The sequence below is a fragment of the Micromonospora sp. NPDC093243 genome, from assembly GCF_044753725.1.
In the GTDB taxonomy this organism is placed as follows: Bacteria; Actinomycetota; Actinomycetes; order Mycobacteriales; family Micromonosporaceae; genus Micromonospora.
The window spans coordinates 57,543-733,974 of record NZ_JBIVNT010000005.1; the positions used below are offsets into that span (position 1 = coordinate 57,543).

579 protein-coding genes, 2 tRNA genes and 6 pseudogenes (1 of these 587 running past the window's edge) are annotated in these 676,432 nt (G+C 72.5%); 334 read left to right on the plus strand and 253 right to left on the minus strand.

Annotated elements, in window-relative coordinates:
* On the plus strand, nucleotides 1-33 hold the end of the coding sequence (locus ACIP9D_RS17880) for a cytochrome c oxidase subunit 4 (RefSeq protein ID WP_350872254.1). The gene continues 393 nt to the left of window position 1, outside the view; the window shows 33 of its 426 coding nt (coding positions 394-426); its start codon lies off the left edge, out of view; it ends in the stop codon at nucleotides 31-33.
* A 911-nt stretch (nucleotides 34-944) separates the two neighbouring features.
* Here ACIP9D_RS17880 and ACIP9D_RS17885 read toward each other — a convergent pair.
* The 4 genes from ACIP9D_RS17885 to ACIP9D_RS17900 form a co-directional block, all read right to left on the minus strand.
* Complete coding sequence (locus tag ACIP9D_RS17885) at nucleotides 945-1,151, minus strand: hypothetical protein (RefSeq protein ID WP_350872255.1); 207 nt, start codon at nucleotides 1,149-1,151, stop codon at nucleotides 945-947.
* A 623-nt stretch (nucleotides 1,152-1,774) separates the two neighbouring features.
* Nucleotides 1,775-2,821, minus strand: coding sequence for an anthranilate phosphoribosyltransferase (gene trpD, locus ACIP9D_RS17890; protein WP_350872257.1), 1,047 nt, complete (start codon nucleotides 2,819-2,821; stop codon nucleotides 1,775-1,777).
* A gap of 86 nt (nucleotides 2,822-2,907) precedes the next feature.
* Entirely contained in the window at nucleotides 2,908-3,303 is a 396-nt protein-coding gene (locus ACIP9D_RS17895) for a hypothetical protein (RefSeq protein WP_350872259.1), read from the minus strand.
* A 106-nt stretch (nucleotides 3,304-3,409) separates the two neighbouring features.
* Nucleotides 3,410-4,396, minus strand: coding sequence for a cytochrome c oxidase assembly protein (locus ACIP9D_RS17900; protein WP_350872260.1), 987 nt, complete (start codon nucleotides 4,394-4,396; stop codon nucleotides 3,410-3,412).
* 108 nt (nucleotides 4,397-4,504) lie between these two features.
* Between ACIP9D_RS17900 and ACIP9D_RS17905 the strand changes: the two genes are divergently transcribed.
* The 5 genes from ACIP9D_RS17905 (at nucleotide 4,505) to ACIP9D_RS17925 (ending at nucleotide 9,700) form a co-directional block, all read left to right on the plus strand.
* Nucleotides 4,505-5,104 (plus strand): heme-copper oxidase subunit III, encoded by a 600-nt coding sequence (locus tag ACIP9D_RS17905; RefSeq protein ID WP_350872262.1) that lies wholly within the window; start codon nucleotides 4,505-4,507, stop codon nucleotides 5,102-5,104.
* A 72-nt stretch (nucleotides 5,105-5,176) separates the two neighbouring features.
* Nucleotides 5,177-6,013, plus strand: a complete 837-nt coding sequence (locus tag ACIP9D_RS17910) for a cytochrome c (RefSeq protein WP_350872264.1) — start codon at nucleotides 5,177-5,179, stop codon at nucleotides 6,011-6,013.
* Nucleotides 6,014-6,074: 61 nt separating this feature from the next.
* The gene (locus ACIP9D_RS17915) at nucleotides 6,075-7,163 is read left to right on the plus strand and encodes a Rieske 2Fe-2S domain-containing protein (protein WP_350872266.1); all 1,089 of its coding nucleotides are present in this window, start codon (nucleotides 6,075-6,077) and stop codon (nucleotides 7,161-7,163) included.
* Nucleotides 7,160-8,788, plus strand: a complete 1,629-nt coding sequence (locus ACIP9D_RS17920) for a cytochrome b N-terminal domain-containing protein (RefSeq protein ID WP_350872268.1) — start codon at nucleotides 7,160-7,162, stop codon at nucleotides 8,786-8,788. The genes ACIP9D_RS17915 and ACIP9D_RS17920 overlap by 4 nt, the downstream gene beginning before the upstream one ends.
* 213 nt (nucleotides 8,789-9,001) lie before the next feature.
* The gene (locus ACIP9D_RS17925; protein WP_350872270.1) at nucleotides 9,002-9,700 is read left to right on the plus strand and encodes a DUF4142 domain-containing protein; all 699 of its coding nucleotides are present in this window, start codon (nucleotides 9,002-9,004) and stop codon (nucleotides 9,698-9,700) included.
* An 83-nt stretch (nucleotides 9,701-9,783) separates the two neighbouring features.
* Here ACIP9D_RS17925 and ACIP9D_RS17930 read toward each other — a convergent pair whose 3' ends face one another.
* The 5 genes from ACIP9D_RS17930 to ACIP9D_RS17950 all read right to left on the minus strand — a co-directional run bounded on the left by ACIP9D_RS17930 (nucleotide 9,784) and on the right by ACIP9D_RS17950 (nucleotide 15,334).
* A complete protein-coding gene (locus ACIP9D_RS17930) occupies nucleotides 9,784-10,071 on the minus strand; it encodes an Lrp/AsnC family transcriptional regulator (protein ID WP_088961047.1) in 288 nt (95 codons plus the stop codon).
* A gap of 116 nt (nucleotides 10,072-10,187) precedes the next feature.
* On the minus strand, nucleotides 10,188-11,060 hold the full coding sequence (locus ACIP9D_RS17935; RefSeq protein ID WP_350872272.1) for a sugar phosphate nucleotidyltransferase: 873 nt from the start codon (nucleotides 11,058-11,060) through the stop codon (nucleotides 10,188-10,190).
* A 1-nt stretch (nucleotide 11,061) separates the two neighbouring features.
* Nucleotides 11,062-11,604 carry an NUDIX domain-containing protein gene (locus tag ACIP9D_RS17940; protein ID WP_350872274.1) on the minus strand — a complete coding sequence of 181 codons (543 nt, stop codon included), beginning with the start codon at nucleotides 11,602-11,604 and terminating at the stop codon, nucleotides 11,062-11,064.
* A 52-nt stretch (nucleotides 11,605-11,656) separates the two neighbouring features.
* Nucleotides 11,657-13,447, minus strand: coding sequence for a RelA/SpoT family protein (locus tag ACIP9D_RS17945; RefSeq protein WP_350872942.1), 1,791 nt, complete (start codon nucleotides 13,445-13,447; stop codon nucleotides 11,657-11,659).
* 129 nt (nucleotides 13,448-13,576) lie between these two features.
* Nucleotides 13,577-15,334: a DEDD exonuclease domain-containing protein gene (locus ACIP9D_RS17950; protein WP_350872275.1), complete on the minus strand. Its 1,758-nt coding sequence runs from the start codon at nucleotides 15,332-15,334 to the stop codon at nucleotides 13,577-13,579.
* A 127-nt stretch (nucleotides 15,335-15,461) separates the two neighbouring features.
* Here ACIP9D_RS17950 and ACIP9D_RS17955 point away from each other — a divergent pair, with 127 nt between their 5' ends.
* The 4 genes from ACIP9D_RS17955 (at nucleotide 15,462) to ACIP9D_RS17970 (ending at nucleotide 19,882) form a co-directional block, all read left to right on the plus strand.
* On the plus strand, nucleotides 15,462-16,958 hold the full coding sequence (locus ACIP9D_RS17955; RefSeq protein WP_350872277.1) for an NYN domain-containing protein: 1,497 nt from the start codon (nucleotides 15,462-15,464) through the stop codon (nucleotides 16,956-16,958).
* Nucleotides 16,959-17,110: 152 nt separating this feature from the next.
* Complete coding sequence (locus tag ACIP9D_RS17960; RefSeq protein WP_350872279.1) at nucleotides 17,111-17,329, plus strand: hypothetical protein; 219 nt, start codon at nucleotides 17,111-17,113, stop codon at nucleotides 17,327-17,329.
* 172 nt (nucleotides 17,330-17,501) lie between these two features.
* A complete protein-coding gene (locus ACIP9D_RS17965; RefSeq protein ID WP_350872281.1) occupies nucleotides 17,502-18,761 on the plus strand; it encodes a M48 family metallopeptidase in 1,260 nt (419 codons plus the stop codon).
* Nucleotides 18,758-19,882 (plus strand): glycosyltransferase family 4 protein, encoded by a 1,125-nt coding sequence (locus ACIP9D_RS17970; protein ID WP_350872283.1) that lies wholly within the window; start codon nucleotides 18,758-18,760, stop codon nucleotides 19,880-19,882. The genes ACIP9D_RS17965 and ACIP9D_RS17970 overlap by 4 nt, the downstream gene beginning before the upstream one ends.
* Before the next feature lie 14 nt (nucleotides 19,883-19,896).
* Here the strand turns inward: ACIP9D_RS17970 and ACIP9D_RS17975 are convergent, their stop codons facing one another.
* The 7 genes from ACIP9D_RS17975 to ACIP9D_RS18005 all read right to left on the minus strand — a co-directional run bounded on the left by ACIP9D_RS17975 (nucleotide 19,897) and on the right by ACIP9D_RS18005 (nucleotide 28,164).
* Nucleotides 19,897-20,568, minus strand: coding sequence for a lysophospholipid acyltransferase family protein (locus tag ACIP9D_RS17975; RefSeq protein ID WP_350872285.1), 672 nt, complete (start codon nucleotides 20,566-20,568; stop codon nucleotides 19,897-19,899).
* Nucleotides 20,569-20,587: 19 nt separating this feature from the next.
* Entirely contained in the window at nucleotides 20,588-21,166 is a 579-nt protein-coding gene (locus tag ACIP9D_RS17980) for a TetR/AcrR family transcriptional regulator (RefSeq protein ID WP_350872286.1), read from the minus strand.
* Nucleotides 21,167-21,199: 33 nt separating this feature from the next.
* Nucleotides 21,200-22,870, minus strand: a complete 1,671-nt coding sequence (locus ACIP9D_RS17985; RefSeq protein ID WP_350872943.1) for a bifunctional diguanylate cyclase/phosphodiesterase — start codon at nucleotides 22,868-22,870, stop codon at nucleotides 21,200-21,202.
* 88 nt (nucleotides 22,871-22,958) lie between these two features.
* Nucleotides 22,959-23,768 carry an SAM-dependent methyltransferase gene (locus ACIP9D_RS17990; protein ID WP_350872288.1) on the minus strand — a complete coding sequence of 270 codons (810 nt, stop codon included), beginning with the start codon at nucleotides 23,766-23,768 and terminating at the stop codon, nucleotides 22,959-22,961.
* 205 nt (nucleotides 23,769-23,973) lie between these two features.
* The gene (locus ACIP9D_RS17995) at nucleotides 23,974-24,642 is read right to left on the minus strand and encodes a response regulator transcription factor (protein WP_007072219.1); all 669 of its coding nucleotides are present in this window, start codon (nucleotides 24,640-24,642) and stop codon (nucleotides 23,974-23,976) included.
* A 7-nt stretch (nucleotides 24,643-24,649) separates the two neighbouring features.
* Nucleotides 24,650-26,341 carry a GAF domain-containing sensor histidine kinase gene (locus tag ACIP9D_RS18000; protein ID WP_350872290.1) on the minus strand — a complete coding sequence of 564 codons (1,692 nt, stop codon included), beginning with the start codon at nucleotides 26,339-26,341 and terminating at the stop codon, nucleotides 24,650-24,652.
* 14 nt (nucleotides 26,342-26,355) lie between these two features.
* On the minus strand, nucleotides 26,356-28,164 hold the full coding sequence (locus ACIP9D_RS18005) for an AMP-dependent synthetase/ligase (protein ID WP_350872291.1): 1,809 nt from the start codon (nucleotides 28,162-28,164) through the stop codon (nucleotides 26,356-26,358).
* A gap of 166 nt (nucleotides 28,165-28,330) precedes the next feature.
* Between ACIP9D_RS18005 and ACIP9D_RS18010 the strand changes: the two genes are divergently transcribed.
* From ACIP9D_RS18010 to ACIP9D_RS18035, 6 genes are all read left to right on the plus strand, one after another.
* Nucleotides 28,331-28,786, plus strand: a complete 456-nt coding sequence (locus tag ACIP9D_RS18010) for an SRPBCC family protein (RefSeq protein ID WP_350872293.1) — start codon at nucleotides 28,331-28,333, stop codon at nucleotides 28,784-28,786.
* A 40-nt stretch (nucleotides 28,787-28,826) separates the two neighbouring features.
* The gene (locus tag ACIP9D_RS18015; protein WP_350872295.1) at nucleotides 28,827-29,480 is read left to right on the plus strand and encodes a hypothetical protein; all 654 of its coding nucleotides are present in this window, start codon (nucleotides 28,827-28,829) and stop codon (nucleotides 29,478-29,480) included.
* Between the two features lie 69 nt (nucleotides 29,481-29,549).
* On the plus strand, nucleotides 29,550-30,497 hold the full coding sequence (locus ACIP9D_RS18020; protein WP_350872297.1) for an ROK family glucokinase: 948 nt from the start codon (nucleotides 29,550-29,552) through the stop codon (nucleotides 30,495-30,497).
* Between the two features lie 10 nt (nucleotides 30,498-30,507).
* Nucleotides 30,508-31,215, plus strand: coding sequence for an endonuclease/exonuclease/phosphatase family protein (locus ACIP9D_RS18025; protein WP_350872298.1), 708 nt, complete (start codon nucleotides 30,508-30,510; stop codon nucleotides 31,213-31,215).
* 94 nt (nucleotides 31,216-31,309) lie between these two features.
* Nucleotides 31,310-32,710 (plus strand): NAD(P)-binding domain-containing protein, encoded by a 1,401-nt coding sequence (locus ACIP9D_RS18030; protein WP_350872299.1) that lies wholly within the window; start codon nucleotides 31,310-31,312, stop codon nucleotides 32,708-32,710.
* Between the two features lie 70 nt (nucleotides 32,711-32,780).
* Entirely contained in the window at nucleotides 32,781-33,575 is a 795-nt protein-coding gene (locus tag ACIP9D_RS18035) for an alpha/beta fold hydrolase (protein WP_350872944.1), read from the plus strand.
* A gap of 61 nt (nucleotides 33,576-33,636) precedes the next feature.
* Here ACIP9D_RS18035 and ACIP9D_RS18040 read toward each other — a convergent pair whose 3' ends face one another.
* Entirely contained in the window at nucleotides 33,637-35,124 is a 1,488-nt protein-coding gene (locus tag ACIP9D_RS18040; RefSeq protein WP_350872301.1) for a trehalose-6-phosphate synthase, read from the minus strand.
* A 186-nt stretch (nucleotides 35,125-35,310) separates the two neighbouring features.
* Entirely contained in the window at nucleotides 35,311-36,150 is an 840-nt protein-coding gene (locus tag ACIP9D_RS18045; protein ID WP_350872303.1) for a DUF308 domain-containing protein, read from the minus strand.
* Nucleotides 36,151-36,557: 407 nt separating this feature from the next.
* On the opposite strand from ACIP9D_RS18045, the gene ACIP9D_RS18050 reads away from it, so the two are divergent.
* Nucleotides 36,558-37,247, plus strand: coding sequence for a lysophospholipid acyltransferase family protein (locus ACIP9D_RS18050; RefSeq protein WP_350872305.1), 690 nt, complete (start codon nucleotides 36,558-36,560; stop codon nucleotides 37,245-37,247).
* 186 nt (nucleotides 37,248-37,433) lie between these two features.
* On the opposite strand, the gene ACIP9D_RS18055 is transcribed toward ACIP9D_RS18050, so the two are convergent.
* On the minus strand, nucleotides 37,434-40,907 hold the full coding sequence (locus ACIP9D_RS18055; protein ID WP_400450558.1) for an adenylate/guanylate cyclase domain-containing protein: 3,474 nt from the start codon (nucleotides 40,905-40,907) through the stop codon (nucleotides 37,434-37,436).
* 132 nt (nucleotides 40,908-41,039) lie between these two features.
* On the opposite strand from ACIP9D_RS18055, the gene ACIP9D_RS18060 reads away from it, so the two are divergent.
* A complete protein-coding gene (locus ACIP9D_RS18060) occupies nucleotides 41,040-41,297 on the plus strand; it encodes a hypothetical protein (RefSeq protein ID WP_350872309.1) in 258 nt (85 codons plus the stop codon).
* Between the two features lie 39 nt (nucleotides 41,298-41,336).
* Here the strand turns inward: ACIP9D_RS18060 and ACIP9D_RS18065 are convergent, their stop codons facing one another.
* Complete coding sequence (locus ACIP9D_RS18065) at nucleotides 41,337-42,551, minus strand: MFS transporter (protein WP_350872311.1); 1,215 nt, start codon at nucleotides 42,549-42,551, stop codon at nucleotides 41,337-41,339.
* A gap of 199 nt (nucleotides 42,552-42,750) precedes the next feature.
* On the opposite strand from ACIP9D_RS18065, the gene ACIP9D_RS18070 reads away from it, so the two are divergent.
* Nucleotides 42,751-42,882 (plus strand): hypothetical protein, encoded by a 132-nt coding sequence (locus tag ACIP9D_RS18070; RefSeq protein WP_350872313.1) that lies wholly within the window; start codon nucleotides 42,751-42,753, stop codon nucleotides 42,880-42,882.
* Nucleotides 42,883-43,031: 149 nt separating this feature from the next.
* On the opposite strand, the gene ACIP9D_RS18075 is transcribed toward ACIP9D_RS18070, so the two are convergent.
* A complete protein-coding gene (locus ACIP9D_RS18075; protein ID WP_091596564.1) occupies nucleotides 43,032-43,724 on the minus strand; it encodes a Crp/Fnr family transcriptional regulator in 693 nt (230 codons plus the stop codon).
* Between the two features lie 348 nt (nucleotides 43,725-44,072).
* Here ACIP9D_RS18075 and ACIP9D_RS18080 point away from each other — a divergent pair, with 348 nt between their 5' ends.
* The 4 genes from ACIP9D_RS18080 to proC all read left to right on the plus strand — a co-directional run bounded on the left by ACIP9D_RS18080 (nucleotide 44,073) and on the right by proC (nucleotide 47,263).
* Nucleotides 44,073-44,570: a polyadenylate-specific 3'-exoribonuclease AS gene (locus ACIP9D_RS18080; protein WP_350872315.1), complete on the plus strand. Its 498-nt coding sequence runs from the start codon at nucleotides 44,073-44,075 to the stop codon at nucleotides 44,568-44,570.
* A 97-nt stretch (nucleotides 44,571-44,667) separates the two neighbouring features.
* On the plus strand, nucleotides 44,668-45,171 hold the full coding sequence (locus ACIP9D_RS18085; protein ID WP_350872317.1) for a pyridoxamine 5'-phosphate oxidase family protein: 504 nt from the start codon (nucleotides 44,668-44,670) through the stop codon (nucleotides 45,169-45,171).
* 172 nt (nucleotides 45,172-45,343) lie between these two features.
* A complete protein-coding gene (locus ACIP9D_RS18090) occupies nucleotides 45,344-46,372 on the plus strand; it encodes a 6-phosphofructokinase (RefSeq protein ID WP_350872945.1) in 1,029 nt (342 codons plus the stop codon).
* A 75-nt stretch (nucleotides 46,373-46,447) separates the two neighbouring features.
* The gene (proC, locus tag ACIP9D_RS18095) at nucleotides 46,448-47,263 is read left to right on the plus strand and encodes a pyrroline-5-carboxylate reductase (protein ID WP_350872319.1); all 816 of its coding nucleotides are present in this window, start codon (nucleotides 46,448-46,450) and stop codon (nucleotides 47,261-47,263) included.
* Nucleotides 47,264-47,269: 6 nt separating this feature from the next.
* Here the strand turns inward: proC and ACIP9D_RS18100 are convergent, their stop codons facing one another.
* Nucleotides 47,270-47,881 (minus strand): flavoprotein, encoded by a 612-nt coding sequence (locus ACIP9D_RS18100; RefSeq protein WP_350872321.1) that lies wholly within the window; start codon nucleotides 47,879-47,881, stop codon nucleotides 47,270-47,272.
* 281 nt (nucleotides 47,882-48,162) lie between these two features.
* Between ACIP9D_RS18100 and ACIP9D_RS18105 the strand changes: the two genes are divergently transcribed.
* Nucleotides 48,163-48,513 (plus strand): DUF2203 domain-containing protein, encoded by a 351-nt coding sequence (locus ACIP9D_RS18105; RefSeq protein WP_350872323.1) that lies wholly within the window; start codon nucleotides 48,163-48,165, stop codon nucleotides 48,511-48,513.
* A 4-nt stretch (nucleotides 48,514-48,517) separates the two neighbouring features.
* Here ACIP9D_RS18105 and ACIP9D_RS18110 read toward each other — a convergent pair whose 3' ends face one another.
* The 4 genes from ACIP9D_RS18110 to ACIP9D_RS18125 form a co-directional block, all read right to left on the minus strand.
* Complete coding sequence (locus ACIP9D_RS18110; protein ID WP_350872325.1) at nucleotides 48,518-49,213, minus strand: class F sortase; 696 nt, start codon at nucleotides 49,211-49,213, stop codon at nucleotides 48,518-48,520.
* Nucleotides 49,210-50,064, minus strand: a complete 855-nt coding sequence (locus tag ACIP9D_RS18115) for a DUF4397 domain-containing protein (RefSeq protein WP_350872327.1) — start codon at nucleotides 50,062-50,064, stop codon at nucleotides 49,210-49,212. Before ACIP9D_RS18115 ends, ACIP9D_RS18110 begins: the two co-directional genes overlap by 4 nt.
* Nucleotides 50,065-50,197: 133 nt before the next feature.
* Nucleotides 50,198-50,980, minus strand: a complete 783-nt coding sequence (locus ACIP9D_RS18120; protein WP_350872329.1) for an NAD(P)-binding domain-containing protein — start codon at nucleotides 50,978-50,980, stop codon at nucleotides 50,198-50,200.
* A gap of 52 nt (nucleotides 50,981-51,032) precedes the next feature.
* Nucleotides 51,033-51,527, minus strand: coding sequence for a glutathione peroxidase (locus tag ACIP9D_RS18125; RefSeq protein ID WP_350872331.1), 495 nt, complete (start codon nucleotides 51,525-51,527; stop codon nucleotides 51,033-51,035).
* A gap of 213 nt (nucleotides 51,528-51,740) precedes the next feature.
* On the opposite strand from ACIP9D_RS18125, the gene ACIP9D_RS18130 reads away from it, so the two are divergent.
* The 4 genes from ACIP9D_RS18130 (at nucleotide 51,741) to ACIP9D_RS18145 (ending at nucleotide 56,677) form a co-directional block, all read left to right on the plus strand.
* Entirely contained in the window at nucleotides 51,741-53,363 is a 1,623-nt protein-coding gene (locus tag ACIP9D_RS18130; RefSeq protein WP_350872333.1) for a glycosyl hydrolase family 18 protein, read from the plus strand.
* Nucleotides 53,364-53,536: 173 nt separating this feature from the next.
* On the plus strand, nucleotides 53,537-54,037 hold the full coding sequence (locus tag ACIP9D_RS18135) for a hypothetical protein (protein WP_350872335.1): 501 nt from the start codon (nucleotides 53,537-53,539) through the stop codon (nucleotides 54,035-54,037).
* A gap of 97 nt (nucleotides 54,038-54,134) precedes the next feature.
* Entirely contained in the window at nucleotides 54,135-55,541 is a 1,407-nt protein-coding gene (locus ACIP9D_RS18140) for a class II 3-deoxy-7-phosphoheptulonate synthase (protein WP_350872337.1), read from the plus strand.
* Between the two features lie 101 nt (nucleotides 55,542-55,642).
* Entirely contained in the window at nucleotides 55,643-56,677 is a 1,035-nt protein-coding gene (locus ACIP9D_RS18145; RefSeq protein ID WP_350872339.1) for a GntG family PLP-dependent aldolase, read from the plus strand.
* A gap of 145 nt (nucleotides 56,678-56,822) precedes the next feature.
* Here ACIP9D_RS18145 and ACIP9D_RS18150 read toward each other — a convergent pair whose 3' ends face one another.
* Nucleotides 56,823-57,689 (minus strand): deoxyribonuclease IV, encoded by an 867-nt coding sequence (locus ACIP9D_RS18150; protein ID WP_350872341.1) that lies wholly within the window; start codon nucleotides 57,687-57,689, stop codon nucleotides 56,823-56,825.
* 1 nt (nucleotide 57,690) lies between these two features.
* A complete protein-coding gene (pknB, locus tag ACIP9D_RS18155) occupies nucleotides 57,691-59,673 on the minus strand; it encodes a Stk1 family PASTA domain-containing Ser/Thr kinase (RefSeq protein ID WP_350872343.1) in 1,983 nt (660 codons plus the stop codon).
* Nucleotides 59,674-59,939: 266 nt separating this feature from the next.
* On the opposite strand from pknB, the gene ACIP9D_RS18160 reads away from it, so the two are divergent.
* Nucleotides 59,940-60,329 carry an Rv2175c family DNA-binding protein gene (locus tag ACIP9D_RS18160; RefSeq protein WP_350872345.1) on the plus strand — a complete coding sequence of 130 codons (390 nt, stop codon included), beginning with the start codon at nucleotides 59,940-59,942 and terminating at the stop codon, nucleotides 60,327-60,329.
* Nucleotides 60,330-60,464: 135 nt separating this feature from the next.
* On the opposite strand, the gene ACIP9D_RS18165 is transcribed toward ACIP9D_RS18160, so the two are convergent.
* Both ACIP9D_RS18165 and ACIP9D_RS18170 read right to left on the minus strand, forming a co-directional pair.
* Nucleotides 60,465-61,547, minus strand: coding sequence for a polyprenyl synthetase family protein (locus tag ACIP9D_RS18165; protein WP_350872347.1), 1,083 nt, complete (start codon nucleotides 61,545-61,547; stop codon nucleotides 60,465-60,467).
* Nucleotides 61,544-63,004: a transcriptional regulator gene (locus ACIP9D_RS18170; RefSeq protein ID WP_350872349.1), complete on the minus strand. Its 1,461-nt coding sequence runs from the start codon at nucleotides 63,002-63,004 to the stop codon at nucleotides 61,544-61,546. The genes ACIP9D_RS18165 and ACIP9D_RS18170 overlap by 4 nt, the downstream gene beginning before the upstream one ends.
* 262 nt (nucleotides 63,005-63,266) lie before the next feature.
* Between ACIP9D_RS18170 and metF the strand changes: the two genes are divergently transcribed.
* Complete coding sequence (gene metF / locus ACIP9D_RS18175; RefSeq protein WP_350872351.1) at nucleotides 63,267-64,184, plus strand: methylenetetrahydrofolate reductase [NAD(P)H]; 918 nt, start codon at nucleotides 63,267-63,269, stop codon at nucleotides 64,182-64,184.
* 44 nt (nucleotides 64,185-64,228) lie between these two features.
* A complete protein-coding gene (locus ACIP9D_RS18180; protein WP_350872353.1) occupies nucleotides 64,229-64,918 on the plus strand; it encodes a CDP-alcohol phosphatidyltransferase family protein in 690 nt (229 codons plus the stop codon).
* Nucleotides 64,919-64,968: 50 nt separating this feature from the next.
* Here the strand turns inward: ACIP9D_RS18180 and ACIP9D_RS18185 are convergent, their stop codons facing one another.
* Genes ACIP9D_RS18185 through ACIP9D_RS18210 form a run of 6 tightly spaced genes read right to left on the minus strand, consistent with a single transcriptional unit; the run spans nucleotide 64,969 to nucleotide 70,212 of the window.
* The gene (locus tag ACIP9D_RS18185; protein ID WP_350872355.1) at nucleotides 64,969-66,450 is read right to left on the minus strand and encodes a phytoene desaturase family protein; all 1,482 of its coding nucleotides are present in this window, start codon (nucleotides 66,448-66,450) and stop codon (nucleotides 64,969-64,971) included.
* A gap of 10 nt (nucleotides 66,451-66,460) precedes the next feature.
* Complete coding sequence (locus tag ACIP9D_RS18190) at nucleotides 66,461-67,588, minus strand: glycosyltransferase family 2 protein (RefSeq protein ID WP_350872357.1); 1,128 nt, start codon at nucleotides 67,586-67,588, stop codon at nucleotides 66,461-66,463.
* Nucleotides 67,585-68,433, minus strand: a complete 849-nt coding sequence (locus ACIP9D_RS18195) for a carotenoid biosynthesis protein (RefSeq protein WP_350872359.1) — start codon at nucleotides 68,431-68,433, stop codon at nucleotides 67,585-67,587. The genes ACIP9D_RS18190 and ACIP9D_RS18195 overlap by 4 nt, the downstream gene beginning before the upstream one ends.
* On the minus strand, nucleotides 68,430-68,981 hold the full coding sequence (locus tag ACIP9D_RS18200) for a GNAT family N-acetyltransferase (protein ID WP_350872361.1): 552 nt from the start codon (nucleotides 68,979-68,981) through the stop codon (nucleotides 68,430-68,432). The genes ACIP9D_RS18195 and ACIP9D_RS18200 overlap by 4 nt, the downstream gene beginning before the upstream one ends.
* Nucleotides 68,978-69,727 (minus strand): monooxygenase, encoded by a 750-nt coding sequence (locus ACIP9D_RS18205; RefSeq protein ID WP_350872363.1) that lies wholly within the window; start codon nucleotides 69,725-69,727, stop codon nucleotides 68,978-68,980. The genes ACIP9D_RS18200 and ACIP9D_RS18205 overlap by 4 nt, the downstream gene beginning before the upstream one ends.
* The gene (locus ACIP9D_RS18210; protein ID WP_350872365.1) at nucleotides 69,724-70,212 is read right to left on the minus strand and encodes a YbaK/EbsC family protein; all 489 of its coding nucleotides are present in this window, start codon (nucleotides 70,210-70,212) and stop codon (nucleotides 69,724-69,726) included. Before ACIP9D_RS18210 ends, ACIP9D_RS18205 begins: the two co-directional genes overlap by 4 nt.
* 468 nt (nucleotides 70,213-70,680) lie before the next feature.
* Between ACIP9D_RS18210 and ACIP9D_RS18215 the strand changes: the two genes are divergently transcribed.
* From ACIP9D_RS18215 to ACIP9D_RS18255, 9 genes are all read left to right on the plus strand, one after another.
* Complete coding sequence (locus tag ACIP9D_RS18215; protein ID WP_350872367.1) at nucleotides 70,681-71,130, plus strand: SAV_6107 family HEPN domain-containing protein; 450 nt, start codon at nucleotides 70,681-70,683, stop codon at nucleotides 71,128-71,130.
* 61 nt (nucleotides 71,131-71,191) lie between these two features.
* Nucleotides 71,192-71,980 carry a hypothetical protein gene (locus tag ACIP9D_RS18220; RefSeq protein ID WP_350872369.1) on the plus strand — a complete coding sequence of 263 codons (789 nt, stop codon included), beginning with the start codon at nucleotides 71,192-71,194 and terminating at the stop codon, nucleotides 71,978-71,980.
* Complete coding sequence (locus ACIP9D_RS18225) at nucleotides 71,977-73,677, plus strand: DNA polymerase Y family protein (RefSeq protein WP_350872371.1); 1,701 nt, start codon at nucleotides 71,977-71,979, stop codon at nucleotides 73,675-73,677. Before ACIP9D_RS18220 ends, ACIP9D_RS18225 begins: the two co-directional genes overlap by 4 nt.
* 51 nt (nucleotides 73,678-73,728) lie before the next feature.
* Complete coding sequence (locus ACIP9D_RS18230) at nucleotides 73,729-77,103, plus strand: error-prone DNA polymerase (protein ID WP_350872373.1); 3,375 nt, start codon at nucleotides 73,729-73,731, stop codon at nucleotides 77,101-77,103.
* A 94-nt stretch (nucleotides 77,104-77,197) separates the two neighbouring features.
* A complete protein-coding gene (locus ACIP9D_RS18235; RefSeq protein WP_350872375.1) occupies nucleotides 77,198-77,377 on the plus strand; it encodes a hypothetical protein in 180 nt (59 codons plus the stop codon).
* Between the two features lie 35 nt (nucleotides 77,378-77,412).
* On the plus strand, nucleotides 77,413-78,180 hold the full coding sequence (locus tag ACIP9D_RS18240; RefSeq protein WP_350872377.1) for a methyltransferase domain-containing protein: 768 nt from the start codon (nucleotides 77,413-77,415) through the stop codon (nucleotides 78,178-78,180).
* Entirely contained in the window at nucleotides 78,177-79,403 is a 1,227-nt protein-coding gene (locus ACIP9D_RS18245) for a nucleotide pyrophosphatase/phosphodiesterase family protein (protein ID WP_350872379.1), read from the plus strand. The genes ACIP9D_RS18240 and ACIP9D_RS18245 overlap by 4 nt, the downstream gene beginning before the upstream one ends.
* A gap of 100 nt (nucleotides 79,404-79,503) precedes the next feature.
* Nucleotides 79,504-80,763 carry a DNA polymerase IV gene (locus tag ACIP9D_RS18250; protein WP_350872381.1) on the plus strand — a complete coding sequence of 420 codons (1,260 nt, stop codon included), beginning with the start codon at nucleotides 79,504-79,506 and terminating at the stop codon, nucleotides 80,761-80,763.
* A 115-nt stretch (nucleotides 80,764-80,878) separates the two neighbouring features.
* Nucleotides 80,879-81,274 carry a DUF3040 domain-containing protein gene (locus ACIP9D_RS18255; protein WP_091596662.1) on the plus strand — a complete coding sequence of 132 codons (396 nt, stop codon included), beginning with the start codon at nucleotides 80,879-80,881 and terminating at the stop codon, nucleotides 81,272-81,274.
* Between the two features lie 379 nt (nucleotides 81,275-81,653).
* On the opposite strand, the gene ACIP9D_RS18260 is transcribed toward ACIP9D_RS18255, so the two are convergent.
* From ACIP9D_RS18260 to ACIP9D_RS18270, 3 genes are read right to left on the minus strand one after another with little or no spacing between them, the layout of a single operon-like run.
* Nucleotides 81,654-84,128, minus strand: coding sequence for a transglutaminaseTgpA domain-containing protein (locus tag ACIP9D_RS18260; protein ID WP_350872383.1), 2,475 nt, complete (start codon nucleotides 84,126-84,128; stop codon nucleotides 81,654-81,656).
* A gap of 16 nt (nucleotides 84,129-84,144) precedes the next feature.
* On the minus strand, nucleotides 84,145-85,443 hold the full coding sequence (locus tag ACIP9D_RS18265; RefSeq protein ID WP_350872385.1) for a DUF58 domain-containing protein: 1,299 nt from the start codon (nucleotides 85,441-85,443) through the stop codon (nucleotides 84,145-84,147).
* A gap of 1 nt (nucleotide 85,444) precedes the next feature.
* On the minus strand, nucleotides 85,445-86,497 hold the full coding sequence (locus ACIP9D_RS18270) for a MoxR family ATPase (RefSeq protein WP_350872387.1): 1,053 nt from the start codon (nucleotides 86,495-86,497) through the stop codon (nucleotides 85,445-85,447).
* Between the two features lie 468 nt (nucleotides 86,498-86,965).
* On the opposite strand from ACIP9D_RS18270, the gene leuS reads away from it, so the two are divergent.
* The gene (gene leuS / locus ACIP9D_RS18275; protein WP_350872389.1) at nucleotides 86,966-89,830 is read left to right on the plus strand and encodes a leucine--tRNA ligase; all 2,865 of its coding nucleotides are present in this window, start codon (nucleotides 86,966-86,968) and stop codon (nucleotides 89,828-89,830) included.
* Nucleotides 89,831-90,104: 274 nt separating this feature from the next.
* Here leuS and ACIP9D_RS18280 read toward each other — a convergent pair whose 3' ends face one another.
* From ACIP9D_RS18280 to ACIP9D_RS18295, 4 genes are read right to left on the minus strand one after another with little or no spacing between them, the layout of a single operon-like run.
* Nucleotides 90,105-91,016 carry a phosphotransferase gene (locus tag ACIP9D_RS18280; protein ID WP_350872391.1) on the minus strand — a complete coding sequence of 304 codons (912 nt, stop codon included), beginning with the start codon at nucleotides 91,014-91,016 and terminating at the stop codon, nucleotides 90,105-90,107.
* The gene (locus ACIP9D_RS18285; protein ID WP_350872393.1) at nucleotides 91,013-91,702 is read right to left on the minus strand and encodes a VTT domain-containing protein; all 690 of its coding nucleotides are present in this window, start codon (nucleotides 91,700-91,702) and stop codon (nucleotides 91,013-91,015) included. The genes ACIP9D_RS18280 and ACIP9D_RS18285 overlap by 4 nt, the downstream gene beginning before the upstream one ends.
* A complete protein-coding gene (locus ACIP9D_RS18290; protein ID WP_350872395.1) occupies nucleotides 91,699-92,421 on the minus strand; it encodes a glutamine amidotransferase in 723 nt (240 codons plus the stop codon). Before ACIP9D_RS18290 ends, ACIP9D_RS18285 begins: the two co-directional genes overlap by 4 nt.
* A complete protein-coding gene (locus ACIP9D_RS18295) occupies nucleotides 92,411-93,658 on the minus strand; it encodes a MurT ligase domain-containing protein (protein WP_350872946.1) in 1,248 nt (415 codons plus the stop codon). Before ACIP9D_RS18295 ends, ACIP9D_RS18290 begins: the two co-directional genes overlap by 11 nt.
* A gap of 355 nt (nucleotides 93,659-94,013) precedes the next feature.
* Here ACIP9D_RS18295 and mraZ point away from each other — a divergent pair, with 355 nt between their 5' ends.
* The 25 genes from mraZ (at nucleotide 94,014) to ACIP9D_RS18420 (ending at nucleotide 120,593) form a co-directional block, all read left to right on the plus strand.
* The gene (gene mraZ / locus ACIP9D_RS18300) at nucleotides 94,014-94,445 is read left to right on the plus strand and encodes a division/cell wall cluster transcriptional repressor MraZ (RefSeq protein ID WP_350872397.1); all 432 of its coding nucleotides are present in this window, start codon (nucleotides 94,014-94,016) and stop codon (nucleotides 94,443-94,445) included.
* Between the two features lie 205 nt (nucleotides 94,446-94,650).
* Nucleotides 94,651-95,760, plus strand: coding sequence for a 16S rRNA (cytosine(1402)-N(4))-methyltransferase RsmH (gene rsmH, locus ACIP9D_RS18305; RefSeq protein WP_350872399.1), 1,110 nt, complete (start codon nucleotides 94,651-94,653; stop codon nucleotides 95,758-95,760).
* The gene (locus ACIP9D_RS18310) at nucleotides 95,757-96,362 is read left to right on the plus strand and encodes a hypothetical protein (RefSeq protein WP_350872401.1); all 606 of its coding nucleotides are present in this window, start codon (nucleotides 95,757-95,759) and stop codon (nucleotides 96,360-96,362) included. The genes rsmH and ACIP9D_RS18310 overlap by 4 nt, the downstream gene beginning before the upstream one ends.
* A gap of 3 nt (nucleotides 96,363-96,365) precedes the next feature.
* Nucleotides 96,366-98,576 (plus strand): penicillin-binding protein 2, encoded by a 2,211-nt coding sequence (locus ACIP9D_RS18315; RefSeq protein WP_350872403.1) that lies wholly within the window; start codon nucleotides 96,366-96,368, stop codon nucleotides 98,574-98,576.
* A gap of 91 nt (nucleotides 98,577-98,667) precedes the next feature.
* Nucleotides 98,668-100,194, plus strand: a complete 1,527-nt coding sequence (locus tag ACIP9D_RS18320) for a UDP-N-acetylmuramoyl-L-alanyl-D-glutamate--2,6-diaminopimelate ligase (RefSeq protein WP_350872405.1) — start codon at nucleotides 98,668-98,670, stop codon at nucleotides 100,192-100,194.
* Nucleotides 100,191-101,588, plus strand: coding sequence for a UDP-N-acetylmuramoyl-tripeptide--D-alanyl-D-alanine ligase (gene murF / locus ACIP9D_RS18325; protein WP_350872407.1), 1,398 nt, complete (start codon nucleotides 100,191-100,193; stop codon nucleotides 101,586-101,588). The genes ACIP9D_RS18320 and murF overlap by 4 nt, the downstream gene beginning before the upstream one ends.
* Complete coding sequence (gene mraY / locus ACIP9D_RS18330; protein WP_350872409.1) at nucleotides 101,585-102,709, plus strand: phospho-N-acetylmuramoyl-pentapeptide-transferase; 1,125 nt, start codon at nucleotides 101,585-101,587, stop codon at nucleotides 102,707-102,709. The genes murF and mraY overlap by 4 nt, the downstream gene beginning before the upstream one ends.
* Before the next feature lie 325 nt (nucleotides 102,710-103,034).
* Entirely contained in the window at nucleotides 103,035-104,465 is a 1,431-nt protein-coding gene (locus ACIP9D_RS18335) for an FtsW/RodA/SpoVE family cell cycle protein (protein ID WP_400450560.1), read from the plus strand.
* Nucleotides 104,465-105,571, plus strand: coding sequence for an undecaprenyldiphospho-muramoylpentapeptide beta-N-acetylglucosaminyltransferase (murG, locus tag ACIP9D_RS18340; protein WP_350872411.1), 1,107 nt, complete (start codon nucleotides 104,465-104,467; stop codon nucleotides 105,569-105,571). Before ACIP9D_RS18335 ends, murG begins: the two co-directional genes overlap by 1 nt.
* Complete coding sequence (gene murC / locus ACIP9D_RS18345; RefSeq protein WP_350872413.1) at nucleotides 105,568-107,142, plus strand: UDP-N-acetylmuramate--L-alanine ligase; 1,575 nt, start codon at nucleotides 105,568-105,570, stop codon at nucleotides 107,140-107,142. Before murG ends, murC begins: the two co-directional genes overlap by 4 nt.
* Complete coding sequence (locus tag ACIP9D_RS18350) at nucleotides 107,139-107,954, plus strand: FtsQ-type POTRA domain-containing protein (RefSeq protein ID WP_350872415.1); 816 nt, start codon at nucleotides 107,139-107,141, stop codon at nucleotides 107,952-107,954. Before murC ends, ACIP9D_RS18350 begins: the two co-directional genes overlap by 4 nt.
* A gap of 255 nt (nucleotides 107,955-108,209) precedes the next feature.
* Complete coding sequence (gene ftsZ, locus ACIP9D_RS18355; protein WP_350872417.1) at nucleotides 108,210-109,325, plus strand: cell division protein FtsZ; 1,116 nt, start codon at nucleotides 108,210-108,212, stop codon at nucleotides 109,323-109,325.
* 9 nt (nucleotides 109,326-109,334) lie between these two features.
* Nucleotides 109,335-110,078, plus strand: coding sequence for a YggS family pyridoxal phosphate-dependent enzyme (locus ACIP9D_RS18360; protein WP_350872419.1), 744 nt, complete (start codon nucleotides 109,335-109,337; stop codon nucleotides 110,076-110,078).
* Between the two features lie 191 nt (nucleotides 110,079-110,269).
* Nucleotides 110,270-110,959, plus strand: a complete 690-nt coding sequence (locus tag ACIP9D_RS18365; protein WP_350872421.1) for a cell division protein SepF — start codon at nucleotides 110,270-110,272, stop codon at nucleotides 110,957-110,959.
* Nucleotides 110,960-110,990: 31 nt separating this feature from the next.
* Entirely contained in the window at nucleotides 110,991-111,296 is a 306-nt protein-coding gene (locus tag ACIP9D_RS18370; RefSeq protein WP_281573071.1) for a YggT family protein, read from the plus strand.
* A 44-nt stretch (nucleotides 111,297-111,340) separates the two neighbouring features.
* Nucleotides 111,341-112,141, plus strand: a complete 801-nt coding sequence (locus tag ACIP9D_RS18375; protein WP_350872423.1) for a DivIVA domain-containing protein — start codon at nucleotides 111,341-111,343, stop codon at nucleotides 112,139-112,141.
* Nucleotides 112,142-112,217: 76 nt separating this feature from the next.
* Nucleotides 112,218-112,838, plus strand: a complete 621-nt coding sequence (locus ACIP9D_RS18380) for a hypothetical protein (RefSeq protein WP_350872425.1) — start codon at nucleotides 112,218-112,220, stop codon at nucleotides 112,836-112,838.
* A 13-nt stretch (nucleotides 112,839-112,851) separates the two neighbouring features.
* Nucleotides 112,852-113,157 (plus strand): DUF167 domain-containing protein, encoded by a 306-nt coding sequence (locus tag ACIP9D_RS18385; RefSeq protein ID WP_350872427.1) that lies wholly within the window; start codon nucleotides 112,852-112,854, stop codon nucleotides 113,155-113,157.
* A 22-nt stretch (nucleotides 113,158-113,179) separates the two neighbouring features.
* Entirely contained in the window at nucleotides 113,180-114,679 is a 1,500-nt protein-coding gene (locus ACIP9D_RS18390) for a potassium/proton antiporter (protein ID WP_350872429.1), read from the plus strand.
* Nucleotides 114,680-114,902: 223 nt separating this feature from the next.
* Nucleotides 114,903-115,322 (plus strand): TraR/DksA C4-type zinc finger protein, encoded by a 420-nt coding sequence (locus ACIP9D_RS18395; protein WP_350872431.1) that lies wholly within the window; start codon nucleotides 114,903-114,905, stop codon nucleotides 115,320-115,322.
* A gap of 63 nt (nucleotides 115,323-115,385) precedes the next feature.
* Nucleotides 115,386-116,006 carry a signal peptidase II gene (gene lspA / locus ACIP9D_RS18400; protein WP_350872433.1) on the plus strand — a complete coding sequence of 207 codons (621 nt, stop codon included), beginning with the start codon at nucleotides 115,386-115,388 and terminating at the stop codon, nucleotides 116,004-116,006.
* A complete protein-coding gene (locus tag ACIP9D_RS18405) occupies nucleotides 116,003-116,947 on the plus strand; it encodes an RluA family pseudouridine synthase (RefSeq protein ID WP_350872435.1) in 945 nt (314 codons plus the stop codon). The genes lspA and ACIP9D_RS18405 overlap by 4 nt, the downstream gene beginning before the upstream one ends.
* 41 nt (nucleotides 116,948-116,988) lie before the next feature.
* Nucleotides 116,989-118,002 carry a hypothetical protein gene (locus ACIP9D_RS18410; RefSeq protein WP_350872437.1) on the plus strand — a complete coding sequence of 338 codons (1,014 nt, stop codon included), beginning with the start codon at nucleotides 116,989-116,991 and terminating at the stop codon, nucleotides 118,000-118,002.
* A 96-nt stretch (nucleotides 118,003-118,098) separates the two neighbouring features.
* Nucleotides 118,099-119,574, plus strand: coding sequence for an ATPase (locus ACIP9D_RS18415; protein WP_350872439.1), 1,476 nt, complete (start codon nucleotides 118,099-118,101; stop codon nucleotides 119,572-119,574).
* 194 nt (nucleotides 119,575-119,768) lie between these two features.
* The gene (locus ACIP9D_RS18420) at nucleotides 119,769-120,593 is read left to right on the plus strand and encodes a DUF2567 domain-containing protein (protein ID WP_400450562.1); all 825 of its coding nucleotides are present in this window, start codon (nucleotides 119,769-119,771) and stop codon (nucleotides 120,591-120,593) included.
* Here the strand turns inward: ACIP9D_RS18420 and ACIP9D_RS18425 are convergent.
* Complete coding sequence (locus tag ACIP9D_RS18425; RefSeq protein ID WP_350872443.1) at nucleotides 120,508-121,212, minus strand: LON peptidase substrate-binding domain-containing protein; 705 nt, start codon at nucleotides 121,210-121,212, stop codon at nucleotides 120,508-120,510. The genes ACIP9D_RS18420 and ACIP9D_RS18425 overlap by 86 nt on opposite strands.
* A gap of 165 nt (nucleotides 121,213-121,377) precedes the next feature.
* Between ACIP9D_RS18425 and hisD the strand changes: the two genes are divergently transcribed.
* The 14 genes from hisD (at nucleotide 121,378) to hisF (ending at nucleotide 133,079) form a co-directional block, all read left to right on the plus strand.
* Nucleotides 121,378-122,700, plus strand: coding sequence for a histidinol dehydrogenase (hisD, locus tag ACIP9D_RS18430; protein WP_350872445.1), 1,323 nt, complete (start codon nucleotides 121,378-121,380; stop codon nucleotides 122,698-122,700).
* Nucleotides 122,697-123,767, plus strand: coding sequence for a histidinol-phosphate transaminase (locus tag ACIP9D_RS18435; protein WP_350872447.1), 1,071 nt, complete (start codon nucleotides 122,697-122,699; stop codon nucleotides 123,765-123,767). Before hisD ends, ACIP9D_RS18435 begins: the two co-directional genes overlap by 4 nt.
* Nucleotides 123,768-123,822: 55 nt before the next feature.
* A complete protein-coding gene (gene hisB / locus ACIP9D_RS18440) occupies nucleotides 123,823-124,434 on the plus strand; it encodes an imidazoleglycerol-phosphate dehydratase HisB (protein WP_350872449.1) in 612 nt (203 codons plus the stop codon).
* Nucleotides 124,434-124,607 (plus strand): hypothetical protein, encoded by a 174-nt coding sequence (locus tag ACIP9D_RS18445; protein WP_350872451.1) that lies wholly within the window; start codon nucleotides 124,434-124,436, stop codon nucleotides 124,605-124,607. Before hisB ends, ACIP9D_RS18445 begins: the two co-directional genes overlap by 1 nt.
* Nucleotides 124,608-124,629: 22 nt before the next feature.
* Complete coding sequence (gene hisH, locus ACIP9D_RS18450; RefSeq protein ID WP_350872453.1) at nucleotides 124,630-125,250, plus strand: imidazole glycerol phosphate synthase subunit HisH; 621 nt, start codon at nucleotides 124,630-124,632, stop codon at nucleotides 125,248-125,250.
* 47 nt (nucleotides 125,251-125,297) lie between these two features.
* Nucleotides 125,298-125,621 carry a hypothetical protein gene (locus ACIP9D_RS18455; protein ID WP_350872455.1) on the plus strand — a complete coding sequence of 108 codons (324 nt, stop codon included), beginning with the start codon at nucleotides 125,298-125,300 and terminating at the stop codon, nucleotides 125,619-125,621.
* Between the two features lie 14 nt (nucleotides 125,622-125,635).
* Nucleotides 125,636-126,361 carry a bifunctional 1-(5-phosphoribosyl)-5-((5-phosphoribosylamino)methylideneamino)imidazole-4-carboxamide isomerase/phosphoribosylanthranilate isomerase PriA gene (priA, locus tag ACIP9D_RS18460; protein WP_350872456.1) on the plus strand — a complete coding sequence of 242 codons (726 nt, stop codon included), beginning with the start codon at nucleotides 125,636-125,638 and terminating at the stop codon, nucleotides 126,359-126,361.
* Nucleotides 126,358-126,747: a RidA family protein gene (locus tag ACIP9D_RS18465; protein ID WP_350872458.1), complete on the plus strand. Its 390-nt coding sequence runs from the start codon at nucleotides 126,358-126,360 to the stop codon at nucleotides 126,745-126,747. The genes priA and ACIP9D_RS18465 overlap by 4 nt, the downstream gene beginning before the upstream one ends.
* A 119-nt stretch (nucleotides 126,748-126,866) precedes the next feature.
* Nucleotides 126,867-129,620 (plus strand): LuxR C-terminal-related transcriptional regulator, encoded by a 2,754-nt coding sequence (locus tag ACIP9D_RS18470; protein ID WP_350872460.1) that lies wholly within the window; start codon nucleotides 126,867-126,869, stop codon nucleotides 129,618-129,620.
* A 47-nt stretch (nucleotides 129,621-129,667) separates the two neighbouring features.
* Nucleotides 129,668-129,943 carry a hypothetical protein gene (locus tag ACIP9D_RS18475; protein ID WP_350872462.1) on the plus strand — a complete coding sequence of 92 codons (276 nt, stop codon included), beginning with the start codon at nucleotides 129,668-129,670 and terminating at the stop codon, nucleotides 129,941-129,943.
* A 43-nt stretch (nucleotides 129,944-129,986) separates the two neighbouring features.
* Nucleotides 129,987-130,433 carry a MarR family transcriptional regulator gene (locus ACIP9D_RS18480; RefSeq protein ID WP_350872464.1) on the plus strand — a complete coding sequence of 149 codons (447 nt, stop codon included), beginning with the start codon at nucleotides 129,987-129,989 and terminating at the stop codon, nucleotides 130,431-130,433.
* A gap of 6 nt (nucleotides 130,434-130,439) precedes the next feature.
* Nucleotides 130,440-130,865, plus strand: coding sequence for an organic hydroperoxide resistance protein (locus ACIP9D_RS18485; RefSeq protein WP_350872466.1), 426 nt, complete (start codon nucleotides 130,440-130,442; stop codon nucleotides 130,863-130,865).
* A 316-nt stretch (nucleotides 130,866-131,181) separates the two neighbouring features.
* Complete coding sequence (locus ACIP9D_RS18490) at nucleotides 131,182-132,186, plus strand: NADP-dependent oxidoreductase (RefSeq protein ID WP_350872468.1); 1,005 nt, start codon at nucleotides 131,182-131,184, stop codon at nucleotides 132,184-132,186.
* A 125-nt stretch (nucleotides 132,187-132,311) separates the two neighbouring features.
* A complete protein-coding gene (hisF, locus tag ACIP9D_RS18495; RefSeq protein WP_350872470.1) occupies nucleotides 132,312-133,079 on the plus strand; it encodes an imidazole glycerol phosphate synthase subunit HisF in 768 nt (255 codons plus the stop codon).
* A gap of 20 nt (nucleotides 133,080-133,099) precedes the next feature.
* On the opposite strand, the gene ACIP9D_RS18500 is transcribed toward hisF, so the two are convergent.
* Both ACIP9D_RS18500 and ACIP9D_RS18505 read right to left on the minus strand, forming a co-directional pair.
* Nucleotides 133,100-133,561: a hypothetical protein gene (locus ACIP9D_RS18500; protein ID WP_350872472.1), complete on the minus strand. Its 462-nt coding sequence runs from the start codon at nucleotides 133,559-133,561 to the stop codon at nucleotides 133,100-133,102.
* A 101-nt stretch (nucleotides 133,562-133,662) separates the two neighbouring features.
* Entirely contained in the window at nucleotides 133,663-134,316 is a 654-nt protein-coding gene (locus tag ACIP9D_RS18505; RefSeq protein ID WP_350872474.1) for a hypothetical protein, read from the minus strand.
* A gap of 58 nt (nucleotides 134,317-134,374) precedes the next feature.
* On the opposite strand from ACIP9D_RS18505, the gene ACIP9D_RS18510 reads away from it, so the two are divergent.
* Nucleotides 134,375-135,832, plus strand: coding sequence for a PLP-dependent aminotransferase family protein (locus ACIP9D_RS18510; RefSeq protein WP_350872476.1), 1,458 nt, complete (start codon nucleotides 134,375-134,377; stop codon nucleotides 135,830-135,832).
* A 61-nt stretch (nucleotides 135,833-135,893) separates the two neighbouring features.
* On the plus strand, nucleotides 135,894-137,177 hold the full coding sequence (locus ACIP9D_RS18515; protein WP_350872478.1) for a low temperature requirement protein A: 1,284 nt from the start codon (nucleotides 135,894-135,896) through the stop codon (nucleotides 137,175-137,177).
* A 75-nt stretch (nucleotides 137,178-137,252) separates the two neighbouring features.
* On the opposite strand, the gene ACIP9D_RS18520 is transcribed toward ACIP9D_RS18515, so the two are convergent.
* The 3 genes from ACIP9D_RS18520 to ACIP9D_RS18530 form a co-directional block, all read right to left on the minus strand.
* Entirely contained in the window at nucleotides 137,253-139,079 is a 1,827-nt protein-coding gene (locus ACIP9D_RS18520) for a long-chain fatty acid--CoA ligase (RefSeq protein WP_350872480.1), read from the minus strand.
* A gap of 136 nt (nucleotides 139,080-139,215) precedes the next feature.
* Nucleotides 139,216-140,160 carry a terpene synthase gene (locus tag ACIP9D_RS18525; protein ID WP_350872482.1) on the minus strand — a complete coding sequence of 315 codons (945 nt, stop codon included), beginning with the start codon at nucleotides 140,158-140,160 and terminating at the stop codon, nucleotides 139,216-139,218.
* A gap of 126 nt (nucleotides 140,161-140,286) precedes the next feature.
* Nucleotides 140,287-140,916 (minus strand): TIGR03085 family metal-binding protein, encoded by a 630-nt coding sequence (locus ACIP9D_RS18530; protein WP_350872484.1) that lies wholly within the window; start codon nucleotides 140,914-140,916, stop codon nucleotides 140,287-140,289.
* Between the two features lie 161 nt (nucleotides 140,917-141,077).
* Here ACIP9D_RS18530 and ACIP9D_RS18535 point away from each other — a divergent pair, with 161 nt between their 5' ends.
* Nucleotides 141,078-142,955 carry an ABC transporter ATP-binding protein gene (locus ACIP9D_RS18535; RefSeq protein ID WP_350872486.1) on the plus strand — a complete coding sequence of 626 codons (1,878 nt, stop codon included), beginning with the start codon at nucleotides 141,078-141,080 and terminating at the stop codon, nucleotides 142,953-142,955.
* A gap of 106 nt (nucleotides 142,956-143,061) precedes the next feature.
* Nucleotides 143,062-144,840 (plus strand): ABC transporter ATP-binding protein, encoded by a 1,779-nt coding sequence (locus ACIP9D_RS18540; RefSeq protein ID WP_350872488.1) that lies wholly within the window; start codon nucleotides 143,062-143,064, stop codon nucleotides 144,838-144,840.
* Nucleotides 144,841-144,847: 7 nt separating this feature from the next.
* On the opposite strand, the gene rpsD is transcribed toward ACIP9D_RS18540, so the two are convergent.
* A complete protein-coding gene (gene rpsD, locus ACIP9D_RS18545; protein WP_350872490.1) occupies nucleotides 144,848-145,459 on the minus strand; it encodes a 30S ribosomal protein S4 in 612 nt (203 codons plus the stop codon).
* Nucleotides 145,460-145,527: 68 nt separating this feature from the next.
* Between rpsD and ACIP9D_RS18550 the strand changes: the two genes are divergently transcribed.
* The gene (locus ACIP9D_RS18550) at nucleotides 145,528-146,268 is read left to right on the plus strand and encodes a DUF2470 domain-containing protein (RefSeq protein WP_350872492.1); all 741 of its coding nucleotides are present in this window, start codon (nucleotides 145,528-145,530) and stop codon (nucleotides 146,266-146,268) included.
* Nucleotides 146,269-146,295: 27 nt separating this feature from the next.
* Here ACIP9D_RS18550 and ACIP9D_RS18555 read toward each other — a convergent pair whose 3' ends face one another.
* The 3 genes from ACIP9D_RS18555 to ACIP9D_RS18565 all read right to left on the minus strand — a co-directional run bounded on the left by ACIP9D_RS18555 (nucleotide 146,296) and on the right by ACIP9D_RS18565 (nucleotide 148,453).
* Nucleotides 146,296-146,892: a TetR family transcriptional regulator gene (locus ACIP9D_RS18555; protein ID WP_350872948.1), complete on the minus strand. Its 597-nt coding sequence runs from the start codon at nucleotides 146,890-146,892 to the stop codon at nucleotides 146,296-146,298.
* 68 nt (nucleotides 146,893-146,960) lie between these two features.
* Nucleotides 146,961-147,716 (minus strand): ABC transporter permease, encoded by a 756-nt coding sequence (locus ACIP9D_RS18560; protein ID WP_350872494.1) that lies wholly within the window; start codon nucleotides 147,714-147,716, stop codon nucleotides 146,961-146,963.
* Nucleotides 147,713-148,453, minus strand: a complete 741-nt coding sequence (locus ACIP9D_RS18565; RefSeq protein WP_350872496.1) for an ABC transporter ATP-binding protein — start codon at nucleotides 148,451-148,453, stop codon at nucleotides 147,713-147,715. Before ACIP9D_RS18565 ends, ACIP9D_RS18560 begins: the two co-directional genes overlap by 4 nt.
* 107 nt (nucleotides 148,454-148,560) lie before the next feature.
* Here ACIP9D_RS18565 and ACIP9D_RS18570 point away from each other — a divergent pair, with 107 nt between their 5' ends.
* From ACIP9D_RS18570 to ACIP9D_RS18590, 5 genes and pseudogenes are all read left to right on the plus strand, one after another.
* Nucleotides 148,561-148,956 carry a MerR family transcriptional regulator gene (locus tag ACIP9D_RS18570; RefSeq protein WP_350872498.1) on the plus strand — a complete coding sequence of 132 codons (396 nt, stop codon included), beginning with the start codon at nucleotides 148,561-148,563 and terminating at the stop codon, nucleotides 148,954-148,956.
* A 243-nt stretch (nucleotides 148,957-149,199) separates the two neighbouring features.
* Nucleotides 149,200-149,796, plus strand: a pseudogene (locus ACIP9D_RS18575) (phosphoribosyl-AMP cyclohydrolase); the annotation flags it as partial.
* 180 nt (nucleotides 149,797-149,976) lie between these two features.
* Nucleotides 149,977-150,402 carry a phosphoribosyl-AMP cyclohydrolase gene (gene hisI / locus ACIP9D_RS18580; protein WP_350872949.1) on the plus strand — a complete coding sequence of 142 codons (426 nt, stop codon included), beginning with the start codon at nucleotides 149,977-149,979 and terminating at the stop codon, nucleotides 150,400-150,402.
* A 40-nt stretch (nucleotides 150,403-150,442) separates the two neighbouring features.
* Complete coding sequence (locus ACIP9D_RS18585; RefSeq protein WP_350872500.1) at nucleotides 150,443-151,996, plus strand: anthranilate synthase component I; 1,554 nt, start codon at nucleotides 150,443-150,445, stop codon at nucleotides 151,994-151,996.
* Entirely contained in the window at nucleotides 151,993-152,568 is a 576-nt protein-coding gene (locus ACIP9D_RS18590) for a Trp biosynthesis-associated membrane protein (RefSeq protein WP_350872502.1), read from the plus strand. Before ACIP9D_RS18585 ends, ACIP9D_RS18590 begins: the two co-directional genes overlap by 4 nt.
* On the opposite strand, the gene ACIP9D_RS18595 is transcribed toward ACIP9D_RS18590, so the two are convergent.
* Nucleotides 152,561-152,827 (minus strand): hypothetical protein, encoded by a 267-nt coding sequence (locus ACIP9D_RS18595; RefSeq protein WP_350872950.1) that lies wholly within the window; start codon nucleotides 152,825-152,827, stop codon nucleotides 152,561-152,563. The genes ACIP9D_RS18590 and ACIP9D_RS18595 overlap by 8 nt on opposite strands.
* 482 nt (nucleotides 152,828-153,309) lie before the next feature.
* Between ACIP9D_RS18595 and trpC the strand changes: the two genes are divergently transcribed.
* The 3 genes from trpC to trpA are packed head-to-tail and all read left to right on the plus strand — an operon-like array spanning nucleotide 153,310 to nucleotide 156,195.
* Nucleotides 153,310-154,113 carry an indole-3-glycerol phosphate synthase TrpC gene (trpC, locus tag ACIP9D_RS18600; RefSeq protein ID WP_350872951.1) on the plus strand — a complete coding sequence of 268 codons (804 nt, stop codon included), beginning with the start codon at nucleotides 153,310-153,312 and terminating at the stop codon, nucleotides 154,111-154,113.
* Nucleotides 154,114-154,151: 38 nt separating this feature from the next.
* Nucleotides 154,152-155,390 (plus strand): tryptophan synthase subunit beta, encoded by a 1,239-nt coding sequence (trpB, locus tag ACIP9D_RS18605; RefSeq protein ID WP_350872504.1) that lies wholly within the window; start codon nucleotides 154,152-154,154, stop codon nucleotides 155,388-155,390.
* A 1-nt stretch (nucleotide 155,391) separates the two neighbouring features.
* A complete protein-coding gene (trpA, locus tag ACIP9D_RS18610; protein ID WP_350872506.1) occupies nucleotides 155,392-156,195 on the plus strand; it encodes a tryptophan synthase subunit alpha in 804 nt (267 codons plus the stop codon).
* A 101-nt stretch (nucleotides 156,196-156,296) separates the two neighbouring features.
* Here the strand turns inward: trpA and ACIP9D_RS18615 are convergent, their stop codons facing one another.
* The gene (locus ACIP9D_RS18615) at nucleotides 156,297-156,818 is read right to left on the minus strand and encodes an NUDIX hydrolase (RefSeq protein ID WP_350872508.1); all 522 of its coding nucleotides are present in this window, start codon (nucleotides 156,816-156,818) and stop codon (nucleotides 156,297-156,299) included.
* 103 nt (nucleotides 156,819-156,921) lie between these two features.
* Here ACIP9D_RS18615 and lgt point away from each other — a divergent pair, with 103 nt between their 5' ends.
* Nucleotides 156,922-158,145 (plus strand): prolipoprotein diacylglyceryl transferase, encoded by a 1,224-nt coding sequence (lgt, locus tag ACIP9D_RS18620; protein WP_350872510.1) that lies wholly within the window; start codon nucleotides 156,922-156,924, stop codon nucleotides 158,143-158,145.
* A gap of 15 nt (nucleotides 158,146-158,160) precedes the next feature.
* The gene (locus ACIP9D_RS18625; protein WP_350872512.1) at nucleotides 158,161-159,348 is read left to right on the plus strand and encodes an NAD(P)/FAD-dependent oxidoreductase; all 1,188 of its coding nucleotides are present in this window, start codon (nucleotides 158,161-158,163) and stop codon (nucleotides 159,346-159,348) included.
* A gap of 107 nt (nucleotides 159,349-159,455) precedes the next feature.
* Here ACIP9D_RS18625 and ACIP9D_RS18630 read toward each other — a convergent pair whose 3' ends face one another.
* Nucleotides 159,456-160,292, minus strand: coding sequence for a GNAT family N-acetyltransferase (locus tag ACIP9D_RS18630; RefSeq protein WP_350872952.1), 837 nt, complete (start codon nucleotides 160,290-160,292; stop codon nucleotides 159,456-159,458).
* A 155-nt stretch (nucleotides 160,293-160,447) separates the two neighbouring features.
* On the opposite strand from ACIP9D_RS18630, the gene gltB reads away from it, so the two are divergent.
* The 4 genes from gltB to ACIP9D_RS18650 all read left to right on the plus strand — a co-directional run bounded on the left by gltB (nucleotide 160,448) and on the right by ACIP9D_RS18650 (nucleotide 169,225).
* Nucleotides 160,448-165,133, plus strand: coding sequence for a glutamate synthase large subunit (gene gltB, locus ACIP9D_RS18635; RefSeq protein ID WP_350872514.1), 4,686 nt, complete (start codon nucleotides 160,448-160,450; stop codon nucleotides 165,131-165,133).
* Nucleotides 165,126-166,640 (plus strand): glutamate synthase subunit beta, encoded by a 1,515-nt coding sequence (locus tag ACIP9D_RS18640; protein WP_350872516.1) that lies wholly within the window; start codon nucleotides 165,126-165,128, stop codon nucleotides 166,638-166,640. The genes gltB and ACIP9D_RS18640 overlap by 8 nt, the downstream gene beginning before the upstream one ends.
* 302 nt (nucleotides 166,641-166,942) lie before the next feature.
* Nucleotides 166,943-168,508, plus strand: coding sequence for an MFS transporter (locus ACIP9D_RS18645; protein ID WP_350872518.1), 1,566 nt, complete (start codon nucleotides 166,943-166,945; stop codon nucleotides 168,506-168,508).
* 180 nt (nucleotides 168,509-168,688) lie between these two features.
* Nucleotides 168,689-169,225 (plus strand): hypothetical protein, encoded by a 537-nt coding sequence (locus ACIP9D_RS18650; RefSeq protein WP_350872520.1) that lies wholly within the window; start codon nucleotides 168,689-168,691, stop codon nucleotides 169,223-169,225.
* Nucleotides 169,226-169,355: 130 nt separating this feature from the next.
* Here ACIP9D_RS18650 and ACIP9D_RS18655 read toward each other — a convergent pair whose 3' ends face one another.
* Complete coding sequence (locus ACIP9D_RS18655; protein WP_350872522.1) at nucleotides 169,356-170,894, minus strand: M1 family metallopeptidase; 1,539 nt, start codon at nucleotides 170,892-170,894, stop codon at nucleotides 169,356-169,358.
* 284 nt (nucleotides 170,895-171,178) lie between these two features.
* Here ACIP9D_RS18655 and ACIP9D_RS18660 point away from each other — a divergent pair, with 284 nt between their 5' ends.
* Both ACIP9D_RS18660 and ACIP9D_RS18665 read left to right on the plus strand, forming a co-directional pair.
* Nucleotides 171,179-173,893, plus strand: a complete 2,715-nt coding sequence (locus ACIP9D_RS18660; RefSeq protein WP_350872524.1) for an FtsK/SpoIIIE domain-containing protein — start codon at nucleotides 171,179-171,181, stop codon at nucleotides 173,891-173,893.
* 3 nt (nucleotides 173,894-173,896) lie between these two features.
* A complete protein-coding gene (locus ACIP9D_RS18665) occupies nucleotides 173,897-174,769 on the plus strand; it encodes a hypothetical protein (RefSeq protein WP_350872526.1) in 873 nt (290 codons plus the stop codon).
* Nucleotides 174,770-174,829: 60 nt separating this feature from the next.
* Here ACIP9D_RS18665 and ACIP9D_RS18670 read toward each other — a convergent pair whose 3' ends face one another.
* The gene (locus tag ACIP9D_RS18670; RefSeq protein ID WP_350872528.1) at nucleotides 174,830-175,051 is read right to left on the minus strand and encodes a hypothetical protein; all 222 of its coding nucleotides are present in this window, start codon (nucleotides 175,049-175,051) and stop codon (nucleotides 174,830-174,832) included.
* Between the two features lie 262 nt (nucleotides 175,052-175,313).
* Between ACIP9D_RS18670 and ACIP9D_RS18675 the strand changes: the two genes are divergently transcribed.
* From ACIP9D_RS18675 to ACIP9D_RS18695, 5 genes are all read left to right on the plus strand, one after another.
* A complete protein-coding gene (locus tag ACIP9D_RS18675) occupies nucleotides 175,314-175,532 on the plus strand; it encodes a winged helix-turn-helix domain-containing protein (protein WP_350872530.1) in 219 nt (72 codons plus the stop codon).
* 202 nt (nucleotides 175,533-175,734) lie between these two features.
* Nucleotides 175,735-179,226, plus strand: a complete 3,492-nt coding sequence (locus ACIP9D_RS18680; protein WP_350872532.1) for a DEAD/DEAH box helicase family protein — start codon at nucleotides 175,735-175,737, stop codon at nucleotides 179,224-179,226.
* On the plus strand, nucleotides 179,223-180,662 hold the full coding sequence (locus ACIP9D_RS18685; protein WP_350872534.1) for a restriction endonuclease subunit S: 1,440 nt from the start codon (nucleotides 179,223-179,225) through the stop codon (nucleotides 180,660-180,662). The genes ACIP9D_RS18680 and ACIP9D_RS18685 overlap by 4 nt, the downstream gene beginning before the upstream one ends.
* Complete coding sequence (locus ACIP9D_RS18690; protein ID WP_350872536.1) at nucleotides 180,659-182,158, plus strand: class I SAM-dependent DNA methyltransferase; 1,500 nt, start codon at nucleotides 180,659-180,661, stop codon at nucleotides 182,156-182,158. The genes ACIP9D_RS18685 and ACIP9D_RS18690 overlap by 4 nt, the downstream gene beginning before the upstream one ends.
* A 41-nt stretch (nucleotides 182,159-182,199) precedes the next feature.
* Nucleotides 182,200-184,422: a DUF262 domain-containing protein gene (locus ACIP9D_RS18695; protein ID WP_350872538.1), complete on the plus strand. Its 2,223-nt coding sequence runs from the start codon at nucleotides 182,200-182,202 to the stop codon at nucleotides 184,420-184,422.
* A gap of 105 nt (nucleotides 184,423-184,527) precedes the next feature.
* Here ACIP9D_RS18695 and ACIP9D_RS18700 read toward each other — a convergent pair whose 3' ends face one another.
* Together ACIP9D_RS18700 and ACIP9D_RS18705 are read right to left on the minus strand one after the other, a co-directional pair.
* The gene (locus ACIP9D_RS18700) at nucleotides 184,528-185,994 is read right to left on the minus strand and encodes an MFS transporter (RefSeq protein ID WP_350872540.1); all 1,467 of its coding nucleotides are present in this window, start codon (nucleotides 185,992-185,994) and stop codon (nucleotides 184,528-184,530) included.
* Nucleotides 185,995-186,043: 49 nt separating this feature from the next.
* Complete coding sequence (locus ACIP9D_RS18705; RefSeq protein ID WP_350872542.1) at nucleotides 186,044-186,193, minus strand: hypothetical protein; 150 nt, start codon at nucleotides 186,191-186,193, stop codon at nucleotides 186,044-186,046.
* Nucleotides 186,194-186,365: 172 nt separating this feature from the next.
* Here ACIP9D_RS18705 and ACIP9D_RS18710 point away from each other — a divergent pair, with 172 nt between their 5' ends.
* Nucleotides 186,366-186,947 (plus strand): TetR/AcrR family transcriptional regulator, encoded by a 582-nt coding sequence (locus ACIP9D_RS18710; protein ID WP_400450371.1) that lies wholly within the window; start codon nucleotides 186,366-186,368, stop codon nucleotides 186,945-186,947.
* Between the two features lie 73 nt (nucleotides 186,948-187,020).
* Here the strand turns inward: ACIP9D_RS18710 and ACIP9D_RS18715 are convergent, their stop codons facing one another.
* On the minus strand, nucleotides 187,021-188,442 hold the full coding sequence (locus ACIP9D_RS18715) for an alkaline phosphatase PhoX (protein ID WP_350872544.1): 1,422 nt from the start codon (nucleotides 188,440-188,442) through the stop codon (nucleotides 187,021-187,023).
* A 387-nt stretch (nucleotides 188,443-188,829) separates the two neighbouring features.
* Here ACIP9D_RS18715 and ACIP9D_RS18720 point away from each other — a divergent pair, with 387 nt between their 5' ends.
* A complete protein-coding gene (locus tag ACIP9D_RS18720; protein WP_350872546.1) occupies nucleotides 188,830-189,675 on the plus strand; it encodes an alpha/beta fold hydrolase in 846 nt (281 codons plus the stop codon).
* Nucleotides 189,676-189,723: 48 nt separating this feature from the next.
* Here ACIP9D_RS18720 and ACIP9D_RS18725 read toward each other — a convergent pair whose 3' ends face one another.
* Nucleotides 189,724-190,596 (minus strand): aldo/keto reductase, encoded by an 873-nt coding sequence (locus ACIP9D_RS18725; protein WP_350872547.1) that lies wholly within the window; start codon nucleotides 190,594-190,596, stop codon nucleotides 189,724-189,726.
* Between the two features lie 135 nt (nucleotides 190,597-190,731).
* On the opposite strand from ACIP9D_RS18725, the gene ACIP9D_RS18730 reads away from it, so the two are divergent.
* Complete coding sequence (locus ACIP9D_RS18730) at nucleotides 190,732-194,916, plus strand: CHAT domain-containing protein (RefSeq protein ID WP_350872549.1); 4,185 nt, start codon at nucleotides 190,732-190,734, stop codon at nucleotides 194,914-194,916.
* Here the strand turns inward: ACIP9D_RS18730 and ACIP9D_RS18735 are convergent.
* Entirely contained in the window at nucleotides 194,875-195,402 is a 528-nt protein-coding gene (locus ACIP9D_RS18735) for a hypothetical protein (protein WP_350872551.1), read from the minus strand. The genes ACIP9D_RS18730 and ACIP9D_RS18735 overlap by 42 nt on opposite strands.
* Nucleotides 195,399-195,725 (minus strand): hypothetical protein, encoded by a 327-nt coding sequence (locus tag ACIP9D_RS18740; protein WP_350872552.1) that lies wholly within the window; start codon nucleotides 195,723-195,725, stop codon nucleotides 195,399-195,401. The genes ACIP9D_RS18735 and ACIP9D_RS18740 overlap by 4 nt, the downstream gene beginning before the upstream one ends.
* A gap of 325 nt (nucleotides 195,726-196,050) precedes the next feature.
* Between ACIP9D_RS18740 and ACIP9D_RS18745 the strand changes: the two genes are divergently transcribed.
* The 6 genes from ACIP9D_RS18745 to ACIP9D_RS18770 all read left to right on the plus strand — a co-directional run bounded on the left by ACIP9D_RS18745 (nucleotide 196,051) and on the right by ACIP9D_RS18770 (nucleotide 202,280).
* Nucleotides 196,051-196,416, plus strand: a complete 366-nt coding sequence (locus ACIP9D_RS18745) for a YciI family protein (RefSeq protein ID WP_350872554.1) — start codon at nucleotides 196,051-196,053, stop codon at nucleotides 196,414-196,416.
* 131 nt (nucleotides 196,417-196,547) lie between these two features.
* The gene (locus ACIP9D_RS18750; RefSeq protein WP_350872556.1) at nucleotides 196,548-197,987 is read left to right on the plus strand and encodes an FAD-binding oxidoreductase; all 1,440 of its coding nucleotides are present in this window, start codon (nucleotides 196,548-196,550) and stop codon (nucleotides 197,985-197,987) included.
* A 228-nt stretch (nucleotides 197,988-198,215) separates the two neighbouring features.
* Nucleotides 198,216-199,664 (plus strand): pyruvate kinase, encoded by a 1,449-nt coding sequence (gene pyk / locus ACIP9D_RS18755; protein WP_350872558.1) that lies wholly within the window; start codon nucleotides 198,216-198,218, stop codon nucleotides 199,662-199,664.
* Nucleotides 199,661-200,545, plus strand: coding sequence for an acyl-CoA thioesterase II (locus ACIP9D_RS18760; protein WP_350872559.1), 885 nt, complete (start codon nucleotides 199,661-199,663; stop codon nucleotides 200,543-200,545). The genes pyk and ACIP9D_RS18760 overlap by 4 nt, the downstream gene beginning before the upstream one ends.
* Before the next feature lie 183 nt (nucleotides 200,546-200,728).
* A complete protein-coding gene (locus tag ACIP9D_RS18765; protein WP_350872561.1) occupies nucleotides 200,729-201,193 on the plus strand; it encodes an Rrf2 family transcriptional regulator in 465 nt (154 codons plus the stop codon).
* Between the two features lie 109 nt (nucleotides 201,194-201,302).
* Complete coding sequence (locus ACIP9D_RS18770) at nucleotides 201,303-202,280, plus strand: sulfite exporter TauE/SafE family protein (protein WP_350872563.1); 978 nt, start codon at nucleotides 201,303-201,305, stop codon at nucleotides 202,278-202,280.
* Nucleotides 202,281-202,295: 15 nt separating this feature from the next.
* On the opposite strand, the gene ACIP9D_RS18775 is transcribed toward ACIP9D_RS18770, so the two are convergent.
* From ACIP9D_RS18775 to ACIP9D_RS18785, 3 genes are all read right to left on the minus strand, one after another.
* Nucleotides 202,296-203,804: a pyridoxal-dependent decarboxylase gene (locus ACIP9D_RS18775; protein ID WP_350872565.1), complete on the minus strand. Its 1,509-nt coding sequence runs from the start codon at nucleotides 203,802-203,804 to the stop codon at nucleotides 202,296-202,298.
* 238 nt (nucleotides 203,805-204,042) lie between these two features.
* Nucleotides 204,043-205,053 carry an LLM class flavin-dependent oxidoreductase gene (locus ACIP9D_RS18780; RefSeq protein ID WP_350872566.1) on the minus strand — a complete coding sequence of 337 codons (1,011 nt, stop codon included), beginning with the start codon at nucleotides 205,051-205,053 and terminating at the stop codon, nucleotides 204,043-204,045.
* Between the two features lie 46 nt (nucleotides 205,054-205,099).
* Nucleotides 205,100-205,579, minus strand: coding sequence for an Lrp/AsnC family transcriptional regulator (locus ACIP9D_RS18785; protein WP_350872568.1), 480 nt, complete (start codon nucleotides 205,577-205,579; stop codon nucleotides 205,100-205,102).
* Nucleotides 205,580-205,662: 83 nt separating this feature from the next.
* Between ACIP9D_RS18785 and ACIP9D_RS18790 the strand changes: the two genes are divergently transcribed.
* Nucleotides 205,663-206,844, plus strand: a complete 1,182-nt coding sequence (locus tag ACIP9D_RS18790) for a PLP-dependent aspartate aminotransferase family protein (protein ID WP_350872570.1) — start codon at nucleotides 205,663-205,665, stop codon at nucleotides 206,842-206,844.
* Between the two features lie 102 nt (nucleotides 206,845-206,946).
* Here ACIP9D_RS18790 and ACIP9D_RS18795 read toward each other — a convergent pair whose 3' ends face one another.
* Together ACIP9D_RS18795 and ACIP9D_RS18800 are read right to left on the minus strand one after the other, a co-directional pair.
* Nucleotides 206,947-207,597, minus strand: a complete 651-nt coding sequence (locus ACIP9D_RS18795; RefSeq protein WP_350872572.1) for an epimerase — start codon at nucleotides 207,595-207,597, stop codon at nucleotides 206,947-206,949.
* The gene (locus ACIP9D_RS18800; protein WP_350872574.1) at nucleotides 207,594-208,235 is read right to left on the minus strand and encodes a TetR family transcriptional regulator; all 642 of its coding nucleotides are present in this window, start codon (nucleotides 208,233-208,235) and stop codon (nucleotides 207,594-207,596) included. Before ACIP9D_RS18800 ends, ACIP9D_RS18795 begins: the two co-directional genes overlap by 4 nt.
* Nucleotides 208,236-208,335: 100 nt before the next feature.
* Here ACIP9D_RS18800 and ACIP9D_RS18805 point away from each other — a divergent pair, with 100 nt between their 5' ends.
* The gene (locus tag ACIP9D_RS18805; protein ID WP_350872575.1) at nucleotides 208,336-209,286 is read left to right on the plus strand and encodes an SDR family oxidoreductase; all 951 of its coding nucleotides are present in this window, start codon (nucleotides 208,336-208,338) and stop codon (nucleotides 209,284-209,286) included.
* Nucleotides 209,287-209,318: 32 nt separating this feature from the next.
* Here the strand turns inward: ACIP9D_RS18805 and ACIP9D_RS18810 are convergent, their stop codons facing one another.
* Together ACIP9D_RS18810 and ACIP9D_RS18815 are read right to left on the minus strand one after the other, a co-directional pair.
* The gene (locus ACIP9D_RS18810) at nucleotides 209,319-210,068 is read right to left on the minus strand and encodes a transcriptional regulator (protein ID WP_350872577.1); all 750 of its coding nucleotides are present in this window, start codon (nucleotides 210,066-210,068) and stop codon (nucleotides 209,319-209,321) included.
* A gap of 33 nt (nucleotides 210,069-210,101) precedes the next feature.
* Nucleotides 210,102-210,178: transfer RNA gene (locus tag ACIP9D_RS18815), tRNA-Leu, on the minus strand.
* Nucleotides 210,179-210,273: 95 nt separating this feature from the next.
* On the opposite strand from ACIP9D_RS18815, the gene ACIP9D_RS18820 reads away from it, so the two are divergent.
* The 8 genes from ACIP9D_RS18820 to polA all read left to right on the plus strand — a co-directional run bounded on the left by ACIP9D_RS18820 (nucleotide 210,274) and on the right by polA (nucleotide 220,359).
* Complete coding sequence (locus tag ACIP9D_RS18820) at nucleotides 210,274-210,894, plus strand: response regulator (RefSeq protein ID WP_350872578.1); 621 nt, start codon at nucleotides 210,274-210,276, stop codon at nucleotides 210,892-210,894.
* Between the two features lie 54 nt (nucleotides 210,895-210,948).
* Entirely contained in the window at nucleotides 210,949-212,115 is a 1,167-nt protein-coding gene (locus tag ACIP9D_RS18825; protein WP_350872580.1) for a hypothetical protein, read from the plus strand.
* 276 nt (nucleotides 212,116-212,391) lie between these two features.
* Nucleotides 212,392-213,543: a branched-chain amino acid ABC transporter substrate-binding protein gene (locus ACIP9D_RS18830; protein WP_350872582.1), complete on the plus strand. Its 1,152-nt coding sequence runs from the start codon at nucleotides 212,392-212,394 to the stop codon at nucleotides 213,541-213,543.
* A gap of 66 nt (nucleotides 213,544-213,609) precedes the next feature.
* Nucleotides 213,610-214,593 (plus strand): branched-chain amino acid ABC transporter permease, encoded by a 984-nt coding sequence (locus tag ACIP9D_RS18835; protein ID WP_350872585.1) that lies wholly within the window; start codon nucleotides 213,610-213,612, stop codon nucleotides 214,591-214,593.
* Nucleotides 214,590-215,747 (plus strand): ABC transporter permease subunit, encoded by a 1,158-nt coding sequence (locus tag ACIP9D_RS18840; RefSeq protein WP_350872586.1) that lies wholly within the window; start codon nucleotides 214,590-214,592, stop codon nucleotides 215,745-215,747. Before ACIP9D_RS18835 ends, ACIP9D_RS18840 begins: the two co-directional genes overlap by 4 nt.
* Nucleotides 215,740-216,681 (plus strand): ABC transporter ATP-binding protein, encoded by a 942-nt coding sequence (locus ACIP9D_RS18845; RefSeq protein WP_350872588.1) that lies wholly within the window; start codon nucleotides 215,740-215,742, stop codon nucleotides 216,679-216,681. The genes ACIP9D_RS18840 and ACIP9D_RS18845 overlap by 8 nt, the downstream gene beginning before the upstream one ends.
* Nucleotides 216,668-217,381, plus strand: coding sequence for an ABC transporter ATP-binding protein (locus tag ACIP9D_RS18850; RefSeq protein ID WP_350872590.1), 714 nt, complete (start codon nucleotides 216,668-216,670; stop codon nucleotides 217,379-217,381). Before ACIP9D_RS18845 ends, ACIP9D_RS18850 begins: the two co-directional genes overlap by 14 nt.
* 278 nt (nucleotides 217,382-217,659) lie before the next feature.
* Nucleotides 217,660-220,359: a DNA polymerase I gene (polA, locus tag ACIP9D_RS18855; protein ID WP_350872592.1), complete on the plus strand. Its 2,700-nt coding sequence runs from the start codon at nucleotides 217,660-217,662 to the stop codon at nucleotides 220,357-220,359.
* A gap of 9 nt (nucleotides 220,360-220,368) precedes the next feature.
* Here polA and ACIP9D_RS18860 read toward each other — a convergent pair whose 3' ends face one another.
* The 3 genes from ACIP9D_RS18860 to ACIP9D_RS18870 all read right to left on the minus strand — a co-directional run bounded on the left by ACIP9D_RS18860 (nucleotide 220,369) and on the right by ACIP9D_RS18870 (nucleotide 221,917).
* Nucleotides 220,369-220,800 (minus strand): DUF3140 domain-containing protein, encoded by a 432-nt coding sequence (locus ACIP9D_RS18860; RefSeq protein WP_350872594.1) that lies wholly within the window; start codon nucleotides 220,798-220,800, stop codon nucleotides 220,369-220,371.
* Nucleotides 220,787-221,008 (minus strand): DUF2945 domain-containing protein, encoded by a 222-nt coding sequence (locus tag ACIP9D_RS18865; protein ID WP_350872596.1) that lies wholly within the window; start codon nucleotides 221,006-221,008, stop codon nucleotides 220,787-220,789. Before ACIP9D_RS18865 ends, ACIP9D_RS18860 begins: the two co-directional genes overlap by 14 nt.
* Nucleotides 221,009-221,110: 102 nt before the next feature.
* Nucleotides 221,111-221,917: a class I SAM-dependent methyltransferase gene (locus ACIP9D_RS18870; RefSeq protein ID WP_350872598.1), complete on the minus strand. Its 807-nt coding sequence runs from the start codon at nucleotides 221,915-221,917 to the stop codon at nucleotides 221,111-221,113.
* A gap of 381 nt (nucleotides 221,918-222,298) precedes the next feature.
* On the opposite strand from ACIP9D_RS18870, the gene rpsA reads away from it, so the two are divergent.
* Both rpsA and coaE read left to right on the plus strand, forming a co-directional pair.
* Entirely contained in the window at nucleotides 222,299-223,795 is a 1,497-nt protein-coding gene (gene rpsA, locus ACIP9D_RS18875) for a 30S ribosomal protein S1 (RefSeq protein ID WP_350872599.1), read from the plus strand.
* Nucleotides 223,796-223,981: 186 nt separating this feature from the next.
* Entirely contained in the window at nucleotides 223,982-225,163 is a 1,182-nt protein-coding gene (gene coaE / locus ACIP9D_RS18880; protein ID WP_350872601.1) for a dephospho-CoA kinase, read from the plus strand.
* Between the two features lie 28 nt (nucleotides 225,164-225,191).
* Here the strand turns inward: coaE and ACIP9D_RS18885 are convergent, their stop codons facing one another.
* Nucleotides 225,192-226,646 carry a hypothetical protein gene (locus tag ACIP9D_RS18885; protein ID WP_350872603.1) on the minus strand — a complete coding sequence of 485 codons (1,455 nt, stop codon included), beginning with the start codon at nucleotides 226,644-226,646 and terminating at the stop codon, nucleotides 225,192-225,194.
* Between the two features lie 417 nt (nucleotides 226,647-227,063).
* On the opposite strand from ACIP9D_RS18885, the gene uvrB reads away from it, so the two are divergent.
* Both uvrB and ACIP9D_RS18895 read left to right on the plus strand, forming a co-directional pair.
* The gene (gene uvrB / locus ACIP9D_RS18890; protein WP_350872604.1) at nucleotides 227,064-229,175 is read left to right on the plus strand and encodes an excinuclease ABC subunit UvrB; all 2,112 of its coding nucleotides are present in this window, start codon (nucleotides 227,064-227,066) and stop codon (nucleotides 229,173-229,175) included.
* 374 nt (nucleotides 229,176-229,549) lie between these two features.
* Nucleotides 229,550-230,410, plus strand: coding sequence for a helix-turn-helix transcriptional regulator (locus ACIP9D_RS18895; protein ID WP_350872605.1), 861 nt, complete (start codon nucleotides 229,550-229,552; stop codon nucleotides 230,408-230,410).
* Nucleotides 230,411-230,522: 112 nt separating this feature from the next.
* Here ACIP9D_RS18895 and ACIP9D_RS18900 read toward each other — a convergent pair whose 3' ends face one another.
* Complete coding sequence (locus ACIP9D_RS18900; RefSeq protein WP_350872607.1) at nucleotides 230,523-230,816, minus strand: antibiotic biosynthesis monooxygenase family protein; 294 nt, start codon at nucleotides 230,814-230,816, stop codon at nucleotides 230,523-230,525.
* Nucleotides 230,817-230,913: 97 nt separating this feature from the next.
* On the opposite strand from ACIP9D_RS18900, the gene pnuC reads away from it, so the two are divergent.
* The 5 genes from pnuC to ACIP9D_RS18925 all read left to right on the plus strand — a co-directional run bounded on the left by pnuC (nucleotide 230,914) and on the right by ACIP9D_RS18925 (nucleotide 235,442).
* Nucleotides 230,914-231,567, plus strand: coding sequence for a nicotinamide riboside transporter PnuC (gene pnuC, locus ACIP9D_RS18905; protein WP_350872608.1), 654 nt, complete (start codon nucleotides 230,914-230,916; stop codon nucleotides 231,565-231,567).
* Nucleotides 231,564-232,700 (plus strand): AAA family ATPase, encoded by a 1,137-nt coding sequence (locus tag ACIP9D_RS18910; protein ID WP_350872610.1) that lies wholly within the window; start codon nucleotides 231,564-231,566, stop codon nucleotides 232,698-232,700. The genes pnuC and ACIP9D_RS18910 overlap by 4 nt, the downstream gene beginning before the upstream one ends.
* 317 nt (nucleotides 232,701-233,017) lie before the next feature.
* On the plus strand, nucleotides 233,018-234,016 hold the full coding sequence (locus ACIP9D_RS18915; RefSeq protein ID WP_350872612.1) for a TerC family protein: 999 nt from the start codon (nucleotides 233,018-233,020) through the stop codon (nucleotides 234,014-234,016).
* Nucleotides 234,017-234,168: 152 nt separating this feature from the next.
* Nucleotides 234,169-235,020, plus strand: coding sequence for an LLM class flavin-dependent oxidoreductase (locus ACIP9D_RS18920; protein WP_350872614.1), 852 nt, complete (start codon nucleotides 234,169-234,171; stop codon nucleotides 235,018-235,020).
* Nucleotides 235,017-235,442 carry a nucleoside deaminase gene (locus ACIP9D_RS18925; protein ID WP_350872615.1) on the plus strand — a complete coding sequence of 142 codons (426 nt, stop codon included), beginning with the start codon at nucleotides 235,017-235,019 and terminating at the stop codon, nucleotides 235,440-235,442. The genes ACIP9D_RS18920 and ACIP9D_RS18925 overlap by 4 nt, the downstream gene beginning before the upstream one ends.
* A gap of 34 nt (nucleotides 235,443-235,476) precedes the next feature.
* Here the strand turns inward: ACIP9D_RS18925 and ACIP9D_RS18930 are convergent, their stop codons facing one another.
* Both ACIP9D_RS18930 and ACIP9D_RS18935 read right to left on the minus strand, forming a co-directional pair.
* A complete protein-coding gene (locus ACIP9D_RS18930; protein WP_350872617.1) occupies nucleotides 235,477-236,403 on the minus strand; it encodes a C40 family peptidase in 927 nt (308 codons plus the stop codon).
* A gap of 58 nt (nucleotides 236,404-236,461) precedes the next feature.
* Nucleotides 236,462-237,559: a dipeptide epimerase gene (locus ACIP9D_RS18935; protein ID WP_350872619.1), complete on the minus strand. Its 1,098-nt coding sequence runs from the start codon at nucleotides 237,557-237,559 to the stop codon at nucleotides 236,462-236,464.
* A gap of 124 nt (nucleotides 237,560-237,683) precedes the next feature.
* On the opposite strand from ACIP9D_RS18935, the gene ACIP9D_RS18940 reads away from it, so the two are divergent.
* Complete coding sequence (locus ACIP9D_RS18940) at nucleotides 237,684-238,490, plus strand: tyrosine-protein phosphatase (RefSeq protein WP_350872621.1); 807 nt, start codon at nucleotides 237,684-237,686, stop codon at nucleotides 238,488-238,490.
* Here ACIP9D_RS18940 and ACIP9D_RS18945 read toward each other — a convergent pair.
* Nucleotides 238,456-239,160, minus strand: a complete 705-nt coding sequence (locus ACIP9D_RS18945) for a lysoplasmalogenase (protein ID WP_350872623.1) — start codon at nucleotides 239,158-239,160, stop codon at nucleotides 238,456-238,458. The genes ACIP9D_RS18940 and ACIP9D_RS18945 overlap by 35 nt on opposite strands.
* A 91-nt stretch (nucleotides 239,161-239,251) precedes the next feature.
* A complete protein-coding gene (locus ACIP9D_RS18950) occupies nucleotides 239,252-239,956 on the minus strand; it encodes a TetR/AcrR family transcriptional regulator (RefSeq protein WP_350872625.1) in 705 nt (234 codons plus the stop codon).
* Between the two features lie 108 nt (nucleotides 239,957-240,064).
* Between ACIP9D_RS18950 and ACIP9D_RS18955 the strand changes: the two genes are divergently transcribed.
* Nucleotides 240,065-241,006: an NAD-dependent epimerase/dehydratase family protein gene (locus tag ACIP9D_RS18955; protein ID WP_350872627.1), complete on the plus strand. Its 942-nt coding sequence runs from the start codon at nucleotides 240,065-240,067 to the stop codon at nucleotides 241,004-241,006.
* Nucleotides 241,007-241,039: 33 nt separating this feature from the next.
* Here the strand turns inward: ACIP9D_RS18955 and ACIP9D_RS18960 are convergent, their stop codons facing one another.
* Nucleotides 241,040-241,900: a serine hydrolase gene (locus ACIP9D_RS18960; protein WP_350872629.1), complete on the minus strand. Its 861-nt coding sequence runs from the start codon at nucleotides 241,898-241,900 to the stop codon at nucleotides 241,040-241,042.
* Nucleotides 241,901-242,020: 120 nt separating this feature from the next.
* Nucleotides 242,021-243,889, minus strand: a complete 1,869-nt coding sequence (gene typA, locus ACIP9D_RS18965) for a translational GTPase TypA (RefSeq protein ID WP_350872630.1) — start codon at nucleotides 243,887-243,889, stop codon at nucleotides 242,021-242,023.
* Between the two features lie 136 nt (nucleotides 243,890-244,025).
* On the opposite strand from typA, the gene ACIP9D_RS18970 reads away from it, so the two are divergent.
* Nucleotides 244,026-245,438, plus strand: coding sequence for a DedA family protein (locus ACIP9D_RS18970; RefSeq protein ID WP_350872633.1), 1,413 nt, complete (start codon nucleotides 244,026-244,028; stop codon nucleotides 245,436-245,438).
* A 31-nt stretch (nucleotides 245,439-245,469) separates the two neighbouring features.
* Entirely contained in the window at nucleotides 245,470-246,339 is an 870-nt protein-coding gene (locus ACIP9D_RS18975; protein WP_350872635.1) for a transglycosylase SLT domain-containing protein, read from the plus strand.
* Between the two features lie 63 nt (nucleotides 246,340-246,402).
* Here the strand turns inward: ACIP9D_RS18975 and ACIP9D_RS18980 are convergent, their stop codons facing one another.
* Nucleotides 246,403-248,520 carry an MMPL family transporter gene (locus tag ACIP9D_RS18980; protein WP_350872638.1) on the minus strand — a complete coding sequence of 706 codons (2,118 nt, stop codon included), beginning with the start codon at nucleotides 248,518-248,520 and terminating at the stop codon, nucleotides 246,403-246,405.
* Between the two features lie 88 nt (nucleotides 248,521-248,608).
* Here ACIP9D_RS18980 and ACIP9D_RS18985 point away from each other — a divergent pair, with 88 nt between their 5' ends.
* The 5 genes from ACIP9D_RS18985 to ACIP9D_RS19005 all read left to right on the plus strand — a co-directional run bounded on the left by ACIP9D_RS18985 (nucleotide 248,609) and on the right by ACIP9D_RS19005 (nucleotide 253,812).
* Nucleotides 248,609-249,139: a MarR family transcriptional regulator gene (locus ACIP9D_RS18985; protein WP_350872640.1), complete on the plus strand. Its 531-nt coding sequence runs from the start codon at nucleotides 248,609-248,611 to the stop codon at nucleotides 249,137-249,139.
* A gap of 5 nt (nucleotides 249,140-249,144) precedes the next feature.
* Nucleotides 249,145-250,806 carry a CocE/NonD family hydrolase gene (locus ACIP9D_RS18990; RefSeq protein WP_350872642.1) on the plus strand — a complete coding sequence of 554 codons (1,662 nt, stop codon included), beginning with the start codon at nucleotides 249,145-249,147 and terminating at the stop codon, nucleotides 250,804-250,806.
* 163 nt (nucleotides 250,807-250,969) lie between these two features.
* Nucleotides 250,970-251,851: a hypothetical protein gene (locus ACIP9D_RS18995; protein WP_350872645.1), complete on the plus strand. Its 882-nt coding sequence runs from the start codon at nucleotides 250,970-250,972 to the stop codon at nucleotides 251,849-251,851.
* A 108-nt stretch (nucleotides 251,852-251,959) separates the two neighbouring features.
* Nucleotides 251,960-252,535 (plus strand): metalloregulator ArsR/SmtB family transcription factor, encoded by a 576-nt coding sequence (locus ACIP9D_RS19000; protein WP_350872648.1) that lies wholly within the window; start codon nucleotides 251,960-251,962, stop codon nucleotides 252,533-252,535.
* Complete coding sequence (locus ACIP9D_RS19005; RefSeq protein WP_350872651.1) at nucleotides 252,532-253,812, plus strand: MFS transporter; 1,281 nt, start codon at nucleotides 252,532-252,534, stop codon at nucleotides 253,810-253,812. The genes ACIP9D_RS19000 and ACIP9D_RS19005 overlap by 4 nt, the downstream gene beginning before the upstream one ends.
* Before the next feature lie 123 nt (nucleotides 253,813-253,935).
* On the opposite strand, the gene ACIP9D_RS19010 is transcribed toward ACIP9D_RS19005, so the two are convergent.
* Nucleotides 253,936-254,139: a cold-shock protein gene (locus ACIP9D_RS19010; protein WP_091663412.1), complete on the minus strand. Its 204-nt coding sequence runs from the start codon at nucleotides 254,137-254,139 to the stop codon at nucleotides 253,936-253,938.
* 184 nt (nucleotides 254,140-254,323) lie between these two features.
* Here ACIP9D_RS19010 and ACIP9D_RS19015 point away from each other — a divergent pair, with 184 nt between their 5' ends.
* The gene (locus tag ACIP9D_RS19015; protein WP_400450423.1) at nucleotides 254,324-255,007 is read left to right on the plus strand and encodes a class I SAM-dependent methyltransferase; all 684 of its coding nucleotides are present in this window, start codon (nucleotides 254,324-254,326) and stop codon (nucleotides 255,005-255,007) included.
* 96 nt (nucleotides 255,008-255,103) lie between these two features.
* Nucleotides 255,104-255,727, plus strand: coding sequence for a VTT domain-containing protein (locus ACIP9D_RS19020; protein WP_350872656.1), 624 nt, complete (start codon nucleotides 255,104-255,106; stop codon nucleotides 255,725-255,727).
* A gap of 7 nt (nucleotides 255,728-255,734) precedes the next feature.
* Here ACIP9D_RS19020 and ACIP9D_RS19025 read toward each other — a convergent pair whose 3' ends face one another.
* Together ACIP9D_RS19025 and ACIP9D_RS19030 are read right to left on the minus strand one after the other, a co-directional pair.
* On the minus strand, nucleotides 255,735-256,388 hold the full coding sequence (locus ACIP9D_RS19025; RefSeq protein WP_350872657.1) for an MBL fold metallo-hydrolase: 654 nt from the start codon (nucleotides 256,386-256,388) through the stop codon (nucleotides 255,735-255,737).
* Nucleotides 256,389-256,396: 8 nt separating this feature from the next.
* A complete protein-coding gene (locus ACIP9D_RS19030; RefSeq protein WP_350872659.1) occupies nucleotides 256,397-257,113 on the minus strand; it encodes a maleylpyruvate isomerase family mycothiol-dependent enzyme in 717 nt (238 codons plus the stop codon).
* Between the two features lie 178 nt (nucleotides 257,114-257,291).
* Here ACIP9D_RS19030 and rsgA point away from each other — a divergent pair, with 178 nt between their 5' ends.
* The 4 genes from rsgA (at nucleotide 257,292) to uvrC (ending at nucleotide 264,347) form a co-directional block, all read left to right on the plus strand.
* Nucleotides 257,292-258,371, plus strand: coding sequence for a ribosome small subunit-dependent GTPase A (gene rsgA, locus ACIP9D_RS19035; RefSeq protein WP_350872661.1), 1,080 nt, complete (start codon nucleotides 257,292-257,294; stop codon nucleotides 258,369-258,371).
* Between the two features lie 163 nt (nucleotides 258,372-258,534).
* On the plus strand, nucleotides 258,535-261,480 hold the full coding sequence (uvrA, locus tag ACIP9D_RS19040) for an excinuclease ABC subunit UvrA (RefSeq protein ID WP_350872663.1): 2,946 nt from the start codon (nucleotides 258,535-258,537) through the stop codon (nucleotides 261,478-261,480).
* A gap of 147 nt (nucleotides 261,481-261,627) precedes the next feature.
* Nucleotides 261,628-262,113, plus strand: coding sequence for a Rieske (2Fe-2S) protein (locus ACIP9D_RS19045; protein WP_350872665.1), 486 nt, complete (start codon nucleotides 261,628-261,630; stop codon nucleotides 262,111-262,113).
* A 254-nt stretch (nucleotides 262,114-262,367) separates the two neighbouring features.
* Nucleotides 262,368-264,347, plus strand: a complete 1,980-nt coding sequence (gene uvrC, locus ACIP9D_RS19050) for an excinuclease ABC subunit UvrC (RefSeq protein ID WP_350872667.1) — start codon at nucleotides 262,368-262,370, stop codon at nucleotides 264,345-264,347.
* 20 nt (nucleotides 264,348-264,367) lie between these two features.
* Here the strand turns inward: uvrC and recQ are convergent, their stop codons facing one another.
* Nucleotides 264,368-266,221, minus strand: a complete 1,854-nt coding sequence (recQ, locus tag ACIP9D_RS19055) for a DNA helicase RecQ (protein ID WP_350872669.1) — start codon at nucleotides 266,219-266,221, stop codon at nucleotides 264,368-264,370.
* Between the two features lie 230 nt (nucleotides 266,222-266,451).
* Between recQ and rapZ the strand changes: the two genes are divergently transcribed.
* From rapZ to ACIP9D_RS19095, 8 genes are all read left to right on the plus strand, one after another.
* A complete protein-coding gene (gene rapZ / locus ACIP9D_RS19060) occupies nucleotides 266,452-267,339 on the plus strand; it encodes an RNase adapter RapZ (RefSeq protein WP_350872953.1) in 888 nt (295 codons plus the stop codon).
* Nucleotides 267,336-268,361, plus strand: coding sequence for a 2-phospho-L-lactate transferase CofD family protein (locus ACIP9D_RS19065; RefSeq protein WP_350872671.1), 1,026 nt, complete (start codon nucleotides 267,336-267,338; stop codon nucleotides 268,359-268,361). Before rapZ ends, ACIP9D_RS19065 begins: the two co-directional genes overlap by 4 nt.
* Nucleotides 268,362-268,415: 54 nt before the next feature.
* Nucleotides 268,416-269,396: a DNA-binding protein WhiA gene (gene whiA, locus ACIP9D_RS19070; RefSeq protein WP_350872673.1), complete on the plus strand. Its 981-nt coding sequence runs from the start codon at nucleotides 268,416-268,418 to the stop codon at nucleotides 269,394-269,396.
* A gap of 336 nt (nucleotides 269,397-269,732) precedes the next feature.
* Nucleotides 269,733-270,737, plus strand: a complete 1,005-nt coding sequence (gene gap / locus ACIP9D_RS19075) for a type I glyceraldehyde-3-phosphate dehydrogenase (RefSeq protein ID WP_350872674.1) — start codon at nucleotides 269,733-269,735, stop codon at nucleotides 270,735-270,737.
* Nucleotides 270,734-271,933: a phosphoglycerate kinase gene (locus ACIP9D_RS19080; RefSeq protein ID WP_350872675.1), complete on the plus strand. Its 1,200-nt coding sequence runs from the start codon at nucleotides 270,734-270,736 to the stop codon at nucleotides 271,931-271,933. Before gap ends, ACIP9D_RS19080 begins: the two co-directional genes overlap by 4 nt.
* Nucleotides 271,933-272,724, plus strand: a complete 792-nt coding sequence (tpiA, locus tag ACIP9D_RS19085; protein WP_350872677.1) for a triose-phosphate isomerase — start codon at nucleotides 271,933-271,935, stop codon at nucleotides 272,722-272,724. Before ACIP9D_RS19080 ends, tpiA begins: the two co-directional genes overlap by 1 nt.
* A 95-nt stretch (nucleotides 272,725-272,819) precedes the next feature.
* Complete coding sequence (gene secG, locus ACIP9D_RS19090; protein WP_350872679.1) at nucleotides 272,820-273,083, plus strand: preprotein translocase subunit SecG; 264 nt, start codon at nucleotides 272,820-272,822, stop codon at nucleotides 273,081-273,083.
* Between the two features lie 132 nt (nucleotides 273,084-273,215).
* Nucleotides 273,216-273,557, plus strand: a complete 342-nt coding sequence (locus tag ACIP9D_RS19095; protein ID WP_350872681.1) for an RNA polymerase-binding protein RbpA — start codon at nucleotides 273,216-273,218, stop codon at nucleotides 273,555-273,557.
* 54 nt (nucleotides 273,558-273,611) lie between these two features.
* Here the strand turns inward: ACIP9D_RS19095 and pgl are convergent, their stop codons facing one another.
* The 6 genes from pgl to tkt form a co-directional block, all read right to left on the minus strand.
* Complete coding sequence (gene pgl / locus ACIP9D_RS19100; RefSeq protein WP_350872683.1) at nucleotides 273,612-274,376, minus strand: 6-phosphogluconolactonase; 765 nt, start codon at nucleotides 274,374-274,376, stop codon at nucleotides 273,612-273,614.
* An 81-nt stretch (nucleotides 274,377-274,457) separates the two neighbouring features.
* Nucleotides 274,458-275,474 carry a glucose-6-phosphate dehydrogenase assembly protein OpcA gene (locus ACIP9D_RS19105; RefSeq protein WP_350872685.1) on the minus strand — a complete coding sequence of 339 codons (1,017 nt, stop codon included), beginning with the start codon at nucleotides 275,472-275,474 and terminating at the stop codon, nucleotides 274,458-274,460.
* A gap of 31 nt (nucleotides 275,475-275,505) precedes the next feature.
* Nucleotides 275,506-277,056, minus strand: coding sequence for a glucose-6-phosphate dehydrogenase (zwf, locus tag ACIP9D_RS19110; protein ID WP_350872954.1), 1,551 nt, complete (start codon nucleotides 277,054-277,056; stop codon nucleotides 275,506-275,508).
* A 2-nt stretch (nucleotides 277,057-277,058) separates the two neighbouring features.
* Nucleotides 277,059-278,708, minus strand: coding sequence for a glucose-6-phosphate isomerase (locus ACIP9D_RS19115; RefSeq protein WP_350872687.1), 1,650 nt, complete (start codon nucleotides 278,706-278,708; stop codon nucleotides 277,059-277,061).
* On the minus strand, nucleotides 278,705-279,883 hold the full coding sequence (gene tal / locus ACIP9D_RS19120; protein WP_350872689.1) for a transaldolase: 1,179 nt from the start codon (nucleotides 279,881-279,883) through the stop codon (nucleotides 278,705-278,707). Before tal ends, ACIP9D_RS19115 begins: the two co-directional genes overlap by 4 nt.
* Nucleotides 279,884-279,899: 16 nt before the next feature.
* The gene (tkt, locus tag ACIP9D_RS19125; RefSeq protein WP_350872690.1) at nucleotides 279,900-282,035 is read right to left on the minus strand and encodes a transketolase; all 2,136 of its coding nucleotides are present in this window, start codon (nucleotides 282,033-282,035) and stop codon (nucleotides 279,900-279,902) included.
* A 264-nt stretch (nucleotides 282,036-282,299) separates the two neighbouring features.
* Between tkt and ACIP9D_RS19130 the strand changes: the two genes are divergently transcribed.
* The 3 genes from ACIP9D_RS19130 (at nucleotide 282,300) to ACIP9D_RS19140 (ending at nucleotide 284,804) form a co-directional block, all read left to right on the plus strand.
* Complete coding sequence (locus tag ACIP9D_RS19130) at nucleotides 282,300-283,256, plus strand: heme o synthase (RefSeq protein ID WP_350872691.1); 957 nt, start codon at nucleotides 282,300-282,302, stop codon at nucleotides 283,254-283,256.
* Between the two features lie 293 nt (nucleotides 283,257-283,549).
* Nucleotides 283,550-283,879: a hypothetical protein gene (locus ACIP9D_RS19135; protein WP_350872693.1), complete on the plus strand. Its 330-nt coding sequence runs from the start codon at nucleotides 283,550-283,552 to the stop codon at nucleotides 283,877-283,879.
* Between the two features lie 4 nt (nucleotides 283,880-283,883).
* Nucleotides 283,884-284,804, plus strand: a complete 921-nt coding sequence (locus ACIP9D_RS19140; protein WP_350872695.1) for a hypothetical protein — start codon at nucleotides 283,884-283,886, stop codon at nucleotides 284,802-284,804.
* Between the two features lie 207 nt (nucleotides 284,805-285,011).
* On the opposite strand, the gene ACIP9D_RS19145 is transcribed toward ACIP9D_RS19140, so the two are convergent.
* Nucleotides 285,012-285,974 (minus strand): COX15/CtaA family protein, encoded by a 963-nt coding sequence (locus ACIP9D_RS19145; RefSeq protein WP_350872697.1) that lies wholly within the window; start codon nucleotides 285,972-285,974, stop codon nucleotides 285,012-285,014.
* A gap of 99 nt (nucleotides 285,975-286,073) precedes the next feature.
* Here ACIP9D_RS19145 and ACIP9D_RS19150 point away from each other — a divergent pair, with 99 nt between their 5' ends.
* From ACIP9D_RS19150 to ACIP9D_RS19205, 12 genes are all read left to right on the plus strand, one after another.
* On the plus strand, nucleotides 286,074-286,841 hold the full coding sequence (locus tag ACIP9D_RS19150) for a transcriptional regulator (RefSeq protein WP_350872699.1): 768 nt from the start codon (nucleotides 286,074-286,076) through the stop codon (nucleotides 286,839-286,841).
* The gene (gene sufB, locus ACIP9D_RS19155) at nucleotides 286,838-288,268 is read left to right on the plus strand and encodes a Fe-S cluster assembly protein SufB (protein WP_350872701.1); all 1,431 of its coding nucleotides are present in this window, start codon (nucleotides 286,838-286,840) and stop codon (nucleotides 288,266-288,268) included. Before ACIP9D_RS19150 ends, sufB begins: the two co-directional genes overlap by 4 nt.
* An 85-nt stretch (nucleotides 288,269-288,353) precedes the next feature.
* Nucleotides 288,354-289,496 (plus strand): Fe-S cluster assembly protein SufD, encoded by a 1,143-nt coding sequence (gene sufD / locus ACIP9D_RS19160; RefSeq protein ID WP_350872702.1) that lies wholly within the window; start codon nucleotides 288,354-288,356, stop codon nucleotides 289,494-289,496.
* Nucleotides 289,496-289,822, plus strand: coding sequence for a non-heme iron oxygenase ferredoxin subunit (locus ACIP9D_RS19165; RefSeq protein ID WP_350872704.1), 327 nt, complete (start codon nucleotides 289,496-289,498; stop codon nucleotides 289,820-289,822). Before sufD ends, ACIP9D_RS19165 begins: the two co-directional genes overlap by 1 nt.
* Complete coding sequence (gene sufC / locus ACIP9D_RS19170) at nucleotides 289,823-290,596, plus strand: Fe-S cluster assembly ATPase SufC (RefSeq protein ID WP_350872706.1); 774 nt, start codon at nucleotides 289,823-289,825, stop codon at nucleotides 290,594-290,596.
* 18 nt (nucleotides 290,597-290,614) lie between these two features.
* Complete coding sequence (locus ACIP9D_RS19175) at nucleotides 290,615-291,919, plus strand: cysteine desulfurase (protein ID WP_350872708.1); 1,305 nt, start codon at nucleotides 290,615-290,617, stop codon at nucleotides 291,917-291,919.
* A complete protein-coding gene (gene sufU / locus ACIP9D_RS19180) occupies nucleotides 291,919-292,392 on the plus strand; it encodes a Fe-S cluster assembly sulfur transfer protein SufU (protein WP_350872710.1) in 474 nt (157 codons plus the stop codon). Before ACIP9D_RS19175 ends, sufU begins: the two co-directional genes overlap by 1 nt.
* A complete protein-coding gene (locus ACIP9D_RS19185; protein ID WP_350872712.1) occupies nucleotides 292,389-292,847 on the plus strand; it encodes a metal-sulfur cluster assembly factor in 459 nt (152 codons plus the stop codon). The genes sufU and ACIP9D_RS19185 overlap by 4 nt, the downstream gene beginning before the upstream one ends.
* 280 nt (nucleotides 292,848-293,127) lie before the next feature.
* Nucleotides 293,128-293,760, plus strand: a complete 633-nt coding sequence (locus ACIP9D_RS19190; protein ID WP_350872714.1) for a LysE family transporter — start codon at nucleotides 293,128-293,130, stop codon at nucleotides 293,758-293,760.
* 148 nt (nucleotides 293,761-293,908) lie between these two features.
* Complete coding sequence (locus ACIP9D_RS19195) at nucleotides 293,909-294,571, plus strand: acVLRF1 family peptidyl-tRNA hydrolase (protein WP_350872715.1); 663 nt, start codon at nucleotides 293,909-293,911, stop codon at nucleotides 294,569-294,571.
* A gap of 117 nt (nucleotides 294,572-294,688) precedes the next feature.
* Nucleotides 294,689-294,988 (plus strand): muconolactone Delta-isomerase family protein, encoded by a 300-nt coding sequence (locus ACIP9D_RS19200; RefSeq protein ID WP_350872717.1) that lies wholly within the window; start codon nucleotides 294,689-294,691, stop codon nucleotides 294,986-294,988.
* Between the two features lie 34 nt (nucleotides 294,989-295,022).
* Complete coding sequence (locus tag ACIP9D_RS19205; protein WP_350872719.1) at nucleotides 295,023-295,388, plus strand: DUF4440 domain-containing protein; 366 nt, start codon at nucleotides 295,023-295,025, stop codon at nucleotides 295,386-295,388.
* A gap of 87 nt (nucleotides 295,389-295,475) precedes the next feature.
* Here ACIP9D_RS19205 and ACIP9D_RS19210 read toward each other — a convergent pair whose 3' ends face one another.
* Nucleotides 295,476-296,390, minus strand: coding sequence for a neutral zinc metallopeptidase (locus tag ACIP9D_RS19210; RefSeq protein ID WP_350872955.1), 915 nt, complete (start codon nucleotides 296,388-296,390; stop codon nucleotides 295,476-295,478).
* Between the two features lie 243 nt (nucleotides 296,391-296,633).
* Between ACIP9D_RS19210 and ACIP9D_RS19215 the strand changes: the two genes are divergently transcribed.
* Nucleotides 296,634-298,238, plus strand: a complete 1,605-nt coding sequence (locus ACIP9D_RS19215; protein ID WP_350872721.1) for an ABC-F family ATP-binding cassette domain-containing protein — start codon at nucleotides 296,634-296,636, stop codon at nucleotides 298,236-298,238.
* A gap of 91 nt (nucleotides 298,239-298,329) precedes the next feature.
* Here the strand turns inward: ACIP9D_RS19215 and ACIP9D_RS19220 are convergent, their stop codons facing one another.
* Entirely contained in the window at nucleotides 298,330-298,926 is a 597-nt protein-coding gene (locus tag ACIP9D_RS19220; RefSeq protein ID WP_350872956.1) for a cadmium resistance transporter, read from the minus strand.
* 225 nt (nucleotides 298,927-299,151) lie between these two features.
* On the opposite strand from ACIP9D_RS19220, the gene ACIP9D_RS19225 reads away from it, so the two are divergent.
* The 3 genes from ACIP9D_RS19225 (at nucleotide 299,152) to ACIP9D_RS19235 (ending at nucleotide 302,284) form a co-directional block, all read left to right on the plus strand.
* Nucleotides 299,152-299,379 (plus strand): helix-turn-helix domain-containing protein, encoded by a 228-nt coding sequence (locus tag ACIP9D_RS19225; RefSeq protein WP_007462679.1) that lies wholly within the window; start codon nucleotides 299,152-299,154, stop codon nucleotides 299,377-299,379.
* 46 nt (nucleotides 299,380-299,425) lie between these two features.
* Nucleotides 299,426-300,193 (plus strand): enoyl-CoA hydratase/isomerase family protein, encoded by a 768-nt coding sequence (locus ACIP9D_RS19230; RefSeq protein ID WP_350872723.1) that lies wholly within the window; start codon nucleotides 299,426-299,428, stop codon nucleotides 300,191-300,193.
* 114 nt (nucleotides 300,194-300,307) lie between these two features.
* Nucleotides 300,308-302,284 carry an ABC transporter ATP-binding protein gene (locus tag ACIP9D_RS19235; protein ID WP_350872957.1) on the plus strand — a complete coding sequence of 659 codons (1,977 nt, stop codon included), beginning with the start codon at nucleotides 300,308-300,310 and terminating at the stop codon, nucleotides 302,282-302,284.
* Nucleotides 302,285-302,332: 48 nt separating this feature from the next.
* On the opposite strand, the gene mug is transcribed toward ACIP9D_RS19235, so the two are convergent.
* The 6 genes from mug to ACIP9D_RS19265 all read right to left on the minus strand — a co-directional run bounded on the left by mug (nucleotide 302,333) and on the right by ACIP9D_RS19265 (nucleotide 306,760).
* Complete coding sequence (mug, locus tag ACIP9D_RS19240; protein ID WP_400450433.1) at nucleotides 302,333-302,878, minus strand: G/U mismatch-specific DNA glycosylase; 546 nt, start codon at nucleotides 302,876-302,878, stop codon at nucleotides 302,333-302,335.
* A 185-nt stretch (nucleotides 302,879-303,063) separates the two neighbouring features.
* Nucleotides 303,064-303,825 (minus strand): SDR family oxidoreductase, encoded by a 762-nt coding sequence (locus ACIP9D_RS19245; RefSeq protein ID WP_350872725.1) that lies wholly within the window; start codon nucleotides 303,823-303,825, stop codon nucleotides 303,064-303,066.
* 23 nt (nucleotides 303,826-303,848) lie between these two features.
* Nucleotides 303,849-304,349, minus strand: a complete 501-nt coding sequence (locus ACIP9D_RS19250) for a hypothetical protein (protein WP_350872727.1) — start codon at nucleotides 304,347-304,349, stop codon at nucleotides 303,849-303,851.
* Complete coding sequence (locus ACIP9D_RS19255) at nucleotides 304,346-305,164, minus strand: DUF692 domain-containing protein (protein ID WP_350872728.1); 819 nt, start codon at nucleotides 305,162-305,164, stop codon at nucleotides 304,346-304,348. Before ACIP9D_RS19255 ends, ACIP9D_RS19250 begins: the two co-directional genes overlap by 4 nt.
* A complete protein-coding gene (locus tag ACIP9D_RS19260; protein ID WP_350872730.1) occupies nucleotides 305,161-306,081 on the minus strand; it encodes a TIGR04222 domain-containing membrane protein in 921 nt (306 codons plus the stop codon). The genes ACIP9D_RS19255 and ACIP9D_RS19260 overlap by 4 nt, the downstream gene beginning before the upstream one ends.
* 106 nt (nucleotides 306,082-306,187) lie before the next feature.
* Complete coding sequence (locus ACIP9D_RS19265; RefSeq protein ID WP_350872733.1) at nucleotides 306,188-306,760, minus strand: helix-turn-helix domain-containing protein; 573 nt, start codon at nucleotides 306,758-306,760, stop codon at nucleotides 306,188-306,190.
* 114 nt (nucleotides 306,761-306,874) lie between these two features.
* Here ACIP9D_RS19265 and ACIP9D_RS19270 point away from each other — a divergent pair, with 114 nt between their 5' ends.
* The 3 genes from ACIP9D_RS19270 to ACIP9D_RS19280 all read left to right on the plus strand — a co-directional run bounded on the left by ACIP9D_RS19270 (nucleotide 306,875) and on the right by ACIP9D_RS19280 (nucleotide 309,566).
* A complete protein-coding gene (locus tag ACIP9D_RS19270; protein WP_350872735.1) occupies nucleotides 306,875-307,747 on the plus strand; it encodes a carbon-nitrogen hydrolase family protein in 873 nt (290 codons plus the stop codon).
* Nucleotides 307,748-307,801: 54 nt separating this feature from the next.
* Nucleotides 307,802-308,446, plus strand: coding sequence for an HAD family hydrolase (locus ACIP9D_RS19275; RefSeq protein WP_350872737.1), 645 nt, complete (start codon nucleotides 307,802-307,804; stop codon nucleotides 308,444-308,446).
* Between the two features lie 184 nt (nucleotides 308,447-308,630).
* Nucleotides 308,631-309,566, plus strand: a complete 936-nt coding sequence (locus tag ACIP9D_RS19280) for an RIO1 family regulatory kinase/ATPase (RefSeq protein WP_350872739.1) — start codon at nucleotides 308,631-308,633, stop codon at nucleotides 309,564-309,566.
* A 44-nt stretch (nucleotides 309,567-309,610) separates the two neighbouring features.
* Here ACIP9D_RS19280 and ACIP9D_RS19285 read toward each other — a convergent pair whose 3' ends face one another.
* A complete protein-coding gene (locus ACIP9D_RS19285; RefSeq protein WP_350872742.1) occupies nucleotides 309,611-309,859 on the minus strand; it encodes a DUF2630 family protein in 249 nt (82 codons plus the stop codon).
* A 441-nt stretch (nucleotides 309,860-310,300) separates the two neighbouring features.
* Here ACIP9D_RS19285 and ACIP9D_RS19290 point away from each other — a divergent pair, with 441 nt between their 5' ends.
* The 7 genes from ACIP9D_RS19290 to ACIP9D_RS19320 all read left to right on the plus strand — a co-directional run bounded on the left by ACIP9D_RS19290 (nucleotide 310,301) and on the right by ACIP9D_RS19320 (nucleotide 318,447).
* On the plus strand, nucleotides 310,301-311,638 hold the full coding sequence (locus ACIP9D_RS19290; RefSeq protein ID WP_350872959.1) for a cytochrome P450: 1,338 nt from the start codon (nucleotides 310,301-310,303) through the stop codon (nucleotides 311,636-311,638).
* Nucleotides 311,635-312,558 (plus strand): terpene synthase family protein, encoded by a 924-nt coding sequence (locus tag ACIP9D_RS19295; protein WP_350872744.1) that lies wholly within the window; start codon nucleotides 311,635-311,637, stop codon nucleotides 312,556-312,558. The genes ACIP9D_RS19290 and ACIP9D_RS19295 overlap by 4 nt, the downstream gene beginning before the upstream one ends.
* Entirely contained in the window at nucleotides 312,555-314,273 is a 1,719-nt protein-coding gene (locus ACIP9D_RS19300; protein ID WP_350872747.1) for a prenyltransferase/squalene oxidase repeat-containing protein, read from the plus strand. The genes ACIP9D_RS19295 and ACIP9D_RS19300 overlap by 4 nt, the downstream gene beginning before the upstream one ends.
* Before the next feature lie 99 nt (nucleotides 314,274-314,372).
* Nucleotides 314,373-316,955 (plus strand): nitrate- and nitrite sensing domain-containing protein, encoded by a 2,583-nt coding sequence (locus ACIP9D_RS19305; protein WP_350872750.1) that lies wholly within the window; start codon nucleotides 314,373-314,375, stop codon nucleotides 316,953-316,955.
* Between the two features lie 94 nt (nucleotides 316,956-317,049).
* Nucleotides 317,050-317,472, plus strand: a complete 423-nt coding sequence (locus ACIP9D_RS19310; RefSeq protein WP_350872751.1) for a roadblock/LC7 domain-containing protein — start codon at nucleotides 317,050-317,052, stop codon at nucleotides 317,470-317,472.
* A 5-nt stretch (nucleotides 317,473-317,477) separates the two neighbouring features.
* Nucleotides 317,478-317,864: a DUF742 domain-containing protein gene (locus ACIP9D_RS19315; RefSeq protein ID WP_350872753.1), complete on the plus strand. Its 387-nt coding sequence runs from the start codon at nucleotides 317,478-317,480 to the stop codon at nucleotides 317,862-317,864.
* A complete protein-coding gene (locus ACIP9D_RS19320; protein WP_350872754.1) occupies nucleotides 317,845-318,447 on the plus strand; it encodes an ATP/GTP-binding protein in 603 nt (200 codons plus the stop codon). The genes ACIP9D_RS19315 and ACIP9D_RS19320 overlap by 20 nt, the downstream gene beginning before the upstream one ends.
* An 87-nt stretch (nucleotides 318,448-318,534) precedes the next feature.
* Here ACIP9D_RS19320 and ACIP9D_RS19325 read toward each other — a convergent pair whose 3' ends face one another.
* Nucleotides 318,535-321,390, minus strand: coding sequence for an aconitate hydratase (locus ACIP9D_RS19325; RefSeq protein ID WP_350872756.1), 2,856 nt, complete (start codon nucleotides 321,388-321,390; stop codon nucleotides 318,535-318,537).
* Between the two features lie 158 nt (nucleotides 321,391-321,548).
* Here ACIP9D_RS19325 and ACIP9D_RS19330 point away from each other — a divergent pair, with 158 nt between their 5' ends.
* A complete protein-coding gene (locus tag ACIP9D_RS19330; protein ID WP_350872758.1) occupies nucleotides 321,549-321,905 on the plus strand; it encodes a VOC family protein in 357 nt (118 codons plus the stop codon).
* 80 nt (nucleotides 321,906-321,985) lie between these two features.
* Nucleotides 321,986-322,633: a DedA family protein gene (locus ACIP9D_RS19335; protein ID WP_350872759.1), complete on the plus strand. Its 648-nt coding sequence runs from the start codon at nucleotides 321,986-321,988 to the stop codon at nucleotides 322,631-322,633.
* 136 nt (nucleotides 322,634-322,769) lie between these two features.
* Here ACIP9D_RS19335 and ACIP9D_RS19340 read toward each other — a convergent pair whose 3' ends face one another.
* On the minus strand, nucleotides 322,770-323,432 hold the full coding sequence (locus ACIP9D_RS19340) for a C39 family peptidase (RefSeq protein ID WP_350872761.1): 663 nt from the start codon (nucleotides 323,430-323,432) through the stop codon (nucleotides 322,770-322,772).
* Between the two features lie 533 nt (nucleotides 323,433-323,965).
* On the opposite strand from ACIP9D_RS19340, the gene ACIP9D_RS19345 reads away from it, so the two are divergent.
* Together ACIP9D_RS19345 and ACIP9D_RS19350 are read left to right on the plus strand one after the other, a co-directional pair.
* Nucleotides 323,966-324,343, plus strand: coding sequence for an ArsC/Spx/MgsR family protein (locus ACIP9D_RS19345; RefSeq protein WP_350872763.1), 378 nt, complete (start codon nucleotides 323,966-323,968; stop codon nucleotides 324,341-324,343).
* A gap of 114 nt (nucleotides 324,344-324,457) precedes the next feature.
* A complete protein-coding gene (locus tag ACIP9D_RS19350) occupies nucleotides 324,458-326,128 on the plus strand; it encodes a right-handed parallel beta-helix repeat-containing protein (protein WP_350872764.1) in 1,671 nt (556 codons plus the stop codon).
* 20 nt (nucleotides 326,129-326,148) lie between these two features.
* Here ACIP9D_RS19350 and ACIP9D_RS19355 read toward each other — a convergent pair whose 3' ends face one another.
* On the minus strand, nucleotides 326,149-326,331 hold the full coding sequence (locus ACIP9D_RS19355; RefSeq protein ID WP_350872967.1) for a hypothetical protein: 183 nt from the start codon (nucleotides 326,329-326,331) through the stop codon (nucleotides 326,149-326,151).
* A gap of 19 nt (nucleotides 326,332-326,350) precedes the next feature.
* On the opposite strand from ACIP9D_RS19355, the gene ACIP9D_RS19360 reads away from it, so the two are divergent.
* The 5 genes from ACIP9D_RS19360 to pulA all read left to right on the plus strand — a co-directional run bounded on the left by ACIP9D_RS19360 (nucleotide 326,351) and on the right by pulA (nucleotide 334,632).
* Nucleotides 326,351-327,010 (plus strand): hypothetical protein, encoded by a 660-nt coding sequence (locus tag ACIP9D_RS19360; protein ID WP_350872765.1) that lies wholly within the window; start codon nucleotides 326,351-326,353, stop codon nucleotides 327,008-327,010.
* 37 nt (nucleotides 327,011-327,047) lie between these two features.
* Nucleotides 327,048-327,437, plus strand: a complete 390-nt coding sequence (locus ACIP9D_RS19365) for a hypothetical protein (RefSeq protein ID WP_350872767.1) — start codon at nucleotides 327,048-327,050, stop codon at nucleotides 327,435-327,437.
* Between the two features lie 191 nt (nucleotides 327,438-327,628).
* The gene (locus tag ACIP9D_RS19370; RefSeq protein ID WP_350872769.1) at nucleotides 327,629-328,246 is read left to right on the plus strand and encodes a hypothetical protein; all 618 of its coding nucleotides are present in this window, start codon (nucleotides 327,629-327,631) and stop codon (nucleotides 328,244-328,246) included.
* A gap of 59 nt (nucleotides 328,247-328,305) precedes the next feature.
* Nucleotides 328,306-328,992: a cellulose binding domain-containing protein gene (locus tag ACIP9D_RS19375; RefSeq protein WP_350872771.1), complete on the plus strand. Its 687-nt coding sequence runs from the start codon at nucleotides 328,306-328,308 to the stop codon at nucleotides 328,990-328,992.
* 138 nt (nucleotides 328,993-329,130) lie between these two features.
* Entirely contained in the window at nucleotides 329,131-334,632 is a 5,502-nt protein-coding gene (pulA, locus tag ACIP9D_RS19380; protein ID WP_350872773.1) for a pullulanase-type alpha-1,6-glucosidase, read from the plus strand.
* Nucleotides 334,633-334,734: 102 nt separating this feature from the next.
* Here pulA and ACIP9D_RS19385 read toward each other — a convergent pair whose 3' ends face one another.
* The 3 genes from ACIP9D_RS19385 to ACIP9D_RS19395 form a co-directional block, all read right to left on the minus strand.
* Nucleotides 334,735-336,375: a right-handed parallel beta-helix repeat-containing protein gene (locus tag ACIP9D_RS19385; RefSeq protein WP_350872775.1), complete on the minus strand. Its 1,641-nt coding sequence runs from the start codon at nucleotides 336,373-336,375 to the stop codon at nucleotides 334,735-334,737.
* Nucleotides 336,376-336,692: 317 nt separating this feature from the next.
* A complete protein-coding gene (locus tag ACIP9D_RS19390; RefSeq protein WP_400450439.1) occupies nucleotides 336,693-338,396 on the minus strand; it encodes a right-handed parallel beta-helix repeat-containing protein in 1,704 nt (567 codons plus the stop codon).
* Nucleotides 338,397-338,765: 369 nt separating this feature from the next.
* Nucleotides 338,766-340,247 carry an aminopeptidase P family protein gene (locus ACIP9D_RS19395; protein ID WP_350872779.1) on the minus strand — a complete coding sequence of 494 codons (1,482 nt, stop codon included), beginning with the start codon at nucleotides 340,245-340,247 and terminating at the stop codon, nucleotides 338,766-338,768.
* Between the two features lie 133 nt (nucleotides 340,248-340,380).
* Between ACIP9D_RS19395 and asnB the strand changes: the two genes are divergently transcribed.
* Nucleotides 340,381-342,342 (plus strand): asparagine synthase (glutamine-hydrolyzing), encoded by a 1,962-nt coding sequence (gene asnB, locus ACIP9D_RS19400; RefSeq protein WP_350872781.1) that lies wholly within the window; start codon nucleotides 340,381-340,383, stop codon nucleotides 342,340-342,342.
* Nucleotides 342,343-342,453: 111 nt separating this feature from the next.
* Here asnB and ACIP9D_RS19405 read toward each other — a convergent pair whose 3' ends face one another.
* From ACIP9D_RS19405 to ACIP9D_RS19420, 4 genes are all read right to left on the minus strand, one after another.
* Nucleotides 342,454-343,551 (minus strand): lytic polysaccharide monooxygenase, encoded by a 1,098-nt coding sequence (locus ACIP9D_RS19405; RefSeq protein WP_350872783.1) that lies wholly within the window; start codon nucleotides 343,549-343,551, stop codon nucleotides 342,454-342,456.
* 276 nt (nucleotides 343,552-343,827) lie between these two features.
* A complete protein-coding gene (locus ACIP9D_RS19410; RefSeq protein ID WP_350872785.1) occupies nucleotides 343,828-346,065 on the minus strand; it encodes a xanthine dehydrogenase family protein molybdopterin-binding subunit in 2,238 nt (745 codons plus the stop codon).
* Nucleotides 346,062-347,057, minus strand: a complete 996-nt coding sequence (locus ACIP9D_RS19415) for a xanthine dehydrogenase family protein subunit M (RefSeq protein WP_350872787.1) — start codon at nucleotides 347,055-347,057, stop codon at nucleotides 346,062-346,064. The genes ACIP9D_RS19410 and ACIP9D_RS19415 overlap by 4 nt, the downstream gene beginning before the upstream one ends.
* The gene (locus ACIP9D_RS19420; protein WP_400450569.1) at nucleotides 347,044-347,541 is read right to left on the minus strand and encodes a (2Fe-2S)-binding protein; all 498 of its coding nucleotides are present in this window, start codon (nucleotides 347,539-347,541) and stop codon (nucleotides 347,044-347,046) included. Before ACIP9D_RS19420 ends, ACIP9D_RS19415 begins: the two co-directional genes overlap by 14 nt.
* Before the next feature lie 176 nt (nucleotides 347,542-347,717).
* Between ACIP9D_RS19420 and ACIP9D_RS19425 the strand changes: the two genes are divergently transcribed.
* Together ACIP9D_RS19425 and ACIP9D_RS19430 are read left to right on the plus strand one after the other, a co-directional pair.
* Complete coding sequence (locus ACIP9D_RS19425) at nucleotides 347,718-348,899, plus strand: XdhC/CoxI family protein (RefSeq protein ID WP_350872789.1); 1,182 nt, start codon at nucleotides 347,718-347,720, stop codon at nucleotides 348,897-348,899.
* A gap of 152 nt (nucleotides 348,900-349,051) precedes the next feature.
* Nucleotides 349,052-349,987 (plus strand): carbohydrate kinase, encoded by a 936-nt coding sequence (locus ACIP9D_RS19430; RefSeq protein ID WP_350872791.1) that lies wholly within the window; start codon nucleotides 349,052-349,054, stop codon nucleotides 349,985-349,987.
* On the opposite strand, the gene ACIP9D_RS19435 is transcribed toward ACIP9D_RS19430, so the two are convergent.
* A complete protein-coding gene (locus tag ACIP9D_RS19435) occupies nucleotides 349,977-351,224 on the minus strand; it encodes a multidrug effflux MFS transporter (RefSeq protein ID WP_350872792.1) in 1,248 nt (415 codons plus the stop codon). The two genes, ACIP9D_RS19430 and ACIP9D_RS19435, sit on opposite strands and share 11 nt — an antisense overlap.
* Before the next feature lie 79 nt (nucleotides 351,225-351,303).
* Between ACIP9D_RS19435 and ACIP9D_RS19440 the strand changes: the two genes are divergently transcribed.
* The gene (locus tag ACIP9D_RS19440) at nucleotides 351,304-351,750 is read left to right on the plus strand and encodes a MarR family winged helix-turn-helix transcriptional regulator (protein ID WP_350872793.1); all 447 of its coding nucleotides are present in this window, start codon (nucleotides 351,304-351,306) and stop codon (nucleotides 351,748-351,750) included.
* 10 nt (nucleotides 351,751-351,760) lie between these two features.
* Here the strand turns inward: ACIP9D_RS19440 and ACIP9D_RS19445 are convergent, their stop codons facing one another.
* Together ACIP9D_RS19445 and ACIP9D_RS19450 are read right to left on the minus strand one after the other, a co-directional pair.
* Nucleotides 351,761-352,591 (minus strand): MBL fold metallo-hydrolase, encoded by an 831-nt coding sequence (locus ACIP9D_RS19445; protein ID WP_350872794.1) that lies wholly within the window; start codon nucleotides 352,589-352,591, stop codon nucleotides 351,761-351,763.
* A complete protein-coding gene (locus ACIP9D_RS19450) occupies nucleotides 352,588-352,989 on the minus strand; it encodes a thioesterase, FlK family (RefSeq protein WP_350872796.1) in 402 nt (133 codons plus the stop codon). The genes ACIP9D_RS19445 and ACIP9D_RS19450 overlap by 4 nt, the downstream gene beginning before the upstream one ends.
* 80 nt (nucleotides 352,990-353,069) lie before the next feature.
* Between ACIP9D_RS19450 and ACIP9D_RS19455 the strand changes: the two genes are divergently transcribed.
* Nucleotides 353,070-354,134 (plus strand): phosphatase PAP2 family protein, encoded by a 1,065-nt coding sequence (locus ACIP9D_RS19455; protein ID WP_350872798.1) that lies wholly within the window; start codon nucleotides 353,070-353,072, stop codon nucleotides 354,132-354,134.
* A 37-nt stretch (nucleotides 354,135-354,171) separates the two neighbouring features.
* Here the strand turns inward: ACIP9D_RS19455 and ACIP9D_RS19460 are convergent, their stop codons facing one another.
* The 3 genes from ACIP9D_RS19460 to ACIP9D_RS19470 are packed head-to-tail and all read right to left on the minus strand — an operon-like array spanning nucleotide 354,172 to nucleotide 356,621.
* Nucleotides 354,172-355,743, minus strand: a complete 1,572-nt coding sequence (locus ACIP9D_RS19460; RefSeq protein ID WP_350872800.1) for a PH domain-containing protein — start codon at nucleotides 355,741-355,743, stop codon at nucleotides 354,172-354,174.
* A gap of 43 nt (nucleotides 355,744-355,786) precedes the next feature.
* Entirely contained in the window at nucleotides 355,787-356,368 is a 582-nt protein-coding gene (locus ACIP9D_RS19465; RefSeq protein WP_350872802.1) for a PH domain-containing protein, read from the minus strand.
* A gap of 22 nt (nucleotides 356,369-356,390) precedes the next feature.
* Nucleotides 356,391-356,621, minus strand: a complete 231-nt coding sequence (locus tag ACIP9D_RS19470) for a hypothetical protein (RefSeq protein ID WP_350872803.1) — start codon at nucleotides 356,619-356,621, stop codon at nucleotides 356,391-356,393.
* Nucleotides 356,622-356,861: 240 nt separating this feature from the next.
* Here ACIP9D_RS19470 and ACIP9D_RS19475 point away from each other — a divergent pair, with 240 nt between their 5' ends.
* The 3 genes from ACIP9D_RS19475 to ACIP9D_RS19485 are packed head-to-tail and all read left to right on the plus strand — an operon-like array spanning nucleotide 356,862 to nucleotide 359,889.
* Nucleotides 356,862-357,968: a MoxR family ATPase gene (locus tag ACIP9D_RS19475; RefSeq protein WP_350872805.1), complete on the plus strand. Its 1,107-nt coding sequence runs from the start codon at nucleotides 356,862-356,864 to the stop codon at nucleotides 357,966-357,968.
* Complete coding sequence (locus ACIP9D_RS19480; RefSeq protein ID WP_350872806.1) at nucleotides 357,947-358,942, plus strand: DUF58 domain-containing protein; 996 nt, start codon at nucleotides 357,947-357,949, stop codon at nucleotides 358,940-358,942. Before ACIP9D_RS19475 ends, ACIP9D_RS19480 begins: the two co-directional genes overlap by 22 nt.
* Nucleotides 358,939-359,889, plus strand: coding sequence for a VWA domain-containing protein (locus ACIP9D_RS19485; RefSeq protein WP_350872808.1), 951 nt, complete (start codon nucleotides 358,939-358,941; stop codon nucleotides 359,887-359,889). Before ACIP9D_RS19480 ends, ACIP9D_RS19485 begins: the two co-directional genes overlap by 4 nt.
* Nucleotides 359,890-360,400: 511 nt before the next feature.
* Here ACIP9D_RS19485 and ACIP9D_RS19490 read toward each other — a convergent pair.
* The 4 genes from ACIP9D_RS19490 to ACIP9D_RS19505 form a co-directional block, all read right to left on the minus strand.
* Complete coding sequence (locus ACIP9D_RS19490; RefSeq protein ID WP_350872810.1) at nucleotides 360,401-361,582, minus strand: acyltransferase family protein; 1,182 nt, start codon at nucleotides 361,580-361,582, stop codon at nucleotides 360,401-360,403.
* Nucleotides 361,579-362,544 carry an alpha/beta hydrolase gene (locus ACIP9D_RS19495; protein ID WP_350872812.1) on the minus strand — a complete coding sequence of 322 codons (966 nt, stop codon included), beginning with the start codon at nucleotides 362,542-362,544 and terminating at the stop codon, nucleotides 361,579-361,581. The genes ACIP9D_RS19490 and ACIP9D_RS19495 overlap by 4 nt, the downstream gene beginning before the upstream one ends.
* Nucleotides 362,545-362,642: 98 nt before the next feature.
* Entirely contained in the window at nucleotides 362,643-363,305 is a 663-nt protein-coding gene (locus ACIP9D_RS19500) for a response regulator transcription factor (RefSeq protein ID WP_350872814.1), read from the minus strand.
* The gene (locus tag ACIP9D_RS19505) at nucleotides 363,302-364,528 is read right to left on the minus strand and encodes a histidine kinase (RefSeq protein WP_350872815.1); all 1,227 of its coding nucleotides are present in this window, start codon (nucleotides 364,526-364,528) and stop codon (nucleotides 363,302-363,304) included. The genes ACIP9D_RS19500 and ACIP9D_RS19505 overlap by 4 nt, the downstream gene beginning before the upstream one ends.
* Before the next feature lie 149 nt (nucleotides 364,529-364,677).
* Between ACIP9D_RS19505 and ACIP9D_RS19510 the strand changes: the two genes are divergently transcribed.
* From ACIP9D_RS19510 to ACIP9D_RS19525, 4 genes are all read left to right on the plus strand, one after another.
* A complete protein-coding gene (locus tag ACIP9D_RS19510; protein ID WP_350872817.1) occupies nucleotides 364,678-365,382 on the plus strand; it encodes a beta-ketoacyl-ACP reductase in 705 nt (234 codons plus the stop codon).
* 36 nt (nucleotides 365,383-365,418) lie between these two features.
* On the plus strand, nucleotides 365,419-366,186 hold the full coding sequence (fabI, locus tag ACIP9D_RS19515) for an enoyl-ACP reductase FabI (RefSeq protein WP_350872818.1): 768 nt from the start codon (nucleotides 365,419-365,421) through the stop codon (nucleotides 366,184-366,186).
* Between the two features lie 77 nt (nucleotides 366,187-366,263).
* Nucleotides 366,264-367,295, plus strand: a complete 1,032-nt coding sequence (locus ACIP9D_RS19520) for a ferrochelatase (protein WP_350872820.1) — start codon at nucleotides 366,264-366,266, stop codon at nucleotides 367,293-367,295.
* A gap of 35 nt (nucleotides 367,296-367,330) precedes the next feature.
* Nucleotides 367,331-368,110, plus strand: coding sequence for an HAD-IIA family hydrolase (locus ACIP9D_RS19525; protein WP_350872822.1), 780 nt, complete (start codon nucleotides 367,331-367,333; stop codon nucleotides 368,108-368,110).
* Between the two features lie 121 nt (nucleotides 368,111-368,231).
* On the opposite strand, the gene ACIP9D_RS19530 is transcribed toward ACIP9D_RS19525, so the two are convergent.
* Together ACIP9D_RS19530 and ACIP9D_RS19535 are read right to left on the minus strand one after the other, a co-directional pair.
* Nucleotides 368,232-368,369, minus strand: a complete 138-nt coding sequence (locus ACIP9D_RS19530; protein WP_350872824.1) for a hypothetical protein — start codon at nucleotides 368,367-368,369, stop codon at nucleotides 368,232-368,234.
* 4 nt (nucleotides 368,370-368,373) lie between these two features.
* Complete coding sequence (locus tag ACIP9D_RS19535) at nucleotides 368,374-368,808, minus strand: DinB family protein (RefSeq protein ID WP_350872826.1); 435 nt, start codon at nucleotides 368,806-368,808, stop codon at nucleotides 368,374-368,376.
* A 141-nt stretch (nucleotides 368,809-368,949) separates the two neighbouring features.
* Between ACIP9D_RS19535 and ACIP9D_RS19540 the strand changes: the two genes are divergently transcribed.
* Both ACIP9D_RS19540 and ACIP9D_RS19545 read left to right on the plus strand, forming a co-directional pair.
* Complete coding sequence (locus tag ACIP9D_RS19540; RefSeq protein ID WP_350872827.1) at nucleotides 368,950-369,504, plus strand: hypothetical protein; 555 nt, start codon at nucleotides 368,950-368,952, stop codon at nucleotides 369,502-369,504.
* Between the two features lie 22 nt (nucleotides 369,505-369,526).
* Nucleotides 369,527-369,964, plus strand: a complete 438-nt coding sequence (locus ACIP9D_RS19545) for a GNAT family N-acetyltransferase (protein ID WP_350872829.1) — start codon at nucleotides 369,527-369,529, stop codon at nucleotides 369,962-369,964.
* Nucleotides 369,965-370,068: 104 nt separating this feature from the next.
* On the opposite strand, the gene ACIP9D_RS19550 is transcribed toward ACIP9D_RS19545, so the two are convergent.
* Both ACIP9D_RS19550 and ACIP9D_RS19555 read right to left on the minus strand, forming a co-directional pair.
* The gene (locus ACIP9D_RS19550) at nucleotides 370,069-371,574 is read right to left on the minus strand and encodes an FAD-binding oxidoreductase (protein WP_350872830.1); all 1,506 of its coding nucleotides are present in this window, start codon (nucleotides 371,572-371,574) and stop codon (nucleotides 370,069-370,071) included.
* Between the two features lie 371 nt (nucleotides 371,575-371,945).
* Nucleotides 371,946-372,740 (minus strand): hypothetical protein, encoded by a 795-nt coding sequence (locus ACIP9D_RS19555; RefSeq protein WP_350872832.1) that lies wholly within the window; start codon nucleotides 372,738-372,740, stop codon nucleotides 371,946-371,948.
* 241 nt (nucleotides 372,741-372,981) lie between these two features.
* Between ACIP9D_RS19555 and ACIP9D_RS19560 the strand changes: the two genes are divergently transcribed.
* Nucleotides 372,982-373,797: a DUF3097 domain-containing protein gene (locus ACIP9D_RS19560; protein WP_350872834.1), complete on the plus strand. Its 816-nt coding sequence runs from the start codon at nucleotides 372,982-372,984 to the stop codon at nucleotides 373,795-373,797.
* Nucleotides 373,798-373,812: 15 nt separating this feature from the next.
* On the opposite strand, the gene ACIP9D_RS19565 is transcribed toward ACIP9D_RS19560, so the two are convergent.
* Nucleotides 373,813-375,120, minus strand: a complete 1,308-nt coding sequence (locus ACIP9D_RS19565; protein ID WP_350872836.1) for a serine hydrolase domain-containing protein — start codon at nucleotides 375,118-375,120, stop codon at nucleotides 373,813-373,815.
* Between the two features lie 124 nt (nucleotides 375,121-375,244).
* On the opposite strand from ACIP9D_RS19565, the gene ACIP9D_RS19570 reads away from it, so the two are divergent.
* The 4 genes from ACIP9D_RS19570 (at nucleotide 375,245) to ACIP9D_RS19585 (ending at nucleotide 380,119) form a co-directional block, all read left to right on the plus strand.
* Nucleotides 375,245-375,718: an NfeD family protein gene (locus tag ACIP9D_RS19570; protein ID WP_350872838.1), complete on the plus strand. Its 474-nt coding sequence runs from the start codon at nucleotides 375,245-375,247 to the stop codon at nucleotides 375,716-375,718.
* A 5-nt stretch (nucleotides 375,719-375,723) separates the two neighbouring features.
* On the plus strand, nucleotides 375,724-376,827 hold the full coding sequence (locus tag ACIP9D_RS19575; protein WP_350872839.1) for an SPFH domain-containing protein: 1,104 nt from the start codon (nucleotides 375,724-375,726) through the stop codon (nucleotides 376,825-376,827).
* Nucleotides 376,828-377,002: 175 nt separating this feature from the next.
* Complete coding sequence (locus ACIP9D_RS19580; protein ID WP_350872841.1) at nucleotides 377,003-377,809, plus strand: hypothetical protein; 807 nt, start codon at nucleotides 377,003-377,005, stop codon at nucleotides 377,807-377,809.
* A 108-nt stretch (nucleotides 377,810-377,917) separates the two neighbouring features.
* Entirely contained in the window at nucleotides 377,918-380,119 is a 2,202-nt protein-coding gene (locus ACIP9D_RS19585) for a transglycosylase domain-containing protein (protein WP_350872842.1), read from the plus strand.
* A 55-nt stretch (nucleotides 380,120-380,174) separates the two neighbouring features.
* On the opposite strand, the gene ACIP9D_RS19590 is transcribed toward ACIP9D_RS19585, so the two are convergent.
* Entirely contained in the window at nucleotides 380,175-381,563 is a 1,389-nt protein-coding gene (locus ACIP9D_RS19590) for an endo-1,4-beta-xylanase (RefSeq protein ID WP_350872844.1), read from the minus strand.
* A 359-nt stretch (nucleotides 381,564-381,922) separates the two neighbouring features.
* Between ACIP9D_RS19590 and ACIP9D_RS19595 the strand changes: the two genes are divergently transcribed.
* The 3 genes and pseudogenes from ACIP9D_RS19595 to ACIP9D_RS19605 all read left to right on the plus strand — a co-directional run.
* Entirely contained in the window at nucleotides 381,923-382,750 is an 828-nt protein-coding gene (locus ACIP9D_RS19595) for an RNA methyltransferase (protein ID WP_350872961.1), read from the plus strand.
* A 44-nt stretch (nucleotides 382,751-382,794) separates the two neighbouring features.
* Nucleotides 382,795-383,625 (plus strand): annotated as a pseudogene (locus ACIP9D_RS19600) (PucR family transcriptional regulator ligand-binding domain-containing protein); the annotation flags it as partial.
* An 813-nt stretch (nucleotides 383,626-384,438) separates the two neighbouring features.
* Nucleotides 384,439-384,879, plus strand: a pseudogene (locus ACIP9D_RS19605) (PucR family transcriptional regulator); the annotation flags it as partial.
* A gap of 136 nt (nucleotides 384,880-385,015) precedes the next feature.
* Here ACIP9D_RS19605 and ACIP9D_RS19610 read toward each other — a convergent pair.
* On the minus strand, nucleotides 385,016-386,368 hold the full coding sequence (locus ACIP9D_RS19610) for a hypothetical protein (RefSeq protein ID WP_350872846.1): 1,353 nt from the start codon (nucleotides 386,366-386,368) through the stop codon (nucleotides 385,016-385,018).
* Nucleotides 386,369-386,468: 100 nt separating this feature from the next.
* Here ACIP9D_RS19610 and murD point away from each other — a divergent pair, with 100 nt between their 5' ends.
* Nucleotides 386,469-387,815 carry a UDP-N-acetylmuramoyl-L-alanine--D-glutamate ligase gene (gene murD, locus ACIP9D_RS19615; RefSeq protein ID WP_350872848.1) on the plus strand — a complete coding sequence of 449 codons (1,347 nt, stop codon included), beginning with the start codon at nucleotides 386,469-386,471 and terminating at the stop codon, nucleotides 387,813-387,815.
* 12 nt (nucleotides 387,816-387,827) lie between these two features.
* Here the strand turns inward: murD and ACIP9D_RS19620 are convergent, their stop codons facing one another.
* Nucleotides 387,828-388,889, minus strand: a complete 1,062-nt coding sequence (locus ACIP9D_RS19620) for a hypothetical protein (protein WP_350872849.1) — start codon at nucleotides 388,887-388,889, stop codon at nucleotides 387,828-387,830.
* A 141-nt stretch (nucleotides 388,890-389,030) separates the two neighbouring features.
* On the opposite strand from ACIP9D_RS19620, the gene ACIP9D_RS19625 reads away from it, so the two are divergent.
* From ACIP9D_RS19625 to ACIP9D_RS19645, 5 genes are all read left to right on the plus strand, one after another.
* Nucleotides 389,031-389,900 (plus strand): hypothetical protein, encoded by an 870-nt coding sequence (locus ACIP9D_RS19625; protein ID WP_350872851.1) that lies wholly within the window; start codon nucleotides 389,031-389,033, stop codon nucleotides 389,898-389,900.
* Nucleotides 389,901-389,926: 26 nt separating this feature from the next.
* Nucleotides 389,927-390,796 (plus strand): hypothetical protein, encoded by an 870-nt coding sequence (locus ACIP9D_RS19630; protein ID WP_350872853.1) that lies wholly within the window; start codon nucleotides 389,927-389,929, stop codon nucleotides 390,794-390,796.
* A 140-nt stretch (nucleotides 390,797-390,936) separates the two neighbouring features.
* Nucleotides 390,937-392,235, plus strand: a complete 1,299-nt coding sequence (locus ACIP9D_RS19635) for an aspartate aminotransferase family protein (protein ID WP_350872855.1) — start codon at nucleotides 390,937-390,939, stop codon at nucleotides 392,233-392,235.
* Nucleotides 392,236-392,311: 76 nt separating this feature from the next.
* Nucleotides 392,312-393,805, plus strand: a complete 1,494-nt coding sequence (locus ACIP9D_RS19640) for a CoA-acylating methylmalonate-semialdehyde dehydrogenase (RefSeq protein WP_350872857.1) — start codon at nucleotides 392,312-392,314, stop codon at nucleotides 393,803-393,805.
* Between the two features lie 204 nt (nucleotides 393,806-394,009).
* Nucleotides 394,010-394,243 carry a hypothetical protein gene (locus ACIP9D_RS19645; protein ID WP_350872858.1) on the plus strand — a complete coding sequence of 78 codons (234 nt, stop codon included), beginning with the start codon at nucleotides 394,010-394,012 and terminating at the stop codon, nucleotides 394,241-394,243.
* On the opposite strand, the gene ACIP9D_RS19650 is transcribed toward ACIP9D_RS19645, so the two are convergent.
* Nucleotides 394,191-395,633, minus strand: coding sequence for an acyltransferase (locus tag ACIP9D_RS19650; RefSeq protein ID WP_350872860.1), 1,443 nt, complete (start codon nucleotides 395,631-395,633; stop codon nucleotides 394,191-394,193). The genes ACIP9D_RS19645 and ACIP9D_RS19650 overlap by 53 nt on opposite strands.
* 207 nt (nucleotides 395,634-395,840) lie before the next feature.
* Between ACIP9D_RS19650 and ngcE (ACIP9D_RS19655) the strand changes: the two genes are divergently transcribed.
* From ngcE (ACIP9D_RS19655) to ACIP9D_RS19680, 6 genes are all read left to right on the plus strand, one after another.
* A complete protein-coding gene (gene ngcE / locus ACIP9D_RS19655) occupies nucleotides 395,841-397,256 on the plus strand; it encodes an N-acetylglucosamine/diacetylchitobiose ABC transporter substrate-binding protein (protein ID WP_350872862.1) in 1,416 nt (471 codons plus the stop codon).
* 68 nt (nucleotides 397,257-397,324) lie between these two features.
* Nucleotides 397,325-398,233, plus strand: coding sequence for a sugar ABC transporter permease (locus tag ACIP9D_RS19660; protein WP_350872863.1), 909 nt, complete (start codon nucleotides 397,325-397,327; stop codon nucleotides 398,231-398,233).
* Complete coding sequence (locus ACIP9D_RS19665; RefSeq protein ID WP_350872864.1) at nucleotides 398,230-399,141, plus strand: carbohydrate ABC transporter permease; 912 nt, start codon at nucleotides 398,230-398,232, stop codon at nucleotides 399,139-399,141. The genes ACIP9D_RS19660 and ACIP9D_RS19665 overlap by 4 nt, the downstream gene beginning before the upstream one ends.
* 51 nt (nucleotides 399,142-399,192) lie before the next feature.
* On the plus strand, nucleotides 399,193-399,567 hold the full coding sequence (locus ACIP9D_RS19670; protein WP_350872866.1) for a VOC family protein: 375 nt from the start codon (nucleotides 399,193-399,195) through the stop codon (nucleotides 399,565-399,567).
* Nucleotides 399,560-399,910 carry a metalloregulator ArsR/SmtB family transcription factor gene (locus tag ACIP9D_RS19675; RefSeq protein WP_350872868.1) on the plus strand — a complete coding sequence of 117 codons (351 nt, stop codon included), beginning with the start codon at nucleotides 399,560-399,562 and terminating at the stop codon, nucleotides 399,908-399,910. Before ACIP9D_RS19670 ends, ACIP9D_RS19675 begins: the two co-directional genes overlap by 8 nt.
* A complete protein-coding gene (locus ACIP9D_RS19680) occupies nucleotides 399,903-400,331 on the plus strand; it encodes an SRPBCC domain-containing protein (protein ID WP_350872870.1) in 429 nt (142 codons plus the stop codon). Before ACIP9D_RS19675 ends, ACIP9D_RS19680 begins: the two co-directional genes overlap by 8 nt.
* 125 nt (nucleotides 400,332-400,456) lie before the next feature.
* On the opposite strand, the gene ACIP9D_RS19685 is transcribed toward ACIP9D_RS19680, so the two are convergent.
* A complete protein-coding gene (locus tag ACIP9D_RS19685) occupies nucleotides 400,457-401,446 on the minus strand; it encodes a BadF/BadG/BcrA/BcrD ATPase family protein (RefSeq protein WP_350872871.1) in 990 nt (329 codons plus the stop codon).
* Nucleotides 401,447-401,647: 201 nt separating this feature from the next.
* Here ACIP9D_RS19685 and ACIP9D_RS19690 point away from each other — a divergent pair, with 201 nt between their 5' ends.
* From ACIP9D_RS19690 to ACIP9D_RS19740, 11 genes are all read left to right on the plus strand, one after another.
* Nucleotides 401,648-402,610, plus strand: a complete 963-nt coding sequence (locus ACIP9D_RS19690; RefSeq protein WP_350872873.1) for a MurR/RpiR family transcriptional regulator — start codon at nucleotides 401,648-401,650, stop codon at nucleotides 402,608-402,610.
* A complete protein-coding gene (locus ACIP9D_RS19695; RefSeq protein WP_350872875.1) occupies nucleotides 402,607-403,356 on the plus strand; it encodes an SIS domain-containing protein in 750 nt (249 codons plus the stop codon). Before ACIP9D_RS19690 ends, ACIP9D_RS19695 begins: the two co-directional genes overlap by 4 nt.
* A gap of 25 nt (nucleotides 403,357-403,381) precedes the next feature.
* Complete coding sequence (gene ngcE, locus ACIP9D_RS19700) at nucleotides 403,382-404,794, plus strand: N-acetylglucosamine/diacetylchitobiose ABC transporter substrate-binding protein (RefSeq protein WP_350872877.1); 1,413 nt, start codon at nucleotides 403,382-403,384, stop codon at nucleotides 404,792-404,794.
* A gap of 22 nt (nucleotides 404,795-404,816) precedes the next feature.
* Complete coding sequence (locus tag ACIP9D_RS19705) at nucleotides 404,817-405,758, plus strand: sugar ABC transporter permease (RefSeq protein ID WP_350872879.1); 942 nt, start codon at nucleotides 404,817-404,819, stop codon at nucleotides 405,756-405,758.
* Nucleotides 405,759-405,770: 12 nt separating this feature from the next.
* Nucleotides 405,771-406,724, plus strand: coding sequence for a carbohydrate ABC transporter permease (locus ACIP9D_RS19710; RefSeq protein ID WP_400450458.1), 954 nt, complete (start codon nucleotides 405,771-405,773; stop codon nucleotides 406,722-406,724).
* Between the two features lie 175 nt (nucleotides 406,725-406,899).
* Nucleotides 406,900-407,751 carry a hypothetical protein gene (locus tag ACIP9D_RS19715; protein ID WP_350872880.1) on the plus strand — a complete coding sequence of 284 codons (852 nt, stop codon included), beginning with the start codon at nucleotides 406,900-406,902 and terminating at the stop codon, nucleotides 407,749-407,751.
* Between the two features lie 28 nt (nucleotides 407,752-407,779).
* Nucleotides 407,780-409,492 carry a bifunctional 3'-5' exonuclease/DNA polymerase gene (locus ACIP9D_RS19720; protein WP_350872881.1) on the plus strand — a complete coding sequence of 571 codons (1,713 nt, stop codon included), beginning with the start codon at nucleotides 407,780-407,782 and terminating at the stop codon, nucleotides 409,490-409,492.
* Nucleotides 409,493-409,586: 94 nt separating this feature from the next.
* On the plus strand, nucleotides 409,587-409,883 hold the full coding sequence (locus tag ACIP9D_RS19725; RefSeq protein WP_350872883.1) for a GYD domain-containing protein: 297 nt from the start codon (nucleotides 409,587-409,589) through the stop codon (nucleotides 409,881-409,883).
* Nucleotides 409,884-410,100: 217 nt separating this feature from the next.
* On the plus strand, nucleotides 410,101-410,694 hold the full coding sequence (locus tag ACIP9D_RS19730; protein WP_350872884.1) for an NTP transferase domain-containing protein: 594 nt from the start codon (nucleotides 410,101-410,103) through the stop codon (nucleotides 410,692-410,694).
* An 83-nt stretch (nucleotides 410,695-410,777) separates the two neighbouring features.
* Nucleotides 410,778-411,278: a hypothetical protein gene (locus ACIP9D_RS19735; RefSeq protein ID WP_350872885.1), complete on the plus strand. Its 501-nt coding sequence runs from the start codon at nucleotides 410,778-410,780 to the stop codon at nucleotides 411,276-411,278.
* A gap of 69 nt (nucleotides 411,279-411,347) precedes the next feature.
* Nucleotides 411,348-412,310, plus strand: coding sequence for an aminoglycoside phosphotransferase family protein (locus tag ACIP9D_RS19740; RefSeq protein ID WP_350872887.1), 963 nt, complete (start codon nucleotides 411,348-411,350; stop codon nucleotides 412,308-412,310).
* A 369-nt stretch (nucleotides 412,311-412,679) separates the two neighbouring features.
* Here ACIP9D_RS19740 and ACIP9D_RS19745 read toward each other — a convergent pair whose 3' ends face one another.
* The 12 genes from ACIP9D_RS19745 to ACIP9D_RS19800 form a co-directional block, all read right to left on the minus strand.
* A complete protein-coding gene (locus ACIP9D_RS19745) occupies nucleotides 412,680-414,089 on the minus strand; it encodes a GH1 family beta-glucosidase (protein WP_350872889.1) in 1,410 nt (469 codons plus the stop codon).
* On the minus strand, nucleotides 414,086-416,317 hold the full coding sequence (gene yicI / locus ACIP9D_RS19750) for an alpha-xylosidase (protein ID WP_350872891.1): 2,232 nt from the start codon (nucleotides 416,315-416,317) through the stop codon (nucleotides 414,086-414,088). The genes ACIP9D_RS19745 and yicI overlap by 4 nt, the downstream gene beginning before the upstream one ends.
* Nucleotides 416,314-417,207 carry a carbohydrate ABC transporter permease gene (locus tag ACIP9D_RS19755; RefSeq protein ID WP_350872893.1) on the minus strand — a complete coding sequence of 298 codons (894 nt, stop codon included), beginning with the start codon at nucleotides 417,205-417,207 and terminating at the stop codon, nucleotides 416,314-416,316. The genes yicI and ACIP9D_RS19755 overlap by 4 nt, the downstream gene beginning before the upstream one ends.
* 1 nt (nucleotide 417,208) lies before the next feature.
* Nucleotides 417,209-418,177 (minus strand): sugar ABC transporter permease, encoded by a 969-nt coding sequence (locus ACIP9D_RS19760; RefSeq protein WP_350872894.1) that lies wholly within the window; start codon nucleotides 418,175-418,177, stop codon nucleotides 417,209-417,211.
* Nucleotides 418,178-418,244: 67 nt separating this feature from the next.
* On the minus strand, nucleotides 418,245-419,549 hold the full coding sequence (locus ACIP9D_RS19765; RefSeq protein ID WP_350872896.1) for an extracellular solute-binding protein: 1,305 nt from the start codon (nucleotides 419,547-419,549) through the stop codon (nucleotides 418,245-418,247).
* A 91-nt stretch (nucleotides 419,550-419,640) separates the two neighbouring features.
* Nucleotides 419,641-420,738: a LacI family DNA-binding transcriptional regulator gene (locus ACIP9D_RS19770; RefSeq protein WP_350872963.1), complete on the minus strand. Its 1,098-nt coding sequence runs from the start codon at nucleotides 420,736-420,738 to the stop codon at nucleotides 419,641-419,643.
* 253 nt (nucleotides 420,739-420,991) lie between these two features.
* A complete protein-coding gene (locus ACIP9D_RS19775; RefSeq protein WP_350872897.1) occupies nucleotides 420,992-421,903 on the minus strand; it encodes an amidohydrolase family protein in 912 nt (303 codons plus the stop codon).
* Complete coding sequence (locus ACIP9D_RS19780) at nucleotides 421,900-422,709, minus strand: metal-dependent hydrolase (RefSeq protein WP_350872898.1); 810 nt, start codon at nucleotides 422,707-422,709, stop codon at nucleotides 421,900-421,902. The genes ACIP9D_RS19775 and ACIP9D_RS19780 overlap by 4 nt, the downstream gene beginning before the upstream one ends.
* 103 nt (nucleotides 422,710-422,812) lie before the next feature.
* Nucleotides 422,813-424,651: a protein kinase domain-containing protein gene (locus tag ACIP9D_RS19785; RefSeq protein WP_350872900.1), complete on the minus strand. Its 1,839-nt coding sequence runs from the start codon at nucleotides 424,649-424,651 to the stop codon at nucleotides 422,813-422,815.
* Between the two features lie 52 nt (nucleotides 424,652-424,703).
* Entirely contained in the window at nucleotides 424,704-426,569 is a 1,866-nt protein-coding gene (locus tag ACIP9D_RS19790) for a protein kinase domain-containing protein (RefSeq protein WP_350872901.1), read from the minus strand.
* Nucleotides 426,570-426,642: 73 nt separating this feature from the next.
* Nucleotides 426,643-427,974 (minus strand): glycosyltransferase family 4 protein, encoded by a 1,332-nt coding sequence (locus ACIP9D_RS19795; RefSeq protein ID WP_350872903.1) that lies wholly within the window; start codon nucleotides 427,972-427,974, stop codon nucleotides 426,643-426,645.
* Between the two features lie 138 nt (nucleotides 427,975-428,112).
* Nucleotides 428,113-430,056, minus strand: a complete 1,944-nt coding sequence (locus ACIP9D_RS19800; RefSeq protein WP_350872904.1) for an amylo-alpha-1,6-glucosidase — start codon at nucleotides 430,054-430,056, stop codon at nucleotides 428,113-428,115.
* 42 nt (nucleotides 430,057-430,098) lie between these two features.
* On the opposite strand from ACIP9D_RS19800, the gene ACIP9D_RS19805 reads away from it, so the two are divergent.
* The gene (locus ACIP9D_RS19805; RefSeq protein WP_350872906.1) at nucleotides 430,099-432,807 is read left to right on the plus strand and encodes an MGH1-like glycoside hydrolase domain-containing protein; all 2,709 of its coding nucleotides are present in this window, start codon (nucleotides 430,099-430,101) and stop codon (nucleotides 432,805-432,807) included.
* A gap of 108 nt (nucleotides 432,808-432,915) precedes the next feature.
* Nucleotides 432,916-434,310 (plus strand): serine hydrolase domain-containing protein, encoded by a 1,395-nt coding sequence (locus ACIP9D_RS19810; protein ID WP_350872908.1) that lies wholly within the window; start codon nucleotides 432,916-432,918, stop codon nucleotides 434,308-434,310.
* Here the strand turns inward: ACIP9D_RS19810 and ACIP9D_RS19815 are convergent.
* Nucleotides 434,307-434,819, minus strand: a complete 513-nt coding sequence (locus ACIP9D_RS19815) for a GNAT family N-acetyltransferase (protein ID WP_350872909.1) — start codon at nucleotides 434,817-434,819, stop codon at nucleotides 434,307-434,309. The two genes, ACIP9D_RS19810 and ACIP9D_RS19815, sit on opposite strands and share 4 nt — an antisense overlap.
* Before the next feature lie 159 nt (nucleotides 434,820-434,978).
* Between ACIP9D_RS19815 and ACIP9D_RS19820 the strand changes: the two genes are divergently transcribed.
* The 8 genes from ACIP9D_RS19820 to ACIP9D_RS19855 all read left to right on the plus strand — a co-directional run bounded on the left by ACIP9D_RS19820 (nucleotide 434,979) and on the right by ACIP9D_RS19855 (nucleotide 449,912).
* Nucleotides 434,979-435,557 carry a TetR/AcrR family transcriptional regulator gene (locus ACIP9D_RS19820; RefSeq protein ID WP_350872910.1) on the plus strand — a complete coding sequence of 193 codons (579 nt, stop codon included), beginning with the start codon at nucleotides 434,979-434,981 and terminating at the stop codon, nucleotides 435,555-435,557.
* Between the two features lie 130 nt (nucleotides 435,558-435,687).
* On the plus strand, nucleotides 435,688-436,383 hold the full coding sequence (locus ACIP9D_RS19825; RefSeq protein ID WP_350872964.1) for an HAD family hydrolase: 696 nt from the start codon (nucleotides 435,688-435,690) through the stop codon (nucleotides 436,381-436,383).
* A 678-nt stretch (nucleotides 436,384-437,061) separates the two neighbouring features.
* Nucleotides 437,062-437,724 carry a L,D-transpeptidase family protein gene (locus tag ACIP9D_RS19830; RefSeq protein ID WP_350872911.1) on the plus strand — a complete coding sequence of 221 codons (663 nt, stop codon included), beginning with the start codon at nucleotides 437,062-437,064 and terminating at the stop codon, nucleotides 437,722-437,724.
* Nucleotides 437,725-437,893: 169 nt separating this feature from the next.
* Nucleotides 437,894-447,016, plus strand: coding sequence for a DNRLRE domain-containing protein (locus ACIP9D_RS19835; RefSeq protein ID WP_350872912.1), 9,123 nt, complete (start codon nucleotides 437,894-437,896; stop codon nucleotides 447,014-447,016).
* The gene (locus ACIP9D_RS19840; RefSeq protein ID WP_350872913.1) at nucleotides 447,013-447,645 is read left to right on the plus strand and encodes a hypothetical protein; all 633 of its coding nucleotides are present in this window, start codon (nucleotides 447,013-447,015) and stop codon (nucleotides 447,643-447,645) included. The genes ACIP9D_RS19835 and ACIP9D_RS19840 overlap by 4 nt, the downstream gene beginning before the upstream one ends.
* Before the next feature lie 281 nt (nucleotides 447,646-447,926).
* On the plus strand, nucleotides 447,927-448,241 hold the full coding sequence (locus ACIP9D_RS19845) for a hypothetical protein (RefSeq protein WP_350872914.1): 315 nt from the start codon (nucleotides 447,927-447,929) through the stop codon (nucleotides 448,239-448,241).
* 695 nt (nucleotides 448,242-448,936) lie between these two features.
* Nucleotides 448,937-449,419 carry a hypothetical protein gene (locus tag ACIP9D_RS19850; protein WP_350872915.1) on the plus strand — a complete coding sequence of 161 codons (483 nt, stop codon included), beginning with the start codon at nucleotides 448,937-448,939 and terminating at the stop codon, nucleotides 449,417-449,419.
* Nucleotides 449,397-449,912, plus strand: a complete 516-nt coding sequence (locus ACIP9D_RS19855) for an SUKH-4 family immunity protein (protein WP_350872916.1) — start codon at nucleotides 449,397-449,399, stop codon at nucleotides 449,910-449,912. The genes ACIP9D_RS19850 and ACIP9D_RS19855 overlap by 23 nt, the downstream gene beginning before the upstream one ends.
* 35 nt (nucleotides 449,913-449,947) lie before the next feature.
* Here ACIP9D_RS19855 and ACIP9D_RS19860 read toward each other — a convergent pair whose 3' ends face one another.
* Nucleotides 449,948-450,295, minus strand: a complete 348-nt coding sequence (locus ACIP9D_RS19860) for a hypothetical protein (protein WP_350872917.1) — start codon at nucleotides 450,293-450,295, stop codon at nucleotides 449,948-449,950.
* A gap of 557 nt (nucleotides 450,296-450,852) precedes the next feature.
* Here ACIP9D_RS19860 and ACIP9D_RS19865 point away from each other — a divergent pair.
* Nucleotides 450,853-452,697 carry an AfsR/SARP family transcriptional regulator gene (locus tag ACIP9D_RS19865; RefSeq protein WP_350872918.1) on the plus strand — a complete coding sequence of 615 codons (1,845 nt, stop codon included), beginning with the start codon at nucleotides 450,853-450,855 and terminating at the stop codon, nucleotides 452,695-452,697.
* A 14-nt stretch (nucleotides 452,698-452,711) separates the two neighbouring features.
* On the opposite strand, the gene ACIP9D_RS19870 is transcribed toward ACIP9D_RS19865, so the two are convergent.
* The 4 genes from ACIP9D_RS19870 to ACIP9D_RS19885 form a co-directional block, all read right to left on the minus strand.
* Nucleotides 452,712-452,987, minus strand: a complete 276-nt coding sequence (locus ACIP9D_RS19870; RefSeq protein WP_350872919.1) for a hypothetical protein — start codon at nucleotides 452,985-452,987, stop codon at nucleotides 452,712-452,714.
* Between the two features lie 47 nt (nucleotides 452,988-453,034).
* Complete coding sequence (locus tag ACIP9D_RS19875) at nucleotides 453,035-453,466, minus strand: hypothetical protein (protein ID WP_350872920.1); 432 nt, start codon at nucleotides 453,464-453,466, stop codon at nucleotides 453,035-453,037.
* 186 nt (nucleotides 453,467-453,652) lie between these two features.
* The gene (locus ACIP9D_RS19880; RefSeq protein ID WP_350872921.1) at nucleotides 453,653-454,357 is read right to left on the minus strand and encodes a VOC family protein; all 705 of its coding nucleotides are present in this window, start codon (nucleotides 454,355-454,357) and stop codon (nucleotides 453,653-453,655) included.
* A 7-nt stretch (nucleotides 454,358-454,364) separates the two neighbouring features.
* Entirely contained in the window at nucleotides 454,365-454,661 is a 297-nt protein-coding gene (locus ACIP9D_RS19885) for a hypothetical protein (protein WP_350872922.1), read from the minus strand.
* 318 nt (nucleotides 454,662-454,979) lie between these two features.
* Here ACIP9D_RS19885 and ACIP9D_RS19890 point away from each other — a divergent pair, with 318 nt between their 5' ends.
* The 4 genes from ACIP9D_RS19890 to ACIP9D_RS19905 are packed head-to-tail and all read left to right on the plus strand — an operon-like array spanning nucleotide 454,980 to nucleotide 459,314.
* The gene (locus ACIP9D_RS19890) at nucleotides 454,980-456,266 is read left to right on the plus strand and encodes an ABC transporter substrate-binding protein (protein WP_350872923.1); all 1,287 of its coding nucleotides are present in this window, start codon (nucleotides 454,980-454,982) and stop codon (nucleotides 456,264-456,266) included.
* Complete coding sequence (locus ACIP9D_RS19895) at nucleotides 456,263-457,258, plus strand: sugar ABC transporter permease (RefSeq protein ID WP_350872924.1); 996 nt, start codon at nucleotides 456,263-456,265, stop codon at nucleotides 457,256-457,258. Before ACIP9D_RS19890 ends, ACIP9D_RS19895 begins: the two co-directional genes overlap by 4 nt.
* A gap of 1 nt (nucleotide 457,259) precedes the next feature.
* Nucleotides 457,260-458,096 carry a carbohydrate ABC transporter permease gene (locus ACIP9D_RS19900; RefSeq protein WP_350872925.1) on the plus strand — a complete coding sequence of 279 codons (837 nt, stop codon included), beginning with the start codon at nucleotides 457,260-457,262 and terminating at the stop codon, nucleotides 458,094-458,096.
* A gap of 9 nt (nucleotides 458,097-458,105) precedes the next feature.
* Nucleotides 458,106-459,314 (plus strand): sn-glycerol-3-phosphate ABC transporter ATP-binding protein UgpC, encoded by a 1,209-nt coding sequence (locus ACIP9D_RS19905; protein ID WP_350872926.1) that lies wholly within the window; start codon nucleotides 458,106-458,108, stop codon nucleotides 459,312-459,314.
* A gap of 206 nt (nucleotides 459,315-459,520) precedes the next feature.
* Here the strand turns inward: ACIP9D_RS19905 and ACIP9D_RS19910 are convergent, their stop codons facing one another.
* A complete protein-coding gene (locus ACIP9D_RS19910) occupies nucleotides 459,521-460,621 on the minus strand; it encodes a winged helix DNA-binding domain-containing protein (RefSeq protein WP_350872927.1) in 1,101 nt (366 codons plus the stop codon).
* Nucleotides 460,622-460,750: 129 nt separating this feature from the next.
* On the opposite strand from ACIP9D_RS19910, the gene ACIP9D_RS19915 reads away from it, so the two are divergent.
* Nucleotides 460,751-461,137, plus strand: a complete 387-nt coding sequence (locus tag ACIP9D_RS19915; RefSeq protein WP_350872928.1) for a hypothetical protein — start codon at nucleotides 460,751-460,753, stop codon at nucleotides 461,135-461,137.
* Nucleotides 461,138-461,489: 352 nt separating this feature from the next.
* Nucleotides 461,490-462,107 (plus strand): NAD(P)H:quinone oxidoreductase, encoded by a 618-nt coding sequence (gene wrbA / locus ACIP9D_RS19920; RefSeq protein WP_350872929.1) that lies wholly within the window; start codon nucleotides 461,490-461,492, stop codon nucleotides 462,105-462,107.
* 121 nt (nucleotides 462,108-462,228) lie between these two features.
* Here the strand turns inward: wrbA and ACIP9D_RS19925 are convergent, their stop codons facing one another.
* Nucleotides 462,229-464,178, minus strand: a complete 1,950-nt coding sequence (locus ACIP9D_RS19925) for a chorismate-binding protein (protein ID WP_350872930.1) — start codon at nucleotides 464,176-464,178, stop codon at nucleotides 462,229-462,231.
* 252 nt (nucleotides 464,179-464,430) lie between these two features.
* Between ACIP9D_RS19925 and ACIP9D_RS19930 the strand changes: the two genes are divergently transcribed.
* The 3 genes from ACIP9D_RS19930 to ACIP9D_RS19940 all read left to right on the plus strand — a co-directional run bounded on the left by ACIP9D_RS19930 (nucleotide 464,431) and on the right by ACIP9D_RS19940 (nucleotide 468,856).
* Complete coding sequence (locus ACIP9D_RS19930) at nucleotides 464,431-465,843, plus strand: FGGY family carbohydrate kinase (RefSeq protein WP_350872931.1); 1,413 nt, start codon at nucleotides 464,431-464,433, stop codon at nucleotides 465,841-465,843.
* A gap of 98 nt (nucleotides 465,844-465,941) precedes the next feature.
* Nucleotides 465,942-468,437: a nitrate- and nitrite sensing domain-containing protein gene (locus tag ACIP9D_RS19935; RefSeq protein ID WP_350872932.1), complete on the plus strand. Its 2,496-nt coding sequence runs from the start codon at nucleotides 465,942-465,944 to the stop codon at nucleotides 468,435-468,437.
* Between the two features lie 5 nt (nucleotides 468,438-468,442).
* Nucleotides 468,443-468,856, plus strand: a complete 414-nt coding sequence (locus ACIP9D_RS19940; RefSeq protein ID WP_350872965.1) for a roadblock/LC7 domain-containing protein — start codon at nucleotides 468,443-468,445, stop codon at nucleotides 468,854-468,856.
* 138 nt (nucleotides 468,857-468,994) lie between these two features.
* Here ACIP9D_RS19940 and ACIP9D_RS19945 read toward each other — a convergent pair whose 3' ends face one another.
* The 3 genes from ACIP9D_RS19945 to ACIP9D_RS19955 all read right to left on the minus strand — a co-directional run bounded on the left by ACIP9D_RS19945 (nucleotide 468,995) and on the right by ACIP9D_RS19955 (nucleotide 471,134).
* A complete protein-coding gene (locus ACIP9D_RS19945; protein WP_350872933.1) occupies nucleotides 468,995-469,456 on the minus strand; it encodes a nuclear transport factor 2 family protein in 462 nt (153 codons plus the stop codon).
* A gap of 5 nt (nucleotides 469,457-469,461) precedes the next feature.
* Entirely contained in the window at nucleotides 469,462-469,587 is a 126-nt protein-coding gene (locus ACIP9D_RS19950) for a hypothetical protein (protein WP_350872934.1), read from the minus strand.
* 224 nt (nucleotides 469,588-469,811) lie between these two features.
* Nucleotides 469,812-471,134 carry a GH1 family beta-glucosidase gene (locus tag ACIP9D_RS19955; protein ID WP_350872935.1) on the minus strand — a complete coding sequence of 441 codons (1,323 nt, stop codon included), beginning with the start codon at nucleotides 471,132-471,134 and terminating at the stop codon, nucleotides 469,812-469,814.
* An 846-nt stretch (nucleotides 471,135-471,980) separates the two neighbouring features.
* On the opposite strand from ACIP9D_RS19955, the gene ACIP9D_RS19960 reads away from it, so the two are divergent.
* Nucleotides 471,981-474,875: a glycoside hydrolase family 48 protein gene (locus tag ACIP9D_RS19960; RefSeq protein ID WP_350872966.1), complete on the plus strand. Its 2,895-nt coding sequence runs from the start codon at nucleotides 471,981-471,983 to the stop codon at nucleotides 474,873-474,875.
* 282 nt (nucleotides 474,876-475,157) lie between these two features.
* Here ACIP9D_RS19960 and ACIP9D_RS19965 read toward each other — a convergent pair whose 3' ends face one another.
* Nucleotides 475,158-475,853: a DUF3159 domain-containing protein gene (locus ACIP9D_RS19965; protein ID WP_350872936.1), complete on the minus strand. Its 696-nt coding sequence runs from the start codon at nucleotides 475,851-475,853 to the stop codon at nucleotides 475,158-475,160.
* Between the two features lie 72 nt (nucleotides 475,854-475,925).
* Between ACIP9D_RS19965 and ACIP9D_RS19970 the strand changes: the two genes are divergently transcribed.
* The gene (locus ACIP9D_RS19970) at nucleotides 475,926-476,813 is read left to right on the plus strand and encodes a phosphatase PAP2 family protein (protein WP_350872937.1); all 888 of its coding nucleotides are present in this window, start codon (nucleotides 475,926-475,928) and stop codon (nucleotides 476,811-476,813) included.
* Nucleotides 476,814-476,819: 6 nt separating this feature from the next.
* On the opposite strand, the gene ACIP9D_RS19975 is transcribed toward ACIP9D_RS19970, so the two are convergent.
* Nucleotides 476,820-477,272 (minus strand): YbhB/YbcL family Raf kinase inhibitor-like protein, encoded by a 453-nt coding sequence (locus tag ACIP9D_RS19975; RefSeq protein ID WP_350872938.1) that lies wholly within the window; start codon nucleotides 477,270-477,272, stop codon nucleotides 476,820-476,822.
* A 119-nt stretch (nucleotides 477,273-477,391) separates the two neighbouring features.
* On the opposite strand from ACIP9D_RS19975, the gene ACIP9D_RS19980 reads away from it, so the two are divergent.
* From ACIP9D_RS19980 to ACIP9D_RS20005, 6 genes are all read left to right on the plus strand, one after another.
* Nucleotides 477,392-478,060 carry a maleylpyruvate isomerase N-terminal domain-containing protein gene (locus tag ACIP9D_RS19980; protein ID WP_350872939.1) on the plus strand — a complete coding sequence of 223 codons (669 nt, stop codon included), beginning with the start codon at nucleotides 477,392-477,394 and terminating at the stop codon, nucleotides 478,058-478,060.
* 723 nt (nucleotides 478,061-478,783) lie between these two features.
* On the plus strand, nucleotides 478,784-479,374 hold the full coding sequence (locus ACIP9D_RS19985; RefSeq protein ID WP_400450474.1) for a YeeE/YedE thiosulfate transporter family protein: 591 nt from the start codon (nucleotides 478,784-478,786) through the stop codon (nucleotides 479,372-479,374).
* Nucleotides 479,374-479,790 carry a YeeE/YedE thiosulfate transporter family protein gene (locus tag ACIP9D_RS19990; protein WP_400449074.1) on the plus strand — a complete coding sequence of 139 codons (417 nt, stop codon included), beginning with the start codon at nucleotides 479,374-479,376 and terminating at the stop codon, nucleotides 479,788-479,790. Before ACIP9D_RS19985 ends, ACIP9D_RS19990 begins: the two co-directional genes overlap by 1 nt.
* A 65-nt stretch (nucleotides 479,791-479,855) precedes the next feature.
* Nucleotides 479,856-480,800, plus strand: coding sequence for an RNA polymerase sigma-70 factor (locus ACIP9D_RS19995; protein WP_350876132.1), 945 nt, complete (start codon nucleotides 479,856-479,858; stop codon nucleotides 480,798-480,800).
* 92 nt (nucleotides 480,801-480,892) lie between these two features.
* The gene (locus ACIP9D_RS20000) at nucleotides 480,893-482,086 is read left to right on the plus strand and encodes an FAD-dependent oxidoreductase (protein ID WP_350876130.1); all 1,194 of its coding nucleotides are present in this window, start codon (nucleotides 480,893-480,895) and stop codon (nucleotides 482,084-482,086) included.
* 174 nt (nucleotides 482,087-482,260) lie between these two features.
* Complete coding sequence (locus tag ACIP9D_RS20005) at nucleotides 482,261-483,235, plus strand: NADPH:quinone reductase (RefSeq protein ID WP_350876128.1); 975 nt, start codon at nucleotides 482,261-482,263, stop codon at nucleotides 483,233-483,235.
* A 75-nt stretch (nucleotides 483,236-483,310) separates the two neighbouring features.
* Here ACIP9D_RS20005 and ACIP9D_RS20010 read toward each other — a convergent pair whose 3' ends face one another.
* Nucleotides 483,311-484,018: a VOC family protein gene (locus tag ACIP9D_RS20010; protein WP_400450475.1), complete on the minus strand. Its 708-nt coding sequence runs from the start codon at nucleotides 484,016-484,018 to the stop codon at nucleotides 483,311-483,313.
* Nucleotides 484,019-484,136: 118 nt separating this feature from the next.
* Nucleotides 484,137-485,075 carry an AraC family transcriptional regulator gene (locus tag ACIP9D_RS20015; RefSeq protein WP_350876123.1) on the minus strand — a complete coding sequence of 313 codons (939 nt, stop codon included), beginning with the start codon at nucleotides 485,073-485,075 and terminating at the stop codon, nucleotides 484,137-484,139.
* 72 nt (nucleotides 485,076-485,147) lie between these two features.
* Here ACIP9D_RS20015 and ACIP9D_RS20020 point away from each other — a divergent pair.
* Nucleotides 485,148-485,656: pseudogene (locus ACIP9D_RS20020) on the plus strand (NAD(P)H-binding protein).
* Between the two features lie 59 nt (nucleotides 485,657-485,715).
* Here ACIP9D_RS20020 and ACIP9D_RS20025 read toward each other — a convergent pair.
* From ACIP9D_RS20025 to ACIP9D_RS20045, 5 genes are all read right to left on the minus strand, one after another.
* Nucleotides 485,716-486,888, minus strand: coding sequence for an alanine--tRNA ligase-related protein (locus ACIP9D_RS20025; RefSeq protein WP_350876121.1), 1,173 nt, complete (start codon nucleotides 486,886-486,888; stop codon nucleotides 485,716-485,718).
* A 298-nt stretch (nucleotides 486,889-487,186) separates the two neighbouring features.
* Nucleotides 487,187-487,429: a hypothetical protein gene (locus ACIP9D_RS20030; protein ID WP_350876119.1), complete on the minus strand. Its 243-nt coding sequence runs from the start codon at nucleotides 487,427-487,429 to the stop codon at nucleotides 487,187-487,189.
* Nucleotides 487,430-487,512: 83 nt separating this feature from the next.
* The gene (locus ACIP9D_RS20035) at nucleotides 487,513-487,839 is read right to left on the minus strand and encodes an amphi-Trp domain-containing protein (protein WP_350876117.1); all 327 of its coding nucleotides are present in this window, start codon (nucleotides 487,837-487,839) and stop codon (nucleotides 487,513-487,515) included.
* Between the two features lie 96 nt (nucleotides 487,840-487,935).
* Nucleotides 487,936-488,796 carry a DUF1028 domain-containing protein gene (locus ACIP9D_RS20040; protein ID WP_350876115.1) on the minus strand — a complete coding sequence of 287 codons (861 nt, stop codon included), beginning with the start codon at nucleotides 488,794-488,796 and terminating at the stop codon, nucleotides 487,936-487,938.
* 46 nt (nucleotides 488,797-488,842) lie between these two features.
* Nucleotides 488,843-490,096: a low temperature requirement protein A gene (locus tag ACIP9D_RS20045; RefSeq protein WP_350876113.1), complete on the minus strand. Its 1,254-nt coding sequence runs from the start codon at nucleotides 490,094-490,096 to the stop codon at nucleotides 488,843-488,845.
* A gap of 128 nt (nucleotides 490,097-490,224) precedes the next feature.
* Between ACIP9D_RS20045 and ACIP9D_RS20050 the strand changes: the two genes are divergently transcribed.
* Entirely contained in the window at nucleotides 490,225-491,202 is a 978-nt protein-coding gene (locus ACIP9D_RS20050; RefSeq protein WP_350876153.1) for an LLM class F420-dependent oxidoreductase, read from the plus strand.
* Nucleotides 491,203-491,204: 2 nt separating this feature from the next.
* Nucleotides 491,205-491,996, plus strand: coding sequence for an SDR family oxidoreductase (locus tag ACIP9D_RS20055; RefSeq protein WP_350876111.1), 792 nt, complete (start codon nucleotides 491,205-491,207; stop codon nucleotides 491,994-491,996).
* A gap of 111 nt (nucleotides 491,997-492,107) precedes the next feature.
* On the opposite strand, the gene ACIP9D_RS20060 is transcribed toward ACIP9D_RS20055, so the two are convergent.
* The 5 genes from ACIP9D_RS20060 to ACIP9D_RS20080 all read right to left on the minus strand — a co-directional run bounded on the left by ACIP9D_RS20060 (nucleotide 492,108) and on the right by ACIP9D_RS20080 (nucleotide 502,633).
* The gene (locus tag ACIP9D_RS20060) at nucleotides 492,108-494,561 is read right to left on the minus strand and encodes a DUF3488 and transglutaminase-like domain-containing protein (RefSeq protein WP_400450479.1); all 2,454 of its coding nucleotides are present in this window, start codon (nucleotides 494,559-494,561) and stop codon (nucleotides 492,108-492,110) included.
* Complete coding sequence (locus ACIP9D_RS20065; protein ID WP_350876107.1) at nucleotides 494,537-495,805, minus strand: DUF58 domain-containing protein; 1,269 nt, start codon at nucleotides 495,803-495,805, stop codon at nucleotides 494,537-494,539. The genes ACIP9D_RS20060 and ACIP9D_RS20065 overlap by 25 nt, the downstream gene beginning before the upstream one ends.
* Nucleotides 495,806-495,819: 14 nt before the next feature.
* Nucleotides 495,820-496,815, minus strand: coding sequence for a MoxR family ATPase (locus ACIP9D_RS20070; protein WP_350876105.1), 996 nt, complete (start codon nucleotides 496,813-496,815; stop codon nucleotides 495,820-495,822).
* Between the two features lie 32 nt (nucleotides 496,816-496,847).
* The gene (locus ACIP9D_RS20075; protein WP_400450482.1) at nucleotides 496,848-499,478 is read right to left on the minus strand and encodes a fibronectin type III domain-containing protein; all 2,631 of its coding nucleotides are present in this window, start codon (nucleotides 499,476-499,478) and stop codon (nucleotides 496,848-496,850) included.
* A 152-nt stretch (nucleotides 499,479-499,630) separates the two neighbouring features.
* Complete coding sequence (locus ACIP9D_RS20080; protein WP_350876103.1) at nucleotides 499,631-502,633, minus strand: tetratricopeptide repeat protein; 3,003 nt, start codon at nucleotides 502,631-502,633, stop codon at nucleotides 499,631-499,633.
* A gap of 219 nt (nucleotides 502,634-502,852) precedes the next feature.
* Between ACIP9D_RS20080 and ACIP9D_RS20085 the strand changes: the two genes are divergently transcribed.
* Together ACIP9D_RS20085 and ACIP9D_RS20090 are read left to right on the plus strand one after the other, a co-directional pair.
* Nucleotides 502,853-502,936: transfer RNA gene (locus ACIP9D_RS20085), tRNA-Leu, on the plus strand.
* 305 nt (nucleotides 502,937-503,241) lie between these two features.
* A complete protein-coding gene (locus tag ACIP9D_RS20090) occupies nucleotides 503,242-504,342 on the plus strand; it encodes a carboxypeptidase-like regulatory domain-containing protein (RefSeq protein ID WP_350876101.1) in 1,101 nt (366 codons plus the stop codon).
* Nucleotides 504,343-504,402: 60 nt separating this feature from the next.
* Here ACIP9D_RS20090 and ACIP9D_RS20095 read toward each other — a convergent pair whose 3' ends face one another.
* Nucleotides 504,403-505,560 (minus strand): MFS transporter, encoded by a 1,158-nt coding sequence (locus tag ACIP9D_RS20095; protein WP_350876098.1) that lies wholly within the window; start codon nucleotides 505,558-505,560, stop codon nucleotides 504,403-504,405.
* A 132-nt stretch (nucleotides 505,561-505,692) separates the two neighbouring features.
* On the opposite strand from ACIP9D_RS20095, the gene ACIP9D_RS20100 reads away from it, so the two are divergent.
* The 3 genes from ACIP9D_RS20100 to ACIP9D_RS20110 all read left to right on the plus strand — a co-directional run bounded on the left by ACIP9D_RS20100 (nucleotide 505,693) and on the right by ACIP9D_RS20110 (nucleotide 509,066).
* Nucleotides 505,693-506,511, plus strand: a complete 819-nt coding sequence (locus ACIP9D_RS20100) for a LysR family transcriptional regulator (RefSeq protein ID WP_350876096.1) — start codon at nucleotides 505,693-505,695, stop codon at nucleotides 506,509-506,511.
* A gap of 121 nt (nucleotides 506,512-506,632) precedes the next feature.
* On the plus strand, nucleotides 506,633-507,394 hold the full coding sequence (locus tag ACIP9D_RS20105; protein ID WP_350876094.1) for a cyclase family protein: 762 nt from the start codon (nucleotides 506,633-506,635) through the stop codon (nucleotides 507,392-507,394).
* 13 nt (nucleotides 507,395-507,407) lie between these two features.
* Nucleotides 507,408-509,066, plus strand: coding sequence for a thiamine pyrophosphate-binding protein (locus tag ACIP9D_RS20110; RefSeq protein WP_350876092.1), 1,659 nt, complete (start codon nucleotides 507,408-507,410; stop codon nucleotides 509,064-509,066).
* A gap of 83 nt (nucleotides 509,067-509,149) precedes the next feature.
* Here ACIP9D_RS20110 and ACIP9D_RS20115 read toward each other — a convergent pair whose 3' ends face one another.
* From ACIP9D_RS20115 to ACIP9D_RS20145, 7 genes are all read right to left on the minus strand, one after another.
* Nucleotides 509,150-515,338: a S8 family serine peptidase gene (locus ACIP9D_RS20115; protein ID WP_350876090.1), complete on the minus strand. Its 6,189-nt coding sequence runs from the start codon at nucleotides 515,336-515,338 to the stop codon at nucleotides 509,150-509,152.
* Between the two features lie 15 nt (nucleotides 515,339-515,353).
* Entirely contained in the window at nucleotides 515,354-515,515 is a 162-nt protein-coding gene (locus tag ACIP9D_RS20120; RefSeq protein WP_350876087.1) for a hypothetical protein, read from the minus strand.
* A gap of 80 nt (nucleotides 515,516-515,595) precedes the next feature.
* Complete coding sequence (locus ACIP9D_RS20125; RefSeq protein ID WP_350876085.1) at nucleotides 515,596-518,550, minus strand: AAA family ATPase; 2,955 nt, start codon at nucleotides 518,548-518,550, stop codon at nucleotides 515,596-515,598.
* 315 nt (nucleotides 518,551-518,865) lie between these two features.
* The gene (locus ACIP9D_RS20130; protein ID WP_350876083.1) at nucleotides 518,866-521,211 is read right to left on the minus strand and encodes a UvrD-helicase domain-containing protein; all 2,346 of its coding nucleotides are present in this window, start codon (nucleotides 521,209-521,211) and stop codon (nucleotides 518,866-518,868) included.
* Nucleotides 521,212-521,617: 406 nt separating this feature from the next.
* The gene (locus ACIP9D_RS20135; RefSeq protein ID WP_350876081.1) at nucleotides 521,618-522,832 is read right to left on the minus strand and encodes an amidohydrolase family protein; all 1,215 of its coding nucleotides are present in this window, start codon (nucleotides 522,830-522,832) and stop codon (nucleotides 521,618-521,620) included.
* 252 nt (nucleotides 522,833-523,084) lie between these two features.
* On the minus strand, nucleotides 523,085-523,501 hold the full coding sequence (locus tag ACIP9D_RS20140) for a hypothetical protein (protein ID WP_350876079.1): 417 nt from the start codon (nucleotides 523,499-523,501) through the stop codon (nucleotides 523,085-523,087).
* 104 nt (nucleotides 523,502-523,605) lie between these two features.
* Nucleotides 523,606-524,436, minus strand: coding sequence for a hypothetical protein (locus tag ACIP9D_RS20145; RefSeq protein ID WP_350876077.1), 831 nt, complete (start codon nucleotides 524,434-524,436; stop codon nucleotides 523,606-523,608).
* 481 nt (nucleotides 524,437-524,917) lie between these two features.
* On the opposite strand from ACIP9D_RS20145, the gene ACIP9D_RS20150 reads away from it, so the two are divergent.
* Together ACIP9D_RS20150 and ACIP9D_RS20155 are read left to right on the plus strand one after the other, a co-directional pair.
* Complete coding sequence (locus ACIP9D_RS20150; protein WP_350876149.1) at nucleotides 524,918-525,664, plus strand: MBL fold metallo-hydrolase; 747 nt, start codon at nucleotides 524,918-524,920, stop codon at nucleotides 525,662-525,664.
* Nucleotides 525,665-526,028: 364 nt separating this feature from the next.
* Complete coding sequence (locus ACIP9D_RS20155) at nucleotides 526,029-526,211, plus strand: ArsR/SmtB family transcription factor (RefSeq protein ID WP_400450574.1); 183 nt, start codon at nucleotides 526,029-526,031, stop codon at nucleotides 526,209-526,211.
* Nucleotides 526,212-526,292: 81 nt separating this feature from the next.
* Here ACIP9D_RS20155 and ACIP9D_RS20160 read toward each other — a convergent pair whose 3' ends face one another.
* Nucleotides 526,293-527,075 carry an alpha/beta hydrolase gene (locus ACIP9D_RS20160; protein ID WP_350876076.1) on the minus strand — a complete coding sequence of 261 codons (783 nt, stop codon included), beginning with the start codon at nucleotides 527,073-527,075 and terminating at the stop codon, nucleotides 526,293-526,295.
* Nucleotides 527,072-527,590: a PadR family transcriptional regulator gene (locus ACIP9D_RS20165; protein WP_350876074.1), complete on the minus strand. Its 519-nt coding sequence runs from the start codon at nucleotides 527,588-527,590 to the stop codon at nucleotides 527,072-527,074. Before ACIP9D_RS20165 ends, ACIP9D_RS20160 begins: the two co-directional genes overlap by 4 nt.
* Nucleotides 527,591-527,786: 196 nt before the next feature.
* Here ACIP9D_RS20165 and ACIP9D_RS20170 point away from each other — a divergent pair, with 196 nt between their 5' ends.
* Nucleotides 527,787-528,116, plus strand: coding sequence for a DUF6506 family protein (locus tag ACIP9D_RS20170; RefSeq protein WP_350876072.1), 330 nt, complete (start codon nucleotides 527,787-527,789; stop codon nucleotides 528,114-528,116).
* Here ACIP9D_RS20170 and ACIP9D_RS20175 read toward each other — a convergent pair.
* The 5 genes from ACIP9D_RS20175 to ACIP9D_RS20195 form a co-directional block, all read right to left on the minus strand.
* Nucleotides 528,071-528,304 carry a hypothetical protein gene (locus ACIP9D_RS20175; protein ID WP_400450487.1) on the minus strand — a complete coding sequence of 78 codons (234 nt, stop codon included), beginning with the start codon at nucleotides 528,302-528,304 and terminating at the stop codon, nucleotides 528,071-528,073. The two genes, ACIP9D_RS20170 and ACIP9D_RS20175, sit on opposite strands and share 46 nt — an antisense overlap.
* A 216-nt stretch (nucleotides 528,305-528,520) precedes the next feature.
* Complete coding sequence (locus ACIP9D_RS20180) at nucleotides 528,521-529,003, minus strand: VOC family protein (RefSeq protein ID WP_350876070.1); 483 nt, start codon at nucleotides 529,001-529,003, stop codon at nucleotides 528,521-528,523.
* A 67-nt stretch (nucleotides 529,004-529,070) separates the two neighbouring features.
* Nucleotides 529,071-531,794: an AAA family ATPase gene (locus tag ACIP9D_RS20185; protein ID WP_350876068.1), complete on the minus strand. Its 2,724-nt coding sequence runs from the start codon at nucleotides 531,792-531,794 to the stop codon at nucleotides 529,071-529,073.
* Between the two features lie 365 nt (nucleotides 531,795-532,159).
* A complete protein-coding gene (locus ACIP9D_RS20190) occupies nucleotides 532,160-533,770 on the minus strand; it encodes a tannase/feruloyl esterase family alpha/beta hydrolase (RefSeq protein WP_350876066.1) in 1,611 nt (536 codons plus the stop codon).
* A gap of 106 nt (nucleotides 533,771-533,876) precedes the next feature.
* Nucleotides 533,877-535,724, minus strand: a complete 1,848-nt coding sequence (locus ACIP9D_RS20195) for a glycoside hydrolase family 15 protein (protein WP_350876064.1) — start codon at nucleotides 535,722-535,724, stop codon at nucleotides 533,877-533,879.
* 298 nt (nucleotides 535,725-536,022) lie between these two features.
* Between ACIP9D_RS20195 and ACIP9D_RS20200 the strand changes: the two genes are divergently transcribed.
* Nucleotides 536,023-537,261: an MFS transporter gene (locus ACIP9D_RS20200; RefSeq protein ID WP_350876062.1), complete on the plus strand. Its 1,239-nt coding sequence runs from the start codon at nucleotides 536,023-536,025 to the stop codon at nucleotides 537,259-537,261.
* A gap of 136 nt (nucleotides 537,262-537,397) precedes the next feature.
* On the opposite strand, the gene ACIP9D_RS20205 is transcribed toward ACIP9D_RS20200, so the two are convergent.
* The 3 genes and pseudogenes from ACIP9D_RS20205 to ACIP9D_RS20215 all read right to left on the minus strand — a co-directional run bounded on the left by ACIP9D_RS20205 (nucleotide 537,398) and on the right by ACIP9D_RS20215 (nucleotide 540,110).
* On the minus strand, nucleotides 537,398-539,236 hold the full coding sequence (locus tag ACIP9D_RS20205) for a hypothetical protein (RefSeq protein WP_350876145.1): 1,839 nt from the start codon (nucleotides 539,234-539,236) through the stop codon (nucleotides 537,398-537,400).
* 81 nt (nucleotides 539,237-539,317) lie between these two features.
* A pseudogene (locus ACIP9D_RS20210) lies at nucleotides 539,318-539,416 on the minus strand (cupin); the annotation flags it as partial.
* A gap of 217 nt (nucleotides 539,417-539,633) precedes the next feature.
* Nucleotides 539,634-540,110, minus strand: a complete 477-nt coding sequence (locus ACIP9D_RS20215; protein ID WP_350876061.1) for a tetratricopeptide repeat protein — start codon at nucleotides 540,108-540,110, stop codon at nucleotides 539,634-539,636.
* Between the two features lie 151 nt (nucleotides 540,111-540,261).
* On the opposite strand from ACIP9D_RS20215, the gene ACIP9D_RS20220 reads away from it, so the two are divergent.
* Nucleotides 540,262-540,759 (plus strand): YcxB family protein, encoded by a 498-nt coding sequence (locus ACIP9D_RS20220; protein ID WP_350876059.1) that lies wholly within the window; start codon nucleotides 540,262-540,264, stop codon nucleotides 540,757-540,759.
* A gap of 33 nt (nucleotides 540,760-540,792) precedes the next feature.
* Here the strand turns inward: ACIP9D_RS20220 and ACIP9D_RS20225 are convergent, their stop codons facing one another.
* Nucleotides 540,793-541,659 (minus strand): NAD(P)-binding domain-containing protein, encoded by an 867-nt coding sequence (locus tag ACIP9D_RS20225; protein WP_350876057.1) that lies wholly within the window; start codon nucleotides 541,657-541,659, stop codon nucleotides 540,793-540,795.
* Between the two features lie 171 nt (nucleotides 541,660-541,830).
* Between ACIP9D_RS20225 and ACIP9D_RS20230 the strand changes: the two genes are divergently transcribed.
* Nucleotides 541,831-542,886 (plus strand): LD-carboxypeptidase, encoded by a 1,056-nt coding sequence (locus ACIP9D_RS20230; protein ID WP_350876055.1) that lies wholly within the window; start codon nucleotides 541,831-541,833, stop codon nucleotides 542,884-542,886.
* A gap of 10 nt (nucleotides 542,887-542,896) precedes the next feature.
* On the opposite strand, the gene ACIP9D_RS20235 is transcribed toward ACIP9D_RS20230, so the two are convergent.
* The 5 genes from ACIP9D_RS20235 to ACIP9D_RS20255 form a co-directional block, all read right to left on the minus strand.
* Nucleotides 542,897-543,337, minus strand: a complete 441-nt coding sequence (locus tag ACIP9D_RS20235; RefSeq protein WP_350876053.1) for a VOC family protein — start codon at nucleotides 543,335-543,337, stop codon at nucleotides 542,897-542,899.
* Nucleotides 543,338-543,486: 149 nt separating this feature from the next.
* Nucleotides 543,487-544,731 (minus strand): DUF6596 domain-containing protein, encoded by a 1,245-nt coding sequence (locus ACIP9D_RS20240; protein WP_350876051.1) that lies wholly within the window; start codon nucleotides 544,729-544,731, stop codon nucleotides 543,487-543,489.
* Nucleotides 544,728-545,114 carry a YciI family protein gene (locus ACIP9D_RS20245; protein ID WP_400450492.1) on the minus strand — a complete coding sequence of 129 codons (387 nt, stop codon included), beginning with the start codon at nucleotides 545,112-545,114 and terminating at the stop codon, nucleotides 544,728-544,730. The genes ACIP9D_RS20240 and ACIP9D_RS20245 overlap by 4 nt, the downstream gene beginning before the upstream one ends.
* Before the next feature lie 5 nt (nucleotides 545,115-545,119).
* On the minus strand, nucleotides 545,120-545,500 hold the full coding sequence (locus ACIP9D_RS20250) for a YciI family protein (RefSeq protein WP_350876047.1): 381 nt from the start codon (nucleotides 545,498-545,500) through the stop codon (nucleotides 545,120-545,122).
* A gap of 215 nt (nucleotides 545,501-545,715) precedes the next feature.
* A complete protein-coding gene (locus ACIP9D_RS20255; protein ID WP_350876045.1) occupies nucleotides 545,716-546,273 on the minus strand; it encodes a DinB family protein in 558 nt (185 codons plus the stop codon).
* A 180-nt stretch (nucleotides 546,274-546,453) separates the two neighbouring features.
* On the opposite strand from ACIP9D_RS20255, the gene ACIP9D_RS20260 reads away from it, so the two are divergent.
* A complete protein-coding gene (locus ACIP9D_RS20260; RefSeq protein WP_350876043.1) occupies nucleotides 546,454-547,674 on the plus strand; it encodes a tetratricopeptide repeat protein in 1,221 nt (406 codons plus the stop codon).
* A 194-nt stretch (nucleotides 547,675-547,868) separates the two neighbouring features.
* Here ACIP9D_RS20260 and ACIP9D_RS20265 read toward each other — a convergent pair whose 3' ends face one another.
* A complete protein-coding gene (locus ACIP9D_RS20265; protein ID WP_350876041.1) occupies nucleotides 547,869-548,624 on the minus strand; it encodes an SDR family oxidoreductase in 756 nt (251 codons plus the stop codon).
* Between the two features lie 110 nt (nucleotides 548,625-548,734).
* Nucleotides 548,735-549,349, minus strand: a complete 615-nt coding sequence (locus ACIP9D_RS20270) for a TMEM175 family protein (protein WP_350876039.1) — start codon at nucleotides 549,347-549,349, stop codon at nucleotides 548,735-548,737.
* A 330-nt stretch (nucleotides 549,350-549,679) separates the two neighbouring features.
* Between ACIP9D_RS20270 and ACIP9D_RS20275 the strand changes: the two genes are divergently transcribed.
* From ACIP9D_RS20275 to ACIP9D_RS20285, 3 genes are all read left to right on the plus strand, one after another.
* Nucleotides 549,680-550,348 (plus strand): sigma-70 family RNA polymerase sigma factor, encoded by a 669-nt coding sequence (locus ACIP9D_RS20275; protein ID WP_400450577.1) that lies wholly within the window; start codon nucleotides 549,680-549,682, stop codon nucleotides 550,346-550,348.
* 159 nt (nucleotides 550,349-550,507) lie between these two features.
* Nucleotides 550,508-551,848 (plus strand): NAD(P)/FAD-dependent oxidoreductase, encoded by a 1,341-nt coding sequence (locus tag ACIP9D_RS20280; RefSeq protein WP_350876035.1) that lies wholly within the window; start codon nucleotides 550,508-550,510, stop codon nucleotides 551,846-551,848.
* Between the two features lie 41 nt (nucleotides 551,849-551,889).
* The gene (locus ACIP9D_RS20285; protein ID WP_400450578.1) at nucleotides 551,890-552,021 is read left to right on the plus strand and encodes a DUF664 domain-containing protein; all 132 of its coding nucleotides are present in this window, start codon (nucleotides 551,890-551,892) and stop codon (nucleotides 552,019-552,021) included.
* Between the two features lie 51 nt (nucleotides 552,022-552,072).
* Here ACIP9D_RS20285 and ACIP9D_RS20290 read toward each other — a convergent pair whose 3' ends face one another.
* Complete coding sequence (locus ACIP9D_RS20290; RefSeq protein ID WP_350876033.1) at nucleotides 552,073-552,900, minus strand: peptidoglycan-binding domain-containing protein; 828 nt, start codon at nucleotides 552,898-552,900, stop codon at nucleotides 552,073-552,075.
* Between the two features lie 335 nt (nucleotides 552,901-553,235).
* Between ACIP9D_RS20290 and ACIP9D_RS20295 the strand changes: the two genes are divergently transcribed.
* Nucleotides 553,236-553,847 (plus strand): YdeI/OmpD-associated family protein, encoded by a 612-nt coding sequence (locus ACIP9D_RS20295; RefSeq protein ID WP_350876031.1) that lies wholly within the window; start codon nucleotides 553,236-553,238, stop codon nucleotides 553,845-553,847.
* Between the two features lie 95 nt (nucleotides 553,848-553,942).
* Here ACIP9D_RS20295 and ACIP9D_RS20300 read toward each other — a convergent pair whose 3' ends face one another.
* The 3 genes from ACIP9D_RS20300 to ACIP9D_RS20310 form a co-directional block, all read right to left on the minus strand.
* Nucleotides 553,943-554,710 (minus strand): VOC family protein, encoded by a 768-nt coding sequence (locus ACIP9D_RS20300; protein WP_350876029.1) that lies wholly within the window; start codon nucleotides 554,708-554,710, stop codon nucleotides 553,943-553,945.
* A gap of 71 nt (nucleotides 554,711-554,781) precedes the next feature.
* Nucleotides 554,782-554,904, minus strand: coding sequence for a hypothetical protein (locus ACIP9D_RS20305; protein WP_350876027.1), 123 nt, complete (start codon nucleotides 554,902-554,904; stop codon nucleotides 554,782-554,784).
* A 95-nt stretch (nucleotides 554,905-554,999) separates the two neighbouring features.
* A complete protein-coding gene (locus tag ACIP9D_RS20310; protein WP_400450495.1) occupies nucleotides 555,000-555,155 on the minus strand; it encodes a YciI family protein in 156 nt (51 codons plus the stop codon).
* Nucleotides 555,156-555,294: 139 nt separating this feature from the next.
* On the opposite strand from ACIP9D_RS20310, the gene ACIP9D_RS20315 reads away from it, so the two are divergent.
* From ACIP9D_RS20315 to ACIP9D_RS20325, 3 genes are all read left to right on the plus strand, one after another.
* Nucleotides 555,295-555,810: a SigE family RNA polymerase sigma factor gene (locus ACIP9D_RS20315; protein WP_350876025.1), complete on the plus strand. Its 516-nt coding sequence runs from the start codon at nucleotides 555,295-555,297 to the stop codon at nucleotides 555,808-555,810.
* The gene (locus ACIP9D_RS20320) at nucleotides 555,807-556,976 is read left to right on the plus strand and encodes a hypothetical protein (RefSeq protein ID WP_350876023.1); all 1,170 of its coding nucleotides are present in this window, start codon (nucleotides 555,807-555,809) and stop codon (nucleotides 556,974-556,976) included. The genes ACIP9D_RS20315 and ACIP9D_RS20320 overlap by 4 nt, the downstream gene beginning before the upstream one ends.
* A gap of 162 nt (nucleotides 556,977-557,138) precedes the next feature.
* On the plus strand, nucleotides 557,139-557,762 hold the full coding sequence (locus ACIP9D_RS20325) for a hypothetical protein (protein ID WP_350876021.1): 624 nt from the start codon (nucleotides 557,139-557,141) through the stop codon (nucleotides 557,760-557,762).
* 66 nt (nucleotides 557,763-557,828) lie between these two features.
* Here the strand turns inward: ACIP9D_RS20325 and ACIP9D_RS20330 are convergent, their stop codons facing one another.
* A complete protein-coding gene (locus tag ACIP9D_RS20330) occupies nucleotides 557,829-558,095 on the minus strand; it encodes a helix-turn-helix transcriptional regulator (RefSeq protein WP_350876019.1) in 267 nt (88 codons plus the stop codon).
* Between the two features lie 87 nt (nucleotides 558,096-558,182).
* Between ACIP9D_RS20330 and map the strand changes: the two genes are divergently transcribed.
* Nucleotides 558,183-559,001 (plus strand): type I methionyl aminopeptidase, encoded by an 819-nt coding sequence (gene map, locus ACIP9D_RS20335; RefSeq protein WP_350876017.1) that lies wholly within the window; start codon nucleotides 558,183-558,185, stop codon nucleotides 558,999-559,001.
* Nucleotides 559,002-559,213: 212 nt separating this feature from the next.
* Here the strand turns inward: map and ACIP9D_RS20340 are convergent, their stop codons facing one another.
* Nucleotides 559,214-560,206: an NADP-dependent oxidoreductase gene (locus ACIP9D_RS20340; RefSeq protein WP_350876015.1), complete on the minus strand. Its 993-nt coding sequence runs from the start codon at nucleotides 560,204-560,206 to the stop codon at nucleotides 559,214-559,216.
* Between the two features lie 23 nt (nucleotides 560,207-560,229).
* A complete protein-coding gene (locus ACIP9D_RS20345; RefSeq protein ID WP_350876013.1) occupies nucleotides 560,230-560,868 on the minus strand; it encodes an HD domain-containing protein in 639 nt (212 codons plus the stop codon).
* A 178-nt stretch (nucleotides 560,869-561,046) separates the two neighbouring features.
* Between ACIP9D_RS20345 and ACIP9D_RS20350 the strand changes: the two genes are divergently transcribed.
* Nucleotides 561,047-562,246 carry a GlxA family transcriptional regulator gene (locus ACIP9D_RS20350; protein WP_350876011.1) on the plus strand — a complete coding sequence of 400 codons (1,200 nt, stop codon included), beginning with the start codon at nucleotides 561,047-561,049 and terminating at the stop codon, nucleotides 562,244-562,246.
* A gap of 173 nt (nucleotides 562,247-562,419) precedes the next feature.
* Nucleotides 562,420-562,617, plus strand: a complete 198-nt coding sequence (locus tag ACIP9D_RS20355) for a hypothetical protein (protein ID WP_350876009.1) — start codon at nucleotides 562,420-562,422, stop codon at nucleotides 562,615-562,617.
* Between the two features lie 130 nt (nucleotides 562,618-562,747).
* Here the strand turns inward: ACIP9D_RS20355 and ACIP9D_RS20360 are convergent, their stop codons facing one another.
* Nucleotides 562,748-563,341, minus strand: a complete 594-nt coding sequence (locus ACIP9D_RS20360) for an NAD(P)H-dependent oxidoreductase (RefSeq protein WP_350876007.1) — start codon at nucleotides 563,339-563,341, stop codon at nucleotides 562,748-562,750.
* A gap of 107 nt (nucleotides 563,342-563,448) precedes the next feature.
* On the opposite strand from ACIP9D_RS20360, the gene ACIP9D_RS20365 reads away from it, so the two are divergent.
* Together ACIP9D_RS20365 and ACIP9D_RS20370 are read left to right on the plus strand one after the other, a co-directional pair.
* Nucleotides 563,449-564,288 (plus strand): helix-turn-helix transcriptional regulator, encoded by an 840-nt coding sequence (locus tag ACIP9D_RS20365; RefSeq protein WP_350876005.1) that lies wholly within the window; start codon nucleotides 563,449-563,451, stop codon nucleotides 564,286-564,288.
* Between the two features lie 241 nt (nucleotides 564,289-564,529).
* A complete protein-coding gene (locus ACIP9D_RS20370) occupies nucleotides 564,530-564,889 on the plus strand; it encodes a YciI family protein (protein WP_350876003.1) in 360 nt (119 codons plus the stop codon).
* 21 nt (nucleotides 564,890-564,910) lie between these two features.
* Here ACIP9D_RS20370 and ACIP9D_RS20375 read toward each other — a convergent pair whose 3' ends face one another.
* The 4 genes from ACIP9D_RS20375 to ACIP9D_RS20390 all read right to left on the minus strand — a co-directional run bounded on the left by ACIP9D_RS20375 (nucleotide 564,911) and on the right by ACIP9D_RS20390 (nucleotide 569,780).
* On the minus strand, nucleotides 564,911-566,119 hold the full coding sequence (locus tag ACIP9D_RS20375; protein WP_350876001.1) for a DUF6596 domain-containing protein: 1,209 nt from the start codon (nucleotides 566,117-566,119) through the stop codon (nucleotides 564,911-564,913).
* A gap of 99 nt (nucleotides 566,120-566,218) precedes the next feature.
* Nucleotides 566,219-567,295, minus strand: coding sequence for an LD-carboxypeptidase (locus ACIP9D_RS20380; RefSeq protein ID WP_350875999.1), 1,077 nt, complete (start codon nucleotides 567,293-567,295; stop codon nucleotides 566,219-566,221).
* Between the two features lie 156 nt (nucleotides 567,296-567,451).
* Complete coding sequence (locus tag ACIP9D_RS20385; RefSeq protein ID WP_350875997.1) at nucleotides 567,452-569,269, minus strand: glycoside hydrolase family 15 protein; 1,818 nt, start codon at nucleotides 569,267-569,269, stop codon at nucleotides 567,452-567,454.
* 34 nt (nucleotides 569,270-569,303) lie between these two features.
* Nucleotides 569,304-569,780 carry a hypothetical protein gene (locus ACIP9D_RS20390; RefSeq protein WP_350875995.1) on the minus strand — a complete coding sequence of 159 codons (477 nt, stop codon included), beginning with the start codon at nucleotides 569,778-569,780 and terminating at the stop codon, nucleotides 569,304-569,306.
* Nucleotides 569,781-570,293: 513 nt separating this feature from the next.
* On the opposite strand from ACIP9D_RS20390, the gene ACIP9D_RS20395 reads away from it, so the two are divergent.
* Nucleotides 570,294-573,122 carry an ABC transporter permease gene (locus ACIP9D_RS20395; protein ID WP_350875993.1) on the plus strand — a complete coding sequence of 943 codons (2,829 nt, stop codon included), beginning with the start codon at nucleotides 570,294-570,296 and terminating at the stop codon, nucleotides 573,120-573,122.
* Between the two features lie 51 nt (nucleotides 573,123-573,173).
* Here ACIP9D_RS20395 and ACIP9D_RS20400 read toward each other — a convergent pair whose 3' ends face one another.
* Nucleotides 573,174-574,628, minus strand: coding sequence for an alkaline phosphatase PhoX (locus tag ACIP9D_RS20400; RefSeq protein WP_350875991.1), 1,455 nt, complete (start codon nucleotides 574,626-574,628; stop codon nucleotides 573,174-573,176).
* A gap of 282 nt (nucleotides 574,629-574,910) precedes the next feature.
* On the opposite strand from ACIP9D_RS20400, the pseudogene ACIP9D_RS20405 reads away from it, so the two are divergent.
* Nucleotides 574,911-575,084 (plus strand): annotated as a pseudogene (locus ACIP9D_RS20405) (SDR family NAD(P)-dependent oxidoreductase); the annotation flags it as partial.
* Nucleotides 575,085-575,284: 200 nt separating this feature from the next.
* Here the strand turns inward: ACIP9D_RS20405 and ACIP9D_RS20410 are convergent.
* Nucleotides 575,285-576,040, minus strand: a complete 756-nt coding sequence (locus ACIP9D_RS20410; protein ID WP_400450501.1) for a helix-turn-helix domain-containing protein — start codon at nucleotides 576,038-576,040, stop codon at nucleotides 575,285-575,287.
* A 237-nt stretch (nucleotides 576,041-576,277) separates the two neighbouring features.
* Between ACIP9D_RS20410 and ACIP9D_RS20415 the strand changes: the two genes are divergently transcribed.
* Both ACIP9D_RS20415 and ACIP9D_RS20420 read left to right on the plus strand, forming a co-directional pair.
* Nucleotides 576,278-576,937 carry a DUF4097 family beta strand repeat-containing protein gene (locus tag ACIP9D_RS20415; protein WP_350875987.1) on the plus strand — a complete coding sequence of 220 codons (660 nt, stop codon included), beginning with the start codon at nucleotides 576,278-576,280 and terminating at the stop codon, nucleotides 576,935-576,937.
* Between the two features lie 67 nt (nucleotides 576,938-577,004).
* Nucleotides 577,005-577,835, plus strand: coding sequence for an alpha/beta hydrolase (locus ACIP9D_RS20420; RefSeq protein WP_350875985.1), 831 nt, complete (start codon nucleotides 577,005-577,007; stop codon nucleotides 577,833-577,835).
* Nucleotides 577,836-577,958: 123 nt separating this feature from the next.
* Here the strand turns inward: ACIP9D_RS20420 and ACIP9D_RS20425 are convergent, their stop codons facing one another.
* The 3 genes from ACIP9D_RS20425 to ACIP9D_RS20435 form a co-directional block, all read right to left on the minus strand.
* Entirely contained in the window at nucleotides 577,959-578,705 is a 747-nt protein-coding gene (locus ACIP9D_RS20425) for an alpha/beta hydrolase (RefSeq protein ID WP_350875983.1), read from the minus strand.
* 71 nt (nucleotides 578,706-578,776) lie between these two features.
* Nucleotides 578,777-579,274 carry a nitroreductase/quinone reductase family protein gene (locus ACIP9D_RS20430; RefSeq protein ID WP_350875982.1) on the minus strand — a complete coding sequence of 166 codons (498 nt, stop codon included), beginning with the start codon at nucleotides 579,272-579,274 and terminating at the stop codon, nucleotides 578,777-578,779.
* Nucleotides 579,275-579,385: 111 nt separating this feature from the next.
* On the minus strand, nucleotides 579,386-579,742 hold the full coding sequence (locus ACIP9D_RS20435) for a VOC family protein (protein WP_350875980.1): 357 nt from the start codon (nucleotides 579,740-579,742) through the stop codon (nucleotides 579,386-579,388).
* A 66-nt stretch (nucleotides 579,743-579,808) separates the two neighbouring features.
* On the opposite strand from ACIP9D_RS20435, the gene ACIP9D_RS20440 reads away from it, so the two are divergent.
* On the plus strand, nucleotides 579,809-580,003 hold the full coding sequence (locus ACIP9D_RS20440; protein ID WP_350875978.1) for a DNA-binding protein: 195 nt from the start codon (nucleotides 579,809-579,811) through the stop codon (nucleotides 580,001-580,003).
* 61 nt (nucleotides 580,004-580,064) lie between these two features.
* Here the strand turns inward: ACIP9D_RS20440 and ACIP9D_RS20445 are convergent, their stop codons facing one another.
* Entirely contained in the window at nucleotides 580,065-581,096 is a 1,032-nt protein-coding gene (locus tag ACIP9D_RS20445; protein WP_350875976.1) for a DUF5937 family protein, read from the minus strand.
* Nucleotides 581,097-581,200: 104 nt separating this feature from the next.
* Between ACIP9D_RS20445 and ACIP9D_RS20450 the strand changes: the two genes are divergently transcribed.
* From ACIP9D_RS20450 to ACIP9D_RS20460, 3 genes are all read left to right on the plus strand, one after another.
* Entirely contained in the window at nucleotides 581,201-581,782 is a 582-nt protein-coding gene (locus tag ACIP9D_RS20450) for a dihydrofolate reductase family protein (protein ID WP_350875974.1), read from the plus strand.
* Nucleotides 581,783-581,937: 155 nt separating this feature from the next.
* The gene (locus ACIP9D_RS20455) at nucleotides 581,938-582,459 is read left to right on the plus strand and encodes an HAD domain-containing protein (RefSeq protein ID WP_350876140.1); all 522 of its coding nucleotides are present in this window, start codon (nucleotides 581,938-581,940) and stop codon (nucleotides 582,457-582,459) included.
* 60 nt (nucleotides 582,460-582,519) lie between these two features.
* Complete coding sequence (locus tag ACIP9D_RS20460) at nucleotides 582,520-582,879, plus strand: hypothetical protein (protein WP_350875972.1); 360 nt, start codon at nucleotides 582,520-582,522, stop codon at nucleotides 582,877-582,879.
* Between the two features lie 31 nt (nucleotides 582,880-582,910).
* On the opposite strand, the gene ACIP9D_RS20465 is transcribed toward ACIP9D_RS20460, so the two are convergent.
* Nucleotides 582,911-584,125, minus strand: coding sequence for a sigma-70 family RNA polymerase sigma factor (locus ACIP9D_RS20465; RefSeq protein ID WP_350875971.1), 1,215 nt, complete (start codon nucleotides 584,123-584,125; stop codon nucleotides 582,911-582,913).
* Nucleotides 584,125-584,541: a YciI family protein gene (locus ACIP9D_RS20470; RefSeq protein ID WP_350875969.1), complete on the minus strand. Its 417-nt coding sequence runs from the start codon at nucleotides 584,539-584,541 to the stop codon at nucleotides 584,125-584,127. The genes ACIP9D_RS20465 and ACIP9D_RS20470 overlap by 1 nt, the downstream gene beginning before the upstream one ends.
* 366 nt (nucleotides 584,542-584,907) lie before the next feature.
* Here ACIP9D_RS20470 and ACIP9D_RS20475 point away from each other — a divergent pair, with 366 nt between their 5' ends.
* Nucleotides 584,908-585,582 (plus strand): DUF6891 domain-containing protein, encoded by a 675-nt coding sequence (locus ACIP9D_RS20475; protein ID WP_350875967.1) that lies wholly within the window; start codon nucleotides 584,908-584,910, stop codon nucleotides 585,580-585,582.
* A 29-nt stretch (nucleotides 585,583-585,611) separates the two neighbouring features.
* Here the strand turns inward: ACIP9D_RS20475 and ACIP9D_RS20480 are convergent, their stop codons facing one another.
* The 3 genes from ACIP9D_RS20480 to ACIP9D_RS20490 form a co-directional block, all read right to left on the minus strand.
* Nucleotides 585,612-586,460, minus strand: coding sequence for a phytanoyl-CoA dioxygenase family protein (locus ACIP9D_RS20480; RefSeq protein ID WP_350875965.1), 849 nt, complete (start codon nucleotides 586,458-586,460; stop codon nucleotides 585,612-585,614).
* Between the two features lie 174 nt (nucleotides 586,461-586,634).
* A complete protein-coding gene (locus tag ACIP9D_RS20485; RefSeq protein ID WP_350875963.1) occupies nucleotides 586,635-587,348 on the minus strand; it encodes a hypothetical protein in 714 nt (237 codons plus the stop codon).
* Nucleotides 587,349-587,556: 208 nt separating this feature from the next.
* Nucleotides 587,557-589,050, minus strand: coding sequence for an LPXTG cell wall anchor domain-containing protein (locus ACIP9D_RS20490; RefSeq protein ID WP_350875961.1), 1,494 nt, complete (start codon nucleotides 589,048-589,050; stop codon nucleotides 587,557-587,559).
* Between the two features lie 143 nt (nucleotides 589,051-589,193).
* Between ACIP9D_RS20490 and ACIP9D_RS20495 the strand changes: the two genes are divergently transcribed.
* Nucleotides 589,194-589,535 (plus strand): MmcQ/YjbR family DNA-binding protein, encoded by a 342-nt coding sequence (locus ACIP9D_RS20495; protein ID WP_350875959.1) that lies wholly within the window; start codon nucleotides 589,194-589,196, stop codon nucleotides 589,533-589,535.
* 48 nt (nucleotides 589,536-589,583) lie between these two features.
* On the opposite strand, the gene ACIP9D_RS20500 is transcribed toward ACIP9D_RS20495, so the two are convergent.
* Both ACIP9D_RS20500 and ACIP9D_RS20505 read right to left on the minus strand, forming a co-directional pair.
* Nucleotides 589,584-590,363: an ABC transporter permease gene (locus ACIP9D_RS20500; protein ID WP_350875957.1), complete on the minus strand. Its 780-nt coding sequence runs from the start codon at nucleotides 590,361-590,363 to the stop codon at nucleotides 589,584-589,586.
* Between the two features lie 31 nt (nucleotides 590,364-590,394).
* A complete protein-coding gene (locus ACIP9D_RS20505) occupies nucleotides 590,395-591,411 on the minus strand; it encodes an ABC transporter substrate-binding protein (protein WP_350875955.1) in 1,017 nt (338 codons plus the stop codon).
* A gap of 325 nt (nucleotides 591,412-591,736) precedes the next feature.
* Between ACIP9D_RS20505 and ACIP9D_RS20510 the strand changes: the two genes are divergently transcribed.
* Genes ACIP9D_RS20510 through ACIP9D_RS20520 form a run of 3 tightly spaced genes read left to right on the plus strand, consistent with a single transcriptional unit; the run spans nucleotide 591,737 to nucleotide 594,032 of the window.
* Complete coding sequence (locus tag ACIP9D_RS20510; protein ID WP_350875953.1) at nucleotides 591,737-592,672, plus strand: DUF6282 family protein; 936 nt, start codon at nucleotides 591,737-591,739, stop codon at nucleotides 592,670-592,672.
* Complete coding sequence (locus tag ACIP9D_RS20515; RefSeq protein ID WP_350875951.1) at nucleotides 592,669-593,385, plus strand: PIG-L deacetylase family protein; 717 nt, start codon at nucleotides 592,669-592,671, stop codon at nucleotides 593,383-593,385. The genes ACIP9D_RS20510 and ACIP9D_RS20515 overlap by 4 nt, the downstream gene beginning before the upstream one ends.
* Nucleotides 593,382-594,032 (plus strand): 4-carboxy-4-hydroxy-2-oxoadipate aldolase/oxaloacetate decarboxylase, encoded by a 651-nt coding sequence (locus tag ACIP9D_RS20520; RefSeq protein WP_350875949.1) that lies wholly within the window; start codon nucleotides 593,382-593,384, stop codon nucleotides 594,030-594,032. Before ACIP9D_RS20515 ends, ACIP9D_RS20520 begins: the two co-directional genes overlap by 4 nt.
* Nucleotides 594,033-594,048: 16 nt before the next feature.
* Here ACIP9D_RS20520 and ACIP9D_RS20525 read toward each other — a convergent pair whose 3' ends face one another.
* From ACIP9D_RS20525 to ACIP9D_RS20535, 3 genes are all read right to left on the minus strand, one after another.
* Nucleotides 594,049-594,546: a hypothetical protein gene (locus ACIP9D_RS20525; RefSeq protein ID WP_400450510.1), complete on the minus strand. Its 498-nt coding sequence runs from the start codon at nucleotides 594,544-594,546 to the stop codon at nucleotides 594,049-594,051.
* A 158-nt stretch (nucleotides 594,547-594,704) separates the two neighbouring features.
* Nucleotides 594,705-595,634: a CDP-diacylglycerol diphosphatase gene (locus tag ACIP9D_RS20530; protein WP_400450512.1), complete on the minus strand. Its 930-nt coding sequence runs from the start codon at nucleotides 595,632-595,634 to the stop codon at nucleotides 594,705-594,707.
* Nucleotides 595,635-595,841: 207 nt separating this feature from the next.
* Nucleotides 595,842-598,001, minus strand: coding sequence for a glycogen debranching N-terminal domain-containing protein (locus ACIP9D_RS20535; protein ID WP_350875945.1), 2,160 nt, complete (start codon nucleotides 597,999-598,001; stop codon nucleotides 595,842-595,844).
* A 267-nt stretch (nucleotides 598,002-598,268) separates the two neighbouring features.
* Here ACIP9D_RS20535 and ACIP9D_RS20540 point away from each other — a divergent pair, with 267 nt between their 5' ends.
* The 4 genes from ACIP9D_RS20540 (at nucleotide 598,269) to ACIP9D_RS20555 (ending at nucleotide 606,428) form a co-directional block, all read left to right on the plus strand.
* Complete coding sequence (locus ACIP9D_RS20540; protein ID WP_350875943.1) at nucleotides 598,269-598,697, plus strand: Fur family transcriptional regulator; 429 nt, start codon at nucleotides 598,269-598,271, stop codon at nucleotides 598,695-598,697.
* Between the two features lie 23 nt (nucleotides 598,698-598,720).
* Complete coding sequence (gene katG / locus ACIP9D_RS20545; RefSeq protein WP_350875941.1) at nucleotides 598,721-600,997, plus strand: catalase/peroxidase HPI; 2,277 nt, start codon at nucleotides 598,721-598,723, stop codon at nucleotides 600,995-600,997.
* Between the two features lie 789 nt (nucleotides 600,998-601,786).
* Nucleotides 601,787-602,974: a low temperature requirement protein A gene (locus ACIP9D_RS20550; RefSeq protein WP_350875939.1), complete on the plus strand. Its 1,188-nt coding sequence runs from the start codon at nucleotides 601,787-601,789 to the stop codon at nucleotides 602,972-602,974.
* Nucleotides 602,975-603,092: 118 nt separating this feature from the next.
* Entirely contained in the window at nucleotides 603,093-606,428 is a 3,336-nt protein-coding gene (locus ACIP9D_RS20555) for a S8 family serine peptidase (RefSeq protein ID WP_350875937.1), read from the plus strand.
* 43 nt (nucleotides 606,429-606,471) lie between these two features.
* Here the strand turns inward: ACIP9D_RS20555 and ACIP9D_RS20560 are convergent, their stop codons facing one another.
* The 3 genes from ACIP9D_RS20560 to ACIP9D_RS20570 form a co-directional block, all read right to left on the minus strand.
* On the minus strand, nucleotides 606,472-609,225 hold the full coding sequence (locus ACIP9D_RS20560) for a BTAD domain-containing putative transcriptional regulator (RefSeq protein ID WP_350875935.1): 2,754 nt from the start codon (nucleotides 609,223-609,225) through the stop codon (nucleotides 606,472-606,474).
* Nucleotides 609,226-609,362: 137 nt separating this feature from the next.
* Entirely contained in the window at nucleotides 609,363-609,887 is a 525-nt protein-coding gene (locus ACIP9D_RS20565) for a sigma-70 family RNA polymerase sigma factor (RefSeq protein ID WP_350875933.1), read from the minus strand.
* Nucleotides 609,888-610,000: 113 nt separating this feature from the next.
* A complete protein-coding gene (locus tag ACIP9D_RS20570) occupies nucleotides 610,001-612,814 on the minus strand; it encodes a BTAD domain-containing putative transcriptional regulator (protein ID WP_350875931.1) in 2,814 nt (937 codons plus the stop codon).
* Between the two features lie 226 nt (nucleotides 612,815-613,040).
* Between ACIP9D_RS20570 and ACIP9D_RS20575 the strand changes: the two genes are divergently transcribed.
* The gene (locus tag ACIP9D_RS20575) at nucleotides 613,041-616,046 is read left to right on the plus strand and encodes a family 16 glycoside hydrolase (RefSeq protein ID WP_350875929.1); all 3,006 of its coding nucleotides are present in this window, start codon (nucleotides 613,041-613,043) and stop codon (nucleotides 616,044-616,046) included.
* Between the two features lie 219 nt (nucleotides 616,047-616,265).
* On the opposite strand, the gene ACIP9D_RS20580 is transcribed toward ACIP9D_RS20575, so the two are convergent.
* Nucleotides 616,266-617,450, minus strand: a complete 1,185-nt coding sequence (locus ACIP9D_RS20580; RefSeq protein ID WP_350875927.1) for a low temperature requirement protein A — start codon at nucleotides 617,448-617,450, stop codon at nucleotides 616,266-616,268.
* 431 nt (nucleotides 617,451-617,881) lie between these two features.
* Between ACIP9D_RS20580 and ACIP9D_RS20585 the strand changes: the two genes are divergently transcribed.
* Entirely contained in the window at nucleotides 617,882-618,586 is a 705-nt protein-coding gene (locus tag ACIP9D_RS20585) for a hypothetical protein (protein ID WP_350875925.1), read from the plus strand.
* A 150-nt stretch (nucleotides 618,587-618,736) separates the two neighbouring features.
* Complete coding sequence (locus ACIP9D_RS20590; RefSeq protein WP_350875923.1) at nucleotides 618,737-619,288, plus strand: DUF5872 domain-containing protein; 552 nt, start codon at nucleotides 618,737-618,739, stop codon at nucleotides 619,286-619,288.
* 21 nt (nucleotides 619,289-619,309) lie between these two features.
* Here the strand turns inward: ACIP9D_RS20590 and ACIP9D_RS20595 are convergent, their stop codons facing one another.
* The 3 genes from ACIP9D_RS20595 to ACIP9D_RS20605 all read right to left on the minus strand — a co-directional run bounded on the left by ACIP9D_RS20595 (nucleotide 619,310) and on the right by ACIP9D_RS20605 (nucleotide 625,641).
* Complete coding sequence (locus ACIP9D_RS20595) at nucleotides 619,310-621,109, minus strand: ABC transporter ATP-binding protein (RefSeq protein WP_350875921.1); 1,800 nt, start codon at nucleotides 621,107-621,109, stop codon at nucleotides 619,310-619,312.
* A complete protein-coding gene (locus ACIP9D_RS20600) occupies nucleotides 621,106-622,803 on the minus strand; it encodes an ABC transporter ATP-binding protein (protein WP_350875919.1) in 1,698 nt (565 codons plus the stop codon). Before ACIP9D_RS20600 ends, ACIP9D_RS20595 begins: the two co-directional genes overlap by 4 nt.
* A 387-nt stretch (nucleotides 622,804-623,190) precedes the next feature.
* A complete protein-coding gene (locus ACIP9D_RS20605) occupies nucleotides 623,191-625,641 on the minus strand; it encodes a CehA/McbA family metallohydrolase (RefSeq protein WP_350875917.1) in 2,451 nt (816 codons plus the stop codon).
* A gap of 383 nt (nucleotides 625,642-626,024) precedes the next feature.
* On the opposite strand from ACIP9D_RS20605, the gene ACIP9D_RS20610 reads away from it, so the two are divergent.
* Entirely contained in the window at nucleotides 626,025-627,800 is a 1,776-nt protein-coding gene (locus tag ACIP9D_RS20610; RefSeq protein WP_350876136.1) for a long-chain fatty acid--CoA ligase, read from the plus strand.
* A gap of 3 nt (nucleotides 627,801-627,803) precedes the next feature.
* Here the strand turns inward: ACIP9D_RS20610 and ACIP9D_RS20615 are convergent, their stop codons facing one another.
* The 8 genes from ACIP9D_RS20615 to ACIP9D_RS20650 all read right to left on the minus strand — a co-directional run bounded on the left by ACIP9D_RS20615 (nucleotide 627,804) and on the right by ACIP9D_RS20650 (nucleotide 637,990).
* Entirely contained in the window at nucleotides 627,804-629,993 is a 2,190-nt protein-coding gene (locus tag ACIP9D_RS20615) for a hypothetical protein (protein WP_350875915.1), read from the minus strand.
* 179 nt (nucleotides 629,994-630,172) lie between these two features.
* Nucleotides 630,173-631,087 carry a hypothetical protein gene (locus ACIP9D_RS20620; RefSeq protein WP_350875913.1) on the minus strand — a complete coding sequence of 305 codons (915 nt, stop codon included), beginning with the start codon at nucleotides 631,085-631,087 and terminating at the stop codon, nucleotides 630,173-630,175.
* 160 nt (nucleotides 631,088-631,247) lie between these two features.
* Nucleotides 631,248-632,132 (minus strand): hypothetical protein, encoded by an 885-nt coding sequence (locus tag ACIP9D_RS20625; RefSeq protein WP_350875911.1) that lies wholly within the window; start codon nucleotides 632,130-632,132, stop codon nucleotides 631,248-631,250.
* 6 nt (nucleotides 632,133-632,138) lie between these two features.
* Nucleotides 632,139-632,657 carry a SigE family RNA polymerase sigma factor gene (locus ACIP9D_RS20630; protein WP_350875909.1) on the minus strand — a complete coding sequence of 173 codons (519 nt, stop codon included), beginning with the start codon at nucleotides 632,655-632,657 and terminating at the stop codon, nucleotides 632,139-632,141.
* A 101-nt stretch (nucleotides 632,658-632,758) separates the two neighbouring features.
* A complete protein-coding gene (locus ACIP9D_RS20635; RefSeq protein WP_350875907.1) occupies nucleotides 632,759-634,006 on the minus strand; it encodes a MalY/PatB family protein in 1,248 nt (415 codons plus the stop codon).
* Between the two features lie 38 nt (nucleotides 634,007-634,044).
* The gene (locus ACIP9D_RS20640) at nucleotides 634,045-635,649 is read right to left on the minus strand and encodes an FAD-binding oxidoreductase (RefSeq protein ID WP_350875905.1); all 1,605 of its coding nucleotides are present in this window, start codon (nucleotides 635,647-635,649) and stop codon (nucleotides 634,045-634,047) included.
* Between the two features lie 401 nt (nucleotides 635,650-636,050).
* Entirely contained in the window at nucleotides 636,051-637,691 is a 1,641-nt protein-coding gene (locus ACIP9D_RS20645) for an amidase (RefSeq protein ID WP_350875903.1), read from the minus strand.
* A complete protein-coding gene (locus ACIP9D_RS20650) occupies nucleotides 637,688-637,990 on the minus strand; it encodes a hypothetical protein (protein ID WP_350875901.1) in 303 nt (100 codons plus the stop codon). The genes ACIP9D_RS20645 and ACIP9D_RS20650 overlap by 4 nt, the downstream gene beginning before the upstream one ends.
* Before the next feature lie 182 nt (nucleotides 637,991-638,172).
* Here ACIP9D_RS20650 and ACIP9D_RS20655 point away from each other — a divergent pair, with 182 nt between their 5' ends.
* Entirely contained in the window at nucleotides 638,173-639,489 is a 1,317-nt protein-coding gene (locus ACIP9D_RS20655) for a family 43 glycosylhydrolase (protein ID WP_350875899.1), read from the plus strand.
* A 174-nt stretch (nucleotides 639,490-639,663) separates the two neighbouring features.
* On the opposite strand, the gene ACIP9D_RS20660 is transcribed toward ACIP9D_RS20655, so the two are convergent.
* Genes ACIP9D_RS20660 through ACIP9D_RS20670 form a run of 3 tightly spaced genes read right to left on the minus strand, consistent with a single transcriptional unit; the run spans nucleotide 639,664 to nucleotide 642,861 of the window.
* Complete coding sequence (locus tag ACIP9D_RS20660) at nucleotides 639,664-641,205, minus strand: N-acetylmuramoyl-L-alanine amidase (protein WP_350875896.1); 1,542 nt, start codon at nucleotides 641,203-641,205, stop codon at nucleotides 639,664-639,666.
* The gene (locus ACIP9D_RS20665) at nucleotides 641,205-641,351 is read right to left on the minus strand and encodes a hypothetical protein (protein ID WP_350875894.1); all 147 of its coding nucleotides are present in this window, start codon (nucleotides 641,349-641,351) and stop codon (nucleotides 641,205-641,207) included. Before ACIP9D_RS20665 ends, ACIP9D_RS20660 begins: the two co-directional genes overlap by 1 nt.
* A gap of 34 nt (nucleotides 641,352-641,385) precedes the next feature.
* Nucleotides 641,386-642,861: a M23 family peptidase gene (locus ACIP9D_RS20670; protein ID WP_350875892.1), complete on the minus strand. Its 1,476-nt coding sequence runs from the start codon at nucleotides 642,859-642,861 to the stop codon at nucleotides 641,386-641,388.
* Between the two features lie 286 nt (nucleotides 642,862-643,147).
* Here ACIP9D_RS20670 and ACIP9D_RS20675 point away from each other — a divergent pair, with 286 nt between their 5' ends.
* The gene (locus tag ACIP9D_RS20675) at nucleotides 643,148-646,444 is read left to right on the plus strand and encodes a DUF2961 domain-containing protein (RefSeq protein ID WP_350875890.1); all 3,297 of its coding nucleotides are present in this window, start codon (nucleotides 643,148-643,150) and stop codon (nucleotides 646,442-646,444) included.
* A gap of 133 nt (nucleotides 646,445-646,577) precedes the next feature.
* Here the strand turns inward: ACIP9D_RS20675 and ACIP9D_RS20680 are convergent, their stop codons facing one another.
* Together ACIP9D_RS20680 and ACIP9D_RS20685 are read right to left on the minus strand one after the other, a co-directional pair.
* Entirely contained in the window at nucleotides 646,578-647,000 is a 423-nt protein-coding gene (locus tag ACIP9D_RS20680) for an acyl-CoA thioesterase (RefSeq protein WP_350875888.1), read from the minus strand.
* 10 nt (nucleotides 647,001-647,010) lie between these two features.
* Nucleotides 647,011-647,844 carry an endonuclease/exonuclease/phosphatase family protein gene (locus ACIP9D_RS20685; RefSeq protein ID WP_350875886.1) on the minus strand — a complete coding sequence of 278 codons (834 nt, stop codon included), beginning with the start codon at nucleotides 647,842-647,844 and terminating at the stop codon, nucleotides 647,011-647,013.
* A 417-nt stretch (nucleotides 647,845-648,261) separates the two neighbouring features.
* Here ACIP9D_RS20685 and ACIP9D_RS20690 point away from each other — a divergent pair, with 417 nt between their 5' ends.
* Both ACIP9D_RS20690 and ACIP9D_RS20695 read left to right on the plus strand, forming a co-directional pair.
* Nucleotides 648,262-649,800 carry an FGGY-family carbohydrate kinase gene (locus ACIP9D_RS20690; RefSeq protein ID WP_350875884.1) on the plus strand — a complete coding sequence of 513 codons (1,539 nt, stop codon included), beginning with the start codon at nucleotides 648,262-648,264 and terminating at the stop codon, nucleotides 649,798-649,800.
* Nucleotides 649,797-651,431 carry a fucose isomerase gene (locus ACIP9D_RS20695; RefSeq protein ID WP_350875882.1) on the plus strand — a complete coding sequence of 545 codons (1,635 nt, stop codon included), beginning with the start codon at nucleotides 649,797-649,799 and terminating at the stop codon, nucleotides 651,429-651,431. Before ACIP9D_RS20690 ends, ACIP9D_RS20695 begins: the two co-directional genes overlap by 4 nt.
* Nucleotides 651,432-651,624: 193 nt before the next feature.
* Here the strand turns inward: ACIP9D_RS20695 and ACIP9D_RS20700 are convergent, their stop codons facing one another.
* Entirely contained in the window at nucleotides 651,625-652,623 is a 999-nt protein-coding gene (locus tag ACIP9D_RS20700; protein ID WP_350875880.1) for a LacI family DNA-binding transcriptional regulator, read from the minus strand.
* A gap of 636 nt (nucleotides 652,624-653,259) precedes the next feature.
* Between ACIP9D_RS20700 and ACIP9D_RS20705 the strand changes: the two genes are divergently transcribed.
* From ACIP9D_RS20705 to ACIP9D_RS20725, 5 genes are all read left to right on the plus strand, one after another.
* Complete coding sequence (locus tag ACIP9D_RS20705) at nucleotides 653,260-656,511, plus strand: DUF2961 domain-containing protein (protein WP_350875879.1); 3,252 nt, start codon at nucleotides 653,260-653,262, stop codon at nucleotides 656,509-656,511.
* 83 nt (nucleotides 656,512-656,594) lie between these two features.
* Nucleotides 656,595-658,133 (plus strand): sugar ABC transporter ATP-binding protein, encoded by a 1,539-nt coding sequence (locus tag ACIP9D_RS20710; RefSeq protein ID WP_350875877.1) that lies wholly within the window; start codon nucleotides 656,595-656,597, stop codon nucleotides 658,131-658,133.
* Nucleotides 658,130-659,191 carry an ABC transporter permease gene (locus tag ACIP9D_RS20715; RefSeq protein ID WP_350875875.1) on the plus strand — a complete coding sequence of 354 codons (1,062 nt, stop codon included), beginning with the start codon at nucleotides 658,130-658,132 and terminating at the stop codon, nucleotides 659,189-659,191. The genes ACIP9D_RS20710 and ACIP9D_RS20715 overlap by 4 nt, the downstream gene beginning before the upstream one ends.
* A 22-nt stretch (nucleotides 659,192-659,213) precedes the next feature.
* Entirely contained in the window at nucleotides 659,214-660,218 is a 1,005-nt protein-coding gene (locus ACIP9D_RS20720; protein ID WP_350875873.1) for a substrate-binding domain-containing protein, read from the plus strand.
* Nucleotides 660,219-660,335: 117 nt separating this feature from the next.
* Complete coding sequence (locus ACIP9D_RS20725; protein WP_350875870.1) at nucleotides 660,336-662,027, plus strand: glycoside hydrolase; 1,692 nt, start codon at nucleotides 660,336-660,338, stop codon at nucleotides 662,025-662,027.
* Nucleotides 662,028-662,213: 186 nt separating this feature from the next.
* Here ACIP9D_RS20725 and ACIP9D_RS20730 read toward each other — a convergent pair whose 3' ends face one another.
* Both ACIP9D_RS20730 and ACIP9D_RS20735 read right to left on the minus strand, forming a co-directional pair.
* Nucleotides 662,214-662,447: a DUF1737 domain-containing protein gene (locus ACIP9D_RS20730; RefSeq protein WP_350875868.1), complete on the minus strand. Its 234-nt coding sequence runs from the start codon at nucleotides 662,445-662,447 to the stop codon at nucleotides 662,214-662,216.
* 236 nt (nucleotides 662,448-662,683) lie between these two features.
* Nucleotides 662,684-663,145: a hypothetical protein gene (locus tag ACIP9D_RS20735; RefSeq protein ID WP_350875866.1), complete on the minus strand. Its 462-nt coding sequence runs from the start codon at nucleotides 663,143-663,145 to the stop codon at nucleotides 662,684-662,686.
* Between the two features lie 237 nt (nucleotides 663,146-663,382).
* Here ACIP9D_RS20735 and ACIP9D_RS20740 point away from each other — a divergent pair, with 237 nt between their 5' ends.
* From ACIP9D_RS20740 to ACIP9D_RS20760, 5 genes are all read left to right on the plus strand, one after another.
* The gene (locus ACIP9D_RS20740) at nucleotides 663,383-664,024 is read left to right on the plus strand and encodes a DNA-3-methyladenine glycosylase (protein WP_350875864.1); all 642 of its coding nucleotides are present in this window, start codon (nucleotides 663,383-663,385) and stop codon (nucleotides 664,022-664,024) included.
* A gap of 110 nt (nucleotides 664,025-664,134) precedes the next feature.
* Entirely contained in the window at nucleotides 664,135-665,220 is a 1,086-nt protein-coding gene (locus ACIP9D_RS20745) for an exo-alpha-sialidase (protein ID WP_350875862.1), read from the plus strand.
* Nucleotides 665,221-665,496 carry a MoaD/ThiS family protein gene (locus ACIP9D_RS20750; RefSeq protein ID WP_350875860.1) on the plus strand — a complete coding sequence of 92 codons (276 nt, stop codon included), beginning with the start codon at nucleotides 665,221-665,223 and terminating at the stop codon, nucleotides 665,494-665,496.
* Nucleotides 665,497-665,646: 150 nt separating this feature from the next.
* A complete protein-coding gene (locus ACIP9D_RS20755) occupies nucleotides 665,647-666,786 on the plus strand; it encodes an LLM class flavin-dependent oxidoreductase (RefSeq protein WP_350875858.1) in 1,140 nt (379 codons plus the stop codon).
* Nucleotides 666,783-667,406, plus strand: a complete 624-nt coding sequence (locus ACIP9D_RS20760; protein ID WP_350875857.1) for an FMN reductase — start codon at nucleotides 666,783-666,785, stop codon at nucleotides 667,404-667,406. Before ACIP9D_RS20755 ends, ACIP9D_RS20760 begins: the two co-directional genes overlap by 4 nt.
* Nucleotides 667,407-667,595: 189 nt before the next feature.
* On the opposite strand, the gene ACIP9D_RS20765 is transcribed toward ACIP9D_RS20760, so the two are convergent.
* Both ACIP9D_RS20765 and ACIP9D_RS20770 read right to left on the minus strand, forming a co-directional pair.
* Entirely contained in the window at nucleotides 667,596-668,453 is an 858-nt protein-coding gene (locus ACIP9D_RS20765; RefSeq protein ID WP_350875855.1) for a universal stress protein, read from the minus strand.
* Nucleotides 668,454-668,622: 169 nt separating this feature from the next.
* The gene (locus tag ACIP9D_RS20770; RefSeq protein WP_350875853.1) at nucleotides 668,623-668,859 is read right to left on the minus strand and encodes a hypothetical protein; all 237 of its coding nucleotides are present in this window, start codon (nucleotides 668,857-668,859) and stop codon (nucleotides 668,623-668,625) included.
* Between the two features lie 419 nt (nucleotides 668,860-669,278).
* Between ACIP9D_RS20770 and ACIP9D_RS20775 the strand changes: the two genes are divergently transcribed.
* The 3 genes from ACIP9D_RS20775 (at nucleotide 669,279) to ACIP9D_RS20785 (ending at nucleotide 671,943) form a co-directional block, all read left to right on the plus strand.
* Nucleotides 669,279-669,758, plus strand: a complete 480-nt coding sequence (locus ACIP9D_RS20775; RefSeq protein ID WP_350875851.1) for a GNAT family N-acetyltransferase — start codon at nucleotides 669,279-669,281, stop codon at nucleotides 669,756-669,758.
* Nucleotides 669,759-669,815: 57 nt separating this feature from the next.
* Complete coding sequence (locus ACIP9D_RS20780; RefSeq protein ID WP_350875849.1) at nucleotides 669,816-670,472, plus strand: hypothetical protein; 657 nt, start codon at nucleotides 669,816-669,818, stop codon at nucleotides 670,470-670,472.
* A 136-nt stretch (nucleotides 670,473-670,608) separates the two neighbouring features.
* The gene (locus ACIP9D_RS20785) at nucleotides 670,609-671,943 is read left to right on the plus strand and encodes a hemolysin family protein (RefSeq protein ID WP_350875847.1); all 1,335 of its coding nucleotides are present in this window, start codon (nucleotides 670,609-670,611) and stop codon (nucleotides 671,941-671,943) included.
* A gap of 16 nt (nucleotides 671,944-671,959) precedes the next feature.
* On the opposite strand, the gene ACIP9D_RS20790 is transcribed toward ACIP9D_RS20785, so the two are convergent.
* The 4 genes from ACIP9D_RS20790 to ACIP9D_RS20805 all read right to left on the minus strand — a co-directional run bounded on the left by ACIP9D_RS20790 (nucleotide 671,960) and on the right by ACIP9D_RS20805 (nucleotide 674,415).
* Entirely contained in the window at nucleotides 671,960-672,274 is a 315-nt protein-coding gene (locus ACIP9D_RS20790) for a PRC-barrel domain-containing protein (RefSeq protein ID WP_350875845.1), read from the minus strand.
* Nucleotides 672,261-672,641 (minus strand): PRC-barrel domain-containing protein, encoded by a 381-nt coding sequence (locus ACIP9D_RS20795; protein WP_350875843.1) that lies wholly within the window; start codon nucleotides 672,639-672,641, stop codon nucleotides 672,261-672,263. Before ACIP9D_RS20795 ends, ACIP9D_RS20790 begins: the two co-directional genes overlap by 14 nt.
* Nucleotides 672,638-673,864: a divalent metal cation transporter gene (locus ACIP9D_RS20800; protein WP_350875842.1), complete on the minus strand. Its 1,227-nt coding sequence runs from the start codon at nucleotides 673,862-673,864 to the stop codon at nucleotides 672,638-672,640. The genes ACIP9D_RS20795 and ACIP9D_RS20800 overlap by 4 nt, the downstream gene beginning before the upstream one ends.
* A gap of 137 nt (nucleotides 673,865-674,001) precedes the next feature.
* Nucleotides 674,002-674,415 (minus strand): PaaI family thioesterase, encoded by a 414-nt coding sequence (locus tag ACIP9D_RS20805; protein ID WP_350875840.1) that lies wholly within the window; start codon nucleotides 674,413-674,415, stop codon nucleotides 674,002-674,004.
* A 78-nt stretch (nucleotides 674,416-674,493) separates the two neighbouring features.
* On the opposite strand from ACIP9D_RS20805, the gene tyrS reads away from it, so the two are divergent.
* Nucleotides 674,494-675,780 (plus strand): tyrosine--tRNA ligase, encoded by a 1,287-nt coding sequence (gene tyrS / locus ACIP9D_RS20810; protein ID WP_350875838.1) that lies wholly within the window; start codon nucleotides 674,494-674,496, stop codon nucleotides 675,778-675,780.
* The last annotated feature ends 652 nt before the right edge of the window (nucleotides 675,781-676,432 follow it).

Sequence of the window (676,432 nt, forward strand, 5' to 3'; positions counted from 1 at the left end):
TACACCGGCACCCGGCGCACCGCCGAGCACTGAGCCCGGCCGCACCACCCGAGCACCACGACGGCCCGCCTCCACCCGGAGGCGGGCCGTCGCGCGTCCGGCCGTCGCGCATCACGGCCCGTCGTCCCGCCCCACCCACCTGGCCCGGCGCCCGCCCAGCCGGGCGCTCGTCCATCGGCCCGCCCCGGCGTCCGTTCGCCCGGCCCGGCGTCCGTTTGCCCGGCCCGGCGTCCGCCCAGCCGGGCGCTTGTCCGTCCGTCCGATCCGGTGCCGTCCGGCCCGGTGCCGTCCGGCCCGGTGTCCGTCCGGCCCGGTGTCCGTCCGGCCCGGTGTCCGTCCGTCCGGCGTCCGTCCGGCGTCCGTCCGGCCCGGCGCTCGCCCGGCCGGCGGCCTGGCGCGGCAGTTTGCCGCCGTCTCGCCGGCAGTTGCCCGCGGTCTCGTCGCCAGTTCGGCGACATGGTGGTATCCGGCCCGCCGCGTATCGGCAGTTCGCCGACATGGCGGTGTCCGGCGTACCGGGTCACCGCCATGTCGCCGACATGGAGTGGATCTTCCGCGCCCCGGCCTCCCGAACTGGGCAGGCCGGCCAGCGGGCCGCTAGTAAGGGGCCGGCCGCCCGCCAGGCGCGGGGGTGTCCGTGGCGGGGTGCCGGCGCTGGGCGTGCGAGGTCAGGCTGCGCCGTGCTGCCGGGCGCGTGGGTGCCCTTGGCGATGCGGTGGAGATGGGGCGTGGGCGCTCTGGCGGCGCGGCGCCGCCGCTGGCGACCACCGAGGGTCTCCGTGCCACGCGCTTGTGTGGGCGTGGGTGGTGGGGCCGCGCGCTGTCGCGCCGAGGGCTGTGGGTGCCGTGGCGGCAGGCTGTGGTGGGCGTGAGGGTCCGGCGGCGCGCCGGGGACCTCGGCGGGCGCGGCGGGTGTCCGCAGCGGTGCGCCGTTGGCGTGGTGGTCAGGCGGCGCGGCGGTGGGCCGGCGGGCGCCCACGGCGGCCGGTGAGCTGCGTCGCGCGGAAGGCGAACGTGGCGATCAGCACGGCGGCGCCGCAGCCGGTGCAGACCAGCTCGGGACAGTCGGCGCCGTGCCCGTCGGCGCACGGCGGCGCCTCGAACGGCTGAACGCCCTCGCAATTGTCACAGTGGAACTCGCGCTCCGACACGGGCGTCTCCTCTCGCTCCGGCCGCCGGCGGGTGCCGCACACGACGGAGGTGAATCACTCCGATGTAGTTTCGCACGCGGGTCCGACAGGACCGCTCAGGCGGGGCGGTGGCGGCCGGACCCGCCGGGCTCACCTGCGAGAAGCCGCACAGCGACAGGTTGGTCCCGGCCGGCGGGTTGATCCACTCGAGATCATTGCAACCGGGGCCTCCCTGCCCGTCGACACCCTGACGTCATGGATCCCGAGTCGATCATCACCGCCGGACCGCCGGACCGTGACCCGTCGGACCGTGACCCGTCGGACCCGCCAGGACCGCCGGGCCGCCGGACCGTGGGCCGTTGGGCGCCGGGACCGCGAGCCGTTGGCACCGTCGGACCCGCCGGGCCGTCGGACCGCCAGGACCGCCGGACGGTGACCCGCCGGACCGCCGGACCGCCGGACCGCCGGACCGCCGGACCGCCGGACCGCCGGACCGCGGGCCGTTGGGCCGGACCGCCGAGCCGTTGGGACCGTCGGACCCGCCGGACCGTCGGACCCGCCAGGACCCCGGACGGTGACCCGCCGGACCGCCCTGACCGCCGGACCCGGTGGGGGACGCCGGTCAGGTCGGGGTCAGGTCGGGGTCAGGCGGTGCGGGCGATCTCGACCCAGCGGTCCAGGGTCGCCGCCGCGGCGCCGGAGTCGATCGACTCGGCCGCCCGGGCCATGCCGGCGCGCAGCGCTTCGATCAGGTCACCGTCGAGTGGGCCCTGGGTGGCCAGCGCCGCCGCCGCGTTGACCAGGACGGCGTCCCGGACCGGACCGGTCTCGCCGGCCAGCAGACGGCGGGCCACGTCGGCGTTGAAGGCGGCGTCCCCGCCGCGCAGGTCGCCGATCGTGGACCGGGGCACGCCGAGGTCGGTCGCGTCGAGCACCGTCTCGCGTACGGTGCCGCCCTGCGCCACCCAGACCCGGGTGGGCGCGGCGGTGGTGAACTCGTCCAGCCCGTCCTCGCCCCGCATCACCAGCACCGAGTCGCCGCGACCGGCGAACACCCCGGCCATCACCGGGGCCATCCGGACGTCGAAGCAGCCCACCGCGCCGGCCCGGGGCCGGGCCGGGTTGCTCAGCGGGCCGAGGAAGTTGAAGACGGTGGGTACGCCCAGCTCGCGCCGGACCGGGCCGGTGTGCCGCATGCCGGGGTGGAACCGGGCCGCGAAGCAGAACCCGATGCCGGCCTCGATGACGCAGCGGGCGACCCCGTCCGGGCCGAGATCCAGTGGCACGCCGAGGAACTCCAGCAGGTCGGCGGTGCCGCACGAGGAGGACGCGGCGCGGTTGCCGTGCTTGACCACGCGTACGCCGGCGCCGGCCACCACCAGGGCGGCCATGGTGGAGATGTTGACGGTGTGGGCGAGGTCACCGCCGGTGCCCACCACGTCCAGCGCGGTCGAGCGCAGCTCCTCGCCGAGCGTGACCGGGACCGCCCGGCCGAGCATCGCCTCGACCAGACCGGCAAGCTCGGCCGAGGTCTCGCCCTTGGCGCGCAGCCCCACGGCGAACCCGGCGATCTGCGCCGCGGTCGCCGAGCCGGCCATGATCTCGCCCATCGCCCAGGCGGTGTCGGCGGTGGAGAGCTCCTCGCCGCGCAGCAGCGCGTTGAGCAGTTGCGGCCAGGTCCGATCGCCCATCGCGGGCCTCCCGAGCGTGCGTGATGCGGGTGGGATGAACCGGCGCCGGTCGGTCCGGCGCCGTGGCGGTGCCGGAGCGGGGGACGTCAGGCGGTTGCGTGCGTCCGCAGCAGCTCGGCCACCGTGGTGCCGGTGGTCACCGGGTCGAGCGGGTGCACCAGGGTGGCGTCGACCTCGGCGTAGGCGGCGAGCCATCGGTCGGCGGCGCGGGCGATCACCACGCACGTCGGGGGAGCGTCTTCGCGGTCGTCCTTGACCTGGCGGGCGATGCCGATGCCGCCGCCGGGGCTCGCCTCGCCGTCGAGCAGCAGCAGGTCGATCTCGTAGTCGTCGACCAGGCGGATGACCTCCTGGTAGGTCGACGCCTCGACGAACTCGATCTCGAGGCCGGGCGCGGGCCGGGTGCCGACGGCAAGCCGCATCCGGTCACGGACCTGCGGGTCGTCGCTGTAGAGCAGGACGGTGCAAACACGATCGCTCATCGCTGGACTGGCTCCCACCTCGTAGCTGCCCGCTGATCGTACCGGTCGACGTGATGTACGTGACGTCCCGCCCGGCGGCATCGTCGGGGCGTACCGTTCGAGCTGCTCAGGCGGTGGATTCGGCGGCGCGCTCGCGGGCCTCCTGGCGGTCCAGCTCGCGGTCGATCCGGCGGGCCTCGCGTTCGGACTGCTTCACCCACTGCACGACCAGCACCGCGAGCATGGTCACACTGACGAACTCGCCGCCGGCCCAGAGGATGCCGCCGGCGAGGACCTGGTCGTCGCGCGGGTCCGCCCAGGTCAGCCCCAGCGACGGGTACCAGTCGCCGCCGAAGAGCGTGGTGCTCTGCATGATGGTGAGTCCGAGCACGGTGTGGAACGGCACGGAGAGCAGCATCAGCAGCGCCCGGGCCGGGTACGGCCACCGCCCGGGCAGCGGGTCGAGGCCGAGCAGCGGCCAGAAGAACACGCAGCCGGTCATGATGAAGTGCGCGTGCACCAGCTCGTGCGCCCAGGCGTGCTCGAGGGTGAACCGGTAGAGGTCGGTGAAGTAGAGCGCGAACGGGTTGACCACGAAGATCGCGAACGCCACCAGCGGGAAGCTGTAGACCCGGGCGACGCGGCTGTGCACGATCGCCAGCAGGCGCTTGCGCGGCCCGACCGGCAGGGTGCGCAGGGCCAGCGTCATCGGCGCGCCCAGGGCCAGGAAGATCGGCGACACCATCGACAGCACCATGTGCTGGATCATGTGCACGCTCAGCAGCGCGGTGTCGTACGCGTGCAGCCCGCTCACCGTGACCAGCGCGATGCCGCCGAGCCCGGGGCCGAGGAAGAAGACCGTCCGGGCGACCGGCCAGCGGTCGCCGCGGATCCGCAGCCGGTGCACGCCGTAGAGGTAGATCCCGGCGGCGAGCACCAGGCCGAGGGCGAGCCAGCTGTCCAGCCGGGTCTCGGTCAGTACGGCGCTGATGGTGAACGGTGGCGGGGTCGCCTCGCCCCCGGCGGCCAGGCTCGGCACGGCGGCCGAGGTGGCGGTGGCCACGCTCGACGGGACGCCCGAGGTGGCGGCGAAGATCGGATCGACGTGCAGCACGCTTTTCAGGCTAGGCCAGGCGAACCGGACCTTCACGATCGGGCCACCTGGGGCGCGGGTTTGCCACCCCGCTGATCGCCGACGCCGGTCAGGGGCAATAATGACCGCGTGACTGCGGCCCCAGCCATTGACAAGAGCCGGATCCACTCCCTGACCCGACCGAACATGGTCAGCGTCGGGACGATCGTGTGGCTCTCCAGCGAACTCATGTTCTTCGCGGCGCTGTTCGCGATGTACTTCTCCATCCGCGCGGCGGCGCCGGAGCAGTGGGCGGAGCACACCGAGGTCCTCAACATCCCGTACGCGACCACCTTCACGGTGATCCTGGTGTTGTCCTCGGTGACCTGCCAGCTCGGTGTCTTCGCGGCCGAGCGGGGCGACGTGCACTCGTTGCGGCGCTGGTTCACGCTCACCTTCGTGATGGGCCTGATCTTCGTACTCGGGCAGCTGAACGAGTACCGCGAGCTGGTGCACGAGGGCGTCAAGATCAACCACGACGGGTACGGGTCGATGTTCTACCTGACCACCGGCTTCCACGGTCTGCACGTGACCGGCGGTCTGATCGCCTTCATCATCTTCATGATCCGCACCACCATGGGCCGGTTCACCCCGGCGCAGGCGACCTCGGCGATCGTCGTGTCGTACTACTGGCACTTCGTGGACGTCGTGTGGATCGGGCTCTACGCCATGATCTACTGGCTTCAGTGATCTTGGCGCGTCACGAACCGCGCCGTTGCTCCGTCCCCTGAGACAAGGTCCAACCGGTTAAGGACACAGGTCATGACTTCTGACAACGACCGCCGACGCGGTCTGCTCGCGCGGCTGCGCGAGCGGCCCGCAGCGCGCAGCAGGGGCCGCCGCCGGCTGGGCGCCGCGGTCCGCCTGCTCGCCGCGCTGATTCTGGCCGGCGGCGCCTACACCGCTTTCGCCCCCGGCGCCCAGGCGCAGGACGATCCGACGCTGACCGGTGCCGCCGCCGAGGGCAAGGCGCTGTTCGACGTGAGTTGTGTGACCTGTCACGGTCGCAACGCGCAGGGTGTCGAGGGGCGCGGGCCGAGCCTGATCGGTGTCGGCGCGGCCTCGGTCGAGTTCCAGGTCAGCACCGGCCGGATGCCGCTGGCCCGGCAGGAGGCGCAGGCGCACCGCAAGCCCCCGCTCTTCACCGACGACCAGACCCGCCAGCTGGCCGAGTACATCCAGCAGCTCGGCGGTGGCCCGGTGGTGCCGAACGGCAGCGACCTGCGTGACGACGCCGACATCGCGGCCGGCGGTGAGCTGTTCCGGATCAACTGCTCGCAGTGCCACGCGTTCGGCGGTGGCGGCGGCGCGCTCTCCTCGGGCAAGTTCGCCCCGAGCCTGCACCCGGCGAGCGACCGGCAGATCTACGCGGCCATGCTGAGCGGCCCGCAGAACATGCCGGTCTTCGGTGACAACCAGATCACCCCGGAGCAGAAGGCGGACATCATCGCCTACATCCAGGAGACCCTGAAGCACGACCAGGACCCGGGTGGCTTCAACCTCGGTCGGTACGGCCCTTCCACGGAGGGACTGGCGATCTTCCTGGTCGGCATCGTGGCGCTGGTCTTCGCCAGCCTGTGGATTGCGGGCAAGTCGTGACCGACAATGGATTCAGTGCTGTGGTGCCGTGGGTCGGCACCGCCGGTAGCGAGGTGACGGCATGAGCACGCACACCGAGCACCAGGCCCAGCAGGGCCGGGAGCCGCTCGACGTGAACACCCCCGGCCTGACCCGTTTCGACATCGTCCGCGAGGGCGCACGCCGGGACGACATCGAGATCGTCCACTACGAGCAGCAGGTCGTGCCGGGCTCGAAGGCCGAGCGCCGGCTCACCCGCCTGGTCGCCTCGATCTTCCTGCTCACCGGCCTGGCGGCGACCGCCTTCCTGGTGGTCTACATCTGGTGGCCCTGGGAGTACGCCCCGGGCCGCGGTGGCGACAAGCTCTACACCCCGCTGCTCGGCGTCACCCTCGGCGTGGCCCTGCTCGGCATCGGCTTCGGCATCCTGATCTGGGGCAAGAAGCTGCTGCCCAAGGAGGTCTCGATCCAGGACCGGCACGAGGGCGCCGTGGACGCGGACGGCCGCACCATCACCGGCCAGACGATGCTCTACATGGCCGACGAGCTGGGCGTGAAGCGCCGTCCGCTGCTCGGCATCTCGCTGCTCGCCGGGCTGGCGCCGGTCGCCGCGGTCGCCGCGGCGCCGCTGGTCGGCGGGTTGATCTCCAACCCGCACAAGAACAACCAGATGTTCACCACCGGGTTCGCTCCGGCCGAGGGCGGTCAGAAGATCCGGCTGGTCCGCGAGGACGGCCGGCCGGTCCGCCCGGCGGACATCAGCGCCGGTGGCCAGCTGACCGTCTTCCCCGGCATCGAGCACGGTGTGAGCAACCAGCACGCCGATTCGCCGACGCTGCTGATCCACCTTCGCGACTCGGACGCGCAGCAGTCGCGCCGGGCCAACGAGAAGGAGGGCCACGGCGACTTCATGTGGGGCAACTACGCGGCGTTCTCGAAGATCTGCACGCACGCGGGCTGCCCGGCAAGTCTCTACGAGCAGCAGACCAACCGGCTGCTCTGCCCGTGCCACCAGTCGCAGTTCCTGATCACCGACAACGCCCGGCCCGTCTTCGGCCCCGCCAGCCGGCGGCTGCCGCAGTTGCCGATCGAGGTTGACGCCGAGGGCTTCTTCGTTGCGAAGTCCGACTACACCGAGACCGTCGGGCCAGACTTCTGGGAGCGGCCATGAAGCGTCGTAAGTTCGACCTGGCGGCGACGCCGGGCAAGGCCGCGGTGGGAGTGGACGACCGCTTCCAGGTGGCCACCCCGTTGCGCCGGCTGCTGAACAAGGTCTTCCCGGACCACTGGTCCTTCCTGCTCGGCGAGATCGCGCTCTTCTCGTTCATCGTGCTGCTGCTCACCGGGGTCTTCCTGACCTTCTTCTTCGAGCCGGCGATGACCGAGGTGGTCTACAACGGCAGCTACGCCCCGCTGCGGGGCACGCCGATGTCCGCCGCGTACGCCTCCAGCCTCGACATCTCGTTCGAGGTCCGGGGCGGCCTGATCATGCGGCAGATGCACCACTGGGCGGCGCTGCTGTTCATGGCCGCCATCGTCGTGCACATGCTGCGGGTCTTCTTCACCGGCGCGTTCCGCAAGCCGCGCGAGACGAACTGGATCATCGGGTCGCTGCTCTTCTGGGTCGGCTTCCTGGCCGGTTTCACCGGCTACTCGCTGCCGGACGACGGTCTCTCCGGCACCGGCCTGCGGATCGCCTCGGCGATCATGCTCTCCATTCCGGTGATCGGCTCCTGGCTCACCTCGTCGATCTTCGGCGGGGAGTTCCCGGGCACGATCATCATCAGCCGCTTCTTCATCGCCCACGTGCTGCTCATCCCGGGCCTGCTGCTCGCGCTGATCACGGTCCACCTGGGCCTGGTCTTCAAGCAGAAGCACACCCAGTGGCCCGGCCCCGGCCGGACCAACGGCAACGTGGTCGGCGAGCGGATGTTCCCGCGGTACGCGATCAAGCAGGGCGGCTTCTTCATGGTCGTCTTCGGCGTGATCGCGCTGATGGGCGGTCTGTTCCAGATCAACCCGATCTGGCTCTTCGGCCCGTACGAGGCGTGGGTGGTCTCGGCCGCCAGCCAGCCGGACTGGTACGTCATGTTCCTGGACGGCTCGACCCGTCTGATGCCGGCGTGGCAGATCCCCATCCCGATCGGCGACGGCTACGTCATCCCGCCGCTGTTCTGGCCGACGGTGGTCCTGCCCGGCATCCTGGTCGGCCTCTCGACCATGTACCCGTTCCTGGAGGCGCGGCACCTCAAGGACCGCAAGAGCCACAACCTGCTCCAGCGGCCTCGGGACGCACCGGCCCGGACCGCGGTCGGCGCGATGGCGGTCAGCTTCTACATCGTGCTGACCCTCTCCGGCGCCAACGACGTCATCGCCGACAAGTTCCAGATCAGCCTGAACGCGATGACCTGGGCCGGTCGGATCGGGTTGTTGATCCTGCCGCCGCTGGCGTACTACGTCACCTACCGGCTCTGCCTCGGTCTGCAGCAGCACGACCGGGAGGTGCTCGCGCACGGCGTCGAGACCGGCATCATCCGGCGGCTGCCGGACGGCCGGTTCGTCGAGGTGCACCAGCCGCTCAGCGCGGCTGACGGGCACGACGGGCACGGCGAGCTGCCGTACGCCGGCTGGGTGGTGCCGAAGAAGATGAACCGGCTCGGTGCCCTCGGCCCGGCGATCCGGGGCTTCTTCTACCCGATCGAGCGGCCGGCCGAGGCGCCCGTCTCGCCGGGACACCCGCCGGTCGAGCCCCGACCGGAGCGCGAGGAGATCAGCAGCGGCGAGAGCCGTCGCTGACCTGAACCACCTGGACGTGGCGTCCGCCGGATCCTCCGGTGGGCGCCACGTCCGTTTTCCACCCCCGGGACCGGACGTACCCGGCGGCGCCGGGCGGCCGGTCCGGAGCCGGACGGTGCGACCTACTGCGCCATCCCCTCGCGTCGGGCGATCGCAGGAATAACCCCGGTGAGCCGGGTATCCGTGCGGTCCAACGTCTCAAGGGGAGGAAGCATGTTGGGTATCAAACGCCTTGGCCTGATGGCCGCGCTGGTGGTGGTCGGCCTGGCGCCGGCCGCGGCCGCGCAGGCCGCGGCACAGCCGTCGTCGCAGGACACCCAGTACCTGCAGGCGATCCATCAGGTCAACCTGTTCGAGATCACCACCGGTGAACTGGCCCAGCAGAAGGGTCAGAACCAGGGGGTCAAGGACCTGGGCAAGATGTTCGTGACCGACCACACCCAGCTGGACCAGACGGTGCAGCAGACCGCCTCCCAGCTCAACGTCCAGCTGCCCAACGCGCCCACCGCGGACCAGCAGGCCGTGATCGACCAGCTGAACAACCTGTCCGGCCAGGAGTTCGACCGGCAGTGGGTGACCGCGGAGCTGGCCGGTCACGTCCAGGCCATCCAGGCCACCCAGACGGAGATCTCGCAGGGCTCCGAGCAGTCGGTGGTCCAGCTGGCGCAGACCGCGCTGCCGGCCCTCCAGGCGCACTACGACGAGCTGGTCCAGCTGGCCCAGCAGCTGGGCATCCCGGTTCCGCAGGCCAGCGCCAGCGGTACGCCGAGCCCGGGTGGCACCGAGTCGCCGGGCACTGAGTCGCCGGGTACCGAGTCGCCGGGTACCGAGTCCCCGGCTCCGGGTGGCACCACCGAGTCGCCGGCTCCGGGCGGCGGCACCACCGAGACGCCGGTTCCGAGCGAGAGCTGACGTCAGGCAGCACCGGCGGCCGGTCCATCAGTCAGGTGGGCCGGCCGCCGTACGTCCGCACCCGGGCGCGGGCGCGCCCGCCGTCAGTCGGCGCCGGCCAGGCCGATCGCGAACGCCTCCTCCAGGTCGTGCTGCGAGTACGCCCGGAAGGCGATGTGCGACTCGGTGTTCAGCACGCCCGGCACCTTCGAGATGCTGCCCGCGATCACCTGGGCGATCTGCTCGAACTCGCGTACCCGGACCATGGCGATCAGGTCGACGTGCCCGGCCACCGAGTAGACCTCGCTGACACCGGGCAGGTTGGCCAGGGTCTCGGCCACCTCGGGGATCGAGTCGGTGGCGCAGTCGATCAGCACGATCGCGGTGATCACGGGACATTTCTCCGTTCGTCGGCTTCGTCGCTCATGCCGGCACTCCGCTACGCTCGGTGCCGTCGTGAGGCACCAGCGCGCAGCGTCGATGTTTCGCTCGCTGACGCTCGCTCATCCTAGATCCTCCCCGGTGCCCGGGCGGCCGGCACGGTGAGGTCGTCGCCGGCCCGGATCACCTCGTGCAGCCGCTCGTCGGCGCGGACCGTCGCGCCGGGCCAGAGCACGCATCGGTCGACGTCGCCGCGCACGGTGGCGCCCGCCCCCACCACCGACCCCCGGCACCGGCCGGTGACCGTCGCGCTCGGGTCGACCAGGCCCTCGTCGCCGGCCGCGTGCAGGTTCGCGGCCAGGTAGTCGGCCGGCGTGCCGGTGTCGTAGAACGTGCCCCGGTAAGGCACCACGCTCAGCGCGCCCGCCGCCTCGGCGGGCCGCCAGACGGTGTGCACCAGATCGCCGAACCCGGCCGGCAGGTCCCGGACCAGCGGCCAGGGCAGCAGCGAGAACCCGGTGAAGGTGTGCCCGTCGAAGGTGCCGGGCGCCCTCGGGTCGGCGGCCGGCTGGCCCAGCAGGCGTACCTCCCGGCCGTCCCAGTCGGCGAGCAGCGCGGCGACGTCCGCGCCGGGCGGGGCGGCGGGGTCGGCCAGGTAGGCGTCCGCGTTGCCGACCAGCACCGGCCGGCCGGCGATCCAGTCGCGCAGGTGCGCCACCCCACCGGCGGTGCCGAGCGGGTCGCCCGGCTCGACCGACAGATGTGCCCGCCCCCCGACGTGCTCGACCACCTGCCCGGCCAGGTAGCAGGCGTTCACCGCCACCCGCTGCGGCCCGGTCAGCCCGAGCCCGGCCAGCCGGGCCAGCGCCCGGTCGAGCAGCGGCACGTTGCCGACCGGGCAGAGCGCCTTGGGCAACCGTTCCGTCAGCGGCCGGAGCCGGGTGCCCTCACCGGCGGCGAGCACCACGGCACAGACGTCGCCCGCGCCGGCCGGAAGCACGTCACTGCTCCGCGTCGGGCACCGGCGGGGAGAACTGCCCGACCAGCGGGCCGATTCCGTAGTAGGCGAGCAGCCGCGCCGTCGGCCAGCTGAGCCGGGGCAGGTCGTCCAGCGGATGCCAGGCGGCCTCGAAGACCTCCGCCCCGTCGACCGTCAGCTCGGTGCTCGACGCCGGCACCTCGGCGGTGAAGACCACGTCAACCCACCCCTTGGCGTGCACCACGGCGTTCGGCACGGCGGGGGTCAGCCGGGCGGGGGAGAGCCGAATGCCGGACTCCTCGTGCAGCTCGCGGGCCGCGCCGACCACCGGCGCCTCGCCGCGTTGCAGCAGGCCGGCGGGGAGCGTCCAACTGTGCCCGGGTGGCTGGCGGAGCAGCAGCAACCGGCCCGCCCCCTCGGCCTCGGCGTCGCGGACCAGGGTCACCGCGCCGACGATGTACTTCGGCACGGCGAGCCGGACCAGGCGGCGGCGCACCGGCAGCGGCAGCCGGTAGAAGAGCTGGTATGCGACGGCTCGTCCGGTGGCGCGCGAGCGGGGGATCATGACTCCAGGCTAGTGGTCGCGAGCGCCGCTCGTGCCCGGCGGGGGCCGGCGGTCACTGCCGGTGATCTACGAGGTCGATCAGCTGCCGGACCACCGCGTCCGGTTCGATCACCCGGTCGAAGACCGCGACCAGCAGGGTCTCCAGGTCGGGGTAGCCCAACTCCTCGGCGAGCCGCAGCAGCGGCAGATCGCTGGCCAGCCCGCGGTTGTGCTGACGCAGGGTGAGCCCGATGGTGGCCCGGCCGAGGCGTACCTTGTCGCTGATCGTGATGCCCGGCTCGGTGTGTTCGGCGAACCAGCGGTTGATCTGCATCTGCGCGTGCGGCGACTTCACGAAGCCGAGCCACTCCTTGCGCGGGCCGCGCGGCGCCGCCTCGGCCTCGAAGCCGTTGTCGGCGTCGTTCTCGGTGAAGATCTCCACCACGTCGCCCTCCTCCAGTTCGGAGGAGAGCGGCGCCAGCCGGCCGTTGATCCGGGCGGCGAGGCAGTGGTCGCCCCGTTCGGTGCCCAGCTCGTAGGCCAGGTCGACCGGGGTGGCGCCGGCCGGCAGCACGACCTGCCGGCCGTCGGCGAACACCTGGATCTGCGCCTCGGCCAGGTCACAGCGCAGCGACTCGAGGAACTGGGCGGGGTCGGCCGCGTCCTGCTCCCAGTCGAGCACCCGGTGCAGCCAGGAGAGCTGCTCACCGCTGGTGGCCGCGCCGCCCCCGGGGCGGGGAAAGCGGTATTCGGCGGCGATGCCGTACTCGGCCGAGCGGTGCATCTCCTCGGTGCGGATCAGCACCTCGACCGTGCGGTCCTTCGGGCCCAGCACGCTGGTGTGCAGGGACCGGTAGAGGTTGTTCTTCGGCGAGGCGATGTAGTCCTTGAACCGGCCGGGCACCGGGCGCCAGGTGCCGTGGATCGCGCCGAGCGCGGCGTAACAGTCGGTGGCCGGGCCGTCCACCACCACCGCGATGCGCGGCAGGTCGTAGGGGGCGCTGTGGCCGCCGCCGACGGTGTCCTTCCAGATCGAGTAGAGGTGCCGGGGACGCGGGCTCACCTCGGCGTCGACCCGGCTGCGGCGCAGCGCCACCTTCGCCTTCGCGACCACGTCTTCGAGGTAGGCGTCCCATCCGGGCCGGTCGTGCACGTGTCGGGCGAGCCGGGCGTGCTCCTCGGGCTCCAGGTGCAGCAGCACCACGTCGTCCAGCTCCCGCTTGAGCGTCTGGATGCCCAGCCGGTCGCAGAGCGGAACCAGTACCTCCTGGGTGGCCCGGGCGATGCGCTGCCGGGACGCCGCCGACCGGACGCCGAGGGTGCGCATGTTGTGCAGCCGGTCGGCGAGCTTGATGATCAGCACCCGGACGTCGCGGCCGGCCGCGACGATCATCTTGCGGATCGTCTCGGCCTCGGCCGCCTTGCCGTAGAACGCCTTGTCGAACTTGGTCACCCCGTCGACCAGGTGGGCCACCTCGCGGCCGAAGTCCTCCTGGAGGGCCTGCAGGGTGTAGCGGGTGTCCTCCACGGTGTCGTGCAGCAGCGCCGCGACCAGGGTGATGGTGTCCATCCCCAGGTTGGCGCAGATCTGCGCGACGGCGAGCGGGTGGGTGATGTAGGGCTCGCCGCTCTTGCGGAACTGGCCGCGGTGCATGTTGTCGGCGATGGTGTAAGCCCGGCGCAGCACCGCGGGGTCGGTGCCGGAGTGGATGCTCCGATGGGTGCGGACCAGGTGGTTGACCGGGTCGCTGTCGGCGGTCGGCCAGGTGAGCAGTGACCGTAGCCGGCGGGTCAGGGGCAGCTCGCCCGGCTGGGTCGGAAGGGCGCCCCCCAGGGCGGCGCCGTGTCCGGCGTCGACGTCCACGAGGGACACCTCCTCACCCCGGCCCCGCGGCTGCCAAAACCCGGCAACCGGGAGCAGGCCCACGAAACGGGCAGGACTGCACTTCTCTAACAGACTAAAGGAGTCGACGTAGTCCGATCGGTCACTTGGTCATGAGCGTTCGGTCGAGAGTTGGTGGGACGCGGCGGCCTCGGCCTTGGCCAGCAGGTCGCGGAACCGGGCCGCGCCACGGACCGGGGATGACCATCCGGAGGACATCTCGACCAGCCGGGTCTCCGGTCGCTCCAACCAGGACAGGATCCGTTCGGACTCCTCGGCGGTGGCCCGGGGGACCGGGCCGTGCCCGGCCGGGACCGTCTCGGCGGTGGCCCGGATGGCGGCCAGCGTCGGTCGTGGATGAACGCCGGCCGGGGACACCCCGGCGCCGGCCAGCCGGCCGTGCCGGACCAGCGCCAGCTCCCAGCCGCCGCGCGCCGCCGGCCGCGCCGCGGCCAGCTCGGCGATCCCGGTCAGGGCGGCGAGCCGCTGCATCCGTACCGCGGCCCGCAGCACCGCGACCAGCCGGGCGCGGACCACAGCGGCCTCCTCGTAGCGCTGGTCGTGCGAGAGCACCTCGATCCGGGCCAGCAGCGCGTCCACCACCACCTGCGGGTCGTCGGCGGTCGCGGTGCGGAACGGCGCCGCGGCGCGGTGGTCGTACTCCTCGGGGGTGATCTGGTGCTCGCACGGCGCCGGGCAGCGACCCAGCTCGGCCAGCGCGCAGGCCGGCGTGACGGTACGCAGGGAGAGCCGGTGGGTGCACTGACGCAGCGGCACCGCGTCGTGGAAGCCCGCCGCGGCCAGCTCGGCGGAGCGCCGGGAGGTGAACGGCCCGAGGTAGGCCTGGTCGGCGGGGGAGATGTCGCGGACCACCGACAGCCGGGGGTAATGCTCGTCGGTGAGCTTGAGCCAGACCATCCGCTCGGGATATTTCGACCGGCGGTTGTAGGGCGGCGCGTGCGCGGCGATCAGCCGCAGCTCGCGGACCTCGGCCTCCAGCGAGTGCGCGCACTCCACCGCCTCGACCCGCTCGGCGGCGGCGAGCATCTCGGAGATCCGGGCGCGCTTCTCGGCGGCGGTGAAGTAGCTGCGCACCCGGGTGGCGATGTCGCCGGAGGTGCCGACGTAGAGCGGCCGGTCGTCGGCGGCCCGGAAGATGTAGACCCCGGGCGCCTTCGGCAGCCCCTCGGCCAGGTGCCGCTTGCGACGCTGGGTGGGGGTGACCGCCCGGGCGAACTCGATGGCGTCGCCGATGGTGTCGACCCGGTGCCCGCCGAGGCGCGCGATCAGGCCGTGCAGCACGTCGACGGTGGCCTTGGCGTCGTCGAGCGCGCGGTGGGTCGGCTGGGTGGCGGTGCGGAAGTAGGCGGCCAGGGTGCCCAGCTTGCGGTTGGGCACCTCGTCGCGGGTGAGCACCCGGCGGGCCAGCGCGGCGGTGTCGAGCACCCGGGGGTTGGGCCAGCGGTAGCCGTGCCGGGCGCAGGCCGCCTTGAGGAACCCGACGTCGTAGGGCGCGTTGTGGGCCACCAGCACAGCGTCGGCGATGAACTCCAGGAAGCTCGGCAGCACCTGCTCGATCGGCGGCGCCGGCACCAGCATGGCCTGGGTGATGCCGGTCAGCACGGTGATGAACGGCGGAATCGGCTCGCCCGGGTTGACCAGGGTGGCGAGCACGCCCAGTTGCTCGCCGCCGCGCACCTTGACCGCGCCGATCTCGGTGATCCCGCCGCCGTCCGGGGCGCCGCCGGTGGTCTCCAGGTCGACCACCACGAAGGTGGTCGCGTAGAGCGGCAGGGCCGGGTCGATCCCACCCCCCTCGGTGGTGTCGAGACCGGCCAGCGCCTGCTGGACGTACTCCGCCTGTGCCATCCGCGGCACGCTAGCGTCCCGGTCCGACACTCCCGTCCCAGCTGCCCCACCATTCACCACGCGGCTAGGATGAGAGATCGGCTCACTCACCAGGCGGTGGGCCCGGTCGCGGTGGGAGACTTGCCACATGCCCCTCACCGAGCCTTACGACGACCACCTCCAGCCGGAGGACCAGGTCGCCGCCGGGGGCAACGCCGCTGATCCCGACGGGGCCGTCCCGACGCCCGGCGACCTCGACCCAGCCCCTGAGCGCGACCCGGACGACGCCGAACCGGGCGCGGACGCCGCCGGTCCGGGACCGGAGGGCGCCGCGCCCGAGCCGGAGCCCATCCTCCCCGAGCCGGTACGCCAGCGGATCGTGACGCTCACCGCCGCGGTGCTGCCCGGGCTCCCGCTCGACGAGGTGCCGGTGCCGCTGCGCCGGGTGGCCAAGTTCGCCCCCAACCGGCGGGCCCGCCTCGGCGCGCCGGCAATCGCCGCCCAGCTCACCGCCGACCCGCTCTTCCGGCAACGGGTCACCGCCCGGGTGCTCGCCGACGCCGGTGACCTCGGCGCGGCCGTGGTCGACGGCACCGCTCCGGCCGCCGCCGACCCGGTCGAGGTGGCCGCGCTGGCCTACCTGGCCCGGCCGAGGGGCTGGCGCGAGCTGATCGAGGCGAGCGGCGCCGCGGTCCGGGCCGAGGTCGACAGCGCGGTGGTCGCCGAGTTGGTGCGCGAGGCCGAGCAGCGGGCCACCCGGGCCGAGCACGACCGGGCGGTGGCCCGGGTCGAGGCCGAGAAGCTCCGCGACGAGCTGGCCCGGGTCCGCGAGGAGATCGGCCAGCTGCGCGAGGAGTCCCGACAGCTGGCCCGTTCGCTGCGGGAGACCCAGGCCCGGGAGCGCCGGGCCAACGAGCTGCTCGCCACCGAGCGGGGTCGGGCCGCCCGGGCGACCGCCGACGTCGACGCCGAGCTGCGCCGGGCCCGGGCCCGACTGGCCGAGGCGGAGGCCGCCGCCGGGGTGGCCCGGGCCAGCGCCAAGGAGGCGCGCTCGGTCGACGACGCCCGGCTCTGGCTGCTGCTGGAGACCATCGGCCAGGCCGCCGTCGGGTTGCGCCGGGAACTCGCCCTGGACCCGGTCGACAAGCTGCCCGCCGACTTCGTGGCCGACGCGTTCGCCGACCAGTCCGCCGCCACCGGCGCGGGCGCCGCCGCCCGGGCCCGGGACACCGACGACCCGGCCCGGCTGGACCAGTTGCTCGCGCTGCCCCGGGCGCACCTGGTGGTGGACGGCTACAACGTCACCAAGCGCGGCTTCGGCGAGATGTCGCTGGAACAGCAGCGCAAGCGTCTGATCACCGGCCTGGGCGGGATCGCCGCGCAGACCGGCGACGAGGTCACCGTGGTCTTCGACGGCGCCGACCGGATGCACGGGCTGCCACCCGCGCCGCGCGGCGTGCGGGTGCTCTTCTCCCGCAAGGGGGAGACCGCCGACGAGCTGATCCGCCGCCTGGTCCGCGCCGAGCCGTCGGGCCGGCCGGTGGTCGTGGTCTCCTCCGACCGCGAGGTCGCCGACGGGGTACGCCGGCACGGCGCGTACCCGCTCGGCGCCGACTCGCTGCTGCGCCGGCTGGCCCGCTCCTGACGGAGATCGGCGGGTGGCTTGATCGGGTTCGGTGCGGCTGCACACCGGTTGTCCGATTCTGTCGTACCCCCCGACTACGGTCGATGTGACCGACGGTGGTCGGGTGACGACGAGGTCGCCGCGCCCGCCGCCGCAGCCCGTCAGGAGGCTTCATGCTCATCGACTGCGATCGGTGCGAGATCCGGGGCGCCGGCTGTTCCGGCTGCCTGGTGACCGCCCTGCTCGACGACCGGTCCCCGGCCGCCGACCTCGACGCCGCCGAGCGTCGGGCGATCGAGGTGTTCGCCCGGGCCGGGTTCGAGGTGGAGGTGCTGCCCACCCCGCGGCGCCCCGCCGCCCGGCCCCGTCCGGCCCGCCGCCGGGTGGCCTGACCCGCCGGCCTGCGGCCCCGCCGTCCGGTCTCCGCCGCCCGGCCCAGGCATCGGGCACCGCCGCTGCGCTCGACCCGGCGGGCCATAGGATGGGCGGTCACGGCGGGAGGAGCGGCGGGATGACGCGGGTACGGCGGGGTGGGCGCGGGCGCCCGCGCGGCGGGATGCCGGCATGACCCCGCGCGGTTGGGCGCTGCTGACCCTGGCCGGGCTGGCCGTCGCGCTGGTCGTCACCGTGGCGCTGCTGATCCCCTGGCACCGGCCACCGGCGCCCCGGGCCGACCAGCTCGCCGCGCTGCGTGACCTGCCGGCCGAGCAGGTGGCCCGCGGGCGGGAGTTCCGGGCCGCGCTGCGCCCCGGTGGCTACGCGTCGCTGGCGGTGGGCCTGCTGGTCGCCCTCGCGCTCGGGCTGACGCCGCTGGGCAGCCGGCTGATCGAGCTGGCCGGCCGGCCGTTCGGCGGGCACTGGGCCGCCCAGGCGATCGTCGGCGGCCTGGCCGTGGTGCTCGTCGCCGACCTGGTCACCCTCCCGTTCGCCGCCTGGCGGCAGTCGGTGCTCACCCGCTACGGGCTGAGCACCAACGGCTGGACCGGCTGGCTGGTCGACCTGCTCAAGTCGTACGCGGTGAGCGCGGTGATCGGCGCGGTCGCGCTGCTCGGCTTCTACACCGTCATCCGGCTCGCGCCGCGCTGGTGGTGGGCCTTCGGCGCGGCCGGCGCCGCCGGTCTGGTGGTGCTGCTCTCATTCGTGCTGCCGGTGCTGGTGGAGCCGGTGTTCAACCGGTTCACCCCCATGGAGCCCGGTCCGCTGCGCAGCGAGCTGACGGCGATGGCCGCCCGTGACGGCGTACCGGTACGCGACGTGCTGGTCGCCGACGCGTCCCGGCGGACCAGGGCGGTCAACGCCTACGTCTCCGGACTCGGGCCGACCCGTCGGATCGTGGTCTACGACACCCTGCTGCGCGAGGCGTCGCCGGCCGAGGTGACCGCCGTGGTCGCGCACGAGCTGGGGCACGCCCGGGACCGGGACGTCACGGTGGGCACCCTGACCGGCGCGCTGGGCGCCGCCGCGGCGGTGGTGGCGCTCTACCTGATCGGCTCGTGGGCCCCGCTGCTGCGGCTGGCCGGCGTCGACTCGGTCGCCCAGCCGCGCGCGTTCCCGCTGCTGGTCGCCCTGGTCACGGTGGTGGGGCTGGTCGCCTCGCCGGTGCAGGCGCTGATCTCCCGACGGGTGGAGGCGCGGGCCGACGCGCACGCGCTGGCGCTGACCGACGATCCGGCCGCCTTCGAGTCGATGCAGGGCCGGCTGGCCTCGGTCAACCTCGCCGATCCCGATCCGCCCCGCTGGGAGTACCTCTACTCCGCCACCCACCCGTCGACGGTCGAGCGGATGGCCGCCGCCCGCGCCTACGCCAGGGAGGCCGGCAGATGAGCCGGACGCTGCTGATCACGAACGACTTCCCGCCCCGCCCCGGCGGGATCCAGTCCTTCGTGCACAACCTCGCGGTGCGCCAGCCCTCCGGCTCGGTGGTGGTCTACGCGTCCAGCTGGCGGGGGGCGGCGAAGTTCGACGCCGACCAGCCGTTCGAGGTGATCCGGGAGCGCACCCGGGTGCTGCTGCCGACCCCGTTGGTGGCCCGCCGGGCGGCCCGACTGGCCCGGGCGTACGACTGCGACACGGTGTGGTTCGGCGCGGCTGCCCCGCTCGGGTTGCTCGCCGCCGGGCTGCGCCGCCGGGCCGGCATCCGACGCGTGGTGGCGCAGACGCACGGGCACGAGGTCGGCTGGGCCGCGGTGCCCGGGGCGCGGGCCGCGCTGCGCCGCATCGGCCGTGGCGTCGACGTCACCACCTACCTCGGCGAGTACACCCGGACCCGGCTGGCCCGGGCGCTGCACGGGTTGACCGAGCTGCACCGGCTGGCACCCGGGGTCGACGTGGACACCTACCACCCGGCCGTCGACGGGGAGCCGGTGCGGATGCGGCTCGGGCTGGCCGACCGGCCGGTGGTGGTCTGCGTGTCCCGGCTGGTGCCGCGCAAGGGCCAGGACATGCTGATCCGGGCGATGCCGGAGATCCGCCGCCGGGTGCCCGACGCCGCGCTGCTGGTGGTCGGCGGCGGACCCTACCGGACCGCGCTGGAGAAGCTGGCCCGGCAGACCGGGGTGGAGCGCGACGTGGTCTTCACCGGGTCGGTGCCGGCGGCCGAGCTGCCGGCGCACTACGCGGCCGGCGACGTCTACGCGATGCCGTGCCGCACCCGCAACCGCGGCCTGGACGTGGAGGGGCTCGGCATCGTCTACCTGGAGGCGTCCGCGACCGGCCTGCCGGTGGTGGCCGGCGACTCCGGCGGCGCCCCGGACGCGGTCCGCGAGGGGGAGACCGGCTACGTGGTACGCGGCCGCGACGTCGCCCAGCTCGCCGACCGGGTCTCGCGGCTGCTCGCCGACCGGGACCTGGCCCGCCAGCTCGGCGCGGCCGGCCGGGCCTGGGTGGAGCGGGAGTGGCGCTGGGAGGCCCAGGCGCAGCGGATGGCCGCCCTGCTCGCCGGCTGACCGGCGGGGCGGGTTCAGGCGGCGAGGGTCTCCCGCCGTGGGGCGTAGCGCGGGACGTACTCCTGGCCGGTCAGGTGTTGAATCGCCGCCATCACCTCGTCGGTGAGCGCGCGGACGTCGCGCGGCCCGTGGACGCGGCCGGCGACGGGGATCGGGGGCCCGAACCGTAGCGTCACCGGATGCCGGCGGGGCAGTCGCGCGTCGATGGGCAGCACCTGCGCGGTGCCGAGCACGCCGACCGGGATGATCGGCACCTCGGCGTCCCGGGCCAGCCGCACCACCCCGGTTCGGCCCCGGTGCAGCCGTCCGTCGGGCGAGCGGGTGCCCTCCGGGTAGACCGCGACCAGGCCGCCGGCGCGCAGCACCGGGATCGCGGCGTCGAACGCGGCGAGGACCGCCCGGCCGCCGGCGCGCTCGACCCGGATGGCGCCCATGCCGCTGACGATCCGCCGGCTGAGCCAGCCGCGCGGGCCCCGGCCGGAGAAGTACTCCGACTTGGCCCAGAAGGCGACGTGCCGGGGCGTGACGGTGGCCAGGAAGAGCTCGTCGGCGACCGAGAGGTGATTGCCGGCGAGGATCGCGCCGCCGTGCCGGGGCAGGTGCGCCAGCCCTTCGACGCGGGGGCGCCAGCCGACCCGCAGGGCGCCGCCCACGGTCAATTTGCCGAGGTCGTAGAGCAGGGGCACGTCTTCTCCTCAGGGGGCGTCACGCGGGGCCGAGGTGCGCGTCCAGCGCCGCGCGTAGCAGCGCGTCGTCGTCGGTGGCGTCGGTCGCCAGTTGGAGGCTGCCCCAGGCCCAGAGCTGGGCGATGCCGTGCAGGTTGGCCCAGAGCGCGCCGGCGAGGACCGGGGCGGCCGCGTCGGCCGGCCGGCGTGCCTGCGCGACCAGGTCGACCAGCAGGGTGAAGAGCGGCAGGCTGGTGTCGCGCAGCCCGAGCCGGCCGCTGTTCAGCAGGTCGTGCCGGAACATCAACTCGAACATGCCGCGGTGCGCGGCGGCGTAGTCGAGGTAGCCGCGGGCGAGGGCGGCGAGCCGGTCGCGCGGAGCGGGGCCGGCGTCGCGCACCGTGGTGGTGACCCGGGCGGTGAGGTCGGCATAGCCTTCCCGCGCGATCGCCGAGAGCAGGTCGAGGTGGGTGGGAAAGTACCGGCGGGGTGCGCCGTGGGACACGCCGGCGCGGCGGGCGATCTCGCGCAGGGAGACCGCCGACAGGCCCTCGTGCAGCACCAGGTCCACGCCGGCGGCGACCAGCCGAGACCGGACGCTCGCCTCCTGCTCGCTCATAGACACTGTCTACCAGCGAGGCGTAGACGCTGTCTACCCGGCGATGCGCTCCAGGATGCGCTCTGCGGGGGCGGGACGGCCGAAGTGCCAGCCCTGGCCGGCGTCGCAACCGATCGCCCGCAACCGCTCGGCCTGCCCGACGGTCTCCACCCCCTCGGCGGTCACCGTGAGGTCCAGCGCGTGCGCGAGCGACACCAGCGAGGCGAGGATCCGCTCGTCGGTGCGGTTCGCCGGCTCCACCGCCGGCACGCGCAGCCCGGCCACGAACTCGCCGGCCACCTTCAGCTCCGTCACCGGCAGGTCCCGCAGGTACGCCAGGTTGCTGTAGCCGGTGCCGAAGTCGTCGATGGCGATCCGTACGCCCAGGTCGGCGAGGACCCGCAGGGCGCGCACCGGCTCCCCGGTGGTGCTCATCATGGTGCTCTCGGTGATTTCCAGCTGGAGCCGTTCCGGCGGCAGCCCGGTGCGCTGCAACAACCCGCGCACCTCCTGCACCAGGCCGGGCCGGTGCACCTGCCGTACCGCCAGGTTGACGCTGACGAACGGCGCCAGCTCGCCCCGCGCCGACCAACGCTCCGCTTCCCGACAGGCCTCGGCCAGCACCCACGCGCCGAGCGGGACGATCAGCCCGGTCTCCTCGGCCAGCCCGATGAAGCTGTTCGGGTGCAGCACCCCCAGCTCCGGGTGACGCCACCGGACCAGTGCCTCCACGCCCAGCAGGGTGCCGTCGCGCAGCGAGGTCAGCGGCTGGTAGTCCAGGTAGAACTCGCCCCGCTCCAGCGCCGCCGGGATGGCCGCGGAGAGCGCGTAGCGGGCCAGCTCGCGCCGGTTGCGGTCGGCGTCGTAGACCGCCCAGCGGGCCCCGCCGGCGGCCTTCGCCCAGTGCAGCGTGCTGTCGGCGGCCCGCATCAGGTCGCCGGGGGTGCTGCCGGCGATCTGCCGCTCCACGATGCCGATGCTCGCCGTCACGCTCAGCTCGTGGCCGTCCACGACGGCCGGCTCGCTGACCGCGGTCAGCGCGGCCTCGGCCACCGCGACCACGTCGTCGGTGCCGCCCGTGCGCTCCACCAGGACGACGAACTCGTCACCGCCGAGCCGGGCGACCAGATGCCCGTCCAGGGCCCGGCGGAGCCGTTCGGCGACCCTGGTGAGCAGCCGGTCGCCGATCTGGTGCCCGAGCGAGTCGTTGACCACCTTGAACCGGTCCAGGTCCAGGAAGCAGAGCCCGATCCGCTCCGCGCCCCGGCCCGGCTCGTTCAGCGCGGCGGTCAACCGCTCGGTGAACAGGGTGCGGTTGGGCAGGTCGGTGAGCGGATCATGGGTCGCCTGGTGGCGGAAGCGTGCCTCGCTGGCCCGCAGCGCCCGCTCCGCCTGGGTGCGGGCCATCATCACGGCCCGGCGGATCGACTCCTGCTCGTCCAGGGTCCGGTCGCGCAGGGCCCGGGCGTAGCCGGTGGCCACCGCGGCCAGCAGCCGGGCCATCCGGTCCTCCACGTCGTCGGCGACCAAACCCAGGTCGCGGACCAGCCGGAGCTGGACCACCTCGACCGTACGGCCCAGCCCCTCGGCCGAGGCGATGTGGTTGGCGACCAGCTCGGCGCCGACCCGGTAGCCGGGGCGCAGGTCGAACGGCTCGGTCAGCAGCGCGCCGGCCAACTGCTCGGTGAGCCGTTGCAGCAGCGCCTCCAGCTGATCCTGGGTCATCGGCAGGAAGCTGGTGCCGGTGACCGCCTTGGCCCACGCCCGGGCGAACGTCCCGGGCCGGGACGCCGCCCTCGTCGCCGCCGGCGAATCAGCCACCGAGCCGCCCGACCCCGCCCATGAAGACCGCACGCTCGGCGTCCTCCGCGCTGTCCGGCGACTCCGGGCGCCACTCGGGAACCCAGACGACACCCGGCTCGATCAGCTCGAAGCCGTCGAAGAGCGCGGTCAGCTCGGCCCGGCTGCGTACCCAGAGCGGGTTGTCCGTGCGCCGGTAGACCCGCTCCGCCTCGGCCCGCTCGTCCTCGCTGCGCCCGTCGTCGCTGGCCTGCGAGAGCACCAGGTGGCTCCCGGGAGCCAGCGCCTCGCGCAGGGTGGCCAGGATCTCGCCCGGCCGGTCGTCGTCGGCGACGAAGTGCAGCACCGCGACGACCATCACGGCGACCGGCTGGTCGAAGTCGATCAGCCGGCGTACCTCCGGGTGGGCCAGGATCTGCCGCGGGTTGCGCAGGTCCTCCTGCACCACGGTGGCCTGGTCGTTGCCGTCGAGGATCTCCCGGCTGTGCGCCACCGCCACCGGGTCGACGTCCACATAGACCACCCGGGACTCCGGGGCGTTGCGCTGGGCGATCTCGTGCACGTTGCCGACCGTCGGAATGCCCGAGCCGATGTCGAGGAACTGCCGGACCCCGGCGTCGGTGAGGTACTGCACCGCCCGGCGCAGGAACGCCCGGTTGGCCTGGGCCATCAGCGGCGCCTCGGGCACTGCGGCCACCATCGCCTGCGCGGCGGCCCGGTCGGCGGCGAAGTTGTGCGAGCCGCCGAGGTAGTAGTCGTACATGCGGGCCACGCTCGGGCGTTCGATGTCGATGCTCTCGGGTGCCCAGTCCGGCCGCTGCATGCGCTCACCCCTCGTGTCGACGGCGCGGGCGGCGCTGCCCGCGGACCACCGCGGTATTCTGCCCCGGCGAGTGCCCGGGAGACCATAGCGCGTCGGCACCACGGCACGGAGATCGGTCGATATGCGAAATCCGCGCCGGCCGAGGGCCGACGCGGATTCCCGATCGTGGGTGAGCCACCCGCCGGTCAGGGCGGGCGGGGCGGGGTCAGAACTTCGGGGCGTCCGGCGCCTCGAGCAGGCCGAGCCGCAGCGCGGTCATCAGCGCCTGGGCCCGGTTGGCCGCGCCCAGCTTCTCGTAGAGCTTCGAGATGTGGGTCTTGGCGGTGGACTCGCTGACGAAGAGCTGCTTGGCGATGCCGGCCACGCTCATGCCGTCGGCGAGCAGCCGCAGCACCTGTCCCTCGCGCGGCGAGAGCTGCGGCCCGGACGGGGCCAGCCGGCGCTTCATCGCCTCGGCCAGGTCGGCCGCGGTGAACGCGCTGGGGGAGGAGGCGGCGTGCCGGGCGGCGGCCACCACCTCGTCGGCCGGCGCGGTCTTCGGCACGAAGGCGCTGGCCCCGGCCTCGAGCGCGCCGAACAGCTGGTCGTCGCCGGCGTACATGGTGAGCACCACGATGCCCATCGAGGCGCTGGACTTGCGCAGCGCCCGGGTGGCCTCGAGGCCGCTGCCGTCGGGCAGCCGCAGATCCATGATCACCACGTCCGGCTGGAGCGCACCGGCCTGGCGTACCCCCTCCGCCGCCGTGGCGGCCTCGCCGACGACCTCGAACTGGCGGTCACGCTCGAACGCGTGCCGCAGGCCCTTGCGGATCAGGTCGTGATCGTCGACAAGGAGGACCTTGGTGCGGGTGGCCGGTGTCGGACTGGTGGTCATCCTCGGGTTACTCCCCTTCTGCTGCTGCGCTACCGCGCACGTTATCGCGCCGGGGCGAGGTACCGAGAACCACCGCCACGGTCGTGCCGCTCGGTTGCCGCGGGCGGATCTCCAACCGGCCCCGGATACGTTCCGCCCTCTCGGCCATGATCGCAAGACCGTACCGCCCGTCGGGGCGCTGGTCAGCGATCCCGTGACCGTCATCCGACACTTCAATCTGCGCGTACGGGGGGTCCACCGCACAGGTGACCCAGAGATTGGACGCCCCGGCGTGCTTGCGCGCGTTGGTCACCGCCTCCTGCGCGATGCGCAGCAACTCGGCCTCGGTGGCGGCCGGGAGCCGGGCGGTGGACTCGTCCAGCGACAGGTGCACCCGCAGCCCGCCGGAGGCGCCGACCGTGCGGGCGTACTCGGCGATCGCCGCGGCCAGACCGCCGTGCCGGTCCACCTCGCTGCGCAGCTCGAAGAGGCTCAGCCGCAGCTCGGTGATCACCCGGGTCACCTCGGCGCGCAGGGTGCGCAGCGCCTCGGCGGTCTCCTCGGCGTCGTCGAAGACGGTGGCCAGCGCGTTGTCGATGCCGTAGCCGACCATCACCAGCTCCTGGGCGACCCCGTCGTGGATCTCCCGGGCCAGCCGCTGCCGCTCCTCGTTGGTGGCCAGCGAGCGCACCTCGTCGAAGAGCAGCGCGGCCTCCAGCCGCAGCGCGGCCGGGCCGGTCAACGCGGTCACCCGGGACACCACCGCCGCCGGATAGGCGTGCGCCGCGTCGGCCTCCAACACGACCAGGCCGACCGTACGCACGCCCGCGACCAGCGGCACGATCAGCGCGGAGACGTCACCGCCGGGATGCGAACGGGCCTGCGAGCGGGCCGCCGTCTGCGCCTGCTGGCTGGCCCACGCGTCGGCGATCGCCGAGTCCGCGTCGAGCGTGGTCTCCCAGTCCACCCGGTCCACGCCGACCTGGGCGAGCACCACCAGCCGGCCGCCGCCGCTGGCGGAGAGCACCGCGGCCCGGTGGCTCGGCGCGACGGTACGCAGCTCCTCCAGCAGGTGCTCAGAGATCCCGCCCGGATCCAGGGTCGCGCCGGGCAGCTGCCGGGCGACGGTACGCAGTTGGGTCAGCAGCCGGGTCGCCTCGGCGTACGGCTGCGGCTTGCCCTCGTTGCGGACCTGCATCACCCGGTGCAGCGTTCGGGCCGCGTACAGCCCGAGCCCGGCCAGGATCAGCCACTGCGCGCAGACCGCCAGGTAGCCCGCCTGGCCGAGCTGTCGCGCCCCGTCGACCTCGGTCAGCGCCCCGCTGAGCAGCAGGGTCGCCGCGGTGACCCCGAGCAGCGCGGCGCCCTCGCGGAACCGGCGGCGCAGCGCGGTGACGGTCACCGGCACCGCCAGGTAGGGCAGCACCGCCGACGCGCCGAGCCCGTCGATCGCGCCGCCCACCAGCGCCACCGCCGCCACCTGGCTGGCGGCCAGCCCCAGCACCACCACCTCGGCCACCCGGCTGAGCGGGCCGAGCAGCCGGTGCTGCGGCGCCAGCAGGGCGGGCAGCCCGGCGACGGCCAGCAGCCCGATCCACCAGAGCTGGGCCGGGTCGTGGGTCGCGAACAGGGTCAGGACGGCGACCAGCGCCAGCATCACCAGTCGCGCGGCCGCGGCGAGGGGATGCGGGTGGGGTCGGGCGGGTGTCGAGGCGGGCACGTGACGGATCGTAGTCAGCCTCGGTAGATATCGGCGATCTCCGCCGCGTACGTCTTGTGCACGACCTGGCGCTTGACCTTGAGCGACGGGGTCAGCTCACCGGTCGCCTCGGTGAAGTCGCGGGGCAGGATCCGGAACACCTTGATCGCCTCGGCCTTGGAGACGGCCTGGTTGGCGATGTCGACCGCGGCCTGGATCTCGGCGCGCAAACCTTCGTGCCCGCGCAGCTCCTCGACCAGGGTGTCGGCGGGGAGACCGGCCGTCTCCAGCCACCGGGGCAGTGCCTCCTCGTCGAGGGTGACCAGCGCGGCGACGAACGGCTGCCGGTCGCCGACCACGACGCACTGGCTGACCAGCGGGTGGGCCCGGACCTGGTCCTCGAGTACGGCCGGCGCGACGTTCTTGCCGGCCGCCGTCACGATGATCTCCTTCTTGCGGCCGGTGATGGTGAGGAAGCCGTCGTTGTCGAGCTGTCCCAGGTCGCCGGTGCGGAACCAGCCGTCGGCGGTCAGCGCCTCGGCGGTGGCCGCCTCGTTGCGCCAGTAGCCCTGGAAGACCAGCTCGCCGGAGATGAGGATCTCGCCGTCGTCGTCGATCCGGACGGTCACCCCGGGCAGCGGCCGGCCGACGGTGCCGATCCGGGTGCCGGTGGGCAGGTTCGCCGCGGCGGCCGGGGCGGTCTCGGTCAGCCCGTAGCCCTCCAGCACGGTCACCCCGATGCCGCGGAAGAAGTGGCCCAGGCGGGCGCCGAGCGGGGCCCCGCCGGAGATCGCGTCCCGGCACCGGCCGCCGAGGGCCGCGCGCAGCTTGCGGTAGACCAGCTTGTCGAAGACGGCGTGCTGGGCCCGCAGCGCCAGGCCCGGCCCGTTCGGGGTCTCCAGCGCCTCGCTGTACGCGATGGCGACCTGCTCGGCCCGGGCGAAGATGCCGCCCTTGCCGTCGGCCTCGGCCTTCTGCTTCGCCGCGTTGTAGACCTTCTCGAAGACCCGGGGCACCGAGAGCACGAAGGTCGGGCGGAACTCCTGCAGCTCGGCGACCAGGTTCTTGGTGTCCGCGCAGTGCCGCAGGGTGGCCCGGGCCTGCACCACGCCGATCTGGATCAGCCGGGCGAACGCGTGCGCCAGCGGGAGGAAGAGCAGGGTGGAGGCGCCGGGGTTGAACAGGTTCGGCAGCACCGGCACGGCGTTGGCGATGTCGGCGTACATGTTCCGGTGGGTGATCACGCAGCCCTTGGGCCGGCCGGTGGTGCCGCTGGTGTAGATGATGGTGGCCACGTCGCCGGAGTGCACCGCGGCCCGGCGTCGGTCGATCTCCGCCGGGTCGACCGACGCGCCGGCGGCGACCAGGTCGTCCACCCCGCCGAGGTCGATCTGCCACACGTGGTTCAGCTCGGGCAGCCGGTCCCGGACGCCGGCCAGCAGGGTCGCGTGCGCGGTGCTCTCCACCAGGCAGGCGACCGCGCCGGAGTCGGTGAGGATCCAGGCGGCCTGCTCGGCGCTGGAGGTCTCGTAGATCGGCACGGTGACTCCGCCGGCCGCCCAGATGGCGTAGTCGACCAGGGTCCACTCGTAGCGGGTGCGGCTCATCAACCCGACCCGGTCGCCCGGCTGCACGCCGGCCGCGACCAGGCCCCGGGCCACCGCGACGACCTCGTCGCGGAACTGCCGGCAGGTGACGTCCGCCCACGCCGGGCCGTCCGCCGCGCCGGTGGGGCGGACGAACTGGACCGTTTCCGGGGCCACCTCGGCGTTTTCCCAGACCGGGTCGGTGAGGTTGGCCGCGTCGCCGACGGTGACGATCGGCGGGACGGAGAACTCGCGCACCTGCACTCCTTCGTGCTCGCACTGGCCGGGCGGGCCGCCACCGGAGGGGTCGGCTCTGTCGAAACCTACCCGCCCGGCCGGCTGGCCCGGGGAGGTAGGTTGCCCGCCGAGGCGTGGCGGGGGGCGGGACGGCCCCGCGGTGCCACCCGCCGGGTAGCCTCCCCCCATGGCGGACACCTCCACCCAGTCGATCACCATCGGCGCCCCACCGGAGCAGGTGGCGGCGGTCATCTGCGACTTCCCGCGCTACCCGGAGTGGACCGACGCGGTGCGGCGGGTGGAGGTGATCGAGGAGTACGAGGACGGCTACGCCAGCCAGGTCCGGTTCACCATCGACGCCGCGGTGATGGCCGACGAGTACGTGCTCGAGTACGCCTACGCGGAGGACCTGTCCCGCATCGAGTGGCACCTGGTGGCGCCCTCGGCGATGCAGAAGGCGCAGCGGGGGTCGTACGACCTGGTCGGCAACGCGGACGGCGGCACCACGGTGACCTACACCCTGGAGGTCGAGCTCTCCGTCGGGATGCTCGGCATGTTTCGCCGCAAGGCCGAAAAGATGATCATGGACACCGCGTTGAAGCAGCTCAAGCGCCGGGTAGAAGCACCCGGTGCGGCGCAGTGACGCGTCCGGCGGCCTGGCCGCCCCGGTAGAGGAGCCGACCATGGTGGCAACGGATCCGGGCTCGGCCCGGGAAGAGGCGGAGCGGCTGGTCGCGACGCTGCTGGCGAGCGCGCGGCTGGCCGCCGCCGGGCCGTCCGCGGGCCCCTGGGGCCCGCTCGGTGGGATCGTCTCCAGTGTGTTCGGTCACAGTGCGCCGGATGGGGTCAACCACCCCACGGGGGCCGGTTTCGCCACCGGTAGCGCCGAATGCTGTGTCTGCCCGGTCTGTCGGGGTATCGCCGCGCTACGGGATCCGAGTCCGGAATTCGCCGAGCGGCTCGCCACCGGAGCCGGTGATCTGGCCGCCGGAGTGGCCAGTCTGCTGCGCGCTTTCGCCTCCGCGACCCCGCCCCCGCCGCCCGCCGGCGACCAGCCCGCCGGCGCGACACCGGCCCCGGCCGGCCCCGCCGACGATCACGTCTGGCGCGAAGCCACCCGCAGCGGGCATGATTCTCAGCCGGCGCCGGAGCGGGACGTCTGGTCCGCCGCGACCCGGGCGGAGGAGACCGCCGCCCCGGCCGCCGCCGGACCGCCTGTCGAGCAGGCCGGGCCGGCCGGCCCGGCGACCGTCCGGGCGACGACCGACCGACCCGTGGTGCCCGCCTCGCGGGCGCCCGGTGACGTCGGCGCGGACGCACCAGGCGACGGGGCCTGACAGGAACATTCCGCAGCACCGGCCACGGGCGGTGGGTGCCGGACAGCACAGCAGAGGGGAGTGGCGGCGGTGACGCTGACCATCGGGATCGACGTCGGTGGCACGAAGGTGGCCGGCGGTGTCGTCGACGCCACCGGCACGGTGCTCGTGCAGGGCCGACGGGACACTCCCGCCGATGACGTCGCCAAGACCCGCGACGTCATCACCGACCTGGTCAGCGAGTTGGCCGCCGGGCGGTCGATCGAGGCGGTCGGCATCGGTGCGGCCGGCTGGATCGACGCGACCCGCTCCATCGTGCAGTTCGCGCCCAACCTGGCCTGGCGGGACGAGCCGCTGCGCGAGTACGTGAGCAAGGTGGTCGGCCTGCCGGTGATCGTGGAGAACGACGGCAACGTCGCCGCCTGGGCCGAGTTCCGCCACGGCGCGGCCCGCCAGGCCGACGACTCGATGGTCATGTTCACCATCGGCACCGGCGTGGGTGGCGGCATCGTGCTCGGCGGTGAACTGGTCCGTGGCGCGCACGGCGTCGCCGCGGAGCTGGGGCACATGCTGACCGTGCCGGACGGCCACCAGTGCGGCTGCGGCCGGCTCGGCTGCATCGAGCAGTACGCCAGCGGTAGCGCCCTGGTCCGGTTCGCCCGGGCCGCCGCCCGCCAGGAGCCGAACCGGGCCGCCGCGCTGCTGGAGCTGGCCGGCGGGGAGGCCGAGGCGATCACCGGCCCGATGGTGACCGCGGCGGCCAAGGGCGGCGACCCCGTCTCCGCCGAGGCGTTCGCCCAGGTCGGCCGCTGGCTCGGCACCAGCCTCGCCGACATGGCGCAGATCCTCGACCCGCAGGTGCTCGTCGTCGGCGGCGGCGTGATCGACGCCGGCGACCTGCTGATGGGCCCGACCCGCCGGTCGTTCACCGAGTCGCTCGCCCAGCGCAGCCGGCTCCCGGTCGCCGAGATCCTCCCGGCCGAGCTGGGCAACCGCGCCGGGGTGATCGGCGCCGCCGACCTGGCCCGCCGGATCTGAGGCGCGCGGCGTGACGCAGAGCTCCGGCGTGCCGCTGCGGGTCGTCTCGTACAACATCCACAGCCAGCGGGACGACACGGCCGCGCTGGCCGCGGTGGTCCGGGCCGCGGCCCCGGACGTGGTGATCGTGCAGGAGGGGCCGCGGCGCTTCCGTTGGCGGCAGAAGTCCGCCACGCTGGCCGAGTCGTTCGGCCTGGTGGTGGCCGCCGGTGGCCTGCCCGCGCTGGGCAACCTGCTGCTGACCAGCCTGCGGGTCCGGGTCGCGGCCACCCGGTGCCAGCGCTTCCCGCTCACCCCCGGCCGGCACCTGCGCGGCGCCGCGTACGCCGAGTGCGTGGTCGCCGGCGGCGCCCGGTTCACCCTGGTCGGCTCGCACCTCTCCACCGACCCCGCCGAGCGCCCGGCGCAGGCCGCCCTGCTCAAGCGGGAGCTGGACGTCGCCGGCGCCCCGGTGATCGCCGGCGCTGACCTCAACGAGGGGCCGGACGGCCCAGCCTGGGCCACCGTGGCGCGCGGGCTGACCGACGCGGCCGTCGCGGCGGACCGGGCCGACCGGCTCACCTACTCCTGCGCCGACCCGCGCCGGCGCATCGACGCGCTCTTCGTCGATCCGCGGATCACGGTGGTCGACTACGACGTGGTGGACACCCCGCAGACCCGGCGGGCCAGTGACCACTTCCCGGTCCTGGTCGACCTGCTGCTGCCGGTCGCCGACTGACCCACGCCGCCCATCCGGGGCTGGACAACCGGCTCCGATGTGGAGAGGATTTCGCGGCGACCCGGCACCCGTGCCGCACAAAGGAGATATCCCGGTGTCCACCTCCACCGACCGGCCCGATCCGGAGGCGACCACGCTCGCCCTGAGCCGCGACGGCCGCCCGGTCTCCGACCGGGGCGACACGGTCTGCGTCATCGGCGCCGGCGCCAGCGGCCTGACCGCCGTGAAGAACCTCAAGGAGCACGGCTTCGGCGTCGACTGCTACGAGCGGGAGACCGGCGTGGGCGGGGCGTGGAACTGGCGGCACGACCGCAGCCCGGTCTACGCCAGCACGCACCTGATCTCGTCCCGGCCGTTCACGCAGTTCCCCGACTTCCCGATGCCGGACTCCTGGCCCGACTACCCGCACCACAGCCGGCTGCTGGCCTACTTCGAGCGGTACGCCGACCACTTCGACCTGCGCTCGCACATCTGGTTCGGCACCGAGGTGATCCGGGTCGAGCCCGTCGAGGGCGACCGCTGGGACGTCACCACCCGCAGCACCGGCGGCTACGGCCCGGAACGCACCTCCCGCTATGCCGCCGTGGTGGTGGCGAACGGGCACAACTGGTCGCCGAAGCTGCCCGACTACGAGGGGCTGGCCGAGTTCCGCGGCGAGGTCATGCACGCCTCCTCCTACAAGGACCCGGCTCAGCTGCGCGGCAAGCGGGTGCTGGTGGTGGGCGCCGGCAACACGGGCTGCGACATCGCCGTGGAGGCCGCCCAGCAGGCGTCGCACTGCTGGCACTCCACCCGGCGCGGCTACTGGTACGCCCCGAAGTACGTCCTCGGTCGCCCCGCCGACCAGGTCAACGACACCCTGCTGGCGTTGCGCGTGCCGCTGCGGGTGCGGCAGTGGCTCTACCACTGGACGCTGCGGCTCACCGTCGGCGACCTGACCCGGTTCGGCCTGCCGAAGCCGGACCACCGGGTCTACGAGACGCACCCGATCGCGAACAGCCAGCTCGTCTACCACGTCGGGCACGGCGCGATCACGCCGGTGCCGGACGTCGCCCGGTTCGGCCCGTACGGCGTGGAGCTCACCGACGGCCGGCAGCTCGAGCCGGAGCTGGTCGTCTTCGCCACCGGCTACCTGCCCCGCTTCGAGTTCCTCGACCCGAAGGTGCTCGGCGACGACTCCGGCACCGGCCGGCCGACGCTGTGGCTCAACGCGTTCGCGCCGGGCCACCCGACGCTGGCCGTGGTCGGCCTGCTGCAGCCGGACTCGGGCGTCTTCACCCTGTCGCACTGGCAGGCGGTGCTCTTCGCCCGGCTGCTCCAGCTGCGCCGCACCCGCCCCGAGCGGGCGTCCGCGTTCGCCGCGGCGACGCAGGCCCGAGCCGGGGAGCGCTACTCCGGGCAGGTCAAGGAGAGCAGCCGGCACTGGTTCGAGGTCGGCCACGCCGACTACCTGCGCGCCCTCCAGCGCGCCCTCGACACCCTGGAGAACAAGTGAGCGCGAGGAGTGAGCTTGCGAGCCCCGCCGTCGCGAACGGAGGGCGAGTCCAGTGAGCGACGTGCGGATCATGCGGGGGCGGGAGTGGGCGCGGCCGGTCCGCCCGGCCCGGCGTGAGGTGCTCAGCGCCACCCCCGAGCTGGAGGAGGGGCGACCGCCGCTGCTCTTCGTACCGGGCTTCGGGCACGGGGCGTGGGCGTTCGCCGAGCACTGGCTGGGGCATGCCGCGTCCCGCGGCTTCCCGGCGCACGCGGTGAGCCTGCGCGGGCACGGCGGCAGCGAACCGGCGCCGGAGGCGACGCTGCGGGCGTACGTGCACGACGTGGTGCAGGTGGCCGCGGGCCTGCCCCGCCAGACGGTGCTCGTTGGGCACGGCGCCGGCGCGCTGGTGGTGGCGCACGCGCTGGCCCGCTACCCGGCGCGGGCGGCGGTGCTGGTGGCGCCGGTCTTCGGCGGCTGGGGGACGCTCGGCGCGGCGCTGCGCCGCAACCCGGCCGGCACCCTGCCGGCGGTCGTCGGCGGCCGGCTGCGGCTGAGCCGCGGCCAGCTGTTCAGCCGCGAGCTGCCCGACGCCGACGCCCGGCGGTACGCCGGCCGGCTCGGCCGGGCGGGCCGGCGGGCCCAGTGGCAGCTGCTGACTCAGACCGACCCGGAGCCGGCGGTCGGCGCGCCGTCGGTGCTGGTGCTGGGCAGCCCCGACGACCGGGTGGTGCCGACCGGAGCGCTGAACCGGGTCGCCCGCCGCTACGGCTCGGCGCCGCTGCTCTTTCCCGGCATGGGGCACGACCTGATGCTCGACGCCCGCTGGCGGGAGCCGATCGACGCGCTGCTCGACTGGCTGGAGAAGGAGACGATCGCTCGCTGAGCCCGGTCGGTCGAACCGGGCACACCGGGCGGCCGGGGGTGGTCGCCGGCGCGGTTCGCGCTCAACCGCCGGTGCGACGTTCGGCCCGGGCGGCCGAGCGGTCGGGCTGGTTGGGCAGCACCGGGGCGCCGTCGCCGGTGCTGGTGAGCCGATCGACCAGCGCGCCGGACTCGTCCAGAGCGGTCAGGTAGGAGCGGGCCCAGGCGCGGATGTCGTGCCGGTGCAGGTGCGCGCGCATGGCCCGCATCCGTTCGGTGACGTCGGCCGGGGCGGCGTGCAGCGCCGCGAGCAGCCCCTGCTTCAGCCCCTCCAGGTCGTGCGGGTTCACCAGGTACGCCTGGGACAGTTCGGCGGCGGTGCCGGCGAACTCGCTGAGCAGCAGCGCCCCGGCGTCGTCGACCCGGGCCGCCACGTACTCCTTGGCCACCAGGTTCATCCCGTCGCGCAGCGGGGTCACCGCCATCACGTCGGCGACCCGGTAGAGGGCGGCCAGCTCGGCCCGGTCGAACGGCTGGGTCAGGTAGTGGATGGCCGGCTCACCGACCCGGCCGAACTCGCCGTTGATCCGGCCGACCTCGCGCTCCACCCGCTCCCGCAGGATCTGGTACTGGCCGACCCGTTCCCGGCTCGGGACCGCGACCTGCACCAGCACCGTGTCGCGGACCTTGACGTGCCCGCTGACCAGCAGCTCGCTGTACGCCTTGAGCCGCTGCTCGATGCCCTTGGTGTAGTCCATCCGGTCGACGCTGAGGATGACGTGCTCGGGGCTGCCGAGGTCCTGCCGCAGCCGGCGGGCCCGGGCGGCCACCTCGGGCCGGGCGGCCAGCGCGGCCATCTCGGCGGTGTCGATGGAGACCGGGAACGCGCCGATGCGGACCACCCGGTCGTCGATGCCGATCCGCCGGTCGGTGGCCGGCAGGCCCAGCACCTTGGTCACCAGCTGGGCGAAGTTGTGCGCGGCCTGGGCCCGTTGGAAGCCGACCAGGTCGGCGCCGAGCATGCCGCGCAGCAGCTCGGCCCGGCGGGGGAGCTGCATGAACAGCTCCGGCGGCGGGAACGGCACGTGCAGGAAGAAGCCGATCCGCAGGTCCGGCCGCAGCGCCCGGAGCAGGCCCGGCACCAGGTGCAGGTGGTAGTCCTGCACCCAGACCACCGCGCCCGGCTCGGCGACCTCCGCGGTGGTCTCGGCGAACCGCTGGTTGACCCGCTGGTACGCCTCCCACCAGCGCCGGTGGTGCTGGGGTTGCTCGACCGCGTCGTGGTAGAGCGGCCAGAGCGTCGCGTTGGCGAACCCCTCGTAGTGGTCGCGCAGGTCGTCCTGGTCGAGCGGCACCGCGCGCATCCGGACGCCGTCGACGTCGGGCAGGGTGGGGGCGGGGCCGGTGCCGCCGGCCCAGCCGACCCAGGTCGCCGGGGTGTGCCGCAGCAGCGGATGCAGCGCGCTGACCAGGCCGCCGGGGCTGCGCCGCCATTCGCAGGCGCCGTCCAGGGCCAGGTTGTCGTCGATGGGGAGGCGGTTGGCCACCACCACGAGGGAACTCTGTCGCATCTCGGGCATTCCGATCAGCAGAGACTGACCGCCACGAGCAAGGAAAAACCGGTCAGTCAGCGGGGGAAGTGACGTACGGCGGTATTCCTACTGACCGTAAGTTACACCACTGTCACGCCGACGGCGGACCGTAGCCGTCCCGGTATGCGGTCGGTCACCCGCCGGTGGCGGGGCGCACACGCCGGTTCAGACCACCGCGCCGTCGTCCGGGTCGCGGTCGTCGTCGTCACCGCCGGGGCGCAGCCGCCAGATCAGCGTGACGAAGCCGGCGAGGATGCCGGTGAACCCGAGCAGGGTGACCGCCGAGCGGTCGACCGGCAGCAGCGAGGGGAAGAGGAAGAGCACGAAGCCGACGACCACGCCGAGCACGCCCACCGCGGCGTACTTGGAGACCCGGGGCAGCGGCGGGGGCGGCGGCGGGGTGTAGCGCTCGTCCTCGTCGTCGTCGGGCAGGTCGGCGCCGAAGGTGTCCAGCCCGTCGAGCAGCGACGGCTCGTCCGGCCCGGGGTTGCGGCCGACCGAGATGCCGGAGACGTCGGCGGCGTAGGGGAGCCGGCGGACGTCGGTCGCGGTGGGCGAGGAGTCGTCGGCCCGGGTGGCCAGCGGGCCGCCGGTCGGCTCGGCCGGGTCGTCGACGTCCTCGGCGGCCGGCCAGGGGTTGTCGCCGGTGGTGGGGGTGGCGTGGTAGCCGGCGACGATCCGGGCCCACTCGGCCTCGATGTCCGGCTCGTCGGGGCGGGACTGCTCGGGGGCGCTCTCGTCGGCGAGCTGGGTGAGATAGTCGCGGGCGGTGGTGAGGTGGGAGCGGTCGACGTAGAGCCGGTCGACCGGCCGGGCCGGCACGGTGGTCGTGCGGGTCACCGGGTTGAGGTCGGCCGAGGGTTGGAGGTAGGCGGCGATGCCGCCGGCGGCCAGCACGTCCAGCAGGTGTTCGCCGACGCGCGGATCCACGTCGCCAGCGACGGCGTACTCGCTCGCGTCGAGCCCGTTGTCCCGCCGCCCCCGGCGGGCCCCACCCGCTGACACCGGACACCCTCCTCAACGCGCCTGCCGGCGCGGCCGCCCCAGCCCCCTCGGCGTGTGCGCACGCCGTGCCCTGAATCGTGACACGTCAGGGGCCGGTTCCGGGAGTGCGTTGTGTCGCGTCTTCCAAAGTCAGCGGCCGTGCCGCTGGTCGTGGCCGGGGTCGTATGTCCGTTTGTGCGCAGAACGCGGCAGGTGACTACCCGCCCTCCTGGTCGTCAACCGGCCACCGGCGGCCGGTCGCGGCGTGCCCCGGTCGCGGTGGAGCGGAGTCGATCTACGTCGCCGGTCCGGGCGGACGTCCATTGTGGCGAGCGCCCGCGCTTCGTAGGCTCGTCCGCGACGGCGGCGCCACTCGCGGCGCGGGGCTGCGCCGGTGCCGTCGTGACCGCCACTGGGAAAGGACGCCGGTGTTCTACTGGCTGATGAAGTACGTCGTGCTCGGCCCGCTACTGAGGTTGATCTTCCGGCCGCAGGTCGAAGGGCTGCACAACGTGCCGGCCTCCGGCCCGGTCATCCTGGCCAGCAACCACCTCTCGTTCTCCGACTCGATCTTCACGCCGTTGATCGTCAAGCGGAGGGTCACGTTCGTGGCCAAGGCCGAGTACTTCACCGGCAAGGGCATCAAGGGGTGGCTGACCAAGATGTTCTTCGTCAGCAGCGGCACGATCCCGGTCGACCGCTCCGGCGGCAAGGCGGCCCGGGCCGCGCTGGACACCCAGTTGCAGGTGCTGCGGGCCGGCGGGATCGCCGGCATCTACCCGGAGGGCACCCGCTCGCCGGACGGGCGGCTCTACCGGGGCAAGACCGGCGTGGCCCGGCTGGCTCTGGAGAGCGGCGCGCCGGTGGTGCCGGTGGGGATGCTCAACGCCGACGAGATCCAGCCGCCCGGCAAGCTGATCCCGAAGATCGCCCGGGTCCGGATCCGGTTCGGGGCGCCGCTGGACTTCTCCCGCTACCAGGGCCTGGCCGGCGACCGGTTCGTCGAGCGCGCGGTGACCGACGAGATCATGTACGAGCTGATGGAGCTCTCCGGCCGCGAGTACGTCGACGTCTACGCCCAGAAGCTCAAGATCCAACCCGCCCCCGTCGCCGCCTGACCCTCGCCGTCGGCCGCGGGGGAGGCCGTAGGTGGCATCCGGACGCTGTCGAACTGCTCCAGATGTGAACCAGCGGTGCCGGGGACGACCCCGCCGGATGTCCATATCTGGAGCAGTTCGACAGCGGCGCCAACCTCCACCCGACGTCGCCGCCGGACTCGCCGGCCGCCGCGGTGACCGCCGCCGTCAGGGCAGGTGGAGCAGGGTACGGGCGTGGTGGCGGGTGGCGAAGTCGTGCAGGCGGGCGCGGGCCGCCGCCGCGGCGGGCGGGTCGGTCTCGGCCAACGGGGCGATCGCCAGCGCGGTCGTGATGATCTCGTCGGTCACGTCGGTCATCCGGGCGTAGCTCGCCGCCGCCGACTGCAGCAGCCGCGCGGCGGTACGCGGATCGCCGGCCTGCCGGGCCAGGGTGGCGTCGGCGACCTCGCCGGCGGCCCGGGCCCACGGGGTCCTCCGGGGCGCCCGGTCCAAGAGGTCGCGCACCAGCCGGGCCGCGTCGGCGCCGAGGACCCCGGCGACGTGCCCGACAGCCGGCACCCACTCGGCGAACGGGATCATCCGGGTCCGCCGCCAGTCCTCGTCCAGCTCGGCCAGCAGCGCCATCGCCTCGTCCCGGTGACCCTGCACCGCCCGGCAGAGCGCGGCGTGCGCCAGGGTCGAGCGCAACACCCGGTGGAACCCGCTGCGACGGGCCGCGACCAGGGCCTGCTCGACCAGATCCGGGTCGTCCTCGCCAGGGTCGCCGGTCGGCTCGGTGGCGCGCAGCCCTCGCATCCAGCCGGACACCGCCACGATGTGCAGGTCCCACTCGGCGGTCGGCCGGCGGGTCGACTCCGCCGCGATGGCCAGCGCCGAGGTCCAGTCGCCCGCGTAGTACGACCGGGTCCACTGGTCGGCGAAGCTGGTGGCCAGGCTGTGCTCGCCGCCCAGGTCGAGGCTCAGCTGCTCGTCGACCAGCCGGACCGAGCCGGCCAGGTCGCCCTCCTCCTGCAACGCCCAGGCCAGGTTCTGCACCGCCCGACGCCGGCTGGTCAGCCGCTCCACCCGGCAGTGCTCGGTCACGTCGACCAGCTCCGCGTACGCCTCGGCGGAGCCGGCCAGGTAGCGCGCCACCGCGAGGGTGATCCGCGCGTTGGCCTGGACCTCGCGCAGTTGGAGCCGCTCGGCGAGGCTGGCCGCGGTCCGGGCCGCGGCGCAGGCCGGGTCGGTCTCCGCGTTGAGCATGTGCACCCGGGCCAGCTCCAGCAGGGCGCTCGCCTTCTCCTGGCTGTCCGGCAGCTCGTCGTAGATGCCGATCGCCCGGTCCAGGCAGTGCAGCGTCGCGGCGCGGTCGGCCCGGCTCCAGGCGGCGGTGGCCAGCAGCGTCCAGGCCCGCGCCGCGCCCGTCCGGTCGCCGCTCGCGGTGAGCCGCTCGGCGAGCCGGGTGAGCGTGTCCGTGCCGCCGCCCACCAGGAACGCGTCGCCGTCGCGGTAGAACGCCAGCTCGGCGTCGAACAGCTCCAGCGCCGGATCGTCGCCGACGTCCAGCGTGAGCGCCCGGCCGACCAGCGCGGCGGCGGTGTCCAGCGCGTGCAGCTCGTACGCCCGCCGGGCCGCCCGGTGCAGCGCGGCCCGCGCCGTCGCGGCGTAGGGGGCGGTGTCCAGGCCGACTGTCCGGGCGATCTCGTGCGCCGCCCAACGGTGGTTCGCCAGCACCTCGGCGAGGTCGTGCTGCCGCCCGTCGGCGAGCTGCTCCAACCAGTCGGCGGTGCGGTGGTGCCGCAGCACCCGTTCGGCCCGCGGCAACCGCTGGTAGCAGACGTCGCGCACCAGGATGTGCCGGAACCGGTACTCGGACCGACCGGGCATCGTCGAGCTGGCCTGCTCGTACACCAGGTCGCGGCGTTGCAGCCGGTCCAGCGCGCGCTCCACCCACTCCACCGGCCGCCCGAGCGCGCTCGCCACGGGCGCGGCCCAGAACTGCACCCCGACCACCGCGGCGGCCTGGAGAACCGACCGGTCGGCCGGGTCGAGCAGGTCGAGCCGGTTGGCGATGACCGCCTGCACCGTCCGCGGCATCTCCGCGCCCCCGGCCGCGTCGAGCCGGGCGGTCGGGCCCGCCGTGTCGAGCAGGCCGCCGTCGAGCAGCATCCGGGCGTACTCCTGCGCGTAGAGCGGGTTGCCGTCGGCGAACTCGATCAGTGGCGTGCGCGCGGTGGTCGGCAGCGCCGCCTGCCCGAGCAGCAGCGAGTAGAGGGTGTCGATGTCGGTGTCGTGCATCGGCGGCACCGAGATGGACATCGTGCCGCTGATCGTGCCGGTCCACGCCGGATGCCGCTCCCGCAGCTCCGGCCGGGCGGTCGCGACAACCAGCAGCGGTACGCCGCGCGCCGTCGCGCCCAACTGCTCGACGAACGCGAGCATCGCCTGGTCCGCCCAGTGCATGTCCTCGAAGACCAGCACCGTCGGCCCGGTCGCGGCCAGCGCGAGCAGGAACCGTCGCCAGGCGGCCTCCGTCTCGCCGGGGGTGAGCCGCTCGCCCGGCACCCCGATCAGCGGCCCCAGCGCCTCGGCGAGTCGGACGGCGTGCGGGTCGGCGAGCTGGCTCAACCGGGCCCGCAGTTGATCGCGTAGCGCGGCCGGGTCGTCGACCTCCGGCACCCCCACCCAGCTCTTCACGATGTCGGCCAGGGCCGACCAGGTGACGTTCTCACCGAACGGGGGGCACTGCCCGACGAGCCAGGTGACCGGCGGGCCGGGCAGGTTCGCGGCGTGCCGGGAGAGTTCGCGCAGCAGCCGGCTCTTGCCCACCCCGGCCGGGCCGAACATCGTCACCAGCTGGGAGGTCCGCTCGGTCACCGCCCGGTGCAGGGCGTTGAGCAGCAGCCCGCGCTCGTGCTCCCGGTCCACCATCGGCGTCAGCTCCGCCGCGTGCGGGCCGGGGTGCGGCCGGGCCCGCACGGCCAGCCAGATCCGGCTCACCGCGGACCGGCCGCGCAGGGTGACCGGCGGCTGGTCGTCGTACTCCAGTTCGTGGCGGGTGGCCGACCAGGTGCTCTCGTCGACGACGACGCCGCCGGCTGGGGCGAACGACTGCAACCGGGACGCGGTGTTGACCACGTCGCCGGTGACGAACGCCTGCCCGCCGTCGCGGGTGGCGGAGAGGTCGACGAGGGCCTCGCCGGTGGCGATGCCGACCCGGAAACCGAGTGGCGGCTGCGAGCCGGTGGGCTGACGGGCCAGGTTGCGTTGCAGCTCCAGGCCGGCGCGGACGCAGCGCAGCGCGTCGTTGTCGGTGGCCACCGGCGCGCCGAAGAGCGCCATCACCGCGTCGCCGATGTACTTCTCGACCACCCCGCCGTACTGGTGCACGACCCGCCGGACGGTGGCGAAGTAGGTCTGCTGCAGGCCACGGGCCTGCTCGGGGTCGGCCCGCTCGGCGTACGTGGTGAAGTCGACGATGTCCACGAAGAGCACGCTGACCTGCCGGCGGTCCTCCTGCATCGCGACGACGTGGTCGCGCAGCGGGTGACCGCAGTTGGTGCAGAAGTTCGCCTCGGTGCCGTTGCCGTGCCCGCAGTGCGCGCAGCTGACCGTGAGTGGCTGTCCACATCCGCCGCAGAAGCGGTCGTCAGGTCCGGCTGCGCGTGCGCAGTGTCCACACTTCAGGTCGATGTCCAGCTCCCGTACGCGAGAGAGCCCAGTATCCCGCTCCGGTCGGCCAGTCGGGTACCCGACGTGCGGGTGGGACACGCGACCGATAGGGCGGGACTACTCTTCGGTACCAGGAAATTTCACATCAGGGAGAGTGCCGTGCAGGTCCGACTGTCCGCCCCGTGGACCGATCCGGGGGGCACGGTGTGGGCTCCCGGCGACACGATCGACGTCGACGCCGTCACTCTCGCCGAGCTGGAGGAGCAGGGCATGGTAGATGAGCCCGAGGGCCAGGTGAGCGGGTCCGGGAAGAGCACGACCACCTCGTCGAGCACGTCCACGTCGGGGAAGCAGACCGATCCGCAGAAGATCGGCCCGGGGCCGGGCGCCCCGCCGGCCGACGACACCGACGACTGACGGTCGGGTGCGGCCGGCGGGCCACCCGGCCCGCCGGTCTCACCCGTTCGCCGGCGCCAGCCGCATCCGTGGCCGACGCCCCAGCGCCCGACCGAGCAGCGGAGCGACCAGCCCGAGGGCGGCCAGTACGCCGAGACCGGAGATGACCAGCACCCATCGTGGACCGGCCGCCGCCAGCAACGGGGCGCCGACCGCGTAGGCCAGCGCCTCCGCGGCGTACGGGAACATGTAGACGGTGCCGAAGACGACGCCGAGCCGTTCGGCGGGCACGCTCTGCTGGATGAGGGTGTCCGCGGCGACGTTGTGCCAGCCCGCCCCGATTCCGGCCGCCGCCTGACCGGCGACGGCGAGCGCGATCACCGGGCTGACACCGCTGACCAGAGTCCCCACGCCGAGCGCGGCCAACGCGCCGTAGAGGACCAGGTCCATCCGGGTCCGCGCGCCGGCCCGGGCGATGCTCATCGGCCCGAGCACCATGCCCACCCCGTAGGCGGTGCCCAGCAGGCCGATGGTCACCTCGCTGGCGTTCAGCTCGGCGCGTCCGAGGGGAACGATGGCGAGGTTGTCCAGCGCCGCGAAGCTCACCATCACCAGGAACCCGACGGAGATCGCGCGGACCACGCCGTGGCCGCGCACCACCCGGAGCCCTTCGCTCAGCACTCGGCCGAACGGCTCCGCCCGGCGGGCGGGCGTGGCCGCCGAGAGGGCGCGGACCCCGTTGATGAGCAGCGCGGAGAGCACGAACGTGGCCACGTTGACGAGCATCGTGGTGGTCAGCCCGAGGGTGGCCAGCAGCACGCCGCCGACCGCCGGCCCGGCCGCGAACCCGATGTTCACGCCCGTCGCCAGTTGGGCGTTCGCGGCAGGCAGTCGCTCGGGTCCGACCAGCCGGGGCAGCAGGCTGCGGCCGGCCGGGGTGAACGTGGTGGCGGCCGTGGTGGCCGCGGTGACCAGCGCCAGGAGCACGGGCAGCGGCGGCGCGAGCAGCGCGACGGCGAGGTAGATCAGTGCCTGCGCGGTGTCGCAGCCGACCATGAGCCGGCGCTGGTCGAACCGGTCAGCCAGCGCGCCGAGCAGTGGCCCGAGCAGTCGGGGCACCGTCCAGGCGAGAAGCAGCAGGGCCACCGCCGCGCCGCCGTGCCGGTCGAACACGGCGATCAGCAGTGCGGTGCGGGCCAGCTGATCGCCGGCGTACGAGGCCAGCCGGGCGAACCAGTACCGACGAAAGGCGACGTTGCTGCGCAGTAGTGACATGACCGTTGGCTCCTCGCTGCTGCTGGTATGTCGGCACGGGCCCCGGGACGAGGCCGGGCGCGGCAACCTTGTCAGCGCGGCACCAGGGCGAACAACCGCCCTTTAGGCAGTGATTAGTGTAGATTTGTCTATTTTGTTCGGCGGTCGTGCGCCGTAGCGTCCTCCCCAGACAGGCAGTTCGACGACCAGGGAGGCGACCATGGGAACGACGACGAACACGACCACGGCGGCGAGCGGCTGGGCCGGACCGGGCATCTGGGCCGGACCGGGCTTCTGGGCGGGACCGGGCTTCTGGGCCGGCCCCGGCTACTGGCTCGGCCCGACCCGCTGATCCGTCCCGCTGTACCGACCCGGTGACGCCGGCTGCCGATGGCAGCCGGCGCAGCCGTGCGTGCGGGGTAGGGCCGAGCGGACCTGGATCGTCCCGCTACCCCGGTCCGTCGCCGGTCGCGGCGGGCGACGGCGGAGGTGGGGGAGAGGTCAGCGGTCGTTCATGCCGGCGCGGCGGCGCAGCGCGGCCACGTCGGTCACCACGATCCGGCGTCCCTCGGTGCGCAGCCAGCCCCGGTTGGCGAAGGAGCCGATCGCCTGGTTGACGCTCTGCCGGGAGCCGCCGGCCATCTCCGCCAGCTGGCTCTGGTTGAGCTCGATGGTGATCATCGGCGCCTGGCTCTCGCCGGCCAGCCGCACCAGGGTCTTGGCCACCCGACCGGGCAGGTCGAGGAAGACGTGATCGGCGTTCTGCTCGGTGAGCCGGCGGATCAGCCCGCCGAGCGAGCGCATCACCGCGTCCAGGATGCGCGGGTTGGAGTGCACCAGCTCCATGAACGCGCCCCGGGACAGCGCCAGGGCGGTGCAGTCCTCGATCGCCTCGGCCGAGGCGGACCGGGTGGAGGCGTCCAGCAGGGAGACCTCGCCCAACACGTCGGGCGGACGGATCACCGACAGCACGGCCCGCTCGCCCGTCGGGGCGGTGCGGAAGACCGCGACCGCGCCGCGGCGCAGCACGATCAACGACTCGCCGGGGTCGTTCTCGACGAAGAGCAGCTGGCCCTTGCGGTACGTGCGCGGCACGGCGGCAGCGATCACACGCTGCCGTACCTCCGGCTCGAGCCCGGCGAACATCTCCACACCCGTGAGCGCGTCACCCGGCTCCGGCAGGCGAACCTCCACGGCCCAACCCCTCCCCAAGGACCACAACTCGCACACCGGGTGAACCTGACGGCCACTGACGTAGGTGAGCTGACACCAGTACGGCGTCCGGTAAGCGGTACACATCAGATCATGACGGTCCTGTCGCTTGCTGTACACCCCTCAAATCACTTCCGTGACAGTGCCCAGCTGGGACGGCCCGCCATCGTGAGGTGCGGATCCACCCGGTGGGGCGTGGGGGCGGGTGGATCCGGCCGCGGCCGGCCGGGGCGGGTCGGCACCTCCCGCATCGCCGGCCGGCCGCGGCGTCGCCGCCCGATCGGGGCCCCGACGGCCGTGGCGCACCGGCGGTGGGCGAGGATGTCGACGATGGTTTACCGCTATTTCTACGACTGCGAGTTCATCGAGGACGGCCTGGTCGTCGACCTCGTCTCGATCGGTGTCGTCGACGAGAACGGCCGCGAGTTCTACGCGGTCTCCACCGAGTTCGACGACTCCCGGGCCGTGCCCTGGGTGCGCCGCAACGTGCTGGACAAGCTGCCCTCCCCGGCCGACCGGGCCTGGCGTTCCCGGGCGCGCATCCGCGACGAGCTGTACGACTTCCTCGTCGAGCCGATCCGGGACCGGCCCGGCGAGCAGCTCGAACTCTGGGCCTGGTACGCCGCGTACGACCACGTGGTGCTGGCGCAGCTGTGGGGGGCGATGCCGGCGCTGCCCCGGGAGATCCCCCGGTTCACCAAGGAGCTGCGCCAGCTCTGGGACGACCGTGGGCGCCCGACGCTGCCGGACGCCGAGGCGGCGCGGCACGACGCCCTGGTCGACGCGCGGCACAACCTGGCCCGCTGGCGCGCGATGACCGCCCGCTGAGCGGAGGTTCGGAAAGGCCGCGTCTCGTAGGTTTGACCGGTTCTGTCCCGGGCACCGCCTCCGACGAGCCGAGCGGAGTCGAGCGAGGGAGACCATCATGAGCAAGGAGCCGTCCAGCGCCGCCGACGCCCGCCGACGGGTCACCGAACTGATCCGGGACGCCCGGATCGGCATGCTCACCACGATCTCCCTCGACGGTCGACAGGTGAGCCGGCCGATGGGCCTGCAGGACGCCGAGTTCGACGGCGACCTGTGGTTCTTCGCGTACGCGGACTCCGCCAAGGTCCGGCAGATCCGGGTCAACCCGGAGGTCAACGTCGCCTTCTCGGACCAGCGGCGGCACGCGTGGGTGTCGGTCACCGGCACCGCCACCGAGGCGTTCGATCCGGCCCGGGCGGAGCGGCTGTGGCATCCGCTGCTGCGGACCTGGTTCCCGGACGGGCCGGACACCCCGGGACTGACCCTGATCAAGGTGCACGCCAGCTCGGCCGAGTACTGGGACTCGCCCGGCGGGACGGTGGTGAACCTGCTCGGCTTCGCCCGGGCCGCGGTCACCGGTCGGCCGCCGGAGCCGGGCGAGAACCGCGAGGTCCGGTACTGACCCACCTGCCCGGGTGGTCGGCGCAGGGGCGCGCTGTCGTTGCCCAGCCAGGACGACTACAGTGCGCAGTGACGGCCCGCCCCGGGCCGGCAACGGCGCCGACGGTCTCATCCGACCCATATCCTGGGGCTATTCCGGGCTTCACCTGATGCTCCAGGAGGATGAGCAGATCATGCGTATCGGCGTGCTCACCGGCGGTGGCGACTGCCCCGGTCTCAACGCGGTCATCCGGGCGGTGGTCCGCAAGGGCGTCGCCACTTACGGTCACGAGTTCGTGGGCTTCCAGGACGGCTGGAAGGGCCCGCTGGAGGGTCAGTCCAGGCCGCTGGGCATCGCGGACGTCCGCGGCATCCTGCCGCGCGGCGGCACCATCCTCGGCTCGTCCCGGACCAACCCGTTCAAGATCGAGAACGGCGTCGAGCGGATCAAGGACAACCTCGCCGAGCAGGGCGTGGACGCGCTGATCGCGATCGGCGGCGAGGACACCCTCGGCGTGGCCACCAAGCTCTACGAGCTGGGCGTACACGTCATCGGTGTGCCGAAGACGATCGACAACGACCTGGGCGCCACCGACTACACCTTCGGCTTCGACACCGCGGTCAACATCGCGATGGAGGCCATCGACCGGCTGCACACCACCGCGGAGAGCCACCACCGCACCCTGGTCGTCGAGGTGATGGGCCGGCACGCCGGCTGGATCGCCCTGCACGCCGGCCTGGCCGGTGGCGCGAACGTGATCCTGCTGCCGGAGCGGCAGTTCGACGTCGAGCAGGTCGCCGGCTACGTCGAGAAGCGCTTCCAGCACCAGTACGCCCCGATCGTGGTGGTCGCCGAGGGCGCCCAGCCGCTCGACGGCCAGATGGTGCTGCACAACCAGGAGCTCGACGCCTTCGGTCACGTCCGCCTGGGCGGCATCGGCCAGTGGCTTGCCGAGCAGCTTGAGGCGAAGACCGGCAAGGAGGCCCGCACGGTCGTGCTCGGCCACATCCAGCGCGGTGGCACCCCGACCGCCTTCGACCGGGTGCTCGCCACCCGCCTCGGCCTGCAGGCGATCGACGCGGCGCACGAGGGCGACTGGGGCAAGATGGTCGCGATGCAGAGCACCGACATCGTCCGGGTGCCGCTGGCCGAGGCGACCCGCGAGCTGAAGACCGTGCCGCTGGAGCGGTACGCCGAGGCCGAGGTCTTCTTCGGCAGCTGATCGACCGACACGGCGTCGCGGCCGGCCACCCGGCCAGCCGCGACGCCGTGCCTGGCGAGGAGGGGGTACGACCGGATGTCAGCCGGGGTGCACACCGTCGCGGTGATCGGCGCGGGCAAGATCGGTGAGCTGATGCTCTCCGGGCTGCTGCGTTCCGGCTGGCCGGCGGACCGCTTGCTGGCCACCGCACGGCGGCAGGCCCGGGCCGAGGAGCTGGCCACCCGCTACGGCGTCCGGGTGGTGGACAATCTGACCGCGGTCGACGAGGCCGAGGTGCTGGCCGTGGCGGTCAAGCCGCAGGACGCGGCCGCGCTGCTCGACGAGATCGGCCCCAAGGTGCCGGCCGACAAACTGGTGATCTCGCTCTGCGCCGGCCTGCCCACCACCTTCTTCAGCCGCCGGCTGCCCGAGGGCACCCCGGTGGTCCGGGTGATGACCAACACCCCGGCGCTGGTCGACGAGGCGATGACCGCCATCTCCGCCGGCGCCCACGCCACCGGGGCGCACCTGGCGCTGGCCGAGGAGATGTTCTCCCCGCTCGGTTCGACCATCCGGGTGCCCGAGTCGCAGCAGGACGCGGTGACCGCGCTCTCCGGCTCCGGCCCGGCCTACTTCTACCTGCTGGTCGAGGCGATGATCGACGCCGGCATCCTGCTCGGGTTGCCCCGGCAGGTGGCGCACGAGTTGATCGTGCAGACCGCGATCGGCTCGGCGGTGATGCTCCGCGACTCCGGCGAGCACCCGGTGAAGCTGCGTGAGGCGGTCACCTCGCCCGCCGGCACCACCATCTCCGCCGTGCGCGAGTTGGAGAAGCACGGCGTACGGGCGGCGCTGCTCGCCGCCCTCGAGGCGGCCCGGGACCGGGCTCGCGAGCTGGCCGCCCAGAGCTGACGTCGCTCAGCCCGACTGCATCGCCAGGTCGTCGACCCCGCGCCGCAGCGGCTCGGTGAGCGGGGTCCGAGGTGCGGTCGGTTGCGCGGGCACCCGGGCGAACCGGGTCCAGGCGGAGATGACCTGTGCGGCGGCGTGCCACGGCGCCGGGTCGTCGACTTCCGGGTCGGCGAGTCGGGTGACGATCACGCCCCAGTGCCGCAGCCGCTCCAGGTTCTCCAGGAAGGCGGGGTGCTGGGCGAGCGTCGGGTCCGGCGCCGGCACGGCGACCACCGGCAGGCCGACGGCGGTCGCCTCGTTGAGCAGCCGCAGGGCCAGGTTGTCGTTGAGCCCGTACGCCCACTTGTTGACCAGGTCGAAGCTGGCCGGCGCGACGGCGTAGGCCTCGGCCGGCGGCAGCGGGTGCAGCGCTTCGGCCTGCTCGTCCTCGCGTATCGGATGACCGGTGAGGGCGGTCAGGGCGTCCCGGTCGATCACGTCGACCGCGTCCGGGGTGGTGACGATGTGGACCTCCCAGCTCAGCTCCTGGCAGGCCGCGATGAAGGGTGTGAGCTCGGCGGCCGGTTCGGTGCCGCAGACGACGAGGTGCAGGACAGGAGATCGTGACTTCCCGGGCATGGCGGCTCCTATCGCAGGTCCCGAGGCCGAGGGTATCGACGTTGACTCGGACGCGAGCCGTTTTCCGGGCAACCGGCCGGACAGCGGCTACCAGCCACCCGTTGGCTGAGTGAAGACTCAGCCGAATGTCCGTCCCTGGTAGAGCCGGTGCGGCCGGCCGCGCCGCTCGAACGCCGCCAGCTCGCCGGCCCCGGCGACGACCACGTCGCTCTCCGGTCAAGGAAGGTCAGCCACGTCCGTCGGGGTACTCCGCCGGGCGGCGGGACGGCCATACTGGCCCGGTGTTCACACTCGCCCAGGCCCGGCACCTGGTGGCCACCCTGCGTCCGCGCATCGACGAGCTGATCCGGTTGCGCGCGGACCTGACCGAGCTCCGCGCCGACCTGGCCGAGCACGGCACGAGCCCACTCGGCGGCCGGCCCGAGGTCAAGGGGCTGGAGGCCCGGCTGCACGCCGTCCTCGACGAACTGCACCAGCACGACATCCAGGTCAAGGGCTTCGCTCCGGTGCTGCTCGACTTCCCCGGCGAGCGGGACGGTCGGCCGGTGCTCTGGTGCTGGCTGGAGGGGGACACGGACGTGCGCTGGTACCACCGGGCTGAGTGCGGCTTCGCCGGTCGCCGGCCGGTGTGAGGGCTCAGCGAGACGAGCCCGGGCTCGGGCTGCGGCGCGGCCGGCCGCCCGGCTCCGCGACGGCGAAGACCACCACGTTGTCGGTGTAGTGGCGGCGTCGACGGTCGAAGTCGCCACCGCAGGTGATCAGGCGCAGCTCCGGGCCGGGCGTCGGGCCGTAGACCGAGGCGGTGGGGAATGCGTCCTTGCGGGTGCGCAGCGACCCGGTCACCCGGAACACCAGCCGCTGCCCGCCGCGCCACACCTCGACCGGGTCGCCGGGGCGCAGCTCGCCGAGCCGGGCGAACACGGCCGGGCCGCGCCGGGAGTCGAGGTGCCCGGCGAGGACCGCCGGGCCGGGGTCGCCGGGGGCCGGGCCGCCGCCGTACCAGCCGGCGACGTCGAAGCCGGCCGGTGGGATCAGGGCGCCGGCGCGGTCCAGCCCGAGCGTGGTGAGCGGAGCGTCGACGCCGATCCGGGGCACGCGTACCCGGGCGGGTTCGCCGCGTGGCGCGGAGCTGGCCGGCGGCGGGGTGGCCGACGGGCAGCTGTCGGCGCACCCGGGCCGCCAGCTGGCGGCCCGGGGCGGCGGATCGGTGGTGGCCAGCCCGACCCCGGTCCCGGCGGCCAGGCAGACCGCCGCGCCCACCGCCACCAGCGCGGCCGCCGCCGACGGGTGCTCCCGGTGCCGGCGGATCGCCGGGCCACGCCGCGCGATCACCAGGTGGTACGCCGCCGGCGCAGCAGCAGCGCGAGACCGGCGGCCAGGGCCAGGGCGGCCAGCCCGCCGACGAGCAACGGGTAGCCGCCGGGCCAGCTGGCGGCCAGGCCGCCGGCGCCGGTGTCCACCCCGCCGGCCGGCACCACCGTGCCGCCCTCGGCGTCGCGCCGCAGCTCGGTGGTGAGGCCGCCCTTCTTCGCGTCCAGCACCAGCAGCGAGTAGACGGCGCCGCCGGTCAGTCGCACCTCGGTCTGGGTGCTCGGGCCGCCACTGCCGGAGAGCCGCAGCCGCCAGCTGCCGGGCTCGACCAGCTGGTAGTCGGTGGTGGTGGCGAAATGCACCCCGTTGGCGATGGTCGGCCCGTCGGCGGCGGCCACGTCGAGCACCGGTGCGCGTACCGAGGCCTGGACGACGCGGACCTTGGCCTGCCCGCCGCGCGGCGCGCTGAGGTCGTCGCGCAGCACGCGCAGCCCGAGGTCGGCGTAGCGGCCCACCCCGGCGACCGTGTACGCCTCACCGCCGGTCACCGCGACCTCGGTGGTGAGCACCGGCGGGTCGCTGGCCGGTGCGCCCGCCTCGCGCATCGCCACCGCGTAGCGGCCGCTCGGCAGCGACAGGTAGTCGGAGACCACGCCGTATCCGACGCCCGGGAAGACCCGGGGCTCTGCCGTGCCGGGGGCGGCCAGGTAGACGTCGACGCTCGGGGTGTCGGGGGAGAGGTGGGCGAGCCGGACGTAGCCGACGGTCGCGGCGCCGGCCGGCACGGCCGGGGTGGTCACGAGGCCCGCGCCGATCAGGAGCGCGGCGGCTCCGGCGAACAGGCGGCGCGGTGCGGTACGGAGCAGGTGCATGTCGCCTCCGGGGTCCGGACTTCGGGGGGAGCCGTCCATCCGAGAGCGTCCCGTGTACGGGACTGCGATGCAACCGTCACCGACCCGACACGCCGAGGAATCGCCGCGCCACGGTCCGTGCGCGACGGTCGGGTCAGGCGGCGGCCAGCGCGGCGCGCACCGTGGCGGCGTCCGCCGGGGTCGAGCGCTGCGGATCCTGCGGGTCGCTGTTGTAGACGACCCCGTACACCGGGGCGCCCGGCTGCTGCCGCCGCCCCTCGGCGAGCGGGCCGGCGTCCACCGCGTCGTAGCCGATCCGGTCCAGCAGGGCGGTCGCTGCCGCCTTCGCGTCCGCGTCGTCCCCGGCGATCGGCAGCGCGGTGCGGTCCGGCGCGCCGGTCGGCCGGGGCAGCGTCCCCAGGTGCCGGAAGTTGATGTTGTTGAAGACCTTGACCACCCGCGCCGCCGGCAGATGGCGCTGGAGCAGCTCGCTGCTGGTGGTCGCCCCGGAGTCCAGCTCGGCGATCTGCCCGTCGCGCTGCGGGTAGTAGTTGTTGGTGTCCAGCACGACCTTGCCGGCCAGCGGTTCCACCGGCACGTCGCGGTAGGCCTTGAGCGGGACGCTCACCACCACCAGGTCGCCGGCCTCGGCCGCCTCCTGGACGGTTGCGGCGCGGGCCCGTGGGCCCAGCTCCTCGACCAGCTCGCGCAGCGACTCCGGTCCCCGTGAGTTGCTGAGCACCACGTCGTAGCCGGCCGCCACCGCGAGCCGGGCGACCGTCCCGCCGATGTTGCCGCTGCCGATCAGTCCCACCGTCGTCATGTCTGGCACAACTCCGTCCCACCGTGGCCGCCGGTGCGGCGCCCGGACGCGCCGCGAGCCCGTCCGGCCCAACCTACTGCCGGGGCCGTTCGAGGACCGGCGCCTCGGGAACACACCACGCTGCCGGGCGGTGGGCGCTGGCCGGCCGGCCGCGTGCGACGGTGGCTCAGGCGGTGGTGGGCAGCGCCTTCTCGACGGCGGCGCGCAGCTCGGCCGAGTCGGGCTCGACCGTCGGCGCGAACCGGGCGGCCACCGTGCCGTCCGGCGCGACCAGGAACTTCTCGAAGTTCCACCGGACGTCGCCGGTGTGTCCCTCCGCGTCCGGCGTCTGCACCAGCGCGGCGTAGAGCGGGTGCCGCTCGGGTCCGTTGACGTCGACCTTCTCCGTCAGCGGGAAGGTGACGCCGTAGTTGACCTGGCAGAAGTCGCTGATCTCGGCGGCGCTGCCGGGCTCCTGGCCGGCGAACTGGTTGCACGGCACGCCGAGCACCACCAGGCCGCGGTCGGCGTACTCGGTGGCCAGGGCCTGCAGGCCGGCGTACTGGGGGGTGAGCCCGCAGCGCGAGGCGACGTTGACCACCAGCAGCGCGCGGCCGCGGTAGCTGGCGAGGTCGGCGGGGCCGCCGTTGAGGGCGCCGATCGGAATGTCGAAGACGGTCATCCGGCGAGGCTACCGCCGCCCCGCGCGGCCGGTGTCGGTGGCCGCGCCGCCCGCCGCCGGCAGCGGCGCCGTCCGCTCCGGGAGCGAGACGAGGGGTGGCATTTCGACCGGTACGGGAAATCGAAACATGCACATCTTGACTAAGTGATGACGCCGTGAGTAGCGTCTCACCATCCTTTTGGAAAGTTTCCTAACTGTTTGGGGAGACGCCACATGAAGAGATCGCTCCGCCGGGCCCTCTGGGCCGGCGCCGTGGTCGCGGTGACCGCCGCGATGTTGCCCGTAACCACCGCGTTCGGCGCCGGAAGCGTGACCACCACGTTCACGAAGGTGCAGGACTGGGGGACCGGTCACGAGACCAGGGTGACGATCACCAACGGCTCGGACGCCACGGTCAGCACCTGGCGCATCGAGTTCGACCTGCCCTCGAGCACCAGCATCAGCAGCTCCTGGGACGCCGACGTGACCCGCAGCGGCAACCACTACGTCGCGGTCAAGAAGAGCTGGGCCGGTGGCATCGCTCCGGGCGCCTCGTTCAGCTGGGGCTACAACGGCAGCGGCGCCTACCAGGCCCCGTTGAACTGCACCGTCAACGGCGCCTCCTGCGGCGGTGGCGGCACCCCGCCCACCACCCCGCCGCCGACCACGCCCCCGCCGACCACCCCGCCCCCGACGACCCCACCGCCGACCACGCCGCCGCCGACCACCCCGCCGCCGGCCGGCGCGAAGAAGGTCGTCGGCTACTTCGCCCAGTGGGGCGTGTACGCCCGCAACTACCACGTGAAGAACATCCACACCAGCGGCTCGGCCGCGAAGCTGACCCACATCCTCTACGCCTTCGGCAACACCACCGGCGGCCGCTGCACGATCGGTGACAGCTACGCCGACTACGAGAAGGCCTACACCGCGGCGGACAGCGTCGACGGCGTCGCGGACACCTGGGATCAGCCGCTGCGCGGCAGCTTCAACCAGCTGCGCAAGCTCAAGCAGATGTACCCGCACCTCAAGGTGATCTGGTCCTTCGGCGGCTGGACCTGGTCCGGCGGGTTCACCCAGGCCGCGCAGAACCCGACCGCGTTCGCCGACAGTTGCTACAACCTGGTCGAGGACCCGCGCTGGGCGGACGTCTTCGACGGCATCGACATCGACTGGGAGTACCCGAACGCCTGCGGCCTGAGCTGCGACGCCAGCGGCCCGAACGCGTTCAAGAACGTCGCCGCCGCGCTGCGGACGAAGTTCGGCTCCAACGCCCTGGTCACCGCCGCGATCACCGCGGACGGCAGCAACGGCGGCAAGATCGACGCCACCGACTACGCCGGGGCCGCGGGCAGCCTCAACTGGATCATGCCGATGACGTACGACTACTTCGGCGCCTTCGCCGCGCAGGGCCCGACCGCGCCGCACTCCCCGCTCACCTCGTACACCGGCATCCCGCAGCAGGGCTTCTGGTCCGACGCGGCGATCCAGAAGCTCAAGAGCAAGGGCATCCCGGCCAACAAGCTGCTGCTCGGCATCGGCTTCTACGGCCGGGGCTGGACCGGCGTCACCCAGAGCGCCCCGGGTGGCAGCGCGACCGGCGCCGCCCCGGGCACCTACGAGGCGGGCATCGAGGACTACAAGGTCCTCAAGAACACCTGCCCGGCGACCGGCACCGTCGGTGGTACGGCGTACGCCAAGTGCGGCAGCAACTGGTGGAGCTACGACACCCCCTCCACCATCAACGGCAAGATGACGTACGCGAAGAACCAGGGCCTCGGCGGCGCCTTCTTCTGGGAGCTCTCCGGTGACACCACCAACGGTGAGCTGATCGGCGCCGTCAAGGGCGGTCTCGGCTGAGCCGTAGGCCGACGCACCACCCACACGGCGGGGAGGGACACGCACCGTCCCTCCCCGCCCGCGTGCGCCTGTCGCAGCGCGGCTGGCCGAGGGACCCTCGCCGCCACCCAGGTTGATGTGGCAGACTCGCCGCTCGGCATGTCTCGATGTCCACCGGTCGGAGGGAGGGGTTGATGGGTGTGACGCACCGGAGGCTGACGGGTGCCGCCGCCACGCTCGCGATCCTGCCGCTCGCCCTCACCGGCTGCGGTCTCGTGGGCGGCGAGGACGAGCCGGCGGCGAAGCCCGAGCGCGCCCCCGCGGAGGAGGCCGCCGCCAAGTCCCGCGAGCGGGTGCAGGCCTACCTCGACGCGATGACCGCCAAGGACGCGGCGGCCGGTCGCAGCCAGCTCTGCGCGACGATGCACGACGGCTTCGACGCGGCGTCGACGGGGCCGAACGGCGACTTCGCCGACCACTTCGAGGTGCCGCAGGCGGCGATCACCGACATCCGGTCCGGCCCGCGCGGCCAGGAGGTGACCGTCTCGGTCTCGGTCACCGCCGGTTCGCGGAAGGTCACCCGGCCGCTGGTGTTCACCGTCACCAAGGACGGGGCCGACTGGTGCATCTCCGGCGAGGCGCCGGCCAGCGCCACCGCCACGCCGGTCGCCCCGGGCGGGACGCCCGCTTCCTGAGCTGCGCCGATGCCCCGGCCGGCCGGCGACCTCCCAGTTTCCGGAACGATCCCCCTCGCCGCTCGGCCGCCCCAGCCGTCGCCGTACGCTTTCTGTCATGCGCCATGAGTGGCATCAGCTGAGCCATCCCGCGGTGGGCAGCCCGGGGCTGCAGACCAGCCGCCCGACCGTCGACTCCGCCGAGGACGCGGCCCTCGGCCTCGACCGCTGGCGGGATCTGCCGCGCGAGCAGACCCCACCCTGGCCCGACCCGGGGGCGGTGGCCGAGGTGTGCAAGGTGCTCGACACCGTGCCGTCGGTGGTCGCGCCCTACGAGGTAGACCAGCTCCGGCAGCGGCTGGCGCTGGTCTGCGAGGGCAAGGCGTTCCTGCTCCAAGGCGGTGACTGCGCCGAGACCTTCGCCGACAACACCGAGAGCCACCTGCTGGCCAACGCCCGCACGCTGCTCCAGATGGCGATCGTGCTGACCTACGGCGCGTCGCTGCCGGTGGTGAAGGTGGCCCGGGTCGCCGGGCAGTACACCAAGCCCCGGTCGCTGCCGACCGACGCGCGGGGCCTGCCGGCCTACCGCGGCGACATGATCAACTCGCTGGAGGCCACGCCGGCGGCGCGGGTCGCCGACCCGCAGCGCATGATCCGGGCGTACGCGAACTCGGCCGCCGCGATGAACATGCTCCGGGCGTACCTGGCCGGTGGGCTGGCCGACCTGCACGCGGTGCACGACTGGAACAAGGGGTTCGTGAAGAACTCCCCGGCCGGCGAGCGCTACGAGGCGATCGCCCGGGAGATCGACCGGGCGCTGGCGTTCATCCGGGCCTGCGGGATGACCGACGACGAGGCGCTGCGCACGGTCACCCTGCACTGCTCGCACGAGGCGCTCGCGCTGGAGTACGACCGGGCGCTGACCCGGGTCTCCGACAACCGGGCGTACGGGCTCTCCGGGCACTTCCTCTGGGTCGGGGAACGCACCCGGCAGATCGACGGTGCGCACATCGACTTCATCTCCCGCATCGCCAACCCGATCGGGGTCAAGCTCGGCCCGTCCACCAGCCCGGACGAGGCGATCGAGCTCTGCGAGAAGCTCAACCCGGACAACATCCCCGGCCGACTCACCCTGATCAGCCGGATGGGCAACCACCGGGTCCGCGACGCCCTGCCGCCGATCGTGGCCAAGGTCACCGCGGCCGGTGCCAAGGTCGTGTGGCAGTGCGACCCGATGCACGGCAACACGCACGAGTCGTCCAACGGCTACAAGACCCGGCACTTCGACCGCATCGTCGACGAGGTGCTCGGCTACTTCGAGGTGCACCGCGGTCTCGAGACCCACCCCGGTGGCCTGCACGTCGAACTGACCGGCGAGGACGTCACCGAGTGCCTCGGCGGCGCCCAGGGCATCGAGGACCTCGACCTGCCCGACCGCTACGAGACCGCCTGTGATCCGCGGCTGAACACCCAGCAGTCGTTGGAGCTGGCCTTCCTGGTGGCGGAGATGCTCCGTGGCTGACGCGAGGAGTGAGCTTGCGAGCCCCGCAGTCGGCAGCCGAGGAATGACAGTGGCTGACGCGAGGAGTGAGCTTGCGAGCCCCGCAGTCGGTAGCCGAAAGGATGATCGTGGCTGAGTTTGTTGATCTGCGTTCGGACACCGTCACCCGGCCCACCGCCGGGATGCGGGAGGCGATGGCCACCGCCGAGGTCGGCGACGACGTGTACGGCGAGGACCCGACAGTCAACGCGCTGGAGGCCGAGGTCGCCGCGCTCTTCGGGCACGAGGCCGCGCTCTTCGCCCCGAGCGGGTCGATGGCCAACCAGATCGCCCTGCAACTGGTGGTGCCGCCGGCCCAGGAGCTGCTCTGCGACGCCGACGCGCACGTGGTCACGTACGAGATCGGCGCCGCGGCCGCGTACGGCGGAATCTCCTCGCGGACCTGGCCGGCGGTCGGTGCGGACCTCGACCCGGACGTGGTCGCCGCCATGATCCGGCCGGACGGCTACTTCGCGGTCCCGACCCGGGCGATCGCGGTGGAGCAGACCCACAACCGGGGTGGCGGCGGCGTGATCCCGCTGGCCACGCTGCGTCAGCTGCGCGAGATCGCCGACGGCGCGCAACTCGCGCTGCACTGCGACGGCGCCCGCATTTGGCACGCCCACGTGGCCGACGGGGTGCCGCTGATCGAGTACGGCCGCCTCTTCGACACCATGTCGGTCTGCCTCTCCAAGGGCCTCGGCGCTCCGGTCGGCTCGCTGGTGGTGGGCAGCGCCGAGAAGATCGAGCGGGCCCGGCTCATCCGCAAGCGGATGGGCGGCGGGATGCGGCAGGCGGGCATCCTGGCCGCGGCCGGTCGGTACGCCCTCGCCCACCACGTCGACCGGCTCGCCGAGGACCACGCGAAGGCCGCCCGGCTGGCCGAGGCGATCGCTCCGTTCGGGGTGCTGGCCAGCACGGTGCGGACCAACCTCGTGCCGCTGGACCTGACCAAGTCCGCCTTCGACGCGCACGCGCTGGCCGCCGCCGCGCGGGCCGAGGGGGTGCTGATCTCGGTGCTCGGCCCACGGACCGCCCGCCTCGTCACCCACATGGACGTCACCGACGCCGCCATCGACCAGGCCGCCGGCGCCCTAACCAAGATCTTCCGCAGCTGACCGCCCACCCCGCCTACCCCGCCGCACGGTCCCCGGTGATCAAGAGGTTTGCGTCATTCCCGGCCGGAATCCTGACGCGAATCTCTTGATCACCGCGCTGCAGTGGGCGAGGGGAGGGGGAACGGGAGCGGGTCGGGGGGGGGGGTTAGGGGTTCAGGCGGGTGAGGGTGGCGATGTCGGCGGCGTGGCCGACGTGCTTCTCGGTGGGCGTCTCCACCACCACCGGGACGCCGGCGGTCGCCGGGTGCGCCATCAGCTCCGCGAACGCCGGCTCGCCGATCATGCCCTTGCCGATGTTCTCGTGCCGGTCCCGGGTCGAGCCGCACAGGTCCTTCGAGTCGTTCGCGTGCACCAGCCGCAGCCGATCCGCCCCGACCGTGGCCACCAGGGTGTCCAGGGTCGCCGTCATGCCGCCCTCGGCGGCCAGGTCGTGCCCGGCGGCCCAGGCGTGGCAGGTGTCGAAGCAGACCGCCAGCCCCGGGTGCCGGTCGACGGCGTCGAGGTAGGGCCCGAGCTGCTCGACCCGGGAGGCGAGGGACCGTCCGCCACCCGCGCTCGGCTCGACCAGCAGCAGCGGGCCACCGGCCGCGACAGTCGAATCCAGCAGCGGCAGCAGTGTCTCGCGCACCTGCCGCATCGCCGCCTCGGCGTGCCCGGCGTCGACCGCGCTGCCGGCGTGGAACACCACGCCCTGCGCGCCGATCGCCGTGCCCCGGCGCAGCGCGTGAGCCAACGTCTCGGCCGACTTCTCGACCGTGGCCGGGGTCGGCGACCCGAGGTTGACCAGCAGCGACGCGTGGATGAAGACCGGAACGCCCCGCTCGGCGCAGCCGGCGCGGAACAGCGCGTCCTGCCCCGGATCGCCGGGCGGCAGCGCCCAGCCCCGGGAGTTCGAGACGTAGACCTGGACCACCTCGGCGCCGGTCGCGTCGAGGTAGGGCAGAGCGGCCTTCGCCAGACCGCCCGAGGTCGGCGTGTGCGCGCCGACCCGACGGATCCCGCTCACCGCCATCTCAGAAGCATCCGATCGTCACCGGGGTGCCGGGTGGCACCTGCGAGTTCTCGCCCGGGTTCTGGAACCGGACGACCGCGTTCGGGTTGAACTGGACCGCCACCGGGAAGCCCTGGCTCTCCAGCAACTGCTTGGCCTGCGGACACGGCAGGTCGATCACCCGGGGTACGACCACCAGCGGCGGGCCCTTGCTGACATCCAGCTTGACCTGGGCGCCCTTCTCCACGCCGGCGCCGTCGGCCGGGCTCTGCCCGAGGATCTCGTCCTTCGGCTTGTCCGAGTCCTTGTAGGTCTCCACCGCGACCAGGCCGAGCTTGGTGAGGGCGGTCCGGGCGTCGGTGAGACTCTTGCCGACCAGGTTCGGCACGCTGACCGGGGCCCTGCCCTTGCTCAGGATGACCGTGACCTTGGCGCCCGGCTTGACCTCGGCACCCACCTTCGGGTTGGTGTCGATCACCACTCCGGCCGGCAGGCTGTCGTCGTAGCGGGCGGCGCCCTTGGCCACCACCAGCTTCGCGTTGAGCAGATCCGCCTCGGCCAGCTCGAACTCCTTGCCCACCACGTCCGGCACCGGGAAGCGCTCCGGGCCGAGCGAGAGGGTCAGGGTGACCGTGCTGCCCTTGACGATCCGGGCGGCGGACGCCGGGTCCTGGAGCAGGACGCTGTCCTTCGGGGCCTTCTCGTCGTACTGCGGGTCGGCGTAGGCCAGGGTGATCCCGGCGCGGGCGGCCTGCGCCTCCGCCTCGGCCTTGGTCAGGCTGACCAGCTGGGGGGCGTCCGTGTAGCGGCCCGCCCCGAACCACCAGCCCCCGACAGCGGCGACCAGACCGAGGACCACCACGACGGCGGCCACCGCCAGCCGGCCGCGACGGTCGCCCATCACCCGGGCGCGCAGCTCGCCGAGCCGGGACCAGAGGTCGCCCTCGCCGGGCGGCGAGGTGGCCCGCCGTCGGCCGGCCCGCTGGCCGCCCTCGGGCAGCCGGGCCCAGTTCGGCCGCTCGGCCGGGCGGACCGCCGCGACCACCATGGTCGGCTGGGACAGCGGCTGCTCGTCGGGAACCCGGCGCAGCACGGCGGTGTGGCTGTTCTGGTTGCCCAGCTGATCGCGGGCCACCTGGACCTCGGTGAGCAGCGCTCCGGCGTCGGCCGGCCGGGCCGCCGGGTCGCGCCGGGTGGCCCGGGCGACGAGCTCGTCCAGGACCGGCGGCAGGGCGGGGACCAGGGTCGACGGGGCCGGCACGTCCCGGTCGACGTGCTGCCAGGCGATGTCGATCGGGCGGTCGCCGTCGTAGGGCACCCGACCGGTGAGCATCTCGAAGAGCACGATGCCGGCCGAGTAGACGTCGGTACGCGCGTCGGCCCGGCCCTCGGTGACCAACTCGGGTGCGACGTAGGCCACCGTCGCCATGAGCTGGTTGCCGTCCTCCTCGGCGCTGGCCTCGACCGCCCGGGCCAGGCCGAAGTCGGCGACCTTGACCACGCTGTCGACCAGGTTGGCCACGCCGCCGGTGGGCGCCTCGGCGACCAGCACGTTCTCCGGCTTGACGTCGCGGTGCACCACCCCGGACCGGTGTGCGGCGGCGATCGCGGCGAGCATCTGCTCGAAGATGGCCAGCGCCTCGTCCGGGTTGAGCCGGCGTCGCTCGGCGAGCACGTCGCGCAGGGTGCGGCCGCGGACGTACTCCATGACCAGGTAGGGCAGGCCGCCGTGGGTGCCCTGGTCGTAGACGGCGACCACATTGGGGTGGGTCAGCCGGGCGATCGTCTTCGCCTCGTCGGTGAACCGCGCGACGAAGCCGGCGATGCGCGACCGGGCCTCGGAGGCCTGGGTCGGGTGAATGATCTTGACCGCCACGGTGCGCTCGAGGCGCTCGTCGGTGGCGGTGTACACGGTCGCCATGCCGCCACGGGCCACGCGACCGCGGATGCGGTAGCGCCCGTCGATCAGCGAGCCCAGCAACGTGTCGGCGACCTGTGTGTCCATCGGCAGGGAGTCTATGTGTCCAGAGGGTGAAGGTTGAACAGGATGCTACAGCCGGGGCCCGACCGGGTGGGTCCCGGCGCGCTCGCCGCTCGCCGGAGAACGCTCTGACCTGCACCGACACCCCGTCGATCCGCCGACGGCCGCCCGCGCCGGATCGGCGGCAGGAATCCGCCGGCGGGCAGGTTCCACCCCCGACCGGCGTCTGCCGGATGCCTCCTGCGGGGTGCCGTTGGCCCGGCACGCCGGCGGCGTGGCAGGGTGATCGGGTGACCGAACCCGTACCCGCCGACCAGGCCGCAGCCGGCCCCGACCTCGCCGGCCCCGCCGACGCGGCCGGCTGGCTCACCCTGCCGGACGTCGCCGAGCGCCTCGACGTGTCGATCAGCAAGGTGCACCAGATGATCCGCGACCGCGAGCTCCTGGCGGTCCGCCGGGACGGCATCCGCCGGGTGCCGGCGGAGCTGGTGGCCAACCACACCGTGCTCAAGCACCTGCCCGGCGTGCTCAACCTGCTCGCCGACGCCGGCTACGACGACGAGGCCGCGCTGCGCTGGCTGTACGAGCCGGACGACAGCCTCTCCGGCACCGCCGCCGCCGCTCTCGGTGGCGACCAGGCCCGCGAGGTCAAGCGCCGCGCCCAGGCCCTCGGCTTCTGACCCTCACCCGCCCGCCGGGTCTACGTCGATCATGAAGTTGTTGTCACCGGCACCGGCGTGTCGAGACAACAACTTCATGATCGACAGGCCGGACGGAGGACGGGCCGGTCGGAGGGTGGGCCGGGGGAGGGTGGGTCAGTCGGTGCGGCGGGTGGCGGCGATGGCCAGGTCGACCAGGGCCTGGCGGGCCTCGGTGTCGAGGTCGACGGTGGCCAGCGCGGCCAGCGCGGTCTCGGTCAGCGTGGCGATCCGCTGCTCCGTCCGGGCCAGCGCGCCGCTCGTGGTGATCACCTCGCGCAGCCGGGCGACCCGCCGCTCGTCCAGGCCCGGATCGCCGATCCCGGCCATCAGCAGCTCACGGCCGGGGTCGTCGGTCGTCTCCAGGGCCGCCGCCACCAGGAAGGTGCGCTTGCCCTCGCGCAGGTCGTCGCCGGCCGGCTTGCCGGTCTGGGTCGGGTCGCCGAAGACACCCAGCACGTCGTCACGGAGCTGGAACGCCTCGCCCAGCGGCAGCCCGTACGCCGAGTAGGCCGCCTGGACCTCCGCCGGCGCGTCGGCCAGCGCGGCGCCGAGCAGCAGCGGCCGCTCGACCGTGTACTTCGCCGACTTGTAGCGGGCGACCTTGCCGGCCCGCTCCACCGACGTGTCCCGGGTCACCTGGGTGAGGACGTCCAGGTACTGGCCGACGGTGACCTCGGTGCGCATCTCGTCGAAGACCGGCCGGGCCCGGGCCACCGTGCCCGGGTCCAGCCCGGCGGAGTGCAGCAGCTCGTCCGACCAGACCAGGCAGAGATCACCGAGCAGGATCGCGGCGGCGTCGCCGAACCCGTCGGGGTCGCCGCCCCAGCCGGACCTGCGGTGCCGGGCGGCGAACCGTCGGTGCACGGCGGGCTCGCCGCGCCGGGTGTCCGAGCGGTCCATCAGGTCGTCGTGGATCAGGGCACTGGCCTGCACGAACTCCAGAGCGGCCAGGGCGGCCAGCACCTGGTCGCTGTCCACTCCGCCGGCGCCCCGGTAGCCCCAGTAGGCGAAGGCCGGCCGCAGGCGCTTGCCGCCGCCCAGCACGAAGGTCTCGATCGCTTCCGCCACCGGTGTCAGCGCGTCGTCGACACCGGCCATCCAGATCCGCTGATTGGCCAGGAACTCGGTGAGGGCCTTGTCGATCCGCTGGCGGAGGCCGGCACGGTCGATCGGGGAGACGGGAGCAGCGTCGGTCACGCCAGAACGCTAGCCGGTCCGGTTGGCGCTCGGATACCCGCCAGTATCCGCTCCGCCGCGCGGCCCGGTGGCCCCCGACCCGTCTTCGCCCGGGGCGCCGGACGGGGCAGGTAGGGGCGGGCCGCCGTGACCAGGGCCGCGTGCCTGCGGACGGCGGGCGCCCGCCGGTGGGCGGTCAGCCGGCGACGTACCTCGGTCAGGTGGGTCACCGCCCGGGGTGACCCGGCGCGCACCGCGTCGAGCAGCGCCGCGCTGGCCACGTCGCAGGCCAGCTCGACCTCGCCGAGCTGGAGGTAGCCCCGGGCCAGCCAGCCGCCGTAGATCGCGGCCCGGCGCGGGCGCCCCGGCTCCCGGGCCGCGTCGAGCAGCACCTCGGCCCGTCGGGGACGGCCCAGGGCGACCAGGGCCCGACCGGTCATCGCCGCCAGCTCCGGGCCGTCGAGCCAGTAGAGCCACGGCGGCTCCCGTTCCGGTTCGGGCGCGCCAACGGCCCGATCCGCCGCACCGAGGGCCTGCCGGGCGGCGTCCGGCTGCCCGCCGAGCGCGGCGGCCAGCGCCACCCGGTGCAACAGCAGGGCACGCAACCCCGGGCTGGCCCACCGCCGGCTGCCCGCGTAGCCGGTGCGGGCCAGGAGCAGCGCGCCCTGCGGATCGCCGGCCCCGGCCAGCAGGTGACTGGCCGAGCCGAGCAGGTGCCCGGCGAGGGCCGGATCCCCGGCGGCGGCCGCGGCGCGCAGCCCGAGCCGGTAGGCGTCCAGCCCACCGGCCAGATCGCCGGCGTCGGCGGCGAGCCAGCCGGCGAGCTGAGCCGACTCGGCGAGCACCGGCAGCAACCGGCGGCGCCCGGCCGGCCCGGACCGGGGCAGGGCCCGGACCACCCGGCGGAGCCGGTCGGCGCCGAACGGGGCGAGGTCGACGCCGCCGGCGAGGTCGTCCAGCCGGCGCAGCCCGGCCAGGTCGACGTCGGGTGCCGGGCCCGGGCGGGAATGCGGAGACGGGCCACCGGGCGGCTCGGCCCCGACCGACGGCCACCCGGGGTGCCGGCCGAACCCGACGCCCGGTGCGTCGGAGGCGGTGAGCCGGCCGGGCGCGGGGACCAGCAGGGCGGCCCGCGGATCGGCCAGCCAGCGCTGCGCCAGGGCGAGCAGCGCCGCGCGGGACCGGGCGCCCGCGACAGGCCCGACCGGCGGCCGGGCGAGGCGTCGGGCCCGGGCCGCGGCGTCGGTCAACAGCGCGACCGGGGCGGCGAGGACGACGGCGAGCCAGCGCAGCCAGAAGTCGCCGGGCACCCGGACCTGCCGCTCCCATCGGGAGATCTCGTGCCGGCTCAGCGTCGGCACGCCGGCGGCGGCGCAGAGCTCGGCGGCGGTGCGCTGCTGGCTCCAGCCGCGAGCCAGCCGGAGCTGGGTGAGCAGCGGCCCGAGCAGCAGCGGGCCGACGTGCGGGGTCGGCGTCATGATCCCTCCCGACGGGGTCGACGCGGCGCCGCGGGCCGGCCCACCGGACCGGCCGCGCCACCACTGGCGGCGACCCCCGCGCGTGCCCCCGGGAGCCGGCCGACCCGGCCGGCTCCACCCGCGCTGCCACCTGAATATCCCGGGGGTACGACGCTTTCCCGCGCCGCCCGGCCCGACCCGGCTGCCCGGCGGCGTCCCGATCGGGCCGTCATCGGGTGGGAAGATCGTGGGTACGGGGGCCGGCTCCCGCTAGAGTCGGAGCGTGGCGCTCGGTCTTCCCTCGGTCCTCCCCAACCCGCAGCCGGCGATCGGGGAGCTGATCCGTGAGCGGCAGCCGACCTTCTCCTTCGAGTTCTTCCCGCCCAAGACGGCGCAGGGCGAGCGCCTGCTCTGGCAGGCGATCCGGGAGCTGGAGTCGCTGCGGCCGTCGTTCGTCTCGATCACGTACGGCGCGGGCGGGTCGACCCGGGACACCACCGTCGCGGTCACCGAGCGGATCGCCACCGAGACCACCCTGCTGCCGATGGCCCACCTGACCGCGGTCGACCACTCGGTCGCCGAGCTGCGGCACGTGATCGGCCGGCTGGCCGGGGTCGGGGTGCGCAACGTGCTGGTGGTGCGGGGCGACCCGCCGGGCAACCCGGACGGCGAGTGGGTCCGCCACCCCGAGGGGGTGCTCTACGCCGAGGAGCTGGTCCGGCTGGTACGCGACGCCGGTGACTTCAGCGTCGGCGTTGCCGCCTTCCCCTACAAGCACCCGCGCTCCCCGGACGTGGTCAGCGACACCGAGCACTTCGTCCGCAAGTGCCGGGCCGGCGCCGAGTTCGCGATCACCCAGATGTTCTTCGACGCCGACGACTACCTGCGGCTGCGCGACCGGGTGGCCGCCGCCGGCTGCGACACCCCGATCCTCGCGGGCGTGATGCCGGTGACCCAGCTGGGCACGATCGAGCGGTCGGTCCAGCTCTCCGGTGCGCCGTTCCCGACCGCGCTGGCCGAGCGGTTCGAGAAGGTCGCCGACGATCCGGAGGCGGTGCGCCGGCTCGGCATCGAGCAGGCCAGCGAGATGTGCCGCCGGCTGCTCGACGAGGGCGTGCCGGGGATCCACTTCATCACCCTCAACCGCTCCACCGCCACCCGCGAGGTCTGGCAGAACCTCCGGGTGGACGCGCGGGCGTGAACGCGCGCACCGCGACACCTGATCACCGCCGCGACGGTTGATCCGTGGTGGGCACAAACCTGAAGTGGGACGAGTACGCCACGGCGTGGGCGCGGCTGCACGGCGGCTTCGACCCCCGGTCGGCCGCGCCGGTGGTGCGCGCCTGGCTGCGCTTCGCCTACCACGTCGGGTACGTGCTGGGTCGGCTGCGGGTCGGCCCGACCGCGGTGACGGTGGTCGGCGTGCTGCTCTGCGTCTGCGTGCCGGTCTTCGCCGTACGGCCGGGGGACGGACCGTTCCTCGGCGCGTTGTTCGTGCTGCTGGCCGGGGTCGCGGACAGTGTCGACGGCGCGGTGGCGGTGGCCACCGGCCGGACCACCCGGCTCGGCTACGTCTACGACTCGGTGGCCGACCGGCTCGGTGAGGTCGCCTGGCTGGTCGCGTTCTGGCTGATCGGCGCGCCCGGCGCGTTGGTGGTCGCCGGTGGGGCGCTCTCCTGGCTGCACGAGTACGTGCGGGCCCGGGCGGTCTCCGCAGGGATGCGGGAGATCGGGGCGGTGACCGTGGGGGAGCGCCCGACCCGGGTCTCGGTGGCCGTCGGCGGGCTGCTGGTGGCGGGCCTGGCCGGGCTGATCCAACCCGACCTGACGGCCGGCACGATCACCATGGCCACCGCCGTCTGGGTGCTGCTCGCCGGCTTCGGTCTGGGCCAGTTGACGTCCGCCGTACGCCGGGCCCTGCTCGAAGCCGGCTGAGCCCGAGCCCGTCCGGCTCGGTCCAGCCACCAGCCGCTCACGCCCCAGGTTCAGGCCGGGCCGATCGCGGTGGCGACGATCTGGGCGGAGAGGGTGACCATCGGCAGGCCGCCGCCCGGGTGACCGGAGCCGCCGACCAGCCACAGCCCGTGCACCGGGCCGCGGTTGGCGGGCCGGAGCAGGCCCCCTGCGGTGCCGTAGATCGTCCCGCCCGGCGCGCCGGTCGCCGCCCCCAGGTCGGCCGGGGTACGGATCTCCCGGAACAGCAGCCGGTCGCGCACGTCCACACCGCGCGCGGCGAGCACGTCCAGGATCCGGTCGGCGTACGCCTCTGCGAGCCCGGGCCGGCGCCAGTCGACCGCGCCCGCCGCGGTGCCGTGCCGGGGCGCGTTGACCAGCACGAACCACGCCTCGTGTCCGGCCGGCCGGACCAGCGGGTCGTCGGCGACGGTGACGAAGACCGTCGGGTCGGGTGCCGGCCGGGCCCGGACGCCCCGGCCCGGGTCGCCGAAGACCGCGTCGAACTCGGCGTCGTAGTCGCCGGGGAAGAGCACCGTGTGGTGGGCCAGCCCGGAGGAACCGCTCACCCCGAGCAGCAGCACGAAACCGGCCAGGCTGCGGTCGGTCAGCCCGGCCAGCCGGCCCGGGTCGGGCAGCAGGTCGCGGTAGAGGGTGAGCGCGTCGCAGTTGGCCACCACCACGTCGGCGGGGACCGGCGCGGCGACGCCGTCGAGGCGTACCCCGTGCACCCGGCCGCCCGCGGCGTCGATCCGGGTCACCGTGGCGCCCGTCTGCACGACCACGCCGAGGTCCAGACAGCGCGACAGCAGCGCGTCGGCGAGCGTGCCCAGGCCGCCGCGCAGGTACCAGCCGCCGAAGGCCAGCTCGGCGTAGGGCACGGCGACCAGCGCGGCCGGGGCCCGGCGCGGATCGGCGCCGGTGTAGGTGGCGTACCTGTCGAGCAGCATCCGCAGCCGCGGATCGGTGAGGTGCCGGCGACCCAGACCGCGCAGCGTCCGGCCCGGCCCGATGGCGGCCAGGTCGCCCAGCCGCCAGGCCAGCGCGGCGAGGTCGCGGGGGGAGTCGACGGGGCGGCGCAGCACGTGCCGGGAGGAGGCCGCCCAGACCCGCTCGGCGCGGCGCCACAGCCGCTGCCAGTCCGCCGCCGCCCGGTCGCCGAGGGCGGCGCCGATCCGGGCGGCGAACTCGGCCGGGTCGGCGCAGGAGTCCAGGGTCGAGGAGTCCGGGAAGACGTGCCGGACGACCGGGTCCAGCGGAGCCAGGTCGAGGTACTCGTCGAGCTTCGCCCCGGTCGCCTCGAACAGGTCGGTGAAGACCTCGGGGAGGGTCAGCAGGCTCGGCCCGGTGTCGAAGTGGAACGACCCGGCCGGGGTGTCGTGCACGTACCGGCCCAGTTTGCCGCCGACCGTCTCGGCCCGCTCGAAGACGGTCACCTCGTGCCCGGTTGCGGCCAGCCGGGCGGCGGTGGCCAGCCCACCCACCCCGGCGCCGACGACCACGATCCGCGCCATCCGACGCCTCCTAGCTGACCGGGCGGCCCCGCCAGGACAGTTGCCGCCGCCTGCGCAGATGGTACGACCGCAGAGTCAGCCAACCGAGGACCACGACCGACACGGGGTGTGCCAGCGCGTCGGGCCACCACCGGCCGCCGGTGGCCCGGGCGGTGACCACCCGCCCGGCTACCCCGAGCAGATAGGCCACCACGGCCACCAGCGCCGCCACCGGATGTCCGGCGACGAGCGTGCCCAGCGCCAGCAGCGGCGGGGCGGTGTAGAGCAGGAGCAGCAGCGCCAGCACGGCCGCCGCCGCGCCCGGATGCCCGAACGTGGCCCAGAGCGACTTCGAGTAGCCGTCACGCAGCTGCGGCCAGTTGTCGTACATCCGGCAGACGGCCAGCCGCGAGCCGTCGGCGAGCGCGATCCGGCCGCCGGCCCGCTTGACCGCCCGGGCCAGCTCGATGTCCTCCAGGATCCGGTCGGCGACCGCGGCGTGCCCGCCCGCCCGCAGGTAGCCGGCCCGGTCCAGCACCAGGAACTGCCCACCGGCGGCGGCCAGCGACGGTCGGGGCGAGCGTTCCATCGCCCGCAGCGGCAGGAAGGTCAGCCACAGCCACTGCAACAGCGGCTGGACCAGCCGGTCGGCCGCCGTCGCCGCCACGATCCGGGGGTACGGCGACAGCAGCGTCACGCCCGCCGCGCGCAGCTCGGTGACCGCCGCCGCCACCGCGTGCGGGGCGAGCACCACGTCGGCGTCGACGAAGACCAGCGCGGTGGCCGCCGGGTCGGCCCGGGTGGCGAGCTGCCAGCAGGCGTACGGCTTGCCCAGCCAGCCCGGCGGCGGGGCCGTCCCGGTGAGCAGGGTGACCCGCGGGTCGTCGCCGGCGATCGCCCGCACCACCTCGGCGGTGCCGTCGGTGGAGCCGTCGTCGAGCAGCACGACACGCAGCCCCGGCACCCCTCGCTGGTCGAGCAACGCCCGCAGGCAGGGGCCCACCCGGTCGGCCTCGTCCCGCAGCGGCAGCAGCACCGCCACCGGCTCGGTCACCTCGTCCACGGGCGCGGCCGGCCGGCGCAGCCAGCGGGCGGCGTTGAGCACGGTGTGCGCGGTCAACGCCGCGACGCCGAGGGCGAGCACGAGCAGCGGGGTCATGTCGTCGCGTCGACGCCGGAGCGCTGTGCCCGGCGCGGCTCCCGCCGATCGTCGCGGCGCCGGAGGGCGCGCAGCAGCACCACCGCCAGCGGCACCGCGGTCACCCCCATCCCGGCCGCCCCCCACAGCGCCGACGCGGGCAGGTCCAGGAAGACCGCGTGGGCCAGCACGCTGGAGCCGTACGTCCAGAGGTAGAGCGCGAGCATCGGGGCGTCCCGGCCGTCGATGACCGCCACGGCCGGCCCGGCCAGCGGGCGCAGCGCGCTCATCAGCAGCACCGCGAAGAGCAGCCAGCCCAGGTAGTTGCTGACCGGGACGCCGGGCAGCCCGGGCAGGGCCGCGGTGACGTCCCGCCAGCGCCAGTAGCCCTCGTCCACCATCTGCGGGTCGAGGAAGAGGTCCCAGGCGGCCAACCCGACCGCGGCCAGCGCCACCCGCCGTACCACCAGCCGGCCCCGCGCCGGCGCGCCGGCGCGCCCCGCCGCGGTCAGCCGTACCGCGGCCAGCCAGGCCGGCCAGGCCATCCAGGTCCAGGCCAGCGGGATGATCAGGGGTACGCCGGCAAGCTTCGGCCCCAGCTCGCCGGAGTAGTCGTAGCTGCCGAACGGCACCCCGGTGGCCACCCCGACCGCCTCGATGGCGAACCCGCCGCCGGTGGCCACCGCGACCAGCGCCGCCGCGCCGCGCGGTCCCCGGCTGAGCAGGGCGTGGCCGACCGAGAGCAGGTAGCCGAGAAGGACGGTGGCCACGGTCAGCCGGGCCCGGGCCGGCCCGTCGGTCAGCGGATAGCAGATCTGGGCGAGCACCAGGACGGCCAGCAGCGCCCAGGGCAGCCGCCGGCTCATGCCGCCGGGTGGTCGAGCGGCAGATCCCGGCCGAGCACGCCGAACGGCCGCTCGTCGCCGGGGAAGTGGAAGTCGCGCAGCACGTCGGTGAAGCCGAACCGGCGGTACAGCCGCCAGGCCCGCGACGTCTGCTCGTCGGCCTCCGGGGTGGAGAGCAGGGTGGTGCTCCCCTCGGCCATGGTGAGCAGCGCGCGCAGCTGCCCGGCGCCCAGGCCGTGCCCCTGCGCCGGCGGCCGGACGTGCAGCTCGACCACCTCGAAGCAGTCGGTCAGCCAGCGCTGCCGGGCCGGCGGGTCCAGCGCCCGCAGCACCTGGTCGTGCCACCACTGCCCGGCGGCGCCGAGATAGCCGTAGCCGAACCCGGCGAGGCGGCCCTCACTGGTCAGGCTGGCGACGGCGCGGAACCCGGGTCGGCGTACGTGGGTGGCGATGTAGCCGCGCCGGGCCTCCAGCAGGTCGGCCCGGTAGCCCATCGCCTCGCCGTAGACGGCCACCACGTCGTCCAGCCGTCGGACGAGATCGTCCGGGGTCCACCGCACCAACCTCATGCCCACCCACCTCTGTCGTCCACGTCCTCGTCGACCCAGCCCAGCACCGCGCGGTCACCGACCACGCCACGCACCTCGAAGCGCGCGAAGAGCTCCTCGGCGTACCAGCCCTCGGTGGGGGTCCGGGTGATCGCCGCGCGATGCTCCGGGTGACGGTACGCGAACGCCACCAGGTCCGTCGGGTCCCGCCACACGCTCACGGTGCCCTGCCAGCCCAGCGGCGCCTCGCCCACGCCGAAGCGGGCCAGCAGCCCCGGCGCGGTGTGCAGGGCCGCGGCCACCGGCGGGACCGCCCGCCAGAACGTGGCCGCCCGGCGGGCCCGCAGTCGGGCCCGGGTCAGCGCGAGCACCGGCCCGGCGACCCGGCCGCCGGCCGGCTCACCGAACGGTCGGCGACGGGACCACTCACCCCGGCTGGTCAGCGGGCGCAGGTCGACCCGGACGGCGGCGCGGGCGATCCGGGCCCAGGCCCGGCCGACCGGCGTGTCGTCGAAGCCGGCGGCCGCAGTGGGGGAGTCCCAGGCGGTCAGCGCCGCCCACCGGGTCAGGTCGGCGTCGCCCGGCCCGAAGCCGGTCCCGGTCCCGGTGCCGAGCAGTTTGCCGAACCGTACGCCCGGGGTGGCGCGCAGCCGGCGCGGGTCGAGCGCCATCCGGGTCAGCGCCCGGGGCAGCGCCGCCGGTGCGGTCCGCCACACGTGCAGGGTGACCAGGTCCGGAACGGCGTGCTCCACGGCCCGCTCGGTCACGCCACCTCGGTCGGGGCGCCGGCGGTGATCCGCAGCAGTTCGGTGTAGGTGCTCGGGAAGACCGCCCGGGGCACACCGCCGGCCGCCCAGACCTCGTGGTACGCGGCGAGCGCGGTGTCCACCAGGGTGCGCAGTGGCCGCGGGTGCCCGAGCGGGGCGACCCCGCCGATCGGCTGGCCGGTGTGTGTCCGGACGAACTCCGGGGTGGCCCGGCGCAGCCGGCTGACCCCGACCGACGCGGCCAGCCCGGCCACGTCCACCCGGTGCGCGCCGGAGGTGAGCACGAGCAGCGGCGCGTCGTCGGCGTCGAAGACGAGCGAGTTGGCGATCTGGCCGACCTGGACGCCGAGCGCGTCGGCGGCGGCCGCGGCGGTGTGCACCGCCTCGGGCAGCAGGCGGACGGCGGTGGGCGCGCCGGAGCCGTCGCGCGCGTCCGCGCCGGCCAGCGCGTCCTGCACCGCCCGTACGTTCGGGTGTGGCTGCATGCCGCCATTCTCCCCGGTTCGCTCCGCCGCGGGTGGGTCGGGCCGCGCCGTGTCCCGTCGCCGGTGAGGGCCCGGCGCGTCACACGTTGCATTTTCGTCGGTGGGGAGGTGTACTGTCAGCAGTAGTTAGAACGAGTGTTCGATTGCCTCGAACGTTCGTTCCAACCCATCCCGGTAGCGGTGTTTCGCGGCGCGGCTCCGGGCGGTGCGGCTCCGCGGGCCGCACCGGGGTTCCGGGCAGTCGCGAGCCCGAGCCCCATCAGGCAGGAGCGTCGCCCGCCGCCCACGACCCCCGGGCGGCGGGCGACGAACCCGCCGGTACGCCGGCCGGGTGTGGTGTGGGGAAGCATCCACACCCGGCCGGCCCCACACCGGTGCGTCTTCCTCCGCACCACTCGACCCGGCGTCCCGCCGGCGGATTTCGTCCGCCGCCGGCCGGCCGCCTCGGCCAGTGGAGGAGACAGTCCCATGCCGACCAACGCGGCTCAGCCACCGACGGTGCCGGCGCACGTGCTGCCGCACCGCACCCCCGCCCAGCTTCTCGCGGTGGCCCGGCACGGGCTGGCCGAGGCCGGCCAGACCCGTCCCGACGGTCTCCGCTACGCGGCCGCCCACCTGGCCGCCCTGCGTGCGGCCGCGGCCCTGCTCGCCGCCCGGGCCCGGCCCGCCCCCACCCGTCGCAACCGGATCACCAGCGTCTGGGTGCTGCTCTCCACCGTCGCCCCCGAGCTCGACGAGTGGGCGCGCTTCTTCGCCGCCGGGGCCGGCAAACGGGCCGCCGCCGAGGCCGGCATACCCCGGGTGGTCAGCGCCCGGGAGGCCGACGACCTGCTCCGCGCGGCCGAGCAGTTCGTCTCGGTGGTGGAGACCGCGCTCGGCGTGGTCCACCAGCCGGCGCTCGACGGCCTCGCCGCCTGACCCGGGATCCGGTCCCGCAGCAACACCTGATCCATCAGCAACACGACGGGGGGTTGGTCCGATGGCGGGCCGAATAGTGGTCGGTTCCGCCGCGCTGGCCGATCTGGTCCGCCCAGCGAGCGCGCCTGATCCGGTGGGCGGCCACCGGACGCTGCCGGTGGCCCCCGAGTTGACCGGGCTGCTGCCCAACCGAGGGCTACGCCGGGGCAGCACGATCGCGGTCGCCACCGGCCACCCACGGCGCAGCGGCGGCACCTCGCTGGTGCTGGCGCTGCTCGCCGAGGCGTCCCGGGCCGGCTCGTGGTGCGCCGTGGTGGGCGTGCCGACGTTCGGGGCGGGCGCCGCCGCCGAGCTCGGGATCGCCCTGGACCGGCTCGCCCTGGTGCCGAACCCCGGGCCCGAGTGGGCCACCGTCATCGCCGCGCTGATCGACGGGGTGGACGTCGTGGTCACCGCGGTGCCGGCGGCGGTCTCCGCCTCGGTCGCCAACCGGCTGGCCGCCCGGGCCCGGCAGCGCGGCAGCGTGCTCGTCCCGTACGGGCGGTGGGACGGCGCGGACGTGACGTTGCAGGTGGTCCGGGGGGTCTGGGAAGGGCTCGGGTCGGGCCGGGGCCGGCTGCGCCGCCGGGAGCTGACCGTCTCGGCGCGCGGGCGGGGGGCGGCCGCCCGGCCCAAGGAGGTCAAGGTCTGGCTGCCCGGCGCGGAGCTGACCCGGGTGATTCCCCGTACCGTGACGCCCGCCGCCGGTCGCCCGGTCGCCGCCGGCCGGCTCCGCCCGGTGGCCTCGCCCGGGCACGCCCTCGCCGACGACTCCCACCGTGGCGCGCTCACCCTGGTCGATCCGGCGTGACCGACACACCGCCGCGCACCCTGCTGCTCTGGTGCCCGGACTGGCCGGTGCTCGCCGCCGAGATCGTCGACGGGGTGCCGGCCACCGGCCCGGTCGCGGTGCTGCACGCCAACCGGGTGGTGGCCTGCTCCGAGCAGGCTCGGGCCGAGGGGGTGCGGCGGGGCCTGCGCAAACGGGAGGCGCAGGGCCGCTGCCCCCAACTCACCGTCGTCGAGTACGACCCCGGGCGGGACGCCCGCGCGTTCGAACCGGTGGTCGCCGCGGTGGAGGAGCTGGTCGCCGGGGTGGAGGTGGTCCGACCGGGCGCGTGCGCGCTGACCGCCCGGGGGCCGAGCCGCTACCTCGGCGGTGAGGAGGCGGCGGCCGAGCGGATCATCGAGCACGTCGCCCAGACCTGCGGGGTGGAGAGCCAGGTCGGGATCGCCGACGGCGTCTTCGCCGCCGGGCTGGCCGCCCGCGGCGGGCGGATCGTCCCGCCCGGCGGCACCCCGGCGTTCCTCGCCGAGCTGCCGGTCGAGGCGCTCGGCCGGCCGGCCCTGGCCGACCTGCTGCGTCGGCTCGGGGTGCGCACCCTCGGCGGCTTCGCCGCGCTGCCCGCCGGCGACGTGCTGGCCCGGTTCGGGTTCGACGGCGCGTTGGCCCACCGGCTGGCCGCCGGGCGCGACGACCGCCCGCTCGCCGTCCGCCAACCCCCGGCCGACCTGACGGTGACCGCCGAACACGACGAGCCGATCGACCGGGTCGACGCGGCGGCGTTCGCCGCCCGGGCGTTGGCCGAACAGCTGCACGACCGGCTCGCCGGGCACGGGCTGGCCTGCACCCGGCTCGGCATCGAGGCGGTCACCGCGCACGGCCAGGAGCTGCACCGGGTCTGGCGCCACGACGGTCTGCTCACCGCCGGGGCCATCGCCGACCGGGTCCGCTGGCAGCTCGACGGCTGGCTCACCGGCAGCAGCGGGCGCGGCCGGGCCGGCCCGGCCCGGCCGACGGCCGGCATCATCCGGCTGCGACTGGTCCCCGACGGGGTGATCGCCCAGGCCGGTCTGCAGTCCGGCCTGTGGGGTGAGACCGGTGAGGAGCGGGAGCGGGCGCACCGGGCGCTGAGCCGGGTGCAGGGCATCCTCGGCCCGGAGGCGGTGCTCACCGCGGTGCTCGGCGGCGGTCGGTCCCCGGCCGACCAGGTGCACCTGGTGCCGTGGGGCGACGAGCGGCTGCCGGCCCGCCCCGGTCCACCACCGCTGCCCGGCGAGCCGGCCGCCGGTGCCGGGTCCGGCGCGGCCGGCGGTGGTGCCGGGGCCGGCGGTGGTGCCCGAGCCGGCGGTGGCGCCGGAGCTGGCGGTGGTGCCGGCGTCGGGCGTACCGGTGCCAGCCCGCCCTGGCCCGGTCGGCTTCCGCCGCCCGCGCCCGCCGTGGTGCTGCCCAGCCCGTTGGCCGCCACCGTGCACGACGCCGCCGGCGAGCCGGTCGTGGTCAGCGCGCGCCTGGCGGTGAGCGCCGCGCCGGCCCGGCTCACCGTGGGCACGGCGGCGCCGGTCGAGATCGTCGGCTGGACCGGGCCGTGGCCGGTCGACGAGCGCTGGTGGGCGCCGGCCGAGGCCCGACGCCGGGCCCGGTTCCAGGTCAGCCTCGCCGACGGCGCCGCCCTGCTGCTCGCGGTCGAGGCCGGGCAGTGGCTGGTGGAGGCGATCTATGACTGAGCGTCGGATAGCGGCCGCAGGGGAGACCGTCGGTCGGGCCGGAGCGGGCAAATGAGCTTCCACAACCCGAAGATGCCCTGGTCCGAGCTGGAGGGGGTGCTCTCCGGCCGACCGCCCGGCGGCGCGTCCGGCCGATCCCGCGCGCAACGGCACCTGCACGTGGTCGACCCGCTCGCGGTGGACGCCGACGGCGGGGACAGCCCCGCCTGGAGCCGTCGGCGGGAGCAGTACGAACCACCCGCGCTGGCCCGCCCCGAGGGTGCGGTCCCCTACGCGGAGCTGCACGCGCACACCAACTTCAGCTTCCTCGACGGGGCCAGCCACCCGGAGGAGCTGGCCGAGGAGGCGGCCCGGCTGGGGCTCACCGCGCTCGCCGTCACCGACCACGACGGCTTCTACGGCGTGGTGCGCTTCGCCGAGGCGGCCCGGGCCTTGCAGCTGCCGACCATCTTCGGCGCCGAACTCTCCCTCGGCCTGCCCGGCCCGCAGAACGGCGAACCGGACCCGCTCGGCGCGCACCTGCTGGTGCTCGCGCACGGCCACGAGGGGTACGCCCGGCTGGCCAGCACCATCGCCCGGGCCCAGCTTCGCGGCGGGGAGAAGGGCCGCCCGATCTACGGCGAGCTGGAGGAGGTCGCCGCCGAGCTGCGCGACCACGTCCTGGTGCTCACCGGCTGCCGCAAGGGGCACGTGCCGGCGGCGCTGCTCACCGAAGGGGTCGACGCGGCGGCCCGCGAGCTGGACCGGCTGACCGCGCTCTTCGGCGCGGAGACCGTCGCGGTGGAACTCACCGACCACGGGCACCCGGTCGACGCGGACCGCAACGACGCGCTCGCCGAGCTGGCCACCGTCGCCGGCCTGCCCACGGTGGCCACCAACAACGTGCACTACGCCACCCCGGGACGCCGCCGGCTGGCCACCACGGTGGCCGCCGTCCGGGCCCGGCGCAGCCTGGACGAGATCGACGGTTGGTTGCCCGCGGCCTCCACCGCCCACCTGCGCAGCGGCGCCGAGATGGCGGCCCGGTTCGCCGCGTACCCGGGCGCGGTGGCCCGGGCCGCCGAGTTCGGCGCCGAACTCGCCTTCGACCTGCAACTGGTCGCGCCGCAGCTGCCCGCCTACCCGGTGCCGCCGGGGCATACCGAGATGAGCTGGCTGCGCCACCTGACCGAGCAGGGGGCGCGGGAGCGCTACGGCCCCCGGGAGGCGCACCCGACGGCGTACGCGCAGCTCGACCACGAACTGGGCATGATCGAGGAGCTGGGCTTCCCCGGCTACTTCCTGGTGGTCTACGACATCGTGGCGTTCTGCCGGGAGCAGGACATCTACTGCCAGGGCCGAGGCTCGGCGGCGAACTCGGCGGTCTGCTACGCGCTGCGGATCACCAACGTCGACGCGGTCCGGCACCGGCTGCTCTTCGAGCGGTTCCTCGCCCCGGAGCGGGACGGGCCGCCGGACATCGACGTGGACATCGAGTCCGACCGCCGAGAGGAGGTGATCCAGCACGTCTACACCCGCTACGGCCGGGAACACGCCGCCCAGGTGGCCAACGTCATCTCCTACCGGCCCCGCTCGGCGGTGCGGGACGTCGCCAAGGCGTTCGGCTTCTCACCCGGGCAGCAGGACGCCTGGAGCAAGCAGATCGACCGGTGGGGCTCGGTCGCCACGGTCGACGTGGCGGACATTCCCGAGCAGGTGGTGGAGTACGCCAACGAGCTGCAGACGTTTCCCCGGCACCTGGGCATCCACTCCGGTGGGATGGTGATCTGCGATCGGCCGGTGATCGAGGTCTGCCCGGTGGAGTGGGGGCGGATGCCCGGCCGCAGCGTGCTCCAGTGGGACAAGGACGACTGCGCCGCCGTCGGCCTGGTCAAGTTCGACCTGCTCGGCCTCGGCATGCTCTCCGCGCTGCACTACGGCTACGACATGATCGGGACGACCCTCGACCTCGGCGACATGACGCTGGACGACCCGGAGGTCTACGACATGCTCTGCCGGGCCGACTCGGTCGGCGTGTTCCAGGTGGAGAGTCGCGCCCAGATGGCCACCCTGCCCCGGCTCAAGCCCCGCGAGTTCTACGACCTGGTGGTCGAGGTGGCGCTGATCCGGCCCGGCCCGATCCAGGGCGGCTCGGTGCACCCGTACATCCGGCGCAAGAACGGCCAGGAGCCGGTGACGTTCGCGCACCCGCTGATGCGCAACGCGCTGGAGAAGACCCTCGGCGTGCCGCTCTTCCAGGAGCAGCTGATGCAGCTCGCCATCGACCTGGCCGGCTTCGACGCGGCCGGGGCCGACCAGCTGCGCCGGGCGATGGGCGCCAAGCGCTCGGTCGAGCGGATGGCGCAGATCGCCGACCGGCTCTACGCCGGCATGGCCGAGCGGGGCATCACCGGCGAACTGGCCGAGGACGTCTACCGCAAGCTCACCGCGTTCGCCAGCTACGGCTTCCCGGAGAGCCACGCGATGAGCTTCGCCTACCTGGTCTACGCCAGTTCCTGGCTCAAGCGCTACCACCCGGGGCCGTTCCTGGCCGCGCTGCTCAACGCCCAGCCGATGGGCTTCTACTCGCCGCAGACCCTGGTCGACGACGCCCGCCGGCACGGGGTGCAGGTGCGCCGACCGGACATCAACGCCAGCGGTGCCAAGGCGGTGCTGGAATCCACCCCGGACACCCGGTGGGGCAGCGAGCCGGGGGAGCCGCCGCACGCCTGGGGGTTGGGCGGTCCGGCGGTCCGGCTCGGACTCTCCAGCGTGCGTACCCTCGGCGACGAGCTGGCCGAGCGGATCGAGGTCGAGCGGAGCGCGCGCGGGCCGTACCGCGACATGCCGGACCTGGCCCGGCGGGTCGGTCTCACCGCCGGGCAACTGGAGGCGCTGGCCACCGCGGACGCCTTCGCCTGTTTCGGGCTGACCCGGCGGCAGGCGCTCTGGGCGGCCGGCGCGGCGGCCCAGGACCGGCCGGGCCGGCTGCCCGGCACGGTGACCGGCGCGGCCCCGCCGACCCTGCCCGGCATGGAGGCGGTCGACCGGCTGGTCGCCGACGTGTGGGCCACCGGGTTGTCGCCGGAGAGCCATCCGGCCCGGTTCATCCGCCCCCAGCTCGACCTGGTGGGGGCGGTGCCGATCGCCCGGCTCGGCCGGGTGGAGCCGGGCCAGCGCGTCCGGGTCGGCGGCATCGTGACCCACCGGCAGCGCCCGGCGACCGCCGGCGGGGTCACCTTCCTCAACCTCGAGGACGAGACCGGCATGCTCAACGTGACCTGCTCGCCGGGGCTGTGGCAGCGCTACCGGCGGGTGGCCCGGACCAGCACCGGGCTGGTGGTCCGGGGTCGGTTGGAGCGGCACGAGGGGGTGGTCAACCTGGTCGCCGACCGGCTGGACGCGATCGAGCCTCCGGTGAGCCCAGCCTCCCGTGACTTCCGTTGACCGCAGTGATCCACATTACGGTTTTCCGCCCAGCGGAGCGGGACACTTGTGGTCGCGCGGGCAGTGTGGCCCGCGCGGCACGAGGGGTGTACCGATGACAGGCAATGACGTGCACAGCGGCGCAGTGGCCAACTCCCGGCGGACCCGGCTGAGCGCCGGTTGGACCCCGGCCCACCACGCCGAGCAGCGTGAGTACGAGGTCACCGACGGTCCGGTGGCCAACGCACTGCGGTCCCGCGCCCCGGAGGACGGCGACGCCACCGCCGAGTCCTGACGGGGTCGGACGCGTCCCGAGCGGGCCCGGACCGGATGACTAGGCTCGACCGGGTGGAGCAGACCTCAGGCCGGTTCGCCGGGCCGCCGCTGACCCCCCGCACCGCCGTCATCTGGTCGGTGCTTCAGGCCGAGCTGGACCGGCGCGGTGGCGCCGAACTGACCGTGCTCGACGTGGGCGGCGGCACCGGTGGCTTCGCCGTCCCGCTCGCCCAGGCCGGGCACCGGGTCACCGTGGTGGACGCCAGCCCGGACGCGCTCGCCGCGCTGGCCCGCCGGGCCGCCGAGGCAGGGGTGGCCGACCGGGTACGGGCGGTCCAGGGCGACGGCGACGCCCTCGCCGGGCTGGTCGAGCCGGCCGGCGCCGACCTGGTGCTCTGCCACGCCGTGCTGGAAGTGGTCGACGACCCGGCGCCGGTGGTGGCCGCGCTGGCCACCGCGCTGCGTCCCGGCGGCGCGGCGAGCGTGCTGGTCGCCGGTCGGGCCGCCGCGGTGCTCGCCCGGGCGATGAACGGGCACCTGGACCTCGCGGCGGCGCTGGCCGGCGACCCGGCCGGCAGCGCCGGGCCGCGGGACACACTGCGGCGGCGTTACGACGCCGACGGGGCCGGCGCGCTGCTCGCCGCCGCCGGCCTGGTGGTCGAGGAGATCCACGGCGTACGCGTCCTGGCCGACCTGCTGCCCGCAGCGGTCGCCGACGGTCAGTCGGGGGCGCTGGTCGAGCTGGAGCGGGCGCTGGCCGGCCGGCCGCCGTACCGGGACCTCGCCGCCCAACTGCACCTCTTCGCCCGCCGCCCGGCATGACCGGGTCGTCCGTGCCGGAGCCGCCCGGCGCCGGACGGCCGGCGGGGGCCGGTGCGTCCGGGCCGGACGGTGTGACCGGGCCGCTGGCGGTCGTCGCGCCCCGCTACGGCGACGGCAGCCTGGCCGACGTGCTGCCCAGCGCGCTCGCCGTGCTCGGGGTGCCGGGCGCCCCCGACCGGCTCGGGTTGACCGAGCCGCTGGCCGGGGTGAGCCGGGTCGCCGTCCTGCTCGTCGACGGGCTCGGCTGGTATCAGATCCCCACCGCCGCCCGGCACGCCCCGACACTGGCCGGGCTGGCCGCGACGGTCGGCCGGCCGCTCACCTCCGGTTTCCCGTCCACCACCCCGACCAGCCTGGTGACCCTGGGCACCGGCGCCGCGCCCGGCGCGCACGGCGTGCTCGGCTTCACCGTCCGGGTGCCCGGCACCGACCGGGTGCTCAGCCACATCGAGTGGACCAGCGACCCGGACCCGCTGCGTTGGCAGCCGGTGCCGACCCAGCTGGAACGGGCCCGCGCCGCCGGGGTCGCGGTGACCGCGGTGAGCCGCCCGGAGTTCGGCGGCAGCGGGTTGACGGTGGCCGCCAACCGCGGCGGCGACTTCCGGGGCGCGGCCGGCGTGGACGCGCTCGCCGTGACGATGCTGGCCGCGCTGACCGCCGGGACCGGCCCCACCCTGGTCTCCGGCTACCACCCCGACCTGGACCGGCACGGCCACCTCACCGGCGTCGACTCGGCACCCTGGCGGGTCGCCGCGGCGGAGGTGGACGCCCTGCTCGCCCGGCTGGTCGACGGCCTGCCACCGGACGCCGCGCTGCTGGTCACCGCCGACCACGGCCAGCTCGACGTGCCGGCCGCGCACCGGTTCGACCTGGACACCGACCCCCGGCTGCGGGCCGGGGTGCGGGTCGTCGCCGGTGAAGCCCGGGTGCGCTACCTGCACGTCGCCCCGGGCGCGGTCGACGACGTGGTGGCCGCCTGGTCGGCGGTGCTCGGCGCCGCGGCCCGGGTCCGTACCCGCGACGAGGCGGTCGCCACCGGATGGTTCGGGCCGGTGCCCGAGGAGCACCTGGCCCGCATCGGCGACGTCGTGGTGGTCTGCAACGACACGTACGCGGTGCTGGCCAGCCGGTCGGAGCACCCGACGGCGTCGCGGCTGGTGGCCTACCACGGGTCGGACACCGCTGCCGAGATGACCATCCCGCTGCTGGTCGTCCGGGGCTGACCGACCCGGGCACCCGCCGGAGGCGGGCCGGCCCGTTCATCGGCGAGGTCGACCGGGCCGCCTCGCCGCTCGCGTCGTACCCCCGGGCTAGCCTGCCGTAATGGGCCGCAGCCAGTCGTTGCCCCGGGGCGGTGATCCGCGCTTCGGGCCAGACGCCGACGACTCCGGCAGCCCGATCCTGCACGTCGACATGGACGCCTTCTACGCCTCGGTCGAGGTGCGCCACCGGCCCGAGCTGCGGGGCCGGCCGGTGGTGGTCGGCGGCCTCGGGCCGCGCGGCGTGGTCAGCTCGGCCAGCTACGAGGCCCGGCGCTACGGCGTACGCAGCGCCATGCCGATGATGCGGGCCCGGTCGCTCTGCCCGCACGCGGTCTACCTCCCGCCGGATTTCCCCGCCTACACCGCGGCCTCCCGGGCGGTGATGCAGATCTTCCGCGACGTCACGCCGCTGGTCGAGCCGCTCTCCCTCGACGAGGCGTTCCTCGACGTGACCGGCGCCCGCCGGCTCTTCGGTCCGCCGGCCGAGATCGCCCGTCAGATCCGTGCCCGGGTCGCCGAAGAGCAGGGGCTGACCTGCTCGGTCGGGGTGGCGCCGAGCAAGTTCGTGGCCAAGCTCGGCTCGACCCGGGCCAAGCCGGACGGCCTGCTCGTCGTGCCCACGTCGCAGGTGCTCGACTTCCTCCACCCGCTGCCGGTGGACGCGCTGTGGGGGGTGGGGGAGCGCTCCGCGCAGACTTTGCGCCGGCTCGGCCTGGCCACCATCGGCGATCTCGCCGAAGCGCCGTACGGGATGCTGCGCAAGGCGCTCGGTGAGGCGTCCGCCAACCACCTGCACGAGCTGGCCTGGGGGCGCGACCCGCGCGGGGTGAGCCCGGAGCACGTGGAGAAGTCGATCGGCGCCGAGGTGACCTTCGACGTCGACGTGGCCGACCCGCTGGAGATCCGGCGCGTGCTGCTCGGGCTCGCCGACAAGGTCGGCACGCGGCTGCGCCGGGCCGGGCAGGTCGGCCGGACGGTGTCTCTCAAGGTGCGGCTGGCCGACTTCCGCACGGTCAGCCGGTCCCGCACCCTCGCGGTGCCCACCGACACGGCCCGCGAGATGTTCGACACGGTCTGGGCGCTCTACACGGCGCTCGACCCCGGTGAGCGGGTCCGGCTGGTCGGCGTACGCATGGAAGGGCTCGCCGCGGCGCAGGAGACACCGCGTCAGCTCGCCCTCGGCGCGCCCGAGCGCGGCTGGCGCGAGGCGGAAGCTGCCGCGGACGCCGCGGCTGCCCGTTTCGGGCGGTCCGTCATAGGTCCGGCCAGTCTGCTCGGCAACCGTGATCAGCATCGGAATGAAAATCCACCCCGGCCATAGGTCGTCCCGCTTTCCGACGCGCGACCCCCCTCGTAGACTTGCGGGTAAGCAGCCGGTTGGCTGCCACGGTCTGTCGGTCCGAACGGGCCGACCAACGTGACCGGGGAGGAGTGCCGTGCCGCTCTCGGAGCACGAGCAGCGGCTGTTCGAGCAGATCGAGCGGTCGCTTGCCGAGGACCCCAAATTCGCCTCGGCCGTGCGCGCCAGCGATCCGCGCTTCCATGCGCGGCGTCGCCTGCTCGTCGCTGCCGGCGTCATCATCGCTGGCCTGGCCCTGCTGGTCTATGGCGCGGTGATCAAGACTCCGCCGCTCGCTGTGGCGGGTTTCGTCGTCATGCTGGCCTCGGCCGCGTTCGCGGTGCAGTCGCACCGTCGGGCGCAGTCACCAGACCTGCACGTGGTGGGCGGCACGACGAGTCGTCGTCGGTCCCGCGGTCGTTCCGGTCGACGGTCCTCGATTCTGGACCGGATGGAGGACCGCTGGCGGCAGCGCCCGGAGGGGCACCGCTGAGCCCGGCCCGCCGCTGACCCGGGCGCGGTCGAGGCGGGCGCGACGAGTGGGTCGCCGGAGCATCCGGCGACCCCGGTGGCTTTCGCGCGCCCCGATCCGGCCAGCACCCTGCCGAGTGGGCCGCCCAGTGCCCGCCCCGCCCCCGCGCGCCGGCGTCCTTGAGCCCGCCCGTCCGTCCCGGCTCTGACCTGCGCTGTCCCCCGACGCTGACGAGCCGGTGATCCACTCCATTTCGCTGATATGGCGGTGTCCAAGCGCGGCGGACACCGCCATATCGCCGACCTGGAGTGGATCTCGCTCGGACCCGTGGCCGGGCTGGAAGTGTTCGGGCCCGTCACCGCGTGTCGCGGTGACGGGCCCGGTGGGACTGACGGCCGGGTCAGCGGGCCGCCCGGTCGGCAAGCAGGCGGCGGGGGTTCCACCGCAGCAGCCGGTAGCGGGCCCGGCTGTTCGCCGACACCAGCCGGGCCGAGGCGTCCGACACGGCGATCCGCCAGCGCAGCAGCACCGACGGCGGCAGCACTGCGGCGAGCAGCCGGGTCCGCCGGTCGGCGGTCCCGGCGAGCGCGCCGCGGACCGCGCGGAGCGCCGGCGTCAGCGCCTCGCCGGTCAGCGGATCCCGGGCGTAACGGGCGCGCTCCTCCGCCCGGCCGAGCAGCCGTACCGCGCCGGCGGCGTCGGGGTGCTCGGTGAGCGTGTCGCCGGCCAGCCGATCGGCGGTCGCCCGGGGGGTCTCGGTCCGGTCGACCCGGACGCGGAAGTCCACCAGCGTGTCGAGCAGCTCGTCCCAGGCCGCGTGCGCGTCGGCCCGCGCCCGGTCCGCGTCGGCCCCGAGCAAAACCATTCGGGGGCCGGTGGCGGCGGCCGCGCCGACCTCCGGTGCGCTGGCCGTGACGACCGCCGGCGCGGGGCGGCCGCGCCGTCGGCGCAGCGCCATCCGGCGCAGTGCCGGCACGGCGAGCAGCAGCAGGACGACCAGCACCGCGGCGGTCCACCACGGCCAGACCGGCGCCTGCTCGGTCGGCGTGCCGCCGTCGACCGCGAGCCCGGAGTCGGTGTCCTGGTCGGCCGCGTCCGGGCCGGTGGGGCCGGCGGAGGCCTCGGTGTCCTCCGGAGTGGTCGGCGTGCCGGCCTCCGGCGTGGTCGGTTCTGGGGCGTCGGTGTCCGGCGCCCAGGCCGACCGCGTGGAGCCGGTGACGCCGTACGCCGGGGTGGCGTCGAACGGCACCCAGCCCATCCCGTTGAAGTAGACCTCGGTCCAGGCGTGCAGGTTGCGGTTGGTCAGCGTGTAGGTGTCGCCGGTGCGGTTGCTGCCGTTGGTGAAGCCGAACGCGACCCGCGCCGGGATGCCGGCCGCCCGGACCAGCCAGGCCATCGCGGCCGCGTACTGCTGGCAGAAGCCGACCTTGTTGGTGAGGAAATCGACGATGTCCTGCCCGCTGCTGCCCTCCTCGGTGCTCAGCCGGTAGGAGAAGCCGTTGTCCGAGGAGAAGTAGTCGTAGATCGCGCGGACCCGGTCGTAGTCGGTGCTCTTGCCCTGGACGAGCTGCTTCACCAGCTCCTCCACCTCGGGCACGATCGGGGTTGCGGTCTGCTGCCGCCGCACCGAGTGGTCGGTCGGCAGCGGCGCGGCGGCCCGCAGTGCCGCCGGGGTGTACGTCGACCGGACGTAGTCGAAGGTGTACTTCTTGCTGCGCGAGTTCTCCCGGTTGGAGAAGACGATCTGCAGGTTCTGGTCGTAGAGCCAGTTGCCGTTCAGGTCCTCCACCTGCACCGGCTCGGCGTAGACCGGCATCAGCGGCATGGCCAGGTTCTTGGTGACCTCGACGGTCGCCTGGTAACGGTTCCGCTGCACGCCCCCGGTTGCCCGCTCGGAGGGGTCGGGGAGATCGCGGTTGATCGGCCGACCGGTGGGGTTGCGGACCTGGAAGCCCTCCGGTCGCAGCTCGTCGGCCACGCCGAAACGCAGGTAGAACGGGTCCGGCTCGTTGGTGGTGACCTTGACCAGCTCGGCCACCTCGGACTGGTTGAGCTGACCGCGCAGCGTGGCGAACAGGTCGATCCGTCCGGGCGTGCCGCCCTGGCCGGCCCGTCCGTTGCCGTTGCCGTTGCCGGAGTTGCTGAGGCTGTCGAGCAGGCCGCCGGTCATCCCCGGCACGGCCAGGGGCAGCAGCACCGCCACCGCGACGCCGACCACGGCCAGCCGGCGGCCAGCGGCGGCCAGCGGGGAGGCCTCCCAGACGTCCACGTCGCGCCCGTCGCCGGTGAACCGGCGGCCGAACCGGCGGACCCGGTCGACGTTGTCGGCGACCAGCAGCCACAGGTAGCCGGCGGCGCCGATCACGAACGGCGCCGCGGGGACGCTGTCGACGTAGACCGCGACCGGCACCGAGTAGATCGCGAGCATCGGCAGGCCGGCGAGCGCCGGGCGACGCAGCCCGACGGCGAGCACGTCGACCACGACGGCCACCGAGCCGACGCCGAGCACCGTGATGAAGAGCAGCGGGTCGGTGTCGGGCACCTCCACGCCGTAGGAGCGCATGTCCTGCACCGAGCCGCCGACCAGCGCCCGGAAGTGGCTGAAGGTCTCGGGCGTGGGCAGGAACGCGAGCAGCTCGGTGCCGCCCGGGAAGAGCCAGGTCAGCGCGAGGGTCAGCCCGGCCAGCATGGCCAGCACCTGCCCCCAGAGCGGGGCGCGCAGCGCCCGGGCCAGCGCGGCCACCCCGGCGACCACGGCGACCGCGAGGGCCGACTGGATCAGCCAGGTCCAGCGCTCGAAGATCGCGGACAGCGGCGCCGCGGCGAGCAGCGTCGCCGCGGCGGCCACCAGGCCGAGGTTGCGTTGGCCGACCATCACCACGTCCCTTCGCTCATCGCACGCCCCCGGCGACCGTCTCGGCCAGCGCCGCGCGCAGCGCGAAACCCTGCGAGCCTCGGCCGGCCTGTGGCCAGATCGCCGGCAGTCGGCTGCCGTGGTCGACGCCGATCACCCGCCACCCGCTCTGCAGCAGCGTCAGTGCGGCGGCCGCGTGGGCGTGCTCGGCCTCGGCGCGGGCCTTCTCCGGCAGGTTGATCCAGGTGGAGCTGTCCAGCAGGAAGCCCACGCAGGTCGCGCCGTTGGCCCGCAGGCCGGCCAGCAGCTCGGCCTCGGCCGTGCTCACCGAGCCGAAGACGCCGATGATCAGGCCGCCGTCGGAGCGCTGGCGGACCCGCTGCACCAGCTCGGCGAGCTCGGCCCGCTGATCGAGGCGGACCTCGGCGAGCTGGTCGAGGAGCAGCCCGTCGCCGGCCGCCTCGGAGGCGTCCACGTCCGCCCCCGAGCCGGTGACCAGGCGCAGCTTGTAGCCGGCCTGGCGCAGGTGCACGGCGACGCTCGCGGCGCTGGAGACCGCCCACTCGAAGCTGGCCGTCGGGCCGTCGCCGCGGTGGCCGTACGCGCGGGTGTCCAGCAGCACGGTCGCCCGGCTCTCCCAGGGCTGCTCCTCGCGGCGCACCATCAGCTCGCCGGTGCGCGCGGTGGACTTCCAGTGCACCCGTCGCAGGTCGTCGCCCATCCGGTACTCCCGGGTCGCCGCGTCGTCCTCGCCGTGCACCGCCACCGAGCGGGCCCGGCTGTCGCCGCTGCCGGCGTACTCGCCGGGGAGGCGGACCGAGGGCAGCGGCGTGACCTGCGGGATCACCGTCAGGTGGTCGGTGCTGGGGAAGGCCCGGGTGAGCTCGCAGAGACCGAACGGGTCGGTCAACCGGACCACCAGCGGGCCCACCTCGTAGCGGCCACGCACGTCGGCGCGCACGGTGTAGGCCACCGAGCTGGCCTGGTGCGCGCCGAGGCGCTCCAGCACCACCCGGGGCCGGCTGCCCAGCGCGTAGGGCAGCCGGTCCTCCAGCAGCAGGGTGCCGGTGGGCAGCCGGGACATGTTCTGCAGCCGCAGCACCACCCGGGAGCTGGCCCCGACCGGCACCCGGTGCGGGTCCAGCGACCGGTTGCAGGCCAGCTTGTAGCGGCTACGGCCGACGTACGCCGCGGCGAGCAGCGGCAGCACGGCGAGCAGCACGGCGACCCGGAGCAGATCCTTCTCGCCGAGGATCGCGGCCGAGATGGCCGCGGCGACCGCGGCGGCGAGGAAGGAGCGGCCGCGGGTGGTCAGCCCGCGGAGCGCTTCGCGCACGTCACGGCCTCCGCGGCTCGTACGGCCCGCGGCCGTTGCCCTGGGTGGGCCGGGTGTCGTAGGGGGAGCGCTTGCGGTCGTGCGGCAGGGGAAGTCGGTGCACCAGCTCGGAGACGATCGCGTCGGTGGTGCGCCGGGCCAGCTGCGCGTCGGCGGTCGGGATGATCCGGTGCGCCAGCACCGGCACGGCGAGGGCCTGGAGGTCGTCGGGCAGGACGTAGTCGCGCCCCTCCAGGGCGGCCACCGCACGGGCGGTGCGCAGCAACTGCAGGGTGGCCCGAGGCGACGCGCCGAGGCGCAGGTCGGGGGCCTCCCGGGTGGCGGTGACCAGGTCGACCGCGTACTGCTTGACCGCGTCGGCGACGTGCACCTGGCGGACCGTGGCGATCAGCTGCCGGACGATCGCCGCGTCGGAGACCGGCCGCAGCTCGTTGAGGGGGTCGGTAGCGCCGTGCCCGTCGAGCATGGCCAGCTCGGCGCCGGCGTCCGGGTAGCCCATCGCGATCCGGGCGGTGAACCGGTCGCGCTGCGCCTCGGGCAGCGGGTAGGTCCCCTCCATCTCGATCGGGTTCTGGGTGGCGATCACCATGAACGGGGTCTGCAGCTGGTAGGTCACGCCGTCGACGGTGACCTGCCGCTCCTCCATGCACTCCAGCAACGCGGACTGGGTCTTCGGCGAGGCCCGGTTGATCTCGTCACCGACGACCAGGTTGGCGAAGACCGCGCCGGGGCGGAACTCGAAGTCGTGCGTCTCCTGGTTGTAGACGCTCACCCCGGTCACATCGCTGGGCAGCAGGTCGGGGGTGAACTGGATCCGGCGTACGGAGCAGTCGATGGACCGCGCCAGGGCCTTTGCCAGCTTGGTCTTGCCGACGCCGGGGACGTCCTCGATGAGGAGGTGACCCTCGGCGAGCAGGACGGCCAGGGCGAGGCGCACGGTGGCGGTCTTGCCCTCGATGACCTGCTCGATGTTGGCCACGATGGCTTCGCTGGCGGCGCGGAACTCGTCGTGGGGCAGCAGTCCACCCACCTCGTCCCAGGTCTGTTGTGTCACGGGCCTCCTCCTCGTCGCCGAACGGCAGCTCTGTAAAGAGCAGCTGGACCCGCCGTGGGGTTCGCGACGTCGAGCCTCGTCTGCCGCAGAAATCTCATGGGCCTCTCAGGCTAACCATGTTTGTCGTGATCGCCGACCCCCGCAGGCAGACCGCCGGTTACGCCCCGAATATTCGTCAGGTCGGGGGACCATGGTCCGGGCGGCAACGGGTACGCCACCGGATTGCCCGGGTCGCCGTCCCGACCGGTGGTGGCGGGCCGACGCCGGCCCCGAGCCGGGGGTACACTGCCGTCATGGCCGGAGTCTTCCTGCTTCTTACCGAGCCGTGCTGATGCGCTGAACGCGCGACAGCACGGCGGCCCCTCCTGCGTGAGGGGCTTTTTTGTGCCCGTCGCCAGCCGGCCGGCGCCGGGCGGCGAGCAGCCAGCAGACACGAGACCACCGCGCCGAGTGACGCGAGGAGACACCATGAGTGAGGCAGCCGCACCGGCGGGCGACATTCCCCCGTTCCGGTACACCGCGGCCCTGGCCGACGAGATCGAGAATCGTTGGCAGGACATCTGGGAGCGGGAGGGAACCTTCCACGCCCCCAACCCGACCGGGCCGCTGGCCGACCCCGGCCACCCCCGGGCCGGTGCGGAGAAGCTCTACGTGCTGGACATGTTCCCCTACCCGTCGGGGGCGGGCCTGCACGTCGGGCACCCGCTGGGCTACATCGGCACCGACTGCTTCGCCCGCTACCAGCGGATGGCCGGCCGCAACGTGCTGCACGCGATGGGCTTCGACGCGTTCGGCCTGCCGGCCGAGCAGTACGCGGTCCAGACCGGCACCCACCCCAGGACCACCACCGAGCAGAACATCGAGCGCTACAAGGCGCAGCTGCGCCGGCTGGGCTTGGCGCACGACGAGCGCCGTTCGGTGGCGACCATCGACACCGACTTCTACCGCTGGACCCAGTGGATCTTCCTGCAGGTCTTCAACTCCTGGTACGACCAGGACGCGGGACGGGCGCGGCCGATCGCCGAGCTGATCGCCGAGTTCGAGGGCGGCAACCGGCCGACCCCGGACGGGCGCGCCTGGGCGGAGCTGACCGTGGCCGAGCGGCGGGCGATCGTCGACGACCACCGGCTGGCGTACGTCTCGCAGGCGCCGGTGAACTGGTGCCCGGGCCTGGGCACCGTGCTGGCCAACGAGGAGGTCACCGCAGACGGCCGCTCGGAGCGGGGCAACTTCCCGGTCTTCAAGCGCAACCTGAAGCAGTGGATGATGCGGATCACCGCGTACGGCGACCGGCTGCTGGACGACCTGGACACGCTGGACTGGCCGGAAGCCATCAAGCTGATGCAGCGCAACTGGATCGGCCGCTCCACGGGCGCGCACATCTCCTTCCCGGCCTCGACCAGTGATTCCGACTCCGCGGGCGCAGACCGCATCGAGGTGTTCACCACCCGGCCGGACACCGTCTTCGGGGCCACCTACATGGTGCTGGCGCCCGAGCACGAGCTGGTCGACACGCTGGCTCCGGCAGCCTGGCCGGCCGGGACGAAGGACGCCTGGACCGGCGGGCACGCCAGCCCCCGGGCGGCCATCGAGGCGTACCGCAAGGCGGCGGCGGCCAAGACCGACGTCGAGCGGCAGGCCGACACGAAGGAGAAGACCGGCGTCTTCGTCGGGGCGTACGCCACCAACCCGGTCACCGGCGGGCAGATCCCGATCTTCATCGCGGACTACGTGCTGGCCGGCTACGGCACCGGCGCGATCATGGCGGTGCCCGCCCAGGACGAGCGGGACTGGGCCTTCGCCGAGGTCTTCGACCTGCCCATCGTGCGCACGGTGCAGCCGGCCGAGGGCTTCGCCGGCAAGGCGTACACCGGCGACGGGCCGGCGATCAACAGCGCCGCGCCCGACCGCGGCCTGGACCTGAACGGCCTGGGGGTCGCCGACGCCAAGGCCCGGATCATCGAGTGGCTGGAGGCGAACGGGCACGGCCGCGGCGCGGTCACCTACCGGCTGCGCGACTGGCTGTTCTCCCGCCAGCGCTACTGGGGCGAGCCGTTCCCGATCGTCTACGACGAGACCGGCGCCGCGATCGCGCTGCCCGAGTCGATGCTGCCGGTCGAGCTGCCCGAGGTCGACGACTTCTCGCCGAAGACGTTCGACCCGGAGGACGCGAACTCCAACCCCGAGACCCCGCTGTCCCGCCGTCGGGACTGGGTCGAGGTGGAGCTGGACCTGGGTGACGGCCCGAAGCGGTACACCCGGGAGACGAACGTGATGCCGCAGTGGGCGGGCTCCTGCTGGTACGAGCTGCGCTACCTGGACCCGACCAACGCCGACCGGTTCGTCGACGCGGAGAACGAGCGCTACTGGATGGGCCCGCGCGGCGAGGGCGACTCCGGCGGCACCGACCTGTACGTCGGCGGCGCCGAGCACGCCGTGCTGCACCTGCTGTACGCCCGGTTCTGGCACAAGGTGCTGTTCGACCTGGGGCACGTGTCGTCGTTCGAGCCGTTCCGCAAGCTGTTCAACCAGGGCATGATCCAGGCGTACGCGTACACCGACGACCGGGGCAGCTACGTGCAGGCCGAGGAGGTCATCGAGCGCGACGGCGGCTACTACCTGGGTGACGCCGTGGTCAACCGCGAGTACGGCAAGATGGGCAAGTCGCTGAAGAACGTGGTGACCCCCGACGACATGTGTGCGGCGTACGGGGCGGACACCTTCCGGGTCTACGAGATGTCGATGGGCCCGCTGGAGGTGTCCCGCCCGTGGGAGACCCGGGCGGTGGTCGGCTCCTACCGGTTCCTGCAGCGGGTCTGGCGGGCCGTCGTCGACGAGCAGACCGGCGCACTGCGGATCACCGAGGACCCGGCCGACGAGGCGACCCGGCGGCTGCTGCACAAGGTGATCGACGGGGTTCGCGGCGACATGGAGGGGATCCGGTTCAACACCGCGATCGCCAAGCTGATCGAGCTGACCAACGGGCTGACCCGGTTGCCGGCCACCCCGCGTGAGGTGGCCGAGCCGCTGGTGCTGATGCTGGCGCCGTTCGCCCCGCACGTGGCCGAGGAGCTGTGGCGGCGGATGGGGCACGACACCTCGTTGACCTACGCGGACTTCCCGGTGGCCGACCCGGCGCTGCTGATCGCCGACTCGGTGACCTATCCGGTGCAGATCAACGGCAAGGTCCGTGGCCGGATCGAGGTCCCCGCCGACGCCGGCGAGGACACCGTCCGCACGGCCGCCCTGGATGCCGTCGCCGCCGCCCTGGCCGGCAAGGAGCCCCGCAAGGTCATCGTCATCCCCGGCCGCATGGTCTCCATCGTCGCCTGACCCAACCCACTCACCCACCGCGCCCGCCGCCCACCCACCGCGCCCACCCCGCCCACCCCCGCCCACCCCGCTCCCGCGTCGATCATGCAGTTGTGGTGCCCGAATCATTCCGGCACGGGGGCTTTGTCTCCCACCACAACTGCATGATCGCCGGGGCGGGGGCGGGGGCGGGGGCGGGGGCCGGGCTGGGCTGGACGGGGCGGGGCGGGCCGGGGTGGGCGGGACGAGGTGGGGTGGGGGCAGCGGGGTGGGGCGGGCGGGCGGGGTTATCGGGTTAGGACATCGTGGGGCGGTGGGTGCGTAGCCAGTCGTGCCAGCCGTGGATGAGCTCGACGACGCCCGCGGCTCGGAGCCGGCGCATTCCCGGCAGGCCACGGTCGGCGTCCGCGCTGATGCCGCGCCAGGTGCTGTCCAACTGGGCCAGCATCACGTCGACCAGCTCCGGGCGGGGCAGGAGCCCCGCGCCCGCGTCGAACCCCTCGTAGGCGTCGCAGATCAGCCGGCACCGGCGATCCAGCTCCGCCGGGTCCGCGCCCGGCCCCAGCTCGGCCCAGTGCCAGCAGGCGAACGCCACGTCCTCGATCCGCCGGCCGGGGCGGGCCAGGTCCCAGTCGAGGAAGGCGACGGGCAGCAGTCCGTCCGGGGAGTCCCGGTAGACCGTGTTCTTGGGCGACAGATCGCGATGGCAGACCGTCTCGGCGTCGCCCGCCAGCGAGCTGCCGGCGCACGCGTCGTGCAACCGACGGATCAGCCGGGCCAGCTCGACCAGGGCCGGATCGGCGAAGTAGGCCGCGTCCTCCCGGTCCCGCCAGGGCACCCGACCGGCCAGGTGGCTGAGCACCTGCCGGCCACGCTCGTCGACGCCCAGATGGCGGGGTGCGAGGTCGGCGCCGGCCCGCTCCAGGTGGGTCAGCAGGTCGGCCACGAAGTCGGCGTTGGCCGGCGGGGTACGCCGGACGGTGTCCCCGACCCGGACCACCTCGGCGATGAAGCCACCGGGCAGCCGCTCCTCGGTGCCGCTCGCGGCCGCCCCGTCCGGCCGGTGGCCGGATTCGGGCGCGTGCTCGATGTCGTCCGCCCGGCGGCGGGGTTGCGGCGCGTGTTCGATGTCGTCGGTCAGCCGGCCGGGTTCGGGCGGATGCTCGACGCCGTCGGCCCGGCGGCCGGGTCGGGGTGGTGGCTTCATGTCGTCAGCCCGGCGGTCCGGCGTTGCCGCTCGGCGCGCCACCAGCGCCGGATCAGCACCACGCTGGCGATCAACCCCAGCCCGGCGGGGGCGGCGGCGTACCAGTTCACCTCGCCCGGCGAGGTGACGGCGGCGCCGACCGCCGCGTAGCCGAACGCGGTCGGGGCGGAGGCGATCACGCTGCCGGCCAGGAACGGCAACACCCGCGCGCCGGTGGTGCCGTAGCCGTAGCTGACCAGCCCGAAGCCGGCGATCGGCACCAGCCGGACGGTGATCACCCCGAGCACGCTCTGCCGGGCGAACCAGCCGTCCAGCCGGGCCAGCCGGCCGCGGACCCGCTCCGCGACGAACTCCCGGCCGAGCAGGCGACCGACCGCGAAACCGACCGCCGCCGCCACCAGCGCGGCGCCCAGGGCGTACGCGGCGCCCTCCAGCGGGCCGAAGGTCGCGCCCGAGGCGAGCGTGATGAAGGTACGCGGGACGAGGGCCACCAGCAGCAGCGCGCCGCCGAAGACCGCCGCGACCGGGGCGAGCTCCCCGAGCCGGTCGGCCAGCCGGGGCAGCTCGGACGGGGCCGGCCGGGGCACGACCAGCAGCAGCACACCGCAGGCCGCCACCAGGAGCAGCAGCAGTGCGAACCGGACGACCGACGGCTGCCGGAGCAGCCGCCGGACGGCGGGGGTCATGCCCGGGCGGCGGCGGCCACCGCGGCGCGGCGCTCGGACCGGAGCCGGTCGGACCAGGTGTCGTCCACCGGCGGGAGCTGGTGCACGCCGGTGGCCCAGCGCAGCAGCAGGTCGGCCAGGGCCGGGTTGCGGGCCAGCGCCGGGCCGTGCGAGTAGGTGCCGAGCAGCTTGCCGCGCCAGGCGCCCTCGGTGGCCCCGTCGTTGCCGATGCCGGCGGTGATCCGGGCGAGCGGGGAGACGCTCGGCCCGAGATGGGTGCGCCCGCCGTGGTTCTCGAAGCCGCTCAGCGGCGGCACCCCCAGCCGCGGGTCGATGTCGCCGGCCAGCTCGCCGACGGCCCGGGTGTCGCCCCGGTCGGAGCTGATGTCGAGCAGCTCCAGCCCCTGGCACTTGGTGCCCTTGGCGAAGAAGGAGGTGCCGAGGAGCTGGTAGCCGGCGCAGACGCCGAACACCACCGAGCCCTGGGCGACCGCCCGGTGCAGGCCGCCGTCGGCGATCAGCCGCTGCGCGCCGAGCGCCTGCGGGCCGTCCTCGCCGCCGCCGAGCAGGTAGATGTCCGCGGTGGCGGGCAGCCGCTGGTCGGAGCGGACCTCCAGCACCTCGACCGGCATGCCACGCTGACGGGCCCGCCGGGCCAGGATCAGCGCGTTGCCCCGGTCGCCGTAGGTGGAGAGCAGGTCGGGGTAGATCCAGACGATGCGCAGGCTCTCAGTTGACACGGTCCAACTCCGCTCGGATGTCCTGGAACGCGGTGTAGTTGGCGATGACCTCCAGGCGCCCTGGGGGCACCGCGCGGATCGCCTCGTCGAAGGTCCGTACGTGCTGGAACGGCACGTCGTTGACGTCGAGCCGGACCGCCAGGTCGTATGCCCGGTCACCGGTGATCAACACCTGCCGGCCGCGGAGCGGGGCGAAGTCGACGTCGAAGAGCCATGACGTGTCGAGGCCGTCCGGGTCCCGCGCGTTGATCGACAGCAGGGTCGGCGCCAGGTCGGCCATGTCGAACGCCTCGAGCCAGCTCGCCGGGTTCTTGGCCAGCAGCAGCCGGATGTTGCGCCCGTCCCGGTCCACCTGGGCGTAGCGCCCGGCGACCGAGGTGACGCTGCCCAGCCGGGAGACCGCGTCGACCGGGCGGACCCCGAACTCGGCGGCTAGCGCGAGCGCGGTCGCCGCGTTGCCGAGGTTGACCTTGCCGGGCAGCTGGAGGGCGACCTTGTGCCAGGCGCCCGTCGGGTCCAGCACGCCGTCGTCCTCCACCGTCCACTGCGGCTCGGGGCGGCGCAGCGGGCAGCCGGTGCACCACCACTGGTCACCCGAGCGTTGGATGGTGGAGCCGCACTCGGGGCAGACCCACGAGTCGTCGTGCCAGCGCTGGCCGGCGCTGAACCAGGTCACGTGCGGCGGGGTGATCCGGTGGTCGTGGTTGGCCGGGGGCGAGGCCGCCCAGACCACCATCGGGTCGTCGGCGTTGGCCACCACCCGCACGTCCGGGTGCCGGACCAGCGCGGCGCGCCAGAGCTGCGCCATCATGGCGACCTCCTTGGCCCGGTCGAGCTGGTCACGGGAGAGGTTGAGCAGCGCCACCACGTGTGGCTCGGTGGCCTCCAGCACCTGGGCGAGGTAGTGCTCGTCCACCTCCAGCACCGCGTACGGGGTGCTGCCGGCCTTGGCCAGCGCGGAGGTGTGGCCGGTCGGCATGTTGGCGCCGAACGAGTTGGTGGCGACCCGGCCGAGCACGCCGACCGCGGCGGCGGAGAGCCGGGTGGTGGTCGTCTTGCCGTTGGTGCCGGAGACGAGCGCGATGGCGCGGCCGGCAGAGAGGTGCGCGAGCAGGTCCGGGTCGATCTTGAGACCGATCCATCCACCGATCACCGAGCCGTCGCCCCGGCCCGCCGCCCGCGACAACGCCGCAGCGGTCCGGGACACGGAGCTGGCCACCTTCGCCCGCAGGGGCATCTTCGCGTCCGTCACCCGAGCGAGGTTACCGGACCACCCGCCCCACCAGATCGCCGCCGAGGGCGAACCGTTCGGGTGGGGGGTGGGCTCGCCCGGCCGATTCCGGCTCCGCCGGCCGGAGTCGATCTATGTCGGAAAGCGGACGCCGCCCGGGAGGCGTCGCGGCCCTCCACTCCGCCCCACCCCCCGTGACGTGCGGTTTTGGTCGCGGGCCGGGCGCGCCACGCGGGCGAATCTGGTTGCAGGTGGAGGGAAGTGGAGTAGAGTGGGGCCCAATGGTGAGGCCGGGAGGGTCGCACCGGCCCGGGGGGTCAGCGGCGCCGCGAACGCCGCTCAAGGGCGAGGGGGTTGGGCCGTGTTCCTCGGCACCCACACCCCACGCCTGGACGACAAAGGCCGGTTGATCCTTCCGGCGAAGTTCCGGGATGAGCTGGCGGGGGGTGTCGTGATCACCAAAGGGCAGGAGCGCTGCCTCTACGTCTTTCCGACGCCTGAGTTCCAGCGGATCGCGGAGCAGTTGCGCGCCCAGCCGATGACGCACAAGGCGGCCCGGGCCTACAGCCGGGTCTTCTTCGCCAGCGCCCACGACGAGGTGCCCGACAAGCAGGGCCGGGTGACCATCCCGGGGCACCTGCGTGACTACGCCGCGCTCGACCGCGACCTGGTCGTGATCGGCGCGAGCACCCGGGTGGAGATCTGGGACAGGGTCGCCTGGGAGACCTACCTCGCGGAGAGCGAAGACGAGTTCGCCGACATCGAGGAGGGGGTGCTGCCCGGCGGTCTGTAGGGCGGCACGGCGCCCGGCGTACTGCGAGATCTCCAGCCGCTTTCGAGTTCCTGGCATCCCTTCCCCGGTGCCAGGCGCACGATCTCTCGGGGGGCCTCGGCCCCGCGACGGGCGGGAGCGGATGGGGATCTGGCGGTACGGCGGCAGGCGCCGTCCGGTACGGAGCGCGAGTCGGAAGAACGGTTAACCAGCGGTGGGGGTCGACATGGGGGAGCTACGCGGCACGCACGTGCCGGTGCTGCTCGAGCGGTGTCTCGAGTTGCTGGCCCCCGCGCTGGGGCGAGGTGGGCGGACGGTCCACGTCGACGCGACGCTGGGCCTGGGCGGGCACGCCGAGGCGGTGCTCGAGGCGCATCCGCAGACGGTGCTGATCGGGCTGGACCGGGACACCGAGGCGCTCGCACATGCGCGCGTCCGGCTGGCCCGCTTCGCCGACCGGATCCACCTGGAGCACGCGGTCTACGACGAGTTGCCCGAGGTGCTGCACCGGCTGGGCTATCCGGGGATCGACGGGATCCTGTTCGACCTGGGGGTCTCGTCGCTGCAACTGGACGCGCCCGATCGCGGGTTCGCCTACGCGCAGGACGCCCCGCTGGACATGCGGATGGACCAGACCCGCGGGGTGACCGCCGAGGAGGTGGTCAACACCTACGGCCACCCGGAGCTGGCCCGGGTGCTGCGGGTCTACGGCGAGGAGAAGTTCGCCGGGCGGATCGCCTCGGCGATCATCCGGGAGCGCGAGCGGGCTCCGATCACCTCGTCGGCGCGGCTCGCCGAGCTGGTCAGGGAGTCCATTCCGGCACCAGCCCGACGAACCGGTGGACACCCGGCAAAGAGAACGTTTCAGGCTTTGCGGATCGAGGTAAACAAGGAGCTGGCGGTGCTGGAGACAGCACTGCCAGCCGCGCTCGACACGCTCAACGTGGGCGGCCGCATGGTGGTCCTGTCCTACCACTCGCTGGAGGACCGGCTCACCAAGGTGGCGCTCGCCGACCGGGTCCGTAGCAAGGGCCCGGTCGACCTCCCGGTCGAGCTGCCCGGTACAGGTCCGACGTTCCGGCTGCTCAGCCGGGGCGCGGAGCTGCCCGGGGAGCGGGAGGTCGCCGCGAACCCGCGGGCCGCCTCGGTGCGGTTGCGGGCCGCGGAGCGGATCGACCCGGATGCGGAGCAACAGGGGCGGACCGACCGCGAACGGTACCGCCGGCGGGTGAAGGCGATGCACCAACCGGGAACGGCGAACGCGCGATCCGTGGGGGATCCACCGCGGGCGTCGGGGGACGGCAGTGGGACGGATGAAGAGGGGGAGGGGACATGAACGTTGACGGGCGCGAGCGTCGGGACATCACCGGCGTCGGGCAGCGCGCACCGCGGTCGGGGGGCCGGACCGCGGCGGAGCGGGCCACCCGCGTCGGGAACGGTACGGCACGCACGGACCGAAAGAGCCGGCAGGGGGAGAACCGCGCGCGGGGGGCGCGCGAGTTTCCGACCCAGGGCAACGCCGCACTGCGGCCGCAGGAGCGCAGCGCCGTCGACGGCGCCCGCCCACCGCGGCTGCGGGTGGCGCCGCCGCCGCCGGTGTCGGTCCCGCGGGCGCCGTTCGCGGCGCTGATCGTGGTGCTCGTGGTCGGTGGGGTGCTGGGCGTCCTGCTGGTCAACACCAAGATCAACGAGAATGCGATCCGGATCGAGAAGCTCCAGCAGCAGCAGGCCAAGCTGGACGTGGAGCAGGAGCAGCTGAACAAGCAGATCGCCGACTTCGAGGCGCCGGGCAATCTGGTCGCCGCCGCGCGCAAGCTCGGCCTGGTCGAGTCGGGCGAGCCGGGCTACGTCCGGCTGCCCGACGGCCGGACCATCGGCGTGCCGCAGCCGGCCGCCGGCCAGCCGTCGGTGACCAGCCAGCAGGGCGCGGGAGGCTGATCCATGCCGCCGAGGTCGAACGAGCCGCGCCGGGACCCCACGGGATCCCGGCGCGGCTCGTCGCGGGACACCGGGGGCCGGGGCGCCGAGCCGCGCGCCGGCGAGCAGGGCGTCGGGGGGATCTCCGGCGCCCGCGCGTACACGCCGCGTGGGCGCACCATCCGCGAGGAGGGCGGTGGGCAGGCCCGGGGCGGCAGCGGGGGCGCCGAGCAGCGGCGTACCCCACGCAGCACCCGCTCCGGTGACCCGTTCCGCCCGGCGTTGCAGGTGCTCGACGGCGGTCGCGCCGGGGCGGCCCGGGCCGCCCGGCGGGCGGCGCCGGCCGCCGGCCGTTCCGGCGTGGTCCGCACCGTACAGCCGCGCAACCCGCGTACCCCCTCGGACGAGCCGCCGGCGCCGCGGCGGCGGACCAGCGCCCCGCGTCGGCCGGACCGGCCGGCCGCCCGTCGGCCGTCGCGCAAGCCGCCCCGGCCACCGAAGCTGGCCGACCCGCGGCTGAGGCTGCGGCTGGGCACCGCGCTCACGCTGACGCTCTTCGCCGTCATCGGTATCCGGCTGGTCTTCCTCCAGGCGGTGGACACCCCGGCCTACGCCGGCGGCGGGGTGGCCGACCGGACCCGGACGGTCGACCTGCCGGCGCCGCGCGGGGCGATCTACGACCGGACCGGGGCACCACTGGCGCACAGCGTCGAGGCCCGGTACGTCTTCGCCGACCCGACAATGATCAAGGACGCCCCGGCCACCGCGAAGGCGCTATCGCCGCTGCTGGGCATCTCGGCGTCCAAGCTGACCGAGTTGATGCGCCAGCGCAAGCTGGAGAACGGCAACCCGTCCCGGTTCGAGTACCTGGCCCGGGGGGTGGAGATCCCGACCGCCAAGCAGGTGCTGGCGCTGGAGTTGCCCGGCATCGGCGTGCACCGCGACGAGCGCCGTGAGGTGCCCGGCGACGACCTGGCCGCCAACCTGATCGGCTTCACCAGCCAGGACCTGAACGGGCTGGAAGGGCTGGAGGCCCGCTACGACGAGCTGCTGCGCGGCGAGGACGGCAAGCGGGTCTACGAGGCCGGCCTCGGCGACCTGGCGGCCCCGATCCCCGGCGGCTACAGCCGGACCACCCAGCCGAAGCCCGGCAGCTCACTGCGGCTGACCGTCGACCGGGACCTGCAGTACATGGTGCAGGTGATCCTCAGCCGGCACATGTCGCAGGTCAAGAACGGCACCGCCGCGGCCGTCGTGATGGAGGTCGGCAGCGGTGAGGTGCTGGCCCAGGCGAGCCACCCCACCTACAACGCGGCGAAACCGGTGCCGAGCGACCCGGTCGCCCGGGAGGACGTGGCCACCAGCTTCGTCGTCGACCCGGGCTCGGTGCACAAGGCGATCACCTTCGGCGCGGCCCTGCAGGAAGGGGTGATCACCCCGGACACCACGCTGCCGCTGGCGAACAGCATCAAGAAGGGCGACACCTGGTTCTCGGACACCCACCCGGCCAACGGCCGGCGGATGAGCCTGCCCGGGATGCTCGCCTACTCCTCCAACGTCGGCACCATCACCATCGCCGACCGGCTGGGTCGGGACCGCCTGATCGACTACCAGCGCCGGTTCGGGCTCGGGCAACCCACCGGCGAGGGGATGCCCGGCGAGGCCAGCGGCCGGCTGCTGCCCGCCGACGAGTGGAGCGGATCGTCGCACGGGTCGGTGCCGATCGGGCACAGCGTGGACGCCACCCCGTTGCAGATGGCCGCCGCGTACGCCGCCATCGCCAACGACGGGACGTACGTCCAGCCGCACCTGATCAAGGAGGTGATCGGGCCGGACGGCAAGCACGTGCCGGGCAAGGCACCGGTCACCCGTTCCGTGCTGAGCCCGCAGAACGCCGCCGCGCTGCGCACCATGCTGGAGGCGGTCACCACCGTCGACGGGGCCACCGGCGAGCAGGCCGCGATCCCGGGCTTCCGGGTCGCCGGGAAGACCGGCACCGGCTGGCGACTGGTCAACGGGCAGAAGCAGCCCGGCGAGGTCTCCTCGTTCATCGGCATGGCTCCGGCCGAGAAGCCGCGCTACGTGATCGCGGTCTTCGCGTACGCCCCGGACGGCGGGGGGAGCGCGGTCGCCGCTCCGGCATTCAAGGAGATGATGCAGTTCACCCTGCGTCACAACAAGGTCCCCCCGTCGACCACGGGCAAAGCGCCCAAGTTCGTGGTCTATCCGCGCTGAGCAGCCAAGGCGGGACATCATCGGTGAGTGGGGACGAACCACCGGGGCGGCTTTGCGATCTGCGCCGGGCGACCGGGTAGGGTCTGACGCCGTGCCCGGCAATCCTCGCCCTCGTACCGTGATCGGCACCCGGCTCGGCGACCTCGCCGCCCGGCTCGCCGTCGAGCCCCCGGCCGATGCCGCCGAGGTGCTGGTGACCGGCGTCACGCACGCCAGCCAGGAGGTCCGTCCCGGCGACCTCTACGCGGCGCTGCCCGGCGCCCGCCGTCACGGTGCGGAGTTCGCCGCCGGCGCGGCCCAGGCCGGCGCGGTGGCCGCCCTGACCGATCCGGCCGGCGTGCCCGCGGTGACCGCGGCCGGCCTGCCGGTGATCGTGGTGGACGACCCGCGCGCGGTGCTCGGCACGCTCGCCGCCGCCGTCTACGGCGACCCGACCGCCGACCTCACCGTCATCGGGGTGACCGGGACCGCCGGCAAGACCTCCACCGCCTACCTGGTCGAGTCCGGGCTGCGCGCCGCCGGGCACACCACCGGGCTGATCGGCACGGTGGAGACCCGCCTCGGCGACCTGGTGATCGACAGCGTCCGGACCACTCCCGAGGCGACCGACCTGCACGCCATGCTCGCCGCCGCCCGCGAGCGCGGGGTCACCGCGGTGGTGATGGAGGTGTCCAGCCACGCGCTGGCGATGGGTCGGGTCGGCGGGGTCCGGTTCACCGTCGGCGGCTACACCAACTTCGGCTCCGACCACCTCGACTTCCACGCCGACGCGGCGGACTACTTCGCCGCCAAGGCGCAGCTCTTCGACGGGCGCTGCGGGGTCGAGGTGCTCAACCACGACGATCCGGCGCTGCGTCCGCTCTTCAAGCCGGCCACGGTCAGCTACTCGGCCGCCGGCGACCCCGAGGCCACCTGGTGGGCCGACGGGGTCGGCGGCGCGGGGTACGCCCAGCGGTTCACCGTGCACGGCCCGGACGGCCTCACCCTGCCGGCCGGCGTGGCCCTGCCCGGCCGGCACAACGTGGCGAACGCCCTGCTGGCCATCGCCGCGCTGGTGGCCGTCGGGGTGGACCCGCGGACCGCGGTCACCGGGGTGGCGGAGTGCGGCGGCGTCCCCGGCCGGCTGGAGCTCGTCACCCCGGCGGAGGCTCCGGTCCGCGGCGTGGTCGACTACGCGCACAAGCCGGACGCCATCGTGGCGGCGCTGACCGCGCTGCGCGAGTTGAGCAGCGGCCGGCTGATCTGCGTGATCGGTGCCGGCGGCGACCGGGACCGGGGCAAGCGGCCGGTGATGGGCGCCGCCGCCGCGGAGGGGGCCGACGTGGTACTGGTGACCGACGACAACCCGCGTACCGAGGACCCGGCGGCGATCCGCGCCGAGGTCCTCGCCGGGGCGCGGCAGGCCGGCGCGACGGCCCGGATCGTGGAGGTGGCCGGCCGTCGGGCGGCCATCGACGAGGCGGTCCGGCTGGCCGAGCCGGGCGACGTCATCGCCGTGCTCGGCAAGGGCCACGAGCGGGGGCAGGAGATCGCCGGCGAGGTGCACCCGTTCGACGACCACACCGAACTGGCGGACGCGCTGCGGGCCCGCTTCGGCGACCTGGCAGGCCACCGGTGATCCCGCTGACGCTGGCCGAGGTGGCCACCGCGGTCGACGGCCGGCTGGTCGACGCCGACCCGGACGCCCGGGTCACCGGCCCGGTCGAGTTCGACTCCCGCAAGGTCTCCGCCGGCACGCTCTTCGTCGCCTTCCCCGGCGAGAAGGTCGACGGGCACGACTACGCCGCCGCGGCCGTCGAGGCCGGCGCGGTGGCGGTGCTCGGCACCCGCGAGGTGCCCGGCGTACCGATGGTGCTGGTCGCCGACGCGCTGACCGCGATGGGCCGGCTGGCCCGCGCGGTGGTCGACCGCCTGCCGGGGCTGACCGTGATCGGGCTGACCGGCTCGTCCGGCAAGACCACCACCAAGGACCTGATCGCCCAGCTCACCGCCCGGCTCGGTGCCACAGTGGCGCCGGCCGGGTCGTTCAACAACGAGCTGGGGCACCCGTACACGGCGATGCAGGCCGATGGGGAGACCCGCTACCTGGTCATGGAGAAGGGCGCCCGGGGGGTGGGGCACGTGCGCTACCTCTGCGAGGTGGTGCCGCCCCGGATCTCCGTGGTGCTCAACGTCGGCACGTCGCACATCGGCGAGTTCGGCTCCCGGGAGAACATCGCCCTCGCCAAGGGCGAGCTGGTCGAGGCGCTGCCCGCTGACGGCCTGGCCGTGCTGAACGCCGACGACCCGCTGGTGGACGCGATGGCGAGCCGCACCGGAGCCCGGGTGGTCCGCTACGGCGAGGCGCCGGACGCCGAGGTGCGGGCCGAGGACGTGGCCCTGGACGAGCGGGGGCGGGCGTCGTACATCCTGGTCACCCCGGACGGGCGCGCGCCGGTGCGGCTCGGGCTGACCGGGCGGCACCAGGTCTCCAACACCCTCGCCGCGGCGGCGGTGGCCCGGGAGCTGGGCATGCCACTGGCCGAGCTGGCCACCGCTCTGGGCGAGCTGGGGTTGGTCTCCACCCGGCGGATGGACGTCTTCGACCGGCCCGACGGGGTGACGGTCATCGACGACTCGTACAACGCCAACCCGGGCTCGATGGCGGTGGCGCTGAAGGCGCTGGCCAGCCTCGGCCAGGGTCGGCGTACCGTCGCGGTGCTCGGTTACATGGCCGAGCTGGGTCCGTACGAGCGTGACGGGCACGCCGAGGTCGGCCGGCTGGCGGCCGAGCTGGGTGTCGACCGGCTGCTCGTGGTGGGCGAGCCGGCCGCGCCGATCCACGAAGGCGCGACAGCGGTAGGAAACTGGGGAGGAGAGTCGGTGCTGCTCACCGATCAGGCGGCGGCCGTCGAGGTGCTGCGGGGCGAGCTACGGCCGGGCGACGTCGTCCTGGTCAAGGGCTCCCGGTACCGCACCTGGGACGTGGTGGACGCGTTGCGCGCGGACGCCGATGGGGAGAGCGCCGGATGAGGGCGGTCATCGTCGCCGTCGGGGTGGCGTTCCTGATCTCGCTCTTCTGCACCCCGATCGCGATCAAGGTGTTCACCCGGCTGAAGGCCGGCCAGCCGATCCGGTCCGACGGTCCGGTGATGCACCAGGGCAAGAAGGGCACGCCGACGATGGGCGGCGTGGTGTTCATCCTCGCCACGGTCATCGCGTACGTCGCCGGTCACCTGGCCCTGACGACCCTGCCGGACGCCCAGATCGCCCAGGTCGAGCCGACCATCACCGCGCTGGTGCTGCTGGGGCTGATGGTCTTCTCCGGCGCGGTCGGCTTCCTCGACGACTTCCTGAAGGTGCGCAAGCGCAACAGCGCCGGGCTCAACAAGCGCGGGAAGCTGCTCGGCCAGATCCTGGTCGGCGCGGTCTTCGGCGTGGTGGCCCTCTACTTCCCGAGCACCATGACCGACTCCTCCGGTGCGGTGACCAACACCGAGACGGTCGGCAGCACCACGCTGAGCTTCATCCGGGACATCCCGGCCCTGGACGTCACCAAGGTCGGGGCGGTGGTCATCTTCATCTTCGTGGTGATGGCCGCGACCAACGGCGTCAACCTCACCGACGGCCTGGACGGCCTGGCCACCGGCGCCTCGGTGATGGTCCTCGCCGCGTACGCGCTGATCGCCTTCTGGCAGTACCGGCACTGGTGCGCCGACCCGAGCTACACCCAGGCCTACTGCTACACCGTCCGGGATCCGCTGGAGATCGCGCTGATCGCCGGTGCGGCGGCCGGGGCCTGCGTCGGCTTCCTCTGGTGGAACACCTCGCCGGCGCGGATCTTCATGGGTGACACGGGTGCGCTGGGACTGGGCGGTCTGATCGCCGGCATGGCGATGTCGACCCGGACCATCCTGCTGCTGCCGATCATCGGCGGCCTGTTCGTGATCATCACGATGTCCGTGGTGATCCAGATCATCTCGTTCCGGACCACCGGCAAGCGGGTCTTCCGGATGTCGCCGTTGCAGCACCACTTCGAGCTCGCCGGGTGGAGCGAGGTCAACATCGTGGTCCGGTTCTGGATCATCGCCGGCATCGGGGTGGCCATCGCGCTCGGTCTCTTCTACAGCGAGTTCCTCGCCAACATGACCTGACCGGCGCCCCGACCGGGCCGGTCCCGAACCGTGTCGCGTCCGCCCGGGCACGCCTGGTGCGGGGCGGCCCGGACCGGTGCGCCCGAGCCCTCCGCCACCCGGCGGAGGGCTCGCCCGTTTCCAGCGACACGCCGAGCGAACCGTTGCGGGGGTGGCGAGCCGGCGCAGCGGCGATGATGTCCGGGTGGGGGAGGGACGAGACACCGACGGCACCATCCAGGCCCGGCCGCGGCGGGCGCCCGGCGGCGGTCGTGGCACCGAGGCGACCGCGGCGCCGCGTGCGCCCGACGAGCCGGGCGCGGCGGCACCGGCGCCCCTGCGCGGCCTGGACGCCGCGGGCGGGCTGGCCGCGCTGCGCGGCCTGTTGGACCGCCCGCTGGCCTCCTACTACCTGCTGATCTCCAGCGCCGGTCTGCTGCTGGTGATCGGCCTGACCATGGTCTTCTCGGCGACCAGCGTGACGGACTACGCGGAGAACGGCAACGCCTCGACCTCGCTGACCAAGCAGGCGATCTTCGCGGTGATCGGCATGGTGGCGTTCTGGGCCTGCCAGCGGCTGCCGGCGAGCACCTACCGGGCGCTGGGCCGGCCGCTGCTGATCACCGCGATCGGCCTGCTGCTGCTGCTCAACCTGCTGCTCGCCTATGCCCGGCTGACCGGGCAGGACTCCGCCCGGGTCGGTCCGATCGAGGCACGGCTGCTCTGGCTCTTCATCGGTGGGATCCAGGTGCAGCCCTCCGAGCTGGCCAAGTTCGCGCTGGTGCTCTGGGGTGCGCACGTGATCGCCCGCAAGGGCGCCGCGCTGGGCTGGTGGCGGGAACTTGCCACGCCGCTCTTCCCGGTGGTCGGCCTGCTCTTCGTGCTGGTCGGCTACAACGACCTGGGCACCATGATCTGCCTGCTGGCGCTGGTGGTCGGGCTGCTCTGGGCGGCCGGGGTGCGGATGCGGGTGTTCGGCGCGCTCTCGGTGGCCGGGCTGATCGGCGTCGGCCTGCTCATCGCGGTCGCCTCGCTCGGCGCGGGCTCCGGCGAGCAGGGCGAGCAGAACTACCGGTTCGCCCGGCTGGTCTCCTTCTTCAACCCCCCGGCGCCCGAGGACTGCAAGCTGACCGGCTGCTACCAGCTCTTCCAGGGCCGCCTGGCCATCGAGCACGGCGGCTGGTTCGGCGTCGGGCTGGGCAAGAGCAGCCTGAAGTGGGACTGGCTGCCCGAGGCGCACAACGACTTCATCTTCGCCATCATCGCCGAGGAGCTCGGCGTGGTCGGCTGCGCCGTCGTGCTCGTCCTCTTCGCCGTGCTCGCCTACAGCGGTCTGCGGATCGCCCGGCGGGTCGAGGATCCGTTCCGTCGGCTCGCCGCCGCCGCGGTGACCACCTGGCTGGTCAGCCAGGCCGCGATCAACATCGGTGGGGTGGTCGGGCTGCTGCCGATCACCGGGCTGCCGCTGCCGTTCATCTCCGACGGCGGAAGTGCCCTGGTCGTGACGCTGGCGGCGGTCGGCATGCTCGCCTCCTTCGCCCGTGCCGAACCCGATGCGGCCAGAGCCCTGCATGCCCGTCCGCCGGCCCGGTGGGTCCGACTACTCTGGGCCCCGTTGCCGCCGCTTCCCGGACGGCGTCGCCGACCGGCGTCGTCGCCGGCGGCCCGAGGGCCCGTGCCCCGGGCGCGGGAGCGGCGGGAGGACGAGCAGGCCGTGGCCCGCCGTGCCCGGCAGACCCGGACGCGGCGAGGCGCGGCGAACGAGAGGAGACGCTGATGGGTCCGCTGCGTTCGGTGGTGCTCGCGGGAGGTGGCACCGGGGGGCACATCTACCCGCTGCTCGCCTTCGCCGACTGCCTGCGCCGACACGACCCCGGCGTCCGGATCACCTGCCTGGGCACACCCCGGGGCCTGGAGAACGAGCTGATCCCGCCGCAGGGCTACGACCTGCGCACCATCCCCGCCTACCAGCTGCCCCGCTCGGTCAACCTGAACCTGGTCCGCACCCCGGGCCGGATGTGGACCGCGGCCCGCGCCGCCGGCAAGGTGATCGACGAGGTGCAGGCCGACGTGGTGGTCGGCTTCGGCGGCTACGTCTCGGTGCCGGCCTACCTCGCCGCCTGGCGCCGCGAGCTGCCCATCGTCATCCACGAGGTGAACGTGCCGCCGGGCGTGGCGAACCGGCTCGGGATGAAGTTCACCAAGCACGTCGCCGTCGGCTTCCCGCACCAACCGGCGCAGGCCGAGTCGCTGCGCGACGCCCGGGTGGTCGGCGTGCCGCTGCGCCGCAACATCGCCGGGCTGGACCGGGCCGCGCTGCGCGCCAGCGCCCGCGCCCACTTCGGACTCCGTCCCGACCTGCCGGTGCTCTTCGTCGCCGGCGGCTCGCAGGGGGCCCGCTCGATCAACCTCGCCGTCTCCGGCGCGGCCAAGGAACTGGCCCGCAACGGCGTGCAGGTGCTGCACGTGATGGGCGCCCGCAACGAGCCGGTGCCGATCCCCACCGACCTGCCGGTGCCCTACGTGACCCTGCCCTACCTGTCCGAGATGGAGCTGGGTTACGCCGCGGCCGACCTGATGCTCGGCCGGGGCGGCGCGATGACCTGCGCCGAGGTGGCCGCGATCGGGCTGCCGACCATCTACGTGCCGTACCCGCACAGCAACCAGGAGCAGAAGCGCAACGCGCTGCCCGTGGTGGAGGCCGGCGGCGGGTTGCTCGTCGACGACGCCGAGCTCACCCCGGACTGGCTGGAGCGGACGGTGATCCCGCTGATCCGCGACCCGCACCGGCTCGCCGCGATGAGCGCGGCCGCGTCGGCGTACGGGCGGCGCGACGGCGACGTGGCGCTGCTGAACTACGTCTACGAGGCGGTGGCCCGATGACCGCGCAGTTCACCCCGGCCGGCACGCTCACCGCCGAGGACCTCGGCACCATCCACCTGATCGGGGTCGGCGGGGTCGGCATGAGCGGGCTCGCCCGGCTCTTCCTCACCCGGGGCATTCCGGTCTCCGGCAGCGAGCTGCGCGAGTGGCCCTCGCTGGCCGGGCTGCGCGCGCTCGGCGGCACGATCCACATGAGCCACGAGGCGGCCAACCTGGACGGCGTGGACACCGTGGTCTACTCCTCGGCCATCCCCCAGGACCACCTGGAGATGGTGGAGGCGCGCAGGCGCGGCCTGCGGGTGCTGCACCGCTCCGAGGCGCTCGCCGCGGCGATGACCGGTCGCCGGACGGTGGCCGTGGCCGGCACCCACGGCAAGACCACCACCACCTCGATGGTCACCATGGTGCTCCAGCAGGCCGGCGCGGATCCCTCCTTCGTGATCGGCGGGGAGATCTCCGAGGTCGGCTCGGGCGCCCACCACGGCACCGGCGAGCACTTCGTGGTGGAGGCGGATGAGAGTGACCGCTCGTTCCTGATCTACCGCCCGTACGTCTCGGTCATCACCAACGTCGAGGCCGACCACCTGAACACCTACGGCGACCTGGCCAACCTGGAGGCGACCTTCGCCGAGTTCGCCCGGCTCACCGACCCGGACGGATACATCATCACCTGCGCCGACGACCCGGGCGGGCGCCGGCTGGCCGAGACGCTGCGGGCCGAGGGCCGCCGGGTGCACACCTACGGTGAGGCGGCCGACGCCGACCTGCGGCTGACCGAGGTCACCTCGTCGGCGCAGGGCGTGCGCTACCTGGCCGCGATCGACGGCCGGTCGCTGGGCGAGTTCCGGCTGCCGGTGCCGGGGCGGCACATGGGGCTCAACAGCGCCTCGGCAGTGCTGACCACGTACCTGCTGGGGCTGCCGCTGGAGGCGGCGGAGGCCGCGCTGGCGGCGTTCCCCGGCGTGCGGCGGCGCTTCGAACGCAAGGGCGTCGCGGACGACGTGCTGGTCTACGACGAGTACGCCTACCACCCCACCTCGATGACGCTGGCGCTGCAGACGCTGCGTGAGGTGGCCGGCGACGGCCGGCTGATCGTGGTCTTCCAGCCGTACCGGCTCTACCGGACCCGCGACCTGCAGGCCGAGATCGCCGCGGCGCTGGACATCGCCGACGAGTTGGTGCTGCTGGAGGTCTTCGGCCCGGGTGAGCTGCGCCAACCCGGTGAGGGGTCGGCGGCGCTGATCGAGGCGGTGTCGCTGCCGGCCGAACGCAAGGTCTTCGTGGACTCCTGGGAGGCGGCGCCGCTGGAGGTGGCCCGCCGGGCCCGTCCCGGTGACGTGGTGGTGACGATGGGCGCCCCGCCGATCTCGCTGATGGGCGACCAGCTGCTGGACGCGCTGCTGGCCCGGGCGGACGCGGCGGCGAACCCGGCCGGGACGGTGCCGCCGGGCGGCTCCTCCGGCGCCAGCGCGGCCATCGGGGGAACCGTCCCCGACGCCCCGCCCGGCGCCGGCACCTCGGCCGCGGGTGACGCCGTGGCCCCGGACGGCGCGGCGCCCGCCGCCGGATGAGCCCCGGGCCGGCCCGCGGGCGGACCTCCGGCGCGGAGGCGGCCGGCCGGCGCGGCGCGGTGCGCCGTTGGCAGCTGGTCCGCGCCGGCAGCGACGCGGTGCCCGCCTCGACCCGGCGGTTCATGCGCCGGGCCCGGCAGCGCCGGATGCGCGCCGCGCTGCCGTGGGCGGTGGCGGCGGGGCTGCTCGCGCTGGCCGGGCTGGTCGCCTGGGCGGTGCTCGGCACCGGGCTGTTCGGGGTGCGTGAGGTGCGGGTGGAGGGCGCCGAACTGGTCAACCCGGTGCAGGTGCGCGACGCGGCCGGGATACCGGACGGCGTTCCGCTGGCCCGGGTGGACCTGGCCGGTACCGCTCGCCGGATCGGCGCGCTCGCCCCGGTGCAGCGGGCGACGGTGACCCGGGACTGGCCGGACGCGCTGGTGGTCCGGGTGGTGGAGCGCACCGGGGTCGCGGTGGTCCCGCAGGGCGAGCGGTTCGTGGTGATCGACGGCAGCGGGACGGTCTTCCGCAGCCTCACCCAGCGCCCGGACGACCTGCCGCTGATCCGGGTCGTCGAGCCGGGGCCGGACGACCCGGGCACCCGGGCGGCGGTGGAGGTGCTCGGCGCGCTCACCCCGCAGCTGCGCGCCGCGCTGGTGGACGTGACCGTGGAGAGCCTGGCCCTGATCAAGCTCCGGCTCGACGGCGACCGCACCGTGGTCTGGGGCGACGCGTCCCGGGGCGACGACAAGGCCCGGGTGACCACCGCGCTGCTCGGACAGCGGGCGGAGACGATCGACGTGAGCGCGCCGGACGTGGTGACCTTCCGGTGATCCGGGGGCTTGGCGGGGCGGGCGCGACGTGAGCCGTTCCGCTCCGGGCGGCGACACGCCGAGCAGGTCCTTGGCTCTGCGGGCGGGGGCGCTTACGTTGCCCCGAAGAGGATCAGTGGTTGACATAACTGTAAGCCTCTAGTAGAGGGTGAGGGTTCCATCCCTGACCCCCTGCCGGAGCACCACCGTCGACCACTGGCCTGGCCAAGCCGTGTGGGGCCGGCCCATGCCAATCTCGAGGGGAAAGGACCGGAGATGACACCTCCGCACAACTACCTGGCGGTCATCAAGGTCGTCGGCATCGGGGGCGGCGGCGTCAACGCCGTCAACCGGATGATCGAGGTTGGGCTCAAGGGCGTCGAGTTCATCGCGATCAACACCGACGCGCAGGCGCTGCTGATGAGTGACGCCGACGTCAAGCTCGACGTCGGTCGGGAGTTGACCCGCGGGCTCGGCGCGGGCGCCAATCCGGACGTCGGCAAGAACGCCGCCGAGGACCACCGCGACGAGATCGAGGAGGTGCTCAAGGGCGCCGACATGGTCTTCGTGACCTGCGGCGAGGGCGGCGGCACCGGCACCGGCGGCGCGCCCGTGGTGGCGAACATCGCCCGCAAGCTCGGCGCGCTCACCATCGGTGTGGTGACCCGGCCGTTCTCGTTCGAGGGCAAGCGTCGCCAGGTGCAGGCCGAGGCGGGGATAGACGAGCTGCGCAACCAGTGCGACACGCTGATCGTCATCCCCAACGACCGGCTGCTGGCGCTCGGCGACCGCAACATCAGCATGATGGACGCGTTCCGCACCGCCGACCAGGTGCTCCTCTCCGGTGTGCAGGGCATCACCGACCTGATCACCACGCCGGGTCTGATCAACCTGGACTTCGCCGACGTGAAGAGCGTGATGAGCGGCGCGGGCAGCGCCCTGATGGGCATCGGCAGCGCCCGGGGCGAGAACCGCGCGGTCGAGGCGGCCGAGGCGGCCATCTCCAGCCCGCTGCTGGAGCAGAGCATGGACGGCGCCCGCGGGGTGCTGCTCTCCATCGCCGGCGGCTCCGACCTCGGCCTGTTCGAGATCAACGACGCGGCGCAGCTGGTCACCGACGCGGCCCACCCGGACGCGAACATCATCTTCGGCGCGGTCATCGACGACGCCCTCGGCGACGAGGTGCGGGTCACCGTGATCGCGGCCGGCTTCGACGGCGGCACGCCGGCCTACAAGGCGGCCGAGCCGGGCCGGAAGACCAACCAGAACCAGCCGGCCCCGCAGAGCCCGCCGGTCACGCCGCCGGCCGCCATGCCGGCGCCGCAGCAGTCGCCCCGTCGGGTGCTCTTCGACGACGTCGACGTGCCCGACTTCCTCAAGAACGGGTCCTGAGCGCCGCCGATGACCGACAGCTCGACCACGGTCCGGCCGGACCGCCGGGCCGAACTCGCGGCCGGCCTGGCCCGGGTCCAGGCCCGGATCGCGGACGCGTGCGACGCGGCCGGCCGGGACCGCGCCGACGTCACGATGATCGCCGTCACCAAGACCTACCCGGCCGGCGACGTGCTGGCGCTGGCCGGCCTCGGTGTGACCGACATGGGGGAGAACCGGGACCAGGAGGCGGGCGAGAAGGCCGCGGCGGTGGCGGCGGCCGGCGCGACGCCGCGCTGGCACTTCATCGGCCGGTTGCAACGCAACAAGGCCCGGTCGGTGGTCCGGTACGCCGACGTGGTGCACTCGATGGACAGCGTCCGGCTGGCCCGGGCGCTGGACACCGCGGCGAGCACCCGGGACAGTCCGCTGGCGGCGCTGGTCCAGGTGAGCGTCGACGGTGACCCGGCCCGGGGCGGCGCGCTGCCCGGCTCGGCCGATCCGGACGTCGGGTTGGACGCGGTCGCCGAGGCGCTGGCGGCGGCGCCGGCGCTGCGGCTGGCCGGGCTGATGGCGGTGGCGCCGCTGGGCTGGGAGCCGGAGCGGGCCTTCGCCCGGCTGGCCGAGGTGGCCGCCGCGTTCCGCGCGGTCCATCCCGGAGCCACCGAACTCTCGGCGGGTATGAGCGGCGACCTGGAAATCGCGATCAGATACGGCGCGACACATGTCCGCGTCGGTAGCGCGTTGCTCGGAATGCGCCCCACGCTGCGGTAGCCTGACCGCGAAAGAAGCAAATTACATCTGTGTTGTTTTCGGGAACGGCATCCCGTTGTCGGGGGTCGTGGCGCGCGACGCGAATCGCGCGCCAGGGGATTGCCGTTCCGGTCCAGTGGGCAGAGAAGTCCACTCGCGACAGGCGACACGGCACGGGGGCGTGTGCCGCACGGCGGACGGAAGGGCGCGGGATGGGTGCACTGCGCAAGGCGGGGGTCTGGCTCGGTCTGGTCGAAGAGGACGACGAGCGGGCCTACGACGACGGTGGCTACGAAAAGGGGGGCTACCGCGAGTCGCGCTACCGGCAGAGCCGGTACGCCGAGGAGTTCGCCGAGGACGACGAGGACGACACCGAGGAGCCGCCGGCGCCGCGTCCCCGGGTGGGGGAGCGTGGCCGGCTCGGCGAGCGGGCTGGTCGGGCGACCGACTCCGAGCGGGCCGAGGTCGAGCGGCCGGAGCGGGTCGAACGCTCCAGCGTCCGGTCGATCACCCGGTCGACCGGCGAGACCTCGGGCGCGCTGACCTACCACACCAGGGACAACCTGGCTCTGGCCCCGCAGACGTCGCCCCGGGAGCGGGCGGTGGTCGCCGACGAGGAGCAGCGCTACCAGATCACCACGCTGCACCCGACCACCTACCGGGAGGCTCGGACCATCGGTGAGCACTTCCGCGACGGCGTTCCGGTGATCATCAACCTCACCGAGATGGACGAGGCGGACGCCCGCCGTCTGGTGGACTTCGCCGCCGGGCTGGCATTCGGGCTGCGCGGTACGATCGAGCGCGTGACCAATCGGGTGTTCCTGCTCTCACCGGCCAACGTCCAGGTCACCGCGGAGGACAAGGCCAAGATCGCTGAGGGCGGCTTTTTCAGTCTGAGTTGACCCCCGCCCGACCCGAGGGACGTCGCCTGCCGTGTTGTCGATCCTGCTGCAAGTCCTGTACCTGATCCTCTACGTCTTCCTGCTCCTTCTTCTGTCCCGGTTTGTCCTGAGCGCCGTGCTTCAGTACGGCCGCCGGTGGCAACCGGGGCGTGGGGCATCGGCGGGACTGGAATCCGTGTGGAGCGTCACTGATCCCCCTCTCAGCGCGTTGAGGCGTGTGATCCCTCCGCTGCGAATTGGTACCGTGAGCATCGACCTGGCCTCCCTTGTGCTCCTGGTTATCCTGTTCGTGCTGATGGAGTTCGTGTTAGAGCCGTCGATCATCAGGACCGCCTGATGACCGACGCGCTATCGCGGCCGCAACTGACCCGAGGAGTTTCGATGCCGCTGACCCCGGCCGACGTACACAACGTCGCCTTCAAAAAGCCGCCGATCGGCAAGCGGGGGTATGACGAGGAGGAGGTCGACGCCTTCCTTGACGAGGTCGAGCGCGAGCTCGCCCGTCTCATCGAGGAGAACAACGAGCTGCGCGCCCAGGTGGAGCGCGGCGGCCGTGGTGGCGCCCCCGCCGGCCCCGGCGGCGACGCCCGTCTCGCGGCGGAGCTCAACGACGTCAAGGCCCAGCTCGACCGGGTGCAGCGTGACAAGGCAGCGGCCGAGCAGGCCGCCCGCGCGATGCAGGCCGAGCTGGAGCAGGTCCGCGCGACCGGTGGCCCGGCCGTCACCGGTGACGGTGAGCAGCAGGCGCTGCGGGTGCTGATGATGGCCCAGCGGACGGCCGACGACCACGTCTCCGACGCCCGTCGCGAGGCCGACCAGCTGCTCTCCGAGGCCCGCTCGAAGGCCGAAGAGGTGACCCGCGAGGCGCGGGCGAAGGCTGACGCGCTGGAGCGCGACGCCCGCCAGCGGCACCAGGAGGCCATGGGCGGCCTGGACGCCAAGCGCACCGCGCTGCAGAAGCACATCGAAGAGCTCAAGCAGTTCGAGCGCGAGTACCGCACCCGGCTCAAGGCCTACCTGGAGAGCCAGCTGCGCGACCTGGACGGCCGCGGTCAGGGCCTGGAGGCCGAGATGACCCGCTCCGAGGGCAACCGGGCCGCCGGCGGCAACGGGCTGGCCACGGCCGGCCTCGCCGGCTCCTACGGTGGCGGTCGCTCCGGTGCGCTCGAGGCCGGTCGCTGATCTCCGGTCGGCGGCCGTCGGGAACGATGGCGGTCGCCGACCGCGTCTGGATGGTACGACGCGGCGGGGGTGAGCCGTGATAGTCGCAAGTCTCCTGCTCATCCTCGTCGCCGTGGCGCTGCTGGTGCTCGGCCTGGCCGGTGGCTCCAGTCTGATGCTGATCATCTCGATCGGGGCCAGTCTGCTGGCCGCCGTCGCGTTGGTGGTGGGTGCCCGCCAGGCAGCCACCAGCCGGACGACGGCGGGGCCGGATCCGTCCGGTCCGTGGCAGGCGGAAGCCTCCCGCCCGGCCGAACCGGCCGCGCCGCGGGTCGCGTACGGCCCGCCGCTGGCGGAGCCGGAGATCCCGGTCCAGCACGTTCCTTCGACTGTCGGTACCGGCGGCACCGGGTGGCGGCAACCACCCGAGGCCCCGGCCGACGACGAACCCTCCCCGGGCGCTGCCGCCGTCGGGGCCCACGACGACGAGCCGGCCGCGCAGCCGGTCACGCCCGCCGAGGAAGCCCGGCTGGCCCGGCTGGTGGACGAGGTCCGGGTGGTCGACGGCAGGCCCCGCTACCACCTCGACGACTGCGCCCACCTGGTCGGGCGGACGCACGAGCCGCTGCCGGTGGCCGAGGCGGTCGAGCTGGGCTTCACCCCGTGCCAGCGCTGCGCGCCGGCCACCGTCCTGCTCACCGACGCCCGGCCGTACTGAGCGGGAGAACATCGTGCCCGCCGACGACACTCTCACGGTGGCGGTACGGGTGAAGCCCGGCGCCGCCCGGGCCCGGGTCGGCGGCTGCTTCGACGGGCCGCACGGCCCCGCTCTGGTGATCGCGGTGAACGCGCCGGCCGTCGACGGCCGGGCCACCGAGGCCGCCCGCCGGGCGCTGGCCGGCGCGCTCGGCGTCCGCGCCGCCGCGGTGTCGCTGCGCACCGGCGCGGCCAGTCGGGACAAGCTCTTCCTCGTGGAACGGCCCGGCCCCGAGCTGCCCGGCGTGCTGCGCCGGCTGCGCGACGGATCCGGCGAGTGAGGAACGCCCGGGCCAGGCGGTCGTGACGCCCGGGCTCGATCTCGCGCTGCTGGTCGGCGCGGCCGTGCTGCTGGTGGCGGTCGGCGCCGTCCGGCTCTCCAGCCGGCTCGGGGTGCCCAGCCTGCTTGTCTACCTGGCCATGGGCGTGGGGATCGGCGAGGCCGGGCTGGGCATCCGGTTCGACGACGTCGAGCTGACCCGGGCGCTCGGCTTCTGCGCGCTGATCGTGATCATCGCCGAGGGCGGGTTGACCGCCCGGTGGAGCACGTTGCGCCCGGTGCTCGGGCTCTCCGCCGCGCTCTCCACCGTCGGCGTGGTCGTCAGCATCGTGGTGGTCGGGGTCGCCGTGCACCTGCTGCTCGGGCTGGACTGGCGCCTGGCGCTGCTCTACGGCGCGGTGCTGTCCTCCACCGACGCGGCGGCGGTCTTCGCCACCCTGCGCCGACTGCGCCTGCCGCCCCGGCTGGTGGCCACCCTCGAGGCCGAGTCGGGGATGAACGACGCCCCGGTGGTGCTGCTCGTGGTGCTGCTCTCCCGGGAGGGCGCCGGCCATCCCTGGTGGTACGAGGTCGGGCTGGTCGGCTACGAGCTGGCGGCCGGCGCGGCGGTCGGGTTGGCTGCCGGGTTCGCCGGGCGGTGGGCGCTGCGCCGGGCGGCGCTGCCCTCGGCGGGGCTGTACCCCATCGCCGTGGTCGGCTTCACCGTGCTGGCGTACGCCGTCGGCGCGGTGCTGCACGCCTCCGGCTTCCTCGCCGTCTACGTCGCCGGGGTGCTGCTCGGCAACGCCCGACTGCCGCACCGGCAGGCGATCCTCGGCTTCGCCGACGGGCTGGCCTGGTTGGCGCAGATCGGCCTGTTCGTGCTGCTCGGGCTGCTGGTCTCCCCGGGACGGCTGGACGCCGCGGTGCTCCCCGCGGTGGTCGCCGGGCTGGCCCTGGTGCTGGCCGCCCGGCCGCTGTCGGTGGCGGTCGCCGCGCTGCCGTTCCGGGTGGGGGTGCGCGAGCAGGCGTTCCTGTCCTGGGCCGGGCTGCGTGGCGCGGTGCCGATCGTGCTGGCCACCATCCCGCTCTCCGAGCGGGTGCCCGGCGCGGACCGGCTCTTCGACGCGGTCTTCGTGCTGGTGGTGATCTTCACGCTGGTGCAGACCACGACGCTGGCGCCGCTCGCCCGCCGGCTCAGGGTCACCGCGCCGGCCGAGGCGACGGAGATCCACGTCGAGACCGCCCCGCTGGAGCGGATGCGGGCCGATCTGCTCCAGTTGGAGGTGCCGCCGGGATCTCGGCTGGCCGGGGTGCACGTCGACGAGCTGCGGCTGCCGCCGGGCGCCTCGGTGACCCTGGTGCTGCGCGACGGGGTCGGTTTCGTGCCGGTCCCGGACACCCGGTTGAAGACCGGCGACAGCCTGTTGATCGTGGCCACCGGTGGGGTCCGGGACGAGGCCGAACGGCGGCTGCGGGCGGTCAGCCGGCGGGGTCGGCTGGCCCGTTGGTTTGGCGAGTACGGCAATGATCGGGACGGTTGATCTGCTAGCGTTCCTTTTGTCCCGGTTAGGTGGGACTCGAGGCTGAATAGCGGTGCGTCGGTGCGGCACGTTGTCGGACGCCGATACGTTCCGTATTCTTGCCAACCTCCGGAGTGCGCGGCCGTTGTCGCCGCGCGCCCCTTTTCGTACCTGGGGGTGCCTGGTCGGTGCCCCCTGTCCAGGTGCCGCGGACCGCCGCGGTTCCGCGGCCGAGGGAGCGACGATGGCGAAGCCAGCCGACACCAGGACAGCCGGCCGAAAGCCGGTGGCGAGGCCCACCCGCAGCGCCGCGGAGACCGAGAAGATCCGGGCGGCCCTGGCGGCGCGGCGGGACGAGCTTCGCGCCGAGTACGATCAGACGCTGAGCGAGATCACCGAGCTGCAGCGCGATCGGCTGACCGACTCGGCCGGGGACGACCAGGCCGACACCGGGACCAAGACGTTCGAGCGGGAGCAGGAGATCTCTCTCGCCAACAGCATCCTGGAACGGATCACGCAGGTCGAGCGCGCGCTGGAGCGGCTCGACGAGGGTGGCTACGGCTGGTGCGAGCGGTGCGGCAACCCGATCCCGGTGGAGCGGCTCGCCGCCTTCCCGTCGGCGACCCTCTGCGTGACCTGCAAGCAGCTGGAGGAGCGGCGCTGAGGTCCGTTCCCCGGCGGCGATGGAGACGGTGAACGATCACCGCCGAGTGTCGATGGGGAGCAGATGAGCGCAGCACCGTCCGCCGGATCCGGCCGGGCCGAAGAGGCCGACCGCAAGCCCCGGCCCCGGGCCGTCGCGATCCTCGCCGGCACCGCGCTGGTCGCCTTCCTGGCCGACCTGACCACCAAGCATCTCGCCCTGGCCAACCTCTCCGACCACGAGCCGGTCCGGATTCTCGGCGGGCTCGTCTACCTCAGCCTGATCCGCAACAGCGGCGCCGCCTGGAGCATCGGCTCCGACTACACCTGGGTCTTCCCACTGATCACCATCGGCGTGATCGGCTGGATCGTCTGGATGGCGCTGCGGCTGCGGTCGATGCCCTGGGCGATCTCGCTCGGGCTGGTGCTCGGCGGGGCGCTCGGCAACCTGGCGGACCGGATCTTCCGGGCCCCCAGCCCCTTCCACGGTCACGTGGTCGACATGATCAGCGTCTTCGGGCCGTTCGGCGAGTACTTCCCGGTCTTCAACCTGGCGGACAGCTCGCTGGTCTGCGGCGTGATCCTCGCCGTGCTGCTGGAGCTCACCGGCCGCCAGCGTGACGGCGGGCGGGTGACCCGCGACGGGCGTCCGGTCGACGCGGGCGACGGTCAGGCGACCGCCGCCGAGCAGCGGGAGCGCGCGTGACCGCCGCGTTCGCCGCCGGAGGCGACCACCGCTCTCTGCCGGTGCCGGACGGCCTCGACGGCATGCGGCTGGACCAGGCGGTTTCCCGCCTCTTCGGTCTCTCCCGCACCGCCGCCGCGGCCCTGGTGGACTCCGGCGACGCGCTGGTCGACGGCGTGGTCCGGGCCAACTCGTACAAGGTCAAGGCCGGCTCGTGGCTGGAGGTGACCCTGCCCGCGCCGGTCGCGCCGCCGACCGTGGTGCCGCAGGCGGTGCCCGGTCTGCGGGTGGTCCACGCCGACGACGACATCGTGGTGGTGGACAAGCCGGTCGGCGTGGCGGCGCATCCCAGCCCCGGCTGGACCGGCCCGACCGTGATCGGCGCGCTGGCCGCGATCGGCCACCGCATCTCCACCAGCGGCGCCGCCGAGCGGCAGGGAGTGGTGCACCGGCTCGACGTGGGCACCACCGGGATCATGGTGGTGGCCAAGAGCGAGCAGGCCTACACGGCGCTCAAGCGGGCGTTCAAGTACCGCGAGGTGGAGAAGCGCTACCACGCGGTGGTGCAGGGCCACCCGGACCCGCTGCGCGGCACCATCGACGCCCCCATCGACCGGCACCCCACCCACGACTACCGCTGGGCGGTGGTCTCCGGCGGCAAGCCGAGCATCACCCACTACGACACCCTGGAGGCGTTCCCGGCCGCCAGCCTGCTCGACGTGCGGCTGGAGACCGGCCGGACCCACCAGATCCGGGTGCACTTCTCCACGCTGCGCCACCCCTGTGTGGGCGACCTCACCTACGGCGCCGATCCGACGCTGTCCGGTCGGCTCAAGCTGGACCGACAGTGGCTGCATGCCCGCGAGTTGAGCTTCGAGCACCCCCGAACGGGGGACGAGGTCCGCTTCGTCAGCGACTACCCTGACGACCTGGAACGCGCGCTCCGGATCCTCCGCGACTGAGCGGCGGCCCGTCCGACACCGACCGACGAGGGGACCAGCCCGTGCGCGCCGGCGATCTGCTGCGCCAGCTTGACCAACGGCTGCTGCCGCCCCTGACCCGAGCGGTCAGGCGCCTCGCCGACACCTCGTCCCGGCCGCGGATGCTCACCTCCACGGCGCTGCTGTCGGTGGCGGCGGTGCTGCTCACCGCCGTCTGGGCCGCCGGTGACCGCCGCCCGGTGGGCGACCCGACCGTCGGCGAGGTGACCCGCGTCGGGGTCGTCGACGGCGACTCCGTGCCGGGCTATCTGCGGGCCGCGGCCGCCGACCTCGCGGCCCTGCCCACGGCCGCGCCGAGCGGCGCCGAGGGCACCTACGCGCTGGTCTCGCTGGAGACCTACCTGCCGCCGCAGCGGCTCACGGCGGTGCTCGGCGACGTGTCGGTCTCCGAGGTCTTCGGGCGGGTGCCGCTGCCCGGCCGGCAGACCGAGATCGTCCGGATCCCGGCGCTGCGCATTCCGGACGACGTGGTCGCCGGGATGGCCGAGCTGGCCGCGCGCAAGGACCAGGAGGCCGCCGACTACCGGACCCGCGCCACCGCGTCCGCCGGCGACGCCGACGTGCGTCAGGTGTACGCCAGCGGCGCCGAGGTGGCCGCGGCGGAGGCGGACGCCTACCGCTCCGGGTGCGCCTGCGTCTACGCCGCGGTGGTCCGCGCCCAACCGGCCGCGCTGCGCGCGGTGGCCGGCCGGCAGACCGTGCGGTCGGTCGACCCGGCGCCGGAGGTGCGTCGGCTGGACCGGACGGTCTTCACCCCGCCGCTGCCCGAGCAGCAGGAGGTGGTCCGCCCACCGGCGGACACCGCGCTACCCACGGCGACCGCGGACGGGCCCGGCAGCCCCTCGGCGACGCCCTCGGCCACCCCGGCGGTGGGCGAATCGTCGGAACCCGCACCGGTCGTGACGGATCCGGCACCCGAGCCGGAACCGACGACGCCGTCCGTGGCTCCGCCGCCAACCCCCGTCACCTCGCCCGACGCGACCGGTGCCGAGGCCGCGGAGCCGACCACGTCGTGATCGGGGACCGGCGGATTGGGCAGGGCGGTGTGGTCCGAATAGGGTTTCCTTCGTAGCCTGTTTGATGGAGATTGATCGCGCTGGGGAGGGCGAGCCGTGGAGGGCAGCGAGACCGGCTGGGGTCGGCCGGCCGAACCGGCACCGCGGTGGCGGGCGCTGCTCGACCGGGCCCGGCTCGCCGGCCGGGGCAGTGAGCAGCCCGAACCCGACCGACGGGTCGAGGATCCACTGCCTCCCGCCGAGCCGCTGCCGCGGCGGTCACACGACGGCTACGCCGGGCGGGCGCAGGCGGTCAGCCCGCCGGTCGAGCAGCCCTACGGCGCGGATCCCGGTTACCGGGCCGAGGCCACCTACCGGGTGGACCCCGCCTACCGGGCGGAGCCGACCTACCGGGCCGAGCCGACCTACCAGCCGGAGCCGACCTACCCGCCCGAGCCGACCTACCAGCCTGGACGCGGCTACCAGCCCGAGCCGGGCTACCCCGCCGAGCCGGCCTACCGGGTGCCGGAGCCGCGCCGGCCGGACCCGGTCGAGTCGCGTTACGCGCTGCTGGAGAACGGTTACCGACCCGATCCGCCGCCGGTGGAGTCCCGCTACGCGTTGCTGGAGAACGGCTACCGACCCGAGGGCCGGGCGGCCGCCCCGGCGCCGCCGCCCGCTCCCGCGCCGCCGGCCGCCCCGCCCCCGGCGCTCGCACCGCCCCCGGCGGCCGTCGACCGGGGCTATCCGGCCCGAGTCGACTGGCGCCCGCCGGCCGCCGACCCGGAGCTGGAACGGGCCACCGCACTGCTGCGCCGGGAGTTCGGCACCCCACGGGTGCTCGCCTTCGCCAATCCGAAGGGCGGGGTGCACAAGACCACCGCCACGGTGCTCGCCGCGGCGACCGTCGGCAGCGTCCGCGGCCGGGGCGTGCTGGCCTGGGACGACAACGAGCTGCGCGGCACGCTCGGGCTGCGCGCCGGCAGCGCCCGGCACGCCCGGACCATCCGCCACCTGATCACCGATCTGGCCCAGATCGAGATCCTCGAGGGCAGCACCCTGCTCGAGCACCTCGACGACTACCTTCGGCACGCCTCCGACAACTCCTACGACGTGCTGGCCGGGGAGGAGAGCCCCCGGTTCGCCCAGCGGCTGGACCAGTTCACCGTCCGGCGGGTGCTGGAGCTGCTGCGGCGTACCCACGAGGTGGTCTGCGTCGACACCGGCAACAACGTGGAGAGCCCGAACTGGCGCACCGTGATGCAGGCGGCGGACCAGTTGGTGGTGACCACGGTGCCCCGCGAGGACGCGGCGTTCAGCGCCGACTGGATGCTCGACCTGCTGCACGAGGTGGGCATGGGCGAGCTGGCCGACAACGCGGTCACCCTGATCTCCTGCCCGACGCCGGGCCGGTCGACCTTGCAGGACGACTTGGAGCGGCACTTCGCCACCCGTACCCGCGCGGTCGCGGTGGTGCCGTACGACCCGGCGCTGGAGACCGGGTCGTCGATCGAGTACCACCAGCTCCAGCCGGCGACCCGGGACGCCTGGCTGAAGGCCGCCGCGATGATGTTGGAGCCGTTCGCCCGGTGAGGGGGTGTGCCGCCACCGGCGCCCCCGCCCGTCCGCCCGCCTGAGAGGATCATCGGGTGAGCCCGGACACCCCCGACCCCGACCGGTCCGCCGCCCAGCCCGGCGAGGCCGACCGCGCCACCCCGCCCGCCCACGAATCCACCCCGGCGGACCCCCTGCCCGACCCGCAGGCCACACCGCGCCCGCAGGCCGGTCTGCCGGGTCCGCAGGCCACCCGGCCCGGTGCGGAGCCCACGCCGCCCGACCCGCAGGCCGGTCCGCCCGGTGTTCAGGCCGGTCCGCTGGTCTCGCCGACCGGCGCGGAGGGCGATGGGGCCGGCCCGGAAGCTGGACCGCCCGCCTGGGCCTATCCGGCCGACCGCACGCCGACGGCGGAGACCGGGTCGCGTCGACGGACCGCGGTGCTCGCCGTCGGGGCTGGCCTGGCGCTGGCCGTGCTCGGCGCGCCGCTCGGCCTGCTCTGGGCGGCCGTCGCCCCGGACACCCCCGTGATCAAGACCGCCGAGGGCGCGGTCTACGCCCAGCCGCAACCGGAGCAGCCGATCGCGGCGGACGGCTGGTTCAGCCTGCTCGGGCTCGCCTTCGGGGTGCTCGCGGCGCTCGCCCTCTGGTTCCTGCTGCGCCGGCGGCGCGGCCCGGTCGGGCTGGTCACCGCCGTGCTCGGCGCCTTCGCCGCCGGGCTGGTGGCCTGGCAGCTGGGGCGGCGGATCGGGCTGTCCCGCTTCGATGAGCTGCTGACCAGCGCGCCGGAGGGGCAGGGCTTCGGCAAGCCGTCCGACCTGCGGGCCGGTGGGATCGACTGGGTGCTCGGGGTGCTGCCGGTGCCGCACGGCAACCTGCTGCTGCCCGCGTTCGGCGCCGCCATCACGTACACCCTGCTGGCCGGCTGGTCCCGGTGGCCGTCGCTGCGCCCGGAGCCCGACGCCGCCGACCTCAGTTGGGTGTCGGCGGCGACGCCAACTCCGCCAGCGGCACCGGAACCGCCCGCACCTGGCGCAGCAGAGCCGCCTCGCGGTTGAGCAGCCGCAGCTCGGCCCGGAGCCGGGCCGCGGTGTCGTCGATGGCGAGCAGCCGCTGCCGGTCGTCGACGGTCAGCGCCGCCGTCGCGGCGACCAGGTGGGACAGCACGGTCGGATCCTCCGGCAGCTGCTCGGAGATCTCCTCGGGGTCGGCCCGGATCAGACCGAGGTACTGCCGGAACACCGCGATCACCCGGGCGGCCAGCAGGTCGGCGACCTCGTCCGGGCCGCCCGGCTCGGGCAGCCACTCCACGTCGGCCGTCAGGTAGGGCGCGGACTTCTCGTCGACGTCGGCGATCCGGAACCGGCGTCGCCCGACGGTCACGATGTCGAAGCCGCCGTCGGCCAACTCGGTGACCTGCCGCAGCTCGGCGGTACAGCCCACCTCGTGCAGCGTCACGTCGCCGCCGGCCGGCGTCGGCCGGGCGCCGGGCCCGGCCGGGGCGACCTCCCAGCCGGCCTGGATGGCGACCACGCCGAACTCGCGCGGGGCACCCTCGGGGAGCCCGACCAGGTGTCGGACCAGGGCGCGGTAACGCTCCTCGAAGATGTGCAGCGGCAGTACCAACCCGGGGAAGAGCACCGTTGCGAGGGGGAACACCGGCAGCCGCGCAGTCACGCCGTCGAGCCTAGCCGGATCCGGATCCGGCGGCGTGTCCCGGCTCACCGTCGCGCCGGCCGGGTGTCCCCGGACCGCTGCGGTGGGATGCGGGTGTCCCGGCTCACCGTCCCGTGGTACGGGCGGTCCCGGCCCGCCCCGGCCCGGCCGCCTAGACTCGCAAGGGTGTTGAATCGGATCGACCTGCGCGGTGGTCTTCGTGACCCGCGCCGCCTGCTGCCCCGTGCCCAGCTCGACGTGTCCGTGGCCGTCGAGCGGATCCGGCCCGTCGTGGAGGCGGTCCGGGAGCATGGCTACCCGGCGATCCGGGAGGCGAGCGAGCGGTTCGACGGAGTCTGCCCCGAGGTGCTGCGGGTGCCCGTCGAGACGATCGCCGCCGCGGAGGGGACCCTAGACCCGGAGGTCCGGGCCGCGCTGCTGGAGTCGATCAGCCGGGCCCGCCGGGTGCACGCCGACCAGCGGCGTACCGACCACACCACCCAGGTGGTGCCCGGCGGCACGGTGACCGAGCGCTGGGTGCCGGTCGACCGGGTCGGGCTCTACGTCCCGGGCGGCCTGGCCATGTACCCGTCGACCGTGGTGATGAACGTGGTGCCGGCCCAGGCGGCCGGGGTCCGCTCGCTGGTGGTGGTGAGCCCGCCGCAGAAGGACAACGGCGGCCTGCCCGACCCGCGGGTGCTCGCCGCGTGCGCGCTGCTCGGCGTCGACGAGGTCTACGCCGTCGGTGGCGCCCAGGCGGTGGCGATGCTCGCGTACGGGGCGGCGGTCGACGCGGCCGGCGAGGCGCACTGCACGCCGGTCGACATGATCACCGGCCCGGGCAACATCTGGGTCACCGCGGCGAAGCGGCTGCTGCGCGGCGTGGTGGGCATCGACGCCGAGGCCGGCCCGACCGAGATCGCCGTCCTGGCCGACGACACCGCCGACCCGGTGCACGTGGCGGCCGACCTGATCAGCCAGGCCGAGCACGACCCCCTCGCCGCGAGTGTCCTGGTCACCCCCTCGGTCGAGCTGGTCGAGGCGGTGGAGCGCGAGCTGGCTCGGCAGGTGCCGGCGACCAAGCACGCCGAGCGGGTCACCACCGCGCTGACCGGCGAGCAGAGCGGCGTGGTGCTGGTCGACGACCTCGACGCCGGGCTGCGGGTGGTCGACGCGTACGCCGCCGAGCACCTGGAGATCCAGACCCGGGACGCCCGGGATTGGGCGCTGCGGGTGCGCAACGCCGGTGCCATCTTCGTCGGCGCCTGGTCGCCGGTGTCGCTCGGCGACTACTGCGCCGGCTCCAACCACGTGCTGCCCACCGGCGGCTGCGCCCGACACTCCTCCGGGCTCTCCGTCCAGTCCTTCCTGCGCGGCATCCACCTGGTCGAATACACGTCTCAGGCGCTGCGCGAGGTGGCTCCGCACGTGGTCACCCTGGCCACGGTGGAGGACCTGCCGGCGCACGGCCAGGCTGTCAGCGCCCGCTTCGCCGGGGGCTCGGCATGACCACGCTGGACGATCTGCCGCTCCGCGACGACCTGCGCGGGCTGGCGCCGTACGGGGCGCCGCAGCTGGACGTGCCGGTGCGGCTGAACACCAACGAGAACTCCTACCCGGTGCCGGAGGCGGTGGTGGAGGCGATCGGCAAGGCCCTCGCCGCCGAGCTGCGCGACCTGAACCGCTACCCCGACCGGGACGCGGTCGCGCTCCGTGCCGACCTGGCCGGCTACCTCGGGCACGGACTCACCGTCGACCACCTCTGGGCGGCGAACGGCTCCAACGAGATCCAGCAGCAGCTGCTCCAGGCGTTCGGCGGGCCGGGGCGCAGCGCGCTCGGCTTCACACCGGCGTACTCGATGCACCCGCTGCTGGCCCTCGGCACCGGCACCCGGTGGGTGCCCGCCCGGCGCGGCGTCGACTTCGGGCTGACCGCCGACGAGGCGGTGGCCCAGGTCCGCGAGCACCGGCCGGACGTGGTCTTCCTCTGCTCGCCGAACAATCCCACCGGCACCGCGCTGGACCCGGCCGTGGTGGCCGCGGTGCTCGACGCGGCGCCGGGCATGGTGGTGGTGGACGAGGCGTACGCCGAGTTCGCCCGGCCCGGCACGGTGAGCGCGCTCGCGGTGCTGCCCGGGCACCCCCGGCTGGTGGTGACCCGGACGATGAGCAAGGCGTTCGGCTTCGCCGGTGGGCGGCTCGGCTACCTCGCCGCCGACCCGGCGGTGGTGCGGGCGGTGCAGCTGGTCCGGTTGCCGTACCACCTCTCGGCGCTCACCCAGGCCGCCGCCCGGGCGGCGCTGGCCCACCGCGACGCCCTGCTCGGCACGGTCGCCGCGATCATGGCTCAGCGCGACCGGATCGTCGCCGAGCTGCGCGGCCGCGGCGTGCGGGTCGCCGACAGTGACGCAAATTTCGTACTCTTCGAGGTCGGTGGCGACCAGGCCGCCGCCTGGCGGGCCCTGCTGGAGCGGGGCGTGCTGGTACGCGACGTCGGCCTGCCCGGGTGGCTGCGGGTCACCGCGGGCACCCCCACCGAGACCGACGCCTTCCTGTCGGCGATGGAGAAGCTCTGATGGCCGGGCGCGGTGCGCGCGTGCCAGCCCCGCAGTCACCACTGAAAGGCGAGCGATGAGCCGGACCGCCCGGGTTGAGCGGATCACCAAGGAGACCAAGGTCCTCGTCGAGATCGACCTCGACGGCACCGGCGCCGCGGAGATCAGCACAGGGGTCGGCTTCTACGACCACATGCTGAACCAGATCGCCCGGCACGGCGGTGTCGACCTGACCGTGCGCACCGTCGGTGACCTGGAGATCGACGCGCACCACACGATGGAGGACACCGCGCTCGCCCTGGGCGCCGCCCTCGACCAGGCACTGGGTGACAAGGCCGGCATCCGACGGTACGGGTCGGCCACCGTGCCGATGGACGAGGTGCTGGTCCGGGCCGCGGTCGACCTCTCCGGCCGGCCGTACGTGCTGCACGACGAGCCACCGCTGGCTCCGTACATCGGGCCGGTCTACCCGACCAGCATGACCCGGCACATCTTCGAGTCGTTCGGTCAGGCGGCCCGGATCACCCTGCACGTCGACGTGCTGCGGGCGGCCCGGCCGGGTGGCCACCCGGACGCGCACCACGTGGTGGAGGCGCAGTTCAAGGCGGTCGCCCGGGCGTTGCGCGAGGCCGTCGCGATCGACCCGCGGTCGGCCGGCGCGGTGCCCAGCACGAAGGGAGCATTGTGATGAGCGCGGCGCTGCCGGTTCTGCTGCTGATCCTGGCCGGGGTGCTGGTGGGCGGCGTCTGGTCGCTGCACCGCCAGGGCGCCCCGCGCGGCGCGGTGCTGCTCACCGCGCTGCTCGCGGTGCTGGCCACCGTCGGTGGGGTGCTGTGGTTGCTGCCCGGGGAGGGTCAGTGAGCGACCGGAAGGAGGCGGCGGCGTGAGCGACGTGGTGGTGCTCGACTACGGCTCGGGCAACCTGCGGTCGGCCGAACGCGCGCTCGCGGCCGCCGGCGCGAGCGTACGGGTGACCGACGACCTGTCGGCCGCGGCCGCCGCCGACGGCCTGGTGGTGCCGGGCGTGGGCGCGTTCGCGGCGTGCATGGCCGGGATCGAGGCGCTCGGCGCCGGTCCGATGATCGCCGACCGGGTGGCCGCCGGCCGTCCGGTGCTCGGCATCTGCGTCGGCATGCAGGTGCTCTTCGAGCACGGCGACGAGCACGGAGTGGTGACCAAGGGACTCGGCCTGCTGCCCGGCGGCGTCACGAAGCTGAGCGCCCCCCGGCTGCCGCACATGGGCTGGAACACCGTCCGGGCGCCCGAGTCGTCGGTGCTCTTCGCCGGCCTGCCCGTCGACAGCCGGTTCTACTTCGTGCACTCCTACGGGGTGGGCGACCCGGGTGCGCTGGCCGCGGCCGGCGCCACGGTCACCACCGCCCACCACGGGGCGGATTTCGTGGCCGCGGTCGAACGCGGCCCGCTCTCCGCCGCCCAGTTCCACCCGGAGAAGTCGGCCGACACCGGTGCCGCGCTGCTGCGCAACTGGCTGGCCGCGCTGTGACCGCCGGTGGCTGAGTCGTCCGTGGCCGCGGCCGGGTGGGGGGCGGCGTGAGCAAGGAACGGGCCCGGCGCCGGGAGGCGCGCGAAGCCGTACTGGCCCGGGAGCGCGCCGCGCGCCGGCGTCGGGTGGCCCGCCGGGAACGCCGCCGGGCGGTGCTCCGCCGGATCACGCCCCGGCTGCGTCGGGGCAGCGCGGGCCGGCTGGCCCGGCACAGTCGCGCCGAACGGGCCGCGATCGTTCTGCTCACCGCGGCTGCGCTGGTCCTGATCTGGTCGTTCGTGGACGACCTGGCGCTCCGTCTCGCGCTGGTCGTACTGCTGCTGCTCGTACTGCCGGCGATCGTCGTGATCGCCCTGGACCGTCGTACCTGACCGAGGAGAAGACGTTGAGCCTCACCCTGTTGCCTGCCGTGGACGTCGCCGACGGCCAGGCCGTCCGGCTCGTGCAGGGCGCCGCCGGCAGCGAGACCAGCTACGGTGACCCGATCGACGCGGCGCTGGCCTTTCAGCGTGACGGCGCCGAGTGGATCCACCTGGTCGACCTGGACGCCGCGTTCGGTCGGGGCACCAACGCCCACCTGCTCGCCGAGGTGGTCCGCCAGCTCGACGTCAAGGTGGAGCTCTCCGGCGGCATCCGCGACGACGAGTCGCTGCTCGCGGCGCTCGGCACCGGGGCGGCCCGGGTCAACATCGGCACCGCCGCGCTGGAGGACCCGGTCTGGTGCGACCGGGTGGTCGGGGAGTACGGCGACCGGGTGGCGATCGGGCTGGACGTGCGCGGCCGCACCCTCGCCGCCCGGGGCTGGACCCGTGAGGGCGGCGACCTGTTCGAGGTGCTGGAGCGGCTGGACAAGGCGGGCAGCGCCCGGTACGTGGTCACCGACATCACCAAGGACGGCACCATGCGCGGGCCCAACCTGGACCTGCTGCGTGAGGTGTGCGCCCGTACCGACGCGCCGGTGATCGCGTCGGGCGGCGTCTCCACCCTGGACGACCTGCGGGCCCTGGCCAGCCTGGAAGCGATCGGGGTGGAGGGTGTGATCACCGGCAAGGCGCTCTACGCGGGGGCCTTCACGGTGCGGCAGGCGCTCGACACGCTGGCCGCCGCGTGACGGTCACCCGGCTCGGCTCGGGCGGCCCGTGGGAGGCCACCTACGGCTACGCACGGGTGGTCCGCGCCGGCGAGCTGGCCTGGACCGCCGGCTGCACCTCCACGGTGGATGGTCGGGTGGCCCACGTCGGGGACGCCGCGGCGCAGACCGCGCAGGCGCTGCGGATCGCCCTGGACGCGCTCGCCGAGGTCGGCGCGCAGCCGGGCGACGTGGTCCGCAGCCGGATGTACGTGACCGACCGTGGCCACGCCGACGAGGTGGGCCGGGCGCACAACGCGGTCTTCGGGGCGGTCCGCCCGGCGGCGACCCTGGTGGTGGTGGCCGGTCTGCTGGATCCGGAGCATCTGGTCGAGGTGGAGCTGGAGGCGTACCTCGGCGACCGCTGACCGGGCCGCCGCGAACCCGGTCCGGCGCCGCCCGCCCGTCTGACGGGTGACCGGACGATGCGCCCCGACCCGTCCGTACGGTCCTCGACCGGCTCGACGGGCGCTGCCAGACTGACCGGGTGAGCGGGACGGCTGTCGGTCGCGACAGCGTGGTCGGGGTCGCCCGCCGGTCGCTGGCCGAGGGCCGGCAGGTGCTCGTGGAGGGTCCGGCCGGGATCGGCAAGACGGTGGTGCTCCGGTCGCTGCTGGACGCCGCCGCCGGGGACGGCTGGCTGACGCTGCGCTGCGCTCCGACCGAGGCCGAGCGGGCCCTGCCGTTCGCGGCGCTCGCCGACGTGCTGGCGCCGCTCGCCGACCGGACGGCGGCGTTGTCGCCGCCGCAGCGCGCGGCGCTGGCCGGGGTGCTGCTGACCGGCGAGGTGACCGGGCCGGTCGACGAACGCGCCGTGGGCGTGGCCACCGGCGCGCTGCTCGACGTCGCGGCCGCCGACCCGGCCTGGCCCCGGGTGCTGGTGGCGGTCGACGACGCACCGTGGCTGGATCCGCCGAGCGAGCGTGCGTTGCGGTTCGCGTTGCGCCGGGTGGCACCGCGGGTCGCCGTGCTGGTCACCGCGCGCGCCGACCGGCCGGGCGCGGCGCCGGCGCCGCTCGGGCTGGATCAGCGGCCCACCGGCGGTCACCTGGAGCGGGTGGTGCTCGGCCCGCTCGGCGTGGGGCCGCTGCACCACGTGCTGCGGGCGGAGACCGGTACGGTGCTGCCCCGGCCGCTGCTGATCCGGATCGCCGCGGAGTCCGGGGGGAACCCGCTGCTCGCCGTGGAGCTGGCTCGGGCGGTGCTGCGGATGCCCCGGTTGCCGGCGCCGGGCGCCGACCTGCCGGCCGCGCCGTCGCTGCGGCAGTTGGTCGCCGAGCGGGTGGCGACCCTGCCGCCGCCGACCCGGCAGGCGATCCGCCTCGCCGCGCTCTCCGGCCTGCCCACGCTGGCCGGGCTGGCTCAGGCCGGGGTGGCGGCGGCCGACCTCGACGCGGCGGAGGAGGCCGGCCTGGTCGCGGTCACCGGCGAGCTGGTCGGCTTCACCCATCCGGTCTATGCCGCCGCGGTCCGCGCCGAGGTGCCGCCGGGGGTGCGTCACCGGCTGCACCGGCTGCTCGCCGACACCGCCGGGGATCCGGACGAGCGGGCCCGCCAGCTGGCCCGCTGCGCGTCCGCGCCCGATTCGGCGGCGGCGGCGGAGATCGCGGCGACGGCCGAGCGGCAGCGGCGGCGGGGTGCGCCGGAGACCGCCGCCGGGCTGTACGACGCCGCTGCCCGCCTCACCCCGCCGGACGCTGCCGAGCACGCGCGATGGCGGCTGGCCGCCGTGCAGTGCCGGTTCGACAGCGGAGACTACCCGGCCGCGAAGGCGACCGCCGAGCTGGCGGCCGAGCAGCTGACCGGCCCGGCACGGGCCGAGGCGCTGCTGCTGCGGGCGGTCGTCGCGTGGAGCTCGGACGAGCCGGGCGAGGCCGCCGAGAGCGCCGCCGAGCGGGCCCTGGCCGTCGTGCCGGTCGGCTCGACGCTGGCCGGGCGGGTGCACGCCCATCTCGCCGTGTTCCGGGACGCCCCGGACCCGGCCCGTCGGCACGCGGAGCGGGCGGCCGCCCTGCTGGCGGAGAGCCCGGACGACCGTCCGGTGCACGCCGCGGCGTTGCTGTTGCTGCTGCTCAACGAGGTCCGCGCCGGACTGCCGGCGCGTGCCGAGCTGCTGGAGCAGGCGCTGGCGCAGGAGGGGGAGGAGCCGTCCTGGCTGGCCGGGACCGTCCCGGCCATCTGGTGGAAGTCGCTCGACGAGCACGGCCGGGCCCGGGAGCGTCTGCACCGGATGCTGGATCGGGCGGCCGCCCGGGGCGACGAACCGTCGCAGCACGAGCTGCTGTGTCACCTGGGTGAGACGGAGCTGCTCGCCGGTCGCTGGGCGGACGCCGCCGGGCACCTCGCCGCGGCCCGTGAGCTGGGCGAGCAGTACGGCGCCGACCTGGCCGGTGTGGCCTGGATGGAGGGGCTGCTGCTGGCGTACCGGGGGCGGCTGGCCGAGGCGAGCGCGGTCGCCGAGGAGGGGCTGCGCCGGGCCGCCGAGCTCAACGACGGGTGGCGGCGGCGGATCCACGCGCAACTGGCCGGATATGCGGCGCTGACCGGGGGACGGCTGCCGGAGGCCGCCCGGCACTACGGCGAGCTGGCCGCCATCGTGGACGAGATGGGCCTCGTCGAGCCGCTCGCCCAGCGCTTCGAGCCGGACTGGCTGGAGGCCTGCGTCGGGGCCGGTGACCTGGCCACCGCCGAGGCGGTGCTGGAGCGGCTGACCGTGCGGCACCGGCGGCTCGCCCGGCCGTGGACCACCCTGGGGCTGGCCCGCAGCCGGGTGCTGCTGGCCGGCGCGCTGGGTCGGGACGCCTCCGACGCGCTGGCCGAGCTGGCCGCCGCCCGGGCCACGGTGCCTCCCGACGTGCTGCCCCTGGACCGGGCCCGTTGTCTGCTGGTGGCCGGCGTCGCGCACCGGCGGGCCCGGCGGCGGCGGGCGGCCCGGGCGGCGCTGAGCGCGGCAGCGGCCGAGTTCGACGCGCTCGGCGCGGCGGCGCTGGCGGCCCGGGCCCGCGCCGAGGCGGAGCGCACCGGCGGGCGTCCCGCCGCCCCTGCGCAGTTGACCGGCACCGAGCTGGAGGTGGCCCGGCTCGCCGCGGCCGGTGGGACCAACCGGTCCATCGCCGACACGCTCTTCATCAGCCCGAAGACGGTCGAGGCCAACCTGGCCCGGGTCTACCGCAAGCTCGGGGTGGCCAGCCGGGCCGAGCTGGGCGCCGTGATGGCCCGTGGCGCGGGTGTCGACGGATAGGGAAACACCCGATTACCCCCGCCGTCGGGCCCACCTAGCGTCGACGCATGGCCCCTCGACTCTTCGTCCTCGAACGCTACGACCGCGCTCCGGGGGAGTGGGCCGACGGGCTGGTCGAGGGGCTGAACACCGGGACCACCCGGCTGCGCGGCGCGGTGCGCATTCCGGCCGACGACGTGGTGCTGGCCCTGGTCGAGGGGCCGGACGCGGAGACGGTGGCCGCGGTGGCCGCGGCGGCGGGCTGGCGGGTGGACCGGCTCGGTCCGGCCGAGTGGATTTACACGCCGCAGGGCCGTCCGTCGCCGGCCGGCGAGACGACGTGACTTTTAGATTGTGCACAACTTAGTTGTGCGATACGTTTCCCGGGTGACCGATGACCTGGTGCTGCGAGGGCAGGTGTGCTTCGCGCTCTACGCCGCGTCGCGGGCCATGACCGACGTCTACCGCGGCGTCCTCGACCCCGTCGGGCTGACCTACCCGCAGTACCTGGTGCTGCTGGTGCTCTGGGAGCGCGATGGCGACACCACCACCGTCTCCGAGCTCGGCGCCGCGCTGCGGCTGGACTCCGGCACCCTCTCGCCGCTGCTCAAGCGGCTGGCGGGCGCCGGGCTGGTGGTCCGGCAGCGCGCGGCCGACGACGAGCGGCGGGTCGAGGTCGGGCTGACCGACGCCGGTCGAGCCCTGCGGCAGCGGGTGGCCGACGTGCCGGCGCGGATCGCCCGGGCAGCCGGGCTCTCCGTGACGGAGCTGGTCGCCCTGCGCGACACCCTCACCCAGGTCACCGAGACCATCCACCGACAGAAGGAGCGCTGACCCCTCATGCAGGTTCTCTACACCGCCTCCGCCCGGGCCACCGGCGACGGCCGCGACGGCCACGTCGCCACCTCCGACGGCACCTTCGACCTCGACCTCGCGGTACCGAAGGAGATGGGCGGCGCCGGCGGCGCGGCCAACCCCGAGCAGCTCTTCGCCGCCGGTTACGCGGCCTGTTTCCACGGCGCCCTGCGGCTGGTCGCCCGGCGGGCCAAGGCCGACGTGACCGGCTCGGTCGTCGAGGCGGAGGTGGGCATCGGCCCGAACGGCGCCGGCGGCTTCGGGCTGACCGTGACGCTCGTGGTCGACCTGCCCACCGTCGAGCGCGTCACCGCTGAGCAGTTGGTGGAGCAGGCGCACCAGGTCTGCCCCTACTCCAACGCGACCCGCGGCAACATCGACGTCGCGCTCACCGTGCGGGCGGCGGCGTGAGCGAGCGTAGCGAGCGAACCATCCGGCACAGCAGCGGGGCGCCTCGCGCCGCTGCGGAGCGAAGCGGAGCGGCGGCGTGAGCGAGCGTAGCGAGCGAACCATCCGGCACAGCAGCGGGGCGCCTCGCGCCGCTGCGGAGCGAAGCGGAGCGGCGGCGTGAGCGAGCGTAGCGAGCGAACCATCCGGCACAGCAGCGGGGCGCCTCGCGCCGCTGCGGAGCGAAGCGGAGCGGCGGCGTGAGCGAGCGTAGCGAGCGAACCATCCGGCACAGCAGCGGGGCGCCTCGCGCCGCTGCGGAGCGAAGCGGAGCGGCGGCGTGAGCGGGCCGGTGAACCGGGAGATCCACCTGGCCGCCCGGCCGGACGGCTGGCCGACGGCGGAGAACTTCCGGCTGGTCGAGACCGAGGTGCCGAAGCCCGGGCCGGGCCAGCTCCTGGTCCGCAACCGCTTCATGTCCGTCGACCCGTACATGCGCGGACGGATGAACGACGTCAAGTCGTACGTGCCGCCGTTCGCGCTCGACGCGCCGCTCGACGGTGGCGCGCTCGGCGAGGTGGTGGCCAGCGAGGCCGACGGGTTCAGCCCCGGCGACGTGGTGCTGCACGGGCTGGGCTGGCGGGAGTACGCGCTGGTCGAAGCCCGGTCCGCCCGGACCGTCGATCCGGAGCTGGCGCCGCTGAGCGCCTACCTCAGCGTGCTCGGGATGACCGGGCTGACCGCGTACGCCGGGCTGCTGGAGGTGGCCGGGATGCGGCCGGGCGAGACGGTCTTCGTCTCGGCCGCCGCGGGCGCGGTGGGCAGCCTGGTCGGGCAGATCGCCAAGCTCAAGGGCGCCGGCCGGGTGGTCGGCAGCGCCGGCTCGGCGGCGAAGGTCGAGCGGCTGCGGGCGCTCGGCTTCGACGCCGCGTTCGACTACCACGACGGCCCGGTCCGCGACTCGCTGAAGGCCGCCGCACCGGAGGGCATCGACGTCTACTTCGACAACGTGGGCGGCGACCACCTGGAGGCGGCGATCTCGGCCATGCGCCTGCACGGCCGGGCGGCGATCTGCGGGATGATCGCCCAGTACAACGACACCGCCCCGCCGGCCGCGCCGCGCAACCTGGCGCTGCTCATCGGCAAGCGGCTCACCCTGCGCGGTTTCCTGGTGGGCGACCACGGCTCGCTGCGCGAGCAGTTCGTCCAGGAGATGTCCGGCTGGCTGCGCGAGGGCCGGGTCTCCTACGACGAGACCACCGTCGACGGCATCGAGAACGCCCCGGCCGCCTTCCTCGGCCTACTACGCGGCGAGAACCTCGGCAAGATGCTGGTCCGCCTCTGACCCGCCCGCCTGCAAGCGTCGATCATGCAGTTGTGGTGGGGGACGAAGGTGGCGAACGGCCCCGGATCCGGCACCACAACTCCATGATCGACGGGCCGGGGCGGCGGGCGGGATAGGGTCGGGGCATGACGGTGGCGGTACGGGTCATCCCCTGTCTGGACGTGGACGCCGGACGGGTGGTCAAGGGCGTCAACTTCCTCGACCTGCGCGACGCCGGCGATCCGGTGGAGCTGGCCGCGGCCTACGACCGGGCCGGCGCGGACGAGCTGACCTTCCTCGACGTCACCGCCTCCAGCAGCGACCGCGGCACCATGCTCGACGTGGTGCGGCGCACCGCCGAGTCGGTCTTCATCCCGCTCACCGTCGGCGGCGGGGTACGCCAGGTCGCCGACGTCGACACCCTGCTGCGGGCAGGGGCGGACAAGGTCGGGGTGAACACCGCCGCGATCGCCCGGCCGGAGCTGATCGCCGAGATCGCCGACCGGTTCGGCCGGCAGGTGCTGGTGCTCTCGCTCGACGTGCGGCGTGCGCCGGCCGGCGCCACCCCGAGCGGCTTCGAGGTGACCACGCACGGCGGCCGGCGGGGCACCGGGCTGGACGCGGTCGAGTGGGCCCGCCGCGGCGCCGAGTTGGGCGCCGGGGAGCTGCTGCTCAACTCGATGGACGCCGACGGCACCAAGGCCGGCTTCGACCTGGAGTTGATCGGCGCGGTCCGCCGGGTGGTGGACGTGCCGGTGGTGGCCAGTGGCGGCGCCGGCGAGGTGGCCCACTTTCCGCCGGCGATCGCCGCCGGCGCCGACGCGGTGCTTGCCGCCAGCGTCTTCCACTTCGGTGAGCTGACCGTCGCCGAGGTCAAGGACGCGCTGCGCCGAGACGGCCACCCCGTCCGCTGACCCCGCCGGCCCCGGGCGGCTCAGTCCCGCCCGGAGTGTCCCTCGGGGGAGCGCCGCGGGGTGGGGATCGAGCGGACGACGTATTCCTGCACGGCCGCCGCGTGGTCGGCCTCGTCGAGCGTCCACTCGGCACTGCCCGGTGCGTGCCGCCGGCTCAACACTCCCTGCACGGTGTCCACGGTGGTCGCCAGTCCGGCGCTCGGCCGGCTGCGCCACAGCCGCTCACCCTCTGCGGTGATCCGGAACCAGCCGTCGCTGACACTCACCAGCCCGGCCCCGGCCAGCCGTTGGATCGCCGCCTCGACCTCGTGCCGTTCGGGAATCGACTGGTTGAGGTGATCGGCGGTGGAGAGCACGTCGGCCAGGCGTACGCCCTCGGGCCGCCGGCTGGCCGCGGCCCGGCGGTGCCGCCCGGCGCCGCTCGCGATGACCAACGACACGAAGATCCAGGCGTCGCTCCGGCGCCATCCGCTCTCCCCCATGCAGAGATGATGCAGGCGCGTGTCGCGGAAGGGAACACCCGGCCACCCCCGACCCCGCCGCAGCAGCCCGGTGTGCCGCTCGCCGGACGCTGCGTGACTCCTCAGCCCGCCGGTTGCGCGGCCACCGGACCGGCGGTGTCGACCTCCGGCTCGGCCACGGCGAACAGCGGGATGAACAGCTGTGCCAGCGGGCCGATGCTGAGGGCGTAGGCGACCGTGCCGACCCCGACGGTGCCGCCGAGCAGCCACCCCAGGGCCAGCACGGTGACCTCGATCACGGTCCGGACGAGGCGGATCGACCGGCCCGGTCGGCGGGCGACGTAGCCGGTCATCAGCCCGTCACGTGGGCCGGGGCCGAGCCGGGCGCCCAGGTAGAGCCCGGTGGCCGCGCCGTTGGCCACGATCCCGGTGACCAGCAGTCCGATCCGGACCCAGAGCGGGCCGCCCGCCGGCAGCAGGGCCAGCGTGGCGTCGACCACCAGACCGATCACCACCACGTTGCTGACCGTGCCGAGCCCGGGGCGCTGTCGCAGCGGGATCCAGAGCAGCAGGACGAGGGCGCCGACCGCGATGGTCACCGTGCCGAACGAGAGCCCGGTGAGCCGGGACAGCCCCTGGTGGAACACGTCCCACGGGTCGAGGCCCAGCCCGGAGCGGATCATCAGGGCCATGGACACCCCGTAGAGGCCCAGGCCCAGGTAGAGCTGGGTCAGCCGTCGCGCCGGCCGGTGCCGCAGATTGCCAATCGCTGCCATACATGCCAACCTAGGGGCCAATTCGCCGAGCGATAGAGCCAATCTCGCAGGAGTGGCCATGACGAGTCAGGTACGGGGCGTCCAATTGGCTCGGCTGCTCGGGCAGTGGCACTCCCTTCCCGGCCGCCGGCGCAGCCCCGACTACGCGGCGCTCGCCGGCGCGGTCCGCGGGCTGCTCGCCGACGGCCGGCTGCCGCTGGGCGTCCGGCTGCCCGCCGAACGGGAGCTGGCCGAGGCGCTGCGGATCAGCCGGACCACGGTGACCGCCGCCTACCGGCAGCTGCGCGAGACCGGCCACCTGGCCAGCCGCCGTGGCGCCGGCAGCTGGACCATGCTGCCCGGCAACCACCGGGTGGCCAGCTCCGGGCTCTGGACCCCGCAGGACGATCTGGACATGATCGACCTCGGCTGCGCCGCGCTGGCCGCCCCGCCGCAGCTGGTGCCGGCCGCCCGCGCCGCCGCCGAGGACCTGCCCCGCTACCTCTGCGGCGCCGGCTACCACCCGACCGGGATCGTCGAGTTGCGCGAGGCGGTGGCCGCCGCGTACACCGAGCGGGGCCTGCCCACCTCGGCCGAGCAGATCATGGTCACCAGCGGCACCCAGCACGCCCTCGACCTGGTGCTGCGGCTCGCCCTCGCACCGGGCGCCAGCGTCCTGGTGGAGTCGCCGACCTACCCGAACGCGCTCGCCGCGCTGGCCGCCCGGCGGGCCCGGATCGCCACCCACGGGCTGGCCGCTGACGGCGCCGGCTGGGACGCGGACCTGCTGCTCGGCAGCCTGCGGCAGACCCGGCCGAAGCTGGCGTACCTGATCCCGGAGTTCCACAACCCCACCGGGCACCTGATGCCGACCGACCTGCGCGAGCGGGTGGTGGCCGCGGCCCACGCCGCCGGCACCGACCTGGTGGTCGACGAGTCCTTCGTGGAGCTGCCGCTGGACGGCACCGAGCTGCCTCCACCGACGGCGACCTTCGACCGGCACTCCCGGGTGATCTCCATCGGCGGGATGAGCAAGCCCTACTGGGGCGGCCTGCGCATCGGCTGGGTACGCGCCTCCGCCCCGCAGGTGCAGCGCCTCGCCGCGGCCCGGGTCGGGGTGGACATGGCCAGCCCGGTGCTGGACCAGTTGGTCGCGGTACATCTGCTGGCCGACGGGCCGGCGATCGTGGCGGCCCGCCGGGCGCAGCTCGCCGCCCAGCGCGACGCCCTGCTCGGCGCCCTCGCCGAGCGGTTGCCGGACTGGCGGGTCACCGTGCCGCGCGGCGGGGTGACGCTCTGGGCGGAGCTCGACGGGCCGATCTCCAGCGCGCTGGCCCGGGCCGCCGAGGAGGTCGGCGTACGGCTCGCGCCCGGTCCCCGGTTCGGGCTGGACGGGACGCTGGAGCGGTTCCTGCGGCTGCCCTTCACGCTGCCGGCGGCGGAGCTGGTGGAGGCGATCGACCGGATCGCCACGGTCCGCTACGACCTGGACCGGGCCGCCCGGCCGCAGTGGCGGGAACCCGCGGTCATCGCCTGACCCCGGCGCCGCGGCCGTCGCAGGGCCACGGCCGGGTCAACCGGCTGTCAGACTGACCGCCGTGGCGGACAGCGGCACGACGCGACGGGCGTCGCGGATGCGGGTGATGACCGAGGGCTCCACGGTCACCCCGCTGGAGCTCTTCTTCGACCTGGTCTTCGTCTACGCGCTCACCCAGGTGACCGCGCTGATGGCCGACGACCTCACCGGGCGGGGCCTGCTGCGCGGCCTGCTGGTGCTCGCGCTGCTCTGGTGGTGCTGGTGCTGCTACGCCTGGCTGGGCAACACGGTGCGCGCCGACGAGGGGCCGGTGCGGCTGGTGCTCTTCGCCGTGATGGCCACCATGTTCGTGGTCGCGGTGACCATTCCGGAGGCGTTCGACGACCTGCCCGGTGGGCTCTCCGGGCCGGTTGTCTTCGCCGCCTGCTATCTGACCGTCCGGGTCCTGCACCTGGTGATCTACTGGTCCGCCGCCCGGGGCGACCGCGGTCTGCGCCGCCAACTGCTCCGCGCCGCCCTGCCGATGCTCGGCGGGGCGGTGCTGCTCTTCTCGGCCGCGCTGCTGCCGCAACGGATCGCCGACTCACCCGAGCAGGTCAACACCATCCGGACTGCGCTCTGGGTGATCGCCCTCGCGGTGGACTACGTCGGCATCATGGCGATCGGCGCCCGGGGTTGGCGGATCTTCTCCGCCGCACACTGGACCGAACGGCACGGGCTGATCATCATCATCGCGCTCGGCGAGTCGCTGGTGGCCATCGGCGTCGGGGTCACCGCGCTGCCCATCTCCTGGCCGATCATCGTCGCGTCCGGGCTGGCCATCGCGATCACCGCCGCGCTCTGGTGGGCCTACTTCGACGTGGTGGCGATCGCGGCCGAGCGGGTGCTGCACCGGGCCGAGGGCGCTGCCCGCGCCGCCATCGGCCGCGACTCGTACACCTATCTGCACCTGCCGATGGCGGCCGGCATCATCCTGCTGGCCCTGGGCTTCAAGAAGGTCCTGGCGTACGTCGGCGACGGCACCGAACACAGGCTGACCGACCCGCTGCACGGCCTCGGCCTGCTGGCCCTCTACGGCGGCGTGATCCTCTACCTGCTCGGCCACCTCGGTTTCCGGCTGCGCAACCTGGGCTCGGTCAACCGGCCCCGGCTGGTGACGGTGGCGGTGCTGGTGGTCCTGGTGCCGGTAGCCGACCGGCTGCCGGCGCTGGGCGCGCTCGCGCTGCTCGCCGCGGTCTGCGTCGGGATGGTCGCGGTCGAGGTGCGGCTCTTCGGCGAGGCGCGCCGCGCGCTGCGGGCCAGCTTCCTCGACGAGCACGGGGCCGGCCCCGCACCCGGCAGTTGACCCGCGCCGGAGCTGCGCTGACGCCGCACCGGGGGGTGGCCCGCCCGGAGGGGGCGGGCCACCGGCTCGGCGCGCTCAGAGCTCGGCGAGCGTGCCCTGGTACATCTTGTCGATCTCGGTCGAGAAGTTGCTCTCCACGCCGCGCCGTTTGATCTTCAGGGACGGGGTGATCTCACCGTCCTCGATGGTGAGGTCGCGCGGCAGGATGGTGACCTTCTTGATGGTCTCCCAGCGGTTGAGCTTGGCGTTGAGCTGGGCGACGTACTCCTCGACCATGGCCTGCGCCTCGGGAGAGGCCACCACCGTGGCGTAGTCGCGCCCCTCCAGCGGGGTGCCGGCGGCCCAACCCTTGATCGCGTCCGGATCCAGCGTGACCAGCATGGTGCAGTAGTTGCGGGCCTGGCCGATCACGATCGCCTGCGAGGTGTACGGGCAGATCGCCTTGAACATCCCCTCGATGTGCGAGGGCGCGATGTACTTGCCGCCGGACGTCTTGACCAGGTCCTTCTTCCGGTCGGTGATCCGCAGGTAGCCCTCGTCGTCCAGACTGCCGATGTCGCCGGTGCGGAAGAAGCCGTCCTCGGTGAACGCGGCGGCGGTCTCCGCGGGCAGGTTGTGGTAGCCGCGCATCACCGGTCGGCCGCGCAGCAGAATCTCGCCGTCGGTGTCGATCCGGCACTCCAGGTCGCCCATCGCCCGGCCGACCGTGCCGATCCGCAGCCCGTCCGGCGGGTTGACGAAGTTGCCGGCGCTGGTCTCGGTCAGGCCGTAGCCCTCGGAGATCGGCAGGTTGGCGGCGGCGAAGAAGGTGGCGATCTCCGGGCTGAGCGGTGCCGCGCCGGAGACCAGCACGCGCATCCGGCCGCCGAGCCGGGCCTGGATCTTGCTGAAGACCAGCTTCTCGGCCAGTCCGAAGCGCAGCTTCAGCCCGGCCGGGACCGGCTTGCCGGCCTGTTCCAGGGCGACCTTCTCCTTGCCGACGCGCACCGCCCAGGCGAAGATCTTCGCCTTCGCGCCGCCGGCGTCCTGCGCGGTGGTCACCGACTTGTTGTAGACCTTCTCGAAGACGCGGGGCGCGCCGCACATCAGCGTCGGCCGGATCACCCCGAGCAGGTCGACCAGCTTCTCCACCCGGCCGTCGACATAGGTGGGCAGGCCGACGTGGGTCGCACCGCAGAGCAGCGTCTTGCCGAACGAGTGGGACAGCGGCAGCCAGAGGTACTGCAGGTCGTCGGGGCGCAGCAGGCCGAGCTCGGCCTGCGCGACGCCCTCCCAGACCCACCCGCCGTGCAGCAGCTCGACGCCCTTGGGGCGGCCGGTGGTGCCCGAGGTGTAGATCAGGGTGGCGAGGTGGTCCGGACCGATGCCCGCGACGATCATGTCGATCAGATCGGGCTCGGCGGTCAACGCCTGCTCGCCGCGGCGCTCCAGATCGGCCAGGGTGAGCTGGGGGATGGCGGCGTTCGGGTCGGCGACGCCGTCGAAGAGCACCACGTGGGTCAGCGCGGGCAACTCGGCGCCGGCGATCTTGGCGGCCTGGTCGGGGTTGTCCGCGAAGAGCACCCGCGACCCCGAGTCGGCGATGATGTAGGTCGCGTCCTCCGGCTCGGTGGTCGGGTAGACGGTCGTGGTCGCGCCCCCGGCACACATGATGCCGAGGTCGGCGATCACCCACTCCAGCCGGGTGGGCGCCAGGATCGCCACCGGTTCCTCAAGGCCGAGGCCGAGCCCGTGCAGCCCGGCGGCGACCGCCTTGGCGCGGTGCCCCACCTGTTGCCAGGTCAGCCAGACCGGGCCGGAGTCGTCGGCCGCGGGGTGGGCGAAGGCCTGGCGGTCGGGGGTTTCCGCCACGCGCTTGAGGAACATGTCGGGGATGGAGCGGTACGGTACATCGAGAGCCATCGCTGTGCCGCCTTCGGGGGTGTGGCGTGACGGTCGTCACGTCATGGTGGTTACCGCAGAGTATTGCGTGGCACCCGGCGACGGCTAGCCCGGGTGATCGTCCGACAGGCTCGTCCCAGCAGGCGGAACGGTCTCCTCAGGCGTATCGGGCGGCGACCAGTGACCAGTCGTAGGTGGCCCGGATCCAGTTGCGGCGCGCGGTGAGCACCGGACGGATCGCCTCGTCCCCGGTCGCCAGCAGCGCCGCCTCGCCGGCCAGGTACGCCGCCAGCGCCCCGTTGAACCGCTCCGCTGCCGCCAGCAGGGCCTCGGCCTCGCCCTGTCGGGTCTCCCGGGCGATCGCCGTGACCAGGTTGTGCCCGTCCGGGGCGGCCCGCTCCTTCGCGTAGGAGAAGACGTCGTTGCACCAGCAGACCAGGTCCGCGGCGAGGGTGTCCACGGCGAGCAGCGCCGGTTCGGCCCGCGGCCCGGCACCCGGCAATCCGTCCAGGGCGAGGTCGGTCAGCGCGAAGCTGGGGTGTACCCCGCCGGTGTGTCGCCGCATCTGGACGTACTCGGCCACCCCGGGCGCCCGCCGGTGCTCGCGGTTCGTCGCCTCCCACAGCAGCGCCAGCAGGTAGTCGCGCAGCCGGCTGACGAACCGCAGCAGCAGCGCCGGATGCCCGGCGGCCCGGACCCGGCGGCAGAGGTCGTGCAGCGCGGCGCCGAGCGCGCCGGCGGTGGGCGGCGCGGCCCCCGCGTCGCCGTGCCGGTCGAGCACGTCCATCAACCCGGCCACCACCGGCGCCAGGCGGGTGGGCGCGGCGCCGAGGCCGTCCTCGTCGCAGGCGTCGTCCACCACGAAGAGCCAGGAGATCAGGTCGGTCAGCAGGCGGAGTCGGTCCATCGGTGCGTCCGGGCAGGCGCGGCCCGCCAGCCCGGCGGCGTCCGCCCGGCGCAACCGGTCAAGCCGATGTCCGGAACTGATCAGCCCGAAGCTCTGCGCCCACGCGGTACTCTCGTCCGCCGCCAGATCGGTGCCGTGGTGGCGCCCCGCGAGGAAGGGGGGTTCCCGCAGCGCCGAGACCGCGAAGATCCGCATGGTGCCCCCAGTTTGTGCCGCGCCCCACGCGCGGCAGCGCGGAAAGCGTACGGGAGCAGAGATTGGTGTGGGTCGCTGGGTGCAAGATGCAGGACGGACATTGAGTGACCGTTCATGCACACTCAGTTAAAATCCCAGGTTGGCGCCCCGCAGTCGCTGCGCCGACGCCGTCGGCCCGTCCAACTGGACCCGGGCGACCCGCTGCCTGCCCGAGAGGAACAACGCCAACTCGCCCGGCGCGCCGACCACCCGCAGCGGTTCGCCGCCCCGGCCGACGGAGAGTTCGCCGTATCCGGGCGCCTGCACGAAGAGGTCGGCCGGAAACCGGCGCAGCGTCAGCCGGGCCAGCTGCGCGGCCCGCCGCCAGAGCGCGGACTGCAGGCCGGCGGGCAGGTCCCGGGGCAGCCACCCGGGCCGGGCCCGGCGCACGTCCTCGTGGTGGATGAAGAACTCCATCGTGTTCGCCGCCTCGTCGGTGAGCGGGTTGCTCACCGGACTCCAGACCGGCGGCCGGCGTACCTGCGTCACCAGCTCGTCGAACGGCCGGGCGGCGATCCGCCGGCGGACCCGCTCGGCGTAGCCGCGCAGCGGTGGGACGACGATGCCGCCGGCGGCGTCCGGGCGGCGTTCCCGCAGGACCAGGTGTGCGGCGAGATCACGCGTCGACCATCCCTCGGCCACGGTCGGCGCGTCCGGCCCGACGGTCAGCAGGAGATCGGCCAGCGCCTCGCGCTCGGTTCGGGCGTACCGCGACATGGCCCGATGGTAGGCCCGCAAGTCCCGGCCGGCTCGCCGGCGCGGCCCGCCGCGGCGGGCCGGGGACGGCACGTGACAGTCGACATACCCGGGCGGTCGGCATCGCCCGCCCCGAACGGTAAGGATGGAGGAGATAATTAAGGCTTACGGCGGGGGAACGCGTGGCGAGCAAGACGAGTCGGGACGTGCTCATCCGGGGCTTCGTGGTCCTCGGAAGGGCGATCCGGGAGCAGCCCCGGATCTTCGCGGTCGCGGTGAGCGGCAGTGTGCTCTTCGGGCTCATGGTGATCGCCAGCGCCTACGTCGTCGGCGCGGTGGTCGGCGACGTGGTGGTCCCCGCGATCGCCCGCGGGTCGATCGGCGTCGGCGCGCTCGTCCTGGCCGCCACGGCGCTCTTCGGGATCAGCGTGCTGCGGGTGGTCGGGATCTTCGGCCGCCGGCTCGGTGCGGGCTACATGCAGTACCGCCTGCAGGCCGCCTACCGGCGCCGGGTCACCCGCCGCTACCTCGATCTGCCGCTCTCCTGGCACCACCGCAACGCCACCGGCACCCTGCTCTCCAACGCCAACTCCGACGTCGAGGCGGCCTGGTACCCGATCGCCCCGCTGCCGTTCGCGGTCGGCACCCTGGTGATGCTGGTCGGCGCGGTCGTGTCGCTCTTCGTCACCGACTGGGCGCTGGCCCTGGTCGGGCTGGCGGTCTTTCCGGCGCTGTTCGCGCTGAACGTGGTCTACTCCCGCCGGATGGCGCCCCGGCAGGCCCGGGCCCAGCGGCTGCGGGCCGAGGTCAGCGGAATCGCCCACGAGAGCTTCGACGGCGCGCTGGTGGTCAAGACGATGGGCCGGGAGGCGCAGGAGACCGCCCGGTTCGCCGGTCGGGCCGGCGAGCTGCGCGACGCGCTGATCGCGGTCGGGCGGCTGCGCGGCGTCTTCGACCCGATGCTGGAGGCCCTGCCGAGCCTGGGCACCCTCGCCGTGCTGGTGGTCGGCGCGTTCCGGCTGCGGCAGGGCGCGATCGACGTCACCGAGCTGGTCAGCGTGGCGTTCCTCTTCACCGTGCTGGCCTTCCCGGTGCGGGCGATCGGCTGGGTCCTGGCCGAGCTGCCGCGCAGCGTCGCCGGTTGGGACCGGGTCAGCCGGGTGCTCGACGCCACCGGCGAGATGCCGTACGGCGACCGCGAGTTGCCGGCCGATCCGACGCCGGCCACCCTCCAGTTCGCCGACGTCAGCTTCGGCTACGAGCCGGCCGAGGCGCACCTGCCGGGCACCGAGGTGCTCGGCGAGGTCACCTTCACCGTGCCGGCCGGTCGTACGGTCGCACTGGTCGGGCCCACCGGCGCCGGCAAGTCGACCATCGCGTCGCTGGCCGTGCGGCTGGTCGACCCGCGCTCCGGCACGGTCACCCTGGACGGGGTGGACGTCCGCCAGCTCACCGCCGGGTCGCTGGCCGGTACCGCCGCGCTGGTGGCCCAGGTGCCATTCGTCTTCGACGACACGGTGCGCGCCAACATCGCCCTGGACCGGCCGGGGATCGGCGACGACGACGTCTGGGCGGCGCTGCGGCTGGCCGAGGCGGACGGCTTCGTCGCCGGGCTGCCCGACGGGCTGGACACCATGGTCGGGGAGCGGGGCACCTCGCTCTCCGGCGGGCAGCGGCAGCGGCTGACCCTGGCCCGGGCGCTGGCCGGCCGGCCACGGCTGCTGGTCCTCGACGACGCGACAAGCGCGGTCGACCCGAGAGTGGAGGCGGCCATCCTGGCCGGGCTGCGCTCGACCGACCGGCCCGGAGCCGCCGTCGCGTCGATCCTGGTGGTCGCGTACCGGCGGGCCACCATCGCGCTGGCCGACGAGGTGATCTACATCGAGCAGGGCCGGGTGGTGGCCCGGGGCGCGCACGCCGAGCTGCTCGCCACGGTGCCCGGCTACACCGACCTGGTCACCGCCTACGAGCAGGCCGAGGTGGAGCGCGCCCAGGAACAGCCGTACGACGAGGGGGCCGACCCGCTGTCGTCGGGCCTGGAGATCGAGGTGGACCGGTGAGCGCGAGGAGTGAGCTTGCGAGCCCCGCAGTCGCGAACGAAGGCGGCACTGTGAGCGCGAGGAGTGAGCTTGCGAGCCCCGCAGTCGCGAACGGAGGGGTGGACCGGTGAGTGAGGTCAAGGAGCGGCCGGAGGCGGGCGAGTCGACCTGGCGGACGCTGCGCCGGGGCCTGGCGCTCTCCCCGGAGCTGCGTACCGGGCTGATCGGCACCATCGGCTTGGCCCTGGTCTACATGGTCGGCCGGGTCGCCGTGCCGGTCGCCGTGCAGCAGGGCATCGACCGCGGCATCGTCGGCGGGCTGGACCTCGACGTGGTGTGGATCGTGACGGCGGTGACCGCGGTCATCCTGGCGGTGACCACGCTCTGCGGCTACCTGATGATGCGCCGGTTGTTCACGGTGAGCGAGACCGCGCTGGCCAACGTACGGACGAGGGCGTTCCGGCACGTGCACGACCTGTCGATGCTGCACCAGCAGTCGGAGCGGCGCGGCTCGCTGGTCTCCCGGGTGACCAGCGACGTCGACCAGATCACCCAGTTCCTCCAGTGGGGTGGGGTGATCCTGCTGGTCAACCTCGGTCAGCTGGTGGTCACCACGATCGTGATGCTGGTGTACTCGTTGCAGCTGACGCTTGTGGTGTTCGCCGCCTTCCTGCCGGCGGTGTTCGTGATCCGGCAGCTCCAGCGCCGGCTCGGCGCGGCGTACGGGACGGTCCGCCAGCGCACCGGCACCCTGCTCGGCGCGATCGGTGAGAGCGTGGTCGGCGCGCCGGTGATCCGGGCGTACGGCATCGCCGGGCGCACCGCCCGGCGGCTGGACGAGGCGATCGACGGGCAGCGTCAGGCGCAGCAGCGGGCCATCCGGATCAGCATCGTGGGCAGCTCGGTGGGCGAGCTGGCGGCCGGCCTGGCGCTGGCCGGCGTGGTGGTGCTCGGGGTCACCCTCGGGGTGGACGGCACCCTCTCCATCGGTCAGCTGACCGCGTTCCTGTTCCTGGTCACCCTCTTCATCCAGCCGGTGCAGATCGCCACCGAGGTGCTCAACGAGGCGCAGAACGCGATCGCCGGCTGGCGCCGGGTGTTGGATGTGCTGGACGTGGCGCCGGACGTTGCCGACCCCGGCGAGCAGGGGCGGGATCTGCCGGCCGGTCCGCTGGACATCCGCTTCTCCGGAGTGGGCTTCGCCTATCCGGGCGGTCCGCCGGTGCTGCACGAGATCGACGTGGAGATCCCGGCGAAGAGCCGGGTGGCGGTGGTCGGCGAGACGGGCAGCGGCAAGACCACCTTCGCCAAGCTGCTCACCCGGCTGATGGACCCGACCGCCGGGGCGGTGCTGCTCTCCGGGGTGCCGCTGGACGACGTCCGGTTCGACTCGCTGCGTTCGCGGGTGGTGATGGTGCCGCAGGACGGCTTCCTCTTCGACGCCACGGTGGGGGAGAACGTCCGGTTCGCCCGGCCGGAGCTGACCGACGAGCAGCTCGGCACGGCCTTCGGCGAGCTGGGGCTGGCCGACTGGCTGTACGGGCTGCCCGCCGGGCTGGACACTCCGGTGGGGGAGCGCGGCGAGGCGTTGAGCGTGGGGGAGCGGCAGCTGGTCGCGCTGGCCCGGGCGTACGTGGCCGACCCCGACCTGCTGGTGCTGGACGAGGCGACGAGCGCGGTCGACCCGGCCACCGAGGTGCGGCTGCAACGCACCCTCGACGCGGTGACCCGGGGCCGGACCACGCTCGCCATCGCGCACCGGCTCTCCACCGCGCAGGCCGCCGACGAGGTGATCGTGGTGGACCGGGGTCGGATCGTCCAGCGCGGGCCGCACGACGAGCTGGTCCGCGACCCCGAGTCCACCTACGGCCTGCTCTACGCATCGTGGCTGGAGCAGACCCGCTGAGCGCGGGTCAGCGGGAGTAGAACTCCACCACCAACTGCTCGTCGCAGATCACCGGCACCTCGTGCCGTTCCGGCTCGCGTACCAGGGTCGCCCGCAGCGTGGCCAGGTCCACCGACAGGTACGGCTGGCCCGGCCCGTCGCCGCGGTTGGCGCCGGTGGCGGCGAGCTGGAACGGCAGTCGTTCCCGGCTGCGCTCCCGGACGCCGACGACCTGGCCGGGGCGCAGCCGGTACGACGGCCGGTCGACCTTGCGCCCGTCGACGGTGATGTGCCCGTGGGCGACCAGCTGCCGCGCCTGGTAGATGCTGCGGGCCAGTCCGGCCCGGTGGACCACCGCGTCGAGTCGTCGCTCCAGGAGCGCGACCAGGCTCTCGCCGGTCTTGCCGGCGCCCCGGACCGCCTCGTCGAAGGTGCGGCGCAGCTGGGTCTCGCTGACGTTGTACTGGTGGCGCAGGCGCTGCTTCTCCAGCAGCCGCACCTGGTAGTCGGAGGTCTTGCGGCGCTGCCGGCCGTGCATGCCCGGGGGGAAGGGGCGGCGCTCGAAGTACTTGACGCACTTGGTGGTCAGGGGGATGCCGAGGGCGCGGGAGAGCCGGACCTTGGGCCGGGACTGGTTCACGGTGGACCTCTCCGATCGAGTGCTCTAGGGTGCTAGTTAGGTAAGGCTAACCTACGAAGGAGAGCGCCATGCGGCCCAGCCCTGCGGAGATCGTCCGCACTCTCGTCGCGGGCCGGCTTCCCGGTCTCGTCCACCTCGCGCACCGGCCCGGTCCGCACCACGTGCGGCACGTCACCGATCCGGACGGGCAGGTGCTGCTGCTGGTGCCGGTGGTCAGCGACCTGGCCGCCGCGCTGCGTCCGGCGGACGGCGAGGACGACGTGGCGCTCGTCCTCGACGTGCTCGACCTGCCGCCCGCGGCCGGCGCGCCGACGCTGGGCCGGGCCTGGGTCTCCGGCTGGGCGACGGAGCTGGGCGGCGACGAGGCGCGGGCGGCGGCCGTCGACTTCGCCGCCGCCGAGCCGACCGGTGACCTGCTCGACCTGGGCGTCCGGTTCCGGCTGTTCCGCTTCGAGGTGGTCGAGGCCCGCTGGGAGCGCGCCGGCGGCGTGCGCCGGATCGACCCCGAGGCGTACGCCGCGGCGGAGCCGGATCCGCTGCACCCGGTGGAGGCGGAGCTGCTGGCCGACCTCGCCGACCACCACGGTGCGGAGGTGGTGGGCTACCTGCGCCGGCAGCTCGGGCTGACCGACGACGGCGACGGCCCGCCCCGGGTGGTGCGGATCGACCGGTACGGGCTGGTCGTCGCCCTGGGGCGGCCCGGCGCCCGGCGCCGGGTCCGGCTCGCCTTCCCGCACCCGGTGGCCGACCACGCCGAGCTGGTCCGGCTGCTGCACCCGATGGTCTGCCCCCGCGCCGCCGCCGGCTGACCGGCGCCGGCGCTCGGCGGCCCGCGGTCAGCCGGTCAGGTCACCGGTGAGGTAGCGCTGCACGGTCGGCCCGACGGTGGCCACCAGCGTCTCCGGGGCGGCGGAGGCGACCGGCTCCAGCCGGATCACGTGCCGCATCATGGCCAGCCCGATCAGCTGGCTGGCCACCAGCGAGCCGCGCAGCGGCAGCTCGGCCGGGTCGATGTCGAGATGCTCCAGCACCCGGCGCAGCACCTGGGTGACGATGAACTCCCGCAGCAGCCGAGCCGTCCACTCGTTGCTCACCGCCGAGCGCAGCAGCGCCACCCCGGCGGTGCTGGCGGGGGAGTCCCAGACCCCGAGGAACATCCGCACGAGGCGCTCGCCGATGCCGTCCGGACCGCCCGCGAGCACCTTCGGCAGCAGCTCCCGGGGATTGACCGGCGCCTGCATCGCCGCCAGGAAGAGCTGGTCCTTGTTGCCGAAGTAGTGGTGCACCAGGGCCGGGTCCACGCCGGCGGCGGCGGCGATCGACCGGATCGACGCCGCGTCGAAGCCCCGCTCGGCGAAGGCGGCGCGTGCCGCGTCGAGGATCGCCTCGCGGGTGTCCGGCTTGCCGGGTCGCCGGCCGGTCCGTCGCGTCATCGCCGCCCTTCGCTCGTCCATCCGCCGCCCCCCCGGGCGCGGTTGCCCGGTCCCCGCCGGGCGCCGGGTCAGCCGCTGCGCCGGCGCAGGGTGGTCGCGGCCAGCACCAGGGCGAGCAGTACCGCCCCGGCCACCACCGTCAGGTCCCGCCACATCCGACCGGTCGGGTCGGCGTGCGCGCCGACCTCCTGCAACGCCTCGACGGCGTACGACAGCGGCAGCGCGTCGCTGACCGCCTGGAGCCAGCCGGCCATCTGATCCCGGGCCACGAAGAGCCCGCAGAGCAGCAGCTGGGGGACGACCACGACCGGCATGAACTGTACGGCCTGGAACTCGGTGCGGGCGAAGGCGCTGCAGAGCAGCCCGAGCGCGACGCCGAGCACCGCGTCGACCACCGCGATCAGGATCACCAGCCCGCTGCTGCCCGCGGTGTCCAGGTCGAAGACCCAGTAGGCCACCCCGGCGGCGACCGCGGCCTGCACGGTGGCGGCGAGACCGAACGCGATGCCGTAGCCGAAGAGCAGGTCCAGCTTGCCCAGTGGGGTGGTGAGCAGCCGTTCCAGCGTGCCGGTGGTGCGCTCCCGGAGCATGGCGATGCTGGTCACCAGGAACATGATCACGAAGGGGAAGATGCCGAGCATGACCAGCGCCACCCGGTCGAACGTCGACGGCTGTCCGGGCGGGGTGGGCTGGTCGGCGTACATGAAGTAGACCAGGGTGAGCAGCGCGGCCGGGACGGCGACCAGGAGCGCGACGGTGCGCCGGTCGTGGCGCAGCTGGCGCAGGACGCGGCCGGTCGTGGCGGCCAGGATCCGGGCGTTCACGCCGCCTCCCCGGTGCCGGCCGGGGCCGCCTCGCTGGCCCGGATCAGTCGCAGGAACGCCTCGTCGAGGTCGTCGACGCCGGCGGCGGCGCGCACCGCGGCGGGGCTGTCGTCGGCGATCAGCCGCCCCTCGCGGATCAGCAGCAGCCGGTCGCAGCGCGCCGCCTCGTCCATCACGTGGCTGGAGACGAGCAGGGTGGTGCCGGCTGCGGCCATGGCGTGGAACCGGGCCCAGAGGTCGGCCCGCAGCACCGGGTCCTGCCCGACCGTGGGCTCGTCCAGGATGACCAGCTCGGGCTGGCCGACCAGCGCGCAGGCCAGTGAGGCGCGGCTGTGCTGGCCGCCGGAGAGGTTGCCGACCAGCTGGCCGGCGGCCGAGGCGAGCCCCACGTCGCGGATCGCCTGCTCGGCCTCGGCGTGGCCGCGCCCGTAGAGCGCGGCGAAGTAGCGGGCGTTCTCCCGCACCGTCAGGTCGGCGTAGACGCTGGGCGCCTGGGTGAGGTAGCCCACCCGGTGGCGCAGCGCGGCGGACCCGGCGGGCTGGCCCAGCACGGTGACGCTGCCGCCGTGGACCACCTGCACCCCGACCACCGCGCGCATGAGGGTGGTCTTGCCGCTGCCGCTCGGCCCCAGCAGCCCGGTGACCGCGCCGCGCGGGACCGCGCAGCTGATGCCGTGCAGCACCCGCCGTCGACCCCGGTCGACGACCAGGTCACGGACGGCGATCGCATCGTCCATCGTCCACCTCCCGAAAACTCATCATGTGTTGAACTCAACGCTAGATGAGATACCGCCCGGCCCGCAACGGTTGACTTCGTGTGCACTCGAACTGGAAGCCTGGACGGGTGGACGTGGACATCAGCACTCGGGAGATCACCCTCACCGTCGGCGAGGCGGCCGAGCGGGTCGGCCTCACCACCTACACGCTGCGCTGGTACGAGCAGGAGGGCCTGGTGGCGCCGGTCGGGCGGGACTCCGCCGGGCGGCGTCGGTACACCCCCGGCGACGTGGACTGGCTCTTCCTGCTCACCCGGCTGCGCCGGACCGGTATGCCGGTGCGCGACATGCGCCGCTATGCCGAGCTGGCCCGGCAGGGCGACCGCACCCTCGGCGCCCGGCGGGCGCTCTTCGAGGCGCACCGTGACCGGGTGCTGCAACGGATGGCCGACCTCGAGGAAGACCTGAAGGTGCTCAACTACAAGATCGATGCCTACCGACGCGCCGAGCACGAGACCCGGTGACCCCCCACCGGACGGGTGACCGGAAGATCGACGGTCACCGACGAAAGGTATCCTGAGGCAGCAATCAGAAGCCTCGGGCACTAGCCATCGGACCGGACAGTCGGTCCGGCATCGGACATTGCGCCTCGAACGGACGTGCGGCACGATGACGCCGTGGGTCACGCTCCGTTACCGGACGCCGGCTTCCTCGACGACTGGGCCGCCCGGCTGCGCCAGTTCGCCGAGCGGCCCGTCGTCGGCATCATGCTGCGCGGCAGCCACGCCCGGCAGGCGGCCACCGCGCACAGCGACGTCGACCTCGACGTGCTGGTCGTCGGCGCCCCGTACGCGGCGCAGCGGGCGTACCTGGCGCGGACTCCGGGCAGGCTGACCCACGTGTCGGTGGCCGCCCGGGACATCCGGTCCTGGGTGGCCCGCCTCGGCGAGCCGGCCGACTGGGCGTTCGGCCTGCCGGTCTTCGCGCCGGCCCGGCTGCTCTGGGCCGACGCCCACTGGCGGCCCCGGATCGACCTGCCGGTGCTCTGTCAGCCGGCCGGTGAGCCGCAACTGGAAGAGCTGATCGCCACGCTGGGTAAGGCTGCCCGGGCCCGGGCAGCGGGGGACCACCTCGGCGTCCGGCTCGCCGCCGCGGACCTGGCCCGGCTCTGCCCCTCGGTGCTCCGGCTGGCCAACCCCTCGGTGCGGGTCGCCTCCCGCCGGGCCGCGTTCGCCGCCGCGCTGAACCTGCCGGTCGCGCCGCCCGGCTACCGCGAGGACATGCTGCTCTGCCTCGGCCTGCGCCCCGGCGCCACCGGGCAGCTCTGGGCGGCGGCGGTGCGGCTGGTGACCGGCACGCTTCCGCTGATCCGCCCGTACGCCGCGCGGATCGCCGAGGCCGCCGGAGCGGACCTGGCCGACGCGCTGCTCGACGGCCGGCTGCACCGCTACGTCGCCCAGCTCACCGGCCCCACCGAGGGTCCGAACCGGCCCGGTCGGGAGCCGTCGCCGGTACCAGCGCCGCGTGCGGGAGAATGGCTCACTGTGCCCGTACCTGACGCGCCGGTGACCGGCGCCCCCAGCGAAGCGAGCGAGCCGACGGCCGCGGCCCGCCCGTCCCGGCTCGACCCGGCCATCGCGGCCCGGCTCCGCCGTAACGCCGACGGGCTGGTGGCGGCGGTCGTGCGCCAGCACGACTCCGGCGAGGTGCTGATGGTCGCCTGGATGGACGACGAGGCGCTGCATCGCACCCTCACCACCGGACGGGCGACCTACTGGTCGCGCAGCCGGCGGGAGTACTGGGTCAAGGGCGCCACCTCCGGGCACCACCAGTACGTCCGCTCGGTGGCGTTGGACTGCGACGGCGACGCGTTGCTGGTGAGCGTCGACCAGGTCGGCGCGGCGTGCCACACCGGTCACCGCACCTGCTTCTTCGAGGAACTGCCGGTCACCGGCGCGGAGGCGCCGTGAGCGCCGCGGCCCCCGCCGGCGACGCGGGACGGGTCCGGTCATGACCGACGGCGTGGTGAGCCCCGACGAGGCGACCTTCACCGGGTTGGCCGCCCGCTGGCGGGTGGTGCCGGTGACCCGGCGGCTGCTCGCCGACGCGGAGACTCCGGTGGGGGTCTACCGGAAACTGGCCGGCGGCCCGGGCACCTTCCTGCTGGAGTCCGCCGAGCAGGGCGTCGGCTCCGCCGGGATGGCCTGGTCGCGCTACTCGTTCATCGGCGTACGCAGCGGCGCCACCCTGGTCGAGCGGGACGGCGCGGCGGCCTGGCTCGGCCAGCCGCCGGCCGGGCTGCCCGCCACCGGTGACCCGGTCGAGGTGCTGCGGGAGACCGTCGCGGCCCTCGCCGGCCCGGCCTGGGACCCGGCCAGCGGGATGCCGCCGCTGACGGGGGGCATGGTGGGCTACCTCGGCTACGACCTCATCCGGCGTTTCGAGCGGCTGCCCGAGCTGACCGAGGACGACCTGGGCGTGCCGGAGCTGGGCATGATGCTCGCCACCGACCTGGTGGTGCTCGACCACTACGACGGCTCGGCGATCCTGGTCGCCAACGCGGTCCTGCCCCCGCTGGACGAGCCGGACCGGGACGCGCGGGTCGCCGCCGCATACCACCACGCGGTGGGGCGGCTGGACGCGATGACCACCGCGCTGTCCCGGCCCATCCCGCCGATGATCTCCACGGTCGACCGGCCACCGACCGGCGAGGTGGCCAGCCGGACCCCGGACGGCGGCTATCCCAAGGCGGTGGAGGCGGCCAAGGAGGCGATCCGGGCCGGCGAGTGCTTCCAGATCGTGCTGTCGCAGCGCTTCGAGCGGGCCACCCACGCCGACCCGCTGGACGTCTACCGGGTGCTGCGCACCACCAACCCGAGTCCGTACATGTACCTGCTGCGCTTCGACGGCTTCGACATCGTCGGCTCCTCGCCGGAGGCGCACCTGAAGGTGACCACCGCCGCCGACGGGCAGCGCCGGGCGTTGCTGCACCCGATCGCCGGCACCCGGCCGCGTGGTGGCACCGCGGTCGCCGACGCCCGGCTCGCCGCCGAGCTGCTCACCGACCCGAAGGAGCGGGCCGAGCACGTCATGCTTGTCGACCTGGGCCGCAACGACCTCGGCCGGGTCTGCCAGCCGGGCACGGTCGAGGTGCCGGAGTTCGCCACCATCGAGCGGTACAGCCACGTCATGCACATCGTCTCCACCGTGGTCGGCACGCTGCGGGCGGACCGGACGGCGTTCGACGCGCTGGCCGCGACGTTCCCGGCCGGCACCCTGTCCGGCGCGCCGAAGGTGCGGGCCATGGAGATCATCGAGGAGCTGGAGCCGGTCCGGCGGGGCGTCTACGGCGGCACCGTCGGCTACTTCGGCTTCGGCGGCGACCTGGACATGGCGATCGCCATCCGGACCGCGCTGATCCGCGACGGGCGGGCGTACGTGCAGGCCGGGGCCGGCGTGGTGGCCGACTCCGACCCGGTCGCCGAGGACCAGGAGACCCGGAACAAGGCCGCCGCCGTGCTGGCGGCCATCGTCGCCGCCGAAACCCTCCGGGCCGCCCGATGACGCGGGGTGCGCGGCCGGGCGCGGGCCGGCGCGAGCTGACGTACGCGGTGCTGCTCAGCCTCGCCGGCGCGGGCCTCGCGCTCTGGGCGGCGACCCGCACCTGGTCGGTCGAGCTGACCGTCCGCCCGACGCCGCTGCCGCCGGAGCGCACCACCCACAGCGGTGGTGGCCTGCTGCCGTGGCTGCCGGCCCTGGCGGTGGTCGGGCTGGCCGGCGGGGGCGCGGTGCTCGCCACCCGGGGCCGGCTGCGCCAACTGCTCGGCGCCCTGCTCGCCCTACTCGGGTTGGCGGTGGCGGTCGGCGGTGGTTACGGCCTGCTGGCCGGGTTCGCCGGAGCGGTGAACCGGCAGTGGCCCGCCCTCTGTCTGCTCGGCGGGCTGATGGCCGCCGCGGGTGGGCTGTTGACGGCGCTGCGCGGGCGCGGCTGGCCGGCGATGGGCGCCCGGTACGAGCGCCCGGCCCGGGTGGAGCCGGCGGGACCGGTGGCCCCACCGCCCGGCCCCGTCGCCGGGCGGCGCACCACCGAGGCGTGGGACGCCCTGGACCGGGGCGAGGATCCGACGGTCAGCTGACCGGCTGTTCCTCGCGCTGACGGCGGGCGGCGGCCCGGGCCGCGGCCAGCTCGGCCACCAGGCGGTCCAGCTCGGCCCGCCGGTCGGCGCGGGCCCGGTCGGCGCAGACCGCCTCCCACGCGTTCCCCCGCGCGGTCCGCATCCGCCCCTCGCCGACCACCGCGCGCTCCAGCGTGTGCACCACGCCGACGGCGAGGGACGCGACGGTCCGCGAGATGGTGGTCAGTCCGACGGTCGGGTTCGGATCGGCAGTGCTCATGGTCACCCCGCAGGAGGATGGTTGGCGACGGGTCGGCAGGCGCGTCATCGAGTCTGCCTGAGGGACATGCTTGCCGGCTCACGTTTCGCCGCGGTGACCGGCCGGTCAACTGTCCATCAGGGGCCAACACCAGGGACAGGGCCACTCGTCCTTGAGCTTGGTCACAGCATCGACGCTCATCGCTGAGCGGGCGGTGGGCGACCCGGTGGTGGCATGATCTATGCGTCGACGTCGATGCGAGCCGGGGTTGGCCCCGAGCGTCGCCGGTCGGTCCGGGAGGTGGCGCTGCGTGACATCCTCTTCACGGCAGGTCGGCCATTATGCCCCAGCCGGTTTCGTGAGCAGCGCCATACCCCCACCACGTGGCGCCAGCTGGCGCCCCCTAGCATCGGCCCATGACACCCGGAGAGGGGAGTCCGATGGTGACTGCTGAGCATGCGCACGCGGAGGGGGACGAGGCCGGTCCGGCGGCGTCCGCAAGCGTGCTCGACGAGATCCTGGCCGGGGTGCGCGAGGACGTCGCCCGGCGGCAGGAGCAGGTTCCGCTGGAGCGGATCCGGGAACTGGCCGCCGCCGCCCCGCCGCCGCTGGACGCGTACGCGGCCCTGCGTCGCCCCGGCGTCGCGGTGATCGCCGAGGTGAAGCGCTCCTCGCCGTCCAAGGGTCAGCTCGCCGAGATCGCCGACCCTGCCGATCTGGCCGGCGACTACGCGGCCGGTGGGGCCCGGGCGATCAGCGTGCTCACCGAGGGGCGCTGGTTCGGCGGCTCGCTGGACGACCTGGCGGCGGTCCGGGCCGCGGTGCAGATCCCGGTGCTACGCAAGGACTTCGTGGTCTCGAGCTACCAGGTGCACGAGGCGCGTGCGCACGGCGCCGACCTGGTGCTGCTGATCGTCGCCGCGCTGGAGCAGAACGTGCTGATGGGCCTGCTGGAGCGGATCGAGTCGCTCGGCATGACCGCGCTCGTCGAGGTGCACGACGAGGAGGAGGCCGACCGGGCGCTGGAGGCCGGTGCGCAGGTCATCGGGGTCAACGCCCGCGACCTGCGTACCCTGGAGGTCGACCGTTCGGTCTTCGAGCGGATCGCGCCCGGCCTGCCGAGCAGCGTCGTCAAGATCGCCGAATCCGGTGTGCGGGGTCCGCACGACCTCATCCGGTACGCGTCGGCCGGCGCCGACGCGGTGCTGGTCGGCGAGGGCCTGGTCACCCAGAAGAGCCCCCGGGAGGCGGTGGCCGAGCTGGTCAACGCCGGCAACCACCCGGCCACGCCCCGCCCGGCGCGCTGATCCCGCGCCGGCTCCGCCCGCAGCGAGAGGACGATCCGATGAGCGCCGACGCGCTGGCCCCGGCGGCCGGCCCGCAGCCCGACTCCGCCGGCCACTTCGGCCGCTTCGGCGGCCGTTTCGTGCCCGAGGCCCTGGTGGCCGCGCTGGACGAGCTCGACGGGGCGTGGCGCACGGCGATGGCGGACGAGTCCTTCCGGGCCGAGTTCGGCGCGCTGCTGCGTGACTACGCCGGCACGCCGTCGCTGCTCTACGAGGCCCGGCGGTTCTCCGCGAAGGTCGGGGCCCGGGTGCTGCTCAAGCGGGAGGACCTGAACCACACCGGCGCGCACAAGGTGCGCAACGTGCTCGGTCAGGCGCTGCTCACCAAGCGGATGGGCAAGACCCGGGTGATCGCGGAGACCGGCGCCGGCCAGCACGGGGTGGCCACCGCCACCGCCGCCGCGCTGTTCGACCTGGAATGCGTGGTCTACATGGGCCAGGTGGACACCGAGCGGCAGGCGCTCAACGTGGCCCGGATGCGGATGCTCGGCGCCACGGTCGTCCCGGTGACCAACGGCTCGCGGACCCTCAAGGACGCCATGAACGAGGCGATGCGGGACTGGGTCGCCAACGTCGACGACACCCACTACCTGATCGGCACCGCCGCCGGCCCGCACCCGTTCCCGGCCATGGTGCGCGACTTCGTACGCGGCATCGGCGACGAGGCCCGCCAGCAGTGCCTCGACCTGACCGGCGCGCTGCCCGACGCGGTGACCGCCTGCGTCGGCGGCGGCTCCAACGCGCTCGGCATCTTCCACGCCTTCGTCGGCGACCCGGACGTCCGGCTCTACGGCTTCGAGGCCGGTGGCGACGGGGTCGACACGGGCCGGCACGCGGCCAGCATCACCGGCGGCTCCGCCGGCGTGCTGCACGGCACCCGCACCTACGTGCTGCAGGACGCCGACGGCCAGACGCAGGAGTCGCACTCGATCTCCGCCGGCCTGGACTACCCCGGGGTCGGGCCGGAACACGCCTGGCTGCACGACACCGGCCGGGCGACCTACGCCCCGGTCACCGACGACGAGGCGATGGCCGCGTTCGAACTGCTCTGCCGCACCGAGGGGATCATCCCGGCGATCGAGAGCGCGCACGCGCTCGCCGGCACCGTCGCGATCGCCCCGAAGCTCGCCGCCGAGCTGGGCCGGCAGCCCACCATCGTGGTCAACCTCTCCGGCCGGGGCGACAAGGACGTGCACACCGCCGGCGACTACTTCGGCATCCTGGACAAGGAGCAGTGAGATGAGCCGGATCGGGGTCGCCTTCGACAAGGCCCGCGCGGACGGTCGGGCCCTGCTGGTCGGCTGCATGCCGGCCGGCTTCCCGACCGTCGAGGGCAGCATCGCGGCGATGGTCGCGATGGTGGAGGCCGGGGTCGACGTGATCGAGGTGGAGATCCCCTACTCCGATCCGGTGATGGACGGCCCGGTGATCCAGAGGGCCAGCGACATCGCGCTCGCCGGCGGGGTGCGCACCGCCGACACGCTGCGCATCATCGAGGCGGTCGCCGCCACCGGCGCGCCGGTGGTCACCATGACCTACTGGAACCCGGTCGAGCGGTACGGCGTCGACGCCTTCGCCCGTGACCTCGACGCCGCCGGCGGCACCGGCCTGATCACCCCGGACCTCATCCCCGAGGAGGCCGGCGAGTGGCTGGCCGCCTCGGACGCGTACGGGCTGGACCGCACGTTCCTGGTCTCCCCGTCCTCCACCGACGCGCGGCTGGCGATGACCGTCGAGCACTGCCGGGGCTTCGTCTACGCCACCGCCATCATGGGGGTGACCGGCGCCCGGTCGCAGACCTCCACGGCGGCGCCGGTGCTCGTCTCCCGCGTGCGGGAGGCGACCGACCTGCCGGTGGGCGTCGGGCTCGGTGTCGGCACCGGTGCGCAGGCCGGCACGGTCGGCGGCTACGCCGACGGGGTGATCGTGGGCAGCGCCCTGGTCCGCTGCCTGCTCGACGCCCCGGACGAGGCCGCCGGGCTGGCCGCGCTGCGCGCGCTCAGCGCCGAACTCGCCGAGGGCGTGCGCAACCCCACCCGCTGAGCCCGCCCGCGCGGCAGCGCCGCACGGACGCGTCTCCTCCGCAGCCACCGTGAGCCTCGGGAGTCGCCCGCCTGACCGGCGGACCCGCGTCGCTCGTGGGGTCACCGCTGGGCGGAGGTGTCCCGCCCGGGGCGCGGGCCCGGCACCGCCCGGTCCGGGTCGGGCTCCGGGGCCGGGCCGCAGCGGCCCAGCACGCCGGAGTGGCCGGCGGTGGCATCGGCGATGGCCACCCGGGTGGTCGGGGTGACCGCCGCCGGCAGCGCCGACGGGTCGTGCCAGGAGAGCCGGCACCCGCCTGGCGGTTCGGCCGCCGGCCGGTCACCGCGAACCCGCGCCCGGAAGACGTGTACGAGGACGTCCGGCGGCAGGGCCGGCCGGCCGGGCGGCGTCACCTCGGGCGCCGGCTCGGTGAGCCGGTAGAGCCCGACCAGGTCGATCACCTCGACGTCGTAGCCGGTCTCGGCGCGGATGTCGCGCACCGCCGCCTCGACCGGGCTCTCCGCCCGCCGCAGCCGCCCGCCGGGCAGGCCGTAGCGTCGCTCGCCGCGACCCTGGCGGCAGAGCAGCACCCGACCGGCCCGATCGGTGACGACCGCAGCGACCGCCCAGGTGAGCGTGCTCATGGACAAAGAGCCTACGGCGGCGCAAACCAGAAGTCATCGCGATCGGTCCGACCGGTGGACCGGGGTGCCACCGAACGGCTCCACAGCGGTAGCGTGTGCATCCGTGACTCTCGCCTCGCTGTCGCCCCAGGCGGCCCTGCCCAGCCCCAGCACCGCCGTGTGGCAGCTCGGACCGGTGCCGATCCGGGCGTACGCGCTGTGCATCATCGTCGGCATCGTGGTGGCCTGCCTGGTCACCGAGTACCGGTTGCGGCGGCGCGGGGTCGCACCCGGTGCGGTGCTGGACATCGCGGTGTGGGCGGTGCCGACCGGCATCATCGGCGCCCGGATCTACCACGTGATCACCTCGCCGGAGAAATACTTCGGCACCGGCGGCGACCCGATGAAGGCGTTCGCCATCTGGGAGGGTGGGCTCGGCATCTGGGGCGCGGTCGCCGGTGGCGCGATCGGCGCCTGGATCGCCGCCCGGCAGCTCGGCATCCCGTTCGCGGTGGTCGCCGACGCGCTGGCCCCGGGTCTGCCGCTGGCCCAGGCGATCGGCCGGATCGGCAACTGGTTCAACAACGAGCTCTTCGGCGGCCGGACCACCCTGCCCTGGGGTCTGGAGATCCACCGGATGGACCCGGACAACCCGGGCCACGCGCTGCGCGACGACGCCGGCCAGCCGATCCTCGAACCTGGTCTCTACCAGCCGACCTTCGCCTACGAGGCGATCTGGAACGTCGGCGTCGCCGCGCTGGTCTTCTTCCTCGACCGCAAGCTGCGGCTCGGCCGGGGGCGGGCGTTCGCGCTCTACGTGATGGGCTACACCGCCGGCCGGTTCTGGATCGAGCTGATGCGCACCGACGAGGCGAACACGATCCTCGGCGTCCGGCTCAACGTCTGGACCGCCGGGCTGGTCTTCCTCGGCGCGCTGATCTACTTCGTGCGGGTCCGCGGCCCGCGGGAGTACCTGATCCCGCTCGACGCGGCCGCGCCGACCGTCCCGGCCACGCCGGCCGGGTCCGACGTCTCGCAGGTCGACCTCTCCGCGCGGGAGGCCGGCTCCCGCCCGGCCGCGCCCGAGGGCTACCGGGTGGTCGACGAGGAGCAGTTCCGGGCCTACCAGGAGACCGGTGCGGTGCCCGCCGATCCGGTGGCCGACGCGCCGAGCGCCGACGGCACCCCCGCCGACGAGGCGACGGTGCCCGCCGCGCGGTCCGACGCGGCGGCCGACGCCGAGCCCGACGCCGGCGACCCGGACCGGACGGCCGACCAGACCGAGCCGACCCGCGACGACGACCGGGCCGGCGCGACCGGCTCCGGCCCGGCCGAGCGCGACAGCTGACGGGGGAGCGGCACCATGCGTAGCGCGGTGGTGGTCGGCGCCGGGATCGGCGGCCTGTCGGTCGCCGGCGCGCTGGCCCGCTCCGGCTGGCGGGTCACCCTGCTCGAACGGGCCGACCGGGTTCGCCCCGAACCGACCGCGGTGGTGCTCTGGCCCAACGGGGTGCGCGCGCTGCAGGCGCTCGGCCTCGGCGCCGGCCTGGAGGCGATCGCCACCCCGGTGCCCGACACCGGGGTACGCCGTCCCGACGGGCACTGGCTGGTGCAGCCCCGCCCCATCCCGGCCGACCGGATGCCGGTGGTGGTGCACCGGGAGGACCTGCACGACGCGCTGATCGCCGGGCTCGGCGACCGGGTGGAGCTGCGCACCGGCGTCACGGTGCGCAGCGTCCGCGCCGAGCCGGGCGAGCGGCCGGCGGTCGGCGACGGTCGGCAGATCATCGAGGCCGACCTGGTGGTCGCCGCGGACGGGACGGACAGCGAGGTCCGCCGCCGGCTCGCGCCCGAGGCCACCGTGGTCAGCTCCGGTTCCGCCGCGTGGCGCGCGGTGATCCCCTGGTACCGGGCGCCTCGGCTGCCCGCCGACCAGCCGATCGGCGGCGAGGTGCTGGGCGCCGGTTACCGCTTCGTCTCCGCGTCGCTGGGCGAGCGCGGCTCGTCGGGCGGCTCCAGCCGGGGCGGCATCTACTGGGTGGCCACCGCGGCAGGCGCGCCCCGCCCGGAGCCACCGGAGACCCAGCTCGCCCTGCTCCGCCGCTGGTACGCCGGCTGGCCGGGGCCGATCGGCGATCTGCTCGACGCCACCGACCCGGCCGACCTGGTCCAGCAGGAGGTTCGCGAGCTGCGCCCGTTGCCCCGCGCGTACGGCTTCCCGGCCGGCCCGGGTGGCGTGGTGCTGCTCGGCGACGCCGCGCACGCCATGCCGCCGCACCTGGGCCAGGGCGCCTGCCTCGCCTTCGAGGACGCGGCCACCCTCGCCGTGCTGCTGCGCGAGTCCCGGTTGCCCGACGCCGTGCAGGCGTACGACCGGGTGCGCCGCCCCCGGGCGGCGAGCGTGGTCCGGCAGACCCGCCGGATGTCGGCGGTGCTGCAGACCCGGGGCCGGCTGGCGCTGCGCGCCCGCGACGCCGCGCTCGGCACCCTGACCCCCCGCCTGCTCAACACCGCCGCCGCCTCCGCCGCCCAGTGGCGCCCGCCGGCCTGACACCGCCGCCGCTCGGGTCGATCATGCAGTCGTGGTGGTGGACGAAGGGTGCGATTCACCCCGGTCCGGGCACCACAACACCTTGATCGACGGGGTCGCGACCCCGGTCAGGGGATGAGGGCGGCGGGTTCGGCGATGCAGGCGGTGCCGATCCGGCGGAAGCCGACCCGCAGGTAGACCCGGGCGATCTCCTCGCTGCCGGCGGAGAGGAAGATCAGTTCGGTGCCGGCGTCGTGCAGCTCGCGGGCCAGTGTCGCGGTGACCGCCGCGCCCAGCCCCCGGCGGCGGGCGGTGGGCAGGGTGCCCACCCCGGCGATCTCGGCGACGTCGCCGACCCGCATCGCCATCCCGCTGGCCAGCGCCCCGTCCGCCGCCGTGGCGGCCATCACCGACAGGCGCCGGCCGTCCGCGATCCGGGCGCGTTCCTCGTCGAGCGCGGCCAGCTCCAGCTCGGTGACGGCCGCGTCCCGCTGTGCCGGACCGGCGTCGCCCGGTGCGGTGCCGGCCGCGGCGAACGCCACCGCGGCGACGGCCCGGCGGGCCGCCACCTCCGCCGCGAAGTCCGGCGAGTCGGGGTCCAGCAACCGCACCGGTACGTCGGTGAGCGTCGCCGGGTCGGGCAGCGCCGCCGGGTCGAGCACCATCAACGGGGCCTCCAGCACGGCCAGCCCGGCCGAGCGGGCCACCGGCAGCAGCTCGGGCGTCGTCTCGTGCACCCACTCGAAGGCCTCGGGCAGGCCCAGCTCCCGCTGACGCTCCCGGGCGGCGTTGACGTCGGCCAGCGAGGGGGGTGCGGTCGCGTCCCGCCGGGGCCGGGCGTAGAACGGGAAACCGCCGCCTTCGCGGACGAAGAGCACCAGTCCGCCGTACTCCTCCACCCGCGCCGCATCGCGGGGCACCGCGTCGTAGAAGCGTTCCAACCGGTCGAAGAGGTCCTTGTGCAGGGGATCCACCGCGCGAGACTACACGTCCCAGACTCTGGAAGGTGTGATCAATCTGGACTGGCCTTGCGGCCCCCGCCCTAACGTAGACTCAATAGACCCACGAGGGCCGACGTCGTCCCGACCATGCTCCAACCTGAGTGACGACAGGAGGCCCGGTGGCCTTTCCGTACCCGTACCCGTACCCGCACCAGCCGCAGTCGGCCCCGACCCTCGGCGTGCCCGCGGCCGGGCTATACGACCCCGCTCAGGAGCACGACGCGTGCGGCGTGGCCTTCGTGGCGGACCTGTACGGCCGCCGCTCGCACGCGGTCGTCGAGAACGGTCTCGGCGCGCTCTGTCGGCTGGACCACCGGGGCGCCCGCGGCGCGGAACCGAACACCGGCGACGGCGCGGGCATCATGATCCAGGTGCCGGACGCCTTCCTGCGCGCGGTGGTGGACTTCCCGCTGCCGCCCGCCGGCGAGTACGCCACCGGTCTGGTCTTCCTCCCAGACGACGACGCCGCCGAGGCCCTCGCCCGCCGGGTGGTGGAGAAGTACGCCCTGGTCGAGGGGGCCGAGCTGCTCGGCTGGCGGGACGTGCCGGTCGACCCGAGCGGGCTGGGCGAGACGGCGCTGGCCGCCCTGCCGCGGATCCGCCAGCTCTTCCTCGCCGCCCACCGGCTGACCGACTCGCCCGCCGGGCCGGCCGGCTCGGCGCTGGACGGCCTCGAGCTGGACCGGGTGGCGTTCTGCGTGCGCAAGCAGGCCGAGCGGGAGAGCGCCGAGCGCGGCGCCCCGGCATACTTCCCGTCGCTGTCGGCGCGGACGATGGTCTGGAAGGGGATGCTCACCCCCGACCAGCTGCCGGAGTTCTATCCCGAGCTGACCGACGAGCGGGTGCGCAGCGCCATCGCGCTGGTGCACTCCCGGTTCTCCACCAACACCTTCCCGTCCTGGCCGCTGGCGCACCCGTACCGGTTCATCGCCCACAACGGTGAGATCAACACGATCCGCGGCAACCGGAACTGGATGCAGGCCCGCGAGGCGCTGCTGCGTACCCCGGGCCTGCCCGGCAACATCCGGCGGATCTTCCCGGTCTGCACGCCCGGCGCCTCCGACTCGGCCAACTTCGACGAGGTGCTGGAGCTGCTGCACCTGGCCGGGCGGAGCCTGCCGCACGCGGTGCTGATGATGATCCCCGAGGCGTGGGAGAACGACCCGGGCATGCGCCCGGACAAGCGCTCCTTCTACCGCTTCCACGCCAGCCTGATGGAGCCGTGGGACGGCCCGGCCTCGGTCGCCTTCACCGACGGCGAGATCGTCGGCGCGGTGCTGGACCGCAACGGGCTGCGCCCGGGGCGCTGGTGGCGTACCGACGACGGTCTCGTGGTGCTCGGCAGCGAGGCGGGCGTGCTCGACCTCGACCCGGCCCGGGTGGTCGCCAAGGGGCGGCTCCAGCCGGGTCGGATGTTCCTGGTCGACACCGTGGCCGGCCGGATCGTGCACGACGAGGAGATCAAGGCCGAGCTGGCCGCCGCCCAGCCGTACGGGGACTGGCTGCACGCCGGGCTGATCGAGCTGACCGACCTGCCGGCCCGCGAGCACATCGTCTACACCCACGACTCGGTCCGGCGCCGGCAGCAGACCTTCGGCTACACCGAGGAGGAGCTGAAGATCCTCCTCGCGCCGATGGCCCGCAACGGCGCAGAGCCGATCGGCTCGATGGGCACGGACACCCCGATCGCCCCGCTCTCCACCCGGCCGCGGCTGCTCTACGACTACTTCCATCAGCTCTTCGCGCAGGTCACCAACCCGCCGCTGGACGCCATCCGTGAGGAGCTGGTGACCAGCCTCAGCTCCACCATCGGCCCGGAGGGCAACCTGCTCGACCCGGGCCCGGCGAGCTGCCGGCAGATCGTGCTGCCCTACCCGGTTATCGACAACGACGAGCTGGCCAAGATCCTCTCCATCGACGAGGACGGCGACCTGCCCGGCTTCAAGGCGGTCCGGGTCTCCGGGCTCTACCGGGTCCGCGACGGCGGCGCCGGGATCAAGGCCCGGCTCACCGAGATCTGCCGGCACGTCTCCGAGGCGATCGAGGACGGGGTGCGGATCCTGGTCCTCTCCGACCGGGACTCCAACGCCGACCTGGCCCCGATCCCGTCGCTGCTGCTCACCGCGGCGGTGCACCAGCACCTGGTCCGCGAGCAGACCCGTACCCAGGTGGCGCTGATCGTCGAGTCCGGCGACTGCCGCGAGGTGCACCACGCGGCGGTGCTGATCGGCTACGGCGCGGCGGCGGTCAACCCGTACCTGGCCTTCGAGTCGGTGGAGGACATGATCTCCACCGGCGCGCTGGTCGGCACGGACCCGGCCACCGCGGTGCGCAACTACGTCAAGGCGCTCGGCAAGGGCGTTCTGAAGATCATGTCCAAGATGGGCATCTCGACGGTGTCGTCGTACTGCGGCGCCCAGGTCTTCGAGGCGGTCGGCCTGGAGGCCCGCCTGGTCCAGCGCTACTTCCGGGGCACTCCCAGCAAGATCGGCGGGATCGGCCTGGCCGGCATCCACGCCGAGGTCGCCGCCCGGCACGCCCTGGCCTGGCCGCCCACCGGCACCCCGGCCTCCGACCGGCTGGAGGTCGGCGGCGAGTACCAGTGGCGCCGCGAGGGTGAGCTGCACCTGTTCAACCCGGAGACGGTCTTCCTGCTCCAGCACGCCACCCGCACCCGCCAGTACGAGATCTTCCAGCGGTACACCGCCAAGGTGGACGAGCTGGCCGCGCGGACCGGCTCGCTGCGCGGCCTGTTCGCCCTGCGTACCGGGGTGCGCCCGCCGGTGCCGCTCGACGAGGTGGAGCCAGCCACCGAGATCGTCAAGCGGTTCGCCACCGGCGCCATGTCGTACGGGTCGATCTCCGCCGAGGCGCACGAGACGCTCGCGATCGCGATGAACCGGCTCGGCGGCAAGTCCAACACCGGCGAGGGCGGCGAGGACGTCGAGCGGCTCTACGACCCGGCCCGACGCTCGGCGGTGAAGCAGATCGCCAGCGGGCGGTTCGGGGTGACCAGCGAATACCTGGTCAACGCGGACGATCTCCAGATCAAGATGGCCCAGGGCGCCAAGCCCGGCGAGGGCGGCCAGCTGCCGGGCAACAAGGTCTGGCCCTGGATCGCCCGGACCCGGCACGCCACCCCGGGCGTCGGCCTGATCTCCCCGCCGCCGCACCACGACATCTACTCCATCGAGGACCTCGCCCAGCTGGTGCACGACCTGAAGTGCGTCAACCCGGCCGCCCGGGTGCACGTCAAGCTGGTCAGCGAGGTCGGCGTCGGCACCGTCGCGGCGGGGGTGGCGAAGCTCAAGGCGGACGTCATCCTGATCTCCGGCCACGACGGCGGCACCGGCGCGTCCCCGCTCAACTCGCTCAAGCACGCCGGCACCCCCTGGGAGCTGGGGCTGGCCGAGGCGCAGCAGACGCTGCTGCTGAACAAGCTCCGTGACCGGGTGACCGTGCAGGTCGACGGCCAGCTCAAGACCGGCCGGGACGTGCTGGTCGCGGCGCTGCTCGGCGCCGAGGAGTTCGGCTTCGCCACCGCGCCGCTGATCGTCGCCGGCTGCGTGATGATGCGGGTCTGCCACCTGGACACCTGCCCGGTCGGCATCGCCACCCAGAACCCGGTGCTGCGGGAGCGGTACACCGGTACGCCCGAGTTCGTGGAGAACTTCTTCCTCTTCCTCGCCGAGGAGGTCCGCGGCTACCTGGCCGAGCTGGGCTTCCGGTCGATCGAGGAGGCGATCGGGCACACCGAGCTGCTCGACGTCGTACCGGCGGTGGAGCACTGGAAGGCGCACGGCCTGGACCTGGCGCCCGTGCTGCACCTGCCGGAGCTGCCGCCGGACGCGGCCCGGCGCGGCATCCGGGCCCAGGACCACGGGCTGGACCGGGCGTTGGACAACGAGCTGATCGCCCTCGCCGGGCCGGCCCTGCGCGACGGCACCCCGGTCCGGGTCGAGGTGGACATCCGCAACGACCACCGCAGCGTCGGCGCGATGCTCGGCGGCGAGGTGACCCGCCGCCACGGCGGGGCCGGGCTGCCCACCGACACGATCGAGTTCGCCCTGCGCGGCACCGCCGGGCAGTCCTTCGGCGCGTTCCTGCCCCGCGGGGTGACCCTGCGGCTGCACGGTGACGCCAACGACTACGTGGGCAAGGGTCTCTCCGGCGGGCGGGTCATCGTCCGACCGGATCCGGCGGCGCCGTTCGTCGACCCGGACGCCGCCACCGGGGAGCGGGCCGAGGACCAGATCGTCGCCGGCAACACCATCCTCTACGGCGCCACCGCCGGCGAGGTGTTCCTGCGCGGGCGGGTCGGTGAGCGCTTCGCGGTGCGTAACTCCGGCGCGGTGGCCGTCGTCGAGGGCGTCGGCGACCACGGGTGTGAGTACATGACCGGCGGGACGGTGGTGGTGCTCGGTCCGACCGGGCGTAACTTCGCCGCCGGCATGTCGGGCGGTACCGCCTTCGTCCACCGGCTCGACCGAGCCCGGGTCAACTCCGATCTGGTCGACCTGGCGCCGCTGCGCGAGGAGGAGCAGGCGGTGCTGCACGAGCTGGTGCAGCGTCACCTCGCGGAGACTGACTCAGCGGTCGCCGAGGAGCTGCTCAAGCGCTGGCCGGAGGCGGTGGAGGAGTTCACCGCGGTGGTGCCCCGGGACTACCGCCGGGTCATGGAGATCATGCGGGCCGCCGAAGCCGCCGGCCGTGACGTCGACGACGCGGTGATGAGCGCACTCACTGCGCCCACCGCGGTGCCGCCCGCCCCGCGGGCGGCCGCCCAGGAGGTGGCTCGTGCCTGACCCGAACGGTTTCCTGCGCTATCCGCGGCGGATGCCGGCCCGCCGGCCGGTGCCGGTGCGGATCAGCGACTGGCGGGAGGTGTACCCGCCGGCCGGCGAGGAGCTGATCCGCGAGCAGGCCACCCGCTGCATGGACTGCGGCATCCCGTTCTGCCACAGCGACACCGCCGGCTGCCCGCTGGGCAACCGGATCCCGGACTGGAACGACCTGGTCCGGACCGGCAACTGGGACGCGGCGGTGGAGTCGCTGCATGCGACCAACAACTTCCCCGAGTTCACCGGGCGGCTCTGCCCGGCGCCCTGCGAGGCCGCCTGCGTGCTCGGCATCGCCGGGGGCGAGCCGGTCACCATCAAGCAGGTCGAGGTGGAGATCGCGGACGCCGCCGTCGCCCGGGGCGGCCTGCGGCCGGTGCCGGCGCCGGCGCCCACCGGTCGCTCGGTCGCCGTGGTCGGCTCCGGGCCGGCCGGCCTCGCCGCCGCCCAGCAGCTGGCCCGCGCCGGGCACGCGGTGACGGTGTACGAGCGGGACGACGCAATCGGCGGGCTGCTCCGCTACGGCATTCCCGACTTCAAGCTGGAGAAGCAGCACGTCGACCGGCGGCTGGCCCAGCTCGCTGCCGAGGGGGTCGAGTTCCGCACCGGAGTGAACGTCGGCGTCGACGTCACCGCCGAGCAGCTGCGGGCCCGGCACGACGCCGTGCTGCTGGCCTGCGGCGCGCTGGCCGGCCGGGACACCCCGCAGACCCCGGGCCGGCAGCTGCGCGGCGTGCACCAGGCGATGGCACACCTGGTCGCGGCCAACCGGGTGGTCGCGGCGGCGGGCGAGGGTCGACCGGCGCTGGCGGTGTTGCCGGACGGCACGCCGATCGACGCGGCCGGCAAGCACGTGGTGATCATCGGCGGCGGCGACACCGCGGCGGACTGCCTCGGTGTGGCCCACCGCCAGGGCGCGGCCGGGGTGCACCAGCTCGACCTCTACCCGAGGCCGCCGCAGGCTCGTGACGAGGAGCGCGACCCGTGGCCGACCTGGCCGTGGATCCTGCGCAGCTACCCCGCCCACGAGGAGGGCGGCGAGCGGGTCTTCGCGGTGGCGGTGCAGGAGTTCGTCGACGACGGCACCGGCCAGGTGCGGGCGGTCCGGATCGCCGAGGTGACCGTGGAGAAGCGGGACGGCCGGCGGACGGTCACGGTGCTGCCCGGCAGTGAGCGGGAGTTGCCCGCCGACCTGGTGCTGCTGGCGATCGGTTTCGAGGGCACCGAGGAGCAGCCGCTGCTGGCGCAGTTCGGGGTGGTCCGCAACGCCCGCGGTGCGGTGGACGCCGGGCCGGACTGGCAGAGCGGCGAAGGCGTCTTCGTCGCCGGAGACATGCACCGGGGCGCCTCGCTGATCGTCTGGGCGATCGCCGAGGGGCGGGCGGCGGCCGCCGCCATCCACGCCTACCTCGGTGCCGGCGGCGCGTTGCCGGCGCCGGTCGGCTCGGCCGCGCAGCCGCTCGCCGCGCGCTGACCCGACCCACCCGCGGCCGACGGCCGCCGCTTCCGGGATGCCTTCCCGGGGGCGGCGGCCGTTGTCCGCACGGCTCCGCCGGTGTGTCACCGCCGTCCGGTACCGGCGGATCGTCCGGTCCCGCGCCGTCCGGCGGTCGCGCGGCCGGGATACGGCGTGACCTGCGTCAACCCGCCGCTCCGGGCCGGTGAGACCGGTCACGAACAGCGGCAGCGCACGCCGGCAGTGGCCAGACTTGTGCGCTGCCGATCCCACCATGTTCGGCGTCATCGTCATGTCGCCGTTCCTACGGGAGGATCGCCGTGGCCGCAGGTGCCACGTTCGCCGCGCTGCGCCACCGGAACTACCGGATCTGGGCGCTGGCCGGGTTCGTCTCCGTCATCGGGACCTGGATGCAGGTCCTCGGGGTCAACTGGTACGTGCTGAAGCAGACCGGATCGGCGACCTCCATGGGCGTCACCGTGCTGCTCCAGGCGGTGCCCACGCTGCTGCTCAGCGTCTGGGGCGGCGCACTGGCCGACCGGCTGTCCGCCCGCCCGCTGTTGATCGCCGCCCAGGCGGTCCACGCGGCACTCGCCGCCGGGCTGGCTGCCGTGGCCCTGACCGGGTTCGGCGGCCTTCCGCTGATCTACGCGATCTCGCTGGCCACCGGGGCCGTCTCGGCGATCGAGGGCCCGGTGATGGGGCGCTGGATCGCGACCCTGGTGGACCGGAATACGCTCGGTAACGCGCTGGCGCTCGGCTCGCTGACCAACTCCGCCGGTCGCATCCTCGGCATGAGCGCCGGCGCCGTCGTGGTCGCGCTGGTCGGGCCCGCGCTGCTCTTCGGGATCAACGCGGCCAGCTTCGTCGCGGTGGTGGCGGCCCTGTTCGCCGTACGACAGCAGGAGACCCACCCGCACCAGCTGGCGGCGGCCGGCGGCGTGACGGCCAACGGCATCCGGGCCGGATTCGACTACCTGCGCCGCCAGCCGGTGGTGCTGCTGGCGCTCGCCCTGTCCTTCGTGCTGGGCAGCCTGGGCCGCAACTACCAGGTGACGATGGCGGCGATGAGCGACGGGCCGCTCGCCGCCGGCGCGTCCGGCTACGGCGTGCTCTCCACCGTCTTCGCCGTCGGCACGGTGCTGGGCGCGCTCGTCGCGGCCCGGCGTCGCGACCTGGGCTATCGCACGCTGGTCGGGGCGGGTCTGCTGGCCAGCGCGTTGCAGATCGTCGCCGGCATCGCGCCGGGCGTCTGGAGCTTCGCGGCGGTGATCCTGCCGATCGCCGCCGCGGCCGTGATCATCGATACCACCGTCGGCACCCGCGCCCAGCTCGACACCGACGGCGCGATGCGGGGTCGGGTGCTCGCCGCGCTGGCGGTCACCGGCTCGATCTCGGCCGCGGTGGGCGCGCCGCTGCTCGGCTGGCTCTCCGAACACGCCGGACCCCGGCAGACGCTGGTCCTGGCGGGCACCGTGGCGGCGATCGCCACCATGGCGGCGGGGGTGGCCTTCGACCGCCGACGCGGACGTCGGCTGCCGCGCCGGCTCAGCCTGCCGCTGGCCGTGCCGTCCGTGTCGCGCCCGGTGCGGCGGGCCGCGCGCACCGCGGCCCGGTTCGTCCGGCCGGTCGGCGCTGCCGCCGGCGACCGCCGATCCGTGGCGCCGCGGCCGGTGCCGACCGGACCGGCCGGCACACCCCGACCGGCCGGGCGTGTCCGGTCTGCGCACCACCTCGTGGCCGCCGGCGACCGCGACCGGCCCGCCCCGCGGTCGCCGGCCGACCCGCCGCCGGCCGCGCCCTGGCCACCTGACCCGCTGGCCCGACCCCGGCGCGGCGGCGATCTGATCGGCGGGCACGGAGCCGGCCACCGGCCGACGGCCTGACCGGTCGACCCGACGCCGGCTCCCCGCCGGTGTACCTGACCGGCGAGCACGGGCCGGCCGTGCCCTGGTGAGCTGTCCGGCCGGTCCGCCCGCGGGCCGTCGTCCTGTTGAGACAGCGGTCACGCCCGGTCGTCGGCCTACGGGACGGAAGGCCACGAAGATCATCGCTAGGCTCGGCCCATGAGCACCGAGGAGCGGGTCCGGCGGGTCCGGTGGTGGCTGACGGTCGTGGTGGTGGGGCTCTTTCTCAGCGGGGTGACCGCGTTCCCGCTGGAGATCGAGGTGCGCTGGTTGCTGCGCGCGCTCGACCCGCTCGCCGACCGGTTGCCGGCCCTGGTCGCCTGGATCGAGCATGTCCACACCGGACTCGTGGAGACCGGGGACCGCTACCCGTTCATGCTGTACGGCACCGACTGGCTCGCCTTCGCCCACCTGGTGCTGGCGGTGGCGTTCTGGGGTCCGCTGCGCGACCCGGTGCGCAACGTCTGGGTCGTCCAGCTCGGGATGATCGCCTGCGCCGGGATCGTGCCGCTGGCGCTGATCTGCGGGCCGATCCGGGACATCCCCTGGTTCTGGACGCTTGTCGACCTCTCGTTCGCCGTCGGGGCCTTCCCGCCGCTCTGGCTCGCCTACCGGCACATCCGCCGGATCGAGGCGACGCAGGGCGGCTGGCCGACGGTCCGGCCGGCCGACGAGGCGCCCGCCGACGCCCGCTGACCGCCCGCCCGTCGACGGGTACGTGCACGAGAAGGCGAGATGCCGGAGCGGAACATTCAATCCGCTCCGGCATCTCGCTCATCGGGGAGTCACCGCCGACGGCCCGCCACGATGACGGGCCGAGCCGCGGTCAGCGCGCCAGGAGCTGGTGTGCCTCCCGGATCTTGGCCCAGGACTTCGGCTCGGCCGGCGGCGACGCCTTCCGGGCCGCCGAACCGGCCACGTCCGGGCGCCCCGCGGTGAACAGCCAGGTGGTGAAGAGGTCGGTCAGGTCGAGTCCGGAGATCCGCTCGGCGAGCGCCTGGAACTGGGCGATCGTGCCGTTGCCGTAGCGGTGCTCGGCCGTCCAGGCGGGCAGGATCGCGAAGAACGCGTCGTCGCCGACGGCCAGCCGGAGCTGGTGCAGCGCCATCGCGCCCCGGTCGTAGACCGCGTCGTCGAAGATCCGTGCCGGGCCCGGGTCGCCCGGCGGCACCTGCCAGAACTCGGAGTCCGCCGGATAGCTGGCGTAGGTGAAGTCGAACAGCTCCTGCGCGGTGCCCTCACCCTGCTCCTCGGACCAGAGCCACTCGGCGTACGAGGCGAAGCCCTCGTTGAGCCAGATGTCCCGCCAGCCGTTGACCGAGACCGAGTCGCCGAACCACTGGTGGGCCAGTTCGTGCACCACCACCGAGGTGTTGGCGCCGCGACGCCAGAAGCCCGGGCCGTACACCGGCCGGGTCTGTGTCTCCAGCGCGAAGGTGATCCCGTCGACCGGCCCGGCGACGCCGCCCTGCGCCTCGAACGGATACTCGCCGAAGATCCCGCTCGCCCACTCGACGACCTCGGCGGTCCGCTCGATGCTGGCCCGGGCGGCCGGCGCCAGCTCGCCAAGCGTGGTGCTGTACGCGTTCACCACCGGCTGGCCGTTGGGCGCGGTGTCGGTGACGATGTCGTACTGGCCGATCGCCAGGAAGGCGAGGTAGGTGGCGGTGGGGGAGGTGGTCCGCCAGATCCACCGGGTGCGGTTGCCGGCCTCGGCCAGCGGCGGCCGGGGCTGCACGCCGTTGCTGATCACCTCGACCCCGGTGGGCACCGAGACCGAGATGTCGTAGGTGGCCTTGTCCAGCGGGTGGTCGTTGCTGGGGAACCACCACCACGCCGACTCCGGCTCGTTGACCGCCAGCGCGCCGTCGTCGGTGCGGGTCCAGCCGGTGTAGCCGTTGACCAGGGTCTCCGACGGCACGCCCGCGTAGCGCACCACGATGGTGAGCTGCTGGCCGGCGGTGATGGTGCGGGTGGGGGTGACCACCAGTTCGTGGGCGCCCTCGGTGGCGGTGCTGGCAGCCCAGCCGTTGACCCGGACCGACTCGACGTCGAGCAGGAAGTCGAGGTTGAACCGGGAGAGGTCCTGGGTGGCCCGGGCCAGGATCGTGGTGGTGCCGCTTAGCCGGTCGGCGCCGGGGTCGTAGCGCAGCCGGACGTCGTAGTGCTCGACGTCGTAGCCGCCGTTGCCGTAGTCGGGGAAGTAGCTGTCGCCCAGTCCCGGGCTGCCGGGTTGCGGTGCGGCAGTGGTGACCGTGGGTCGGCCCCAGCCCGGTAGGGCGGCGTGGCCGGGCGCGCCGGTGGCGACAGTGCCGGCGCCGGTGAGGGTCAGGACGGCGATGGCCGCCCGGAGAACTCGTCGCACGAGGTGGACTCCCTCCATCGGGGTGTTCGCCCCGTCAACCTAATCGACGCCGGTGAACATGTCCGCCCCGGCGCGCGGGCCCGACCATTCCTCCTGATCCACCGACCGGCGGCGGCCGGCGGTCCCGACGGACCGTCGGGCGCCGCTCTCCGCCGCGGGTGACCCCCGTGCCGAGCACCGTGGACCGCCGGCCGCCGCGACGCGTGCCGTCGGTGCTGTCCCGTGGTCACCGGAGTCCGTTAGGGTTTCCGCGGACCGGACGGCCGCGGCGTGGGAGGCGGACAGTGGGCAGGCTCGCGTCGGCGTACCGGCAGGCCGTCACCGCGCACCGGGCTGCCCGGGCGCACCTCGACGCCGCCCGTGACGCGCTGGGCGCGGCAACCGCGCCGGGCACCGCGCTCGGTGGCGGCGCCCTGGTCGCCCGGCTCGCCGAGGTCGGTGGCGCGCTCGCCACCCCGGCGCCCGGCGCCACCGCACTCACCGGCGCGCCCGTCCCGGTGCGGATCGGCGAGGCGTCCACTCCGGACGGAGCGTTCCCGGTGCTGGTGCCGCTCGGCGGCGGCCACCACCTGACGGTCGACGCCGACGCCCGCGATCCCCGGGTCGCCGGGCTGCTGCGCGCGCTGGTGCTCCGGCTGCTCGCCACCGCGCCCGCCGGCGAGGTCCGGGTCGCCGGCATCGACACCGCCGCGCTCGGCGCGACCTTCGGGCCGCTGCGCCCGCTGCTGGACGCCGGCGTGCTCGAGCCGCCGGCAACCACCGAGGCCGAGGTCGCCGCCCTGCTCGACGCGGCCGAGCGGCACGCCCGGGCGGCCCAGCACGGCGCCGCCGGGCCGCTGCTGCTGGTGGTCGCCGCGACCACCCCGCCGCCGCGGGAGCTGGCCCGGCTCGCCGCGCTCAGCCACGCCGGCCCGGCCGCCGCGGTCTGCGTCCTGGTCGCCGGCCGCCCGCCCGGGCCGCCCGGCGACACCTCGCCGTCGCTGGGCGCCAGCACCGCGGTCCGGCTGACCGACCGGTACGCGTACGTCGGTGACCCGCCCGGCGTCCCGTTCAGCGCCGACGGCAGCGGTCTCGCCGCCCCGGTGCTGCTCGACGGTGACCCGCCGGCCGCCTCGACCCGGGCGCTCGCCGAGCACCTCGGCGCCGCCGTGCGCCGCGGCGACGAGCTGGGCTTCGCCGAGCTGCTGCCCGAGCGGCGGTGGGCCGAATCGGCGAGCAACGGCCTGCGTACCGTGGTCGGCCGGGCCGACCGCGCGCCGGTGACCGTCGCCTTCGACGACGCGACCCCGCACTGGCTGGTCGGCGGGCGCACCGGCGCCGGTAAGACGGTCTTCCTCCTCGACGTGCTCTACGGGCTGGCCGCCCGCTACTCCCCGGCCGAGCTCCAGCTCTACCTGCTCGACTTCAAGGAGGGGGTCAGCTTCACCGAGTTCGTGCCGACCGGGCGCGACCCGTCCTGGCTGCCGCACGCCCGGGCGGTCGGCATCGAGTCCGACCGCGAGTACGGCGTCGCGGTCCTCCGCGAGCTGCGCCGCGAGCTGCACCGGCGGGCCACCACGCTCAAGCGGCACGGTGTCACCAAGCTCGCCGACCTGCCCCGCGACGTCGCGGTGCCGCGGGTCGTGGCGGTGATCGACGAGTTCCACGTGCTGCTCGCCGGCAACGACGCGCTGGCCCGCGAGTCGGTCGACCTGCTGGAGGAGTTGGCCCGCAAGGGCCGCTCGTACGGCATGCACCTGGTGCTGGCCAGCCAGAGCATGACCGGCATCGAGGCGCTCTACGGCCGCGCCGAGGCGATCTTCGGGCAGTTCGCGCTGCGGGTCGCCCTGCCCGGCGGCGGCGGGGTGCTCGGCCAGGTCAACGACGCGGCGGCGGCGCTGCCGATCGGCTCGGCCGTGGTCAACACCGCCGCCGGCGCGGTCGGCGCGGACACCGTCGTCCGGTTTCCCGACGCGCACGCCGCCACCGCCGAGCTGACCCGGCTGCGCCACGAGCTGTGGCAGGCCCGCCCGGCCGGCGCGCGCCCGCCCGCGGTCTTCAAGGGCTACGAGGCCGCGCGGCTGGAGGACGACCCCACCTTCGGCGGACTGCGTCCGGGCGGCCGGCGACCGCTGGCCCTGGTCGGCCGGACGGTCGACGTGCACGGCAGCACCGCACTGTTCATCATGGACACCACCCCGGGCCGGCACCTGGCCGTGGTCGGCACCTCGGCCGCCGGCGCGGACGTGCTGCGTGCCGCGACGCTGAGCCTGGCCCGGCAGCACGCTCCGGGGGAGTGCCGGTTCCTGCTCGCCCCGCTGGTCGCTGCGGCCGATCCGGTGGCCGACGAGACCGCCGCCGTGCTCGCCGCCGCCGGGCACTCCGTGCGACGACTCGACGCGAGCGGCGTGCGCGAGCAGATCGCCGCCCTGGCCGAGCTGACCGCCCGGCCCCGCCCGCCGGCCGCCGAGGCGGACCCGAGCGCGGGGTCGCCGCCCACCGCCCCCGCCGCGAGCGCCTGGTCCCCGCCGGCCGGTCCCGCCGCGAGCGCGGGTCCGGTGGCCGTCGGCCCGGGCGGGAGCGGCGAGTCAACGGCGACCGAGCCGGTGGCCGCCGGGTCCGCCGCCGCGCCGGCCGGCCGGGTCTTCCTCGTCGGGTTCGGCATGGACGCCGCGTCGACCGTGCTCGGCGCCCCCGACCCGCAGACCTTCCGCTCCGGCCTGGACGACCTGCGCAGCCTGCTGCGCAACGGCCCGGGCCGCGGGGTGCACCTGCTCGGCTGGTGGCGCGGGCTGCGCCGGCTCGCCGACGACCTCGGCGGCACCCAGAACCGCGACGACGTGGCCTGCCTGGTCGCGCTGAACGTGCCCGGCAGCGAGCTGGGGCTGCACCTCGGCGTGCACGACCTCGCCTACACCCCCCGGCCGGACCGGGCGCTGCTGATCGACCGGCACGACCAGCGCACCCGGCTGATCGTGCCGTTCGCCCGGGACGCCGACGAGCTGGCCGGGGAGGGCTGAGCGGTGACCTTCGAGGAGTACGCGGCGCTGGCCCGACAGCTCGCCGAGCACCGTCGGGCCGGCGAGCGGGACGCCGCCGCGGAGACCGAGCGCCGGCGCAACCTGCACGCGACGGCCGACTCCCTGCACCACCGGCTCACCGCCCAGGGGCAGCGCCTCGACCAGCTCGGCCGGGCGATCGGCGTGCCACCCCCACCGCCGGGTCCGCCCACCGGCGCCCCGACCGCCCCGCCGGCTGGCCCACCCGGTCAGCCGACCGGGGCACAGCAGGCCGACGGGGAGGCGGGCACGCCGCCCGGCCCCCCGGCACCGGAAACGGTGGACGCCGGTGGCGCAGCCGCCGCCCCGGGGCGGCCGGCGGTCGAGGCGTACGCCCCGGTCGCCGGGGAGACGCGGCTGGCGCTGCCCGCGGCGGAGGGCGCGACGGCGGCCGGCATACCGGCGCCGCGGGCCGGCACGCCCGACCCGACGGTGGAGCTGGAGCTGGCCCGGCGGTACGCCGACGAGGCCGACCGGCACGGGCAGCAGGCGGAGCTGCTGGCCCAGCGGCCGACGCTGCTGCCCACCTGGTCACCGCTGGCCCGGGCGGTCGCCGTCTACGCCGGGTGCGGGGCCGCCGCCGGCGTGTTCATGCTGGTCCTGGTGCTCGCTTCCGGGATCGGCCTGGTCGACGGGTTCACCCTCGGCGCGTGGATCTGCGCCGGGCTGCCCGCGCTGGCGTTCTTCGCCGGATATCTGGTGCTCGGCCGGTGGGGGCGTCCGGCCATGGTCGCCGGCGCCCCGCCCCGCTACCTGCCGCTCGGGTTCCTGCTCTGCTTCCTGCTGGTCCCGGCCGCTTACTGCGCCTACCTGCTGCTGTTCCGCGCGCTGCGCTGACTCGTCGGCGGGCAATCGTCACCGCTGGACGTGCAGCAGGGTGGTCTACCACGTCAGCTCTCATTCGCCGGCTTCGGCAGTGGACTTAACCAGGAGAGCGAAGCGCACGTCGGGGCAGGGGTAGTCCGCACCACGCCCGCAGAGCCAGCGGCGCACAACACGGGGCGGATGGGCGAAGAGGATGTCGTCAGCGTCCTCGACATCCTGATCGGACACGAGGCGGTGATCTGGCCTGCGGTGGGCGGCAGGGTCGTTAGCGGGTTCGTCCGGTTGATCGGCCATCGGCGGGCTCCCGTCGGGTCGGTCTCCTTGCTGCTGACAGCGCTGCATCTGCAAGGCGTGCGGGGCACGCCTTGGCACGCCCGGCCGGTCGGGGGACCGGCCGGGCGCTCTCCGCGCGGTGGGGAAGGACCAACTCCTCGGGTGCTGACCAGGGAGCCGGTCAGTTGGCAGCCTATGATAACAAGCTATCACAGTCAAGCTATCCCTTGCGATAACAAGGTGAGGAGTGGTCGAATGGCGGTGCTGACCAGGGAGTACCGCCATGCCACCGAGCCCCAAGTGGGTTGAGCTTGCCGAGCACATACGCAAGCAGATTGCCTCAGGCGAGTTGTCGCCCGGCGACAAGCTGCCGTCGACCGCGCAGCTCTGCCAGATTCACGGCGTCTCCGCGATCGTGGTGCGTAACGCGATGCTTACCCTGAAGGCGGAGGGGCTCGTTGTCGGCGTGCCTGGCGTCGGCGTTTACATCGCCGAACCCTGAGCGCGTCCCATTGGGCAGACCGCCTGAGACGTTGAACGAAATCGCCTGGGCTGGCCGCCGCGTGGGCGGCAGGATGACAGCTGGCCCAGGCATCTCGATGCCTTTGTGTCGGATAGCTGTCACTGCCCGTGGTGTGGGCGATGGGGATCGGTGCTTTTCCCTATCCTGACATGTTCACCGCAGGCTAGCGACGTGGAGTGTCGTGGATCCTCGACAGGTACGACGTCTGGCAGAGCAGTCCGCCAACTTCGGGTTCCTCAAGGAGCACCCGTTGCTGGTCTGGTACGGCGCGGGTGCTGAGTTGCTCGTCTATGTCGACGCTCAGGCTGCGATGTTCAAAATCCGTGCCTTCGGCGACGAGCTGGCCAAGGATCTCGTCCGACGCACTGGCGCGAAGCCGCAGAAGAACGACTTCTACCACCGGGTTCAGGCCCTGTACGGCGACGGCACGCTGGTGGCGGAGACGTACTACGCGTTCGACCGCCTCCGGGATCAGGGCAACAAGGCGGTGCACGACCACCTCGGCGAGGTACGCGCCGCGCTGGACATGCTGCGCACCTGCTTTGAGTTGGGGGTCTGGTTCCACCGGGCGCTGACCGGCGATCGGACGCCGTTGGGATTCGTGCCGCCGTCCCCGCCGGCCCGCCAGGTGCCACAGAGCATCGCCGACGGGCTCCAGGCGGAAATTCAGCGTTACAAGGACGAGCTGGCGCAGACCAAGCTGCTGCTGGAGGGCAAGCCGTCGCTGGCGCAGGCCCAGGCGGACGCGACGGTGGCCGCCGAGCGCGCCGTCCGCGACGCCGACGCCCGTCGCGACCAGGCCGCCGCGCTCGTGGCGAGCCTGGAGCCGGCGGCCCGCGCGGAGCAGGCAGCGCTCGACAACAAGGCGACGGCGAAGGTCTCGGCCGCTCGGCGGGAGGAGTTCATCGCCCGCGCCCGGCGTGCCTCGCACGAGCCGCTCAACGAGTTGCAGACCCGGGTCGAGATCGACCGGCAGTTGAGCGCGGCCGGCTGGATCGTCCAGGACGAAGGTCAGCTCAACCTGTATGCGGGCGCCGGCGTAGCCGTCCGCGAGGTGACCCTGGCGACCGGCCGGGCCGACTACCTGCTCTACGTCAACCAGCGGCTGGTCGGGGTGATCGAAGCAAAGCGCGAGGGGACCGCGCCGCGCGGCGTGGAAGCGCAGCTCGACCGTTACCTCAACGGGCTCACCGCCGAGCAGAAACTCGCTGCGTGGCACCGGGACGACCCGCTGCCGTTCGGCTACGTCGCCACGGGCACCGAGACGGCCTTCGTCAACCGGCTCGACCCGTTCCCGCGTACCCGTGAGGTTTTTTCCTTTCACCGGCCCGAGACGCTCGCGCGGTGGATGCGTGAGGCCGACGACGATCCGGCGGCGCCCACGCTGCGGGCCCGGCTGCGGCGGATGCCGGCGCTGGATCGACTCGGATTGCGGCCCGCTCAGGTAGACGCCATCGACGGGCTGGAACGCTCCCTCGCCGAGGACCGGCCGCGCTCGCTGATCCAGATGGCCACAGGTGCCGGCAAGACGTTTACCGCGGTGACATCCAGCTATCGGCTGCTCAAGCACGCCCGTGCCACCCGGATCCTCTTCCTCGTCGACCGCAACAACCTGGGCAAGCAGACCCTCCGGGAGTACGCGGGCTACGAGACCCCGGACGACGGGCGGAAGTTCACCGAGCTGTACAACGTCGATCGGCTCTCGGGCTCCGGCATGCTCGACTCCTCCGCCGTGGTCATCTCCACCATCCAGCGTCTCTACGGCGCGCTACGCGGCGACGAACTGCCGGACGTGGATCTCGACGACCGGGCGTACGACGACTACGAGCTGGACGAACCTGCCGAAGTCGCCTACAACCGGCAGCTCCCGCCGGAGGCGTTCGACCTGATCGTGGTCGACGAGTGTCACCGCTCGATCTACGGCAAGTGGCGGGGCGTCATCGAATACTTTGACGCCTTCGTGGTCGGACTGACGGCGACGCCGGTCAAGCAGACGCTGGGCTTCTTCCAGCAGAACCTGGTGTCCGAGTACACCTACGAGCAGGCGGTCGCCGACGGGGTGAACGTCAGCTTCGACGTGTACCGGATCAAGACGGAGATCACCGAGAAGGGCGCCGACATCGAGGCCGGCACCGTCGTGCCGCTGCGCGACCGCCGCACCCGGGCCGAGCGCTACCAGGAGCTGGAGGACGACTTCACGTACGGCGGCAGCCAGGTCGGCCGCTCGGTGATCTCGAAGGGGCAGCTCAAGCTGGTGCTGGAGACGTTTCGGAAACGGCTGTTCACCGAGATCTTCCCTGGACGGAAGACCGTGCCCAAGACACTGATCTTCGCGCGGGACGACAACCACGCCGAAGAGATCGTCACCATGGTCCGGATCGTCTTCGGACGGGGCAACGACTTCGCCACGAAGATCACGTATGCCTCGCGGAAGGGTGGCGACAACCCGGACACCCTCATCCAGGCGTTTCGCAACAGTCCGGAGCTGCGCATCGCGGTGACCGTCGACATGATCGCCACCGGCACCGACGTCCGGCCGCTGGAGTGTGTCTTCTTCCTCCGGCCGGTGCGCAGCGCCACCTACTTCGAGCAGATGAAGGGCCGTGGCGCGCGCACCATCGATGCTGCCGAATTCCAGGCCGTCACGCCCGACGCCGAGGTCAAGGACCGGTTCGTCATCGTCGACGCGGTGGGCGTCACCGAAGCAGACCTGGACGAGGCGGTGCCCCTGCAACGACACACCGAACGGCAGATCTCGCTGCGTGACCTGCTCAAGAAGGCCGGCACCCTGACCGCCGACCCGGACGAGGTGGCCACGCTCGCCGCACGGCTGGCCCGGCTGGAGCAGCAGTTGACCGACGACGAGCGCGCCGAACTGGCCAACCTCGCCGACCAGCCGCTGACCGGGATCGTGCGCGGCCTCGTCGACGCGGTCGCCCCCGAACAGCTCAACCCGGCCAAGGAAGCTGGCCCGGACGCCGTACGTGACCTGCTGGCCGGCGCGCTGCGCCCGCTCGCCTCGAACCCGGCGCTGCGCGAACGCATCCTGGAGATCCGACGGGCACATGACATCACCATCGACGAGGTGAACGCCGACAAGCTGATCTCTGCGGCCGGCGTACCGCCCGAGGAACGCGCACAGGTCACGGTGAAGAGCTGGCACGATTATCTGGAGGAGCATCGCGACGAGATCACCGCGTTGCAGGTCTTCTACGAGGGGCGCGGGAGGGTCGGGTACGACCAGCTCAAGGAGCTGGCGGCACGGATCGCCCGACCGCCCCAGGCGTGGACGCCGGAGTCGCTGTGGAAGTCGTACGTGCTGCTCGGCCGCACCGCGGACTCGGCGGGCAGCAGGGGAGTGACCGATCTTGTCAGCCTCATCCGGTATGAGTTGGGGCTCGATCAGGAGTTGCGCCCCTACCGCAGCCTCGTCGAGGAGCGCTTCCGTGGGTGGCTGCTCCGGCAGGAACAGTCGGGCGCTACGTTCACTGCCGATCAGACGTGGTGGCTGGAGAGGATCAAGGACGTGATAGCGGTCAGCGTGGAGATCACACCCGATGATCTGGAGGGCGCGCCGTTCAGCGAGCGGGGCGGGATCGATGGGTATGCGGGTGCTTTCGGTAAGCGCGCCGAACCGTTGCTGAACGAGCTGAACCAGGAGCTGGCCGCGTGAGCCAGTTGCCTCCGGGCTGGGCCGAGGTTTGTCTCGGCGATGTCGCGAAATCGGTGCAGAACGGAATCTTCGTCTCTCGCCCTGGAGTCGACCCGGACGGTGTTCCGATCCTCCGAATCAGCGCCGTCCGGCCGGGTCGGTTGGATCCGAGCGACATTCGCTACAGTGCGATCAGTCTCAAAGAACTGGAGGCGTCAGGGGCGCTGGTTGCGCCTGGCGATTTGATCTTTACCCGCTACAACGGAAATATTGAGTATGTGGGCGCCTGCGCGATAGTTCCGAAGGATGTAGGGCCGCTCACCTATCCGGACAAGCTGATTCGGGTTAGGGTGGATAATCGGGTGGTCGAACCCCAGTATGTCAGGTTCGCATTTGAGTCTCCGCAGATTCGCTCGCAAGTCAGGGCTGCTGCGAGGACAACTTCCGGGCAGACGGGAATCTCAGGAGCGAGTCTTAAGAAAATCCGTCTTATGGTGCCTGCGCTCGCCGAGCAGCGCCGCATCGTCGCCGCACTCGAAGACCGCCTCGCCTACCTCGATGCGGCGCAGCATAACGTCTGGCGAGCCCGCGCCAGAGTAAATGGACTGGTCCGTTCGCTTCGTCAACGGGCAGTCCTTGGTGGCATCGATACTGAGACGCGCCTGCCGGACGGCTGGCACTGGGGGCTCCTTCGCGACGTCGTCGATGGAATCGACGCAGGAAAATCATTCACCTGTGCCCCGCGGCCCGCTCGATCGGATGAGTGGGGCGTGATCAAGGTCAGCGCAATGACATGGGGTAAATTTCGGCCGAGTGAAAACAAAGCAGTTCCTGATGGTCGTGCGATCGAGTTGGCGCATCAGATTCATGAGGGCGATATACTGATCAGTCGTGCTAACACGGCTGCCTATGTTGGCGCACCGGTCATAGTTCGGCAGTGCGATCAGAAACTGTTGCTTAGTGACAAGAGTTTGCGGTTGCGTGTCAAGTCCGACGTGAACAAGGAATGGCTTCTCCATGTGCTCGCTTCGCCGCTGGTGCGGCAGCAGATTTCGGCAAGGGCAACCGGGACGAAGGACTCCATGCGGAACATCTCGCAAAAGGCTCTCCTGAATGTGAAAATTCCAATTCCCCGAGCCGTCGACCAAGGTGAGATTGCCGCTGAGCTTTCATCCCAACTGGAAGCAGTAGATCGCTTGAAGTCGGAAGCTGTAGTTGCCGCCCGACGAGGAGACAAACTAAGGTCGGCGCTCCTCCGAGTCGCGTTCACAGGCGGGCTTGTCCCCCAGGACTCGCACGACGAGCCGGCGTCGGAGCTGATCGCGCGCGTCCGGGACGAACGGGCAGCCACATCCCCCCCACAGAAGGCGCGCTCCGCGCGTAGCCGAGAAGAGCTGGCCGCTTCGCCCACCAAGGTGACCAGCGACGACTATCAGCAGGAGGCACTGCCGCTGTGAGCACTGTGGATTCGCGCCGGCTGGTACAGAAGCTCTGGAACTACTGCGACGTGCTGCGTGACGATGGCGTCTCGACCATCGACTATGTCGAGCAGTTGACGTTCCTGCTTTTCCTCAAGATGGCCGACGAGCGGGCCAATCGTTCGATCCGGCCCGAGCAGCTCATGCCCGACGAACTGAGCTGGCAATCCTTGCTCGACGCCGAGGGTGACGCCCTGGAGGTGCAGTACCGGCACATCCTCACCGGGTTAGCCCGAGAGGACGGCACGCTCGGCACGATCTTCAGGAAGGCGCAGAACAAGATCCAGGACCCGGCAAAGCTCAAGCGGCTGATCGTCGACCTGATTGACAAGGAGGAGTGGTCGGGGACCGGTGTCGACGTCAAGGGTGACGCCTACGAGGAGTTGCTGGCCAAGGGCGCGGAGGACACCAAGTCGGGCGCGGGGCAGTACTTCACCCCCCGCGCGCTAACCGCCGCGATGGTCGACTGCATGCTGCCCACCCCTGACGACACCATTACCGACCCGGCCTGTGGGACGGGCGGCTTCCTGCTCGCCGCGTTCGACCACATTCAGCGACACCACGGCAGCGCCCTCACTCCGGATCAGCGGCGGCGGCTTGCCAACGGCGCGATCACCGGCACCGAACTGGTCGACGGCACCGCCCGCCTCGCCGCGATGAACATGCTGTTGCACGGCATCGGCACGCCTAGCGGCGACTCACTGATCGCCATCAAGGATGCGCTCGGCAAGGAGCCGGACCGCCACTACAGCCTGGTCCTCGCGAACCCGCCCTTTGGTCGCAGCTCCTCGATCCGCATGGTCGGCGAAGACGGCCGATCCATCCGGGAAGAGCGGGAGGTCGAACGCAACGACTTTTGGGCCACCACGGCCAACAAGCAGCTCAATTTCGTCCAGCACATCGCGTCGCTGCTCGAAATCGACGGTCGGGCCGCCGTTGTCCTGCCGGACAACGTGCTGTTCGAGGGCGGCGCGGGGGAGACCATCCGCCGCAGGCTGCTTAAGCAGTACGATCTGCACACCATGCTGCGCCTGCCCACCGGCATCTTCTACGCCGGCGGGGTGAAGGCAAACGTGCTCTTCTTCGAGCGCAAGCGCGCCCGCGAACAGCCGTGGACCCGAAAACTCTGGGTGTACGACTTCCGCACCAACCAGCACTTCACGCTCAAGCAAAACCCCTTGCGGCGCGAACACCTCCAGGACTTCGTCGACTGCTACCTCCCGGGCAAGGACCGCGCCGAGCGGGTCGAGACCGAGCGGTTCCGCGCCTTCTCATATGAGGAGTTGATCGCCCGCGACAAGGTGAACCTCGACATCACCTGGCTCAAGGACGCCTCCCTGGAGGACGCTGACGCGCTGCTCCCGCCCGAGATGATCGCCCAGGAGATCGTCGAGGACCTGGAGGCGGCGCTACGGGAGTTCGCGGCCATCGCGGAAGCCCTGACCGCATCAGAGGTGCAGCCGGACCCGAACTGACTTGTCCGATCCCTTGTGCCGAGGGCGATGGAGGTGGTGGCGTGACCGACTCTCCCATCCGTGGCGACGGCTTCACGATCAAGGAGCTGTTCAGCCTTCTGAGGTTCCGGCTCGATCCGTACCAGCGTGAGTACAGCTGGGGCCGGAAGGACGTCAAGGCTCTCATTAAAGACTTGACGGACCACTTCGCCGAGGATTGGACGCCCGGTGACGAGCGGCGGGAGGTACGCCACTACCGGCCGTACTTCCTCGGGCCCTTCGTCTACTACCAGGACGACGACGTGGCTGCTCTCGTCGACGGACAGCAACGGATCACGACGCTGCACCTGCTGCTCCTGCACCTGCGCCGGCTCTCCGTCGAGGCAGAGCGGCCCGAGTACCACGGCGACATCGCCGCCCTGGAGCCCCTCATCGCCGGCAGCTCGTACGGGGAGCGGGCCTACGTCATCCGGTCCGACGAGCGCGCACCCGTCCTCGATGCGATCTTCGAAGACAAGCCGTTCTCGTTGCCCTCCGACGCGAGCTCCTCGGTCGTCAACCTGCACGAGCGGAGCCAGGAGCTTGACGGGCTGCTGCCGGAATCGATCCGCGACGAAGCCCTGCCGCTCTTCATCCACTGGCTGCTCAACCGCGTCTGCCTGGTCGGCATCAACGCGAACGACCGCCGGCAGGGCTGGGAGATCTTCGAGACGATGAACGATCGGGGGGTACAACTCGGTCCAGCTGACCTGCTGAAAAGCTTCCTGCTGCGCTGCGCCAGCAACCGGCACAACCTGCCCCGGTTGGGTGAGGCGTGGAGTGGCATCCTGGCGAGGATCGACAACCGTGGCCCGCACGCGGCAGCGAAGTTCCTGCAAGCACTGCTTGTTGGCAGGTACGCACAGAGCTCCGATGAGGTCACCGACATCGCGGTGTCGTTCCACGGCTGGGTGCAGGAGAACGCCTCGCGCCGAATGAACCTGAATCATTCACCGGACTTCGCGCGTTTCATCGAACACGATCTCGCACAGCTCTCGCGGCGCTACGCCTCACTGGATGCGGCGACTAGTGTTCTGGAACTGGGCCTGGAGCCACTGTTCTACAATGCCAGGAACGAGATCGAACAGATGCCGTTCCTGCTGGCCGCGATCGACCCTGACGACACCGACGCACAGTTCCGGGAGAAGTCGTTCCTGGTCGCCGCGTACCTCGACCTGGTGTTCGTCCGCATGGCCGTTAACAACCGGATCGGGAAACCGGATGATCTGGATGCCCAGGTCCTGCCGGTGATTCTCGATCTTCGCGCCTGTCGGGACATTGATGCGGTTGCGAAGGCTCTGGGCCGGCGGATAGCTGAGCTCGATGTCGACTTCACCGGAGTCAAGCGGTATGGGCTGCGAGCGGACAACCGGGCGCAGGTCAGGTATCTGCTCGCCCGGCTGACGGCCTTCGTGGAGACCGAGTGTGGCCGACCGAACGAGATCGTCCGGTATCTGGACAAGGATGAGCCGTTCGAGATCGAGCACATCTGGGCGAACAAATTCGAGCGTCACCAGCCCGAGGTGAAGACCGAGTCGGTCTTCCGGGTACAACGCAACCGGATCGGGGCCCTGCTACTGCTCAGGAAGTCCCACAACGCCAGCTACCAGGACGCGCCGTACGAGCAGAAGATTGAGTGGTACCGCGGCCAGAATTATCTGGCGGCGTCGCTGCACAAGGCGACCCAGGAACGCAACCGGCCCTTCACCGAGGGGGTCGTCAAGAAGCATCGGCTGGAGAAGATCTTCCATCCCGTGTCCCGCTTCGACATGCCGGCCATCGAGCTGCGGCAGCAACTCTACGAGCGCCTGTGCGAAATCATCTGGGATCCGAAGCGGTTGGGCTTCATCCCTCCACCCATTGTCCCGCCTCAGGTGGCCGAGAACGCCGAGGCACCCGTCCCCGTCCAGCGTGTGTCTGCCGCCGTCGCCAGACGCACCCGGGCTCATTTCGGTGGCGTCACAGTCGCTCGGCTGGTTGCCGCAGGGGCGCTCACCGCCGGCGCCGAGTTGGTCCTCACCTACAAGCGCGTCCCATACGTCGCACGTATCAATGAGGCCGGGCAGATCGAGTTGGAGAGCGGGGAGGCGTTCGAGTCTCCCTCGCCGGCTGGTATGACGGTCACCGGTAAGGCGACCATCAACGGCTGGAGCGCGTGGAAGGTGCGCCGGGGCGACAAGCTGACTCCGCTGCACGATGTGCGGGCCGATGCGCTGTCCCGCGGGCTGCTTGAGGTTGCGACATAGCGTTGTCGGGCTAGCTGGATCCTCACCCCCGGATCGGCACACAGATTGGCCCGCCGATGCGCGGGCTCCCGAGGCGGTTCATTGCCCCGGGCGCCCGCGTCCGGGTCAGCGGGTCGCCGGCATGGTGGCGAACTCGCCGGCTAGCTCGGACTCGACGATCGTCGCGGGGGACGGCCGGCGGCCGCCCGATGTGCGCCGGCCGGAGGGCACGGCCAGGGCGGCCACCGCGGCGGCCAGGGCGATGGCCGTGAGCAGCAGGAAGCCCGTCGTGAAGCCGGCCTCCCGGGGCAGGCCGCTGGCCTGCGGGTGGGCGGTGATCACGCCGCTGACCACCGCGGCGCCGATCGCGCCACCGATGGTGCGGATGTTGGCGTTCATGCCGGTCGCCACGCCGGTCTGGCTGGCGGGCACGTTGCCCACGATCAGGTTGGCCATCGAGGCGAAGGCCAGCCCGATGCCGAGGCCCACCAGGCCGCCGGCGACCCCCACCTCCCAGCGGGAGTCGTGCGCGAGGGCCAGCATCGCCGAGGCGGCCACGTTGAACGCGGCGCCGGTGGCGAGCTGCGCCTTGGCGCTGAACCGCGACTCCAGCCGGCCGGCGGCGATGCCGGCGACGAACATGGCGACCAGCATCGGCAGCATGAGCAGACCGGCCTGGCTGACGCTCGCGCCGAAGCCGTAGCCGGCGCTGGTCGGGGTCTGCACGAACTGCGGCAGGAAGGCGTAGACGGAGAACATCGACGCGCCGTAGAGCAGGGCGACCAGGTTCGTGGTCCAGACGCCGGGCAGGCGCATCATCCGCATGTCGATCAGCGGGTTCGCCGAGCGGACCTCGGCGACGAGCCAGCCGACCAGCAGCACGCCGGCGAGCGCCAGCAGGCCGAGTACCCGGCCGGAGGTCCAGCCCCAGGCCGCGCCCTTGCTGATCGGCAGCAGCAGCGCGACCAGCCAGCCGGAGAGCAGCAGGGTGGCCGCCCAGTTGATCCGGCCCGGGGTGCGCACCGGCGACTCCGGCACGAACAGGTGCGCCGCGAGGGCGGTCAGCCCGACGACGACCATCGGGATCCAGAACAGCCAGCGGTAGCCGAGCACGGCCACGATCGGGCCGGCCAGCACGACGCCCAGGCCGCCGCCGGCGGCGACGATCGCCGAGATCGCACCGACGGCCGAGCTGACCCGGGCGGCGGGGAACTCGTCCCGGATGATCCCGAAGGAGAGCGGGAAGACGGCGCCGCCGATGCCCTGGATGACCCGGGCGATGATCAGCACTCCGATGGAGGGTGCGATGGCGGCCAGCAGGCAGCCGAGGGCCAGCGCGGCGAGGGAGACGACCAGCATCCGCTCCTTGCCGATCATGTCGCCGACCCGGCCGAGGATCGGCGTGAAGATCGACGCGGAGAGCAGGTACGCGGTCAGCACCCAGGTCACGGTGTTCTGATCGGTGTGCAGGTCGTGCTGGATGGTGGGCAGCACCGGGGTGATCAGCGACTGGAGCATCGCGAAGAAGCCGGCGCCGGCCGCGAGGACGAGGAAGGTCAGCCGGCGCGAGCTGCGTCGGGTGGTCTCTGTCACGGAAGGGAACTCCAATTTCGCGTACGGAAAGGACGGGGGCGGTGGCGCGTCAGGCGCCCGGCCGCTCCTCGGTCGGGTGGGAGGCGAAGGCTGGGGTGTCCGCTCGCCCGGATCCGGCGGCGGCCCGGGCGGGCGCGGCCTGGACGATCTGGCGGCGAAGGCGGTGGGAGCTGCCGGTGGTGGGCCGGATTTCGGACATGGCGGGCTCCTTGGTCCGAGTGGCGGGTTGGCCGGTCCCGCCGGAGGGGACTGGCCGCGAATCCCGGAGTAAGCTATCCGGAGGCACGGCTCCGGTCAGTTCTGGAGGGGTGCCTCCACTAAACTAGCGGAGGGTTGCCTCCGGTTGCAACCGAAGAGGGGTGACCCGCGTCATGAACAGCGCCGAGCAGGTGGGCGAGGTCTTCGCGCGGCGCCCCAAGCGGGCCGACGCCCGGCGGAACTACGACGCGCTGATCGCCGCCGCCCGGGACGTCTTCGCCGCCAACGGGGCGGGCGCCTCGCTGGAGGAGGTCGCCCGGCGGGCCGGGGTGGGCATCGGCACCCTCTACCGGAACTTCCCGAGCCGGCGTGAGCTCTTCGAGGCGGTCTACGTCGAGGAGGTCCGGGCGCTCAGCCGGTCCGCCGCCGACCTGGCCGGGCTGCCCCCGTGGGACGCCCTCGTCGCCTGGCTGAACCGCTTCGTCGCGTACGTCGGCACCAAGCGGGCGCTCGCCGAGGAGTTGGTGCACGACTCCGAGGTGTTCCGCAGCTGCCGCACCGAGATCTACGCGGCGGGTGAGCCGATGCTGCGCCGCGCCCAGGAGGCCGGGGTGGCCCGGCCGGACGCCAGCTTCGACGACGTGGTGCGGTTGATCAGCGGCATCACCGCCTACCAGTTCATGGAGCCGGGTCAGCGCGACCGGGTGCTGGCCATCGCCCTCGACGGCATGCGCAACCCGGCCGCGCCACGCTGACGCCGGTCGTCGGCCCGCCGGAAGCCTGGCCGGCTGCCGGCGGTGTGCCGCACCGCCGGCAGCCGGATGGTGCTCACGCCTCGGCGACGTGCCCGTTGCCCGGCCGGCCCCACGGGCCGGTGATGGCGAAGACGTAGCCCGGGGACTGGGTGTTGGCGAAGAGGATCTTCCCGTCCGCGCTGAACGTCGGCCCGGTGAACTCGCTGTCGTTCAGCTCGTTGCGGGCCAGCGGGTACGCCTTGCCCTGCTCGGTCACGCCGACCAGGTGGGACACGCCCTCGCCGTCCTCGGCCAGGATCACCCCGCCGTACGGCGAGACGGTGATGTTGTCCGGCCCGTCGAAGTTGTCGCCGTCCTCGTCCGGGTTCTGGTTCACCCCGAAGATGGTCTTCAGGGTGACCGTCTCGCTCCGCGGGTCGTAGAACCACACCTGACCGTCGTGCTCGTTGGCGCTGCCGTCGTCGTGCCGGGCGAAGCTGGCCACGAAGTACGCGCCGCCGTCGGCCCACCAGGCGCCCTCCAGCTTGCGGCTGCGGGTCACCTGCTCGTCGGTGAACTGCTTGCGCACCGAGACCGTCCGGGCGTCCCGGTCCGGCACGTCCACCCAGCTCACCTTGTAGCGGGTGCCGGGCTTGGTGGCCTCGGACAGGTCGGCGACGTGCCGGTCGCCGTGCCGGCAGCTCATCGCCTGGAGCTCGCCGACGGTGTCGCCGTCCGGGCGCTGGGCGAGGGCGCGCAGGGTGCCCTTGCCGCCCCGGAAGCGGTGCGGCGGGGTCCACCGGTAGTAGAGCCCGTTCGGCCCGCCCGCGTCCTCGGTCAGGTAGATCGAATGGGTGTACGGGTCGACCGCCACCGCCTCGTGCGAGTAGCGGCCGAGGAACTTCAACGGGATCGGGTCCTGGTTGGCGGACCGGTCGTGCGGGTCGACCTCGAAGGCGTACCCGTGGTCCTTGAGGTAGGTGCCACCGGCCCGCTGCTCGGTCTCCTCGGCGGTCAGCCAGGTGCCCCACGGGGTGATGCCGCCCGCGCAGTTGTTGTGCGTGCCGGCGAGGCTGACGTACTCGCGCAGCCGGTGGCCGTGCGCGTCCACCTCGATGGTGGTGGTGCCGCCGCGGGCGCCCGGGTCGTAGGTGAGGCCGGCGATCGCCGGCACCGGGAACGGCTCGTCACCGCCGATCTCGTGGTTGTTCACCAGCACCGAGCCCTCGCGGCCCAGGAAGCAGCCGGTGCCGTCGGCGTCGCTCGGGGTGCGCTGCCCCGACGCCAGGATGGTCGCGCCGGCCTGGGCCACGATCGTGTACGAGAAGCCGCGCGGCAGGGCCAGCAGGCCGGCCGGGTCCGGCACCAGCTCGCCGTAACCGACCGCGGGGCGGGTCGCGGCCCGGGCCTCGGGCGGTCCGGCGATCGCCTCCAGGCTGCCGGCCACCACGATCCCGAGGCCACCGGCCGCGCCGGTGCGCAGCAGCTCTCGGCGGGAGATGGGGGAAGAGGTCACGTTGCTGCCTTCCTGTTTCGCGCGGCGATCGGGTACCGCGAGGCAAAGGCAAGTGACGCCGGTGGAACGGCGGCTGCCCCGGCGCGGGTCGCCAGGTGAACAGTGGGCCAACCCTCGAGGTCGGCTGCGCCGATCGTCCCGTGCAGGTGCCGGACGGGCGGCTCGTCCACCGGCTGGTGGCCGGGTGGGCGGCCGGGGGGCGGCCGGGTGGGTGGCCGGGTGGGCGGACCGAATTGCCGGATCTTGCTCCGGGTGGGACATCAGGTTACCGCCGCGTAACTTCTCATTGACGTTTCTGAATTGTTACGCGCATCATCGATCCACGGTCGACCGGACACCCCACCCGTTCCCCCGGTTCGCCGGGTGCCTCCCACCGGAGGTGCAGCCATGCTGCTCCGAAAGACCGCCCTCGCCGTCGCCCTGAGCACCGCCGCCGTCCTGCTGGTACCCGCCGCCGCCCAGGGGGCACCGGACCGGACCGGCGTCGCCCCGCCCGACCGGACCGGCGCCGCGACCGCCGACCGCGCCGCCGCCCCGATCGCCGCCGACGGAACAACCCAGACCGCCACCGCGGCCGCCGGCCCGGTCATCGTGGTCGGTGGCCTCAGCGGCATCGCCGCCGCCTACGAGCCGCTCGCCGCCCGACTGCGCGGTGACGGCTACCGGGTCTTCGTCTACCAGCTGCCCGGGCTCGGGCTCGGCGACATCGCCGCCTCGGCCCGCTCCTTCGCCGGCTACGTCGACCAGGTCCGGGCCGCCACCGGTACGGCCACCGTGGACCTGGTCGCGCACTCCGAGGGCGGTCTGGTCTCCCGCTACTACCTCAAGCGGCTCGGCGGCACCGCCGCCGTCGGCCGCTACGTCAGCCTCGGCACCCCGCAGTACGGCACCTACGTGGCGAACATCCTGCGGTTCCTCGGGCTCGGCAGCTGCGCCGGCGTCGTCGCCTGCCAGCAGATGACGATCGGTTCGGCCTTCCTCGCCGACCTGAACGGCGGCGACGACACCCCGGGCGCGGTGCGGTACACCACGGTCCGGACCGTGCAGGACGAACTCGTCCGGCCGACCCAGAACGCGACGCTCGCCGACGGCGCGACCAACGTGCTGATCCAGACGTACTGCCCGCTGCGGGTGGTCGGGCATCTCGGGCTGGTGCTCGACGGCACCACCTACACCGTCGTCCGCGGCGCCCTGACCGACGGCCCGGTCCGCCCCAACTGCTTCGCGCTCTGAAACCGGCCCGGGGCAGGGCGGATCGCCCGCCCCGCCCCGGGCGAGACGTCAGGTGGCCTTGGCGAGCGCCTCGAACTCGTCGTCGGTGAGCTGCACCTCGGCAGCGCCGACGTTCTCCTCCAGGTGCGCCACCGAGGACGTACCCGGAATCGGCAGCATCACCGGCGACCGGCGCAACAGCCAGGCGATCGCCAGCTGGGCGGGGGTCGCGCCGTGCGCGGTCGAGATCGCGTCCAGCGGCCCGCCCGGCCTGGCCAGGTTGCCGGTCGCGATCGGGAACCACGGGATGAACGCCAGGTCGTCGCGCTCGCAGTACTCCAGGACCGACTCGGCGCTGCGATCGGCCAGGTTGTAGAGGTTCTGCACCGACACGATCGGGGTGATCGCCCGCGCCGCCTCGATCTGCTCCACCGTCACCTCGGAGAGGCCGATGTGCCGGATCTTGCCCTCCTGCTTGAGCAGCGCCAGCTCTCCGAGCTGGTCGGCGAGCGGCACCTGCGGGTCGATCCGGTGCAGCTGGTAGAGCGGGATGCAATCCAGGCCCAGGTGGCGCAGGCTCAGCTCACACTGCTGACGCAGGTACTCCGGCCGGCCCAGTGGACGCCAGTCGCCCGGGCCGGCGCGGGTGAACCCGCCCTTGGTCGCGACGACCAGGTCGTCGGCGTACGGGTGCAGCGCCTCCCGGATCAGCAGCTCCGAGACGAACGGCCCGTACGAGTCGGCGGTGTCGATGAAGGTCACCCCGAGCTCGACGGCCCGGCGCAGCACCCGGACCGCCTCGGCCGGGTCCTTCGGGTCGCCCCAGACCCCCGGCCCGGTGATCTGCATCGCGCCGTAGCCCAGCCGGTCGACCTGGACGTCACCGCCGATCCGGTAGGTGCCGGATGCCTTCGCGGGCCGCGGGCCGGCGTCGGTTGCCATGCTGGATCCCCCTCGCGTCGTCGTCAGCGGCAAATCTATCCATCCTGCTCGGAGCTTTCCCGCCGATCGCCACACCCGCTGTCCAAGCTCGCGGGCGGCGCGCGGAGCGCGCCCATGGTCGGCATGGCGCTAGCGGTGAGCGCGCCCGCTCTGCTACCACTGGTGCAGGTCGATGCGTTCGACGGGGGAGGACCGATGTGGCGACGGCTCGGGTCCGACCCGGTGCGCCGGCTGCGGGAGCGGTTGGACGGGTTCGGCACCACCATGGACGCCCGGCTGGTGCTCGGCCCGGACGCGGTCCGCGACGCGGAGGCGGTCATCGAGCTGGTCACCCGGTCACCCCCCGACCCGCCGCTGGCGGAGAACGTCACCGAGGGGCTCTTCCTCCTCGCCTGCCTGCACTGGTACCGCTACCAGATCCTGCCTCCGGGCCAGGACGCCGACGAGCTCGCCCAGGCCGTCAAGGTGACCGAGCTGCTGCTGCGCGTCGCGCCGGAGCGGGTACCGCCGTCGCTGCTGGCCATGCTCCAGGCGCACCGGTCGCCGGCCGGCTCCGGGCGGATCCCCGGCGCGCGCACCGCCGCCGATGCCGGCCCGGATGGACCCACGGCCGGCACCGGCGCGGCGGGGTTGCTCATGGAGGCCGTCGCGTTGATGGGCGACGCGGAGCGCACCGGCGACTACCGGGTCGCGGACCGGGCCGCGGCGCTGCTGGAACGGGCGCTGGCGGTCACCCCGGCCGGCGTGCCGGAGCGGCCGCACTACCTCTCCGCGCTCGGCCGGGTGCACCGCGACCAGTTCCGCCACCTCGGCCGGCGCCGGGCGTTGCAGGCGGCGATCGACGCGCACCGGGAGAGCCTGGAGTCGACCCCGGCCGGTGACCCGCAGCGGGCGACCCGGCTGTTCAACCTCGGCAACGTGCTCGCCGACCGCTACGAGCTGGCCGGCGACGTGGCGGCGCTGGACGAGTCGGTCCAACTGCTCGGCGACGCGGCCCGGGCCGCCCCGGCCGACACGCCGCTGGGGGTCCTGGTCCGCGCCAACCTGGGACAGCGGCTGCGCGAGCGCTGGCGGCGGCGCGGTGAACCGGCCGACCTCGACCGCGCGGCGCAGGCCCTCGCGCTCGCCGCGCGCGCCGGCACCGACCCGCAGATCGTCGCGCTCTACGCCTCGGTGGCCGCCGAGCGCTACACCATGGGCCGCGACGACGAGGACCTGGACGAGGCGATCGAGGCCAATCGGGCGGCGCTCGCCGTCACGGGCTTCGTCGGCGGGCTGGCCGGCGTCGCCCGGGTCAGCCTGGCGGCGCTGCTCGGCGAGCGGTACGAGCGCCGCGGCGACCCGGCCGACCTGGACGCGGCGATCGAGGCGTACCGGGCGGCGGCGGAGGGCGGCCCCGGGCTCGACGCGATGGGCGCGGACGAGCTGTGGCACACCGTCGGCAAGCTGCTGGAGTCCCGCTACCAGCTGCATCGGCGCTCCGCTGACCTCACCGAGGCGGTGCGGCTGCTCCGCGCGGGGGTGGCCGCGGCCACCGACCCGGTCGAGCGGGCGGTGCGTCTCGGTGACCTCGGCTACGCGCTCGGCCGCTGGCACGGCGACCTGGCGGGGGTGACGACGCTGCGCGAGAGCCGGGACGTGCTGACCGAGGCGGCGCGGCTGCTTCCGACGGGGCATCCGAAGCGACCTGACCTGCTCAACAACCTGGGCAACGAGCTGCGCGAGCTGGCCGACCAGGCGGGGGAGTACGAGCTGCTGGCACCGTCGGCCGCGGCGCTGCGCTCCGCCGTCGCCGTCGCCCATCCCGGCTCGCCGGTGCTGCCCCGGTACCTGTCGAACCTCGGGCTGACGTTGCAGGCGCTCTTCGGTCGCACCGAGGACCTGGCGACGCTCACCGAGGCGATCGCGGTGCTGCGCCAAGCGGTCGAGGCGACCCCGCCGGGGCACTCGGATCGGCCGATGGCGCTGACCAACTACGCCTCCGCGCTGAACCGGCGGGTGGAGCTGGCCGTCAACCGACCGCTGCCGGCCGGCGGGTCCGGCGCCACGGACCCCGAGCGGGACGCGCGGACCGCGGTCGAGATGCTGCGCGAGGCGCTCGAGCTGGCCCGCCGGGAGGCCGAACCGGAGGAGTACGCCCGGATCCTCGGCACCTTCGTCCTCGCCCAACTGCTGCGCCACTGGCTCACCGGGGACGCTGCGGCCCTCGACGAGGCGATCACGCTGCCCGTGCCCGAGTGGGACGCGCTGCCCGAGGCCTCCCCGGATCGGTACCGACTGCTCACCAACCTCGGCAACGCGCTGCTGCTCCGGTTCCGCGACTCCCGGTCCGGCCGGGACGCGGTGCGGCTGCTGGCCGCCTACCGGGCGGCGGTGGCGGCCCTGCCCACCGGCCACCCGGACCGCACCATGTGCCTGAGCAACCTGGCCGGCGCGATCGAGACGATCGCCCGCCCACCCGACGTGCCCGACGCCGCCCGGCCGGCCGACAGCGCCGACCGGGCCACCGTCCCGGCCGGGCACCCCGACGACGTCGCCCTGCCGGTGGTCGACCTGGCCGAGGCGGCCGCGGCGCTGCGGGACGCGGCGGCGGTCGAGGCGGCCCCGTCCGTGCTGCGTGCCCACGCGGCGGCCCGGTACGCGGCGCACGCGGCCGCGGCCGGTGACCTGCCGGCCGCCCTCGACGGGTACGCCACCGCCATCGAGCTGATCGACCTGTTCGCCTGGCACGGCATGGATCCCGACGACCAGGCCCGCCTGCTCGCGCGGTTTCCCGGTCTGGCCGGCGACGCGGCGGCGGTCGCGATCGCGCTCGACCGGCCCGAACGCGCCGTGGAACTGCTCGAGTACGGCCGCGGGGTGCTGCTGACCCGCGCCCACGACGCGGGCGCCGACCTGGCGGTCCTGCGCGGGCGGGCATCCCGGCTGGCCGACCAGCTCGACCGTGTCCAGTCCGAACTGGACGGGTTCGACCCGTCGCCGGCGTGGACGACGTCCGGCCCGGCGTCGCCGTCGTTCCCCGAGCCGGCGTCGCCGGACCTGTCCGGGCCGCCGTCCGTCTCCGGGCCGGCGGTCGCCTCGATCCCCGCGCCGGAGCGCCGGCACGAGCTGGCCACCCGCCGACGCGAGCTGCTGGCCGAGATCCGGCGACTGCCCGACCTCGCCGGCTTCCTGCGCCCGCCGCCCTTCGCCGACCTGGCCCGGGCGGCCGACGCCGGACCGGTCGTGCTGGTCAACGTCGCCGACCGTCGCTGCGACGCGCTGGTGGTCGGCGCGGGACGGGTCGAGGTGGTGCCGCTGCCCGAGCTGACCGCCGCCGAGCTGGTGGTCCGCGCCGCCGTCTTCCTGACCGCGATCGCCGAGGTCACCGGCGCGGCGCCGGGTGGCGTGCCACCCGCCCCCGACGGCGTGCCGGTGGCGAGCGGCGCGGCGGCGGAACGGGACCGGATGGCAGCGCGCAGGCAGATCAGCGAGACGCTGGACTGGCTGTGGCGGGTGGTCGCCGCCCCGGTGCTCGACACGCTCGGCGGGGTCACCGCGCCCGCCGCCGGGTCGGACTGGCCGGGGCTGTGGTGGTGCCCCACCGGCGTGCTCACTCTGCTTCCGCTGCACGCCGCAGCCCCGCTCGGCGGCGGCGCCGGGGTGCTCGACCGGGTCGTGCCCTCGTACACGGCGTCGCTGCGCGCGTTGCGGCGGGCCCGGGACGCCACGCCCAGCGCCGCGCCGCCGGTCAACTCGGCGCTGGTCGTCGGGATGCCGCAGACACCGGGCCTGACCGACCTGCCCGGCGTGGCGCGGGAGGAGGCGATCGTCCGCCGGCACCTGACCCACGTGCGGTCGCTGACCGGCCCGGCGGCCACCCCGGCGGCGGTGCTCGCCGCGCTGCCCGAGCGGCCGGTGGCCCACCTCTCCTGCCACGGCACCCAGGACCTGACCGCGCCGACCCGGGGCCGGCTCGCGCTGGCCGGCGGCCCGCTGCAGGTACGCGACCTGTGGCGTCCGGCAGGCGCCTCGGCCGCGCTCGCCGTCCTCTCCGCCTGCGACACGGTACGCGGCGGCGCGGCCCTGCCGGACGAGGCGCTCACCCTGGGCACCGCGTTCCAACTGGCCGGCTTCCGGCACGTGATCGGCTCGCTCTGGTCCATCTCGGACGCGCTGACCGTGCAGCTCTGCGCGGAGCTCTACGCCGGGCTGGCCGTGCCCGGCGGCATCGATCCGGAACGCGCCGCGCCGGCCCTGCACCACGCGGTCCGACAACTGCGCGCCGCCCTGCCCGGCCTACCGGAGCTCTGGGCCGGCTATCTCCACATCGGACCATGAGCGCGCCGACGCGCCCGTGACGGGGTCGGGCTGGCCCGGCGCGTACCAGGTCACGCCGACCGCTGCCACCAGCAGTGCGGTGCAGAGCAGCACGAGGCGCACCCCGGCCCGCAGCGACCGCGCCGCCGCCAACGCCTCCTGGTGGTCGCCGAGGGGCGCCGGCAGGAGTTCGGCCACCGGGGTCACCGACAGCGGCCCGTGCGCGGCCCGCAGCAGCGCCACCGCCCCGGCCGCCCCGGTTGCGACCGCCGCCAGCAGCAGCACCCCGACCAGCGCGCCCCAGCCCGCGGCGAGCGTGCCGACGTCGGAGCGGCCCCGGATCAGGCTGAACCCGACCAGCGCCACCAGCAGCCCACCCAACCCGTTGCGCCAGGCCAGCGCGGCGGCGCGAACCCGGGCCAGCTCCCCGCCGAGCAACCCGCCCAGCTCCTGGGCCCGGCGAAGGTCGGCACGGACCGCCGGCGGCCCGGGGCGCAGCCGGATCACGACTCCACCTCCAGCAGCAGCGTCCAGTACGCGCCGCAGCCGGTCAGCCCGGCCGGGCGCGCCGGATGCTCCGCCTCGCAGGCGCAGAGCACCGTGCGGTAGCCGGCATCACCGGACGGCGACGGGGCCACGTGCTTGTAGACGTGCTCGACGACCGGGTAGGTGCTCGGGTGCCGGCAACGCGGGCAGTCCCCGCTCAGCAGCACGGCCGGGCCGTACTCCCGCGCCGTGAAGGTCTCCGCCGCCCACACGGCGTACCCGTCGTCGGTCACCTCGGCGTACGGCAGCGGGCCCGGTCCCGCCGTCGGCTCGCGATCCTGCACCCTGCGCCCCTCCCGGCCGGTACGGACCGTCCACGGTAGCCGTCGGCGGCCCGCCGGTCACCCGCCCCGCCGGCTCGTCCGAGCCGGGACGGTCGCCGCGGCAGCGCCACGCGAACGGGACCCCGGTGTCCGACCGAGCCGGCCTGCGGCGAACTCGGCGGCCGGGCCGGAACCGCCCAGGGCGGGGGCAACCGGGCGGCCGGGGCGGACCGAATTGGCCGAGCGCCCGGTGGGCCGTCGCGGCCCGTGCGACGCTGAGCCGGTGCCGGTGCCACCGACCCGCGACGGGTCGCGCGCCCGGCGCCACGGCGGGAAGGGGCAGCCAGTGACGGGAGTGCCGCAGGTCGACTTCGCGCTCGACACGTACGAGTGCATCGTGCTCTATCCCGGCGCGGCCGGGCGGGCCCTGCCGACCGAGACGGTCCAACGCCTGCAGGCCGAGCACACCGAGCACATGCAGGCGTTGCAGAGCCGGGGCATCGTCCTGGTCGCCGGCTCGGTGGACGGGCCGGCCCGGGAACCGGAGCCGCCGATCGGGTTCGGGCTGGCCCGGACCGGCTCGGTGGACGACGTGCGCAGCGTGATGGAGGCCGACCCGGCGGTGCAGGCCGGGCTCTACCGGGTCGACGTGCTGACCTTCCTCTGCCCGGCCGGTTCGCTGGAGTTCCCGCTGGCCAAGACGCAGAGCTGAGGCCGGGTCGCAGATCGGCGGGTGTCGTCATGACGACGGCGGCGGACCCACGGCCGGTGTTAGCGTCGCGCCAGCCAGGACGGCCGTCGGGGCGCACCGGGCGCCTCGCCCGGCCCGGTCGAGGAGTCGCCATGACCTCCGTCGCCGCCCCCGACGTCCAGCGGGCCGTCGCCGACCTGCGCCCGGTTCTCGGTGATCGCCTGGTGGTGCCCGGCGACGCCGGCTTCGCCGCCACGGTCCGGCTCTGGAACGGGGCCGTCGACCGCACCCCCGCGCTGGTCGCCCGCTGCCACGACGCCGACGAGGTGGCGCTGGCCGTGCGGGTGGCCACCGGCTGCCACCTGCCGCTGTCGGTGCGCGCCGGCGGGCACGACTGGGCCGGCCGGGCATTGCGCGACGGTGGGCTGGTGCTCGACCTGACCGGAATGCGCACGGTGGAGGTCGATCCGGCGGCGGGCACGGTCACCGTGGCCGGTGGCGCCACCGTCGCCGACGCGCTGGCCGCCGCCCGCCCGTATGACCTGGTGCTGGCCACCGGCACGGTGCGCGCGGTCGGCCTGGCCGGGTTGACCCTCGCCGGCGGCTACGGGCCGCTCTGCGGCCGGTTCGGGCTGGCGCTGGACAACCTGCTCGCGGCCGAGGTGGTCCTCGCCGACGGCCGCCGGGTCACCGCCGGCCCGGACGACGACGCCGAGCTGTACTGGGCGCTGCGCGGCGGCGGCGGCAACCTGGGCGTGGTCACCCGGCTGCGCTACCGCGCGCACCGGCTGCCCGCCGCGCTCGCCGGCATGATCCTCTTCGCCCTGGACGAGGCGCCGGCCGTGCTGCGCGGTTACCGCGACGTGCTCGCCGCCGCACCCGACGAGCTGACCGTGATGGCCGGCTTCCTGCCCGGCCCGGCGGGGGAGCCGCTGGTCTTCGTCTGCCCGACGTACAGCGGCCCGGATCTCGCCGCGGGCCAGGCCGCGGTGGCCGCGCTCCGCGCCCTCGGCACCCCGCTGGTCGACCAGGTCGGGCCGCTGGCGTACGAGGACGTGACGCGGATGTTCGACGGCGGGATGACCGACGGCAACCACTACCTGCTGCGGACCCGCTGGCTGCCAGGGCTCGACGACGCCGCCGTCGAGGTGCTGGTCGACGCGGCCCGACGGATCACCTCGGCGCACTCGGCGGTGGCGCTGCACCACTTCCACGGAGCGGCCAGCCGGGTGGGCTCGGCCGACACCGCGTTCGCGCTGCGCACCGACCACCTGCTGGCCGAGGTGATCGCGGTCTGGACGCCGACGGACGACCCCGGGCCGCACCACGAGTGGGCCGAGCGGACCTCCGCCGCGCTCGCGGCGCACGCGCTGCCCGGCGGCTATCCGAACCTGCTCGCCCCGGCCGAGACCGACCGGGTCCGGCTCGCCTACGGCGCCAACTACGACCGGCTGCTGCGGGCCAAGCGCCGCTACGACCCGCGGGGGGTCTTCACCGCCGTACCCACGCTGCCGCCGTCGCCGGTCGGTGGCCCCGACGGCGGTGGGAGCGCGCCCGTGCCGCCGGCGCGAGCGCCGTCCGGTGACGGCTGAGCCGGTGGTCGGGGACCGGGCCCCGGCCTGGCCGGCGGGAGCACCCCGCCGGTCGACGCCGCCGGAGGCGTACGATTCCCGGCGCGCGGTCGCCGTTGCCCGCCAGCCACAACGTCCCCGGTGCGGTTCCGCCCGCCGGTCAGTGCGGACACCGCGCGACGTTGGACAATTGTTTCGCAGCCCGCAAGGGGTCGGCCCGCAGCCCGACCCGGAAGAGAGACTAGCCTGATGGGCGTGACACGCCGCGCGAAGATCGTCTGCACTCTTGGCCCCGCCACCTCGTCGCCGGAGCGCATCCGAGGGCTCGTCGAGGCCGGGATGAACGTGGCGAGGCTGAACTTCAGCCACGGCAGCCACGCCGACCACGAGGCGGTCTACCGGCTGGTTCGCGAGGCGGCCGAGGCGGCCGGGCGGCCGGTGGCGATCCTGGCCGACCTGCAGGGCCCCAAGATCCGGCTGGGTCGGTTCGCCGACGGCCCGCACGAGTGGCGCACCGGCGACTCCGTCGTGATCACCAGCGACGACATCGTGGGCACCAAGGAGCGGGTCTCCTGCACCTACCGCAAGCTTCCTCAGGAGGTCAAGGCGGGCGACCGGCTGCTGATCGACGACGGCCGGGTCGCCGTCGAGGTCAGCGAGGTCACCGGCAACGACATCCGCGTGCTGGTCACCGAGGGTGGCCCGGTCTCCAACAACAAGGGCGTCTCGCTGCCGAACGTGGCGGTCAGCGTCCCGGCCATGTCGGAGAAGGACGCCGAGGACCTGCGCTTCGCGCTCGGCCTGGGCGTCGACATGATCGCCCTCTCCTTCGTCCGCTCGGCGGACGACATCAAGCTCGTCCACACGATCATGGACGAGGAGGGCGTGCGCCGCCCGGTGCTGGCCAAGGTCGAGAAGCCCGAGGCGGTGGACCACCTGGAGGCGATCGTGCTCGCCTTCGACGGGGTCATGGTCGCCCGCGGCGACCTCGGCGTGGAGCTGCCGCTGGACCAGGTGCCGCTGGTGCAGAAGCGGGCCGTGCAGCTCTGCCGGGAGAACGCCAAGCCGGTCATCGTGGCCACCCAGATGCTCGACTCCATGATCGAGAATTCCCGCCCGACCCGGGCCGAGGCCTCCGACGTGGCCAACGCGGTGCTCGACGGCGCGGACGCGGTGATGCTCTCCGGCGAGACCAGCGTCGGCAAGTATCCGGTGCTCACCGTCAGCACCATGGCGAAGATCGTCACCACCACCGAGTCCGGCTCGATCGGGGTGCCCCGGCTCCAGCACGACCCGCGTACCCACGGCGGCGCGCTCACCGTCGCCGCCTCCTCGATCGCCCGGGCCATCGGCGCCAAGGCCCTGGTGGCCTTCTCGCAGACCGGCGACACCGTCAAGCGGCTCTCCCGGCTGCACTGCGACCTGCCGTTGCTGGCCTTCACGCCGGTCCCCGAGGTGCGCAACCAGCTCGCGCTCTGCTGGGGCGTGGAGACCTTCCTGATGCCGTTCGTGCAGCACACCGACGACATGTTCCGCCAGGTCGACCAGGCCCTGCTCGGCCTCAACCGGGCCAACCCGGGCGACTACGTGGTGATCGTCGCCGGCAGCCCGCCCGGCACCCCCGGCTCGACCAACACGTTGCGTGTGCACCAGCTCGGCTCGCTGGTCGATGCGGCGTCGGCGCGGGCGTTGCAGTGAGCGCCCCGAAGGTCGCGGTCGGCCAGGCCGCGGTCGACCAGCTGCTCGAGGTGCTCGACCTCGAGCAGACCGGCGACAACGCCTTCCGGGGAATGAGCCCGCCGGTCGGGCCGCAGCGGGTGTACGGCGGCCAGGTCGCCGGCCAGGCGCTGGTGGCCGCCGGCCGCACCGTCGACCCGGAGCGCTTCGTGCACTCGCTGCACGGCTACTTCGTCCGCCCGGGTGACCCGGTCGAGCCGATCGAATACCGGGTGGAGGACGTCCGCGACGGGCGGTCGTTCTCGGTGCGCCGGTCGGTGGCCCTGCAGCACGACAAGCCGATCTTCTTCATGTCGGCCTCGTTCCAGCGGGCCGAGGAGGGGCTGGACCACCAGGCCCCGGCCCCGCCGGACGTGCCCGCGCCGGAGGACGTGCCGACCATGTCCGACCGGCTCGCGCGCTACCCGGAACGGCTCGGCATCTGGGGCCAGATCCCCCGGCCGATCGACGTGCGCTACGTCGGCGAGCCCGGCTGGGTGCGCCCCGGCGACCGGCCGGCCGACCCGCAGCAGCGGGTCTGGATGCGTATCGACGGCAAGCTGCCGGACGATCCGCTGCTGCACGCCTGCGCGCTCACCTACGCCTCCGACCTCACCCTGCTCGACTCGGTGCTCTCGGTGCACGGCGAGGTGTGGGGCCCCGGCGGGGTGGTCGGCGCCAGCCTGGACCACGCGCTCTGGTTCCACCGGCCGTTCCGCGCCGACGAGTGGTTCCTCTACGACTGCTGGAGCCCGTCGGCGTCCGGCGCCCGTGGGCTGGCCACCGGTCGGATGTTCACCACCGACGGCCGGCAGATCGCCAGCGCCGTCCAGGAGGGTCTGCTACGCCGCGTCGGCGCCTGAGCGCCCCGGCCCCGGGCCGCCGCGCCTTGCGGACCTGCCGAGCCCCTAGGACCTGCCGAGCCCCGAGGACCGGCCGCGCGCCGAGGACCTGCCGCGGGCCGCGCGGCCGGCCGGGCAGCCCCGCTGGCCGATCGGCCGAGGGCGGCGGGCCGGGCGGCTGACCAGCGGGCTAACCTTGCCGGCATGCGCCTCTCCGCCCGGGTCGACTATGCCCTCCGTGCCGTCGCCGAGCTCGCGGCGACGGCCAGCGGACCCGGGCGGGGCCGTCCGGTCACCGCCGAGCAGATCGCCCGGGCTCAGGAGATCCCGCCGAAGTTCCTGGAGAGCATCCTGCTGCAGCTGCGCCGCGGCGGCATCGTGCACGCCCAGCGGGGCCCGGAGGGCGGCTACTGGCTGGCCCGCCCGGCCGAGGAGATCTCCCTCGCCGAGGTGATCCGGGTGATCGACGGCCCGCTGGCGCACGTGCGGGGGCAGCGACCCGAGCAGCTCGGCTACCACGGGGCGGCCCGCTCGCTGCAGGAGGTCTGGATCGCGCTGCGGGCCAGCGAACGGGAGATCCTGGAGCTGGTGACGGTGGCCGACGTGGCCGGTGGCACCCTGCCCAGCCGGATCACCGAGCTGGCCGCCGACCCGCGCGCCTGGATCTGAGCACCGTTCGCCGTCGTCCCACCCACCGATCGGACCCTTGACCGGGAGCCCCGGCGTGCCGCATTGTCGACCAAGTCGATAGGAGATGCCGAAAAGTCAGGGGGCGCTCGTGCGCAAGCTGTTGGTCCTCGCACTGGTCGGACTCGCCGCGCAGCTGGTCGACGGCTCGCTCGGCATGGCGTACGGGCTGACGTCGTCGACGCTGCTGCTGGTCGCCGGGGTGGCGCCGGCCGCCGCCTCGGCCTCGGTGCACCTCGCGGAGATCGGCACCACGCTCGCCGCCGGGGTGGCGCACTGGCGCTTCGGCAACGTCGACTGGCGGGTGGTCTCCCGCATCGCCGTACCCGGCGCGCTCGGCGCCTTCGCCGGCGCGACCTTCCTCAGCTCGATCTCCACCGACTCGGCCGCCCCGTGGATGGCCGGCATCCTCTTCGTCCTCGGCGCCTACCTGCTGGTCCGCTTCGCCCGACCGCTGCGTACCGGCGTCGCCGCGGGCCGGCTGCGGGGACGCTTCCTCGGTCCGCTCGGCCTGGTCGCCGGCTTCGTCGACGCCACCGGCGGTGGCGGCTGGGGGCCGGTCGCCACCCCGGCGCTGCTGGTCTCCGGGCGGATGGAACCGCGCAAGGTGATCGGCTCGGTGGACACCGCAGAGTTCGTCGTCGCCGGCGCGGCCAGTGTCGGCTTCCTGATCGGCCTCGGCACCGAGGGTTTCCTGTTGCCCACCGTGGCCGCGCTGCTGGTCGGTGGCCTGATCGCCGCGCCGGTGGCCGCCTGGCTGGTCCGGATCGTCCCGGCCCAGTTGCTCGGCGCCGCGGTCGGCGGGGTGATCGTGCTGACCAACGCCCGCACGCTGCTGCGCGCCGGTGAGTTCGGCGGCGCGACGCCGCCCCTGGTCTACGCGCTGCTCGCCGCCGGCTGGGTGCTCGCCCTGGTGCTGGCGGTACGGGCGCTGCGGCGTACCCGCCGGGAGCGGGCCACGGCCCGACCGGCCACGCCGGTCGACGCCGCCGCGGCCGAACGGGTCGACGCCGCCTCGGCCGAGCGGGTCGACGCCGAGCCGCGCCCGTTGGCCGCCCTGGAGCGCTGAACCGCCCCGGGTCGATCAGCCCTTGCCGAGCAGGTCGGTCGCGGCCTCGTCGAGCAGGTGCCAGGCCTCGTCGACGTGTGCCTCGGCGGTCTGCGGGGAGCCGACCGCCAGGCGCAGCGTGTACCGGCCGCCGACCCGGGTGTGGGTCAGATGGACCCGGCCGGTGCCGTTGACCCGGGCCAGCAGGTCGGCATTGACCGCGTCCAGCTCGGCCCCGACCCCGTCGCCGGCCGGCGACGAGGTCGCGGCGGCCTCGCCGGCCGGCGGCTCGGTGGCGACCCGCAGCCGGAAGCAGACCAGCGAGAACGGGTGCGGCGCGGCCAGCTCGAACCGGTCGTCGGCGCGGACCCGGTCGGCGAAGCGGGCGGCCAGCGCCACGCCCCGGCGGATGTGCGCCCGAAGCCCCTCGACGCCGTACCAGCGCAGCACGAACCAGAGCTTCAACGCCCGGAACCGGCGGCCCAGCGGCACCTGCCAGTCCCGGTAGTCGATCACCGCGCCGGACTCGCTGGCGGCGTTGCGCAGGAACTCCGGCATCACCGTCAGCGCCTCGATCAGCTCGGTGCGGTCGGCGACCCAGAACGCGTCGCAGTCGAAGCCGGTGAGCAGCCACTTGTGCGGGTCAAAGCAGTACGAATCGGCGTACTCCAGCCCGGCGTGCGACCAGCGCAGCTCCGGGCAGACCGCGGCCGCGCCGGCGTACGCGGCGTCCACGTGCAGCCAGATCCCGTACTCCGCGCAGATGGCGCCGATCTCGGGCAGCGGGTCGACGGCGGTGCTGGAGGTGGTGCCGATGGTGGCCACCACGATCGCCGGCAGGTCACCGGTCGCCCGGTCGGCCTCGATCGCGGCGCGCAGCGCGTCCGGGCGCATCGCCTGCGTGTCCGGGTCGACCTCGACGGCCCGCACCCCTTCGCTGCCGAGACCGGCGATCCGGGCCGCCTTCTCGATCGAGGAGTGCCCGTGCGTCGAGGTGTAGGCCCGGTAGCGCCGGTCGACACCGTGGTCGCGCCACCGGCCGCCGCTGGCCCGGTGCAGCGCGGCGAGGGTGGCGACCAGGGTGGCCGAGGAGGCCGAGTCCTGGATGACGCCGCCGCCGCGGGTGTGCGACCGGAACCGCTGCGGCAGGTCGAGCAGCCCGGCCAGCCAGTCCAGCATCACCGTCTCCAGCTCGGTGCAGGCCGGGGCGGTCGCCCAGAGCATGCCCTGCACACCGAGCCCGGAGCTGACCAGGTCGCCCAGCACGCTGGGCCCGGAGGTGTTGGCCGGGAAGTAGCCGAAGAACCCGGGGTGCTGCCAGTGCGTCAGCCGGGGCGTGACCAGCGCGTCCAGGTCGGCCAGGACCGCCTCGACCGGCTCGCCGGCGGTGGGCGGCGCGGCCGGCAGGGCGGCGGCGAGCGTGCCCGGCGGGTCGGCCGAGGTGACCGGCCGCTGCCCGAGCGTGGTCCAGTAGTCGGCGATCCAGTCGACCACGGCGTGGCCGGCGCGGCGGAACTCGTCCGGGTCCATGTGCGGTGCGCTCACCCGGACGAGTCGATCACCTGTGGGCGGCCGGGGCAAGAGCCCGGCTCGGAGTCGGGCGCCGCGGCCCGCCGAGGGGGCAGGCACCGGGCCGGCAGCCGCGGAATCCGCACAGCTCCGGCCCGGTGCGCCACACCGCGGCATTCCCGACCCGTCCCGACCGGGAATGCCGTACCACCACCGGGACCAAATCTAGGCCGGGTCCGGGTCGCGGGGGTGACGTCAGCGTGAAGATCGTGTTTCAGGCGCTCCGGCGCAGGCCATCGGCGACCTGTTCGGCGATCAGCTCGTACGAGCGCACCCGGTCGTCGACGTCGTAGACCAGCGTGGTGAGCATCAGCTCGTCCGCGCCGGTGCGCGCCAGCAGGTCGGTGAGCTGCCGGCGCACCGTCTCCGGGGAGCCCATCGCCTGGCCCTCCCGGCGCTGCAGGACGAAGTCCCGCTCGATCTCCGTGTACGGGTACGCCGCCGCCTCGTCGGGCGTGGCCAGCGGCTCGGGTCGCCCGGAGCGCAGCTTCAGGAAGGAGAGCGCGCTCGGCCCGGCCAGCCACTCCGCCCGCTCGTCGGTGTCCGCGCAGACGGCGTTGACCGCCACCATCGCGTACGGCTTCTCCAGCCAGCGCGACGGCCGGAAGTTCTGCCGGTACAGCGCCAGCGCGGGCAGCGTGTTCTGGGCGCTGAAGTGGTGCGCGAAGGAGAACGGCAGCCCGAGCAGGCCGGCCAGTTGGGCGCTGAAGCCGCTGGAGCCGAGCAGCCAGATCGCCGGCTGCTGACCGCGACCCGGGGTGGCGGTGATCGGGCCCGGCTCCTCGCCGCTGAAGTAGTTCATCAGGTCGGCCAGCTCACGGGGGAAGCCCTCGGCCGACAGCCCCTCCATGGTCCGGCGCAGCGCCAGCGCGGTCACCTGGTCGGTGCCCGGCGCGCGGCCGATGCCCAGGTCGATCCGGCCCGGGTGCAGCGCCTCCAGCGTGCCGAACTGCTCGGCCACCACCAGCGGGGCGTGATTCGGCAGCATCACCCCACCGGAGCCGAGCCGGATGGTCGAGGTCGCCGCGGCGAGATGCGCGAGCAGCACCGCCGGCGCGGAACTGGCGATCGCCGGCATGTTGTGGTGCTCGGCCACCCAGAACCGGTGGTAGCCCAGCTCCTCGGTACGCCGGGCGAGCTCGGTGGTGTGCCGCAGGGCCTCGCCGGCGGTGGCGCCGGCAGCGACCGGAGCAAGATCAAGAACGGAGAGCGGTACGGTGATCACACGGCTCGCCAACCCCGACCGCGCCGGATTTGTTCCCCGGAGCGACTCATCCCACGCCGCGAGCCTGCTCGAAGATCAGGCTGGTCTGGGTGTGCTGCACCGCCGGGTCCACCGCCAGATGGTCGAGCACGAAGTCGCGCAACGCGTCGGCCGACGCCGCCCGCACGTGCAGGACATAGTCCTCCGCGCCGGCCACGTGGAACACCGACACCACGCCGGGCAGCCGCACCGAGCGGCCCCGGAACGCGTCCACCGCCGCCCGCTCGTGCTCCCGGAGCCGCACCGAGACCAGCGCCTGCAACGGCAGCCCGAGCGCCGCCGGGTCCACGTCGGCGTGGAAACCCCGGATCGCACCGGACTCGCGCAGCGCGCGGGTGCGGGCCAGGCAGGTCGAAGGGGCCACCCCGACCCGCTCGGCGATGGCGTTGTTCGGCAGCCGGCCGTCGGCGGCCAACTCGGTGAGGATCGCGCGGTCGACGTCGTCCAGGGCCGCGAGCGGCCGAAGATCGTTCAGCACAGGGGGCATGCCGACATCCTCCACCGAATCTGATCCACATTCCAGCGGGATCAACAGAATCATCTTCGGAACCATTGTGATCTGACGGCCTGATGTTCGACGCTTCCGGCATGACGACGACCGTGGACACCCGTGCCGTACACGCCGGCCGCGACGACCTGAGGGCACTCGGCGTCCACGTGCCGCCCATCGACCTCTCCACCACCAACCCACTGCCCTCCGTGCAGGACGGCGGCGACGCCTACGAGACCCTCGCCACCGGCGCACCGCTGCCACCCGGCGCCAGTGCCGTCTACCAGCGGCTCTGGAACCCTACGGTGGCCCGCTTCGAGACCGCGCTCGCCGACCTCGAAGGCACCGCCGCGGCCGTCGCCTTCGCCAGCGGCATGGCCGCCCTCACCGCCACCGTGCTCGCCGCCACCCGGGACGGGCACCGCCACGTCGTCGCGGTGCGCCCCCTCTACGGCGGCACCGACCACGTGCTCGCCAGCGGGCTGCTCGGCACCACCGTGACCTGGGCCCGACCCGACGAGGTCGCCGCCGCCATCCGCCCCGACACCGCGCTGGTCGTCGTCGAGACCCCCGCCAACCCCACCCTCGACCTCGTCGACATCGCCGCGCTCGTGCACGCCGCCGGCGACGTGCCCGTGCTGGTCGACAACACCGTCGCCACCCCGGTGCTCCAGCAGCCGGCCCGGCACGGCGCCACCCTCGTCCTGCACAGCGCCACCAAGAGCATCGGCGGGCACGGCGACGTCCTCGCCGGCGCCGTCGCCTGCGACGCCGACTGGGCCGCCCGACTCCGGCAGGTCCGTGCCGTCACCGGCGCGATCCTGCACCCGCTCGGCGCCTATCTGCTGCACCGCGGCCTGCAGACCCTGCCCGTGCGGGTCCGCGCCCAGCAGGCTGCCGCGGAGAAGCTCGCCGCCTGGCTCGTCGGCCACCCCGCGGTCGAACGCGTCCACCACCCTTCCCGGCACGACCCGGCCGGGCTGGTCGGCCGGCAGCTGGCCGGCACCGGCAGCCTGCTCGCCATCGAGGTACGCGGCGGTGCGCCCGCCGCGGCGACCGTCGCCGGAGCCTGCCGCCTGATCACCCACGCGGTGTCGCTCGGCGGGGTGGACACCCTGATCCAGCACCCGGCCTCGCTCACCCACCGGCCGGTCGAGGGCGACGCGAAGCCGGCCGGCGGCCTGCTGCGCATCTCGGTCGGCCTGGAGGACCCGGAGGACCTGCGCGCCGACCTGGCCCAGGCGCTCGCCACCATCGGCTGACCGCCCGGCTCCCAGCCCCGGCTGACCGAACATCCTCTCGGTCCCGGCTGACCGCCCGCCCTCTCGGCCCCGGCGGCCCGCCAGGCCCGATCGGCGCAGCCGTCAGGTCAGGTCCCGGTTGGCCAGCACCCGACGCGGCGAGCCCTGCCGGGCCACCCGCAGCATCGCCCGACCGAGCCGGTCGGAGCTGGTGACCTGCGCCGGGAAGAGCCGCTGCAACAGCGGATAGAGCGGGCGGGTCACCACGTACCCGAGCCGGTACCAGCGGGTCTTCGACACCACCCCGTGCGTCGGCTGGATGAAGCCCGGCCGGGCCGCGTAGCCGTTGGGCAGCAGGTCGAGCACCGCGTTCTCGGCACGTCCCTTGACCCGCGCCCACATCACCCGCCCCCGACCGGTGGAGTCGGTGCCGGCTCCGGAGACGTAGACGAACGTGGCGGCCGGGCTGACCTCGGCGAGCAGACGCGCCGCCGCCACCGGGTAGTCGTAGCTGATCCGGGTGTACGTCGCCTCGTCCAAGCCGAGCGAGGAGACACCGAGGCAGTAGAAACAGGCGTCGACGCCGGCCAGCTCGTCGCGTAGCGAGCCCAACTCGCCCACGTCGTCGACGGTGATCTCCCGCAGCTTCGGATGCCGTCGGCCGGTGGGCGTACGCCCGATCACCAGCACCTCGCGCACGTCGTCGGCGAGCAGACTCTCCCGGAGCACACCCTGCCCGACCATGCCCGTCGCACCGAAGATGACCACCCTCACCGTTGCGCTCCACTCTCCGGCCGGCCGCCGGGCTCGATCTGATCGGCGCGCTCGCCCGCGTCGCCGTCGTGGTTGCCGTCGTCCGGCCGGATCAACCGCGCGACCGCGTCGGTGACCGTGCGCCGCCGCTGCCGCAGCCCGCCCGTACCGGAGGTGGGCGCCAGCTCGGCCGAGCCGAGCATGGAGAGGCCGACCACCAGCAGCAGCAACTCGTCGGCCGGGTAACGGTCGGAGAGCCGGCCGGCGCGCTGGGCCGCCGCGATCGCGGCCGCCTTGTCCGCGTTCGACGCCGCCACCGCAGGCGGCAGCGCCGTCATCCCACCGCGCTCGAGCGAGTGCCAGAGCAGCAGCCGCAACGCCTCCGGATGGGTCTGGTGGCGGTCGAAGAGCCGGCCGGCGTACCCGGGCAGGTCGTCCGGGTCGATCGGCACCTCCGCGACGGTGCTCACCACCAGCGCGTCGAAGACCGCGTCGAAGAGCTGGTCCTTGTTGCCGAAGTAGGCGTAGATCATCGCCTTGTTCGCGTCCGCCGCGGCGGCGATCCGGTCCACCCTTGCTCCGGAGATGCCGTGCGCCGCGAACTCGTCGGCGGCGGCGGCCAGCAGCCGCCGCCGGGTGTCCTCCGCGTCCCGTGCCATGCCGGAGAGGATAGCTGACCAACTGGTTAGTTGCATCGTCGGCCACGCCGTGCTTCACTGGAGACGGCAACCAACCAGTTAGTTAGTAGAAGGAGTGATGATGAGCGGCTACCCCCTGCCCGACCAGTCCGGACGCCTCGCGGTCGTGACCGGCGCCAACAGCGGCGTCGGACTGGAAACCGCCCGCCGACTCGCCGCCGCCGGCGCCGAGGTGATCCTCGCCGTGCGCAACACCGACAAGGGCGACACCGCCGCGGCCGACATCCGCGACACCACCCCCGACGCCCGGCTCCGCGTCGAGGAACTCGACCTGTCCCGCCTCGCCTCGGTCGCCGACCTCGCCCGCCGGCTCACTGCCGCCGGCCGCCCGCTGGACCTGCTGGTCAACAACGCCGGCGTGATGGCCGTACCGACCCGGCACACCACCGCCGACGGCTTCGAACTCCAGTTCGGCACCAACCACCTGGGCCACTTCGCGCTCACCGGCCGACTGCTCCCGCTGCTCACCGCCGGCAACCGCCCCCGCGTGGTCACCCTCAGCAGCGGCACCCACCACTTCGGCCGCATCGACTTCGACGACCTGCAGAGCGAGCGGCGCTACAGCGCCCAGCGCGCCTACGCGCAGTCGAAGCTCGCCACGCTGATGTTCGCCGACGAACTGCAACGGCGCAGCGACCGGCACGGCTGGGGCCTGCTCAGCAACGCCGCGCACCCCGGCGCGACCCGGACCAACCTGCAGGCCGCCGGCCCCAGCCTCGGTCGCGACCGCACCGAGATCCCGTTCTCCACCCGGCTCACCATGCGGATCCCCGGGTTCTGGCAGGACGTCGACCAGGGCGCGCTGCCCACCCTCTACGCCGCCACCAGCCCCGACGCGGCCGGCGGGGAGTACTACGGCCCGAAGGGCCCGTTCGGCCTGACCGGCCCACCCGCCGTCGCCCGCAAGTCGCGCCGCGCCCGCGACACCGGGGTCGCGGAGCGGCTGTGGCGGGACTCCGAGCAGCTCACCGGAGTCAGCTACCCGCGCACGGCGATCCCGGCCGGCCGGTAGCCGGGCGGCCCCTAACCGAGCCGCCGGGGCCTTCACGACTTGGGGCCGACGTGCCGGTCCAGGGCGGCGACGGCGTCCCGCCGGGCCACCGAGAGCGAGTTGCACCGGTTCATCCGCCAGGCGATGCCCAGCTCGTCGAGCGCCCACTGACAGAGCCCCATGATGTCGGCCGACTCGTTGACGAACATGTAGCGCGGATAGACGTAGCTCTTTCCGCGCACCGTCACCCGGTTGTCGAACCGGGCGCCATCGGAATGGAAGAGGCCCCGGAGGAAGTCGCCGGGCTGCGGGGTAAGGATCTCCCGCTGCCAATCGGCGAGGCTGATCTTCCGCTCGTGTTTCTTGCCCGGCCCGTGCTGCGGCAGCAGGCAGGGCCAGTGCATTCCGTAGCTCTGAACGCTGACGCACCCCTGCTGCGGCACACGCTGCACTCGTGCGGCGAGAACGGCCCGCATGGTGGCGTCGCAGGCCTCGATCAATCCGGGCCAGCGATTGCCACAGCTGATCCTCAGCACCGGTACCCGGGCCGAGGTGACCAGGTGCCCGTCGCCGAGATAGAGGCCGAACAGGTAGGCGTACGCCGGACCAGGTGTCGGATTGTCGACGTCGCGTCGGCACCGGAAGCACCGCGCCGCGGTCCCATGGACCATCGAGTCGGGCTGCTTGCGGCACCACTCCCACACGGTGCGGTAGGGCAGGCCGACACTGCGGGCGACCTGCGCGACACTCACACCGGACTGGTGCTGCGCGCGGGTCTCGGCACGGATTTCGGGCGGGTGCACGAGACCATCGTGAGTCGTGCCTATGACGTTTCTTGGTGCCCCCGGTGGGATTCGAACCCACACTGTCGATCTTTTGAGAATCGCGCCTCTGCCGGTTGGGCTACAGGGGCTTCTGTAGTTCAGCCCCATCAGGGTACCCACTAGGCTAAGGGCGCCGATACCCGGCTGGGCGGGTGTCGGGTTCTGACTGGTGGGGGTAGGGCTCGTGGCCGAGACGCAGACGGATGCCGAGCGCAGGCGCGTACTGATCGCCGAGGACGAGGCGCTCATCCGGCTGGACCTGGCCGAGATGCTTGTCGAAGAGGGCTACGAGGTGGTGGGGGAGGCCGGCGACGGCGAGACCGCCGTCCGGCTCGCCGAGGAGCTCAAGCCCGACCTGGTCATCCTCGACATCAAGATGCCGATCATGGACGGGCTGGCCGCCGCCGAGCGGATCGCCGGCGCCCGGATCGCCCCGGTGATCATCCTGACCGCGTTCAGCCAGCGTGACCTGGTCGAGCGCGCCCGGGCGGCCGGCGCGATGGCCTACCTGGTGAAGCCCTTCCAGAAGAGCGACCTGGTGCCGGCGGTCGAGATCGCGCTCTCCCGCTACGCGGAGGTCGCCGCCCTGGAGGCGGAGGTCGCCGGCCTGACCGACCGGCTGGAGATCCGCAAGACGGTGGAGCGGGCCAAGGGCGCGCTGATGACCACGTACGGGATGACCGAGCCGCAGGCGTTCAAGTGGATCCAGCGCACCGCGATGGACCACCGGATGACCATGAAGGAGGTCGCCGAGCGGATTCTCGCCGAGACCGCCGGCGGTGAGGTGACCCGGCCGGCCTCCTGACGGCCGCTTTTCGGGGGGCGCCAGCACCCGCTGCTGATAGATAGCATCGGATCCGTGTCTCTCAGGCGCGTGATCGCGATGTTCGGTCTGTCCGCCGTGCTCCTCGCCGGCTGTGACCGCGCGCCCGCGCGGGTCGATCCCGAGCCGCTCGCCCCGGCGTGGCAGCAGGTGACCCTGCCCGCGCCGCCGGGGGCTCCCGGCCGGCTGCTGCTGCGCGACGCCGTTGCCTGCGCCGGTCGCTGGTACCTGGTGGGCGGGGTCGCCGACGCCGCCGGTGACACCCGGCCGGCGGCGTGGACCAGCACCGACGGCGCCGCCTGGCGGAACGTGGCGATCCAGGCGGATTCCTTCTACGGCCGGCAGAACGTGCTCTACGCGGTGGGTTGCCGCGACGGCGTGGCCGCGGTGATCGGTGCGAAGGTGGGCGGCGCCCACGGCTATCCGCGGGTGAGCACCTGGCGGCAGCGGCCGGACGGCGCGCTGGTCGAGGTGCAGGCGCCGTTCGAGACGTTCGGTGGGCCGAAGGCGGTCAACGTCTCGCGGCTGGCCGGCGGCCCGGCCGGCTGGTTGATCGCCGGCAACCGGTCCAGCGGGGCGGCCGCTTGGGTGTCGTCCGACGCCGCCGACTTCGCCCTGGTCGAGGGCGCGCCGGAGTTGGCGACCGACGCGACCGGGGTGAGCTGGGCGTTCGACGCGGTGGCCGGGCCGGCGGGCTGGCTGGCCGTCGGTGGGCTGCTGCCGCCGGGGCGGATCGACCGCGATCCGGCGGTCTGGACGTCGACCGACGGGCGCTCCTGGCGGCGGACGGTGCTGCCGGGCAGCCGGGACTACGAGGAGTTGCAGCGGGTCGTGGTCGTCGACGGGATGCCGGTGGCGGTCGGCCTGCGGGGCGGCACCTTCGGTGCCTGGCGGCAGGAGCCGAGCGGCTGGGTGGCGGCCGGTGGTTTCGGCCGCCGGGCCGCGTCCGGGGTGCCGTCGGTGACCTCCCTCGTCGCGGCCGGTGGTCGGCTGGTCGTCGCGGTGGCCGACGGGGAGCGGCACTCGGTCTGGGAGTCGGTCGACCGGGGCGGCTCGTGGCGCCCGGTGACCACCCCGCTCGAGCCGAGGGCCGGGGCGGACCGGGACGTGGCGCTGGTGGCGGTGGGTGACCGCTGGTGGCTGGCGGTCGACGACGGGCAGCGCGCCGGGTTCTGGACGGCGCCGGTCGGGTCGGGGTCGTGACCGGCCGGGAGCGGGTGTCGACTGCGCCGGCTGGGGTGTTAAGGACCAATCGACGGATTGACCTGTTACGGGGATCGCGCGGATCGCGTACGTCTTCGTAACGGTTTCGCAGACCCCGGCACTAGGCCTTCCGGGACGGTGTGCGGTGTCGGTACGCTCCGCCATCACGAGCCGTAACGCAGGGGGCGTCCCTGCGGGGTGGGTGGAACTGCGGGTAACTGCCGTCCCCGTCATATCGGGTCAGGCACGCCCGCATCTGGAGGAGGTCAGGAAGCCGTGAGGCGAAGCTATGTACGGGCGCTGAGCACCGCCGCGCTCGCTGCGACCCTGGTGGTCGCGGCTGGTTGTCAGGACTCCGGCGGTGGCGATGGTGGCACCGCGTCGGGTGACTGCGGTGGCAAGATCGCGATCTTCGGTGCGTTCACCGGTGACAACGCCGGTCTGGTCATCCCGTCCCTGAACGGCGGGAAGCTCGCCGTCAAGCAGTTCAACGAGGCGAACCCGGACTGCAAGGTCACCCTGCAGGAGTTCGACACCCAGGGTGACCCCGCGGTGGCGACCCCGTTCGCGAACCAGATCGCGGGTGACAACTCGTTCCTCGGTGTCATCGGTGGTCACTTCTCCGGTGAGTCGGACGCGACGATGCCGATCTACCAGGCTGCTGGCCTGGCGATGGTGGCCCCGTCGGCGACCCGTACCGACCTGACCCAGAAGGGGAACACCTCCTTCTTCCGGGTGGTCGGCAACGACGGCACCCAGGCCGGCGCGGTGGCGACGTACCTGAAGTCGCAGAACGCGCAGAAGGTCTTCATGATCGATGACGCCAGCGCGTACGGCGCGGGCATCACCGACGAGCTGGGCAAGCAGCTCGGCCCGCTGGTGGTGAACAAGGACAAGATCCAGGAGCGGCAGGCGCAGTTCGACGCCACCATCTCCAAGATCAAGGCGGCGCAGGCCGACTACGTCTTCTACGGCGGTTACACCCGCGAGGCTGCTCCGCTGGTGAAGCAGATGCGCGCCGCTGGCGTGCAGGCCAAGTTCGTCGGCCCGGACGGTCTCTACGACCCGGCGTTCCCGGAGGGTGCCTCCGGCGGTGCCGAGGGCGCGATCATCACCTGCCCGTGCCTCCCGGCTGACAAGGCCGGCGGTACCTTCTCCGCCGACTACCAGAAGGAGTACGGCATCGCGCCGGGCTCCTACGGTGCCGAGGGCTTCGACGCCGCGAAGATCTACCTGGACGCCTTCAAGGACGGCAAGAAGACCCGGGCGGACATCCTGGCGTACGTGAAGGCGTACGACAAGCAGGGCGTGTCGAAGTACATCAAGTTCGACGCCAAGGGTGACGTCGACCCGACCAAGGTCGTCATCTGGGCCTACCAGATCAAGGGCACGGCGATCGAGCCGCTGCAGGAGCTCAAGCTCAGCTGACGCCTAGGCGCTGGAGTGCGGCCGGGGTGCTGAACCCCGGCCGCACTCGATTCAAGGAGACCCCCGGTGCATTTCGATGAACTGATCGGCCATCTCGGCCAGCACACGGTCGACGGCCTTTCCAAGGGCGCCATCTACGCCCTGATCGCCCTTGGCTACACCCTCGTCTACGGCGTCCTTCGCCTGATCAACTTTGCGCACTCCGAGGTCTTCATGGTCGGTACCTTCGCGGTGCTGATCCTGTGGAACCAGCTCGGGGTGGAAAATAACCCGCCGATCGGCCAGGCGATCCTGTTCCTGGTGCTCGGTCTGCTCGTCGCGGCGGTCGCCTCGGGCGGTACGGCCCTGGCGCTCGAACGGATCGCCTACCGGCCGTTGCGGCGTAAGAACGCGCCGCCGCTGATCTTCCTGATCACCGCGATCGGTCTGTCGCTGGTCTTCGTGGAGCTCTTCGGGCAGGTGCTGCCCAAGCTGCTCGGTGGCGTCCTGCCGGCGGCGTTCGGCCGGCCCCGGCAGATCGTCGGTATGCCGACGATCATCCAGCAGGAGACCCTGTTCACCATCGGCAACACGGCGATCACGAACATCCAGCTGATCGTCCTCGTCGCGGCGGTGGCGATGATGGCCCTGCTGGACTGGTTCATCAACCGCACCCGCTACGGCCGGGGTGTGCGGGCGGTGGCCCAGAACCCGGAGACCGCCGCGCTGATGGGTGTCAACCAGGAGCGCGTGATCATGCTGATCTTCGTGCTCGGTGGCATCATGGCCGGCGCCGCCGCTCTGTTGTGGAGCATGCGGTTCGGCTTCACCCAGAACAGCATCGGCTTCGTGCTCGGCCTCAAGGCGTTCACGGCCGCCGTCCTGGGCGGTATCGGCAACCTGCGCGGCGCGCTGCTGGGTGGCCTTTTCCTCGGCATCGTCGAGGTCTACGGCGCCACGCTCTTCGCCTCCAACTGGGAGGACGTCATCGCCTTCGTGGTGCTGATCGTGGTGCTGATGTTCCGGCCGACCGGTCTGTTGGGCGAGTCGCTCGGGAGGGCCCGCGCATGATCGACAAGATTCGCTCCGCTGATCGCCGCCGGGTGGGCCTGCTGACCACGGTCGGTGACCGCTGGCGGGCGCTGCCGAAGTGGCAGCAGGGCATCGGGCTGGTCGCCTTCGTGGCGATCCTCTACTACCTGCCGCTGCTCGGCATTCCGGGTCTGACCTGGTTGCGTACCGACTCGATCGAGGGCGGTAACAACTGGGCGGGCGTGCTCTTCGTCTGTGCCATCTACGTGCTGGTCGCGATCGGCCTGAACGTGGTGGTCGGCCTCGCCGGCCTGCTCGACCTGGGCTACATCGGCTTCTTCGCGATCGGCGCGTACAGCGTGGCGCTGTTCGGCTCGGTGAACTCGCCGGTGGTGAAGTGGATCCAGCAGGAGTTCGACCTGCCGTCGACCTGGGCGGTGACCTGGGCGATCTGCCTGTTCATCGCGATCGTGCTGACGATGATCTCCGGCGTGCTGCTGGGCTGGCCGACGCTGCGGCTGCGCGGTGACTACCTGGCCATCGTGACGCTGGGCTTCGGCGAGATCATCCGGATCGTGGCCCGCAACGCCACCGGGCTGACCAACGGTCCGGTGGGCATCTCGGCCATTCCCGGGCCGGAGGGTGCGCCGTCGGCGGACAACAAGGTCTTCGGGCTGATCGACGCGAAGCCGTGGTACTGGCTGGCGATCACCTTCGTGCTGATCATGGTGTTCCTGGTCCGCCGGCTGGAGCGCAGCCGAGTCGGTCGGGCGTGGTTGGCGGTGCGCGAGGACGAGGACGCCGCGGCGGTGATGGGTGTGTACCCGTTCAAGTTCAAGCTCTGGGCGTTCGCCATCGGTGCGGCGCTCGGTGGCCTGTCGGGCTTCCTGTTCGGTAGCCGGAACGCGTTCATCGACCCGACCCAGTTCAACGCGAACCTCTCCATCCTCTTCGTCGCCATGGTCGTGGTCGGTGGCTCCGGCAACATGCTCGGCGTCTCGCTCGGCGCGGTGCTGCTGGCGTACCTGCCGGAGCGGTTCCGCGACTTCGCCGACTACCGGTGGCTGGTCTTCGGTCTGGCCATGGTGCTGGTGATGATCCTGCGTCCGCAGGGCCTGATCCCCAGCCGGCGACGGGCCCGGGAGTTGAAGGATCGCGCGGCAGAGGCAGAGGAGGCGCCCGCTCATGTCTGACGAGACCACCAGCACGCCGGCGCCGAAGATCCCGGCCCAGCCGGGACCGCGGCCGCTGCTGCTCGAGATCGACAACGTCACGCTCCGCTTCGGCGGTGTGGTCGCCCTCGACGGGGTGAACTTCCAGATCCACGAGGGCGAGATCCTCGGGCTGATCGGGCCGAACGGCGCCGGGAAGACGACCTGCTTCAACGTGATGACCGGGGTGTACCGGCCGACCTCCGGGGCGGTCCGGTTCCGGGGCGAGAAGGTGACCGGCCGTAAGCCGCACCAGATCAGCCAGTTGGGCATCTCCCGGACGTTCCAGAACATCCGTCTCTTCCCGGAGATGACGGCGCTGGAGAACGTCATGGTCGGTACGGACTCGCGGCACAAGACGAGCGTGCCGGGGGCGCTGTTCCGGCTCTACCGGGTGCGGCCGAAGCCGGAGGAGTTGCCGCAGGTCACCGCCGAGGCGGGCATTCAGCGGTCGTGGCAGGAGGTGCGCCGTACGTTCGCCAAGACGTTCGGCCTGTCCCGGCACATCCTGGAGGAGCGGGCCGCCGAGGCGAAGGCGCTGGCGCTGCTGCGCTTCGTCGGAATCGCCGACCGGGCCAACGAAGAGGCGCGCAACCTGCCGTACGGCTACCAGCGTCGCCTGGAGATCGCCCGGGCGTTGGCCACCGAGCCGAAGCTGATCTGCCTGGACGAGCCGGCCGCCGGCTTCAACCCGGCGGAGAAGGAGGAGCTCCTCACCCTGATCCGGAAGATCCGTGACATGGGCCTGACCGTGCTGCTCATCGAGCACGACATGCGGCTGGTCATGGGGGTCACCGACCGGATCGTGGTGCTGGAGTTCGGCCGCAAGATCGCCGAGGGTGCGCCCGCGGAGGTCAGCCGCGATCCGAAGGTGATCGCCGCGTACCTGGGGGAGTCCGTCGATGACGCTGCTTGAGCTGGAGAACGTCACCGTCTCCTACGGCCGGATCGAGGCGTTGCACGGCATCAGCCTCACCGTGAACGAGGGCGAGGTGGTGGCCCTGATCGGCGCGAACGGCGCCGGCAAGACCACCACCATGCGGGCCGTCTCCGGTACCCGGGCGCTCTCCGGCGGGAAGATCACCTTCAACGGCGAGGACATCAGCAAGCTCCGGGCCGACCTGCGGGTGATCCGGGGGCTGTGTCAGTCGCCGGAGGGTCGGCAGATTTTCCCGGGTATGACGGTGATGGAGAACCTGGACATGGGGGCGTACACCCGGCGGGACTCCGCCGGCATCGCCGCCGACCTGGACCGGGTGCTGACCCTCTTCCCGCGGCTGGCCGAGCGGCGCAAGCAGGCCGGCGGCACGCTCTCCGGCGGCGAGCAGCAGATGCTCGCGGTCGGTCGGGCGCTGATGAGCCGGCCGAAGCTGCTGCTGCTGGATGAGCCGTCGATGGGTCTGGCCCCGATGGTGATCCGGCAGATCTTCGACATCATCACGGAGATCAACCAGCAGGGCACCACGATCCTGCTGGTGGAGCAGAACGCCCAGCAGGCGCTCTCCCGGGCCCACCGGGGGTACGTGTTGGAGACCGGTCGGATCGTGAAGGAGGGGTCCGGCGAGGACCTGCTGCACGACCCGGCGGTCAAGGAGGCGTACCTCGGCGTCGCCTGAGCGACCCGGACCGTCGGGGGGGGGGGCCCCCCCCCCCGGGGGGGGGGGCCCCCCCCGGGGGGGGGGGGGGGCGGGGTGGGGGGGGGGGGGGGGGGGGGCGCCCCCCCGGGGGGGGGGGGGGCGGGGGGGGGGGGGGCCCCCCCCCCGGCCGGGGGGGCGCCCCCCCCCCGGGGGGGGGGGGCCCCCCCGCCGCCGTTCGGATCCGGTGTCCGGTTTCCCGTCGGGGCGCGCGGTGCCGGCAGCCGGGGATGTCGGTGCGACGGACTAGAGTCGCTGCCGTGACAGCTACGACGCCGCGCCTGCTCCTCGTCGACGGACACTCCCTGGCATACCGGGCTTTCTTCGCCCTGCCGGTGGAGAACTTCTCCACCACGACGGGGCAGCCGACAAACGCCGTCTACGGCTTCACCTCGATGCTGATCAACGTGCTGCGCGACGAGCAGCCGACGCACATCGTCGTGGCGTTCGACGTGTCCCGCCACTCCTTCCGCACCGACCGCTACGCGGAATACAAGGCCGGCCGCAGCGAGACCCCGACCGACTTCAAGGGCCAGGTCAGCCTGGTCAAGGAGGTCCTGGCGGCGCTGCGCATCCCGGTGGTCGAGATGCCCGGCTACGAGGCCGACGACGTCATCGCCACCCTCGCCTGCCAGGCCCGTGACCAGGGCATGCAGGTGCTGATCACCACCGGCGACCGCGACGCGTTCCAGCTGGTGGGCGACCAGGTCACCGTGCTCTACCCGCGCAAGGGCGTCTCCGACCTGGCCCGGATGGACCCGGCGGCCGTCGAGACGAAATATGGCGTCGGCCCGCAGCGCTACCGCGACCTGGCCGCGCTGGTCGGCGAGACCAGCGACAACCTGCCGGGTGTGCCCGGGGTCGGCCCGAAGACCGCCGCCAAGTGGATCAACATGTACGGCGGGGTGGAGGGTGTCGTCGCCCGGGCCGACGAGATCAAGGGCAAGGCCGGCGACAGCCTGCGCGAGCGGCTCGCCGACGTGATCCGCAACTACGAGATCAACTGCCTGGTCTCCGACCTGGAGCTGCCGCTGCGCCCGGAGGATTCCCGCTGGGCCGGTTGGGACCGGGAGGCGGTGCACCAGGTCTTCGACACCCTCGAGTTCCGCATCCTGCGCGACCGCCTCTACCAATATCTGGAGTCGGTCGAGCCGGAGGCCGAATCGGGCTTCGACCTGGCCGGTGAGGTGCTCACCGAGCCGGGCGCGTTGACCGGCTGGCTCGCCGCGCATGCCCCGGCCGGCACCCCGGTCGGTGTGGCGGTCAAGCTCGACACCGGCCCCAACCGCCGGCACACCGCCGACCTGCTCGGCATGGCCCTGGCCTCCGCCGGCGGGGCCGCGGCCTGGTTCGACCCGAGCCGGCTCGACCCGGCCGACGAGGCGGCGCTGACCGGTTGGCTGGGCGACGGCGAGCGGCCCAAGGTGCTGCACGACGCCAAGCCGGCGCTGCTGGCGTTGGCCGCGCGCGGCTGGCCGCTGGAGGGGGTGGTCCGCGACACCCAGATCGCCGCCTACCTGGCCCGCCCTGACCAGCGCTCCTACGACCTGACCGACCTCGCCCTGCGCTACCTGCACCGCGAGCTGCGGGTCGACGCGCCCGAGACCGGCCAGCTGACCCTCGACGGGCTCGGCGGCGACGGCGAGGCCGAGCAGAACCTCATGCTCCAGGCCCGGGCCACCCTCGACCTGGCCGACTCGATCGACGCCGAGCTCTCCCGCGACGGTGAGCAGTCCGCCCGGCTGATGTCCGGCGTGGAGCTGCCGCTGATGCGGGTGCTCGCGGCGATGGAGCGCACCGGCATCGCCGCCGACACGCACTACCTCTCCGAGCTGGAGGCGCACTTCGCCGCCGAGGTGAAGGCCGCCGCACAGGGCGCCTACGAAGCGGTCGGCCGGGAGTTCAACCTGGGCTCGCCCAAGCAGTTGCAGGAGATCCTCTTCACCGAGCTGGGCCTGCCGAAGACCAAGAAGATCAAGACTGGCTACACCACCGACGCCGACGCCCTGCAGTGGCTCTACGCGCAGAACCCGCACCCGGTGCTGGCGCACCTGCTGCGGCACCGCGACGTGGCCAAGCTGAAGTCCACCGTCGACGGTCTGCTCAAGTCGGTCTCCGACGACGCCCGGATCCACACCACGTTCAACCAGACGGTGGCCGCCACCGGTCGGCTCTCCTCGACCGAGCCCAACCTGCAGAACATCCCCATCCGCACCGAGGAGGGGCGGCGGATCCGCCGTGCCTTCGTGGTGGGGGAGGGCTACGACTGCCTGCTCACCGCCGACTACAGCCAGATCGAGATGCGGATCATGGCGCACCTCTCCTCCGACGACGCGCTGATCGACGCGTTCAACTCCGGCGCCGACTTCCACGCCGCGACCGCGTCGTCGGTGTTCGAGGTGCCGCTCACCGAGGTCACCGCCGACCAGCGGCGCAGGATCAAGGCGATGAACTACGGCCTGGCCTACGGGTTGAGCGCGTTCGGGCTCTCCCAGCAGCTCGGGATCAGCGCCGAGGAGGCGCGCGGGCTGATGGAGAACTACTTCGCCGGGTTCGGCGGGGTGCGCGACTACCTGCAGGAGGTGGTCGCCCGGGCCCGCCGCGACGGCTACACCTCGACCATCCTGGGTCGCCGCCGCTACCTGCCCGACCTGGTCAGCGACAACCGGCAGCGGCGCGAGATCGCCGAGCGGATGGCGCTCAACGCCCCGATCCAGGGCTCCGCGGCCGACATCATCAAGGTCGCCATGCTGCGGGTCGACACCGCCCTGCGCGAGGCCGGGCTGCGCTCGCGGATGCTGCTGCAGGTGCACGACGAGTTGGTCTTCGAGGCGGCACCGGGCGAGCGGCAGGCGCTCGAGGAACTGGTCCGCCGCGAGATGGGTGCCGCGCATCCGCTCTCGGTGCCGCTGGAGGTCTCCGTCGGTGAGGGTCGCGACTGGAACAGCGCCGACCACTGATCCGCGGGTCTACCGTCCCGGGCCCCGGCGCGACTCCGGCGGGGCGCCGCGCCGGTCGAGAGCCCGCCGGGACGGGCCGCCGGGCGGCGGCAGCGGCGCCTTGAGCGGGTCGTGCCCCCAGTTCATCAGGGAGTACCGCCACCGGGTGTCCCGGACGTCGCCGCTCGGCCGTTGCGCCATGTGCCGGCGGACATATCCGACGACCTTGCGCATGTGCTTGAAGTCGGCCTCGGAGAGTTCGGCGCGCTTGCGGCGCAGCAGGCCGATGATCCGCCGGCCGGACTCGTGCCCGACCGACTCACCGCCTCCGCCGCCCTTCTTGCGCCAGCCGACGTGCTTGGACTCGTCGCTCTCCAGCCACTTCGACAGCTCGCCGGGCTTCATGTTGACCGCCTCGGTGAACTCCCGGTAGGTGTCCCGGCCGTCGTCACGTGGACTCATGCCGCAACACCTCCGGTCGGTGGGCGACGTCGCGGCCCGAGTCGTCGTTGCGGATCCGGTACTGCGGCTCGTCCTGCGAGGCGTTCACGGCGTGCCCACGCACGTGCGTCCGGTCCACCAGCTTCTCCTTGACCACGCCGTACGCCCGGCCGCTGTGACTGGCCCAGGAGACGTGGTCGCCCTCGCGGAATTCCCTCTGCTCGGCCATACGCGGTGGCTACCCGGGCCCCGCCGGCCGAAACAGCCAGCCGCCGGCTCCCGGGGGCGCCGGCGCGGCGGCGCGGGCGGGGTTCCGCGGTGGCGACCGCGCTCAGCCGGCCGGCTTCTCGGCCACGAAGATCGCGGTGCCGGGGAAGAGCCGCCCGCGCAGCGGGCTCCACTGCCCCCAGATCCCCTCGTGTCCCGCCGGCCACTCCGGCTCCACCAGGTCGACCAGCCGGAACCCGGCGTCGACCAGCTCCCGGATCCGGTCGCCGAGGGTGCGGTGCTGCTCCACGTAGCTGGCCACCCCGGCGTCGTCCTGCTCGACGTAGGGCACGCGGTCGAAGTAGGAGTGCACCGCCCGCAGCCCGCCCTCGCCCGGGTCGTCGAGAAAGATCCACCGCATCGGGTGGGTGACCGAGTAGACCCAGCGGGCGCCGGGGCGCAGCACCCGGTACACCTCCCGCATCAGGGCGGCGGAGTCGGCCACGAACGGGATCGCCCCGAACGCCGTGCAGGCGGTGTCGAACGCCTCGTCGGCGAAGGGCAGGGCGAGCGCGTCGGCCTGCACCAGCGGCACGCGTACGCCGCTGCGCTCGGCGGCGAGCGCGGCGTGCCGCAACATGCCGGCGGACAGGTCCATCGCGACCGGCCGGGCGCCCTGGGTGGCCAGCCACCGGGCGGCGGCCGCGGCTCCCGCGCCGACCTCCAGGATGCGGCGCCCGGGCAGCTCGCCGAGCAGCCGGACGTCGGCCTCGCGCACGCCCTCCGGGCACCAGACGAAGTCCACCTCGCCGAGGAACGCCCCGTGCTCGGCCTGGTAGTCGTCGGCGTCGGCGTCCCACCACCCGCGGTTGGCCCGGCGGGCCTCGGTGTCACTGACCCGGCGCCGGGTCACCCGGCTGTCGTCGTCCACCCGCTCACGCTAGGGCTCATCGACGCCGCGGGCGCGGGTGGGCCCGGCGTGGCGGGCGAGGTAAGTGGCGTGACAGGTGTGACCCGCGAGACAGGTGGGACGGATTCCGGGTGATTTCTCGGCTTTCGCAGGTCACGAGGCGACGACCAGACGGGAGGGCTTGCACGCTGTGGTAATGCGCAGGGTAGGCTTGACGATGCGCTCGCGGATCGTGTGCCTCGGCAGGGAGCAGGTGCGCGGTCGACGAAGCCACCTGACGGCGCCACATCAATTCTCACTTGGCAGTCGTTCGGTGTGCCCGACGACGGATCCGCTGGCGCGACAGGGTCACCGCGACACCAGCCTGCAGTGACAACCCATCCGACCGGAGCAACCGCCCACATGACGAGCAGCATCGAGGCCCCCTCGAGCGCCACCAAGGTCACCGTCGACGACCTCGGCTCCGAGGAAGCTTTCCTCGCCGCGATCGACGAGACCATCAAGTACTTCAACGACGGCGACATTGTCGAAGGCACCGTCGTCAAGGTCGACCGGGACGAGGTCCTGCTCGACATCGGCTACAAGACCGAGGGTGTCATCCCCTCTCGTGAGCTGTCGATCAAGCACGACGTGGACCCGGCCGAAGTGGTCTCGGTTGGCGATCACATCGAGGCCCTTGTCCTCCAGAAGGAGGACAAGGAGGGGCGTCTGATCCTCTCGAAGAAGCGCGCGCAGTACGAGCGGGCCTGGGGCACGATCGAGAAGATCAAGGACGAGGACGGCGTCGTCCGCGGCTCGGTCATCGAGGTGGTCAAGGGTGGCCTCATCCTCGACATCGGGCTGCGCGGCTTCCTGCCCGCCTCCCTGGTCGAGATGCGGCGCGTGCGTGACCTGCAGCCGTACGTCGGGCGTGAGCTCGAGGCCAAGATCATCGAGCTGGACAAGAACCGCAACAACGTGGTCCTGTCCCGCCGGGCCTGGCTGGAGCAGACCCAGTCCGAGGTGCGCACCGAGTTCCTCAACAAGCTCCAGAAGGGCCAGGTCCGCAAGGGCGTCGTGTCCTCGATCGTCAACTTCGGCGCGTTCGTCGACCTCGGCGGCGTCGACGGTCTGGTGCACGTCTCCGAGCTCTCCTGGAAGCACATCGACCACCCGTCCGAGGTCGTCGAGGTGGGCCAGGAGGTCGAGGTCGAGGTCCTGGACGTCGACCTGGACCGCGAGCGGGTCTCGCTGTCGCTGAAGGCGACGCAGGAGGACCCGTGGCGGCAGTTCGCCCGCACCCACGCGATCCAGCAGATCGTGCCGGGTAAGGTCACCAAGCTGGTGCCGTTCGGCGCGTTCGTCCGGGTCGACGACGGCATCGAGGGCCTGGTCCACATCTCCGAGCTGGCCGAGCGCCACGTGGAGATCCCGGAGCAGGTCGTCCAGGTCGGCTCCGAGGTCATGGTCAAGGTCATCGACATCGACCTCGAGCGGCGGCGGATCTCGCTCTCGCTCAAGCAGGCCAACGAGGGCTTCGTCGAGGGCGAGGAGCACTTCGACCCGACCCTCTACGGCATGGCCGCGACCTACGACACCGAGGGCAACTACATCTACCCCGAGGGCTTCGACCCGGAGACGGGCGAGTGGCTCGAGGGCTACGACAAGCAGCGCGAGACCTGGGAGAACCAGTACGCCGAGGCTCGTCAGCGCTGGGAGGCGCACACCAAGCAGGTGCAGAACTCCCGCGCCGCCGACGCCGAGGCCGCTGCCAACCCGACTCCGGTCGTTCCCGCCGGTGGTGGCACCACCTCCTCGACCAGCCCGGCCCCGAGCCGGCAGGCCGAGGAGCCGGCCGGCACCCTGGCCACCGACGAGGCGCTCGCCGCTCTGCGGGAGAAGCTCGCCGGGGGCAAGTGACCCCTGTGACGACTCCAGCTCGGCGCGTCTGACGCCGCGCAGTGCCCTGGAGCCGTCGCTGACGACGGGCCCCGTCCCGGCGATCATCCGATCGCCGGTGGCGGGGCCCTCGCCGTTTCCGCCGACGCCCACCCCGCACGGGGCCGGTCGTTTGGCAGTGCGGGCTTGATCAGGTTGACTGGTGCCGTGCTGATGGTGGGATTGACCGGCGGGATCGGGTCGGGCAAGAGCGCCGTGGCGGCCCGTCTCGCCGCGCTCGGCGCGGTGCTGATCGACGCCGACCAGGTGGCCCGGGAGGTGGTCGCGCCGGGCACCCCGGGGCTCGCCGAGATCGTCGAGGCCTTCTCCCCGGGGGTGTTGGCCGCGGACGGCAGTCTCGACCGCCCGGCGCTCGGCGCGCTGGTCTTCGCCGACGAGGCCGCCCGCCGCCGGTTGGAGGCGATCACCCACCCCCGGGTCCGGGCCCGGACCGCCGAGCTGGCCGCCGCCGCGGCGCCCGACGCGGTCGTGGTCAACGACGTGCCCCTCCTGGTCGAGGTGGGGCTCGCGCCCACGTACCACCTGGTGGTCGTGGTGCAGACGGCCGTGCCGACCCGGCTGGAGCGGCTGGCCCGCGACCGGGGGATGGATCGGGCGGAGGCCGAGCGACGGATCGCCGCGCAGGCCGACGACGCCCGCCGGCGGGCGGTGGCCGATGTGCTCCTGACCAACGACGGCAGCCTGGCCGAGCTGCACGACGCGGTCGACGCGCTCTGGCGGGACCGGCTGCTGCCCTACGAGCGGAACCTGCGCGAGCGGCGGGTGGCCCAATCGGAGCAGGTGGGGCTGGCCGAGCCGGACCCGACCTGGCCGCAGCAGTACGACCGGCTGGCCGCCCGGATCCGGCGCGCGATCGCCCCGGCCGAGTGGCGGATCGACCACATCGGCTCCACCGCCGTGCCCAAGTTGGCCGCGAAGGACGTCATCGACATTCAGCTCACCGTGCCCACCCTCGCCGAGGCGGACGGGCCGCTCGCCCAGCGGCTGGCCGACGCCGGCTTTCCCCGGACGCCGGGCCAGTGGTGGGACAGCCCCCGGGCGGCCGGCCGGGGCCGCTGGGAGAAGCGGCTGCACGCCAGCGCCGACCCGGGCCGCCCGGTCAACCTGCACATCCGAGCGGCCGACTCACCGGGCTGGCGGTACGCGCTGCTGACCCGCGACCACCTGCGTGCCGACCCGGACCAGCGGTCCGCGTACCTGCTGCTCAAGCGGGAGCTGGCGGCGACCGCGCCGGACAGCGCCACCTACACCACCGCCAAGGACCCGTGGTTCGACGAGGAGCACCTGCGCGCCGAGCAGTGGGCGGCGCAGACCGGCTGGCGGCCCTGACCGCCGGCCAGCCGCTGCTCCGGCCCGTTCAGCGGCCCGTTGCCGCCGCTGCCGCCCGGGCGGCCGGCCGCTGCGGCGCGGGCAGCCGAGGCACCGTGCCGGGGCTGAGGTCCAGCTGCGCCCAGACGCCCGGCCGGGTGTGCAGCTCGACCCGGCGCAGCAGGCCGGCGCGGTCGATCCAGTAGCGCAGCCGGGTCCGGGCGGTACCCAGCTCGATCACGTCCACCGTCCGCCCGGCCAGAGTGTCCTGTCGCAGCCGCACCGGCGAGCCGGACGGCGCCGTCCGGCCCGCGGCGAGGGCCGCGTCGACCAGCACGGTCAGCTCGTCCGACCCGGCCCGCGGCGAGCGCCAGGTGGCGCCGGACGGCGGCGGCAGTGGGGGCCGGCCCGGCTGCTCCGGGTCGCCGGCGGCGGGCACGTCCGCCCGGGAGCTCCCGGCCCGGTCCCGGCGCAGCAGCGTCCGGCGATCCGGTACGCCGAGGTCGGTCACCGCCAGGTAGGCGGTGCCGGCGCTCCAGCTCAACCAGCCCGCCCCGCGCAGGTTCGTCTCCCGCCCGACCGGGGCGGTGAGCGTCGCCGTGGCGCCGCCCCGGACCCGCAACCGCCCGGGCAGGCGGTCCAGTCGGGCCTGCTCGCCGGCGGTCAGGGCGCGGGGCAGCCCGGGTCGACCACCGAGGGCGTCGACCGGGCGCAGGGTCGGCCGGTCCGTCCGGTTCAGCGTCACGGTCACCGGGCCCGAGCCGGACAGCCGGGCGGTCAGCCGGTGCAGTCGGGCCTCCCGGTCCACCCAGTACCGCGGCAGGTCGTCCGGATCGGCCGCCGGACTCGGCGTGCCCGCGACGGAGGGTGCCGGCAGCGGCGCGGCCAGGACGTCCACCGGCCCGACCGCCAGGCTCTCCTGGCGCACCCAGCGGGCACCGGACGCACGCAGCGCCGCGGGGGGTTCCGCGCGGTCGGCGGCGAGGCCGAAGAGCAGCTTGAGCACGGGCGCCAGGGCGCTCCCGGCGGGCAGGTCGTGCAGGCGCCAGCGGTCCCCGGGTGGCACCAGCGGAGGCGGCGCCGCGGTGGGTACCGCCGCCGGGTCGGGGCGGATCACCAGCACCGACGGGGTGGCCTGGAGCAGGCCGCGCTCCGCGCCCGCGCCCGGTCCGCCGACGTCGAGGTAGAGCAGCGGGCGGGACCAGTCGACCCAGCCCACCAGCTCGGTGCGGGCCGCTCCGTCGCCGACCGTCACGTGCAGCCCGGCGCGCAGGTCGCGGTAGTTGGTGACCCGTACCGCGGCCAGCCGTTCGCTCTCGGCGACGGTCAGCGCCCGGGGCGGTTCGACCGGATCGGGAGCCCAGCTGAGCAGCCCGAGCACCAGGCCCGCGGCGGAGAGGACCGCGACCCCGCCGAGCAGCGCCAGCAGGCCCCGTCGACGGCGGCTGGTGACCCGGGGCAGGAACCCGGAGTCGTCGGGGCCACCGCCTCCGCCGGGCGACACCGCGGGCGTTGCCGGGGCGGCGATGGTCGGGACGGCGGAGCCGGTCGGCCGGGGTCGGTCGGCCGGAGAGGTCGCCGGGGGATCCGGGCGAGGAGCCCGGGCGGGGGACGTGTCCACGCGTTGTTGAACGGGCGGGACACGGGTGGGGTGACGAATAGGGGCGCTCGCGGCGGCCGGTCAGCGCCTCGAGCGCGACCACCACGGGTGCGCACGCCGGGCACGCCGGGTGCTGCGACCCCTGTGCCGGGGGTGGCCTGCCGTGATGACGGCCCGGCCACCGGCCCGGTCGGCCGCCGCGAGCGGCCTACGTGAAGAGCGTAGCCGGGTGGCATGTGCCACACAATGGAATATCGAAGCTGATCAGGTGCCTCGCCGAGACGGCGGATCGTGTCGGACCTCCGGCGTACCGTTGAGGTCATGGCGCTCGACATTCCCCGGCTGGACGGCCGCTTCCAGGTCGTCAGTGAATTTCAGCCCGCCGGTGACCAGCCGGCGGCCATCGACGACCTGGAGCGCCGGGTCCGGCGCGGCGACCGCAACACCGTGCTGCTGGGCGCGACCGGCACCGGCAAGAGCGCCACCACGGCGTGGCTGATCGAGCGGTTGCAGCGGCCGACCCTGGTGCTGGCACCCAACAAGACGCTCTGCGCGCAGCTGGCCAAGGAGTTCAGCGAGCTGCTGCCGCACAACGCCGTCGAATACTTCGTCTCCTACTACGACTACTACCAGCCCGAGGCCTACATCCCGCAGACCGACACCTACATCGAGAAGGACTCCTCGATCAACGAGGAGGTGGAGCGGCTGCGGCACTCGGCGACCATGTCGCTGCTCACCCGCCGCGACGTGATCGTGGTGGCCACCGTCTCGGCGATCTACGGCCTGGGCACACCGGAGGAATACCTCGACCGCGCGGTCCGGGTCGCCGTCGGGCAGGAGCTCGACCGCGACCAGCTGCTGCGCCGGCTGGTCGACATCCAGTACACCCGCAACGACATGGCCTTCAACCGGGGCACCTTCCGGGTCCGTGGTGACACGCTGGAGATCATCCCGGCCTACGAGGAGCTCGCCGTCCGGGTGGAGCTCTTCGGCGACGAGGTGGAGAAGCTCTACTACCTCAACCCGCTCACCGGTGACGTGGTCCGCGAGGTCGACCAGCTGGTCATCTTCCCCGCCACGCACTACGCCGCCGGCCCGGAGCGGATGGAGCGGGCGATCCGCGACATCGAGGTCGAGCTGGCCGAGCGGCTGGCCGAGCTGGAGCGGCAGGGCAAGCTGCTCGAGGCGCAGCGGCTGCGGATGCGCACCACCTACGACATCGAGATGATGCGCCAGGTCGGGTTCTGCTCCGGCATCGAGAACTACTCGATGCACATGGACGGGCGGCTGCCCGGCAGCCCACCGCACTGCCTGCTCGACTACTTCCCCGACGACTTCCTGACCGTGGTCGACGAGTCGCACGTGACGATCCCGCAGATCGGCGGCATGTACGAGGGCGACGCGTCGCGTAAGCGGATGCTCATCGACCACGGCTTCCGGCTGCCCAGTGCCGCCGACAACCGGCCACTGCGCTTCGACGAGTTCCTGGAGCGGGTCGGCCAGATGGTCTACCTCTCCGCGACCCCGGGTCCGTGGGAGCTGGAGCAGGCCCAGGGCGAGTTCGTCGAGCAGGTGATCCGCCCGACCGGTCTGATCGACCCCGAGGTCATCGTCAAGCCGACCAAGGGCCAGATCGACGACCTGATGCACGAGATCAAGCTGCGCACCGAGCGCGACGAGCGGGTCCTGGTCACCACGCTGACCAAGAAGATGGCCGAGGACCTGTCCGACTACCTCCTGGAGAACGGCATCCGGGTGCGCTACCTGCACTCCGAGGTCGACACCCTGCGCCGGGTGGAGCTGCTGCGCGAGCTGCGCAAGGGCGACTACGACGTGCTGGTCGGCATCAACCTGCTCCGGGAGGGCCTCGACCTGCCCGAGGTGTCCCTGGTGGCGATCCTCGACGCCGACAAGGAGGGGTTCCTGCGCAGCGGCCGGTCGCTGATCCAGACCATCGGCCGGGCCGCCCGAAACGTCTCCGGCCAGGTGCACATGTACGCCGACAAGATCACGCCGTCGATGGCGGACGCGATCGACGAGACCAACCGTCGGCGCGAGAAGCAGACCGCGCACAACGAGGCCCACGGCATCAGCCCCGAGCCGCTGCGCAAGAAGATCCACGACATCCTGGACGACATCTACCGCGAGGCGGAGGACACCGAGCAGAACACCCGGGTCGGCGGCGCGGTGCGGCAGCTGTCCCGAGGCAAGGCGCCGGTCAAGGAGACCCGCAGCCGCGGCCGGGCCGCCACCGGCGGCACCTCCCGCGAGGGGATGGCCCGGGCCGACCTCGCCCAGCTCATCCAGGAGCTCAACGACCAGATGCTCGCCGCCGCGCGGGAGCTGCAGTTCGAGCTGGCCGCGCGGATCCGCGATGAGGTCGTCGACCTGAAGAAGGAGCTGCGCGGCATGGACGCCACCGGGGTGAAGTGACCGATGGCGTCCCGACGAGCTTGATGACGCAGCGGCATTTTGATACCTCAGCGGCATCAAGCTCGTCGTCGACCCACCGGCCGCCCCGGCGCTCCCGGCGCGGGCGTGCCGACCTCTTCCACTCCGGCGAGGCGGTGACCGGCGCGCCGTGCTTCGGGAGCCGGTCGCGAGCGGCCGACCCGTTGCGGGGATCCGCTGATCGGCCCCCGGCGTCGTGCCCTGATCGCCCCTCGGCGGGTCGATGACCAGGCCGGATCAGGCACCGGAGCGGGCCGGGGCGGCGGCGGGACCGAGCGGGTCTGATTGCGTTGCGCGAGCGAGGTATTGCAGTGGGTGACGGTCCTGCGTAATCTCCCTCGGTGGGGAGGCCGGGAATGCCGTTGCCAACGAGTCCTGTCATTCGCCGTGTGCGACTCGGCGCCGAGCTGCGCCAGCTGCGCCGGCGCGAAGCGTTGACCCTGGAACAGGTCTGCGACCGGCTGGGGTGGGCCTCCACGTCCAAGCTGTCCCGCATCGAGCTGGGCCAGAGCCGTCCCGACCTGGCCGACGTGCTCGACCTGCTGGACGTCTACCAGGTACCGACGTCGACCCGGGACGCGCTCATCGTCATCGCCCGGGACGCCGCCACCAGCCGGGGCTGGTGGAAGGCGCTGGGCGAGATGGGGGAGCGGCAGCGGACCTACGCCGAGCTGGAGGCGGGCGCGGCGCGCATCGTCGAGTATCAGCCGGCCGTCGTGCCGGGGCTGCTGCAGACGCCCGCGTACGCCCGGCTGCGGGTCGCTGCCGGCGCCACGCTCGACCCGGAGGTCGATGTGGACGCGGAGGTGCGCGCCCGCGCGGTCCGGCAGGAGGTGCTGCGTCGGGCCGACCCGCCCCGGTACACCGCGGTGCTGGCCGAGGCCGTCTGCGACCCGGGGGAGACGCCGGTCGAGGTCTGGCGGGAGCAGGTGCGGCACCTGCTGGCGTTGACCGGGCTGTCGAACGTGACCGTGCGGTTGCTGCCCCGCGGGGCGGTGGCGCGCGGCGGCCTGCATCCGCTCACGCCGTACTCCTGCTATGCCTTTCCCGACCCGGCGGACCCCCGCACGGTGATGCTGGAGGCGCTCACCACCGACGTGCGGCTGGCCACCGTCGCGGACGTCGACCGGTACGACCGGCTCACCGAGGCGCTGCTGGACGCCGCGCTCTCGACGGAGGAGACGGTGACCGCGCTGGCCCGCGGCATCGGCGACTGAGCGGGCTCGCCGCCCGGCTCGCGCGGTCACCGGGCCCGGCGCCCCCGAGCCCGTCGGGACCGGTGGTCCGCGCGTGCGTCCGCACGATAGGCGACGGGTACGACAGCTGCGGTCAGGCCGGCACGTCGAGGAAGTGCTCGACCACGGGCGGGCTGGCGAAGTGCGGGCCGATCAGCTCCCGCCACCGGGTGAACCGCTCGGTGCCGCGGAAGTTCTCGTTGTGCGCCTCGACCGAGTCCCACTCGACCAGCAGCACGAACCGCGACGGGGACTCGACCCCTCGGGTCATCCGGACCGAACGGCAGCCGGGCGTGCCGGCGAGCACCGGATGCCCCTGGGCGTACGCGGCGGCGAACGCGTCCTCGTTGCCGGGCAGTACGTCGATCAGCGCGACCTCAAGCACCATGCCGGAAGCCTCCCACGGCGGCTGACCCCACCGGTGTCGCGGGGTCTGTTCTCGGGCCCGCGCCGGCCCTAGGGTGGGCGCGCGGAAAGGAGCGTGAATGATCGACTGGCTCACCGGCACGGCGTTCACCGTCGCCGGCACCGGCACCACCTGGGCGGAGCTGCTCGGCTTCGCCACCGGCGTGGTCAACGTCTGGTTGGTGGCCCGGCAGCGGATCGCGAACTGGCCGGTCGGCATCGCCAACGTTCTGCTGCTCATGCTGTTGTTCTGGACCGCCGGCCTCTACGCCGACGCCGGGCTGCAGATCGTCTACGTCGGACTGGGCCTCTACGGCTGGTGGCACTGGCTCTTCGGCGGGGAGCAACGCAGCCGGCTCACCGTGAGTCGGACCCGGCGGCGCGAATGGCTGGCGCTGGCCGTCGCCGGGGTGCTGCTCACCGCAGGCCTCTGGGCGCTGCTGGACCGGGCCACCGACTCCACGGTGCCGCTGCCGGACGCGCTGACCACGGCGCTCTCCCTGCTGGCCACGTACGGGCAGACCCGCAAGCGGGTGGAGAGCTGGTGGCTGTGGATCGCCGCCGACCTGATCTACATCCCGCTCTACGCGTACAAGGGGCTGTACCTGACCGCTGCCCTGTACCTGGTCTTCCTCGCCCTCTGCGTGCTCGGGCTGCGCACCTGGCGCGCCGACCTGCGCCGGGCCGAGCAGCCGACTCCCGTGCCGCCCGGCCCGGCCCCGGTGACCGCGTGACCAGCCAGGAGTCGGTGCGGGGGGATCAGGCCGCTGACCTGGGGACCGGCCCGGTTTCGCCGAAGTTCCGGCACGGGATGGTGGTCGGCAAGTTCTATCCGCCGCACGCCGGGCACCACGCCCTGATCGCTGCCGCGGCCGCCCGCTGCGCGGCGGTCACCGTGGTGGTGGCCCCGTCCCGCCGGGAGTCCATCCCGCTGGCGCTCCGGCTCGACTGGCTGCGCGAGGCGCACGCGGAGACGCCGTGGGTCCGCTTCGTCGGCCGGTACGACGACCACCCGGTGGACTACGCCGACCCGGCGATCTGGGACGCCCACTGCGCGGTGTTCCGCGAGGCCGTCGGTCAGACGTCGGTGGACGCCGTCTTCTCCTCCGAGGCGTACGGCGTGGAGCTGGCCCGGCGCTTCGACGCCGTACCGGTGGCGGTGGATCCGGATCGGCGGACCGTGCCGGTCTCCGGGACCGCCGTGCGCGCGGACCCGGCGGGCCACTGGCGGTGGCTGGCCCCGCCGGTGCGGGCCTGGTTCGTGAAGCGGGTGGTGGTGGTCGGCGCCGAGTCGACCGGCACCACCACCATGGCCGCCGCGCTGGCCGCCCACTACCGCACCGAATGGGTGCCGGAGTACGGCCGGGAGCTGACCGCCCGCAAGCTCGCCCGCCTGCGTGAGCGGCAGCCGGCGGCGACCGTCTTCGACGTGGTCTGGGACTCCGGCGACTTCCGGGAGGTGGTCCGGGAGCAACAGGCGGCCGAGGACGCCGCGGCCCGGGCGTGCGGCCCGTTGCTGATCTGCGACACCGACGCACGGGCCACCGCCGTCTGGGAGGAGCGCTACCTCGGCGCCGCGTCCCCGGCGGTACGCGCCGCCGCCCGGCGACCCGCGCTGTACCTGCTCACCGACGACCGGGGCGTGCCGTTCACCGATGACGGCCTGCGCGACGGGGCGCACCTGCGAGCCTGGATGACCGACCGGTTCCGGGCCGAGCTGGCCGACTGTGGGGTGCCGGTGGTGGAGCTGACCGGCCCGCACGAGGAACGGCTGGCCCGGGCGGTCGCGGCCTGCGACGCGCTGCTCGCCGCCGGTTGGCCGCTGGCCGACCCGCTGGCCCCGCCCATTGGAAACCCAGCCTCCTAGGACGCCCTTTCGGGTGTGCCACCCGACACGCCGCCGTGCTATTCCGAGCGGGGACGTGTCCGGTACCACCGGTGCCCGACGTGCGATCACCGCGGGCGGTACGCCACAATGGTGATCGAGGAGGGGAGTATTCCCTCGCGACGGAGTCGTCAGCACGGTCGACCACCCCTCAGTGGCGCGACCCGGCCCCGTCGGTCACCGCCAGCCGGTGACGGAAGAGACCTCCGACAGTCACCAGAGTGAGCGTCACCGGCACACCACCTCCTTCCAGGGCGTACGGTGTGCCGGTCGCCGCGTGTCTGCCGGAGGAATGAACGTTGGACGTGTCCGGATTGGTGTGGGCGGGAACGCTCGTCGCACTGACTGCGGTCCTGCTCGTCGACCTGCTCATCATCGGTCGGCGCCCACACGAGCCGAGCGTGCGTGAGTCGAGCCTCTGGGTCGGCTTCTACGTCGGCCTGGCCCTGCTCTTCGGCGCGGGGATCTGGCTGACCGCCGGCCCCAGCGCGGCCGGCCAGTTCTACACCGGCTGGCTGACCGAGTACAGCCTCTCGGTCGACAACCTCTTCGTCTTCGTGATCATCATGGCCCGGTTCGCGGTGCCCCGGCAGTACCAGCAGAAGGTGCTGCTCGTCGGCATCGTGCTGGCGCTGCTGATGCGCGGCGGGTTCATCGCCGCCGGCGCCGCGCTGATCTCCCAGTTCTCCTGGGTGTTCTACATCTTCGGCGCGTTCCTCATCTACACCGCGATCAACCTGGCCCGCCAGGGGGAGCCCGACGAGGACGAGTTCTCCGAGAACGTGCTGATCCGGTGGAGCCGCAAGGCGCTGCCGATCTCGAAGGCGTACGACGGGGGGCGGCTGACCACCCACGAGGGCGGTCGCCGGCTGTTCACCCCGCTGCTGATCGTGATGATCGCGATCGGCACCACCGACCTGATCTTCGCGCTGGACTCGATCCCGGCGATCTTCGGCATCACCCAGGAGCCGTACCTGGTCTTCACCGCCAACGTCTTCGCCCTGATGGGGCTGCGGCAGCTCTACTTCCTGCTCGGCGGCCTGCTCGACCGGTTGATCTACCTCAGCTACGGCCTGGCCGTGGTGCTCGGCTTCATCGGGGTGAAGCTGGTGCTGGAGGCGCTCGCCGACAACAACCTGCCGTTCATCAACGGCGGCGAGCACGTCGGCTGGGCCCCGCACATCCCGATCTGGCTCTCCCTGCTTGTCATCCTCGGCACCCTGCTGGTGGCCACGGTGGCCAGCCTGGTCAAGTCCGCTCGGGACCGCCGTCGGGAGCTGGCCGAGGCGCGCGGCTGACGACCGGGCCGTTCGCGGCCTGACAGCATCGAGGGGCGCCTCCGGATCCGGGGGCGCCCCTCGCCGCGTACGGCTCGCGTCGCGGGTGGGTCGGTCACGAGTGCGGAAACTTGGCGTTCACAACCCCGAGCCAGGCTGACTAGGCTCGGACCGTGCAAATTGGCGTGAACGTGCCCAACTTCGCCCCGGGCACCGATCCCGAGATGCTGCGGCAGTGGGCGCAGACGATCGAGGGTCTCGGCTTCGACCTGCTGATGGTCTCCGACCACATCACGGTGACCCCCGACGTGGCCGAGCAGTATCCGGCGCCGTTCTATGAGCCGTTCACCACGCTGTCCTGGCTGGCCGGGGTGACCCAGCGGGTCAGGCTGGGCACCACCGTGCTCGTCCTCCCGTACCGGCACCCGCTGCTCACCGCCCGGATGGCGGCGAACCTCAACCGGCTCAGCGGCGGCCGGTTCGTCCTCGGTGTCGGCGTCGGCTGGGCCCGCCAGGAGTTCGAGGCGCTCGGTGTGCCGTTCCAGCGACGCGGCGGGCTGACCGACGACTACCTGCGCGCCGTGCGCGACGCGTGGCGGAACACCGACGACTACGGCACGGATGCGATCCCGGTCTGGGTCGGCGGCAACAGCGACACGGGCATGCGCCGCGCCGTACGCCTCGGCGACGCCTGGCACCCGCTGCGGCCCATGCCCGGCTGGCTGGCCGAGGCAGCGGGGCGGCTGAAGACCGTCGCCGACGAACTCGCTCGCCCGGTGCCCGCGTTGACGCCGCGCATCGCACTGCGGGAGACCCGTGAGCCGATCACCGACCCGGGGCGGCTCGCCGGTGTCGGGACCATCGACCAGATCATCGGCGACATCGAGCAGATCCGCTCACTCGGCGCCGAGACGGTGTTGCTGGATCCGTTCAACGGCGACCTGACCGAGATCCGCCGGCCCGAACGCGCCTGGCGGACGCTGGCGGCCGTGGCCGCACACCACAAATCCCAGGAGGATCGATGAGCCCCGACGACGAGAGGTTTCTCCGCCGTGCCGTGGAGATCGCCGGCCAGGCCGGCGCGTCCGGCGAGCGGCCGTTCGGCTCGTTGCTCGTCGGCCCGGACGGCACAGTCCTGGTCGAGGACCACAACACCGTGGTCTCCGACTCGGACATCACCGCTCACCCGGAGTTGAAGCTGGCCCGCTGGGCTGCCCGGGAACTCACACCCGACGTGGCGGCCGGCACCACGATGTTCACCAGCTGCCAGCCCTGCCCGATGTGTGCGACAGCGATCGACCGGTCCGGCCTCGGCCGGGTGGTGTACGCGCTGTCGAGCGAACAGTTCGAGCAGGTCAAGCCGTTCACCCCGCCGCTGCCTCCGGTGCGGTACGAGGGGCCGGCGCTGTTCGACGAGGCGCGTCAGCCGATCGACGACCACTACTAGCCGACGGACCGACAGACAGGCGATGCGGCGGCGCTCAGACGCGGTGGGCGCCGACCAGGGTGGCGGTCCGGTCGGCGGGCAGCGGCTCCTCCAGCACCCGGCGTTGCCGGTAGCAGGCGTGCAGCATCCGCCGGTGGTCGCCGTCGCGGGGTTCGGCGGTGACGATGCCGATGTGGTGGATCTTCCGGCCGGGGCGGGCGAAGAAGTAGAGGTCGCCGGGGCGCTCCGCGCCCAGCGGCACCGGCGTGGTCGCCGCAGCCTGATCGTCGGCGTCGCGCGGCAGTTGTACCCCGAACCGCCGCCAGGCGAGGTGCACGAGCCCCGAGCAGTCGATCCCGTGCGCGGAGACCCCGCCCCAGACGTAGACGACGTGCAGCAGCCGTTGGGCCACGGCCAGCACCTGCTCGGCTGACGGCGGGGTCGCCGGCAGCTCCGCCAGGTGCTCCTCGGGCAGCCAGAGCGGGTCGGCGTGGCCCGGCACGTGCACCGGCCGCCAGCCGTCGCGGGCCGGCCCGGCGGCGGGCAGCCGGGTGCCGAGGATGACCCCGGGCAGGACCACCGACCCGTCGGGGGTGTCGCGCAGCCCGGTCACCACGGCGTCGACCACCAGCGGCGCGGTGTCGGACGCCGGGGGAGCGGCCGGGGCCGGGACGAGCTGGTCGGCGGGGAGCCAGCCGGGGTAGCCACGAGGGTCGAGCTTGGCGGCCGGCTGCTCGACGGCGACCACGTGCGCCCAGCCGTCCGGGCGCAACTCGGTGACGAGGACCCGCTCACCGAGCAGCAGCTGGCTCAGGACGCAGTCGCCGACCTGCTGGTCGGTGTCCATGCCGGAGATCCAGGCCGGGATGTCCGTGCGCGCGGCGAGGGCGGGACGGTCGATCGGTCGCACCGCCTCGGGGGAGGTCCAGAGCGTCGCGACCGCGACCCGGACGACGGCCTCGCGGCCCGGCTGCAGCTCCACGTCAACCCCCAGCTGGTGTGCCCTGCTCCCGCGAGCCTATGAAAGAAACCAACGATCATCAACCGCGCGTCTGCACCTTTACTTCATCTATCGAGGTCACGCCGAGCCCCGGGGCGTCCGGCAACAGCACCTTGGCGGCCTCGTACCGGACCCCGCCGCGCACCGGTGACCAGGCCAGCCACCAGGCGGCATCCAGGTCCGACACGGCGGTGGTGCCGTAGGCGGCGACCAGGCTGGCGGCCGCCCCGATCCCGATCCCGCTCTCCATCATCGAGCCGACCACAGTGCCCATGCCGTGTGCGGCGGCCAGGTCGAGCAGGGTGCGCGCGGGTTGCAGCCCACCGCACTTGGCCAGCTTGACGTTGACCATGTCGGCCGCCCGGCGGCGGATCACCTCGACCAGGTCGCGCACGCCGAACACCGCCTCGTCGGCGAGGATCGGCACATCCACCCGGTCGCTGACCCAGGCCAGACCGTCCAGGTCCCACCGGGCGACCGGCTGCTCGACGAGTTCCACGTCGAGCCGGGCGTCCTCGATCCCGCGGATCACCCGGACCGCTTCCCGGGCGGTCCAGCCCTGGTTGGCGTCGAGCCGGATCCGCACGTCCGGGCCGACCGCGGCGCGTACCGCCCGGACCCGGTCCAGGTCGCCGGCGGCGTCGGTGCCGACCTTGAGTTTCAGCACGCCGAAGCCCTCTGCGCGGCGTTTGCGGGCGGCGGCGGCGAGATCGGCCGGGTCGCCGGCGGCGAGCGTCACGTCGGTGGGCACGGCGAGCGCGGTGCCGCCGAGCAGCCGTACCAGCGGCACCCCGAGTCGTCGGGCGGCGAGGTCGTGCAGCGCGACGTCGACGGCGGCCTTCGCCGCCTCGTTGCCGACCACCGCCCGCTGCACCTCGGCGCAGCGGGCCACCAGCTCGTCCGGGTCGCGGCCGGTGAGCATCGGCCCGAGCAGCTCCCGGACGCAGGCCTCGGAGCCGCCGATCGACGCCCCGGTTACCTGCCACACCTGTGGCGCCTCGCCGAATCCGGACCGGCCGTCGCTGTCGATCACCTCGACGACCAGGGTGTCGACCGTGGTGGTGCGGCGCAGCGCGGTGACGAACGGCGTGTGCAGGGGGGCGGAGAGCCGGTGGGTGCGCACCGCGGCGATCGTCATGTGCGGCACCCTATACGCAGACGGACGGGCGAAGGGGCGGGCACATGAGCGAGCGCAGCGAGCGAACCATCGGGCGCAGTGCGGTTGATCCTCATGGCATCGCCGACCGAAGGGCGGCGGCGGCATGAGCGAGCGGAGCGAGCGGGACTGGGAGCTGGTGGGCGCGCCGAACGCGCGTGACCTGGGCGGGTTGGTCGGGGCGGACGGCCGGCGGGTGCGGCCGGGGCGGCTGATCCGCACGCCCGCGCTCGGTCGGCTGACCGACGAGGATCTGCCGGTGTTCGGCAAGCTCGCCCCGGCCTGTGTGGTCGACCTGCGCGCCGACTCGGAGATCGAGGTCGCCCCGGCGGACCGGCTGGTCGGTGAGCCCCGCCCGGTCCACCTGCCGGTGCACGACCCGGAGCATCCGGTCTTCACCTACGTCTCGGCGGTGCTGCTCGGCCACGACCTGGGGGCGTACGCGGAGCTGGCGCGGCAGGGCACCCCGGGGGCGATGGCGGCGATCTACCGGTGGTTCGTCACCGGGGCGTCGGCCCGGGAGGGCTTCGCCGAGGCGGTACGGCTGGCGGCCCGGCCGGAGAACCTGCCGCTGGTGTACCACTGCTCGGCGGGCAAGGACCGCACCGGTTGGCTCACCGTGATCCTGTTGACCGCGCTCGGGGTGGACGAGGCGACGATCCGGGCCGAGTACCTGCGCAACAACGCGCTGACCGAGAGCCTGCGCGCGGTGATCGTCGAGTCGATGCGCCGGCGGCAGCCGGAGCTGGACGTCGAGGCGGTGCTGCCGGTGCTGGAGGTGCGCCCCGAGTACCTGGACGCGGCCTACAGCGAGGTGCGCCGGGTGCACGGCTCGTTCGAGGCGTACCTGCGCGACGGGCTCGGGTTGGACGACGAGGTCATCGAGGCGCTGCGGGCGCAGCTGCTGGAGTGACCGGCGCCGGCGGCGCGGCACCGGCGTGGCGCGCCCAGCCGGCGACGATCAGCGCCTGCCCGGCCGCGTAGCTCGCCATCACCAGCACGGGCGCGCCGGGCGGGTCGAGGACGCCGGCCACCCCGGTGGCGATGAGCAGGTCCGAGCCGAGGAAGAGCGCCCCGCCGAGGCCGACCCGCCAGCCGTGGGCGGCGGCGGTGCTGGCCATGGTGGCCAGCGCGATCGCGTAACCGGCCACCGGCCCGGCGAGCCCGGCGTCGGTCAGTCCCGGCCACATCCAGACCAGTGCGGCGACGGTCAGCACGGCGTACCCGATCGGGACGGCGAGCAGCGGCGGGCGGCGCAGCGCGGCGGCGGCGCCGTGGCGGGTGAAGGCCGCGACGTAGCAGAGGTGCGCGCCGAGGAAGAGCGCCATCCCGGTGACGAACCAGCCGGTGCCGGTGCCGAGCAGGGCCACGTCGCCCCCGGTGGAGCAGGCGAGGGCGGCGAGGACGAGCCGGGTCGGGCGGTGCCCGCGTTCGGCGGCGGCACGCCAGAGGTAGCCGGCGAGCAGCGGCATCAGCAGGGGTTTGGTGACCAGCTCGGCGAGGCCGCCACCGGTGGCGTTGGCGGTCAGGTTGGCGGCGGTCACCGCGACGAAGGCGGCCAGGAGGAGGCGGCTGCGGGGCATCGGCGGCTCCGGGTTGCGGGGGTACGCGCAGCCTAGCCGTGCCGTGGCTCGGTGGTCGGCCCGCGCGGGGCGGGTTCCGGTGCGCCGCGGGTCAGGGCAGTCCGTAGCTGTCGGCGAGTGCGTCGATCTCGGCGGCGAGCAGCGTGCCGGGGTCGAAGCCCATCCCGTTGAGGAGGCCGACGGTGGCCAGCCCGACCACGCCGTGCAGGCGGGCCCAGGCGGTCACCGCGCCGGTCAGCGCGTCGCCGGGGTCCGCGGCCGGGGCGAACGCGCCCACCCAGGTGGCGACGGCGGGGGTGGTCTCCGCCCACCGGGCGAGCTGCGCCCGCAGGGCTGCGGCGCCGGGGCCGGGTCGTCCCTCGGCGAGGACGGTGAGGAACGGGCCGAGCACCGCGCGGGCCCGGTCGACGGTCTCCGGCGGTGCCTGGTAGGTGGGGCTGGGTGGGCCGGTGAGCAGCAGGTAGCTCTGCGGGTGGGCGAGGGCCCAGTCCCGGTAGGCGGCGGCGAGGGCGTGCAGTCGGGCCCGGGCCGGGGCGTCGCCGGCCGCTTCGGCGGCGGCGGCCACCACGGTCGCCACGTCGCCGTACGCGTCGAGGATCAGCTCGGTGAGCAGTTCGTCGCGGCTGCCGAAGTACTTGTAGAGCGCCGGGCCGGAAACGCCGAGGCGCTTGGCGATGCCGGTGAGCGCCACCGCCCCGGCGCCGCCGGTGGCGATCTGTTCCAGCGCGGCGTGCTTGATCTCGGCGCGCACCTGGGCGCGGTAGCGCTCGCGCGGTCCGCCGGCACCGTTCGGCACGGCTCACCTCCCTGCTCGCTGCCGCGGAACGGGCGGCACTCGAAGGCACAGCCTAACCGTGGTTATAGTTTGTAACCAACGCGAGGCCGTCTAACCAAGGAGTGGGTCATGAACCAGGAGCTGCACGTCGTCCTCGGGACCGGACCGGCCGGCACCACGCTCGCCGAGCACCTGCTCGGCCTCGGCCACCGGGTCCGCACGGTGAGCCGGGGCGGCGAGCCGGCCGCGCCCGGCGCCGAGGGGGTCGCCGCCGACCTGACCGACCCCGCCCAGGCCACGGCGGCGCTCGCCGGCGCGGCGGTGGCCTACCACTGCGCCAACGTGGCCTACGAGCGGCAGATCGAGGTGATGCCGCGGATGCAGACGGCGGTGCTGGCCGGCGCCGCGGCGGCCGGGGCGCGGCTCGTCGTGCTGGACACGCTCTACCCGTACGGGCCGACCGGCGGCGCGGTGATGACCGAGCAGACGCCGTGGCGGGCAGTCAGCCGCAAGGGACGGATGCGCGCCGAATTGGACGAGGCTTACCTCGCCGCGCACCGGGACGGGCGGCTGCCGGTCGTGCTGGGCCGCTCGGCGGACTTCTTCGGCCCGCGGGTGTTCAACTCGAGCCTCGGTGGCACGGTCTTCCCCGCCGCGCTCGCCGGCGGCCCGGTGCTCGCCCTGGGCGACATCGACCTGCCGCACAGCTACAGCTACCTGCCCGACGTGGCCGCCGGCCTGGCCCGCCTCGGCGCCGACGCGGCGGCGGCCGGTCAGGTGTGGCACCTGCCCACCGCCCCGGCCCGCAGCACCCGGGAGGTGCACCAGCTCGTCGAGCGGGCGGTCGGGCGTCCGTTCACCGTGCAGGTGCTCGACGCGCCGCAGCCGTGGGGGCCGTTCGACGCGGCGTTCATGAGCGAGTACGCGGAGCTGTTCTACCAGTACGAGGAGGCGCAGGTGATGGACTCGACGGCTTTCGAGGCGCGGTTCGAGCTGCGTCCGACGCCGCTGGCCGACGCGGTGACGACCACCGTCGACTGGTTCCGCGCGGCGCTCGCCGACCAGGCCTGAACCATCCACTCCGCCCGGTCGCCGGGCACCGCGTCACAGCTCGTGTCGGGCGGCCCAGACCCGGGCCGAGACGTCGGCGATCAGTTGGCAGGCGTCGTCGCCGGTCCCGTCGCCGCTCGCCCCGCCGTCGGCGAGGTCGGTGGTGGTGCAGACGACCACCGCGTACGGGGGCGCGTCGTCGGGGAAGACCACTCCGGCGCCGTGCCGGACCCCGCGTACCCAGCCGTTCTTGTGCGCGATCCGGGTGCCCGGCGGCAGCCCGGCGGCCAGATCCTCGCGATGCTCCTGGGCGAAGAGCACGTCCAGCATGGCGGCGCAGCCGGCCGGCGAGGCGAGCGGGCCGGTGCCGCCGGCGCCCGCGGCCAGCGCGCCGAGCAGGGCGGCCAGGTCGGCGGCGGTGACCAGGTTGGTGACGCCCGCGTCGCGGGCGGCGAAGTCCTCGATGCCCCGGCCGGTGACGCTGTGCCGGGCCCCGGTGAGCGCCCAGACCTCGGCCACCGCCGGTAGGCCGACGTGGCCGATGACCAGGTTGGTGGCGAGGTTGCTGGAGCGGACGATCATCCGGTGGGCCAGCCAGCGCAGCGGCGCGCTGTCGCCTACCCGGGCCCAGACCTCGTCGTCGTTGTCGTAGTCCTGGGCGCAGGAGAAGCGCGGCGCCCCCGGCAGCGCCGAGTCGAACGCGTTGACCACCGGCACCGGGGCGTCCGGGTCCAGTCTGCCGGCCTCGGCGGCCCGGTGCAGCGCGGCGAGCACCGCCACCTTCATGGTGCTGGCCGCGTAGTGGGTGGCGTCCGGTTGGCGGGTCCAGACCGGCCCGGCGTCGAGGCGGCCGACGTACGCGGACACGGTGCCGGGCACCTGGTCCAGGTGGGTGTCGAGATCAGCCCAGGTCATGCGGGTGACCGTAGCTGATCATCTGCCGGCGCAGGGCAGCGGTCCGGCGCGCCGGGACCTACGTCCGGAGCCCGGACCGCCGGGGGCGGTCCGGGCTCCGGACGGGTTCGGCTGCGGTGGTCAGCCGGCGTGCTTGCGGCGGGCGGCTGCCCGACCGCGCAGCGCCTGGTCGAGCACCACCTTGCGGATGCGCACGGCGCTCGGGGTGACCTCCACGCACTCGTCCTCGCGGCAGAACTCCAGCGCCTGCTCCAGCGAGAGCTTGCGCGGCGGGATCAGCTTCTCGGTCTCGTCGGAGGTCGAGGCCCGCATGTTGGTGAGCTTCTTCTCCTTGGTGATGTTGACGTCCATGTCGTCGGAGCGGGAGTTCTCCCCGACGATCATGCCCTCGTACACCTCGGTGGTCGGCTCGACGAAGAGCTGGCCGCGCTCCTGCAGGTTGATCATCGCGAACGAGGTGACCGCACCGGCCCGGTCGGCCACCAGCGAACCGTTCTGCCGGGTCCGCAGCTCGCCGAACCACGGCTCGTACGACTCGAAGACGTGGTGCAGGATGCCGGTGCCCCGGGTGTCGGTGAGGAACTCGGTGCGGAAGCCGATCAGGCCGCGCGCCGGCACCAGCCACTCCATCCGGATCCAGCCGGTGCCGTGGTTGACCAGCTGCTCCATCCGGCCCTTGCGGGTGGCCAGCAGCTGCGTGATCGCGCCCAGGTACTCCTCCGGGGCGTCGATGGTCAGCCGCTCCACCGGCTCGCAGGTCTTGCCGTCGATCTCCCGGGTGACCACCTGCGGCTTGCCGACGGTCAGCTCGTAGGACTCGCGGCGCATCTGCTCGACCAGGATGGCCAGCGCCAGCTCGCCGCGGCCCTGCACCTCCCAGGCGTCCGGCCGCTCGGTCGGCAGCACCCGCAGCGAGACGTTGCCGACCAGCTCCTTGTCGAGCCGGTCCTTCACCATCCGCGCGGTGACCTTGGCGCCCTTGACCCGGCCGACCAGCGGCGAGGTGTTGGTGCCGATGGTCATCGAGATGGCCGGCTCGTCGACCGTGATCAGCGGCAGCGCGATCGGGTTCTCCGCGTCCGCGAGGGTCTCGCCGATCATGATCTCCGGGATGCCGGCGACCGCGATGATGTCGCCCGGGCCGGCCGACTCGGCCGGCTTGCGCTCCAGGCCCTCGGTCATCAGCAGCTCGGAGATGCGTACCCGCTGGCTGCTGCCGTCGGTGCGGCACCAGGTGACGGTCTGGCCCTTGCTGATGGTGCCCTGACGGACCCGGCACAACGCCAGCCGGCCCAGGAACGGCGAGGCGTCGAGGTTGGTGACGTGCGCCTGCAGCGGCGCGTCCTCCTCGTAGGCGGGGGCCGGGATGGTGTCCAGCAGGGTGCGGAAGAGCGGCTCCAGCGAGGTGCTGTCGTCCGGCACCGAGCCGTCGGCCGGCTGGGTCAGCGAGGCGATGCCGTCGCGGGCGCAGGCGTAGACGATCGGGAAGTCGATCTGCTCCTCGTCGGCGTCCAGGTCGAGGAAGAGCTCGTAGGTGTCGTCCACGACCTCCTTGATCCGGGCGTCCGGGCGGTCCACCTTGTTGATCACGAGGATGATCGGCATGCGCGCCTTGAGCGCCTTGCGCAGCACGAAGCGGGTCTGCGGCAGCGGGCCCTCGCTGGCGTCGACCAGCAGCACGACGCCGTCGACCATGGTCAGGCCGCGCTCGACCTCACCACCGAAGTCGGCGTGGCCGGGGGTGTCGATGATGTTGATGGTGACCGGGTCGGAGCCATCCGCCGGCAGGTATCGCACGCCAGTGTTCTTGGCGAGGATGGTGATGCCCTTTTCCCGTTCGAGGTCCATCGAGTCCATGACCCGCTCGGTTACCTCGCCGCGGGCGCCGTAGGCGCCGGCCTGCCGCAACATGGCGTCGACCAAGGTCGTCTTGCCGTGGTCGACGTGGGCGATGATGGCGACGTTGCGGAGGTCGGTGCGAAGCTGCATACCCTCCATACTCCCCTGTCTGCGATTGCCGGTACCGACTCGGGGTCATCCCCCGGTTGGCCCGGATCTGTGGTGAAACTCCTGTCCCAGCCACTACTGCGGCTGGCATGCTGACCCTCGTGTTCATGGGGGCCGAGTGCACGACCTGCTGACCTGGTTGCAGGGTCTACCGCCCCTGCTGATCTACCTGGTCGCCGCGCTGATCGTCGCGGGGGAAACCGCCGTGATCTTCGGCCTGCTGGTGCCGGGCGAGGCGACCCTGCTGCTGGTCGGCTTCCTAGCGTACGCGGGGACGTTACGGCTCGCCCCGGTGCTGTTGGTGATGCTCGCCGCCGCGGTGACCGGCGACACACTCGCGTTCCGGGCCGGCCGCCGCTACGGGCCCCGACTGCGGGCCAGCGGGCTGGGCGCGCGGGTCGGGCCCGAGCGGTGGCGGCGCGCCGACGGGTTGCTCAACCGGCTCGGTGGCCGGGGGGTCTTCGCGGCCCGGTGGGTGGCCTTCGCCCGCACGCTGGTACCCCGGCTGGCCGGGGCGGCCGGGATGCCCTACCGGCGGTTCGCGCCGTGGAACCTCGCCGGGGTGACCAGCTGGGTGACCGCTTCGGTGCTGGTCGGATACCTGGCCGGCGAGTCCTACCAGACCGTCTCCCGGCTGCTGGGCCGGGCCACCGGCGCGGTGCTGGTGCTGCTGGCCGCCCTGGTCGCGGTGGTGCTCGCCGGCCGCTGGTTGGGCCGCAACCCGGACCCGGTGCGGGCGCTGCTGTCCCGGGCCGCCGCGCTGCCCCCGGTGCGCTGGCTGACCCGCCGGCACGGGGTGCTCTTCTTCCTGCTCGCCATGCACATCGGGCACGGCTGGACGATGCTGCTTAACCTGGCTGCCGGGCTGCTGCTGCTCTTCGCCGCCGGGTTCGCCGTCGCCGGGCTGCTGGAGGTGGTGGTGCGGCACAGCGGCCTGGCCGCGGTGGACGGGGCCATCGCCGACTGGTTCGCCGGGCGGCGTACCCCGGGCGCGGTCGACGTCGTGCTGGGCACCGTCTCCGCGCTGCGCGGCGTGGTGCTGATCGCCGTGGTGGCGGTGGTGGCCGCCGTGGTCGCCTGGCGCAGCCGGCCCTGGCGCGACGACCTGCTCAGCCTGCTCGGCACCGCGGGTGCCTTCGTCCCGCTGCTGGTGCTGGCGGTCGTCGCCCACCTCGCCGGCTCGGCCGGCACCGGGCCGGACGACGCCGTGTTCCCGACCCAGAACGCGGTGGTGACGGCCAGCCTCTGCACGCTGGCCTGGCTGCTGTCCCGGGGCGCCCGCTGGCCGGTCGCGGTGGCCGCCTGGACGGCCGCCGCGGCCGGCGTCGTCTACCTCGCCGGCGCCCGCCTCTACCTGGGGCTCAGCACCGCCAGCGGGACGGTCGCCGCGGTGCTGCTCGGGGTGCTCTGGACGGCCGTCTTCATGGTCGCCTGGGCCACCCGGGGCCGGGCGGTCGGCGGGCGGGAGCCGACCGCGGAGCCGTCGCCGGCGGACTCCGAGGGACACCGGCGCCCGGTCGAGCCCTGTTAGGGTGCGGCGACGTCGACGGGAGGGGACGGGGATGCGCCGACGGACCGGGCGGTTGTGCGCCGCGGCGCTCGCCGGGCTGCTGCTGATCGCCGGTGCCGGGTGCGCGGGGCAGGGGGCCCAGCCGCAGGAGGTGGCCGCGCCGGTCGCCGTCCCCACCGACGTGCCAGGCGAGGCCGGCGCGGAGGCGCTCGACGAGCCCTCGCCACCCCCCGCCGCGCAGGAGGGGATGGGCCGGGCGCCCAGCCGCAGCGCATCGCCGTCGGCGCGGCCGAGCCCGAAGCCGAGCCGCACCGCCGGGCCACGCCCGGTGGCGAAGCCGCCCACCGAGACCAAGGTCCCGCCACCGCCGCCCAAGCCGCCGGCAACCGGCTGCAAACCCACCTACCGGGGTACGCAGGCGAGCCGGGCGCAGGTCAAGCAGGCGCTGGGCGACGCGGCGGCGAAGACCTACTGGCCGACCTCCGCGCCCGACATCAAGATCCCGCTCAACCTGGTGAAGGCGACGGCCTGGCAGGAGAGCGGCTGGCAGTCCAACATCGTCGCCTGCGACGGGGGCATCGGGCTGATGCAGGTCATGCCGGCGACCGCGACGTGGATGAACCAGCGGTTCGAGCAGAGCTACAACATCGACGACTACCGCGACAACGCCTACCTCGGCGCCAACTACCTGGCCTGGCTCACCAAGTACATCGGCGACATGTACTTCGACGCCGACTACCGGCTGGACGCCGGCCTGTGCACGGCGGAGCTCGACTCGTGCCTGCTCAACGCGGTCATCTCGGCCTACAACTACGGCCACGCGGCCGTCGCGCGGGAGGGCGAGCCGCTGGCCGTCCCCAACCCGCAGTACGTGCGCAACGTGCGGGCGCTGATGACCGAATGCGTCTGCCTGGGCTACTGACGGCCGGCCGCCGCTGACGACGCCGGGGGCGGTGCACCGCCCCCGGCGCCTTGCCGCGCCGGTTCAGTCTCGCGCCGCCGCCGACGTGGCCGGCTCGCGGCTCGGATCGTCGCCGGGCGGGTCGGCCCGGGACAGCCGGCCCGGCCACCAGAACCGCCGGCCGAGCAGCAGCACGATCGACGGCACCAGCAACGTGCGGACCAGCAGGGTGTCCAGCAGGACGCCGAGGCCGACGATGACGCCGATCTCGGTGAGCGTCACCAGCGGCAGCACCCCGAGCACGGCGAAGACCGCGGCCAGCAGGATGCCGGCGCTGGTGATCACCCCGCCGGTGACGGCGAGCGCGGTGAGCACGCCTCGGCGGGTGCCCTCGGTGGCGGCCTCCTCCCGGGCCCGGGTGGCGAGGAAGATGTTGTAGTCCACCCCGAGCGCCACCAGGAAGAGGAAGGACAGCAGCGGCACGCTGGTGTCCAGTGCCGCGTAGTCGAGCACCCGGGTGAACAGGAACGTGCTGGCGCCCAGCGCGGCGAAGAACGTGCCGACCACGGTGGCGACCAGCACCAGCGGAGCCACCACCGAGCGCAGCAGCAGAAGAAGTACCAGCAGCACTACCCCGAGGATCAGCGGCACCACCACCCGCAGGTCGCGTACGGCCGCGTCCCGGGTGTCCAGGTTGGCCGCCACCGTGCCGCCGACGCGGGCCTCGGCGTCGGGCACCCGGTCCACCCGCTCACGCAACTCCCGGATGGTGTCGTAGCTGGCCGGGCTGTCCGGCTCGGCGGTGAGCACCACGTCCACGGCGACCAGGTCGGCGGTGCTCCCGGTGGGCCGGGCGTCCGCCACCCCCGGCGTGTCGGTGATCGCGGTGAGCAGCGCCGCCTCGGCGCCGGCCCGGGCGACCACCACGGTCGGGTCGGCGGCGCCGGCCGGGAAGTACCGGCTGAGGGTGCTCAGCCCGTCGATGGACTCGGCCTGCACGCGGAACTGCTCGGTCTTGCTCAGCCCGAGCCGGGCGCCGGAGAGCCCGGCGGCCAGCACCACCAGCACGATCAGCGCGCCGGCGAGCACCGCGCGGGGCCGGCGGGCGACCAGGGCGCCCATCCGGGCCCACCCGCCGGTGCGGGTCGGGTCGGGCTGGCCCGGGCGCGGGACGAACGGCCAGAACAGGCCGCGCCCGCAGACGGCGAGCGCGGCGGGGAGCACGAGCAGTCCGAAGAGCGCCGCGGTGGTGATGCCGACCGCGCCGGCGACGCCGATCGCCCGGTCGTTGCGCAGCACGGCGGTGGTGAGGGTGAGCAGGCTGAGCACCACGGTGGTGGCGCTCGCCGCGATGGCCGGGCCGGCCGAGGTGAGGGCCTGGCGCAGCGCGTCCCGCCGGTCCGGGCGGCGGCGCAGCTCCTCGCGGTAGCGGGCGATCAGCAGCAGCGCGTAGTTGGTGCCGGCGCCGAAGACGAGCACGTCGACAATGCCGGTGGTGGACGGGTCGATGGGCAGGTCGAGGGCCCGGCTGACCACGGCGATCAACGCGTTGGCGACCACGTCCGAGGTGCCGACCACCGCCAGCGGCACCAGCCAGAGCCAGGGGCTGCGGTAGGTGACGATCAGCAGCACCGCCACCACCGCGACGGTCACCAGCAGCAGGGTGAGGTTCGCGCCGTCGAAGGCGGAGGCGACGTCGGCGCGGAACCCGGCCCCGCCGGTGACCTGCGCGGTCAGCCCCGCCGGCCGGTCGTCGCCGGCGGTCGCGCGGAGCTGGTCGACGGCGGTGGCGGTCGCCTCGTTGCCGGCGGCGGCGGGCAGCGGCACGGCGAGCAGTGCCGCCCGGCGGTCCGGGGCGAAGACCGGCGGGGAGACCGGTCCGCTGGCGATCGCGCCGAAGGCGGCGGCGTCGGCGGCGATGGCCGCCTCGTCCTGCGGCCCGAGCGCTGAGCCGTCGCGGGAGTAGACCACCAGGGCGGGGTTGAGCTGGCCACCGGGCAGCTGCCGTTGCAGGGCCGCCACCTGGACGGACTCGGCGCTCGCCGGCAGGGCGCCGGTCGGGTCGTCGCTGGTGCGGGCCGGCCCGGCGAGGGCGACCAGGGCGCCGGAGAGGGCCACCGCGACCAGCAGCACGAGCCACGCACTTCGCCGGCCGCTGACTGCGGCGGCCACCCGCTGGCCGATCGCGCGCAGAATCGCCATCAAACTCTCCCGCCTGTCAAATATCTTGATAGCCGAGATTATCCGGGACTGATCTATGCTGCAAGCCGAGGCGACGGGAGGTGGCCGCATGACGGCGCACGGCATGTACCGGCGACGCGACACACCCCGCGAGCGGTTGGTCGCCGAGATCACCGGCGACCTGCGCCGCTACTCGGTCGACGCGCAGCACATCGGGCACGCCTTCGCCAATCTGCACGGGCTCAACCCCACCGACCTGCAGGCGTTGATCGCCGTGATGGACGCCGAACTGGTCGGCCAGCCGATCACCCCCGGCCGGCTCGGCACCCAGCTGAACCTGTCCTCCGGTTCGGTGACCGCGCTGATCGACCGGCTGGAACGAGCCGGCCACATCCGCCGGGACCGGGACACCGCCGACCGGCGCAAGGTGTTCCTGCGCTACGCCGACCCGGGCGCCGCGCTGGCCACGGAGTTCTTCCGCCCGCTCGGGCGGCGTACCGACGCGGTGATGGCGGCGTTCAGCGACGACGAGCTGCAGGTGGTGCACCGGTTCCTGGGCGCCATGGTCGAGTCGATGCGCGAGCACCGCGACGAGATGCGCGCCGCCCGTCCCGAGGCACCCGCGCGCCCGACGGGCTGACGACCGTGCTCGACCCGCTGGCCACCCGGCTGGCCGCCGCCGTGCTCCGGCTGCCCGGCCCGCGAACCCGGCGGGTGACGGTGCGCCGGAACATCGCGGTGCGGGTCCGCGACGGCGTGCCGCTGCGCACCGATCACTACGCCCCCGCCCTGCCCGACTCGCCGACCGTGCTGATCCGCACCCCGTACGGCCGAGGCGGACCGGCGCGGCTGCTCGGGCGGCTCCTCGCCGAGCGGGGCTTTCACGTGGTGATCCAGTCCTGCCGGGGCACGTACGGCTCGGGCGGCTCGTTCGCCCCGCTGGTGCACGAGCGCGACGACGGGCTGGACACCCTGGACTGGCTGCGCCGCCAGCCGTGGTACTCGGGTGGGTTCGGCAGCTTCGGGGCCAGCTACCAGGGCTTCGTGCAGTGGGCGCTGGCCGCCGACGCCGGCGACGAGCTGCGCGCGATGGTCGCGGTGGCGACCGCCTCGGCCACCCGGGACTCGACGTACGCGGGGGAGTCCTTCGCCCTGGACACCGTGCTGACCTGGGCCGAGTTGCTTCAGGCGCAGACCGTGCCGTGGCTGGCTCGGCAGTGGGAGCTCAAGCGCGGTCAGCCCCGGCTCGTCGCGGCGCTGTCCCACCTGCCGCTCGCCGAGGCCGACCGGATCGCCACCGGGGCGACCGTGCCCTTCTTCCAGGAGTGGCTGACCCACCACACACCGCGGGCCGACTACTGGCGTACCCGGATCTTCGACGAGGCCGTGGCCCGGGTGCGGGCGCCGGTGGTCATGGTCAGCGGTTGGCACGACATCTTCCTGCCCGCGCAGCTCGCCGACTACGCGGCGCTGCGCGCCGCCGGCCGCCGGCCGCGCCTGGTGATCGGGCCGTGGACCCACGGCAGCCCCGGGCTCTTCGTGGCCGCGCTGCGCGAGGGGCTGGCCTGGCTGGACCGGCACCTGGCCGGGCGGCCCACGTCCGACGCGGCGGCGGTGCGGCTGCACGTCGGCGGCGCGGGCGGTGGCTGGCGCGACCTGCCGGACTGGCCGCCGCCGGCGGTGTCCACCGCCTGGCACCTGCAGCCCGGCGGCGCGCTCTCCACCCGTCCGCCGGTGCCGTCCCCGCCGGACGCCCTCTGGTACGACCCGGCGGACCCGACCCCCTCGCTCGGTGGGCCGCTGCTGGTCGCCCAGCGGGCCGGGCCGGTGGACAACCGACGGATCGAGGCCCGCCCGGACGTGCTCATCTGGTCCAGCGCCCCGCTGGCGGAGCCGGTCGAGGTGCTCGGGCCGGTCTCGGCCGAGATCCACGTCCGCAGCGAACTGTCGTACCTGGACGTCTTCGTGCGACTGTGCGACGTGGACCGCCGGGGGCGGTCGTGGAACGTCTGCGACGGGCTGGTCCGGGTGGCACCCGGCCGGTTCCCGGTCGACGCCGACGGGGTGGTGCGGGTGCCGGTGACGCTCTGGCCGACCGCCCACCGCTTCGCTCCCGGCCACCGGCTGCGGGTGCAGGTCTCCGGTGGCGCCCACCCCCGCTACGCGCGCAACCCCGGCACCGGCGAGCCGCTCGGCACCGCCATCACGCTGCGTGCAGGGCGTCGGGAGATCCTGCACGATCCGCAGCACCCGTCGAGACTGCTGCTGCCGGTCGTCCAGAGTGGCCGGACGCGGCGCCGAATGTGAATGTGAAACCCGCTGACCTGGGCGTTTGCCCAAAGAGCGGGCTATGGTTGAGCCAACGCCCGGCGCCGTGCACTCAGTAGGCCGGGCTCGCCCGTCAGCCCCCGTCTCGTGACGCGGTGTAACGCCGTGGCCCGGCCCCCATCCCTTTGGAAAGGGGGACCCCATGACCCGGGCCCCGGCGAACCTGTCAGCCGTGCGTAGCCTGCTGCTCACCCACCTCAACATCGACAAGAACACCGTCCGCGACTCCGATCTGGAGCCCGCCGAGGTCGGCATCGTCGGCGACCCCGCGCATCGCGGCGGCTACCACTGCGGCTCGGACCGAGTGGTGACCAATGACTACTCGGTCGTCGAGTCCTCGCGGGACCGCAACGGACTGACCCTGGACGCCGCCGCGCTCGACGTGGGGCAGTTCCAGGTCCGCTCCGCCGGCCGGACCCACGACCTCCGCAGCTTCTCGACCTGGTGCGTGGCGCAGTGCGTCGCGAACGCCGCGGACACCCGCGACATCCGGGAGATCATCTACTCCCCGGACGGTCGGACGGTCCGCCGGTGGGACCGCCTCGCCCGCCGCACCAGCGGCGACAACTCGCACCTGTGGCACACGCACTTCAGCTTCTTCCGCGACTCCATCAAGGCGGGCCGGGACCAGACCCCGCTGTTCCGCCGCTACCTCACCACCATCGGTCTCCTGGAGGACGACATGACCCCGGAACAGGACGGACGACTCAAGCGCATCGAAACCATGCTCTCCCGCCTCGACGGCCGCGAGCCGATCGGCCAGACGTACCTGCGTCTGGCGGTCGGCAAGGACGACGCGGTCGGCGCGAAGCCGGTCAGTCATCCGACACTGACCAGCCTCGGCAGCCAGCTCAGCGGTGTCCAGCAGGCCCTGGCCACCCTCGCGGGCCGGGACTTCACCGACGAGCCGGCGATCGTCCAGGGCGTACTGGCCTCGCTGACCCCGGAGAAGATCGCCGCGGCGATCCCGCCGACCATGGCGAAGCAGGTCGCCGAGGAGTTGGCCCGTCGGCTGGCCGCCTGAGTCGTGGGCGGGCCGCCCCGGCCCGGGGGTGGCCCGCCCACCCAGTCTGCAACATCAGTTGCGCAATAACTGTTGCGCAACTGGCGTTGTGAATGGCAGGCTGGCGGCATGGAGAACCGCGACGTACGCCAGGTCACCGACTCGCGGGTGCTGGCGGCGATGTCCCACCCGCTCCGCCGCCGCCTGATGGACGTGCTCAAGGTGCACGGTCCGGCCACCGTCGGGATGCTCGCCGAGCGCACCGGTCAGGCACCCGCGAACGTCAGCCACCACCTCAAGGCGCTCGCCGCCGCCGAGCTGGTCACCGAGGCCCCGGAACTGGCCCGCGACCGTCGCGAGCGGTGGTGGCGGCTGGTCAGCCGGGGGCTGCGGTGGTCCAACGCGGACTTCGACAGCGACCCGGCCGCGCGCGCGGTGGCCGACGCGGCCACCTCGCTCAACCTGGACCGGCACGTCGCCCTCGCCCGGGCCTGGCACGCCACCGACGACGCGACGCACGCCGCCTGGGCCGACGCGCCGTTCTCCACCGACCGCTGGCTGCACCTCACCCCCGAGGAACTCGACGAGCTGGGACGCGAGGTGATCGACCTGCTGGCCCGCTGGGCCGACCGCAAGGTCCCCGACGACGGGCGGGAACGGCAGCCGGTCTTCCTGTTCGCCTACGGCATCCCGGCGCAGCCGTGACCGCGCTCGCCCCGGCCGGCCCGGCCCCGGCGCCCCCGCGTCGCGGTGGTCTGCTGTGGCACCGCGACTTCCGGCTGCTCTGGGCCGGCCAGACGGTCAGCAGCATCGGCAGCAACGTCACCGCGGTGGCGCTGCCACTGGTGGCGGTGGCCGTGCTCGACGCGAGCACCTTCCAGGTGGCGCTGCTCACCGCCGCGGCCTGGCTGCCCTGGCTGCTGTTCGGCCTGCTGGTCGGCGCCTGGGTGGACCGGCTGCCCCGCCGACCCGTCATGATCACGTGCGATCTGGCGGCGGCGCTGCTCTTCCTCAGCGTGCCGCTCGCCGCCGCGCTCGGCGTGCTCAGCATCGGGCAGTTGCTGGCCGTGGCGCTCTGCGCGGGGCTGGCCCGGGTCTTCTTCGAGACCGCCGACCAGGTCTACCTGCCGGTCCTGCTGCGCCCGGCCGAGGTGCCGGAGGGCAACGCGAAGCTGCAAGCCACCCAGACCGCCAGCTACGTGATCGGCCCGGGCGTGGCCGGCGGGATCGCCCAGGCCGTCGGGGCGGTGGCCGCGCTGCTGCTCGACGCGCTGACCTTCCTGGTCTCCGCGGTCTGCCTGGCTCGGATCCGCACGGTGGAGCCCCGGTCGGCGCGCGCCGACCGGGCGCGGTCCCTGCGCCGGGAGATCGCCGACGGGGTGCGCTTCGTCGCCCACGACCCCTACCTGCGGGTGCTGACGCTCTTCGGCGCCGCGAGCAACATCGGGCTGGTCGGCTACCAGGCGGTGCTGGTGGTCTACCTGATCCGCGACGTCCGGCTGGCCCCCGGGACGGTCGGCGTGCTGGTCGCCGCGATGAGCCTCGGCGGCGTGGTGGGCGCGCTGCTCGCCACCGCCGCCGGGCGGCGGCTCGGCACCGCGCGGGCGATGCTGCTGGCGGCGGCCTTCACCGGGCCACCGGCGCTGCTGATCCCACTGGCCGCGCCGGGGGCCGGCCTGCTGTGGCCGGCGCTCGGCGGGGTGCTGGTCAGCCTCGGTGTGGCGGTGGGCAACGTGCTGAAGGGCAGCTTCCGCCAGACCTATCCGCCGCACCACCTGCTCGGCCGGATCACGGTGAGCATGCAGCTGCTCAACTACGGCACCATCCCGCTGGCCGCGCTGCTGGCCGGCGCCCTGGGCACCGCGTACGGCGACCGGACCGCGGTGCTGGCGATGACCGGGTGGCTCGCGCTGACGCCGCTGATCCTGCTGGTCGGGCCGCTGCGCCGCCGGCGGGACCTGCCCACCGCGCCGGCACAGTGAGGCCGACGCCGCGCAGATACCCGCCGGCGGTCCGGAACGAAGACCCCACGCCGGCAGTGCCCGGCGAGGGGTGAGGCGCAGTGCGGCGGCGGCCGGTCATCGGCCGCCGCCACCGGCGCGGGTCTAGATCGGACGGACGTTGTCCGCCTGCGGGCCCTTCTGCCCCTGGGTCACCTCGAACTCGACCTTCTGCCCCTCGTTCAGCTCGCGGTAGCCACTGGACTGGATGGCCGAGTAGTGGACGAACACGTCCGGGCCGCCGCCGTCCTGCTCGATGAAGCCGAAGCCCTTTTCCGAGTTGAACCACTTAACCGTGCCGGTTGCCATGCGTCTCTCCCTGTTCAAAGCGGGAGACCACCGACCCGCGGCCGATGATCGCCCTTTGCCTCCCCGACAGTAACCGGCCAGACCGCCATCTGCTGGGCGAAGTGCCGCAGGCGACCGGGTGAACTCTCGGCGCGGCACGAAGAAAGCCGCACCGGGGGGCTCCCGCTGAGGCATGCTTGCGCCGATGAGGGATGCCACGGACGCCGCGCTGGCCGAGCTGGAGCGCGAGATCGGCGCTCCCGGCGGCGGACTGGACCGGCTGCGGTTGGTCTCCGCTCCCTACGTACCCGAGGTGCGGCTGCACCTGGCCGAGGACGCGATCGTGTGGTGGGCCCGGATGGAGGCGCTCGCCGGGCACGCCCTGCCGGCGCCGTACTGGGCGTCCGTCTGGGCCGGTGGCCAGGCGCTGGCCCGCCATCTGCTCGACCACCCCGAGCTGGTCGCCGGGCGCCGGGTGCTGGACCTCGCCGCCGGTTCCGGCCTGGTCGCGATCGCGGCCGCGCTCGCCGGAGCCGAGCAGGTGATCGCCAACGACATCGACCCGTACGCGGTGGCCGCCGTCACGGTGAACGCCCGGGTCAACCGGGTCACCGTCACCGCCGTCGGCGGCGACCTGCTCGACTCGACCGGGGACGACACCGACCTGCTGGTCGCCGGCGACGTGCTCTACGACCGGGAGATGGCCGACCGGGTACTGCCCTTCCTCGCCCGGGCCGCGGCCGGCGGCACGGAGGTGCTCGTCGGTGACCCGGGGCGCGGATTCCTGCCGCCGGGTTGGCTGGTCGCGGTGGACAGCTACCCGGTGCCCACCACCGAGCCGTCGGTCGACTCGGCGCTGCGCCGGGTGCAGGTGCTGCGCCCGGCCTGACCAGTCTTCTCAGGGGCCACCCCGAGCCGGTATCAGGGGAGGGGTGGGGGATCCGGCCGGATGTGCGCGCTGGCGCGGTGGCCATACCGTACGGACATGGCGGATTGGCTGGCCCAGGTCGGAGAGCTTCCCACCACCCTGTTGATGGGGGTGCTCGGGGTGGTGATGCTCTTCGACGCCGTGCCGCTGCTCGGGGTGCTGGTCCCCGGCGACGTGGCCATCCTCGCCGCGGTGGGGGTGGGCCGGCCCGCGACGGGGCTGGCCACCTTCGCCGCCGTGGTGACCGGTTGCCTGGCCGGATGGTCCCTGAGCTTCCTGGTCGGCCGCCGGTACGGCGACCGGCTCAGGCACAGCCGCGTCGGCGACTGGATCGGCGAGTCCCGGTGGGCGGCCGCCGAGGGCATCCTGCGCCAGGGTGGCGGCCGGATGGTGCTGGTCGCACCCTTCCTGCCGGTGTTCAACGCGCTGCTGCCGCTGGCCGCAGGCGGGCTGCGGATGTCCTACCGACGCTTCCTCGGCTGCGCGGCGCTCGGTGCTGCCAGCTGGGCCGGGCTCTACCTGATCCTCGGCACGGCCTCCCGGTCGTTGGCCGGGCTGCTTCCCGGTGAGGCCAGCCCGATGCTGGTCACCATGGCGATCGGCCTGCTGCTCGCCGGCGGGGTGCTGCTCGGCACCCGCCGCCGGCTGCGCGCGCTGACCGCCGTCGACCCGGTCGCCTGAGGTCGGGTCACCACCCGCGGGCCCGCCACTGCGGCAGCGCCGGCCGCTCCGCGCCGAGCGTGCTGTCCTTGCCGTGACCGGGATAGAACCAGGTCTCGTCCGGCAGCCGGTCGAAGAGCTTCTGCTCGACGTCGTCGAGCAGCGCGTTGAACCGCAGCGGGTCCTTGTTGGTGTTGCCCACCCCACCGGGAAAGAGGCTGTCGCCGGTGAACAGGTGCGGCGTACCGGCCGGGTCGCGGTAGAGCAGGGCGATCGAGCCAGGGGTGTGCCCGCGCAGATGGATGACCTCCAGCGCGCAGTCGCCGACCCGCACGGTGTCGCCGTCGACGAGCGTCTCCGCCTCGATCGGCAGGCCGGCCGCGTCGTCGACGTGCACCAGGGCCTGGGCCCCGGTCTTGGCGACCACCTCCTCCAGCGCCACCCAGTGGTCCATGTGCTGGTGGGTGGTGACCACGGTGCTCAGCCGGGCGTCGCCGACCAGCTCCAGCAGCCGGGGCGCCTCGTTCGCCGCGTCGACGAGCAGTTGGTCGCCGGTGGCGCGGCAGGTCAACAGGTAGGCGTTGTTGTCCATCGGGCCCACCGACAGCTTGCTGATGGTGAGCTGGTCGAGCTCGCGTACCGCCGGCGCACCGCCGGGGGTGACGTCTCCGCTGTAGGTCATCTGGTCGTCTACATCCATTCGGGTGGGTTCGGCAGGGTGCCGTCGGGGGTGACGCTGAGCGAGCCGCCGTCGCCCCGGCCGATCAGCCAGGCGGCGAGGTCGGGGGCGGGGCCGGCGACGACCGGCGCTTCGCTGCGCCCACCGATCACCAGTTCGTGCCGGCTGCTGTCGAAGCGCAGCACCATCGGCGGCACCCCGGGCCGGTCGGCCAGGTCGCTGGACACCTCGTGCAGCAGCCGGTGGGCGAACGCCTCCGGCCACGCCGCGGGCCGGTGCCCGGCGGCCAGGTCCAGATGGTGCACCTCCAACTCGCGCAGCCGACCCCAGACCAGCAGCGCGGCGACCCGCGGGCCACGTGGCGTCTCGATGGTCGCGGCCCAGGCTGCCGCGGGCATGGCGGCGACCGCCTCGGCGAACCGGTCGGCGGAGCGGCGGAGGTCGTCGAGGTGCGCGGCGGGCGGCCGGGCGGCACCGGCCTCGATGTCCGCGGCGCGGGCGGCGGCCGAGGCGTACATCGGCCGGGGCTCGCCGGTGCGGGCGGCAGTGAGCAGGTTGACGAACCCGTCGGCGTTGCGGGCCACGTGCGCGAGCACGTGGCCGCGGGTCCACCCCGGCAGCAGCGACGCGGCGGCCAGCTCCGCCTCGTCCAGGGCGGCGGCGGTACGCAGCAGCCGGGACGTCGCGTCGTGCACCTCGCCGATCAGCAGCAGCGGGTCCGTGGTCACGTTCCGACCCTAGCGGTCCAGCGTCCCGCCGTCGTCGCGGAAATCGCTTTCGGCGCGCCGTCCCGCCCCCTACCGTCGGTGCGGTAACGCGGCACCGGGACGGGGGAGGAGGTGGGGCTCATGCCGGTCGTAGCACGCGTGCTCCACCGCAGTAACCTCCGACACCGATGAGGATGCCATGACCATCGATCTGACCGCCCTCGGCTGGGATGCCGAGTGGGCGGCCCACGTACGCCGACGCGCCGATCACCGACCGGGCCGGGTGGCCCGGGTCGACCGGGGGGTCTGCACCGTGCTCTGCGCGGACGGCCCGATCCGGGCCAGCCTCGGCGGGGCGGTGCTGGCCACCGCCGCCAACGATCTGAGCACACTGCCCTGCGCGGGCGACTGGGTGCTCGTCGGCACCTGGCCCGACCGGCGGGCCACCGTCGAGGCGGTGCTGCCCCGGCGTACCGCGCTGGTGCGCCGGACCGCCGGCAAGGACGCCAGCGGCCAGGTGCTCGCCGCGAACCTGACCGCCGCCGCGGTGGTCGAGCCGGTACATCCGGAGCCGGACATCGGCCGGATCGAGCGGCTGCTCTCCCTGGCCCACGAGTCCGGCGCCCAGCCGCTGGTCGTGCTCACCAAGGTCGACCTCGCCGCCGATCCGGACGCGATCGCCCGCCAGCTCGCCGCGATCGCCCCCGGGGTGCCGGTGCTGCCGGTCAGCGCCGAACGTGGCGCCGGCCTCGACCCGCTGCGGGCGCAGGTCGCGTCCGGCCGCACGCTGGCTCTGCTCGGCCCTTCCGGGGCGGGCAAGTCGAGCCTGGTCAACGCGTTGGCCGGGGCGGTCGTGATGCCGACGCAGGCGATCCGGCGGGTGGACGGCAAGGGCCGGCACACCACCACCTGGCGGTCGTTGGTGCCGGTACCCGGTGCGGGCGCGGTGCTCGACACACCCGGTGTGCGGGCGGTCGGCCTGCTGGACGGCTCGCGGGGCCTGGACCGGGCCTTCGTCGACATCGCCGAGCTGGCCACCGGCTGCCGCTACGGCGACTGCGGGCACGACGGCGAGCCGGCGTGCGCGGTGCGCGAGGCGCTGGAGAACGGTGAGCTGACCGCCCGGCGCTGGGAGAGCTGGCGCCGGTTGCAGCGGGAGCTGGCCTTCGAGACCCGGCGCCGGGAGACCCGGGTGGCCGCCGAACGGCGCGGTGGCTGGCGAGGCGGCCGCCGCCGCCCGACCCGTCCGGCGAGCCCACCGTCGGCGGGCGGGTTCTGACCCGCCCGACCGGGCTGAGCTGGGGGAATGTGCGGGCGCGGGAACTTGTCGTACCTCGGGGCTAGAGTTGCCGAGGCGTCATTCCTGCGCCCTCACAATCGCTCAGAATCGTCCTCTAGCGGACAGATCCGCCTCATCTTCTGCACCTGGGAGTACACGCACCGTGGCCGACCGACTGATCATCCGTGGCGCGCGCGAGCACAACCTGCGTGACGTCAGTCTCGACCTGCCCCGGGACGCTCTGATCGTCTTTACCGGGCTCTCCGGGTCGGGCAAGTCGAGCCTGGCCTTCGACACCATCTTCGCCGAGGGGCAGCGCCGCTACGTCGAGTCGCTCTCCTCGTACGCCCGGCAGTTCCTCGGCCAGATGGACAAGCCCGATGTCGACTTCATCGAGGGGCTCAGCCCCGCCGTCTCGATCGACCAGAAGTCGACCTCGCGCAACCCGCGCTCCACGGTCGGCACGATCACCGAGGTCTACGACTACCTCCGCCTGCTCTTCGCCCGGGTCGGCGAGCCGCACTGTCCGGTCTGCGGCGAGCGGATCTCCCGACAGAGCCCGCAGCAGATCGTCGACCGGGTGCTGGCGATGGCCGAGGGCACCCGGTTCATGGTGCTCGCCCCGGTGGTCCGGGGCCGCAAGGGCGAATATGTCGACCTCTTCGCCGAGCTGCAGGCCAAGGGCTACGCCCGGGCCCGCATCGACGGCGTCGTGCACCAGCTGACCGAGCCGCCGAAGCTGAAGAAGCAGGAGAAGCACACCATCGAGGTGGTGATCGACCGGCTCACCGTCAAGCCGAGCGCCAAGCAGCGGCTGACCGACTCGGTCGAGGCGGCGCTCGGCCTCTCCGGCGGGCTGGTGCTGCTCGACTTCGTCGACCTGGCCGAGGACGACCCCGACCGGGAGCGGCGCTACTCCGAGCACCTGGCCTGCCCCAACGACCACCCGCTCGCCATCGAGGACCTCGAGCCCCGGGTCTTCTCCTTCAACGCGCCCTACGGCGCCTGCCCGGAGTGCACCGGGCTGGGCACCAAGAAGGAGGTCGACCCGGAGCTGGTCGTCCCCGACCCGGAGCGCACCCTGCGCGAGGGCGCGATCCAGCCCTGGTCCGGCGGGCACACCCTGGAATACTTCCTCCGGCTGCTCGAGGCGCTCGGTGACGCCGAGCACTTCGACCTGGACACGCCGTGGCGGGCGCTGCCGTCGCGGGCGCAGAAGACGATCCTGCACGGCTCCGGCGACCAGGTGCATGTGCGCTACCGCAACAAGTACGGCCGCGAACGCTCCTACTACACCGGCTTCGAGGGCGTGGTGCAGTGGATCGAGCGCCGGCACACCGACACCGAGTCGGAGTGGTCGCGCGAGAAGTACGAGGGCTACATGCGCGACGTGCCGTGCGCGGCCTGCGGTGGCGCCCGGCTCAAGCCGGAGGTGCTCGCGGTCACCCTGGCCGGCAAGAGCATCGCCGAGGTCTGCAACCTGTCGGTGGGCGAGGCCGCCGACCTGCTCGCCGGCATCGAGCTCACCGACCGGCAGAAGATGATCGCCGAGCGGGTGCTGAAGGAGATCAACGCCCGGCTGCGGTTCCTGCTCGACGTCGGGCTGGACTACCTCTCCCTCGACCGGCCGGCCGGCACCCTCTCCGGCGGCGAGGCGCAGCGCATCCGGCTGGCCACCCAGATCGGCTCCGGTCTGGTCGGTGTGCTCTACGTGCTGGACGAGCCGTCGATCGGGCTGCACCAGCGCGACAACCACCGGCTGATCGAGACCCTGATCCGGCTGCGCGGGCTGGGTAACACGCTGATCGTGGTCGAGCACGACGAGGACACCATCCGCACCGCCGACTGGATCGTCGACATCGGCCCGGGCGCCGGCGAGCACGGCGGCAAGATCGTGCACAGCGGGTCGGTGCCGGCGCTGCTGGAGAACCCGGACTCGATGACCGGGGCCTACCTCTCCGGTCGCCGGTCGATCCCGACCCCGCAGCTGCGCCGGCCGCAGACGCCGGGCCGCGAGCTGGTGGTGCACGGTGCGCGCGAGCACAACCTGCGCAACCTGACGGTCTCCTTCCCGCTCGGCCAGCTCATCGCGGTCACCGGGGTCAGCGGCTCGGGCAAGTCGACGCTGGTCAACGACATCCTGCACGCGGTCCTGGCCAACCAGATCAACGGCGCCCGGCTGGTGCCCGGCCGGCACACCCGGGTCACCGGGCTGGAGCACGTCGACAAGGTCGTCGGGGTGGACCAGTCGCCGATCGGTCGTACCCCTCGGTCCAACCCGGCCACCTACACCGGCGTCTGGGACCACATCCGCAAGCTCTTCGCCGAGACCACCGAGGCGAAGGTGCGCGGCTACGGGCCGGGCCGCTTCTCGTTCAACGTCAAGGGTGGGCGCTGCGAGGCGTGCTCCGGCGACGGCACCATCAAGATCGAGATGAACTTCCTGCCCGACGTCTACGTCCCGTGCGAGGTCTGCAAGGGCGCCCGCTACAACCGGGAGACGCTTGAGGTCCACTACAAGGGCAAGACCGTCTCCGACCTGCTGGAGATGCCGATCGTGGAGGCGGCCGAGTTCTTCTCCGCCATCCCGGCCATCCACCGGCACCTGAAGACGCTGGTCGACGTCGGGCTGGGCTACGTCCGGCTCGGCCAGCCGGCGCCGACCCTCTCCGGCGGCGAGGCGCAGCGGGTCAAGCTCGCCTCCGAGCTGCAGAAGCGCTCCACCGGCCGGACGGTCTACGTGCTCGACGAGCCGACGACCGGGCTGCACTTCGAGGACATCCGCAAGCTGCTCATGGTGCTGGAGGGCCTGGTCGACAAGGGCAACACCGTGATCACCATCGAGCACAACCTCGACGTGATCAAGACGGCCGACTGGCTGATCGACATGGGCCCCGAGGGCGGTCACCGGGGCGGCACCGTGCTCGCCACCGGCACCCCGGAAGAGGTCGCCGAGGTGGCCGAGAGCCACACTGGGCAGTTCCTGCGCCAGGTGCTCAAGCTCGACGGCGAGGCGAAGGGCGCTGCGGCGGCCACCTCCCGGGCAGCCAAGGCCAACGGGGCGAAGACCACCCGTACCTCGCGGAAGGTGCCCGCCGGGGCGCGCTGACCGCACCCCTGACGGACGGCGGGCCGGCCGGTCCGCCTCCGTCGGGTGCCGCATCGTGGTACGGCTGAACCGTCCGGCACAGTGAGCCGTGTGCAGAAGTGTGGCCACGGTCAGGTCCGGCCGCGGCAGCCGAGAGAAGGGCGAGGCATGAGTGACGATCAGGTGCTGACCGGTCCGGGTACGCAGACACGGCGGGCACTGCTCGCCGGCGCCGGCGCGGTCGGGGCGGCCGTCGTCCTGGCGGCCTGCGGCGGGGACGACGCGGGTGACGGCACCGCGCCGCCCACCAGCGGCGGGCCGGCGGTGCCCAGCACCGGTGACGCCGGCGGCGGCGACCGGCAGAACTCGCAGTCGCTGGCGACCACGACCGACATCCCGCTCGGCGGCGGCAGGGTCTTCCCCGCCGAGGGCGTCGTGATCACCCAGCCAAGCCCCGGCCAGTTCAAGGGCTTCGACCCGATCTGCACCCACCAGCGCTGCCCGGTGTCGAACGTCGACGGCGGCACCATCAACTGCACCTGCCACGGCAGCAAGTTCTCGATCGAGGACGGCTCGGTCAAGGCCGGCCCGGCCACCAGGCCGCTGCCCGCGAAGAACGTCAAGGTCGTCGGCGACCAGATCTCGTTCGCCTGACCGTCCGCGCGGCTCGACGCCTGACTCACCCCCACCCGGGGGGACACCTGCGCGCGTCCTTTGCTCTGCTTCAATCCCGGCAACACCGGAGGGCCGGTTCGCGTCGCCTCCGCCGAAGCAGAGCAAAGGGCGCGGTGCGGGATGCGGCGCCGGCCCGGACGGCGCGGTGGGGGTGCCGTATCACCGCGCCGCGCCAGCCCGCTCGGTAGCGCCGCGGGCCGGGGCTGTCGGTGGCCCGGACTACGCTTGTGATCGTGGCTGACCCCTCGACCTACCGTCCCGCACCCGGCACCATTCCGGAGTCGCCCGGGGTCTACCGCTTCCGCGACGGCACCGGCCGGGTGATCTACGTCGGCAAGGCGAAGAACCTGCGCAGCCGGCTCAACTCCTACTTCGGCGACATCTGGAATCTGCACGAGCGCACCCGGCAGATGGTGACCACGGCCGAGTCGGTCGACTGGATCACCGTGGGCACCGAGGTCGAGGCGCTCCAGCAGGAGTTCACCTGGATCAAGCAGTACGACCCCAGGTTCAACGTCCGCTACCGCGACGACAAGTCCTACCCCTACCTGGCCGTCACCCTCGACGAGGAGTTCCCGCGGCTGCAGGTGATGCGCGGCGCCAAGCGCAAGGGGGTGCGCTACTTCGGGCCCTACTCGCACGCCTGGGCGATCCGCGAGACGCTCGACCTGTTGCTGCGGGTCTTCCCGGCCCGCACCTGCTCCGCCGGGGTGTTCAAGCGCGCCGGCCAGGTCGGCCGCCCCTGCCTGCTCGGCTACATCGGCAAGTGCTCGGCGCCCTGTGTGGGCAGCGTCTCCGCGGAGCAGCACCGGGAGATCGTCGACGGGTTCTGCGAGTTCATGGCCGGCCGCACCGACAGCATGGTGCGCGGGCTCGAACGCGAGATGACCGAGGCGAGCGAGCAGTTGGAGTTCGAGCGGGCCGCCCGGCTGCGCGACGACGTGGCGGCGCTGCGCCGGGCGCTGGAGAAGCAGGCCGTGGTCCTCGGCGACGGCACCGACGCCGACGTCGTCGCGTTCGCCGACGATCCGCTCGAGGCGGCCGTCCAGGTCTTCCACGTCCGCGACGGCCGGGTCCGGGGCCAGCGCGGCTGGGTGGTGGAGAAGACCGAGGAGCTGACCACCGGCGACCTGGTGCACCACTTCTGCACGCAGGTCTACGGCGGTGAGCACGGCGAGGCCGACGTGCCCCGCGAGCTGCTCGTGCCCGAGCTGCCGGCCGACGCCGACGCGCTGGCCGACTGGCTCTCCGACCACCGGGGCAGCCGGGTGACGCTGCGGGTGCCCCAGCGCGGCGACAAGCGGGTCCTGATGGAGACGGTGGAGCGCAACGCCAAGGACGCGCTGACCCGGCACAAGCTGCGCCGCGCCGGCGACCTGACCACCCGGAGCAAGGCGCTCGACGAGATCAGCGAGGCGCTCGAGATGCGTACCTCGCCGCTGCGCATCGAGTGCTTCGACATCTCCCAGATCCAGGGCACCGACGTGGTGGCCAGCATGGTCGTCTTCGAGGACGGGCTGCCGCGCAAGAGCGAATACCGCCGGTTCATCATCCGCGGCGCCACCGACGATCTCTCCGCGATGTCCGAGGTGCTGCGCCGCCGTTTCGCCCGCTACCTCGACTCCCGGGCCGAGACCGGCGAGGTGGGCGTGGACTCGGCCGACGACCTCGAAACCCCGGCCGGCCCGGCCGGCGTCGACGAGCCGCGGATCGGCGCCCTGGTCGACCCGACCACCGGCCGGCCGCGAAAGTTCGCCTACCCGCCCCAGTTGGTGGTGGTCGACGGCGGCCCCCCGCAGGTCGCGGCGGCGGCCCAGGCGCTCGCCGAGCTCGGCATCGACGACGTGGCGCTCTGCGGTCTGGCCAAGCGGCTGGAGGAGGTCTGGCTGCCCGACGACGAGTTCCCGGTCATCCTGCCCCGCACCTCCGAGGGGCTCTACCTGCTGCAACGGGTGCGCGACGAGGCGCACCGCTTCGCCATCACCTTCCACCGGCAGCGACGTTCCAAGCGGATGACCGCCTCGGCGCTGGACAACGTGCCCGGGCTGGGAGAGGTGCGGCGCAAGGCGCTGCTGCGGCACTTCGGCTCGCTCAAGCGGCTCTCCGCGGCCAGCGTCGACGAGATCACCGAGGTCCCGGGCGTCGGCCGGCGGACCGCCGAAGCCATCCTGGCCGCCCTGGACGCCGGCACGAGGACCCCGTCCACCGACTGAGCATCGGGCGGCCGGCGAGGCTAGCCGTCGGTGTCGCCCTCGGCCAGTACGGCGAGGATCTGCTCGCCGTACTTGGCCAGCTTGTTCTCGCCGACGCCGTTGACCCTGGACAGCTCGGCCAGCGTGGTGGGCGCGTCGGTGGCGATCTGGCGCAGCGTGGCGTCGTGGAAGATCACGTACGCCGGGACGCCCTGCTCCTTGGCCGACGCCGCGCGCCAGGCGCGCAGCCGCTCGAAGACCGGGGCGGCGGCCGGCGGCAGCTCGACGGTCGCGGCGGCACCGGCGCGGGACCGGCCGGCGCGGGCGGCTGCCGGGCGCTCCGGCTCCCGCCGCATCATTACGGTGCGCCGGCGGCCCAGCACCTCGGCGCTGGCGTCGGTGAGCGCCAGCGTGCCGTAGTCACCCTCGACGGCGAGCAGGCCTTCGGCGAGCAGTTGCCGCACCACGCCGCGCCACTCGGCCTCGCTCAGGTCACCGCCGATGCCGAAGACGGTGAGCGAGTCGTGGCCGAACTGGGTCACCTTCTCGGTGCTGCGGCCGAGCAGGATGTCGATGCACTGCCCGGCCCCGAAGCGCTGGTTGCGCTCCCGGTCGAGCCGGAAAACCGTGGAGAGCAGCTTCTGCGCGGCGACCGTGCCGTCCCACGACTCCGGCGGGTTCAGGCAGGTGTCGCAGTTGCCGCAGGCGCCGGTCGGGGGTTCGCCGAAGTATTCCAGCAGTTGGGCGCGGCGGCACCGGACCGTCTCACAGAGCGCCAGCATCGCGTCCAGGTGCCGGGCCAGCCCTCGACGGTGGGCCAGGTCGCCCTCGGAGGTCTCGATCATCTTCCGCTGCTGCACCACGTCCTGCAGGCCGTACGCCAGCCAGGCGGTGGACGGCAGGCCGTCCCGCCCGGCGCGGCCGGTCTCCTGGTAGTAGCCCTCGACCGACTTCGGTAGGTCGAGGTGGGCGACGAAGCGGACGTCCGGCTTGTCGATCCCCATCCCGAAGGCGATGGTGGCGACCATGACCAGCCCGTCCTCACGCAGGAAGCGTTGCTGGTGGCGGGCGCGGGTGGCCGCGTCAAGGCCGGCGTGGTAGGGCAGCGCGGCGATGCCGTTGGCATTGAGGAACTCGGCGGTCTTGTCCACCGAGGCGCGGGAGAGGCAGTAGACGATGCCGGCGTCGCCCGGGTGCTCGTCGCGCAGCAGGCTGAGCAGCTGCCGGCGCGGCTCGCGTTTGGGCACGATCCGGTACTGGATGTTGGGCCGGTCGAAGCTGGCCACGAAGTGCCGGGCGCCGGTCAGGTCGAGCCGGGTGGCGATCTCGGTGCGGGTGGTGCTGGTCGCGGTGGCGGTCAGCGCGATCCGGGGCACCTCCGGCCACCGTTCGTGCAGCATCGACAGGGCGAGGTAGTCGGGGCGGAAGTCGTGCCCCCACTGGGACACGCAGTGCGCCTCGTCGATGGCGAAGAGGGCGATCTTTCCCCGGTCGAGCAGCTGGACGGTGGACCGGCCGGCGAGCGCCTCCGGCGCCAGGTAGAGCAGGTCGAGCTCGCCGGCGAGGAAGGCCGCCTCGACCCGGCGACGGGCGTCGAGATCCTGGGTCGAGTTGAGGAAACCGGCCCGCACGCCGACCGCGGTCAGGGCGTCGACCTGGTCCTGCATCAGCGCGATCAGCGGGGAGACCACGACCGCCACCCCGGGGCGGACCAGCGCCGGGATCTGGTAGCAGAGCGACTTGCCGCCCCCGGTCGGCATCAGCACCAGCGCGTCGCCGCCGGACACCACGTGGTCGATCACCTGCTGCTGGAAGCCGCGGAAGGCGTCGTAGCCGAACACCCGGCTCAGCACCTGTAGCGCGTCGGAGGTGCGCAGGTCGGTGGGGGAGGCCATCCGCGAAGTGTACGAGCCGCCCCCGACGCTGCCCGCCTCCCCGCGCCGCGACACCGCCCGTCCGGCGGACGCCGGGGGTGGGGCGGTTGAGGGGCGGTGCGGAATTGACGGGATAGAGTCGCGGTTTGACCGTTCGTGGGCCAGGGGCGGCCGCGGCGTCGTGGTTTTGGGGGTAGTCGGTGAGCGAGGCGCGCACGACCGAGGGGCGGCACGAGACCTCGGCGGAGCCCATCTCGGGGCAGCCGGCGTCGGCGGAGTCGGACACCACCCTCGTGGTGGTCACCGGCCTCTCCGGCGGCGGGCGCAGCACGGTGGCCCGAGCCCTGGAGAACGTCGGCTACTACGTGGTGGACAACCTCCCGCAGGCGCTGATGCTCGACATGGCCGAGCTGGCGGTCAAGGCCGGCGGCGCGGCCCGGCGCACCGCGATGGTGCTGGACGTGCGCTCGCGCGCCTTCTCCACCGACCTGGCCGGGGCGATCCGCGAGCTCAAGGAGCGCGGTTTCTCGCCCCGGGTGGTCTTCGTGGACGCCGACGACGAGGTGCTGATCCGCCGGTTCGAGAGCGTCCGCCGCTCCCACCCGTTGCAGGGCGAAGGCCGGCTCGCCGACGGCATCGCGGTCGAGCGCGGCCTGCTGGAGGAGGCCCGCGACCAGGCCGACGTGATCATCGACACCAGCCACCTCAACGTCAACCAGCTGCGCCGGCGCATCGAGGAGCTGTTCGGCGGCGAGGACGCGCGGCGGCTGCGGGTCACCGTGCTCTCCTTCGGCTTCAAGTACGGGCTGCCGCCGGACGCCGACTTCGTGCTGGACGCCCGATTCCTGCCCAACCCGTACTGGGTGCCGGAGCTGCGCGAGCACACCGGCCGGGAGGAGGCGGTCAGCGCCTACGTGCTCGGCCAGGAGGGCGCGGACGCCTTCGTCGCCTCGTACGCCGACCTGGTCAACGCCACCACGGGCGGGTTCGAGCGGGAGGGCAAGCGCTACCTGACCGTCGCGGTCGGCTGCACCGGTGGCAAGCACCGCAGTGTGGCGATCGCCGAGGAGTTGGCCGCCCGGCTGCGCCACTCCGGGCTCGCCGCCAACGCCCAGCACCGCGACCTGGGGCGGGAATGACGACGAGGGTGGTGGCGTTCGGCGGCGGCCACGGCCTCTCCGCCTCGCTGCGGGCGCTGCGTCGGTGCGCCCCTGGACTCGACCTGGACATCACCGCGGTGGTCACCGTCGGCGACGACGGCGGCTCCAGCGGCCGGCTGCGCGCCGAGCGGGGCGGCCTGCCCCCGGGCGACCTGCGGCAGGCGCTGGTCGCGCTGGCCGGCGACCACCCGGCCACCCGCCGCAGCGCCGGCCTGTTCCAGCACCGCTTCGCCGACGCGCCGCCGGCGCGCACCGCCGGCGCGATCGGCACCGACGGCGTGGCCGGTCTCACCGGCGGCAACGGCGCCGGTGACGGGCTGGCCGGGCACGCGGTGGGCAACCTGGTGCTCTGCGGGCTGATGGAGCTGCTCGGCGACCCGGTGGCCGCGCTGGAGCACGCCGGCGCGATGCTCGGCGCGGTGGGCCGGGTGCTGCCGATGTCCTGCCAGCCGGTGGGGATCGAGGCACGGGTACGCGGCGCCGACCCGGACCGGCCCGACGAGGTACGCACGGTCAGCGGCCAGCACCAGGTGGCGGTGACCACCGGCCGGGTGGAGTCGCTGCGGCTGACCCCGACCGCGCCGGCGGCCTGCCCCCAGGCGGTCGACGCGATCGGCGAGGCCGACTGGCTGATCTTCGGTCCCGGCAGCTGGTACACCAGCGTGCTGCCGCACCTGCTGGTGCCGGAGCTGGCCGACGCGATCGTGTCCAGCCCGGCCCGCCGGCTGGTCACCCTCAACCTGGCCGCGGAGAAGGAGACGCTCGGGCTCTCCGTCGCCGACCACCTGGCCGCGCTGCGCTGGTACCTGCCCGAACTGAAGGTGGATCACGTCCTGGCAGACGCCAAGGCGGTGGGTGACCCCGATCCGGTGGAACGTGCGGCAGAATCGCTGGGTGCCCGGCTGGTCCTCGCCCCCGTCGCCGTCCTCGACGGCACTCCTCGCCATGATCCGGCTGCCCTGGGCGCCGCACTGGTGCCTGTCCTGGGCGCCGATCGTTAGACACGTACGTAATCTCCGGCGACACGCCGGAACCGGTCCGTGAGGGGACGCACAATGGCGATGACGGCTGCGGTCAAGGACGAGCTGAGTCGGGTCGACGTGCCCAAACCCTGCTGCCGGCGGGCGGAGATGGCGGCGTTGCTGCGCTTCGCCGGCGGGCTGCACATCGTCTCCGGCCGGGTGGTCGTGGAGGCGGAGCTCGACACCGGAGCGGTGGCCCGCCGGCTCCGGCGGGAGATCGCCGAGGTCTACGGCTACTCCAGCGAGATCCACGTGCTCGCCTCCGGCGGGCTGCGCAAGGGCAGCCACTTCATCGTCCGGGTGGTCAAGGACGGCGAGGCGCTGGCCCGGCAGACCGGCCTGCTCGACGTGCGGGGTCGGCCGGTGCGCGGGCTGCCGCCGCACGTGGTGGCCGCCAACGTCTGCTGCGCGGTCTCCGCCTGGCGGGGCGCGTTCATGGCGCACGGCTCGCTGACCGAGCCGGGCCGCTCCAGCGCGTTGGAGATCACCTGCCCCGGCCCGGAGTCCGCGCTGGCCCTGGTCGGCGCCGCCCGCCGGATCGGCATCACCGCCAAGAACCGCGAGGTGCGTGGGGTGGACCGGGTGGTGGTCAAGGACGGCGACGCGATCGCCGCGCTGCTCACCCGGATCGGCGCCCACTCCAGCGTGCTGGCCTGGGAGGAGCGCCGGGTCCGCCGCGAGGTGCGGGCGACCGCCAACCGGCTGGCCAACTTCGACGACGCCAACCTGCGCCGTTCGGCGCGGGCCGCGGTGGCCGCCGCCGCCCGGGTCACCCGGGCGCTGGAGATCCTCGCCGACGAGGCGCCCAACCACCTCACCGACGCCGGGCGGCTGCGCCTGGAGCACCGCCAGGCCTCGCTGGAGGAGCTGGGCGCTCTCGCCGACCCGCCGCTGACCAAGGACGCGATCGCCGGGCGGATCCGCCGGTTGCTCGCACTGGCCGACAAGCGGGCCCGGGACCTGGGCATCCCGGATACCGAAGCGGCCGTCACGCCCGACATGCTCGTGGTCTGATAGGACGGTGGCGGTCAGCGGAGACGAGCGAGCCGGAAGGCACGACCTCGTCCCCGCATCGGATGGTGGGGGAGCCTTCGCCCCGGCCGGGCGAGCAGGTCGCCACCCCGCGCAGCGCCCTGCCCCGCGCTCGGATAGGGTCGCAGCGTACGGCAAGGGGGCCGGCACAGGCACGCCTCGCCGTGCTCACCGCCTCGGGCGGTCAGGTCCTTGGAAAGACCGCGGCGGGGTGGCCTTGATGAACTGTCAACGGCCGGCTCCAAACGGCCGGCGCACATCACTCTGCCGGCGCCACGGTCTGCGGCCGGCGGACCAGAACGCGAGGAGATGGGACCTGTGACCATCCGGGTTGGCATCAACGGCTTCGGCCGGATCGGCCGTAACTTCTTCCGGGCAGTGCTGGCGTCCGGCGCTGACATCGAGGTCGTCGCGGTCAACGACCTGACCGACAACGGGACGCTCGCCCACCTTGTCAAGTACGACAGCATCCTGGGCCGCCTCCCGCACGAGGTCAAGGCCACCGCCGACGAGATCACCGTGGGCGGCAAGACCATCAAGGCGTACGCCGAGAAGGACCCGGCGGCGCTGCCGTGGGGCGAGGTCGGCGCGGACGTCGTCATCGAGTCGACCGGCTTCTTCACCGATGGCAGCAAGGCCAAGGCGCACATCGACGGCGGGGCCAAGAAGGTCATCATCTCCGCGCCGGCGAAGAACGAGGACGTCACGGTCGTCATGGGCGTGAACCAGGACCAGTACGACCCGGCCAAGCACACCATCATCTCGAACGCCTCCTGCACCACCAACTGCCTCGCCCCGATGGCGAAGGTCCTGCAGGACACGTTCGGCATCGAGCACGGTCTGATGACCACCATCCACGCCTACACCCAGGACCAGAACCTCCAGGACGCCCCGCACAAGGACCTCCGCCGGGCCCGGGCCGCCGCGCTGAACATCGTGCCGACCTCCACCGGCGCCGCGAAGGCGATCGGCCTGGTGCTGCCGGAGCTCAAGGGCAAGCTGGACGGCTACGCGCTGCGGGTGCCGATCCCGACCGGTTCGGCCACCGACCTGACCGTCAACCTCAACCGTGAGACGACGGTCGACGAGGTCAACGCCGCGATGAAGGCCGCCGCGGACGGCCCGCTCAAGGGCATCCTGGTCTACAACGAGGACCCGATCGTCTCCACCGACATCGTGACCGACCCGGCGTCGTGCATCTTCGACGCCCCGCTGACCAAGGTGGTCGGCAACCAGGTCAAGGTCGTCGGCTGGTACGACAACGAGTGGGGCTACTCGAACCGCCTGGTCGACCTGGTCAAGCTGGTGGGTAGCTCGCTGTGAGCATCCGTACCCTCGACGACCTGCTCGACGAGGGGGTGTCGGGTCGGCGCGTGCTGGTGCGCGCCGACCTGAACGTCCCGCTCGACAAGCAGTCCGGCGCGATCACCGACGACGGGCGGATCCGCGCGGTCCTGCCCACGCTGACCGCCCTCACCGGCGCCGGTGCCAAGGTGGTCGTCTGCTCGCACCTGGGCCGCCCGAAGGGCGCGCCGGACCCGCAGTTCAGCCTGCGGCCGGTCGCCGACCGGCTGGGCGAGCTGCTCGGCGGCTCGGTGCGTTTCGCCACCGACACCGTCGGCGACTCGGCCCGCTCCACCGTGGACGCGCTCGCCGACGGCGAGGTCGCGCTGCTGGAGAACCTGCGCTTCAACGCCGGTGAGACCAGCAAGGACGAGGCCGAGCGGGGCGCGTTCGCCGACCAGCTGGCCGCGTTCGGCGAGGCGTACGTCGACGACGCGTTCGGCGCGGTGCACCGCAAGCACGCCAGCGTCTACGACGTGCCGGCCCGGCTCCCGCACGTCGCGGGCCGGCTGGTGCTGCGGGAGGTGGAGGTCCTCTCCACGCTCACCGGCGACCCGGTGCGGCCGTACGTGGTGGTGCTCGGCGGCTCGAAGGTCTCCGACAAGCTGGCGGTGATCGAGGCCCTGCTGCCGAAGGTCGACCGGCTGCTCATCGGCGGCGGCATGTGCTTCACCTTCCTCAAGGCCCAGGGCCACGAGGTGGGCACGTCGCTGCTGGAGGAGGAGATGGTCGAGACCTGCGGCAACCTCCTCGCCCGCTCCGAGGGCAAGATCATGCTCCCGGTCGACGTGGTGGCCGCCGACGCCTTCGCGCCGGACGCCACCCACGACACGGTGCGCGCCGACGGCATCCCGAGCCACCGGCTCGGGCTGGACATCGGTCCGGAGACGGTGGCCGGCTTCGCCGCGGCGCTCAAGGGCGCGCGGACGATCTTCTGGAACGGCCCGATGGGCGTCTTCGAGATGCCGGCCTTCGCCAACGGCACCCGGGGTGTGGCCGAGGCGATCGCGAAGACCGACGCGTTCACCGTCGTCGGTGGCGGGGACTCCGCCGCCGCCGTCCGCGCGCTCGGGCTGGACGAATCCTCGTTCGGGCACATCTCCACCGGCGGCGGCGCCTCGCTGGAGTACCTCGAGGGCAAGACCCTCCCCGGTATCGCGGCTCTGGAGAAGTGATGGCGAACACCCCCCGCCGGCCCCTGATGGCCGGCAACTGGAAGATGAACCTCAACCACCTCGAGGCCAACCTGCTGGTGCAGAAGCTGGCGGCCAGCCTCACCGAGAAGCAGCTGACCGACGTGGAGACGGTGGTCCTGCCGCCCTTCACCGACCTGCGCACCGTGCAGACCGCGGTGGACGGCGACAAGCTGCTGATCGGCTACGGCGGGCAGGACCTCTCCCCGCACGCCTCGGGTGCCTACACCGGTGACATCTCCGGTCCGCTGCTGGCCAAGCTCGGCTGCACGTACGTCGTGGTCGGCCACTCCGAGCGGCGGGCCTACCACCACGAGGACGACGCGCTGGTCAACGCCAAGGTGAAGGCGGCGCTGACGCACGGGCTGACCCCGATCCTCTGCGTGGGCGAGGGGCTGGACGTGCGGGAGCAGGGCACCCATGTGGCGCACTGCTCCGAGCAGCTCGACGGTGGCCTCGCCGGGCTCAGCGCCGAGCAGGTGCGGCAGGTGGTGATCGCGTACGAGCCGGTCTGGGCGATCGGTACCGGCAAGACCGCGACGCCGGAGGACGCCCAGGAGGTCTGCCGGGCGGTCCGCCAGCGGTTGGCGGAGCGCTTCGACCAGGAGACCGCCGACCAGGTCCGGGTGCTCTACGGCGGCTCGGTCAAGGCGTCGAACGTCGCCTCGATCATGGCCCAGCCGGACGTGGACGGGGGCCTGGTGGGGGGCGCCAGCCTGGACGCCGAGGAATTCGCGCAGATCTGCCGGTTCCCCGAGCACATCGCCCGCTGATCGCTCGCTATCCTTGACTCCGCCCGTCCACCGGCCGGTGCCACCGTGCCCGACCTGTCCGGGCGAGGATCGCTACGAGAGGACTGACCCCAGCCATGCCGATCTGGTTCGCATACACGTTGATCGTGTTGCTGGTCATCACGAGCGTTCTGCTCACCATGCTGATCCTGCTGCACCGAGGTAAGGGCGGCGGGTTGTCGAGCATGTTCGGCGGTGGGGTCAGCTCCAGCCTCGCCGGTTCGTCCGTCGCGGAGAAGAACCTGGACCGCTACACCGTCCTGGTGGGCGTCGTCTGGTTCGCCTGCATCGTCGGGCTCGGCCTCTGGCTCCGCCTCCAGGTCGACGGCGGCGGTGCCTGAGCAGCCGGTTCAAGTCGTACAATCTGCGCGCGGTCCGTCACCCGACGGGCCGCGCGCAGGTCTTTTCGCTGCACCGCGTCGCCCGCCGTCCACCCCCGCGGCGGTCCCCTCCGACGACAGGAGCGAGCAGCCGTGCCGAACGGCAACGTGATCCGGGGCTCCCGGATCGGATCCGCCCCCGAGCGCCCGCCCGAGCGTTACGAACCGGCCCCCCGGCAGGCGGTCACCTACTGGTGCCGCAACGACCACCAGGTGGAGATCCTGATCGCCGCGGAGGCCACCGCGCCCCCACTCTGGGACTGCCCGCGCTGCGGCCTCCCGGCCGGTCAGGACGCGCAGAACCCGCCCGGGCGAGCCCGGGCCGAGCCCTACAAGAGCCACCTGGCGTACGTGAAGGAGCGGCGCACCGACGAGGAGGGCGCCGCCCTCCTCGCCGAGGCCCTGGCCAAGCTGCGCCGCCGCCGCGGGCGCTGAGCGGGCCCGACCGGCCCGCGCCGGTTCTTGCGCCGCGGGCGGCCGGGCCGGGGCTCAGCGCAGGCTGCGCAGCCGGGCCGGCACGTCGGCCGCGGCGGCCCGGTCGAGCAGCCAGAGGGTCCGGCTGACCCCCCGTACGCCGGCCGCGGGCAGCTGCACCGAGCCCGCCCCGGCCAGGGCCATGCCCACCGCCCGGGCCTTGTCCGCGCCGCTGGCCACCAGCCAGACCTCCTCGGCGGTGTTGATCGTCGGCAGGGTGAGCGTGGTGCGCACCGGCGGCGGCTTCGGGCTGCCCCGCACCGCGCTGACCGGCCGGCTCTCGTAGTGCACCGGGTGCTCCGGGAAGACCGAGGCGACGTGCCCGTCCTCCCCGACGCCCAGCATCAGCACGTCGAAGTGGGGCAGCGCCGCGGTGCCCGGCCGGGCCGCCGCGGCCAGCTCGGCGGCGTACCGGGCCGCCGCCTCCTCCGGGTCGAACCCGGCGTCGGCGGCCGGCATCGGGTGTACCCGGGCCGGGTCCAGCGGCAGCGCGTCCAGCAGCGCCGCCCGAGCCTGGGTCTCGTTGCGCTCCGGGTCGCCGGCGGGCAGGAACCGCTCGTCGCCCCACCAGACATCCACCCGGGACCAGTCGATCGCGTCCTGGGCCGGCAGCGCCGCCACCGCCAGGTAGACGGCGGCGGCGATCCGCCCGCCGGTCAGCACCACCGACGCCTGACCCCGATCGGCCTGCGCGTCGAGCAGCTTCACGACCAACCGGGCCGCCACCGCCTGCGCCAGCAGGTGGGGGTCGGCGTGGACGGCGACACTCGCCTCACTCATCTCGTGCCTTTTTCGCTCGTCGCGGACCGCTTGGCGGGCCGGTTGCTGTTCTTCGGTGCGCGGGGGAGCGCGCCGCCACCCTCAGTGCTCGCCGCTGGTGCCGGCGTGCGCGCTGACCCCCGCCTCGGCCCGCCGCGCGGTGGCCGGATCCTTCCAGACGTGCACCCGGGTCGCCGGGCGCTGGTCCAGGCCGGTCAGCCCGGCGGTGGCGCCCAGCGCCTCCGCGTACACCTGGTCGGCGTCCAGCCGGCGCAGCTCCTCGGCCAGCTCGTCGCCGAGCGGCCGGCGGACCAGCGGCAGGGCACGGTCCTCCTGACCGGTACGGCGGAAGATGGCCATGCTGTCGTCCCGGGTCAGCGTGAGCTGGTCGCCGTTGGCGCAGCGCAGCTGCACCTCCCGCATCCGGGGGAACTCGTCGGTCTGCTCCCACCGCGGGGTGATGCCGAGCCGGCTGCTCAGCCAGCCGGACATCAGCGCGGCCGTCGGGTCGGTGCGCGGCGCCACCACGGTGGCCTCGGTGACCCGGGCCTCGGTGGTGTCGAACGCGCCGGCCACCAGGGTGCGCCACGGGGTGATCCGGGTCCAGGCCAGGTCGGTGTCGCCGGGGGCGTAGTCCCGAGCCCGCTGCCGCAGCGCCTCGATCGGGTCGGCGGCCTGCGCCGCGTCGGTGATCCGGCGGTCGGCCACCACGCCGAGGAAGTCGGTGGCGATCTCCGCGGGCGGTTCGCCGTGCCACCAGGTGACCACCGGCACGTCCGGCACCAGCAGCGGCATCACCACCGACTCGGCGTGCAGCGCGAGCCGCCCGTACATCCGGGTGACCACCGCCTCGCACGGCCCGAGCCGGCCGCCCACCACGATCTCGGCGTCCAGCCGGTTGCGTTCCCGGTCGATGTCCGAGCGGACCACCACCACCAGCCGGCACGGGTGGGCGGCGGCGGCGATGGTCGCCGCCGCCTCCGCCTCGCGTACCCGCTTCTCGTCCACGACCACGATCAGGGTCAACGCCATGCCGCTGGCCACCCCGCCCGCGCTGCGCCGCTCGGCGGCCAACGCCTTGACCACCTCGTTGCCGGTGGTGTCCCACAGGCCGATCACGGGAGCCTCCTGGTTGACTCGCTACGCCTGGTCACGCCCGCCGCCAGGCGCGGCCCTCGCGGGCCAGCATCTCGTCGGCGGCCCGGGGGCCCCACTCGCCGGCCCGGTACGGCTCCGGCGTCGTGCCGACCCAGGCATGCTCCAGCGGGTCGACCACCTGCCAGCTCTGCTCGACCTCGGCCGCGTCGGGGAAGAGCGTCCGGTCGCCGATCAGCACGTCCAGCACCAGCCGCTCGTACGCCTCCGGGCTGGACTCGGTGAAAGCCTCGCCGTACTGGAAGTCCATCGCGATGTCGCGGACCTCCATGGTGGTGCCGGGCACCTTCGAGCCGAACTTGAGCACCACGCCCTCATCCGGCTGAACCCGGATGACCAGCTGGTTGTTGCCGAGCGACTCCATGTCGGCCGCGTCGAACGGCAGGTGCGGCGCCTTCTTGAACATGATGGCCACCTCGGTGACCCGCCGCGGCAGCCGCTTGCCGGCCCGGATGTAGAACGGCACCTCGGCCCAGCGCCGGTTCTGGATGCCGAGCCGGACGGCCACGTACGTCTCGGTGGTGGAGTTCGGCGGTACGCCCTCCTCGTCGAGGTAGCCGACCGCGCGTTCGCCCCCCACCCAGCCGGGCAGGTACTGGCCCCGGACGGTGCCCTGCGCGACGTCCTGCGGCAGGGTGATCGCCTTGAGCACCTTCAGCTTCTCGGTCCGGATCTCGTCGGCGTCGAAGCTGGTCGGCTCCTCCATCGCGACCAGCGCGAGCAACTGGAGGAGGTGGTTCTGGAGCACGTCGCGGGCGGTGCCGACGGTGTCGTAGAAGCCCGCGCGGGTGCCGATGCCGACGTCCTCGGCCATGGTGATCTGCACCGAGTCGACGTACTTGGAGTTCCAGAGTGGCTCGAACAGGTTGTTGGCGAACCGCAGGGCCAGGATGTTCTGGACCGTCTCCTTGCCCAGGTAGTGGTCGATCCGGAAGACGTCCTGGCGGGTGAAGACGTCGTCGACCAGGTCGTTGAGCGCCTTCGCCGAGGGCAGGTCGTTGCCGAACGGCTTCTCCACCACCACTCGGCGCCAGCCGCCGGACTTGGCGTTGTCCGCCATGCCGGTGCGGGCGAGCTGCTTGAGCACCACCGGGAAGGCCGCCGGGGGGATGGAGAAGTAGAAGGCGGCGTTGCCGGCGATGCCGTGCGTGTCGCGCAGCTCGTCGAGGGTGTCGGCCAGGTGGTCGAAGGCCGCGTCGTCGTCGAACGACCCGCCGACGAACTTGATGTTGCCGGCCAGCCGCGCCCAGACCTCCTCCCGCCACGGCGTACGGGCGTGTTTACGGGCGGCCTCGCAGGCGAGCGTCTCGAAGTCGCCGTCGCCCCAGTCCCGCCGGGCGAAGCCGAGCACCACGAAACCCGGTGGCAGCAGCCCCCGGTTGGCCAGGTCGTAGACCGCCGGCAGCAGCTTCTTCCGGGCCAGGTCGCCGGTGACCCCGAAGATCACCAGCGCGCACGGCTCGGGAATCCGCGGCAGCCGGCGGTCCTGCGGGTCCCGCAGCGGGTTCACGCTGCCTCTCCGCTCCGCTTGTTCCACGTCGTCCATCCTCACGCCGGCAGCTCACCGGCCGCATCGAGCAGCTGGGCCACGCCCGCGGCCCGGTCGGTCAGGTGCAGCCGCAGCACCGGACGGTCGCGTCCGGCGAGCGCCTGCCGGTCGCCGGCGGCCTGCGCCGCCTGCAGCTCCCCGAAGGAGTACGGCTTGCCGGGCACCGGCAGATCATCGGTGACCGCTCCGGTCACCTGAAGATAGCTGCCGACCTGCGGGCCGCCCTTGTGATACTGGCCGGTGGAGTGCAGGAACCGCGGACCCCAGCCGAAGGTGACCGGGCGGTTGGCCGCGGCGGCCAGCAGCGGCCGCAGCCGGCCCGCGTCGGCGTCGGCGAACCGGTCCAGGTACGCCATCACCGCGAGGTACCCGTCGTCGCCCAGCCCGTCGAGCAGCCAGCGCAGCACGCCGGCCAGGTCGCCCGGTGCGCCCGCCGGCGCGTACACCTCGATCGCGCCCTCGGTGAACGACGGCGTCTCCGCCGGCAGGCCCGAGGCCAGGATCTTGTTGGTGTTCTCCTTGGACTCGGTGACGTTCGGCTGGTTGAACGGGTCGATGCCGAGCACCACGCCGGCCACCGCGGTGGCGTACTCCCAGGCCAGGAACTGCGCGCCGAGCGGGCCGTTGACCGCCACGTCCGGGTCGATCCCGCCACCGGGCACCTGGCCCGGGGCCATCGCCCCGCCGTAGCTCACCGTCAGCACGTCCGAGCCCTTGGCGCCGGGGCTCTGCGGCGACTCCACCACCACCGGCAGGATGCCCACCCCGGCCTTGCCGGTCGACTCGGCGATCAGCTGCTCGGCCCAGTCGCCGAAACCGTCGATGCCGGAGCCGTCGGAGACCAGGGCGACCTTGTCCCGGGCCAGGGTGGCGGCAGCGCCGAGCGCGGCGCCCAGCGCCAGGGACGGGTTGTCCCGGTCGCCGCCGAGCGATGCGGCGAGCGCGTCGGCCTGGTCGAGCAGCTCGACCACCTCGACGCCGGCCAGCGCCGACGGGACCAGCCCGAACGCGGTCAGCGCCGAGTACCGGCCGCCGACGTTCGGGTCGGCGAGCACGGTGAACGCGCCCATCTCGGCGGCGGTCTGCTCCAGCGGTGAACCCGGGTCGGTGACGATGACGAAGTGCCGCCCGGCCTCCTCCTCGGTCATCCCGGCGTCCAGGAAGGCCTGCCAGTAGGCCCGGCGGTGGCTGTCGGTCTCCACCGTCGAGCCGGACTTGCTCGCCACCACCACGACCGTGCGCTCCAGCCGGTCGCCGAGCGCCGCCTGGACCTGGCCGGGGTCGGTGGTGTCCAGCACGGTCAACGGCCGGCCGAGGGTCCGGGTGATCACCTCGGGGGCCAGCGAGGAGCCACCCATCCCGGCGAGCACCACGTGGTCCAGGTCGGCCAGCTCCGCCTTCAGCTCGGCGAGCTGGGGGAGCAGCTCGCGGCTGCGCTGATGGGTGTCCACCCAGCCGAGGCGGATCTTCGCCTCGGCTTCGGCGTCCGGGCCCCAGAGGCTCGGGTCCTTCGCGGCCAGCTTGCCCGGTACGCCGGCAGAGACCACCGCGTCGCGGGTCGACGCCGGGGCGGACCGGTCGACCGCGTCCGCCCCGTGCACGGTCAGGCCCGCGGCCGACTCGGCCGGCGTGGAGAGCAGGTCACTCACGCGTTGCCCCCCGCCTGCGCGGCGGCCTTCGCGTTGCCCTGCGCCGCGCGACCCGGGGTGCCCGCGCCCTGCGCGGCCGACTCCAGCGACTTACGCACGCCGTCGAGCAGCTCCAGCCAGCTGGCCTCGAACTTCTCCACGCCCTCGCGCTCCAGCACACCGATCACGTCGGTCATGTCCACGCCGACGGCCTCGAGGTCGGTGAAGACCTTGCGGGCCGCGTCGTAGGCGCCGGTGATGGTGTCGGGGCGGGTCTCGCCGTGGTCGGCGAAGGCGTGGATGACCGACTCAGGCATGGTGTTGACCGTGCCGGGGGCGATCAGCTGCTCGACGTAGACGACGTCGCGGTAGTCCGGGTTCTTGGTCGAGGTGGAGGCCCAGAGCGGCCGCTGCGGGTGCGCTCCGGCGTCGGCGAGCGCCTGCCACCGGTCCGAGGAGAAGACCTTGCCGTAGCGCTCGTACGCCAGCTGGGCGTTGGCGATGGCGGCCTTGCCGCGCAGCGCCTTGGCCTCGTCCGAGCCGAGCTTCTCGAGTCGCTTGTCGACCTCGGAGTCGACCCGGGAGACGAAGAACGACGCCACCGAGCCGATCTTGCTCAGGTCGTGGCCGTTCGCCTTCGCCTGCTCCAGGCCGGCGAGGAACGCCTCCATCACCTCGGAGTAGCGGTCCAGCCCGAAGATCAGCGTGACGTTGACGCTGATCCCCTCGGCCAGGGTCGCGGTGATCGCCGGGATGCCGGCCTCGGTGGCCGGGATCTTGATGAAGAGGTTCGGCCGGTCGATCAGCCACCAGAGCGCCTTCGCCTCGGCGACGGTCTTCTCGGTCTCGTGCGCCAGCCGCGGGTCGACCTCGATGGAGACCCGGCCGTCGACCCCCGCGCTCTTGTCGAAGGAGGGGCGCATCACGTCGCAGGCCCACCGCACGTCGTACGTGGTGAGCATGCGGACCGCCTCTTCGACCTCCACCCCCCGGAGGGCGAGCTCGCGCAGCTGCCAGTTGTACTCGTCGGCCTCGCCCAGGGCCTTCGCGAAGATTGTCGGGTTCGTGGTCACCCCGGCCATGTGGTTCTCCCGGCGCAGCTTGTCCAGCCCGCCGGAGCTCAGTCGTGCCCGGGAAAGATCGTCGAGCCAGATCGCCACCCCAGCGGCGCTGAGCTCAGCCAGCCTGTCCGTCATGCCGTCCACGCTCCCCTCAGTTGCCGGTCGTGAAACCGGTGATGTCGCCCACCCGGGTCAGCGCCGCGTGCGCGGCGGCCACGATCCGGTCGGGGGTGAACCCGAACTGCTCGAAGAGCACCGAATGCGGTGCACTCGCCCCGTAGTGCTCCAGACTGACGCTCTCGCCGCAGTCGCCGACGATGGCGCGCCACGACATGGCGATGCCCGCCTCGACGCTCACCCGTGCCTTTACCCCGCGTGGCAGCACCGACTCCCGGTACGCCTCGTCCTGCTCGAAGAACCACTCCTGGCAGGGCATGGAGACGACCCGGGTGGGAGTGCCGTCGGCCTCCAGCCGATCCCGGGCGGTCAGGCAGAGCTGCACCTCGGAGCCGGTGCCGACGATGATCACCTGCGGCTTGCCGGTGGACGCCTCGGCCAGTACGTAACCGCCCTTGGCGACGCCCTCGACGCTGCCCAGGGTGCTGCGGTCGAGGGTCGGCAGCGCCTGCCGGCTGAGCGCCAGCGCGGTCGGCCGGTCGGTGTGCTCCAGCGCCTTCCGCCACGCCCAGGCGGTCTCGTTGGCGTCGGCCGGGCGGACCACGTCCAGGCCGGGAATGGCCCGCAGCGCGGTCAGGTGCTCCACCGGCTGGTGGGTCGGGCCGTCCTCACCGAGGCCGATCGAGTCGTGCGTCCAGACGTACGTCACCGGCAGCTTCATCAGCGCGGCGAGCCGCACCGAGGGGCGCATGTAGTCGCTGAACACCAGGAAGGTGCCGCCGTACGGGCGGGTGCCGCCGTGCAGGGCGATGCCGTTGAGGATCGCGCCCATCGCGTGCTCGCGGATGCCGAAGTGCAGCGTGCGGCCGTACTCGTGGCCGGGGAAGTCCTTGGTGGCGTGGGTGGCCGGGATGAACGACGGCTCGCCCTTCATCGTGGTGTTGTTGCTCTCCGCCAGGTCGGCCGAGCCGCCCCAGAGCTCGGGGAGCACCGGCGCCAGCGCCTCCAGCACCTTGCCGGAGGCGGCCCGGGTGGCGATGCCCTTGGCGTCCGCCGGGAACTCCGGCAGCGCCTCGGTCCAGCCGTCGGGGAGGACCCGCCCGGCCATCCGCTCGTAGAGCGCGGTGCGCTCCGGGTTGGCCTTCGTCCAGCCTTCGAACGCCTGGGTCCACTCCTGCGCCGCCTGCTCGCCACGCTTGAGCACCTGGCGGGCGTGCCCCAGCACCTCCTCGTCGACCTCGAAGCTCTGCGCCGGGTCGAAGCCGAGGATCTGCTTGGTGGCGGCCACCTCGTCGGCGCCGAGCGCCGAACCGTGGATCTTGCCGGTGTTCTGCTTGTTCGGCGCGGGCCAGCCGATGATGGTGCGCAGCGCGATGAAGGAGGGACGGCCGGTCTCGGCCTTGGCCGCCTGCAGCGCCCGGTAGAGCGCCTCCACGTCCTCGTGGTAGTCGCCCTGGTCGGCGTCGCCGCTGCGCCAGTCCACGGTCTGCACGTGCCAGCCGTACGCCTCGTAGCGGGCCGCCACGTCCTCGCTCTTGGCGATCCGGGTGTCGTCCTCGATCGAGATCTCGTTGTCGTCGTAGATCAGCGTGAGGTTGCCCAGCTGCTGGTGGCCGGCGAGCGCGGAGGCCTCGTGGCTGATGCCCTCCTCGATGTCGCCGTCGGAGGCGATGCACCAGATGTTGTGGTCGAAGACCGAGCTGCCCGGCTCGGTCTCCGGGTCGAACAGGCCGCGCTCGCGGCGGGCGGCCATCGCCATCCCGACCGCGTTGCCGAGGCCCTGGCCGAGCGGCCCGGTGGTGGTCTCGACGCCCGGGGTGTGCCCGTGCTCCGGGTGACCCGGCGTGAGCGAGCCCCACTGCCGCAGCGACTTCAGGTCCTCCAGGCTCAGCGGGTAGCCGGAGAGGAACAGCTGGATGTAGAGGGTCAGGCTGGAGTGCCCGGCGGAGAGCACGAACCGGTCCCGGCCCGGCCAGTTCGGGTCGGCCGGGTTGTGCCGCATCACCCGGTTGAAGAGCAGGTACGCCGCGGGCGCCAGGCTCATCGCGGTGCCCGGGTGGCCGTTGCCGGATTTCTCCACGGCGTCCATGGCGAGCACGCGGGCGGTGTCGACGGCCCGACGGTCGAGATCGGACCAGTTGAGTGCGGACTCGGGTTGATTGGCAGCCACGATCGGTGTGCTCCTCGGGAGATGGGCGGAACCCTCACTGATGACCCTATCGAGCGGTGCTAAACGTCCGCCCGGGGATCACTGCATGCTCTTCTGTACTCCGGTGGCGGGATGCACGGAAGTGCCCCCGGTGTGACGGCCCGCACCGTTGCCGGGTCGGCCGGGCAGCCAAAACGACAGCGCGTAGTGTGTGGGGCGGTGTGGGGCCCGACCTGGGTCCGGCCGATCCCGATCTCCCGTGCCGAAGCCGGAAGGTGGCAATCCGTGAGCATGATCACCGAGCGCCCCGTCAGCGACCCCGCCGGGCAGCCGCCCGTGCGGGCGGCGGAGGGTTCGGTCACGCCGCGGCGGGACGTGCGGGCGATCGTCGGGGCGTACGTGGCGCTGACCAAGCCTCGGATCGTCGAGCTGCTGCTGGTCACCACCGTGCCGGCGATGATGCTCGCCGCCGGTGGGCTGCCGTCGCTCTGGCTGGTCGCCGTGGTGCTGATCGGCGGCTCGCTCGCGGCGGGCGCGGCCAGCGTGCTCAACTGCTACATCGACCGGGACATCGACCAGTTGATGCGGCGCACCAAGCGGCGCCCGCTGCCCGCGCACACCGTGTCACCGCGCAACGCCCTGATCTTCGGGCTGGTGCTGGCGGTGGTCTCGGTCGCCCTGATGGCGGTCTTCACCAACCTGCTGGCCGCCGGGCTCACCCTGGCCGCGATCGCGTACTACGACCTGGTCTACACGCTCTGGCTCAAGCGGACGACGCCGGCGAACACCTTCTGGGGCGGCGCCTGCGGGGCCGCGCCGGTGCTGATCGGCTGGGCCGCGGTCACCGGCTCGCTCGCGCCGGCCGCGTGGGGGCTCTTCGCGGTGGTCTTCTTCTGGCAGATGCCGCACTTCTACCCGCTGGCGATGAAGTACAAGGACGACTACGCCCGGGCGGGGATCCCGATGCTGCCGGTGGTCGCGTCGGTCCGCCGGGTCAACACCGAGATCCTGGTCTTCGCCTGGCTGACCGTGCTGACCTCCCTGGCGGTCTGGCCGCTCGGCATGAGCGCCATCTACGGCGTGCCGACGCTGGTGGTGGGGGCCATCTTCCTGGTCGAGGCGCACCGGCTCTGTGGCCGGGCGGCGCGCGGCGAGGCGGTCAAGCCGATGCGCCTCTTCCACTGGTCGACCACGTACCTGACCATTCTCTTCGCCGCGGTCGCGCTCGACGCGCTGCTTTGAGGTCACCCTCGCCCGGCGCGATGGGCGACCCGGGGATCGGGCTACCTGATGACAAATCATCATCATGGATGAGTTGTCCGAGTTTGACGTCACATCCAAGCAACTATCGGCATGAGTCGGATGGGCTCAACCTGTGCCGGCTCGCGCGTATTCGTCGATGAGTTTTACCGCTGTAAGTCCGGATAAAAACGGGCGAACTACCTTTGGTCTTCCTTAAACCATCAGGTAATTGGCATCACAAAACCTTCATGGTTGTCGCCCGCCTGGGTGGAAGTCTGCTTAGGCTTCGCGTCATGGCAGATGGTTCCGATACGACGCTGACGGCTGAGCACACCGAACCGGCCCCCACCGGGCTGGTCGCGGGAATCAAGTCGTTCGCCGCCGGTCACGGCGGTGCGAAGGCGGTCATCGAGTACGTCGGCAAGCGCGGCGCTCGCATCGTCCTCGTGGGTGAGGACGGGGCGTGGGGCGACCAGTTCGCGGACGACACCGTTGTCGCGCGGGACGCCTGCGCCAAGGCGGGAGTCACCGTGGAGAACGCCTGGGAGCGGGAACTCATGGACCAGATGCGGCCGAGCAACGACCTCTGGCGGTCGATGGCCCGTCGCGCGATGGCCCGTTGATAAATTGACCAACCACCACCAGTCGACCCGGGGGGAACCCCGGGTCGCTCTCATCACCTGTACCGAGCTGGCCGACCTCGACCCGGACGACCGGTTGCTGCTGGCCCCGCTGGCCGCCCGGGGGATCGTCGCCGAGGCGGCGGTCTGGGACGACCCCGCCGTCGACTGGTCCGGCTACCACCTCGCGGTGCTCCGATCACCCTGGGACTACGCGCTGCGCCGCGACGAGTTCGTCGCCTGGGCGGCCACCGTGCCGGCGCTGGTCAACCCGGCCGACGTGGTCCGCTGGAACACCGACAAGCGCTACCTGGCCGAGTTGTCCGCCGCCGGGATCCCGACGGTGCCCACCGGGTGGGTGGCGCCGGGCGAGTCCTGGCAGCCCCCCGCCGAGACCGGCGAGTACGTGATCAAGCCTGCGGTGAGCGCGGGCAGTCAGGACACCGGCCGCTACGACCTGGCCGACCCGGCACACCGGGAGTTGGCGGCGGCGCACGTCCGGCGGCTGTCGGAGGCCGGTCGGGTCACCATGGTCCAGCCCTACCTGAGCGCGGTGGACACCGCGGGCGAGACGGCGCTGCTCTTCCTGGCCGGCCCGGACGGGCTGGCGTTCAGCCACGCCATCCGCAAGGGCCCGATGCTCACCGGGCCCGACCTGGGTGTCGACGGGCTCTACAAGCCCGAGGAGATCACCTCCCGGGCGGCCAGGCCGGACGAGCTGGGCGTCGCGGAGAAGACCCTGGCGGCGGTGCCGGGCGGCGCGGAGCGGCTGCTCTACGCCCGGGTGGACCTCATCCCGGGTCCGGACGGGTCGCCGGTCCTGGTGGAGCTGGAGCTCACCGAGCCGTCGCTCTTCCTGGCCCACGCCGAGGGCGCTCCCGACCGGCTCGCCGAGGCGATCGTCACCCATTTGGCCCGCCGGGCCTGAACCTCCCTCTGGAGGCGCAGGTAGCTATGGCGCTCGGCGTCGCCTCGTTTACTTCCGCCTTTGCTCTGCTTCAACGACGGAAACACCCACCATCCGGTATTCGGACGGTGGGTGTTTCCCCGGGTGCAGCAGAGCAAAGCGTGCGAACGGTGGCCGCCATTCGTCGCCCGCGTGCCATGGGCCGGCCGCCGTGACGGCCGGGAGGGGTCAGGCGGCGGCGGTGACCGGCTCGGGGGCCGGGGTGGGCGTGGTGCTCGGCGCGACCGGCCGGCGCTCGCGGGTCGACCACTGGACGTGCAGGGTGGCCAGCAGCACCAGGCAGGAGCCGAGCATGTGCGCGCCGACCAGCACCGCCGGCAGGTGGGTGAAGTACTGCACGAAGCCGATCAGGCCCTGACCCAGCTCCACGGCGAGCAGCACCAGCGCGGCCCGGTACGCCCGGTCGGCGCCCACCGCGCGGAACGCGAAGACCAGCGCCACCGAGAGCCCGATCAGCAGGAAGACGCCGTCGGCGTGCACCTGGGAGATCGTCTCCGGGTCCAGCCCGTTGCGCGCCGCACCCTGGTCGCCGGCGTGCGGACCGCTGCCGGTGACCCAGGTGCCGACCACCAGCACGGTCGCCCCGACCAGCGTGGTGATCCGCGCGAGGGTGCGCAGCGGGCCGGGGACGGTGGGCGTCGTCGGCCCGTCCGGGTCGACGATCCGCCGCCACAGGGCGTACGCGGCGGCGATCACCGCCATCGAGGCGAGGAAGTGCAGGCCGACCACCCACGGGTTGAGGTTGGTCAGCACGGTGATCCCGCCGACCACCGCCTGGGCCGGGATGCCGAGGAAGACCGCGACCGCCAGCGGTAGCAGCCCGCGCCGGCGGGGTCGGTGCGCCAGCACGGCGAGCACGGTGGCGAACGCGATGATGCCCACCGCGAAGGTGAGCATCCGGTTGCCGAACTCGATCGCCCCGTGCGCGCCCATCTCGGTGGTGGCCACGTACGACGCGTCGGTGCACCGGGGCCAGGTGGGGCAGCCGAGACCGGACGCGGTCAACCGGACCGCCCCGCCGGTGACCACGATGCCGACGTTCGCGATGATCGAGGCCAGCGCGAGCCGGCGCAGCAGGGTGGTGGAGACCGGGAACCGGACGGATCGCTTCACGGAGCGAATCCTACGCACCGTAGTTGATCCACGATCGGGTGACTCCGCCCGCTCGGTGTCGGGGATCACCGGGACCCGGGTTTGCGGCCCCTGGGTGAATTACGTAACGTTGGCGTTGTGAAAAAGGCGGCGGGGGTCTCGGGGCACCGGTCGGCGACCGCTCCGGTCGCCGGTCAGCCCGCGCCCGCAGGCGTGGCCGCCGACCTCTCCACCCGTGGCCGGGTCACCCAGCTGCTGCTGGAGCAGGGGGCGACGACCGCCGCTCAGCTCGGGTCGGCGCTCGGGCTCAGCCCGGCCGCGATCCGCCGGCACCTCGACGCGATGCTCGCTGACGGTGACGTGGTCGCCCGGGAGCAGACGGTGCACGGTCACCGGGGCCGGGGTCGCCCGGCCAAGGTCTTCGTGCTGACCGACGCGGGTCGTGGCCGCTGCGGCACCCACCACTACGACAACATGGCCACCGCCGCGCTGCGCTGGATCGCCCGCAGCGGCGGTTCGGAGGCGGTGGAGGTGTTCGCCGCCGAGCAGGTCTCCGCCCTCGAGGCGCGCTGTCGGGCCGCCATGGAGGACGCCGGCGACGACCCGCTCGCACGGGCGGAGGCGCTCGCCGGGGCGTTGACCGCCGAAGGTTACGCTGCCAACGCGTCCACGATCGCCTCCGGCGGTCAGCTCTGCCAGCACCACTGCCCGGTGGCGCACGTGGCCGCCGAGTTTCCCCAGTTGTGCGAGGCTGAGACCGCGGTGATCTCCCGTCTGGTCGGCACCCACGTGCAGCGCCTGGCCACCATCGCGCACGGCGACGGGGTGTGCACCACGCACATCCCGACCCAGTCCGGGCGTGCCCAGTCCGGAAAGACCGTCTCCACTGTGAGGACAGATAAATGACCGAGCAGATCGTCCAGCCCCTGACCCAGGAGGAGCAGCTCGCCGCTCTGGGCCGCTACGAGTACGGCTGGGCCGACCCGGACGTCGCCGGGGCCGCCGCCCAGCGTGGCCTCAACGAGGCGGTGGTGCGGGACATCTCGGCGAAGAAGAACGAGCCGGCCTGGATGCTCGACCTGCGCCTGAAGGGCCTGCGACTGTTCGACCGCAAGCCGATGCCGGCCTGGGGCGCCGACCTCACCGGGATCGACTTCGACAACATCAAGTACTTCGTCCGGTCCACGGAGAAGCAGGCCGCCAGCTGGGAGGACCTGCCCGAGGACATCAAGAACACCTACGACCGGCTGGGCATCCCCGAGGCGGAGAAGCAGCGGCTGGTCGCCGGTGTCGCGGCGCAGTACGAGTCCGAGGTCGTCTACCACAAGATCCGTGAGGACCTTGAGGAGCAGGGCGTCATCTTCCTGGACACCGACACCGCGCTGCGCGAGCACGAGGACATCTTCAAGGAGTACTTCGGCACGGTGATCCCGGTCGGCGACAACAAGTTCGCCGCGCTGAACACCTCCGTGTGGTCCGGTGGCTCGTTCATCTACGTGCCGAAGGGCGTGCACGTGGAGATCCCGCTGCAGGCCTACTTCCGGATCAACACGGAGAACATGGGCCAGTTCGAGCGGACCCTGATCATCGTCGACGAGGGCGCCTACGTGCACTACGTCGAGGGCTGCACCGCCCCGCTCTACTCCTCCGACTCGCTGCACAGCGCGGTCGTCGAGATCATCGTCAAGAAGAACGCCCGGTGCCGCTACACGACCATCCAGAACTGGTCGAACAACGTCTACAACCTGGTGACCAAGCGCGCCGTCTGCCAGGAGGGCGCGACCATGGAGTGGGTCGACGGCAACATCGGCTCCAAGGTCACCATGAAGTACCCGGCGGTCTACATGCTCGGTGAGCACGCCAAGGGCGAGGTGCTCTCGGTGGCCATGGCCGGCGAGGGGCAGCACCAGGACGCCGGCGCCAAGATGGTGCACGCCGCGCCGCACACCAGCAGCACGATCATCTCCAAGTCGATCGCCCGGGGCGGCGGCCGCACCTCCTACCGCGGCCTGGTCCAGGTGATGGAGGGCTCGCACCACAGCCGGAGCACCGTCAAGTGCGACGCGCTGCTGGTCGACACCATCTCCCGCTCGGACACCTACCCGTACGTCGACATCCGCGAGGACGACGTGGCGATGGGGCACGAGGCGACCGTCTCCAAGGTCAGCGAGGACCAGCTCTTCTACCTGATGAGCCGGGGCATGAGCGAGGACGAGGCGATGGCGATGATCGTTCGCGGCTTCATCGAGCCGATCGCCAAGGAGCTCCCGATGGAGTACGCGCTGGAGCTCAACCGCCTGATCGAGCTTCAGATGGAGGGCGCGGTCGGCTGACCGCCGCGCGGCCCAGACCCGTCACGCCGCGTCGCGACCAGCGCGACCGACCCTCCGATCAATCGCAGAACAGACCAAGGAAGAGATGACTACCCAGGCTTCCGCGCCGCCCAGCACCAAGTCGCAGGCGCTCCGCTCGTACGACGTCGCCGACTTCCCGGCCCTCACCGGCATGGAGGAGGATTGGCGCTTCACCCCGCTCAAGCGGCTGCGCGGGCTGGTCGGCGGGGCTCAGACCGCGACCGGCACCGTCCGGCACGAGCACGGCGACCTGCCCGAGGGCGTCACCGTCGGCCGGATCGCCAAGGACGACCCGCGGGTGGGCAGCGTGCTCACCCCGGTCGACCGGGTCAGCGCCCTGGCGTACGGCGGGGCCGCGGAGGTGCTGCTGGTACAGGTCGCCCGCGACGCGGTGGTCCCGGCGCCGGTGAACCTGCGCGCGGTCGGCGGCGGCGTCGACGGGCTGGCCTTCGGGCACACCTTCGTCGAGGTGGGCCGGTTCGCCGAGGTGACCCTGGTGCTGGAGCACGTCGGCTCCGCGACCCTGGCCGACAACGTCGAGGTCGCGGTCGCCGACGGGGCGAAGCTGACCCTGGTCACCGTCGCCGACTGGGCCGACGACGCGGTGCAGGCGCAGCACCTGAAGGTCAAGCTGGGCCGGGACGCCAAGGTGGTGCACATCCAGGTCTCGCTCGGCGGTGACCTGGTCCGGCAGTACACCTCGGTGGAGTACACCGACCGCGGTGGCGAGGCCGAGCTGTACGGCGTCTACTTCGCCGACTCCGGCCAGCACCTGGAGCACCGGCAGCTGGTCGACCACTCGGTGCCGGACTGCCGCAGCTACGTCGGCTACCGCGGCGCCCTGCAGGGCGAGAGCGCGCACACCGTCTGGGTGGGTGACGTGCTGATCCGGGCCGAGGCGACCGGCACCGACACGTACGAGATCAACCGGAACCTGCTGCTCACCGACGGCGCCCGGGCCGACTCCGTGCCCAACCTGGAGATCGAGACCGGCGAGATCGCCGGCGCCGGGCACGCCAGCGCCACCGGTCGCTTCGACGACGAGCAGCTGTTCTACCTGATGGCCCGGGGCATCCCGGAGAGCGAGGCCCGCCGGCTGGTGGTTCGCGGCTTCTTCGCCGAGCTGATCAACAAGATCCCGGTCGAGGAGCTGCGCGAGCGGCTCGGTGCGGCGATCGAGGATCGGCTCGCCAAGGCGGGCGCCTGATGATCCGGATCTGCTCCACCGAGGACGTCCCGAAGGGCACCGCGATCAGCGCGGACATCGACGGGACGCAGGTCGCCCTGGTGCACGGCGAGGACGGCAACTTCTACGCCGTGTACGACGAGTGCTCGCACGCCGCGGTCGCCCTCTCCGAGGGCGAGGTCGACGGCTGCACGCTGGAGTGCTGGCTGCACGGCTCGCGCTTCGACCTGCGTACCGGCGAGCCGACCGGGCTGCCCGCCACCGAACCCGTACCCGTCTATCCCGTCGAAGTCCGCGACGGCGACATCTACGTCAGCCTGACGCCGAGCAATGGAGTGACCCGTTAAATGAGCACCCTGGAGATCCGCGACCTGAAGGTGTCGGTCAAGCTGCCCGAGGGTGAGCTCAAGCCGATCCTGGCCGGTGTCGACCTGACCGTGCGCTCCGGTGAGACGCACGCCATCATGGGTCCGAACGGCTCCGGCAAGTCGACCCTGGCCTACTCGATCGCCGGCCACCCCAAGTACGAGATCACCGGCGGCTCGGTGACCCTCGACGGCGAGGACGTGCTGGCCATGTCCGTGGACGAGCGGGCGCGCGCCGGCCTCTTCCTGGCCATGCAGTACCCGGTCGAGGTGCCCGGCGTGTCGGTGGCCAACTTCCTGCGTACCGCCAAGACCGCCATCGACGGTGAGGCGCCGAAGCTGCGCACCTGGGGCGGCGAGCTGCGCGGCGCCATGGAGCGGCTGCAGATGGACCCGGCGTTCGCCCAGCGCAACGTCAACGAGGGCTTCTCCGGCGGCGAGAAGAAGCGGCACGAGATCGTGCAGCTGGAGCTGCTCAAGCCGAAGATGGCGATCCTCGACGAGACCGACTCCGGCCTCGACGTCGACGCGCTGCGCGTGGTCAGCGAGGGGGTCAACCGGGTCCGCGACACCGGCGACACCGGCCTGCTGCTGATCACCCACTACACCCGGATCCTGCGCTACATCAAGCCGGACTTCGTGCACGTGTTCGTGGCTGGCCGGATCGTCGAGCAGGGCGGCTCGGAGCTGGCCGACAAGCTCGAGGACGAGGGCTACGAGCGTTACGTCGCCGGGGCCGGTTCGGCGCGGGCCTGACAGACAGGACCAGTTGAGATGACCACCATCGCGATCCCGCCCGGGATGCCGCAGTACGACGACGTGCCGCGATACGACGTGGCGAAGGTGCGCGCCGACTTCCCGATCCTGGACCGGGAGATCAACGGGCACCGGCTGGTCTATCTCGACAGCGCCAACACCTCGCACAAGCCGCGGCAGGTGCTCGACGTGCTCGCCGAGCACTACGCCCGGCACAACGCCAACGTGTCCCGCTCGGTGCACACCCTGGGCACCGAGGCGACCGAGGCGTACGAGGGCGCGCGGGCCAAGGTCGCCGCGTTCATCAACGCGCCGAGCCCGGACGAGGTGGTGTTCACCAAGAACTCCACCGAGGCGATCAACATCGTGGCGTACGCGTTCTCCAACGCCTCGCTGCGCTCGGACGCCGACCCGCGGTTCCGTCTCGGCCCGGGGGACGAGGTGGTGATCTCCGAGATGGAGCACCACTCGAACATCGTCCCGTGGCAGCTGCTCTGCGAGCGCACCGGCGCCACGCTGCGCTGGTTCCCGGTCACCGACCAGGGCCGGCTGGACGAGTCCGGCCTGGACGACCTGGTCACCGAGCGGACGAAGATCGTTTCGCTGGTGCACATGTCGAACATCCTCGGCACGGTCAACGCCACCGCGCGGATCACCCAGCGGGTCCGTGAGGTGGGGGCGCTGCTGCTGCTGGACTGCTCGCAGTCGGTGCCGCACCTGCCGATGGACGTGGTCGACTACGACGCGGACTTCATCGTCTTCACCGGGCACAAGATGTGCGCCCCGACCGGCATCGGCGTGCTCTGGGGCCGCTCCGAGCTGCTGGCGGCCATGCCGCCGGTGTTCGGCGGTGGCTCGATGATCGAGACGGTGACGATGGCGGGCTCGACGTTCGCCGCGCCGCCGGCCCGGTTCGAGGCGGGCACCCCGCCGATCGCCGAGGCGGTGGCCCTCGGGGCCGCGGTCGACTACCTCTCGGGCATCGGCATGCGGGCCATCCAGTGGCACGAGAAGGAGTTGACGGCGTACGCGCTGGAGGCTCTCGGCACCGTGCCCGGCCTGCGGATCTTCGGTCCGACGGTGCCGGTGGGCCGGGGTGGGACCATCTCGTTCGCGCTCGGCGACGTGCACCCGCACGACGTGGGTCAGGTGCTCGACTCACTCGGCGTGCAGGTGCGGGTGGGCCACCACTGCGCCCGCCCGGTCTGCACCCGCTTCGGGGTGCCGGCCACCACCCGGGCGTCGTTCTACCTCTACACCACCACCGAGGAGATCGACGCTCTGGTGGGCGGTCTGGAGCAGGTACGGAAGGTGTTCAACTGATGCAGCTCGACCAGCTCTACCAGGAGATCATCCTGGACCACTACAAGCATCCGCACGGGCGGGGGCTGCGCGACGCCGACGACCCGGGCGCCCGCACCGCCGAGGCGCACCACGTCAACCCGACCTGCGGGGACGAGGTGACCGTGCGGATCGCCACCGACGGTGCGGTGCTCACCGACATCTCGTACGACGGGATGGGCTGCTCGATCAGCCAGGCGTCGGCGAGCGTGCTGCACGAGCTGCTGCGCGGTCGGGGCGCCGGGGAAGCATTCGAGGTGCACGGGGCGTTCGTCGAGTTGATGTCCGGGCGTGGGCAGGTCACGCCGGACGAGGACGTGCTCGGTGACGGGGTGGCGTTCGCGGGCGTGGCCCGCTACCCCGCCCGGGTCAAGTGCGCGCTGTTGCCGTGGATGGCGTTCAAGGACGCCGCGGCACGCGCCGGGGTGGGCGCGAGCCCGGAGGTGAAGGCATGAGCAGCGAGGAAACCGCCACCGCGGCGACGCCGGCGACCGGCGACGCCACTGCGGCGCCGCAGACCGACGCCGTGACGAGCGACGCGACGCCGGGTGCCGGTGACGCCGCCACGCCGGCGACCGGCGTCAGCAAGGCCATGATCGCCGACATCGAGGAGGCGATGAAGGACGTCGTCGACCCGGAGCTCGGCATCAACGTGGTCGACCTGGGCCTGGTCTACGGCGTGCACGTCGACGACGAGAACGTCGCCACCCTGGACATGACGCTCACCTCGGCGGCCTGCCCGCTGACCGACGTGATCGAGGACCAGGCGCGGCAGGCGCTGACCACCGGCCCGGGCGGCGGCCTGGTCAACGACATCCGGATCAACTGGGTCTGGCTGCCGCCGTGGGGTCCCGACAAGATCACCGACGAGGGCCGGGACCAGCTCCGCTCCCTCGGCTTCAACGTCTGACCGACGTTCGACAATCGAGCGCGGCGCCCCGCCCGGGGCGTCGCGCTCGATTCGTTTCCGCTCCCGCCACCCCGTGCGCCCGATCCTCGGACGCGCCTGCCCACGTCGCCCACGCGCACGTGCGTCTGATCGCGGGAAATCTGGTGGCGGGCGCGGAGGCTACGGCTCAGGATGACGGGATGATCGAGGCGTACCCGAAGCAGGTCCCTGTCCGCGCGGCCACCGCCGTGCGTCGACAGCGCCCCGCCCGGGCCGCCGTCTCGGTCCGCCGTCCACCGTCGTGAGCGGCGCGTTCCTCGCCGGCCTGGTGGCCGGCTACGGCGTCGCCATCCCGGTCGGCGCGATCGCGATCCTCATCCTCGGGCTCAGCGCCCGTACGTCGTTCCGGGTCGGTGCGGCCGCGGCGCTCGCGGTGGCGACGGCCGACGGGCTCTATGCGGCGGTCGCCGCGCTCGGCGGCGCCGGTCTCGCCGGGGTCATCGCGCCGGTCGCCGGCCCGTTGCGGGTGGTGGCCGCGCTGGTGCTGCTCGGCCTGGCCGCTCACGGCCTGTGGCGGGCCTGGTCCGCCCGCCATCCGGAACGGGAGCCCGCCGCGCCGAAGGGGCGGGGCCTGAGCACACCCGGCCGGGCCTACGCGGCGGTGCTCGGGCTGACCCTGTTGAACCCGATGACGGTGCTCTACTTCGCCGCGCTGGTGCTCGGGCGCCGGGAATCCGCCGAGCCGGACGCGGTCAGCGCGTCGCTCTTCGTGGCGGGGGCGTTCCTGGCGTCGGCGAGCTGGCAACTGCTCGTCGCCGGCGGCGGCACGGTCGTCGGCCGGGCGCTGGCCGGACCGCGTGGCCGGTTGATCACCGGCCTGGTCTCCAGCGCGCTCATCGCCGCCCTGGCGGTGGCCACGCTGCTGCCGGGCTGAACGGCCCACCCGGCCTGCCCGGTCCGCCCGGCCCGGTTCACCGCCGGGATCGAGGCGCCCGCCCGCTTCGCCGCCGACCCGCCGGGCCGCCGTCGAGGCCGCTCCGCCCGGCGAGCCGTCGGGGCCGGCCGTGCCGTACGGTCGGGCGATGACCAGTCGACCCGCTGCCGGGGGCGGCCGGTGGGTCGAGGTCGACCCGGCCCGCGTCGCCCGTTGGGTCGACGGCTTCGCCGACCGGCACGGCCCGCCCACCACCACCGTCCAGGGGTACGGCCTGGTGCTCGCCGCCCCCGACGGCGCGACCGCCGAGTTGCACGCCCCGCCCGGCGCCCCGGCGAGCACCGACGTGCCCGGGTTCGTGGCTGCCGCCGTCGCGCCGCGCCGGCTCGGCCTGCTGCTGGCCCGCAAGGGCGCCGTGGCGGTCGGCGTGGCCGAGGGCACCGACCTGGTCGTCTCCAAGGTGGACACCCGCTACGTGCAGGGGCGTACCGCCGCGGGGGGCTGGTCGCAGCAGCGGTTCGCCCGGCGGCGCGACAACCAGGCCAAGGCGGCCCTGGGTGACGCGGCGGAACTGGCCGTACGGCTGCTGTTGCCGCAGGCGGCGACGCTGACGGCGGTGGTCTGCGGCGGTGATCGGCGGGCGGTGGACACCGTACTGGCCGACCGCCGGCTGGCCCCGCTCGTGCCGCTGCGCGCCGAGCGGCTGCTCGATGTGCCGGAGCCCCGGCACGCGGTGCTGGTCGCCGCGGTCAGCGCGGCCCGCGCGGTACAGATCCGGCTCCGCGACCCGGCACCCGAGCCCGCTGGCTGACCTCGACGGCGGGCGGCCGCGCCAGCAGGCCCGGGGGGAGTCGACCGCGGTGTCCATTCGGAGGATCTGGTGCAGAATGTGGGGGGTTGTCGGTGTCCGGTGAGTGGAGGCTGAGCGGTGGAGTTCCTGGTCGACATGGTCACCACGGTGCCGGCCGGCACGTCGGAGGAGGAGGTCGCCGACATGCGCAGGCGCGAGGCGGCGCGCTCGGCCGAGCTGACGTCGCAGGGCAATCTGTTGCGCCTGTGGCGGCCGCCGCTGGCACCGGGCGAGTGGCGTACCTGGGGACTCTTCCGTGCCGACGACGCCGACCAACTGGAGATCGTCCTCGCGTCGATGCCGCTGCGCGCCTGGCGGCGCGAGACCGTCACGCCGTTGTCGCCACACCCGAACGACCCGGGTCAGCCGGCCAGGTGACCCCGCCACGCCGCTCAAGAGCCTGGAGATCGTCATGTCCGACGCCGAGTCCCAGATCCTGCGTACGGTCCTCGACCGGTGGAGGTCGGCGGTCGACGCGCACGAGCCCGATCGGGTCGCCTCGTACTTCACCGACGACGCGATCTTCCAGGGCCTGCACCCGTACGCTGTCGGCCCCGCCGGCGTAGCCGAGTACTACGCCGGCCAGCCGATCGGCCTGACCGCCACGTACGACATCCGGGAGACCCGGCGCCTCGCTGACGACCTCGTCCTCGGCTATCTGCGGGTCGACTTCGCCTTCACCGACCGGCCGGTGCTGCCCGTCTACCTCAGCGTGATCGTGCGCCGGGTCGGTGACGCCTGGCTCATCAGTCACTACCAGGTCTCACGGCTCGACTGAACGGCCGCCCGGCCCGGGTCACCGGGGTGCCCGGGGCCAGGCGGCGGGACCCCGGTGGCCGGGATCCCGCCGCGCTCGGGCACGGTGTCAGCGGGTGCCACCGAAGGTGTCGCAGGACTTCGGGTCGCCGCTCTGGTAGCCCCGGGTGAACCACTCCTTGCGCTGCGCCGACGAGCCGTGGGTGAACTCCTCCGGGTTCACCGGCCGGTTCGCGCGCTCGGAGATGGCATCGTCGCCGATCTTCTCGGCGGTGTCGATCGCCTGCTGGATGTCCTGCTCGGTGATGCTGGTGAAGATCTTCTGCCCGCTCTCGTCGGCGGTACCGGTGGCGTTCTTGGCCCAGGCGCCCGCGTAGCAGTCGGCCTGGAGCTCCAGCTTCACCGACAGCGCGTTGGCGTTGTCCGGGTCGCGCTGCTGCTGGCGGCGCATCTGCGCCTCGGTGCCGAGCAGGTCCTGCACGTGGTGGCCGTACTCGTGGGCCAGCACGTACGGCTGGGCGAACTCGCCCTCCGCGCCGAGCTGGTCGGCGAGCACGCGGTAGAAGGTGAGGTCGATGTAGACGAGGTCGTCGGCGGGGCAGTAGAACGGGCCGACGCCGGAGTCGGCCTGGCCGCACCCGGTGCTGACGCCCTGGCTGAAGAAGACGGTCTTCGAGGGCTGGTACTGCTCGCCGAACTTCTCCGGCAGCGCGGTCCGCCAGTACGCCTGGATCGAGTTCACGTAGAGGGTGTTGCGGCAGTCGAGCTGCTGAAGAGCGTCGTCGGTCGCGCACTTCTGCTGCAGGGAGGTGTTGTCGCCCGCCGAGTCCCCGCCGCCGTTGGTGGCGGCGTTGATGCCGAAGCCGCCGCCGACCAGGGCGACCAGCACGGCGATGATGATGCCGACGATGCCACCCCGGCCGCCGCCGATCGGGATGGGTATCCCGCCCAGTCCGCCGCCGCCGGACCCACGTCGGTCGTCCACCTGGCTGGTGTCGATCCTCGCGTTCTCGTTCAGCTCCATGTTGTCCCCGATCACCGATTAGTCCGTGTTGGGTGGTTGCGGTACCGGACCGGGTCCGGACGGCAGTTCCGGTACCCGATGATCTTGAGTGGTAATCCGACGGGTGCTCCGAGCGCTGCCGGTACACTTGTCTCGTGCCGCGCTGCGAAGGCTGAACCGCCCCGCGCCGACGGGCCCACCGCCCGCCGGCGTTTTCGCGTGCCCTGAGTCAGCCTTCCAGACCCCGAGAGCGAGTCCCACGACATGATCACTGCCACCGGCCTGGAGTTGCGCGCCGGCGCCCGCATCCTGCTCTCCGACACCACGCTGCGGGTGCAGCCCGGTGACCGGATCGGCCTGGTCGGGCGCAACGGCGCCGGCAAGACCACCACGCTGAAAGTGCTCGCCGGCGAGGGACAGCCGTACGCCGGGCAGATCGACCAGCGCAGCGCGATCGGCTACCTGCCGCAGGACCCGCGCACCGGCGACCTGGAGGTGACCGGCCGGGACCGGGTGCTCTCCGCCCGCGGCCTGGACGTGCTGATGGCCCAGATGAAGGAGCTCGAGGCCAAGCTCGCCGAGGACACCGACGAGAAGCTGGTCCGCCGCTACGGCGCGCTGGAGGACCAGTTCGCCTCCCTGGGCGGGTACGCGGCCGAGGCGGAGGCGGCCCGGATCTGCGCGAACCTCGGCCTGCCCGACCGGGCGCTCGCGCAGACCATCGGCACCCTCTCCGGCGGTCAGCGCCGACGCATCGAGCTGGCCCGGATCCTGTTCCGCGACGCCGGTGAGAACGGCGGCGGCATCCTGCTGCTCGACGAGCCGACCAACCACCTCGACGCCGACTCGATCACCTGGCTGCGTGGCTTCCTCGCCAACCACAAGGGCGGCCTGATCGTGATCTCCCACGACGGCGCGCTGCTGGAGTCGGTGGTCAACAAGGTCTGGTTCCTCGACGCCACCCGCTCCGTGGTCGACGTCTACAACCTGGGCTGGAAGGCCTACCTGGAGGCGCGGGAGACCGACGAGCGTCGCCGCCGCCGGGAGCGGGCCAACGCGGAGAAGAAGGCCGGAGCGCTGATGGCGCAGGCCGACAAGATGCGGGCGAAGGCCACCAAGACCGTCGCCGCGCAGAACATGGCCCGCCGGGCCGAGAAGCTGATCTCCGGTCTGGAGGAGGTGCGGGTCGCCGACAAGGTGGCCAAGGTGCGCTTCCCCAACCCCGCGCCGTGCGGAAAGACCCCGCTCACCGCGACCGGGCTGTCCAAGTCGTACGGGTCGTTGGAGATCTTCACCGACGTCAACGTGGCGGTGGACCGGGGCTCCCGGGTGGCCATCCTCGGCCTCAACGGCGCCGGCAAGACCACCCTGCTGCGGATGCTCGGCGGGCTGCTTGAGCCCGACACCGGCGAGGTGCACGCCGGGCACGGCCTGCGGCTGGGCTACTACGCCCAGGAGCACGAGACGCTGGACGTGGACCGGACGATTCTGGAGCACATGCGCAGCGCCGCCGTCGAACAGTCCGACACCGACCTTCGCAAGATCCTCGGTGCGTTCCTGTTCTCCGGCGACGACGTGGACAAGCCCGCCGGGGTGCTCTCCGGCGGCGAGAAGACCCGGCTGGCGCTGGCCACCCTGGTCTGCTCCGGCGCCAACGTGCTGCTGCTCGACGAGCCGACCAACAACCTCGACCCGGTCAGCCGGGAGCAGGTGCTCGACGCGATCGCCCGCTACCCCGGCGCGATCGTGCTGGTCACCCACGATCCGGGCGCGGTGCTGGCGCTCAAGCCCGACCGGGCGATCCTGCTCCCCGACGGCGACGAGGACGCGTGGAGCGACGACCTGCTCGAACTGGTCGAGCTGGCCTGACCCGACCGCCGCCGCGCAGAACGGCTCCGGTCGGCCGGGTCGGCCCGGTCGGTTCGGTCGGCTTGATCGGCGGCGCGGTCGGGGCGGCCGGTCAGCGGGCCAGGTCGAGCAGGTGCCCCACGACGCCGGAGCCGACCAGGATGACCAGCCCGATGGCCACGAAGATGGCCGGGACGAGCCAGTGCCCGGCCCGCTCGACCAGCCGGACCACCCGCGGATGGCCCCCGAGCCAGGCGCCCGCGGCGCACCACAGCGCGATGAGCACCACGAAGACCAGCAGGAAGACCGCGCTGTCGGCCGGGCCGAGGGCGCGGAACACCGGCACGTAGACCGCGACGTTGTCGGCGCCGTTCGCGATGGTCACCCCGGCCACGCCGAGCGTGCCGGCCACCACCGTGGGCGCCTGCTCGTCGTCGCGGTCGAGCAGGGCCCGGACGCCGAGCGCGATCGGCAGCAGGCCGAGCAGCCCGGTCCACGGGTCGGGGACCACCAGCAGCCCGGCGGCGACGACCGCGCTGGCCAGCGCCAGCACGCCGATCCCCAGGTACTGCCCGGCGACGATCTGCCGGCGCCGGGGCCGGCCGGTGGTGCGGGCCGCCACGAAGAACAGGGTCAGGATGACGATGTCGTCGATGTCGGTGGCGGCGAACACCACGGCGGCGCCGGCCGCGGTGCCGAAAAGATCCATCACGCCCGGCAGGTTACGGGCCGGCTGCCCAGCGCGCTCGGACGCCCGATCGGCGAATCGCCGGTCGCCCGGGCGGAACGGCTCGCCGGCGTCACCCTATCGGGTAGCTGACATTGCATAGCGTGTCGGTTGGCGAAGAGTTGATATCTGGCGCATGATCGTTCGAGGCGGTCTAATAGGTGGGACCGTATCCGAACCGCACAGTCTGGGACGTGAGGACACAGCATGGCAGCCACCGGCACAGCCACCAGCACTGAGAAGGGTCGCCGGATCGTCGGAGCCGAGCGTCAGACGCTCGCCAAGGACCTGGTCAAGCGGTACACGTCGGGGGAGAGCATCCGCGCGCTCGCGGCCTCGACCGGCCGTTCCTACGGTTTCATCCACCGGGTTCTCACCGAATCCGGAGTGCAGCTGCGCCAGCGCGGCGGCGCCCGGCGCCGTAAGAAGGCGTGACCCGCTCCGCTACGTCGTCCATCAGCGCCGGCCCCCGGGCCGCCCGGTGACCGCCGAGGCGACCGGGGTTCGGCTGGAATGCGACGGGCCGGTCGCGACGGTCACGTTGTGCCGGCCCGACGTGCTCAACGCCCAGACCCCGGCGATGTGGCGCGCGATGAGCGACTTCTCCCGGGACCTTCCCGGCGACGTGCGCGTGGTGGTCGTCCGCGGGGAGGGGCGCGCGTTCTCCGCCGGCCTCGACCTGTCGGTCGCCGGCGCCACCGGGCCGGGCTCCTTCGCCGAGTTGGCCACCCTGCCCGAGCAGGAGTGCGCCGACCGGATCGCCGAGTTCCAGGCCGGGTTCACCTGGCTGCACCGCCCCGACGTCATCTCCGTCGCGGCCGTTCAGGGGCACGCGATCGGCGCCGGCTTCCAGCTGGCTCTCGCCTGTGACCTGCGGGTGCTCGCCGAGGACGCCAAGCTCTCCATGGCCGAGGTGACGCTCGGCCTGGTGCCGGACCTCGCCGGCACCAAGCGGCTGGTTGACCTGGTGGGCTACGCCCGGGCGCTGGAGATCTGCGCCACCGGCCGCCGGATGGACGCCGCCGAGGCGGACCGGATCGGGCTCGCCACGCTGGTCGTGCCGCCGGCCGAACTGGACGGGGCGGTGCGCGACCTGACCGCCGGGCTGCTGGTCAACAACCGGGACGCGGTGGTCGAGATCAAGGCGCTGCTGGCCGGTGCCGTCGGCCGGTCCGCCGCCGAGCAGCAGCGGGCCGAGCGTGAGGCGCAGACCCGCCGGCTGCGCGACCTGAGCGGGCGAGGAGAATAGGTAAGGACCGCACGGGAAGATCCGGGTTACTACCGAGGTTGTCACAGTCGTCGGGAGAATTGGCCTGACGGTGCGGTCAGCCCGACGACCCGGAGGTGAGCGGTGTCCAACCCGATGTCCGGCGGTGGCATGGCCGGTTGGAGCATGCTCCGGTCGATGCGCAACCAGGACGAGGTCTCCACCCACCGGCTCAAGCGCGGCGTCGCGCGGCGGATTGTCGCCTTCGCCCAGCCCTACCGGCGCGACATCATCGTCTTCCTGGTCACCGTGGTGCTCGCCGCGATCATCGGGGTGGCAACCCCGGTGCTGGCCGGTGACGTCATCAACGCGATCAACCGGGGCGGCGCCGAGGCGGGCTCGCTGGTCGTCCGGCTGGCGCTGGTCATCGCGGGCCTGGCGGTCGCCGACGCGCTGCTCTCCCTCGCCCAGCGGTGGTACTCCGCGCGGATCGGTGAGGGCATCATCCTCGACCTGCGCACCCGGGTCTACGACCACGTGCAGCGGATGCCGTTGCAGTTCTTCACCCGGACCCAGACCGGCGCACTGGTGAGCCGGCTCAACAACGACGTGCTCGGCGCCCAGCGGGCGTTCACGTCGACCCTCTCCGGCGTGGTCAGCAACGTCATCCAGCTGGTGCTCACCGCCGCCGTGATGTTCACCCTCTCCTGGCAGATCACCGCCCTCTCGCTGGTGCTCCTGCCGATCTTCATCATTCCGGCCCGCCGGGTCGGCCGGCGGCTCGCCGACATCACCCGCGAGGCGTACAACCTCGACGCGAAGATGAACGCCACGATGACCGAGCGGTTCGGTGTGGCGGGCGCGCTGCTGGTCAAGCTCTTCGGTCAGCCGGAGATCGAGGCCCGCCGGTTCGCCGGCCGGGCCGAGCGGGTACGCGACATCGGCATCCAGTCCGCCATGTACTCGCGGACCTTCTTCGTGGCCATGCTGCTGGTCGCCTCGCTGGCCCAGGCGCTCACCTACGGCCTCGGCGGCTGGCTGGCCGTCGCCGGCAACGTCAGCGCCGGCACCGTGGTGACCCTGGCGCTGCTGCTGACCCGGCTCTACGGCCCGCTCACCGCGCTCTCCAACGTCCGGGTCGACGTGATGAGCGCGCTGGTCTCCTTCGACCGGGTCTTCGAGGTGCTCGACCTGCGGCCGGGGATCCAGGAGAAGCCCGACGCGGTGCCGGTGCCCCGGGGCAGCGGCCGGGTCGAGTTCCGTGACGTGCGGTTCCGCTACCCGAGCGCCGCCGAGGTCTCCCTCGCCTCGCTCGAGGAGGTCGCCACGCTCGACCGGACGATCAACGAGCCGGTGCTGCGCGGCGTCACGTTCGGCGTGGAGCCGGGGCAGATGGTCGCCCTCGTCGGCCCCTCCGGCGCCGGGAAGTCGACGCTCTCCATGCTGATCTCGCGGGTCTACGACGTCACCGACGGCCAGGTACTGGTGGGCGGCGTCGACGTCCGCGACGCCACCCTCGCCTCGCTGCGCGACGAGATCGGCGTGGTCACCCAGGATTCGCACCTGTTCCACGAGACGATCCGCGAGAACCTGCGCTACGCCAAGCCGGACGCCACCGACGACGAGATCTGGGCCGCGCTGGCCGGCGCCCAGGTGGCCGACCTGGTTCGGTCCCTGCCCGACGGGCTCGACACCACCGTCGGCGAGCGGGGCTACCGCTTCTCCGGCGGCGAGAAGCAGCGGATCGCCATCGCCCGGCTGCTGCTGAAGGCACCATCGATCGTCATCCTCGACGAGGCGACCGCCCACCTCGACTCGGAGAGCGAGGCCGCGGTGCAGCGGGCGCTCTCGGTGGCGCTGGCCGGGCGTACCGCGCTGGTGATCGCGCACCGGCTCTCGACCGTCCGCGACGCCGACCAGATCCTGGTCCTCGACGGCGGGCGCATCGTCGAGCGGGGCCGGCACGACGAGCTGGTGGCCGTCGGCGGGCTCTACGCGGAGCTCTACCGGACCCAGTTCGCGGTCGCCGACTCGCCGGCGCCCTACGTGGACGCGACCGGGCCCGAGCCGGTGGTGCTACCGCTGGGCAGCTACGTGCCCGACGAGGCGCTGCCGCCCGCCGCGGCGAACTGACCCGCCCTCCCCAGCCGCCACCCGGCGCCGTTCGTCGGCGGCGCGGGCTCAGCGCACGATCGACGCCTGGCGCAGCTCGGCGAAGGCGGCACCCAGACTCGCCGGGGTGAAGTGCGCGTTCAACCCGCTCGGGTTGGGCAGCACCCAGAGCCGGGCGCCGGCCAGCGGCTCCGGCTGCGCGCCGAAGGTTGCCCGGGGTCGGGCGAACCCGATCCGGTACGCGGTCACCCCCACCACGGCGACCCAACGGGGCTGGTACCGGGCCACCTTCGCCCGCAGCGACTCCGCCCCGGCGATCAGTTCGGCGGTGCTCAGCTCGTCGGCACGGGCGCTGGCCCGGTCCACCATGTTGGTGATGCCGAGCCCATAGCCGGGCAGTTCGTCCTGCTCGCTGGGGTGCATCAGCCGGGGGGTGAAGCCGCCCCGGTGCAGCGCCGGCCAGAACCGGTTGCCCGGCCGCGCGAAGTGCCAGCCGGTGGCGGCCGACCAGAGGCCCGGGTTGATCCCGACGAAGAGCACGTCCAACCCGGGCGCGATCAGGTCGGGGAGGGTGCGGTCCGCCGCGGCGGCCAACTCCTCCCGGGTCGGCCGCACCGAGCGCCCGGCCGTTCCGGGCCGGCGCTCGCCCAGCGCCGGCGGAAGACCGGCTCCGCCGTCGTCGGGCGCGAGCGGGGGGCGGCGGTCGGGCGTCGGCGCAGAGCCGGGGCGGCGGTCGCCGGGCCCCGTCGGGGAACCGGGACGGGCCCGGCCGGGCCGGCGCCCGCCGGGTGGCTCCGGGTTCACAGGCCGCGCAGCGCGCCGCCGTCGACCGGGACGGTGAGCCCGGTGAGGTAGCTGGCGGCGGGGGAGAGGACGAACGCGGCCACCCGGCCGAACTCGGCCGGGTCACCGATGCGGCGCAGCGGGATCCCGGCCTCGGCTTCCGCGCGGGCCCGCTCCGGGTCGCCGGTGGCGGCGAAGAGTTCCCGGTTGCGGTCGGTGAGGATCCGGCCCGGCAGCAGACCGACGATCCGTACGCCGCGCGGGCCGTACTCGTCGGCGATGTCCTTGGCCACCCCGACCAGGCCGGGCCGCAGCCCGTTGGAGATGCCCAGCCCCGGCACCGGCCCCCGGGCCGAGGTGGAGAGGACCATCCCGATCGCGCCCCCGTCGGGCAGGGCGGCGGCGACGGTGCGCACCGTCCGGACGGTGCCCAGGAAGACGGTCTCGAAGGAGAGCCGCCACTGCTCGTCGGTGATCGTCGCGGCGCTGCCCGGCGGCGGCCCGCCGACCGAGACCAGCGCGCCGTCGAGGCGTCCGAAGTGCTCCTGGGCGGTGGCGACGAGACGTTCCGGTGTCGCCGGGTGGGCCAGGTCGGCGGTCACGCCGATGGCCCGCTCCGGCCCGCCGAGGCGCTGCGCGGCGGCGGCGACCGCATCGGCGTCCCGGGCCGAGAGCACCACCCGCGCCCCGTCGGCCACCAGGCACTCGGCGGTCGCGTAGCCGAGGCCGCGGGAGGCGCCGGTGAGCACGTACACCCGGTCGGTGAGTCCCAGATCCATGCCGTTGATCCTGCCGTACCCGATCAGCGACGGCCACCGGGCCCGGTGGCCGGGCGGCGGGCCGGGCGGAGCAGGCGTACCCGGCCGAGGAGCTGGACCGCGACGGCGCCGCCGGCGCGGCCGAGGCCCGGCAGCCGGCGCGGGCGTGGCGGCCGTTGTCCGTCGTAGCGGGCACCCGCCTCCCGGGCGGCCAGCTCGTCGGCGCCCAGCGGTGGCAGGTCACCTCGGTCGCGCAGCGCCCGGGCCAGGTCCCACCCGTCGCGCAGCGAACCGCCGGTTGGCCGGTCGCCCGCCCACGTCTGGAAGGTCGCCGGCCAGTCGGCGCCGAGACCGGCCGCGAGCAGCGGCCAGTGCCGGGCGACGTCCCCCGCGCGCTTGCGCAGCAGCGCGGCCCGAGCGGCGGCCAGCGGCGCCGGCGCGAACCCGGGCGGTACCGGACCGCCGGCCACCAGGGCGGCGACCAGCTCGGCCTGCCGGGCCGCCAACTCGCCCGACCCGGCCCGTCCGGCCGCGGCGTCGGTCATGTGACCACCGGGAAGTCCGCGGCGGCGGCGAGGGCGTCGAGCTCGGCGCGCAGCGCCGGCGCCGGCGGGTAGTCGCCGTCGCGCTCCAGCAGCAGCGCCGGCGGGCGCCGGCGGGCGCAGAGCTCACCCACCAGGTCCAGCACCGCCGGCGGCATCGGGTCGGTGTGCGTGTCGTGGTAGAAGCCGGCGTGCTCGGCACCCCCGGCGACGTGCACGTACCCGATTCGCTCCAGCGGCAGCCGGTCCAGCAGGTCGCGCGGGTCGGTACCCCGGTTGCGGGCGTTGGCGTACACGTTGGCGACGTCGAGCAGCAGCAGCGCGCCGGTGCGGTCCAGGATCTCGGTCAGGAACTGTGCCTCGTCCAGCTCGTCGTCGGGCCAGTCGAAGAGCGCGGCGATCGGCTCCAGTGCGATCGGCACCGGCAGCTCGGCCTGAGCCCGGGCGACATTGGCGCAGACCGCGTCGACCGCCGCCCGGCTGCGCGGCAGCGGCAGCAGGTGCCCGGCCTCCATCCCGCCGGCCCGGACGAAGGCGATGTGCTCGCTGACCAGCGGCGCGTCCACCAGCTCGGCCACCGCGGCCAGGTGGGCGACCCGGGCCGGGTCGACCGGCTCGGCGCCGCCGAGGGACAGCCGCACCCCGTGCGGTACGACGGTCACGCCGCGCTCGCGCAGCTGGGCCAGGCCCGCCGGCAGGGCCCGCGCCGGGGCCAGCGACTCCGCCACCACCTCGACGAAGCGCAGACCGGGCAGGTCGGCGACGAACCCGGCGATCTCGGGCCGCCAGCCGATGCCGACCCCGGTCGGGCCGGTCATCCGCCGCACCCGCCTCCGCCGCCGCAGCCGCCGCCACCCCCGCACGAACTGCCTCCGCCGCAGGAGCTGCCCCCGCCGTCCGAGCCGCCGCTGGAGCCGGACGACCAGCCGCCGCTGTCCGAGATCGCCTGCCGCTGGATCTCCGCCTGCTCGGCGAAGCCCGGGTCGAGCGCCCAGAGCGACGCGGTGCCGAAGAGCGCCACCCCCATCGCCGCGCTGGTCGCGCCGTACGTCGAGTAGGACGGGCTGGCGGAGGGGGTGAGGTGGGCGTGCTGGCGGCGCAGTTCGCGTACCACCCGCCGGCCGGCCCGGGTCTGGTTCGGCACCCGGCCGAGGTAGAGGAAGGCCAGGAAGAGCGCCACCAGGCTGAGGATCAGGTAGGCGGTCGCCCGCCCGTTGGCCAAGCCGACGACGGCGCGGACCACGCCGATGAGAATCAGGACGATCATGGCCAGCGCGCCGCGCCGGGCGGCGGACTGCTGCTCGGCCGACAGGAGCAGTCCGCGCTGCTCGAGACCCTCGCGGAGCTGGTTGAGGACGGTGACCACCCAGTGGTCCTGGCGCAGGTCGCGGACCCGGGCCCGCCGTACGGCGGCGTGGTGGATCGCCTGGCCCAGCGGGGTCGCCCCGGCGGGCAGCGGGCCGGTGGCCTTCAGCCGACGACTTCCTCCGACGCCGATCGCGCCGCTGCCGCGCAGCCCGCCGAGGGCGGCGTTGATGGCCAGCGGCGCGCCGCCGTTGAGGTAGGCGGCCTGATCCGGGCCGAGCGGCTCGCCGCCGACCTCCCGGGGTCCGGCGAGGAGCCGGACGCGGTGCAGCACGACGACCACCGCCGCGGCGGCGACCGCGAGCCAGATGCGCAGGAAGATCGGGCCGGGGATGCCCCAGGTGTCGCCCGAGGCGCCGAGAACGTTCATCGGTTGCTCCTGTCGCCGGAGGGTTCGGCGGCCCCATTGTGGAGCAGGTGCGCCATCGGGTGGGGGCGGCGGCTCCGGCGACTTCGTCGGCGGCCCCGCGCGGCGGTCAGCGGCGGCGGACCGCCTCCTCGACCAGGTCGAGCACCGGGCCGAGGTCACCGGCGGGCCGGCCCATCGCCAGGTGCAGCACCAGGCCGTCGTAGGCGAGTTCGAGGAACTGGGCGAGCACGTCGATCGGGACGTCCTCGCGGAGCACACCGGCCTCCCGCTGGCGGGCCAGCCGGTCGCGGGTCGCCTCCGCGATCGCGGCGGAGCGCTCGGCCCACCGCTTGGCGAACGCCGGGTCGGTACGCAGCCGGCGGGAGACCTCCAACTGGCTGCCCAGCCACCCGGTGGTGTCCGGGGAGACCGCCCGGGCCAGCAGGTCGCGCATCACCTGGACCAGGCCGTTGCGGGCGACCGTCTCGACCATGGTCGCGGCGTCGTCCTCGGCGACGGCGAGGAAGAGCGAGTCCTTGTCCCGGAAGTGGTGGAAGATGGCCCCCCGGGACAGCCCGGTCGCCTCCTCCAGCCGGCGCACCGTGGCGCCCTCGTAGCCGTGCCGGGCGAAACACGCCCGCGAGGCGGCGAGGATCTCCTGACGCCGCGCATCGAGCTGGTCCTGGCTTACTCTGGGCACGCCACGATCGTTCCAGGTGACCCCGGGTCATGCAAACCGTACGTACGGCTTGGGATTTTCGACGGTGCCGGCCGGCGGGCCGTGCGACCGGCCGCGCCGGTCTACCATCGGCCGGTGACGCCACCCCCCGCCACCACCGCCACCATTCCGGCCGACCGGCTGACCGTCGCCGCCGTCCAGGCCGAGCCGGTCCCCGGCGACGTCGCCGGCAACGCGGCGACCGCGGCCCGCCTGGTCGCGCGCTGCGCCGAGCAGGGCGCCCGGATCGCCGTCCTGCCGGAGCTGTTCCTCCCCGCGTACCATCCGCCCACGCTGGCGGCCGACCCGGCCGGCACCGACGTGGTGACCGACGAGGACCGCACGGTCGACGACGCCCGCCTGACGCCGCTGCGTGAGGCGGCGGTGGCCGGTGGCGTCACCGTCGTGGTGGGCGCGGCGGTACGCCACCCCGACGGACAGCGAACCATCTCGTCGTTGGTCGTCGGGCGCGGCGGCGAGGTTCGGGTGGGCTACGACAAGCAGCAGCTCTGGGGCGGTGAGCGGGAACTGTTCAGCCCCGGCACCCGGGGCGCCACCCTGCTGCTGGACGACTGGCGGCTCGGGCTCGGCATCTGCTACGACGGCTGCTTTCCCGAGCACGGCCGGGCCGCCGCCGCCGACGGCGCGCACGGCTACCTCTGCCCGAGCGGCTACCTGGCCGGCTCGGCGCATCGCCGGGACCTCTACTACCCGGCCCGGGCCCTGGACAACACCATGTACGTGGTCTTCGCCAACTCGGTCGGCGGGGCGGATCCGTGGCGGTTCAACGGCGGTGCGGCCGTCTACGACCCGGAGGGTCGCCCGCTGGCCCGGGGCGCGGACACCGGTGAGCAGGTGCTGGTCGCGACGCTGGACCCGGCGCAGTTGGCGGCCACCCGGGCGGCGCATTCGATGCTCGCCGACCGGCTGCCGGACCAGGGTCCGACCCGGCGCACGGTGTTGGCCTGAGGAGTTAACATTCCAGCCCTGTCGGGCGGCCCTGGAGTCCCGTAGGGTGCCCGAGTGCCACTGCTCCTGCTGGATCTGGACAACACCCTGCTCGATCGGGCCGGGCCGTTCCGTGCCTGGGGCCAGCGCTTTCTGGAAGACATCGGCGCGCCCCCGGCGGACATCGACTGGCTGCTCTCCGTCGACGCCGACGGGCTCACCGACCGGTGGGACGTGGCCGACGCCATCCGGGACCGGTACGCCCTGCGCATCCCCTCGATCGACCTGGTGGAGGCGCTGCACGACGGGGTGGTGGCGAACACCCGGCTCGACCCGTTGATCGCCTGTGCGCTGCGGATCGCCGACGACGCGGGCTGGATCCCGGTGGTGGTCTGCAACGGCGTGGTCCGGCAGGAGGAAGCCAAGATCCGGGGGACCGGGCTGGACCGGTACGTGGCCGACTGGGTCATCTCCGAGGAGGCCGGCGTCAGCAAGCCCAACCCCCGGATCTTCGCGCTCGCCGCCCATCGGGTCCGGATGCCGCTGCGCGGCGCCTGGGTGGTCGGCGACAGCCCGGAGGCGGACATCGGAGGCGCGGCGGCGGTCGGGTTGCCGAGTGTCTGGCTGCACCGTGGGCGGACCTGGCCGGACAGCCGGTTCGCGCCGACGCGTACCGCCGACGGGCTGATCGCCGCGGTCGCCACGGTCCTCGCCGGCTGAGCGGGCCCGCCGGGGCCGGCCCGCCGGTAATTCGGTTGACCCGCCGAGGCGTGCACGGTGAACATGGTCCGCGCATGGTGCAACCGGGCGTTCACCCGGTCGAGGAGAGGAGGTCGGTCATGGCCGTCTTCGCAGGTCGTTTCCACCTGCCTCCATCAGCCTCGATCAAGGGATCAACTCCGCAGTGCGCGAACACGACTTTCCGGCGCCCGAGCGCCGGACCCGCGGCAAAAGCCGCTTCGACGATGACGAACCGCAGTTCCTGAGGCGCGGCCGGCAGCCCGAGCCGGTCAGCACGGACCCGGACGACGAGCCCGACCCGGAGACCGGTGAGAGCTGGTCGTCTTGGGACGACGCGGTGCACGGGCCGCAGCCGCACCCCGCCTGGCTGGTCACCGAGCTCGCGGCCAAGGACACCGACCTCGGCGTGCTCAAGACCGGCAAGGAGGCGGACGTCCACCTGCTCCGGCGGGCGGTGCCCGACAGCGACCGCTCCTGCCTGCTGGCGGTGAAGCGCTACCGGGACGCCAACCACCGGCTGTTCCACCGGGACGCCGGTTATCTGGAGGGACGGCGGGTCCGTCGGTCCCGGGAGAACCGGGCGATGGCCGGCCGGACCGCCTTCGGCCGGCAGATGATCGCGGGGCAGTGGGCGGCGGCCGAGTTCGCCGCGCTGGCCCGACTCTGGGAGATCGGCGCCGAGCGCGGCACCATCTCGGTGCCCTATCCGGTGCAGCTGCGCGGCACCGAGCTGATGCTGGAGTTCCTCGGCGACCCCGAGGAGGGGCTGGCCGCGCCGCGGCTGGCCCAGGTCCGGCCGGACCCGGCCGGTCTGCGCGACCTCTGGGAGCAGTTGGTCGACGCGCTGGTGGTGCTGGCCCGGGCCGGACTGGCGCACGGCGACCTGTCGCCGTACAACCTGCTGGTGCACCGGGACCGGCTGATGATGATCGACCTGCCCCAGGTGGTCGACGTGGTGGCCAATCCGCAGGGGGGCGAGTTCCTGGCCCGGGACGTCCGGGTGGTCAGCACCTGGTTCGCCGCGCGGGGGCTGCCGGCGACGCTGGTCGACCCGGCGGTGCTGACCGAGCAGTTGCTGCGCGAGGCGGGCATCCGTTGAGCGGGGGCCGGGCGGTCGTCCTGGCCGCCCGGCCCCCGCTCGGGTCACTGCAGGTAGCGCTCGACCTCCGGCTTGGGGCGGATGCCCTGGGCGTCCGGGTCGCCGTGGGTGGAGCGGGCGGCCCGCCGGCGGCGCAGCAGGTCCCAGCACTGGTCGAGGGACTCCTCCAGCGCGCGCAGCCGGTCCCGGGCCTCGTCGTCGGTGCCCTGCTCGTGGGCCTGCGCGGCCGAGCGCAACCGGTGCTCCTCATCGACCAGCTCGGAGATCCGGTTCAGGATTGTCTTGTCGTCCATGACAAGAGCCTGGCACAGGGCACTCGGGCGCGCCCGGATTCCCCCCCGGCCGGCCGCGCCGGCACTCGTGCGGCCCTGTTCGGCTCGCCGCCGTCGGCCGCACGGGTTGTGACGGCTACCGGCCCCGAGTCCCGTTGACGGGACTCGACGCGGGTCGATGTCCGTGCCGAGGCCGGTCGATGGCCGCGGCCGGTGGTCGGTGGCTCCACCTGCGGGATTTCCACGGCCCGCCGGAGCCATCCGCATCCCTTGTGGAGGTTGCGAGATTTGCGGTGTGAGAATTTCTCGTTGGGCAGCTAGAGAAATTTGACGCGGCAATGGCATGCTCGGCGGAACGGTCACTCCGGACACCCAACCCGACACGTTCCGTTGCCCGAAAGGGGACCACCGCAGGTGGCAGCGTCAGACCCGACGCCGGTCCGCACCAGACGAGCAGGCGCGATACCCCTGCGCCACGTGGTGCCCGGCCTCCTCCGTGAACCGTCCCGTGCCCTGGTCGAGTTCGGTGAGCGCTCCGGCGGCGAGGTGGTACGACTGAACCTCGGATCGTTCCGACCGTACCTGGTCACCCACCCCGAGCATCTGCAGCGCGTCCTGCGCGAACGGTCCGCGAACTACGTACGGGCCGGCGACGGGTTGCAGTGGCGGCCGTTGAAGCGACTGTTCGGCGAGGGCATCCTCAGCGACGGCGAGCACTGGTCGAACAGCCGGCAGATCCTGCAGCCGCTCTTCACCGCCCGCCGGATCGACGGGATGATCGACCGGCTGGCCGAGGCGATCGACGACGCGGTCGACGAGTTGGAGACCCCGGCCCGCGCCGGCCAGCCGGTCGACATGGGCACCGAGCAGGCCCGGATCGTCTGCTCGGCGATCATGCGGGTCTTCTTCGCGGACAAGATCTCGGTCCCGGACGCGATGCGGATCATGGAGGCGCAGGACGCGATCGCGTGGTCGGTGATGCCGCGCATCGCCATGCCCTGGGCGCCGCTGGCCATGCCGATGCCCGGTGACCGGGCGTTCCGCAACGCCGTGCAGCTCATCGACGAGCTGCTGCTGCCGATCGTCCGCCGGGCACGGGAGACCGCGGAGACCGACGGCGACGACATCATCTCCACCCTCTGGCGTGGTCGCACCGAGGACGGCGGCCGGCTGGACGAGCAGCAGGTCCGCAACGACACCGTGGCCATGGTGGCGACCACCACCGAGACCACGATCAGCGTGCTGACCTGGCTCTGGCCGCACCTCGAACGCGCCCCGCACGTCGCCGAGCGGCTCTACGCGGAGCTGGACGAGGTGGTCGGCGACGCGCCGGTGCGCCGCGAGCACCTCAAGGAGCTGCGCTACACCCGGCAGGTCCTCGACGAGCTGCTCCGGCTGTACCCGATCGGCTGGCTCTTCCCGCGCCAGGCGATCGAGGCGGACGTCATCGGCGGGGTGAAGATCGAGGCCGGCGCCACGCTCGTGGTCAGCCCGCTGATCACGCACCGGATGTCGATGTTCTGGGACCGGCCCGAAGAGTTCGACCCGGACCGGTTCGCCCCGGAACTGACGCGTAAACGGCACCGCTACGCCCACTTCCCCTTCGGCGGCGGACCGCACCAGTGCCTCGGCATGCACCTGTTCTACCTGGAGGCGACGCTGATCGTGGCCACCGTGCTCAGCCGGTACCGGTTCCGCCTCCAGCAGCCGACCGTGCCCGGCATCAAGGTCGCGGCCGCCCTCCGGCCACGGGAGCGGGTGGAGCTGACCCTGCGGCCGGCGCGGAGCGTCGCCGCATGACGCCGGTGCAGCACCCCACCCCGGACCCGATCGAGGAACAGCTGCTGGCCGCCGCGGAACAGGGTCGGATCAGCGCCCTCGCCGCCAAGGGCCAGCGGGACCTCCAGCAGTGCGCCGCCGGGTATCCGGATCTCTTTCCGCCGCGGCCGTTCGACCCGGCGCTCTTCGGCAACGTGGCGATGGCCATCGCCTTCGGTGCCCCGTGGTGCGACGAGGCCGCGCTGCGCATCACCAACCGGGCGGTGCTGTGGGGCTTCGCCGTCGACTGGCAGGTCGACTACGTGGCCAAGTCCCGGGAGGAGATCGACCTCCTCACCGAGCGCTGTCTCGCGGTGGCGGACGGAGCGACGCCCGCGCCGGACGACCCGCTCGGCCGCTTCCTGGCGGAGCTGCGCGACGACCTGGCCGCCACGCCCGCGTTCGAGCGGTACCGGGCGGTGTGGCGCGCGGAGCTGGGCCGGGTGCTCGATGCCATGGCGCGGGAGTGGGACTGGAAGCAGACCAGCGGCGCCGACGGCGCGCCGGGGGCCCTGCCCGACCTCGAGGCGTACCTCGACAACGCGGACAACCTGGCCTGCACGGTGGTCAACGTCGTGCACTGGATCCACGCCGGCGACCCGGTGACGCTTGCCCACCTCGACCGGCTCATCGAGGCGAGCGGGGTGGTCCAGCGGATCCTGCGGCTGGTGAACGACCTGGGCACCTACGAGCGGGACCTGCGCTGGGGGGACCTGAACGCGCTGCTGCTGGTGGCCGACCGGGACGAGGTGCCGCAGCGGATCGGCACGCTGGTGGCGCAGGCCCGGGAGCTGCTCACCCCGCTACGCGAGACCTGCCCGGTGCAGGCCGACTACCTGGCCCGGCAGATCGGCTTCAGCAGCGGCTTCTACCGGTCGACCGATTTCTGGGGAGCGCTGTGACCGGTTCACCGACCCCGCGCGGCTGGGGACGGCCGGAGGTGGCCGGGGCGACCCGCGAGCTGTTGGCCGCCATGGCGCTCGAACCAGCCGGCCGCGTCACCCCCTCGGTGTACGAGACCGGACGGGTGGTCAGCGACGCGCCCTGGCTCGCCGGGCACGACCGGCGGCTGCGCTACCTGCTCGGCAGCCAACGACCCGACGGCGGCTGGGGCGCGGCGGGCGGCTATGCGCTCGTGCCGACCCTGAGCGCGGTGGAGGCGCTGCTCGCCAGCGCGCTGCCCGCCGGCGGTGACCCGACCGATCCACCGGCCGCGACGACAAGCGGGTCGTCGCCGGCGACGCCCCCCGAGGCGGCACAGCGGACGGCGCACGCGGCGGACGGGCCGGCGCGGGGCGAGTTGCTGGCGGCCGCCGGGCGGGGGCTGACGGCGCTGCGGAGCTGGCTCGCCGACGGCCCGCTGGAGCTTCCGGACACGCCGGCCGCCGATCTGATCGTGCCGGCGCTGACCGACCGGATCAACGCCCACCTCGACCGCCTCGGCGCCCGGCCGGGCGGCGACGGGTCCGGCGCGGCGCTGCCGAGCGCCGTGGACCGGCGACGCTTCGCCGCGCTGGGCGCCCTGCTGGCGACCGGCCGGCCGGTACCGCAGAAGCTGCTGCACGCCTTCGAGGTGCTCGGGCCGGCGGCCCGGGGCCGGCCGGACGTGGTGCCGGTGGCCGGCGCGGTCGGCGCCTCTCCCGCGGCGACCGCGGCGTGGCTCGACGATCCGGCGAGCGCCGATCCCGAGGTGCTGTCCTATCTCGAGGACGCGGTCCGCCAGCACGACGGCCCGGTGCCCTGCTGCACTCCGGTCACGGTCTTCGAGCGCGCCTGGACGTTGAGCAGCCTGGCCCGTGCCGGGGTGCCGGTACGGCCGACGCCCCGCCTGATCGCCGAGCTGGCCGACGCGCTCGGCCCGGAGGGCGCCGCGACCGGGCCCGGACTGCCGGCCGACGCGGACACCACCTCGGCCGCCCTGTACGCGCTCGCCCTGCTCGGCCGCCCCGTCGATCCGGCCAGCCTGCTCCGCTACGACCTGGGCAGTCACTTCTGCACCTGGCAGGGGGAGGACGGGCGCTCGGTCACCACCAACGCGCACGTGCTGGAGGCGCTGGGCTGGCACGCCGAGCACACCGCACCGGGGGTCGAGCGTTACCGCGACCGGGTGGCCGCGCTGGCGGAGTGGCTGCGCGAGCAGCAGCAGCCCGACGGCAGCTGGACCGACCGGTGGCACGCCTCGCCGTACTACGCCACCTGTTGCGCCGTGCTGGCGCTGGACGGTCACGCGCCCGCCACGGTCGCCGGCGAGGCGGTGGACCGGGCCGTCGACTGGGTCGTCGCCACCCAGCGACCGGACGGGTCGTGGGGACGCTGGGCCGGCACGGTGGAGGAGAGCGCCTACGCGTTGCACGTGCTGCTCGGCACCGACCGGCCGGTGCGACCGGGGGTGCGGGACGCGGTGATCCGCGGGCTGGCGCAGCTGGCCGCCGCGGATCCTCGGCGCGCGCACCCACCACTGTGGCACGACAAGGACCTCTACGCCCCGGTGCTGATCGTGCGGGCGGCCGTCGTCGCCGTGTGGCAGCTGGCACTGGCCAGATCGGACCTGGCCGTGGCCGTGGGGCCGGACGCGACCGCACCGCTGTCCGACGGGCCCATGATCAGGAGCGCTTGAGTGAGACAGCGGACGCTGCTAGCGTGCGCCGGGGTCGATGCGTGCGGCTGCACGCGGTACTGACTGACGAATCACTCAGGCCATGCCAGGGACGGTGTAATGGGTTCCCGCAGCTCGAATCTGCGTACGAAGGTCGTTGCGCTGCTCGCGTCCCTGGTGGCGCTCTGGGGCTTCACCGCCTGGGTCACCATCCGGGACGGTATGAACCTGCTCGGTGTGCAGGCGTTGGACACCAAGGTGTTCAACCCCACCGAGCCGCTGCTCCTGCAGTTGCAGCTGGAACGCCGGACGTCGCTGACCCTGCTTGGCCGCCCCGACGACGAGCAGCGGGCCGCGCTCGCCGAGATCCGTCCCCGCACCGACGAGCTGGCCGCGGACTTCAAGGAGTCCGTCGACAGCTGGCAGGTCGACGCGCTGGGCAGCGGCACCCTCGACCGGCGGATCACCGACCTGATCGGCGGCCTCGACCGGCTCTCGGTGACGCGGCAGGCGGTCGACGACAAGACCATCGACCGGGCCGAGGCCGGCGCGGCGTTCACCGGGCTGATCGAATCGATCTACCGGGTCTACGACGCGCTGGGCAACCTCGACGACGAGCAGGTCGCCGAGGACACCGCCGCGCTGATCGGCCTGAACCGGGCCCGCGAGCTGCTGTCCCAGGAGGACGCGCTGCTCGCCGGCGTGCTCGCGGCCGGCCGCATCACGCCCGCGGAACAGTCGCAGTTCACCCGGATCGTCGGCGCCCGACAGTTCACCGCCGAGCAGGCGCTGGTCCGGCTGCCGACCGCAGACCAGCAGCGCTACACCGAGATGTCGAACGGTGCGACGTTCCGCCAGCTGACCGACCTGGAGAACCGGGTCATGCAGGCCAACGGCACCCGCCCGCCGATCAGCGCCGACTCGTGGGACGAGGTCGGCGCGCCGGCGCTCACCCAGATCGCCGACGTGGTGCTCGCCGGTGGTGACGACGTGGTCGAACGGGCCGCTCCGGTGGCCATCGGCGTCATCGTCCGGCTGGTGCTCGCCGCCGGTCTCGGCCTGATCGCGGTCATCGCCTCCATCATCGTGTCGATCACCACCGCCCGGTCCCTGGTCCAGCAGCTCGAACGGCTGCGAGAGGCCGCCTTCCGGCTGGCCAACGAGCGGCTGCCCCGGGTGGTGGAGCGGCTCGGGCAGGGTGAAGAGGTCGACGTGGCCAAGGAGGCGCCACCGCTCGAGTTCGGTACCGACGAGATCGGCCAGGTGGGTAAGGCGTTCAACGTGGTCCAGGAGACCGCGATCCGCACCGCCGTCGAGCAGGCCGACCTGCGCCGCAACGTCCGCGAGGTCTTCCTCAGCCTGGCCCGGCGCACCCAGGCGCTGGTGCACCGTCAGCTCACCCTGCTGGACGCCATGGAGCGGCGGGAGCAGGACGCCGAGGAGCTGGAGGACCTGTTCCGGGTCGACCACCTCGCCACCCGGATGCGGCGTAACGCGGAGAACCTGATCGTGCTCTCCGGCTCCACTCCCGGCCGGGCCTGGCGCCGCAACGTCCCGATGGTCGACGTGGTCCGGGGCGCGGTCGCCGAGGTCGAGGACTACACCCGGGTCAACGTGCTGCCGCTCGGGCGGGTGTCGCTCGCCGGCCGGGCCGTCGGTGACGCGATCCACCTGCTCGCCGAGCTGATCGAGAACGGCCTGTCGTTCTCGCCGCCGAACACCACCGTCGAGGTGCGCGGTCAGATGGTGGCCAACGGGTTCGCCATCGAGATCGAGGACCGGGGCCTCGGGATGAGCCCGGAGGACCTGACCGCCGCGAACCACCGGATCGTCGACCAGTCCGAGCTGAACCTGGCCAACGCCTCCCGGCTGGGCCTCTACGTGGTGAGCCGGCTGACCGAGCGGCACGGCATCCGGGTGCAGCTGAAGGAGTCCGCGTACGGGGGCACCACGGCCGTCGTGCTGATCCCGATCGAGCTGGTCACCGACGCCGGCGACGAGTCGGAGACCTCCACCGAGTTCCCGGCCGGTACGCCGGCCGCCCCGGCGGGCGATGCCCCGGCCGCTCCGAGTGCCGCCGCGTCGACCGGGGGCACCCCGGCCCTGTCCGCCGCGCCGGCCAGCGTCGAGCAGCCCCCAGCATTCCCGGCGGCGCCGGTGGCGCTGGCCGAGTCGCCGGTCGCACGCGGACCGGAGTCGCCGGTCGCGCAGGCCGGCGGCGCTGACGCGGGCGGGCTGCCCACCCGGGCCCGGACCGCGCCGGCCGCCGAGCAGGGTCTGCCGACCCGGGCCCGGCGCGGGCCCGACCAGCAGCCGGCGTTGGACGGGCCGACGTTCCCGACCGGGCTGCCGATGGCGCTGCCCCGCCCGGGCGTGCAGGACGCTCCCGCGCCGGGTACGGACGCCGGCGCCGAGGGTGGTCCGCTCCCGGAGCGGGCCGAGCAGGACCGCACCGACTCTGGCCTGCCGGTCCGGGTCCGTCAGGCGAACATCGTGCCGGAACTGCGTGACGATCCCGCCGCGAACGCCGCTGAGGAGGACGAGGACGCCATTCGGCCGCCGGAGCAGGTGCGCCGGATGATGAGCTCGTACCAGACCGGGACCCGGCGGGGCCGGACGGACGCCGCCCGCCTGCTGGGCGGGGCTGGCGAGGCGTCGGAACCCGCGTCCGGTTCGGACTCAGACGAGCAGCAGGCGACCTGACCCGTGCCGGCGACGCGGAGGAATCCCGCTCGCGACGGAACGGTCAGCCCCAGACGAATACGGCGACATCCGCCGGGGGAGAAGAGGACGACGAGTGGCCCAGAAGACGGCATCGAGTGCCGACCTGACGTGGTTGCTGGATGATCTGGTCGGCCGGGTGAAGCAGGCCGAGCATGCGGTCGCGCTCTCGACGGACGGCCTGTTGATGGCCTCCTCACAGGGGCTGAGCCGGGACGACGGCGAGCACCTGGCGGCCATGGCGGCCGGGATCCAGAGTCTGGCCCGGGGAGCGGGCAAGCGGTTCGGTGGTGGCCAGGTACAGCAGACCATCATCGAGATGCAGTCCTCGTTCCTCTTCGTCACAGCGGCCGGGCGCAACGCCTGCCTCGCGGTGCTGGCCAGCGAGGACGCCGACGTCGGGCTGATCGCCTACGAGATGGCGATGCTGGTCACCCGGGTCGGCAAGTACGTCGCGTCGCCGACCCGGACCGCCGAGCAGCCGACCGGCGAGAAGTAGCGGCGATGACGGTGCAGGGGGAGTCCGCGGAGCATCAGTGGGTGGACGACCATGCCGGGCCGGTGGTGCGTCCGTACGCGGTCACGCGTGGCCGCGCCCGCCCGATCACCGGCACGTTCGATCTGATCTCACTGGTCACGGCGACCCGCGCCGACGTCGGCGCGGAGATCGGCCTGGGGCCGGAGCACGTCGCGATCGTCGGGCTCTGCCAGCGCATCCAGTCCGTCGCCGAGATCGCCGCCCACCTGGATCTCCCGGTGGGCACCATCCGGGTCCTGCTGGGTGATCTGGCGGCTCGCAGCCTGGTACAGGTCCGTGAGCCGCACACCGCGGCCGGCCTTCCCGACAACAGTGTTTTCGAGGCGGTAATCAATGGACTACGGGCACTCTGAGCGGCCGCCGGGAGCGACCCCACTGCCCACCGCGATCAAGATCCTGGTCGCGGGCGGATTCGGCGTGGGCAAGACCACCATGGTCGGCGCGGTCAGTGAGACGCGCCCGTTGCGCACCGAGGAGGTGCTGACCGAGTCCGGCGTCGGCATCGACGACCTGTCCGGGGTGGAGAGCAAGTCCACCACGACGGTCGCGATGGACTTCGGTCGGATCACGATCAGCGACGACCTCGTGCTCTACCTCTTCGGCACGCCCGGGCAGGACCGCTTCTGGTTCGTCTGGGACGAGCTGGCGCTCGGCGCGATCGGCGCGGTGGTGCTCGCCGACACCCGGCGGCTGGCCGACTGCTTCCCTTCCATCGACTACTTCGAGGGGCGTGGCACGCCCTTCGTGGTGGCGGTGAACTGTTTCGAGGGGGCTCGCCAGTTCCGACTCGACGAGGTGCAGGCGGCGCTGAACCTGGATCCGGGGGTGCCGGTGCTGCTCTGCGACGCCCGGCACCGGGAGTCGAGCAAGGAGGTGCTCATCACCCTGATGGAGCACGCGATGAAGACCCGGGACGCCCGCCGCCGGGCCGAGTGAGCGCACCGCCGCGCCACCGACGGCGCGGCACGGGTACACGAAGAAGGCCCCTCCCGGCGAACCGGGAGGGGCCCTCTCGGTGGTACGTCAGTTGGCGATCATCCGGCGCAGCACGTACTGCAGGATGCCGCCGTGCCGGTAGTAGTCCGCCTCGCCCGGGGTGTCGATCCGGACCACCGCGTCGAACTCGACGCCGGTGTCGGTGCTGACCTTGACCGTACGCGGGGTCTCGCCGTCGTTCAGCGCGGTCACCCCGGTGATGGTGAAGGTCTCCGTGCCGGTCAGCCCGAGCGACTCCGCGGTGGTGTCGGTCGGGTACTGCAACGGCAGCACGCCCATGCCGATCAGGTTGGAGCGGTGGATCCGCTCGTACGACTCGGCGATGACCGCCTTGACGCCGAGCAGCATGGTGCCCTTGGCCGCCCAGTCCCGCGACGAGCCGGAGCCGTACTCCTTGCCGGCCAGCACCACCAGCGGAACGCCCGACTCCTGGTAGGCCACCGAGGCGTCGTAGATCGAGGTCTGCTCGCCGGTCAGGTGGTTGACCGTGAAGCCGCCCTCGACGCCGGGGACCAGCTGGTTGCGCAGCCGGATGTTGGCGAACGTGCCCCGGATCATCACCTCGTGGTTGCCCCGGCGGGAGCCGTACGAGTTGAACTCGTGCCGCGCCACGCCGTGCTCGGCCAGGTACTTGCCGGCGGGGGAGTCCGCCTTGATCGAGCCGGCCGGGGAGATGTGGTCGGTGGTCACCGAGTCGCCCAGCTTGGCCAGCACCCGCGCGCCGGCGATGTCGGCGACGGCCTGCGGGGTGCGCTCCATGCCCTCGAAGTACGGGGGCTTGCGCACGTAGGTGGAGTCGCCGGCCCAGGCGAAGGTGTCACCGGTCGGGGTCGGCAGCGACTGCCAGCGCTCGTCGCCGGCGAAGACGTCGGCGTACGCGGAGCTGAACCCGGTGGCGCCGATCGCCGAGGCGATGACGTCCTGGATCTCGGCGGTGCTCGGCCAGAGGTCACGCAGGAAGACCGGCTGGCCGGTGCTGTCCTCGCCGATCGGCTCGTTGGCCAGGTCGATGTCCATCGTGCCGGCGAGCGCGTACGCGACCACCAGCGGCGGGGACGCCAGGTAGTTCATCTTGACGTCCGGGTTGATCCGGCCCTCGAAGTTCCGGTTGCCGGAGAGCACCGAGACGACCGCGAGGTCGGCCTCGTTCACCGCGGCGGAGACCTCCTCCGGCAGCGGGCCGGAGTTGCCGATGCAGGTGGTGCAGCCGTAGCCGACGAGGTGGAAGCCGAGCTTCTCCAGGTAGGGCGTGAGGCCGGCGCGCTCGTAGTAGTCCATGACGACCTTGGACCCGGGGGCCAGGGTGGTCTTCACCCACGGCTTGCGGGTCAGGCCCCGCTCCACGGCGTTGCGGGCCAGCAGGGCCGCGCCGATCATGACCTGCGGGTTGGACGTGTTGGTGCAGGAGGTGATCGCGGCGATCACGACGGCGCCGTGGTCCAGCTCGAACTCGGTGCCGTCCGCGCCGGTGACCCGGATCGGGTTGGTGGCCCGTCCGCCCGCGCCGACCGCCGCGGTCTCCAGGTCGCGCGGGGCGTCGGCCGGGTCGTCGACGCCGTTGGCGGGCGAGTCGCTGGCCGGGAAGGACTCGGCGCTGGCCTCGTCGGCGTGGCCCACGACCCCGTACGGCTTCTCCTGCTGGGGTACGCCAGCGGCGCGGCCCCGGTCGCCACCGGTCTCGTCGGCGGCCACGTAGTCCTTGAGCGCCGAGCGGAACAGCGTCTTGGCGCTGCCCAGCGGCACCCGGTCCTGCGGGCGCTTCGGGCCGGCCAGGGACGGCTCGATGGTGCTCAGGTCGAGCTCCAGCCGCTCGGAGTAGTCCGGCTCGGCGGCCGGGTCGTGCCAGAGGCCCTGCGCCTTGGCGTACTCCTCGACGAGCGCGACCTGCTGCGGGTCGCGGCCCGTCAGCTCCAGGTAGCGGACGGTCTCGGAGTCGATCGGGAAGATCGCCACGGTGGAGCCGTACTCCGGCGACATGTTGCCGATGGTGGCCCGGTTGGCCAGCGGCACGGCGCTCACGCCGGGGCCGTAGAACTCGACGAACTTGCCGACCACGCCGTGCTTGCGCAGCATCTCGGTGATGGTGAGCACCAGGTCGGTGGCGGTGGTGCCGGCCGGCATCTCGCCGGAGAGCTTGAAGCCGACGACCCGCGGGATGAGCATGCTCACCGGCTGGCCCAGCATGGCGGCCTCGGCCTCGATGCCGCCGACGCCCCAGCCGAGCACACCGAGGCCGTTGACCATGGTGGTGTGCGAGTCGGTGCCGACCACGGTGTCCGGGTACGCCTGGCCGTTGCGCTCCATGATCGTGCGGGCCAGGTACTCGATGTTGACCTGGTGCACGATGCCGGTGCCCGGCGGGACGACCTTGAACTCGTTGAACGCCGTCTGGCCCCAGCGCAGGAACTGGTAGCGCTCCTTGTTGCGCTCGTACTCCAGCTCGACGTTGCGCTGGAAGGCGTCCTCGCGGCCGAACAGGTCGGCGATGACCGAGTGGTCGATGACCAGCTCGGCCGGTGCGAGGGGGTTGACCTTGGTGGCGTCGCCGCCGAGGTCGCGGACGGCCTCGCGCATGGTGGCCAGGTCGACCACGCACGGCACGCCGGTGAAGTCCTGCATGAGCACCCGCGCCGGGGTGAACTGGATCTCCACGCTCGGGTCGGCGGTGGGTTCCCACGCGCCGAGCTGCCGGATGTGGTCGGCGGTGATGTTCGCGCCGTCCTCGGTCCGCAGCAGGTTCTCCAGCAGGATCTTCAAGCTGTACGGCAGCCGGTCGTGACCGTCCACCGTGTCGATCCTGAAAATCTCGTAGCTCGCGTCTCCGACGCGTAGCTGGCTCTTCGCACCGAAGGTGTCGAGGCTCGCCACGTCGTACTCCTTCACACCAGCGACCGTGAGTAGTCCTGAGCAGTCTGTCGCACCGGTCCGGGTGCCGCCGAGGTTAGGCGACACTTACCCGCGTCCCGTACTCAACAAAACCGTACGTCCGTCTTGCTATTCGCGCAACCTCGTGCCATCGTCCGGTACGAGGAGGCGCCTTCATGATCCATCACGTCCAGCTCGCCTGCCCGCGCGGCACCGAGGACGCGTCCCGGGCGTTCTACGTCGACCTGCTCGGCATGACCGAGAAGCCCAAACCGCCGGCGCTCGCGGCCCGCGGCGGGTGCTGGTTCACCGGGTACGGCGCCGAGCTGCACCTCGGCGTCGAGGACGACTTCCGGCCCGCCCGCAAGGCCCACCCCGCGCTGCTCCGACCCGACCTGGACGCGCTCGCCGCCCGCCTCGCCGCCGCCGGCGCGCCGGTGACCTGGGGAGACGGGGAGCTGCCCGGGATGCGCAGGTTCCACACCGAGGACGTGCACGGCAACCGCCTGGAGTTCGTCGCCCCGGTCGACTGACGTCCCGGGGGCGGCCGTCGGCGCCCGCCGGGCCGGCCGGCCGCGGGTAGGGTTCGAGGCCGGACCGGGGAGGGGTGCGGGTGCTCGACGTACAACACTGGCTCGTGACGCTGCCACCGGTCGCGGTCTACCTGATGGTGGCCGGGGTGATCGGGGTGGAGAGCATGGGCGTGCCGCTGCCCGGCGAGATCACCCTGGTCAGCGCGGCACTGCTGGCCGCGGCCGGTGCCGTCCAGCCGGAGTGGGTGGCCGCTGCCGCCGCGCTCGGCGCCATCGTCGGCGACTCGCTGGGCTACACCGTCGGCCGCCGGGGCGGTCGACCACTGCTCGCCCGGCTGGGCCGGCGCTTCCCCCGGCATCTCGGGCCGGACCAGCTCGCCCGGGCCGAGCTCACCTTCGCCCGGCACGGGGTCTGGGCGGTCTTCTTCGGCCGGTTCGTCGCGCTGCTGCGCGTCCTCGCCGGGCCGCTGGCCGGCGCCCTGCACGTGCCGTACCGCCGGTTCCTGGTCGCCAACGCGACCGGCGGGTTGGTCTGGGCCTTCGCCACCACGTACCTGCTCTTCCACCTCGGCCGGGTGGCCGAGCACTGGCTCAAGGACTTCTCCTGGGTCGGCCTCGCCGTGGCGGTGCTCGCCGGTCTCGGCAGCACCTGGTGGCTGCGGCGGCGGGCCCGGCGGGCGCACGCGGCGCCGGAGCGCGAGGAGATTGTCCCCACCGGGACCCGCTGAGAGGACGAAGGCCGACCCCGGCGGGTCGGCGTTCCTGTGTCCCGATGACGAGAAGGCCGGCCCGTTGCGGGGCCGGCCTTCGGCCCTGGAGATGCCGAAAGGGCCGACCCCTTGGGGTCGACCCTTCGGTTGTGGGTCAGCTGGTGGAGTAGCCGCGGGTGGCGATCCAGTCCGCGAGGTGCTCGGTGCTGATCCAGTAGGAGGCCATGTTCGGGTCGGCGGAGTCGGCGATCTTCACCGTCTGGCCGCCGTCGCGGTAGCCGACGACGCTGATGTAGTGCCCGCCCTCGAAGGAGTGGGTGGTGCCGTCGGTGTCGGTGCTGGTGCCGGCGATGTTGGCGACCACGGCGCGGCCGTCGTCGACGGTGCGCACGATGTCGGCGCGCAGCGTGTCGGTCTGCTTGTCATCGGCGTTGGGGTTACGGATTTCGACGCTGTGGTAGGCGTCGGCCTTACCGGTTTCCTTGTTCAGCACCGGGGTGATGTCGTTGATGGAGTTGGTGCCGGCCTCGGTGGTGCCCATCTCCTTGGCCATGTCGTCAACGTTGATGTTCTTGCCCTGCACGCTCAGGGCGTTACGGGTCGCGGCGGGGCCGCAGTAGTAGAAGTTCGGCTGCGCCTCGTAGCGCACACCCAGCTCCCGCTCACCGTGCTTGCGGTCGGACTGGGAGGCGGTGGTGTTCGGCTTGTCGGTGCTCGGGGCGGCGAAGGCGGTGGTCACCGGCCCGGCGATGGCGCCGCCGGTGAAGGCGAGCCCAGCAGCGGTCAGTGCGGTCTTGCGGATCAGATCGGTACGCATGATGGCGTGCTCCTCTGCTCGGGGGTGTCAGGTGCACGGGCCACGCGCATAAGGGGGTGCGGTGTGCCCGTAAGCAAGAAAGGGGGTTTTCGGGGGTCCCGGCGATCGTGGTGACCTGCTCGGGGGGGTGTCCCGGGGGGATGTAACCGTGCGGGCCGGCCAACCATTCCGGCGGCCAGGGGCCCGCTGGTGCGCGGTACCGGGGATTCAACCGATCCGAGCCGGCGGTCATTCCCGGCGGGCGGGGGTTGAACCCGGGGCCGGCGGCGAGGCCGCGCGGCACGTCATGTTCAACGACCCGGGCCCGGCCATGATTCCGCCACCGGGGTGGCCCCGCCCACGGGACACGCACCCCGAACCCGGACACCGCACCCGGCCGGGTATCCGGTCAACCGGACACCAAACCCAATCGGGCCCGACCGCGCCGTCTCTCCACACCCGTGCCGGGACGGGGTGCGGGGTGTTCCACGCCCCACGGAGGGCGGCGGTGCCCCGTACCGGGGGCTGGTTGGACGCCCTGCCACCATGCGGGTATGGAGATCTGGAACAACCCGGCCTGTTCCAAGTGCGCGGGTGCGCGGGCGACCCTGGACGAGGCGCGGGTGCCGTACCGGCTACGGGCCTACCTGGAGCAGCCGCCCACCGTCGCGGAGCTGACCGAGGTGTTGCGCCGGCTCGGGGCGCGGCCGTGGGAGCAGTGCCGGACGCAGGAACCGGCCGCGGTCGAGCTGGGGATGGTCGACTGGCCCCGGAACGAGGCGAGCGAGTCGCGCTGGATCGAGGCGATGGTCGCCCACCCGGAGCTGATCCAGCGACCCATCCTGCTCCTCGACGACGGCGGCGCGTTGGTCGGTCGTACCCCGGAGGCGCTGCGCGCGGCGGTCGACCGGTCCCGCGCGCAACACGACTGACCCGCACGCGCGCCGGCCGGGCGGACGCCTCCGGTGCTCTGGACCCGAGCGTTTCCGGGCAGGGGGAGCGGGAATGCGCGCGGCGGTCCATCCGAGGCGCGAGAGGAGTGCCGCGTGTCGCAGTACGGCCTGCCGAGCGTCGCGCAGCGGCCCACGCCCGTCGCCGGAGCGCCGCTGTACTGCGACGCGCGCGACTTCGGGTTGCAGGGCGACGGGGTCACCAACGACCAGCCGGCGCTCTCCGCCCTGGTGGACCGGCTCGGCGACGGGTACGCCGCCGACGGCCGCGCCCGGATCATCTACTGCCCGCCGGGCATCTACTCGATCCGGGACGCCGGCACCATCTGGCGCAGCGGTGTGTCGCTGATCGGGGCGGGCCCCCACGCCACCCGGTTCCTGCTGAGCAACGCGGGCAACCGGGCCGACCCGACGCCGCTGGCGTACTGGACCACCGTCCAGCACGGCGCGGACCGGGACCGGCACATCGCCGAGTGCACCTTCGCCAACTTCGAGATCGACGGCTCGGGCGTGGCGATGGCCGAGTACAGCTACCTCGCCAAGGGCCTCGGCCTTCAGTACGTCGTGCGGGGCGTGTTCCGCAACCTCTACATCCACCACACCGGGGCGACCGGGCTCGGCTGCGACTTCCTGCAGGACAGCCTGATCGAGGGGTGCGTGGTCGTCGGCTGCGGCCGACTGGACAACGGCGAGGAGATCGGCGGCGCCGGGATCGGCATCGGCATCGGCGGCTGGGGGGAGATCGAGCGGCTCACCATCGCCAACTGCACCACGGTCGCGAACGGCACCAACGGGATCTTCCTCGAACTGCAGAAGGACTACTGGCCACAGCCCCGCGGCTACCGCATCATCGGCTGCCACAGCCAGGCCAACCGCTTCGGCATCTCGGACTGGGGCGCCGACGGCCTGATCGTGTCGGGCTGCACCCTCACCGGCAACCTGGAGGCCGGCTTCGACGTCTCCGCCAACGGCACCGCCGGGATCGCCGGCCGGGGCGGGATGCTGACCGACTGCGTCATCGACCGCAACGTCCACGACGGAGTCAGCATGGGTAACACGCCGGGCCCGTACACCGTTCGGGGCAACCGGATCAGCGGCAACGGCGCCCACGGGTACCACGAGCACGACCTGGGCCACGGCTACCAGGGCGCCGCGTCGGACGTCGTCATCGACAGCAACGAGATCTGGGACAACGGACTCGACGGCATCCGGATCGACCGGCCGATGTCCGACGCCATCGTGGTCAACAACCGCATCCGCAACAACGGCCGGCGGTGCGCCCCGGCAGCGTCCGGAGGGGGCGAGTCGGTCCGGTACGGCCACCGGGCCATGACGGACCGGTCGGCGCACTGGTCGGTCGACGGGCACCGGGGCAAGGTGCTGCGGGTCGGCTCCCGGACGGCGGTGGTGGCCAGCAACACCGACAACGAGCTGGCCCTGGCCGAGATCCGCCCGGACGCCTGCACCGCCTGGAACGAGGACACCCCCGGCCCCGGGATGGAGTACCGGCTGCCGGAGCCGCCGCAGATCCGGGCCGGCATCACGATCAACGCCGCGGTCGACTCGGCCACCGTGCGCGGCAACCGGATCTGGGACCACCGCGACGAGCAGACCCAGACCTACGGTCTCTGGATCACCGCGCAGGGCAGCTGCGTGTCCTGTCGGATCGAGGAGAACGACTTCGTCGGCAACGCGGCGGGGCCGATCCGACTCGACACCCCGCCGGTCGGCGGGCGGTGGGACCGCAACCACCACGACGAGGACTGAGCGCCGGCGAGTGCGGGGCCTCAGCCGGCGTCGTCGCCGTTCGCCGCCGCCTCCGCGTGCCGGTCGCGCAGCCGCGCCCGGATCTCCTCCGGGGTGTACGCCCGACGACGCCGTTCGGCCCGGGCAATGACCACACCGGACGCCGCCACGCCGGCGAGGCCGGCGAGCCCGAGTACCTTCCACCACCGCATCCGAAGCCGCATCGGCTTAGGGTAGACGCTTATGAGCATCAGCCTGGACGAGGCGGTCGAGCTGACCCGCACCGGGGACGTGTGGGTGTTCCGCGGGCGCAGCGTGCCCGACCGCGCCATCCAGCTGACCACCAACAGCCCGGTGAACCACGTCGGCATGGCCGTGGTGCTGGACGACATGCCGCCGCTGATGTGGCATGCCGAGCTGGGAAAGTCCCTGCGCGACCTGTGGTCCGGCAGTCACCAGCGCGGTGTCCAACTGCACGACCTGCGGGACGCGGTCTGTGTGTGGGCGAACCGCTACGGGCAGCGGGCCTGGGTGCGCCAGCTCGACCCGCCGGCCGACGGGGAGATGGAGAAGGCGGTGCTGCGCACCATCGCGCGGCTGGACGGTACGCCGTTTCCGTCGACCGCCCAGCTCGCCTGGCGGTGGCTGCGCGGCCGGGTGCCGCAGCTGCCCCGGGCCACCCGGTCCGCGCCCCGGCCCGCGGTGGCGGTGCCCGACCGCGCACTGGAGACGGCGTACTGCGCCGAGGTGGTGGCGGTGACCTACGAGGCGATGGGCCTGCTGCCCGCCGGCCGCCGTCCGAACTGGTACGACCCGGGCCGGTTCTGGAGCGGCGACGACCTCGACCTGGCCGCCGGGGCCCGGCTCGGGGCCGAGATCGAGGTACGCGTTCCGCCGCGCTGAGGTTTGGCCAGCTCGGCGACCGGCAATTGCTTGCGCCGTGAGAGCCTCCACCGACCTGGACACGCTGGCCGACTTCTTCGACCGGTACGGCGTCGCGCTGACCGGTGGCGACCTGCCCGCCCTCGCCGGCTGCTATGCCCTGCCCGGGCTGGTGGTCGCCGACACGTACAGCTTCTCGTTCACCTCGCTGGCCGCGGTGGCGCTCTCGTTCGTCGGCGCCGCACCCGACTACCAGGAGCGGGAGCTGATCGCCGCGCACGCGCTCATCGAGGACGTGACGCCGGTTTCCGCACTGCTCACGATGGTGGCGGTGGAGTGGGAGTTCCTGGACAGCCGAGGCGAGCGGGTGCCCGGCGAGCACTACCGCTACCTGTTGCGCACCACCGACGCCGGACCCATCATCTGCGCCGTGGTGCGCACCGGCTGACCGGAGCGTCGCCGTCCGGGCGGCCGTTTTCCGTACCGCACCGGCCGGTCGGTCCGTTCCCGCCGCCCGCTGTTCCGGCCGTGGCCCGGGCTGACTACGCTGGCGGACCGGCGCAGACGAGGGGGGACCAGATGCCTGTGCGGCCTGCCGGCGCAACGGAACCGGGGAACGGGCCCAGGGTGTTGGCATCGGTGCCGTGGATCGTGGTCCTGCTCGGCGTCGCGACCCTGGCGACGATCATGCTGGTCGCCTCGCTCTCCTTCCGCGGCCGAGAGCCGAAGCCGGTGGCCGCCTCCGTGCCACCGCTGGCGCTGCCGATCCCGCCGGCCGAGCCGAGCCCGTCCGCCACCGGGTCGCCGAGCCCGTCGCGGAGCCGGGTCACCGCCAGCGCCCGGCCGTCCCGCTCGGCGACCCGCTCCGCGCCCGCCACGACGCCCGCGTCCCCTCCGCCGTCCAGTCCGGCGACCGGGCAGCCGCTGGTCGGCACCGGGGCGCTGACGGCCACCTACCGGGTACGGGACGCCGACCGCGACGACGTCGAGGCGGAGTTGCTGGTCGAGAACCAGAGCGGCCGCGCCGAGGAGTGGACGGTGTCGTTCACGTTCACCGGCCGGGTCTGGGGCGTTCGGGTCTCCGGCGGCAGTTGGCCGATGCTGATCTACCGGGGCGACAACCGGTACGAGCTGCGCGGCACCGATCCGCTCCAGGACGGCGGGAGCATCGAGCTGGAGGTGCAGTTCAGTCGCCGGGACAGCGACGACGGACTCACCGGTTGCACGGTGAACGGTAGCGCCTGCACTCTCGCCTGAGCGGTCGGCCACCCGCCCGCGCTCGCTGGCCTGAGCGGGCGGCCCCCGGAGGGAGGGACATGTCCGGCACCAGTCGCGCCCCGCGACCGTCCCACGGCAGGGCCATCGCGTCCTCGCCCTGGATCGTGGTCTTCGCCGGTGTGGTCGTCATGGTGGTGCTGCTGCTCGTCGCGCTGAGCGCCTACCGTGGCCGCAGTCCGGCGGCGCAGCTGCCGCCGGGGCCGAACCCGGCCCTGCCGCTGCCCGCGCCGTCGACCGCCGGCCCGAGCCCGAGCCCGAGCCCGAGTGTCACGCGGTCGGTGACGGTGCCGAGTCGTTCGCCGCGTCCCTCGGGACCGGCCGCGACGAGCCGAGCCGGGTCGAGGTCACCGACCGGCTCCCCGCCGGCCGCCGCGACTCCACGGGGGTCCGTGCCCCCGCCGAGCCCGCCCGTGGTGACCGGCCGCTACCAGGTCGACCAGGCGTTCGACGGTGGCTTCATCGGCACGGTGCTGATCACCAACGCATCCGGGACCGCTCGGGCCTGGACGGTGCGGCTGACCTTCTCCGGCGGGCGGGTGGTCACCGCCTGGGTGGCGGGCGCGCCGCAGGGGACGCTGCGCGCGACGGACGACGGCGGTTACACGTACACCGGCGGGGTCGACGTGGCGGCCGGGGCCTCGGTGCGGTTGCAGTTCCATGTGGAGCGGGCGAGCACCCGCCCGGTGCTGTGCACGGTCAACGACGCGGGCTGCGCCGGTCTCTGAAGCCGGGGCCCGGCGGACCCGACGGTCGGTCTCTTACGCAAGCTCACTGTCGTGTTACGACGGTGTTTGCAAGGTATTGCAGAATGTTTCGGCAAGGGCTAGCGTGCGGGCCAATCAGCGACCAGAGGAAGGCCGTCGATGAAACCCCCGCCGATACCGCGCAAGGCCCTGCTCGCCCTCGTCTCCCTGCTCACGCTCACCCTCGTCGGTACCCCGGTCGCCGTCCACCAGCTCGGCGCCGACGCGACCGGCGGCTCGACCGGCGCTCAGCGGGTGTCGGCCGTCGGCGCGGCGCAGTGGCGCTCCGAGCCCTCCGCCGAGACCCTGCTCAAGGCGGGCGACGACACCGCCCGGGCGGAGCAGTTCTACTTCGTCCTGCCGGACCGGTTCGCCAACGGCGACCCGCGCAACGACCGCGGCGGGCTGACCGGTGACCGGTTGTCCACTGGCCTCGACCCGAAGGACAAGGGCTTCTACCACGGCGGCGACCTCAAGGGCGTGATGGACCGGCTCGACTACATCCAGGGGCTGGGCACCACCGCCATCTGGCTCGCCCCGGTGTTCAAGAACCGTCCGGTGCAGGGCAGCGGCGACGACGTCTCCGCCGGCTACCACGGTTACTGGATCACCGACTTCACCCAGGTCGACCCGCACTTCGGCACCAACGCCGACCTGAAGCGGCTGGTCCGGCTCGCCCACCAGCGCGGCATCAAGATCTACCTGGACGTCATCGTCAACCACACCGCCGACGTGATCAAGTACGCCGAGGACGAGTACTCCTACGTGGACAAGGCCACCTCGCCGTACCGGGACGCGCAGGGACGGGCCTTCGAGGACCGCAACTACGCCGACGGCACCCGGAAGTTCCCGGCGGTCGACGCGACGTCCTTCCCGTACACCCCGACGTTCGCCACCCCGGCGGACGCCAAGGTCAAGGTCCCGGCGTGGCTGAACGACCCGACCATGTACCACAACCGCGGTGACTCCACCTTCGCCGGCGAGAACAGCGAGTACGGCGACTTCTTCGGCCTCGACGACCTGTGGACCGAGCGCCCCGAGGTGGTCCGTGGCCTGACCAAGGTCTACGCCGACTGGGTGACCGAGACCGGCGTGGACGGCTTCCGGCTGGACACCGTCAAGCACGCCAACCTCGACTTCTGGCCGCAGTTCAGCCAGGGCATCGAGCGGGCCGCCGAGCGCGCCGGCAAGAAGGACTTCTTCATGTTCGGCGAGGTCTACAGCGCCGACCCGGAGATCACCTCCGACTACGTCCGGCGCGGCGGCCTGCCGGCCACCCTCGACTTCGCCTTCCAGGAGGCCGCCCGCGGCTACACCGTCGGGGCCGGCTCGGCCCGGGCGCTCGCCGACGTCTACGCCCGGGACGACCTCTACGCCGCCCGGGACACCGACGCGAACCGGCTCACCACCTTCCTCGGCAACCACGACATGGGCCGGATCGGCTCGTTCATCGCCGGCGGCGGCAGCGACCCGACCAGCCACCTGCGCCGCGACCAGCTCGCCCACCAGTTGATGTTCCTGACCCGCGGCCAGCCGGTGGTCTACTCCGGTGACGAGCAGGGCTTCACCGGCCCGGGCGGGGACAAGGACGCCCGGCAGGACATGTTCGCCTCGCGGGTGCCCGACTACCTCGACGACGACCTGCTCGGCACCGACCGCACCCACGCCAGCGACCAGTTCGACCCGGCGCACCCGCTCTACCGCACCATCGCGGAGCTGGGCGCGCTGCGCCAGGCCCACCCGGCGCTGCGCGACGGCGTCCAGGTCACCCGCTACGCGGCCGACGGCCCCGGCGTCTTCGCCTTCTCCCGGATCGCGTCCGGCGAGCGCACCGAGTACGTGGCCGCGGTGAACAACGCCGACACCCCGCAGACTGTCACGGTGGAAACCTGGTCGCCCGGCGCCACCTTCACCGGCATCTACGGAGGCTCCGGCAGCGCGACCGCCGGGGCCGACGGCAAGCTGACCCTGACGGTGCCGCCCCTCGCCGCGGTGGTGCACCGGGCCGGCACACCGATCGCGGCGCCCGCCGGCGCCCCCACGATCACCATCACCGCCCCGGCGCCGGACGCCCCGGTCGCCACCAGGGCCGCGGTCACCGCCCAGGTCGTCGGCGACCCGCTGGCCACCGTCACCGTCGCCGCCCGGGTCGCCGGCCGCGAGTGGACCCTGCTGGGCAGCGCGCACCACGCGCCGTACACCGTGCACCACGACCTGACCGGGCTGGCCGGCGGAACCCGAATCGAGTACAAGGCGGTGGTCCGCGACGCGCGTGGCCGGACCGCCACCGCCCGCTCCACCGCCACCGTTGGCACGCCGGCACAGGGCGCGTCGCGGGACTGGGCGGTGGTGCACTACCAGCGCCCCGCCGGCGGGTACGACGACTGGGGCCTCTACGCCTGGGGCGACATCGACCCGGCCTACGCCACCGAGTGGCCCAAGGGCCAGCCGTTCGCCGGCGAGGACTCCTACGGCCGGTTCGCCTGGGTGAAGCTCAAGCCCGGCGCGAAGTCGTTGGGCTTCCTGGTGGTCGACGCCGACGGCAACAAGGACGTCGGCAACGACCGGAGCATCGACGTGACGCGGACCGGCGAGGTCTGGGTCAAGCAGGGCGACCCGGCGACCTACCCGACCCGGCAGGCCGCCACCGGTGAGCCCGACCCGGCGGTGGAGGAGGGCACCGCCCTGATCCACTACCGCCGGGCGGACGGCAACTACGACGGCTGGGGACTGCACCTCTGGGACGGCGCCGCCAACCCCACCGAGTGGTCCGACCCGCTGGAGCCGACCAGCATCGACGCCTTCGGCGCGGTCTTCCGGGTGCCGCTGGCGACCGGCGCGACCGGGCTGAACTACATCATCCACAAGGGCGACGAGAAGGATCTCCCGGACGACCAGCGGCTCGACTTCGCCAGCGCCGGGCGGGAGGTTTGGTTGCTCGCGGCCACCCCGGGCCGGTTGCTGCCGTCGACCGCCACCGGCGCCGGGGCGGATCTGGACATCGGCAAACAGCAGGCGCACTGGATCGACCGCTCCACCGTCGCCTGGCGCGGCGGACCCACCGACGGACGCACGTACGCCCTGGTGGCCGCGCCGGCCGGCGGGGTGAGCGTGGTCGACGGCGAGCTGGCCGGGACGTACACCACCCTGCCGCTGGCCGCGCAGCGCAACGGGCTGACCGAGGACCAGCGCACGGCCTTCCCGCACCTGTGGGCGTACCGCGCCTTCACCCTCGGGCGGGGCGACCTGGCCAAGGTGCCGGCGGCGCTGCGCGGGCAGTTGCTGGTGACCGAGCGCGACGCCGACGGCAGCCTGCTCACCGCCACCGGCGTGCAGATCCCCGGCGTGCTCGACGACGTCTACGCCGGGGCCACCCGGGCGCGCCTCGGGCCGACCTTCGCCGGTGGGGTGCCCACCCTGTCCGTCTGGGCGCCGACCGCCCGGGACGTGTCGCTCCAGCTCTTCGACTCGCCCACCGCCGAGGGAAAGACCGTGGCGATGAGCCGGGACGACCGCACCGGCGTCTGGTCGGTGCGCGGCAGCCGGGCCTGGACCGGCCGGTACTACCGGTACCAGGTGCGGGCCTGGCAGCCGGCGAGCCAGAAACTGGTGACCGCCTCGGTGACCGACCCGTACTCGGTGGCGCTCGCGCCCGACTCCACGCACAGCCAGCTCGTCGACCTCACCGACCCGGCGCTCGCCCCGGCCGGCTGGTCGAGGCTGCGCAAGCCGGCGGCCGTGCCGCCGGGCCGGACGCAGATCTCGGAGCTGTCGGTGCGGGACTTCTCGATCGCCGACACCACCGTGCCGGCCGAGCGGCGCGGCACCTTCCTCGCCTTCACCGACCCGGCGACCGCCGGCATGACGCACCTGAAGGCGCTCGGTGCGGCCGGGGTGACCCACCTGCACCTGCTGCCGGCGTTCGACTTCGCCACCATCCCCGAGCGGCGGGCCGACCAGCGCCAGCCCGCCTGTGACCTGGCCGCGCTGCCGCCCGACTCGCAGGAGCAGCAGAAGTGCGTGGCGGCGGTGGCCGAGACCGACGGTTACAACTGGGGGTACGACCCGCTGCACTACACCGTGCCGGAGGGCGGTTACGCCGTCGACCCGGCCGGGGCGAAGCGCACCACCGAGTTCCGCCAGATGGTCGCCGGGATCAACGGCGCCGGCCTGCGGGTGGTGATGGACGTGGTCTACAACCACACCTCCGCCGCCGGCACCGACCCGAAGTCGGTGCTCGACCAGATCGTGCCCGGCTACTACCACCGGCTGCTGGAGGACGGCGCGGTGGCCAACTCCACCTGCTGCGCCAACACGGCCCCGGAACACGCCATGATGGGCAAGCTGGTGGTGGACTCGCTGGTCACCTGGGCCCGGGCGTACAAGGTGGACGGCTTCCGGTTCGACCTGATGGGCCACCACCCGAAGGCGAACCTCCTGGCCGTGCGCAAGGCGCTCGACGAGCTGACCGTGGCGCGTGACGGGGTGGACGGCCGGTCGATCCTGCTCTACGGAGAGGGCTGGAACTTCGGCGAGGTCGCCGACGGCGCCCGGTTCGTGCAGGCCACCCAGGCGAACATGGCCGGCACCGGGGTGGGCACCTTCAACGATCGGCTCCGCGACGCGGTCCGCGGCGGCGGCCCGTTCGATGCCAACCCCCGGGTCCAGGGCTTCGCGTCCGGGCTCTTCACCGACCCGAACGGTGACCCGGTCAACGGCACCGCCGCGGAACAACGCGCCCGGCTGCTGCACCAGCACGACCTGATCAAGGTGGGGTTGACCGGGAACCTGCGCGGCTACCGGTTCACCGATTCCACCGGCGCGCAGGTCACCGGGGCGCAGGTCGACTACAACGGCTCGCCCGCCGGCTACACCGCCGCGCCGGGAGAGGCGGTCACCTACGTCGACGCGCACGACAACGAGATCCTGTACGACGCGCTGGCGTACAAGCTGCCGCAGGACACCCCGGCGGCCGACCGGTCCCGGATGCAGGTGCTCGCGTTGGGCACCGTCGTGCTGGGCCAGGGCACCGGGTTCGTCACCGCCGGCAGCGAGCGGCTGCGGTCGAAGTCGCTGGACCGCAACTCGTACAACTCGGGGGACTGGTTCAACCAGATCCGCTGGGACTGCGCCCAGGGCAACGGGTTCGGCGCCGGCCTGCCACCGGCGGCGGACAACCAGGACAAGTGGTCGTACGCGCAGCCGCTGCTGGCCGATCCGGCGCTGGTGCCGGACTGCGCGGCGATCGACACCACCGACGCCCGCTACGCCGAGCTGCTCAAGGTCCGCGCCTCCTCGCCGGTCTTCGGGCTCGCCACCGCCGAGCAGGTGCAGCGGCGGGTGGCGTTCCCGCTCTCCGGCCCGGCCGAGACGCCCGGCGTGCTCACCATGACGCTGGACGGTCGCGGGCTGGACCGGAACTGGTCATCGGTCACCGTGGTGTTCAACGCGAGCCCGGACGCGGCGACCCAGCGGCTGCCCGGGCTGCGCGGTGCCGACGTGTCGCTGCACCCGGTGCTGCGCGCGTCGGCCGACCCGGTGCTGCGCAGCGCCTCGTTCGACGCGACGACCGGCACGTTCACCGTGCCGGCCCGGAGCGTGGCGGTCTTCGTGCGGCGCTGAGCGGAAACGCGGACCGGCCCCCTCCCGCTGGTGCGGAAGGGGGCCGGTCCCTGTCTCGACCCGTCGTGCCGCCGGTGGCGGCCGTACGTCACCCGAGGGCGCTCAGCCGAAGCAGTTGGGCGGCGTGGCCGGGCTGCCGAGGCAGTTGGTCGGCCGGTTGGCGGTGACCGCCGACTTGTCGTCGATGATCACGCCGGAGTTGGTGGTGAAGATGCCGCCCGGCGGCAGGGTGGAGAAGTTGTGCGCCACCTTCGTCTTGTCCAGGTTGACCTGGCCCGCGACGTTGAAGATGCCGCCGCCGATGCCGATCGGGCCGACCGCGCGGTTGCCGACGACCTCGCTCTTGCGCAGGACGGTGATGCTGCGCTCGTTGAACAGGCCGGCGCCGAAGAAGGCGGCGACGTTGTCCTTGATCGAGCTGTCCTCGATGGTGGCCCGGCTGTCGAAGGCGATCGCGAGGCCGCCGCCGACGCCGACGGTGCTGTTGCTCTCGACCTTGACGCCGTAGAGGTTCAGCGAGCTCTCGGCCGCGGCGATGCCGCCACCGGCGACCAGCGCGGTGTTGTGGCTGATCGTCGAGTGCTTGACGGTGGTGTTGCCCTCGATGTCGAGGATGCCGCCGCCGAAGCCGATCGTCTTGTTGCCGGTGATCTCGGTCTTCTCGACCCAGACCGTGCCGCCGTCGACGTCGTCGGTGAAGATCTCCGCGGCGCCGTTGGCGATACCACCGCCGCCGATGCCGGCCTCGTTGTCCTTCACCTTGGACTCGTACACCTTGAGCACACCGGCGTTGAAGATGCCGCCGCCGAAGAAGAAGGCGGTGTTCTCGGTCACCGTGCTCTTGCTGATCCTGGTGGTGCCGAAGTTGGCCACGCCGCCGCCGTTGCCGCCGGACTGGTTCTGCACGACCTCGGTGTGCTCGAGGTCGGCGGTGCCGCCCGGCTGCACCAGGATGCCGGCGCCGTCGTTGAAGCCCGGCTCCTCGACCAGCGTCGAGACGCCGCCCTTCGGCGTCGCCTTCGGCACGGCCTTCAGCTCGGTCCGCGGTGCGACGGCCACGGCCTTGCCGGCCTTGGTCGCCGCCGCCGTCGTCTCGACCGAGGTCGAGTACGCCGACCAGACCGCGGCCGGCTCCGGCGCCATCAACCGGTTGAGGGTCTGGCCGCCCTTGATGGTCAGGCCCTTGAGCGTCAGGTGTCCGCCGGGGCCGACGTTGAGGATCCGGAAGTAGTCGGCGGTGGCGTCCCGGACGATCTTGGTGTCGTCACCCTTGAGGGTGATGTCCTCCGTGATCACCGGCAGGCCGTTGCCGTACTCGTCGGTCCGGGTCAGGTTGTAGGTGCACTTGTCCGCAAGCTTCAGCGTCGCGCCGTGGTTGTCGTTGGCGAAGACGATCGCCTGGATCAGCTTGTCGGTGTCGCAGGGCACCTCCTTCGCCCGGTCGTCGTGGTCCTTCTTGTCCTTGTCCTTGTCGCGGTCCTTGTCGCGGTCCTTGTCGTAGTCGTGCCGGTCGCGGCCCTGGTCGCCACGGTCCGCGCCCTGGTCGCCGTCCCGGCTGACCTGGGCGGTGGCCCACCGCAGGCCGTCGGCGCCGACCGCGCCCGCGCCGGTGGCGACACCGACCGCGGCAAGGCTGACCACGCCGGTCAACCCGGCCACGCCGCTGACGAGCCACAGCTTGCGGCGGCGCTTCGCCCCCGCAGCCGGCTCCGCGGCTTCATTGTTGGTTAGGTAGTTGGACATCGGAGCTCTCTGCCCTCTCCTCGTACCAGACAGGGTCGCGCCGCCTCAGACGGCCGTCCCCTGCTACAAATCGGTTGTAGCTCCCGAAACCCAACGTATGAGAATGTTCTTCGTCTCGCGGTCAAATCCGAGAGAACCCCGCATTCGGTACACGTTCCGGGTCGAGCGGGGACGGGCAACCCGGCGAGGCGCGGACCCGGCGGAGCGACCCGGGCGGGCAGGCGGGGCCCAGATCCGGTGCAAACGGAAGAGCCCCTCCGGGCCGTCCGAAACGGCGCGGAGGGGCCTTCCATTATGTGGATCAGCCACTCACCTACTCAGGCGAAGCAGCGGGGAACGTTGAAGCAGTTGGTCGGTCGGTTGCCCTTGACCGCTGACTTGTCGTCCAGCTCGACCTCGCTGCTCGGCGAGTTGAAGATCCCGCCGGGCGGCAGGGTGGCGAAGTTGTCCGCCACCTTGGTCTTGGTCAACGTGACCGTGCCGTCGAAGATGTTGAAGATGCCGCCGCCGATGCCGAGCGGCCCGACAGCCCGGTTGCCGACCACCTCGCTGTTGCGCAGCGTGGTGGTGCTGTCCTCGTTGAACAGCCCGCCACCGAAGAAGCCGGCGACGTTCTCCTTGATGCTGCTGTCCTCGATCGTGGCCACGCTGTCGAACGCGACCGCCAGGCCGCCACCGACGCCCACCGTGCTGTTCTTGGCGACCGTGGTGTGCTTGAGCGTGAGCTGGCTGTCCGCCACCGCGAGACCGCCGCCGGCGAGCACCGCGGTGTTGCCGGTGACCTTCGAGTGCTCCAGCTTGGTCTCACCCTCGACGTCGAGGATGCCGCCACCGAAACCGATGGTCCTGTTGCCGGTGACCTCGCTCTTGTAGAGCCAGAGCGAGCCCCCGTCGACGTCGTCGAAGAGGATGCCCGGCGCGCCGTTGGCGATACCACCGCCACCGATCCCGGACTCGTTGTCCTTGATCTTCGACTCGTCCACCTGGAGCACCCCGGCGTTGAAGATGCCGCCGCCGTAGAGGAAGGCGGTGTTCTTCGTGACGGTGCTCTTGCTCAGCCGGGTGTTGCCGAAGTTGGCCAGCCCGCCGCCCTTGCCGCCGGCCTGGTTCTGCACGATCTCGGTGTACTCGATGTCGGCCCGGCCGCCCGGCTGCACCAGGATTCCGGCGCCGTCGTTGAACTCCGGCTCCTCGACCAGGGTGCCGACGTCGGCCGTGACCGGAGCGGCCGGGGTCGCCGCCGCACCCGGCTTGGCGATGGCGGGCGCCTCGGTCGCCGGCTTGGCGGTGGCGGGCGCCTCGGTCGCCGGCTTGGCCACGGCGGGCGCCTTGGCGGCCGTCGCCTTCAGGGTGTCGGCCTCGACCGTGGCGAACGTGCCCGCCTTGGCCGCGGCCGTCGCCTGGACCGAGTTCGAGTAACGGGACCAGACGGTGGCCGGCTGCACCGGCGCGCCCCGGCTGAGGGTCTGGCCGCCCTTGATGGTCAGGCCCTTCAGGGTCAGGTGCCCGCCCGTCCCGACGTTGAGGATCCGGAAGTAGCTTGCGGTCGCGTCCCGGACGATCTTGGTGTCATGGCCCTTCAGGGTGATCTCCTGGGTGATCACCGGCAGGCCGTTGCCGAACTCGTCGTACCGGGTCAGGTTGTAGGTGCAGCCCTTGGCCAGTTCCAGCGTCGCGCCGTGGTTCTGGTTGGCGAAGGTGATCGCCTGGATCAGCTTGTCGGTGTCGCAGGGCACCTGCTTGGCCCGGTCCTTGTGGCCCGAGTCCTTGCCCTTCTCGCCCCGGGCGTCGTCCTGGCCGCTCCAGTCGCCGCCGGACCACTCGTCCTCGCCCTTGCCCTCGTCCTTGCCGTCCTCGCCGCCCTCGTCCGCCTTGCCGGCGTCGCTGACGTTCTGCTTCGGGGTGGACGCCTGCGCGTCCGAGAGCCGGTCCGGGCCGGCGGACTTGTCATCGCGGGCGGCCAGGCCACCCAGGGCCGCCAGGGCGACCACGCCGGTCAGCCCGGCGACCCCGGCGGCCACCCAGAGTTTCCGCCGCCCTGATCTCGGTGGGGCCGCAGTGGCTCCACCGTCGGGATTCGTTACGTCATTGGACATCAGAGCCTTCCGCCCTTTCCTGCTACCAGACGGGGCCGCGCCAGCCGAAGACGGCGCGACCAGCTACAAATAGGTTGCAGCCTCTGATATCCACCGTATGAGAAGGATCCTCGCGACGAGGATGTATCCGAGAAAACCCCGCATTCACCTCACATCGGGCAGTGAACGGGGCAACCCGACGCGCCGGGTAGAAAGCGGGTGAGCAGCGCAAACGCGGCCGAGCCCCGCCTCCGGCAGCCGCGACGTCGCAAACGTCGCAGGCCGGTGACGGGGCTCGGCGCAGATGGGGGTTGGTCAGCCCGGCAGGCGGGGGCCCGCCTCACGCTGCTCGGCCAGCCAGGTCTCCACCTCGTCGGCCGCCCGCGGCAGCCCGGCCGAGAGGTTCACCGCGCCGGTCGCGGTGACCAGCACGTCGTCCTCGATCCGGACGCCGATGCCGCGCAGCTCCTCGGGGACCAGCTCGTCCTCCGGCTGGAAGTAGAGCCCGGGCTCGACGGTGAGCACGTAGCCCTCGCCCAGGGTGCCGTCGCGGTAGACCTCCTTGCGCGCGTTGGCGCAGTCGTGCACGTCGATGCCGAGCATGTGCCCGAAGCCGTGCAGCGTCCAGCGCCGGTAGACGGTCGACTTCTCGTCCATCGCCTCGTCCACGCTCACCGGCAGCAGGCCCAGGTCGGCCAGGCCCTCGGCGAGCACCCGCATGCAGGTGAGGTGCACGTCGCGGAACTTCACCCCGGGCTTGATGGCGTCGATGCCGGCCTGCTGGGAGGCGTACACGACGTCGTAGACCTGGCGCTGGAGCGCGGTGAACCGACCGTTGACCGGCAGCACCCGGGTCACGTCGGCGGTGTAGAGGTTGCGGTTCTCGACGCCCATGTCCATCAGCAGCAGCTCACCCGGGCGGGTCGCGCCGTGGTTGTGCACCCAGTGCAGGATCGTGGCGTGCTCACCGGCGCCGACGATCGAGTTGTAGCCGACGTCGTTGCCGTCGTGCCGGGCACGCAGCGCGAAGATCCCCTCCAGCAGCCGCTCGGAGACGCTCCGGTCCGCCGGCAGTGCCCGGGCCACGTCCTCGAAGCCCCGCACGGTGGCGTCGATGGCGTCCTGGAGCTGGGCGATCTCCCACTCGTCCTTGACCAGCTTCAGCTCCGAGATGGCGATCGCCAGCTCGCGGTCGCGGGCCGGCTGACCCTCGGCGCGCGCGCCGTCGTAGGCGCGCACGGCCGCGTCCACCCCGGGGTCGAAACCGCGCAGCACCCGGGTACGCCCCGGCGCCAGGTCGGCCAGCGCCGCGTCCAGGTCGGCGAGGTCCCCGGTCGGCAGGCCCAGCTCGGTCGACTTCTCGGCCAGCGTGTGCCGCCGGCCGACCCAGAGCTCGCCGTGCCGGCTGCGGAAGAACTCGTCGGTCAGCTTCGACGAGCGGGGCCGCATGTACAGCGTGGCGTCGTGACCCGAGCCGGTCGGGCGCAGCACGAGCACGCTGTCCGGGTCGTGGTCACCGGTCAGGTAGGCGAAGTCGCTGCCCGGCCGGAACGGGTGGTCGGTGTCGTTGGCCCGTACCTTCTCCTTGCCGGTGGGGATCACCAGCGTCTCGCCGGGGAAGGCCGCCGAGAGCGCGGCCCGGCGCTTGGCGTAGTTGGGCACCTCCGGGCGGGGGGAGACCGGCAGTTCGGAGTCCCGCCAGCCCTGCCGCATGAAGGACAGGAACGCCTCCGGGAAGTCCGGGTCGTGCGATTCGGTGCCGTCGGCCGGCGTGCCTTCGGTGCGTTCCTCGGTCATGCTCGCTCCCTCCGCGTCATTGCTGGTCCCGACCGTACCTCCCGGGCGGAGGTCGGTGGACCCGGCGGGCGGCCCCCGCCGGATCGCCGGACGGCCGCGACGGGCGTTCGGCCCCCGTGGAAAGATGACCACCATGTGCGGACTCCTGGCCTTCTTCAGCGCGCGCGGTGACGCCGGCGCGCACCGCGACCACATCGCCGGCGCGCTGGAGTGCCTGCACCACCGCGGCCCGGACGAGACCGGCGTCGAGGTGGTCGGCGACGCCTCCGGCCGCTACGCCGACGGGGTGTTCGCCCACAAGCGGCTGGCGATCATCGACGTGGCGTCCAGCCACGAGCCGCTGCCCTACGCCGACGGCCGCTACCTGCTGACCTTCAACGGCGAGATCTACAACTACATCGAGCTGCGCGACGAGCTGGTCCGGACCTTCGGCGCGCGGTTCGCCACCGCCGGCGACGGCGAGGTGATCGTCGCCGGCTACCACTACTGGGGCGAGCAGGTGCTCACCCGGCTGCGGGGCATGTTCGCCTTCGTCATCTGGGACCGTCAGGAGCGGCGGGCGTTCGGTGCCCGCGACTACTTCGGCATCAAGCCGCTGCACTACCTGGAGACCGCCGACGGGCTCTACCTCGCCTCCGAGAAGAAGGCGCTGCTGCCCTTCGCGCACGCCAACTACCAGGGCGACGCCGGCATCGACGCGGCCAGCCTCAGCCACTACCTCACCCTGCAGTACGTCCCGGAGCCCGGAACCCTGCACAAGGGGATCAACCGGATCGGCTCCGGGGAGTACCTCACCTGGACCCCGGGCGGCCGGATCGAGGTGCGCCGCTGGTACCGGCCGGTGTTCCGACCCGCCCCGGTCGACGACGAGCAGAAGCTCTTCCACGAGATCCGGGAGACGCTGCGGGAGAGCGTCCGGATGCACATGCGCTCGGACGTGCCGGTCGGCTCGTTCCTCTCCAGCGGCATCGACTCGACCGCGGTGGTGGCGCTGGCCCGCGACTTCAACCCGAACATCCTCACCTTCACCGTCGGCTACGACGTGCCCGGCTACTCCGAGATCGACGTCGCCCAGGACTCGGCCCGTCACCTCGACGTGACCACCATCCCGACCAAGATCGGGCCGCAGGACATGATGGAGGCGCTGCCGAAGATCGTCTGGCACCTGGACGACCCGGTGGCCGACCCGGCGCTGGTGCCGCTCTACTTCGTGGCGAAGAAGGCGGCCGAGCACGTCACCGTGGTGCTCTCCGGCGAGGGCGCGGACGAGTTCTTCGGCGGCTACACCATCTACCGTGAGCCGCTCTCGCTCAGCGGCGTCAACGGCCTGCCCGGCGGCGTGCAGAAGGGGTTGCGCGCGGTCTCCAAGGCGATCCCGCAGGGCGTGAAGGGCAAGAGCTTCCTGGAGCGCGGCACCACGCCGATCGAGGAGCGCTACTACGGCAACGCCCGGATGTTCACCGAGGAGGAGAAGCAGCACCTGCTGCGCCGTTACGACCCCTCGGTGCGCTACACCGACGTCACCGCGCCGATCTACGCCGAGGCGACGGAGCTGGACGACGTCACCAAGATGCAGTACGTCGACCTCTACACCTGGCTGCGGGGCGACATCCTGGTCAAGGCCGACCGGATCTCGATGGCCCACTCGCTCGAGGTGCGGGTGCCCTTCCTGGACCGCGAGGTCTTCGACGTGGCGGCGAAGATCCCGGTGGACCTGAAGCTGCCGCCCCGCTCCGACGCCACCAAGTACGCAATGCGTCAGGCGTTGCAGGGCGTGGTCCCGCCGGCGATCGTCAACCGCAAGAAGCTGGGCTTCCCCACCCCGACCCGGGTGTGGCTGCGCGGCGAGATGTACGAGTGGGCGCGGCACGTCATCGCCACCTCCGGCGCCGGTGACCTGCTCGACCTGTCGTACGCGCTGCGGCTGCTCGACGAGCACAAGCGGGAGGAGGCCGACCACTCCCGCAAGGTGTGGACCGTGCTGATCTTCTGCATCTGGCACGCCATCTTCGTGGCCAAGACCCTCGACCCGGGCATCCAGCGCAACCAGTCCGCTCTGCTCACCAAGCCCGTGGTCGGCTCCATGGTCCGCTGACCGCCCGCCCCGACCCCTGTTGATCAAGAGGTTTGCGTCACCGGAACGCCTCCGGATGACGCAAACCTCTTGATCATTTTGGACTCGCGGTCAGGCGCAGGCCTGTGACGGTCAGGTGCGGGTGCAGGTGATGGTCGGTAGGGGGTTGGCGCCGGTGGTGGTGGCCAGGAAGCCGAAGGTGGTGGTGCCCTCCGGTGGGACGGTGCCGTTCCAGGAGACGTTGCTGGCTGTCACGGACGTGCCGGACGTGCTCTGGGTGGCGCTCCAGATCTGGTTGATCGACTGACCGCCCGGCCAGGTCCAGCTCGCCCTCCAGCCTGCGAACGGCGTGCTGCCGTGGTTCATGATCGTGACCTCACCCTGGAAGCCGCCCTGCCAGGCGCTGACCACCCGGTAGACCGCCATGCAGTCCCCGCCGTGCGGCGGCGGGGTGGTCGGGTCCGGCGGCGGGGTGGTCGGGTCCGGCGGGGGAGTGGTCGGGTCGGGCGGCAGGGTGCCACCCGCTCCGACCCCGGTCACCTCACCGTTTCCGCCGTCGAAGGTGACGTCCGAGCAGCCGAAGAAGTTCTCCTGGCTGTCCGAGCGCACCCAGCGCGAGTAGATGATGTGCCGGCCGCTCTTGCCGGTCGGCAGGTTGCCACTGAAGTAGTAGTGCCCGTCGTTGGTGCCGACCGCGCCCCGCTGCGGTGGGTTGGTCACCGTCAGGAACGGCTGCTCCTCCAGGTCGCTCCAGGCCAGCGCGCGGGTCGGGCTCCAGCTGTCCTTGGTGACGTAGAAGTAGAACGTGCCGGGGTGGTGGGCCCAGTTGCTGTACCGGAACTCCATCCGCGCCCCCGCCGTCAGGTGGGTCAGCGGCCAGTCCGTGCGGGCCAGGTTGTAGCCGGTGTAGCCGGGGTTGCCGCCGCTGCACAGCTGCCCGTCCGGGATGAAGCCGACGGTCCGGCCGCCGGCGTCCGAGCGCAGCACACTGAACCAGTTGTAGAGCGAGTTGGCGCCGCTCTGCGCCACGGCGGCGGAGCAGGCGGGGTTGTTCGGCCGGATCTCACCGGTCGGGCTGAGGCCGTCCTTCCAGCACAGGAAGGTCCGGCTGCCCGGGGTCATCGCGGCGCCGTGCGCGGCGGCCGGCTGCGGCCCACTGACCAGAGCGACGGCCCCCACCACGAGGGTCGCGGCCGCGGTGAGCAACGCGGCCGTACGGGAACGGTTCACGGGTTCTCCTGACTCGCGGGGCGCGCCCTGCGGACCGCCTCCCGCGATGCGGGGTGGCCCGACCGCCCCGCTGCGACGAGCGGATGCGACGGTTGCGGCGCCCCGCCCGGACGGGCGAGCGCCACCCACGGTCCGCCTCGCGGACCGGCGCCCTCGCGTGCTGTGGAACCCGGCAGCCGGCGGCAGCGGCAGCCCACCGCACCGCCCGGCATGCGCCATCCCACCACGCGGCGTGGCGGTGACGCAATAGCTCTTCCTCGATGTGTCAGTCCACCCTCAGAGCAGCTTCTCCAGGGTGATCGGCAGCTCGTACTGGCGGCGGCCGGTGGCGTGGTGCACGGCGTTGGCGATCGCGGCGGCCGCGCCGACCACGCCGATCTCGCCGACGCCCTTGATCCCGATCGGGTTCACCACCTCGTCGTGCATCTCGATGGTGTCCACCACCACGTCCGGGGCGTCCGCGTTGACCGGCACCAGGTAGTCGGCGAGGCTGGCGTTGGCCCAGCGCCCCATCCGCGGGTCCATCCGGGTGGCCTCCAGCAGCGCCTGACCCAGCCCCCAGAGCATCCCGCCCATCAGCTGGCTGTGCGCCATCTTGCGGTTGAGCACCCGGCCGGGGGCGAAGACGCCGACCATCCGGCGCACCCGGACCACACCGAGGTCGGCGTCCACCGCCACCTCGGCCATCTGGGCGCCGAAGGTGTGCACGCCGTAACCGGCGTCCTGCGGCGGCGGGTTCCAGGTGCCGAGCACCTCCACGTCCGGGGTCATGGTCCGGTGCATCAGGTCGGCGTACGTCTCGCCGACGTCCGGGCGGTCGCAGAGCACCATCTTGCCGTCGCGGACCTCCACCCGGGCCGGGTCGGCGCCGCGCAGCGGCGAGTGGTCGTCACCCACCGCGCGGCGGATCAGCTCGTCACGCAGTTGGCACGCCGCCACGTGTACGGCCGACCCGACGGCGCTGGTGCCGGCGGAGCCGACCGCGGCGGTGATGTTGGGCAGGTCGCTGCTGCCCCCGACGAACCGCACCCGCTGCACCGGGAGCCCGAGCGCGTCGGCGGCGACCTGGGTCATCGCGGTGAACACGCCGGTGCCGAACTCCGAGACGCCGGCCTCGACGACGGCGGTGCCGTCGTTGTAGAGCCGGGCGCGGGCGCGCTGCGGGTTGACCGGCTGGGTCACCGGATAGAGCGCGCTGGCCATGCCCGTGCCGATCAGCCACTGCCCCTCCCGGCGGGAGCCGATCCGGGGGTCGCGGTCCCGCCAGCCGAACAGGTCGGCCGCGCGCTGGTAGCACTCCTTGAGCCCGCTGCTGGACCACGGCTGGCCGCTCTCCGGGTCGGTGTCGGAGTAGTTGCGCATCCGCAGTTCCAGCGGGTCGATGCCGACCCGCTCGGCCAGCTCGTCCATCGCGCACTCCAGCGCGAACATCCCGGTCGCCTCGCCGGGCGCGCGCATGAAGGTCGGGGTGATGGTGTTGCCGCGGACCAGGTGGTAGATCCCCTCATAGTTCGGGCTGGTGTACGCCACCGCCGGGCTCTGCAGCGACGGCTCCGCCCAGTCGTCGAAGGGCGAGGTGAGGGCGAACTTGTGGTGGCGCAGGGCGGTGATCCGCCCGTCGGCGCGGGCGCCGATGGTGATCCGCTGCTCCTGTTCCTCCCGGTGCCCGCACGAGGTGAACATCTGCTCCCGGGTCAGCGCCAGCCGCACCGGGCGGCCCACCTGCCGGGCGGCCAGCGCGGCCAGCGCCGGGTGGTGCCAGACCATCGCCTTGGAGCCGAAGCTGCCACCGACCGCGTGGCTGACCACGCGGATCGAGATCGGCGGCAGGCCGAGCAGTTCGGCGAGGGTGAACTGGACCGAGTTCGGGCCCTGGGTCGAGTCGTAGACGGTCAGCCGGTCGGCGTCCTCCCAGACCGCGGTGCTGGCCGAGGGCTCGATCGGGTTGTGGTGGTTGGGCGCGAACCGGTAGCTCGTCTCCACGCGGATCTCCGCGTCGGCCAGCGCCTTGCCCACGTCGCCGCGCGACGCCTGCCCCGGCAGCAGCCCACCGAAGATCCGCTCCGGCACGTACGCGCGGTCACGGCCCTGGTCGAGCAGGGTGGTCGGGGTGCTGGTCTCGTACTCGACGCGGATCAGGGTGCCGGCGTGGTCGGCGCGCTCGATGGTGTCGGCGACCACGACGGCGATCGGCTGGCCGGCGTAGTGGATCGTCTCGTCCTGCATCGGGAAGAAGGTCTGCCCGGGTGCGGCCAACCCGGCCAGCGACGGCAGCAGCCGGGGCACGGTGGCGACCCGGTCCAGGGTGCGGTGGGTGAGCACGGCCAGCACCCCCTCGGCCCGCTCCGCCTCGCTGGTGTCGATCGTGGTGATCCGACCGCTGGCGATCTTCGCGTTGACCAGCACCGCGTGGGTCATGTTGGGCACCGGGACCTCGGCGGAGTAGCGCGACTCGCCGCGTACCTTGAAGCGGCCGTCCACCCGGTTCAGGGTCGCGCCGATCGCCGGGCTCATGCCGTTCCCTCCCGTTGCGCCATGGTCGCCAGGGCGCGGACCATGGTCCGCCGGGCGAGTTCGATCTTGAACGCGTTCATGCCGTGCGGCACCGCCCCGGCCAGCTCGGCCTCGGCGGCGCGGGTGAACGATTCGACGGTCGCCGGGGCGCCGTCGAGCACATGCTCGGCCGCACGGGCGCGCCAGGGCTTGGTGGCCACCCCGCCGAGGGCCAGCCGGATCTCCGCGATGCGACCACCGGCCACCGACATGGCCACCGCGACGGAGGCGAGCGCGAACTCGTACGACTCGCGGTCACGGATCTTTATGTACCGGGAGGTGGCCGCGACGGGGAGGGCCGGCAGGTCGATGCCGGTGATCAGCTCGCCGTGGCTCAGCGGGTGCTCCCGTTCTGGGGTCTGGCCCGGAAGCAGGTAGAAGTCGTCGATCGGGATGCCGCGTGACCCGCCCGGCCCCTCGGTGCGCACCACCGCGTCCAGCGCCACCAGCGCCACCGCCAGGTCGGACGGATGGGTGGCGATGCAGCAGTCGCTGGTGCCGAGCACAGCGTGCCCCCGGTTGACCCCGTCCAGAGCGCTGCACCCCGTGCCGGGGGCGCGCTTGTTGCAGGGCGCCTCGGTGTCCCGGAAGTAGCTGCAGCGCACCCGTTGCAGGAGGTTGCCGCCGAGGGTGCCCATGTGCCGCAGTTGCGGGGAGGCGCCGAGCACCAGCGCCTCGGCCACCACCGGGTAGCGCCGGGCCACCGCCGGCTGCTCGGCCACGTCGCTCATCCGGGCCAGTCCGCCGAGCCGCAGCCCGCCGTCCGGCAGTTCCTCGATCTGGTTCAACGGCAGGTCGTTGATGTCGACCAGGCGGCGGGGCTGCTCGACGTAGATGCGCAGCAGGTCGACCTGGGTCGTGCCGCCGGCCAGGAAGGCGCTCTCCGGGTCGGCGGCGACCGTGCCGATCGCGGTGCCGACGTCGGAGACCCGCGAGTAGCTAATCGGCCGCACGGCTGCCCTCCTCGTCGCGGACCCGGCGGATCGCGGTGCGGATGTGCGGGTACGCGGCGCAGCGGCAGATGTTGCCGCTCATCCACTCCCGGATCTCCGCGTCGTCGCCGGCGTGCCCCTCGTCCAGCAGCGCCACCGCCGACATGATCTGTCCCGGGGTGCAGTAGCCGCACTGGAAGGCGTCCGCGTCCAGGAACGCCTGCTGCATCGGGTGCAGGGTGTCTCCGTCGGACAGTCCCTCGATCGTGGTCACCTCGCGGTTCTCGCAGCTGATTGCGAGCGTCAGGCAGGCCAGCACCCGCCGTCGGTCCACCCAGACCGTGCAGGCGCCGCAGGCCCCCTGGTTGCACCCCTTCTTGGTGCCGGTCAGATCGAGTCGGTCCCGCAGGGCGTCCAGCAGGCTGACCCGGGGCTCGACGAGCATCCTGCGGGCCGCCCCGTTGACCCGTAGCCGGACCTCCACCTCGCCCGGCCCCCGGACCACCGCGCTGTCCGGGGCCGGCGCGGTCCGCGTTGCCTGGAACGACTTCGCCACCTCGCACCCCCTCGTGTTCGGCCCGACCATATATTCCGAATCGTCGTGCCTTACGGCATATGGTCGGACTTGCCTCGGCCGGGAACGCCCGGCCGGACGACGCGCCGGAACGGAGGGCGGGACGCGTGCGGGACGTCTTCGACGAGCTGCACCGCCACTGGCGGGCCGGCGAGCCGGTCGCGCTGGCCACGGTGGTGGCGACCTGGCGGTCCGCGCCGCAGCCACCCGGCGCCGCGATGCTGGTCGCCGCCGACGGCACGGTCACCGGCAGCGTCTCCGGCGGCTGCGTCGAGGCCGACCTCTACGAGCGGGCGCGGACGGTGCTCGACACCGGCGTCCCCGAGCTGACCCGCTACGGCGTCACCGACGATGACGCGTACGCGGTCGGCCTGACCTGCGGTGGAGTGCTGGACGTCTTCGTGGAGCGGGTCGAGGCCGCCGGCTTCCCACAGCTCGACGCGGTCGCCGCGACCCGCCGTGCCGGCCGCCCGACGGCCGTGGTCACCTGCGTCGAGGCGGACGCCGGCGACCCGCCCGGCGCGGCGACACCGGCCGACCCGGCCGGACGGCTCGGGCGGCGGCTGGTGCTGGCCGACGGCCGGGTGATTGGGTCGCTCGGCAGCGAACGGCTGGACGCCGCGGCCGCCGACGACGCGCTGGGCCTGCTCGCCGCCGGCCAGAGCGGGGTGCTCCGGTACGGCTACCACGGAGAGCGTCGCGGCAGCGGCGTCAGCCTCTTCGTCGCCGCGTACGCCACCGCACCACGGATGATCGTCTTCGGGGCCATCGACTTCGCCGCGGCGGTGGCCCGGATGGGGGCCTTCCTCGGCTACCGGGTGACCGTCTGCGACGCCCGAGGAGTCTTCGCCACCGCCCGGCGCTTCCCGGACGCGGACGAGGTGGTGGTCGACTGGCCGCACCGCTACCTGCAGGCCGAGCTGGACGCCGGCCGGGTCGACGGGCGGACGGTGGTCTGCGTGCTCACCCACGACCCGAAGTTCGACGTGCCGGTGCTCGCGCTGGCGCTACGACACCCGCTGGCGTACGTCGGGGCGATGGGATCGCGGCGCACCCACGACGAGCGGCGCAAACGCCTGCGCGAGGCGGGGACCAGCCCGGCGCAGCTGGCCCGGCTCGCCTCACCGATCGGGCTGGATCTGGGCGGGCGCACCCCGGAGGAGACCGCGGTGAGCGTGGCGGCGCAGATCGTAGCGGGTCGCTGGGGCGGCACCGCCCGGCCGCTGGCCGAGCTGGCCGGGCCCATCCACCACCCCGTCGCGTCCGGGCCGGACCAGCCGGGCGGGTAGCGACCGACGAGGCGCGCGGCCCGGACGAGCGGATGCGCGTTCTGCCGCGCGCCGTGCCGGCCACGTGCGACAGGATCTCTACAGGCGCGACGACGGGTTCGTGACCATCGCGACCGGGCGGCGCGGCGGCAGGCGACGAAGGGAGGACCGGGATGGGATACACCGTGGTGCTCGGCGAGGCACTGGTCGACCTGCTCGACACCGAGTGCGGCGGCGCGGCGGTCTACCGCCAGGCGATCGGCGGCGCACCGCTCAACGTCGCGGTCGGGGTGGCCCGGCTCGGCGGCGCGGCGCAGTTCGTCGGGTCGTTCGGCGACGACGCGCTGGCCGGGCGGATCCGCGGCTTCCTGACCGCCGCCGGCGTGGGGCTGGACGGCGCGGTCACCGTGCCGGCGCCTACCGTGCTCGCGGTGGCCACCTTCGCCGGGGCGGAACCCGACTTCCGCTTCTACGGTGAGCCGCCCTCGTACGGCCTGCTCACCGCCGAGGACCTGAACGTCGCGCTGGTGGACGGCGCCGACGTGCTCTACTGCGGTTCGATCGTGCTGCTTCAACCGCCCGTGCTCGCCGCCGCGCGGCGGGCCTGGTCGCTCGCGACCGGCCTGCGGGTCTTCGACCCGAACGTCCGGCCCCGGCTGCTGGACGGGCCGGCCGCGCTCGCCGGGCTGCGCGACGTGGTGGCCGAGTTCGCCGCCGGGGCGCACCTGGTCAAGCTGAGTGGCGCCGACGCCGACCTGCTCTATCCCGGCGAGCCGGTCGAGGGCGTCGCCGCGTACCTGCGTGAACTCGGCGCCGCGACGGTGGTGGTCACGCTCGGCGGTGACGGCGCGGTGCTCGCCGCCGCCGGGGCCGACCCGGTCCTGGTGCCGGCGCCCCGGGTCAACCCGGTGGACACCACCGGCGCCGGCGACTCGGTGATGGCCGCGCTCATCGCCGACCTGCTGGTCGACGGCGAGCCCACCGAGCCGGCCGGCTGGGTCGACCGGGTGGCGTTCGCGCTGCGCGTGGCCGGCCTGGTCTGCGAATCTCCCGGTGGAGCCACCGCCATGCCCACCCGGGCCGACGTCCTGCAGCGCTTCACCCGCTGAGCTTCGGCCCGCTCGCCGCGAGGGTGCGGACGGCGGTGAGCGAGAGAACGACCGCCCCCGCCACCACCGCGGCCATCGGCACCGCGCTGCCCTCGCCGCCCAGCCCGGCGAGCGGGGCGGCGAGCGCGCCGATCACCGACTGGACCGTACCCATCAGGGCCGCCGCCGTGCCGGCGTGGCGAGGATGCCGGTCCAGTCCCAGCGCGGTGCTGTTCGGTGTCACCATGCCGAGCGAGCCGACGAAGAGGAAGAGGCACGCCGCCACCACCCACGGACTGCCGGCCACCGCGCCGACCAGCAGCCCGGCGGCGGCCACCGTGCCGACAGTCAGGGCGCGGATCAGCAGAACGCGTGGGCTCGACCGGTCGAGCAGCCGCGCGTTGGCCTGCCCGGCGGCGACCAGGGCCAGCGCGTTGAGCCCGAAGATCAGGCTGAAGATGGCGCCGGAGACGCCGAACACGTCCTGGAAGACGAAGGACGATCCGGAGATGTAGGCGAAGAGACCGGCGAAGGCCAGGCCCTGGGTCAGGGCGTAGCCGAGGTAGACCCGGTCGCCGGCCAGCGATCGCATCGTCCGGGCGGTGGCGGCCAGACCGCCGCTGCTGCGCCGCTCGGCCGGAAGGGTCTCGGGCAGCCGCCAGGCCACCGCGGCGGCCAGCAGCAGGCCGATCGCCGCGAGGACCACGAAGACCGCCCGCCAGGAGCCGAACCGCAGCACCAGGCTGCCGACGCCGGGCGCGGCCACCGGGGCCACCCCGAAGACGAGGGTGAGCTGCGAGAAGTACTTCGCGGCGGCCCGCCCGGAGTGCAGGTCGCGGACCACGGCCCGGGCGACCACCACACCCATCCCGCCGGCGAAGCCCTGGGCGAAACGCGCCGCGGCCAGCGCCGGGGCGTTCGGCGCGATGGCGCAGACCAGCGACAGCAGGGCGTACGCGGCGACGCCGGCCAGCACCGGCCGGCGGCGTCCCCACCGGTCGCTCAGCGGGCCGGTGACCAGTTGGCCGAGGGCCATCCCGATCAGGCAGGTGGTGAGCGAGAGCTGGATCCGCGCCTGGTCGGCCCCCAGGTCCCGGGTCATCTCAGGGAACGCCGGCAGGTACATGTCCAGCGACAGTGGTCCGAACGCGGTCAGCAGGCCGAGCAGCGCCAGCAGGCCCGGGCCGGTCCGCGCCGGGCCGGTGGCCGGTCGCCCGGCCGGTGCCGACGGCGTGGTCGGTTGGGTCGTCTGTGCCACGAGAGATCTCCCCACGATGATCGTCTCGGGTACCTTAGCTCTGTGTTCAGAGGTATTTCCCGCCGAAGTGGGTGAGGTCATGTCGAACGGCCAGGACGCGGCGCGGCTCGGTGCTGCCGTCGGCGAGCTCTACCGGTTGCTGCGCCGGTCGGCGAACCAGCGGGCCAACCGCACCGCGCTGCCGCTGGCGCAGGTGGAACTGCTGCTGGTGATCCGCGCCCATCCGGGAGTGAGCGTCAAGGAGGCGGCCGGGCGGCTGCGCACGGCGCCGAACACCGTCAGCACGCTGGTGGGCGACCTCGCCACCGCCGGGCTGTTGGAGCGCGAGCGCGACGCGGCGGACGGCCGGGTGGTGCGACTGCGGCTCACTCCGGCGGCCCGGAACCGGATGGCCGACTACGAACGGCACCGCACCGAGCTGCTCACCGAGGCGCTGGCCGAGCTCGACCCGGCCGCCCGGGACGCGCTGAACGCCGCCGTTCCGCACCTGGACCGGCTCGCCGTGCTGCTGGGCGGACCCACCTGACCGGTCGGCCTCAGAGGGTGCCGTCGAGTTCGGCGAAGCCGCGGTGAGCGGCGACCAGGGCAGCCTGGGGACCGAACGGGGCACCGGCGGCAACCTGTTCCGCCGGGGCGCCGGCGCGGTGCCCGGACCAGATCAGCCCGGCCAGCTCGACCAGCTGCCGGTGCTGGGCCCCGACGAACTCCGCGTCCACCGGGGTGCCGTGCCCGGGGATCACCACCGTGCCGGGGGTGGTCAACCGGAGCAGGTCGGCGACGGCGTCCGGCCACCGCAGCGGGTAGGAGTCCTCGAAGGCCGGCGGTGCCCCCTGCTCGACCAGGTCACCGGCGACCAGCACGTCCGCGTCCGGCACGTGCACCACCAGGTCACCGTCGGTGTGCCCGGGGCCGGGATGACGCAGCAGCACCCGCCGCCCGCCGACGTCGAGCACTGTCTCGTCGCGTACCGGGTGGGTGGGCGCGAGCAGCTCGGTGGCGGCCAGCGCGGGGGCGAGCGCCGGCCACCCGGCGCGCACCTCGGCGTACGCCTCCCGGCGCAGCCGCTCGGGGTGTTCGCGCAGCCGGGCCGCGACCCGCTCGTGCGCGTAGACCGGACGGGGCGGGTCGGCGGCGAGGGTGGCGTTGCCGAAGCAGTGATCGAAGTGGTGGTGCGTGTTCACCACCGTCCACGGCACGGCGGTGACCGCGCGGGCGGCGGCGGCCAGCTCGGCGGCCTGCCCGGCGGTGGAGAGGGTGTCCACCAGTAGCGCGGCGCCGTCGCCGACCACCAGCGTGACGTTCACCGCGAGCAGCGGCTCACGCAGCACGTGCACCCGGTCGGCGACCTCGACGAACCGGCCGGTCATGCGTTCCGCGCGGCGCGCTCCACGAACCGGCGGCGGTCGACCACCACCCGCTCCACCCGACCGTCGGCAACGACGCCATCGCCGTCGGTGACGGTCACCTCGAAGGCCAGCCGCCGCCCGTCGACCTCGGCCAGCCGGGCCTGCGCCCGGACCGTGCGCCCGATCGGGGTGGCGGCCCGGTGCTCCAGCTCGACCCGCAGCCCGACCGTGGTGGTGCCGGCCGCCAGCCGGGCGGCGGTCGCCGCGACCGTCGCGGCCTCGGCGAGTGCCAGGACGCGGGGCGTGCCCAGCACCGGCACGTCGCCCGACCCGAGCGCCTGTGCGGTGTCGGCGTCGGTGACGGTCAACTCCACCACGGCGGTCAGCCCTGGGGCGAGCGCGTCCGGCTGCTCCTGCATGGCCCACAGCCTAGGCGCTGCCTCGCCGCGCTGGTGGTCGGCGTCGGTCTATGCCCGGGCCGCCGCTAACCTTGACCGCGATGGCCGTCGTGACTGACCCCCAGCCCCCCGCCCGGACCGACCCGCCCGCGTCGCCCGACGGCGGGCGTCGCCGTCTGGTCGCCATGGCGATCTGGGGAGTCGCCTTCGTCGCCGGATGGCTGGCCATCGGCCTGCCCACCGACCCGGCGTACGCGTTCCTCTGGATCTGGGCCGGCACCATCGCCTGGAACTCGTCCCGGCCGTGGCGCAGTCACCTGCGATTCGCCCGGGACTGGGTGCCGGTGGTGCTGCTCTTCGCGGTCTACAACCTCTCCCGCGGCTTCGCCGACAACGGCGCCACCCCGCACGCCTACGAGCTGGTCGTCGCCGACCGGTTCATGTTCGGCTGGGCGACCGGCGGGCAGGTGCCCACCATCTGGTTGCAGCAGCACCTCTACCGGCCGGAGGTGCACTGGTGGGACGTGCTGGTCAGCTGGGTCTACTTCTCGCACTTCGTGGTGGCGCTCACCGCCGCCGCAGTGCTCTGGCTGCGTAACCGGGCGCGCTGGGGGGCGTACATGCGCCGGTGGGGTTTCCTCTGCGCCGCCGGCCTGGTCACCTACTTCGTCTACCCGGCGGCCCCACCCTGGTGGGCGGCGCAGAACGGGTTGATCGAGGAGGTCGCGCGGATCTCCACCCGGGGTTGGAAGGAGTTCGGCATGCACGGCGCCGGCAACCTGCTCAACGCCGGCCAGATCGCGTCGAATCCGGTGGCCGCGATGCCGTCGCTGCACACCGCCTGGGCGCTGTTCGTGGTGCTCTTCTTCTTCAACACGACCCGTCGGCGCTGGTGGCCGCTGCTGCTGGCCTATCCGCTGGCGATGACCTTCACCCTCGTCTACTCGGGCGAGCACTACGTGATCGACGTGCTGGTCGGCTGGGCGTACGTCGGGATGACCTTCCTGGTGGTCGGCCTGGCCGAGCGCTGGTGGGCCGCCCGCCGGGCCCGCCGTGGGCCGCCCGACGACCCGACCCCGGTGACCGCGACGGCGACCGACCCGACTCCAGCCGGCGACGCGGTTCCGGCCGGCGACGCGTCGACGGTCTCCGCGACCACCCGCTGACGGGCCGGCCGGCGACCCTGCGAACGCGCCGGCCGGGTCAGCCGGCTCGGCGGGCGGCGTGGCTGCGCCTGGTCAGCTCGGCGGCGATCGCCCAGGCCTCGGCGACGTCGCGGTCCTCGGCCGCCGCGCCCGGGCCGCCCGCGGTGTCCGCGTGCACCGTGGCCAGGCCGAGCCGCCGCTGCAGCGGCCCCTGCACCACCCGCACGCTCTGGATCCGGGCGTACGGCACGACGGCGGCCTGGCGGGTGAGCAGCCCGGACCGGACCGCGAAGACCCGATCGTGCAGCCCCGCGCCGAGCGCGCCGCGGCTGAGCGGGTGCAGCCAGCGTGCCCGCGGCGGCGGCGGGCTGAACGGCAGCCCGGCAAGCTGTACCCCGGGCAGCACCTCGGCGACGATCATCTCGGCGGTGGGCAGCTCACCGACCGGCAGCAGCCGGTCCGGGCGGTTGCGCTCGTCGGCCTCGCCGATCGAGTAGCCGGCCACCTCCAGGCGCAGCCGGAGCCAGCCCTTCATCCGCCAGAGCAGCGGCCAGGTGGCCCGCAGGGTCTGCACCCGGTCCAGCGGGACGGTCTGCGCCCGGGTCTCCAGCAGGCCGTTGCGCACCCGCAGCGTCCCCTCGTCGCGGGCCAGCCGGAAGTTCCAGTCGTCGAGCACCCGGCGCACCGGTTGCAGCAGCACACCGGCCATCGCGGTGAGGGTGCTCGCCACCGCGATGAACGACCAGGAGTCCTCGGAGAGGAACTGCGCCACCACGAAGGCCACGCCGAACGGCAGCAGGAACGCCTGCGGGGTGAGCAGCTGGCTGACCAGCAGGTCCTGGTTGCGTACCGCGTGCAGCGGCCGGCCGGGCGGCACCGTCGCAGGTGCCGCCGGTGCGCCCGCCGCGGCCGACGCCGGGCCGGTCGGGGCGGCGGTCCCGGCTGCGGCGGCCGGGGCGGCGCCCGGCTGCCCGGCCCGGCCGGCCAGGATCAGCAGCCGCTCCCGCAGCGCGGCGGCGTCGGCCACGCTCAGGTACGCCAGCGGTGCCTCGGTCTTGCCGCCGCCGACCACCTCGAGGCGCAGCTCGGCGAGCCCGGTGAGCTGCGCGAGCAGTGGCCGGACCACCTCCACGGCCTGTAACCGTTCCAGCGGGATGGCCCGGGTCCGCCGCCAGAGCAGCCCCTCGTGGACCCGCAGTTCCCGGCCGACCACGTGGTAACCGGTGTTGTACCAGCTGATCACCGAGAGCACCGTCGCACCCACCGCCAGGACGGCGACCATCGCGGCGAACCAGCCGAAGCCCACCCGGGACAGCGTCGACCAGGAGAGCCCGGCGATCACCACGACCAGTGACTTCGCCCCGTGCAGCGCGGGGCTCAGCGGGTGCAACCGCCGCCGCGGCTCCTCCGGGCCACCCGGCGTACCGGGCGCGGGCGGTGCGTACGGTCCCGCCGGCTGCGGCGCCCCGGTCGGCGGATACGCCGCCACCGGGTACGGCGGCGCACCGCCGTACGGCGGCGGTCCGGGGTACGGGACCGCCGGGTACGGCGCGGCGGCGCCCGGCTCGCGGGGCGGCCCGGGGTCCGGCGCCGACGGACGGGGACCCGGCTCGGCCGGAGCGTCGCTCATCGGGGCGGCCCCACGGTCACCGGCGGCGAGCCGGGCCGGCCGGTCACAGCCCCTCCGCCCGGTCTTCGCCCAGGGCGGTGAGCCGGTCGCGCAGCCGGGACGCCTCGGCCGGCCGCAGCCCGGGCACCCGGGCGTCGCTGGCCGCCGCCGCGGTGTGCAGCTGGACGGTGGCCAGGTCGAAGGCGCGCTCCAGCGGCCCGGCGCTGACGTCGACGAACTGCATCCGGGAGTACGGCACGATGGAGAGCCGGCGGACCAGCAGCCCGTGCCGGACCAGCAGGTCGTCGTCGCGCTCCGCGTAGCCCCAGGCCCGAACCGCCCGGACGATGGAGAAGGCCCGGACGGCGCCGAGCAGCAGGGCGACGGCGAGGCCCACGCCGAACAGCCAGTGGCCGCTGAGCGCCCAGCCGATCACCGCCACCAGCACCACGACGGCCAGCACCACGGCGAGCCGGACCAGCTCCACCCAGATCAGGTCCCGGGAGATCGGTTGCCACCGGACGGTCTCCGGCCAGGGTTCCAGCGGCCCGGGGACCGGCCCCGGCGGGACGGACGGCGGGCCGGGCGTCGGCGTTGGCGGCGGTCCGGCGGCGGCCGGCCGCCCGGTGGACTCGGCTCCGGTCACCGGAGAGATCCGTTCTGCGCGCTCACGCTTCGAGCGTAGGCGATCCGGACAGCGGTGCGACCGCACGCAGGAAGCCCCGGGCGTCGAGAAAGTCGCCGAGCGTCTCGCGGTGCGTGGCGCAGGCGAGCCAGGTCTTGCGCCGGTCGGCGTCGTGCAGGCGGGGATTGTTCCACCGCAACGCCCAGAGTGCCGGTGCGCGACACCCCTTGGCCGAGCAGATCAGCGGCTCGTCGGCGGGGGAGGGGAAGCTCATCCCGGCCAGTCTAGGTCGGCGGGGAGAGAAGTTGAGCGCCGGGCGGCCACGGGGGGAGCCGCCCGGCGACGGGGTGAATCGTACACGCGGTCAACCGGTACCTGTCCACCCCGAGAATGGCGATTCGACCGGCTGGGACGGCGCGGCGAAAATCGGCTTCTCCCCACCTCGGCACTCAGCCGGGCATGCGAGTCTTGATACGCACCACGCCGCGACAACCGATCATGCTGTGGAGGACCGGTGGCCCAGCCGACCACGCCCGACGCCCCGACACCGAACGGGGCGGCACCGCAGCCGCCCGCGCCGGCGACCACTCCCGCCGAGGACGCGACCCTGCTGGAACGGGCGCTCTTCGAGATCAAGCGGGTGATCGTCGGGCAGGACCGGATGGTGGAGCGGATGGTCGTCGCCCTGCTCGCCCGTGGTCACTGCCTGCTGGAGGGGGTCCCCGGGGTGGCCAAGACCCTGGCCGTGGAGACCCTCGCCAAGGTGGTCGGCGGCTCGTTCGCCCGGGTGCAGTTCACCCCGGACCTGGTGCCGGCCGACATCATGGGCACCCGGATCTACCGGCAGTCCAGCGAGAAGTTCGACGTGGAGCTCGGTCCCGTCTTCGTCAACTTCCTGCTCGCGGACGAGATCAACCGCGCGCCGGCCAAGGTCCAGTCGGCGCTGCTGGAGGTGATGAGCGAGCGGCAGGTCTCCATCGGCGGGGAGACCCACCGGGTGCCGGACCCGTTCCTGGTGATGGCCACCCAGAACCCGATCGAGCAGGAGGGTGTCTACCCGCTGCCGGAGGCGCAGCGGGACCGCTTCCTCATGAAGATCGTCGTCGGCTACCCGACCGACGCCGAGGAACGGGAAATCGTCTACCGGATGGGCGTCGCCGCGCCGGAACCGTCGGCGGTGTTCAGCACCCCCGACCTGATCGCGCTGCAACGCAAGGCCGACCAGGTCTTCGTGCACAACGCGCTGGTCGACTACGCGGTCCGGCTGGTGCTCGCCACCCGGGCCCCGGCCGAGCACGGCATGCCGGACGTCGCGCAGCTGATCCAGTACGGAGCGAGCCCGCGCGCCTCGCTCGGGCTGGTCCGGGCCACCCGGGCGCTGGCGCTGCTGCGCGGCCGGGACTACGCGCTGCCGCAGGACGTCCAGGACATCGCCCCCGACATCCTGCGCCACCGCCTGGTCCTCAGCTATGACGCGCTCGCCGACGACGTGCCGGCCGACCACATCGTGCACCGGGTGATGTCCACCATCCCGCTGCCCTCGGTCGCGCCCCGGCAGCAGGCCACGCCGACGCCGACCGTCGCGCCGCCGGGCGCCGGGTGGCCCGGGCCGCGCCCGTGACCTCAGCCACCCCTCGCCCCGCCACCGGTGACCGGTCGGAGGCCGTGCTCTCCCGGCTCCAACTGCTGGTCACCCGCAAGCTCGACGGCCTGCTCCAGGGCGACTACGCCGGCCTGCTGCCCGGCCCGGGCAGCGAGGCGGGGGAGTCGCGCGAGTACCGGCCCGGCGACGACGTGCGCCGGATGGACTGGCCGGTGACCGCGCGTACCACCATGCCGCACGTCCGGCGGACGGTCGCCGACCGGGAGCTGGAGACGTGGCTGGCGGTGGACCTCTCGGCCAGCCTGGACTTCGGCACCGGGCAGTGGCTCAAGCGGGAGGTGGTGGTGGCCGCCGTGGCCGCGATCACCCACCTGACCGTCCGCGGCGGCAACCGGATCGGCGCGGTGGTCGGCACCGGCGGCGGCACCCCGCCGACCGGCCGCCGCCGTGGCGTACCGCCGGCGTCCGGGCCGGGAGTGCTGACCCGGCTCGCCGCCCGCAACGGCCGCAAGGAGGCGCAGGGCCTGCTGCGCGCGATCGCCGGCACCGACGTCCGGCCCGGCCGCAGCGACCTGGGCGCCCTGGTCGACATGCTCAACCGGCCGCCCCGGCGGCGCGGCGTGGCGGTGGTCATCTCCGACTTCCTCGCCCCGCCCGAGCAGTGGGCGCGGCCGCTGCGCAAGCTGCGGGTGCGTCACGACGTGCTGGCCATCGAGGTGGTCGACCCGCGCGAGCTGGAGCTGCCCGACGTCGGGGTGCTGCCGGTGGTCGACCCGGAGACCGGCGAGCTGCATGAGGTGCAGACCGGCGACCCGGCGCTGCGCCGCCGCTACGCCGAGGCGGCCACGGCCCAGCGGGCCGCGATCTCCGCCGCGCTGCGCGCCGCCGGCGCCGCCCATCTGCGCCTGCGTACCGACCGAGACTGGCTGCTGGACATGGTGCGCTTCGTGGCCGCGCAGCGGCACGCCCGCACCCGGGGGACGACACGATGATCCGTTTCTTGCAACCGTGGTGGCTGCTGGCCGTGCTGCCCGTGCTCGCCCTCGCCGCGCTCTACGTGTGGCGGCAGCTGCACCGCCGGGCGTACGCGATGCGGTTCACCAATGTGGACCTGCTGCGCACCCTCGCCCCGAAGGGGCTGGGCTGGCGGCGGCACGTGCCGGCGACCGCGTTCCTGCTCTGCCTGCTGGTGCTGGCCACCGCCCTGGCCCGTCCGGCGGTGGACACCCGGGAGCCACTGGAACGGGCCACCGTGATGCTCGCCATCGACGTGTCGCTCTCCATGCAGGCCGACGACGTGGCGCCGAACCGGCTGGAGGCCGCCCAGGAGGCGGCCAAGCAGTTCGTCGGCGAGCTGCCGGAGAGCTACAACCTGGGGCTGGTCTCGTTCGCGAAGTCGGCGAACGTGCTGGTGCCGCCGACCAAGGACCGGGGTGCGGTGACCAGCGCGATCGACGGGCTGGTGCTGGCCGAGGCGACCGCGACCGGAGAGGCCGTCTTCACCTGCCTGGAGGCGATCCGGTCGGTGCCCGCCGACGGCGCGGCCGAGATCCCGCCGGCGCGGATCGTGCTGCTCTCCGACGGCTACCGGACCTCCGGCCGCTCGGTGGAGGAGGCGGCTGCCGCCGCGCAGGCGGCCAATGTGCCGGTCTCCACGATCGCGTTCGGCACCGACGGCGGGCAGGTCGACATCGGCGGGCAGCTTCAACGCGTCCCGGTGGACCGGCTGGCCCTGGCGGAGCTGGCCGAGACCACCGAGGGGTTCTTCTACGAGGCGGCGTCGGTGAGCGAGCTGAAGCAGGTCTACCAGGACATGGGCAGCTCGATCGGGTTCCGTACCGAACCTCGGGAGGTCACCCAGTGGTACGCCGGGGTGGCGCTGCTGCTCGCGCTCTGCGCCGGCGCGCTCAGCCTGCTCTGGTCGTCCCGGATGCTGTGACGGCCGGCCGTCCTCGTGGTCGGCCGGCTTGAACTCGGTCGACCGCGAGGGCGGCGGGTCGGTGTCGGGGAACGGCGCGGTGTGCGGTTCAGTGACCGGCGAGGACGAAGACGACGGCCACCCAGACGGCGGCGAGGGTGAATCCGAGCGGGGCGATGTAGCGGCTCATGAGGGGCTCCGGGTGGCGACTGGACAGCCCATGGGCAGGGGCGGTCCGTTGAATGGATCAGGACGCGCACACGAAGTCGTGACCGGGCGGCTCCCGGGGCCGCCCGGGGTGTGGGCGGCGCAGCTCACGATCCCCGGCGCGGGGCCGGGGAGCGGAACGGGCGGGAGCGGAGCTGGGTCAGCTCACCTGCTGGAGCCGTGGCTCAGCGGGGCTGACGATCGGCCCGGCCACGACTAGGAGGATCGCTATCTCGCACAGCGATCACCTCCTGCGGTCGGCGGGGCCCGGAACGTTGATGATCGTACACCCCGGGAGGCCCCGCCGCGCACTCGGCCGACCGGCCTACCGCGCCCCCTCCCGGTGGCCGAGGCCCTCCGTGCCGGCCGGCTCCGGACACCGCCCGCGGTGGCCCGCGGAACGGGGTGGGCGGCCGGTCGGAGCGCTGCGCGTGTCGAGGCGCCGGGGTTGCGGCCACCGCCCGGCGACCAGGGCCGCCAACAGCAGCGCCAGCACCGGCAACCAGCCGAGCCGGGCGACCACCCAGGCCGCGCCGTCCGGCGGGGTGTGCAGGCCGGGCAGCGCCGCGCCGGCGCGGGCGGCGAGCGCGCTGACCCCGACCAGCACCGGCTGGTGCCAGAGGTAGATCCGCACCGCGTGCCGGTTGACGGCCTCGACCGCCCGGCCGGGACCCGGCCGGGCAGTGAGCCGCAGCAGCGCCGGCCGGGCGAGCAGCCCCAGACCGATCTGGGTGCCCGCCAGGGCGACCGCGAGCAGCGACGGCGGATTCAGGTTGGACATCGCCGCACCGGGCACCCCGACGGCGCTCGCCGGATAGCCGGCGGCGATCAGGGCGGCGAGGGCGACCATTCCGGCGAGCGCCAGCCCGGCCGCCGGGCGACGCCCGGCGAGCCGCCCGTCGGCATGTGCCAGCCCGAGCAGATACGGCACCGCCCAGGCGGCCAACAGGCTGACCGGCAGCAGCCCACCGGCCGTCGGCAGCAGCCGGGCGGCGAGGTCCGCCCCGGCCACCGCGGCGACCGCCGGCGCGGCGCACCACCACGGACCCCACCGGCGTACGGCGGCGCGCAGCGGGACGGTCAGCGCCACCAGGGCGGCGAGCGGCAGCAGGAACCAGAGCGGGCTCACCGCCAGGGTCAGCGCGACCGCGAGGGTGCCGTCGGGGGTGCCGACGACGGTGGCCACCAGCAGCACCGCGGCGCCGGCGCCGAGCAGCGCGACGGTGGGCAGCACCAGCCGGCGCAGCCGCCGGGCGAGCCAGCCGGCCGGGCCGCCCCGATGCCGGGCGACCGAGCGGGCCGAGGCGTACCCGGCGGTGAAGAAGAAGAGCCCGAGCGTCTGCAGCAGCCAGGTGGCCGGTGCCAGGGCGGGCATCGCGGCGAGCGGGCTGGCCTGGTGCAGCGACCCGTCGGAGGTGAGTACCAGCCCGGTCACCAGCCAGTGCCCGAGCACCACCCCGCCCACGGCGTACCCGCGCAGGGCGTCGATCGCCCGGTCCCGCGTCATCGGGCCACCCCCGCGCCGGCCGTCCGGGCCGCGCCGGGGCCGCCCGGCTGGTGGTCGCCGCCGACGGTGGCGGGCCGGGTGTCGGCGCCGCCGGTGAGCGCGACCGAGACCAGCGCGGCCAGCGTCGCGCCGCCGGGAACCAGGTAGCCGTCGTGTCCGTGGACGCCGGTCACCGGCAGGATGCGCGCCCCGAAGCCGGGGTCGGCGGGCCGTCGACCGTGCCCGAGACCGGGCAGCCGGACCGCCGGCACCCGCCGGACCCAGTCGTCGGCCGCCTCGGCCGCCCAGACCCGCCGGTCGGCGCCGAGCGCCGTCGCCCGGTCCACCCCGGTGCCGATGCCACCGAGGGTCACCACGTCGGTGACCTGCGCCGGGGCGTCCGCCGCGGCCAGCCCCACCACCAGCGCTCCGTAGCTGTGCCCGACCAGCGTCACGGCGGCCGCCGGGCGGTGCGCGACCAGCGCGCCGAGCAGGCCGCCGAGCGCGACCGCGCCGTGTCGGGCGTCCGCCGAGCCGGCCGCGGTGAGTACCCCGTCCGGCGGGTCGTAGCCGAGCCAGGCCAGCACCGCCACCCGGGCGTGCGGGTCGGCCGCCCGCAGCGCCCGGTACAGCTCGTCGGCCTGCACCGCAGGGGCGCGCCGGGCCACTCCGCCCAGCCCCCGGTCGAAGTCGCGCAGGGTGCTGCCCACGCCGGGCACCAGCACCACGATCCGGTCCGCGGTGGTCAGATCGCCGCGTACCTCCACCGCGCGTCCGTCGCCGCGCGGGTCGAAGAGCAGGAACCGGCGACCCTGGGCCGCCCAGTCGGCGTACGGGGGGCCGGCCGCGCGCATCGCCGCCGCGGTGACCGGGTACGCCTCGACGAAGGCGCCCGCCGCGACCGGCTCCGCCGGGCCGGGCAGGACCAGCCCGACGCCGAGCAGGGCGGCCAGCCCGGCCCGAGTGGCACGTGTCCAGTTCATCGCGTCTCTCCCTTCCGGATCTTCCGGGGGGAGAGTGCGGGCGGCACCGCGGTGTGGGCGTCACCCCGCAGAGCCGGGTTCACCCCGCTACCCGGGGGCTACTCGCCGGCGGCGACCAGACCCGTCTCGTAGGCCAGCACCACCGCCTGGGCCCGGTCGCGCAGGTGCAGCTTGGCCAGGATCCGCCCGACGTGCGTCTTCACGGTCTGCTCGGCGACCACCAGGTCGGCGGCGATCTCCTGATTGGAGCGGCCCCGGGCGATCAGCCGCAGCACCTCGGTCTCCCGCGGGGTCAGCGCGGCCAGCTCGACCGGGCGGGGTCGGCGCCGCTCCGGCCGGGCCGCGAACTCGGCGATCAGCCGGCGGGTCACCGCCGGGGCGAGCAGCGCGTCCCCGGCCGCGACCACCCGGACGGCGTGCACCAGGTCGGCGGCCGGGGCGTCCTTGAGCAGGAATCCGCTGGCCCCGGCGCGCAGCGCCTCGTAGACGTAGTCGTCCAGGTCGAAGGTGGTGAGGATGAGCACCCGCGGCCGCTCGGCGGGCCGGTCGCCGAGCAGCTTGCGGGTCGCGGCGAGCCCGTCGAGCACCGGCATCCGCACGTCCATCAGCACCACGTCCGGGTCGAGCCGGCGGGCGGCGGCGACCGCCTGCGCGCCGTCCGCGGCGTCACCGACCACGAGCAGGTCCGGCTGGGCGGCCAGCAGCGCCCCGAAGCCCTGCCGCACCATCGCCTGGTCGTCGACGATCAGCACCCGGATCATCGCTCCCCGTCCTCCCGGTCACAGGGCAGCAGCGCGTCCACCGCGTAGCCGCCGTCGTCGGTGGGTCCGGCGGTGAACGTACCGCCGAGGGAGACGGCCCTCTCCCGCATGCCGGTCAGCCCGTGCCCGCCGCCCCGCCCGGCCGGTCCTGGCGTGCCGCCGCCGTCGTTGACCACGCGTACGGCCAGCTCGCCGTCGCGGGCGCGCAGCGTGACGCGCACCACCGCGCCGGCGGCGTGACGGGCGGCGTTGGCCAGCCCTTCCTGGACGATCCGGTAGGTGGCCAGGCCCACGGGTGCCGGCGGCTCGGTGGGTACGTCGGTGTCCAGGGTCACCGCCATGCCCGCCCGTTCGGCGGACTCGACCAGCGCGGGCAGCTCCGCGAGGCCGGGCTGCGGTGCGGTCCGCGCCTCGTCCGACTCGCTGCGCAGCACGCCGAGCAGCCGCCGCATGTCGGTCAGCGCCGCGCGGGCGGAGTCGGCGATGGCGACGAACTCGGCGCGCGCCGGCTCGGGCACCGCTTCGAGCCGGTACGGCGCGGTCTCGGCCCGTACCGCGAGCATCGACATGTGGTGGGCGACCACGTCGTGCAGCTCCCGGGCGATCCGGGTGCGCTCCTCCAGCACCGCCCGGCGGGCCTTCTCCAGCTCGCTCAGCTCGGCCTGCTCGGCCAGTGCACGGCGGGTGCGGACGTTGCGGCCCACCAGGTCGCCGAGCAGGAGAAGCACCAGGAACAGCAGGCAGACACCGACCTGGTTGTTCGGCGAGACGAAGATCCAGACCGGGATGAGGCTGAACAGCCCGACCCAGACCAGGACGGCCCGGTCGACCCGTGCGGCCACCACGGTCAGCACCACGATGATGATCAGGATCTGGGTGGGGCTCCACGGCCAGTCGTCGGTCGGACGCCGGTTGAACGTGCCGAACAACTGCCCGAGGAACATGATCCGCCAGGCCCACAGCGGCCGGGCCAGCAGGAGTGGCAGCGGTGCGACGGTGAGGATCGCGATCAGCCAGGCGGTGGCGACGGGCAGCTTCCGCGAGTCGAGCAGGAACTGCGCGGTGATCAGGGTCAGCACGACCAGCGCGAACAGCCCGACGGTCGGGGCGAGGGCGGCTGCGCGGGGCCAGCGCCGCAGCGGTAGCCGGACCGCCGGGTAGTCCGGCCCGGCGAAGGTGCGGCGCAGGGCGGCCAGGGCGCCAAGCAGGTGACGGCGATCCACCCTCCGCAGGGTAGTTCGGCGGGTCGGCCGGGTCGTGCTCCCGCAGGGTGATCCCGCGGGTCGTACCACGGTACGACGTCGGGGTGGTTAGTGATTACCCTGCGGTAACGCCTAGTCTCCAAGCCGCAGCGATCTTTGGAGGAACCACCGTGGCTCGTACAGTGCTGGTTACCGGAGGTAACCGGGGGATCGGCCTGGCCATCGCGCAGGCCTTCGCCAAGCAGGGCGACCGGGTTGCGGTCACGCACCGCAGCGGCGAGGCCCCCGAGGGCTTCTTCGGCGTCCGGTGTGACGTGACCGACGCCGAGTCGCTGGACGCGGCGTTCACCGCGATCGAGGCGGAGCTGGGGCCGGTCGAGGTGCTGGTCTCCAACGCCGGGGTCACCGACGACACGCTGCTGCTGCGGATGTCGGAGGAGCAGTTCACCCGGGTGCTGGACACGAACCTGACCGGCGCGTTCCGCTGCGCCAAGCGCGCCTCGGCCAAGATGCTCCGGGCCCGGTGGGGCCGCATGATCTTCGTCTCCTCGGTGGTCGCCCTGTCCGGCGGCGCAGGCCAGGTCAACTACGCCGCCAGCAAGGCCGGCCTGGTCGGTGTGGCCCGCTCGATCACCCGGGAGCTGGGCAGCCGCAACATCACCGCCAACGTGGTCGCGCCGGGCTTCATCGACACGGACATGACCGCCGTGCTGACGGACGAGCGCAAGGCGGAGATCCGCAAGTCGATCCCGGCGGGCCGGATGGCGACTCCGGACGAGGTGGCCGGCGTGGTCACCTGGCTGGCCGGCGACACCGCGGGCTACATCTCCGGCGCCGTCATCCCGGTCGACGGCGGCCTCGGCATGGGCCACTGACGCAGATCACCACGACTCAGACGGAGGAACTCCTGCATGTCCGGACTCCTGGCCGGTAAGCGGCTGCTGGTCACCGGCGTCATCACCGACGCCTCGATCGCCTTCTCGGTGGCGAAGCTCGCCCAGGAGAACGGCGCGCAGGTCGTGCTGACCGGTTTCGGCCGGCTCTCCCTGGTGGAGCGGATCGCCAAGCGGCTGCCCGAGCCCGCCCCGGTGATCGAGCTCGACGTGACCAACCCGGAGCACCTCGCCGGGCTCGCCGACAAGGTCCGCGAGCACGTCGACGGGCTCGACGGGCTGGTCCACTCGATCGGCTTCGCGCCGCAGAGCTGCCTCGGCGGCGGCTTCCTCGACGCCCCGTGGGAGGACGTCGCCACCGCGCTGCACGTCTCGACGTACTCGTACAAGTCCCTCGCGGTGGCCGCGCTGCCGCTGATGTCCGCCGGCAGCGCGGTGGTCGGGCTCACCTTCGACGCGACCAAGGCGTGGCCGGTCTACGACTGGATGGGCGTGGCCAAGGCCGGGCTGGAGTCGGCCTCCCGCTACCTGGCGCTGCACCTGGGCAAGCAGGGCATCCGCAGCAACCTGGTCTCCGCCGGTCCGCTGCGGACCATGGCCGCGAAGTCGATCCCCGGCTTCGACCAGTTCGAGGAGGCGTGGACCGAGCGCGCCCCGCTGGGCTGGAGCCTCACCGACCAGGAGCCCGCCGCCCGGGCCTGCCTGGCCCTGCTCTCCGACTGGTTCCCGGCCACCACCGGCGAGATCGTGCACGTCGACGGCGGCTACCACGCCCTCGGCGCCTGAGCCGCGCCCGCCGACGGCTCCCGGACAATCCGGGGGCCGTCGCCGGGTCGGCACCGGCCGCGGGGAAGAATGAGGCCATGGCGTACGACGCGGTGGTGCTGGTGAGCTTCGGAGGACCGGAGCGGCCCGAGGACGTGATGCCGTTCCTGCAGAACGTCACCCGGGGACGCGGCGTGCCGCCGGAGCGGCTGGCCGAGGTCGCCGAGCACTACCAGCACTTCGGTGGGGTCTCCCCGATCAACCAGCAGAGCCGGGAGCTGCTCGCCGCGATCCGGGCCGATTTCGCCGCGCACGGCCTCGACCTGCCGGTCTACTGGGGCAACCGGAACTGGCACCCGATGCTCGCCGACACCGTGACGCAGATGCGCGACGACGGGGTGACCAACGCGCTCGCCTTCGTCACCAGCGCCTACGGCGGCTACTCCTCGTGCCGGCAGTACCAGGAGGACATCGCCGCCGCCCGGGCCGCGGTCGGCCCGGACGCCCCGATGATCGAGAAGCTCCGCCAGTTCTGGGACCACCCGGGCTTCGTCGAGCCGCACGTCGACGCGGTGCGGGCGGCGCTGGAGCAGCTCGATCCGGCGAAGCGGGACAGCACCCGGCTGGTCTTCACCGCCCACTCGGTGCCCACCTCGATGGCCGCCAGCGCCGGCCCGCACGGCGGCCGGTACGAGGCGCAGCTGCGCGAGACGGCCCGGCTGGTGGCCGCCGCGGCGGCGCCCGACCTGCCGTACGACCTGGTCTGGCAGAGCCGCTCCGGCCCGCCGCACGTGCCGTGGCTGGAGCCCGACGTCAACGACCACCTGGCGGCGCTGGCCCAGGCGGGCACCACCACCAGCGTCGTGGTCAGCCCGATCGGGTTCGTCTCCGACCACCTGGAGGTGGTCTGGGACCTGGACACCGAGGCGCTGGAGACAGCCAAGCAGCTCGGCCTGGACTTCGTCCGGGCGGGCACTCCCGGCACCGACCCGCGCTTCGTGGCGATGGTCCGGGAACTGGTCACCGAACGGACCGACCCCGACGGGGTACGGCTGCGCCGACGCCTCGGCGAGCTGCCGCTCTGGGACACCTGCCCGGCGGTCTGCTGCGTGCCGCCCCGCCGCCCGTGACACCGACCCGACCCTCAGACCCCTTGGGATGACCGATGCATGACCGCAAGCCCGTGGAGAGCTGGCTCACCGACATGGACGGCGTCCTGGTGCACGAGGGGCAGCCGGTTCCCGGCGCGCCCGAGTTCATCAAGCGGATGCGCGCCTCCGGCAAGCCGTTCCTGGTGCTCACCAACAACTCGATCTACACACCGCGCGACCTCCAGGCCCGGCTCAGCCGGATGGGGCTGGATGTGCCGGAGCAGGCGATCTGGTCGTCCGCGCTGGCCACCGCGCAGTTCCTCGGCGACCAGCGGCCGGGCGGCACCGCGTACGTCATCGGCGAGGCCGGGCTCACCACGGCCCTGCACGCGGTCGGCTACGTGCTGACCGACTTCGCTCCCGACTACGTGGTGCTGGGGGAGACCCGCACCTACAGCTTCGAGGCGATCACCAAGGCGATCCGCCTGATCAACGACGGGGCCCGCTTCATCTGCACCAACCCCGACGTGACCGGCCCCTCGGTCGAGGGCGCGCTGCCCGCCGCCGGTTCGGTGGCCGCGATGATCTCCAAGGCGACCGGCGTCGAGCCGTACTTCGTCGGCAAGCCCAACCCGATGATGATGCGATCCGCGTTGAACACCATCAACGCGCACTCGGAGAGCACCGCGATGATCGGCGACCGGATGGACACCGACATCCTCTGCGGCCTGGAGGCCGGGCTGGAGACCATCCTGGTGCTCACCGGGATCAGCACCCGGACCGAGGCGGAGCGCTACCCGTACCGCCCGTCGCGGATCGTCGACTCCGTCGCCGACCTGATCGACGAGCTCTGACCCGGCCCGAGGCGCCGGGCGAAGGATGAGCGCGTGGTCACCGAGAACCCGCCACGGATCGTGCTGGTCGACGACCTCCAATCGTTCGTCGACGGCCGGACGGCGATGATCGACAGAACAGCTAGTCGCTGCGTTTGCTGGCGTCGAGGGCGGCCTGCTCCACGCGCTGGCGGTAGTCCAGCCACCATGACTCGTCGGCGGGGGGCAGGTTGTCGTTCCTGGGCAGCAGCCCGGCCGCGCCGTCGACGAGTTCGCGCACGATGTCAGCGTGGCCGGGCGTGCCGTTGTGTTTCCGCGATGACGTGGACCAGGACGTGGTGCAAGGTGACCGCCGGATCGCCCCACCACGGCACGCGGCCGACGTCATCCAGGGCGAGGGCTTCGATGGTGGCGTCGGCGTGGGCGCTCGCGCGACGGTACAGAGCGACGATCTCCTCGCGGGTCTCATCCGCGGTCGCCCACATGTCGGCATTGGTTTCCGCTCCGTCGCCGACGTACGGCAGCTCCTGCTCGAACGGCCGGCCGAACACGACGCCGAAGTAGAGGATCTCGCAGACCGCCGAGTGTTTCACCAGACCGAGCAGGTTGGTGCCGGTCCGCGTCAGCGGGCGGCGAATATCGTATTCGCTGAGTCCGTCGAGCTTCCACAGCAGCGCGTCGCGGCCACCCTTCAGGTAACTGTGCAGGTCTGCCTTCATCGCGCCACTATGGCATCCGTTGGGTGTCGGCACTGCCCCGCTCTCGGACGGGCAGACCGGCTACCGCAGCCTGTTGTCGAGCCGTCCAATTAGGACGTGGTGGGTTACAGAGGCTTGCCGCTCCTGGCGATGATGGATCGCATGCAAGACACCGTCGCCGTCGCGCTGGTCGCATCCCTGTCCACGCTTGCCGCAGCCGCCATCACCGGGCTGATCGGTGTGTGGGCCTCGCGGCTGCAGATGGCCAACAGCCTTGCCGTCGCACGTGCCGAGCGAGCGGAGCAGCGCACGGCGCGCAGGGACCAACTTCGCCGGGATTCCTACGTGGGCTTTCTCAGCGCCTGTGATCAGGCCTATCGACGTCTCGACGGGAACTGGCTGCAGCAGGATCACGACGCGATCCGGTCGACGTCCAACGAGACGTATCTGGCTCTGCGGACTCTTGACGAGGCGTACAACCTCGTCCTCCTCGAGGGGCCGGATGAACTCGCCCGGGAAGCGGAGCTTGTCATGAGAAGCATCAACGAGGAGTGGCGCCTGCAACTCCGACTGATCCGCGATGCGCGTTCCGATTCGGCGGGTGTTCCGATGTCCGCCCTCTTCCAGCCGGAGCGGCTCACCGCGATCGAGGAGCGGACAAGGCACAGGGACTCGTTCGTCACGGCGGCCCGAGTTGCCCTGGCTCAGGCTGCCTAGGGTCTGCGCTTACGCTCCATTCATGTTCCGTGCGGCTCGGCCTGGTGACTTCGAGCAGATCATCCGCCTCTACCGGCAACTGCAACCCGACGATCCGGTTCTGAGGGACGGCTCTGACGCCGCGGCTTTCCAGCAGATCCTGGGCTCTCCAGCGCTGCATCTCTTCGTGCTCGAACGGGATGGGGCCGTCGTCGCCACGACGTACCTCAACGTGATCCCCAACATCACCCGGTCGGCGTCGCCCTACGCCGTGATCGAGAACGTCGTCGTCGAGGAATCGCGGCGAGGAACAGGCCTGGGCAGGGAGATCATGGCCGGCACGCTTCAGGCCGCCTGGGATGCGGGCTGTTACAAGGCGATGCTGATGACCGGCTCACGCAGGCCGGCGACGCACGCCTTCTACAAAGCCTGCGGGTTCTCCGACGACGTCAAGACAGCGTACGTGGCTCGACCGTCGTGACCCGGCGCGCCGGCGGCCACGGCCGGGCCGTCGGTCGGTCTCCGGCCTGGCCAGGTCACGAAGCTCGTGCCTGACCAGGACCGGGTCCCGAGGGTGACGACGGTTCAGCACGACGCCGGTGGGATGCTCTGCTCGTACTGGAAGACGTTGTGCGGATCGTACTTGCCCTTGATCTTGCGCAACCGGTTGTAGTTGGAGCCCCAGTAGGCGGTTTCCCATTCCGCCATGCCGATGTTCGGCACGTTGACGTAGGCGCCGTCCACATAGGGTCGCAGCGCCTGGCTGAACTCGGCGATCCAGGTCTGGGCGATCGGGGTGAGGGCGTCGCCGCTGTCCGGCTCTCCGCGGGTGCCCCAGCCGGCGCCGGGCTCGGAGTAGAAGAGCGCGTCGCGATGCGGGAACGCCGCGCCGCCGCGCGGTTCCCTCGTCTGGGCCCCGGTGCCGAAGGCCTGGGTGAAGAAGTTGCTGTCCTCCGAGGGGGCCTTATCCATGAATTCGCGGATCAGGCTGATCGCCTGCTTCGGGAAGGGCTCGTTGGTGAACTGCGAGAAGAACTTCCAGTTCGCCGGCTCGTCCTCGGTCGGGATCTGGAATCCGGCATACACGTCACCCCAGGCCCCGGTCTGCACGGTGACGGCGGGGCTGCCGATCGAGAGCAGCGGTTCCAGCAGTTCTCTCACCTCTGCCTCCCGGCCGTCCGCGAGGACGCCGAAGAGCAGGATCTGGGATTTGTGGATCTCAAGCTGGGTGCCGAGGCGGTAGTCGCTGAACGGTGCGACGCGCTGCCAGGTGTCGAAGACCTCGTGCAGGTTGTCGAGGCCCTCCCAGGTCGCCTGCAGGTAGGCGACCTTCTTCAGTGGAGCCACCTTGTAGGTGAGTGAGGTGACGATCCCGAAGTTGCCGTTTCCCGCTCCGCGGAGCGCCCAGAGCAGGTCCGAGTGATTGCCAAGGTCCACCTCGATCGCCCGCGCCCCGTCGGCCCCCGACGCGACGACGACCTCCGCCCCGATCAGGTTGTCGCAGGCCATACCGAGGTAGCGGGTGAGGAAGCCGAAGCCGCCGCCGAGCGTGGCACCGGACAGGCCAACGCTGCCTTCCGTTCCGGTCGTCACCGCGAAACCCTGGTCGCTGAGCGCGGTCACCGCCTCCAGTTGGTTGAGCCCGGCGCCGACCTTCGCGGTGCGGGTGGCAGGGTCGATCTGGGCTGACTTCAGCTCGCTGACGTCGATGACGATGCCGTTGTCCACATTCGACCAGCCCTCCAGGCTGTGCCGGCCGCTTCGTACCCGCAACGCCACATCGTTCTGCCGCGCCCAGGTCAGGGCGTTGACCACGTCCTGTGTCTCCTGGGCGAAGACGATGACCAGCGGATAGCGAACGAAGAGTTCGTCCCAGCCGAGGCTCGCCCGCGCATATCCAGGGTCGGTCGGCCGGACGATGCGGCCGGTCAACTGCGCCGGTGGGCATTTTTCGGTGGAGGACCAGGCGGGTCCGTCCGCAATGGCCGGAGTGCCTCCGGACACGAGGCCCGGGAGAACGACCGCTCCGGCGCCAACGGCTGCCGTCGCCTTGAGCAGTTCGCGGCGAGAAAGGTCGTGCATGGTCCGCATCCTCTCGAACGGGTTTCACCGGTCTTCGACCAAGAGGACTCTTGTCTTCCAGCCGGCGCGCTACCGACGGTAATACGAGAGGTTTGTCCGAGTTTGTGAGACCTTGTCACGGAACCCGGTCGGGTGACGTCGGACCGCCTCCTGTGGGCGGACAGGCGTTGGCCGCTGAGGGTTTCCCGGCGCCCGGAGACTTTCGACCGTGGACTGACGCGCCCTGCCGGCAACTCAAGGGTTGGCGCGACGTACCAGCGCCCGTCGCTACCGGTTCGGCCTCGTCCGGCGCCTGATCACGGCGATCGTCCAGCCGAGGAACAGGACCTCGACGGCGGCGAGGGCCCAGGCGAGCGCGGTCTGCATCGCGGTGCCTCCCGTCAGGGGCGCAGCGGGGCGTTGCAGGCCGCGACCAGCGCCTGTCGGCACGCCGTGGTGAGTGGGCGCAGCGCCGCGTCGCGCTGCTGGGCCTCATAGTTGTTGATCGCGCCGCCGGGTGCGGCGTGCCCGGCCAGCGCGAGCACCCGATCCAGCACGGCGGCCCGGGCGAAGAGCCGACGGGCCCGCGGGTCGAAGCCGGGCGGAAGGTCGGTGGCACCGTCCGGGCGGCGCAGCGCCTCCAACGCCCCGGCCAACTCGGGCCGCCACTGGGCGACGTCGAGCCGGGTCAGAGCGGCAGTCGTCTCGGCCAGCGCGGCGGCCAGCTCCGCCTCCGCCTCTGCGGCGCCGGGCAGGGTCAGCGAGGCAGCCGGGGCATTCGGGGGCAGTGGGTAGACCCGCCAGAGCACCGTCTCGAAGGTGTCGCCGGAGCCGGAGGTGTGCATGCGGACCTGCGGGATCAGGCCCAGGCTGCCGGCCACCACCGCTTCACCGGCGAGCAGCGCCGCGCCGGCGAAGTCGCCGGGGCCGGGCAGCCCGCGCGGGTCGCCCGGGGCGGGCAGCACCAGGCGGATCTCGTCGGGCGAGAGCTTGGCCAGGGTGGGCAGCGCGTCGCCGAGCGGGACGTCGGTCCAGGTGCCGGGGGCGTCGGCGACCAGGTGCTCCTCGTCGCCGGCGATCGCGTCGGCGACCTCGTCGTAGGGCACCAGCCCGGCACGCCATGCGCGTATCCAGGCAACGAACCGGCTCGACCGGCGGGGCGCCAGCGTCGCCGCGCCCGTTGCGGGGGTGGACATGCCGAAAGGGTACGTGGTCACCACCGGCCGTGTCTCGGCTGCCGCCCCGGCCGCGCCGCGTGCCCCCAACTGCCCGCTTCGCCCCCGTCGCGCTACCCAGCCCAGCGTCGATCATGCGGTCGTGGTGGGCGTTCTCGGCGGATCGTGACGGTTCGTGAGGCACCACACCTGCATGATCGACACAGCGGGTCGGCGGCGCGTCGGGGTGTCGGGGGAGGCGACGGCGGTTAGCTTGATCTACATGGGGCGGCGGTACGAGAACGACGTGTTGGCGGGGGACTGGCGACGGCGCAAGGCCGTGCCGGAGGTCGACGCCGAGCCCGACCTGGTGGTCGAGGACGCGGACTCCGGCTTCTGCGGCGCGGTGGTCGGTTTCGAGCAGGGTGCGGTGGTGCTGGAGGACCGGCACGGCCGGCGGCGCAACTTCCCGATGCTGCCGGCGGCGTTCCTGCTCGACGGCCAGCCGGTGACACTGCGCCGCCCGACCCGGACCACCGCGCCGGCGCCGCGCCGCCGGACCGCCTCCGGTTCGATCGCCGTGCAGGGGGTACGCGCCCAGGTCGCCAAGGCGAGCCGGATCTGGGTCGAAGGGGTGCACGACGCCGCGCTGGTCGAACGGATCTGGGGCGACGACCTGCGGATCGAGGGCGTGGTGGTGGAGCCGCTGGACGGCATCGACGCGCTGGCCGCGGAGGTGCGGACCTTCGGGCCCGGGCCGGGGCGACGGTTGGGCGTGCTCGTCGACCACCTGGTGCCGGGCAGCAAGGAGAGCCGGATCGTGGCCGGGGTCACCTCCCCGCACGTGCTGGTCACCGGGCACCCCTACGTGGACGTGTGGCAGGCGGTGAAGCCGGCGGCGCTCGGCATCGCGGCCTGGCCGGTGGTGCCACCGGGGCGGCCGTGGAAGGAGGGGGTCTGCGCGGCGCTCGGGGTAGCCGAGCCTGCCGACATGTGGCGGCGGATCCTGTCCCGGGTGGACAGCTTCGCCGACGTGGAGACCCCGCTGATCAACGCGATGGAGCGCCTGATCGACTTCGTCACCGAGCCCGCGGGCTAGCACGCCGCCCGGCGGTCAGGGCTCCTGGTCCGGAGTGCGGGTGAAGACGAAGGTGGCGATGTCGAGCGCCCGTACGTGGCCCGCCTCGTCGCGCAGCACCGAGAGGATCTCGCCGTTCTCCGGACCGGACCGGCCGCGCCAGCGGTCCGGACCCTCCGGGCTGAACCGGCTCGCCCGCTCGCCGCGCAGCAGGGCGCCCAGCTCACCGCTGGCCGCGTCCCAGGTCACGTCGAGCGGAACCCCCATCCACCACCAGCGGCCGGTCAGCTCGACGATCTCGGTGGGCGGGGCGGTGGCCGTCGGACGCCAGGGCTGCGGAAGCGCCGGCTCGGCGTCGAGCACGGTGGTGAGGATCCGCTGCCCGAGGCGGCCGATGCCGAAGCCGTACGAGTTGGCGAAGCCGACCACGGCGGTGCGGGTGGGGCGGTGTACCGCCAGGGCGGCCACGTAGCCGGGCATCGAGCCGCCGTGCCCGACGTACACCCGCTCGCCTGCCCGGTAGAGCTCCACCCCGAGGCCGTGCCCGCCGCTCCACGAGTCGAGGTCGCTGATCACCACCGGCGCGCACATCTCGGTCAGCGTGTCGGCGGCGAGCACCCGCGGCGCCGGCTCGGCCAGGAAGGCCGCCCACCGGGCCAGGTCCTCGACGTTCGCCCACAGCTGCCCGGCGGGCGCCATCGCGCCGGTGTCGGTCCGCGGCTCCTCGCGCAGCGTGCCGTGCCACGGGTGCACCACGTAGCCCCGGGCGAACGGCTCGGTGGCCGCGTACGTGGTGCGGCGCATGCCGAGCGGTTCGAAGATCCGCTCCCGGAGCAGCTCGGCCCAGGGCGTCCCGGTGATCCGTTCCAGCACGCCGCCGAGCAGCCCGTACGCCAGGTTCGAGTAGTGGTACGTCCGGTGCGCCGGGTAGGCGATCTTGTCCGCGGTCACTCCGCCCAGCAGGGTGGCCAGGTCAACGCCCTCGGCCCGCTCCCACCACTCGCCCTCCGGCTCCCGTTGCAGACCGCTGGCGTGCCCGAGCAATTGGCGCAGGGTGAGCGTGCCGACGGTGGTGCCGGGCAGGTGCCGCTCCAGCGGGTCGTCCAGGGCCAGCCGGCCCGCGTCGCGCTGCTGCATCACCAGGGTCGCGGTCATCGTCTTGCTGATCGAGCCGAGCCGGTACTGCAGGTCCGCGTCGGGTCGCGGGTGCTCGCCCGCGGTGGCGAGGTGGATCAGCTCGCCGGCGCGCACCACGCCCATCACGAGTGACGGCGTACGGCCGGTGGACTGCGCCTGCGCGACCAGGGCGTCGACCTGGCGGGCGGTCTCGGGCAGCAGGGACACGGGCGTCCTCTCCTCGTGCGGTGCGGTGCCGTACCGGCCCGGCGGGGGCGGGCAGGCGGGTGCCGCCGAGCTTATCGATCATCGCGGGGCGGCCGCGCGTGCATTTGCGTGTCACGATCGTGGGGTGGACGTCGTGTTGTGGATCGTGTTGGGTGTGGTGCTGGCCGTCGCCGAGGTCTTCACGACGACGCTGTTCCTGATCATGTTCGCCACCGGCGCGTTCGCCGCCGCCGGCGCGGCCGCGCTCGGCGCGCCGTCGGCCGTGCAGGCGCTGGTCTTCGCCGTGGTCTCCGCGCTGACCGTGGTGGGGGTGCGGCCGATCATCCAGCGGCACCGTCGCTCGGCGCTGGAGAGCGGCGAGCAGCCGTTCGGGGTGGAGGCGATCGAGGGCTCCACCGCGCTGGTGCTGGAACGGGTGGACGCCGAGCACGGCATGGTCAAGATCGACGGTGAGCTGTGGACCGCGCGGCCGTACGACGCGACGCAGTCGTTCGACCCCGGTCAACGGGTGCGGGTGATAAAGGTCCGGGGCGCGACCGCCCTGGTCTGGCAGGACGATGTTTCTTCCGCCGGCGGGTTGCCGGAAGCGAGAGGGTGAACGGGATGACAGCGATAACGGTGCTGGTGATCGCCGTGGCGTTGATCGCCGTGGTGACGCTGGCCAAGGCCGTACGGATCGTGCCGCAGCAGCGCCAGGACGTGGTCGAGCGGCTGGGCAAGTACAAGCGCACCCTCAACCCGGGGCTCAACCTGCTGGTGCCGTTCATCGACGCGGTGCGTACCAAGGTCGACATGCGGGAGCAGGTGGTCAGCTTCCCGCCGCAGCCGGTGATCACCTCCGACAACCTGGTCGTCTCGATCGACACGGTGCTCTACTTCAAGGTCGTCGACTCGGTCCGGGCCACCTACGAGATCTCGAACTTCCTCCAGGCCATCGAGCAGCTGACCGTCACCACGCTGCGTAACGTGATCGGCTCGCTGGACCTGGAGCGGGCGCTGACCAGCCGCGAGGAGATCAACCGACACCTCTCCGGGGTGCTGGACGAGACCACCGGCCGGTGGGGCATCAAGGTCACCCGGGTGGAGATCAAGGCCATCGAGCCGCCGGCCAGCATCCGCGACTCGATGGAGAAGCAGATGCGCGCCGAGCGGGACCGCCGGGCGGCGATCCTCAACGCCGAGGGGCACAAGCAGTCGCAGATCCTCACCGCCGAGGGTGAGAAGCAGTCCGCCGTGCTGCGGGCCGACGGTGACCGGCAGGCCCGGATCCTCCAGGCGGAGGGCCAGGCGAAGGCGATCCGGACCGTCTTCGACGCGATCCACCAGGCCAACCCGAGCCAGAAGGTGCTCGCCTACCAGTACCTGCAGGCTTTGCCGCAGATCGCCAACGGCACCGCCAACAAGGTCTGGATCGTGCCGGCCGAGCTGACCAAGGCCCTCGAGGGCATGGGCGGCGCGCTCGGCGGGCTGAGCCGGATGGTCGGCGACGAGCCGGCGCCGGAGGCGGCCGACCACGCCAGCCAGGTGGAGCGCGAGGCGGCGGAGGCCGCGCAGGCAGCGGCCGACGCGGCCGCACAGATCCACGACGAGGTACGCGTCGCCGAGGCGCAGGCCACCGGCGGCACGCCGCAGGGGCTGCCCGCGCCGGAGCCGGTCTCCCCGGCGAGTCTGGTCAACGACCCGGCCGACCAGCGCGAGCGCGGCTGAGCTGACCCGGTCCGGCGGCCGGTCGTCGACTGAGTCGGCCGGCGTGGGGTAAATGCGAGAAAGACTCATGGGGCGCTCCGGTGCCTGCCACCATCGGTCCTAGGACGGGTGGTGACCAGGCTTCGGGGCGCCCCGGCGCGTCCCGCACCGCTTTGTCGGAAGAGCGAGGTGACGCATGAAGGACCCGGCGAATCGGATCTGGTCCTCGGCCCCGGTCCCCGGCGCGCACGATCCGACCGGCCCGCTCGGCTCCCGGAGTACCGGCGGCGGATTCGGGGTGCTGCCGTTCGTCGGCGAGCCGACGCCCGCCGGTCCGGCGACCAACGCCAGCTGGGCCTGGTCGGTGCGCCGGTTCGCCCGCGCCGCGGTGTGGCTGCTCCCCGCGTACGCCGTGCTCTACGGCGTGGTGGCGATGGCCAGCGACGGCGGGGTGGGCAACGACCCGTACCCGGCCGACGGCCGGCCGCTCTACCTGGTCGGCTGGGTGGCCGCGGTTTGGCTGGGCCTGCTCGCCCTGCTGGCCCTCACCGGGCTGCTCGCCGCCACCCGCAGTCGCCGGGCGGCCGCCGCCGGGCTGCTGGTGAGCATCGCCGGCACGGTGCTCATGCTGCCCTTCGCCGGGCTCGAGGAGCAGACCCCGGTCTTCGGTACCTCCGCGCGGGCCCTCGTGCTGGTCGGCGCCACCTGCTACAGCATCGGCTGGTTCCTCACCGGCTGGGCGGTGGCCCGCTCCGGCATGTTCAGCATGGGCGACGGGGTCATGTTGATCATCGCCGCGCCACTGCTCGGGCTCGGCGGCGCGCTGGTCGGCTCGTTGCAGACCTTCGGGGCGATCTTCGTGCTGATCGCCGGGATCGGCATCGGCTACCGCTCCGGCCGCCTGGTGCCGCGCGACATCGCCCGCGACGCGGCCTCGGCCAGCGTCGCCACCGCCGCGCCGCCGCCTCCCGCCACCCCCGGTGGCCCCCTCTCTCCCGCCTGACCCACCAGCCCGCCAGGTTGGGAAGTTGCTGGTGGGGCGCGGTGAAGTTGCTGACAAAACGGCGCGGGGGCTGGTCGGTTGGCGGCTTTCATGGCAATCCTGGGGACCATGGCCCCACCCCGCCCGCCGCTGACGCGGCTGTTCACCGTGCTGCTCGCCGGCCTGCTCGCCGGCCTCGCCCTCGCGGTGGCCGCCCTCCCCGGCAACCTGCTGCTCGGGGTGGTCACCAAGTCGGCGCTCGGCTCGTACGCGGCGCTGCCGGCGGCGCTGAAGACCCCGGCCACCCCGCAGCGCTCCTACCTCTACGCCAACGACGGCAAGACGCTGATCACCACGTTCTACGACGTGAACCGGACGGACGTCGCGCTGTCGGAGATCGCCCCGGTGATGCGGCAGGCGATCGTGGCGGCGGAGGACCGGCGGTTCTACTCGCACGGCGGCGCGGACCTGCGCGGGTTGGCCCGGGCGCTGGTCGCGAACGTCAAGGGCGGCGGCACCGAGCAGGGTGGCTCGACGCTGACCATGCAGTACGTCCGCAACGTGCTCAAGACCGACCCGAGCCGCACCGCCGAGGAGCGGCAGGCCGCGACCGACCAGAACGTGGGGCGCAAGCTCCAGGAGATCCGGTACGCCTCCGCGCTGGAGCAGAGCCTCAGCAAGGACGAGATCCTCAACCGGTACCTGAACATCGCCTACTTCGGCTCCGGCGCCTACGGCGTGGCGGCGGCCAGCCAGCGCTACTTCGGCAAGGCCCCGGCCCAGCTGACCCTCGCCGAGGCGGCCCTGCTCGCCGGTCTGGTGCAGTCCCCGGAGGCGTACAACCCGATCGACGGTGACCGGGACGCGGCGCTGACCCGCCGGGCGTACGTGCTCGACTCGATGGTCGAGACCGGGGCGATCACCGCCGCGCAGGCCGCGCAGGCCAAGGCCGAGAAGCTGACCCTGCACCCGACCGCGCAGCCGAACGGCTGCACCGCGGTGGCCCAGGGCCACGACGACTGGGGTTACTTCTGCGACTACCTGCGTCAGTGGTGGCTGACCCAGCCGGCGTTCGGCGCCACCGCCGAGGAGCGGGAGCAGGCGTTGCGTCGCGGCGGCTACACCGTGGTCACCTCGCTGGACCCGCAGGTCCAGGCCACCGCGCAGCAGCAGGCCACCGCGGTGTACGGGTACGGCAACAAGCGCGCGCTGCCGATCGCCGCGGTCGAGCCGGGCACCGGCCGGGTGCTCGCGATGGCGGTCAACCGGCACTACAGCCTGGCCGCGAACCCGGCCGGGCAGAACAACCACCCCAACACGGTCAACCCGCTGATCTCCGGCGGCGACAGCGTCGACGGCTACCAGGCCGGGTCGACCTTCAAGCTCTTCACCATGCTCGCGGCCCTGGAGTCGGGCAAGACCCTCTCCACCGGCTTCGACGCGCCCAGCAAGCTTCCCACCCGGTACCCCGCCGAAGGCGAGGGCAGCTGCGACGGGCACTGGTGCCCGGCCAACGCCAACCCGGAGTGGATGGACGGCTACCGGATGATGTGGGACGGCTTCGGCCGCTCGGTGAACACCTACTTCGTCTGGCTGGCCGAGCAGGTCGGCCAGGACAAGGTGGTCGAGATGGCGCAGCGGCTCGGGATCACCTTCCGGGCCGACTCGGACGCCGCGTTCGCCCGCAACGACGCCGCCAACTGGGGTTCGTTCACCCTCGGCGTGGCCGCCACCACCCCGCTCGACCTCGCCAACGCGTACGCCACGGTGGCCGCCGAGGGGACGTACTGCACGCCGCTGCCGGTGGTGTCGGTGCGGACCTCGACCGGCGAGCAGGTGCCGGTGGGTGACCCGTCCTGCAAGCGGGTGCTCGACGCCGACGTTGCCCGGGCCGCCACCGACGCGGCGCGCTGCCCGGTGGGCCAGCAGTCGCCGTACGGGCAGTGCAACGGCGGCACGGCGACCTCGGTGAACGAGATCCTGGACGGCCGGCCGGTCGCCGGCAAGACCGGTAGCTCGGAGGAGAACGCCACCGAGACGTTCGTCGGCTTCACCCCGCAGGTCGCGGTCGCCGGCATCGCCGCGAACCCGGACGACCCCACCGACTCGGTGGGCTCCGCCGTGCAGGCCAAGGTGATCGACGCGGTGGCCCGGGTGATCGCGACCGCGGTCAAGGGGCAGCCGGAGAAGAGCTTCACCGCACCCAGCCGGGAGTTGGCCGGCGAGCCGCGCCGCCCGGTGGAGCGGCCGCCGGCGCGCCAGGAACGGCCGCGGACCCCCGACGACGACCCCCGCTCGCTGCTGGAGCGCTGGCTCGGCGGACGCGGCTGACCCGAGCCGGGCGCCGGCACGGAGGCCTCTGGACCTCCGCACCGGCGCCGCGGGTTCAGCTCGCGGTGCAGCTGGGGGTGAGGCCGGTGCCGGTGCCGTTGGCCTGGAACCCGAACTCGGTCGTCTGCCCGGCGGTGAGCCGGCCGTTGTAACCGACGTTGCGGAACTGGACCGCGCCGCTGGCGGCGCTGGACGTGGCGTTCCAGGTGTTGACCACCGTCGCCCCGGCGGGCAGCGTCAGCGCGACCGTCCAGCCGTTGGTGCCGGCCGCGCCGGCCGTCACCCGCACCGTCGCCACGAAGCCGCCGGTCCACGAGTTGAGGGTGACCGACGCGGAGCAGCCGCCACCCGTCGGCGGCGGGGTGGTGGGCGGCGGGGTGGTGGTCGGCGGCGGGGTGCTGCCGCCGTTGAGGGCGTTCAACGTGGCGGTGTACGCCGGCTTCTTGTTGCCGCCGGCGTCGAAGAGCAGCGGGGTGCCGCTGGCCCGCCACGAGTCGCTGTCCCGGATCCCCCAGACGGTGATGCCGGTGCAGCGGGCGACCGCGAGGCAGGCCCGCACCACCCGGCCGTAGTTGTCGGCCTGCGCGCTGCCGGAGCCCTCGATGTCCAGCTCGGTGATCTGCACGTCGACGCCGAGGTTGGCGAAGCGCTGCAGGTTCGCCTGGTAGTCGGCGGGCACCGGGCTCTGGGCGTTGAAGTGGGACTGGAAGCCGACGCAGTCGATCGGTACGCCGCGCGCCTTGAAGTCCTGCACCATCGCGTACACGGCGTTGCTCTTCGCGTTCTGCCCGTCGGTGTTGTAGTCGTTGTAGCAGAGCTTCGCGCCGGGGTCGGCGGCCCGCGCGGCCCGGAACGCCACCTCGATCCAGTCGTTGCCGGTGCGCTGCAGGTTCGAGTCCCGCCGGGCCCCGGTCCCGCCGTCGGCGAACGCCTCGTTCACCACGTCCCACGAGTGGATCTTGCCCCGGTAGTAGGTGGCCACCTGCGTGACGTGGTTGACCATCGCCGAGCGCAGCGCGCTGCCGGAGAGGTTCTGCACCCAGCCCGGCTGCTGTGAGTGCCAGGCCAGGGCGTGACCGCGTACCCGCATCCCGTTGGCCCGGGCGTGGTTCACGATCCGGTCTGCGTTGCCGAAGGTGAAGGTGTTCTGCGACGGCTCGGTCGCGTCCCACTTCATCTCGTTCTCCGGCGTGACCATGTCGAACTCTCGGTTGAGGATGCCCACGTAGGTGGCGTCGGAGAGCTTGTTGGCCGCCACCGCGGTGCCGAAGTAGCGGCCCTGTTCGGCGGCCGACGCGGCGAGCGTGGTGCCGGCGCTGGCGCTGGGGGTCAGGGCGATCGTCGCACCGGCGAGGAGGGCGCCCGTCGCGGCGAGGACCAGCGCCAGGCGCCGTCCCGTTCGCGCGCGGGCCGGTCGGTCCGGCCGGACCGGAGGGTTGATCATCTGAGTGCCTTTCGAGTTTGGCGATGATTGGCCACGGCCCCGGCCCGGCGCCGCCCAATGCGCCGGGGCCCGGCCGTGCAGGCAGCACCGGATGCCCTGTCCCTCGCGTGCTCCGGCTCATCACCCAAACTCATCCGCGCGGGTCGATGTTAGCCCCGGCTTTCCGGAAGGTTCAAGCCTCGCCGTGCGGCCCGGGCCGGTGCCCGGCCGGCGACCGGCGACGGTACGCGGGCGTGAGCTGGCGCGGAGGTGATCGACAACAGTGAGCGGGGCGGGCGGACCGGCCGGACAACTTCCGGAAATCGACGCCGGTCGGTGGCGGCGCGCTCCCGCCGGGGCCGTCCAGCGCCCGGACGCGCATCCGGCAGAATCGTCGGGTGCCCGTCCACCAGATCACCGACCCCGACGACGAGCGGATCGCCGACTACCGCGCGCTGACCGACGTCGAGCTGCGTACCCGCTGGGAGCCGCCGCACGGGCTGTTCATCGCCGAGGGAGAGCTGGTGCTGCGCCGCGCGCTGCGGGCCGGCTACCCGGCGCGGTCCTACCTCGTTGACGCCAAGCGGGTCGACCAGCTCGCCGACCTGGACACCGGCGACGCGCCGGTCTACGCCGCGACCCCGCAGGTGCTGCAGCAGGCCACCGGGTTCCACGTCCACCGGGGGGTGCTGGCGTCGTTCCGCCGCCGGCCGGTGCCCACCGCCGCCGAGGTGCTCGCCGCCGCCCGCCGGGTGGTGATCCTGGAGGACGTCAACAACCACACCAACCTCGGGGCCATCTTCCGGGGTGCCGCCGCGCTCGGCATCGACGCGGTGCTGCTCTCGCCGACCTGCGCCGACCCGCTCTACCGGCGCAGCGTCCGGGTCAGCATGGGCGAGGTGTTCGCCATCCCGTACGCGAAACTGGAGCCCTGGCCCGGCGGCCTCGACCAGGTGCGGGCGGCCGGCTTCACCGTGCTGGCGCTGACCCCGGCCTCGGATGCGCTGCCGATCCAGCGGCTCGAACCGGCGCAGCGGGCCCGCGCCGCGCTGCTCTTCGGCGCCGAGGGCGCCGGGCTGACCGGGGAGGCCCAGCGCGCCAGCGACGTGCGGGTGGCGATCCCGATGCGGCGCGGGGTGGACTCGCTCAACGTGGCCGCCGCGGCGGCGGTGGCGTTCTGGGAACTGGGACGCGACGACCCGCTGTGACCTGACGGCCGGGTCCGTCGAGTTCCAGGGTCACGCAGGGTAGCGTGTCGCCCGTGTTCCCTACCGTCCGTGAGGTCCTCGCCCTGGACCCGGTCCGCCACGGCGCCCCGCGCCTGGTCGCCGGGGATGCCGGGCTGGACCGGCCGGTGCGCTGGGTACACGTGACCGAGGTGCCGGACATCGCCCCCCTGCTCGGCGGCGGCGAGCTGGTGCTCACCACCGGCATCGGGCTGCCCGGCGACGACGCGGGGCTGCGCGCCTTCATCGGCGACCTGTCCGACGTCGGTGTCTCCGGCCTGGTCGTGGAGCTGGGCCGCCGGTACGTCAGCGGGGTGCCCCGGGTGATGGCCGCGGCCGCCGAGCGGCGCGGGCTGCCCCTGGTCGAGCTGCGGCGGGCCACTCCGTTCGTGCGGATCACCGAGGCGGTACACGCGCTGATCGTGGACGCCCAGCTCACCGAGCTGCGGGCCACCGAGGAGATCCACCAGCGGTTCACCGAGCTGTCGGTCGAGGGGGCAGGGCCCGGCGAGGTGCTCCGGCAGGCCGCCGAGCTCTCCGGCTGCCCGGTGGTGCTGGAGAACCTCTCCCGGCAGGTGCTCGCGTACGACCCGGCGGGGGAGAGCGCCGAGCTGCTGCTGGACGGCTGGGAGCAGCACTCGCGGCGGATCCAGCCCGCCGGGCGGACCGCGTACGACCCGGACAGTGGGTGGTTGGTCACCGCCGTCGGCGCGCGCGGGCAGGACTGGGGACGGCTGCTGCTGCGCTGGCCGGCCGGGGGCGACCTGGCCACCACCCGTCCCGCCGCCGCGCCGGCCGCCGCGCCCGTCGCCCGTCCCGCCGCCGCGCCGGCCGCCGCGCCCGTCGCCCGCCCCGACGGCACGTCCGCCGATGGCACCGCCGCCGCGCCCGGAGGCAGCACCGCCGCCGCGTCCGCCGAGCAGTCCGAGCCGGCGGTGGACGGGCAGCCGGCCCCGACTGCCGACACCGTCCCACCGACCCGGCTGACCATCCTGATCGAGCGGGCGGCCTCCACCCTGGCGCTGGGCCGACTGATCCGGCGTGACGCCGAGGGCTTGGAGCGGCAGATCCACCGCACCCTGCTCACCGCGCTGCTCGACCACGCCCGACCGGTGGACGAGGTGGCACTGCGTGCCAAGGCGCTCGGCGTGGTGCTGGAACGCCGACACCTGGTCGGGGTGATGGTGCGGCTGCGGGCCGACGACCCGGCGGGGGAGAGCGGGCCGGCCGGTGACCTCGGTGAGCCCGGCCCGGCGGCCGGCCCGGCGAGGCTGCGGGATCTCGCCGAGGCGGTCGGGCAGGCGCTGCGCGAGGCGAAGCTGACCGCGCTGACCAGCGCGGTGGACGATCACGCGGTCGGAGCGCTGCTCGCGCTGCCCGACGCGGCCGCCGAGGAGCGGGCGCTGACCGCGTTCGCCACCGCGCTGCGCCGGGTCCGCCTGGACGCTCCGACGGCCCGCCCCGACGGCTCACCGCGGCGCGACGGGGTGACCCGCCTCGACGGGGCGACCCGGCGCGACGCGTTCCGGCACGACGGGGTGGGCCGACCCGACGGGACCGCCCGCCCGGACCTTTCGACGCGCGCCGACGGGGCGGTGCGACACGATCTGGTACCTCGGCAGGGCCAGCCGGACGGACGGGTGAGCGGTGTCGGCCGGCCGGCGGCCGTGATCATCGCGGCGGGCTCGGGGGTCGGTAGCCTGCGCGAGGCGCGCCGCTCGCTGGTCGAGGCGCGGCAGATCGCCGACGCGGCCCGGCGGGACCGGCGCGACCTGCCCATCTTCCGGCTGCCGCACGTCGGGCTGGCCGGGCTGCTGCACCTGCTGCGCGACGAGCCGCGGGTGCAGACGTTCGTCGAGCGGGAACTGGGCGCGCTGCTGGCGTACGACGCGCAGCACCCCCGGGAGCAGCTGCTCGGCACGCTGCGTGCGTACCTCGAACAGGGCCGGAACAAGTCGGCGGCGGCCGCTGCGGCACACCTGTCCCGGCCGGCCTTCTACGAGCGGCTGGCTCGCATCGGCCGCGTGCTGGACGTCGACCTGGACTCGGTCGACGCCTGCCTCTCCCTGCACGTCGCCCTACTGGCCCTGGACGCCATCCGCACCCCCTGACCCCTTCCCGCCCCCGACCGCCCTCCGGACCGCCCCCGGTGATCAAGAGATTTGCGTCAGGCGTGGGCCGGATTCTGACGCGATTCTCTTGATCAACCTCAGTGTCGTGCGGACGGAGGGGGTGGGGTGGGGTGGGTCAGGTTAGGGCGGTCAGGGCCTTGGCGTAGGCCGGGGGGATGTGGTTGGGGCCGCCGCCGGGGGTGAAGACGTCGGAGGTGGCCACCGTCGACCATGCCGTCTCTGGGACCGCGTCGACCAGGGCGAGGACCACCGGGGCGTCGCGCCACTGCTCCTGCTCGGCGAGCAGCCCCAACGCCACCACCGACTCCTCCACCTCGCCGACGCACTCGAACGGCTTGTGTCCGTCCACGCCGAGCAGCTCCCGGTAGCCGGGGATCTGGTCGGGATCGGCGAGCAGGTCGCCACCGAAGATGTGGGTGATCCGCTCCCGGGACATGAAGGGCGCCATGGCCAGGAAGACGAACCGGCACTTCGGGCAGTTCCGGCACCAGCGCTCGCTCGCGTCGCGCAGCTTGAAGGCGGCGTTGCAGCTGGTCACCACGTCGTCGTAGCGGTCGATCTCGGCGAAGAGCCGGGCGATGTGCAGCTCCGACAGCGAGCGCAGCAGCGAGAAGTACGGCTCGGTCAGCCCGGCGTGCTCGGCCAGCGCGGCCCGCAGCAGTCCCTCCGCCTCCACTCCCTTGGACCACTGGTGGTTGATCTCATGACCGTCCCAGACCAGGTTCGGGTCGGACGCGGAACGCTCGTTGGACATCACCACCGGGCCGAGCCCGTGCAGCACCGAGGTGGCTACAGCGATCAGCGAGTTGATCGCGGTGACCGGAATGTGCCCGTTGCGGGCGCCCGCGGCGTTCAGCTCGAAGAGCACCGGGTCGATCCGCCGGCGGGCGGCCAGCGGGGTGAGCCCGGACGCCTCGTTCACCGAGACGATCACGTGGTTGGGGTTGACGGAGAAGGGCACCGGGTCGAACCCGGACCGTCGCAGCGCCTCCAGGCTGACGATCGAGTCCTTGCCACCACCGACGGCCGAGAGCGGACGCCGGTCGGAGTTGTCGTACTCCCGGGCCGGCTTCACCCGGCCGGCCGGCACCTCCGGGGTCAGCTGCAACACGTGCGGCAGCTGGTTGCGGTAGGCGTACTCGGCGAGGCCCTTGGTGTAGATGCCGGTGATCAGCTCGGTGGCGGCCGGGCCGAGCGGCGCCGGCAGCACCAGCCGGCCCGGCGCGGCGGCCTTGTAGTAGCTGACCCCGGCGACCACGTGCAGGATTTCGAGAACCCGACCCAGGGTGGCCACCGTCTCGTCCGACGGCGGCGCCTCCGGCAACGGGAAGGTGATCACCTCGGTGAACCGCTGCTCCCCGGCAGGACCGGTCAGGGCGTAGTCGAACAGGGCCTCACCAGTGGAGAGGTCGATCGAGTAGGACGGAAATGTGAAGGCGTCCATCCGCCGCAGCTGCTCGTTGCGCACACGCCATACTAGGCCCTGGTTCGTCCGGCCGTGCCCGGCTGTGCCGGACCCGGCCCCGCAACGGCCCGTCGATGACCGTCCCGCCCGGAGGAGATCACCAGTGCGCCTGTCTGACCTGCGCGGACATACCGTCGCCGTCTGGGGGACCGGCCGGGAGGGCCGGGCGGCGGTGACCGCGATCGCCGCGCACGGCCCGGCCGACCTGGTCGCCGTCGACGACAGCGCCAACTTCCTGTCGCTGCCCTGGGACGGCCCGCTGGCCGAGGCGGCGCCGCTGGTCACCGGCGAGGCCGGGTTCGAGCGGCTGGCCGCCGCCGACGTGGTGGTCCGTTCGCCGGGCGTGCCGCAGACCCACCCGTGGCTGGTCGAGCTGCGCCGGCTCGGGGTGCCGATCACCCAGGGCACCGCGCTCTGGATGGCCGACCACGCGGCCCGCACCGTCGGGGTGACCGGCAGCAAGGGCAAGAGCACCACCTCCAGCCTGATCAGCCATCTGCTCGCGGCGGTCGACCGGCCCAACGTCTTCGGCGGCAACATCGGGGTGCCCACGCTGGACCTGCCCGAGGCCGAGCTGTACGTGCTGGAACTCTCCAGCTACCAGTGCAGCGACCTGACTGACTCGCCCCGGGTCGCGGTGGTCACGGCGCTCTTCCCCGAGCACCTGGACGCGCACGGCGGCGAGCGGGAGTACTACCGGGACAAGCTCAACCTGCTGGCGCACCAGCCGCAGACCGTGGTGGTCAACGGCGCCGACCCGCGGCTCGCCGCCGAGTTGGGCGACCGGCCCGCGGTGCGCGCCGGCTCGCCCGACACCACCCACGTGGCCGCCGGCCCGGACGGCGCGCCCTGGTTCCACCTCGGCGACCAGCCGCTGTTCCCGCGTACGGTGCTGCCGCTGGTCGGCCGGCACAACGAGGGCAACCTCTGCGTCGCGCTCGCCGTGCTCGACGCGCTCGACGTCGACGTGGTGGCCCGCAAGGACACCCTCGCGGTCGCGGTCGCCGGGTTCCAGGGGCTGGCCCACCGGCTCACCGAGATCGTCGATGAGTCCGGGCTGACCTTCGTCGACGACACCCTCGCCACCAGCCCGTACGCCGCGATGCACGCCATCGACGCGTACGACGGGCGGCCGCTCACCGTGATCGTCGGCGGCAGCGACCGGGGGCTGGACTACAGCCCGCTCCGTGAGCACCTGGCCGAACGCGAGATCAACGTGATCGGCATCCCGGACAGCGGCCCGCGCATCGTCGAGGCGCTCGCCGGGCTGCCCAAGGTGCGTACCGAGGTGGTCGAGGACCTCGTCGACGCGGTCCGGCTGGGCCGCGAGCTGACCCCGGCCGGCGGGGTGGTGCTGCTCTCTCCCGCGGCGCCGAGCTACGGCCGGTTCCGCAACTTCGAGCACCGTTCCGAGGTCTTCGCCGAGGCGGTACGCGACACCGCCGGCTGACTTCGCGCGCCGTCAGTCGGGAGGGTCGGCGACAGCCGGGCCGGGGGTCAGCAGGGCGGTGTGCAGCGCGCGCATGGAGCGGATCGCGGAGCGGATCTCCTGGAGGTAGCGCCCCGGGGTCAGGGTCTGCTCGGGCAGCCGGGCCAGATCGGGTAGAGCCGGGTCGACGCCGACGGTGTCGATTCCGCAGCCGTACGGCACGGCGAGCGTGCGGAGCGCGTCGCAGTGCTGGAACGGCACGTAGATCGGGGCGGTGACCAGCAGCACCGGGTCGCCGGCCGAGAGCCGGGCGTGCCCGGCCCAGAAGTGCTGGGTGTCGGCGGTGTGCGCGCGACGCCGCTCGGGCTCGCTGGACGGGGCGGCGAGCACCCGCACCGGCGGAAGGCCGGCCGGGCGGTAGGTTCGCGACGACCAGGAGTGGTGCGGGTGGCCGGCGTCCATGCCGTCGTGGTCGTCCGGCGTGTCCACCCCGAACACGAGCCGGACCCCGGCGTCGAGTGCGTCCACCTCGGTCGCGCAGCCGGTCACCCCGGCGCCGGCCAGGGCGCGTAGCTCCATCTCGGAGAGCGGCCGGAAGCTGCCCAATACCGCCACCTCGCCGGCCACCCGGACGCCCCGGCGCAGCAGGTCCGCCGCGTACGCCACCCGGCGCAGGCAGGCGTGCGCCAGCCCGCCGAGCACCAGCAGGTGGGCGTACCCGGGCCGGGCCGGCGGCTCCGGGCGGACCAGGCCGAGCGCGGTCGCGGCGGCGTGGACCTGCCCGGCGGTGGCTAGGTCGAGGGCCGGCTCGCGCGCCTCGGGTCGTTCCCGGCCGCCCCGGAAGTCCCAGTGCCGCGCGGAGAAGTCGTCCAGCCCGGCCAGCACGGCGGCCAGGTCGCCGGCCGGCCAGTCGCCGCCGAAGCGGGTCACCAACCCGCGCAGCGGCGCGGCGTCGATCCAGCCGCCGATGCCGTCGACGATCGCCGTGCCGTTCCCCGGCAACGCGCCACCGGGCAGCGGCACCGGAACGGAGGTGACCGCGGCCGGCGGGGGGAGGGCGGCACCGGGCGACGGTGGGACGGGACGCTCGGGCACGGTCCGGATCGTACCGGCCGACGGATCGGGGGCCGGCCGATCGTGGGGCGCCGCCACGCGGCGCGGCGACACCCTGCGGAGGAGCCGGGCCGTGGCGGGTGGACCGTACCCTGACGGCAGCCGGCATCCGGGAGGTCGTCGATGGCCGAACTGCTCCGCCGACCGCGCGCCGGCCGGCCTGGCTCCCCGCTCGCGTTCGCCCGGCTGGTCGCGCACACCGACCCGGTCGCGCTGATCGGCATCGGGCTGTCGATCTCGCTCTCCGTGGTGCTGGACCTGACCAACGCCGCCACCGGGGTGGAGTCCCTGCTCGCGGGTCTGATGGGTATCACCATCTCGCTGCTGGTGGACTCGCTCGCCCGCGCCGAGCGCCGGTTCCACCTGCGGACGCTGCTGGAGGGCCCGTCGTGGCTGGTGCAGGCCGTCCCGGAGGTGGTCGCCGGCGCCCGCGAAGCGGTCAGCCAGCATCCGGGCACCCGGGTGGCCGACGAGGCGCGGCGCCGCTTCGAGCGCTTCCACGCCGACGTCGAGCAGTTGCGGCACGGCCGGATCATCCGGCCGGGTCCGGACTGCCAGGACCTGATCGGCGCGACCCGGGACTGCATACGGCAGCTGGACGCGCTGACCAACGTGATGCCCCGCGCCAGCGGCGAGCTGAGCTGGTGGCGCGGCGACGTCGGCCGGCAGTACTGGGCGGCGAACCTGGCGGCGCTGGACCGGGGGGTGCGCATCACCCGGATCTTCACCTACGTCGAGCTGTCCGACGAGCTGGCCGAGCTGGTGGAGGCCCAGCGTCGGGCGGGCGTACGGGTCGGGCTGCTGCCCTCCGGCGCGGCCGGTCCGGAACTGCACGTCAACCTGGTCCGCTGGGACGGTTCGGCCTGCTGGACGGCGGGGATGAGCGCGCACGGGGAGATCACCGAGAACCGCTTCTCGGTCAACCCGACCGACCTCGCCCGGTCCGGCGAGACGTTCCAGGCCTGCGCCGCCCTCGCCACCTTCCCGGCCTGACCGGGCATCGGCCCGGGGAGCGACCGATGACCGTGCAGGGCGTCCTGCTGGTGACGGCGGTGGTGTGGGCGGTCAGCCTGATCCGCTCGGTGCGGCTGCGCGCGTTCGTCGCCAGCCTGCCGTTGCCGATGTCGGCGGCGCTGCTGGCCACCGGGTACCGGGTGGACGGGGCGCAGCTGCTCGGGGTGGTCGGGCTCAACCTCTTCTTCGGCCTGGTCGCGCTCACGCATCACCGGTTGCGCTGGCCGATCATCCTGGCCGACCTGGCCGGCGTCGCCGGCTACCTGGCGCTGGCGGTCGCGCTGCGCCCGCTCGCCGTGCCGTTCGCGCCGGCGCTGGCCGGCACGGTGGCGCTCTGGCTGCTCGCCATGCTGGTGCTGCACCGCCGCGTGGCCGGCCGCACCCCGCCCCGGAGCGATCCCGGTCGCGCCGGGGTGGACGCCGCACCCGCTCCGTCGGCCCGCGCCGCCGCCGGTGCAGCCGGACCCTCGCCGCCCGCACCGGCCCGGGAAGCGTCGTCGCCGGTGGAGGGTGGACGGCGGCCCAACCTGCCCGCGCCGGCGAAGCTGCTGCTGATCCTCGGCGGCGCGGCGCTGACCGGGCTGCTCGGCCAGCTGCTGCGCGGGCTGGTGGTGACCTTCCCGTACGCCGGAGTGCTGGTGGCCGTCGAGGTCCGCCGGGAGCTGCCGCGGTTCTGCCGGCACTTCGCGCGCAACAGCCTGGCCCTGGTCGGCTTCCTCAGCGGCGTCCACGTCGGTCAGGGCCTGTCACCGGCGGTGGGGCTGGCTGCCGGTTGGGCCGGCTTCGCGCTGGTGGCGGCGGGCCTGCACCTACCGGCGCGGTGGCGCGGAAAACGACGGTCAAAGGCGGATCTCGCCACCGGAAGCGCGCTCTGAGCGCAAGCAGGCGACGAAAAACGCGGCCAGACCCGTTGACGTTCTGTCAGGCCGGGCGGATGCTCGCGCTACACGCTGACAGTTGTCTCTGCGATGCAGCGGTGAAAGCGTGCGGTAACCGCGATGCGAAGGGTGCTTCGATGACCACCGACGATCTGCTGGCCCGGCACCGGGCCGTGCTCCCGTCCTGGATGCCGCTCTACTACGACGAGCCGATCGAGCTGGTCTCCGGCTCCGGACGCCGGGTCACCGACGCCCAGGGCCGGACGTACCTGGACTTCTTCGGCGGCGTGCTGACCAACATGATCGGCTACGACATCCCCGAGATTCGCGAGGCCGTCGAGCGTCAGCTGCGTACCGGGGTGGTGCACAGCTCCACCCTCTATCTGATCCGCCAGCAGGTCGAGCTGGCCGAGAAGATCGCCCAGCTCTCCGGCATCCCGGACGCCCGGGTCTTCTTCACCAACTCCGGCACCGAGGCGAACGAGGCGGCGCTGCTGGTCGCCACCAACCACCGCCGCTCGCACCAGGTTCTGGCCGTGCGCAACAGCTACCACGGCCGGTCGTACGCGGCGATGGGCGTGACCGGCAACCGGGGCTGGTCGGCCAGCCCGCTGAACCCGCTGCAGGTGGCCTGGCTGCACTCCGCCGAGCGGCTGCGCGGCCTGCTCTCCCGGCTCAACGCCGACGAGCAGGTCGACGCCGCGGTCGAGGACCTGCGCGAGGTGCTCGCCACCCAGACCACCGGGGACGTGGCCGCCCTGATCGCCGAGCCGATCCAGGGCGTCGGCGGTTTCGTGCACCCGCCGGACGGGCTCTTCGCCGCCTGGAAGAAGGTGCTCGACGAGACCGGCATCCTCTTCATCGCCGACGAGGTGCAGACCGGTTGGGGGCGTACCGGCGAGCACTTCTGGGGCTACCAGGCGCACGGCGTCACGCCGGACCTGCTCACCTTCGCCAAGGGCATCGGCAACGGCTTCGCCCTCGCGGGCGTGGTCGGCCGGGCCGAGGTGCTCGAATCGGTGCCCGCGATCAGCTTCTCCACCTTCGGCGGCAACCCGGTCTCCACCGCCGCCGGCAACGCGGTGCTCGACTACCTGCTCGACCACGACCTGCAGGCCAACGCGGCCCGCACCGGCGCGATCCTCGCCGACGGCCTGCGCGCCGCGGTCGCCGATCTCGACTGTGTCGCCGAGGTACGCGGCAAGGGGCTGATGCTGGCTGTCGAGTTCGTCCACCCGGGCACCCGGGAACCGGACCCGGCCCGCACGGTGCGGGCGTTCGAGGCGTGCAAGGCCGGCGGGCTGCTGGTCGGCAAGGGCGGCCTCTACGGCAACGTGCTGCGGATGGGACCGCCGCTCACCCTCACCGAGGCGGAGGCCCGGGAGGGCCTGGCGATCCTGGTCGACGCGATCCGCGCGGCGGCGGTGACGGCATGAGCGAGCGTCAGCGAGCGAATCATCGGTGCAGTGCGGAGGTGCCTCATGGTGGCACGGAGCGCAGCGGAGTGCCGGCATGAGCGCGGTCATCGGGCACTTCGTCGAGGGCAAGCGGTTCGCCGGCACGTCCGAGCGGCGCGCGGACGTCTTCGACCCGGCCACCGGCCGGCGTAGCGCTGAGGTGGCGCTGGCCTCGGCCGCGGACGTCGCGGTGGCGGTGGAGGCCGCGGCCCGCGCCGCCCGGGCCTGGCGGGACGCCTCGCTGGCGCGGCGCAGCGCGGTGCTTTTCGCGTTCCGCCAGCTGGTGCACGCCCGGCGGGACCGGTTGGCCGAGGTGATCACCGCCGAGCACGGCAAGGTGCTCGCCGACGCCGCCGGCGAGGTGCAGCGCGGGCTCGAGGTGATCGAGTACGCCTGCGGCATCCCGTCCGCGCTGCGCGGCGCGTTCAGCGAGAACGTCTCCACCGAGGTGGACTCGTACACCCTGCGCCAGCCGCTCGGCGTGGTCGCGGTGATCTCGCCGTTCAACTTCCCGGTGATGGTGCCGCTCTGGTTCGTGCCGGTCGCGGTGGCCTGCGGCAACGCGGTGGTGCTCAAGCCGAGCGAGAAGGACCCGAGCGCGGCGCTGCTGCTGGCCGAGTGGTTCGCCGAGGCCGGCCTGCCGGACGGTGTGCTGAACGTGGTCAACGGCGACAAGGCGGCGGTGGACGCGCTGCTGGAGCACCCGGAGGTGCGGGCGGTGTCGTTCGTCGGCTCCACCCCGGTCGCCCGGTACGTCTACCAGCGCGGCACCTCCACCGGTAAGCGGGTGCAGGCGCTGGGCGGGGCGAAGAACCACATGGTGGTGCTCCCGGACGCCGACCTCGACCTGGCCGCCGATGCGGCGGTGAACGCCGGGTTCGGCTCGGCGGGGGAGCGGTGCATGGCGATCTCCGCGCTGGTCGCGGTCGAGCCGGTGGCCGACGCCCTGGTGGCGAAGATCGCCGAGCGGATGGCGGGGCTGCGTACCGGGGACGGCCGGCGCGGCTGCGACATGGGCCCGCTGGTCACCGCCGAGCACGCGGCCCGGGTGCGCTCCTACGTCGAATCGGGGGCGGCGGACGGCGCGGTGCCGGTGGTGGACGGGCGCGACGTCGAGCCGGACGGCGAGCCGGGCGGGTTCTGGCTCGGACCCACCCTCTTCGACCACGTCACGCCGAACATGTCGATCTACACCGACGAGATCTTCGGCCCGGTGCTCAGCGTGCTCCGGGTCGGCTCGTACGACGAGGCGTTGGAGCTGGTCAACGCCAGCCCGTACGGCAACGGCACCGCCATCTTCACCAACGACGGCGGCGCCGCCCGGCGCTACCAGCACGAGGTGGAGGTGGGCATGGTCGGGATCAACGTGCCGATCCCGGTGCCGATGGCCTACCACTCGTTCGGCGGCTGGAAGTCGTCGCTCTTCGGCGACCTGCACGCGCACGGCGAGGACGGGGTGCGCTTCTTCACCCGCGGCAAGGTGGTCACGAGCCGCTGGCTGGACCCCCGCCACGGCGGGGTCAACCTGGGCTTCCCCACCCAGAGCTGAGCGACCCGCGGCGCGTCGGCCCGGCCCCCTCACCAGGGCCGTGTCGGCGCGCTGTGCCGTCCGCGCTCCGGCCCGGCGCCCGCCCGTGGCACCCAGGTATGACGTGCCGGACCACCCCACGGTCCGATGTGGTGGGCCGACGGCCGCGCCAGTATCGACGCCGACAGGGGTGGTCCACCCTCGGCGCGTCGAACGGAGCCCAACGTGCGTAGGACTGCATCGGTCATCGGCCTGGTCGTCGGCCTGTACCTGGTGGCCCGCGCCCTCGTCGAGCCGTTCGTGATCGACATGACGGACCCGGCCACCTACCGGAACGACTGGGGCGGGCCGAGCCTGCTCGGTGTGCTGCTGGTCCACTGCGGCCCGGGCGTGCTCTCCGGGATCCTCATCGCCGTGGTGCTGCGCCGGCGTCGCGCCCGGATCCGCCGGCCCGACTAACCGGCGCTTCCCCACCACGCCTGAGCAGTCGCAGCGCGCCGGCTCCGGCCAGGTACGCCGCCAGGGCCGGGACCGGCACGCCGAGCGGTTCGGGGGCCTCCTTTGGCGCCGCGCTGTTGACCACCAAGCCGTACACCACGGCGACGAAGCCGGCGGCGGTGAGCAGGCTGCGGACGGTCGGCCGGAGTCGTCCGCGCTCCGATCGGGTCGGTGCATTCCGCCCGCGCTGGCGGCCGCTGCGCGCCTCGATCCGCCCGAAGGCGGTGACCAGGCCGGTCAGCACGACGGCCAGCATCAGCACCCAGGGCAGCCGCCAGGCCAGCCAGGCGGCCGAGCCGACCGGCGCGGTGGGCAGCAGGTGCACCGCGTCCAGGGCGCCGACCAGCAGGATCGCGGCGGTCAGGTGCCAGAGGAAGACGGTCAGCACGACCGCGTTGACCGCGATCACCAGTTGCCACGGTCGGGGACGACGCAGCCAGCGTTCGGCGCGGTCGCGCAGCAGCAGGATCAGCCCGAGTTGGGCGGTGGTGAGGGTCAGCAGCGCCAGGCTCGGCGGTGCCGCGTTGTCCAGCCGCTCCCCGGGGACGTTGAGCATGCTGACCGGGTACGGACCGGCGGTGAGCAGCAGCGTCGCGGCCAGTCCCGCGAGCAGGGTGGTCCAGCCGGCCCGGCGGGACACCGGCAGCCGACGGCCCCGCCGGACAGCCTGCTTACCGGTGGTCACCTCCCGGTCTTCCGAGCGTGTGTCGAACCAGGCGAGGCCGAGCTGGTGGACGGCCAACCAACCGAAGAGGTAGTTGGGGATGGCCAGCTCGGCCGGGCCGAACGCCCGTCCCAGGTCACCGGCGGCGACCAACCCGGCCAGCGCCAGCGGTACGACGAGCCCGAACCGCCGGTGCAGCGCCCACATCACCGGGGTCAGCGGCACCACCAGCAGGTAGGCGGCGAGGAACCAGAGCGGGATGGTGGCGAACCAGGCGACGGTCCGGATCAGCGGGTCGGCCACGCCGGCGAGCCGGGCGACCAGCGCCCCGCCGACCAGCACCAGCACCAGCGCCGTGGTGGGCCGCAACAGCCGGGCGCTGCGGCCGAGCAGCCAGCCGGTGGCATCCCCGCCCCGGGCCCGGTGGGCGGTCAGCGAGGCGGCGTTCGCGTACCCGCCGACCACGAAGAAGACCGGCATCACCTGGGCCGCCCAGGTCAGCGGGTGCGTCCAGGGCAGGTCGGGCAGTGCGGAGCGGGCGGTGGGCCGGCCGGCGGCGTCCTCGCCGACGGCGGCGACGGCCCAGTGGCCGAGCACGACCACGATGATGGCGAGCGCGCGGAGCAGGTCGACGTAGCGCTCCCGGCCGGCCGGCGTCGCGGCAGCGAGCTGGGCCGGACGGCGCATGGCCCGAGGGTATGCCAGCGCTGGTGCGAGCACGTGGATAACGGTTCGGACGCCGGGCCTTGAAGTCCGCGCCGGACTGCCGTAGAAATTCTTCAGAAACATTGTATTAAGTGAAGACAAGCGACACTTGCCCGCCCGTGCCTCGACGCCGCGGCCGCCGTCCCCCAACTCCCGGCCGGCCGCCCGTACCCGAACCGAGGAGAAGTGATGAACAGGCGTGACATCCTGCGGCGCAGCGCCGCCGCCGGCCTGCTGGCCACCCCCGCTGCCGGCCTGCTCGCCGGCTGCGCGACCGGTGGTGGCGACGACGACGGCGACACCGGCAGCTACAAGGGCACCAAGAGCGAGCAGAACCCGCTCGGGGTCAAGGAGGACGCCCCGCTCGAGGTGGTGATCTTCAACGGCGGGTTCGGCGAGGAGTACGCCAAGGCCCACGAGGCCATGTACACCGAGAAGTACCCGAAGGCCACGATCAAGCACAGCGCGACGCAGGAGATCAACAAGACGCTCCAGCCCCGTTTCGTCGACGGTTCGCCGCCGGACGTGGTGAACAACTCCGGCGCCGGTCAGATCGACTTCAACGGCCTGGTCTCCCAGAACGCCATCGCCGACCTGAGCGAGCTGCTCGCCGCTCCGAGCCTCGACATCCCCGGCAAGACGGTCAAGGACACGCTGCTGCCCGGCGCGGTCGAGGTCGGCTCCTACGACGGCAAGTTCCTGGTGTTGAACTACACCTACACCGCCTACGGCATCTGGCACTCCACTAAACTCTTCGCCGACCGGGGCTGGCAGTACGCCAAGACCTGGGACGAGCACATCGCGCTCTGCAAGCAGATCAAGGCGGCCGGGATCGCGCCGTGGACGTACGCCGGCAAGCACCCCCGCTACATGAGCTGGCCGCTGATCGCGACGGCCATCAAGTTCGGCGGGCCCTCCGTCGCCACCGCGATCGACAACCTGGAGCCGAACGCGTGGAAGTCCGACGCGATGAAGGCCGCGGCCGACGCCTGGCACCAGATCGTCAAGGACAAGTACATCCTCGACGGTTCGCCGGGCCTCGACCACGTGCAGTCCCAGACCGCGTGGTGCCAGGGCAAGGCCGCCTTCATCTCCTGCGGTTCCTGGCTGGAGAGCGAGCAGAAGAAGGTCACCCCCGAGGGCTTCAACATGACGATCCAGCCCACGCCCAGCCTCGGCGCGGGCGACAAGCTGCCGTTCGAGGCGATCCGCGGCACCGCCGGTGAGCCGTTCATGGTGCCGGCCAAGGCGAAGAACCTCGCCGGTGGCCTGGAGTACTTCCGCGTCATGCTGTCGAAGAAGGGCGCCCAGGACTTCACGAAGAAGGTGTCCAGCCTGACCGTGGTGGCCGGGTCGACCGACGGCGTCGAGCTGCCGTTCGGCCTGAGCACGGTGGTGAAGGGGCTGGACGCCTCCGGCAGCAACGGCTTTAACTGGGTCTACAACAACTACTACCGCAAGCTGGAGCGCGAGCTCGTGGACGCGGCCTGTGGTGAGTTCTTCAGCGGCCGGATCGGCCCCGCGGAGTTCCTCGACCGGTGCCAGCAGGGCGCCGACTCGATCGCCCAGGACAGCTCGATCAAGAAGTACAAGCGGGCCGCGTGACGTCCGGCCGGTGGGGGCGGGCGCGGCCCGTCCCCACCGGCCCACCGCTGGGGGAGTAGGTCCTTCTCGTGAGACATGGCAAGTATCCGCTGATCATCACGTTCCTGGTGCCGCCGCTGCTGCTCTACGGCGTCTTCGTGCTCTCGCCGTACCTGCAGGCTTTCCAGATCTCGACCACCGGCTGGCTCGGCTACTCGGCGGAGGCCGACCCGGTGGGGTTGGCCAACTTCCGGGCGATGCTGGACGACGGGCGGGTGTGGAACGCGCTCAAGAACAACGCCTGGCTGCTCGCCGTGGTGCCGGTGCTGACCATCGGGTTGGGCCTGTTCTTCTCGACCATGCTCAACATGGGCGGACGCAAGGGCCGCGCCGGGGTGACCGGCGTACGCGGCACCTCGGTCTACCGGATGGTCTACTTCTTCCCGCAGGTGCTCTCGGTGGTGATCATCGCCCTGCTCTGGAAGGAGATCTACCACCCCAACAGCGGCCTGCTCAACGGCGCCCTGCGTGCCGTCGGCCTGCCCGCGCCGACCTGGCTCGGCGACCCCCGGACGGCCTTCTGGTGCGTGCTGGCGGTGATGGTCTGGAGCAACGTGGGCTTCTACGTGGTGCTCTTCGGCGCGGCCATGTCGGCCATCCCGCGCGACATCTACGAGGCGGTCATGCTCGACGGGGCGTCGCGGTGGGTCACCGTACGCCGGATCACCATCCCGCTGCTCTGGGACACCGTGCAGGTCGCCTGGATCTACCTGGCGATCGCGGCGCTGGACGGGTTCATCCTGATTCAGCAGATGACCAACGGCGGGCCCAACTTCTCCTCCGACGTCATCGGTCTGCGGATGTACGAGACCGCGTTCGGCAGCGAGAGCAAGTTCGGCTACGCCTCGGCGATCGGCGTGGTGCTGTTCTTCCTGACCCTGTCGGTGGCGGTGCTGGCACTGCGTACCGCCCGACGTGACCGGATCGAGTACTCGTGACCATCCTGGACAGATCCGCGACGCCGGACGGCACCGCCGAGGGCGCCGGTCCGGCACCGGCACCGCGGAAGCTGCGCCGCGAGTCCGGCGTCGCCAACGTCTTCTCGCACGGGTTCCTGCTGCTCTGGGGCGCGCTGACCGTGCTGCCGCTGCTCTGGATGTTCCTCAGCTCCTTCAAGAGCGACGGGGAGATCCTGTCCGACCCGTGGGGATTGCCCGGGGCGCTGCGGTTCGAGAACTGGGGGCGCGCCTGGACCGAGGCGCACATCGGGCAGTACTTCCTGAACAGCGCCATCGTGGTGAGCGGCTCGCTCACCCTCACGATGCTGTTGGGCTCCGCGGCGGCGTACGTCTTCGCCCGCTACACCTTCTGGGGGCGGCAGGTCCTCTACTACCTGTTCGTCGGCGGCATGATGTTCCCCGTCTTCCTGGCCCTGGTGCCGCTCTTCTTCGTGGTGCGCAACGCGGGTCTCTTCGGCACCTGGACCGGGCTGGTGCTGGTGTACGCCGCCTACTCGCTGCCGTTCACGGTCTTCTTCATGACCGCCTTCTTCCGCACCCTGCCCAACTCGGTCGCGGAGGCGGCGCTGGTCGACGGCTGCGGGCACTTCCGGCTCTTCTTCCGGGTCATGCTGCCGATGGCGCGTCCGGGACTGATCAGCGTTGCGATCTTCAACTTCCTCAGTCACTGGAACCAGTTCATCCTCCCGCAGGTGCTGATGCAGGGTGACGACTCCAAGTGGGTGCTGGCGCAGGGGCTCACCGCTCTGGCGGTCAGCCAGGGCTACCAGGGCGACTACAGCGGCCTCTTCGCCGGCCTGACCATCGCCACGCTGCCGGTGCTGGCCGTCTACGTCGTCTTCCAGCGCCAGGTCCAGGCGGGCCTGACGGCCGGTCAACTCAAGTGAGGCCGGGACGGTGGCTTGACCGGTAGGAAATCTCCTACCTATTGTGGCGGCATGACCGTGACCCACGTGCAGCTCGTCTCCGTACCCGTCAGCGACCAGGACCGGGCCCGCGACTTCTACCTCGACGTGCTCGGCTTCGACCTGGTCTTCGACAACCCGATGGGCCCCGGCGGCCGGTGGGTCCAGGTCGCGCCCAAGGGCGCCGCCACCGCCCTGACCCTGGTCACCTGGTTTCCGAGCATGCCGCCCGGCTCGCTCAAGGGCCTCGTGTTCGAGACTGACGACCTCGACGGCGACGTCGCGCTGCTGCGCGAGCGGGGCGTCGTCCTCGCCGACGGCGGCATCCAGGACGCGCCCTGGGGGCGGTACGTCACGTTCGACGACCCGGACGGCAACGGCATCGTGCTCCAGTCCACCCGTGTCTGACCCGGCGCCCGTCGAACCGCGGCCCGGTGCCGGCGACATCTTCGCGGCACTGGCCAACCCGACCCGCCGCGAGCTGCTCCGGCTCCTGCTCGATCAGGGCGAGCAGCCGGTGCAGCGGCTGGCCGACCACTTCGCCATGCGCCGCCCGAGCCTCTCCGAGCACCTGCGGGTGCTCAAGGACGCCGGCCTGGTGGTCGAGCACCCGGTCGGCCGGCAGCGGCTCTACTCGCTGCGACCGGAGCCGTTACGGGAGGTCGCCGAGTGGCTGGGCCCGTACGAGCGGTTCTGGCGCGGTCGCCTGGCCGAGCTGCGCGACGTGCTGGCGGAGCTGCCCGATGAGTGACCCGAGCACCGTCGAGGTGGATCAGTACCTGCCGCATCCGCCGGCGAAGGTCTGGCGGGCGCTGACCGATTCTGATCTGTTGGCCCGCTGGCTCATGCCCAACGACTTCGCCCCGGTGCCCGGGCACCGGTTCACCTTCCACACCGACCCTCGGCCCGGGCAGGACTTCGACGGCACCGTGCACTGCGAGGTCCTCGACCTCGACCCGCCGCACCGGCTGAGCTGGGCCTGGCGCGGCGGACGGTTGGACACGGTGGTGAGCTGGACGCTCGTGGCCGAGGGGCGGGGCACCCGGCTGTTCCTGGCGCACACCGGCTTCGACCCCGACGACCCGGTGCAGCGCCGCACCCGCGACCTGCTCGGCGGCGGCTGGCGCTCCCACGTCCTCACCCGCCTGAACCACCTCCTGACCACCCCCTGACCCACCCGCCTGCCCGCAGGCTGCCGCGAGTTGATCAAGAGGTTCCCGTCAGGAACCGGCCGGATGTTGACGCGAACCTCTTGATCAACACAGCGGGCGCGGGCCGGGCGCGGGGGCGGGGTGGGTTAGGTGGGGGTGGGGACCAGGCGGGTGTGTAGGGCGGCCGGGTCGTCGACCTCGGGGAGGTCGAGGGCGGCGAGCCAGGCCGCTGCGGCCGCGCCGTCGCCGGCGGAGCAGAGCGGCGCGTCCGGCCAGCGGTGGCTGGCCTCCGCCCGAACGGCGGCGGCGAGCGGGGTGTCGCCGGTCAGCAGGCCGCCGCCGAGCACGATCGGGGTGGTGGCCCCGGCCGGCCGGATCCGGCTCACGCTCTCCGCGAGATGATTGGCGGCCTCGGTGATCAGCCCGGCGGCCACCGGTTCGCCGGTCACCGCGGCGGCGACCACCTGCGGGGCGAGCCGGGCCAGGTCCACCGGCGGGCGTCGGGTCACCGCCTGGATCAGCGCGTCGACGGTGTCCCGGGGGCGGGCGGCCACCTCGGCGGTGCCCATCAGCTCGGTGAGCACCTGCCGGCCGAGGATTCCCGGTGGGCGGCCGCTGTCCAGGTCGGCGAGGAGCCGGCGGACCGCCTCACGGCCCAGCCAGAACCCCGAGCCCGCGTCGCCGAGCAGCCAGCCGTGGCCGTCGGCGACCCGGTCGAGCCGCAGGTCGCGTACGCCGGCGGCGATCGCGCCGGTGCCGGCGATGAGCACGGTGCCCGCCGGCGCGGCCGTGCCGGAGGCGTACGCGACGAGCGCGTCGCCGTGCACCGCGTACGGGCAACGCAGGCCGGCGTCGTGCCAGGCCCGGTCGAAGGCGGCCCGTCCGGCCGGGTCGGCGAGCAGCCGGCCGGCCCCGGCCAGCCCGATCGTGCCGGCCCGGACCCGACCGGGGTCGACGGTGGCGAGCGCGCCGCGCAGCGCGGTCAGCAACTCCTCGGCGGCCCGTTCGGCGCCATGGCTGGTGGGGTTGCCGCCGCCGGCACGGCCGGTGCCGAGCCGCTCCCCGTCCAGGGTGAGGGCGGCGGCCCGGGTGGACGTACCTCCGACGTCGAGTCCCACCACGACGGTGCCGGACATCCGCATGGACCTCCCTGAATCGCGCCTGCGACGGTGCGTTCATGCTGGTCGGCCCGGGGCCGCCGGGCAAGGCCGGTACGGCGCGGCGGGCCTGTGCGCCAGGTAACAGTTTGAAAACTTCGCCCACAGTCTTGACACAGAGGGCCCGTCAGTAAGAACTTTTACCACTAACAGTTAACAAGCTTTTCGGAAAGGCGTCCCATGGTTGATCACGAGGTGGACATCTCCGCGGGGACCGCGGTGGTCGACGCCGACGCGTTCGACCGACGGGGCGTGCTCGGCGCTCCCTCCGACGGCGTGCTGGCCCGGGTGCGCAGCGGCCTGGACGAGCTGACCGGGGCGCTGCGCCGGGTCGCCGAGCACGTGCTGAGCGACCCCGAGGCCGCCGCCCGGTCCACCATCGTGGAGCTGGCCGAGCGGAGCGGCACCTCGCCCGCGACCATCACCCGATTTTGCCGGGCGATGGGCTTCGAAGGCTACGCCGACCTGCGGCTCGGCATCGCCGCGGAGACCGGCCGGGCCCGCTCCGCCGGCTGGACCGTGGACATCGGCCGGGAGATCCAGCCTGGCGACCCGCTCGCCCGGGTGCTGGACCAGATCATGGCCGCGGACACCCGGGCCATGCACGACACCGCCGCGTTGCTCGACCTGGCCGAGGTGGAGCGGGCCGCAGTCGCCATCGCCGGGGCGGACCGGGTGAACATCTTCGGCGCCAGCGGCAGCGCCCTGGTCGGCGAGGAGATGCAGTTCAGCCTGCACCGCATCGGGGTCGCCGCGTGGGCCTGGAACGACGTGCACGAAGGGCTGGCCAGCGCCGCGCTGCTGCGCCCCGGCGACGTGGCCCTCGGCATCTCGCACACCGGGCAGACCCGGGAAACGATCGAGATGCTGGCCGAGGCGGGCAGCCGGGGCGCCACCACCCTGGCGTTGACCGGCTTCCCCCGCTCGCCGCTGGCCGAGCTGGCCGACATCGTGCTGCTCACCGCCAGCCAGGCGACCACCTTCCGCCCGGACGCGCTCAGCGCCCGGCATCCGCAGCTGGTCGTGCTCGACCTGCTCTACATCGCCGTCGCGCAACGTACCCACGACCGCGCCCACGCGGCCTTCCGGCGTACCGCCCAGGCCGTCGACGGACACAAGGCCGCCAAGGGAGCCGTCGCATGATCAGCGCTCAGCGGTACGCGGACGCGGTCCGCCCGGTGCTCGACCGGCTGCTCGACAGCCAGGCGGACGGGATCACCCGGGCCGCGGACCTGATCGCCAGCAGCCTGCGTGCCGGCGGCGTGCTCCAGGCGTTCGGCGCGGGGCACTCCGAGGCGTTCGCCGCGGAACTGGTCGCCCGGGCCGGCGGGTTGGTCGCGACCAACCGGCTCTCGGTCCGCGACCTGGTGCTGCACGGCGACGCTCCTCGTGACGTGCTCGCCGACCCCAAGCTGGAGCGCGACCCCACCATCGCCCACCAGATCTACGAGCTCGCGGCCCCCCAGCCGCGGGACGTGTTCGTGGTGGCATCCCAGTCCGGCATCAACGGCTCGGTGGTCGAGCTCGCGGCGCTGGTCACCGGGCGCGGTCACCCGTTGATCGCGGTCACCTCGGTCGAGCACTCCGCGCGGGTCGCCCCTCGGCACCCGTCCGGGCGGCGGCTCGCCGACCTCGCCGACGTCGTGCTGGACAACGGCGCGCCGTACGGCGACGCACTGCTGCCGCTCGAGGGCGGCGGCGCGGTCTGTGCGGTCTCCTCGGTCACCACCGCGCTGCTGGCGCAGCTGCTGACCGCGGAGGTCGTACGACGGTTCCACCAGGCCGGAGAGGTGCCCCCTATCTACCTCTCCGCCAACGTCCCCGGTGGGGACGAGCACAACCTCGCCCTCGAGTCGCGGTACGCCGGGCGTCTCCGGCGGACCGCCTGACCCGACACCACAAGGAGAGTCAGAGATGTCGGTTACCCCCGAGAACTTCGGTGACCTGAGTCGGCGGACCCTGCTGCGGCGTGCCGCGGCGGCCGGTCTGCTGGCCACCCCGGCGGTTGGCCTGCTCAGCGCCTGCGCCGGCAGCGAGCCGAGCAAGTCCGACAACACCGGTGGCGCGAAGAGCCAGGACAACCCGTTCGGCGTCAAGGACGGCAGCGCCGTCAAGGTGGTCGTCTTCAACGGCGGACTGGGTGACCAGTGGGCCAAGGAAGACAAGGTCATCTTCAACGCCAAGCACCCGAACATCACGGTCAACATGAGCTCCACCCAGAAGATCAAGACCGAAGAACAGCCGAAGATGGCCACCCAGCCGAGCGACCTGGTGATGAACTCGGGCGCGGACATCATGGACCGCAGCACCCTGATCAACGAGGGCGCCATCGAGCCGCTCGACGACCTGCTCACCGCGCCGGCCTGGGACAGCGAGGGGACCGTCGCCGACTCCCTGCTGCCGGGCACCGTCACCGACGGCACCCAGAACGGCAAGTTCTACGTGGTGAACGTCGCCTACACCGTCTGGGGCAACTGGTACAACGCGGCGCTGTTCAAGAAGGAGGGCTGGCAGGCGCCGACGACCTGGGACGAGTTCTTCACCCTGGCGCCGAAGATCAAGGCCAAGGGCATGGCGCCGTACGTGCACGACGCGGCCCACGGCTACTACCCCCGCTGGGCGCTCTTCGCGAGCATCTGGAAGGCGGTCGGCAAGCAGCCCGTCATCGACATCGACAACCTGAAGGACAACGCCTGGAAGGCCGACGGCATCGTCGCCGCGCTCGAGCCGTGGGAGAAGCTGGTCAAGGACAAGCTGCTGCTGCCGGGCAAGCTCGACCACACCCAGTCGCAGCAGGCCTGGCTCGACGGCAAGGCGGCCTTCATCCAGGTCGGCACCTGGCTGAAGAACGAGATGACCGCGACCATCCCGCCGGGCTTCGAGATGACCCTGTCGGACTACTGGAGCAAGCCCGGCGACAAGGCGGCCAAGGACGTCTTCGCCTCCTCCGGCGAGGGCTTCGTGGTGCCGAGCAAGGCCCCGAACAAGGAGGCCGCGAAGGAGTTCCTGCGGGCGATCCTGTCCAAGGCCGGCTCGGCCAAGTTCGCCGAGCTGACCAAGTCGCTGGCCTCCACCAAGGGCTCCGGTGACAACGTGCAGGACACCGCCCTGGCGTCGGCCAACTCGCTCATGAAGAGCGGCAGCACGGACCTGATCTCCTTCAAGTTCCCGGACTACTACGCCGACCTGGACAAGGAGAGCCAGAACCTCGCCGAGGAGCTGATGGCCGGCCGGCTCACCGCGCAGCAGTTCGTCGACAAGATGCAGGCGGCCGCCGACAAGGTCGCCAAGGACTCGTCGATCAAGAAGCAGACCCGCACCGCCTGACCCCTTTGAGAGAGTGAGTCCAATGCGGCACGGAGTCGCGCGTTTCGTCACGGGCTTCCTGGCCCTACCCGTCGCGCTGTACCTCTTCTACGTGGTGTGGCCGTTCGCGCAGGCGGCGGGATACTCGCTGACCGACTGGGGTGGGTACTCGGACACCCAGAACTTCGTCGGTCTGGACAACTACGTCCGGCTGCTGTCGGACGAGTTGATCAGGAAGGCCTTCTGGCACAACGTGTTCTTCCTGATCACCGTGCCGCTGTTCACCATCGCGCTGGCCCTGTTCCTCGCGTTCCTGCTCAATGTGGGCGGACGCGAGGACAGGGCCGGCATCCGGGGGGTGTTCGGCTCCGGGATCTACAAGGTCATTTTCTTCTTCCCGCAGGTGCTGTCGCTGGTCGTCATCGCCGTGATGTGGCAGCAGATCTACCGCAGCGACGGTCAGGGCCTGATCAACGGTTTGCTGATCAAGGCCGGGCTGGTCGACGCGGACAACCCGATCGCCTTCACCGCCGACCCGGAGCCCTTCCTCGGCGTGCCGGCGGTGCTGTGGTGGCTGCTGCTGATCGCGGTCTGGAGCGGCGCCGGCTTCTACATGGTGCTCTTCTCCGCGGCGATGCAGTCCATCCCGAAGGACATCTACGAGGCGGCGCTGCTCGACGGGGCCAGCCGCTTCCACACCTTCTTCCGGATCACGCTGCCGCTGCTGCGGGACACCGTCTCGGTGGCCTGGGTCTACCTCGGCTTCATCGCACTGGACATGTACGCCCTGGTCTTCGTGATGACGCCCAGCCAGGGCGGGCCCAACCACGCCAGTGAGATCTTCGCGTCGGTGCTCAACTTCACCGCGTTCCAGAAGGGCCAGTTCGGCTACGCCTGCGCGATGGGTGTCGCCCTGGCGATCTTCACGATCCTGCTCGCCGCGGCGCAGCTGAGGATCACCCGTCGCGACCGTATCGAGTACTGAGGAGGCTGGACGATGAGCACTGCGACCCACGGTGGTCTGACCCGGCCCGATCAGAGCCCGGAGACCGGATCCACCCCCACACCGCGCGGCGGTGTCCGCACCGCGATCGGTGGCAAGATCTTCAACGGCTTCTCCCACGTGTTCCTGGTGGTCTGGGCCGTGATGGTGATCTACCCGCTGCTGTGGGTGGTGATGTCGGCGCTGAAGAGCGACTCGGAGGTCATCCGGGAGCCGCTCTCCCTTATGCCCGCGAAGCTGAACTGGGACAACTTCGCCCGGGCCTGGGGCGCGGGGCACCTCGGGTCCTTCTTCCTCAACACCCTGCTGGTGTTGGCCGGCAGCGTCACCCTCACCATGCTGCTCGGTTCGATGGCGGCGTACGCGCTGGCCCGCTACGAGTTCCGTGGCAACCGGCTGATCTACTACATGTTCCTCTCCGGTCTCACCCTGCCGATCTACCTCGCCGCGGTGCCGCTGTTCAAGGGCGTCTACAACACGGGCGTGGCCTTGCCGCTGCTCGGCCCGAACAAGCACGTCATGCTGATCATGGTCTACGTGGCCTGGTCGCTGTCGTTCACGGTGTTCTTCATGCACTCGTTCTTCCGGACGCTGCCCACGACCATCGCCGAGGCGGCGATGGTCGACGGAGCGTCGCACAGTCGGCTCTTCTTCAGCGTGATGCTGCCGATGGCCAAGCCCGGTCTGATCAGCATCGGCATCTTCAACGTGCTGGGCCAGTGGAACCAGTGGTACCTGCCGACCCTGCTCATGCAGTCGGTGGCGGGGGAGCCGAAGAACCAGGTGATCGCCCAGGGTCTGATCGAGCTCTCGGTCAACCAGGGCTACAAGTCCGACTGGTCCGGCCTCTTCGCCGGCGTCACCATGGCCATGCTGCCGGTGCTCATCGTCTACATCGTCTTCCAGCGTCAGGTCCAGTCCGGCCTGACCGCCGGCGTGGGCAAGTAGACCCGGGCCCCGACCGCGCGCCGCCCTCAGGTCGACGGAGGGCGGCGCGCGGCTTTCCGGCGAGCTGGACGCGCTGCTCCGTCCGCTGTGAGCCGGGCGGCGGCCGCCGTCCGAGGTGTGACGCAGGCCGCAGCGGCGCCGGCGAACTCTCCGGGCACACCGGCATCCTGATTGCGTGAACACCATGAGCGAGAAGCTGACCCCCGCGCTGGCCGAGGCGGCCGAGGCCGAATTCATGTACGCGTACGAGACGGGCGCGCCGTCGGTGGCGCGGGAGCGGCTCGGGATGGCCGCCGACCGGATCGGCGGCGGGGTGGTCCTCTCGATGCGCAACGACCCGGTCTCCTACTGGAGCAAGGCACTCGGGTTCGGCTTCACCGAGCCGGTCACCCGCGAGCTGGTCGAGCGGATCGTGGCGTTCTACCGGGCCGAGGGCACCCCCGAGGCGGTGATCCAGATTGCGCCGTCGGCGCTGCCGCCGGAGTGGGACGACACCCGCGCCGCGTACGGGATCGAACCGACGACGTCCTGGGTGAAGCTGGCGGCCCCGATCGAGCAGGTCCGGCCGGGCACCGGCACCCGGCTGCGGGTCGGCCCGGTGGGGGAGCACGACGCCGCCGAGTGGGCGCAGGTGCTCCTGCGCGGCTTCGGCATGCCGACCGAAGGTCTCGCCGAGATGCTCACGGCGAGCGTCGCGCATCCCCAGTTCCACCCGTACGGCGTGTGGGACGGCCCCGACCTGGTCGCCGGCGCGAACCTCTTCGTGCACGGCCCCGTCGGCTCACTCAACTCCGGTGCGACCCTGCCGAGTCACCGCAAGCTCGGGGCGCAGTCGGCGCTGATCGCGGCCCGCGCAGAGGCGGCGCGGGCCGCCGGCTGCCGGTGGTTGGTCGCGGAGACGGGCCGCCCGGCGGAGGGCGCGACGAACCAGTCCCTGGTCAACCTGGAGCGCGCCGGCCTGCGCGTGCGGTACGTCCGGCAGAACTGGCGGTGGCGGGCCGAGACCGACCCCACGCCGGCCGGCTGACGCGCCGCCGCTGCGGCGGCGGGCTGGCATGTCGGTGGCCCGAGGCAGAATCACGTCTGTGCTGGTGGCGGTGGTGGCGAGCGAGAGCGGCAGCGGCGGCGTGCTGCAGCCGCTCGACGCTGCCGGCCGCCCCACCGGCCCGCCCGAGCCGGTGGCCGACCTGCCCGCTGCGGTCGCTGCCCGCGAGCGCGCCGAGCGCCCGCGCTGGGTCTGGGCCTCCGGGGCCACCAGCTACCCCGGGCTGCTGCGCGCCGGGGTCCGGGTCGACCGGTGCCACGACGTGGAGCTGACCGAGGCGCTGCTGCTCGGTCACGCCGGCCGCTGGGGCGAGCCGCGCTCGCCGGCCGCCGCCTGGGCCCGGCTGACCGGCCGGCCGGTGCCGCCCGACCCGCCGCCGCGTCCGGCCGAGCCACCCGGCCTCGGCCAAGGTGCGCTCTTCGACACCCCGTCCGGCCCGCCGGGGCTGGGCATCGAGGCCCTGGCCCAGGTGTACGCCGACCAGCTCACCCGGATCGCCGGCGCCGAGCACCCCGGCCGGTTCCGGCTGCTGGTCGCAGCCGAGTCGGCCGGCGCCCTGATCGCGGTCGAGATGGCCGCCGCCGGCCTGCCCTGGCGCGTCGACGTACACGACGCGATCCTCGCCGACCTGCTCGGCGAGGCGTCCCCGGTCGGCGGCCCGCCGCGCCGGCTGGCCGAGCTGGCCGCCCGCATCGCCGACGCGTTCGGGGTGCGTCAACTGCACGCCGACTCCCCGGCCGAGCTGCTGCGGGCCTTCGCCCGGGCCGGGGTGGAGCTGCCCAACACCCGGGCCTGGGTGCTGCGCGGGGTGGACCACCCGGCGGTGCCGCTGGTGCTGGAATACAAGGAGCTCTACCGGATCTGGACGGCGCACGGCTGGTCCTGGCGCGAGCAGTGGGTGCGCGACGGCCGCTTCCGGGCGGAGTACGTCCCGGGTGGGGTGGTCTCTGGCCGCTGGGCCACCCGTGGCGGTGGCGCGTTGCAGATCCCCAAGGTGATCCGGCGGGCCGTGGTGGCCGACCCGGGCTGGCGGTTCGTCGTCGCCGACGCCGGCCAGCTGGAGCCGCGGGTGCTCGCCGCGGTGTCCGGCGACGCCCGGCTCGCCGCGGCCGGCGGCGCTGGCGACCTCTACGCCGCACTGGCCGAGGACTCGTTCGGCGGCGACCGACCCCGGGCCAAGGTGGCCCTGCTCGGGGCGATGTACGGCCAGACCGGCGGTGCTGCGATACCCGCGCTGGCGGTGCTGAAGCGCAGCTACCCGACCGCGTTCGGCTACGTCGAGGCGGCGGCGCGCACCGGCGAGGCGGGCGGCCTGGTCCGCTCCTGGCTCGGGCGGACCTGCCCGCCCGGCTCGGCGGGATTCGCCGATCCGGGTGACGGCGCGCCCGATCCCGACGGTGCGGCCGACCCGCAGGGGCCGAGGGCGCGGGCCGCCCGCTCACGAGGCCGGTTCACCCGCAACTTCGTCATCCAGGCCACCGCCGCCGAGTGGGCCTCGACCCTGCTCGCCACGCTCCGGGCAGAGTTGGCCGGCACCGACGCCGAGCTGGTCTTCTTTCAGCACGACGAGGTGGTCGTGCACGCTCCGGTCGAGCAGGCCGACGCGGTCGCGGCGGCGGTCAACCGCTCCGGCGAGCGGGCCGCCGCGCTGCTCTTCGGCGACACCCCGGTCCGCTTCCCGCTCGACGTGTCCATCGTCGACTGCTACGCCGACGCGACCTGACCCGGGCACCCGCTGCCGTGCAATTGATGCGGATTTCAGCCAATATGCCGAGAATCAACTTTACGATGAGGCCTCTTCATGGAGGTGAAGGAGCATGCCGACCTATATCGCGTTGCTGAACTGGACCGATCAGGGGATCCGAGGCTACAAGGACACCCCGAAGCGCGCCGAGGCCTTCGCCGCAGCGACACAGAAGCTCGGGGCGAATCTCCTGAACATTTACTGGACCGTCGGTCCGTACGACCTCGTGGCCGTTATCGAGGCGTCCGACGACGAAACCGCGAGCGCGGCGCTCCTGCAGCTCGGCGGGGCGGGCAACGTCCGTACCACGACCCTGCGGGCCTTCGGTCGAGAGGAGATGGATCGCATCATCGCCAAATCCGCTGGCTGAGGCCTTCCACGCACGCCAGGACGGTGCCCGGCGAGCCGGCTCGTGCCGTCCTGATCGTCGGATCAGCGAAGCCCGGTGTATAACGGTTGCACTATTTCTCCTATTCGCACCGCCACCCGTGGCTGTCCCTCCTCGTTGCAGTGTCGGTAGGACGGGGACGGGCCGGAAGCGGCCCGTCCCACACTTGAGGGGGCGCAGGCTGAACCGGATCGCAGGAATGATCATCGCCGCGGGCGGGGGGCGCCGGATCGGTGGTCCCGAGGCGTTGTTGCACCAGGGGGAGAAGCCCCTGGTCGACCAGATGATCGACACGATGACCGAGGCGGGCTGCGAGCGGATCGTGGTGGTGCTCGGCGCCGCGGCCGACCAGGTACGCGAGACGGCCGACCTGGCCCGGGCCACCGTGGTGGTCAACCGGGCGTGGGGTACCGGGGTCGGCTCGTCCATCCGCGCCGGTCTGGCCGCGTTGGACGACGCGGGAATCGAGGCGGTGGTGGTGGTTCCGGTCGACATGCCGGGGCTGACCGTCGCAGCGGTACGCCGGGTCGCCGCGCTGCCGTACCCCGACGTGCTGGTCTGCGCCACCTACGACGGGCTGCGCGGCTACCCGATGCTCTTCGGCCGCCGGCACTGGTCCGGCATCGCCACCCTGGCCAGCGCCGACGTCGGCGCTCGGCCCTATCTGCTGGCGCACAAGGACCAGATCGTCGACATCGCCTGCGACTCGGTGGCCGACGGCAGCCGGATCGACTCGCCGGAGCTGATGGCGCTCTACGGGCTGACCGTGCCGCCGCAGCGGGTGGGCGTCTAGCCCGCAGCGCATTGCCCCCACGGCTCCTGGCCGCCTCGATATCGTTGCCCTGATCGACACGTCGGCAACGGGGGATGGTGGGCATGGTCGGCACGATCGGTCGGCACGTCGCGGGCGCCGTGGTCGCCTGGTTGACGTTCACTCTCGAGGGTCTGGTGGGCTACCTCGCGCTGCTCGCGTACGCGCTGGCCACGAACTCGGACCCGGGCGGACCGCTGGCCGGTCCGGTGCTGGTCCTGGTCGCCGCATTGCTGGGCGCCGTGGCGGTGCCGTTGCTGGTCGTACCCGCCGCCGTGGTCGGCGAGGTCGCCGCGCGCACCGGCGGACGCGTCCGCCGGATCCTCACCACCTGTTCTGCCGCGATGGTCCTGGCCGCGCTGTGCGCGGTGGTGTTCGCCCTCGCCACCGACGTATCGGCGGGTGGCACCGCGCTGGCGGGCGCGATCGGCGCGTTGGTGGTGGCCGGACCGGTGGCGGCCCACAGCGCGACGGCCGAGGGCGGCCGGCTGCTGGCGCGGGTGCTGGTCCGACGGCGCGACGCCGTCCCCGCCGCCACAGGGCCGGCCCCGGGCCTGCCGTCATAGGCTCCGAGACTGGGCGGCGCGGACCAAATCCCTTTGTCACCCGCACGGCGGTCTGCAACGCTCGCGGCTGTGATCGACAAGCCCGGCATCGACGAGCGGTTGCTGGCGGCAGAGGTGGCCGACGCGTGGGGCTTGGCCGTCACCGGACTCGTGTTCCTTCCGGTCGGGCTGGACGGGCAGGCCTGGGCCTACCGCGTCGACACGTCCGACGGCGAGCGCTACTTCCTGAAGCTGCGCCGTGGAAAGTTCGTGTCGGCGGCAGTGCTGCTGCCCGGATTTCTCCGGGCACGAGGCGTCACGCAGGTCGTGGCACCGATCGACCCGCCGGCCGGCGGGGCAGCGCACGGGTTCGGCGATTACCAGCTGCTGCTCTACCCGTTCCACGACGGCGGCAGCCTGTGGCACCGCGGCCTCACCGACCGCCAGTGGATCGAGTACGGCGATTTCCTGAGCCGATTGCACACGGTCACGCCGAGCGCGGACCTCACCGCGGCCCTGCCGGTCGAGACCTACCGGTCGACCGCCGGCGAGCGGCTACGCACGCTCGGCCCCCGGGCCGCGGCGGGCGACATCCTCGGCGCTTTCTGGCAGCAGTACGGGGCGGCGCTGCATCAGCTGTCCGAAGCCGTTGACGACCTCGCGTCCCGCGTGACGGGAGCGCCGCACGTCATCTGCCACGCCGACATCCACCCCGGCAACCTGCTCGCCGACGGCGACGGCCCGCTGCACGCCGTGGACTGGGACGGGCCGATCCTCGCGCCGCGTGAGCGGGACCTGATGTTCGTCTACAGCGGGGACTTCGGCGACCACCCGATCAACGCGCACCGTGCTGAGCTCTTCCGCCAGGGCTACGGTTCGACGGAGCCCGACCAGGCGCTGCTCAGCTACTACCGCAGCGAGCGCCGTCTGGACGACATCGCTGCGTTCCTGGCCAGCATCCTCAAGCCCGAGGCCAGCCCCGAAGCCCGTGCCAACGACCTGCACTGGCTGACCCGCATCGCCGAGGCGGTCACGGCTTCCCCAACTGGCTAGCCGGACCGGAGTCGGACGCCGGGCCGCCGCTGGCCGCCAAAACCGACCGAGGTGATCAGGGGCTGCCTTCACCAGGCGAGACGTTGCCGCGCGACGGCGTCACCACAGCTCATCAAGAGCGGCGACCTGTTTGCGAAGGGCTCGTGCGTCCTTGGGCGGCAGAACAGCTACGGCGGCGTCCAGGAGCCAGCGGAGCTCCGGCGGGTCGCGGGTTCGACGCCGGTATGCGCGCGAGCGTGATACCGCAGCGGCATCAATATGCCTCTGCGGTATCACGCTCGCGATTGTTGGTGCCCGCCGGAGTCGGGCGCCGGCACTCGTGGCGGGCCCGGCGTCGCTACCAGGGGACGACGGCGATGCCGGGGGCGGTCAGCTGGCCGACTCGTCCAGCTCACCGGTGGCGGCGAGCCGCCGGTACCAGTGGGCGCTGTCCTTCCAGGTGCGGACCTGGGTGTCGTAGTCGACCCGGATGATCCCGAACCGACGGTCGTAGCCGTAGCCCCACTCGAAGTTGTCCAGCAGCGACCAGACGAAGTAGCCCCGCACGTCCGCACCCTGTGCCCGGGCGTCGGCCATCGCGGCCACGTGCCGGCGGATGTAGTCGATCCGCCGGTCGTCGTGGATCCGGCCGTCGGCCGAGACCACGTCGTCGAAGGCCGCGCCGTTCTCGGTGATCATCATCGGCTGGCCCGGGTACTCGCGGTGCAGACGCAGCAGCAGTTCGGTCAGCGCGGGCGGGTCGATGTTCCAGCCCATCGCGGTGTACGGGCCGGGCTGGGGCAGGAAGTCGACGTTGTCGGCGGCCACCCACGGCGTGAACGCCGAGGCGCCGTGCCCGTCGGCGTCGGACCGGGGCGACACCCCGTCCCACGCCCGCACCAGCGTGCTGGAGTAGTAGTTCACCCCGAGCACGTCCAGCGGCACCGCGATCAGCTTCTCGTCGCCCTCCTGGACGAACGACCAGTCGGTGACCGGTGCGGTGTCGGCCAGCAGGTCGGCCGGGTAGGCGCCGTCCAGCATCGGGCCGAGGAACGCCCGGTTGGCGAGCGCGTCGATGCGCCGTGCGGCGTCGCGGTCCGCGGCCGAGTCCGAGGCCGCCCGGATGACGTGCAGGTTCAGCGTCACCGACAGCTCGGCCGCCGGGGCAAGCTCCCGCACCACCCGGCCTGCCAGGCCGTGCGCGAGGTTGAGGTGGTGCACCGCGGCCAGCGCCGCCGCCGGCTCGGTACGCCCCGGCGCATGCACGCCGGAGGCGTAGCCCAGGTAGGCCGAGCACCACGGCTCGTTCAGCGTGGTCCAGGTGTGCACCCGGTCGCCCAGCGCCCCGACGATGCCGGCCGCGTACTCCTCGAAGCGCAGCGCGGTCTCCCGGGCCGCCCAGCCGCCGGCGTCCTCCAGCTCCTGCGGCAGGTCCCAGTGGTACATGGTGGCCACCGGGCGGATCCCGCGCTCGAGCAGGCCGTCGACCAGCCGCGAGTAGAAGTCGATGCCGGCCCGGTTGAACGAGCCCGAGCCGCCCGGCTGCACCCGCGGCCAGGCGATCGAGAACCGGTAGGCGCCGAGGCCCAGCTCGGCGATGTGCCCGAGGTCCTCCGGCCAGCGGTGGTAGTGGTCCGCGGCCACGTCACCGGTGTCGCCGTTGAGCGTACGGCCGGGGGTGTGGCTGTAGGTGTCCCAGATCGACGGCCCGCGGCCGTCCTCGGTCGCCGCACCCTCGATCTGGTACGACGCCGTGGCCGAGCCCCAGACGAAGCTCTCCGGGAAAGTGTGCGCCGTCATCGCCGGGCCTCCTTGACCTCACAGGTGTACGCCGACGAGGCGCCGGCGACCAGCTCGACGCTGGCGGTCCCATCCTCGTAGTGCACGTCGAACTCCGCGCCGGGGCCCTCCCCGGGCGACGGGATGCTGACCCGGGTACGTTGCCCCGAAGTCGGTGCGAAGAGCCGCAGCCGCACGTCGTCGGCCCACTCGTAGTCCGGCCGGTCGGTGCGGACGCCGAACGGGATCACCGCGCCCGGCCGGGCCAGCACCGGCACGCTGTCGAAGCCGTGCTTCTCGCTCACCCAGGTCGGCCCGGTGACCTGCTCGCCGGTCACCAGGTGGGTCCAGGTGCCGGCCGGCACGTAGTACGTCACCTGGCCGTCGGCGCTCATCACCGGCGCCACCAGCACGTCCGGGCCGAGCATGTACTGCCGGTCGAGGTAGGCCGCGGTCGGGTCGTCCGGGAACTCCAGCACCATCGGGCGCATCATCGGCACGCCGTCGCGGTGCGCCTCCTCGGCGGCCGTCGCGAGGTAGGGCATCAGGCTCATCTTGAGCTGGGTGAAGTGCCGCAGCACCTCGACCGCCTCCTCGTCGAACGCCCACGGCACGCGGTAGGAGTTGGAGCCGTGCAACCGCGAGTGCGAGGAGAGCAGCCCGAAGGCGATCCACCGCTTGAACACCGCCGGGTCCGGGGTGCCCTCGAAGCCGCCGATGTCGTGGCTCCAGTAGCCGAAGCCGGATGCGGCCAGCGACAGCCCGCCGCGCAGCGACTCGGCCATCGCGCCGAACGTCGACTCGCAGTCGCCGCCCCAGTGCACCGGGAACTGCTGCCCGCCGGCGGTCGCCGAGCGGGCGAAGAGCACCGCCTCGCCCTTGCCGCGTTCGGCCTCCAGCAGCTCGAAGACCGCCTTGTTGTAGAGGTGGGTGTAGTAGTTGTGCATCCGCTGCGGGTCGGAGCCGTCGTGCCAGACGACGTCGGTCGGGATGCGCTCGCCGAAGTCGGTCTTGAACGAGTCCACGCCCATGTCGAGCAGGGTCTTGAGCTTGCCGGTGAACCAGCGGACGGCGTCCGGGTTGGTGAAGTCGACCAGGGCCATGCCGGCCTGCCACTTGTCCCACTGCCAGACCGAGCCGTCGGCGTTACGGACCAGGTAGCCGGCCTCGCGACCCTCCTCGAACAGGTACGACCGCTGGGCGATGTACGGGTTGATCCAGACGCAGACCTTCAGGTCGCGCTCGTGCAGCCGGCGCAGCATGCCCTCGGGGTCGGGGAAGGTCGACGGGTCCCAGACGAAGTCGACCCAGTGGAACTGCCGCATCCAGAAGCAGTCGAAGTGGAACACCGAGAGCGGCAGGTTCCGCTCGGCCATCCCGTCGATGAACTCGGTGACGGTCTTCTCGTCGTACGAGGTGGTGAACGACGTCGACAGCCAGAGCCCGAACGACCAGGCCGGCACCCGGGCCGGCCGCCCGGTGAGGGCGGTGTAGCGGCGCAGCACGTCCTTCGGGGTGGGCCCGTCGATGAGGTAGTAGGTGAGCGACTGCCCCTCGACGCTGAACTGCGTCTGCGACACCACCTCGGAGCCGACCTCGAACGACACGTGCTCGGGGTGGTCGACGAACACCCCGTAGCCGCCGCTGCTGAGGTAGAACGGCACGTTCTTGTACGCCTGCTCGCTCGCAGTGCCGCCGTCGGCGTTCCAGATGTCCACGACCTGGCCGTTCTTGACGAACGCGCCGAACCGCTCGCCGAGGCCGTAGATCGTCTCGCCAACGCCGAGTTCCAGGCGGTCGTGCACGTAGTTGCGGCCCTCGCCGTCGGTGACGACGCCGACGCTGCGTGCGGTGGACGAGGTGAGCCGGTGGTCCCCGCGCAGGAAGTCGACCTGCCACCCGTCGATGAGCGACACCCGGGCGGTCAGCTCGCCGGTGGTCAGCGAGGCGCTGAGGCCGGTGACGTCGACGGTGACCGGGTGGCGGTCGAGGGTGTTCAGCTCGAAGCGGGGCTGCGGCGGCAGGCCCCCGGTGTGGTGGCTGATGGTGACGCCCACGACGCCGGGCGCCGGGGTGAAGAACCGGGCGGTGACGACCGGCCGGTTCAGGGTGTCGCCGCGGCTGGTGAGCCGGGCGGTCGGGGCGAAGACGGTGAAACCGCGCTCGTCCGGCTCGACCGACTCGACGGTGGCCGGGCGCAGCACGGTGACACCGGGCCGCATTTGCCAGTACCCGTCGGTGAACTTCACTTCTCGGCTCCTGCTGTGATGCCGCGCGCCAGGGTGCGCTGGAAGATGAGGAAGAAGAGGATGGCCGGGACCAGGCTGATCAACGCTCCCGCGTTGGTGGTCGGGGCGTCCATGAGCCGGTCACCCTGCAACGAGGCCAGTGCGACCGGGATGGTCTGCGTCTGGTTGTCGATCAGCATGACCAGCGGGATCAGGAACTCGTTCCAGGTCCAGATGAAGAAGAAGATGAGCAGCACCGCGAGGGTGGGTCGCAGGTTGGGGAAGACCACCCGCCACAGCACCGTCCACTTGCCGGCGCCGTCCAGCGAGGCCGCCTCCAGCAGCGAGCGCGGGAACGTGCTCATCACCGAGGCGAGCAGGTAGGTGCCGAACGCGCTCTGGATGACGGTGAAGATGATGATCACCGAGAGCCGGGTGTTGTAGAGCCCGATCTCCTTCGCCACGTAGTACAGCGGGTAGATCAGCGCCTCCTGCGGCAGCATGTTGGCCAGCAGGAAGAGCCCGACGATCCAGAGCCGCCCGCGGACCCGGCCGATGCCCAGGGCGTACGCGTTGAGCAGCGAGAGGGCGACGCCGAGCACCGCGACGGACCCGGCGATGAGCGCCGAGTTCCACAGCTTCAGCGGGAAGTTCACCGTGGTCCAGTACGTGCGCAGACCCTTGGTGTAGAACTCCGTCGGCCAGCTCAGCGGGCCGCCCGTCGAGTAGTCGCCTGGCGACTTGAAGGCGTTGAGCAGCATGAACGCGAACGGCACCAGCATCGCCAGCGCGGCGAGCGTGACCAGGGTGAGCACCACCCAGCGGGTGGCGCCGCGGTGGTGTCGGTCGCGACCGGGCCGGCCCGGACGCGGGGTGACCGTGCCCTCGACCGGAGTGAGCGTGACGGACATTTCAGATCCCCCGATCCCGGCGCTCGCTGCGGGCCTGCAGCCAGATGAACAGCACGGCCACCACCACGATGATCAACGTGAGCACGGTGGAGATCGCCGAGCCGTAGCCGACCTGGAGCTTCTTGAAGAACGTGTAGTAGGCGAAGTACGAAGGCACGTTTGTGGCGTTCTCCGGGCCGCCCCGGGTCAGGGCGAAGATCGGCCCGAACACCTTCAGCGCGGCGATGGTGGCGGTCAGGGCCACCACGAACGTCTCCGGTCGGATCTGCGGCAGGGTGATCGCCCGGAAGCGGTGGAACCAGGTGGCGCCGTCCACCTCGGCCGCCTCGTACAGCTCGGGGTCGACCCGCTGCAGCGCGGCCATGAAGACCACCACCGGGTAGCCGATCTGCACCCAGATCATCACCGCCATGACGGCGGGCAGGGCGGTGCCCGGGTCGCCGAGCCAGTCGTGGCGTAGCGCGCCGAGGCCGATCGAGTCGAGTAAACCGTTCAACGCGCCGTCGGGGCGCAGGATCCAACCCCAGACGATGCCGGCCACCACGACGGGCAGCACCTGCGGCAGGTAGAACGCGGCCCGCAACGCGGCGGCGGTGCGCGGCTTGAACCGGCGGCCGATGACGTCGAAGAGCACCGCGGCCAGTAGCAGGCCGAGCAGCGTGGGCACGACCACCATGGCGACGAGCATCGCGAGGGTGTTCCGGAACGACGCCCAGAACACCTGGTCGTGCAGCAGGTGCTGGTAGTTGTCCAGGCCCACCCAGGTGGGGTCGCCGACCCCGGACCACTTGGTCAGGGAGAAGTAGACGGTGCCGAGCAACGGGGCGCCGATGACGAGGGCGAAGAGCACCGCCCCTGGGATCAGGTAGAGCCAGTACGCCCCCTTGCGGTCGCCGCGCCGGCGGCGGGGCCTGGGCGATGTCGGGGTGGCCGTCTGGTGCGTGGTGGCCACGGTCTCGGTGACTGCCATGGAAGATCCTTCCCGGCGGGGCGGGCGGGCGCGCCGACGGCGCCGGTCGCGCCCGCCGCTCGCCGTGCTACTTGCCGGTGATCTCCTTGACGCCGTCCTGGTACGGCTTGGCGATCGAGTCGAGGACCTGGTCGGGAGACTTGGAACCGTTGATCAGGCTCTGGAAGCCGGAGACCAGCACGTCGTAGTAGCCGGGGACCGGCCAGTCCGGGTAGAAGGCCAGGCCGTCCTGCGCGCTGACGGTGTTGAAGTTCTCGATCAGCTTCCGGTCCTTCGGATCGGTGATCTTCGAGGGGTCGCCGGCCACCGGGACGCCACCGTTGTTGCCGATCAGGTCCTGGATCTCCGGACGCAGGGTGATGTCGATGAAGTCGTACGCCAGCGACTTGGCCTTGCTGGTCTGCGGGACCACCCAGAGGTTGCCGGAGGAGCCGGCCTGCAGGGTGTTGCCGGGGAACAGGAAGCTGTCCCAGTTGGCCTTCATCTCGGCCTTGAACCGGCCGTACCACCAGCTACCCGAGACGATCATGGGAGCCTTGCCGCTGATGAACGCGGTGCCCATGTCCTCGGCCTTCAGGCTCGCCGAGTCCTTGGCGACGTAGCCCTTCCGCACCCAGTCGGCGAAGGTCTCCGCGCCGTACTTCAGCGGGTCGGCCTTGAAGTCGACCGGGTTCTTGTAGAGCTCGTAGTTGTTGACGAACTGCCGGTCCGCCTTGGCCAGCGCCAGCTGGTAGAAGAGCTGGCCGGCCGGGTACTCGGCGCCGCCCATGCCCAGCGGCGTGACGCCCTTGCCGACGAAGGTGTCCATCGCGGCCGTCATCTCGGCCATCGTGGTCGGCACCTTGACGCCGTACTTATCGAAGAGGTCCTTGTTGTAGTAGACCGTCACGTACTCGCCGTAGTTCGGCACGCCGTACCAGTTGCCCGAGCCCATGACGCCCTTGTCGTCATAGCGCGCGGTGGTCTGCAGGCTGGGGCTGAGCTTGCCGGCCCAGCCGCGCTTGTCGGCCTCGGCGGAGAGGTCGGTCAGCAGCCCCTGGGAGGAGAGCAGGCCCGCGGTCGCGTTGCCCTTGTTGTACTCCATGATGTCCGGGCCCTCGGACGAGTTGATGATCATGCCCGCGTTCTGCTGGATCTGCTCGAACGCCTTGCGCTCGAACTGGACCTCGACGCCCGGGTGCTCGTCCTTGAAGATCTGGATGGCCCGGTCCCAGGCGATGCCCATGGCGCTGTTCGCGCTCTCGTAGTGCCAGAGCTTGAGGGTCTTGGCCTCGCTGCCGTCGCCGCCGCCACCATCGCCGCACGCGACGATGGTCGTCGCTGCGGTCGCGGCCAGCGCCACCGCAGCAGCCAGCCTGCCGAATCGGTGCATTGCTATCCTCCTGGTGAGTATCGAGTCGGTACTTGTGGTGCCCGTCACCGCGTGGCAGCGCGGTGGCGGGTTTTTTGGTTCCTGGTGCGCGTTACCGCGTGGCAGCGCGGTGGTCGGCACCCTCGGTCGAGGTGACCGGCGGGCCGGTGCCGGGCGGGCCGGTGCCGCCGCCGGGGGTGGCGGACAGGCGTACCGCTCCGCTCGACCCGCGGATCTCCAGCGCGCAGGGCAGTAGTTGCTGGTGGTGGTCGCCGCCGGCCCCCTCGAGTTGGCGCAGCAGGGCCTCCACCGCGATCCGGCCGAGCGCCGAGCCGGGCGAGGCCATCGCGGTCAGCGCGGGCGTGGCCAGCTCGGCCACCTGGGCCGAGGTCACCATCGACACCACCGACACGTCGTCGGGCACGGCCACACCGAGGGTGGTCAGCCCGCCGAGGATGCCGAAGATCGCGCTCTCGTTCATCGCCAGCACGGCGGTGAGGTCGGGGGCCTGGGCCAGCGCCTCGGCCAGGGCGGCCCGACCGCCGGCCGCGCTGTCCCCGGCGGGGATCATCAGGGGCTCCAGGCCGTAGCCCTGCATCGCGGCGACGAAGGAGTCGCGGGTACGCAGCGCCGGGCCGTAGCCGGCCTCGATGGTGGCGGCCGAGTGGTTCACGTAGACGATGCGCCGGTGGCCGAGCTCGACCAGGTGGTCGACGGCGTCCCGGACGGTCTGGTCGAAGTCGATGTCGACGTAGGAGAGGCCGGCGGTGTCACCGGTGCGGCCGATCAGCACCAGCGGCACCCCGGCCTCCTGGAGGGCGGTGACCCGCGGGTCCTCGACCTGTACCTCCATCAGCACCGCGCCGTCGAACATCCGCTGGCTGGCCAGCCGGCGCAGGTCGTCGGAGTCGGCGGCGCCGACCGGGGAGAGCACCAGGTGGTAGCCGGCGGCGCTGGCAGCGGCGGCCGCGCCGGTGACGAAGGCGGTCTCGGTGGCGCCCAGCCCACGCTCGTCCATCGGCATGAGCAGGCCGACGATCCGGCTGCGCCGGCTGGCCAGCCCGCGGGCCATCGCGTTCGGCTGGTATTCGAGCTCGGCCATGGCCGCGAGGACCTTGTCCCGGGTCGCCTGGGAGATCGGCCGGGTGCCGGTGAGCACGTACGACACGGTGCTGACCGAGACCCGGGCGAGGCGGGCGACGTCGTGCATGGTGGCCACCCCGCACCTCCTTCGGCCGGCTGGTCGATCGTCGTTGATCGCGCTTGTCGAAGCGTTTCGACTAAGCGTTTCGACAGAACCGTAGGTCAGTGTTACGGGATCGTCAATAGCCGGTGTCCAGCGTGCGTCGACGCGGTCGAAACGACCTTCTCGCCGCCCGGCGACGCGTCCGGCGGCTGCTTCGCCGAATGCGGGGGCGGGCCGGCCGGCAGGTGGTGTGCGTCACAGCGGCCGGCAGCCGTGTTCAGCCCAGGTCGAAGAGGGCGGCGGCGTTGTGCCAGCAGACCGCGCGCAGCCAGTCGTCGCCCAGGTCGAGGCGGGCCAGCCCGGTCAGCTGCTCGGCGTACGGGTAGGGGATGTTCGGGAAGTCGCTGCCGAGCAGCACCTTGCCGGCCAGCCCCAGCTCACGCAGCCGGGGCAGCTCCTCAGCCGGAAAGGGCAGGAACCGGTCGAAGAACGGGGTGAACGCCATCGTGGTGTCCAGCCGCACCCGCTCGTAGGACTCGGCGAGGTCGAGGAAGGCCCGGTAGTCGGGCGCGCCGAGGTGGGCCACCACCGCGGTCAGCGTCGGGTGCCGGGCGAGCAGCGCCGCGAACGGCTCCGGCCCGGTGTGCGCGGTACCGACCGGAGCGTGCCCGGCGTGCACCACCACCGGCACACCGGCGTCGGCGATCAACCCCCAGACGTCGTCCAACGTCGGGTCGGTGGGTGGGAACCCACCGACCTGGACGTGCACCTTGAACACCCGTGCGCCGGCGTCCAGCGCCTCGGCGACGTAGCCGGGGGCCGCCGGCTCGGGAAAGAAGGTGGCCGAGGGCAGGCAACCCGGCGTGGCCCGGGCGAAGTCGAGCGTCCACCGGTTCAGCTCGGCGGCCATCCCCGGCCGGTGCGGGTACGCCAGCGCGCTGAACGCGTGCACCCCGAGCCGCCGCAGGTGCGCGACCCGCTCCGCGTCGCTCCACCGGTAGCGGATCGGCCACTCGGTGCCGACCAACGGACCGGCCGCGTCGAAGTACGCCCAGACCCGGCGCAGCAGCCGGGGCGGCAGGAAGTGCACGTGCACGTCGGCCAGCCCGGGCAGGCCGAGCCCCCGCCAGAACACCGGAACACCGGCGTCGGCGTCCGGGGCGCTGGGCGCGCCGGACGGGCCGGTCATATCTCGATGTTGAACCGTTGCAGCACCGACGGCGCCAAAAGCCCGGCCGTGGCCAGCAGCGAGATCACGGTCAGCACGGCACGCAGCACGACCACCTCGGTCTTGCTGCCGGTACGCAGCGCGATGCCGTTGGGCAGGCCGACCATCATCCACATCCGACGCTTGATCGGGATCGGCCAGAGAATGGGCACGCCGGCGCGAGTGATCATGTCGCCGAGGATGTGCACGAAACAGCCCACCCCCACCGCGGTGCCGATCAGGGGATAGCCCCGTCCGCCCGGCAGATTCGCGTAGGTGAACCACGCGGCGGCCAGCGACGCGAGGGTGACGATCACCCAACCGGCCCGCTCGGCCCACTTGTCGAACAGGCCGCGCAGGGCCAGCCCGATCATGAAGAACAGGATGCCGATGACCGCCCACTTGCCGTACGCCGCGCAGAGGGCGGTGGTGCCCCAGCCGACCAGCACGGTGAACGGAATGGTGTGGGTCAGCGTCCGGTGGCCGTTGTTCCGCTTCGGGTCGCGGCTCAGCTTGGTCGCGTAGTAGACGCCGAGGGAGATCTTCTCCATCACCTCGGCGAAGAAGAGGCTGACCACGCCGAAGGTCCGGGCCACCGTGGCGCCACCCTGGTTGCGGGTCACCTTGCCGGAGAGGTCGAGGTCGGGGAAGAGCGCGCCGCCGGCGCAGACCGCGGTGCCGACGGCGAGCGCGAGCGGCGACTGGTGATAGTCGGCGAACTGGTCCAGTGCCCAGGATCCGGCCAACCACACCGCCGCGCCGGACAGCGCGTGCGATGGTCCCATCATGTCGGCTCACCCTCCCCAGGGATCTTGAGCGCCAGAGCACCGTCACTCTAGTCAGAAGCGGGGCCGTGCGGGCAATCACCCGGACGGTCCACTAAGGAGAGTCTCAGGGGGCGGGTGTGAAGCTCTGCCGGATCATTGCGAAGTATGTCGCGTTGACCTGCCAGTCGAACTCTTTTGTCAACCATGAGACGGTGTACGCGCGGTAGGCGGAGGTGTTCGCCAGCAGTCGGGCGGTGTGCACCCGCTCGCCCGCGGCGTTGACCCACCCGCACTCCCAGACGGCGCCGCCGTGGAAGATGTCCATCGGGGATATGTCCACCTTGTGGTAACCCGGCAGCGCCCCGTCGCCGGTGAGCCGCCGCTCCTCTGCCTCCCACCAGGCCACCGGGTCACTGCGTCGGGCGCTCGCCTCGACGCTGAGCACCCGAGCACCGCCAGGCTCGCGGAAACAGGTGACAGCATCCTCGCTCCAACGCAGCCAGGAGACCGGAGCGGCGATCCGGAACCCGGTCGGGTCGGTGTACCACGTCCAGCCGGGCACCAGCCGGAACCGCGCCCCCGGCGGCGGCGGCACCGACGGCACCGGGTCAGCCGCCGGTGGGGGCGGGGTCGCGCAGGCGAAGGTGGCAGGCCGGGTGGAGCTGTCCCCGCCGCCGGAGCCCGACGGTCTTCGTTGCGGCTCCCCCCGGGCGTTCAGCGCCACGGCGGTACCCGCGGCGGCGAGCAGCACGAGGACGAGCCCCGCACCCGTGACCGCGAGCCGTCGGCGGCGTCCTCGATCCCGCCGGCCCTGCGCGCGCTTCCGTCGCCCCGGTACGCCGTCCGCCACCGAACCCGCCGCCGGCCGGCCCTGCGCGCTCGGGGCATCTTCACCTGCCGGGGCGTCCACGAGGGTCGGACCGCCACCGACCTGACCGTCCGCGCCGTCGGGAGCCGGGCGTGAGCGTGCCGCCGCCGGCTCGTCCTGGTGCTCCGGCTGGTGGCCAGGTGACGACAGGCTGAATCCCGGCGGCGGGGTGAGCCCTGCCTGCCGGCCGAGGGAGAGCTCGGGCGGCGGCAGGCCGAACCCGGGCGGCGGTGCCGTCGGGCCGAGCGTTGCGGCATCCGGCCCGCTCGCCGCGGCGCGCAGCAGCGGTTCGGCCTCGGCGGCGGTGAGCCGTCGCCACGGGTCGCGCTGCAACAGCCCGGTGAGCGCCGGGCGCAGCGGCCCGGCCCGGCGCATCGGGTCCGGCGGGTCGGTGGCCAGCGCGGTCAGCGTCGCCATCGCGCTGGACCGGGCGTACGGCGACTTCCCCTCCACCGTCGCGTAGAGGGTCGCGCCGAGCGACCAGAGGTCGGTACGCGGATCGGAGACCCCGTCGCGGGCACGCTCCGGCGCCACGAACTGCGGCGAGCCGAGCACCATCCCGGGCCCGGTCATCGCCCCGTCCCCACCGGTGAAGGTGGCCAGCCCGAAGTCGGTCAGCACCACCCGCCCGTCCGCGGCGATCAGCACGTTGTGCGGTTTCACGTCCCGGTGCAGCACCCCGGCGGCGTGTGCGGCGCGCAGCGCGGCCAGCACGGCCAGCCCGATCCGGGCCGTCCGCCGTGGACTCAGCGGACCCTCGGTGGCCAGCACCTGCTGCAGCGAGCGGGACTCGACGTACTCCATCACGATCCACGGGCTGTCCCGGTCGTGCACGACGTCGTAGAGCCGGACCACGTTGGGATGGCTGAGCCGGGCGGCCGTACGCGCCTCGCGCAGGGTCCGCAGCCGCAGCTCATCGCGCTCGGCCTCGGCCAGCCAGGCGGGCGGGACGATTTCCTTGACCGCGACGTCGCGGTGCAGCATCTCGTCACGGGCCAGCCAGACGCGGCCCATCCCGCCGGTGCCGACCAGGTCGAGCAGCCGGTACCGACCTGCGATCAGCAGCTGCCGCACGGTCGCGTCCCCCTCGGTCACCCCCGGTTACACGATAGCCACCGGTCATGGTTTTCTCATCCGCCGTGGACGGTCAAGGTGGCGGGCGGAAGCTCGCCCGGATCGTCGACCAGTCCGCCCCGGCGCCGGCCCAGTCCGAGTCACGGGCGATCCAGCCCAGGGTCCAGCCCTCGGCGCCCGGCGGTGCCCCGGGCACCGTCTGGGTGGCGTGCAGCCGGTCGCCGTGCGGGGTGTCCCAGCGCAGCTCCCACACCGTGTCGCCGCCGCTCGGGGCGAGCCGCACCTCGTCGTAGTCGGGCAGCGCGCCCGCCTCCGCCGCCTCGTCACGCATGGCGCGCAGCCGGGGGACCGGGTCGCCACTCTCCGGGCCGGCGACGCCGAGCGCGCGGCCGGTCGCCGGGTCCTGGAAGCAGGCGATCGGTCCGTCCTGGGAGTACCGCCACCCGCTCGGCACGGCCACCCGGAATCCGCGGGCGTCAGTGTGCCAGAGCCAGCCGTGCGGTGGCCGGAACCGTTCGCCTGCGACCGGGCCGGCGGCCGGCACCGGCTGGCCGACGATCTCCGGCCGGACGCACGGAAACGGCGGCGGGGGCACCCCGGGACCGCCGGGCGGCGGCCGGTGCCGGTCCGGTCCGCGGTCGAACGGCCCGGAGGGCGGCGGGCCGGGAGGTGGGCCGGGATCGCGTCGATCGGCGGCGTTCGGCTCCCGGTGTCCGTCGCCGGTGACCGCCAGCGCGGTGCCGATGCCCGCCGCCGCGGCCACCAGCAGCGCCGAGGCGACCAGCGCGCCGCGACGCAGCAGCCGCCGACCGGCCCCACCGGCCAGCGACGCGCCACCCCCGGCCGGTCCGGTCGTGCCACCCACGCCCGGCTCGGCCGCACCGCTCCGGGCCGGCCAGACGGTGCTGCCCTCGGCCGCCTCGGGCGCCCTGTCACCGGCCGGCCCGGCGGTGCTGTCCACGGCCGGCTCGACATCGCCGTCTCCGGCCGGTCCGGTCGGGTTGCCCCCGGTCGCCGCCGGCCGGTCAGCGGTGTCAGCCGGGCTCGGCGACCGGTCCGCCGGAGCATCGGCACACCGCCCGTCGCCGGTCGGTTGGTCGGCCGCCACCGGCGCCTGCGGCCCGACCCACTCGGCGGCGACGGTCAGCCGGCGATGGGCCTCGTCGTGGTCGATCCGTTGCCGCGGATCGCGGCGGAGCAGCCCGGCGAGCACCGGCGCCAGCGCACCGGCGTGCGGCGCCGGATCCGGTGGCGCGCTCGCCAGGGCGCTGAGGGTGGCCATCGCGGTACTGCGGGCGTACGGGGAACGGCCCTCGACCGCGGCGTGCAGCGTGGCGCCGAGCGACCAGAGGTCGGCCTCGACGCTGGAGACCCCCTCGGCAGCCCGCTCGGGGGCGACGTACTGCGGCGAACCGAGCACCATGCCGGGCCGCGTCATCGCCCCGTCGCCGCCGTCGAAGACGGCCAGCCCGAAATCGGTGAGCATCACCCGCCCGTCGTGGGCGACGAGCACGTTCTGCGGCTTCACGTCCCGGTGCAGCACCCCGGCGGCGTGCGCGGCGCGCAACGCCGCCAGCACGGCCAGCCCGATCCGGGCCGCCCGGGGCGGGTCGAGCGGCCCCTCGCCGTCCAGCACGTCCTGCAGGGTCCGGGACGGGACGTACTCCATGACGATCCAGGGTTCGCCGTCGACCGGGACCACGTCGTAGAGCCGGACCACCCGGGGATGGTTGAGCCGGGCCGCGGTGCGCGCCTCCCGCAGAGTGCGCGCCCGCAGCTCGGCCCGCTCGTCGTCGGCCAGCCAGGCGGGCGGCACGACCTGCTTGACCGCGACGTCGCGGTGCAGCATCTCGTCGCGGGCGCGCCACACCCGTCCCATGCCCCCGCGGCCCACCAGGTCGAGCAGCCGGTACCGGCCGGCGATCAGCACCTGCCGCACGCTCCTCCCCGCCGCTGTCCGATGTACACCCTAGCCAGCGGATCGGAGGTGACCTATCGGTCGTACGCCTCGGTCAACAGGCCGTACCGTCGCGGACGAGCAGGTTTCCGTCCGGAATGGTGAGGTGCGGACGGCCACCGGCCAGCCGAGCGGCGGCCCGGCGGGCCTGCAACGGCCCGTGCTCCCGTCGGGCGGCGGCATAGCTGCCGGCGGTGCGCGCCGCGATGGTCGCCCAGCCGTACCGCTCGCCCACCATGGTCCGCGCCCGGCGGGCGACCCGCCGGGCGAACACCTCGTCGCCGAGGAGCTGATCGACCGCGGTGGCCAGCGCGTCCGGGTCGCTGTGCGGGAACGTCACCCCGGTCACCCCGGGCTCGACGATCTCCGCTAGGCCGCCGGTGCGGGCCACCGCCAGCGGCGCGCCGGCCGCGGCCGCCTCCAACGCGACCATGCCGAACGGCTCGTAGAGGCTGGGCACCACGGTCGCGTCGGTGGCGGCGAGCATCGCCGGCAGTTGGGTGGTGTCCAGGAAGCCGGCGAAGCGGACGGTCGAGGTGAGCGCGAGCCGCCGGGCCTCCTCCTCCAGCTCACCCCGGTACGGGCCGTCCCCGGCGATCACCACCCGCAGCCCGGGGTGCCGCTGCCGCAGGTACGGCACGGCGTGCATCAGGTGCTGCACGCCCTTCTCGTAGACCAGCCGGCCGGCGTACCCGACCAAGGGACCCTTCCCGGCGAACCGGGCCCGGGCGGAGGCGACGGCGCGCGGGCGGGCCCGCCACGCCCGGTCGTCGACCCCGTTGGGCACCACGTCGACCTGCGCGACGGGCACCTCGAAGAGGGTGGTGACCTGGTCGCGCATGTAGCCGGAGCAAGCGATCACCCGGACGGAGGAGTTGCTCAGCCAGTGCTCCACGCCGTGGATGGTGCGGTTCATCTCCTCGGGCAGCCAGCCCTGGTGCCGGCCGGCCTCGGTGGCGTGGATGGTGGTCACCAGGGGCAGGTCGAGATGCTCGGCGAGGGTGACCGCGGTGTGCGCGACCAGCCAGTCGTGGGCGTGGATGACGTCGTAGTCGCCGGCCTCGGTCGCGCGCAGGGCGGCCCGGGTGAGGGTGTGGTTGAAGGCCATGGTCCAGGCCAGCAGGCTGCCGGTGGCCAGCGGGAAGGTGACCGGGTCCTCGGCGGCGCGCAGGATCCGGACGCCGTCGGCGTACTCCTCGAGCGGGGCGCCCTCGGCGTGGCGGGTGACGACGGTGACCTCGTGGCCGGCGGCGGCCAGGGCGACGGAGAGGGCGTGCACGTGCCGGCCGAGGCCACCGACGAGCACGGGCGGATATTCCCACGACAGGATGAGCACCCGCTGGTGCCGGGCGGGGTGGATGTCGATCACGTCAGCGTCAGGTGACATGCGGCCCCCTTGGAGTTGTCCCCGGGCGCGCGCCGACCGACACCCGCGATGGTGTCCGTCGTCGCGTCTGGATCGGGGCCAATCCTGCCGTGACCTGGATAACCAGTGGCGACACCGCCGTTGCGGTCGTGTAAAGCGCTAACGGCCGGCGCGGCGCACCCGCAGCAACTCGGCGACCGACCACGCCTGGAACGGGCAGCCGGTGGCGCCGTGCGGCGGCAGACCGTCGGCCGTCTCGCTGACCGACCCGAGCCCGTACTCGGTGAGGTGGGCCTCGAGCCCCACGAACAGCTCGTCGACCGGCATCTTGGCCCGCCGGGCCGCGTCCACGTACGGCCCGAACAGCCACGGCCAGACGGTGCCCTGGTGGTAGCCGCCGTCCCGCGCGGCCGGCCCGCCCCGGTGCCGGCCGACGAACTCGGGGGCGTCGGGAGAGAGGCTGCGCGGGCCGAGCGGGGTGAGCAGCGCGCCGCCGATCCGGCGCAGGGTCGCCTCGTCCGGCTCCAGCGGGGCGTACGGCAGGGACCAGGCGAGCAGCTGGTTCGGGCGCAGCGAGTCGTCGTCGTGGTACGCGGCCCCACCCAGCGGGTACGCCGGCGCGGGCGCGTCCAGCACGTCGTGCAGCCAGCCCGCCGGCGCCGGGTAGCGCTCCCGGAACGAGTCGGTGGCCCGCCGGTGCAGCCGCCACAGCTCACCGGCGTCCGCGCCGGCCAGCTCGGTCAGCTCCGCCAGCCCGGCCAACCCGTTGATCCAGAGCGCGTTGACCTCGACCGGCTTGCCCGTGCGGGGAGTCACCGGAACCCCGTGGACCCGGGCGTCCATCCAGGTGAGGGCGGTCTCCTCGGTGCCCTGGGTGAGCAGCCCGTCGGCCGGATCGACGGCGATGCCGTAGCGGGTACCGGCCCGGTGCGCGTCGACCACGGCGTGCAGCGCCGGCAGCAGCTCGTCGCCGAGGTCGGTGTCGCCGGTGACGGTCACGTGCCGGCTCACCGCGTGCAGGAACCACAGCGTCGCGTCGACCGTGTTGTACTCCACCCGGCCGGTGTCGGCGGTGTTCGCCAGCATCCCCTCCGACAGCGTCGCCGCGTACGAGCGCAGCAGCTCCCGCCCCAGCTCGGCCCGGTTGGTGCTGAGGAAGAGCCCCTCGTACGAGATCATGGTGTCGCGCGACCAGGCGCCGAACCACGGGTAGCCGGCGACCACGTCCACCGGGGCGTCGGCGGTGCGCACCACGAACGCGTCGGCGGCCAGGGCCAGCGTCGCCTCGACGTCGTCGGCGGGCTTCGCCTGCGCCACCACCTGCCGGTTACGCCGCCGGGCCACCTCGATCACCTCGGTCGCCGGCGGCGGCTCGACCTCCAGCGGCGCCGCCCAGGCCAGCACCGAGACCGTGTCGCCGGGCCGCTCCAGCGCGCCGCTGAACCGACCCGCGTACCAGAGGTCCTCCTGCGGGTGCAGCCCGCGAGCTGCCTCCTCCCGGTGATGCACACCCAGCCACCACTGCCCCTGCGGTGTCCAGCCCGGCCCGGAGAGCCGGAACGCGTCCTCCACCACCGCGCCGCCGGCCACCTGCTCCACCGTGGGAGCCGGACCGTCGGCCCGGCGTTCGCCGTGCGCGTCCCGCCAGGTGCAGGCCGCGGAAAGGTCGAGGCGCACCGGCCCGCCGGAGACCAGCCGGTGCACCACCGCGACGCACGACCGGCCGGGAAGCATGCCCAGCTCCCGCTCGATCACCACGTCGCCGATCCGCCACCGCCACCGCGGCACCCCGTCGACCAACCTGAACTGCTCCAGCAGTTCGAACCCGCGCGGGTCGACGTTTCCGGAGGCCCACTCGTGCGCGCCGAGACGCACCTGAGCCCCGGAGGGGAGCAGCACGGCCGGGTCGAGACTGACCAGTCCCACGCGTCGGGACGCGGGCGAGTCGCCGGCCACCACCAGCAGCCCGTGGTAGCGGCGGGTCCGCAACCCGCTGACCGTGCCCATGGCGTAGCCGCCGACACCGTCGCAGACCAGCCACTCCCGGGTCGCTGCGCTGGTCAGCTCGGTGCAGACCTGCGGGCCGAAGCGAATGTCGATCAACTTTCCTCCACCGGCGGCGGCGTGCCACACGCCACGACGAGAATGGCTGCTGTGGTCAAGTACCCGAACGGCGTCGAAGATGTGCAGGTGATCACCGACCGTTCGTCCTCCGACGCGCCGGCACCTGACGCTGAGCGGATCCGGCTGGCCCAAGCCGACTCCGGGGAGCAGGACTGGCGCGCATGGGGTCCCTATCTGTCCGAACGGGCGTGGGGAACGGTACGGGAGGACTACAGCGAGCACGGTACGGCCTGGGACTACTTCCCGCACGATCACGCGCGGTCCCGAGCGTACCGATGGAACGACGACGGCATGGCCGGTGTCTGCGACGACCGGCAGACCTTCTGCTTCGCGCTCGCGCTCTGGAACGGCAAGGACCCGATCCTCAAGGAGCGGATGTTCGGTCTCGGCGGCGACGGCGGCAACCACGGCGAGGACGTCAAGGAGTACTGGTGGTACGAGGACTCCACCCCGACGCACTCCTGGATGCGCTGGCGCTACCACTACCCGCAGGCCGCCTTCCCCTACGACGAGCTGGTCGCGGTGAACGCGCTGCGCGGCCGGGACGACACCGAGTACGAGCTGGTGGACACCGGCATCTTCGACGACGACCGGTACTGGGCGGTGACCGTCGACTACGCGAAGGCGTCGCCGACGGACATGTGCATCGTGATCAACGTGGCCAACCGGGGCGACCAGGCGGCCACCCTGCACGTGCTGCCCACGCTCTGGTTCCGCAACACCTGGGCCTGGGGGCTGCCGGGCGCCGACCGGGTGCCGCGGCTGGTGGGCGACGGGTCGCGGCTGGTCGGCGAGCACTGGGTGCTCGGCCAGTTGCTGCTGGAGGGCGACGGGGCGCCGACCCCGTTGCTCTGTGACAACGACACGAACGCCGAGCGGCTCTGGGGCCTGCCGGGCCGCTCGCCCTATCCGAAGGACGGCATCAACGACCACGTGGTCGACGGGGCGGCGACGGTCAACCCGGACCGGGAGGGCACCAAGGGCGCGCTGCACTACGTGCTGGACGTGCCGGCCGGCGGCAAGCGACAGATCCGGCTGCGGCTGACCCGTACCGCCGGGCCGCCGGCGGGCGACCCGCCGCCCCCGGCCGACCTGGGCGGCGGGTTCGACGCGGTGTTCTGGGCCCGTCGGGCCGAGGCGAACCGGTTCTTCGCCGGCGTGATCCCGGCCGGGGCCAGCGCCGACGAGGCGCTGGTGGCCCGGCAGGCCATCGCCGGGCTGATGTGGGGCAAGCAGTTCTACCACTTCGACGTCAAGCGGTGGCTGGAGGGCGATCCCGGATCTTCGCCGCCGCCGGCCGGACGCCGGCACGGGCGCAACAGCCACTGGTGGCACATGACCAGCTTCGACGTGATCTCCATGCCGGATCCGTGGGAGTACCCGTGGTACGCGGCCTGGGACCTGGCCTTCCACTGCGTCAGCATCGCCCGGGTGGACCCGAGCTTCGCCAAGGCGCAGCTGCTGCTCCTGCTGCGTGAGTGGTACCTGCACCCCAACGGGCAGATCCCGGCGTACGAGTGGGCGTTCGGCGACGTGAACCCGCCGGTGCACGCCTGGGCGGCGCTGAAGGTGTTCGAGATCGACGGCAGCCGGGACCACGAGTTCCTCGCCCGGGTGATGCACAAGCTGCTGCTCAACTTCACCTGGTGGGTCAACCGCAAGGACACCGGGGGCAACAACGTCTTCGAGGGTGGCTTCCTCGGGTTGGACAACGTCGGGCCGTTCGACCGGTCCGCGGCGCTGCCGGTGGCCGGCGTGCTGGAGCAGTCCGACGGCACCGGCTGGATGGCGATGTACGCGCTCAACATGCTCGACATGGCCATCGTGCTGGCTGAGCACGACCGCACCTGGGTGGACACCGCCACGAAGTTCTTCGAGCACTTCACCTACATCGCCGCGGCCGCGTACTCGCAGGGGCTCTGGGACGAGGAGGACGCCTTCTTCTACGACGTGCTGCGGCTCGCCGACGGCAGCAAGGTGCCGCTGAAGGTCCGCTCGGTGGTCGGCCTGCTGCCGCTGGCCGCCGTCACCCGGCTCAGCGCCCGCACCCTGCACCACCTGCCCGAGCTGGGCGCCCGGCTGCGCTGGTTCCTGGCCAACCGGCCCGAGTACGCCGACGTGGTCGGCGCCCGCCGGCTGGGGCCGGACGGTCGGCAGCAGCGGCTGCTCTCCATGGTGGGACCGGAGCAGGTGGTCCGACTGCTGGCCCGGATGCTGGACAGCGACGAGTTCCTCTCCGATTACGGCCTGCGTACGCTCTCCCGGGCACACCTGGACAAGCCGTTCTCGGTCACCCTCGGCGGGCAGGAGTTCTGCGTCGGCTACGAGCCGGCCGAGTCCACCAGCGGCCTCTTCGGCGGCAACTCCAACTGGCGCGGCCCGATCTGGATGCCGACCAACTTTCTGCTGATCAGCGCGCTGCGCGACTACGCCGCCTTCTTCGGCGACGACCTCCAGGTCGAGTATCCGACCCGGTCCGGCGTCAAGCTGACCCTCAACGAGATCGCCGACGACCTCTCCGCCCGGTTGATCGCGCTCTTCACCCGCGACGGCTGGGGCCGCCGGCCGATCTACGGTGCGGCGCAGCTCTTCCAGACGCACCCGGACTGGCGGGACCTGATCGCCTTCCCGGAGTACTTCCACGGCGACAACGGCGCGGGCCTGGGCGCCTGGCACCAGACCGGCTGGACGGCGCTGGTCGCCGACCTGATCCTCACCCTGCGCCGCTGACCGCGCGCAGCACCGCGCCGATCGGCTGGCCCGACGCGCGGTCGCGGCGCTGGGCATGACCGTGCTCGATCCTGTCACCGGCGGGACGTGTGGTCGAGAATCGACGTCGTGAAAGACGTGGACTTCTCTCAGGACTGGGTCCGATTGCTGGGTCAACTTGACCGAAACGTGTCTTCCGGGCGGCTCTCGCCGGACACGGCGGCGTTGGCCGATCTGATGAGCATCTATCGGGTGCCGGGGGTCAGCATCGCCGTCGGGCACGTGAGCGGGCGGGTGTGGGCGGCGGGGTATGGCGTCACGGGTGGCGAGACGCCGACGCCGGTGACCGCCGGCACCGCGTTTGCGGCCTGTTCGATCAGTAAGCATGTCGCCGCATTCGGCGCATTGCGACTGGTCCAGGACGGTGTCCTGGACCTGGACACCGACATCGGCGAGTACCTCACCTCGTGGCAGCTACTCGACCGCGAGGGTCAGCGACCGGGAGTTACGCTGCGCCAATTGCTGGCGCACACGGCGGGTCTGTCCGACACCTGGTATCGCGGCTACACCGCGGATCGCGCCCCGTCGCTGTTGCAGGTCCTGCAAGGCAGCGGCTCGACGACTACTCCGCCGGTTCGGTCGACCCTGTTGCCGGGTAGCCGTTTCCGGTACTCGGGCAGCCACTACTCCGTGCTCCAGCAGCTGGTGGTGGACGCGACCGGGACCCCGTTCGAGGACCTCATGCGAACTCTGGTGCTGGAGCCGGTGGGCATGGCCGACAGCAGCTTCGACCAGCGGTTTCCGCACCAGCGACGGCATCTTGTCGCTCGTGGCCATCACGGTGGCGGCACCGGGATTCCCGGCGGTTGGCGAGCGCAACCGGAGACGGCCGCAGCTGGGCTCTGGAGCACCCCGACCGACCTGCTCCGGCTGGACCTCGAGATCGCCCGGGCGGCCTCGGGAGACTCGAAGCTGCTCGACCGCGACCTGGCCATCGAGATGTGGGCGCCGCAGATTCCTGGTGGCAGCTACGGGCTCGGCACTGAGTTCGTCGACCGTGCCGGGCGCCGGCGTTTCGGACACACCGGGTTGAACGTTGGCTACACCTGCTTCTCCTACGTGTGGCCCGACAGTGGCACCGCGGTCGCTGCGATGACCAACTCCGAGGATGGATGGGAGTTGCTGGCCAGCATCCGCGCCGCCGCGGACCGTCGGTACGCCACCGGCACCACAGCCGCGCCCCTTGGTGACGTGACGGGCCGCTACGTTCTGCACGACGACTACCCGATCGACATCGCGGTCACCAACGGCCAACTGACCTTCTCCGCCGCTGCCCAGCAACCGGTTGTACTGCTTGCGGACCCAGACGGTCGCTTCCTCCACCCAGGACTCGATTTGGAAGTCCGGTTCCTACCGACCAACGATGGGCCATGCATCCTGGAACTGCGGCAGGAAGGAGTCGCGCAAACCGCGACACCATCAACCGAGGTGCGCCGGCCACGGGCACCGTCGGCCCAGCCCTAGGGCTGACTCGATTGCGAGGAGTTGTCGAGAGGCATCTCGTAGCGGCACAGATCGCCCTCGGCACCCGACTGCCGGAACCCCGCACGTTCGAGGGTGCGTTGGGAGGCGACGTTGTCTCTGTCGGTGTCGGCAACGACCCGGGACACGCCGTGCTCGGCCGCGACGGTCAGCAGCGCGGTCAGCGCCTCTGCCGCATAGCCCTGACCACGAGCCGACGGTGCCAGGCCGTAGCCGATCTCGACGCATCCGTTGCGCGGTTGGCCTCTGAAGCCGATGCCGCCGATGGCCTGCCCGTCGGCCTTGCGAGTGATCCGATAGTGCCCGAACGGCCGTGGGTTCCCGTGGGCCGCGGCGGTCCTCAGGAACGCGGTGACGCCGATGACGTCACCGTCGAAAGGGAAGTCATCTGCCCAGACGTCCCCCGCTCCGGCCTGGCGCGCGACTATGCGTTCGCCCTCCGCCGTGTCGATCGCGTGCAGGGTGAGTCGCCGTGTGTGAAGTTCGGTCACGGCGGCAGCCAAGCAGGGCGCCGCGGCTGCCACAAGCTACTTTTCGCGTCCGGCGCACCCGGCGTCGGGTGCGCCGGTGCCGGAGACGCCCCGGTTCGGCCGTAGTCGCCAATCCGTCATCGAGCGACTACGGGCGGTGTGCGCCACTAGGCTCGTGGCGTGTCCGGACCTGAAGAAGGGGCCGCCGAACGAGATCTGCGCGACCGCATCGTCACGGCTGCCCGCGAGTTCGCCGAGGCGGAAGGTTGGGCGGGGGTGAGCATCCGGCGGTTGGCCGATCGGGCCGAGATCGACATCGGTGATCTCTACCGGCACTTCGCCGATCTGGAGGCGCTGGTCGCCGCCGTCGCGGTGTGCGCCTTCGCCGACATCGCCGCCGACCTGGCCGAGGCTCACGCCGAGGCGACCGGCGGGCCGGAGGGCGCCTGGCCGGCGGTGGTGAGCGCGTACCTCGACTTCGCGTACGCGAATCCGGAGGTCTACGACGCGATGCTCGTGCTGACGCCCGACCTGGCCCTCGGCGCTGACGGCGTGCCGGCGGCGCCCCGGGCGGTCTTCGCCGAGCTGCGGGCGGCGCTCGCCCCGCTGGCTGCGGGGCGTGACCCGGACACCCTCGCCGAGGTGGGCTGGAGCCTGCTGCACGGCGTGGTCATGCTCACCCGGGGTGGCCGGCTGCGCCCCGAGGCGCAGGAGGAGCGGGAGGCGATGATCGCGGACCGGCTGCTGCGCTGGCCCTGACAAGCGAACGGCCGGACGCGACGCGTCGATCGGCCCGCGCGGAAAGTCACTGCGCACACCGCGCCCGGTGCCTTAGAGTCCCGGACCGTTCGGGCGAGCGTGAGGAGGCGGCGGCATGACGGTCGGTGGGATGGCAGGGCGGCGTGGGCAGGTGTTGGTCTTCGACGCGGACGACACGCTCTGGGAGAACAACGTCGTGTTCGAGCGCGTGATCGACGACTTCCTCGCCTGGCTCGATCACCCCACCCTCGACCGGGCCGAGACCCGGGCCATCCTCGACGACATCGAGCGGGCCAACGCGGTGGCGCACGGCTACGGCAGCAAGGTCTTCCTGCGCAGCCTGGGGGAGTGCCTGGAACGGCTGCGCGAGCGGCCGGCCACCGACGCCGAGCGCCGGGAGATCGACCGGCTCGCGGTGGCGCTGGTGGAGCACAAGGTCGAGCTGATGCCCGGGGTGGCCGAGGCGCTGGACGAACTGGCCGGCCGGCACGAGCTGCTGCTGCTGACCAAGGGCGAGCGGGAGGAGCAGCAGCGCAAGCTCGACGCGTCCGGGTTGCTGCACCACTTCCGGGCCGCGCACATCGTCCGGGAGAAGGACGTCGACACCTATCGGTGGCTGGTCCGCGAGCACGGCTTCGACCCCGCCCGCGCCTGGATGATCGGCAACTCCCCGCGCTCCGACATCCGCCCCGCCCGGGCCGCCGGGATGAACGCCGTGTTCATCCCGAACGAGAACACCTGGGTGCTGGAGCATGACGACCTGGACCCGACCGATCGGGGGGTGCTCCGCCTGGCCGCCTTCCCCGACCTGCTTCGGCACTTCTGAGCAGCGCCGCTCACCGGCGTCGCCGCCGCGACGGGCGTACGGTTGATGCGCCGAGTGGCGCCGCTCCGCGCGCTCGCCGCCGGCGCACCGCCACGCCGACGCCGGGCGGGTCGCACGCCGCGCGGGGCACCTCCGGTGGCGAGGTCGTCTCGACCAGAAACAGCGTTCACGAGAACCGTCGCGTTACGCCGACATGCCGCTTTTCAACGTTGATATCAATCACCCTTCTCCGGCTCCGCGGCTCCTTGTCCAGCCTGGAGAAACGCGCCTAACCTGAGCCGGCGCTCGCGCCTCTTCGGGGTGAGACGGGAGCGCGCCGAAGTCCGGTCGTTGGGCACCGTGGAGCTGAGTGCAGGCGGGCCGGCTCGTCGTGTTGAGCCCGGAGTGGGCGGCGTGCCACGCCCGCACGTTCAATACGACGATGTCCGCTACCACGCCCGGACGGTGGGGGTCAGGACCGGGGAGTTGCGGACCCGGTCCTGACCCGTTATCTGTTTCCGTTTCGGCGCCGACTGATCCCGGTGGCGTCCGGCTCGCCATTTCCGTTACGCCGACTCTCCGCATGGGCAACCGACGTTCCTCACTATTTCCGGGACACCGGAAGCGGCTGCGGCCTGTCATCATCCTTCGAATGGAACGCAGACATTTCGCTGCGGTGGCGACGCGGGCGGGTCGGCCGTGAGCGGGCGGGGGCGGCCCATCCCGCCGCCGAACCGGGCCTCCGCGCTGACCACGCTGCCCGATGCGACCGACCAGGTCGTCATCGTCACCGGCAACGGCTACAGCACGACGTACGCGACGCTGGAGACGTTCGCGAAGGTGGGCGGGCACTGGACAGCGGTCTCGGCGCCGCTGCCGGCGCGCATCGGCTCCAAGGGGTTCAGCGACAACCACGTCGAGGGCGTGCCCACCACGCCGACCGGCGTCTACTCGTTCGGCCCGACCATGTACGGCATCGGCGCCGATCCGGGCGTGCGGTTCCCGTACCACCGGGTGGTGACGTACGACTGGTGGAACGAGAACGTCAATTCGCCGCTGTACAACACCTTCCAGCACAGCACCACCAACCCGGGCGGCTACAGCGAGGCGCTCTGGCAGGAGATCCCGGCCTACACCCACTTCGGCGTGATCACCTACAACATGCCGCCGAACGTGGCGAAGCCGGTGCCGGGTGTCGGTAGCGGCATCTTCCTGCACGAGTTCAGCACCGCCAGCGGCAACGCGACCGCCGGTTGCGTCAGCCTCTCCCACGCCAACCTGCTCAAGGTGCTCACCTGGCTCGACCCGGCCCGCTCGCCGAGGATCGTGATGTGTCCGGTGCAGAACCTCGGCCGCTACTGACGACACCCGTCCCCGACAGGGCCGTCCCGCACATCGGGGCGGCCCTTCGTCGTGCCCGGCCGCCGATACCGTCGCGAGATAGCCGGACGATAGCCGGACGATAGCTGTCGGTGTATGTCCTCTCCCTAGCTTCTACCCGACGTATTGGCCCTTGACCGGAGGGTAACGGGTGAGAAGAAAGCTACGGGGACCGCTGATCGCGGCCCTGGTGGTGGCCCTGGCGGCCACCATGGGCGGGACGCAGGTCCTGACCGAACAGAGACCGGAAGGCGCCGCGAGCGCCGACGACGACGGAAAGGGCCTGCTCGACCGGCTCGGGGGCGCCGCCCGCGGGTTGGTCGGCGACGGACCGGACCGGCCCAGGCCGGAGGTCATCAGCGCCGGGCTGTCGGTGCAGGAGAACACGCCGGCGGGCAAGGCGTGGCCGGCGCAGAAGCGGGTCAAGGAGTTGACCGGCAAGCGCACGGCGAACGGCAAGACCTACCAGCTGTCCGACGGGCGCACGCAGGCGGAGATCTCCGCGGTGCCGGTGCACTACAAGGACTCGAAGGGCCGCTACCAGCCCATCGACACCACCGTCCGGCCGACCAACGACAGGGGCTACGTCCAGGGCAACCGGACGAACGCCTTCACCAGCCTCTTCGGGGACAGCTCGGATGAGCTGGCCCGGTTCGAGCAGGACGGCCGCAGCATCGAGCTGGGGCTGGCGGGCGCACCGCAGGCGGTCACGCCGAAGGTGTCCGGCTCGACGGTGACCTACCCCGGCGTGGCCGGTGGCGCGGACGTGGTCTACGACGTCACGTCGACCGCGCTCAAGGAGAAGATCGTCCTGCGTAAGGCCCCGGCCGCGCCGGTGTCCTACACGTTCACGCTCGACACCGCGGGGCTGGTCGCGCAGCAGCGCGAGGACGGCTCGATCGCGTTCGTCGGCCGCGACGGCGGCCGGACGTACTTCGAGATGCCCGCGCCGTTCATGTTCGACGACAAGGACGACAAGGCCTCGCCGCACGGCAAGGTGTGGAGCGACAAGGTCACCCAGAAGGTGACGCAGTCCGGTGCCACCACGACGGTCACCGTCACCCCCGACGCGGGTTGGCTGGCGGACTCGGCGCGGGTGTACCCGGTGGTGGTCGACCCGACCATCAAGGTCCAGCCGGTGCCGACCGACGCGCAGGACGTCGCGATCTACTCCGGCGCCACCACCACGAACTACAACGACACCTACCAGCTGAAGGTGGGCACGGACGCCTCCCAGTCGTGGCGGTCCCTGGTCAAGTTCGACGTCAGCTCGGTCCCGGCGAACACGCCGATCGACGACGCGCGGCTCGACATGTACTACTCGCAGACCCACCACGCGTGGGGCTTCGACGTGGCGATGGAGGCCCGGCGGGTCACCCAGCCGTGGACGGAGAGCACCGCGAACTGGTCGAACATGAACGCCAACATGGCCGCACAGCCGGCCGGCAACATGGTCACCAAGGACGACGGCGACTCCGGCACGTCGATCAGCGGCACCTGGCCGTACTCGGCCAACGCCGATCTGACGCCGCTGGCGATCAACGGCGACTACCGCTACAACAGCGACACCACTGCCGGGAACACCCACACCTGGGTGCCGACCATCACCGAGTCGGGTGACTACCAGGTCGAGGTCCACTACGTCTCCGAGGCGGACCGGCCAACCAACGCCCCTTACACGGTCTACTACAACGGCGGGTCCAAGACCTACAACGTCGACCAGACCGGCAGCGGTCTCGGTGAGTGGAAGACCCTCGGCGTACACCCGTTCGTCGCCGGCACCACCGGCAAGGTCGTCCTCGGCGACGTGCTCGGCAAGTCGGTGATCGCGGACGCGGTCCGCTTCACCCGCTGGGGCGTGACCACCAAGAAGGCCGCGGTCTCCAACGTCTGGAGCTCGTTCCCGGTCCGCAACGCCGTGCAGGAGTGGGTCAACAAGTCCCAGCCGAACTACGGCTTCATGGTCAAGGCGGTCGACGAGGCGAAGAAGGGCCGCGGCGGCCCGATCTTCGAGGCGTCGGAGTTCGCCTACAACAACGCGCGGCGGGACTACAACCTGCCGAAGCTGGTGGTCACCTGGGGCACCCCGGGCATCGCGGTGAACCCACCGACCACGATCACCTCGACCGGTGCGGTGCTGGACTGGCCGGCCTACCCGGGCACGGACATCGCCGAGTACCAGGTGCACCGCAGCATCTTCCAGGAGTACACGCCGTCGGCGGCCACCCTGGTCGCGCCGGTCTCCAGCACCACCCGCACCTATCAGGACACCACCGCGGTCCCCACGCCGGCGGACAACACCGACCCGTTGGCGCGGAAGTTCTACTACTACATGGTCGCGGTCAAGACCAAGGACGGGCGGCTGATCGCGGGTCCGACGCAGTCGGCGATCCTGCCGAAGGCGGGTCAGATCACCCGGATCTACCGCACGGGCACCACGGACACCACGCTGGCGCAGAGCCGGCCGACGGAGAACGTGGACGTCTACGACGGTGACCCGTACGTCAGCCCGGGCAACAACTCGCCCTACTACGGCGACACCCACGGTCTGGTGAAGTTCCCGACGCTGACCGGGATCCCGACCGACGCTCAGGTCGTCGACGCCGACCTGCGGCTGTACAACACGTCGCTGTTCCCGGGCACGGACACCGACGAGTACGTCGACGTCTACAAGCTCAAGCGGGCGTTCACCGAGACGAAGGCGACCTGGAACACCTACGACGGTGTCAACGCGTGGACCACGGCGGGTGGCGACTACGACACCACCTGGAAGGCCGGCACCACCGGGTTCACCAACGACCCGGAGTGGGCGAGCTGGGACATCACCGCCGCGGTGAAGGGCTGGGTGACCACCCCGACCAGCAACAACGGCCTGCTGCTGCGTCAGCGCGACGAGGTCAACCAGACCGCGCGGGCGATGCTGCTGTCGTCCGAGGCGCAGGAGCCGCTGCTGCGCCCGACGCTGGAGGTCACCTACCTCGAGCAGAATGCCGAGTCGACCTACTACGCGGCTTCGACGCCGGCGTTGACGACGCCGAACGCCACGTACACGGTGCCGGTGACCCTGTCGAACCCGACCCTGGCGGCGTGGAACCCGACCGACTGGGAGCTGGCCTACGACTGGAAGCGGCCCGACGGGATCACCGACGGCGCGGACGCCACCTTCGAGTTGAAGACCGCGCTGCCGAAGAGCGTCCCGGCCGGCGGCACGGTCGATGTGGCCGCGCAGGTGAAGACCCCGCCGTCGTCGACGGACGGGAACAAGCGCACCGACTACGTGCTGCAGTGGGATCTGCGCAACAAGCTCACCGGCAAGAAGCTGTCGGAGACCACTCCGGCGATCCAGCCGCTGCCGCAGAACGTGGCGGTGGAGGAGCCGACCTCCGACCAGCTGGGTCTGGAGAAGTTCTACTCGTACGCGGGGAAGAACACCGGCGCCGGTGGCTCGCTGATGAACAACCTCTACTCCGGCAACACGGTGTGGTCGTACAACGCGATCAACAACCCGTCCCGCGGGCTGTCGACGTTCGTGCGGCTGGCGTACAACTCGCTGGACACCAGCGACTCCGTGGCCGGCTTCGGCTGGTCGCTGCAGGCGTCGTCGTTGATGCGCCTGGGCACGCCGCTGGACTTCCACCCGAACCCGAACCCCACCAAGGTCACGCTGACCGACGGTGACGGTACGAGCCACTGGTTCACCTGGGACGCGGCGGCGAACGAGTGGAAGAGCCCGAAGGGTGTGCACCTCTACCTGCAGAAGTACAGCAGCGTGGACTGCAAGCCCAACACGCAGGAGCCGAAGGCGTGGGTGCTGACCCGGCCGGACCGGACGCAGTTCTTCTACGACTGCGAGGGCTTCCTGTCCAGCATCGTGGACAACAACCAGAACGAGATGCGCTTCGTGTACGAGGAGCGCAAGTCCAACAACAAGCCGACGAAGTTCCTCAAGTACATCCTCGACGCGACCAACCGTAAGACCCTGACCATCGAGTACTTCGCGAAGGGTCAGACCTTCGACTACATCGATGATGTCACCTGGACCCGCAAGACCGGGACCGGCCTGACCAACCCGAAGATCATCGACCACATCTCGGAGATCACCGACATCTCCGGGCGGAAGCTGACCTTCGCGTACACCGACAAGGGTCTGCTCGGTGAGCTGATCGACGGTGCCGGCTCGACCGACGGCGCGCCGAAGACGTTCAAGTTCGCCTACGACATGACCCAGGGCAACAAGAACGTCAAGCTGGTCAAGATCACGGACCCGCGGGCCAGTGCCAGCGGCGCCAACTACTCGACCAACCTGGTCTACAACTACCCGCAGGCCGGCGACGACCCGAAGTGGCACTGGACCACCAAGTCGTACACCGACCGGCTCGGCTACCTGACCCAGTTCGCCTACGTCGACCCGGACGGCCCGCAGGGCAACAACATCAACACCACGGTCACCGACGCGGAGAACCACGCCACCGCCTACCAGATGGACGGCTACGGGCGGACCTACCAGACCACCAACGCCAAGAACGAGACCACGAAGTTCGGCTGGGACGACGACCACAACGTGGTCCGGATCGAGGAAGCCAACGGCGCGGTCGCGACCTGGGCGTACGACCCCAAGACCGGTTACCCGACCTCGATGAGGGACGCCGAGGCGGTCAAGAACGGTTGGCCGGGAACGGCGCTGGCCTACCAGCGCCAGCTCAACGGCTACGTGGCCGAGGTGATCACCAAGACCAGCTCGGAAGGCCGCAAGTGGACCTTCACGTACACCGCCGAGGGTGACGTCGAGACGGTCACCGACCCGGTGGGCAACACCACGGCGACCGCCGGCGACTACACGAGCACGAACACCTACGACGAATGGGGTCAGCTCCTCACCGCCAAGGACGCCAACGGCAACACCACCAAGTACGGTCCCTTCCACGCCAGCGGTTACCCGACGAAGATCGAGGACCCGGGCCCGGGCTTCTCGTACTTCACCTACGACGACCGGGGCAACACCCTCGAGGTCAAGAACGGCAAGAACGCCAAGGTCACCCAGGCGTACGACACGTTCGGTCGGCCGAAGACCAAGGTCGAGCCGATGGACGCGGCGAACAACCGCTTCATCACGACCAAGGCCCCGGTGTACGACGCCAACGACAACATCACCACGGCGTACGCGACCAACGGGGCGGAGTCGACGTCGGTCTACGACCGGGCCGACCAGGTCACCGAGTCGTACGCGCCGAAGGACGTGGCCACCGACCCGGAGCGCAAGACCACCACGACGTACGACAAGGTCGGCAACGTCCTGACCGTCACGGAGCCGCAGGGCAACCTGACCTCCACGGTCGGCGACTACACGACGACCACCAAGTACGACGCGATCTACCAGCCGATCGAGGTCGTCAACGGCCTCGGTCAGAAGGTGGCCTCGGAGTACGACAACGTCGGCAATGTCACGGTCCTGTACGACGCGAAGAAGACCGCCAGCGCGGCGGCCGACTTCACGACCAAGTACGAGTACGACTGGAACCACCGGGTCGTCAAGACCACCGACGCGCTCGGCAAGTTCACCACCGCCCGGTACGACAAGGACGGCCTGACGCTCGGGACCACCGACGCGGAGGGCAACGAGTCGCTGGCGCAGTACGACGCCCGCGGCGCGCTGGTCGAGTCGAAGGTGCCGCACAAGAAGGACGCCTCCGGCAACAACGTCTACCGGACGACCAAGTACGAGTACGACCAGGTCGGCAACCAGACGAAGGCGATCACGCCGCGCGGTGTGGACACCGCCGACGACGCCGACGACTTCGCCGTGGTGACCCTCTACGACGCGCTCAACCGCAAGAAGGAGGAGTGGTCGTCCTATGACAAGGACGACAGCCGCTACAACACGCCGGACAAGACCTTCTACACCTACGACGAGATCGGCAACCTGGCGAAGGTCAGCGCGCCGCCGTCGGACGGGCAGAGCGTCCGCAACGAGACCGAGTACACCTACTACGACAACGGGTGGACGAAGACGTCCAAGGACCCGTGGGACATCGTCAACTCGTACGACTACAACGACCTGGGCCAGCAGACCAAGAACACGCTGAGCTCGGCCGGTGGGTCGACCACCCGGACGATGACCTGGGACTTCTACCCGTCCGGCAATGAGAAGGGGCGGTCGGAGGACGGCCTACCGGTCGGCAAGGACGTTGTCCTCGTCGACAACTCGGACTCCCAGAACACGGCCACCCAGGGCACCTGGACCAGCGGCGCCGCGACCGGCAACTACGGCTACGACGTGGCCACCGCGCCCGCGGGCAGCGGGTCGGCGCAGTTCAACTGGCAGCTGACCATCCCGCGGGACGGCAGCTACGAGGTGTTCGTCCGGCATCCGCAGGTCAGCGGTGCGGCAACGGACGCGAAGTTCACCATCACCCACAACGGCGGCAGCGTCGTCAAGACGGTGAACCAGACCCAGAACACCGGCACCTGGATCAGCCTGGGCAGCTACCCGTTCACCGAGGACGGCGTCCAGAAGATCACCGTCACCGACCAGGCGACGGGCAAGGTGCTCGCCGACGCGGTCAAGCTGGTGCGGGACAACGCCGGTGACGTGGACAACGAGAAGAAGGAGTTCACCTACCGGTACAACCCGAACGGGATGCTGGTCGAGGTCAAGGACCTCAGCCCGGGCGCGAAGATCAACCGGTACGACGTCGCGTACGACCAGCTGAACCAGATCTCGTCGGTCAAGGAGTTCGTCGGGGCCACCGACACGACGCCGAAGAACACCACGGCGCTCACCTACGACGACAACGGCAACCCGCTCACCTCGACCCACGACCTCACCTGGTCGAAGATCGAGTACGACGCTCGGGACATGGTCGCCAAGGTGACCAACGCCGACTCGCCGACGGCGGGCAACCAGCAGATCTCGACGTTCACCTACACGGCCCGCGGGCAGATGCTCAAGCAGACCAAGCCCAACGGCAACACCGTGGACTTCGAGTACTACCTCGACGGCGCCACCAAGCACCAACTGGAGAAGACCTCCGGTGGGGCGACCGTCGCGGAGCACACGCTGGAGTACCAGGCCAACGGGCACCCGTCCCGGGACGTGCTCAAGTTGATGAACGCCGACAACGCGTCGGACCACATCGACAACACGTACGTCTTCAGCTACGACCCGCAGGACCGGATCGCGAAGCTCGACAAGACCGGAGACAGCACGTCGACGGAGACGTACGTCTACGACGCCAACGGCAACACGGTCTCGCAGACGGTCGCCGGCACGACGAGCACCAGCAAGTACGACCGGAACCGGCTGCACTCCACCACCACCGGTGGCGTGACGCAGACGTACAACTACGACCCGCTGGGTCGCCTCGACACCGTGTCGATCGGCGGTCAGCGGACGCAGAAGCACTACTACGACGGTTTCGACCGCACGGTGAAGACCACTGCGGGAATCGGTGCGAACGCCAAGTCGACCACCTACGTGTACGACCCGTTCGACCGGACGGTGTCGCAGACGAAGGGCGACAAGACCACCCTGTTCACGTACCTGGGGATGGACAGCCAGGTGCTGCGCGAGGAGGTCGCCGGCAAGGCGGAGAAGTCGTACCAGTACGCGCCGTGGGGTCAGCAGTTGACCCAGGTCAAGCACAAGGACGACGGCAGCCGGGAGTACTCGCAGTTCATCTACCGGCCCCGCGGTGACGTCGTCGGTATCACCAAGGATGACGGCAACACCCGGGCGACGTACGGCTACACGGCGTACGGCAAGGACGACGAGTCGCAGTTCACCGGTGTGGACAAGCCGGGTGCGACGCCGGAGGGTGAGGAGCCGTACAACGCGTTCCGGTTCAACGCCTCCCGGTGGGACTCGGGCTCCGGTACGTACGACATGGGTTTCCGCAACTACGACCCAGGTCTGAACCGGTTCCTGACGCGGGACACCTATGGCGGCGCCATGGCGGACATGGGTCTGGCGATGGACCCGTTCACGGGCAACCGGTACTCCTTCGCCGGCGGTAACCCGATCAGCTTCGTGGAGTTGGACGGGCACCTGTTCGGGATGTCGTGGTCGGACATCGGTCACGCCGCCCTGGACGTGGTCGGCATGGTGCCGGTCGTCGGTGAGGTCGCCGACGTCGCCAACGGCATCTGGTACGCGGCCGAGGGCAACTACGTCGACGCCGCTCTGTCGATGGCGTCCGCGATCCCGCTGGCGGGTAACGCGGTGGCCGCGGCGAAGCTGGCCAAGACCGGCACGAGGATCGCCGAGGGCATCGACACCGCCAAGGACGTCAAGAACGGCGCCGAGGCCGTCACTACTGGTGCCAAGGGAGCGCCCTCGACCGGCGCGCCCAAACCGAAGGACACGACACCGTCGGGTCCGAGCTGCAAGGTCAACAGCTTCGTACCCGGTACGAGGGTGCTGATGGCAGACGGCTCGACCACGGCCATCGAGGACCTGCAGGAGGGCGACTGGATCAAGGCCACGGATGTCGAGTCGGGTGCCACCCGGAACCGTGAGGTCACGAACACCCGCAACCACGAGGGTGACAAGAAGCTCGTCACTCTGACGCTCGACACCGACGGCCGTGATGGCCAAGCTACCGGCAAGGTCACGTCAACGGCCGGTCACCACTACTGGTTGCCGGACTCCGGGCGTTGGGTCACCGCGGACACGCTCAAGCCGGGCATGTGGCTGCGGGCGTCCTCCGGCGTCTGGGTGCAGATCACCGCTGTCGAGCACGAGAAGCGCTCTGCACGTGTCTACAACCTCACCGTCGATGCGGACCACAACTACTACGTCCTCGCCGGTGGCCAGACCGTCCTGGTCCACAACGAATGCCCTGACTATGATGAGCTCGCCGGTGACCGGGCGAAGCAGCTCCACGAGGGGCTGAAGGACCCCTCGAAGGAGAAGGGCGGATGGGCCTACGAGAACGACACGACGGCGGTGATTCTCGCTCGCGACCAGGCGGGTGACATCCGCACCATTGTCGCCTCGAACCGTAAGTACGTGCCCAAGGCGATCAAGAACCAGCTGGACGCCGATGCTGGCGATGTGTTTGCCAATGGCAAGGGGCATGCTGAGATGACGGCTCTGAGCTACATGGACAAACAGGGCTGGACATTCCTCGGGGGCGGTGCCAACCGCAATGTCTGTCCTCCCTGTGAGAACTCAATACGTGACCGGGGGATGTCTCTGACGGGCCCGAAGTTCCTGGGCAGGCTCAAGTACCTCGGTCGGATGTTCAACTACAAGGGCGAAAGGACGTTCAAGTGACAGATCTGGAGGAGGACATGCGCCAGGCGTCTCTGCTTGGCCCTGCAGGTCGACAGAGTGCTGTCGCCCTGGTCCTCGTCCGATACTTCGGCTTCGATCAGGATCCGAAGTTTTCGCCCTGGTTCGAACAACATCGGGAGGCGCTGTCACAGGTGCTGGCCTTCGGCTCTCGGGTCCACCGTGAGGCGATCACCGGTTCCGGAGTGTCCACCGAAGAAGTTCGACCTGTAAGAGAACTGGTCGAGCGCGTTCTGGAGGCTAGCGATCCGGACGGCCCGCCTTTCGAAACGGAGATCGTCGACCATCTTGTGCTGGCAACGGAGGTTTTTGACTCCTTGGCGGCACCAGAGGACCTGGAACGGTTGAGGCGCGCCTTCGAACATGCCGAGGAACTTGCGGAGGCGGCTGAAGAGATGGCGGCCGAGTCTTCTTCTGAGGACGAGGACGCTGCCGAGTTCCTGCGCCTGGAGAGCGAGATCCGACGGTCGGATCTGAGCGACATGAGAATGGTGCGGGAGGTGGAGGATCTCGGTCCTGAACGCCTTCTCCCGCGCAGCGAGGCCTTCGCGCGGCCCTATGCCACGGTGATCGCCAACGGCTACTCGGACGAGGATGCCGGTCGCTCCTGACCTGTTGACGGTGCCCACCCCGCAACCAGCGGGGTGGGCACCGTCGTACGTGAGCTTGGCCAGCTGCCGGTGGCGGTGAGGTTGAGGTCCGGGCCGGCGGAGCCAAGCTGGTGGCTGATGATTTTTTCAGCTCCGCCCGAGCGGCCGACGAGGGTCTCCCTCGTCGGCCGCCCAGCCGTTCACGAATGGCCGTGGCGTGACTGCTGGAAGGGGAGACCGGTGACACCGTCGATGCAGCGCTTGATTATGTGCGCGCTGCTGCGGCGGGGTCGCCACCGGATGTGGAGTCTGAGGAGTTGGAGGAACTTGAGGACCAGCTGTCAGAACTGGCCGACGAGGTCGAGCTTCAAGACCTGTGGCAGCTCTTTGTCGCGCTGAGTGACTCTGTCGGAGTACCGGCGGAGGACGTCACGGTGGACTTCACGCGGACGATCATGTCGGCCTGCTACGACGTCATCCGTGACTGTGAGGACTTGCCGGAACTCCCGCTGGGAACCGCGGAACCTGTCGTCCTCGACGTCGAGCGTGCGAACCCCAACTGCATGCGTGCGATCGAGTATCAGAAGCAACTCGTCCGCACTGCGGCGCAGGATTAGGTGGACGCCGACACGGGATGCTGCGGTGGGTCGGAGCCCTGGCCGACCGCCGGCACGTCGGATCGCTAGGTGTGCTTGTTGATGAACGCCGATCAGTTCGAGGGCGTTGCTTCCCTCCAGCAGGCGGCCCTGTTCGCCGCCGCATGTGCGGAGCGGGCCTGCGGGGTGCTCTTCTGGGCGGTGTCCGAGGATGATCGGCGCGATGACCTGGACCGCTACCACGAGGCGTTGGAATTGTTGTGGCGCCGCTTTCGAGCGACGTCGCGCGGTACTCGTCGACCCGATCCGGTCTCGAGGGGATGCGCGAGATGCGCTTCGGGGACGAGCCTGAGGGGTCTGCTGCTCATGCTCTCTACGCAGCGGTTGTCCTCCACTCGGCGTCGGGGATGCTTGCAAGGCGATCGCTTGACGGTCTGGCGGAGTGCTCCGCGGCGGCGCGGAACGGTGCCTTCAGGATCGGGGCCCGGACCGGGCATCACCTCGTGCTCGACTTGGAGGAGCGTTGTCAGGCGGAGGACGTCGAGCGTCTGCTCGACGGGGGAAGTGCAGACGAGCTTCGGGAGTCCGCCCGACGCCGCGGGCGTGAGCGGCTGCGCCTGCTGTACGAACACTATCGGCGGTGACGTCGGCCCGTGCGGCCGATGGTTCGGCCGGCGGGATGTCCTAACCGGGATCAACCACGTTTGGAGGACAGCGTGCTGCTGTGGGATTACGAGATGAAGCCCTTGCGGGATGAGCTTCCGACCATCCCGCCTGCGCGGAGGCTTGCTGTGGCCGTGTCGGTGCTGGACTGGACGCTTCAGGCTGCGGGCGAGATCGAGGACGCGGAGGTCCGGAGCTACCTGGCGGAGGGGCTGAGGATCGGCCATGAATCGGTCCGGGCCGGCTGTGACGAGATGATCCTCCCCGAGGACATGCTCGATGCGTACGAAGACGTCTACGACAGTTCGGACGAGCCCGGTACGGCGCACCTGATGTCGGCGATCCTGGCCTGTGTCGACGCGCCCGAGGGCCTGACCGGCGAGGTTCTCCACGGCGTTCTCTCCTCCTGCTATGAGGGCCTTCTCGACCGGGAGGGGCTGCCGATCTGGACCGTCGAGGCGGAGCGGGAGAACGCCAGATGCCTCGAAACCATCGCGTACCAGAAGAGGATCGTTGGCGAAGCGCTGGGACGCTGAGAGCGTCACGAGATGGTCGTCCCACCAGGCCGCCGTCATCCGTCACGAGCGCGCCCGCGCGTTCCTCCTCCAGCAGGGGCTGCCCCGGCGGTCGCTGCTGTTCGAGGCGGCCGAGCCGACGGGTCGTACGCAGATCCGGAGCGGTCAGGTCTGCGTGCTGCTGGGCAGCTTTGACGAGGGCGAGCAGTTCTTCCTCGACGTCGAGCGTGGGCAGGTTCTGTTCGGCGCGGAAGGCTTCGACGACGCCCACCCGGTCAACGCCACCATCGAGATGTTCGCCCAGTGCCTGCTGGTGTCGGAGCGTGCGTACCCCTACTACTCGTCTGCCGAGGAGCCTTCGGCCTTCGTGTCGGTCGCGGGGCGACTGGAGGCGCTGTTCGCCGCGGTCGACCCGGCGACCTACGGGCTGGTGGGCTCGTTCTGGAAGACCTTCGTCCACGACGTGTCCGTCGGTGACTTCGCGATCGAAGACGTCGATTGGTGGAGCCCCTGACCGGGCCGGTCGTGCGGGAGTAGCTACTGCTCCCGCTACCTGAACTCGGTCAGGAGTCCTGGCACGTCATGGGCGAGCCGCAGCGCGGCGAGCCCGGTCTCCGGCCGCACCAGCGCGCCGGCCGGGACCCACGCCTCCTGCCCGCACAGCAGGATTTCCACCAGTTCCGCCGCCGGGGACTCCGCCAGCCAGTACCAGGTGCGGTCGTGAAGCAGCGAAACGGTGCTGAACTCGTCGTGCAGCGAAACGATCAGCACGTCTTCGTCGCCGTCATCGTAGCCGAACACCGGCTCGTGGTCCGGGACGTACAGGCCGGGCAACTCTTCGAGCGTGATGACGCGGGATGCCGCGTACGGCAGGTACGTCTCCATCTCGTAGCGCACGCCACCGAGGGTAGGGCCAGGTCGCCGGAGGCCGTCCGGTGTGGGCCGACAGGGGAAGCGGCGGCAGCCGAAGGCAGGTGCCGGCGGCCACACGGCGGACGAGGGCCGTGGTAGGTGCTCGGTGCCGGGGAGGCGACGGCGGCTTCGGACGATGGGCGCGCCGCCAGGGGGAGCGCCGCCCACCCGAACGGCCAGGTCACCGGCCGGATCGGCGGTGATCACCGATCCGTACGGGGAGTTGGCTGTGGGGCCGTCGGCGGTGTGTGCTGATGGGACGATCTGGCGCCGGACATTGGTCCGGTCGTCATGGCGAGTTTCCCGCCGCTCGGGACGGGGTAGGACCGGTTGCGCAGGCCATCGATGCGGCGATGACCATCGATGTTGCAGGTCGAGGGCGAGCACCTGTGGGAGCGTTTGCCGACGGGATCCCGTTACGCTGACACGCCGCCTCAGGACATTGACTCTCGTCACAATAGCCGAGCGGTTGAATCGCTTGTTACCTGCTCCGATGTCCGTTTAGCCTGAGCGCGCTCAAGGTGCAACGGGGGAGCTACGACATGCAACTTCAGATCCGGCTACTGGGCACAGTGGAGCTGAGCGTCGACGGCCGGATCGCCACACCCGGCCCGGCGAAACGGCGCGCGGTGCTCGCCGGGCTCGCCCTGGAGGCCAACCATCCCGTCTCGCTGGCCCGGCTGACCGGGATGGTGTGGACGGAGGAGCCGCCGGCGTCCGCGGTGGCCAATCTCCGGTCGCACGCCGCGGCCCTGCGCCGCGTGCTCGGCGACCGGCTGATCGCCCGTCCCAACGCGTACGAGCTGAGCCTGGGACCGGACGAGCTGGACATCACCGAGTTCCAGCGGCTGGCGGGGGAGGGGCGTGGCCTGCTGGCCGGCGGCGAGCCTGACGCTGCCGCCAACCCGCTACGCGCGGCCCTGGACTGCTGGCGTGGCGGCCAGGCCGGCGACGGCCTCCCCCGCGGGACCGCATTGGACAACCGCTGGGCGAGCCTCGACGAGCAGCGGCTCCAGGTTTTCGAGGAGCTGACCGAGGCGCGGCTGGCCGTCGGCGAGCACCGACCGCTGTTGTCGGAGGTCCGGCGGCACCTCGCGGCCCACCCGCTGCGCGAGCGGGCCTGGGGGCAGCTGATGCTGGCGCTCTACCGGTGCGGTGAGGTGCCCGCCGCGCTGGCCGCCTACCGGGACGCGCACGCCACCCTGCACGAGCAGCTCGGCATCGACCCGGGCGAGGACCTGGCCCGACTGCACCGGGCCGTGCTCGACCGGTCACCCGATCTGGCCCACGTCCCGCCGACCACCCCGGTCGTCGTCGCCGCGGCCGCCCCGGTCACTCCGGCGGTGGTCAGTGTCCCCCGCGAGCTGCCGGCCGACCTGGTCACCTTCGTCGGTCGTACGCCCGAGGTCGCGGACGTGGTCGCGGCCGTGACCGGCGCGACGCCGGCCGCCGTGGTGGTCAGCGGGCCGGCGGGCAGCGGCAAGACGGCTCTCGCGGTACGCGCGGCGCACGCGGTGGCCGCCGACTTCCCGGAGGGACAGGTCTTCGTCGACCTCGGCTATCGGCCGACGGTGACGCCCGACGAGGTGCTGGCCCGGGTGCTGCGCGCGCTCGGCGTCCCGGCCGCCGAGGTGCCGGCCAGCATCGACGAACGGGCCGGCTGGGTCCGGTCCCGGATTGCCGGGCACCGTCTCCTGCTGGTGGTCGACGGAGTCACCGGGGCCGAGCAGGTGCGGCCGCTGATCCCGGCCGGGCCCGGCCCGGCGCTGATCGTCGTCGGCCAGCGGCAGCTGCGCAGCCTCGACGGCGTTCGGCGGGTGGCCCTCGGCCCGGTCGGCGCGGTCGGGGCGCGGGCGCTGGTCGCCGCGTTCACCGGCGTAGACCGGTTGAAGGCGGAACCGGCCGCCACGGCCGAGCTGGTGCGGCTCTGCGCCGGCTCGGTGCTGGCGCTGCGGATCACCGGGTCGCGGCTGGCCAGTCGACCGGACCTGTCGGTGGCGGCGCTGGTCGACCAGTTGCGCGACCGCCGTGATCGGCTGGACCTGCTGGTCTACGAGGACCTGTCGGTGCGGGCGAGCCTGGCCCTCGGGGTCGCCGCGCTGCGCTCCGGCGACGAGCTGCTCGGTCGTCTGCTCAAGCTGCTCGGCGAGTCACCGGACGCGCCCGCGCTGCCCGAGCGGACGGCGGATCGGCTCGGCGTCTCCGCGCAGCGGGCGCGGCACGCGCTGGAGGACCTGGTCGACGCGCACCTGGCCCAGCGGACCGACCCGGGCGGCTACCGCCTGCCGGCGTTGGTCCGCGACTACGCGGCGGAGCTGGCCGGCCCGCCCGCGCTGCTCGCCGCGCACCCGTTGACCGGCTGGCGGGTCGACCCGGTCGCCGCCTGAGCACCGGTTGGCGATCAGGCGTGGTCGGCGCGGACGATCGCCACCGCGACCCGGCAGAACTCGTCCATGTCCGGGTTGAAGCCGGCCGCGATGTCGGGGTGCAGCCCGGAGCGGGTCTCGTCGAGCAGCCGCTGGCAGACCTGCTCGACGGGCTCGCCAGCGTAGCCGGCGCGGACCCGTTCGGTCGCCGCCTGGAGCGCCGAGGTCAGCTGATCCTCCAGCGGGCCACGCAGCTTCTGCTGCACGGGATCGAGCCCGCGTGGGTCGAGCGTGACATGTGGCTCCGACATCGGCGCTCCCTTCGTCGGCGTCCGCGGTACCCCGCCGCGGTCGTCGGTCAAACCACGTTCGGTACGGCGGCCACCCGCACCTGGTAGGAGAACTCCTCGGCCGGTTCCTCGGTGTACGACAGCCGGCGGATCTGCCGGTCGTCGTCGTAGAGGGCGACGTCCACCAGGACGCCGAGGTGGGCCAGGCCGATGGTGGCGACCCGCTTCTTGTCCTGGAGCACCGCGCACACCCCACCGAGCAGGGTGCTCGCGTCGGAGGTGCGGTGCCCGGGCGGACAGCGGAGAACCAGGTCCACCTCGATCGGCCCGGAGAGCGGGGTCCAGCCGGTACGCTGGGCCGCCGCGCAGGCCGCGTCGAGCAGGGCGCGGACCCTCGTCGCCTGCCGGTGCCCGGCGGCGAAGATGGACAGCGCCTCGGTCTTGACCGGTGGCAGGCCGCTCACCTCGAATGTCAGGGCGAGAGCGCGGGTGTCCTGCACGACGGCACCTCCTCGTTGCGGACGATCCTGCCCAACCGGTGGACCGGGGGAGGGAGTTCCCGCGAGAACCAACCGAACGGGCGGGTGGGGGTCGGCCGGAGGCGTATCGACGGCGACGGCGTACGCGCTGGCAGCGGAGCTATGAAAACGCTAATGCAACCGGCCGGCGCTGGGTAGCTCCGCCGCTCACTGGGTGGGACGCGGCGCGAAGGCGCAGAACTCGTTGCCCTCGGGGTCGGCCAGCACCCACCAGCTGATCGCGTCGTCCGGCTCACGCAGCAGGGTCGCGCCAGCCCGGATCAGCCCGGTCGGCTCGGGGTCGATCAGGTCGACGTCCCAGTGCATCCGGTTCTTGACCGTCTTGCGCTCCGGCACCGGGTTGAAGACCCACTCGTCCCACGGGAAGTTGGCCGCGCCGACCAGCGAGGCCGCGTCCCAGCCGGTCATCTCGACCGCACCGCCGAGCACGCCGGCCCACCACTGGGCCAGCCGCTGCGGCTCGACGGTGTCCACCACCAGCTCCATCGGCCCGGGCGAGGTGTCCGGTCGGGCGGCGAAGGCGCAGAACTCGTTGCCGTCCGGGTCGGCCAGTACCCACCACTCGATCTCGTCGTCGGGCTCCCGGACCACCCGAGCGCCGGCGGCGAGCAGCGCCGCGGGATCGTCGCCGGCGAGGCGCAGCTCCAGGTGGACGCGGGTCTTGACGGTACGCGGCTCGGGCACCCGGTTCACCCAGATCGACTCGGGGCCCACGCCGTCCGGGCCGGCGTCGACCCGGGTGTCCCCGTCACCGGTGTCGACGACGCTCCCGTCGAGCACCCGGGCCCAGAAGGCCCCGAGCTGGGCGGGGTCGGCCGCGTCGATGCAGAGGTCCTTGAAACGAGCGATCACCGGCACATCATGCCGCTTGAGTGCGACGTTCCGCTGGAGGCGGTGCGGCCGAGGCGCGGCCACCGGGGCACTCCGGTCTCGTCAGAGCCAGGTAGGAGCTGGCCGAGACGAGCAGCCCCACCCCCCACAGCGTGTAGGTGGCCAGCGCCACCACCAGGAACCAGTCCGGCGCGATCATCCCGGTCGCCACCGCGGTCCCGCCGCCGATGCCGAAGTAGCTGGTCAGACCCGCGCCGAGGAACAGCGCCGGACCGAGTACGCCGTGCACCAGACAACCGCGAGCGGGGGCGTCGACCGTATCCATCTCGCCTCTGTCATGGCCGCAGCCTCTCCCGTGCCGAAGCCGAGCGACTCCCCGCGAAGGGGGATTTGGCCTGTTCCGGTCTCCCTGGTGCGGGGAGCGCCGGCGAATCGCCCGTGCGAGCGGCAGGTGATCCAGCGCACGCCGCCGCCGCGTCATCCGGTCCCGTCGCGGGCAGGTTTCGCGACTTCGCAGGTCGGGCAGTGTTGGGACCACGAAACGTCCGGGGTCCGTCACTCGCCGGTCAGAGCCCGACCGTCTCGCCGTGCGCCGGGGCACGGTGACCTTCCCCGGCTGTTGGCCGATCAGAGGGGAGGGGTGATGAGCGACCCTGACGAGGCCGGACGTCGACGTCGACCGCGGGTGCGCGCGGTCGCGGCCGCCGCCGCGGTGGCGCTGGCGGCGCCCTTGGCGGGCTGCGGTTCCGGTGGGGACGGCGGCACGCCCACGATCAACCTGTACTACCCGCCGGAGCAGAACCTGCAGAAGGTGGTGGACAACTGCAACGCGCAGGCCGGCGGTCGCTACGAGATCGTCTACCGGGTGCTGCCGCGGCAGGCCGACGACCAGCGGGTGCAGATGGTCCGCCGACTGGCCGCCGAGGACAGTGGCATGGACGTGCTCGGTCTGGACGTGACCTGGACCCAGGAGTTCGCCAGCGCTGACTGGATCCGGGAGTGGACCGGGGCGGACAAGGCCGAGGTGGAGCAGGGCACCCTGGCCGGCCCGCTGGAGACCGCCCGCTACCAGGACAAGCTCTACGCGGCGCCGAAGAACACGAACGTGCAGCTGCTCTGGTACCGCAAGGACCTGGCACCGGACCCGCCGAAGACCTGGGACCAGATGATCGCCGCGGCGCAGGAGCTGAAGCGGCAGGGCAAGCCCTACCAGGTGCTCACCATGGGCGCGCAGTACGAGGGCCTGGTCGTCCTCTACAACACTCTGGCGGAGAGCGCCGGCGGCAAGATCCTCAGCGACGACGGCAAGAAGGCCCTGATGGACGAGGGCACGGTGAAGGCGCTCGACCAGTTGCAGAAGTTCGCCTCCTCCGGCGTGACGTCGCCGTCGTTCACCAACGCCACCGAGGACCCGGTCCGGTTGGAGTTCCAGTCCGGTAGCGGCGCCTTCCAGGTGAACTGGCCGTTCGTCTATCCGGCGATGCAGGAGGCCAACCCGGACCTGGCCAAGCAGGTCGGCTGGGCCCGGATCCCCGGCATCGACGAGAACACCCCGAGCAAGGTCACCATCGGCGGGGTGAACATGGCGGTCAGCGCCTACTCGAAGCACCCGGAGCTGTCCTTCGAGGCGGCGAAGTGCATCCGTAACGAGCAGAACCAGAAGTTCTCGGCGATCAACGACGGCGTGCCGCCGACGATCGAGTCGATCTACGCCGATCCGGAGATGGAGGAGGCGTACCCGATGAAGGAGACCATCCTCGAGGAGCTGAAGGAGCCGGCGGTGCGTCCGCTCACCCCGGCGTACCAGAGCATCTCCACGGTCATGTCGGCGATCCTGTCGCCGCCGTCGGGGATCCGCCCACAGCAGACCGCGGACGAGCTGCGCGGCGCCATCGCCGACGCGCTCCAGTCGAAGGGGGTGCTGCCGTGAGCCTGCCCGCCACGCCCACCGGCGCCGAGGCGACCGCCGCCGAGACCGCGACCGGCACCGGCCGGCACGCCGCCGTGCCCGCGCAGCGCAGCCGGCGCGGACGGCCGCCGCTGAGCGAGAACAAGAAGGCCGAGCGTCGGCTCGGTTGGCTGCTCTGCGCGCCGGCCGCGCTGGTCATGCTGGCGGTGACCGCGTACCCGATCATCTACTCGGTCTGGCTGTCGCTGCAGCGCTTCGACCTGCGCTTCCCCGACGAGCGCGAGTTCATCGGGTTGGAGAACTACGCCACCGTGCTGAGCAACGAGTTCTGGTGGACAGCTTTCGGGGTGACCGCGCTGATCACCGTGGTCACCGTCGCGGTCGAACTGGTGCTCGGCATGGGGCTGGCCCTGATCATGCACCGGACCCTGGTCGGGCGCGGCATCGTGCGGACCGCGGCGCTGATCCCGTACGGCATCGTCACGGTGGTCGCCGCGTTCTCCTGGCGGTACGCCTGGACGCCTGGCACCGGCTATCTGGCCAACGTGTTCAGCGACGGCGCCCCGCTCACCGAGCGGGCCAGCTCGCTGGCGATCATCATGCTGGCCGAGATCTGGAAGACCACCCCGTTCATGGCGCTGCTGCTGATGGCCGGGCTGGCGCTGGTACCGGAGGACCTGCTCAAGGCGGCCTCGACCGACGGGGCGACGTCCTGGCAGCGGTTCACCAAGGTGATGTTGCCGGTTATGAAGCCGGCGATCCTGGTCGCGCTGCTGTTCCGCATGCTCGACGCGTTCCGGGTGTTCGACAACATCTTCGTGCTGACCGCCGGCGCGAACGAGACGTCGTCGGTGTCGATGCTCGCCTACAACAACCTGATCCGGGGCCTGAACCTCGGCATCGGGTCGACCATGTCGGTGCTGATCTTCATCACCGTGGCGATCATCGCGTTCGTCTTCGTGAAGCTCTTCGGCACCGCTGCCCCCGGCAGCTCGGACGACGAGAGGCGTTGAGATGGCTACCGAAACCACCACCCGGGCGAGACTGCGGTGGGGCCTGCTGGACGTCATCGTGGTCGTCTTCGCGCTGGTCCCGGTGCTCTGGATCGCCTCGCTGTCGTTCAAGACCCCGGCCACCCTCACGGACGGGAAGTTCATCCCGCGGGAGTGGACGCTGGAGAACTACCGGACGATCTTCGACACCGACCAGTTCGTCCGGGCCCTGGTCAACTCGATCGGCATCGCCCTGATCGCCACCCTGATCGCGGTGGTGCTCGGCGCGATGGCCGCGTACGCGATCTCCCGGCTGGACTTCCCCGGCAAGAAGCTGCTGGTCGGCGTCTCGCTGCTGATCGCGATGTTCCCGCAGGTGTCGCTGGTGTCGCCGCTGTTCGAGATCGAGCGGCAGTTGGGGCTCTTCGACACCTGGCCGGGGCTGATCCTGCCGTACATCACCTTCGCCCTGCCGCTGGCGATCTACACGCTGTCGGCGTTCTTCAAGCAGATCCCGTGGGACCTGGAGAAGGCGGCGAAGATGGACGGCGCCACCCAGGGCCAGGCGTTCCGGCGGGTGATCGCGCCGCTGGCCGCGCCCGGCCTGTTCACCACGGCGATCCTGGTCTTCATCTTCTGCTGGAACGACTTCCTCTTCGCCATCTCGCTGACCTCCACCGAGCGGTCCCGCACGGTGCCGGTCGCGCTGTCGTTCTTCACCGGCGAGTCGCAGTTCGAGGACCCCACCGGGGCGATCTGCGCCGCCGCCGTGGTGATCACCATTCCGATCATCCTGTTCGTGCTCTTCTTCCAGCGCCGCATCGTCTCCGGCCTGACCTCCGGCGCAGTCAAGGGATAGGTGACAACAATGGCTGACATCGTGCTGGACAAGGTGAGCAAGCGGTTCCCGGACGGGACCGTCGCGGTGCAGGACGTCGACCTGGAGATCGCCGACGGCGAGTTCGTGATCCTGGTCGGCCCCTCCGGCTGCGGCAAGTCCACCACCCTCAACATGATCGCCGGGTTGGAGGACATCAGCTCCGGCGAGCTGCGCATCGGTGGCGACCGGGTGAACGACAAGGCGCCCCGGGACCGGGACATCGCCATGGTCTTCCAGTCGTACGCCCTGTATCCGAACATGACCGTGCGGGAGAACATGGCGTTCCCCCTGCGCCTGCAGAAGCTGGACCGGGAGACCATCAACGCCAAGGTCGACGAGGCGGCCAAGGTGCTGGAGCTGACCGCGCTGCTGGACCGCAAGCCGGCCAACCTCTCCGGCGGGCAGCGGCAGCGGGTGGCGATGGGCCGGGCGATCGTGCGGCAGCCGAAGGCCTTCCTGATGGACGAGCCGCTGTCCAACCTGGACGCCAAGTTGCGGGTGCAGATGCGCACGGTGGTGTCCCGGTTGCAAAAGCAGCTCGGCACCACCACCGTCTACGTCACGCACGACCAGACCGAGGCGATGACCCTGGGCGACCGGGTGGTCATCATGCGGGGCGGCGCGGTACAGCAGGTCGGCCCGCCGCAGGAGCTCTACGACCACCCCCGCAACCTCTTCGTGGCCGGGTTCATCGGTTCGCCGTCGATGAACTTCCTGCACGCCGCCGTCGAGGACGGCCGGCTGCGGACCGCGCTGGGTGACGTGCCCGTCGGCGACCGGCTCCGCCGCGAGCTGGAGGCCGCCGACGCCCCCCGGGAGCTGATCCTCGGCATCCGCCCGGAGCACTTCGAGGACGCCGAGCTGGTCGACGACGAGACTCGGCGGCGGGGCATGGAGTTCGAGGCGCCGGCGGAGATCGTCGAGTCGATGGGCTCGGACAAGTACGTCTACTTCACCGTGGAGGGGGAGCGGGCCAGCGCCGCCGAGCTGGAGGAGTTGGCCGCCGACGCGGGCGCGGCCGATCTGACCGGGGCGGGCGCCAACCTGGTGACCCGCCTGTCGGCGGAGTCCCCGGTGGCCGAGGGGCAGCACCGTCGGGTCTGGTTCAACCTGGAGAAGATCCACCTCTTCGACCCGGCCAACGGCCGCAACCTCACGCTGCACGAGGGTCGGGCCGCCGGCGCGCTCGCCGACTGAGAACCTCCACACGCGGGGCCGGCGGGGCACGAAGCCCCACCGGCCCCACGTGTTGCCCGCGGTCACGTGGAGGCGGGCCGGCGGCTCGACCCGGGTGGAGGTGGCCGAGCCTGATCGACTCCGGTTCGCCGATGTGGCGGTGTCCCGGCGGCGGGGTTACCGCGATATCGGCGAACCGGCGTGGATCATGAGATCGAGCCGGCGGGTCAGGCCGGCCAGTCGACCCGCAGCTTCAGGCCGAGGAATTCGGCGTAGCGGCCGAGGGCGCGCTCCACCCGGGGCCGGTCGATCGGCGCCAGCGGGCGCACCACGACGGTGACCCGATCACGCCCGATGCTGCGCTTCCAGGTGCCCACCACCCGGCCGTCGCGCACCACCGTGGCCTGGAAGACGCCGTTGCCGCCCGGCACGACCGCGTCCCGGTGCGCCGGGTCGAGCATGAGCCCGCGGTCCTTGTAGCCGAGCAGGTATTCGTCGAACCCGGGCAGCGTCAGCAGGTCGTCGACCGGCGCTCGGGGCGCGTCCAGCAGGGCGGCGTCGACCAGCATCTCGACCTCGTCGACCCGCACGGTGGCGAGAGCGTCGCCGGCCGCGGCCAGGCCCCGCCGTGCGTCGGTGAGGGTCAGCCCCGTCCAGCCGGCGAACTCGCGGGCGGTGACCGGGCCGTGCGAGCGCACATAGCGGTGCGCGAGAGTGGCGAGCGCGGCGTCACGCTCGGGCCGGTGCGGCTCGGGCGCCCACTCGTCGAGCAGCGCGAAGGTCTGCTCGGTGCCGACGGTCGGCGCCAGACAGGTCACCCCGCGCACACTCGCGTACCAGAGGAGGTGGTAGCCCCGCTGCCCGCTGGTGCCGATGCCGGCGGCCTCCAGGGTGGCCAGGCACTGGGCCCGGGTGAGCCGGCCCCCGCCGGTCAGCGCGCTGCCGAGCAGCTCCACCGCCCGCTCCGCGTCGGCGTCGCTGAGGCCGAGTTGCGCGCGGCGGGTGGCGGCGGCGCTCAGCGACCGTACGCCGGTGAGCGCCAGCATCCAGCCCGCGTCGCGGGGCGGGACGAGGTGCACGGTGCCCCGCATCGGCCAGGTGCGCAGCGCCTCCCGCCGTTCCAGCGCGGCCTGCACGTCGACCTGGGTGAGGGCGGGCAGCCGGGCGCCCAGTGACCAGAGCCCACTGGCCAGATCCTGGGCCTGCAGGGCGCCGAACCACTCGACCACCTCGGCCACCGTGCCCGGCGCGGCGGTGGGATGGGAGCGCAACAGCAGGCTGGTCATCCGCAGGGCGAGCGCCTCGCTCGCCGTGAGCTGCACGGGCATTGGCCGCCTTTCCCCGGGGGTGCCGTCAGCCTAGGCCCGCCCACCGACACCGCCCGGGGAGGCATATCGGCCTGGGGAGTGGGGATGCCGCGGCGGAATGCGCGCGTCGCGCGTGCGGAAGGGAGAGCCATGACTGCGTCCAGCGAACCGATGCGGGGCGGCGCGCCGGCCCGTTCCCGGGCCGATCGGGGCACCCCGGCCAAGACCAGTGCAGCTGCCACCTTTTCCCTGGTCTTCGGGGTGGCCGCCCTGGTGTGCACGCTGACGGCCATCCTGGCGTGGGCGGGGATCATCCTCGGCATCATCGGGATCATCGTCGGCATCTTCGGGCTCCGGATGGCCGCCCGGCCAGGCGTGACCGGGCGGGGGGTGACCATCGGGGGTCTCGTGCTCAGCGTCCTCGCGCTGATCCTCGGCCTGGTCTTCATCGCGGGGGTGGCCACGTTCCTCAACAACGAGGGGGCCGTGGACCGGTTGCAGCAGCAGGTCGACGACCTGCGCGGCCGGGTCACCTGATCCCTGGGGAAGTGCATGACGGGACCGGACGTCCCGGACGGGTGCGTGGGTGGCGGCGCCTATCTGTCGCCGCCCCGCAGCCCCTGATCGCGCTACGCCGGCCTGATCGCCGGCGGAGCGCGATCCCCCGTTCAGGTTCACCGACGCGGGGCGGCGGCAGGCTCCCACCGGCGCCGGTGCGATCAGGATCCCCGAGCGCCGGGCCTCCGGGACCGGCACCCATCGGAACTTGCGGAAATCTTGAGTAACAACAAGCAACTTCTTTGTGACGGAGAGCGACGTCGCGCGGCGTTTGTCGGGGCAGGTGACGGGTAGTCGCGGGAGCTGACCGAGTCGGAAGGGGACACATCTGATGGCTGCCCAGACCAAGGTGGCGGTGATCTACTACAGCGCCACCGGCATCACCTACCAGATGGCGCAGGCCGCCTGCGAGGCCGCCGGCGACGCGGGCGCGGACGTCCGGCTGCGAAAGGTGCGTGAACTGGCGCCCGCCGAGGCGATCCGCTCCAACTCCGGCTGGCAGTCGCACCATCTGGAGACCCAGGACGTGCCGGAGGCGCAGATCGACGACGTGGCCTGGGCCGACGTGGTGATCTTCGGTTCACCGACCCGGTACGGCATGGTCGCCGCCCAGCTCAAGCAGTTCATCGACACGACCGGGCCGCTCTGGGCGCAGGGCGCGCTGGTCAACAAGGTCTACTCCGCCTTCACCTCGACGGCGACCTCGCACGGCGGCCAGGAGACGACCCTGACCTCGCTCTTCTCGGTCTTCTACCACTGGGGCGGGGTCGTGGTCACCCCCGGCTACACCGACACCAGCCAGTTCATCGCGGGCAACCCGTACGGCGCTTCGCACACCAGCAACAACGGCGAGATCGCGCCGGACGACATCGCGCTGACCGCCACCGCGCTCACCGCCCGCCGGGCCGTGCAGATCGGCGCGGCGCTGAAGAAGGGCCTCGCCGGCTGAGCAGCCGCTGACCCGGCGGCGGCAACCGGCGACCCGCCGGCACGTCGACCCGGTGACCGGACGGGGGCTCTCGACCCGTCCGGCCACCGGTCGACCCAGCCGTACCCGCGTTCGGGCCGGACTATGCCGGCCCGGACACCGACGGGTTGGCGCCGGTGACCCCGGTCGGCACCGGCGTGGACGGGCCGGCTGCCGGAAGCAATCGCTCCAGCAGTTCGGCCAGCACGGCCAACCCGTCCGGGCTGAGCACCGACTCGGGATGGAACTGCACCCCGGCGAAACCCTCGCCGCGCAGCGCGTGCACCGCACCGTCCGTGGTGTCCCGGGCCAGCTCGACCGGGCCGTACCCGCTCTCCAGCCGGTCGCTGTCGGCGCAGGCCGTGAAGGTGGCGTAGAAGCCCACCCGGCGCGGCGTGCCGAAGAGCCGCACCTCCCGCTGCAGGCCCTGATACGGCGCCGCACGCCGGTGCAGGGGCAGGCCGAGCAACCCGGCGAGCAGCTGGTGCCCGAGGCAGACCGCGAGGACCGGGCGTCCCGCCGTGAGTAGCCCGGCGAGCAGCCCGCGCAGCGCCAGCATCTTCGGTTCGGTCCCGCTGCCCGGGTCGCCCGGCCCGGGGCCGACCACCACCAGGTCGTGGTCGTCCGTCTGGCCGGGCGCCGACCACGGCCGTAGCGTGACGGCGAAACCGAGCGCCCGCAGCTGGTGGGCCAGCATGCCGGTGAAGGTGTCCTCACCGTCGACGATCAGCGCCGTGCGGCCGGCCAGCCCGGGCAGCGCGGCGGCGCCCGGCGCCCGCTGGTCCAGCCAGAAGCGGGACAGCGGCGCGTTGCGGGCGGCAAGCGCGGCGCGTACCGCCGGGTCGTCGGCGAGGCGGACCGTCGGCGCTCGGCCGGCGCCGGGGGCCTGCGGGCCGAGCCCGAGCGCGGCCAGCACACCGGCGGCCTTCGCGTGCGTCTCCGCCACCTCGCCCGCCGCGGTCGAGTGCCGGACCAGGGTGGCCCCCACCGGCACCCGCAACGCGCCGGTGGGAGAGATCTCGGCGGTGCGGATCAGGATCGGCGCGTCCAGGGTCTGCCGCCCGGCGTCGTCGTGGCCGAGCAGGGCCAGCACCCCGGCGTAGTAGCGCCGCCCGGTGTGCTCGTGCCGGGCGATCACCCGGCAGGCATTCTCCATCGGGCTGCCGGTGACGGTGGGCGCGAACATCGTCTCGCGCAGCACCTCCCGCACGTCCCGCGAGCCCCGCCCGGCGAGCAGGTACTCGGTGTGCGCCAGGTGGGACATCTCCTTGAGGTAAGGGCCCACCACCTGGCCGCCGTGCTCGGCGACCGTGGCCATCATCTTCAGCTCCTCGTCGAGCACCATGTACAGCTCCTCGACCTCCTTCGGGTCGGCGAGGAAACGCAGCAGCGCGGCCCGGTCCGGCGCCGCCCCGGCGTGCCGGAAGGTCCCACTGATCGGGTTCATCATCACCAGGCCGTCGTCGACGCTGACGTGCCGCTCCGGGCTCGCCCCGACCAGCACCCGGTCGCCGGTGTACACCACGAAGGTCCAGTACGCGCCGCGCTCGCGCAGCAGCAGTCGGCGCAGCGCGGCGAGCGCCGCCGCCAGTGGCGGGCCCTGCACGGTCGCGGTCAACGTCCGGTGGATGACGAAGTTGGCGCCCTCGCCCCGGCCGATCTCCTCGGCGAGCACCCGGCCCACCGTGGCGGCGTACTCGTCGTCGCTGACGTCGAACGCCGCGTCGGCGGTACGCACGGGGGCGTCCGGCAGCGCGGCCAGCGTCTCGGTCAGGCCGATGCGCTCGTGCCCGGTCACCAGCAGGCACTGCAGCGGCACGCCGTCGTCGACGCAGGCGAAGCCGCGTTCGGTGATCTGCCGGTAGGGCACCAGGGCCAGCGTCCGAGGCCCGGGTGCGCCGTCGGGCAGCGGAATCTCGGACAACCGGTCGACCGTGCGGACCGGGCCGGTGAACAGCTCCACCTCATCGGCTTCGGCGCGGCGGACCAGCGCGAACGGGCCCGGGTCGGTGCCGCCGGACACGGCGGCGAGCAGGTCGTGAAGGTGGTTCATCGGAGTCTCCTGAGGCCGGGCGCCGCCGGCGGGGCGGCCCCGGGGCCGGGAGATCCGGCGACCGCCTCGTCGGGCGGCCGCGTGGGAAAGCTACGCGCGGAGGGTGGCCGCCGGGTCGGCGGGCCACCAGCAGGTCAGATGCGCGAGCATGCGACCACCCTACGCGGCGGACCGGCGCCGGGGAAGCCGATCCGGCGTACCCCGGGGCGGACGCGGCTTGGGCGCGGCGCGCAGCGGGTAACTTGACCGGCGATGAACACTCTCGCGCTCGACCTGGGCACCTCCTCGGTACGCGGGCTGGTGCTGGACGAGGACACCCAGCCGTTGCCGGGTGCCCTGGCGCGGCGCAAGGTGAGCCTGGCCATCGGCGACGACGGCACCGGCACCCTGAACGCCCGGGCCTACTACGCCTGTCTGCTGGAGTGCCTGGACGAGCTGGCCGACGCCGGGCACCTGCGCGACGTGACGCTGGTGGCGATCTCCGGGCAGTGGCACTCGGTGATCCCGCTGGACGGCGGGGGGCAGCCGCTCGGCCCGGTGCTCACCTGGCTGGACACCCGCCCTGAGCCGCTGCCGTCGGCCACCGGCCCGGCCGACCCCGACGACTACCACCAGCGCACCGGCACCTGGTGGCACCGCACGTACTGGTCGGTTCGGCTGCCCTGGCTGCGCGAGCGCGCCGGCAGCCGGGTGACCCGCTTCGCCGGCCTGGTCGAGTACGTGCTGGGTGAGCTGCTCGAGGCGGCGCCGATGTCCATCTCGCAGGCCTCCGGGACCGGCCTGCTCGACCTGTGCACCCTCGACTGGGACGACGAGGCGCTCGCGTTGGCCGGCGCCGGTCTGGCCGAGCTGCCCGAGCTGGCCCCGCTGGACTGGCACGGGCGGCTGCGCAAGGAACACGCGAAGCGCTGGCCCGGGCTGGCCGACGCCCGCTGGTCGGCGCCGGTGGGCGACGGCGCGGCGTCGAATGTCGGCTCGGGGTGTGTCGACCCGACCCGGGCGGCGGTCACCGTCGGCACCTCCGCGGCGGTGCGGCTGATGCAGCGGCTGCCGGCCGGCCAGGAGCAGCCCCGGCTGCCCGAGCGGCTCTGGCGCTACCGGGTCGACCACGACCACGTGGTGACCGGTGCCGCGTACTCCTCCGGCGGCAACCTGTTCGCGTGGGCGAAGCGGGAGCTGCGGCTGCCCGCCGGCGCCGAGCTGGACGCGGCGTTGGCGCTGGTGCCGGCCGGCGGGGGCCTGCCGGCCGACCCGCGCCTGGGCGGTGACCGCCCGCCGGGGCTGGCCCCGGCCGGCTCCGGCGAGCTGCGCGGGCTGAGCTTCGGCACCACGGCGGTGGACATCCTGGCCGGGCTCATGCAGGGCCTGTGCGAGATGGTCGCCGAGGACCTGCGGGTGATGGAGTCCACCATCGACCGGCAGGTCGCGGTGGTGCTGGGCGGCGGCGCGGTGGCCGCGTCGGTGTGGTGGCGGCAGGCGTTCGCCACGGCGCTCGCGCCGCGGGCCGTGTCGCACCAGCGCAACCCGGAGATCGGTGCGACCGGTGCGGCTTTGGTGGCGCTCGGACGGTTGGGAGCGGCGGTCGACCTAGCCGACATCGGCCGGACGGATGAGCTGGTCCTGCCGACCACGACAGGACCGTCCCGCCCGCAGTATCCTTCCTGAGCACCTGCCTCGGTCGAGCCGTTGACACGGCCTCCCGGCCTGGTTGGATGGACTCCGCTCCCCAGGCGCGGCGGACGCGAGGGGCGGAGGAGGCAGGTGTGGGCGTAGGTGCGGACCCGGCGCGCGGCGCGGTGTCCAACCATCGCCGGCGTCGCTTCGACGTCCGGGTCGTACCGCACCGGCGCCGCTCGCCGTTGCGACTGCGCGACTGGCGGATGCGGACGAAGCTGGCCACCGTCCTGATCGTCCCCTCGGTGGCGTTCCTGGTCCTGGCTGGCGTGCAGACGCAGGCCCTGGTGGGGCGGACCACCGCGCTCGGCGACTTCGCCGAGCAGGTCGGCATCGGTCGGCAGATCACCGTGGCGGTGCACCGGATCCAGCAGGAGCGCGACCGCTCGGCGGGCGAGCTGGCCGAGTTGCGCCGGGTTGGCGGGGTGGCCGACCGCGACGCCGCGATCGACGCGTTGGAGCCGTTGCAGACCGCCTCCGATCAGGCCATTCAGGACCTGCGTCGGGCAGCCGTGCCGTTGGCCGACGCGGACGCGTCCTGGCGGGTCGCGTACTCCGAGGTGCTCGAGGCGTACGACCAGGTCATCTACATCCGGCCCACGGTGCCGCCGGCGGTGCTGAGCAGCGACACGATCCTGAGCAACTACCACCGGGCCATCGACGCGTTGCTGAATCTGCTGGCCGAGCCGACGCCGGGGCCGGACCGTCCCGCGCTCAGCGACGCGGTGCTGCGCTACGTGCAGCTGGCCCGGGTCAAGGAGCTCTCCTCCCGGATCCGCGCCGAGCTCTACGCGGCCGGTCGGGCCGGCCGGTACGGCCCGGAGGACCAGGTCGTCCTCTCCGATCTGCGCGCCCAGCAGCTCACCGCGCTCGGCGCGTTCCGGGTCGCCGCGAGCAGCGACCAGATCCGCCGCTACGACCAGACCTCGGTGAACCCGGCGTTCGTCGCCGCCGCCCGGCTCGAGGAGCAGAGCCTGCCGACCGGTGACGCCGCGCCGGCGGTGCTGCCCGCCTCGCAGTGGTGGACGGCGAGCGAGGAGCGGCAGGAGCTGCTCCAGCAGGTCGAGGCGGGGGTTCTCAACGACGCGGTCGGGCAGGCCGACGAGGCCAGCTCCGGCCAGCTGCGCGCCACCCTGCTGGTGGTCGGCGGGATCGTCGCGGTGCTGCTGGTCGCCCTGCTCATCTCGATCCTCATCGGCCGATCGCTGGCCCGTTCGATGCGGCTGCTGCGCAGCCAGGCGCTGCGCATCGCCCAGGTCGAGCTGCCGGACGCCCTGGACCAGCTGCGCACCGTCACCGGCGGGGTGCCCGACATCGAGGTCGCGCCGGCGGTGGTCCGCTCGCTCGACGAGATCGGTGAACTGGCCGAGGCGTTCGTCGCGGTGCACCGCAGCGCGGTCAGCGTCGCCGTCGAGCAGGCGATGATGCGGCGCAACGTCAACGCCATGTTCGTGAACCTGGCCCGGCGCAGCCAGGTGCTGGTGGAGCGGCAGCTGGAGCTGCTGGACGACCTGGAGCGCGAGGAGAGCAACCCGGACCAGCTGGAGAACCTGTTCAAACTGGACCACCTGGCCGCGCGCATGCGCCGCAACGACGAGAGCCTGCTGGTGCTGGCCGGCACCGAGTCCACCCGGCGGTGGCAGCAGCCGGTCGGCCTGGGCACGATGCTGCTCGCGGCCGCCGCCGAGATCGAGCAGTACCAGCGGGTCCGCCACGAGTCCGTGGCCGAGCTGCACATCGTCGGTCACGCGGTGGGGGAGCTGGTGCACCTCCTGGCGGAGCTGCTGGAGAACGCCACCGCCTTCTCCCGGCCGGACACCACGGTTTCGGTCACCGCCCGCGCCGAAGGGGCCGGCGCGATCATCGAGATCGTCGACCGGGGCCTCGGCATGAGCCCGACAGCCCTGGCCGAGGCGAACGCGGTCCTCGCCAGCCCGCCGGCCGCCGACGTGGCGACCGTAGAGCGAATGGGCCACTTCGTGGTCAGCCACCTGGCGGCTCGGCTCGGCGTACGGGTGCGGCTCGACGGTGGGCAGGACGGGCTGGTGGCCGTGCTCAGGCTGCCCGCGCAGTTGCTGGCACCGGCTCCACCGATGTCGTTGGACCAGTCGGTGCCGGCGCGGATGCTGGCCACCGCGGCGCAGACCGCCACCCCTGCCGGCCCGGCCGACCTGCCGGTGGCGGGTCGCCGACCGGCGGTGCCCCGCCAGGTCCGGCCGGTGCCGGTGCGGGCCGAGAACGTGCTCGCCCCGGCCGCCGAACCGGCGGGCGGCAGCGGCTGGTGGTCCCGGCAGGGCGCGGCCGCGCCGGCGCAGCCCGCGCCGTCCGCGCCGCCGTCGGCCCCGGTGACCGGCGGCACCAACGCGTGCGGTCTGCCGGTCCGGGTGCCGATGGCGCAGCTCGCCACGGTGACCCGGTCGGCCCGCCCGGAGCCGGCGCCGTCCCGGCACGAACCGGATCCGGAGGCGGTCGGTGGCATGCTCTCCCGCCTGTACGGCGGGGTGCGGCGCGCCGAGGCCGAGGACACCACCGAATTACCCGTGCCGCCGCTGGGCGCGCACAGTGAAGGAGGACGACGACAGTGACGACGTTGAGTCAGGAGGCGCGGGACCTCAGCTGGCTGGTCAGCGGCTTCGCCGAGCGGGTGCCCGGCGTGGCGCACGCGGTGGTGGTCTCCTCCGACGGACTGCTGGTGGCGATCTCCGATCACCTGCCCCGGGACAACGCGGACAAGCTGGCCGCGGTGACCTCCGGACTGATGAGCATCACCTCGGGTGCCGCGCAGATGTTCGACGGGGACGTGGTCAAGCAGACGGTGGTCGAGATGGGCCGCGGCTACTTCCTGGTCATGCAGGTGCGTGACGGTTCGATCCTGGCCACCCTCGCCGCGGCCGACGCCGACATCGGCGTGGTCGGCTACGAGATGGCCCGGCTGGCCAAGCAGGCGGGGGAGATGCTCACCCCGGCGCTGCGCGCCGAGTTGCAGCAGGCGCTGCCCCGCTGATCGGAGCCGGTCCCGGGTCGGTCGGACCCGGGACCGGGCAGCGCCTTCTCAGACGCTGCTCGATTCGTACGTGCACATTGTCGGCCGATGAGAGTGCGTGTGACGGCGGCCCTGCCGTGATGCCAATCGCGGCTTGGGCTACGCCGGGTCCCGGCTGAACAGTTGAACCCAGGTGCGGTGGGTGAAGCGCCAGCCGATGTCGGTGCGGACAAACTTGTCGTGGTCCTCGCCGACGACCCAGGGCGTGCTGATCGGCCGGCCGTGGGCGTCGTCGAGGTACACGGTGAGCACGGTGACCCCTTCGGCGGTGTCACGGCCGTCGGCGTCGACGCCGGTGGCGACGAAGCGCATGTTGGACGCCAGGTGCCGGATGCCTGGGTAGGGATTGTTCTGGTCGAGTTCCTGGCCCCAGGCGCGGATCGCGTCACGGCCCCGGCAGGGCTTACCGAGGTCGAGCACGCCGTCTTCGGTGAAGAGTTCGAACAGGGTGCCGGCCTGGCCGGCGTCGACCCGCCAGCCGCTTTCGCCGACGAGGCGGGACAGGCTCAGATGGTCGGCGTCACTGACGAGACCGGGCAGGAGGGATCGCTGGCCGCTCATGTCGCTCACAACTCCAGGTCTCCGATCTGCTGCATGACCGCCTCCCGTACGCCGTCGCGGAGGCGCGAGGCCACCTCGGTGTCCACCGTTCCGGGCGCCACCAGGCCGACGCGTACCTGGTCAGTGCCCATCCTCCGACAACACTCTAGAAGCGGAGCACCGTCCGCATGCGCGTCGCGCACAAGCGGAGCACGCTCCGGTAGTAACGCGGTGGAGGACCGGGTGACCGAGGAAGCAGGAGGCCGCCTGCGACGCCAAGATCCGACATCGGGCGAAGCGGGTCAGCGCGGGGCATTCCGTGCCACCCCGTGCCGACCCGCAGATCGCCAGCCTGAGCGCTCGCGCCCCGGTGTTCTCAGAGACCGTTGCCGGCGATCACGTCGCGGTACCAGTGCGCGCTGCGCTTGAGGACCCGGCGCTGGGTGGGGTAGTCGACGTACACCAGCCCCCAGCGCTGGTCGTAGCCCTCGGCCCACTCGAAGTTGTCCAGCAGTGACCAGACGTGGTAGCTCTCCAGCGGCACCCCGGCGTTCAGGGCCCGGTGCACGGCGGCCAGGTGGTCGCGCAGGAAACTGATCCGCCCGGCGTCGTCCACCGTGCCGTCGGCGCCGAGGGTGTCCGGGGTGGGCAGACCGTTCTCGGTGACGGTGAGCGGCACCGGCCCGTAGTCGCGGGTGACCCGGGTCAGGATGTCGTACATGCCGTCGGGGTAGATCTGCTGCCATTCGGCTTCCGAGGTGGGCCAGCGTGGCAGCGTGCCGCCGTCGGCGGTCACGTAGATCGGGGTGTAGTACTGCACCGCGAGCAGGTCGACCGGGGAGGCGATGACGGCGAGGTCCCCGTCGGCGATGCCGCGGACCAGCCGGCTCTGCGGCCCGAGGTCGGCCAGCACATCCTGCGGGTAGCGACCGGTGAAGACGGGGTCGAGGTAGAGGCGGTTCTCGTAGCCGTCGTAGAGCCGGCTGGCGGCGGCGGCCTCGGGCGAGTCGTCGGCCGGGTAGCAGGGGTGCAGGTTCAGCGCGGGCCCGATCCGGGCGCCGGTGGCGGTGGCTCGCAGCGCCCGTACGGCCAGCCCGTGGGCGAGCTGGAGGTGGTGGGCGACCAGGTAGGCCGCGTCGGGGTCCTGCCGGCCCGGAGCGTGGTGCCCCTGCAGGTAGCCGTTCTGCACCACCGTCTTCGGCTCGTTGATGGTCAGCCAGTTCGGCACCCGGTCACCGAGGGCGCGGAACACGGCGTCGGCGTAGTCGGCGAACCGGTACGCGGTGTCGCGCGCCTCCCAGCCGCCGGCGTCCTGCAACGCCTGCGGCAGGTCCCAGTGAAAGAGCGTGGCCATCGGGGTGATGCCCCGGTCGTGCAGGCCGTCGACGAGCCGGCGGTAGAAGTCCAGGCCGCGCTGGTTGGGGGCGCCGGTGCCGTCGGCCTGGATGCGCGGCCAGGAGATGGAGAACCGGTAGCTGCGCAGCCCGAGTTCGCGCATCAGGTCGAGATCCTCGCGGTACCGGTGGTAATGATCGGCGGCCACGTCGCCGGTGTCGCCGTTGCGGGTACGCCCCGGCGTGCGGCTGAAGGTGTCCCAGATGGACTCACCCCGGCCGTCCTCCTTGGCCGCCCCCTCGATCTGGTAGGCCGAGGTGGCCGCACCCCAGCCGAAGCCGGGTGGAAAGCTCAGGATCGTCATGGTTCTCCTCGTGGTAACGGGCCCACCGCCCGAGGGCCGGGAGCGCTCCCATAATAGGACAGCCGCCGCCGGCCGGGCACCCGGCCGGCTGGGTGGGTGCGGCGGCGCGGTGGGAGGTCGGGAGCCCGGACAGCGAGCGAGGCCGGCCGGGCGGCGCGGCGCGCCTGTCCCGTCGGCCTCTTTTCCCATCGTGTACGGGCGGTTAGTGTGGGGACGGGGGAGGGCAACCCCCGTCCCCACCATTGCTGCACACGCACGGGCGGAATTGGCGTCCTGCCGTACGTGTCGCGCGGGAGCCGGGCCACGCGAGTGGCTTCGGATCCACCTCCCTCCGGTTGGCGGGATGATGGCTGACGGCGGTGTCCGGGCTGGCCCGCCGTCGGCCTTCGGGCTGGTCCCCGAGCCCGTCACAGGAACGAACTCGGCGATCTTCTAGTTGGACCACCATCAATGGAAGCGCTCCCATCGACGATGCTGCGACTGTAACCTCCGTCACGGCTTTGTGAAAGACCCAAAACGAGATCGAAACAAGGAGCTGGTGGAGCGCTCGTACGCCTTGTCGTGGGAGCGCTTCCATGTAACACTGTCGATTCAGCGCGTCAGGGAGCCAGTTCGCGCGCAACGTGTGGTCGCTGAGGGCAGCCGGCACAGATCCGGTACGGCAACCACGCGGCCGGCGGGACCGGTGTCCCGATGAGGGCCCCCTCCGCCGTACCCCGACCGGGCCGGGACGACCACCTTTCCGGGCGACCGTGACCCCACCGCACGCCACCACCCGCGCGGCACGGCGCCCCGCCGGGGCAGCACCCCGGCCTGGCCCGAGGAGACACCGCGCACATGAGAAATCTGGCCCACCGCCGCCGGCTGGCGATGCTCGCCGCCGCCGCGCTGGCCGTCGTCGGGGTGACCGTGCCCGCCGGCGCCGCCCAGGCCGCACCGGCCTGCGACGTGGTCTACGCGACCAACGACTGGAACAACGGCTTCACCGCGAACGTGACCATCAAGAACCTCGGCGACCCGATCAACGGGTGGACGTTGCAGTTCGCCTTCCCCGGCGACCAACGGGTCACCCAGGGCTGGTCGGCGCGGTGGAGTCAGACGGGCAACCAGGTCACGGCCACCAGTGAATCCTGGAACGGCAACCTCGGCACCGGCGCCAGCACCAGCGTCGGCTTCAACGGGTCGTACACCGGCAGCAACCCCAAGCCCACCTCGTTCTCGGTCAACGGCGTGACCTGCGGCGGCACCGCCCAGCAGCCACCGGCGGTCGGGCTCACCGTGCCGGCCGGGCCCTTCGAGGCCCCCGCCGACGTGCCGCTGACCGCCACCGCGAGCGACCCCGACGGCAGCATCAGCAAGGTCGAGTTCTACCGCAACGGCCTGCTGGTCAACACCGACACCACCGCCCCGTACGGCTACACCCTCGAAGACCTGCCGGCCGGGTCGTACACCGTGCAGGCGAAGGCGTACGACAACGCCAACCTCACCGCCATCGCGGAGCGGTCGTTCACGGTGGCGCCGGCGTCCGGCCCGGTGCTGGTCGCCACCCCGTCGGCGGTGAGCGTCGCCGAGGGCGGCAGCAGCACCGTCACCCTGAAGCTCAGCGCCGCGCCGACGGCCAACGTCCCGGTCTCGCTGACCCGCACCGGGGACGTCGACATCAGCGTCTCGCCGGCGAGCGTGACGCTGACCCCGGCCAACTGGAGCACCGGGGCCACGGTGAGCGTCGCCGCGGCCGAGGACGCCGACACCATGGGCGGCACCGCCACCCTCACCGCCTCGGCCACCGGGTACGCGCCGCTCGCGATCACCGCCACCGAGATCGACAACGACGCCCCGGGCGGCGGCGACAACGAGTACACCGAGCGGTTCCTCGACCAGTACGGAAAGATCAAGAACTCCGGCTACTTCAGCCCCGAGGGAGTGCCGTACCACTCGGTGGAGACGCTGATCGTCGAGGCGCCCGACCACGGGCACGAGACCACCTCCGAGGCGTTCAGCTTCTGGCTCTGGCTGGAGGCCCAGTACGGGCGGGTGACCCGGAACTGGGCGCCGTTCAACAACGCCTGGACGGTCATGGAGAAGTACATAATTCCGACCCATGCCGACCAGCCGACTGCCGGCGCGGCCGGCACCCCGCAGTACGCCGCCGAGCACGACCTGCCCAGCCAGTACCCGTCGGCGCTGGAGGCCTCGGTGCCCGTCGGCCAGGACCCGCTGCGCGGCGAGCTGCAGTCCACCTACGGCACCGGCGACATCTACGGCATGCACTGGCTGATCGACGTCGACAACACCTACGGCTTCGGTCGCTGCGGCGACAAGACCACCCGCCCGGCGTACATCAACACCTTCCAGCGCGGCACCCAGGAATCGGTCTGGGAGACCGTGCCGCAGCCGTCCTGCGACACCTTCACCGCCGGCGGCCGGTACGGCTACCTCGACCTCTTTGTCAAGGAGTCGGCAGCGCCGGCCAAGCAGTGGAAGTACACAAACGCCCCGGACGCCGACGCCCGGGCCGTGCAGGCCGCGTACTGGGCGCTGACCTGGGCCAAGGCGCAGGGCCGGCAGGCCGACGTGGCGGCCACCGTGGCCAAGGCCGCGAAGATGGGTGACTACCTGCGGTACGCGATGTTCGACAAGTACTTCAAGAAGATCGGCAACTGCGTCGGGGCCAGCACCTGCCCCGCCGGCAGCGGCCGGGACTCCGCGCACTACCTGCTCTCCTGGTACTACGCCTGGGGCGGCGCGTACGAGACCAGCCAGAACTGGTCCTGGCGGATCGGCTCCAGCCACAACCACTTCGGCTACCAGAACCCGTTCGCGGCCTGGGCGCTGACCAACACCCCGGAGCTGAAGCCGCAGTCGCCGACCGCGGTCACCGACTGGACCAAGAGCTTCGAGCGCCAGCTGGAGTTCTACACCTGGCTGCAGTCCGCCGAGGGCGGCATCGCCGGTGGCGCCACCAACAGCTGGGGCGGCAACTACGGCCAGCCGCCGGCCGGCACGTCCACCTTCTACGGCATGTACTACGACGTCGACCCGGTCTACAACGACCCGCCGTCCAACCAGTGGTTCGGCATGCAGGCCTGGTCGATGCAGCGGATCGCCGAGCTGTACCTGCAGACCGGCAACACCCGGGCCAAGGCGCTGCTGGACAAGTGGGTGCCATGGGCCATCGCCAACACCACCCTGGGCGCCAACTGGTCGATCCCGTCCGACATGCGCTGGACCGGCCAGCCGACCACCTGGAACCCGACCAATCCGCAGCCGAACACCAACCTGCACGTCGAGGTCATCAGCAAGGGCCAGGACGTGGGCGTCGCCGCCGCGTACGCCCGGACCCTGATCGCGTACGCGGCGAAGTCCGGTGACGCGCCGGCGAAGACCACCGCCAAGGGTCTACTCGACGCCCTGCACGCGGCGAGCGACGCCAAGGGCGTCTCGACGGTGGAGAAGCGCGGCGACTACCGGCGCTTCGACGACGTCTACGACGCGGGCACCGGGCAGGGCCTCTACGTCCCGCCGGGCTGGACCGGGACGATGCCCAACGGCGACGCGATCGCCGCCGGCAAGAGCTTCCTCGACATCCGCTCCTTCTACAAGAACGACCCGGCGTGGCCCAAGGTGCAGGCGTACCTGAACGGCGGGCCGGAGCCGGAGTTCAGCTACCACCGGTTCTGGGCCCAGGCCGACGTCGCCATGGCGTACGCCGACTACGGGGCCCTGTTCCCCAACGGCTGACTCCCGAGCCGGGGTGGGCGGCCCAGGGCGCCCGCCCCGGCACCGGTCGGGGCCCCGGGGCGCGCCGGGCCCGACCGGCGGGCGGCCTGACACCCACGGTCAGGCCGGGGTGGGCCGGCCATCCGGCCGACGCAGCGGGTCGGCCGGCCCACCCCACCGCCCGGACATGAACCCGACGCGAAAAAGCCCGCAAAAAGAGGCCGTCACGGGATCACGCGTCGGACCGTGACGGAGTAACGTACGTCACCGGAGAGGCCGCTCCCCCCGTGGCGGCCTCTCCCTTTATGTGCTGGTCTCGCCGTCGGTCGCGGTGACCGGGTGGCGCAGCCCGGGATGGCCGGGCGGCAGCGACCGCCGCACCACCACCCAGCTCAGCGCCAGCGCCGCCGCCACCAGCGGCCAGGTCAACGCGACCCGGGCGACCACCAGCGCGACCACCTGACCGCCGAGGTAGAGCGGCACGAACACCGCCACCCGCAGCAGGTAGGTCGCGGTCCACACCCAACTGCCACGCCCGTACGCGCGTAGCAGTGCCGGATCCCGCCGCCACCGGCTGCGCTGGCCGAGCGCGGCGCCCACCACCACACCCAGCAGCGGCCAGCGCAGCACGATGCTGACCGCCCAGGCCAACGCGCTCGCCGCGTTGGAGAGCAACTGGAGCAGGAAGAAGTCGGCGGCCCGACCGGTCCGCAGGGCGATCAGCGCGGCCACGCAGACGGCGAGCAGCCCGATCAGCACCGAACGCGGCCGGTCGCCCCGGCGCAGCCGCCAGCCGGCGACCACGGCTCCGGTGATCACCGCGGCGCCCACCCCGGCCCAGATCGACTCACCGCCGAGCAGCCAACCGGCGGCGAACGCCACCGGCGGCAGGGTCGCGTCGATCGCGCCGCCCCGGCCGCCGAGCAGGTCCGCGAGCGATTCCGGCCGGCCGGTGTCCGGCTCCGGCGGGCGGGCATCGTGCTCCGGTGTGGCGCCCACGTCACCTCCTCACGTCGCCTAAAATTTAGCGGGCGGCCCACCGGCCGGTCCGGGCCGGCCAATCGCTACGGTGTGCGGGTGCGAGCGACGGCGCGGGGTTGGACAGCGGTCTGGTTGGTCCTGTTCGCCCTGATCCAGGCGGCCGCCTTCCTCGCCGTGTGGCGGGTGGCCATGCACACCGGCGTCGGGCAGTGGCTCGACACGGTGGCGCTGACCGGCAACCGGATCGGGCAGGACCGCATCGACGGTCCGGTCGACCGGCTCCTCAACGCCATGTCGGTCGTCTCGCTGCTGGCCGCGACCGCGGTGATCGGGTTCATCGCGCTGATGCGCGGCCGGATCGCCTTGGCGATCACCGCGACCCTGCTGATCGCCGGCGCCAACGTCACCACCCAACTGCTCAAATGGGGCCTCTCCCGCCCCGACTTCGGCATCGACCTGGAACGCGTCTACGCCGGTAACAGCCTGCCCAGCGGGCACACCACGGTCGCGGCCTCGGTGGCAGTGGCCCTGATGCTGGTCCTACCGGCCAAGGTCCGGGCGGTCGGCGCCTTCATCGGCGCCGGCTACGCGGCCGTCGCCGGGGTGGCGACGCTCTCCGCTGGATGGCACCGGCCCAGCGACGCCGTCGCCGCCTTCCTGGTGGTGGGCGTCTGGGCGGCGCTGGCCGGGCTGGTGCTGCTGATCACCCAGCGCGAACAAGCCCAGTTCTCGGCCGGCGACGCGCACCGGGCGGCCGCGACGGTGCTCGGCGTGGGCGGCGTGCTCGCCCTGGTCGCCTCGGGGGTCGCCCTGGCCTGGCTGGTGGACCTGCGCGGGGTCGACCCGGACGAGCTGGGCCGACGCGCGCTCTTCGCCGGCTACGCCGGCAGCGCCACCGGCATCGCCGGGACGATGGCCGTGGTGATGGCACTGGTCCTCGCCGTGGTGCACCGGCTCGTGCCCCGGCACAAGGGTTGAGACCCCTCAGCGGGCGTACAACCCCACCACGGTCCCGCTGGCGAACTCGTGGCCGGTGATGGCCTGGTGCACGTCCGCCGCCTGCGGAGCGTCCGGCAGGTCCAGCGGGCGGTTCAGCGCCCAGAGCCGGAAGAAGTAGCGGTGCGGGTCGTCCCCGCGCGGCGGCTGCGGCCCGCCCCAGCCGATTTCCCCGAAGCCGTTGGGCCACTCCCGGCCGCCCGTGGGCACCGCGCCCTCGCCAATGCCGCCGGAGACCGGCTGGATGCCGGTGACCAGCCAGTGCAGGAACGGCTCACGTCCGGCGTCGCGATCCTCCACCAGCAGGAGCAGCTCGTTCGCCCCCTCGGGCACCTGCCCCCACTCCAGCGGCGGCGACACGTTGCCGCTGTCGCGGGCGAAGCGGTCCGGCAGCAGATCGTGGTCGTTGAACGCGGTGCTGCGCATCATGATCCCGGCCATCGGTGGCGTCCCCTCACTCGGTCCCGGTCGCGCGTACCCGCCGGACCGGCCCCGAAACGGCCGGAGCGCCGGGCTCGGGTCGTGAGAGGGTACGGGCGGCAGCCGGACGGGGGGCAACGGTGGAGACGGTACGGGCGGCATTCCGGGACGAGTGCGCGCGACTCGGCGAGGTGCTGCGTGGTCTCGCCGAGGCGGACCTGGACCGGCCCACCGACTGCCAGCCCTGGACCGTACGAGAGCTGCTCGCCCACGTCCGCAGCGGCGCCGGCCGACTCACCGACATGCTCGCCGCGCCGGCCCCGGACCGGGCGGAGGTGGACGCCGCTGAGTACTTCGGCGCAGCGAAGTTCACCCCCGACGTCGACGCCGCCCGGATCGACAGCGGGCGGCGGGAGGCGCGACAGCTCGACGGCCTCGCACTGGTGGTCGACTTCGACCGGGCCTGGCGGGCCGCCGACGCGGCGGTCGCCGTCGCGCCCACCGACCGGGTGGTCCGCACCCGGCACGGCGACGCGATGAGCCTCACCGAGTTCCTGCGTACCCGGGTGGTGGAGGTCGGTGTGCACGGCCTGGACCTCGCCGCGGCGCTGCACCGCGGGCCCTGGCTCACCCCGGTCGCCGCGGAGGTGGTCGCCGACCTGCTCACCGGTGGGCGGTCGGTCCCGGTCGAGCTGGGTTGGGACCGGCTGACGCTGATCCGCAAGACGACCGGACGGACGCCGCTGACCGACCGGGAACGGGCGGTGGTCGACGCCGCCGGCTTCCGCTGGCTCTCCTTCGGCGGCTGACCCCGGTTTCTGTCCGCCCCGGACAACGGACGTCCGTCCGCGCCCAGGTCGAGGCAGCCCGGGGCGAAGCCATTGATCAGGTAGAGCTGGACTTGATCACCTCGGTATCGCTAATCGCCTATTCGGTATGTAAGCTCGCTGACCGAGACCTACCCCTCCAGCTCATGCCATCTCGCCCAATCGCGGGTGACGCTGGCCAGATCGGAGCAACATGGGCTGCTCACACGCTCAGGGCTGTCCGCTCTTCCCGCTGCTCAACGCAAGCTTGCGTAACTGGCGCGACCACTACTGCGACAGTGCCGAGGGTTGGCAGACGTGCGCTCGGTACCAGCTGTCCAGGACGGGCCGGCTCGTGCCGATCACCCTCCTCCCGAACGGTTCCGACGCGCTGCACCTGCGAGGCGCCGCCGCCGCTGGCTCGGCGGGGACCAAGACGCCGCAGACATCACCGTCACGGCTCGGTCCGGGCTCCTCGCAACGGTTCGAATCGCCGGCGGTGCCGGCCCGGCAGCCCGACCCGGCACCGGTGCCCACCCAAGGCCCGAACGCCGAACCAGGCCCGCAGGACCCCCACCCCTCCGAAACCCCATCGACCCCACCGGCGCCCCGGCGGATCGGATGGTGGACCCGACTCACAGATTGGCTTGCGACCTCCGCATGACTGGATACTGGCCGTGGTGGGCGGGGGCCGCCGGGCTCGCCCTCACCACCATCAACTACGCCGTGACGACCGATCGATCCTTCGGGGTCTCCGGTGCGTGGGACCGTGTGCTGCACTGGCGCGCAGAACGCCGTGTCGAACGGGTGAACGCCCAGTTCGCCGACGAACATGTCCTCGCCGACGCTCTCGCCGTGGCCACCGCCGACCACTTCGGAGCCGGTTCGCCTGCGCCTGCCGCGCCTCGCGCTCCGCACGCAGACGCACCGACACCGGGACAGCAGGTGCGGCCGCCGACGGCGGGGAGCTCCTCCATGGCGAGCATGCTCCCGGCACCCTTGGTCAGCCAGGCCGCCCTGCTTCTGTCAATCTTCGTCGGCGGGTGGGTAGCGTCCGTTACCGCCGGCAGATTCCAGCTCCGCCTCGACATGGGCGACGCCTTCGGCCGGATCGTGACCGACAAGCCGATCGCAATGATCGGCGCACTGTTCGTCGGCGGTGTGCTCGTCGGCTTCGGCACCCGTCTCGCCGGAGGGTGCAGCAGCGGTCACGGGCTCAACGGCTGCGGCCGACTACAGCCGGTCAGCATCGTCGCCACCGCCGTCTTCTTCGGCACCGGCGTCCTGGTGTCATTTCTGCTGTGGAAGGTGATCTGATGCGTACGCGAGGCGGGATACTCGTCGCCAACATCATCGCCGGGCTTGCCCTCGGCTTCACCGTCACGAACATCGGCTTCGCTGACTACGCCGAACTGAACCGCATGTTCACCTTCCAGGATCCCCGCATGTTCCTGGCCTTCGTCGGCGCCGTAGCGATCATCGTCGTGGTGTTCGCGGTACTGCGTGTCCGCCGCACCCCGGGACGCATCCACGCCGGCGTGATCCCCGGCGCGGTGCTGTTCGGTACCGGCTGGGCGATCTCGGGTGGCTGTCCGGCGATCCCGATCGTGCAGGTCGCCAGCGGGTACCTTCCTGCCCTGGTCACGATCGCCGGCGTTGTCGTCGGCATCCGGCTCTGCCGCTGGGCCAACACGAGGTACTTCCACCTCGACAGCGGGTCCTGCGAGCGGTAGCCCGCAGGGGCTCCACCGACACCGCCATCGCGGCTGATTCGCGTCCCTCGGGCTAGGATCCAGCCGTGCCGCTGATGGCGAACGACGTCGACCGGTTCGAGGCCTTCAGGCCCCGCCTGGAGGCCATCGCCTATCGCCTCCTCGGCTCCTCCGCGGAGGCCGAGGACGCCGTGCAGGAGACGTTCCTGCGCTGGCAGGCCGCCGCCGTCGACCGCATCGAGGTTCCCGAGGCCTGGCTGACGAAGGCCCTCACCAACCTGTGCCTCAACCAGCTCACCTCCGCGCGGGCGCGCCGCGAGACCTATGTGGGCGAGTGGCTTCCCGAGCCGCTGCTCGGCGGGGACCCGATGCTCGGTCCGGCCGACACCGCCGAGCAGCGCGAATCGGTCTCGTACGCGGTCCTCACCCTCCTGGAGCGCCTCTCGCCCAACGAGCGGGCGGTGTACGTGCTGCGGGAGGCCTTCGACTACCCGCACCGGGAGATCGCCGAGATCCTCGACATCAGCGAGGCCGGCAGCCAGCAGATCCTGCACCGAGCCAAGAGGCGCATCGCGGACGGCAAGGCCCGCGCCGAGATCGACAAGGCCGCCGCCCGGCGGATCGTCGAGGAGTTCATGGCGGCCACCACCAGCGGCCGGATCGAGCCGCTCGTACGCCTGCTCACCGCGGACGCCGTCTCGGTCGGCGACGGCGGTGGGAAGGTCCCGGCTCGCGCCAAGGCGGTCGAGGGCGCCGTCGCGGTCGCGAAGTTCCTGCGGGGCCTGTTCAAGCCCGGCGAGGCCAAACGTGCCCTGCTCGGCGGCACGGTCGAGATCTACGCCTGGACCGCCAACGGCGACCCCGCCGTCCTGGCCGTCGTGGACGGCCGGGTCGTCGGCGTCATGTGCCTGGAGGTCACCGCCGAGGGGATCGCGGCGTGCCGCAACCAGGTCAACCCCGACAAGCTCGAACGCGCGACCGCGCACTGGGCGGCCGCCGAGCACGGGGAGCCTCTGTTCCGGGCCTTCTGACCCCTACGTGAGCTGCTTCACATCGCGCTGCTGTCAGGAAACGGCGGGCCGCCCGGTTCAAAGGGCAAGCCCGCGCAGACAGGAGCAGCGAAATGCAGCACCGGATCATCGTCCTGGGAGCCGGATACACCGGAGCCATCGCCGCCGGCCGTCTCGCCAAGCGGCTCCGCCGCGAGGACGTCGCCATCACCCTCGTCAACGCCGAGCCCGACTTCGTCGAACGCGTCCGCATGCACCAGCTGGCGACCGGCCAGGACCTCAAGCCCCGGCCATTCCGCGAGATGTTCGCGGGCACCGGCATCGAACTGCGGCTCGGGAAGATCACCGGTGTCGACGTCGACCGCAGGACCGTCGCCGTCGTCGACGCGAACGGCGCCGACGAACTCGCCTACGACACCCTCGTCTACGCCCTCGGCAGCGGCTGGAACGCCCAGGGCGTCCCCGGGACCGCCGAGCACGCCTACGAGATCGCCAGCCGCCCCGGAGCGCTCCGGCTGCGCGAGCGCCTGGCCCGACTCGACGCCGGGCAGACCGTGGTCGTCGTCGGTGGCGGGCTCACCGGCGTGGAAGCCGCGACCGAGATCGCCGAGGCCCGCCCGGACCTCGACGTCGCCCTCGCCGCCCGCGGCGGCCTCGGCGACTGGCTCTCGCCAAAGGGCCGCGCGCACCTGCGGAAGGTCTTCGGCAAGCTCGGGATCACCGCGCACGAGCACACCGCCGTCACCGGCGTCGAAGCCGGCCACGTCACCACCGCCGACGGCAAGGGCATCCCGGCCGCGGTCACCGTCTGGACCACCGGCTTCGCGGTCCACCCGATCGCGAAGGCGACCGCCCTGGAGGTCACCGGCACCGGCCAGATCGTGGTCGACGGCACCATGCGCTCGGTCTCGCACCCGGACGTGTACGCCATCGGCGACGCGGCCATGGCGATGGGCCCCGGAGACAAGCCGCTGCGGATGTCGTGCGCCTCGGGAACTCCGGCCGCGTGGCAGGCCGCCGACGCGATCGCGGCGCGCCTGACCGGCGGGAAGCTCCCGAATGCGCCGATCCGCTACTTCAACCAGTGCATCTCGCTGGGCCGCAAGGAGGGCTTGATCCAGTACGTCACCGCCGACGACCGCGCCAAGCCGGCGGTCCTGACCGGTCGGCTCGCCGCCGTCTACAAGGAGCTGGTCTGCAAGGGCGCCGCCTGGGGCGTGGCCAACCCGACGCTCGGGCTGCCGACCCGGCGCCGCCGCGTCACGGGGGAGCGAGCGGCGGGTCCCGCCCTCCGGGCATCGGCCTAGCGCACCGAGCGAGGCGGGTGCCCCCGACGCGAGGGCGCCCGCCGCGTTCCCGGGCTCGAGTGCCGACGGTGGACCGGTGGCGAAGGCCCTGACCTGGTGTTCTGCATCGGTCCGGCGCCTTTCACATTCCGGTTCGGAGCGCCGGGCCGTCGAGATGCCGACCAGAATGAGGGCATGCGAGCCGCGTACATCGAGCGTCCCGGGTCCGCCGCCGACATCCGGTTCGGCGAGCTGCCGGCACCGCGCCCGGGCCCGACCGACGTCCTGGTCGACGTGGTCGCCACCACCGTCAACCCCGTCGACACCTTCGTACGCTCCGGGGCCTATCCCACGCCGCTGCCGTGGCCCTTCGTGGTCGGCCGCGACCTGGTCGGCCGGGTGGCCGAGGTGGGTCCGGGCGTCGCCGGCTTCCGCGCCGGCGACCTGGTCTGGTGCAACAGCCTGGGGCACGACGGACGGCAGGGCAGCTCCGCCGAGCAGGCCGTGGTCGCGGTGGACCGGCTCTACCGGCTGCCCGGCGGCGTCGAGCCGGCCACCGCGGTGACCGTGGTGCACCCGGCCGCCACGGCCTACCTGGCGTTGTTCGTCCACGGCCGGCTCCGGCCCGGGGAGACCGTGGTCGTCTCGGGGGGCGCCGGCAACGTCGGTGCGGCGCTGGTGGCCCTCGCCGCCACGGCCGGTGCCCGCGTCGTGGCGACCGCGTCGGCGGCGGACGCCGACTACTGCCGGCGCAACGGCGCCAGCGAGGTGCTCGACTATCGCGCCCCCGACCTCGTCGGCCGGCTGAGATCGGTCTGCCCCGGCGGCGTCGACGTGTATCTGGACACGGCCGGGCGTAACGAAGTGGAGTCGGTGCTCGACCTGCTCGCCCTCCGCGGACGGATCGTGCTGTTCGCCGGGGGAGCCTCCCGGCCGGTGCTGCCGGCCGGCGCGCTCTACCAGTACGACCGCGCCGTCATCGGCTTCGCGATCTCCCGTGCCACCGTCGCGGAGTTGGCCGAGGCCGCCGGCCTGGTGAACCAGCTGCTCGCCGACGGGCGGCTGGCCCCGCGCGAGATCCTGCCGCTGCCGTTGTCGGCGACGGGCGAGGCGCACCGCATGCTCGAGCGGGGTGAGCTGCGCGGCCGGCGGGCGGTGATCCGCCCGTGATCGCGCCGGGTCAGCACCGAGCGATGATCGGCAGCGGGCCGCTGCGACGCGCGGGGGGACCGGGCGGCCCCGTGGTCATTTCGCTGTCACGCGGAACTCGTTGCCGTCGGGGTCGGCCAGCTCGACGGCGCCGTCCGCGCCGATCTCGAGCTGAGTGGCCCCGAGGGAAACGAGTCGATCGACCTCCGCCTGCTGGTCGCCACCGACCGGGGCTAGCTCGAAGCGCTGCCGGTTCCGCATCTTTTTCGGCGTGACGGGAGGGCCTCCCCACGCGACCTTGGTGCCGCCGTGCGGCGACTGGATCGCGGTTTCCTGGTCCTGGTCCCATACCAGCGGCCAGTCCAGCGCCCGGCTCCAGAAGAGGCCGACCTCCCGGGTGCCGTCGCAGGCGAGTTCCCCGAGAAAGCCGCATCCGGCGAGGAAGGCGTTGCCATGCTCGATCACGCAGAATGCGTTGCCTTCGGGGTCGGCCAGGACTATGTGTCCCTCTTCAGGGCGTTGCCCGACGTCGAGGTGGCCGGCGCCGAGGTTCAGTGCCGTCGCCACGGTTTGGTGCTGGTCGTTCTGGCCGGCGCTGGTCAGGTGCAGGTGCATGGTGCGGTTCGGCCCGACCTGCTCCGCGCGGCTCGGGACGAACCGGAGGCCGAGCTGGGCGTCCGTGCCGGGCAGGAACACCCCGTGGGCGTCCTCGGCGATCTGCCGGCCGAGCATGTCGGCCCAGAACTTCGCGAGGCGAGCCGGGTCGTGCGCGTCGTACGTCACCGTCAGCAGTCGCGAGTGCATCACCGCACAGTAGACACGAGCCGGAAGGACGACAACGCGATTTGGGTCGGACGTATCGCGAGCTCCGAAGGAGGCCGGGACAGTCGCGCGTCGGATCTCCGCCTGCAGACGTGGAAAACTAACGACCGGCAGCCACCCGGTGCTGTCGGGGGCTCATCCCACGGCGGCGTTTGAAGGCGGTGCTCAGGGCGAAGGAGCTGCCGTAGCCGACGCGGTGGGCGACCGCACCGACGGTGGCGTCCGGCTCGCGGAGCAGGTCGGCGGCGAGGGCCAGCCGCCATTCGGTGAGGTACGACATGGGCGGTTCACCGACCAGCGCGGTGAACCGGCGGGCCAGCGCGGCCCGGGAGACCCCGGTCTGGGCAGCCAGGGACGCCACGGTCCAGGGCTGGGCGGGGTTGTTGTGGAGCAGCCGCAGGGCCTTGCCGACCACGGGGTCGCCGTGTGCCGTGTACCAGGCAGGGGCCTCGGCCCCGGGTTGGGCGAACCACTCCCGCAACGTCGCGATCAGCAGCAGGTCGAGTAGGCGGTCGAGCACCGCTTCCTGGCCGGGGTCGTCCTTGACGATCTCGGTGGCCAGCAGCGGGACCAACGGGGAGTCCCAGGAGTCGTGCCGCACGACCACCAGTGGCGGCAGGGCGCCCAGCAGCCGCTGGCCGACCGCGCCCTGCATCGTGTACGTGCCGGTGAGCAGGATCGTCGGACCCTCCAGGCCATTGCCCCAGGTCCGTACGCCCAGCTGGGTCATCTCGAACAGTTCCCGGCCGTCGGGGGTGGTGCAGCGCTGGCCCGGATGGATGATCACTTGCGGAGCCGTGGCCGGGTCGTCGGCGACGGTGTACGGGACGGTGCCGCGGATGATCGCCACGTCCCCTGGGTCGAGCCGTACGGCCGCGCCCTCATCGGGAACGATCCAGGCGTCGCCTCGGACGACGGCAACCAGGGTGAGTGGCGCCTCGTCCTTGATGGCCATCGACCAGGGCGGGGTCAGGATCGAGCGGAGCAGGAACGCGCCCTGCGCCCGGGGTCCGTCGAGCAGACCGGAGACAGCATCCACGTAGACGATTGAACACAAAGGTGCGCGTCCTGGCTATGCGCAGTCTCACCGGCCCGCACTTCAATCGTTCCTATGACGAACGCGCGAGAGCAGAAGACGATCCTGGTCCTGGGCGGTACGGGCAAGACCGGCCGTCGCGTCGTACCGCGCCTGCGGGCCGGGGGAGTGCCGGTGCGGGTCGGTTCCCGGTCCGCCGCGCAGCCCTTCGACTGGACGGACCGGACGACCTGGGCGCCGGCGCTGCGCGACGTCGGCGCGGTGTACGTGTCCTTCTACCCGGACCTCGCCGTGCCGGGTGCCCCCGAGACCGTCGGCGCGTTCGCCGATCTCGCGGTGGCCTCCGGGGTCTCCCGCGCGTCGATTTCGTCCCGATCTCCGTCGAGGAGTACACGGGGGCGTCGGCCGCCGAGGGTGTGCCGGCGGAGGTGGTCGAGTTGCTGACGTACCTGTTCACGACCGTCCTCGACGGCCGCAACGCCCAGGTGGCCGACGGGGTGCGGCGCGCCCTGGGCCGGCCGCCGCGCGACTTCGCCGACTACTCCAAGGACGCCGCGGCCACCGGCGTCTGGAACAGGGCGTAGTCGGTGACTCCGTCGTCGCCGCAGAGGTGCGGCACGGCGACGACGGATCGTCGCGCGGGTCACCGTGTCTCGGCCGCCAACCCCTCGACGAGGTCGCGAGGGAGGCCGTGCGTGTCGTGCAGGTAGCGGTAGTCGTCCTCGGTGAGCGGCCCGCCGGACAGCTGGCGGGCGACGACCGGGCGACCGCGACGCAGCAGCTCGCGGAACCGCCGCTCCTCGTCGCGCAGCAGGCCGCGTAGCTCGCCGACGTCGACGCCCAGCCGGAACCAGTCCAGCGTGTGTGTGATCGGCTCGGTCGGCAGGTCCGACAGGGTACGCGTGGAATCGTCCCGCCACAGGATGGTGAGCACCCGCCGGACCAGCCGGCGCAGCACGTAACCGTGTCGGGTGTTCGACGGCCGTACGCCGTCGGCCACGACGACGACGCTGGACCGGAGGTGGTCGCTGACGCGCCGGAGCGACTGCTCGTCCGGACGCCACAGGTCCGTGACGGCACGGACCCAGGGGCGGAAGCCCTCGCCCTCGAAGACGGAGCGTCCGCCCCGCAGCACCATCTCCATGCGCTCCAGACCCATCCCGGTGTCGACGTTGGGCTGGGCCAGCGGGGTCAACCGGCCGTCGTCGTGGCGGTGGTAGCGCATCTGGACGTGGTTCCACACCTCCATCCACCGGTCATCTGTGGTGGGGGTGCCGCTCGGTGGGGTGTCGCCGGTCCAGACGAAGATCTCCGAGTCGGGTCCGCACGGTCCGGTGGGTCCGTTGGACCACCAGTTCTCCGGCCCGGTCAGCTCCACCGGCACGCCGACCTCCTGCCACACCGCCAGCGAGCCGTCGTCCGGTCCCACCTGCTCGTCGCCGCCGAACACGGTCGCGTACAGCCGGTCCCGGTCGACGCCGAAGCCGTCGCGGAGCAGGTGGTAGCCCCACCGCAGGCTCTGCGGGCCGTCGTAGTCACCCAGCGACCACGAGCCGAGCATCTGGAACACGGTCAGGTGAGTGGGGTCGCCGACCTCGTCCAGGTCGGTGGTGCGCAGGCAGCGCTGGACGTTGACCAGGCGGTCGCCCAGCGGGTGCGGGCGTCCCTCCAGGTACGGGGTCAGTGGGTGCATCCCGGAGCTGGTGAAGAGCACCGGATCGTCGGACGGGCGGATCAGCGAGCTCTCGGGCAGCAGCAGGTGTCCGCGCTCGCGGTAGAAGTCCACGAAGGTGTCGATGATCGTTTGCGGGTTCACGGCAGGTGGGCCTTTCGGGTCAGGAAGACCGGAAAGGTCCGCGTGGGCGCGGGAGGTGGCAAAGAGGACGTACGGCGCCGGCGGACCGTTTCCGGTCGCCGGCGGGAGTCAGGAGATCAGGCGGCGGCGACCGTCGAGCGGGTAGCTCGCGCGGTCGCGGCGGTGGACAGCCTGGTGATCTCCATGGCTGCACTATATCTCGCGGTGAGGCCCGCACCCACCGAGTTCCGGGCCGGGTCGGTCGCCGGTAACGGCACGGGAACGGCCCCCGACGGCACCGCTTCGGGGGGCGTGGCGACTACGCCCCGTCACCCTGCCCGGCGTCGTGGCCGCCCTGCGAGGCGCCACCGTCGGTCTGCCCTTCAGCGCGGCTCCGGGTAGCGCCGAAGGCGATCGCGAAGGCGATGCCGATGGCGATACCGAAGGCCACCCCGCCCGCCGGACCGAGCGTGGGAATGCCGATCACCAGACCGAGCAGGATGCCGACCGGCCACGCCCAGGCCTTGGACTGGCTCTTCTCCGTCTCGGGTTCTGCTGCCATCCCTCGATGTTATTCGGCCACCGCTGCGTCGAGCGGACGGCGAGCGGCAGCCACCGAAGGCGGTGGCCGCCGTCGCCGGACGGTCACGCCTGCGGCGTCGCCTCGGGGGCCGCGTCGGCGTCCTGCTCCTCGGCCGCGCCGTCGTCCTTCGCCGCCTTCTCCTCCTCGTCCGCCGCCTTCACGGGAGCGGGCTGGGTCCAGGAGAACTCGATCTCGACGGAGAACTCCGTCTCGCTCTCGCGTTCGATCTCCAGCTCGCACCGCACCTTGTCCGCGACCGCGACCGCGCCGGCGGCGCCGTAGTAGACCCGTCCGTCAGAGTCCAACTGGTTAGCCAGCTGACGCAACCAGGCGGCCAGGTCGGCCCGCGACACCGTGCGGGCGTCCTCGTAGATATCCATGCCGGCCATGCTCGCATTCCACAAAGGATGATCGGGGTACGGGCCCGATCACGCGAGGACCGGCGGCAGTGATATGGATCTTGTGAGTCGACGGCGGCCCGGCGGTCAGCTGGCGGAGCGCGGTGCCGGCACGTGCGGGGCGGTGCGGCGCAGGTGCTCCAGCACCACCGGGTCGATGCGCCCCGGCACCAGCCGCTCCTCCAGGTTCTCCATGCCGGCCCAGGAGACCAGCGCCTGCTCCGGGCCGGCCGGGTCCTGGTGACCGAGGGCGGCGAGCAGCGCGCCCACCTCGGCGGCGAGCGCGCCGGTGAGGTCGAGCAGGGTGGCCGGGTCGGGCCGGGTGAAGAGCAGGCTGTGCACGGCCAGCAGCCGGTCGAGTTCGGCGACCGGGTCCGGGTGGTCGTCGACGCGCAGGTCGACCACGACGTCGCTGCCGCCGCCGTAGCCGCCGCCGCGCCGCACCACCAGCAGACCGGCGCTCTGCCGGCCCCGCCGGTCACCCCCGGCCTCGTCGCCGGCACGCAGGGCGGCCAGCAGCCGCTGCGGGAACGACAACGCCGAGCCGGCCAGCCAGGTGTCGCGCAGCGCGTCGACCACCTGCGGGCCGGTGAGGATGTTGCCCTGCGCCGCCCAGCCGTCGCCGGCCTGGCCACCGGCCCAGTCGTGACACTTCGGGCCGGTCCAGGTGGCGCCCGGGCCGGTCGCGGCGACCACGCCGAGCTGCCGGTGGTCGCGCTCGCCGTCGGCGGCGACCAGACCGGCCACCACGTCGGCGGCGGCCACACCGGTGCGCAGCATGGTTAGCCCCTGCGGGCGGTAGGCGAGGTTCGCGCTGGCCTGGGTGGCCAGCGCGCCGACGTCGGCCTCGGCTGCCGGGACCAGCGCGCCGGCGGCGAGGAACTTGCTGGCGACGGCGACGCCGTGCAGCTGGCCGTCATCGGAGCGGGCGACGATCGAGAAGGTCACCGGCAGAGCGTATCCGGGCCGCGGCGCGGTCGTCGTACCTCGATGCTCAGCGCGGTGGGGCGGCGGCCTCCGGCGGTCGGCCGTGCGCCCGGCGGGTGTCGGCCACCGCGACCGCGATCAGCACCACGAGGGCGGTCGCGGCGGCGAACAACCCCGGCGCGCGCACCACCAGCGGCGTCGACGCCAGCAATACCAGGATGGCGATCCACCGCGACGGTGAGACCCGGCTGAAGACCTCGTACTCGAAGCGGGCCCGGCCCGCCAGGAAGAGCACCGGTCCGCCGATCACCATCGCCACCCAGGCCATGGGGAGCCGCTCGACCGGATGGTCGATGACCAACTCGTACCCGATCGCCACGGCGGTCAGGCCGATCACCATCACCAGGTGGGTGTCCGCCGAGGACCGGCCGACCGTGGCCGGGTGCCGGGCCTTGCTCACCGCCTCGGCGAGGATCTGCCCGGCCCGCTGCATGTAGATCCGCCACAGCACGATCGACGTGGCCAGCGCCAGCCCGAACGCGGCGGCGTGGCCGGCCTCGTACGGCCCCTTGCTGTACGCGAAGCCGGCGACCAGGATCGTCTCGCCGAGCGCGACCAGGAAGAACTGCTGGTACCGGTCGGACAGGTGTTCCGGGGCGATGTCCCAGCGGGAGACGGTGGACCGGCCGAGCCCGGGCACCGGCCAGCCGCAGCGGGCCGCGAGATATTCGGCGAAGAGCGCCGCCGTCCAGAGCACCACCTTCGGGTTGGTGGGCAGCAGCGCGCCGCCGATCCAGAGCGCCCCGGTGGCGGTGTAGATGAGCGTCATCCGCAGCTTGAGCCGCCGGTACGGGTGCGGGCCGAGCGCGATCATCAGGATCAGCGGCCGGGACACCTGCGCGACCACGTACGCCACCGCGAACATCACGCCCGTGGCGGTGAACGCCCGCGGGATCGCCACTCCCATCACCATGCTGCACACCAGCGCGGTGATCACGATGACCTGCAACCAGGTGTGCTGCGGGTCGTACCGGCTGGTGGTCCAGGCGGTGCCCTGCCAGACCGCCCAGAGCGCGAGGAGCAGCAGCAGCGTCTTGCCGCCTCCGGTGACCGCGGTCCAGCCGTGCGCCATGCCCTTCTCGACGGCGAGGTCCTCGAAGGCGCGCGCCGAGATCCGGGTCAGCGCGAAGACGTAGACCAGATCGAAGAAGAGCTCCAGAAAGGTGGCCCGTCCCGGATCGCCCGAGGTCGGTGCCAGGCGGCTCCTGCCCCCGTTGGCCACGGTCAGCGCGTTCCCGCGTCGGCCCAGCTCACCTGGCATTCGTAACACCGGCGGCGGCATGGCCGACCGGCAACCGGAAAACCGGTTCCGCCCGGACCAGCGTCAGCGGGATCTTGCTCCGGACGGAGGTTACCGGGCAGTATCGACGGGTGACGACGCGATGGGGCATGACGGTGCCGCTGGGCGGCATCCCGCTCGCCGACCACGCCGCGGTCTACGCGACCCTCGACCGGGCCGGTTTCACCGACGTCTGGTCCGCCGAGGTCGCCGGGGCCGACGCGTTCACCCCGCTGGCGCTCGCCGCCGCCTGGCAGCCGGGGCTGCGGCTCGGTACCGCGGTGGCGCCGGTCTTCACCCGAGGGCCGGGGCTGCTCGCGATGAGCGCGGCGGCGCTGGCCGAGACCGCTCCGGGCCGGTTCGCCCTCGGCATCGGCGCCTCCTCACCGGTCGTGGTGGGGGACTGGAACGCGGTGCCGTTCGCCGAGCCGTTCCGGCGCAGCCGGGACATGCTGCGCTTCCTGCGCGCCGCGCTGGCCGGGCAGACCGTGGACCAGGCGTACGACACCTTCACCGTCCGCCGGTTCACCCTGGAACGCCCGCCGGCGGTGCCGCCGCCGATCCTGCTCGGCGCGCTGCGCCCGGGCATGCTGCGGCTCGCCGGCGCCGAGGCCGACGGGGTCATCCTCAACTGGCTGGCCGCCGAGGACGTGCCGCGCGCCCTGACCGAGCTCGGCGAGCGCCGCCCCGGCTTCGAGGTCACCGCCCGGATCTTCGTCTGCCCCACCGAGGACGCCGGGCACGCCCGGGCGCTGGGCCGGCGGATGATCACCAGCTACCTCACCGTCCCGGCGTACGCGGCGTTCCACCGGTGGCTCGGCCGCGACGAGGTGCTGGGGCCGATGTGGGCGGCCTGGGCGGCCGGCGATCGGCGCGGCGCCCTCGCCGCCGTGCCGGACGAGGTGGTCGACGCGCTGATCCTGCACGGCTCGCCGGAGCAGTGCCGGGCGCAGGTGCGCCGCTACGCCGACGCCGGCGTCGACGTGCCGGTGCTGGCGCTGCTGCCCACCCCCGAGCTGACCGCCGGCGGACCGGCGGCGCTGAGCGCGCTCATCGCCCGGCTGGGCCCCAACGGAGCGGAGGCCTGAGGGTGAACCTCACCGACCGGGTTGTCGTGATCACCGGTGGCGCCGGCGGCATCGGCGCGGCGCTGGCCCGCCGGTTCACCGCCGAGGGCGCCGCCGCCGTGGTGCTGGCCGACCTGGACGCCGAGGCGGCCCGCGCCGTCGCGGCCGGCATCGGCCCCGCCGTGCACCCGACGGCCGTCGACGTCACCGACGAGGAGCAGGTCCGGGCCCTGGTCGACGACGCCGAGCGGCGCTACGGCCGCATCGACCTGTTCTGCGCCAATGCGGGCGTGGCCAGCGGCGGCGGGCTCGAGGTCGACGACGCGGGTTGGGACCGCGCCTGGCGGGTGAACGTGCTGGCGCACGTCTACTCGGCCCGCGCGGCGCTGCCGGGGATGCTCGCCCGCGGTGGCGGGCACCTGCTGCACACCTGCTCGGCGGCGGGTGTGCTGACCGCCGTCGGGGACGCCCCCTACACCGCGACCAAGCACGCCGCGGTGGGCTTCGCCGAGTGGCTGTCGATCACCTACCGGGACCGGGGGATCCGGGTGAGCGCGCTCTGCCCGCAGGGGGTGGACACCCCGATGCTCGCCGACGGGATGGCCGCCGGCCACCTGGGCGCCCGGGTGATCGCCGCCTCCGGCGACGTGCTCACCCCGGACCAGGTCGCCGAGGCGACCGTCGCGGGGCTGGCCGAGGAGCGGTTCCTGATCCTGCCGCACCCCGAGGTCGCCGGGTACGCCCGCCGCCGCGCCGAGGACCCCGACGGCTGGCAGGCCGGCCTGCGCAAACTGGTGCGCCGCCTCACCAGTTGATCCACCGCCGCCCGCACGTGGCGAGCTAGGTCGACGGCCGCCCGGACCAGATCCACTTCACCGGATTCTCGGGCGACTGACGACGCCACGCCCCCTGGTCGCCCGCCGGGGTCAGCGGCGCCAGCGCAGCGGGCCGGGGTGGATCGCCCAGAGCAGGCGGCGCCAGCGGGGACGCGTCCCGCGCAGGGCGGCGGTGTACCGCCGGGCGATGCCGACGGCACGGGAGGCCTGGTCGGGGGTGGCGGTGCCCGGTGCGAACCCGACCTGGTTGAGCAGGCCGGCCAACTCGTCCACGGCGGGCACCGGTCCGCTGGTGTGGGCGGGATCGTCGGCGTCGGCCGCCGGCGGGGCGGCAGGTGCGACGGCGCCGCGGGCGCGCGACGCCACCTCGGTGGCGGCGAGGTCGTCGCCGACCGGCTGGCCGGCCAGCCGCAGGGCGTCGGTGACCTCCCGCCAGGCGCCGGCGATGCGTTGGCCGGGGTCGCCCCGCTCCAGCCGGGCCCGGGTCAACGTCCGACGCATCGCGAGCAGGGTGAGCAGCAGCGCCCCGACCAGCAGCAGCAGGCCGCCGGTTCCGCCGCCGACGAGCATCGTGGTCGACAGCCCACCCGAGTCGGCTGACCCGTCGGGCGCGGCGGCCGGCTCCGGTGACGCGGTCGGCTCCAGCGTCGGCTCCGCCACCTCCGACGGCGGTGGCTCCGACGGAGCGGGGCGGAAGTCCTCCTCCACCGGCCTGGGCTCCTGGTTGGGTTGGGGCAGCGGGTTGAACGGCACCCAACCCAGCCCGTCGAAGAGCACCTCCGGCCAGGCGTACGCGTCGCCGGCCCGGACCGGACCGTCCCCGGTGGACTCGAAGCCCACCACCACCCGCGTCGGCAGGCCGGTCAGCCGCCCGAGCACCGCGAACGCGGCGGCGAACTGCTCCGAGGTGCCACGCTGCCCGCCGCCGTTGCGCGGCCCGAACAGGAAGAAGTTCAGGTTGGGGTAGGCGTGCCCGCTCGGCGCGTCCGCGACCATCCGGTAGTGCTCGGCGAGGAACTGCTCGATCGCGGCGGCCCGGGCGTACGGGGCGCCGTTCTCCTCGGCGAGCTGGCCGGCGAGACGGGTCAGCGGCTCGGGCACCCCGTCGGTGACCCGCAGCACCCGGGCGACCGCCTCGCCGGCCGGCACGTTCGCCGTGGCGAGCAGGTTGTTGTCCGGGCGTTCCCGGGCGGAGGTGACGGTGTAGCTCAGGCCGGGGGTGAGCCCTTCGGGGCGGATCAGGGTGCCGGTCGCCGGGTCGTACGCCACCCGGGCGCCGCTGACCTCGCGAGGGGTGGCGACCGCGGGCAGCAGCCGGCCGGTCAGCTCGGCGATGGTGATCCGCTGCCGGACGGTCTCGACGCGGCTGTCCGGCGCCGGGGCGGCGGCCGGCAGGATCCGCCCGGCGTTGCGGTACGTCGCGCCGACCCGCCAGGTGACCCCGTCGTAGTCGCTGAGCACCGCCAGCCGGATCCGCACCCTGTCTTCGGCGGGAGCTTCGGGCCCGCCGTCCGCCGGGTCGGCGCTCGGGCCGACCGACGCCGGCCCCGCCGGGTCGCCGGTCACGCCCGGCACGGCGCCGGGCCGATCGGTGCGTACCTCCAGCAGTTGCTGCTCCGGGTGCAGCGCCCAACCGGAGATCCGGATCAGCGGGTTCTCGTCCAGCGTCTCCACCTGCGGCGGCTCGACGTAGCGGCGCGGATCCACCGGCCGGCCGTCTACCTGCCCGACGATCGCCGGTCCCAGCAGCGCGACCAGGCCGACCACCACCGCGACCCCGACCACCGCGCCGCCGGCGAGCCGCAGCCGCACGGCCGTCCGCACGCCCGGCGCCAGACCGGCCACCGGGTCACCGGCGCCCGGAGCGGGCCGGGCGGAGACCGCCAGGCCCAGCGCCGCCGCGGCGACGAAGAGCACCGTCGGCCAGAGCGCCGGCCCGGCGTTCGGCCCGACCACGTAGAGCGCGCCGGCGAAGAGCGCCATCGGTGGCAGGTAGCCGGCGAGCACCCGACCCGCGCGCAACGCCACCTCCGCGCCGGTCAGCCCGGCCAGCCAGGTCGCCACCAGCGGCACCAGCACCGTGTCCGGCGTCGGCTCCACCGGGATCATCGCGGTGAGCAGCCGGGGGATGCCGTTGCGCGCCGCGTCCGCGGTCACCTCGGCGAGGCTTCCGGGCAACTCGGCGTGCGCGGCGGCCAGCCGCAACGACCACGCCGTCCAGGCCGCCATGGCCAGCACCGACACCGGCGCGACCAGCCACGAGGGCAGCCGGCGGGCGGCCACGCTGACCAGCACCGCACCCACCGCCGCGCCGGCGAGCAGCCGGGGCAGCAGCGGTCCGGCGTACACCCGGCCGAGCACCACGCCGGCCAGCGCGGTCATCGTGACCAGCGCCAGCGGCACCGGCAGTGCCCACAGCACGGCGGTGACCCGACGCCGCCCGCCGCTTGCACGGGCCACGGCAGGCCCGGCGGCTGTGTCCGCGGTGGCGTCGGCCGTCGGCCGTCCGTCGCGCAGGCTTACCACCGCCGGACCCCGTCCCACTCGGCGGCGAACTGCTCCCCGTCGGCCGCGTCGATGACCACCAGGCCGGCGGCGTCGGACGGCACCGGATCGGCCGCGCCGAACACCCCGACCACCACCGACGGGTACCCGCCGCGCAGCGCGCCGACATGCCCGAGATCGCCGCGACCACCCGGCCCGGTGAGGAAGATCAGCGTGTCGCCGAGTCGGTCGCGGCGCAGCCGGGTCACCGTCGCGGGCAGCGCGTCGTCCTCGTCGTCGGCCAGCTCGACGGCGGCCAGCCGGTCCAGCGGCCCGCCGACGGGTTCGCCCCCCGGGCGTGCGTCCGCGTCGTCCGCGGCTGCCCGCCGCCGGCCGCGCAGCTTCCCCCAGATCCGCGATGCGGCACCCCGGCCCGCCGCCGCGCCGCCGTCGGCGGCCGGCGAACCGGCAGTCTCCGGTACGACCAGCAGCAGGAGCACCGGCAGGTCCGCCTGGTGCGCCGCGGTCACGATCGACGCCGCCGCCTCGCAGCTCGACTCGAACGACGCGGCCACCCCGCCGTCGCGCTCCGGGTGCGCGGCCGCCCGGTTGTCGAGCAGCACCACGATCTGCGGCAGGCTGGTGTCCACGTTCTCCCGCACCATCAGCTGCCCGACGCGGGCGCTGGTACGCCAGTGCACCCGGCGCAGCTCGTCGCCGACCACGTACTCGCGCAGCGAGTCGAAGGTGATCGAACCGTGCGGCACGGCGTCGACCCGACCGTCCAGGCTGCGCCCGGCGCCGGTGGGCACCGCGCCCATCCGGTGGATCCGCGGGTGCACCCAGACCGGCACCGTCTCCCCATAGGGGCGGGCCAGCGCGACCAGACCGAGTGGGTCGCGGCGGGTCACCCGCAGCGGCCCGACCGCGACGATGCCCCGCCGCCGGGTCGGCACGTCGTAGCTGACGGTGGTGTCCCGCCCGGGTCGCAGCCGCAGCAGCGGCACGGGCACCGTCTCGTCGCCGCAGCGGTCCTCGGCTAGCAGGTTCGCCGCCCGCAGCCGCCCGGTGTTGCGCACGGTCAGCATCATGCTGGCCGGCTCGCCGCGGGCCACCCGGTCCGGGTCGGCGTGCCGGCCGACCGTTAGCCGGGGCCGCCACGCCGCGACCAGCGCGGCGTAGCCGACCGCGGTCACGGCCGCCGCGCCGAGAAGCGTCAGCTCCGGGTACGCGAAGCGCAGGCCGGCGCCGAGCAGCAGCACACCCGCGCCGAGCAGCCCGACCCCGCGGGCGGTGATCCCCATGCCGGTGCTGCCGGTCAGCCCTGCACCGGGGCCGGTTGCCCCGACGGCAGCGGCACCGGCACCGAGGCGATGGCCTGGCGCAGCACCTCCGCGGCGGTCACCCCGCGCACCTGGGCGTCCGGGGTGAGCAGCAGCCGGTGCGCGAAGACCGGTTCGGCGAGCGCCTTCAGATCCTCCGGCATGATCCACCCTCGCCCGTCGATCAGCGCGTACGCGCACGCGGCGCGGGTCAGCGCGATCACGCCCCGGGGGCTGACGCCGACCCGGACCTGCGGATGGGTGCGGGTGGCCGCGGCGAGGCGCACCGCGTACGCGTAGAGCGGCTCGGCGATGTGCACCCGCAGCGCCATCCGGACCATCTCCCCGACGGTGGCGGTGTCGGTGACCGCGGTCAGCGCCTCGGGGGAGCGGACGGTCGCGCCGCGCAGCACCTCCACCTCGACCGCCTCGTCCGGGTAGCCGACGGAGAGCTTCACCAGGAACCGGTCCAGCTGGGCCTCCGGCAGCCGGTAGGTGCCGTCCATCTCCACCGGGTTCTGGGTGGCCACCACCAGGAACGGCTGCGGCACCGGATGGCGGACGCCGTCCACCGTGACCGTGCGCTCCTCCATCACCTCCAGCAGCGCCGATTGGGTCTTCGGCGAGGCCCGGTTGATCTCGTCGGCGATGACGATGTTGGCGAAGACCGGGCCCGGGTGGAACTCGAAGCCGCGGGTGGCCTGGTTGAAGATGGTCACCCCGGAGACGTCCGAGGGGAGCAGGTCGGGCGTGAACTGGATCCGCCGCCACTGACCCTTGACGGTGGCGGCGATCGCCCGGGCCAGGGTGGTCTTGCCGACGCCGGGCACGTCCTCCAGCAGCACATGCCCCTGGGCGAAGAGCGCGGTCAGCGCCAGCCGCACCACCTGCGGCTTGCCCAGCACGACCGCGTTGACGTTCTCCGCCAGCCGGGCGGCGAGGGCGGCGAAGCCCTGCACCTCCGCCTGGGTGAGCGGCTCGTGGGTGTTCACGTGGTGGTGCTCCTTGCTTGCCCGGGGGTGGATCAGCAGGTCGGCAGGACGTTGATGTTGTCGCCACCCTCCAGGTTCAACCAGGCCCACGGGATGTAGTTCTTCCCGCTGTACTCGATCTGCACCCACCAGGTGCTGCGCTTCTCGTTGTTGTAGATGTAGGCGTACACCTCTTCGCCCGACTTCTTGCAGTACGCCTTCAGCCGGGTGCCGGGCTTCGCCCAGCCGACCTGACGGTCGTTGTCCTGCCGGGCCACCGAGAAGACCTCGTTGCCGTTGCGGCCGCTCACGTCCTTGTCGCAGTAGGTGGCGGTCTCTCCGGCCGCCCCGTTGCGGCAGGTGGCGATGCCATAGAGGGCGTCGGTGCTCTGCGCCCTGGTGACGGTGTCCTTGCCGGCGGCGTTGCTCGCGGTCACCGTGAACGTGTACGCCGTGCCCGGGGTCAGGCCGCTCATCGTGATGCTGGAGCAGGCTCCGGTCTTCGCCGGCTCACCCGGGGTGCTCAGCGAGCAGGCGGCCTGCCCGCCGCCGGCGTCCACGGTGAAGCTCACCGTCGCCGCGGTCGCGGTCGCCGACGAGCCGGTCACCGTGATCCGCGGCTCGGCCACCGTCCGCGCGGTCGCGGTGGCCTCCGGGCCGGGCCCGGCCTCGTTGACCGCCTTCACCTTGACCGTGACGTTCTGCCCGTTGCCCAGGCCGCTCACGGTGGCCTGGGTGTCGGTCACCTCGCTGCTGCGCCCGCCCACGTCGAGCAGGTACTTCGTCACCGGGCGGCCGTTCGGCTCGGCCGGCGACCACTGCACCGCGACCGTGCCCGGCTGGTTGGGCACCGTGCTCGCCCGCAGGTCCGCCGGCCGCTGCGGGGCGGCGTAGGGCACCACCGTGTTGCTGACCGGGGAGGCCGCCGAGCCGGCGCCCTTGTTGTTGACCGACACCACGGTGAACGCGTACTGGGTGCCGTACTCCAGCTCGCCGGCGGGCACCACCAGCTCGGTCTTGGCCGACTCGCCCACCGGGGCGTTGGCGCCGGCCGAGGTGGCGGTGACGGCGTACTTCGCGATGGTGTTGCCCTGACCGTTCGCCGCGGGCCAGCGCACCAGCACCGTGCCGTCCGGCCGCTCCTGCGCGGTGACGCTGGCCGGCGGGTCGGGCACCGCCGCGGTCGGCGTCACCGGGTTGCTGCTGCGCGACGGCCCGGCGCCCTTGGCGTTGACCGCGTGCACCGAGAACCGGTACGTCTCGCCGTTGGTCAGGCCCGTGATCTCCACGGCCCGCTGGTTGGCGCCCACCTCGTGCCGCTGACCGGCGCCCTCCACCACGTAGCGGATGATCGCCGCGCCGTTCGCGGCGGCCGGCCGCCAGCTCACCCGGGCCCGCGCGTTGCCCGCCGCCGCGGTGACGGCGCGCGGCGCGCTCGGCTTGCCCACCTTCGGCTTCTTCGGCGGAGGCGGCGGCGGGGGAGTCGGCGGCGGGTCACCGCCGAGCACGTCGTTGGCGTACTTGTCGACCTCGCGCACCTGGTGCTTGTCGTCGACCACCCGGGCGGTCGCGGAGTCCGGGGAGTTGATGAAGAGGTAGTTCTCCCGCACCTCCAGCTCCAGCGGGCCGGGCCGCTTGCCGCGGATGGTGTCGACCAGCTTGCCGTCGGCGTCGAAGGAGTAGACGGTGCCGGTCGCCTCGTCGGCGCAGTAGAACCGGGCCCCCCAGGCGACCGCCGGGGTGAGCCGGTCACCGGCGCCCGGCACGCTGAACGCCCGCACCTCGCCGCCACCCTCGGCCACCACGTGCACCCGCCGCTCGCCGGGCACCGTGACCGGCACCCTCGGCCCGGTGGTGCGCGCCGGCAGCGCGCCCGGCGAGGTGAGCGCCAGCGGCGTCGGCTTGACGGCGCCCCGCTGCACCGTGACCAGCGCGCCGGCGGTGCGGTCGAGCACCGCGACGCCGTCGTCCAGGGTGGAGACCACCAGCTCGTGGCTGGGCTCGGCCACGTCGTACGTCTCGACCTGCTTCGGGCTCAGCCCGCCGCCGGCGGCGGGCGACGACGGCGTGGCCGGCAGTACGGCGGCGGTGATCGCCGAGACGGTGCCCTCGCTCGGCACCGCGATCCAGAGTCGACCCTCGCCGTCGAACGCCCCACCGGTGATGCCCGGCGGGTAGCGCACGGGCTCGCCCACCGGCGAGAGGGACCGCGGGTCGAGCTGCCGGACGACCCCCTGCACCGCGTCGACCACGAAGGCCGCGTCCTCGTGCAGGGCCACGTTCACGCCCAGCCCGGGTGTGGTGCGGGTCGTCGCGGTGATCTGCAGGGTGGCCAGGTCGAGCGAGCTGACCTGGCCGGTGTTGAAGTCGCGCAGGATCAGCAGCCGGTCGGTCTGGGTGACCTGCATCGGGTGCCGCCGCGCACCGGGGACCTCGGTGCGGGTGTCGACCCGCGCGGTGACCCCGTTGACCCGGGCCAGCTCGCTGCGCGCCGCGCTCCACAGCCAGGAACTCGCGTCGTAGCTGGCGACCGCGTTGTCGGCGGCGCCCAGCCCGAGCACCGTGAGCCCCATCGCGGCGAGCAGGGCCGTCACCGTTCCGATCGTGACCAGACCGCCGCGCATCCGCGACCGGGGACGGGAGGTGCCGGGCCCGGACTTCACGGCATCGTCGATGGTGGCCACAGCCGGCTGCCTCCAGAGTCGTCAAGCCAGGTGGCGCGCCCTACCGGCGACCCTCCCCTGAGCCGGGTGCCATCATATGGGCCCGGTCCGGGCCGGGGGAACCCGTACCGTCCCGCTGTGGACACCGAGCGTGTGCGGTGTGGATCCGCAGGTCAGCTCGTCGGAGTGGCGCGCTCGCGCTCGGTGCAGACCTGGCCGGAGGTGGCGAACGTGTCCGTCGACCAGACCGCGAGCACGGTGAAGCAGTAGTCCACCCGCGAGTTCAGCCCGTTGACCGTGTAGCTGGTCTGCCCCGGGTCCACCGTGGCTAGCACCCCCAGCGCCTGACCGGCCCGACCGCCCGCGACCATGAACGGCACCGCCCCGTCGGCCGGATCCGTCCAGCTCAACGTGATCGTCGTCGAGTCGTCGCGCAGCCGCAGGTCGCCCGGGGGTGGCCCGCTCGCCGTCGGCGCCGCGGCGCCCGACGCCGTCGGACCGGCCGCCGGCGGGGGCGCGTCCCGCCCCAACGCCAGCACCCCCACCGTGGCCACCGCCGCCACCGCCACCCCAGCGGCGGTCACCGCCACGGCCACCGCCGTCCGGCTCCGGCCGCGCGGCTCGGGCTCCTCGATCATCGGGTACGCCGGCGGCGCCGCGACCGGGTGCGCCGGCGACGGGTGGTACGGGGCGGGCTCCGGCCGAGGTGGCGCCACCGGGTGGGGGTGGACGGGCGCCGCCGGCGCGATGGACACGCCGGGCGGCGTCGCTGTGGTGACCGGGTCGGCCGGCAACGGTGCCGGCGTGACCGCCAGCGGACCGGGCGGGTGTGTCGGGGTGGCGTCGGGCCAGCCCTCCGGTATCGGCTCCATCGCCAGCTCCCGGGGAACCGAAGACGGTCGGTCAGCCGCGCGCTCGTCGTCGTCCGGGTCTGGCAGGTCCGGCACGGGCACCGCCGCCGGGCCGGTCTCCTCGGCCGCGCGCACCGGTTGCGGCGGCGCGGAGGTGCTCCACGGCGGCGCGGTGAGCCCCCACGGCGGCGCCGGCGGGGCACTCACCGGTGGCGGCGCCACCGGCGGGCCGCTGGTCGGGTGCGGGTACCCGGGCGGAGCGCTGACGGGTTGCGGGTATCCAGGCGGAGCGCTCACCGGGTGGCCGGGTGGCCCACTGACCGGTGCCCGATGCCCCGGCGGAGCGCTGACCGGGTGGGGATGGGCGCGCGCGGCGCTCACCGGGGACCCAGGTGGGGCGCTGACCGGCGGTGGGATGACCGGCGGTGGGATGACCGGCGGGGCGCTGACCGGCGGGGCGCTGACCGGGGCCGGGCGCTCGAGTGCCGCAGGCGTCGGCCTGACCACCGGCCCGGGCGCCGGTGGTGCGCTCACCGGCGACGGCGGCGGGCCGGCCTGCGCAGGCGAGGCCGCCGCGCCGGACCCGGGCGGCCCAGCGTCGCGTCGTACCCCGTCCCCGGTGTGCTCCCGCTGCTCGGCCTTGACCCGCGCCACCTCCTCGTCCAGCAGCGGTCCGATCTGCTGGACCTGGATGGTCGGCTTGTCCCAGCCCGGGCCGTTGCCGCCCGGTGCCGGCCCGGCGGTGGCGTTTTCGCCCGCCTCCGGTGCCGGCTCGGGGGAGGGCGGGACCGCGGCCGACCGCGCCGGCGCGGCACCATCACCGCCGGGCTGCCGCTGCGGAGCACCCGGCGGCGACGCGGCGACGGGCGGGGGCGCCGTTACGGCCGTCGCCGGCGGCACCCGCGGCGGCACTGGCACGGCCGTCGCCGGCGGAACCGAGGGCGCTGTCGGGCCGACCGGGGACGGGTGCGGCACCGGTGGCGGTGGCGTGGGCATGTGCGTGGCTGGCGGCACCGGCGGTGACGCGGCGGTCTGCGTGGCCGACGGTGCGGGGGGCGCGGGCGCGTGCTGCCGGGGGGAGGGTGAAGTGTGCCCCGGCGGTGCTGGCACGGGCATGCCGCCCGTCGGGGACGCGGGGGTGCGGGCCACCGGGGGAGCGGGGGGCGGTGGCACGGGCGGCCGGGCCGCCGGCACGACGGGCGGCGGCACGGGCTGGTGGGCCGCCGGTACGACGGGCGGTGCGGGCGGCGGTGGTACGGGCTGGCGTGCCGCCGGCGCGACGGGTGGCGCGGGAGGCGGCGGCACCTGGGGAGCCATCGGGGGAGGCGGCGGTGGGATCGGCGCCGCCGGTGGAGCTACCGACGGCTGCGGCGGCGCCCACGGTGAGGTCGGCGGGGGTGGTACCGGAGCTGCCGCACTCGGCTGCGGCGGGGGCGGCACCGCGGCCGGCGCGGTGCTGCTTGCCGACGGCGGGGTCCGGGTCGGCTGCGGCGGGGCCCACGGCGACGCGGGTTGGCCCGGTGGAGCGGGCGGCGCGGAGTGGCCAGGCGGTACCGACGATGCCTGCTGCCCCTGCCGTGCGGACGTCGGCTGTTGGCCCGGCGACGCCGGATGGCTTCGCGCTGGCGGCGCCTGCTGGGCCGGCGGTGGCGGCGGCGCTGGATCGACGAACGGCGCCCGTGCGGTCGGTGCGTGCCCGTCCGGGGCCGGCGGAGGCGGCGGGGGCGGCACGGCACGTGGTGCGGCGGGCGGCTGCCCGGCGGGGGGAGGCGTGGGCTGAGGTGGCCGTCGGACCGGCGGTAGCGTCGCGAACGCCATCGTCGGCCCGGACAGCGCGCCGAGTGCGCCGGCCTGCTCGGCCGCGGTCGGGTGAGACGCCGTCGGCGCGGACTGGGCGGCGGGCTGCCCGAGGTAACGGCGTGCGGTGCGTACCGCCGGGTGGTCCGCGCCGAGCACGGCGGCGCCGGCGGTCGCGACCCGGCTGTAGTTGCGGCGGGCCTCGTGGCGGTTGCCGAGCTCCTCGGCGACGCCTGCCAGGTCGTAGGAGAGGGCCAGCATCAGTGGGTCGGCCGGGTCCCACCGGCGTTCGCCGGCCGCGTAGGCCTCCTCCAGCAGTCGCCGGGCGGCGAGCGGGTCGTCGGCTTCCCGGTGCAGCCGGGCCAGCAGGTGCGCTGTGTTGAGTACGTCCGGGTGGTCCTCGCCGTACTGGGGGCGGGCGGACTCGAGGGCCTCGGCCAGCAGATGACGGGCGGCGCTCAACTCGCCCGCGGCGCGCAGGGCGAGCGCCTGCTGCGCGACGACGGCCAGAGGGGAGGGATGGGGCACGTGGCAATGCTGCCGGTAGACCGCGTCCGGACGCTACCTGGACCCGCCCCTACGGGCGGTACGTCCGGGTCTGAGCAGGAGGTCAGCGCTCCCAGCGGCGCCCGGGAACGCGATGTGCATGATCCACCGCGGCCGTGTACAGTAACTCCCCGTGCGGCCCGCCGGGCCGGCTTCGGGTGTGAGATCACCCAAGCCGGCGAGGTAGGCTGGACACACCCAGTCCGGGTGGCGGAATGGCAGACGCGCTAGCTTGAGGTGCTAGTGCCCGTATAGGGCGTGGGGGTTCAAGTCCCCCCTCGGACACAAACCATTACCCCACGGTGCGCGCTGAGATCCACTGCGGCGCGCACCGTTTGCGTCTACGGGGCTGACCTCATCAGGACGTAGCCGTCCGCCTGCCAGAAATACGGCAATCACGAGGCTGCATATCAAGCATCGCCCAACGCGAGGTCCCCCTGCGAGAGGCCGGGTACGGGGTCCGCGGTCGCGCATCCCACACCCGACAGGGCATAGTGTCGGCGGCGTCATCGGCCGATGTCGCCTGCCCGTGGAGATGGTGGTAGGAAGTGACGACGCGCTTACGTGCCCGATGGGCCCGGGCCGCCGCATTGATCGCGCTGACCGGGGGGACGCTCGCGGTGTCCGCGGCACCCGTGGCGGGCGCCCCGGCACCCATCAGCATCCTGAGCGTGTCGGCGGAGAACGTGAAGCCCGGCGACAAGGTTCGCGTTCAGTTCCGCGTCACGAACAACGGGAGCGGGGCCGAAACGGCCATCGTGGTGGTCGGTGGCGGCCTGCAATGCACCACCGGCTGCCGGGCGGAGCCGAACCTCAAGCCCGGCAAGAGCCAGGACTTCCAGGCCACCGTCGTCGCGCCCCAGGTGAACGCGGGCGAGATCCTCGGTCTCAACATTTCGGTCGCCGTACGGCTCGGCGGGCAGAACAGCTACGACTACAAGATGGTCTACATTCACGGCCCGGGCGCGGCGCAACCCGGCGCGGGCGCGCCGCAACCCGGTGCGGACAAGCCGTCGTCCGAGGTGGACGGGGTTTCCGGCCGGGTCGCCGACACCAGCGGCAAGGCGATCGGCGGCGTGGCCCTGACCGTCCGGGACAGCGCCGGGCACGAATACCGTACGACGAGCGACCGGAGCGGCCGGTTCTCGATCAAGTCGGGCGCCGGCAAGACGATCGCCGCGGGCCGGATCACGATCGTCGCGGCCCTGGACGGCTATCGCACCACCCGCGCGACCGTACAGGGCTCCGCAGGTGACACCGCGAGTGTGCGGCTGACCTTGGCCGCCGTGGCCGCGCCCGCCGAGACCCCGCCGTCGCCCGCCGCAACGGGGGCAGCGGACGAGGTTCCCGAGCCGGAGACCAGCGTAGCCGCGGCGGCACCCCCCGCCCTCGAGGCTGTCAGCGACGAGGGCAGCGGTTCGCTGCCGTACGTTCTGGGCGGTCTGCTGGTCGCCGCCGGCCTGGGCACACTGGCCCTGATGGTGAACCGCCGCCGGAACACGCCGGACAAGCCGGATCCGCACGCGGCGCCTCAGCTGACGGCGCCGGCCGGAGCGGGCATGAGCGACGCACCGACCGCGGTGCTGCACACGAGGCCGCCGGCCGACGGTTTCCCCGGCCCGTACAGCGGGCCCCCGCAGGGCGGCATCCAGCAGGTCGGCCACGACCCATACGGCGGGCCAGCCCGCTAATACTCCAGCCGTACCCGCTGAACTCGGCGGACCTCGCCCAAGGCCAGCTTCCCGCCGGCGTTACCGGCTGACCGGATGCAGGATCACCCTCGTTCGGGCGGGCGAGCGGCGGGACAGCAGGCATCCAGTCAGCGCGGCGGCGAGGCCGGCCAGCCCGGCTGCCGCGAAGCCGCCCGCTGGCACGGAGACGTCGATCGCCAGCCCCACGATCAGGGCTCCGAGCGCGAAACCCGCGCTCTGCGCCGAGGACTGCAGACCCGTCGCCTCACCCCGCACGCTGGCCGGCGCCAGCCGGCTCACCGCGTCGGCCACCGCGGAGAGGGTCGGCGCGGTGAGGAGCCCGGCGCCGACAACGGCCACGCACAACCAGGGCCATCCGTGGGCAAGCCCGGCGGGAATCGTGACCAGCCCGAGCGAGCCGAGCAGCAGCCACGTGGGCAGCGGCCGGGGCAACGCGCCATAAATCAGCCCGCCGGCGACGGAGGCCACGCCGAACACGGCTACGACCACGGCAGCCCAGGACACCTGACCTGCTTCTTGGAGCGTGGCGACGATGGCGAGGTCAACGCCGCTGAGCAGCGTCGTGGTACCGAACGCCATCGTCAGTACGGCGATCATGCCGGCGCCCAGCCACTCCCGGCGCGGGGGCCGTCCGGCCGCGCCGGGATCCGCCTCGTCCTCGGCGCGCAGCGGCGGGTTGAGCAAGGCGATCCCGGCTCCGCCGGCCACGATCACGGCGCCCACCCCCCACGCCACCACATCGGGGGACATCTTCGCCGCGCAGAGAATCACTACCGCCGGGCCCACGATGTACGACAGCTCGCCCTGTACCGATTCCAGCGCGAACGCGGCCTGGCGCTGTCCCGCCGTCGTCATCGCGGCGATCGCCTGCCTGGTCACCTGCTGAGCCGGCACCATCAGCAGACCCGCCGCGAAGGCGGCGCCCAGCAGGAGCCCGTAGGGCAGGATCGGCACGCTCAGCCAGAACACGACCTGCGTCACGACAGTTGCCAGCAGCACGGTGCGCAGGCCCCGCCGATCGATCGTGCGGCCAAGCAGCGGCCCGCCCAGCGCCACCCCGACGGTCAGAGCCGCCGCGACGCCACCCGCTGCCGCGTAGCTCATGTCCAGGCCCAGCACCACATACATCGTCAGCGCCATCACATCGGCTGTGATCGCGGCACGGGCGAGCAGCGAAACGCCCAGCAGCGGTGCCATCCCCGGCACGGCGAGTACCTGGCGGTATCTGGTCACCTAACCGACGCTAGGTCATCCCTTAGCTCATAGGAAGTGGACAATTTCTTAGACCTGGCATAATGAATACTTATGGCAAGGGACCTCGAGGCCGCGTTGCTGCGGTCGTTCGTCACCGCCGTGCGTGCGGGCAGCATCAGCCGCGCCGCGACCGCGCTCGGACATACCCAGCCCGCGCTCAGCCAGCAGTTGCGCAAGCTCGAAGGCGTTGTCGGCCGTCCGCTGCTCTACCGGTCGCCGTCTGGCGTCTCGCCGACCCGGGCGGGTGAGGAGCTCCTGCCGTACGCCGAACGGATTCTCTCGCTGTCCGCACAGGCACTCACCGAAACCGGACGTGTGCTCACCGGCCACTGCGGCGTCGGATTGCTCGAAGACCTCGCCGCGTCCCAACTTCCGCAGGCTCTCGCCGACCTCGCCCGGCTGCACCCCGACGCGACGCTGGAGGTGCTCACCTTCTCCAACGCCGAGATGCGGGAGGCCTACAACGCGGGCCGCGTCCAACTCGTGCTCGACGAAGTGCCGCACGTTCCCGGGCCGCCGCGCTGGACGGCACGCCGCCCGCTGGTCTGGGCGATCGGCCAGGGTGTGGACGTGGCTGCCGATCCGCTGCCGGTGGTGCTGTTCTCGAACCCGTGCTTCTGGCGTACATCAGTGCTGGAAACGCTCGACCGCGCCGAACGGCGCTGGCGGGTGGCGTTCGAAAGCAACAGCCTGCTCGGTGTGCTCGCCGCGGTACGGGCCGGGCTCGGCGTCGCGGCGCTCCTGCCCGCGAACCTCGAACCGGTCATGGCCTGCCACGACCCGGACGCCCTGCCCACCCTGCCGGACGTCGAGCTCGGTCTCGCACGGCATCCACGGACCGAAGGTGATCCGCTGATCGATGCCGTGGAGACCGCGCTACGACGCATGATCTGACTCTGTCCGCCGCCGTCACAGCTCGGGCGCCCCGGTCGACGAGCCGCGGGGCGGGCAGCGCCGCTGACACGCCCCGTTCGGCGGTCCATCATGGAGCGAAAGCGCGGTGTACCGTCGCCGCATGACGGTGCTGCAGGAGTTTGTCGCCGCTCTTTCCAGCGGCCGGATCCAGGTTGTCGACCTCACCGCTCCGCTCTCGGACCAGACCCCGATCCTGGGTCTGCCCGAGCAGTTCGGCCAGACCTGGCCGTTCCGGCTCAGCGAGATCAGCCGGTACGACGACCGCGGTCCGGCCTGGTACTGGAACAATTTCTCCACCGGCGAGCACACCGGCACCCACTTCGACGCCCCGGTGCACTGGGTCACCGGTCAACAGGGCGCGGACGTGTCGCAGGTCCCGGTGAGCCAGTTGATCGCCCCGGCGGTGGTGATCGACCACTCCGCCGACGCCGTCGATGACCCTGACTTCCTGCTCGAGGTCGAGCACATCAAGGCGTGGGAGGCGGAACACGGCGCACTGCCCACCGGTGGCTGGCTGCTCTACCGCACCGGCTGGGATGCCTACGGCGACGACCCGGAGCGGTACGCCAACGCCGGGCGTACCCCGGGCATCTCCGTCGAGTGCGCCCGCTGGCTGGCCGAGGAGTCGCCGATCCAGGGCGTCGGGGTGGAGACGGTCGGCACCGACGCGGGCGCCGCGCACTCGTTCGACCCGCCCTTCCCGTGCCACTCCTTCCTGCTCGGGAAGGACAAGTACGGCCTGACCCAGCTACGTAACCTGGCGCAGCTGCCGGCGACCGGCACGGTGGTGATCGCCGGACCACTGCCGATCGTCTCCGGGTCCGGCAGCCCGTGCCGGGTCCTCGCGCTGGTCGAACGGTAGGACCGGGCCACCGATGCGGGTAGCCGAGGTGGTCGGGCGGGTGCTGTACGGACACGGCGCACGGTACGTCTTCGGGGTGGTCGGCAGCGGCAACTTCCATGTCACGAACGCGCTTGTGGCGGCCGGCGCCCGGTTCGTGGCGGCGGCCCACGAGGGCGGCGCGGCGAGCATGGCAGACGGGTACGCCCGCACCTCCGGGACGGTGGGCCTGCTCTCGGTGCACCAGGGTCCGGGCGTCACCAACGCGCTGACCGGCCTCACCGAGGCCGCGAAGAGTCGTACCCCGATGGTGGTCCTGGCCCCGGAGGCGACCGCGCCCCGGTCGAACTTCTTCATCGACCTGCCGGCGCTCGCCGCCTCGGTCGGGGCCGACTTCCACCGGGTACGCGCGACGCACGCGGCCGAGGACGCGGGCGCGGCGTACCGGGCCGCCGTCCGGGGCGCGACGGTGGTGCTGGGCCTCCCGTTGGAGGTGCAGAGCACGGTGACCGAACCGTGGTCCGGCCCGGTCCCTGCGGTCGCGCCCACCCCGGCCACCGCCCCGCAGGTCGAGCCGTTGCTGGCCGCGCTCCAGGCCGCACGTCGACCGGTCTTCATCGCGGGTCGGGGCGCCCGAGCGGCCCGCGAACCGCTGACCCGACTCGCCGACGCGTGCGGCGCGCTGCTCGCGGTCTCGGCCGCGGCGAAGGGACTGTTTGCCGGGAACCCGTGGAACATCGACGTGGCCGGCGGCTTCGCCACCCCGCTCGCCGCCGAGCTGATCGGCGCGGCGGACCTGGTCGTCGCGTGGGGCAGCACGCTGAACATGTGGACCACGCGGCACGGCGAACTGATCCCGCGCTCCGCCGTGGTCGTCCAGGTAGACCACGACCCTGCCGCGTTCGGGGTGAACCGCCCGGTCGACCTGACGGTGGCCGGCGAGGTGGCGGCGGTCGCCGAGGCGGTGCTCGGTCGGCTGGGCGCCGGCTCCACGGGACCCGTGGACGCCGGGACCGGCGGCTGGCGTACGCCGGAGCTGGCACAACGGATTCGCGAACACGGCCGGTGGCGGACGGTCCCGTATCGGGACGAGGGTGGGCCGGCGCGGGCCGGCGCCCCGGCGACGATCGACCCGAGGACGCTCTCGGCCGTCCTGGACGACCTGCTACCGCCCGACCGGACGGTGGCGGTCGACTCCGGCAACTTCATGGGCTACCCGTCGATGTGGCTCGACGTGCCGGACGTGACCGGATTCTGTTTCACCCAGGCGTTCCAGTCGATCGGGCTCGGCCTGGCCAGTGCCCTCGGCGCGGCGGTCGCACGGCCGGACCGGCTCACCGTCGCCGCGGTCGGCGACGGTGGCTTCGTCATGTCCGCGACCGAACTGGTCACCGCCGTCCGGCTGGCGCTACCCCTCCTCGTGGTTGTCTACAACGACGCGGCGTACGGCGCCGAGGTGCACCACTTCGGCCCGGACGGGCACCCGTTGGAGACGGTCACCTTCCCCGAGACCGACCTGGCCGCGATCGCCCGTGGTTACGGCTGCGACGGGTTGACCGTCCGGACCGTCGATGATCTCAGGCCGGTAGGCCGCTGGCTCGCTGGTCCCCGTACCCGTCCGTTGGTGGTCGACGCCAAGGTCAGCGCCGCGCGTGGCTCATGGTGGTTGGAGGAGGCGTTCCGTGGCCACTGAGGCGCCGACGTGCGTGGTCAGAGCCTCCCCGGTGATTCTTTCCGAGGAGGCTCTGACCACTGTTGGCGGATTGTTCGGCTATCTCACAGGCGCGGGTCCTGCTGGACCTTGAGAGCGTTGAGGATCGGGTCGCTCTCGCCGATCTCGCGGCGAAGCTCGACCTTCAGATCGCCACCGGCATGCTCGACGGTGACCGTGTTCATGTCCGCGGTCAGCGCACCGACCTTCGCCTGCACGTCGTGGTCGTGGAGCACGGCTTTGCCGTCGACCAGCACATCGAAGGCACGTCTGCCGGCCTTGACCTTCTCGATCTCCGCGAAGTCGAGGCCGATCCGGTACGTCCCGGCGGGGGCGTTCTTGAACACGTAGCTGAACGTCTCGCCGGCCCGCTGGGTGCGGAACAGCGCGTCGTCCTCGGTGCCGGCGATGTCGGCCCTGGTGGTACGCGCCTTGCCGCCGACGTAGCCCCACGACCGCGAGCCGAGCTGCTGGTCGGGTGACCAGAAGAAGCCGTCGGCGCCGACGTACCCGGAACCGCCGACGTCGACGCCCTGCCAGTAGGCCGAGGTTGCCAGACGGACCGGCTTGAGCTGGGTCTCGCCCTTGCCGGCGTTCGACGCCACGAGCAGGTCCCCGACGAGTACGCCGGGCGCGACGCCGGCGTTGTCGGCGGTCGCCGTGACCGTGGTGGACGTGCCGGCCGCGAGCGTGACCGTGCCGGTCGCGGCCGCGCCGGTGAGGGTCAGCCACGGAAGGTCGGCGGCCTCGTGCCCGCCGTCGCTGGTGCGCTTCTGCTCGCTGATCCGCACCTCGAGCGGAGCGGAGCCGGTGTTGGTGACGGTCACGTCGGCCGTCGCCTTCTGGCCCTTGTCGAGGAGCCAGTCGAAGTCAGCCCCGGTGACGGTGGCGATGCCCGTGGTCAACGCCGTGTCGACCACCTCGGCCTGATCCTTCTTGACGATGGTCACCGGGTGGCTGGCGGTGACGTAGTTCGGCGCCTCGACCTGCACGATGTTCTCGCCGACCAGAGCCTGGGCCTTCCACCGGCCCTTCACGTCGGTCGTGATGACCCGCTCACCGTTCGGCCCCTTGAGCGTGACGATCGCGCCCTCGATCGGCTTGCCGTCGTTCCTGTCGGTGACCGTGCCCTCGATCGTGCCCGCGGCCGGAAGGGTGTACTCCAACCCCAGGCCGGCCTTCAGGGCGGGCTGGTTGAAGGAGTACTGACTCGCGGGGTTGCGCGTCAGACTCTCCACACCGACCGTCGCCGACGACCCGCGGGTGAGCGGGTTGTCGCCGCCGATGCCGTCGCCGTACCCGATCTGGATCCGTCCGTCGGCGATCAGGGTGACCGAGAAGCTCACGCGAGCCGTCTGGTCGTTGTAGAAGGTGACGTTGCGCCACTCGATGACCTGCGCCGCCAACCCATCCACCTCGGTGGTGCCGAAGTAGATGCCCGCCTCGTCGTCGACGAGCAGGTCGTCCCAGAGCGGATAGGTCGCGTCGAACTCGTATGGCGACGGCAGCTCCGTGTTGCTCCCTACGGCGCTGGCCTGGTCGAAGATCAACTGGCCGTTCGTCGTCACGCACACGCCGTCCCAGGCCGTGTCGTAGAACGGGAACAGGAAGCTGGAGTCGAACCACAGCACGCCGCAGACGTCATCGCCGTGCCACCCGGACTCCTCCGTGCCCTGGCGGTAGAGCCCGTCGGTCACCTTCATCGAGTACGAGCGACCGGCGGGGGCCACCGGCACGGGGCCCGGCTCCGGCTGCTCGGGCTGGGGCTCCGGCTCCGCCGCGTCTGCGCGTGGGTCGAGCGTCACACGCAGCGCGGCAATGGTCGGGGCCTTCAGGCCCTTCGAGCCCCGCAGCTCCACGGTCAGCGGACCACCCTCGTGCTTCACGACGGCGGTGCGCCAGTCGGCGGTGTTCGGCCCCACGGCCGCGGCCGGGTCGTACGCGTAGTCCGTCAGCGTTCCGTCCACGAGGACGTCGAACACCCGCTTGCCCATGGCCACCTTCTCGATCTCGGCGAACCCGAGATCGATCGCGTAGGTGCCCTTGGGCGCGTCGGGGAAGCGGTAGAACAACTGCTTGTCGTGCGTGGTGCGCTGCGACTGGAACAGGGCGTCGTCCGTCGTGCCCGTGATCCCGGCCTTCGTGGCGGTGACCTTCGTCTTCCCCTCGTAGCCCCACGCCTTCTTGCTGGCGGCTTGGTCGCCGGACCAGGTGTAGCCGGAGCCGTCGGTGAACTTTGCGCCGCCGGAGTTGACGCCGACCTGGTACTTCGTGGTCGTGAGCGTCACGGGGACGTAGGACTTGGACTGGCGTCCGGAGTCGGACCTGACCACGATGTTCGCGCCGAGGACTCCCGGCTTGGTGTCCTTCGAGGAAATCGAGACCTTGACGGTCGTCGATTGACCCGGGGCAAGGGTGCCGCCGGTCGAGGAGAGCGACAGCCACGGCAGGTCGGTGAGCAGGTCGTCCTCGACGTCGACAAGCACGACGTCATCGGCGACCTGGTCCGCCGCCCACAGCGCGCCGGTCGAGTCGGTCTCGAGGCCGCCGCCCTGGCCCGCCTTCTGGCCCGGGAACCACCACGCGTTGACCAGCGAGCAGTCGTCGGGGTCGACCTGCAGCAGGCGGGTGGGCCTGTTCGAGGTGAGGTCGGTGTACCAGATGGTGTCGGACGCCTGGTTGTAGGCCAGGCCCATCACCTCGGGCAGCGGCGGGGCGCAGAAGGACAGCAGCGCACCCGGGTTGTCGTGCGACGTCCCGGCGACGGTGCCGATCATGCCGTTCGCCCGGCCGCCGACGTAGAACACGTCCTGGATCGGGTTGTAGGCGAGGCCGGTCAGCTGCAGCGTGGACCAGTCACCCTTGATCTGTCGGGTCTCCTTGCCGGTCTCCCGGTTGAAGCAGTGGATGAAGCTGGCCGGGCTGTCCTCCATCTGGCACATGTCACCGGTCTTGGTGTCGAGCGCCATGTCGAACGCCCGGTACGCGGGATTCCACGACGCGTCGAAGACCTTCCCGGTCCGCTTGCCCGTCACCGTGTAGGCGGTGTTGGTCCGCGCGTTGTAGTCGTGGACCCAGACGTCGCCGTCGTACCCGACGCCGGAGGGCTCCTTCTCCTGGATCGTGCCCGGGATGGCGATCCGGGTGATGACGTCTCCGCCGGAGGTCACGCCGACCTTGCCGGCCGCCTGGGCTTCCGCGGCGCTCGCCGTCGCAGCCTTGCCGTCGACGTTCGACGGCTTCATGCCGCTCGCACCGGTCTTCCAGGCGGTGAGGTCGATCGTGCTCTTCGCACCCGTCCCGGTGCGCGCGGTGGCGCCGGCGGCGTCAAGCTCGGGGTGGCGCGCGGCCTCGCCCAGGTCGTACGTGAGCGGGGCGGAGCCGTTGTTGGTCAGCGTCAGCGAGCCCACGCCGTTCTGGTCGGTGCCCAACAGCGCGTCGAGGCCGTCGGCCTTCAGGCCGGCGACACCCGTGGTCAGACGCGCGTCGATCTTGGCATTCGCGTAGAGCTTGTCGAGGGAGAAGGGGTACGCCGCGGTCATGTAGTTCGGCGCGTCGACCGTCATGGTGTAGTCGCCGACCGGGAGCTGGCGATGCACGATGCCCGTCCCGTTGGTCGTGACGGTCTCGACGAGCCCGTTCTTGTTCGTGAACGAAACCTTGGCCCCGGCCACCGGCAGCCCGTCGTTCTTGTCGACGACGGTCGCGTCGAGGTACCCGAAGTCAGGCATGTCGTAGGTGACGATCATCCCGTCGCGCAGCACCGGGGCGCTGTCGGAGAACCGGATGCCGTCGACGCCGGCCCAGCCCTGGATGCCAGTGATGCCGTGCGCGCCGGCGGTCACCGGGTCGTCGGTCCCGATGCCGTCGCCGTACCCGAAGATCACGGTGCCCGAGCGGGTGAGCGTGGCCGAATAGCTGACCGGCTCCGTGTACTCCGACCGGGTCGGATAGGCCCAGAGCTTGGCGTTGCGGAACTCGACGACGAACGCGTCCTCGCCGTTGACGTTGGTGGCTGCCGTGAAGACGCCCCCACCGGGCGCGAACTCGACGGGGGTCTGGACGTAGAACGGGAAGATGCCCGCACCGCCGCTGCCGGGTCCGGTGCTGGTGTCCGGGGAGATCACGCCGCGCAGGCTGACACCGAGGGTGTCGTGGCTGCCGTTGTAGAGCGCGATCGGGAACGGCAGCTTCACCGTCGCCCACACGCCGCTGGTGAACGCAACCGGGTCGGTGCCGCGCAGGTACTCGCCGTCGGAGACGGCGCAGCTGTAGCCGCCCTTGTCGACGACGAGCCCGACCGGGATCTCGCGCGACTCGTTCTGCGCGCCGACGGTCAGCGGGACCGCCGTGGGCGAGAAGCAGGCGTTGGGCCTGATGGTCAGCGTGTACCCGCCCTCGGGGACACCGCTGATCGTGAACGCGCCGTCGGCATCCGTGCGTACCGGCTTCAGCGGCGTGTCCTTGACGGAGACGTCGGCGTTCGGGACGGGCCGTTTCTTGTCGTCGACGACCCTGCCGCTGATGTCGTGCTTCGCGGCGGCCGTGAGCGGCAGCTTGACGGAGGTGTCCTCGCCGAGGGAGATCGTGACGTTGGCGGTCGCGGTCAGGTAGCCGAAGACCTTGGTGCTGAGCTGGTAGTCGCCGACCGGGAGGTTCGTCGTGAACCGGCCGTCCTTGTCGGTTCCGATCGACCGGCTGAACGGCCCGCTGATCGTCACCTCGGCGGCGGGGACCGGGGCGCCGTCGGCGGTGACGACACCGGTGAGGGTGCCGCCCTGCCGGGGCGCGAGCTCGAGCAGGCGGACGAGGTCGAGCCGGCCCTCTCCGTACTTGTTGTTCACCTCGGCGGTGCCACCGCACTCGGTGTCGTCGACGTCGACGGCCGACTCGCCGAGCAGACGGCGGGTCTCCTCGACCTGCCCGATGAGGGTCGGGTCGTAGCTCCACAGCGCCGCGACGGCGCCGGCGACGTGGGGTGCCGCCATCGAGGTGCCGGACATCTCGGTGTAGCTGTTGTTCGGGTAGGACGAGCGGACGGCGGCGCCCGGAGCAGAAACCTCGGGCTTGATCCGGCCACCTTGACCCTCGCCCTTGCGGGAGAACGACGCGAGCGTGCCGTCCGACGAGTAGGCGCCGACGGAGTAGGCACTCTCGGCGGAGCCGGGGGAGGAAACGGTGTCGCAGGCCGCGTACGGCGTGGTGTTGCCCGACGACCAGACGCTGAAGATGCCCGCGGCGCTCCAGGCCTCGTCGATGGCCCGGAAGAAGTCGTCGAAGTTGTGCTCGACGGTTTGGCCCCACGAGTTGTTGATGACGTGGGGGCGCTTGGACGGGTCAGGGTTGTTGCCCTGGACGTCGGTCGGGGCGAGCAGCCACCAGCCCGACCGAAGCAGCGACTCGACGCCGGTGCTGTCGCAGCAGCCGTTCGTCGCGATCCACTGCGCGTCCGGGGCGACGCCGACGTGGTTGGTGCCGTCGTCGCCGACCATGGTGCCCATGGTGTGCGTGCCGTGTCCGTTGTCGTCGCACGGTGCGCCCGTGCACGTGCCCCGGGTGGCCATCCAGTTGTAGTTGTGGTCGATGGTGCCGTCGGGCTTCGTACCGCGGTACTGGTGCATCAGCGCGGGGTGGTCGAACTGGACGCCCGAGTCGAGGTTGGACACGGTGATGCCCGCACCGGTGGCGCCCATGGCCCAGGCCTGGGGGGCGTGGATGGCGTCCAGACCCCACGTGGCGGTGCCTGCCTCGGTGGCGGCCTTCGGGGCGGCGGGGCGGGCAGCCTGGTCAGCGGGGATCTTCTCGTCCACGGGCTCGACCAGCGCGACCTGCGGCGTCGCGTGGATCTCGGCGACCTGCACCTTCGAGGCCACGTCGAGGGCGAGCTTCTCGGTGCCACCCTTGACGAGCACGGTGTTGGCGATCGGGTAGGAGGTGTACTTGACGCCTGCCCGGTCGAGTTCGGTGGAGACGGATGCCAGGGAGTCCTTCGCCGCCGCGGTCAGCGCGTCGTAGACGAACTGACCACGATCGGTCCAGTCGGCGACCTTCTTCGCCGGCCCGAGGTCGGGTTTGGTGTCGAACGTGATCCAGAAGTCGGAAGCCGGCTGCGCGCGGAAGCGGTCCTTCAGGCTCGACTCGATCTTCTTGGCGGCCGCGCCGGGATCCGGCTCAGCGGCGGAAGCCGGTGTTGGCTGGATCATGCTCAGGCCGACCGCTGCGGCAAGCGTTGCCGCGAGGGCTTTGAGTTTCATGCGGGGTCCTTCTGCCTACAGGGGTTGGTAGGGGTCGTGGCTCTCGTGCTCGTCGGCACCGTCGGCGTCGTGGGCGTCGGAGGCGCCGCGGCCGCTGACGCGCGGCTCGCGCGACAGCTCGAGAGGTGGCTGGTGCTCGCTGGCGGAGTCGTCACGCCCGACAGGTTGCTCAGGCATGCATCGCCCTACGGCTATGGATCATGCAGTCATGCTCGGGGGACGACTGACCGCTCGCTATCCAGCGGATACGTCAATTTTCACGACGCGTCGCCGAGGGAGTCCTCTTCTGCGAACACTCCGGCCTCCACTGCCTTGACCGCGAGCGCGGTCCGGGAGCTCACCTTCAACTTGCGCATCGCCGCACGCAGCTGTTGATCCACCGTGGCCGGCGACTTGGCCAGGATCCGGCTGATCTCACGATTGGTCTTGCCGGCGACGACCAGTTGGACCACGTCGAGCTCGCGAGGTGAGAGCTGGTCGCCGTACCCTCGTCGGCCGCCACGCCACAGTCGCGGGACCTCGGCGCCGTGTTCGCGAAGCCGCTGTGCGGCACGGTCCGCATCGCCGCGGGCTCCGATCCTGAACAGCTGCTCGTACTGTGCGGCAAGCAGCACTCGGCCCTGGTCGGTCTGGCCTTGGGCGATGAGCGCCTCGGCTTGACGCTCGCGGGCGAGCATGGCGTCGTAGGGGCGCGGCAACGCGCTCCAGGCGCGGGCCGCCCGATCGTATGCCGTCGCCGCGCGGGCGTGGTCTCCGGCTGCGGCGAGCAGCAGGGCACGGCATACGGTGAGCGCGGCGCGAGGCGCAGGCGCCGTGCGGCCACGCAGTCCTCTGGCGAACTGGTCGCCCAGGCGTGTCGCGGCCTTCAGGTCGCCCGCGACGAGGTGTGCCTCGATCCGGGCGGGGACGAGGTCCGTCGCCCAGACCCAGATGCCTTTTCTCTGGACGGTGTCCATCGGCTCGTTCGTGATCTGCAGCGCCCGGCCGCTGTTTCCGTCCGCCAGCCACAGTCTTGCCAGCGCAGCGGCGGCCTCCATCGTGTCGTCGGCTGCGCCGAGACGGGCAGACTCCTCGAGGACCAGCCGGAACTGCTCCTCCGCGGCGCGCCGCCGTCCGGCTGCGGCTGCCAGCCGGGCCGCGAGGCGAATGCTGCCGAGGTAGTACGCCGGCCGGTCTCGGTCGGCATCGGCGAGTGCCGCGGTTCGCTCCGCGAGACCCTCCCACCGGCCGGTCAGCCACGCCAGGTTGGCCTGTTCGAGTCGGACGTTGTGCTGCAACCGGGACGCCTGCTCGGCCTCGGCGAGGCCCATGGCCACGGCGAGGTGTTCTTCCGCGTCGGCGTACCGACCCCAGATCAGCGCGCCGGTCCCGACATTTGCGTGGATGCGGGCCACGTCGAGACGCTCCGCCGAGGTCGCGCCGTCGACGGGCAGGTCAGCGACGACCTCCCAGGCCTCCTCCTCGCCGAGCATGAGCAACGCGGCGGCTCGGTTGCCGGCCAGGTTCAGCCGCTCTGCGGGGGAATCGAACTCGGCAGCGAGCTCGGCGGCGCGATCCAGCCAACGCCGATGGGTCGACGCCGGCCATGGTCCCGCATAGGCCCATCCGAGATAGGTCATTGCCCGCGCCGCCTCGACCGGGTCATGGTCGAGGTTGGCCACCGCCTGCTCCAGCTCGCTGAGTGCGGCCTGCGCCTCACCCCCGGTGATCAGGAGCCGACCCAGGGGGTTGCGGATCTCGGCCTGCTGGCGGGCGGAGAGACCGGGGGTCTCCAGCACCGAGCGCAAGGTACGGATCACGCGGTGGTAGACCTCGTCGACCGGTTCACGCCGGCCCAGTGCGGCCACTCCGGCGATGCGCGCGACTCGTGCCCGGTCCGCCGGCGGCAGCACGGCCCACGACAACAGATCGACCAGCACGTCGACCGCCTTGGTGTGGTCACCCGAGGCCATGGCCAGCTCGGCACCCTGCTCGGCGTACCGCGCCCAGGACTGCCGCTCGCCCGCCTCACGGAAGTGGTGGGCAAGGCGTGCCACAGGCGGCGGGTGGATGGCCTCCAAGGCCCGGCCGGCCAGCAGGTGGAAATGTCTGCGGTCGGTCAGCGGGATCGCTTCGTAGACAGCCGTGGCGGCCAGCACATGCCGGAATCGCCACCGGCCGCGGTCGTCTCCGTCCAGGACGCCGGCGTCAGCCGCCTCCGCGACAGCGCCTCGACAGGCAGCTGGTGACAGGCCGGCGGTCATCGCGATCGTGGCCACCGATGACCGCTCAGCCAACGTCGCCGCGGCTCGCAAGACCTGCTGCGCCGTCGGGGACAGACGGCCCACCCGCTCCCGGGTCGAGTCGCGCACCGTTGGCGGCACCTGTAGCTCGCGCAGCTTCAGCCGGACCCACTGTCCGTCGCGGAAGACGAGGTCGGCACGGTCGCACATGAGGCGAACCGACTCCTCCAGGGCCAGCGGAACGCCACCGGTCCGCTCGTGCATGAACGTCGCGAACTCCTGCGATACCGGGTTGCCGTCCAGCATCGAGGACACCAGCGCTGCCGTGTCGTCGGGTCGCATCGGCGCCAGGGCGATCCTCAGCTGGGTCACGCCAGCAGGCAACCGGGACGTCAGCCGCAGCAACAGCGATCCGTCGTCCACCTCCTCCGGCCGATAGGAGACCACGAGGCTCAGCCCGTCCGACTGCTGTCGGGAGGTGACGAACAGCAGGAACTCCAAGGTCACCTCGTCTGCCCAGTGAGCGTCCTCCAGCACGAGAACGTCGACACGCAGAGCCCGCAGCAGCTCGTCCAGGGCGCGGAACAGGCGATGCCGTGCCGCCTTCGCGTCGTCCAAGGGCGGCAGTGCGGGCGGCAGGTCCGAGGACCACTCAGGGAACAGGGGTCGTAACGCACCCGCAAGCTCGGTGAGCCGCAGTCGCGACACCGGGCGGTCGATCCCACGGAACGCGTCGACGATCGGTCCCAACGTCAGCGACTCGCGAAGCGGTGGGCACACCGAAACCAGAGCCGTGCGCTGGCCGGGCGCCGCCAGCCACTCCCGCAGCAGCCGGCTCTTCCCGATCCCCGCCTCGCCCTCCACCAGCACGATCGCCGGCGGCCGGGCCAAGGCGCCGCGAAGCGCCGCCATCTCCCGATCACGACCCACGAAATGCGGCGAAGAAACCGTCGGTGAAGTCCCGTCGTCCTCGGGCGAGGGAGCGAGCATGCGTGATGATCTCGCTTTTCGCTGCTCGGGCACAAGTACCACCGCGGCGACTCGCGTTGCGGGATCCTCAGCCGGAGTACCGAATCAGCATCGGGTTGGGCGGTCCGGAGACCGGGGTGTCCCGGAGCCGGTTCGCCAGCCACTTCGCCAGCCGCCCGGACGGCCGGGCTGCGCAGCGTGCCGCACGCCGGCGGGTCGGCAGGACCGCGGACCGTCTGCCGTTGGACGCCCGGCGCTGTACCTGTACGGGTCCGGCCGCGGGTTGTGGGTGTGGTCCGGCGGGTCGAGGCCACGCCTGACGCCCGGAGGCTTTTGTCATGGGTGTGGCGACTGCTGCGTGAGTATCAGCTGTCCGAGTTCCTGGGTGCACCGGGTGAGCGCAACGTAGAGGCCGTTCCAGCCGCGCGGTTCAGCAGCGATGCCTTGGGGGTCGATGAGGAGCGTCGCGTCCCATTCCAATCCCTTGGACTGGGCTGCGGTGAGCACCGGCACATCGCTCAGCACGGCTAGGAGTTCGGCGATGCGCACGGCGGGGGCGATGACACCGACCATGCCGCCATGCCACCGTTGCTGCAGCTGTCGGACAGCCCGGGCGGCAGCGGCGGCAAGCTGGGCGGGTGTGATCGTGAGCTCCCAGGGGGCGACGCCGGAGGAGCGTACCGCCCGTGGCGGCGTGTTGTGGCTGCCAGCTCTCTTCAAGACCGGTTCGGTGAGGTCCATGACCTCGCGCGGGGTCCGGTAGCAGATGGTCAGTTCCGCGGCGGTCCAGCGGTCTCCGAAGACAGCCTGCACCGCCTGTGCCCAGCTGGTGTGCCGGTGCGCTGCCTCCGCCTGGTCGATGTCGCCGACCGCGGTGATGGAGCGACTGGGACAGCGCCGTAGGACCATGTGCCACTGCATCTCGGACAGCTCTTGCGCCTCGTCGATCACGACGTGGCCGTACACCCAGCCGCGCTGCCGGCGAGCGCGGTCGGCGACGAACTCGCCCTGTGGTTGCGGGGCCTCGCCCTCGCCCAGCAGGTCGGCGAGGGCGTCGAGCAGGGCGATGTCGCTCGATGCCCAGGTGGCGGGCTCGGCCGAGACAGCGGTGATCTCCTGCGGGGACAGCTGCGGGGCGAACCGGGCCAGCAGCGTGCGGTCGGCCAGAAAATCACGCAGCAGGGTTTCGGCGTCGAGGGCGGGCCACCATGCCTCGATGAACCGGGCGATGGTGGCGTTCTCGGCGATACGATGACGGAGCTGTTCTATCTCCTCCTCGGAGAGTAATCCGTCGATGTCGCTGCCGGTGGACGTCGTGCCGGTGTGGTGGTCATGCCGCAAGTCCCTGTCGACGCGGGCGAGGATGTCCTCGAAGCCCTCCTCCATCTCGTTCATCAGCGCCTCGCGCTGCTCGACGACGACTTCGGCAAGGAGGTGGTGCAGCTGCTCGGCGAACGCCGCGCGGGCGCGGTGGTACGGGCGCCCCTGCACCGCCGAGGCGAGCGCCTGCGCCACTGTTGCGGCTGTGAGGACGTAGAACTCGCCCTCCCAGCGCAGCTTCAGCTCGCGGGGCCGGGGGAGCAGCGACGTGACGTAGTTTTCCAGCGCGGGCTGCCAGAGGGCGCGGCCCTTGATTTCGGCGAGAAGCCGGCTCTCGTCGCGGCCCACGCGGATCTCGGTCAGCAGAGTGTCGCAGGTCGCCGAGACGACGGCGGTCTCACCGAGCGCGGGCAGCACCTGGGCGATGTACTGGAGGAACCGCCGCGAGGGGCCGAGGACCAGGACCGCCTGGTCGGCCATCGTTCGGTGCGCGAACAGCAGGTAGGCGACGCGGTGCAGAGCAACCACGGTCTTGCCGGTGCCGGGACCACCCTGAACGATCAGCGGACCGGTCGCCTCGGCCCGGATGATGTCGTCCTGCTCGCGTTGCAGCGTCGAGATCGCCGTCGACATGCGGCCGGTACGCCGCCGGTCGAGGGCGGCCAGTAGAGCGCCTTCACCAACGAGCTCCGCCGTCATGCTCCCGTCCAGCGGCTCGTCGTCCACGTCGACAACGGTCGATCCCGTCGTGCGTATGTGACGGCGCCGTGCCTGACCCTGTGGGTCGACAGCCGTCGCGGTGTAGAACGGCCGAGCTGCGGGAGCGCGCCAGTCCACCAGCAGTGGCTCACTGTCGTCGCCGTCGTTGCGGAGACCGACACGGCCCACGTGTCGCACGCTGCCATCAAGGCCGTCGAGGCGGCCGAAGACCAGGCCTTCCCCTGCTCGCCGTAGCTCGTCGTACTGATGGCGGAGCATGCGCTGCCGGGCCCGCTCCAACGCGTCCAGGGCCTCTGACGAAAGCTCGGCCTGCAGGTGTTCGGCCAGCGTGTCGCGCCGGGCCGTGGCCAAGTCGAGAAACGCCTGTTCCTCGGCGACCGCGGATCGGCGCGCGGCGCCCTCCGCGGAAGAGGCCGGCGGTTCGCCGTTCGGTGCTCCTTCGCTGACGCCAGCAGTGCCGTTGCTCAGAGCAGAATCTGGTCGCATTCGCAAATCCTCGATCTGGTGTTCCGCTCGGACCGGATACGCCGCAGCGTATTCCGGCGGCAAGCATAGAGTCGGTTTCTCCTCGTCGGCCAGGAACTCTGCCGGCAGAGATGGGAATCTCAACGCCTTGAAGTTCTGGATCGCTTGTGGCCTCACCCAATCTTGATTCGCTTATTGACAGCTCGGGCCTTATCTGATCTGCGGGTGCGCTCCGGCCAGCCACACGTCGCCCGCGATGCGGATCCACGAGGACAGCACCCTCGGGGTGGGCCGAGACGCCTGTTCCAGCACGCAATACGTCGTCGCGGACCAGCCAGGAGGCCACCACCATCAGTTTGCGCGTCCCGCGAGACACCTTCTCGGTTAGATCGACAAAGCTGACCAAGTGCCCCGCAAATACATCAACAGCATTGCAACTGCTCGAATTATTCGACGAACACCTTCACGGAGTCGGCTAGTCCGTCGTTCCGGTTGATGCCGACGAAGAACTCGCTCCCCACTTGGGTGATGGTGGCGAGCCGCGCTTGGCATACTGCGTGTCTCCGACCTCAGCCCGTGCCTGTCAGGTGTTTCTGGCGGGCCCCTCGGAATCAATCATCTGCTCACCGGCGCGGTACACGGCGAGCGGGCGGCGCAGTACCGTGATGTCGCTCGTCGGGTCGCCGCTCACGACCAGTAGGTCGGCGTCAAATCCGGCGCGGACGCGACCCTTGCTCCGCCCGAGGCCACACACCTCGGCGCCGACCGAGGTGGCCGCGGCGAGGGCGGCGGTCGCGGGGATGCCACAGGCGACGTACTCGACGAGCGTCTCTGGCAGGATCCCGTGCGGCTTCGCCGGGCCGAGGCCCGCGTCCGAGCCGGCCACCAGGCGGGCCCCGGCCCGGTGCAGGGTGGTAACGCCGTCGCGCAGCGCGCCTTCGCTGAGCCCGGCCCGCGCCGCCATCGCCACCACCTCCGGTGGCGTGACCACGGCCGGGTCGGTGCCGAGCGTGGCACAGACCGCCACCCCGGCCGTGGCCAGGCGGTCCGCGAGCTCGTCGGGGACGTGGGCGCCGGTCGCGGTCACGCACGTGCAGTGTTCGATGCCGTCGACACCGACGCGCAGCGCCTGCTCGACCGCGCTGAGCGCGTGCGCGTGCGCGGTCACCGGCAGGCCCAAGTCGTGCGCCCGGGTCAGCGCGGCGGTCAGCTCCTGGTCGGTGAACTGAGGCCGGGTGGTGTCGGTGCCGGGGGTGAACACTCCACCGCTCGCCATGACCTTCACCAGGTCAGCGCCGGTCTCCGCCCGCAGCCGCACGGCCTCGCGGATCCCGTCGACGCCGCTCGCCTCGCCCCCCATCGACCAGCAGTGCCCGCCGACGCTGGTGACCGGCGCGCCCGACCCCACCACCGTTGGCAGATCGTCGCGCACCTCACGGTCCCGCCACCGGAGTACGGCGCCGCGCCGGTCGCCCAGGTCCCGAACCGTCGTGACGCCGGCCGTCACGTGCGAGCGCAGCGACGCCTCGATGACCGCGTCGAGGTCCGGCTCGGGACGCTCGGCGAGCCGGCCGAGCGCGTCGAGCCCAGCATCGGCGCAGAGATGCACATGCGCATCGATCAAGCCAGGGAGCACGCTGCCGTCCGGCTCCTCGCGCACCGGCCAGCCCTCCGGCACCTCGGCCCGACCCCCGTGCACGCCGGTGATGCGCCCGCCGTCCAGCAGAACCAGCACCCCGCCGTCCACCAGCCGCTCGCCGTCGAACATCCGCGCCGCCCGGACAGCATGCTTCGTCATCGACCCTCCCAGCTAGGTTGAACCGTTCGGCCAGACACTCGGCTGACGGCGCTCCGCGAACGCGGGGCTCTGGTCAGCCTGCGATACGACGCGGAAGCCACCAGCAGTCCGACGCCCCAGAGTGTGTGTGGCCCCCTGTTTCCAGCAGCAACGGCAGGAACGGACCATCGAGATCACCGCGAATCCAGGCGCTCCTGAGCGTGGCTGCAAGCCGATGTGGACGGCGTCGCCAAAGACTCGCAGTCCGAGACGCTATCGCGCCGGTGCTCGAACCAGGGTGACACGCCGGCGGTAGTCGGCGGCCACGGCTACGACGAGAGGACCCCATGCGATCAGTGGCACGTAGTATCGGAGCACCTCCCAGTCGGGAGCTGGATGCACGGGTTCGTCGTGGCCGATTCCGACCCACCCGCGCGGCACGAAGTGGAACGTCTGGTTCAGGACGAAGTACACGGTGATGGCGACGAGCAGTGAACCGCCGGCCACGGCAAGGATCACGACTGGGCGTCCCGGGATCGGCCGGCCTCCGAGCAGCGGTACCCAGTGCGGAACCTGTTCTCCCCATCGATGCACCAGTCCGAGTGTCGACAGGGCAAGCACCATCGACAGGGCGGACAGGAAGACCATGTACCACGTGGTGGGGGTTCCGTCAGTGAACAGGAGGGACACTCGCCAGACCGCGGACGGCAGGACGCAGAGCGGGACGGCGTAGGCGGCCCAGACGGCCCAGGGTGACGGTGCCGCGGCCCAGGCACGCTCAGAGTCGGTGGACGTCACGAGTGCTCCGATCCTCGAAGGCCGACGTCGATGCGGCTTCGGCCGTGGCCCGGTCGAACTGGCGGCACAGGGCGGCAGGCCGGTGGCCTGTTCCTGCGGCCGGTGGTGAGGGCGTAGCCGGTGGTGGTGACGCCCAACGACACACCCCAACCGAGGAACACCAGCAGCGTGGCGGCCACCGCCCAGCCCTCCCACGCGTCTGACCAGTGCGTGTCGCCCGCGAGCAACTGCCGCAGGAACACCGAGACGCTCAACGCGCCGTAGGTGACCAGGGTGAGCGCCACCACCCCGGCGGGGATCACCGCCAGGAGCCGGGGAACCGGTCGTCCCCGCAGTCCCGGCACCCAGCGTGGGAACTGCTGCCCCCAGCGTTGTATCAACCCGAGAGCGAGCAGGCCGGCGAGTGGTGGGACGAGGGTGATCGCCACACCGGTCCAGGTCGAGAGGCTCCGGTGGATGTCATCCAGTTGCCGCTGCTGAATTCCGAACGGAACGCCGAGCACCCACAGCCCGTGCGGCAGGGCCCAACCGACCACCGGCAGAGCGACCGCCACGTACGCCCAGCGGCGGGTCCACCGCGGCACCGGATGGTAGCCGGCTTCCCGCGCTGCGCGCCGGGGCGCGCAGGCGTTGGCGAGCCCGGCGAACAGGAGACCGCCGGTCGCCAGCGCGAGCCGTGCGCCGAGGTCGCGCCAGTCCGAGGGGCGTCCCGCCAACGCCACAGGGATCTCGAAGAGCAGATGCAGTGGGAACGCGAGGACCAGGAGCAGCGCGGCCGCCCCCCAACGCCGGCGGCCGAGTAGCGGCCGGGGAACCGGATCGTGCACACGACCAGCAACGCGAGGGCGGCACCGACTCCCCCCGCTCCCCACCCCGCCCAGAACGGCAGTGTCTCGACCCGGTTCGCGCCGCATCCGGCCGTCGGGTCGACCAGATCGGTGCGGTCGCAGGCGGTGTACCCCCACCGGCCACCCGCGATCCAGTACGCCCGCACAGTCACCTCGGCGACGACGAACACGACGCAGGCGACCGCCCACGGCCGGACCCGAGGAGCGGCAGTCGACCGGGGGGAACGAGCCGAAAGACCTTGCGATCGGTCGGCAACTCGACCAGCCACCCCGGGACTGACGGAACAAGGCTTGATGGTCATGGACCAATGCTCTGTGGCGACTGGCGAGGCTGTCCTCCCGGTAGAGGGGGACGCGCTCCCTCTGCCGGGGGAGTGCAGACCTTGAATGGTCCAGTTGTATGAGGTTGGAGGGGCAGTCCGGTGTGAGCGAGGAAATCGTCGAGTAGGTCGGTGTGGACATGGTCGACTGGTATGCGCGGGCCGAGATGGGTGATGGCGTCGTCCGGATCTCGGAACCGCACGTCAACGAGCTGGTGTCGGCGAACTTCTGGTGGTTGCGCGGCAACGATCGTGACATCGTGATCGACGCCGGGCCCGGTGTCGTCGCGTTGCGGAAGGCGATTCCGGCCCTCTTCGATCGGGATCCGATGGTCCTGCTCACCCATGCGCACCTGGATCATGTCGGTGGGGCGCCTGAGTTCGGTGACCGGGCCGCCCATCCCGCCGAGGCGGGACTCCTGGCGGCGGGAATACCGGCGAGCCTGTACGGCGCGGAACTTTACGACAAACTCGGGATCGACGGGGCGGACGAACCTGTCCCGGATCTCATGATCGACGCGTTGCCCGGTCCCGGCTACGACCCGGCCACCTACCGCGTCGAACCGATGACCCTGAACCGCTTGCTGGACGACGGCGACCGAATCGACCTGGGCGGGCGAGTACTGACCGTGCTGCACCTTCCCGGCCACACACCGGGAAGCGTCGCCCGGCTGGAGGAGCGCACCGGGGCCCTGTATTCCGGCGACGTCATCTACGACGGTGCCTTGATCGACAACCTGCCGAACTCCGACGTGGCTGCCTACCGGCGAAGCATGCAGTTCCTCGCCGACCTCGACGTGTCCGTCGTCCATCCCGGCCATGGGCAGAGCTTCGACAGGACCCGCCTTCGCCAGTTGGCCGAGACCTACCTGCGCAGGAAAGCCTAGGGCTGGGTCGGGTTGGAGCAGGCGAGCGACCCTGACGCCGCTCAGCCCGAGATGATCAGGCGGTAGCCGTAGTCCATGGACTCTCGGGTGAGTAGGTTTCTGTGCCGACGGTGCCAAGCTCCTGAGCGCAGGTCGGCGTGCAGCTTTCCGACGCCTTCCCCGACCAGCGCCACGTCGTGGCTGCGGACGGACAAGGGGTGACCTTCACGACCTCACTTTCTGCGACCACGCCGTCACCGTCGTCGACCCGCGTCTTCCGCCGCGCGTCTGGTACCCGGCCCGGGGCCTGGCCACGGTCTGGCACACCGACGCCGCCGTCGCGCCGCAGGCCCTGGCCGACCTGCTCGGCCGTACCCGCGCCCGAATCCTCACCGCCCTCGCACAGCCAGCCGGCACGACCGACCTCGCGCATCGGTTGGGCCTGAGCCCCGGTACGGTCAGCCAGCACCTCGGGGTCCCGCATCGCGCCGGACTGGTCACCCGAGCCCGACACAGCCACGTCGTCCTGTACATGCGCAGCCCGCTCGGTCACCGGCTGGCGATCTGACGGGGCGGACTTCACCACCCGCCTGGCCATCGCCATCAGCGGCCGGCAACCGGAACGAGATGCGTGCCCCCAGGAATGCGCTCAGGCCCGGGAGACCGGAACAAGGCGCGGGTCCGTGGTTCCGTTCAGCCAGGAGCGCAGGACCTCGTTGAACAGGTCGGTGTCTTCGACGTTCCAGATGTGGTGCATTTTCGGTGCGAGCCGCAGCTGTGCTTGCGGCGCGGCATGGGCGATTGCCCGCAGGGAGTTGCGCGCCACCGCGGATTCCTTCTCGCCTGCGATCGCGAGCAGAGGGCCAGAGTAGCGACCTAGGTCCGCGGGCACGCCGCCCGCGATCACCTCGGCGTTCATCGCGGACGCGGTCTCGCGGCGTACTGACAGTCCGTGCGCGACGTACAGCGCACGTGAGTCGTGCGGGATGCCGAACGCCGCCGCTTGCGCGCGCCAGAACCACGCCGCCCGCCAGAACGCCAGCTGCAATCGGCAGATCAGGCGCACCCCGACGCCGGCGGGCTCGAGCGGCGCTCCGCTGAGGAGTGCCGAGCGCACCCGGTCGGGGTGTCGCGCCAACACGCGAAGCGCCAGCAAGCCGCCCAGGGAGAGCCCGGCGAGATCGAAGCGGCCGTCGACGCCGTGGTCGGTCACCCGTGCCACCACGTCGTCAGCGATCGCATCCAGACCATGCCAGTCCTCGCGGACGCGTTCACCGAAGCCCGGCAGGTCGGGCGTGATCACCATCCGATCTGCGAACGCGGGCAGCTGCGGCTGCCACATCCAGTTCGCGACGTTGCCTCCGTGCAGCAGCACCAGGGGGAACTCGACCGAGGTCATGGCGGGGCGGTGCACCTCGGGAAAGCCGCTCATGCGAGTTCCTCCTCGACGGCGTCGAGCCAAGCGAGTTCGGTGCGTAGATGCGCGACGCCATTGTCGAGCGTGGCGAGCCGCAGCCGGGAGCCGCGATCGTGCCCTGTGGCCTCGGCGCGCACCCGCTCGAAGCGCGCCAGCTGCGCCTGGGTTGCCACGCGATGCTGGGCGAAGAGTGCGCGGAGCCCGTCCTCGTCAAGATCGGCACCGAAGAACACCCGAGCGAGGAAGGAGTCGCGGTTGACCTGGCGCTCCGGCTTGGTCGCGAGCCACGCGGCGAGAGCCGCCCGCCCCGCGTCGGTGATGCGGTGCTCCTGGCGGTCGGGCCCGGCGGACCCGACCACCGTCTCGACCTCCGCGTACCCGTCGGCGACGAGCTGGGCGAGGGTGCGGTAGATCTGGGCCTTGTCCGCCGACCAGAAGTGCCCGACGGTCGAGTCGAAGTGTCGCTTGAGGTCATAACCGGTCATGGGCGCGAGGGCAAGAAAGCCCAGGATGATGCGTGACAGGTTCACATCACTAGTAGACAAGTCTCCATGTGACTTGTCAACTAGTCCCGTATGCCGCCAGCAACCGCGCGATCGCGCCGTGCTGGGCACGGTTCTTGCCGCAACGAGCCGGACGGCGCAGCGTTCACCTTGACCTCCAGTCGGCATCAGGTTCTACGTTCGGGGTGATCGTGCGTATTCGCGTTTGGGGGAGTGCCCTGTCATGTCTGTCAGCTGGGCCTACATATACGAGCACCCTGGCACCGATCCGATCGCCGATCGCCGGGTGATCGACCGTGCCGGTCAGGTGACGTTTCTGGTGCCGGTGCCGGACCCGTCGGTGGCGCCGCAGGTCGCGGTGAGCCTGGTCGACGAGGGGATCGGGCTCATCGAGTTGTGCGGTGGGTTCTCGCTGGCGGCGGCGGCGCTGGTCGCCGAGGCGGTGGCGGGGCGCGTACCGGTCGGGCACGTCACCTTCGCGGTGGACTCGGTGCGCGGGGCGGCCGCCTACGGTGCGCAGTTCGAGCAGCAGACGCCCAGCGTCCCGAGTTGATCCTGCTTGGCCTGGACATGCCCCGAGTACATCTCGATGGGGCTGATGCAGGTCTTCGCGCTGCACTGCCACGTACGGTTGGGCATGCGTTGCCGGTAGGTCGTGCGAAGGCCAAGAACTTCGTAGAAGTCGACCATGTCGTCGATGGAGGCGCAGGGCAGCAGCGGAACGGTCACCTCGTTGGCCATGCCCTCTCTCTATGCAGGTCGGTGTGCCCGTTGCACATGGAGTTGGCCGTTCGTCCTCACGAGGCACGTGATGGGCCGAGGCGCGGTCCCGTAGATAGGAAGCCAGGGAAGAACTCAGTGCCGGCTCCGAGAAAGGCGGGTCGGCCCGGCCGTCGCCGCGGCCCGGCGCCCGGGTGCGGCAACGGCCGGTTCCGGCCGGACGGAAGGGGCCTCGGTTCAGCGGCCCGGCAGGCGTTCGGTGATCTCCTGCAGGATGAATCCGTTGCCGTCCGGGTCGGTGAACGAGGCGAACGACCCGTACGAGCGCCGGCCGGGGTAGAGGCCGGGCACCCGCTTGTCGGTGCCGGCGTGGTGGAAGACACCGTCCGCGTCGTGGAAGATCTCGCTGACCTCGACGCCCTTGCTGACCAGGTCCGCGCGGGCCTCCTCGATGTCCCTGACGATGAGGTGCACGTTTTCCACCGAACCGGGGGCGGCGGTGCCGATGCCCTCGCCGACCACGATCGAGCAGTGCGATCCGGGCGGGGTGAAGTGCACGACCCGGAAGCCGTCGCCGCCGGCGTAGTCGAGGTCCTCGCGGAACCCGAGCCGGCTGTAGAACTCCCTGGCCCGGTCGACGTCGGCCACCGGCAATACGATCAGCTCAAGCTGGTAGTCCACCATCATGTCCTCCTGGGCGAATCGAATGCCGTCCGGCATCCGGCACCCACCTTCGCGCGCCCGCAGGTGCCGTCGCCCCAGGGAGACACCCTGGGGCGGCCACGGGTCACCGGTCGCGCAGCGCCACGGCCAGTTCTCGCCGGGAGGTGATGTCCAGCTTGGTGAAGACCTTGCGCAGGTGCCACTCGACGGTGCGCGGGCTGAGGAAGAGCATGGCGCCGATCTCGGGATTGGTCCGTCCCGCCACGGCCAGGCGTGCGATTCGCGCCTCCTGCGGAGTGAGGTCGACGGGCACGTCGAGGGCCCGCTTGCGTACGGTTTCCCCGGTCGCGGTCAGCTCCCGGCCCGCCCGGTCGGCGAAGCCCTCCGCGCCCGCCGTGGCGAACGTCTCGTACGCGTCACGCAGCTGTGTCCGGGCCTCACCGCGCCGGTTCTCCCGCCGCAGCCACTCGCCGTACAGCAGGCGTGCCCGGGCCAGTTGCAGCGCCAGCCTGGTGTTGGCGAGCTGCTCGATCGCCTCACGGTAGTGCTCGTCGGCGTGCCTCGGACCCGCGGTGAGCGCGTCGGCGAGGGCCTGGACACCGCGCGCCCATGCCGTGCCGGCAGCTCCGGTGCGCTCGGCCAGACGGTCACGGGTCTCGGCGGCCAGCCCGGCGTCTCCGACCCGGCTGGCGGCCTCGATCAGCTCGCTGAGCGTCCAGCTGAAGACGCCGAGGTCCGCATACTCGGCCGCGGACCGCGCGGCCGCCAGCGCAGCCGGGTACTGGCCGAGTCCATTGGACAGTACGGCCTTGGCATAGCCGGCGAGGCCGACCAGGCGGCCCTGCCCGCGCGCCTCACCCTCCCGGACCGTGGCGTCGATCAGTTCGACGGCGGGGAGTTCCTGACCGCGATGCGCGGCAAGGGTGAGCGCGGCGGATGGATGCATGGTCAGCCCGGTGGCCTGCTCGAGAGCGCAGGACTCATCGATCAGGTCGGACGCGTCGGCGAACCGGCCGCTGAACACCAGCGCACCGGCACGGAACACGAGCGCCGTCGGCAACAGCGACAACGAGCCGGTGGCGCGGGCGAACCGGACTGCCTGCTCCGTGAGCCGATGCCAGCCCTCGTCGTCCCACACCTCGTGTGCCACCGGGGCGGCCAGCCACAGCAGGGACAGGTCCTCCTCCGCGGTCAGCGCGTCAAGCGCGCGGCGCAGCTGCGGCACGGCGGCTGCATGCCCGTCCAGGTTCAAGGTGCTGAGTCCGGTCAGCAGCAGGCCGGTCACGTCGTCGCCGGCGGGTACTCCGCGGGCCGCCTCGGCGGCCCGGCGCAGGTCGTCGCCGCCGAACCGGCCGGCGTGCACGGCAGCGCCGGCCGCGCTGAGGTATGCGGCGCGGGCAGCGTCCAGATCGAGGTCGGTGAGGCAGCGGGCGGCGGCAAGCAGTGGCGGGCCGGCCGCCTGACCGGGGTTGAGGGTGAACGTGACCTGGGCGCGGAGCCGCTGCACCTCGGCGGCCTGCAAGGCGTCGAGCGGACCGAGCTCGGCGGCGGACAGCAACTGTGCCGCCTCGGCCGCAGCGCCGGCCTGCAGCTGGGCCTGCGCCGCGGCCAGGGTACGCGCGGCGCGCGACCGCGAATCCGGGGTGAGTTCGGCAGCCCGTACGAGAAACGACGCGGCAGCAGCGCGGCCCCCTCGGGCCAGCGCTCGACTGGCTGAGCGTTCCAGCTCACGCGCGACCTCCTCGTCCGGACCGACAGCGGCGTGCGCGCGGTGCCAGGCGCGGCGGTCAGGGTCGCGCCGGGGGTCGGTCACTTCGGCGAGAGCGCGATGCACGTCGCGCAGCTCGCTGGCCTCGGCCGCGCGCCAGGTGGCCGAGCGGACCAGCGGGTGGCGGAAGCGCACCCGGGCGCCGAACTCGACAAGCCCGGTGGCCTCGGCCGGCGCGGCGGCTTCGGGCCGGATGCCCAGGCGGTCGAGCGCGCGCCACAGCAGCGGGACGTCGCCGACCGGCTCGACGGCGGCGGCGAGCAGCAGTCGCCGGGTGTCCGCCGGCAGCGCGGCGACGCGTCGCTGAAAGCCCTCCTCCACTCGGCCGGCCACGGGTGCCCCGCTCTGGGCGCCGAAGCCGAAGGCCAACTCCGTGGGGGTGAGGCCGCGCGGCAGTTCGAGCAGAGCCAGCGGGTTGCCGCGCGTCTCGGCGACGATCCGGTCCCGTACGCGGTCATCGACCGGCCCGGGCAGCACGGAGTCCAGCAGCGCCCGCGCGTCCGCGGCAGGTAGCCCTTCCACGTGCAACTCCGGCAGGCCACCCAGGATCCGCTCGTCGTCGGGGCTACGGACGGCGAAGACCAACGCGACCGATTCGGCGTCCAGCCGGCGGGCGACGAAGGTGAGGATGACCTCGGACATCCGGTCCAGCCACTGGACGTCATCGACAATGCAGACCAGCGGCTGGTCCGACGCCGCCTCCGCGAACAGCCCCAGGACGGCGAGCCCGACGAGCAGCCCTTCCGGCGGCTCTCCGACGCTCAGCCCGAAGGCGACTGACAGGGCGGCGCGCTGCGGCTCGGGCAACTGGTCGAGGTGGTCCAGCAGAGGCGCGCAGAGATGCTGCAACGCGGAGTAGGCGATCTCCGACTCCGGCTCCACCCCGCCGACCCGGGCCAGACGGTCGGTCCGGGCCCTTTCGGTCAGGTAGTCGAGCAGCGCGGTCTTGCCGGCGCCCGCCTCGCCGCGCAGCACCAGCACTCGGCTGTTCCCGGCACGAACGTCACGGAGGAGGTCGTTGAGCAGGTTCTTCTCGCGCCTGCGGCCGCGTAGCGCCGGGCTGTCGGTGTTACGTGGCACGTGACCGGAGCCTACACGGAGCTCTCTTTCAGTAGGCCAGCACAGTCCGGGAACCCCCGGTGCCACTCGGATCGAAAACAGTTAACCGCGCGGAGTCGTGTGCATTTCCGTGTCAATTCTGAGGACGAGCGGTAATTGCTCAAGGTCACGGCGTTTCTCGTGAACAAAAAGGGAATGAGGTCGCTGAGCGTATCGAATACTGATCCGCTCGGTGACTCGGCCACCGAGGCCGTGCTGACCACGTGATCGACAGCCTCGGCGCGCCCGTCCGAGCCGGTGGACGGCCCCGGCGAGTGAGGAATCGGTGCGGAGCCAAGCGGCGGCCCCGGCACTGGTGCCGGGGCCGCCGCCTGTTCCCGTCGTGGTCAGGCGTGCGTGCAGTGGAAGTTGGCGGCCTGGGCGGGATCGCCGTGGCCGGTGTAGCGGGCCACCATCGGGTAGCGGCAGACGTCCCGGGTGACGGTCTCGCCGTTGGTGCTGGCCGAGGCGGGCAGGGTGGCCGGGGCGTGGCCCTTCTCCACCCAGTTCACGAGGGCGGCCAGCGCGTCGTCGTCGCTCACCTGCGGGCCCGTGCCGCCGCCGCAGTGGTTTACGCCGGGCAGCAGGAACAGCCGGTAGAAGTCGTCGACTCGCTTGTTGCCGCCGAAGGTCCGGTTGACCTGTTCCCGGTAGTCGACGGTGCCCAGGGTCGGGATCAGCTCGTCGGTCTGGCCGTGCCAGCTCAGCAGCTTGCCGCCGGCCCGCGCGAATCGCGACAGGTCGGGGTCGTCGGTGCCGATGACGTCGTTGAACTGGCGCTGCGATGAGCGAAGCAGCCGCTCGAACGACGCATACGTGATCTTGGACGTGTCGAAGGACGGATCCCGGGTCACGAAGTTCTGGACCCAGGCGTTGGCGACGAAGAACGGCGCGCCGGGAGTGGCCAGGGGATCGAGGCTGGCACCCTTGTTCGGGCCGTACCAGAGCTTCTTGCCCGTGCTGGAGACCGGACCGGCCCAGATCTTGTTGACCGCGTTGGCGGTGGCGCGGGAGATGGTGAACTCCTTGCCGTCGCAGACGACTGTGGTGCCGATCATCCGGCGGGCGTCCCAGTGGCAGTCTCGCGGGTTGTCGATGATGCCGTCGGCGACCCCGTCGAGGCCGTCACAGGCCTTGACCGCCGCCGTGGTGAGGGCGTCCAGCTCGCATTTGCTGGGTCGGACCTTCTCCTCGTTGAAGACGGCCTGCGACCACAGCGTCGCGACCGCGAACCGGTCCCAGTTGACCGCCGGCGCCTTCGCCAGGATGCCCTGAAAGTCGCTCGGGTGGTCCTGGGCCTCCGCGTAACCCTGGCGGCCGCCGGTCGAGCAACCGTTCCAGTACGCGTAGCTCGCGGGCCGGTGGTAGAAGTTCCGGGTCACGTCCTTGCCGACGACGGCCATGTCGTGCAGCGAGCGCGAGGCGAAGTTCTGCAGTAGCGGGGTGTTCACGGTGCCGTCGGCGGTGCGTCCCCAACTGGCGTCCAGCGGGTTCTGGCCGACGCCGGCGTCGGTCGCCGCTCCCACGTAGCCGCCCTTGACCGCTAGCACCAGCGGGTGGAGAAACTCGCCGGCAAGGTACGCGCTGCCGCCCGTGCCCTGGAACCGGCCGTTCCAGTCCTGCGGGTTCTGCGGCAGCGAGACCTTGATGTTGACGTGGTCGTTCGCCCCTGGGTGGGTCACGGTGACGGTGATGTCGCACCAGGCCGGCACGTCGTCGATCGGGGGGTAGTCGAGTAGGGGAGGGGCCGGCGGGAAGGTGACCCGTCCGCCGGGGTTGGCTACCGCCGTCACCTTCTCCACCACAGTGCCGGAGGGCGCGGAGACGGGAACGGCGGCGCAGGTCGTGGCAGTCGAAAGGCCGCCGGTGTGTACGGCGGTGGCGCTCGCGGCCATCGGCACCAGCGCGGCGGCTGCCGGCACCGCCGCCGCCAGCAGGACGATCAGGCGTCGTTTCATGCCGACACCCTCACCCGCGGCATGTGTGGCTCGCCCCAGGGAACCACCCTGGGGTGAGCCCTGGCGACTGGAAGCCGCGTCGCAACCGTCTCGGGCCGAGGCCACTCTACTGGCGGCGCCGGGCGTCGGCCTCGACGTCGAGCAGGTCGTTCAGCGCCAGCGCCGAGTTGATCAGGGAGAGGTGGCTGAACGCCTGCGGATAGTTGCCGATCTGCTCACCTGTCGCGGCGATCTCCTCGGCGTACAGGCCGAGATGGTTGCTGAAGGTGAACATCTTCTCGAAGGTGAGCCGGGCGTCGTCCAGGCGACCGGAGCGGGCCAGCGCCTCGACGTACCAGAACGTGCACATGTTGAAGGTGCCCTCGTGCCCGGGAAGGCCGTCGGGGGAGTGGACCGGGTCGTACCGGTGGACCAGGCTGTCGGAGACCAGCTCACGCTCGATGTTGTTCAAGGTGGACTGCCAGAGGGGGTCGCTCGGCGTCACGAAGCCGACCGCCGGCATGGCGAGCAGTGCCGCGTCCAGCACGTTCTCGTCGTACGCCTGCACGAAGCTGCCGCGTTCCCGATGGTATCCGCGGGCCATGACCTGGTTGTAGATCCGGTTGCGTTGCTCGGCCCAGATGGTGGTGTCCCCGGGTCGGCCGGTGCGGGTGGCGAGGCGGATGGCCCGGTCCAGCGCCACCCAGGACATCACCCGGCCGAAGGTGTAGTTGCGGGGGTGGTGGCGGCTCTCCCAGATGCCGGCGTCGGCCTGGTCCCAGTGGTGGCAGAGCCAGTCGACGAGCCGGACGGTGCTCTTCCACACCTGATGCGAGACGCGGATGCCCTGCTCGTCGGCGAGATGCATGGCGTAGAGGGCCTCGCCGTGGATGTCGAGTTGAAGCTGGTCGGCGGCGCCGTTGCCGATCCGCACCGGCCGGGAGCCGCGGTAGCCCTCCAGGTGGTCGAGAGTCTCCTCGTGCAGGTCGGAGGAGCCGTCCACCCGATACATGATCTTCAGCGGGTCCTGGTGGTCACCGGCCTCGCGGATCCGCTCGTCCAGCCAGTTCATGTACCGGCTGACCTCCTCGGTGAAGCCGAGGCCCAGCAGCGCGTGCACCGAGAACGACGTGTCGCGTACCCAGGTGTAGCGGTAGTCCCAGTTGCGGGTGCCGCCGACCAGCTCGGGCAGCGCGGCGGTGGGCGCGGCGATCATCGCACCGGTCGGCGCGTACGTCATGAGCTTCAGCGTGATGGCCGAGCGCTCGACCATCTCCCGCCACCGCCCGGTGTAGCGCGAGCGCTCCACCCAGCGCCGCCAATAGTCCCGGGTCCACTCGAACATCCCCTGGACCTCTGCCGGCGAGAAGATCCTTGGCTCCGTGCCGGCGGTCTCCAGCACCACCCCGCCGGTGTCACCCTCGTTCAACGTGCCGTACGCGACCAGGTCGCCGTCCTCCAGGTGGACTTCGCCTCCCTGCGAGATCATCTGCGGCACCGGGTCGATGGGGTTGAAGGTGAGCGCCGCCGACCGGCTGCGGAAGAGGTACCCATTGCGGTGGCGCTCCAGCTGGTGCTTCTCCCGGGCGTAGTCGAACCGGGGCCGGCACTCCACCCGGAACCGCATGCTGCCCCGGACCATGTTGACCATGCGGACCAGGCGGTGCGTGTCAGTGGTCAGATCGCCGGTGACCGGCATGAAGTCCATCACCTCGGCGACGCCGTCCGCGCTGATGAACCGGGTGATCAGGATCGGAGTGCCAGGCAGGTAGAGCTGCTTGGTGACGTACCGGACGTCGTGCGGGGCGATGCGAAAATAGCCACCGCGCTCACGGTCCAGCAATGCGGCGAAGATGCTCGGCGAGTCGAAGCGCGGCGCGCAGAACCAGTCGATCGTTCCGTCGCACGTCACCAGCGCGGCGGTCTGCAGGTCGCCGATGAGCCCGTGATCCTCGATCGCCGGATAGCTCTCCACGTCGTCCCCCGGTCTCGACAGCCCCTGGGCAGTAACCTAAGGGACGAATTGTCGAGTTCGGCATGATTACGTGCTCAGCCACCCTCCCGCGCGCCCCGGCGGGCCTCGACTGGTCCAGAGGGCAAAGGCCCGCAGCCGCCCCACCGGCGAGGCCGACATCTACCGGAACTCGGCCGTCGTTCTTCCCGCTCCCGAATGGTCCGCCGGTCGGTCAGCGCGCCGAGGGGTTGCGCGATGTCCGCACTGCGCATCAGCGGGGTCGACTCTTCTCGCACCCACCCCTATAGTCAGTTCCATTATGAAACTTACCGTCTTCTGGCGCTGGTGGGTGGCCGGCAGCACCAGTCACCTCGGCTCGGCAGTCGGCGGGGTGGCCCTGCCGCTGACCGCGCTGACCGTGCTGGACGCCTCGGCCTTCGAAATGGGTCTGATCACGGCGGCCGGCTATCTCGCGTACCTGTTGATCAGCCTGCCGGCGGGGGTGATCGTTCAGCGCGTGCCGCTGCGCGGCATGCAGGTCGCCCTGGATCTGACCCGGGCCCTCGCGATCGCGTCCGTCCCCCTGGCCTGGTGGTTCGACGCCCTGACGGTGGCCCAGCTGATCGCGGTCGCGTTGGTCGTGAGCTTCGCCAACGTGCTGTTCGACGTAGCGAACCAGACCTTTCTGCCGGAGATCGTGCCGGCCGCGCAGCTGCAGGCGCGCAACAGCCTCAACTCCGGCACCCATGCCGCCACCCAGCTGGGCGGGCCGTCCCTGGGCGGACTCGCGGTGCAGCTACTGGGCGCGGTGCCGACGCTGTTCGTGGACGCCGTCAGCTATCTGATCTCCGCCGTGCTGCTGCGGACCCTCCCGGCCCGGCGGGTGCAGCGACCGGCCGAACGGCCACCGATGGTCACGATGATCCGCAAGGGCTGGCACTTCGTGCTCCGACACCCCATCATCGGGCCGGCCATGTGGGACGCCACCGCGACGAACTTCGTCTGCGGCGCGATGCTGGCCCTCTTCCCGTACTACCTGGTGCGCGAGCTGCACGCGTCGCCGTTCATGGTCGGGCTGCTGCTCGCCGCCGACGGCCTCGGCACGCTCATCGGCGCGGCGCTGACCACCCGGTTCACCGATCGGGTCGGCACCGCACGCGGCCTGATCGTCGCGGCCTTCGTGGGCGTGGCCGGTGCGCTCATCATCCCGCTGGGCACAGGCACCGCCGCCTACCTCGCCTTCGCCGCCGGCAACCTCATCTTCGCCGGCTCCTCGGTGGTGCTCAGCGTGACCACCCGCACCTACCGGATGCTCGCCAGTCCGCCAGACCTCCTGTCGCGGGTGATCGCCACGGTCAAGTTCGTCTCCTGGGGCGCCATCCCGATCGGCGGCCTGCTCGCCGGCGCCCTGGCCGGGTCGATCGGTGCCCGCACCACACTGCTGATCTTCGGGGCTCTTACCGTGCTGTCCCCGATCATCTACCTGTCGACCCCGATCCGCCGGCTGCGGGACCTGCCGCTCGACCCCGCTCCGCAACCCGCCGAAGCTCGGGTGTGAACCGCCCGGCCCAGCCCCTTCCCCCACATCAGGGCGGCGACCCGCGTGTCGACGGGTGCCTTGCCGCAGCCCGGTGCCTTACCCCTTCGGCGCGCCGAAGGGGTAAGGCACCGCGGGCAGGCCCCGGCGGTGGAGGTCAGCCGCTTTGGTGGCGGCCGGTGGAGCGGATTGACCGGCGACCGCTCTCCTGATCCGGCTCGTTGTCCGCCACCGGGTTGCCCAGCCGGGTCACCCAGTCGACGAACTCCGCGTCCTGCCGCGGCAGCGGCTCGCCGTCCGTCGGAGTGCCCGCGCCGTCCCCGTCGGCCCGGGACTTGTTGCGCCGGAACAGGCCCAGCCGCCCGCTGGCACGTCCCGCCTCGACGGCGGCGACCGGATCGGTCCCGGCGGGGCCGGCCGGGGCGGCGTCGGTCGTGGGCGGGGGCCCGGCGCGCTGGGCGGTCGCGAAGGCGTCCCAGTTCGCGGCCTGGTTCAGGTTGGGCAGGGGCGGCCGGTGCCGAGGTGGGGGCGCCGGTTCGGGCCTCTCCTGCGTGCCGGCCGAGTGGGTCGCCTCGGCGCCCCGAGCGGGTTCGGTCGAGGATGGCACCCGCCGTGCTGGAACGACCGGCCAGGTCGCCTGAACCCGCGTCCGTTCGGTCTTCGGCGGCTGGTACATCCGGCTGGTCCCCGGGGCGACGAGTGCCCCGTCGGGCATCCCGTCGGGTTCGGTGTTGTCGGCCGCCTCCGCAGTCCCATAGCCGTCCCCTCCGGGGCCTGCGGAAAGGTAGGCCGCCGTCGCGGGGACCGGTTCCGATGTCTCCGGGGTGTCGTCGAGGTCGGCCGGTGTGGCGGGGTCGGCGGGTGCGGCGGTAACAGCCGGTGCGGCGATCCGCGTCGCGGAGCCGGCCGGTACGGCGCCGACGTCGCGGTCGCCGGCCGGCGCACCGGAGCCCAGCGGTTCGGCTGCGGTCGGGAGCTTCGCCGCGGTCGCGCCGACGACCGGCCCGGTTGCGGCCAACTCGACGGGCTCCGGCTCGTCGGTCGTACCACCGGCGGCCGGCGTCATGGCCTGCGGCACGGCGGAGCCGGCGGACAGCGGACGGAGGATGTCGGTCGGCTCGACGACCCGCGCTTCGGCGGTGCGCGGCAGGAGCGGCCAGCGGAACGACGCGACCGCGGCCGAACCGAGCACACCGGCGGCGACGGCGAGCAGCGCGCCGTAGTACGGCGTGATCTGGTACCGGTCGACGGCGTCGCCGGGACCGGCGGTCAGGTAGGCGAACGCGACCAGCGCCGTGCCGGCCGCACCGGTCGCGCCGTTGACCAGCGGCGGATGCCCGCGCCAGCGGCCCAGCCCGCCGGTCACCGCGCCGATGAGCAGGGCCACCGCCGGCAGGATCATGATCGCCTGCCGGTGTGCCGCGTCGGCGCCGAGTCCGGCCGGCTCCAGCACGCCGAGCCGTACGGCGGGCAACGGCCCGGCGGTCGCGAGTGACGGGACGACCGAGACGAGCGCCAGCAGCCAGACCACGCCGCCCACCGCCGCCAGGTTCCAGCCCAGCGGCGGCTTCACCAGTACGGCGATCGCGGCACCCGCGCCGACCAGCGCGCCGAGCGTCGCGCAGATGACGACGGCCCAGATCGGGTCCACAGAGAAACTCTCCGCTGCCCGGGCCGGCCGGAGGCAGAGCGGCACCACGACGATGGCACCCAGCGCGGCGGCGGCGGCGACGGCCACCAAACTGCCCGTGCTCTTCAGGACCCCGTACCGGCGGGCCAGGCGTGCGCTCACGACGGTGCCGGCTACGGCGGCGTGTGCCGCGAACCAGCCCACCCAGACAAGCTGGGCAGGCCACTGGTTGACGGCGGCGCCGGTGGAAGCGCCGCTGAGCTGGACGATGCCGAAGCTGAATGCGATGCCGAGCTGACCGGCGCCGGCGAGCACGCCCACCCCGAGCGCTGTGAGCAACAGGTTACGCCACATGCGAGAGAACATGTCGGGCACGTTACGCATTTGGTGCGCCGGTTTGGACCGAAATGCCGGATCTCGCGTAGGGCCGCCGTGCCAGCGGTTACTCAGTTCGACCAGGCGGGCGACGTACGGGGTACCGCCCATGCTGGTGAGCATGTGGACGGTGCCCGGGTCGCGGTGGACGACGCCGCCGGTCGGCTCATCCCCACCGCGAGGCGTTTCGAGGTCGAACGTGGCCGGTCCTTCTCCGACTTCACGGCCCTCGTCGCGCGCCAAGGCTGCCGCCGACCGCGCGCCAACTTCGTCGCCGAGGACTGGTCATGTTTGACGGCCAACGCCGGCGTCCTCTCCGCCGCCGCCGACGCCGCACCGAGACCCGGCGACGCCGCCGGTCAGCGGGTGGCGCTTCGGCGGCGCGCGCCTACTCAGGCGGCAGCTGCTGCGCCACCCGATCCAGGCCGCCCTTGATGAGCTGCCCGTACTCGTCGTCGCCAAGCGCGCCGATACCCGCTCGCGCACACTGGAGATACTCGCGGGCACGGTCGAGATCGCCGAGCTTGCGGTAGCACTCACCCAGGTTGAGGTGCAACGACGGATACAGACCAGCCACCGACATCGGCACGCCAGCCTGCGCGAGCCGGGCATCGGTGAGCAAGTCGACCGCTGCCAGCGCTCGCTGATCCCAGATCAACTCCTGGTGGACGTCGTCCTGCACATCGGCCATCGAGTGCGCGAGGACGCAAACGTGCAAAGGATCGCCTCGCTCCCCGCCGATCTCGTCCCAGATCTGCGCAAACAAGTCGCGAGCAGCCTCACGCTGGCCTTGATGATGATGCAACTGCACCCCTTGGTTGATGCGGGCGAGCGTTGCATCATTGATCATCGGCTGCTCCTGCACGGTTCATGTCGCGACGATGGCTTGGATCGTACTTCGCCCCAAAACCATCGGCAGACCACTGGCCGGCTGCCGACGATGCGTTCGGTGCGCTCGATGCCTGCGCGGGGCGGCTGCGCGTCCCGGGAGCGGGTGGGGGCATTATCGTTCTGGCGTGCACATCCGTTTTGACGTCCCAGCCGATCCCGCGTACCCAGGCCGCGTGGCCGCTGCGCTCAGCACCGTCCGGCTGCGCAAATACGGCTATATCGGCGCGGTGCTGGCGACGGTCGGGGCGATCGGTTTCGCCGTCTCGCGAGGGTTCGGGTGGGGGGACCGGATCTCACCACTGTGCACGGCGTTGGTCGTGGGTGGCCTGCTGTCGATGCTGTACTCGCCTTGGGTGCGGTTGCGCGCCCGGCGCCGCTCCAGTCGCTACGCCGTCGAGGGCGCCTACGACATCACCGATGACAACATCATGATGCGCAGCGGCTCGGAGTCCGGCGGCATCGCCTGGGACGGGGTCGCCCAGGTAAGGGACACCCCTGAGTTCTGGATCGTGTTCGTCGGCCGGATGCCGGCGACCGTGATCCCACGCCGGTTGATGTCCGCCGAGGATGCCGAGACGTTGCGAGCCTATATGGCCAAGCGTGGGCTGCTCCGGCTCCGGTGAACTCCGATGAGCGGGTGTCCGGCTGGCCGCACGCTACCCGGCTGTCGCCGTCAAGCCTTCGCCTCCGCGGCCGTCTGCGATCAGCGCTTCGATTTCCGCCGCCACCTCTGGTAGTCCGCCATCGCCGAGCCGTCGGCCGGCCCGCAGATCGATGAGGTGGCGGACGACCGTCAGATGCTCGGTGAGGTCGGCGGGGCCGGGGGGATAGGTGCCCCGCTCCATCTCCGAGACAGTGGCGGACAGCCCAGTCACCACGTGGCCGAGCTGTGTACTCGCCGTGTGAGAGAAATCCAGTACGTCGATACCGGCGTCACGTGCTGCATCAAGGGCTCGTAGCAGGCCGAGTTGGGCGTCGTACCAGAGCCCGAAGAGGGCGAGGTCCCAGACCGCGGCCGCCTCCGGCGTCTCTCCGACGAAGCGAGGCCTGCTCAGCAGCTCGAGGGTCGTCCGGTGTTGTTCGAACGCGTGTCGCGAGCCGCTGTACAGGATCGTTGCGGCGTCAGTGCCGATCATCTCGGGCGACGCCTGAATCCCCGCGTCGAGGTATCGCGCCTCCAGGCTGGTGACCCGCTGGGCGGCAGACCGAGCTTCGCCAGGCGTACCCGTGTACATCCCGACAATCGTCTGCCCGGACAGGTCTCTGTCGAGCTGGGTGAGGCACTGCTCTACCGCCGTGTAGTCCTTGAGGGTCAGGAAGATGAGGGTGCTGGAGGACACCGCCTCCCGGACGGACCGCGCTGGTAGCGCCCCCGCGGCCACCAGCTCGGTTGCACGACTTTCGGTGCGGTTCCACACCGTGACGTCGTATCCCCCTCCCAGCAGTCGATGTACCACCGCACTGCCGATGGCCCCCGTGCCAACGACCGCGACCCTGGGTGCTGACTGCTCGACTTCGACCATGGCGCGATCGTCCAACGTCAACCTCGCTTGAGGTCAAGCCGACTGCTCCATCACGACCAGTAGGTCGGGCTGCGCCGAACCGCCCAGCGGAAGCTGATGCCTTCTACGGCGATCCGTCAGGAACTCTTGGTAGCCGACGCCTGCTGGGCTGCCGATCGGTAAATATGAAGCGTGTTGCCGGGGGCGTCGGGATACTGCCTCGGTGACCCTTGCCGCACTGCCTCGACTGCTCCGACCTCGTGCCCTGCGGCCCGGAGATCTGGTCGTGATCGCATCGCTGTCCGGCCGCTCCATGCCGTTTACGAGCCCGACCTCGAGCAGGCGGTGGTCGTGCTCGAGCGGATGGGATTCCGCGTGCGCCGGGCACCATTACTCGAAGCGGGGCGGCACCACTGGTGGAGCGCGGGTACGCCGGCGGAGATCGCCAGGGAACTCAATGCCCTTCTGCGTGATCCTGAGGTGCGCGCCATCATCGCTCATGACGGCGGCCAGACGGCGCTCGGCTACCTCGATCTGATCGACGTTGAGGCGATCACTGCCGACCCCAAGCCGATCCTCGGCTACAGCGACATCTCGCTGCTGCACCTGGTGCTCTATGCGCGCACGGGCCTGGTCGGGTTCCACGCCGACTTGGCCACTCCTGGACTCGGCGGGGCGTGGCAGGTCGCGCCCGCGGCGCGCAGAGCGGAGCTTGAGAAGCTCTACTCGGCGCTGCTGACCGGCACTGACGCGATCGGTGCGCTGCCTGCCAGCCCGTCATGGGAGTGCTGGCGTGCCGGTCGTGCCGAAGGCCGGCTGATCGGCGGAGTGCTCAATCGCATCATGCGGGCGCAGGCGACGCGTTTCGCGCTGCCGCTCGAGTGGTTCGACGGCGCGGTGCTGTTCTGGGAGGAGATGGGCGGCTACGCGTCCTGGGTGTGGAGCGATCTGCAGGTGCTGCGGCACTGCGGGATCCTCGATCGAATCGCCGGCATGGTCGTGGGCGTCCCGCACGCGATCGATGGACTCGGCGCGCCCGACGCGTCGCCGACCCTTCCCGAGATAGTCCTCGACGTCCTCGGCGACCGTGACATCCCGGTCCTGGGCAACGTCGAGTTCGGGCACGCCGGCCCGAATCTGCCGATGCCGGTCGGCATCCGCGTCGCCCTCGATGCCCAGCAGAGGAGTCTGTCGCTGCTCGAACCGGCGGTACGCCCGCTCATGGTGACCGACCGGGCGGCTGAGTAACGCGGATCAGTCAGCTGAGCTGTTCGGCCAGCCCGACGATGATGCCCTCCGGGCCGCGGACGTAGCAGAGCCGATAGATGTCCTCGTACTGCGCCAGCTCGCCGACTAGTTCGGCGCCGTGGGTACGCAGGCGGGAAACGACGTCCTCGATGTCGTCGACGGCGAACATGATGCGACGGATGCCCAGCGTGTTCGCCGGTGCATCCTTCGGCTCAGCGCTGATCGCCTTCGGCCTGTGGAACCTCGCCAGCTCGATCCGGCCGTGGCCGTCCGGGGTCCGCAGCATTGCGACGTCCTGTCGGACGTCGTCGATCCCGATGACACGCTCGACCCAGCGTCCCTCGATCGGCCCTTTGCCCTCCAGCTGCATGCCGAGTTCGACGAAGAACGCAATTACCGCGTCGAGATCGTCGACAACGATGAGGACGTTGTCCATCCGCTGGATCGTCATGCAGGGTCTCCTTGGGCGTGTGCGGCCACGGTGGCCGCATCCGTTCCTGAGACGGAGCCGCCACGCCGTTCTCGACAGGCTGTGCACCATCTTCTGCGAAACCTCGTGACGAGGCGGTGGCCAACACGCGCCAGCCGTACCGTTTCGGGTCAGCCGGCGAGCTGGTCGCGGCGGCGGGTGAGGTAGGCCCGCTCCGCGGGGTTGCCGGCGAGATCGATGGCACGGTCGTACGCCGCCCGCGACTCGCCACCGCGCCCGAGTCGCCGCAGCAGGTCGGCGCGCGCGGCGTGGAAGGCGTGGTAGCCGTCAAGGACCTCGGCGAGCCGGTCGATCTCGGCGAGCCCGACCCCGGGGCCGTCGACTTCGGCGACCGCGACCGCCCGGTTGAGCCGCACGATCGGCGAGGGGTCGAGCAGCACCAGGCGGCCGTAGAGGGCGACGATGGTGGACCAGTCGGTGTCCCGGGCGGATGGGGCATCCGTGTGGACCACGTTGATCGCGGCCTGCAGCTGGTAGCGCCCGGGTGGGTCACCGCCGGCCGCCACCGCCTCGATCCGCTCGCGGACCAGGGCGTTGCCCTCGGCGATGAGGGTGCGGTCCCATGCGCCGCGGTCCTGCTCGTCGAGGGTCACCAGCTCCCCGGTGCGGGACACGCGCGCCGACCGCCGGGCGTCGGTGAGGAGCATCAGGGCAAGCAGGCCGACTACCTCGCCGTCGTCCGGGAGGAGAGTTCGGAGCAGGCGGCCGAGGCGGATCGCCTCGTCGGTGAGGTCGACGCGCACCGGGTCGTTCCCCTCGCTGGCGAGATAGCCCTCGTTGAAGACGAGGTAGACGACCGCGAGCACGCCGGCGAGCCGCTCGCGGATGTCGTCGGCCGAGGGCACCCGGTAGGGAATGTGTGCCGCTTTGATCTTTGCCTTGGCGCGGGTGATCCGTCGCGCCATCGCATTTTCCTGCACCAGAAAGGCGCGGGCGATCTCGGCGACGGTGAGGCCGCCGAGCAGGCGGAGGGTGAGCGCCACCCGGGCCTCCATCGCGAGCGCGGGGTGGCAGCAGGTGAAGATCAGTCTGAGCCGGTCGTCCTCGACCGGGCCGGTCGGCTCAGGAGGGGAGTCGTCGTACACCATCCGGGCCGCCTGGTGTTTGGCGTCGCGCTGTGACTCGCGACGGAGCCGGTCGATGGCCTTGCGGGTCGCGGTGGTGGCGATCCAACCGCCGGGATTGGGCGGTACGCCCTCGCGCGGCCACCGTTCCGCAGCCGCTACGAACGCTTCGGCCGTCGCTTCCTCGGCGACGTCGAGGTCGCCGAAACGGCGCGCGAGGCCGGCGACCACCCGCGCCCACTCCTCGTGGTGGACACGGGTGATCGCCTGCTCGACGGTGGGGCCAGTCACGGCGCCGGCAGCGCTCGGACGGATTCCTCGGTTCGGAAGGGACGCACCTCGACCCTGCCGCGGCACGCCTTCGACCCCTCGGCGGCAAGCGCCAGGGCCACGTCGAGGTCGGCCGCCTCGATCACCCAGAAGCCGTCGAGGTGCTCCTTCGCCTCCAGGTAGGGCCCGTCGGTGAAGGCCGGCTTCTCGCCCTGCCCGTCGACGGTGGTGGCGGTCGTCGGGGGCTCCAGGCCGTCGGCGAAGACGAAGTGACCGTCCCTGTGGAGCCGCTCGTTGAAGGCGCCGGTGTCGGCGAACGCCTGCAGCATGGCCTCCTGGAAGGGGTAGGTGGCGAACTCGGGGCGCTCGGCCGGTCCGTAGACGGACAGCAGATACCTGGGCACCGCGCTCAACTCACCCCGGAGCCGTTACGCCGGGGCTCACCGGGACCTCGGAACCGGTGCACCTCCTGCGGCCAGTCGAGCACGGTCGCGAGCCTGCCAGCCCAGTATCGCGCCGCCTCGTCGTCGGGCACGTCCACGACGGCGAAGCCGCCGAGGTGCTCCTTCGTCTCGACGTACGGGCCGTCGGTGAAGACGGGCTTGCCGTCGACCGGCTCGACACTGCACACCGCGGTTGACCGGTCGAGTCCGCCGTTGCTGAAGATCAGGACACCCTCGGCCCGCATCTCCTCGATCACGGCCCGTCCGGCCGTGCCCTTCTCGCGCAGCTCCTCCGCCGTGTGTTCGCGCACCCACTCGTCGTTGAAGGCGATCAGGTACTCCGTCATGGTCGTCTCCCCTCAGTCCCGGACGAGGGCCTGTCCCGACTCCTCGTGTCCGGCGGTCCCGCCCGGGTCCCGCACACTGTTTCCACGAACGGCCACGCCTTGATACGACAACCTCTCCTGCTTCCGCTTCGATATGGCGTGTACGCACATGCCCAGTCGCGTCAGCGCGGTTCGGCGGACAGGGCGACCACGCTGCCGATAAGGCGACCGGAGGTTCAGACGGTGAAGTCCGCAGGCGCACCCTCACCGACGCGACCATCCACAGCTTCACGGAGAATGTCGGCGTGGCCGGTGTGGCGCGCGTACTCCTCAACCATGTCCAACAGCATGGCGCGAACGTCGGGCGTGCGACCGTCCGGCCAGGTGAAGGATGCTGGTCCGTCGAGCCCGCGCTCCTTGATGACCTCAGTAACGAGCTTGCGCGAACGCTCGACGGCGTCTCGCCACACTGCGTAGACCTCTTCCGGAGAGTCCAGCGCCCCGGTGCGCCATTCCCAGTCAGGATCGGCGTCGAAATCTACGGCGTCCCACGGCGCTCCGTAGTCATGTCCGGCGAGCTTGACAGCCAGCCAGTCTGCCTCGACCAGAGCCATATGCTTGACGAGACCACCGAGCGTCATCGCGCTGGCGGCCGTGGTCGCGCGCATGCCCTTTTCGTCGAGTCCGGACGTTTTCCAGGCGAAGGTCCGGCGGTTGCGATCGAGGACGGACAGCAGGGATTCGGCCTCGGTGGGAGCTGCTGACGGGGAAGGCTGTGGGGCCGTCTCGCTCATGACCGGGAGCATAGCCATACTGCTCGTCCATCGCTCACCGTCAGATGCGGACGACCAGCAGCTTCTTCAACGAACTCCGAATCCTCGGTCAGGAGATCCCGGACGGGCGGCACGTTCGGCTGGAGGTAGCTGCGATCTTTGCGTCGATGGCTGATCTGTGGCCTCTCTACACTCCTTCACGTGACACTGCAGGCGTACGACCGGGGGGTGCTTGCCGCGCAGCGCAGGGCCTTCGACGAGGCTCGTGAGCAGTTGGAGCTGGCCGGGCCGGATGACCGGGCGCTGCTGTTGTTGGGCCAGTTGGCAAGCAGTGGTCACGGCGAGCGGGCAGATCCGGTGCGGGCCCGCGGGCTGTACGAGCGTGCGGCTGACCTGGGCAATGCCGAGGCGGCGCACAACCTCGGGGTGCTGCACGCCACCGGCCGGGGTGTAGCGCAGGACCAGGCGGCGGCGTTGCGGTGGTATCAGCGTTCCGCCGAGTTGGGCCACGTGCCCGCTCGCCGGATGGTTGGTCTGATGTACGCCACCGGTCAGGGCGTGCCGCCGGACCAGGACGAGGCGGAGCGACACTGGCGTCTGGCGGCTGCTGCCGGGGAGGTGCGGGCTGCGCACGATCTGGGCACGCTCTTCGCGTACCACAAGGTGGACCTGCCGGAGGCCGCCTTCTGGTACCTGGAGGCCGCCAAGGCGGGCGCCGAGATGGCCGAGCGGGAGCTGGCGCTGCTCGCACCGAAGCTCCGCATGCCGGCTTCAGTGGACCGCCGGGCGCGCACCATGCTCGGCGTGATCCGCGCCTTCCATCTCGGAGATCCGGCCGGAGGTGTGAAGCTGCTGGCCGTCTCGGCCGACGACGGTGATCCGGTCGCTCAGCGCACCCTCGGTTACCTGGTGCAGCACGGCATCGGCGCGACAGCGGACGACGCTCGGGCGGCCACTCTCTACCGGGCCGCCGCCGAGGCAGGGGACCCAATCGCCGCATTCAACCTCGGTGTCCTGGCCACTGGTTCTGATGAGGCGGTGCACTGGCTGCGCCAGGCCGCCAAGGCCGGCATCACTGAGGCGTACTCACGGCTGGGTGACCGGCTCAGCGAGCGTGACCTCGACGAGGAGGCGCTGCGGTGGTATGTGCGGGGTGCCGAGGCCGGCGACAAGGCCAGCATGTTCGCGGCGGCCTGCTGGTACCGCGACGGATTCGGTCGACCGGTCGACCTCGTGCAGGCACTTCGGTGGTACCTGGCCATGCTCAACGTCGGCAGCGGCGACGGCATCCACGAAGCGCACGCGATCCTGCCGGGAATGACCACCAACGACATCCACGAAGCGGGCCGGCTCTCGGCACGGCTGCTGGAGGCGGACCTCTTCGTGCAGCAGCAGGCTTCCCGGAACGCTGCCTCCGATTGACCTGACGCTTCCACTGCCCCCTCGGGGAACCGGGTGGCGCCGGGGCGCCGGAGTGACGGTGCCGAGGCGTACGACGCTCTCCCGGCGGGAGCGCGATGACCACGGTCATCACATGCTCTCCCGCCGGGATGAACGGCTGCTCGGCCTCCTGCAGCATGGCGAACGCCGGCTGGGCGGTGAGCCGGGCCGGGGGTCTACTCGCCGGACTTGGTCCGGCCCAGCCAGCTGGCGTACGTGATCTCCCCGAGGACCGCCCCGTCGCCCGGCACCAGACTCCGCTCGCCCAACTCGGCGCCGAAGTAGCGCGCGTGCGGGTCGGTGACCACCTCGCGTGGATCGCCCAGCGCGGCCAGGGCGGTCCGGAAGAACTGATCCATCCAAACCTGCTCGGGCCCGGCCACCTCGACCCGCCCGTTCAGCGGCGACCCCACCGCCACCCGGACGAGCGCCTGGGCCACCTCGTCGCCAGCCATGGGCTGGAAGAGCACCGGCGCCATCCGCACCGTGCCACCGTCCGCGCCGGCGTCGGCGATGCCCTTGACGAACTCGAAGAACTGGGTTGCGTGCACGATCGAGAACGGGATCGACGAGTCCTCGATCAGCTTCTCCTGCGCGGCCTTTGCCCGGAAGTAGCCGTTCTCGGGCAGCCGCTCGGTCCCCACGATCGACAACGCCACGTGGTGGCTCACACCGGCCGCTGCCTCCGCCGCGAGCAGATTGCCGGTGGAGGTCGTGAAGAACTCCATCACCGCGGTGTCCTCCCACGAGGGGGCGTTCGACACGTCGACCACCACGGACGCCCCGGCCAACGCCTCGGCCAGGCCCTCGCCGGTGAGGGTGTTGACGCCGGTATTCGGTGCCGCCGGCACCGCCTCGTGGCCGTGCTCGCCGAGCTTCGCCACGACCTTCGACCCGATCAGGCCAGTGCCGCCGATTACCACGATCTTCATGACGAACCCTTCTGTTGGCCGGGGCGCCGGTTGCCGTCCGGTCACCAGCTAAGACCGGGAACTCCCCTGGCCTGTGACATGTGTAGCGACAGGAGACCGGCCTCGCGCCCTCAGCCCGAAGTCCCGTACTGGCGGACCACCCGGTCGATGCGGCGGTCGGGGACGACCCACATGATCACGATGGCGACGAAGCACGCCAGGGCAATCCAGACGCCGAGACGACCGCCCCGGTCGATCGTCAGCGCGCTGAGGATCCCGATGACGTCGAACACCACGGAGATCTTGCCCTTGCGGTCGGCGCCGACGGCGCGGCGCAGCGGCGACTCCGGTCCCTGCTGCCGGATGATCACCCGCTGGAGCACGAGGTAGGCGACGGCCGCGCTGAGCAGGTTCAGACCGTAGATGACCACCGGGATCTGCTCGAACCTCGATTCGGACACCCAGGTTGTCGTGAACGGGACCAGCGACAGGCAGAAGAGCAGCGCCAGGTTCGCCCACAGCACACCACCGTTGACCCGCCGCACCAGGTGGAACATGTGGTGGTGGGTGTTCCAGTAGATGCCCACATAGACGAAGCTGAGAAGATACGTCAGCAGCCCGACGCCGGTCGTGTGGACGAGGTCGGAGAGATGGTGACCCTCCGGCACCCTCAGCTCCAGCACCATGATCGTGATGATGATGGCGAGCACCCCATCACTGAACGCCTCCAGCCGAGCAGGCCTCATCGCGTCACCCCTTTCGACCTGGATCCGCTTCGGACGCCCCATGGGCGCCCTTCTCAACGGGCGATGAAAGCCACCAGCGCCGCGTTCGCACGGTGGGCACAGCCCGCGGACGGCACGTCGTCGGCGAACTGGTGGTGGAGGGCGTCCGGCCGGGTCAAGGTGTCCTCCTGGTGAGTTTCGGTTTCCACAAGCCGAGACAGCGCGGCCGCGGAATCTGTGACAGGCCTGTGCTTGCTGTCACTCCTCGCGCCCGGACGTTGGGCCGTGCCGCATGTCCGACCCACCATGGGCCTGGTGGCAGCCGCGACGTCAGCAGAACGGGGGCGAGGGATGGTGGACTCCGGTGGGGATCCGCACCCGGTCGACACGAACGATCTTGAGGAGGCCGCGGCGGTCTTCACGAGCGTGCGGCCGCGCCTGTTCGGGATCGCGTATCGCATGCTCAGCAGCGCCGCCGAGGCCGAGGATCTGGTGCAGGAGGTGTGGCTGCGGTGGCAGACGTGTGACCGCGACGCCGTGATCGACCCGGCTGCGTTCCTGGCGACGACGACGACCCGACTAGCCATCAACGCGCTGCAGTCCGCGCGGGTGCGGCGCGAGACGTACCTCGGACCGTGGCTGCCGGAACCCGTCGACCCGGGCGCGGACCTGAACCTGGCGGCCGAGCGCAGCGAGGCCCTGAAGCTCGCGGCCCTGCTGCTGTTGGAGAAGCTCACGCCCAGCGGGCGCGCCGCGTATGTCCTGCGGGAGGCGTTCGACTACCCGTATGCGGAGATCGCCGACATCCTGCAGTCGACCGAACCCGCGGTGCGCCAGCTGGTCAGCCGGGCGCGTCGAGACATCGCGAGTGAGCGGCGTACGCCGGCGGGCGCGGCCGCGCACCGACGGCTGCTGACCACGTTCATCGCGGCCGCTCGCTCCGGCGACATGACCGCGGTCGAGCAGGCGGCAGCGATGACCGTACGCCAGCGGGTGCGGCCGCGCAGGCGCAGCTGCTGACCGCACCCGACGGCGAACGCCAAGAGATCATCGTGTGCCTGGTCGAGCTGCTACGCGTCCGCCGATCCGTGGTCGTGTGCCCGATCACGATCGGGCGCCGCGTGGCACAAAGCCTGGCCTCACCTGGTTGTAGCTGGTAGCGGTTCGTTGGAGGTTGCCATGCGCAGAATCCTGATCGTGGGCGGCGGCTACGCCGGTTTCTACACGGCCTGGCGGTTGGAGAAGAAGCTCCGTCGCGGCGAGGCAGAGGTCACGCTCGTCGATCCCCGGCCGTACATGACCTATCAGCCGTTCCTGCCCGAGGTCGCCGCGGGCTCGGTCGAGGCCCGCCACGTCGCCGTCTCGCTGCGCGGCCACCTCCGCCGCACCACCGTCATCACCGGTAGTGTGACCGAAATCGACCACGGGCGCAGGACGGCGACCATCCGGCCGCTGGACGGCCCCGACCGCCAGTTCGAGTACGACATCGTCGTGGTCACGGCGGGCGCGGTGACCCGTACCTTCCCGATCCCCGGGGTCGCGGAGGGTGCGATCGGGCTCAAGCACGTCGAGGAGGCGGTCGCGATCAGGGACCGGCTGCTCACCGCATTCGAGCGCGCCTCGGCCCTTCCACCGGGCCCGGAGCGCACACGGCTGCTGACCGTGACCGTCGTCGGCGGCGGGTTCACCGGAGTCGAAGGCTTCGGGGAACTGCTGTCGCTCGCGACGGCGCTGCTCAAGCGCTACCCGGAGCTCACCTTCTCGGATCTCAGCTATCACCTCGTCGAGGCGCAGGGCCGGATCCTTCCCGAGGTGACCGACGACGTGGGGCGGTGGGTGGTCCGCCACCTCGAGGAGCGAGGCGCTCACATCCACCTCGACACGCAGCTCGTCTCGGCCGAGGACGGGCACGTGGTGCTCTCGACCGGCGAGGAGTACGACACCGAGCTGTTGATCTGGACCGCGGGCAACGGTGCCAATCCCGTCGTCGCCAAGCACACCGACCTGCCGGTCGACGAGAAGGGTCGGCTGCAGGTGCGTGCCGACCTGCGGGTCGGCACGGCGGACGCCGCGATCCCCGACGCCTGGGGCGCGGGCGACAATGCCGCGGTTCCGGACCTCGCCTCGGCGATCCCGGGCGCCCAGACGGTGCCGAACGCGCAACACGCCGTACGGCAGGGGAAACTGCTGGCCGCGAACCTGGTCGCCGACCTCCGCGGGCGACGGGTCAAGCCGTACGCGCACCACAGCCTCGGTGTCGTCGCGACCCTCGGTCTCGGGCGCGGGGTGTTCCAGTACCGCCGACTGGTCGTCAAGGGGTTCACGGCCTGGATGATGCACCGCGGATACCACGTGCTCGCCGTGCCGACCTGGGAACGCAAGGTCCGCGTCCTGCTGGTCTGGCTCAGTGCCGTGCTGTTCGGCCGCGACACCGTCTCGCTGCAGGCGGTGCAGCAACCACGGGCCGCGTTCACCGCCGCCGGCGCGCCCCGCCCTGCCACCGGTGGCGCTCGGCGATAGTCGACGAGGCCGTCACCTGCCGGTCGCGCGCCGAGATCGGCCTGGACGACATGCTGCGCGGGAACCGGCGCGGCCCGCGCCCGCTGCGCTGGGTGTACCTGCACGTGCTGCGCGAGCTCGCGCAGCACGTGCAGCACGCAGACATCCTGCGCGAGCAGCTCCTGAACGGGTAGCGCGGAGGCGTCCGCACCTGCCGGCCGACAGGCGTTGACGCCCACCTGCGGTCAGGTCGCGCGGAGGTACTCCTCCCAGGACAGCTTTGGTGTGACGGCGGGGCCGTCGTCGGCCGCCCGGTTGGCCAGTCCATTGAGGCCGAGGTAGTAGTCGCCGGCCTGATGCTGGGCACCGATCGACTGGTCCGTGTCGGCCAGGGCGATGGCGTGGATGTGATAGGGCCAATCCCCCTGCGACGGGGTGCGGAGCCACGCCGCGAAACCCACCCGGCGCAGCTGCCTGACGACGTTGGTCCGATAGGTGGAGGACATGCCGCTCACCGAGAGGTCGAGCGCTCCGCCGCCGTCATGGGTGCCGGCCGAGGCCGGGGTGCTGGAACTGTAGGAGCCCTGTGTGATCGTCAGCTGTGCGCCGAGGAGTCGTTCGGCCTCGAACAGCATGCTCCTGGTACGTGTGTTCACCTGTGCGCCGCGTAGCGTGACCACGCTGCCGGGGGAGAGCGACCGCGTGATCGTGAACCGCTGCTCGCCCAACAGTCGCAGCGAGGTTGGTCCGGGCAGGCCGGTGGCGTCGAGGCCCGAGTATCCCAGGGACCGCTGGTAGGCGGCGTACGCTGCGATGGTGCTGGTGCCGAAGTGGCCGTCGACGTAGGTGGCCGTGAGCAGACCTCGCGCCTGTAGCGCACGCTCCACCTGAAGCACGCTGTCCTTGCTGCCCGAGGTGATCGCCGTGTCCGCTCTACGCGGGTCGATCTGTGCCGCCTTGATGAGCGCCTCCATGTCAACCACAGGGAGAGCCGCGCGAGCGCTCTGGCCGACGAGGGCCGAGCCCGTCATCGCGGCCGTGGCGGTGATCAGCAATTGTCTCCTGGTGAGCACTGTTCCTCCATGGGATGTGACCGGCCGATGGTCCGGAAGGGCCGCGGGGGCAGGTTGAGGCGCGGCGCACGCGAAGGTGTCAGCCGCGGCGTGCGCCGGGGATGTAGCCGTCGTGGCTGGCGTGGACGTAGGCGTCGGAGATGGATCGACCGCTGCCGCGGTTGTCGGGACCTCCGATGCAGAGACTTTTCGATGTTTCGATGGATCGTGGCAGAAAATTTCACGTCGCGGAAGAGTCCTGATCACCGCCAAGTGGCCGGCGCGCCCGCAGTCCGGCGTGTCCGGCTGGCCCACAGGCAGGGGCTGCGGCAACGGCTCAGCGATAGCCTGCTGTCATGGGGAGCGCCGAACTGGATGAGTTGATCGTCGCGGACGCCGAGGCGCTGCGCGGGTGGTTGTCGGCCAACCACGCCACCTCACCAGGCGTCTGGCTCGCTCTGACCAGGAAGGGCGGCACGGTCACCACGCTGACCTGGCAGCAGGCGGTCGACGAGGCCCTGTGTTTCGGCTGGATCGACGGGCAGGCCCGTAAACGGGACCAGGAGACCTCCTGGATCCGGTTCACCCCTCGCCGGCTCCGCAGTTCCTGGTCACAACGCAACGTCGCCCATGTGGCCCGGCTCGAGGCGCAGGGGCGAATGCTGCCCGCAGGCCGCGCCGCGGCGGAAGCCGCGAAGGCGGACGGGCGGTGGGCGGCCGCCTACGCCCCGCCGTCGGAAGCCGAGGTACCGGCCGACCTGCTCGCCGCCATCGCTGCCGACCCCGCCGCCCAGGCCATGTTCGACGTGCTCACCAAAACCAACCGGTTCGCCCTCATCCATCGCGTCAATGCCGTCAAACGGGCGCAGACCCGCGAGCGGAAGATCGGCGAGTTCGTCGCCATGCTGGCCCGTCACGAGACGATCTACCCGCAGAAGGCCAAGCCGCCGGATTCGTCAACGCGTTGAAGATCGACCCGATTGGCTCGGCCACCAGCATGCGCTGGGGCACTAGCTTGAGCACGGGCCGCCGGCGGCGGCGGTGCGGCCGGATCTCCGTACGGTCAGGGCGGAGTAGTCCCGAGGACCGAGAAGAACGCGCCCTGTGGATCGGTGAGCACCGCGAACCGGCCCCGCGTCAGGTCCGTCGGCTGGACGGCGAGCGTCGCGCCCATCCGTAGCGCCTCGGCGACGACCCTGTCGGTGTCGGTGACCGCGAAGTAGACCATCCAGTGGGACGGGAGGTCGCCCCAGTCTTCGCCGAGCATGGGCATCATCCCGGCGACGGGGCGACCGTCCAGCTGCCAGGTGGTGTAGGTGATCGGGCCCATCGGTTGGTCGTCCGCCGTCCAGCCGAACACCGACCCGTAGAACTCCTTGGCCCGGTCCCACTCCCGCGTGGTCAGCTCGGGCCAGGTCAGCGAGCCGGGTACGTCGAACACCTCGGCCCCCGGCATGCCGAGCGACTGCCACACCCCGAACGGCGCCCCGGCCGGGTCGGCGAAGAGCGCCGTCCGCCGGGAGCCGGGGACGTCGACGGGCTCGGTCAAAATCCGGCCGCCGGCGGCGGTCACCCGCTGGCAGGCCCCCTGGGCGTCGTCGGTCGCCAGATAGGGCATCCAGGCAGGCGGCCGCTGCGGGCCGGTCCCCGGCCCGGCACCGGCCACCGGTTTGCCCTGCTGGTGGAAGACGAGGTGACCGTCAGCCGCGGGTTGCCGGTCCGCCTCGGCGACGGCCCATCCGAACAAGGGCGCGTAGAAGCGCACCGCGCCGGGGAGGTCGGTGGTGACCAGGTCGACCCAGGCGGGCGCCCCCGGTGGAATATCTGTCATGGCTTCGGCTTCGCTTCCTCTGCTCGGGCAACTCTCGGCGGGATGGCGGCGGGCCCGACAGCCGACGGCCGTCAGCCGGCAGCGGCGCGGGCGAGGGCGATGACGTTGACGAGGGCGCCCTGCGGGTCGCGGAGGCCGGCGATCCGGGGTGGCCAGGTCGGCCCAGCAGGGCGTGCCCGGCGGACGGTGCTCACGTCGACCCCTCTCGACTGGGGGCGGCCACCGCCGGCACGCCCTGCCGGCATCGTGGCACTGTTCGCGCGCCGTACGGGGCGGATCGGGCGAATCGTCAGCTGAGCCGTCGTCCGGATCTACCACCGACGGCGATCTTGGCGGCCCACGCCAGCGCCTCCTCGCGTGAGGCCACGTCGACGATCGCGAACCCGCCGAGGACCTCCTTGGTCTCCGGGTAAGGGCCCTCGGTGATCATCCCGTCCGTGGCCACGACGCTCGCCCTCTGCCTTCTATGAACGGCTCGCCCCGGATCCGACGCCATACCAGAAATTTTTCACGGGTCCTCGGCCGCTGTTGACGCAACCTGATGGTCGTCCGGACCCGTCGAGCTTGCGGAGGAGGGAGCCCGAATGGTGGATGCCGAGGGTCAGTTCGTGGAGTACGTCTCCGCGCGACTGCGGAGCCTGCATCGGACCGCGTTTCTGATGTGCGGCGACGCCCACTTGGCTGACGACGTGGTGCAGCAGACGATCACGGCGCTGTACGTGAACTGGCGCCGGGTCAGCCGGGCCGACAACGTCGACGCGTACGTGCACCGGATGCTGGTCCACAAGCTCGTCGACGAGAAGCGGTTGAGCTGGTCGAAGGTCCGGCTGCTGGGGTCGACGCCGGAGCCCGAGCGCTCGCCGGTCACGCCGCACGACGAGCTGGCCGAGCGGGACAGCCTGGTCGCCGCGCTCGCCAACCTTCCACGCGGCCAGCGCACCGTACTGGTCCTGCGGTTCCTGTGCGATCTGTCGCTGGCCGACACGGCCGCCGCGATGGGCTGCTCGGAAGGCAACGTGAAGTCGCAGACGGCTCGGGCCCTGGTGGCGGTCCGCCACGTGCTCGACGTTACCGAGATGTCGGGGAGGAATCCGAGATGACCACGTCCGACGACCAGCGCATCGCCGTACTGCTGCGATCGGTACCCGTTCCCGAGCCGAGGGTCGACGTGGGCCGCGCGGTCCGCGACGGCCGGCGACGCCGCCGGCGACGCCGCCTCGGCGGGCTCGCCGCGGTGACGGCGATGGCCGGGCTCGGCGTCGTCGGCGCCGTCCAACTCGGCGGGCCCGCCAGCCGGCCTGCTCCGGTGACGCCCGCCCTCGCGGTGTCACCGAGCGGAACCGTGTCGACCGCTCCGGGCTCGCCCGTCACCTGTGAGGCGTCGTGGTTGCCGCGGCCGATCGCCGGTCCGGTCGCGGTGGCGAACGGCGTCGACCCCACCGGGCGGTACATCGTCGGCGACATCGGCACCGGCCAGGAGGACGGCCGGGTCGTGCTCTGGACCGACGGCCGGGCGGGCGTCCTGCCGGCCGGCGCGCGGTACGCGGCCGCGGTCAACGCTGGCGGCGACGTGGTCGGCACCAACGGCGACGGCACCGGCTGGGTCTACCGCGACGGGAAGCTGCGCTTCCTGGCCACCCCGCCCGGCTACGACGCGGTCCTCGTGCACGCGGTCAACGGCCGGGGGGACATCGCCGGCACCGCCAGCGGAGCCGACGAATCGCACCACGCCGTGCTGTGGTCGGCGGACCGCCCGCAGGAGTACCGGCTGGTCGGGCAGGCTGGATCCGCCGCGACCGGGATCACCGAGGACGGCACGGTGGTCGGCACGATGGGCCAACTGCCCTACCGGTGGACGCCGCAGGGCACCGGGGCGGCCCTGGCACTGCCCGACGGCTACCCGCGCGCCTCGGTCGACGCGGCGCACGGCGAATGGGCGATCGGCATGGTTCCCGGCGACCATCAGGGCGGGGCCGTGCAGATGCTGCCGGTGCGGTGGAATCTCACGACCGGGGCGGTGAGTCTGCTGCCGTTCCCGAGCGCGACCGGGATCGCCGGCAACGGGGACCTGCTGGTCGGCGACGGTGCGCCGCTGGTCGTCGCCCCGGACGGCACGTCCCGCCGGTTGCCGGGCCGGCCCGAGGTCCGCGCGACCACGGCGGGCACCTACACGGCCAATGGGATCAGCGACGACGGTCTGACCGTGGTCGGCGCCGCCTACGAAAAGCAGGTGTACCGACCGCTGGTGTGGCGCTGCCACCGCTAAAGGTCGCGTTCCGGTCCATGCCGCGGACGCCGGGCACCCTGAGGAACCGACCGGTGTCGGCCGCGGCGGCCGGATCATCGAGCACGAGACCATCGGGCGGTGCCCGGCAGCCACGACAAGGCTGTCGATCACGTGGGAACTTGTCGTACTAGTCTTCGCCGCATGGCCTTGCGACCGGACGAGTTCTATGACCACGCAGTCGCCGTCGCGGACAGCGAGCGCCGGCTCCCGTTGGCACGCATGACGGGATGGGAGATCAGTCCGTTCGAGCCGGACGGGCTGCGCGTAGCGCCGTTGCGCCCGCCGGTCCTCCCGGAGCCCGCGCGGCACGGGGAGGATCCGTCGGACTGCAACGCCTGCCGCGACCGGGACGAAGGGATCTGGTTCAACGATCACTGGCGGCTGGTCCGGATTGCGGGAGTGGGCGTCCCGCTGGTGCTCATGCTGTTTCCGCGCGACCACTACGACATGGCGGATCTGCCGGACGAGCTGGCCGCCGAACTGGGGCTGTTGAGCACCCGCATCGTCCGCCACATGCAGGCACTGCCGCACGTCTCGCGGGCCCATCTCTACCGCATCGGGGATGGTGGCGCCCACCTGCACGTCTGGTTCTTCGCTCGGCCGGAGGGACAGGCCCAGTTGTTCGGGTCGTGGCTGGTCGTCTGGGACGACCTGCTGCCGGAGTACCCAGCGGACGTCGCGGAAGCTGACGCTGAGATCGTGGCAGACGCGTTGGTCGCGAGCCACGGAGGCCGCCGGTCGTCCACCAGCGAACCGGCCGCCTGACCGGCGGGCAGCCGTACCGCTGGTCGACTGCTCGGCCGGCCCCGGTCTCTAGGGCGCCTGGTGTCTCTAGGAAGCCTGGTGGATGGGCATGTCGGCCAGCCAGACGCCGGCCAGGTCGCTGAGGGGGACGTCGAGGGCCTGGCTGAGGCAGACCACGGTGCCGAACGCCGGTGCGGGGAGGCGGCCGGCCTCGATCTTGCGCAGCGTCTCGGGGGAGATGCCGGCCGCCAGGGCCACCTCGACGAGGCTGCGGCCGGCCCGCGCGGCCCGGAGCGCGGCTCCGAGGCGCTGACCCGCTGCGATCTGTTCGGCGGTGAGCGGTTGGCGAACCATGGCAGCAGGATATCCCTCCGGAGCACCCCGACCTACGTGGTATAAAAATAACGGTATTAAAATACCGAACGGGAGAGGGAGGCTGTCGTGATCGAGCTCAAGTCCGCCGAGGAGATCGGCCGCATGGCGGTGACGGGCCAGTTCGTCGGCGAGCTGCTCGCCGAGCTGAGCGGTATCGCCGCGGTCGGCGTCAACCTGATGGACCTCGAACACCACGCCCGCCGCCGGATCACGGAACGCGGCGCCGAATCCTGCTACTGGGACTACGCCCCTTCGTTCGGCCGCGGCCCGTTCCGCAACGTGCTGTGCCTGTCGGTCAACGACGCGGTGCTGCACGGCCTGCCGCACGACTATGTTCTGCGCGACGGTGACCTGCTCAGCATCGACATGGCGGCCGGCATCGACGGCTGGGTCGCCGACTCCGCGCTCTCCGTCGTCGTCGGCACCCCCGACCCGGCCGACCTGAAGCTGATCGAGGCGACCGAGGTCGCACTGGAGGCCGGCATCACCGCCGCCCAGCCCGGCGGCCGCCTCGGTGACATCTCCGCCGCGATCGGCGAGGTCGCCCACTCCTACGGCTACGGCGTCAACGCCGAGTTCGGCGGCCACGGCATCGGCCGCACCATGCACGAGGCCCCACACGTCTCCAACAACGGCCGCGCCCGCCGTGGCATGAAACTTCACCCCGGCCTCACCATCGCCATCGAGCCCTGGTTCTGCCGCTCCACGGACAAAATCAAGTTCGACAAGGACGGCTGGACGATCCGCTCCGCCGACGGCTCGCGCACCGCCCACTCCGAACACACGGTCGCCGTCACGGCTTCCGGCCCCCAGGTCCTGACCCGCCGTCCCACTCACGGCGCCACCTCGGCCGACCCCACCAGAAAGCCCGCCACAGCCTCCTGACCCACTGCCGTCTGGGGCGTGACTCCGGGCGGGGGGCTGCCGCAGCTGCGGCCCGGCGGTGGGCAGTGCGAGACCCAGTTCCATGGGTTTTCTCCAAGGGGTGGAATCATGAACGAGTCGTGAGAGATCACCGTCCCGCCCTCTCAGGCGCCCCTCAGTGGTCAGCGGCGCGGCATGAGGAGTCGCCCTGATCGCCGGTGCGGCGATCCTTGTCAGTCCGCGACCTGAATGATCGTCTTGCCGGCCGTGCGACGGTGGCGGGCGAATGCGGCGGCCGTCTCGGAGAGCGGTCGCACAGCGCCGACGATGGGGTTGAGCCGTCCCGTCCGGACGCGCTGGGCGAGGTCGGTCAGCCGGGCGCGATCAGGTTCGACGACGAAGAAGATGGCTCTCCCGTCCTTGGGCTGCACGGCAGGTGGCGCGGGGATGGTGACGAGGGTGCCGCCCGGGCGTACCAGTTCTGTCGATCGCTCGAGGATGTCGCCGCCGATGACGTCGAACACCACGTCCACCTCGCCGACGTGCCGCAGATCGTCGGCGTCCAGGTCGACGAAGGTCTGCGCGCCGAGTCCGAGCGCGACCTCACGGTCGTCGGCTCGGCCGGTGCCGATGACGTGGGCGCCGACCTCCCGCGCGAGTTGAACGGCGATCGAGCCGACGCCGCCCGCGGCGCCGTGGATGAGGACGGTCTGGCCGGTCGTGAGGTGGGCGTGGTCGAACAGTCCCTGCCATGCGGTCAGTCCGGAAATGGGCAGCGCGGCGGCCACGCTGTGGTCGATGTCGGCCGCGAGGGGGGCGAGGTTGCGGGCCTCCACCGCGGTGTACTCGGCCAGCGATCCGTTGCGGGTCCAGTCGGTCAGTCCGAACACCCGCTGGCCCACGGTGAGGCCGGTGGTTCCGTAGCCGAGCTCGACGACAACTCCGGACAGCTCGTGCCCGGGGATGCTGGGTGTCCGGTCGCGACCGGCGCGATCGGACCAGGTTCCCGGCCAGTCGAGCTCGCCCGGGGTGAAGCCTGCGGCGTGGACGCGCACGATGACGTCGTTCTCCGCGGCGTGTGGGTAAGGCATGTCGGTCAGGGTGAGCCCGCCGACTCCCGCGTCACGGTCTCGCACAGTGATCGCTCGCATGCTCGAAGCCTCTCCTAGAACGTTCGTCGGTATGAGGTGGTTGTGGGGCTCAGCACGGGGGGCCGAACGGTTCATCGCGTGGCCCGTGAGATGGCCAATCAGCTCGGCCAGGGGGATCCGACGATGCGCTCGACCGTCGTCACCCGCTGGAAGCCGGGGATGAAGTGTTCGAGCACGTCGGAGTTCACGGTGCCGTTCGTGGTTTCGGGACGGTTCCTCAGCCCCTCGACGTAGGCGCGCAGGAACTCGTCCTTGAAGTTCCCTCGTGGATGCACGGCGAGAATTTCGTCCAGCCGATCGCGCTCCATTGTTTCCAGGCCGAAGCCGAGCACATCGGTCAAGACACCGAGGTACGTCGTGGCGATTTCCGGCGCCATCCGGTCGGGGATGCCCGGGGTGGTGTGCAGCGCGATCGCCGTCCAGACGGTGTCGGCTGCAGCCGTCGAGAAACCCCGGTCCAGGAGGAACTTGCGCGCGTGGTCGGCGCCGTCGACTTCGAAGCGCTGCTCGACGTCGGAAAAGGGAGTCAGGAGGCCGGTGTCGTGGAACATGGCCGCCAGATAGAGCAGCTCCGGCTCCGGTTTCACGCCAATCTTCTGAGCGTGAATCAGGCTGAACAGGAAGACCCGTCGGGAGTGGTGGTAAATGAGAGGGCTGGTCGTCTCCCGGATGCGCCTGGTCGCTTCGGCGACCGCCGCTGTCTCCGGAATCTCCAACCCTGCGATGACCTCGGACATGATTTCTGACCTTCCGGGAGGGCTGTGCGGACCGTGTGTCCGGCCTCCATGCTGCCCACCGATCGTCACCCACCGCCGCCTTCGTCCGGCCAGGAATCACTGATATCCGGACAGGCCGAAATCGCAGTCGTGTGCTTCACCCACGCGCGGCACGAGACCCCGCGACAGGGTCCATCGGGTGGCCTCCGCCGTGCGCCAATTCAGCCGAAGATCATGGCGAGTTCGCTCACCTGCGATAGCGGTGACGTGGGCAACTCCGCCCACGAGGATTCGCGTCATCGCCGGTAATTGCGTGCTACCAATAGACGGTGTCCGTGCCCTCTGTTTCGCCGATCCGACGGTGGTCGGCGCTGCCGGGTCCGGCCGCCCACCGTGCGCATCCGGCTTCGAGCGGACCGGAGTGGTGAAGGCTGGCCACCATCGCGTTGCGATCTTCGTCTACGACGGAGTGACGTTGCTGGACGTCGCCGGTCCCGCGGAGGTGTTCAAGGAGGCGAACCGGTTCGGTGCCGACTACCGGATCGTGCTGCTGTCGCCCACCGGCGCGGAGGTCATGTCGAACCTCGGGGTCCGGGTCGCGGTCGACGGCGCCGTCTCCTCGGAGCCGGCCGTCGACACGTTACTGGTGGCCGGGTCCGACCGCTATCCACGCGCCCCTGTCCCCGGCCACCTGGCGGACGCTGCGCGGACACCGGCGGCCGTGGCCGGCCGGGTCGCGTCGATCTGTACGGGGGCGTTCGTCCTCGCCGCCGCCGGCCTCCTCGACGGCAAGCGCGCGACCACGCACTGGCAGGTCACGCACGAACTCGCCGCCCGGTGTCCGACCTGCCGCGTCGAGCCCGACGCGATCTACGTTCGCGATGGCACCACGTACACCTCGGCAGGGGTGACGGCCGGCATCGACCTGGCGCTCGCTCTCGTCGAAGAAGACCACGGGCCCGACCTGGCGCGCGAGGTCGCGCGCGCCCTGGTCGTGTACATGCAGCGTGCGGGCGGCCAGTCCCAGTTCTCGGCACCGCTGCAGGGACCGCCGCCCCGCTCGCCGGCGCTCCGCAGAATCACCGACGTGGTGACGGCGAACCCACGCGGGGACCACTCGCTCGGTGAACTCGCGAAACACCTCAACGTGAGCACCCGCCAGCTCACCCGGCTCTTCCACGACGAGCTGTCCACGACACCGGCCCGCTACGTGGAGAACATCCGATTCGACATGGCCAGGGCACTGCTCGACCAAGGACACACCGCGACGCAGGCTGCGACCCTCGCCGGGTTCCCCAGTTACGAGAGCATGCGCCGGGTCTTCGCCAGGAAGCTGTCGATCAGCCCCGCCGCCTACCAACGCCGGTTCAGCACGGCCCGCCGCCCGCCGGCGGACTAGGGCCTGTCGGCTTGGCGCGTAGGTGGATCGTGGAGCGAGTGGCGGACACGGTCGGCAGCACCGGGATAGGCGCAGTGGCGCGTGACGCGTCGGTGGCTGGCGTTGCGCCGATCGGGGTCAGCCGACGAGGTGCCGCGATGGGAAGATGGACGACCGGCGATGCGGAGGTGGCCATGACGATGCGACGGCCATCCGGGGGCAGTCCCCGGCGAACCGGCCGGTGGCTCTCCGCGGCCCCGGTCGGCCTGGTGATCGGTGCCATCCTGGCCGTCTCGGCGGGCCGTGACCGGTTCGGTGCCGGCGTCGCGGTGGCGATCGCGGTGGTCACGGTCTGGTTGCTTGCGATGTTCCTCCCGCTGCGGCGACGCTGACGATCGACTGGTGCCGTCGAGGTGGGGCGGACGGTCGCGAGGCCGCACGCGGCGCGGGCTCCGTCGACCCGCTGAGAAGGGCGTTGGCCAGCCTCCTGGCTGGCCGACGCCACAGTCGCTCACAGGCCTCTCAGGCCGGGTACGGGGCCGAGTTCCGTGCCGCATGCAGGGCGCCGGCCCACCAAGCGAGCTGATCCAGCAGGGTCTTGGCAAATCCGGACGCTTCCGGGTCCAGCGGCCGACCGTCTTCCCACGCCCTGAAGTAGTTCGGGAAGGCCAGACCATCGCGGATGGTCACGGCGTGCAGTTCGGTGAGCACGTTCTCCAGGTGGAGGACGGCGTGGCGGCCGCCAGCGGCCCCGCCGTAGCTGACGAAGGCGACGGGCTTGGCTCTCCACTGGGTGAAATGCCAGTCGATGGCCGCCTTCAGTGACGCAGGGTAGCTGTGGTTGTACTCCGACGTGACCACGATGAACGCGTCCGCGTCCTGGAGGTGAGACGTCAGGGACGCCATCCCGGCGGGGCGCGGGTAGGACTCGCCGGCGAACCTGGGCGAGGCTGCCGGCAACGACAGCGGGACCTCGACGTCGGCGAGATCGACGACAGCGATGTCGAACCCGCCGTGCTCGCGCGCTTGCTCGGCCACCCAGGTGGCTACGACCGGCCCGAACCGGCCCTCTCGAACGCTCCCGACAATGATCACCAACTTGTGCTTCTCACTCATGCCTTCACGGTCCTTTGCCGGGACGATGGCAACCAGACCGGGCTTAGGCTGGCCCCCGGGGGGCCACCCTGCGGGTTCGCGGCGGGAGACCGACCTAGACTCACAACATGGGCACGCCCCTGGGCGACTTCATCCGCGCCAAACGCGACAACATCCAGCCGGAGTCGTTCGGGCTGCCGGATCATGGTCGCCGCCGGTCCCCGGGGCTACGACGCTCAGACCTCGCCACGCGTGCTGGAATCAGCGTCGAATACCTCACCCGTATCGAGCAAGGACGAGACCGCAACCCGTCCTCTGCCGTGCTCAGTTCGCTCGCGAACGCCTTGGGCCTCGACGCCGCCGAACGCGATCACCTGCGCCACCTCGCCAAAATCACCGGCGGAGCGTGTGCAGGGCGCGGGCAGCCGGTGCCACCCAACCGCCATGTCCGGCCCGCCGTGTTGCAGACCCTCCAACTTCTTGAGCCCGGTGTGGCATTCGTCACCAACCGCCTCGGTGACGTGCTCGCGTACACGAGTGCGTTCGAGGTGCTGGTGCGGGGGATCGGGCTGCTCGAGAGCGGGACGCCTAACCTGACGCGCTACGTGTTCACCGATCCGCGCGCCCGGACGTTCTTCCCCGACTGGGACCAGGTGGCCGACGAACGAGCCTTCGACCTGTGGCTCGGGCCGTCTGCGGAGACCTCCGAATGGTTCAGGGCCGAGCTCGCCCCCCTGGCCGGAAAGCAGTTCACCCGACGCCTCAACCGCCACCTGCCCCCACCGCACGTCCCGCTTCGGCTCAACCACCCCGTCGCGCACGAACTTCGGTGGCAGCGAGAGAAGCTCGAGTTGCCGAGAACCGACGCGCAGGAGTTGGTCGTTCTCCTGCCCGCCGACGACGCGACGGCGCGGGCCATGCAACGGCTGCGCCACCAACCCGGCCGCATCCTTCGCGCGGTCACGTAGCTCATGGCATCCGCCCTTTCGCCCCACGGCCGCTACCGGCTGACGCTCGGTTGACGGGTTGCCAGGGATCGCGCTCAGATGGCGTGCCCACGGCTCTTTGTTGTGCTGACAGCTCGGCCCGATCACCGTGGAGTCGTTGACTGCCGGAACTTCGGCGATGAATTCGGCTGAACCTGTCGAGGCCGGATGCCGGTCGTTCGTCACACGGACGACGCAGCGCTTCCAACCACGAGGAGCAACGATGAAGTACGCGATGCTGATCTTCGGCGACGACCGCGAGTGGACGACGCTGTCCCCGGCCGACGAGCAGGACGTGATGAAGCAGGTCTACGAGTGGTTCGAGCGGTGGCAGCCGACCGGCAAGATCGCCGACGGCGGCGCAGAGTTGCAGCCCAGGGATGCGGCAAAGACAGTGCGCGCCGGCGGGAACGGCCAGCCGGTGATCACCGACGGGCCGTACCTGGAACTCAAGGAGGTCATCGGCGGGATCGTCATGTTGGAGTGCGACGACCTTGACGAGGCCGCTCGGATCGCGGCCACCTGGCCGCTCGCCGCCGGGATGAGCGCGCTGGAGGTCCGTCCGGTGATGAGCCGCGAATAGCGGTGACGCTGGGCGCCGGTCTCACAGCCGGCGCCTCAGCTCACCCACCCGACGCGACATCAGCTCCCGTTCGGCCGGGTTCGTCGCCAGCTCCAGAGCCCGCTCCGCCGCCGTCAGCGCCTCGTCCGGACGGTCGAGCGTGCCCAGCAGGTCGGCCCGGGCGGCGTGCCACAGGTGGTAACCGGCAAGCCGGTCCCCGAGCGCGTCGACCTCATCGAGCGCCGAGGCCGGGCCCACCGCGAACCGCGTGGCCACCGCCCGGTTGAGCAGCACGATCGGCGACGGGTCCAAAGCGTGCAGCCGGTCGTACAGCGCCCGCACGTCGGCCCAGTTGGTGGCCTCGTACGAGGGGGCCAGGGCGTGAAGGGCGGCGATGCCGGCCTGCACCTGGTACGGCCCCGTCCGGCCCTGGCGCACCGCCGCCCGCAGCCGCAGCGCGGCCCGTTCGATCGCCGCGTTGTTCCACAGCCGCCGGTCCTGCTGGTCGAGCAGCACCATGCGGCCCCACGAGTCGAACCGCGCGTCGGCGCGGGCGTGGTGCAGCTCCAGCAACGCGGCCAGGCCGGCGGCCTCCGGCTCACGGGGCAGCAGCTCGGCGAGTTGGCACGCCAGCTCGACCCCCTCGCGGGCCAGCTCGCGCCGCTGGGCGGACCGGCCACTGGACAGATACCCCTCGTTGAAGACCAGGTAGATCACCGCGAGTACGGCCGGTAGCCGGTCGGCGTACTCGTGCGGCTGCGGCACCTCGAACCGGACGCCGCGCTCCCGCAGCTGGCGCTTGGCCCGGGAAAGCCGCTGCGCCATCGTCGGCAGCGGCACCAGGAACGCGGCGGCGATCTCGGCGGTGCTCAGGCCGCTGGCGGCGTACAGCGTCAGCGCGACCCGGGCCGGCTCGGCGAGGTCCGGGTGGCAGCACCCGAAGACCATGGCCAGCCGATCGTCCACGCTCGGCTCCGGCGGCGCTTCCGCGGCCAACTGTGCCATCTTCCCGCGGCCGACGGCGTCACGACGCAGCCGGTCCAGCGCCTTGCGCCAGCCCGTGGTGACCAGCCAACCGGTGGGGCTCTCCGGCAGACCGTCGTCGGGCCAGCGCTTGAGCGCCTCGGCCAACGCGTCCGACAGCGCCTCCTCGGCCCGGTCGAAGTCGCCGAGCCGCCGGCTGAGCGCGCCGAGCATGCCGGCCGCGTCCGTCCGCCAGATCCGGTCCAGCAGTTCTGCCACGTCGTCCACGGCACCAGGGTCCAACACCCGCGAGACCGAGGCGTCCCCATGCGTACGTGTCGCGCGTTGCCCTCCCGCCGGCCTGCCGCGTCACGTTCCGGGTGCTGGCTACCGGACGCCGGCCTCCACGGTCAACGTCCCTGCCTCGGCGTCGATCGTGGCCCGGGCGCCGAGCGGGACGGTGAGCTGGCCGTTGCCGTGCCCGAGGCGGAGCCCGCCGAGCACCGGGACGCCGAGGTCGTAGAGGCGGTCCCTGAGTACGGCCGCCGCGTCCCACTCGCCGGGCTGGCCGACGCTGTTGGTGATCTGGCCGATCACCACCCCGGCAACCCGGCCGAGCACGCCCACCCGGCGCAGCTCGGTCAGCATCCGGTCGTAGCTGTACGGCGCCTCGTCCACGTCCTCGAAGAACAGGATGGCGTCGTCGAAGTCCGGAACGTCCTTGGCGCCCAGTGAGGTCGAGATCAGGGTCAGACACCCGCCGAGCAGCCGGCCGGTCGCCCGACCCGGGACCATGACCGAGGCGGCGGTCTCGGTCGGATCCCGGTTGATGGTGATCGGCGCGGTGGTCATGACCGACCGGCGCAGCGCCTCGGCCGATTCCGGTCCGGTCCGGCTGTCCGTCCAGTTGACCATCGGGCCGTAGAAGCTGACCAGGCCGATCTCGCGCCACAGTCGACCGTGGATGCTGGTGATGTCACTGAATCCGACCACCACTTTCGGGTCACGACGCAGGGCGGACACGTTCATCTGGTCCACGATTCGCTGGGTGCCGTACCCGCCGCGGGCGGCGAAGACGGCCCGCACACCCGGATCGGCGAACGCGGCGTTCACGTCGGCCAGCCGCTGGGCGTCGGTCCCGGCCAGGTAGCCGTACCGGGTGAAGACGTGCTGGCCCAACTCCACCTCCAGCCCCCAGCCCCGCAGGATCTCGATGCCGCGGTCCATCAGGGCGGGGCTCGGGGTGCCGCCCGGCGACACCACCCGGACCCGGTCACCGGGGACCAGGGCGCGGGCCCGGACCGGAGTACGCCCGCCGCGCGGCGCCGCCTGCGCCGTGCCGGCGGTGCCGACCAGCAGAGCGCCACCAGCCGCCGCTGCCGCCCCGGCGTGCAGCACGCGCCGCCGGGACAGGGCCGCGGCGCCGGGTCCCGGGGTGGCTACGCCCTCGTCAGAATTCCGCATCGGCGTCCTCTCCGTCGTGTCGGGACCGGCGTTCCGGCCGGCGATCCGACAGTTGAGACATCGATGCTACTGATCGTCTGCAATCGACCCGCGTGACTCGACGAAGGCGGCGGAGGTGTTCGAAGCGGTGGGCGGGAAGGTGATGGTGCCGCGGCGTCACCGATCGGCGGGGGCGTCCCGAATGGCGAGTGCGGCTTGGACGAGCGCGGCGTGGGTCAGCGTCTGGGGGTAGTTGCCGACCTGGGCGCCGGTCACGGGGTCCAGCTCTTCGGCATAGAGGCCGAGTGGGCTGGCGTAGCCGAGCATGCTCTGGAACATCTCGATCGCCTCGACGCGGCGCCCGGTGCGGGCGAGGGCTTGAACCAGCCAGAACGAACAGGGCAGAAACGCGCCCTCGGCCCCTGGGAGGCCGTCACGTCCCGGCGGATAGCGGTAGAGCAGGGACGGGCCGGCGGAAAGCCTGTCCCGGACGGCGTCGACGGTGCCACGGACCCGGGGCGACTTGACGCTCTCCAGGTCCAGCAGTGGCAGGACGAGCAAGGCCGCGTCCAACTCCGCCGAGCCGAAGCTGCGGACGTAGGTCGCCGCCGTCGGGTCGAAGCCGGATGCCCGGACCTCGGCGGCGATGGCGTCTCGTGCTTCCCGCCAGCGTCGACGTTGGCGCTCTGGCAGGCGGTGAGTGTCGGCAATGCGCAGGGCCCGGTCCAGAGCGAGCCAGCCCATGAGCTTCGAATGTACGTGTTGGGCAGGTTGGCGGACCTCCCAGATGCCGGCGTCGGGCTCCTGCCAGCAACGGGCGACCACGTCGGCGAAGCCGCGCACCGCCCGCCATGTCTCGCTGTAGAGGCCCTGCCCAGCCTGCACGAACGCCCAGGCGGCGTCGATCACCCAGCCGTAACCGTCGAGTTGGTGCTGCCCGGCGGCGGCGTTGCCGATCCGCACCGGGACGCTGCCGAGATAGCCGGGCCAGCCGGACAGTTCCCGTTCCGCTGGTACGTGGCGGCCGTGCAGGGTGAGCAGTGCAGGCAGGCGTGGCCGCTGCAACCGGCTGGCGTGCAGCAGCCAGGCGAGGAAGCCGCGTGCCTCGTCGGGTTTGCCGACACTGAGGAACGCGCTGACACCGATGCTGGCGTCGCGAGGCCAGACATAGCGGTAGTCCCAGTTCCGTACCCCGCCGGGATCTTCGGGCAGAGACGTGGTGGGTGCGGCCACCGGGGCTCGCGACGGCGAGTAGGTCAGCAGCCGCAGGGTCAGCAGGCTCCGTACGACCTGCTCCCGGAACGGCAGTGACCCGTCGATCTCGGCGGTCCAGGCCCGCCAACGCTCCTCGTCCTCGTTGAGCAGGTCCCAGGCCCAGGCCGGATCGACGTGGATCAGCGGTTCGCGGTAGGCCACGGCTAGCACGAGAGTGACCGGCCGGCCCGGGCTGACCCTGACCGGAGCGGGCCGACCTGGCTCGACGGCGAGATCGGGGGCGCTGCTCAGAGAGACCGCGAGCGACCCCCACTGACACACCAGGGCCGGGCGCCGGTGGTGGACTCGGGGCCGGCGGTGCCGTACGCCGAGGCGGGGATCGAACTCGACGACGGCGTCGACCTCCGCGTCCTCGGTCGACAGCCGCCGCACGATCAGGGTCGTGGGCAGCAGGCGGCCGCTGACCTCGGCCACCATGGCCTCGGTGAGGGTGAGCCGGCCGCTGCCCACCGCCCAGGTCGTCTCCAGAGTGGCGGTGTACTGCCGGTAGCGCCGTTCGACGACCGGAGCCGGTCGGGCCGGGCCGACCCGGAACGTGCCCGCGTCAGGGCCCCCGACCAGCCGGCCGAACAGGGGCTCCCCGTCGAAGCGGGGCACGCAGAGCCAGTCGATTCCGCCGTCACCGGCCACGAGGGCAGCGGTGCGGGTGTCACCGAGCAGCCCGTAGTCGCTGATCGGCGCTGGAGGTCGGGGACACGTCGTGTCGGACCCACCGGTCATGGAGATCGCTTCCTGACGAGTCGTGGGACGCGGATCACCGGGCTTGCAGGAGCATTCCGAGGACCACCCCGTAGATGACGTGGACGACAGCCACGACTGCGGGTGTCTGGATGCCGTAGTTGACGGCGAACAGGCCGGGCGGCTCCAGCACGGCGGTGCTGGCCGGGCCCGCCCGCTGGGAGGCCATGCGCGGGTGGACACCCGGTAGCAGCGGCAGAAGCACCGTCAGCGCGATCCCGACGTGGACGGTCCCGAGCAGCGCCCCGGTCCACCAGGTGGCGCGGTTCAGCAGGGCAAACGTGGCCGCGTAGCCGAGGGCGAAACCCTGACCGGCGCAGAGGTGGATGAGGAACCCGACGACCCGGGCCCGATCGGGATCCTCGGTGACGAGGGTCCCGAGCACCAGGGGAAAGTCGAGGCGAGTGAGGCCGGCCAGTTGAGCAGTGATCAGCGCCGCGGTCAGCGCCGCGGTGGCGACCAACCCGAACAGTGCCCATCCGGCCCAGTCCATCTCAACGGTGCTGGACGCCGCGCGCGTTGCCAGTCGGTGATGTTCGCTCGGTCATCGGTCCGTCCTTCGGCTGAAAACATGAAGGCTGGCGGCCCTGATCGGGACGCCCTCGTCGTACCTCGACGACAGTGGCCGCGCCGGTTTTTCACCCTAATCCCTGGGGCTATGAGATGCGGCCTGCTCGCCGACATACAACCGGCACCGGGATGGCGCCCACCAACCGGAGGATCGCCGACCGGGTGGGGGAGGAGCCCGAGGGTGTGCGTGCGGCGGCGAGCTTCTCTGTTCAGAAATTGACGGTCGGTCATGTAGCTTCGTATTTCGTGCCGAGCAATACGGGGGCTGGGCGATGAGACATCCGCTTCTTGTTTTCACGGATCCTGCACGGTCTGCCGTTGGCCACTGTCCAATGAGCGCCGGCGGCGACGACCCGGTCGGGCACGGCGCAGAAATCCGGATGGCCGGCCTGGTCAAGCGGCCGGCCCGTATCGTCCGAGGGTAGAAGCGCCAGCCATGTTGCGGATGGTCTGGTCGCAGCTGCGGAACACGCCCGGCCGGAGCGTGGCGGTGCTCGCCGCCGTGCTGGTCGCGACCACCGGGTTCACCGTGCTCACCGGTGCCGCCAGCACCTCCCGGCTGGTCGCCCAGGGCTCCGTGGACGGGCAGTTCCGGCCGTCGTACGACATCCTGGTCCACCCCTCGGCGCCGGTCACCGGCCTGCTCGACCAGGCTCGACCCGCCGCGGCCTACGGTGGCATCGGGCTGGATCAGTGGCGGCGGATCGAGCGGATCCCCGGGGTCGAGGTGGCCGCCCCGCTGGCGGTGCTCGGGCTCGCCGACATCCGACCAGACCTGCTGGTGGACCTGACCGACCAGCTCGACCGGTCCGCCGAGCGCCAGGTCATCGAGGTCGCACCCCGGATCAGCGGGGACCGCGGGCTGAGCAGCCTGACCGCCGCGCCGACCTACGTCTACGTGTCCCGCCGGCCCCTGGTGCCGCTGTCCAGCATCAGCGGTCCCTGGTTCGTCTACACCGACGGCACCCGGGTCAGGCAGTCCTCCTCCGCCGCCGAGTGCCCCGGCACGGGTGGGGGCGGCACTGTGGAGGTGCAGCCCGACGGCCGTCGCCGGCAGGTGTGCAGTTCCGCGATGGGCAGCTTCGACCCGGACGACCGGCGGACCCAGGTCAGCGAGGTGCAGGCGTACCAGTTGCTCCCGGATGGCAGGTTCCGGATGGCCTCCGTGTTCACCTCCGGCCGCCCGGCGTCCGTGGTCCGCGCCACCGCGCGGTTGCAGGTCCAACTGCCGGCGGTGCTACCGGTGCTCGTCGCCGGGATCGATCCGGAGGCCGAGGCGCGCCTGGTCGGCCTCGACCGGGCAGTTCGTCAGGGTCGCTACCTGACCGGCACCGACCATGTCGCCCCGGCGGCCCGGAGCACCTCGCTCTCCCCGTTGCCGCCGACCGGTCCGGCCGGCCGGACCCTACCGGTACTCGCCGCCGGCGACCTCGCCGTGGACGAGCGGATCGACCTCGCCGTGTCCCGGCTGACCGGCCGGACCGGCGGCCGGGTGCCCGGCGCCGCGACGGAGGCGCTCTGGCCACTGCTGCGTGACTCTGCGAAGACACCGCCGCGCGCGCTCCGGTACGACCTGGGGCAGCTCTACCGCGACCAGCTCGACGCCGCCCTGGCCGCGCACACGCCGCTGTCCGGCATGCGAGCCCTGCTCCGGCCCGGTCCGCCGGCCTATCAGCCGCAGCTCGACGGGGTCACCCGGGTGCTGCCCCGATCCGCCGGGTCCGGCCAGCCCGACCCGGCGATCGAGGACGTGTGGCGGGACTCGTGGCTCGGCGCGGGCGGCGTCGGGGCGGCGGATCCGGTGAGTCTGCTCGGGCAGCCGGAGTGGTCGGTCACCGCGGTGGGCAGCTTCGCACCGGACGCGCTCGACTCCACCGCCGGCGCCGCGCAGGAGGCCCTCGACCTCTACCGCCCGGCCCCACCGGCGGGCGCCGACGCGCGCTCCCGGGGCCTGCTCGGCGAGCGCCCACTGCTGCCCGGGGACGACCCGCTCGGTTATCCGCACCGTCCGCCCGGCCTGGTGACCAGTCTGACCGCGGCCGGTGAGTTGTACGCGAGCATCGGGTCGGCGATGACCGCCGCGCCGCTGAGCTCGGTCCGGGTCCGAGTCGCCGGGATCGACCGGTTCGACGAGGTGGCCCGGGAGCGGGTCCGGATGGTGGCCGACGAGATCGTCCGGCAGACCGGCCTGACCGTCGAGATCGTGCTGGGCGGCTCAACGGCGCACAGCCCGGTGCTGCTGCCCGCGGGCACGCTCGGGCGCCCCGACCTGAACCTGTCGGAGGCGCGCACCCGCAAGGGCGTGGCGGCCGAGATCGTCACCGCCGTCGATCGCAAGAACGTCATGCTGCTCGGGCTGTTGCTGGTGGTCTGCGCGCTGCTGGTCGGAAACGCGGTGTCCACCGCGGTCCGCGCCCGCCGCCGCGAGCTGGCCATACTGGCCTGCGTCGGCTGGCCCGGCTGGCGACTGAGCCTGCTGATCCTCGCCGAGACCACCGCACTGGGGCTGACCGCAGGACTGCTCGGCGCCGGGCTGTCGGGGCCGCTCGCTCGGCTGGCCGACGTGCAGGTCGCCGGCATGGTCACCCTGCTGTGCGTACCGATCGCGGTGTTGCTGACCGCGGCGGCCAGCGCCCTGCCCGCGCTGCGGGCCGCCCGTACCCGCTCCGCGGAGGCGCTCCAGGCGAGCGCGGCGCCGGCCCGCCGGGCCCCGGCACGGAGCTTCGCCGGGCTCGCGGTGGCCAATCTGGTACGGGCACCGGCGCGCACCCTCGCCGGGGCGGTGAGCCTCGCGGCCGGCGTCGGCGCGGTGACACTCATCGCCGCCGCGCTCTGGGCGTTCGACGACGGCATGGTCGGCTCGCTGCTCGGTCAGGCGGTCTCGGTGCAGGTGCGCGGGGTGGATTTGGTGGCGGTCGGCGGGGTGCTGCTGTTCGGGGTGCTCGGCGTGGCCGACGTGCTCTACCTCAACGCGCGGGAGCGGTCGGCCGAGTTCGCCACGCTCCGGGCCGTCGGCTGGCCGGATTCAGCGCTCAACCGGCTGCTGGTCTACGAGGCGCTCGGCGTCGGGGTGCTCGGTTGCGTTCTCGGGGTCACCGCCGGCCTCGGCTCGGCCGCCCTGCTGGTCGGCGGGGTGGACGGCCGACTGGCGGTGCTGGCGCTGGCCGTGACCGCGGCGGCGCTGCTGCTGACCGTGCTCGCCGCACTGGCACCGGCGATCCTGATCCGGCGCCTGCCGACCGCCGCGCTGCTCGCCGACCAATGAGGATCCGGTGGGGGCAGGCGGTTCGCCTGCCCCCACCGGTCGGTTCGGCTGTCAGCCCAGGTACTTCTCCCACGGGCCGGTGATGGCCAGGGTGAGGCCGGGGTCCTGCATGTTGACGAAGAGCACCTTGCCGTCGGCGCTGAAGGTCGGCCCGCAGAACTCCGAGTCGTTGAGCTGGTTGCGGGCGATCGCGTAGGTGGGGCCGCCCGGGAACGCGCTGAGCACGTGGGAGGCGCCCGAGCCGTCCTCGGCGAGCACGAGGCTTCCCCACGGGGTGACCGTCACGTTGTCCGGGCCGTCGAAGGTGAGGTCGTTGTACTTGACCGGCGTGCCCTCCTCCGACGCGGTCTGGTGCGGGAAGTACGTCACCAGCTGGATGGTCTGGGCCCGGTAGTCGTAGAACCAGACCATGCCGTCGTGCGGAGCGGCGTCCGCCGGGAGGTCACCGTCGTCCCACGCGTAGGAGTTGACCACGTAGACGCCCTCGTCGGTGCCCCACACGCCCTCGAACTTGCGTCCGCGGGTGACCTGGCCATCGGCGAACTGCTCGCGCACCGTCGTGGTCCGCGCGTCGCGCTCAGGCACCTCGATCCACCGCACGGGGAAGGGGCGGCCCAACTGAGCGGAGGTCAGGTAGGCGACGTCCGGCAGCACCGAGCCGTCGTCCATGATGATCTGCATCGCGGCGAGGACGCCGGCGTTCGGGGCGAGGCGGGTGAGCACACCGGGACCGAGCTTGACGCCGCGGGGCGCGGTCCAGCGGTAGAAGAGGCCGTTGGGCCCGTCGGCGTCCTCGGAGAGGTAGATCTTGGTGCGGTCCTTGTCGATCGCCAGGGCCTCGTGGGCGTAGCGGCCCAGGCACTTGATCGGCCTCGGGTCCGCGCTGCCGTCGGCCCAGACCTCGAAGACGTAGCCGTGATCCTTCTGGAAGACGCCGGACCGGCCGTCCTCCGCCCAGTCGTCCCCGGCCCGGTCCTCGGTCTCCTCGCAGGTCAGCCACGTCCCCCACGGGGTGGGCCCGCCCGCGCAGTTGCCGACGGTGCCGGAGAGGGCGACGAACTCACCGAGGTTGCGACCGGCGCGGTCGGTCCGGATCACGGTGCAGCCGCCGGCGTCGACCGCGCCCGGGTCGTAGACGGTGCCCTTGACGTGCGGTACGCCGAACTCGGCACCCGGGTCGATCTCGTGGTTCTGGATGAGGGTGTAACGGCCGTGGCCGCCGTCGTAGACGGCCATGCCGTCGTGGTCGGCCGGGGTCACGCCCTGGCCGCGGTCGAGACGGGTGACGCCGGCCCGGGTGACCACCGTGTAGCTGAAGCCCTCGGGCAGGGCCAGGACGCCCTTGGGGTCGTCCACGAGCGGCGGGAAGGGCACGTGGCCGGCCCCGGCCGGCGGGTTGGGCCGACTCGGGTGGGCCTGGGCCAGGGACGGGAAGCCGCCGGCGACGGCGAGCCCCACGCCGGCGGCGGCACCGCCGGCGAGGAAGGTACGACGAGAGGAAGGCACGTGGATCAGCTCCTGGTCAAGACAAGTGTGACGGTGTGACAGCCAACTCCTGCGGTGGGACACCGACGCGTCACTCATGGGATCGATCGGTGACATCCGAGTGAAGAGTCAGGGCTACTCACGCGTCGCCCAGGCGGCGGCGTCAGGGTGCGGCCACGCTCCAACTGCCTTTCTGGCCTGCTCGCCGAGTGATGCGCCGCTCGGTCGCGGGAACGCCGGCGGCGGCACGGCGGGCGGTCAACGGACCGGCCCTTCACAGCAGCGAATCATGGGAGATTGAAAATGGGTCAGCTCGACGGCAAGGTCGCGGTGGTGACGGGCGCCAGCGAGGGCATCGGGTTCGCCAGCGCGCTACGTTTCGCCGAGGAGGGCGCGTACGTCTATCTCACTGGGCGGCGCAAGCCGGAACTCGACGAGGCGGTGGCGCGGATCGGCGCGGCCCGCGCCACCGGGGTGCGGGGCGATGTGACGGACCTGGCCGACCTCGACCAGCTCGTCGCCACGATCGGCGCCGACGGGCGCCGGCGGCTGTGCCATGCCGAGCTGCGCGGCGGCGCGGCCGGTGCCGGCTCCCGCAACGGTGATCCGCTTGTGGCGAGCAGCGCATTCCCAGATCCAGCGGGTGCCTCTTCGGGCGGGCGCCGTTGCGGGATTGCCTATCCGTGGTCTGCGCTAGGTCGGGTGGTGTCGTTTGACGCTGCTGCCGGTCTGGTGTGCAGGACTTCGCGGGCCTGTTCGGCGGCGCGGGTGATGCTCTCGCTGATGAAGTCGAGGAAGCGAGCGACGTTCTCCAGGCGGGTCGCGGCGGGGGTGTGCGGGCCGAGGACGGCGACGCCTTGGCGTGCGGTTTCGACGAGCTGGTCGTTGGCTCGGGCGCTGGCGATCGTCGCCTGGTAGAAGAGCTCGTCGTCGACGACGTAGCGGTCGCGGCGGCGTTCGTCGCGTTCTCGGCGGACGAGGCTCTGGCCCTCCAGGAAGGCGATCGCCTTGGAGATGGACGCCGGGCTGACCTGGAGGCGCTGGGCGAGTTGGGACGCGGTGAGACTCCCCGCATCGGTGGTGAACAGGCAGGTCAGCACCCGGGCTGTCATTTTGGTCAGGCCTGAAGCCATGAGGACGGTCGTGAACGTCTCCTCGTACTCGGCCACGGCCTCGGCGTCGCGTCCGTGCGGCTGGGGGAGTGACTCCGGTCCTCGGGACGAGGTGGGCCGGCGCCGGTGGGCGCGACGTTCGGTGGCGCGGTGGGCCAGGTCGGCGCGGTAGGCGGTGGGGCCACCGTTGCGCATCACCTCACGCGTGATCGTCGAGGTCGGACGGTCGAGGCGTCGGGCGATCTCGGCGTAGGGGAGGCTGTCGGCCAACCCCAGCGCGATCTGCTGGCGTTCCTGCTGGGTGAGCCTGCCTCCCGGCATCGCGATCTCCTCGGTGATCCCTCTGGTGGTCCCTGACCCCTCTGACTATAGCGTTCACCTCTCATTCATTGCAACGCCCAGCGGGTCTGCGTTGCGTTGTTCTTATAGCGGTTGCAACAGTTTCTGTGCCTCTACCTGCGAAGATGATGAATCAGCGCAACGATGGTGTTGCCGTAAACTGGAAAGCAACGTAGCCTTTCCTGTATCGGAAACAACAAGTGAGCACGGGAGAGCACGATGCAGAAGTTCGACACCCCCGCCCCGATCTCCGCCGTCCTGGCCATCCCCGCCGGACGCATCCAGTTCATCGCCGCCGACCGGGCCGACACCACCGTGGAGGTCCTGCCCGCCGACCGCTCCAAGAGCCGCGACGTCAAGACCGCCGAGCAGACCACCGTTGCCTACGCCGACGGCGTGCTGCGGATCCGCGCCCCTCAGAACCAGCTCATCGGTCCCTCCGGATCCCTGGAGGTCACCGTCCAGCTGCCCGCCGGCTCCCACGTCGAGGCCACGACCGGCGCCTGCGAGCTGCGCGGCGTCGGCCGCCTCGGCGACGTCGCGTTCGAAGGGGCGTACCGGCAGATCAAGATCGACGAAGCGGCGAGCGTCCGCCTCGCGGCGATCGACGGCGACGTCGAGGTCGGCCGGCTCAACGGCCCGGCGGAGATCAGCACCACGAGGGGCGACATCCGGATCACCGAGGCCGTGCGCGGCGCGGTCGTGCTCAGCACCCAGTCCGGCGACATCTCGATCAGCGCCGCCGCCGGTGTCTCGGCCGCCCTGGACGCTGGCACCGGCTACGGCCGCGTCAGCAACGCCCTCAAGAACGATGGCGCCGCTGACCTCGACATCCGCGCCACCACCTCCCACGGCGACATCAGCGCCCGCAGCCTCTGAGGAAGCAGCGGCGGGGCCTGGAGAAGTCGTACCAGACGCCTAACCCGACCGGGTGGAGAACATGACGATGAACAGCACTTCCTCGACCAGTTCGAAGTGGACCGGCATGATGCCGGTCGACGACACGGCCCTGGCCGTAACCGACACCGGCGGTCCCGGGATTCCCGTGGTCTACCTCAACGGCCAGTTCGCCACCCAGGGGTACTGGCGGCGGGTCATCGCCGACCTGGGGACGGGGTGGCGGCACATCACCTACGACGAGCGGGCTCGCGGCAAGTCGAAGCGCTCGGCGGACTACTCCTTCGAGGCCGCCGTCCGGGATGTCGATGCCGTTCTCGCGGCTCGGGGCGTGGACCGGGCGCTGCTGGTGGGCTGGTCCTACGGAGCATTCGTCGCGTCGCACTGGGCCAGCCGGAATCCGGACCGTACCGTGGGCGCGGTCCTGGTCGACGGCGCGTTCCCGCACGACTGGCTCGACGAGGCGATGGAGCAGCGGATCCGGAAGCTGTTCCGGCGGATGGGCTGGTTCCTGCCGCTGCTGCGCCCGACGGGCCTGACCCCGCGGATGACCGCGGAACAGCAGGCGAACAGCAACATCGAGATCGGCGTGATCTCCCGCGAGCGCGAGCTGGGCCCCGTGCTGGACAACATCACCGTCCCGGTGCGGTACGTGGTCGCCTCGGGGACGTCGTTCGGAAGCCGCGGTGATGAGCAGGAACGGATCCGCGCCAGCCTCGACACCGTGATCGTCCGCAACCCCAACATCAAGATCAGCGCGAAGCTCGCCAGCAACCACGGTGCGATCCTGCGCAAGGGCTTCCCGGCCATCGCCGAGGCCGTACGAGAGGTCGCCGCCCTCGACCGCGAGGCGGCGCGGAAGGCCCGCCCAACGGACTGACGACAACCAGCCGTCATCGCCCGTCCTTCAGCTCAACCGCGTCCGGGTCGTGTCAGGGCAGCAGCCCTTGGCGCGAGCCGGACGCGGCGCAGCGGTAGCGGCCGAGCACGTCGGGGTTGGCTGTCAACGGTGGATCAGGGTCCTGATGTCGTCGAACAGTCGGTCGTGAGCGGCGGCCGCCGCTGGGGAGGTCAGGCCCACGTTCTGGATGAAGCCGTGCTCCAGTCCGGGCTCCTGCCGGTGGATCACACGTACCCCGGCGTGCGCCAATCGCTGCCCATAGGCGTTGCCCTCATCGCGCAACGCGTCGTGCTCGGCGGTCACGATGAGGGCGTCCGGCATGCCGCGCAGGTCCGCCACCAGCAGCGGGCTGCCGAGCGTATGGTCGGCGGGATCGGGAGTCCACTGCGAGATCGCCCAGGTCAGGAAGTCGGCGTCCAGCGCGTAGCCGGACCCCTTCTCCGCGATGCTGGGCTGCGAGAGCGTCAGATCGGTGTTGGGGCAGATCAGGACCTGGACGGCGGGTAGGACATCACCCGCGTCCCGTAGCCGCAGGCAGGCCATGGTGGCCAGGTAGCCGCCCGCGCTGTCTCCGGCCACCGCGAAGGGCCGGGCCCAGCGCAGCACCGCCGCCACATCCTCGATGGCGATGGGGTAGCGATACTCGGGCGCGCGCCGGTAGTCCACGGCGAGCACCTCGACGTCGCAGGCATCGGCGATGCGGCGGCAGGTCCGGTCATGGGTGTCGAGGTCACCGATGACGAAGGCGCCGCCGTGTGCGAACACCATCAAGGGCCGCGCCTGCTCGCGGGGCCGGTAGTGGCGCAATAAAAGCCCGCTCGGACCGGCGAGATCTTCCACGTGGGTCATCACGGGCCCTGGGGGTCGGTCTGCGGCTCGCCGACGTGAGCCTTCGCGCAGTTCCGACACGTCGGGCAGGCTCACGGTGCGGCATCTCGTTTCCGCGGTTCCAGGACCACCACCGCGGTCTCGGACGACCGCAGCGCCGCGAAGGCATCGAGATTCGTGTCGATCTCGCGCCAGCGGGCCCACAGCCGCGACCGCTCGTCGCCGGTGGCGGCCCGCCCGCGTACCAGCCGCTGCCCGTCGACCATGTCGACGGTCGCATCCGGATGCGCCTGCAGGTTGAGCCACCAGGCCGGCTCACCCTCGCCCCAGCCATTCATGGCCAGGGTGAACACATTCGGCCCGTCGTCCAGGTACGCGATGATGACGCTGCGCTGCTGGCCGGTTCGGCGCCCGGTGGTGGTCAGCCGCAGGGTGCCCCAGCGGTTGGCGCGGGGCCGCCAGAGTCCGACCCGGCCGCCGGAGACCCGGTACAGGCGCCGGTGCACCCACCAGGCCGACCGGATGAACCAGCGCGGCGGAAGCTTCGGTTTATCCGCCCGATTCACGTCCGACACGACGACCTCCCACACCTACCAGGCGATGGTACGAACACTGTGCCAGCCGCTGGAACCCGCTGGCGCTTCGCTTCCCCCGCGTCTCACCGCAAGTCTGGCCGATGAGCGCGCGTCTGTGCGCCCCCGTCAGCCGTAGTACTGCACGAGGCAGAACTCGTGGTCCTCCGGGTCGGCCATGACGACGACCACACCCTCGTCATAGTCGTGCCGTTCACCGGTGAACCGGCCACCGAGATCGACGACCAGCGTCATGGCCTCGTCGATGTCGTCGACGGAGACGTCGAGGTGGATCCGCACCTTACCCAGTTGGGGCTCCGGCACTGGCTGGAACACCAGCCTCGGCTGAGGGTCGCCCCGCTCGCCCAGGTAGACCCAGCCCTCCTGCGACGGCCCGGGCTTCCGACCGAGCAGGCCACCCCAGAATCGGGCTACCCGCTCGGGGTCACGGCAGTCGATCGTGACACCGGACCAGACGTTCGCCATGTACTGATCCTGACAGTGCTCCGGTGGGCGCGTCGGACGGTGTAACTGGCGGGTTAGCATCCGCGGATGACCTCGTCTCTGGACGCGCTGCCGAAGATCGGTGCGCCGGCGACTCGAGCCCTGCACACCGCCGGATACACCACCCTGCGGCAACTCGCGGGCATCCCCCGATCGGACCTCGCCAGACTGCACGGCATGGGACCGAAAGCGCTCGGGATCCTCCAGGCCGCCCTTGAGCAGCACGGCCTCAGCCTCGGCTGAGATTCACTAAGTATTGGGTGGCTCATTCCGCCGTCATCGGGGGGTCGGCGTGCCCAGGAGGTCAGGTGTCGGCCTGCCGGCCCGCCCCGCTGAGCAGTCGGTCGCCGAGTTCGGTCCGCGAGTAGAGCACCTGCCGGCCGGCCCGGCGCGAGGCGAGCAGCCCGGCGGCGCGCAGCGCCTGAAGGTGGACGCTGAGCGTCGGCGCGGAGAGCGCCATCTGGGTGGCGGCCTGGCTGGTCGACATCGGCAGGTCCAGCTGGGCCAGCAGGGCGGCTCGGGTCTGCCCGAGGACGCCGGCGAGCGCCGAGCCGGTCTGCGCGGGGTGCTCCTGCTCCTCCCAGAGCCGGCCGAGGCCGCGCGGGGAGTAGGAGACGCTGGGGGAGTCCGGCTGCGCGGTCCGCACCAGGACGTCCGGCCAGGCGAAGGCGCACGGCACGAGGAGCAGGCCGCGCCCGCCGCAGTCGGCATGTCCCTCGTAGTACTTGACGATCGTCAGCGTCTGGCCGGCGAACAGGACCGACGGGTGCAGGTTGCTCATCATCCGGTCGACGCCACCATCGGCGAGGGCATCGAGCCGGTAGGCGATGTCGTCGTTGAGCAACGCGTCGATCCGCGGCCAGTCCGGGGCGATCGCGACCCGGTGGTACGCCTCGAGCGCCTCGGTGACGGGCCCGATGCCCGCATCGGGCCGCTGCAGCAGCGCCTGGAGCAGGGCTTGCCGCCCTTCGCGGTCGGGCCCCTGCTGGGCGACCCGGTGGCCCGCCAGGTGCGCCAACTCCCGCGCCACGACCTCCGGATCGGCGTCGGCGATCCGCGCGAGCGCGTCCGCGAAGGTCGAGGACCGGCGATCCGGCGGCGGCACCAGGAAATCGGGAATGTAGCCCACCGGACGCACCAGCGCCCGCAGTAGGTCGAGGTCGCGCGTGCGCAGCCGGCCCGATCGCTCGGCGAACCTGTCGATCCAGGGCCGGTGCAGGTGCCGGCCCTGCCTGCCGGCGGCCAGCGCACGAAGGCTGGCCACGGTCTCCGTGAGCGGCGAGGCGGCGAAGCGCACGCGAGTCAGGTCGGCCGCCGTGAAGTGCAGATGGATCACGCAGCCGCCCCTTCCGATTAGGTCTGAGCCTAATCATGGCCGTGTGGCCGACACCACCGAAGACTGAGGACATCCACTTGGACCATACGGATGGGACATCGAAGATGCGTACGTTGATCTACACCGCCTTCGTCTCGCTGGACGGCGTCGTCGACTCGCCGGGCGGCGGCAGCGGATCCGAGGACCACCGCAGCGGCGGCTGGACCTTCAAGGACATCGAGTTCCGGCCCGAGGTGTACGAGATCAAGGGCCGCGAGACCGAGGAGGCCACCGCGCTGATGTTCGGCCGAACCAGCTACGAGGCGTTCTCGCCGTTGTGGCCGGACATGGAGGACTTCGCCGCCCTCAAGGAGTTGCCGAAGTACGTCGTCTCGACCACCCTCGGCGAAGACGCTCTTGTCGACAACTGGGGCGACATCACGATCCTGCGTTCCCTCGACGACGTCGCCAAGCTCAAGGAGACCGACGGCGGCCCGATCTTCATTCACGGCAGTGCCACTCTCGCCCGCAACCTCGCCGACGCCGGCCTGATCGACCGCTACCACCTGCTGCTCTACCCGGTGCTGCTCGGAGCCGGCAAGCGGATGTTCAGCGACACCGACAAGGACAAGCAGATGCTGAAGCTGGTCGAGTCCGAGACGTACGCCAACGGCATCACCAAGCTCGTCTACGACGTCGCCCACTGAGGTTGCCGCCGTGCCCGAGCCGATCGGCCGTCCCTGATACCTCACAAGGGTCAGAGGCTCACGGCCTTGGCGCGGGCGGCCGGGCAGCGAACCCCGTACCTGGCGGAGATCCGCAGCTGAGTCAGCCCGGATGGGCCCGATACGGTTCGAGCGTGATGCCGGACTTTAGCGACCCGCCCTTGGTCTTCCTCGATGTGGATGGAACGTTGATTCCGTTCAGAGTCCGGCACCCGGGCCGGGAGGAGCCTGCCTCGGGCGGCGTCGCTCAGCCAGTGAACGATGCTGGCAATCCTCTGCTCGACAGGCTCGACCCGGACGACGGTCGCCGGCTGTTGGCGTTGGGATGCCAGCTGGTCTGGGCAACGACATGGATGATCGAGGCGAACGAGGTCGTCTCGCCGCGACTCGGGCTTCCGGAACTGCCCGTCGTCGAGTGGCCGGACGGCGACGGCGATCCACCGCACGGTCTGCACTGGAAGACCATCGTCCTGACGCGGTGGGCGGCCGGACGACCCTTCGTGTGGCTTGACGACGAGATAACCGTTGCGGACCGGCGGTGGATCACAACGCATCACCCGGGGCGGGCGCTGCTGCGGCATGTCGACCCATACGTCGGCCTGACCGACGCGGACTTCTCAGCAGTACGCGAATGGCTCGAAGCGCGCGACGGCGGCTGATCCCGCAAGCTCACATGCCGCAGACTGCTCTGAGAAAGCCTTGCCGGATGAGGAGGACGCATGAGAGCGGGCAGGGTGCTCGTGATCGGTCTCGATCCCGTCAGAATCCCGGGCTGGGATCCTGAGCCAGTCATGGCGGCGATCGCACGCGGTCAGGCTCGGTTCGATGATCACGACATCGAGGCCGACTTGTGCCTGGTGGCGCCCGACGATAACGCCGAGGGCGCGATCGTCGAGGCGCTGACCCGGAACGACTACGCCTGCGTGGTGGTCGGGGGCGGCATCCGCAAGCACGAGCCGTTGCTCGAGTTCTTCGAGAAGGTGGTGAACCTTGTCCGGCGCCATGCTCCCGGCGCGGCCATCGCCTTCAACAGCAGCCCCGACGACACTGCCGACGCCGCTCTGCGCTGGCTGCGGTAGGCCAGCCTGGGTGCCGGGCGAGCTGGAGAAGTCAGCTCAGCGCGGCCGCCTTGCGCAGCAACACTGAGCGTTCGCGCTGGTTGGCGCAGAGCCGAGCAGCCAGCTCCAGCTCGACGCGGGCTTCCGGTCGCCGTCCGAGCCGGGCCAGCAGCTCACCGCGTACGGTCGGGACCAGATGCGAACCGGGGAGCCGGTCCAAGGCGATCAGCTCGTCCACCATGGCCAGGGCTTGCACCGGACCCGAGGCCATCGCCACGGCGACGGCCCGGTTGAGCTCGACCACCGGCGAGGGCGCGACCCGGCCGAGTGCCTCGTAGAGCACCACGATCCGGTCCCAGTCGGTCGCCTCGACGGAGGGCGCGGACGCGTGCGTGGCAGCGATCGCGGCCTGCAGGCCGTAGGGGCCGAGGCCGCGAGTCGATGCCCTGGCCAGTGCGGCCAGCCCACGGCGGATCGCCGAGAAGTCCCACCGCCGCCGGTCCTGGTCCTCGAGCAGGACCGGAGAGCCGTCCGGGCCGGTCCGGGCCGGGAAGCGCGCAGCCGTCAGCTCGCACAACGCGAGCAGGCCGTGCACCTCCGGCTCGTCCGGCTGCAGGGCGGCCAGCGTGCGAGTCAGCCGGATCGCCTCGTACGCGACGTCGGGACGCAGCAGCCGGTCGCCCGACGTGGCCGTCGACCCCTCGGTGAAGATCACGTAGAGGACGCTGAGCACGCCGCCCAGCCGCTCCCGGCGCTCGGCGGCCGGCGGCAACTCGAACGGCACCCCGGCCGCCGCGATCGTCTTCTTGGCCCGGGTGATGCGCGCCTGCACGGTCGGCACGGGTACGAGGAACGCGCGGGCGATCTCCTCGCTGGACAGGCCGCCGACCACCCGCAGGGTCAGCGCCACCCGGGCCTCGGGGGAGAGCACCGGGTGGCAGCTGACGAACATCAGCGCCAGCACGTCGTCGTCGATCTTGTCGGGGTCGATTTCTTCAGCGACCGCCGGATCGGCCGCGAGCAGGGCGTATCGGTCCTGGAGGGCGGTCCGGCGGCGGATCGCGTCGATCGCCCGTCGTCGGGCCGTGGCCATCAGCCAGCCGGCCGGATTGACCGGAGAGGCGCGCGGCCAGGACACCAGCGCCTCGGCCACCGCCTCCTGGGCCGCGTCCTCGGCCAGCCCGAAATCGCCGGTGAACCGGGTCAGCGCGGCGACGATCCGCGCCGACTCGATCCGCCAGACGGCCTCGACGTCGGCCGTACCCATCAGACCGGGCCGTTGCTCTCGCGCCCGGCCCGTTCCTTGACGATCCGCTCGTTGTCCTGCGGGACCTCGTCGTGCCCCGCCACCCGGCGGACCTCGATCTTGGACCCGCGGACCGCCGGGACCCGCTTGGCCCACTCGACCGCCTCCTGTTTCGAGGCGACATCGAGCAGGAAGTAGCCCCCGAACAGTTCCTTGGTCTCGCCGTACGGCCCGTCGGTGACCACCGGGGCCTCGCCGCTGAAGTCGACCACGACGCCCCGGCCCGGATCGTCCAGTCCTTCGGCCGCGAGGAGAACTCCGGCTTTGATCATCTCCTCGATGAACCGGCCGGTCGCGGCCATCGCCTCGTCGATAGAAGCCATCATGGCCGCGTTCGTCTCATCGGTGCCCCGCATGATCAGCATGTACTTCGGCATCGCGTTCTCCTCATCCGGCGGGGCCGTCTCTCGACCCTCGTAGCCACATGTCGAACGGGCGGCTCGCGGATCGACACGGTCCCGGAGAAATCTCTCGCCGCGACGCAGCCGGTCCCTCCGGCCCACGTTCCGTCCGTCGGACCGGCCCCTGAGCGATGGCTGACGCGAGCGCCATGCTGATCAGAAAGCTTAACGTCGCAGCTGCCGCGCGCCAGGTGCTGGCCGCCACGCCTACGGATGACCATCGGGTGATCCAGGTTCCGGCTGCTGTGCTGTCTGCCATGCTCGGCACGCCAGGCGGGACGCAGTGCCGGGCGCGATGCGAGCTGGCCCATGCTGTCAGAGGCCCGTGTAAAGATCGTCGTTGTGACGCGATGGATCTACAACGATCGCCCCGAGGGCGTCAGGTTCCTGACCGACCGGATCGCGGAGCCGGGCCGCAGGACGATCGAGGACGAGATCTGGGACTGGGTCGTGCGCGGCCACGACGACGCCGACGACTTCGTCGACTACTTCGACGAGGACGAGGAGCGTCACGGCGCCACCGACGAGGAACTCAGGGCGGCGTACGAGAAGGCACTGGCTGCTCGGCGCGAGCAGCAGCGCCAGTGGGGTGAGGTGCCGAGCAACCTCACTCGCGCGTTCGCCGAACTCAACGAGGTCGGTGTGTTGGCCAGAGAGAACTTCAGCTGCTGTGGCACCTGCGCGGCCGCCGAGATCCACGACGAGCGGGACGACTCCCGGCACTGGCACGGATACCTATGGTTCCACCAGCAGGACACGGAGTCGCTGCTCGCGAGCGAGGACGGCGAGGTCTACCTCGGCTACGGCGCCTATCCCGGGGTGGACTTCGACGAGGTCGCCTACGCGGCCCTGCCGGAGGCCGAGCAGCAGGCCCGCTACCAGGCCGACCTGGAACGGGTGCTGGACGAGATCGCCTTCCCGGTGCTCCGCAGGCACGGCCTGCGGATCGAGTGGAACCGCAAGCAGTCAAAGCGGATCCGGGTCACCGGCGCCCAGTGGTATGCGCCGTTGATCTGAGACCCACCCGCTCGGGTCTGGACCGGGGTTCACTCCGCGCCCATCACCAGGCCCTCGATGGTGTGCTTCTGCCGGATCGGCGTGAGCGTCTCCACCACCGGGCACCGCAGGTGCGCGCGTACCGAGGCGGGCAGGTTCTCCCAGTACTCCCGGGTGACGGCCATGTCGTGGTGCTCGGCGTTGCCCGCGCCGGGCGCGTCCACGCCGAGCACCAGGACCGGACGGGCGCGCGTCGAGACGTTCGGGGTGCCCCGGTGGATGGTGAGCGCCGAGCGGGCGGAGATGTCGCCACGGCGGGGGTACTTGCGTACGGCTCGCGCCTGGTAGCGGGAGTAGCGCTCCTTGGGCGGGAACATCGCGTGGTCGAAGTCGTCGCCCTCGTCCCACTGCGTACCCGGGGCGATCTCGAACGGTCCCATCTCCTCCACGGTGTCGACCGTGGTCAGGTTGAACGCCAGTGAGGTGAGCCGCCGCTGCCGGCGGGTGTCGGACGGCATCGGAAAGTCCCGGTGCCACGGCTGCATGGCAGCGCCGGGGAACGGGATGTCGAAGCCGAGCTCGACGATCTCGTACTCGGGACCGAGCACGGCCTGGCAGACCGCGACCACCCACGGATGGGTGACCAGGTCGACGAAGCCTCGCAGCTGCTCCGGATGCATCTCCACGTACCACCGCTGCGGGCCGCGCCCGACGGCGCCGTCCGGCCGGGCGCGGGCCTCGTGGAACGCGGTGTCGATGTCCTCGTCCACCCGCTGCACCCAGTCCACGGTGAAGGCAGCCCGGCAGGAGGTGATCCCGTCGCGGTAAAGGTCGCCGAGTGCCTCCACCGGGACCTCCCCGATCTCGACGGACTGCGGGTTACGAACGTCGGCGCTCATCGGATCCTCCCCTGGGTGGCGGCGGTCAGACGAGTATTACAACGTTGTAGAACGGGCGCAAGAGACCGCAGAAGGGGACTGGAGCCCGGTTCAGTTGGTACGCCGCGGAGGTGCATGCCGCGCTGGCGGACGGGCAGCTGTTCGCGTCGGCGCCCTGGTCCCGCCGCGGTGTCCTCAGGCCAGCAGACGTTCCCGCATCGTCGCGCCCAGATTGATCGCACCTACCGCCCGAGGGCCGGCCGGATCGTGCACGTGGAGGGTGTTGTTGCGGCGCATCAGCTCACGGACCGCGGGCGGCAGCCGGGGCGGGTCGTCCATGGCCGCGAGGACCTGTGCGGCGCTCGAGATCAGTCGATCGGCCAGGCCGGCGGCGTCGGTGTCCACCCGCACCCGGCCGTACTCCCACCCGGCGGTGGTCAAATCGAGCACCTCAAACATACGGGTCACGAGCGGGTTCGGGTCGGTCACCCGGTCGAGCCGGGACGCCTGGCTGCCGATCACCGCGACGGCTGCGGACACCTGGGCGTACGGGTGGAAGCCGCTCGGCAACGCGAACAGTGGCCACCGCAGCGCCGGGCCGGCCTCCTTCCACAGCGGCCGGTAGTTACGGCGGTGTACCAGGAGCCGCCGGCCCGTCCGTCGGTGTATCTCCTGGGCCTGGGCCTGTAGGTCGGCGTGGGCCTCATCGGCGACCTGGCTGACGATCCGGGCCGCCACCACCAGGCCGTCGTCGCTGTCAAGCAGCGCGCTGACCGCCTCGACCTGCTCGGAGAACCGGATCTGCGCGCGGGCGCCGTACCGGTACTGGACGTCCTGTAGCAGCACCTGCTGCCGCCCCGCATCGAGCTGGACCCGCCCGCCGCCCAGCAACCGCCGGAGCCAACGCATTTCGCCTCGTTTCAGCAGAGCCGTCCCGGACCGCGGCAATGCTAATGCGTCGTGCCTGTCTCGATGGTGATGGGGTGGGAGGGAGGGACGCTCTGCGGCCCCTCACGGTCGGCTGCCGGCCTGGCGCGTCCCGCGCCCCCTGCGCGGAAGCCCTGGTCGGACCGGGGTCCGACCAGGGCTTCACGGCTGTTCTGCTGATCCGATCGTGTCAGGCGACGAAGCGGGTACGGCGACGGCGCGCCACCACGAACAGGGCGGCGCCTGCGGCCAGCAGAGCGGCGGCGCCGCCACCCAGCAGGATGCTGGACTGGCCGGTGATCGGCAGCGACGGGCCGTCCTCGTCCCCGCCGCCCGCACCGCCGGCCCGGTTCACGACCAGCTTGGCCACGTCGTTGTCCGACGTCACGTCAGGGGTCGAGGACTTCGCCGTGACGGTACCGGTGAGTTCCCCGGCGGCGTCGACCCGCAGCCCGAAGCCCCACGTGACGGCCTGGTCCACCGCGAGCGGGTGGATGGCCGTCCGGCAGACGTAGCCGGTGTCCGCCTTCGTGCAGCCGGCGGGCACCGTCGTCACGGCGGTCCCCGCCGGCGGCGTGAAGGTGACGGTCGCGGCCGGCTCGGTGATGCCGGAGGCGTACGCGGGACCGAGGTTCTTGACGCCGACCTTCGCGGTGACCGTGGCGCCCACGGCGGCTCGGACCTCCCCGCCGACGGCGCTCACGTCGGCGCGGTTGGTGCCCTCGACGGTGACGATCACGTGCTGCGTGTCCAGGAAGAACGAGTCCTCGGTCTGGGCGCCCTCGGCACGCAGCCCCGCGGGCTTCCGGACGAGGCGGAGGGTGCCCTGCGTGCCGCGGGTCGGCTTGGTGGCCCGAACCATGTCGAGGTTGTCACGCCCGTCGATCGGAGTCGACCAGGTGAAGCTCGCACCGGCAACGCCCGGCGCCGGCACCTGTGGCCGCAGCTGGAGAGGCAACTCCTCGGAGAGCACGTACTCCTGCCCCGCAGCCAGCGTCGCGTCGAAGTGGCAGTACGCGGCGAAGCTGCCGTATTCACAGTTGTTGTAGCGCTTCGGCACGGTGAACATGGCCTCGTAGAAGAAGAACAGGTCCACGCCGGTGATCGCGTTGTCCCCGGCGTTTCGCACCGTGAGCGGGTTCGTGATGGTGTCGCCCGGCTTGGCCTTCTTGGTGGTGATCGGCCCAACCTCCAGGGCGACCTTCTCGCTGATGGTCACCTTCGAGGTCTTGGTGAACGTCTGGTCCCGGCTGGTGACCTTCACGCTCACCTCGCCCTCGTCGCCGATCTCCGCTGCCTCCTCCGGCCGGAAGGTGAGCGTGGTGATACCCGCGAACAGGCTCTCCGAGGAAAGCGTGTCGAACCTGCAGGTGATCCTCGTACCTGACTGCTCACACGGGCCGGAGCCGTCGAACGTGAGCTTGGCCGTCGCGACGCCGGCGAGCTTCGTGGTGTCGATGGTGACCGCCACGTCGTTCAGGGTGAAGTCGGTGTCGTAGTTGTAGAGGTATACCGACTGGGTCTTACCGAACGATCCCGGCACCAGTGCGGTGTGGTCCAGGCGGAGCTGCGTGCCCTTCGGCAACGCGACCGCGGAGACCGGTGCGACGGCGTTGGCGCCGAGCACACCGATGGCGCATACGCCGAGCCACGCGGCGCCGCGCAGCAGACGTGAACGACTCACGATTGTTCCTCCCCCGTCGATGAACGGGAGTGATCGTAGCCGCCGCGATGCGTTCGGCGAGGTGCTCTACGGCGCGGCGACGCAGAACTGGCCTAATGTCTACCCGGGGCGCGACCGCTCAGAGACGATAAGGAGTCCCGCCCATGATCAGGCTGGCTGACATCCGTGGCTATGCGATGGCGCTGCCTCACGTCGTGGAAAAGCCGCACTTTCGCCTGCCCGGCTTCCGGGTCGCGGACAAGCTCCTCGTTCATCTGGAGAAGGGCGACGCGCACGCGATCGTGTGTGTCGGGCAGACGGAGGCCAAGGCGGCGACCGCGGATCGGCCGGACGTCTATGAGGAGGTGTGGCGGAACGGCCGGATCTTCGTCGGCCTCCGTGTCGACCTGGCCAAGGTCACCGAAGAGCGCGTGCAGGAACTGATCGAGCAGGCCTGGCGCAACCGGGCGCCGAAGCGCCTCGTCGCCGAGTACGACAGCCGCTGACGCTCCGACCGCGGCGTGGGATCGTGCGTCTGCTGTCGCCTCTGATGGTCAGGACGAGATCGCTCGTGCCCACGGCACGAGAAGCCGTTCGAGGCCGGCCATCAGATAGAAGAGCAGCGCACCCATGAGTGCGAGCAGGGTCAGCGCCGCGAACGCGAGTGGGGTGTCGGCGGACTGGCCGGAGCTGGCGATCACCGAGCCGAGCCCGGCCTCCGGGTTGATCACCTCGCCGATGATCGCGCCGATGATGGCGAGTGAGGTCGCCACCTTCAGTCCGACGAAGATCTGCGGCAGGGCCCACGGAAGTCGCACCTTCACGAAGGTCTGCCACCACGAGGCGGAGAGGGAGCGGGCGAGCTCGCCGAGGTCGCTGGGCGTCGAGGTCAGCCCGGCCATGGTCGAGACCAGGATCGGAAAAAAGCAGAGCAGCACCACCATCACGATCTTGGTCTCGTAACCGAAGCCGATCCAGACCAGCAGCAGCGGCGCGAGCGCGACCTTCGGTACCGCGTTGATCCCGGCGATCATGGGCAGGGTCATCCGCTCGACCGTCCGCGACGCGGCGAGCAGGACGGCGAGCAGGAGACCGGCCACCGTCGCGATCCCGAACCCGATGACGGTCTCCAGGAAGGTGATCCAGGTCTGCTCGGCCAGGTAACCGGGGAGCCGCAGGAACGCGTCGACCACGTCTGCGGGCGCCGGCAGGAAGAACGGGTCGATGTCGAAGGCCCAGGTGGACAGCCACCAGAGGGCGATCGCGAGTGCGGCGCCCAGGGTGGGCAGCCCGACAGTCCGCCAGCGTTGTGGCGCCGGTGAATTGTCGGTCACGGTGATCTCCCTGAAGGTTCTGGGCGCGTGGTCAGGGCTTCTTTACGAAGTCCGGGTCCACGACGTTCGCCGGTGTCAGCCCCGACGGAATCAGGTTGGAACGCTGGAGGACGGCGATGGTCTGGGCCACCCGTGACTCGTCCAGGAAGCCGATCGGGGCGCCACCGGCGGGACGGACGTGCGGAGTCATCGCCTCGATCTCGCTCTTGCCCGCCGCCACCGGGTAGGTGGGCTTCACCCGGTTGAGGATCGTCGCCGCCTCGTCGGGGTGCTCGATGCTGTACTTCAAGCCCTTGAGCACCGCCTTGGTGAACCGCTGGACCAGGTCCGGATCCTGCGCGATCAGCGACGGAGTGGTGATGATGGCGTTGCCGAACAGGTCCGGCAGATAGTCGCTGTAGGGCAGAACCACGACCTCCTTGCGGGTGGCCGTTGCCAGAGCGCCCCGGCTGAGCAGGAAGGTGCCCAACGCGTCGACCTTCCGGCCGGCCATGAGGCCGTTGAGCGCGGTGGCCTGGACGCCCTCGATCTTCACCGTCGCCGGGTCGAGCCCGGCCAGTTGGGCGTACGCCGGGAAGAGCAGCTCGGTAACCGAGCCGGCACCGGTCGCCATCGTCTTGCCCTGCAGGTCCTTCGGGGTGGTGATGTTGGTGTCCTTGGTGGTCATCACCGAGATCAGCGTCTGCTGGTGTACGGCGGCGATCGCCCGCCAGTCGGTGAACTCACCCTTGCCTGCCTGGATCACGGCACCGGTGAAGTCGAGCGCCGCGAACTGGACCTGCCCAGACTTGAGGGCCGTCAGGTTCTGCTGGTTTCCGGCGCCTTCCTTGATGTCGACCTCGATGCCGACCTCGGCGAAGTAGCCCTTCTCCTTCGCCACCCAGGCGAAGGCGTCCCGGCCCACCGCGCCGAAAGCGGTGATGTAGGCGACCTTGTCGGAGCCGCCGCCGGTCGAGTCGCCGCCGCTGTCGTCGGTGCCGCAGCCGCCGCCGGCCGCGAGAGCCACGGTCAGCCAGGCCGCTACCAGCGTGTGAAAGCGCTTACCCATGCGGTGCCTCCAGCTTCAGCTTCGCGATGCTTGGCCCACCCCTGTCGGCGGAGATCGGAGGGACGACGCCCAGCCGGCCTCGATAGACGATCCTAGATCAGACGCGTGGCGCCCGTCAGTCCCGAACCCGCATGGGTGGAGGCAAACAAGGTTGCCGCGTAAGGGCTTCCGCTCTATCCACAGTAGATCACCGTGCGCAACGGCGGCTTGAAATAGACATGGTCGCCGATATGCTTGCGCCCGGCGGTCTCCGGCATGTCCACCGCCCGTGCTCGTCCGAGCGCACCCTCACGACCGCACCGGCAGGGCCCACCGAGGAGCCGCGATGCCTGACCACCCGGTCCCGTCCGCCCGCGCCCGCGCCGTCGTCCGCTGCGCCTACGACACGCACGTACACGTGGCCCCAGACGTCATGGCGCGGCGCATCGACGACGTTGACCTGGCACACCGGTTCGCCGAGGTCGGGCTCGCCGGCTTCGTCCTCAAGTCCCACTACGTGGCGACGGCCGAGCGGGCGGCGGTGCTCCGCAAGGTGGTGCCCGGAGTCGATGTTCTCGGCGCGATCACGCTCAACGGTGCCATGGGCGGCATCAACCCGGTCGCCGTCGAGGTCGCCGCGCGGCAGGGTGCGCGAATCGTCTGGATGCCCACGGTGGATTCGGGAAACCAGCGCCGCAGCACCGCCACCGATCTGCCGGGCGCCACGCCCGCGATGTGGGGGGCCTTCCAAGCCGACCTGCACCGCCAGGGCATCGTGCCGGACCCCGTCGAGGTCGTCGACGACGAGGGGCGGGTTCTCGATCGGGTACGCCAGGTGCTGCGGGTGATCGCGCGGCACGACGTCGCGCTGGCCACCGGCCACCTGAGCGGCGCCGAGATCCTCGCGGTGGTCCGGGCCGCCCGTGAAGAAGGGGTACGCCAGATCGTCATCACCCACCCCGAGTTCACCTCGCAGCGGCTGCCGCCTGAGCAGCAGCGGGAGTTGGCCGAGGCAGGCGCCCTTCTGGAGCGCTGCTTCACCACCCCGCACTCGGGCAAGATCGCCTGGGCCGACCTCTTCGCCACCATCCGGGCGGTCGGCGTGGCGCACTCCGTGCTCTCCAGCGACCTGGGGCAACCCTTCAACCCGCCGGTCGAGGACGGTCTGGCGCTCTTCGCCGACCGCCTGCTCGACGCCGGCTTCACCGACGAGGAGATCCACGTGATGGCGGTGGTCAACTCGCGCCGTCTGGCGATGCCGAAGCCGGCGGTGCCGGCATGAGCGCGCGGCGAATGCTGGTGGTGGGTGCCCACTCGGCCGACTTCGTCTGGCGGGCCGCCGGCGCGATCGCCAAACACACGGGCGCCGGAGGTGAGGCCGTGGTGCTGGCGCTCTCCTACGGCGAACGGGGCGAGTCCGGCGAGCTGTGGAAGGACCCGGACCAGACGGTGGAGAATGTCAAGCGGCTACGGCACCTCGAGGCGGAGCGGGCCGCCGCCGCGGTCGGCGCCCGGTTGGAAGCGTTCGATCTGGGCGACTACCCGTTGCGGATCCGGGACGAGGACGTCGACCGGCTGGCCGGCCTGATGCGCGAGTACGCCCCGCACGTGGTCATCACCCACCCGGACCGCGACCCGTTCAACCCGGACCACCCGGTGGCGCACACGGCGGTGGCGACCGCCCGGCAGCTCACCGCGGGCGCCGGGGTGTCCAGCGGCTTCCGGACCGCCCCGCCCTCGGAGTTCCTGGTCTTCGAACCCCACCAGCCCGAGCTGTGCGGGTTCGTCCCCACCGTCTTCGTCGACATCACCGGCGCGATGCCGGCCAAGCAGGATGCGATGGCGGCGATGAGCGCCCAGGGCTACCTGCGCGAGTACTACACGCAGCGGGCGGATCAGCGTGGCAACCACGCCCGCCGGGTGAGCGGCAACGCGGCCATCCGGCAGGCGGAGGCGTTCCAGCGGCTGATCCCGAACGTGGTGGGTGCACTGTGAGCGGCGACGCGGCGGCCGTCGAGTCGGGCGTGATCGAGACGCTGACCGCCGCCGGAGTGGCCACCGTCTACGAGGCTGCCGGCCGGCGCGGCCTGATCGACGTCGACCTTGTCCAGGTCGTGCCGGGCACCCGGGTCGCCGGGCTGGCCCGGACCGTCCGCTGCGGCCAGGACGACAACCGGGCCGTGCACGAGGTGATGACGCTCGTGCGCCCCGGCGAGGTGCTCGTACTCACCATGCCCGAGCCGGCCCCCGTCGCCCTGCTCGGCGAACTGCTCGCCACCCAGGCCAAGGTCGCCGGCGCGGCCGGCGTGCTGATCGATGCCGCGGTACGGGACGTCGACGAACTCCGGGAACTCGGACTGCCGATCTGGGCCCGCTGGCGACGGGTACGCGGAGCGACCAAGCGCGAGCGGGGCTCGCTGGACGTGCCGGTCCGGGTCGGCGGCGCGACCGTCGAGCCGGGAGACGTCGTGGTGCTCGACGCCGACGGGGCCGTGGTGGTGGCGCGGAACAGCGCGGCCGACGTGGCCGCCGCGACGAGGACTCGGATCGACAAGGAGACCGGACTGCGCGCCCGGCTGGATGCCGGCGAGTTCAGCTATGACCTGCACGGGCTGCGGACGGAGGACGAGTCCGGCGGCTGACCAGGAGTAGCCCGAGTCATGGTTGCGAGGCGGCGACGAAGGCCTCGATGCGGTCCAGGTCTTCGGGTTGCAGGCCGCGCTTTGACCGGGGCTCGATCAGAAGCGCCTGCCCGCCGGCCGTCAACTCATCCCGTAGGCGGCCCGGCGGAGGAAGGGCTTCGTCGTCGGTCCAGACAAGCCGCCGACCCTCGGCCAGCACGGCGCGAGCCGCGGCAAGCTTCAACGGCCAACAGGCAGGCCCCCGAGGGATCGGATCAGCGGTGATCGCCCGTGCCAGCGGCGGCAGTCGCCACAGGTACTCGAGCCGGTGAGCGTCCGGGCACCAGGTGCTGCACCAACGGATGTCCACCCCGCCGGATTCCTGGAGGGCGCGGATCCGGTCGACCAGAGCTAGCGCCCAACGGACGACGTAGGACACCCGGTCGGTGTCCGACCAGACCTGACTCTTCCTGGGTGGCCCGCCCCAGCCTGGCCGGGTCGCGTTGACGACTCCGTCCACGTCCAGCAACCACACCGGGCGTCCGGGACGCAGGTCCGCCTCGTCCTTGTCACCACTCAGGCTGGCCACGACCGGACACTAGAGGGCCGACGCGCCGGACGGAACAGCATTTGGCCTGCGCTCGGCAGCAGGCCCGACGCGTTTGCCGCGCAGCCGAGCACGACACCGCGGCGTCACGCGTAGGCGAGCAGGAAGTCGGCCGTGCCCGTGCCGCCGGGCTGGCCGGGCGGCACGGGTAGACCGGGTTCGCTGTTCAGGACGTAGAACCCGCCGACCCCGACCAGACGGGGCGTCACGGCCAATATCTGCGCCGCCATGGTCGCTCCGGTCGGCCGCACCACGCTGTCGCGCAGGAGTGTGAAGAGGTTTTCGTTCAGGTTCGCGACGTGGAGCACGCGGTACGAACGGGGCGCCGGGGCACCTGTGCTCGTCAGGCCCCAGATCGGAACGATCTGGTTCCGCCACCTCGACGGGTCGTTGGTGATCGTACTGTCGTGGTTGTTCAGTTGGGTCTGGATGCCCGAGTGGATTCCGGCCAGGTGGATATGGAGCTGATCCTGCTGGCGAATCATCGGGTCGGCCGAGTTGATCCCCAACCCGATGTGTGGGTACACCACGTGCCCCGGCTGTCCTGGCTGCGCGTTGTTCCACGCCTCCAGCCAGTAGTTCGGCGCGTTGGAGGTGGCGATGAACGGACACTCGATGCCGGTGATGCGACAGCTGGGGACAAGTAGGAAGTCGTGGCTCGACCCCGTCCCCCCGTTGAGAACCACATAGGTGGACGTCGTCCGCAGGGACTGAGGAAACGGTGGACCGGCCTTCGTGCCCTCGCAGACCTGCACTCTGTCCCAAAGGTCGTACCTGCCGCCGGTGTCGCTCGGGTAGCCGCACAGGCTCGAAGGCGTGGGACAGGGCGAGCCCCCAGGGCCGCCAGCGGCTGGGGGAGGGGACTCGGGGGCTTGGCCCTCGTCGGCGGGCACCGCGTCAGCCAGTGCGCTGCCCGGCCCCATCAAACCCAGGAGTCCGGTGGCGCCGGCCGCCCCCGAGATCCTGACGAACTGACGTCTGGGTATTTTTCCGCTCGCCCTGCTGTCGCCCATCATCACCCTCCGTCATCGCCATCGGAGCGGGTGCGCGCCCGCTGGTCAGCGCACACCTGATCACGAGTCAGAAAATGCGGACACGGCTCATGAACATGTCGAGACTAGGATGATCCGGTCACTTCCTATGACGGCAGCCGAACGGGTCCCCTGATCGTGTTGCTCGGCTGATTCAGGCGGGCGGGCACGTGGGATCGCTGCAGCGCATCCTCAGGGGGCGAGACGTACGCCCGACTGGGTTCTCGTTGCTTCGACCTCCCACCGCTTGCCGAAGGCGGACACGTTGCTGAACTGGATTCGCCCGATCTCGGGCGGGATCTCGGGATTGAGGGTGAGTTGGCCGTCCCTGGGCTCCAGACCGAGCATGGTGCGCATGAAGAGGATGGGCGCCGCGCTGGCCCAGGCCTGTGGGTTGCAGGCGGTCGGGTAGGGGACGGGGGCGCGGCCGAAGGACCGGTCGTAGCCGGAGAAAGCCTCGGGAAGGCGGTACTCGGAGAACTCCGCGGCGTCCAGCATCGCCATGATGATCCGGTTGGCCTCTTGGCGGAACCCGTAGCGGGCGAGGCCGTGCGCGATGATCGAGTTGTCGTGGGGCCAGACGGTGCCTCGGTGGTAGCCGATGGGGTTGTAGGCACGATCGGCCGTGGAGGTCGTCCGGACGCCCCAGCCGGAGAAGAGGTGGTCGGACATCAGGTGGCCGGCGATGATGGCGGCGCGCTCGGTGGGGACGATGCCGCTCCAGAGCAGGTGGCCCATGTTGGAGCTCATCAGGTCGATCTGTCGGTTGTCGCCGTCGAGACCGAGCGCGTAGTAGCCGCCGCGGTCGTCGATCCAGAAGTCCCGGTTGAAACGGTCGCGCAGGTCGGCGGCCTCCGCGCGGAGTCGGGTGGCGAGTGGGGCGTCGGCGAGCGGGCCGTCGGCGAACTCGGCGAAGCGGAGCTTCGCGTCGTAGGTGTAGCCCTGGATCTCGCAGGTGGCGATGGGGAGGAAGGGCACCGTGCCGTCGGAGAACAGGACGCCGTCCCAGGAGTCGCGCCAGCACTGGTTGCCGAGTCCCTGCGGTGAGCGGGTGGCGTACTCGACGTAGCCGTCGTTGTTGCGGTCGCCGTGTTCCTCGACCCAGCGCAGCGCGGCGTAGGCGTTGTCGCGCAGGTCGCGCACGAACTGGTCGTCGCCGGTCCAGCGCCAGTACTCGGAGAGAAGAATCAGCCACAGTTGGGTGGCGTCGGCGCTGCCGTAGTAGGGGTTGTGTGGTTTGAGGCCGAGCCTGGTCAGCTCACCGGATCGATATTCGTGCAGGATCTTGCCGGGCTCCTGGTCGGAGAAGTCGTCGAACTCGGTGGCCTGGTAGAGGGCGAGCGCGAGCAGCGCGCCACGCGCCAGGTCCGAGCCGCCGCCCATCGTCTGGTAGGCGGTTATCAGCATGTCCCGGCCGAACACGGTGAGGAACCACGGTAGCCCCGCCGACAGCAGAACGACGGGTTCGTCCTTCAGACGTATCTCGTTTCGTAGGGCGGTCAGATCCATCGTGGACTTCTGATACATCGCTCGCAGCACGGCGGAATCCGTGTGCAGGATGGGTTTGGCGTTCTCCCAGCGCGCCAGGGGATCGTCGTGCTCGACGTCGAAGGCCTCGCCGAAGCCGCGGTTGGTCGGTGCGGTCTCCGTCTCGCCGTAGTCCAGTGGGACGCGCAGCTCGCACCGCCACTCCTGGTTGGGTGCCAGGTGTAGCTCCCACACCATTTCGTCGCCCGCTATCTCGCTCGCCGGGGGGTCCGCCAGCACCTCCGTGCGGGCCTCGAAGGTGTGGTTGCGGTAGCTGAAGTCCAGCCGCGAGCCGTCGGTGGCATGTGCGCGGGTGATCTGGTGGGAACGATCCCGGACGGTCTCCTTGATCTCGAACAGGTCGGCGAAGTCCGTGCCGACCGCCAAACGGACCTGGATCGACACCGCCTTTTCGGCGTACGACTGCAGCTCGATGCGTTCGTGCATGCCATCGCCGATGAACCGCTGCCGGCGTACCCCGATGGCGTTGGCCGGCAGGCCGGGTAGTTCGGGGTTGGCCAGGAAGAACGCCGCCGAGTAGTCCTCCACCGTGCCCGAGCGCAGGACGAGCAGCGGCGACCCGCAGATCGTGAGCTGCCACCGGTTCAGAAAGCGGGTGTCGTCGTGCACCAGCCCGCCGATCGAGCCCGGGGGCACGTCCCCGGCCGAGTTGGAGAACATGAACGTTCGCCGCTCCAGCACACCGACCGCGTCCGGTCCCAACTCGGGCGGGAGATTGCGTACCGTCTCGCTCGGGATGTCACTCGGACGCGTCACATCGGGCATCGGATCGGCCGGGGTGGGTCGGCGAGCGGTGTTCGTCACGGCGCACCTTCCGACGAGCAGAGAATGACCAGACGCGAGATGCCTTCGTTCCTCAACGTAACCGCAGGCTGCGGCTGGTTCGTCGGAATCCGGCGTCCGGCGCGTCTCCGGAGGCGGGGCGGCCGCCGGCAGGTCCGCCCGCCAGGATCCGGGTCTCGGCGGTACGGTGTCTGATATCGCTGGGTTTCGCCGCTTCGGCGAGTTCCCATCGGGTTGAGGCCGACGATAAACTTGAACTATTCCAGAAGAGTGGACTATGTTCGGCAGGTGACGTCCGACTTCGAGGCGCAGCTGCGAGCTGTCTCGTTGCGGGTGACCCGGCCCCGGTTGGCGGTGCTCGCCGCGCTACGAGACCATCGCCACGTCGATACCGACACGGTGATCCGGTTGGTACGGGCCGACCTCCCCACGGTCTCCCACCAGGCGGTCTACGACGTCCTGCGGGCGTTCACCGATGCCGGTCTGGTGCGGCGCATCCAGCCCGCCGGCGCCACCGCCCGCTACGAAGCGCGGGTGGCGGACAACCACCACCACGTCGTGTGCCGCTCCTGCGGCGCGATCGCCGACGTCGACTGCGCCGTCGGCCACGCCCCATGTCTCACCGCCTCGGACGACCACGGCTTCGTGGTCGACGAGGCGGAGGTCGTCTACTGGGGCACCTGCCCCGACTGCGCGACCGAACGCACCGCCCAGTGATCCGCCAGTTCGGAAGGAAGTAGATGAGCGACACCCAGGACCAGGCCCCCGCCAGCGCGCAGGGCGTGGACAAGAAGGAGGCGGCCGGCTGCCCGGTCGCGCACGACTCCGTGACCTCGCAGGGCAGCGAGAGCGAGAACCCGGGGATTCCCTCGCCGACCCCGAAGACCGGTGGGCGTCCGCGTACCAACCGGGACTGGTGGCCCAACCAGCTCGACCTGTCGGTGCTGCACGCCCACTCCTCGAAGGGCAACCCGCTGGGCGAGAGCTTCAGCTACGCCAAGGAGTTCGCGAAGCTCGACGTCGAGGCGCTCAAGCGGGACATCGTGCAGGTGCTCACCACCTCGCAGGACTGGTGGCCGGCCGACTTCGGCCACTACGGCGGTCTGATGATCCGGATGAGCTGGCACTCCGCGGGCACGTACCGGATCCACGACGGTCGCGGCGGCGCCGGCGACGGCGGGCAGCGTTTCGCTCCGCTCAACAGCTGGCCCGACAACGCCAACCTCGACAAGGCGCGCCGCCTGCTGTGGCCGGTGAAGCAGAAGTACGGCCAGAAGATCTCCTGGGCCGACCTGCTCGTGCTCGCCGGCAACGTGTCCCTGGAGTCGATGGGCTTCAAGACGTTCGGCTTCGCCTTCGGCCGGGAGGACGTCTGGGAGCCCGAGGAGATCTTCTGGGGTCCCGAGGACACCTGGCTGGGTGACGAGCGCTACGTCGGCGAGGCCGAGATGGCGCCCGAGGTCGGCGCGACCGAGATGGGCCTCATCTACGTCAACCCGGAGGGCCCGAACGGCAACGCGGACCCGCGGGCGGCGGCGTACTTCATCCGGGAGACCTTCGGCCGGATGGCGATGAACGACGAGGAGACCGTCGCGCTGATCGCCGGCGGCCACACCTTCGGCAAGACCCACGGTGCGGCCTCCGCCCAAGACCACGTGGGCCCCGAGCCCGAGGGTGCCCCGCTGGAGGCGCAGGGCCTGGGCTGGCTGAGCAGCCACGGCAGCGGCAAGGGCCGGGACACGATCACCAGCGGCCTCGAGGTGACGTGGACCGACGTGCCGACGCAGTGGAGCAACCGTTTCTTCGAGATCCTCTTCGGCTTCGAGTGGGAGCTCACCACGAGCCCCGCCGGCGCGAAGCAGTGGGTCGCCAAGGACGCCCCGGAGATCATCCCGGACCCGTTCGACGCGTCGAAGAAGTACAAGCCGACGATGCTCACGACCGACCTGGCGCTGCGTTTCGACCCGGCGTACGAGAAGATCTCGCGCCGCTTCCTGGAGAACCCGGACGAGTTCGCGCTGGCCTTCGCCAAGGCCTGGTACAAGCTGCTGCACCGCGACATGGGTCCGGTCAGCCGCTTCCTCGGCCCGTGGGTCGCCGAGCCCCAGCTGTGGCAGGACCCGGTGCCGGCCGTCGACCACGAGCTCGTGGGTGACGCCGACGTCGCCGCCCTCAAGGCGAAGGTCCTGGAGTCCGGCCTCACGACCGCCCAGCTGGTCTCCACCGCCTGGGCGTCCGCCGCGAGCTACCGCTCCACCGACAAGCGCGGTGGCGCCAACGGCGCCCGGATCCGTCTCGAGCCGCAGCGCAGCTGGGAGGTCAACCAGCCCGAGCAGCTCACGACGGTCCTGGAGACCCTGGAGGGCATCCAGCGGGAGTTCAACCAGGCCGGCGGCGCGAAGATCTCGCTCGCGGACCTGATCGTGCTGGCCGGTTCGGCCGCGGTCGAGAAGGCGGCGCGTGACGCCGGCGTCGAGGTGACCGTGCCGTTCCGCCCGGGCCGTACCGACGCCACGCAGGAGCAGACCGACGTCGAGTCCTTCCGGGTCCTCGAGCCGCGTGCCGACGGGTTCCGCAACTACCTGCGTCCCGGCGAGAAGACCCAGCCGGAGGTGCTGCTCGTCGACCGTGCCTACATGCTCAACCTGACCGCGCCCGAGATGACCGTCCTCGTCGGCGGCCTGCGGGCCCTCGGGAACAACGTCGGTGGCGCGCAGCACGGCGTGCTCACCGACCGGCCGGGCGTGCTCACCAACGACTTCTTCGCCAACCTGCTCTCCCCGGGCACCCGGTGGAAGGCGTCGGAGGCCGACGAGCACGTGTACGAGATCCGGGACCTGGCCACCGACGAGGTGAAGTGGACCGCCACCGCGGTCGACCTCATCTTCGGCTCCAACTCCCAGCTGCGGGCCCTCGCGGAGGTCTACGCCAGCCAGGACGCCCGCGAGAAGTTCGTGGCCGACTTCGTCGGCGCCTGGACCAAGGTCATGGAACTCGACCGGTTCGACGCCGCCTGATCCTGATCCAACCGACGAGCCCCGGTCGATTCACCAACGATCGACCGGGGCTCGTCCACCATCGGATCCGGGCCGGTTGGGCTGAGAATCCGTGGCCCCGCACGTGAACCATCACCGCCGGTGCGCGCTGAGATCCGTCTCGGCGCGCACCGTTCGTGTGCGGGGGATGGTCGGTCGGCCATGTGTCGAGCCGCAGGTCGACGCTGCTGTCGTACGCGCGGACGCTCTACGAGTACCAGGAATTCGTCGTCGTCGCGGAGTACGGGACAACGGCCACGTCGAGGACTACTCGTCCCGTATCCAGGGGCAGCCCATCGCCAACATCGCCGTCATCTACCTGGGACGACCAGGGCAAGGTCCGGCACGTGGTCATGAATCACCGGCCCCTGCCGGCCGTCCTACTCTTCTCCCGGCTCATGGGCGAGCGCTTCCGGGGAACGCCCTACGTCGATTTCCTTGCCGCCCCCGAGTGAAGCCGAGGAGGGCCGGATGTCCGACGACGCCACACTGCGCTACGCCGCGTTCGCGGCCTTCCCGCTGAGCGACGAGGCCAGGTTCATCACCGGGGCCGCGCTCGCGATCGACGGCGGCACGGCCGCCGGGTGAGTCGGCTGGGGGTCTTCGGCGCGGTCACACCCGGCAGAGGGGCATCGCGCCACCGCGTCGAGGACTCTCCGACGACCGGACGTCAGATCGAGCGTCGCGGCCGCATTGTGTGGCAACGCCCCAATCCGCGGCGCCCCGGCGTGATACGAAGTTTGGGCAGAGTTGTCCGGAGGAACGGGGGCGGTGGAGCAGGCGCGGTCGGGGTGGATTCTGCGCGGTCAGGACACTCCCCGCCGGATCTCCTACCTGGAACTCCTCTTCGACCTGGGCCTCATCGTCGCGCTCACCCGGCTGTCCGACCGGCTGACCGGTGACCTCGGCTGGGATCACGCGCTGGAGACCGTGGTCCTGCTCGCCGCGATCTGGTGGGTCTGGACGGTCACCGCGTACACCACCGACTGGTACGACCCCAGCCTGCCGATCGTCCAGCTGATCGTCCTCGGCGTGCTGTTCGGCGGACTGCTGATGTCGCTGGCGATCGGCAGCGCCTTCGAGGGGGTCAACGGGATCGCCTTCGCCGGGGCGTACGTGGGCCTGCATCTCTGTCGCGGGTTCATCCTCATCACCGCCCTGCGTGGTCACGCGCTGCAGAGGCGGCCCATGCGGGTGCTCATCTGGTTCTGCCTCACCGGCGTGCTGTGGGTGGTCGGCGCGTTCCTGCCCAGCCCGCTCCGGCTGCTGCTCTGGGCGGTGGCCATCGCGACGGACTACGGGGTCGGCCTCTTCGGTTATCCGCTGCCCCGACTCGGCCGTTCCGGCCCGGAGGAGCTCCGGGTGGGCGGCGAGCACCTGGCGGAGCGCTACCGGCAGATGTTCATCGTCACCCTCGGCGAGATCATCCTGGTCGGCGTGCGGATGTACGGCGATCCGCCGTTCGTGTCGCTGCAGACGGCGGGAGTGATCCTGCTCTTCGCCCTGACGGTGACGATGTGGCGGATCTACATCGTCTACGTCGCCGATCATCTCGCCACCGGGATCGACCACGCCAACAACCCCGGCCGGATCGCGCTGGTCGCGGCGTACGCGCATCTGGTCATGGTGGCTGGTGTGGTGTTGGTCGCCGCCGGCGGTGCCATAGTCGCCAGAGATCCTCTCGGCGAGACCGACACCACCGAGCTGGCGATCGTGGTCGCCGGGCCCCTGGTGTTCCTCGCCGGCCGCACCGTGTACGCGCTGGTGGTGTTCCGCGCGATCCTGTGGCGGCTGCCCATCGGCGTGGCCGTCCTGTCGCTGGCGGCGCCGATGACGGGGGGACTGCCACGGCTCGCCGTCGCCGCGGCCATGACCGTTGGGATGATGGCGATCGCCTTCATCCCGCACTGGGGACAACCGGTGTACCGCACCCGGTGGCACATCCGTACCCGCTGGTGACCCCGGCCGCGACGCCCGCGCGCCCGGTCTTTGTGACCCAGGTCACTTCCGATGAACTTTCACCTGCCGGTCACGTCCGGAGCACCCGGATACCTCTCGCGTTCATCTAGGGAGAATGATGCGGTCAGTTCGTACGTTATCGGCGCTGGCGCTGCTGGTGCTGGGCGTCTCGGCGGTGGCCCCGGGCGGTGCGCCTGCGTCGGCGAAGCCCCCGGCCGCGAAGCCGGCGACCACACCCGCGGTCGCGTCCAAGCCCCGGACGGTCACTCTGGTCACCGGCGACACCGTCCACGTCGGCACCGTCGACGGCCAGACGACTGTCGACGTGGTGCCGGGCAAGGGGCGGGAGCGCATCCCGTTCATCACCCACAGCGCCGGCGAGGACGTGCGGGTCATCCCCGCCGACGCCGTCGGCCTGCTCAACCGGGGCAAGCTCGACGAGCGGCTCTTCGACATCTCGACGCTGGTCAGCTTCGGCTACGACGACACCCGGGCCACCCTGCCGCTCATCGTCCAGCACAGCGGCGCCGCGCCCGCCGGCCTCGCCGGTGCCCGGACCACCCGGGCGCTTCACGGTGCGAGCGCCGTCGCCCAGAGCCGCGCGGACGCGGTCTCCTTCTGGAACACCGTCACGTCCGCGGCGGGAGGCGCCGAGCGGCAGCTGCGGGCCGGGTTCGACAAGATCTGGCTCGACGGGCTGCGCCGACCCACCCTCGACGTCAGCGTCCCGCTGACCGGCGCGCCGGAGGCCTGGAAGGCGGGCTGGACCGGAACGGGGGTGAAGGTCGGCGTGATCGACACCGGCGTCGACCAGACCCACCCCGACCTCGCCGGCCACGTCGCCGCCGCGGAGAACTTCACCGCCGAGGCGGACGCCCTCGACCGGGTCGGCCACGGTACCCACGTCGCCTCCACCATCGCCGGCACCGCCGCCGCGTCGCAGGGCCGTTACAAGGGAATGGCGCCCGGCGCGACCCTCTACAGCGCCAAGGTCTGCACCCTGGAGGGCTGCCCGGAGTCGGCGATCCTGGCCGGCATGACCTGGGCGGCCGAGCAGGGCGTCAAGGTCGCCAACATGAGCCTCGGTGGCCCGGACAGCCCGGAGACCGACCCGATCGAGGCGGCGGTGGCCGACCTCACCCACCGCTACGGCGTGCTCTTCGTCATCGCCGCGGGCAACAGCGGCGAGGCCGGCGAGTCCACGGTGGACTCGCCCGGCAGCGTGGCCGAGGCGCTGACCGTGGGCGCCGTGACCAAGACGGGCGAGCTGGCCGGGTTCTCCGGACGGGGTCCGCGCGCGGGCGACGCGGGCATCAAGCCGGACGTCACCGCGCCCGGCGTCGGCATCCTCGCCGCCCGCAGCTCGACCTCCGACCTGTGGCCGGACGACGCGAACCCGCAGTACACCAGCATGAACGGCACCTCGATGGCGACTCCGCACGTCGCCGGCGCGGCGGCGATCCTGAGCCAGCAGCACCCGGACTGGACGCCCGAGCGGATCAAGTCCACGCTGATGGCGGCCGCGAAGCCGAACGCCACGATCGGCGTCTACGAGCAGGGCGCGGGCTTCCTCGACGTCGCCCGGGCGATCCAGCAGACGGTCACGTCGAACCCGGTCAGCGTCGCCTTCGAGCGGGGCACCGCGGCGCAGACGCGCACGATCACGTACGCGAACAGCGGCTCTTCCCCCCGTACCCTGGCTGTCTCCCTCGACGCCAAGGACGCCGAAGGCGCCCCGGCGCCGGCCGGCCTGTTCAGCCTCAGCGCCTCCTCGGTGACCGTCCCGGCCGGCGGCACGGCCACCGTGACCGTCACCGTGCGGGCCAGCACCGACCTGCCCGACCGCTACTTCGGCGGTGAGGTGACCGCCACCGGCGGCGGCTCGCAGGTGCAGACCCCGGTCGCGCTCGACATCGCCCGCCACCAACTGAACCTCAAGCTCGTCGGGCCGGACGGCGGCGCGCCCACGCCCGATCAGGGCTGGGTGACCGTCCTGACCGACCTGGACCGGCAGACGCTCCTGGTGCTCGGCGACCCGTCGGCGACCACGTACCGGATCCGCGCGGGCCGCTACCTGGTGCAGACCTACCTGCAGAGCGGCGACCCGTACTTCCCGCAGATCACCTCGCTGGTGCGTCCGAGCCTCGACCTGACCCGGGACCAGGCCCTCACCATGGACACCCGCCTGGCGAAGCCGATCGCGGTGTCGGTGCCGAACCCGAAGGCCACCGCGGTCTTCCAGGAGTCCGGCTGGACGATCCGGACCGAACAGCCGCAGATCTGGGGCAGCAACGACCCGTACGGCACGCTGATGAACGTCCCCTTCGACCACGTGCGGACCGCGCAGATCGGGGCCGGCAAGACCCCCGGCTTCGTCTCGTACGTCCACGGAATGTGGGGCCAGGTGGCCCAGGACGGCAGCCTGCACAACAGCCCGTACGTCTACCGGGTCTACCTCTACGAGCCGGAGAAGATGATGACCGGGCTGACCCGCAAGCTGCGCGCGGGTGACTTCGCCACGGTCCGCTCCCAGGTCAGCGCGGACGTGGCCGGCGTGCCGGTGGCGCGTACCGCGGTCGCGCACGCGCCCGGCAACTCACCGGTCTACCGCGACGAGCGCACCATCCCGCCGAGCTTCACCTACGACGTGCCGAGCACGATCACCGAGTACTACAACCAGGACAAGAAGGCGGTGTGGCAGTCGACCTCGGCCCAGCCGGGCTACACGTACTACCAGTCGCCGTGGACCAGCTTCAAGCCCGGGCGCACGTACACGGTGAAGTGGGCCAACGCGGTGGCCGGGCCGGTCTTCCCGGAGCCGAACTTCGGCCAGCAGTACGCCACCCGCTACTGGGGCGACACGATCGGCGGGCCGGGTCCGCTGCACGGCGACGGCGCCGGGCACATGGGCTTCCGGCACGTCGTCGGTGGCAGCGTGCAGGTGGACCTCTACCGCAACGGCGTCAAGATCGGCGACGCCAACCAGGCGCCCTGGACGTGGGACGTGCCCGCGGCGAAGGGTGACTACCGGCTGGCCGCGACCTTCCGCAGCGACCCGGCGTTCACCCTGTCGACGCTGGTCGACGCGGAGTGGACCTTCAAGTCCGCGCACGTGGGCGACGGCGACCTGGTGAAGCTGCCGATGACGGCGATCCGCTACACCCCGGAGCTCGACATCGACAACCGGGCACCGGCCGGCCGGCTGTTCGCGGTGCCGATCTCGCTCGACCGCCAGGTCGGTGCGGCGCCGGGCCGGACCAGGTCGCTGACCGTCGAGGCGTCCTTCGACGACGGCAAGACCTGGCGGAAGCTGTCCGTGCAGCGTTCCGGGGAGAAGGCGGTCGCCTGGGTGCGCAACCCGACCGGCACCGGCTTCGTCTCGCTGCGGGCCGCCGCGGCGGACACCAGCGGTAACACGGTCAAGCAGACCGTCATCCGCGCCTACCGGTACTGAGCGGGGCACCCGGACGCGGCGCCCACCCGGCGCCGCGTCCGGGTCACCGGTGCCACCGCAACCGGTCGCGGATCCGGCGGGCCATCGGCGAGTCCGTCCCGTCCAACTCGGCGAGGGCCTCGTTCCACGCCTGCCGGGCCAGGGCCGGGTCGCCGTTGGCGGAGTGGAAGTCGCCGACGGAGACCAACACCTCCGCGGTTTGATGGGTGGCCCGAACGCCGCGGAAGGTGTCGATCGCCTGCTGCCAGCTCGCCATCGCGTGCGGCAGGTTGTCGATCATCGAGTACGTGTGCGCCAGCCAGGCCTGGGTGGTGCCCACCCCGTGCAGGTCGCCGAGGGCCTCGAACTGCTGCCGCGCCTCGACGAACCTGCTCAGCGCCTCGGCGTGCCGGCCGAGCCCGCCCTGTGCCCGCCCGATGGCCAGCAGGGCAGTGGTCGCGCCCCGCACCTCTCCCTCGGCCTGAAAGAGTGCCCGCGCGGCCTCGGAGTGCCGAATCGCCTCCTGGTAGCGCCGCTGGTCCAGCCGGATCTCGGCGATGTTGTTCTCCACGTGACCTTGCTCGGTGCGCCGCCCGAGCCGCTCGAAGAGCGTCCGGGCGTGCTGCAGGTGCGACAGCCCGCGGTCCAGATCCGCCAGGAAGTAGCAGGCGCCGGCGAGACTGCGGTGCAGCAGGGCCTGCGCGGCCGGGTCGTCCCCGGTCGCGGCGAGGGCGCTGCCCACCACCGCCGCCCACTGCTTGAACTGCGCGGTGTCCTGAAAGAAGTTCTGCAGGGCCAACGCGATCTGCCAGGCCGTACGAGGCCGCCCTCGCTCCTTGGCCCGCGCGACGATGTCGGTCAGCACCCGCTGCTCGGCGGCGAACCAGGCCATCGCGTCGGCCCGCCCGGTGAAGCCCCGGCCGGTGACCCCGCGTTCGGACGGCTCCGGCTCCGGCAGCGGCACCTGCGGCAGCAGAGGCAGGTGCGCCGCGTACGCGCTGAGCTGGTAGTAGTCGTAGACCCGCTCGATGGCAGCGGCCCGCTCGGCCGGGTCGTCGTGCTCCTCCCCGAGCTCCATGGCGTAGGCGCGCAGCAGGTCGTGCATCCGCCACCGGCCGTCGCCGGGCTGGACCAGCAGCTGCCCCCCGAGCTCGGCGAGCAGGCCGCGGGCGGAGCGCAGGGACAGCCCACCCAGGGCGGCCGCCGCTTCGGTGCTCAGCTCACCGGCCGGGTGCAGGGGCAGCAGCCGGAAGAGGCGGGCTGCCTCGGGGGTCAGGGCCCGGTAGGACCAGGAGAAGACCGCTTCCAGGTCGGCGTGTGAGTCTCCGAAGCCGGCCAGCCGGCCGTCGGCCTCGGCCAGCTCACCGGCGACCGTGGGCAGACTGAGCCCGGGCCGGCCGACGCTGCGGGTGGCGACCAGCGCCAGGGCCAGTGGCAGCCGGCCGCACCGCGCGATGATCTCGCCGACGGCGGCCGGGTCGGCGGCCGCCGCGTCGCCGAGCCGGCGGGTGAGCAGCTCGCGGGCCTCGGCGTCGGTCAGCAGATCGAGGTGCAGCGGGTGGGCGCCCGCCGGGCCGGCGACGCCGGTGATCCGCCGGCGGCTGGTGGCGATGACGAGACTGTCGCCGCTGCCGGGCAGCAGGTGCCGGATCTGGTCCCAGTCGCGGCAGTTGTCGAGCAGGATCAGCATCCGGCGCTCGGCCAGGATGCTGCGGTAGAGGCCGGCCTGGGCGTGCAGCTCGGCCGGGATGGCGGCCGGTGCGACGCCGAGGGACCACAGGAAGCCGCGCAACGCCTCGGCCGGTGTCATCACCGAGTCGCCGGAGCCGAAACCGCGCAGGTCCGCGTGCAACTGCCCGTCGGGGTAGCGGGCGGCCAGCCGGTGGGCCAGATGAACCGCGAGGGTGGTCTTCCCGACGCCGGGCATTCCGTCGATGACCAGCGCGGTGGTCCGCTGATTCGCCCTCAGCAGCTTCTCCGCGGCGGCCAGGACGCCGCGGCGGCCGGTGAAGTAGGGGTGGTCGGCCGGCAACTGGGCCGGCGGCCCCGCCCTGCCCGGCTCCGGGACGTCGTGGTCGAGCAGACTGTCCCGGGCCGCGCGCAGGTCGACGCCGGGTTGGATGCCGAGCTCGTCGGCGAGCCGGTGCTCGATGTCGGCGTACGCCGCGAGAGCTTCGGCCCGCCGGCCGTCGGCGGCGAGGGCGAGCAGCAGCCGCGCCTGCAGGGCCTCGTCCAGCGGCTCGTGTTCGGCGGCCAGCCGGATCGTGGGCAGCACCGCGTGGACGCGTCCGGCCCGCAGGGCGGCATCGGTCGCCGCGCGGACGGCCGCGAACCACTCGCCGTCGACGGCGACGAACTCCGGGTGGGCCCGTACGCCGGCCCGCAGGCCCGCGGCGCACCGGTCGCGCCACAGCGCCAGCGCCTCCCGGTAGAGCTCGACGGCCGGCTCGCCGGAGCTGTCAGCGGCCTCGGCGACCAGGCGCCGGAAGCGCAGCAGGTCGAGTGACTCTCCGTCGATCCGCAGCTGGTATTCGGCGCCGTCGCGGATCAGCACCGTGCCGGTTGCCCGGGTCGGCAGGCCCGGCTCGAAGCGCCGCCGGAGCATCCCGACGTGCCGGTGCACCACGTTGACCGCGCTGCGTGGGGGATCGGACTCCCAGAGCAGGTCGACGAGCTCGGCGACGCTGACCGTGCAGCCGGCCCGGACGAGCAGCAATGCCAGGATCAGCCGCTGCTGGCGGGTACCCAGGTCGATTTCGGACTGGCCGCGCCAGGCTCGTACCGGGCCGAGAACGGCGAAGGAGAGCGGGTCGGTCATCGTGATGTGATCCGTTTGGGGCTGGTTGCCACGTCGCCGAAGCGTGGCAGGGCCCTCGCCGAGAGCTTGGCGCGCGTTGTGGCACTGTGAGCTGCGACTCAGCGCCGGATCTCCGGCCGGGCCGGAATCGTCCCTGATCAGGCCGCTTCGAGGCCGGTGCGGAGGGCCCGCAGCGCGTAGTGGGTCCGGGACTTCACCGTGCCGATCGGGACTCCCAGCCGGCCCGCGACCTCTTCCGGTGATCGCCCGACCAGGTAGACCTCGGAGAGCAGGCTGCGCTGCGCCGGGCTCAGCCGGCCGAGTGCTCGCCGGATGGCGTGCGATGCCAGGGCGGTTCCGGTCGTGTCGTCTCCGGCGGGAATCCAGCTCATGTCGACGAGATGGACCTCCGCCGGTCGGCCCCGCCGCAGCCGGACGCCGTCGATGACGAGCCGCCGGGCGACGGTGAAGAGCCACCGGCGGGCGGCGTCAGGCTCGGCCGGCACCGAGTCGAGGTGCCGCCAGGCCCGCAGCATCGTCTCCTGGAGCAGATCCTCGGCACTCTGCCGCTGGCCGTGGGTCAGCACGAGCAGGAGTCGCAGCACGGCACGCGCGTGCTTCGCGTGCAGCGCGGTCAGGCGCTCGGCCGGGCCGGCCGGTGGTTCGTCGGGTGCCTGCAGCACGGCATGTCCCCCACACGCAGGAGCAATGGTGATGAGGCAGGAGCCTAGGGACGATCGATGCGAATGGACTGACGCGGAAGTGCGGATCGAGTGCCGTCGCCGTCCGCGATCGGTCACGGACCCGACGTGACCGCCGCGAGCAGGCCGGCCAGCCGCCGGCCGGTGCGGGTCTGCGGGTACGGGATGAGCGCCAGCGCCTCCTGCCACGCCCGCGCCGCGGCGTCCTGGTCACCGGTGGCGGCGAGGGCGTCGCCGAGCAGCGCCAACACCTCCGCGGCCGGCGCCGGCGCCGAGGCCTCCTGGTAGGCCACGGCCGCCGCACGCCAGCAGTCGACCGCCGTGCCGAGCTCCCGGCGAGCGGAATGCGCCCGGCCGAGCACCTCCCACGCCTCGGCGATGCCCAGCCTGTACTGCGCCGCGCGCGACAGCGCCATCGCCTGCTCGGCGCAGCGCACGGCCTCTTCCGCCCGGCCCAGCTCGGCGTTGCTCGCGGCCATGATCACCAGCGTGTCTGCGAGCAGTTTGTCGTCTCCGACCGCCCGGGCCGGCTCCAGCGCCGCGGCAAGCGCCCGGAGGACCTCCTCGTGTCGCCCCTGGGCGCCCAGGATCATCGCCCGGTTGATCCTGGCCCGCGGCTCGTCGGGCAGGCCGAGCCGGGCGAGCAGCTCGACCGCCCGGTCGAGATGGCCGACGGCGGTCTCGTGCTCGTGCCGGAAGTAGGCCGCCCCGGCCAGGCTGCGGTGCATCCGGGCCTGCCCGACGAGGTCGCCGCCGGTCCGGGCGGCATCGAGGGCCACCTGGCCGGTCGTCGTCCATTCGGCCCACCGGCCGCTGCGGTCGAAGAAATGCTGCATGCCCAGGGCGAGCTGCCAGGCCTCGGTGTGCCGGCCCTGCCGGGCGGCCCGACCAACCAGCGCGATCAGGACCTGCCGCTCGGCGGCGAACCAGCGCATGGCGTCGCCGTGGCCGGCGAAGCGCAACGGGGTATCGCCCGGCCCCGGCTCGATCAGCGGGTGGTCCTCGGAGGTCAACAGCCGCCGGTCCGCCTGATAGCAGGTGGCCCGGTAGAACTGCAGGCAGCGCAGCTCCGCGGCGGCGCGCTCGGCCGGGCTGTCGATCTCCTCGCCGAGTTCCCTGGCGTAGGCCAGCAGCAGGTCGTGGGTGCGGTAGCGGCCCGGCGGTTCCTCGCTGATCAGGTGCGCTCGGCTCAGCTCGCCGATCAGCGCCCGCCCGCTGCGCAGCTCGACGCCGGCCAGGCCCGCCGCCCCGGCGATCGAGATGTCGGGGCCGGGATGGATCGGCAGCAGCCGGAAGAGTCGGGCGGCCGGGGCGGAGAGTGCCCGGTAGGACCAGGAGAAGACGCCACGCAGGCCGGTTTGCGGGTCGTCGCCGTCGAATCCGTCCAGGCTGCCGGGCGTGTGGGCCAGCTCGGCGGCGATCTGCGCCGGTGGCGTCCGTGGCAGGCTCGCCGCGCGGGCTGCCACCACGGCCAGCGCGAGCGGCAGCCGCCCGCAGCTGGCGATGATGGCGTCGATCGCGGCCGGGTCCGCCGCGACGGGGTCGGCAGCGAGGGGTCCGAGCAGCGCCGCGCGGGCCTCGTCGAGGCTCGGCAGGCCGACCGGCAACGGGTGGGCGCCGGTCGTGGTCAACAGGGTGCTGAGCCGGCTGCGGCTGGTGACGATCACCAGACAGTCGGGGCTGCCCGGCAGCAGGTGCCGGATCTGCTCGGCGTCGCGGCAGTTGTCGAGCACGATCAGCAGGCGCCGGCCGGCAAGGCTGCTGCGGTACATGCCCGCCAGGGCGTGCAACTCGGCGGGAATGCCCTGCTGGGGCACCCCGAGCGAGCCGAGGAAGCCGCGCAGCGCCTCGGCCGGGCTCATCGCCGGGTCCCGCCCGTCGTATCCGCGCAGGTCGACATAGAGCTGCCCGTCCGGGTAGTCGGCGGCGAACTCGTGAGCGAGGTGGACGGCGAGGGCGGTCTTGCCGATGCCGGGCATGCCGTCGATCGCGAGCACCGCCGGCCCGCCCGGGCGTGTGAGCGCCGCGCGGGCCTGGGCGATGAGCTCGTCCCGGCCGCTGAAGAAGGGTAGGTCCGGCGGCAGCTGCGCGGGCCGGGGCAGCGGCGACGGTGATTCCGTGCGCGCCGGCCCGGTGCGCTGGTGCAGCAGCCGGTCGTACGCCTCCCGCAGCTCCTCGCCCGGGTCGATGCCCAGGTCGTCGGCGAGCCGGCGGCGCACCACCCGGTACATCTCGACCGCTTCGGCCTGGCGGCCGTCGGCGGCGAGCGCGAGCAGCAACCGGCTCTGCAGCGACTCGTCGAGCGGGTGCTGCTCGGCCGCCTGCCGCAACGGCGCCAGCACCGCGCTGAGCCGGCCGCAGCGCTCGGCGGCGTCGGCGGCCTCGCGTACCGCCTGGGCGCGTTCGGCCTCCACGGCGAGGAACGCGGGATGCAGGCGCGAAGCCGGTTCCAGGCCCGCGGCGCACCGGCCGCGCCACAGCCGCAGCCCGTCGAGGGAATGCCGCAGCGCCGACTCCGGGTCGCCGTCCTGCAGGCTCCGGCCGGCCAGTCGGCTCAGTGACCGGAACTTCAGCAGGTCAAGCGAGTCCTCGTCGGCGCGCAGCCGATAGCCCGGGAGCTCCCGAAGGATGTGCCGGCCCGTCGAGCGGTTGGGCAGGCCCGGTTCGAGCAGCCGCCGGAGCACCCCGACGTGCCGGTGCACGACGTTCGCGGCGCTCGCGGGGGCCTCCTCGTCCCAGAGCAGGTCGACCAGCTCGGCCAGGGAGACCGGTGAACCGGCCCGGGCCAGCAGCAACGCGAGGACCAGGCGCTGCTGGCGGGCGCCGAGATGCAGCTCGGCGCCGGCGCGGACGACTCTGATCGAGCCGAGCACCGAGAACCTGATCGTCTCGCCCGACTCCGCCCCCACGCCGGCAACGGTAACCGGCCGATCGGCCGCCCTGGCGACCGCAGGCCCGGGGCGGGACGACCTCCATGCGCCAACTTTTATTCCTACATGCAAAAGTTTCGTTGTATCGATCTAAAGTGATAGTGTCTGCGATCAATCTTTCGTTTGCGAGATCCGTACTGACCGGTCCTCGGGAGGACGTGGCACGGCTCCCTCCAGGCCGGGACCCCCACCCACAGGAGGAACCATGACCGCACCGAACCGGTGGCGCCGGCGCCGCCGATCCGTGCTCGTGGCCGCAGGGGCCGCTCTGGCGACCGTGCTCGCCGCGGCCCCCTTCGCCCCGGCGACGGCCGCACCCGTCGCCGCCGACGTTCCGCCCCAGGAACCCGGCGTGACCCTGCGCTCGTACGACATGGGAACCGCGCTGTCGGCGTTGTGCACCCTGAAGCCGGCGCAGACGCCGAACGTCGACAAGCTCATGCCGCAGATCAACTGGACCAGCACCGACGAGTTCGGGCTCTCCGACCGGTTCATCAGCCACGTCATCGCCAACCTCGCCGCGCCCGTCGACGGCGACTACACCTTCCGGCTCACCAGCGACGACGGATCACGGCTGACGATCGGCGATCAGCGGGTCGTCGACCACGACGGGCTGCACGGCGAGACCGCCAAGGAAGGGTCGGCCACCCTCAGCGCCGGCCTGCACCCCTTGCGCCTCGAGTTCTTCGACAACGGCGGCGGCCAGGTGTTGCGCCTCGAATGGCGGCGCCCCGGGGCGGCCACCTTCGAGCTCGTACCGAACTCCGCGTTGAGCACCGACGCCGGCGTCGTACGCGTCACCGCCCCGGGATGGAAGTACTGCGAGGGGGCGACCGACTCGGCCGGCGACGGCCTGCCGCTCGACCGGGTGCACCCGGGCTACACCCTCACCGACCTGCGCCCCGAAGGGCTCCAGCCGCAGGTCACCGGCATGGCGTTCCGGCCCGACGGCGACCTGGTGATGTCCACCTGGGGCGGCACCGACAACGCGACCGGCGAGATCTACGTGGTCGAGGGCGTCACCGGCCAGACCAGCCCCGAGCAGGTGACCTACCGCAAGTTCGCCGACGGTCTGCGCGAGCCCCAGGGCGTCGCGGTGGTCGACGGCGTCGTCTACGTCAGCCAGAAGCACGAGCTGACGGCCCTGCGCGACACCGACGGCGACGGCCTCGCCGACGACCGTCGCACGGTCGCCACCTGGCCCTGGGGCGGCAACTTCCACGAGTTCGCGTTCGGCCTGTTGCACCGGGACGGGTACTTCTACCTCAACCTGTCCGTCGCCATCAACCAGGGTGGTGCCACCACCGTGCCCCAGCCCGCGCCGAACCGCGGCACCTCGATCAAGGTGAACGCCAGGACCGGCGAGATCACGTACGTCGCCGGAGGGCTGCGCACCCCCAACGGGATCGGGTGGGGACCGCGTGGCGAGGTGCTCGTCACCGACAACCAGGGCGGCTGGCTGCCCGCCTCGAAGCTGGTCCAGATCCAGCAGGGGGCGTTCTACAACCACTACACGACACCCACGGGTCCGTTCGACGACAAGCCCGTGACGCGTCCCATCGTCTGGCTCCCGCAGAACGAGATCGCCAACTCGCCGTCCACGCCGGTGCTGCTCAAGCAGGGGCCGTACGCGGGGCAGCTGGTCGTCGGCGACGTGACCTACGGCGGCCTGCAGCGGGTCTTCCTCGAGAAGATCGAGGGCCAGTACCAGGGCGCGGTGTTCCGGCACACCCAGGGCCTGGAGGCCGGCGTCAACGAGGTCACCCTCGGCCCCGACGGCGCGCTCTACACCGGGGGCCTGGGCGCCGGTGGCAACTGGGGTCAGGAGGGCAAGCTCACGTACGGCCTGCAGAAGCTCACGCCCAACGGCACCTCGGTCTTCGAGGTCAAGCAGATGCGCGCGTCGCGTGTCGGGTTCGAGCTGGAGTACACCAAGCCGCTGTCGGCCGAGACCGCGCAGGACCTCGCCGACGCGTACCAGGTGACGCAGTGGCGCTACGGCGCGACGAGCCAGTACGGCGGTCCCAAGCTCGAGCTGGAGACGCTCAAGGTGGCCAAGGCCGAGCTGTCGGCCGACGGCCGCACCGTCAAGCTCAAGATCCCGGGCCTGAAGGAGAACCGCGTGGTGCACGTGCGCTCCCCGCGTCCGTTCTCGTCCGCCGGCGGCGAGGAGCTGTGGAACACTGAGGCCTGGTACACGCTCAACGAGATCCCGGGCCGGGTGGTGCAGCCGCAGACCTTCTTCGAGGCCGAGGAGGGCCGTACGGTCGGCGTCGGCATGGCGACCGACCACGCCGCCTACTCCGGCGCCGGCTTCGCCGCCGGGTTCGCCGACGACGGCGCGTCCACCCGCATGTCCGTCGATGTTCGCGAGGCCGGGACGTACGACCTGGCGATGCGCTACAGCAACGGCCCGAACCCCTACTCGGGCGAGAAGCAGCTGAGCCTGTACGTCAACGGGAAACGGGTCGAGCAGACGATCTTCCCCTCCACGGTGACCTGGGAGGAGTGGGGCACCGTCAACACCACGGTGCGCCTTGACAAGGGCCGCAACCTGGTCGAGTACCGCAAGGAGGCCGCGGATTCCGGGCACGTGAACCTCGACGTGCTCGCCGTCCGGCCGCACGGCAAGCGCATCACGCTGTTCAACGGCGGCGAGCTGAGCGAGTGGCAGCACACCGACGGGCGCGAGCCCGAGTGGGCGGTCGCGGACGGTGCCATGACGGTGCGCAACGGGGATCTGCGGACGGTGCAGGCCTTCGGCGACTTCCGCCTGCAAGTGGAGTTCAACCTGCCGCTCTACCCGCCGGACGTGACCGGCCAGGCGCGTGCCAACAGCGGCGTCTACCTGCAGGACCGCTATGAGATCCAGGTGCTGGACTCGTTCGGCATCGACCCGCCGCAGACCAACGACGCCGCGGCCATCTACACCCAGAAGGCCCCCGACGTGAACGCGGCGCTGCCGCCCGAGACCTGGCAGACGTACGACATCGACTACCGCCAGGCCCGCTACGACGCGGCCGGTAACAAGGTGGCGAACCCGCGCGTCACCGTGGTGTGGAACGGCGTCACGGTGCACGACGACGTCGAGATCCTCGGCCCGACCGGTGGCAGCCGGCCCGAGGGGCCGGCCACGGGCGCTGTCCGGCTCCAGGATCACGGCAACCCGGTCCAGTATCGCAACATCTGGATCGAGCCGCTCGACGGCTAGTTACGCCGCCAGCACGCGGGCGGCCGGGCCGGTCAACCGGCCCGGCCGTCCGCACGCGCCCGCCCAGCGGCCCCGACGGATCGGCCCGCCTCGGAGCCTTCGGGCCCGGCGGTGGGCGTCGCGGCCGGCCCTGCCCGGGCGCCGCGGTGAGCCAGCGGCGGCGCAGGCAGGCACGCGCGTCGCCGGCGCGAGGGGCAGTGGGCATAGAGCAGCGCTGGCTCAGCTCTCCGGCGCGGGCTCTGGTCCCTGGTCCGTCCGATCCTCGGGCCTGATCTCGGCCGAGTCGCGGGGCGCATCGCCGTCCTGGCGTCGGATGGCCAGCTCCTCGGCCGCGACCATCACGGCGATCACCAGGATGAGGCACACGACCGCGGCGAGGGCCGGCATCAGCGTGGCCAGCGGAAACAGGATCAGGCAGGCGGCGCCCGCGCCACCGCGACGCCAGGAGATCCGGTGGTGGATCCGCCAGTGGGTGTAGGCGAAGGTGAACAGGAACAACGCGCAGCCGCCGTAGAGCAGCATCGCCTCGCGGGGTGGCAGTGCGTGCAGCGGAGCGGGCACCGCGTCGGCCAGCCCGACGGCGAGGGTGATGATCCCGAAGCTGAAGGACAGGTGGCCGTAGACGAGGACAGCGCGCCGCACGTCCGGCTGGTCCTGGGCCTGTTCCAGGGCTCGCCGGAAGTCGGACAGGCCGTAGCCGAAGTACGCCCACCAGAGCGCGCCCACCAGGACGTAGGCGGCACCGATGGCGGTGAGCCGGGCGAAGGTCAGTTGGCCGTCGACGGCCACCGCCCCGACCTGGATCACGGACTCGCCGAACACGAGGATGATCAGTAGTCCGTAGCGGTGCGTGAAGTGCACCGGCTGCACCCGGCTCTGCGCGACGAGGTGACGCGCCACCCACGGGCTCAGCAGGTCGATGGTGGCGGCAGCGGCCCACAGCGCGATCCGGGCGGTTCCCTGCATGAGGGCGCCCGCCAGCAACAGTGGCCCGGTGAGCAGGAAGACGCCGTACGGACCGACGAAGAGGACCCGCCAGACCGGGCGCTTGCGCAGGGCGAGTCCGGCCAGCAGCACCCGGCCGGCGAGGTAGATGGCAACGAAGAGCAGGCCGTGCTCGTGATAGGCCCGAGGGATCGTCAAAGCCATCAGCAGGCTGCAGAGCCCGAGCGCGAAGATCCCGACGCGGTCCAGCACCGGATTGACGTCGCGCTGGTTGGTGTAGAGCGTCACGCCGCCCCAGGCCCAGTAGACCGGCACGAACAGGATCAACGTCAGGCCGATCCCACCCCAGCTGTGGTCCTCGTGCAGCAGGTGGGAGAACTGGGTGAGCGCGAAGACGAACGCGAGGTCGAAGAAGAGTTCTTCCCAGGTCACCCCCTTGCCGCCCGGTCCGGGTCGCATCGCCGGCCGTTACCCGTCGGCTGCGGCGCGGGCGGATGGCTCCGTGAGCGTGGGCGGCGCTGCGGACCCGCCACCCGCCGTCCGCGCGAGCGTCGCCACCACGCTGCCTCCCACCGTCGCGTCGCCGACGAGGCGAGGTTAACCGCGGTGATCGTCGTGCCGTGGTCGAATGCCGCGGGGTCACCGGCAGGGGCGGTCGGTCGTCCGCACAAGCCATGGCAACTGCACGATGTCCTCCCCCTCACTGCAGGCCGTGACGTGCTGCCCGCGGCACTCGTTCAGCGGGGGAGCGGACAGCGCCTCGCCGCGCCAGCCGTTTCGGCCGGTTCTCGGCCGGGAATCATCCGGAGTGCCGGCAGAGACGAGAGGTGACGATGAACGATCACGCGGCGTGCCCGAAGACCCTCGTCCGGCGAGCGCGCGTGCTGCCGTTGGCCATCACCCTGATGCTTCCCGCCGGGTGCGGCGCCGGCGAGGATGCGGCGGATCCAGCTCCGTCACTCACCGCGGCGCCGACCGCAACGGCATCGTCGAGCCCGGCCGGCAGCCCGTCACCCACCGCGGACGGGCAGGTCGTCATCCCCACATCCGCCTTCATCGAGCTGCCAGCGGACATGCGGAAGCTGCCCCGAAGGTCGACGCCCACCGAGCAGGCCCTGCCGAAGCTGTGTGGCAACGAATTCGGTACGGGCGGCCGACAGGTGAGTGCGAGCGCCTCCATGACCGTCACCTACAAGCGGCCCGGCGATCCCGCCAGTAACGTCCCGCAGGGCATGCTCCACCAGACGATCTTCACGTTCGACGGCACGGGCGCCGCGGACTACCTGCGACGGGTTCGCGACGCCGTGGAGGCGTGTCCGACCTACGCCGAGGCGGGATACACCGTCACCGTCGAGAGCCGGCCACTGCCCGGCGTCGGCGACGAGGCGATCCTGCTGACCCGCACCTGGCCGCAGACGAGCCTGAACGGGGAGCGCACCGGCGGCGACGCGAGCGGCCAGATCGCGGTGATCCGCGTCGACGCGGTGGCGACCGTCCTCGACGACCGGGGCTGGGAGGGCACCAGCGGCAGCCCCGATGTCATGGACCGCGCGGTGCGCGAGGCCGTCCGCGCCGTCGAAGCCTGGCGGGGCTAGGCCGCATCGGCTGTTTCAACCTCTCAATCCGGACGAAGAGGATCGGCTGCCCAAATCGCGTGCATCCGCAGAAGAAACCACGCCCGACAGGCGCGGAGTCGGCCGTTCTGCGCAATGTTCACGACGCTTCGGGTCGGGTAACGCCAGGCAATGGCGCAGTACACGAATCCGGAGCTCAGGCAGCAGATCAAAGAGGAGATAAAGGCCTCCGACAAGGGCGGGCGGCAGGGGCAGTGGTCAGCGCGCAAGTCGCAGTTGCTCACCAAGGAGTACGAGAAGCGCGGCGGGGGCTACCAGGGGCCGAGGGACGAGCGGCAGAAATCGCTGCAGCGGTGGGGCGCCGAGAAGTGGCAGACCAAGGAGGGGTCCACCCGGGCCCGCCGCGACGGTGAGACGAGCCGGTACCTGCCCAAGCAGGCGTGGCAGGAACTCTCCGAGGAGCAACGGCGCTCCGACGACGCCAAGAAGCGACGGGCGTCCCGGACCGGCAAGCAGTACGTCTCCAATACGGGCGCGGCCAAGCAGGCACGTAAGGACGCCTCGTCGGCCGAGCAGATGTCGGGCCTGCCGGTCGCTGAGGCGATCAAGCTCGTCCGTGGTCTCGACACCCGCCAGCTCAAGGCGGCGCTGCGGCGCGAGCGTGACGGCAAGGCCCGCAAGACCCTGATAGGGCGGATGGAGTCGGAACTCGACCGGCGCTGACCGCGGGAACGGGGCCCGCCATCAATCACCCTTCGGGTAGCCGTGCCAGGAGTGCCACAGGGCGGCATAGGCGCCGTCGGCGCGAGCGAGGTCGTCGTGGCTGCCGAGTTCGGTGATCCGGCCGTCCTCGAGCACTGCCACCCGATCGGCGTCGTGAGCGGTGTTCAGACGGTGCGCGATGGCGATGACGGTGCGCCCGGTGATGACGGCGGCGAGTGCTCGCTCGGTGCGCCGGGCGGTTGTCGGATCGAGCGCGGCGGTCGCCTCGTCGAGGATCAGCGTGTGCGGGTCGGCGAGTACGAGCCGGGCCAGCGCGAGTTGCTGGGCGTCGGCGGCGGCGAGTTCGCGGGCGCCGTCCCCGAGTTGCGTGTCGAGGCCGTCGGCCAGGTCGGCGTACCAGTCGGCCCCGACGGCGATCAGTGCGGAGTGCATCTGTGCGTCGGACGCGTCAGGCGCGGCGAAGGCGAGGTTGTCGCGCAGCGAGCCGATGAAGACGTGGTGCTCCTGGGTGACGAGGGCGATGCGACGGCGCCGCTCGGCCGGGCTCAGGTCGGTGACCGGGTGGCCGCCAAGGCTCACCACACCCTCGCGCGGCGCGTCGATTCCGGCGAGCAGCCGGGCGAGGGTCGACTTCCCGGCGCCCGAAGGGCCCACGATGGCCAGACGTTCGCCGGGGTGCACCTCGAGGTCGATTCCGTGCAGCACGTCGTGGCCGTCGGCGTACGAGAACCGCACACCGCGCACCACGAGTCGCTGCCCGGACGGCGCGGACGCCGCATTGCGCGCTTCTGGAATCCCGGCGGGGGTAGCGGCGGGCGTGACGGAGCGGGAGCCGTCCTCCGGTCCGGTCTTCCTTCCGACGCCCAGCACGCGGGCGAACGACGCGAGGCCACGTTGTGCCTGCTCCATCCACTGCAGCAGCCGGTCCAGAGGCTCGATCGCCTGCTGGAGATAGAGCGCGGCGGCGACCACCTCGCCGAGCGTCACCATCCCGTTGGTCAGGAAGAATCCGCCGATGAGCAGCACCGCGGCGATCGGAAGCGCGTAGCTCGCCTCCACCACCGGGAAGAACACGGACCGCAGGGCCAGCGTTGCCCGGCGGGTGGCCCACACCCGGCCGATGCGCTGTGTGCCGTACGCGATGCGGTCGGCACCGAGGCGGAGCGCCTCGACGGTGCGGGCGCCCTCCGCGGTCGTGGTCAGCGCCTCGGTCAGCTCGGCGGTCGCGGCCCCCTCGGCCAGGTACGCCGGCCTGGCGCGACGCAGATACCAGCGGGTGACCGCGAAGATCGACGGTAGTCCGGTCAGGGCGACCAGGCCGAGCAACGGGTGCAGCAGGAAGATCGCGCCGAACAGGAGCGACAGTTGTGCCGAGGCGATGACGATGACAGGCACCACGTCCCGGACGGTGGTGCCGACGGTTGCCACGTCCACGGAGCTGCGGGTGGCGAGGTCGCCGGTGCCGGCGCGCTCGACAACGGAGATGGGCAGGTCGAGCGCCCGCGAGACGAAGTCCTCGCGTAGCCGGGCGACGGCGCGCTCGCCGAACCGGTGGCCGGCGTACTGGGCGTACCTGGTGAGCAGTCCCTGGGCGAGCACGCATCCGCCGATCGCGAGCGCCAGGCGGTCCACCGCGCCGGCGCCGGCACCGGCGGCGACCTCGTCCACGATCCGGCCCAGCAGCCACGGCGCGGCGAGCCCGGTGACAGCCGCGGCGCCGTGCAGCAGCAACACGACGGCGACCGCGCGGCGGTCCCGGGCGATGAGGTCCCGCGTGGCGCGGCGGACCGCGGTGCGGTCCGCGACGGGGAGCCCGGTCACCGCAGCGCCCCGTCGACGTCGGAGGAATCGCTGTCCCGGGACACCAGCGCCCGGTAGCTCGGGTCCTGCTCCAGCAGCTCGACGTGGGTGCCGACGGCCGCGATCCGGCCGTCGCGCAGGTGCGCGACGCTGTCCGCGCGGCTGAGCAGCAACGGCGACGTTGCCAGCACGATCGTCGTTCGCCCGGCCCGTGCCGCGCGCAGTCGCTGCGCGATGCGCGCCTCGGTGTGCGCGTCCACCGCCGACGTCGGGTCGATGAGGATCAGCACGTCCGGTTCAGCGAGCAGGGCACGGGCGAGGCGTATGCGTTGTCGCTGGCCGCCGGAGAGGGTACGGGCGCGCGAGCCGACCGGCGTGTCGAGCCCGTCCGGTAGAGCGTCCACGACGTCCTGAGCCGACGCCGCACGCAGGGCCGCTCCGATGTCGGCGTCGCCGATGCCCGCCCGGGTGGACAACATCTCGCGCAGCGTCCCGGCGAACAGGTAGGAGTCGTGGTCGGCGACGAGGATCCGGGACCGTACCTCGTCGAGTGCGATCCCGGCCAGCGGCACCCCGCCCCAGGTCACGTCGCTGCCGACGAACCTTCCGAGACGGTCGGCCAGCGCGACAGCCTCGGCCGGGTCGGCGGCGGCGACGGCGAGCAGCCGACCGGCGGGCACCGTCAGCCCGGTGGCGGGGTCGTGCAGTTCGGCGGACCGGTCCGGCGCGGGCAGGAGATCCGTCCCGCCGACCCGCGACGGCGACGTGGCGTCATCCGGGGCGAGGTTGAGCAGGGCGACGATGCGCCGGGCCGCGACCCGGCCCCGGATCAGCTGGTAGCCGCCCTCCAGCAGGAACCAGACCGGCACGATGAGGACCGCCACGTACCCGTACACGGCGACCATCTGCCCGATGGTGATGTCGCCGGCCGCGGCCATCCGTGCCGCCAGCCACACCACGGCGGCCAGGAAGAGACCCGGGATGACGATCGTCAGCGCCTCGATCCAGCTGTTCACGGCGCCGACCCGGTATCCCTCGGTCAGCAGATTCTGGGAGCGGGCCGCGTACCGGCGGGCGAAGAGACCACGGCCACCGACCCCGGCGAGTACGCGCAGCCCGGCCACGATGTCCCCGGCGCGGGTGGTGAGGATGCCCTGCTGGTGCCGGTAGACCGACTCGACCCGTTCGAGGCGCCGCAGCAGCGGCCCGACGACCAGCACCACCGCGGGTACGCCGAGCAGCACGAACAGCGCGAGAGTCGGGGAGACCGACCACAGCACGACGGCGACGAACGCGTACGCGAGGACCGCGCCGACGCCCGGTCCGGTCAACGTCAGCACCGCCGAGGTGTGCGTGACATCCGTGCCGCCGACCGTGGCGACCTCTCCGACGGCGAGCTTGCGCGGCAGCACGGCGCCGATCCGGGACAGGTGCCGCAGCAGGACGGCCGCGGAGCGGGCCGACGCATCCTCCCGGACGAACGTCATGGTGCGGTGCCGCATGATGCCCAGGTAGGCCAGGCCCATGCCCGCGACGACGATCGCGGCCACCCACCACAACAGCGCCCGATGGTCGTGCGTACGCAGCCCGTCGTCGATGGCGCGGGCTACGAGGTAGGGCCGGACGGACAACCCGAGCATCCAGGCGGTACCGATCAGACTGCCCCGCAGCACCCGCCACGGCTGGCAGCGGACCAGCCACCAGAGGTACCACATCGGCCCCCTCGTGTCCGGTGAGCCGGGCTCGGGATGAGGGAGCTGTGGGGGCACCCGCTCAGGCTACCGATCAGCCCGCCGCCTTGGCGTTGCGGCTGGTCACGCGGCTTCGTGGCAGATGACGGAGCACGGCGGCGCGCGAGCCGCTTGGACATCCTGGCTTACCGTCGTCGGTGACGAGCGTGGTGAGGGTGTACATCGGTGCGTCGGGGTCCAGGACGGTGTCGGAGACCCGGAAGTCGACCCGTCACTGTTCCGGCGTGGATCTCACCGGGCCTGGGCCGCGGCGGCGGTATGCCACCCACGACCAGCCCGAGATTCCGCGTTCGACCGTCGCAGCGGGGCGCGCGACTGGGGCGGCCCGGCGGGGCCGCCCCACTCACCGCGTCAGCCCCGCGCGACCAGGTAGACCTCCTGAGTGCGGTCCCGCTGGGTACGCACCGCACGCCGGTCGCTGGTGAAGACCACGGCTCCCTTGTCGACAGCCGGCCAGGTGCCGTTGCCGAGGGTGCTCACCTGGACCGGAGGGGTCCAGCCCGAGGCCGTCCGGAGGGAGGTGTAGACCTTCCAGCGCCAATCCGCGGATCGGGAGTCGTACCAGACGGCCCGGACGGTTCCGTCGCGGTCGGCGGCGAGCCGGGGCCGTTGGCTCATCGCGTTCGGGTCGAGCGCGACCGCCTCCGACGGCGACCACGTCACGCCGTCGGTGGACCGGCTCGCGCGCAGCATGAGGTTCACCCCGGCGGCCGAGAGGGCCTTGGTCTCCCAGATGACGACGTAGCCGCCGTCCCGGTCCACCGCCACGCTCGGGTGTCGGTCGGCCGCGTCGTCGTTGGCACTGACCCGTACCGGGGCACCCCACACGCCGCTCGCGCCCGGCCGCACCGCGGCCAGGATCTCCCAGTTGTCGGGGTTGGTGCCGCCGCTGGCCGGCCGGCCGGCCGGCGGGGTGTGGCCGGTCCAACCCGCGTCCGGGTCGAACCGGTTGTCCTGCCAGGTCACGATGATCCGCCGGTCCTCGGCCACCGCGACCGCCGGGAAGAGCGAGGCCGGGTGGATCGGCGAACGGGCGTCGGCGGGCGTACCGGGGACGATGACCTTGCCAGCGGCGGAGACGTTCACCGGCGCCCGATCGACACCGACGACCTGGACCTGGACGTCGAATGCCCCGCCGCTGTTCTCCGCCCACGCGACGACCGGGTGTTCGCCGTTGAGGAGGGCGAGCGCCGGGTGCTCGGCCCGGCCCTGCCCGGTGCTCAGCTTCACCGCGGACGCGAAGCTTCGGCCGCCGTTGCGGCTGTGGCGCAACCAGATGCCCGGACGGTGCGGTTGCTCCTGGCCCTGGGCGTCCTGCCAGACCACCCACACGTCGTCGCCGGCGGCCACGACCCGGGGCGCGCGGGCGGTGCCGGAGTGCCCGGACAGGACGACCGCCTTGTCGGCGTGCGTGTTCCGGTGCCCGTCGAGCCGGCGGTAGACCACCGACGCCCGGTGGTCCTCGTGGACCTCGGCGACGACGTGGGTGACGCGACCCTCCACGGCGACGTCGGCGAACCCGGCGAAGCCGTCGCGTTCGCCCACCACCAGGTCGGCCCGGTCGTCCATGCCGGCCGGCGCGGGTAGCGCGATCTCGGGGGCCGGCACAGCCGGCGACCGCGCCGACAGGAAGAGCGGCGACGTGGCGCCGCGCAACTGGTCGGGCAGGTTCTGGTCCGCCTCGCGTCCGGACAGCTCGCCCGGGGCCCGGACCTCGACCCGGTACCAGGTGTGGTCACCGGTCATCCTGAGCGGAAGCAGGTAGGTCTGGTCGTTGCTCTCCGGGACGTACGTGGCGACCGGTCCCGCCGAGCGGCCCGGGGCGGCGTAGACGAGCACCTTCATTCCGGCGGCGCGCTTGACCCGTACCCGCAGCGCCGCGCGCTTCGGCAGGCGCTGGTCGTCCAGGATCACCTCGTCGCCGCCCATCGCCTCGAACCGACCGTCACCGTCGACGTCGGCCTCGATGGTGGCGAACGGCCCGTCCGTACCGAATGACAAAGTAGTACGGCCGGCCTTCAGCGCGTCGAGGATCGCCCGGACCGAGCGCTCGGCGGCGAAGACCCAGGTGGTGGGTCGGCCGGGGGCGCTGACCGGGCGCAGCTCCTTGAAGTGGCTGTCGCTTGCCGCGACCGCGCCGAAGCGGAAATGGTGGTTCCAGCGGTTCTCGGCGTACTCGATCTCGACGTCGGGGTTGCTGCTGGCGTTCCACAGCTCGACGGCGTCAACGCCCTGGACGCTCGCGTTGGCGTTCGGCCCGGCGGCCGGCGTGTACTCGCCGTCGTCGGGGTGCGCGACCGACCAGAACGCGTCCTGGGCGTGCGCGTCCCAGATCGACTGCTGGACGTGCCGGAAGGCGGCCGAGCCGGGCGGGTTGGCACCGTCCACGACGGTGTCGACTGCGCCGAGCACCACGGCGTGCGGCGAGCCGTTCACCTCCTCGCCGGTGAGCAGCAGCAGCTTGTCCGACCGCCACAGCGGGTCCCAGTGCTGGTCGAACGTGCGGTGGTCCGTCAGTGGCAGGAACGCCAGGCCGACCGACTCCGCATAGCTGATCTGGTCGCTGACCGGGAGGTTCCCCGGGTCCCGCTGGTTCGACAGCTGCCGCGGCGCGCTGCCGTCGGACGAGTGATCGTCATGGACGTGGGTGTCACCCGACAGCCACATGCCGTCCGGCTCGCCTCGCCCAGCGGGCTTACGCTCCGCGTCCGCGTCCGCCTGGGCGGCGGTGGCGGGCAGCAGGCCCGCGGCGGCGACGGCGGCGCCACCCATGGCGATGAACTGTCTGCGGTCTAGCTCCATGCGGCCCTCATCTTCGTGCGAACCCCCCGGCGTACATGTCCTGGTGGGGCGGCCGTCGGCGGGCTCGATTGATCATGCGAAGGCAACGCTAGCCGGCCGGATGCGCAGGTCCCGTGAATCGTCGGTGAAGACCGAATGACGACGGACGGAGCTACGGCACAGGGTCGGGCCGCCTACGACGACCAACACGAAATGGACATACAACGCAGCAGGTGCCTGTTTCGCCGTTCCCCCCGGTCCCGGCCGTCGATTGCGCCATGATGACCGCGGAGCCGCCCCCGCCAGGCCTTCGTGTCGACACCGGGAGAGCGGAAAACGTGAACGTACGGAATGCGTCGGTCGAGCCGGCGGTCGCCGAAGGGCGACTGGCGGGCCTGGCGGACATGGTGTGGGACAACGCGCGGACGGATCCCGACGTGGTGCAGTTCCTGCGCCCGGATCCGATCCCTCGATCGTGGCCGGCCGCCCGGACGCTGCGCGACGGGCCGTCGCCGGTGACCTGCCAGCAGTTCCGCGACGACGTGCTGACCCTCGCGCGCGGATTCGTCGCCGCCGGGGTGGCTCGGGGCGACCGGATCGGGTTGATGAGCAGCACCCGCTACGAGTGGACCCTCATCGACTACGCCCTGTGGTCCATCGGCGCGATCACCGTCCCGGTGTACGACAACTCGAGCGTCGAGCAGACGCAGTGGATCCTTGCCGATTCGGGCGCGGTCGGCTGCGTGGTCGAGACCGCCGAGCACGAGGCGATGGTGCACGACGTACGCCAGGACCTGCCCGGGCTGCGCCAGGTGTGGCGGATCGAGGGCGGCGATCTGATCGCGCTGGCCGGGCAGGGCCGCGCCGTCGACGACGCCGAGGTCGAGGGCCGCCGACGGGCGGTCAACGGCGGGGACGTCGCGTCGATCGTCTACACCAGCGGCACCACCGGGCGGCCGAAGGGCTGTGTGCTGACGCACCGCAGCATCCACTGTGACGTCCTCGCTGCCACCGAGGCGCTGAAGGGACTGCTGCACCCGGGTGCGTCGACGGTGTTGTTCCTGCCGCTGGCCCACGCCTTCGCGCGGCTGATCCAGGTCGGCATGGTGTACCGGCGGGCGACGATGGTGCACTGCCCCGACCTGGCCGCGGTGCCGGCGCAGCTGCGCAGGTACCGCCCGACGTTCCTCCTCACCGTGCCCCGGATGTTGGAGAAGGCGCACGACAAAGCTCGGCGGCGGGCCGACGACGGGCACCGGGGACGGCTGTTCGGGCTCGCCGAGCGTGTGGCGGTCGGCTACAGCCGGGCGCTGGACCGGCGCCGGAGACCGGGACTGCTGCTGCTGCGACCGGCGCACGCGGTGTTCGAGGTTCTGGTGTACCGGAAGCTGCGTGGCGCCTTCGGCGGCCGCTGCCGGATGGCCATCGTCGGCGGGGCGCCGCTGGGGGAGCGGCTGGGGCACTTCTTCCGCGGCGCGGGTCTGACCGTGCTGGAAGGGTACGGGCTGACGGAGACCTCCCCGGCGCTCACGACCAACACGCCTTCCGCGATGCGGATCGGCACCGCCGGCCGTCCCCTGGCCGGCGTCCAGATCCGGGTCGCCGACGACGGCGAGATCCTCGCCCGTGGGCCGGTCGTGTTCCGGGGCTACTGGAACAACCTCGAGGCCACCCGGGAGACGTTCACCAGCGACGGCTGGCTGCGCACCGGCGACCTGGGCAGCGTCGACAACGACGGGTACCTGCGTATCACCGGCCGCAAGAAGGAGGTGATGGTGACAGCGGCGGGACAGACGCTCGCGCCGGCCCAGATCGAGGAGCGGATCCGCGAGCACCCGCTGGTCAGTCAGGTCATGCTCGTCGGCGACCGCCGCCCCTACGTGGCCGCCCTGGTCACCATCGACGAGCAGGCGTGGCCGCGGTGGCGGGCCGCGCACGAGCTGCCCGCCGTGTCGGTCGGGCAGCTGCGGCGCAGCCCGGAGCTACGCGGCGAGATCCAGGCCGCCATCGAGCGGGCCAACGCGACGGTGTCGCACGCGGAACAGGTCAAGACCTTCGACATCCTGCCCCGGGACTTCACCGAGGCCACCGGCGAACTCACCCCCACGCTGAAGATCAAGCGCGAGGCGGTGCAGGCGCACTACGGGGCGGACATCGACGCCCTGTACCGAGGCCACTGACGGCTAGCCGAGCTGCGCGGCGAGCTCCCGCAACGCGTCCCGGAACGCCTTCTGGTTGTGGTACGGCCGGTGTCCCTCGATGGGCGGCGGCACGGTGTCGTCCGGCTCGGGAATGAGGTCCCGCGGGTCGCGGATGCGGATGTCGACGGCGCCGGCGGGGTCGTCGGCACGGTGGTGTGCCAGGAAGACGGGACCGCCGACGCTGTCGGTGTCCCGCCAGAGGTTGCGCCACCTCCAGTCGAGGCGATCGCCCAGGTCGCGCAGGACGTGCTCGCCGAGGTACGCCGGACACACCCGGGCGTAGAGACGCTGCAACGGGCAGCCGTGGGTGAGCAACGCGACGCGCCCCAGGGCCTCCGGTGGGAGCCGGAGCACGGCGGCGGCGACGAGTACCGAGCCATGGCTGTGCCCGGAGATGACGACCCCGGTCCGGCGGGTCAGCGCGGTCACCCGCCGGGCCAGTTCGGGCACGGCCCGCTTGCCGTACGAGGGCGGCGCGAACGGGTGGATCGTCCTGGGCCAGAACGTGCCGAGGTCCCACAGGGCCGCCAACGTCCCCCGCTTGTCCGGGTTGCGGTAGACCGTGACGCTGAAAACCACCAGGCCGACGACGACCGCGCCGATGAGGTAGATCCCGGCGTCGGTCAGATACGCCGCGACGCGCGCCGCCTGGCTCTTGTCGTTGCTGAGCTCGGCCGCGAGCTGGGTCGGCCCGGTTCCGATCAGGTCGAGGACGATCGTGCCCAGCCCCACCGAGGAGATCAGGAGCAGGGCGATGAGCGTCGGACCGAACACCTCGGTGGCCTGCGACCGGGCGATCGCCAGCTCGACGGTCACCAGCCGGGACCGGGCCTCGGGCGGCACCTCGGGAAAGTCCCGCCGCACGATGCGCTCGGCGTCGCGCCGCCGGCGCCTCCGGGTCAGCAGAAGCGACGCGGCCATCGCCGCGGCGGCGATCAGCAGGCCGATGATGGCCGCGGTGGCGGCCCACCAGTCGGCCGCGGGCGGCTCCAGCGGTGGGGCGCCCGGCAGCGGCGCCCGCACCGGGTTGGGGATCGCGGCCCGGTCGAGCAGGTCGGCCGCGCGGTAGACGAACGTGGCGGAGTACGCGGCGGCGACGATCACCGCCGCCGCGGCGAGCGCCGGCGTGCCCATGCCGAGCAGGATCGGGGGCGTCTCGGTCCTGGTTCGCCGTCGGTATCGCACGGTCAGGGCGGCCAGCCCCAGCAACAGCAGGCCCTGGCTGGTCGCCAGCGCGGCCGTGGCGCCGTCGATGCCGGGCATGTTCCCGTGCGGCAGCGGAGCGACTCTCGGCACGAGCGCGTAGCTGAGCGTCAGGACGGTCAGCGCGATGCTCGCCAGCCGCAGCGCCCGCACCAGCCGGCGGGTGGCCGGGTGGTGCAGACGACCCCAGATCAACAGTGCCGTGCAGGACAGCAGCAGCAGGCCACAAGCGCCCAGCAGCAGCAGTGCGGCATGGTCCGGCGACGGCGACATGGTGCCGGCGACCAGTCCGGCGTCGATGATCGCCGTGGCGATGGCGAAGTGGATCCACCGCAGCCGGCCGGCGAGGTGGTCGTCGTCCCAGAACAACGGGTCGGCGAGCCCGTCGGCGGCCCTGCCGTCCGTGACGGGCTGGTGGATGTCGCCCATGTTGCGCGCCCGCCGGGAACCGATCCACCAGATCAGTCGAACCGCGAGGAACGGCAGCACCGCCAGCAGCACGATACGCACGCCGTGCGGCAGCGACCCGAGCCAGGACAGCAGCGGTCGGTCGGATGTGCAGTGGGCCCTTGCGGCGCACTGGTACCCGACGAGGTCCATGGCGACGCTGACCATGGACAGCGCGTACGCCGCGGTCAACGTGCCGGCGAGCAGCCGACACATGGCCGTCAGCACGCCGTGGCGGTTTGGTCCCGCCGGGCGCAACCACACCGCCACGTTGGACAACATGAACGGAAGCAGGAGCAGGGTCAGCAGCTTCAGCAGCGGCGCGCCGCCGGTGAGGTCACCCCAGCGGTACGCCTCGACGGTGATTCCGGGGAGGTCCTTGCGGCCTTCCAGCCCGGGTCGGATCCGGTAGAACCCGGCCCGGCGGTCGCCCGCGACCCGCACCACGACCGGATGGTCGAGGATGGTCTCGGCACGGGCGCCGGCCACGCCGTGTACCCGTACCTCGACCTTCTCCGTCACCAGTAGAGATTCCCAAACCCGCCGCCCAGCCTTCCGGGATTCCCCGGATTCGGGGCAGGCACCGACAGATCGGCGGCAGTGGGCGACGCCTACTGTCACCCCCAGCCGAGGGTCAGGGCGGCCCGCAAGCGAGCCGCCTCGACCCTCGGTGTGTCAGGGGATCGGCGGTACGCCGAGCGTCATTTCTCCCACGTGGCCTTTCCGCGGCGGTCGATGCCGCGGACCGGCATCGCGGACCGGGGGTTGACCCGGCCGGCGCTGACGACGGCCGCGGTGATGTCGACGATGACGTGCGCGGTCACGCTGGAGTAGACGTTGATCAGGTCGGTGGCGTAGTGGCTGCTGTCATTGTCACTACCGACTCCGCAGACGAACGCGTTGGAGAGGATCTGGTTGGGCGCGAAATTGATCGATGAGAAGTCGGTGGGCCGGGAAATTCCAAACGGGTAGACCTGGGCGAAGCCGGCGAGAGTCGGCTGCACCACGGTCACTGTCCCGAAGACCGCGTCCGCGTAGTACAGGTGATCGGTGAGCCGGAGGCTGATCGACCGGCCGGCGAGCAGCCGGCCGCTGGAGTCCAGGTAGCCAGGCTCGCGGACCAGCCCTCGAGAGCTGGCGTACCGGGTGTCGAGTACCCGCTGCGGCACCAGCGGCACGATCCGGTTGCTGTTGGCGCTCGTGTGGATGATGTGCGATTCGTTGAGGGTGCTGCCGTTGCCCTTGGTGACGACCCAGATGTTGCCGTCGATGGCCATGCTGATCGAGCCGGCCTCGGCGAGGTCGGAGATGGTCGTCCCGCTCGGCCTGATCTGCAATGCCGGCTCGGCGGAAACCCTTCCATCTGGATTGGGCCCGTAGGTCTTGTCGTTCGCCAGCCGTAACGCCGCCCGAACACCGGTGTTCCGCAGGGTGGTGGCGGTCTCGACGACGTTGTCCACACCCTGGATCACCGGATCGCCCGCGGCGGCCTGCGCCGGAGTGGCGCTGGCGGCGCCCGCCACGCCCGCGCCGGCCATCCCGGCCGCGACCGCGCCCGCGCGGCGAAGCAACCGGCGGCGGCCGATGCTCTGCTCCTCGTGCTGCTTTCTCAACATCCTCTTAGCCCCCGTAGTGCTGGTGACGAACAAGCCAGGCGATCATGCCGCATCGGGAACCGCCGGACAACGACTGATGAGCTGCCCGCGGCCTGTCCAGCCGCGGGCAGCTCATCAGTGGGACGGGGCGACCGGGCCCGCGGTCGTCCCCCCGGTAGACCTACCTGACCATGACGACGTCGGTCGGACGGTTCACCTTCACCTCGACGCCGTAGTCGAACAGTTCGAGCGTGGAGGCGAACGTGCCCTTGTCGAGCCGGCCCTTCGCGGTCGTCTGCCAGGTGCCGGTGATCGCCACCTTCGCGATCCGACCATCGCCGTCGAGCGTGACGTCACCGCGGGTGGTGGTCGAACCCTTCTCCGCCGAGGTCGCGTACTCGAAGTGCAGCGTGCCGTCCGGGTTCTCGGTGATGGTCGCGTTCGCGCTCTTCAGTGCCGCGAACAGCGCCGCCGGGTCGGGCGCCGCGGCGCCGAGGACGTTGCTCCCGTCGGCGTAGAGGGACAGCCGGTCGTACGTGCCGGGGTGCTGGCCGTACCGGCCGTACGTCTCGCCCGGGCCCTTGTCGCTCGGCAGTGGGCCGTGCGGTCGTTCCCCGCCCTCGTACCGGGTGCCGGCGATCAACAGCTCGGTCATGATCGAGTCGTCCAGGGCCACCCGGACGTACCCGGTGGCGGTCGTCGGGTCGAACGCCCCCTCGTACCGCAGCCCGTCCGGCCCGGAGTTGGTCAGCCGCATCCGGTAGCTGATGTTCTCGCTGGCGGTGACGGCCGAGACCAGCTCCATCGCCGGCGAGGCCGGCCGGGCCGGCGGCGTCCCCTCGGCGGTGACGCCGCTCCGGCCGGGCGTCGGCATCGTCGCGACGGTCGCCGCCGTGGCGGCACCCAGCGCCAGCAGCGCGCAGGTCGCGCTGACCATCGTGGTGGTCCGGCGCCGCCGGGCCCGCCGGCCGCGTTCGAGCAGTGCGCCCGTCGGGGGTACGGAGTCCGGCTCGCCGTCGACGATGTCGTGCAGCCGGTGAGCGAGCTGCTCATCAAGGGTGTTCATGACGTGTCACCTGCTTAGCGTGTAGGAGGGTTCATCGAGAAGGTGGCGGAGCTTGTCCAGCGCGCGTGCGTTCTGGCTCTTGACCGTGCCCACCGAGCAGCCGAGCACCCGAGCGACCTCGCGCTCGGTCAGGTCCTCGTAGTGGCGCAGCACCACGACCGCGCGCTGCTTCGCCGGCAGCGACATCAGCGCGCGGCGTACGACGACGGCGTCGGGGCCGAGGTCGCCCGCCGGGGCGACCCGGTCGGGGACGTCCGCGACGAGACTCTCCCGCCGCCGACGCCGCCAATTGGACGTGTGGTTGTTGACCAGCGCGCGGCGCAGGTAGGCGTGCAGGTCGTCGAGCCGTGACAGTCGTCGCCACCGCTCGTACACCTTGACGAGGCTGTCCTGGAGCAGCTCCTCAGCCCGCCACCGGTCGCCGGTCAGCAGCATGGCCAGCCGGATGTGGCGCTGCCAGGCCACTTCAACGAATGCCACGTACGACTCGTCCGCCGTCGACAGTGGCTTGGTTTGGTCCGTCACGCCCCTACCACGTGGCCGCACCCCAGAAGGTTGCCTCGGGGCGGCTGGCTGATGCGCGACGACACCCACACGCGCCGCGGCTCGCCCGATCAGATGGGGATTCAGCCGGCCGACGGGTGGTGCGTGTCGACTGCCTGTCCCATGCGGGTGACGGCTTCGGTGAGGATCGCGGGCGTGGTGCCGAAGTTGAGTCGCACGAAGCCGGCGCCGCCGGTGCCGAAGACGTGTCCGGAGCTGAGGGCGACCCGCGCGCGGTCGAGGAACATCTGCGCGGGCCTCGCGAGATCGCTGGCCACGCCGGGTCCGCCGGCCGGCTGTGTGGTCGCGACGCCGAGCGCCGTGCAGTCCAACCAGGCGAGGTAGGTGCCCTCAGGGCGGTGGTACGTCACGGACGGGAGGTGCTTCGCGAGCAGCGTCGCCAGGAGCGTGCGGTTGGCGTCGAGGCCGTCGAGGAGGAGATCGAGCCACGGACCGCCGGCGCGGAAGGCGGCGGTGTGCGCGACGACGCCGAGGTGGCTGGGCCCGTGGCTGACCTCTTCCGGCATCCGCTCGAGGTCCGCGACGGCCCGCGGCCCGGCGACCACGAGCGCCGCCTTGAGACCGGCGAGGTTCCACGCCTTCGAGGCGGAGATCAGGGCGAACGCGTTCTCGGCGCCGGCCACCGTGAGGTACGGGGTGAAGTGCGCCCCGGGGAGCACCAGGGGTGCGTGGATCTCGTCGGAGACCACCCGCACGCCGTGCCGGGCGGCCAGTTCGGCAACGTCCTCGAGCTCGTCCCGGCGATGGACGACGCCGGTCGGGTTGTGTGGATTGCACAGAAGGAACGCCGGCCGGCTGCCGGCGGCTCGGGCCCGGCGGAAGGCCTCGTCGAGAGCGGCGGGGTCCATGCGCAGGTCGGCACCGAGCGGGGCCTCGATCACCTGCCGGCCGGCATGGCTGACGAAGGCGTAGAAGGGCTGGTAGACGGGGGAGCAGAGCACCACCGCGTCCGCCGGGTCGGTCACGAGCCGCAGCACCTCGACAATGCCCATCATCACGTCGGGTACGACGGCGGTGTGGCTGACGTGGAAGTCGTGCCAGTCCCAGCGCCGGGCGGCGAAGTCGCGAAGCGCTTCGGCGTACGCCGTCCCGTGCGGGTAGCCGGTGTCACCGAGCTCGATCGCGCGGCGAAGCGCGTCGGCCACCGGGGGCGCGAGGGGTACGTCCAGCTCCGCGACCCAGAGGGGGAGCACGTCGGGCGGGTGCATGCGCCACTTCACGCTGGTGCGCTGCCGAAGGTCGTCGAGCGTGAGCAGGGTCAGCGGATTCTCGGCCGGCGAAAGGTCGGGGGAGGGGGCGGGGCTTCCCATGCCGCCCACCCTAGGCCGTACGGCGAATTCCGACGGTGTCAGCGATCGACGAGGACGCCCGGGTTGAGGATCCAGGACGGGTCGAGCGTGCTCTTGGCGGCGCGCAGTGCGAGCGCGACCGGGTCCGGACGCTGCCGGTCGTACCACGGTCGGTGGTCGCGTCCGACGGCGTGGTGGTGGGTGATGGTGCCGCCGGCGGCGAGCAGCGCGTCGGAGACGGCCTGCTTGATCTGGTCCCACTGGGCGAGGGTCGCGCCCCAGCGGCCGGTGGCGTAGACACCGAAGTAGGGGGCGGGGCCGTCCGGGTAGACGTGGGTGAAGCGGCAGGTGACCACGCCGGCCGCGGCGACGGCGCGGAGCGCGTCGCCGGCCGCGTCGAGCACGGCCGCTCGCAGGGCGGGGAATCGGTCCCAGGTGCAGGCGGTCTCGAACGTCTCCACGATCATCGACCGGGCGGCGAGCGCGTCGCGCTGGTACGGCATCCGCAGGAACGCCGACCGCCACGCGTCGGCGACGGTCCGCTGCCCCGGGCCGGACGAGTCGCCGCCGCGAGGTGACTCCGACAGAGTTCCCCCATGGTCGCGGCACAGCTCGACGGCGCGGTCCAGCCACGGTGCGACCGGATGGTCCGCCGACTCGAATCCGAGGACGAGCACGCCGCCGGTGGTGGCGGCGCCGGCGTTGAGCATCGCCTCCGCCGGGTCGAGCAGGCGGCAGTTGCTCGGGTGCAGACCGGACTGGGCGATGGCCCGGGTGGCGGTGACCGCCTCGTCGTAGTCGGTGAAGCGCACCGAGGCGCCCGCCCGCCAGCGTGGCCGCTCCTGCAGGCGCATCCACGCCTCGGTGATGACGCCGAGCGCGCCCTCCGAGCCGAGGAACAGCCGGTCCGGGGACGGCCCGGCACCGGAGCCGGGCAGCCGGCGCGACTGGCTGACGCCCGCAGGGGTGACGACCCGCATCGACTCCACCAGGTCGTCGATGTGGGTCAGGACGGTGGCGTAGTGACCGCCGGCGCGGGTGGCCAACCAGCCGCCCAGGGTGGAGAACTCGAACGACTGCGGGTAGTGCCGCAGTGTCAGGTCGTGCCGCCGGAGCTGGTCCTCCAGCGCCGGGCCGAACACGCCGGCCTGGATGCGGGCCGCCCGGCTGGTCGGGTCGACCTCCAGCACGCGGTCGAGGCGTCCGAGGTCGAGACTGACCGCCGCGGGATGCGTGTCGTCGAGCCGTGGTTCCACGCCGCCGACCACGGACGAGCCGCCGCCGTAGGGGATCACCGCGATGTCCCGGCCCGCGCACCAGTCCAGCACGTCGACGACGTCCTGCTCGGTCACCGGCCGGACCACCAGGTCCGGCGGGTCGTGGACCTCCCCGTGCAGGTTGCGGACGACGTCCCGGAACGCCTTGCCGTGGGTGTGCGCCGCCCGGTCGGCCGGGTCCGTCGAGCACAGCCGGGCGAGCGACGTCGGTGGATCGACCCGCGGCGGGCGCAGGCCCAGTTCGGCCACCGGCGGCGCGACGTGCTCGGTCAGGTCGACCTCGGGCAGCAGGGTACGTACCCGGTCCGCCAACGCCGTGGCCTCCGCACCGGTCACCGCGTCCTCGACGTGCCCCCAGCCCCACCACGAACGGTGTTTCCCGGCCATACGGCCTCCCCGCCGTCCACCTCGCCAGACCGACTCGTCGGTAACGTACTCGGGCGGACGGCACCGCGTCGATGCCGGCGTGCTGGGCGTGAACCGCCTGCGGCCGTGAACCGCGGCGGCCCAGGAGCGTCGGCGGTCGCTGATACGTTCGCCGCCGGCGAGAAGCCACCGAAATCGAGGAAACCGTCCTGCGCCTCGGTTAGCCACCGGGCGGGTGCTTTGAGACAGGGCTCGAAGGGCTCCGCGACGGCAACCACCACACCCAGCGGCCCGATCCGCTGATCGGCCAATGCGGGACGGTCATCATCCTGCGCGGGTGGTGGCCGAGCGCAAGAGCGCGCTCGGCCACCACGATCGACCTCAGCAGGTTGCTCTGGCATCGGCTGCCCGCCCGTCGCACGTCACTGGCTGAGCTCGGCGACCTCCTCAGCCGTCAGACGCAGCGCTTCGGCGGGAGCCGCGCCCCGCGCGCCCGCGGCGGCGGGCGGATCGGCCGGCCGCCGCAGATGCCAGTCCGTCACCGCCTGGTAGGCGGCCACCACCGACAACAGCCGGTCTTCGGCGTACGGAAGACCGCCCAGGATGGTGCCGATCGGCAGCCCTGCGGCGGTGGACCCGATCGGGAAGGCGATCTCCGGCAGGCCCAGGATGTCGAAGGGCACCGGGTCGGTCTGTACCACCACGTCGCAGTCGTCGAAGAGGTCGTTGAGCACCCGGTCCATCAGCAGCAGCTTGGCCCGCTGACCGGTGATGAACTCGTTGCCACCCATCAGCGCTCCCTGCAGCCAGCTCGTCACCGACACCCCGAAACCGCGCAGGTCGGTGCGCAGGTACGGCATGAACGGCTCGGCCCGCTCGGGCAGCCGGACGTTGTTGAAGGTGCCACCGGTCAGCTGGCTCCAGTCGTCCGGCAGCGACACGTCCACCAGGGTGACGCCAGGGATCGCGGCGAGCTGTGCCAGATAGGCCGCACGGGCCAGCGCGGTGGCCGAGGTGCCGTTGACGAAGCCCGGCAGCACCCCGATCCGGGTCTTCCAGCGCAGCTTGACGCGGCGCCCCTGGTAGACCGGGCTGGCCGCGTCGATCAGGTTGGGTACGTCCGGCAGGCCCTGGCTGCGCGGGTCCATGGGGTCCTCGCCCGCCATCGCGGTCAGCATGATCGCGGCGTCCTTGGCATCCCGAGCCAACGGGCCCGGATGGTCGCGCGTGTAGGTGAGCGGAATGATGCCGGCCACCGAGACCCGGCCCATGGTCGGCTTGAGGCCGGTGAGGTTCTGCGCGTTGGACGGGGCGGTGATCGAGCCACCGGTCTGCGTACCGATGCCAGAGGTGGCCATCCGGCCGGCAACCGCGGTGGCGGTGCCGGTGGACGACCCGCCCGGGTCGGTGCCCGGGTCGGTCGGCGTCCAGGCGTTCACCGTGGTGATCACGCCGGCCGGTGTGGTGGCACGGGTGGTCGCCAACGGGCCCATCTGCGTCTTGCCGAGCACGATCGCGCCGCTCGCCTTCAACCGGGCCACCGCGGTCGCGTCGTACGGCGGTACGAAGTCCTTGAACAGAAGGGAGTTCGCCGTGGTGGGGACCCCTTCGGTGTAGTAGTTGTCCTTGATGGCCAGCGGGATGCCGTGCAGCACACCGCGTCGTTGCCCGCGCCCGACATCTCTCGCGCCCGCAATGGCCGCGTCGGCGAGCACCCGGTTGAACGCCTGGTAGATGCCGTCGTACCGGGAGATCCGGTCCAGGTACGCCTCGACCAGGTGCTCGGGGGTCAGTTTGCCCGCGCGGATGAGCCAGGCTGCCTCGGCGATGGTCAGCTCGGACGGATCGGCGAGCGCCTCCGGTCGAGGCTTGGTGTAGGCGTTCGGCTGGTCCAGCGGACGTCTGGCCGCTCCCGGCTTGCTGCTGGTGGGCAGGCCGTTGCTCGCCAGCGCGACCGAGGGCAGTCCGACGTTGACGCCGACCGCTGAGACGGTGGCCAGCGCCGCGGCGCGGGCCAGAAACGCCCGGCGGTCGACCGTACGATCGAGTGGTTCGGACGTCATGCCTTCCGCCATTCCGTGCTGTTGGAGGGGTAGAGGATCGGCGCGTGCTGCTGCGACAGCGCCTTCGCGGTGTCGGGATCGGTGCCGTCGGGAGCGGGCAGCTGGTATGCGGCGAGCGTCGCCACGGTGCCCCGCACGAAGGAGCGCAACGAGGCGAGCACGGAGTCCCGGCCGGGCGAGCCGGTCTCGGGGTCGGGGCTGGTCCCCGGCGGAAGTTGGTCGAGGTCGATGCCGAGTGCGGCGAGCCGGGCGCGGATCAGAACGTTCAGCTCGGCATCCGTCGGCGGAGTAGGTGCCATGATGCTCCCAAGTCGTGCGACAGGGGGTGTCGCGGGTCCCGGTCGAAGTGGACTGACCGTAGGCCGGTCGCGATTCCTGGCAACGCGATGCGGGTAGAAGTTGAGGAATATTTGAGTTAGCCCATGAGGCGGCGCTTGCGAGACATATTCCCGAGCATCGATGGGCCGGGTTAGACTTCGTCATGCGTCGAGGTCTCGCGATCCTGGTTGCCGCACTCGTCATCGGCCCGTTCGTCATCGGCGCGGAGCACGCCTCCGCCGCGACCACGCCCCCGGCGGCGGTCATCGCCAGCGATTTCCCCGACCCCGACGTCATCAAGGTGGGCGGCACCTATTACGCCTACTCCACGAACAACGGCTTCGGGAACGTGCCGGTCGCCACCGCGGCCTCGCTGACCGGGCCGTGGACCCGGCGAGCGGACGCACTGCCCAGCCTCGGCGCCTGGGCCAGCGGCGGTCTGACCTGGGCCCCGGACGTGTCCGCACGCGCCGATGGCCGGTACCTGCTCTACTACACCGCCCGGAGTCGGGCGGTCGGCCGGCAGTGCATCGGCGCGGCGGTGGCCAGCTCGCCGCTGGGCCCGTTCGTCGCGGTGGGCTCCGGGCCGTTGATCTGCAACGGCGCCGAGGGCGGCGACATCGACGCGTCCAGCTTCACCGACGGCGACGGGCAGCGCTACCTGCTCTACAAGGACGATGGCAACGCCATCGGCCAGCCGACCAGCCTGTGGCTGCAACGGGTGGCCGCCGACGGCGTGACGCTGCAGGGCGCGCGGGTGGAACTGCTGCGCAACGACCGGCCGGAGGAGGCCGGCGTCATCGAGGCGCCGGTGCTCACCCGGGTCGGGGCTCGCTACGTGCTCTTCTACTCCGTTGGCGGATACGGCGGAGACAACTACCAGACCAGCTACGCGACCTCGACCGCGCTCGCCGGGCCGTACACGAAGGCCTACCGTTCGCTGCTGACCACCGCCACCCTCGACGGCGCGGTACGCGGCCCCGGCGGCGCCGACGTGGTCCGCGAGGCCGGCGGCGACCACCTCGTCTTCCACGGCTGGATCAACAATTACACCGCCCGTGGCATGTACGTCGCCGCGCTCGGCTGGGCCGGCGAGTACCCCGTCGTGCGGGGCAGCCGGGTCCGCTACGAGGCCGAACGTGGGGCGCTGCACAACTGTGCGGCCCGGAACACCGCGAGCGCCTCGCAGGGGCAGGTGGTGGCCTACCTCGACTTCGCCGACAGCTGGGTCGACGTCACCGTCTTCGCGCCACGGGCCGGCAGTTACACGGCCCACATCGCGTACGCCGCGGGCTATGGCGAGGCCCAGCACACCCTGACCGTGAACGGCGGGGCGTCCCAGGTGGTCACCTACCCGGACGCCGGCTGGGAGAACTGGCGACAGGTCCGCGCAGACGTCACGCTCAACACCGGCTTCAACACCCTGCGGCTCACCCACCTCAACCGCTGGGCCGAGATCGACTTCATCGAGATCGCGTGACGATCCCGCACTCCCCGGCCGGGGTGGGCACCAGTCCGAGGGTGTCGGCCGGGTGGACGACGACCGGCCGGGCGTAACGGCCGTCCAGACGCCGTAGGGCTCGCAGTCACCCGGTCGGGGCCCCGGAGGACGCGCAGCGGGCCCCTCCGGTGGGAGGGGCCCGCGTCTGCGGGGTCAGTTGGCGATGCTCCCGCCCCAGTTGTCGATGCCGAGTTGGCCGTTGGTGTCGTTGATGAAGCGGTGTTCGAGGGTGCCGTTGGTGGTGCGGTAGAAGACGTGGTGTTGGCCGGGGGTGGAGAGTCCGACGGGGTCTCCGGTGACGACGCCGAGTGCGCCCCAGGTGTCGTTGCCCGGGTTGGCGCCGGGCCACCAGTACCAGTGGATGAGGTCGCCGTTGGCGCGGCGGGCGAAGATGTGTTGCTGGTTGCCGTGGACGAAGGCGTGGGGGTTGCCGGTGAATGCGCCGCCGGCCCAGATGCCGCCGTTGAGGGTGCCGGTGGGGTCGTCGAAGAAGCGGTGTTGCAGGTTGCCGTCGGTGTTGCGGTAGAAGACGTGGTGTTGGTTGCCGTTGTAGGAGAAGCCGGTGGGGTCGGAGGCGACACCCGAGGTGACACCCCAGTTGTCGACCGACGGGTTGATGCCGGGCCACCAGTACCAGTGGATCAACGCGCCCGAGGCGGTGCGGGCGAAGATGTGCTGTTGGTCCTTGTGCACGAAGGCGTAGGGGTTGCCGACGAACGCGCCGCCGGGCCAGACGCCGCCGGCGACCTGGCGACTCACCGTGTCGTAGAAGCGGTGCTCCAGGTTCCCGTCGGGGTTGCGGAAGAACACGTGCTGCTGGTTGCCGTAGGCGAAGCCGGTCGGGTTGGACAGCACGAGGCCGGCGGTGTTCCAGCTGTCCAGGCCGGGTGGGTTGGTGCCGGACTGGAACCAGTGCCGCAGGGTGTTGTCGGTGCCGCGGGCGAAGACGTGTTGCAGGCCGTCGTGCACGTACCCGACGGTCTTGCCGGCCAGTGGCGCGCCACCCCAGTCGGGCCGGACGATGCCGGTCGACGGTGACCACGACAGGTTGATCAACGTGCCGCCGGTGTTGACGGCAGCGAAGTGCTGCTGGTCACCGTAGACGTACGCCGGACCGGCGACGCCGGTTCCGAGACCGCCGCCGGCGAGCAGCCGCGCGACGTCGGCCCGCATCGCGTCCAGGTCGACGAAGGACGGGTCGATCTTGCCGGTGGTGCTGGTCTCGCGATGCCCCCGCGCGTAGCTGGCGTCGCGGCCGAGCCGGCGCAACACCGCCGCGGTCGCCCGTACGGAGTTGCTGTACTGCGCGGCCGTCATCCGCTGGTCGGTCGCCTGGTCACCGCCGTAGTCGATCTCCCAACCGACCAGCAGGGTGTTGCCGTCCCCGGCGGGGATCGGTCCGCTGCCCCGGCTGGCGCCGGCGTGGTTGCACCGGCCGGCGGAGATGATGTGGAAGACGCCGTTGTAGTCGACCAGCGCCTGGCAGAGCGGACCCTGGAGGTCGGGCCGGCCGTAGATGCAGGTGTTCAGCGCGGGATGTGGATTGCTCGGGCTTGAGAACGCGGCCGTGTGGTGCCACAGCACACCGATGGGGTTGAACGAGCCCGAGACCATGCGGTTGCGCCAGTCGCCCTCCTCGACGACCGGGATGCCCTCGGCGCGCAGAACGTCGGCGAGCCACGGGATGGTGGCCATCAGGATGCCTCCATCAGATCGGCGGCGCACTCGGCGGGGCGGGGCTTGGCCTGGGCCGGGCGGGCGGCCAGGGCGACCGCGGCGACCACGACGGCCGGCACGCCGAGCAGCGTCCGGCGGGCAAGCCGGATACGTGTGCGGGTCATGACACTCCTTCGGATGCGGTGGAGCTGAGGTGGATCAGGTGGGGAGTGAGCCGCCCCAGTTGTCGGCGCCGAGTTGGCCGTTGGTGTCGTTGATGAAGCGGTGTTCGAGGGTGCCGTTGGTGGTGCGGTAGAAGACGTGGTGCTGGCCGGGCGTGGAGAGCCCGGCCGGGTCCCCGGCCACCACACCGAGCGCCCCCCAGGTGTCGTTGCCCGGGTTGGCGCCGGGCCACCAGTACCAGTGGATGAGGTCGCCGTTGGCGCGGCGGGCGAAGATGTGTTGCTGGTTGCCGTGGACGAAGGCGTGGGGGTTGCCGGTGAATGCGCCGCCGGCCCAGATGCCGCCGTTGAGGGTGCCGGTGGGGTCGTCGAAGAAGCGGTGTTGCAGGTTGCCGTCGGTGTTGCGGTAGAAGACGTGGTGTTGGTTGCCGTTGTAGGAGAAGCCGGTGGGGTCGGAGGCGACACCCGAGGTGACACCCCAGTTGTCGACCGACGGGTTGATGCCGGGCCACCAGTACCAGTGGATCAACGCGCCCGAGGCGGTGCGGGCGAAGATGTGCTGTTGGTCCTTGTGCACGAAGGCGTAGGGGTTGCCGACGAACGCGCCGCCGGGCCAGACGCCGCCGGCGACCTGGCGACTCACCGTGTCGTAGAAGCGGTGCTCCAGGTTCCCGTCGGGGTTGCGGAAGAACACGTGCTGCTGGTTGCCGTAGGCGAAGCCGGTCGGGTTGGACAGCACGAGGCCGGCGGTGTTCCAGCTGTCCAGGCCGGGTGGGTTGGTGCCGGACTGGAACCAGTGCCGCAGGGTGTTGTCGGTGCCGCGGGCGAAGACGTGTTGCAGGCCGTCGTGCACGTAGCCGACGGTGGTGCCGGCCAGTGGCGCGCCACCCCAGTCGGGGCGGACCACCCCGGTCGACGGTGACCAGGAGAAGTTCGTCAGGCTGCCACCGGTGTTCACCATCGCCACGTGCTGCGCACCACCGAACAGGTACGCCCGACCGGCGACCGCACCGCTGGTGCCCGCCCGCGCCTCGGCGAGCAACGTACGGGCCTTCGCCTCGCTCTGGTCGTACCGGTCGGGAAACGCGGACCGCTGTACCCGCTGCGCGATCTGACCGGCGGTGCACGCCGGGCAGCGGCCGTCTTCGACCTGGGCGCGGCTGAAGAACTGGGTGGCGGCGTACTCGACGTTGAGGATCTGCTCGGGAGTGCCCCAGCCGTAGCTCGGCCGCTGCTGGAAGACCCCGAGTGAGTCCTTGTCACCGCAGGGCAGGTTGTTCATGTGCGACTCGACCCAGCCGGCCTCGAAGCCGGCCAGCATCACCCGGTCGGAAACGCCGCGGGACAGCCCGACCTGGTAGACGATCCGGATCACGTTCGGGTCGTGGTTGGGTGGGATGTACTGGCACGCGGCGGCGGCGGGCGCGCCGGCCGCGACGACCGCCGCGGTCGACGTGAGCACCGCGGCTGCGATCGCGGCGCCCAGTCGGTGACGGATTCTTCGGGTACGCACGAAAGGCTCCTCGGGGTCGGTGGGGGCGGTGCGCGGGCGGCGCGGCATCTCGGCGGCAGCCCCGGGGATGTGCAGAGAAATCGATTGCCCTGAGTTTCCGAATGACGGTGACGCCTGTCAATGGGTCGACGAAGGATTTCTACGAGATTCGGGGGAGGGGCGGCGGATACTTCCTCCATCCCTCGAAACCGGACGGGCAGGTATTGACAAGCATCGAAGGCCGCAGTTTACTGCGCCGAGCAATCGATTTCTGACGCGCCCGGACGGCACTCCCGAAGGGACACCCATGAGGCTCCGTACCCCCAGCTGGCTCGGTGTCGCCACCGCGGCGCTGCTCGCCACCACCGCACCCGCGACAGCCACCGCCGCCCCGCCGGCCGCCGCCGGACCCGGCACAGCCGGCGTGACGGTCCTCGCCACCGCCGACGACAAGGGCCCGATCGGCTGGGACGCCTACCGCAGGCTGGACCGCCTTCCCGAACTGGCCGCCGGCACCCGCACCCGCCAGTTCTCCAGCTTCGGCCGCGACGGATCCAACGACGACGGCTTCGTCGGCACCTACTCGTGTCTGCGCCAGAGTGGCGGCTGCGTCATCGCCGAGGACCGTGGTCCCGGCGAGGTGCAGTCCATCTGGTTCACCCGCGACGGCGGCAACGTCAGCGCCACCGGCTGGATCCGCATCGAGCTAGACGGGGTCACCGTCGTCGACACCGCGCTGCAGAACCTCGTCAACGGCGGTCTCGGCAGTCCGTTCGTCGCTCCCCTGGTGAGCAACGCCGACCAGACCTCAGGCGGCGTCACCGTCAAGGTGCCGATGCCCTACCGCGACTCCATGCGGATCACCACCCAGAACAACCCGCTGTTCCACCACGTCACGTACCGCGAGTTCGCCGACCCGGCCGGAATCTCCCGGTTCAACCCCGCCGACCCGGCCACCGACGTGCTGGACAAGCTGCGCGCCGCCGGCACCCGGGACCCGAAGCCGGCCCAGCCCGGCGCGACCACGGCCGGCGCGACGATCAGCATCCCCGCCGGCGGGCAGACCACCCTCGCCACCCTCACCGGGCCACGGGCGATCACCGCGCTGCGGCTGCGGGTACCCGACGGCGCGGCGACCGAGCCGAACCTGTCCGGGCTACGGATACGGATCACCTTCGACGGCCGGGCGACCGTGGACAGCCCGGTCGGTGAGTTCTTCGGCGGCGGGCTCGGCGAGCGCGGCGTCCGCTCCCTGATGTTCGCCATGGACGCGGCTCCCGGCGGCTGGTACAGCGCGTGGTGGCCGATGCCGTTCCGGTCCACCGCCACCGTCGCGCTGGCGAACACCACCGGCGCCGCCGTCAGCGGCGTCCAGGCCGAGGTGACCTCGGCGCCGGGCGCCCAGTGGACGGCGGCGCTCGCCGCCGACGGGGTCGCCGGTCACTTCACCACCCAGTCGCGCCGAGCGGAGACCGTCGGCGGCAGCGACTGGATCGTCGCCGACCAGGCCGGGCGAGGCCGGTTCGTCGGCGTCTCCCAGACCATGCGCGGCCACATCACCGGCGGCAACACCCGCAACTATCTCGAGGGCGACGAGCGGGTGCACGTCGACGGCTCGCCGACACCGCAGCTCTACGGCACCGGCACCGAGGACTTCTACGAGTCCGGGTGGTACTTCAACCGCGGCGAGTACAGCGGCGTCTTCACCGGCAACACCGCCCACCTCTTCCGCGCCGGCGGTTGCGTCGACGAATGCGACGCCACCTACCGCCTGATGATCGGCGACGCCGTGTCGTACGCCAGCGCGCTGCGCTTCGGCATCGAGCACGGGCCGGCCAACGACATGCCGGCGAACTACGCCTCGACGGCGTTCCTCTACACCCAGCCGACCGTCGCCGTGCGCCGGACCGACACGCTGGTCACCGGCGACGCCGCCAGCCGGGCCGCGCACGGCTACACCGACGCGGCGGCGACCCAGTACGCGCTCACCGCGCCGTTCGAGGGCGACGACGACAACCTCACCGTGAGTGGCCAGGTCCGCGCCAGTACGGCCGCGATCAGCTTCCGGGTCGCCGTCGACCCGGCCAACCAGGGCGTACGGCTGCGCCGGCAGGGCGACCAGCAGAGCGGCCACCAGCAGGCAGCCGTGGCGGTGGACGGTGCAGCGGCCGGCGTGTGGCTGCAGCCGCTGGGCAACGCCCGGCAGCGCTGGCTGGCCGACGAGTTCGTGCTGCCGGCATCGCTCACCGCGGGCCGCTCGGCGGTCACCGTCACGCTGACACCGGCCGCCGGCGCGCCCGCCTGGACCGCGGCCCGGTACCTCGCCGAGAGCATGGTTGCGCCGTTCGCCGATACCGTTGCGCCCGGCGCCGTGGCCGGCGTGGCCCTGGCCGGCGGGCGGGTACATGCCCTGGGCCTGTCCTGGTCCGAACCGTCCGACAACGTCGGGATCGCCGGCTACCGCATCTACTCCTCGGGCGCGCCCGGAGTCGCGATCACACCGGCCAACCTGGTCGGCACGACGCGGACGACCGGGTTCCGGCACGGCCCGCTGCCGGCCAACCAGACCCGCTACTACCGGGTCGTCGCCGTCGACGGCGCGGGCAACACCGGCGCCCCGTCGGCCGAGGTGTCGGCGACCACCCGACCGCGCGCCGCCAGCGACGTCGACGGCGATCGCCGCGACGACGCCGTGGTCTTCACCCGCGGCACCGCCGCCGACGTGTTCGCCTCGCTCTCCGACGGCGGCCGGTTCGTGCAGGACGGCTGGCTGTGGAACGACTTCTTCGCCCCGGGCGCAGAGCTGCCGTTCACCGGAGACGTCAACGGCGACGGCCGGGCGGACGCCATCACGTTCACCCGGGGCGAACTCGCCGACGTCTACGTCGGTCTCTCCACCGGGTCCGGCTTCGCCGGCGGGGCCAAATGGCACGACTTCTTCGCCGTCGGCACGGAGATGCCGGCGGTCGGCGACGTCAACGGCGACGGTCTGACCGACATCATCACCTTCACCCGGGGCGAGAACGCCGACGTCTACGTGGCCCTGTCGACCGGCTCCGGCTTCGGACCCGGCCTCAAGTGGCACGACCGCTTCGCCGTCGGCACCGAGGTGCCGGCGGTGGGCGACGTCAACGGCGACGGCCGCGACGACATCGTGACGTTCACCCGCGGCACCCACGAGCAGGCGGACGTCTACGTCTCGCTCTCCGACGGCACCAGGTTCGCCGAGGAGGGCTGGAAGTGGCACGACCACTTCGCGGTCGGAAGTGAGCTGCCCGCGGTCGGCGACGTCAACGGCGACGGCCGCGACGACATCGTGGCGTTCACCCGAGGCACGGCGGGCGATGTGTTCGTGTCCCTCTCCGACGGCGGCCGGTTCGTGCAGGACAACTGGAAGTGGCACGACCTGTTCGCCCTCGGGACGGAGCTGCCGGGCGTCGGCGACTTCGACGGCGACGGACGCGCGGACGTCGTGACGTTCACCCGCGGCACCACGGCGGACGCGTTCGTCTCACTCTCCGACGGTGGGCGGTTCGTGCAGGCCACCTGGAAGTGGCATGACCACTTCGCGACCGGCAGCGAGTTGCCCCGGCCGAGCGTGTGACCATGCGGCCTCCGGGCGTCCGGCGTTCTCGTGCTCGGGGCGACCCTGCCGGCCGTCCCGTGCCGACCCGGGCCCGCGACCACGGCACGCCGCGCTTCGCCGTCGACGGCACCCATCGCCTGGCGCGGGCGGCTCAGAGGTTCAGCGGCGCCGGGTCGGTGGCCAGCTCACGGAAGCGCGACCGCGGGTCGGGCACCAGCCGCCGGGACGCCAGGTCGAGCAGCCCGCCCACCCCGGTAAGCGTCGCGACCGGGGTGCCGTCGGCGAGGGTGTAGTCCTGCTCGAGCTGGAAGGTCTTGCCCTCGCCCCAGCGGAACCCGCAGGACACGTCGAGCTCGTCACCGCCGCGCAGCTCGCGCAGGTATTTCAGCGTCACCTCGAGGGCGACCGGCCCGACCCCGGTGGCGAGCAGCCGGTCCTGCGAGATGCCGGCGGCGCGCAGGCACTCCCACCGGGCGTGCTCGCCGTACTGAAGGTAGACGGCCTGGTTCAGGTGGCCCTGGGTATCGAGCTCATAACCGCGCACGGTGATGCGCACCCGGAAGGGATCTCCCATGCGCCCGAGCCTAACCGGGAGCTATGACCGGGCCGTCGATCGGCGGGAGCGGCCCGGGAAATGTGCCAGCCGCACTCGGTCCCACCGGGGGCGATGTGGCCGCCGCCGAGGGCCGTGCGGCCACCGGGGACGTCTGCCGACGGATCGTGAGGGTGGCCAGGAGTCCCGGGTGGTCGGTCGTGCCGTGCATGCCGATCGACCGGCCGCAACAGATCGTGATGTCGGTCGTCGCCATGATCTGTTGTAAAGCGCCGTCGTCGATTCGTAGGTAGCCGGGTGGCATGCAGGACCGGACGTCGGGGGAACCGCCGCCGCGGAGGTTGAGGTCACCGCCCAGCACGGTGGGCGCGTATCCGGTGCGGCTGCGGATCGCCGGTATGACCGTGTCCAGCAGGTGGCCGCACTGGGCGAGCGCGACGGTGGCGCTGGTGGCCGCCAGGTGTGTCGTGCACGCGTGCAGCCTGCCGGGGACGTGGACGCAGAGCCAGGCCCGTTCCTCGGGGTCGACGAGATCCTGCGTCGGGTGGATTCCGCTGTGCACGCTGTGCCTCGGCTCCGGCGCCCGAAGGTGGGTCAGTAGCCCGATGCCGTACGGCTGGCCGTTGCGGCACCGGGTGACGTCGCCGGTAGGGCGGTCACCGGCAGCCTTGAAGGCGGACACGACGGTGCCGGCGCTCTGGACGTCCGCCAACGCGCGCGCCAGCACGGCCACGTCGTCCTGGCAGATCTCGTTGAGGGTGACCAGGTCGGGTGCCTCGGCCTTGATCAGCTCCGCGGCCTCGGTCACCGATCGGCCCGTGTAGCAGCCGGCGCGGCCGCTGTTGCAGAGGTTCGTCTGGAGCACCCGCAGGACCGTGGATCCGCTGGGGTCGGCCGCTGAGGATCCGGCCGACGATCCGGCGGCGGCGATCAGGCACACCACGGCCAAGGCGCGGCGGAGACCTCGGTACCAACGATCAGCCACGCGCCGACCGAGGATCCCGGCCAGGGCAGAACTGCGCGGAAAACGATGCCTCGCGGGTACGGGGCGCGGGTGGCGTCGGCGGCGCTCGGACATCGGACTCCGGATGGGGGAGGCGACATCGTCGCCGGGGTGCCAGCGGTCCTGCTGGCGACCGTAGCAGGAGCAGACCCGCCTGCTCCCGCTTCGTCGACGGACGGCACGGGCGCACTGTGGAACGGGTCGATCGGCCGGGCCGGAGCGAAAAACGTATGCCGATCGACCTTGATTCGGAAATCGATTGCTGGAACAGTGGCGGCCATGAGGGTTGCGGCCGTCCTGGGCGTGGACATCGGCACATCCAGCAGCAAGGGCGTGCTCGTCGACGTGGACGGCCGCGTGCTGCGGTCGTCCAGCCGGACGCACGAGGTGAGCCGGCCACGGCCCGGCTGGGTCGAGATGGACGCCGACGTCTGGTGGCAGGAGTTCGTCTCGCTCACCCGCGACCTGCTGGCACCCGGCGACGCGGAAGTCGTCGCGGTCGGGGCCAGCGGCATGGGCCCGTGCGTGCTGCTCACCGACGCAGCGAACACCCCCCTCCGCCCGGCCATCCTCTACGGGGTCGACACCCGCTCGACCGACCAGATCGCCCGGCTCAGCGAGCGGTTCGGCGCGGACGAGATCTTGCGTCGCTGCGGCTCCGCTCTGTCCAGCCAGGCGGCCGGCGCGAAGGTGGCCTGGGTGGCCGACAACGAACCCGACCTCTTCCGACGCGCCCGTCGGCTGTTCATGCCCAGCTCGTGGCTCGCCGCCAAGCTCACCGACGAGTACGTGCTGGACCACCACTCGGCGAGCCAGTGCACACCGCTGTACGACACCGACGGCCACGACTGGTACCGCCCCTGGGCCGCCGAGATCGCCCCCGACCTGGTCCTGCCCCCGCTGCGCTGGCCCGGCGACGTTGCCGGCCGGGTGACGGTGGAGGCGGCGGCGGTGACCGGACTGCCGCCGGGCGTCCCAGTGATCACCGGAACCATCGACGCCTGGTCGGAGGCGATCAGCGTCGGCGCACAGGGCGTCGGCGACCTCATGCTGATGTACGGCACGACGATGTTCCTGGTCCACACCGTCGCGGCCCGGGTCACCGACCCGTCGCTGTGGGGGACCGTCGGCGCACTGCCCGGGACCCGCAATCTCGCCGGTGGCCTGGCGACCTCCGGGGCCATCACGGCGTGGCTGCGCGAGCTGTTCGGCTCGCCGGACTATCCCGAGCTGCTCTGCCTCGCCGAGGCCTCCGGTCCGGGCGCCCGCGGGCTGCTCATGCTGCCGTACTTCGCAGGCGAGCGCACGCCGATCCTGGATCCGCAGGCCCGCGGCATCCTCGCCGGCCTCACCGTCGCGCATGACCGCGGTGACCTCTACCGCGCCGCGCTCGAGGCGACCGGCCTCGGCGTACGCCACAACATCGAGACCATCGAGGCGAGCGGCGGTGACATCCGGCGCGTCGTCGCGGTCGGCGGGGGCACCCAGGGCGGGCTCTGGACGCAGATCGTCTCCGATGTCACCGGACGCGCCCAGGTGATCCCCGCGCAGACCATCGGGGCCAGCTACGGCGCGGCCTTCCTGGCCGCGCAGACCGGGTGGACCGTCTCGATCGAGGCGTGGAACCCCGTCAAGGAGATCCGCGAACCCCGCGCCGAGTTCACCGCCGACTACGACGAGCTGTACGGGCTGTATCGCGAGCTGTACACGAGTTCCAAGCGGGTCGCCCACGCGCTCGCCGCACGTCAGGTCCGGTTCCTGGCCGCCGCTCGGACGGACGCCAGCGAAGAGCAACGCACCGAAGGAGTCGCCCTATGACCAGTTACACGCTGCCCGTGCTCGCCGACCCGCCGTCGGCGGCACCCGGCACCGTCTACACGGTTGCCAGCGGCGATCTCCGGCTCAGCGCGAACGTCACCTGCTGGCCCACCCAGCAGCAACTGGAGGCCGACCTCGTGGCGGCGGTCAACGCGCTCGGCTGGAAGGTCGAGCGCGGGCACGGCATCGACCCGGGCAAGGGGCACGGGTTCATCGACAGCCAGCGCGCGGGCATCGAGGTCTTCAAGCGGATCCCCGCCGACGCGCCACTGATCGTGGTCGAGGCCGTCTGGCAGTACAGTCACCACGTCCTCGCCGGGCTGCGCAGCCACCGGGGGCCGATCCTCATCGTGGCCAACTGGAGCGGCGAGTTCCCCGGCCTGGTCGGGCTGCTCAACCTCACCGCGAGCCTCACCAAGGCCGGCGTAGCGCACTCCGCGCTGTGGAGCCGGGACTTCACCGACGAGTGGGCGATCGGCGGGCTGCGGACCTGGCTGGAGACCGGCCAGCTGCGCCACGACACCAGCCACGTGCGTGACCTGCCCGCGCTGCCCGACGACGCGGAGGTCACGCTGGGCCGGTCGCTGGCCGGCCAACTCGCGGCGGAGAAGGCCATCATCGGCGTCTTCGACGAGGGCTGTATGGGGATGTACAACGCGATCTTCGACGACGAGCTGATCAACCCGCTCGGCATCTACAAGGAGCGGCTGTCGCAGAGCGCGCTGGTCGCCGAGATGGCACGCGTCTCCGACGAGGAGGCCCGGGCGGTCCGCCGGTGGCTGGACGACGCTGGCATGACCTTCCACGTGGGCACCGACGAGGCCACCGAGCTGACCGAGGCGCAGCTGCTCAGCCAGTTCAAGATGTACGTCGCCGCCCTGCGCATCTCCGACGACTACGGCCTGGACGCGGTGGGCATCCAGTACCAGCAGGGCCTGAAGGACACCGTCCCGGCCAGCGACCTCGCCGAGGGTCTGCTGAACAACGTGCAGCGGCCACCGGTGCTCAGCCGTGACGGCAGTCGCGAGCTTTACGCCGGGGCGCCGCTGCCGCACTTCAATGAGGTCGACGAGGGGGTGGCCGTCGACTCGTTGGTCACCAATCGGATCTGGACGGCGATGGGCCTCGACCCGGCCACGACTTTGCACGACATCCGGTGGGGCGAGCGGTACGGCGACGACTTCGTCTGGGTCTTCGAGATCTCCGGCTCGGTGCCGGCGTCGCACAACGGCGGCTACGACCGGTCGTACAGCATGCGCCAGCCGCCGATGTTCTTTCCGCTCGGCGGGGGCACCCTGAGCGGGGTGTCCAAGCCGGGAGAGATTGTCTGGTCGCGGGTGTTCATCATGGACGGCGCACTGCACGTGGACCTGGGCCGCGGCACCGTCGTCGAGTTGCCGGCCGAGGAGACCCAGCGCCGGTTGGACGCCACCACGGCGCAGTGGCCGATCATGCACGCCGTCCTGCACGGTGTCGACCGGGACCAGTTGATGGCGCGGCACAAGGCCAACCACGTCAACGTCGCCTACGCGCCGGATGCGGGGACCGCCGACAAGGCGCTGCGGGTGAAGGCGGCCATGTTCGCCGAACTCGGCGTCCGGGTGCACCTGTGCGGTGAGGTCAACCTCTGACGGCTCGCGTGGTGCGATTCCCCCGGCTACGGGCGGGTCACCTGGGAGACGGCACCGGCCGCGGGGGCCCGGCGGCCGGTGCCGGGGTCCGGGAGCCGACGGGACGGGGAGCCGACGGGACGGGGAGCCTGACGCTGCGCTGGGGTGGGCAGGCTTCCGTCTCTCAGCGCGGGCGGCCCGGCCACCGGCCCGGTCACCTCGGGCGGGTGGAGCTCTCGCGTACCCGCAGGCCGGTGCTGAGGGTGACTGTCGACGGCGGCCGTGTCGGGTTGGCGATCCGTTCGGTGAGCAGTACCGCGGCGGCGCGCCCCAGGTCGTAGGTCGGCTGGGAGACGGTGCTCAGCGACGGTCTGACCAGATGGGCCCAGGGAATGTCGTCGAACCCGACCACCCCGAACTCGGCCGGCACCTTCACGCCGCGGTCGACGAGGCACTCGACGGCGCCGACCGTCATCAGGTTGTTCGTCGCGAAGACGCTGTCCGGTGGGTTGTCGCTGTCGAGCAGCGAGGCCATGGCCCGGTAGCCACCCTCCTCGCGGAAGTCCGCGTACCGCACCAGATTGTCGGTCGCCTCCCGGTCGTGCGACCGCAGCGCGCGCTGGTAGCCGCGCAGCCGCTGGGCGGCGGTGGAGATCCGGCGTGGACCGGTGATGCAGGCGACCCGCTGGTAACCGTTGTCGAGGAGGTGGGTGGTCGCCATCTCGGCGCCCTGCACGTTGTCGACGAGCACGGTGTCGATGTTGACGCCGCGTAGCTGGCGGTCGATCGCCACGACCGGGATGCGCGCCTCGACGAGCCGGTTGATGACGGTCGGTCGGCCGGAGGTGGAGATGATGACACCCGCCATCCGCTCGGCCAGGGCCGCGGCGATGTACCGGGACTCCTTCTCCGGATCCTCGTCGCTGTTGCACAGGACCACCGAGTAGCCGGCGCTCTGCCCGACGTCCTCCACCCCGCGCACCATCGAGGTGAAGAAGGGGTTTCCGATGTCGGAGATGATGACCGCCCAGAGGCTGGTCTGACTCAGGCGCAGGTTGCGGGCGACGGCGTTCGGACGGTAATCCAGCTCCCGCATCGCCTGCTGCACGCGCTCGGCCATGACCGGGTCGACCGTGGTCCGTCCGTTCAGCACCCGAGACACCGTCGCGGGCGAGACCTGAGCCTGCCGTGCCACGTCGTAGATCGTCGCCATTCGCCTCCCTCCGCTCGCCCTTCCTGACGCTGCGCTTCGGCGCGGCCGCCCAGCCCGCCGCGGCGCCGGAACCCGGCATCCTACGGGTGGTAAGTGGCCGAACCGTCACGGGTGTTAACCGCCGGTTTCCGGCGCCGACAGGGTCGCCGACCGGGCCTGCCGCGCTCAACCGTCGACGCTGAGCCGCAGGCCGGCGTCACCCCGACCCGACCACTGCCTCAGCCTTCGACGTCACGAGGATACGCCCGCTCCGGCACGACCAGTCACGGGCCGGCAGCGCAGGGTGCCCGCACGCGCCGCCATCGTCGCGGGTCGCTGCTCACCCGCCGGCACCATGCTGGTCACCGATGTGGCCCGGGTGAGAAATCCGGTGAGGACTGACGAGTCGGAGCACGGAGGGCCTCCCAGCCGCCGCAGCGTCTGCGGCGTGCTCTCCTGAGCGAGAAATCGTTTGCTCGCCCTGATCGAGGACCATAAGAGGGCGTTGGATCGCTGTCAACAGCATCGCCCGTCGGGGGCGACAGAGGATTGACCGCCGTGCGGCGGCGTGCCTACCCTGATCGCTATTGCAGCGAGAAATCGATTCCCTGATCCTGCATCGCGACCCGCCCCACCCACCGACGTGGAAGGCGACTCATGACACCCACCACCCCCGCGCCACGTACCTCCGCCCGCCGGCTGCTGCGCGTCGCGTTCGCCGCGGCGCTGCTCGCCGGAACCGCTCTGGTCGGCCCGGCCGGGCCGGCCTCGGCCGCCCCCACCCCCTCCGACAACGGCCCCACCGGATGGGACGTCTACCGCAGACTCGACCGGCTCGCCGAACTTCCCGACGCCCCGCGGGCCTACCAGTTCTCCAGCTTCGACCGCAGCGGCGGCAACGACGACGGCTTCTCCGGCCAGTACTCCTGCCTACGCACCGGCGCGGAGGGCTGCGTCCTCGCCGAGGCCACCGGTCCCGGTGAGATCGACTCGATCTGGTTCACCCGCGACGAGGGCAACGTCTCCGCCACCGGCACCATCAAAGTGGTCCTCGACGGGGTGACCGTGCTCGACGCCAAGCTCCAGGACGTCGTGGACGGCAAGCTGGGCGCGCCCTTCGTCTACCCGGTGGTCGCCAACGCGGCGCAGAGCTCCGGAGGCGTCTACATCAAGGCGCCCATGACCTACCGCAGCTCGATGCGGGTGACCACCGAGAAGAACCCGGTCTTCTACCACGTCACCTACCGCAAGTTCACGACCGCCGACGGGGTGCGCACCTTCGACCCGTCGGACCGCGCGCTGGACGTCATCGACCAGCTCAGGGCCGCCGGCACCCGCGACCCCAAGCGCCCGGAGCCGGGCGCGACGACCACCGAGCGAAAGTTCAGCGTCCCCGCCAAGGGCGCGGTGACCCTCGCCAGCGGCGTCGGCCCCGGCGCTGTCAACGCGCTGCAACTGCGCATCCCGCAACTCGTCGGGCCGCCGGCGCCGGTCGCCGACGACGGCCGCGCCTACGGGCCCGGCGGCGGCAGCGAGTTCCGGGTGGCCGTCGACCCGGCGAACACCGGAGTGCGGCTGACCCGCCGGCTCGACCCGCACATCGGCCACCAGCGGGCGCAGGTCCTGGTGGACGGCGTGCCGGCCGCCGAGTGGCCGGCCAACGACCCGGTGCCCTTCGGCACCTGGCTCGACCAGAGCATCGACCTGCCGGCGAGTGCCACGGCAGGCAAATCCACGATCACCATCCGCAACCAGTTCGTCTCGTCGGACCTGGACGTCAACGAGTTCACCTACTGGGTCGACAGCCTCGTCGCCGGCACCGCCAAGCGGACCGACACCTTCGACCTCGGCCCGTCCCACACCGACGCCGAGGCCGCCCACGGCTACCGGATCACCGCGCAGACCTGGCAGGGCAGCAACACCATGAGCTACCCGGCGGACGCCGACAGCAAGGCGGCCATCGCGGCCTCCGACGCGGTGCTGCGCGACAGCCGACTGCGCATCACGTTCGACGGCAGGACCACCGTGGACGCGCCGCTCGGCGAGTTCTTCGGCACCGGCCTCGGACTGCACCCGGTGCGATCGCTGATGTTCGGTGTCGACCCCGTGACCGCGACACTTGCGGCCTGGTGGCCGATGCCCTACCGGTCACGGTTCAGCATCGAGTTGCGAAACGGATCCACCGTGCCGATCACGTCGTCGGTGGCCTCCGTGACCACCGCCCGCTCCGCCCGCTGGGCGCCGGCGCTGCGCCCGAGCGGCACGGCGGGCTACTTCCGGGCCACCGCGACGAGCGCCGACACCACCCCCGGCGCCGACCATCTCTTCCTCGACGTGGCCGGCCGCGGAAAGTTCGTCGGCGTCACGCACACGATGGAAGGGCACATCCCCGCGGGCAACCAGCGCAACTACCTGGAGGGCGACGAGCGGGTCTACGTGGACGGCGCGCAGAGCCCGAGCATCCACGGCACCGGAACCGAGGACTTCTACGAGAGCGGCTGGTACTTCAACCACGGCACGTTCTCGGCGCCCACCAACGGCAACCCGGCCCACGAGGTCAGCGACTACGGCTGCCAGTACGACTGCACCGGCGCCTACCGGCTCATGCTCGCCGAGGCGGTGTCGTTCTCCACCGACCTGCGGTTCGGCATCGAACACGGCCCGGGTGACCAGGACCCGGCCCGGTACGGCTCGACCGCCTACTGGTACGGGCAGGACACCGTCGGGCAGCGCTGGACCGACACCGTCGACGTCGGCGACGCCGCCAGTGAGTCGGCGCACGGCTACACCTCCGGCGGCGAGCGGGAGGTGCTCACCGCGACCTATGAAGGCGACGACGGCGCGCCCCGACCGGTCACCGACGACACCCGCGCCTCGAGCACACCGGTTCGGTTCCGGGTTTCCCTGGACCGGAACAACACCGGCGCGGTGCTGCGCCGGGTGGGCGACCAGGCCGCCGGATACCAGTCGGTGAGCGTCCAGGTGGACGGGCGCAACGCCGGCACCTGGTCGCAGCCACTGGCCAACGCCGCACATCGCTGGCTGGAGGACGAGTTCCGGATCCCGGCCGCGCTCACCAAGGGCAGGTCGACGGTGACGGTCGCCCTGACCCCGACCGCCGGCGCGCCGGCCTGGTCAGCGGCCCGCTACGCGGTGCTCAGCGAGGTCACCCCGTTCGTCGACCGGACCCGGCCCACACAGGTCACCGGGCTCACCGCGACCAGCGGCACGACGAACGCGGTGGCGCTGACCTGGCGCTCGGCCACCGACGACGTGTACGCGCCGAGCTACCAGGTGTTCGCATCGCGGCAGGCCGGGTTCACGCCCGGGCCGGACAACCGGGTGGGCGTCACGACCCGGCCGAGCTTCGAGCACAGCGGGCTGGGTCTGCGCGAAACCTGGTACTACCGGCTACGCGCGGTGGACGCCGAGGGCAACCTCGGTGCCTACTCGGCGCCGGCGTCGGCCACCACCGGCGACACACTGCGCGTCGAAGCCGAGTCGCTGCTGCCCGCGGTCTCCGCCGATGCTCCGGCGGACGTGCAGGGCGACTGCTGTGGCATCCGCTGGTCGCGCGGCGCGCAACTGTGGTTCCGACCGGACGCGCCGAACCGGAGTGTGACGGTGGCGTTCGAGGTGCCCACGACCGGCACCTACCAGCTGCACCTGGTGCAGACGCTGGCCCGGGACTACGGCACCAACACGGTGGCGATCGACGGCACCCGCATCGGCGAGGCGTTCGACGCGTACCACTCGCCGGAGGTGGTCGTCAGTGACCCGCTGGACTACGGCCAGCGGCAGCTGTCGGCGGGCCGGCACACGCTCACCCTCACGGTGACCGGCAAGGCCGCCGCGTCGAGCGGGTACCTGGCTGGCCTCGACTACATCGAAGCTCGTCTAATCTCTTGACCGGTCCGGAGTCGGAGGCCCGTGCCGCGGGCCTCCGGCTCCGCCCAATCCGCAGATCCCGCAGACGAGCCACGAGGTGCCGTATGACAGATCGGCCGCTGGTCCGGATGACCGGCATCGGCAAGCGGTTCGGCGGTGTGCACGCCTGCCGCGACATCGACCTCACCGTCACCGCCGGTGAGGTGCACGCGCTGCTCGGCGAGAACGGGGCCGGCAAGTCCACGTTGATCAACATTCTCTCCGGCGTGATCACCGAGCACGACGGCACGATCGAGGTGGACGGGGAGCCGGTGAGCTTCGCCGGCCCGGCCGACGCCCAACGCGCCGGTATCGCCACCATCCACCAGGAGCTGGACCTGGTGGCGGGGCTGTCCATCGCGGAGAACATGTTCCTCGGGCGGGAGCCCCGCACCCGCCTCGGCACCGTCGACATCCGGGAGATGCGCCGGCAGGCCACGGCGCACCTGCGGACGCTCGGCGCCGACCTGGACCCGCGCCGGCTCGTGGGATCGCTGCGCGTCGGCGAGCAGCAACTGGTCGAGATCGGTCGGGCCCTCTCGCTGCGCGCGCGAGTACTGATCATGGACGAACCCACCGCGGCGCTGGCCGACGCCGAGGTCGAGCGGCTGTTCACGACGATCACCGAGCTGCGCCGCGCCGGAGTCGGCATCGTCTACATCTCGCACCGGATGGCGGAGATCGAGGTCATCGCCGACCGGGTGACGGTGCTGCGCAACGGCGGCGTCGCCGGCACCGTCGACCCCCGGGTCGCCTCCCGGGACGACATCATCCAGCTCATGGTCGGCCGCTCGGTCGACGCGCTCTTCGGCGAGGGCCGCAACGAACCCGGTGAAGTGCTGCTCGACGTACGCGGGCTCACCGTGACACCCCGCCGCCCGGTGCCCGGGCGGACGGCACCGGCCGGCGTCGATCTCACGGTGCGCTCCGGAGAGATCGTCGGCCTCGCCGGTCTGATGGGCGCCGGGCGTACCGAACTGCTGGAGACGTTGTTCGGCGCGGGCGGCTCCGGCCGGCACAGCGGCCAGGTGACGATCGACGACCGGCCCTACCGCCCCGGCAGCCCGCGGGCGGCCCTGGCGCGCGGGGTGGCGTTCGTCCCCGAGGATCGGCGCGGCGCGGGGCTCATGCTGGAGCACTCCGTGGCGGACAACATCGCGCTCGCGGCGCTGTCGACGCTGACCACCCTCGGGCTGGTACGCCGCCCGCTGCTACGCCGGACGGTGGCCGAACAGCTCAGCGCCCTGGCGGTGAAGGCGGCGTCACCGTCGATCGCCGTGGCCACGCTCTCCGGCGGCAACCAGCAGAAGATCGTGTTCGCCAAGCAACTGCTGAGGCGACCGCGACTGCTCCTGCTGGACGAGCCGACCCGGGGGGTGGACATCGGCGCCAAGGCCGAGATCTACCGCCTGCTGCACCGGCTCGCCGACTCCGGAATGGCGATCCTGCTCGCCTCGTCGGAGCTGCCGGAGCTGCTGAGCCTCTGTGACCGGGTGGTCGTGCTGCACCGCGGTCGCACCGTGGCCGTGCTGCCCCGCGCCCGCGCCACCCAACAAGCCATCCTCGCCGCCGCCAACGGGGACGACGTCAAGGAGCCTCGATGAATTCGCCCAACCCCACACTCGCCGAATCGCCGCCGGAGACACCGCCCCGCCGCCGGACGATCCGACTGCCGAAGGACCGGCAGGCGATCGTCGACAACTTCTTTCGATTCCAGAGCCTGTTCGGGCTGGTCGCGGTCTTCCTGATCGCGATCGCCGTGTCGCCGTCGCGCAACGGCGAGAACGTCTTCCTCAGCTCCGGAAACCTCGCCAACATCGTCCGGGCGGTGTCGGAGATCGGCATCATCGCCGTGGGGATGACGTTCGTGATCCTGATCGGCGGCATCGACCTCTCCGTCGGGGCGGTGCTCGGGCTCGCCGCGGTCGGGTCGGCCACGTTGATGGTCGACAGCGGCATGGGCATCGTGCCGACGGTCCTGATCGTGCTCTTCATCGGCACCGCCTTCGGGGCCACCCAGGGCGCGATCGTCGCCCGGCTCGGTATCCAGTCCTTCATCGTCACCCTGGCCGGCCTGCAGGCGGCTCGGGGCATCGCCCGAATGTGGTCCGGCGGGCTGGGCGTCCCGATCGCCTACGGCGACGGGCCGCAGGAGGCTCCCGAGGCGTTCTCGCTGCTGAGCGGTTCGATCAACGGGGTGCTGCCGGTACCGGCCCTGCTCTTCCTCGCCATCGGGGTCGGCGCGCTCCTGGTGCTGCGCAGCACCGCCTTCGCGCGGCACGTGTACGCGATCGGCGGCAACGAGAAGGCCGCCCGGCTCTCCGGCGTGCCCGTGCGGCGCGTCCGGGTCACCGTCTTCGCGATCTCCGGCCTGCTCGCCGCCCTGGCCGGGATCATCCACGCCGGCCAGCTCAACCAGGGCAGCCCGAACGACGGTGCCGGCTACGAACTGGACGCGATCGCGGCCGTGGTCATCGGCGGGACGAGTCTCGCCGGTGGCAGTGGATCCATGGGCGGCACGATCGCCGGCGCCCTGCTGCTCGGGATCCTGAACAACATCCTCGCCCTCAACAACATCGACGCGAACGTGCAGCTGGTCGTCAAGGGACTGGTCATCGTTGCCGCCGCCGCGTTGCAACGCCTCCGCCCCCGCATCGCCTGAATCCCACCACCCTGGAGGAAACATGCGCTACACCCGAAGAGTCATCACGATCGTCGCGCTGACCGTGCTCGCCGCCACCGCGGGGTGCAGCGTCGAGAAGGACGGCGGCGACAGCGGCACCGACGCCTCGGCCAACTGTGGCAGCGGCAAGGAGTTCCTGATCGGCATGTCGCAGGCCAACAACGCCGAGCCGTACCGACAGGTCATGAACGACGACGTGACCACCGCGGCGAAGGCCGTGCCCGGGTTCGAGGTCGTCGTCTCGGACGCGGCCCAGGACAACAGCAAACAGGTCGCCGACGTGGAGAACTTCCTCTCCCAGCAGATCAACCTGCTGATCATCTCGCCGAACGAGGCGAAGCCGCTCACCGGCGTGGTGAAGAAGGCGTACGACCAGGGCATCCCGGTCATCGTGCTCGACCGCAAGGTCGAGGGTGACGCGTACACCGCCTTCATCGGCGGCGACAACGTGGCCATCGGCAAGGCGGCGGGCGAGTACTACGCCAAGACGCTGCTGCCGCAGGGCGGCAAGGTCGTCGAGATTGCCGGGCTGCCCGGCTCCACCCCGGCCGCCGAGCGCGCCCAGGGCTTCCGGGAGGGCATCGCGAGCAACCCGAAGATCGAAATCGTGGCCACCCAGACCGCCGAGTGGCTGCGGGAGAAGGGGCAGAGCGTCATGGACGCGATGCTCAAGGCCCACCCCGACATCGACGCCGTGTACGCGCACAACGACCCGATGGCGGAGGGCGCCTATCTCGCGGCGAAGGCCGCCGGCAAGGAGACGGCGATCAAGTTCACCGGCATCGACGCGCTGCCGGTGGCGTCCGGCGGCATCAAGGCGGTCGAGCAGGGTCGTCTGCAGGCGACGTTCCAGTACGCGACCGGCGGACGCGAGGCGATCGACCTGGCCAAGAAGATCCTGGTCGACTGCGCGAAGGACGTGCCGAAGTCGACCACCCTCGGCACGCTGCAGATCACCAAGGACAACGCTGCCCAGGCCTACACCGAGCTCGGCGGCAAGCAGTAGCAGTCCCCGGGTGCGGGCCCGCCGCAGAGGCGGGCGGGCCCGCGCCGGCCAACGAGCGGCGAATCAGCCACCGGGAAACCGCCACCGCGAACCCGCACCGAGCCCTGGAGGAAAGCGATGTCCCGAACACCGTCCCGCGTTGGCCGGCTGGCCGCGCTGTTCGCCCTCGCCCTGAGCCTGGTCGCGACACCGGTCGCGGCCCGGGCGGCCGACCCGGCCGCGATCGACAACCAGCCGTACGAGAACCGCTCGACCGTGGTCGGCGCCGGTGACTTCGTGCCCGTCTACGACCCGAGCGTGGGGGAGGACGAGCGCTGGTACTACAACGACCACACCATGGTGCGCGACCGCAAGACGGGACAGTGGCACATCTTCGCGATCACCCACGCCGAGCCCGCCAACCCGCTGGACGAGCGGTTCTTCGGCCACGCCACGGCACCGTCCCCGCGCGGACCCTGGACGAAGCAGCCCTTCGCGCTGGAGGCCGACCCGGCCGCCGGCGAGAGCCACATCTGGGCGCCGTACGTCCTGTTCCACGGCGGCACCTACTACATGTACTACGCGGGCGGCACCGCCGACCACACGGCCTACCGCATGCAGCTGGCCACGTCGAAGGATCTGAAGACCTGGACCCGGCACCCGGCGAACCCCCTGTTCACCGACGGCTTCGACGGCCGGGACCCGATGGTCACCCGGGTCGGCGACCAGTGGGTGATGTACTACACCGCCAACAGCACACCGGCCGGTGGCCACCACATCGTCGCCTACCGCACCAGCAGGGACCTGGTGCACTGGGGCGCCCGGCAGACGGCCTTCGAACACCCGGCCACCGGCACGTTCGGCGGGCCGACCGAGTCGCCGTTCGTGGTGCGCCACGGCGGGTCGTGGTACCTCTTCGTCTGCTGCGAGAGCGGATACCAGGACACCCGCGTGTACCGCAGCGCCGACCCCTTCCACTTCACCGTCGACCAGCTGGCGGGGCAGATCAACGCGCACGCCGCCGAGGTGGTCAAGGACGACTCCGGCACCGGCGACTGGTACGTCACCGGCGCCGGCTGGGGTCAGGGAGGACTCTGGCTGGCACCGCTGCACTGGCGCACGCCGGTGGTCACGAAGGGCCGAATCGTCACCACCCCCTACTACCAGGCGGTCGTGCAGACAGCACCCCGGGCGCGGCTGGTCTCCTACGGCGCGGATCCCGCCGGACGTGGCGAGTACCGACCAGTCACGGACTCGTCGTTCCGCTCCACGGCGCCCTACCTCGCGGTCGGAGCCTTCGGGCCGACAGACGTGGCGGGTGCCGCCAGGGACGTGACCGTCTCCGCCGACGGCACCGACATGAGCCTCAACGGCATACCCCTCGGCGACGAGCCGGTGACCGTCGACTGGCGGTTCCGATTCGACCCGGCCACCACGGACCTCACCTTCGTCTGGCACGTGGCCGGCCCGACCAGCGCGCCGGTCTGGGAAGCCGCGTGGAGTCTGGACTCGGCCCTGCCGCGGCTCGGCGACCCCGGCCAGCAGGACAGGGACGGCGACGCCGCGGGTTTCACCCGTTGGACACTCGCCACCGACGACACGACCACGCTGGCGGCCGCCTACCGCGCCGGCTCGGCCTGGAGCGAGGACAACCGATGGTTCCACCGACCCGGCGGAACCATCGCGTGGCAGCCGCTGTGGCAGCCCGGCGGACGATCGTTGCCGCTCGGCGACCTTCCCGGAGGCACCTGGCGGCTCGGGGTGAGCGGGACCGCTGCCAACACGTCGTTTGCCGAGGCGCTGGCGACAGCCCTCAACGGATCGCGGTAGCGCTCGGCTCGTCTGCCGATGTTCGCGGTGTCGCGCGCGGACCAGGTTGGGCCTGCTGAGGACCGTCTTCAGCAGGCCCAACCGAACCAGCCTGACCCGCCACCCGGGGCGGCAGCTTCCGATGGCGCTCAGCCCCGGCCGGTCACGACCACGTGGGCGTCGGCGATGCGGTCGCGCGACCAGCCTTCATCCGCCCACCACACAGGACGCCGGGCGGTCCGGCTGAGGCGCGTGTTCGGCCCGCGCCCACACCAGGGCCTGAGCAACGATGACCCGTTCACCGTTGAAGGTGATGGCTGGGTCGCCGTGGAGGCGGAACCCGAGGTCGAGCATCTCCGTGACCCTGCGGCAGAAGCTCTCATCGTCGGGCCCGGTCAGTAACCGGTAACGCGGCAAGCCATTCGGCGGTGCACTTGTCATGCGTCAGGTCCTCGATCCTGCTCGTCCTTCAAGATCTCACTGAACATAGATCACGGTCGGCTCCACTCTCCGTGGTGGTCGGGCTCAACGTCGGAGACCGCGGCGAAGCCGAGGGTGAGCTCGGCCCGACCCTCGGGTGAGCGCCTGGCCGAACTGGCCGCTGACACCGGCTTTCCCCAGCGGGGTACAGGGCGGCGGCGCCCCGGAGAGCCGAGACGCCGCCAGTCACCCCCGGATCAGAGCGCGAGGTCGAACCGGTGCTCGTCGGTCAGCGAGTTGCACAGCGCGTCGCAGGAGTTGCCGGTGACCGTGCCGAAGGCCACCCCCGGGGCGTACGGCCGGTCGATCGGGGTCACCGCGATGCGGATCCGCTGGGTCGTCCCGTCGCAGGCGACCTTCCGGGTGGTCGTCCCGGTGCGCACCGTGTCGCCGATCGCCTGGGCGACCTTCACGGTCAGGTCGACCTGGGTGGGCTGCGAGCAGGTCAGCGTGATCGGCACGTGGACCGCCGCTCCGTTGGCGTCGATCTTCGCCGCGCCACCGAGCGACACGGCGGTCAGCGGGGCGCCGTCGGAGAGGGCCACGGCCCGCTGCTGCGGCGAGGTGGTGGCGCTGGCCGAGGGAGCGTAGGCCAGGGTCGCGCCGGCGGCGATCAGGCCGATGACGATCAGGGGCAGGCGGAACGGGCGTACCTTCATGGTCGGTCCCTTTCGGTGTGACTTCGGCCGGCGGCGGGTGCCCCGGAGCGCGCCGCCGTGTTGCGGCGACGGCGGTTACACCCCCGCGGCGGCGCCCGGGTTTCGTGACCCGGAATGGCGAACGGATGAACGGTTCCTGTCCGGCAGGTGCTCCCGTGGGCGTGCCTGACCGCCCCCGGTGGTCGCGAGAATCGCCCGGCGCGGGGCGGACCGACGACGGCTGGGTACCGTCGGCGCATGGACGCTCTCCCGCAGGGCCGCGCCGACACCGACGGCCTCGCCGCGCTGGCGGCGCTGCTCGCCGGCCCGGTGGTGCCGGCCGCCCGAGGGCTGCTCGGCTGCTTGCTCTCCGCCGGCGGGGTCACGGTGCGGATCACCGAGGTCGAGGCGTACGCCGGTACCGCCGGTGACCCGGCCTCGCACGCCCACCGGGGCCGAACCGCGCGGAACACGGTGATGTTCGGCCCGGCCGGGCACGCCTACGTCTACTTCACCTACGGCATGCACTGGTGCATGAACGTCGTCACCGGGCCGGACGGTGAGGCCTCGGCGGTGCTGCTGCGCGCCGGCGAGGTGGTCGACGGCCTCGACGTGGCCCGGGCCCGGCGCACCGCCGTACGCCGGGATCTGGACCTCGCGCGTGGACCGGCCCGGCTCTGCGCGGCCCTGGGCATCGACCGGACGGTGTACGGGCGGTACCTGCTCGGCGACGGCCCGGTCCGGCTGCGGCCGGGTGCCGCGCCGGTGCCCCCGGCGGCGGTGGCCGCCGGCCCGCGGGTCGGGGTGACCGGGGCGCACGACGTCCCGTGGCGGTTCTGGATCGAGGGCGACCCGACGGTGAGCGCCTACCGCCGCCACACGCCGCGCACCCGGCGCTGACGCTCGATCGTCCGGGGATTTCCCGGCCCGCCGGGGCGGGCGCTGTCGTTCTGTCGGTGGGTGTGGCCATAATCACGCCGACACGACGCCCGAGGATCGGAGGACGGCACATGTCCACCCTGCTCGCCATCGGCACCGGTAAGGGGCTCTTCCTCGCCACCAGCACGGACGGCCGGCGCAACTGGCAGGTCAGCGGCCCACACTTCCCGATGACCGGTGTCTACGCGGTCGCGATCGACAAGCGGCGGTCCACGCCCCGCCTGCTCGCCGGGATGACCAGCTCGCACTTCGGCCCGAGCGTGGCCACCAGCGACGATCTCGGCGCCTCCTGGCAGGAGCCGGAGCAGCCGCCGGTCGCGTTTCCGGCCGACACCGGGGCGAGCCTGGACCGGGTCTGGCAGCTCACCCCGGCCGGGCCGGACCAGCCCGATGTCGTCTGGGCCGGCACCCAGCCGTCCGCGCTGTTCCGTTCCGACGACGGCGGGGTCAGCTACCAGCTGGTCCGAGGGCTCTGGGACCACCCGCACCGCGAGCAGTGGGGTGCCGGCTTCGGCGGGCAGGCGGTGCACACCGTGCTGCCGCACCCGAGCGATGCCGACCAGGTCGTGGTCGCCATGTCCACCGGCGGCGTCTACCGCACCGACGACGGCGGCCAGACCTGGGCGCCCGGCAACACCGGCATCCGCGCCTACTTCCTGCCCGACGAGTGGCCCGAGTTCGGCCAGTGCGTGCACAAGGTCGTCCGTGACGCCGGTGATCCGGAGCGGCTCTACGCGCAGAACCACCACGGGGTCTACCGGTCCGACGACGGTGGGCACACCTGGGCGTCGATCGCCGAGGGCCTGCCCAGCGACTTCGGGTTCCCGATCGTGTCGCTGCCCGGCCGGCCCGACACGGTCTTCACCTTTCCGCTGGCCGCCGACGGCGAGCGGTGGCCGGTCGGGCACCACTGCCGGGTCTACCGTTCCGCCGACGCCGGGCAGAGCTGGCAGCCGCTGAGCGCGGGCCTGCCCGAGGCGCCCTTCTATCCGTCCGTGCTGCGCGACGCGATGTGCACCGACGACGCCGAGCCCGGCGGGGTCTATCTCGGCACCCGCTCCGGCGAGGTCTACGCGAGCCGCGACGAGGGCGAGTCGTGGGCGCTGGTCGCCGCGCACCTGCCGGACGTGCTCTGCGTCCGGGCAGCGGAGGTCTGAGTGGTCACCGTGCTGCTGCCCGGCCCGCTACGCGGCGAGGCGGGTGGGGCCGGCCGGCTGACCGTTGCGGTCGCCGGTTCGCTGCGGGTGGTGCTCGACGAGCTGGCCGTGTCCTGGCCCCGGCTGGCCCGCCGGATCCGTGACGAGCGCGGCGAGCTGCGCCGCTACGTCAACGTCTACGTCGACGGGGAGGACTGCCGGCACGTCGGCGGGCTCGAGGCCCCGGTGCCCGACGGCGCCGAGGTCCAGGTGCTGCCCTCGGTCGCGGGCGGCTGAACCCGGCGCGCACCGTCCCCGCCCGCCTGGGGCAAGCTGTGACCGCTGTCACCCCCGAGGTGCTTGCCGCTGAAATTTTTGACGCGTCAAATATGTTTTCGGATGCGTCCGGGTCCACCACGGCCCCGGCAGACATCCCGAGGAGCGGTCATGCAGTTCGGAGTCTTCACCGTCGGCGACGTCACGGTCGACCCGACCACCGGTCGGGAGCCGACCGAGCATGAGCGGATCAAGGCGATGGTGACCATCGCGCTCAAGGCCGAAGAGGTCGGCCTCGACGTCTTCGCCACCGGCGAGCACCACAACCCGCCGTTCGTACCCTCGTCGCCCACCACCATGCTGGGCTACATCGCCGCGCGTACGTCCCGGCTGCTGCTCTCGACCGCGACCACCCTGATCACCACCAACGACCCGGTGAAGATCGCCGAGGACTACGCGATGCTGCAGCACCTGGCCGACGGCCGGGTCGACCTGATGATGGGGCGTGGCAACACCGGGCCGGTCTACCCCTGGTTCGGCCAGGACATCCGCAACGGGATCCCGCTGGCCATCGAGAACTACGACCTGCTGCACCGACTGTGGCGGGAGGACGTGGTGGACTGGAAGGGCCGGTTCCGTACCCCGTTGCAGTCGTTCACCTCGACCCCGCGGCCGCTCGACGGCGTCCCGCCGTTCGTCTGGCACGGCTCGATCCGCAGCCCCGAGATCGCCGAGCAGGCCGCGTACTACGGTGACGGCTTCTTCGCCAACCACATCTTCTGGCCCAAGGAGCACACCCAGCGGATGATCCAGCTCTACCGGCAGCGCTTCGCGCACTACGGCCACGGCTCCGCCGACCAGGCCATCGTCGGCCTCGGCGGCCAGGTGTTCATGCGCAGGAACTCGCAGGACGCGGTCCGGGAGTTCCGGCCGTACTTCGACAACGCCCCGGTGTACGGGCACGGGCCGTCGATGGAGGAGTTCACCTCGCAGACCCCGCTGACCGTTGGCAGTCCGCAGCAGGTCATCGACCGCACCCTCGGCTTCCGCGAGTACGTCGGCGACTACCAGCGCCAGCTCTTCCTGATGGACCACGCCGGGTTGCCGCTCAAGACCGTGCTGGAGCAGCTCGACCTGCTCGGCGAGGAGGTCGTGCCGGTGCTGCGCAAGGAGTTCGACGCGCTGCGTCCCGCGCACGTGCCGGCGGCGCCGACCCACGCCTCGCTGGTCGCCGCGGCGGGCGGTGCCAAGGACAGCACCGTGCACGCCGTCGACGACGTGACCGGTAAGGCGCCCGAGGTGAACCGATGACCCAGCGCATCCTCGCCGTGGTGTCGGCCGGGCTCAGCCAGCCGTCGTCCACCCGGCTACTCGCCGACCAGCTCGCCGCGGCCACCCGCGACGAGCTGGCCCGGCGGGGCGACGCCGTCGAGCTCCGCCCGGTCGACCTGCGCGAGCACGCCCACGACGTGGTCAACCACCTGCTCACCGGCTTCCCGTCGGCCCCGCTGAAAGAGGTGCTCGACACGGTCACCGGCGCGGACGGGTTGATCGCGGTCACCCCGATCTTCAACGCCTCCTACAACGGGCTGTTCAAGTCCTTCTTCGACCTGGTCGAGGCCGACGCGCTGATCGGCCGGCCGGTGCTGGCCGGCGCCACCGGCGGCACCGCCCGGCACTCGCTCGCGCTGGAGCACGCGGTCCGGCCGATGTTCAGCCACCTGCGCGCGGTGATGGTGCCCACCGCCGTCTTCGCCGCGCCGGAGGACTGGTCCGGCGGCGCGGCCGACGGCGCACTGCGGGCCCGGATCAGCCGGGCCGCCGCCGAACTGGCCGACGAGATGCACCGCCGGCCGCCGTCGGCCGGCCCGGTCGACCCGTTCGCCCTCACCACCTCGTTCGAGGAACTGCTCGGCCGCTCCGACCGCTGACCGCCCCGACCGCCGGCCGGGCCCGCTGGCCCGGCCCGCGGGGCGTTGCCGGGCCGGCGGTTTAGCGGTGTTGCCGGGCCGGCGGTTTAGCGGTGTTGCGGGGCCGGCGGTTTAGCGGTGTTGCCGGGCCGGCGGGTGGTTCTAGCGGGCGTTGCCGGGCCGGCGGGCGCTGCCGGGCCGGCGGGCGGGTCAGCGGGCGTGGCCGTGCGGGTGAGCGATCAACACGGGGCAGTGCGCGTGCTGCACCAGCGCCTGGCTGACCGAGCCGAGCAGCAGCCCGGCGAACCCGCCCCGGCCCCGCGATCCGACCACCACCAGGGCCGCCTCGCCGCTCGCCTCGACCAGCGCCGCCGCCGCGTCGGCGGTGTCCAACACCCGCTGCGTCACGGCCAGGCCCGGATGACTGCCCTGCACGTCAGCCGCTGCCGTGAGGAGCGGCTGGTCGGCCCCCGCCGGCACCTCGTCCGGGCCGGCGTGGCCGCGGCCCGTCCGGATGTGCACCAGGACCAGCTCCGCCTGCCGGCGCGCCGCCTCGTCGGCGGCCTGCCGGACGGCCAGCTCGGCGAGCTCGGACCCGTCCACGCCGACCAGCACCGCGCCGTCGACCGGGGCGGGCGCCTCGGCGGGGCGTACCACCAGCACCGGGCAGCGCGCGTGCGCGGAGACCTGGGTGCCGACCGAGCCGAGCAGCAGCCCGGCGAAGCCACCGTGGCCCCGGCTGCCCACCACCACCAGCTCCGCCCGCCCGGACTCCTCGACCAGGCTCGCGCCCGGCCCACCGGCCACCTGGCGGAACTCCACGGTGACGCCCGGCCAGCGTCCGGTCAGCTCGGCGGCGGTCCGCTCCAGCATCTGCTGGCCCTCGTCGCTCGGCTCCGGCAGCCCCAGGTCGTACGGGTTCAGCGGCACGCCGGACCCGAGCGGGTGCAGGTAGCCGTGCACCAGGTGCAGGGGAAGCGAGCGCAGCGCGGCGGCCCAAGCGGCATGCTCGGCCGCCACCAGACTCGACGGTGATCCGTCCACTCCCACGACGACGGCTCGGTTCATCTGCCCTCCCACACCTAGACCCGGCAATTCTCAACCCACCACCCCCCACCCACCCCCATTTCCCCACCCCCGCCCGTGTCGATCATGCAGTTGTGGTGCCCGTTGCCTCCGGCTATGCCGGTTCTGTGAGGCACCACAACTGCATGATCGCGGGAGGTGGGAGGGGAGGTTATCCGCGGGTGGGTGGCGGTTGGGCGGGTTGGCGGTGCACGAGCAACTCGTCGACCTCCAGGCGGCCGATGCGCAGGTCCCGGATGACCGCCCGGCGGATCGTGAGTCGTCCGATTGCCAGTACCGCCACCGCGGCGGCCCCGCCCGCCAGCGCCGAAACCGCCAGCGATCCGAGGGCGGCCGCCCCCACGGCCCGGGCACCGACGGCGAGGGCGCCGACCGAGGTCGCGCCCACGGCCCGGCGTCCGGATAACGGCGCCGGCCGTCGGGATGGTCCGCTACGTATCCGTCTCATCCGCTCATTCTCCGCCCGTTCAACGCGCGGCGCGCCGCATCAACCGCCGCCGCCCGCGCCGTGCGGGCCTCCGTACCGTGCCGGGTTCCGCGCCGTGCCGGGCTCCGCCCTCCCGCCGCCCTCGCGGTGCGGTGGCCCGGTCCCGCGCCGTGCCGGGCTCCGTGCCGTGCCGGGTTCCGCGCTCCCGCCGCCCTCGCGGTGCGGTGACCCGGTCCCGCGCCGTGCCGGGCTCCGTGCCGTGCCGGGTTCCACGCTCCCGCCGCCCCGTGGCCCGGTCCGCGCCCGCCCCCTGCCGCGCTGGCTCGGCTTCGGTTGCGGGTCCGACGCCCGATGTCGGTGGTCGGACCTATCCTCGGGCCGTGACCGCTGACCTGCGCCTGCGTCCCGTGCGCGACGACGACCTACCGGAGTTCTACCGCAATCAGCTGGACCCGGAGGCGATCCGGATGGCGGCGTTCACCCCCGACGACCCGGCCGACCGGCAGGCCTTCGCCGACCACTGGCAGCGCGTCCGCACCGACCCGGCGATCGTGTCCCGGACGGTCACCGTCGACGGCCAGGTGGTCGGCTACGTGCTCGCCTTCCCGGTCGGCGAGCGGACCGAGGTCAGCTACTGGATCGACCGGCGGCAGTGGGGCCGGGGCTACGCCACCCGCGCGCTGGGCGCGCTGCTGGCCGAGCTGCCGCAGCGTCCGCTGCACGCCCGGGCCGCCAAGGACAACCTCGGCTCGCTCGCGGTGCTGCGCAAGTGTGGTTTCGTCATCCGCGGGGAGGATCACGGCTACGCCGCCGGTCGCGGCCACGACGTGCAGGAGTACGTGCTGGAGCTGCCCGCCTGAGTCGGGCCGCCGGCGCGCGCGGGCCGGGCTGGCCAGCGCGGGGACTACCCTTGCGGGGTGAACTGGCTGGAACTCGTCGGCTGGGTCGGCTCCGTGGTGCTGGTCTGGTCCCTGCTGCAGACCCGCATCCTCCGGTTGCGCGCCCTGAACCTGCTCGGTTGTCTGATCCTGATCGGCTACAACGGCGCCGTGCAGGTCTGGCCGATGGTCGGGTTGAACATCGTGCTGGCCGTGATCAACGTCTGGTACCTGCGGAAGATGCTCGCCACCCGGCACGACGAGGCGACCTACCAGGTGGTCGAGGTCGGCGTCCACGACCAGTTCCTGGCCCACACGCTGCGGGTGCACGCCGCCGATATCGCCCGGTTCAATCCCGGCTTCGAGTGGCCGGTGCAGCAGCGGTCGACGTCCGAGGATGACCGCTCCGCGTTCCTGGTGGTCCGCGCCGACGAGGTGGTCGGGGTGGTGCTCGCGCACGCCGAGGCGCGCGGCGTCGCGCAGATCGACCTGGACTACGTCACCAAGCGGTTCCGCGACTTCACCCCGGGGGAGTTCGTCTACCGGCGCAGCAGCCTCTTCACCGACCGGGGCTTCCGCCGGGTGGTCAGCCCGCCCGGCATGGTCGCCCCCTACTACCACCGGCTCGGCTTCCACCGCGAGGGCGACGGGTACGTGCTCGACCTGCCGGAGCCGGCGGTCGCCTCGCCGGCCTGATAGTCGGCTCACCCGGACGGTGGACGGAGGGTTCACCCCCCGGGGAGTTGGGCACTGATGCGCGTACGCCGGCCGGGGCCTCCGGGCGGCGGCGCCGGTGCCGTCCGGCGTGCCTCGGGTGAGGGAGAGAGCCGGCGTGCAGAGCTACTGGGGCCAACTGGCCTTGGTCGGAGTCCTGGTGGTCCTCAACGCCGCTTTCGCCGGCAGCGAGATGGCGCTGGTCTCGCTGCGGGACAGCCAGGTGCAGCGGCTGGAACGTGCCAGCCGCGCCGGCCGGGTGCTGGCCCGCCTGGCGACCGACCCGAACCGGTTCCTGGCCACCATCCAGATCGGTATCACCCTGGCCGGTTTCCTCGCCTCGGCCGCCGCCGCGGTGTCCCTGGCCAAGCCGCTCGTGCCGCTGCTGGGCGGGCTCGGTGACGCGGCCGAGCCGGTCGCCATCGTCGTGGTGACCCTGGCGCTGACCTTCGTCACCCTGGTCTTCGGCGAGCTGGCCCCGAAGCGGATCGCCATGCAGTCGGCCGAGCGCTGGGCGCTGCTGGTCGCCCGCCCGCTGGACCTGCTCGCCAGCCTCACCCGCCCGGCGGTCTGGGCCCTCGGCGCCACCAGTGACATGGTCGTCCGCCTGGTCGGGCTGGACCCGAACCCGCAGCGCGACGAGATCAGCCCGGACGAACTGCGGGACATCGTCTCGGGCAACCACGGGTTCACCAAGGAGCAGCAGACCATCATCGCCGGTGCGGTGGAGATCGCCGACCGGCGGCTGCGCGCGGTGCTGGTGCCCCGGTTGCAGGTCTTCTGTCTGGACAGCGGGACGACCGCGGAGGCGGCCCGCCTGGTGCTGGCGGCCACCGGGCACTCCCGGGCCCCGGTGGTCCGCCACGGCGGGCTGGACGACGCGGTCGGCGTGATCCACCTGCGGGACCTGGTCGGGGTGCCGGACGACCGGTCGGTCGACGAGTGTGCCCGGCCGCCGATGCTGCTGCCCGACTCGCTGCCGGTGGTGGACGCGCTGCGCCAGTTCAAGGCCGAACGCCAGCACATCGCGCTGGTGGTCGACGAACGTGGCGCGGTCGACGGCATCGTCACCCTCGAGGACATCCTGGAGGAGATCGTCGGCGAGATCTACGACGAGACCGACCGCGACGTGCGTTCGGTGCGTACCGAACCGGACGGGGCGCTGCGGCTGCCCGGCACCTTCCCGGTGCACGACCTGCCGGACATCGGCGTCACGCTGCCGGGCCGGCCGGACGGCGACTACACCACGATCGCCGGCCTGGTGCTCGCCTGCCTCGGGCACATCCCGACCGTGCCGGGGGAGGACGTCACCGTCGACGGTTGGCAGCTGGAGGTCGCCCGGATCGACCACCGGGCCATCACCGAGGTCCGGCTGCGCCGCCGCCCCGAACCGCCCGCCGACGCCGACGCCGAGCCCGACGCCGAGCCTGCCCTCGACCAGGCGCGCGGCTGACCGGCCTCCGGCCCGATCAGCTTCCCGGCGGAGGGCCGGTGGGGAAGTCGGGCACCGGCGGGTCGAGCCGGACCTGGTCGAGCGGCACCAGCCAGGTGCTGCGGGCCAGCCGCCGCGCCACCAGCCGGATCACCCACGGCCCGGACGGATGCCGCTCGGGCCCGATGAACCGGCCACTGACCCGGCCGTACCAGTGGCCGCCGACGACCACGTCGGTGAGCCGGAGCCGGCCGTCGGGAAACCCACCCCGCACCACCAGGTCCACCACCTGGCCGAGCCGCCGGCCGTGCCGGTCGTACGCCGTCCGGCCGAGCAGCTCACCCGCTCGCATGGCCCGACCCGGGGATGCGGTCGATCACATGCCGGCGCAGCCACTCCTCCACCGGTGACTCGGGCAGCTCGTCGGCCCGGGCGCTCAGCCACACCGCGCTGTCCACCCGGGTGACCAGGTGAAACGGGATCCGCAGTGCGGTCACCGGCCGGTCGGTGACGAACCGCTCGGCCGCCAGGATCAGCAGCCGGCCCAGGCGTCCGCCGACCCTTTCCCCGAGCGCGCCCGGCCCGACCAGCAGGGTGCGCACGTACGGGACCTGGTCGTCGTCCAGGTCGAACTCGATGTCGTCGACCTTGCCGACCAGCCGCCCGTCGACGTCGACGAGCTGGCGGTCCAGCAGCTGCCGCCCGAGCTGGAACCTCACTGCCCCATCCTCGTGGTGATCGCCAGCGGGATCGCGGCGATCGAGGCGGCCACGATGAGCAGCAGAAACACCGCCCCCAGCAGGTTCATGAAGCGTCCGTTGACCCGGTCGCCGAGGTACGTCCGGTCGTTCGCGACGATCAGGATGGGCAGGTACGTCAGCGGCAGTGCGACGGCGCTGACGATCAGCATGTACTCGGTGAGCGTGATCGGGTCGACCGTGCTGAGCAGCACCAGCACCCCGAGCAGGATGCTCACCAGCAGCACCGCGTGGAACCGGGCGGCCTCCCGGGGGCTGACCCGTTTGCCCCACTGCCAGCCGAAGTACTGCGCGGCCGCGTACGCGGCGGAGAGCCCGGTCTCCAGGGCGGCGCCGAAGGTCACCGCGAAGAACGCCAGCGCCGCGACGGCCAGGCCCACCGCACCGAACGCCAGCACCGCCGGCTCCGCCACCTGCTCGAGCCGGTCCACCGACACCCCGGTCGGGTGGAAGACCACCGTCGCGGTGGCGATCAGCGACAACGCGAGGAACCCGCCCATCGGGAACCCGATCAGCACGCTGGAGCGGGCGTCGGCCAGGTCGGCCTCGCTCCACCGCTCCTCGACGCCTCCGGAGGAGAAGAAGACCACCTCGTACGGGCTGACCGTGGAGGCGAAGAGCGCCACCGCGACGAACCAGTAGGCGGCCCAGCCGTATCCGGCCTCGGTCAGGTCCACCACCCCGCGGGCCAGGCCGGCCCAGTCGGTGGGCAGCGCGAACAGCGCGACCGCGAACACCACCAGGGCCAACCCGGCGAGCCCCCACACCCGTTCCATCAACGGGAAGCGCATCCGCCAGAGCACCAGCCAGACCACGAAGCCGGCGATCGGCACCCAGACGAGGTACGGCAGCCCGGAGGCCAACCGCAGCGCGAGCGCCACGCCGCCCAGCTCCGCCGCCAGGGTGAGCACCGTGACCAGGTACGACGCGACCAGATTGAGCAGCGCGATCCGTGCGCCGAGGCGCTCGCGGACCAGGTCGAAGACCGCCCGTCCGGTCACCGCCGCGATCCGTCCGGCCATGTCGGCGTACGCGCAGATGCCGATCACGCCGACCAACAGCACCCAGGAGTGGCTCATCCCGAACCGGGCGCCGGCCTGGCTCGCCGCCACCAGGTCACCGATGTCCACGAAGCCGCCGACGGCGGAGAGGACGCCGAGGGTAGCGGCGAGGACCTTCCTCACGTCGGACCGGCGGCGGGCGGTGTCATCGACGCGACGATAACCGCGTCAACCGCCGCAGTTGTCGCAAATGGGTCAGTCGTCGGGTGTCTCTCCCGGGCTTGGCCGCTATGCCGGGTGGGTGCGTGCTGTGGTGCGGGTCAGGCGGTGGGGGAGAGGTTCTGCAGCCGGACCTGGCCGCGGGCGACGAGCCGGTCCTCGCCGTCGGTGATGACCACCTGCCAGAGCTGCTGGCTGCGCCCGCGATGCACCGGCGTACCGACCGCGGTGAGCTCGCCCTCCCGGACCGCGCGCAGGAAGTCGGTCTGGTTCGCCACGCCGACGACCGTGCCACGATCGGCCAGCCAGAGCGAGGCGCCGACGCTGGCCGCGGTCTCCACCACCGAGCAGTAGACCCCGCCGTGCTGGATGCCGAACGGCTGGTGCAGCTCCGGGCGGACCTGCCACCGGATGACCACCCGGTCGGCGGTCGCCTCGTCGAACTTCAGGCCCAGCAGGGCGACAAAGCCTCCGGTCAGGTCCGGCTTCTCCACGACGAACGCCTCCTCGATCATGAGAGGGCCAGCGTATCCGGCGGTGTTCGGCGAAACCCGGTACGGTCCGGCGCCGGCGATGGGGGAGAATCGGTGACCGTGAGCGACAGCAGCCTCCCGCCGTCCCGGCGGGACTCCCTGACCGATGACCTGCTCTGGCGGGGCCTGATCCAGGACTCGACCGGCCTCGACGAGCTGCGCGAGCTGCTCGACGGCGGGAGCGCCACCTTCTATGTGGGCTTCGACCCGACCGCGCCGAGTCTGCACGTCGGCAACCTCATGCAGGTCGTGATGGGCCGGCGACTTCAGTTGGCCGGGCACCGCCCGCTGCTGCTGGTCGGCGGGGCGACCGGCCAGATCGGCGACCCGAAGGAGAGCGCCGAGCGCACCCTCAACCCGCCCGAGGTGATCGCCGGCTGGGTCCAGCGCATCCGGGACCAGCTCGCCCCCTTCGTCTCGTACACCGGGGAGAACGCGGCCCAGCTGGTCAACAACCTCGACTGGACCGGCGAGATGTCGGTGGTGGAGTTTCTCCGGGACGTGGGCAAGCATTTCCCGGTCAACAAGATGCTCGCCCGCGAGGTGGTCAAGGCCCGACTGGAGACGGGCATCAGCTACACCGAGTTCAGCTACCAGCTACTGCAGGCCAACGACTTCTTCGAGCTGCACCGACGGCACGGCTGTCAGCTTCAGTACGGCGGCTCCGACCAGTGGGGCAACATCACCGCCGGCGTGGACTACATCCGCCGCCGCGGGGCCGGGCCGGTGCAGGCGTTCACCACCCCGCTGGTGACGAAGTCCGACGGCACCAAGTTCGGCAAGAGCGAGACCGGCGCGGTCTGGCTCGACCCGGAGATGACCAGCCCGTACGCGTTCTACCAGTTCTGGGTGAACGCCGATGACCGGGACGTGACCCGCTACCTGCGCTACTTCAGCTTCCGCTCCCGTGAGGAGCTGGAGGAGCTGGAGAAGGCGACCGCGGAGCGTCCGGCGGCGCGGCTGGCGCAGCGGGCACTCGCCGAGGAGCTGACCACTCTCGTGCACGGTGAGCGGGAGATGGCCCAGGCGGTGGCCGCGAGCCAGGCGCTCTTCGGCCGGGGGTCGCTCGACGAGCTGAGCCTGGCCACGTTGCGGGCCGCGCTCACCGAGGCCGGGCTGGTGCAGCTCACCGAGCTGCCCGACGTGGCCGGCCTGCTCCGGGACTCCGGGCTGGTGCCGAGCATGAAGGAGGCGCGGCGGGTGATCGCCGAGGGCGGCGCGTACGTGAACAACAACCGGGTGACCGAGGTCGACGCGACCGTCTCTCCGAGCGACCTGCTGCACGACCGGTACCTGGTGCTGCGCCGTGGCAAGCGGTCGTTCGCCGGGGTTGAGCTGCGGCAATAGTCGTACGTCGACGGTGTGACGCGGGACGCGCCCGGTGGATTTGACGATCAATCCGCCGGGCGCGTAACTTTCTCTCTGCCAGCGCGGAACGGACGAAACAGGGCGAAAGTCCTGATAGGCCGGAGCGCGGGAATGACCACCGGGCGAGACGTGTTGTCGTCCATCGGAAGCCGAGGGCTCCGGCAGCTGCCGGGAATGACTTCGGAGTCGGATGGGTTGTAACCCTTCAGAACCCGGTACCGGGTGGTGCCCCAACTTCGCCGCGAGGCGGATTTGGCGAGGCGGAACCGACCGGGTAAGGTTCACAGCCGGCAGGGCGCCGGGCGAGTTCGCGGGAAACCGCGGCGGCCGGTCTGCCGGACCCCGTTACGAGAGCGGCGAAAGCCGGTCGAGTCGCGGTGCCCGCAAAAGGGTTCGAAGCACGACAAGCCGCAACACAGCGGTTTGACACGGCAGAAACCAGCGGGTAACGTAGTAAAAGTGCCCGGCGCGGGAGCGGCGGGGACGGTGAACGGAATTGCCCCGGATGGGGGCCTCCTGGTGGGGGTTCTTCTGATGGTGTGTGGTTGTTCTTTGAGAACTCAACAGGGTGCTTGATAAGCCAGTGCCAATTATGATTTATACCCCGGACTGGTCGAATCTTTAGGTTTGG

Coding starts and splice junctions, on each gene's coding strand:
- trpD (WP_350872257.1), bottom strand. CDS start 2,821: ATGGGCGATCGGACCTGGCCGCAACTGCTCAACGCGCTGCTGCGCGGC.
- ACIP9D_RS17895 (WP_350872259.1), bottom strand. CDS start 3,303: ATGAGCGATCGTGTTTGCACCGTCCTGCTCTACAGCGACGACCCGCAG.
- ACIP9D_RS17910 (WP_350872264.1), top strand. CDS start 5,177: ATGACTTCTGACAACGACCGCCGACGCGGTCTGCTCGCGCGGCTGCGC.
- ACIP9D_RS17915 (WP_350872266.1), top strand. CDS start 6,075: ATGAGCACGCACACCGAGCACCAGGCCCAGCAGGGCCGGGAGCCGCTC.
- ACIP9D_RS17920 (WP_350872268.1), top strand. CDS start 7,160: ATGAAGCGTCGTAAGTTCGACCTGGCGGCGACGCCGGGCAAGGCCGCG.
- ACIP9D_RS17925 (WP_350872270.1), top strand. CDS start 9,002: ATGTTGGGTATCAAACGCCTTGGCCTGATGGCCGCGCTGGTGGTGGTC.
- ACIP9D_RS17940 (WP_350872274.1), bottom strand. CDS start 11,604: ATGATCCCCCGCTCGCGCGCCACCGGACGAGCCGTCGCATACCAGCTC.
- ACIP9D_RS17950 (WP_350872275.1), bottom strand. CDS start 15,334: ATGGCACAGGCGGAGTACGTCCAGCAGGCGCTGGCCGGTCTCGACACC.
- ACIP9D_RS17955 (WP_350872277.1), top strand. CDS start 15,462: ATGCCCCTCACCGAGCCTTACGACGACCACCTCCAGCCGGAGGACCAG.
- ACIP9D_RS17960 (WP_350872279.1), top strand. CDS start 17,111: ATGCTCATCGACTGCGATCGGTGCGAGATCCGGGGCGCCGGCTGTTCC.
- ACIP9D_RS17965 (WP_350872281.1), top strand. CDS start 17,502: ATGACCCCGCGCGGTTGGGCGCTGCTGACCCTGGCCGGGCTGGCCGTC.
- ACIP9D_RS17970 (WP_350872283.1), top strand. CDS start 18,758: ATGAGCCGGACGCTGCTGATCACGAACGACTTCCCGCCCCGCCCCGGC.
- ACIP9D_RS17980 (WP_350872286.1), bottom strand. CDS start 21,166: ATGAGCGAGCAGGAGGCGAGCGTCCGGTCTCGGCTGGTCGCCGCCGGC.
- ACIP9D_RS17985 (WP_350872943.1), bottom strand. CDS start 22,870: ATGACCCAGGATCAGCTGGAGGCGCTGCTGCAACGGCTCACCGAGCAG.
- ACIP9D_RS17990 (WP_350872288.1), bottom strand. CDS start 23,768: ATGCAGCGGCCGGACTGGGCACCCGAGAGCATCGACATCGAACGCCCG.
- ACIP9D_RS17995 (WP_007072219.1), bottom strand. CDS start 24,642: ATGACCACCAGTCCGACACCGGCCACCCGCACCAAGGTCCTCCTTGTC.
- ACIP9D_RS18010 (WP_350872293.1), top strand. CDS start 28,331: ATGGCGGACACCTCCACCCAGTCGATCACCATCGGCGCCCCACCGGAG.
- ACIP9D_RS18015 (WP_350872295.1), top strand. CDS start 28,827: ATGGTGGCAACGGATCCGGGCTCGGCCCGGGAAGAGGCGGAGCGGCTG.
- ACIP9D_RS18035 (WP_350872944.1), top strand. CDS start 32,781: ATGCGGGGGCGGGAGTGGGCGCGGCCGGTCCGCCCGGCCCGGCGTGAG.
- ACIP9D_RS18040 (WP_350872301.1), bottom strand. CDS start 35,124: ATGCGACAGAGTTCCCTCGTGGTGGTGGCCAACCGCCTCCCCATCGAC.
- ACIP9D_RS18065 (WP_350872311.1), bottom strand. CDS start 42,551: ATGTCACTACTGCGCAGCAACGTCGCCTTTCGTCGGTACTGGTTCGCC.
- ACIP9D_RS18070 (WP_350872313.1), top strand. CDS start 42,751: ATGGGAACGACGACGAACACGACCACGGCGGCGAGCGGCTGGGCCGGA.
- ACIP9D_RS18080 (WP_350872315.1), top strand. CDS start 44,073: ATGGTTTACCGCTATTTCTACGACTGCGAGTTCATCGAGGACGGCCTG.
- ACIP9D_RS18085 (WP_350872317.1), top strand. CDS start 44,668: ATGAGCAAGGAGCCGTCCAGCGCCGCCGACGCCCGCCGACGGGTCACC.
- ACIP9D_RS18090 (WP_350872945.1), top strand. CDS start 45,344: ATGCGTATCGGCGTGCTCACCGGCGGTGGCGACTGCCCCGGTCTCAAC.
- proC (WP_350872319.1), top strand. CDS start 46,448: ATGTCAGCCGGGGTGCACACCGTCGCGGTGATCGGCGCGGGCAAGATC.
- ACIP9D_RS18100 (WP_350872321.1), bottom strand. CDS start 47,881: ATGCCCGGGAAGTCACGATCTCCTGTCCTGCACCTCGTCGTCTGCGGC.
- ACIP9D_RS18115 (WP_350872327.1), bottom strand. CDS start 50,064: ATGCACCTGCTCCGTACCGCACCGCGCCGCCTGTTCGCCGGAGCCGCC.
- ACIP9D_RS18125 (WP_350872331.1), bottom strand. CDS start 51,527: ATGACCGTCTTCGACATTCCGATCGGCGCCCTCAACGGCGGCCCCGCC.
- ACIP9D_RS18130 (WP_350872333.1), top strand. CDS start 51,741: ATGAAGAGATCGCTCCGCCGGGCCCTCTGGGCCGGCGCCGTGGTCGCG.
- ACIP9D_RS18135 (WP_350872335.1), top strand. CDS start 53,537: ATGGGTGTGACGCACCGGAGGCTGACGGGTGCCGCCGCCACGCTCGCG.
- ACIP9D_RS18140 (WP_350872337.1), top strand. CDS start 54,135: ATGCGCCATGAGTGGCATCAGCTGAGCCATCCCGCGGTGGGCAGCCCG.
- ACIP9D_RS18145 (WP_350872339.1), top strand. CDS start 55,643: ATGATCGTGGCTGAGTTTGTTGATCTGCGTTCGGACACCGTCACCCGG.
- ACIP9D_RS18150 (WP_350872341.1), bottom strand. CDS start 57,689: ATGGCGGTGAGCGGGATCCGTCGGGTCGGCGCGCACACGCCGACCTCG.
- pknB (WP_350872343.1), bottom strand. CDS start 59,673: ATGGACACACAGGTCGCCGACACGTTGCTGGGCTCGCTGATCGACGGG.
- ACIP9D_RS18170 (WP_350872349.1), bottom strand. CDS start 63,004: ATGACGCCGACCCCGCACGTCGGCCCGCTGCTGCTCGGGCCGCTGCTC.
- ACIP9D_RS18185 (WP_350872355.1), bottom strand. CDS start 66,450: ATGGCGCGGATCGTGGTCGTCGGCGCCGGGGTGGGTGGGCTGGCCACC.
- ACIP9D_RS18190 (WP_350872357.1), bottom strand. CDS start 67,588: ATGACCCCGCTGCTCGTGCTCGCCCTCGGCGTCGCGGCGTTGACCGCG.
- ACIP9D_RS18195 (WP_350872359.1), bottom strand. CDS start 68,433: ATGAGCCGGCGGCTGCCCTGGGCGCTGCTGGCCGTCCTGGTGCTCGCC.
- ACIP9D_RS18200 (WP_350872361.1), bottom strand. CDS start 68,981: ATGAGGTTGGTGCGGTGGACCCCGGACGATCTCGTCCGACGGCTGGAC.
- ACIP9D_RS18210 (WP_350872365.1), bottom strand. CDS start 70,212: ATGCAGCCACACCCGAACGTACGGGCGGTGCAGGACGCGCTGGCCGGC.
- ACIP9D_RS18215 (WP_350872367.1), top strand. CDS start 70,681: ATGCCGACCAACGCGGCTCAGCCACCGACGGTGCCGGCGCACGTGCTG.
- ACIP9D_RS18220 (WP_350872369.1), top strand. CDS start 71,192: ATGGCGGGCCGAATAGTGGTCGGTTCCGCCGCGCTGGCCGATCTGGTC.
- ACIP9D_RS18230 (WP_350872373.1), top strand. CDS start 73,729: ATGAGCTTCCACAACCCGAAGATGCCCTGGTCCGAGCTGGAGGGGGTG.
- ACIP9D_RS18235 (WP_350872375.1), top strand. CDS start 77,198: ATGACAGGCAATGACGTGCACAGCGGCGCAGTGGCCAACTCCCGGCGG.
- ACIP9D_RS18240 (WP_350872377.1), top strand. CDS start 77,413: ATGACTAGGCTCGACCGGGTGGAGCAGACCTCAGGCCGGTTCGCCGGG.
- ACIP9D_RS18245 (WP_350872379.1), top strand. CDS start 78,177: ATGACCGGGTCGTCCGTGCCGGAGCCGCCCGGCGCCGGACGGCCGGCG.
- ACIP9D_RS18250 (WP_350872381.1), top strand. CDS start 79,504: ATGGGCCGCAGCCAGTCGTTGCCCCGGGGCGGTGATCCGCGCTTCGGG.
- ACIP9D_RS18260 (WP_350872383.1), bottom strand. CDS start 84,128: ATGGTCGGCCAACGCAACCTCGGCCTGGTGGCCGCCGCGGCGACGCTG.
- leuS (WP_350872389.1), top strand. CDS start 86,966: ATGAGTGAGGCAGCCGCACCGGCGGGCGACATTCCCCCGTTCCGGTAC.
- ACIP9D_RS18280 (WP_350872391.1), bottom strand. CDS start 91,016: ATGAAGCCACCACCCCGACCCGGCCGCCGGGCCGACGGCGTCGAGCAT.
- ACIP9D_RS18285 (WP_350872393.1), bottom strand. CDS start 91,702: ATGACCCCCGCCGTCCGGCGGCTGCTCCGGCAGCCGTCGGTCGTCCGG.
- ACIP9D_RS18295 (WP_350872946.1), bottom strand. CDS start 93,658: ATGCCCCTGCGGGCGAAGGTGGCCAGCTCCGTGTCCCGGACCGCTGCG.
- rsmH (WP_350872399.1), top strand. CDS start 94,651: ATGGGGGAGCTACGCGGCACGCACGTGCCGGTGCTGCTCGAGCGGTGT.
- ACIP9D_RS18310 (WP_350872401.1), top strand. CDS start 95,757: ATGAACGTTGACGGGCGCGAGCGTCGGGACATCACCGGCGTCGGGCAG.
- ACIP9D_RS18315 (WP_350872403.1), top strand. CDS start 96,366: ATGCCGCCGAGGTCGAACGAGCCGCGCCGGGACCCCACGGGATCCCGG.
- mraY (WP_350872409.1), top strand. CDS start 101,585: ATGAGGGCGGTCATCGTCGCCGTCGGGGTGGCGTTCCTGATCTCGCTC.
- murG (WP_350872411.1), top strand. CDS start 104,465: ATGGGTCCGCTGCGTTCGGTGGTGCTCGCGGGAGGTGGCACCGGGGGG.
- murC (WP_350872413.1), top strand. CDS start 105,568: ATGACCGCGCAGTTCACCCCGGCCGGCACGCTCACCGCCGAGGACCTC.
- ACIP9D_RS18350 (WP_350872415.1), top strand. CDS start 107,139: ATGAGCCCCGGGCCGGCCCGCGGGCGGACCTCCGGCGCGGAGGCGGCC.
- ftsZ (WP_350872417.1), top strand. CDS start 108,210: ATGACACCTCCGCACAACTACCTGGCGGTCATCAAGGTCGTCGGCATC.
- ACIP9D_RS18360 (WP_350872419.1), top strand. CDS start 109,335: ATGACCGACAGCTCGACCACGGTCCGGCCGGACCGCCGGGCCGAACTC.
- ACIP9D_RS18365 (WP_350872421.1), top strand. CDS start 110,270: ATGGGTGCACTGCGCAAGGCGGGGGTCTGGCTCGGTCTGGTCGAAGAG.
- ACIP9D_RS18375 (WP_350872423.1), top strand. CDS start 111,341: ATGCCGCTGACCCCGGCCGACGTACACAACGTCGCCTTCAAAAAGCCG.
- ACIP9D_RS18395 (WP_350872431.1), top strand. CDS start 114,903: ATGGCGAAGCCAGCCGACACCAGGACAGCCGGCCGAAAGCCGGTGGCG.
- lspA (WP_350872433.1), top strand. CDS start 115,386: ATGAGCGCAGCACCGTCCGCCGGATCCGGCCGGGCCGAAGAGGCCGAC.
- ACIP9D_RS18435 (WP_350872447.1), top strand. CDS start 122,697: ATGACCACGCTGGACGATCTGCCGCTCCGCGACGACCTGCGCGGGCTG.
- hisB (WP_350872449.1), top strand. CDS start 123,823: ATGAGCCGGACCGCCCGGGTTGAGCGGATCACCAAGGAGACCAAGGTC.
- ACIP9D_RS18445 (WP_350872451.1), top strand. CDS start 124,434: ATGAGCGCGGCGCTGCCGGTTCTGCTGCTGATCCTGGCCGGGGTGCTG.
- ACIP9D_RS18475 (WP_350872462.1), top strand. CDS start 129,668: ATGGCCCCTCGACTCTTCGTCCTCGAACGCTACGACCGCGCTCCGGGG.
- ACIP9D_RS18485 (WP_350872466.1), top strand. CDS start 130,440: ATGCAGGTTCTCTACACCGCCTCCGCCCGGGCCACCGGCGACGGCCGC.
- hisF (WP_350872470.1), top strand. CDS start 132,312: ATGACGGTGGCGGTACGGGTCATCCCCTGTCTGGACGTGGACGCCGGA.
- ACIP9D_RS18500 (WP_350872472.1), bottom strand. CDS start 133,561: ATGGGGGAGAGCGGATGGCGCCGGAGCGACGCCTGGATCTTCGTGTCG.
- ACIP9D_RS18505 (WP_350872474.1), bottom strand. CDS start 134,316: ATGGCAGCGATTGGCAATCTGCGGCACCGGCCGGCGCGACGGCTGACC.
- ACIP9D_RS18510 (WP_350872476.1), top strand. CDS start 134,375: ATGACGAGTCAGGTACGGGGCGTCCAATTGGCTCGGCTGCTCGGGCAG.
- ACIP9D_RS18520 (WP_350872480.1), bottom strand. CDS start 139,079: ATGGCTCTCGATGTACCGTACCGCTCCATCCCCGACATGTTCCTCAAG.
- ACIP9D_RS18525 (WP_350872482.1), bottom strand. CDS start 140,160: ATGCGGATCTTCGCGGTCTCGGCGCTGCGGGAACCCCCCTTCCTCGCG.
- ACIP9D_RS18530 (WP_350872484.1), bottom strand. CDS start 140,916: ATGTCGCGGTACGCCCGAACCGAGCGCGAGGCGCTGGCCGATCTCCTG.
- ACIP9D_RS18550 (WP_350872492.1), top strand. CDS start 145,528: ATGCGGCCCAGCCCTGCGGAGATCGTCCGCACTCTCGTCGCGGGCCGG.
- ACIP9D_RS18555 (WP_350872948.1), bottom strand. CDS start 146,892: ATGACGCGACGGACCGGCCGGCGACCCGGCAAGCCGGACACCCGCGAG.
- ACIP9D_RS18565 (WP_350872496.1), bottom strand. CDS start 148,453: ATGGACGATGCGATCGCCGTCCGTGACCTGGTCGTCGACCGGGGTCGA.
- ACIP9D_RS18585 (WP_350872500.1), top strand. CDS start 150,443: ATGACCGACGGCGTGGTGAGCCCCGACGAGGCGACCTTCACCGGGTTG.
- ACIP9D_RS18590 (WP_350872502.1), top strand. CDS start 151,993: ATGACGCGGGGTGCGCGGCCGGGCGCGGGCCGGCGCGAGCTGACGTAC.
- ACIP9D_RS18595 (WP_350872950.1), bottom strand. CDS start 152,827: ATGAGCACTGCCGATCCGAACCCGACCGTCGGACTGACCACCATCTCG.
- trpB (WP_350872504.1), top strand. CDS start 154,152: ATGAGCGCCGACGCGCTGGCCCCGGCGGCCGGCCCGCAGCCCGACTCC.
- trpA (WP_350872506.1), top strand. CDS start 155,392: ATGAGCCGGATCGGGGTCGCCTTCGACAAGGCCCGCGCGGACGGTCGG.
- ACIP9D_RS18615 (WP_350872508.1), bottom strand. CDS start 156,818: ATGAGCACGCTCACCTGGGCGGTCGCTGCGGTCGTCACCGATCGGGCC.
- ACIP9D_RS18625 (WP_350872512.1), top strand. CDS start 158,161: ATGCGTAGCGCGGTGGTGGTCGGCGCCGGGATCGGCGGCCTGTCGGTC.
- ACIP9D_RS18650 (WP_350872520.1), top strand. CDS start 168,689: ATGAGCACCGAGGAGCGGGTCCGGCGGGTCCGGTGGTGGCTGACGGTC.
- ACIP9D_RS18670 (WP_350872528.1), bottom strand. CDS start 175,051: ATGGCCGATCAACCGGACGAACCCGCTAACGACCCTGCCGCCCACCGC.
- ACIP9D_RS18675 (WP_350872530.1), top strand. CDS start 175,314: ATGCCACCGAGCCCCAAGTGGGTTGAGCTTGCCGAGCACATACGCAAG.
- ACIP9D_RS18705 (WP_350872542.1), bottom strand. CDS start 186,193: ATGTCCGAAATCCGGCCCACCACCGGCAGCTCCCACCGCCTTCGCCGC.
- ACIP9D_RS18710 (WP_400450371.1), top strand. CDS start 186,366: ATGAACAGCGCCGAGCAGGTGGGCGAGGTCTTCGCGCGGCGCCCCAAG.
- ACIP9D_RS18720 (WP_350872546.1), top strand. CDS start 188,830: ATGCTGCTCCGAAAGACCGCCCTCGCCGTCGCCCTGAGCACCGCCGCC.
- ACIP9D_RS18725 (WP_350872547.1), bottom strand. CDS start 190,596: ATGGCAACCGACGCCGGCCCGCGGCCCGCGAAGGCATCCGGCACCTAC.
- ACIP9D_RS18750 (WP_350872556.1), top strand. CDS start 196,548: ATGACCTCCGTCGCCGCCCCCGACGTCCAGCGGGCCGTCGCCGACCTG.
- pyk (WP_350872558.1), top strand. CDS start 198,216: ATGGGCGTGACACGCCGCGCGAAGATCGTCTGCACTCTTGGCCCCGCC.
- ACIP9D_RS18765 (WP_350872561.1), top strand. CDS start 200,729: ATGCGCCTCTCCGCCCGGGTCGACTATGCCCTCCGTGCCGTCGCCGAG.
- ACIP9D_RS18785 (WP_350872568.1), bottom strand. CDS start 205,579: ATGCCCCCTGTGCTGAACGATCTTCGGCCGCTCGCGGCCCTGGACGAC.
- ACIP9D_RS18790 (WP_350872570.1), top strand. CDS start 205,663: ATGTTCGACGCTTCCGGCATGACGACGACCGTGGACACCCGTGCCGTA.
- ACIP9D_RS18800 (WP_350872574.1), bottom strand. CDS start 208,235: ATGGCACGGGACGCGGAGGACACCCGGCGGCGGCTGCTGGCCGCCGCC.
- ACIP9D_RS18805 (WP_350872575.1), top strand. CDS start 208,336: ATGAGCGGCTACCCCCTGCCCGACCAGTCCGGACGCCTCGCGGTCGTG.
- ACIP9D_RS18840 (WP_350872586.1), top strand. CDS start 214,590: ATGATCGACAAGATTCGCTCCGCTGATCGCCGCCGGGTGGGCCTGCTG.
- ACIP9D_RS18845 (WP_350872588.1), top strand. CDS start 215,740: ATGTCTGACGAGACCACCAGCACGCCGGCGCCGAAGATCCCGGCCCAG.
- ACIP9D_RS18850 (WP_350872590.1), top strand. CDS start 216,668: ATGACGCTGCTTGAGCTGGAGAACGTCACCGTCTCCTACGGCCGGATC.
- ACIP9D_RS18860 (WP_350872594.1), bottom strand. CDS start 220,800: ATGAGTCCACGTGACGACGGCCGGGACACCTACCGGGAGTTCACCGAG.
- ACIP9D_RS18865 (WP_350872596.1), bottom strand. CDS start 221,008: ATGGCCGAGCAGAGGGAATTCCGCGAGGGCGACCACGTCTCCTGGGCC.
- rpsA (WP_350872599.1), top strand. CDS start 222,299: ATGACGAGCAGCATCGAGGCCCCCTCGAGCGCCACCAAGGTCACCGTC.
- uvrB (WP_350872604.1), top strand. CDS start 227,064: ATGGCGCTCGACATTCCCCGGCTGGACGGCCGCTTCCAGGTCGTCAGT.
- ACIP9D_RS18895 (WP_350872605.1), top strand. CDS start 229,550: ATGCCGTTGCCAACGAGTCCTGTCATTCGCCGTGTGCGACTCGGCGCC.
- ACIP9D_RS18900 (WP_350872607.1), bottom strand. CDS start 230,816: ATGGTGCTTGAGGTCGCGCTGATCGACGTACTGCCCGGCAACGAGGAC.
- pnuC (WP_350872608.1), top strand. CDS start 230,914: ATGATCGACTGGCTCACCGGCACGGCGTTCACCGTCGCCGGCACCGGC.
- ACIP9D_RS18925 (WP_350872615.1), top strand. CDS start 235,017: ATGAGCCCCGACGACGAGAGGTTTCTCCGCCGTGCCGTGGAGATCGCC.
- ACIP9D_RS18935 (WP_350872619.1), bottom strand. CDS start 237,559: ATGACGATCGCCGCGGTGCGCACCCACCGGCTCTCCGCCCCCCTGCAC.
- ACIP9D_RS18940 (WP_350872621.1), top strand. CDS start 237,684: ATGAGCGAGCGGAGCGAGCGGGACTGGGAGCTGGTGGGCGCGCCGAAC.
- ACIP9D_RS18945 (WP_350872623.1), bottom strand. CDS start 239,160: ATGCCCCGCAGCCGCCTCCTCCTGGCCGCCTTCGTCGCGGTGACCGCC.
- ACIP9D_RS18955 (WP_350872627.1), top strand. CDS start 240,065: ATGAACCAGGAGCTGCACGTCGTCCTCGGGACCGGACCGGCCGGCACC.
- ACIP9D_RS18960 (WP_350872629.1), bottom strand. CDS start 241,900: ATGACCTGGGCTGATCTCGACACCCACCTGGACCAGGTGCCCGGCACC.
- typA (WP_350872630.1), bottom strand. CDS start 243,889: ATGCAGCTTCGCACCGACCTCCGCAACGTCGCCATCATCGCCCACGTC.
- ACIP9D_RS18975 (WP_350872635.1), top strand. CDS start 245,470: ATGCGCCGACGGACCGGGCGGTTGTGCGCCGCGGCGCTCGCCGGGCTG.
- ACIP9D_RS18980 (WP_350872638.1), bottom strand. CDS start 248,520: ATGGCGATTCTGCGCGCGATCGGCCAGCGGGTGGCCGCCGCAGTCAGC.
- ACIP9D_RS18985 (WP_350872640.1), top strand. CDS start 248,609: ATGACGGCGCACGGCATGTACCGGCGACGCGACACACCCCGCGAGCGG.
- ACIP9D_RS18995 (WP_350872645.1), top strand. CDS start 250,970: ATGACCCGGGCCCCGGCGAACCTGTCAGCCGTGCGTAGCCTGCTGCTC.
- ACIP9D_RS19000 (WP_350872648.1), top strand. CDS start 251,960: ATGGAGAACCGCGACGTACGCCAGGTCACCGACTCGCGGGTGCTGGCG.
- ACIP9D_RS19010 (WP_091663412.1), bottom strand. CDS start 254,139: ATGGCAACCGGCACGGTTAAGTGGTTCAACTCGGAAAAGGGCTTCGGC.
- ACIP9D_RS19015 (WP_400450423.1), top strand. CDS start 254,324: ATGAGGGATGCCACGGACGCCGCGCTGGCCGAGCTGGAGCGCGAGATC.
- ACIP9D_RS19020 (WP_350872656.1), top strand. CDS start 255,104: ATGGCGGATTGGCTGGCCCAGGTCGGAGAGCTTCCCACCACCCTGTTG.
- ACIP9D_RS19025 (WP_350872657.1), bottom strand. CDS start 256,388: ATGACCTACAGCGGAGACGTCACCCCCGGCGGTGCGCCGGCGGTACGC.
- rsgA (WP_350872661.1), top strand. CDS start 257,292: ATGACCATCGATCTGACCGCCCTCGGCTGGGATGCCGAGTGGGCGGCC.
- ACIP9D_RS19045 (WP_350872665.1), top strand. CDS start 261,628: ATGAGTGACGATCAGGTGCTGACCGGTCCGGGTACGCAGACACGGCGG.
- recQ (WP_350872669.1), bottom strand. CDS start 266,221: ATGGCCTCCCCCACCGACCTGCGCACCTCCGACGCGCTACAGGTGCTG.
- ACIP9D_RS19065 (WP_350872671.1), top strand. CDS start 267,336: ATGACGACGAGGGTGGTGGCGTTCGGCGGCGGCCACGGCCTCTCCGCC.
- whiA (WP_350872673.1), top strand. CDS start 268,416: ATGGCGATGACGGCTGCGGTCAAGGACGAGCTGAGTCGGGTCGACGTG.
- tpiA (WP_350872677.1), top strand. CDS start 271,933: ATGGCGAACACCCCCCGCCGGCCCCTGATGGCCGGCAACTGGAAGATG.
- secG (WP_350872679.1), top strand. CDS start 272,820: ATGCCGATCTGGTTCGCATACACGTTGATCGTGTTGCTGGTCATCACG.
- pgl (WP_350872683.1), bottom strand. CDS start 274,376: ATGAGTGAGGCGAGTGTCGCCGTCCACGCCGACCCCCACCTGCTGGCG.
- zwf (WP_350872954.1), bottom strand. CDS start 277,056: ATGGACGACGTGGAACAAGCGGAGCGGAGAGGCAGCGTGAACCCGCTG.
- tal (WP_350872689.1), bottom strand. CDS start 279,883: ATGACGGACAGGCTGGCTGAGCTCAGCGCCGCTGGGGTGGCGATCTGG.
- ACIP9D_RS19135 (WP_350872693.1), top strand. CDS start 283,550: ATGGCAGATGGTTCCGATACGACGCTGACGGCTGAGCACACCGAACCG.
- sufB (WP_350872701.1), top strand. CDS start 286,838: ATGACCGAGCAGATCGTCCAGCCCCTGACCCAGGAGGAGCAGCTCGCC.
- sufD (WP_350872702.1), top strand. CDS start 288,354: ATGACTACCCAGGCTTCCGCGCCGCCCAGCACCAAGTCGCAGGCGCTC.
- ACIP9D_RS19165 (WP_350872704.1), top strand. CDS start 289,496: ATGATCCGGATCTGCTCCACCGAGGACGTCCCGAAGGGCACCGCGATC.
- sufC (WP_350872706.1), top strand. CDS start 289,823: ATGAGCACCCTGGAGATCCGCGACCTGAAGGTGTCGGTCAAGCTGCCC.
- ACIP9D_RS19175 (WP_350872708.1), top strand. CDS start 290,615: ATGACCACCATCGCGATCCCGCCCGGGATGCCGCAGTACGACGACGTG.
- sufU (WP_350872710.1), top strand. CDS start 291,919: ATGCAGCTCGACCAGCTCTACCAGGAGATCATCCTGGACCACTACAAG.
- ACIP9D_RS19185 (WP_350872712.1), top strand. CDS start 292,389: ATGAGCAGCGAGGAAACCGCCACCGCGGCGACGCCGGCGACCGGCGAC.
- ACIP9D_RS19195 (WP_350872715.1), top strand. CDS start 293,909: ATGACCAGTCGACCCGCTGCCGGGGGCGGCCGGTGGGTCGAGGTCGAC.
- ACIP9D_RS19205 (WP_350872719.1), top strand. CDS start 295,023: ATGTCCGACGCCGAGTCCCAGATCCTGCGTACGGTCCTCGACCGGTGG.
- ACIP9D_RS19210 (WP_350872955.1), bottom strand. CDS start 296,390: ATGGAGCTGAACGAGAACGCGAGGATCGACACCAGCCAGGTGGACGAC.
- ACIP9D_RS19215 (WP_350872721.1), top strand. CDS start 296,634: ATGATCACTGCCACCGGCCTGGAGTTGCGCGCCGGCGCCCGCATCCTG.
- ACIP9D_RS19220 (WP_350872956.1), bottom strand. CDS start 298,926: ATGGATCTTTTCGGCACCGCGGCCGGCGCCGCCGTGGTGTTCGCCGCC.
- ACIP9D_RS19225 (WP_007462679.1), top strand. CDS start 299,152: ATGGCAGCCACCGGCACAGCCACCAGCACTGAGAAGGGTCGCCGGATC.
- ACIP9D_RS19235 (WP_350872957.1), top strand. CDS start 300,308: ATGTCCGGCGGTGGCATGGCCGGTTGGAGCATGCTCCGGTCGATGCGC.
- ACIP9D_RS19245 (WP_350872725.1), bottom strand. CDS start 303,825: ATGGATCTGGGACTCACCGACCGGGTGTACGTGCTCACCGGCGCCTCC.
- ACIP9D_RS19250 (WP_350872727.1), bottom strand. CDS start 304,349: ATGACCGACGCCGCGGCCGGACGGGCCGGGTCGGGCGAGTTGGCGGCC.
- ACIP9D_RS19255 (WP_350872728.1), bottom strand. CDS start 305,164: ATGACCGGCCCGACCGGGGTCGGCATCGGCTGGCGGCCCGAGATCGCC.
- ACIP9D_RS19260 (WP_350872730.1), bottom strand. CDS start 306,081: ATGAACGTTCTCGGCGCCTCGGGCGACACCTGGGGCATCCCCGGCCCG.
- ACIP9D_RS19285 (WP_350872742.1), bottom strand. CDS start 309,859: ATGGACGACAAGACAATCCTGAACCGGATCTCCGAGCTGGTCGATGAG.
- ACIP9D_RS19295 (WP_350872744.1), top strand. CDS start 311,635: ATGACGCCGGTGCAGCACCCCACCCCGGACCCGATCGAGGAACAGCTG.
- ACIP9D_RS19305 (WP_350872750.1), top strand. CDS start 314,373: ATGGGTTCCCGCAGCTCGAATCTGCGTACGAAGGTCGTTGCGCTGCTC.
- ACIP9D_RS19315 (WP_350872753.1), top strand. CDS start 317,478: ATGACGGTGCAGGGGGAGTCCGCGGAGCATCAGTGGGTGGACGACCAT.
- ACIP9D_RS19320 (WP_350872754.1), top strand. CDS start 317,845: ATGGACTACGGGCACTCTGAGCGGCCGCCGGGAGCGACCCCACTGCCC.
- ACIP9D_RS19330 (WP_350872758.1), top strand. CDS start 321,549: ATGATCCATCACGTCCAGCTCGCCTGCCCGCGCGGCACCGAGGACGCG.
- ACIP9D_RS19340 (WP_350872761.1), bottom strand. CDS start 323,432: ATGCGTACCGATCTGATCCGCAAGACCGCACTGACCGCTGCTGGGCTC.
- ACIP9D_RS19345 (WP_350872763.1), top strand. CDS start 323,966: ATGGAGATCTGGAACAACCCGGCCTGTTCCAAGTGCGCGGGTGCGCGG.
- ACIP9D_RS19355 (WP_350872967.1), bottom strand. CDS start 326,331: ATGCGGCTTCGGATGCGGTGGTGGAAGGTACTCGGGCTCGCCGGCCTC.
- ACIP9D_RS19360 (WP_350872765.1), top strand. CDS start 326,351: ATGAGCATCAGCCTGGACGAGGCGGTCGAGCTGACCCGCACCGGGGAC.
- ACIP9D_RS19375 (WP_350872771.1), top strand. CDS start 328,306: ATGTCCGGCACCAGTCGCGCCCCGCGACCGTCCCACGGCAGGGCCATC.
- pulA (WP_350872773.1), top strand. CDS start 329,131: ATGAAACCCCCGCCGATACCGCGCAAGGCCCTGCTCGCCCTCGTCTCC.
- ACIP9D_RS19385 (WP_350872775.1), bottom strand. CDS start 336,375: ATGTCCAACTACCTAACCAACAATGAAGCCGCGGAGCCGGCTGCGGGG.
- ACIP9D_RS19395 (WP_350872779.1), bottom strand. CDS start 340,247: ATGACCGAGGAACGCACCGAAGGCACGCCGGCCGACGGCACCGAATCG.
- asnB (WP_350872781.1), top strand. CDS start 340,381: ATGTGCGGACTCCTGGCCTTCTTCAGCGCGCGCGGTGACGCCGGCGCG.
- ACIP9D_RS19410 (WP_350872785.1), bottom strand. CDS start 346,065: ATGAGCCCGGCGATCGGCGCGACCCTGAACCGGGTGGACGGCCGCTTC.
- ACIP9D_RS19430 (WP_350872791.1), top strand. CDS start 349,052: ATGGGATACACCGTGGTGCTCGGCGAGGCACTGGTCGACCTGCTCGAC.
- ACIP9D_RS19440 (WP_350872793.1), top strand. CDS start 351,304: ATGTCGAACGGCCAGGACGCGGCGCGGCTCGGTGCTGCCGTCGGCGAG.
- ACIP9D_RS19445 (WP_350872794.1), bottom strand. CDS start 352,591: ATGACCGGCCGGTTCGTCGAGGTCGCCGACCGGGTGCACGTGCTGCGT.
- ACIP9D_RS19450 (WP_350872796.1), bottom strand. CDS start 352,989: ATGCAGGAGCAGCCGGACGCGCTCGCCCCAGGGCTGACCGCCGTGGTG.
- ACIP9D_RS19455 (WP_350872798.1), top strand. CDS start 353,070: ATGGCCGTCGTGACTGACCCCCAGCCCCCCGCCCGGACCGACCCGCCC.
- ACIP9D_RS19460 (WP_350872800.1), bottom strand. CDS start 355,743: ATGAGCGACGCTCCGGCCGAGCCGGGTCCCCGTCCGTCGGCGCCGGAC.
- ACIP9D_RS19470 (WP_350872803.1), bottom strand. CDS start 356,621: ATGAGCTTCCCCTCCCCCGCCGACGAGCCGCTGATCTGCTCGGCCAAG.
- ACIP9D_RS19485 (WP_350872808.1), top strand. CDS start 358,939: ATGATCCGTTTCTTGCAACCGTGGTGGCTGCTGGCCGTGCTGCCCGTG.
- ACIP9D_RS19490 (WP_350872810.1), bottom strand. CDS start 361,582: ATGACGCGGGACCGGGCGATCGACGCCCTGCGCGGGTACGCCGTGGGC.
- ACIP9D_RS19495 (WP_350872812.1), bottom strand. CDS start 362,544: ATGAACTGGACACGTGCCACTCGGGCCGGGCTGGCCGCCCTGCTCGGC.
- ACIP9D_RS19500 (WP_350872814.1), bottom strand. CDS start 363,305: ATGATCCGGGTGCTGATCGTCGACGACCAGGCGATGGTGCGGCAGGGC.
- fabI (WP_350872818.1), top strand. CDS start 365,419: ATGTCCGGACTCCTGGCCGGTAAGCGGCTGCTGGTCACCGGCGTCATC.
- ACIP9D_RS19520 (WP_350872820.1), top strand. CDS start 366,264: ATGGCGTACGACGCGGTGGTGCTGGTGAGCTTCGGAGGACCGGAGCGG.
- ACIP9D_RS19525 (WP_350872822.1), top strand. CDS start 367,331: ATGCATGACCGCAAGCCCGTGGAGAGCTGGCTCACCGACATGGACGGC.
- ACIP9D_RS19535 (WP_350872826.1), bottom strand. CDS start 368,808: ATGAAGGCAGACCTGCACAGTTACCTGAAGGGTGGCCGCGACGCGCTG.
- ACIP9D_RS19540 (WP_350872827.1), top strand. CDS start 368,950: ATGCAAGACACCGTCGCCGTCGCGCTGGTCGCATCCCTGTCCACGCTT.
- ACIP9D_RS19545 (WP_350872829.1), top strand. CDS start 369,527: ATGTTCCGTGCGGCTCGGCCTGGTGACTTCGAGCAGATCATCCGCCTC.
- ACIP9D_RS19550 (WP_350872830.1), bottom strand. CDS start 371,574: ATGCGGACCATGCACGACCTTTCTCGCCGCGAACTGCTCAAGGCGACG.
- ACIP9D_RS19555 (WP_350872832.1), bottom strand. CDS start 372,740: ATGTCCACCCCCGCAACGGGCGCGGCGACGCTGGCGCCCCGCCGGTCG.
- ACIP9D_RS19560 (WP_350872834.1), top strand. CDS start 372,982: ATGGGGCGGCGGTACGAGAACGACGTGTTGGCGGGGGACTGGCGACGG.
- ACIP9D_RS19575 (WP_350872839.1), top strand. CDS start 375,724: ATGACAGCGATAACGGTGCTGGTGATCGCCGTGGCGTTGATCGCCGTG.
- ACIP9D_RS19580 (WP_350872841.1), top strand. CDS start 377,003: ATGAAGGACCCGGCGAATCGGATCTGGTCCTCGGCCCCGGTCCCCGGC.
- ACIP9D_RS19585 (WP_350872842.1), top strand. CDS start 377,918: ATGGCCCCACCCCGCCCGCCGCTGACGCGGCTGTTCACCGTGCTGCTC.
- ACIP9D_RS19590 (WP_350872844.1), bottom strand. CDS start 381,563: ATGATCAACCCTCCGGTCCGGCCGGACCGACCGGCCCGCGCGCGAACG.
- ACIP9D_RS19625 (WP_350872851.1), top strand. CDS start 389,031: ATGGCCGAACTGCTCCGCCGACCGCGCGCCGGCCGGCCTGGCTCCCCG.
- ACIP9D_RS19630 (WP_350872853.1), top strand. CDS start 389,927: ATGACCGTGCAGGGCGTCCTGCTGGTGACGGCGGTGGTGTGGGCGGTC.
- ACIP9D_RS19635 (WP_350872855.1), top strand. CDS start 390,937: ATGACCACCGACGATCTGCTGGCCCGGCACCGGGCCGTGCTCCCGTCC.
- ACIP9D_RS19640 (WP_350872857.1), top strand. CDS start 392,312: ATGAGCGCGGTCATCGGGCACTTCGTCGAGGGCAAGCGGTTCGCCGGC.
- ACIP9D_RS19650 (WP_350872860.1), bottom strand. CDS start 395,633: ATGCGCCGTCCGGCCCAGCTCGCTGCCGCGACGCCGGCCGGCCGGGAG.
- ngcE (WP_350872862.1), top strand. CDS start 395,841: ATGAACAGGCGTGACATCCTGCGGCGCAGCGCCGCCGCCGGCCTGCTG.
- ACIP9D_RS19670 (WP_350872866.1), top strand. CDS start 399,193: ATGACCGTGACCCACGTGCAGCTCGTCTCCGTACCCGTCAGCGACCAG.
- ACIP9D_RS19680 (WP_350872870.1), top strand. CDS start 399,903: ATGAGTGACCCGAGCACCGTCGAGGTGGATCAGTACCTGCCGCATCCG.
- ACIP9D_RS19685 (WP_350872871.1), bottom strand. CDS start 401,446: ATGTCCGGCACCGTCGTGGTGGGACTCGACGTCGGAGGTACGTCCACC.
- ACIP9D_RS19690 (WP_350872873.1), top strand. CDS start 401,648: ATGGTTGATCACGAGGTGGACATCTCCGCGGGGACCGCGGTGGTCGAC.
- ACIP9D_RS19695 (WP_350872875.1), top strand. CDS start 402,607: ATGATCAGCGCTCAGCGGTACGCGGACGCGGTCCGCCCGGTGCTCGAC.
- ngcE (WP_350872877.1), top strand. CDS start 403,382: ATGTCGGTTACCCCCGAGAACTTCGGTGACCTGAGTCGGCGGACCCTG.
- ACIP9D_RS19705 (WP_350872879.1), top strand. CDS start 404,817: ATGCGGCACGGAGTCGCGCGTTTCGTCACGGGCTTCCTGGCCCTACCC.
- ACIP9D_RS19710 (WP_400450458.1), top strand. CDS start 405,771: ATGAGCACTGCGACCCACGGTGGTCTGACCCGGCCCGATCAGAGCCCG.
- ACIP9D_RS19720 (WP_350872881.1), top strand. CDS start 407,780: ATGTCGGTGGCCCGAGGCAGAATCACGTCTGTGCTGGTGGCGGTGGTG.
- ACIP9D_RS19725 (WP_350872883.1), top strand. CDS start 409,587: ATGCCGACCTATATCGCGTTGCTGAACTGGACCGATCAGGGGATCCGA.
- ACIP9D_RS19730 (WP_350872884.1), top strand. CDS start 410,101: ATGATCATCGCCGCGGGCGGGGGGCGCCGGATCGGTGGTCCCGAGGCG.
- ACIP9D_RS19735 (WP_350872885.1), top strand. CDS start 410,778: ATGGTCGGCACGATCGGTCGGCACGTCGCGGGCGCCGTGGTCGCCTGG.
- ACIP9D_RS19745 (WP_350872889.1), bottom strand. CDS start 414,089: ATGACGGCGCACACTTTCCCGGAGAGCTTCGTCTGGGGCTCGGCCACG.
- ACIP9D_RS19755 (WP_350872893.1), bottom strand. CDS start 417,207: ATGTCCGTCACGCTCACTCCGGTCGAGGGCACGGTCACCCCGCGTCCG.
- ACIP9D_RS19760 (WP_350872894.1), bottom strand. CDS start 418,177: ATGGCAGTCACCGAGACCGTGGCCACCACGCACCAGACGGCCACCCCG.
- ACIP9D_RS19765 (WP_350872896.1), bottom strand. CDS start 419,549: ATGCACCGATTCGGCAGGCTGGCTGCTGCGGTGGCGCTGGCCGCGACC.
- ACIP9D_RS19770 (WP_350872963.1), bottom strand. CDS start 420,738: ATGCACGACGTCGCCCGCCTCGCCCGGGTCTCGGTCAGCACCGTGTCG.
- ACIP9D_RS19775 (WP_350872897.1), bottom strand. CDS start 421,903: ATGACCGGCCCGTCCGGCGCGCCCAGCGCCCCGGACGCCGACGCCGGT.
- ACIP9D_RS19780 (WP_350872898.1), bottom strand. CDS start 422,709: ATGATGGGACCATCGCACGCGCTGTCCGGCGCGGCGGTGTGGTTGGCC.
- ACIP9D_RS19795 (WP_350872903.1), bottom strand. CDS start 427,974: ATGTCACCTGACGCTGACGTGATCGACATCCACCCCGCCCGGCACCAG.
- ACIP9D_RS19805 (WP_350872906.1), top strand. CDS start 430,099: ATGGCTGCTGTGGTCAAGTACCCGAACGGCGTCGAAGATGTGCAGGTG.
- ACIP9D_RS19825 (WP_350872964.1), top strand. CDS start 435,688: ATGGCAGGGCGGCGTGGGCAGGTGTTGGTCTTCGACGCGGACGACACG.
- ACIP9D_RS19865 (WP_350872918.1), top strand. CDS start 450,853: ATGCAACTTCAGATCCGGCTACTGGGCACAGTGGAGCTGAGCGTCGAC.
- ACIP9D_RS19870 (WP_350872919.1), bottom strand. CDS start 452,987: ATGTCGGAGCCACATGTCACGCTCGACCCACGCGGGCTCGATCCCGTG.
- ACIP9D_RS19885 (WP_350872922.1), bottom strand. CDS start 454,661: ATGGATACGGTCGACGCCCCCGCTCGCGGTTGTCTGGTGCACGGCGTA.
- ACIP9D_RS19890 (WP_350872923.1), top strand. CDS start 454,980: ATGAGCGACCCTGACGAGGCCGGACGTCGACGTCGACCGCGGGTGCGC.
- ACIP9D_RS19900 (WP_350872925.1), top strand. CDS start 457,260: ATGGCTACCGAAACCACCACCCGGGCGAGACTGCGGTGGGGCCTGCTG.
- ACIP9D_RS19905 (WP_350872926.1), top strand. CDS start 458,106: ATGGCTGACATCGTGCTGGACAAGGTGAGCAAGCGGTTCCCGGACGGG.
- ACIP9D_RS19910 (WP_350872927.1), bottom strand. CDS start 460,621: ATGCCCGTGCAGCTCACGGCGAGCGAGGCGCTCGCCCTGCGGATGACC.
- ACIP9D_RS19915 (WP_350872928.1), top strand. CDS start 460,751: ATGACTGCGTCCAGCGAACCGATGCGGGGCGGCGCGCCGGCCCGTTCC.
- wrbA (WP_350872929.1), top strand. CDS start 461,490: ATGGCTGCCCAGACCAAGGTGGCGGTGATCTACTACAGCGCCACCGGC.
- ACIP9D_RS19925 (WP_350872930.1), bottom strand. CDS start 464,178: ATGAACCACCTTCACGACCTGCTCGCCGCCGTGTCCGGCGGCACCGAC.
- ACIP9D_RS19930 (WP_350872931.1), top strand. CDS start 464,431: ATGAACACTCTCGCGCTCGACCTGGGCACCTCCTCGGTACGCGGGCTG.
- ACIP9D_RS19945 (WP_350872933.1), bottom strand. CDS start 469,456: ATGAGCGGCCAGCGATCCCTCCTGCCCGGTCTCGTCAGTGACGCCGAC.
- ACIP9D_RS19950 (WP_350872934.1), bottom strand. CDS start 469,587: ATGGGCACTGACCAGGTACGCGTCGGCCTGGTGGCGCCCGGAACGGTG.
- ACIP9D_RS19955 (WP_350872935.1), bottom strand. CDS start 471,134: ATGACGATCCTGAGCTTTCCACCCGGCTTCGGCTGGGGTGCGGCCACC.
- ACIP9D_RS19975 (WP_350872938.1), bottom strand. CDS start 477,272: ATGGCCGGGATCATGATGCGCAGCACCGCGTTCAACGACCACGATCTG.
- ACIP9D_RS19990 (WP_400449074.1), top strand. CDS start 479,374: ATGCGTACGCGAGGCGGGATACTCGTCGCCAACATCATCGCCGGGCTT.
- ACIP9D_RS20000 (WP_350876130.1), top strand. CDS start 480,893: ATGCAGCACCGGATCATCGTCCTGGGAGCCGGATACACCGGAGCCATC.
- ACIP9D_RS20005 (WP_350876128.1), top strand. CDS start 482,261: ATGCGAGCCGCGTACATCGAGCGTCCCGGGTCCGCCGCCGACATCCGG.
- ACIP9D_RS20010 (WP_400450475.1), bottom strand. CDS start 484,018: ATGCACTCGCGACTGCTGACGGTGACGTACGACGCGCACGACCCGGCT.
- ACIP9D_RS20030 (WP_350876119.1), bottom strand. CDS start 487,429: ATGGCAGCAGAACCCGAGACGGAGAAGAGCCAGTCCAAGGCCTGGGCG.
- ACIP9D_RS20035 (WP_350876117.1), bottom strand. CDS start 487,839: ATGGCCGGCATGGATATCTACGAGGACGCCCGCACGGTGTCGCGGGCC.
- ACIP9D_RS20045 (WP_350876113.1), bottom strand. CDS start 490,096: ATGCCAGGTGAGCTGGGCCGACGCGGGAACGCGCTGACCGTGGCCAAC.
- ACIP9D_RS20050 (WP_350876153.1), top strand. CDS start 490,225: ATGACGGTGCCGCTGGGCGGCATCCCGCTCGCCGACCACGCCGCGGTC.
- ACIP9D_RS20065 (WP_350876107.1), bottom strand. CDS start 495,805: ATGGGGATCACCGCCCGCGGGGTCGGGCTGCTCGGCGCGGGTGTGCTG.
- ACIP9D_RS20095 (WP_350876098.1), bottom strand. CDS start 505,560: ATGGCACCGCTGCTGGGCGTTTCGCTGCTCGCCCGTGCCGCGATCACA.
- ACIP9D_RS20105 (WP_350876094.1), top strand. CDS start 506,633: ATGACGGTGCTGCAGGAGTTTGTCGCCGCTCTTTCCAGCGGCCGGATC.
- ACIP9D_RS20110 (WP_350876092.1), top strand. CDS start 507,408: ATGCGGGTAGCCGAGGTGGTCGGGCGGGTGCTGTACGGACACGGCGCA.
- ACIP9D_RS20115 (WP_350876090.1), bottom strand. CDS start 515,338: ATGAAACTCAAAGCCCTCGCGGCAACGCTTGCCGCAGCGGTCGGCCTG.
- ACIP9D_RS20120 (WP_350876087.1), bottom strand. CDS start 515,515: ATGCCTGAGCAACCTGTCGGGCGTGACGACTCCGCCAGCGAGCACCAG.
- ACIP9D_RS20125 (WP_350876085.1), bottom strand. CDS start 518,550: ATGCTCGCTCCCTCGCCCGAGGACGACGGGACTTCACCGACGGTTTCT.
- ACIP9D_RS20135 (WP_350876081.1), bottom strand. CDS start 522,832: ATGACGAAGCATGCTGTCCGGGCGGCGCGGATGTTCGACGGCGAGCGG.
- ACIP9D_RS20150 (WP_350876149.1), top strand. CDS start 524,918: ATGGTCGACTGGTATGCGCGGGCCGAGATGGGTGATGGCGTCGTCCGG.
- ACIP9D_RS20160 (WP_350876076.1), bottom strand. CDS start 527,075: ATGAGCGGCTTTCCCGAGGTGCACCGCCCCGCCATGACCTCGGTCGAG.
- ACIP9D_RS20170 (WP_350876072.1), top strand. CDS start 527,787: ATGTCTGTCAGCTGGGCCTACATATACGAGCACCCTGGCACCGATCCG.
- ACIP9D_RS20175 (WP_400450487.1), bottom strand. CDS start 528,304: ATGGCCAACGAGGTGACCGTTCCGCTGCTGCCCTGCGCCTCCATCGAC.
- ACIP9D_RS20180 (WP_350876070.1), bottom strand. CDS start 529,003: ATGCCGGACGGCATTCGATTCGCCCAGGAGGACATGATGGTGGACTAC.
- ACIP9D_RS20190 (WP_350876066.1), bottom strand. CDS start 533,770: ATGAAACGACGCCTGATCGTCCTGCTGGCGGCGGCGGTGCCGGCAGCC.
- ACIP9D_RS20200 (WP_350876062.1), top strand. CDS start 536,023: ATGAAACTTACCGTCTTCTGGCGCTGGTGGGTGGCCGGCAGCACCAGT.
- ACIP9D_RS20205 (WP_350876145.1), bottom strand. CDS start 539,236: ATGTTCTCTCGCATGTGGCGTAACCTGTTGCTCACAGCGCTCGGGGTG.
- ACIP9D_RS20225 (WP_350876057.1), bottom strand. CDS start 541,659: ATGGTCGAAGTCGAGCAGTCAGCACCCAGGGTCGCGGTCGTTGGCACG.
- ACIP9D_RS20235 (WP_350876053.1), bottom strand. CDS start 543,337: ATGACGATCCAGCGGATGGACAACGTCCTCATCGTTGTCGACGATCTC.
- ACIP9D_RS20250 (WP_350876047.1), bottom strand. CDS start 545,500: ATGACGGAGTACCTGATCGCCTTCAACGACGAGTGGGTGCGCGAACAC.
- ACIP9D_RS20255 (WP_350876045.1), bottom strand. CDS start 546,273: ATGAGCGAGACGGCCCCACAGCCTTCCCCGTCAGCAGCTCCCACCGAG.
- ACIP9D_RS20265 (WP_350876041.1), bottom strand. CDS start 548,624: ATGAAGATCGTGGTAATCGGCGGCACTGGCCTGATCGGGTCGAAGGTC.
- ACIP9D_RS20270 (WP_350876039.1), bottom strand. CDS start 549,349: ATGAGGCCTGCTCGGCTGGAGGCGTTCAGTGATGGGGTGCTCGCCATC.
- ACIP9D_RS20275 (WP_400450577.1), top strand. CDS start 549,680: ATGGTGGACTCCGGTGGGGATCCGCACCCGGTCGACACGAACGATCTT.
- ACIP9D_RS20280 (WP_350876035.1), top strand. CDS start 550,508: ATGCGCAGAATCCTGATCGTGGGCGGCGGCTACGCCGGTTTCTACACG.
- ACIP9D_RS20295 (WP_350876031.1), top strand. CDS start 553,236: ATGGGGAGCGCCGAACTGGATGAGTTGATCGTCGCGGACGCCGAGGCG.
- ACIP9D_RS20300 (WP_350876029.1), bottom strand. CDS start 554,710: ATGACAGATATTCCACCGGGGGCGCCCGCCTGGGTCGACCTGGTCACC.
- ACIP9D_RS20315 (WP_350876025.1), top strand. CDS start 555,295: ATGGTGGATGCCGAGGGTCAGTTCGTGGAGTACGTCTCCGCGCGACTG.
- ACIP9D_RS20320 (WP_350876023.1), top strand. CDS start 555,807: ATGACCACGTCCGACGACCAGCGCATCGCCGTACTGCTGCGATCGGTA.
- ACIP9D_RS20325 (WP_350876021.1), top strand. CDS start 557,139: ATGGCCTTGCGACCGGACGAGTTCTATGACCACGCAGTCGCCGTCGCG.
- ACIP9D_RS20330 (WP_350876019.1), bottom strand. CDS start 558,095: ATGGTTCGCCAACCGCTCACCGCCGAACAGATCGCAGCGGGTCAGCGC.
- ACIP9D_RS20340 (WP_350876015.1), bottom strand. CDS start 560,206: ATGAACCGTTCGGCCCCCCGTGCTGAGCCCCACAACCACCTCATACCG.
- ACIP9D_RS20345 (WP_350876013.1), bottom strand. CDS start 560,868: ATGTCCGAGGTCATCGCAGGGTTGGAGATTCCGGAGACAGCGGCGGTC.
- ACIP9D_RS20355 (WP_350876009.1), top strand. CDS start 562,420: ATGACGATGCGACGGCCATCCGGGGGCAGTCCCCGGCGAACCGGCCGG.
- ACIP9D_RS20360 (WP_350876007.1), bottom strand. CDS start 563,341: ATGAGTGAGAAGCACAAGTTGGTGATCATTGTCGGGAGCGTTCGAGAG.
- ACIP9D_RS20365 (WP_350876005.1), top strand. CDS start 563,449: ATGGGCACGCCCCTGGGCGACTTCATCCGCGCCAAACGCGACAACATC.
- ACIP9D_RS20370 (WP_350876003.1), top strand. CDS start 564,530: ATGAAGTACGCGATGCTGATCTTCGGCGACGACCGCGAGTGGACGACG.
- ACIP9D_RS20380 (WP_350875999.1), bottom strand. CDS start 567,295: ATGCGGAATTCTGACGAGGGCGTAGCCACCCCGGGACCCGGCGCCGCG.
- ACIP9D_RS20385 (WP_350875997.1), bottom strand. CDS start 569,269: ATGACCGGTGGGTCCGACACGACGTGTCCCCGACCTCCAGCGCCGATC.
- ACIP9D_RS20390 (WP_350875995.1), bottom strand. CDS start 569,780: ATGGACTGGGCCGGATGGGCACTGTTCGGGTTGGTCGCCACCGCGGCG.
- ACIP9D_RS20395 (WP_350875993.1), top strand. CDS start 570,294: ATGTTGCGGATGGTCTGGTCGCAGCTGCGGAACACGCCCGGCCGGAGC.
- ACIP9D_RS20410 (WP_400450501.1), bottom strand. CDS start 576,040: ATGCCGGGAGGCAGGCTCACCCAGCAGGAACGCCAGCAGATCGCGCTG.
- ACIP9D_RS20415 (WP_350875987.1), top strand. CDS start 576,278: ATGCAGAAGTTCGACACCCCCGCCCCGATCTCCGCCGTCCTGGCCATC.
- ACIP9D_RS20420 (WP_350875985.1), top strand. CDS start 577,005: ATGAACAGCACTTCCTCGACCAGTTCGAAGTGGACCGGCATGATGCCG.
- ACIP9D_RS20425 (WP_350875983.1), bottom strand. CDS start 578,705: ATGACCCACGTGGAAGATCTCGCCGGTCCGAGCGGGCTTTTATTGCGC.
- ACIP9D_RS20435 (WP_350875980.1), bottom strand. CDS start 579,742: ATGGCGAACGTCTGGTCCGGTGTCACGATCGACTGCCGTGACCCCGAG.
- ACIP9D_RS20440 (WP_350875978.1), top strand. CDS start 579,809: ATGACCTCGTCTCTGGACGCGCTGCCGAAGATCGGTGCGCCGGCGACT.
- ACIP9D_RS20450 (WP_350875974.1), top strand. CDS start 581,201: ATGCGTACGTTGATCTACACCGCCTTCGTCTCGCTGGACGGCGTCGTC.
- ACIP9D_RS20455 (WP_350876140.1), top strand. CDS start 581,938: ATGCCGGACTTTAGCGACCCGCCCTTGGTCTTCCTCGATGTGGATGGA.
- ACIP9D_RS20460 (WP_350875972.1), top strand. CDS start 582,520: ATGAGAGCGGGCAGGGTGCTCGTGATCGGTCTCGATCCCGTCAGAATC.
- ACIP9D_RS20465 (WP_350875971.1), bottom strand. CDS start 584,125: ATGGGTACGGCCGACGTCGAGGCCGTCTGGCGGATCGAGTCGGCGCGG.
- ACIP9D_RS20470 (WP_350875969.1), bottom strand. CDS start 584,541: ATGCCGAAGTACATGCTGATCATGCGGGGCACCGATGAGACGAACGCG.
- ACIP9D_RS20480 (WP_350875965.1), bottom strand. CDS start 586,460: ATGAGCGCCGACGTTCGTAACCCGCAGTCCGTCGAGATCGGGGAGGTC.
- ACIP9D_RS20485 (WP_350875963.1), bottom strand. CDS start 587,348: ATGCGTTGGCTCCGGCGGTTGCTGGGCGGCGGGCGGGTCCAGCTCGAT.
- ACIP9D_RS20495 (WP_350875959.1), top strand. CDS start 589,194: ATGATCAGGCTGGCTGACATCCGTGGCTATGCGATGGCGCTGCCTCAC.
- ACIP9D_RS20505 (WP_350875955.1), bottom strand. CDS start 591,411: ATGGGTAAGCGCTTTCACACGCTGGTAGCGGCCTGGCTGACCGTGGCT.
- ACIP9D_RS20510 (WP_350875953.1), top strand. CDS start 591,737: ATGCCTGACCACCCGGTCCCGTCCGCCCGCGCCCGCGCCGTCGTCCGC.
- ACIP9D_RS20515 (WP_350875951.1), top strand. CDS start 592,669: ATGAGCGCGCGGCGAATGCTGGTGGTGGGTGCCCACTCGGCCGACTTC.
- ACIP9D_RS20530 (WP_400450512.1), bottom strand. CDS start 595,634: ATGATGGGCGACAGCAGGGCGAGCGGAAAAATACCCAGACGTCAGTTC.
- katG (WP_350875941.1), top strand. CDS start 598,721: ATGAGCGACACCCAGGACCAGGCCCCCGCCAGCGCGCAGGGCGTGGAC.
- ACIP9D_RS20555 (WP_350875937.1), top strand. CDS start 603,093: ATGCGGTCAGTTCGTACGTTATCGGCGCTGGCGCTGCTGGTGCTGGGC.
- ACIP9D_RS20560 (WP_350875935.1), bottom strand. CDS start 609,225: ATGACCGACCCGCTCTCCTTCGCCGTTCTCGGCCCGGTACGAGCCTGG.
- ACIP9D_RS20575 (WP_350875929.1), top strand. CDS start 613,041: ATGACCGCACCGAACCGGTGGCGCCGGCGCCGCCGATCCGTGCTCGTG.
- ACIP9D_RS20580 (WP_350875927.1), bottom strand. CDS start 617,450: ATGCGACCCGGACCGGGCGGCAAGGGGGTGACCTGGGAAGAACTCTTC.
- ACIP9D_RS20590 (WP_350875923.1), top strand. CDS start 618,737: ATGGCGCAGTACACGAATCCGGAGCTCAGGCAGCAGATCAAAGAGGAG.
- ACIP9D_RS20600 (WP_350875919.1), bottom strand. CDS start 622,803: ATGTGGTACCTCTGGTGGCTGGTCCGCTGCCAGCCGTGGCGGGTGCTG.
- ACIP9D_RS20605 (WP_350875917.1), bottom strand. CDS start 625,641: ATGGAGCTAGACCGCAGACAGTTCATCGCCATGGGTGGCGCCGCCGTC.
- ACIP9D_RS20610 (WP_350876136.1), top strand. CDS start 626,025: ATGGTGTGGGACAACGCGCGGACGGATCCCGACGTGGTGCAGTTCCTG.
- ACIP9D_RS20620 (WP_350875913.1), bottom strand. CDS start 631,087: ATGTTGAGAAAGCAGCACGAGGAGCAGAGCATCGGCCGCCGCCGGTTG.
- ACIP9D_RS20625 (WP_350875911.1), bottom strand. CDS start 632,132: ATGAACACCCTTGATGAGCAGCTCGCTCACCGGCTGCACGACATCGTC.
- ACIP9D_RS20635 (WP_350875907.1), bottom strand. CDS start 634,006: ATGGGAAGCCCCGCCCCCTCCCCCGACCTTTCGCCGGCCGAGAATCCG.
- ACIP9D_RS20640 (WP_350875905.1), bottom strand. CDS start 635,649: ATGGCCGGGAAACACCGTTCGTGGTGGGGCTGGGGGCACGTCGAGGAC.
- ACIP9D_RS20645 (WP_350875903.1), bottom strand. CDS start 637,691: ATGACGTCCGAACCACTCGATCGTACGGTCGACCGCCGGGCGTTTCTG.
- ACIP9D_RS20650 (WP_350875901.1), bottom strand. CDS start 637,990: ATGGCACCTACTCCGCCGACGGATGCCGAGCTGAACGTTCTGATCCGC.
- ACIP9D_RS20655 (WP_350875899.1), top strand. CDS start 638,173: ATGCGTCGAGGTCTCGCGATCCTGGTTGCCGCACTCGTCATCGGCCCG.
- ACIP9D_RS20660 (WP_350875896.1), bottom strand. CDS start 641,205: ATGGCCACCATCCCGTGGCTCGCCGACGTTCTGCGCGCCGAGGGCATC.
- ACIP9D_RS20665 (WP_350875894.1), bottom strand. CDS start 641,351: ATGACCCGCACACGTATCCGGCTTGCCCGCCGGACGCTGCTCGGCGTG.
- ACIP9D_RS20675 (WP_350875890.1), top strand. CDS start 643,148: ATGAGGCTCCGTACCCCCAGCTGGCTCGGTGTCGCCACCGCGGCGCTG.
- ACIP9D_RS20680 (WP_350875888.1), bottom strand. CDS start 647,000: ATGGGAGATCCCTTCCGGGTGCGCATCACCGTGCGCGGTTATGAGCTC.
- ACIP9D_RS20690 (WP_350875884.1), top strand. CDS start 648,262: ATGAGGGTTGCGGCCGTCCTGGGCGTGGACATCGGCACATCCAGCAGC.
- ACIP9D_RS20695 (WP_350875882.1), top strand. CDS start 649,797: ATGACCAGTTACACGCTGCCCGTGCTCGCCGACCCGCCGTCGGCGGCA.
- ACIP9D_RS20700 (WP_350875880.1), bottom strand. CDS start 652,623: ATGGCGACGATCTACGACGTGGCACGGCAGGCTCAGGTCTCGCCCGCG.
- ACIP9D_RS20705 (WP_350875879.1), top strand. CDS start 653,260: ATGACACCCACCACCCCCGCGCCACGTACCTCCGCCCGCCGGCTGCTG.
- ACIP9D_RS20710 (WP_350875877.1), top strand. CDS start 656,595: ATGACAGATCGGCCGCTGGTCCGGATGACCGGCATCGGCAAGCGGTTC.
- ACIP9D_RS20715 (WP_350875875.1), top strand. CDS start 658,130: ATGAATTCGCCCAACCCCACACTCGCCGAATCGCCGCCGGAGACACCG.
- ACIP9D_RS20720 (WP_350875873.1), top strand. CDS start 659,214: ATGCGCTACACCCGAAGAGTCATCACGATCGTCGCGCTGACCGTGCTC.
- ACIP9D_RS20725 (WP_350875870.1), top strand. CDS start 660,336: ATGTCCCGAACACCGTCCCGCGTTGGCCGGCTGGCCGCGCTGTTCGCC.
- ACIP9D_RS20730 (WP_350875868.1), bottom strand. CDS start 662,447: ATGACAAGTGCACCGCCGAATGGCTTGCCGCGTTACCGGTTACTGACC.
- ACIP9D_RS20735 (WP_350875866.1), bottom strand. CDS start 663,145: ATGAAGGTACGCCCGTTCCGCCTGCCCCTGATCGTCATCGGCCTGATC.
- ACIP9D_RS20740 (WP_350875864.1), top strand. CDS start 663,383: ATGGACGCTCTCCCGCAGGGCCGCGCCGACACCGACGGCCTCGCCGCG.
- ACIP9D_RS20745 (WP_350875862.1), top strand. CDS start 664,135: ATGTCCACCCTGCTCGCCATCGGCACCGGTAAGGGGCTCTTCCTCGCC.
- ACIP9D_RS20755 (WP_350875858.1), top strand. CDS start 665,647: ATGCAGTTCGGAGTCTTCACCGTCGGCGACGTCACGGTCGACCCGACC.
- ACIP9D_RS20760 (WP_350875857.1), top strand. CDS start 666,783: ATGACCCAGCGCATCCTCGCCGTGGTGTCGGCCGGGCTCAGCCAGCCG.
- ACIP9D_RS20765 (WP_350875855.1), bottom strand. CDS start 668,453: ATGAACCGAGCCGTCGTCGTGGGAGTGGACGGATCACCGTCGAGTCTG.
- ACIP9D_RS20790 (WP_350875845.1), bottom strand. CDS start 672,274: ATGCGAGCGGGTGAGCTGCTCGGCCGGACGGCGTACGACCGGCACGGC.
- ACIP9D_RS20805 (WP_350875840.1), bottom strand. CDS start 674,415: ATGATCGAGGAGGCGTTCGTCGTGGAGAAGCCGGACCTGACCGGAGGC.